The sequence below is a fragment of the Mycolicibacterium monacense genome (assembly GCF_010731575.1).
GTDB classification, from domain to species: domain Bacteria; phylum Actinomycetota; class Actinomycetes; order Mycobacteriales; family Mycobacteriaceae; genus Mycobacterium; species Mycobacterium monacense.
The window spans coordinates 4,916,624-5,832,136 of sequence record NZ_AP022617.1 but is presented as its reverse complement, the minus strand read 5'-3'; the positions used below and the strand labels follow the sequence as shown (position 1 = coordinate 5,832,136).

Genomic DNA, 915,513 nt, shown 5'->3' with positions numbered 1-915,513 from the left:
CGTCCCGGGCAGCAGGATCTCGTCGAGGCCCCACTCGTGGTTGACGGCCACCAGGCCGCCCTCGGTGACCACCGCCACCACGGGCACCGACGTCCCCGTCGTGCCGAGCAGGCGGCACAGGCCACGCGCGGCGGCCAGGTCGGTGCGGGCGTCGACGATCGCGACGTCGGCGGTGCCGGCCTCCAGCAGGGACGAGACCTCGGTCGGGGCGGCCCGCACGTTGTGCGCGAGCAGCGACAATGACGGCAGAACCGACTCGGGGTGCGGGTCGACGGTCAACAGCAGTAGATCCACAGGCCCTCCAGCAGTCCGGGGGCGTCGCCCGACGTCGATGTCTGCGGTGATCTCCCAGATTTGTGCCTGACACACGGCCGTTACCGACCGTTGGCTAAGTAACGATAGCGCGCCCACACCGAATCAGCCGCGCCAAGTCCGCTCACCGCAGTCGGGTAAGCCAGAATGTGGCGATGCGCAAGCTGCTGATCGGGCTCGTCGCGACGGTGACCGCGGTGGTCGTCGGCGCGGTCGGCGCCGACTTCGGCACCGCCATCTACGCCGAATACCGCTGGTCACGGACGTTGCGGGACGTCGCGAACCTGGATTCGGACCCGTGGGTGGGGATCATCGGTTTCCCGTTCGTCACCCAGGCGATGGATCACGAATTCGGCGAGATGGAAATTCGCGCCAGTGGCGTTGATCACCCCGTGGTGGGTAAGGCCTCACTCGAGGCGACCCTGCACGACGTCGACCTCTCCGAGACGTCGTGGCTGGTCCGCCCGGACGCGCCGATGGCCGTCGGCAAGGTGGAGAGCCGCATCATCATCAACTCCACACACGTCGGCCGCTTCATCGGCATCCCCGACCTGCTCGTCGAAGCGCCCACCGGGGAGACCAACGACGCGACGGGCGGCACCACCGAATCCGGGATCTCCAGCAACAAGGGTGTGGTGTTCACCGGCACCCCGGAGGCGGCCGGATTCGACGAGCGGGTGTCGGTGGCCGTCGACCTCTCGGTCAGTGGCCCCGACCAGACGACGCTGGTGATGACGGCCACCGACGTGCTGACCGGCGCAGGCACGGCCGAGCAGGCGGTGCCCGAGGACAAGACCGCCGCGGTGCTCGACGCGTTCAGTGCCAGCATGCCGGGCCAGAAACTTCCGTTCGCCATCGCTCCGACTGCGCAGGGTGCGCGCGGCTCGGATGTCATCATCGAAGGTATCGCCGACGACATGACCATCACGCTCGACGGGTTCAGGCAGTCATGAGCTCGTCGTGGATCGTCGTGATCGCGGTACTGATCGCGGTGTTCGGCGTCGCGTTCGTGGTGGGCCGGCTGGTCACGCTGCGGGCCGGCCTGATCAAGGCCGAAGCCGCCGCGGCGAACATCGACACCTCCGGGCTCGGGTTGTCCGACACGGGGCCCACCGTCCTGCACTTCAGCGCCGACTGGTGCGGACCCTGCGACGCCGTGCGCCGGGTGGTCGACCAGGTGTGCCGCGAGCTGCCCGAGGTCGCGCATGCGGAGATCGACATCGACGCGAATCCGGAAGCGGCCAGGCGGCTTTCGGTGCTGTCGCTGCCGACGACCATCATCTTCGACGCGCACGGCCGTCCCCGCTACCGCACGTCGGGCGTGCCGAAGGTCGCTGACCTGCGGTCGGTGCTGGAACCGCTGTTGGCCTGATCACCCTGTCATTGGGTAAGCTGGCCGCGTGTTCGCCCGCCTCGAGCTGATGCTCACCAAGCGCCGCGCAGTCGATCTGTGCCGCACCGCGGGTTGTTGCTGTTGTTGTTGTAGCTGAGCGTCGTCGCGCGGCCACGGTCGCGTTCGCTCGAGCTAGCGGCTCTGGCCTGTCCACAACCAGACATCCAACGCAACAGGAGTATGACCACATGTCCACGTCGACAGACACCGCGTCGGACCCCCGGGTCGACGTCCGCGGTCCCCGGTTCGCCGCCTGGGTGACCACCGGCGTGCTGGTCGCGACGCTGGTGCTCTCCGCGGTGAGTCCGCTCGCGGCGGCGGTCCTGCTCGGCGCGCAGACCGTCGTCTTCGCGATCGGCGCACGACGCGGTCCCCGCCGGCACCCCTACGGCATCGTGTTCGGGCGGGTGATCGCGCCCCGACTCGGGCCGGTCACCGACCGCGAACCGGCGGGCCCCTTGAAGTTCGCCCAGCTCGTCGGCTTCGTCTTCGCCGCCGTCGGCACCATCGGATTCGCCGCGGAATGGTCCGCGGTCGGTCTCATCGCCACCGCGTTCGCACTGTTCGCGGCGTTCCTCAACGCGGCCTTCGGCATCTGCCTGGGCTGCAAGCTCTACCCGCTCGCAGCCCGGCTCCGCCGGGTTCCCACCCCCGCATGACTTCGCAGTAAGCAACGAAAGGATCATCGATGGCTCGCTCCGACGTCCTGGTCACCACCGACTGGGCCGAGAGCAATCTCGACGCGCCGAACACCGTGTTCGTCGAGGTCGACGAGGACACCTCGGCGTACGACACCGGCCACATCCCCGGCGCCGTACGACTCGACTGGAAGACCGAACTGCAGGATCAGGTCAAGCGCGACTTCGTCGACCAGCAGCAGTTCTCGAAACTGCTGTCGGAGAAGGGCATCGCCAACGACGACACCGTGATCCTCTACGGCGGTAACAACAACTGGTTCGCCGCCTATGCCTACTGGTACTTCAAGCTCTACGGCCACGAGAACGTCAAGCTGCTCGACGGCGGTCGCAAGAAGTGGGAGCTCGACGGGCGTCCGCTGTCCAGCGAGCCGGCGAACCGACCCGCGACCAGCTACACCGCCAAGCAGCCCGACACCAGCATCCGGGCCTTCCGCGACGAGGTGATCGCCGCGATCGGGCAGAAGAACCTGGTCGACGTGCGCTCCCCCGACGAGTTCTCCGGCAAGATCCTCGCTCCCGCGCACCTGCCGCAGGAGCAGAGCCAGCGTGCCGGCCACATTCCCACCGCCATCAACGTGCCGTGGAGCAAGGCCGCCAACGAGGACGGCACCTTCAAGTCGGACGAGGATCTGACCAAGATCTACGCCGACGCCGGCCTGGACGGTGAGAAGGAAACCATCGCCTACTGCCGCATCGGTGAGCGCTCGTCGCACACCTGGTTCGTGCTGCAGGAACTGTTGGGACACAAGAACGTCAAGAACTACGACGGCAGTTGGACGGAATACGGCTCCCTTGTGGGGGCCCCGATCGAGTTGGGAAGTTAGATATATGTGCGCTCCTCCTAAGCAAGGCCTGACACTGCCCGCCAGCGTCGACCTGGAGAAGGAAACCGTCATCACCGGACGTGTGGTGGACGGCTCCGGCCAGGCCGTCGGGGGCGCGTTCGTGCGCCTGCTGGACGCCTCCGACGAATTCACCGCCGAGGTCGTCGCGTCGGCCACCGGTGACTTCCGGTTCTTCGCCGCGCCGGGCACCTGGACGCTGCGCGCGCTGTCGAAGGTCGGCAACGGCGACGCCACCGTCGCCCCGTCGGGCGCGGGTATCCACGAGGTCGACGTCAAGGTCGCCTGACGACGAAGGCGGCGAGGGACGAGCCGACGAAGAGTCTGGCATCCAGTCCCGCCTGACGGACTGCTTGTTCGCCGCGCCGGGGCGTTCTCGCCCCGGCGTGCGCGCTGACGGACTCGCATATTTCTGTGAATTCGCTGCAAATCGCACTGCGGTCAGTCACGATGTGGGCAGATCTTGTGCCGTCACAGGATTTCGACCCGTTGAACAGGACTGACCATGAACCTGACGCTCGTGTGCGCGGCCGCTTCCGCCATCGGCGCCGTGGCGCTGGCAACCGCACCCGTCGCCGCCGCCGGGCCCGAGGAGGACTTCCTCACCATCATTCGCGACGAGGGCATCGTGTGGGAGGCGGCGGACACCCCGGCCGTCATCGACACCGGCCACGCCGTGTGCTCCGATTGGAGCAACGGCGCCACGTTCGCCGATGAGGTCGCCGATCTGCTCAGCGTCACGGACTGGACCGACTACCAGGCCGGTGTGTTCATCGGGGCCGCGACCGGCGCGTTCTGCCCCCAGTTCGAGTACAAGATCGGCTGACCGGCCGGACGCGAACCGAGTTCCTCCGGCGGTTAGACTGGGCGCGTGGTCCTGTTCTACGAAATCCTGCTCGTGGTGTGCACCTTGGTGATCACGTGGTTCGCGCTGTACGCGCTGTACCGCCTCATCACCGATGAGTCGTGACCGCACCGCAAGAACCTGAAGACGCCGCCGGTTCCATCTTCTCGACCTCCGGCGACCGCGCGGTGGCGGACGCCGCCGAACGGGCCAAAGTCACTGCATCGCGCAACATCCCGGTCTTCGACGATCTCCCGCTGCCCGCGGACACCGCGAACCTGCGCAAAGGGGTCGATTTCAACGACGCACTGCTGGCGCTGCTGCCGCTGGTCGGTGTGTGGCGCGGTGAAGGTGAAGGCCGTGGGCCCCACGGCGACTACCGGTTCGGTCAGCAGATCGTCGTCTCGCACGACGGCGGCGACTACCTGAACTGGGAAGCCCGGTCCTGGCGGTTGACCGAGTCCGGCGAATACGACCGAGTGGGATTGCGGGAGACGGGGTTCTGGCGCTTCGTCAGCGATCCTGCCGACCCCTCGGAATCGCAGGCGATCGAACTGCTGCTCGCCCATTCGGCCGGCTACATCGAGTTGTTCTACGGCCATCCGCGCAACCAGTCGTCGTGGGAACTGGTCACCGATGCACTGGCCCGCAGCAAGTCGGGGATGTTGGTCGGCGGGGCGAAGCGGCTGTACGGAATCGTCGAAGGCGGCGATCTGGCCTACGTCGAGGAGCGGGTGGACGCCGACGGCGGACTGGTCCCTCACTTGTCGGCACGGTTGGCGAGGTACGTCGGATAGTGGGCTGGCGGAAGATCACGGCGGCTCTGGCTGCCGCGGGGCTGGTGGCGGCGTGCGCATCGCAGGAGTCGCCGTCCGAATCTGGTCCCCCGTCGTCGAGCCCGAGCGCGCACGGTTCGTACGCGGAATGCCTCAACGAACACGGCGTGCCCGCCGCGCCGGGTCCGAACACGGGCCCGCCCGCGGGTGTCGACCGTGCGGCGTGGGATCAGGCGTTGAAGTCCTGCGCCTCGCTGGCGCCGGGACCGGGCTGAGAAGCGCGGAACCGACCCCGGATATGGGCGACCCCCGAGCCGTTGGTTCCTGGTTGGACGGACCGAGGGGCTCGGGGGCCGGGTGACTGCGGGGAATTCGCCAGCGCACGACAGGTCGGTGCTCGACTTCCCCGGTGCTGCTAGCGGGCAGCCACCTCACATGTCCATAAGTCACTCAATTTGTCGGACCACCTCCTTCCCTGTGTACGAGCGACCGTACCCGCGCTCGCGGACACCGACAAGGGATTTTCGATTCGCCGTCAGCGATCGCTGACGATGGCCGCGTCGACCAGCGCAGACACCTCGGCCGCCAAGGGCGTCGGCCGCAGCGGCACCCCGTCCAGCGTGTGCACACGGGCCGCAAGGGTGATACTGGAGATCAGCCAGACACCTTGTGCCGCAACCAGATCCGCAGGGCGCAGCGCCCGGTAGTCGCAGTCGTAACCCTTGTTGCGCGCGACCTCGAACAACGCCTGCTGGGTGGTGCCCCGAAGGATCGGATACCACGGCGGGGGGGTGAGCAACCCCAACCCGCCGCCCTCCATCTCGGTGGCGATCACGACCGTCGACCGCGGCCCCTCGAGGATGTGGCCGTCGGAGCTGACGAAGATGACGTCGCCTGCGCCGTGCTTCTCGGCATGCCGCAGCGCCGCCATGTTCACCGCGTACGACAGTGTCTTGGCCCCCGCGAGCAACCACTGCAGCTCGGCGGCCTCGGTCGGCAGCCCACGCGCCAACGTCAACGCCGCCACCCCGTCCCGGCGGGCGGCCGCCACCCGCGTCGGCAGGGCGCCGATCGTGACGAATGCGGTTGGCGCTCCTCCGCTTTCGCGGCCACGGCTGTATACCAGGCGCAGCACCCCTTCGCCGCCACCGTCCGCCGTCCAGCGATGCACCGCGGCGGTGACCGCCGAACGCCACCGGGCCGGATCCGGGGCGGGCAACTCCATCAGCCGTGCCGAGTGGGTGAGCCTCCCGAGGTGCGCCTCCAGGAGGCAGGGACGACCGTCGCGGACCAGCAGTGTCTCGAAGATGCCGTCGCCACGGACGGCGGCCAGATCGTCGGCATGCAACAGGGGTGTCTGCGGGTCGTGAAAGGCACCGTCGAGGGTGACGACCACACCGGGTCCGCTCGCCATGGGCCATCAGCGTAGACCCGTAGAGTTGAGCCATGTCAGCAGTTCCCGTCCCCGAAGGACCGGACGTCGGGGCGGTGTGGCACTACGGCGACCCGCTCGGCGAACAGCGCGCCGCCGCCGACGGCGCCGTGGTCGTCGACCGCTCGCACCGCGCCACCCTCGCCCTGTCGGGCGCCGAACGCCGGTCCTGGCTGCACACGATCTCCAGCCAGCACATCAGTGACCAGCCCGACGGCACCGTCACGCAGAATCTGAGCCTCGACGGTCAGGGCCGCGTCGAGGACCACTGGTGGCAGACCGAACTCGACGGCGTCCTCTATCTCGACACCGAGCCCTGGCGCGGCGAACCGCTGCTGAACTACCTCCGCAGGATGGTGTTCTGGGCCGATGTGACGATCGAACCGGCCGACCTGGCGGTGCTGTCCCTATTGGGTCCCGCGCTGGCCGACACGCCGGTACTCGACGCGCTCGGGCTGGGTTCGCTACCGGCGGAATCGACCGCGGTGGCCCTGCCCGGCGGCGGGTTCATCCGGCGGCTGCCCGCCGACGGGCTCGAACTGGACCTCCTGGTCCCCCGTGCGCAGGTCGCCGACTGGCGCGACCGCCTCACCGCCGCGGGCGTCCGTCCGGCCGGTGTGTGGGCCTACGAGGCGCACCGGGTGGCGGCCCTGCAGCCCCGGCTGGGTGTCGACACCGACGAGCGCACGATCCCCCATGAGGTCGGCTGGATCGGCAGCGCCGTTCACCTCGACAAGGGCTGCTACCGCGGCCAAGAGACGGTCGCACGCGTCCACAACCTGGGAAAACCGCCCCGCATGCTGGTCCGGCTGCACCTCGACGGGACCACCGACCGGCCGTCGACGGGTGACCCGGTACTCGCCGGCGGCCGCACCGTCGGACGGGTGGGCACCGTCGTCGAGCACATCGACGACGGTCCGGTGGCGCTCGCCCTCGTCAAACGCGGCCTGCCCGCGGACACCCCGCTGACCACCGGCGGAGACGTCGAGGCGACCGCGATCATCGACGCCGATTCCCTGCCGGACAACGATCACGTGGGCGCCGGACGGCTCGCCGTCGAGCGGCTACGGGGCGGCGGTCGGTGAGCCTGGTCACCGCGGACGAGGGCATGCCAGCACATGACGAGCGGGCACGCTAAAGTGTTGGCAGGACAATAACGACATCGGAGAATCGGAGCCGCCAGTTCTCAGGGCCGCTCCGTTATTGCGCGAGGGGGTCCCCTATGGGCCGCGGCCGGGCGAAGGCGAAGCAGACGAAGGTTGCTCGTGACCTGAAGTACAGCTCGCCACAAACTGACTTCGAACGGCTACAGCGCGAGCTGGCCGGCGGGTCCGACGACTTGGACCCCAGCGACGGCGTAGCCGACGACCCGTGGGCGCCCGAGGACGACTGGCGCCGCTAGCCTCCACGCGTTTCAGAACCGCGGGTGCTGACCCACCAGCAGCGCTCGCGGCTCGTCCTTGCCGCCCTTCTTGACGGTCCCGAGCGTCCAGCAGTCGATGTGACGGGCGGTGAGGATGGCCAGCGCGCGGTCGGTGTCCTCCGGCGCGACGACGGCCACCATGCCGATGCCCATGTTGAAGGTCTTCTCCATCTCGGTGCGCTCGATGCGACCGCGCTGGGCGATCATCTGGAACACCGGCGCCGGCGTCCACGTGCCGCGGTCGAGTTCGGCCATCAGACCGTTGGGCACCACGCGTTCGAGGTTTCCTGCCAGCCCACCGCCGGTGACGTGGCAGAACGTGCGTACCTGGGTCTCGGCGGCCAGCGCGAGGCAGTCCTTGGCGTAGATGCGCGTGGGTTCGAGCAGTTCCTCGCCCAGGGTGCGGCCGAACTCCTCGACGTGGCCGGCCAGGTTCATCCGGTCGATCTCCAGCAGCACCTTGCGGGCCAGTGAGTAGCCGTTGGAGTGCAGGCCTGAGGACCCCATTGCGATGATCACGTCACCCGGGCGGACCCGGTCGGGGCCCAGCACGTCGTCGGCCTCGACGATGCCGATGCCGGTCGCCGAGATGTCGTAGTGGTCCGGGGCCATAAGCCCCGGATGTTCGGCGGTCTCCCCGCCGAGCAGCGCGCAGCCGGCGATCACGCAGCCCTCGGCGATCCCGGCGACCAGCTGGCTGACCCGCTCGGGAACCGTGCGCCCGACGGCGATGTAATCCTGCAGGAACAGCGGTTCGGCGCCGCAGACCACCAGGTCGTCGACCACCATCGCGACCAGGTCGAGCCCGACCGTGTCGTGCTTGTCCATCGCCTGTGCGACGGCGAGCTTGGTGCCCACGCCGTCCGTCGAGGACGCCAGCACCGGTTCGCGGTAGCCGCCCCGCAGGGCGAACAGGCCGGCGAACCCGCCGAGCCCTCCGCGCACCTCCGGGCGGGTGGCTTTCGCGGCCAGCGGTTTGAAGAGTTCGACTGCGCGGTCACCGGCCTCGATGTCTACACCGGCCGACGCATAGGAAATGCCGTGTTGTTCGGCGCGCTCGGTCATCGAGGGAAAGGCTACCGGTCGCGGCTTCGCGACGGTAAACGCCATCGGCGATCGCTGCCTGCGCGTTTCCCCGCAGCAGGGCGACCGGTGTGACACCGTTGGCGCCCATGAACCCACAGCGCGTTGCCCTGACGGCCGCGGCAATCACTTTCGCGGCATCGACAGCACTGGCGGCACCCGCGGCGGCGACCCCGCCTCGCGACACCCAGGGCACCATCCTGTGGGAGATGACCGACGCCGGGTCCGACTACATCTTCCGCGAGATCACCATCGCCCCGGGTGGCAGCACCGGCTGGCACTCCCATCCCGGCCAACTCCTCGCCACCGTCAAGGAGGGCGTGCTGCTGCACAATCGGGCGGACTGTTCGGTCGACGGCTTCTACGTCGCCGGTCAGGACATCAGTGAGAAGGGCGGGCCGGGGTACGTGCACATCGGCCGTAACGTCGGTCCGACACCGCTGGTCCTGCAGGTTCTCTACATCAACCCGGCCGGCGCCCCGCTCGCCGACGATGCACCCGACCCCGGCTGTGGGTTTGCCTGAGGCGTTTCGCGGTCATCCGTGCTGATACCGGCTCCGAATCACTGTGAGACGGCGACGGAACGGAGATTGGTGTGGTTGACAACATCCGCTGCTTGGTGACGGGCGCGACGGGTTACATCGGCGGTCGGCTGGTGCCCGCACTGCTCGACCGCGGCCTGCAGGTCCGCGCGATGGCACGCACCCCGGGCAAGCTGGACGACGCGCCGTGGCGTGCGCAGGTCGAGGTGGCGAAGGGCGATCTGATGGATCGCGAATCGTTGGCGGCGGCGTTCGAGGGCATGGATGTCGTCTACTACCTCGTGCACTCGATGGGCACGTCGAAGAACTTCGTCGCCGAGGAAGCCGAATCGGCACACAACGTGGTGGCCGCGGCCAAGCAGGCCGGGGTCCGCCGGGTGGTGTACCTGAGTGGTCTGCATCCCGAAGGGGTCGAGTTGTCGCGGCATCTGGCCTCCCGCACCGAGGTGGGCGAGATCCTCATCGACTCCGGTATCGAAACGATGGTGCTGCAGGCCGGGATCGTCGTCGGATCGGGGTCGGCGTCCTTCGAGATGATCCGCCACCTGACCGACCGACTGCCGATCATGACCGCACCGAAGTGGGTGCACAACAAGATCCAGCCGATCTCCATCGACGATGCCCTGTACTACCTGGTCGAGGCGGCCACCGCGGTGGTGCCGTCGTCGCGGACCTGGGACATCGGCGGTCCGGACGTCCTGGAGTACGGCGACGCGATGCAGGTCTACGCCGACCTCGCCGGGCTGCGTCCCCGCCGGTTCGTGGTGTTGCCGTGGCTGACGCCCACACTGGCCAGTCACTGGGTGGGTCTGGTCACGCCGATCTCATCGGGGCTGGCGCGGCCGCTGGTGGAGTCGCTGGAATGCGATGCCGTCACGCATGAGAACGACATCGACGCCGTAATTCCGCACCCGCCCGGCGGACTGACCGGTTACCGGGAGTCGGTCGCCGCGGCGCTTCGGGAGAACGGTACGGCCGCGACCGGCGGCAGGCGTCACCTGCTGCGGATCAATCCCGCGGTCGCTCAATAGGAGGCGTCAAGGCCTACACGACGCCGGAGGCGTCAGGGCCTACACGACGCCGGAGGCGTCAAGGCCTACGAAGCGCCGAGGCGTTGTCGTTGTCGACCTTCTCGAGCGGGATCCCGCTGCGGGCGGCCGTCGCGAGCATCTGCTCGATGACGTTCTTGCCCAGCGCGGACTCGCCCGGCAGCTCGATCGGGTAGTTGCCGTCGAAGCACGCCGAGCACAGCCGCGAGGCGGGCTGTTCGGTCGCCGCGATCATGCCCTGCTGTGAGATGTAGCCCAGGGTGTCCGCGCCGATGGCACGGCGGACGGCGTCGAGCATCTGGTCCTCGTCCTCGGCGCCGTTGGCGATCAGCTCGGCCGGGGTGGCGAAGTCGATGCCGTAGAAGCACGGCCATCGCACCGGCGGGGAGGCGATCCGGACGTGCACTTCGAGGGCCCCGGCCTCGCGCAGCATCCGGATCAGCGCGCGCTGGGTGTTGCCGCGCACGATCGAATCGTCGACCACGATCAACCGCTTACCGCGGATGACCTCTTTGAGCGGGTTGAGTTTGAGCCGGATGCCGAGCTGGCGGATGGTCTGCGACGGCTGGATGAACGTGCGGCCGACGTAGGCGTTCTTCATCAGGCCCTGGCCGTAGGGGATGCCGGAGCCCTGTGCGTAGCCCACGGCTGCGGGCGTGCCCGACTCGGGGACCCCGATCACCAGGTCGGCCTCGACGGGCATCTCGCTGGCGAGGCGGCGGCCGATGTCGACGCGGGTGGCGTGCACCGAGCGGCCGGCCAGCGTGCTGTCCGGCCGGGCCAGATAGACGTATTCGAAGACGCACGACTTCGGGGTGGGGTTGGCGAAGCGGGTGGAGCGCACGCCGTCGGCGTCGATGGCCAACAGTTCGCCCGGTTCGATGTCGCGGACGAACGACGCGCCGACGATGTCGAGGGCCGCGGTCTCCGACGCCACCACCCAGCCCCGGTCCAGCCGTCCCAGCGACAGCGGGCGCACACCATACGGGTCGCGGGCCGCGTAAAGGGTGTTCTCGTCCATGAAGGTCAGACAGAACGCGCCGCGCACGGTCGGCAGCAGTTCGAGGGCCGCCTGTTCGACGGTGGCGTCGGCGGCGCCGTGGGCCAGCAGCGCGCCGAGGATGTCCGAATCGGTGGTCGCCGCGCCGGGGGTGCGGCCGTTGATCAGGCCGGCGTCGCGGGCCCGGGCGGCGAGCTCGGTGGTGTTGACCAGGTTGCCGTTGTGGCCGACGGCCACGCCGGTGCCGGCCAGGGTGTTGCGGAAGACGGGCTGGGCGTTCTCCCAGGTGGTCGACCCGGTCGTCGAGTAGCGGCAGTGCCCGATGGCGACGTGTCCGTGCATGGCGGCCAGCGTCGGCTCGTCGAACACCTGGCTGACCAGGCCGAGATCCTTGAACACCAGCACTTGCGAGCCGTCGGCTACGGCGATCCCCGCCGCTTCCTGACCACGGTGCTGTAGCGCATAGAGGCCGTAGTAGGTGAGCTTGGCCACATCCTCACCCGGGGCCCAGACGCCGAAGACGCCGCATTCTTCACGGGGATCGTTCTCGGGCTCGATGTCGTCGTGGCCGCTCACGATATGGCTGCTCCCAAGGGGATGTGGGTGACGTAGTTGAGTCTACGGGCCGTATACCCGGTTATGGGAATCGGCGACGTGTCGTGAAACACCTATTTCGCCGTTACATTCCCGGAGTCACGACGGGTAGCCAATTGGCCAGTTCACCGGCACGGGACCCGGACAGGTGCAGCCCACCGCTCGCGGCCGCCTCGTCGAAGGACAACAGCCCGGTGGCGATCAGCAGCCACGTGCGCGGGTCGGTCTCCACCACGTTGGGCGGATTGCCCCGTGTGTGGGTGGGTCCCGCGATGCACTGCACGGCGACGAAGGGCGGCACCCGCACCTCCACACTGGCGCCGGGGGCGAGGGCCGCCACGGTGCGCGCGGTCAATCTGACCGCCTCGGCGATCTCCGTGCGTCCGGGGGGCGCGGCCGTGTCGTCGCGCAGCCAGTCCACGACGGCCGATACCGCCGCGCGGGTCTGCGCCGGATCGGCGGTGCGGCGGGCGGCCATACCTTAGTGTCGCAAAGTGGCCAGCCACCGCCGTCACCCGCCGTACCGGCTGGCCGGCGCGGTTGCGCTCGCGGTGTTCTGCGTTGTGGCGGCAACCATTTCGCTACAGTTCCGCGGCGCCTTCGCCGAGCGGGTGACACTCACCCTGTTGTCCCCCCGGGCCGGGCTGGTGGTGGACCCGGGAGCGAAGGTGACGTTCAACGGGGTGGAGATCGGACGGGTGACCGCGATCTCCGCCCGAGCCGACGAGACCGCACCGGCAGAGTTGGCCCTGTCGGTCGACCCGCGCCATCTGCACGTCATCCCGGCCAATGTGATCGCCGACATCAGGGCCAGCACAGTCTTCGGCAACAAGTACGTTGCGCTCCGGTCACCGGATCACCCTGCGCGCGAACCGATCTCACCGGACCTCCCGATCCGGTCGGTGGCGGTCACCACCGAGTTCAACACGTTGTTCGAGACGGTCGTGAGCCTGGCCGAGCGGGTGGACCCGGTCAAGCTCAACCAGACCCTCGCCGCCACCGCCGAGGCACTCACCGGGCTGGGTGCACGCTTCGGCGAATCGCTGGAACACGGAGCCGCGATCCTGGCGGACCTCAATCCGCGGATGGATCAGGTGCGCCACGACGTGGCGCGCACCGCCGATCTGGCAGGCATCTACGCCGACGCCTCCCCCGACCTGTGGTCGGCGCTGGACCACGCCGCGCTCACCGCGGCGACGGTGAACGCCCGTCGTTCCGACGTCGACGCCGCGCTGCTGGCGGCGGCCGGTTTCGAGGCGGGCGCCGACACGCTGCGGCGCGCCGGGCCGTACCTGGTGCGCGGTAGTGCCGACCTGCAGCCCACCACCGCACTGCTCGACGACTACCGGGGCATGATCTTCTGCACGATCCGCAACTACCACGACGTCGCACCGGAGATCCAGCGCACGCTCGGCGGAGACAACGGCTACGCGCTGCGCGCGGCGGGCACCGTGCTCGGCGCCGGCAATCCCTATGTGTATCCCGACAATCTGCCGCGAATCAACGCCCGCGGCGGACCCGGCGGCAGGCCGGGCTGCTGGCAGAAGGTCACCCGCGAGCTGTGGCCGCATCCGTATCTGGTGATGGACACCGGCTACAGCCTGGCCCCGTACAACCACGCCGAGTTCGGCCAACCGTTCGCGATGGACTACGTGTGGGGCCGCCAACTCGGCGAGCTCACCATCAATCCCTGACCGCCGAGCGCAGGGGCCGCTGGACGGCCAGCGCCGCGAGCGCACCGGCCTCGTTGACCGCCAGATGCGCCAGCATCGGCGCGACCAGACTGCCGGACCGCTCCGCGAGCCACGCGAACACCCAACCGGCGATCCCGGTGGTCACGACGGTGCCGACGACCGGCTCACCGGCGGCGCGCGCGTCGGCGATGTGCGAGAGCCCGAAGGCGACCGACTGCAGCAGCCGCCCCCGCGTCGGCCCGAACGCCGAGGCGCCGAGATATCCGAGTGCGCCCCGGTAGGCCAGCTCTTCGGCCCACACCGTGCCCAGCGGGATGCGCAGGATCAACCACCGTGTGGGCGCGGCAGGCAGATCCCGCGCCTTCATCGCCGAGCGGACACCGGGCACCGCGCTGGCCGCCGCGACGCCCGTGGTGACGACGGCCGCGGCCGTCGCACCGGCGCCCAGCCCACCGCGCAGCGCAGGAGGGCGCAGCCCGAGCGGCGCCCGGGTGGCTGCCGCCAACGACGCGCCGAACACCGCGTGCACGACCGCGGCCCATCGTTCGGGAAGGCGGGGACTCACCAGACCGCTGAGCGCGACCAGGGCGGTGGCGAGGGTGAGGGCCGCTACCTCGTTGCGCCGCATCAGTATTCGGGACCGCCCGACTCGCGCAGTGAGGCGCGGATGCGTTCGGTGTCCGCCGCCGTCCAGTCGGGCGGTGGCGCGACGGCCGCCCAGCCGTCGAGCACGGATTCGCCGTAGTTGTGACCGTGTCCGGCCGGCACACTGGACGCGTTGGTCATATCGGCACCCACCTGCCAGAACGTCACGATGGGGTACCAGCGCATCGATGAGGTGCGGTCCCTACCCGGCGGCTCGCGCAGCCAGTCCGGGCGGGCGGTGAGCAGATCCGGTGAGTACCAGACGATCGGGTCGGACGCGTGCTGCAGGAACAGCACCCGGGTGCCCTCCCACGGGGGCGCGGTGTCGCGGGCGATCTCGGCCGGATCGGTCGCCGGCGAGAACCGCACGGTACGGCCACCGTCGTAGCGTGGCTCGACCTCCGGGGTCCCGGGGTCGCGGCGGTCCGTGATCGCCTTCCACAGGGGGCTGGCGTTGGGCGGGCCGACCCACAGCACCGACGAGAACCCCATGTCGGCGATGTCGGGCAGCCAGGCGAACGCGGCCTGCCCGGCCATCGAGCCCAGACTCTCGCCGTAGAGCACGAGTTTCGGCCGCTGCTGCGCCGGCCGCTGTGACCACCGCTGCTGTACGGCGTCGATCAGCATGCGTCCCGACTCCATCGACCGCTGCTGATCGCCGAGGAACGAGATCCAGCTCGGCAGATACGAATACTGCATCGCCACCATGGCGGTGTCGCCGTTGTACATCAGCTCGATCGCGCGGGCGGCGACGGGGTTGACCCATCCGGTCCCCGTGGTGGGCACGATCACGAGCAGTTCACGGTCGAAGGCCCGGGTGCGCTCGAGTTCGCTGAGCAGCACGGCGATTCGCTGTTCGTCGGTGTCCGCGGTCTGCAGGCCGGCGTAGACGCGGATCGGCTCCTGCGCGGGCCTGCCGTTCACCCGCTCCAGTTCTCGTGCGTCCGGGCCGCTGCCGACGAAGTTGCGGCCCTGGTAGCCCAGGCTGTCCCAACTGGCGAACGATGCTGGGCTGCCGGATCTCTCGGGTTGGGTGGGCTGGCTGACGCCCTCGCGGGTGGTGAAGTTCTGCGGCTGGAAGACACGGCTGGCACCGGCCAGGAACCCCTGCAGCAGTACGCCGTTGATCAACGTGATGAGCAGCACCACGATGGCCGCGGTGCCGATCAGCAGCGCCATCTCGTCGCTCAGACGCCACCGGCGGATGAGCCAGCGGGCCAGCGTCTTGATGATGCCGAGCACCACCCGACTGACCGCGACACACACCCCGCCGGCAAGCGCCGCGACGACCAGCACTCGGAAGTAGCCGGACGTCTCCGGGCCCGGCATGCCCATCTCGGCCGAGACCTGCCGCTGCCAGGCCGCCGCCGGTACGAGCATCAGGACGCTGGCCGCGATCGCCAAACCGACGACCCCGGTCTTGACCGCGTACAGCGTCCGGCGCGACGGCAGCCACGCGCGTCTCCCGCCTATGACGAAGCGCACCAACATCTTCGAGATGAACACGCCGATGCCGTATCCGATGGCGGCGTTCGCCCCGCCGATCAGTCCCTGGAACAGCCAGTCGCGCGGCAGCAGCGAAGGGGTCAGGGACAGGCAGAAGAACAGGGCGCCGAAGGCGATGCCGGTGTAGTCGAGGCGGATGAGGCCCCACACCCGGATGAGCAAGGGGTGGCGCCGCGGGCGTTCGGGAGTGTCGGTGACGGTGTCACCGGAGATCTGATCGGTCTGTGCTCTCACCCGAACAGTCCGGGCAACACGCCCTCGGAGGTGGTCCGCAGTTCCGTCAGCGGCACCGTGAAGTGGCCCTGCACTTCGACCGCATCGCTGCCGGGATCGACCACGCCGATGCGGGTGATGGGCAGGCCGCGGGCTTCGCACATCGCGCGGAAGCGGCTCTCCTCGGTGCGGGGCACCGCGACGAGTACCCGGCCGGCCGATTCGCTGAAGAGGAACGTGAACGGACCTGTGCCGTTCTCGAAGTTCTCGGGAATGAGGACCCGGCAACCCGTTTCACCGGCCAGCGCGGCCTCCACGACGGCTTGGATCAGCCCGCCCTCACTGAGATCGTGTGCGGCGGAGATCAATCCGTCACGCGAGGCGGCCGTGAGCACATCGGCGAGCAGCTTCTCCCGTTCGAGGTCGACCTTGGGGGGCAACCCGCCGAGGTGACCGGCGGTGACCTGCGCCCAGATCGACCCGTCGAACTCGTCGCGGGTGTCGCCGAGCAGCATCAGCGTCTCGCCGGGTTCGGTGCCAAGACCGGTCGGGATACGCCGCTTGACGTCGTCGAGCACGCCCAGCACCCCCACGACCGGGGTGGGCAGGATCGCGGTCGACCCGGTCTGGTTGTAGAAGCTCACGTTGCCACCGGTGACCGGGATGCCAAGGGCCGCACAACCATCGGCCAAACCGCGCACCGCCTGGCTGAACTGCCACATGACACCCGGATCCTCAGGGGAGCCGAAGTTGAGGCAGTTCGTCACGGCGACCGGTGTGGCGCCGGTGACCGCGACGTTGCGGTAGGCCTCGGCGAGGGCCAGTTGCGCACCGGTGTAGGGATCGAGTGCGGTGTAGCGGCCGGAGGCGTCGGTCGAGACCGCGATGCCGCGGCCGGTGGCCTCGTCGATGCGCAGCACGCCGCCGTCGGCGTGTTCGGCCAGCACCGTGTTGCCGCGCACATAGCGGTCGTACTGTTCGGTGATGTACCCGCGGCTGCACAGGTGCGGGCTGCCGATCATGGCGAGCAGGGTGGCGCGCAGTTCGTCGCCGGTGGCGGGTCGCGGCAGATCGGCCGACGTGTCGGCGTTGAGCGCGTCCTGGGTGTCGGGGCGGGTGACCGGGCGCTGGTACACCGGACCCTCGTGGGCGACGGTGCGCGGCGGCACGTCGACGACGGTGTCGCCGTGCCAGGTGATCACCAGACGGTCCCCGTCGGTGACCTCGCCGATCACGGTGGCGAGCACCTCCCATTTGCGGCAGACCGCCAGGAAGGCCTCGACGTTGTCCGGTGTGACGACCGCGCACATGCGTTCCTGCGACTCGCTGGACAGGATCTCGGCGGGAGTCATGTTCGCCGCACGCAGCGGGACCTGATCGAGTTCCACACGCATCCCACCGTCCCCGGCTGACGCGAGTTCAGATGTGGCACAGGACAATCCGGCGCCGCCGAGGTCCTGGATGCCGACCACGAGGTCCGCGGCGTACAGCTCGAGGCAGCATTCGATGAGCACCTTCTCCATGAAGGGGTCCCCGACCTGCACCGAGGGGAGCTTCTTGCGGCCCGCCCCCGACTCGTCGCCGGAGAAGGTGTCCGAGGCCAGCACCGACACCCCGCCGATGCCGTCGAGCCCGGTGCGCGCACCGAACAGGATGATCTTGTTACCCGCACCCGAGGCGAATGCCAGGTGCAGGTCCTCCTTGCGCATCGCGCCGACGCAGAGGGCGTTGACCAGCGGGTTACCCGCGTAGGAGGGGTCGAAGACGGTCTCGCCGCCGATGTTGGGCAGGCCGAGCGAGTTCCCGTATCCACCGACCCCGCGCACCACGCCGTCGAGCACGCGCTTGGTGTCGGGGGCGTCGGCGGCGCCGAAGCGGAGCTGGTCCATCACGGCCACCGGGCGCGCGCCCATCGCCATGATGTCGCGGACGATGCCGCCGACGCCGGTGGCCGCGCCCTGGTACGGCTCGACGTAGGAGGGATGGTTGTGGGATTCGACCTTGAAGGTCACCGCCCAGCCGTCGCCGATGTCGACGACACCCGCGTTCTCGCCGATACCGGCGAGCATCGTCGAGCGCATCTTTTCGGTGGTGGTCTCGCCGAAGTACCGCAGGTGCACCTTCGAGGACTTGTACGAGCAGTGCTCGCTCCACATCACCGAGTACATCGCCAGTTCGGCGTCGGTGGGTCTGCGCCCGAGGATCTCGCGTATGCGCTGGTACTCGTCGTCCTTGAGGCCCAGTTCGCGGAACGGTTGAGGCTGGTCGGGGGTGGCTGCGGCACGCTCGACGGTGTCCAGCGTGGGGGCAAGCTCCTGCGTCACGCAGACAGTCTATTTCCCCGGGCCGCTGTGCTCCGCGTCGCGGGACGCCGGGTGGCGCGCGGCGTAGGCGTGAGCGGCGGCGGGGGCGGCCACACCGTGCAGGATGACGCTCCCCAGAACGCACAGGACGACGACCAGGCCCACGGTGTGTTCGTCGCCTCCGTCGAGCACGTTGAACGCGAGCAGGCCGAACACGATCGTCGTGGTGCCACGGGGCCCGAGCCCGCCGACCAGCAGGCGTTCGGGGAGGTCGAAGCGGGTTCCGAGCATCCCGATCAGCACCGGGACGATGCGGACCACGGTCAGCGCGAGCAGGCTGAACACCACCGCGCCGAGGGTGACGCCGACCTCGAAGATCGCCACGGCGGCCACCCCGAAGGCGAACCACATGCCGACGGTGAGCAGGAAGCCGACGTCGTCGACGAGTTCGAGGTCGCCGCGGAGGTCGTCGGAGTGCCGCAGGTATTTGAAGGCGATGCCGCAGACGAACGCCGAGACGAAGCCGTTGCCGTCGATGGCCAGGCTCAGGCCGAACGCCAGCAGCGGCGCGGCGACCAGGATCAGTCGGTTGGACTGATGAGTGGTCCAGCCCCGCTGTTGGGCGCCGTTGGCCGCGAGCGCGAGGAGGGTGCCGACGAGCAGGCCGACCAGGATGGCCTTGGCGGCCTGCGGCACCGCCGCCTCGAGCGCCTGCAGCGGAGTGTCGGCGCGGGTGTCCTGATCGGCGAGCACCAGGGCGAAGATGAAGAGCGGCGAGACGATGCCGTCGTTGTACCCGGCCTCGACGTTGAGCAGATCGCGCACCCGCTCGGGCACCCGCCGGTCACGCAGGATCGACGACACCGGCGCGAAGTCGATCGGCACGACGATGCAGGCGATCACGAGCAGGACCGCCCACGACGAGCCGGGCAGCAGCCACAGCCCGAAGATCAGGGCGGTGGCGACGCCCAGCGGCAGCGAAACGAACAGGATGCGCATCGCGGCCTTGGGTTCGTAGCCGAACAGGCCGCCGCGCACGTCGGTGGCATCGACGAAAAGCAGGATGGCCAGGATGATTTCGGCGACGTGTTCGGCGATCTCGGTGTTGAGGCCGTCCGCGACGCGGTCCGAGGTGGCGAGGCCGATCAGCACTCCGGCCAGGACGATCACCATGGGTGCGGTGACGCGCCAGCGCTCCATGCGGCGGGCCAGCACGCCCCACCCGGCCAGCACGGCGGACACCGCGATCAGCGACAGCAACACGACGGCGATCTTTCCAGGGCCGGTCCGGTTGTCGACCGGACACGCGCCAAGGCCCCCTGCCGGTCCGACTCTGTCCCCCCGAGTCGGTGGCAGGAGGCCTTGGGGTCTCGCGAGGCGGCTAGGCCGCCGGTTCCTTATCCGTTTCGGTGTCGTTGTCCGAAACCGTGGTACTCCTCGACGGCGGTGTGAGGGCCTTCTTGACGCCGTCCCGCAGATCGTCGGCGGCGTCGTTCAGGCGGTCACCCACCCGATCGATCGAACGCTCGATGGTCTTCGACAGCTGCCCACCCTTGATCTGTCCGCCGCCGGTGACCTTCTTGTCGCCCTTGGGAGTTGCGGATTCCTCGCCCTCCAGGACAGCCCCCGGGTCGACGTCCGCCTCTGCCGGAGGCAGGTCGGACTTCACCTCACCTGCGGGCTGACCCGGCTGCTCGGTTCCCGCGACCTTCAGCGTGGCTTCGATGTCCTCATCGTCCACGCCGCCCTTTGCCTGCTCCGACGTGATCGTCACGTCGGCCGGCGCGTTGGGCAGATCCTCGAGTGCGCCCAGCAGCGCCTCATTGATCCGTTCTGTGAGAGTCCAGAGGCTGTCACGGAACTCGGTCACGGTGTCGGCCGCATCCTCCGGCAGCGCATCGCGCAGCCCGTAGAGGGCCGGGTCGGCGATCCACAGCGGGGCGTCGACGGTGTTCTCGATGAGGTCCGCCAGCGCCTCGGGACCCCCCTCGGCGAGCGCTGCCAAGCGCGTCGGCCCCAGCACCGTCGCGGCCAGCAGTCGCAGCGCCGACGCGCTCAGACCCTCGGTCACGTCGAACGCTGAATCGACCGGGCCGCTGGGCGGGGTGTAATCCACCGGCGCCTCACGTTCGAAAGCGATGTTGAGCGTCCGTGCCAGCGTCTCGCCGAGCCGCGTCAGCGGATCGTCGGAGCCACCGACGGCCGGTGCCGCAGCCGCCGCCAGTGTGCTCGTCGAATTCAGCCCCGGCAGACCGAGATTGCCGCCGATGATGTCCGCCAGATCCGGGAACGCGGTCAGCAGCTCCGGCAGCTCCGCGGGACCGGTCGGCAGACCGAGCAGTCCGGCGATGATCGCCAGCGGATTCGGACCGGCGAGCGGGCCCTTCACGCCGGGGATTCCGGTGAAGAAGGCGTTCTGGACACCGGCGGCGAACGCGGTGGCGAGATCGCCCGGCACCTGACCCCAGTCGACGTTCTCGGGGAAGGTGAAGAAGGGGGCGTAATCACTGCCGAAGTCGCCGGTGAAGTCACGCGGATACGGATCGAGCGGGTTGCTCATGTCCTGGGTGACGTTCGTGTAGCCCAGGTTGACCAGGATCTTCAGCGCCGGCTCGACCGCGTCCGCGAACGGGTTGGTGAAGCCGAACGCTCCGCCGGTGAACAGGTTGGCGAAGTCGGTCGGATACCGGAACGGCTCCAGGAGCGGCAACGCGTCGGATTCGAGCGTGAGGAACGTGTTGAGAGCATCCTCAGTCAAGACGTTTGGGAGAAGTACCTGAGGCGGCAGCTCGGTCAAGATCGGCCCAAGGAGGAAGTTGAGTATCGCGCTTTCAGCCGTACCCAATACCGGCTCGGTGAGCTGGGGCAGGAAGCCGGCGAGGTCAGCACCTCGGAGGATGTACGTCGGGAACGCAAACGCCGCTGCGTTGTTCGCGAGCGTGAACGGGTTGGGCCACGCCGCAAAGTCGGAAAGCGGGTCGTACTCCACCGTCGCGTCGACCTTGATCGGCACCAGGATGGCGGAGCCATCGGTCTCGACGTCAACGTCCGGGGTGACAACACTGTTGAAGCCGAACAACCCGAGAATCGGGTCGAGCACCGGAGCGAAACGCGCGGCGATACCGCCATCGGCACGCCCCGGATTTCTGAGCAGGATGAGAGGCAGAACCGTGAGGCTCGGACCGGGCAAAGTGGACTCGCTGCCGCCCGGCTGGTTGGGCAGGTCGGCCACGACGTCTGGGTATGCCATCCCCGTCGCCAATGAACCCAGACCGAACGCGATCACAATCGGCAGGCGGACGTTGCCCAAGGGGATCGAGAGTGGCGGGCCGCCCGGGACGAAGATGTTGGGAATCGTGGCGACAATGCCGTAGGGCGTCTCGTTGATCTCGTTCGCGATCAAGGGCGGGTACGCCGGAACCCAGAAGGGATTCGCGCCGAGCAGCGCGAGAGCGCCGAACGGCGGTCCGGTGGTGATGATGTTGAGCCCCGCGCCCGTGATGGGCAAATCACCCAGCAGGCCTGGAATGAGGCCGCTCAGGTCGACGCCCAAGGCATCGAGAAGGAACCCGAGATTCGGCACGGCAGCCGGATCGAACTCACCCGCGCCGGGCAGCGCAAGGTTCAGGTCGAGGGCCTCGGTGCCTGGCACCTCCCCGATGCCTGGCAAGGCCAATGCGCCTGCCGAAGGGGCAGTGAGCCCCATGGTCATGGCAGCGGACGTCGCCGCCACACCGCCCATCAGCGCAGCCTTCTTGATGCGCCGCCGAACCCCTTTGTTCCGATGTTTCGCCACTACTGACTCCCCTTCAGCAACCAACCGTTGGTCTGTGACGAAGCTAACACGAACCTGAGAGAACCTGAAAAAAACCTGAGCTGCATCTGAGATTCAGTTGAACATGAAATCATCTCTGCAGGTAAACCACCGCCTCACCTGCGGATAGGCAGCTTGCATAACGGCATCGCCAGCATAATTTCGCTGATGGTGCGATCTTGATACCGACCCATTCCATGGGACAGCTCATGGCGCGAGGACCCCGGGTAACTGGCACTGGCCCCCCGCGGTTCGTGCTGCCCGCAGCAAGGCAGCAGTCAGCCACTTTTCTTGTCCGACGCCCTCCTAGGTCGCCCGCCATGGCCACCTACGCCAGCCGATCTTGAAATTGCCTCAGCCTGCGGATTCTGTTGCAGCTGAAACACTCACACGCTCGCCTGTCGTTGCTCGCCACCCGCATGAAACACGTCACCACTGTTATTCCGGAGATCGTCTGCGTCGCAGACGGGGAGCGTTGCTGACATCTGCGGCGCTGCGGGCCCGGCGATCATGCGGGAGACGGCTACCCATGCGGGGGTGGTTGCTGAAACCGCGCAGTCCGTCACCATGCAGTTGGGCGATGTTTGCTCACGGCGCGCGGTAATACGGAACACACAGTTGAATGTGCCTACTCAAGAATCTGAGCGGATTGCACCACCGCGGCGAACATATGCGTCGGCCACGGTAGGGTCATCTGACCGGGAGGTGGACATCTAGCAAATAAACGCGGGCGATTCACGCACTCCCGATGCAGAACGCGTTCCCGGCGGGATCCGTCAGCACGACCCAGCTGAACTCGTCCCCAAAACTGTGCCTGGCCGTCTCCGAGGCGCCGAGTCCGACGAGGCGCGACACCTCCGCGTCGACGTCGGCGGCGGTGAAGTCGACGTGCACGCGGTTCTTGCCCGGCGTCACGTCCGGCACCTTCTGGAAGCCCAGCCGCGGTCCGCCCTCACGGATGACCACCACGAACTCACCTGGCTCCAACGCCGTCACCTCGCCGCCGACCGCCTCCGCCCACCACTGGGCCAGCGCGTCGGGATCGGTGCAGTCGAACGTGATCATCTCCACGGTCATCGCCATGGAGCCGACGATAAATCAGGCCGGTGACAAGAACGCCTGCAGCGCCGCGGAGTACGCCGCGACATCATCGGCACCCATGACTTCGCGCGCGGAATGCATGGCCAACTGCGCGGCGCCGACGTCCACGGTGGGAATCCCGGTGCGCGCCGACGTCATCGGCCCGATCGTGGACCCGCACGGCAGGTCGGCCCGATGTTCGTAGCGTTGCATCGGCACCCCGGCCTGCGCACACGCCAGCGCGAACGTCGCAGCGGTGCGTCCGTCCGTGGCGTAACGCAGGTTCGGCTGCACCTTGAGCACCGGCCCGGCGTTCACCTCGATGAGGTGGCCGGGTTCGTGGCGCTCCGGGTAGTTGGGATGAGTCGCGTGCGCCATGTCGCCCGATGCCACCACCGAGCCGGACATCCGTCGCAGCAAATCCTCACGGTGTCCGCCGGCCGCCAGCGTGATTCTCTCCAAAACCGTTGGCAGCAGCTCTGATTGAGCCCCGTGATCGGACGTGGATCCGACCTCCTCGTGGTCGAAGAGCGCCAACACCGGCACCACATCGCGAGGCTGCGCCGCCAACAGCGCCTCCAGGCCCGCATAACACGTCGCCTGATTGTCCAGCCTTGGCGCACTGACCAGTTCGCGGTCCGCGCCGACCAACGTCGACGGCGCCAGATCATGGGTCATGAGATCCGCGGCGAGCACGGCATCCTCGGCGACCCCCGCCCGGTCAGCGATGTAGCCCAGGAACGAACGAGCCGAACCACCCACCCCCCACACCGCGTTCACGTGACGCTGCGGGTCGAGGCTGACGCCCTTGCGGTCTTCGGAGAGGTGGATCGCCAGCTGCGGCACCCGCAGAATCGGTTCGTCGATGCGGATCAGCCGGTGTTCGAGCGAGTCACCCGCCCGGATCGACAGTCTGCCGCTGATCCCGAGGTCCCGGTCCAGCCAGGAGTTCAGCCACGCACCGCCGTAGGGCTGCAAAGCCACGATGCGCCAACCGGATACGAACCGGTCCGGGTGTTGTTTGACGCGCAGGTTCGGGCTGTCCGTATGGCCGCCGACGATGCGGAACGGGGCATGGGGGTTCTCACCGGCCCGCCACGCCACCAGTGAGCCGGCCCGCACCGTGAAGTAGTCACCGGCCGCCGACGGCCACGCGTCGCCTTCGGCGAGTTCGGTGAAGCCGGCGTCGCGCAGTCGGTCCGCGACGGTGCCGCACACATGGAACGGGGACGGCGAGGCATCGATGAAGGCGCACAGGCTCTGGGGGCTGGCTGGCATCTCTTCATCTTGACGGTCGAACCGATCGAACGTGCGTCAGGGTCGATTCCCGCCCGACTCGGCGTTCAGTCGGCATCGTCGGCACGGGCCATCGCGCCTTCGAGCTCTTCGAGATCGATCTCATCGGCGATCATCGTCTTCGTCCCGTTGTAGACGTCGCGATCGATTTCGTCATCGGCGTTGGCGACCAGCATCGCGACGAAGGTGTCGCCGTTCACGTTGAGGAACGTGCGGAAGATGCCGGCGAACCAGTCGACGGCGATCAGCAACCCGACGGCCTCGAACGGCAGATCAAGTGACGTCGCGAGGAACATGGCGACAACCGGGAAGCCGCCCGGAACAGTGATCGTTCCCATGTTGAGCAGGATCGCGAGACCCATGCCGAACGCGATCTGACCGAAACTCAAGTCGACGCCGCCCGCCTGGGCGAGGAACAGGACGACGATCACGTAGTTGAGCACGGCTCCGTACGACCCCATCGTCAACCCGATCGACAGCGTGAAGTTCGCGATCTTCTGGCTGACCCCGAATTTTTCGACGGTGTTCTTCAGCACCGTCGGGAAGGTCACCGCCGAACTCGTCGTGGTGATCGCGATCGCGGTCTGCTCGGCGAGCTTGCCGGGCAGCTTCGCCGGGTTCAGCCGCGTGCGCAGGGTGACGACCACGACGAACAAGGCGAAGAGGATGAGCACGCCGAGCAGGGTCGCGCCCAGGTACTTCAGCGCCGACGTCACGACCGCGAAGCCGACGTCGCCGGCCAGCGCCGCCAGCAGACAGAACACGCCGATCGGCGCGATGTACATGACCAGCCGGATCATGGTGAGCACGACCTGCTGAATCTGATCGATGAGGGTGAGGACCCTGGTGTCGCCGGTCTTGTTGATCTGGGTGCGCAGGGCGAGTCCGAACAGCAGCGAGAACACGATGATCGGCACCATCGACGCGGTCGACATCGCGTCGAAGATGTTCGTCGAGACGAAGTTGAGTAGCGTCTCCTGCCAGCCCAGCGCCTCGTCGGCCGACCCCGCGAGCTCGGAGTCCAGTTCCCCGTCGAAGACCATGCCGGCGCCGGGCCGGATCAGTTCGCCGAGCAGCCAGGCCAGGACCGCTGCGACGGCGGAGAAACCGAGCATCCACTTGAACGTGCGCAGTGCGATCCGGCCTGTTCCTGCGCCGTTCATCGAGCCGGTCGCGACGATCACCGACGCCATCACCAGCGGCACGATCGACATCTGGATGAGTCGGATGAACATGTCCCCGATGAACTTCAGGTTCGCCGCCCACTCGCCGACGCTCAGCCCGAACGCCAGTCCCGCGATTGCGGCGATGCCGATCTGGACTGCGGGGTGGGCCAAGACCTTCATGCGTACCTCCGAACACCGCGGCGAAACGGGCCCGGCGTCGCGGTCCGTCGATTGCATTACCGCGCGGACACTATGACGAGGTGACTACCGGCAGGTGGCAAAGACGTTTCAGGCGCGTTTCAGAGCCGGAACGCACGCTTGGAGCGCCAATAGCGCAGCGGCGCAGCCTGATACGAGGTACTGGCGACCGAACCTAGACGGTCAGCACCGCGTCGAGCGCCGAGTAGAACAACCCCAGGCCGTCATCGGAGGGGCCGGTGAGCGCCTCGGTGGCGTGTTCGGGGTGCGGCATGAGGCCGACGACGCGCCCGTTCGCCGAGCTGATGCCGGCGATGTCGCGCATCGATCCGTTGAGGTTCTCGCGGTAGCGGAACACCACCCGGCCCTCGCCCTCGAGCTCGTCGAGGACTTTCTCGCTGGCGACGTAGCGGCCCTCCCCCGACTTCAGCGGGATGAGCAGATCGGCGCCGTTCTCGTAGCGGGTGGTCCATGCCGAGGTGTTGGAGGCGACCTGCAGCCAGGTGTCGCGGCAGATGAAGTGCAGACCGATGTTGCGGGTCAGCGCCCCGGGCAGCAGCCCGGCTTCGCACAGCACTTGAAAGCCGTTGCAGATGCCGAGCACCGGCATACCGCCCTCGGCGGCGCGCACGACCTCACCCATGACCGGTGCGAACTTCGCGATCGCCCCCGCACGCAAGTAGTCGCCGTAGGAGAACCCGCCGGGCACGATGACGGCGTCGACCTTCTTGAGGTCGGCGTCGGCGTGCCACAGGCTGACCGGCTCACCGCCGGCGAGGCGCACCGCGCGGGCCGCGTCGACGTCGTCGAGGGTTCCGGGGAAGGTGATCACTCCCACCCGGGCGCTCATGCGCCCTCTCTACTGACCGACCAGTCCTCGATGACGGTGTTCGCCAGCAGCGATTCGGCGATCTCGGCCACCGTCTCGTCCGTGACGTCGCCGTCGAACTCCAACTCGAATCGTTTGCCTTGACGGACATCTGAGACGCCCGTCACACCGAGACGACCCAGGGCGCCGACGATCGCCTGCCCCTGGGGGTCGAGGATCTCCGCCTTGGGCATCACGTGCACCACCACCTTCGCCACGCCGATGACTTTACCGGTACAGCGGCGCTGCGCCGGCTACCGGCATGAGCCGATGTAGGCGGTACACAGCGGCGCGCCCATCGCATCGAGCACGAAAGCGTCCGGCACCGGTCGCCAGAGCACCGACGGCTGGGCCGTGGACCACAGCGCCAGTTCGGTGACCGTGCTGTTGCGCGGCTCGGCGACCAGGTACTGATGCAGCACCGCGCGGTCGGGGGCGCTCACCACCGCGGCCAACCTCGTTGGCTCGAACGTGGTGATCGACGGGGACGCCGACGGGGCGGTGCGCTGGCATGCGCGCAGCGCGGCGACCGCGTCGTCGAACACCGCGGTCGCCAGTTGGCCGCCCTGCCACACGTCCCCGCGCCAGTGCATGACCTGCGCCTGCAGATGCCACTGCCCGTCCGGTGATGTGACCGACGCCCTCGCCGCAACCGCCCACGTGCACGGGTCGTCAATAGCCATCGGCGGGGTCGCGCACGTCTCCTCGAACCGGAACCGGGGCGTGACGGCGGTGACCGACAACGTCGACAGCTCCGGCCAGCGGTACACGTCGTACAGCGGTATCGAGGTCGGCGCGATCCACGCCGACCGGGGAATCCGGTCGCAGTTCGGCGGGCAGTCCATCGGGTTGGCCGTCGCCGCGGCCGGCGTCACGAACGCCCACCCGCAACTCGCCAGCACCGCCGCCACCAGCAACCGCATTCAAACCCCCACCACCGGCCCCCGCCTGAGCGCCACAATATAGCCATGCAATTGACCCATTTCGGCCATTCGTGCCTACTCGCGAGCTTTTCGGACGGTTCCGCGTCTGAGACAACGGTTTTGTTCGATCCAGGCACGTTCTCGCACGGATTCGAGGGCATCACCGGTCTGTCGGCGATCCTGATCACCCATCAGCATCCCGACCACGCCGACGTCAACCGCCTACCGGCGCTGCTCGACGCGAATCCGCAGGCCGCGCTGTACTGCGATCCGCAGACCGCACAACAACTCGGCGGCTCGTGGCGCGCGGTGCACGCGGGCGACGCGTTCACCGTCGGCCACCTGACCGTCCGCGGGGTAGGCGGCCACCACGCGATCATCCACCCCGAACTGCCCGAGATCGACAACATCTCGTATCTGATCGGCGACGGTGATCATCCGGCCCGGCTCATGCACCCCGGCGACGCGCTGTTCGAACCCGGTGAACCGGTCGACGTGCTGGCGGCGCCGGCGGCGGCGCCCTGGATGAAGATCTCCGAGGCCGTCGAGTACCTGAGGGCCGTCGCACCGGCCCACGCGGTGCCGATCCACCAGGGCATCATCGACCCGAGCGCCCGCGGGATCTTCTACGGGCGCTTGAGCGAGATGACCGACACCGACTTCCAGGTCCTCGACGAGGAGAGCAGCACCGAGTTCTAGACGGCGACGGTCTAGGCGGCATCGCTCAGCGCGGCACCGGGTCCCCACCGGTACACCTGGGGTGCGCACCGGTGCATCAACGCGAGGTCGATCGCATCCAGCACGGCTCGTCGCGGTCCGATCCGGCCGAGTTGCTTGGCCGAGACGTTGAGTCGGACCACGCCGGCGCGCCGGGCGGTGCGCTCGGCGGTGAGCACCACGGTGCGACACCACCACGGCTCGGTCAGAAATCCTGCGCCGACGCCCACCACGCGGGCCCGCATCGTCGTTCCGCGAACCAGGTCGGTCACGCCGCCGAGCCCGGCGAGCACTCGGAAACCGTTGCGCGGCAGTGCCATCACGGTTCCCTGCGACACCGTCCAGCCCGGCGCGGCGAAGAGCCGGGTGCGCAGCCCGAGGTGTTCGAGCACCCGGTCGGCGCCCATCAGTCGCAGGTTGGCCTCGTGTGCGGCAAGCGAGGCGAACTCGCTGCGCCGCTTCTTGGTGGCGGCCTCGTCGAATCCGTGCAGCACGATCGCGTCGCCGGATGCCCGCCGGTCGCGCAGCCATTCGACGGTCGGAGCGTCGCGGTCGAGACGGTAGCCGCCCTTGAGGCGCGGAGCCACCAGGAACGACGCCGGCACACCGCGGGCGTCGAGTTCGGCGCGGAACCCGGCGACGTCGGCGAGGGTGCGCGCGCTGACGTGGGAGATCGAGAGGATCAGTTGTCCAGCCACGCCTGCAGCATGACAACTCGAGGTGTCCCGACGGTTGCCGTCACGTCGACGGCAGCTGTCTATTTCGGGAGGACGGCCTCGATGGCGGAGATCACCTCGGGGGCGTCGGGTTCGGTGCGCGGCCGGAACCGGTTGACGACCTCACCGCCCGGCGCGAGCAGGAACTTCTCGAAGTTCCACTGCACGTCGCCCGCCTCACCGCCGGCGTCGGGCGTCTGCGTCAGCTCGGCGTAGAGCGGGTGGCGGTCGGCTCCGTTGACGTCGGTCTTGGCCAGCAGCGGGAAGGTCACGCCGTAGGTGGTCGAGCAGAACGTCTGGATTTCTTCGGCCGTCCCCGGTTCCTGCCCCATGAACTGGTTGCACGGCACGCCGATCACCGTCAGACCGCGGTCGCCGTAGTCCTGCGCCAGCTTCTCCAGCGCGCTGTACTGCGGGGTGAGCCCGCACTTCGACGCGACGTTGACCACGAGCACGGCGCCGTCGGCCAGCTCCCTCAGAGACGTCGAGGTGCCGTCGAGTGTGTTGAGCTCGATGTCGAGCAGGTACGACTCAGTCATGCCCGGACGCTACCGCACGCCGCTAACCGGCGAACAGCATCCGGGCGGCCCGCTCGATCTGGGCGAGCGGATCCCCCTCGGTGGCGATCAGATCGTTGAGCCACAACATGATGAAGCCGTGCACCAGCGACCAGGCCGCGAGCGCCGCGCCTTCGGGGTCCGATTGCGAGCGGGCGTCGGTCAGCGTCGCGACGCCCCGGTTGAGTTCCTGTCCCGCTGCGGCTTTCGCTTCGGCCAGTTCGGAATTGGTTTCGTCGATCAGCGACTTGTCGAACATCACCTCGTAGTGGCCCGGGTGGTCGAGCGCGAAGCGGACGTAGGCGCTCGCCGCGTTGAGGAAGTCCGGACGGGCATCGGCCAGCGCCTCGGCGAGCATCCGCCACCCCTGTGCGGCCAGAGCCGTGAACAGCCCGCGACGGTCGGTGAAGTGGTGTGCCGGCGCCGCGTGTGACACCCCGGCCGCGCGGGCGAGTTCGCGCAGCGAGATGCCGTCGGCACCGCGTTCGGCGACCAGTTCGGCGGCCTGCGCCAGGATCGCCGATTTCAGGTCGCCGTGGTGGTAGCTCGACTTGGCCACCCGACCATCCTATCCGCGGTCTTGACAGTGACTAGTTCGGGCTTCGGTTGTCGTAGGTCTCCGGGTCGGCGGTCGCGAGCACCCAGGCGTACTGGAACGCGGCTTCCTTCCACCGTTCGTAGCGTCCGCTGATCCCGCCGTGTCCGGCGCTCATCTCGGTCTTGAGCAGCACCGGGTTCCCGTCGGTCTTCGTGTGCCGAAGGGCGGCAATCCATTTCGCCGGTTCGACGTAGTACACCCGGGTGTCGTTGAGCGAGGTCATCGCCAGAATCGGCGGATAGTCCTTGGCGACGACGTTCTCGTACGGCGAGTAGGACTTCATGTAGTGGTAGACGTGCTCGTGCTCGAGCGGGTTGCCCCATTCGTCCCACTCGGTGACCGTCAGCGGCAGCGACGGGTCGAGGATCGTGGTCAACGGATCGACGAACGGCACCTGCGCCAGGAAGCCGGCGAACAGTTCGGGCGCCAGGTTGGCGACCGCACCGATCAACAACCCACCTGCGCTGCCGCCGAGCGCCACCAGGTTCTGCGGCCGCGTGGTGTCGGTGGCGATGAGATGCCTTGCCACCGCGATGAAGTCGGTGAAGGTGTTGCCCTTCTCCAGCATCTTGCCCTGTTCGTACCACGGCCGGCCGAGTTCCCCGCCGCCGCGGACGTGGGCGACGGCGAACACCATGCCGCGGTCCAGCAGGGAGAGCCGGGCGATCGAGAACCGTGGGTCCTCACACGACTCGTAGGCGCCGTAGCCGTAGAGCAGGGTCGGTGCCGGAAACTGAAGGCCGGCACGGTGGACGATCGAGATGGGCACCCGCGCGCCGTCCGGGGCGATCGCCCAGTCCCTGCGCTCGACGTAGTCCTCGGGCCGGTAGCCGCCGAGCACCGACTGCTCGCGCAGCAGCGTGCGCTCCCCTGTTGCGAGGTCGAGGTCGTAGATCCGCACCGGGGTGACGAAAGACGTTGCCGCGATGCGCATTTTCGGCGCGTCCCAGTTCGGGTTGCCGCCCAGCCCCGCCGAGGTCAGTTCGGTGTCGAAGGTGATGTCCTCGGCGCGACCGTATGATCCGTCGGCGCCCAGGGGCCACAGTTGGATCTTGGGCAGTGCCTCTTCGCGGTAACTCAGCACGAGGTGTTCGGCGAACGCGTCGACCGCGTCGAGTCGCACGTCCTCGCGGTGTTCGATGAGCGTGCGGGCCGCGCCCGGATCGGCCACCGGCGCGTCGACGAGTGCGAAGTTCTCCGCACCGTCGTTGTGCATGATGAGGAACCGGTCCTCCCCGCCGACCACCGCGTGTTCGACGGAGTACTCGACCCCGTCGCGGCGCGGCCACACCACGGCGAACTCCGCCTCCGGATCACTCGCGTCGGCGTAGCGCACCTCCGAGGTGACGGCGCTGCCCGCGGCGATGATCAGGTACTTGTCGCTGCGGGTGCGGCCGACGCCCAGCCAGTACCGTTCGTCGGGTTCGTGGTACACCCGTTCGGCCGGCAACCCCGCCCCCAACCGGTGGCGCCACACGGTGTCGGGCCGCCAGGCGTCGTCGACGGTGCTGTAGTAGATGGTGCGGTTGTCGGCGGCCCAGGTGGCGCCGGCACCGATCCCGACGATCGTGTCGTCGTACTGCTCGCCGGTGCGGAGGTCTTTGAACCGCAGTGTGTACCGCTCGTCGCCCACTGTGTCGACGGAGTAGGCCAGGACGTTGCCGTCGATGCTGACGGTGGCCGCCCCGAGCGCGAAGAACTCGTGGCCCTCGGCTTCGACGTTCTCGTCGAGCAGGACCTGTTCACCGTCGATGGTGGTGTTCTCGTCGAGCACCGGAGGTGTCCAGTCCTCGGGATCTGCGACAGGGCAACGGCAGTGGACGCCGTACTGCTTACCCTCGAAGCTGCGCCCGTAGTACCACCAGTTGCCGCGCCGGGTGGGCACCGAGAGGTCGGTCTCCTTGGTGCGGGCCTTGATCTCGTCGAAGATCTTCTGCCGCAACGGCGCGAGATGCGCGGTCTGCGCCTCGGTGTAGGCGTTCTCGGCCTCCAGGTGGGCAAGCACCTCGGGATCGGATTTGTCGCGCAGCCACTCGTAGGGGTCGATGAACACGTCGCCGTGGTGTTCGCGCCGCTGTTCAACCCGTTTGGCCTGCGGCGGCGGGACGGTCATGCGCTCGCGCCGATCCACTCGGCGAAGCTCAGACCCGAAATGCGTTCGTAGGCTTCGATGTAACGCGAACGGGTGGCGTCGACGATCTCGGCGGGAAGCGGCGGCGGGGGTTGATCGGCGGCGCGGTCCCAGCCGGACTCCGGGCCGGTGAGCCAGTTGCGGACGAACTGTTTGTCGTAGCTGGGTTGCACCTGCCCCTCGCGGTAGGCGTCCGCGTACCAGTACCGCGACGAGTCGGGGGTGAACACCTCGTCGGCGAGTACCAGTTCGCCCGACGGATCGACCCCGAACTCGAATTTGGTGTCGGCGATGATGATTCCCTTCGTCAGCGCGTGGTCGGCGCCCTGGGTGTAGATCTGCAGCGTGCGCTCACGCAGCTGGGCGGCGCGCTTCTCCCCGACCAGGTCGACGGTGGCGGCGAAGTCGATGTTCTCGTCGTGCAGACCGAGTTCGGCCTTGGACGCCGGCGTGTAGAGCGGTTCGGCGAACTTGCTCGCCTCGGTGAGCCCGGGCGGCAGCGTCAGTCCGCACAGCGTGCCGGTCTTGCGGTAGTCGATCAGCCCCGACCCGGTGAGGTAGCCGCGGGCCACACATTCGACGGGCAGCATCTCCAGTTGGCGCACCACGAGCGCGCGGCCGAGCACCTCCTCGGGGATGCGCGGGTCGTCGGGTGGGCCCGCGAGGTGGTTGGGGGCGTCGATGAGGTCGAAGAAGAACACGCTCATCGCGGTGAGGATGCGGCCCTTGTCCGGGATCTCCGAGGACAGGATGTGGTCGTACGCCGAGATGCGGTCGGTGGCGACGAACAGCAGGTGCTCGTCGTCGATGCGGTACAACTCGCGAACCTTGCCGCTGGCCAGATGGCGGTAGTCGGACAGAGCGGGGCGCATCGGGCCAGCCTATCGGGCAGCATCTACACACATGACTTCGCGGTTTGTGCCCTACGCCACCACCCCCGGCCGCCTGCTCGGCCAGCTGATCAGCGACATCGTCATCGCGGTGTGGGTGTTGATCTGGCTGTTCGTCGGAATGGCCGTGCACTCGGCGGTGGCGACCATCGCGCAGGTCGGCCGGCAGGTCGAGACCGGGGCGAACGGCATCGCTGACAACCTCGAGTCGGCGGGCGACCAGACCAAGGACGTACCGCTGCTCGGCAACGCCCTGCGCGGTCCGCTCAATGCGGCCGGCGAGGCCGCCCTCGACATCGCCAACGCCGGCCACAGCCTCGACACCACCGCCTCGTGGCTGGCGTGGGTGCTGGCGCTCGCGGTCGCGTCGCCGCCGATCCTGGCGGTCGCGATGCCGTGGGTGTTCCTGCGGGTGCGGTTCGTGCGGCGCAAGTGGACCGCCATCACGCTGGCCGCCACGCCGGCGGGTCAGCAGTTGCTCGCGCTGCGGGCGCTGGCCAACCGGCCGCTGGCCAAGCTGGTCAGCGTCGACGCCGACCCGGTCGGGGCATGGCGCAATCAGGACGTCGCCGCGATATCCGGGCTTGCGGCGCTGGAACTGCGATCGGCGGGGGTGGCACGGTTGCGTCGGTGACGGGGTCGCCTACGCGTTCGCCGTCGCTCCCGCAGCGCCTGCCGGGGATGCAGCGGCGGAAACACCAGGCTCAGCACCGCGGCGAGGGTGAAATAGCTGCGCACTATCCGGAATACGAGGTACTCGGGGAGGTAGAGGACCGCTCGGGGCTGACGCACGAGGCATACGCCGAGTGCCACCAGCAGCGGCAGCCCGAGGAACACCGCGAGGAGCCGCTCGGGGTGCAGACCGGGGAACGACTCGCGGAACAGTCCGAAGATCAGGAGGCCGAACAACAGCAGGGGCAGCATCATCGCTCGGCGCGCCGCGTTGGCGAGCTGGAACGGCAGCATCACCGCCCCGGCCATCGAACTCCGGCTCAGGATCGCGTGCCGGTTGTGGGCGGCGATGTGGTAGATGCTGCGAAACCAGCGGGTGCGTTGTTCGCGCAGATGCGCCCAGCTCTGCGGGGTCTCGCTGAAGTAGACCGCGGTGGGGTCGACCAGGCTCAGGTAGCCCTGACTGCTCATCCTCATGCAGATGTCGGTGTCCTCACCGTTCATGCCCTGCACGATGCCGCCGACCTCTTCGACGACGCGGCGCCGGTAGACCACGAACATGCCGGGCTCGCCGATGATCCCGTCGTAGCCCATCATCGCGACCTGGAAGAAGCCGTGTTTGACGAGCACCTCGACCAATCGCACCCGGTCGAAGAAGGTTCGGATACGTTCCGGCCGCGGCATCCCGCCGACGGCGGCGACCTTCGCATCGGTGAAATGACGCAGCGTGACGTCGAGGCAGTTCTCGCCGATCACGGTGTCGGCATCGATACGCACGACGAACTCCTCCCGGATCACCGACAGGCCGTAGTTGAGCGCCACCGCCTTCCCGGGGACCGCGCATTCGTGCACCTCCCCGGTGGAGTGTGCGCAGGCGGCGATGGCGGTCTGTGCGACGTCCGCGGTGTCGTCGGTGGAGGCATTGTCGATGACATAGATGTGGACCGTCTCGGCGTACCGGGCCGCGGCCCGGTCGACGGCCTCGATCGTGGCGGTGATGTCGTGGGCCTCGTTGTGCGCCGGGATGATCACCGCGAGGGGCGGCGCGAAACGTGCGCGGCGCGACCGGCGGATCATCACCAGCCCGATCCCCGCGGCGAGGATGCCGAACAGCTGCTGGACCAGGAAGATCCCCGGACCCACGCCACCCATCAGCGCCCACTCCCGCATCCAGGCCACCGGGACCGGCATGCGGTCCTCGATCCAGGCGGCTGCCACGAACGCCACCGCCAGCGGAACCGCCAGCCGCACCCAGGCATGCCAACGCATCCGCCCCGCCGGCCGCAGGCGCGCCGGCCTCGGCAGCCGGGCGTGCCGCATCACGGTGAACGGCAACAGCACCATTGCCGCCAGGCTTGACGCCAACTGCTGGCCGACGATCTGCGGATAGAAGAGTCCGACGTGGTAGCCGAGGTAAGCCGAGAAATCCACCACCGCGCAGACCAGGATCAGCACGCCGGTCAGCTCGAGGTGCACAGCCAACCGGCGCCAGAAGTTCGTGTCCAGCGACCACGCCACCGAGGTGACCATCACCAGCAGGAACGCTCGCACCGGTATCGCGGCCGCCTGCCCGTCGGCCGTGGCGAAGACCAGGTCGCGGGCGTGGTCTCCCCACGCCCTGGCCTGTACGGTTCCGAGCAGCAGCGTCAGACTGCTCAACGCGACAAAGATGAGCAGCGCACCGTTGACAGCGCTGGGCGGACGTTTGACCGCATACGCCGGCGGAGCGCTGTCGATCGAGCGATAGTGCCTGACAACAGCTTTGGGCTTCTGCGGTATCTGCGGCGGCGGTGCCGGTGGCGTCTGGGAGTCCCGGTGCTGCCGCGCTACCGGTTCGTTCACGGATCTCGCACCGGCAGAGGGCCGTCGAGGCGCCCGGCGTCATCGACCGCCACCCCGACACCGTCACCGGTCACCAGCCTGGCGGACTCGCGCCCGTAGCCGGGCAGCACGTCCGGGGGCCGGCCCACCGGTGTCACCACCACCCCCGGCGTCGGCCCGGCCGCCGCACGCTGCACCACGAGCCCGTCCCGGAAGGCCTGCAGATCGAACCCCGCGCCGACGAGCCGGCCGCCGACGACGCGCACCGGCACGTCCACGCCGGCGGGCGCATCGCCGAACAACAGGAACGGCCGCACTCCGGGTGCGCCGTCCCATACGAACGGCGCTCGATCACCCACGCCGGTGAACTCCGCCAATGTGGGCACCAGCGCGGCCAGAGAGACCTCCGGATCGTCCATACTGCCTGCGGGCAGGTGGATCTCGAAGCCGGGAGCCAAATCGGACGGGACCGCGGCCAGGCCCACCCCACGGCCGCCGAGCAGCAGCGTCGAGGTGGGCAGGAGTTGAGCCTGGTAGACCGTGGGCCGCACCGCACAGCCGCCGGTGACGCGCTCGCGCAGCACGGTCACGATCAACTCGTTGCGCAGCGCCTCGATCCCCTCGGGGATGCGTGCGGTCACGCTGTGGGCATCGAGGTCGGCGGGCAGCCGCACACTGTCGAGGAGTTGTCCGTTTAGCCGCACCTGGACCAGCCACGGAGCGTCGGCGGCCACGACGGGCACCTGCAAGTCCAACCGGACCTCGCTGGGCACGCGGCCGCCGGGCAGGTCTGCCGTCGAGTACCGGAGCCGCCAGTTGCGTGAGTCGGTGAGCTGCTGCGCGGAGGTGTCCAGCCCGAGCGCTGCGAGGGGGACGGCATCGCCGCCCACCGGCTCGCGCTCGTCCCGTCGCGGCTCGTTGGCCGCGGAGTCGGCCGTGGTGACGACGTCGGTGGTGAGAAGGCTGTCCAGCGCCTCGGCGGGCGGTCCGCCGGCCTCGGTGACCGCGAGCACCGACGTGTCGTCGAGGTAGCCGACCCGCACCGCGCCCGCCTGATCGTCGACGGGTGTCCAGCCGGCCTCCGCGAGCGACTCCGGCGGTCCGAGCAGGATTCGGGTTCCCTCGCCGGGATTCTCGGAGACGCCGTCGACGTAGCGCACCTGGCGACCGGTGTGCCTCAACGCGACACCGAGGTCTGCGGCGGTCTCGTACCACTCACGATCATTCCGCGTCGCGGAAAGCACCAGTGTCACAACGTGATCGAGACCACGGGCAACGTCCCGAACGGTCCGCAAGCGCTGGTCGAGGCGTCCACGGATCCGGGTGGCCTCGGGATCCAGCAGTACCAGGGCGCCGATTTCGTGGTCGGGATTGCACCATCGCTGGTCGAGGCTGCCGGTCAACCTGATCTGCACGGTGACGCTGCCGTCGTCGGTCACCGTGGCGGGCAGCGGGATATCGGCCGTGAGATCGTTGTCGCCGGATCGCAGTTCGGTGACGTAGACCGCTTCGCCGTCAACGAGCACCCGCAGGAATGTCACGCCCGACGTCGGCGCCTGCGTGCGCCCACCGAGCACCAACCGCGCGTCCTCGAGGCGCGAGTCGACGGGCACGGCGGTGGTGACGGTGGCCGACGTGGTGTTGTCGTCGCTGAGCCGAATGCCGTCGCGGTGGCCGAGGTCTGCCAGCGTTGTGGCGAAAAGCAGTCCTGGGGGTACGGATTCGCCGTTCTCACCGTCGAACCAGTCCGGGCGGGCCACCACGAACACCACCACCAGGACCACCGACAGCGCGAGGAACGCCAGCGCGCCGCGCGGCGCCCAGCGTCGCGCGCGCCGGCGGTGGTGAGGCGGTGGAGCGGTCGTCGCCACCGGATTGGTCGCCGGGAGGTGCGGCGTCTCCCCCGGCTCGGTCACCGGTCGACCTTCTCGGCTGCGCACCGGCGCTCGTCGTTCCAATAGGACACGCACGGGATCTTGCCGAGGTCACACCGATCGGCGTATGCCGCTGCGATCTCGAGAGATTCGGCCAGGAGCCCGGCCTCCAGCAGAATCGGGTCCAATCCCAGCTGTCGCAGATTGTCGGTGCACACGGCGAGCTCGTTCTCGTCGGCCTCGGCCCGGGGATTGGGCAGATAGGCGACCTGTGCACCGACGAGCCGCTCGAGAAGGTGCGCGAGGTCTCGCACCCGCAGTGTCTCGGCGACCTGGTTCATGATTCGCACCCGGGACCCCACCTGCGTTCCGGATTCCACGGCGTATCGCACGCAACGAACCGTGTCCTGGATGTTGATGAAGGCCCGGGTCTGTCCGCCGGTTCCGTGCACGGTCAACGGATAACCGATCGCGGCCTGCAAGAGGAACCGGTTGAGCACCGTACCGAAGTCACCGTCGTAGTCGAACCGGTTGATCAACCGCGGATCGCGACGAGTCTCCTCGGTCTGGGTGCCCCACGCGATGCCCTGGTGCAGATCGGTGATCCGCAACCGGTCGTTCTGTGCGTAGAACTGGAACAACAGTTGGTCCAGCGACTTGGTGAGGTGGTAGATGCTGCCGGGTTTGGTCGGATAGAGCGCCTCACGGGTCACGACGGCTCCGTGGCGGTCGGGGTAGCTGATCGTGAGGTAGCCCTCGGGGAGATTCACCGCCGAGGTCTCGTAGCCGTAGACGCCCATCGTCCCGAGGTGCACGAGATGGCAGTCGAGGCGGGACTCCACCAGTGCGGCCAGCACGTTGTGCGTCGCGTTCACATTGTTGGCGACGGTGTAGCGCTTGTGGGCGGCGTCCTTCATCGAATACGGCGCGGCACGTTGTTCGGCGAAATGGACGACGGCGTCGGGGCGCGCACTGCGCAGAAGGTCGAGCAGCTCGCCGTAATCCTCGGCGATGTCGAGGTTTACGGACTCGATCCGTCTGCCGGACACCTCACGCCAGCCGGTGAGCCGCTCAGCGAGCGAGGCGATCGGGGTCAGGGACTGCACCCCGAGTTCGGTGTCCATGCGCCGACGCACCTCGTTGTCGACGATGACGACCTCATGCCCGGACTCCGAGAGGTGCAGCGCGGTGGGCCAGCCGCAGAATCCGTCACCGCCCAGAACGAGAACGCGGATGGCCCCTCCCTACCACGCATTCGCAGTTGGGGGTCACCCTATCGTTTGCCACAGCGGCTGTCTTTGCGAACGAAATAATTCACGCGCGAGGGGTCACGCCTGCAGTCGGACCACCATGTGCCGGATCCCGGTGTGCCGATTGCTTCGTGCCCACTCGACCGGCTCGACCAGGCGCACCGACGCGAACCGCGCCAGCAGTTCCTCGAACAGCACCCGCAGTTCCAGCCGCGCCAGATTGGCACCCAGGCAGTAGTGCACACCCTGCCCGAAACCCAAGTGCGGATTGGGTTTACGCGCGACGTCGAAGACGTCGGCGTCGGCGAACACCGCGGCGTCCCGGTTCGCCGAACCCTCCCACACCAGAACCTTCTGACCAGCCGAGATGCGGTGACCACCGAGTTCGGTGTCGCGGGTGGCGGTGCGCCGCTTCGACGGTGACGGCGAGGTCCAGCGGACCATCTCCTCGATGGCGCCCGGCAGCGACGACGGGTCGGCCTGCAGCGCGTCAAAAGCGGCCGGGTTCTCGATCAGCGCCAGCAGGCCGCCGGCGATCGAATTGCGCGTGGTCTCCGCGCCGGCGCTGAACAGCAGGTAGAAGAACAGGTACAACTCGGCGTCGGACAGCCACGATTCGGCGGCCACCACCGACAACATGTCGTCGCCCGGTTCGGCGCGTTTGCGCGCCACCAGTTCCGAGCCGTAGGTGTACATGCGGGATCCGGCGTCCTCGACCGACAGCCGATCGATCGAGGCCTTGCGCGAACCGCGGAAGTCGAAACCCGGTTCGACGGCCTCGAACAACCAGTGCCGGTCGTCCTCGGGCACACCGAGCAGGATGCAGATCATCTGCATCGGAAGTTCGGCGGCCACCTGCGGCAGGAAGTCGAAGGCCTCGCCGTCGCCGACCTCGTCGAGCAGGATCCGGGCCCGCTGCCGCAGATCGTCCTCCACGCGCGCGATCATGCGCGGCGTCAGCCCCGAGTTCACCAGCCGGCGGATCTGCGCATGCCGCGGATCGTCCATCATGTTGAGCACCTGACCGGCGATCGGCAGATCCTGCAGCAGCGTGCCGCCGAACGGGCGTTCCCCGCCGGTCACCGACGAGTAGGTGTCCGGATCACGCAATACCGCAAGCGTTTCAGCGTAGGTCGCGACGGACCAGAAGCCCTCGCCGTCGGGCGTGTGCTCGGTGGGTTCGTGCCAGAACACCGGCGCGTCGCGGCGGTGGATCGCGAACAGGTCGTGAGGGAACCCGTTTGCGAAGTTGTCCAGATCGGTGAAGTCGATCTGCGACAACCTCACAGGATGGCGCCCGAGGTGTACTTGGCCGCCTCCGGATAGCGGCTGACCAACTCGTCGACCGCCTGGGCGACGCGGTCGACCTGATCGCCGGCGGCCCCGCTGAACGCCTGCTTGTCGGCCAGCGCATCCTCGAGCGCGACGCGGTCCAGCGGCAGCCGCGGGTCGGCAGCCAGCCGGTCCAGTAGGTCGGGCTCCTGCCCCTTCTCCCGCATGGCCAGCGCGACGGCCACCGCGTGCTCCTTGATGACCTCGTGCGCGGTCTCGCGGCCAACGCCGGCCCGCACCGCGGCGATGAGGATGCGGGTGGTGGCCAGAAACGGCAGGTAGCGGTCCAGTTCGCGCTGGATGACCGCCGGATAGGCGCCGAACTCGTCGAGCACGGTCAGGAACGTCTCGGTCTGCCCGTCGATCGCGAAGAACGCGTCGGGCAGCGCCACCCGGCGCACCACCGAGCAGAACACGTCGCCTTCGTTCCACTGCGCACCCGCCAGTTCGGCGGCCATCGAACCGTAGCCGCGCAGCACCACCTGCAGGCCGTTGACGCGTTCACAGGACCGGGTGTTCATCTTGTGCGGCATGGCCGACGATCCGACCTGGCCCGGTGCGAAGCCCTCGGTCACCAGCTCGTGGCCGGCCATCAGCCGGATGGTGTGCGCGAGCGAGGAGGGACCCGCGCCGAGTTGCACCAGCGCGGAGACGACGTCGTGGTCGAGGGAACGGGGGTACACCTGGCCGACGCTGGTGAAAACGTCTCGGAAGCCGAGGAATTCGGCGACCCGGCGCTCGAGGTCGGCCAGTTTCGCGGTGTCGCCGCCGAACAGGTCGAGCATGTCCTGGGCGGTGCCCATCGGGCCCTTGATACCGCGCAGCGGGTAACGCGCGATCAGTTCCTCGACCCGCTGCAGGGCGAGCAACGTCTCCTCGGCGGCGGAGGCGAACCGCTTGCCCAGTGTGGTGGCCTGTGCGGCGACGTTGTGGCTGCGGCCGGCCATCACGAGGTCGCGGTAGCTCACGGCCTTCTCGGCGAGCCGGGCCACCACGGCAACGCCGTGGGCGTGGACGAGTTCCAGGGAGCGGCGGATCTGTAGCTGTTCGACGTTCTCGGTGAGGTCGCGGCTGGTCATGCCCTTGTGCACGTGTTCGTGGCCGGCCAGCGCGTTGAACTCCTCGATGCGGGCCTTCACGTCGTGGCGGGTGACGCGTTCGCGCGCCGCGATGGACGCGAGGTCCACCTGGTCGAGGACGCGTTCGTAGTCGGCGACCACCCCGTCGGGAACGACCGTGTTGCCCATGCCGAGCTCTATCTGCGCACGCAGCACTGCCAGCCACAATCGGCGCTCGGCGACGATCTTGGCTTCCGGCGACCAGATCGCCACCATGTCCTCGCTGGCGTAGCGGTTGGCCAGCACGTTCGGGATCGTCACAGACACACAGCTTACGGCGCGGATCGGGCAGGCTGGGCAGGTGTACTTCGTCGGGATCGACCTCGCGTGGGGTGAGCGCAGCCCCACCGGCGTCGCCGTCGCCGATTCGGACGGCAGCCTGGTGCACCTCGCCGCCGCCACGACCGACGCCGACATCGTCGCGCAGCTCATGCCCTACACCGCCGAGCAGTGCCTGCTGGCGATCGACGCTCCCCTGGTTGTGACGAACCCGAGCGGGAACCGGCCGTGCGAGGCGGCGCTCAACCGGGATTTCCGCGCCTTCGAGGCGGGCTGTCACCCGTCGAACACCGGTCATCCGTGGTTCGCGTCGGGCAGCCGCGGCGCCCGACTGGCCGAGGCGCTGGGCGCTCCCGCCGTCGAGGTCTATCCGCACGCCGCGACCGTCGCACTTTTCGGACTGCCGAAGACCTTGAAGTACAAGCAGAAACCGGGGCGGGACGTCGCGCAGTTACGCGGTGAACTGCTTCGGCTGATCGGCCTGGTCGAAACGCTCATCCGCGCGGACCCCTCGCTGAACGTCGGGCAGCACGCCGGGTGGGTGGCCCTGCGGGACGCGGTCCGGACGGCGACCCGCAAGGCCGAACTGCGCCGGGCGGAGGACCCGGTCGACGCGGTCGTGTGTGCCTACGTCGCGCTGTTCGCCACCCGCAGGCCTGCCGACGTCACGAGCTACGGCGACGACGCCACCGGCCGGATCGTGACGCCCGCACTCCGTCGGGCCGCTACGCCAGGTGCGTGGGGTCGGTGATCTCGGTGTCGCGCACACCCAGGCGCCGGTTGATCAGCCTGTTGATGAAGAACAGCACGATCCCGATCGCGACGAGGATCAGCGCCACGTAGTACTGCTGGGCGGGGCGACCGGAGAACGGCAGCACCAGATACAACGACGCGATGAAGCCGACCACCGGCATCACCGTCGGCGTCTTGAAGTGCGCACCGCCGGCCTGCACGTCACGTCGCAGCCGCAGCACCGCGACGTTGACCACGGCGAACACTGCCAGCAGCAACAGCGACGTGGTGCCGCCGAGCACACTGATGGCGCTGCTGCTGGCGAACACACTGACGTAGAAGATCAGGCCGAACGCGATCAGCGTGGTGAACACGATCGCCACCCAGGGGGTCAGCCGCCGGGGGTGGACGGTGCCGAAAACCGGCGGCAGCACATGCTGCCGGGCCATTCCGTAGATCAGTCGACTGGCCATCAGCATGTTGATGAGTGCGGTGTTGGAGACCGCGAACATCGAGATGAACGGGAAAAGCGTGTCGATCGGCAGGTTCGGCGCCCCGGCCTTGACCACCTCGACCAGCGGGGTGTCGCTCTCCTCGAGCCGGCCGACGGGCACCAGGGCCACCGCGACGACGGCGACGAGCATGTAGACGATGCCGGCGATGGTGAGCCCGGACAGCAGCACCTTCGGGAAGGTCTTGACGGGATCCTTGGTCTCCTCGGCCATGTTGACCGAGTCCTCGAAGCCGACCATCGCGAAGAACGCCAACGACGTCGCGGCGGTGACGGCCATGAAAGCGTTCTTGTCGCCGGCGGTGTCGAAGGCGACGACGCGGGAGAAGTCGACGTCGCCGCCGCGGGTGAACGCCCACAGGCCCACGAAGAGCACCAGCATGAGGCCGGTCGCCTCGATGATGGTGAGGACCACGTTGAGTTTGATGCTCTCGCCCACGCCGCGGAAGTTCACGGCCGCCAGAAGCGCCATGAACCCCAGCGCGACGGCCGCCACACCGGCTGTGCCCCACTCCAGCCCGAACCCCTCGATGAGGTTGGCGCCGAAGAACCGTGACGCGGTCGAGGCCGACGTGATGCCCGAGCACATCACCACGAACGCCACCAGGAACGTGACGAACTGAAGCCCGAAAGCCTTGTGCGCGTAGAGCGCAGCCCCGGCCGCCTGCGGGTACTTGGTGACCAGCTCCAGATAGCTGAAGGCGGTGATGGTGGCGATGAGGAAGGCGACCAGGAACGGAAGCCACGCTGCACCACCGACTTCGGCGGCCACGTCACCGGTCAGCGCGTACACACCGGTGCCGAGGATGTCGCCGACGACGAACAGCAGCAACAGCCCGGGGCCCATCACCCGCCGTAGCTCGGGCTGCTCCCTGACCGTGTCTGGGTGGGTCATGCGCTCCTCCGTCACTGTTGCCAGGTCATCATCATCGGGCAGCGGCGACCTCGACGCAGCATCATTGCCGCAATCGTTGCCGGACCTGCGCTCAGCCCACCGGTGCGAGCACGTCGATGACGTCGATGAGCGTGGCCCGCGCGGTGGCGCGCGGACCGTCCCCGTCGCCGACCAGCGCAGCGACCACCGCACCGTCGACGGCGCAGACGAGGGCGGTGAGGAAGTCCGCGCGCACCGTCCGGCCGGAGCGTTCCATCACCGCGACCACCGCATCGGTGCGCTGCCGCAGGATGCGGCGCTGGGCGTCGCGCAGCGCCGGCTGGCGGGCACACGCGATGTAACGCTCGTAGCGGGAGATCAGCTCCTCGCCGCCGCGGGTGCCGGGCGCGTCGCCGAGCAGCAGATCCACCAACACGTCCGCGGTCGCTTCCGCGCCCCGGCGGCGCCGGGACAACGCCGCCACCCGCTGCTGCAGGCGCTCGGCCTCCCGGCTTCCCTCGTATTCGACCGCCTTGACGATGAGGTCGTCGAGCGACGAGAAGTAGTAGGTCGTCGACGCCAGCGGCAGGCCGGCCCGACGCGCCACCGCCCGGTGCCGGACGGCGTCGAATCCCCCTTCACACAGCAGATCAGCGGCCGCGCTGACCAGCGCGTACCGCCTGCGTTCCCCCTTGGGAGTGACTGCTGCTGTCACGATTAGCATGCTGCCAGCCACCCGGGTTGGGCATCGTCGTTTCGCGCAAACCCCAGGCTTTCTTCAGGCGGGCGGCCGGGGACCGCACGGGGGTGCTCCGGTGGCAGGATGGCCGCCATGTCCGCACACCTGAGCCGCCGCGCCGCCCTGCGCCTCGCCGCGGGTGCGGCCGCGGGCGCCGCAGGCGTCCACGCGCTGGGTGCCGCCGCACCGGCCGCATCGGTCCCGCCGGCAGCGGCGCCGACCTATCTCACGGGATCGTTCGTATCGGCCGCGCGCGGCGGTGTCCAGACGAACTGGGCCATCGCCCGGCCCCCCGGGCAGAGTGCGGCGCTGCACCCGGTGATCGCACTGCACGGCAAGGGCGCCGATGCGGCTCAGGTGATGGCCGGCGGAGTCGAGCAGGGTCTGGCGGAGGCCGCCGCCGCCGGGCTCCCGCCGTTCGCGGTGGTGGCCGTCGACGGCGGCGGAAGTTATTGGCACAGGCGCGCTTCCGGGGAGGACTCCGGGGCCATGGTGCTCGACGAGCTGATCCCCATGCTGGACACGATGGGTCTCGACACGTCGCGCGTCGGGTTCCTCGGCTGGTCGATGGGCGGCTACGGCGCCCTGCTGCTGGGTGCCCGCCTCGGTCCCGAGCGCACGGCGGCGATCTGCGCGGTCAGCCCGGCCCTGTGGACGTCGGCGGGGGCGAGCGCCCCCGGGGCGTTCGACGGCGCCGACGACTTTGCGGCCAACAGTGTGTGGGGCCGTCCCGAGTTGGCCGCCATCCCCATCCGGATCGACTGCGGCACTTCCGATCCGTTCTATTCGGCGACCGAGCAGTTCATTGCGCAGTTGCCGAATCCGCCGGCCGGCGGCTTCTCCCCCGGCGGGCACGACGGCGGGTTCTGGAGTTCGCAGCTGCCCGCGGAGATCACCTGGATGGCCCCGCTCGTCGCCGCCTAGAGGGTGATCTTGCCCTCGGCCGCGGCCAACCCGATGTCGCTGCGGAAGTGGCTGCCCGGCAACCGGATCGACGCCAGCGTCGAGTAGGCGGCCGTCCTCGCGGCGTCGAGGTCGGCGCCGGTACCCACCACCGACAGCACCCGGCCGCCGGACGACACGATGGCGCCGTCGTCGCGACGGGCGGTCCCGGCGTGCAGCACGCCCTCGGCGTCGGCGCCGGTGATCACGTCGCCGACGCGCGGCCGGCCGGGATAGTTCTCGGCGGCCACCACGACCGTCACCGCGGCACCGTCGCGCCATTGCAGTTCGGGGAACTCCGCGAGCCGCCCGGTCGCCGCGGCGTGCAGCAGCTGCCCGAGCGGCGAGTCGAGCAGTGCCAGCACCGATTGGGTCTCCGGGTCGCCGAACCGGCAGTTGAACTCGACGACGGCCGGTCCGCGTGAGGTGATCGCCAGGCCTGCGTACAGCAGGCCGGAGAACGAGCTGCCGCGTTGAACCAATTCGGCTGCAACGGGTTTGACGATGTCGTCGACGATGCTCGTGGTGATGTCGGCGGGCAGCCAGGGCAGGGGGGCGTAGGCGCCCATACCGCCGGTGTTGGGTCCGGTGTCACCGTCACCGACGCGTTTGAAGTCCTGCGCGGGCAGTAGCGGCACCACGGTCTCACCGTCGACGACGCAGAACAGCGACACCTCCGGACCGTCGAGGAACGACTCCAGCAGCACAGGGTGGCCGGAGTCGAGCAGACTTGCGGCGTGGGCGCGCGCCGCGTCGCGGTCGGCGGTCACCACCACACCCTTGCCCGCGGCAAGGCCGTCGTCCTTGACGACCCACGCGGCCTCTCCCGCGGGCGGACCGAACCGGCCGAGTGCGGCGTCGAGGTGCGCGGGGTTGTCGACGATCTCGCTGGCGGCGGTGCGGACGCCTGCGGCATTCATCACGTCCTTGGCGTACGCCTTGGAACCTTCGATGCGGGCGGCGCTCCGGCTCGGCCCGAAGCACGCGACCCCGGCGGCACGGACGGCGTCGGCGACGCCGAGCACCAGTGGCACCTCGGGTCCGATGACCACCAGGTCGGCGCTGATCCGGCGGGCGAGTTCGGCGACGGCCTCACCGGAGGTGATGTCGACGTCGTGCTGATCGGCGACAGCGGCCGTGCCCGGGTTGCCCGGGGCCACCGCCAGTGCCTCGACCTCGGGGTCGCGGCGCAACGCCAGCAGCAGGGCATGTTCACGGGCACCGGATCCGATTACCAGGACGCGCACATGTGCACCCTAAACCCCGCGCTGGGCATACAGACCACGGCGAAGTGTATGGTCGTGGGTGAGCGTGTTCAGCGTCACACTGAGAGGCGGCCGTCATGACGACCATGGAGAGCCGATGCCCGTTCGGCCCCGGTTTCGACTTCACCGACCCCGACGTCCTGGTGCAGGGCATCCCGGTCAACGAGTTCGCGCAGCTGCGCAAGACCGCACCGGTCTGGTGGAACGAACAGCAGGAGTCGATCTTCGACGACGGTGGCTACTGGGTCATCAGCCGTCACGAGGACATCAAATCGATCTCGCGCAACGGTGACCTGTGGTCGACCAACGCCAAGGGTGCGGTCATGCGTCTGCCCGAAGGTGTCACCGCCGAGCAGCTCGACCTCACCAAGGCGCTGCTGATCAACCACGACGCCCCGGAACACACCCGGCTCCGCAAGATCGTGTCCCGGCTGTTCACGCCGCGCTCGGTCGCCGCGCTGGAGGAGAAGCTGGCGATCTCCGCACGCCAGATCGTGGCCGCCGCACGGGAGAAGGGCAGCGGCGACTTCGTCACCGACATCGCGATGAGCCTGCCGCTGCAGGCGATCGCCGATCTGATCGGCGTCCCCGAAGCCGACCGGGAGAAGCTCTTCCACTGGACGAACTGCATCATGAACACCGACGACCCCGATTTCGACTCCGATCCGACGGTCGCGAACGCCGAACTCATGGGCTACGCCTACAACATGGCCGAGGAGCGCAGGCGGTGCCCGGCCGACGACATCGTCACCCGCCTCATCCAGGCCGATATCGACGGGGAATCCCTCGGTGACGTCGAGTTCGCGTTCTTCGTGATCCTGCTCGCGGTGGCCGGCAACGAGACCACCCGCAACGCGATGACCCACGGCATGAACGCGTTCTTCGAGCACCCCGACCAGTGGGAGCTGTTCGTCCGGGAACGCCCCGAGACCGCGGTCGACGAGATCGTGCGCTGGGCCACCCCGGTGCACTGCTTCCAGCGCACCGCGCTGGCCGACGTCGAACTCGGCGGGGTGACCATCCGCGAGGGACAGCGCGCGGGCCTGTTCTACAGCTCGGCGAATTACGACGAGGACGTCTTCGAGTCGCCCTTCGAATTCGACATCCTGCGCGATCCCAACCCGCATCTCGGGTTCGGCGGCAACGGTGCCCACTACTGCATCGGCGCCAACCTGGCCCGCATGGAGATCAAGCTGATCTTCAACGAGTTGGCCGACCAGATTCCGGACATCGCGAAACTGGGCGAACCGCAACGGCTGCGGTCCGGGTGGATCAACGGCGTCAAGGAGCTGCCGGTCAGCTACCGGGGCTGAGGCGGGTCCCAAGTAGCATCTGCGCATGCGCACCCACGGCTGGTCGGGTTCGGCGCCGGCCAGTGACGAGGAAGCCGTCGAACGGATTCTGGCCGCCGCCGGCCGGGCGATCGACGAACGCGGCGCCGACCTGAGCATCGCCGATGTGGCCCGCACCCTCGGCGTCACGCGCCAGACCGTCTACCGGTACTTCCCCAGCACCGAGGCGTTGCTCGTGGAGGCGGCGGTGCATGCCGCTGCCGGTTTCCTCGACAGGTTGGCCGAACACGTCCGGGGCATCACCGAACCCGCCGACGCGGTGACCGAGGCCATCGCCACCGCGTTGGAGTGGCTGCCCGAGGACAAGCACATCGGCCTGCTCGTCACGCCCGGCCGCGCCGATGTGCATTCGGAGTCGGTCACCTCCGATGTGGCGCTGCAGTTCGCCAAGGCGATGGTGCGGCGGTTCGACGTCGACTGGACCGGGCTCGGGTTCAGCGACGAGGATCTCGACGAGTTGGCCGAGTACCTGCTGCGCATCATCCAGTCGTTCGTCGTCGACCCCGGTCGCCCACCGCGCACGGGCGAGGCGCTGCGCGGGTTCCTGCGCCGCTGGGTGGGCGCCGCGGTCCGCCGCTGAGTCCCCTTTTCCGGGATCGGTGCTCAGACCACCGTCAGCGGCAACGACTTTCGGTCCTCGAACTCCCACGACGCCCCGCCGCTGAACTTGCACACCTCGACCTCGGGCAGTTCCTTGGCCGCGGTGTCGGTCTCGATGACGCGCACGGTCCAGTCACTCTCGGTGCCGGAGACCTCGGCGCGCAGGTGCGGGTCCACCGCTTGCACGATCGCCTGTAACGGCAGGTCGGCGGCCGGGGAGACCAGCGAGATCCAGGAGCCGTCCTCGTGCGCCGGTGACGAGCGGACGTGCAGGAACCCGGGGTCGACGTCGGCCCAGACGTAGGCCGCCGGGTTCAGCAGGGGATGCAGCTCGAGCACCCGCAACGCACCCTTGACATCCTTGGACAGGTTGAGCGCCTTGCGGATTCGCTCGGCCGCGACACCGGCGATGCCGATGAGCTGCTTGGTCCGGATCGTGCGCGCCAACGCCGGATCGTCCTTCGCGCGCGCCGCGACGGCCAGGTTGAACGACAGCACCAGCAGGTGCATCTGCAGACAGACTTCGTCGGCGATCCGGACCAGCGCGGAGTGCGAGAACGCCCCGAAGTCGACATCGGACAGCAGCGGGCCCGAGTAGTCGGACATGCCCTCGTCGTCCGGGTCGATCGGCTCGAGGTCGGTGTTGTAGGCGCGGCTCGCCGAGACGATGTCGAGTTGCGGAATGAAGTCGACCTCGGGATAGGACTCGTCGATGATGACCGTCCAGCGGCAGTGCGGATGCCGGTCGGCCGGTGTCCTGGGTGGACGGTGGATCGGACGCACCTGACACCGACGGTTGGTGGCCAGCGCGGTGGCGTCGAACGTCGGGTCCTCGATGTCGTGGCACATGCCACGGACGTAGTCCTCGCCCATCGGTTCGACGTCGAGCAGCGCACCGCAGTGGTCGAGGTGGAACTCGCCGTGCCAGCGGTCGTGGACGGTGTAACGGAAATCCATGAACTGCGGCGGGGCGCCGATGTCGAGTTGCAGACCCTTGAAGATCGTGATGACGTCGACGCCCTCGTACTTCAGCGCCTTCTGCATCCGTTTCGTGTAGAGCGGGCTGGCACCGGCCCACTCCTCGATCGCGATCTGCAGCATCTCCTCGCGGCCGAAATTCGAGATGCACCAGGCCATTCCGGACCGGTCGATGAGCTGGCCGATCAGCAGCAGCTCCGGCACCAGCGTGGCGAGTTCCTCGCGCGACAGTGCGGCGTACCTACTCATCATCGAGGCTGCTCCCCGAATGCATGTTGAGCGCGGCGTTGACGTTCGCCTTCTTGTCCTCGCCCGCCCCCTTGGCGGCGGCCTTCTTGCGTTGGCCCGCCACTTTGGTGACCACGCCGTCGAGCTTCGAGCCCAGCGGGAAGCCGAGGTAGTGGGTCAGGAAGATCGCCATCTCCTTGAGCTCCTCCTCGCTGAGCTCCCCGTTGGCCAGCGCGGCGTTGACCTGGATCTCGGCCAGGTCGGTGATTCCCAACGCGGTGACGCACGTCAAGGTCATCATGCGCTTCTCGCGCATCGACAGCCCCGGCCGACTCCAGATGGTCCCGAAGAGATGGTCGGCGGTCAGTGCGAAGTAGTCGCCGGGCATGTCCGGCATCTCCCAGCCGTAGACCTCGTTCATCTTCGCCAAACCCTTGCGGCGCAATTCGTCCATTCCGCTCACTCCTCCGTGCTGGATTCCACGTGCGGCACACCCAGGCCGGCCGCCAGATTCTGCAGCGCCACCTGCGCCAGCGGCAGGTCGACGTCGAGTTCCTCACCGAGCGTCAGCGCGAGCCCCAGATCCTTCTCCGCGAGGCCGCGGGTGTGCAGGAACATGTCGTAGAGGAAGTTGTCGTGGTCGAGTGGCCGCATGTTCTCGCGGACGATGATCGCGCCCGGGCCACCGGACTGCGCGTCGCTGTGGCGAACCACCCGGCCCAGCGCCTGCAGATCCAGGCCCGCCTTCTCCGCCAGGGTCATCGCCTCGCACGCCGCGGCGAAGCCGGTGAACGTCAACATGTTGCGCGCCAACTTCATCCGTGTCCCCGCGCCGGGCTCACCGGCATGGACCACAACGGACGCCCACTGTTTGAACGCCGGCTTGACGCGCTCGTAGACCGAGCGCTCGGCGCCGACCATGACGGCCAGCTCGCCCTTCTCGGCAGCGCCCGCCCCGCCGCTGACCGGGGCGTCGACGACGTGGATGTCCTGCGACCGCAACTCCTTGGCGAGTTCGACCGCGGTGTCGGGGCTGATCGTCGAGTGGATCGCGATGACGGTGCCGGGCTTGGCGCGCGGCACGAGCTCGGCGACCACGTGGCGTACCTGCTCGTCGTTGAGGACGGTGATGCTGATGATGTCGGCGTCGGCGACGTCGGCGACGTCGTCGGCCTGCGCGGCGCCGGCCTCGACCAACGGCGCCATGGCGTCGGGACGCACGTCGAACACGATGAGCCCGCCCGGCCAGCCGGTCAGCCGTTTGGCCATCGGCGCACCCATGTTGCCCAGGCCGATGTAGCCGTATTTCAGATCGCTCATGACCGAATGATCTGTCCGCCGTCGACGTTGAAGATCTGCCCGGTGATCCATTTCGCCTGATCCGACAACAGGAACAGGCACATCCCGACCAGATCCTCGGGTTGGCCCATCCGCGACAACGGGATGCCCTTGACGATGTCGGCGACCATCTCCTGCGGTGTGGTGGTCCGGTTGGCCTCGGTGTCGATGGGCCCCGGCGCGATCGCGTTGACCCGGATGTTCTGCCCACCCAGTTCGGTGGCCAGCTGCTGGGTCAGGCCGTTGATGCCGACCTTGGCCAGGCCGTAGAAATTCGAGTACAGCCACGCCGCGGTCGACGACTGGTTGACGATCGCCCCACCGCCGCGTTTGGCCATCTTGCGGTAGACCGCGCGCGTGCACACCAGTGCGCCGTCGAGGTTCACGCTCATGAACTTCTTGTAGTAGTCCCAGTCGACGGTGATCAAGAAGTCGAGCTTCATCCCGCCGAAGATCGCGGCGTTGTTGACCAGGTAGTCGATGCCGCCGAACTCCGAGAGCGTCTGCGCGGCCATCTCTTTGGCGGAGTCGGGATCGGAGACGTCGACGCGCACGGCCAGGGCATTGCCACCCTCGCCCTTGATGCCGTCGGCCACCTTCTGGGCGCCGTCGACGTTGATGTCGGCCACCACGACCGCGGCGCCCTCCCGGGCCAGCGCCTCGGCGTACGCCTGACCGATGCCGCCACCCGCCCCGGTGACGATCGCGACCTTGTCCTTGAACTCGTCGCCGTAGTTGACCATCAAAGCTCCTTAATTCGCTGCCGTCGCAATGAGTTTGATCTCGGTGTACTCCTCGAAGCCGGCGACGCCCATCTCGCGGCCGATCCCGGACTGCTTGTAGCCACCGAACGGTGCGTCCGCGGAGTACCAGATACCGCCGTTGACGTTGACGGTGCCGACCCGCATGCGCGCGGCGACCGCCTGAGCCCGGGCGTCGTCACCGCTGAACACCGTGCCGCTCAACCCGTAGGGCGAGTCGTTGGCGATGCGCACGGCGTCGTCGTCGCCGTCGTGGGCGATCACCGTCAGCACCGGGCCGAAGATCTCCTCCCGGGCCACGCGGGCGTTGTTGTCGAGGCCGGCGATCACCGTCGGCTCGATGAAGAAACCGGTGTCGCGGTCGGCGGGACGCCCACCGCCGCAAGCGAATCGGCCGCCCTCCTGCAGGGCGAGGTCGAGGTAGCCCTGGATCCGGTCGCGTTGACGCGCCGAGATCACCGGACCGCATACGGTGCGCTTGCTGGTCGGGTCACCCGGTTTGATCGACCCCATGGTGGCTGCCGCCGCCTCGACCGCGTCGTCGTATTTCGCCCGGGGCACCACCAGGCGGGTCGTGATCGCACAGCCCTGCCCGGCGTGCATCGCGGCGGTGAACGCCGCCATCGAGCAGGCACCGGCCAGATCGGCGTCGTCGAGCACCAGGAACGCCGATTTGCCGCCGAGTTCGAGGAACACCTTCTTGATGGTCGCGGCGGCGTCGGTCATCACGGCGCGTCCGGTCGCGGTCGACCCGGTGAACGACACCATGTCCACCCGCGGATCCTGCGACAGCAGCGCACCGACGGCGTGGTCACTCGAGGTGACGACGTTGATGACGCCCGGCGGGAAGTCGGTGTGCTCGGCGATGATCTCGCCGACGGCCGCCGCACACCACGGGGTGTCGGGTGCGGGTTTGAGGATCAGCGTGTTGCCCGCGGCGAGGGCCGGGCCGACCTTGGCGAGGTTGATCTGGTGCGGGAAGTTCCACGGGGTGATGGCGCCGACGACGCCGACGGCCTCGCGGGCCAGCGTGCGACGGGTGGGGATGCCCTGGGGGGTGGCGTGGCCGAGATCGGTACGCCATTCGTAGGTTTCGGCGGTGTCCGCGGCGAACGAGAGGTCGTCGATCGGTCCTTCGAGTTGCGCGCCGGAGGTCAGCATCCGGGGTGCGCCCACTTCGGCGACCGTGATGTCGCGCATCTCTTCCACGTGTTCGCGCAGCGCGTCCTTGAGCTGACGCAGGCAACGCACCCGCAGTTCGGTGTTGGTCGACCAGTCGGTGTCGTCGAACGCCGAGCGGGCCGCCGCGATGGCGCGGCCCATGTCGTCGCTGTCGGCGTCGGCCGCCACACCGAGCACTTCCTCGGTGGCCGGGTTCACGGTGGGGAACGTCCCCGCCGTGCCCGCGACCAGCTTGCCGTCGATCAGCAGTCGGCTCTCGCCGTTGGCCAGTATCGCCATCCGAACTCCCACTCCACTGCACTGGACAACTGTCCGGCTGTCTCCTTTCGAACCATAGACGCCGATCTACCGAGGTGGCAAGCATCCGAGGATCGAAATCCACGCTTGCCTACCGCCCGTACCGTCGGATAACTTGGACATGTGTCCAGCGATGCAGTGGCTGCGCTTCCGGAGAGGCCGCGCAACCGTCGGCAGGAGGAAACCTTCCGAAAGGTGCTGTCCGCCGGCGTCGAGATGCTGCGCGAATCGTCCTACGCCGACCTGACGGTCCGGGCCGTGGCGGCACGCGCCAGGGTCGCACCGGCCACCGCCTACACGTACTTCTCGTCGAAGAACCACCTGATCGCCGAGGTCTACCTCGACCTCATCCGCCAGGTGCCGTACTTCACCGACGTCAACGACAGCATGCCGACGCGGGTGGACAAGGCGCTGCGCAGCATGACGCTGATCCTCGCCGACGAACCCGAGGTCGCGGCCGCCTGCACCACGGCCCTGCTGAGCAACAGCGACGCCGCCGTCCGCACGGCGCGCGACCGCATCGGCGCCGAGATCCACAAGCGCATCACCTCGGCCATCGGGCCCGGTGCGGACCCCCGCAAGGTGTCGGCGCTGGAGATGACGTTCTTCGGCGCGCTGGTCAACGCGGGCAGCGGCGTCTTCACCTACCACGAGATCGCAGACCGGCTCACCTACGTCGTCGGCCTCGTCCTCGGAGAGGACCAGATGAACAAAAGCTCGGGAGACACGCAGTGACCCTGACCAGCGACGTCGTACTCGACCCGTACGACTACGACTTCCACGAAGACCCGTACCCGTACTACAAGCGGTTGCGCGACGAGGCTCCGCTCTACCGCAACGAGGAACTCGGCTTCTGGGCGCTGTCCCGCCACGCCGACGTGCTGCAGGGTTTCCGGAACAGCACAACGCTGTCGAACAAGTTCGGCGTCTCGCTCGATCCGGTGTCGCGGGGGCCGCACGCGTCGAAGACGATGTCGTTCCTCGCGATGGACGATCCGGCGCATCTGCGACTGCGCACGTTGGTCTCGAAGGGCTTCACCCCGCGCCGCATCCGTGAACTGGAGCCGCGGGTGACGGAGCTGACCCTCAAGCATCTCGACACGATGCTCGAGAGGGCCGGTGACGGAACCGTCGACTACGTCGCCGAATTCGCCGGCAAGCTGCCGATGGACGTGATCTCGGAGCTGATGGGCGTACCCGAGGCGGACCGGGACCGCATCCGTGCACTCGCCGACGGGGTGATGCACCGCGAGGACGGCGTCAACGACGTACCGGCCGAGGCGATCGAGGCGTCGCTCAACCTGATCGTCTACTACCAGGACATGGTCGCCGAGCGTCGCAAGAAACTCACCGACGATCTCACCTCGGCCCTGCTCGAAGCCGAGATCGACGGTGACCGCCTCACCGACGAAGAAGTGCTCGGCTTCATGTTCCTGATGGTGATCGCCGGCAACGAGACGACCACGAAACTGCTTGCCAACGCGGCGTTCTGGGGTCACAAGAACCCCGACCAGCTGACCCAGGTGTACGACGACATCGACCGGGTGCCGCTGTGGGTGGAGGAAACCCTGCGTTACGACACCTCGAGCCAGATCCTGGCCCGCACGGTCGTCGGCGATCTCACGCTCTACGACACCCCCATTCCCGACGGGGACGTGGTACTTCTGCTGCCCGGTTCGGCACATCGCGACGAGCGTGTGTTCGACGATCCCGACTCCTATGTGATCGGCCGTGACATCGGTTCGAAGCTCATGAGTTTCGGCAGCGGCGCGCACTTCTGCCTCGGCGCCCACCTGGCCCGCATGGAGGCCCGGGTGGCGCTCACCGAGCTGGTCAAACGAATCCGTGGATACGAGGTCGACGAGGCCAACGCCGTCCGCGTTCACTCGAGCAATGTCCGCGGGTTCGCCCATCTTCCGATCACCGTCCAGACCCGCTGAAGGACCGTCTGATGCCACGTTTCGAGCCCCTGCCCGACCGCCGACCAGCGCTGGTGGCCGGCGCCTCCTCCGGTATCGGCGCCGCGACGGCGATCGAGCTTGCCGCCCACGGTTTTCCGGTCGCCCTCGGAGCCCGCCGGGTGGAGAAGTGCCAGGAGATCGTCGACACCATCCGCGCCGAAGGGGGCGAGGCCATCGCGGTCCATCTCGATGTCACCGACCCCGATTCGGTGAAAGCGGCCGTCGAGCAGACCACCTCAGAGCTCGGCGACATCGAGGTGCTGGTCGCCGGGGCCGGCGACACGTACTTCGGGAAGCTGGCCGACATCAGCACCGAACAGTTCGAATCGCAGATACAGATCCACCTGATCGGCGCCAACCGGGTCGCCGGGGCCGTCCTGCCCGGCATGATCGAACGGCAACGCGGGGATTTGATCTTCGTCGGATCCGATGTGGCTCTGCGGCAGCGGCCGCACATGGGCGCCTACGGAGCTGCCAAGGCTGCGCTCGTCGCGATGGTCACCAATTACCAGATGGAACTCGAAGGAACCGGCGTACGCGCCTCGATCGTGCACCCCGGGCCGACGAAGACGTCGATGGGCTGGAGCCTGCCGGCCGAGCTGATCGGGCCGGCGCTCGAGGACTGGGCCAAATGGGGCCAGGCGCGCCACGACTACTTCCTGCGCGCCGCCGACCTGGCCCGGGCCATCACCTTCGTCGCCGAAACCCCCCGCGGCGGTTTCATCGCGAACATGGAGTTGCAGCCCGAAGCGCCGCTCGCGCACACCAAGGAACGTCAGCAACTGAAAGTCGACGAGGAAGCCCTCTCCGGGGCGAGCGAAGCGACGGGAGAATAGGAACCGCATGACCACCGCAGTTGTGCCCCGGGTCTCCGGCGGCGAAGAGGAACACGGCCACCTCGAGGAGTTCCGCACCGACCCGATCGGGTTGATGAAGCGGGTCCGCGACGAGTGCGGGGACGTCGGCTGGTTCCAGCTCGTCGACAAACACGTCATCCTGCTCTCCGGCGCCGAAGCCAACGAGTTCTTCTTCCGGTCCGCCGACGAGGATCTCGACCAGGCCGAGGCCTATCCGTTCATGACGCCGATCTTCGGCAAGGGTGTGGTGTTCGACGCCAGCCCGGAACGGCGTAAGGAGATGCTGCACAACTCCGCGTTGCGCGGCGAGCACATGAAGAGCCACGCCGCCACCATCGAGGGCGAAGTCAAGAAGATGATCGCCGGCTGGGGCGACGAGGGCGAGATCGAACTGCTCGACTTCTTCGCGGAGCTGACCATCTACACCTCGACCGCGTGTCTGATCGGGCTGAAGTTCCGCGAGCAGCTCGACCACCGCTTCGCCGAGTACTACCACGAACTCGAACGCGGCACCGACCCGCTGTGCTACGTCGACCCCTACCTGCCGATCGAGAGCTTCCAGCGCCGCGACGAGGCACGGGTGAAACTCGTTGCCCTGGTTCAGGAGATCATGAACCAGCGGGTGGCCGATCCGCCGAAGGACAAGGCCGACCGCGACATGCTCGACGTGCTGGTCTCGATCAAGGACGAGGAGGGCAACCCGCGATTCTCGGCCGACGAGGTCACCGGCATGTTCATCTCGTTGATGTTCGCCGGCCACCACACCAGTTCCGGGACGTCGTCGTGGACGCTGATCGAACTGATCCGCCACCCCGAGGTATACGCCGCGGTACAGCAGGAGCTCGACGAGCTGTACGCGGACGGTCAGGAGGTGAGTTTCCATGCACTGCGCCAGATCCCGCTGCTGGACAACGTCGTCAAGGAGACGTTGCGCCTACATCCGCCGCTGATCATCCTGATGCGGGTCGCGCAGGGCGAGTTCGAGGTCGCCGGATTCCCGATCCACAAGGGCGATTTCGTCGCCGCCTCCCCCGCCATCAGCAACCGGATCCCCGAGGACTTCCCGGACCCGGACGCGTTCAAGCCGGACCGCTACGACAAACCCGAGCAGGCCGACGTCGTCAACCGGTGGACGTGGATTCCGTTCGGGGCCGGCCGGCACCGGTGCGTCGGCGCGGCGTTCGCGACGATGCAGATCAAGGCGATCTTCTCGGTTCTGTTGCGCGAGTACGAATTCGAGATGGCCCAGCCGCCCGAGACCTACCGCAACGACCACTCGAAGATGGTGGTGCAGTTGGAGCGTCCGGCCAAGGTGCGCTACCGCAGGCGTGTGAAGGCCTGAAGCGATGGGCAGCTACCGCATAGAACTCGATGCCGACCTGTGCCAGGGTCACGCGATGTGTGAGCTCGAGGCGCCCGATGTGTTCTCGGTGCCCAAACGCGGCATCGTCGAGATCACCGATCCGGAACCACCCGACGACCTCCGCGAGGATGTCGAACGGGCCGTCGACATGTGCCCGACCCGGGCGCTTTCCATTGTGGAGAAATGAAAGGCGGAACGATGACTTCATCTTCCAAACGCGAAGAACTGGAGCAGTGGGTCGAGCGGTGGTTACAGGCCAACCGCGACGCCGAGAAGGCGGGTGACTGGAAGCCGCTGGCCGATTTCTACACCGATGACGCCACCTACGGCTGGAACATCGGCCCGAAGGAAGACGTCATGTGCATCGGCAAGGAGGAGATACGCGACGTCGCGCTCGGACTGGAGATGGAAGGCCTCGAGAACTGGGTCTACGAGTACCAGAAGGTGCTCATCGACGAGAAGCAGAACGAGATCGTCGGCTTCTGGAAGCAGATCGTGAACAAGTCCGACGGCACCCAGGACGAGATCTACGGCATCGGCGGCAGCTGGTTCCGGCTCGCCGCTGTTGGGGAGGATGAGTCGCTGTTGATCGAGTGGCAGCGCGACTTCTTCGACTTCGGCCACGTGGCGAAGGGGTACGCGAAGCTGATCGAGTCGGGCGATCTGACCCCCACGATGCAGAAGCGCATCGAACGGTCGCTGTCGGGTGAGAAGCTGCCCGGCTACTACCCGCTCGGAGAGGCACCCGCACCGATCTGGTGACCGCGGCGTCGGGTGTGTAGTTTGACACCCGTCGAGAAATCCGCTGAGACCCACGTCACTAGGCTGGTGGCCGAGACGTTCTCCGAAGGAAAGCAGGCAATATGAAGACCAAGGGCGCCCTCATCTGGGAGTTCAACCAACCGTGGTCGATCGAGGAGATCGAGATCGGTGACCCGGTCAAGGACGAAGTCAAGATCCGGATGGAAGCGTCGGGGATGTGCCACTCCGACCATCACCTGGTCACCGGCGGTATCCCGATGGCCGGCTTCCCGGTGCTCGGCGGGCACGAGGGTGCCGGCGTGGTCACCGAGGTCGGACCGGGCGTCGAGGACCTCGCTCCCGGCGACCACGTCGTGCTCTCGTTCATCCCGTCCTGCGGGCGCTGCCCGTCGTGTCAGGCCGGGCTGCGCAACCTGTGCGATCTGGGCGCCGGCCTGCTGGGCGGCACCGCGGTGTCCGACGGCACCCACCGCATCCATGCCAAGGGTCAGCCCGTCTTCCCGATGACCCTGCTGGGCACGTTCAGCCCGTACATGGTCGTGCACAAGAGCTCGGTCGTGAAGATCGACCCGTCGGTTCCGTTCGAGGTCGCCTGCCTGGTCGGCTGCGGCGTCACCACCGGTTACGGCTCGGCCGTGCGCGCCGGGGACATCCGGCCCGGGGACGACGTCGCGGTCGTCGGCGTCGGCGGTGTCGGCATGTCGGCGCTGCAGGGCGCGGTCAACGCCGGTGCGCGCAACATCTTCGTCATCGAGCCCGTGGAGTGGAAGCGTGACGCCGCGCTGAAGTTCGGCGGCACCCACGCCTACCCCGACCTGGAATCGGCGTTCGCCGGGATCGCCGAGGTCACCCAGGGACTGATGGCCAAGAAGGTCATCGTCACCGTCGGCGAACTGCACGGCAACGACGTCGACAACTACGTCAACCTCACGTCCAAGGGCGGCACCTGCGTGCTGACCGCCATCGGCAGCATGCTCGACACGCAGGTGACCCTGAACCTCGCGATGCTGACCCTGTTGCAGAAGAACCTGCAGGGCACCATCTTCGGCGGCGGCAACCCCCACTTCGACATCCCGCAGCTGCTGTCGATGTACAAGGCGGGCAAGCTCAACCTCGACGACATGATCACCCGGCAGTACAAGCTGGAGCAGATCAACGAGGGCTACTCGGACATGTTGGAGGGCAAGAACATCCGCGGCGTCATCCGCTACACCGACAACGACTGGTGAGCCAGTGACCCAGGAGACGGTCGAGCAGTCACCGGTGGTCGCGGCGTCACGCGCGTCGTGGCGCTGCGTCCAATCGGGTGACAAAGAGGGCTGGCTGGCCCTGATGGCCGACGACGTGGTCATCGAGGACCCGATCGGCGAGGCGGTCACGAATCCGGACGGCAACGGGGTGCGCGGCAAGGACGCCGTCGCGGCGTTCTACGACGCGAACATCGGGCCGAACACGCTCACAGTCACGTGCGAGGCGACGTTCCCGTCCAGCTCGCCGACCGAGATCGCCTACATCCTGGTGTTGCGCACCGAGTTCCCGAACGGCTTCGTCGCCACGGTCCGCGGTGTGTTCACCTACCGGGTCGACGCGGCCGGCCTGATCACGAATCTGCGCGGCTACTGGAACATGGAGTCGATGACGTTCGAAGAGGCCAAGGGCGATTAGCGAGTCACCACCGCTGGCCGGCCGCGGCGCAGTCGTCGTCGGCGGTTCTCGCGGTATCGGCCTCGCGGTGGCCGAACTGCTCTCGGCGCAAGGTGCCGGGGTGGTGGTCAGCGGACGCGATCCCGACGCGGTCGAACAAGCCGCACAACGTGTCTCGGGTGTCGGCTGCGCGGGTTCGCCGGCCGACCCCGAGATTGCCGACGCACTGATCGAACGGTGCGTGGGCGAGTTCGGGCGCATCGACATCCTGATCAACTGTGCGGGCACCCCCGAGCCGCCGGGGTCGTCGATCCTGAACGTGAGCTCAGCGCAGTTCCGCGAGCTGCTCGACGCACACCTGGGCACGGTGTTCGAGACGTGCCGAGCCGCGGCCCCGCGGATGGTCGCGCAGGGCGGCGGGGCGATCGTCAACACGAGTTCGTTTGCCTTCCTTGGCGATTACGGCGGCACCGGGTACCCGGCCGGCAAGGGCGCGGTCAACGGGCTGACGTCGGCGATCGCCGCGGAACTGAAGGAACATGGCGTGCGGGCGAACGTCGTGTGCCCGGGCGCCAAGACCCGGCTCTCGAGCGGCGACGAATACGAACAGCACGTCACGGAGTTGAATCGCCGCGGCCTACTCGACGACGTGAGCCTGCAAGGAGCCCTGGACGCCGCGCCGCCGGAATACGTGGCGCCGACATACGCCTACCTGGTCAGCGATCGCGCGCGCGGTGTGACCGGCCGGATCTTCATCGCCGCCGGCGGCTTCGTCGGCGAGTTCACCCGCCAGTCCCCCGGCTTCCTCGGCTACCGGGACCACCACGACTCGCCACCGTGGACCGTCGAGGAGTTGCACGAGCTCATCGGGGGCTGAGCCTCACCGAACGTGAAGCCACTGCGAAAAATCGGGCCGTTCATCGCACTCAGTGCACGTTCGACGGATGGAGCCCGGCCGAGCCTCACTATGCTCGGGGCCATGGCGACCGTCTTCACAAAGATCATCAACGGAGAACTCCCGGGCCGATTCGTCTACGAGGATGACGAGATCGTCGCGTTCCTCACCATCGCGCCGATGACGCAGGGCCACACGCTCGTCGTGCCGCGCGCGGAGATCGATCAGTGGCAGGACATCGAGCCCGCGGTGTTCGCCCGCGTCATGGAAGTGTCGCAGCTGATCGGCAAGGCGGTCGTCAAGGCGTTCGGCGCCGAACGCGCGGGCGTCATCATCGCAGGCCTCGAAGTCCCGCACCTACACGTGCACGTCTTCCCCGCCTACAACCTCACCGACTTCGGATTCGCCAACGTCGACAACGAGCCGTCGCCGGAATCGCTCGACGAGGCCCAGTCCAAGATCAAGGCCGCACTCGCCGAACTCGGTTAAGTATCAAGCCGTTTCGACGGGAACGTCGCTGAACCGCGGCAGCTGCACGGTGAACCGGCAACCCTGCCCCGGCGCCGTCGTCACGCGCACCGTCCCGCCGTGGGCCAGGACCAGCGAATCCACGATCGACAGCCCGAGTCCGGTCCCTCCGCTCTCGCGGGCCCGCGACGAGTCGGTGCGGTAGAAGCGCTCGAACACCCTGCGCGCGTCCTCTTCGGTCATACCCGGCCCCTCGTCACACACCTCCAGGACGGCGTTGGTCTCGTCGGTGCCCACCCGCACCGTGATGCCGGCGTGCTTCGGGGTGTGCTGAAGCGCATTGGCGACGAGATTGCCCAGCACCTGCCGCAGTCGCGCTTCGTCGCCGACCACCTCCGGTGTGCCGGGCCCATCGAGCACGTGCAGGGTGATCGTCCTCTCGGGTGCGATCGACTGCGCGTCATGGACGGCGTCGGTGGCCAGCGCCAGCAGGTCGACGCGGTGCCGCTCCAACGGCCGCTGCGCGTCGAGGCGGGCCAGCAACAGCAGGTCCTCGACGAGCAGGCCCATCCGGCGCGATTCGCTCTCGATGCGGTTCATCAGCATCTCGACGTCACGCGCGGCGCCCTGGCGGTACAGCTCGGCGAACCCGCGGATCGTCGTCAACGGGGTGCGCAACTCGTGGCTGGCATCGGTGATGAACCGGCGCATGCGCTCCTCCGAGGTGCGCGCGGCGTCCGCCGAGGACTCCGACGACGCCACCGCCCGCTGGATCTGCGCCAGCATTCCGTTGAGGGCCAACGACAGTCGGCCCACCTCCGTGCGCGGATCCCGCTGCGGCACCCGTCGGTCGAGCTGACCGGCCGCGATCGCCGCCGCGGTCTCCTCGACCTCGGTCAACGGGCGCAGGCTGCGTTGCACCACGGCATAACCCGCGACTCCGAGCACCAACAGCACGGCCGCACCGATACCGATCTGCGACCACACCAGCGCGCGAACCGTCGACTGCACTTCGGACAGGTCGATCGCCACCGTGGTGAGCGCCCCACTGGGGCCGCGGACGGTCATCGCGCGCCACTCGACGTCGGAGTGGTTCACCGACCGCACGGTGACGGGGACCGGTCCCACGTCGTTGGACGACGGCAACACCGGTTCGGCCTCGCGGTCGTTCACGGCCGTCCACATCCGCCCGTCGGGTCCGGTGCCGCGGACGTAGAAGTCCGACGGTGGGCGGGCCGGATTGGGACCCGCAAGTGGCGCCACCGGCAGCTGCCGGGGCGCCTGTGCCCAACTGCGCGAGGCGTCGAGCAGTGTCTGATCAACGCGGCTCTCCAGGCTGTGCCGCATGATCGACGTCACCGCGATGCCGGAGGCCAGCAGCCCGAACGCCACGAGCACCAGCGTCGCGGCCACCAGCCCCAGCCGCAGCGGCACACCTCCGCGCACTACCGCGGCTTTCGGCTCTTCGCGCAAGCGCTCATCGCGGCTCGCGCAGGACGTACCCCACACCCCGCAGCGTGTGCAGCAGCCGCCTCTCCCCCGTGTCGATCTTGCGACGTAGGTACGAGACATAGGACTCGACGACGTTGACGTCGCCCCCGAAGTCGTAGCGCCACACGTGGTCGAGGATCTTGGGCTTGGACAACACCGTGCCCGCGTTGATGATGAAGTACCGCAGCAGGGTGAACTCGGTGGGAGACAGCGACACCGGCTCGCCGGCCTTCCACACCTCGTGGGTGTCCTCGTCGAGTTCGATGTCGGCGAAGCTCAGCCGCGAGGTCTTCGGCTCCTCGGCGCCGCGGCCGGTGCGCCGCAGGATCACCCGCAGCCGGGCGACGACCTCCTCGAGGCTGAACGGTTTGGTGACGTAGTCGTCGCCGCCGAGCGTCAACCCCGCGATCTTGTCCTGCAGCGAATCGCGGGCTGTCAGGAACAACGCCGGGGCGTCGATACCGTCGGCCCGCAGACGGCGCAGCAGACCGAACCCGTCCATCCCGGGCATCATCACGTCGAGGATCACCGCGTCGGGCCGGACGTCGCGCGCCTTGTCGAGCGCGGAGGCACCGTCGGAAGCGGTGTGCACCTCGAATCCCTGGAACTTCAGACTGACCGACAACAGCTCGACGATGTTGGCCTCGTCGTCGACGACGAGGACCCGGGCCTCGGGGGTGGTTTCGGATAACGCAGCCATCGCCATGTACTTCAATGTCCGCTACCGGCCTTGGAGTAATGCTGCGGGTTGGCTGTGAGATCTCTGTGAGTCGACGCTTGCACTGTCCATACACTGGCGGCATGGACTTCGGCAAGAACCTGATGCAGCTCGCCACCGCGCCGGCGCGCATCGGGCTCGCCGCCGCCGAGACCAGTCTGGGCATCGCCACATCGGCGATCGGCGTGGCCAAGGCGACGCTCGGTGAGGGCGACCCGCGCGTCACCGGGAACCCGGGCGCTTTCGCCCAGATGCTGGGCATCAACGACGCCGTGGAACGGGCGAACCGCCTGGCCAGGCTCATGGACGAGGATCAGCCGCTCGGCCGCGCCCTGGCGCCGGACGGACCGGTGGACCGTCTCCTCAAGCCGGGCGGTGTCGTCGACCGGCTGACCGCGCCGGGCGGTGTGCTCGACCGGTTGACGCAGGACGACGGCGGGCTGATGCGTGCCATCGAACCGGGCGGGCTGGTCGATCAGTTGCTCGACGAAGACGGTCTGGTGGAGCGGCTGCTCGCCGAGGACGGCATCGCCGACCGGCTGCTCGCCGACGGCGGGTTGATCGACAAACTGACCGCGCGCAACGGTCCACTCGAACAGCTCGCCGACGTGGCCGACACGCTGAACCGGCTGACTCCCGGCCTCGAAGCGCTGGCCCCGACGGTCGAGGCCCTGCGCGAAGCGGTGATCGCGCTGAGTCAGGTGGTGAACCCGCTGAGCAACATCGCCGACCGGATCCCGCTGCCCGGTCGCAGGCTCGGCCGCCGAACACCGACCACGCCCACCACGGCGGTGCGGTCGCAACGGGTGATCGACGTCGAGGAGTGACCGGTCGCGACGAACGGCCCGGGGCGTCGTCCCGGCCGCCGGACGCCGACACGCTATCCCAGGTAGGAACCCCCTGAGCAACACCGCCGAACGCATCCGCTGCCCTCACCGCAGCTGACGCAGCGGTCCCGGACCGCGCGCGGTGGTCTCCGAACGGATCGTCGACGCGGAGCGTTAAGCTGTAGCGCGTTCCACGCCTCCTTAGCTCAGTGGTAGAGCAACATACTTGTAATATGTAGGTCATCGGTTCAATCCCGATAGGGGGCTCCACGCGCAGCCGACATGTCGGTGCCTGCCGGTAGCTTCCAATCATGCGATGCTGCCTCGGCTGCGGTGCAACGCTTTCCAAGCGCAGCCAGAAGATCTATTGCGGTAACGCCTGTCAGGCCGCGGCCCGACGAACGGCCAGTGCGAAGCTCTGGCTCGAATCCGGGCAAGCATGGGTCGATTCTCGACCAGATCATTACATCCGAGTGCACCTTGCCGCCGAACAATCCGGTTGCTGCGCAATCTGCGGCGGCTCCAGCACCTGGCATGGCCTGCCGCTGACGTTGATACTGGACCACATCGACGGCAACTCGACCAACAACCGCCGACAGAACCTGCGCCTGGTCTGCCCGAACTGCGATTCGCAGTTGCCCACCTACAAGAGCCGCAACCGCGGCAGCGGCCGCGCCTTCCGCCGGCAGCGCTATGCCGACGGCAAGTCCTATTAGCGGTCCTCCAGGTCTCCAGACGACTCGCACCCTGTCGGCAGACAGCGGGTCCGGCCGACCAGGAAACGGATCGAGCTGTCCTGGCCATGGCCGGCACCACCGTCGTCGACGACGTTATGCGTGATCACCAGTTCAATCCCGACAGAGGGCTCCATTCCTGGAGTTTGAGCTCCTCCAGCGGCTGGAGCCGATGACCAGGTCGCCGACCGGTTCATGGCCCACCGAGCCCCCGTCACCTCCCGGTGGGACTGACAACCAACAACGGCCTCCTCGGCACGAAACCCGACGGCAGGCCAATCGCCTTGACCGGCACCGCCGTATGGACCCTGGAAACGGAAAGCTACGACGACGCCGATTCAAACGCTCCACAATTTATGAACGCAAATACACAGAATCCCGCCACTGCGCCCGCGCCGCTGTTTTCGCCGACGAGATCGCGTTTCCGGTCCCATTCTTCAGGCAGCGCTTGTCAAACAATTGTCGATATCAAGTTCCCGGCCGGAATTCGAACGAACCGGCTCAGCGTCGACCACCGCGACCGCCGCCGCGTCCCCCACCGATTCCTGGGGGGCGAGGCCCCGGTCCGGGGGCGCCGATATTCGGTCGCCCTGGAGCCCCGATACCTGGTGGGCCAGGAACCGGAATATCCACATCGAGATCGACATCGACGACATCCGGGACGTAAACCGGCAACCACGGGTCGATGTAAAGGGCCGGGGGTGGCGGGAATTCGCATACAACCGTGGTGAAATTCCAGTACATGCCCGGTGGGCACGGTGGTGGCGGCGGCTGTGCGTGGCCGACAGCCGGTGAAGCGAGTTCGAGCAGCGGCAGGATCCCCAACACGACGGCCGAGACGGCGCTTCGTTGTAGCCAAGGCTTCATTGGACATCTTCTCTCAGTTGCCTCGTGGCGATCCTACGATTCGTGCGCTGTCCAAGGTGTCGACAAATGAAAACCTGCATTGAGAACTTGTGCGGCTTCGGCTGATCCTTCAACGGCGATTATGCCGCGCGGTTTGGTCTGTGGATTTATCGTAAGCCCTAATACGGTGCAGGAAGCTGTACCACATGAAGGAGAAGCAGCAATGATGTTGCCTTCACAACATTTTGGTCACCGAGCAGTTATTGGCGCAATCGGCGCCGGCGCAGTTGCTGGTGCAGTGTTTTTCGGAGGCGCAGCAGTTGCGAGTGCCCAGCCGCCGGTTCCACCCCCACCGAATTGCTCGCCCGCGGATTGGGCGGGCGTCAGGGCCGGCGTTGCCGCAGCGCTGTCCACCTACCTGTTCACACATCCGCCCGTCAACGAATTCTTCGCCACGCTCAAGGGTCAGTCCCGGGACCAAATGCGTCCGCAGGTGCAGGAGTACTTGGACGCCAACCCCCAGGTTCGAGCCGAACTCCAGGGCATCAAGCAACCGGCGGACGACTTCCTGAACCGCTGTAATCAGCAACCGAATCCGTCGGACACCCCACTGCCCTAGGGCGTCAACCGGCTCGTCACCGTTACCGCGACACAGATTCGCTCCGCGCGTTCCATGCGCTGTCAACGGCGGTCGCGGCCATCACGGCGTGGCGGATGGAGGAAGAACACGTGAATCTGGCGAGCTGGGTACTGGGTCTTTCGTTCATCCTCTTGACCATCGCGATCCACACCACTGCGGTGGTGCTGATGGCTTTCCGCTTGGAATCGAGGGCCCGCGCTCGCATTGACAACCATCGGCGGGATCCGCGTCGCGAGCTTCCCGCCGCGATCGGTCGAATCGGAGCGGTGGCTCTGATACTGACCGCCCTGCACGGGCTGGAGGGCGTGTTGTGGGCGTCGGCGTACACATGGCTCGGCGCGTTCGAGTCGTTCACGGACGCGTCCACGTTCTCTTTGGCCAGCATGACGACGTTCGACCTACCCGGGAATACGTTGCCGTCCCGATTCCATCTGTTCAGCGTGCTCGAAGCGGTGAACGGCGTACTGCTGTTCGGCATCAGCACGGCGTTCCTGTTCGCCGTGATGCAGGTCCATTGGCAGGTGCTCTTCCACCATCATGAACCGGCGAATCAGAATTGATGTGTTCCGCCTGTGCGTGTGCCGCACCCGAGCTCACCGGACGGGTTGATTTCACGCCGGTCTGGGTAACCTGCCGCTCGTGCTCAGCGGAGATTCAACGGTGGCCATCGACGATTGCCACGGATGCGGCTACCCACGGTTGGGGCCCGGTCTGTGCGCTCCCTGCGAGTCCTTCTCCGCCTTGCCGTTCATGCGTCTGGAGGACCGTTTCACCGGTTAGGAGCCGCGAGTACGCGCCCGCGCCCCCGCACCCGAGTCCGGCGCGATGACGCGGCCGGAGACCCCCACCATCCCGCCCGCGGAGGGGCCCGTGGTGACCACCGGACCCGAGGATCCCGCGCCCGGTATGGGTGACGACGAGGGCTGCGGTGACCAGCTGACGTTGGCGTCAGGGCTTTCCGGGGTATGCCAGGGCGATGACCGTCATCGGCTTCCACTGCTCACACGAGCAGATCGACCCCGCCCAACTCCTCAAGGACGTCCAGCACGCCGAGCAGGCCGGTTTCACCGCAGGCATGTCATCAGACCACTTCAGCCCGTGGAGCGAGCGGCAGGGCGAATCCGGCTTCGCCTGGGCCTTCCTCGGCGCCGCGCTGGCCACCACCGACCTGCCGTTCGGTGTCGTCAACGCGCCGGGTCAGCGCTACCACCCCGCGATCATCGCCCAGGCCATCGCCACGCTGGCGCAGATGTTCCCCGGCCGGTTCTGGGCGGCGCTGGGCTCGGGTGAGGCGTCCAACGAACGGATCACCGGTCAGGCGTGGCCCCGCAAGGAGGTGCGCGACGCACGGCTCGTCGAGTGTGTCGACGTCATCCGCCGTCTGCTGCGCGGTGAAGAGGTCAGCCACGAGGGTTTGGTGGAGGTCAACCGGGCCCGACTGTGGACGCTGCCCGAAGTCACCCCCGACCTGGTCGGCCCGGCCGTCACGCCGCAGACCGCGGCCCGCCACGCCGCCTGGGCGGACGGCCTCATCACGGTCAACCAACCACCGGAGAAGCTGCGCGCGGTCCTCGACGCGTACCGCCAAGCCGGTGGTCGCGGACCGGCGCGGCTCCAGATCCATCTGAGCTGGGCGGCCTCCGACGACGAGGCCATGGCGATCGCGCACGACCAGTGGCGCAACAACGTCTTCGACCCGCCGGTGTCGTGGGATATCGAGACCGTCGACGCGTTCGACGTGATCGGCAGCGCCGTCTCGACGGAGAAGGTCAGCGGTGCGGTACGTGTCTCGGCCGACCTCGGACGCCACGCCGAGTGGCTGGCCGAGTACGTCGAACAGGGTTGGGATGAGCTCTACCTGCACTTCGTCGGCCAGCAGCAGGCCGGCTTCATCGACGCCTTCGGTGAGCACGTCCTTCCACAGCTGTCACCGACCGCTCCCACGTCGAGCGCGGCGATCGCATGAGGAAGATCGAGACCGGCGACCTGTGGTGGAAGAACGCCGTCTTCTACTGCGCCGACATCGAGACGTTCTACGACTGGAACGGCGACGGCACCGGCGACATCCGGGGCATGACCGAGCGCATCGAGTACCTCTTCGACCTCGGGGTCACCTGCCTGTGGCTGATGCCGTTCTATCCGACCGCCCGCAAGGACGACGGCTACGACATCATCGACTTCTTCGGGGTCGATCAGCGCCTGGGCAACCTCGGTGACTTCGTCGAGCTGGTGCGAACCGCACGATCCAAGGGCATCCGGGTGATCGTCGACTTCGTCATGAACCACACCTCCGATGCCCACCCCTGGTTCAAATCCGCCCGGCGCAGCAAGGACGACCCGTACCGCGATTACTACGTGTGGAGTGAGACCGAGCCCAAGTCGAGTCCGGCCGACGTCGTCTTCCCCGACCAGGAGGACAGCATCTGGGAGCAGGAACCCAAAACCGGCGAGTGGTACCTGCATCACTTCTACAAGCACCAGCCCGACCTGAACATCGCCAATCCCAAAGTGCAGGAGGAGATTTCGCGCACACTCGGCTTCTGGTTGCAACTCGGCGTCTCGGGTTTCCGGGTCGACGCCGTCCCCTTCCTGTTCGCCCGCGACGGAGTGCCCGGCGACCCCGGCGTCTTCGATCCCTACGAATACCTCGGGGACGTCCGCAACTTCGTCAACCGGCGGGTTGGTGACGCGGTGCTGCTCGGCGAGGTGAACGTGCCCTACGACGATCAGAAGTCGTTCTTCGGGGGCCCCGACGGCGACGGACTCAACATGCAGTTCGACTTCATCGGCATGCAGAACATGTACCTCTCGCTGGCCCGGGGCGACGCCGGCCCGATCGCCGCGGCGCTGCGCGAACGCCCACCGCTCGACGAGACGAGCCAGTGGGCGAACTTCGTGCGCAACCACGACGAGCTCACGCTCGACAAACTGGGCGACGCGGAACGGCAGGAGATCTTCGACGCCTTCGGACCCGAGCCCGACATGCAGCTCTACGGCCGCGGGCTGCGCCGACGCCTGCCGGCGATGCTCGGCGGGGACGAACGGCGGATGCGCATGGTCTACTCGCTGGCGTTCTCGCTGCCCGGCACTCCGGTCCTCTACTACGGCGAGGAGATCGGGATGGCCGAGAACCTCGACATCCCAGGGCGGTTCGCCGTGCGGGTTCCGATGCAGTGGACCAGCGACGACAACGGCGGTTTCTCCAGGGCCGCCGCGCGCCGACTCCCCCGCCCGATCACCGACGGCCTGTACGGCCCCGACCGGGTGAACGTCGCCGACCAGCGCCACGACCACCAGTCGTTCTGGTGGTTCATCCGCGATCTCATCTACACCTATCGCCAGCAGCCGGAGATCGGCTGGTCGACGGCCGAGGTGCTCGACCAGCCCAACCCTGCGGTGCTCGCGCACTGCTGCCGGGAGAAGAGTGGGTGGACGATGGTGGGGCTGCACAATTTCGGCGCCGACCGGTGCATGGTGCCGATCCAGATCGAGGACGCCCCGGAGGGGTCGACGCTCGTCGACCTGCTGGACGGGCTGTCGGTGCACGAACTGGACGCGAAGGGACGGCTCGAGATCGGCCTGGACGGTTACGGTTACCGTTGGCTACGCCTGGTCCGGCCGGGCGACGACCCGATCATCTGACAGACCGAAGTGACCGTGTGGGAGTTCGTACTCGGCGTTGCCGTCGGCCTCGCGCTGACCTGGCTCGCGCTCGTCGTCGTGCTGCTCATCGCGCGGCCACGAGACGGAATGCTGCGCGAGGCGCTGCGCATCCTTCCGGATGTCCTGCGCCTCATCCGCAGGCTCGCCGCCGACAAGTCGCTGCCCGCCGGGGTGCGGGTGCGGCTGGCTCTGTTGCTGGCGTATCTGGCGATGCCCTTCGACGTGATCCCCGACTTCATCCCGGTGCTCGGCTACGCCGACGACGCGATCGTGGTGACGATCGTCCTGCGCGGCGTCGTCCGGCGCGCCGGCCGGGACGCGGTGCGCGCGCACTGGCCCGGCAGCGATGACGGCTTCGAGGCGCTGGCCCGCCTGACCGGTTGGAGCAGCGGCACCGCCGCATGACGCGGGGTTTTGCGTCAAATCCGCCCGCGAACGCTGCGCAACTGGCAACCTGTGCACGTGCTCAGCCTTCGGCATACCGATCTACGTGCGGAAATGCCACTCTCTCTTTCGGGCCGCTTCCTTACCAATGTACGATAACGACACTCTTGCCGCGCGCTGGTCGGTACCACTTACGCGCAGAAGCAATCCGACGGAATGGAGCGTTCACCGATGACCGACACCGTCGCCACCCGCTACTCGGGAACCCGGGTCGCGAGGGTCGAGGACAACCGCCTGCTGACCGGGCGCGGGACCTTCGTCGACGACATCCAGCGCCCCGGCATGCTGCACGCGTGCTTCGTCCGCAGCCCGTTCGCCCGGGCCAAGGTCAACGGGATCGATGCCTCCGCCGCGCTGGCGATGCCCGGCGTGTACGCGGTGTTCACCGCCGAGGACCTCAACGGCGACGCCGTCGAGTCGTGGCACGCCGTCGCCGGTAAGGACGTCCCCGACACCCCGCGCCCGCCGTTGGCCGAGGGCGAGGTGAAGTTCGTCGGCGATCCCGTCGCGCTCGTCGTGGCCGAATCCCGTTACCTGGCCGAGGACGCCGCCGACGCCGTCCAGGTCGACTACGAGCCCCTGCCCGCGGTGGCCGACTTCCGCACCGCGGTGAACGCCGAAACCGTCGTCCACGAGCAGTACCCCGACAACGTCGCGGGCGGGATGGGTGGCGCGCCTCCGGACGAGGAGACGTTCTCGTCGGCCCCATGCGTGGTGAGCGAGAACATCTACCAGCAAATGTACGTGCCCGTCCCGATCGAGACCCGGGGCATGGTCGTCGAATGGGAGCCCACCACAGGCGAATTGACGCTGTGGGCGTCCACGCAGACACCTCACGAGCTCCGCGCGTTCACCGCTCGGCTGCTCGGCATCCCCGCCCAGAAGGTCCGGGTCATCATGCGCGACACCGGCGGCGGGTTCGGGCAGAAGGTCGTGCCGATGCGCGAGGACATGGTCATCATGCTGGCCGCGCGCAAGGTCCCCGGTGCGCTGAAGTGGATCGAGGACCGGCGCGAGAACCTCATGTCGGCCGGCCAGTCCCGCCACGTCGACGGCACCGCCCGGATGGCGTTCGACGAGGACGGCACGATCCTCGCCGTCGACATCGACTTCAACCAGGACGTCGGCGCGTATCCCACCCCGTACCCGGTGCTCACCACCGCGGCGATCGGCATGTTCTTCCCCGGGCCGTACCGCGTCCCGAAGGCCAGCTTCAACTACAAGACGGTGTTCTCCAACACCGCCGGCCTGCACGCCTACCGCGGCCCGTGGCAGTACGAGACTCTGGCCCGAGAGATCATGTTCGACATCGCCGCCCGCAAGCTGGGCATCGATCCGGTCGAGTTGCGCCGCAAGAACATACTGCGCGGCGACGAGATGCCGTACTTCAACCCCAACGGCATGCCGTATGACCACGTCGCCCCCGCCGACACCTTCGAACAGGCCGTCAAGATCCTCGACCACGAGGGTTTCCGCAAGGAGCAGGCCGAGGCGCTCGCCCAGGGCCGCTACATCGGGCTCGGGTTCTCCGCGTACATCGAGCCGACCGGCGCCGCGACCGGCCATCTGGGCACCGAAGGCTGCACCATCCGGATGGAGCCGACCGGCAAGATCAACGTCTACGTCAACGGCGGGTCGACCGGCAACAGCCTGGAGACGACGGTCATTCAGCTCACCGCCGACGCGCTCGGCGCCGACATCGACGACGTCGCCACCATCCAGGGCGACACCGCGATCACCCCTTACGGGGCGGGCACGCAAGGCAGTAGGAGTGCCCCGATGACCGCGGGCGCGGTCAACGAGGCCGGCGGCATCCTGCGCGCACAACTGATCCGCATGGCCGCCCACCACCTGGGCGTGGAAGTCGACGACATCGAACTCGGCGGGTCGAAGGCCTACGTACGCGAAGACCCCACCAAGAGTGTGAGTTTCGCCGACATCGCCTACCGCGCGCACTACCAGCCCGAGCACCTGCCACCGGGCGGAACGGCGACGCTGGAGGCCACCGCGCGCTTCACCTCGATGGCGATGATCCACTGGGCCAACGCCACTCACGCCTGCACGTGTGAGGTCGACGTGGAGACCGGACAGGTGACGCTGACCCGTTACATCGTCAGCGAGGACGTCGGCCCGATGATCAACCCCAACGTGGTCGAGGGGCAGGTGGCCGGCGGCACGGTGCAGGGCATCGGCGGCGCGCTGCTGGAGAGCCTGGTCTACGACGCCGACGGCAACCCGCTGTCGTCGACGTTCGTCGACTATCTGCTGCCAACGGCGACCGAGGTGCCGCCGATCGAGTTCGGCCACGTCGAGATCCCCGGCCCGGGCGTCGGCGGCTACAAGGGCGCCGGCGAAGGTGGCGCGATCGGCTCGACACCCGCCGTGATCAACGCGATCAACGACGCGCTCGCCCCGCTGGGTGTGACCGTCACCCGGTTGCCCGCCACCCCCGCGACCATCGTCGAACTGCTCGAACAAGCGAACCGAGAGGACCACTAGCCGTGGAACTGAACAACGAATTCCGGGTCGCGGTGCCGGCCGCCAAGACCTGGGAGGTGCTCACCGACGTCGAGCGGGTGGCGCCGTGCCTGCCCGGTGCGACACTGCTGTCGGTCGACGGCGACGAGTTCACCGGCGCGGTCAAGGTCAAGGTCGGCCCGATCACGGTGTCCTACCAGGGTGTTGCCGCGTTCCAGGAGAAGGACGCCGCCGCCCAGCGCGTCGTGCTCAGGGCCTCCGGTAAGGAGACGCGCGGTAACGGCAACGCCGCCGCGGTCGTCACCGCACAGCTCAAGGACGAGGGCGATGCCACCCACGTGGTCATCAACACCGACCTCACCATCTCCGGTAAGGCCGCCCAGTTCGGCCGCGGTGTGCTCGCCGACGTCGCCAGCAACCTCATCGGTCAGTTCGCCAAGGCCCTCGAGGCCGACGTCCTCGGCGACGCCCCAAAGGCGACGACGGCGCCCACGACGGAGGCGGCGACCGCCGCCGCCCAACCCGCCGCGGGAGACTCGGTCGACCTGCTCAAGGTGGTGGCGGTGCCGCTGGCGAAACGCTTCGCCCCGGTGGTCGCCGGAGTGGCGGCGGGCGCCGCGGTGGGATTTCTGATCGGCCGCCGCCGCAGGCGCGCGCATCCGGCCGCGGTGTTGGCCGAGGATCTGCAGGCCGCGCTGGCCCGCCTGCTCGGCCCGTTGTCGCCGGCCGACCGGCTCCGGCCATGAAGGCCGCCCCGTTCGCCTACCACCGCCCGGATTCGGTGACCGAGGCGGTGCAGATGCTGTCCGAGTTCGGCGACGACGCGAAGATCCTCGCCGGCGGGCAGAGCCTGGTGCCGATGCTGGCCATGCGGCTGACGCACTTCGAGCACCTCATCGACATCTCCCGGATCGGCGAGTTGACGGGTATCGACCTCGTCGACGGTCAGATCGTGGTGCGCGCGGCGACGCCGCACGCGTTGGTCGGTTTGGACGACGAGGTCGCCGACTCGGTGCCGCTGCTGACGCTGGCCACCCCGCACATCGGGCACTTCCAGATCCGCACGCGCGGCACTCTCGGCGGGGCGATCGCGCACGCCGACCCCGCGGCCGAATACGCCGCCGTCGCACTGGCACTCGACGCTCAGATCGAGGCCGTGTCCAGCCGTGGCCGACGGGACATCGCCGCGGCCGACCTCTTCACCGGCCTGTGGGAGACGTCGCTCGCGGCCGACGAGATCCTCACCGCCGTGCGGTTCCCGGTGTGGAGCGGCCGGTGCGGCTTCGCCGTCGAGGAATTCGCCCGCAGGCACGGAGATTTCGCGATCGCCGGTGCGACGGTCGCGCTCGAACTCGACGGCGACGACCGGGTGACGCGCTGCGCCATCGGGCTACTGGGGCTGGGGTCGACCCCGCTGCGCGGTGTCGACGGTGAACAAGCCGTCGTCGGCACTCGGGTCTCAGACATCAGCACCGACGAGATCGGCAGGCTCACGCTGGCCGCTGTGACGGACGTGCCCGCCGACCTTCAAGGTTCGGCGAGCTATCGGCGCCGGGTCGGCGCCGCGATGGTCTCGCGTGCCCTGGCATCGGCGGTCGCCCAGGTGACTTCGGAGGAGATGATCCATGCATGAGTTGCCGGTCGAGTTGACGGTCAACGGCCGCAACCATCGCGGAGTGGTGGAGCCGCGTATCACGTTGGCCGACTTCCTGCGCGAGACATGCGGTCTCACCGGCACGCACCTAGGCTGCGAGCACGGGGCGTGCGGTGCGTGCACGGTGCTGCTCGACGGGCAGGCGGTCCGGTCCTGTCTGGTGTTCGCGGTGCAGGCCGACGGCCAGGAGGTCACCACCGTCGAAGGCATCGCCGGACCCGACGGTGAGCTCTCCCCCGTGCAGGCCGCGATGAAGGAATGCCACGGACTCCAATGCGGTTTCTGCACACCGGGCTTCGTCACCTCGATCACGGCGCTGCTGGCCGACAACCCGGATCCGAGCGACGAGGAGATCCGCGAAGGGTTGTCGGGCAACTTCTGCCGGTGCACGGGATACCAGGGCATCGTCAACGCCGTCCGCCTCGCCGCCGAGCGCACGCGCAACGGGCAGACCGTAAGCCCGTAGGCGAGGCGACCACGGCAGGTGTTTGCCGGTGCAGCGGCAATAATCCCGCGATCCCGGGCGTTGGCGCGAAGATGAGCAACATGCACATCGGTTTCATCGGTCTGGGCAACATGGGTTCGGCCATGGCGGCGAACCTGCTGGCGGCGGGCCACGACGTGACCGCCTACAACAGGTCACCGGATAAGGTCGACGCGCTGAGCGCCGAGGGCGCCCGCCCGGCCCGCACGGTGGCAGAGGCGTGCCAGGGAGACGTCGTTGTGACGATGCTCGCCAACGACGACGCCGTCGAGGCGGTCAGCTTCGGCGACGACGGCATCGTGGCGTCGCTACGCCCCGACGCGATTCACGTCTCGTCGTCGACGATCAGTCTGGCGCTGGCCGAACGGCTCACCGCCGCACACGCCGAGGGCGGCAGCCGTTTCGTCTCTGCGCCCGTGTTCGGCAGGCCCGAGGCGGCCGCGGCCGCCAAACTCTTCGTCGTGGCGGCCGGCGCACCCGATACGGTCGAAGCCCTGGCGCCCGTCTTCGAGGCGATCGGGCAGCGCACGTTCGTGGTCGGCACCGAACCGAAGGCCGCGAACCTGGTCAAGGTGTCGGGCAACTTCCTCATCGCCTCGGTCATCGAATCGCTCGGCGAGGCCATGGCCCTGGTCGCCAAGGGTGGCGTCGACGTCGACCAGTACCTCGACCTTTTGACGTCCACCCTGTTCGACGCGCCGGCCTACCGCACCTACGGCGGGTTGCTGGCGCGCCGCGAATTCGAACCCGCCGGATTCAGCGCGACGGGCGGACTCAAAGACGTCCGCCTGGCCCTGGAGGCCGGGGACGGGCTGCAGGTTCCGCTTCCGATCGCCAGCCTGCTGCGTGACCGGTTCCTCACCCTGCTCGCCACCGGCGGCGGCCATCTGGACTGGTCGGCCATCGGAGCGCTCAGCGCCTGGGAATCCGGAGGGCCTGGTCCGAACGCCTGAGCGCGCCCACAATGACCTGATGGGACCGTCGACCAGTTACCGACTGCTGCAGATCGCGCTCGCCGTCTTCGGCACCGTCGCGCTGCTGCTCTATCCGCTGGCCGTCGTGTGGCCGTCGGGGTGGGCCTGGCATCAGGGTGCGCCACACCAGTCGGACTACTTCATGATGATCGTCGGGCTGTACGCGACACTCGGGGTCTTCCTCTGGATCGCGGCGCGAAGGCCCGAAGCCCACCTCAGCCTGATCTGGTTCACCGTGTGCTCGAGTGTCGTGCACGCCGTGATCATGGCCGTGCAGTCGTTCGGCAGCGGTCACCACATGGGCCACCTGCTCGGCGACGTCCCCGCGCTGCTCCTGATGGCCGTCGTGCTGTCGGCGCTGGTGCAGGTCTCGGGCGTCGGGCAGCGCTCAGACCACCCCGCGTAGCCCGTCGGCGCCGAAGAGCGGTTCGAGCATGCCCGACATGTCCGGGCCGCGCCGGAGGTTGTGGCCGCCGTCGACGTTGATGATCTGCCCGGTGATCCAGGACGAGGCATCGCTGAGCAGGAACACCGACAGGTTCGCGATGTCGGTGACCTCCCCGAACCGCGGCAGCGGTGTGCACGCGCGGTAGTCCGCGGACACCTCAGGCGACTCCAGGATCGGCCCGACGAGGTCGGTCTGGATCAGACCGGGACGGATGCCGTTGACCCGCACCCAGGACGGGCCGAGTTCGTCGGCGGCCAGCTTCATGATGTGGTCGAGGGCGGCCTTGCTGGGCCCGTAGGCGCCGAACCAGCGGTGCACGTTGCTCGATGCGATCGACGAGATCCCGACGAACGATCCGCCTCCACCGCGAACCAGTTCTCGCGCAGCGTGTTTCAGTACGTACATCGTGCCGTTGACGTTGAGGTCCACCGTGCGCCGCCACGCATCGGAATCGATCTGGGTGATCGGGCCGATGGTCTCCGAACCACCCGCGCTGTGCACGACGCCGTGCAACCGGCCGCGCCATGCGGTGGCGGCCTCCACCAGCCGCGCCGCTTCGTCCTCGTTGGTGACGTCGGTGGGCTCGTAGCGCACCTGCCCCGCGCCGTCACCGGCCGCGGCGGACAGTTCGTCGGCGGCGGCGGCAAGTCGGTCGGCGTTGCGTCCGGCGAGCATCACGTCACCACCGGCGGCGACGATCGCGGCGGCGACGCCCTTGCCGATTCCACTGCCACCGCCGGTGACCAGATAGGTGCGATCCGCCAGTGAGAGCTGGGAAAGCAGCAAGGGAATCCTCCGGTAGGTAGGCCGTATAACTGAAACGCGTTCTAGTTATACGTCACGGCTCGTCGCGCCGGGCCAACTTCGGTGCGCCCAGCTCGCGCCAGTCCGGCACGTCCGGCGGCATGCCGACGGCCACGCGGTTCTCGTTGTGCGCCGCCCAGTGCGCATGCCCGAGCTCGTGGATGTGGAAGCCGTGCCGCAGTGCCTCGGTGAATCCCATCGCGTCGGCGGCGGCGTTGACCGAATCCTTGACCAGCAGTGCTGCCATCGTCGGCAGTGCGGCGATCCGGCGCGCGAATTCGACCGTCTTGTCCTCGAGTTCGGCGCGCGGGAAGATCTTCGACACCATACCCAGGCGATGCGCCTCGTCGGCGTCGATCGAATCACCGGTCAGCAGCAGCTCTTTGGCCTTGCGCGGACCGAACTCCCACGGGTGGGCGTAGTACTCGACACCCGGCATACCCAGCCGGACCGCCACCACGTCGCTGAACTTCGCGTCGTCGGAGGCGACGATGAGGTCGCACGCCCAGATCAGCATCAGCCCCGCCGAGATCGCATTTCCCTGCACCTGGGCGATCGTGATCTTGCGCAGATCGCGCCACCGCCGGGTGTTCTCGAAGAAGTAGTGCCACTCCTGCAGGTAGATCTTCTCCGCGATGGCGGGCCTGGTCGCACCGTTGATCCGGAACGTCGGATGCTGCGCGGGACCGGGGCCGCGTTCGGCGATGGCCTCCTCGGATCCGAGGTCGTGGCCGGCGGAGAAGTTCTTGCCGCGCGCGGCCAGGATCACCACCCGCACCTGATCGTCGGCCTCCGCGCGCCCGAACGCCTCGTCCAGCTGCACCAGCAGCGTCCGGGACTGGGCGTTCTGCGTATGCGGCCGGTTCAGCCAGATCCGCGCGATGCGCCCGTCGTCGAGGGTCTCGTAGGTCACCTGCTCGGCGTCTGCCACAGCAGCACCCTACGCGGGCGTGTCGCAGGCCCGCGCGCCGGTCGCCTAGAGTTGGAACATGCCTGCAAAGTCTGATCCAGCCGATATCGGCGACGTCGAGCCGCTGGCCGACAGCACCGCGCGCCAAGCCCGCAAAGTCGTCGCCGCGTACGCCGTCGACGCCGACGAATGTCGCGTCTTCTTGTCCATGCTCGGCATCGGACCGTCGAAGCTCGAGGCGTAGGTGGCTTCGGAGGGCGACCCAGGCGTCGGCTCCGGAGACTCCGACTTCGTCGTGGTGGCCAACCGGCTGCCGATCGACATGGAACGGCTGCCCGACGGCAGCACGTCCATCAAACGGAGTCCCGGCGGTCTGGTCACCGCGCTCGAACCGCTGCTGCGCAAACGCCGCGGCGCGTGGATCGGGTGGGCCGGCATCCCGGACAGCCCCGAGGACCCCATCGAAGAGGACGGTCTACAGCTCTACCCGGTCGCCCTGTCGGCCGATGACGTCGCCGACTACTACGAGGGTTTCTCCAACGCCACCCTCTGGCCGCTCTACCACGACCTGATCGTCAAACCGATCTACCACCGCAAGTGGTGGGACCGCTACGTCGAGGTCAACCGGCGGTTCGCCGAGGCGACCGCCCGCGCCGCCGCACAGGGGGCCACCGTCTGGGTCCAGGACTACCAACTGCAGTTGGTGCCGAAGATGCTGCGGATGTTGCGGCCCGACCTGACGATCGGTTTCTTCCTGCACATCCCGTTCCCGCCGGTCGAGCTGTTCATGCAGATGCCGTGGCGCACCGAGATCATCGAGGGTCTGCTCGGCGCGGACCTCGTCGGTTTCCACCTGCCCGGCGGTGCGCAGAACTTCCTGTACCTGTCCCGCAGGCTGACCGGCGCCAACACCTCGCGCGCCAGCGTGGGTGTGCGGTCGCGCTTCGGCGAGGTGCAGGTCGGGTTCCGCACGGTGAAGGTCGGTGCGTTCCCGATCTCGATCGACTCGGCCGAACTCGACAGCAAGGCGCGTAACCGCAGCGTGCGCCAGCGCGCCCGCGAGATCCGCAACGAACTGGGCAACCCGCGCAAGATCCTGCTCGGCGTGGACCGCCTCGACTACACCAAGGGCATCAACGTGCGCCTCGAGGCGTTCTCCGAACTGCTCGAGGACGGCCGCGTCGACAGGAACGACACCGTGCTCATCCAGTTGGCGACACCCAGCCGGGAACGCGTCGAGAGCTACATCGCCATGCGTGAGGACATCGAGCGCCAGGTCGGCCACATCAACGGTGAGTTCGGCGACGTCGGCCACCCGATCGTGCACTATCTGCACCGGCCGGTCCCCCGCGACGAGCTGATCGCGTTCTTCGTCGCCGCCGACGTCATGCTCGTCACCCCGCTGCGCGACGGGATGAACCTGGTCGCCAAGGAGTACGTGGCGTGCCGCAGCGACCTCGGCGGCGCGTTGGTGCTCAGCGAATTCACCGGCGCCGCGGCCGAACTCCGTCAGGCCTACCTGGCCAACCCGCACCACCTCGAAGGTGTCAAGGATGCCATCGAGGCGGCGCTGAATCAGGACCCGGAAGAGGGCCGCCGTCGGATGCGGGCGCTGCGCAGGCAGGTCCTCGCCCATGACGTCGACCGGTGGGCCAGGGCGTTCCTCGACGCGCTCGCCGATACTAAATCGGCGTGATGTAGTCGATCAGCCACCGGCCGTCGACCTTGGCGTAGTCGACGCGCAGCCGGCTGCCGTCGTAGATCGGCTTACCGTTCTTCTCGATGACGGTGCGGTTCAGGTACACCATCACCTGCGCCGAATCCCGTTGCGCGTCAAGCACACCGACGCCGACGACGTTGGCCTGGCTGACCACCTGACGTTCCCGCGCCTGCGGGATGATGTCCTTGGTGGCGCGGTCACGGAACTCCTGGCGGAACTCCGGTGCCAGCATGGCGTACGCCTCGGTCAGGCTGCGCTCGACGGTCTGGTAGTCGTAGCCGAAGACCTTCGGCATCTGCTCGGCCGCCAGCGGAGCCAGTTCGGCCGCGGCCTGCTGCGCACCGCGCGTCTCGACACGTTCCCAGAACAGCGAGCCGCCCACCGCGGCCAGCGCCACGAAGGCCACCGCGCACAGCACGCTCACCACACCCGCCAGCCGGGTCGACCACTTCCCCATCAGTTACCGCCGTCGGGGTACTTCAGGTCGTACCCGGTCATGTGGCCGTTGTCGTCCTCGTGGACGATCACCCGCAACCGGTACGGCTGCGACGGTTGGTTGTTGCCGTCGATGTCGGTGATCGTCACGCGCACCGCCACCAGCACCGAGGCGTTGTCGGCGATGTCGTCGAGTTTCTCCAGCGCGGCACCGTTGATGACGGCCTCGGAGCTGGCCTCGGTCTCACGGAACAGCGCCTTGAGGTTGTCGACGTTCTCGCCCTGGCTGAGCATGTCGCGCAGCGGACCGCTGGTGCCGTCGACGAACCGGTTCACGCTCTCGTCGATGGTGTCCTGGGTGTAGCTGAACATGTTGACCACGGTCTGCGCCGCGGTGTCGACGAACCGCTGCTGACGGGCCTGTGTCGCGTCGGCATCGCTTTGCTGCGCCGACCACACCCCGACCAGCGTGGTCACCGCGGCCAGCACGACCGCGAGCCCGCCCAGCGCCACCGCCGCGACCAGCCTGCGGTGCGGCTGACGGCGCGGTGGGGGCGCCGCCGGACGCGGGCTGCGCACCCGGATGGTCGCCGGTGCCTCGACCCGCAGGTCGGCGGCCACCGTCTCACTGACGGTGCCGTTCGCCGGGCCGGCCGCGCGGGACGCGCGCCGGCGCACCGGCTTCGTGGTCGAAGCCGATTGTTCAGTCATCACATCTGCCTTGGAGCCATCATCAGGTCTGCCCAGTTTTCCGCAGGCGCCAGTTTGTCAGCGCCCGGGGCGTACACGCCAATCCCGCCGGCGGGATCGGCGAACACGCCCGTCCTGGAGTCGTAGCTGGCCGTCATCGGACCACTGGCCAGCGGGGCCTCCGCGGGTAGCGGACCCGGCAGCGGACCCGGTCCCGGCGGCGGTTCCGGCGCAGGCACCGGCGGTGCATCGGCCGGTGGCGGCGGAGCCAGCGACGGTGGCGGTGGCGGTGGCGCCGGTGGTGGGCGGCCGTAGGGCGGGACGAGGTGATCCGGCGGCCCGTAGTACGGCAGCGGCACCGGAACACCCGGGTCACTCGGCGGCACCGGAAGCGGGAACGGCGCGTGCGGAGCCGGTCCCGGACCGGGCGCCACACCCGGCGGCAGCTGCACCGCCGGCGGCCCCGGATCGGGGTCCACCTGCGGGGGGATGAACGGGAACTTGTTCTGCGGCAGGATCATCCGCGGATCCTGGATCGGTTCACCGATGGGCACCGGCGGTCCGCGCCACGGATTGCTGCCGATCGGCACGAAACCCTTGGGATCGCGGCACAGGGCCACGGTGGGCGCACGCTTGCCCGGGAACTCCATGCACGGGTAGTTGCGGGCGCCGCGTACGACGGTCGGGTCGTTGTGCGGGGCCTTGCAATAAAGATCCCCCGGCAGGTCGCGCAGCGTCGTGTCGGCCGGCGTGCGGATCGCCGTCGGTGGCAGGAAGCCCACCGAGCAGGTGGGCGGATCGTTGAGGTGGATCTTGAAGTCCAGTTTGCCGCCCTCGTCCTGCGGCACACCGCCTGCGACGGTGTTCAGCGCGGCCAGCAGCGCCGGGAAGATCACCAGTGCCTGCTCGAGCGACTTGTTGTAGATGACGCCGATGCGGCCGAAGTTCGCGAGGTTGGCGGCCAGCACCGGGAAGGTCGGCCGGATGCCCTCGAACGTCGTGTTGGCCGCCCGGGTGGTGCCGGGCACCGTCTGCAGAGTCGTGCGCAGCTGCGAATCCGCGCCGGCCACGTTGCCGGTGACGTCGGCCAATCCGTCGGCCAGCGCGCGGATGTCTTCGCCGCTACGGATCTGCGCCTCGAGGAACGGACCCGCCTGGTCGATCAGCTGTGAGACCTCGTCGTAGTTCGCGTTGGCCTCGTCGACCAGCAACCGCGAAGACTGGATCAGCCGCGACAGCTCGGGACCGGAGCCGTTGAACGCCTTGAACGTCTCGCGCAGCACCTCCTGGATCCTGCTGTCGCCGATGCTGCTGACCAGCCGGTCGGCTTCCTCGAGGAGCCCGGAGATGTCCTGGCCGATCGCGGTGCGGTCCAGTCCGATGTTCGCCCCGTCGCGCAGCATCGATTGCGAAACCCGCTCCGGCGGTACCAGGTCGATGTACTGCTCACCGATCGCCGAGACGCTCTTGACCGTCGCGGTGACGTTCTCCGGCACCGGGGTGCCGCTGTTGAGCCGCATCGAGGCGACGACCCCGTCGTCGGCCAGCCCCACCTTCTCGACCCGGCCGACCGTCACGCCCCGGTAGGTGACGTTGGCGTTCTCGTAGAGGCCACCGCCGGCGGTGAACTTGGCGGTGACGTCGTAGGCCCCGATGCCGACCGCGGCAGGCAGGTGCAGATAGAACAGCGAGATCGCGCCGACGGTGAGGACCGTGACGACGGCGAAGATCGACAGTTGCAGTTTGGTCAGCCGGGTCAGCATCAGGGCGCCGCCTCGTGTTGGGTCGCCGTGCCGGGCGGGATCTTGAACGGATCCGCCGCCTGACCCGACAGGTTGGCCATCGCGCCGGTGAGGAAGTCCGGCGGATTGACGACCTCGCTGATCCGCTTCATGTTCGGGTCGAGTCCGAGTGAGGTGGTGAACACCGACTCCCCGATCCGGCGCAGCGTCAGGTCGAACGTGGTGAACACGTTCAGATAGTCGCCGCGCACCGCGTTACGCAGGTACTTGTAGTGGAACGGGAACGTCGGCAGGAACTCGAGGGACTTGATGAAGTCGTCGACGTTGTCGTTGAGCGACTTGATCACCGGGTAGAGGTCCTTGAAGTCCGCGGCGAAGTCGTCCTTGGTCTGCGACAGGATCCGGGATCCCACGATCGCGAAGCTGCGCAACGCGGCGAACGCGTCGACGATGTTGGCGCGGTTCTTGTTGAGCACGTCCAGCGCGGCCGGCAGTGTGTCGAGCGTGCGTCCGAGGCTGTCCCTGCTGCGGGCCAGGATTCCGGCGAAGCGGTTGAGTCCCTCGGCCGCGGCGATGATGTCGCCGGTCTGGCGGTCCAGCGACGTCGTCAGCTCGGCGAGGCGCGGGACCAGATCGGTGAAGCTGTCCTGGCGGCCCGCCACCGCGGCGTACGCCTCGTCGGTGATGTCCTGCAGCGCACCGAGATTGCCCTTGTTGACCACGACGCCGAGCGAGGACAGCACCTCTTCGGTGGTCGGGTAGCGGCCGGTCCGCTCGAGCGGGATCTGCGAGCCCTCCCTGAGCTTGCCGATCTCCGGTTCGTCCTGCGGCGGTGCCAGCTCGATGTGCTGGCTGCCCAGCAGCGAGGTCTGGGCCACCTTGGCGGTCGAGTTCTCGGGCAGGTTGACGTTGCCGTCGAGGGCCAATTCGACGGCCGCGTAGAACGTGCCGTCGGACCGCTGCACGGCGTTGATACCGGAGACGCTGCCCACCGTGACGTCGTCGATCATCACCGGCGAGTTCTGCGGCAGCGTCGACACATCGGGCAGCTCGACGCTGATCTTGTAGGACCCCGCGCCGTGACCCGCGGTGCCGGGCATGTTCAACGAGTTCAGGCCGCCGAACTGACACCCCGCCAACAGCAGGGCCCCGCTGCCCAGCGCGATCGACCGGTAACCGACACGAGAAACCTTGCCTCGCACGATCATCCAGCACCTCCCTCGGCCGGCAGCGGTCCCAACGGGACGCCGTTGAGGGAGTTACCCGGGGGTGGCGGTGGTGCCGCGGGAGCCGCCGGGGCAGCCGGTGCGGCGGGCGCCGCCGGGGCGGGCGGCAGGAACAGCGCGTTGAGATCCGCTTCGGCGGCCGCGGGGTCCGGCGGGGTGACGCCCGGCGCGTTCTGCCACTGCAGGTAGGGCACCGGCGTCCTTGCCTTGGCCTCGGTCTCCGGGGTGTCGTAGAGGATCTGACCCTTGTACGCGGTGATGCTGTTGATCGGATGGAACAGCAGCGGCGGGAAGTTCATCGCGATCCGCTTGAACACCGGACCCATGCGCTGACGGCAGATCTCGGCGCGCTTGTAGTTGTCCGGCGTCGCGCCCGCGTCGAAGGTGCCACCGCAGATGAACTGCACCGGGTTGGCGAAGTTCGGCAGTGTCAGCAGACCGCCGACGGTGCCCTGGGCCGGGTTGTAGATGTTGTAGAAGTTGGCCAGACCGTTGGGCGTCACGTGCAGAATCTGCTCGATGTCCTCGCTGTGGTCGGTGAGGATCTGGGTGAAGTCCGCCAACCGGCCGATCTGTCCGATCAGCGCATCGTTGCTCTCGTCGAGGAGGTCGCGGACGTCGACCAGCGCCTGGTTGAGCGTGCCCAGTGTGTTGTCGAGGTCGGCGGTGCTCTCGGCGAGGACCTGCGACACCGAGGCCACGTGGTTGGAGAACTGCACGATCTGCTCGTTGCTGTTCGACAGCGCGTTCACCAGCACCTGGAGGTTGCGCACGGTACCGAACAGGTCGGTGCGGGAATCGCCGAGACGGCCCGCGGTCTGGGACAGTTCGCGCAGCGCCTGCCGGAACGAGTCGCCGTTGCCGTCGAAGGTGTCGGCGGCCTGGTTGACGAACGCGCTCAGCGGGCCCTGCATCGAACCCTGCTGCGGGCCCAGTTGTGCGCTGAGCGCGGTCAGCTGTTCCTTGACCTCGTCCCACTCGACCGGAACCGCGGTGCGGTCCAGGCCGATGGCCGCGCCGTCCTGCATGACCGGACCGCCGGTGTAGGCCGGCGTGAGCTGGATGAACCGTGCGGCGACCAGGTTCGGTGCGATCATCAGCGCCTTGGCGTCGGCGGGCACCTGCACACCGTGGTCGAGCGTCATCGTCACCTTGACGTCTTCGGCCCGCGGGTCGATCGAGTCGATCTTGCCGACGGGGACGCCGACGATGCGCACCTCGTCACCCGGGTACAGGCCGACCGCCGAGGTGAAATAGGCGGTGATCTTGTTGCCGGTACGCGACGGCCACACCAGGTAGACGCCGACGGCCAGCGTCACCACGAGCAGGGCCGCCAGGCCCACCCGCATCCAACGGCCGCGCGACTTCACTGAATCCCCTCGGGTCATGGCGACTTCGGCCTGATGATCATGCGCTCCGAGATGTATCCGCGAAGCAGGTCCGACAGGCTGTCCGGCAGTTTGCCGGGCTGGAAGTAGGTGTCCAGCAGGACTTCGGCGATGGGGGCAGGCGGCAGGCCGTACAGGTTGATCTGGAAGCCGGGTCCCGAACCGACGACCTCGCCGAGCGCGGTCGCGTACGGCGGCAGTCTGCGCAGGGCCTCCCCGATGTGCTCGCGACGCTCGAGCAGGTTGTCCATCACCAGGTTGAGCTTCTCGAGCGCGGGCCGGAACTCGCGGCGGTTGTCGTTGACGAACCCCGACAGTTGTTCTGACACATCGTCGATCCCGGCGATCAGGTTGCTCAGCGCCTGGCGCCGCTCGTCGAGTGCGGCGAAGAGCAGGTTGCCGTCGGTGATCAGCTGGTTGACCTGACCGGCCCGCTGCGCCAGCGTGTCCGAGACCCGCTTGGCGTGGCCGAGCAACTGCTCGAGCGCCTCGTCGCGCTCGTTGATGCTGCGGGACAGATCGGTGATGCCGTCGAGCGCGCCGCGCAGCGCAGGGGTGGCTTCGCGCAGCGAGTCGGTCAGTGTGGCCAGCGCCTGCTCGAACCGCGGCTTGTCCAACTCGCCGACGTTCTGGCCGAGGTCCTGCAGCGCGGTGTTGAGCGTGTACGGGGTTGTGGTGCGCCCCAACGGGATCACCGTCGACGAGCCGGCGCCCTGCGGCGTGACCGACAGCGATTTCTCACCGAGCACGGTGTCGGTCTTGATCGCGACCATCGACTGGTCCCCGACCCGCACCTCGCGGTCGACGGTGAAATTCACCTTGGCCGCGTCGCCGGCAAGTTCCACGCCGTCGACCTTGCCGACCGTGATACCGGAGACGTTCACGTCGTTGCCGGGCGTGATCCCGCCGGCGTCGGTGAAGTACGCCTCGTACGACTTGCCCTGCGGGAAGAACGGCAGGCCGGTGTAGCCGAACGACACCAGCACCAGGCAGGTCACCAGGACGATGCCGAAGATTCCGGTGCGGAGCGGATTGGTGCTGTCGGGTCTAGCCATTTTCGGAGCACCTCCCCTTGGACGGATCCGGCGGGCCACCGACCGGGATCAGGATGTCGCTACCGGCGGGACCGTTGATCTTCAGCCGGGTCGAGCAATAGAAGATGTTGAAGAAGGACCCGTAGGCGCCGAGGGCGTTGAGCCGCAGGTAGTTCTCGGCGAGCGGTTCGATCACCTTGTTGACATCGGCCTTCCGGTTGTCGAGGGCCTGGGCCAGCGGCCGCGCGTTCTCGATGACACCCTGCAGGGGTCGCCGGGACACCTCCAGCATCTCGGTCAGATCGTTCTCCGCGGTGGCGAGCGGTTCGATGGCACCCGCGATCGGGTCCCGTCCCTGTGCGAGCCCGGTGATCAGCTGCTGCAGCCGGTCGACGCTCGCGTCGAACTGAGCACCCTTCTCGTCGACGGTGCCCAGCACGGTGTTGAGGTTCGTGATCACGTCTCCGATGAGCTGCTCGCGGGCGGCCAGGTTCTGGCTGAACGAGCCGGTGGTCGCCAACAGGTTCGACAGCGCACCGCCCTGTCCCTGCAGGAGTTCGATCACCGCGCTGCTGAGCTCGTTGACCTTCGCGCCGTCGAGACCCTTGAGCACCGGGCGCAGCCCGCCCAACAGCGCGTCGAGGTCGAGTGCCGGCTGGGTGTTCTGCTTGGGGATGGTCGACCCGGGCGGCAGCTTCCGCAGTTCGCCCGGCCCACTGGTGATCTCGAGATAACGGTCGCCGACCAGGTTCTCGTAGCGGACGACGGCCCTGGTCGAGGTGTAGAGCTGGTACTTGTCGCTGACGTCGAATGCGACGTCGACGGTGTTGTCCTCGTTGAGTTTGACGTCCTTCACCGTGCCGACCGGAACGCCGGCGATCCGCACGTCCTGTCCGGCCTTCAGCCGCGACGCCTCGGTGAAGTTGGCGTGATACGAGTTGCCCGAGGCGAACCGGAACTCGCCGAACACCACGACGAGCGCCGCCGCGACCAGCAGCATCACCACGGTGAAGATGCCGACGTTGAGCAGGTTTCCGTCGCGCTTCATCAGTACTCGTCCTTCTCCGCGAACGCGCCGTTGAACAGGAACTGCAGCGTCGAGGGAGCGTCGAACTGCAGCTCGGTGTTCGGCTGGTACGGCACATAGGCGTTGTCGGTGACCACGAACGGGGTGTGGTACCAGGAGCCGCCGTACTGCTTGTTGGGCACGTCCGGCAGGCCGCGGCAGTTGGGACCGCCGGAGGCGTTGACGATGGGCAGGCTCTCCGGGTACGTGTACGCCGGTGAGCCGGGGAGGAAGTTCGAGGACACGAACAGGCCCGGCCGGATACCGCCGATGATCGGGGCGAACCGCTCGACGGCGACGGCGGTGCCCTTGAGCACGCAGCCGATCACCGGGGAGTACTCACCGGCCACCTTCAACGGCGCCCGCAACCGCTGGATCGCCGCGATGTAGTTGTCGGCGGCCGGTTCCAGCGTGGCGGTGCCGTTGTTGGCCAGACCCGTGGCGGCCAGCAGTGTCGCATTGAGGTTGTCCTGCTGGTCGACGATCGTGTTGCTGATCGTCGGGGCGTTGTCGAGGATCCGCGCGATGTCCGGGCCGGCGTCGCCGTAGATGTTGGTCACCTCGGCGGCCCTGCGGAAGTCCTCCTGCAGTGTGGGCAGCTTCGGGTTCAGCCGCGCCACGTAGTAATTGAGGCCCTCGAGCAGGGCGCCCACATCGTCGCCGTTACCGCGTAAGCCCTCCCCCAGCGCGCTGATGGTGGCGTTGAGGTTGATCGGGTCGATCTTGCCGAGCACATCGGTCAGGGTCTGGAACAGCGTGTTGACCTCGAGTTGGACGTCGGAGGCCTGCACTTCGGCCCCGGGCCGCAACGACGTCTGCTGCGCCTTCTCCGGCGGGATGAACTCGACGGCCTTGGCGCCGAACACCGTCGTACCCGCGATGCGCACGGGGGCGTTGGCCGGGATGTACTTCATCTCGTCGCTGCGGATGGCCAGGGTCAGCTTCGCCTGGTCCCCGGCGTACTCGATCTCCTTGACCTTGCCGATCTGGATGCCGCGGTACTTGACCTTCGCATCGGTCTCCATGACCAGCCCGGCGCGCGGTGAGAAGACGGTGACGGTGTCGGTCGAGGTGAACGCCGCGGTGTACGACAGGTAGGTGAACACCGCGGCGGCGACGATGATCGACGCCATGATCGCGGCGGCGATGCGTACGTGACTGCGCTTTGCGTCGATATCTGGCATCGCCTACCCCGACAGGTTGAAGTTGCCGGAGGCGCCGTAGACGGCGAGCGAGATGAACAGGGTGATGGTGACGACCACGATCAGCGACGTCCGCACGGCCTGGCCGACGGCGATACCGACCCCGACCGGCCCGCCCGAGGCGTTGTAGCCGTAGTAGGTGTGCACGAGCATCACCGCGATCGACATGACGATGGCCTGCAGGAACGACCACAGCAGGTCACTGGGCACCAGGAACGTGTTGAAGTAGTGGTCGTAGAGGCCGGCGGACTGTCCGTTGATGAACACCGTCGTGAATCGTGCGGCGAAGAACGCGGCGAGCACGGACAGGGAGTACAGCGGGACGATCGCGATCAACCCGGCCATCAGACGCGTCGAGACCAGATACGACACCGAGTGCACGGCCATCGTCTCCACGGCGTCGATCTCCTCGGCGACGCGCATGGCGCCCAGTTGCGCGGTGGTGCCCGCGCCGATCGTGGCTGCCAGCGCGATCCCGGCGATGACCGGCGCGACGATGCGGACGTTGAGGAAGGCCGACAGGAATCCGGTCAGCGCCTCGATACCGATGTTGCCGAGCGACGAGTAGCCCTGAACGGCGATCACACCGCCGGAGGCCAACGTGAGGAACGCCGCGACACCGACCGTGCCGCCGATCATCACCAACGCGCCGGCGCCCATCGTCATCTCGGCGATGAGCCGGATGGTCTCCTTGCGGTACCGGGTCAGCGCGTTGGGGATGTAACGAATCGTCTCGCCGTAGAAGAGCGCCTGCTCACCCACGGTGTCCACCGCGCCGGGCACCCAGCGGAAGACGCGGCGCAGTCGAACTGTCGCGTCGAAACTCATGATGCCGTCTTATTCGCGTGAATGCCCATGGTTGCTACCGCACCAGGACCCGGACGCCGACAGCGGTCATGATCACGTTGATGACGAACAGGCAGATGAAGGCGTAGACCACGGTCTCGTTCACGGCGATGCCCACACCCTTGGGGCCGCCCTGGACGGTCAGTCCGCGGTAGCAGCCGACCAGCCCGGCGACCACGCCGAACAGCAGCGCCTTGATCTCGGCCAGCACCAACTCGCCCAACCCGGTGAGCACCGTCAGCCCGTTGATGAAGGCGCCCGGGTTCACGCCCTGCAGGAAGACCGAGAACACGTACCCGCCGGCCAGGCCGATCGCACACACCAATCCGTTGAGCAGCAGCGCGACGAACGTCGAGGCCAGCACGCGGGGCACCACGAGGCGCTGGATCGGGTCGATGCCCAGGACGCGCATCGCGTCGATCTCTTCGCGGATCGTGCGGGCGCCCAGGTCGGCGCAGATGGCGGTGGCACCCGCTCCGGCCACGACGAGCACCGTGACAACCGGACCGAGCTGGGTGATGGTGCCGAAGGCGGTGCCGGCGCCCGACAGATCGGCGGCACCGATCTCGCGCAGCAGGATGTTGAGCGTGAACGCCACCAGAACCGTGAAGGGGATGGCGACCAGCAGCGTCGGGATCAACGAGACCCGCGCGATCATCCACGTCTGGTCGAGGAACTCCCGGAACTGGAACGGCCTGCGGAACATCTTCACGAAAGTGTCGATGGACATATCGACGAATCCGCCCACCGCCCGGGCCGGTGCCGCGAGCTGTTCGATCAACCTCGGCTCCGTTCTCGGGGTGGGGTGCGGCGAACTCCGGTCGCGGCGAAGATCTGGTGAATTTTCGCCGGGACGGCCTTCCCACCCCTGGTTCGGACGTTGCGCTCAGTGAGCCGGATCATATTAACTAGAACACGTTCGCGGTGTCAAAGAACGACGAAATCCGTCGTCAGTGGGATATTTACGCAGGTCAAAGCAAGTGTGATCCAAGTCATTCTGTAACGTGTTCTATCTTGAATCCGGGCGTGACAACCAAGACTGTCAGTCTCGCGACTCCATCAGCGCAGTGGCCGAGAATCCACGTTCGGGGTCGCGATCAGCAAAGTACCCCCGCAACGTCTCAGTCAGGTCCCCGAGGTCCCACGCGTCGGATTCCGCCGCGAAGTGCGCCTCCGCGACGGGTGCCGCCACCAACGTCACCTTCGGGCCGTAGACGATGAACAGCTGCCCGTTGACCCCTTCCGACGCCGGAGAGGCCAGGAACCGCACCAAAGTCACCACGTGGTCGGTCGACAGCGGGTCGACCCCGCCGGTCGTGTCGGGCGCATCGCCGAACACACCCGCGGTCATCGCGGTCCTGGCCCGCGGCGCGATCGCATTGGCGCGGACCCCGAACCGGTCCAGCGCGCGGGCCGCCGACAGGGTCAACGCGGTGATGCCCGCCTTGGCCGCCCCGTAGTTGGGCTGGCCCACCGGACCCGAGAGGCCCGCCTCCGACGAGGTGTTGACGATGCGGCCGTACACCGTGCCGTCGCCGGCCTTCGCCTTCGCCCGCCAGTAGGTGGCGGCGTTGCGCGTCAGCAGGAAATGTCCACGCAGGTGGACCGCGATCACTGCGTCCCACTCCTCGTCGGACATGTTGAACAGGATGCGGTCGCGCGTGATGCCCGCGTTGTTGACGACGACGTTCAAACCGCCCAGCCCTTCGGCGGTCTCGACCAGTTCGTCGGCGGTCGAACGCTGGCTGATGTCACCGGCGACCGCGATCCCTTTGGAGCCGGCGGCGGCGATCTCGTCGAGGACGTCGGAGGCGTCCAGGGCGGCGGCCATGTCGTTGACGACCACGGTGGCGCCGGCGGCGGCCAGGCCGATCGCCTCGGCGCGCCCCAGCCCGGCGGCGGCGCCCGTCACGACGGCGACGCGGCCGGACAGATCGGTCAGGTCGGTGCTGGGAGTCGTCACTTTATGAATACCTCTAGTCTCTGCGGTTCAGGGCTGCGCGCGGGCACTCGGCGATCGCCTGCTCGGCCAGGTCCTCCATGCCGGCGGGCACCGGATCCTGCTTGACGACGGCGTAATCGTCGTCGTCCAGATCGAACAGGTCCGGGGCAATTCCCACGCAGACCGCATTGCCTTCACAGCGATCCCGGTCGACTTCCACTCGCATGACAACCTCCTCGCGACAGCTGTGCGGACCGTCCGCCCGAACTTCGGGGTCAGAATACGACCCGCCGGGGCGGCGTGTGCACAACACCGGTCTGGACCCCAAGACTAGAACGTGTTACAACCGGGTGGAGCGGGAGGCCCCCGGGGCACACCCAGAAGCGGCACAGTGAGGACGGCGCGATGCGGATCGGCTACACCCCCGAGCAGGAGGAGTTGCGCCGCGAACTGCGGTCGTACTTCACCAAACTCATGACGCCCGAGCGCGCCGAGGCCCTGGCGAGCAACGACGGTGAGATGGGCCGCGGCAACGTCTATCGCGAGACGGTCGCGCAGATGGGCAAGGACGGCTGGCTGACGCTGTCGTGGCCCAAGGAGTTCGGCGGCCAGGCGCGCCCGCCGATGGACGGCCTGATCTTCAACGACGAGGCCGCGATCGCGAACGTGCCGGTGCCGTTCCTGACGATCAACAGCGTCGCGCCGACGATCATGGCGTTCGGCACCGAGGACCAGAAGAAGTTCTTCCTGCCCAAGATCGCGTCGGGAGATCTGCACTTCTCGATCGGTTACTCCGAACCCGGTGCGGGCACCGACCTCGCGTCGCTGCGCACCACCGCGGTACGCGACGGTGACGACTACGTCATCAACGGCCAGAAGATGTGGACGTCGCTGATCGCCTACGCCGACTACGTCTGGTTGGCGGTGCGGACCAATCCCGAAGCCAAGAAGCACCGCGGCATCTCGATGCTGATCGTGCCGACCACCGCCGAGGGATTCTCCTGGACACCGGTGCACACGATGTCGGGTGTGGACACCAGCGCCACCTATTACCAGGACGTCCGGGTGCCGGTGTCGAATCTGGTCGGCGAGGAGAACGCGGGCTGGAAGCTGGTCACCAATCAGCTCAACCACGAGCGCGTCGCGCTGGTGTCCGCGCAGCCGATCTTCGTCGCGCTCGACGGGGTGCGGGAGTGGGCGCAGAACACCAAGGACGCCCACGGCCGACGGCTGATCGACTCCGAGTGGGTGCAGCTGAACCTGGCCCGCGTGCACGCCAAAGCCGAAGTCCTCAAACTGATCAACTGGGAGCTCGCCTCCACCGAGGCGGCGCCGTCGCCGGCCGACGCATCGGCGGCCAAGGTCTTCGGCACCGAGTTGGCCACCGAGGCCTACCGCCTGCTGATGGAGGTGCTGGGCACCGCGGCCACGTTGCGCCCCAACTCCCCCGGCGCGCTGCTGCGCGGCCGCGTCGAGCGGATGCACCGGTCGTGCCTGATCCTGACGTTCGGTGGCGGCACCAACGAGATCCAGCGCGACATCATCGGCATGGTCGCGCTCGGCCTGCCCCGGGTCAACCGGTAAGAGCGGAGATTTCACATGGACTTTTCAAGACCTGAAGCCGCAGCCGATCTCGGCGGCCTGGTGCGCACCATCACCGAATCGGTGTGCACCCCTGAGCATCAGCGTGACCTCGACGGTCTCGAGCAACGTTTCGACCGCGATCTGTGGCGCAAGCTGATCGACGCGGACGCGCTGTCCACAACGGCGCCGGAGGCGTTGGGCGGCGGCGGGTTCGGGGTTCTCGAGGAGGTGGCCGTGCTCATCGCGCTGGGCCGCCAGCTGTCCGCGGTGCCGTATCTGGAATCGGTGGTGCTCGCCGCCGGAGCGATAGCGGAATCCGGTTCGACTCGGCTACAACAGGATTGGGCGCGCCCGGCCATAGCGGGTGAGAAGGTTCTGACCATAGCGCTCGAGGGCGAGATGGGACAGGGTCCGGTGCAGGCTCAGCCCGACGGTTCCGGCTACCGACTCACGGGTTCGCGCACCCTGGTGCCCTTCGGCCCGATGGCCGATGCGTTCCTGGTTCCGGCTGAGACCGACGGTGGCGTGAAGGTCTTCCTGGTCGCCGCGGGCGACTCCGGCGTGACGGTGAGCGCACTGGACACCACCGGACACGGCAGCGTCGGCCACCTGGAACTCTCGGGGGTCGAGGTCGACGGTTCGCGCGTCGTCGGTGGCGCCGAGGCGTTGGCGTGGTTGACCCTGCGGCATGGTCTCGGCCGCGCGGCATTGCAGCTCGGGGTGCTGGAACGGGCGCTGGAACTGACCGCCACCTACGCCCGTGAACGTGAACAGTTCGAGCGGCCGATCGGCAGCTTCCAGGCGGTCTCGCAGCGGCTCGCCGACGGCTACATCGACATCAAGGGCCTGCGCCTGACCCTGACCCAGGCGGCGTGGCGCGTCTCGGAGGGGCTGCCCGCCGACATCGACGTGGCGAGTGCGGCGTTCTGGGCGGCCGAGGCCGGGCACCGCGTCGCGCACACCGCGGTACACGTGCACGGGGGCGTCGGCATCGACACCGACCACCCGATCCACCGGTACTTCCTGGCGGCCAAGCAAACCGAGTTCGCGGTCGGCGGCGCGACGGGACAGTTGCTTCGCATCGGCCGCGAACTGGCCGACACCCCGGTGTGACCGTGGGCGCTGCCCCCACCGTCTCGGATCTGTTGGCGCCGTTGGCCGACGTCGACGACCGCGGGATCCACGCCGACGGCGAGTTCGTCAGCTGGCGCGAGCACATCCGGTCCGCGGCGGCTGTCGCGGCGGCGCTGCGGGCTCGGTTGGATCCCGACCGGCCGCCGCACGTCGGCGTGCTGCTCGGCAACACCCCGTTCTTCTCCAGCGTGCTCGTCGCGGCCGCGCTGTCGGGTCTGGTCCCGGTTGGTTTGAACCCGACGCGACGCGGTGCGGCGTTGGCCAGTGACATCGCCCGCGCCGACTGTCAGGTGGTGCTCGCCGACGACGGCGGCGCCCAGGTGCCCGAGGGTGTCGAGTTCATCGACGTCGAATCGCCGCAATGGCGCAGCGAATTGGCCGCCCACGACGACGCCCCGGTGCGGTTCGGGAACCCGGATCCCGACGACCTGTTCATGTTGATCTTCACCTCCGGCACGAGCGGGGAACCGAAGGCCGTCCGGGTGACGAATGAGAAGGTGGCGTTCCCGGGGCGGATGCTCGCCGACCGGTTCGGGCTCGGCCCGTCGGATGTCTGCTACCTGTCGATGCCGCTGTTCCACTCGAACGCGGTGATGGCCGGATGGGCCGTCGGGGTTGCCGCCGGCGGTTCGCTCGCGCTGCGCCGCAAATTCTCGGCGTCCCAGTTCATTCCGGACGTCCGCCGGTATGGCGCGACGTACGCCAACTACGTCGGCAAGCCGCTGTCCTACATTCTCGCCACACCGCCGCGCCCCGACGATGCGGACAATCCGCTCAAGATCCTGTACGGCAACGAGGGTGCGCCGCGCGATCTGGACCGGTTCGCGCGCCGGTTCGGCGTCGTCGTCGTCGACGGCTTCGGCTCGACCGAGGGTGGGGTGGCGATCGCCCGGACGCCCGACACCCCCGAGGGGTCTCTCGGCCCGCTCACCGACGACGTGGCGATCGTCGACGTCGACACCGGTCAACGGTGCCCACCCGGCAGGGTCGGTGAGTTGGTGAACCCCAACGGACGGGGGCAGTTCCGCGGCTACTACAACGACGAAGCCGCCGAGGCCCAGCGGATGGCCGGCGGGATGTATCACAGCGGCGACCTGGCGTACTGCGACGAGAACGGGTTCATCTATTTCGCGGGCCGCCTCGGCGATTGGATGCGGGTCGACGGGGAGAACCTCGGTACTGCGCCGATCGAGCGGATACTGCTGCGGCACAACGACATCACCGAAGTGGCCGTCTTCCCGGTCCCCGACCCCGCGGTGGGTGACCGCGTGATGGCGGCAGTCGTGTTGGCGCCGGGCCGGGAATTCGACGTCGAGAAGTTCCAGGCGTTCCTCGCCGAGCAGTCGGATCTGGGGCCGAAGCAGTGGCCGTCGTACGTTCGCGTCAGTGCGGAGCTACCGCGCACCGAGACGTTCAAGGTGCTCAAACGGCATCTGTCGGCCGAGGGCACCGACTGCGCGGACCCGGTGTTCGAGATCCGGCGGTAGCGTGGCCGAACACGTCAGCCTTCGCGGATGCCGTCCAACCTCTTCGAGGCCTCTTCGAAGCCCGACACCAGTTCGGCGATGATGTCGGCGACCGGGCGGATCTCGTTCATCCGGCCGACGATCTGACCGACCGGCATCGACACCGTGTCCGGGTTGTCCGACTCGTTCATCCGCTGATGCGCCTCGCTGACGAGGATGTTCTGCAGCGGCATCGGCAGCGGTTCGGGAGCGTCGGGGGCGTCCCAGGCCTCGGTCCACTTCGTCTTCAGCAGCCGGGCCGGCTTACCGGTGTAGATCCGCCGGCGAACGGTGTCGCTGGAGGTGGCGCGCAGCATCGCCTCCTGGATGGTCGACACGCCGCTCGGTTTGCGGTGTCCGAGATCGTATTCCGCCGCCGTCAGGAACGCCGACCCCATCCACACCCCGGACGCGCCGAGCGCGAGCGCGGCCGCGACCTGACGCCCCGTTCCGATACCGCCGGCGGCGAGCACCGGCGCTCGACCGTCGAGTGCGTCGACGATCTCCGGCCACAGCACCATCGAACCGATCTCACCTGTGTGCCCACCGGCCTCATGGCCCTGGGCAACGACGATGTCGACGCCGTTGTCGACATGCCGCTGCGCATGTTTGGCGCTGCCCGCCAGTGCCGCGACCGGCACACCCGCCTCGTGCACCTGGTCGATGACGTCCTTCGGCGGCGAACCCAACGCGTTGGCGATCAACTTGATCGGATGCTTGAGGCCGACCTCCACATGCGACCTGGCCACCGAGTGCAGCCAGCCCAGCACACCTTCGTTGCGGGCCTCGTCCTCGGGCAGCGGCGGCACCCCGAGATCGGCGAGCGTCTTGTCGACGAACTCCCGATGCGTCTTCGGGATCAGCTTGTTGATGTCGACCGCGGTGCCCTCGGTCGGGATCTTCGCGGGCATCACGACGTCGACCCCGTAGGGCTTGCCGAGAGTGTTCTCGTCCATCCACTGAAGGACGTTCTCGAGGTCGTCGGAGTCGTTGAACCGCACACACCCGAGCACACCCATCCCGCCGGCGCGGGTGACGGCGGCCGCGACCTTCTCCGAGGGCGTGAAGACGAAGATCGGATACTCGATGCCGAAGCGGTCACACAGTTCGGTACGCATTGTCATTTCTCCCGTCGCTTCGCTCGCCCTGGCACTATTTCGCTCCAACGTGGTTGGCGTGGGTCTCGTCCGCGGGACGCGACTCGGTCTGTTCCTTGGCCCAGCGGTAGTCGGGTTTACCGGCCGGGGTGCGCTGGATCTCGTCGGCCCACCAGATCTTGCGGGGCACCTTGTATCCCGCGATCTCGTTGCGCACGAAGGCATCCAGCTCGCTCAGCGTCGGGGTGGCGCCCTCACGGCGGGCGATCACGGCGGCGACGCACTGGCCGAAGCGGTCGTCGGGGACGCCGACCACCAGCGCGTCGAACACGTCGGGGTGGCCCTTGAGCGCACCCTCGACCTCTTCGGGGTAGATCTTCTCGCCACCGCTGTTGATCGACTGGGATCCACGGCCGAGCATCGTCACGCTGCCATCCGCCTCGACGGTGGCGTAGTCACCCGGGATCGCGTACCGCACACCGTTGATGGTGCGGAAGGTCTCGGCTGTCTTCTTCTCGTCCTTGTAGTACCCGACGGGGATGTGACCGGATTTGGCGATCATCCCGCGCACACCGCTGCCGGGTTCGACGAAGTTGCCGTCGTCGTCGATCACCGCGACGTTCTTGTCGATCGTCACCCGAGGGCCGCCGGTGTGGGTCTGCCCCTTGGTGACGACACTCGATCCACCGAAACCGGTCTCCGACGAGCCGATCGAGTCGGTGATGATCCGGTTGGGCAGCAATTCGAGCAGCTGATCCTTCAGCGCGGGCGAGAACAACGCCGCGGTGCTGGCCAACAGGAACAGGTTCGACAGGTCGAACTCCTCGCCGCTCTCCTGGTGGGCGACGAGCGCGTCGAGCAACGGGCGGGCCATCGCGTCACCGGTGAAGAACAGCAGGTTCACCTTGTGCTCGGCACAGGTGCGCCACACCTCTTCCGGGTCGAACTCGGGCACCAGCACCACCGTCTGCCCGGCGAACAGCGCCATCCACGTCGCCGACTGCGTGGCGCCGTGGATCATCGGCGGAATCGGGTAGCGGATCATCGGGGCGTTCTCGGCTGCCTGCTTGGCCAGGCCGTACTCATCGGCGATCGGCTCGCCGGTGGCGAAGTCGGTGCCGCCGAACAACACCCGGTAGATGTCCTCGTGGCGCCACATCACGCCCTTCGGGAAGCCGGTGGTGCCGCCCGTGTACAGCAGGTAGATGTCGTCTTCGCTGCGTGGGCCGAAATCGCGTTCGGGCGAACCCTGTTCCAGCGCCGCGTAGAACTCGACACCGCCGTAGGAGGAGAAGTCCTCACTGCTGCCGTCCTCGACCACCAGCACCGTCTTCAGGCCCGGCATGTCGGGCAGGACGTTGGCGACGCGGGGGCTGTACTGACGCTCGTGGATCAGCGCCACCATGTCGGAGTTCTCGAACAGGTACCGCAACTCCCCCTCGACGTAGCGGAAGTTGACGTTGACCGCGATGGCGCCGGCCTTGACGATGCCGACCATCCCGATCACGATCTCGATGCGGTTGCGGCAGTACAGACCGACCTTGTCGTCCTTCTTCACGCCCCGGTCGATCAGGTAGTGCGCCAGGCGGTTGGCTCTCTCCTCGAGTTCGCCGTAGGTCAGCGTTTCGTCGCCGCTGATCAGGGCGACACGGTCTGGCACGGCGTCGATGGCGTGCTCGGCAAGATCGGCGATGTTCAGGGCCACGGACCCAAACTAGAACGTGTTACATTTCCTGACAAGTCTGTGGCATCGACGCTGGAAGGCGGACTGTCTGTGAGCGACGCGCAAGTCACCGAAAAGCAACCCGACGCACTCGTTGAGCAGCGCGGACACACGCTGGTCGTGACCTTGAACCGGCCGGAGTCGCGAAACGCGCTTTCGACCGAGATGCTCTCGATCATGGTCGACGCGTGGGACCGGGTCGACAACGATCCGGAGATCCGCTCGTGCATCCTCACCGGCGCCGGTGGCTACTTCTGTGCCGGGATGGACCTCAAGGCCGCGACGGCCAAACCGCCGGGCGACTCGTTCAAGGACGGCAGCTACGACCCGTCGCGCATCGACGGTCTGCTCAAGGGCCGCCGGCTGACCAAACCACTGATCGCCGCCGTCGAGGGTCCGGCGATCGCCGGCGGTACGGAGATCCTGCAGGGCACCGATATCCGGGTGGCCGGCGAGAGCGCGAAGTTCGGGATCTCCGAGGCCAAGTGGAGCCTGTACCCGATGGGTGGCTCGGCAGTGCGCCTGGTTCGCCAGATCCCGTACACGATCGCGTGCGACCTGCTGCTGACCGGACGGCACATCACCGCCGCCGAGGCCAAGGAGTACGGGCTGATCGGTTACGTCGTCCCCGACGGCACGGCGCTGGACAAGGCACTCGAGATCGCCGAGGTGATCAACAACAACGGCCCACTGGCCGTGCAGGCGATCCTGCGGTCCATCCGCGAGACGGAAGGCCTGCACGAGAACGAGGCGTTCAAGATCGACGCCAAGATCGGCATCGAGGTCTTCCTCTCCGAAGACGCCAAGGAGGGCCCGCGGGCGTTCAAGGAGAAGCGGGCGCCGAACTTCAAGATGAAGTAGGCCCTCGCGCCGAACGTGCGCTGAGTGCGAAAACCTGGGCATTTTCTCGCAGTGAGCGCACGTTCGATGCAGTGTCGGTGCCCGTCGGCACACTCCCCGCATGGGGGAACCATTCATCGGCAGTGAGGCGGTCACGTCGGGCGCCTTGACGCCTTATGCGCTGCGTAGCCGCTTCCGCGCCGTCCACCCGGACGTCTACGAGCCGACGCACGCCGAGATGACCGCGACCCAACGCGCGAAGGCCGCCTGGCTGTGGTCACGCCGCCAAGGTGTGGTCGCCGGTCAATCGGCGGCGGCCCTGCACGGCGCCAAGTGGGTCGACGCCTCGACGGCCGAGGTGTTGTGGTCCAACCGGCGACCACCACCCGGTGTGCGGACGTGGTCGGATCGCTTCGTCGACGACGAGGTCCAGATCCTGGGTGGCATCCGGGTGACGACGCCCGCCCGCACCGCACTCGACCTGGCGGCGCGGTATCCGCTCGACCGCGCCGTCGCGGCGATCGACGCACTCGCCCGCGCCACACATCTGAAGGTCGCCGACGTCACCCCACTGGCCGAGCGATACCCCGGCCGCCGCGGAATCCGCAACGCGCACAACGTTCTCACGCTCGTCGACCCGGGCGCCGAATCGCCCCGCGAGACGTGGCTGCGACTCCTGGTCATCCGCAACGGTTTCCCGCCGCCGACCACGCAGATTCCCGTGTATGACGGATACGGCGTCCTCGTCGCCGTGCTCGACATGGGATGGGAGGACATCAAGGTCGCCCTCGATTACGAAGGCGCTCACCATCGCGGCCCGGACCGATTCCACAAGGACATCCACCGGCATGACGACGTCACCGAACTCGGGTGGATCGACATCCGGGTCAGCTCACGGGACACCGAGGGTGGCATCGTCCGTCGGCTACAGGCCGCCTGGGCCCGCCGAACGTGAGCTCACTGCGAGAAATCCGCCGAGAAATCGCGGTGGGCGCACGTTCGGCGCCCGCTTTCACGGGAGGACGTCAGCGGTAGTAACCGCGGAATCCGTACGGCCACGGCGCAAACCACGTGTCGTAATACGGCCGCGGGACGAAGAACGCGTGCCCGGGGTGGTATCCGTATCCGCCCCGGTGTCCCGCGAATCCGGTATCGGTGGCGACGATGGGCGCAGCCGGGACGGTCGCCCCAGGTGGCACCGCCGCTTGCGCCACCCCGTTACCGAACCCGATCGTCGCGGCGAGCACTCCTGCGCACAGGGTTGCGCCACCGACCATCCGACGCATCTTCGAAATAGTCATCTTCAGCTCCTCTGATCGCTACAACAGGCGATACTCGAAGCTTCGGCTCGCACCATGTGGCGCTGGTGCGCAGCGGGTGGGAAGTTGCTGTCAGTCGAGCACGCGCCTGGTCGGCGTGAACACCACCGGCATCGACTCGGGGCCGCTGACGAAGTTGGCCGGCCGCAGCGGGACGGTGGCGTCGTCGGCCAGCCGCAGATCGGGCAGCCGGTCCAGCACCTTCGTCAGCATCAACCGCAGCTCCAGCCGGGCCAGCTGATTACCCAGGCAGAAGTGCGTGCCGAATCCGAACGCCAAGTGGCTGTTGGGATTCCGATCGATACGGAACGCATCAGGGTTGTCGAAAACAGATTCGTCGAAGTTCGCCGACTCGAACATCAGCATGATCTTCTCGCCCGATTTCAGCTCGGTGCCGTGTAATTCGGTGTCGGCGGTGAGCGTGCGGCACATGTTCTTCACCGGCGACGTCCACCGCAGCATTTCCTCGATCGCGCCGGGCAGCAGGTCCACATCCGCGACCAACTGCTCCCACTGATCGCGATGCCGCAGGATCTGCTCGGTGCCGCCGGACAGGGTGTGCCGCGTCGTCTCGTCCCCGCCGATCAGGATGAGCAGGGTCTCGAAGACGATCTCGTCGTCGGTCATCCGCGAACCCTCGACCTCCGCGTTGACCAGCACGGAGAACAGATCGTCGGTCGGCTCGGCGCGCCGCTTGGCGATCACGTCCATGGTGAACGCGGTGTAGGCGGCGAACGTGTCCATCAGCTTCTGGATCGCCGCCTCGTCGACATGCGAGCTCAACCCACTGACCAGATCGTCGGACCAGGTGAGCAGCATGTCGCGCTCTTGGGGCAGGACGCCGAGCATGTCGCCGATCACGGCCATCGGCAGCGGGGCGGCGATGTCGCGGACGAAGTCGGCCTCACCGCGTTCGCACACCGCATCGATCAGCGTGTCGCACAACCGCTCGATCGAGGGCACCTTGTCCATGACCCGCTTGCGGGTGAACCCGGAGTTGACGAGCTTGCGGCGCAACAGGTGTGCGGGGTCGTCCATGTCGATCATGTACGGCATCCCCGGCTGATCGGGCCGGATACCGCCGGTCGACGAGAACAGCTCCGGATTGCGCTCCGCGTCGAGGACGGCCTGATACGTCGTCGCCGCCGCCAGCCCGTTGCGGTCGCGGAACACCGGCTGGTTGGCCCGCATCCAGCGGTACGCCTCGCGTGCGGCCGGCCCGTCGGCGTAGAAGGTGCCGTCGGTCAGATCGACGTCGGGTTTGGTGCTGGGAAGGACCTGTGTCATCGAATCTCCTGTGCATCACCGAAGGTCATCTCGACATTGGCAGACGCCTGGCTCGCGAACGCCCGTTTCGGCAAACCGAGTGCGGCGAGTTCGCGCGCATACGGGTGGTCACCGAGGCGGAGGCGCGCGCCGCCCAACCGCACCGACATCCCGCTGTTGCGCATCTCCCAGGGGATCTCGCGCAGGACGCCGTCGGTGTGGCTGTAGGTCTTGAGCACCTGGGGACGCGCGGTGACCGCCGACGGGATCGGCACACCGCGGGCGAACTCGATGCCGGCGATGAACGTGCCGTTCTCGCTGACCTCGAAGTCGAAACGCGGGGTCTCGCGCACCGTGAAATCGGCCATGATCTTCGGGAAGCCCCAGATGCGACGGCCGGCCTCCAGGGTGAAGGACTGGTCGACGGGCAGGTGGTGGATGAACGCCGCGGCGGAGGCCAGCGCACCCGGACCCTTCGCGGTCGAACCCGGCGGGTTGACCATGACGGCCGTGCCGAATTCGTGGTACTTGCCCAGGTCACCGTCGACGTAGCGCACCAACATGAGCATGACGACCGCCCGCCCGGGCAGGTACTCGCACACCCGCAGGCCGGTGTAGTCGATCATCCGCTGGGCGGCCGGCGCCGCGACGGAGAACATCGCGACGTGGGTGTTGGCCTTGCGGATGCGCACCGGCATGGTGAGCACAGTGCCTGCGATCGTGTGTTGCGAGACCGTATCCGTCATCCGGTCAATCTAGAACGTGTTCTAGACAACTCGCAAGAAGTGTTCACCCGCCTCAGACGAGCGCGGCGAGTTCCCGGACCTGCTCGGCAGAGCGGGCGCTGACCACCATCATCGTCACCCCGGCGGCTTCCCAGAGCTTGATCTGCTCACGCACGTGGTCGACGTCGCCGACGATGGCGGCGTCGTCCACGAGTTCGTCCGGAATCACCTTGGCCGCCTCGTCTTTACGGTTGCTGCGGAACAGCTTCGTGACGTCGTCGACCACCTCCCCGTACCCCATCCGGCGGTACACGTCGGCGTGGAAGTTGGTGTCCTCGGCGCCCATCCCGCCCATGTACAGCGCGAGGAAGGGTTTCATCATCTCGAAGGTGGCTGGCCGGTCGTCGGTGATGACGACCTGTGCCGTCGCGCAGATCTCGAAGTCCTCGCGGCGGCGCCGGGCGCCGGGCCGGGCGAAGCCCTCGTCGAGCCACGAGTTGTACGTGTCGGCCATCCGCGGGGTGTAGAAGATCGGCAACCAGCCGTCGCAGATCTCGGCGGCCAGCGCGACGTTCTTCGGCCCTTCGGCCCCCAGCATGATCGGGATGTCGGACCGCAGCGGATGGGTGATCGGCTTGAGCGGTTTGCCCAGCCCGGTGGTCCCCTCGCCGGTCAGGGGCAGCGAATAGTGCGGGCCGTCGCTGGTCACCGGCGCCTCACGCGCCCAGACCTGGCGCAGGATGTTCACGTACTCACGCGTGCGAGCCAGTGGTTTCGGGAAGCGCTGGCCGTACCAGCCCTCCACCACCTGCGGCCCGGACACCCCGAGCCCAAGGATGTGGCGCCCACCGGACAGGTGGTCGAGCGTCAACGCCGCCATCGCGCACGCGGTGGGCGTACGCGCGGAGAGCTGGACGACCGACGTGCCGAGGCGCATCCGTTGCGTCGACGAACCCAGCCATGCCAGCGGGGTGTAGGCATCCGAACCCCACGCCTCCGCGGTGAAGACGGTGTCGAAACCCGCCTCTTCGGCGGCGGCGACGAGTTCGGCGTGATTGGTGGGCGGTTGCGCTCCCCAATAGCCAAGCTGGAGTCCGAGCTTCATTGCGTTGCCTTCCCTAGCCTGTCTAGCTGGTCCCTTGAAACCATAGTTAGAACCTGTTCTACTTTGAGCTGTGACCGCCAGCCAAAGCAGCCCGGCGCTGATCGAGACGCATGAACCGCCCCTCTCGGCGCCGCTGAAGTTGTCCTTCGACTACACCCGTTCGGTCGGGCCACTGCTCGGCCAGTTCTTCACCGCCCTGCGCGACAAGCGCATCGTCGGCGTGCGGGGCTCCGACGGACGTGTGCACGTGCCGCCGGCCGAATACGACCCGGTGACCTACGAACGGTTGACGGAGATCGTACCGGTGGCCGGTGTGGGCACCGTCGTCTCGTGGACGTGGCAGCCGGCCCCGCTCGAGGGTCAGCCGCTCGACCGGCCGTTCGCGTGGGCGCTGATCAAACTCGACGGCGCCGACACCCCGATGCTGCACGCGGTCGACGCCGGTGACGCCGATGCGATCAGTGCGGGCACGCGGGTGCATGCGCACTGGGTCGACGAACCGGTCGGGGCGATCACGGACATCGCGTTCTTCGCCCTCGGGGAGGACGCCGAACCGGAGGGCAAACCGTCCGACCCGCGCACGCGAGGAGCACAAACAGACAAGGACCCGGTGACGATGCTGGTGACACCCAGCAGCATCGAGATCCAGCACACCGCGTCGGCGCCGGAGAGCACGTTCCTGCGCGCCCTCGAGGAGGGCAAGCTCCTGGGCGCCCGCACCGGCAAGGACGGCAAGCTGTATTTCCCTCCGCGCGAGGCGGATCCGGCGACCGGCCGGCCCACCACCGAGTTCGTCGAACTGCCCGACCGGGGCACCGTCACGACGTTCGCGATCATCAACATCCCGTTCGCCGGCCAGCGCATCAAACCGCCCTACGTCGCGGCGTACGTGTTGCTCGACGGCGCCGACATCCCCTTCCTGCATCTGGTCACCGAGATCGAGGCCGATCAGGTGCGGATGGGCATGCGGGTCGAGGCGGTGTGGAAGCCCCGCGAGGAGTGGGGTCTGGGCATCGACAACATCAGCCATTTCCGGCCGACGGGTGAGCCCGACGCCGAATACGACACTTACAAGCATCACCTGTAGAGGGGCCAGCCATGACCGAGATTGCAGTGGTGGGCTTCGCACACGCACCGCACGTGCGCCGCACCTGGGGCACCACCAACGGCGTCGAGATGTTGATGCCGTGTTTCGCCGAACTTTACGAAGACCTCGGCATCACCAAGGCCGACATCGGCTTCTGGTGCTCCGGATCGTCGGATTACCTTGCCGGCCGAGCCTTCTCGTTCATCTCCGCGATCGACTCCATCGGCGCCGTCCCGCCGATCAACGAATCGCACGTCGAGATGGACGCCGCGTGGGCGCTGTACGAGGCCTACATCAAGATCCTCACCGGCGAGGTGGAGACGGCGCTGGTCTACGGCTTCGGCAAGTCCAGCGCCGGCACGCTGCGCCGGGTGCTGGCGCTGCAGACCGACCCGTACACCGTCGCGCCGCTGTGGCCGGATTCGGTGTCGATCGCCGGTCTGCAGGCGCGACTCGGCCTGGACGCCGGGAAGTGGACCGCCGAGCAGATGGCGCAGGTCGCGCTGGACTCGTTCGCGGTCAGCGAGCGCACGGACCGCGAGAAGCCGGCCAAGAGCATCGACGAACTCCTCGACCGCCCGTACTTCGCCGAGCCACTGCGCCGGCACGACATCGCCCCGATCACCGACGGTGCGTCGGCGATCGTGCTGGCCGCCGGTGACCGGGCCCGCGAACTCCGCGAAAACCCGGCCTGGATCACCGGTTTCGAGCACCGCATCGAAACACCGATCCTGGGGGCCCGCGACCTGACCACGTCACCGTCGACCGCCGCCTCCGCGCAGGCCGCCACCGGCGGGGACGCAGGGTCCATCGACGTCGCCGAGATCTACGCACCGTTCACCCATCAGCACCTCATCCTCAAAGAGGCCATCGGGCTGTCGGATTCGACGAAGATCAACCCGTCCGGCGGCACGCTGGCCGCCAATCCGATGTTCTCGGCCGGCCTGGAGCGGATCGGCTTCGCCGCCCGCCACATATTCGACGGCTCGGCGCAGCGGGTGCTCGCGCACGCCACCAGTGGCCCTGCGCTGCAACAGAACCTGGTCGCGGTCCTCGAGGGAAGGGACGGCAAGAACTGATGGCGAAGAACATGGCAGCGGTGCTGGGCACCGGGCAGACCAAGTACGTCGCCAAGCGCCAGGACGTGTCGATGAACGGCCTGGTGCGCGAGGCCATCGACCGCGCGCTCGCCGACGCCGGCGCCACGATGGACGACATCGACGCCGTGGTGGTGGGCAAGGCGCCGGACTTCTTCGAAGGCGTCATGATGCCCGAACTGTTCCTCGCCGACGCCGTCGGCGCCACCAACAAGCCGATGATCCGCGTGCACACCGCAGGATCGGTCGGCGGGTCCACCGCGGTGGTGGCCGCCAGCCTGGTGCAGTCCGGCAAGTACCGCCGCGTGCTGGCGATGGCGTGGGAGAAGCAGTCCGAATCGAACGCCATGTGGGCGTTGAGCATTCCGGTGCCGTTCACCAAGCCGGTCGGCGCCGGCGCCGGCGGCTACTTCGCACCGCACGTGCGGGCCTACATCCGCCGGTCGGGTGCGCCGACGCACATCGGGGCGATGGTGGCCGTCAAGGACCGGCTCAACGGTGCGAAGAACCCGCTGGCCCACCTGCATCAGCCCGACATCACGCTGGAGAAGGTGCTGTCCTCGCAGATGCTGTGGGACCCGATCCGTTTCGACGAGACCTGCCCGTCCTCCGACGGTGCCTGCGCGCTGGTGATCGGCGACGAGGAGGCCGCGGACAGCCGTGTCGCCGAGGGCCATCCGGTGGCGTGGATCCACGCCACCGCGCTGCGCACCGAACCGCTGGCCTATGCGGGCCGCGATCAGGTGAACCCGCAGGCCGGCCGCGACGCCGCCAAGGCGCTGTGGGCGGCGGCCGGGATCAACAGCCCGATCGACGAGATCGACGTGGCGGAGATCTACGTCCCCTTCTCCTGGTTCGAACCGATGTGGCTGGAGAACCTCGGGTTCGCCGCCGAGGGCGAGGGTTGGAAACTCACCGAGGCCGGTGAGACGGCGATCGGCGGGCGGCTGCCGGTCAACCCGTCCGGTGGTGTGCTCTCGTCGAACCCGATCGGCGCGTCGGGGATGATCCGCTTCGCCGAGGCCGCCATCCAGGTGATGGGCAAGGCCGGCGAACATCAGGTGGAGGGCGCCCGCAAAGCCCTCGGACATGCGTACGGCGGTGGCTCGCAGTACTACTCGATGTGGGTGGTGAGCTCCGACAAGCGGACGCAGCCGTGACCATGAAGTACACGGTCAGCATCGCGATGGGTCCCGTCGACGAGTTGACCGAGCTCGCGAGATGCGCCGAAGAGGTCGGGTTCGACGCTATCGCGCTGCCGGATTCGCTGTTCTACATGGAGAAGCAGGCGGCGGACTACCCCTACACCCCCGACGGGTCGCGGATGTGGAACGCCGACACGCCGTGGGTGGACCCCCTGATCGCGGCCGCGGCGATGGGTGCGGTGACCTCGACACTGCGGTTCTACACCAACGTGATGAAGCTCGGATCGCGCAATCCCCTGCTGCTGGCCCGGCAGGTCGGCTCGGTTGCGAACCTGACACACAACCGGTTCGGCTTCGGCGTCGGAATCGGTTGGGCGCCAGAGGAGTTCGAGTGGTGCGGGGTGCCGTTCGCGCGGCGCGGCAAGCGGGTCGACGAGATGATCGAGATCCTCAAGCTGGTGCTCGCCGGCGGTATGGTCGAGTTCCACGGCGAGTTCTTCGACTTCGACCGGTTGCAGATGAGCCCGGCGCCGTCCGAACCGGTTCCGTTCTACGTGGGCGGCCACACCGACGTTGCTCTCAAACGGGCGGCGCGGGTGGGTGACGGCTGGACCAGCGCGATGATGACCGGCGAACAACTCGGCGAGACGATCCGCAAGCTCAACGACCTACGTGCCGAATTCGGCCGCGAGGCTGAGCCATTCGAGTTCCAGGCGGTGTGCATCGACAAGTTCGGCGTCGACGGCCACCGCGAACTCGCCGAGGCGGGCGTCACCGACAACATCGTCATCCCATGGGTCTTTGACGGCTTGAGTTTCGACGCGCCGCTGGAGAAGAAGAAGGATTCGATGAAGCGGTTCGCCGACACCTACATCCACTCGGGGTGGCAGAAGTACTGACCGCGGCGGCGGCGTACGTTGGGGGTGAACAGCCACCCACCACCGGAGGCGAACTCACGTGTTCCCAGCCCACCGGCAGACGACAGTGAAGTCGGTGGCCGCCGCGGTGCTGCTGGCCGGCGCCGCCACCGTCGGCTGTGACACGCCCGAGGGAGAAGTCGCAGGCGATCCGGCGGTGCCGGCCGTCGAGCCGGTGCCGACCGTCACCACGACAAGCCCGGCCGCCGGCAATGACGCCGCCCATAGGGACTACAGCCAACTGTTGTTGCAGGCCAGCGACATCAGCGACGACGAGGACACCTTCACCGTCCGGTCGACGAGCGGCAGTCCCGGCGGACTCCCGGGGGCGAGCGCACTGTTCGTCAACGCCGAGGACACCCGGGCCATCTCCGACACCGTCGTGGTCTACCCCGACGCCGCCACCGCGACCGCGACGTTGCGCAACGCCCTGCCCGCGGTGGAGAAGACGGTGGTGGGCGGTACGCCCCGGCCCGCACCGGTGGGCACCGACGGCACCATCGTCGTCGGCATGTCCGCCGAAGGCCCGAAGGCCGCCACACTGCTGATCTACACCCACGGGCCCGCGCTGGTCCGGTTGCACTTCGAGAGCGCACCAGGCGACGCCACCACCGACGAATTCGTCTTCACCGTCGGCAAGATGCAGCTGATCGCGCTGCGCACCGGGCTCACAGACGAAGAGTGACCGTGCCCGATCACCGGGTCAGCCGGTCGACCGCGGCCGTGGCGAGTCCGAACACCGCGCGCTTACCGCGCCGGGTCGCGTCGCCGAACCTGCTGTGCCGGTGCGGTTCGAGCGCCACCTCGTCGCCGACGCCGACCACACCGCCGGAGTCGACCCAGCAGTAGCTGCCCAGGCACCGGTCCGCCTTTTCGGCGACCGCCCTGGTGATCCTGCGATCGACCTCCAGCCCGGGCTGGGCTCGGCTCGGAACCACACAGCGGATGGTCGGCATGGTCACCTCGAGCTTCACCCCACCGAGCGTCAGGTGTCCGCCCGTCCAGTGCGATTCCGGCAGACCGTCGTCCGGGTCGTCGGCGGCGATGAGCACATTGGGCCGGAAGCGACGGACGTCGACGTCGGCCTCGCCGATCGCCGCGCCGATGGTCGCCAGGCTGGCCGTGGTCATGACGTGCACCGGCGCCAGGTCGACGAACATCCCGGGCGGTGTCGAGTAGCGCGCGAGCAGCGTCAGGTCCGAGATCCGCATCATCGACAGATCGGGCAGCCTCTCCCCCTCGGCGATCCCGAAGTCCGAACGCATCGAGGCGATCGGTGAGTTGTCGGGATCCGTCAGGCCCAGGCGGTGCAGGCTGGTGTCGGACGCAGGCGGAAGCGCGGTCAGCCGCATCTCGCGGCCGGCCAGTTCGGACAGCTTGGCGTGCACGCCGGCGTCGTCGGAGCGCAGCACCGCGCCGTCGGGGAAGGTGATCTCGACCTCGGGCACCCGGCCCGGTCCGGCGTGGGGCGGAGGCGGCGCGCAGTAGCGGGCGGTCGCCTTCAGCAGCGCCGGTACCCGGCGGGCGGTCGCGGTGATGTCACGTTCGACGTCGCGCACCGCCCACAGACGGTCGCCGTGCACACCGCGCGGCCCGAACTCCGCCTGCTCGAGGGCCTCACCGCCGAGGGATTTGACCGGATAGCGCCACATCGCGACGACCTGACCGACTCGCATGCCGCAACGGTACGGCGGAGCGGCGGGGTCCGCCCCGGATATCTGTTCAGAACCCCCGATCACGGGGTATGCCCCAGGTCACGCGCCAATCATTGCGAGATCAGTGGACAAAACTGTAACGTGTTCTAGTTAGAGGCCTCGATATCGTGGCCGGGACTTTGGAGGCGCCCAGGTGAGTACCGACACCGCCCACAGCGGCATTCGCGAGATCGACACCGGAACCCTGCCCGACCGGTACGCCAGGGGCTGGCACTGCCTCGGCCCGGTCAACGACTACCTCGACGGCGAACCGCACTCCGTCGAGGCGTTCGGCACCAAACTCGTGGTGTTCGCCGATTCGAAGGGCGACGTCAAAATCCTCGACGGCTACTGCCGGCACATGGGCGGTGACCTGTCCCAGGGCACCATCAAGGGTGACGAGGTCGCCTGCCCCTTCCACGACTGGCGCTGGGGCGGCGACGGCAAGTGCAAGCTCGTGCCCTACGCCAAGCGGACGCCGCGGCTGGCCCGCACCCGCGCCTGGACCACCGACGTGCGCAGCGGTCTGCTGTTCGTCTGGCACGACCACGAGGGCAACCCGCCTCCCCCCGAGGTGCGCATCCCCGAGATCCCGGAGTTCGCCAGCGACGAGTGGACCGACTGGCGGTGGAACTCGATCCTGATCGAGGGCGCGAACTGCCGCGAGATCATCGACAACGTCACCGACATGGCGCACTTCTTCTACATCCACTTCGGGCTGCCCACGTACTTCAAGAACGTGTTCGAGGGCCACATCGCCAGCCAGTACCTGCACAATGTGGGCCGCCCCGACGTCAACGACATGGGCACCACCTACGGCGAAGCGCACCTCGACTCCGAGGCGTCGTATTTCGGGCCGTCGTTCATGATCAACTGGCTGCACAACAACTACGGCGGCTACAAGGCCGAGTCCATCCTGATCAACTGCCACTACCCGGTGACCCAGGATTCGTTCGTGCTGCAGTGGGGCGTCATCGTCGAGAAGCCCAAGGGCATGGACGAGAAGATGACCGACAAGCTGGCGCGGACGTTCACCGACGGCGTCAGCAAGGGCTTCCTGCAGGACGTCGAGATCTGGAAGCACAAGACGCGTATCGACAATCCGCTGCTGGTCGAAGAGGACGGCGCGGTCTACCAGCTGCGCCGCTGGTATCAGCAGTTCTACGTCGACGTCGCCGACGTGACCCCGGAGATGACGGACCGTTTCGAGATCGAGGTCGACACCACCGCGGCCAACGAGTACTGGAACACCGAGGTTCAGGAGAATCTCGCGCGCCGCGAGGGCGAGAAAGCCGAACAGCCGACCCCATGACCTCACCGGAGGAGCAGGACGCCGAAGTCGACCGGCTGGCCCGGTCGATGCTCCTGCTGCACGGCGGCCACGACGACGACGGTCACGACCACCCCGCACCGTCGACCGGAGGGCGCAAGAGCTGGTCGAAGGCGCCGAGCTTCGCCGACGACGAAGAGCGGGCGGCGGCAGTGCGCGAAGCCACCCGGCGGGACCGTGAGCGCTATCTGAACTCCGGTCTGGTGGCGGTGGACTGCCGGTTCTGTCACGTGTCGGTCAAGGTCAAGAAACTCGGACGCGGCCACACGTCGGTGCAGTGGAGTTCCGAGGCGTCCCAGCGCTGTGCATACTTCAGCGAGGTGCGGGAGGCCGGTGGGCAGCCCGCCCGGACGAAGGCCTGTCCGAGGTTGGCGGACAGCATCAAACACGCTGTCGCCGAAGGGTGTCTGGAGGAGAGCTCCACCGCACCCTCCCCCGGCGACGGTTAGTCCCGGGCAGGTGCGGCGGACGGCATCACGTGCGGTCGCCTGCCTGATACTCGTCGTATGCGGTGCGGCGTGCGGGTCGAATCCCACCGTGTTGGAGGACTCGTTCACCGGTCCGGACGGGTTGATCGCAGCGGAGAAACGTTCGGGTGACGGTGGTTTCGGCTGGGAGGTCACCAGCGGATCGCTGTTCCGCGACGACGGGCAGGGCTGGACCGGGATCCCCGACGACGGCGGCCACGAGGGCGACACGGGATCGGCGGTGTTCCGGATGGTCTCGCGGCGAGGTGATCTCACCGATGTGGACCTCTCGCTGATGCTCGAGGTGACACAGTTGGTCACCACCGGGCGGACACCCGCCCGCAGCTTCGACGGGGCCCACATCTTTGTGCGGTACCAGTCCGACCGGCAGCTCTATGCGGTCAGCGTGGACCGCCGCGACGCGACGGTGGTGATCAAGAAGAAGTGCGACGGCGGCGACTCCAACGGGGGCACCTACTTCGACCTCAGCGCCGTCGTGCCGGACACGCCGATACCGTTCGGCGTGTGGCAGCGTGTCTCCGTCGCGGTCCGCAACCGCCCGGACGGAACCGTGGCGATCTCCGCTGAGCGCGACGGGCACACCGTGACGGCGGTCGACAGCGGTACAGGCTGCCCGCCGCTGCATGCGGGCTCGGTCGGGATACGGGGCGACAACGCCGAGCTGCGCCTCGACGATCTGCGCGTCAGCTTCGGGTCGGAACCCCTACCCCCGCTTTGACATTCGGAACGTCCCGGCCCGGGGTGACCGAGAGGTCGGTGAAGACCGGCCACGGTGCGGCCTCCGTGGTCCGCGAACTGCTCAGCCCGATACCGCCGTACTCGGCGGGCCCACCGCCGGCCGGGACCGACATCCGGGCCGAGCCGTCCACGACCACGCCGATGGCCGTCGGCGACACCTCCATGGTGACGGTGTGCCGGTCACCGGGCGGCAACGGCAGGTCACGCAACACCTTCCACGCCGGACCGAGCCCGATCGACACCCGGGCGTACTCCGCGCTGACCTGGACCGACACCTCTTCGCCGGTGCCGACCCTGGCGATCAGCGCCCCGTTCTCCACACCACGTGCCGCCAACCCGCCCACAGTGACCGTCGCCGTGTACGACGCCCAGTCCGCCGTCGCCTCACGTCCGTACGCGGCACCCGACCACCGGCCCGGCCCGTCGAAGCGAACGTCCCTCCCCTCTATGCGCAATGGGGCCTTGGTGTCGTCGCTCAGCCGTGTCCACAGATCGGGGCGGCGTGACGGTGCAGCATGGCCCGGGGCGACAGGCGTTTTCGCGCGGACGCTCTCGAGCAACCCCTCGACGGTGGAGTCGACGGTCAGCTCGATGCGGCCCGTCATTCCCACCGCCGCGGCCCGGGCACCGGCGGGCAGTGGCTGCGGGGGTGCGTTGTTGAACGCGCCCGCGAAGATCTCCCGGACGACCGTCAGCGCGGTCGCGGCAGCCTGTGGGTCGCTCGAGGCGCGGTCTTCGTCGTATCCGTCGGAGAACGGGAAGGCGAACAGTGTCGGACGCGGCAGTCCGTGGTCGACGATGTCCTGTACCGACGCCAGCAGGTCGGTTCTGATCTTGCCTTCGAACTCGTCGAGCGTCTCTGACCGGTTCTTCTCGAAAAGCCAACGGCGGTGCGTCATCTCGGATGCCAGGGTGCCCGCGGCATCGATCGGCAGCCGGGCGTGCATCTTCCGGGTGTGCGACTGGAAGTCCCACCGGCCGGAGTCGGCCATCCGCTCGATCTCCTGCCACGACAGGTAATACGGCCGTTTCGCGCCGACATTGCCGGTGATGAGGAACGACACCGCGTGCATCCCGTGTCGCTCGAGGATCTTGTCCGCGTATGTCCACAGTCCGTGCGTGCCGTCGTCGAACGTGAGGAGCACCGACCGTTCCGGGACCTCGCCACCTGCCAGGTAGTCCACGTACTGATCGGACGTGATGGAGGTGTAGCCCGCGGCCCGCAGCGCGGTGAGCTGCGCATCGAACGCCTCCGGCGTGACGACGAGATGGTGTCGCGGATCCGCGGCGGGGTCGGGCTGGTCCTCCGTCGCCGTCATCGGCCGGATGTCGTGGTAGGCGAGGACGACCGGGGCCGCGCGGTCAGGCAGTTCGGATCGCAGGGTCTCTGCGAGCGCGTCCTGGTCGGCCGCGAGTGACGAAGCGGGCGTGTAGAACTGCTCGCTCACCTGCAGTCCGCGCACGTGCAGATACCACGCCAGCCCGAAGGGCGCCGCCAGCAGCGCCGCGGCGACGAGCGCGAACGCGGCGCGAACCGAAGCCCGCACGATCCGGGTCCGCCATGGGGTGCGGGGCGTCGACGTCGCGGTCACCAGAACATTCCATTCGTCAGGACGATCAAGAACACCAGCGCGCCGGCGGCGAGGAACACCAGGTCGACGAGCCGGATGCGCAGTCGGCGCAGTCTCATTGGGCACCTCGCGCCCATGTGCCCTTGCGGATGGTGGCCAGCGAATAGGGCAGCAACCAGGACAACAGCATCGAGCCGAGGACCGCCATCAACAGGCGGTAACGCCACAGCGGGTTGCCCGGGTTGGAGATCTTGAAGGCGAGCGCCCAGGCGAACCCTTTGGTCACCACCCCGCACAGGTAGAGCAGCGTGAGGAAATACAGTCCGTTGGCCGGCGCCCAGACCAGATGGCGCACGGCCATCAACGGCGCCACCGCCACGAACAGGACGTGACCGTAGAACAGGGCCGCCGCACCGAACCCGCGCCGCCACATGAACGACCCGGTGAAGCACAGGTTCCGGATGAAGCTCTTCTTCCACCGCACCTGCTGTTTGAGGAACGGCCGGAACCGGGCGGGCACCGTCGTCCACACGTGCGCGGAGCGCACATAGCCGACCAGCCAACGCCGTTCGGGATGGTCGTGATCGGCGACCAGCGGATCGTCCGCGTAGCGGCGCTTGAGCGCCTGCCCCTTCCACACCTGGCCGAGCACGTATCCGGTGAGTTGCCGGTCGGTGGCGAAGCGGAATTCGCGGCCGAGGAACGTGTCGTTGGCCCACGCCGGCAGGTAGTTGACGATCGCGTCGCGGCGGAACACGGCCAGTGGCCCCGAGACGCAGGTGACGTTGCCGAAGGTGGCCTCGGCGGCCTTGGCCACCCTGAACTGGCCGTCGTACCAGGTGTCCTGGGCGCGGGTCAGCACGGTGTCGGCGGCGTTGAGTGCGCGTGCGTGACCGCTGACCGCACCCAGCCGCGGATTCTCGACCAGTGCGCGCACGCAGCGCGACAGGGCGTCCGGTGCGAGCACGCAGTCGGAGTCGGTGAATGCCAGAACCTCACCGGAGGCGACGCGCACCCCGTCGGTGAGGGCGTGTTTCTTGCCCTGGTTGATCTCCTTGAAGATCACGGTCACATCGAGTTCGGCGGCCAACCGCCGGAGCACGTCGGGCGTCCCGTCGGTCGACGCGTCGTCGATGACGATCACTTCGAGGTCGGGGTACGCCGAACCGACCATGGTGCGGACGCACTCTTCGATACCGTCCACCTCGTCCCGGACCGCGACGAGCAGACTCACCCGCGGCAGGGGCGGCAGCGCGGGGAAGTCGCACCGGTCACGCGCACCGGCATCCGTCGAAGGGTGGACGCTGGGATCCTCGTAGCGCGCGAAGCCGAGATACATCATCGAGACGGTGGCGGTCAGGACGAGCATCCCGTATCCCAGCAGCAGCGCCCCGTGCGATAACAGCGGCGCCTGCACGGCGAGCAGCACGATCAGCGGCATCAGCCCGATCAGGACCAGCACCCTGCGCAGTCCGCGACGCACCTCCGCCGGTCTGGAGTCGAGCCATCCGGCGAATGCGAGGCTCCGGGGCTCCCGCACCGACGGTGGCGCCAAGGTGTCGACCGTGCTCAAAGCACCCTCCGCTGAGGCAGGTCGGGCAGGCCGTAGGCGGCGTCGAGCAGCAGGGGGACCGTGGACAACCAGGTGTGATCAGCCGCCGGGTGCAGCGTGTGCGCGATGACCAGATCCCAATCGCCCTGCGCCGGATCGGTTTCCCGCGCGAGGTGCCCGGACTCGGTCCACACGCTCTCCACCATCGCGTCGGTGAAGGCGACCTCGGCGCCGCGGCGGTGCAGTTCTTCGAGGATGTGCAGGGCGGGCGACTCGCGTACGTCGGCGACGGCCGGTTTGTATGCGACGCCGACGACGAGGATCCGCGACCCGGCCAGCGGCCGACCCTCCTCCGCGAGCAGTTCCTGCGCCCGGTTGACCACCGCCTGCGGACGCGAGGCGATGGATGCCATGGCGGCTTCGGTGACGGGTGACGGCAGCCTGGTGGCTTTCAGCTGCCACAGCAGGTAGTGCGGATCGCACGGGATGCAGTGTCCGCCGACGCCCGGGCCGGGGCGGAACGGCATGAAACCGTAGGGCTTGGTCGCCGCCGCGGAGATCACCTCCATGACGTCGACGCCGAAGTTCTTTGCGACGTCGGAGAACTCGTTGGCCAGCGCGATGTTCACGGCCCGAAAGGTGTTCTCGAGCAGCTTGGTCAGCTCGGCGGCCTCGGGGCTGGACACCTGGTGCACAGATGCGGCGGACCGGACGAGCGTCCGCGTCGCCTGGACGGCGCACGCATCGGTCACACCACCGACCACGCGCGGTGTCCGCTCGGGGACATGGGCCGGTGAGCCGGGGTCGATCCGCTCGGGGCTGAAGGCGACGAACACGTCACGGCCGGCGACCAGACCGCGCCGCGCAAGGGGCTCGACCAACAGTTCGCGGGTGCACCCCAAATAGGTGGTGGAGGTCAACACGATCGTCTGCCCGGGCCGAGCCGCATCGACGACGGTGGCGCATGCGGCGCGCAGCGCGGTCAGATCGGGGACCAGATGGGTGTCGACCGGCGTCGGCACACAGATCAGGACGGTGTCCACCGCCGCGAGTCCGGCGACCTCGGTGGTCAGCGTCAACAGGTCGGTGTCGAGTAGGCGGTTCAGGCTCATGAGGTCGCCGGCCAGGAGGTCGACCCGCTGGGCCTTGATCGCCGCGATCCGCGACTCGCTGATGTCGCAGCCGAGGACGGCGACACCGGATTCGGCGATCGCGAGCGCGGTGGGCAGTCCGACATAGCCGAGTCCGACGATGCCCACGCCGTGTAGTGGCTGCGCCACGTCACTGCGGAGATGGTCGCTGACAGTCGGTTCGCAGAACGTGGTCATGACGTCCCTTCGGGGAAGCGGTGGACGCGGGCGGCGAAATCGCCGGCCCGGCGATAGAGGAAGTCGGACCGTGCCATGTGCCCCCCTCCCCTGACCCTGCGACCCGACGTGAGCTGCAGGGGTGAGCACACGCTTTCCGATTTCCTGAAAACTTCGGTCGGCGGTGCGAAACGGGACGCTACCATCCGTCAATGGCGCAATCAAGCAATTCGCCAAGACTTCCTAATCGCTACTGACACCGACGTCAGCGATCACGGCCCACGGAAGCGTGCTCACCAGACAATAAGCACGCTTACCTGCGCTTATTCCGCTTCCTAGGCCTACTGGCGACGCAAGAACCGGTTGCAGTTGCGTACATCACACCCCCCTTGGTGCATATTCAGCAAATTCTTAGTACGTCGTAGTGGTAGTTCATGGACCGAAGGCCACTGGGCAAGGATCGTTGCCAGAGAGCCGCACGCAAACGACGGTTACGAGGTGTCCGATGCCGAAACGCCGAAAACCGCGCGACCCGGCGGGTCACGCGGTGATGGATCGGTCGGAGATGACCGCTCCGGCGAAAGCCGCCGTCAGCCGGCGGCGTGATTCGAGCGTCGGGTCACAGACCCGCGAAGCGCTCCTTGACCTGTTCGGCGGTCAAACCGTAATCGGCCAGCGAGTAGGTGTGTTTGGGTGCACGAGGGCCCCGCTGGCTTTCCTCGTGCGTCCTGGCCATGGCCTCCCGGGCCCCGTCGGTGAACTCGATGCCGAATGTCCGGTAGATGTCCTCGACGACGCTGATCGGATCCTTGATCAGCGCGAAGTAGTCCAGATCGTAGAACTGCGCCGGATCATGTTTGGCGCGTTCGGCATTGAACAGTTCGAGACCGCGCGACCACGTCTCCATCGAGTCGGCGCCGATGACATCGCCGACGAACGTGTTCGACCAGCCCTCGGTGGTGTGCTGGGCGAGTGAGCACATCGATGCCATGATCGTCTCGGCCGGCCGGTGGCATTGCACCACGAGCGCGTCCGGATACGTCGCGAACAGCGCGTCCAACGCGAACAGGTGGCTGGGATTCTTGAGCACCCAACGCTTTTCGCGATCGTTGAGCCCGATGAGCTGCAGATTGCGGCGGTGCCGCTGATACGGTTTGGTCCAGTCCTGACGCGCCAGCCACTGCGAGTATGTAGGCACGTGGGCCAGCGTCTCGTAGGACACCGAGTGCAGCGACTGCCGTAACAGCTGCCAGCACTCCTCCACCTCGTCGGCGGTCATGAAGTGCAGGCCCGTGTAGTCCGGGTTCTCCTCATGCGCCTTGGTGAACTGCGCGTCAAGTTGCCGGAAGACGGGGTTGTCCGACCATGTCTCGCGCGGTGGGCGGGGTTGTGGGAACTCGGCCAGCCACAACTCCAGGCCCTGGTGGCGCGGGTCCGCGGCGAGCAGCCGGTGCACGGCCGTCGTGCCGGTGCGCGGCAATCCGGTGACGAAGATCGGCCGTTCGATCGCGACGGCGGCGTGTTCGGGATACTGCTTGAACGCCGCCTCGGAGACCAGACGGGCAACGAGCGCGTTACGGACGAAGAAGCGCTGCATCTTGCTGCCGAACTCGGTCAGGTCGGCGTCACGCCGGTAGGACTCGAGCAGTACGTCGAGCGCCTCCCGGTAGTTGTCGTCATCGGAGCCGAAATCGTCCAAACCGCAGGCCTTCACGGCCGAGGCGTGCAGATCCTCGACGGTGCCCACGTCGGTACGTCCGCTCCGATTCATGCTCGACTCCCACTCGCTCCGGTCCTCGCTCGTCCCTCGCTGCGATCCTCACTCGCGCTCGTCTTCGGACTCATGCCTTGTACTCCCCGCAGTTGACATCCAGAGTCTGCCCGGTGATACCGCTGGACAGATCGCTGGCCATGAACAGGATCGCCGAGGCCACCTCGTCCTCGGTGGGCAACCGCTTGAGGTCGGACGCCGCCGCGGTCGCCTGGTAGATCTCCTCGACGGTCGTCCCGTACTTACCCGCCTGGTGATTGAAGTAACTCTTCAGGGTTTCACCCCAGATATATCCGGGGGCAACCGAATTCACTCGAATGCCTTGTTCACCGAGCTCGGTGGCCAGCGTCTGTGACATCGCCAGCAGCGCGGATTTGGCCATCTTGTAGGCGCCGTATTTGGCCTGGGAGTGCCGCACCACCATCGAGTTCACGTTGACGACGGACCCCTTGGCTTCGGCCAGCGCCGGGGTGAAGGCCTGGACCATGCGCAGGGCGCCGAACACGGTCAACTCGATGGCGTCGCGCATGTGCTCGAAGGTGGTGTTCGCGAACGGCTTCATCGACGGCACCCTGAAGGCGTTGTTGATCAACACGTCGACCCTGCCGTAGGCCTCGAGCGACTGGTCGACCAGGTTGGCCACCTGCGCCTCGTCGGTGATGTCCGTGCCCACCGACACCGCGCGTCGCCCCAGATCGGTGATCTGCTTGGCGACGTCCTCGAGGCGTTCGACCGTGCGCGCGGCGAGCACCAGGTCGGCACCCTCCTCCGCGCAGCGCCGGGCCAGTGTGGTGCCGAGCGCCGGGCCGACGCCGCTGACGACGACGACCTTGTCCTTCAGTAACCCGAGCGCCATCTCAACCCACCATTCTCTCGCCGATCTGTTTCTGGCGTAGCGCGATCCGTGCCCGCCAGTCTTCTCCTGAAATCTTGTTCGATGCGTAGTACGGCAGCGCCGCACTCACGTCGCCGATGTCCACCACCTCGACGGACGGCCCGTCGGCCGGGGTCAGTTCACGCGACACCCGCTGCCAGCGGAACTGGAGAAAACCCTTGCGGTGTCCGAGTGTTTCGCACCAGTTGGTCACGCCGGGATTCTGTTCGGAGACGACGATGCGGATCTTGCCGTCCGGATCGGCCTGCGCCTGAGTGCCGTTCAGCGACGTCTGGTGGTTGATGTAGTCCAGCGAGATGTACCACAGGCTGCCGAGCTGGAAGCCGAGGTAGGGCGCATCGGTGACCGGCAGCGTGATGATCAGCGCCTGGTCCTCGGCGAGGTCGAACTGCCCCGCCGACGAGTACTGCGTCGCGAGGCCGCCGGGGGTGAGCCGAGGCGCCACCATCGTGTTCGGTGGGCTGTCGTTGTAGAACCACTGCGGGAACTGCAGCCACGTCTTGACGCGCTGCACGAGTTGCTTGCCTGCCACGGCGTAACGCTTCTCGATGAGTTCGCGGGTCAGTGGCGGCGGCGCGGTGCCCGCGGTGTCGGTGCGGGCGATCGCGAACGTGCCGCGCTGAGCGGACCAATCGTTGTAGACCTCGCGAATGACCAACTGCGACGGCACTTCCGGGGTGAACCGCCATTCGAAAGAGCCGTCGGCGGCGATGTCGAGCCTGCGGTCGTCGAACGCCGTCGCACTGTCGGGCACCACCTCGTCGGTGTACTCGCCGCCGAGGAGTTGGAAGCTCACGTCGGTGGTGGTGCCCCGCCTGCCGGTCACCACGTAGTCGTACCCCGGCTGCACGCGGGTGCCGAAGTACAGGGTGTCGGGGTTGTCGAGGCCCATCTTCGTGAACGGGCCGGTGCCGCTGTGCAGGAACGGATGATCGCGGTCGTAGTCGAACGCCACGTGCGTGCACGCGGCGATACAGCCCGCGAGGTACTGCAGTCCCTCGAGCAGGTCGGCCCCGGAGTCGATGAACGGGGCGGCGGCGACGAGCTTCTCCGCTTCGGCGATGGCGTCGGCCAGGGGCTGCGTGTACACAGCCCGAAATTAGAACGTGTTCTATCCATAGTCAATATATCGACCGCAGCGTTACATATATGGACCGTCGAGGTACCGTGCTCCCCATGGCACCGACCAAGGCCGACCCGTCGCTTCCGGGACGTGCGTCGCCACCGACGGACCGGGTGGTGCGCATCCTCGACTTCCTCGCCGACCGCCCGCAGGAGCGCTTCGGCGTATCCGAGCTGGCACGCCGGGTGGGGCTGACGAAACCGACGTGCCTGGGCATCGTCACGGCCCTGAGCGAGGCGGGTTATCTCGTCCGTGATCCGGCCGACAAGACCTACCGGTTGGGACCGTCGCTGATCACCCTCGGGCACCGGGCCCAGGAGTCGATGCGGGTCAGCCCGGCCGCGCGCGAGCAACTGCGCCTGTTGTCGGCGCGGTTCGGTGCCACCGCTGCGCTCTCCGCAGTCGTCGACGACCGCATCACTCTGCTGGACCTGGTGGCACCCGCCGGGCTTCGGCCCGGTGTGGAGGTGGGTCAGAGCTACCCGTTCGCCCCTCCGGTGGGCCTGATGTTCGTGCTGTGGGATGAGGAGGCCGAACGTGACTGGCTGCGACGGCAGCCGACGATCCCGTTGCGCACCGACACCGACCGGCTCCGGCGTGTGGTCGCCGCCTGTCGTGCCGACGGATATCTGGTGGAGCGACAGACCGCGGGCGGACGGCGGCTGTACTCGTTGCTGGCCGGTATGCCGACCGAGTTGCCCGACGAGCTGCGCGCGCTACTGGGCGAGCTGGTCTCCGACATCGGTGAGCGGGTGTATCTGCGCGAGGAGAGCACCGGTCGCGGACGTCATGACGTCAGCGTGATCTCGGCCCCGGTGTACGACCATTACCGTCGGCAGGTGATGGTCGTCTCGATGCACATCGGGAAGCCGTTGACCGACAACGAGATCAGTGAACGGGCCCGCGCCGTGGTGGCGACCGCCGACGCGGTGACCGCCCAACTCGGCGGCGTGGTTCACCCGGCCGGGGTGTGACCCGCGTTCACCGCAGCAGACCCTTCACCAGCTTCCCGGTCGGTGTGCGTGGCAGTTCGTCGACGAATTCCACCGAGCGGGGCGCCTTGTAGTGCGCGATCCGCGACCGCGTGTAGTCGATGAGCTCGCGCGCCAGTTCGTCGCTGCCGCGAATACCTTCGACGAGTTGGATGACCGCCTTGACCTGTTCCCCCATCTCGGGATCGGGGACACCGATGACGGCCACGTCGTGCACGGCGGGGTGCATGGTCAGCGCATTCTCGGTTTCCTGCGGGTAGATGTTCACCCCGCCGGAGATGATCATGAACGACTTTCGGTCGGCCAGGTACAGATAGCCGTCCTCGTCGACCGAGCCGAGATCTCCGACCGTGGTCCAGAACGGATGTGCGGGATGCTGGGCCGCCGCCGTCTTCTCCGGGTCGTTGAGATACCGGAACGGCAGGTGGTCCCGCTCGAAGTAGACGGTGCCGATCCGTCCCGCCGGCAACTCGTTGCCCTCGTCGTCGCAGATGTGCAGATCGCCCAGCACGCTGCGACCGACCGATCCGGGATGGGCCAGCCAGTCCGGGCTGTCGATGAACGTCATCCCGTGCGCCTCGGTCGAACTGTAGTACTCGTAGACGATCGGGCCGAGCCAGTCGATCATCGCGTGTTTGACATCGACCGGGCACGGCGCGGCGGCATGGATGACCGCCCGCAGGCTCGACACGTCGTACCGGGTGCGGACGTCGGCGTCGAGTTTGAGTAACCGCACGAACATCGTCGGCACCATCTGGGTGACGGTGATCCGGTACCGCTCGACGTGCCCGAGTGTGGCCTGGGCATCGAATCGCTTGGCCAGCACCACGGTTCCGCCGAGTGCGTGCACCATCGAACACCACCGCAGCGGTGCGGCGTGATAGATCGGCGCGGACGAGTAGTAGATGTCGGACTCGCTGATGTCGTAGAACGCGCGGGCGATCGCGACGATCGGATCGCCCGGCGCGTCGACATCGCGGCCCGGTAGGTCGGGCTGGATACCCTTCGGGAATCCCGTGGTTCCCGACGAATACAGCATGACCGCCCCGCACGGTTGCTCGGTCAGCCGCGGACCCGCCCCGGCCAGCGCGGCCTCGAACGAGCCGAATCCATCGATCTCGCCGCCGAAGGACAGCCGCAGCGGCAGGTCCGCACCCACCTTGGCCGCCAACCCGTCCAGCGCTGCGGACGCGACGAGCACCCGCGCGCCCGAGTCACCGACGATGTAGTCGGCTTCGGGTGCAGTGAGGTGGTGGTTGATCGCGGTGATGTACAGCCCCGAGCGCAGCGCCGCCCACAACACCACCAGGGCTTCCGGGGAGTTGTCGGACAGCAGCGCCACGACGTCGCCGGTCCGCAGACCCGCGTCGTACAGCACCCGGGCCAGCGCCGCGGAATCGTCGTCGAGCTGCCGATAGCTCACCTGCTCACCGGTCTCGGCGACGATCACCGCGGGGCGGTCCGGCGCGATCTGGGCATGGGTACCCGGATACATGTTGTCCCTCAGTCGGATTCGGCTGCCGCCGCGGATACGACCACGGCGAAGGCACGTTTGCGACGGTCGTTGGTCAGGTCGATGTGGACGAACTTGGGCTCGGTGTACTCGTCGAGCGCGCCCGGGCCGAGTTCACGACCCAGGCCGCTCTGTTTGACCCCGCCGAACGGGTACATCGCGTTGACCATGTGCCAGTCGTTGACCCACACCGTTCCCGATTCCAACCGGCGGGCGATCCCCAGGGCGCGTCCGTTGTCGGCGCTCCACACCCCCGCCGACAGCCCGTACTCGCTGTCGTTGGCGATCGCGACCGCATCGTCGTCGTCGCGGAACGGGATGACCACCAGCACCGGGCCGAAGATCTCCTCGCGAGCGATCCGCATCTGGTTGGTGGCCCCGGTCAGGATGACCGGCGGCACCCAATGCCCCTCGGCCAGCGCGGGATCCGACGGGACGGTGCCCTGGAAGGCCATCCGGCAGCCCTCCTCCTGACCGAGCGCGATGTACTTCTCGACACGGGCCTTCTGCTTGGCCGACACCAGCGGTCCCAGATCGGTCGCCGGGCTCATCGGATCGCCCATCACCAGCGTCTCGGCCCGGGCCACCAACCGCCGCACGAACTCGTCGTGAACGGATTCGTGCACCAGCAGTCGCGTCCCGGATTCACAGGCCTGCCCGCTCATCATCAGGAAGGCGAACAGCGAACCGTCCACGGCAAGGTCGAGATCGGCGTCCTCGAGCACGATGTTGGCGCCCTTGCCGCCCAGTTCGAGGGTGACCTTCTTGACGTTGTCGGCCGCGGCCCGCATGACACCCTTGCCCACCTCGGTGGACCCGGTGAACGCGATCTTGCGGACGTCGGGGTGTTCGGCCAGCCGGGCGCCGGCCACCGGACCCGGCCCGGTCACCACGTTGAGCACCCCGGCGGGCAGCCCGACTTCGTCTGCGGCGCGGGCGAGTTCGAGCAGCGTCAGCGGGGTCTGGTCGTCGGGTTTGAGCACGACGGTGTTGCCCGCCGCCAGCGCCGGTCCCAGCTTCCAGACCGCCAGCAGCAGTGGGAAGTTCCACGGGATGATGCCCGCGCACACCCCGACCGGCTCCCGCAGGATCAGGCCGGAGGCCAGCGTCGGCGCCTCGATCAGCGGTCCGCTGGTCTGGAACGCGTAGCTGCGCGCAAGCGAGGCGAAATACCTCAGGTTCGCGATGGCGTAGCCGATCAGGAACGCGCCGGCACCGCGCACGGTCGCACCGTTCTCCCTGACCTGCAGCGCGGTCAGCTCGTCGGACCGGGCGGCGAGCTTGTCGGCGATGGCGTCGAGCAGATCGGCCCGCTGCTGCGGCGGCATCGATCGCCACACCCCAGCCTCGTGCGCGGCCCTGGCCGCCGCCACGGCGTCGTCGACGGCGGTCAGGTCACCGTAGGCCACCGTCGCGACCGGGGCGCCGGTTGCCGGGCTGCGCACCTCGATCGACTCCGCGGCGTCGCGCCACTCGCCGTCGACGTACATCCGGTAATGCGGAAGTCCGGTCATCATCAGAACCTGATCAGCCCGCGCAGATTGCGCCCGTCGTGCATGTCCTCGTACCCCTGGTTGATCTCGTCGAGGGTGTACTCGCGGGTGATCAGCTCGTCGAGCATGAGACGGCCGGACCCGTAGAGTTCGAGCATGCGCGGGATGTCCAGGCGCGGGTTGGACGACCCGAAAAGGCATCCCCTGACCTGCTTTTCGTACAGGGTCAGGTCGAACAGCGACATGTCGACGGTGGTGTCGGTCGGGTGCGGGATCGCCGTCATCACCACTCGGCCCCGCTTGCCGACCAGGCTCAGGCCCTGCGCCACGTAGGCGCCTTCGGCACTGTCGGTGGTGACGACGCAGACGTCGGCCATGGTGCCGCGGGTCAGGTCGGTGATCAGTGCCTGCGCCTCCTCGACGGTGGCCGCGGCGTGGGTGGCGCCGAACTCGAACGACCGCTCCCGCTTGTAGGCGACGGGATCGAGGGCGATGACGTAGCGCGCGCCGGCGAGCCTGGCGCCCTGCACCGCGTTGATACCGAGCCCGCCGACACCCATGACCACGACGGTGTCGCCGTCGCGGGCCTCACCGGTGCGCACGGCGGCACCGTAGCCGGTGGTGACCCCACACCCGACCAGTGCTGCCTTGTCCAGCGGAATGTCCTTGTCCACCTTGACCACCGAGGCGATCGGCACCACGGTGTACTCCGAGAAGGTGCCCAGCACACACATCTGGCCGACGTCCTGCCCGCCGCTGTGAAACCTGTAGGTGCCGTCGAGTTGCGGCCCGGCGACGATCGCGGCGCCGTACACGCACAGGTTGCTGCGCCCCCGCGCACATTCGGTGCAGCGGCCGCAGGCCGGGATGAAGCTCAGCACCACGTGGTCGCCGACCTCGACCTCGGTCACGCCGGGGCCGACCTCGGCGACCACTCCGGCGCCCTCGTGTCCGCCCACCACCGGCAGGTTCATCGGCATGTCCCCGGTGACCAGGTGGTCATCGGAGTGGCAGAGCCCGCTCGCGGTCAGCTTGACCAGGACCTCCTGCGCCTTGGGCGCGTCGAGGTCGAGTTCGGTAACCTCCCATTTCTGGTGCAGCCCCCACAGGACAGCGGCTTTCGTCTTCAAGATCGTGATTCCTCTCGGTCAGTGGGTCAGGGCCGTCAGCGGCGTTCGGGGGTCCAGGTGGCGGGCAGGCTGTTGATGCCGTTGATGAAGTTGGCGACCTGGAATTTCGGTTCGGGGGCGTGGATGTCCGGGATGCGGGTGTACACCTCGGTCAGCAGTGAGCGGAGCATGGTGCGGGCCAGCGCCGCGCCGAGACAGAAGTGCGGTCCCCCACCACCGAATGCCAGGTGTGGGTTGGGGTTTCGCTCGATGTCGAACGTGAAGGGATCGTCGAACACGTCTTCGTCGCGGTTGGCCGAGCTGTACCAGAGCACCACCTTGTCGCCGGCCTTGATCTCCGCACCCCGGACCGTGACGTCCTGGGTCGCGGTGCGTCGCATGTGGATCAGCGGGGAGGCCCAGCGCAGCGCCTCCTCGACCGCGGAGTCGACCCGACCCTCGACATCGGCGACCAGCAGGTCGCGTTGGTCGGGGAACTGGGAGAACGCGTAGATCGCCTGCGCCGAAGCATGTCTGGTGGTGTCGTTCGCGGCCACCGCCAGCAGGGTGAAGAAGGCCTTCAGTTCGTCGTCGGTCATCTTCACACCGTCGAACTCGGCCTGCACCATCCAGGACAGCAGGTCGTCGCCGGGGTTGGCGCGACGCTCGGGCAGCAGGGTGGTCACCGTCTCGTGCAGGTCCATCACCGCACCGGCGAACAGTTCGAGGGCGGTGCGGTCACCGCGGACGTCGGGATCGGTCCAGCCCAGAGTGCGCTGCGCGGCATCGATGGTCTTCTCGTGGATCTCGCCCGGCGGCAGGCCGAAGAAGGACCCGAAGATGCGGCCCGGCAGTTTCACCGACACCAGCTCGACGAAATCGCCCTCGCCCAGATGGGACATCTCGGAGATCAGATCGCGGGCGTGTTCCTGGACCCAGCCCTGCAGCCGGCGCATGTTGCGCGGTTTGAACGCATCGAGGGTGATACCGCGCAGCTGAGTGTGCCGGGGCGCGTCCATCGCGATGAACGACTGCGACATCATCAGGATCTCGTGGGGGAAGTCCTCCATCGTGATGCCCTGCGCCGAGGAGAAGATCTCGGGATGGCGGCTGGCGTAGCGGATGTCCTCGTGCTTGGTCAGCGACCAGAACCCCTTGAGGTTCTGTTCGGGTGGCAACAGGTCGGAGTCCGCAGGCCGGCTCCACGCGACGGGGTTCTCACGCCGTAACACCGCGAACGCGGCATCGCGTTCGACGGGCGGTTTGGCCCAGAACTCCCGTGCGCTCAGATCGATGTCACCGTGGGTGGTCTCGGGGAACACGGTCGTCATTGGCATGTCCTTTCAGGGCTCGTCCGCATCGTGTGGTGCACGTCACGCGGCGGATCAAGGCCCAGTGTTGGACACCACGACGCCCGACGGAGCCGCCGTGCGGGCCAATGGCGGCCCGTGCGGGCCACGTCCCCGGCCCCGGGGACCTCGGGCGCTCAGCCGACCGGAACAGTGAACGACGCCGTGAGGCCACCCTCGGCGCGGGCGGTGAAATGCAACGTGCCGCCGAGGGCGTCGATGATCTGCTGCACGATCCACAACCCCAGACCGGCGGTGCCGCGCCGATCCGACAGGCTGACGAACTTGCCGGTCAGCTCGCCCAGGGCCGCCTGGGGGACCCCCGGGCCACGGTCCGACACGCTGACCCGTAGTCGGTCGTCGAGGCGTTCGCATTCGACGTCGATGGGCCGGTCCCGGCCGTGGCGGGCCGCGTTCTCCAGCAGGTTGGTCAGGACACGGCGCAGGCCCTGCGCATCGATCGACACTGCCGAGACGTCACCGGTCGTCGACACCCGCAGCCGGGGCGGACCGAGATCCACCGCATGACCGGCCTCGCTGACCAGTTCCGCGACGTCGACGCGGCGCACCCGCCCGGAGGAGAAGGCGGGTTGGCGGCTGAGGTTGACGTCGGAGAGGGCGTCGAGCATGTCGGTGAGGTGCCGGGCATGCCGACCGGCGAGTCGAATCGCCGCATCCCGGTCGGCATCTGGCATCGGTGTGGTGTCGGTGAGTGCGCCGGCCAGGGCGTCCAGTGAGGCCACCGGGGTGCGGAATTCGTGCAGCAGCACCTGCAGTCCCTCCTGCTGCGCCTCGTAGGAACGGAGCAGGCGCGCGCGCAGGTCGCGTTCCTCCGCGGCCGCGGCGTGTTCGGCCTCGGCTTCCACCAGGGCGTCCACCCGTGATCGGTGCTCACGTTCGATCAAGACCGCCAGCCCACCGCTCAGCACGGCGATGAACACCATGTACAGCGCCCACCAGAGGCCCAGGGTCAGCGGTGCGAGTGCAGCGCCACCGGCGGTGACAAAGGACACCACCGCGAGGTATCCGAGACCCAGAAGGATTGCGAGTGAGAGACATTCGAGAAAGGTCAACCTGGCCGCGGACGCGATCACGACCAGTGCGAGGACGGCGACGACGGGACTGGAGGCACCTCCGGTGAGGGCGATCAGCGTCAACGTGAACGTCGCGTCCAGCGCGGCCACCAACCAGGCGAAGCGGGTGCGCCGCACCTCGTAGCGCGGATGGGCCATCAACACGGCCGCGTACACGAGTGCGGCCGCCAGCACGATCGTCAACACCACAGGATTGCGGCGCATCCAATCCGGACCGGTCGCGCTCAGCAGGACGACCGACAACACCACCGCGGCGCGGACGGCCACCACGACCCGCGCCAGACCGTAGGTGTCCCCGGCGGGCACCACCAGTGACCTCAGTCGACGCGAGCCGTTCACGGGGCCGACCCTAGACCCGCGCACTACGATCCAGCGGGTGACTCACAGGTCCGGACGAGAACCCCTCGTCGTCGTGATCATCGACGATCACGAATTGTTCGCCGAGGGTCTGGAACTGCTGCTGGCCCGCGACTGGTCCGAGCAGTTCGTGATCGGTGGCCGGACCACCTTCGTCGAAGAGGCCGCTGAACTGGCCATGTCGTGCGATGCCGACCTCGCGATCGTGGACCTGTCGATGCCGCCGCTGGGTGGGGTGGCGGCGATTCGGCACATCCGGGCGCGCCATCCCCGAACCCGCATCCTGGCGCTGTCGGGCACCGGCGACATGCAACTCGCCGAGGACGCGCTGCGCGCGGGCGCCGACGGGTTCCTGTCCAAGACGGTGCGGCCCGAGGCCCTGGTCGGGCCGTTGACGACGATCGCCGCCGGATTGCGGGTGGTGGACCCCGCTCTGCTGGATGCGCTGCTCTCGGGTACGCGCAAACCGTCGCCCGAGGTGTTGACGGCGCTGACCCCGGCAGACCTCAAACTGTGGGTGCTGGTCTCCACGGGGATGGAGACCGCCGACATCGCCACCCGGATGATGGTGTCCGACCGTACCGCCAAACGGATGGTGGCCTCGCTGTTGAACAAGCTGGGCGTCGGCAACCGGATCGCCGCCGCCGCGTTGGCGGGGCGGAGCGGGATCCTCGACGATCTCGCCGAGGGGTGAACGGCGGCGTCAGGGATCCACACGCAACGCCTGCGCAGGGCACATGGCGGCGGCACGGACGACGGCCCCGCGCTCGCTCTGGGGCGGATCGGGGTCGAGAACGACGACCTGATCCGACCCGTCGGGCAGGTCAAAGACGTCGGGTGCGGCCATCAGACACTGCCCGTGGCCCTCGCACAGGTCGTAGTCGACGGTGATGTGCATGGCTCCTCCTCGGTTCGGCCGGAACCCGAGTATGGGGCCGTCGCGGTCCGCCTCAGCGGGGCTGCGAGCGCCAACGATGGCCTGCGCGTGCCAATCTGTCCGCAGGCGCCCTGACCGGGCCTTTCTGGGCGGCCGGTTTTCCCGCGGCGCCTGACGGGTACCTTGATCACCGGTCAGGGGGGTCTTCAGACCGCACCGTCACTCCACGACGGGCGGGTGTGAACAGCAAGTCGACGCGCGCGGTCTCGTGCTGTGCCGTCGGCGGACAGGGAGTTCATCTTGAAGATCAAGACACTTGCGGCCACATCGGCCATGGCCGGTGCGCTGGGATTCGCGGCGATGGGTATCGGCAGCGGATTCGCGCACGCGGATCCCAAGCCCAATCCGCCGGTACCCGGACACGACGGATGGCGTCCGGGCGATCCGCCCGGACACAATCCGTTCGGGCCGCCCGGGCAGGTCAAGAAGGACCCGGCGGTCGGCTTCGTACCGAACCCGCTCTACGGCGTGCCGCCGGGGCACTGGGATGATCCGGCCTACTTCGGTATCCCGACGACGTGGCTGCCGCCGAACTACTGGGGTCCGCCACTGCGGGTCGTGTTCAACCCGAACTGGACCGCATGGGGCGTGTGGGTCAACGACGGTCTGTTCGTCCCGCTTCCGCGGTAACCGAATATCGGAAGGACAGCCGCCCCGCGTACTCGCGGGGCGGCTGTTCGCGGTTGACGATCAGCTGACGGCGGCCAGCGCGAACGGCAGCACCTCGGGGGCGCCGGCGGAACGGACCACCCGGGCCGCCATGGTGAGCGTCCACCCGGTGTCGGTGAGATCGTCGACGAGCAGCACCGGACCGTTCACGTCGAGATCCGGCGTCTCCCACGAATCCCTCAGCGCCGCAACGCGGTACGCGGAGTTCGCCGCCGTCACCGGCCGTCGGCCCGGCCGGTACTGCAGTGTGCCCAGGTCGATGAGCCTGCCGAGTTCGGCAAGCCGGCGGGCCAGCGACCGGATCAGGATCGGATGGGTTTCGGAGTCCATCGCCAGTACGGCGACGGGACGCTGCTGCCAGTTCCAGGCCGCCAGCACGTCGATCGCGGCGCGCACCACGTCTTCGGAGACCTCACCGTCGGGTTCGTCGAGCACCTTGCGTAGCCGGGCGCCCCAGCCCAGATCGGTCAGCCTGCCGATCACCCGGCCTGTCGCGGGGCCGTCGTGGATGCGCCCGCTCAGGTCGAGACCGAGCTTCGCCAACCCCGACGGCCACTGTTTGCGCGCGCTGAGCTCGACACCCGGGCGCATCAGCCGCTGCCGGGTGTCCTCGGCCGCGGTCGCGTCGACCTCCGCGGACAGCCGGTTGCCCGTGCAGTTGTCGCAGCGGCCGCACCGGTCACCTTCGCGCAGTTCGGGGTCGTCGAGTTGGCGGCGCAGGAACGCCATCCGGCATCCGTCGGTGCTCTGGTAGTCGAGCATCGCCTGCTGTTCGCGCCGGCGCGCCTCGTCGAGTTTGCGGTAGCGCGGTTCGTCGTAGCTCCACGGCGCACCGGTGCTGAGCCACCCGCCCTTGACCCGCCGCACGGCCCCGTCGACGTCGAGCACCTTGAGCACCATCTCCAGGCGGCTGCGGTTGAGGTCGACGAGCGGTTCGAGCGCCGGGGTGGACTGCGGCCGGTCCGTCTCGAGTGCATCGATCACGTTGCGCACCATGGCTTCCGACGGGAAGGCCACCGAGGCGAAATACCGCCAGACCTCCTGGTCCTCGCGACCGGGCAGCAGGACCACCTCGGCGCTCGACGTGGCACGCCCGGCGCGGCCCACCTGTTGGTAATAGGCGATCGGTGAGGACGGCGCACCGAGATGGACCACGAAGCCGAGATCCGGTTTGTCGAACCCCATCCCGAGCGCCGAGGTCGCGACCAACGCCTTGACCCGGTTGGCCAGCAGGTCGGCCTCGAGTTGTTCGCGCTCGGTCGGATCGGTGGAACCCGTGTAGGCGGCGACCGGGTGCCCGTGTTCGCGCAACAGCGCCGCGATGTCGTGGGCCTGGGCGACGGTGAGTGTGTAGACGATGCCCGAACCCGGCAGGTCGCCGAGGTGCGCGGCGATCCAGGCGGCCCGCTGCGCGGGGTTGCCCGCGTGGACCACCGACAGCCGCAGCGATTCGCGGTCGAGCCCGCCGCGCAGCACGAGGGTGTCGCGCCCGCCCACCCCGAGTTGGGTGGCCACGTCGTCGACCACCCGGTCGTTCGCGGTGGCCGTGGTGGCCAGCACCGGGATGTCCTGGCCCAACTCCGCGATCAGGGTGCGGATCCGGCGGTAGTCGGGGCGGAAGTCGTGACCCCAGTCGGACACACAGTGCGCTTCGTCCACCACCACCAGACCGGCGTCGGCCGCCAGTGCGGGCAGCACGTTGTCGCGGAAGTCCGGGTTGTTGAGCCGCTCGGGACTGACCAGCAGGACGTCGAGGTCACCGCCCTGCACCCGCGCGTGGATGTCCTCCCATTCGGCGACGTTGCCGGAGTTGATGGTGGCCGCCCGCACGCCGGCGCGCTCGGCGGCCGCGACCTGGTTGCGCATCAACGCCAACAGCGGGGAGACGATCACCGTGGGTCCGCGGCCGGCGGCGCGCAGCAGTTTGGCCGAGATGAAGTAGACGGCCGACTTCCCCCAGCCGGTGCGCTGCACCACGAGCGCCTGGCGGCGGTGCACCACCAGCGCCTCGATCGCGGTCCACTGATCGTCGCGCAGTGTGGCCTGCGGGCCGGCGAGTTGTTCGAGCAGCGCCTGGGCGTCGTCACGGGTCGGCATGTGCCCTATCGTGCCTGCCGGGTCCGACTACCGGATGACGAGCCAGATGGCGGCGAAGTGGCAGACCGCCGCGGCCACGGTGAACGCGTGGAAGAACTCGTGGTGGGCGAACGTGTTCGGCCACGGATTCGGCCAGCGGACGCCGTAGAAGATCGCACCGATGTTGTAGAGGACCGCACCGGCGACGAGCAGCGCGACGACGGTGAAACCGGCACCGATCAGCAGCGCCTCGGCGAACAGCAGCGCCACATAGCCGAGCATCAGATACAGGGGTACGCCCACCCAGCGCGGCGCGGACGGCCACAGCATCTTGAGGGCGACACCGGCAGCGGCCCCGGTCCACACGATCGTCAGCGCCTTCGCCCCGGTGTCGGGCGGCAGTGCGAGCACCGCGAACGGGGTGTAGGTCGCCGCGATGAACACGAAGATCACCGAGTGGTCGAGGCGCATCATCCACTTCTCGGCGGACGGTGACGTCCACCGCACGCGGTGGTACGCCGCGCTCACCCCGAACATGGCGACGATCGCCGCGACGTAGATCACCGCGGCCCACCCTGCTCGCGAGGATGCCGATCCGGTCCACGCCACCTCGACCAGCGCCGCACCCGCCACCACGGCGACGACCGCCGAGACGAGGTGGATCAACCCCCGCGCACGCGGTCGGACGACCAGTTCGTCGACTGGATCGGCCTGCAGGGCTTCGATCGCCTCCGGACCCGGCGGGCCGGTGATCACGGACTGGCCATTACACGCACTCGGTCGCTCAGGAGATCTCCGATATCGCGGGTGTTGCCGGACCGGGATCCGGCGTGCGGTCGCCCGGGGGGCGACGCGCTGCACAGCCTACAGTGGGGAAACCACGACACGGTGCAGCAGCGCGGCGGGTCAGTGCGCGGCCGTCGCCCCGCTGTCCTGTTCGCGTTTGATCTCCAGCGCGATGTCGATCAGCTGATCTTCCTGACCGCCGATCAGCTTGCGCTGGCCGGCGCGGTGCAGCAGCTGGTGCGCGGGCACGCCGTAGCGCTCGGACTGCCGGATGGCGTGTTTGAGGAAGCTCGAGTAGACACCCGAGTAGCCCATGATGAGCGCGTTGCGGTCCAGCAGGCATTCGGCGGGCATCGCCGGTGCGACGACTTCCTCGGCGGCGTCGGCGATGTCGAAGAAGTCGATGCCGGTCTTCACGCCGATCTTGTCGAAGACCCCGATGAGCGCCTCGACCGGCGCGTTACCCGCTCCGGCGCCGAACCGGCGGCACGACCCGTCGATCTGCTTGGCCCCGGCGCGCACCGCCTCGACCGAATTCGCCACGCCCAGACCGAGATTCTCGTGGCCATGAAATCCAACTTGAGCATCCGACCCTAATTCGGCGACGAGCGCGGCGACCCGGTCGCGCACCCCTTCGAGCACCAGCGCACCGGCGGAGTCGACGACGTAGACGCACTGACACCCCGCGTCGGCCATGATGCGGGCCTGTTGGGCGAGCTTCTCCGGCGGGATGGTGTGGCTCATCATCAAGAAGCCCACGGTCTCGAGCCCGAGCTCACGCGCCAGACCGAAGTGCTGGATCGACACGTCGGCCTCGGTGCAGTGGGTCGCGATGCGGCAGATCGAACCGCCGTTGTTCTGCGCCTCTTTGATGTCCTCCTTGGTGCCCACCCCGGGCAGCATGAGGAAGGCGATCTTGGCTTCCTTGGCGGTCTCGGCCGCGAGCTTGATCAGTTCCTGCTCAGGCGTTTTCGAGAACCCGTAGTTGAAGCTCGACCCGCCGAGCCCGTCGCCGTGGGTCACCTCGATGACCGGGACACCGGCGGTGTCGAGCGCGGCGACGATGGCGCCCACCTCGTCCTTGGTGAACTGGTGACGTTTGTGGTGCGAGCCGTCGCGCAGCGACGTGTCCGTCATCCGGACGTCCCAGATCGGGTTGAAGAAGATGTCTTTGGTGCTCATGCCTGCGCACCTCCTGCCAGAGAAAGGGATTCCTTTGCGATCTCCTCGCCCACCTTGGCCGCCGCGGCGGTCATGATGTCGAGGTTTCCCGCGTACGGCGGCAGGTAGTCGCCTGCGCCTTCCACCTCCACGAACGTGGTGACCACGGCCTGCCCGCCGGAGTTGATCGAGGGGTCGTCGAACTGCGGGTCGTTGAGCAGGCGATAGCCGGGTACGTAGGTCTGCACCTCGGCGACGACGTCGCGGATCGACTGGGCGATCGCATCCCGGTCGGCGTCCTCGGGGATGGCGCAGAAGATGGTGTCGCGCATGATCATCGGCGGATCGGCGGGGTTGAGGATGATGATCGCCTTCCCCCGCGCGGCACCGCCGATGGTCTGCACACCCTTACTGGTGGTCTTGGTGAACTCGTCGATGTTGGCGCGGGTACCCGGACCCGCCGAACTCGACGACACCGAGGCGACGATCTCGGCGTAGGGCACCGTGCCGCCCTGTTCGGTGACCGCGCGGGTGACCGCGTAGACGATGGGGATGGTGGCCTGCCCACCACAGGTGATCATGTTGACGTTCGGTGCGTCGAGGTGTTCGCGCAGGTTGGCCGGCGGGATCACCGCCGGACCCACCGCGGCCGGGGTGAGGTCGATGGCGCGGATACCCGCTTCCTCGTAGCGCGGTGCCGCCGCCCGGTGCACGTAGGCGCTGGTGGCCTCGAACACCAGATCCGGTTTGTCGTCCTGTGCGAGCAGCCAATCCACGCCCTCGTGCGAGGTCTCGAGGCCGAGTTTGCGTGCGCGCGCGAGCCCTTCGGACTCGGGATCGATTCCGATCATCCAACGCGGTTCGAGGTACTCCGAGCGCTGCAGCTTGTACAGCAGATCGGTGCTGATGTTGCCGGACCCGACGATCGCGACCTGAAGCTTCTCCGGCATATGACTCTCCCTGGTATCTGAAAAGCGCTCACTCGAAAGCGAGTTGTACTGAACCTAACCCGGCGAAGTCGGCGACGAAATGACTCCCGGGAGGTGCATCTATCGCACGCGTGCACGAGCCCGGCAACACGATGTCCCCGGCCTTGAGGCGGACGCCGAAACTCTCGACCTTGCGGGCCAGCCACGCCACCGCGGTGACCGGATTGCCCAGCACCGCATCGCTGCGGCCTTCGGCCACCGTCTCACCGTTGTTGGTGAGGACTGCCTCGATGGCTCTGATATCCACGTCCTTGGGCGACACCCGGGCTTCACCGAGCACCCATCCCGCCGACGACGCGTTGTCGGCGATGGTGTCGCAGAGTTTGATCTTCCAGTCGGTGATGCGGGTGTCGATCAACTCGATCGCGGGGGCGAACGCCGCGGTCGCGGCGAGGACGTCCTCCTCGGTGCAGCCCGCACCCGGCAGGTCGTCGGCCAGGATGAAGCCGACCTCGACCTCGACCCGGGGATAGAGGTAATTGGAGCTCTTGACCGGTTTGTCCTCGTAGACCTGCATATCGTCGAGCAGGTGGCCGTAGTCGGGTTCGTCGACGCCCATCATCTTCTGCATCGCCTCCGAGGAGAGGCCGACTTTGTGGCCGATCACCCGGGCGCCTTCGGCGACCTTCTGGCGGATGTTGATCAGCTGGATCTCGTAGGCGTCCACCACATCGATGTCGGGGTGACCGTCGGTCAGGGGTTTCATCGGCACCCGGCTGCGCTCGGCTTGGGCAAGGTCGGCGGCAAGCTGCTCACGTACCTCGGAACTGAGCATCTAGGTGAAGTCCCCTCGTTTCGTCGACCGGCGCAGTTGTGGGTCGGCCGGGCAATTCTATAACGTGTTCTACATGACCGGACAGGAGTACGACGTCATCGTGGTGGGCAGTGGTGCCGCCGGCATGGTCGCCGCCCTCACCGCAGCTCATCAGGGTCTCTCGACGATAGTCGTTGAGAAGGCTCCGCACTATGGGGGTTCCACTGCGCGGTCAGGTGGTGGCGTATGGATCCCGAACAACGAAGTCCTCAAGCGCGATGGGGTGAAGGACACGCCCGAGGCGGCGCGCCAGTACCTGCGCGCGATCATCGGCGACGTCGTCGAACCGGAACGCATCGACACCTACCTCCAACGCGGACCCGAGATGCTGACGTTCGTCCTCGAGCACTCACCCCTGAAGCTGTGCTGGGTGCCGGGCTACTCCGACTACTACCCGGAGACACCCGGCGGAAAGCCGACCGGGCGGTCGGTGGAGCCGAAGCCGTTCGACGCCAAGAAGCTCGGGGAGGATCTGCCCGGCCTGGAACCGCCGTACGGCAAGGTCCCGATGAACATGGTCGTCATGCAGCAGGACTATGTCCGGCTCAATCAACTCAAGCGCCACCCGCGTGGCGTACTGCGCAGCCTCAAGGTCGGCATCCGCGCGACATGGGCCAAGGCCACCGGCAAGAACCTGGTCGGGATGGGGCGCGCGTTGATCGCCCCGCTGCGGATCGCCTTGCGCGAGGCCGGGGTACCGGTGCTGCTCAACACCGCGCTGACCGACCTCTACGTCGAGGACGGGGTGGTCCGCGGGATCTACGTAGCGGATACGAACGCGCAGACAGGCACCGACAGCAGTGAGCCGCGGCTCATCCGCGCGCGCCGAGGGGTGATCCTGGGCTCCGGCGGTTTCGAGCACAACGAGCAGATGCGCGTGAAGTATCAGCGCGCCCCGATCACCACCGAGTGGACCGTCGGCGCCAAGGCCAACACCGGTGATGGCATCCTTGCCGCCGAAAAGCTGGGCGCCGCGCTGGAACTGATGGAGGACGCCTGGTGGGGCCCGACGGTGCCGTTGGTCGGCGCCCCGTGGTTCGCCCTGTCCGAGCGCAACTCCCCCGGCTCGATCATCGTCAACATGTCCGGTAAGCGGTTCATGAACGAGTCGATGCCGTATGTCGAGGCGTGCCACCACATGTACGGCGGCGAATACGGGCAGGGACCCGGCCCGGGCGAGAACATCCCGGCCTGGCTGATCTTCGACCAGCAGTACCGCGACCGCTACATCTTCGCCGGACTGCAACCGGGACAACGGATTCCGAGCAAGTGGCTGGAGTCGGGCGTGATCGTCAAGGCCGACACCCTGGCCGAGTTGGCCGAGAAGGCCGGGCTGCCCGCCGATGCGCTCGCCGCGACGGTCCAGCGGTTCAACGGATTCGCGCGGTCGGGCACCGACGAGGACTTCCACCGCGGTGAGAGCGCGTACGACCGCTACTACGGAGACCCGACGAACAAACCGAACCCCAACCTCGGCGAGATCAGCCACGGTCCGTTCTACGCGGCGAAGATGGTGCCCGGTGACCTGGGCACCAAGGGCGGGGTCCGCACCGATGTGCACGGTCGGGCGCTGCGCGACGACGGTTCGGTGATCGAGGGCCTGTACGCGGCCGGCAACGTCAGCTCACCGGTCATGGGCCACACGTATCCGGGCCCGGGCGGGACGATCGGCCCGGCCATGACGTTCGGGTATCTGGCGGCGCTGCACCTGGCTGGTAGAAGTTAGCCATGCCGATCAATCTGGACGAGGCGCTGGGCGCCGAGCTGCCACCCGCCGAATTCTCCTGGACGAGCAGTGATGTGCAGCTCTACCACCTGGGGCTGGGCGCGGGCGTCGACCCGATGGACAAGCGTGAGTTGCGGTACCTGGTGGACAACACCCCGCAGGTGCTGCCCACGTTCGGCAACGTGGCGCAGAGCTTCCACATGACCGAACCGCCGTCGGTGAAGTTCCCGGGGATCGACATCGAATTGTCCAAGGTGCTGCACGCAAGCGAGGCCGTGACCGTACCGGGGCCGATCCCGCCGTCGGGCACCGGCATCGCCGTCACCCGGTTCACCGACATCTGGGACAAGGGCAAGGCCGCGGTGATCTGGTCGGAGACCACGGTCACCGATCCGGACGGCACGCTGCTGTGGACGCAGAAGCGGTCCATCTTCGCCCGTGGCGAGGGCGGTTTCGGCGGTGAGCGTGGGCCGTCGACGTCGGTCGAGCCGCCGGAGCGGGCGCCCGACGCCGAGATCGACCTGCCGATCCTGCCGCAGCAGGCGCTGCTCTACCGGTTGTGCGGTGACCGCAATCCGCTGCACTCCGACCCTGATTTCGCTGCGGCGGCGGGGTTCCCGCGGCCGATCCTGCACGGCCTGTGCACCTACGGCATCGCGTGCAAGGCGATCGTGGACGAGTTCCTCGACGGTGACGTCTCGCGAGTGAGTTCGTACGGCGCGCGCTTCGCGGGTGTGGTGTTCCCCGGAGAGACGCTGCGGGCCAACGTGTGGAAAGACGGGGACACACTGATCGCGACCATCACCGCGCCCAGCCGCGACAATGCGGTGGCACTGTCCGGGGTGGAGCTGAAACCGGTCTAGCCGGCTGCAGCCGTTCGATACGGGCAGAGCAGGAGGCGTCGGCCATGCGTCCGGGACTGTCGATTGGAGAGTTCGCGACCGTGACGCGCCTGAGCGTGCGCACGCTTCGCCGCTACCACGAGGCCGGGCTCCTGGAGCCCGCCACGGTCGACCGCTTCACCGGCTACCGCTACTACACCTCCGAACAGATCCCCACCGCTCAGGTCATCCAGAAGCTGCGTCAACTCGACGTGCCCCTGGCCGAGGTCAAATCGATTCTGGCGAGCGGGGATCCAGAGCACCGGGCCGAGGTGATCGCCAGTCATCTGAAGCGCCTCGAGGCCGAGCTGGACCGGACCCGCGCCGCCGTCGTGTCGCTTCGCCGGTTGCTGAATCCCGACCCCGCGGACGTCGCCGTCGAACTGCGATCAATCCCCGCCCGCACCGTCGTCGCGGTAAGTGATTCTGTCGCCCTTGAAGATTCGCTTGACTGGTACGACGCCGCGATGGCGGAGCTGGACGAGGAGTTCCCACCGGTGGAGCGCACGGGTCCGCCCGGCGGGCACTACGCCAACGAACTGTTCACCCAGGGCGCCGGTGCGTTCACCGTCTTCCGTCCGGTCCGCGAGCCGCGTCCGTCGGGACGGATCAGGGTGCTCGACCTGCCGCCCGCCGACTTCGCCGTCGCCGTGCATCCCGGGCCGCACGACGACATCGACGTCACCTACGGCCGGCTCGGCGCCTGGGTGGTCGAGCACACCCTGGCCGTCGACGGCCCGATTCAGGAGATCTACCTGATGGGCCCGCGGGACAGCGACGACCCGCAGGAGTGGCGCACGGAGATTGGCTGGCCGGTGTTCCGGCTCGCCCCCGTCACCGAGGGGTGGCCGGGGTGAGCGAGGGACGCGGAGGTCGTCGGGGCGCCGAGCGTGCGCTGCTTGCGACTTCTCGGCCGAATCCTCGCAGTGATCGCACGTTCGACGGATGGCCTGATGTTCACCGGGCCGAGAAGTCGGCGCCGCGGGACAGCGCTTCATTGCGGCGGAGGTCGGTCAGCGTCTGTTCGAGCGCCGCGACGGCGACGTCGAACCCATCGCCGCCGAGGACGAGTCGGTGCGGCGGCGGATCCTGGGCCATGGCCGAGATCACCGCCCGCGCGCCCCGGTGGGGGTCCCCGGGCTGGGAACCGTTCTGGGCAACCATGGCCGCCCGGACCTCCTCCAGCATCGGGCGGTAGTCCTTGATCGCTTCCTCGACTGGTTCGTCGGCGAAACCGGCGTAGGCGCGGGTGCGGAACGCGCCGGGCTCCACCGCCAACACGCGGATCCCGAACGGAGAGACCTCCTCACGCAATACCTCGGTGAGCCCTTCGAGGGCGAATTTCGTTGCGCTGTAATAGCCGAACCCGGTGACACCGTGCAGACCCGCGACCGACGACACGTTGACGATCCAGCCGTCGCCCCGGGCGCGCATACCGGGTAGCACCGCGCGGATGACCGAGACCACCGAGAAGAAGTTCAGCTCGAACATCCCGCGAACGTCCCGATCGGCCATCCCCTCGACGGACCCGTACCACCCGCGTCCGGCGTTGTTGACCAAGACGTCGATGCCGCCGAAATCCTCGGCCGCTGCAACCGCCTCACGCACCTGTGCGGCATCGGTGACGTCCAACGGCACAACGAGCACGCGATCACCGTGGGTTCGTACCCACGTGTCCAACTCGGCGGGCCGCCGTGCGGTGAGCACCACGCGGTCGCCGGCCTCGAGCGCGGCCTCGGCGAAAGCCATGCCGAACCCACCCGGCGTCCCGCCGGTGATGAACCAGTTTCTCGTCATGCCTCAGGGCTCGATCACCAGACGGCTGATCAGTTCACCGTCGAGGGTGAACCGGTAGTGCAGGTCGGCGACTCCGCCGGGGAAGTCGCCCTCCAGGTGCTGCACCACATCGGCGTAGGCCGTCCCGACCGTGGAGGCGTGGTCGAATTCGGTGGTGTAGGTGTACTCGCTTCCGGCCTCGCTGAGCCAAACCGTGATCTCGTCCCGTCCGCGGTAGGTGCGGCCCTCGTCGGTCACCTCGGCCTCGGGGGTGAACGTCGCGACCGCGGAGTCCACGTCCCGAGCTTGTTGCGCGACAAGGTAAGTCCTGACGACGGCGGGAAGCCCGCCCCACGACGTCCGGATGCCCTCACTGCTTCTGTTCACTGTCATGGCCCCAGCGTGGACTCTCCCCCGGGGAGAGGGTCAAGGGGGAAGCAGTCGGCTACGGCATCCGGCGGGCGAAGTCTTGGATCTCGGCGCCCGTCGCCGGGTGACGGCCACGCTTACGGGCAATCCTCAGTTGTCAGGCGACCGTCGATCACTCGCGGCACATCGGGGTGATGCGATCAAACGTGACGCTATTCCGTGACGAGAGCAGGTGCTACTCAACGAGCACCGGGTGGACGTCCATCGCCCAATCGCTGTTCGCTCCAAGCCGGCTGAAACGCCTCGAAGCGTTTCCCGGCCATGACATCGGTGAGAATCCGCCCCTCGGCCCGCACCCAAGCTTCACCCATGCGGCGGTCCCACTCCGGCGGGTACGTTTCAAAGTTGCCGTCCCTGGGCGTGAACTCTCCGAAGAAGAGTTCGCGCTCACCGCGCAACATGTCTATGCGGACGAACGGCGCTGGGATCTCTCGGCTGATCTGCTCGACGAGAGCGACCTGGTCCGGTGTCACGCCCTCACCGTCGAACCGGTAGTCGTCCCACGTGACCCTGAGGGGTTGTCCGTCTCGCGACCAATAGCAGGCCTCGAGGTTGGGCTGACGACGAACCTCTAGTACGAAGAGCACCTCGCCGTAGAACGCATAGAACTTCAGGTCACGGGCTGGCCGCCGGGTAGCAGTGTCCTCGAGGACAAGCTCCTCGGCGATCCACGGCAGATTCGTCAGGGGTGCCCCTCGAGTGGAGCGAAGCGTCGCCGCATGCGCGACCATTTCGTCCCACGACCCGAGTGTGATCCCTTCCCGGACGGAGTAGATGTCATCCTCTGCGAAAACTAGGAAGACACCGCGACGGCCCGTGCTGTTCACCGGCTTCACGCAACAGGGGTAGGTGGGTCGCAAACGGTGGATAGGTCCGGGCTCGGTGGACAGCGGTCTGCGGACTTTCAGGCGGTCGATGAATCGGTAGCCAACGTCCTTCCGGTCGAGCAACCAGGTAGGCTGCGGAACCCCGAGCAATCGCGCTTCTGATTGCTGGATCATTCTGGCGGCGAATGAGAGTCCTGTGCGCGACGAGAGGCTGTTACGCTCGATGATCCACATCATGTAGTGGCTCAGATGCCGCGGGTCAGCGAGGCTGACGAGCTCGTCAAGCTCGGCGAGTCGATCGGCACCCCCCGTGCGGATTGACCGCGGCGTCAGCGACTTTCGCAGCAGGCTCTTCAGCCGAGCGTCATAGTCGGTGCGCATGCTGCGAATTTCCGAGATTTGCTCTGCAAGAGTAGGTTCCGCGGAACCCGTCACTTTCTGGGCACTCACGGGCACGGGCTTTTGGGTGCATGAGTGTTCTGCTGTGTCGATGCCGTATCTGCGTGCCAGGATCAGCGCGTGAAGCTGGTGCTGGGTGACGTCGATCCGTAGCGCTGGCTCACTCCTATGGTTTTGCACCGCCCCGTGGAACCGCTCCGGAGCTGCGCGCAGCGTTGCTGGAGCCAGCGGGTGTCCAAGCTGCCATGAGCACAGCTTGCGCAAGCCCTGATGGATAACACAGGCCAGTCGCCGCGCAGTGTCATCGTCGCCCGTGCGGCGGGCCCACTCCCACGCCGGCACAATGCCCTCGTAGGCGTACCCGGTATTTCGGGTACGCGTCAACGTGCGGTGAACATCGACCATCCACAGCGCTTGCTCGACCAGCCGCCGGCCCCACACCTCGGGCGCAAACCCAGCGTCCGCCAAGGCGAACCAGCTCATCGCACTCCACTGGAAGTACCCCTTGGTCAGAGCCGGATCAGGCTCCGCGGCCAGCGGCTTCGCGACGAACATGTCGTAATCCTCTTCCGCCCAGCCCAGCACCCTCGTCACACGATCGGGAACCCCGAGCTCAAGACCTGTACGCGCCAAGAGCAACAAAGCCTCCCCCGAGGAATACGGATCCGCCGAACCCGAGTGGACACCGGACTCCGGGTCGAACGCTCCGCGAAACCCCCCACCAGGCAAGCGCGCGTCCTCCACAAACGCACACAACGCACCGAGCGCCTCACGGGCCACCGTCGGATCCGCACTACCGGTCGGTCCGCTGAGACACTCGAGCAGCGCCAACCCGACCAAAGCCACCGATCCCAGTCGCCCCGACCGAGCTCCCCCCTGGCCTAGCCACTGCCGACCCTCACCGACCCTCGCCTCTGCAAGCCACCGAGCCAACGACCGGTCCAAAGCCGCCCGATACGCCAGATCACCAGTCTCCCGGTACAACAAAGCCATACCCCACGTCGCGCCCGCCTGGCATACAGCGCTGTCATCCGGCGACTCGGCACCGCTCACCCAATCAACCTCGTAGAGAAAATCACCCCCCGCACGCTGCGCCGCAAGCAAATAACGCCCACCCAACGCAATACCGGCATCAATATCACCCCGACCAAGACCCGAACCACACGACCCAACACCAACGCCACCAGAAGAAGCCGCGGTTTCACGCGATTGCATGAGCGCTTCGGGCTGCGAGAGGTCGTCGGAGTCGGGTTTTGCCATCCGGTCTCGTCCCCCGGGATGCCGACTGAGTCCGACCACAGACCCGTCGCCAGCGGGCGTCGCGCGGAGACTGCAAACTTCGATCTCTGACACGTCGGCTCGAGCGGGGCCGTGCATAGCCGCCGCAATCGCGAACTCGAGTGTGCGAAGCGGACCGGTGAGTGTGATCTCCACGTCTCCGCTGGGCAGGTTCGTTATAGCGTGCGCCAAGTCTTTCATCCTGGCCAGGCGCGCGACCCATTGCCGGAATCCGACCCTTTGAACCTTCCCCTTGGCCCGGAAGACGACGGTGGCCGAGTCGCTCTTGCTGATGCGCGGTAGATCGTTCGAGAACCCCTTCCCTGCGACGTGGAAGTCTCGCACAAAGCAGGTGAGAAGACGTTGACGTGCTCGTGGATCCGCCCGCGAATGCAACGCGGCCATCCACAAGTCGTTACCTTCGACGACGCAGGGTCCATCGTCGGTCATGCCGACGTCCCAACCGACGGTCGCTGGGGCGGTACTCATCATGCCGCCCAGTGCTTCGTGAGCGAATACGCAAGTATCAAAAGCCTCATCGAGGCGGGCAAGCGGCATGGCTTGCAGCGTCAGGCCGCTGACGGGATGCCGATCGAATAATCCCCCGTTCAGATCGGCGGCAGGCCCTATCAAGCGATGGGTATCGATGTCGATGCCGCAAAAGATTCCGCCGCTCGAAGCGTTATCGACAACAGAACGGCCGCTTCCCATACGGAGCGTTGCAGCAGCGATCTGCGCGGACCCTCCTCTCGAACGATAGGTCAGACAACGAATCGTGTTCAACGAACTGGGAGCGAACGCGGCGTAATCCTCGGATTGCTCGATGACGTCTTGGATGAGGAACCCGCCTCGCCGAAGAAGCTCAAGTAGCTGTGAAGCGTCCGTCGGGCACGAATCACCCTTGGCATCCGTGGTCAAACCGTCATGCAGCAGAAAGGCACCGTGACCGCCCTCGTTCTCATTTGGCTTGACGAACGAGCGGCCCGAGAGGAGTTTATTGACCAAAGCCTCCGACGAGATCCGCTCACCAACTGGGCTTATAGCGGCGTCTTTGACGACGATCCAGCGGATCGCTGGAGTACGAACGCCTATGCCGGACAGCATGCCTGAGAACAAGTATTTGTGCTCTGTGACGCGAAGACCCCATGAACTCGCGCCTCGGCTCAGATACCGATTGTAGTCTCGGAAGAACGTGAACACCGGAAACGGCTCGGCGCGGGCTGAGCGGAATGACGGAAACCAAGCGCGCGCCAAGTCTCGTGCCCGCTCTTCTAGTTCCACGGGATTTGCATCCCCATACAAGTCGGGCCTAGTCACAGCTCGGGTTCCAAGGTCGTTTCATGAGCGAATCGCTTGTGCGCAGTCTGATGCCCCGCGACATACGCCGTTTGGGTCTGGACCCGAGACCGGACGTTCTGCGTGTCATGGCGATTGGCGCGCCGACGGCCGGTAGGAGGACGCCTCCGTGTCGAAAACGGCCACGAGGTGGCTCGCGAGTAGCGGCAGCAGTTGTCTCCGTTCAGCGTCACGGAGGTGAACGAAGCCCCTGACCGCTCCCACGCACCGAGGACTTCCACAGTTACAGACGAATGGCTCGGCCAGAACGTACTCGGTGGTGTTGTAATTGAACGTTACCTCGTCGCCGACTTCGATGGCCGTCAGCGAGACGAGGTGCCGTCCTCGAACGACCGCGTTGGGCTCGCAGCTGTGGTTGGTGAAGCGCCAAGGATGATCCTCGATCATGGCTGCCGAACCGATCGATTCTGCTACGTCGATGTGGGACGTGGAGCTGATCTGTATCGAATACCGAGTACGCACCCTAGTTGTCACTCCAGATATCGACAGTAACCGCTCGCCCGGGGAAGCGGCCACCCTCGACACCAGTCGGAATTGCCCGTCGCTGTACAGAACCGCAACGCGACCGACCGCTGGCGAATTGCCGATCGTGGACCCCATCTGCCCCCCGCTACGTTAATGGCGACAAGTGCACTGGCTACGTCATCTAGCAAATGTACTCGCCGATAGAACGCTCCGTGTTGTATCTGGTTAATCGATCGGAGTTAATGTTCAGCAACGTCGGGGACAAGGGGGCCGACGCTGAAACAGGCTTCCAGAACGATCCACGTGGTCGATGAGCGGCAGGTCACCCCGAAGCTGGGATCGGTGGCTTCCGCTCTCAAACGTCTGCGAGGGAACTACCCATGGCATCGGCCGGCGGCAGTCACCACGGTCCGGATCGCGACGGACGCCTTCACCGTGTCATTCCCGCCGCGTCCTCCGCAACGTGTCGACATCGAAACCCATGTTCTGCGCGCAGTTTTCGGCGATGATCCTGGCGACGTTGACGGGCTCGCCGAAGACCGGGTAGAGATGCCCGGAGATGTTCGGGCGGGTATTTGCTTCCACGATGATGTAGTTGTCGGGCGTCGCTTCTGCCGTGTGATCTCTAGCGAGGATGTCCACACCAACGATGTCGAGGCCAGGCACGGCCGCGGCGACCTTCTCTGCGACCCGCTTCATACTTCTATGCGCATCGCTTGTGATATCGCGTGAGTTCGCACCTGTGGAGAGGCCACCCTTCCAATCAATGATCACGCAAGCACCGAGCGCTGGCACCGAATCGAGTGAGTATCCTTGCGAACGGATGATTGAATGTCGTTGTTCGTCAAGGCGAATCATCCCGCTGACCGCTCTCAAACTAGGATTGAGGCGCCGAGTTCTGTTCTCGTGTTCGATGAGCTGACGAACGGTGCTGCGCCCATCCCCGTACACCTTGGGGGGCAACCTGAGCAGCACCGCCACACAGGTGCCGCCGACGACCAGATATCTAGCCTCATCCCCGTCCGGAAAGAATTTTTCAACGAGGATCTCGTAGTCCGAGACCGTCGAGACGCCGGCCTCAGCGACGGCATCTGAAGCGGCAGACCATGCCGCCTCGAAGGATTCGGGCGTCACGTTGACGGACGCGCCCTGCCCCTTGTGGCCGGCCACTGGCTTGACGACTACGGGGCTGAGTTGTCTGACCTTTTCGAGGGCAGAGAGCTTCTCGTTTCTGGTGAACGCAAATCCCTCCGCGATGCTGAGTCCGGCTCGCTGGAACATGATCCGTGATAGTTCTTTGTCCTTGAGCACTTTCATTGCCATGAGGGAAGTGAAGCTCGAGTCACCCTCGTAGAAGAAGCACCGCTTGCTTCCCCGCGTCACCAGCAACATGTGGCCGATCACTTCGACCCCGAAACCGAGTGCCGTGAACTCGTCGGCCAGGCGCCCGTAGATCAGGCGTAGGCCAAAGCGAAGATGAGCGACAAGGGGAGAAGACGTAACCCCTGATTCCGAGTAGACATTTGGCTCGTCGTGCGCATCGAGCTTCCTCGCCACGACCGTTTCGTCCGTGGTGCATGAGTGTTCTGCTGTGTCGATGCCGTATCTGCGTGCCAGGATCAGCGCGTGAAGCTGGTGCTGGGTGACGTCGATCCGTAGCGCTGGCTCACTCCTATGGTTTTGCACCGCCCCGTGGAACCGCTCCGGAGCTGCGCGCAGCGTTGCTGGAGCCAGCGGGTGTCCAAGCTGCCATGAGCACAGCTTGCGCAAGCCCTGATGGATAACACAGGCCAGTCGCCGCGCAGTGTCATCGTCGCCCGTGCGGCGGGCCCACTCCACGCCGGCACAATGCCCTCGTAGGCGTACCCGGTATTTCGGGTACGCGTCAACGTGCGGTGAACATCGACCATCCACAGCGCTTGCTCGACCAGCCGCCGGCCCCACACCTCGGGCGCAAACCCAGCGTCCGCCAAGGCGAACCAGCTCATCGCACTCCACTGGAAGTACCCCTTGGTCAGAGCCGGATCAGGCTCCGCGGCCAGCGGCTTCGCGACGAACATGTCGTAATCCTCTTCCGCCCAGCCCAGCACCCTCGTCACACGATCGGGAACCCCGAGCTCAAGACCTGTACGCGCCAAGAGCAACAAAGCCTCCCCCGAGGAATACGGATCCGCCGAACCCGAGTGGACACCGGACTCTGGGTCGAACGCTCCGCGAAACCCCCCACCAGGCAAGCGCGCGTCCTCCACAAACGCACACAACGCACCGAGCGCCTCACGGGCCACCGTCGGATCCGCACTACCGGTCGGTCCGCTGAGACACTCGAGCAGCGCCAACCCGACCAAAGCCACCGATCCCAGTCGCCCCGACCGAGCTCCCCCCTGGCCTAGCCACTGCCGACCCTCACCGACCCTCGCCTCTGCAAGCCACCGAGCCAACGACCGGTCCAAAGCCGCCCGATACGCCAGATCACCAGTCTCCCGGTACAACAAAGCCATACCCCACGTCGCGCCCGCCTGGCGCACAGCGCTGTCATCCGGCGACTCGGCACCGCTCACCCAATCAACCTCGTAGAGAAAATCACCCCCCGCACGCTGCGCCGCAAGCAAATAACGCCCACCCAACGCAATACCGGCATCAATATCACCCCGACCAAGACCCGAACCACACGACCCAACACCAATGAATCGCCCTGGAAATGCTGGAGGCTCCTGACCTTGGAAACGAGGATGCAGGTATGTCGAAGGAACAGTCTGCTGGGAAGCCCACGACGCGTCGCTACAGCCCCGAGGAGAAGGCCGCGGCGGTGCGGATGGTTCGATCGTTGCGCACCGAGCTGGGCACCACCCAGGGCACGGTGGCGCGGGTGGCTAACCAGCTCGGTTACGGCGTGGAGTCGGTGCGCACTTGGGTGCGCCAGGCCGACATCGACGAAGGCGTGGCGCCTGGGGTGTCGACCGTAGAATCGGCGCGCCTTAAGGAGCTCGAGCAGGAGAACCGAGAACTGAAGCGTGCCAACGAGATACTGAAACGGGCAGCGAGTTTCTTCGGGGCGGAGCTCGACCGCCAACACAAGAAATAGTCGATTTCATCGACGGCAACCGTGAGGAGTTCGGGGTCGAGCCCATCTGCACCGTCCTGCGATCAGCAGGAGTGTCGATGGCTCCGAGCACCTACTACGCGGCGAAGTCCCGCGGTCTGTCGCGGCGGGCCCAGCGTGATGCCGTCCTGGGCCCGGCCCTGGTCGGGTTGTGGGAGGACAACTACTGCGTCTACGGGGCGCACAAGCTGTGGAGGGCAGCACAGCGGGCCGGCCACGATGTGGGCCGTGATCAGGTGGCCCGGCTGATGCGGGCCGCCGGCATCGAAGGGGTGCGCCGCGGCAAACGGGTCCGCACCACCAAGCCCGATCTTGGCACCGGGCGACATCCCGATCTGGTCAAGCGCAACTTCACCGCAGCTGCCCCCAATCAGCTCTGGGTTACCGACCTGACCTACGTCGCGACCTGGGCCGGTGTGGCCTACGTCTGCTTCATCGTCGACGTGTTCAGCCGGATGATCGTCGGCTGGCGAGTCGCGTCGAACATGCGGACCACGATGGTGCTCGATGCGATTGAGATGGCCCGCTGGTCACGCGGAAACACGTTGCCGGGCTTGAGATGTCACTCCGACGCGGGATCGCAGTTCACGTCTATCCGCTACGGTCAACGGTTGGCTGAGATCGGTGCGGTGCCCTCCATCGGGTCCATCGGTGACAGCTTCGATAACGCCCTCGCCGAGACGGTGAACGGCTATTACAAATCTGAGCTGATCTACGGCCCGGCCCGCACCGGTCCCTGGAAGACCGTCGACGATGTCGAACTGGCCACCCTGAGCTGGGTGCACTGGCACAACACAGCACGTCTGCACGGCTACCTCAACGACATACCGCCCACGGAATTCGAAGCCATCTTCTACGCTACGAAACGGACCGACCAACCCCTGGTCGAAATCCAATAGCCCGAGCCTCCATCAAATCCAGGGCGATTCACAACGCCACCAGAAGAAGCCCGATTGGGAGAACACGTTACGGCTGAGACCGACTCGCGCAGTTGGCCGTTCGATCCGAGCGAATCGGCGCCTGAAGTTGCTGCGACTCGATTGTGGGTTCTCTCCGCCATCTGGGACCTAACTCATACTCTATTGGCCATGTCGCCCTCGGCCCGATCGCGTCTAGCGCTAGCCCCGGGAACGACCGTCAGGACTCATCAGGAGTCTTCCACGCGGTTCTCGCTTGAGGGCGCGAATCGGCCTAGAAGCGTCAGCCATATTCTCTGTTGATCGATTAGCCGAGCTCAACTGCCTGAAAGCAATCAGTGTCCCTCCGACCAGGTACCTGAGTTCCACGGCTCTTGCATGCGGTGCGGCAGATCTGACCGAATTTCCACCCTTCGGGAGGAATTGTCAATACCTGTGGATCGGGGTGTTTCAGGCGACCTCCGTTTCGGTTGATTCGGCCGGCTCGGGCGGTGTGATGTCGGCGGGGCGTTCGAGTAGCTTGCCTTTGTGGAAGACGGCGCCGGCACGGACGAGGGCGACCAGGTGGGGTGCGTTGACTGCCCGCCACCGGGCTTGTGCGGCGTCGATAAGCTTGTAGGCCATGGCAATTCCGGCCGCGCGGGATCCCGGCCCCTTGGTGACCTTCGTCCGCAATCGCACGGTGGCGAAGGTTGATTCGATCGGATTCGTGGTGCGCAAGTGGATCCAGTGTTCGGCTGGGTATTTGTAGAACTCCAACAGCACGTCGGCGTCGTCGACGATCTTGGCGACCGCCTTGGGGTACTTGGCGCCGTAGTCGATCTCGAAGGCCTTGATCGCGACCTGCGCGTGGTCGAGGTCCTCGGCGTTGTAGATCTCCCGCATCGCCGCGACCGCACCGGGTTGCGCCGATTTGGGCAGGCAGGAAAGGACATTGGCCTGTTTGTGAAACCAGCAGCGCTGCTCGCGGGTAGCCGGGAACACCTCGCGCATCGCCTTCCAAAAGCCCAGTGCACCGTCACCGACGGCCAACACCGGGGCGATCATCCCGCGGCGGCGACACGACCGCAGCAGATCGGCCCACGACTCGGTCGATTCTCGATACCCGTCGGCCAGGGCGACGAGTTCCTTGCGGCCATCGGAGCGGACCCCGATCATCACCAACAGGCACAGCTTCTCCTGCTCGAGGCGGACCTTGAGGTGAATGCCGTCGACCCACAGGTAGACGAAGTCAGTGCCCGACAGATCCCGGGCCCCGAAGGCCTTGGCCTCCTCCTGCCACTGGCTGGTCAGCCGTGTGATCGTCGTCGCCGAGAGCCCGGCACTGGACCCGAGGAACTGCTCCAAGGCCGGCCCGAAGTCACTGGTCGACAGGCCGTGCAGGTACAGCAGCGGCAGCACCTCAGTCATCTGCGGGGACTTGCGCGCCCACGCCGGCAGGATCGCCGAGGAAAACCGCTGCCGCTCACCGGTATCGGCGTCGATACGCTTGTCGTTGACCCGCGGCGCGGTCACCGCCACCGCGCCCGCGGCGGTCAACACCTCACGCCCGGCGTGGGAGCCGTTGCGGACCACCAGCCGGCGACCGCTCTCATCGAGCTCACCGGCGTGGGCATCGATGTAGGCGGCCACCTCAGCCTTCAGCGCCGCGGCCAGCATCTGCCGGGCGCCGTCGCGCACGATCTCATCCAACAACGACCGACCACCGCCGTCATTGGCGTTGGCCTCATCGGTGTCGTGAACTACGGTGAGCATGGGCGTACCTTCCCAACCAGCGCGTCAACGCCGGTCTTGATCAGAGAACCTTGGACTTCAGATCATCCCCGGGAAGGTGCGCCCACTTTCATGCCGCCCCACCGAGGGTCATCCACAGGTTCTGATCATTGCTCCCCTTCGGCCGTCGGGCAGCCCAAGACGTCTTCGACTCAATAATTCACCCGCCTGTCCGCTTGGGACTGCGGACTACGATTGTTGCAGATGCCAATCCTGTAGGACCGCATGAAGCATGGCGACGTTGTACAGCCACTAGACGGGACCACCATGAGGCGCGTAGCGGGAAACGCGAAGTCGGCTGCCGAGGTGATTGTTAGGAGTTGCGTCAACCACCTCTTCTCATTGCTCGATGACAGCGGGAGGTTCGTGTACGCCCACAAGCACCTCGCACCGGATCAAACCGGCGAGGGTTACAATCTGCTGCGCCACTGCGGAACCGTTTGGTTCATGTGCAAGGCCATCCATACCCTCTCAATTGATCTATCCGGCCGCGAGAAGCGGGCATTAATGGCAGCGGTGCTGTATATCCGGGCTAGAACGAAAGCGCCGCCTTGGCACACAGGTCCCTCTCCCGCGCTGTGCGTTACGGCAAGAGACGCGGTCAAACTTGGCAATGTCGGGCTCGCCGCGCTGATGATCCGCGGGTACGCCCAGTTGGCTAGCGAAACCGATACTGCGTCGCTCGCTTCCCTGTACCCCGAAGGCTTCGACCTGCATTGCACTAGCCTGGAGAACTACATCATCTCGCAACTGAAAGAGGGAAGTTTCGTTCACAAGCGGGTCTTCTCAACCGGAGAGATCCGCCAGTTTGAGAGCGACTATTACACGGGGGAGGCATTATTCGCGTTGATGCAATCTTCGCGACATATACCGCGCGTCCGTGTAGCAATGGAACAGATGCTTCATGACGGATACGGTTTGGCGCAGCAGAGTCATTGGATGGCGTACGCCGCGTGCGCTTCCCTCAGAGTCGATTACTGCGATAGGGCGCTGACCACAACGTACGTTGGTCGCCTTATCGACCGCATCGCCTCGGACGAGAGCTACAGATACCGCCAGGAGTCGACGCCGATCGCGTGCCGAACCGAGGCCCTTGTAGAGATCCTCAGAACCTGCCGTCAGAATACCTACTTGAACCAGCGTCTACCGAAGGCGGCCATCGACAAAGCCGCGACAATCGCGGCCGAGAACTTGGCACTGCAATTGAAGTACTACGGTGACGGACAATTCAGGCGCGGTCGAGTATCGGATCAGGTGCGAATCGACTACATACAGCACAATGGAGCAGCCTTCTTGGGTTGGTGGCAGCTCTTGCACTGACGCAACTTCCCCGTGTGGGAGGACAATCAAAGTGTTCCACGCTCGCGCGGGCAACTCCATCCTTGACTAGCAACCGTGACGAAATCACCAGGCGAAACACCGCTGAGTCTCCGCAGCACGTATGCGCGGAGGCGACGCGGTGCCCACTGTTACGTGATCTCGAACTTGGGTCGACCTGACCGCCGGGAGCTTCTCCGCACTAAGACCTTGGGATCGATAGCTCGCTGACGGACAACAGCGAGGACCACATGTCGCCCATTCACTGGTCAACCAAACACACTGTGGCGTATTGATTTTCGGAGGCACCGGGCAAACCTGGGGAATACTGCCGGCATCAGCGCTCCTGCGCGCTGGCATCCCGGGCTTACAAGTTGCGAGCGTTCCTGTCAGCCCTCGCCTGTCGCCGTTTGATCACGCTCGGCCTCCTGCTGCTCACGCTGCTGCTCGGCCTCCTGCTGCTCACGCTGCTGCTCGGCCTCCTCCTGCTCACGCTGCTGCTCGGCCTCCTGCTGCGCAGCCTCCTGCTGCTCACGCTGCTCCTCTTGGAACTGCCGCTCCGCATCGGCGTTTTCTTCAATCTGCCCTTGAATTGCGAAGTCGTCGTCATCGTCATCATCGTCATCGTCATCGTCATCATCATCGTCATCATCATCGTCATCATCATCGTCATCATCATCGTCATCATCATCGTCATCGTCATCATTATTGTCATTATTATTGTATTATTGTTATTGTTATTGTTATTGTTATTGTTGTTATTGTTATTGTTATTATTGTTATTGTTATTGTTGTTGTTATTGTTATTATTATTATTGTTATTGTTATTATTGTTATTGTTATTGTTATCATTATTGTCATTATTATTGTCATCATTATTGTCATATTATTGTATCATTATTGTCATCATTATTGTCATTGTTATTGTTATTGTCGTCGTCATCGTCATCGTCGTCGTCATCGTCATCGTCATCGTCGTCATCGTCATCGTCATCGTCATCGTCATCGTCATCGTCACCATGGTGGCTCGCGAACAGCCGATGTATGAACTCGACGAAATCCCTTATGACGGAGTGGAAGTGATTGAAGACAGCATGGAAGAACCCATGCACAGAATGCTCCGACTCAGCGAAGTCCACACCAGCACGACTTCCCAGGTGGAACCCGCCCGACGACGGGGCGAGGCTCAGTCGAACCAGGGCGCCGCGCACTTCTGCGTCGTGCTGGCCACGCACCGACACGCCGTCGAGGCCACCGCCCCGGATATCGGTAGCCTCGCGCGGGCCACCATCGTGCGACTGCAGGAACCACAGGTATGACCATGGATCTTGCTGTGATGCAGGGCTGTTCGACTGAAAAGCCGGCGGCACAGCACTGCTCGCACGACCCGCGAGGACTACACCGCTGTCACTGTCACCGTTGGTGGCGGCGCGGGCGGTCTCGATGTCGGCGATCGGACCCACGACCCCAGCGGCGACGTAGAGCCCGCTCGCAGCCAAGGCGGCGGCAAGCCGCTTGTTGATGCCGTTGGTGTTGTCGTCCTGCTTCCGGTGCTTGCTCATCAGACCGGTCCCTCCCTGTGTGGTGCCACTGTCAGCTTCGGCTTGGCTGAGAGTTCGCTGTGCCGGTGCTGAACGACTGAACCGGATGCTATCGGTTTGCTGTCAGAGCAACAACGAAACATGTTTGTAAACCAAGCTAAGAGTTGTGCAGTCAATTACCTGCGCCTCGGCAACCCTTTCGCGGTCGGCACTTGAGTCAGTATCGCTCCTGCTCACGGCCGATGTGGCGGGCTACCACGCTCCAGATCGCACCGGTCGATCATGAAAATTCCTGCTCAACTCCGCATTTGTAGTCTCAACTAACACGCTGCGTCGATGGCTTCCACCCGCGCAAGCGGGCGCCGAGACCAGCATGCGGCCTCGTGTGCAAATATTGGCGCGCAGAGACTGCGCCTTATAGCAAGGATCGAGTCACCAAGCTTGCAGTTCGCCAGAATCGTCAGCCTTGGGAAATTTTGAGTACTCACGATGCCAGTCGCGGCCCGCAGGACGAGAACCTCGGGCGGTGCGTCGGCGCGTCGGACACCCGATGATCACGGCACGGGACGTCTGTCTCCGGCGCTACCTGTATCGCCGGGATTCGCGCCGAACAGCTACAGCATCCTGCGGGCGAGATCCTCGATCTCGGCGTCGGTGGCCGGCGCCTGCGGCGCTACGGGCGCCGGGCCGGTATGCGAATTCGTGCCATCCTCAGCACCTTCGGCGTGCAGAAGCGGCGTCCGCTGCTCGTCTTCACGCTTCTGCTCTTCGGTGGGTTCGGGTTCGCCCTCCCGGACCTGTGGCGCTTGCGCTGAGTGCGCGGGCGCAGCAGGTGCGGGCTGACCGGCTGCCGGCGCCGGTGCGCTGGAAGCGGTCTGCGCGCCACCGCCCTGCCCTCCGAACTGCTGGGCGGCCTGCATCGCCTGCTGCATCAGCGAACCGAACATTCCGCCGCCCTGGCCACCGCCTCCGGCCTGTCCCGCCGAACTCGCCGCCTGCCCGCCCATCTGTCCGAGTTGGCCCAGCATGCCGGTGATCTGGCCGACGGCCTGCCCGCCGGAATCGTCGGCGTTCTGGTAGGCCGACTGCGCACTGACCAGTTTCCCGGAGAACATGCCCTCTTTAGCCTGCAGCGCAGTCACATTCGCCATCAACGGAGCGGCCAACGTCGGCAGCACAGCCGAGATGGTCGCGCTCATCGCATCCTGGCCCGGCGGCACCATCGGCATCTCTGGCAGCTCCACCGTCGCCGCGTCCCATGAGATGCCCTCGGGTTTCTTCAGCGGGTCCATCAGCGGCCGGCTCCTCTCATGGATGTGTCACCACTCATCGTCGACGTCCTCATCGAGGTCGTACTCCAGCGGCTCCGGCGCGGCCAGCCCGGCCCTCGTGCCGCCACCGCCGCCCGAACCGCGGCCGCCCATCATGCCCATCGGCGCGCCCATACCACCCATACCGCCCATGGCCCCCGCGGCAACCGGCGCGACTCCCCCGACCGCCGCCGAACCGGCGACGACGGGCTCCGCGGGCGCGACGGAGACCGCGTTGGTGCCCACCAGACCCGCCATCAACGGGGTCTGCGCGGAGACCCCGCCTGAACCGGGCAACGACGCCGCCCGCATCATGCCGCCGCCCCCGCCTGCGCCCGACCCGCCGGCCAGCGGATGGTTGGAGAACGACGAGAACGGCAGGCCCGCCGCACCGAGGGAATCGGCCTTCCCGCCCTGACCGAACATCGACGTCAGTTGCTGCAGAGGTTGGGAGAGCTGCTGCAGCGGCTGCATCATCTGCTGCGGCACCTGGCTCACCATCTGGCCGATCTGCTGTGGCAGCTGGCCTGCCATCGACGCCATCTGCATCATCTGCTGCATGCCCTGCTGCGAGCCTTGGCCGCCGGCCTGGCCGGCTTCCTTCGCGGCGCCCTGGGCGGCCTGCTGACCGGGGACGGTCGGCGGGACACCGGGGGTGGGGATGCTGGGCGGCACGCCGAACGAGTTGGCCAGTTCGGTCGAGCTGGCCGTGACCTGCGCGATGTTCTGCGACAGCCCCATTTTGACGCGGGCCTGGACCAGCTGCTGGGTGTTGCTGAACGGCAGCGCCTGGATCGCCTCGCACTCGTGCTGCGTCTCCTGCGCCATCGTGTTCACCATCGTCTTGGTCCGGACGACGGCGACTTCCATCTCGCGCAGTTTGGCCGCGATTGCGGCGGCATGCGCGGCGTTCGCCTCGTGCCCGCCGATGATCGTGCTGGCCTCCCCGGCCGCGGCGACCGCGCCGCCGCCCTCCCAGGCGTCGGAGAGCTTCATCAACTGGCCCTGCTGCTGCGGTACGACGGAACCGCTGAGCTTCGCCGCGAGCGCCTCGTACGAGGCTGCGGCGGCGGCGAGGGTCTCCTCGTCGACGTTCGGCCACCCGGGCCCGGTCACGGTCTGTGAGCCGTACGGGCTGGTGTCCGGCATGATTCCCACGAGCACGGGCCCCCTGTATCCGCGGTCACGACTTCTTCGTCAGCAAACTTTACCGCGTAGCTGGCGGGAGTACCCGCGGGAATTCAGCCGAGGATCAGCCCCGAGGTGGGCACGCCGGTACCCGCGGTGACCAGGACGTGTTCGACCCCGTCGACCTGGTTCACCGACGTGCCGCGCAGTTGGCGCACCCCTTCGGCGATGCCGTTCATCCCGTGGATGTAGGCCTCACCGAGTTGGCCGCCGTGGGTGTTGATCGGCAGCTTGCCGCCGATTTCGATCGCACCGCCGGCGATGAAGTCCTTGGCCTCACCCTTACCGCAGAAGCCCAACTCCTCGAGTTGGATCAGCGTGTACGGGGTGAAGTGATCGTAGAGGACCGCCGTCTGGATGTCGGTGGGCGACAATCCGCTCTGCTCCCACAGTTGGCGCCCGACCAGACCCATCTCCGGCAGTCCGAGTTCCTCGCGGTAATACGAGTACATCGTGAACTGGTCGGCACCTGCGGCCTGGGCGGCTGCCTCGATGACCGCCGGGCGCTGTTTGAGATCCTTGGCGCGCTCCGGGGTGGTCACCACGATCGCGACGCCGCCGTCGGTCTCCTGACAGCAGTCCAGCAGCCGCAGCGGTTCTGCGATCCACCTCGAGTTCTGGTGATCCTCGATGGTGATGGGCTTTCCGTAGAAGTGCGCCTTCGGATTGTTCGCCGCGTGTCTGCGGTCGGCTACCGAGACCGCGCCGAAATCGGCGCTGGTGGCGCCGAATTCGTGCATGTACCGCCGCGCGATCATCGCCACCGACGCGGCCGGCGTGCTCAGGCCGTGCGGATAGGACCAGCTGTACTCCACACCGCGGGAGTCGGCGTTGACCGTCAGGCCGGTCATGACCTGACCGAAGCGGTGCTCCGAACGCTCGTTGAACGCCCGGTACGCCACCACGACCTCGGCCACCCCGGTCGCGATGGCCAGTGCCGCCTGCTGCACGGTGGCGGCCGCCGCCCCTCCGCCGTAACCGATCTGGCTGAAGAACTTCAACTCGCCGATGCCGGTCGAACGTGCGACGGCGGTCTCCAGGTTCGAGTCCATCGTGAAGGTCACCAGGCCGTCGACGTCCGACGGCGCGAGACCGGCGTCGTCGAGCGCATCGAGTACGGCCTCGGCCGCGAGGCGAAGCTCGCTGCGACCCGAGTTCTTGGAGAAGTCGGTCGCGCCGATACCCGCGATCGCGGCCTTTCCGGAGAGCATCAGTGGTCCCCCAAAACGAGTGTCGCCGTGGCGATGACGTGATTTCCGAGACTGTTGGCGCCCACCACCTTCACCGTGGTGACGCCGTCGTCGACGGCGGTGACCTCACCGGTGAACGTGATGGTGTCGTACGCGTACCACGGGACGCCCAGTCGAAGGCCGATCGACTTGATCCGCGCCGACGGTCCGGCCCAGTCGGTCAGGTAGCGCTGCACCAGACCGGTATCGGTGAGGATGTTGACGAAGATGTCCTTGGAGCCCTTGGCCTGCGCCTTGTCCCGGTCGTGGTGCACGTCCTGGTAGTCGCGAGTGGCGATCGCTGTCGACACGATGAACGTCGGGTCACCGTAGATCTGGAGTTCGGGCAGTTTGTGACCCACCTCGACGTGCGGAGCCGCCCCGGCGGCGACATCGGACCCAGGGGCGCTCACCGGGCCGGCTCCCACGCGTACAGCGTCCACGCCGGGCTGACGTCACTGTCGGGGAAATCGATATACGTTGCGCGCACAGGCATTCCGATCTGCACTTCGCTGGGGTCGACGCCCCGCAACTCGCCGAGCATCCGCACACCCTCGTCCAGTTCGACCAGCGCGATCACGAACGGGAGGCTGCGCCCAGGCACCTTCGGCGCGTGGTGCACGACGTAGCTGTAGACCGTGCCGGTCCCGGCGGCCACGACGTAGTCGACCGGGGCGTCCTTGTCGGCCCAGACCGCGGGCACGGGTGGATGCTGCAGCGTCCCGTCCGGGCGCGTCTGGATGCGCAACTCGTGGGCATTGACGCCGTCCCAGAAGAACTGGGTGTCCCTGGACGAGGCGGGCCGCATCAGCTTGTCCGGGTCCAGGTCCTCGGGCACGGCCGGTCGGTCGTCTGCCTTCGGCTTGAACTTCATGATGCGCCAGTTCATCTCGGCGACGGTTTCGCCGCCGTCGACGGTCCAGGTGATGAGCTGGTTGATGAAGTAGCCCTCGCCCAGTGCGGTCTGCTTGGGACCGACCACGTCGGTGATGTCGGCGTGGATGGTGATCTCTTCGCCGGGCTGCAGATACCGGTGGTAGGTCTGCTCACAGTTGGTCGCGACCACCCCGACGTAGCCGGCCTCGTCGAACAGGTTCATCATCTTCGACAGCGGGTCGTCGTCCGAGCGGCCCTGACCCAGGCCGCCCATCGTCCACACCTGGATCATCGCCGGCGGTGCGACGATGCCGGGGTGCCCGGCAGCCTTGGCGGCCTCGTCGTCGACATAGATCGGGTTCTTGTCGCCGATGGCGTCGACCCAGTGGTGGATCATCGGCTGGTTCACCGGATCCCGGCCGGCCCGCGGCTCGCTGCGGCCCTCCGCCTTGATCTTCTCGATGTCGGGCTGGAGATCCGCGCTCACCGCTGTCCCCTGCTCTTCGCGCAAGCGCTCATCGCGGCACCCTCGGCACCTTGAGACCCGACGCCGCGATCATCTCGCGCATGACCTCGTTGACCCCGCCTCCGAAGGTGATGACGAGGTTGCGTTTGGTCTGGCTGTCGAGCCAGCGCAGTAGTTCTGCGGTATCGGGTTCGGCCGGGTTGCCGTAGGCGCCGACGATCTCCTCGGCGAGCCGTCCGATCCGCTGAATGCGTTCTGTCGAAAACACTTTCGTGGCGGCGGCGTCGGCGACCGCGATGGTCTCCCCGGCCGCGGCGACCTGCCAGTTGAGCAGCTCGTTGATCCGCCAGACCGCGCGGATCTCCCCCAGGGCGCGCCGCACGTTGTCGTTCTCGAGCGGCGTCACCCCGTTGGACCCGGGCTTCGACGCCCACGCGTGCACGCGGTCGTAGATGCCGGCCACCTTGCCCGCCGGTCCGAGCATGACGCGCTCGTGGTTGAGCTGGGTGGTGATCAGCTTCCAGCCCGCGTTCTCCTCACCGACGAGCATGTCGGCGGGAACGTGGACGTCGTTGTAGTAGCTGGCGTTGGTGTGGTGGGCGCCGTCGGACAGGATGATCGGCGTCCAGGAGTAGCCGGGATCCTTGGTGTCGACGATCAGGATCGAAATGCCCTTGTGTTTCGCGGCTTCCGGGTCGGTGCGCGCCGCCAGCCAGATGTAGTCGGCGTCGTGGGCGCCGGTGGTCCACATCTTCTGCCCGTTCACGATGTACTCGTCACCGTGCCGCACCGCCGAGGTCCGCAGCGACGCCAGATCGGTGCCGGCCTCGGGTTCGGAGTAGCCGATCGCGAAGTGCACCTCACCGGCGAGGATCGCCGGCAGGAACTTCTTCTTCTGCGCTTCGGTGCCGTACACCTGCAGCGTCGGGCCGACGGTCTGCAACGTGACCGCGGGCAGCGGGACGTCCGCGCGGGCCGCCTCGTTGACGAAGATCGACTGCTCGACGGGGCCGAAACCCAAGCCGCCGAACTCCTTCGGCCAGCCGACGCCGAGCTTGCCGTCGGCGCCCATCCGCTTGATCACCGCGCGGTAGGCCTCGTTGTGCCGGTCGGTCTCCATGGCATCGCGCTCTTCGGGCGAAATGAGCGTCGAGAAGTACTCCCGCAGTTCGGCTTGCAGCCGCCGCTGCTCGGGCGTCAGATCGATGAACATCAAACTCCCACCAGGTCCAGACGATGCGACGGGCCGCCCAGTAACCGGGACAGGTCCTTGATCGTCGAGTAGTAGCGGTCCATCGGGTAGGTGATGTCCATACCCATACCGCCGTGCAGGTGATGGCAGGTCTGCATGACCGGCGGCGCCTGCGAGGTCAGCCAGTACCCGAGCACCTCGAGGTCGTCAGCGGCGTCAAGCCCTTCAGCTAGCCGCCAGACCACCGAATTCGCCGCGAGATCCAATGTGCGAGAAGCGATGTACACCTCGGCAAGCTGCGCGGCGACGGTCTGGAACGTCGACAGCGGACGTCCGAACTGATGCCGGTTGGCGACGTAGTCCGCGGTCAGCCGCAGCGCACCAGCCACCAGCCCGGCGGCGAACGCCCCGGTGGCGGCCAGCGCCAGCGCATTGACACGACGGACCGCCTCCAAACCGGACCCCAGCACATCGGCGTCGTCGACCGCGACGTCGGAGAACGTGACCGCAGCCTCGTCCCCGCCGTTGGAGGTCGGCGTCTCGGTGACCTGCACGCCGTCGGCGGACGCCGACACCACCACGACACCGTTGTCGGTGCTCACCAGGATGTATTCAGCCGCACCGGCATACGGAACTCCGACCTTGGTGCCGTTGAGGCGCCCGCCGGTCAGCGTGGTCGCCGGCCGATCAGGCAGCGCCACACCCGGCTCGTTGAGCGCGGCGGTCAGGATCGCGCCCTTGGCCACGCCTGCGAGGTAGCGGTCCTGCTGTTCGTCGGAAGCCAGATCGAGCAGCGGGACGAGCCCGAGTCCGACCGTGGCGAGCGCCGGGCTGATGGTGCCGCGCCTGCCGATCTCGGTCAGCGCGGTGGCGAGCTCGGCCAAGCCGACGCCGTCCCCGCCGAGGCGTTCCGGCACCCCGAGCGCGGTGACGCCGCCGGAAACCAGGGCGTCCCAAGAGTTGTCACGCTCGAGCACCGCCGTCACCACATCGGCGACAGCCTGCTGCCCCTCGTCTGGACTGAAATCCACCCGAATCCTCCTTGATCCCGGGAAATCCTACTGAGCGACGGGGCACTTCTGTTCGATTGCCGGCCCGCCGGCGCCGGTGTAGTCGACCTGCCAGTGCTTGATGCCGTTGAGCCACCCGGACTTCAGCCGTTCCGGCTGACCGATCGGCTTGAGGTCCGGCATTTTGTCGGCGATCGCATTGAAGATCAGGTTGATCGTCATCTTGGCCAGGTTGGCGCCGATGCAGTAGTGGGCGCCGGTGCCGCCGAACCCGACGTGCGGGTTGGGGTTACGCAGGATGTCGAACTGGTACGGGTTCTCGAAGACCTCTTCGTCGAAGTTCGCCGACCGGTAGGACATCACGACCCGCTGCCCCTTCTTGATCTGTACGCCACCGAGTTCGGTGTCTTCCAGCGCGGTGCGCTGGAAGGCCGATACCGGGGTGGCCCAGCGGACGATCTCGTCGGCGGCGGTCTCCGGCCGTTCCTTCTTGTAGAGCTCCCACTGATCGGGGTTCTGGGAGAACGCGATCATGCCGTGGGTGATCGAGTTGCGGGTGGTCTCGTTGCCGGCCACCGCGAGCATCACCACGAAGAAGCCGAACTCGTCGTCGGAGAGCTTCTCACCGTCGATGTCGGCTTCGATCAACTTGGTGACGATGTCCTCGGTCGGGTTCTTGGCCCGTTCCTCCGCCATCTTCATCGCGTAGGTGATCAGTTCGAACGACGACATCGCCGGGTCGACGTCGGCGTACTCCGGATCCTCACCGGCGGTCATCTCGTTGGACCACCGGAACAGTTTGTCCCGATCGTCCTGCGGCACACCGAGCAGTTCGGCGATGGCCTGCAGCGGCAGCTCGCACGAGACCTGTTCGACGAAGTCGCCGGCGCCTTCGGCGGCAGCGGTCTCGGCGATCTTCTGGGCGCGTGCCCGCAGTTCGTCCTCGAGGCGTCCGACGGCACGGGGGGTGAAACCGCGCGAAATGATCTTGCGCAGGCGGGTGTGCTGCGGTGCGTCCATGTTCAGCAGGACAGCCTTCTGCAGGTCGATCGCATCGCGGGTCATGTCCTGCGGCCACACCGGGATGGCGCCGTCGGGCGAGCTGCCGAAGACGTCGTTGCGCTTGGAGACGTCCTTGACGTCCGCGTGCTTGGTGACGAGCCAGTAGCCTTTGTCACCGAAGCCCCCGGTTCCGCCCGGCACATCCACCCAGTGGACGGGCTCGGATTTGCGCAACTCCGCGAGCTCGGCCACCGGCAGACGCTCGAGGTTGAGATTCGCGTCGAGGAAGTCGAAGTCAGGGGCTATGGGGCACGAGTTAGGGCCTGGCATAGGAAAGCACTCCTCAATTGGAACGTGTTCTAGTGTCAGTAAAACATGCCTCCACCGCAGATGAAAGGCACGGTGGCATCGCTGCTTGTCAGACGAATGAAACGTGTTCTAGCCTGACGCAATGGGCAACCCTGTCATCGTCGAAGCCACCCGCAGTCCGATCGGAAAGCGCAACGGATGGCTGTCCGGACTCCACGCGACCGAACTGTTGGGTGCGGTGCAGAAGGCTCTGGTCGAGAAAGCCGGGATCGATCCGGGCGACGTCGAGCAGCTCATCGGCGGCTGCGTCACCCAGTACGGCGAGCAGTCCAACAACATCACCCGCGTGAGCTGGCTGACCGCGGGGTTGCCCGAGCATGTCGGCGCCACCACGATCGACTGCCAGTGCGGGAGCGCCCAGCAGGCCAACCACCTGGTCGCCGGCCTGATCGCCACCGGCGCCATCGACATCGGTATCGCCTGCGGTATCGAGGCGATGAGCCGGGTCGGGCTCGGCGCGAACGCCGGACCCGACCGCTCGAAGATCCGCGCGGAGTCGTGGGACATCGACATGCCCAACCAGTTCGCGGCCGCCGAACGCATCGCCAAGCGCCGCGGTATCACGCGCGAGGACATCGACCGGCTCGGCTTCGCGTCGCAGGCCAAGGCCAAGCAGGCGTGGGCCGAGAACCGCTTCGACCGGGAGATCTCGCCGATCGTGGCCCCGGTGCTCGACGAGAACAAGCAGCCGACCTCCGAGCGCGCACCGGTGTCCAAGGACCAGGGTCTGCGCGACACCACCCTCGAGGGGCTGGCCCAACTGAAGCCGGTCATGGAAGGCGGAATCCACACCGCGGGCACCTCCTCGCAGATCTCCGACGGCGCCGCCGCGGTGCTGTGGATGGATGAGGACAAGGCGAAGGCGCTGGGATTGAAGCCGCGTGCCCGGATCGTGGCGCAGGCCAACGTCGGCGCGGAGACCTATTACCACCTCGACGGACCCGTCCAGTCGACCGCCAAGGTGCTCGAGAAGGCCGGGATGAAGCTCGGCGACATCGACTTGGTCGAGATCAACGAGGCGTTCGCGTCGGTGGTGTTGTCGTGGGCGCAGGTACACGACGCCGATATGGACAAGGTCAACGTCAACGGCGGCGCGATCGCCCTCGGACATCCGGTGGGCTCCACCGGTGCCCGGTTGATCACCACCGCGCTGCACGAACTCGAACGCACCGGTAAGGGCACCGCGCTGATCACGATGTGCGCGGGCGGGGCCCTGTCGACGGGCACCATCATCGAGCGGATCTGAAGCGCTAGGCAGGCACGATCGCAGGCCGGATCCTCGCCCGGATGTGGTGGATCAGACCATCGGACGCCGGGATCAGGAAGGTCTCGTCGACATGGGCGACCACGCGGCGACCGGCGGCCCTGGCCTTGGTGACGACGGTGAAGGTCGCATGCACCTCATCGCCGACGACGCGGAACGTCCGGTCGGTGGTGGCCGCGATGATCCGGTACTGCGGTCCACCGGTCAGGCTGCGGCGCAGGTGTTTTCCGGAGAACCCGGTCTTGAGCCCGACCTCGATCCGCACGCAGCCCGGCGCGAACGGCACCGCGTCCGCCCGGTGGGTGGCGAGTGCGTCGACGTACGCTTCGGCCGCGGCGATGCGGTCGCTGTCGGAAACAGTGTCCATCCATCGAGCATAGGAGACCCCATGCCGAAGTCACCGCCCACCAGACTGAACTCACCGGCCGCCGACTTCTTCATCAAGTGGATGTCGCGTGGAAACACGTTGGTGTACAAGCTCAGTGGCGGCCGCCTCGGCGGATCCTTCGGTAAGGCACCGGTCGCGCTGTTGACCACCATCGGCCGCAAGACCGGTGAACCGCGGGTCAGCCCGTTGATCTTTCTGCGCGACGGCGAGCGGGTCATCCTGGTCGCGTCCCGCGGCGGCAGCGACAAGCATCCGATGTGGTACCTCAACCTGCGGGCGAATCCCACAGTGCAGGTGCAGATCAGGGATGACGTGCTGACGTTGACCGCGCGGCTCGCCACCGAGGACGAGCACGCGCACTACTGGCCGAAACTGACCGCGATGTACCCGGACTTCGACAGCTACCGATCGTGGACCGACCGGGAGATCCCGATCGTCATCTGCGAACCGTAGTTCCTCAGGCGCCGTAGACCGGCACCGGCGGCCGCGCCTTTGCCAGCAGATCCGCGACGACGGGTCCGAGTTCGGCGGGGTCCCAACGGGCGCCCTTGTCGACCTGCGGCCCGTGGGCCCACCCCTCGGCCACGCGGATCTTGCCGCCTTCGACCTCGAACACCTGCCCGGTGATGTCGCGGGACTCGGTGCTACCCAGCCACACGACCAGCGGGGAGACGTTCTCCGGCGCCATGGCGTCGAAGTCGTTGCCCTGGGTGGACATCATCTCGGCGAACACCGTCTCGGTCATCCGGGTCCGCGCCGACGGCGCAATGGCGTTCACGGTGACGCCGTAGCGGCCCATCTCGGCGGCGGCCACCAGCGTCATGGCCGCGATACCCGCCTTGGCGGCGCTGTAGTTGGCCTGTCCGACGCTGCCCTGCAGGCCGGCACCGGAACTGGTGTTGACGATGCGGGCGTCCACGGTCTTCCCGGCCTTGGACTGTGCGCGCCAGTACGCCGCAGCGTGCTTCATGGTGGCGAAATGCCCCTTGAGGTGCACCGCGATGACCGCGTCGAACTCCTCTTCGCTGGTGTTGGCGAACATCCGGTCCCGCACGATGCCGGCGTTGTTGACCAGGACGTCGAGTCCGCCGAACGAGTCGACCGCCGTTTGGATCAGTCCCTCGGCCTGCGCCCAGTCCGCGACGTTGGCACCGCTGGTGACGGCTTCCCCACCGGCGGCGGTGATCTCGTCGACGACGCTCTGCGCGGCGCTGCCGCCGCCGGCCGGCGATCCGTCCAGGCCGACACCGATGTCGTTGACCACCACGCGCGCGCCTTCGGCGGCGAATGCCAGTGCGTGCGCACGGCCGATGCCGCCGCCCGCACCCGTCACGATGACCACGCGGCCGTCGAGCAGTCCCATATGTGTTGTCTCCTCTTACTTTTTGATGTCGGCGGTGGTGGTCGACAGGTAGTGCGGGGGTTCGCCACCACCGTGCACCTCGAGCGATGCGCCGCTGATGTAGGACGCCGCATCGGAGGCGAGAAACGCCGTCGCCCAGCCGATGTCGTCCGGTTTGGCCAGTCGACCCAACGGCACGTTGCGGGAGATCGCGGCGATCGAGTCGGCGTCACCGTAGAACAGTTCGGCCTGCTCGGTCTCGACCATCCCGACCACGACCGAGTTCACCCGGACCTTGGGCGCCCATTCGACGGCGAGCGTGGTGGTCATGTTCTCCACACCCGCCTTGGCCGCACCGTATGCGACGGTGCCCGGCGTCGGGCGTCTGGCACTGACGCTGGTGATGTTGACGATGGACCCACCCCGCTCCTGGGTCTGCATGACGGCGTTGGCGTGGGTGGAAACCGACAGGGCGCCAAGCAGGTTCAGCTCGACGATCTTCCTGCTGAACTTGGCCGACGCCTCGGCGGCGGGGACGTAGGGCGAACCGCCGGCGTTGTTGATCACCACGTCGAGGCGGCCGTGCGCGCCGACGATCGCGTCGATCAGCGACTTCACCGAGTCGTCGTCGCGGATGTCGCAGGGGTGGAATTCGTAGGGGCTGCCGTCGACCGGCCGACGCGCGCAGGTCACGACCGTGGCGCCCTGAGCTGCGAACACCGCACTGATACCGGCGCCGACACCGCGGACGCCGCCGGTCACCAACACCACTCGGCCGTCGAGTCCCAGTTTGATTCCAGCGGCGTCGCTCACTGTGCTAGCGTACCAAGCAAGTGCTTGCTTAGGTAGAGACCCCCAGGAGTTTGCATGCCGATCACCACAAAGACCGTGGAACCGGGCATCGTCTCGGTCACGGTCGACTACCCGCCCGTCAACGCGATCCCGTCGCGGGGCTGGTTCGAACTCGGCGACACGATCACCGCGGCGGGCCGGGACCGCAGCACCCACGTGGTGATCCTGCGCGCCGAGGGCCGCGGCTTCAACGCCGGTGTCGACATCAAGGAGATGCAGAACACCGAGGGCTTCACGGCGCTCATCGACGCCAATCGCGGTTGTTTCCACGCCTTCCGCGCGGTGTACGAATGCGAGGTTCCCGTCATCGCCGCGGTCAACGGCTTCTGCGTCGGTGGTGGCATCGGTCTGGTCGGCAACGCCGACGTGATCGTCGCCTCCGACGATGCGAAGTTCGGCCTGCCCGAGGTCGAGCGTGGCGCACTGGGTGCGGCCACCCACCTCTCGCGCCTGGTGCCGCAACACATGATGCGCCGCATGTTCTTCACCGCGGCGACCGTGAGCGCCGAGACCCTGCACCACTTCGGTTCGGTACACGAGGTGGTGCCGCGCGAGGACCTGGACGAGTCCGCGCTGCGGGTGGCCCGCGACATCGCGAGCAAGGACACCCGCGTGATCCGCGCCGCCAAGGAAGCCCTCAACTTCATCGACGTCCAGCCGGTCAACGCGAGATACCGCATGGAGCAGGGCTTCACATTCGAGCTGAACCTGGCGGGAGTGTCCGACGAGCACCGCGACGCCTTCGCCGGGACATCGAAGGGCGATACGAAATGACCGATAAGACAACGAGTCTCGACGAGGCCGTCGCCTCCGTCGAGAGCGGGATGACCATCGGCATCGGCGGTTGGGGCTCACGCCGCAAGCCGATGGCGCTCATCCGTGCGCTGCTGCGCACCGATGTCACCGATCTCACCGTCGTCACCTACGGCGGACCGGACCTCGGGCTGCTGTGCTCGGCGAACAAGGTCAAACGGGTCTACTACGGTTTCGTATCGCTGGATTCACCCCCGTTCTACGACCCCTGGTTCTCCAAGGCGCGCACCAGCGGATCGATCGAGGCGCGCGAGATGGACGAGGGCATGCTGCGGTGCGGTCTGCAGGCCGCCGCACAACGCCTGCCGTTCCTGCCGATCCGCGCCGGACTCGGCAGCGACGTCCGCAAGTTCTGGGGCGACGAGCTCAAGACCGTGCGCTCGCCCTATCCGACCGGTCAGGGCTACGAGGAACTGATCGCGATGCCCGCGCTCAACCTCGACGTGGCGCTGGTACACCTCAACGTCGGTGACGCCCAGGGCAACGCCGCCTACACCGGCATCGACCCCTACTTCGACGACCTGTTCCTGATGTCGGCGCAGAAGCGGCTGATGAGCGTCGAGAAGGTGGTGTCCACCGATGAGCTCGTCAAAGCCGTTCCGCCACAGGCGCTGCTGGTGAACCGGATGATGGTCGACTCCGTCGTCGAAGCCCCCAACGGAGCGCACTTCACCACCGCCGAACCGGACTACCGCCGCGACGAGAAGTTCCAGCGGCACTACGCCGAGGCCGCCGGGTCCGACGAGTCCTGGGCCGAGTTCGTCGGCACATACCTTTCGGGCAGCGAGGACGACTACCAGGCCGCGGTCCGGAAGTTCGCCGAAGAGCAGGGAGCCGCGAAATGACCGAGCCGACCCGCGCCGAGGTGTGCGCCGTCGCGTGTGCCGAGCTGTTCCGCGACGCCGGTGAGATCATGGTCAGCCCGATGGCGAACATGGTGTCGATCGGCGCCCGACTCGCACGCCTGACCTTCTCCCCCGACATCCTGCTGACCGACGGTGAGGCCCGCCTGCTGGCGGATACGCCCGCGCTCGGCGCGACGGGCGCCATCGAGGGCTGGATGCCGTTCGGTCGCGTCTTCGAGACGCTGACCTGGGGCCGGCGCCACGTCGTCATGGGCGCCAACCAGATCGACCGCTACGGCAACCAGAACCTGTCGGCCTTCGGCGCGATCCAGCATCCGAAGCGGCAGATGTTCGGTGTGCGCGGCGCACCGGGCAACACCATCAACCACGCCACCAGCTACTGGGTCGGCGGGCACAGCACGAGGGTCTTCGGCGAATCGGTCGACATCGTGTCCGGCGTGGGGTGGGACAAGGTGGACCCCGACAATCCGGCCTACCGGTTCCTCGACGTCTACCGAGTGGTGAGCAATCTGGGCGTCTTCGACTTCAACGGACCCGACCACCAGATGCGCGCGCTGTCACTGCATCCGGGCGTCGAGGCCGAACAGGTCGCCGAGAACACCTCCTTCGAGGTCCACGGCCTGGACACCGCCGAGGTGACCCGCCTGCCCTCCGACGAGGAGCTGCGCCTGATCCGTGAGGTGATCGATCCGAAGTCCCTGCGCGACAGGGAAATCCGATCGTGACCCGGCTGCGGACCCCGCTGACCGAACTGGTCGGCATCGAACACCCCGTGGTGCAGACCGGGATGGGCTGGGTGGCCGGGGCGCGTCTGGTGTCGGCGACGTCGAACGCCGGCGGGCTGGGCATCCTGGCCTCGGCGACCATGACGCTCGAGGAACTGCAGACGGCGGTGACCAAGGTCAAGGCCGCCACGGACAAACCGTTCGGCATCAACATCCGGGCCGACGCCGGTGATGCGAACGACCGCGTCGACCTGCTGATCCGCGAGGGCGTGAAGGTCGCGTCGTTCGCGCTGGCGCCGAAACCCGACCTGATCGCGAAGCTCAAGGAGGCGGGTGTCGTCGTCATCCCGTCGGTCGGGCTCGCCAAGCACGCCAAGAAGGTCGCCTCGTGGGGCGCCGACGCAGTCATCGTGCAGGGCGGTGAAGGCGGTGGCCACACCGGGCCGATCGCGACGACGCTGCTGCTGCCTTCGGTCCTCGACGCCGTCGCCGACACCGGCATGCCGGTGATCGCCGCGGGCGGCTTCTTCGACGGGCGCGGGCTCGCAGCGGCCCTGTCGTACGGTGCCGCCGGAGTCGCCATGGGTACCCGCTTCCTCCTGACGTCGGATTCGACGGTGCCCGACGCGGTCAAACAGCGTTATCTGCAGGCCGCTCTCGACGGCACGGTCGTCTCCACCCGCGTCGACGGGATGCCGCACCGCGTGTTGCGGACCGGACTGGTGGAGAAGCTCGAGAGCGGTTCACCGGTACGGGGTTTCGCCGCGGCGGTGGGCAACGCCCAGAAGTTCAAGAAGATGTCCGGGATGACGTGGCGGTCGATGGTCAAGGACGGCCTGGCAATGCGGCACGGCAAGGAACTCACCTGGGCGCAGGTCGTGATGGCGGCCAACACCCCCATGCTCCTCAAGGCCGGGTTGGTCGAGGGCAACACCGACGCCGGTGTGCTGGCGTCGGGTCAGGTCGCCGGGATTCTCGACGATCTGCCGTCGTGCGCTGAACTGGTGCCCTCGATCGTCGACGACGCCGTCAAGCACCTCAGGGCGGCCGCGGCGCTGATCGAGTGATCATCTATGAAGCAAATAGCTGAATTTGGTCAAAATGAAGCTATGATCTTCATATGGCGGAAGTTAAGCCTGAGCCTTCAATAACGGCCGCGGTGATCGGCGACGTCGTCGCCTCCCGAAGCGCCCCCGACCGGCGCGCACTCCACCGCGACCTCAGTGGTGCACTCCGTGATGCCGGGTTCGCGTTCACCGTCGGCGACGAGTTCCAGGGCACCCATCCCAGCGTCGGCGCCGCGATCGACGCCGCTCTGACCGTGCGCCTCGCCGTCGCACCGGACATCGACATCCGGTTCGGCATCGGCTGGGGACAGGTCACCGTCCTCGACACCGAGACCGGCATCCAGGACGGTCCGGGCTGGTGGGCGGCGCGCGAGGCGATCGAATGGACCGCATCGGCGCAGCGACAATCGGGCCTCGCGGCGGTACGCACGTCGTATCGCCGGGCCGCGGACGTCACCGGACCGAACGTGGACGCCGTCAACGCCGCCCTGCTGTGTCGGGACCACCTGCTTGGATCACTCGATGACCGATCACTGAGGATCCTGAAGGGCCTGTTGAGCAACCACACCAAGAAGGACATCGCCGCCGCCGAGCACGTCAGCGCCTCGGCGGTGTCCCAGCGCGCGGGCCGCGACGGGCTCGACCTGCTCGTGCTGACCTCGACCTACCTGCGCGGTGTCCGGTGAGCGCGCTGGCCGTCCTGCTGATCGCGATCGGCCTCGCCGACGTGTTCCGGCGGGTCACGCACCGCGAATGGCTGCCCGTCCTGATCGTCCCCGCCGCGGTCGTGGCGTGCGCGCTGCTGGCCGGCCTGTGGCACCGCGGCGACCTCCCGCTACTCGTGATCGCCGCGGCCGCAGGAATGGCGTGGGAGGTTCTCGGCGCCCGGGCGGAGCGCACCGGTCGACGGCAGTGGGCGCCGCTGATCGTGCTGGCCGCGGCCGCCGCGACGCTGGTCGTGCTGTCGGGATGGGCCTCGGAGGTCACCGGACTCGTGGGCCGGTGGTCGGAATGGACCCAGCTCCCCGCGGTCGGCGCGGTCAGCCCGGACCGGCTGCTGATGGTCGTGGCCGTCATCCTGCTGCAATTGGTCACGGGTAACCAGCTGGTGCGGCTGGTGCTGGCGTCGGTCGGCGCGGTCAAACCCGCAGGCCAACCGCAGGCGTCGGACCGGCTCAAGGGCGGCCGGCTGCTCGGGCCGATGGAGCGGCTGCTGATCCTCGGCCTCGGCCTGGCCGGGCAGTTGGCCGCCGCCACCGCCGTCGTCGCCGCCAAGAGCATCATCCGCTTCCCGGAGATCAACGCGCAGAAGGCCGCCGCGCAGATCAAGGAGGCGAATGGCAACGGTGACTTGAGGATCGGCATCGACGAAGTGACCGAATACTTCCTGGTGGGCAGTTTCGCCAGCTGGATCGTCGCGCTCGGCGGGTTGGCGCTCGCGCAATAACCGCATTCCCCCGTGATCTGCGCCGGTCCGTTCATACACTCCCGGCATGAAGACCAACGCGGCGATTCTGTGGGAGTACGGGGGCGACTGGACGGTCGAGGAGATCGATCTCGATCCGCCGGGCGACGGTGAGGTGCTGGTGTCCTGGGAGGCCACCGGACTGTGCCACTCCGACGAGCACATCCGCACCGGCGACCTCCCCGCCCCGCTGCCGCTGATCGGTGGCCACGAGGGTGCCGGCATCGTGCGCGAGGTCGGGCCCGGTGTCGTCGGGCTGGCCCCCGGCGATCATGTCGTCGCGTCGTTCCTGCCCGCGTGTGGCCGGTGCCGGTTCTGCTCGACCGGCCACCAGAATCTGTGCGATCTCGGCGCGATGATCATGGCAGGCACCCAACTCGACGGCACCTACCGCAGGCACGTCCGCGGGCAGGACGTCGGCGTGATGGCGCTGGTCGGCACGTTCTCGCAGTACGGCACCGTTCCCGAAGCGTCGATCGTCAAGATCGACGACGACCTGCCGTTGGCGCGGGCCTGTCTCCTCGGTTGCGGCGTCACCACCGGCTGGGGTTCGGCGGTCAACACCGCCGACGTGTCGCCCGGCGACACCGTCGTCATCATCGGCCTCGGCGGGATCGGCAGCGGTGCCGTCCAGGGTGCGCGGCTGGCCGGCGCCGAGAAGATCGTCGTCATCGAACCGGTGGAATCGAAACGGGAACTGGCCTTCCGGTTCGGCGCCACGCACTTCGTCACCACGATGGAGGAGGCCAACGCGCTGGTCGCCGACCTGACCCGCGGGGTGATGGCCGACTCGGCGATCCTGACCGTCGGCCTGCTGGAGGGCTCGATGCTCGAGGACGCCGCCAACATCATCCGCAAGGGCGGTGCCGTCGTGATGACGGCGCTGTCGACGATGGCCGACAACCAGCCGACCCTGGGCATGATGATGTTCACGCTGTTCCAGAAGCGACTGCTGGGCAGCCTCTACGGCGAGGCCAACCCCCGCGCCGACATCCCGCGGCTGCTGTCGCTGTACCGCGAGGGCAAGCTACTTCTCGACGAGACCGTCACCCACGAGTACAAACTCGCCGAGGTCAACGAGGGGTACGAGGACATGCGCGCGGGACGAAACATCCGCGGCGTGATCCTGCACGACCACTGAGTTTCCCCATGAGCAGACGCAAATGTCCCTAAAATAGCGGTGTTTCGGGTACTTTTGCGTCTGCTCGGCAGGGGTCTGTGCTCAGAGACGTTCGATGATCGTGACGTTGGCGGTGCCGCCGCCCTCGCACATCGTCTGCAGACCGTAGCGGCCACCCGTGCGCTCGAGTTCGTTGAGCATCGTGGCGAACAGCTTGGCGCCCGTCGCACCGAGCGGGTGCCCGAGCGCGATCGCCCCACCGTTCGGGTTCACCTTCTCCGGATCGGCCTTGAGCTCCTTGAGCCACGCGATCACCACCGGCGCGAACGCCTCGTTGATCTCCACCACGTCGATGTCGTCGATCGACAGCCCGGTCTTGTCCAGCGCGTAGCGGGTCGCGGGGATCGGGCCGGTCAGCATGAACACCGGATCGGCACCGCGGGCGCTGATGTGGTGGATGCGGGCGCGCGGCTTGAGGTTATGAGCCTTCACTGCGTCTTCGGAGGCCAGCAGCACCGCACTCGCACCGTCCGAGATCTGGCTGGCGACAGCGGCGGTAAGCCGGCCACCTTCGGACAGCGGCTTGAGCGAGGCCAGCTTCTCCAGCGTCGACTCCCGCGGACCCTCGTCGACCCCGAAGTCGCCCACCGGGATGATCTCGTTGTCGAAGTGGCCGCCACGGATGGCGGCGAACGCCCGCTGGTGGCTGGTGTAGGCGAACTGCTCCATCTCCTCGCGGGAGATGTCCCACTTCTCGGCGATCATCTCCGCGCCGCGGAACTGCGAGATCTCCTGGTCGCCGTAGCGGTGCCGCCAGTTCTCCGACTCACCGGTCGGCGAGGTGAAGCCGAACTCCTTGCCCACCACCATCGCCGACGCGATCGGGATCTGGCTCATGTTCTGCATACCGCCGGCCAGGATGATGTCGGCGGTGCCCGACATGATGGCCTGCGCGCCGAACGAGATGGCCTGCTGGCTGGACCCGCACTGGCGGTCGACGGTCACCCCCGGCACCTCTTCGGGGTAGCCGGCGGCGAGCCACGCGTTGCGGCCGATGTTGCCCGCCTGCCCACCCAGTGCGTCCACGCAACCGACGATCACGTCGTCCACGGCACCCGGGTCGACGTCGACGCGGTCGAAGATGCCGCGGAACGCGTGCACGCCCAGATCGATCGGGTGCACGTGGGCCAGCGAGCCGCCGCGCTTGCCGATGGGGGTCCGCACAGCGTCGATGACATACGCCGTCGAGGTTGGCACTGCCATGATGTCATTCTCCTTCGGATGCTGATGGTGAACGCTCTTCGCGCAAGCGCTCATCGCCGGCGGTGATTCCGCCGAGGACTATGGAAAGGTATTGGCGGCCAACCTCTTCGGCCGTGAGCGGGCCACCCGGTTGGTACCAGCGGACCGAGACCCAGGTGGTGTCCCGGATGAAGCGGTAGATCAGGTCGACGTCGATGTCCGGCCGGAAGTAGCCCTCCGCGATGCCCTGGTTGAGCACCTCGACCCACATCTTGCGCTGCTCCCGGTTGCGCTCCTCGACATACGAGAACCGCGGCTGCGACGAGAGCCGCTTGGCCTCGTCCTGGTAGATGACCACCTGCGCGTGTCGAGTCGCGATCGCCTCGAAGGACGCCATGAACAGCCCCTTGAGCCGTTCGAGCGGATTCGGTTCGGTGGCCACGATCTGGTGGTACCGCTCGAACAGCCAGTCCAGGAAGCCGCGCAACAGTTCGTCGATCATCTCCTCCTTGGAGGAGAAGTGGTGGTACAGGCTGCCCGACAGGATGCCCGCCGAGTCGGCGATGTCGCGCACCGTGGTGGCCCGCAGCCCGCGCTCGGCGAACATCGTCGCGGCGAGCTCGAGGAGCTCGTCGCGACGGGTCGGCGGCTGGCCGGCTGCGGAGGTGCTCACGGGTGCTGGCTCGAAACCGAGATGACCTCGCCGGTCAGGTAACTCGAGTAGTCGCTGGCGAGGAAGGCGATGGTGGCCGCCACCTCCCACGGTTCGGCCGCGCGGCCGAACGCCTCACCCTCGGCGAGCCGGTCGAGCAGATCCGACGAACTCGTCTTCTCCAGGAATTTGTGCCGGGCGATGCTGGGCGAGACGGCGTTGATGCGCACCCCGTACTCGACGGCCTCGATCGCACTGCACCGGGTGAGAGCCATGACGCCGGCCTTGGCCGCGGCGTAGTGCGACTGCGAATGCTGTGCGCGCCAACCCAGGACGCTGGCGTTGTTGACGATCACGCCGCCGTGCTCGGCGTCGCGGAAGTAGCGCAGCGCGGCGCGGGTGGCGCGCATGACGGAGGTGAGGGTGACGTTCATGACGCGGTCCCACTCGTCGTCGGTCATGTCGACCACCGGTGTCTGACCGCCGAGGCCGGCGTTGTTGACGAGAACGTCGAGCCGTCCGGCCTTTTCGACGGTGGAGGTGATGAGGGCGTCGACGGCTTCGGTGGACGTGACATCGCACACCACCGCGTCGACCTTCCCGAGCCCGAGTTCGGTGAGCTGGTCCCGGGTCTCGTTCAGGCGGCGCTCGTGGTAGTCGGAGATGACGACGTCGGCGCCTTCGAGTAGCGCACGCCGCGCCGTCGTCGACCCGATGCCGGTGCCGGCGGCGGCGGTCACGAGTACGACCTTGCCCGCCAGGAGACCGTGGCCATCGATCTCCTTCGGCGCGACGGAAAGATCGCTCATCCTTTTGACTCCCTCGGTAGGCCGAGCACGCGCTCGGCGATGATGTTGCGCTGCACCTCGTTCGAGCCGCCGTAGATGGTGTCGGCGCGCGAGAACAGGTACAGCCGCTGCCATTCGTCGAAGTCGCCGTCTTTCAGGGTCAGGCCCGCCATACCCTCGATGTCCATCGCGATCTCGCCGAGTTCGCGATGCCAGTTGGCCCACAACAGCTTCGAGATATTATCTTGCCCCGGCTGTTCGACGTCCATTGTCGCCAGCGCGTAGGACCGCATCGTGCGCAGGCCGACCCACGACCGGGTGAGCCGCTCGCGGATCAGCGGATCGTCGGCGGCACCGGTCCTCTTCGCGAGTTCCGCGATGCCGGACAGTTCGCGGGCGTACTCGATCTGCTGGCCGAGTGTGGACACACCGCGTTCGAAGGTGAGCGTGCCCATCGCGACGCGCCAGCCGTCGCCGGGCTCCCCCACGACGAGGGACGCGTCGGTGCGGGCATCGTCGAAGAACACCTCGTTGAACTCGGAGTCGCCGGTCAGCTGGATGATCGGCCGCACCTCGACACCGGGCTGGTCCAGCGGCACCAGCAGATAGGACAGCCCGGCGTGCCGCTTGGACCCCTTCTCGGTGCGGGCGACGACGAAGCACCACTGCGCCCAGTGCGCCAGCGACGTCCACACCTTCTGTCCATTGATGAGCCAGTGCTCGCCCTCCTCATCGAGCACCGCGGTGGTCGCGACGTTGGCGAGGTCACTGCCCGCCCCGGGCTCCGAATAGCCCTGGCACCACAGCTCGGTCACTTCGACGATCTTCGGCAGGAACCGCTGCTGCTGTTCGGGCGTGCCGTAGGCGATGAGCGTGGGGCCGAGCAGTTCCTCGCCGAAGTGGTTGACCTTCGCCGGGGCGTTGGCGATCGCGTACTCCTCGTAGAACGCGACGCGGTGCGCGACCGACAGACCGCGCCCGCCGTGCTCGACCGGCCACCCCAGACAGGTCAGACCGGCCGCGGCGAGATGACGGTTCCACGCCAGCCGCTCTTCGAACGCCTCGTGTTCACGGCCGGGTCCGCCCAGCCCCTTGAGCGCGGCGTATTCGCCGACCAGGTTGTCGGCGAGCCACTGCCGGACCTCGGCCCGGAACTCCTGGACCTCTATCACCCCTGTAGGCTAACCTACCAAGCACTTGCTTTGTTAGAGGGAGCATCGATGACGACCGCCCCGAGGACGATCCCTGCCGTTCTCGACCGGATTGCAGAGCAGTTCTCCGACCACGAGGCCGTGGTCACGGACGATCGCCGCCTGACCTACGCGCAGCTGCGTGACGAGGTGCGCCGGGCCGCCGCGGCGATGATCGACCTCGGCATCGCCGCGGGTGACCGCGTCGCGATCTGGTCACCGAACACCTGGCACTGGGTCGTCGCAGCCCTGGCCACGACCTACGCCGGCGGCGTCGTCGTCCCGCTCAACACCCGCTACACCGCAAGCGAGGCGAGCGACATCCTCGCCCGCACCGCCGCGCCCCTGTTGATCACGGCAGGGAAGTTCCTCGGCGCGGACCGGTCGGCCGACCTCGACCGCTCGGCGCTGCCGGCACTTCGTCACATCGTGCGAGTGCCGATCGAGACAGCCGACGGTACATGGGACGACTTCGTCTCGCGCGGAACGGATCTCGCTGCGGCCGACGCGCGGGCCGCGGCCGTCCGCCCCGACGACGTGGCCGACATCCTGTTCACCTCGGGGACCACGGGACGCAGCAAGGGTGTGCTGTGCGCGCACCGTCAGTCCCTGGACGCGCCCGCGGCGTGGGCGGAGTGCGGACAGCTCACCAGCTCCGACCGGTATCTGTGCATCAACCCGTTCTTCCACAACTTCGGATACAAGGCCGGGATTCTGACCTGCCTGCAGACCGGGGCCACGCTGATCCCGCAGCTGACGTTCGATCCCGAGAAGGCGATGGCCGCCGTCGCCGAACAGCGGATCACCGTGCTTCCCGGCCCCCCGACGATCTACCAGACCATCCTCGACCACCCGAAACGCGCCGAGTACGACCTGACGTCGCTGCGATTCGCGGTCACCGGCGCCGCCGTCGTCCCCGTCGTGCTGATCGAGCGGATGCAGTCCGAACTCGACATCGACATCGTGCTGACCGCCTACGGGCTGACCGAGGCGAGTGGCTTCGGCACGATGTGCCGGGCCGACGACGACGCGGTCACCGTCGCCACCACCTGCGGACGGCCGATCGCCGGCTTCGAACTGCGCATCGGCGATTCGGGCGAGGTGCTGCTGCGCGGGCCGAACGTGATGCTCGGCTATCTCGACGACCCGGAGGCCACCGCGGCCGCGATCGACCCCGACGGCTGGCTGCACACCGGCGACGTCGGCACCGTCGACGAACGCGGCAACCTGCGGATCACCGACCGGCTCAAGGACATGTACATCTGCGGCGGCTTCAACGTCTATCCCGCGGAGATCGAACAGGTCCTCGCCCGCCTCGACGGGGTCGCCGAATCGGCCGTGATCGGGGTGCCCGACGAGCGGCTCGGTGAGGTCGGCAAGGCCTTCGTCGTCGCCAAACCGGGTGCGAACCTCGACGAACAGGCCGTGATCGCCTACGCGCGTGACCATCTCGCGAATTTCAAGACGCCGCGGTCGGTGGAATTCCTCGACGTGCTGCCCCGCAACCCGGGCGGCAAGGTCGTCAAACCGCTCCTGAGGAAGAGAGCCTGAATGGACCTGACGTTCGACGACGCGACCGAGGACTTCCGCGCCGAGGTGCGCGAGTTCCTGGCCGCTCACCGCGACGACTTCCCGACGAAGTCCTACGACTGCGCCGAAGGGTTCGAGCAGCACCGGCGCTGGGACAAGGTGCTCTTCGACGCCGACCTGTCGGTGATCAGCTGGCCGGAGCGCTACGGCGGCCGCGATGCGACGCTGCTGCAGTGGATCGCATTCGAGGAGGAGTACTTCCGCGCCGGCGCCCCCGGACGCGCGAGCGCCAACGGGACCTCGATGCTGGCGCCGACACTGTTCGCCCACGGCACCGAGGAGCAGCTGGACCGGGTGCTGCCGAAGATGGCCAGCGGCGAGGAGATCTGGGCGCAGGCGTGGTCGGAGCCGGAGTCGGGTAGCGATCTGGCCTCACTGCGGTCGACGGCGACGCGGACGGACGGGGGCTGGCTGCTCAACGGGCAGAAGATCTGGAGCTCCCGGGCCGTGTTCGGCGACCGCGCGTTCGGACTGTTCCGCTCCGATCCGGAGGCGCAGCGGCACAAGGGTTTGACGTACGTCATGTTCGACCTGAAGGCCGAGGGGGTGACCGTCCGCCCGATCGCCCAGCTCGGCGGCGACACCGGGTTCGGCGAGATCTTCCTCGACGACGTGTTCGTTCCCGGCGCCGACGTCATCGGTGAGGTCAACGACGGCTGGCGTGCCGCGATGAGCACGTCGAGCAACGAGCGCGGTATGTCGCTGCGCAGCCCGGCGCGATTCCTCGCCCCCGCCGAACGGCTGGTGGCCGAATGGAAGAAGGACCGCGACCCGGCGTACGCCGAGCGGGTCGCCGATGCGTGGATCAAGGCGCAGGCCTACCGGCTGCACACCTTCGGGACCGTCACACGCGTTGCCGCGGGCGGTGAGCTCGGCGCGGAATCGTCGGTGACCAAGGTGTTCTGGTCCGATCTCGACGTCGCGCTGCACCAGACGGCGCTCGATCTCCGAGGCGCGGACGGTGAACTCGCCGACCTTCCCGCACGCGAGGAGGACCCATACAACTGGACCGACGGGCTGCTGTTCGCGCTCGGCGGGCCGATCTACGCCGGCACCAACGAGATTCAGCGCAACATCATCGCCGAGCGGTTGCTGGGTCTGCCCCGTGAGCCGAAAGGGCAAGCCAAGTGAACTTCGAACTCGACGATCAGCAGCGCGATTTCGCCGCGAGCATCGATGCCGCGCTGGGCGCCGCCGACGTCCCCGCCGCGGTCCGGGCGTGGTCCGAAGGTGACACCGCCCACGGCCGCAAGGTGTGGGCCACGCTCGCCGACCTCGGGGTGACCGCACTGATGGTCGCCGAGGAATACGACGGCATCGACGCCACGCCGGTCGACCTGGTGGTCGCCGCCGAACGGCTGGGCCGCTGGTGTGTTCCCGGTCCGGTGGTGGAATCCGTTGCGGTGGCCCCTGTTCTGTTGCGCGGTGACGAGCGCAGCGCGGCGCTGGCCGCAGGCGAACTGGTCGTCACCGTCGCACTGCCCCCGCACGTGCCGCGCGCACTCGATGCCGACAGTGCCGGACTGGTGCTGCTCGCACAGGACGGCTCGGTCAGCGAGGCCACCGCCGCCACGCAGCACGAGTCCGTGGACCCCGCGCGAAAGCTGTTCGAGGTCACCGCATCAGGTGCCGTGCGGGAGGCGGACGTGGACCGCGCGTTCGAGTTCGGTGTGCTCGCGACCGCGGCCCAACTCGTCGGCGCGGCGCAGGCCATGCTCGACCAGTCGGTGGACTACGCCAAACAGCGCCACCAGTTCGGCCGGGCGATCGGTTCGTACCAGGCGATCAAGCACAAACTGGCCGACGTGCACATCGCCGTCGAGCTGGCCCGGCCACTGGTGTACGGCGCCGCGTTGTCGCTCGGTGACGGCTCCCCCGACACCGCCCGCGATGTCAGCGCCGCGAAGGTGGCCGCATCCGACGCCGCGATGCTGGCGGCCCGATCGGCACTGCAGACGCACGGCGCGATCGGCTTCACCCACGAACACGACCTGTCCCTGTGGCTGCTGCGCGTGCAGGCCCTGCGCTCTGCGTGGGGATCCCCGACGTGGCACCGCACACGGGTTCTGGAGGCCTTCTGATGAGCGAAGAACGCGAACTGCTGCGGGAGACCGTCGCCGCCCTGGTGGACAAGCACGCATCGCCCGCGGCCGTGCGCGAGGCGATGACCTCCGAGCGCGGCTACGACGAGTCGCTGTGGACGCTGCTGTGCGAGCAGGTCGGAGCGGCCGCGTTGGTGGTACCCGAGGAGCTCGGCGGCGCCGGCGGCGAACTCGGGGACGCGGCAGTGGTGCTGGAGGAGCTGGGGCGCAACCTCGTCCCGACACCGTTGCTCGGCACGACGCTGGCCGAACTGGCGCTGCTGTCGTCCGACGAACCGGACGCCGATGCGCTCGCGGGGCTCGCCGCGGGCGAGCAGGTCGGTGCGGTCGTGTTCGACCCCGGGTACGTGGTGAACGGGGACATCGCCGACGTCGTGATCGGCGTCTCGGACGGGCAGCTCAGCCGCTGGACGTCGTTCGAGGCGCACCCCCTGGACGCGATGGATCTGACCCGCCGGCTCGCCCGGGTGGAGCCGGGCGACACGGTCGCGATCGGCGCCGATCCGGGGCTGGCGGACACCGCGGCGCTGCTGACGGCCGCCGAGCAGATCGGCGCGGCCACCCGGTGCCTGGAGCTGACCGTCGCGTACACCAAGGACCGGGTGCAGTTCGGCAGGCCGATCGGCAGCTTCCAGGCGCTCAAGCACCGCATGGCCGACCTGTACGTCAAGGTGCAGTCCGCCAAGGCCGTCGTCGACGAGGCGCTGGCCGAGCCCTCCCCGGTGTCAGCGGCACTCGCCCGGTTCTCGGCGAGCGAGGCGTTCACCGCGGTGGCGGCCGAGGCGGTGCAGATGCACGGCGGCATCGCGATCACCTGGGAAAGCGACATCCAGCTGTACTTCAAGCGGGCCCACGCCAGTGCCCAACTGCTCGGCCCGCCCCGCGAGCAGCTTCGCCGCCTCGAGACACAAGTGTTCTAGCCTCGATCTGATGAGCGGAGCCCACGCACAACGCACCGAGCCGCGGGACGTGGCCCTACGCGCCGGCATCCCGCCGTTCTACGTGATGGACGTCTGGCTGGCCGCCGCGGAACGGCAACGCACCCACGGCGACCTGGTCAACCTGTCGGCCGGCCAACCGAGCGCCGGCGCGCCGACGGCGGTGCGCGAGGCCGCCATCGCAGCGCTGCAGGAGAACCAACTGGGCTACACCGTCGCGCTCGGCATCCCGGAACTGCGCGAGGCGATCGCCGCACGGTACGCCGACCAGTTCGGCCTGACGGTCGGGCTCGACGACGTCGTGCTGACCACCGGGTCGTCGGGCGGATTCCTGCTCGCGTTCCTGGCGTGCTTCGACGTGGGTGACCGGGTGGCGATCGCCAGCCCCGGCTACCCCTGCTACCGCAACATCCTGACCGCGCTCGGGTGCGAGGTCGTCGAGATCCCCTGCGGTGCGGACACCCGTTTCCAACCCACCGCCGCGATGCTCGCCGAACTCGATCCGCCGGTGCAGGGCGTGATCGTGGCAAGCCCCGCCAACCCCACCGGCACGGTCATCGCGCCCGCTGAACTCGCCGCGATCGCCACCTGGTGTGAGGCGACCGGCACCCGGCTGATCAGCGACGAGGTCTACCACGGACTCGTCTACGACGGCGCCCCGCCGATCAGCTGCGCGTGGCAGACCTCGCGCAAAGCCGTGGTGGTCAACAGCTTTTCCAAGTACTACGCGATGACCGGGTGGCGGCTGGGCTGGCTGCTGGTGCCGCAGGAACTGCGCCGCGCCGTCGACCGGCTCACCGGCAACTTCACTATCTGCCCGCCCGCGCTGGCTCAGCACGCCGCGGTGGCCGCGTTCACCCCGGAGTCGACCGCGGAGGCCGACGGTCTGCTGGCCCACTACGCCGAGAACCGGCGGCTGTTGCTCGACGGGCTGCGCGCCATCGGCATCAGCCGGCTGGCGCCCGCCGACGGCGCGTTCTACGTCTACGCCGATGTCTCGCATCTGACCGACGCCTCGTTGTCGTTCTGCGCGAAGCTGCTGGCCGACACCGGAGTCGCGATCGCACCCGGTATCGACTTCGACACCGTGCACGGCAACTCGTTCGTCAGGCTGTCGTTCGCCGGGCCGACGGCCGACATCACCGAGGCGTTGAGCCGCATCGGGGGCTGGCTGCGCTGACTTGTCGGGTTGTCGGTGGGCGCCGCTACAGTCGGAGCCATGTTCGAAAGTGCGTTCGATGTCGACCCCGACGCGGGTGAGGCGGAGTTGCGCGCGCAGGTCGAACAGCTCGAGCGGTTGAAGTCGTCTGCGGCCGCGGCGCAGGCGCGGGCCACTGCGCTGTGGGCGGCCAAACGGCGCGCCACCGAAGCCGCCTCCGGTATGCCGAAGCGGAAACGAGGCCGAGGTCTGGCGACGGAAGTTGCGCTGGCACGGAAAGACGCCCCGGTGTGCGGTAACACCCATCTGGGGATGGCCCGGGCGCTGGTCCACGAGATGCCCCACACGCTCGCCGCGCTGGAGTGCGGCGCCCTGTCTGAGTGGCGGGCCACGTTGATCGTCAAGCAGTCGGCCTGTCTGTCGGTGGAGCACCGCCGCCACCTCGACGCCGAACTGTGTGCGGACGTCTCCAAACTCGACGGATGGGGCAACAGGCGGATCGAGGCCGAGGCCAAGAAGATCACCACGCGCCTCGATGCGGCCGCGGTCGTCGCTCGGTCGGCCAAGGCCGCCGGCGACCGCTGCGTGACGATCCGACCGGCGCCGGACACCATGGCGTACGTGACCGCGCTGCTACCCGTAGCGCAGGGAGTGGCGGTCTATGCCGCCTTGAAGCGCGAGGCGGACACCACCTTCGACGACCGCTCGCGCGGCCAGGTCATGGCCGACACGTTGGTCGAACGGGTGACCGGACGGCCGGCCGAGAAGCCGGTGCCGGTGTCGTTGAACCTGGCGCTGGCCGACACCACGCTGGTCGGTGACGACGACGAGCCGGGCTGGTGCGAGGGATACGGGCCGGTGCCAGCCGGCGTGGTGCGCGCACTGGTCGGTGACGCGGTCGCCGACGAAGCGGCCAAGGCGACGCTGCGCCGCCTGTACCGCCATCCCGCCAGTGGCCAGCTGGTGGCGATGGAGTCGAAGGCCCGCACGTTCCCGAAGGGGTTGGCGGCCTTCATCGACATCCGCGACCAGACGTGCCGAACGCCCTACTGCAACGCCCCGATCCGCCACCACGACCACGCCGAACCGCACCGGCAGGGCGGTCCGACGAGCGCGCGCAACGGGCTCGGTGAATGCGAAGGCTGCAACTACGCCAAGGAGACGCCGGGCTGGACCGTGACCACCAGCGACGACGGCGGGGAGCACCGCGCCGAGTTCCGAACCCCGACCGGCGCGACCTACCGGTCCACCGCACCACCGTTACCGGGTCCGCCGGTTTACGCGAGGAGCATCATCGAGGGCGGCCTCAGCATCGACATCGTCAGGTTCGCCGCTGCGTGACATACCAGTCCAGAAGGGCCGGATCGTCGACGGCGGTCGGTTCGACGACGCGCGCCGGATCGCCGCCCTGGAGCAGCTTCTTGATCGGCACCTCGAGTTTCTTACCGGTGCGGGTGTGCGGGATGCCGGGGGCCAGCATGATGTCGTCGGGCACATGGCGCGGTGACACCTCGGCGCGGATCGTCTGGCAGATCCGGTCTTTGAGGTCGTCGGTGAGTTCGGCGCCCTCGGTCAGCGTGACGAACAGCGGCATCCAGTAGCCGCCGTCGGGTTGCTCGGCCCCGATGACCAGCGCCTCGGCGACCTCGGGCATCCGCTCGACGGCCTGGTAGATGTCCGCACTCCCCATGCGGATGCCGTGCCGGTTGAGCGTCGAATCCGACCGGCCGTGCACGATGACGCTGCCGTGGTCGGTGATCGTGATCCAGTCGCCGTGCCGCCAGACGCCCGGGAACATCTCGAAATACGCGTCGCGGTAACGGCTTCCGTCGGGGTCGTTCCAGAACTTCACCGGCATCGACGGCAGCGGTTTGGTGACGACGAGTTCGCCGACCTCACCCTGGACCGGCTGACCGGATTCGTCCCAGGCCTCGACGGCGGCGCCGAGGTAGGGCGCCGAGAGCTCACCGGGCCAGACCGGAACGGTCCGCACACCGCCGATGAACGCCGACACCACGTCGGTGCCGCCGCTGATCGAGGCGACCTGCACGCCGACGTTGTCGCGCAGCCACAGTGCCGAGGCCGGGGGCAGCGACGAACCGGTGATCCCGACGGTGCGCAGCGCGGACAGATCGTGCTCCTCGCGCGGGACGGAACCCGCCTTGTCACAGGCCAGCACATAGCCGGGGCTGGTGCCCAGCACCGTCGCGCCCACCCGGGCCGCGATCTCCCACAGCGTGTCGGTCGCGGGGTAGGTCGGGCTGCCGTCGTAGCAGACGATGGTCGCGCCGACCAGCAGCCCTGCCACCTGAAAGTTCCACATCATCCAGCTCGGGCTGGTGAACCAGAAGAAGGTGTCGTCGGCGCCGATGTCGGATTGCAGCGCAGCGGCTTTGAGGTGTTCGACCACGACCCCGCCGTGGCCGTGCACGATGCCCTTCGGCAGGCCCGTCGTCCCGGACGAGTACAGCACCCACAGCGGGTGGTCGAAGTCCACGGGGACCGGTTGCAGCCGTCCGCCGTCGGCGGTGACCTCGGCCCAGTGCAGCCAGTCGGCGTCGGGCGCGCCCACCCCGATCCGCGGCACCAGCACCGCGGCCCGCACCGTCGGCAACCCGGCGCGCAACGCGGTGACGTCGGCGGTCTTGTCGTGTGTCTTCCCGCCGAAGCGGTACCCGTCTGCGGCGATCAGCACCACCGGTTCGAGTTGGCCGAGCCGGTCCAGCGCGGCCTTCGCGGTGTAGTCCTGTCCGCACGCGCTCCAGATCGCCCCGATGCTGGCGGTGGCGAGGAAGGCGATGACCGCCTCGGGCACATTGGGCAGATACCCCGCGACGCGGTCACCCGGCCCGACACCCAGCGACCGCAGTGTGCGCGCGAAACCGGCTGCCCGCGTGAGCATCTCATCCCACGAGATCTCGGTGACGTCACCACCCTCGGCGACGTAGAGGATGGCGGGCCGGTCGGTGCGGGCGTGCCGGACGACCTGGTCGGCGTAGTTGAGCTGTGTCCCCGGGAACCACCGCGCACCGGGCATCGCATCGTCGGCGAGCACTTCGGCGGGCGCAGTACCGAGGTCGAAGTACTCCCACAGCGCACCCCAGAACCCGGCGAGGTCCTCGACCGACCACCGCCACAGCGCGTGGTAGTCGGATACGTCGGCGCCGGTGCGCTGCTGGACGAAGCGGGCGAAGTCGGTGACGCGGGCGCCGGCGATGTCGTCCTCGGTCGGCGTCCACTGCGGTTCGCTCACCGGGCGCTCCATCCGCCGTCCATGGTGTAGGCCGCACCGGTCACCATGCCGGACTGCGGCGAGGCCAACCAGCCCACCAGCGATCCGACTTCGGACGGTTCGACGAGTCGCTTGATGGCGCTCTCCTTGAGCAGGATCTGGGTCACCACGTCATCTTCACCGATGCCGTGCACCTTGGCCTGATCGGCTATCTGTTTGGTGACCAGCGGGGTTCGGACGTAGCCGGGGTTGACGCAGTTACTGGTCACCTGATGCGGTCCGCCTTCCAGCGCGGTCACCTTCGACAGCCCCTCGAGCGCGTGCTTGGCGGTGACGTAGCCGACCTTGTACTCCGAGGCGCGCAACCCGTGCACCGACGAGATGTTGATGACCCGGCCGAATTTCTGCGCGTACATGTACGGCAGCGCCGCGCGGATGAGCAGGAACGGCGCCTCGACCATCAGCGTCATCAGCATCCGGAAGTTCTCCGGGGCGAAGTCGACGATCGGGTCGATGCGCTGCACACCGGCGTTGTTGACCAGGATGTCGGTGTCCAGTGCGAGACCTTCGAGCGCCGACACGTCGAGCAGGTCCACCACCCAGGCGCTGCCGCCGATCTCGTCGGCCAGTGCGGTAGCGGCCGTTTCGTCGCGGTCGGCGACGGTGACGGTGGCACCGCGGGCGGCGAGTTCGCGTGCACACGCCTCCCCGATCCCGCTGGCACCGCCTGTCACCAGCGCGGTGCGCCCGGCGAGATCCCTCATGCGCCGCTCCTGGCCGCCTCGCGGGCGAGGTCCTCGCGGTCGGCCCGGTCCACGTCGTGCAGGTCGATGCCCTTGGTCTCACGGGTGAAGAAGACCGCGACCAACGTGATCGCACACGCCACGGCCAGATAGATCGCGATCGGCACCGACGAGCCGTAGATGTCGAGCAGTTTCACCGCGATGAGCGGCGCCAGTGATCCGGCCACGATCGAGGTGACCTGATAGCCGAGGGAGACACCGGAATACCGCATCCGGGTCGGGAACATCTCCGCCATGATCGCCGGCTGCGGCGCGTACATCAGCGCGTGGATCATCAGGCCGATGCTGACCGCTGCCGTCACGACGACATAGCTGCCGCTGTTCATCATCGGGAACGCGAAGAAGCCCCACGTCGCGCCGAGGACCGCGCCCACCACGTACACCGGGCGGCGGCCGAACCGGTCCGACAGCCACCCCACGAGCGGCACCACCGCGAAGTGGATCAGGTGCGCCACCAGCAGGTACCAGAGGATGTCGCTGGTGTCGGCGCCGACCTGGACCTTCAGATACGTGATCGAGAAGGTGACCACGAGGTAGTACATGATGTTCTCGCCGAACCGCAGGCCCATCGCGGTGAAGACGCCGCGCGGGTAGCGCTTGAGCACCTCGACCACCCCATACGAAGTGGCCTTGGCCCGCTCCACCTCCTGCTGGGCGGCGACGAAGATCGGCGCGTCGGTGACCTTGGTGCGGATGTAGTAGCCGATCAGCACCACCACCGCGGACAGCCAGAACGCCACACGCCAGCCCCACGACAGGAACGACGTCTCGGGCAGCGTCGACGTCAGGACGAGCAGCACGATGGTGGCGAGCAGGTTGCCGACGGGCACACCGGCCTGCGGCCAGCTGGCCCAGAAGCCGCGTTCCCGGTTGGGGCTGTGTTCGGCGACCAGCAGGACCGCGCCGCCCCACTCTCCGCCGACGGCGAAGCCCTGGATGAAGCGCAACGCGACCAGCAGGGCCGGTGCCCAGTAGCCGATCTGGCCGTACGTCGGCAGGCAGCCCATCGCGAAGGTGGCGGCACCGACGAGCAGGAGGCTGAACTGGAGGAGCTTCTTACGGCCGTACTTGTCGCCGAAATGCCCGAAGACCACGCCTCCGAGCGGGCGGGCGACGAAGCCCACCGCGTACGTCGCGAACGCGAGGAAGATCGCGTTGAGCTCGCTGGTGGTCTCCGAGAAGAAGATCTTGTTGAACACCAGCGTGGCGGCGGTGCCGTAGAGGAAGAACTCGTACCACTCGACGACGGTGCCAGCCATCGAGGCCACGACCACGCGTTTGAGGCCGGTGGTGATCGCGTCCGGGGGGCTGGTGTCCGGTGGTGAGGGATTCTGCGTGCTCATCGAGGGCTCCGTTCATGACCGGGGGCATACAGACGGGTGGTGTGTGACTGCCCCCACATGGCTGTGAGTATTCATGCACGCCGGACCCGCCCGCAATGGCCAACCGCGCACCATCGATCTGCAAAACTGCAGACATGCCCATTTCATCTCCGCGTCGCCCCAGCGCGGACGATCTCCTCGTCCTGCTTGCGGTGGGCCGCACCGGCCGGTACACCACGGCCGCGGAGGAACTGGGCCTCAACCACACGACGATCTCGCGGCGCATCGCAGCCCTGGAACAGTCCATCGGCGGCCGGCTGGTGGCCCGGGTGGCCGGCGGCTGGGAGCTGACTGACCTCGGCCGTGAGGCGCTGGCCGCCGCCGAGGCCGTCGAGTCCGCGGTGCGGTCGCTGAGCGTCGACCCGGCCGGGCGCCGCGCACTCGAAGGCGTGGTGCGGATCTCGGCGACCGACGGGTTCAGTGCCTATATCGTGGCCCCGGCCGCAGCACTGGTGCAGCGCGACCATCCCGGCGTCGCGGTCGAGATCGTTGCCACGACCCGGCGGGCGTCACAGCAACGCTCGGGGCTCGACGTGGAAGTGGTGGTCGGTGAACCGCAGGTGCACCGAGCCGAGGCCATTCGCCTGGGTGACTACTGCCTCGGGCTGTACGGGTCGCGCGACTATCTGGCCGAACACGGGACGCCGAGCGACATCGATGACCTCGCCCGGTATCCGCTCGTCTACTTCATCGACTCGATGCTGCAGGTCGACGACCTCGACTCCGCGACGGGGTTCGCGCCGGCCATGCGGGAGTCGGTGACGTCGACGAACGTCTTCGTCCATGTGGAGGCCACCCGCGCGGCGGCCGGGTTGGGACTGCTGCCGTGCTTCATGGCGGACCGGCACGACGATCTGGTCCGCGTGCTGCCCAACGCGGTGTCGGTGCGGTTGACCTACTGGCTCGTGACCCGCGCCGAGACCCTGCGCCGACCGGAGGTCGACGCGGTGGTCGAGGCCATCCGGGCGCGGGTGCACGAACAGCGTGACGTGCTTCTCGGCGCGCCCTGATTCGCGTGGTCGCTGGTCGCCCGGCCGGACGGGGCGCCCGGACAGTTACTTCTTGAACGCATCCTTCACTTTTTCGCCCGCGTCCTTCAGGCTGGACTTCGACTGATCGGCCTTGCCCTCGTTGGCGGTGCTCTCGTCTCCGGTCGCCTTACCCAGCGTTTCCTTGGCCTTACCGCCGAGGTCCTCGAGCTTGTTGTTGGCTTTGTCCGTACCGCTCACTATGCGTACTCCTTAGGTTCGCAGTCGACCAGTCGGCCGCTGCACCGTCGGCATACCCCGCGCGTCGGGACGCTGAAACTACCGACCGCATGTCACTCGCTCCGCAGATGCGGGTCGAGCATGTCCCACCAGGCGCGCGACATCCGATCGAACTCACCCTCGCAGGAATCGGCGCGGTCCTCGGGCACCAGACCCTCGTCGACGATGAAGGCGTTACCCGCCGGATCGGCGCCGTAGATCCAGCACTGGAAGTTGTACATCCGGGCGAGGTCGTATTCGTGCACATCCCAGAACGGGAAATCCTGGGCCGCCCCGCCGTCCTGCTCACTGTTGGCCTCGAACATGCGCGCATAGGCGGCGGCGGCCCGCACGTCGGTGGGATCGATCGCCCCGGTGTCGTCGGGTTCCAGCAGCATCACCGCGGCCAGTTGGTCGGCGACGTCCTCCTCGCGCCCGGTGAACGGCAGGTCGTACAGGTCCAGGGTGGCGTGCCCGAGTTCGTGGTAGAACGTCGCGCGCTCCGCACCGATCGTCGCGGCGACGGGATCCGGGTCGCCGGCCTGCTCGAACGTCGTCAGGCTCAGGTCGGCGTCCTCGTAGCAGATCGTCACCGTCCGGTCGTCGGAACTCCAGAACGCGTTGGCCTCATCGCACTGGGCGCCGACGAGGCGGACGTCCTCGGGCAGGACGAACGAGTCGTTGACGTCGGCCGCCAGCGATTCGAGCAACCGGTTCTCGGTGAGGACCCTGCGGCCGTTGACGGCCTCCGGTGTGGCGGCGTCCTCGTAGACGACGGTCATCTCACCCGACGACTCCGCCGCGGGTGACGGCTCCACTTCGGCTGCGCCCTGGCGGTTTTCGGAGCACCCCGCGGCAAGCAGGAGTGCGCAGATCGCGGCTGACGACCGCATGACGGTGTTCGACACAACCGTCAACATGTCATGGACTACAGCCAGGTGTCCGGAGTTGTGGCCGTGAGGAACGCCTCGAGATCGTCGCGCCAGTGCGCCGGCGAGTTCTTGTCGGGTTCGATGCCGGTGTACTCGCCGCGGTAGAACAGCAGCGGCCGCGGCTTCTTCTTCGGTACCTCCGACAGCGAGTGCACGGCGCCGAACACCACCAGGTGGTCACCGCCGTCGTGCACCGAGTGCACCGTGCAGTCGATGTGTGCCAGGTTGCCGTCGATGATCGGCGAGCCCAGCTTCGACGGTGTCCAGTCGATGCCGGCGAACTTGTCCGGTTCGCGTGAGCCGAACCGCGCGGAGACGTCTTTCTGCTTCTCGTGCAACACGTTCACGCAGAACCGGCCGCTGGCCTCGATCGCCTTCCAGGACCGCGACACCTTGGTCGGGCAGAACAACACCAGTGGCGGTTCGAGAGACAGCGCGGCGAACGACTGACAGGCGAACCCGACCGGTGCGCCGTCGTGCATGGTCGTGATCACCGTGATGCCGGTGCAGAACTGGCCGAGCACGTTGCGGAACGTGCGCGGGTCGATGCTCGTCTCGGTCACGGTGCGTCCGCGGCCTACTTGAAGCCGACGCTGAAGTCGTGACCCCACAGGCTGACCGCGGTGCTCTCCCGGGCGATCCAGTTCTCGTCCTCGACTTCGAGCCCCTCGCAACCGAATTCGACGTCGAAACCGCCCGGCGTCTTCATGTAGAACGACAGCATCTTGTCGTTGACGTGACGGCCGAGCGTCGCCGACATCGGCACCTTGCGACGCAGCGCCCGGTCCAGGCACAGCCCGACGTCGTCGCTGTTCTCCACCTCGATCATCAGGTGGACGATACCGCTCGGGGTCTCCCCCGGCATGAACGCCAAGCTGTGGTGGCGAGGGTTGACCCCGAAGAACCTCAGCCATGCCGGTGCACCGTCGGCGGGTCGGCCGACGAGCTGGGGAGGCAGCCGCATCGAGTCGCGCAACTTGAAACCCAGGACGTCGCGGTAGAAGTGGGTGGATTCGGCGTCGTCGCGGGTGGTGAGCACGACGTGCCCGAGCCCCTGCTCCTCGGTGACGAACTTGTGCCCGTACGGGCTGACCACCCTGCGGTGTTCGAGCGCGACGCCGTGGAAGATCTCCAGTGTGTTGCCGGACGGATCGTCGAAGGTGATCATCCCGTCGACGCGGCGGTCGGCGAGTTCGGCGGCGGTGGCCTCCTTGTACGGGGTGCCCTCGACGTCGAGCCGGTTGCGGATCTCCTGCAGGCCTTCGGCGTTGGCGGTCTCCCACCCCGACTGCAGCAGCCGGTCGCGCTCACCCGGCACGATGACCAGGCGGGCGGGGAACTCGTCCATCCGCAGGTACAGGGCACCGTCCACGGTGCCCTTGCCCTCGACCATGCCGAGCACCTTGAGCCCGTACTCCCGCCATGCGGCGACGTCGGTGCTCTCGATCCGGAGATAGCCCAGCGACCGGATGCTCATCGTGTGCCTCCGAGGAAATCAATGGTGAGGTTGTTGAACTCGTCGAACTTCTCGAGCTGCGCCCAGTGTCCGCACTGGCCGAAGACGTGCAGTTGTACGCGGGGAATCTGCTTGAGCGCGACCAGCGCCCCGTCGAGCGGGTTCACCCGGTCCTCGCGACCCCAGATGAGCAGTACCCGCTGGCGCAGCTTGTACACCTCACGCCACATCATGCCGAGCTCGAAATCCGGTCCGGCGAAGGACTTACCCATCGCCCTGGTGGCGGCCAGCGACTCCGGCGTGCTGGCGATCCGGAACCGCTCCTCGACCAGTTCGGGGGTGATCAGGCTCTGGTCCCAGACCATGATGCGCAGGAACTTCTCGATGTTCTCGCGCGTCGGTTCGGCGGCGAAACGGCCGAGCAGCTTGACGCCCTCGGTGGGGTCCGGTGCGAACAGGTTGACACTCAACCCGCCCGGGCCCATCAGCACCAGCCGGCCCGCCCGGTCGGGATTGTCGAGTGCGAACCGCACCGCGGTTCCGCCGCCGAGTGAGTTGCCCACCAGCGCAGCACGTTCGATACCGAGGTGGTCGAAGAGGTTCAGCAGCGCGTTGGCGCTGTAGCGGTTGTACTGCTCGTGCTCGGTGTGCTTGTCGGAGAGGCCGTAACCCGGCTGGTCGACCGCAAGCACGTGGAAATGCCGCGCCAGCACCTCGATGTTCTTCGAGAAGTTCGACCAGCTCGAGGCGCCGGGGCCGCCACCGTGCAGCAGCACCACGGTCTCGGGGTGGCTGACGCCCGCCTCGTGGTAGTGCAGCCGCATGGCAGGACCCTTGCCGCTTACTTCCGCAAACCGCGAGGTGGACTCGAAGGTGATCTCGACCTGCGACTCGGTCTGTTTGATGTAGGACGTCATCTCGGAAGATCAGACCATCGTGTCCTGCGGCGGCAACCCGAACGCGTCGTTGCCGAAGATCAGGTAGGCCCGCTCGGGTTCGTTGGCGGCGTGGACGCGGCCGGCGTGTGCGTCGCGCCAGAACCGTTGCACGGGCTGGTCGATACCCAGCGCCGTGGCACCGGACGCCTCGAACAGCAGGTCGATGGAGGCGATGGCGCGGGCGGTGGCGCGCACCTGGTCGCGGCGGGCCCTGGCGCGCAGCTCGAACGGGATCTCCTTGCCGGCGGCCAGAAGTGCGTACTCCTCGCCGACGTTGCCGATCAGCTGGCGCCAACCGGCGTCGATGTCACTGGCGGCTTCGGCGATGCGGATCTTGGCGAACGGGTCGTCCTTGGACTTCTCGCCGGCGAACGCGGCGCGCACCCGCTTGCCCTGATGTTCGACGTGGGCTTCGTAGGCGCCGTAGGCCATACCCATGATCGGCGCGCTGATGGTCGTGGGATGCATTGTGCCCCAGGGCATCTTGTACACCGGGGCGGTGTTGTTCTCGAATCCGCCCGCGGTGCCGTCGTTCATCGCCTTGTAGGACAGGAAGCGGTGCCGCGGGACGAAGACATCCTCGACGACGACGGTGTTGCTGCCGGTGCCTTTGAGCCCGACCACATTCCACACGTCGTCGATGCGGTACTCGCTGCGCGGGATCAGGAAGCTGCCGAAGTCGACGGGCTTGCCGTCCTTGATCACCGGGCCGCCGAGGAACGCCCAGGTGGCGTGATCGCATCCGGAGGACCACTGCCAGGCGCCGCTGACCCGGTACCCGCCGTCGACCACGGTGCCCGCACCCATCGGCGCGTACGACGACGACACCCGCACCGACGGATCGTCGCCCCAGACCTCGTCCTGGGCCTTCTGGTCGAACAGCGCCAGGTGCCAGTTGTGCACGCCGATGATCGAGGCGACCCAACCGGTCGACCCGCACGCGCTGCCGAGGCGGCGCACCGCTTCGTAGAACAGCGACGGATCGCACTGCATACCGCCCCACTGCTGGGGTTGGAGCAGCTTGAAGAAGCCGATCTCGTCGAGATCCTTCACCGTCTCGTCGGGCAGGCGGCGCAGATCTTCGGCCTCCTGCGCACGCTGACGCAACGTGGGCAGGAGGTCGTCGATACCGCTGAGGACCGCCTGCGCGTCGCGCTGTTCAATGGACGTCACTGCCTGCCTCCAAGATGCGGGACTGAAACGGGGCTGTAGAAAGATTAGAACACGTTACGATTTGTGTCGAGCAGCGTGACGCTGCAGCGGCTGGACCTGCGAAGGTGCATTTTTGTAACCTGTTCTAGTTCTGCTACTCCGGACCGGACAGAAAGGTGCGCGTCGTGACGGACGAGCCACTCGGTAGCCACGTGCTGGAACTGGAGGTGGCCGACGTCGTCGAGGAGACCGCCGACGCACGCTCCCTGGTGTTCAAGGCGGGTGCCGACATCCCGGCCGAACGGCTGCGCTACTCCCCCGGCCAGTTCCTCACGCTGCGTGTGCCCAGCGACCGGACCGGATCCGTCGCGCGGTGCTACTCGCTGTGCAGTTCGCCGTTCACCGACGACCCGCTGACCGTGACGGTCAAGCGCACCGCCGACGGCTACGCCTCGAACTGGTTGTGCGACAACGCCCACCCCGGCATGAAGCTTCACGTGCTGGCCCCGTCGGGCACCTTCGTCCCGAAATCGCTCGACACCGACTTCCTGCTGATGGCCGCAGGCAGCGGCATCACCCCGATGCTCGCCATCCTGAAGTCGGCACTGGTCGAGGGCAGCGGGAAGGTGGTGCTGGTCTACGCCAACCGCGACGAATCCAACGTCATCTTCGCCGGCACGCTGCGGGAGCTGGGCCAGAAGTACTCCGACCGGCTCACCGTCGTGCACTGGCTGGAATCCGTGCAGGGTCTGCCCACCGCGACCGCGCTGGCCGGCCTGGCCGCCCCGTACACCGGTCACGACGCCTACATCTGCGGACCGGGTCCGTTCATGGCCGCCGCCGAGGAGGCGCTGACCAGCGCGGGCACCGCCGCCGACAAGATCCACATCGAGGTCTTCAAATCGCTGGAGTCCGATCCGTTCGCCGCGGTGGTCATCGAAGAGGACGACAGCGACGAGGGCCCGGCCACCGCTGTGGTGACCCTCGACGGCGAGACCCACGAGATCCGCTGGCCGCGCAACGCGAAGCTGCTCGACGTGCTGCTCGACAAGGGCCTCGACGCGCCGTTCTCCTGCCGCGAGGGCCATTGCGGCGCCTGCGCGGTGCTCAAGAAGAGCGGCGAGGTCGAGATGGAGGTCAACGACGTGCTCGAGCAGTCGGACCTCGACGAGGGCCTCATCCTGGGATGCCAGGCGATGCCTCGTTCGGATTCGGTCGAAGTCACTTACGACGAATAGCGAAGGGCTAACTTCAACACGATGAACCGGCTCGCAGCGGCAGGTGCGGCGGCACTGCTGACCGCACTGCTCACCCACCCCGCGACGGCGGCGGCCGCCGCCAATTCGGCGATGACCTCGATCGCCGTCGACCCGGCCACCAAGATCGAGATGCACGTCAACGCGAACTGCGTGGGCAACAGGTGCATGTTCGACACCACCGCGAATCTGATGACCCCCGGCGGGCCGACCGGCTTCCCCGGCGACGCCTGGTCACGACAGACGATCACGCTGCGCAGCAACGACCGCAACGTCTGGCAGGAAGCCGAGTACAGCGCCCCTGCCGGGACACCGCGAGAAGTCAAGGGCGCCAACCACAACAACGTGCTGTCCAAGATGTACAAGTCGTTGCGCGACGTCGAGATCTCGGTGAGCTCATTCGGCGGTGGGCCGATCGAGCGCTACCGCATCGACGGCGCCTCCATGCCGACCGAGTGGGCCACCGGCCAGCTCGCCACGCGGGCGGCGTTCATCGTGTGCAGTCACATCCAGGTGGTCTACGGCGGGGTGAACCTGACCACCCCGGACGCCTGCGCGCAGACCACCTTCGGCTGACCTACCGGGGCAGGCCCAGCAGACGCTCGCCGGCCAGGGTCAGCAGGATCTGCTCGGTGCCGCCAGCGATGGTCAGGCAACGCGTGTTCAGGAAGTCGTGCACCTGCTGGTTGACCACGGCGCCTGCCCCGTCGGACAGATCCATCCGGAACTCCGCCAGCCCCTGCCGGTACCGCACGCCGATCAGCTTGCGGGCGCTGGATTCCGCACCCGGGTCCTGCCCACCCACGGCCTTCTGCGCGATCCGCTGATCGAGCAACGAGCCCACCTGCGCGGTGAGGATCAGCCGGCCGAGCCGGTCCTGATCGGCCGCGTCGAGCCCATGTTCGGCCACGGTGCGCAGCAGCTCCTCCATCGGGTTGCCCAACGCGGTGCCGCCGGCCATCGCGATCCGCTCGTTGGCCAGCGTGGTGCGCGCCAACCGCCACCCGTCGTTGACCTTTCCGACGACCATCTCGTCGGGCACGAAGACGTCGTCGAAGAACACCTCGTTGAACAGTTCGTCGCCGGTGATCTCGCGCAGCGGGCGGATCACGATGCCCGGGCTCTTCATGTCGATGAGGAAGTACGTGATGCCCTTGTGTTTCGGGGCGTCCGGATCGGTGCGCGCCAGGCAGACTCCCCAGTGCGCCTTGTGCGCCGCCGACGTCCACACCTTCTGCCCGGTCAGCCGCCAACCGGAGCTCTTTGTGCCGCTCGCGGACACGCCTTCGGCCCGAACCGCTTTCGTGCGCAGTGCGGCCAGGTCCGAGCCGGCACCCGGTTCGCTGAACAGCTGGCACCAGGACAGCTCACCGCTCAGGGTGGCGGGGACGAACTGCTCGATCTGCTCGGGGCTGCCGTGTTCGAGGATCGTCGGCGCTGCCCACCAGCCGATCACGAGGTCGGGCCGCTGCACCTGCGCTTCGGCGAGCTCCTGATCGATCAGCAGCTGCTCGGCCGCCGACGCCGCCCGGCCGAACGGTTTCGGCCAGTGCGGCGCGAGCAGACCCGCCTCGGCGAGCGCGGGCTGACGCTGTTCGGCAGGCAGCTTCGCGATCTCGGCGACCGCGGCACGGATCTCGGGCCGCAGCCCCTCGACCGAGTCGAGGTCGATCCGCAACTCGCGACGCACCCCCTGCTGGGTCAGGTCCGCGATGCGGCGCAGCCACCGCGAGCGGCCACCGAGGGCCTGCGAAATCCCGTACGCCCGGCGCAGATACAGGTGTGCGTCGTGTTCCCAGGTGATCCCGATACCGCCCAGCACCTGAATGCAGTCCTTGGCGTTGGCCTCCGCCGCGTCGATCCCCGCGGCCGCGGCGACCGCGGCCGCAATGCTCAGCTGCCGCTCGTCGCCCTCGGTGACGGCGCGGGCGGCGTCCGCCGAGGCCACCGAGACCTGCTCGGCGCGCAGCAGCATCTCCGCGCACATGTGCTTGATCGCCTGGAAGCTGCCGATCGGCTTGCCGAACTGTTCGCGCACCTTGGCGTACTCGGTCGCGGTGACCAGTTGCCACCGGGCCAGACCGGCCGCCTCGGCGGCGAGCAGTGTCGCGGTGAGATCCGCCAGCCGCTCGGCGGTGACGTCGAGCGTGACGACGGCTGCGTTGTCGAGCACCACCCGGGCCAGCGGACGGGAGAAGTCCGTGGCGGTCAGCGGTTCGACCGTCACCCCGTCGGCGGTCGCGTCGACGAGGACGACCGCATCACCGGCCGGCAGCAGCAGCAGCCCGGTGGGGTCGGCGCCCAGCACGTGCGGCGCGACGCCGGAGGCCGTCCCGCCGTCGAGGGTCAGCTCCGCCGTCAGCGTGAGGCCGGCGGTGCGTTCCCCGGACGCCAGCGCCTCCAGCAGGTCGGCGTCGGCGACCACCAGCGTCGCCAGCGCCGTCGTCGCCACCGGTCCGGGCACCATGGCCGCGGCGGCCTCGTCGACCATCGCGCACAGGTCGGCGACCGTGCCGCCGGCGCCACCCTGATCCTCCGGGATCGCCACCCCGAAGATGCCGAGTTCCGCCAGGCCCGAATACGCCCGGCGCCAGGCGTCCGCATCGCCCTGCTCGACCTCGCGGGCGGCTTCGGACGCCCGCGACGCCGCGGCCCAATCGCGCACCATCTCCCGGGCAGCAAACTGCTCGTCGGTACCGGGGCCGGACCCCGACAGCACTGACTGGGTCATTTCCGGACTCCTAGCCTCGGGTGAGAAGGCCATACTCCTCACTAGAACGTGTTCTAATGGTGACAGTGTTCGACCGTCAAGTCGACCGGCATCGCAGCAGCCCACGTGGCCGACGCCACCAGGGCTGAGGCGAGAAAACGGAGCCCGGCATGCGTATCGTTTTGGGGGGATACGCACGATGAAGGAGCATCACACGGCATGTCGTCGCCAGCAAGCAGCTCGGGTTCTCGGCCACGCGAGGTGATGAACGTGGCGGTACTCGCGGAATCCGAACTCGGCTCCGAGGCGCAGCGGGAGCGGCGTAAGCGGATCCTCGACGCGACCCTCGCGATCGCGTCGAAGGGCGGTTACGAGGCGGTGCAGATGCGCGCGGTCGCTGAACGCGCGGACGTCGCCGTCGGCACCCTCTACCGGTACTTCCCGTCGAAGGTGCACCTGCTGGTGTCGGCGCTGGGCCGCGAGTTCGAGCGGATCGACGCCAAGACCGACCGTGCCGCGCTCGCCGGCGGTACGCCGTACCAGCGGCTGAACTTCATGGTCGGCAAGCTCAACCGGGCAATGCAGCGCAACCCGCTGCTGACCGAGGCCATGACGCGGGCGTTCGTGTTCGCCGACGCGTCCGCCGCCGGTGAGGTCGATCACGTCGGAAAGCTGATGGACTCGATGTTCGCGCGCGCGATGAGCGACGGTGAACCGACCGAGGACCAGTACCACATCGCCCGCGTCATCTCCGACGTCTGGCTGTCGAACCTGCTGGCGTGGCTGACCCGCCGCGCCTCGGCGACCGACGTGAGCAAACGGCTCGATTTGGCGGTGCGGCTGCTCATCGGCGACGGCGACCGCCCTAAGATCTGAACGCGTGGCCGACGGCGTACCGACAGATCTCCGCCAGGCGCTCGACGGCGCCGCACGACTTCCGCGTCTGCTGATCGCCTGTGACTACGACGGCACGCTGGCGCCGATCGTGTCCAACCCCGCCGACGCCCGTCCGCTGCCCGCGTCGGCGGCCGCGGTGGAGGAACTGGCTGCGCTGCCCGCCACCACGGTCGCGCTGATCTCCGGCCGCGCACTGGGCGTGCTCAAGGAACTCTCCGGGGTGTCCGGCCGTGTGCACCTCGTCGGCAGCCACGGAGCGGAGTTCGACACCGGGTTCCTGTCCCCCATCGATGAGCGAGCCGAAGCACTGCTGGTCGAGATCAAACAGACCCTCGACGAGATCGCCGCCGAATACGCCGGTGTGACAACCGAACTCAAACCCGCCAGTGTCGCGCTGCACGTGCGCAACGCCTCGACCGACGACGGTGAAGCGGCGATGCACCGCGCGAACGAGGCGGCCGCGCGGTGGGATGCGCAGGTCACCGACGGCAAGGCGGTCAAGGAGTTCGCCGTCATCCAGACCGACAAGGGACAGGCCGTCGACATCCTGCGCGATCAGCACGACGCCTCGGCGGTGCTGTTCCTCGGCGACGACGTCACCGACGAGAAGGCGTTCCGCCGGATGCGCGACGGCGACATCGGTGTGAAGGTCGGCCCCGGCGACACCGCGGCGGCGTACCGGGTCGACGAACCCCGCGACGTGGCCGAGGTGCTCGAGTACCTGCTGGCCGTGCGGCGTCGTGCTCACTCCTGACGAGCTGACCGCGCGGACCACGCGGGCCGTCGCGGCGGCGGCCTCCGCCGGACGCCACCTCGGTCTGCACGTCGACGAGCCGCGTGTGCTCTACGACGTCTTCTCCGTCATCGTGCACCTGGCGCCCGCGCCGGTGGCGGTGCGGGTTCCGACGGTGCTGCCGCCCTCGCTGCGAGCCCGCCCCGACCGGCAGACGGCTCAGCAGCAAGCCGAACTCGCGGTCGCGGGCTGGTTGGCCGACCGCGGCTTCCCGGTGGTGCCGCCCAGTCCCCTGGTGCCACGCGAACCCGTTGTCCGCGACGGTTTTTCGATGACCTTCTGGCAGTATCTGGACGCCGTCTCCGACGCCGAGCCGGACTGGCCGCAACGGTGCGCGTCGACGGCGCGGCTGCATGCCGCGCTGCGTGACTACCCCGGTGAGGGGCTGGGGTTCTGGACGCAGTTCGACACCTACATTCCCGCGGCCCTGGCCGAACTCGAACACCACCCGGACCTGCTCGCCAGAGCTGATCTGCATCGGGCACAACGGGATTGGGACCGAATCGCGCCGATACTGACGTCGCGCGCGGCGTTCGAGTCGGCGTTTCCCGGCGTCGACGTCCAGCCGATCCACGGCGACGCACCGTTTCACAACATGATCGTCACACCCACCGGCGAATACTGGTCGGACTTCGAGTCGGTGACGCTGGGCGCGGTGGAGTCGGACCTCGCGATGGTCGGACCCGAGGGCCGGGCCGCCTACGACGCGGCCGCCACCGAACTCGGTCTGCGCACACTCGACGACCGGGTGGTCGCGCTCACCGAGTCGGCGGGTCTGCTCGCCGCGGTGGCCTGCCTGGCGATGGCGCCGCAGTTGCCGATGCTCGTCGATGCGCTCGCCCCGACGGTCGACCTGTGGCGCGCCCGCAGCGGGTAGCGGTCAGGCGGGCGCACCGGCGGTGCGGCCGCGCACCATGCGGGTGTCGAGGATGTCGACGACGGGCAGACCGTTACGGGGTGGCTGGTGCAGCAGCCTTCCCGCGCGACGCCCCTTCTCCATACTCGGTTGGACGACCGTGGTCAGTCCGCGGCGCACCGCATCGGGGATGCCGTCGAACCCCGTGACCGTCATCTGTCCCGGGACGTAGATGCCGCGCGAGCGCAGATGGTCCATCGCCGACAGCGCGAGCACGTCGGCGGTGCACATCAGCGCCGTCAGCCGCGGGTTGGTGGCCAGCGCGACCTCGGCGGCCGCGCCGCCCGAAGTGGGCAGGTGCTCGTAGCTCTCGACGACCGTCACCGCGCGCTGATCGAGTCCGGCCGCGGCGATCGCGTCGAACACACCTCCGATGCGCTCACGCTGAACGTGGAAGTGCGGTGTCCGCAGCCGGTCCGGATGGGCGACGGCGGGGCGGGGATCGCCGTCGGGCCGGTCCAGGCCGAGCCGCATCGTGAGCAGTCCGATGTCGCGGTGGCCAAGGCCCAGAACGTATTCGGTCAACTCACGCATCGCCGCGCGGTCGTCGATACCCACGCGGGAGGTGCCGGGGACGTCTTTGGGTTGGTCGACCACCACCACCGGCAGGTGCCGCTGCTGCACGACCGGAAGGTACGGATCGTCGTCGCTCGCGGAGTAGATGACGAAACCGTCGACGCCGGCGGCCAGGACGGCGGCCGAACCGTCCGCCACGCTGCGGTTCGGCCCGATGGCGACCAGGAGCAGCCCCTGGCCGGCCTCCTCACACGATTCCGCAAGGCCCGCAACGAAATCCAGTGCGGCCGGATCGCTGAAGGAGTAGTTGAGCGGTTCGGTGATCATCAGCCCGACCGCACCGGCCCTGCGGGTGCGCAGCGATCTGGCCACCGGATCGGGGCCGGGGTAGCCGAGGCGTTTGGCGGCGCTGAAGATTCGCTCGCGCAGTTCGGCCGACAACTGGTCCGGCCGGTTGTACGCATTGGAGATCGTGGTGCGGCTGACCTTCAGTTCCGCGGCGAGCGAGGCCAGGGTCGCATGGCGCCGCGGCTCCGCACTCCTGGACATGCTCTGCCACGTTAGCCGATGCGGGCGCCGTCAGGTGACCAGCACGCGGTCGGCCGACGACCGCAGGCCGCGTTCGACCGCCCACACCACCGCCCACACCCCGCACGCGATGGTCACGATGATGAAACTGGGTGGGGCGTTGAACATCGCCGACAGCGCGAGGCCGAACCAGACCGCGACCAGGTTCACCGCCGTCGACAGCGCGATCGCCGCCGCGGGGCGCGCGGTCAGCATGATCGCCGCCGCGGCGGGCGTCACCACCAACGCGAACAGCAGCAGCGTCCCGACCGCCTGTACGGCCATCGTCACCGTGAGACCGAGCAGCACCATGAACACCACCGAAAGGCCGCGCACCGGTACGCCCTTGGCGTCGGCCACCTGGGCGTTGACCGAGGTGAACAGCAGCGGCCGGTAGATCACGCCGATACCCGCCGCCAACACGCCGAGCAGCACCGCGAACGACACGATCTGCTCGCCGGTGATCGCCAGCAGATTGCCGAACAACACGTTGGTCATCGTGCTCGAATTGCGTGTCGCCAGAGAGTTGAACAGCAATCCGAGCCCCGTCGCCATGGCCAGCACCGTCCCCGTCGCCACCTCACGGTCGGCCGCCCGCCGCCCCAGCGCGCCGATGACGAGTGCACCACCGATGCAGAACACCCCGAGTCCCAGTGCCACCGGGAGTCCGAGCAGGGCGGCGCCCGTCGCGCCGGGCAGACCGATGTGGGCGAGTGCGTGGGCGGCGAACGCGGTGTTGCGGACGACGACGAAGTATCCGATCAGCCCGGCGGCCAACGCCACGATGGTGCCGCCCACCAGTGCGTTGCGCATGAAGGCCGACGTCAGGATCTGCCACCAGTTGTCCTGGTAGGAGAGCGCCACAAGCGAGGTCGTCACCGCATCCTCCGCACGTAGAGATCGCCCTGCGGGGTGTGCACCACTTCAACAGCGGCGCCGTACAGGTGGGTGAGCAGTGTGTCGTCGACCACCCCGTCGAGGGTGTCGTAGTGCGGATGCCCGTCGAGCAGGTAGATCGCCCCGGTGAGGATGGGCAGCAGCGGATTCAGATCGTGCGCCACGACCAGCACGGTGACCCCGAACTGCTCGTTGACCGTCTTCACCAGCGCGACGAGTTCGTGCTGACTGCGCATGTCCAGTGCGGCCAGCGGTTCGTCGAGGATGAGCATCCTCGGGCGGCCGACCAGCGCTTCGGCGAGGGCGACACGCTGACGCTGGCCGCCGGACAGTTGGGACAGGCGCCGGTCCGCGATCGCCGTCGCGTCGACTGCGGCCAACGCCCTGTCGACGCGCTCACGGTCCTCGCGCGAGGCCCGGCCCAGACCCCACCGGTGTCCGTTGAGACCCAGCATGACCGCATCGCGGGCGCGGATCGCCTCACCGGCGTTCGAACCGTAGTTCTGTGGGACGTAACCGATCTGGCCGTTGAGCGCACCCGGTGGCCTGCCGAACACCTCGACCCGGCCGGTCGACGGCGGCAGCAGGCCCAGCACCACCTGCAGCAGGGTGGTCTTACCCGCGCCGTTGCTGCCGATGACCGCGACGACACCGCCCGCGGGAACGTCGAAGTCGGCCTGCGACCAGACCGTGTGACGCCCCCTGACCACGCTGACGTCGCGGAACGTCAGCGCCGGCTCAGCCGCCGACACCGAGCGCCTCGGCCAGCGCCGAGAGTTGGTCGACCTGCCAGGCCTGGAACGACGCGGCACCGGGCGGCACGGACTCCGTCACCTCGACGACGGGCACTCCCGCCTGTTCGGCGGCGGCCCGGATCTGTTGTGGGACAGACCCTTCGGTCTGCACGTTGTAGATGAGGACGTCGACGCCGCGGTCGCTCAGCAGGCGCAGGAACGCGTCCAGATCGGCCGGTGAGGGGTCGCTCTCGTTCGCGGCGGCGGCCTGGTAGCCGGGCGGGGTGCGGTTCGTCAGCCCGACGGCGGCGGCCATGTCGTCGAAGACGTTCTCGGTGGCGGCGTAGGTCTTGCCTGCGGCCGTGGCTTTGATGGATCCGATGACCTGATGGTAGGGCGCGAGCGCATCGCCGAACTCGGCCTGACGTTCGGTGAAGTAGTCCGCCGCATCGGGTGCGAGCCTGCCGAGCTCCGCGGTGACCGCATCGGCAACCGCCGTCACCGCGGCGGGGCTGTACCAGATGTGCGGGTTCGCAGCGTGCATGTCCGCGCCGACGTCGGCAGCCTCTGCGCTCACCTCGGCCGCATCGATCACCGGTGCGTCCGGTGCCGATCCCTCGGCGAGTTTGGAGGCCCACTCGTCGTAGTGGCCGCCGTTGACGACGATCAGTTGCGCACCCTCGAAGAGCGCCGCGTCCTTGGGTGCGGGTTCGAAGTCGTGCGGGTCGACCGACGAACTCGCGACCACGGTGGAGACCGTCGCGCACTGGCCGCCGAGCTGGGAGACGATGCCACCCCACTGGTCGACACTGACCACCACCGACACCGGCTCCGTCGGGCACTCACCGCCGGGTTGCTCGCTCGGCGCCGCCGAATCGCCGCCTCCCGAGCAGGCGGTCATCGCGAGGGGCACGGCGGCCGCCGCAAAACCGGTCGTCAACACACGTCGAAGTTTCAGTCGCACCCGTTAATGATAACGGTTTGCATTTCCAGGTGCGATCCGAGCCGGCTCAGTCGCCGGTCGCCACCGGCCGCGCCGGATCGGCACACCACTGCGACCAGGACCCCGGGAACAGCCGGGTCTGCACGCCCGCGGCGCGCAGCGCGGCGACCACGACCGCCGCCGTGACACCCGAGCCGCAATACACACCGGCGTCCCCGCGGGCCCGGTCGAGGACGCCGGCGAGGTCGGCGGCGGGCCGGAACGTGCCGGCGGCGGTCAACAGGGCCGTGCTGGGGACGTTCTCGGCGCCGGGGATGTGGCCGGCCACCGGATCGACCGGTTCCACCTCACCGCGGAACCGTTCGGGCGCCCTCGCGTCGAGCAGCACGCCGTCGAAGGTCGCCACCTCCCCGGCGGTCAGGGTCGGCAACGCGCCGCGGTAGAGATCGTCGTGGAGCACCGTCACATCGCCGGGCGACGCGGTGACCGCGCCGGCCTCCAGCGCTCCGCCCGCGGCGGTCCAGGCGGCCAGTCCGCCGTCGAGGATCCGGACGTCGGCGACACCGGCCGCGGTGAGCACCCACCACGCGCGCGCCGAACCCGCGCGGTTCCAGTCGTCGTAGACGACGGTGGGGACGCCGTCGCGCACACCCCACCTGCGGGCGGCGGCCTGCACCGCGGCGCCCGACGGAAGCGGATGGCGGCCGCGGCCGGTGACGGTGTGGTCGGAGAGTTCGTCTTCGAGGCTGACGTAGACCGCGCCCGGCAGGTGCCCGGCGGCGTAGTCGTCGCGCCCGTCGGGCTGCGCGAGCTGCCAACGGACGTCGAGGAGGGTGACCGGACGGCCCGCGGCGAGGAGCTCGGCCAACTCCCCCACGGTGATCAAGACGTCGGCGCGTGTCACGCCTCGATCGTCGCATCCCTACCCTGAGCGTTGTGACCGACCACGCGTTCACCGACGCCGAACGCCACGCCGTCTACCGCGCCATCACCGAACGCCGCGACATGCGGCGGTTCGTCCCCGGCGAGAAGGTGCCCGACGAGGTGCTCGCCCGGTTGCTGGCCGCTGCGCACGCCGCCCCGAGCGTCGGTCTGATGCAGCCGTGGCGGTTCATCCGCATCACCGACCCCGCCCTGCGGCGCGACATCCACGCCCTGGTCGACGAGGAACGGCATCACACCGCCGAGGCGCTCGGCCCACGCGGCGAGGAGTTCCTGGCACTCAAGGTCGAAGGCGTCCTCGACTGCGCCGAACTGCTCGTGGTCGCGTTGCGCGACGGCCGCGAACGTCACGTCTTCGGACGGCGCACACTGCCGCACATGGACCTCGCATCGGTGTCGTGCGCGATCCAGAACATGTGGCTGGCGGCGCGCGCCGAAGGGCTCGGCATGGGGTGGGTGTCGATCTTCGACCCGCGCCGCCTCGCCGGCCTGCTGGGCATGCCCGACGGCGCCGAACCCGTCGCGGTGCTCTGCCTGGGACCCGTACCGGACTTTCCCGACCGCCCCGTCCTCGAACTCGACCGGTGGGCGCTGGGCCGTCCACTGGCCGAGTTCGTCACCGAGAACCGTTGGGACTGAACGACGTCAGTGGTCGTGGCCGACGGCCCCACTGAGCTCGTTGGGCGCCTGTTCGAGCGTCGCCGACGCCGTGACGCTGCCGGCCTGAAGGTCGATCAGGTGAATCTGCCTGGTCGCCGGGTCGGTGACGTACACCGCATCCTCCCGCGCGAACACCGTCGGACGGGGCTGCTGCCAGTCGTCGGGTTCGGTCCACTGTTCGGCGACCCGGATGGCTTTGACCGGTTCGCCCGTCACCGGATCGAACACATGCAGCATCCCGTCGGTGCCGAGGATCAGCGCCTCGGCCTGCGGGCCGCGGGCCAGCGAGCGGAACGAATAGCTCACCGAGGGGGGCAGATTCACCAACCGCAGCTGATCGGTGGACGTGTCGATCAGCGCGAACTGTCCGGGCCGTTCCAACTCGGCATCCGGATCGACCTTCATGTCACCGAGCGCGACAGGTGAATCCGCGCGTCCCTTGACCGTGCCGATCCGGCCGTACGGGGTCGGACCCGCGATCTTCGTGAATGCGCCGTTCGCGTACTCCAGCGCGCCGTTCTCGCAGCCGAACACCACGGTCTCATCCGCCACGACCGCCTCACCGTGGATGCCGGGGCAGTCCGCGCTGCGCGCGATCTCACGCTCTCCGTCGAGCGCCACCGCACCGGTGCGGGTGTCCGAGTCCCCGATGCTGTGCACCAGGGTGCCGTCGGCGAGTAGCACGGCCACGCCGTGGTGTGGTCGTGGCGTCGCGGACTTCTCGACCGGTGGTAGTCCGTCGCCCAGTTCGTGCGGGTCGAACGCCGTGATCTCACCTGAGCCGTCGGCGAACAGCACCGTACGTTCGCCGTGGGACACAACGTGTCCCGGGTCAGCGGCGGCAAACGTCCCTTCGGTCAACTGCCCGCGGGCGGCGTCGAGGACGCGGAACCCATCGGCGGTCGTGACGAGGACGTGGGCGCCGTCGCCCGCCGGGTTCACGCGCAGGAATCCGTCGAGCGGAATGTCCTGTTCCACCTCGAGGGTGTCACCGTCGAGTACGTAGAGGCCGCCGTCGTAGGTGGCCACCAGCGGCTCGCCGATCGCCTGACCCTGCGTCTCCGGTGCGGGCGAACCGCCGTCCGAGCACCCCGCCAGTGCAGCGACGGTCGCCGTCGTCGCGCCGAGCCGGTACATCCACCGCGGATTTGTCATACTGCTTCCTCCGAACTTCTTCATGGCCGGCGTTCAGCTCAGGCCGTTGACGATGGCGTCGGCGTTGGCGCGCATCATGTCGAGGTACGTCGCGCCCGAAGTGCCGGGTGGACCGAGAGATTCGGTGTAGAGGGCCACGATCCGCACATGGACCCCGGCCTGTTCGGCCAGTACGTGTGCCAGCCGCTCGGGCTGCGACGAGTCGACGAAGACCGCAGGCACCCGGGCCGAACGGATCGCGCCGGCCAACGACTGGAGGTCAGACGGGCTGGGCGCGGCGAGCGTGGTGCCGCTCGGCACGATGGCGCCGATGACCTGGAAGCCGAACCGGTCGGCGAGGTAGCCCAGCACGTGGTGATTGGTGACCAGCTTCCTGCGGCCTTCGGTGATCGCGTTGAACTTCAGCGACATCGACCCGTCGAGCGCCCGCAGTTCGGCGCGGTAGCGTTCGGCGTTGCGCGCGACCACCGCCACGTCGACCCCGTCGACCGCCCGGCTGACGGCCTGCTCGATCACGTCGACGGCGGTGATCATCCGCTGCGGGTCCATCCAGAAGTGCGGATCCGGTGCGCCCGCGGTGTCGCCCTGTGCGTAGCGGATCGGATCGAGGTGGTCGCCGAGCGTCAACGTCGGCACACCGGCGTCGGCGGCGGTCTGCACGTGCCGGGCCACCCCCTCCTCGAGGCCCAGGCCGTTGGCGACGATGAGGCTCGCGGTCGACAGTGCGGCGGCCTCCTGCGCGGAGGGCGCGAACGAGTGCGGGTCAGCGTTCGGTCACCATCAGACCCGGTGACACCTGTGTGCGCAGTGTCCGGGCGATGCGCAGGCCGTCGGCGTAGTCGATCTCGTAGAGCTCGCGTTCGGCGGCGTTGTTGACGTACGCGCGGTCGGAGTCGATCTCGATGACCGGGGTCGGGCCGTGGGTGCTGACGTTGTCGAGTAACGGGATGCGCGCGGTCTCGGTGCCGGTCGCGACGTCGAGGGCGGCCAGCGTGCCGTCTCGGTGCAGTACGAGGACCGTGCCGTCGCCTGCGGTGTTGGTGGCCACCGCGTCGGGCGCCGGGATCAGCACCCACTTCTGCTGTCTGCTGTCGAGCACCCACACCTGCCCGGCGGCGATCCCGGCGAACACGTCGGCGCGATCGCGGTGGCTCATGGCGGCCGGCCGGGGCGTGGGCGCATCCGGTGGGAACGGGATGGCCGTCGCGGTCGGTGTCGCCCCACCGTCGGTCAGCCGCAGCGCTCCGCTCGCACAACCGAACACCGCCGCGCGCCTGGTGGCCATCGCCCATGTCGCCCCGGGGCATTCGGCGTCGACGTCGACGGGTGCGCCGTCGTCGGCGGCGCGCACCCGGCCGGCGCTGTCGACCGTGACGGCGCGGCCGCCGAGCGGGGCCGCCGCGGTGACGTCACCGTCGACCGTGACTGCCGCCGCGTCGATCGCCCCTTCGCCGAGGCGGTCCCGGTCGAGTACGTCGACGGCACCGCCGGTGGTCTCGATGGCCGCGGCCGAGTTGTTCGCACTCACCGAAGCCACCGCCCCGTCGAGGGTCCCGACGACCGCGGGATCGGTGGCGAAGTAGTGGTAGTGGTCGCCGTGGTCGAAGGTCCATGCACCGGCGTCCACGATCGTCGTGCGGTCGCCCGTCGCCAGATATGCGAAGCGGCCGTCACCGCCGACCGCTGCCACCGGCCCGAACTCGCCTATCGGCGTTTCGGTTTCGTCCACGGCGTCGTAGACCGCGGTGGCGCCCGACCCCGGATCGACGAGGACGAGCCGGGTGAGCGGCCCGTCGAGTTCGCGTGCGCCCTCGACGACGACCTCGTCGCCCGGGCCCTCGGCGGACGGCGCGGCCGGCGGAGCCGCACCGCCTGAGCACGCGGTGACCAGACACACCGAGGCGGCGACCGAACCCATCGACCGGACCGCCGGCTTCCACTTCGCGACGATCCGCCTGGCCACCGTCGACGCGAAGAACATCAGCACCGCGACACCGGCGATCGTCGCCCCTCCGGCCGTTCGGCATGCCAGGAGATCAGCAGGCCGACATACACGGCGAGCGAACCGAGCACGGCCGACACCGTCATCACCCGCGGAATGGACCGCACCCAGAGCAGGGCCGTGGCCGGCGGGGCGATGAGCAGGCCGAGCACCAGCAGCGTGCCGACGACGTGGAACGACGCGACCATCGCGATCGCCACCAGCACGGTCAGCGTCGGAACCGCGATGTCCGGGCGGAGGCCGAGCGTGGCGGCCTTTCGGGCATCGAACGTGACGGCGACGAACGCGCGGTGGCCGACCACCACCGCCGAGAGGGTGACGATCAGCGCGACGCCCAGCGTGACGAGGTCGGCGGTCTGGACGGCGAGCACGTCACCGAACAGGAACCCGGTGAGGTCGACGGCGAAACTCTGCGACCGCGAGACGATGACGACGCCGAGTGCGAGCATGCCGACCAGCAGGAGCCCGATGCTGGTGTCCGAGGAGAGCTTCGAGGAGCGTCCGATCGCGGCCACCCCGACCGCCATCGCCACCGCCGCGACGAATCCGCCGACGAGGACGTCGAACCCCAGCAGCGCCGAGAGCGCGACGCCCGGCAGCATGCCGTGCGTCATCGCGTCCCCGAGGAACACGTTGCCGCGCAACACGACCCAGCAACCGACGGGTGCGCACAGACAGGCGGCGACGACTCCGGCCGCCAAGGCCCGGACGACGACGTCGGCCTCGAACGGTTCGGTCAGCCAGGAGATCGTGCCGTAAAGTACTAGCAGTAATGAAAATCATTTTCAACAAATCGCTACCACCGACGAGTACCGACGCACCGATCGCGGTGAGCGGGGTCGACTTCGGTTACCCCGCCGCCGACGTCTTCCAGGGCCTGAACCTGTCCATCACGCGCGGCGCCCTGACCGCGGTCACCGGGTCGAACGGGTCGGGTAAGTCGACGCTGTTGGGGCTGCTCGCCGGCGTCCTGCGGCCGGCCGGCGGCGTTGTCGCCACGGGCACCGCGGATGTGGCGCTCGCCGTACAGCGCAGCCACCTCGTCGACTCCTTCCCCATCACTGCCGCGGAGGCGGTGATGATGGGCCGGTGGCGGCGCCTCGGCCTGCTACGGCGCCCGACGCGCGCCGATCACGCCGTGGTCGACCGATGGCTCGACGAGTTCGGCCTGACCGCGCTGCGGCACCGCAGCGTGGGTGAACTGTCGGGGGGACAACGCCAGCGCGTGCTGCTGGCCCAGGTGTTCGCCCAGCAGGCAACGCTGCTGCTGCTCGACGAGCCGACCACCGGATTGGACGCCACGACCGGCGCCCTCGTGATCGGCCACCTGCGCCGGTTGACCGCCGACGGGACGACAGTGGTCACCGCCACGCACGATCCCGAGGTCGTCCGCGCGGCCGATCACCGCATCGACCTCGGCCCACTAGGCTGACAGTCGTGTCCGCCTCGTCCGTCGACCTCAACGCCGACCTCGGCGAGGGATACGGGGTGTGGACGCTCGGCGACGACGACGCGATGCTGGACATCGTCACCTCGGCCAACGTGGCCTGCGGCTTCCACGCCGGCGACCCGGCGAGGCTGGTCCGCGTGTGCCGGGCGGCCGCCGCCCGCGGCGTGCGCATCGGCGCCCAGGTCAGCTACCGCGACCTCGAGGGCTTCGGCAGGCGTTTCATCGACGCGGCCGCCGAGGAGTTGGCCGCCGACGTGATGTACCAGATCGGGGCGCTCTCGGCGTTGGCGACCGCCGCGGGCACCACCGTCTCCTATGTCAAACCCCATGGCGCCCTGTACAACGCGATCGTCACCCACCGCGATCAGGCGCGCGCGGTCGCCACCGCAGTGCATGCGGTGGACCCCGGCCTGCTGGTGCTGGGGCTGCCGGGTTCGGCGTTCTTGGACGAGGCGCGCGAATTGGGGCTGCAGACGGTGACCGAGGCGTTCGCCGACCGGGCCTACCAACCCGACGGACAGCTCGTCTCGCGGCGTGAGCCGGGTGCGGTGATCCACGACCTCGACGAGGTCGCCGACCGCGTCATCTCGATGGTGACGGCCGGCCGCGTCACCGCGATCGACGGCTCGACGGTCGAGATTGCGGTGAAATCGATTTGCGTGCACGGGGATTCGCCTGGTGCGGTACACATCGCCGCGGCCGTGCGCGACCGGCTGACCGCCGAGGGCGTCACCCTCGCTCCGTTCAGCTGACGCCGGCCTGTCTGTTCGCGCCCCGCACGACACTGTCGAGCAGTCCCGGGATGGCGGCGTCCACCTCGTCGCGCCGCAGCCGCTGATGGATCAGACCGTCGATCACCAACCGCTCGGTCACTCCGGCCTCGCGCAGGATCCGGAAATGATGGGTGGCCGTCGACTTGTTGATGCCGTCGTAGAGCGCACCGCACTGCAGAGGCGCGCCCGCGTTGTGCAGCCGCCGGACGATCTCGAGGCGAACCGGATCCTGGAGTGCCGCCAACACCTGCTGAACCGACCCCACGGGAACGGCGGTCGTCATGCCTTCCGTCATGAGAGTGTCCTTCACCACGCAAGTTTGATGATCGTCGAACCGAGCGTACTCTCGATGAGGTTCGATGTCCGTCAAACTGCGAAGGTACGCGATGGTGGCGTTCGACCGTTCGACCGGCGACGATACTCAGCGCTGGGCCTACCCATTGCTGCTCGTCCTGAGCGGGGTCGCGCTCGGCGTCTCCGGCCTACCCGCGCCGCTCTACGGCATGTACGAGGCGAACTGGCATCTGTCCCCGCTGGCCACCACGATCATTTTCGCGGTGTACGCGATCGCCGCACTCGGCGCGGTGCTGGTGTCCGGCCGGATCTCCGACGTGGTCGGCCGCAAGCCGGTGCTGATCGCCGCCCTCGCGGCGCTGGTGATCGGACTCGGGGTGTTCCTCGTCGCCGACAACATGGCCCTGCTGCTGCTCGCACGGGCCATCCACGGCGCCGCCGTCGGCTCGATCGTCGTCGCCGGGGCCGCCGCACTGCTCGACCTGCGACCCCACCACGGGGTGCGCTCCGGGCAACTCAGCGGCGTGAGCTTCAACATCGGGATGACCGTCGCAATCCTCGGATCGGCGTTGCTGGCTCAGTACGCACCGCATCCGCTGCGCACGCCCTACGCCGTTGTCGCGGTGCTGTGCCTCATCGTCGGCGCCGGTCTCCTGGCACTGCGCGAACCACATATCGCACGCACGCGAGGCCGCATCCGCGTCGCAAAACCCGCGGTGCCACAGGAGATCAGAGGTGACTTCTGGTTCTCCGCGCTGGGCGCCATGGCGTCCTGGTCGGTGCTGGGCGTGTTGCTGTCGCTCTACCCGTCGCTGGCGGCGCGGCAGACGCATATCGACAACCTGGTCTTCGGCGGCGCGGTCGTCGGCACCACGGCGTTCGCCGCCGCGCTCGCCCAACTTGCATCAACGCGGGTGCCGGCCCGTCGCGCCGCGATCGTCGGCGACATCGGCATGGCGCTCTCACTGCTGCTCACGATCCCGGTGCTGCTGAGCCATCAGTGGCCGCTGGTGTTCGTGGCGGCAGCGCTGCTCGGTGCGACATTCGGGCTCGGGTTCGGCGGCTCGTTGCGCCACCTGTCCGACGTGGTCCCCGCCGGCAGGCGCGGTGAGACCATGTCGGCGTTCTACCTGGCGGCGTACACGGCGATGGCGGTCCCGACGCTGCTCGCCGGGTGGGCGGCGACCACCTGGGAACTCGTGGTGGTGTTCCCGTGGTTCGCCGTCGCGGTGGCCACTGCCTGCGTGGGTGCGGCCGTCGCGGGTATGCGTAGCGCCAGAGCCGCTGCCGCCGAAGCCTACTGACGCCGCCCGCCGATCTCCGTGACGTTGTACGCCGTCAGCGGATCACTCTTCTGACGCGCCGGTTCTTTCTGCGGCACAGACCGTTTCGGCGCCTTCTTCCTCGCCATCGGCTCACCAACTCGCTTTCCGCACACCGGGCAGCTCACCGCGGTGCGCCACCAGGCCTCGGCGGTGCTCGTTGCGGGCGATCTTCGCTTTGGTCGCCGTCAGCGTTCCTCCCGGAAGTCGACGTGGCGGCGCACCACCGGGTCGTACTTCTTGAGCATCAGACGGTCCGGGTCGTTGCGCCGGTTCTTACGGGTGACATACGTGTATCCCGTTCCCGCCGTCGACCTGAGCTTGACAATCGGACGGATCTCGTTGCGCGCCATCAGATTTTCCCACCCTGTCGGCGGATGCGCGCAAGGACGGCGTCGATGCCGTCGCGATCGATGACCTTGATGCCCTTGGCGCTGACCCGCAGCGTGACCCGACGGCCTTCGGACGGCACGTAATAGGTCTTGGTCTGGATGTTCGGACGCCATCGCCGTCGCGTCCGACGGTGTGAATGCGACACCCGATTTCCGAAACCGGGCGAGCGGCCGGTGACCTGGCAGTGCGCGGACAAGGCATATCTCCCTTATTGAAAACCATTTTCGACAATGCTCGATCGGGACTGTAACGTACGGGTCCAGTTATTGACAATCGTTCTCAACAAGGGGAGGCGCGATGCGTACTCCGGTGATCATCGTTGCCGGACAGGGCCAGTCGAACGCGGTGTGTGACGTCCTGATGATCGAACCGGGGACCGTGGTGGTCAGCCACCGCCTGGACGGGCACGTGGTGGTCCGCACCGTGGCCACCCACCGTCACCAGCGGGTGCTCGTCTCGGAGTGGCCGTTGGAGCTCCTGAAAGGCTGCGTGGGCTGCACCACCCGTGGCGATCTGCTTGTCTTGCTGCGGAATCTGCACCGCCGGGAGGACGTCACCCGCATCGTCGTGCAGCTCGCACCCTGGCTCGAACCGGAACCCGTCTGCTGGGCGATCGAGAACATCGCCGTCCACGTCGGACCCGGCTACATCGACGGTCCGGCGAGTCGTGACGTGGCGATCGATGCCGTGGTGACGACCGTGGACACTGCCGTGTGGCTGGCGCAGGCGCTGGGCGACGACGACCTCGACGACAACCGCACGGTCGCACAGGTGGTCGTGGGCCAGGCCGAGTTCGCCGACGTGCTGGTGCTCACCGAACCGGAACGCAGGACACTGGCCGTGCTGCGCCGGCTGACCCCGCGCGCGCGGATCACCGTCGGCACAGACCAGTTCGCCACCGCCGTGCGCAACCTCGAACCCGATGCGCGCCGCGGACGCGGCCACAGCCCGCACGATGCGCTGCTGGCCGGCGAACCGCCGCTGCGCGCCGACGGAGACGTGACCATCGTCGAGTTCAACGCGCGCCGACCGTTTCACCCGCAGCGGCTCCATCGGGCGATCGACGATCTGCTCGACGGCGTGGTGCGCATCCGCGGGCGGGCGTGGCTGGCCAGCCGGCCCGATGCGGTCGTGTGGATCGAATCGGCCGGTGGCGGTCTGCATGTCGGGCACGCCGGTGAATGGCTGGCGGCGATGAGCCCGAACCAACGGGCTTACGCCGCACCGGAGCGGGTCGCACTCGCCGCGCTGCACTGGGACGAGCGCTTCGGCGACCGTCACATCGCCCTGACCCTCTTGGCGTGCGGCGCCGACCCGCAGACCGTGACCGGCGCGCTGTCGGGCGCGCTGCTGACCGACGACGAGCTGACCCGGCCCGAGACGTGGACGGCGTACGAGGACCCGTTCGGCGACTGGCACGAAGACCCGTGCGACCAGGTCGACGAGTCGACGCCCGCGGCTTCGCAACGACACGAAGGAGAGTGACGATGAGACCAGCTCGCGCAACCATCAAGTGGGAGACTCCCGACGGCGTCCGCGTCTACCGCTGACCGTTGCGCCTAAAGTGGGCGCATGCGCCTGCGACCGGGACGTCCCGAGCTGCAGGATCACGTCCAGCGGTTCGACGTCCCTGCCGCAACCCCGGATTCCGCGCTCACGGTCACGTGGGCCGGCGTCACCACACTGCTCATCGACGACGGTTCGTCGGCGCTGATGACCGACGGCTTCTTCTCGCGCCCCAGCCTGGCCTCGGTCGGGCTGCGCCGTATCGCCCCGTCCGCGCCCCGGGTGGACGGCTGCCTGGCCCGGCTGCGCATCGGCCGGCTCGACGCCGTGCTGCCCGTGCACACCCACTTCGATCATGCACTCGACTCCGCCCTTGTCGCCGAGCGCACCGGCGCGGTGTTGATCGGCGGGGCGTCGGCCGCGCTGCTCGGCCGGGGCCACGGACTGCCCGAAAGTCGGATCAACACAGTCACTTCCGGGGCGACCATCACCGCCGGGGCCTACGATCTGACCCTCGTCGAATCCGGGCACTGCCCACCCGACCGCTTCCCCGGCGCCATCACAACGCCGGTGACACCGCCGGCCAGGGCGTCGGCCTACCGGTGCGGTGAGGCGTGGTCGGTGTTGCTCCGGCACCGGCCGACGGCGCACACCCTGCTGATCGTCGGCAGCGCCGGATTCGTCCCCGGAGCGCTGCACGGCACCCGCGCGGACGTCGTCTACCTCGGTGTCGGTCAGCTCGGCCGCCAACCGGAGGCCTACCTGCGCGACTACTGGGAGCAGACCGTGCGTGCGGTCGGCGCCCGCCGGGTGGTGCTGATCCACTGGGATGACTTCTTCCGGCCGCTGCACCGGCCGCTGCGCGCCCTGCCGTACGTGGCCGACGACCTCGACGCCACGATGCGGGTGCTGACCCGGCTGGCCGAGATCGACGGTGTGCCACTGCATCTGCCGCAGCTGTGGCAGCGCGCCGACCCGTGGGCCTGAGGGCTCAGCGCGGCCGCGGGTACGCCGGCGGCAGCGGCATGCCCAGGTCTGCCATGACCGTGCGCAGCCGCGTCGGATAGTCGGTGATGATCCCGTCCGCGCCGGCCGAGATCTGCGCGCGCATGGCGCCGGGATCGTTGATCGTCCACGGCACCACCCTCAGACCCCGCGCGTGGGCGCGGTCGGTGAAGGCGCGGTCGGCCACCAGCCGGAATCCCGGGTCCGACGGTGTCTGGCCGTACGGCACCGAGTAGCCCGGGGAGAGGATGGTCGCGCCGACCGAGACAGCGCCGTCGATCGGGTCACCCACCACGGCCGGGTCCACCCCTGCCAGCCAGGGCGAGCCCGGCACCCAGGTGGTGTCGTCCCACAGCGCCACCAGCGGCACCGACGGCGCCTGCTGCCGCACCAGCGGCAGGGTGCGCCAGTCGAAGCTCTGGATCTCGACGCGGTCGAGCATGCCGGCCCCCCGCACGGCGGCCAGGATGACGTCGACAAACTCCTGCGGGGTCGCGGACTGCTCCGGGTTGCCGGCTTCGACCTTCGTCTCGATGTTGAACCGGACGGTGTCGGCGCCGTACGCGTCGACGAGGTCGAAGACCTCCGGCAGCACCGCGAGCCTGTTCCCCGCCACCACCTCGGCGGCCGGATAGTCGGAGAGCCGCTTGCCGCAGTCGAGCGTGTGAATCTGGGCCAGAGTGAGGTCGTGCACCAGCTCGCCGACGTAGGGGTACTGCGGATCACTGGGGAAGGCCGGTCCGGTGTCGCTGCACTTCGTCGACTCGATGCGGGGATCGTGCCAGACCAGCGGCCGGCGGTCCGCGGTGATCACCACGTCGAGTTCGAGTGTGCTGACGCCGAGCTCGAGGGATTTGGTGAATGCGCGCAGCGATTCCTCGGTGGTTTCGCCGCGCCCACCCCGGTGCGACTGGAGGTCGAGATGGACCGGGTCGGCGGCGACGCTCGGCACGGTGTGCAAACACGCCAACACGGCGGTCAGCATGAGGAGAGACGCGGCTCGGCGCATGATGGTCGAGGTTAGCGAGCGAGGCAGGCGCCGACATGCGTATGCGGCACCGCGGATCGATTCGTCATCGAATGTTCGGCAGTCGGAAAGGACCTGCGGTTGCTTCTCGCGCTACTGCTGCTCGTCGTCGTGCTGGCGTTCGCCCTCGCGCGGCCCCGCGGGTGGCCCGAAGCGGTGGCCGCGGTGCCCGCCGCCGGCCTGCTCATCGCCACCGGGGCGCTGTCGGTCGACGAGGCGGTCGCCGAGATCACCCGGCTGGCGCCGGTCGTCGGCTTCCTCGCCGCGGTGTTGGTGCTGGCGCAACTCTGCGACGACGAGGGTCTGTTCCACGCGGCCGGGGTGCTCATGGCCCGCCGCGGTGCCGGCGATCCCCGGCGGCTGCTGACCGTCGTATTCGTCGTCGCCTCCGCCACCACCGCGATCCTGAGCCTGGACGCCACCGTGGTCCTGCTCACGCCGGTGGTGCTCGCGACCGCACGCACCCTGTCCATCCCCGCCGCGCCGCACGTCTATGCCACCGCCCACCTGGCCAACAGCGCCTCGCTGCTGCTGCCGGTGTCCAACCTGACCAACCTGCTCGCATTCACCGCCGCCGGCCTGTCGTTCACCCACTTCGCCGCGCTGATGACACTGCCGTGGCTGGCGGCGATCATCGGTGAATACATCCTGCTGCGAGCGCTTTTCCGGAACGATCTGGCAGCCGTCCCGGCGCCCGACACGACCGTGCCCGCCCCGGAACTGCCACTGTTCGTCCTCGTGGTCCTCGGACTCACGCTCGGCGGATTCGCGGTCACCTCGCTGCTGGGAATGTCGCCTGCCTGGGCGGCACTGGCCGGTGCGGTTGTCCTCGGCGTCCGCAGCCTCGCGCAGCGCCGCAGCACCCTCGCCGGAATCGTGCGGTCGGCTAACGTGCCGTTCCTGGCCTTCGTGCTGTGTCTGGGTGTGGTGGTCGAGGCGGTCATGGTGCACGGCCTCGACGACGCGATGCGAGAGGTGCTCCCGGCCGGTGACGGCCTGGTGGCGCTGTTGGGCATTGCGGCCGTTGCGGCGGTGCTGTCGAATATCGTCAACAACCTGCCTGCGGTGCTGTTGTTGCTGCCGTTGGTGGCCGGTGTCGGTCCCGCAGCGGTGCTGGCGGTGCTGATCGGGGTGAACGTCGGCCCGAACCTGACCTACGTCGGATCGTTGGCGAACCTGCTGTGGCGCAGCATTGTTCGTGGCGAGAACATCCCCGCCGGAGTGCTGCAGTTCAGCCGGGTGGGGTTGTGCACGGTGCCGCTCACACTGGTCGCATCGGTGTTCGGGCTGTGGGCCGGTCTTGCGCTGTTCACCTGATGATCCGCTGAGTTCACCCACTGGTCGGGCGCTGCGACGAGCGCACCGCGGCGATCCTGCGGACAATCGAACACTGTGGCGCCGTTCCGCAGATTCGTCGCGCTGGGCGATTCCTTCACCGAGGGCATCGGAGACCCACACCCGGTCAGCCCGAACGGAGTCCGCGGGTGGGCCGACCGCCTCGCCGCCCGCCTGGCGGCGGACGACGCCGACTTCCGGTACGCCAACCTCGCCGTACGCGGCCGCGTCATGGCCGACATCGTGACCGATCAGGTGCCGGCCGCCGCCCTGATGGAGCCCGATCTGGTCTCGATCTACGCGGGGATGAACGATCTGATGGCGCTGAGCCTCGACGTCGACGCGATGATGGAACGCTACGCCGACGGGCTGAAGTCGTTGCAGCAGACCGGCGCCGCCGTATTCGCCTTCACCGCGCCGGATCTCGGCGCCAAACCGTTGTTCGGCGGATTGCGCGGACGGGCCGCGATCTACAACGAGCTGCTGCGCGCCATCACCGACGACCTCGGGATCGGGCTGATCGACTTCTGGCGCTTCGACGAGTTCCGGGATTCGCGGCTGTGGGACCACGATCGCGTGCACCTCTCGACGCTGGGGCACGAGGTGATGGCGGCGCGCGTCTTCGACTCCCTGACGACGGAGAACGGGTGGGCTGCGCCGTCGTCGAGATTCGTCGCCACTCCCACGAGGCCCGCCACCGTGACGGAGAACCTGCGCTGGGCGGCCTCGTTCGCGGCCCCGTGGGCGGTCCGGCGACTGCGGCGCATCACGCCCGGAGCCGGTGTGGCACCGAAATCCACCGCGCTGACGAAAGTGATCTGACGCTTGCCGATCAGCTGCGGCGCTGGCGGGCGATCTCGGCGAGCACCACCCCGGCGGCCACCGAGGCGTTCAGCGATTCGGTCGGACCGGCCATCGGGATCGACACCACCGCATCGCAGTTTTCGCGGACCAGCCGCGACAACCCCTTGCCCTCCGAACCGACCACCACAACGACCGGGCCGGTGCCGTCGAGTTCGTCGAGCGTGGTGTCCCCGTCGGCGTCGAGGCCGACCACCTGCAGGCCCCCGTCGGCCCAACTCTTGAGCGTGCGGTTGAGGTTGGTGGCCCGGGCGACCGGAAGTCGTGCCGCCGCACCGGCACTCGTGCGCCAGGCGACCGCGGTCACCGACGCCGAGCGGCGCTGCGGGATCAGCACCCCGTGGCCGCCGAACGCCGCCACCGAGCGCACGATCGCGCCGAGGTTGCGCGGATCGGAGATGTTGTCCAGTGCGACCAGCAGCGCGGGAGCGCCGTCGGCCTTCGCCGTGGCGAGCAGATCGTCGGGGTGGGCGTAGTCGTAGGGCGGTACCTGCAAACCCAGTCCCTGATGCAGGGCGTTGTTGCTCATCCGGTCCAGATCCGAGCGCGGCACCTCGAGGATCGAGATCCCGCTGTCAGCGGCGATCTGGACGGCCTCGGTCACCCGCTCGTCGGCCTCGGTGCCCATCGCGACGTATAACGCGGTGGCCGGCACCTCGGCGCGCAGACACTCGACGACGGGGTTGCGGCCGAGCACCAATTCGGTCTCGTCGGTCTTGCGGGCCGGGCGCCGCTGCTGTTGCTTGGCCGCCTTCGCGGCGCGTTTGGCCGCCGGGTGGTTGGGCCGCTGATGGGCCGGCGGTGTGGCGCCGCGACCTTCGAGCCCGCGACGGCGCACGCCGCCCGAACCGACGGTCGGCCCCTTCTTGGTGCCTGCTTTGCGCACCGCGCCACGGCGTTTCGAGTTACCCGCCATCGTCAGACATCCTTGCTGTCGCCGTCGAGCAGCGACCATTGCGGACCGTCGGCGGTGTCGGTCACCTCGATGCCGGCTTCTTTGAGCCGGTCACGGATCTGATCGGCGGTCGCCCAGTCCTTGCGGTTCCGGGCCTCGGCGCGGCTGTCGAGCGCCCACCGGACCAGCACGTCGATCGCGGCCAGCGCCGCCGACGTCTCGTCGCGCGACTCCCACCGTTCGTCGAGCGGGTCGCACCCGAGGATGCCCATCATGGCGCGGATCGAGCGGGCCTGCGTCATCGCAGTCTCGTGGTCGCCGGAGTCCAACGCCCGGTTGCCCACGGCGCGCGCGGCGTGCACCTCGGCCAGCGCGATCGGCACCGACAGGTCGTCGTCGAGGGCGGCGGCGAACTTCGGCGTCCAGTCGCCGGGCACCACGGTGCCGACGCGGGTGCGGACGCGGTGCAGGAAGTCCTCGACACCCGCGTAGGCCTTGACCGCATCCTGCAGCGCCGTCTCGGAGAACTCCAGCATCGACCGGTAGTGCGCACTGCCCAGGTAGTACCGCAACTCGGCGGCCCGAACACGTTGCAGCACAGCGGGAATCGAGAGCACGTTGCCGAGCGACTTGCTCATCTTCTCGCCGCCCATGGTGACCCAGCCGTTGTGCAGCCAGAAGCGGGCGAACCCGTCACCCGCCGCCTCGGCCTGGGCGATCTCGTTCTCGTGGTGCGGGAACACCAGATCCATACCGCCGGCGTGGATGTCGAATTCGGCACCCAGGTACGCCTCGCACATGGCGACGCATTCGGTGTGCCAACCCGGCCGTCCCCGGCCCCACGGGGTGGGCCAGGACGGCTCCCCCGGTTTGGCGCCCTTCCAGAGCGTGAAGTCGCGCTGATCGCGTTTCCCGGTCGCGACGCCCTCGCCCTGGTGCACGTCGTCGATGCGATGTCCGGAGAGCTTGCCGTAGTCGGGCAGCGTGGCGACGTTGAAATACACGTCACCGTCGCCGGTGTAGGCGTGCCCGCGGTCGATCAGCCGCTCGATCAACTCGACCATCTGGGTGATGTGCCCGGTGGCGCGCGGTTCGGCCGAGGGCGGCAGGACACCGAGCGCGTCGTAGGCCGCGCTGAAAGCGCGTTCGTAGGTCGCCGCCCACTCCCACCACGGCCGACCCGCGTCGGCGGCCTTGTTGAGGATCTTGTCGTCGATGTCGGTGACGTTGCGGATGAACGCCACGTCGAGCCCCTTGGCGGTCAGCCAGCGGCGCAGCACGTCGAACGCCACCCCGCTGCGGACGTGGCCGATGTGCGGCAGCCCCTGAACGGTCGCCCCGCACAGGTAGATGGACACATGGCCGTCGCGCAGCGGCACGAAGTCACGCACGGCACCCGTCATGGTGTCGTAGAGGCGCAGACCCGTCGGCGACGTCGCCGGCCGGTCGGCATCAGCGCGATCGGTCACGACGTGCCAGCTTACCGGCCGATATGCCGTTATCCCTCATCGACCACGAGAGCGGTGGCGATCGCGGCCAGCCCCTCACCACGGCCGGTCAGCCCGAGCCCGTCGGTCGTCGTCGCCGAGACCGAGACCGGGGCGCCGATCAGTTCGGACAGCAACTCCTGGGCCTCGGCCCGCCGCGGGCCGATCTTCGGCCGGTTGCCGATCACCTGGACGGTCGCATTGCCGACGCGAAATCCCGCTTCCTGCAGCAGGCCCCGGACGTGGCGCAGCATGTCGGCGCCGCTGACGCCCTCCCATTCGGGCCGCCCGGTGCCGAAGACGCCACCGAGGTCGCCGAGTCCGGCCGCCGACAGCAGGGCGTCGCAGAGTGCGTGGGCGGCAACGTCACCGTCGGAATGTCCGGCGCACCCGTCGGCGCCGTCGAAATGCAGACCGAGCAGCCGGCAGGGCCGGCCCGGCTCGATCGGGTGCACGTCGGTGCCGAGACCGACACGCGGCAGGCTCACCGGGCGCCCGCCAGGATCGCCTCGGCCAGCACGAGGTCGAGTGGGGTGGTGATCTTGAAGGCCAGCGGATCGCCGTCGACGACCTGCACCTGCCCGCCGGCCTGTTCGACCATCGACGCGTCGTCGGTGAAACCGCCGTCGCCCGCCCGCGCATACGCGCGGCGCAGCACGTCGATGTGGAAACCCTGCGGGGTCTGGATCGCGCGCAGTCCGGCCCGCTCGGGTGTGCCGAGTACGGCGCCGTTGGCGTCGACGGCCTTGATCGTGTCGGCCACCGGGAGCCCGGGCACCACCGCGCTGTGCCCGGCTTCCAGCGCCCGCACGACACGGGCCACCAGCGATGGCGGCGTGAGTGCGCGCGCAGCGTCGTGAACGAGCACGTAGTCGGCATCGCCGACGGCGGCGAGCGCGAGGCTCACCGATTCGGTGCGGTCGGCGCCGCCCGCGACGATCAACGCCTCACCGCCGAAGACCAGCTTCGCTTCGTCGGTGCGGCTCGGTGGGACGGCGACCACGATGCTGTCGACGACACCGGAGTCCCGCAACCCGGCGATGGCGCGTTCGAGCATCGGCCGCCCGGCGAGATTCACGAACGCTTTGGGCGCGCCGGCCGCGAGCCGTTGACCGGAACCCGCGGCCGGAACAACGGCCACTGTGGTCATGTGTGCGTCAGGACGCGGCAGCCAACGCCTCGTCGAGGATGATCGTGGCCTTCTCGTCTTCGACGTTCTCGGCGAGCGCCAGCTCACCGACGAGGATCTGACGGGCCTTGGCCAGCATGCGCTTCTCGCCTGCGGACAGGCCGCGCTCCTGATCGCGACGCCACAGGTCGCGCACGACCTCGGCGACCTTGTTCACGTCGCCCGATGCCAGCTTCTCCAGATTCGCCTTGTACCGGCGTGACCAGTTCGTCGGCTCCTCGGTGTGCGGCGCGCGCAACACCTGGAAGACCTTGTCCAGACCCTCCTGGCCGACAACGTCGCGCACCCCGACATATTCGGCGTTGTCAGCGGGTACTCGAACAGTGAGATCGCCCTGGGCGACCTTGAGGACGAGATACTCCTTCTGCTCGCCCTTGATGGTTCGGGTTTCGATCGCTTCGATCAACGCAGCACCGTGGTGTGGATATACAACGGTGTCTCCGACCTTGAAAATCATCAGTTTCGAGCCCCTTTCACGTGTCCATGTTAACACGGGCCGCCGACACGTGCGGAACAACTGTGCAGGTCAGGGGCACAACGGATGAAGATCAGGGGTTGACAGGGTGTCGATTTCGTGCAACGGAGCAAAGATCGAGAACCCCGTTACCCTCGCGGATCGGACGCCGTTGTAGGTGGCGCGCAACACTGTTGGAGGGTGCGTGGGCGCGTGCCGTGCGGCCCACCGTCGCCACCACCGACCGTCACCTACTACTCTGCATAGTCGAACTGTGTACGACCGCTGGGCGACCCTCTGCAGGAGGCTTGAGTGAACCGCATCCATCCGCGCGCTTCTGCCGTCACCGCCGGGCTCGCCGCCTGCGGGCTGGCGTTCGCCCTCACCGCCTGCGGGTCCGGCCAGATCTCCCAGACCGCCACGCAGGCGCCCGCCGTCAACGGCGTCAACGCCGGTACCGGTGACGTCTCGCTGCGCAACGTCCACCTGCGCGCCCCGCAGACCTCGGATTACGTCCGTCCGGGCAGCGATGTCGAACTCCTCTTCGTGGCCACCAACGATTCGCCCGACCAGCCCGACAAGCTGGTGTCCATCCGCTCCGACATCGGATCGGTGCCGGTGCGCGGGAAGGCCGACATCGCGCCGGGTGGCGTGCTGGTCGCCGGCGAACCCGACGGTCAGACCGCCGCGTTGGAGAGCGTCGAGGCGGCCGAACCCCTGACCGTCGACGTGAAGCTGACCAAGCCGATCACCAACGGGCTGACCTACCCCTTCACGTTCACGTTCGAGCGCAGCGGTGAGGTCACCGTCCAGGTCCCGATCTCGGCGGGCGAGGCGCCGCGGCGTGACGACAGCGGCGGCGGCGGCTCCGAGCACTCCGGCGGACACTGACCCGTAGCGCGACACGGGCACGGCCCGAGTCGATCTGTCGGCCCCGACCGATACCGTCGTCCCGTGGCCAAGGCACGTTCTCAATACCGCTGTTCTGAGTGCCGGCACATCACCGCCAAATGGGTGGGCCGCTGCCCGGACTGCGGCACATGGGGAACGGTCGAGGAAGTCGCGGTCCTGGCCGCCGTGGCCGGCGCACCCGCCCGCCACGCGGTGGCGCCCGCCTCCCCCGCCGTCCCGATCAGCAGCATCGACCCGGGCCGTACCAGACACGACGAGACCGGGATCAGCGAACTCGACCGGGTCCTCGGCGGTGGGCTGGTACCCGGTTCGGTGACGCTGCTCGCCGGTGATCCGGGCGTCGGCAAGTCGACCCTGCTCCTCGAGGTCGCACACCGATGGGCCGTGTCGGGGCGGCGGGCGCTGTACCTGACCGGTGAGGAGTCGGCCGGCCAGGTGCGCCTGCGGGCCGAGCGCACCGGCTGTACCCATGACGAGCTGTATCTCGCCGCGGAATCCGATCTGCCCACCGCGCTGGGCCACATCGACGCCGTGCAGCCGAGCCTCGTGGTCGTCGACTCCGTGCAGACCATGTCCACCAGCGAGAACGACGGCGTCACCGGCGGCGTGACCCAGGTGCGGGCCGTCACCACCGCGCTCACGCAGTACGCCAAGGGGGCGGCGGGGCCGGGCGGCCCCGGTGGCATCGCCATGGTGCTGGTCGGGCACGTCACCAAGGACGGGGCGATCGCCGGGCCGCGTTCGCTGGAACATCTGGTCGACGTGGTGCTGCATTTCGAGGGTGACCGCAACTCGACGCTGCGGATGGTGCGCGGGGTCAAGAACCGGTTCGGCGCCGCCGACGAGGTCGGGTGTTTCCAGTTGCACGACAACGGCATCGAATGCGTGGCCGATCCGTCCGGGCTCTTCCGCGACCAGCGCGACACCCCGGTGGCCGGCACCGCGGTGACGGTGACCCTCGACGGTAAACGTCCACTCATCGGCGAGGTGCAGGCGCTGGTCGGGCCGCCCACCGGACCGCATCCCCGCCGCGCCGTCAGCGGGATCGACGCCGCCCGCGCCGCGATGATCGCCGCCGTCCTCGACAAACACGCCAGGCTGCAGGTGGGACCCTGCGACATCTACCTGTCGACCGTCGGCGGTATGCGGCTGACCGACCCGTCGTCGGATCTCGCGGTCGCGATCGCGATGGCCTCCGCGCGCAAGGAACGGGCGATGCCGGCGAACTCGGTGGTGATCGGTGAGCTCGGCCTCGCGGGTGATCTGCGGCGGGTGACGGGTATGGACCGCCGCCTCGCCGAGGCCGCCCGACTGGGGTTCACCACGGCCGTCGTACCGCCCGGCACGACGGGCGTACCGCCCGGCCTTCGAGTGCTGCCCGCCGAGAACATCTCGGCGGCGTTGCGGGTCCTGGACCGCATCGCAGACAATGGCGGCCGATGAGCGCTTGCGCGAAGAGCAGACAGCAGCGATGAGCGCTTGCGCGAAGAGCAGGAAACAGCGATGAGCGCTTGCGCGAAGAGCAGGCAGCAGCGATGAGCGCTTGCGCGAAGAGCAGACAGCAGCGCGCCCGGGAGGAATGATGGCCGTGAAGAACGCCAGGACGAGCAGTAACGTCGTCCAGCTGGCCCGTCCGACGCTGCGGGAGACGCTGGGCCGGCTGGCACCCGGGACACCCTTGCGCGACGGTCTGGAGCGCATCCTGCGTGGCCGCACCGGCGCTCTGATCGTGCTGGGTTACGACGACAGCGTCGAGACGATCTGCGACGGCGGTTTCGAACTCGACGTGCGCTACGCCCCGACCCGGTTACGCGAGCTGTCGAAGATGGACGGCGCCGTCGTGCTCTCCAGTGACGGCACGCGGATCCTGCGGGCCAACGTCCAGCTCGTGCCCGATCCCTCGATCCCGACCGACGAGTCCGGGACGCGTCACCGCTCCGCCGAACGCACCGCGATCCAGACCGGGTATCCGGTGATCTCCGTCAGCCACTCGATGAGCATCGTGACGGTGTACGTGGCCGGCGAGCGGCACGTGGTTCCCGACACCCCGACGATCCTGTCGCGCGCCAACCAGACCATCGCGACGCTCGAGCGCTACAAATCCCGCCTCGACGAGGTGAGCCGCCAGCTGTCGACCGCGGAGATCGAGGACTTCGTGACCCTGCGCGACGTGATGACCGTCGTGCAGCGGTTGGAGATGGTGCGGCGGATCAGCCTGGAGATCGACGCCGACGTGGTCGAACTCGGCACCGACGGCCGGCAGCTCAAACTGCAGCTCGAGGAGCTCGTGGGTGACAACGACACCGCCCGCGAGCTGATCGTGCGCGACTACCACGCCAACCCCGACCCGCCGACTCCCGCCCAGGTCAGCGCGACACTCGAGGAACTGGATTCGCTGTCGGACAACGAACTGCTCGACTTCACCACGCTGGCAAGGGTTTTCGGATATCCGTCCACCCTCGAGGCGCAGGACTCGGCGATGAGCTCCCGCGGTTACCGCGCGATGGCCGGCATCCCCCGTCTGCAGTTCGCCCACGTGGATCTGCTGGTGCGTTCGTTCGGCTCACTGCAGGGCCTACTGGCCGCCAGCGCCGACGATCTGCAGTCGGTGGAGGGCATCGGTTCGATGTGGGCACGCCACATCAGGGAGGGTCTGTCGCTGCTGGCCGAGTCGACGATCGCCGACCGGCTGGCCTGACCGACCTCAGCCCGCGCCTGCGGCGGGCGGCTGCGCACCCGGGGCGCCGGGCGCCGGCGCCTGACCCGGCGGCGTGGCCGGGGCCAGGATGAACGGCACCGGGGACGACCGGAGATTGCCCAGCTGGACGATCAGGTTGTAGGTGCCCGCGCCGATCGGCTGACGGGGCAGCGGGCACTGCGGTGCCGAACCCATTCCCGTCCAGGTGACCTCGGTGGTGACCTGTTCACCCGGGGCGAAGGTCTTGACCAGGGTCTCGTTCGAGGGGGCACAGTCGAGGTTGGACCACAGGCGGGTGTTGTCCAGTGAGTACACGTACGCCGCCAGCACCGCCGCGCCGACGTCGCGCTTGCAGGCGACCAGGCCGATGTTGGTGACGACCATCGTGAACTTCGGCTGATCGCCGACGACGTACTCGGGCTGGCTGGTGATGCCCTTGACGGCGAGCGTGGAATCCGGGCAGTCGTCGCCCTCCTGCAGCACCGGCGGCGGCGCGACGGCCGCGGTGGGCGTCGGCGTGGGCGGCGGCGCCTGCTGCGGCGGCGGCACGATCGGGGTCTTGACCTCGGGGTTCTCCCCCGGCAACGGCGTCGGCGGCGCCTCGGCGACGGACTGCTTGTCGGCGTTCTTCGTTTCCGCGCCGGAACCGCCCGACACCACCATCACGACCACTGCGGCGACGATCCCGATGACCACCACCGCGACGCCCAGCGCCAGCGCCCTGCGACGCCAGTAAATCTGCGTAGGCAGTGGGCCTTGCGGTTCCAGATCCAGCACACGACCACGGTAAAGCCCGGTCAGGCCCGATCGGCCGAGGTGCCTCGGCGTGTCGCGCTAGGCTTCGCCGATGTCACCCAGGTGAGCGCGCAACTGAGCCCGGCCGTCGGCCAGGTGGTAGGTGACACCGGCGATCGCGACCTTGCCCGCCTCGATGCGCGAGGCGATCGCACTGGACCGGTCGCGCAACTGCACCGCGGTCTCGTTGACGTGCCGCTCCTCGAACTCGTCGACCCGGCTCAACCCGTCCCGCCTGCCCAGCAGGATCGACGGCGTCACCCGCTCGACGATGTCGCGCACGTACCCGCCGGGCACCACACCCTCGTCGAGCGCCGCGAGCGTGGCCTTCACCGCACCGCAGCTGTCGTGCCCGAGCACCACGATCAGCGGCACCTCGAGCACCGTCACCGCGAACTCGATGGAGCCGAGCACCGCGGAGTCGATGACGTGGCCGGCGGTGCGCACCACGAACATGTCGCCGAGGCCCTGGTCGAAGATGATCTCGGCGGCCACCCGGCTGTCGCCGCAGCCGAACACCACCGTGGTGGGGCGCTGCCCCTCGGCGAGGCTGGCGCGGTAGTCGATGCTCTGGCTCGGATGCTCCGGCCGACCAGCGACGAAGCGCTCGTTACCCTCTTTGAGTGCCTTCCACGCGGTCACCGGGCTGGAGTTCGGCATGCCGCATATTGTGCCTGAGTGGTTGAGAGATGATCGATCCGGCCGACGTTCTGGCGTGGTACGACCGCGAGCAGCGGGATCTGCCATGGCGCAGACCCGGTGTGACGCCGTGGCAGATCCTGGTCAGCGAGTTCATGTTGCAGCAGACTCCGGTGGCCCGCGTCGAACCGATCTGGCTGAGCTGGATCGAGCGCTGGCCGACTCCGTCGGCGACCGCGGCGGCCGGCGTCGCCGACGTGTTGCGGGCGTGGGGCAAGCTCGGATACCCGCGCCGCGCGAAGCGTCTCCATGAGTGCGCGACGGTGATCGCGATCGAACACGGCGATGAGGTGCCCTCGGACGTCGAGGTGTTGCTGACGCTCCCGGGCATCGGCGCATACACCGCCAGAGCCGTGGCTTGCTTCGCCTACGGGCAGCGGGTCCCGGTGGTCGACACCAACGTGCGCCGGGTCATCGCCCGGGCGGTGCACGGCCGCGCCGACAGCCCGCCGAGCAGCCGCGACCTCGACGATGTCGCGACCCTGCTCCCGGAAGGCCCTGAGGCGCCACGGTTCTCGGTCGCGGTGATGGAACTGGGCGCGACGGTGTGCACCGCGCGCACTCCGCGCTGCGGCCTGTGCCCGCTGGGCACCTGCACCTGGCGTTCGCTCGGATATCCGGCCGCGTCCGCACCCGCACGCAAGGTGCAGCGCTACGCGGGCACCGACCGCCAGGTGAGGGGCCGGCTGCTCGATGTGCTGCGCGGCAGCAGCTCGCCGGTGTCGCGCGACCAACTCGACGTCGTGTGGTTGACCGACCCGGCACAGCGCGATCGTGCGCTGGATTCGCTGCTGATCGACGGGCTGGTCGAGCAGACCGCCGACGGCCGCTTCGCGCTCGCGGGAGAGGGTTCGTGAACGCAGTCGTACCAGCGTGGTCGCCCACCCGGGCGCACCTCTGCGGGATACCGTGAGCAGATGACCCGGACCCTCGATCAGGTCGTCACCGCGGCGGCCGCGGAGTTGATGGCGGCCACCGCCACCAACGTGGTCGAAAGCTGCACCCGGGTCCTCGCCGACGTCGTCGCCCACCTGGGGGTCGACTTCAGCTTCCTGCGGCACAACGACCACACCATCAAGGCCACCAAGCTGGTCGCCGAATGGCCGATCCGCGACCACATCCCGGACCCGGACCCGATCGGCACCATCTACTTCGCCGAGGCCGACCCCGTCTTCCGGCAGGCCGAGTACCTCAAGACACCGCTCATCGTGCGTCCCGAACCGGACAACGACGACTACCAGCGCCGGATCGAGGAGGGCCGAGGCGTGCCGTCGGTGTCGATGGCATGCGTGCCATTGCTCTCGGGTGAGATGACCTCTGGCATCCTCGGCTTCATCAAGATCGGTGACCGTGAGTGGACCACCGAGGAGCAGAACGCGCTGCAGGCGATCGCCACGCTGTTCGCCCAGCTGCAGGCCCGCATCGCCGCCGAGGAGCAGCTCCAGTACCTCGCCGAACACGACGATCTGTCCGGACTGCTGAACCGCCGGGCGCTGATGGCACACCTCGACCGAAGGCTCGCCGAGGGTCAGCCCGGTCCGGTGTCGGTGCTGTTCCTCGATCTCGACCGGCTCAAGACCGTCAACGACTATCTGGGCCACAGCGCCGGTGACCAGTTCATCAAGATGTTCGCCGAGCGGTTGCGGGCGGGCACCGAGAAGCCCGCCGTGATCGCCCGCGTCGGCGGTGACGAGTTCGTGGTGGTCCCCGATGAGCCGATGGACGTCGTGGCGGTCGAGAGTTTCGCCCGCCGGCTGCAGACGTGGTTGCAGCGGCGGGTCGTGATCGACGGCGAGATGCTTGCGCGCACAGTGAGCATCGGGGTCGCCGTCGGCACTCCCGGTGACGACACCACATCGGATCTGCTGCGCCGCGCCGACCAGGCGGCGCTGTCGGCGAAGAGCACCGGCGGCAGCAAGACGGCGGTGTTCACCACGGAGATGGCGTCCCAGCACGCCATCCGCAACGACATCGAACTGCACCTCGAGGGTGTCATCGACGAGGCGAGCAGCGCGCTCGTCCTGCACTACCTACCCGAGATCGACATGCGCACCGGGAAGGTGCTCGGCACCGAGGCACTGGTCCGCTGGCGGCATCCGACCCGGGGCCTGCTGCTGCCCGAGTCGTTCATCGGGGTGGCCGAATCCATCAACCTCGCAGGCAAACTCGGCCGACTGGTGATGCGCTCGGCATGCGCGGACTTCGCCCGCTGGAGGTCGCGCCGCACCGCAGGCGACGCCATCCTGCGCCTCAACGTCTCACCCGTGCAACTGGTTTCGGACGGTTTCGCGGCGACCGTCGCCGGCACCCTCGACGAGTTCGGGGTCGACGGTTCCGCGGTGTGCCTGGAGATCACCGAGAGCGTGGTGGTCCAGGACATCGAGGCCACCCGCCACACACTGGCCGCACTCAAAGAGGTCGGCGTGCGCATCGCGATCGACGACTTCGGTACCGGCTACAGCGTTCTCACGCACCTGAAGTCACTGCCCGTCGACACCGTCAAGATCGACCGCAGCTTCGTCCGTGACCTCGGCGCCAGCCCCGGCGACCTGGCGATCGTTCGGGCCATCCTGGCGTTGGCCGATGCGTTCGAACTCGAGGTGGTGGCCGAGGGGGTGGAGACCGTCGCGGCCGCCAAGACGCTGCTCGAACTGGGTTGCCCACGCGCGCAGGGGTTCATGCTGTCGCGTCCGGTCGACGCCGCGGCGATGGAGGCGTTGTTCCGTGAGGGGCGCATCGCCGTCGACGCGTGGCGTGACGACGCCGCAACCGTGAACGGGCGGCCGTAGCCCTAGGCGGTCCGCTCCGCCTGGGTGTCGTTGCAGCAGAACCGCCTGCGGTAGTCGGTGGGCGTCACGCCGATGATCCGCCGGAAGTGGTGGCGCAGCAGGGTGGCCGTACCGAAGCCGGACCGCTCGGCGATGCGGTCGATGTCGAGATCGCTCTCCTCCAGCATCCGACGCGCGTAGAGCACCCGCTGATCGGTCACCCACTGCATGGGCGTGGTGCCGGTCTCCTCGACGAAGCGACGGGCGAACGTGCGCGCCGACATGTTGGCCCGCCGGGCGAGCGTGCTGACGGTGTGCGGTTTGTCGAGATTGGCCACGATCCAATCCAGATGCGGGGCAAAGCGTTCCGAGCACCTGACCGGGATCGGCTGTTCGATGTACTGCCGCTGGCCGCCGTCGCGCTGCGGTGGTACGACCATCCGGCGGGCGATCCGGTTGGTGACCTCGCTGCCCAGTTCGCGCCGGACCAGGTGCAGACAGGCGTCGATACCGGCCGCGGTTCCCGCACTGGTGATCAGGTTGCCGTCGTCGACGAACAGCACGTTGCGGTCGACGCGCGCGGTCGGGTACATCCGCGCCAGCAGATCGGCGTACATCCAGTGCGTCGTACACGGCCGACCGTCGAGCAGGCCCGCGGCGCCGACGACGAACGCCCCGGAGCAGACCGTCAGGATGATCGACCCGCCCGCCGCCGCCTCGCGCAGCACTTCCAGCGCCTCGGGCGGATAGCCGTTCTTCCCGGAGGCTATCGCGGGCACCGCGACCAGGTCGGCACCGAGTAGATCGCCGTAGTCGTGCTGCGGGGTGAGGTGCGCGCCGATCGTCGTGCGCACGGGTTCACCGGCCACCGGTCCGCAGACCTTGAAGTCGAAGTTGGGGACGCCGTCGGCCGATCGGTCGATACCGAAGACCTCGCAGATGACGCCGAACTCGAAAACCGCTAGACCGTCGAGCACCAGTGTCGATACGCTTTTCAACGCCATGGCAGCATATTAGCGCAAGACGGCAGTGCTGCCACTGTTGGCGGTAAGTACCCCGTCGAAAGATATCTGCCATGAGTACAGCACTGATCTCCCTCGCCGTGTTGAGTCCGTTCGCCCTGACCGCCGTGCTGATCTGGACGGCGCGCCGGGCCGGGGTCCTGCGCTGGGATCTCGACCAGTTCCGCGTATGGGCGCCGATGGCAGGCCGATTCGACAGCCGCTACGACGAGGACCGGGATTCCTACCGCGTCCAGCACGACCTCGACGCGATCCGCACCCGCTTCGAGGAGCACCCGGTGTGGCCGACCTCAGGCGCGCTGGGCGAGCGTCGTTAAGAATGCCTCGACGGCGCCACGGAAGACCTCCGGTTGCTCGTCGTGGATGAGGTGACCGGCGTCGGGAACCCGCAGATACGTTGTCCGATAGCCGGTTTCGGCCATCCGGCGCATCTGGCCCGGCGGCGTGACGGAGTTGCCCGCCTCCAGCAGCAGCGCCGGGACCCGCACCTGCTGCCACTGCTGCCAGTAGTCCCGCTGCCCCCACTCGGCGGCGATGTCGATCCAGTGGCGCCGCCGCCCGTGCAGGCGCCACCCGGTCGCGGTCCGGTCGAACGCCTCGAGGAAGTAACGCCCGGCGATCGGACCGAATTCGGCGAACACCTGCTGTTCGGTCTCGAACTCGACGGGCAGCGCGTGCAGCCACGGTTCCCAGGGCCCGGTGGTGCGGCCGCGGAAGTCCGGCGCCATGTCCTCGACCACCACCGCGTTGACCAGGTCGGGCCGGGTCGCGGCCAGACACCACGCATGCAGACCGCCCATCGAATGCCCGATCAGCGTGACCGGCGACCCGAGGCGCGCGACCGCGTCACCGAGTTCGGCCACGAAGTGTTCGGTGCTGATCGGACGCGGATCCACCACGTCGCGGCCCCGGTGCCACGGCGCGTCGTAGGTGTAGACCGTGGCGAGACCCGTCAGCCACGGCAGCTGACGGCCCCACGTGCTGCCACGTCCCATCAGGCCGTGTACCAGCACCAGGGGTGCGCCGTCTCCGCCCCGGGGGGTCAACAGTGGGGAGTCCATGTGCTCATCTTGCCCAGCCAAAGCGGTAACCTGACCGCATGCCCAGCCAGAACCCTGTGGTGAAGATCAACGCAATCGAGGTCCCGCCGGACGCCGGCCCGGAACTGGAGAAGCGGTTCGCGCACCGCGCACACGCCGTGGACAACCAGCCCGGCTTCCTCGGTTTCCAGCTGCTGCGGCCCGTCAAGGGTGAGAACCGCTACTTCGTCGTCACGCAGTGGGAGACCGAAGAGGCCTTCCAGGCGTGGGCGACCGGCCCGGCGATCGAGGCGCACAAGGGTCAGGCCGCCAACCCGGTCGCGACCGGCGCCTCGCTGCTGGAGTTCGAGGTCGTGCTCGACGTTGCGGGGTCCGGCGACAAGGCCTGACGGGACGCGGACAGTGCGCCGGGTGGCCGGCCTGGTGACTGCTGCCGCGCTCGTCGTCTCCTCAGTGTCCGGATGCGGTCAGACGAACACCGCTCCGGCCGACGCCGCCTACGGCGCCCACATCGGTACCAGCACGCCACAGGGTCTGCGGGCCAAACAGACCATGGACATGGTCAATTCGGACTGGCCCATCGGCGACGTCAACGTGCGCACGATGGCCGTCGAGGACCAGGTCGACCACATCATCGACGCCATGGGCAATCTGTGGTGGGACCGCCCGATCACCGTCACCGGCGTGGACATCCGCGCGGGCACCGCCACGCTGCACGTCAAGACGCCGTACGGCGCCGAACAGGACATCGAGTTGCGCACCGACGACAACGGTCTGGTCGACCGGTTCGACGTATCGCTGCGCTCTCCGGTGATCGAGAAGTGGTCGGACATCGACGCTGTGCTGGCCGCCTCCGGTGCGCGGTACTCCTACCAGGTGTCGCGGGTCGCCGAGGGCGGCAAGTGTCAGCGGGTGGCGGGGACCAACACCGAGATGTCGCTGCCGCTGGCGTCGATCTTCAAGCTCTACGTGCTGCTCGCGGTGGCCGAGGCGGTCAAGGTCGGCAGCGTGGAGTGGGACGACGAGCTGACCATCACCGAGCGTGCGAAGGCCGTCGGCTCGGCCGGTCTGGAGGAGTTGCCGCCAGGGGCGACCGTATCGGTGCGCGCGGCGGCCCAGCAGATGATCTCCTCCAGCGACAACATGGCGACGGACCTGCTCATCGAGCGCCTCGGGCCTGGTGCGGTGGAGCGGGCGCTGGTGGCCGCCGGGCACCACGACCCGGCCAGCATGACGCCGTTCCCCACGATGCACGAGATGTTCTCGGTCGGCTGGGGTGAGCCGGATCTGCGCGAACAGTGGAAACAGGCCGACCATCGTGGCCGCGTGGCGCTGCTGAAACAGACCGACTCACGGCCGTACGAACCCGACCCGACCCGTACGCACACCCCGGCCTCCGACTACGGCGCCGAGTGGTACGGCAGCGCATCCGACATCTGCCGCGTCCACTCCGCCCTGCAGGCCGCGGCCGTCGGCGAGGCCGCACCGGTCAAGGACATCCTGTCGGCCATCCCCGGGGTCGAGTTGGACCGTGCCAAGTGGCCCTACATCGGCGCCAAGGGCGGCAACCTGCCCGGCGACCTGACGTTCAGCTGGTACGCCGTCGACCACACCGGCCAGCCGTGGGTGGTCAGCTTCCAGCTCAACTGGCCCCGCTACCGGAGCCGGACCGCGGCCAGCTGGCTGCTGTCGATCGTGCACCAGACGTTCGCGATGGTGCCCGTCGCCGATTAAGGCGACGACCGCAACGTCCACGCGTGCCCGCGGAAGTGCAGGACGGTACGGCTGACCGGCGCGACGTCGATGCGCCAGAACGATCGGGCCGGGGCGTCGAGCGCCACCAGGATCGCCGCACGCACCACTGCAGGATGGGTGACGGCGACGAACCGGCCGCGCCGGCCGGCCATCGAGTCCATCCAGCGGCGCACCCGCTCGATCACCTGGACGACGGTCTCCCCGCCGTGCGGCGCCTGGGCGGGTTCGGTGAGCCAGATCGCGAGCTCGGCGGGCTCCACACCGCCCAGCACATCACCACGCCACCGTCCGCAATCCAGATCGGCGAGCAGCGGATCGGCGACCGCGTGCAGACCGAGCAGTTCGGCGGTCTGCCTGGTCCGCTTCTCCGGCCCGCAGTACGCGGCGTCGGTGGGCCCCAACTCCACACACGCGTCGGCCTGACGGTGGCCCTGCGCGTTCAGCGGTTCGTCGGTGGGGAATCGTCCGGCCGACACGGCGTCGGTCATCGCATGCGACACCAGCGTCAGCCGGACGACCTCGCTCACGTCCGGAGGGCTTCGCGCCGGCCGTCGAGCAGCCGCGATGCCAGCGGGGCGAACACCAGCGCGATCGTCGCCCACATCACGACCTGCGTTCCCAGTGAGTACAGCCGGAAGTCGTAGAGGACGTCGGCCGGGAAACCCTCGTAGACGATCGCGCCGGAGTCATCGCGCAGCGGACCCGGGGTCTCGTCGATGGTCGGCAGGATGAGCATCAGCACCGCGCCGGCGACCACGTAGGCGCCCGCACCGGCCAGCGTCGCGTTCCAGGTGCCGAGCCGTTCCTGCAGTCGGCGTCCGAGGTACACGGCGCCGACGAGCAGCGCGGCCGACACGACGACCATCAGCAGATACAGCAGCGTCCGCTGCCGGAGGGTCTCGTCGAGGCTGAGTGCGGGCGGGCTGGCCGGGTACTTCAGGGACGGAACGACGTAGAGGCTCAGCAGCATGCCGCCGGCGACGTACAGCGACAGCAGCCGGGCCGAGACGTCGCCGACCCGCCCGTAGGCGACGGCGAACACGATCGCGAACAGCGCGCCCATCGCGACGCAGAACGCCAGCATGCCGAAGCCCAGGCCGACGTTCATCTGGATGGCGCGGGAGAATCCGCCCCCGTCCGCACCGTGACTGTGACCGTGGCCCGCGGCATGGTCCATGGCCTGCCGGGCCTCGCCGAGGCCGTCCTCGTAGCCGATGGCGAGGTCGATGGCCGGTTCGACGAAGATCCGCGCGAAGACGAATGCGACAACGGCTGCGAGGGCACCGGCCAGGAGGCCGCGCCCGATGATCTGCTTCTCCATGTTGATTTGTCTCTCCGATGCCGGTCGGTCAGTGGCAGGGGAAACCGAGGAGATGGCGTGCGTCGTGGATGAATTCGTGGATCGCCGTGTTGTCGGCGCCGAAGACCGACGTGGCCCCCTGATCGAAGCCGAGGAAGTAGAGCACCAGCAGCGCGAGGAACGCGGTGGCCGACAACCAGACCGCGGCGCGTGTGGCCGACAGGTCGATGGCCGGTACCCGGGTCTTGCGGGCTTGCTGAGACGTCATCAGGGGTCCTTTCCGGGATTCCGCGTCCCGAGTGGAGTGAAGCAGGCGTCGGGTCTGACTCTCACAGTGGCGCGACCGTTCTGGATTCTCACCAGATTCCTTCGCCTGCCGATTACATCGCACATCCTAAGCACTGCGCGCGGGAATCGCGCCGCGGCCCTCCGTCGACGCCGGGAAAGACGAGACGGGCGGCCACCGTGAGGTGACCGCCCGTCCTGCGACTCGTCGTTACTCGGCTGCGCTCGGCGCACCGGCGGCGCCGGCCTGCGCCAGATCCGGCTCGACCGGCTCGGACCGCTTCGGACCACCGCTGAAGGTGAACTTCGCGTCCTCGCCCGCTCCCTGGCCGTCCCAGTTCTCGACGTCCACGGTGATCAGCTGACCGGGTCCGATCTCCTCGAACAGGATCTTCTCCGACAGCTGGTCCTCGATCTCGCGCTGGATCGTGCGACGCAGCGGCCGCGCACCGAGCACGGGGTCGAACCCGCGCTTGGCCAGCAGTGACTTGGCCCGGTCGGTGAGCTCCATCGTCATGTCCTTGGCCCGCAGCTGATTGCCGACCCGGCCGATCATCAGGTCGACCATCTTGATGATCTCGTCCTGCGTCAGCTGGTGGAACACGATGATGTCGTCGATGCGGTTGAGGAACTCCGGGCGGAAGTGCTTCTTCAGCTCGTCGTTGACCTTCTGCTTCATCCGCTCGTAGTTGTTCTCGCCGCCGCCCTGGGTGAAGCCCAGCCCGACCGCCTTGCTGATGTCGGAGGTACCGAGGTTCGAGGTGAAGATCAGCACGGTGTTCTTGAAGTCGACCGTGCGGCCCTGACCGTCGGTGAGACGGCCGTCCTCGAGGACCTGCAGGAGGCTGTTGTAGATCTCCTGGTGGGCCTTCTCGATCTCGTCGAACAGCACGACCGAGAACGGCTTGCGCCGCACCTTCTCGGTGAGCTGGCCGCCCTCTTCGTAACCGACGTAGCCCGGAGGGGCACCGAACAGCCGCGACGCGGTGAAGCGGTCGTGGAACTCGCCCATGTCGATCTGGATGAGCGCATCGTCGTCGCCGAACAGGAAGTTCGCCAGCGCCTTCGAGAGCTCGGTCTTACCGACACCGGACGGGCCGGCGAAGATGAACGAACCCGACGGCCGCTTGGGGTCCTTCAGCCCGGCGCGGGTGCGGCGGATCGCCTTCGAGACCGCCTTGACGGCGTCCTCCTGGCCGATGATCCGCTTGTGCAGCTCATCCTCCATGCGCAGCAGCCGAGTCGTCTCCTCCTCGGTCAGCTTGAACACGGGGATGCCGGTCCAGTTGCCGAGCACCTCGGCGATCTGCTCGTCGTCGACCTCGGCCACGACGTCCAGATCACCCGAGCGCCACTGCTTCTCCCGCTCGGCACGCTGGGCGACGAGTTGCTTCTCCTTGTCGCGCAGGCTCGCGGCCTTCTCGAAGTCCTGCGCGTCGATCGCGGACTCCTTCTCCCGGCGGGCGTCGGCGATCTTCTCGTCGAACTCGCGCAGGTCCGGCGGAGCGGTCATCCGGCGGATCCGCATCCGGGCGCCGGCCTCGTCGATCAGGTCGATCGCCTTGTCCGGCAGGAACCGGTCGTTGATGTAGCGGTCGGCCAGCGTCGCGGCGGCCACCATCGCGCTGTCGGTGATCGAGACGCGGTGGTGCGCCTCGTACCGGTCGCGCAGACCCTTGAGGATCTCGATGGTGTGCTCGACGGTCGGCTCACCCACCTGCACCGGCTGGAAGCGGCGTTCCAGGGCGGCGTCCTTCTCGATGTACTTGCGGTACTCGTCGAGGGTGGTGGCGCCGATGGTCTGCAGCTCACCGCGGGCCAGCTTCGGCTTGAGGATGCTGGCGGCGTCGATCGCGCCCTCGGCGGCACCCGCGCCGACGAGCGTGTGCAGCTCGTCGATGAACAGGATGATGTCGCCGCGGGTGTTGATCTCCTTGAGCACCTTCTTCAGGCGCTCCTCGAAGTCACCGCGGTAGCGGCTGCCGGCGACCAGTGAGCCCAGGTCGAGGGTGTAGAGCTGCTTGTCCTTCAGCGTCTCGGGCACCTCGCCGTGGACGATCGCCTGCGCGAGGCCCTCGACGACGGCGGTCTTGCCGACGCCGGGCTCGCCGATCAGCACGGGGTTGTTCTTGGTGCGGCGGCTCAGCACCTGCATGACCCGCTCGATTTCCTTCTCGCGGCCGATGACGGGGTCGAGCTTGCCCTCCATCGCGGCGGCGGTCAGGTTGCGGCCGAACTGGTCGAGCACCAACGAGGTCGAGGGGTTGCCGGATTCGCCGCCGCGGCCGCCGGTGCCGGCCTCCGCGGACTCCTTGCCCTGGTAGCCGGACAGCAGCTGGATGACCTGCTGGCGCACGCGCGTCAGTTCGGCGCCGAGCTTCACGAGAACCTGAGCGGCGACGCCTTCGCCCTCACGGATCAACCCGAGCAGGATGTGCTCGGTGCCGATGTAGTTGTGGCCGAGCTGCAGCGCCTCGCGCAGGGACAGCTCGAGCACCTTCTTGGCGCGCGGGGTGAAGGGGATGTGACCGGACGGCGCCTGCTGGCCCTGGCCGATGATCTCCTCGACCTGGCTGCGCACGCCTTCCAGCGAGATGCCCAGCGACTCGAGAGACTTGGCCGCTACGCCCTCACCCTCGTGAATGAGTCCCAGCAGGATGTGCTCGGTGCCGATGTAGTTGTGGTTGAGCATCCGGGCTTCTTCTTGAGCCAGGACGACGACCCTGCGGGCACGGTCGGTAAAACGTTCGAACATCGGTGGTTACCTGCTCTCCATCGCATAGGTGGCGTACGCGGTCCGCACCACTTCACCGAACTGCGGTACACCTGCCGTCCACTCTATCGGGCGGCCGCAGCGAGCGCCGTGGTTGGCGGTCCGTACCGCCGTGCGCCGCGCTGCTGACCATGTCAACGCCGCAGTTCGACGATTCGTTTCCGCGGCCGGCCGGCGATCGGTTCGCCACCAGCGAAACCCGTCCACCTGGGAAGGAGACGCAAAACGGGCAACGCGCGAACGCGTTGCCCGTTCGTCGTACGGCGCTAGGTGGCGGCGTGGAACGCGTCGATGACGTCGGCGGGGATACGGCCCCTGGTCGAGACATTGTGGCCGTTGCGGCGGGCCCACTCGCGGATCGCGGCGCTCTGCTCGCGATCGATGGCGCCGCGGCCCCTGGTGGGTCCGGTGGCGCGGCCGCGACGACGACCGCCGACGCGACGTCCGGCCTCGACCCACTGTTTCAGGTCTTCGCGGAGTTTCTTGGCATTCTTGCTGGAGAGGTCGATCTCATAGCTGACTCCGTCGAGCCCGAATTCAACCGTTTCATCGGCGGTACCTTCACCGTCGAAATCATCGACCAACGTGACGGTGACTTTCTTCGCCATCAGTTCACACTGACCCTTCTACCTGCGCTTGGTGGATAGTTTTGGCTACCGGATTCTCGGCCTCCAATGTGCCATATAAACCTACACTATTCAACGACGCTCCTATCCCAGGAGTTCAGCCGCCGTGCCGCCGAACAATCGGGAAGAGAATTGTCTCTCTAATTGACAGTCCAGTCAGCGCCATCAGCAACCGGTCGATGCCCATTCCGGTACCGGTGGACGGCGGCATGCCGTACTCCAATGCCGCCAGGAAATCGTCGTCGAGAACCATTGCCTCGTCGTCACCGGCAGCGGCCGCTCGCGCCTGCTCCTCGAATCGCTCGCGCTGAATTATCGGATCGATGAGTTCGGAATAGCCGGTCGCCAACTCGAACTTGCGGACATAGAGATCCCACTTCTCGGTGACGCCGGGAACGCTGCGGTGCGACCGGGTGAGCGGGGTCGTCTCCACCGGGAAGTCCCGCACGAAGGTCGGCGCCCAGAGATCCTCGCCGACGGTGTGCTCCCACAGTTCCTCGATCAATTTCCCGTGGCCGTATCCGCGGTCACGGGGAATCTCCACACCGAGCCGGTCGGCGATCCGCCAGAGTTCGTCGGCGGGGGTCTGCGGGGTGATCTCCTCACCCAGCGCCGCGGACAGCGAGGGGTACATTTCCAACGACTCCCACTCACCGTCCAGGTCGTAGACAGTGCCATCGGCCAATGGCACTTGACGGGTGCCGATCGCCTCGTCGGCGACTTCCTGAATTAGTTCCCGCGTCACCACCGCGGAATCGTTGTAGTCGCCATACGCCTGATAAGTCTCCAGCATCGCGAATTCGGGAGAATGCGTGGAATCGATACCTTCGTTTCGGAAGTTGCGATTCAACTCGAAGACCTTCTCGAAACCACCGACCAGGGCACGCTTGAGGAACAACTCCGGCGCGATACGCAGGTATAGGTCCACATCGAGCGCATTGGAGTGGGTGACGAACGGCCGGGCCGCCGCACCGCCGGCCAGGGTCTGCAGCATCGGCGTCTCGAGTTCGAGGAAGCCGCGCCGCTCGAGCGCGTTGCGGAGCGCACGCACGACGGCCACGCGTTGACGTGCGATGGTGCGGGCCTCCGGACGCACGATGAGGTCGACGTAGCGCTGCCGCACCCGCGCCTCCTCGCTCATTTCCTTGTGCGCGACCGGAAGCGGCCGCAGCGCCTTGGAGATGATTTGCCAGGAATCGGCGAGCACAGAGAGCTCACCGCGACGGGAACTGATGACCTGGCCGTGGACGGACACGATGTCACCCAGGTCGACGTCGGCTTTCCAGCTGTCCAGCGATTCCTGCCCCACCTCGGCCAGGCTGATCATGGCCTGCAGCTGCGTACCGTCGCCCTCCTGCAGGGTCGCGAAACACAGCTTCCCCGAGTTGCGGGCGAATACGACGCGCCCGGCGACGCCGACGATCTCGCCGGTCTGCGAGTCGACCGGCAGGTCGGGGAAGGCGGCGCGAACTTCGGCGAGCGTGTGCGTGCGGTCCACGTCCACCGGGTAGGGGTCGCGACCCTCGGCCAGCAGACGTTCCCGCTTGGCCTGACGAATGCGGAACTGCTCGGGAATGTCAGGGTCGTTATCGGGCGCGTTGTTCTCGGGCGTGTTGTCGCCGCCGGTCGGTGTCACGGGGTGCCAGCTTAACGCTGCTCACGAGAACCCCCTGCACGCCGCGATCGCCTCCCGGTGTCCATCCGCCTTTAATGAACGAATGCGCAGCCCCATCGACCACGGCGCCGTCGCGGCGCTGGCCGACCAACCGCTCGACTGGCGGTACAAAGGGCTGCCGGCCGAATGGTGGGGTGCCACTCCCGCGCAGATCTGCGGGGACTCACCGGAGTTGTTCTCGGCCGGCGTCCTCGGCCCGGTGTGCGTGTTAAGGGCCTCCGCGCTGACACACAACCTGGTGACGATGGCGCGCTGGTGCCGCCGGCGCGGCGTGGAGTTGGCCCCGCACGCCAAGACCCACCTGGCCCCGCAACTGCTGGCCCGCCAATTGGACGCGGGCGCCGTCGCCGTCACCGCCGCGACCGTGAGCCAGGTCCGGATCCTGCGCGCGTTCGGCGTTCGTGACGTGCTGCTCGCCAACGAGGTCGTCGACCGCGCGGGGCTGGTGTGGCTGGCGCGCGAGATGGCGGCCGATCCGGAATTCCGGGTGGTCTGCTGGGTGGATTCGCTGCGCGGTGTCGAGCTCATGTCGGCGGCGTTGGCGGATGCGGTGCGCCCGCTCGACGTGTGCGTGGAAGTCGGGATGGCCGGCGGGCGCACCGGCTGCCGCACCACGGCGGAGGTGGATGCGGTGGCGCGGGCGGTCACGGCGTCGCCGCGGCTGCGCCTGGTCGGCGTCGCGGGGTACGAGGCGGCGTGCGGTCAGGACGTGAACGCGGAGGCGCTGGCCGTGGTGACCGGATACCTCACCGACGTGCGGGCCGCGGTCGAACGGTTGGCCACCGCGTTCGAGACGGACGACGTCCTGGTGACCGCAGGCGGCAGCACCTACTTCGACCTGGTCACGGACGTCTTGACCGGCGGCTGGCCGGCCGGGCTGACCGTGCGCACCGTGCTGCGCAGCGGCTGTTACCTCACCCACGACGACGGCCTCTACGCGCGGACCTCACCGCTACAGCGGGCCGGCGCGGGCGGTCTCACAGCGGCAATGAGCGTATGGGCACAGGTGATCTCGCGTCCGGAGGAGGAGTTGGCGCTGGTCGGGATGGGACGTCGCGACGTGTCGTTCGATCAAGGGCTGCCGGTGCCGAGACTCCTGCCCGGCAGCGAGGTCACCCGACTCAACGACCAGCACGCCTATCTGCGGCTCGGCGCACACGACACCGGTGTGCGAGTCGGCGACTGGCTGGAATTCGGTGTGTCGCATCCGTGTACGACGTTCGACAAATGGCCGATGATTCCGGTGCTGGACGACGGCAACCGGGTCGTCGACCTGATCCGGACGTACTTCTAGCGGCGGCCGCGCTGGCCGTCGCGGTTGCGTTCGAACACCAGGCGCAGCCCGTCGAGGGTGAGGTGGCGGTCGTAATGCGCGACCGTGTGCACGTCCGGAAGCACCAGCGGGGCCGTGTGGCCGGTGGCGACCACCGCGACGTCGGTGCCGGAGAACCCGGCGACGTCTTCGCGGATCCGGTTGACCAGACCGTCCACCAGGCCGGCGAAACCGAACAGAGCACCCGACTGCATGCACTCGACGGTGTTCTTCCCGATCACCGAACGTGGCCGGGTCAGTTCGACGCGGCGCAGCGCCGCCGAACGGGCCGCCGCCGCATCCGAGGACACCTGCACCCCGGGCGCGATCGCCCCGCCGAGGAACTCCCCCTTGGCCGAAACGACGTCGACGCAGATCGAGGAGCCGAAGTCGACCACGATGGCCGCGGTGCCGAACCGGTGATAGGCCGCCAGACAGTTGACGATCCGGTCCGCCCCGACCTCCTTGGGGTTGTCGACGAGCAGCGGGATGCCGGTGCGCACACCCGGTTCGATCATCACGTGCGGAACCGACGGCCAATACTGTTCGAGCATCAGGCGGACCTCGTGGAGCACCGACGGCACCGTCGACAGCCCGACCGCGCCGGTGAGACGCTCGGAGTCCTCACCGATCAGACCGTCGATGGTCAGCGCGAGCTCGTCGGCGGTCGCTTCGGATTCGGTCCGGATCCGCCACTGCTGCACGACTTTCGCGTGATCGCCGGATCCGGAGATCAGGCCGACGGTGGTGTGGGTGTTGCGGACGTCGATGGCGAGCAGCACTGCGCTACCTCGTCATCTCTCGGGTCGGCTCAACGCGGAGACATCAGGTCGACGGCGGTGTCCGGCACCATCGCCGGGTCGGCGCCGAGATGGACCTGCCGGTTGTCGGCGTCGACGAAGACCACCCGCGGCTGATATGCGCGCGCCTCGGCGTCTTCCATGGTGCCGTAGGCGATCAGGATGACCAGATCGCCGGGATGCACGAGATGTGCTGCGGCGCCGTTGATCCCGATCACCCCGCTGCCGCGGGCGCCGGTGATCGCGTAGGTCACCAGGCGGTTGCCGTTGTCGATGTCGACGATCGTGACCTGCTCACCCTCGATGAGGTCGGCGGCGTCCATCAGATCGGCGTCGATGGTGACCGAGCCGACGTAGTGCAGATCGGACTGCGTGACGGTGGCTCGGTGGATCTTCGACTTCAGCATCGTGCGAAGCATCAGTTCCTCCAGGGCAGTTGATGGTCGGGCGAACCGACCCGGGGGTGGCCGTCGATACCGTCCGATGCGCCGATGTCGACGGCGATGTTGTCGAGCAGCCTGGTCTGGCCGAGTCGCGCCGCCACCAGTAGGCGGGCCGCCCCCTCGTGCGGCACCGGACCCAGCATGGGGTCGCGGACCTGCAGGTAGTCGACCTCGATGGCGGGGACCTCGTCGAGAACGGCGCGTGCGGCGTCCAGCGTGGCGGCCGCACCGTTGGACGCGGCGTACATCCCGGCCAGCAGGGCGGCCGACAGCGCGCCGGCCTGTTCGCGTTCGACCTCGTCGAGGTAGCGGTTGCGCGACGACAGCGCGAGCCCGTCGGCCTCACGGACCGTCGGCACGCCGACGATCCGGGTGTCGATGTTGAGATCGGTGACCATCTGCCGGATCAGCACCAACTGCTGGTAGTCCTTCTCACCGAAGAACGCCCGGTCGGGCCGCACGATGTGCAGCAGCTTGCACACCACGGTGAGCACACCCGCGAAATGGCCTGGGCGCGAAGCACCTTCGAGATCATCACCGAGCGGACCGGGATGCACCGAGGTCCGCGTGCCGTAGGGGTACATATCGCCGACCGTGGGCGTGAACGCGATCTCGACACCTTCGGCACGCAGCGCGGCGAGGTCGTCGTCGAGTGTGCGTGGATACGCGTCGAGATCCTCCCCCGCACCGAACTGCAACGGGTTGACGAAGATCGACACGACGACAACGGCGCCCTGCACCCGTTTGGCGGCACGGATCAGCGTCAGATGGCCTTCGTGCAACGCGCCCATCGTCGGGACGAGCACGACACGCCTGCCGGTGGAGCGCAGCGCGCGCGTGACGTCGGTGACATCGCGCGGCGCGCGGTAGACGTTGAGTTCGCCTTTGGCGAATCGGGTTGGCCTGCGGGCGGTCATGACTGCGCCGCCAGGGCCGCGAAGACGTCCTCGGATGCGTGCGCCCGCTGGGCGGTACGCAGCGAGTTCGTCCGGTACGCCTCTGCCAGTTCGGGATTCACCTCGGCGAGCGCGCGCAGATGCGCACTGATCGCGGGCGCGTCACCGCGCGCAACCGGACCCGTCAGCGCGGCCTGGCCGCGCTGCAGCGCGTTCTCGAGCGACGCCCTGGCCAGCGGGGCGATCACCCGCTCCGCGATCCCACCCGGCGCATCCCCCACGAGTTCCTGACCCAACAGTTCCTGCCCCCACAACGCGGACCGCAGCGCCTCGACCGCGTCGAGGATCACGGTGGTGACGTGATTGCCGGCATGCGCCAGCGCCGCGTGGTACAGCGGGCGGGCGTCTTCCCGGACCCGGAACGGCTCGCCGCCGATCTCCAGCACCAGCGACTGCGCGATCGCGTATCCGACGTCGTCGGCGGCGGTGATGCCGAAGCACGCGTCGGACAGCCGGGCGATGTCCTCGTCGGCGCCGGTGAAGGTCATGGCCGGGTGGATGGCCAGGGGTATGCACCCGCGTTCGCTCAGCGGTGCGAGGATGCCGACCCCGTTGGCGCCGGAGGTGTGGGCGACGATGGCGCCCGGCCGGACCGTGCCGGTGGCCGCCAGACCGGAGACCACTGCGGAGAGTTCGGCGTCCGGGACGGCCAGCACCAACAGCTCCGCACGATCCGCGACGTCGTGGATCGGCATGACGGCGCTGTCGGGCAGTCGCCGCTGGGCTCGCCGGCGCGACGCCTGCGAGATGGCACCGCACGCGACCACGACGTGGCCGGCACGCTCGAGTGCGACGCCCAGCGCGGTGCCCACCCGACCGGCGGAGATGATGCCGACCGACAGCCGGGCCGGGCGGAGGTCGCCCGGCGGACCCCACGACGGTGCTGGGGGCTGCTCCATTGCAGACGACCTCGCAAGTCTCGAGTTCTCGTTACGTTCCGGTCCTACAGGTCGGGTACCGGACGGTCGCTAGCAGATTAGCTCACGGCTCGCGGCGCCGACGACCGCCGCCGGTGGGGTTGGCCTGCAGCCGCGCGAGCAGTTCGGCGACGGACTGCCCGCCGGTGTCCTCGAGGCTGCGGCGCCGACGGGCGTGGGCCTCCTCGGCGGTCTCCTGCGGCCCCTGGATGGGCGCGGGCGGCTCGTCCTCGTTGCCGTCACCCGGCGCGGAGTGCTTGCCGTGGCGCGGTTCGGGCGCAGGTCGGGGTTCCTGTGCGCGTCGTCGTCCGACGTACTCCGACGGCGGCTCCTCGGCCACCGGGGCCGTCCAGTGACTGCCCGGGGCGCCCGCGGGGATCCACTGCCCTTCGGCGGGCACCGGCTGCCAACCGCCGACCGGCTCGGGTTCGGGCTCGGGTGTCGGAGTGGGCCGATCCCATGAGGTCGGCGCCTCCGAAAGCCGGGAGATGCCCGGATCGGTGTCCAGGTCGGCGTCGGACTCGGGCTCCGAGAGCGGCTCCGGCTCGGTCTCGGTCTCGGGCTCGGGCTCTGGGGTTGGCTCGGGGGGCGGCTCGGGAGTCGGGGCGGCCCAGGCCGGTGCCTCGGCCACCGGGGGCGCCTCCTCGGCGCGGCGCCGCCGACGACGTGGCGGCTCCTCGGTGTGCGGTTCGGCTTCCGAGGGCCTGCGGTGCGCGCCACCGAATCCCGGCGGCGGCACGAGATCCGGTTCGGGCGGCTGCGGTTCGGCGGGCACGTCGATGATCGGGCTTTCCTCGGTGCGCGACTCGCTCTCGTCGACCTCGGCGTCGCGCAACATCTCGTCGAGCCTGCTGCTGCTCACCCGGCCGGTGGTCTCGTTGTCCGGTGCCCAGTCGCTGTAGGCGCGCACGGTGGTGCGGTCGTGTTCGAGCGCCGGCCGGTGGGCCAGGTCGGCGTCGAAGAGGATCTCCAGGTTGGTCCGCAGCGCTGCGAGCTCTGCGCGCAGCGCGGCCACCTCGTCGGCGGCCTGGGCCTGCAGTTCGTTCGCCAGCTCGCGGCGCAGCTGCGTCTCCACCGTCAACTCGTATTCGCGGCGCGCCGAGATCTCGCGGTCGAGTTGGAGGTCGTAGACGAGTTTGAGATCGCGCGCCTTGGCCTGGTCGTGATCGCTTTGCCGCCGATAGATGACCGAGACGAACGCCGCGGCCACCGCCGCCCACAACGCCAGGATGACAGCGAGTTTGAGCAATTCCACCCGGTTGGTGAACACCAGCGCAGAACTTGCCACGATCGCCAGGACCAGCAACACTGTCAGCAGCATCCAGCCCGGCCTGCGATTGCCGCGCCGAGCGCGCGGACCGCGGGGCAGGACAGTCATGGGCCGACTGTACCCGCCACAGGTCATCGAGCGTGTCGACCCGCGCGGCGATTCCACCACCCGCGTCGCGGAGGCGTTCAGTCCGACGACGGGTCGGGATCCTCGGGCGGTTCGGGCGGGGACTTGCAGCAATTCTGCAGCCACAGACCGGCGATCGTCAGCGCCAGTGCGCTGGCCGCCGCGATCACCACACCCGGGACGTCCTCACCGGCCGCCCGCAATGCGCCGCGCTGCGGCAGGACCTGCACCAGGACCCCCGCCCACCAGCCCAGGACCGGGGCGCCCACCCATGCCGACGCCTTCGCGATGACGACCGAGCGGGCCACCGCGAGCGGATGCAGCCGGCCGGGACCGTCGCCGATCTCGCCGTCGCGGATCTTGTTGCGCACGTTGACACCCCACGCCGCGATCGCGACGGCGACGCCGAGCAGCGAGAGTCCGGTCCACAGGCTGATCGGCGGGAAGTACCGCGGGTAGGCCAGCAGCGCGGCGAGATATCCGACGATGCCTGCGATGAGCACCGCGGCCGCCAGGTCGCGTTTCCGGGTGGGCCCCATCAGTCGGCCGCGATCTCCGTGCGCAGGGCCAGGTCGGTGCGCCGCACACCCGCGCGCTCGGCGGGGTCGAGTTCCTCCAGCCACAGCGAGACCGGCCGCGTCGTGTCCGCCACCGTCAGCGTCGCCTCCGGTTCGGCCGCCAGCCACGGCATCAGGACGAACGCCCGCAGATGTGCGTACGGATGCGGCAGCGTGAGCTCCGCAGTCGCGGAACGCACTTCGGTGTCCCCGTCGTGGCAGGTGACGATGTCGACGTCGAGGGTGCGGGGCCCCCACCGCTGTCCGCGGACCCGGTCGGCCTCCTGCTCCAACTGCTGACCGCGGCGCAGCCAGCCGTGGCAGTCGAGGTCGGGGTCGTCGGCGATCAGCACCGCGTTGAGGAAGGCGCCCTGTTCGACACCGCCCCACGCCGCGGTCTCGTACACCGGCGACACCGCGCGCACGGCCTCCCCGAGACCGTCGACGACGGACTGCAGGCGTGCCAGACGGTCACCCACATTCGACCCGATGGACAACACGACTTTTGTCATCGGTGCTCCTCGCGCGTCCTGCGCGCAACCACGGCGACGTCCGCGAAGGTCAGCGGGATCGGCGCCTCCGGTTTGTGCACGACCACCTCGACGGCCTCGATGCGTTGATCCTTCATCACATCGTCGGCGATCTCCGCCGCGACGGTCTCGATGAGATCGCGCGGCGGACCCGCCACGATGCCGGCCGCCCGCTGCGCCAGACCGCCGTAGTCCACGGTGTCCGCGAGGTCGTCGCTGGCCGCCGCAGGCGCCAAATCCAGCCACACGGTCAGGTCGATCACGAAGTCCTGCCCGTCGCGGCGCTCATGGTCGAAGACGCCGTGGTTGCCACGCACGGTCAGCCCGCGCAACTCGATCCGGTCGCTCACTCCCCACCTCGCTCCCACGCCCCCACCACTTTGATGGCATCCACCGAGGCGCGCACGTCGTGCACGCGCACACCCCACGCACCGTGCAGCGCGGCCAGCGCGGAGATCACCGCGGTGGCCGTCTCCCGGCCGTCGGGGGGACGCACCGCACCGTAGGCGTCGGCGAGCAGCGCACCGAGGAAACGTTTGCGTGACGCTCCCACCAGCACCGGGATCTCCGTCGCCACCAGCTCGGGCAGTGCGTGCAGCAGTGCCCAATTGTGTTGTCCGGTCTTGGCGAATCCGAGGCCCGGGTCGATGATCAGGTTCATCGGGTCCACGCCCGCGGCGACCGCGGCGTCCACACTGGCCAGCAGTTCCGTACGCACCTCGCCGACCACGTCGTCGTATACGGGCACCTGGTGCGGGCGTTCGGCGGCGACCGACCGCCAGTGCATGAGGATCCACGGCACCCGGGCGTCGGCGACCACCCGCGCCATGTCGGGGTCGGCCCTGCCGCCGGATACGTCGTTGACGATCGCGGCGCCGTGTTCCAGGGCGGCGCTCGCCACCCGGGCGCGCATCGTGTCGATGCTGACCGTGATGCCGGCCGCGGCGAGCGCCTCGACCACCGGGATGATGCGGGCCGCTTCGACCTCGGGATCGACCCGGGTGGCGCCGGGCCGGGTGGACTCACCACCGACGTCGATGATCGCCGCCCCCTCGGCCGCCAGCGCCATACCGTGTGCGACGGCGTGACCCGGGTCGAGGAACTGGCCCCCGTCGGAGAAGGAGTCGTCGGTGACGTTGACGACCCCCATCACCTGGACCGCGGTGGCGCTCACTTGCGCAAGATCAGATCCAGCGCCTCGGCCCGCGAAGCTTTGTCGGTCTTGAACTGACCGCGGACCGCGGAGGTGGTGGTGGTGGCGCCGGGTTTGCGGATCCCGCGCATGGCCATGCAGAGGTGCTCGGCTTCCATCACCACGATCACCCCGCGCGGGTCGAGTTTGCGCATCAGCGCGTCGGCGACCTGGGCGGTCAGCCGCTCCTGCACCTGCGGGCGCTTCGCGTACAGGTCGACCACCCGCGCGAGCTTCGACAACCCCGTCACCCGGCCGTCGACGCCCGGGATGTACCCCACGTGCGCCACCCCGTGGAACGCCACGAGGTGGTGTTCGCACGTGGAGTACATCGGGATGTCCTTGACCAGCACCATCTCGTCGTGCTGCTCGTCGAACGTCGTGTTGAGGACGTCGTCGGGATCGGTGTAGAGCCCCGCGAACATCTCCCGGTAGGCCCGCGCCACCCGGGCCGGGGTGTCCACCAGCCCGTGCCGGTCCGGATCCTCCCCGATCGCGATCAGCAGTTCACGCACCGCCGCCTCCGCACGCGGCTGGTCGAAATCGGCGATCTTGACCAAGGCCGAATCGTACGACCGCGTCATCGAGGCCTCCCTTGTGAAGTTGTCAGTGCTGCGCAGGCGGGTTCGGACGGTCACCGGGACGGTCGCCGTCGCGGCCCCGCTCCTGCTGCGGGTCGCGTGGCGGATTGGCACCCCCCTGCGGCCCGTGACCGGGCTGCGGGTAGTGCTGCTGGTACGGCGGGTAGGGCTGCTGCTGCCGCGGCGGCTCGCCCCAGCCCGGGTTCGGCGAGGGCGGCGGATACCAGTAGCCGCCCTGCTGGCCCGACGGCTGCTGCTGCGGCGGCCAGCCCGGCGCATGCCAGCCGGCGGGCGCACCGTAGTCGGGCTGCGTCGCACCGTTGGGCGCCCCGTTCGGGGAGCCGTTGGCACCGCTGGATCCGTTCGCGCCGTTGCTGCGGGCGGCGGCTTCCTCGGCGGCCTTGCTGGCCGCCGCGATCGCCGCCTTGAACGCGGGTTCGGGCTTGGGCTGCGGCCACTCCTCGCCGCGCTCGATCGCCAGTTCGCCCGGCGTCTTGATGGGCGGCTTGTCCGACGGCACGCGGCCACCGAAGTCGTCGAACATCGTCAGGCGCGGGCGCTTCTTGACGTCGCCGAAGATCGCCTCGAGTTCGACGCGGTGCAGGGTCTCCTTCTCTAGGAGCTCACCGGCGAGGGTGTCGAGGATGTCGCGGTACTCGGTGAGGATCTCCCACGCCTCGGTGTGAGCGGCCTCGATGAGCTTGCGCACCTCGTCGTCGATGATCTGCGCGACCTCGTGGCTGTAGTCCGACGAGGTGCCCATCGTGCGGCCGAGGAACGGGTCGCCGTGTTCGGTGCCGTACCGCACCGCCCCGAGCTTGCTGCTCATGCCGTACTCGGTGACCATCGCCCGCGCGATCTTGGTGGCCTGCTGGATGTCGGACACCGCGCCGGTGGTCGGTTCGCGGAACACGAGCTCCTCGGCGGCGCGGCCACCCATGGCGAACACCAGCCGGGAGATCATCTCCGAGCGGGTCATCAGACCCTTGTCGTCCTCGGGGACGGCGACCGCGTGGCCGCCGGTGCGGCCGCGGGCCAGGATCGTCACCTTGTAGATGGGCTCGATGTCGGGCATCGCCCAGGCGGCCAGCGTGTGGCCACCCTCGTGGTAGGCGGTGATCTTCTTCTCGTGCTCGCTGATGATGCGGCTCTTGCGGCGGGGTCCGCCGACCACCCGGTCGACGGCCTCCTCGAGCGCGAGACCCGTGATGACAGTGCCGTTCTCGCGGGCAGTGAGCAGCGCGGCCTCGTTGATGACGTTGGCCAGGTCGGCGCCGGACATGCCGACGGTGCGCTTGGCCAGCCCGTCGAGGTCGGCGTCACCGGCCATCGGCTTGCCCTGCGAGTGCACCTTGAGCACGGCGCGGCGGCCGGCGAGGTCGGGGCTGGTGACCGGGATCTGCCGGTCGAAGCGGCCCGGGCGCAGCAGCGCCGGGTCGAGGATGTCGGGCCGGTTGGTGGCCGCGATGAGGATGACGCCCTGGCGGTCGCCGAATCCGTCCATCTCGACGAGCAGCTGGTTCAGCGTCTGCTCGCGTTCGTCGTGGCCGCCGCCCATGCCGGCGCCGCGCTGGCGGCCGACCGCGTCGATCTCGTCGACGAAGATGATGGAGGGGCTGTTCTGCTTGGCCTGTTCGAACATGTCGCGCACTCGAGAGGCCCCGACGCCGACGAACATCTCGACGAAGTCCGAACCGGAGATCGTGAAGAACGGGACACCCGCTTCACCGGCGACCGCACGCGCGAGCAGCGTCTTACCGGTTCCGGGCGGACCGTAGAGCAACACGCCCTTGGGGATCTTCGCGCCCAGCGCCTGGTAGCGCGACGGGTTCTGCAGGAAGTCCTTGATCTCGTAGAGCTCTTCGACCGCCTCGTCCGCACCCGCGACGTCGGCGAAGGTGGTCTTGGGCATGTCCTTGGAGAGTTGCTTGGCCTTGGACTTGCCGAAGCCGAAGCCCATCCGGCCGCCGGTCTGCATGCGGGAGAAGAAGACGAACAGCGCGACCAGCAGCAGCAGCGGGAGCATGTAGATGAGGAGTGACCCCAGCACGCTGCCCTGGTTGACGACCGTGTTGATCTTGACGTTCTTGTCCTGCAGCGATTCGAACAGCGTGACCGCGTACCCGGTCGGGTACTTCGTGAGGATCTTGTCGCTGTCCTCGGTCTCGCCGTTGCCGCTCTTCAGTTCGAGCCGCAGCTGCTGTTCACGATCGTCGATCTGGGCGCTCTTGACGTTGTCGCTGTTGATCTGCGAGATCGCCACCGAGGTGTCGACGGGCTTGAATCCACGGGTGTCGTCACTGAAATAAAAGAACGACCAGCCCAGCAACAACACGACCGCGATCACGATCAGCGTGCGGATCACATTTTTCCGGTTCATCTTCTCCTAGGCCCGCGACGGTGCGCCGGGCCACGTCCTTCCGATACGTGCAGCTGGGATTAGTTCAGGCTACCGCTAGACCAACGTGCGGTTGTTCCCGACGTTGAGCGCCGTCCTCCCGTACCGCCTACCGGCGTGGCCGTCGTGCCCGGCGAACCGGCCGCCACAAAACTGGACACGGCCGTCTCCAAACGACTTCCGCAGCGGGGACCCGTGTGCTTGGGTGAGACCGTGATCACCCCGACCGAACGGTTAGTCGGCACCAACGGTGTACGCCTGCGCGTCGTGGAGGCCGGTGAGCGCGGAGCGCCCGTCGTCGTGCTCGCCCACGGCTTCCCGGAACTGGCCTACTCGTGGCGGCATCAGATCCCGGTGCTGGCCGAGGCCGGTTACCACGTCATCGCCCCGGATCAGCGCGGTTACGGCGAGTCCAGCCGACCCGAGGCCGTCACCGACTACGACATCGTCGCGCTGACCGGGGACCTCGCCGGTCTGCTCGACGACGTCGGCGCACAGCGCGCGGTGGTGGTCGGACACGACTGGGGCTCCCCGGTCGTCACCAACTTCGCGCTGCTGTACCCCGACCGGGTGGCGGGGATGGTCAACCTGAGCGTGCCGCCGGTTCCTCGTGCCTCGGACCCGCCGACGCAGATCTGGCGCAAGACCTTCGGCGACCACTTCTTCTACATCCTCTACTTCCAGGAGCCCGGGGTGGCCGACGCCGACCTCGGCCGCGACCCCCGGCAGTCCCTGCAGCGCATGCTGGCGCTCGAGGGCTTCAGCGCCCCGGCGCCCGACCTGGCCGACAATCCGCTGCCGCCGCTGCCGGAGTGGATGAGCCAGGAGGAGTTCGACCAGTACGCCGACGTGTTCACCCGCACCGGCTTCACCGGCGGGCTGAACTGGTACCGCAACTTCGACCGGAACTGGGAGCTGACCGCCACCACACCCGCCGCCACCATCACGGTTCCGACGCTGTTCATCGCCGGCAGCGCGGACCCGGTACTGAGCTTCACCCCACGCCACCGGGTGACCGACCTCGTCACCGGCGAGTACCGCGAGGTGCTGCTCGACGGTGCAGGCCACTGGCTCCAGCAGGAGCGGCCCGACGAGGTCAACGCGTTGTTGCTGGAGCATCTGGCCGGATTGGAGCTGACATGAGCCGCACACCGCTGAACTTCGGCGTCTTCATCACACCGTTCCACCCGGTGGGCCAATCCCCCACCGTCGCATTGGAATACGACCTCGAGCGGGTGGTGCGGCTGGACCGGCTCGGCTTCGACGAGGCGTGGTTCGGCGAACACCATTCGGGCGGTTACGAACTCATCGCCTGCCCGGAGGTCTTCATCGCCACGGCCGCCGAACGGACCAGACACATCCGCCTCGGCACCGGCGTGGTGTCGCTGCCCTACCACCATCCGCTCATGGTGGCCGACCGGTGGGTGCTGCTCGACCACCTCACCCGTGGCCGCGTCATGTTCGGCACCGGCCCGGGCGCGCTGCCGTCGGACGCCTACATGATGGGCATCGACCCGGTCGAGCAGCGCCGCATGATGCAGGAGTCGCTCGAGGCGATCCTCGCGCTGTTCCGCGCGGAACCCGAGGAACGCATCACCCGCGAGACCGACTGGTTCACCCTGCGCGACGCCCAACTTCACATCCGGCCCTACACGTGGCCGTACCCCGAGATCTCCACCGCCGCGATGATCTCCCCGTCCGGACCACGACTGGCCGGTGCACTCGGCACGTCGCTGCTGTCACTGTCGATGTCGGTGCCGGGTGGATTCGCGGCACTGGAGTCGACGTGGCAGATCGTCGTCGACCAGGCGGCGAAATCGGGCCGCCCCGAACCCGAACGGGACAACTGGCGGGTGCTGTCGATCATGCACCTGGCCGACACGCGAGAGCAGGCGATCGACGACTGCACGTACGGACTGGCCGATTTCGCCAACTACTTCGGTGCGGCCGGCTTCGTCCCACTGTCCAACAGCGTCGAGGGGGACCGCTCGCCGCGGGAGTTCGTGGCCGAGTACGCCGCACAGGGGAACTGCTGTATCGGCACGCCCGACGACGCCATCGCCTACATCGACGACCTGCTCGAGAAGTCCGGCGGGTTCGGGACACTGCTGTTGCTCGGCCACGACTGGGCGTCCCCGGAGGCCACCTACCACTCCTACGATCTGTTCGCGCGAAAGGTGATGCCGCACTTCAAGGGTCAGCTCACCGCCCCTCGCGCCTCGCACGACTGGGCCAAGGGTATGCGCGACCAGTTGCTCGGCCGGGCCGGCGACGCGATCGTCAAGGCGATCACCGAACACACTGACGAGTTGAAGACGGACCCGCGGTAGTGCGCGCGTCGGTGCTGCGCGGCGGCCGGATGGTGTTGCGTGACGATGTGCCCGAACCGGTACCCGGGCCGGGGCAGGTGCTGGTCGCGGTGAAGGCGTGCGGCATCTGCGGATCCGATCTGCACTTCGCCGCCCACGGCGACGACGCGCTGGCCGCGGGTGCGCAGATGGAGGGCATGCCCCAGCTGGGCGATACCGTCGACCTGTCCGCCGACGTGTTCATGGGCCACGAGATCGCCGCGGAGGTGCTCGAAGCCGGTCCGGAGACCGACGCTCCGCCACCGGGTACCGTCGTGACGTCGATCCCGGCGCTGATCTCGCAGACCGGTGTCGTTCCGATCGTGTACTCCAACAGCGTCATCGGCGGATACGCCGAACGCATGCTGCTGTCGGCGCCGCTGCTGCTGCCCGTGCCGAACGGGCTCGATCCCCGGCACGCCGCGCTGACCGAACCGATGGCGGTGGGCCTGCACGCGGTGAACAGGTCCGCGATCACCCCTGCCGAATCCGCGCTCGTGATCGGATGCGGGCCGATCGGCATGGCGATCATCGCCGCGCTGCGGTTGCGCGGCGTCGAACATGTTGTCGCAGCGGACTTCTCGCAGACCCGACGCCGGCTTGCGCAGACCATGGGCGCGCACGAGACCGTCGACCCGGCGCAGCGGTCCCCGTTCGAGGTCGCCGCGCCCGCGGTGGTGTTCGAGGCCGTCGGCGCCCCGGGCATCCTCAACGACGTCATGCGCCGCGCACCGGCCCACACCCGCGTGGTGGTGGCCGGGGTGTGCATGGAACCCGACACCGTGATGCCGTTCTACGGCGCCCCGAAGGAACTCAGCATCCAGTTCGTGTTCGCCTATGACGGGGGCGAGTTCGCGGAGACGTTGCGGGCCATCGCCGAAGGCGCGATCGACGTCGCACCGCTGATCACCGGGGAGGTCGGTCTCGACGGGGTGGGCGACGCCTTCGCCACGCTGTCGCGCCCCGACGAGCAATGCAAGATCTTGGTCACGCCCTGACGGTAGGGTGCCTGGCATGCCGATCTCTGCGCGCGCGAAGACCCGGTTGCTCACCTTCGTCGCGGCGGGTGTGACGGTGGCCGGGGTGGCCGGGTGTGACGCCACGTCCGGCCCGGCCGCGAGCGGGTCCGCCGAGACCCGGCAGGTCACCGTCGTGGGATCCGGTGAGGTGCAGGGCGCCCCGGACACGCTGACCGCGGGCGTCGCGATGGAGGCGATCGCCGCGGACGTGACGGGGGCGATGAACCAGTCCGGCGAACGCCAGCAGGCCGTGATCAACGCACTCGTCGACGCCGGCATCGCCCGCGAGGACATCAGCACCACCCAGGTCAGCCTGCAACCGCAGTTCGGCGCCGACGGGACCGACATCATCGGTTACCGCGCCAGCAACTCGATCGACGTCAAGATCCGCGACCTGAGCGCGGCGTCGCAGGCGCTGGCGCTGATCGTCAGCACCGGCGGCGACGCCACCCGGATCAACTCGGTCAACTATTCGATCGAAGACGATTCGCAGCTGATCCGCGACGCGCGGGCCCGCGCCTTCGAGGACGCCAAGAACCGCGCCGAGCAGTACGCCCAGCTGTCCGGTCTCGACCTCGGCGACGTGGTGTCCATCTCCGAGTCACCCGGTTCCACGCCCCCCACCCCGATGCCCCGTGGGGAGGCCGCCATGGCGGTGCCGCTGGAGCCGGGCCGGCAGACCGTCGGGTTCAGCGTGACCGTGATCTGGGAGCTCGCGTGAGCGGCTGATCGCCGATCAGTCGTGCGTGTAGACCTTCGGTTCCAGCGTGCCGATGTAGGGCAGGTCGCGGTAGCGCTCGGCGTAGTCCAGCCCGTAGCCGACGACGAACTCGTTGGGGATGTCGAAACCGACGTACTCGATGTCGACGTCGGCGCGCACGGCGTCGGGTTTGCGCAGCAGCGTGCACACCCGCAGCGACCGCGGCTGCCGGGTGGCCAGGTTGCGCAGCAGCCACGACAGCGTCAGACCCGAGTCGACGATGTCCTCGACGATCAGCACGTCGCGGTCGTTGATGTCGCGGTCGAGGTCTTTGAGGATGCGCACCACCCCCGACGACGACGTGGACGAGCCGTAGGAGCTGACGGCCATGAACTCGAGCTGGGTGGGCAGCGGGATCGAACGGGCCAGGTCGGTGACGAACATGACGGCGCCCTTGAGCACCGTGACCAGCAGCAGGTCCTGCCCGCTATCCCCGATCGCCGCGCGGTAGGTGTCCGCGATCTGGGCGGCCAATTCGGCCGTCCGGGATTGGATCTGTTCCTCCGACAGCAGCACCGACTTGATGTCGCCCTCGTACAGGTCGGGTGTATGCGCAGGCACGCCCACAGCGTGCCATGCCGTCGGGACCGGAACCAACGCGGCCGCTCTCACACCGGCTCGTGATGCAGGGTCAGCAGCCCGTCGCGGCGTCCCGCGATCAGCCGCTGACGCACCGACGCGGACGGGACCGCCACGCCGCCCTGCCCGTGCCAGGCGCTCACCAGGGCGTCGACCCGCTGGATCTGGGTGTCGGTCAGCCCGCGGGCGCCACCGGCGAGCAGCCAGCTGCGGATCACCCGCCGCCGGATGGCGGCGGGCAGCTCCGCCAGCCGTGCGGTGTCGAGTCCCGCTCCGGTGGTGACCTCGGCCAACGCCGCACCGGCCTGCGCGTCGAGGGTGTCGTTGTCGTCCTGCAGCGCGGCGGCGGTGCGCGCCAGCGCTGCGGCCACTCCCCCGGCGAGGACGTCTTCGAGCAGCGGCAGCACCTCGGTGCGCAGCCGGCTGCGGGTGTAGCGCGGATCGCTGTTGTGCGGATCCACCCACGGATGTAGCCCGAGTTCGGTGCATGCGGCGGCGGTCGCCGCGCGGCGCACCCCCAGCAGGGGGCGGTACCAGGGCGGATCGCACACCCGCATCCCGGCGATCGACCGCGGACCCGAGCCGCGCCCCAGCCCGAGCAGCACCGTCTCCGCCTGGTCGTCGAGGGTGTGGCCGAGCAGCACCGGAGCGCCTCCGTGGGCCGCGCGCAACGCGCCGTAGCGGGCCGTGCGGGCGGCGGCCTCGGGTCCGCCCGAGGTGCCGACGTCGACCCGCAGCACGTGCGCGTCGGGGCAGCCGAGACGCAGCGCTTCGGCACGGGCGGTCTCGGCGACGGCAGCCGAATCCGGTTGCAGCCCATGGTCGACGATCAGGGCGGTGGTGGGCAGGATGTCGGCGGCCACCGCGGTCAGCGCCAGCGAATCGGCTCCGCCGGACAGCGCCACACACCAGCGTTGCGTGCCGGCCAGGTGGCGGCGTGCGAACCGGGCCACCTCGGTGCGCAGCGCGGCTACAGCACGCGGTCGATCCATCGCTGCGGCTCGTCGACTTCTGTTGGCAGCGGCAGGGTTTCGGGTCCGGACCAGACGGTGTTGAACCGCTCCATCCCGACCTTGGCCACGACGTGGTCGACGAACGCCTTACCGCGGGTGTACTGGCTGATCTTGGCGTCGACGCCGAGCAGTGCGCGCAGGATGCGCTGCACGGGCGGCTGTTTGCGCTCGCGCCGCTGGTTGAAGCGGGCGCGGATGGTGGCCACCGACGGCACCACGGCGGGGCCCACCGCGTCCATCACGTGGTCGGCGTGCCCCTCGAGCAGGGTGCCCAGCACCAGCAGCTGGTCGAGTGCGCGCCGCTGCGGTTCGGCCTGCATCGCGCGCATCAGCCCCAGCACCCCGGTCGAGTGCGCGTCGGTGTGCGCGCGCCGGTTGCGCACATAGTCGGCCAGCCGCGCGGCCACCTCGGTGACGTCTTCGCCGGCGTCCTTGGTCAGCATCGCCAGCGCCGACGACATGTGGTCGGCCAGCCACGGGTTGGCGCGGAACTGGACGCGGTGGGTGACCTCGTGCAGGCACACCCACAGCCGGAAGTCGGTGGGCGACACCCGCAGCTGGCGTTCGACCGCGATCACGTTCGGCCACACCAGCAGCAGTTCACCGCTCGGACCATTTCCCGGGTCGCTTCGCTCCTGCCCTCCGGCGGTCGCGAACGGGTCGTACTGGCCGAGGATGCCCGACGACACGAATGCCAGCACCGCTCCGGTTTGCGCGCCGGTGACGCGGCCGGTCAGGAAATTGCTCGGCCGGTCGGTGCCACCGGTCATCGTCCGCATCGACTGTGCCGCGGCCTGGATCCACCCGGGGCGGTCGATGATGCGCGCCTCGGTGACGGCGTTGCCCTCGTTGAGCCCCGTGACCTCGCGTACGGGCAGCTCGGCCTCCCGCGACGCGGTGGCGAGCTGTTCGACGGCCTGGCGGCGGGTGTAGTCGGTGGCGGGCGGACCGGGCCGGACGAGCTTGGCGCCGACGGTGGCCGCGAAGCGCCAGTCCACGGTGCGTCCGACCGTGAGGTCGGCCGACGACGCGCTCATGAGCCGCACCCGCAGGCGCGCAGCGTGGCGGCCAGGGCGTCGAGGGCCGTGCGGCCGGTCGGGCCGGCGTTGTTCGACATCAGCGCGAACGTCAGCACGCGGCCGCGGGCGTCGGTGACGATGCCGGCCAGCGAGTTGGTTCCGGTCAGCGATCCGGTCTTGGCGCGCAGCCATCCGGCGGCCTCGCGCCCCGCGGCGGTGTCGAGGTAGCGGTTGGACAGCGTGCCGCTGCCCCCGGCGATCGGCAGCAGGTCCACCAGCGGGCGCAGTTCGGGATGGTCGTCGCCGGCGGCGGCGGTGATCACGTCATCGAGGGTGCGCGCGGTCAGCCGGTCGTCGACCGACAGGCCGCTGGAGTCGAACAACCGGGCGCCCGTGGTGTCGATGCCGGCCTTGCGCAACTGCGCGAGCACCGCCTTGGCGGCGTCGTCGAAGCTCTGCGGGCGGCCGAGCTGGGCGGCCACTTCCCGACCGATGGCCTCGGCCATCACGTTGTCGGAGAGGTTCATCATCACCCGCAGCCGTTCCATCAGCGGCGGTGACTGCACGGCCGCGATCTGCCTGCCGCCCCGGTACGGGCCGCGTAGCACCGTGACCGCGGCGGGGTCGATGCGCAGCGCGGTGGCCAGCGCGCGCCCGGCGTCGGCGGCCGGGGTGGGTGAGCGCCGCGACTCCTCGCTGACCGGTTGGGTGCGGCCGCCGTCGAGCATGACCGGCACCATCGGCGCGATGTCACCGCCGGGGATGTCCAGCGGGTCCCAGCCGAACGCCATCTCCGGACCGGTGTAGGCGCTGGTGTCCACGGCCACCGCGGTCGGTTCGATCCCGCTGCGCCGCACCTGATCGGCGAGTTCGCCGATGCGGGCGGCGTCCCGGTACCAGCTGTCGGTGCCGCGGGGCGCCGCGGACAGGGTCGGATCGCCACCGCCCTTGAGCACCACCAACCCTGGATCCCGCTTCTGGTCCCCGGCCACCACCGTGGTGGTCAGCCGGGCCTCGCGATCCAGCGTCAGCAGCGCCGCGGCGGCGGTGAGCACCTTGTTGGTCGAGGCGGGCTGCATCGGCACGTCGGCGTGCCGGTCCCACAGCGGGTCGCCGGTCATCGCGTCGGTGACCCGCCCGGCCAGCTCGCCGAGGTTCGGATCCGCCAGCGCGGGGGCGAGCGCGGCGGCCAGACCGGCGTCGGTCGGCATCGGCGCGGATTCGGTGACCGGCACGACGGCCGGGTTCGCGGTCGCGGGGGCGGGCAGGGGTTTGGCGGCCTGGGCATCGGAATTGCGGCCGGTGGTGAACACCGCGGCGACCGCGACGAGGACCGCGACCAGCACCAGCACGGCCAGCCCGACCAGCACGTGGGTCGATCGCCGCCACCGGGTGGGCCGCATAACACTCCTGCTGTCGAATGAGGTGACCGAACCACCCCGCCAACAGCAGCGTATCGCTCGTTTACTGTGGACCCGCGTCGTCGTCACCCGACGACCCCGGTGCGTACACAGACGAAGGAGCCGACTGCGGTGGAGTTCGAGGTCGTCATCGAGATCCCCAAGGGGTCACGCAACAAGTACGAGGTCGACCACGAGACCGGCCGGCTCAAACTGGACCGCTACCTCTACACGTCGATGGCCTACCCGACCGACTACGGCTTCATCGAGAACTCGCTCGGCGAGGACGGCGACCCCCTCGACGCGCTGGTACTGCTGCCCGAGTCGGTGTTCCCCGGCTGCATCGTCGACGCCCGTCCGGTGGCGATGTTCCAGATGACCGACGAGGCTGGCGGCGACGACAAGGTGCTCTGCGTACCGGCCGGCGACAAGCGCTGGGACCACATCCAGGACCTCGCCGACGTCCCCGAGCAGGTGCTCGAGGAGGTCAAGCACTTCTTCGTCCACTACAAGGACCTGGAGCCGAACAAGTACGTCAAGGCCGCCGACTGGACCGGCCGCGAGGCGGCCGAGGCCGAGGTGCAGCGGTCCTTCGAACGGTTCAAGGCCGAAGGCCACTAGCCCGGCCACCGAAATTATCGCGCCCGTAACACGGCGTAACGCGGTCGTGGCTTGACGCTCCGATCATGGGCCCATGCTGATGCACCAGGGCATTGGCCTCGCGGCCTACAACGACATGCCGATCCGCCGGGCCGTCCACGCGGTGTACGAATGCTGCTGCAGCGTGTCGCTGGCCGCCGATCTGGCCCGCGACCGGCCCTACGAGAACCACGACGCACTGTTCCGCAAGGCCGATGAGCTGCTCTTCGGCCTGTCCGAGGATTCCATCGACTCGATCCTGCAGGCCTACCCGGACGTCGGCCGCCGCGCCGGCAGCACGAAGTCGGCCGCCGAGCAGTGCGCGGTGTTCGACGAGCGGCCCGAGGTGATGGAGCAGCTGAGCGCGGCCTCCCGCCGCTATCGGGAGCACTTCGGCTTCGGCTTCGTCATGTACGTCAACGGGTACTGCGCACAGGATGTGCTGGCGGCCCTGACCGACCGCCTGCTCAACGACTACGAGACCGAGCGCAAGGTCGTGCGCAACGAACTCGCCAGGATCAACCGGATCCGGCTCGAACGGATGCTCGGCCCCGAAGGCGGCTACCACAACTGGTGAGTTCCTCGCCTACGCTGCGCGGGTGAGCACCGCGCATTCACATTTCCTGGCACTGCCCGATCTGGCCTCCCGCGCGGCCGGCGGCGCCGTCGTATGGGCCGACGACGAACTGTTCGCCGAGAAGGAGAACCTGATCATCCCGGCGGCCGCCGAACACCGGCCTGCGACGTTCGGCCACAAGGGGCAGGTGTACGACGGGTGGGAGACGCGCCGCAGCCGCGGCGCCGACCGGGAATCCTGCGATTCGGCGATCATCCGGCTCGGTGCACCCGGCGTCGTACGCGGCGTGGTCGTGGACACCGCGTGGTTCACCGGCAACTATCCGCCCGAGGTGTCGGTCGAGGCCGCCTACGTTCCCGGCCATCCGTCGATCGAGGAACTGCTCGGCCGGCACTGGACGACGATCGTCGAGCGCAGCCCGGTCGACGGCGACACCCGCAATCCGTTCGAGGTGGCCTCGGGGCGCCGCTGGTCGCACGTGAGGTTGTCGATGTATCCCGACGGCGGTGTGGCCCGGCTTCGTGTGCACGGTGAGGGCCTGCTCGACCCCCAGTTCGCCGAATTACCGCTCGACCTCGCCGCTTTGGAGAACGGTGGCCGAATCACGGGCTGCTCCAACATGTTCTACAGCTCGCCGAACAATCTGCTGCTGCCGGGCACGGCCCGCACCATGGGCGACGGTTGGGAGACCTCGCGGCGCCGCGACGCCGGAAACGACTGGGTGCAGGTGCGATTGGCGGCCAGGGGGGTGTTGAGCTTCGCCGAACTCGACACGTCGTATTTCATCGGCAACGCGCCCGGTTCCGCGCAGCTGAGGGGACGCGACGGTGACGGCGAATGGTTCGACCTGTTGGACGAGGTGGCGTTGCAGCCCGACACCCGGCACCGCTTCCTCATCGCGTCCGAGCGGCCGGTGACCGAAGCGCGCCTCGACGTGTTCCCCGACGGCGGGATGGCGCGGCTGCGCCTGTTCGGCCGGCTCACCGACGACGGCCTGCGCGCCGTCGCCGAGCGGTGGAGCCTCACCGGCTGACATGTTCTTCGTCGTCCTCGCCGCCATCCTCGCGCTCATCCACCTGTACCTGTGGAAGCGGCTGGTCAAAGACACCACCGGCCCGGGGCGCACCCGACGGATCCTCACCGCCGTCCTGCTCGGGCTACTGGCACTGCTGTTCGCGGCCCTGATCCTGCCCAGGGTGATCGGTGTGCGGGAGTCGAGGTGGTTCGCCTGGCCGGGCTACCTGTGGTTCGGCATGGCCGCCTACCTGCTGCTGACACTGCTGGTGCTGGAACCCGTCCGGCCGGCCGTCCGCGCCTGGCTCCGACGGCGGGACCGCACGCGCACCGAGGCCGTCGCGCCGCCCGCGGTCGACACGGCCGCACCGACCTCCGAGGTGAACCGGCGCCTGTTCCTGGCCCGCGCCGGGGCGGCGGCGGCCGGTGCGGCATCGATCGGTCTGGTCGGGTTCAGGGCGGCCACCGCGGTGGGACCGCCTCAGGTGCTCACCGTCCCGGTCCGGCTGCGCCGGCTCGACCCCGCGTTCACCGGATTCCGCATCGCGGTCGTCTCGGACATCCACCTGGGGCCGCTGGCCGGGCGCGCGCACACCGAACGCATCGTGCGGATGATCAACGAGGCCGAACCCGACCTGGTGGCGATCGTCGGCGACCTGGTCGACGGCACCGTCGCCGAACTCGGCGCGGCCGCCGAGCCGCTGCGCGACCTCAGCGCCCCGGACGGCACGTTCTTCGTGACGGGCAATCACGAGTATTTCGTCGAGGATCCGTTGTCGTGGCTGCGGGAGCTGGAACGCCTCGGCGTGCAACCGCTGCGCAACGAACACACCGCGATCCGGCGGGCGGGCGCGGCGTTCGACCTGGCCGGCGTCAACGACCTCGCGGGCGAAAACCATTCCGACGCACCGGACTTCGACCGTGCGCTGACCGGTGTCGACGCGACCCGGCCGACGATACTGCTGGCGCACCAGCCTGTGCTGGTGTCCGAGGCCGCATCGCGCGGGGTCGACCTGCAGCTGTCCGGCCACACCCACGGCGGCCAGATGTGGCCGTTCCACTACGCGGTCAGCGCCGTGCAACCGACGCTCGCCGGACTGTCGACCGTCGCGGACACCCAGCTGTACGTCACCCGGGGCGCGGGTTTCTGGGGTCCGCCGGTACGAATCGGCGCACCCCCGGACATCACCGTGGTGTCCCTGAGTCCGAACGCCTGAAGGCACGTCAGGAAGGTCGTTCGGCGGAGTGTCGTCAGTCTCTGGTGAGTTCCCCGTCGACCCGTCGCCACAGGCGCTCCGGGTTGCCGTCGGCCAGGGCCGTGGGCAGCAGCGCCGCCGGTGCGTTCTGATAGCAGACTTGGCGCAGAAACCGTTCGATCGCCCGGGATCCGACCGATGTGGTGCGCGAATCCGAGGTGGCCGGGAACGGCCCACCGTGCACCATCGCATGGGTCACCTCGACGCCGGTCGGCCAACCGTTGAACACGATCCGGCCCGCTTTCAGTTCGAGAATCGGCAGTAGGGCAGCGGCCTGGTCGTGGTCGGATTCGTCCGCGTGCAGGGTGGCCGTCAACTGTCCGTCGATGCCGGCGGCGACGGTCCTCAGCTCCTCGAAGTCGGCGCAGCGCACGATCAGGCTCGACGCTCCGAAGACCTCCGCCTGCAGCGTCGGCGACCCGAGCAGGCTGACCGCATCGGTGCTGAACAATGCGGCGCGGCAGGACACTGCGGCATCGCCGTCGGCCGAACCGCGGGCGATCAGCGTCGCCTGCCCGGTCAGCGCCTCGACCCCGGCGCGGTAGCTTTCTGCGATCCCCGGGGTCAGCATCGCCGTCGCGGCCGATCCGGCCACCGCCTCGCACGCGGCGTCGATGAAGGCGTCGAGCCCGGGTCCGTCCACCGCGACAATCAGACCAGGGTTGGTGCAGAACTGACCCGACCCCAGCGTGAGCGATTCGACGAACGCCCGCCCGAGGTCGGCCCCACGGACGAGCGCGCCGCCGAGCAGGAACACCGGGTTGACCGCGCTCATCTCCGCGTAGACGGGGATCGGTTCCCTCCGGCGCGCCGCGGCGTCGACGAGCGCCAGCCCACCGGCCCGTGAACCGGTGAACCCGACCGCCTTGACACGCGAATCGGTGACCAGGGTGATGGCGCCGTCCTGCGTGAGATTGAGCAGCGAGAAGGTGCCGGGCGGCAGCCCGGACGCGGCGACCGCGTCGGTGATCACCCGCCCGACCAATTCGGAGGTGCCCGGGTGCGCGTCGTGCGCCTTGACCACGACGGGGCACCCCGCCGCCAGCGCGGATGCCGTATCGCCGCCGGCGACCGAGAAGGCCAGCGGGAAGTTGCTCGCCCCGAAGACGGCGACCGGCCCCAGCGGTACGGCGCGCTGGCGGAGGTCCGGACGGGGCAGCGGGGTGCGATCGGGTTGGGCCGTGTCGATGCGCGCGCCGTTCCAGCTGCCCTCACGCAGCACGGCGGCGAAGAGCCGCAGCTGTCCGGCGGTGCGGCCGAGTTCACCCGTCAGCCGCGCTCGCGGGAGTCCCGATTCGGCGTGCGCGCGGGCGACGAGGTCGTCGGTGATCGCGACGAGACCGTCGGCGATCGCCTCGAGGAGTCGGGCCCGCGCTTCCGCGGGCGTGCTGCGGTACGGCCCGAACGCCGCGGCCGCGGCAGCGCACGCCGCGTCGACGTGTGAGGCGTCCCCGTAGCGGTATCCGGGTCCGAGTTCGATGCCCGCGGTGGGGTCGAAACCGTGGATCTCGGCCCCGACACCGCGCACTGCCGCACCGGCGATGAGCATCTGGCCGATCGGTTGAGTCTGGGACGCCGGAGTCATACGTGCACGCTAAGCCGCCGGTTCTGCGGCTGTCCAAGCTGCGCTACGACGCCCGCGGTTGACCCCGCAACGCCAGCCGGGCCAGCACATCGCGGCCCAGCGCCCACAGATCCTGCCGCGGCGCCGCGGCGAGCAGGGTCACGCCGTCGGCGACGTCGGCCGTCTCGATGTCGGCGATCAGGCCGGCGAGCCCATCGAGGGTGCCGGCATACCGCACGGTGCCGTCACCGTCGGCGTCCGGGCGGAAGGCCGTGCGCGCCGACCGGAAGTCGGCGCCCACAGCGACCGTCACATCGAGGATCACCGCGACGTCGTCCGCGCCGGCCCGGATCCGGGCGCGCGCCCGGCGGGCCTGCTGCAGATCGGGGGCGCTCACCCGCACCGCATCCCGGTCGCCGTCGGTCAACTCGTCCCACTCACCACGATCCGCCACGAATAGCCGCACGGACGCCACGGTAGGCCGCTGCCGGTGCGGTGGCGACGGTTGGGATCAGCGGGAGTCGAAGGACTTCTCGCCGTCGTCCTCGATCTTGTCCTCGGCCTTCGGGTCCACCTCGGTGATCTCGTCGGTGCTCTGGCGCCGCGTCTTCATCAGGCTCAGGACGGTCGTGATGACCAGGGTGACGACGATGACGGCCAGGCTGAGCAGCGTCGGGATCTCCGGCACCTTCACGTGCTCACCGCCGTTGATGAACGGCAACTCGTTCTCGTGCAGGGCGTGCAGGAACAGCTTCACGCCGATGAACAGCAGGATGAACGCCAGGCCCTGCGACAGGTACACCAGCCGTTTGAGCAGACCGCCGAGCAGGAAGAACAGCTGCCGCAGACCCATCAGCGCGAAGACGTTGGCGGTGAACACCAGATACGGCTCCTGCGTCAGACCGAAGATCGCCGGGATCGAGTCCAGCGCGAAGATCAGGTCGGTGGTGCCGAGCGCCACGATCACCAGGAACATCGGCGTCATCAGCCGCTTGCCGTCCTGTTTGATCCACAGCTTCAGACCGTCCCACTTGTCGGTGAGCGTCAGGTGGTTGCGGGCGAACTTGACCACGGCGTTGTCGCCGTCGTCCTCATGGTCGGTGTCCCTGGCGAGATTCCAGGCGGTGTACACCAGGAACAGCCCGAAAATGTAGAACACCCAGGAGAACTGGTTGATCGCCACCGCGCCGAGCGCGATGAAGATGCCGCGGAAGATCAGGGCCAGGATGATGCCGACCATCAGCGCTTCCTGCTGATACTTTCTCGGCACGTTGAAGCTGGCCATGATGATGATGAAGATGAACAGGTTGTCGACCGACAGGCTGTACTCGGTGAGCCAACCGGCGAAGAACTCCAGGCCGTAGTCGCCGCCGTGGAACACCCACACCCAGACCCCGAACGCGATGGCCAGCGATACGTAGACCGACAGCGCGATCGAGCATTCCTTCATCGACGGCTCGTGGGGACGCCGCGCGATGGCCACCACGTCGAACAGCAGCACCGCCACTGTGACCGCGATGGTGATGCCCCACTCCAGGGCGGAAACGTTCACTCGATATACCTCCGGTCGTCTAACACGCCGGAGGTCTCTTCCGCCGACGCCCGACGCGTCGGCCCGCAGCACCGGTCGTCCGATGACGGACGACGTAATGACGACACCGCGGCGAAGGAATACTCCCCTCCGGATGAGAATTGTGCCCGGCCGGTGCCGGCCGGGCCAATCGGGGTCCGTTGAAGCGAATTCTCGGTGGGTACCCGCCTTGATGCAATTGTCACCCCCCACCGCTCGCGCCGCGGGGTCCGTCCGGCGGGCTGCTTAGTAGTTTGAAGTGGTGACAGCAGCGGTTCCCGGCGCCGGCCTCCCCCACCAGTACCTCCAGTCCACGTTCGCCGCCGCGCCACGCACCCTCGTCGACATCCTCCACGAGACCGCCGCCCGCCATCCCGACGCTCCCGCCATCGACGACGGCACCGTCCAGCTGACCTACGCCGAGTTGATCGCCGACATCGAGGACAGCGTCGAGTGGCTGGCCGCCCGCGGAATCGGGCGGGGTGACCGCGTCGGCATCCGGATGCCGTCTGGCACCTACGCGCTGTACGTCGCGATCCTGTCCACCCTGGCCACCGGCGCCGCCTACGTCCCCGTCGACGCCGACGATCCCGACGAGCGCGCACAACTGGTGTTCACCGAGGCGAACGTGGTCGCCGTCATCACAGAGCGGGGCCTGGTCCGCGGGCCCGGATCGTCGCGCGGGTGGCGCGCGGTCGCGCCGCTCAGCCGCGACGACGCGTGGATCATCTTCACCTCCGGCTCCACCGGCGTCCCCAAGGGCGTGGCCGTCACCCACCGCAGCGCCGCCGCCTTCGTCGACGCCGAGGCCAAGATGTTCCTCACCGACAATCCGCTGGGCCCCGGTGACCGGGTGCTCGCCGGATTGTCGGTCGCGTTCGACGCCTCGTGTGAGGAGATGTGGCTGGCGTGGCGGCACGGCGCCTGCCTGGTGCCCGCACCGCGCTCGCTCGTGCGCAGCGGTATGGATCTGGGGCCGTGGCTGGTGTCCCGCGACATCACCGTCGTCTCGACGGTGCCGACGCTCGCGGCGCTGTGGCCTGCCGAGGCGCTCGAAGCGGTCCGGCTGCTGATCTTCGGCGGGGAGGCCTGCCCCCCGGATCTGGCCGAACGGCTCGCGGTCGAGGGACGGGAGGTCTGGAACACCTACGGTCCGACCGAGGCGACGGTGGTGGCGTGCGCAGCCCGGCTCGACGGCAGGTCGCCGGTGAGCATCGGCCTGCCACTGCCCGGCTGGGATCTGGCGGTCGTCGACAAGGACGGTGCGCCGGTGCCCTTCGGCGAGGTCGGCGAACTGGTGATCGGCGGGGTCGGGCTGGCCCGCTACCTCGACCCGGAGAAAGACGCCGAGAAGTACGCCCCGATGCCGACTCTCGGCTGGGACCGCGCGTACCGCAGCGGCGACCTGGTGCGGTTGGAGGCCGAGGGTCTCTACTTCATGGGACGGGCCGACGATCAGGTGAAGGTCGGCGGTCGGCGCATCGAACTCGGCGAGGTCGATGCGGCGCTGGTGCACCTGCCCGGGGTGAGCGGCGGCGCGGCCGCGGCGCGCCGCACCTCCAGCGGGACACCGCTGCTGGTGGGCTACGTGGCCAGCGCGGATCCGTCGTTCGACCTGGCCGCGGCCCGCGCCGCACTCGCCGAGGCGCTGCCCGCGGCACTGGTCCCGCGCCTGGTCCTGGTCGACGAACTGCCCACCCGCACGTCGGGGAAGGTCGACCGCGACGCGCTGCCCTGGCCGGTGGCCGGCGCCGAGGATGCGGCGCCCGCCATGAGCGGCACGATGGGCTGGCTGGCCGGACTGTGGCACGACGTGCTCGCCGCCCCGGTCGACGGCCCCGAGGCGGACTTCTTCGCCTGCGGCGGCGGCAGCCTGTCGGCGGCCCAGCTGGTGGTCGCGCTGCGGCAGCGCTACCCGATGGTGACCGTGGCCGACCTCTATGACCACCCGCGCCTGGGGTCGCTGGCCGGATACCTCGACGAACTCGACCCGCCGCCGCAGGTGGTGACCCGCGAGGTCGCACCGACACCGCGGCTCACGCAGGCCGCCCAGGTGGTGCTGACGCTGCCGCTGGCCACGCTGACCGCACTGCAGTGGGTCGTGTGGCTGGCGCTGCTGAACAACGTCGCCGCCGAATTCCCGTTGGTGTCGTGGGCGGTCCCGCCGAACTGGTGGGTGGTGCTGGCCGGTTTCGTGCTGTTCGTCTCGCCCGTGGGCCGGATGGGCATCGCGGTGCTGTTCGCGCGCATGCTGCTGGGCAACCTGCAACCGGGCACCTACCGTCGCGGCGGTGCCGTCCACCTGAGGGTGTGGCTGGCCGAACGACTCGCCGCGGCCAGCGGCGCCGAGAACCTCGCGGGTGCGCCGTGGATGGTCTACTACGCTCGCGCGCTTGGCAATTCGGTCGGCAAGGAAGTCGACCTGCATTCGGCGCCGCCGGTGACGGGCATGCTCAAGATCGGGCACCGCTCCTCGGTGGAGCCCGAAGTCGACCTGTCCGGGCACTGGATCGACGGCGACCAGTTCCACGTGGGGCACATCACCATCGGCAACGACGCCACCATCGGCGCGCGCAGCACCCTGCTGCCCGGTGCGGCGGTCGGCAAGAACGCCGACGTGGCCGCCGGGTCGGCCGTCACCGGCAAGGTCAAGAACGGCCAGTACTGGACGGGTTCACCGGCGGCGAAGTCCGGGAAGGCCCGCCACCCGTGGCCGGGTCACCGCCCGCCGCGCGCGCCGCTGTGGGTGGCCGTCTACGGGCTGACATCGATGCTGCTCGGCGGGCTGCCGCTGCTCGCGCTCGCGGCCGGACTGGCCGTGATCGGCTGGGGTGTGCGCGACACCGCGTCGGTGTCCGACGCGATCCTTCCGGCGCTGCTGTGGACGCCGGTCGCCACGGTCGTCGCGGTGCTCCTTTACGCGGCGTTGACAGTGGCGGGCGTGCGGCTGCTGTCGCTCGGACTGCGGGAGGGCTACCACCCGGTGCGCAGCCGGATCGGTTGGCAGGTGTGGGCCACCGAGCGGCTCCTCGACGCCGCCCGCAACTATCTGTTCCCGCTCTACGCCAGCCTGCTGACCCCGTGGTGGCTGCGCGTGCTGGGCGCGCAGGTGGGCAGCGGCACCGAGATCTCCACAGCGCTGTTCACGCCGAAGTTCACCGTCGTGGAGGACGGTGCGTTCCTCGCCGACGACACCATGGTCGCGTCCTACGAACTGGGCGGCGGCTGGATCCACGTCGCGAAGGCCACCGTCGGCAGGCGCGCCTTCCTCGGCAACTCGGGCATCACCCAGCCGGGCCGCAAGGTGCCCGACGACGGTCTGGTGGCGGTGCTGTCGGCGACACCGCGCAAGGCGAAGGCCGGATCCTCCTGGCTGGGCAGTCCGCCGGTCCGGTTGCGCCGCCGGCCCACCGCCGCCGACGCGCTGCGCACCTTCCACCCCACCCCCCGACTGAAGGCGATGCGCGGTGCGGTCGAGACGTGCCGGCTGATTCCGGTGATCGTCACGTTCGCGATCGGGGTCGGAGTGCTGCTGTCGTTGCAGGCGTTGGTGTTTCACCTGGGCTACCTGTGGGCCGCAGTCCTGGGCGGAGTGGTCCTGATGGTGGCCGGGGCGGTCGCCGGCGCCGTCGCCGTGCTGGCGAAGCGGGTGGTGATCGGACGGATCGAGGCCATCGAGCACCCGCTGTGGTCGTCGTTCGTATGGCGTAACGAGGTGTCCGACACGTTCGTCGAGACGGTGGCCGCGCCGTGGTTCGCCCGTGCCGCCAGTGGCACACCGGTGATGAACCTCTGGCTGCGCGGCCTCGGCGCGAAGATCGGCCGCGGCGTCTGGTGTGAGACCTACTGGCTGCCGGAGGCGGATCTGGTCACCCTCGGCGAGGGCGCCACCGTCAACCGCGGGTGCGTGGTGCAGACCCACCTGTTCCACGACCGCATCATGCGGATGGACACCGTCGTCCTCGAGGACGGGGCCACGCTGGGACCGCACTGCGTGGCGCTGCCCGCGGCCCGGGTGGGCGCGGGCGCGACGGTGGGACCGGGCTCGCTGGTCATGCGCGGCGACGAGGTCCCGGCCTCGACCCGCTGGCAGGGCAATCCGATCGCGCCGTGGAATCCGTTGCGCAAGAAGCGCGGCGAGGCGTCGGCGAAGAAGAAGAAAGCCGCCCGTGACCCCGAGGACTCGGCCGCGTGACGCGGTCGAAGAAGGGGAAGAACACCCCGGCCGTCATCGACCCCTACCTGCCCGAGACCGGCAACTTCGGGTACCGGGTGTCGCGGTACGAACTCGACCTGGAGTACAAGGTCGCGATCAACCGGTTGTCGGGTTCGGCGTCGATCACGGCCGTCACGCTGGCTGCGCTGCGCACCTTCACCCTGGATCTGGCCGACACCCTGCGGGTGACGAAGGTGGCGGTCAACGGCCGCCGACCCGCCCGGTTCTCCTGTGCGAACGACAAGCTGCGGGTCGAGTTGTCCTCGGCGTTGCCTGCCGGCGCGGCGCTGGTCGTGGAGGTCCGGTACGGCGGCACCCCCGAACCGATCGAAACCCTCTGGGGCGACGTCGGTTTCGAGGAGCTGACGAACGGGGCACTGGTCGCGGGACAGCCCAACGGCGCATCCTCGTGGTTCCCGTGCGACGACCACCCCAGCGCGAAGGCCAGCTACCGCATCCAGATCAGCACCGACAGCCCGTACCGCGCGATCGCCAACGGCGAGTTGGTGTCTCGCCGCGCCAGGGCGGGTCACACCGTGTGGACCTACGAGCAGGCCGAACCGACTTCGACGTACCTGATCACGTTGCAGATCGGCATGTACGACGTGCACAAGCTGGCGAAGTCGCCGGTGCCCATCCAGGCCGCCCTGCCGGCCCGGCTGCGCCGCAACTTCGACCACAGCTTCGGCCGCCAACCACAGATGATGAAACTGTTCGAGAAGCTGTTCGGACCGTACCCGCTGGCGAGCGGCTACACCGTGGTGGTGACCGACGACGCCCTCGAGATACCCCTTGAGGCACAAGGTATTTCGATCTTCGGCGCCAACCATTGCGACGGCACGCGCAGGGCCGAGCGGTTGATCGCACACGAGTTGGCCCACCAGTGGTTCGGCAACTCGGTCACCGTGCGCCGGTGGCGCGACATCTGGCTGCACGAGGGTTTCGCGTGTTACGCGGAGTGGTTGTGGTCGGAGAACTCCGGCGGCCGCAGCGCCGACGAATGGGCTCACCATTACCACGAACGGCTGACCGATCTGCCCCAGGACCTCCTGCTCGCCGACCCCGGTCCGAAGGACATGTTCGACGACCGGGTGTACAAACGCGGCGCGCTGACCCTGCATGTGCTGCGCACCCGCATCGGCGACGAGAAGTTCTTCGCCCTGCTGCGGGACTGGACGGCGCGACACCGTCACAGCACGGCGTTCACCGACGACTTCACCGGTCTGGCAGCCAATTACGCCGACGAGTCACTGCGCCCGCTGTGGGATGCCTGGCTCTACGCCGAGGATCTGCCGAAGCTGTGACCGACGCGGCGCCGTCGACCGGCCCGGTCACGCGGAGCAGCGTGGCGCGGGTCGGCATCGCGACGGCCGTGACCGCGCTGTGCGGCTACGCGGTGCTCTATTTGGCGGCCCGCGACCTGGAACCCGAGGGTTTTTCGGTGTTCGGGGTGTTCTGGGGGGCCTTCGGTCTGGCCAGCGGGGCGGCGTTCGGCCTGCTGCAGGAGGCGACGCGGGAGGTCCGCGACGCCCGGGTGGAGCACGCGGGCGACGGTCCGCACACCCACCCCGTGCGGATCGGCGCGGTGGTGGGCGTCGTCGCCGCCGTCCTCATCGTGGTGACGGCGCCGCTGTGGGCGGGCCGCGTGTTCGTCGAGGCGCGGTGGCTGTCGGTGCTGCTGCTCAGCGCCGGACTGGCCGGGTTCTGCGTGCACGCGACGCTGCTCGGCATGCTGGCCGGCGTCAACCGCTGGACGCAGTACGGGGCGCTCATGGTGACCGACGCGGTGATCCGTGTCCTGGTGGCCGTGGCGACGTTCGCCGTCGGCTGGGGTCTTGGCGGATTCCTGTGGGCCACCGTCGGCGGGGCGATCGCCTGGCTGCTCCTGCTCGTCTGTTCCCCCGCCACCCGGGCCGCCGCGCGCCTGCGCACGCCGGGCAGTACGACGACGTTCCTGCGCGGCGCCGCGCACTCGATCGCCGCCGCGGGAGCCAGCGCCGTCCTGGTGATGGGGTTCCCCGTCCTGCTCAAGGCGACGTCGGACGATCTCGGCGCCACCGGCGGGGTGGTGATCCTGGCCGTGACGCTGACCCGGGCGCCGCTGCTGGTGCCGTTGACGGCGATGCAGGGCAACCTGATCGCCCACTTCGTCGACCAGCGCAGCGCACGCCCGCGCGCCCTGGTGGCGCCGTCGGCGCTGGTGCTGGGACTCGGCACGCTCGGCGTGATTGCCGCGGGACTGCTCGGGCCGTGGCTGCTGCGCGCCGGGTTCGGCGAGCAGTACCAGGCCGACGGCGCGCTGCTGGCGTGGTTGACGACGGCGGCGGTGGCGATCGCGCTGCTGACTTTGACCGGCGCGGCGACCGTCGCCGCCGCCATGCACCGCACGTACGCGCTCGGGTGGGTGAGCGCCACGGTGGCGGCGGTGCTGTTGCTGCTGCTGCCGCTGGACCTGGAGACCAGGACCGTGGTTGCGTTGCTGTGCGGTCCGCTGGTCGGGATCGCCGTGCACCTCGCCGGACTTGCGGGCGCACCGGACCGCACGCATATCCTGCGTTCTCGACGAAGGAGGGCTCCATGACCTGGCTCGTGACCGGCGGCGCCGGCTACATCGGCTCGCACGTCGTCCGGGCGTTGACCGAGGCCGACCTGCCGGTCGTCGTGATCGACGACCTGTCCACCGGGCTCGAGCAGTTCGTACCCGAGTCCGTGCCGTTCGTCCGCGGCACCCTGCTCGACGGCGCCCTCGTCGAACAGGCGCTGCGCGAACACGAGGTCACCGGCGTCATCCACATCGCCGGGTTCAAGTACGCCGGGGTGTCGGTCCAGCGGCCCCTGCACACCTATGAGCAGAACGTGTCGGCGATGGTGACGCTGCTGCAGGCGATGGAGACCGTCGGCGTCGACAAGATCGTGTTCTCCTCCAGCGCAGCCACATTCGGCACCCCGGATGTCGATCAGGTGGACGAGTCCACGCCGACCGCCCCGGAATCGCCCTACGGCGAGACCAAGCTGATCGGCGAGTGGCTGCTGCGCGACGTGGGCCGTGCGTCGGGTCTGCGCCACACCAGCCTGCGGTACTTCAACGTCGTCGGCTCCGGTTCGACCGCGCTGTTCGACACCAGCCCGCACAACCTGTTCCCGCTGGTGTTCGACATGCTCTACCGCGGCGACACACCCCGCATCAACGGCGACGACTACCCCACCCCGGACGGAACCTGCGTGCGCGACTACGTCGACGTCGGCGACGTCGCGCTGGCGCACGTCGCCGCGGCTCGTCGGCTCACCCGAGGCGAACCGGTGGAACCGGTGTACAACCTCGGCAGCGGGGCGGGCACCTCGGTGCGCGAGATCATGACCGCCATCCGCACGGTCACCGGCGTCGACTTCGAGCCGCAGATCATGCCGCGGCGGCCGGGAGACCCGGCGCGGATCGTGGCCAACGGCGACCTCGCCGCACGGGACCTGGACTGGAAGATGCGCCACTCGCTGGAGGACATGGTGGCCTCGGCGTGGGCGGCGCGCCAGGCGGCCGGTGCCGCCTATCCGGGAGCGGGACAGTCCTGAACCGTGTTGCCCGCGCCGCCGTCGGCCTGATCGCGGTGCACCTGGTCGTCCGGGCGGTGCTGGCGTTCGGCGGCTACTTCTACTGGGACGACCTGATCCTGATCGGCCGGGCCGGCACCCAGGGGCTGTTGTCGCCGTCGTTCCTGTTCGACGATCACGACGGGCACGTGATGCCGGCGGCGTTCCTGCTGTCCGGGGCGATCACCCGGGTCGCGCCGTGGTCGTGGGTGCTGCCGGCGCTGAGCCTGGTGGTCCTGCAGCTCCTGGCGTCGCTGGCGCTGCTGCGGACACTGCACGTCATCCTGGGATGGCGTCCGGTTCTGTTGCTGCCGTTGACGTTCGCGTTGTTCACACCGCTGGCGGTGCCCGGATTCGCCTGGTGGGCGGCGGCGCTGAACTCGCTGCCGATGCTGGCGGCGTTGGCGTGGGTGTGTGCGGACGCGATTCTGCTGGTGCGCACGGGGCGCCGGCGCTACGCGGTGACGGCTTTGGCCGTGTACGTCGGCGGGCTGTTGTTCTTCGAGAAGGCGGCGGTGATCCCGTTCGTCGCGTTCGCGGTGGCCGCGCTCCTGGCGCATGTCACCGGGGACCGTGGCGCGGTGGTGTCGGTGTGGCGGCGCGGGATTCGGCTCTGGGTGCCGGCGCTGGCCGTGACGGCCGCCTGGGTCGGGGTGTATCTGCTGGTCGTCGACCAGAAGCGGTGGAGCTTCGATCTGGCGATGACGTGGGATCTGCTGGCGCGGTCCATCACCCACGCGATCGTGCCGGGTCTGGTCGGCGGACCGTGGGATTGGCAGCGGTGGGCGCCGGCGTCGCCGTGGGCGACGCCACCGGCGACGGTCATGGTGCTGGGGTGGGCGGCGTGGGCGGTCGTCGTCGCGGTGTCGTTCGCCCGCAAGCAGCGGATCGGACCGGTGTGGGCGGTGGCGGTCGGGTACGCGGTGGCCTGCCAGGTGCCGATCTACCTGATGCGGTCGTCGCGGTTCACCGCACTCGAGTTGGCGCAGACGCTGCGGTACCTGCCGGATCTGGTGGTGGTGCTGGCGCTGCTGATGGCGGTCGGGTTCTGCGCACCGAACCGGGCGGGCGCGCGGCGGCTGGACGCGTCGCGGCGCAGAACCGCGGTGGTGGTCGCTTTGGTGGGCGCGTTCGTGGTGAGCAGCCTGTATTCGACGGTGACGTTCCACCGGATCTGGCGGGACAGCCCGGTGCCGGCGTACGTGGCCAATGCCCGGGCGGGGCTGGCCGGGGTCGACGAGCCGATGCTCGACCAGGAGGTCGACCCGCTCATCCTGCAGCGGGTGGCGGCGCCGGAGAACCTGGCGAGCCACATGTTCGCGTTGTTCGACGATCGACCGGAGTTCGCGCCGAGTACGACACAGCTGCGGATGCTGGACCCGTCGGGCCAGGTGGTCGACGCGTTGGTGACGTGGGTGCGGGCCATCCGGCCGGGGCCGGAGCCCAACTGCGGGTATCTGGTGCAGCCGGATTTCCCGGTGCGGATGCCGCTGGACGGGCCGCTGCTGCCCGCGGACTGGACGGCCGAGATCAACTACCTGGCGAACAGCGACGGGTCGTTGATGATGGCGTTGTCGGAGGGTCCGGAGGTGAAGGTTCCGGTGCGGCCGGGGCTGAATCGGGTGTTCGTGCGGTTGCCGGGCGCCGGTGACGCAATCAATGTCAGCGCGAGCACCGCGGCGCTGTCGGTGTGCATATCGCCCGGTCCGGTCGGATTTGTGGCGCCGAGGTAGTCCGGGGTACGGGATACTGGGCAAATGACGTTGCGGCGGGGCGGGGTGGGATGCCGGTGAGCGCCCTCGACGGTTTCTACACGACCTGGGACAACGCGCGGCAAACGTTCGGCCAGGGCACACCGCAGCCGGGCGCCGACTTCGACAAGAGCCCGCAGCTGACCGACCTCGGGTCCGGGGTGACGGCGGCGGCGCCGGGTTCGAAGTGGTCGGGGGCCGCGGCGACGAACTACGACAAGGCCAACACCGACCATCAGACCGTGTTCACGCGGTTGGCGGAGTTGGACCGCAGGATCGCCCAACAGGTCGACCAGTCGGCGCAGGTGGTGGCGACCGGCAGGCGGAACCTCGATCAGGTGCGGCAGTGGGTCACCGACGCCGCCAACAGCGTGCCGCCCGGCAAGCAGCGCGACATGTTCCTCATGCAGATCGCCAACCGTGGGCTCGGGCAGCTTTCCGAGGTCGTGCAGAAGACGAACGCCGAGTCGAACACGGTCGCGCAGAACCTCGCGAAGCTCGGGCCGGAGTTCGACGCGATCAGAAACGAACAGAAGTTCGGCAGCGGCGAGAAGGACGAGAAGAAGGACGACGCCGAGGCGCTGGGCGTCAAGGAGGACGAGAAGAAGGACGAGGGCGACACGGACGAGGGCACCAAGGACGGCGAGGCGCTCGCGGAACAGGCGAACCTTCCACCTGCACAACGCGACCCCGCGGTCCTTGATCGTGTCGCAGCCAATCTCCCCCCGACCTCGCTGACGGACGAACAGAAGACCGCACTCGCGGAGGGCCGGGAAGTCGACACCATCCCGAAGGAGACCCAGGACTACTACCGCGACTTCTATCGGGCCGCGGGCAAGGACGGATTGCTCACCCTGGACCGCCACCTTGAATCCGAGGAAGCGGCCGGCGACACCGACGCTGGAGCACAGCGCGACCGACTCGCCAACGGGCTCACGGTCGCGAGCAACGAGAACATCGTCGAGCGCGACCCGGACGGTTCGATCGCCTCCCGTGGCGGCTACGACCAGTTGCCACCCGACCTGCGCGAGATGCTCGAGGTGCGCCGCGGGGATCCGACGTATCCCGGATGGGAGACATTGGGGCCGACCGAGGCCAAGAACCAGCACGTCGCCGACGTCGTTCAGTTCAGCGAATTGATGGGCGAGGCCAATCCGGGGTTTCAGCCCGGATCGAGGCTCGGTACCGAGATGTACATGAAGTCAGCGGATATGGTCGAGTACTCGGTGGGCGGCTACGGGATGACCGATACGCCACCGGAAGCCTATGAGCGGGCGGCGAACACGTTGTCAGAAGTTGCCGGACGCAACAACGACGCCTCGGCGCAGATCTTCACCGGGCAGGGCGACGACCTGCCGGACGGTTACAACCGCGACGAGACGGTCCGGACCCTCATGGGGCATGACTGGTCGCAGAGCGGCGGCGAGGGCAACGGGGCGGCGACTCTTCTCGACTGGATGACCGAGGATTCGCAGCGTCCGATCGGCGACCCACTCGGCGACCGAGCTCGGTTGGCAATGACCGAGATTCCGGACCTGCTGGCCCCGAGCGACACCGATCCGGTGTACCAGACCATGCGCGATTCGTTCGCCCGCAACGACGCCATCTCCACGGAGATGAGCCAGCTTCTCGCGAAGAACACCGACTCCCTGTCGGCTCCGGGCAGTCAGCAGGGCTTCGCAGAAACCAAGCTCGACTCACTCGGCAATCCCATCTTCGCTGCCGCAGACGGCAACCGGCTGCTCGAACTGGGTAGTTACTCTGAGGACGGCCGGGTAACCCTTGCGAACGCGGCCGAGAGAGATCGCATCGACGAACTCGAGGCAGCGTTGCGCGGCCACCCGGGCAACTTGAGCGACCACCTTGCCAACAGTGCCGCAGGCGCGCTCTCCGGCCGTATCGACGACGCGATGTTCGGGGCGGTCGATCACAAGAACGACGTCGTGAAAACCGATGTCGACGCCAACGATGCGGTGTACCGAGCGAAGCTTCTCGGGGCCGAACTCGCCGGGGTAGCCACCGACCAGATCTCCGGCAAGATTCCGCACGCCGGCATCGCACTAGATGTCACCGGCGCCGATCCCGGTCAAGCGGTCGAAGACGCGATCAAGGAGTGGATCGACAAACCGGAATACCAAGAGATAAAGGTCCCTGAGGCGGCCAACTTGGAAGCCGCGTCCACCCGGCAAGCGCAGCAAGCGGTGGTCGAGGCGGCGTTCAGAGCCGGACAACTGCCCCCTAGCTTGAGTCCCGACGGGCAACCGGTTGACGTGGCGAGTCTGGCCGTTGGGACTCCCCAGTGGAATGAGTTGCAGGAGTACATGATCGGTCGCGGTTTGACTCAGTACGTCATGGATTACGGGCAGAGCTACTCGATTGTCGTCGAATAGGATTCAGCATGACCGAGCGCACGATCTTGACTCGAGTAGCGGTTCTCATCTCAGCCGGCCTGCTGACGCTGCCCATGGGAGCTTGCCAGACAGGCAACGGCGGATCGACCGAAACGTCCACGTCGACACCGCCTCCATTTCCCTACCCGCCGTTTGAGATTCGGACCGACGTGGCTGTGCCGCTCGAGCCCCCCCTCGACGACGCTGCCAGATTCGCCCTCCAGATGTCAGTCGATGAGCGGCTGAGCAACGATCCCGACGAGGAAGCGCTCTACCAGAGATACCGCAGCAGAATCGCATCGCAGGCAGATGGACCGCGGATTCGAATCCCGGACACTTACGCCGGGCAGACAGGCGCGGCATTGCACCGCGCGGTGGCGGCTCGGGTACTGCCTGGCGAAGATGTCGAGGTCTCGATCTGTCTCTATGACACTCCAGGTCTCTACGCCATGAAGGAAGACGGCACCCTCGTCAAGCCGACCCCTGTCGAAGAGTCACTGTGGCGTCCGCGAGTGAAGTGGACCGCACAGCCGGCGGCCGACGGCTCGACACCATCAGGACCGCGCTGGCTGCTCATGGATTCCGGCGTTCTCACCGATCTGACTCCCGACCAGGTCGCCGCGGTGTGCGATCCCTTCAAGCCCGAGCCCTTCGTTCAGGAGCCGCCCCGGCCGACTTCCGCGGCTCCGAAATAGCCGTGTCACCCTGTAGCCCATGACTGACACGCGCGAACAGGGTCTCCAGGTCCTCCGTGAACTCCTCGGCGGCCAAATCCCCGAGGGCACCGACTTCACCGAGGACGGCCGCTTCGGCGCCGAGCTCATCGAGATCGGTGTCGACAGCATCTTCGGCCGCCTCTGGACGCGAGAGGGTCTCAGCCGCCGCGACCGCAGCCTCGTCACCATGGGCATCCTCATCGCCCTGCGCGCCACCGACGAGTTCAAGGCCCACGTGAAGATCGGCCTCAACAACGGCCTCACCGAAGACGAGATCGCCGAGGTCATCTATCACGCCAGCGGCTACGCCGGGTTCCCCAACGCCAACTCGGCATTGACCGCGGCCCGCGAGGTGTTGGAAGGGGCTTGAGCACTGACTGCACGGTTGTCGTACGCAAACACCGAGTAGGCGCGTCAACAACCGTGCGCTCGGCGTAAAAAGAGAGCCGCCTAGGAGAATCGAACTCCTGACCTATTCATTACGAGTGAATCGCTCTACCGACTGAGCTAAGGCGGCGTGCCGGCCGACGAGCGCTTGCGAGGAGCAAGCTCCCGAGACCGGGCGGCACGAGTCTACGGCAGCGCCCACCGGTCGCCAAAAACGCCCGCAGTCAGTCCCGCAACGCCTGTCCGACGGTGGCCACCATCGCATCGACCGCGAACTTCGGCTTGACGTTGACCGCCAGCGCCTCGCGGCACTCCAGCACCGCCTCGATGCAGCGCAGCAGCTTCTCCGGGGGCGCATGCGCCGCCAGCGCGGCGACCTTCTCCGCCATGTCCGGATGGTTGGCCTGCACATGCCCCGCCCCCGATGACACCAGCAGCGCATCCCGGAAGTAGGTGGCCAGATCGATCAGCGCCCGGTCGAGCGCATCGCGCGACGCACGCGTCTGGCGCGACTTCTGCCGCTTCTCCAGATCCCTGATCGCCCCGGTCGCGCCGCGCATGGTGCCCGCGGTGCCCTTCCCGGTACCGCCAGCTCCCAGTGCCGTGCGGAGTTCCTCGGCCTCGGTCTCGTTGCGGTCCACGGTCAACGCCTTGGCCTCGGCCTCCGCCGAGGCCACCAACTCCTCGGCCGCGGCGTAGGCCCGCGACGGGGTGGCCGCGTCGCGCGCCAGACTCAGCGCCCGCTTGCGCCGGTCACGCGCCTGCTCGTCGACCACCAGCCGGCGCGCCCGGCCGACGTGCCCGCCGCTCACCGACGCCGCCCAGCGGGCCTCCTCCTCCGACATGCCGTCACCCTCGATGAGCACCTGGGTGATCGCATCCACCGACGGCGTCACCAGCGCGACGTGCCGACAGCGCGACCGCAGCGTGATCGCGATGTCCTCAGGGTCCACCGACGGCGCACACAACAGGAACACCGTCGACGGCGGCGGCTCCTCGACCACCTTCAGCAGCGCGTTCGCCGCACCCTCGGTGAGTCGGTCGGCGTCCTCGACGACCACGATCTGCCACCGGCCGGTCCCCGGCCGCCGCGAGGCGATCTGCACGATGGAACGCATCTCGTCGACACCGATCGACAGCCCCTCGGGGATGATCCGGCGAACATCGGCATGCGTACCGGCCATCGTCGTGGTGCACGCCCGGCAATCCCCACAGCCGGGGACCCCCTCGGAGGTGCACTGCAGCGCTGCGGCGAAACACAGCGCCGCGATCGACCTCCCGGACCCGGGCGGACCCGTGATCAGCCACGCATGTGTCATGGTCCCCGTCGCCGAGGCACTGTGAGCGGCATCACCACGGGCCGCCTGTGCGGCACCCACCAACTCCGCCTCAACAGCGTGTTGACCCACCAAACGGGAAAAAACTCCGGCCATCACCGCCAACAGTAGTGGTCAGACCGACACAACTGGCTGACAGCGGCGCTCAAGGTCACCTTCGCCCGATACGGTAAACGGGTGGCTTCGGAGGCGATACCGATCGGGCGAATCAGCGCATTCGTCCGGTGGGTCGCGCGCACGCCGTGGCCGGTCTTCACGCTGGGCATGTTGCAGGCCGACATCATCGGCGCATTGTTCGTCCTCGGCTTCCTGCGGTTCGGCCTGCCGCCCGAGGACCGCGTCCAACTCCAGGACCTGCCCGCGTTCAACCTCGCGATCTTCCTGGGCTACCTGTTCGTCTCGTTCACCGTCGGCGCGTATCTGAGCCTGCGGCTGCTCATCCCCGTCATCCGGTGGCAGCGGCGGGACACGCTGCTGGCGGACGGTGACACCAGCACCACCGACCTGGCCCGGGCGCGTGCCCTGCGCATGCCCTTCTATCGGACCGTCATCAGCGTCGCGAACTGGTGCCTGGGCTCGATCGTGTTCATCGTCGCGAGTTGGCCGGTGGCCAGTAAGTCCGCGCCGGTCGTCGCCGTCGCCACCGCGCTGGGCGCGACGGCCACCGCGATCATCGGCTACCTGCAGTCCGAGCGGGTGCTGCGCCCGGTCGCCGTGGCCGCCCTGCGCGGCGGCGTCCCGGAGAATTTCCGCGCCCCCGGCGTCGTTCTGCGCCAGGTTCTCACCTGGGTGTTGTCCACGGGTGTGCCGGTGCTGGCCATCGTGCTCGCGCTGGTGGCCAGCCAGTTCGACATCCTCGAGGCGCCCGCGGACCGGCTCACCATGCCGATTCTGCTGCTGGCCATCGCCGCACTGGTGATCGGGCTGGCCGGCACCGTCCTGGTGGCCATGTCGATCGCCGATCCGCTGCGCCAGTTGCGCTGGGCGCTCGGTGAGGTGCAGCGCGGCAACTACAACGCCCACATGCAGATCTACGACGCCAGCGAGCTGGGCCTGCTGCAGGCCGGATTCAACGACATGGTCCGCGACCTGTCCGAACGGCAGCGGTTGCGCGACCTGTTCGGCCGTTACGTCGGCGAGGACGTCGCGCGCCGGGCACTGGAACGCGGCACCGAACTCGGCGGCCAGGAGCGCGACGTGGCCGTCCTGTTCGTCGATCTGGTCGGTTCCACTCAGCTCGCCTCGACGATCCCGGCGGCCGACGTGGTCAACCTGCTCAACGACTTCTTCCGGGTGGTCGTCGACACCGTCAACCGCCACGGCGGGTTCGTCAACAAATTCCAGGGCGACGCGGCACTGGCCATCTTCGGCGCGCCGATCGAGCATCCGGACGCGTGCGGTGCGGCGTTGGCGGCCTCTCGTGAACTGCACGACGAGCTCATCAAGGTCCTCGGCCAGACCGAATTCGGCATCGGGGTGTCGGCGGGGCGCGCGATCGCCGGCCACATCGGCGCCCAGGCCCGTTTCGAGTACACCGTGATCGGCGACCCGGTCAACGAGGCCGCGCGGCTGACCGAACTCGCCAAACTCGAACCCGGCCACGTCCTGGCGTCGGCGATCGCGGTGAGCGGCGCGCTCGACGCCGAGGCGCTGTGCTGGGACGTCGGTGAGACCGTCGAACTGCGCGGCCGCATCGCGCCGACCCAGTTGGCCCGCCCGGTGAACCTGATGTCGCCGCGCGAGATCAGCGATCTGTCGCGCTGAGAACTACGCCTTCTTGGCGGACGCCTTCTTGGCCGCGGTCTTCTTGGCCGCGGTCTTCTTCGCCGGCGCCTTCTTGGCCGCGGCCTTCTTCTTGACCGGTCCGCGGGCCCGCCGGTCGGCGAGCAGTTCCGAGGCGCGCGCATCGGTGATCGACATGACGTCGTCGCCCTTGCGCAGGCTGGCGTTGGTCTCACCGTCGGTGACGTACGGCCCGAAGCGGCCGTCCTTGATCACCATCGGCTTCTCCGAGACGGGGTCGACGCCCAGTTCGCGCAGCGGCGGCGTCGCCGCGCCCTGCCGGCCGCGGCGCTTCGGCTCGGCGTAGATCTTCAACGCCTCGTCGAGGGTGATGGTGAACATCTGCTCCTCGGTGGCGAGCGACCGAGAGTCGGTGCCGCGCTTGAGGTATGGCCCGTACCGGCCGTTCTGCGCGGTGATCTCCTCACCGGTGTTGGGATCGACTCCCACCACCCGCGGCAGCGACAGCAGTTTGAGTGCGTCGTCGAGCGTGACGGTCTCGAGGTCCATGGTGCGCAGCAGCGAACCGGTCCGCGGTTTGGGACCGGTCGGCTTCTTGCCCTTCTTCGCAGGCGCACCGTCTTCCGGCTCCTCCGGAGGCGCCGGCAGCACCTCGGTCACATACGGCCCGTAGCGGCCGTCCTTGGCGACGATCTCGTGTCCGGTCTCCGGGTCGACACCCAGCGTGCGGCCCTCTTGCGGTGTGGAGAACAGCTTTTCGGCCAGCTCGAGGGTCAACTCGTCCGGCGTCAGCTCGTCCTTGAGGTTGGCGCGCTGGGGTTTGAGCTCACCCGGGTTCTCCTCGTCGGCGACCATCCGCTCCAGGTAGGGGCCGTTCTTGCCCACCCGCACGTAGATGGGACGTCCCTCTGCATCGTCGAAGAGCTTGATGGAGTTGACTTCTCGCGCGTCGATTTCCTCGAGGTTGACGCCGACCAGCTTCTTCAGCCCACCCGCGCGCGCGATCGAATCGCCGACGCCGTGCTCACCGCCGAAGTAGAAGTTCTTGAGCCAGTTGGTCCTTCGCTCGGTGCCGGAGGCGATCTCGTCGAGTTCGTCCTCCATCGCGGCGGTGAACCCGTAGTCCACCAGACGGCCGAAATGCTGTTCCAGCAACCCGATCACGGCGAACGCCACCCACGACGGGACCAGCGCGCTGCCCTTCTTGTGGACGTAGCCGCGGTCCTGGATGGTCTTGATGATCGACGAGTAGGTCGACGGCCGGCCGATGCCGAGATCCTCGAGGGCCTTGATGAGCGACGCCTCGGTGTAGCGGGCGGGCGGGCTGGTCTGGTGCCCGGCGGGGGTGAGCTCCTTGGCGTCGACGCGCTGCCCCTGGGTCAGGTTCGGCAGGCGGCTCTCGGCGTCGTCGGACTCGCCGCCGGCGAGTTCGTCGATGCTCTCCACGTAGGCCTTGAGGAAGCCGGCGAAGGTGATGGTGCGCCCGCTGGCGGAGAACACCACCGACTGACCGTCCCGCGAGTCCCCGGCGATGCGCAGCGACAGCGTGGTGCCGCGCGCATCGGCCATCTGCGAGGCGACGGTGCGCTGCCAGATCAGCTCGTAGAGCCGGAACTCGTCGGTGTCGAGTTGCGCGTGCAGCTGCCCAGGGGTCTGGAACACATCCCCCGCGGGGCGGATCGCCTCGTGGGCCTCCTGCGCGTTCTTCACCTTGCGGGTGTACTGGCGCGCCGTCGGGTGCACATACTCCTCGCCGTAGAGCTGGCGGGCCTGGTTGCGCGCGGCGTCAATGGCCGACTGCGACAGCGTGGTCGAGTCGGTACGCATGTAGGTGATGTAGCCGTTCTCGTACAGGCGCTGGGCGATGCTCATCGTGCGCTCCGACGAGAACCGCAGCTTGCGGCCGGCCTCCTGCTGCAGCGTCGAGGTCATGAACGGTGCGTAGGGCCTGCGCGTGTAGGGCTTCTGCTCGACGGAGGACACCGACAGCTGCGCAGCCTGCAGACCCGCCGCCAACGCCCCGGCGGCGGCCTCGTCGAGAACCAGCACCTCGTCGGGTTTGCGCACCTGACCGAGCGAGTCGAAATCGCGGCCGGTGGCCACGCGGCGTCCGTCGACGCTGTTGAGTTTCGCCGTGAACGTCGGCGGGGTGGCCTGCGGATCGGAGACGCTGGCGTCCAGTTCGGCGCTCACATCCCAGTAGCCGGCGGTGCGGAACGCCATGCGCTCACGTTCGCGCTGCACGATGATCCGGGTCGCCACCGACTGCACGCGTCCGGCCGACAGCTTCGGCGCCACCTTCTTCCACAGCACCGGGCTGACCTCGTAGCCGTAGAGGCGGTCGAGGATGCGGCGGGTCTCCTGCGCGTCGACCAGGTCGTTGTCCAGGTCGCGGGGGTCTTCGGCGGCCGCACGGATCGCGGGCTCGGTGATCTCGTGGAACACCATCCGCTTGACCGGGATGCGCGGTTTGAGCGTTTCGAGCAGGTGCCACGCGATGGCCTCGCCCTCGCGGTCGCCGTCCGTCGCCAGATAGAGCTCGTCGACGTTCTTGAGCTTGTCCTTCAGATCCGCGACGGTGCTCTTCTTGTCCGGGCTGATGATGTAGAGCGGTTCGAAGTCGTGTTCGACGTCGACGCCGAGGCGGGCCCACGGCTCCGACTTGTACTTCGCGGGCACGTCAGCGGCGGCCCGGGGCAGGTCGCGGATGTGTCCACGCGACGATTCGACGATGTAATTCGAGCCCAGGTAACCGGCGATTTTGCGCGCCTTCGTCGGCGACTCGACAATGACGAGTCGCCGCACGCTGCCGTTCGCTCTTCGCGCCGGCGGCTCACCGCCGCCGTTTCCGCCTCTTGGGCTACCGTCAGCCAACTGGATCCTGCTCCAATTCTTCATTCGCCATCCGGCACCGGATGCTTGTCGGCGCCTGTCAGCACCTGACAATTTCGCACCCTACGCTGACCGACGCAAACTGACCCCTTCGTCACCGGTCACGGAGTGCTGGGCCAATGGGACAACGCCGCGACGTCTTGCGGGGGTTCCCCCACCGTCTCTACCAGGCGTGTCAGCCGTCGTCGACCACTGATCCGCAACGCCGGACGGGAACCTCTGGTGCCGATCAGGGTCGGGGCGATTCCGATGCGCATCATCGCCGACGCCAGCGGCGAGTGGGTGTCCGGGGCGTGCGGATCCAACCCGAGCAGGTAGCCGTTGGGTTCCCTGGTGCCTGACGCCAACGTCCACGCCCGCAATTCGCGGGGCCCGGGCAGCCACTGCGGGGGCACCGTCTTGACCGCGCCACGGGTCCATTCAGCGGCGATCGCGACGAGCCGCGGCTCCACGGCCGTGCGCACCAGCGGGGTGTTCTCGTCGGTGCGTGAGATCTCCGCACCCAGACCCGCGTCGGTGATCATCTCGGCGAGCGCCTCCGCGCGCCACAGGTCCTCCACGACGACCGACAGCCGCGCACCCTGCTCACGGCCGCTGCCGACCAGCACCACCTGACCGGGCGCAGCGAGCAACCCGGTGAGGTCGGCGACCGCGGGTGGTACCGCCTCCGCCGAGAAGAAGGACAGCTGGCTCACGAAACGACAGTAAGCCAGCGGAGCGCCCGTCGTGGAGTGCCCCGCGGCAGGCGCGACCGCCGGTACCGAGAACGAAAACACCCCCGCGGGTCCGTTTGCGCGGATCTGCGGGGGTGTTTCTTCAGGCTCGCTGTACTAGATGGTGCGCACACCCGTAGCTTGCGGCCCCTTGGGGCTCTGGCCGACCTCGAACTCGACCTTCTGGTTCTCCTCCAGGGTGCGGAAGCCGCTGCCCTGAATCTCCGTGTAGTGGACAAACACGTCTGCGGAGCCGTCCTCGGGGGCGATGAAACCGAACCCCTTCTCCGCGTTGAACCACTTCACAGTTCCCTGTGGCATTTCCTGTTGTTTCCTTTTCTTCTTCTCCGGGTGCGGTCCACCGTTTCGGTACACCGGGCCCGTTCCGACCGCCATCCTTCGTGGAGTCGTCGGAACTCGACCCGACCTACAACCCTCGCAGGAACCGCGATCGCAACGTCGATCCTGCGAGTGCGAGTACACGAACACAGAAGCTGCGACCGCGCTAAGTCAACCACGTTCGGGGCTGGTGCGACAGTCTCAGCGCCGTTCCTTGGGGAACAATTCACCTGTGCACCGACACCGACGGCGCGGCGCACCGTTACGGGCATGTTTCGGAAGGGCGGGCAGTGTCAGATTTCGGCCGGGAGCTGCTGTCTTGTGCGGTGGCGGGGGTGGTGGCCGACGAGCATCCGCTGCGTCACGTCGCCGACCTCCCGCCGCGGCCGGGGCAACCGGAATCGTGGCCGCAGTGGGCCCACCCAGATGTGGTGCGGGCGTTCGTTGATCGGGGCGTGCGCACGCCGTGGTCGCATCAACGCGCGGCGGCCGACCTCGCCCACGACGGCAGGCACGTGGTGCTGTCCACCGGGACGGCGTCGGGTAAGTCACTGGCCTACCAACTGCCGATCCTGTCGGCGATGGCGTCCGAGCCCCGTACGCGCGCACTGTATCTGTCCCCGACGAAGGCGTTGGGCCACGATCAGCTGCGTACCGCCCAGGCCCTCACCGACGCCGTCCCCGCCCTGCACGACGTGGCGCCGTCGTCGTACGACGGTGACAGCCCCGTCGACGTCCGACGGTTCGCCAGGGAGCGGTCACGCTGGATCTTCTCCAACCCGGACATGATCCACCTGTCGCTGCTGCGCAACCACGCCCGCTGGGCGGTGTTCCTGCGTCACCTCAAGTTCATCGTGGTCGACGAATGCCACTACTACCGAGGCATATTCGGCTCCAACGTGGCGCTGGTGCTGCGCCGGCTGCTGCGGCTGTGCGCCCGCTACTCCGCCGATCCGGGCGGCCCCACGGTCGTCTTCGCCAGCGCGACCACCGTCGCACCCTCCGCCACCGCCGCCGAGCTGATCGGCCAGACGGTCACCGAGGTCACCGAGGACGGCTCCCCGCAGGGCGCGCGCACGGTGGCTTTGTGGGAGCCGGCGCTGCTCACCGATCTGGTCGGCGAGAACGACGCTCCGGTACGACGATCCGCGGGTGCGGAGGCCGCGCGGGTGATGGCCGATCTGATCGCCGAGGGGGCGAGGACGCTGACGTTCGTCCGGTCCCGCCACGGGGCCGAACTCACTGCGCTCGGTGCGCGGGCCCGCCTCGAGGAGGTCGCCCCTGAACTGGTCGAGCAGGTGGCGTCCTACCGCGCGGGGTACCTCGCCGAGGACCGCCGGGAACTCGAACGCGCCCTCGCCGACGGGCGGCTTCGGGGTCTGGCCACCACCAACGCACTGGAACTCGGCGTCGACATCGCGGGACTGGATGCGGTGGTGCTGGCCGGTTTCCCGGGTACGGTCACGTCGTTCTGGCAGCAGGCGGGGCGTTCGGGCCGGCGCGGCCAGGGGGCGCTGATCGTGCTCGTCGCCCGCGACGACCCCCTCGACACCTATCTCGTGCACCATCCGGAGGCCCTGCTGGACCGGCCGATCGAGCGCGTGGTGATCGATCCGGCGAACCCGTATGTGCTTGCGCCGCAATTGCTGTGCGCGGCCACCGAGTTGCCGCTCACCCATTCCGAGGTGCGGATGTGGGACGCCGAGACGGTCGCGGAGTCACTCGTCGACGACGGTCTGTTGCGCCGCCGGGCGCACGGGTACTTCCCCGTACCCGGCCTCGATCCCCATCCCGCCGTGGACATCCGCGGCTCCACCGGCGGGCAGATCGCGATCCTCGAGGCCGACACCGGTCGCATGCTCGGCAGCGCGAACGCCGGCCAGGCGGCGGCATCGGTCCACCCGGGCGCGGTGTACCTGCACCAGGGGGAGAGCTACGTCGTGGACTCGCTGTCCTTCGAGGACGGCGTGGCGTTCGTTCACGCCGAAGACCCCGGCTACACCACCTTCGCCAGGGAGGTCACCGATATCGCGGTGACCGGCGCCGGGGAGCGGGAGTCCTACGGCGCGGTGACCGTCGGCCTGGTCCCGGTGTCGGTGTCCAACACCGTGGTCGGCTATCTGCGCCGCCGGCTCGACGGCGAGGTCATCGACTTCGTCGAACTCGACATGCCCACCCGGACACTGGACACCATGGCCGCGATGTGCACGATCACCCCGGAGGCGTTGCTGGACAACGGGATCGACCCGTTGCGGTTTCCCGGTTCGCTGCACGCCGCCGAGCACGCGGCGATCGGACTGCTGCCCCTGGTGGCCAGTTGCGACCGCGGCGACATCGGCGGGGTGTCGACCGCGGTGGGCCCGGAGGACGGCCTGCCGACGATCTTCGTCTACGACGGCTATCCGGGCGGGGCGGGGTTCGCGGCCCGCGGATACGGTCAGATCCGCACCTGGTGGAAGGCCACCGCCGACGCCATCGAGGCGTGCGAGTGCCCGGGCGGTTGCCCGTCCTGTGTGCAGTCACCCAAATGCGGGAACGGCAACGATCCCCTCGACAAGGTGGGCGCGGTGCGGGTGCTGCGTCTGGTGCTGCAGGCGCTGGACGATCGTCGCCGTTGACAGCGTTGACAGGAGGAACCGACCGACCCCTCGACGGTCGACTCCTCGTACGCAATCCGTTTTGCCGCCCGGAACCGGGCGTGGAAGCAAAATACCTTGTTATGGCAGAGACCGCCACCAAATGCGAACGGTCCTCCGGGCCGTCGCACGCTGATCGCAGCGGATGCGCGACGGATCCGGTGGCGGGGGCGCGCGACGTAAAATCGCGGACATGAGCCACGACTGGCTGCTGGTGGAGACACTGGGGAGTGAGCCCGTCGTCGTCGCACAGGGCCGGCGCGCCGAGAAGATGGTTCCGATCAGCGCCTTCCTGCGGCGCAATCCCCATCTGATGGCCGTGCAGACCGCCATCGCCGAGACCGTCCGAGCCGGTCAGGGGCTGTCGAGCATCACGCCGAAGAACGACCGCGTGATCCGCACCGAGGTGGTGCAGATGTCCGACGGACGCATCCACGGGGTGCACGTCTGGATCGGCCCACCGAATCTGGAACCACCCGAACGTCCGCTACCCGGTCCGCTGAAGTGGGATCTGACGACCGGTATCGCGACGGCCACCACGCAGTCGCTGGCCAACAGCGGTCGCGACCCGGACGCCGAGGACACCCACGGCCGGGCGTTGGCCGAGGATCTGCCGATGCGCGACCTCAATCCGAGCGAGACCAAGGTGCTGTCGATGGCGGTCCGGCCCGAACCCGGCCAGACCTTCTGCAGCACCTGGGACGTCACCGACCATCAGGGCGCGCCGATCGCGGTCGGCTTCAGCGCGCGCGCCCTGCTCGAGGCGCAGGACAACGGTGCGGAGAGGTTGGTGTGCCGGGCGATGAACTGGCGCGCGGAGCGCGAGGGTCCCGAGCATCCGCCACCCGACCACCTGGCCCAGCGGATACTCGACGGGTTGTCTCAGACGGGTCTGCACCGGGCGCTGGTCGATCTGGACAACTGGAAGCTGCTCAAGTGGCTCGATCCGCCGGCACCGTTCTACGACTGGCGCGCCAACGAGGTGCACCCAGACGACGATGCGCATCTGGCGCGGATGATCACCGAACTCGCCGACCAGGCCACCACCGCGGTGATGCGGTTGCGGACCGCCGACGGCGACTGGGCGCCGGTGCACGTGACGATCAATCGCATCGAACTCGAACCGGAGACGTTCGCCGGCCTGGCCTCGGTGCGGCTGCCCACCGACGAGGAGTTGCGCGAGGCGCGGTTGGCGCCGACCACCGCACCGCCCGGGTCACCGGAGTAGCACCGGTCCCCCACGCGCGGCCGCGTGCGCGGGCCCGAATCTCCAGGTACCCGACCCCACCCGGGCTTCGACGTGGACCACCACCTCCAGACCGTCGGCGGCGCAGTCGGTCACCGTCGTGTCCATCGCCCGGGCGACGAGAGCCGCCTGCGCACAGGCTGATCGGGCTCCCGAGGCGATCCGTGCGGCGGCGGCCAGCGCGGCGAGATCCGCGGCGGCCTGCGCCCGGTGACGCGCGGCCACCGCCGAGCCCACCTGTGTCAGACCACCCGTGACGGCGATCAGCACCGCCACGGCGGCGACCGCGGTGAGGCTCGCCGCGCCGCGGTCATCGGACGCCGGGTTCGGCCACGGCCACCGCCTGCGCGGAGATGTTGACACCGAACAGGATCGGAGGCCTGCTGCTGACGCGGGCATAGACCAGGTCACCGTCCCACCGCAGGTCCACCGCCGCCCCCTTCGGGGCGATCCTGCCGGCCACCTCGGTCGCCGACCGGTCGTCACCGCGCGCCGCCAGGCGTGCCGCCTCACGCGCGGCGTCGACGCACCGCACCTGCGCCCCGACGGCCGACAGGCCGGCGACACACACGCCGAGCACCACCACCACCGCCGCGATCGCGAACGCCGCCTCGACCGTGGCGCCACCGAGATCATCAGTCAGACATTGGTGTTGAGCGCGCGGCTGATGATGTTGGTCAGTGCGCTCATGATCGAGTCGCCGGTGACCACCGTGTAGAGGATGGCGCCGAACGCCGCCGCGGCTACGGTTCCGATGGCGTACTCGACGGTGGACATGCCGGCGTCGTCGACCGCCAGCACGGTCAACCGCGCCTGCAACTCCTCGAGTGTCGCCTTGAGTGACATCGTGCCCTCCCTTGTTCCCGTCCGCGGGCCGTCCGCGGATCCCGGTCATCACCACAACCCCGACTGCAGGACGTCCCCGGCCAGGCCGACCACCACGGGCACGATGCCCAGGCACAGGAAGGCCGGCAGGTAACACACTCCGAGCGGCGCGGCGATCAGGACACCTGCCCGCTCTGCGGTGGCCCGCGCCGCATCGGCTGCGTCGCTTCGCGATTCGGCCGCCAGGTCGGCGACGCCCTGCGCGAGCGCCGTACCGGACTCCGCGGACCGCCGGGCCAGTCGCATCAGGGCGCGGGCATGGTCGTCGAGCGGGGTCCCGGGGTCCGACCAGGCGGTCGCCGCGTCCGCGCCGAGCGCCAGCATGTCGGCGGCCCTCGCGAGGATTGCGGCCAGGCCGGTCGGTGCTGAGGCCGCCGCCGCGGACGCGGCCGACGACACCGCCATTCCCGAGGTCAGGCAGGCCGTCAGCACGTCGAAGGTCGACGCCGCTGCGAGTGGGTCCGCTCCGCCCCGCTCGGTTGGCCGGGCGGTCCGCCGCCCGGCCGTGCGCAACCGGCCCATCCGCACACCGCCGTCGCGGCCGGTCAGCAGCAGCGCCAGGGCCAGCAGGGCCGCCGCCGCGCTCACGTCGTCACACCCGCGGTGATGCGGTCCGACCACAGCAGGCCGGCGCAGGACAGCGTCACACCGATCAGCAGCAGCCAGCCGCCTGCCCCGCCGCCCAGCAGGAGGCGCCCCGGGTCGGCCCCGATCATCTGACCGAGGCCGATGCCGAGGACGGGCAGCCCCGCCAGCACCGCGGCGGTCGCCCGCGCCCCGGCCATCCCGGCGCTCACCCGCGACGAAAAGCGTTGTCGTTCGGCGATGTCGCGCTGCGCGGTCTGCATCAGCGCGGCGATGGACAGGCCGTGGGTCTGGGCCAGCTGCCAGCACACCGCGATGCGGTCCCACTGCGAGGCGAGCGAAGACTTCCTCGCGGTGTCGTGCAGACCCGCCGCGACATCGGCGCCGAGCCGGGCGCGCGCCGCGACGGCCCGCAGGGAATCCGCCACCTGCCCGTCGATCTCGCCGGCGGCGGTTTCGAACGCGGCCACCGGGTGTGCGCCCACGCGGAGTTCGCCCACCAGGACCTCGAGCGCAGACTGCAACGACTCCGACTCGCGGTTACGCCGTATCCTTCTGCGCCGGTTGCGGATCCGTACTGCCGCGGTGGCGCCGGCCACCGCCGCGGCCATTACCACGCCGACGGATGTCACCGACCACAGCACGATCGCCGACAGGGCGGCCGGCACGGTCAGCGCGTGGACCAGTCCGCGGCGCGCCGGCCGCGGCGCAGGGGGGTGCAAGCGCCGACTCACGTCGACGGGGTTGAGCAGCAGCGCCAACGCGAGCGCGACGGCGGCGACGCTCATCGCGCCCTCCTCGACGACACCAGGCGGCGCAAATCCGCGGCACCGGCGTCGAACCCACGATCGATCTGCCACGCCGGAACCACGCGCACGCGTCCGTCGTCGTGCGGTTGCAGCAGCGCGATCTGCGTGAGCCGGCGCGCGCCGGTGCGGTCGCGCGCCACGTGCAGGAGCACCTGCACCGCGGCGGTCAACTGGCTGTGCAACGCCGCTCGGCTGAGCCCGCCGACCGCGCCGAGGGCCTCCATCCGTGCAGGCACCTCGGCGGGGCTGTTGGCGTGTACGGTCCCCGCACCGCCGTCGTGGCCGGTGTTGAGCGCGGCGAGCAGGTCGACGACCTCCGCGCCGCGGACCTCCCCGACGACGATCCGGTCGGGCCGCATCCGCAGCGCCTGCCGTACGAGATCGCGCACGGTCACCTCGCCGACTCCCTCGACGTTCGCGCCGCGGGCGACCAGTTTCACCACATGGGGATGCTGCGGCGCCAGTTCGGCGGCGTCCTCGACGCAGACGATCCGTTCTTGGCCGGCGACCGCGCCGAGCGCGGCGGCGAGCAGCGTCGTCTTCCCCGCTCCGGTTCCGCCGCTGACCAGGAACGCCAGCCGGGCGTCGATCACGTCGCGCAGCAGCGCCGACGCCTCGTCGGCGATCGTGCCCGCGGCGACCAGCGCGGCCAGATCCTGTGTGGCCGGACGCAACACCCGAAGGGACAGACACGTGCCCGCAGCCGCGACCGGTGGGAGCACGGCGTGCAGGCGCACGGTGAACCCGCCCGCGCCGAGCCCGTGCAGTTGACCGTCGACCCACGGCTGGGCCTCGTCCAGGCGACGCCCCGCGGCCAGCGCCAGCCGCTGCGCGAGCCGGCGCACAGCACCTTCGTCGGCGAACCGGACCGTGGTGCGGCGCAGGCCCTTTCCGTCGTCGATCCACACCGCGTCGGGCGCGGTGACCAGCACGTCGGTGGTGCCGTCGGCGCACAGCAGCGGTTCGAGCGGACCCGCACCGGTCAGTTCGGTCTGCAGCGCCCGCAGATTGGTCAGCACCTCGGTGTCACCGAGGACGCCACCCGACTCCGCCCGGATGGCGGCCGCGACGACCGCCGGGTGCAGCGGGGACGACTCGGCGGCGAGCCGCTCCCGCACCCGATCGATCAGCGATGAGGTCACGCCACCGCCTCCGCGGGATGACGCTGCAGCACTTCCAGCACGCGGCGCGCCGCGGCCGCCAGCGGTGCGCGCCGGGCGACCCGCAGACCACCGCGTTCGAGCGCCTCGGCCACCCCGGGCTGCGGTCGCATCGCCGCCAGCAGTGGCAGTCCGACCGAAGCCGCGACCTCGGCCGCGCGCAAACCGCCCGGCGCGGGCCCGCGAACCACCAGGCCGACGTTGGGGTTGATCGCCGACAGCCACGGCACCATCGCGCCGGCCGCCGCGCATGCCCGGACCTCGGCGGTGACGACCATGATCACCAAATCGGCGGCGTCGAGCGCGTTCTCGGCCGCGGCGGTCGAGCGGCGCGGCACGTCGCAGACCACCGTCGTGCCGCCGCGGCTGCCTGCCTCCACCACCGCGGCCAGCGCCGTCGGGTCGATCTCGCCTCCGCCGCGTCCGTTCGCCAGCAGTGTGACGCCGCCGCGCCGAGGCAGCGCGTCGCGCAGCGCCGGATACCCGACCCGGCCGGCCCGCAGCGCCAGATCCGGCCAACGCAGTCCGGCCGTGGTCTCGACCCCGAGCAGCAGGTCCAGCCCACCACTCCAGGGATCCACGTCGACGAGCAGCGCATCGGTGACCGACAGGGCGAGCGCCGCGGCGAGCACCGAGGCCCCTGCCCCGCCCCGACCTGCCACGACGGCGGCGACAGGGCCTCGTCGGACGTCGTCGCGCACCGATTCGGCGGCGTCGGCGAGCAGGACGACCAGGTCGCTCTCCTGCTCCGGCAGCGCCATCACCCGCTGCGCGCCCACGGCGATCGCGGCGTGCCATTGCTCCTCGCCGAGCGGTGCCCGCCCGACGAGGACGACGCGGTCACGTCTGGGCAGTGCCTGCGCGGCGCACCGGCGGGCCGCCTGGTCGTCGAGGAGGATGGCCGCCGCGGCGGTCCACGCCTTGCGGCTCGACGGTTCGGCGGCGTGGACGACGACGACCGCGGCCGCCGCCGCGACGCGGTCGACGTCGTCGCGCAGGGTCGGACCGCTCAGCAGAGCGAGTACGCCTGGGGTGGTCATGGGACAACTGTGCCGCGCGGACCGGCGACTCAGCGCCCGCCGAGGCCCGTTCCGTTACCACTTGTGGACAAACCAGCAACTGTGGACAACCGGACGGCCGCACTCCGTGTGTCGGTTCGGCAACGTTTCGGCATCAGCCGCGTTATCCGGATTGCGAATGCAACACCCCGAAAAAGGGACGACCCCCGCCAGGGGGGGGAGGAGGCGGAGGTCGTCGTGTATCAGCCCCGGGGGGTCGGGCTGATGCACACCCGGCATAACCCGGGTAACGCCCACTATACACACGGTACGGCCACGGAATGCAAGTCCCGCATGCCTGAGAAATTGCTGATTCGTTTGAATATTGCGCATTCGGACACGTGTCTTGATCTGCCAATTTGTACACCCGGCACCCCGGATGTCACGACGTTCGTGTTTATGCTGGCCAGGTGAGCGCATCTGAGCAGGACGCCGCGTCGCCCAGCGAGCAGCCAGCGGCATCGCCGGCCGATCACCCCGTGCGCACGGCTGCGTTTTTCGATCTTGACAAGACGGTCATTGCGAAGTCGAGCACGTTGGCTTTCAGCAAACCTTTCTTCGATCAGGGCCTCCTGAATCGGCGAGCCGTGCTCAAGTCCACCTACGCACAGTTCTTCTTCCTGATGTCGGGCGCCGACCACGACCAGATGGACCGCATGCGGTCCTACGTGACCAACATGTGCACCGGGTGGGATGTCGAGCAGATCAAGTCCATCGTCAACGAGACGCTGCACGACATCGTCGACCCCCTGGTCTTCGCCGAGGCGGCCGACCTGATCGCCGACCACAAACTCTGCGGCCGCGACGTGGTGGTCGTGTCCGCATCCGGCGAGGAGATCGTCGCGCCGATCGCCCGCGGACTGGGCGCCACCCACGCGATGGCGACCCGGATGGTCGTCGAGGACGGGCGCTACACCGGGGAGATCGCCTTCTACTGCTACGGCGAGGGCAAGGTCGAAGCCATCCGCGCGCTCGCCGCGCGGGAGGGATACGCACTCGAGCACTGTTACGCGTACTCCGATTCGATCACCGATCTGCCGATGCTCGAGGCGGTGGGCCATCCGACCGTGGTCAACCCCGACCGCGCGCTGCGCAAGGAAGCCACCGCCCGCGGCTGGCCGGTGTTGACCTTCACCAGGCCGGTGTCGCTGCGCGACCGCATTCCCGCCCCGTCGGGCGCCGCCGTCGCCACCACCGCGGCGGTCGGGATGAGCGCGCTCGCCGCCGGCGCGCTGACATATTCCCTGCTCCGCCGCTTCGCACTCTGACGGGTTGCTGAGCGGTGCGCCGTAACGATCGGGATTCGGGCCCGCGTTGGCCTTGATGTGACGGGCATCACGGAGTACAAAGGAAGCACGGAAGCCTGGTGAGGCCAAGATGTCACCGGAAGAGAAGGCGACACCTCCCGAATCAGGCAACCCAGCACGGAACCCTGGCACCCACGCGGAGCACATGCCGCGGAATAGGCAAAAGTGTTGCGGGCCTGCGTAATTGCGAAGAGCGGACGATCACGACGACTCTTTGGGTGGAGTAGTCCGTCGAAGCGCATCGCACTGACGCCGAGGCCAACCCACGCAACCCCCACAGCACGCTTGGTAACCGGGGTCCGTGCTAGCGGGCGGCGAGCCGAACTCGGATCGGATCGTCGCCCGCTTCGCGTTGCTGGAAGCGATCAGTTCGCGGATGTCGAGGCGATCTGCAGGGCCTCGCGGGCCCCCTCGTGCAGCGCCCGGCAACTCAGCAGCAACCACGCCGTGAGACCGTCTGCTGTCCCGGACGCGAAGCCGCGGGCGGCGGCCTGATAGTCCCCGGACTGGCGCATCCAGTACACCTCCGGAACGCCGAGGCCGTGCGGGTCCAGCCCGCTGGTGATCGTCACCAACCGCGACACCCCCCTGGCCACCACACCGTCGGCCGTCCCGAACGGCGCCAGCGTCAGCAGTTCGCCGTGCGCGATGGCGGCGAGGACCGGGGCCGGTGCCCGCGAGCCGCCGGTGAGGATCTCGACCAGCAGTTCCAGCCGCTTGCCGACGCCGGCGTCCGCACGGGGCCGACCGAGGTGTTCGTCGTCGGTGAGGTCGGCGGCCGCCAACGAATGCAGCCGGGCGAGCGCCTGCAGCGGAGCGCGCTGCCACACGTCGACCAGCGCGGTCGCACCACCCTCGAGGGCCTGCGACACCCGCAACGCACCGGCCAGGACGGGATCGGCTTCACCGGTGTCCGCCAGTTGCAGGGATCCGCCGTCGAGCACCGACGACGCCCGCGCCGCCCGCAAAGCCGCCTCGGCGGCCGTGGCGGGCCAGCCGCGCAGGTTGGTCTTGTGCCGATGTGCCCGCCCCAGTGCGTTGCGGGCCTCCTCACTGGCCTCGGCCACTCCGGGCAGCTCGACGAGGGGGGCCAGCGGATCGGTCATGGCAGCCCACGGTAGTCGACCGCTGGGCCTCGGATTCCCGACGCTCGCCGCATGACATCGGCCGTCTACAGGCGGCGATGTGATGTCTCGGTGTGCAGTTCACGTCGGGTGACTACGCTCACACCCATGTCCGACGTGCACACCGAAGTCCCGTCCAGCTACCCGCCGCCCGCCGAATTCGCCGAGCAGGCGAACGCCAAAGCGGAGATGTATCGAGAAGCCGAGGAGGACCGGCTCGCCTTCTGGGCCAAACAGGCCGAGCGATTGTCGTGGGACACCCCGTTCACCGAGGTGCTGGACTGGTCGGACGCCCCGTTCGCGAAGTGGTTCGTCGGCGGCAAGATCAACGTGGCCTACAACTGCGTCGACCGCCACGTCGAGGCCGGCAACGGTGACCGCGTGGCGATCCACTGGGAGGGCGAACCGGTCGGCGACTCCCGCTCACTGACCTACGCCGAACTCAAAGACGAAGTGTGCAGGGCGGCCAACGCGCTGACCGACCTCGGTCTGACCGCCGGCGACCGGGCCGCGATCTACATGCCGATGGTGCCCGAGGCGATCGTGGCGATGCTGGCGTGTGCGCGCCTCGGCGTCCTGCACTCGGTGGTGTTCGCCGGGTTCTCGGCGTCGGCGCTCAAGGCCCGCATCGAGGACGCCGAAGCCAAACTCGTCATCACCACCGACGGGCAGTACCGCCGCGGTAAGGCCGCCTCGTTGAAGGACGCGGTCGACGAGGCCGTCGACGGTCAACCCTCGATCGAGCACGTTCTGGTGGTGCGCCGCACCGGGATCGACGTCAAGTGGACCGACGGACGCGACCTGTGGTGGCACGAGACGGTCGACGGTGCGTCCACCGAGCACACCCCCGAGGCCTTCGACTCCGAGCATCCGCTGTTCCTGCTCTACACCTCGGGCACGACGGGGAAGCCCAAGGGAATCGTGCACACGACCGGCGGCTACCTCGTGCAGTCGTCGTACACCCACCACAACGTGTTCGACGTCAAACCCGACACCGACGTGTACTGGTGCACCGCGGACATCGGCTGGGTCACCGGCCACACCTACATCACCTACGGCCCGCTGTCGAACGGCGTCACCCAGGTGGTTTACGAGGGCACCCCGACCTCACCGAGCGAGCACCGTCATTTCGAGGTCATCGAGAAGTACGGCGTCACCATCTACTACACCGCGCCGACGCTGGTCCGCACGTTCATGAAACTCGGCCGCGCGGTCCCCGACGCCCACGATCTGTCGAGTCTGCGGCTACTCGGTTCGGTCGGTGAGCCGATCAACCCCGAGGCGTGGCGTTGGTACCGGAATGTGTTCGGCGACAACAATATCCCGGTCGTCGACACGTGGTGGCAGACCGAGACCGGCGCGATCATGATCTCGCCGCTGCCGGGTGTCACGGCCGCGAAACCCGGTTCGGCGATGACCCCGTTGCCGGGCATCTCGGCCAAGATCGTCGACGACGACGGTAACCAACTCCCGCCCGGCAGCGACCACGGTGAGCAGGCCAACGGGTACCTGGTGCTCGACCAGCCCTGGCCGGCGATGCTGCGCGGCATCTGGGGCGATCCGCAGCGCTTCAAGGAGACCTACTGGTCCCGATTCGCCGAGCAGGGTTGGTACTTCGCCGGTGACGGCGCGCGTTACGACGCCGACGGCAACATCTGGGTGCTGGGCCGCATCGACGATGTGATGAACATATCCGGGCACCGGATCTCCACCGCGGAGGTGGAGTCGGCGCTCGTGGGTCACGCGCACGTCGCCGAGGCCGCCGTCGTGGGCGCCACCGACGACCACACCGGTCAGGCGATCTGCGCGTTCGTCATCCTCGAGTCCTCCGCGGCCGACAAACCACACGAGCACATGGTCGAGGAGTTGCGCGCCGAAGTGGCCAAGGAGATCTCCCCGATCGCCCGCCCGCGCGAGATCCACGTGGTGCCCGAGCTCCCCAAGACCCGCAGCGGCAAGATCATGCGACGACTGCTGCGCGACGTCGCCGAAGGCCGCGAACTCGGCGACACCTCGACGCTCGTCGACCCCGGCGTGTTCGAGGCGATCCGCGCCAGCAAGGCCGAGGTTTAGGCCGGGTTCAGGCCACGGCGCCGACCGGGACGAAACCCGAGCCCGGCCGGCCCTTGGCGACGATGTCGGCCAGTTGGGTGTTGAACGACATCGTGACGGCCGGGGTGTGCAGCGGGATGTACTTCACCACGCACGTCGGCAGACCCTCGGTGTAGGCGCCGTGGATCATGCCGACGAGGCGGTTGTCGACCGTGACCGGCGCACCGGAGTCGCCGGGCTGCCCGCACACCTGGTTGACGATCGTGCCGGGGTCCTCACCCGGACCCCACGTCACACCGCACGAGTAGCCGGTGGTGCGGCCCAGTTTGCAGGCGACCTGGCCGAACGCGGGGTCGGGTCCGAGGCCGTTGATCTGGAAGCCGTTGACATTGTTGGTCGGCGCGACCTTCTGCGGATCGAACTGGATCACCGCGTAGTCGAGCGCCTCGTTGCCCGCGACCATGGTCCCGAGGATGCCCGCGTCCGGCGCCCCCTCGGCCGACACCGTCGCCCCGGGCCCACCGCAGTGGGCGGAGGTGAAACCGATCAGGTTGCCGCGGTTGTCGTTGCCGATGGTGGTCAGCGTGCAGAAGGACTCACCGTTGACGACGATGCCCGAGCCGCCACCGAGGACGACGGGTCCGGCGGCGCCTGCGGTGGGAGCGGCGCCGAGCATCTGGGCGAAGCAGACGGCCGCCCCCGCGACGATCAGCGCCAGTCGGCGGTGTCCGGTACGCAATGTGTCTCCCCCATCGATGTGCCCGACCCGCTTCATGATCAATTCAGTCTATCGTCGGTCGGAATCGTTTAGCCGATCCCCACATGGCAACATGAAGCGCGACTGACATCACAGCGGGAGGACTTGTCCGTGAGCCGAGGCGATCGCAAGAACGGCGTGCCCACCACCGTCACATCGATACCGCTGGTGGACCCCCATGCGCCCAAGCCCGATCCCTCGATCGGCGATCTGGTCAAAGACGCCACCTCACAGGTGTCGACGCTCGTGCGCGCCGAGGTCGAACTGGCCAAGGCCGAGATCACCCGGGACGTCAAGAAGGGTCTGACCGGGAGCATCTTCTTCATCGCCGCACTGGTCGTGTTGTTCTACTCGACGTTCTTCTTCTTCTTCTTCGCCGCCGAACTGCTCGACACCTGGTTGTGGCGGTGGGCGTCCTTCCTGATCGTCTTCGGCGTCATGGTCCTGGTGACCGCGCTGCTGGCGCTGCTCGGTTATCTGAAGGTGCGCCGTATCCGGGGCCCGCAGAAGACGATCGAGTCGGTGAAGGAGACGCGTGAAGCGCTGACCCCGGGCCATGACAAGGCGCCGAAGGCGGTCGCGATCACAGACGGCCAGAAGACCGGCGACCCATCCGGTTGGTAATGCCCCCGCCTGACCCGTCGGTCGTCCGGATCGACGGTCCCTGGCGCCATCTCGAGGTCCACGCCAACGGTATCCGCTTCCACGTCGTCGAGGCGGAAACCCCGGATGCGGCCACCGTTCCGGTGACCGAGCGGCCCCTGGTGATCCTGCTGCACGGATTCGCCTCGTTCTGGTGGTCGTGGCGTCATCAGCTCAGGGGGCTCAGCGGTGCCCGTGTCGTGGCGGTCGACCTCCGCGGATACGGCGGCAGCGACAAACCACCCCGCGGCTACGACGGCTGGACGCTGGCCGGTGACACGGCGGGTCTGGTGCGCGCCCTGGGCCACCAGACCGCGACGCTGGTCGGTCACGCCGACGGTGGGCTGGTGTGCTGGGCGACATCGGTGCTGCACCCCCGCGTGGTCCGCGCGATCGCCGTGGTCAGTTCACCGCATCCCGCGGCACTGCGGACATCGGCGACGAGGCGGCGCGATCAGGGTCGGGCGCTGCTGCCGTCGCTGCTGCGGTATCAGACGCCGATGTGGCCGGAACGGGCGCTCACCCGCCACGACGGCGCGGCGGTCGAGAATCTCGTGCGCGCCCGCTCCGGCGTCAATTGGCAAGCGACGGAGGATTTCTCGGAGACGATCGGACACCTGCGCAAGGCGATCCAGATTCCGTCGGCCGCGCACTCCGCGCTGGAGTACCAACGCTGGGCGGTGCGCAGCCAGCTGCGCGGCGAGGGTCGTCGCTTCATGCGTTTGATGAAGCGGCCACTGGTGATCCCGATGCTGCACCTGCGTGGCGACTCCGATCCGTACGTCCTCGCCGACCCGGTGTACCGCACCCAGCATTTCACGCCGCACGGAAGTTACGTATCGCTCAGCGACGCAGGCCATTACGGTCACGAGGAAGCCCCCGAGGAGGCCAACGAGCACCTCGGCCGATTCCTCGGCCACGTGTACGGCGGCTAGATCAGCTCACGCAGACGCCGGTGGGCACCCGTGCGGTGTTACCCACCCTGGCCAGCTGAGCCCCCACCTCGTCGGAGGTCAGCACGAACCCGGTGTCGGCGTCGTCGACCGCGGCGCCGAACACCACACCCAGCACCTTGCCGCCGCGGTTTATCATCGGACCACCCGAATTGCCCTGACGCACAGTCCCTCTGATGGTGTAGACCTCGCGGGTCACCGTGGTCTTGCGATAGATGTCGGGCCCGTTGAGCTCGATGGTCTCGCGGATCCGCGCCGGGGTGGCGGTGAAGTCGCCGCCGCCCGGATAGCCCATCACGATGGCGTCGGTCCCCGGGGGCGCCAACTCGTCGACGAACGGCAGCGGCGCCGCGGGCAGGTCCGGGACGTCGAGGATCGAGATGTCGGCGTTCGGGTCGTAGGACACCACGAAAGCGTCGTAGGTCTGACCGTCGACCTCCACGGTGACGCTCTCCGACCCGGCGACGACGTGGGCATTGGACATCACCCGGTTCGGCGACACCACGAAACCGGTGCCCTCGAGCACCTTCTGGCAGCCGGGTGCGACACCGCGGATCTTCACCACGCTGCCACGTGTCGCGCCGACCACGGCATCGGTGGCCAGCGCCGCGTCCGGGGCGTCGACCGTCGCGATCGGGGTGCGTCCGAACGGTTCGAGGACTTCGGGTAGGCCCGAGGTGTCGAGCAGACCGGAGAGCCGTGTGGGCACCGACTTCAGCCACGGCGGTGCGACGTCGTCCACCTCGGCCAGCACCCGTGAGCCCTTGACGGCCGCGGCCAGGCTCGGCTGGTCCGAGGACGTCAGCGGGGTCGCCAGCAGCCAGGACGCGAGCAGCACCGCCCCGATCTGCAGGCCCACCCCGATCACGGAGTCGAACAGGCGCAGCGTGCGGTTGCGGATCGCACCGCGCACGGCCCGGCCCAGGACCACGCCGGCGATCTCGCCGATCACCACCAGCGCGAGGATCAGGAACAGCGCCGCGAACAGTTTGGTGCGGGGACCGCTGATGTGGGTGACCACGTGCGGGGCGAGCAGCACGCCGGCGACCGCGCCGAGCACCACGCCGATGAACGACATGAGGGACCCCAACGCGCCCGAGCGCCAGCCCGAGACGGCGGCGACGAAGGCAACGGCGAGGACGAGGAAGTCGAGCCACTGAGACGGTGTCATTGTTGGGACTCACCGTAACGGTCGTCGTCCCCGACGAGCGCCATTGCCTCGTCGAGTTCCCGAACGTCGTCGGTGTTCCAGGGCACGGCCCACCCGGCGACGTCGAGGATCGCGGAGATGACCTGACCGGTGAAACCCCACACCAGCATCTCGTTGAGCAGGAATGCGGGGCCGGCCCACCTGCGCGAATTGGCCTCGCGGTAGACCATCAACCGGTTCTCCGGGTTGACGAAGGCGCGCACGGGCACCCGCGCCACGATCGCGGTCTCGGATTCGTCGACGACGGCCACCGGGCCCGGGTCGGGCGAATAGGCCAGTACGGGCACGACGTGGAAACCCGACGGCGGGATGAACATCCGCTGCAGCGTCGCCAGCGGTTGCAGGCGACTGGTGTCGAGGCCGGTCTCCTCGGTGGCCTCGCGCAGCGCGGTGTGCACGGGACCCTCGTCGTCGGGGTCCGTCGCGCCGCCGGGGAAGGCCGCCTGACCGGCGTGGTGGCGCAGGGTCGACGCCCGCACCGTCACGAGCAGGTCGGCATCGTGGGGTAGCCCCTCGCCGGCTTTCTCCGGACCGGAGAACAGCACCAACACCGCGGCGTCACGTTTCGCCCGGGTGACCGTCGCAGTGGCGTTCGCCGCGGTGATCGCGGCCAGCACGTCCGGCGGCACCCGGCGGCGGTAGGCGCGGGGCACGCTGTCGGTGTTGTGGACCAGCGGTTTGAGCCAGGCGGGCGCGGCGTCGGGAATCAAGCGGTGCCCGTCGCGCGTCGCGCTCACCCCGACTCTCCCATCGTCTGGTCCACCGCTTCCTCGATCTCGTCGGCGGTGGCGAAGGACCGCGGCACAATTCCGGCCACGCTACCGTCCGCACGCAGCACAACCGTCGCAGGCATCACGTTGGGCGCCTTGACCGCCGCGGCGATCAGACGGCGTCCGTCCTGCAGTGTCGGCAGCCGAACCCCCAGCTCGGCCAGCCGCAGCAGGCCCGCTGTCTCGTTCTCGTCCTGGTGGACGGTCACCACCGTCACCGCGTCGCCGACCCGGCGCTGATACTCGGCCATGGCGGGCAGTTCGTCCGCGCACGGACCACACCAGTAGGCCCACAGGTTGAGCACCACGGTGCGGCCCGCCAGCGACCGCGCGACGTCGACCATCTGCCCGTCGCCGGCGCACTCCAGGGTGATACCGCGCAGCGACTCCGGCCCGGCACCGACGCCCGGCGGTGGACACGGCGGCAGATCCGCCTCGGCGCGGGGGCCGGCCAGCGCCTCGGGAGTGTCCGCGTCGCGGTGGTCGCGGGCGGGTGCCGGCCCGTCGCGGCGGGTGGGCGCCGGATCCTCGGCGAGCTGCATCGACAGCGCCACCACCAGCGCGAGCACCACGGCCAGCACGGCGACGGTCCAGCGGGTCGAGGTGCTCATGGTGGGAGAAGGGTCGGGCTACAGGCCCGCGAGGGCGAGTAGGTGCTCGGTCTCCGGACCCTTGACCAGCGCCGCGGCGGCTTCGCGGTCGGTCGGGCCGATGCCGAACGACGGGCAGTCCTTGGCCAGTACGCACACCCCGCAGGCCGGCTTGCGGGCGTGGCAGACGCGGCGGCCGTGAAAGATCACGCGATGACTCAGCAGGGTCCATTCGCTGCGCTCGATCAGTTTGCCGATCGCATGCTCGACCTTCACCGGATCCTCTTCGGCGGTCCACCGCCACCGGCGCACCAACCGGCCGAAGTGGGTGTCCACGGTGATTCCCGGGACGTCGAAGGCGTTGCCGAGGATGACGTTGGCCGTTTTGCGGCCCACCCCCGGCAGCGTCACCAGGTCGTCGATGTCGGCGGGCACCTGACCGTCGAAGCGTTCGACGAGTTCCTGGCCGAGCCGGATCAGCGAATTGGCCTTGTTCCGGTAGAAACCGGTGGGCCGGATCAGCTCCTCGAGTTCGGTGCGGTCGGCCTGGGCATAGTCGAGTGCGGTGCGGTACTTCTTGAACAGCGCGGGGGTGGTCAGGTTGACCCGCTTGTCGGTGCTCTGGGCGGACAGGATCGTGGCCACCGCGAGTTCGAGCGGATCGGTGAAGTCGAGCTCGCAGTACACGTGTGGAAACGCTTGGGCCAGAGCACGATTCATCCGTCGCGCGCGCCGCACCAGGCCCAGCTGCGTCTCGTTGTCCCACTTCTTGGCGGCAGCACGCCGCGCCGGCTTCGGGTCGGCCGTACCTGCGGTCACGGCAACCAGACTAGGCGAGAGCCCTGACGGCGACCGTGATCAAGGTGCTCGATACCGGTGGCGATTCGTGATCACGCTGAGACCTTGGCCCGGTTTACTTCTGCGTTGTGTCCTGGTTGTTCGTGGGTTTCATCCCCTGGTTGCTCATGGTGGCGACCTTCGGACTCGAACGCCTGGAATCCGGTCTCGCCCGCAACACCGTGTCGGCGTCGGACGTCGACGACTTCCTCCTGCGGGCGGAGGCCGAGCGCGAGCACCGTCAGCAGACCCGTCTGGAACCGGTCGAGACGCTTCCGACCCGGACGACGGGAGCGGAGGTTCCGGCGCGGGTGTACATCCCGCACCGGCCGAATCCGCAGTTTCAGCCGACCCGCCATGCCAATCGTGTGTAGCGTTGGCACGTTGCGAAACGGAATACCTCTACACTGGGCACGCTAACCAGTAGAGGTCGGCTTCGTATGTCATCCAACCCAACAGCTTAAGAGGGGCAACGTGGACGAGATCCTGGCCAGGGCCGGAATCTTCCAGGGAGTCGAACCCAGCGCCGTTTCCGCGCTCACCAAGCAATTGCAGCCCGTGGACTTCCCGCGCGGGCACACCGTGTTCGCCGAGGGCGAGCCCGGTGACCGGCTCTACATCATCATCAACGGCAAGGTGAAGATCGGCCGTCGCTCCCCCGACGGCCGCGAGAACCTCCTGACGATCATGGGCCCGAGCGACATGTTCGGTGAGCTCTCGATCTTCGACCCCGGACCGCGCACGTCGAGCGCCACCACGATCACCGAGGTGCGCGCCGTGTCGATGGACCGCGAGGCGCTGCGTGCGTGGATCGCCGACCGCCCCGAGATCGCCGAGCAGCTGCTGCGTGTTCTGGCCCGCCGGCTGCGTCGCACCAACAACAACCTCGCCGACCTGATCTTCACCGACGTGCCCGGCCGCGTGGCCAAGCAGCTGCTCCAGCTCGCGCAGCGGTTCGGCACCCAGGAGGGCGGTGCGCTGCGCGTCACCCACGACCTGACGCAGGAGGAGATCGCCCAGCTCGTCGGCGCCTCCCGCGAGACCGTGAACAAGGCGCTCGCCGACTTCGCCCACCGCGGCTGGATCCGCCTCGAGGGCAAGAGCGTGCTGATCAGCGACTCCGAACGGCTGGCCCGCCGCGCTCGCTAGTCCCGGTGATTTCGGCGTGGCCGGTCGCGCCTGACGCGACTGAACACGCCGAAATCACGTGCGCAGGTAGTCCAGCTGGGCTTCGACCGACTTCTCCGCGGCGTCCCACAGCTTCTCGTCGACATCGGTGTAGACGTGTTCGACGACCTGGCGCGCCGTCGCGTCGTCACCGAGTTCACGCAACGCCGCCCGCACCTGGTCGAGCCGCTCCTCACGGTGGGTGAGATACATGGCCGTGACGGCCTCGAGGTCGGGCAGGTCGGGGCCGTGCCCGGGCAGCACCGTCCGCCGGCCCAGGCCCTGCAGCCGGTGTAGGGATTCGAGGTAGTCGCGCAGGCTGCCGTCCTCGGTGTCGATGACGGTGGTGCCGCGCCCGAGCACGGTGTCGGCGGTCAGCACCGCGTCGTCGAGGACGAACGACAGCGAGTCGGCGGTGTGGCCGGGCGTGGCCATCACGGTGATGCGCAGCCCCGCCGCGTCGATGACCTCACCGTCGGTGAGCGGACCTCCGAGACCGCGCAGGAATCCGCTGCCGACCGACCGGACGACCGCACCCGTACGGTCGACGATCTTGTCGATCCCGCCGGTGTGGTCCTCGTGTTTGTGGCTGATCAGCACCAGCGCGATCCGGCCGAGTTCGGCGACCTTCGCGATGTGTTCGTCGTCGTCGGGCCCGGGGTCGACGATCACCAGTTCGTCACTGCCCGGTGCGCGCAGCACCCAGGTGTTCGTGCCGTCGAGCGTCATCAGCCCCGGGTTGTTGCACAACAGCACCGAGGCGGTCTCGGTCACCGGGCGCAGTAGCCCGTATGCCGGATGCTCGGGTGCGCTCACCGCCCTAACCGACCTCGACGACGATCTCGACCTCGACCGGGGCGTTGCGCGGCAACTCCGACACCCCGACCGCGGATCGGGCGTGCGCGCCGGCGTCGCCGAACACCTCGCCGAACAACTCCGATGCGCCGTTGACGACACCGGGTTGACCGCCGAAGCCGGGCGCCGAGGCGACGAACCCGACCACCTTGACCACCCGGGTGACCGCGTCGATGCCGACGAGCGCGTCGACCGCGGCGAGTGCGTTGAGGCCGCACAGCCGCGCGAGATCCTTGGCGTCGTCCGGGTCGACGTCGGCGCCGACCTTGCCGGTGCGGGTCAGTTCACCGGAGACGATCGGCAGCTGCCCGGCGGTGTAGACCAGGTTCCCGGTTCGCACGGCCGGCACGTAGGCCGCGAGCGGCGCCACGACCTCCGGAAGCTCGATGCCCAGCTCCGCCAGGCGCTCGGACCATGATCTTCCCCCGTCGCTGCGCTCGCCCCAGGTGCTCACTTGGGCCGCTTCAGATAGGCGACGTGCTGCTCACCGGTCGGACCGGGCAGCACCGCGACCAGCTCCCAGCCGTCGGCGCCCCACTGATCGAGGATCTGTTTGGTGGCGTGCGTCAGCAACGGCACGGTCGCGTATTCCCACTGCGTCGGTTGGCTCATGGCGCTGAGCTTATCGGGCGGCGGTGGACCCACAGCTAGCATGCAGAGGTGGCAACAACTACCAACGGCGGTAGAGCCGTCGGCTGGCCGTCACGGCTGACCAAGGTGAAACTGCACTTCGTCACCGGCAAGGGCGGTACCGGCAAGTCGACGATCGCCGCGGCGCTCGCCCTGGCACTCGCCGCGGGCGGCCGCAAGGTGTTGCTCGTCGAGGTCGAGGGCCGTCAGGGCATCGCTCAGCTCTTCGACGTGCCGCCGCTGCCCTACAAAGAGGTCAAGATCGCGACCGCGGACGGTGGCGGGCAGGTCAACGCGCTGGCCATCGACACCGAAGCGGCGTTCCTCGAATACCTCGACATGTTCTACAACCTCGGCCTGGCCGGGCGGGCGATGCGCCGGATCGGCGCGGTCGAGTTCGCCACCACGATCGCGCCGGGTCTGCGTGACGTGCTGCTCACCGGCAAGATCCGCGAGATCGTCACCCGCGCGGAGAAGGGCAAGCAGCCGGTGTACGACGCGGTGGTCGTGGACTCCCCGCCCACCGGCCGGATCGCGCGGTTCCTGGACGTCACCAAGGCGGTGTCGGATCTCGCCAAGGGTGGACCGGTGCACTCGCAGGCCGAGAGCGTGGTGAAGGTGCTGCACTCCGACATCACCGCCATCCACCTCGTCACCCTGCTCGAGGCGCTGCCCATGCAGGAGACGCTGGAGGCCATCGACGAGCTCAAGGAGATCGGGCTGCCGATCGGCAGCGTCATCGTCAACCGCAACATACCGGCCTACCTGTCGCCCGACGATCTGGCCAAGGCCGCCGAGGGCGACGTCGACGGCGACGCCATCCGCGCCGATCTCGCGTCTGTGGGAATCGAGTTGTCCGACAACGATTTCGCCGGTCTGCTGACCGAGACGATCCAGCACGCCACCCGCATCAAGGCGCGTTCGGAGACCGCCGAGGAACTCACCCGCATCGAGATGCCACGGCTCGAACTGCCCGCCCTGCCCGAAGGTGTCGACCTCGGCAGCCTTTATGAACTCGCTGAAGTGCTTGCCCACCAAGGAGTCCGATGAGCGCTTGCGCGAAGAGGAGACAAGCCCGATGAGTACGACACCGCCCGCCCTCGACATGGCCGCGATCCTCACCGACACCTCCAACCGGGTGGTGGTCTGCTGCGGCGCCGGCGGCGTCGGCAAGACCACCACCGCTGCGGCGATGGCGTTGCGGGCCGCCGAGTACGGCCGCACCGTGGTGGTGCTGACCATCGACCCGGCCAAGCGGCTCGCGCAGGCGCTCGGCATCAAGGATCTGGGGAACACCCCGCAGCGTGTGCCGTTGGCGCCCGAGGTGACCGGTGAACTGCACGCGATGATGCTCGACATGCGTCGCACGTTCGACGAGATGGTGATCCAGTACTCGGGTCCCGACCGGGCGGACGCGATCCTGGACAACCAGTTCTACCAAACGGTGGCGACGTCGCTGGCCGGCACGCAGGAGTACATGGCGATGGAGAAGCTGGGACAGCTTCTCGCGCAGGACAAGTGGGATCTGATCGTGGTGGACACTCCACCGTCGCGCAACGCCCTGGACTTTCTCGACGCCCCCAAACGCCTCGGCAGTTTCATGGACAGCCGGTTGTGGCGCATGCTCCTGGCCCCCGGCCGGGGTATCGGGAAACTGGTCACCGGCGCGGTCGGACTGGCCATGAAGGCCATGTCCACCATTCTCGGGTCTCAAATGCTCTCGGACGCAGCAGGTTTCGTTCAGTCACTGGACGCGACGTTCGGCGGCTTCCGCGAGAAGGCCGACCGGACCTACGATCTGCTCAAACGACGCGGGACCCAGTTCGTGGTGGTGTCGGCGGCCGAACCCGATGCGTTGCGGGAGGCCTCGTTCTTCGTCGACCGGCTGTCCTCGGAGCGGATGCCGCTGGCGGGGCTGATCCTCAACCGCACGCATCCGACGCTGTGCTCACTGCACGCGGAGAAGGCCAGCGAGGTGGCCGACGCGCTGGCGGAGAAGGATCCTGAGTCGTTGACGGTGGCGGCACTGCGAATTCACGCGGACCGCACGCAGACCGCCAAGCGCGAGGTGCGGCTGCTGTCGCGATTCACCGGCGCCAACCCGCATGTCGCGATCGTCGGTGTTCCTTCGCTGCCGTTCGACGTCTCAGACCTCGACGCGCTGCGGGCGATCGCCGATCAGATCACCGGGACGGCCAGCGCCGCCTGAGGCGGCATTCGGGAGAAGTAGAGTCAGACCGCGCTGCGGTGCTTGCGCTGTGCGGAGAAGAACTCGGCCCAGGAAACGACCTCGGGATGCTGCTTGAGCAACGCCCGACGCTGACGTTCGGTCATACCACCCCACACGCCGAACTCGACGCGGTTGTCGAGGGCGTCCGCACCGCATTCGAGGATGACCGGGCAGTGACGACAGATCACCGCGGCCTTGCGCTGCGCGGCGCCGCGGACGAAGAGCTCGTCCGGGTCGGCCTGCCGGCAGCGGGCCTGGGAAACCCAGGCGATCCGCGCTTCGGCCTCAGCACCTTGTACGGGAGGCGAGGAGGGGACGGTTGTCGTGGTCTTGCGCACCGCGGGCCGAATACTAGACACCAGCGATCCCTTCGTTCCAGCCGTCGCACCCGACGGTGATCCTCCGGAGTAGAACGCTGATGCGATCTACGCCACACTGCGCCAGTTAGTGTGTCCTGGATCGCACTGTGTGTCCAAGCTAGGTGGTCAGGGCACATTTACGCAACAGTTTCCAGCCGACTTTTTTGGGACGGCCGTGCCGTCTGATCAACTTCTTAGATATTGAAGAATCCCGGCGCGGCGCACGGGTGACCGCAAAGCCCCGCAATCCAGCTGCTGCGGCGATGCCGCTGGGCGTCGTCGTTACTCTGTACACATGCCGGAGCGTCCGCCAACAGCCGTCACGGTCGTCAAGCTCGCCTGGTGCTGCTTGCTGGCCAGCGTGCTGGCCGCCGCACTCATGTTCCCCGTGGTCGGCGGCATCGGTCTGATGTCCAACCGCGCATCCGACGTCGTCGCCAACGGTTCGGCCGCTCTCGTCGAGGGTGAGATCCCGCAGGTGTCGACGATGGTCGACGCCAAGGGCAACACGATCGCGTGGCTGTACTCCCAGCGACGTTTCGAGGTGCCCAGCGAGCAGATCGCCAACACGATGAAGTTGGCGATCGTGTCCATCGAGGACAAGCGGTTCGCCGAACACAACGGCGTGGACTGGCAGGGCACGCTCACCGGGTTGGCCGGCTACCTGCGCGGTGACACCGACACCCGCGGCGGGTCGACGCTGGAGCAGCAGTACGTCAAGAACTATCAGTTGCTGGTGGTGGCGCAGACCGACTCGGAGAAGCGCGCGGCGATCGAGACCACCCCGGCCCGCAAGCTGCGTGAGATCCGGATGGCGCTAACGCTGGACAAGACGTTCACCAAACCCGAGATCCTGACCCGTTACCTCAACCTGGTGTCGTTCGGTAACGGCGCGTTCGGCATCCAGGACGCCGCGCAGACGTACTTCGGCGTCAACGCCTCGGAACTGAACTGGCAGCAGTCCGCGTTGCTGGCCGGGCTGGTGCAGTCGACGAGCACGCTGAACCCCTACACGAACCCCGATGGTGCGCTGGCGCGCCGCAACCTGGTCCTCGACACGATGATCGAGAACCTGCCGAACGAGGCGGAGGCACTGCGCGCGGCCAAGAACGAGCCGCTCGGCGTGCTCCCGGTCCCCAATGAGTTGCCGCGGGGTTGCATCGCCGCCGGTGACCGGGCCTTCTTCTGCGACTACGCGCTGGAGTACCTGGCCCGCGCCGGCATCAGCAAGGAACAGGTCGCCAAGGGCGGCTACCTGATCAAGACGACGCTGGATCCCGATGTCCAGGGCCCGGTGAAGTCCGCGGTCGACAATTTCGCCGATCCGACGACGCCGGGCGTCGCGAGCGTGATGAGCGTGATCCGGCCCGGTAAGGAATCCCATCCGGTGCTGGCGATGGCGTCGAACCGCACCTACGGCCTGAACCTCGACGCCTACGAGACCATGCAGCCGCAGCCGTTCACGCTTGCGGGCAACGGCGCCGGGTCGGTGTTCAAGATCTTCACCACCGCGGCCGCCATGGAGATGGGCATGGGGATCAACACCCAGCTGCAGGTGCCGGGGTCGTTCCAGGCCAAGGGGCTGGGCAGCAGCGACCGCCCGGGCTGCCCGGCGGCGACCTGGTGTGTGAGCAACGCCGGCGGCTACCGCGGGTCGATGAACGTCACCGATGCGCTGGCCACCTCCCCGAACACCGCGTTCGCGAAGCTCATCTCACAGGTGGGTGTGCCGCGCGCCGTGGACATGTCCGTTCGGCTGGGCCTGCGCTCCTACGCGCTGCCTGGCACCGCCCGCGACTACGACCCGGAGAGCAACGAGAGCCTGGCCGACTTCGTCAAACGGCAGAACATCGGCTCGTTCACGCTCGGCCCGATCGAGGTCAACGGGCTCGAACTGTCGAACGTCGCGGCGACGCTGGCCTCCGGTGGCGTCTGGTGCCCGCCGAACCCGATCGCCCAGGTCCTCGACCGCAAGGGCGAAGAGGTGTCGGTGACCACCGAGACGTGCGAACAGGCGGTCCCGGAGGGGTTGGCGAACACGCTGGCCAACGCGCTGAGCAAGGACGACACCGGCGCGGGCACCGCCGCCGGGGCGGCCGGTTCGGTCGGCTGGGATCTGCCGATGTCCGGTAAGACCGGGACGACGGAGTCCAACCGGTCCTCGGCGTTCCTCGGCTTCACCAACCAGTTGGCCGCCGCGAACTACATCTACGACGATTCGCCCACGCCGGGTGAGCTGTGCTCGTTCCCGCTGCGCCAGTGCGGTTCGGGCAACCTGTTCGGCGGTAACGAACCGGCACGCACCTGGTTCACGGCGATGAAACCGATCGCCACCAACTTCGGTCCGGTGGCGCTGCCGCCGACCGATCCGCGCTACGTCGACGGCGGCCCCGGTTCGCAGGTGCCGAGTGTGTCGGGCCTGACCGTGGACGCGGCCCGCCAGCGCATCAAGGACGCCGGGTTCCAGGTGGCCGACGGGACCAGCTCGGTGAACAGCAGTTCGCGGGCCGGCACGGTCGTCGGCACCAACCCGAGCGGACAGACCATTCCGGGATCGATCGTCACGATCCAGGTCAGCAACGGCATCGCCCCCGCGCCGCCGCCCCCGACGTACAGCGTGCCGAACATCCCCGGCCTGCCTGGAGGACCGCCGCCGCCGATCGGGCAGACGGTCGTCGAGATCCCCGGTCTACCGCCGATCACCGTGCCGGTGCTCGGACCTCCGCCGCCACCGCCGCCACCGTGATCGGGTGGGAGGCGGTGGGCGCGGCCATCTGGCAGTAGGCTGCTGCCATGGCTGCTGCTTCGCCACGACCGTCCGCTTCGGCGGTCAAGCTCCTGAAGAACACCGCTGCGGTGACCGCCGGCTCCCTGGCCGCGGGAATCGGGTACGCGTCGCTCATCGAGCGCAACGCGTTCACGCTGCGTGAGGTGACGATGCCGGTGCTCACGCCCGGGTCGACCCCGCTGCGCGTGCTGCACCTCAGCGATCTCCACATGCGGCCCAGCCAGCGACGTAAGCAGGCCTGGCTGCGGGACCTGGCACGTCTGGAACCCGATCTCGTGGTGAACACCGGCGACAACCTGGCGCATCCCCGGGCGGTACCCGCCGTCGTGCAGGCGCTCTCGGAGCTGCTGTCGGTGCCCGGCGTGTTCGTCTTCGGCAGTAACGACTACTTCGCGCCGCGGTTGAAGAACCCGCTGAACTACGTCACCAACCCCGGCCACCGCGTGCACGGGCACCCGCTGCCGTGGCAGGACCTGCGCGCGGCGTTCACCGAGCGTGGCTGGCTGGACATGACCCACACGCGCCGCGAACTCGACGTCGCGGGGCTGCGCATCGCGCTGGCCGGTGTCGACGATCCGCACCTCAAGCGCGACCGCTACGACGCGATCGCCGGGGCGGCCACCCCGACGGCCAACCTGTCGCTGGGTCTCACCCACTCACCGGAACCGCGGGTGCTCGACCGGTTCGCCGCCGACGGCTATCAGTTGGTGATGGCGGGCCACACCCACGGCGGACAGTTGTGCCTGCCGTTCTACGGCGCCCTCGTGACCAACTGCGAGCTCGACCGGTCGCGCGCCAAGGGCGCGTCGCGGTGGGGTGCCGATATGGCCCTGCACGTGTCGGCCGGCATCGGCACGTCGCCGTTCGCGCCGGTGCGGTTCTGCTGCCGCCCGGAGGCCACACTGCTGACGCTGGTCGCCGCGCCGACCGGCGGCCGGGACGCCGACGTGCAGGCTGGACAGTCGCCGTCGACCGTCTCGGCACGGTGACGGGGCGGTGACGGGGCGGTCCTCGATCGCCACTCACAGTCAGCCCCGCGCGTGGGTCGACAACGCCGTGCGCCTGATCGAGGCCGATGCCCGGCGCAGCGCCGACACCCACCTGCTGCGCTATCCGCTGCCGTCCGCCTGGGGTGAGGACTGCGATGTCGCGCTGTACCTCAAGGACGAGTCGACCCACATCACCGGCAGCCTCAAGCACCGGTTGGCGCGCTCGCTGTTCCTCTACGGGTTGTGCAACGGGTGGATCTGCGAGGGCACGACGGTCATCGAGGCCTCCAGCGGGTCGACCGCGGTGTCCGAGGCGTATTTCGCGGCGCTGCTCGGGCTGCCGTTCATCGCGGTGATGACGTCGTCGACCAGCGCCAGCAAGGTCGCGCTGATCGAATCACAGGGTGGCCGTTGCCATTTCGTCGATGAATCATCGCAGGTGTACGCCGAGGCCGAACGCCTGGCCCAGGAGACCGGCGGGCACTATCTCGATCAGTTCACCAACGCCGAACGGGCCACCGACTGGCGCGGCAACAACAACATCGCCGAATCGATCTATCACCAGATGGCCGCCGAGCAGCATCCGATCCCGGAGTGGATCGTCGTGGGTGCGGGCACCGGCGGGACGAGCGCGACCATCGGCCGCTACATCCGCTACCGGCGATACGCCACCAGACTGTGCGTGGTCGATCCGGAGAACTCGGCGTTCTTCCCCGCCTACGCCCAGCAGGATCCGACCATCGTCACCGGCGCGTCGTCGCGGATCGAGGGGATCGGCCGTCCGCGGGTGGAACCGTCGTTTCTGCCCGAGGTGGTGGACCGCATGGTCGCCGTCCTCGACGGGGCATCGGTGGCGGCCGCCCGGCATGCGAGCCGGGTGCTGGGCCGGCGGGTCGGCCCGTCGACCGGAACGAATCTGTGGGGTGCCTTCGGGCTGCTCGCGGAGATGAAGGCGCAGGGACGGAGCGGATCGGTGGTGACGTTGATCGCCGACAGCGGCGACCGCTACGCCGACACCTACTTCTGCGACGAGTGGCTGAGCAGCCAGGGCATCGATCCGTCCGAATCGGCCGATGTGCTCGCCGACTTCGAGCGGTCCGGCGTCTGGCGCTGATCATCGAGGCCGCCGGAGAGCGGCCCGTCGGCGGTCAGGAAGAGCCAGATCGCCGCCAGAGCGAAGAACCCCAGGTAGATGGAAGCTCCCAACCCGGTCATGTCTGCCTCGATTCACCAGTTGTGCGGCGCTCTGCCGTCATTCTGACCAACGCCACCGACAACCCCCGGCATTCCGCGCCGCCGGGAACTCGTGTCGCGATCCTGCCGCGGGAGCCGTTTGGCTTTCCGAGGCACCGGTGCGATACCCTTTCAACGCTTCACGCGGGGTGTGGCGCAGCTTGGTAGCGCGCTTCGTTCGGGACGAAGAGGTCGTGGGTTCGAATCCCGCCACCCCGACTCGCGTGATCGCAGGTAGAAGGCCCTGACTGGTTCTCCAGTTCGGGGCCTTCTTTCGTTCCAGTCCGCAGTTGGTCCGCAGCAGCTTTCAGGGACTTGGTTCGCGCATCGTCCAAAGCCGCGGAAACCATCTCCAGATCGTCCGGGAACAGGTCGGCGTAAGTGTCCAGGGTCAGCACCGCCGAGGCGTGCCCCAGCATGGTCTGCACGGCTTTGACATTGGCGCCGGCACTGATGGCCAGGGATGCGGCGGTGTGACGGAGATCGTGCGGAGTTACGACTGGGAAGGTCGCATCCTTCTCGAGGAGCCGCTTGACCGCTTTGTTGAAGACTCGGCGGCGCCAGTTCGACACTCTCAGAACTCCGCCTTCGGGCGCGGCGAAGATGAGGTCATCGGGCTTCTTCCCAATCATCAGGACGGCCAGTTCGTCAGCAAGAAACGCGGGGAAAGGCACCATCCGCTGCTCGTAGGACTTGGGTGACGACCACTCCAGTTGCCCTTCGACCTCCGTCACGGATTCCCGCACGTGGACGCGACGTCGAAGCATCTTCGCGTCACCGACGCGCAGCGCCGCCATTTCTCCCCAGCGCAGACCGGTGTAGGCCAAGAAGCGCACGACCGTCGCATCCGTCCCGACTTCAACAGCGAGCTGCTCCACCTGGCGGTGCGTCAGGTAGCCGCGTGGTCGCCGCTTGCGGCGGGGAAGCTTGATCCCCGTGCACGGATTGCGCGCGATCCGTCGGTCCTCGACTGCCATCTCCAGAATCTGACGCAAGATGCCGACGGCATTCTCAACTGTGGCGGCACCAGCACCCGAGGACGTCATTGACTGGACCCAGGCACGCACGTCCGTCGTCTGCACGTCGGCGACAGCCACCGCAGACCAACGAGGCTCGACGTACACCGGCCAGGTGTACCTCCGAGTCGACGCGGTGGTCTTCTTGAGGTGGCTCTGCGTTCCGACCCATTTCGCATACAGTTCGCCGACGCTCACACGGCCCGCCTTCGGAGCGACGTAGGCGCCGGTCACCTGCATGGCAGTGATCTCATCGAGCCAGGCTTGGGCATCCACTTTGCGATCGAAGGACCTGGTGTTTTCTTGCCCCTGGTCGTCGACGTAGCGGGCCAGCCAACGACGCCCCGTGTTGGCCCGCGCCGTTGGGCTGCCATCTGCCCGCCGCCAACGATCTTCGACACCAGCGCGACGATTACGTCTCTGCATAGTCCCCTCCTCCGTAACAGCGAGTGTGCCATTGAGAACCGACAACTACTGAAAAGAAACGAATTTCACCAATTTCCGATCGAAGTTGCCCATGGTGGTGGACTCATCAAGTCGTGGAGTGTCACTGTTGGTTCGATTGAACCGACCGCAATTCAGGAGGAATGTGATGGAACTGCTTGGAGCTAAACAGGTATCGGAGCTGATCGGCGTTCCGGTCGGCACGCTGCGCTACTGGCGGCACTCCAATATCGGGCCGGCGAGCTTTACGCTGGGACGCAGGGTCGTATATCGGCGGGACGAAGTTCTGCGCTGGATCTCGCAGCGGGAGAGTGCAACCCGCCGCGGCGGCGGCGACGCCGCATGACGTCCACCCACGAAAAAGACCTCGGGGACTAGCCGAGGTCTTTCGTTCGAACCACCCGATTACTCAGCACGGAGATTCCACATGAGGATAGCGCGGTATGCCCGTACACAACAGCACCATGGGCAGGAAAACCCATGAGCGGCAGAGGTGAATCAGACAAGAAGTCAGTAGCGGCACGCTTAGTCGACATGGCCCGGGAACGCTACCTTCTCGGCGTGTCCGAGGATGGCGAGCCATTTGGCGCCGAACGCAATCGACCGCACCTCGCGATGCTCCTGCGTGGCGGCCGCGCTGGCCTACGGGCCGATCTCGCGGCACGCTACTTCACCGAAACCGGCGCGGTCGCCGGCGGCCAAGCACTTACCGACGCCACGCTGATCTTGGAAGGCCTGGCAGCCACGCAGGCACCTGAGAAGTTGTACCTACGCGTCGCCGACCACAACGGAACGAGCTACATCGACACCGGAGATCCAGACGGCCATGTGATCAAAATCCGCGATGGAAGGTGGTCGATAGCTTCCGCTGCGCCGGTGAGGTTTCTCCGCAACAAGAAGCTGACGGGGGCGATGACGGCACCGCACTCAGACGGGGACGTGACGAGGCTTTGGGAGTTCGTCAATGTCGCCGTTGAGGATCGCCCGGTTCTTCTCGCATTTCTGGTAGCTGCTTTGGTTCAGTGCGACGTTCCGCATCCGGTACTGGCCCTCTTCGCCGAGCAAGGTAGCGCGAAAACCACAACGACGCGGAACCTGGTCGAACTCATCGACCCCTCACCCGCCCCGTTTCGCCAAGCGCCACGCGACGCGGATTCGTGGGCGACTGCCGCGTCTGGATCGTGGGTTGTTGCTCTGGACAACTTATCGGGCATCCCGCCGTGGCTGTCGGACTCGTTATGTCGCGCTGCGACAGGCGACGCCACGGTGAAACGGTCTCTATATACAGATGCCGATCTCGCGGTGATCAAGTTCCGCCGATGCGTGATCATAAACGGAATCGACGTTGGTGCGATCAGACCTGATCTGGCAGAGCGACTAGCGATTGTGGAGCTGCGACGCATCGATCGCAGCATGCGACAGTCAGAGGCCGAGATGCGACAGCGGTGGGAAGCCGCTCTACCAGGTATCTTCGGCGGACTACTCAATTTGGCTGCCACCGTTCACTATCTGTTGGAGACCATCTCAGTTGAAGACCCGCCCAGGATGGCGGACTTTTGTCGCACGCTGGCGGCTGTGGACGAGATCTTGTCGACTGATGGCGTACGACGCTACACGTCGCGCGCCAATCATTTGTCAGCGGACAGCTTGTCATCTGACCCGTTCATGGAACAGCTTCGCTCGCGCACTCGAGAACCTCTCGTTGGTCAATCCGGCGGCGATTTGCTGACGCTACTCACGCCGGTCGACGACAACTGGCGACGGCCAAGGGATTGGCCGAAGAACGGTCGCGACGTTTCAGGGTTACTGCGGAGGCATGCCCCGGCGCTTCGCACCCTCGGATGGGTGGTCGAAGACGATGGTGCACGCAACCACAGGAACGTTCTGCAGTGGACCATCTATCCGCCGTACAAAGATCTTGTGGCTCATCGAACCTCGCAATCCTCGCGTGCCGCGCTGACGCAGATCGGCGGAAATGCGAATGCCACCGGCAATTTCCAGAAAGCGCCGGAAGCCGGCACTACAGCAGGCGATGGTGTCACGGCGGAAGCGTCGTGACCTACGGCGCTCACAGGGGGTCAGGTGCCAAGATGCTTCGTCGCGTCCCGCCTCATCTGATCTGACAATGCTTCGACACCGGCGGAGAGCCGACGCGTGGCAGCTCGCCGAGATCGGTCGGTTGGGTCCTGAGCTTCGTCCTGAATCGGCAGCAGGAGAGCGATCGCATGACCGTCAGCCGCGCGGATCTCGAATGGTTCTCCTCTCTCAACGCTCGACAGCACCTCGTCGAAGTCGCGCAGGAGATCAGGCACCGCAATGATCTTCATCATCTTGCTCCAAGACTTCGAGGTCATATCCGGTTCAGTCGCGAAAGGGCTGCTGGGCGATTACCAGCTTGTCGTGTTTGGGATTCGGCCTTCAGCCACGCACATTCTGACACCATGCGCGATATCCGATGTGGCAGTCCAGCACTGCGAGGCCCGACGGACTGCCCGCAAGTTGCATTCGCGCGGGTGCCCCGTAGCTGCCGGTGAGTCGGTCAAGGCATGACAGGGCACCAAACTTTCTGGGCTGCTCTGCAATCCGCGACTGAGTTCGGATCTACCACCTCGATGTCACGAAGCACGGATTTACAATCCTCCACTGAGCACCCGAAGTCGGTCAGTGCTTTCATCCAACTCACCAGAACTGCCGTCGAACGGGATCTATCCTCGGATGATCCGGTTGCCCACGCACGACCGAACGTGGCCGCCACGCTGTCACGAAACGCTCTGTACACCAACCAATATGCTTTGTCGAACTCTGATCGAGAGAACCAACTGTATGCAACCAGCTGCGGTACACCGAATTCGCGCTCGATGATGCTTGGATTCGCAAGGCGAAGGGCAACGCTCCACTGTTCGCGAGCGGTAACTATGTGGCCGTGCGGCGAAGTGGGCTGAAGCAGCAGCACGTATCGGCCACCTTCCGAGTAGTCGGCCCATCGCCGATTTGGGCCACACGAAGGTAACGATGGAGCTGAGGGCGAATACAGGGTCGTGCGATCCCAGGTCGATGACGGAGACTGTAGCGAAGCGTTTGCACAGATGATCTTTAGCTTCGAGCTGATCCGCTCCAGCCTGTTCGCGTAGTTAATCAATGGATAGCTGACCGGCAAGTGTCGCCTGCCAGGGTGATGGGACCTCTGGTTTGCCATGAGCATGGGACCGGGTTGTTCCGGTTTCAGGCCGTGCGTTGATAGTGGCCGAAGGGGTGGTTGCCGGTCAATCCGACGAAGTCGGAGGGGCCGGCTTTCGTGTCCCTGGTTTCTGGCGTTGCCGGTAGGACTCGCCTTCGACGACGAGTTCGTAGGCTGCTGATTGCAGTCGGTCCATCGCCGATTGGGCCAGCAGCGGGTCGGCCATCATGGTCAGGATCTCGGGTGGTTCGCGGTTGCTCGTGATGACGGTCGAGGCGGCGCGGTGGCGTTCGACGATGATCTCGTAGAAGTCGGTGGTCTCGGTGGCCTCCAGGCGGTGCAGCGCCAGGTCGTCGATGATCAGTAGGTCGACGCGGTGCAGTTTGCGCATCTCGTCTTCGTAGCTGCCATCCAGTCGTGCCCCGCGTAGGCGTTTGAACAGTTTGTCGGCCCGTTCGGTGTGCACGCTGTGATGTTTGCGTACCGCGATGTGACCTAAAGCGTTGGCCAGGAACGTCTTTCCCACTCCGACCGGTCCCATGACGAGCACGTTGTAGGCATCGGCGAGAAACCGCAGTGAGGTCAGCTCGGCCCACAACTGTTGATCGAACGCCACCGCAGCGGAGTCGTCCCAGGCCTGCAGCTGCATCGCCGGGTCCAGGTGGGCGGCCTTGGCGCGACGGGCCGCGGATTCGCGGTCACGACGGGTGACCTCGTCGGCGAACAACAACTCCAGGAAGTCGTGATGGGGTAGGCGGTTGGTGCGGGCCAACGCCAGCCGTTCGGGCAGCGTGTCGAGCAACTGCCCGAGCTTGAGGCGACGCATCAGGGCTTTGAGGTCAGCGGAGACCTCGATGGGCTTGACCGCCGGTGCGGCATCGGGACGGGCGGGGCTCATGAGGGTCTCCGCACCGCGAAATCCGCGCCGTCACGGACGAACCGCGACGCCTGCGCCGGTGGTGTGGGCATCAGTGGCAGTTGTTCACCGCCGCCGCGGGCCAGGATCCGCTCGATGAGCCCGACGTCGATGACCTCGGCGTCCAGGGCCCGGCGGCACGCGTCATCCACGGCGTCGGCGCCGTGACGGCGGACCAGCCCCAGCAGCCGGTAGACCTGACGCATCTTGGTCCACGGCAGCGGATGCTCCAACACAGCGGCGGCGTAGACACCCACATGGGTGCCGTGCGCGGCAGCCTTGCGCTGCAGGGCATTGAGATCCCGCATGGCATAGACCGACACCTCCGAGGGAAGGTCGGCCGGATCAGTGTACCGGCGGCCCGGGGCCATCACCGGATGCACCTTGATCAGCTCACCACGCCAGTACAGCTTGACCGAGTGCGCATCAGCGCGGGCCTCGATGCGCTTGCCGACCAGCTCCCCGGGCACGCTGTAAAGGGCCTTGGCCACCTGCACGTGGCGGTCGGGAGCCACCTTCGGGTGCGTCCAGACTGGAACGTCGAACACCGTCTCAGGCACGGGCCCCAGTGCGGGCAGCTCGTCGACGGCGAACACCTCTGCGGGGCGCAGGCGCGTGGTGCCATGGATGCGCATCCCCGCGGTATCGCGGCACCACTGTTCGGCGCGGTTGCGGCAGTCAGTGAGATCCCGGAATGCTTCTCCGGCATAGAAATTCGACCGCACGTAGGACACCATGCGTTCCACCCGCGGCTTATCGCGCGGGCTGCGGACCCGCGCCGGGTCGACGGCGAACCCACGCGACTGCGCATACTCACGGAAGGCATCGTTAAGCCGGGGCTCGGTCGCATGCGCGGTGGTGACGATGGCTTTCATGTTGTCCGGGATCAGCACCGCGAACACCCCACCGAAGAACACCCACGCCGCTTCGAACCCAGCGATCACATCACCCAGGGTCTGGCGGTAGGTGGGCCAGACGAACATGTGCCGCGAATACACCGCGGTAAAGATCAACCCCTGCACGACTCGGCGCCGACCGTCGGCGGCCTCGGTGAGCATCCCGAGGCGCCCAAAGTCGACCTGCACCTCCGCACCCGGTTCGCAATCGGCCACCGGCACCGTGGCTTGACGCCGCCCGAAATCCAACTCGGTTGTGGCGTAACGGTTCAGCGTCCGATACGACACCACCACACCGCGGCGCCCCAACAGGGTGTGGATCTTGGTCAGCGTCAACCCGTCTTTGAGCCAGGCCTTAATCTGCTCATGCTCTGCAGCGATCGTCTCCCACGCCAAGCTCTTGCCGGCCGGCCGGTGCGGACGCACCCCGGCAATCACCGCGCCGATCAACTCATCAGTGAGCTGATCCGGCCCGCCGTCACGGTCCAGCCCGCTGGCACGGGCTCGGTCGACGTAGCGTCGCACCGTTTTGCGGTCGGTGCCCGAGAGCCGGGCCACCTCCCGCAACCCCAACCCCTGCAGCCACAGCCGCAGCATTTCCACGATCTCGATCACCGATACCTCCCGGTAGCTCATCAGGCCAATACAGCGGCCCAACAACCGGAAGAACCCACGCCACGCCGAGGTGGTCCCATCAATGGCAAACCAGACAGCCAGGTGGTCCCATCAATGGCAAACAGGTGGTCCCATGCTCATGGCAAAACCAGCTCTGAAGTGGTCCCATTCACCTGGCAGCCGACAGGCAAGGAGTCGTTTCCCCACAAATCATCCCCAGTCCGAACGTGAAACTCGCGGGCCCATGCAGACGCCTGATCGACGACGTTCACCAGATGCGCATGCAGCCGCTCCAGCTCGGCCCGCCAAGCTTCACCATCTACACCATGAGAAACGGAATCCATTCTCCGAAATCACGCTCCTGCGGCGTCGAAAAGATCAGTGATCCAACCGGTTCCGCGACCGTCAAGGTAAGCATGTGCTGCGGCGTAGATCATGTCTTCCATCGGCAGATCCGCCGGCACTGCCCCGCTGTTGCCGTCAGCAATCCACCCCAGGACCACCTCAAGCGCCCGGCAAATGAGCCATTGCGCCCGGTACTCTGTGCAGGCGCTCTCAGTGGGTTCGTCGTCCCAACCCGGCTGCACCATTCCAATGCTGAACCATTGCTGCTGAACCGCTTCGGCAAACTGGGCACGGTCCGCGGCATCTATCCTGCCGTCAGCCGCCACCGGCCATACCGAATCGAAGTTCGACGGAATCCGAGGGGCATCAGCGGTGACGATCGCGAGGCGCGCGTCGGAAACGATCGCTTCGGTGATCAGTCTGGCTGCCCGATGGGTGAGCCCTCTAGCACGAAGTTGGGCTACACGCTCGAAAAGTTCGGGGAACTCTCGCTCCAGTCGGTGCGGAGCATCCTCGTCAGAGATGGCGGCCAGCTTTTCGATCGAGGCGGGCATGGACATGCCGGAGCAGGTGGCCCATTCAGTGCCCCAGCGCTGCGCGGCAGTCATCAGCGCCGCTACCTCCGACCAGGTGGTCGCTGCAGCGGCCAAGCGCCAGCCAGCCGGCTCCGCGGCCTTGAGTTCCGCGTAGGCCGCCAGCGTTGCTGCCGGATCGAGATTCCCGGTCCACCGGCTACGAAAGCCCTCACCAATAGCTTGGTCGGACCAAAGCATCCGCACGCCTCGACGGATCTCGACCCCCGCTGGTACGTAGCCTGCACCGTGGTGGGTCAGCGCAACAATAAGCCGATCCCCGGTTGCTGAATACATCAAGCCAACCGCCCAGAGCGCGAAAGAACGACAAGTCTCGGTGGCGTACAGCAGTTCCCATGCCAACCGCTTGACCATTTGTAGATCGCTCGACTCGTTGCGCTGCCGTTCCAAGTCGCGGGCTGCGGCGGCCGCTACCCGCGACGGCAGCGTCGCGGCCGGAGTTGTCAGTGCTGCTGCTGCGATGGATGCGGTGGCAGGGGTCATTGACGCATGAGCACCGCCAACCGACGGACCAGCACCCGTCGCCGGCGCAATGGCGGCCGAAGCCGACGGCGGCGGACCCAGCGGGCCTGGGGGCAGCAAGGACGCTGCAACCGGGGAATGGGGACCACCGCTAGACACGGCCTGCGGCCCAGCAATAGACACTGGTACCGCACCCGTGGTCGCCGCAATAGGCGGCTGCGATGTACCACTCGGCGATGGCGCCTGCATTGCCGCCGACGCAGCGGCTGGGAAAGGAGCAGGGGTTGTTGTCTGGGTGCCGGCCACCGAGGACAGCGGCGCCGGAGCACTCGCGTGCATGACCCCCTGCAGCGCGACGGCAGATGGCGACGATGCGGACGCTGATGGTCGTACGGAGCCTGCGTGCGACATTCCTCCAGCGCCCGATCCCGATAACGACGATGCCGAACCGCCGAGCGCGGCCATCGAGCCTGCGGATGACCATGGTCCTGTACCGGTGAGGCAGGCCCCACTGCTTCCGATATCTGCCACAGCGGCGCCGTACGCGGGACCGGTGCCCTGCGCCGAGAGTTGCGATGACACCGAGGAAGAACCAGGGGTAGGCCCGGTGCTGACTCTCGGCGCATTGTTGCCAGACGACAGGTTGGCATCAGGCGGGTCTGGCGCCGAATGACGAGTCTGCGTACCGCCGGTCTCTACTACTGCGTCGGGCGGACGCTCGGGCGATTCGTCGGATCGCTTATCGGTCGACCGATCGTCATCGCCAGCACCGACCGGATCGCCACTCGGCGGCCCCTCCGGCAATGGCGCAAATCTCTGCCCGAATTGCACGGTAAGAGCGCGAATCTCATCGGCCGCACCGACAGCGGTCGCTCGTGTCCGCGCAGCAGCACCGGTGATGATGCCGATCGCGATGGGACTTCTGCTCGGCACATGGACAAGTTGCTGATGTGCCTCAGCATCGATCGTGTCGATCATCAGCTCAGCACTCATCTGGATCGCGGCAACACTCTGCATCAGATCAGCCGCGGCACCGTCCGCCTCAGCCTTGTCGTCGGCCCGGACTTGAATACGTCTGTAGGCAGCGTGCATTGCTTCGAAACCACTTGACTGCGCCACACCGGCAGCCTGCAATCCGTGCAAGGCGACCCGGTGAGCATCTACTGCGGCCGCGGTCGCAGTCGCCAGATGACGTTGAGCCGCAGCCCTGCCTTCAGATTCTTCGCGCGTGGTCGGCCATACGTCAGGCGCCACGATAAAGCGTGAATAGGTGCGAGCAGGTAGCGAAGCGGCCATCAGCCGGCTCCCGCTGCTTCGCAGACAGTTTCAGCGGCCTGGAGTGCACTCGAATACCGATCGATCATGTCGTTCGAAATCGAAGCGGGTTCGCGCCGCAAGTCAGCATCGACGACAGCGACAATCGACTGCCGAACGTCAACGAGCGCATCAATTATCTCTCGTGGTACCTCTGGACCCAGCCGAGTTTCCAGATAGTTCAACTCTGCACCCACCGCGCTGAAGTAATAGCCCTGTACACCGAGGCTTTGCGATGACTCCCAGTCATTGGCCCGGTCGACTCGATCGATAAACGCGCCACGCGCAATCCCAACACCGCTCTTGAAATTCCCGAGGCCGGCACACGCCTCAAGTGCTGCACCCTGCTTCTCCGCTGACTCAACAACAGACGTAGCTGAGGTCGCCGGCGTCGGCGAGTGTTCAGCCTGCCCACGCATGGAGGTAGTGAGACTGACGGCGAGCGACACGATTGCAGCGGCAGCGCCAACAACCGCGAACGGAAATGCCGCCCTGCTCACAAATCACTCCACCACGGCGCGAAGTTGTGCGGCGTTGGATTTATCAATGACGACAAGGGAATTAACCGCTGCGGCCGCTGTGGCGCTCAATGCTTCAACCCGCAGGAGCAGCCCCGCCGCATGACCCCGCTGGGCAGCGACAGAAGTGAAGTCTGCGAGGCCAGCTGCGGCGTCGATGATGGACAGCCTGCCTGTGGCGACCGGACCGGCAGGTTCGACAACCGAGGCGTCTGCACCCGCCACGCCAGCGGCTGCGATTTCACCCCAGGCGGTGGCCGGCTGCAGATCGAGACGTTCCATGGGGCATAACGTACCGCTTTCCAATAACATTTCGCCACAGCTGAGCACATATCCGTACGCGACATATTTGCAGTTCATAGCGCTGATCTGCAGCTTTGAGCAAACAATACATTGGTCGCGGCGTCATGTCCGGAATGCTTGTTTCCGGCCGCGCTCTTCTAGATGTGCGGATCCAGTCACGACGGAATCGATGCCGCCTTTTCGCGTCGGGCTCCTCGTGGGCGGCCACTATGAATCGAATGCACGCGGACACCGAGTGCGTGCCACCTGACGGACAGCAAAAGTCAGGGCACATTAATTTCGATTCGGATAGACCGCTCTGGCGAGTTCGCGAGCGACCTCGAAGGTGCTGCGGTCCAATTCTTTACGCCGCGCCCGTTCAGCGACACTCGACAACAAGATCTTCATGGCGTCGGCGTTGTGGAGAGCCAGTTCGACCGCTTCGCAGACGGAACGAATCTCCGAAGCAGTGGCGCCATCGTGCTGTGTCCGCAGTTCACTGCCGCCAGCAGCACGAGGAACCTCGACGACGCGAATAGGTTCTCCATGGCGCTGGGCGGCTGTGCGTGCTGCTGAGGCGTCTCTGCGGCACGTGTCAGAGCAATAACGGCGCGGACGCCCCCTCCGAGACGTGACTTCAGGATCCAGCATGACGGCATCGCAACGGACGCACCGAGTTGGATCGAACGTCGAGTCGCTATCTGCTCCCATCGACCGATGATCAACATCAACTGCGCTGTGGCTTCGCAATGTTGCGCCGTTCGCGCCCAGGCCGCCGGCATTACGGGACTTGGTTACACGCTGCGCACCGCCGTCACCGGCACGCGCTCTGCGGAGCACATTCTGAAGGTCGCGAGCACCGACTTCAGCGAGATCGGCGATCGATGCAATAGTTTGACCGCGGTCCCTCATCCGCCCGATAACGGTTTGCAGGTTGACGAAGTGGCTCATGCGCTTGCATGCCGCATCCCTGCGGACGTTCTCAGTCACTTGATCGAGTCGCACACTCTCCCAAGCATCAACGGCTCCCACTCGCTGCAGCAGCACACGAATCGAGGCGGCATCGTCTACGTTTGCGCGTGCATCGCTTGCGCGCTTCTCGTTCGCCCTGCGCTGCGCTTCTCGCGCACGCTGGCGCGCCCGCAACTTGTCGCTTCCGCTCATGGACGCAAACGTAGAACAGGCCGCGAGTTATCGTCCACCACCGCAGCCACATTCGCGCGTATCGCGGATGCCTTTCTCGATATCCAGCTTCACGAACGCCGCAACGCCGTGTAGACCCTCAGAGTCACCATCAGCAACGAGCCGTTGGACTCTCAGTCGTCGACGCTTGGCGCGCCTTCTCTGCGGCCGGTGTAGTTGTCGCGCGCCGCGTGCCTTTCTGCGTCGGCGACGTCAGCGTTGAACGTGGCGGCGAAATCGGCGTACTTGGCATCAAGCAGATGCTCGTCAGGCGCCGCGGGGTGCACGGCGACCGGTCGGGACTCGTTGGATGGACGTGACGCCATGTCTCCAACGATAGGCAGCCGCTGCTCCGCCAACGAACGGGGTGCGCCAAGTTGATGGGGCATCGGGCCCACAGAGCACCCCGCAGGCCTCTTCGCGATTGCGAAACTGTTCTCGCGCAGTCCCCAGTAAGCGTCACAAATCCTGGCATCTCTTTAGCCCGACGGCTGCTTTCCCCGCCTGACTCCGATAGCTACTCCTCCTGCCATCCGCACCGCGACCTTCGGCCGCCCCCGGTCCGAACTCGCTGTTCAAAGGCACGACCCACACACCTCTTGCATTCTGGGCGGTGATCCGCTGATTTTCGACGGACGAAATTCGTTCTCCGGCGCACGCGGCCGAGGTGGCCGGCGTGAATGCATGTACCGCTCGAACCCGCTGTAGCTAGACGCCGTGGTTCGGCACCGAGATTCGCACACCGTGGCCCACTATGGGCATCGAGAGTCGTCGGGCAGTCGGAATCCCTCTGCGGGCACGTCAATGGCGCAACCTGCCACACGAAGTCGGCGCACCGGCGCTGGTGAACCCGGCGCCCTATTTCTCGGTCAAGACGGCTTGCGGCGGGGACGTCCCGGGCTGTCTACGGGCGGATCCTCCGCCGATATGGTTGACGTCCCGGCAACTATTCAGGGATCAAACCGTTCCGTTGTCGAACGTACTTCTTGCCTGCGATCGGAGTTGGGTTAAACAGCTCCGCCGTGTGCATTCAGGGTCGCTGCGGTTGCCGACAGAGCCGCCCCGTGCCGGTATCAGGTGACTATCTGTCTAGACGGACGGCGCGCCCCGTCCGACCGCCGCGTGCTCCTGGGCTTCACCCGGTCGCCGCCGTCTTCCACGATTTTGCGGTGGGCGGCGAGGAAATCGTCGACGATGTTCGCGCAGTCCTTGTGGGTTACGGTGCGAATCCCGGTCATGCGTGCGAAGGCCAGCGGGCCGACGAGTTGGCACAGCGCCAATTCAAGGTCGAAGTCGTCGAGTTCGGCTCGAGCTTTATCGCCGTTGAGTAGCGCGTCGAACGGTTGTCGGTACTGGTCGACGACTCGGGCCCGCAGAGCCCCGGATGCGTGGCGATCGTCGGTCTCGTCTTTGGCGCCGGTCGGCCCGAGTGAGAGCCATGCCAGGGTGGTGACGTGCAGCGGGGCGTCGTTGAACAGGGCGGCTTGGCGGCTGAGCAGCTCAATCAGTTGATCACGCAGGGAACCGCTGGTGGGTGCCGGTGTGGTCACCTGCGGCAGTAGCCGCTCGAACGTGGCGGCAAGCAGATGCGACGAGCTCTGAAAATGCCGATAGAGGGTGGTGCGGGCAACCTTGGATGCTTTGGTGACGGCATCGATGGTGACGGCCTCGACGCCTCCGGTGCTCAGAAGTGTTGCGGCAGCGTCCAATAACCGGTTGCGTGACCGTATCCGCCGCGGGTCGATGTCGTCGTCATCGTGCAGGGATGGCTGACTGCTGTCGCTCACGGGGTCACCTCGGCGGTCGATTTCAGGCGATGTCGCGCACGACAGTCTAGCAGTTGTGGTACCAAGAGTATCGCAGCGAAACTAGATGTACCGGGAGTGTCCTCGTGCCAGAAACTGCAGTACCGTCCGAACGGCTACCTTCGCACACCCCGACGTGCATGGGGTGCGGCCCGGCCAACCCGCACGGCCTGCATTTGGAGGTCCACCGCAGTGCGGATTCGGTGTATGCCGATGTTACGTTCGACGAGCGTCACATTGGAGCCCCAGGCTTGGCGCATGGTGGGGCGGTGGCCGCCGCCTGCGATGACGTGCTGGGCTTCACGTTGTGGATCGCCGGTACGCCGGCGGTGACGCGCACGCTGACGGTGGAGTATTTGCAGCCAGTGCCGTTGCACCAGCCCCACCGGATCACCGCGCACATCAGCGCCCGTGAGGGGCGGGCGCTGCATATTGCGGCGACCGGGACCTGTGAGGGGGTCACCCGGTTCACTGCGAGCGCAGTGTTCGTTGTGGTCGACACCGCGCATTTCGCCGCTCACGGCGACGTCAGCGGTTTCGGTGAGATCTTCGAGCAGCTCTCGCGCCGCAGCGGCGTCAACGGCCAAACGCCATGAGTGTCGCCAGCACTCGCGTGAGCAGCAATCCCGCACAGAATCAGGGCAGTTCAGCTGCCGACCAGGTCCACGCAGCTGAGGTGCCGCGTTCGCGTGCCTCAGCGCGTCGCCGCGAAGCGATCATGGATGCCGCGCTGGCTGTTGCTGCCACGGGCGGTTACGACGCGGTCCACATGCGGACAGTCGCCGAGCGAGTCGGTATCGCCGTGGGCACTCTATACCGCTATTACCCCGCCAAAACCCACCTGCTGGTGGCAGCGCTGACCCGAGAATTTCAGCGCCTCGACGTCTCCGGCGACTGGTCAAGCGGTGCCGGCACACCGCAACAGCGATTGGATCGACTGACCGCCCACCTACACGACCGGTGGCAGCGCGACCCGCTGCTGACCGACGCCATGACCCGGGCCTTCGCCGTTGCCGACACCCGCGCCGCTGCGGAGCTCGACCGCGCCGCCGCAACGATCGAAATCCTGCTGGCCCGCACCCTCGGAGGTGGCGAGCCGACACCGGCAGATCTGTGTGTCGCCGGCGTTATCTCCGACATCTGGCTGGCCAACCTCGTTGCCTTCATCAGTGGGCGCGTGTCGGCAGCCGATACCCGCGACCGTATCGACCGGGCCACCCGCAGAGTCATCGACAGGGCGGCCCCGAGCACAACCGCACCGTAACGCTACTTCTGGTATCGCAGCGATACCTGTCGTACTCTTCAGGTACGGCTCAACGATGCGTCGAAGGAGAAGGCCATGTACACCCAATGGATTGAAGACTGTGTCGTGCAACGTGTCTCTGTGCGCGACGGCTTGGTGTTGGACCTTGACGACTACAACGAGGTCGTGATCTCGCGCCCCTTGCTGCTCACCCTGCCTGCGGCCGGCCGCTTTCCCACCGAGGCGGTACTCATCAACCCCTTGCGGATCTCGGTGCATGAGCGCCCGCTGCTCAATCTGGCCGGCGCTGTGTGCACCCAGGCCTGGTCTGGTGACGACGGAGGTCTGCATCTGGCCTTCTCCCGTGGGCACCGCATCGACGTCGATCCCGACGAGCAGGTCACCGCATGGGAGCTGTACGGAAAGCGACATGGATACATGGCTTGCCTACCTCAGGGGCGAGTCCGTGTGGTCCGGCACGACATCCCCGACGACGACGACGCCAACATCGTGAACCGACGATAGGCCCGCTCCAGCTGGCGCCGACCAACTGCGAACCACTTCGCTACATGCTGTAGCGTAGCGATACTGATAGTATCGTCGACCAGGGGAGGTTCGGTGACCGACCGCACGACAGGCTCCTCGACAGCACCTGCCGCCCCAACTCGCCGGCGTGACAGCCCTTCCGCCGATCCCCCACACAGCCGCGAGTACAGCGCCCGGCTGGCGGCGCTGGGCCGATTCACAGTGCGGCACAAAGCACTAACCATCGGGGTGTGGATCGGCGCCGCCATCATCCTGGCGCTGCTGTTCCCCCAGTTGGAGACGGTGGTTCGGCAGCAGTCGGTGGATCTGATACCGCGCGACGCCCCGTCCCTGCAGACGGTGGAGCGGATGAGCACGGCCTTCGGCGAGCAAGGGTCGAAAACCGTGCTGATTGTGGCCATGGAAGATCCTGCCGGGCTGACCCCTGCGGCCCAGCAGCGCTACGACCGCCTTCTGGAGCGGCTGCGCGCCGACAGTGAGCACGTGTTGCTCGTGCAGGATCTGCTGGCCGATCCGGTCACGAAAACCCAAGCCGTCAGCGCCGACGGCAAATCGTGGTATCTGCCGGTCGGAGTGACCGGCACGCTGGGTGACCCCACGGCCGCCGAGTCAGTCAAGGCGGTGCGTGACATCACCGCCGAGGTGTTCAGCGACTCCACCACCACCGCGCACGTCACCGGACCGCCGGCGACGTTCAGTGACATGATCGCCTCCGCCGAGCACGATCTGCTGTTGATCTCGATCGCCACCGCCGGCATGATCGCCCTGATCCTGCTGATCGTCTACCGGTCGGTGTTCACCGCACTACTGCCGCTGCTGGTCATCGGACTGAGCCTGGCCGTCGGGCGCGGCGTACTGTCCGCGCTCGGCGAGATGGGTATGCCGGTGTCCCAATTCACCGTCGCGTTCATGACCGCGATCCTGCTCGGCGCCGGCACCGACTACACCGTGTTCCTGATCAGCCGCTACCACGAGCAGCGCCGCGCACAGGTGCCGGCGGATCAGGCCATCATCCACGCCACCGCCAGCATCGGCCGCGTAATCCTGGCCTCAGCAGCCACTGTCGCACTCGCCTTCCTGGCGATGGTGTTCGCCCGCTTGAGTGTGTTCGCCGCCCTGGGCCCGGCGTGCGCCATCGCAGTTCTCTTCGGTTTCCTGGCCACAGTCACCCTGCTGCCACCAGTGCTGGCGCTGGCAGCTAAACGTGGCATCGGTGAACCCAAATCCGATCGCACCCGTCGCTACTGGAACAGTGTCGCCGTGGCGGTGGTGCGCCGCCCGGTGCCGCTGCTGATCGTCAGCCTCGTCACCCTGCTCGCACTGTCCGCGGTAGCCGTGACCATCAAAATCAGCTACGACGACCGCAAAGGCCAACCTGCCACCACCGCCAGCAACCAGGGCTATCAGCTGCTGGACCGCCACTTCCGAAAAGACGTCGTCATCACCGAATTCCTCGTCGTCGAGAGCCCCACCGACATGCGCACCGGCAAGGGACTGGCCGACCTCGACGAAATGGCGTCCCGCGTCTCCCAGGTTCCCGGTGTCACCAAAGTCTCGGGTGTCACCCGCCCCACCGGGGAACGCCTCGATCAAGCGCAACTGGCCTGGCAAAACGGTCAAATTGGAGACAAGATGGCCGGCGCAGTCGCCGACGGCAACGCCCGCCGAGACGACCTCACGAAACTCACCGACGGCGCCGATCAACTCGCCGGCGGACTGGCCCAACTCGACACCACCGTGCGCACCGCCCTAGCCCCCCTGGCGGGAATCCTCACTCAAGCCCAATCCGCTGGCACTCAGGTCAACCAGTTCCGACCACTGCTGCAACAACTGTCAGCGACCGCCCCTGCGGTCGATCAGGCCATCCAATCCGGCCCAGGACTACGCCCCCTGGCCGACCAGGCACAACACGCGATCACCACTTTGGAGCCGCTCGTGGGTGCCCTCAACACCTCGCCGTGGTGTGCCACCACACCCCAATGCGCCCAGATCCGCGACCAAGTACAGATCCTGATCACACTGCGCAACAGCGGATTCTTCAACCAGATCGCCGACCTCGGCGACCGCTATGACCCCGCCAGCAATGCCACCGTCGCCGGAACACTCACCAACGTCCAGAACGCCGTCACCTCGCTCGACAAGGCCTTCGGGGCCCTCGGAAACCCCGCTGACCTGGCTGGCAACCTGCGCCGCCTACAAGACGGGATCGGCCAACTCGCCTCCGGCGCCCAAGCGTTGGCCACCGGTGTGCGCACCCTGGCCGACAGCAACATCGACATGCTCTCCGGGATGAGCCAGATCGCCACCCAGCTACAAAACTCCGCACGCGCGGCCCAGGACTCCGACTCATCAAGCGGTTTCTACCTGCCCGCCAACGCCTTCGAGAACCGCCAATTCACCGACGTCGCCAAGCAATTCCTCTCACCCGACGGCAAAACAGCACGGTTCATGATCGAAACCAGCCACGACCCCTACAGCGTCGAAGCCATGGACCTCGCCAACCGCATCACCAACACCGCCAACACCGCACGGCCCAACACCTCGCTTTCTGACGCCACCGTCTCTGTCGCCGGCTTCCCAGCCGTCAATTCCGACATCCAACGGCTCCTGTGGGCAGACTTCGCCCAACTGGCCCTCGCCACCACCGTCATTGTCGGCATCATCCTGGTGCTGCTGCTGCGCGCACTACTGGCACCGATCTATCTTCTCGGCACCGTCCTGCTCAACTACCTCGCCTCGATCGGATTCGGCGTCCTGGTATTCCAATGGATCTTTGGGCAGGAAATCGCCTGGCCCGTACCACTGTTGGCATTCATTATCCTCGTCGCCGTCGGAGCCGACTACAACATGCTGCTCGTCTCCCGACTACGCGAAGAATCCGGAAGCAACATCCGCGTCGGCGTGCTGCGCACCGTCGCCAACACCGGCGCCGTCATCACCTCCGCCGGCCTCATCTTCGCCGTCAGCATGTTCGGCCTCATGGTTGGCTCGGTGGCCATCATGATCCAAGCCGGCCTCATCATCGGATTCGGACTACTGCTCGACACCTTCCTCGTACGCACCCTCACCGTGCCCGCCATCGCCACACTCCTACGCGAAGCCAGCTGGTGGCCCACCAAACCAAACACCAGCACAACCTGAACACCGCTTCGCGCCGTCGCCCATACGCGGGAAGTCAACAGGCATACGAATCAAAAAGGTGGCGACCGGCTGCCAACCAAACCCGTCAGCGTGGAATTCGCCCCGCCCGAATATGACCCCTACGCCAGTACAGCAGGCCGCTTATCGACGGACGATATTGCGTCCACACCCAATCGGGCACTGCGCAAGACACTGTTCTGCGAGGATTGCGAGGGCAATCAGCGGCATCGGTCCTTGCATTTAGAAGGTGCTCGTGGCCGGCGTCGTTGTAAGGGCGGTGCCGCGGAGTTCGTTATCGCAAGGGTCGCCCGCAGACATGAGCGGTGCAGCGATGCGATGGGTGGCGTCTGAGTCCTGGAAATTCGGGATTGACGGAAATGTTGACGAAACCGTCCGCCAGCAGCTGCTGTTTAACCGATACGCGGCGATGACCGCACAGCCGGGCGACTGAGTCCGAGTCGGACACCGAGGTTGACCACTGATACATCGGCACCTGGAAACTTGGCTCTGTTCACAGACGCAGATATCCACTGCCGAGGCAGCGTCGCTCCGGCGACAGCGATGTCAGTGCGGAGCTGTCGGCCATCAGTGAGACGATCACGATTGCGCCAGACATGCGCCAGGGTTTGGACCCCGCGGCGATACCCCGCCGGAGGCTGAACTCCGCCTATAGGCTTAGGCGCTCGACTGAGGTAGGGGGACACCATGGCACTGACCACCTCGCTGGCGGGTCGAGTCCGGAACACAAGCCTGCCCAAGAGTCACGCCCTGCTACCGCTCCTTGAGGCGATAGTGAACAGCATCCAGTCGATCGACGCACGGCCCAAAGACCCAAACCGTCCAGGGCGGGTCGACGTGAAGGTGCACCGCGACGCCCAGGCGGAGTTTGACTTCGGCGCCGCGGGTCCCGGTCGTGCTCCCATGAAGCCGATCGTCGGATTCACCGTGAAGGACGACGGCGTGGGATTCACGTCGGCGAACCTCTCCTCGTTCGAGACCCTGGACAGCGACTATAAGTCAGACCTCGGCTGCCGTGGCGTGGGACGGCTCCTCTGGCTCAAAGCATTCGACAGGGTATCGGTGCGCAGCACGTACGAGGACGAAACCGGCACACTCCGGGGTCGCCAGTTCAGGTTCTCGATCGACCGCGAGGTTGAGGACGACGGCGATACGGACGGGTTCACACAGCCCGGAGCTGAAGTGCACCTCGATGGGTTCAAGAAGACGTTTCAGCAGTACGCGCCGAAGGGTGTCGATGCCATTGCGCGTGAGGTGCTCGAACACTGCATCTGGTACTTCCTCCGGCCCGGAGGCGCGCCCGTGGTGGTGGTCGCGGACGACGACGAGGCGGTGTCCCTGGCCGACCTGATGGACGAGTTCGTGGACTCAAAGATGTCGTCGTCAACAATCGAGGTCGAGGGGCAACGGTTCGACATGCTGAACCTGCGCCTCAAGCCTTCCGCGCGCACCTCCGTCCCTCGCCTCCACTGGTGCGCGGCGAGCCGTGTCGTCATCGAAGAGAACTTGAACGGGAAGGTCCCAGGGCTTCATGGCAGGCTCAAGGACGGGGAGTCCGGTGAGTTCGTCTACGCGTGTTACCTGACGTCGGGCTACCTCGACGAACGCGTTCGGTCCGACCGGACGGCGTTCGATATCGCCGACCGTATTGAGGGCGACCAGCTCGGCGACGACCTCGCGCTGGACGACATCCGGGCTGCCGTGCTCCAGGAAATCGGGAACATGCTGAAGGAGCCGCTTGATTCAGCCCGCACACAAGGCAAGCAGCGGGTCCACGACTTCGTGAGCACACGCGCCCCGCGGTACCGGCCGGTGCTGGCCAGGATCGAGGAGCGCGGCATTACGGTCGACCCCTCGGTGAAGGATCAGGACCTCGAGCTCCAGCTCCATGGGCATCTACAGAAGATCGAGGCGGAAGCGTTCGTGCAGGGCCAGCAGATCTCCGCAGAGGCCGATTCCGAGCCGGCGGAGGATTACGCGGAACGTCTTGCTGCGTACCTCAGCACCGTCAGCGAGATCAATCAATCTGACCTGGCCGCATACGTGTCACGCCGCCGGACGGTACTGGATCTACTCGCGCGTCTGATCCGGGCGGACACGGACGGGAAATACAGCCGCGAAGACGCAATCCATTCACTGATCATCCCGATGCGAACGGAGTCCAACGACATCGCCACCGACGCGTCCAACCTGTGGATCATCGACGAGCGACTTGCCTTCCACGACTACCTCGCCTCTGATAAGACGCTCAAGAGCATGCCGATCACTGGGGACGAGTCCACCAAAGAGCCCGACATCCTCGCGACGCGGCTCGTCGACTCACCTGTACTCGCAGCTGAAGGAGAGAGACTGCCCCTGCCGTCGATCGTTGTGGTCGAGATCAAGCGCCCCATGCGCAAGGACGCCACCGAGGACAAGAACCCGATACAGCAGTGCCTCGACTACGTGAAGAGGGTTCGCGCCGGTGGTGTACTAACGGCGACCGGGAGGCCGATCCCGCCGACTCAGGACCCGCCGGCGTTCTGCTACATCGTCGCGGACCTGACGGACAAGATGATCGAGCGGTGCGAGGTCTCCAACCTGCGGCCGACCCATGACGGCCTCGGATACTTCGGCTTCAACGACAACGCCAAGGCCTACATCGAAGTCATGAGCTTCGACGGGCTGGTCAATGCGGCGACCGAGCGGAACCGCGCCTTCTTCGACAAGCTGGGCCTACCCTCGAGTTGACGACCCTGTAGCCCACGGTCGGGCGGCACCAGCTCTCACAGGCCATCTCCAACGATCCGTCAAACAGACGGATTCGGATGCGTCGTCGGACTCCAAGGACGGCGACACACCATCGCGTCGGTTAACTGGCCGCCGCGAACTTCTCTTGGCGGGCGTTCAGTTGGCGTCGAGTGCGGCATGGGCGCGTTGAAAAGACGGCTCGGGGGATTAGGTGGGCACTCACGCGAACTCGATCGAACCGCAACTAAACATCACCGCGGCATCGAAATCATTGATCCGGCCAATCATTGCTCGGGGTACCGGGACGCGAGCTCCTCAGCCCACTTCCAGGCGTAGCTCTTGTTCTTGCGGAAGCGAACCTTGTTGGCTACCTTTGGTATCCGCGAGATCAACTCCGAGGCTTCAAGATCCCTGATCGGGTCTTGAATGCTGCTCAGATACTCAAATCCCAGTTCGTCAGCGAGCTCGGAGAGGGCGAATTCTTTCCCGCCGCGGGCAATTCCCACCATCACCGACAGACGATGGGCCTGGCCGAACAACACGCGCGACAACTGCCGCAATTCGTTGCTTTCAGCCAGTGACACGGTTAGATCGTAACTGCAGCAATAACTACGCGTGACGCGTAACGCGTAGTAACTTTGAGCGCATGGACCAGCCGCTTCTGACCCCGAATGCGGTCGTACTGGTTGCGGTCGACGCCCTGCGGCGACACGCCGAACAGGTCGGCGCTGAATTACGCCGAGATTCATGGATTCGTCAAGCACTCATCGAGGAAGTGCTGCAGGCGCTTCCCTCCGGCCTTGCTCAACGGGCGTTACGCCGGTTAAAGCCTGACAGTCGCGGGGTAACCGAATCAGCCGCCGATGCCGTCTTCGACGACTTGACGCTGAACGGCTGGCTCGTCCCGAGAGGCGTGAGCCCTCAAGCAACGTGGGAAATCGACAGGAGCCGGCGGGATGAAATCGATGGATTGTCGGCGGCGCTCACCGAGTCAGAGCGGCGAGCAGTGGAGCGAGCAGCTCAGCGGACGATGGCCCTATCTGTCGCCTGGTCGAACAAGCTACGGGCACGGGATGAATCAAGAGCTTCGACATCGAGGTCGGCCAAGCCATAGCGGCGCCATCCATTGCCGCTGTTGATCTGCGTCGATAGACGGAATCCGCCCTTGCGTCGCTGAACGGCCTCAACGCGGACGCGGCGGCCGCGGTGGTGGCGGAACGGCGCTTCCCATCGAAGCGTGTCGGTCTCCGCCCAGTCGATGACACGGGCTCTAGACAGGGCATTGTCCATCTCGCTTGCAGTCTGAAAGCGTTGGCCGGGAACAGAATGCAAGGACTTGTTCAGGATTCGACGCAGTGATCGCGATGCCCAGATGGGGTGGCTACGCTCGGCCATCGACAGCGGAGAGACGCCTCGCAGCAGACGACGCACGACGTCAGACTTAGGGTACGCGTCATAGTCGAATCCGCCTTTGAGCAGCTCGAGCAGCACGAGCCCCATCGGATACAAGTCGCTTGCCCGGGTAAGAATGCCTGTTCCGACCAGTTCGGGCGGGCTGTACAGGGTGGGGATGTCCAGTGCCGGGGTGCGCCCGTCCTCGCCGATGCGGCCTGCGCAACCCAAGTCTCCTACCCTGGCGAGGAATTCGTCCTCGGTCAACAGGATGTTGGGGCTCTTTATGTCGCGGTGCAGGATGCCATGCACCTCGTGGAGGTGTCCCAACCCGCGCAATGCGGCTTGCACGATGCGTACTGTTTCCGTAGGGCCGAATCGCTCGCCGCGGATGAACGCGTCGGTCAGGCTGCCCCGTTTGTAGTACGGGGTGACGATCTCGATCACCCGCATCGGTTGCGGAAAGCCGTCTACAACCGGCGCAGCGAGGATCGGCACCACGTGGTCGTGCCGAATCTGTCGCAGGATTGCTGGCTCCGGCAGCACGTCATCGAGATTTGAGAGGTCGACCCGCTTTCCGACCTGCTCGCACTGCAGATTCTCATCCCACCAGACGCGCACCGGGTTGGAGCCTTCGGGCAGCGTCTGCAGGCACTCGAAGGCCAAACGGAGTGGACGGGAACGCTCGAGGCTCGGGATGTTGGGTTCACTCGGCATCTGAGCAGGCGCCGTCACGTCGTGCCTCCGACCAATGTGTAGGCAGCGGCATACGCCTCAGCCAATCCTGTCGTCCAGAACCTCGGCCGTTGGTCGAAGCCCAGCACGGCGAAGTTGAATGTGCCGAGCGACTTCGGTGGGCAACTGACCGCCGTTCCAATCGTCTCCGTGGTCAGGGTTTCATAGCCGACATTCAGCTCAGCGGCCGCGAACATGACCGCGCAGATCGCTGTTACCCGGGCGTAGACCTGGTTGTACTGCAGATTCCTGAACGCGCGCGTATGGACGAGCCCCACCGCATCTACCCGTGCGGCCTGGAGTTCCTGTTCCACCCGCTTGGCGAGGTCGCGGAGACTCTGCGCTTCGGGCAAGTCTGCAGGCGTCAGCTTAGGAGTCGTAACGGGCACTGGCGTCGCCGGTCCTTCATCGGAGCGTTCCACGACGGCCAGCAGCAGCGTCCCTGCCTCGACGTTGAACCCCGCAGCCCGCACAGATCTATTGTCCATGCCGTCAACCGCTCCGTGGTGCCGACTGGCTAACGAAATGCCACCGTGTTCTGGTCACCGCTCGAGCGAGTAGATGCTGACACGCCACCCCGGCGGGCGCGATCATTCATCGGAAATTTTGATCACTGTCGCGGTAGACGCGACCGCCCTTACTACTAGGAGTCCGGCTTGAGCGGATTGCTTCGACGTGTACGTACGTCTCGCACGTGACGTGCACCTCACACTGCGGGCTCAGAGGATGAAGTGGGACTGCTTGTCCGACTTCTCCTGATCACCAAAGCGTCGGCCATTGTCGATCAACTCCATTCGCTGTGGTCCGCAGTCAGTCCGCAGTTGATTCGCATGCCGTCCGTGACACCCAACCCAACCAACACCGCTGACCTGCAGTTCCTCACGCTGCCCAACGACGTCAACTCAATCAAACTCGCTGGTGTCGTGGTTCGGGACGAAGAGGTCGTGGGTTCGAATCCCGCCACCCCGACTCGTGTGATTCGCAGAGGCCCTGATTCGGTTCGCCGATCAGGGCCTCGCTCATGTCGTGAGCGTGCGCAGCGTGATCGGCAGGTCGTCGGCCGGTGTCGGCCCGGTGCCCCACGTCAACGGGATCCGGTAGCCGTCGGCGACGCTCCACTCGAAGCGCCGAAGCATCTGGTGCATGGTGGTCTTGACCGTCATGTCGGCGAACTGCTGGCCGATGCACTTGTGCGCCCCGCCGCCGAACGGGGCGAACGCGTAGCGGCTCACCGCGGCGCGGGCCCCCGGTTGGTCGATGAAGCGGGCGGGGTCGAACGTGTCAGGGTCGGGCCACCAGTCGGCGAGCCGCATCGACGCGTGGACGTTGATGGCCACCTGGGTCTTGGCGGGGACGAAGTGTCCGAGGATGTCGGTGTCGCGCGTGGTCTGACGGAACAGGGTGCCCGCCGGCGCGTACATCCGGAGGATCTCCTTGAACGCGGCGTCGAGCAGGGGGTAGGCGTCCAGGTCGCCGACGGTGGGCGCGTCATTGGGCCTGCCGACCGCTTCATCGCGAAGTGTCTTCTGCCACTTCCGTTTTCGGCCCAGCTCGTAGACGAGCATGGACAGCGCGATCGCGGTGGTGTCGTGCGCAGCCATCAGCAGGAAGATCATGTGGTTGACGATGTCGGCAGGGGTGAACCGGGCGCCGTCGTCGTCCTCGCTGCGGCACAGCATCGAGAACAGGTCGGCGCCGTCGCCCCGCTGTCGGTCGGCGATCTGATCGCCGAAGTAGCGTTCGAGCCTTTTCCTCGCGCGCAGGCCCCTGGCCCAGACTCCCCCGGGCACGTCCGCCCGCAGCAGCGCCTGCCCGCCGCGCACGGTGTCGTGGAAATCCGCCGACAGCTGGTCGGATTCGGGCCCGAGGTGAGTGCCGACGAACACCTCGGCGGCCTGTTCGAGCAGCAGGTGCTTGATGGACGGATAGAAGGGAAAGGCGTCGGAGGCCGGCCAGCCGCCGAGCGTCCGGTCGATGCCCGGTCGCATCAGTTCGAGATAGCCGTCCAGCGCGGTGCGGGCGAACGCCTGCTGCATGATCCGGCGGTGGTCGCGATGCTCCTCGAAGTCCAGCAGCATGATCCCGCGGTGGAAGAACGGCCCGATGACCGGCGCCCAGCCGCGCGTGCTGGAGAAGACCTTGTCGCGGTTGATCCAAGCGGTCTCCAACGCATCGGGACCCATCAGCGCGACCACACGGAACCCGACCCCGCCCGCCCATGAGACCGGTCCGTACATGTCGTAGCGGCGACGCGCGAAGTCCAGCGGTTCGGCGAGGGCGCTGAGCGTGTGGCCGAGGAACGGGAAACCGTAATTGCCCATGACCGGTTTGAGGTTCGATCCCGGCGGCGGTGTGGCCAGGGGCTCCTCCCGACTCGGGAAGCGCGAGGTGAGGGCCGCGCCGGCGACCTGGAGACGGTGGGTGTTCGCCGGTGAAGTGAGCTGCGCGGTCAGTGCCGTCATCGGCCCGATCCCCTCCTCGGGTGTATCTGGTACCGAACCGTGCCAGAATCATGGGGTGGTGTCAACGGCCGAACGCGACGATTCAGCGGGGCCGCGGCGCGCCTACGGCGGGCAGTCCGCGGACGTGCGCCGTCGGCAGCGCAGAGCCCGCCTGCTCGACGCCGCGATGGATGCGATGGCCCGCAACGAATGGCGCACTGCGACGGTCGGCAAGGTGTGCGCCGCCGCGGGGCTCAACAAGCGGTACTTCTACGAGAGTTTCGCGGATCTCGACGCGCTGGCCGCCGCCGTCGTCGACGACGTCGCCGAAAGTGTCCGCACCGCAACGGTTCACGCCGCGGACTCCGTGACGCAGGATTCGGTGGACGCGCTGGCGTTCGCCGCCGTCGCCGCTGCGGTGCACGCACTGGTCGACGACCCTCGCCGCGCCCGGATCCTGCTGGGCGGTGTGTCCGCCTCGCCGGAACTGCACGCCCACCGGGCGGCGGTGATGCGCCGCCTGACCAAGGTGATGATCGACAACGGACGCAGCGTGCACGGCGTGGAACTGGAAGCCGATCCGCTGGCCAGGGTCGCTCCGGCGTTCATCGTCGGCGGTACCGCCGACGCCGTCCTGGCCTTCGTCGACGGTCGCGTCCGCCTATCGCTCGACGAGTTCGTCACACAGCTCGCCACGCTGTGGCTGATCACCGGGAACGGTGCGGCGCAGATCGCTCGTGCACGCACCCCTCCCCCCTGACAGCGCTCCCAACCAGTTGGTCGATAGTCTGGCTATGATGACCGCCCTCCGAGACACCCCCTGGCCGCACGACGCGAGCTGGATCGCGCGGCTGCTGGAATTCGACCGCGACGGCGACACGTTCCTCGCACCGCAGGTGACGAGCGGTCCGGCGCATCGACTGTTCGGCGGTCTGATCGCGGCGCAGGCGTTGGGCGCGGCGGGAGCGACGGTCGATCCCGACAAGCGGGCGCAGTCGCTGCACGCCTACTTCGTGCGCGGCGGCAAATACGGGATCGACGTCGAACTCGAGGTGGAGCGCACCCGCGACGGACGTTCGTTCGACACGCGCCGCGTCACCGCGATCCAGGAGGGTAAGGCCATCCTCGAGATGATCGCGTCATTCCACCGCCCGGAGGACAGTGCCGACTGGCATCCGGCGCGACCGCCGGCCCTCGCGTTCGAGGACGCGGTGCCGAAGGCCCCGGACCTGGAGGCGGTGGACCGCCTGGAGGTCCGCTGCCACCCGGACGATCTGTCGCCGTTCGCGATCCCGCCGTTCTGGATCCGCAGCCGCGACGTCATCGAGGACGATCCGCTGATCCGTGCGTGCATGCTGACCTACATGTCCGACCTCGGGCCGGTGCCCGCCGCCCGGCCGGCCGGCGCCCCCGACGAGCCGGGCGCCGGGATGGCGGCCTCGCTGGATCACTCGGTGTGGTTCCACCGGCCGTTCGACCCGCACCGCTGGCACCGGTACGAGGTGACCGGCGTGAACAACAGCGACGCCCGCGGCCTGGCGGTCGGTTCGCTGTACGACGACGCCGGCGCGCTGATCGCCAGCACCACGCAGGAAGCGCTCTGGCGGTTCTGACCGACCGATTCGCCCGGCGCGGGGCGATTGGACAGACCAAGTAGCGGGTAGTTCACCGGGCGTGACATCCGCGCCGATCATGGTTGAACCGACGTTGCCCGACGCCCGTGGCCCGCTTTCGCTGGCCGTGGTGAACACGCTCGCCGAGCGAGCCCCCCGCAACCACCTGTCCCGCATCGAGGCCTCACTCGCCGACTCCGACCCCTACGGGCTCGACCTGCAGTTGGCGCTCTACGTGTGCTACGAACTGCACTACCGCGGCTTCGCCGGCGTGGACCCGCACTGGGAGTGGAACGCCGGGCTGCTGCACCTGCGGGGGCAGATGGAACAGGTGTTCCTCGCCGCGGTGCGCCGCGACGTCGGGGAGATCGACCCCGACCGGACCGCCGCGGATGAGATGACCGCCCTGGCCGTCGAACCGGTCGACGGGCACCCGGACGCCAGCGGCCCGTCGTACTACCTGCGCGACAAGGGCACCTGGGAGCAGATGCGGGAGTACTTCGTACACCGCTCGCTCTACCACCTCAAGGAGGGTGATCCGCACGCCTTCGCGATCCCGCGGTTGACCGGTCAGGCCAAGGCCTCGTTCGTCGCAGTCGAATTCGACGAGTTCGGTGGCGGCCGCGGACCGCAGTTGCATCAGCAGCTGTTCGCCGACCTCCTGGCCGCCGCCGACCTGGATGCGAGCTACCTCGGATACATCAACGAGGTACCCGCCGAGGCGCTGGCAGCGGTCAACCTGATGTCGATGTTCGGTCTGCACCGCGCGCTGCGCGGAGCCGCCGTCGGCCATTTCGCCTCCACCGAGATCACCTCCTCACCCGGATCGCGCCGGCTGGTCGAGGCGCTGGAGCGGATGGGCGCACCGCAGACCTGTGCGGCGTTCTACCGCGAGCACGTCGAAGCCGATGCGGTCCACGAGCAGGTGGTGCGCACCGATGTGGTGGGCGATCTCGTCGCCCGCGAACCGCACCTGGACGCCGACGTGGTGTTCGGCATCCGGGCGCACGCACTGGTGGAGAACCGCCTGGCCGACCACCTGATGGCGTGCTGGACCGCGGGCGAGACGTCGCTACGCCGACCGCTGTCCTGAGGACTCAGCCGCGTCGGCGTCGCCACGGCGGCGCCGACGATGGCTGGTATCGCACAACGGGTAGGTCTTGCTGCGTTTGCACGCGCAGATCGCGACCATGAACCGGTCGGATTCCACGACGCTGCCGTCGGGCATCTCGATGCGGACGGGGCCCTCGACCATGATGGGCCCGCCCTGCACCACCCGCACGGTGCGCGGTTCGGTCACGGTTTGTCCGCTCGGATGACCAACAGCTCTTCCTCGCGCCGGCCCGGATCCAGGCGCCCGGTCTCCTCGAGCCAGTCGGCCCGCGCGTTGAGCACGGGGCCGAACGGGATCCATTGCCAGGCAATGACTTCGGCGTCCAGTCCGGCGCTCGACAGGGCTGCCAGGGTGCGGCGCGGATCGGCGAACTCGGACTGTACGAGCAGCAGGCTGCCACCGGGGGCGAGCAGATCGGGCACCGCCTCGCACAGCGGGTCGAGGATCATGCGCCCGTCGTAGCCGGCATCCCACGCGCGGGCCGGGCCGACGCTCGACGGCACCGGCTCCCGGTCGGCTTCGGGGGCGTGCGGGACGTACGGCGGGTTGCACGTCACCAGGTCGAACGGGTCGAATTCCACTGCCCGCGCCCAAGATCCGAGGTGGACGTCCACATCGACCCCGGCTCCGAGCGCATTGCCGCGTGCGCATCGCACAGCGCGCGGGCAGATGTCGAAGGCGGTGACCGACGAGGCACCCTGCAGGGCGGCGTTGACCGCCACCACTCCACTGCCCGTGCACAGGTCGACGGCACGGCGACCGACGGCGAGACCGGTCTTCTCCATGATGTCGATCAGCAGTTGCGAATCTTCCTGCGGGGCGTACACGCCGTCCGCGGCGACCACGGTGTCGCGCTCGTCGGTGTATGCAGTCGTCACATCGGCCTCTCGACGTCAAGGGGTCATTAGCTGCGGTGATTAATGCCCTGTATCGCGGTTGTTAAACCAGCACACCCCGTTTGCGCTCGTGTTAGGGCGGGCACCCGATCAGGCGTGAATGTCTCAGATCTCCTCGCGCTTCCGGTCGAGGTCGGCGCCGCGGTGCGCCGGCGCAGGCTGTTCCATCCCGCCGGGGTGCTCGCCCGCGGCCGCATCGAGCGTGTCGCCCCGCCCGGTCAGGGCCTGCCCATCGAAACGGGAGACGTGATCGGCCGGGTGTCCAAGGCTGTCGGTCTGCCGGGTTCGGTCCCGGATATCGCCGGGCTGGCCTGGCGGATGACGAAGGACTCACGTCCCTGGGACATCCTGCTGGCGACCACCGCGATCAACCGGTTCATGTTGCTGCCCACCACGTCCTGGGACAACACCACCTACTCCAGCCTGATGCCGCTGCGGTACGAAGGCGGCGTGTGGTGGGTCCGGGCGCATCTGACCACGAAACTCGACGGTCCCGGTCTGTCGCTCGACACCGTCACCGATCAGCTGGCGCGCGGCGATCTCGACTTCAGCGTCGATCAAGCCGCGGGCACAGGCGAATTCGGTCCGCTGGCCCGGTTGACCCTGTCCGAGGTCATTCCGCCCGACAAGGACCTGTCGTTCGACCCGACCCTCAACACCGCACCCGGGGTGTCGCTGGCGCCCGGCTGGCTGACCGACTTCCGGCGCGCCGCCTACCGCCGCAGCCGCGAAGGCCGCGACGCGCAGTGACGGTTACTCGGGTGACTCCTCGGTGTCGTCCGACGTGGTGACCTCCGAGGCCACCTCGCGCGAGGCCATCCCGCCCTCACCGCCCTGATCGGTCGGGCCGGGGCGGCCGCCCTTGGGTTCGGCGGCGTGTTCCTCGTCGTAGATGCCTTCTCCACGGGGCACGGTCGCCCTCCTCTCGTCACGGCCGGACTACCCGTCCGGCCCCGGACTCAACCCGATCTCGCCCACAGCTGACGCGTCACCCCGCCGCGGCGCGCAGCTTCTCCAGGAGCGGGCCGGCCGCCTCGTCCAGGAACCGGTCCTGACCCTCGTCGCCCACCTGGACCAGCGCGATGTCGGTGAACCCGGCCTTCCAGTACTCGCTGACCGCCTCGACGATCGCGTCGAGGTCGGGTCCGCACGGGATCGATCCGGCGGTGTCCTCCGGACGCACGAACTGCGTCGCGCCGGCAAACCCCGCCGTGGTGGGCAGGTCCGCGTTGACGGCCCACCCGCCGGCGAACCATCGGAACTGCTCGTGGGCCCGCGCGACCGCCGCCTCCCGGTCGGGGTCCCAGCAGATCGGGATCTGGCCGATCACCCGCACGTGGCCGGGCAGACCGGTCGCCCGCCGCGCGTCGTGCCACGCGTGGACGAGGTCCTTGTTCGGCTCGACGGCGATGAGATGGTCGGCGAGCTGGGCGAAGGCTTCGACCGAACGGTCACCGGAGACCGCCGCGGCGATGTCCACCGGCGTCTCGGGCAGATCCCACAGCCGCGCGGAGTCGATCTCGAAGTACTCACCGCGCCAGTCGACGACCTCACCGGTGAACAGTTCGCGGATGATCTGGATGGCTTCGCGCAGCATGTCCTGGCGACGGGCGACCGTCGGCCACCCCTTGCCGACTACGTGTTCGTTGAGGTTCTCGCCGGTGCCGAGGCCGAGGGTGAAGCGACCGTCGGCGAGGATCTGCAGTGTCGCGGCCTGCTGCGCGACGATCGCGGGGTGGTAGCGCATGGTCGGGCAGGTCACGTAGGTGAACAGTTCGACGCGTTCGGTGACGTGCGCGACGGCGCCCAGGGTGGTCCAGGCGCTGGGCGCGTGGCCCTGCGCCGCGAGCCACGGTGAGTAGTGGTCGCTGGACACCTCGAAGTCGAATCCGACGTTCTCCGCGGCGGCGGCGTAGCGGACGAGATCCTTGGGTCCGCTCTGCTCGGTCATCAGCGTGTATCCGAAGCGCGTCAGCGTCATGGCGTCCGGGTAACCCGTGGCGTACCGACGCAAACGACGGCCCCGGAATACGGTGAGCGGGCGCGCTTTACACGCAACTACAGGCGTGCCTTGACTGCGGCGGACAGCCGCGAGCCGTCGGCCTTACCAGCGGCGATCGCCGAGGCGGCCTTCATCACCTGGCCCATCTGCTTCATCGTCGGGCGCTCACCGAGTTGTTCGGCGACCTGAGCCATCGCGGTGTCGACGACGTCGGCCAGTTCGGCTTCCGTCAGCGGTGTGGGCAGATACTCCTCGATGACACGGGCTTCGGCGTGTTCGTTGGCGGCGAGCTCACCGCGTCCGTTCTGGGTGTAGACCTCGGCCGCCTCACCGCGCTTGCGTGATTCCCGCGCGAGCACCTTGACCACATCGTCGTCGGTCAGTTCGCGGGCCTCCTTACCGGAGACCTCCTCGGTCTGGATCGCCGCCAGCAGCATCCGCAGCGTGGCCGTGCGGAGTTTGTCCTGTGACTTCATCGCGGTGGTCAGGTCTGCGCGCAGCCGAGCTTTGAGTTCCGCCATGTCATCGAAACTACGCCGGTGCCGTCTTCCGCTCGGCCCGTCGCGCGCAAACACGGGGGCCACGTTGTCAATTGGCTTGGTGATCGACAGGATGGTTCCCATGAGCAACGACGCCGGTGGGCCCGGCCGGGGCTATCCGCCCCCCGGGTATCAACAGGGGTACCCCCCACCGGGTTACCAACAGGGCTACCCTCCACCGGGTTACCAACAGGGCTATCCGCCGCCCGGTTACCAACACGGCTATCCCCCACCGGGTTACCAACACGGCTATCCACCGCCCGGATATCCGCCGCAGCAGGGTTACGCGCCGCCGGGCGTGATCAAACCCGGTGTCATCCCGTTGCGCCCGCTCGGGTTGTCCGACATCTTCAACGGGGCGGTCAACTACATCCGGCGTAATCCGAAGGCCACCCTCGGCCTGACCGCCATCGTGGTCGTCGCCGCCCAGCTCATCTCGCTCGTGCTGCAGATCCTGGGCCCGCTGATCGCCACCGGCGACCTCGACCCCACCCTGAGCGGGGAGGCCGGCGCCGGCGACGTCGCCGTACTGTCCGGATCCTCACTGGCCGGCTCCATCACCACCGCGCTGGCCTCGGTGGTGCTCAGCGGGATGCTCACCGTCATCGTGGGCCGCGCGGTGTTCGGCGCCGACATCACCATCGGGGAGGCGTGGCAGCGGGTGAAGGGCAGGCTGCTCGCACTGCTCGGCTTCACCGCCCTCGAGGCCGTGGCCGTCCTGCTGCTGATCGTGGTCGTCGTGGTGGCGATCATCGCGGCCGAGGCGATCGGCGGCGGTGTCGCCGCCTTCCTCGTCGGCGCACCGCTGGTCATCGCCGCGTTCCTGCTGATCGTCTACGTCGCCACCTCGCTGGTGTTCACCCCCGCACTGATCGTCCTGGAACGCCTCGGCATCGTCGAAGCGGCGGGGCGCTCGTTCACGCTGGTGAAGAGGGACTTCTGGCGAGTCCTCGGCATCTGGATCCTGGCCGCGCTCGCCGCGGCCGTGATCGCGGGCGCCGTCGGGGTCCCGTTCAGCCTCGGTGGACAACTCTTGGCCGGGTCCGGCTCCGACGGCGGGGTGCTGGTGGGTCTCATCCTCATCGCGGTCGGCGCGGCGATCGGACAGATCCTCACCGCCCCGTTCAGCGCGGGAGTCATCGTCCTGCTCTACACCGACCGCAGGATCCGGGCGGAGGCCTTCGACCTGGTGCTGCACACCGGTGCGGCGGCCGGCCCCGGCGTCCCCGCCGACTCGACCGACCATCTGTGGCTGACCCGCCGCCCGTGACGTGCCGACCGTAGACATCGATCGGGACGCCGCGCACGAGGCCGCCCAGAAAGAACTCGACAAGCCGATCTACCCGCGGGCGTCGCTGACCGACCGGCTGTCCGAACTGCTCGAGGACCTGATCCACCGCATCGCGCAGGGCGGGGCCGGGGTGCCGGGCGGCTGGCTGACGATCAGCGTGCTGGTCCTGCTGATCCTCGTCGCGGTGGTGGTCGCCGTGCGCATCGCACGCCGGGCGATGCGCACCGACCGGGGCGAGCCCTCGCTCTACGGCGGCCACGAACTGAGCGCCGCCGAACACCGCACGACCGCCGAACAGTATGCGGCGTCGGGACAGTGGGCGCTGGCCATCCGGCATCGGTTGAGGGCGATCGCCCGGCAACTCGAGGAATCCGGCGTGCTCACACCGGTTCCCGGCCGCACGGCCACCGAGCTGGCGAACGACGCCGGCCTGGCGTTGCCAGCGTTGTCAGACGAATTACGCGACGCCGCAACGGCGTTCAACGACGTCACCTACGGTGACCGGCCCGGCACCGAAGCCGCATACCGCTCGGTGGCCGTCCTCGACGACCACATCCGCGCGGCCGGACCCACGCCCGGCCACGCCTCGGGGGTGCCGCGCGCGGCAACCGGTTGGGCGGAGGTGCGATGACGCCCTCTGCCACGGCGGTCGGCCCGACCGTCACGCAACGGTGGCGCACGGGACGTTGGGTGGTGCTCGCGCTCCTCGTCATCATCGCGGTGGCCACGGTGGGCACCCTGCTGACCGCATCGCGGCCCGGCGCCCCGATGGACCCGCAGTCGACCTCCCCCGACGGGGTCCGCGCGCTGGTCACCCTGCTGCGTGACCGCGGCGTCGAGGTGGTGGAGGCCGACAGCGTCGCCGACGTCGAAGGGGCGGCCCGCGGATCACAACCGGGGGACACGCTGATCGTGTTCGCGGAGACATTCCGGCTCACCGACGACGAGCAGTTGCGGCGTCTGGCCGACCTGCCCGCCGATCGGCTGCTGCTCGAACCCGTGTCCCGGGTGCGTGAGGCGCTCGCACCGCAGTTGCGCTCGGACGGCGTGAGTTCGTTCGCCCCCCAGCCGGATTGCGATCTGCGCGAGGCGAACCGGGCCGGCGACGCCCAACTCGGGCTGGCCCCGAGTTACCGGGCGGCGGAGCCGGGCCTGGCGTTGACCCGGTGCTACGACGGTGCGCTCGTCCGTTACACCGAGGCGGGCCGCACGAACACCGTCGTGGGGACCTCCGGCTTCATGACCAACGCCGGACTGCTCAAACAGGGCAACGCGGCGCTCGCGATGAACCTGGCAGGCAGTGCACCGCGCGTCATCTGGTTCGTCCCGCAGGAACGGGAGGGTGCCGGCGGTACCGCAAGCCTCTCCGACCTCATCCCCGACCAGGTCGGCTGGATCGTCCTGCAACTGTCGCTGGCGGTGGCCCTCCTCGCGATCTGGCAGGGCAGACGGCTGGGACCGCTTGTCGCCGAACAGCTTCCGGTCGTGATCCGGGCGTCGGAGACCGTCGAGGGCCGCGGCAGGCTGTACCGGTCCCGGCGCGCCCGCGACCGCGCCGCCGACGCGCTGCGCACCGCCACCCGCACCCGTCTGCTGCCCCGGCTCGGCCTGCCCGCCAACGCGCAACCACCGGCGGTCGTCCAGGCCGTCGCCCAGCGGACCGGCGCCGATCCCCAGGGTGTCGCCCACGCGCTGTACGGCCCCGCCCCCACCACCGACGCCGATCTGGTCACCATCGCCCATCAACTCGACGACATCGAAAGGCAGGTCACCCACTCGTGACACAGCCATCAGCGCAGACCACCCAAACAGGCAGCGCGACAGCCGATTCGGCACGCCAGGCGCTGCTGGCCCTGCGGCAGGAGATCGGCAAGGCCGTCGTCGGGCAGGACGCCGTGGTCAGCGGACTGGTCATCGCGTTGCTGTGCCGCGGTCACGTACTGCTCGAAGGCGTTCCGGGTGTGGCGAAGACGCTGCTCGTCCGCACGCTGGCCGCGACCCTGCAGCTGGAGTTCAAGCGTGTGCAGTTCACCCCGGACCTGATGCCGGGTGACGTGACGGGGTCACTGGTGTACGACGCGCGGACCGCGGAATTCGAGTTCCGCGCGGGACCGGTGTTCACCAATCTGCTGCTGGCCGACGAGATCAACCGCACTCCCCCGAAGACCCAGGCCGCGCTCCTCGAGGCGATGGAGGAGCGGCAGGTCAGCGTCGAGGGTGAAGCGCGACCGCTGCCCGACCCGTTCATCGTGGCCGCCACCCAGAACCCGATCGAATACGAGGGCACCTACCAGCTGCCCGAGGCCCAGTTGGACCGCTTCCTGCTCAAACTCACTGTGCCGCTGCCGCCGCGGGATCAGGAGATCGCGATCCTCGACCGCCACGCCCGCGGGTTCGATCCGCGCGATCTGTCGGCGGTGCGCGCGGTCGCGGGTCCCGCCGACCTGGCCGCCGGCCGGGCGGCAGTGCGTGAGGTGCTGGTGGCCGACGAGGTGCTCGGCTACATCGTCGACATCGCGGGCGCCACCCGGCAGTCCCCGTCGCTGCAGTTGGGTGTCTCCCCGCGCGGCGCCACCGCCCTGCTGGCCACGGCCCGGTCGTGGGCGTGGCTGTCGGGGCGCAACTACGTCACCCCCGACGATGTCAAGGCGATGGCCCGGCCCACGCTGCGCCACCGCATCGCGCTGCGCCCGGAAGCCGAACTCGAAGGCGCCAGCCCCGACGCCGTACTCGACGGCATCCTCACGGCCGTCCCGGTCCCGCGCTAGTGGTCCTCACCGGACGTGCGGCGCTGATCGCACTGCTGTGCGTGCTCCCGATCGCCGTGGCGCCCGCCCCGGGAGTGGCGTTCGTGGCGCTGTTCGGGGCGCTCGTCCTCGCGATCGTGGCGGACATCGCGCTCGCCGCGAGTCCCCGCCGGTTGCAGGTGACCCGCTCCGGGGACACCGCGGCCCGGCTCGGCCAGTCCGTCGATTCGGTGCTCGATGTGCACAACCCGGTCCGACGCCGGATCCGCGGCTCACTGCGCGACGCCTGGCCGCCGAGCGCGCACGGTGCGCCGCGCACGCACGAGCTCGATGTTCCTGCGGGACAACGGGTGACGCTGCGCACCTCGCTGCGCCCGACCCGCCGTGGTGACCTGCGGTCCGCGCTCGTCACGGCCCGCTCGATCGGTCCGCTCGGCCTGGCCGGCAGGCAGGCGTCCCACCGGGTGTCGGGTCAGATCCGGGTGCTGCCACCGTTCCTGTCGCGCAAGCACTTACCGTCACGGTTGGCGCGGTTGCGGGAACTCGACGGCTCGACACCCGCGCTGATCCGCGGCCAGGGCACCGAATTCGACTCGCTGCGCGAGTACGTCGTCGGCGACGACGTCCGCTCGATCGACTGGCGGGCGACGGCCCGGCGGGCCGACGTCGTCGTTCGCACGTGGCGGCCGGAACGCGATCAGCGCATCGTCATCGTCCTGGACACCGGCCGCACGTCGGCCGGGCGCGTCGGGGTCGACCCGACGGCAGCCCGATCGCCGGCTCCGCCGGCGGCCCAACACCCGGGCGGCTGGCCGCGCCTGGACTGGTCCATGGACGCCGCGCTGCTGCTGGCGGCGCTCGCCGCGCGCGCCGGCGACCACGTCGACTTCCTCGCCCACGACCGGGTCACCCGCGCCGGGGTGTTCAACGCCTCGCGCAGCGAGCTACTCGCCCAGTTGGTGTCGGCGATGGCGCCGCTGCAGCCCGCGCTGGTCGAATCCGACCCCGCCGCGATGGCATCGGCGATCCAGCGCCGCGTGCGCCGTCGCGCGCTGGTGGTGCTGCTCACCGACCTCAACGCCTCGGCGCTCGAAGAAGGCCTGATAACGGTGCTGCCGCGACTCGCCGCCCGCCACCACGTGCTGATCGCGGCGGTCACCGACCCCCGCGTTGACCTGCTCGCCGCGGGCCGCGACGACGCCGCCGCCGTGTACGACGCGGCCGCCGCGGAACGGTCGCGCAATGACCGCAACCGCATCGCGGGCACGCTGCGCCAGGCGGGTGTGGACGTGGTGGACGCGCCACCCGAGGAACTCGCACCGGCACTCGCCGACCGCTACCTGCACATGAAGGCCACCGGCCGCCTCTGATCAGCCGGTGGGCACCACGTCGGGCGCGTCTTCGAGGTCCCCCGATTCGCCCGCCCGGACGGCCTTGCGGCCGAAGTGCACGACATAGGCCAGGAACGCGACCTCGGCCGCGACCCCGATCCCGATCCGCGCGAACGTGGGCAGCGGCGACGGGGTCACCAGCGCCTCGATCAACCCGGACAGCAGCAGCACCACCACCAGCCCGGCGGCGACGGCCACCACGGCCCGGCCCTGTTCGGCGAGCACCTGACCGCGCGGCCGGTGACCGGGGGCGATGACCATCCAGCCCAACCTCATCCCGGCGGCGGCCGCGAGGAACACGGCGGTCAGTTCGAGCAGCCCGTGCGGCGTCAGCAGGCCCAGGAAGATGTCGCCCTTGCCCGCGTCGAACATCAACCCGCCGGTCAGGCCGAGGTTGGCTGCGTTCTGAAACAGGATGTACGGAATCGGCAGCCCGAGCAGGATCGCGAAACCGATGCACTGCGCAGCCACCCACGCGTTGTTGACCCACACCCGCAGCGCGAACGAACCCGCGGGGTTCTCGCTGTAGTACGAGGCGAAGTCGTTGTTGACCAGCTGATCGATGTCGCTTGGGGTGCCGACCGCCGACTGCACCTCGGGGCTGCCCGCGACCCAGAAACCGATCAGCGCGGCGACGAGGAAGAACGCGGCGGCCGAGCCGAGCCACCACCGCCAGGAGCGGTACGCGACGACCGGGAACGACACGGTCCAGAAGCGCAGGAACTCCCGCCACAGTGGGGCGTGCGCACCGGTCACCGCCGCGCGGGCCCGCGCCACCAGCCCGGACAACCGGCCGACCAGAACCGAATCCGTGGACGCCGAGCGCACCATCGACAGGTGCGTCGACACCCGCTGGTACAGGTCCACCAGCTCGTCGACCTCGGCACCGGTCAGCCGGCGGCGCCGCTTGACGAGCTCGTCGAGCCGGTCCCAGGTGGGACGGTGGGCCAGCACGAACGCGTCGACATCCACACCGGCCACCCTAGTAGCGTTGCCGTATGGTCTCGCAGCCCGAACCGGTGGTGACCGGTGACGCGGTGGTGCTCGACGTACAGATCGCCCAGCTGCCGATCCGGGCGCTGTCGGCGATGGTCGACATCCTCGTCATCTTCGTCGGGTACACGCTGGGCCTGGTGCTGTGGGCGCTCACCCTCAGCGATTTCGACACCGCGCTGTCGGCGGCGGTCCTGATCATCTTCACCGTGCTCACGCTGGTGGGCTATCCGCTGGTGTTCGAGACCGCGACCCGTGGCCGGACGCTGGGCAAGATGGCGCTCGGGTTGCGCGTGGTGTCCGACGACGGTGGTCCGGAACGGTTCCGGCAGGCCCTGTTCCGCGCGCTGGCCGGGTTCATCGAACTGTGGATGCTCGCCGGCGGGCCCGCCGCGGTGTGCAGCCTGCTCTCGCCCAAGGGCAAGCGGATCGGCGACATCTTCGCCGGAACCGTCGTGATCAGCGAGCGCGCACCGCGGATGAGCCCACCGCCGGTGATGCCGCCCGCGCTGGCGTGGTGGGCAGGCACGCTCGAACTGTCCGGCCTCAACGGGGAACAGGCCGAGCGGGCCCGCCAATTCCTTTCGCGGGCACACCAACTGGAGCCCCGGCTGCGCGACGAGATGGCCTACCGCATCGCCGGCGAAGTCGTCTCACGGATCTCGCCGCCGCCGCCGCCCGGTACTCCACCGCAGTACGTGCTGGCCGCTGTGCTGGCCGAACGGCACCGGCGCGCGCTGGCGCGTCTGGTGCCCACACCCCCGGCGTACCCGGGTCTCACTCCGCCGCGCTGACCGTTCCGTGCGCGCCGGTGTTGGCCTGCCACAGTGCGCCGACATACTCGGCGCGTTCGCGAGCCGTCTCGTCCACACCGAACGGCACGGCGAGCTTCCCGCGCACCTGATGCAGTGCGTGAAAGTTCTTCCTGGCCAGCCAGTCGGACAGACCGGTAAGCAGGACGCCGGCGTATTCGGGCCCGTGCCGCAACAGCGCCGAGGCCGTCTGCACCACATCGGCGCCCGCCAGCAGATACTTGGCGACGTCGCCGGCGTCCTCGACACCGGTCGTCGCGGCCAGTGAGGCATCGACCCTGCCCCGCAGCAGCGCGATCCACGTCCGGGGAAGCCGCGCCTCCGCGGGAACCGACAGCGTCACCTCGGAGGTCACACTGATGGTCTCGCTGTCGATGTCGGGTTGCAGGAACCGGTTGAACAGCACCAACCCGTCCGCACCGGCCTGGTCGAGCCGCAGCGCCATCTCCGCGGTCGCGCTGAAGAAGGGGCTGAGCTTGACGGCCACCGGCAGGTCCACCGTGTCCTTGACCGCGGCGAGGATGTCGAGGTGGCGTTGTTCGACCTCCCGGCCGCTGATGTGGGAGTCGCCGGGCAACTGGTAGATGTTGAGCTCGATCGCCGCGGCCCCGGCGTCCTCCATCGCCCGGGCGTGGCGGACCCAGCCGCCGGGGGTCGAGCCGTTGAGGCTGCCGATGACCGGGACGTCGACCTCCGCTGCCGCGCGTTCCAGCAGCCGCAGGTGACGCCGGGCACCGTCCCCCTCGCCGACCGTCGACGGGAAATACGTCACGGACTCCGCGTGGGTTTCGTTGGCGAAGGTCGCCATCCGCGCGTTGTCGGCGGCTTCGCGGCGCAGTTGTTCCTCGAACAGCGAATAGAGCACCACCGCACCGACTCCCGCGTCGGCGAGCTGTTTGACGCCGTCGAGTGTCCGGCTCAGCGGTGACGCCGCGGCCAGAAGCGGGTTGCGCAGTTCGAGCCCGAGGTAGCGGGTGGACAGGTCCATCAGTCACCACCCTTTCGCGCGTCGGACGGGAACTCGTGCGGGCTCGCGGCCGCCATCTGCTCGTAGGTGTCCCACCGCCGCGCCACCGACTGCTGGGCCAGCCCGAGCAGCCGCTCGGCCTCGTCGGGGTCGGCGTTGGCCAATGACTGGAACCGCAGCTCCCGGTATCGGTAGTCGCCCAATGGGATTCGTGGACGGTGGGAGTCGAGCAGGAACGGCGCCCGGCCGGCGGCCCGCAGCAGCGGGTCGTAGCGCATCAGCGGCCAGTGGCCGCTGTTGACCGCGCGGTACTGCTGGTCGAGTCCGTGCCGAAGGTCGAATCCGTGCGCGATGCAGTGGCTGTAGGCGATCACGATCGACGGGCCGTCGTAGGCCTCGGCCTCCCGGAACGCCTGCAGCGTCTGCTGCGGGTCGGCCCCCATCGCGACCCGGGCGACGTAGACGCTGCCGTAGGCGATGGCCTGCAATGCGATGTCCTTGCGCGGCATGGTCTTCCCGGTGGCGGCGAACTTCGCGACCGCGCCGAGCGGGGTCGACTTCGACATCTGGCCACCGGTGTTGGAGTAGACCTCGGTGTCGAGCACCAGCACGTTGACATTGCGCCCGGTGGCCAGCACGTGGTCGAGTCCGCCGGCGCCGATGTCGTAGGCCCATCCGTCACCGCCCACGATCCAGACGCTGCGCCGGACCAGATGATCCAGCACGCTGCGCAGTTCGTCGGCGCGCGCGGGTTCGAGCCGGTCCAGGCGGGTGTGCAGCTCGGCGACCCGTCGGCGCTGCGCGTGCAGTTCGGACTCACGGAACTGCGGCGCGGTGAGGATGTCCTCGACCAGATCCGCGCCGAGCACCTCGCGCGACTCGCCCAACAGCCGCCGGGCCTGCCGGGTGTGGGTGTCGGCGGCCAACCGGAACCCGAGACCGAACTCCGCGTTGTCCTCGAACAGCGAGTTCGACCACGCCGGCCCGCGACCGTCGCCGTCGGTGGTCCACGGTGTGGTGGGCAGGTTGCCGCCGTAGATCGACGAGCAGCCGGTGGCGTTGGCGATCATCAGCCGGTCGCCGAACAGCTGCGACAGCAGCTTGAGGTACGGGGTCTCCCCGCATCCCGCACAGGCCCCGGGGAATTCGAACAGCGGCTCGAGGAACTGTGCGCCGCGCACCGTGCCGAAGTCGACCCGGGCACGGTCGGCGGCCGGCAGGGCCTCGAAGAAGGCCACGTTCTCCCGTTGCTCGGCGACCAGGGGTTCGCGGGGACCGAGGTTGATCGCCTTGGTGAGCGGGATGCCGGGCGCCACGGCGGGACAGGCCTCCACGCACAGCCCGCAGCCCGTGCAGTCCTCGACGTAGACCTGGAGCGTGTAACGGCTCTCCGGTAGCCCCACGGCGTTCAAAGGCGCCGACGCGAAGGCGTCGGGCGCGCCGTCGAGCCGGTCCGCGTCGTAGAGCTTGGTGCGGATCACGCTGTGCGGGCACACGAAAGCACAGTTGCCGCACTGGATGCAGGTGTCGGGATCCCAGACCGCGACGAGGTCGGAGATGTTGCGCTTCTCGTAGGCCGCGGTGCCACTGGGGTAGGTCCCGTCGGCAGGCAGCGCGCTGACCGGCAGCGCATCCCCGCGCCCCGCGATCATCTCGGCGGTCACGGTGCGCACGAACTCCGGAGCGTCGGCGGGCACTATCGGCGCCGGCTCGTGACCCGAGGGGGCCCGGTCGGCAATCGGCACCCGGTGCAGGTCGTCGACGGCGCGGTCCACCGCCGCGACCTCGCGCGCCACCACGTCGGCGCCCTGGCCGGCGTAGGTCTTGGTCACCGCCTCCTTGATCCTGGCGATGGCCTGATCTCCCGGCAGCACACCGGAGATCGCGAAGAAGCAGGTCTGCAGCACGACGTTGATCCGCCCGGGCAGGCCGACCTCGCGCGCAACCCGGCCGGCGTCGACGACGTACAGCGCGATGTCCTTGTCGAGGATCTGCTGCTGCACCGCGCGAGGCAACCGGTCCCACACCGCGTCGGGTCCGTGGCGGGTGTTGAGCAGCAGTGCCGCTCCGTGCGCGGCGCGGCCGAGCACGTCGGCGGTCTCCAGGAATCGCCAGTGGTGGCAGCCGATGAAACCGGCACGGGTGACGAGGTACGGCGCGCGGATCGGATGAGGTCCGAACCTGAGATGCGAAACAGTCTGCGATCCCGACTTTTTCGAGTCGTACACGAAGTAGCCCTGCGCGTGCACCCCCGGATCGGAGCCGAGGATCTTGATGGTGTTCTTGTTCGCCCCGACCGTGCCGTCGGATCCGACGCCGAAGAACACCGCCCGCACCGTGTCCGGGGATTCGATGTTGAATGCGGGGTCGTAGCCGATGCTGGTGTGCGAGACGTCGTCGTCTATACCCACCGTGAAGTGGGTCCGCGGCCGCTGCCGGGCGAGTTCGTCGAAGACGCCGACGACCATCGCCGGGGTGAACTCTTTGGAGGACAACCCGTATCGGCCACCGCACACCCGCGGCATCGTGCGCCGAACTCCATCGGCGTGGGCCTCGGCGAGCGCGGCGAGGACGTCGAGATACAGCGGCTCCCCGGCCGAGCCGGGCTCCTTGGTGCGGTCCAGCACCCCCACGGTGCGGACGGTTTCGGGCAGCGCCGGCACCAGCGCCTCGACCGGGAACGGCCGGTACATCCGCAGCTGCAGGACCCCGACCCGCTCACCGCGCGCGGTGAGCACCTCGGCGGTCTCGGCCGCGGTCTGCGCGCCCGAACCCATCAGGACCAGCACCCGCTCGGCCTCGGGATGGCCGGTGTAGTCCGCGATCCGCAGCGGGCGTCCGGTGCGCCCACCGAGTTCGGCCATCAGGTCTGCCACCACCGCGGGCACGCGGGCGTAGAACGGGTTGACCGTCTCACGGGCCTGGAAGTAGATGTCCGGATTCTGCGCCGTGCCGCGGATGACCGGGTGCTCCGGGGAGAGCCCGCGCCGCCGGTGCTCGCGGATCAGCCCCTCCGGGACCAGCGCCCGCAGGTCGTCGTCGTCGAGCAGTTCGACGGTGTTCAGTTCGTGCGAGGTGCGGAACCCGTCGAAGAAGTGCAGGACCGGCACCCGGGTGCGCAGCGTCACCGCCTGGGCGATGAGCGCGAGGTCGTGGGCCTCCTGCACCGAGCCGGCGGCCAGCATCGCAAAACCCGTCTGGCGCACCGCCATCACGTCGGAGTGGTCACCGAAGATCGACAGCCCCTGCGCGGCGAGCGACCTGGCGGCGACGTGGATGACCGCCGACGTCAGCTCGCCGGCGATCTTGTACATGTTCGGGATCATCAGCAGCAGGCCCTGGGAGGACGTGAACGTCGTCGCCAACGCACCGCCCTGCAGCGCACCGTGCAGCGCGCCCGCGGCTCCGCCTTCGCTCTGCATCTCCACCACCGTCGGGACGGTGCCCCACACGTTCGGGCGCCGGTGTCCCGACCATTCGTCGGCCAGCTCGGCCATCGGGGACGACGGGGTGATCGGGTAGATGCAGCAGACCTCGTTGAGGCGGTAGGCGACCGAGGCCACCGCCTCGTTGCCGTCCACGGTGGTCCGGGTCATCATGACTTTCTGTTGTTCGCGCAAGCGGCTCATCAAGTCTCCGGGAGCATCTCGATGGCATGCACCGGACACTGCTCGAAGCAGGCGCCACAGCCGGTGCAGCGGTCGTAGACGAATTCGTACCCGTGGTGGCCCTCGGCGACCTTGATGATCGCATCCTCCGGGCAGGCGCCGTAACAGCCGTCGCATTCGAAGCAGTTACCGCACGAGAGGCAGCGGGCGGCCTCGTATACCGCGGCCGGCTCGGTCAGGCCGCCGACCACCTCGTCGAATCCGGCGACACTGCGCTCGGCGTCGAGGTGGGGCTGCGGGCGCTGCGGGGCGTCGCCGAAGTACCACAGGTGCAGGTCGTCGAAGGCGACCGGCGGGTGTCTGGGCGCCCGCTCGCCGGAAAGGCCGGCCAGCCAGGCGTCGATGTGGCGGGCTGCCCGCTTGCCGTGCCCGACCCCGACGGTCACGGTGCGTTCGCCGGGCACCATGTCCCCGCCGGCGAACACCCCGGGGCACCCGGTCATCAGCGTCGGCGACACCTGCACGGTGCCGTCGTCGTCGAACCGCACGCCCGGCAGGGTGCGCATGAACTCCGACTCGGTCTTCTGCCCGAGCGCCATGATCACGGTGTCGGCCGCCAGCTTCTCGAACCGTCCGGTCGGCCGGGGCTGCCCGTGTTCGTCGAGGTCCATCACCTCGACCTGCAGGTCGGGGCGATCGAACGCGGTGATGGTGCGCAGCCAGTTGATGCGCACGCCTTCGCGTTCGGCCTCCTCGGTCTCCTCGGCGTGCGCGCTCATCTGCTCGCGGGTACGGCGGTAGATGATGACGGAGTCCTCGGCCCCCAGCCTGCGGGCCACCCGGGCGACGTCCATCGCGGTGTCGCCGCCCCCGTACACGGCCACATGGCGCCCGAGCTCCGGGGGCTGCCCGGCGGCCACACTGCGCAGGAACGTCACCGCATCCAGCAGCGCACCCGCGTCGCGGCCGGGGATGTCGACGCGTTTGGCCAGATGGGCGCCCACTGCGACGAAGACCGCGTCGAAATCGCCGCTGTCGCGTTCGGCGGCCAGGTCCTCGACGTGGTGGCCGCAGGTGAGCCGCACCCCCAGCGCCGCGATCCGGTCCACCTCCGCATCGACCACCTCGCGCGGGAGCCGGTAGCTGGGGATGCCGTAGCGCATCATGCCGCCGGGCTCCGGACCGGCGTCGCGGATCTCGACGTCGTGACCGCGCAGCGCCAGGTGATAGGCCGCCGACAACCCGCTCGGGCCGGCACCGACGACCAGCACCCGCTTACCGCTGCGGGCGGCCGGGGGCGCGAACTCCCACCGGTTCTGCGTCGCGAGGTCGCCGAGGAACCGCTCCACCGCGTGGATCGCCACCGGACTGTCCAATTGGCCTCGGTTACAGTGCGTTTCGCACGGGTGGTAGCACACCCGCCCGTGGATGGCGGCGAACGGATTGTCCGCCACCAGCCGGCGCCACGCCTGTTCGTGACGCCCGGCGCGGACGTGACCCAGCCACGCCTGGATGTTCTCGCCTGCGGGGCAGGCGTCGTTGCACGGCGGGAGCAGATCGACGTAGACCGGGTAGCGCAGGCGTACCGGGCCCGCCCGCGGCGTGCCGTGCGCCAGGTCGGGTAACCGGGTCAGGTCCGAGGCAGCGCCGGGCACGTCCCCGTCCGTGTCCGAGTCGCCACTGCGCTCGACGCCCATTTGTTCAGCGTAGGGACCGCGACGGCGCCAGGGGGCCGGTTGACGATAGTCGCCGCGCGAAGACGACTACCCAGCGATCCAGTTGCCGTGGAAACCGTACGGAACCCGTTGCGGCAGTTGCACCCTGGCCACCGGCGGGCCGCCGAAATCGGCGGCGTCGAGGATCACCAGATCGCTGCCGTCGCGCTGCGGGTCGTAGACGTACGCCATATACCACCCGTTCTGTTCGTCGGCGGGTCCCGAGGTGGCCGGCACGAACACCGCCTCGCCGGGTCCGACCGGCGCGTCGGCGGTCCCGAAGGCGTGTTCGACCGCCGTGCCGCTCGTCAGGTCGTAGCGCACCAACCGCTGATCGCCCACCGACACCGCGTACCGGGCAGGCAGACCCGCCAACCGGTCGTCGATGCGGGGGAACTCCACGGCCCGGTCGTCGAGCTGGCGTTCGCGCACCGTGCCCGTCGCCAGGTCGAGGGTCCAGCTCCACAGCACTCCCTCGGCCTCGAATCCGCCTGTGCCGCGCCACAGTTCGGGGTAGCGCACGGCCTGGAGCACCAGCGTGTTCCCGTCCTCGTAGGCGTTGGCGACGTGGAAGACGTAGCACGGGTCGATGTCGAACCAGCGCACCTCGCCGAAGGGGTCGTCGCGGCGCAGTACGCCGAGGCGGGCGCCGTAGTCGTCGTCCCAGCGGTAGGGCATGTCACCCTTGCCCTCGAGCGCGATGCCCATGTCGAAGACGATCGGCAGGTCCATGAAGACCACGTGCCCACTGGTCATCGCGAAGTCGTGCATCATCGTCAACGCCTTGACGTCCAGCGGCCGGTTGACGGTCAGTTCGCCATCGGCGTCGGCCCGGTGATAGGTCACGTAGGGCTCGAAGAGGTTGCCGTAGCCGAAGAAGTGCAATTCCCCGGTGGTCGGACAGATCTTCGGGTGCGCCGTCATCGAGTCGACCAGCTTGCCCCCGAAGTCGTAGGCGCCCACGGTCTGCAGGTCGTTGGTGATCTCGTAGGGCAGCGACGATTCGACGAGCGCCAGGGTCTTGCCTGCGTGGTTGACGACGTGGGTGTTGGCGACGCTGGAGTGCAGGTTGCGGCTGCCGTCGGAGTTGTAGACCGGGAAGTGCTGCTCGAAGCTCTCCGTGCGCACCCACCGGTTGCGGTACCAGGCGGCGCGGCCGTTCTCGATGCGCACGCCGTGGATCATCCCGTCGCCGGTGAACCAGTGCGCGGACGGCTGCCGCGGGTTCGGACCGTTGCGCAGGTACCACCCCTGCAGATCGGCCGGGATCTGTCCCTCGACGGGCAGGTCGAAGGCGGTGAGTTCGTCGGCGACGGGCGCGTAGTTGCCCTTGTGGAAGAACTCGTCTCCCGACGGCAGGTTGTCGGCGCTGACGGCGTCGCGCGCGTGGTCGGTCTCGGTCATGCGGACTCCTCGGGCTGGAGGGAAAAGTCTGCCACCACCCTGACAGTCCAAGAGTGACATGTCAATAGTGGAATGTCTGGAACGTCGGCGCACGCAGGCCCCGCGTAGCAGGATGTCGCCATGCCCGGTCGTCGTCACTCCGCTCTGTTGACGAGACTGTCCGCCAACCGATCGCCGGATTCGCGGCGTGCCGTGGTCGACGAGTTGCGGCGCGTGATCCTCGAGGGCGGGGCCCCACCGGGGTCTCCCATCCCGGTCAACGACGTCGCCGAGGTGCTCGGCGTCAGTGCCATCCCGGTGCGGGAAAGCCTCAAGACGCTCGTCGCCGAGGGTCTCGTCGCCCACCAGCCCAACGTCGGCTACAGCGTCGCGCTCCTGACGACCACCGAACTCGCCGAAATGTACATCGTCCGCGAGACGCTCGAGTCGGCGGCACTCGCCGCGGCGGTCGCCCATGCGTCGGAGGCCGAGCGCACCGCGGTGGCGGCGGCGCACCGCCTGCTGGAGCGGGCGGTGCGCGAAGACGACCGGCACTCCTACCACCGCCAGAGTCGGCACTTTCACATCGGCATGGCGAGGCCCTCCGGGATGCTGCGTCTGGTGCACATGCTCGAATCCGCCTGGAACATCACCGAACCCGTGCAGTTGATGGTTCACGTGCAACCGTCGGACCGGGCGGCGCTGCACACCGACCACGGCCTCATGCTCGAGGCCTTCCTCGACCGCGACGTCGATGCGCTGCTCGCCACGAGCCGGGATCACCACCGGCGGCTCAACACCGTGGTGGCGACACTCCCGCCGGACAGCGGCCTGGTGACGCGGGGCTGACCGCACGCCAACGAGTCGGCCGTGTTGCCGAACGCGCTCAAATATATTTGCGGCGCAACGACGGTGAAACACACCGCAGCTACGTTCCGTTCATCGCCACGCCGATGGACAGGAACCGCATCATGACAGACACCCGTGACCTCCCGCCGAGCGCCGTGGTCGGCGCGGGCGACATCGTCGAAGCCGCAGGGCATCCCGTCGGCAGCGGGGTGATCAAGGACAGCTACGACCCGCGGCTGACCAACGAGGACCTCGCACCGCTGGGCAAGCAGACGTGGTCGTCGTACAACATCTTCGCGTTCTGGATGTCGGACGTGCACAGCGTCGGCGGATATGTCACCGCGGGCAGCCTGTTCGCCCTGGGCCTGGCGAGCTGGCAGGTGCTGATCGCCCTGCTCGTCGGCATCGTGATCGTCAACGTGCTGTGCAACCTGGTCGCCAAGCCCAGCCAGCAGGCCGGTGTGCCGTACCCCGTCGTATGCCGCAGTTCCTTCGGTGTCCTCGGCGCGAACATCCCGGCCATCATCCGCGGCCTGATAGCGGTGGCCTGGTACGGCATCCAGACCTACCTGGCGTCGGCGGCGCTCGACGTCGTGCTGCTCAAACTGTTCCCCGGCCTGGCGCCCTACGCCGACGCCGACCAGTACGGCTTCACCGGCCTGTCCCTGCTGGGCTGGTGCAGCTTCATGCTGCTGTGGGTGCTGCAGGCGTGCGTGTTCTGGCGCGGTATGGAGTCGATCCGCAAGTTCATCGACTTCTGCGGTCCCGCGGTGTACGTGGTGATGTTCATTCTCTGCGGCTACCTGCTGTGGAAATCGGGCTGGCACGTCAGTCTGTCGCTGGGCGGCGAGAAGCAGGGCAACACGCTGGTGGTCATGCTCGGCGCGATCGCGCTCGTCGTGTCGTACTTCTCCGGGCCGATGCTGAACTTCGGCGACTTCGCCCGCTACGGCAAGAGCTTCGAGGCGGTCAAGAAGGGCAACTTCCTCGGCCTGCCGATCAACTTCCTGATGTTCTCGATCCTGGTCGTCGTGACCGCCGCGGCCACGGTGCCGGTGTTCGGCGAGCTCCTCACCGACCCGGTCGAGACCGTCGCCCGCATCGACAGCGTCACCGCGATCGTCCTCGGAGCGCTGACGTTCTCGATCGCCACGATCGGCATCAACATCGTGGCCAACTTCATCAGCCCCGCCTTCGACTTCTCCAACGTCAGCCCGCAGCGGATCAGCTGGCGCATGGGCGGCATGATCGCCGCGGTCGGGTCGGTGCTGCTCACGCCGTGGAACCTCTACAGCAACCCCGAGGTCATCCACTACACGCTGGAGACCCTCGGCGCGTTCATCGGCCCGCTGTTCGGTGTGCTGATCGCCGACTTCTACCTGGTGCGCAAGCAGAAGATCGTGGTCGACGATCTGTTCACGATGTCGGAGACCGCCAACTACTGGTACCGGAAGGGCTACAACCCCGCCGCGGTGACCGCCACCCTCGTCGGCGCCGTCCTGGCCATGGCACCGGTACTGCTCGGCGGCGTCGTGTTCGGCATGGCCGGCGCCGCGCAGTACAGCTGGTTCATCGGCTGCGGTGTGGCGTTCGCCCTCTACTACGTGCTGGCCACCCGCGGCCCGTGGCGGATGACCGCGCTGCGTGTCGCCGAGGGCGCGACGCTGGTCTCGAACTAGGCGACACCCTGCGGCCCGACATTCCACATCTGGAATGTCGGGCCGTACGCTTTCGTGGTGAGCCTCCGATTCGCCGCCCTCGGCCTCCTCGCCCAGCATCCCGGCAGCGGGTACGACCTCCTCAAACGCTTCGAGAAGTCGATGGCCAACGTCTGGCCGGCCACCCAGAGCCAGCTCTACAGCGAACTCAACCGGCTGGCCGACTCGGGCCTCATCGAGGTCACCGCCGTCGGCCCGCGCGGCCGCAAGGAGTACCGGGTGACGAGCGCGGGCCGCGCCGAACTCAGGCGGTGGATCACCGACTCCAGCGACGATCCGCCGCTGCGCCGGCCCGATCTGCTCAGGGTGTTCCTGCTCGGTGAACTCCCCCCGGCCGCCGCCCGCAGGTACGCCGCCGCATTCGCCGAACACGCCCGGTCCGAACTCGACCGCCTCGAGACGCTGCGCGATTCGCTGCGCTGGGACGACGACGACGCCGCGTTCTACGGGCGCGCAGCGCTGGAGTACGGGCTCCGGCTCGCCGCCATGGAGGCCGAGTGGGCGGCCGGGCTGACCGCGGCCATCGATGCGCGGTGACACTGACCGTTGCATCACGATAGTTTCCGATATATCGTCAACGTATCGGAAGCGCATGTGGTGCTTCCCAGACGTTGAAGGACTTTCCTCATGAGCAACCCATTCACCCCACCAGGCCCCTTCGGTTTCGGTCCCGTCCACCACTTGCGCGAGCACAGCGCCTCCGGACCGGGCTTCGGTCCCGGTTTCGGCCGTGGCCCCGGTCGCGGTCCCGGTTTCGAGTTCGGGTTCGACCCGCGGGGCGGTTTCGGCTTCGGACCGGGCCCGCGCGGTCGGCGCGGCGGTGGCCGCGGACGCGGACGGCGCGGCGACGTGCGCGCCGCGATCCTCACACTGCTGGGCGAACGGCCGATGCACGGCTACGAGATGATCCAGGAGATCGCCGAACGCAGCGACGGCCTGTGGAAGCCGAGCCCCGGCTCGGTGTATCCGACGCTGCAACTCCTCGTCGACGAAGGGCTGATCGTCGGCACCGAATCCGAGGGCAGCAAGAAGCTGTTCGAGCTGACCGACGACGGCCGGGCGGCCGCCGCCAAGATCGAGACCCCACCGTGGGAGCAGATCACCGACGACGCCGGCCCCGGTCACGCCGACCTGCGCAGCGCCGTCGGACAGCTGATGGGCGCCGTCGCACAGTCGTCCTACGCCGCGAGCGAGGAGCAGCAGGCCCGCATCCTCGAGATCGTCAACAACGCGCGCCGGGAGATCTACGGCGTCCTCGGCGAGGAATAGCGGGGATTTGGGCGTGGTTGGTTGCGCTGAGCGCGACCCACCACGCCGAAATCACGATAGGTAGGACATGCAGACCTTCTCCCTCGGATCCCACTCGGTCGGCCGCGTCGGCTTCGGCGCGATGCAGCTGCCCGGCCCCGGTGTCTTCGGCCCGCCCCGCGATCACGACCAGGCGATCGCGGTCCTGCGGCGGGCCATCGACCTCGGGATCGACCACATCGACACCGCGCAGATCTACGGGCCGAACGTCGCAAACGAACTGATCCGCGAGGCGCTGCATCCCTATCCGGCCGGCCTCGCGCTGGTGTCCAAGGTCGGCGGCACACGCGGCGACAACGGCGAATGGCTGCCCGCACAGGATCCCGACGACCTCAGGCGGCAGATCGAGGAGAACCTCGTCACCCTCGGAACGGATCGGCTGGCCGCGGTCAACCTGCGCCTGTTCGCCCGCGACGGCGGCGACGTTCCGGCCCGCATCGAGGACCGCGATCTGTTCGGCCGTCAGCTCGACGCGATGATCAAGGCCCGCGACGAGGGGCTCATCGACGGCATCGGACTGTCCCACGTCTCGGTCGAACATCTGCGGTATGCGTTGGAGCGCACCGAGATCGTCTGCGTGCAGAACGCCTTCAACCTCGTCGACCGCAGCGCGCAACCCCTGCTCGATGCGAGCACCGAGCACGGCATCGCGTTCGTGCCGTTCTTCCCCCTCGGCTCCGCGTTCACCGCCGACAACCCCATCCTGGGCAACCCCGTCATCACCAGGGCCGCAACGGAACTCGGGCACACGCCCGCGCAGATCGCGCTGGCCTGGACGCTGACGGTGGCGCCGAATGTGCTGTTGATCCCGGGCACCTCGTCGGTGGCTCACCTCGGGGAGAACACCGCCGTCCGTGACATCGAACTCCCCGCCGAGGTCGTCGAGCAGTTGAACGCCGTCGCTTAGCCGCTCACTCGACGTCGACCCAGTCCAGGGTGCGCTGTACGGCCTTCTGCCAGCCGGCGTACCCCTCGGCGCGCTGATCGTCGCTCCACTGCGGAGTCCAGCGCTTGTCCTCCTGCCAGTTGCGCCGCAGATCGTCGGCGCCGTCCCAGAACCCGACCGCCAACCCGGCCGCGTAACCTGCACCGAGAGCGGTGGTTTCGGCCACCACCGGCCGGACCACGTCGACGCCGAGCACATCGGCCTGGATCTGCATGCACAGATCGTTGACGGTGATGCCGCCGTCGACCTTGAGCACCTCGAGATGCACACCTGAGTCGGCCTCCATCGCGTCGACGACATCGCGGCTCTGGTAGCAGATCGCCTCCAGCGTCGCCCGCGCGACGTGGGCGTTGGTGTTGAACCGGGACAGGCCGACGATGGCGCCGCGGGCATCCGAGCGCCAGTACGGTGCGAACAGCCCGGAGAACGCCGGCACGAAGTACACCCCGCCGTTGTCCTCGACCTGACGCGCCAGCGACTCGCTCTGCGAGGCACCGCTGATGATGCCGAGCTGATCGCGCAGCCATTGCACGGCCGACCCCGTCACCGCGATCGAACCCTCAAGGGCGTAAACGGGTTTCGCGTCACCGAACTGGTAGCAGACCGTGGTGAGCAGACCGTTCTCGGAGCGGACGATCTTCTCGCCGGTGTTGAGCAGCAGGAAATTGCCTGTGCCGTAGGTGTTCTTGGCCTCGCCCGCCGACAGGCACACCTGCCCGACCATCGCGGCCTGCTGGTCACCGAGGATGCCGGCGATCGGCACCTCACCGCCGAGCGGTCCGTCCTCCCGGGTGACACCGTGGCAGTCCGGGCACGACGACGGTTTGATCTCGGGCATCATCTGGCGCGGAATCCCGAAGAACGACAACAGTTCATCGTCCCAGTCCAGCGTCTCCAGATCCATCAGCATGGTGCGGCTGGCGTTGGTCACGTCGGTGACGTGCACGCCGCCGCGCGGTCCGCCGGTCAGGTTCCACACCACCCAGCTGTCGGCGGTGCCGAAGATCGCGTCACCCTTGTCGGCGGCCTCGCGCACACCGTCGACGTTGTCGAGGATCCACTGCACCTTGCCCGCGGAGAAGTACGTCGCCGGCGGCAACCCGGCCTTGCGGCGGATCACGTCTCCGCGCCCGTCCCGGTCGAGCGCCGTGGCGATGCGGTCGGTGCGGGTGTCCTGCCACACGATCGCGTTGTAGTACGGCCGCCCGGTGCGACGGTTCCACACCAGCGCCGTCTCCCGCTGGTTGGTGATACCGAGCGCGCACAGGTCCCCGGCCGAGAGGTCGGTGCGGTTGAGCGCCGACATGAGGACCGATGCGGTGCGCTCCCAGATCTCCACCGGGTTGTGTTCGACCCAGCCGGCCCTGGGCAGGATCTGCTCGTGTTCGAGCTGGTGCCGGCCGACCTCGGCGCCGTCGTGGTCGAAGATCATGCACCGGGTACTGGTGGTCCCCTGATCGATGGCGGCGACGAACTCGGCCAATGCGCTCTCCCTCATGACGGCGGCTCCCGTCGTCCATCATGGTCTACATGGGAACGAAGATCGCCGACATCGACCGGATGCCCCGCGGCGGTCCCCGCGCCTCGTGTCTGGACCGCCTCCTCGAGACGAACCGCAGCGAGTACCTCGACCGCGACGACATCGATGATCGCGTCAAACGCAGCGTCGTACGGGCGCTGGACCGGACCGGTGAGCTGTTCGGCACCCACAGCAGGTACGCCGAGATCGCGCTCGCCGAGATCGCCGACGTCCCCGACCCGAAGATCCTCGAACTCGGCGCCGGCCACGGTGGCCTCTCGCGCCGGCTGCTCGAAGCGCACCCGACCGCGGAGGTCACGGTCACCGACCTCGACGAGGCATCGGTGGCCAAGATCGCCGCGAGCGACCTCGGGAGCCATCCGCGGGCGCGGGTGCAGGTCATGGACGCCACCGCCATCGACGCCCCCGACCGCGCGTACGCGCTCGCGGTGTTCGTGCTGTCGTTCCACCATCTGCCGCCGGCACTGGCGGCCAGGGCGATCGCCGAGGGGACCCGGGTGGCCGACAAGCTGCTGATCGTCGACCTGCCGCGCCCGCCCGCCCCGCTGCACGTGGTGCGGTTGCTGGCGATGCTGCCGCTCGCGCCGCTCGTCCCGTTCGCGCACGACGGGGTGATCAGTTCCCTGCGCTGCTACAGCCCCGCGGCGCTGCGTGCGCTGGCCGCCCACGCCGGCCCCGAGATCGAGGTCGAGTTGCGGGGCGGGATGTTCAGCGACCAGGTGCTCGTCGCGAGCAGGCCCCGCCACTAAGAATCACGACGCGCACAACTGTGGTGCGATCGCGCCGGTTCGGGGCTAATGGGCCAACGTGACCATCGCCGACCCGCCGATCGCCCCGGGACCCGACGCAACCGACGACCGCCGGGTGCGCACCGCGCTGCTGTCCAGCCTGGTCGGCACGACGATCGAGTGGTACGACTTCTTCCTCTACGCCACCGCCGCCAGCCTGGTGTTCAACCAGGCGTTCTTCCCCGACCAGAGCTCTTTCGTCGGCACCATGCTGTCGTTCGCGACATTCGCCGTCGGGTTCGTCGTGCGGCCGATCGGCGGATTCGTGTTCGGGCACATCGGTGACCGCATCGGCCGCAAACGCACGCTGGCGCTGACGATGTTCCTGATGGGCGGTGCCACCGCGCTGATGGGCGTCCTGCCGACGGCAGCGCAGATCGGCGTGCTGGCACCGATCCTGCTGTTGCTGCTGCGCATCGCGCAGGGGTTCGCGCTGGGCGGCGAATGGGCCGGGGCGGTGCTGCTGGCGGTCGAGCACAGTTCGGCGAAGCGCCGCGGCTTCTCGGGCAGCGTCCCGCAGATCGGGCTGGCCCTCGGGCTGGCGCTGGGCACCGGGGTGTTCGCGCTGCTGCAGGTCGTGCTGCCCGACGACGCGTTCCTGTCCTACGGCTGGCGAATCGCGTTCCTGGTCAGCGTGGTGCTGGTGATCTTCGGTGTGGTGGTGCGCCTCAAGGCGGAGGAGACGCCGGCGTTCGAGAAGGTCCGCGACGACGATCAGCGGTCGGCCGTGCCGGTCAAGGAGATCTTCCGGCCGCCGGTGCTCAAGTCGACGGTGCTGGGCATGCTGTCCCGCTGGGGCGAGGGCGCCGCGTTCAACACCTGGGGTGTCTTCGCGATCTCGTACGCGACGGCGACGCTGCACTTCGAGAAGGTGCCGGTGCTGATCGTGGTGACCGCGTCGGCGTTGCTGATGGCCGTGTTGCTGCCGGTCTCGGGTCTGCTCGTCGACCGGTTCGGCGCCAAACGCGTCTACGGCACCGGCATCGCCGCCTACGCGGTCGCGGTGTTCCCGGTGTTCGCGCTCTTCAACACCGGCAGCATGGTCACCTACACCGTCGGGATGGTGGTGGTGTTCGGGGTCATCCACGCCTGGTTCTACGGCGCCCAGGGCACGCTGTACGCGTCGCTGTTCCCGACCAGGATCCGGTACACCGGCCTGTCGACGGTCTATCAGCTCTCCGGGGTGTACTCGTCGGGTCTGACGCCGCTGATCCTCACCGCGTTGATCGCCGCCGCGGGCAACACGCCGTGGTTGGCGTGCGGCTACCTGGTCGTGACCGCGGTGATCAGTGTCGTCGCCACGGCGTTGCTGCGGCCGCGGGCACTGGCCGAACTCTAAAGGCGTGCGGGCGCCGAACGAGCGAATACCTGCGCGGGCGTCACTAGCATCGGCTGAGTGGGCGAAGAAGTGAAGCGGACCGACTTCAGCCATGCGCAGCGCCGCGAGTACCGCCGCAAGGTGCAGCTGTGCCTCGACGTGTTCGAAACGATGCTGGCGCAGTCGAGCTTCGAATTCGAGCGTCCGCTGACCGGTATGGAGATCGAGTGCAACCTCGTCGACGCCGACTATCAGCCGGCGATGACCAACTCCGAGGTGCTCGCATCGATCGCCGATCCGGCCTATCAGACCGAACTGGGCGCCTACAACATCGAATTCAACGTGCCGCCGCGGCCGCTGCCCGGCCGGGCCGCACTCGAGTTGGAGGCCGAGGTGCGGGCCAGCCTCAATGCGGCCGAGGGTAAGGCCGACTCCGACGGCGCCCACATCGTGATGATCGGCATCCTGCCGACGCTGATGCCCGAACATCTGGCGAGCAACTGGATGAGCGCGTCGACGCGCTATCAGGCGCTCAACGACTCGATCTTCACCGCGCGCGGCGAGGACATCTCCATCGACATCGCCGGGCCCGAACGGCTGAGCCTGCAGGCGGCGTCCATCGCCCCGGAGTCGGCGTGCACGAGCATGCAGCTGCACCTGCAGGTCTCCCCCGCCGAGTTCGCCCGCAACTGGAACGCCGCCCAGGTCATCGCGGGCCCACAACTGGCGCTGGGCGCCAACTCGCCGTACTTCTTCGGCCACCAGCTGTGGGCCGAGACGCGCATCGAACTGTTCACCCAGGCCACCGACACCCGGCCCGACGAGTTGAAGGCCCAGGGGGTCCGGCCGCGGGTGTGGTTCGGCGAACGCTGGATCACCTCGATCTTCGACCTGTTCGAGGAGAACGTCCGGTACTTCCCGTCGCTGCTGCCCGAGGTCTCCGACGAGGATCCGGTCGCCGAACTGGCCGCCGGGCGCACCCCGAGACTCTCGGAGCTGCGGCTGCACAACGGCACCATCTACCGGTGGAACCGCCCGGTGTACGACGTGGTCAACGGCAAACCGCATCTGCGGGTCGAGAACCGCGTGCTGCCCGCCGGTCCGACGGTCATCGACATGCTCGCCAACTCCGCGTTCTACTACGGCGTGCTGCGCACGATGTCCGAGGAGGACCGTCCGCTGTGGACCAAACTGAGCTTCGCCACGGCCGAGCACAACTTCCGCGACGCCGCGCAGAACGGTATGGACGCGCGGCTGTACTGGCCTGGACTCGGTGAGGTGACACCGGACGAACTGGTACTGCGGCAGCTACTTCCGATGGCCGACGAGGGACTGCGCCGATGGGGGGTGGCCGCGGAGGTGCGCGACCGCTACCTCGGGGTGATCGAGGGCCGGGCCAAGACCGGTCGCAACGGTGCTGCCTGGCAGGTCACGACGGTACGTGCGCTGCAGGAGCAGGGCCTGGCCCGGCCGGCCGCGCTGGCCGAGATGCTGCGGTTGTACTGCCAACGCATGCACAGCAACGAACCCGTTCACTCCTGGGACGGTCCCGCGTAGGGTCGGATCATGACGTCTGACGTGATGAATTGGGACGACGCATACCGCAGCGCGGGGAGCTTCGAAGGTCCGCCGCCGTGGAACATCGGCGAACCCCAGCCGGAACTCGCCGCACTGCACCGGGAGGGCAGGTTCCGCAGCCCGGTGCTCGACGCGGGATGCGGGCACGCCGAACTGTCACTCGCGCTCGCCGCCGACGGCTACACGGTGGTGGGGATGGACATCAGCCCCACCGCGATCGCCGCGGCCGACCGGGCCGCACAGGAACGGAGCCTGGCCACAGCCAGTTTCGTCCAGGTCGACATCACCTCGTTCACCGGCTACGACGGCAGGTTCAACACCGTCGTCGACAGCACGCTGTTCCACTCGCTACCCGTCGAAGGCCGCGACGGCTACCTGTCCTCGGTGCACCGCGCGGCGGCGCCCGGTGCGCAGCTGTTCATCCTCGTCTTCGCCAAGGGCGCGTTCCCGCCGGACCTGGAGGTCAAGCCGCACGAGGTCGACGAGGACGAACTGCGCGCGGCGGTGTCACGGTACTGGGAGATCGACGACGTCCGCCCGGCGTTCATCCACGCGAACGCGTTGGCGATGCCGGACCTGCCCGCCGAGCTGCCCCATGGGCCGGACGAGAAGAACCGGGTGAAGTTCCCGGCGTTCCTGTTGACCGCGCACAAGCCCGAACACGACTCATAGGCGCGCCGCCTCGGCCAGTGCCGCCGCCGCCTGGCCGAGTTCGTCGGCGGTGACGTCGACGTGCGGTGAGAGCCGAAGCACCGGCACCGTCAGCTCGCGCGGCGCCCGCCGCGCATCGCATGCGGTGGTGACGATGCGCCGTTCGGCGATCAGCCACGCCCGCACCCGGTGCGGATCGGCGCCGTCGGTCGGTTCCAGCGTCGTGATCGCCGTCGGCTCGTCGACCGGTTCGACCACCCGCCACCCGGGCACATCGGCCATCGCCGCGCGGGTCAGCCGGCCGACCTCGGCGAGACGTGTCCGCACCTGCTGCACCCCGGCCGCCAGATGCTCGCCGATGGCGACCGAGAAGCCCACCCGCGCAGCAGCATTGGACTCGCCGTGCTCGAGTTGCTGCAGCACGGTCAGTGGCGCTGCGGGTTCCGACGGCGGAAAGCCCGGCCGCAGTCTCTCGGCGAACTCGGGCCGGACGGCCAGCACCCCGACGCCGCGGGGCCCGGCCAGCCACTTCCGCGACGACGCGTAGATCGCATCGGGTGCGACCGCGCAGTCGAGGTGGCCGAGGGCCTGGGCGGCGTCCACCACGAGGGGCAGGCCGAGGTCCCGGCACACCTCGGCGAACGGGCCCAGCGGCTGGGCGAGGCCGCGATGGCTGCCCAGCGGCGTCAGGTGCACCAGGGCGGGCCGGTCGCGCGCCAATTCCTCGGCTGCGGCGTCGACATGCAACCGACCGGTCGTGTCGACAGGCAGCGGTGAAACCTGAAATCCGTTGGCCGCCATGATCGCGAGGTTGGGCCCGTACTCACCGACCAGACACGCCACCGAACGGTCACCGTCCCAGCTGCGCAGCAACAGGTCCAGCGCGTGGTTGGACCCGGTGGTGAAGACGACGTCGGTGGCCGCCAACCCGGTCAGCGCCGCGACGGCGGCGCGGCCCGCGTCGAGCACGGGTGTGGCCGCCTCGACCGCGACGTAACCGCCCACCTCGGCTTCGTGACGGGCGTGTTGTGCGGCGGCGTCGATGGCCGCGAAACCCTGCCGCGAGCACGCCCCGCTGTCGAGGTGGATCCCGGCCGGTTTCGGGCGCGCCGCGCGCCAGCGTTCGGCCAGCGTCCCGGTCATTTGACCGCCAGCGACAGCCCGAAATCGCCCGCCGGATCAGTCCAGAAGTGGGTGCGGCGCAGGCCCGCGGCGGCGAGTTCGGCGGCGACGTCGTCGGGCGCGAACTTGCACGACACCTCGGTCAGCATCTCCTCACCGCCGGCGAACTCCACGGACAGGTCGAGCGCCCCGACGCGTACCTGCTGCGGATCCGTTGCGCGCAACCACATCTCGATGCGCTGCTCGCCGGCGTTCCAGCGGGCGACGTGCGCGAACGCCCCGATGTCGAAGTCGGCGTCGAGTTCGCGGTTGACCACGGCGAGCACGTTGCGGTTGAACCGGGCCGTCACGCCCTGGCTGTCGTCGTAGGCGGAGACCAGCCGGTCGGTGTCCTTGATCAGGTCGGTGCCCAGCAGCAGCGCATCCCCGGGCGCCATGGTGTCGGCGAGGGCGGCGAGGAACGACGCGCGGGGGGCGGCGGTGAGGTTGCCGATCGTCGACCCGAGAAAGGCGATCACCCGCCGACCGCCCTGGGGGATCTTGCCGAGGTGTTCCTCGAAATCGCCGCACACGGCCTCGATCTCGAGACCGGCGTACTCCTCCGCCAACGCCGCGCCGGCATTCTGCAGCACGCTCGCGTCGACGTCGAACGGGACGAACCGGCGCAGCGTTCCGTGCTCGCGCAGTGCCGAGAGCAGCATCCGGGTCTTCTCCGACGTTCCGCTGCCCAGTTCGACCAGGGTGTCCGCGCCGGTGACCGCCGCGATCTCCCCGGAGCGGTCACGCAGGATCGCCGCCTCGGCGCGCGTCGGATAGTACTCGGGTAACCGGGTGATCTGGTCGAACAGGTCGCTGCCCACCGAATCGTAGAACCACTTGGGCGGCAACGTCTTCGGGTTCGCGGTGAGCCCGTCGCGCACGTCGCGCCGCAGCGCCTGCGCCGCGGCGTCGTCCGCCAGGTAGGTGGCGAGGGTGAACGTCATGCCGGTCCTCTCAGCGCGCTCAGCTGTACCGAGGAGCCGTCCGTGCGGACCAGGTGGCGGTCCGGGATCTCCTCCCAGCGCGGGTCGTCGTCGTAGGGTTCGCTGGCCAACGCCACGCCGTCGTCGGTGCGCAGCACCGACAGGGTGTCCCCCCAGGTGGTGGCGACCATCTGAGATCCGTTGGCGGCCAGGATGTTCAGCCGTGCGCCGGGGTCGCGGGCTCCCACCTCGGTGACGGTGTCGCCGAGCCGGTCCATGCCCCGGTCGAAGATCAGCGCGGCGAGCAGCGCACTGTCGACGGTCGATTCGGCGTGCGCGGACAGCGGCAGCACCGCCCGGTCGACGAGCCCGTTGTGCGATAGCAGCCACGACCCGTCGGTGAACGGCGCCGAGGCGGTCGGCTCGATCGGCATGCCGATACTGGCCGACCGGACCGCCCCGACCACGCACGCGCTGCGCAGGGCGGGGGCGACCGACGCGAACGACGCGTCCCCCCACAGCGGGGCGGCGCTGCGCCACCGGCAGGGGCCCGCATCGTCGGGAAGGTCGGATGAGAAGAACCCGACCCCCCACCCGTCGGCGTTCATCAGCCCGTGCTTCTGGCGGCGCGGCGCGTAGGACTGCACCAGCAGGCCGTAGGGCGGGTCGAGGATGAGCGCGCTGACCGAGCGCGGCGCCCCCAACCAGCCGAGGTGGCGGCACATCAGGCCACACCCACCTGCTCGTCGGACCACGCCAACCGGACCCCGGAGAAGATCTGCCGCCGGATCGGATGGTCCCAGTTGCGGAAACTGGGCCGCAGGATCTCCGGCGCGACCGCCCACGACCCGCCGCGCAGCACGCGGTAGTCACCGGATCCGGTGCCGTCGAAGAACGGCTGCGAGTACCGGTCGTAGATCATCGGGGTGAAACCGGGCCAGGGACGCAGCGTGGAGGTGGTCCACTCCCACACGTCTCCGAGCATCTGTTCGGCGCCGTACGCCGACGCCCCGGCCGGGTACGCGCCGACGGGTGCGGGCCGCAACGCGTCTCCGCCCAGGTTGGCCAGGTGCGCGGTCGGCGCCGACGATCCCCACGGGTAGCGGCGACGTTGCCCGGCAGCGGGATCCCACGCGCAGGCCTTCTCCCATTCGATCTCGGTGGGCAGACGCGCCCCGGCCCAGCGGGCGTATGCCTCGGCCTCGAAGAACGTGACGTGCTGGACGGGTTCGTCGGCGGGGATCTGCTCGACGTGGCCGAACCGCGTGCGGGTGCCGTCACCGTTCCAGAACTGCGGAGCGGTCAGCCCGGCTTCCTGGCGGTGCGCCCAGCCGGCTGCGGACCACCACTGCCGCTGCGAGTAGCCACCGTCGTCGACGAACTGCTGCCATTCGCCGTTGGTGACGGGCACCCGCCCGATCCGGAAACCGGGGACGTCGACGATGTGCGCGGGGCGCTCGTTGTCGAGCGAATGCGGTTCGGTGACGGCGTCGACGCCCAGCACGAACGGTCCACCCGGCACCGAGACCGCGGTCCCCGCGACGCCGGACCGACCGGCGGGAAGCGCTGCGCCGGCCTCGAGCAGCGGCGCCCCGGTCCGCAGGTTCAGCGCCTGGAGCATGGTCTCGTCGTGCTGGTTCTCATGGCTGATCACCAACGCGAAGCGGAAGGCGTTCTCGGCGTCGTCGTCGGGTAGGGCGTCGAGGCTGTCGAGGACCTTGTCGCGCACGGTCCGGCAGTACGCGCGGGCGTCGGTCGGGGGCAGAAGGGGCAGGTTCACCCGGGTGGCGCGTGAGTTGACGAAGGCGTCGTAGAGACGTTCGACGCCCGGGGCGAGCATTCCGGGCCGGTCGGCGTTGCCATCGCGCAGCAGCCAGAATTCCTCCTGCTGTCCGATGTGCGCGAGGTCCCAGACCAGCGGGCTCATCAGCGGGTCGTACTGCCGCCGCAACTCCATGTCGTCGAAGTCGACCAGCCGGAGCGTGCGGTCGCGTGCTCTGCCCAGTTCGTCGGCCAGGGTGTCACGTGCAGTCAAGACTCACCTTTCGCGAGTTGGCGTACGGCTGGTCCGATCCCGTAGGCGACCGCGCGGTCGGCGAAGTCGTCGGCCGGTGATCTGCCTTCTTCGACCGAACGCACCAACTGCTGCATCGATTCCATCACGGCTGCGGGTGCCCGCTCGGCGGCGGTCTCGACGCAGCGCAGCGCCGCGGCGTGCAGTCGGCGGTCGCCGAGCCCGATACGCGCGGCCCGGTCCCAGGCCGTGGCCACCGACTCGGTGGCCTCCGCGGCGATGTCGGCGGCCGCCGGATCGTCGAGCAGGGTGGTCAGCGTGAAGGCGACGGCCGGCCACAGGGCGTCGGAAACCGCGTCCAGATAACGGATTTCGAGCCAGCGGCGCGGGCGCACCGGCGGGAAGAGGGTGGTCAGGTGGTATTCGAGGTCCGACCGTGTCGGACGCCGGCCGCCGAGGAGGGTCTGTCCGTCGGCCCACTCGGCGAACGGCACCCAGTCCGTGACCGGCACCGGCTCGGGATTGTGCACCAGCATCACCGGGGCGCGCAGCGCGTAGCGGGCCCAGTCGCTGGCCGGGTCGTCCCCGCTGGCGCCGAGCACCGGCCCGCAGCGGGCTTCGTCGAGCTCACCCCAGACCCACTGCCTGCTGCTCTGCCACCCCGAGAACCGGCCGGCGAGCAGCGGGGAGTTGGCCGTGGCGGCGATCATCGTCGGGCCGAGCGCATGTGCCAGCCGGACCCGGTCGGCCCAGCCGCGCCGGGGTCCGGCGTCGAGGTTGAGCTGGATCGACGCGGTCGAGGTCATCATGAACGCACCCGCCGCGCCGGTACCGCTCGCGGTGAAGAAGGCCTCCATCGCGGAGTACCGGCCGCCGGGGTTGACGCGGCGCGGCCGGCGCAGCGGGTCGGCGCCCACGAGCACCAGCCCGAGCCCGCGCTGCGCGAAGGCCGTGCGCAGCACGGCCCGGTCGGAGGTCATCGCGGCGATCGCGGCCACCGATCCGTCCGCGGGCGGGCCGGACAGTTCCACCGCGCCACCGGGTTCGACGGTGATCCTGCTGCCCCCGGGCAGTGCCCCGACACCGGCGATCGCATCCGTCACCTCACCCCAGTCGGGGCGACGGCGTGGGTCCGCCAGATCGAACGAATGCGCCTCGACCTCGAGGCCGACCTGGCCGACCGGCCCGTCGTGCAGACAGTGTTCGGTGATGTGTTCGGCGGCGTCGGCCGCCGAGGCGAATTCGTCGGGTGCCGTATCGCACCCCGGGTCGTAGGTCGTCGGAACGGTCATCTGAACCCATCCCTCCCCGGGTCCGGACGCTGGGACTGGACCGCTGGTTGGCAGCCGCGGGATCGGCCGATCACCGCTACCGTCCTCATTGTCCAGAGCGGACCGACAAGTGCACCCTATTTATGCGTGACAGCTTGGTGACATGCGCGTGCCGGCAATGCCGCCGGTCATTGCCCCAGCGTGTTCTGCATGGCGCCGGCCAGCACGTTGACCGCCGGGCCGCCGTTGCCGGATTGGCACACCTTCGCCTGCAGCAGGACGTTCTCGCGCTTGCGGGTGGTGGTGAAGCAGCGCCGGTCGGTGCCCGCTTCCTGTTTGACCCAGTCGGCGTCCGCGACGCCGGCGGGACCGCCGGTGAACGTCCACACCTGGGTGGTGAAGTTGTCGAGGTGCATCGCGGTGGTCTGACCCGCGCAGCCCGCGGTGCGGTCGACGACGCGGCGGTAGGCACGCTCGGCGGCGTCGGTCGTGGCGTACACGCCGATCGCCTGTTTGACCAGGTGGGTGGCGTCAGTGGGAGATTCCTGCGCGACGGCGCCGTTGAACGAGGCCAGGTCGGGATCGTTGTAGACCTCGGGGAGCCCGATGTCGGCCCAGTTGTTGCAGACCGGGTTGTCGACGTAGAACGCCTGCACCGGGTTGGTGAAGAACGATTCCCACCGCAGGGTGGCGCCGACGATGTTGCCCACCGAACCCTTGCCGAGCACGGCGTAGTTGACCACGCCCGGATCCGAGGGGCGGGCCTGTGCGAGCGGCGCCGCGGCCAGTACGAGACCGGCCGCGGCGACGCCCACCAGAAGCCGCATGGGCACTAGACCTTCGCCGACAGCTTCACGTCGATGTTGCCGCGGGTGGCCTTGGAGTACGGGCAGAACGCGTGCGCCTTCGCCATGAGGTCATCGGCGACGGACTGCTCGAGCCCGGGCAGGTAGCCGATCAGGTGCGCGGTGATGCCGAAGCCACCCTCGGAGTCCGGGCCGAAGCCGACCTGGGCGGTGATCGCCGACGCCTCGTCGATCTCGACGTCGTTGTTCTTGGCCTGCAGGCGCAGCGCACCCAGGAAGCACGCGGCGTAGCCGGCCGAGAAGAGCAGCTCGGGGTTCACACCCTCACCGCTGCCACCCAACTCCTTGGGCGGGCGGGTGTCGAAGTCGATCTTGTCGTCGCTGGATTTCACGTGGCCGTTGCGGCCGCCGCCGCTGGCCGTCGACTCTGCGGTGTACTTCACTTCGATGCTCATGGTCAACGATCATGCCAGCCCGGTCACAGACGGCAAGACGCCCCGGCCGCCGGCGGCTCCGCGCGACAATCCGCGCATGTGCCCCAGAAGACGACTTCGGCCTCGTCGACGGTGAAACCGTCCTCGAGGGGGGCGTGGCCGAGGCACGGTGCCGCCCCGACGATGCAGTCGACATCCGCCACCCGGCCGCAGCGGCGGCACACCAGGTGGTGGTGGTTGTCGCCGATGCGTGTCTCGTAGCGCGCCGACGAACCCGCCGGCTCGATGCGCCGAACCAGGCCGGCGGAGACGCAGGCCCGCAGGACGTCGTAGATCGCCTGGGTGGAGACCTTCCCGAGCGCCTCGCGCACCTGTTTCGCGACGTCGTCGGCCGTCGAGTGCGGCGCCTGTTCGAGGGCGGACAGGACGGCGAGCCGGGGCGCGGTGACACGGAGACCCGAGGCCCGCAGCCGGGCCTCGGGGGTCGTCTCACGCGCCGGGGTCACTCCATCGAGTGTCCGCCGTATCTGGAGTGGGTCAAGATTAGCTGGGCATGAGCCTCGTCACGGACGTGCGGGAGCCGTGGTCGCGGGGCTTCCCGGCTGGGTCTGCTGCGGGGTTTGCATACCGGGCTGACCTGGCCCGAACGGCATGCCGGGCCGTTCGAACTGGCCGCGCGGACCCATCGGGGACATCCCGGGAGGCCCGTCGCGGTGGAACATCATCTGGCCGTGACCGGCACCCCCACCCCGCTGAAATCCATCGCCGGAGTTCTTGCCCAGCACGAACCCGGAGAAGAAGACGACGGCGACGATGAACACGACGCCCGCCACGATGCCGACCCAGGCGGCGATGGTGGTCACGCGGCCGGGCCGGCGGCGCTCCTCGGTGGGCGCGGCCGGGTAGGCCGGGGGCGGTGTGTCGGTGAAGACGGGTTCGGTCTTGGGGTCGGCGGGCGACGCTGGGGTCGAAGGTGTTTCGGTCATGCGCCCGATCATGCGAGTGCCGCTTCTGTGCGGGTCCTGTATGGGCTATGAATCCGCTGTGAAGGTGTGGCGGCCGCCGTCAGCGAGGCGGCCAGGGCACCGGTTGTCCCGGTTTGAACGGGTTGACCGCGAACTGGATCACCCGGTACGGCGCATTGTCACCGAGTGGAGTGGTGTTCCACTGACTGACGAACACCCGCACCTCGTCGAGTGTCGAGCCCGGCGAGATGTAACCGCCGTACGGCTGGGCCAACCGGTTGACCTCCGGTGGCGGCAGAAACTCCGCCTGATCCGGCCAGTCTTCCGCGACCACCACCGTCGTCACGGGCGCATCACCCAGACCGATCGGGTTGTCGGCCACCCGGATCTCCATGTTCCCGGTGCTGGCATTGAAGTACGAGAGCACCGTCTTGCCGTCGATCTGCCGCACGCTCATCTCACCGACGCGGTCGGCCCACAGCGGCGTCGGCTCGTGGCCCCAACCCCGTTCGACCGACCAGCCCTGCCATTCATCGCGGTCCGTGAACACCTGCGGCGCAACGCGGTACAGCACCACCGGTCCGCTGCGGTCGAAGTTGTCGGCCACGATGTAGACCCACCCGCTCGGCGAATCCACCGTCGGAATCGGATCGTAGTAACCGCTGATCTGCGACTGTCGCCCCTCGGCATGTCCGGCGTCGCGCTCCGAACCGGGCACCGTGCGCCAACCACCCTCCCCCGCTTCGGCTTTCACCAACCGTGAGCTCTGCGGCCGCAGATCGCGGGTGGTCGTGACCAGCATGTAGTTCTCGCGGTTGATCTGCACCACACCGGCAGGCAGTTGCGACGATCCCGCCGGCGTCGGATCGGCCAGCAACGGGGCGTCCACCCCGGTGACCCGGTCGTAGCGCACCCCCGCGGGGTCGAGGATCGAGTCGGTCTCGACGTGCAGGGCGACCGGCGAATACCAGCCACCGAAGCCGACCCCCTGCCCGGCGAAGCTGTCACCGCAGACCTGCAGGATCCCGCTCGGGAACTCCATGAACTCACAGAGATCGGTCGCGCCGATCCCGTAATCACGGGTGGGCGTTCCGGTTCCGGCGGTCGGGCCGAGCCGCACCACCTGCCCCGGCGCCAACGGCGGCAGCACGGGACCGGGCACCGGTGTCGGTGGTTGAGCCTGCGCCGCGGGTACACACAACGCGGCAGCCAGCACCGCGACGGCGATCACGCGGCCCCGGTACACCAGTCGGTCAGAGCTGGGCGGCCAGCAACTCGGCGATCTGAATGGTGTTCAGCGCCGCGCCTTTTCGCAGGTTGTCGCCGGAGATGAACAGCGCAAGCCCGCGCCCCTCCGGCGCGCCTGGATCCTGGCGGATGCGGCCAACCAGCGATTCGTCGGTCCCCGCGGCGGCCAGCGGCGTCGGCACGTCGACCAGCTTGACCCCCGGCGCAGCCGCCAACAGTTCCTTCGCGCGATCGACCGAAAGCGGTTGGGCGAATTCGGCATTGATGGACAGCGAATGGCCCGTGTAGACCGGCACCCGAACGCACGTCCCGCTCACCAGCAACTCCGGGATGCCGAGGATCTTGCGGCTCTCGTTGCGCAGCTTCTGGTCCTCGTCGGTCTCCCCCGAACCGTCGTCGACCAGCGATCCGGCCAGCGGCACCACGTTGAACGCGATCGGCGCGACGTATTTGTTCGGCGCCGGGAAGTCGACGGCGCCGCCGTCGTGCACCAGGTCACGGCTGCCCGAGACGACGGCGCTGGCCTGACCGAACAGTTCCTCGACGCCGGCCAGACCGCTGCCCGAGACGGCCTGATACGTCGACGCGATCATGCGCACCAGACCGGCCTCGTCGTGCAGCGGCTTGAGCACCGGCATCGCGGCCATCGTCGTGCAGTTCGGATTGGCGATGATGCCTTTCGGGCGAGTACCGGCATCGCGCTCGAAGTTCACCTCGCTGACCACCAGCGGTACGTCGGGGTCCTTACGCCAGGCCGACGAGTTGTCGACCACGACGGCGCCGGCGGCGGCGAACCGTGGCGCCTGCACCCGCGACATGGTCGCGCCCGCCGAGAACAGCGCGATGTCCAGACCCGACGGGTCGGCGGTCGCGGCGTCCTCGACCTCGATCTCCTGACCGCGGAACGGCAGCTTCCGACCCTGCGAGCGGGCCGAGGCGAAGAACCTGACGCTGGTGGCCGGGAAGTCGCGCTCCTCGAGCAGGGTGCGCATGACCTGGCCGACCTGGCCGGTCGCGCCGACCACTCCGATGTTGACCATCCGGAATTACCGTCCCGTCCCTGCGTACACCACGGCCTCTTCGTCGCCGCCGAGGCCGAACGCCTCGTGCAACGCGGCGACCGCCTTGTCCAATTCCGTGTCCTTGACCAGCACGGAGATCCGGATCTCCGATGTCGAGATCAGGTCGATGTTCACCCCGACCTCCGCGAGCGCCTCGCAGAACGTCGCGGTGACGCCCGGATGGCTGCGCATCCCGGCGCCGATCAACGACACCTTGCCGATGTGGTCGTCGTAGAGCACGCGGGTGAACCCGATCTCGTCCTGCAGCGAGGTCAGCTTCTCCACCGCACCGGGGGCGTTGTCCCGCGCACACGTGAACGTGATGTCGGTCTTCCCGTCCTCGATCTTGCTGATGTTCTGCAGCACCATGTCGATGTTCACGTCGGCGTCGGCGACCGCGCGGAACACCTTGGCGGCGTAACCGGGGACGTCGGGCAGGCCCACGACGGTGACCTTGGACTCACTGCGGTCGTGAGCAACTCCGGTCAGGATGGCGTCTTCCATGGCGATGTCCTCGATCGATCCTTTGACGATGGTGCCGGGTTTGTCCGAGTACGACGAGCGCACGTGGATGGGCAGGTCATAGCGGCGGGCGTACTCCACACAGCGCAGCATGAGCACCTTGGCGCCGCACGCCGCCATCTCGAGCATCTCCTCGAAACTGACGGTGTCGAGTTTGCGCGCGTTGGGCACGATGCGCGGGTCGGCGGTGTAGACGCCGTCGACGTCGGTGTAGATCTCACAGACGTCGGCGTTGAGCGCCGCCGCCACGGCGACCGCGGTGGTGTCCGACCCGCCGCGGCCGAGCGTGGTGACGTCCTTGGTGTCCTGACTCACACCCTGGAATCCGGCGACGAGCACGATCTGGCCCTCGTCGAGCGCCGACCGCAGCCGGGTCGGGGTGACGTCGATGATCTTGGCGTTGCCGTGGGTGCCGGTGGTGACGACGCCCGCCTGCGAGCCGGTGAACGAGCGGGCCTGGGCGCCGAGGGACTCGATGGCCATCGCCACCAGGGCGTTGGAGATGCGCTCACCGGCGGTGAGCAGCATGTCGAGTTCACGCGCCGGCGGGGCCGGGCACACCTGCTTGGCCAGGTCGAGCAGGTCGTCGGTGGTGTCACCCATCGCCGAGACGACGACGACCACGTCGTTGCCCGCCTTCTTGGTCTCGACGATGCGTTCGGCGACGCGGCGGATACGCTCGGCGTCCGACACCGAGGACCCACCGTATTTCTGGACGACGAGCGCCACTGAACTAGCCTTTCGCGCGGGAAAAAGTCCCACCAAGGATAAGGGCTGCGCGCACCTGCTTTTTCCCTCCGCCGTCCGGGGGCGACGCACGCCACACCGGTAGCGTCGACGCGTGGCCAACCCACCGTCCGACCGCGCCGCGCAGACCCAGGTGCCCATCCACCCCGACCTCGCCGCCCGCTGGAGCCCCCGCGCCTTCGACCCGGCCGCCGAACTCACCGACGAGCAGCTGATCGCACTGTTGGAGGCCGCGCGCTGGGCGGCCTCGTGGGGCGGTCGGCAACCGGTGCGGTTCGTCGTCGGACGCCGCGGCGATCCGACCTTCGAGGCGTTGGGCGCGGTCCTGCGCCGCGGCAACAGCTACGCGAAGGCGGCCAGCGCGCTGATCCTGGTGTGCGCCGACGAGGGGGACGACGAGCGCACCGCCCGCTACGCCGTACTGGATGCGGGTGCCGCGATCGCCAACCTCAGCGTCGAGGCGGTGTCGCGGTCACTGATCACCCATCCGATGGCCGGCTTCGACGTCGACGCGGCGCGGGCGGCGTTCGGCGTACCCGACGGTGTGCGTCCGCTGGCCGTCGTCGCGGTCGGGCGGCTGGGTGACTACGCGCACGCCGACGAGGCGATCGTCGAACGCGACTCCCGGCCGCGTGAGCGGTTACCCCTCGTGGACGTCGCATTCGCCGGCGCGTGGGGCCGTCCGTCGCTCTGAACACAATTAACGCCGTTGCAACACAAACCAACCTGTCTCTGTAACAGAAACATCGGTTACTGCCAGTGATCGGCCTGCCGTGGGCCGCTTACCGCAGAAAAGGTTTCACATGGATACAGGAACCACAGCCTTCATGCTGTGTTGCATCATCGGCCTCACGCTGATGATCCCCGGTCTCGCCCTGTTCTACGGCGGCATGGTCTCCGTGAAGAGCTCGACCAACATGATGATGATGACCTTCGGGGCCGTCGCAGCCGTCGGGCTGCTGTGGGTCCTGTTCGGCTTCTCCATGGTGTTCGGCACCTCGTACGGAGGGTTCGTCGGCAGCTTCACCGAGTTCGCCGGCATGACGGACCTGCTGGAGCCGATGACCACCGTCGACGGTCTGCCGATCAGCCTCTTCGCCGTCTTCCAGGCGCTGTTCGCCGCGATCACCGTCGCGCTGATCTCCGGTGCCGTCGCCGACCGGATGAAGTTCGGCGCCTGGATGGGCTTCGCCACGCTGTGGGCGGTGCTCGTGTACTTCCCCGTCGCACACTGGGTCTTCGCATTCGACGGCGTCGTGACCGAGAACTCGGTCGGCGGCTGGATCGCCAACACCCTGGGCGCCGTCGACTTCGCCGGTGGCACCGCGGTGCACATCAACGCCGGTGCCGCCGCGCTGGCCGTGGCGATCGTGCTCGGCAAATCCGCGATGTTCGGCCAGCTGCGCAAACCGCACAACGTGCCGCTGACGCTGCTGGGCGCCGGACTGCTGTGGGCCGGCTGGTATGCGTTCAACGGCGGTTCCGCACTGGCCGCGGGCAATTCGGCCGCCATCGTCATGGTCACAACGTTCGTCGCCACCTGCGCGGCGGTGCTGGCCTGGCTGGCCGTGGAGAAGATCAAGGACGGCCACGTCACCGGCGTCGGCGCGGCCTCGGGCGCCATCACCGGCCTGGTCGCGATCACCCCCGCCTGCGGTGCGGTCACCCCGATCGGCGCGATCTTCGTCGGCGGTATCGCCGGCGCGGTGTGCGTGTACGCGGTCGGCCTCAAAACCCGCTTCGGCTATGACGATTCACTCGACGTGGTCGGTGTTCACCTCGTCGGCGGCGTGATCGGCACCCTGCTGATCGGCTTCTTCGCCAGCGAGGGGATGCCGAACGGCGTCAACGGGCTGTTCTACGGCGGCGGAATCGACCAGCTGTGGAAGCAGGCTGTCGCGGCCGGTGCGGTGATGCTCTACTCGTTCGTGGTGGCCTACGTCATCGCGTTCGCGCTGAAGAAGACCGTCGGCATCCGCGTCTCCCCCGACGAGGAGGAGCAGGGCATCGACGCGAAGTTCCACCGCGAGTCCTCGTACGACTGGCAACCCGCCTAGTCACCACCCGCGGCCGGCACGGGGCTGCCCAAGCCTCGTGTCGGCCGCATTCGCATATCCATCGAGTTTCCCCTCGTGATACATTGATTCATCACAAGAGACAGAGGTTCTGCCATGTCCACCGATCTCGCCGCCCTCGCCGAGAAGACCGGCACCAAGTTCATCCTCGCGCTGTTCGTCGATCTGCGCGGAAAGCCCTGCGCCAAGCTCGTTCCCGTCGAAGCGGTCGAACAGCTCGCCACCGAGGGCGTCGGCTTCGCCGGATACGCGGTCGGGGCCATGGGTCAGGAACCCAAAGACCCTGACCTGATGGCGATTCCGGACGCCGCGTCGTTCACCCCGATCCCGTTCGTCAAGGACGGCCTGGCGATCGTGCACTGCGATCCGCATGTCGAGGGCAAGCCGTGGCCATACGCGCCGCGCATCATCCTCAGGAGCCTCATTCAGCAGGCCGCCGACGCCGGCTTCGAACCCTGGGTCGGCGCGGAGGTCGAGTACTTCCTGCTCACCCGCAACGCCGACGGCAGCCTCGCCACGGCCGACGCCGCCGACACCGCCGCCCAGCCGTGTTACGACGCGCGCGGGGTGACCCGCATGTACGACCACCTCACCACGATCTCCTCGGCGATGAACCAGCTCGGCTGGGCCAACTACGCCAACGACCACGAGGACGGCAACGGCCAGTTCGAGCAGAATTTCCAGTTCGCCGATGCGTTGACCACCGCCGACCGCGTGATCACGCTGCGCTACCTGCTGTCGATGATCGCCGCCGAGCGCGGGATGGTGGCCACGTTCATGCCGAAACCGTTCGGGGACCGGACCGGCAGCGGCCTGCACCTGCACCTGTCGCTGACCAGCGGCGGCACCCCGGTCTTCCCCTGCGAATCCGACGAACGGGGCCTGGGCCTGTCGGACACCGCGTACTCCTTCATCGGGGGCATCCTCGACCACGCCTGTGCGCTGCAGTCGGTGATCGCACCGACGGTCAACTCCTACAAGCGAACCGGGGCCGTCAGTACCGCCTCCGGTGCGTCCTGGGCGCCGCGCAGCGCCACCTTCGGCGGCAACGACCGCACCCACTACATCCGCGTACCCGACGCCCAGCGCATCGAACTGCGCGGCGGTGACGGCTCGGCCAATCCGTACCTCGCGGTCGCGGCGGCGCTCGGCGCCGGACTGGACGGGATCAAGCGGTCGGCCGATCCGGGCGCGGTCGGCGCGGTGGCGGAGACCCGGTCGACGCTGCCGCCCACCCTGCTGCACGCGGTCGAGGAACTCGAGGCCGATCCCGTCGTCTCCGGTGTCCTCGACGCCGCCGGTGACGGCGTCGCACGCTATTTCGCCGGCCTCAAGCGGCACGAATTCTTCGACTACCACGGCACGGTCAGCCCGTGGGAGGTCGAGCAGTACCTGACGGCGTTCTGAAGTCCTGACAACGAAAGAGAGCGACACATGTGTGGGATCGTCGGGTTGCACCTGCGCAACCCCGAACTCCAACCGCGGCTGGGCGAACTGCTCACCGGAATGCTGTGCGAAATGTCCGACCGCGGAAGCGATTCGGCGGGTGTCGCGGTCTACGGAGATCCGACGTGGACGCCGCCCGGGCACAGCTGCGTGTCACTGCTGGAGATCGGGGCGTCACCAGAATCGGTGACCGACGCGGTGGGTTCGGCGCTGGGCGTGCCGGTGTCGGTGACGGTGCTCGATGCCACCTATCTGGTGACCGCACAGGCCGAGTCCGATGCGCTGCTCGCCGCGGCGCGTGCGACGTTCCCCGATGCGTTGGTCGCCGGTTTCGGTGAGGACCTGGCGGTGCTCAAGGGCGTCGGGGACCCGTACACGCTGACCGAGGCGTGGGGCCTGTCGACGGCGCAGGGCTGGCAGGGCGTCGGGCACACCCGGATGGCCACCGAATCCGCGGTCACCCCGTCGGGGGCGCATCCGTATGCCGTCGGGTCCGACCAGTGCCTTGTTCACAACGGATCGTTCGCCAACCATGCGACCATCCGACGCGAATTGCGCGCCGCCGGTGTGCAATTCGACAGCGAGAACGACACCGAGGTGGGGGCGCGCTTCGTCGCAAACGAACTGGCCGCCGGTCGCGACGTCGGAACCGCACTCAAGGAACTGTGCGCCACCTTCGACGGCTTCTACACACTGCTGGTGTCCAACCGCGACTCGTTCGCGGTCGTGCGCGACGCGATCGCCTGCAAACCCGCCGTTATCGCCGAAACCTCCGATTGGGTCGCGATGGCCAGTGAATACCGTGCGCTGTCCGGACTGCCCGGCGTCGAGAACGCCGCGATCTGGGAGCCCGAGCCCGAGGTGGTGTACGCATGGCAGCGCTGAGCTTCTCCTCGCGCGAGCGCTCGTCGGCGCTGGCCTTCGACCTCCGCACCACCCCCCTGCGCGACGTCAACGCCGCGCTGCACGCTGGTGACCTTGCCGGGGACTTCGTCATCGAACATCCCGATGGCGCGCACAACGTCGCGGTGGGGCTCAACGCCCCCGTACGCGTCACGGTCGAGGGCCACGTCGGGTACTACGCGGCGGGGATGAACCAGCAGGCCGAGGTCGTCATCGACGGCAACGCCGGCACGGGTGTCGCCGAGAACATGATGAGCGGCACCGTGTGGGTGAAGGGCAACGCGTCGCAGTCGGCGGGCGCCACCGGCCACGGTGGGCTGCTGGTCATCGAGGGCAATGCCGCTGCGCGGTGCGGCATCTCGATGAAGGGCATCGACATCGTCGTCGGCGGCGACATCGGCCACATGAGCGCGTTCATGGCGCAGGCCGGCCGGCTCGTCGTCCGTGGCGACGCGGGTGAGGCACTGGGCGACTCGATCTACGAGGCACGGCTCTACGTCCGCGGATCCGTTGCCTCCCTGGGCGCGGACTGCGTCGCCAAGGAGATGCGCGAGGAACACCACGAGGAGCTCGGCCGGCTGCTCAAGGCCGCGGGTTTCGAGGACGACGACACCGCCGCCTACACCCGGTACGGCTCGGCCCGCGAGCTCTACCACTTCCACGTCGACAACACAGGGAGTTACTGATGAGCACCTGGGCACTGCGCGAATCGGCGACCTTCGACCGCGACACCATCGCAGGCATCCAGCGCGCCGCCGACACCGGCATCTACGACATCCGCGGCTGGGGTGCCAAGCGGGCGCTGCCCCACTTCGACGATCTGCTCTTCCTCGGGGCCTCGATGTCGCGCTACCCCCTGGAGGGCTATCGCGAGCGGTGCGCCACCGACGTGGTGCTGGGTGGCCGACACGCCAAATACCCCTTGCACCTGGATATCCCGGTCACCATCGCCGGTATGTCGTTCGGCGCACTGTCCGGACAGGCCAAGGAGGCGCTGGGCCGCGGCGCCAGCGAGGTCGGCACCTCCACCACCACCGGTGACGGGGGCATGACGCCCGAGGAACGTGGGCAGAGCAAACACCTGGTGTACCAGTACCTGCCGTCGCGCTACGGCATGAACCCCGACGACCTGCGCAAGGCCGACGCGATCGAGGTGGTGCTCGGCCAGGGCGCCAAACCCGGCGGTGGCGGAATGCTGTTGGGCCAGAAGATCTCCGAGCGTGTCGCATCGATGCGGACGCTGCCGGAAGGCATCGACCAACGGTCGGCGTGCCGGCACCCGGACTGGACGGGACCCGACGACCTCACCATCAAGATCAACGAGTTGAGGGAGATCACCGACTGGGAGAAGCCGATCTACGTCAAGGTCGGCGCCACCCGCACCTACTACGACGTCAAGCTCGCGGTGCACGCCGGCGCCGACGTGGTGGTCGTCGACGGGATGCAGGGCGGCACCGCCGCCACGCAGGAGGTGTTCATCGAACACGTCGGCGTCCCGACGCTGGCGGCGATCCCGCAGGCGGTGCAGGCGCTGCAGGAACTCGGTGTGCACCGGAAGGCCGGGGCGCGGGGGCACCTCCCGCGCGAAGCGCAGGGGGACGGAGCGACGGGAGATGGGTCAGTCCAGCTCATCGTCTCCGGCGGCATCCGCACCGGGGCCGACGTGGCCAAGGCGCTCGCACTGGGCGCCGATGCGGTCGCTATCGGCACGGCGGCCCTGATCGCGCTCGGCGACAACCATCCGAGGTATGCCGCCGAATACGAGAAGATCGGCAGCGCCGCAGGGTTTTACGACGATTTCCAGGACGGCCGCGATCCTGCCGGCATCACCACCCAGGACCCGGAGCTGGCCGCCCGGCTCGACCCTGTCGAGGCCGGCCGGCGGCTCGCGAACTATCTGCGGGTGCTGACCATGGAGGCCCAGACCATCGCCCGGGCCTGCGGTAAGGCCCACGTCTGCCATCTCGAACCCGAGGATCTGGTGGCCGTCAGCATCGAAGCCGCGGCCATGGCCCGCGTTCCGCTGGCCGGCACCGACTGGATTCCCGGCCGATGATCGAAACAGCTGACGTCGTCATCGTCGGCGGCGGTCTGGAGGGCGCCGCCGCCGCGTGGGCGTTGGCCGAGCGCGGGATCACGAATGTGGTTGTGGTCGAACGGAATACCGTCGGGTCCGGGATGACGGGTAAATCGAGCGGTATCGTGCGCTGCCACTACGGGGTCAGCTCGCTGGCCGCCATGGCCAACGCCGGACTCGAGGTGTTCGAGAACCCGCAGAAGTACCTGGGCGAGCAGGCCGACGACATCGGATTCCGCCAGACCGGATACGTCGTCGGGGTCGGCGAGCCGAACGTCGGCGCGATGCGCAAGAGCCTCGCGGCGCAGCGCGCGGTCGGTGTGCAGACCGAGGAGATCGACGCCGCAGAGGTCGCCGAGATGTGGCCGTTCGCCGACCTAGAACCGTTCGCGGCGTTCGGCTGGGAGCCCCGCGGCGGATACGGCGATGCCTATCGGACCGCCCAGGCGTTCGCGGCGGCCGCCCGGTCCGCGGGTGTGCGCGTGCGGCAGAGCACCGCGGTGCAGAACCTGACGACCGTCGGCGACCGCGTCACCGGCGTGAAGCTGGCCGACGGCGGCGAGATCTCCGCCGAGACCGTCGTCGTCGCCACCGGAGCCTGGACCCGGCCATTCCTCGCCCAGCACGGGATCGACGTGCCGATCCGCGTGGTGCGCGAACAGATCGTGCTCATCGACCCCGGTGTGGAACTCGGTCCGGTGCCGGTGTTCTCCGATCTGGTGTCGCTGCAGTACATCCGCCCCGAACCCGACGGCACAGTGCTGTTCGGCAACAGCGACCTGGCCGACAACGAGGAGACGGACCCGGACGACTACCTCAACCGCGCCACCGACGACTTCGTCGACATCACCGTCGACAAGGTCGGCACCCGGTTCCCCGGTTTCCCCGACGCCTCGATCACCAGCAGCTACGCCGGCTGTTACGACGTCACACCCGATTGGAACCCGGTGATCTCCCGCACCGAACTCGACGGTCTCGTCGTCGCGGCGGGGTTCAGCGGCCACGGCTTCAAGATCGCTCCCGCGGTCGGCCGGTTGGTGGCGGACATCGTCGTCGACGGGCGCAGCGGCGACCCGCGGATCCCGGAGACCGATTTCCGGCTGTCCCGCTTCGCCGAGGGCGACCTGCTCCGCACGCCCTACCCGTACGTCGGTGCCGGCGAGATGCGCTAGACAGGGTGCCGTGAGCCCATCCGAGGATTCTGCGCCGCTGCTGCGCAACAAGTCGGGCACCGCGCGCGAGCGTGACCCGCAGGAACCGGTCGACGACACCGAGTTCGAGGCGGCGATCGGGCGCAACGTGCGCCAACTGCGGCAGCAGCACGGACTCACCGTCGCGGAGATGGCCGAGCGCGTCGGCATCTCCAAGGCCATGATGAGCAAGATCGAGAACGCGCAGACCTCCTGCAGCCTGTCCACGCTGGCGCTGCTGGCCAAGGGGTTCGACGTACCGGTCACCACACTGTTCCGCGGTGCGGACGTCGAGCGCCCCGCCGCGTTCGTCAAGGCGGGTACCGGCGCGCGGATCGTGCGCAACGGCACCAAGGAGGGCCACGACTACCAGTTGCTGGGCTCGCTGCGCGGTGAGCACAAGCGGCTGGAATGCCTCGAGGTCACGCTGTCGGAGAAGAGCCGGACCTACCCGCTGTTCCAGCATCCCGGCACCGAGTTCATCTACATGCTCGAGGGCGTCATGGACTACAGCCACAGCCGCTCGGTGTACCGGCTGCACCCCGGCGATTCGCTGCAGATCGACGGGGAGGGTGCGCACGGCCCCGTCGACCTGGTCGAACTGCCGATCCGGTTCCTGTCGGTGATCGCGTTCCCGGACTCCGCCGTCTAGCGCCGCATTTGGGTCGCGGTGCTGCGGCGCGCTACAGTGAGCTCACCATGTTTGTGCAGCGGGCGCTCCTTCTCGGCCGCCGCGGCGGGGTCTGACCAGACCGGCTTCCCGTCGCGGGTGTTCGCGATGCGCCGGTCGAGTCCCTCGTCAAACTCCCGGAGCAATCGATCATGAACACCCCTGAATCAACAGACGCCTTCTCGTCCGTCCGCGCCATCACCACCCCGTCCGGCCCGCCGCATCCCGGCCAGCCGGCCTGGAACACCCAACGCGCCTCCGCCATGCCGGTCAGCCGGTACCGCAGCTTCGCCGAGGAAGTGGAACCGGTCACGCTGCCGGACCGCACCTGGCCCGACAAGGTCGTCGACACCGCGCCGATGTGGTGCGCGGTCGACCTGCGCGACGGCAACCAGGCGCTGATCGACCCGATGAGCCCCGCGCGCAAACGCCGCATGTTCGACCTGCTGGTGCGCATGGGCTACAAGGAGATCGAGGTCGGCTTCCCGTCGGCCAGCCAGACCGATTTCGACTTCGTCCGCGAGATCATCGAACAGGGCGCGATCCCCGACGACGTCACCATCCAGGTGCTGACGCAGTGCCGGCCCGAACTGATCACCCGCACCTTCGAGGCCTGCAAGGGCGCACCGCGGGCGATCGTGCACTTCTACAACTCGACGTCGATCCTGCAGCGCCGCGTCGTGTTCCGCGCCGACCGCGAGGCCGTCAAGCAGATCGCCGTCGACGGCGCCCGGATGTGCGTCGAAGAGGCCGCCAAGCACCCCGACACGCTGTGGCGGTTCGAGTACTCCCCCGAGTCCTACACCGGCACCGAACTGGAATACGCCGTCGACGTCTGCAACGCGGTCGCCGACATCGTGAAGCCCACCCCCGAGGTGCCGCTGATCGTCAACCTGCCCGCCACCGTCGAGATGGCGACGCCCAACGTCTACGCCGACTCGATCGAGTGGATGAACCGGCACCTGAGCCCGCGCGACAGCATCATCCTGAGCCTGCACCCGCACAACGACCGCGGAACCGCTGTCGCCGCAGCGGAATTGGGCTACCAGGCCGGTGCCGACCGCATCGAGGGCTGCCTGTTCGGCAACGGTGAGCGCACCGGCAACGTATGCCTGGTGACGCTGGGCCTGAACCTGTTCAGCCGGGGCGTCGACCCGCAGATCGACTTCTCCAACATCGACGAGATCCGCCGCACCGTCGAGTACTGCAACCAGCTGCCGGTCCACGAGCGTCACCCCTACGGCGGCGACCTGGTGTACACCGCGTTCTCCGGCAGCCATCAGGACGCGATCAACAAGGGTCTGGACGCGATGAAGGTCGCCGCGGACGAAGCGGACTCCGACGTCGACGACATCCTGTGGCAGGTGCCGTATCTGCCGATCGATCCGAAGGACGTCGGCCGCACCTACGAAGCCGTCATCCGGGTGAACTCCCAGTCCGGCAAGGGCGGCGTCGCCTACATCATGAAGGCCGACCACGGACTGGTGCTGCCGCGCCGCCTGCAGATCGAGTTCAGCCAGGCCATCCAGAAGATCACCGACGGTGAGGGCGGCGAGGTGTCGCCCAAGGAGATGTGGGACGTCTTCGCCGAGGAGTACCTGTCGCCGGTCCGGCCGCTGGAGCGGATGCGCCAGAAGGTCGACGCCGCGGAGGTCGACGGCGGCACCGACACGATCACCGCCGTGGTGAAGGTGGACGGTGTCGAACGCGAGATCGTCGGCGCGGGCAACGGGCCGTTGGCCGCGTTCTGCGACGCCCTGGGCGCGATCGGATTCGACATCAGCGTCCTGGACTACTCCGAGCATGCACTGTCCGCCGGTGAGGAGGCGCAGGCCGCGGCCTACGTCGAGGCCTCCGTCGGCGGTAAGACGGTATGGGGTGTGGGCATCGCGACCTCGATCACGACGGCCTCGCTGCGCGCGGTGGTGTCGGCGGTGAACCGCGCCGCACGCAGCTGACCGTGAGAGGCTGCCCAGGTGACTGTCGTCGTCGTGGGGAATCCGAAACCTAAGTCGCGCACGCGGGCCGCCGCCGAACTGGTCGCCGAGAGGCTGACCGGCTCACCCGCCGAGCACGTGATCGATGTCGTCGATCTCGGCGCCGGGCTACTCGGGTGGGGCGACCCGAAGGTGGCCGAGGCCAAGGACATCGTGAAGTCCGCGGACAGCCTCGTCGTCGCCTCGCCGACGTTCAAGGCCACCTACACCGGGCTGCTCAAGCTGTTCCTCGACCAGTTCGGCCAGGGTGAACTCGGTCAGGTCCCGACGTTCCCGCTCATGCTGGGCGGCTCACTGGCCCATGCGCTGGCACCGGAGTTGACCCTGCGTCCGGTTCTGGTGGAGATCGGCGCGAGCTGTCCGGCACCGAGCCTGTACCTGCTCGACTCCGAGTACGAGACCTCACCCGAACTCGACAGGTGGCTCGAGGTGGCGCGCCGGTTCGTGCCTTCCTAGAACAGCGCGAACTGATCGCCGACCGTGGTGGCGTCGAAGAACTCCTCGATACCGGTGCCCCCGACGACGTGGTCGAGGGCCCGCAGGAAGTCGGCGTCCGAGAGCACCGGGACGCCGAGCTCCTGAGCCTGGTAGCCCTTGCCCTGTTCGACATCGGGCTGGTTGCAGATGACCAGTGAGGTCTCCGTGTCCACCGCGTCGGTGTAGGCCAGCCCGGCGGTGAGCAACCGCTCGATCAGCTCTTCGTAAGTGCGCGTGACCTCCGCGGCGACCGCGACGCGCATACCTTTCACCAGCGGGCGGCCCGCGATGTAGCGGCCGGGATTCAGGTACGCGCAGGGCAGCCGCGCGGCCACCATCCTCAACGGGTGCAGGTCGTCGTGGGTGACCCGGCCGTTGGGCCACCGCCGCCGGCTCACCGAACGCGTCGGCAGCCAGGCCCTGCGCTCGCGGGCGCGCGCCAGCGTCGGTTTGAGGATCTGCGCGAGGACCTGAGCGTCGTCGAGCGCATCGTGCGGTTTGAGTTGCGGCACACCCCAGTGCGCCGCGAGGGTCTCCAACCGCAGGTTCTCCGTCCCCAGGTCGAGGCGGCGGGCGAGTTCGACGGTGCACATCACCGAGTCGATCGGCAGTTCCGCGCCGACGAGTTCGGCCTCGGCGGTCAGGAACGAGTAGTCGAATCCGACGTTGTGCGCGACGAGCGTACGACCGCGCAGAAGTTCGGCGAGGTCTGCGACGACGTCACCGAAGCGGGGCGCACCCTCGAGCATCTCGGCGGTCAGCCCGTGCACATGCGTGGGCCCCGGGTCGACACCCGGATTCAGCAGGGTGGCCAGGCTCTGTTCGACGTTGCCGTCGTCACCCACCGCGAGTGCGGCCAGGCTGACGATGCGCGCCTGCCCGGGCCGGAAACCCGACGTCTCGACATCGACGACGGCCCAGCCTGTACCGGTGTCGACCGCCGGTCTTCCCCAACCGTGGCTCACCATCTCAGCGTGGCATGCCCCTCCGACAATCTCGGATCGCAGCGGTGCGTGTCGGACCCCTAAACTGCCGGGGATGGTCACCCCTCGAGGACGCGCCGCCCTGACGGCCGGAGCCGCCGCCCGGTGGGCGTCGCGTGTCACCGGCCGCGGTGCGGGCGCGATGATCGGCGGCCTGGTCGCGATGACGTTGGACCGGTCGATCCTCGCGCAGCTCGGTAAGGGCAGGCGCACGGTCGTCATCACCGGCACAAACGGCAAGTCCACCACCACGCGGATGACCGCGGCGGCGCTGGGCACCCTCGGCGCGGTGGCCACCAACGCCGAGGGCGCCAACATGGACGCCGGCCTGGTCGCCGCCCTCGCCGCCGACCGCGACGCGACGCTGGCGGCGCTCGAGGTCGACGAGATGCACGTGCCGCACGTGTCCGACGCCGTCGACCCGTCCGTCGTCGTGCTGCTCAACCTGTCGCGCGACCAGCTCGACCGCGTCGGTGAGATCAACCACATCGAGCGCACCCTGCGCGCCGGTCTGGCCCGGCATCCGAAGGCGGTCGTGGTGGCCAACTGCGACGACGTGCTGATGACGTCGGCGGCCTACGACCACCCCTCGGTGGTGTGGGTGGCCGCGGGCGGCAGTTGGGCCAACGACTCGGTGAGCTGTCCCCGCTCCGGCGAGGTCATCGTCCGCGACGGCGCCGACTGGTACTCGACCGGCATCGATTTCAAGCGGCCGACGCCGCAGTGGTGGTACGACGACACCCACCTGCACGGACCGGACGGGCTGTCGCTGCCGATGACCCTCGCCCTGCCCGGTGCGGTCAACCGCGGCAACGCCGCACAGGCCGTCGCGGCCGCGGTGACCCTCGGCGCGGATCCCAAGGCCGCCGTCGAGGCGGTGTCCGGGGTCGACGAGGTGGCCGGCCGGTACCGCACCGTGCGCCTCGGCGACCACACCGCGCGGGTGCTGCTGGCCAAGAACCCCGCCGGCTGGCAGGAGGCGCTGTCGATGGTCGACAAACACGGCGCCGGGGTGGTGATCGCGGTCAACGGACAGGTTCCCGACGGGGAGGATCTATCGTGGCTGTGGGACGTCCGGTTCGAGCATTTCGAGCAGGTCCGGGTCGTGGCCGCCGGTGAACGCGGCACCGACCTCGCAGTGCGGCTCGGCTACGCGGGCGTCGAGCACACGCTGGTGCACGACACCCTCGCCGCGATCAAGTCCTGTCCGCCCGGTCACGTCGAGGTGATCGCGAACTACACGGCGTTCCTGCAACTCAACCGGCGGTTACCCCATGCCTGAATCGACCGTGCGGATCGGGCTGGTGCTGCCCGACGTGATGGGCACCTACGGCGACGGCGGCAACTCGGTGGTGTTGCGGCAGCGGTTGCGGTTGCGCGGTATCGACGCCGAGGTCGTCGAGATCACGCTCGCGGACCCGGTGCCCGCCGAACTCGACCTCTACACCCTCGGCGGTGCCGAGGACTACGCGCAGCGGCTGGCGACCAAACACCTGCAGCGCTATCCGGGTCTGCAGCAGGCCGCCTCGCGCGGGGCCCCGGTGCTGGCCATCTGCGCGGCCATCCAGGTGCTCGGCCACTGGTATGAGACGTCCTCGGGGGAACGCGTCGACGGCGTCGGGATGCTCGATGTCACGACCTCACCGCAGCCGGTCCGCACGATCGGTGAAGTGGTGTCCCAGCCGCTGGTCGCCGGCCTGTCCGAGAAATTGACCGGCTTCGAAAACCACAGGGGCGGAACTGTTCTGGGCCCGGAGGCCGCTCCGCTGGCCCGGGTCGAGAAGGGTGCGGGCAACCGGGACGGGGACGGGTTCGACGGAGCGGTACAGGGCAGCGTCGTCGCGACGTACCTGCACGGCCCGTGCCTGGCCCGCAATCCGGAGTTGGCCGATCATCTGCTCAGCAAGGTCGTCGGCGACCTGCCGCCACTGGACCTCGACGAGGTGGCGCAGCTGCGGCGCGAACGCCTGGCGGCCCCGCGCCGCGCCTAGGCCATCGCGCGGCGGCCGGCCAGCGCGCGGCCCAGCGTGAGCTCGTCGGCGAATTCGAGATCGCCGCCCATCGGCAGCCCCGAGGCGATCCGCGTGACGGTCAACCCGGGGATGTCGCGCAGCATCCGCACCAGATACGTGGCCGTCGCCTCCCCCTCGGTGTTCGGGTCGGTGGCGATGATGACCTCGGCCACGTCGACGCCGTCGACCCGCTCGCCGATCCGGTTCAACAGCTCGCGGATGCGCAGTTGATCCGGCCCCACCCCACTCAACGGGTCGAGGGCCCCGCCCAGCACGTGGTAGCGGCCGCGGAACTCACGCGTGCGCTCGACGGCCTGCACATCCTTGGGTTCCTCGACCACGCACACCAGCGACGCGTCGCGGCGCGGATCGGAGCAGATGCGGCAGCGGTCGGCGTCGGAGACGTTGCCGCACACCTCGCAGAACTTCACGCCGTCGCGGATCCGGTTGAGCACCGCCGTCAACCGGTCGATGTCGGGCGGCTCGACGCTCAACAGGTGAAAAGCGATGCGCTGAGCGCTCTTCGGGCCGATCCCCGGCAGCTTGCCGAGTTCGTCGATCAGATCCTGGACGGGCCCCTCGAACAAGTCAGAGGCCCGGGATCCCCAGGCCGCCCATACCGCCCGCGAGCGGCCCGAGCCGGTCGTGGGCCAGGATGGTGACCTGCTTGGCGGCGTCGGCGATCGCACCGACGACGAGGTCCTGCAGCGTCTCGACGTCGTCGGGGTCGACGACCTTGGGGTCGATGGCCACCGACGTGACCTCACCGCTGCCCTTCATCGTGACCTGCACCAGACCGCCGCCGGCCTGACCGTGCACCTCGGAATTGGCCAGGGACTCCTGCGCCTCCATGAGTTGCTGCTGCATCTGCTGGGCCTGCGCGAGCAGTGCCGACATATCGGGCTGGCCACCGGGTTGCATGCCTGGTCCCCTTGCGTGTTGATGTCGCGTTGGTCTCGACTTGGTTTCTCTCGCCCGTATCCGGCGCTTCGGGCTTTAAGCCTAGTCGGCACGCGGGCTACGGTGGCGCCCGTGCCTGCCAGCCTGCGTGTCGGAGCCGCGATCGCCACCAGCCTGCTCGTCGCCGCCTCCACATTTGCCACGACGACGTTCGCCGCTCCCGCATCCGCCGCGCCCGCGAACATCGCCGGGAAGATCGTGTTCCTCGACCCCGGCCACAACGGCGCCAACGACGCCTCGATCAGCAGGCAGGTGCCCACCGGCCGCGGCGGCACGAAGGACTGTCAGGCCAGCGGCACGTCGACCGAGGACGGCTATCCGGAGCACACGTTCGCCTGGGACACCACGCTGCGCATCCGCCAGGCGCTGACCGCGCTCGGCGTGCGCACCGCGATGTCGCGGGGCAACGACAACGCGCTCGGCCCGTGCGTCGACGAGCGCGCCGCCCTGGCCAACTCCGTGCGGCCCAACGCGATCGTGTCCGTCCACGCCGACGGCGGTCCGCCGACCGGACGCGGCTTCCACGTGCTGTATTCGTCGCCCCCGCTCAACGAGGCGCAGGCCGGGCCGGCCGTACAGTTCGCGCAGGTCATGCGCGATCAGCTGTCCGGATCCGGATTCGTCCCGTCGACCTACATCGGTTCGGGTGGCCTGAACCCGCGCAGCGACATCGCCGGGCTCAACCTCGCGCAGTACCCGTCGATCCTGGTGGAGCTGGGCAATATGAAGAACCCGGCCGATTCGGCGGTGATGAAGACCGCCGAGGGCAGACAGCGCTACGCCGACGCGGTCGTCCGCGGTATCGCCGCGTTCCTGGCGCTGTCCTGAACGGCGGGTCAGGCGCCCTTCTCGACCTCACGCTTGAGGTTCTCGAGGACCTGCGCCTGGATCTTCTTCAGTCCCAGCGGCGCGAAGGTCTTCTCGAAGAAGCCCTTGACGCCGCCGGCGCCGGTCCACGACGTCTTGACCGTCACCGAGGAGCCCGGCCCCGCCGGAGCGACGGTGTAGTTGGTGACCAGCGTGGAGTTGGCGTCCTTCTCGATCACGGTGTGGCCGGCCACGTCGACGGTGGCCTTGACGTCCCGGACGCGCGATTTGGTGGCCTGCAGCTTCCAGGTGGCGACGGTCCCCGCACCCTGCCCGCCCTCGATCACCCGGTAGTCGCGGTAGTGCTCGGAGAGGATCTTGGGCCGGACGGTCTGGTAGTCGGCGACAGCGGCCAGGACTGCCGCCGGTTCGGCGTTGATCATGACGGTGCTCGACGCGCTGACCTGTCCCATGATGTGACACTCCTTCGTGGCGGTGCGGTCGCATCGGCTGCGGCCGCGGACTAGCGTATATCCGTGTCTGTTGCCCCAACCGACGCACGGGCTGCTCACGCCGAAGGCGTGGAGCGGCTACTCGCCAGCTACCGGGCGATTCCGCAGACGGCCGCAGTGCGCCTCGCCAAACCAACCTCCAACCTGTTCCGTGCCCGCGCCAAGAGCACCGTCAAGGGTCTCGACGTGTCCGGACTGACCGGCGTGATCGCCGTCGACCCCGATGCGCGTACCGCCGACGTCGCGGGCATGTGCACCTACGAGACCCTCGTCGCGGCGACGCTGCCGTACGGTCTGGCGCCGCTGGTGGTACCGCAGCTCAAGACCATCACCCTCGGCGGTGCGGTGACGGGGCTCGGTATCGAGTCCACGTCGTTCCGCAACGGCCTGCCGCACGAGTCGGTGCTGGAGATGGACATCCTGACCGGTTCCGGGGAGGTCCTCACCGCGAGCCGCGACCGCCATCCCGACCTCTTTCACGCCTTCCCGAACTCCTACGGCACGCTCGGGTACTCGGTGCGGTTGAAAATCGAACTCGAACCGGTCAAACCGTTCGTCGCACTGCGGCATCTGCGTTTCCACTCGCTGACCGAGTTGGTCGATGCGATGGACCGCATCGTGGAGACCGGCGGTCTCGACGGCGAACCCGTCGACTACCTCGATGGCGTGGTGTTCAGCGCGGAGGAGAGCTACCTGTGCGTCGGGGTGCGGACCGCGACGCCCGGTCCGGTCAGCGACTACACCGGCCGGCAGATCTACTACCGCTCGATCCAGCACTCCGCCGGTGAGAAGCACGACCGGTTGACCATCCACGACTACCTGTGGCGCTGGGACACCGACTGGTTCTGGTGCTCACGGGCATTCGGCGCGCAGAACCCGAAGATCCGGCGGTTCTGGCCGCACCGCTACCGCCGCAGCAGCTTCTACTGGAAGCTGATCGGCTACGACCAGCGGTTCGACATCGCCGATCGGATCGAGATCCGCAACGGCCGTCCGCCCCGGGAGCGGGTCGTCCAGGACGTCGAGGTGCCGATCTGCCGCACCGCCGAATTCCTGGCATGGTTCCTGGAGAACGTGCCGATCGAACCGATCTGGTTGTGCCCGTTGCGGTTACGGGACGAGAGCAGCTGGCCGCTGTACCCGATCCGCCCGAGCCACACGTACGTCAACGTGGGCTTCTGGTCGTCGGTGCCGGTCGGCCCCGACGAGGGTTTCACCAACCGGCTCATCGAACGCAAGGTCAGCGAACTCGACGGGCACAAATCGCTGTATTCAGATGCGTACTACCCCCGGGAGGAGTTCGACGAACTCTACGGCGGCGAGACATACAAGACGGTCAAGAAGGCATACGACCCTGATTCACGTCTGCTCAATCTGTATGCCAAGGCGGTGCAGAGACGATGAGTGATGGCGCGAGCATTGTGGAGGCAGCTATGACGAAACGCGTACCGGACCAGAAGCTGACGCTGGCGGAGATCCTCGAGCTCTTCGTCGCGGGTCAGGAACCGTTGAAGTTCAGTGCGTACGACGGCAGTACGGCGGGGCCGGCGGACGCCGAGCTCGGCCTGCACCTCAAGACGCCGCGCGGCACCACGTATCTGGCCACCGCGCCGGGTGATCTGGGCCTGGCTCGCGCGTACGTCTCCGGCGACCTGGAGCTCACGGGCGTCCATCCTGGGGATCCGTACGAGTTGCTGCGCGCGCTGACCGAGAAGATGAACTTCAAGTTGCCGCCGGCGAAGGTGCTGCGCAACGTCGTGCGCTCCATCGGTTTGGAGCATTTCAAGCCGATCGCCCCGCCGCCGCAGGAGGCGCTGCCGCGGTGGCGCCGGATCGCCGAGGGGTTGCGGCACAGCAAGGCTCGTGACGCCGAGGTGATCCACCACCACTACGACGTGTCGAACACGTTCTACGAGTGGGTGCTCGGACCGTCGATGACCTACACGTGCGCGTGCTATCCGCAGCCGGACGCGACGCTGGAGGAGGCGCAGGAGAACAAGTACCGGTTGGTGTTCGAGAAGCTGCGCCTGCAGCCCGGTGCCCGCCTGCTCGACCTCGGGTGCGGCTGGGGTGGCATGGTGCGGTACGCGGCCCGACACGGGGTGAAGACCGTCGGCGTCACACTGTCGAAGGAACAGGCGCTGTGGGGTCAGAAGGCGATCGCCGACGAGGGGCTGACCGAGCTCGCGGAGATCCGGCACAGCGACTACCGCGACGTGCGCGAGATCGGGTTCGACGCGGTGTCGTCGATCGGGCTGACCGAGCACATCGGTGTGCACAACTATCCGTCGTATTTCCGGTTCCTGCAGTCGAAGTTGCGCAACGGCGGGCTGCTCCTCAACCACTGCATCACCCGGCCGGACAACCATTCCGCGCCGACCGCCGGTGGCTTCATCGACCGTTACGTGTTCCCCGACGGGGAGCTCACCGGCTCGGGCCGCATCATCACCGAGGCGCAGAACGTCGGCCTCGAGGTGGTGCACGAGGAGAATCTGCGCCACCACTATGCGATGACGCTGCGCGACTGGTGCCGCAACCTCGTCGAGCACTGGGACGAGGCGGTCGCCGAGGTGGGGCTGGGCACCGCGAAGGTGTGGGGTCTCTACATGGCGGGGTCACGGCTCGGCTTCGAGACGAACATCGTTCAGCTGCACCAGGTTCTGGCGGTCAAGCTGGACGAGCGCGGCAATGACGGCGGGCTGCCGCTGCGGCCGTGGTGGTCGGCGTAGCTGCTCGCTAGCTCCCGTCGATCCGGCGAGCGCCGAGTTCGTTCTGCAGTAGTTCGAGCGCGGCTTCCTCGGGGTCACGACGGGGCCCTGCCTCCTCGCGCACCGCTTCGGCCAGCATGCTCTCCTCGTCGTCCTCCGGGGGCGGCGGATCGGCGACGGGGGCGGGACGTGCCGGCTCGGCGACCACAGCCGGCGCGGGACCACCGCCCGCCTCGCATCGGATCTTCCAGTCCACACCGAGCGCATCCTTGAGCGCTTCGCGGATCACGTCGGAGTTCCGTTGCTCGACAAGCCGTTTCGCCAGCGGTGCCGATTCGTGGCTCAACACCAGTGTGTCACCCTCGACCGTGCGGACGATCGCACCGGCCAGCATCACATCGATCGTGCGGCTGCGCTGCCGGACCTTCTCCCGCACCGTCGTCCACATGCTGCGCACCGCAGCCGCATTGGGCGCACCGGCGGCCGGCGGCGGTGCCGCCGCGGGCGCTTCGACCACCGGTTCGGCGGGTGGGCGCCCCGGGGGCGGAGAGGGCGGCGGCGCAGGCGCAGGCGGTGGCGCCACGGGTGGCGCGGGCGGTTCCGGACGGATCTCAACGGGAGCAGGGGCCGGGGCCGGCGCATCGGCCACCTGACTCCTGCGGGTGAACGTCTTCGCCGGTTCGACGGGGCGAGCGGCCGCGGGCATGTCGGACGCGGGTATCGACATCTCGAGGCGGGTCTCGATGCGCTCGACGCGTTGCAGCAGAGCCGATTCCGTGTCGCTGGCCGACGGCAGCAACAGCCGGGCGCACACCACCTCGAGCAGCAGTCGCGGTGCGGTGGCCCCGCGCATCTCCCCCAGCCCGGCGTGGACGACCTCGGCATAGCGGGTCAGTGTCGCGGACCCCAGCCGGGCGGCCTGATCCCGCATCCGCTCCAGCACGTCACCGGGCGCGTCGACCACACCGCGCGCGGCGGCGTCCGGCACCGCCTGCAGCACGATCAGATCGCGGAACCTCTCGAGCAGGTCGACCGCGAACCGTCGCGGATCGTGTCCGGCGTCGATCACCGATTCGACCGCGCCGAACAGCGCGGCGGCATCCCCGGCGGCCAGCGCGTCGACCGCATCGTCGATCAGCGCGACGTCGGTGGCCCCCAGCAGCGCCAGTGCGCGGCCGTACTCCACCCGGTTGCCCGCCGCGCCGGCCAGCAGCTGGTCGAGCACCGACAACGTGTCGCGGGGCGAACCGCCGCCGGCGCGGATCACCAGCGGGTACACCGCGTCGTCGACGCTGACGCCCTCGTCGGCGCAGATCCGTTCCAGCAGCGTGCGCATCGTCTTGGGCGCCAACAGCCGGAACGGGTAGTGGTGGGTGCGCGACCGGATCGTCGGCAGCACCTTCTCCGGTTCGGTGGTGGCGAACACGAAGATCAGATGCTCCGGCGGCTCCTCGACGATCTTGAGCAGCGCGTTGAAGCCCGCGGTGGTGACCATGTGGGCTTCGTCGACGATGAAGATGCGATAGCGCGACTGCGCGGGCGCGTAGAACGCCCGGTCCCGCAGTTCACGAGTGTCGTCGACACCGCCGTGGCTCGCCGCGTCGAGTTCGGTGACGTCCATGTTGCCCGGGCCGTTGGGAGCCAGCGCCACACACGAGTCGCACGTTCCACAGGGCGTCGGGGTCGGCCCCTGCTCGCAGTTGAGCGAGCGGGCCAGGATGCGTGCCGACGACGTCTTCCCACAGCCACGTGGGCCGGAGAACAAATATGCGTGGTTGATGCGGCCCGCCGACAGCGCGGTCGACAGCGGCTCGGTGACATGCTCCTGCCCGACCACCTCCGCGAAGGTCGCCGGTCGGTACTTGCGGTAGAGCGCCACGGTCAGCAGGCTACCGACGGACTACGACGGATGGTCAACCGAGCAGTGACTCGGTGGCGGCCAGCAGCGCACACGTCGCCAGACCGTCGATGGCCGACCGCAGGTCGTCCTCTGAGGGGAACGACGGGGCGATCCGGATGTTCTTGTCCTCGGGGTCTTTTCGGTACGGGAAGGCGGAACCGGCCTCGGTCACCGCGATACCCGCGTCTTTGGCCAGCGCAACCGTGCGCCTGGCGGTGCCCGGCCACACGTCGAGGCTGACGAAGTACCCGCCCTTGGGATCGGTCCACGAGGCTATCTTCGACTCGCCCAGCCGGTCCTCGAGGACCTGACCGACGAGCGCGAACTTCGGCGCCAGCAGTTCCCGGTGGCGCTGCATGTGCAGCCGCACACCGTCGGCGTCCCCGAAGAACTTCAGGTGCCGCAACTGGTTGACCTTGTCCGGGCCGATCGACTTCTTGCCCGCGTGCTGCAGGTACCACGCGATGTTGCCCAGCGAGCCGCCCAGGAAGCTGACGCCGGCCCCGGCGAAGGTGATCTTGCTGGTCGAGGCGAACACCAGCGGCCGGTTCTGGTTACCCGCCGCGGCGGCCAGGCCCAGGACGTCGATCTGCCGCATGAAGTCGGGTGTCAGAGTGTGGACGGCGTAGGCGTTGTCCCAGAACAACCGGAAATCCGTTGCCACCGTGCGCATCTGGACCAGCCGGCGGACGACCTCCCAGGAGTAGGTGACACCGGTGGGGTTGCCGAACACCGGGACGCACCACATGCCCTTGATGGCCGGGTCGGCGGCGACGAGTTCCTCGATGAGGTCGACGTCGGGGCCGTCTTCGAGCATCGGCACGGGGATCATCTCGATACCGAGGTTCTCGGTGAGCGCGAAGTGCCGGTCATAGCCAGGCGCCGGGCACAGGAATTTGACGACCGGCTCGGCGATCCACGGCCGCGGTGAGTCGACACCGCCGTGCAGCAGCGAGAACACCACGGTGTCGTGCATCAGCTCAAGGCTGGCGTTGTTTCCCGCGATGAGGTTCGGCACGGGGATGCCGAGCAGCTCGCCGAAGATCGCGCGCAGTTCGGGCAGACCGTGCAGCCCGCCGTAGTTGCGGACGTCGGTGCCGTCGCTGTCGCGGTAGGCGTCGCGGCCCGGGAGTTCGAGCAGGGCGTTCGACAGGTCGAGCTGGGCGGGCGAGGGCTTACCGCGGGTCAGGTCCAGGCGCAGACCCTTGCCCTGCAGTTCGGCGTAATTGCGCTGTTGCCGCTCGTGCTCGGCGGTCAGGTCGTCGCGGCTGAGGGAGTGGAACGACACCGCGAGCCTTTCACCAGGACGTACCGGACCGTGAAATACAGGGGACCCCGCGCACCCGCCAGAGCCCGTTGACCCTTGCTGCCTTCCGGCCCTGGGGGAGTTCACAGGATGGACGCCGCGCGGGGTCCGACCTGAGTGTAATACCCGCGTCGGGCGCATCCTCGACGGGCGCACTCGGCTCGTCGGCTACCATTGCCCGCGGAGGATTCGCCTAGTGGCCTATGGCGCTCGCCTGGAACGCGGGTTGGGTTAACAGCCCTCGCGGGTTCAAATCCCGCATCCTCCGCACTCGGTCCGGGGTGCGATCAGCGATCTGAGGTCCTGATCGCACCGCCGGCCCACCAATCTCGAGGAGGAGTATGCGGCGCTCGGTCGCGGTCATTTGGCACGCATCGTTCTCCGTCATCGCTGCTGTCCTCTATTTCTTCTTCGTCCTGCCGCGCTGGTTCGAGCTCATGGGCTCGACGTCGCCCACACTGGGCACGGTGCTGCGGATCGTCACCGCGGCGCTGATCGGGCTGGCCGCGCTGCCGGTGGTGTTCACGCTGCTGCGCACCCGCCGCCCCGAATTCGGCACCCCGCAGTTGGCGTTGCGGCTGCGTACGGTGTCGATCGCGCTGCACGTACTGGCCGGTGTGCTGATCCTGGGCGCCGCGATCAGCGAGATCTGGCTGGACCTCGACTCCGCAGGTCCGTGGCTGTTCGGCATCTACGGCGCGGCCGCGGCGATCGCACTGCTCGGCATCTTCGCGTTCTATCTGGCGTTCGTCGCCGAGCTGCCGCCCCCGCCGCCGAAACCGCTCAAGCCGAAGGCCCAGACCCGTCGCGGCCGCCGCAAGGCGCAGGAGGCGGCCCCTGAAGACACCGCGGACTCTGAAGACACCGAAGAAACCACCGAGGAAGCCGAGCGCTCGGAATCGGATGACCCCGACACCGAGTCCGTCGACACCGAGTCGGGCGACACGGATGCGGCTGACGAGACGGAAGAGACCGGAGCGGCTGACGAGGAACCTGTTGCCTCGAGTGGCGGGTTGCGCAACCGGCGTCCGTCCGGCAAGGGTGATTCTTCGCGCCGACGCCGCCGTCTACGCGGCGGAATCGCCGTCGAAGACTGAGGTCAGCGCCCTTTCGTCGACACCACGCGGTCTGATCGCGAACAATGTGAGCAGAACCCGAGTTACAAAACCTCGTCGAAGGGCAATTCATGGGCATGCTCCGTACTCGTTGGCTGTCCGTGCTCTCGGTCGTGTTGGCCGCGCTACTCGCACTGGTCGGCCCGTTCTCCCCGGCCACCTCGAGCGCCGCACCCGCTGATCCGATCGCGGCGGCGGCCACCGTCGAGCCCGCCGTGGCGCGCATCGACACCGAGATCGACTACCAGAGCGCGATCGGTACCGGCACCGGCATCGTGCTCGACCCCGGCGGTCAGGTGCTCACGAACTTCCACGTCGTCCAGGGCGCCGACCGGGTCAACGTCGCCGTCGCGGGCCGGTCGTATCCGGCCGAACTCGTCGGCTACGACCGTGGCCGCGACATCGCGGTGATCCAGTTGCTCGGGGCGGGCGGTCTGCCGGTGGCCCCGATCGGCGACTCCGCGGCGCTGGCGGCGGGTGAGCCCGTCGTCGCCCTCGGCAACGCGCAGGGCTCCGCTGCCCCGCTGACCCGGGAGGTCGGCAGCGTCACCGCCTTCGGGCGGACGGTCCAGGCCGAAGACTCGCTGACCGGCAGCTCCGACGAACTGACCGGGTTGATCGAGTTCGCCGCACCCGTGCGGGCCGGCGATTCGGGTGGACCGGTCGTCAACAGCGCGGGCCAGGTCGTCGGCATCACCACCGCGGCCTCGGTGAACTACCGGATGGGCCCCGGGGGTAAGGGCTTCGCGATCCCGATCAACGAGGCGGTCGGCGTCGCGAACCAGATCCGGTCGCGGATTCCGTCGGACACCGTCCACATCGGCCCGCCCGCGCTGCTCGGCGTCGGCGTGCGGACCGCACCGAGCGACGTGCCCGGGGTCCTCATCCAGGAGGTGCTGCGCGGCGGACCCGCCGAAGCGGCCGGTTTGATGGACCGCGACGTGCTGATCGCGATCAACGGCAACCGCCTCACCTCGGCCACCCAGCTGACCTACACGCTGGACCGGTTCTACCCCGGCGACGTCGTGGACGTCACGTGGATCGACGGCTTCGGCCAGGAGCGCACCGCGAAGGCGACGCTGGCACCCGGCCCCTAGGGTCGACCGCCGCGCAGCAGTTGTTCCAGCCCGGCGATCGCCAGGTCGAGTTCGAACTCGAACTGCCCCTCGTCCGGTCGGGGCGCGCTGTCGAGCACCAGACGCAGCGCGGGATAGTCGGCCTCCTGGGTGCGTTCGAGCGCGGCCCGGGTCTCGGCCTGATGAACGTCCCGCATCGAGGTGCTCATGGCGTTCTGCGCGGCTGACTGCGCGATGTTCGCCACCGCGGTGACGCCGCGCCGCGCGTCGTCGACGCCGAATCCCGCGGCGAGCAGGGCGGCCAGCACACGCTCCGCGAGCGCGAGGACCTCCACCGCACCCACCCCGCGGAACGGCGTGTGGTCGGCGGCCGAACTGATCTGCGCGCCGACCTGGACGATGCCGTCGCGGTAGGCGTGGGCGTAGGCGCGCAGGACCACGCGCCAGTCGCCGTCGTCGGGCAGGTGCACCCGCTTGAGTTCGGCTTCGAACCGGTCGACCACGACGAGCGTGAGCAGGCCCTGTCGGTTGCCGACGTAGTAGTGCAGGGCCTTGCGGCTGACGCCGAGTTCGTCGGCGACGGCCTGCATGGTGAGTTCGGGGCCGCGGGCCCGCCGCGCGGCGGCGACGATCTGCTCGCGGCTGATCCGGGCGGGTCTGCCCCGGGCGCGACGCTCGTCTCCCACGGGCTCACCCTACGCAGCCGCACGGGAATTTTCGCCGATCGGGAAAAAATCTGCGCGCCTCGCCCTAACCTGAGCGAGTGCCAAACACTCCCTATCGGGTCGTCCAGTGGACGACCGGCAATGTCGGTAAGAGTTCCGTGGCGGCGATCACCACGAATCCGAATCTCGAACTGGTCGGCTGCTACGCCTGGTCGGCCGACAAGGCGGGTCGCGACGTCGGCGAACTGGCGGGCATCGAACCCCTCGGGATCACCGCCACCAACGACGTCGAGGCGCTGCTCGCCCTGAAACCCGATGTCGTGGTGTACAACCCGATGTGGATCGACGTCGACGAACTGGTGCGCATCCTCGAAGCCGGGGTGAACGTGGTGGCGAGCGCGTCGTTCATCACCGGCCACAATCTGGGCGACGGGCGCGCCCGGCTGGTCGAGGCGTGCGAGCGCGGGGGTGCGACGCTGTTCGGATCCGGGGTCAGCCCGGGCTTCGCCGAACTGCTCGCGATCGTGGCCGCGACGGCGTGCGACCGCGTCGACAAGATCACCATCGCCGAATCCGCCGACACCACGCTCTACGACTCCCCCGACACCGAGCGGCCCGTCGGCTTCGGCACCGCGATCGACGACCCGAACCTGGAGCCGATGGCCGCCACGGGCACCGCCGTCTTCGCCGAAGCTGTGCAGCTGGTGGCCGACTCACTCGGTGTCGAACTCGACGAGATCAAGTGCGTGTCCGACTACGCCCAGACCACAGAGGATCTCGCAATGGCGTCGTGGACGATACCCGCCGGCCATGTGGCGGGCGTGTACGCCAGTTGGCAGGGAATCCTCGGCGGCAAGACCATCATCGACATCAACGTGCGGTGGAAGAAGGGCACGACGCTGGAGCCGGACTGGCAGCTCGACGGGGACGGCTGGAAGATCACCATCGACGGGCGGCCGACGGTCAACATGTCGGTGGGTTTCCTGCCGCCGCAGGACATGATCGAGAACGCCAAGACGCTCGAGGACTTCTTCGTCCTCGGCCACATCATGACGGCGATGCCACCGATCCACGCCATCCCGGCGGTGGTGGCCGCCCAACCGGGGATCGCCACCTACACCGATCTGCCGCTGCCGCAGGCTCGTGGCGTGGTGCCGACCTAGCGGCGGTTGCCGTCCTCGTCCCAGTGCTCCGCGACCTTCTTACTCGGCTGCACGCGCGGCGGCTCGCCGGGCATTTTCGGATAGTTCGGCGGATAGGGCAGGTCGCCGAGGCCCCGCTCCTCGTCGGCCTCGACCATCTTCAGCAGCGTGTCGATCGACTGCGCCTTCTTGTCGATGTCCGCCCACGGGTCCGGTCGGCCGGCGACGAAGTCCGGCACGGTGGCGATCGTGTAGTCGTCGGGTTCGGCGACGCGTAATTCCTCCCACGTCAACGGTGTCGACACCGTGGCGATCGGGGTTTTGCGCGCCGAGTACGCCGACGCGAAGGTGCGGTCGCGCGCGTTCTGGTTGTAGTCGATGAACAGCCGCCGGCCCCGCTCTTCCTTCCACCACGATGTGGTCACCGCATTGGGGGCGCGTCGCTCGACCTCCCGCGCCAGCGCGATGCCGGCACGTCGCACGGCAATGAAATCCCAGTCGGTCGCGATGCGCAGGAACACGTGGACGCCACGGCCGCCCGAGGTCTTGGGGTAACCGACCAGGCCGAGTTCGTCGAGCAGGGGTTTGAGGACGTCGACCGCAACGCTGCGGGCCTCGGCGAATCCGGTGCCCGGCTGCGGGTCGAGATCGATCCGCAGCTCGTCGGGATGCTCGGTGTCCGGGCAGCGGACCTGCCAGGGGTGCAACGTGACGGTTCCCATCTGAGCGGCCCAGGCGATCGCCGACGGGTGGGTGATCTTCAGGGCGTCGGCGGTGCGGCCGGACGGGAAGGTCACCGTGCACGTCTCGAGGTAGTCGGGGCGCTTCTGCGGCACCCGCTTCTGGTAGATCTCCTCGCCCTCGATGCCGTCGGGGAACCGCTGCAGATGCACGGGGCGGTCCCGCAGCAGCGCCACCATCCGGTCCGCCACGGCCAGGTAGTAGTCGACGAGCTTGCCCTTGGTGCCGTCTTTGCCGAGCTTCGGGAAGTACGGTTTGTCCGGGTTGGTCAGCCGGACCTTGACTCCGTCGACATCGATTTCCGTTGCCGCACTAGCCATCCTGGGTCTCCAACACGTCGAAGAGGTCGTAGGTCAGCGGAACTTCCAGTTGGTCGAACGTGCAACTGGCCGGATCGCGGTCCGGCCGCCATCGCCGGAACTTGACCGCATGTCGGAATCTCCGCCCCTGCACCGAGTTTCCCTCCATCTGGTCATAGGCCACCTCCGCGACCCGCTCCGGCCGGATCGGTATCCAGCGCTTGTCCGCCGCGGAGTTCCAACGGCTCGGATCGCCCTCCCGCACCTCGTCCCCCTCACGCAGCGGTTCGAGTTCGGCGAGCAGCTTGAGCCGGTCCTTGGCAGTGAAAGACGCTGCCCCGCCGACCATCTGGAGGTCGCCCTCGTCGGTGTACAGTCCGAGCAGCAGCGAGCCGATCCCCTCCCCGCTCTTGTGGATCCGGTAGCCGATGGCCACGCAGTCGGCGTCGCGGGCGTGTTTGACCTTGACCATCTCCCGCTTACCCGGCAGGTACGAGCCGTCGAGGCGTTTGGCGATCACACCGTCGAGACCGGCACCCTCGAACTCCTCGAGCCACTGCGCACCGAGCCCGGGGTCCTCCGTGGTCCGCGTGACATGACACCACTGCTTGTGCGAGACAGCCTCGATGAGCGCCTGACGCCGGGCGCGGAACGGCTCCTTCATCAGCGAGGTGTCACCGCTGGCGAGTGCGTCGAAACCGATGAAATGCGCGGGGGTCTCCTCGGAGAGCTTGCGCACGCGCGATTCGGCGGGATGGATGCGCTGGCTCAGCGACTCCCAGTCCAGCCGGGTGCGACCGCCGATCTCACGGGGGACGACGATCTCGCCGTCGAGCACACAGCGCGGGGCCAGTTCGTCGCGCACGAAGTCGAGCACCTCGGGGAAGTACCGCGCCAGGTCCTTGCCGCTCCTGGACATCAGCACGACGTCGTCACCGTCGCGGAACACCAGTGCGCGGAAGCCGTCCCATTTCGGTTCGTAGGACCAGACGCCGGATTCGGTCGGCACCTTCGCCTGGGCTTTGGCGAGCATCGGCTCCAGCGGCGGCATGACGGGTAGGTCCATGGTGTCCATACTCACGTAGACCCGTGTATCGCGACAATGTCATCGGAGTTCTGTCAGAACGGTGGCGGGTCGTCGCCGTAGTCGGGGTGCGGCGCGGGTGGCGGTGGGTCCGCGTTGGCTGCGTGGTCGGCCATCGCTCGTGCGGCGGCGTTGTGTTCGCGTTCGGCTTTGACGCGGGCGGCGTTGTCGGCGGCGCGGGTGCGTCGTCGCTTGGGCATCTTCGCGGTGCGCCCGGGGTCCGGGGGCGGTTGGGCCAGCGGCGGTAACTCGGCGGTGGTGGTGTCCCATTCGGGGAAGAACAGCCGGCTGCCCGGCACCGTGGTGTGGCGCTTGCCGGTCGGCGTTGTCCAGGTCACCGTGCCGTCAGGATGCTGTTCGTCATGCCAGCCGTCCCAGAACGTTTTTCCCAGGTGGTGGGTGCGGCATTTGCAGTTCAGGTTCGACGCGTGGGTGGGTCCGTACGGCCACGGCACGACATGGTCGATATCGCAGCGCTCGGCGGGCACGTCGCAGCCGGGGAAGCGGCAGAACAGGTCGCGGGCGCGCACGAACGCGGCCAGCTTGGCCGAGGGCCGGTAGTGCGGTTCGGGATCCGGGCCGGGCAGCCACAACGGTTTGATCGCCGCTCCACCGCGGATCGCCTCGGCCAACGCCACGATCGGCAGGAGCTTCACCCCGGGCAGCAACGCCACCCCCGAATCCTGCGGGCACGGGACGGGTTCGGGCTCGTCCTTCGCGGCGTGGTGTTCGTCCTCGGCGGCGATCAGCTTCTGGGCCGCCTCGACCGCGGCCGGATCGGCGATCACCGAGATCACCACATTCGACTTCTCCGGCGCTGCTGCCGCGCATGCCGGTGATCCGCAGCGGCACGGTAGATGGTCGTGGCCCTGGACGATGGCGCCCACCGCACACGAGCGCCGCTCACCCACGCTGCGCGGATCGTTGTCGCAGATCCCTTTGAGCAACGCGGTGATCCGCGCCGACAACGCCGCGGCGTCACAGCCCAGCAGCTGACCCCAGACCAACACCAACTCGTCGGGATCATCACCGGATCCGATATGGAAGTCGCGGGTCTTGATGGTCTCTTTGGCACGGATCACCGCATCCCGGTCATACCGGTGGATCACCGCATCGAGGGCCCGGGTCAACCGCGCCTCCGACAACGGCCCCCACCGCAACGCCGCCTCAGCCAGCGCCGCATCCACCAGCGCCAGCACCTGCTCGTCGTCGACCAGGCGGGTGCGCCAGCTGATCTCGGAGATCAACCGGGCACTCAACCGCCCCTGCAGGTACAGCGCCGCGACCTTGGGCAACCGGTCACGCAGCGCGACCGCGATCCGCATCTGCCCCGACGCCCGCTTGTGGCCGATGTTCAACACCGCCCCGACCTCGGAGGCGGCCGCAGCCCACGAGTCATACACCCACCCGTCGCACTCCTCGTCACAGGTCACCGTCAGATGCACCAGTTCCGCGATCGCGGCCAACTTCCGCGCCCCGGCCTGCGCCTCCTCACGCGCGGACTGCTCGATCGCAGCAAGAAGCGCGGACTCCTCCAGCCCCGCGAACACTTGATCGAACATACATTCGATTATTCCTGTCGCCACCGACGCTCCGCCAGCCGCGAAATCCGGCCTGTGGATGAATTCCGGATTGGGGATAACCCCTCGGCCCGCGCGAATCGAACCGCCGCGGAGTATTTCGTCGACGCCGATCCCACCAACGGTCCTTGGGAAATGATTGGTGACAAGATACGACCATGGCGACCTCGTCGCGGCGCGTCGGCGCTGAAACGTCCAAGACCCGGGACACCCTCCTCGACTGTGTCGAGACGATGATGCTCGAAGAGGGCTACGCGAGCGTCACCTATCGGGCGTTGGCCGCGAAGGCCGGTGTGACGCCGAGCTTGGTGCAGTACTACTTCCCCACCCTCGACGACGTGTTCATCGCCGCGATCCGGCGGTATTCGGAACGCAACCTGGCGTATCTGAACAAGGTCATGGAGAAGCGTGCCGACGATCCGCTGCGCGCCCTGTGGGAGTACAGCTGGGATGAGGCCACCGGAACGCTGATGACGGAATTCATGGCGTTGGGCAACCACCGCAAGTCGATTCGCACCGAGATCGCAGCAGTGACCGAGAGCGTGCGCAGGCTTCAGCTGGACGCCCTCGTCGCGAAGTTCGGTGAGGACGCCCGGCCATGGGGTGATCTGTCCCTGCCGGCCCTGCAACTGTTGATCTCCAGCCTGCCGAAATTCCTCAACCTGGAGAAGGGCGTCGGGGTCGAGACCGCGCATGCCGAGCTGACCGAGGCATTCGAGCGCTACCTGGATTCGATCGAACCCGCCCCCAAGCGGAAACCGGCCACCCGCAAGAGGTCTCGCTGACCCACCCGCCGCAGAACATGCCGCGGTACCCGTGGGCCGGATGGCGGGGAGAAATGTCGCCCGTCACGCCGCCGAACAGCTTCTGCCGCAACGTTCCTGGTTGATACTCGAACTCCTCATTGCTCTCCGGCATCAGGATGTTCATCACCTGGACACCGTCAGGTTGAATCCCTCGACGCGGTAGCGATCGCGCTTGTGTTGATGTCGTGGACTTTCGATGGATCGGTGTCGCCGGGTCGTCGGCGATGGCGTCGACGTCCCAGGAGCATCTTCCCCCTGTTGGTGATGGGCTTCATGCGCCTGCCCATTTGTACGATCGTATGGCACCGCCCACCCCGCGAGGCCGTTTCACTGCCCGGCAAAGAGCCGATGCTATACAGTTGTACAACACCTCGTATCGCCGTCCAGGAAGGGCACCATGACCGGCTCCGACGAACTCGAACAGTTGCGCAAGCGCGTGCAGTACCTCGAGGACCGCACCGCGATCCTCGACTGCGTGATGAACCAGGCACGCGGGCATGACCGTCACGATGCCGAGCTGATGGGCAGCGTGTACTTCGAGGACGGGGTCGACGAACACGGCCCGACCGTGAAATTCGGCCCCGAGTACGGCGAATGGGCCAACGAAGCCCACACCGCGGTGTTCGAGGACCACCTGCACAACATCACCACACACACGTGCGAGATCGATGGCGACGAGGCACACGCCGAGAGCTACGTGATGGGCGCGATGCGGGTCAAGGGCGGCAAAATCGTCTCGTTGATGGGCGGCCGCTACCTCGACCGTCTGGAACGCCGCGATGGCGTCTGGAAGATCGCGCTACGCCGCTGCACCATCGAGTGGATGATCAGTGGCGACTCGTCCATCCTGGGCAAGGGCGCGGTCAAGGGATTCATCAAGGGAAAGTGGGACAAGACCGACGCCTCCTACATCCGTCCGCTGAAGCTCGACAGCGAGCCCGTCGAACGGTGGTGAGCGAGTGAAACTCTCGGGACGCGTCGCGCTGGTGACCGGCGGTGCGTCCGGTATCGGCCGCGCGACCGCCGGTCGACTCGCGGCCGAGGGCATGCGGGTGTGCGTGCTCGATATCGACGGGCCGGCGACGGAGGCGGTGGCCGAGTCGATCGGTGGGATCGGATTACGTTGTGACGTCACTGATCCAGAGCAGGTCGACTCGGCGTTCGATACCTGCGTCGCGGAGTTGGGTGGCGTGGACGTGGCGTTCCTGAACGCGGGCATCACCATCGACTGGTCGGGGGACATCGGCGCCCTCGACCTGGCTCAGTACCGGAAGTCCGTCGGCGTCAACGTCGACGGTGTGGTGTTCGGGGTGCGGGCGGCGGTGCGGACCATGCGGACACTCGACCCCGGCGTCGACCGCGCAATTCTGGCGACCGCGTCTCTGGCAGGGTTGATGCCCTGGCATCCCGACCCGGTCTACTCGCTGGGCAAGCACGGCGTGGTCGGGTTCATGCGCTCGATCGCCCCGAACCTCGCCGCCGAAGGCATTGCAGTGCACACCATCTGCCCGGGTATCACCGAGACCGGGGTGCTCGGCGATCGGCGGTCGCTGGTGGAACGCATCGGCGTGCCTGTGATGGAGCCGGAGATGATCGCCGACGCGGTGCTGCTGGCACTCGGCGCCCCGATGTCCGCGGCCGGGACGTGCTGGGTGGCTCAGCACGGAAAGCCGGCCTGGCCGATGGCATTCGCGCCGGTGGACAGTCCCGACAGCCGGCTCAACGTGCCGGTGAGGGCCCGCTGACCCTCAGGTGGGCGCGAGCGGCGAGGTCGTCGTCGTCGACCAACACCAGCATCTCCTGACCGGGCACGCAGAACATCGTGACCAGGAAGCGGCTCCGCGCGTCGCTGCGGTTGTTGGCGTCGGAGTAATGGATGACATGCCGGTCCACTCGGATGACCCGCGGCGGGGCGCACGGACTGCACGACCGTGAGGGCAGTCTGCCATTCGTCGTCGTAGTTCGCGGTCATCTCAAGCCGCCTGAGAGGACCCAGATGCGAAACGACCGCGTGCACAGGAACTGTCCGCCAGCAGGCGGCGCAACTGAACACGCGCCCGCGATACCCGCGACATCACCGTCCCGATCGGGATGCCCATCAGTGCAGCGGTTTCGGCGTAGGTGTAGCCCTCGACGTCGGCGTAGTACAGCACGGTCCGGAAGCCCTCGGAGAGCTGACCCAACGCCTCGCGTACCTCATCGTCGGGAAGCGAATCGATCACCTCGGATTCGGCGGACCGCAGCCCGGTCGACAGGTGCACACCAAAGTCCGCCATCTCGTCGGACAGCACCTCCGCGGGGCGGCGCTCCTTCCACCGGTAGGCGCTTACCCACTGGTTGTACTGGATCCGGAAGAGCCACGCCTGAAGGTTGGTGCCCGGCTGGAAGTTGTGGAATCCGGTGTAGGCGCGGACCAGGGTTTCCTGAAGCAGGTCTTCGGCGTCGGCGTCGTTGTGGGTCAGGCGGCGCGCGCCGCGGAGCAGCACATCGACCAGGGGCCAGACATCGGCGGCGAAGCGGGCTTTCAGATCGGCGGTGCAGTCGATGTCCTCGGACTCGATGACCTTCATGGGAGTACCTCCGGTTGATTTCTGCGAGCCCGATCGGGCTGTGAGATCAACACTGGCGCCCCCGAGCCCCCAGAGGACCCTTGGTCATCCGTGGTCAATGGTCCGTAGTGACCCCCTGGTGAGACCACGCAACGGTGCGCAGTTGCCTGCGCGAGGTGATCCCCATCTTCACGAAGACCTTGCGCAGATGCCATTCGACGGTGTGCACGCTGATGAACAGCTGGGCACCGATCTCCTGATTGGTCAGCCCGTCGGCCGCGAGCCGCGCGATCTGCGCCTCCTGCGCGGTCAGTTCGTCGCCCGAGGTCAACCGCTGTTTGCGAACCTTCTCACCGACGGCGATGAGCTCCTTGCGTGCCCGCTCGGCGTAGGCCTGTGCGCCCATCCGGACGAACAGCTCATGGGCCTCGTTGAGCTGACGGCGGGCATCACCGCGCCGGTTCATCCGCCTGAGCCACTCGCCGTAGCCGAGGTGCGTGCGGGCCCGGTGTACGGCCACGCGAGACCGACCCAGGTGGTCGAGCGCTTCGGTGAACAACCGGTCGGCCTCGTCGTTGTCGGCCAACATGGCCTGCGCACTGGCCAACGCACCGAGCCCCCACGGGGTGCCGCTGGCGCCGGCGCGCTCTTCGATGAGGCTGACCGCTCGCCGTGCGGCATCGGTTTCGCCGAGGTGTGCGGCGGCCTCCACCAGTTCGTGCAGGCACCAGCTGTAGAAACCCCGATCCTCGAATTCACAGGCCCGGCGGGCAGCGGTGAACGCCTCCTCGTAGCGGCCGAGCCCGTTGTACAACACCGCGGTCGCATACCCGGTCAGCCCGATCGCACGGCCCTCACCGCGCGCTGCGCCGTCAGCGGCGGCCGCATCGATCTGCCGCATGGCCTCCGCCGGCTCGCCCCGCCACGCGGCGACCAAGAGGGAGTGATACCGGACGGGCCCGTTGTGCGTCGTCGCCGCCGTGATGGAGTTCGCCTCGGCGATCAACGTCGCTGCCGTGTTGAACTCGCCGAACAGCACGTGGACGCCGGCCCGGTACACCAGCGCCTGCGGGAGGCCGGCCAAGGCGCCGACTTCACGTGCCTGTCCGGCGACGGCGGCAGACAGTGCGTCGACGAGGTCTTCATCCCACAGTTCGTGGGCGGCCGCTTCCTGCAGGATCGGAAAGGCCGGCACCAGCCACCGCAGCAGTTGGCCGGGGTCGTCGGACGCCAACGCGCGCATCGTGTCCAGCGCGCCGCGCAGGTACTCGCCGCCGCGGATCCCCCCGATGATCCAATCGGTGATCCCCCGGAAGAACAGGTCCACGGCCCGCGGCAGCTCCGAGATCCGCACTGTCGCCGATCGCGCCGCTTCGGCGGTATGGAGGAGAGCGCCCGGCTGGGCGAGACGGCCGGCATACATCAACGCGGCGAAAGCCTCGAGATAGCTTTCGCGGGAGGCGAAGTCATCGAGGCCCTCGAACTGTTTCGCCGCATCCAGTAACGCCGGCGCGGTGTCCCCGACGGCCGGGGCACCACTCTCCCCCACCCGGCTGCGCACGAACGCCATCTGGGCACGCAGACGCGCGGCGCGGGCACGTTGGAGTGCTGACAGCGGAGCCGTTTCGGCGATGGTCAACAGTTCGTACGCCTTCGCCGTCGCCGCGGAGTCCCTTTTCGCCTGTGCGGCGGCCAGAGCTCGGTTGCCGCGGAGCTCGGGATCGGCGGTGAGCACGGCGGCCCGCTCCATGAACGCGGCTGCTGCTGCGATGCCGCCCCTACTCTGGGCCCGGCTCGCCGAGGCCTCGAGTTCGGCGGCGACCGCGTCGTCGGTGCCCGCCACCGCGTTGGCGGCGTGCCAGGCCCGGCGGTCGGGGTCGGATTCGGCGTCGGTGGCCGCGGCCAGTGCCGCGTGGACCGCGCGGCGGTCGGCGAGGTCGGCGGCGCGGTAGGCCGCCGCGCGCATCAACGGGTGGTGAAAGCGCATACGGGGGCCGAATTCGATGACGCCCGCGCTCTCGGCCGGCGCCAACGCGTCCACGGCGATGCCCAGCATGGCGGCGGCACGGAGGAACAGCGACGAGTCGCCGACCGGTTCGGCGGCCGCGAGCAACAGCAGCAGGCGGGTCCGGTCCGGCAGCACCTGGATGCGCTGGACGAAGCTCTCCTCGATCCGGGTCCGCGATGTCATCGCACCCACAGTCCAGAAGCCACCGGCCAGTTCGGCCGAGGAGTAGCTGCGCGGCACTTCGAGCAATGCCAGTGGGTTGCCACGAGTTTCGGCCACCACCCGGTCCCTCACACTGGGATCGATGCCGCCGATCATTGCGCGTTCCAACAATTCCCGCGCATCGGCGTCGGAGAGCCCACGAACGGGCAACTCGGGCAGTCCCGTCAGTGCATCCGCACCCTCGTTACGCGCCGCGAACACCAGCGCCACCGGTTCTGCCATCAACCGGCGGGCTACGAACCCCAGAGTCTGCACGGACACCTGATCCAGCCACTGCGCGTCGTCGACGACGCACAACAGGGGTTGCTCGTGCACGGCGGCGGCGACCAGGCTCAGCACCGCCAACCCGACGAGAAAGCGCTCCGGAGGTGGGCCGACACCGCGCCCGAACGCGACGGTGAGCGCATCGCGCTGCGGGGGCGGCAGGTCGTCGAGGTAATCCATCAGGGGCCCGCACAACTGGTGCAGACCGGCATAGGCCAGTTCCATATCGGATTCGACGCCCGCCACGTGCACACAGCGCCAACCCGGCGCCTCGTCGAGCAGGTAGCCGAGCAGGGCGGTCTTACCGGCACCCGGCTCACCGCGCAGCACCAGCACCTGCGACCGGCCCGTCCGCACCGCCGCGATCACCCGCCGCAGTGCGGCGGTCTCGACGGCGCGGCCGTACAGCAGTCGTCCCCGCTCTTGGCTCGCCATATGACACCACACCGTCCACCGATCAGAGTGGATGGTAACGATTGGACGAGTCAGGGGTCTAGCTGTCGGCGATGAACGTGACCGTCTCAGACAACGGTGCGCGGCCCGTGCGGGCATATCCGACCGAGCGATCCTCGAATCCGATAGACATCCCGCAGAACAGGATCAACCCCTCGTCCGGTTCGACGATCTCGGCGACGGTGTGGCGGGTGGTCGACCACGCCATCTGCGGGCAGCTGTGCAGCCCTTCTGCACGCAGGAGCAACATGACCGTCTGCAAATACATCCCGAGGTCGGCCCATTGCGGCAGTCCCAGCCCGCGGTCGATGTAGCAGAACAGGGCAGCAGGTGCGCCGAAGCAGTCCCAGTTGCCGATGGCGGCTCGACGGCGCGCCTCCCAATCTTCGCGGACGACACCGAGGGCGCCGTAACGTTGTTCGGCGAAGTCGTGGCGACGGTCGCGGTAGGGCGATTCCAGTGCGGCAGGGTACATCTCGAACTCACGGTCATCCCACGGGACGCCGGCAGAGACCCGGTCGACAGCGTGTTTCTTGAGCCGCGCCAACGGTTCTCCGGTCAGTACATAGATGCGCCACGGCTGCAGGTTGGACCCCGATGGCGACCAGGACGCAGCGGCGAGGACCCTTTCCAGGGTCTCTCTGGGCACCGGCTCGTCGGTGAATCCACGCACTGCCCGCCGGCTCGTCACCGCTTCGTAGACGTCCATATCCGTCCGGTCAACTCCTGGCCGCTGCGGCCAGGATCCAGTCCTCGAAGTGGATGTCGAACAGCGTTGCCCCGTCGCCGGGTACCAGTGTGTGCTCGTCGATGGCGACACCCCAGTAGCGGGCGTGGGGGTCGGTTGCCACCTCACGGCCGTCACCGCGTGCGGTCAGCGCGGTTCGGATCAGGTCCGGGAGACGGAACCTGTGCGGTCCACCGACTTCGGTGATCCCGTTGACCGGTGCGTTCACCGCTGCGATGACGACGGCTTCGGCGACGTTCGCGGAGGCCATCGGCTGGATCGGTGCGTCCGGCAGCCGCACGACACCGTCCACGGTCGCGGAATCGGCGATGGTGGTGAGGAATTCGAAGAACTGGGTGGCGCGCACGATCGTGTACGGGACCGGTCCGCCGGCGATCAGTTTCTCCTGCGCCAGTTTCGCCTTGAAGTAGCCACTCTCGCGGGCCAACAACTCCGTGCCCACCACCGACAACGCGACGTGGTGCGCCACGCCGGCCTCTGCTTCGGCGGTCAGCAGATTGGTGGTCGCCACGTTGAAGAACTCCTGGGCGGCCGCCTCTTCGAATGACGGAGAGTTGGTCACGTCCACGACCACCCGCGCGCCCGCCAGCACGTCGGCCAACCCCTCGCCCGTGAAGGCGTTGACACCGGTCGACGGTGCGGCGGCGACCGCGTCATGACCGTGTTCGATGAGCCCTTGGACGACCTTTGATCCGATTCGCCCAGTCCCGCCGATGACGACGATCCTCATGTTCATCCTTCCCTCGTGTGCGTCGAGGCGGCCTGTTCACTGCCTCCGAGCGCCAGAACCCGCGACCGGACGCCGATTCATCCCGTGGCGGTCGTCACTGTCGGATGACCCCGTGTGCCCCTGCCGGTTCCGGCAGTCAGACCACACGAAAGGACTGTCATGGAACTGCACACCTACCGGGCGCTCGTCACCGGCGGCACCGCGGGCATCGGCTTGGCCTGCGCCCACCTTCTGGCCGGCGCCGGCGCCGAGGTGATCGTCACCGGCCGTGACCCGGAACGCGGCGGGACCGCTGCCGCCTCCCACGAACGGATCCGCTTCATCCGAACCGATATGGCCGATCTCGCAGGCGTCGAATCCCTTGTGCGGCAGGCTGGTGACATCGACGTGCTGGTCAACAACGCGGCGAGTTTCCCAGGTGCGGCGACCGTCGATCAGGACGCCGCGGCGTTCGCGCGCACCTTCGACATCAATGTGCGCGGGTCGTATTTCCTGACCGCCGGACTGGTACCGGGAATGGTCGCCCGCAAACGCGGAAGCATCGTCAACATCACCTCGATGCTGGCAGCCAAAGGCGTGCCCGCGGCGTCGGTGTACAGCGCTTCGAAAGCGGCGCTGGAGTCCTTGACCCGCACCTGGGCCGCCGAGTTCGGCAGCCACGGCGTCCGCGTCAACGCCGTCGCCCCGGGCCCGACGAGAACCGAAGGCGTCGCGGCCGAGTGGGGCGAGACCAACGAAGAACTCGGTCGCGCGCTGCCGTTGGGGCGCGTCGCCGAACCGGAGGAGATCGCACAGGCCGTGCTGTTCCTGGCCTCGCCGCGCTCGAGTTTCGTCACGGGAGCCGTCCTGCGCGTCGACGGCGGCGGCGCCGCGATCTGATCACGCATGGATGAGTCGCTGCGGCGCACGGTGTTCTGGGTGACGACACACGATCCACGGACGTTGAAGGAGAAGGACATGAGCGTGCTTCGTGACGAGTTGGTTCCGTCGCGCTACGCGGTGCAGATCGGCGACATCGAGGTGCTGGTGATCAGCGACGGGGTGCTCCCCATCACGGCCTCGACGCTTGCCACCAACGTGGACTCGGCCGACCTGACCGGCTGGCTGGACGACATGTTCCTCCCGCCCGACGTCCTCGACTGGCCGCTGAACGTCGTCGTGGTCCGCAGCGGTGACCGGACCATTCTCGTCGATGCAGGCCTGGGCGTGGAGTTCCCCGACTTCCCGCGGGCCGGCCAGACCGCGACCCGACTGGAGGCCGCGGGCATCGACCTGGAATCCGTGACCGACGTGGTGCTCACCCATCTGCACATGGATCACGTCGGCGGGCTGCTCACCGAGGGTCTCCAGGCTCGACTTCGTCCGGATCTGCGCGTCCATCTGGCGGCCCGCGAGGCGGAGTTCTGGACGGCGCCCGACTTCTCCCGTACCTGTATGCCGCAGCCGGTGCCCGGCGTCCTCCGGTCTGTCGCCGCCCGCTTCCTCGACGAGTATCACGGCAGGCTGCGGACGTTCGAGACCGAATACGAGGTTGCGCCGGGAGTGCTCGTCACGCGTACCGGTGGCCACACTCCGGGGCACAGCGTGGTGCGACTCGCCTCGCGCGGCGAGGGCTTGACCTTCGCCGGCGATGCCGTGTTCGCGCCGGGATTCGACAACCCGCAGTGGCACAACGGTTTCGAGCATGACCCCGAGGAGGCGGCCCGCGTCCGGATCCGGCTCCTGCGCGAGCTGGCAGCCACCGGCGAGTCACTGGTGGCCACGCACCTGCCGTTCCCGTCCGTGTGCCGGGTGGCGACCGCCGGTGACGTGTTCCGCTGTGTGCCCGCCGTCTGGGACTACTGACCCACAAGTGCGGGCATCGAGTCCCAGCCCCGCACCGTCGACGTGGGGGCGCGAACCGCGTTCTCCTCGTCGATCGTCCAGTCCGGCCAGCGTCTCAGGATCTCCTCGAGCGCGACGCGGCCCTCGATGCGGGCCAGGGACGCCCCGAGGCAGAAGTGGGCGCCACGGCCGAACGTCAGGTGGTTCGGGTTGCGGCGGATGTCGAACACGTCGGGATCGTCGAATCTGCGCTCGTCTCGGTTCGCCGCGCCGGCCATCAGCAGCAGCGCACTGCCGGCGGGCACGGTCTCGCCCTGGTACTCCACGTCTTTGGCCACATACCGGGCGATGTGGTGGACGGGCGGTTCGAGTCGCAGCACTTCTTCGACGGCCCCCGGGATCAGGGACGGATCCGCCGCGAGCTCGCGGCGCTGGTCGGGGTGGTCGGCCAACACCTTGCCGAGCCAGCCGAACAGGCGCCCCACTGTCTCGGTCCCGGCATTGGCGATGACGCCGAGGAACACCAGCAACTCCTCCTCGCGCAACTTCCGCCGCTGCCCATCGATATCTTCGAACTCGACATTGAGCAGTTCGGTGACGAGGTCGTCGGACGGATTGTCCTTGCGCCATTCGACGTAGTCCCGAAACATGTTGCCGTTGAAGTAGTTGTCCTTCTTCACCGGCAACGGCTCACCCGGCTTGTTGCGCAGCCGCGCGCCGGCGACCTTGCGGACGCTGCGCTGCAGCGAGTCCGGCATCCCGACGAGCATGCCGATCACCCGCATCGGCATCTCCGACCCCAGGTCGAGGGTGAAGTCGAAGCGGTCACCGCCCGTGAGCGGATCCAGACAGGCCGCGCAGAACGTCCTGATCTGCTCCTCGATCGCCTTCATCTTCCGAGGGGTGAAGGCGCGTGCGACGAGCAACCGGTGCACGGTGTGCAGCGGTGGGTCCTCGTTGATGAACACCCCGTCCGGCATCACGGGTTCGGCCTTGACGACCTCCAGGATGTCGCCCTTGGCCGAACTCAGGTTCTCGACGTCCCGCAGCGCGGATTCGACGTCGGCGAAGCGACTCAGCCCCCAGAAGTCGAGCTTCTCGTTGTAGTACAGCGGAGCCTCGTCGCGCAGCCGCCGGTAGACCGGATACGGATCCAGATCGATCTCGACGTGGTAGGGGTCGTAATACAACTCACTCACCTGTACGATCGTACAGCACACGAGCCACCGACAGGGAGAATCGATGGACATCGGATTCGTCAGCCTCAACACCCCGCATGATCTGGCGCCCGGTGTGCTGGCGAAAGAGTTGGAGCAGCGGGGCTTCGAATCCCTCTGGCTCGGTGAGCATCCCCAGATACCGGTATCGGCTGCGGGCGCCATGCCGGCGGCACTGCTGCACTCACAGCAGCGGATGTGGGACCCGCTGCTGTCGCTGCTGGTTGCTGCCCAGGCGACCAGCACACTGCGTCTGGGAACCGCCGTCGCGCTCCCCCTGGAACACGAACTATTCACGTTTGCAAAGCAAGTCGCGACACTGGACCGATTCAGCGGCGGCCGGGTGCTGTTGGGGGTCGGGGTCGGGGTGCGCGCCGAGCTCGCGATGACGAACTCGATCGCGTGGGCGGACCGGTACCGCGCGCTGTCGGACATGGTCGCCGCGCTGAGGGTGCTGTGGACCGAGGACGAGGCGTGCCATCACGGCGAGTTCTACGACTTCGACCCGGTGTGGAGCCATCCCAAGCCGCAGCAGCAGCCCGGTCCGCCGCTGCTGGCCGCGGCCACCGGGCCGAAGGCGATCGGCGAGTGCCTGTCATGGGCGGACGGGTGGCTGCCCGGCGATGCCGCCTACCGGGATCTCTCTGCGGCGGTGCACGATTTCCGCGTCCGGGCCGAGGATGCCGGCCGGGATCCGGCCACACTGGATCTGACGGTCATGGCGTGGGGCGACCCGTCGGCGAACCGCCTCGCCCGTTACCGCGACCTGGGGTTCACCCGGGTGGTCGTGGGTGGCGGCCGACGCGACGGCGACGACCCCTCGACGACATTGCCGTTCCTCGACCGATATGCGGCGTTGGTCAGCGAGCTTCGGTGACCGGCACCGGACGGACGCGTTCGTTGACCAGTTCGAGGAGTTGACCGTCGGGATCGCGGACCATACAGGCGAATCCGCCGCCCGGGTCGGCGACCACCGCTCCCCCGGCGGCCGTCACCGCGTCACAGGCCGCGGCGAGATCCGCAACCGCGATGGACAGATGCGTCAAACCGGCTCCGACCATTCCGCGTTCGGGTTCCTCCGGCGCCGGGTGGCCCGAGAAGGTCAGCAATTGCAGCACGACACCGCCGTTGCGCAGATACACCGCCTCGAATCCGATGGGCGGCGCCAGTCCGAGCAGGCCCTGCGCCATCTGGTCGGGGACCGTCAGGCGCTTCACCTCGGTGAAGCCGAGTGCCGTGTAGAACTTCGTGGCCATCTCGAGATCGCGTACCCGCAGGCCCACATGGCTGATGTCCACGCTCACACCCCCGCCGGGCCCGGGCCGCCGTGCATGTAGAGCGTCTGCCCGGAGCAGTAACTCGAGGCGTCGGAGGCGAAGAACAGCACGCCGTAGCCGATCTCGTCGGCCTCGGCGATGCGACCCGATCCGTTGGTCTGGCCGATCATGTCGATGTCGAAACCCTGACGCTTCGCATCGGCCTCCAGTCCGGGGGTGCGGATGGCGCCACAGGCGATGCAGTTGACCCGCACGCCCTTCCTGGTCCACGCGGCCGCCATGGACCCGGTCAGGTTGTTGAGCCCCGCCTTGGCCGCGGCGTACACCGGCGCCTGCGGCATGGCCAACAGGCTGGCGCCCGAGGAGATGTTGACGATCGCACCCTTGCCCTGGGCGATCATGGGTTTGGCCGCCGCACGCGAGAGATACCAGGCGCTGGACAGGTTCAGCTCCAGCACCTCATGCCATTCCTCATCGGTCCACTTCATCAGCGACTTCGTCTCACCGCCGCCGGCGTTGTTCAGCAGCACGTCCAACCGGCCGAACTCACCGAGCGCCGCGTCGACCAGAGCCTGGCACTGATCGGCCTTCGTCACGTCCGTGGGTACCGCGATGGCGCGGCGACCGAGGGCTTCTACGTCGGCGGCCGTGGCCTTCAGCGGCTCCTCCCGCCGTCCGGCCAGCACGACATCGGCACCGCGCTCGGCCAGCACCAGCGCCGATGCCCGTCCGATACCGGTGCCGCCGCCGGTGATGACCGCGACCCGTCCCTCCATCGAAAACCTGTCGCTCACAGCGTCACTCCCGTCTCCGCACTATTGTGTGCAGTACGACTGTACAGCATCGTGATGCTCGACAACCCGGCTTGCGTCGAGTACACCAATGGACATGCCGAATCCGAGCAACGACGTCTGGGAAGTGCTGTCCACCGCGCGCTCCATCCGCCGCTTCACCGACGATCCGGTCGCCGACGACGTGCTCGAACGCTGCCTCGAGGCGGCCACGTGGGCACCGAACGGTGCGAATGCGCAGCTCTGGCGCTTCGTCGTCCTCGACGCGCCCGACCAGCGGGCCGCGGTCGCCAAGGCGGCCCAGATCGCTCTGCAGACAATCGAATCGGTGTACGGCATGACCAGGCCGGCCGACGACGACCACAGCCGGGCGGCACGAAACAACCGGGCCACCTACGAACTCCACGACCGTGCCGGTCAGCACACGTCGGTGTTGTTCACCGCCTTCAAGAACGAGTTCGCGTCCGAGTACCTGCAGGCCGGGTCGATCTATCCGGCCATGGAGAACTTCTATCTCGCCGCCCGCGCCCAGGGACTGGGCGCGTGCTTCACCAGTTGGGCGTCTTATGCCGGCGAACAGGTACTCCGCGATGCCATCGGTATCCCGGACGAGTGGTTCCTGGCCGGACATCTCGTCGTCGGCTGGCCGCGCGGGAGCCACGGACCGGTGCGCCGGCGGCCCCTGTCCGACGTGGTGTTCCGGAACACCTGGGATCCCGACCGGGCCGACATCACCTACGGACGCGGCGCGCGGCCCCGCGGCAAGAGCTAACCGGCGCGCGCCACCTCGCTGAGCAGTCCACGGGTGCGGTTCAGCGACGCCGACAGCTGCGCCCGATCGGCGCCCACGGCGACCGGCTGCGCCCACACGTCCGTCGCGCCGGCGTCGATCAGCTCCGCCAGTTGACGCGCGACCGCGCCCTCGTCACCGACGATGCCGACGTCGGCGGCGCGCTCACCGCCACCGGCGCGGATGATGTTCTGATAGTTGGTCATTCGTTCGTACGACGAGGCGGTCGCGCTGATCGCGACTCTGGCCTCGTCCGCGTCGTCGTGTACGGCCACGGGAAGGCCGGCCACGATGCGCGGAGCCGGCTTGCCCCGCGCAATCGCGGCCTCGCGGAGAAGTGGCGCGATCCGGCCGGCGATCGCCGACGCCGAGGCCATCCAGAGCACCACTCCGTCGGCGAATTCCGCTGCGATACGCAGCATCCGGGGTGAGAGCGCCGACAGCAGCACCGGCACCCGGTGGTCGAGCGCGGCCATCCTGCCCGCGCTGTGGGTACTCCAGTCCGTGCCGTCGAAATCGACCTCGGCGCCGGAAAGCAGCGCGGTGACGATCTGCAGATATTCGCGGGTGTTACGGACCGGATGGTCATAGGACAGTCCGAGCACATCACGCACGATCGGCTCGTGCGACGGGCCGAGCCCCAGCGTCAGCCCGGGCCGCCCCATCGCGTTGGCGGCCGCTGCGACGCGGTTCGCCTGCAGCAGTGGATGACACGGGTAGGTCTGCAGCACGGCGGTGCCCAGCTCGATCGCCGATGTGGCCCGGCCGGCGATCGCCATCGCGACCAGCGGATCGCCGCCGACGGCACTGGCGTACCACAGCGACGAGAACCCGTCGGCCTCTGCCCGCTGGGCGTGCGCGACGATCTTGTCGACCGACGAGCCGCCTCCGGTCAGCCCGATGCGCATCGGCTCATCGCATCACGTGGGCCTGTTGCTGGTTCGGTTGCACCCCGAAAAGCTCGCGGTACGAGGGGGGTTGACGGTCGCCCTCGTCCTTGATCCCGTATTTCACCGCCAGTTCCGCCCCGATCAGGGTCTGGCCGCTGACCGCCATGACGTCGGGGTCCTGCGACAACGCCCAGATGACGTGACCGGTGAGCTCCGGTGTCTCGGCAGAGTCGAGGATGTGGCCGAACTTCTCCTGATTGCTCGCGATGATGCCGCGGACGCGGTCGGTGAGCAGTGAGCCCATCCAGATCGACACCGCGGCGATGTCGACGTCCCGGAAGTCGTGGGCCATGTCGGCAGCCATCTTGTCGACGCCCGCTTTGGGCACCCCGTAGGCGGGGCCGAACGCATAGTGGACCGCACCGGACGACGACGTGAACACGACCAGGCCGCTGCGATGCGGCACCATCAGCGGTGCGGCGTAGACCGTGGCGACGTAGCTGCTGCGCAGACCCACGTCCAACGTGTCGATGACGTTGACGGGCTCCTCCCAGAATTTGGTGCGGGCCATCATCTCGTCGCGAATGATCGCGGCATTGTTGACCAGGATGTCGATGCGGCCCTGCTCGCGGGCCACCCGGTCGAAGAACGCCGCGACCTGTTCGTCGTCGCGGTGGTCGACCCGCACCGCGATGCCCTTCCCGCCCGCTGCGGTGACGCGTTCGGCGGTGTCGTCGATCGTGCCGGGCAGTGTGGACTCGGCACCCTCGACGGTTCGTCCCGTGACGTACACCGTGGCGCCGTGGCTGCCGAGCGCGTGCGCTATTCCCGCGCCGGCGCCGCGACTGCCCCCGGTCACCACGGCCACCGGCCGGTCACCGGTCATTCCGATTCCTCGATTCGCGCAGCACCCTTGAGTTCGGTGATCGGGCGGGCCAGGCCCTGCTCGTCGCAGATGCGCTGCAGCCTGGCCAACGTCTCTGCCACGCCGGGACCCTTCGGCTCGCGCGGGGTGAAGGTGGCGTGCAGGTGGCGCATCCCCTGGATCACGCCGATGCTGTCGTAGTGCACTGTGCCGTGGGGATCGCACCGGTAGTCGGGCATGCGATCGAGCACCGCGGTGACCATGGACTTGAACACCGTACGCGCGACGTTCGATCCGATGCAGCGATGCACCCCGAGGCCGAAACTGAAGTGCCGGTTGCCTTTCCGGTCGAGAACGATCCGGTCAGGCTCGGTGAACACGGCCGGGTCCCGGTTGGCCATCGCCCAGGACAGCCACAGCCGCTGTCCCTCCCGCAGCTCGGCATCACCCAGGGCCATGTCCTCGGCGATGGTGCGGCCATCACCCGGCGCGGGAGTGAAGTAGCGCAGGAACTCCTCGGTGGCCGGGTTCAGGAGGGTATCGCGCTCCCGGCTCAGTCGGGTTCGTTCGTCGGGATGTTCGGACAGCCATTCCAGCGCATGCGCGGTCAGTGCTGTCGTCGTGTCGAAGCCGCCGCCGATCAGCAGGTTGAGCATCCCGATGAGCTCGATGTCGGGTGGCGGTTCGCCGTCGATGCGTATCGTGGCCAGCGCGTCGATGATGCCCGGGCGGGGGTTCGCGCGGATCTCCATGAGGTTCGCGAACAGATCCACGCCCATGGCCATGAAGAGCTCGCGCACCCGTTCGGCATCCGGCGAATCAGGCGGTGTGTAGACCGAGGCGTGCGCCGGTTCGTTGTAGATCGACCACTTCTCCAGCGACACACCGAGCATCGCCAGGGTCAGCACCGCGGGCACGACGTTGGCCAGGTCGTCGACGAAGTCGATTCGGCCGGACTCGATGTGGTCGTCGAGGCACGCGCGCACGAGCTCGTCGACGAACGGTTCCCAGCGCTTGACGGCGGCCGGAGACAGGTACGGATTCAGGACCGTTCGGTAGTGGCGGTGCTCCGGATCGTCCATCTCGAGCATGCCGCCCCGGAAGTTCTCCGCCTCGATCATGGTCGGGATCGAGATGCCTTTGTATCCGCGGCGTTCGTGGTGCACGTCGTGATCGTTGGACACGTGGGGGCAGCGCGCCAGCTCGAACACCTCCGCGCTGCCCGCCGCGACCCAGTGCCCGTCGTAGGTGTCGGTCCACGCCAGCGGGCACTTCCGGTGCATCTCGTGGGTGATGTCGAGAAACCGCTCGCGGTAGTCCTGGCTGTGCCGGTCGAAGTGGTAGCTCACCGCCTGGTCGGGTCGGGTACTCACATCACTGCCCCTCCGTTGACGCCGATGACCTGACCGGTGACGTAGCCGGCGGCCTCCGAACACAGGAACGAACACACTGCGGCCACGTCCTCGGGGGCGCCCACCCGGCCCGCCGGGATCGCCTGCGTCAGGTATTCGGCGGGCGGGAGTTTGCCTTCGGCCTGCTGTCGGCGAAGCATCGGGGTCTCGATCGCGAACGGGGGGACGGAGTTCGCGGTGACTCCGTGGCGGGCGTAGTCGCGGGCCACCGTCTTGGTCAGTGCGATGACGCCGCCCTTGGTGGCCGAATAGTGTCCCTGTCGCGGCGCGCCCTGTTGACCCGCGGCCGACGAAATCGTCACGACCCGACCCCATTTCGCCGCGACCATGTCGCCGAGCGCGGACCGGATACTCAGGAACGTGCCGGTGAGGTTCACCGCGAGGTAGCGGTTCCATTCGTCGAGGGTGATCTTGTCGAAGCGGGTGAAGCCGCCGATCGCTGCGCTGGTCACGAGAATCCCGACCGGGCCGAATTCGGCTCGTACCGCGGCGAATGCCGACTCGACCGACGGTTCCTCGGAGACGTCGGCCTGCACGGCCATCGCGTGCGCCCCGCGTTCGCGCAACCCGGCGGCGAGTTTCTCGGCCGCACCGAGGTCGACGTCCAGGACGGCGACCCGATGGCCGTCAGCGGCCAGCCCGGCGCAGATCGCCTCGCCCAGGCCCGACGCGCCGCCGGTCACCACCGCTACTCGACTCACCACTACTCCTCGCCACCGCTATACAAATGTATAGCACACACGGCCGGTTCAGCACCCGTGCAGGATGAAATCCGCTGCCCGCCAGGCCATTGCCATGATCGGGCCGTTGAGGTTGCCGGCCACGATCGTCGGCATCACCGAACAGTCGACGACGCGCAGTCCGTCCACTCCCCTGAGCCGGAGCTGATGGTCGACCACGTCGTGGTCGCTGGGCCCCATCGCGCAGGTCCCGACGGCGTGGTAGCCGCAGTAACCCCCGTCGAGCGCGGCGTCGACGAGTTGGTCATCGCTCTGCACCCCCGGACCAGGATAGGTCTCGTGGCTGATGCGGCCGGCGATCGGTGACTGCTCGAAGATCGCACGCATCCTGCGGAGTAGACCGGCCGTCGTCTCGCGGTCGTAGTCGGTGCCCAGATAGTTGGGGTTGATCCTCAGCGCCGCGGCGGGATCGGCCGAGGTGATCTCGATATACCCCTCGGACGTCGGCCGCAACACCATGCCGAGGCAGGACACGCCCGGCTCGCGCTGGATGGAGACGGGTTCGCCGACGTTGTAGGGCGGCAACGTGTACGGGCCCATCATCACCTGCCCGTCGGGGCGTTCTTCGTCGGGCCGCGTTTTCACGAAGCCGACGACGTCGAACGACGGCGCGGCGAGTGGCCCCTTGCGTGTGGCGAGGTATTTCATCCCGGTGAGCGCCTGCCCCATACTCGTTGCGAGGTACCTGTTGTAACCGAGATCCTCGTTGAGCCCGTAACGCAGAGTCGCGCAACGGTGTTCACGCAGTCCACGACCGACGTTGTCGCGTTCCAGGCGGACCTCCACCCCGGCGGCCGAGAGCACCTCGCGTGGCCCGATACCGGAGAGCTGGAGCAGCTTCGGCGAGTTGAGGCTGCCCATCGACACGATCACCTCGCGGGTGGCGCGGAGCCGTTCGACACCGCTGGGCGTCGTGACCTCGACCCCGGCCGCGCGCCCGCCCTCGATGATCACCCGGTGGACGAGCGCGCCGGTGCGCACGGTCAGGTTTGGGCGCCGCATTGCGGGCTTGAGGAACGCAGTCGCGGCGCTGACGCGGCGCCCCTTGCGGATCGTCGAGGTCGCGTATCCGATGCGTTCGGCGTCGGATTCGTTGATGTCCTCGACGCGGGACATCCCGATCCGGGTCGCGGCGTCGATCATCTCCTCGCACAGCGGGTCGGGGTCGCGGGGGACGGAGATGTTCAGCGGGCCGCCGGTCCCGCGCGTCGCGGACGGACCGAACTCGTTGTTCTCGAATCCCTTGAAGATGGGCAGGATCTCATCCCAGCCCCACCCCTTGTTGCCCAACCGCTCCAGCCCGTCGTAGTCGGCGCGGTTGCCGCGGTTGTAGAGCAGTCCGTTGATCGAACTCGACCCGCCGAGCGCCTTCCCGCGCATCCACTGCTCGACGTGCTGATCGGGTCCGAACGGCGTGGTCTCGTAGTGCCACATGTGCTTTTCGCTCTCGAAGAGCTTTCCCGAACCCTTGGGGATGTGGAACCACAGATTGCGATCGCCGCCGCCTGCCTCGAGCAGCAGCACGTTGAGTCTCGGATCCTCCGACAGCCGATTGGCCAGGACGCAACCGGCCGATCCGGCTCCGGTGATGATGTAGTCGTAGCTGGCCATGGGTCGCCTCTCGTCGCGCTGTACGGCCGTATAGTACGTGTCTCGGCGACAATAGCTGGGTGCAACTTCCCGTTTCACCCCCGATTGCGCCGATGCTGTCGAAGGCGGTCACGGACATCCCGCTCGGCGCGTCCTACGAACCCAAGTGGGACGGGTTCCGGTCGATCGTGTTCCGCGATGGCGACGAGGTGGAACTCGGCAGCCGCAACGAGCGGCCGATGACCCGGTACTTCCCCGAACTCGTCGAGGCGGCCCGCGCGGAGCTTCCGGCGCGGTGTGTGATCGACGGCGAGATCGTCATCGCCACCGCCGACGGACTGGACTTCGAGGCGCTGCAGTTGCGGTTGCATCCGGCGGCGTCGCGGGTGCGGATGCTGGCCGAGAAGACGCCGGCGTCGTTCATCGCGTTCGACCTGCTTGCGCTGGGCGACACCGACTATACGTCGCGGCCGTTCGTCGAACGGCGGGCCGAACTTGAACGCGTGCTCACCGGCGGCCACACATTCCACGTCACGCCGGCCACCGTCGACGTCGACACGGCACGGCGCTGGTTCCACGAATTCGAGGGCGCCGGCCTCGACGGGGTGATCGCCAAACCGCTCGACGGACCGTATCTGCCGGACAAGCGGGTGATGTTCAAGGTCAAACACCAGCGCACGGCCGACTGCGTGGTCGCCGGGTACCGGCTGCACAAATCGGGCGACGACGCCATCGGGTCGCTGCTGCTCGGTCTGTACACCGACGACGGCGAGCTGGCGTCGGTGGGCGTGATCGGGGCGTTTCCGATGGCGCGGCGGCGGGCCCTGTTCGCCGAGCTGCAGCCGCTGGTGGCCACCTTCGACGAGCATCCGTGGAACTGGGCCGCCCACGCCGATCCCGACGTGGTGCGCCGCTACGGGGGCGGGTCGCGCTGGAACGCGGGCAAGGATCTGTCGTTCGTGCCGTTGCGGCCCGAACGGGTGGTCGAGGTGCGGTACGACCACATGGAGGGGCGGCGATTCCGCCACACCGCCCAGTTCAACCGCTGGCGTCCCGACCGCGACCCGCGCTCGTGCACCTACGCGCAACTCGAGCAGCCGGTCACCTTCCGCCTCGGCGACATCGTGCCGGGGCTCGGCTGAGTCAGACGGAGACGGCCTGCTTGGCCGCCTGTTTGGCCGCGCGGTTCTCGGCCATCTTGGCTTCGCGTTCGAGGCGGCGCTGTTTGGCGGTCTCGAATTTCTCGCACGTCTCCTCGAGCTCCTCGACCAGCACCCCGAGGTCGTCGCGCATGCGGGCGGCCTCACCGGTGAAGTCCTCACGCTCGAAGATGCGCCACTTCTTGAGCACCGGCATCACCACGTCGTCGAGGTGGATCCGCGGGTCGTAGACACCGCCGACGGCGATCACGACGGCCTTCCGCCGGAAGTCGGGCAGGTGTAGCCGGGCATCTTGAAGTTGCGCAACACGTGGTGCAGCGAGTGCATGGCCTGGTCGGGCGCGATGTCGAAGCCGGCCTCGGACACGTCGCGGTAGAAGATCATGTGCAGGTTCTCGTCGGCGGAGATCCGCTGCAGCAGCTGATCGGCGATCGGGTCGTTACACGCCTTGCCGGTGTTGCGGTGCGAGACGCGGGTCGCGAGTTCCTGGAACGACACGTAGATGACCGAGTCGAACAGGCTCCTCGCGAACAGCGCCTCTTCGCCCTGCCCGTTCTGCCCGGGCGAGAACCCGCGGGTCATCTGCTCGACACGCAGTTCCTCGAGCTCCACCGGGTCGACCGCGCGGGTGACGGTGAGGTAGTCGCGCAGCGCGATGCCGTGCCGGTTCTCCTCGGCCGTCCAGCGGTTGACCCACTGACCCCACGCCCCGTCGAGGCTGAAGTTCATCGCGATCTCGCGGTGATACGACGGCAGGTTGTCCTCGGTGAGCAGGTTCTGCACCATCGCGGTCCTGGCCACCTCGGACAGCTGCGACTGTTCGGGCTCCCAGTCCTGGCCACCGAGGGCGTAGTAGTTCTTGCCGTCCGACCACGGGATGAAGTCGTGCGGGTTCCAGTCCTTGCGCATGCGCAGATGCCGGTTGAGATTGGCCTCCACGAGCGGTTCGAGCTCGGTCAGCAGTTGAACTTGGGTCAGGTCTTTCGCCACGGCGTCCCCCAGATGTATGTGTCCACGGCGGTCACACGTAAGCGTACGGGGTGGGACCGCCAGAATCCGAACCGACGCGCTCAGGCGGCTAGATTGCGGTCGTGACCCGCTCCCCCGCGGGCCGGTTCGCGCCGAGCCCGTCGGCCGATCTGCACATCGGCAACCTGCGCACCGCCGTGCTCGCCTGGCTCTTCGCCCGGTCGACCGGTCGGCGGTTCCTCATGCGCGTCGAGGACCTCGACTACCGCACCGATTCCGACATCGCCGCCCGCCAACTCGTCGACCTGGCCGCACTGGGCCTGACCTGGGACGGACCGGCCGAATACCAGTCCGCGCACCGCGACCGCTACGACGGCGTCATCGACGGTCTGGTCGACGCCGGCATGGTGTACGAATGCTATTGCAGCAGAAAGGACATCGCGCAGGCGCCGCGTGCGCCGCACGCACCGCAGGGGGCCTACCCCGGCATCTGCCGCGATCTCACCGACGCCGAACGCGACGCGCGCCGCCGTGAGACGGGCCGTCCGCCCGCACTGCGGTTGCGCACCGACGTGATCACCTACACCGTCACCGACCTGCTGCACGGCGCCCACACCGGCATCGTCGACGACTTCGTGGTCCGCCGCGGGGACGGTGTGCCCGCCTACAACCTGGCCGTGGTGGTCGACGATGCGGCTGCGGGTGTCGACCAGGTGGTTCGCGGCGACGACCTGCTGTCGTCGTCGCCGCGGCAGGCGTATCTGGCGCGGCTGCTCGGGTATCCAGAGCCGACGTATGCCCACGTGCCGCTGGTGCTCAACACCGACGGCGCCCGGCTGGCCAAACGCGACGGTGCCGTGACCCTCGCCGAGATCGGGGCGCACACGGCGCTGCGCCGGATCGCCGATTCGCTGGGCTTCGCCGGGGCCGACGTCGACGCGATGCTGGCGGAGTTCGACCCGGCCCGGCTGCCGCGGCACCCGTGGATATACGTGCCGGACTGATCGGAACCCTTCTGTGGCGGCGGCGGGCTTGTTAGCGTCCGCCGGTGAGGTTTCTTCGGGCGCTCCTGCTGCTGCTCGCCGTCCTGACCGTGGCGTCCTGCGCATCGGCGGATGACGGCAGCGACGAGCCGATCAAGTCGGCGGGCGTGCTGCGGGTCGGCACCGAGGGGGTGTACGCCCCGTTCAGCTATCACGACGCCTCCGGTCAACTGGTCGGCTACGACGTCGACGTGGCGCGCGCGGTGGCCGACAAGATCGGAGTGCGCGCCGAGTTCGTGGAGACGCCGTGGGACGCGATGTTCGCCGCCCTGGAGGCGGGCCGGTTCGACGTGGTCGCCAACGAGGTGACCATCAACGCCGAGCGGCGGGCGAAATACGACCTGTCACAACCGTATTCGGTGGGCGAGGGAGTGATCGTCACCCGCGCCGACGACGATTCGATCACCACGCTCGACGATCTCGCGGGCAAGGTCGCCGCCGAGAACGCGACCAGCAACTGGTCGGAGGTCGCGCGTGAGGCCGGGGCGCGGGTGGAGGCCGTGGAGGGTTTCACCCAGGCCATCACGCTGCTCAATCAGGGCCGGGTCGACGTCGTCGTCAACGACAGCATCGCGGTGTACGCCTACCTCGCCGAAACGGGCGACACCTCGGTGAAGATCGCGGGCACGGTCGGTGAGAAGAGCGAACAGGGCTTCGCCGCCCGCAAGGACAGCGGCCTGCTGCCCGAACTCAACCGGGCACTCGACGAACTGCGCGCCGACGGCACGCTTGCCGAGATCTCCCAGCGGTACCTCAAGGCCAACGCCTCAGGTGCGCCGGAGTCCGATCAAGCGGACACCGCGGGCGCTCCCCGTTCCACGTGGCAGCTGATCCTCGACAACCTGTGGCCGCTCGCGCGGGCGGCGCTGACGATGACGATCCCGCTGACAGTCATCAGCTTCGCTATCGGTCTGGTGATCGCGCTCGGGGTCGCGCTGGCCCGGTTGTCGCCGAATGTGGTGCTGACCAACGTCGCCCGCTTCTATATCTCGATCATCCGCGGCACCCCACTGCTCGTGCAGTTGTTCATCGTGTTCTTCGCGCTGCCGGAGTTCGGGATCCGGATCGACCCGTTCCCGGCGGCGGTGATCGCGTTCTCGCTCAACGTCGGCGGGTACGCCGCCGAGATCATCCGCTCGGCGATCCTGTCCATCCCGAAGGGTCAGTGGGAGGCCGCCGAGACGATCGGCATGAACTACCCGACGTCGCTGCGCCGCATCGTGCTGCCGCAGGCCGCCCGGGTGGCCGTACCGCCGCTGTCGAACACGCTGATCTCCCTGGTCAAGGACACCTCACTGGCGTCGACCATCCTGGTGACCGAACTGCTGCGGCAGGCGCAGATCGTCGCGGCCCCGACGTTCGAGTTCTTCGCGCTGTACGGCACCGCCGCGGTGTACTACTGGGTGATCTGCCTGGTGTTGTCGTTCGGTCAGGGCCGCATCGAGCGCCGGCTGGAAAGGTACGTGGCGAGATGACCGAGGATCGGGTGGTCGCCGAGGGTTTGCACAAGGCCTTCGGCGACAACGAAGTGCTCAAAGGGGTGTCGTTCCGGGTGCCGGCAGGGTCGGTGACCACGATCATCGGTCCGTCGGGGTCCGGGAAGACGACGCTGCTGCGCGCACTCAACGCCCTCGACGTGCCCGACGCCGGAACCGTGTGCATCGGCGGGGAGAACGGAGTCAGCATCGACTTCGCCAAACCGGTGTCCAAGGACGAGTTGCGCCGCTACCGGATGCAGAGCGGGTTCGTCTTCCAGTCCCACAACCTGTTCCCGCACAAGACGGTCCTGCAGAACGTCACCGAGGGTCCGATCGTCGTGCAGAAGCGGCCCAGGGAGGAGGCCGAGGCGGCGGCCGTCGAACTGCTCACTCAGGTGGGGCTGGCGGAGAAACGCGACCAGTACCCCTACCAACTCTCGGGCGGTCAGCAGCAGCGGGTCGGGATCGCCCGCGCGCTGGCGTTGCGGCCCGAGGTCGTGCTGTTCGACGAGCCGACCTCCGCACTCGATCCCGAACTGGTCGGTGAGGTGCTCTCGGTCATCAAGGATCTGGCGGTGGAGGGGTGGACGCTGGTCGTGGTCACCCACGAGATCCAGTTCGCGCGGCAGGTGTCGAATCAGGTGCTGTTCACCGACCGTGGCGTCATCCTCGAGCAGGGGCCGCCCGAGGCGGTGATCGGCGATCCGAAGGAGGAGCGGACGCGGCAGTTCCTCGACCGGATCCTCAACCCGCTGTGATCTCGGCCCGTTCGGCCCACCACAGCAGCGACCGCAGATAGGACACCACGGTCTCGTCGGGGCAGCCCGCCGGATCCTCGAGGTGCAGCAGTGCCAGTTCCTCGATGGCGGCCAACAGGATTCGCTGCGTCGGGCCGTCCGGGTCGACGGCCGTGCCCAGCGCACGGGACATGTGCCGGGCCGCGACCCCCCTTGCGTAGGCCCGTCCCAGTTCGATGCGCGCACGCACCTGCGGTGGGGCGCCGTCCGGTGGGCGCAGGAAGATCCGCCAACTCACCGGCGCCGCTTGAAGATACGCCAGAATTCCGCGGCCCAACCGGTCCGCGTCGGGTTCGGCCCGTTCCCAGTCGACACTGCGCAGACCCGCGAAGGCGATCGCCGATTCGCGGTCGAGCAGGGCCGTCATCACCCCGGCCAGATCGGTGAACTGCTGATAGACGACGGTGCGGGTGACGCCTGCGGTGTGGGCGATCCGGTCGATGGACAGCGCGGTGAATCCGTCCGCGGCGACGATGTCGCGGGCGATGTCGAGGAGTTGCGCGCGCCGGTCGGCACCCGACATCCGGCGGCGGGGCGTGTGCGTCACGGATGCTGGGCGAGCAGCAGCCGCACCGCCGTGGCGGCGCTCTCGACGGCGCTCTCCATCGTGGCCGACCAGTTGGTCGCGGTCCAGTCACCGGCGAGGACCAGTGACGGCACCGAGGTCCGCTGCGGCGGCCGCAGCGCATCGGTGCCGACCACCTGGGAGAAGGTGGCCTTCGGCATCCGGACCACCTGCGCCTGAAGGACATTGGCGTGCCGGGCGGCCGGGTAGTAACGCCTCAGCAGGGCCATCTGCTCGGCGACGATCTCGTCGCTGGTCTTCGTGATCTGTTCGTAGGCGCCGCTGGTGGTCAGGCAGTACAGCCACGCGCGGTCGGTGCGGCGGCCGTGCATGATCTGCCGGTCGAAGACCTCGTCGATGACGCCGGTGCCGCCGATCAACCCCTCGAACGCCGTCTCGGTGCCCAGCGGCCGGTCCAGGTAGAGGTTGGTGCTGACGATCGGGGTGTGGCCGAGTTTGTCTGCGGCGGCGTAGATCTCGGCGTGTTCGGGCAGATCGTCGAGCAGACCCTCGATGTTCGAGTTCGGCACGGCGCAGACCACCGCGTCGGCGGGGATGTGCGTGCCGTCGGCGAGCGACACCCCGGTGACGACGCCGCCGTCGATGTGGATGCGGCGCGCCACGGCGCGGTACCGCACGTCGACACCGTGTTCCTCGAACACCTTGACCGCACCGGAGATGTAGAGCGTGTCGAGATCGACCGTCGGATAACCGATCGTCACCGGGATGCGGTGTCGCAGACCGAGCCTGATGCCGGTCGCCATCACGTTGGCGAAGACCTTCGCCGATTCCTTCGACACCGGTTCCGCGGCGATGCCCAGGGCGAGCCAGTCCCACAACGCTTCTCGTGCCGGGGCGGGCATACCGACCCGCTCGAACCACTGCTCGGTGGTCAGGTCCGCCAGGTCGGCTGGCTGGCGCAGCGCCTGCCAGCCCAGTCTGAGCGTGGCGCGTGCGGCCCGGAGCCGGTCACCGACACCGGCGTCGGGGTGCACACCGAACAGGGTGCGCAGCGCACCGAGTCCCGTGGTCTGCATCGTCGTCTTGCGGCCGTCGGGCCAGCGCAGCGTGGAGACCTTGGGGAAGGCGAGGTGTTCGCGGGTGCCGACGCTGTCGAGGTAGCGGTACAGGTGGTGGTAGCCGCTGGCGATCACGTGCTGGCCGTTGTCGGGCACGTCGTCGACCTGGTCGGCCCGCATGGCGTGGGTGCGGCCGCCGAGCCTGCCACGCCGCTCGAGCAGGACGACGTCGCGGCCGGCCTCGGCCAGCCAGACGGCCGACGCGAGGCCCGCCAGCCCCCCGCCGATGACGACGAAGCGACGTGTGTCTGTGCTCATCCCGACCTCCGCGGAGTCAACTTACGAGTTGTAAGTTAGCCCATCCGCGGCTACGGCGTCAGCTCCTTGACCCCCCACGGTGAGCCGTAGGCGGTCAGCAGTTCCAGGAACGGCACCGCGTCGAACGCCTCCGGTCCGAGCACACCGGCCCCGCTCCAGGTGCCGTTGGCCAGGAGTTCCAGTGCCACAACGGGATTGATGGCGGTCTGCCAGACGACGCACTGGTGGCCGTATTCGGCCATCGACCACTCGTTGTCCACCACGTGATACAGGTACGTCGACCGCGGGTTGCCGTCCCTGCCGGTTCCCGTGACCCAGAGCCCGGCGCAGGTCTTGCCGCGCATGTTGGGGCCGAGCGTGGCCGGGTTGGGCAGACACGCGGCCACCACGTCGCGCGGGGACACCTCGACCGGGCCCTTGCCGCTGCCGACGGTCACCGTGTCGGTGCGGTCCAGCCCCAGCTTGTGCAGCGTCTTGAGCACGTCGATGAACTCCGCGCCCAGACCGTATTTGAACGTCGCGCGTCTGCATTTGACCCAACGCGGCATCAGCAGCACCTCTTCGTGCTCGACGTTGACGCATTCGACCGGACCGATGCCGTCCGGGAAGTCGAAGACCTCCGGTTCGCTGAACGGTTCGGTGACGAACCAGCCGCGGCCGTCCTCCCAGATCACCGGAGGGTTCAGGCATTCCTCGATGGTCGTCCAGATCGAGAACGACGGCGCGAAGTCGTAACCGTCGACCGTGAGGTTCGACCCGTCGCGGGTGCCGAGTTCGTCGATGTCGGAGAACAGGTGATCGGCGGCGTAGCGGGCGAACACGTCCGACAGCCCGGGCTCCACGCCGATGCCCACCAGGGCCAGGCGACCGGCCGCGGACCAGTCGGCCTCGGCGGCGAACTGCTCGTCGCCGAGTTTCACCCCGGTCAACTCGTAGGGCTGTTCCGGGTGGCGTCGCGACAGGCTCATCGCCATGTCGAGGTAGTCCGCTCCCCCGGCCAGCGCACCGTTGAAGATCGGCATGACGAACCGCGGGTCGACGGCGTTCATGACGTGGGTGATCGCGTGTTCGCGCACCAGCGCCGCGACCGCATCGGCCGACGTGGCATCCACCCGTGCCGCGACGAACCGCGCGTCGCCCACCGCCTCGGCGGCCCGGCGGGCCCTGGCCTCGTCGTAGTCGCAGACGACGATCTGCTCGAAGAATTCACGGCGCGCGGCGATCGCGCAGAACGCCGAACCGACACCGCCGGCACCCACCAACAGGATTCGCATGACCGGCACCCTAATACGGATTCCGGGGCCATGCCCGGCTTCGACAACGGTTTCCACACCAAAGGTGCTAAATGGCGACGGAAAGCGTTCCCAAACCGCGCAGCGTGAGGTTCGGCTTGTAGACCGGTTCGGCCGCCAACCGGGCGTCGGGGAACCGGGCGGTCACCGCCGACAGGGCGACGGCGGCCTCCAACCGGGCCAGCGGCGCCCCGAGGCAGAAGTGCGGCCCCTTGCCGAACCCGAGGTGCCGGAGGTTGGAACGGTCCGGGTCGAACGTGTCGGCCCGGTCGAAGGCGTCCGGATCGCGGTGCGCGGCGGCCAGCAGAAGCAGCATGCTGTCGCCCTTGGGCACCGTGACCCCGTTGACCGTCATGTCCTCGGCGGCGATGCGGCCGACCAGCTGGACCGGCGGGTCGAAACGCAGCGTCTCCTCCGCGACCGCGGACGCCCGCTGCGGCTCCGCCGCCAGCGCATCCCATGCCGCGGGGTGTCGCAGCATCGCCAGTATCGCGTTGGCGATCAGGTTGACCGTCGTCTCGTGTCCGGCCACCAGCAGCAGGTTGCAGGTGGCGACGATCTCGTCCTCGGTGAGCTGGTCACCGGCCTCCTCGGCGGCGATCAGTCCGGAGATCAGGTCGTCGCGCGGTTCGACGCGGCGCTTGGCGATCAGCTCGCGCAGGTAACCCCGCAGCCACAGCCCCGCCTCCAGCCGGTCCTCGGCCCCCTGCGCGGCCTGACCGGTGACGGTGACGAACGGGTCCAGCGACTGGGCGAGCAACGCCGACGCGCGGCTGAACTGGGGTTCGTCTTCCAGCGGCACCCCGAGCAGACGGCAGATCACCGCCACCGGCAGCGGATAGGCCAGATCGGCGATGACGTCGAACTCGCCCCTGGCCGCCACCGCATCCAGCAGCGAGTCGACCAGCGACACGATCTCGGGTTCGAGCGCCTTGACCACCCTGGGCACGAACGCCGAGCTGACCAGCCGGCGCAACCGGGTGTGGTCCGGCGGATCGAGGAACAGGAACCCGGGGGTCCCGAACGGGCGCGCGACGGCGCCGGCGGCGATCTCCCGTTGCGCGACCGTCGACTTCAGCCGGTCGCTGGCCGATGCGGGGTGCCGCAGCACCTCGTCGCAGTCGGCGAAGGCGGAGAACACCACCAGGTTGGCTTCGGGCGACGCCAACGGTCCGGCCGCCCGGAAGTCCGCGTACAGCGGGTAGGGGTCGGCCCGGTTGGCCGGGTCGAGCAGCCGGCCAAGCAGCGCCCGGGGGTCCGCGGTCGCGGTCATCCACTCATTGTCCACGCGCGGCGTAGTACCGCCCGAGCACGTGCTCGCGGAGTTCGTCGAAGTTGCCCGCGACGATCGAGGCCCGGATCTGGTCGACGAGGCGGACGACGAAGCGTTCGTTGTGGATCGTGCACAGCGTCGAGGCCAGCATCTCCTTGGCCTTGAACAGGTGGTGGATGTACCCGCGGGTGTAGTGAGCGCAGGTGTAGCAGTCGCATTCGGCGTCGATCGGCGTGAAGTCGCGGCGGTAGCGCGAACCGGTGATGTTGTACCGCCCGGTCGCCGAGTACACAGCGGCGTTGCGGGCGACCCGTGACGGCGACACACAGTCGAAGGTGTCGGCGCCGGCCTCGACCGCGGCGAACAGGTCGTCGAGTTCGCTGATCCCCAGCAGGTGGCGCGGTTTGTCGTCGGGCAGTTCGCTGGTGACCCAGCCGACGATGGTGGCGAGGTTCTGCTTCTCCAGCGCGCCGCCGATGCCGTATCCGTCGAAACCCCGGCCGTCCTCGTCGAGGATCTCGGTCAGCTCGCGGGCGGCCTGCCGCCGGAGGTCTTCGTACTGCGCGCCCTGGACCACACCGAACAGCGCCTGCGGCGGCTTCTCGTGGTTCTCCAGCGACAGCTTGCGGTGCTCGGCCAGACAGCGCTCCGCCCAGCGGTGGGTGCGGCGGACCGAATCCTCCTGGTAGCCGCGCGTGTTGACCAGGGTCGTCAACTCGTCGAAGGCGAAGATGATGTCGGCGCCCAGTTGGTGCTGGATGCCGATCGACACCTCCGGGGTGAATCTGTGGGTGGTGCCGTTGAGGTGCGACCGGAAGGTGACGCCGTCGTCGTCGACCACGGCCAGGCGTTCCTTGCCCTTGGCGATGACGTCGTCGGCCTGCACTCTGTTGGCGTCCATCGCCAGCACCTTGCGGAACCCGGCACCCAGCGACAGGACCTGGAACCCGCCGCTGTCGGTGAACGTGGGGCCGGGCCAGTTCATGAAGGCGCCGAGCCCGCCCGCGGCAGCGACCACGTCCGGGCCGGGTTGCAGATAGAGGTGGTAGGCGTTGGCGAGTACCGCCTGGGCGCCGAGCTCGCGCATGGTCTCCGGTAGCACCGCCTTGACGGTGGCCTGGGTGCCGACGGCGATGAACGCGGGGGTGCGGATCTCCCCGTGCGGGGTGCGGATCACCCCGGCCCGGCCGCGTCGCCCGGGCAGCTCGGCCTCGACGGTGAAGAACTGCTGATCCACGTCACGTATTCAACAGGACCGCCTGCGGCAGAACTCGACGACCGCCCGGGCGAGGTCCTCGCCCGCGTCCTCCTGCAGGAAGTGTCCCGCTTCGCGGATCGTCGGGTGGTCGATGCCCGCGGCGCCGCGCATCTCGCGGGCGAAGATCGGCGCCATCGCGCCGGTGATCGGATCGCTGTCGCTGAACGCGACGAGCATCGGGGTGTCGCTGGCGGACAGCGCCGCCCACGCCGCGCGGTTCGCCGCCGACGCCGGGTCCTCGGGCGTGGTGGGCACAAGCAGCGGCATCGCGCGGGGGCCTGCGCAGTAGGAGTCGTCGGGGAACGGGGCGTCGTAGGCGGCGCGCACCTCGTCGGACATCGGATGAGCACATCCGGCCTGAACCCATCGCCCCACGTCGAGATCGTCCACAGTCTGGATCGCGTTGCGGAATTGCCACCAGATGTCGGGCATCGGGAAATCCCCGGTCGGCAGCCCGGTATTCGCGACGACGATGCGGGCGAACCGGTCGGGGTGTTCGGCGGCCAACCGCAGCCCGATCAGCCCACCCCAGTCCTGCCCCACCAGCGTCACCCCGCGCAGGTCGAGCACATCGAACGCGAGCGTGCGCATCCACTCGACGTGGCGGGCGTAGGTGTGGTCCTCGACGCGCGTGGGCTTGTCGGAACGGCCGAACCCGACGAGGTCGGGGCAGACGACGCGGAACCCCGCGCCCGCCAGGATCGGGATCATCTTGCGGTACAGGAACGACCACGACGGCTCGCCGTGCAGCATCAACACCGGTTCGCCGTCGTCAGGCCCATCCTGCACCCAGGCCACCCGCAGCCGGCCACCGTCACCGTCGTCGATGTCGGAATAGCCTGGCGTATAAGGGAAGTCGGGCAGAGCCAGAAACCGTTCGTCCGGGGTGCGCAGCGTCTGCATGACCGCGAACTTACTCGCGTCGGCAAGCGGATTTTCCCAATTATCATGATCGGCGGAGGCCCGCACACCGATACTGCTCGGGACGGCCCCGCCATTGACGACGGGGCCGCGTAGACCGAAGGAGATCGATTGTGAAACGTGGGTTCCTGGTGAGCGTGGGCGGCGCGGCGATCGCGATCGCAGGCCTGGCGGGCTGTTCCTCGGACAGCGGTTCCTCCGAGTCGACCACATCGGCGGAGTCGAGCGACACCGCCACGGCGAGCGCATCGGCCGAGGCCACCTCGGCTCCCGGCGCCGCAAAGGTCGTGATCGACGGTCAGGACCAGAACATCCAGGGCACCGTCGCCTGCACCTCCATGGGCGGCAACCTCAACATCGCCATCGGTCAGGCCACCACCGGGATCGGCGCGGTGGTGACCGAGGCCGATCCGCCGACCGTGCAGTCGGTCGGACTCGGCAACGTCAACGGCGTGACCCTCGGCTTCCAGCAGGGCACCGGGCAGGGCAACGCCGAGGTGGAGAAGGACGACAAGACCTACAACATCAAGGGCAATGCGACCGGCGTCGACATGGCCAACCCGCTGCAGCCGGTGACCAAACCGTTCGAGATCGAGGTCACCTGCCCGTAGTACTTGCGTATGCACAGAGACGGCGGCGGGCCGACGGTCCGCCGCCGTCTTTTGTTTGCTGTGCGGTAGCCTTCGAGTCCGGCGCTCTTCGCCCACGCTCCCAGAAAGCACGACCTTGGCCAAACATCGCAAGGCGCGGCGCACAGCTGCCGCCCCCGCCTTCTTCGCCGGCGCCACCGCCGCGATCTCCACCGCGCTCGCCCTGGGCCACGCCACCAACGCGACCGCCGCCACGATTCCCACCGCTGACACGGTGATCGGTGTCGGCGGCTGGCGGAACCCGACGAGCGACCGGATCCCGAACAAGTTCGAGGGCGAGTTGGTACAGCCCGGGGAGACGTTCGTCGGGGTCCAGTACCCGGCGGAACTGCCCGTGGACCCCAGCGTGGCCGCCGGTCAGAAACCGTTGGGCGACGCGGTCGACGCCGCCTCCGGTTCCGTGCTGATCGTCGGCTACTCAGAGGGTTCGCTGGTCGCCGAGCGGTACAAGCGCGGACTCGTCGCGTCCGGTGCGCCGAACACCGATGACGTCGCGTTCATGTTCATCGCCGCCCCGTTCGTCCCCAACGGCGGCGTCTACTCCCGATTCCCCGGTCTGCGGCTCCCCGGCTTCACGAGCACCGGTGCCGCGGCGCCGTCACCTTACGACGAGACGTTCGTGACGCTCGAGTACGACCTGATCGGCGACTTCCCGGCGTATGCGAACCCGCTGTCACTCGCCAACGCCCTCGCGGGTCTGGTCTACGTGCACGGCGACCAGGGCCCCGACAACGTCGACCTGGAGACCGCCCCGAAGGCGGTGAAGGTGGTCACCAGCGAGGCGGGCGGCACCGACACCTACATCCTGGTCCGTGCCGAACATCTGCCGCTGCTGCAGCCGATCCGCGATCTGGCGGCCGCCACCGGCACCACCGTGGTGGTCGAACCGTTCGTCGGCGCCGTCGAACCGACGCTGCGCCTGCTCGTCGACATGGGCTACACCGACCGCGACTACCAGAACGCGGACAAGCCGACGCGGTTCTCGCTGATCACCCCGCCCGATCGGATCATCGAGACCGCCGCGGCCATGAAGAAGGTCGCGCCGAAGGCCGTTGCGCCCGACGAGAAGCCGGCCGAGCAGTCCGAACCCGAGCCGCAGAAGGCCGACGAACCCGAGAGCAAGCCTTCGGTGAAGCGGAACACGTTGCTGCGCAATGTCTTCGGCGGACCCAAGGGCAAGCACCGGGCCGACACCACACCGGCAGCCGAACCGGAGCCGTCACGCCAGGACTCCGCGACGAACGACCCCGCCGACAACGGCACCACCGGTACCGACAGCGACACCAGCACCGACGAGAAGGACCAGCCCGCCGCCTGAGGCGTCCTCACGCGGGCGAGGTCGACCCCACCCGGTCCTCGGCGTAGAGGTGCACCAGACCGGAGGCCACCGCGAACCGCGGACCGTGCACCCCGTCGATGTCGGCCCGGCCCACCACGACCCGCGCCGGCCGTAACGACTCGCCCACCGTCCGCAGCAGTTCGTCGTCGAGCGCACCGCCACCGGCCAGCACCAGCGCGCTCGGCGGTTCGTCGAACGTCGCCAGGCACCGCGCGATGTTCGCCGCGACCGTCTCCTGTTTGATCGCCAGCCGCAGGCTGCGCCACTCCTCGGCCGCCAACCGGTGCGAGAACGGCACCAGCCCGGCACTGCCGCGGGTGCACAACCGGCCGATCGCGTCGGCGGACGCCGGGCTGTCGAGGAACACCCGGCGGCCGTCCTCCTCGTGGGCGACATGCGGACCCTCCACCCGCAGCGCCGGTGTCCGTTTGACCCGCTCGGCCAGGGCGCGCGGAATCCCGAGCACCCGGGAGACCGCGGTGGTGATCGTCTCGCCGGCGCCGGCAGCGGTGACCGTGCGGCCCTGCCCGATCAGATCGACTGTGCCGCCGCCGATATCGCACACCACCGACCCCGGCGGCAGCCCCGGTGTGGTCTGCGCACCGCGCGCGGCCGCCGCGGGTTCGCCGGCCACGGTCCGCGCGGGGCGGCCGGTGAGCCCGGAAAGCGTTGCGGCGGCGTCGGTGACGGGCTCAGCGGCCAACAGGGCGACGACGGTGCCGCGGGCGTCGGCCACGCCGCGCCGCAACCACGCACCGTTGTCGATCGACGCCAGGTCGGTGAAGAACGCATCGTCGACCGCGATGCCGTTCTCCGCGGCGGGCAACGCGCTCAGCCGGACCTCGACCGCGCAACCCGGCGGCTCCAGCCGCAGAACAGTGTGCGCCGCGGCGGGCGCATACCGGACGATCTCACCGCCGATACGGCAGTCGACGTAGTCGTCGTCCACCGCGGGCGGATCCGGTGGTTCGGTGCGCGCGGTGACGGCGATCGCCGGGGCGTCGGCCAACTCGCGGGTGAACTCGGCGACGTCGAGCAGCCGGTCGTGGCCGAGTTGCAGCGCCGCCGACAGGGCGATCGGATCGGCCAGCGCCCGGTACGCCCGACCCTCGGCGACCACCTCGACCGCCACGAGCGCGCCCCGGCGCAGACCGTCGAGCTCGACCTCGTCGACCACGGGGACGTCGATGGGGATGCGGTTGCGGATGAGCACCGCATCGTCCTGGGCGACGAGCACGCCTGCGATCTTCCAGCCGGACGCCACCCCGTCGCCGATCGCCTGCGCGGCAACCTCGAAATCGGTTGCTGCCGAGACGGATACGATCACCGGGCCGGGATGCACCGGACCGGACAGGTCGGCCAGCGGCACATGCGTGCCGACACCGTGGCCGGCCCCCGCGGGCGTGCTGGCATCGGGTCGGCGCAGGCTGCGCACCGGCGCACGCGGGGACACCGCCGGGGCCAGCGGGGCGGTCGCGGTGTCCACCGGGCGGATCGTCGCGAGCACCACCTCGTCGACGCGCACCCGGGCCTCGACCTCGAGGCGGTTCAGCAGCGCCGCGGCGCCTTCGAGCGACTCGGTCGACCCCTTGCGCCCCCGGGTGGGGGCCTGCCCGTGCGTCAACGGCTCGACCACACCGTCGGCGGCGACGCGGGCGAGCACGATCTCGGTGGTGTGGTTGCCGACATCGCACCCGGCCACGACGACCGAATCCCGGCTCACCGCAACAGACCTCGTCTCGCGTAGACCTCGGCGGCCTGGCGGACGAGTTCGGCGCACCGCGATGCCCCGCCGGTCTCCAGCGACACCCGCAACTCCTCCAGTTCGGCGGCCGTCGACCGGTGCGGACGCAGCGCCTCGTAGAGTTTCATCACCGCCTCGTCGTCGATGACGGCCAATTCCGCTGCGCGCAGGAAGTTCTCGGCCAGTTGCGGATTGCCGTCCTGCTCGGCGACGACCGCCTGGTAGGCCAGCGTGGCCGGGTCCATCCGCAGATCCGACAGCGTCAGCTTGCCGTCGACGGCGGCCGCCACCGTGAATTTCTCGGTCATACTCGTTTGGCCTCCACGGTGATCGGTGCCTGCCCCGGTTCGCAGGCCTGGCGTTCCAGCGCCACCAACGCCACGGCTCGGGCGTGGTAGCGGGCGGAGATGGATTCGTCGGTACCGCCGGCCAGGATCGGCAGTGGCGCCATCCCCTTGGCGTGCCGGGCGGCGTTGCGGCCCAGCTCGCGGTACATCTTCGCGGTGAGCAGCGGGGCCACGCTGAACAGTTCGAGGTTCGCCAGCGGCGCCAGGTCGCGCCGGTGGATGAGTGCGGTTCCCTTGCCCTGCAACCCGATTCCGATACCGGATCCGGACAGCCGGGCGGCGGTCAACCCGATCAGCCCCACGTCGATGGTCGACCGGACCCGGACCAGGCGCGGCACACACCCCTCCTCCTCGAGACCGGCGGAGAGCTGGCGCAACACCTCACCGACCGTCAGACCGCACAGTGTCAGCCACACCGACCGTCCCAGCGCCGGGGAGAGGCCGATGCACACCTCGCGCGGATCGCTGCCCTGACGGGCCGGTTCGACGTCGGAGAACACGACGTGGCCCCGGTGTTCGGCCTGGTCGGCGGTGAGTTCGGCCGACGTGCGGGCCTGCCGGATACCGTCGATCTCGGCACGGCGTTTCTCGGTCGGCGTGTAGCCGCTGCCGGGTCCGGCGTAGTCGTTCGGATCGGTGATCTTCGACAGCACCTGGAACTGGTCGTCGAAGATCGCCGAGGTCTGCAACTGGTCACCGCGCAGGCGTTCGCGGGTCAACCGCATGATCGCCTCGGCCTCCGGTGCATACCCGGTGCGGTGCAGCGCCGCGACGACGTCGAACACGGTGAGCTGCCTGGCCTCGATCGCGGTGGCCGCCTCCGCGACGGCCTTCGGATCCCCGGCGGGTAGATCGCGGGAGTCGTTGGCCACCACCACGGCGTCGATGCGGGTGTCGTCGAAGTCGGCGAGGCCCAGATCGCGGTACACGGCCTGCACCGCCGTCGCCGCCCGCCTCCGCACCCGCGCAAGATGCTCGCGTGACACGGTGCGCAGTCCACCGTCGGCACCCCAGTCCCGCTGCAGCACCAAAAAGTCGTCCATATCGTCGGCGTTGAAGTTCGACAGCGCAAAAGCGTTGTCGTACCGCGGAATCGATCCGAAGCCGGAGAAGATGAAGTCCGCGCCGGCCAGCAGCACCGGCAGCGTGTGCGCGCTGCGGCGGATATCGGATTCGGAGATCAGGTTGTCGTTGCCCGCACACGATTCCAGATCGCGCATCATCACCATCAGGTTCTCGGCGAGCAGTTCTTTCATGCCCTCGGGCACCGACGCCACCACGCCGACCCCGTCGATGCCGCCGTTCTGCACACCCTGCGAGCCCAGCGCCCGCGCCAGCGACACACACCGCGATTCGAGGTAGAGGATCGAGCACTTCTCGGCGGCACCCATCAGCACCTCGGCGCCGCCGCCGCTGGTGACCCGCATCTTGAGCCCGCGCGAGGCGTACGCGGCGGTGAGGATCGCCTTGGAGAACGGAGTGTCGTCACCGTCGACGAAGACCTGTTCGGTGCCGTAGATCGAGATCGTCTCGGCGTAGCTGGTCAGGCCCCGCAGCCCGAGCCGCAGTTCCATCGCCTCCTCGATCGAGCACTGCGCCATGGCGCCCGGGACGCCGACCTGGCTGCCGATCAGCAGTGCGATCGCATTCGACGGCGCGTCGCCGAACACCGGCACCGTCGTCTCGACCTCGCGGAAGCCGTAGGCCACCGCACTGGCCGCGTCGGCCGCGATCAGCAGCGGATCGTCGAGCTGGTTGGTGACGTGGGCCTGGTTGCTCGGGGTGCGCCTGGCCCGCATCTTGTGCATCGCCATCTGCATCTCGACCGGCGTCATCACCGCCATGACCCGGGCCAGCTTGGCCGGCGTGGTGCCGCCGATCAGACGCACCACCTCCGCGCGCGGCACGTTGACGTCGACCGCCATCCGGGCCAGCACCGCATCGTCGAGCGCCATCGCCTCCTCGGCGACCGTGAGGTCGATGCCGTAGCGGGCGATGAACTCGTCGATCACGTCGAAGTCGGCGGCCGGCCTGCCGTCGAGTTCGACGACCCGTCCGTCGCGCACGACCAGCGACGGCTGCGGGTCGTGCGGGCTGTGCATCGCGACCAGACCCAGCGCGGGGTCGGTGACACTGAATCCGTCGAGGTTGACCGGTTTGGCATCGAGGATTCGCATCCGACCCTGGTCGAGGTCGTCGTGTTCCGTCACGGCGACGATCCTGCCGCCTCGGAACCCGACACGCGAAACGATTACCGGTCGGCGTTTCTGGCCCTTTTCGGACACTGCCACGATGGGGTCGTGAAACGACTCGTTCTCGCACTCGTCGGCGCACTCGTTCTCACGCTGACGGCCTGTTCGTCGCCGAGCCCGGCCGACCCCTTCCGGGCCTTCGCCGAGGCCCTCGGCCGCCGGGATGCGAAGGCGGCCGCACAGCAGACCGACGACCCGGGCGCCGCCGAACCGGTCATCGCGGCCATGTTCGACGGGATGGGCGCCGACGCCGGTGTGCGCGTCGAGACGGCGCCGGTCGACGGTGCGGACACCGATCAGACGCTGGCCTACCGGTGGACCCTGGCTCCCGGTCGCGAATTCGGGTACGAGGCGACGGGCACCGCCGAGCAGAGCGGCGACGCCTGGCGGTTGGGGTGGTCACCGGCGCTGCTGCACCCGGACCTGAAACCCGGGATGAAGTTCCAGTACAGCGAGGACAGCGAGCTGCAGACACCGGTGCTCGACCGCACCGGCCAACCGTTGATGACGTGGCAGACCGTCGCTCTGGTCAACCTGGACCGCGCCCACCGGGAGTCGGCGGCCGCGCTCGCCGCACTGCTGGCCCCGATCGAGCCGACCATCACACCCGAATCCATCCAGGCGCAGTTCGACACCGGCGACGACCAGGTGGTCACCGTGATCCGGTTGCGCGAGGCCGACTTCACGCCGATCGCCGACCAGCTGCGCGCCGTGCCCGGCGTCGCGGTCGCCGAACAGGGCGACCTGCTGACCGCCGACCGGGCGCTGTCCTCACCGGCGATGGCCGAGCTGCCGAAGGTCTGGCACGACCGCATCACCCGGACCGCCGGCTGGTCGGTGTATCTGGTCGACGGCGACGGGGCGGCCGCACAACGGCTGACCGCCACCCCGCCCGCACCGACCGACCCCGTCCGCACCTCACTGGACCTGCGGCTGCAGCTGCTGGCCCAGTCCGCCGTCGCCGCCGAGCCGCGGCCCACGATGCTCGTCGCAATCTCGCCATCGGACGGTGGCATCCTCGCGGCCGCGCAGAACGAGGCGGCCGACGCGCAGGGCGCCATCGCGTTCAACGGGCTCTACCCGCCCGGGTCGACGTTCAAGACGATCACCACCGCCGCGGCGCTGGAGGCGGGGCTGGCGACTCCCCAGACGCCGGTGGCCTGTCCGGGACGGCTGACGATCGAGAACCGCACGATCCCCAACGACGACGAATTCGACCTCGGGACCGTGCCGCTGACCACCGCGTTCGCCCGGTCCTGCAACACCTCGATGGCAGCGCTGGCCGACCGGTTACCCGCCGATGCGCTGTCCACCACGGCGCGCGCGTTCGGGATCGGCGTCGACTACGTGATCCCGGGTCTGACCACCGTGACCGGCCGGGTGCCCGCGGCCGACACCGCGGCCCAGCGCGTGGAGAACGGCATCGGCCAGGGCACGGTCACGGTCAGCCCGTTCGGGCTCGCGGTCGCCGAGGCCAGCCTCGCGCACGGCTCGACGATCACCCCCGCGCTCGTCCTCGGCGAGAAGACCACCGCCGACACCCCGCCCGAAACGCTGCCTCCCGGTGTCGTCGAAGAACTCCGGACGATGATGCGCGCGACGGTCACCGAGGGCACCGCCGCCGAATTGGCCGACATCGCCGACCTGGGCGGCAAGACCGGAACGGCCGAGTTCGGCGACAATACCCACTCCCACGGATGGTTCGCCGGGATCGCCGGCGACATCGCGTTCGCGACGCTGGTGGTCGGCGGCGATTCGTCGGCGCCGGCGATCACGGTCTCGGGCAACTTCCTGCGGCCGGCGGGGTGAATCGGGCAAGCTGAGTTCATGAAACTGGTGGCTGTTCTGGCACTGGCCGGCGGTGTTCTCGCCGCGCCGCTCGTCACCGCCTCGCCGGCCGCGGCGGTCCCCTGCAACAGCGCGGACTGCGTGCAGTACGTCGACCGCAACATCAATCCGAGCGAGTCGTGTGTCTCCGGTGGCAGCCGCTACCTGTTCGGGCTCGACGCGTCGGGCAACACCTACCTGTGCAACGCGCAGCGGGCCTGGGTGCCGCAACCGCCGTTGGTGGGGGTGCGCACTCAGGGCGCACCGTGCGACGGGAGCACCGGTGTCGCGCAGTCGCCGGACGGGTTGCCGCTGGGATGCCAGCGCGGCGGCTGGCTGCCCGACTTCACCGCCTTCTACTACTGAGCCAGGCCGCCCGGGTCGTCGGGGACGTCGACCGCGTGCTGGTTGAGCGCATCGATCGGCACCACGTCGAGGGTGCGTTCGTGGGTGGCGGCGAGCACCACCGGCGCGCCGCACCCGTCCCGGTGCGCGCGGAGCCAGTTGGTGGCCGTGACGCACCACCGGTCGCCCGGATTCAGGCCGGGGAACCGGTATTCGGGCCGCGGCGTCGACAGGTCGTTGCCGATCGAGCGCTGATGCTCGAGGAACTCGGCGGTGACGACGGCGCAGATGGTGTGCGCGCCGAGGTCTTCCGGGCCCGTCGAACAGCAGCCGTCGCGGTAGAAGCCGGTCATCGGATCGGTACCGCATTCCTGCAGCGGGCCGCCGAGCACATTGCGGTCAGACACCCGGTCAGTATCGCGCTTCGCCGCCGATAATCGGGGCTCAGCGGGCTTGGGCGAGGACCGGCTTCTGGGCTTCGAACACCTGGAGGTTGGGGATGCGTTGCGGCCGCACACCGCCGGTGTTGGCCTGGCTGACGGTGATCGTCCCGCCGCTGCAGGTGACCGTCTTCCCGTCGACCACGACGGACTGGCCGTCGTCGATCGGGATGTCGTACCCGTCCTTGTCGGTGTAGTGGCATCCGGTGTTGCCGGTGGTGTTGCCCGGCGGGAGGGCCGCAGCGGTGGCCGGGGCCAGGGCGAAGACGGCGAAGGCGCCGAGGAGTGCGGCCGCGTAGTTGACGCCGGACAGTTTGCTGGAGGTGGACTTGAACATTTGGGATTCCTCTCGTGGGGCGGTAGAGGAAATACTGCCGTGCAGGCAGTGGCTCCGTAATCGCCCACAAGCCAGAGTCACCAGGCGGGAGGGAAGGGTTTACTGTCCGTCGGGTAAGTACGCACCCGGGTCACGAGCCGCCCAATTGCTCCAGAGCGACGCGCAACGAGGTGCTGGGGATCTTCACCATCCCGCCATAGGGCTGATCCATCTCGAGCATCATGAAGATCGGGCCGGCCAGGGCGAGCGCGGCAACCAGCAACGCCGCCACCACGCTGGCATTGCGTGGTGCGAAGAGACCGAAACTGGCGAAGATGACCGCCAGCCAGGCCACCACGACCATGAAGAAGGCCCACGGGAATCGACTGCCGATCTGTTCGATCGTCGTCCATCGCGATTCCGCGATCGTATTGGTCATCTGCAATGCATTGTCGCGGAGCCACCGCTGTTGTTCGGTCTGCGGCGACAGGGCGAACAGATCCCGCTGAACCAGGTTGATACCGGCCCCGCTGCTGAGCGCCGTGAGGGAAACCGGTCCACCTTCCTCCGGCCATATTTGACCAATTCTCTCCGCAAGTAATTGTTTGAGCAGGGCCCGGGTCTTGGCGGTTTCCGGACCATATTCGGCCATGGTCCGATCGAGCATGATGAATTGCACACCCGCGCTGCGTAATTCGCTTTCCTTCTCGGCGAGCGAGCTGATGGAGGAGCCGGTGAGCAGGCCCAGCACGACCGCTGACAGCGTCGCGAGCATGGCCATGATGGTCCTGATCGCATCGCGCGATTCGGCGCCCACATGCTGATTGGGAAGGATTTTTCCGAGGAACAATCCGAGCAGTGCGCCGCCGAATATAATTGCGAAGACAACGACGCCGATCAGAATGTCTTTCATCTGCATCTCCGACTGGCCGGCGCCGTCACCACTGAAATGAACAATGCTCTCAGTGCGGTCGAATGATACCGCCGTCAATCGGCTTTTATCGGCGTTGCCGGTGTCCCGGTCGAAATAAAGAGAACCGCCCTTACCTGCGTGGACAGGGGGGCGGTTCTGGCGGTGGCGGAGGGATTTGAACCCTCGGACGGGGGTTACCCGTCACACGCTTTCGAGGCGTGCTCCTTAGGCCGCTCGGACACGCCACCGTGTGGCAGCTTACCGAACCGGCCCCGCAGCCCATAATCGCGCCGGCGGCCGATCAGCGCTGCCGGGCGAAGAACGCCTCCAACGGTTTCGCGCACTCGTCGGCCAGTACACCGCCACGCACGCCGGGGCGGTGGTTGAGCCTGCGGTCGCGTACGACATCCCACAGCGAGCCGACCGCGCCCGTCTTGGGTTCCCACGCCCCGAACACCACCCGGGCCACCCGCGCCAGCACCAGCGCACCGGCGCACATCGTGCACGGTTCGACGGTCACCGCGAGCGTCGTCCCCTCCAGGCGCCACCCGTCGCCGAGGACCGCCGCGGCCGCCCGCAGCGCCAGCACCTCCGCGTGCGCCGTCGGATCCCCCAGTGCTTCACGCGCATTCGCCGCGCGGGCCAACTCGGTGCCGTCGGGGCCGAACACCACCGCGCCGATCGGCACGTCCCTCGGACCGGCGAGCGCCGCGGCGTCGAGCGCGGCGCGGATCAGGGATTCGTCGGATGTCACCGATTGAGTTTGTCGAGGACCGCGGACAGTTCGTCGGCGAAGCCCATCTCACGGGCGATGCGGCCGAGTTGCTCGTCGGCGTACAGATCGGTCTCGTCGAGGATGACGCTGAGGACCGCCTCGGGCAGCCCCATGTCGGAGAGCAGACCGAGGTCGCCCTCCTCGAACGGGTCGACGTCGTCGAGGTCGTCGGGTTCGATGTCGGCGTCGAGCTGTTCGAGCACCTCGGCGGCGATGTCGTAGTCCAGTGCCGCGGTGGCGTCCGACAGCAGCAACCGGGTGCCCGAAGGGGCCGGCCGGACGATCACGAAGAACTCGTCGTCGATGTCGAGCAGCCCGAACACCGCTCCGGCACTGCGGATCTCACACAGTTCCTTCTCGGCGACCGTGAGGCTGTTGAGCGAGGCCCGCCGCATGGGCGCGCAGCGCCACTTGCCGTCCTCGCGGACGACGGCCACCCCGAACCCGTCGGGTGTGCCCTGCGCCGGCGCACTCTGTGCTCCCATGTCGCGTTACGGTAGTCGCCCACCAGCGCTTTTGACCAGGCATGGCCTCCGGCCCCGGTGCCGTGTGCCAACCTGGAACGGTGACGAAACCACCCGTGTGCGTTTTGGGCCTGGGCCTCATCGGCGGCTCGGTGATGCGCGCCGCCGCGGCCGCCGGGCGCGAGGTGTTCGGGTACAACCGGTCGGTCGAGGGCGTCCAGGGTGCGCGCTTCGACGGTTTCGACGCCAGCGAGCACCTCGACGAGGTGCTCGGCCGCGCCGCCGAGACCTCGGCGCTGGTCGTGCTGGCCGTGCCGGTGCCCGCCCTCGGACTCATGCTGGGCCACATCCGCGACGCGGCGCCGCAATGTCCGCTCACCGATGTGACGAGCGTCAAAGGCGCTGTGCTGGAACATGTTCGTTCATTCGGCCTACAGGAGCGCTTCGTCGGCGGACACCCGATGGCGGGCACCGCGCACTCGGGCTGGGCGGCCGGCGACGCGGCGCTGTTCGTCGGTGCGCCGTGGGTGATCAGCGTCGACGACCACGTCGACCCCGACGTGTGGGCACACGTGATGACGCTCGCGCTGGACTGCCACGCGGTGGTGGTGCCGGCCCGCTCCGACGAACACGACGCCGCCGCGGCCGGCATCTCGCACCTGCCGCACCTGCTCGCCGAGGCGCTGGCCGTCACCGCGGGTGAGGTGCCGCTGGCGTTCGCGCTGGCGGCCGGATCGTTCCGGGACGGCACCCGGGTGGCCGGGACGGCGCCCGATCTGGTGCGGGCGATGTGCGAGGCGAACTCGTCACAACTCGTCCCGGCGCTGGACCGCAGCATCGAGCTGCTCACCGCCGCGCGGGAGGCGCTGGCGCGACATGGTTCGGTGGCCGACCTGGTCGAATCGGGCCACGCCGCCCGCATGCGCTACGACAGCTTCAGCCGCCCCGAGATCATCACCACCGTGATCGGCGAGGAGAACTGGCGCGACGAACTGGCCGCCGCCGGCCGGGCCGGCGGGGTGATCAGATCCGCGCTGCCAACCCGGGATAGTCGACGATGAACCCGTCGGCATCGACGGTGATCGTGGTGTCGGCGACCGGTGACTGCACCTTGATGCCGTCGGAGTCCGGGCCGCCGCTGTAGCTGATCGACGCCTGTTCGACCGAGAACTCGGGCAACCGCACGTACACCACCGGGACCGTGATCGATTCGCTGTGCTCGTGCAGGCCGGCGCGGCGGATCGGCAGCGTGTTGAAGAACGGGCTGAGCACCACGTCGACATCCAGGGCGCCGTCGAATGCGGCACGTTTCATCTGGTTCTGCTGATCGCGGACCAACCACATGTTCTCTTCGTCCCGGGCGAACGACACCTGGCGCTCCCGCTCGGCCAGCGTGACCGTCATCGCCAGCCGCTTGGTCGCCCCGTGCTCGTCGGTCACCAGGTCGTAGGAGGCGGAGAACGCGGGGTGCGCATCGCAGGCGGCAGCGACGATCCGGCCGTAGGCCTTGATGCGCTTACCCGACAACTGCACCCGGACGGATTCCATCCGGGCGACGTCGTGCGCCCGCCACGTCAGGACCGCGGGCCAGGTGTTCTTCGGGTCAGAGCGGTCGGCTTCACTCACCCTTCTACCGTAGGCGACGCGCTCGCCGGTTCGTAGCCCGCTACCGAAGTCGACCGCGATCCGCCGCGACTTCGTGACTCCAGCGCCACCTCGTCGCCCAGCAGCGGCTGCGGCATCCGGGCCGCGCGGCGCCACCGCCCGGTGCCCGGCACCGACAGCCACACCGCGAACGCGAGCAACCCGTCGAGGATGAGCGCCAGCGCCGTCACCATCAGCGCGCCCACGAGCGCCAGATAGAACTCCCGGACCTTGATGCCGTCGATGAGGTAGCGGCCCAACCCGCCGAGGCTCGCGTAGGCGGCGACCGTCGCGGTGGCCACGATCTGCAGGGTCGCCGTGCGCAGCCCACCGAGAATCAGGGGCAGCGCGATCGGCACCTCCACCCGCAGCAGCACCCGGCGCTCGGTCATCCCCATCGACCGCGCCGCGTCGACCACCGCCGGGTCGACGTTGGCGATCCCGGAGTAGGTCCCCGCCAGCAGCGGCGGGATGCCGAGCAACATCAGCGCGACGGTCGGGCCGACCAGGCCCAGCCCCCACAGCAGTACGCCGAGCAGCAGCACCCCGAGGGTGGGCAGCGCGCGCAATGCGTTGACCCCCGTCACGACCAGGAACGTGCCCTTCCCGGTGTGGCCGATGATCATTCCCAGCGGGACGGCGATCAGCGCGGAGAACACGACCGCGATCACGGTGTACTCGAGGTGTTCGACGATGCGCGCGCCCAGCCCTGCCGGGCCGGCCCAGTTGGCGGCGGTGAAGATGAACGACAGCGCCTCGGACAGGAAGTTCACGCGGCCGCCCCCGCCTTCTGCCGGGCCGGGCGGGTGGCCCTGGCCCAGGGGGTCAGGGCTTTGCCGATCAGCATGATCAGGGTGTCGATCACCACCGCCAGCACGAAGATCGCGATGATGCCCGCCACGATCTGATCGCTCTTGTTGGCCTGATAGCCCTCGGTGAACCAGGTGCCGAGCCCGCCGACCCCGATGACCGAGCCGACCGACACCATCGAGATGTTGGTGACCGCGACGACGCGCAGGCTGGCGATGAGTACCGGAACGGCAAGCGGGAGTTCGATTTTCAGCATCCGGGTGAGCGGTTTGTAGCCGACGGCGGTGGCCGCGTCGAGCACTGCGGGCGAGACCGCGTCCAGCGCCTCCGGTACGGCACGCACCAGCAGGGCGACGGTGTAGAGCGTCAGCGCCACGATCACGTTGGCCTCGTCGAGGATGCGCGTCGGGATGATCAGCGGCAGCACCACGAACAGCGCGAGCGACGGGATCGTGAAGATGATGCTGGCGGTGATGGTGGTCAACCGTCGCAGCGCGGTGGTGCGCTGCACCAGCGCCCCGAGCGGCACCGCGATCAGCAGCCCGAGCACGATCGGGATCAGCGACAGCCGCAGGTGGATCACCGTGAGCGCCCACAGGTCGTCGAGGTGGGTCAGCAGGTACCGCACCGGTCTCAGGCCTCCTGCCGCTGCCGGTCGAGCGCGGCGAGCACGTCGTCGGCGCGCACCCCGCCGATCACCTGACCGTGCTCGTCGACGGCGACGCCGAGACCCGACGGCGAGGACAGCGCCGCGTCGAGGGCCAGCCGCAGCGTGCCGTCCGGCCGGAACAGCGAACCGCCCGCGATCGTGCTGTCGTAGAGCGAACTCCCGTTGCGGTGCAGCGCGACACCGTCGGCGTTGATCCACGCGTAGGGCGTTCCGTCGGGCCGGGTCACCAGCACCCAGTCCCCCGGCGCCAGTTGCAGCGCGTCGATCTCGGATTCGCGCACATGACGGAGGTCGTGCAGCGGAAGGCCTGCGGTGCCGGTGGCCGGGTAGAACTGCAGGCCGCGGTAACCGCGGTCGGCCCCGACGAAACCGGCCACCGCATCGTCGGCCGGGTTGGACAACAGCCGCGCAGGCGCGTCGTACTGCAGCAGCACCCCGCCGCGGCCGAACACCGCGACCTTGTCGCCGAGTTTGATCGCCTCGTCGATGTCGTGGGTGACGAACACGATCGTCTTGCGCAGTTCGTTCTGCAGCCGCACGATCTCGGTCTGCAGTTCCTCGCGGACCACCGGATCGACGGCGCTGAACGGTTCGTCCATCAACAGGATCGGCGGATCGGCGGCCAGCGCACGGGCCACCCCGACGCGCTGTTGCTGACCACCGGACAACTGCGCGGGGTAGCGGTCGCCCAGCTTCGGGTCGAGGCCGACGCGTTCCATCACCGCCAGTGCCGCCTTGCGGGCGCTGCGGCGGGATTCGCCGCGCAACACCGGCACGGTCGCGACGTTGTCGACCACCCGCAGGTGCGGCATCAGCCCGGCGCTCTGGATGACGTAGCCGATACCCAGCCGGAGCTTGACGGCGTCGACCTTGGTGACGTCGTTCCCGTCGACGGTCAGCGTGCCCGAGGTGGGTTCGATCATCCGGTTGATCATCCGCATCGACGTGGTCTTACCGCAGCCGGAGGGACCGACGAACACCGTCAGCGTGCCCTCGGGCACCTCGAGACTGAGATCGTCGACGGCCACGGTGCCGTCCGGGTAGCGCTTGGTGATGTGCTCGAAGGTGATCATCGCGCCCTACTTCGTCAGGGGTTTGTCGAACCCGTTGTCGGCCACCCACTTCTGCGCGGCCTCGTCGGGATCGACGCCGCGGTTGCCTTCGACTGCGGCGTTCAGTTCGATGAGGCCCTCGGTCGTCAGTTTCGCGCTGACCGCGTCGAGCACCGATTTGAGCTCGTCGGACTTCTTCTGCGAGGCGACCAGCGGCACGACGTTGGCCGCGAGGAAGTTGTTCTTCGGATCCTCCAGCACCACCAGGTTGTTCTGCTCGATGGCCGGTGAGGTGCTGAAGATGTTCGCCGCGGTGACCGTTCCGTCGGTCAGTGCACGGACCGTCGCGGGCCCGCCGCCGTCGCTGATCGCCACGAAGTTCGACGGTGCGATGTCCAGACCGTACTTCTCCTTGAGCCCCGGCAGGCCCTCGGTGCGGTTGAGGAACTCCGACGGCCCGCCGAACTTCACCTCCGGTGAGTGGGCCGCCAGATCGCCGATCGTCTTGAGATTCCACCGCTGCGCCGTCTCGGCCGACACCGCGACGGTGTCCTTGTCCTCGGCCGGTGAGGGATACAGGATCGACAGGTCACCGGGCAGCGCCCGCAGCAGACCGAGGATCACCGCGTCCGGGGTCGTCACGTCGGTCTCTTCGTCGAAGTACTGCAACAGGTTCCCGGTGTATTCGGGGATCAGATCGATCGAGTGGTCCTGTACGGCAGGGATGTACGTCTCGCGGCTGCCGATGCCGAACTGCCTGCTGATGTCGAAACCGTTGGCCTCCAACGCCTGAGCGTAGATCTCGGCGATGATCTTGGACTCGGTGAAGTCGGCCGACCCGACGGTGACCGTCTTGAGGTCGCCCGAGATCTCACCGCCGCCGAGCGGGTTCGAACTGCCGCACGCGGTCAGTGCCAACGTCACAGAGACCAGCAGGGCCGCCCATCGGGTGCGTCTGCGCGTGCTCGCCATTCGGAAGTCCTCTCGGCAGGTGGGCTCGTGCGGGTGGCTCCTGCGGACACTAGCGGGATGCGCGCGGACGCGCCGTCCTTTCCCTCACCGCGAGCCCGGCCGCGACTTGGGCAAATGGTTTCGTAAACAGCCGCAGCGGGCAATGATGAGCTATGACCACCGATCCGTACGGGCCGTCAGCGGGACGCGAGCCGGAACCGTACGACCAGCCGAACCCCGGCCCGCCGGTCCCGGGTGACTACGAAGTCGCCGACCGCCAACCGCCGGATCTGAAGAAGGTGCACTTCACCCGGGCGGCGGCGGTGTGGACGTCGGTGATCGTCGGGTTGCTCATCCTCATCGTGCTGCTGATCTTCATCGCCCAGAACACCGAGTCCGCCGCGATGGCGTTCCTGGGCTGGCGCTGGAATCTGCCACTGGGCGTGGCGATCCTGCTCGCCGCGGTGTGCGGCGGCCTGATCGCGTCGCTGGCCGGTGCGGCGCGGCTGTTCCAGCTGCGGCGCGCGGCGAAGAAGAACTACAAAGCCGCCATGCGGTAGCTAGTCGAGCGCTTCCAGCCCCGCCGCGATGAGCGGGGCGACCGCCTCACCCACGTTGTCCTCGGTGCCGCCCATCCGGGCGCGGAACGCGATGCCCGCGGCGATGATCGCCAGCTTGAAGTACGCCAGCCCCATGTAGAAGTCCCAGTGCGCGAGCTCCTGGCCGGACACCGTCGCATAGCGCTGGGCCATCTCGTCACCGGTCGGCAGCAGCTCCGAGGTCCACGCCGCGTCGCTGTGCACGTAGTTGAACATCGGGTTGCGGTAGACGCACATCAGTGCCGCATCGCTGAGCGGATCGCCGAGCGTGGACATCTCCCAGTCCAGCACCGCCCGCACCTTGGTGGCGTCCGTCGCGTCGAGAATCGTGTTGTCGATGCGGTAGTCGCCGTGCACGATCGACGCGCGGCTCTCGGCGGGCACCCGCTCCCCCAGCGCGGTGTGCAGCCGGTGGACGTCGGCATCGCGCGGATCGTCCTCGAGGCGTACGTGACCCCACTGCGATCCCCACCGCTTGACCTGACGTTCGAGGTAGCCGTTGGGTTTGCCGAAATCCGCCAGCCCCACCGCGGCCGGATCCACCGCGTGCAGTTCGGCCAGCACCCGGATCAACTCGTCGACACACCTGTCGAGGGTCGCCTTGTCGCCGAGCGCCTCGAGTTCGTCGGCGCGGCGGATGACCCGGCCCTCGACGTGTTCGACCATCTGGAACGGTGCGCCCAGCACGGAGTCGTCGTTGCGCATCGTGACCGCGCGGGCCACCGGGACGGGGGTGTCGGCGAGCGCCGCGACCACCCGGTACTCGCGGGCCATATCGTGCGCCGACGGGGTCAGGCCGTGCAGCGGCGGACGGCGCAGCACCCACTTCGACGCGTCGTCGAACACCAGGAACGTCAGGTTGGAGCGGCCGCCCGCGATCAGTTCGGCCCGCAGCTCACCGGTGCGGGCGATGCCCTCGCCCCGCAGATGGCGATCGAGTGCGTCGAGGTCGAGTCCGTCGAGGGTGGAAGACGTCATGGCGAAATGTCTACCACCGGCCCGATGGGCGGCTCGCGCGAGCGCTCACCACCGAAGATTCCGCGGCAGCAGATCCCATACGTGCTCGGTCCCGTTGACCGACGCCACCGCGAGCTGATTGGCCCGCGACGACCACAGCAACCGGGTCACCGACGCGTAGTCGACGTTGAAGGACAGCAGCCGCTCGGTGCGCAGCACCCGGTGCAGCAGCGCGTTGATCACCCCGCCGTGGCTGAACACCGCGACGGTGTCCTCGCGCTCGGCGCTGGCCACGAGGTCGTCGACGGCGGCGAAGATCCTCGCCATGAACGCGTCCTCGTCGACGCCGCTGGGCAGCCGGCCGCTCATCAGGCGTTCGAGCTCCTGCGGGTTCTCCTTCGCGATCTGCTCGATCGGGATGTAGTGCGGCAGGTCGCGGTCGTATTCGGCGAGGCGCTCGTCGACCTCGACCGTGAGCCCGAGGGTTTCGGCGACGGGCTGCGCGGTCTGCACGGCGCGACGCTGCGGACTGCTCACCAGCCGCGCGATCGGGAACCTGGTCAGCGCGTCGGGCAGTCGTTTGGCCTGTTCGATGCCGTCTTCGGACAGGTCGGGGTCGGAGCCCTGCCCGGGTTCACTGCGCAAGGGCAGCGCATGTCGGATGAGAAGCAGTTGCACCGTGCCACCATATTGGCCCATGGGATACGCCGACGAAATGTTCGACCTGACCGACCGGGTGGTGCTGGTCACCGGCGGTAGCCGGGGGCTGGGCCGCGAGATCGCCTTCGGAGCCGCGCGCTGCGGGGCCGATGTGGTGATCGCCAGCCGGTCGCTCGAGACGTGCGAGGCGACCGCCGCCGAGATCGCCGAGGCGACGGGCCGGACCGCCATGCCCTACGAGGTCCACGTGGGACGGTGGGATCAGCTCGACGGTCTGGTTTCCGCGGTGTACGAGCGGTTCGGCAAGCTCGACGTGCTGGTCAACAACGCCGGTATGTCACCGCTGTACGAGTCGCTGACGTCGGTGACCGAGAAGCTGTTCGACGCGGTGTTCAACCTGAACGTCAAGGGACCGTTCCGGTTGGCGGCGCTGATCGGTGAGCGGATGGTGGCCGACGGCGGCGGGACGATCGTCAACGTCAGCTCCAGCGGATCGATCCGGCCCGATCCGCACATGCTGCCCTACGCCGCCGCCAAGGCCGGCCTCAACGCCATGACCGAGGGGCTGGCGCAGGCCTACGGCCCGACGGTGCGCGTCAACACGCTGATGGCCGGGCCGTTCCTCACCGATGTCAGCAAGGCGTGGGACTTCTCCGGTACCGAGAATCCGTTCGGTCACATGGCGCTGAAGCGGGCCGGGGATCCGGCCGAGATCGTCGGCGCCGCACTGTTTCTCATGTCGAATGCGTCGAGCTTCACCACCGGCGCCATCCTGCGCGCCGACGGCGGCATCCCCTGACGCCGTCCGCGACGGGTCGCCGAGGCTACGGCATGACGATGTCGAAAGCGGGGTCCGGGCGGTCGAGCACCCCCACGATGTTCGCCAGCGCCGCCTCGTCACCGGTGATCTCGACGCCCGGCGACGTGGTGTCGCCCGCGGCGTAGGCCAGCAACCGCACCTTGTTCGCCAGCCGGATCGTGGCCTGCACACTCGACTCGTCGGCAGAGACCTTGCGGTGCACCAGGACTCCGTTGCGCAGCGTCAGCCGGTAGTTGTCGCCGGTGTCGAGGAACGTCACGTCCACCGCCACGTCGAGATCCCAGGCGCGGGGGCCGTTGATGCTGATGGCGAGGCTGTCGAACATCTGCGCCGGAGTCAGTTCGCTCAGCAGGGTCGGTGACGTGGACTGGACCGCGGTGCCGAAGTTGCCGTCGCGCAGTTCGGCGGCCCCGGACAGGAAGAAGTTGCGCCACACCCCGTTCTCCGCGCCGTAGGCCAGCTGCTCGAGAGTGTCGGCGTAGAGTTGCCGGGCCTCGGTGTGATTCTGGTCGGCGAACACGGCGTGATCGAGCAGCGTTGCCGCCCAGCGGAAGTCACCCTCGTCGCAGGCTTTCCTGGCCAGCTCGACCACCCGGTCGACGCCGCCGAGGGCCTCGGCATACCGGGTGGCCAGCGCCTCCGGCGGGTGCGCCCACAGTCGGCCGGGGTTGCCGTCGAACCAGCCCATGTAGCGCTGGTAGACCGCCTTGACGTTGTGGCTGACCGAACCGTAGTAGCCGTGGGTGTGCCAGGCCCGCTCCAGCGCGGGTGGCATCTGGAACTGCTCGGCGATCTCGATGCCGGTGTGCCCCTGGTTGAGCATGCGCAGCGTCTGGTCGTGCAGGTAGGCGTACATATCGCGTTGCAGCGACAGGTATTCGGTGATGCGGTCGCGGCCCCAGGTCGGCCAGTGATGGGAGGCGAACACGACGTCGGCCTTGTCGGCGAAGGTGTCGATCGCCTCGGTGAGGTAGCCCGACCACGCGTGCGGATCGCGTACCAGGGCCCCGCGCAGCGTGAGCAGGTTGTGCAGGTTGTGCGTCGCGTTCTCGGCCATGCACAGCGCGCGGTAGCGCGGGAAGTAGAAGTGCATCTCGGCAGGCGCCTCGGTCCCCGGCGCCATCTGGAACTCGATCTCGACACCGTCGATCGTGTGCGCCTCGCCCGTCTCGCGGATGTCGAGCGTGGGCACGACCAAGGCGACCTCACCCGTCGAAGTCTGTTGCCCCAAGCCACATCCCACCTGGCCCCGCGGTCCGCGCGCCAACAGCGTCCCGTACATGTACGTGGCCCGGCGGGCCATTGCGGTGCCGGCATAGACGTTCTCCTGCACCGCGTGTTCGACGAAACCCTCCGGCGCCAGCACGGCCACCTTGCCGGCATCGACGTCGGCCTGGGAGGTTACGCCGAGCACGCCGCCGAAGTGGTCGACGTGACTGTGGGTGTAGATGACAGCGGTCACCGCACGGTCGCCGCGGTGCTGGCGGTAGAGCGCCAACGCCGCGGCCGCGGTCTCGGTCGAGATCAGCGGGTCGATGACGATGACGCCGGTGTCCCCCTCGACGAATGTGATGTTCGACAGGTCGAGGCCGCGGACCTGGTAGATGCCCTCGACCACTTCGTACAGCCCCTGTTTGGCGGCGAGTTGGGACTGCCGCCACAGGCTGGGGTGCACCGACGCCGGCGCCTCCCCGTCGAGGAACGCGTAGACGTCGTTGTCCCACACCACCCGCCCGTCGGCCGCGGCGACCACGCACGGCTCGAGCGCGGCGATGAACCCGCGGTCGGCGTCGACGAAATCCGCTCTGTCGGTGAACGGCAGGGTGCTCAGGTGATGCCGGTGGGCCGCTTGGATGGCGTCACTCGGTGGCTTCGAGTCCATGTCGACGACCCTGCCACCGTGACCGGCGATGTGCGAGGGAACGGCGCACTGTTCACGAACTCATCGTCTGTCCGATGCGGCTGATCTCGTCGGCGCCGTAACCGGCCGCCACCGCGGTGTCGACGTACCCGCGGAAGGCCTCCAGCGCACCGGCGTCCACACCCGCCGCCCGCGACGCCGCGATGAGGTGGCGCACCGACGCGGCGACCGAGGCGACCTGCGCGCGGCTGTCGTCGTGCCGGTCCGCGTCGATCCGCTCGAGCAGTTCGTCGACGATCGGGGGCAGGATGCCGACGATGCCCTGCGCGTGCGGCAGCAGTTCCATCGGCGAGATCCCATTGGCCCGAGCGACGTTCACGGCGTGCAGCACACCGCTGACCGACGTCCAGAACAGGTCGAGCAGTGCCATGTCGAATGCGGCGGCCCGACCCGGGTCGTCGCCGAGCCACGTCGTGGTGGCCAGCACGTCGAACACCTCGCGATGGGTGTCGTAGAGATCGCGCGGTCCCGAGAACAGGATGCTGGCGTGTGCGCTGCCGATGGTGTCGGTCGGCGTCATGATCGCCCCGTCGAGATAGCGGCCGCCGAGCTTTTCGACCAGCATGGCGGTGTCGCGCGCGGTGTCGGGAGTGTCCGAGGCCAGGCCGACGATGACCCGGCCTGCGACCGCATGGCCGGCGGCGGTCACCACATCGTCGAGCACGGCCTGATCGACGACGTTGACCAACGTGACGTCCGCGGCGGCGATGGCGTCGGCGGGACTGTCGGCCCACCGCGCCCCGCGGGCGCGGACGCCGTCGGCCCTGGCGGCGGTGCGGTTCCACACGGTCGTGCGGCACCCGGCATCGAGCAGGGCATTCGTCAACGCCTGCCCCATCGGCCCCTGGCCGAGGACCGAGATCATGCCGCCCCCAACGGGTTCCGGATGCTCTCGATGACGCGGGCGAACCCTTCCGCGCCGTGACCGGTGTCGATCTGCCTGCGGATGAGCCGCTGCACCGTGTCGACCACCTCGGTGCTGATTCCGGCCGCGCCGCTCGCCTCGACGATTTCGCTGATGTCGGAGAACTCGAGACTCTGCTGCCCCGGCCTCGTGTAGTCGCCGCCGTCGATGAACTCGGCGTACTCGGCGAGTGCCGGCAGAAGGGCCTGCAACCACGCGGTGGCCCGGCCCGCGAATTCGGTGGCCGACGTGCCGGCGGTGGCGACCATCGCGGCGCCGTGGAAGAACCCGGCGAACATGACGTACATCGCCGACAGGAGCGCGAGGTCGTGCAGGGATGCCAGTCCCGGGTCGTCACCGAAGTACTCGGCCGCACCCCACGTTTCCAGAAGCTCACCGCAACCGTCGAAGACGGCGCGTGAACCGCTGTAGTACACCGAAGACCCGGGCGTGCCGATCATCGACGGCACGGCCATGATCCCCCCGTCGAGGTAGTCCGCGCCGCGGTCGGCCGACCAGTCGGCCAGTTCGCGGGCCGCGTCGGGGGTGGTGGTGGTGACGTTGACGAGGCGACGGCCCGCCAGTCGGTCCGCGACCGGGTCGAGCACCCGGCGCACCGATTCGTGGTCGAACAGGCAGACGACGACGATCTCGGCGGATTCGACTGCCTCGGCGACGGATCCGGCCACACTCACACCCGCCGACCTCAGGGCCGTCGCCCGGTGCGGCGTGCGGTTCCAGGCGATCACCCGATGGCCGGCGCCCGCCGCGGCGCGGGTGAGCGCCGACCCCATCTCGCCGGTTCCCAGAAAACTCGCGGTTGTCATGTCCTCATCGTCGGGTCGACGCGGAGATCTCGACAAGTACCCACTTCAAAGTGCCATACTCACCAAGCGGTAAGTAATGGCGCTGAACAGGAGCTCTGATGAGTCAACTCGGTGAGTACACCTGCGGTCTCGACGCCGCGATGGCGGTGGTCGACGGGAAGTGGAAACCCTTGATCCTCTGGGAGCTGCAGGACGGCCCCAAGCGGTTCAACGCGCTGCACCGCAGCCTGGCCGGCGTCTCGCAGAAGATGCTCACCCAGCACCTCAAAGAACTGCAGCGCCACGGCGTGGTGCACCGCGAGAGCTACCACGAGGTGCCGCCGCGGGTGGAGTACTCGATGACGCCGGTGGGCCGGGAACTGTTGGACGCGCTCGCACCGCTGGGCGATTGGGCCACCAGGCACATCGATCTGATCTGCGCGGCGAAGACCGGCTGAGCTACTCCGGTGCCTTCTCGCGCCACTCCCGTTCGAACGGAAGCCGCCATGCATTCGGGGCGATCAGCTGGTGGATGGCGTTGGGCCCCCAGGTCCCGGGTTGGTACACCTTCACCGGCGGCGGGTCCTCGAGCAGCGGGGTCGATCGGTCCCACAGCGACTCGATACCCGCGGCCGTCGTGAACAGCGTGTGGTCACCGCGCATCGCGTCGAGGATCAGGCGTTCGTAGGCCTCGAGCACATCGCCGACGCGTCCGGTCTCCTGAGTGGAGAACTGCATGGACAGCTTGTCCAGCTTCATGCCCGGCCCCGGCCGCTTGCCGTAGAACGACAGCGACACCTTGGAGTTGTCGGCCAGGTCGAACGTGAGGTGGTCCGGACCCTGCGACCCGACACCCGAACCGGCCGGGAACATCGAGCGCGGCGCCTCTCTGAACGCGATCGAGATGATCCGCTGCCCCTCGGCCATCTTCTTGCCGGTGCGCAGATAGATCGGCACACCGGCCCAGCGCCAGTTGTCGATGCCGACCTGCAGCGCGATGAACGTCTCGGTCTCCGAATCCGGTGCGACCCCGTCCTCGCGCCGGTACCCGACGTACTGCCCGCGGATCACCTTGGCCGGGTCGACCGGCAGCATCGACCGGAAGACCTTGTTCTTCTCCTCGCTGATCGCCCTGGGCTCCAGCGCGGTCGGCGGCTCCATCACGACGAAGGCCATCACCTGGAACAGGTGGGTCACCACCATGTCCTTGTAGGCCCCGGTGCTCTCGTAGAAGTCGGCCCGCTCGTCGAGGCCGAGTTTCTCCGGGATGTCGATCTGGATGTGGTCGATGAAGTTGCGGTTCCAGATCGGTTCGAACAGGCCGTTGGCGAACCGGAACGCCAGGATGTTCTGCGCCGCCTCCTTGCCGAGGAAGTGGTCGATGCGGAAGATCTGCGATTCGTCGAAGGTGTCGTGGACGAAGGCGTTGAGTTCGCAGGCGCTGGCCAGGTCGGTGCCGAACGGTTTCTCCATCACCACCCGCGAGCGGTCGACGAGGCCGGACTCCTTGAGCATGGTGATGACGGCCTTGGCCGCCTTGGGCGGGACCGACAGATAGTGCAACCGTCGCGTGTCCGGCCCCAGTTCGGCCTCGGCCGCCTTCACCGCGTCCGCGAGGGCTTCGGGTCCCGCGCTCTGCGGCACGTAGGAGATGCGGCAGGCGAAGCCCTCCCACTCCTCGTCGCTGAGTTCGTGGCTGCCGAACGCGTCGACGGCCTCGCGCGCCAGCGCCCGGAACTCGTCGCCGCTGAGGTCCTCCAGTGACGTGCCGACCACCCGGATCTTGGGCGCCAACGCGGACTGGACCAGGTAGGCCATCCCGGGCAGGAGTTTGCGTTTCGCCAGATCGCCGGTCGCCCCGAACAACACGATGACGTGGGGATCGAGTTTTTCCTCCTCGATCCGGTGCGGATGCGAACCGGGTGCGGGGTAGGCGATGGACTGCGGGGTCTCGGGGGCCACCCTGGCGATGATGTCACCATGATCACCGGCGCGCAGTGGCTTGTCAGCAGTGCCGGTCGGCCAGCCAGCGTTCCGCCCGCCGCCGCGACGCGCGTGACAACCACGCATCCTGGATCAACTCGGTGAGTTCCTCGACGCCGATCTGTCCGATGTCCTTGCCGCGCAACAGAACCGACAGGTGACCGTCGAACCGGTCGGTGGTGAAGAACGGCGAGTGCGGATCCTGGATCAGTGCCAGCTTGTCCGCCTCGGTTTCCACCCAGATCATGATCACGTCCGGGTAGCGCTCACCGGTCACCGGGTCCGCGGCGTCCGGCTGCGGGGTCCGGAAGAACACGAACGACTTACCGCCGACCTGATAGATCGCGTTGCCCTTCGGACCCTCGATGCGTTTGGTGTGCGGCATCGCGGCCGCGATCTCGTGGACGTCGGCGACTCGGGCGGGACGGTCAGCCACGCCGGTCCACGCTCGTGGGCACGAGGTTGTGCAGCACGACGTCACCCAACGCCCCGTCGGCGACCGTCGTCGTCATGTACGTGCAGTGCGGCTGTCGACGGCGGTCGGTGGGCGACCCAGGGTTGAGTAGTCGCAGACCCGTCGCCGCCGTCGTATCCCACGGGATGTGGCTGTGCCCGAACACCAGCACGTCGGTGTCCGGATAGAGCTTGGCCATCCGGGCGTCGCGCGCACCCGAGGCGCCGGTCTCGTGCACCACGGTGAACCGCACACCGTCGAGGGTGACGTCCGCACGTTCGGGCAGCCGGCGACGCAACTCGTCGCCGTCGTTGTTGCCCCAGCACGCCACCAACCGCGTCGCGCGCTCCTCGAGGGCGTCCAACAGACCCGGTTCGACCCAGTCACCGGCGTGGATCACCACATCGGCGCGCGCCACCTCGTCCCAGACGGCCGCGGGCAGGTCACGGGCACGCTTCGGCACATGGGTGTCGGAGATGAGCAGCAGTCGCATCCGTCACGCCTGCAGCAACTCGGCCATCTTGGGGATCACGGTCTGCAGCGCCTTGAACGGGCGCAGCATCACCTTGAAGGACGTGATCTCGTCGGCATCGTTCCACTCGATCATGTCGATGCCGTTGACGTGGATGCCGTCGATCTCGGCGACGAACTCCAGCACCGCCGAACGGTCGGCGTACCAGTGGTTGACGTAGCCGAACCCGTTCCCGCCGAACACCTTCGCCGCGGCGTTCAGATATGCGGCGGTCTTCTCCCGCCCCTCCTGCGGCGTGAAGACCGCCGGCGAGTAGAACACCGCGTCCGGCGCGAGCAGGGGCGTCACGTCGCCGTGATCGCCGTCGATGAGGTCGAGCCAGCGCTGGATCACCGCGGGTGTCGTCATACCGTGCGAGATTACGCGGAGTTTGACCGGCCGACGGCAGGGTAATCCCGGCTCTCGTCGGGACAATACGTCGCACAGGAGTTCCCCCATGAGAGTTCGTCAGTTCGGTCGCGTCCTCGGCGCGGTGGCGGTGACCACCTGGGCCGCATTGGTGGGCGTGGCCACCCCTTCCGCATCGGCTCAGGCATGCCCGGACGTGGAGATCGTCTTCGCCCGCGGCACCGGCGAGGCGGTCGGTGTCGGCGGCGTCGGACAGGCGTTCGTCGATGCCGTCCGCGCGCAGGCCGCGCCCAGGACCGTGAGCGTGTACGCGGTCAACTACGCGGCATCCAGCAACTTCGACGCCCGTGACGAGCTGGCCAGGACCGTCGTGGAAGGGATTCGCGACGCCGGCAACCGCGTCCAGACCATCGCCACGACCTGCCCGGACACCCGCATCGTGCTGGGCGGATTCTCCCAGGGCGCGGTCGTCGCCGGATTCGTGACGTCGTCGACGGTCCCCGACGCGGTGCCCGCTTCGTATCGCAACGCCGTCCCACAGCCGCTCGCGGCGGAGGTCGCCGAGCACGTCGCGGCGGTCACCCTGTTCGGGCTGCCGTCACCGCAGTGGCTCGGCACGTACGGCAGCCCGCCGGTCGTCATCGGCCCGCTCTACGCGCCGAAGACGCTTCAGCTGTGCGCGGAAGGCGACACGATCTGCGACGGCACGCCGGGTGGGGGCCCGAGCATCGCGCACGCGCTGTACGGGATCAACGGGATGACCCAGCAGGGCGCGACGTACGCGGTGGACCGGCTGTAAGGATCCGGAAGGGGCGCTATCGACCCGGCGCATCGGTGTGACTGGCCGGCGCGGCGCTGTTGGACGGCTGCGTCGGCCCGACAGGCGTGCGGGCCACGATCACCGGCACTTCAGCCGCGTGTACCACCGTCGAGCTGACTGATCCGAGCAACATTCCGGCGAATCCGCCGCGGCCGTGGCTTCCCACGACGATGAGCTGTGCCGTATCGGAGTGATTGACCATCCAGCGGCCGGCATCCTGGTCGATCAAGGTGGGCTTCACCTGGACATCGGGGTAATCCTCCTGCCAACCCGCCAGGCGTTCGCTCAGTATCTCCGCGCCCTTCTGCTGGTCCATCGCCCCGTCGAGGTCGGCGGCCGACATCGAGTGGTCCGCCCAGGCGTGCACCGCGATCAGCGGCGCACCCCGCAGCGATGCCTCCTCGAACGCCATAGCGGTGGCCGACTCCGACGCCGGTGAGCCGTCGATGCCGAGCAGGATCGGTGCGTGCGCATCCAATGCGGGGCGCTCCTTGTGGATCACCGCGACCGGGCAATGCGCGTGGCGGACCAGTCCGCTGCTGACGGAACCCAGCGTCAGTCGGTCCCACGCGCCCATACCGCGGCAGCCGACCACCACAAGCCGCATCTCCTCGGAGGCCTCGATGAGGCCGCCCAGCGGATGAGCGAACATGAACGCGATTTCCACCCTGACTGGCCTGGATTCGCCGAGCATGTCGTCGACGATCCGACACGCGTCGGCGAGCACCTGGTCGATTTCGCTGTGCTGCGACTGCCGCGAATTCAGGATTTTTTCATTGTCGTAGGTGACGAGGAGCGGCATGTGCCGCTGCGCTACCGCCATCACCGTGAGCTCTTCCTGACGCATCACGGCCTCGCGCACCGCCCACCGCACCGCGACGTCGGAGAACGCCGAGCCATCCACACCGACCAAGATTCCGGATTTGTCAGGGCTCGCTGACATCGACACCTCCGAGGTGTGCGCGTAGGTGCCCCCGCTCGCGAACGGTCGTCGCCCCGGGATCCGGCACCTCTCGCGCAACCATAGGGGGATCACCCCCGGCTGGCGGACCTTTGTGGCAACTCAATGTCCGGCATCGGTGTGCGCGCGGTTGGCCCCGTTGGTCATCGGCGCATGAGTGACGTTGCGCTGCAATGGACGCCAGAACCGGACGCCAGAATCAATTCCGTTGAGTGCGCCCGAAGGGATTCGAACCCCTAACCTTCTGATCCGTAGTCAGATGCTCTATCCGTTGAGCTACGGGCGCCTGCATGTTCAGTTGTGTCGTGGCTGACGAGTCAGCCGCGGCGGAGGCGAGAGGATTTGAACCTCCGGTCCCCTGTAAGGGGGACAACTCATTAGCAGTGAGTCCCATTCGGCCGCTCTGGCACGCCTCCTGACGTTACCGCCGGTCGCACAGCCTACACATCGGTCGGCCGCGGAAGCAAAGCGGTCGATCCACCGCCCTATGCTGGTCAGGTGACCGCCCGCCTCCGCCCCGAATTGGCCGACATCCCGGCCTACACACCGGGTAAGACGGTTCCGGGAGCCATCAAGATCGCCAGCAACGAGACCGTGCACGGCCCGCTGCCGAGTGTGCGTGCCGCGATCGAGAAGGCAACCGACCAGCTCAACCGCTATCCCGACAACGGCTACCTCGAGCTACGCGAGCACCTGGCCAGCCACCTCGACAAGAACCTCGGGGCCGGCGCCTTCACCCCCGAGCAGATCGCCGTCGGCTGCGGTTCGGTGAGCCTGTGCCAGCAGCTGATCCAGATCACCTCATCGGTCGGCGACGAGGTGATCTTCGCCTGGCGCAGCTTCGAGATCTACCCGCTGCAGGTGCGCACCGCCGGGGCCACGCCGGTGCAGGTGCCGCTGCGTGACCACACCCACGACCTCGATGCGATGCTGGCCGCGATCACCGACCGCACCCGGCTGATCTTCGTCTGCAACCCGAACAACCCGACCAGCACGGTCGTCGACCCGGCGGCGCTCAAACGGTTCGTCGAGGCCGTCCCGCCGCACATCCTCGTCGTCATCGACGAGGCCTACGTCGAGTACATCCGCGGCGATCAGGTGCCCGACAGTTTCGGGTTGGTCCGCGCCCATCCGAATGTCGTGGTGCTGCGGACGTTTTCGAAGGCCTACGGGCTGGCCGGGCTGCGCATCGGATACGCCGTCGCCGACGCCGACATCGTCACCGCGCTCGGGAAGGTCTACGTCCCGTTCTCGGCGACCAGCATCTCGCAGGCCGCCGCGATCGCCTCGATCGACGCCGCCGATGAACTGCTCGCCCGCACCGACCAGGTGGTCGCTGAGCGCGACCGCGTGACCGCGGCGCTGCGCGAAGCCGGGTTCACCCTGCCCCCGTCGCAGTCGAACTTCGTGTGGCTGCCGTTGGCCGAGCGCACCCTCGACTTCGTCCGTCGCGCCGCCGAGAACCGCCTGGTGGTCCGCCCGTACGGCGAGGACGGTGTGCGTGTCACGATCGCCGCACCCCACGAGAACGACGCCTTCCTCGAATTCGCCCGCAACTGGATCGGACAGCCATGACCTCGACGCGCACGGCCCGCGAGACCTTCGACGAACTCACCTCGCGCACCGACACCATCGGCGACGCCGAACTCGACCGGTTCTGGGCCACCCTCGAACCCGTCGACATCGACTTCATGATCGGCGAGTGGAAGGGCGGCGAATTCCACACCGGTCACAAGGCCAACGGATTCATGGAGCGCCTCAACTGGTTCGGCAAGACGTTCCACTCGGCCACCGACGCCAAACCGCTGGTGTGCCTGGACGCCGACGGCAACAAGTTCTCCAACACCGAGGCGATGAAGGGTGAGGCCAGCCTCTGGATGGAGCAGTTCCGCGGCGAAGTGACCGCGTCGATGGTCTACGACGGCGCACCGGTGCACGACCACTTCAAGAAGGTCGACGACAACGCGGTGATGGGAATCATGAACGGCAAGGGCGCCCTTGACTTCAGTTCTGGGGCCGGCCGTCACCTGTACTTCTACCTCGAGCGGGTCTAGACCTCGGCGCGACGCCCGGTGAACGCCAGCAGTCGCTGCAGCGGCGGCGCGTCGTCGGGCACCTCGACCGGATCGTCGAAACCCGCCCGCGCCCGGCCCTGCGGCGTCACGATCTTCTCCGCCATGGCGAGCACGTAATCGCTCAGCGAATCGGGCGCAGGCACGGTGTGTCCGATCGCGGTCGCGTAATCCCAAGCGTGCACCAGGAATTCGAGCGACAGGATGCCGACCAGGACGGTGGCCGGCATCGTGGTGCCGCCGACGTCGACCGCACCGTCTATACCGCGGCGGTGCCACGCGTCGAGCGCGGGCCGGGCAGCCAGGATCACCTGACGTTCCACCGAGTCCGACGGATCGCGCTCGGGCATCTCCGCGCCGGCCGCGCCACCGAGGATCGTGATAGACCGCACCAGGTGCTCGGTCAGTCCCGCGACGTCGAACTCACTGCACGGCGTCTGCTTACCCAGATCGTCCTCGGCGATCGAGCGCACCACCTGGTGCAGCACACCGAGACTGAGTTCGGCACTGCGCAGTTCGTCGGTCGGCGGTGAATCCGGGCCCTGGGGCAGGTCACTACGCATGGCGTTCACGTTACGTGGCCGGTGACCTATCGTGGCCCAGATGGGCACCCACGCGAGGACTCTGACGGTTGCGGCACTGCTGTGCGCGGGGTTGCTCACGGGCTGCACGCAGACGGTGACCGGAACCGTCGCGCAGACCACCGAACCCGGGCCGCCGATCCCGGACGCCACGAGCATCACCTGCAAGGAGTACAGCGGCCTCGAGGAGGACGCCCAGCTCGCCATCGTCGGCGAGCTGATGAAGGAGACCAGCGGCCGCGCCGGCAACCAGCGCACCGTCGTCGCCAAGACCCTGGCCGACGCGATCTGCGAGGTGCTGCCCTCGGCCAAGCTCAGCGACATCCTGATCGGGCGCTAGCCTCGAACACCATGGGCGATACATACGAGTCGGTGACCATCGAGACCGACGGCCACGTCGCACAGGTGACGTTGATCGGCCCCGGTAAGGGCAACGCGATGGGACCGGCGTTCTGGGCCGAACTGCCCGACGTGTTCACCTCGCTCGACGCCGACCCCGATGTGCGCGCCATCGTGCTCACCGGATCGGGCCGCAACTTCAGCTACGGCCTCGACCTGGCGGCCATGGGCGGCACGCTGCCCGGCCTCGACGCCGGCGCCCGATCACGGGCCGATTTCCACAAGACGCTGCAGAAGATGCAGGGGGCGATCAGCGCCGTCGCCGATTGCCGCACCCCCACGGTCGCCTCGGTACACGGATGGTGCATCGGCGGCGGCGTCGACCTGATCAGCGCGGTGGACATCCGCTACGCCAGCGCCGACGCCAAATTCTCGGTGCGTGAGGTCAAGCTCGCGATCGTCGCCGACGTCGGCTCGCTGGCCCGGCTGCCGCTGATCCTGACCGACGGCCATCTCCGCGAACTCGCCCTGACCGGCAAGGACATCGACGCCGCGCGTGCCGAGAAGATCGGTCTGGTCAACGACGTGTACGACGATCCGGAGGCCTCGCTGGCGGCCGCGCACGCCACCGCCAAGGAGATCGCGGCGAACCCGCCGCTGACCGTGCACGGCGTCAAGGACGTGCTCGATCAGCAGCGCATCGCCAGGGTGTCGGAGAGCCTGCGCTATGTGGCGGCGTGGAACTCGGCGTTCCTGCCGTCCAAGGACCTCGGCGAAGCCGTGACCGCGATGTTCCAGAAGCGGCCACCGAACTTCACCGGCGAATAGCTTTCGAGAGCGGTGGCGGAGGGATTTGAACCCCCGGACGGTGTTAGCCGTCTCTCGCTTTCAAGGCGAGTGCATTAGGCCGCTCTGCCACGCCACCGCGCAACAGCGTAGTGGGTGCTACACGCGGCCGAGCCTGGCGGGCGCCGAGCCCGCGCGCATCGCGGCGCTCACCCGGCGGCAGTTCTCCCCCATCGCCGCGATCTGGGGCCGGGACAGCCGGCCGAGGAAGTGGTTACGCACACCCTCGGAGTAGGTGACCATCGCCTCGCGGACCTGGCTGCGGCCCTCGTCGGTGATCGACGCCAGCACGCCACGACCGTCGTCCGGGCTGGCGCCCCGCCGCACCAGACCCTGCATCTCCAGCCGGCGGATCTGCCGCGTCACCCGGCTGGGCAGCGACATCAGCTTCTCCGCCAGATCCCCCATGCGGGCGGACCCGGTCGGTGACTTGTCCAGCATGTCGAGCAGGCGGACGTCGTTGAGCGTCAGGTGATGCTGTTCGACCAGCGTCTTGTTCAGAGTCGCGTAGAGCCTCAGCGCGGCGTCCAGAAAATTTTGCCAGGACCGCTGCTCCGCGATGTCGAGGCCCGGCATGTCGCTCGCCGTACGCCCCCCAATCATCCCCTCCATCCGCTCATGGTAGAGCACGAAGCCGTCCCCGGGAAGCGAACTGAACCCAGGAGTAGGGTTTTGTTGATGCAAGCGATCGTCGCGGAGTCCCCGGCAAAGCTGATCTGGACGGAAGTACCTGAACGCCCACTTCAATCGGGTGATGTGCGAATCGATGTGGTTGCCGCAGGAATCAACCGGGCCGACCTGTTACAGGCCGCAGGCAAGTATCCGCCGCCGAAGGGCGCCAGCGACATCATGGGCCTCGAGGTATCGGGCGTCATCAGCGACGTCGCCGACGACGTCTCCGGGTGGGCCGTGGGGCAACCGGTCTGCGCTTTGCTGGCAGGCGGCGGGTACGCAGAAAACGTCACCGTCCCGGCCGGCCAGGTCATGCCCGTCCCCGAGTCGGTGGACCTCGCCCATGCGGCCGCGCTACCGGAAGTGGCGTGCACGGTCTGGTCCAACGTCGTGATGACCGCCGCCCTGGCCGCCGGCGAGGTGCTGCTGATCCACGGCGGCGCCAGCGGGATCGGGACCCACGCCATCCAGGTGGCCAACGCGCTCGGCTGCCGGGTCGCCGTCACCGCGGGTTCGGCCAACAAGCTCGACCTGTGCCGGGAACTGGGCGCCGAGGTGGCGATCAACTATCGCGACGAGGATTTCGTCGAGCGGTTGCGCGCCGAGACCGACGGCGCGGGCGCCGACGTGATCCTCGACATCATGGGAGCGGCCTACCTCGACCGCAACGTCGACGCCCTGGCCACCGGCGGGCGGCTCGCCATCATCGGGATGCAGGGTGGCGTCAAGGCCGAACTCAACATCGGCAAGCTGCTCGCCAAACGCGCGAGTGTCACGGCGACCGCGTTGCGGTCGCGCCCCGTCAGCGGACCGGGCAGTAAGAGCGACATCGTCGCCGAGGTGGTGGCCAACGTCTGGCCGATGGTCGCCGACGGCCGGGTGCGCCCGATCATCGGCGCGGAATTCCCGGTACAGGAGGCGCAGGCCGCGCAGGAGATGCTCGACTCCGGTGAGGTGTCGGGCAAGGTGCTGCTGCGGGTACGCGACTGAGTCAGCCCAGCGACGCCAGTGCGCGCACCAGCTGGTCGACCTCGGCGGTGGTGGTGTAGTGCGCAAGCCCGATCGTCACGGCTCCGCCGATGTCGTCGACGCCGATGACGTCGAGGACCCGGGAGTTCGCGTTCGCGATGGCCAGCACACCGTTGTCGGCGAGCCGCTGCACCACCTTCTCGGCCGGGACGTCGCGGACCGCGAAACTCAGCGTCGGGATGCGAACCTCGGGCTGACCGATCACCATCACCAGCGGTAGCGAGCGCAGCGACATCAACAGGTAGTCGAAGAGCCTGCTCATGTACGAGGTGGCGGACTGCATCGACAGCGACAGCCGCTCGCGCCGGGTGCCGGTGGCGTTCTCGTCGAGACCCGCCAGATACTCGATGCTGGCCACCACCCCGGCGAGCATGCCGAACTGGTGCACCCCGACCTCCAGGCGGGCCGGCCCGGTCGCATACGGATCCAGCGACACCGAACCGAACTGTTCGATGGTCGACGGATCGCGGAAGACCAGCGCGCCGATCGGCGGACCGCCCCATGCCACCGCGTTGAGCGCCACGACGTCCGCGTCGATCTCCTCGAGGTCGATCAGCCGGTACGGGGCCGCCGCGGAGTGGTCGACGACGACCAGACCGCCCACCTCGTGTACGAGTTTGGTCACCGCCCGCAGATCGGTGACCGTGCCGATGGTCGAGGACGCCGATGTGATCGCCACCAGGCGGGTCGGGCCGGTGATCAACCCCTCCCACTGCCAGGCGGGCAGTTCACCGGTTTCGATGTCGACCTCGGCCCACTTGATCTTGGCGCCGTACCGGTTGGCCGCACGCAGCCACGGCGCGATGTTCGCCTCGTCGTCCAGTCGGGTGACGACCACCTCGTAGCCCAGACCCACCCGCGACGACGCGGCATCGGCCAGCGAGGCCAGCAGCAGCGCGCGGTCGGCGCCGAGCACCACACCGCGGGGATCGCCGTTCACCAGGTCGGCGACCGCCTGGCGGGCCGCGTGCAGCACCGCGGCGCTGCGCCGCGCCGACGGATGCGGGCCCACGGTGGTCGACATCGACCCCCGGAACGCGGTGGAGACCGTCGTGGCCACCGCGTCGGGCAGCAGCATCCCGTGCTGGGCGTCGAAGTGCACCCAACCGTCGCCCAATGAGGGGTGCAATCCACGCACCCGGGCGACGTCGTATGCCATTCCAGCCACCTTAGAGCGTTCGTGAATTCCACAAACCGACACGATTTTCCGTCGGCGTCCGACCGTGCGCGCGCCCGTCGCCGCACCGGATCGGGACACCTGCCGAGCCATACTAGTCCAGGACCCTTTTCGTGCCGAGTGCTAATCCCCCGTCGTTGCTGAGCCCTGCGCCGCACCCGGCCGGGTCTCCGTCCCGCCGTCGCACCATCCGACCTTGCGTGGGCGAACGTGTCAGCGACCGACATTTCACAGCTTCTGCGCGCTGTTTGCCGAGAGCGTCACCTGCCGTCGCGCGGCGTGAGCGAACCGAGCTGCACGGCGGTCTGCTGTTCGCCTACCGCGGCATCGGCAACTCGTGCGGACGGTGGCGTGCGGGTTCGCCGCCGCGGACGGACTAGTGTCACACCGGTAGAACAGCCTTAAGAGGGAATGCGACTCAGATGACGCTGAACAACGACGACGACAACATCGAGATCATCGGCGGTGACGCACACGCTGACGACCCCGCAGATGGCGGTGACGGCAAGTCGCTGACCGACCTGGTCGAACAGCCGGCCAAGGTGATGCGGATCGGCACCATGATCAAGCAGCTGCTCGAGGAGGTGCGGGCCGCTCCCCTCGACGACGCCAGCCGCAACCGGCTGCGCGAGATCCACCACACGAGCATCCAGGAACTCGAAGAGGGCCTGGCGCCGGAGTTGCGCGAAGAACTCGAACGCCTGACGTTGCCCTTCACCGAGGACAGCGTCCCGTCCGACGCCGAGTTGCGCATCGCCCAGGCACAGCTGGTCGGGTGGCTCGAGGGGCTCTTCCACGGAATCCAGACCGCGCTGTTCGCCCAGCAGATGGCTGCCAGGGCACAGCTCGAACAGATGCGGCAGGGTGCGTTGCCCCCCGGCATCGCGGTGCAGGGCCAGCGCGGCGGACCCGCGCACCCCGGCACCGGTCAGTACCTGTAGGGCAGCGGTGGCGGTTCCTCGTATCGAGACCCGTGACGCATGGGTCGAGTTCCCGATCTTCGATGCCAAGACCCGGTCGCTGAAGAAGGCGTTCCTCGGAAAGGCCGGCGGGGCCATCGGGCGCAACGACTCGAACGTCGTCGTCATCGAAGCCCTCCGCGACATCACCATGTCGCTGGAACTCGGGGACCGGGTCGGTCTGGTCGGCCACAACGGCGCAGGTAAATCGACACTGCTGCGGTTGCTGTCGGGCATCTACGAGCCGACCCGGGGGTCTGCCACCGTGACGGGCCGGGTGGCGCCGGTGTTCGACCTCGGCGTCGGGATGGATCCGGAGATCTCCGGCTACGAGAACATCATCATCCGCGGACTGTTCCTCGGTCAGACGCGTAAGCAGATGCTGGCCAAGGTCGACGAGATCGCGGAGTTCACCGAACTCGGTGACTACCTGTCGATGCCGCTGCGCACGTACTCCACAGGTATGCGGGTGCGGTTGGCGATGGGTGTGGTCACCAGCATCGACCCGGAGATCCTGCTGCTCGACGAGGGTATCGGGGCGGTGGACGCCGACTTCCTCAAGAAGGCGCAGTCGCGACTGCAGAGCCTGGTCGAACGGTCCGGGATCCTGGTGTTCGCCAGCCACTCCAACGAATTCCTCGCCCGGTTGTGCAAGACCGCGATGTGGATCGACCACGGCACCGTCAAGATGACCGGCGGTATCGAGGACGTCGTGCGGGCCTACGAGGGTGAGGACGCCGCGCGGCATGTGCGAGAAGTGCTCGACGAACACCGCGGGGACTGGTCTTCCACCGACGAGCGCTCGCGCGAGGAGAATTCAGCCACCGACGAGCCTTCCCGATGACAGACAGGATCTACGTCGTCGTCGTGACCCACCGGCGTCCGGAGTCGCTGGCGCAATCGCTCGACGCGCTGTGCGCGCAGACGCGCCGGCCGGACGGGCTCATCGTGGTGGACAACGATTCCGAATCCCGCGTCCGGGAACTGGTTGCCTCCCAACCCATTCCGTCGACCTACCTGGGATCGCGCCGGAATCTCGGGGGCGCAGGAGGTTTCGCGCTCGGCATGCTGCACGCGCTCGCCGAGGGGGCGGACTGGGTGTGGCTGGCCGACGACGACGGACGGCCGCTGGATCCCTCGGTGCTCGGCGTGCTGCTGGACTGTGCGACCCGGTACGGGCTGGCGGAGGTGTCGCCGATGGTGTGCAACATCGACGACCCGGAGCGTCTGGCGTTCCCGCTGCGCCGCGGCCTGGTCTGGCGGCGACGTGTCTCAGAGCTCGGCGAGGGGGAACTGCTGCGCGGTTACGCCTCGCTGTTCAACGGTGCGCTGTTCCGTGCCTCGACGATCGAGGCGGTCGGGGTGCCGGATCTGCGGTTGTTCGTCCGCGGCGACGAGGTGGAATTGCACCGCCGACTGGTGCGGTCCGGTCTGCCGTTCGCGACCTGCCTGCGCGCCACCTACCTCCATCCCTGCGGCACCGACGAATTCAAGCCGATCCTCGGTGGACGCATGCACACCCAGTACCCCGACGACGCGACCAAACGCTTCTTCACCTACCGCAACCGCGGATACCTGTTGTCCCAGCCGGGACTTCGCAAACTGCTCCCGCAGGAGTGGGTGCGGTTCGGCTGGTACTTCCTGGTGTCCCGGCGCGACCCCGCCGGGCTGCGCGAGTGGATCCGGTTACGCCGTCTTGGTCGTGAGGAGAGGTTCGGGAGGCCGGGCACATGAGTTTCGATGAGGCGTCCGCGCAGTCGAAGACGATGGCGCGCGCGTGGCGTGACCTCCGTGAGGGTTTCGGCAAACGCGAGCTGTGGCTGCACCTCGGGTGGCAGGACATCAAACAGCGCTACCGCCGGTCGGTGCTCGGCCCGTTCTGGATCACCATCGCCACCGGCGCCACCGCGGTCGCGATGGGGTTGTTGTATTCGAAGCTGTTCAAACTCGAGCTGTCCGAACACCTTCCGTACGTGACCATGGGCTTGATCGTCTGGAACCTCATCAACGCGTCGATCCTCGAGGGCGCCGAGGTGTTCATCGCCAACGAAGGCCTGATCAAACAGCTGCCGACGCCGCTGTCGGTGCACGTCTACCGGCTGGTGTGGCGGCAGATGATCCTGTTCGCGCACAACATCATAATCTTCGTCGTCATCGCGATCATCTATCCGAAACCGTGGCACTGGACCGATCTCGCCGTGTTCCCGGCGCTGGCGCTGATCATGCTCAACTGCGTGTGGGTTTCGCTGTGCTTCGGGATCCTGGCGACCCGGTACCGGGACATCGGACCGCTGCTGAACAGCATCGTGCAGCTGCTGTTCTTCATGACGCCGATCATCTGGAACGAGGCCACGCTGCAGGCTCAGGGCGCCGGGCAGTGGGCCAAGATCGTCGAGCTCAACCCGCTGCTGCACTACCTCGACATCGTGCGGGCGCCCCTGCTGGGCGCCGACCAGGAGGTGCGGCACTGGATCGTGGTGCTCGTGCTGACGGTGATCGGGTGGACATTCGCGGCATTCGCGATGAAGCAGTACCGGGCGCGGGTGCCGTACTGGGTCTGATCGACCGGCGGTCGAGAGTGTGCGGGTTCGCCAGTGGGTGGTACCCGCGCTACGAACGCTCCCGGCATGTGCGCGAACTGCGTGCTATCGCAATATTTGAAAGGTTTAGCGGACTCGTCCGGAAAGCCGAGCGCGAATGTTACCGCGATGACCTGGGTAAATACTCGATTGGCCCGCGGCCTCAACTTCGCTGAATATTTGCAAACAGTATTAAACCGCTGAATGGTTCAAGCATCTTTCCTTCCACTCAGGATCTTTTCAGTTACGTTCTCAAGCACATTATTTACGTAGCCGTAAGGAGACCGTGATGGAACTGAGACTTCGTCCGTATGCGACTGCCGGGGTCGCCCTGGTGGGTGCCAGCGCCATCGCGATGGCCCCGTTGGCGCCGCCGCTGCCGGATGTCAAGATCGCCAGCCCGTCGGTCAATCTCTCCGCCGACATCGATCCCTTCACCCCGTGGGTGAACGTCTTCGAGAACGCCGAGACGAATATCGCGGACCTCATCGACGACTGGGCCGAAGCTCCGTTCCCCGTTCTGCAGCAGGTCATCGTCAACCAGCTCGGCTACTTCAGTGAGCTCCCCGACTTCGAGTTGATCGCCGGACAGGTGCTCCACAACCTTGAGGCTGCTGTCGCCGTCCTGTACGAGCAGGATCTGAGCACGCTCGGCCCGGGCTTCGTCAACGGCATCCCGAATCCGGCGATTAAGCAACTCGTGTTTGGCCTTCTTCCCACTTTCGCGCCGGCGCTAGCCGACCTTCAACCGCTGCTCGACTTCTCCACCAGTCCGCTGAGCGGCGTGCTGTTCGGCCTGGTCGGTCCTGTGATCGGCCCGGTCCTGGCGCTGGCCAGCAGCATCGAGGCGATTGTCGGCAACCTCACCAGCGAGGAACCGGATGTCGGAGCGGCATTCAATACGCTGATCAACATCCCCGCCGCGATGGCCGATGCGTTCCTCAACGGTGGCCAGGTCCTCAACCTGACCCCGTTGGTCTCGGCGTTGGACTTGGATTTGCCGGAAGGCACCGAGATCGGGATCGCCTTCGGCGGCCTTCTCAGCCCCGGCGGTTCGATCTTCAACGCTCTCGACATCGAACTGGACTTTGCGCTTGCGCCCCCGCCCGTTCCGCCCTTCCACATCTCCATTCCCGGTCAGGGACCCGGCGCCATCGGTTCGCTCATCAACCTGTCCCAGGCCATCGCGAGGGCCCTCGGGTGGGACGGCACGGGCAACCCGCTTCATGAAGAAGAGGACACCCCGCCGCCCGCGCCGGAAGCCCGTCTGGTGGGTGACACGTCCATCGTCAATGCCTCGACCACGGCAATCACCGTTCCCGAGACGACGGACGTCGACGCCGGGAAGACCGGCGACGTGACACCGTCGACCGACGGCGCGGCCGCCGTCGATACGACCGTCGGCAGCGGAGCGCCCACCGAAGTCGAGCAGGTGAAGGTCGAAGACAACCTGCCCGCCGTTCTCGACGAGGAGACCGACACCACCCCCGAGAAGCCCGCGACGAAGCGCGTCAACCCCGGCGCCAAGATCGCAGGCGCCCTCAAGTCGGCCGGTGACCAGCTGAACTCGGCGGTCAACGACCTCGGCAAGAAGCTCACGAAGCGTCCGTCGAAGAAGGCTCCCGCCGCCGACAACGAGAAGGCATCGGCGCCGGAGAAGGACACCTCGACTGACAAGGCTCCGGCAGCGAGCGAATAACCCTCCACCCACGCGATCGGTCCCTGCCATCCGGCAGGGACCGATTGCTGTGTGGGCTCCGGCACTTCCGGCGACGGTTCGGCGTTATGCGGATATGAGCATCCCGCCGTACCAACCGCCGACCTCCGCTTCCGCACCCGGGCCGGGTAACACCCTGGTCTGCCCGAAATGCAAGGGCGTCATGCGGACGTACGAGCGCAACGGAATTCACCTCGAGCAGTGCGACACCTGCCGCGGCATCTTCCTCGACCTCGGCGAACTCGAGGCGCTCACCGAGATGGAGAACCGGTTCGTGCAGGCTGCCCCGCCACCGCCGCCGCCACCGGCGAGCTACGGCGCCGGCTATGGATCGGGTTACGGTTACGGCCCGGGCTGGGGCCACCGCGGCAACAAGCACTACCGCAAACAGGGCTTCGGGCGGCTGTTCTTCTCCAGCTAGACCATCCGCTCGCAGGCGGCGGCCAGCAGTTCGTCGTCGGGGTGGTGCGCTGCGGCGGCGACCACCGCAGCCCGGGCGAACGGGTCGAGCACCGGCCACGGATCGTCCGGTGCATCGACCAGCGCCGCGCCGCCGCCGTGCCGGTATGCGCCGACGAACGCCGCCCAGTCACCGTCGGGGACGTGTCCGGCCGCCCAGAAGCCGGCCGGCCGAGCCAGATCCCACGCCGGGTCACCCACCCCGAGGTCGTCGACGTCCATGAGCACCCACGGCAGACCGGGCGCCCGCCTGCCGAGTTGACCGAGGTGGAAGTCGCCGTGGACGTATGTACGGGGCCGGTCCGGCGATCCGGCCCGCCACACCGCGGGCGGGAGTCCCGTGAGCGCCGTGCGGACCGGTTCGGCGACCTCGGCGGTCCGGTGGCGCTCGACCACCCGCCGCAACCGGGCCGGCCACCCGTGCGGCAGCCGGGCCGTGACCGGCTGGGCGTGCAATCGCGCGAGCAGCGCGCCGGCCTCCGCCCACGGCAGCTGATCTGGTTGCGGGGCAACGGTTTCCACACGTGGCCACCGGCTCTGCCAGCGGTGGCCGACCTGGCCGGGGACCACCGTCAGCGGCGCGAGCAGGATGCCCCGCAACTCCTGGGCAACCCCCAATCGGATGCGCAACGCCCGCGGATCGGTTCCGGGCCGGTGCAGTTTGGCGACGACGTCACCGTCGAACGTGATCTCCGCACCGGACCCGGTCTGCACACCTGTGACCGTAGGCGTCTCAACGACGCGGGAACGGCTGCGGCGCGGCGAGGTTGATCCGATTCCAGGCGTTGATCGTCACCGTCATCGCGATCACCTGGGCGAGCTCGCGGTCGGTGAACACCTCGGCGGCACGCCGGTACACCTCGTCGCCGACGGCCCCGCGCCCGGCGACCTCGGTGATGGCCTCGGCGAGCGCCAGCGCGGCGCGTTCACGTTCGGTGAAGAGATCGCCGGCCTCCTCCCACGCCGCCACCAGCGCGAGCCGCTGTTCGGTCTCGCCGGCCTTGCGGGCATCGCGGGTGTGCATGTCGAGGCAGAAGGCGCAGCGGTTGATCTGCGACGCCCGGATCTTGATCAGTTCGCCGATGACGGGGTCCACGTCCTTGATGGACGCCTCCGAGAGCGTCATCATCGCGCTGTAGAGCTCCGGTGCGGCCTTGAACATCTTGATGCGGTCGGTGGTTCCGGCTTCCAGTGTCTGTGTCATATCTCGAACGCTAGCCTCGAAACGCCCACGTAGATGGTTCAATTCAGGGGTGACTTCGTGGGCCAATCCGGGTACGCGCGACCTGCACCTCGACCTGCACGAGGTGATCCGTCCCGGCGCCCGCGGAGTGCGCGAACTGCTGGTCAACGCGCTGCGCGAGGCCGTGCGCTCGGGGCGGCTCGCGGCGGGCACCATGCTGCCGCCGTCGCGCACACTCGCGGCCGACCTCGGCATCGCCCGCAACACGGTCGCCGAGTCGTACGCCGAACTCGTCGCCGAGGGCTGGCTCGCGTCACGGCAGGGCGCGGGCACCTGGGTGGTCAGCTCCCAGGCGAGCCACCAGATCGCCCGGCCCCGGCGAGTGCGCACGACGGCGCGACACAACCTGATGCCCGGCTCCCCCGACGTGTCGGAGTTCCCTCGCAGCGCCTGGCTCGCCTCCGCCCGCCGCGCGCTGACCAACGCCCCCAGCGAGGCGTTCTGGATGGGCGATCCGCGCGGCCGACCGGAGCTTCGCGAGGCACTCGCCGACTACCTCGCACGGGTGCGCGGCGTCCGCACCTCACCGGAGACGATCGTGATCTGCGCCGGGGTCCGGCACGCGGTGGAGCTGCTCACCCGGGTCCTCGGGGCGCAGCGCCCGATCGCCGTCGAGGCCTACGGCCTGTTCATCTTCCGTGACGCGATCGGCGCGCTCGGGGGGTCGACGGTGCCAATCGGCCTCGACGGCCACGGTGCGGTGATCGGCGACCTCGACGGACATGACGTGCCCGCGGTCCTCCTCACACCGGCCCACCACAATCCGCACGGTATGCCGCTGCACCCCACCCGCCGCACCGCCGCGGTGGAGTGGGCCCAGCGTCGCGGCGCCTATGTCCTCGAGGACGACTACGACGGCGAGTTTCGCTACGACCGTCAACCCGTCGGCGCGATGCAGAGCCTGGACCCCGAACGGGTGGTGTACCTGGGCTCGGCCAGCAAGAGCCTCGCCCCCGCGTTGCGGCTGGGATGGATGGCGCTGCCCGACGCGCTCGTCGAACCCGTCCTGGCCGCCGCGGGTGGCACCCAGTTCTTCGTCGACGCACTCGCCCAACTGACCATGGCCGACTTCATCACCGCCGGCCACTACGACCGCCACATCCGCCGGATGCGGATGCGCTACCGGCGGCGGCGGGACCGGCTCGTCGACGCGCTCGCCCCGTTCGACGTCGAAACCCGCGGTCTGGCAGCGGGACTCAACGCGCTGCTGACGCTGCCCGACGGCGCCGAACGCGAGGTGCTGCAGCGGGCGGGCAATGCGGGGATCGCGCTGGTGGGCCTGTCCGCGATGCGACATCCGGCGGCCGGACCGGACGTCGCGGACCCCGACGGTGTGATCGTCGGCTTCGGCGCACCGGCCGATCACGCCTTCGCCGCGGCGGTCGAAGCGCTGTGCGACGTCCTGGAGGCCACGCTGCGCTGAGCGCACATGAGCATAAGCTTCCGGGGTGGCCGAGCCCCCCATGTCGCCCCAACTGTCGTTGACCACGCAGATCTGGCGGTTCCTGCTCACCGGCGGCTTCGCCGCGATCGTGGACTTCGGCCTCTACGTACTGCTGCTCGAAGCGGGTCTGCACGTCAACGTCGCCAAGACGATCAGCTTCATCGCCGGCACCACGACGGCCTACCTGATCAACCGGCGCTGGACCTTCCAGGCCCCGCCCAGCCGGGCCCGGTTCCTCGCGGTGTGCGCGCTCTACGCGACCACCTACGCCGCGCAGGTGGGCATCAACTACATCCTCTACACGGCGTGGGACGACAAGTCCTGGCGCGTGCCGGTGGCCTTCGTCATCGCGCAGGGCACCGCGACGGTGATCAACTTCGTCGTCCAGCGCGCGGTGATCTTCCGGTGGGCAGGAGCGCAGCGACTCGGGGATGAATAGGAGGCTCCGGTAGGGGCGGTACCCTCGTCACGATGTTGCAGACCACGACCCGGCGGCTCACCGGATGGGCCCGCACCGCGCCATCCGTGGCCGAGGTGCTGTCGACGCCCGACCCCGAGGAGATCGCCAAGGCGGTCGCGCGGGTTGCCGACGATCCGCAGCGCGGCGTCATCGCCCGCGGACTGGGCCGCTCCTACGGTGACAACGCGCAGAACGGCGGCGGCCTGGTCGTCGACATGACCGCGCTCAACCGCATCCACACCATCAACACCGACACCGCGCTCGTCGACGTCGACGCCGGGGTGAACCTCGACCAGCTGATGCGCGCGGCGCTACCGCTCGGCCTGTGGGTCCCGGTGCTGCCCGGCACCCGTCAGGTCACCGTCGGTGGCGCGATCGCCTGCGACATCCACGGCAAGAACCACCACAGCGCGGGCAGCTTCGGCAACCACGTCCGCTCGATGGAGCTGCTCACCGCCGACGGCACCGTGCGCACCCTCAAACCCCGCGGCAAGGACGCCGACCTGTTCTGGGCCACCGTCGGCGGCAACGGGCTGACCGGCATCATCCTGCGCGCCACCATCGCGATGACGCCGACGGAGACCGCGTACTTCATCGCCGACGGTGACGTCACCGCCGACCTGGACGAGACCATCGCGATCCACAGCGACGGCAGCGAGGCGAACTACACCTACTCCAGCGCGTGGTTCGACGCGATCAGCCCGCCGCCCAAACTCGGCCGTGCCGCCATCTCCCGCGGATCGCTGGCCACCCTCGACCAGCTACCCAAGAAGCTGCGCCGCAATCCGCTGAAATTCGATGCGCCGCAACTGCTCACCTTCCCCGACGTGTTCCCCAACGGGTTGGCCAACAAGTGGACGTTCGGCCCGATCGGCGAACTGTGGTACCGCAAATCGGGTACCTACCGAGGCAAGATCCAGAACCTGACGCAGTTCTATCACCCGCTCGACATGTTCGGTGAGTGGAACCGCGCCTACGGCAGCAACGGATTCCTGCAGTACCAGTTCGTGGTGCCCACCGAGGCGGTCGACGAGTTCAAGGCGATCCTCGTCGACATCCAGCGTTCCGGGCACTACTCGTTCCTCAACGTGTTCAAACTGTTCGGCCCGGGAAACAAAGCGCCGCTGAGCTTTCCGATCCCAGGATGGAACGTCTGCGTCGACTTCCCGATCAAACCGGGGTTGGGCGAGTTCGTCAGCGGACTCGACCACCGGGTGCTGCAGTTCGGCGGCCGGCTCTACACCGCCAAGGACTCCCGCACCACCGCCGAAACCTTCCACGCCATGTACCCGCGCATCGACGAGTGGATCGCCGTGCGCCGCCGGGTCGATCCCGACGGGGTGTTCGCCTCCGACATGGCCCGACGTTTGGAGCTGCTCTAAATGGTGCTTGACGCCGTGGGTAACCCCCAGACCATCCTGTTGCTCGGCGGGACCTCCGAGATCGGGTTGGCGATCTGCGAGCGCTACCTGCGCGACGCGCCGGCCCGCATCGTGCTCGCCGCGCTGCCCGATGATCCGGGCCGCGACGCTGCCGTCGCCCAGATGCGCCGTGCGGGAGCGAAATCCGTCGAGGTGATCGACTTCGACGCGGTCGACACCGCCAGCCACCCGGACGTGATCGACAAGGCGTCGGCGGGCGGATCCCGCGACATCGACGTGGCGATCGTCGCGTTCGGATTGCTCGGCGACGCCGAGGAACTGTGGCAGAACCAGCGCAAGGCCGTGCAGATCGCCGAGATCAACTACACCGCGGCCGTTTCCGTCGGTGTGCTGCTCGGCGAGCAGATGCGCGCACAGGGTTTCGGCCAGATCATCGCGATGAGCTCGGCGGCCGGTGAGCGGGTGCGGCGGTCGAACTTCGTCTACGGCTCCACCAAGGCCGGGCTCGACGGGTTCTACCTCGGCCTCGGAGAAGCGCTGCGCGAGTACGGGGTTCACGTCCTGGTCATCAGGCCCGGCCAGGTGCGCACCCGGATGAGCGCCCACGTCAAGGAAGCGCCGCTGACCGTCGACAAGGAGTACGTCGCCGAACTGGCGGTCACCGCGTCGGCCAAGGGCAAGGACCTGGTCTGGGCGCCGGGCGCCTTCCGCTACGTGATGATGGTGCTGCGCCACATCCCGCGGCCCATCTTCCGCAAGCTGCCCATCTAACCCGGTGGGCACCAACTCGCTGGCCGCCCCGATCGGGATTGCGGGCCGGATGGTGGTGGCGGCGATGATCGCCGCTGCCGTCGCGGTCGTCTCGCTCGCGGCGATCGCGCGGGTCGAGTGGCCGGCGTACAACTCGTCGAACCAACTGCACGCCCTGACCACCGTCGGCCAGTTCGGCTGCCTGGCAGGTCTGTTCGCGGCGGGCTGGATCCACCGGCGCGGCAGACGGCTGCTCGCGCACGCGGCGTCGATGGTGTTCCTGGCCGCGTTCGCGGTCGTCACGCTCGCGATGCCGCTGGGTGCGACCAGGCTCTACCTGTTCGGCATCTCGGTGGACCAGCAGTTCCGCACCGAGTACCTGACCCGCTTCGCCGACACCGCCGCGCTGCACGATATGACCTACTACGGGCTGCCGCCGTTCTACCCGCCCGGGTGGTTCTGGCTCGGCGGGCGTCTCGCCGCGCTGACCGGCACCCCGGCGTGGGAGATGTTCAAACCGTGGTCGATCATCTCGATCGCCGTGGCCGTCGTGCTCGCATTCGTGTTGTGGGCGGCGATGATCCGGTTCTCCTACGCGCTGATCGTCACCACCGCCACCACCGCGGTGATGCTGGCCTACTCACCGGCCGAACCGTACGCCGCGATCATCGCGGTGCTGCTGCCTCCGGTGTTCGTGCTGGCGTGGTCCGGGCTGCGGGCCGAGGGCCGGGGGTGGGGCGCGATCGTCGGGGTCGGGCTGTTCCTCGGTGTGGCCGCGCTGTTCTACACGCTGCTGTTGGCCTATGCGGCGTTCACGCTGGTGATCATGGCGGTCGTGGCCGCCGTCGCCCACCGGAGCGCCGGACCGCTGCTGCGCCTGCTCGTCATCGCCGTGATCTCCGGTGCGATCGCGCTGATCGGGTGGGCGCCGTACCTGCTGGCCGCGCTGCGCGGCACCCCGGCCGACACCGGCACCGCCCAGCACTACCTGCCCGCCGACGGCGCGCAACTGTCCTTCCCGATGCTGAGCTTCACGCTGCTCGGCGCGCTCTGCCTGGTCGGAACGGTCTGGTTGGTGGTGCGGGCCCGCAACTCCACCCGAGCGGGCGCCCTGGCCGTCGCGGTGCTCGCGGTCTACGCGTGGTCGCTGCTGTCGATGCTGACCACGCTGGCGGGCACCACGCTGCTGTCGTTCCGGCTGCAGCCGACGCTGGTGGTGCTGCTGTCGGCCGCCGGCGTGTTCGGGTTCGTCGAGGCGGCGCGCGGGCTGGCCGACAGCTTCTCCAGCCGGCGCCTGCTGGTGGCCGCCGGTGCGATCGGCGCGATCGGCGCGCTGACCTTCAGCCAGGACATCCCCGACGTGCTACGGCCCGACATCGCCGTCGCCTACACCGATACCGACGGCTACGGCCAGCGCGCCGACCGCAGGCCGCCCGGCGCCGAACGCTATTACCGCGAGGTGGACGCGGCGATCCTCGAGGCCACCGGCCGGCCCCGCAACGAGACGATCGTGCTGACCGCCGACTACAGCTTCCTGTCCTACTACCCCTACTACGGGTTCCAGGGCCTGACATCGCACTACGCCAACCCGCTGGCGCAGTTCGACCAGCGCGCCAAGGCGATCGAGAGCTGGCAGACCCTCGGCGACGCCGACCGGTTCGTCGCGGCGCTCGACGAGCTGCCGTGGGACCCGCCGACGGTGTTCCTGATGCGCCGCGGCAGCGAGGACTCCTACACCCTGCGCCTGGCCTCCGACGTCTACCCCAACCACCCCAACGTGCGGCGCTATCAGGTCAAGCTCGACGCCGCCCTGTTCGACGACCCGCGCTTCGAGGTTTCCGAGATCGGTCCGTTCGTGCTGGCGATCAGACAACCGGTCGATGGCTGACGCCCAGCGCAGGCCGTTAACATCTACGCCCGTGAACTCTGGGGTTGCGGTCGGGAGCAACCACCGGACGGCGCGCCTCATCGCCATCGTCGCGGGATTGCTCGGCGCGGCGATGGCGCTGGCTACGCCGCTGCTACCGGTGAAGCAGACGACGGCCGAGCTGAACTGGCCGCAGGACGGCGTGCTGCGCAGCGTGGACGCGCCGCTGATCGGTTACGTCGCCACCGATCTGACCATCACGGTTCCGTGCCAGGCCGCCGCCGGGCTCGCGGGCCCGGCCAACACCGGCCGCACCGTGCTGCTGTCCACCGTCCCCAAGCAGGCGCCCAAGGCCGTCGACCGGGGTCTGCTGATCGAGCGGGTGAACAACGACCTGCTCGTCATCGTGCGCAATACGCCGGTCGTCTCCGCGCCGCTGGCCGAGGTGCTCAGCCCGCAGTGTGAGCGGCTGGTGTTCACCGCCCGCGCCGACAAGGTCACCGGCGAGTTCGTCGGACTCACCGAGGGTCCCGACGACGTCGACCCCGGTGAGGAGCCCGGCGGTCCCCTGCGCGGTGAACGCGGCGGTTACGACTTCCGGCCGCAGATCGTGGGCGTCTTCACCGACCTGTCCGGACCCGCACCGCCCGGCCTGCAGTTCTCGGCGACCGTCGACTCCCGCTACAGCAGCACCCCCACCCTGCTCAAACTGCTGGTGATGTTCGCCGGCGTCGCGCTGACCGTCATCGCGCTCGGAGCGCTGCACGTCCTCGACACCGACGACGGGATGCGTCACCGCCGGTTCCTGCCGTCGCGCTGGTGGTCGATGACGCCGCTGGACGGTGTGGTCACCGCCGTGCTCGTGTGGTGGCACTTCGTCGGCGCCAACACCGCCGACGACGGCTACATCCTCACCATGGCCCGTGTCTCCGAACGGGCCGGCTACATGGCCAACTACTACCGCTGGTTCGGCACCCCCGAGGCCCCGTTCGGCTGGTACTACGACCTGCTCGCCCTTTGGTCGCAGGTCAGCACGGCCAGCGTGTGGATGCGGCTGCCGACGCTGCTGATGGCGCTGGCGTGCTGGTGGGTGATCAGCCGTGAGGTGATCCCGCGCCTCGGCCATGCGGTCAAGGCCAACCGGGCCGCGGCCTGGACTGCGGCCGGTATGTTCCTGGCGTTCTGGCTGCCGCTGAACAACGGTCTGCGGCCCGAGCCGATCATCGCGCTGGGCATCCTGCTGACCTGGTGTTCGGTGGAGCGCGGCGTGGCGACCAGCCGCCTACTGCCGGTCGCGATCGCCGTCATCATCGGCGCGCTCACGCTCTTCTCGGGCCCGACCGGCATCGCCGCCGTCGGCGCCCTGCTGGTGGCCGTCGGACCGCTGAAGACGATCGTGGCTCGGCATGTCGCCCGCTTCGGCTACCTGGCGCTGCTGGCGCCGATCCTGGCCGCGGGCACCGTCACCGCGATCCTCATCTTCCGCGATCAGACCCTGGTCGGCGAACTGCAGGCCAGCAGCTTCAAGAGCGCCGTCGGGCCGAGCCTGAGCTGGTTCGACGAGCACATCCGCTACTCGCGGCTGTTCACCACCAGCCCCGACGGGTCGGTGGCGCGCCGGTTCGCGGTGCTGACGCTGCTGCTCGCGCTGGCGGTGTCGGTGGCGATGACGCTGCGCAAGGGCCGCATCCCCGGTACCGCGGCGGGGCCGAGCCGCCGGATCGTCGGCATCACGATCATCTCGTTCCTGGCGATGATGTTCACCCCCACCAAGTGGACCCACCACTTCGGCGTGTTCGCCGGCCTCGCCGGATCGCTGGGCGCGCTGGCCGCCGTCGCCGTCGCGGCGGTCGCGATGCGCTCACGACGCAACCGGACCATGTTCGCGGCCACCGTGCTGTTCGTCGCCGCGCTGTCGTTCGCGACCGTCAACGGGTGGTGGTACGTCTCGAACTTCGGCGTGCCGTGGTCGAACGCGTTCCCGGAGTACAAGTTCGGCTTCACCACGATCCTGCTCGGATTCTCGGTGCTCGCCCTGCTGGCGGCGGCGTGGTTCCACTTCTCGGGCCGCGACACCTCCCCCGACGACGACGGCCGCTGGCGGTGGCGCCGGATCGTGCAGTCGCCGTTGGCGATCGCCGCGTGGCTGGTCGTGATGTTCGAGGTGGTGTCGCTGACGCTGGCGATGGTCACCCAGTACCCGGGCTGGACCGTCGGCCGGTCCAACCTCGAGGCGCTGACCGGTAAGACGTGCGGACTGGCCAACGACGTGATGGTCGAACAGAATCCCAACCAGGGGTTGCTGACCCCCATCCGGGTCCCCGTCGGCGCCGCGCTGGGCGCCGGGTCGGCCCAGGGTTTCAGCCCCAACGGCATCCCGTCGGACATCTCCGCCGACGCGGTGATGGACCAGACGCAGGCCACCAACTTCGCCGACACCGACGGCGACTCCGAGACCGGCGGCGAAGCGGGCACCGAGGGCGGCACGACCGCCCGGGCTGGCATCAACGGTTCCCGCGCCCGGCTGCCGTTCAACCTCGACCCGGCCCGGACCCCGGTGCTGGGCAGCTGGCGCAGCGGCACCCAGGCACCGGCCAACCTGCGCTCGGCGTGGTACCGGCTCCCCCCTCGGGAGGACGCCGGACCGCTGCTCGTGGTGTCCGCGGCGGGCCGCTTCGATCCCGGCGACGTGGTCGTCCAGTGGGCCACCGACGAGGGCGGCGCCGACCCGGAAGCGGGTGGCAGCGTCGGGTTCGCCGACGTCGGGGCGTCCCCGGCGTGGCGCAACCTGCGGGTGCCGCTGGCGGCGATCCCCGACGACGCCACCCGCATCCGGCTCGTTGCCGTCGACGACGACCTGAGCCCGGACCACTGGATCGCGCTGACCCCGCCCCGCATCGCGGAGCTGCGCTCGCTGCAGGACGTGGTGGGCTCAGAGGACCCGGTGCTGCTCGACTGGCTGGTCGGGTTGGCGTTCCCCTGCCAACGCCCGTTCGACCACCGCAACGGCGTGATCGAGGTGCCCAAGTGGCGGATCATGCCGGACCGGTTCGGCGCCGAGGCCAACTCGCCGGTGATGGACTACCTCGGCGGCGGCCCGCTCGGCATCACCGAACTGCTGCTGCGCCCGACGACGCTGTCGACGTACCTGCAGGACGACTGGTCCCGTGACTGGGGTGCGCTACAGCAGCTCACGCCCTTCTACCGGGACGCCGTACCGGCACGTCTGGATCTCGGTTCCACAACGCGTAGCGGCCTGTGGAGCCCGGCGCCGCTGCGCCACTAGGTCCGTCGCCTACCATCGACGCTCGTGCCCGCCCACCGTTTCGTCCGCCTGATCGCCGTCATCGCGGGTCTGGCGGGCGTGGTGCTGTGCGCGTTGTCTCCGCTGCTGCCGGTCAGGCAGACCACCGCGACGATCCTGTGGCCGCAGGCACCCGCCGAGGACGGCTTCGTCGGTGACCTGACCGCCCCGCTGGTCTCCGGAGCCCCGCTGGCGCTCGACGTGACGATCCCGTGCCGGGCGATCGCCACCATGCCCGCCGACGGCGGCCTGGTGTTCTCCACGATCCCGCCCGGCGGCATCGCCGCGGGCCGCAACGGGTTGTTCGTCCGCGCCAACGCCGACGACGTGGTCGTCGCCTTCCGCGACACCGTCGCCGCGGTCGCCCCGCGCCCGGCGATCGCCGCCGGAGCCTGCAGTGAACTGCGGGTCTGGGCCAACGTCGGCTCGGTGGGCGCCGACTTCGTCGGCATCCCCGGGGCCGCGGGCACGCTGTCGCTCGACAAGCGGCCGCAGGTGGCGGGGATCTTCACCGAACTCGAGGTGGCCCCGCAGCCCGGAGCCGCCCCGGCGGCGACATCGGAACCCCGCCTGACCGCCCGCATCGACGTCGACACCCGGTTCATCACCAGCCCCACACTGCTCAAGCTGGCGGTGATGACGCTGGGTGTGTTGTGTGTGATCGCCTCGATCATCGCGCTGGCCGTCCTCGACCGCCGGGCCGGCCGGGGTGTGCCCGGGGCGTGGCGACGGCGGCGGCGGGTCGGCCTGTCGACGTGGCTGGCCGACATCGGGGTGGTCGGCGCGCTGCTGGTGTGGCATGTGGTCGGGGCTCAGTCGTCCGACGACGGCTACAACCTGACGATCGCCCGGGTCTCCGACGAAGCCGGCTACACCGCCAACTACTTCCGCTACTTCGGCGCCACGGAGGCGCCGTTCGACTGGTACCAGAGCGTGCTCGCGCACCTCGCGTCGATCAGCACGGCCGGTGTGTGGATGCGCATCCCCGCGACGGCCGCGGCGATCGCGACATGGCTGATCATCAGCCGCTGCGTGCTCCCCCGCCTGGGCAGGCGACTGGCCGCCAACCGGGTCGCGGTGTGGACCACCGCCGCGGTGTTCCTCGCGGCATGGCTGCCGTTCAACAACGGCCTTCGGCCCGAACCGCTCATCGCGTTCGCGGTGATCGCGGTGTGGATGCTCGTGGAGAACACGATCGGCACCCGGCGGCTGTGGCCCGCGGCGGTGGCCGTCGTGATCGCGATGTTCTCGGTGACCCTGGCGCCACAGGGGCTGATCGCCCTCGCGCCGCTGCTGGTGGGTGCGCGGGGCATCGCGCGCATCGTCTCGGCCCGCCGCGCGGTCGACGGGGTCGCGGTCGCCGTGGCGCCGCTCGCCGCCGCGGCATCGCTGCTGTTCGTCATCGTCTTCCGCGACCAGACGCTGGCCACCGTCGCCGAATCGGTGCGCATCAAGTACGTCGTCGGCCCGACGCTGCCGTGGTACCAGGAGTTCCTGCGGTATTACTTCCTGACCGTCGAGGAGAGCGTCGACGGCTCGCTGACCCGCCGCTTCTCCGTGCTGATCCTGCTGCTGTGCCTGTTCGGGCTGATCGTGCTGCTGCTGCGCCGCGGCCGGTTGCCCGGCACCTTCGGCGGTCCGGTGTGGCGGCTGGCCGGGACGACGGCGATCGGGCTGCTGCTGCTCACGCTCACGCCGACGAAGTGGGCGGTGCAGTTCGGTGCGTTCGCCGGTCTCGCGGGTGCGCTCGGCGGGGTCACCGCGTTCGCGTTCGCCCGGGTCGGCGTCAACAGCCGACGGAACCTGGCGCTGTACGTCACCGCGCTGCTGTTCGTGCTGGCGTGGGCGACCTCCGGGATCAACGGCTGGTTCTACGTCGCGAACTACGGGGTGCCCTGGTTCGACAAGCAACCGGTCATCGTCGGCTACCCGGTCACCACGATCTTCCTGGTCCTCGCGATCGCCGGCGGCATCCTCGCCGGCTGGCTGCACTTCCGCATCGACTACGCCGGGCACACCGAGGTCGCCGACACCGGACGCAACCGGGCGCTGGCATCGACCCCGCTGCTCGTGGTGGCCACCATCATGGTGGTGCTCGAGTTGGGGTCGATGGTCAAGGCCACCGTCGGGCGCTACCCCGTCTACACCATCGGCTCGGCCAACGCGGCGGCCCTGCGGTCCGGGCTGTCCGACTCCAGCTGCGCGATGGCCGACCATGTTCTCGTCGAGGCCGATACGAATGCCGGGATGCTGCAACCGGTTCCGGGTCAGCGCTTCGGCGAGTACGGGCCGCTCGGCGGTGAGGACCCCGTCGGGTTCACCCCCAACGGCGTCAGCGACACCCTCGAACCGGCCGAACCCGTGGCGGCCAACCCCGGCACCGTGAACTCCGACGGACCGGTCGACAAACCGAACATCGGCGTCGGCTATGCGGCGGGCACCGGCGGCGGCTACGGCCCCGAGGGCGTCAACGGTTCGCGGGTGTTCCTGCCGTTCGGGCTGGATCCGGACCGCACCCCGGTGATGGGCAGCTACAACGAGCCCGGCTCGGACCAGGCAGGAGTGGCCGCCGAGGCGACGTCGGCGTGGTACCAGCTGCCGCCACGGACCCCGGACCGGCCGCTCGTGACCGTCGCCGCCGCGGGTGCGATCTGGTACTACGAGGAGGACGGCTCGTTCAACTACGGGCAGTCGCTCAAACTGCAGTGGGGTGTGCACCGGCCGGACGGGTCCTACCAGGCGCTCGGCGAGGTCCAGCCGATCGACATCGTCCAGCAGAAGGCGTGGCGCAACCTGCGCTTCCCGCTGGCCTGGGCGCCGCCGGAGGCCAACGTGGCCCGCATCGTCGCCGACGATCCGAACCTGTCGGAAGATCAGTGGTTCGGGTTCACCCCGCCACGGGTTCCGGTGCTGCAGACCGCCAGTGAGTTCCTCGGTTCGCAGACGCCGGTGCTGATGGACATCGCGACCGCGGCGAACTTCCCGTGCCAGCGGCCGTTCGCCGAACACCTCGGGGTGGCCGAACTGCCGGAGTACCGGATCCTGCCGAACTTCAAGCAGGTGGTGACGTCGTCGAATCAGTGGCAGTCCGCCGAGGACGGCGGGCCGTTCCTGTTCATCCAGGCGCTGCTGCGGACGGCGACGATCCCGACCTACCTGAGCGACGACTGGTACCGGGACTGGGGTTCGATCGAACGCTTCATCCGGGTCGTGCCGCGCGATGAGGCGCCCAACGCCGTCATCGAGGAAGGGTCGAAGCGAGTGTTCGGGTGGAACCGCGGCGGACCGATCAGGGCACTGCCGTGAGGGCGGGCCGGGATGTTCGGATCACGCGCTGGGTCGCCACGATCGCCGGCCTGCTCGGCTTCGTGATGGCGGTGGCGACCCCGCTGTTGCCGGTCGTCCAGACCACCGCCACATTGAACTGGCCCCAGCAGGGACAGTTCGCCAACGTGACCGCACCGCTGATCTCCCAGGCGCCGGTCAGCCTGACCGCGACGGTGCCGTGCGAGGTGGTGCGCACCATGCCCCGCGACGGCGGGCTGTTGTTCGGCACCGCACCGGCCGAGGGCCGTGACGCGGCGCTGAACGCGATGCTGGTCAACGTCACCCGCACCCGCGTCGACGTCATCGTGCGCAACGTGGTGGTCGCCAGCGTGAACCGCGACCGGGTCGCCGGCCCCGGATGTGAGCGCATCGAGATCACGTCGAACGAGGACGGCACGTTCGCCGAGTTCGTCGGGCTCACTCAGGTTTCCGGCGAGAACGCCGGTCAACCGCAGCGCACCGGTTACTCCGATCCGAACCTGCGGCCGGCGATCGTCGGCGTGTTCACCGACCTCACCGGACCGGCGCCACCGGGGATGTCGTTGTCGGCGACGATCGACACCCGCTTCACCACGCAGCCCACGGCGCTGAAACTGACCGCGATCCTGCTGGCGATCATCTCGACCGTCGTCGCGCTGCTGGCGTTGTGGCGGCTGGATCGCCTCGACGGGCGGCGGATGCACCGCCTGATCCCGACGCGCTGGCGCAACGTGACGGCCGTCGACGGCGTCGTGCTCGGCGGTTTCGCGATCTGGTACGTGCTCGGCGCGAACTCATCCGACGACGGATACATCCTGCAGATGGCGCGGGTCGCCGACCACGCCGGCTACATGTCGAACTACTTCCGCTGGTTCGGCAGCCCCGAGGATCCGTTCGGCTGGTACTACAACCTGCTGGCGCTGATGACCCACGTCAGCACCTCCAGCATCTGGATGCGGCTCCCCGACCTGATCTGCGCCGTCGTGTGCTGGCTGCTGCTCTCTCGTGAGGTGCTGCCCCGCCTCGGTCCCGCGGTGATCGCCAGCCGCCCGGCGCTGTGGGCCGCCGGGTTCGTCCTGCTGGGTGCGTGGATGCCGTTCAACAACGGGCTGCGGCCCGAAGGCCAGATCGCCACGGGCGCGCTGATCACCTACGTGCTGATCGAACGCGCCGTCACCTCCGGCCGGCTCACACCCGCCGCGCTGGCCATCACCACCGCCGCGTTCACGCTGGGCATCCAGCCGACCGGGCTGATCGCCGTCGCCGCGTTGGTGGCCGGTGGCCGCCCGATCCTGCGAATCCTGATGCGGCGCAGGCGCTCCGTCGGCACGTGGCCGTTGCTCGCACCCCTGCTCGCCGCGGGCACCGTGGTGCTGGCGGTGGTGTTCGCCGACCAGACGTTGTCAACGGTGTTGGAGGCCACCAGGATCCGCACCGCGATCGGCCCCAGCCAGGAGTGGTACACCGAGAACCTGCGCTACTACTACCTGATCCTGCCGACCGTCGACGGCGCGATCGCCCGCCGCGTGGCGTTCCTGTTCACCGCGCTGTCCCTGTTCGCGTCGCTGTTCATCATGTTGCGGCGCAAGCGGATCCCCGGGGTTGCGCGCGGACCCGCCTGGCGGCTGATGGGCATCATCTTCGCCACGATCTTCTTCCTGATGTTTACCCCCACCAAGTGGATCCACCACTTCGGCCTGTTCGCCGCCGTGGGTGCGGCGGTGGCGGCGCTCGCGACGGTGCTGGTGTCGCCGGTCGTCTTGCGTTCGGCACGTAACCGGATGGCGTTCCTGGCGGCGCTGCTGTTCGTGCTGGCGCTGTGCTTCGCATCCACCAACGGGTGGTGGTACGTCTCGAACTTCGGGGTGCCTTTCAACACCTCGGTTCCCCAGCTGGGCGGGGTGACGGTCAGCGCGGTGTTCTTCGCGCTCTTCGCGATCGCCGCGGCGTGGGCGTTCTGGCTGCACCTGACCCCGCGGCCCGAATCGCGGATCGTCGACAGGCTCACCGCCGCACCGATTCCGGTCGCCGCCGGCTTCATGGTGGTGTTCATGGTGGCGTCGATGACCGTCGGCGTGGTGCGCCAGTACCCGACCTACTCCAACGGATGGGCCAACGTCCGGGCGTTCGCCGGCGGCTGCGGCCTGGCCGACGACGTGCTCGTCGAACCCGATTCGAACGCCGGGTTCCTGCGTGCGCTGCCCGGCGGCCCCGGTCAACCCTCTTGGGGCCGGCTGGGCCCGCTCGGCGGCACGGATCCGCGCGGCTTCTCCCCCAACGGCGTTCCCGACCGGATCATCGCCGAGGCGATCCGGTTGAACAATCCGCAGCCCGGCACGGACTACGACTGGAATCAGCCCGAACAGCTGTCCCGGCCCGGGGTGAACGGCTCCACGGTGCCGCTGCCCTACGGCCTCGACCCGGCACGGGTCCCGGTCGCCGGCACGTATTCGACCGGCGTGCAACAGGAAAGCCGGTTGACGTCCGCGTGGTACGAACTTCCCGCGCCCGACGACGCCCACCCGCTGGTGGTGATCACCGCGGCGGGCACGATCTCCGGACTCAGCGTCGCAGAGGGATTCACCTCCGGGCAGACCGTCGCGCTGGAATACGCGCGCCCCGGACCCGACGGCGCACCGGTCCCGGCCGGACGCGTCGACCCCTACGACATCGGTCCGACGCCGTCGTGGCGCAACCTGCGGTATCCGCGCGACCAGATCCCCACCGATGCGGTGGCGGTCCGGGTGGTCGCCGAGGACCTCAACCTCGGTCAGGGCGACTGGATCGCGGTGACGCCGCCGCGGGTTCCGGAGGTCCGGTCGGTCCAGGAGTACGTCGGCTCCGAGCAACCCGTGCTGATGGACTGGGCCGTCGGGCTGGCGTTCCCGTGCCAGCAGCCGATGCTGCACGCCAACGGGGTGACCGAGGTACCCAAATTCAGGATCTCACCGGACTATTACGCGAAGCTGCAGAGCACCGACACGTGGCAGGACGGCCTCAACGGCGGCCTGCTCGGGATCACCGACCTGCTGCTGCGGGCGTCGGTGATGTCGACGTACCTGTCGCAGGACTGGGGTCAGGACTGGGGTTCGCTGCGCCGCTTCGACACCGTCGTCGACGCCGAACCGGCGCAGATCGAACTGGGCACCGCGACGCACAGCGGGTTGTGGAAGCCGGGCGAGATCCGCATCCAGCCGTAATCGGTCGACGGATCACGAATCCGTCGCGTGTCGGACCCTCCTGCCATGATGGTGTCATGCCTTCGAGCGCACCGGCTTTCGTTCCCAGCGCGCCTCGCGCTGGGCGGCTTGAGGCGTGCTTCGAGGAACTCGCGGAGCTGACGGGCCAGCGCAACGCCATCGACGGGCGCATCGTGGAGATCGTGGCCGAGATCGACGGTGACCAACTGTGGGGCGCCACCGGCGCCCGCTCCGTCACGGCGTTGGTGGCGTGGAAAACCGGTGTGTCCCCGGCGAACGCGAAAACCATCGCCACCATCGCCCACCGGCTCACCGAGTTCCCCCGCTGCACCCAAGCCCTCCGCGAGGGCCGACTGTCACTGGATCAAGTCGGCGCCATCGCCGAACGGGCCACCACCGGATCCGATGACCACTACGCCGAACTGGCCACCCACGCCTCAGTCAGCCAACTCCGCACCGCCATCAAACCCCCACCCCCACCCCCACCCCAACCCCAAGGCCAACCCGAACCCGACGCTGTCAGCGATGCCGACGTCGAACCGAAACCCCTCCCCGATCCGGCGGACCTACAGCCCTCGATCACCACAACCTCCGACGAGCAGTACACCTACTGGCACATCAAGGTGCCCCACGTCGACGCGGCGAAAGTCGACGCCGCCCTGCACTCCCGCCTCGACGGGCTCATCACCCAGTGGAAACGCGACCACGGCGACACCGATGACACCTCAGGTCCCGGCCGGCCACCGATGCCCCGGCTGGCTGACGCGTTCATGGACCTCATCGACACCGCCTGGGACGCCGAGGCCGCCCGCCGCCCGCACGCAGACCGCACCACCGTGGTGATGCACCTCGACATCAACGACCGCATCGCCGCCCTCCACCTGGGCCCATTGCTGTCGGATGCCGATCGGCGCTACCTGGGCTGCGACGCCACCTGCGAAGTGTGGTTCGAACGCGACGGCCAACTCATCGGCGCCGGACGCACCACGAGGCTGATCAACCGCCGCCTACGGCGCGCCCTGGAGTACCGCGACCGCACCTGCGTGGTCCCCGGCTGCGCAGCCACCCGCGGACTGCACGCGCATCACATCCAGCACTGGGAAGACGGCGGACCCACCGACCTCGACAACCTCGTGCTGGTCTGCCCCTACCACCACCGCCTGCACCACCGCGGCATCATCACCATCACCGGACCCGCATCAAAGCTCACCGTCACCGACGCCACCGGCCGAAGGCTGGAGTCGGGATCCCTGGCCCGCCCACCCAACCAACCCCCACCCCAGGTGCCGCCCTACCGGGGACCTTCCGGGGAGCGCGCCGACTGGTGGTGGTACACACCATTCCAGCCCCCACCGCCCACCACCAACTGAGCGCGCAGTTGTTGGGCCACAAGGCTGTTCGTCGCGGGTCAGCTGTTCTCGGCGTTATGGCGGTTGATCGCGGCGTCGCAGTCGGCCTGTGACTGGTTCGTCTGCTCCATGCAGACCCGCACGTTGGCCTCGTCGGGGTTGGTCCCGGCGGGCACCGACGGGCTGTCGAACTCGCCCTGGTATTTCGACCAGATCGTCTCGTTGGTATCGGTCAGCTTGGCGCAGAAGGCCGGAGCGCCCGTAGTGGTCACCCCGGCCGCACCCATCGTCGCGCAGTCCGCGCCCACGACGACGACCGGCAGCGCGGGCGCCGCGTTCGTCGTGGTGCCGTCGCGCTTGACGAACCAGAACACCCCGGCGGCCGCCAAAACCGCCACCGTCACCGCCGCCGCCGCGATCGGCAATGCCCGCGGCCACCGGCGGGGAGCGACCGGCTTGGCGTGCCGAGGCAGGGCCGCCGCCTTCGACGAGACCGTCTCCATCGCGGCGTCGTCGCTGCCGATGCGGTGTTCGAGTGCGCGCGCGAAATCGACACACCGTTCGAACCGTTTGTCCGGCGACTTCGCCAGCGCGCGGCCGAAGACCGGCCCGAGACCGGACAGTTCCGGGCGCACGTCCCCGATCACGGGCGGATCCGAGGTGAGGTGGGCGCTGATCACGACGGCGGGGTTGGTGTGCGTGAACGGCGGTGTGCCGGTGAGCAACTGGTAGGCGGTCGCGGCGAGGGCGTACTGGTCGGCGCGGCCGTCGATGTGGTCCCCGCGCAACTGCTCGGGGGCGGCGTAGGCGACGGTGCCCACCGTCATGTTCGTTCCGGTCAGCCCGCTGGCGTCACCGGCCTGACGGGCGATACCGAAGTCGGCCAGCATTGCCCGCTCGTCGGGCGAGCCCGGATTGGCGATCAGGATGTTCGCGGGTTTCACGTCGCGGTGGTAGAGACCTCGCTCGTGGGCGTGGTCGAGCGCGGAGGCGACCGCGGTGATGATGCGGACCACCACGTCGGGCGGCATCCCGTTCGGATAGCGCTCGGCGAGCAACCGGGCCGCGTCGGTGCCCTGGACGAAGTCCATCGATATCCACAGCAGGCCGTCGAAGTCGCCGCGGTCGTGCACGGACACGATGTGCGGATGCCATAGGGTGGCCGCGATATCGGCCTCACGCTGGAACCGCTGGCGGTACTCGTCGTCGGCGGACACCGCGGCGGTGAGCACCTTGAGCGCGTCCTGGCGCGGCAACCGTGGATGCTGGGCCAGGTACACCTCGCCCATACCGCCGTGTCCGAGGGACCGCATGATCGTGTACCCGGCGATCACCTCACCTTCGGCAAGCGGCATGGGCGAATACTATGCGTCCTCACGTTTGCGGGTCGGAGTGCGGGGTCATCGCTGCGCGGCCAGGTGGGCCTTTGCTTCGTCGTAGCCCTTGGCTTGCGGCGTCTCCGCAGCTCTTCGCTACGGGGCGCGACAGACGGTGGCGGTCTGCGGGCTGATGATCACGCTCGCGGGCCGCGACTGGCTGTAGTACCGCATCCGCCGGCCCCACAGCCCCATGTGCCGCACCTCCTCCGCGGCGAAGCGCGGGTTCGCGTAGTAGCGGCCGAACGTACGTGCCAGCACCTGCGGATCGGGCATGCCGAGCCGGGCGCGGGCGGTTCCGCGGACCAGCGTCCGCCGCGCGTCCTCGCCGCGTTCACCACCGAACAGCGCGGCCACCTCCGGCCGGGCCGTGACGTTGCGGACGGTCCACGACGACGCCGACGTCGCGGCGTGGAGGCACCCGTCGTACACGACGAACCACAGCGGAACCGCGAACGCCATCCCCTTCGCCGAGCGGGTGGCGAGGATTGTGACGTGGGCGTCCTCGAGCGCCGGGCTGATCGCCGGGGCGGGCAACTCGGTCAACGGGCGGGCGGGCGCCGCGGAACGCCGCTGCGGCGATTGTGCGTCCGGGTCGTCACGCAGCGCGCCGTAATCCCACGCGACGGTCCGGCGGGGCGTCACCCGGTAGGTGTCGTGACCGGCGGCCGACGCCACACCCCGCACGGTCAGCGAGCGCAGCCGGAACCACTGCGGGCCGTCATCGGAGACGACGACGACGTCGCGGCCGGTCAGATCCGGGGTGCCCGGCGGAACCGAGACGATGCGCGGCGCCGCGGCGGGGTCAGTGCCCTCGAGTGCGGTTCGCACCGGCACCAGCACGACGTGGTCGTCGACGACGGCGGCCAGGGCGGTGCGCGGCGGGGCCGACGCCAGGTCGGCCACCGCGCTCGGCGCCACGTCGCGGGTGATCACATTCGGGAAGGTCAGATCGGGATCAGGCCGTGCTTGCGCTGGACTCGCTGAATCTGCTTGTCCCGCAACAGGCGCATCGCGCTGCGCAGCTTGAGCCGGGTCTCGTGCGGTTCGATGACCGCGTCGACGTAGCCCCGCTCGGCCGCCACGTACGGCGTCGCCATATCGCGGTTGTAGCCCTCGATGAACTGCCGGCGGATCTCCTGCACCTCGGGTGCGTTCGGGTCCGGGAACCGTTTGACGATGAGCTGCGCGGCACCCTCGGCGCCGATCACCGCGATGCGCGCCGTCGGCCACAGGAAGTTGAAGTCGGACGTCAGCTGCTTGGAGCCCATCACCGCGTACGCGCCGCCGTAGGACTTGCGCACCGTGATCGTCACCTTCGGCACGTCGGCCTCGACGACCGAGTACAGGAACCGGCCGCCGCGCTTGATGATGCCGTTCTTCTCCTGCTCGACACCCGGCAGGAAGCCGGGGGTGTCGACGACGAAAACCAGCGGGACGTTGAACGAGTCGCAGAACCGCACGAACCGCGCCGCCTTGTCGGAGGCCTCGTTGTCGATCGCCCCGGACATGTGCATCGGCTGGTTGGCGATCACCCCGACCGGACGGCCGTCGACCCGCGCGTACCCGGTGATGATCGCCTGCCCGGCCTGCCCCGCCACCTCGAGGAAGTCACCGTCATCGAAGATCCGCAGCAGGATCTCGTGCATGTCGTAGGCGGTGTTGTCGCTGTCGGGAACGATCGAGTCCAGTTCCAGGTCGTGCGGGGTGACCTCCGGCTCCAGGCCGGGGTTGACGATCGGCGGGTCGTCGAAGGTGTTCGACGGCAGGAAGCCCAGGTAATCGCGGACGTACTGGAACGCGTCCTTCTCGGTGTCGACGACCGTGTGAATGTTGCCGTACTTGGCCTGGGCGTCGGCGCCGCCGAGTTCGTCGAGGGTGACGTCCTCACCGGTGACGTCCTTGATCACGTCGGGGCCGGTGACGAACATGTAGCCCTGATCGCGCACCGCGAGGATGAGGTCGGTCTGGATCGGCGAGTAGACCGCACCACCCGCGCACTTGCCGAGGATGATCGAGATCTGCGGGACCAGACCGGACAGCAGTTCGTGGCGGCGGCCGAGTTCGGCGTACCAGGCCAGCGACGTCGCCAGGTCCTGGATGCGGGCCCCGCCCGAGTCGTTGATGCCGATGATCGGGCAGCCGACCATGGCCACCCACTCCATCAGCCGGGACACCTTGCGGCCGAACATCTCCCCGACCGAACCGCCGAACACCGTCTGGTCGTGGCTGAACACGCCGACCGGCCGACCGTCGATGGTGCCGTGGCCGGTCACCACACCGTCGCCGAAGAGCGCGTTCGGGTCGCCCGGCGTGCGCGCCAGGGCGCCGATCTCGAGGAAGCTGCCCGGATCGAGCAGCGCGTGGATCCGCGCCCGCGGGCTCGGGATGCCCTTGGCGTCACGCTTGGCGGCGGCCTTCTCACCGCCGGGTTCCTTGGCGAGCTCCAGCTTCTCGCGGAGCTCGGCGAGCTGTTGTGCGGTGGTCCGTCCGGTCAACTTGCTCTACTTTCCCTGGGCCTCGATACGGTTGATCGCCTCGCTCATGTGGGCACCCACCTTCGCGATGTACGGCTCGTCGATCGCCTGGATGTGCTCACCGCCGATCGGGATCACTTCCAGCTCCGAAACATACTCACCCCAGCCGCCGTCGGGTTGGCGGGTGGCGTATCGCGGTTCGAAGTAGATCGCGTCGTCGTGGTAGCGGTCGGCCATGTAGAGGGTGACGTGACCGTCGTACGGCTTGATCTCCGCGGTGTCGATCATCCGGTTGTCCAGATACGACGTGCGCTGGTGCTCGATGATGCCGCCGGGGATCTGCACGCCGCTGGCCGCGACGGCCTCCATGACGAACCTCACCTGACCCTCGTCGTCGAGGTTCTCCAGCTCCTCGTACGGGATCTCCGGGATCTGCACGTTGAAGGTGCGCTCGGCGAACCGGGCGTAGCGCTCCCAGCGGGCGCGGGTCTCCTCCTTGGTCTGCGGGACCTCCTCACCGGCGCGCACCGCGTCGATGAGGCCGACGAACCGCACGTCCGCACCGGCCTGCTTGAGCCCGATGGCGCACGCATAGGCCAGCACCCCGCCCAGCGACCAGCCCGCCAGGATGAACGGCACGCCGGACCTGCCCTCGGTCCACCCGTTCATCTCGAGCAGTTTCGGCACGTACTCCGCGGCCCGCTCCTCCACGGAGCCCTCGACCCGCTCGATGCCGTAGATCGGGGTGTCCGGCGGCAGCCGCTTCATCAGCGGTTCGTACACCACCGTCGACCCGCCGGCCGGATGGAACACGAACACAGGGATCCGGTCGCTCCCTTCCTGCGGCGCACGCAGGACGCGGACGAACCCGTCGACCTTGCCCGCCTCGAGGTGTTCGCGCACCGTGGTGGCCAGATCCTCGATGGTGGTGGCGGCCTTCACGTCGTCGGCGGTGATGGTGCCTTCGGCTCGTTCGGTCAACCGTTCGGCCATCTTCGCCGCCGTGGCGTCGTCGACCTTCGGCAGCTCGTTGAAGATGCCGCCCGGCGATTTGCCGGTGACGATCGCCCAGGTGGCGAACGTGACGCGTTCGGCGGCGTCACGCGGTGGGACGTCGGCGCCCAGCGCCTCGGTGACGGCCTCCTGGGTCAGCACCTGCGCGGCCGCCTTGGCGGCGGACGACTTCGCGGTGGTGTCCGGTCCGGCCGGGTTGGTCGGCGGCGGCGGGATGTTCGGTCCCGACGGATCGGTCGGCGGGGCCGGGATCGCCGAATCTTGTTGGGTGCTCGGTTCGGCCTGCGGATCCGGCGCCGGCGTGGTCACCGTCGTCAGGTTCGCCCCGGACATCACCGCAGCTTGCTCTGAGGCAGCTTCGCCCAGCGGGTGTCCCGCCGCGGCCAGCTTCTCCTCGAGCTCGGCGACCGTCGACGCCCCGCCCATCAGCTCGGCCTGTTCGGCGGCGATCTCCTCGGCGGTCTTACCCTTCTGCGATTCGGCCAGCTGGTCGACCTCGTCGCGATGCTCGATCGCGTAGGTGATGAGCTGTTCGACGGCATAGAGGTTGGCGTCGCGCACCGCGGTCAGCTGGATCGGCGGCAGGTCGAAGTCGTACTCGACACGGTTCTTGATCCGCACCGCCATCAGGGAATCCAGGCCGAGCTCGATGAGCGGCACCTCCCACGGCAGATCCTCGGGCTCGTAACCCATGGCGCCGCCGACGATCGTGCCGAGCCGGTCGTGGATGGTCTCACCGGAGTCCGGCGACCACTTGCCCAGTCCCGCACCGAGGTTCGCGCCCTGGGTGAGGTTGTCGGACAGGATCGCCGCGTCGCCGCCCTCGGGTTCGGCCGCTGGAGTCAGCGAATCGGCTTGCGGAGCAACGGTCCCCGTGGCGACCGCAGCGGGCAGGGCAACGGCCTGACCACCGCGGGTGACGATCGCGTCGTAGACCAGAGCGAAGGAAGATTCGCCTCCGTTGTCCATGCGGGCGTGCACCTGCACCGACGCCCCACCGGGGTGGCGGGTCAGCGTGGTCACCAGGCGGGCGCCGTCACCTGGCACCGCCCGCTGCTCCGCCGCCGTCACGGCCGCCTCCGGGAACACCTGCGAGGCAGCGGATTTCACCAGCGCCGCCAGGGCCTGGGCGTCCACGGCACCGCGCGGCGAGTACTCCCACACGTGCCTGCCGTCCGGGGTGGCGACGTGGCTACCCGGCATGACACCGGCGTTGTCCCCGCTGAAGCGCACGTCGAGCCAGTGCGGCTTGCGCCGGAACCGGGTCGGCGGGATGTTCGCGTAGTCCAGCGCACCGGCCAGCCCGCGCGAACGCCGCGGGAACAGGGTGCGCATGTCGAGGTCGTGGCCGTGGACGAACAACTGGGCCATGGCCGCGGTCATCGAGTCGACCTCGTCCTGCTTGCGGGCCAGCGTCGCGATGAGCTGCCCGTCATGCAGACCCGCCGACATCGTGGTCAGCCCGACCTGCATGAGCGCCACCGGGTTCGGGGCGAGCTCGAGGAAGGTGGTGTGGCCGTTGTCGACCGCGTTGCGGATGCCGTGGGTGAAGTAGACGCTGTGGCGCAGCCCCTTCTTCCAGTAGTCCACGTCGTGGATCGGCTCGCTGCCCGCCCGCAGGAACTTGCCCTCGTGCACCGTCGAGTAGTAGCCGATCTGCAACGGGTGCGGGGTGATTCCGACCAGTTCGGCGGCCAGCTCACCGAGCAGCGGATCCATCTGCGAGGTGTGGCTGGCGCCCTTGGTCTGGAACTTGCGGGCGAACTTGCCCTCCTGCTCGGCCCTGGCGATGATCGCGTCCACCTGCTCGGGCGGGCCGCCGATCACGGTCTGGGTCGGGGCGGCGTACACGCACACCTCGAGGTCGGGATAGTCGGAGAACACCGTCTTGATCTCGTCGGCGGAGTACTCCACCAGCGCCATCAAGCGGATGTACTCGCCGAACAGCATTGCCTCGCCCTCACCCATGAGGTGGCTGCGCGAACAGATGGCGCGGGTGGCGTCCTCGAGCGACAGGCCGCCCGAGAAGTAGGCCGCGGCGGCCTCACCGAGCGACTGGCCGATGACCGCACCCGGCTTGGCGCCGTGATGCTTGAGCAGTTCGCCCAGCGCCACCTGGATCGCGAAGATGACCAGCTGCACCTTCTCGATCGGCAGCTCGGTGGTCTCGTCGGTGTAGTCGACGGCATCGTCGAGGATGAGCTCGAGGATCGAGTGCCCCCGCTCGTCCTGCACGTGGGAGTCGACCTTGTTGATCCAGTCGGCGAACACCTCGTTGCGCAGGTAGAGGCTCTTACCCATCTTGCGGTGCTGGGCGCCGAAACCGGCGAGCACCCAGACCGGCCCGTTCGTCACGGGACCGTCGGCGCTGTAGACGTTCGGGCTCTGCTTGCCCTCGGCCAGCGCGCGCAGACCCTTGATCGCCTCGTCGTGATCGCGGGCCATCACGACCGCGCGGGAGCGGCCGTGGTTGCGGCGCGACAGCGCGCGGCCGATCGACTCCAGCGACGACGCCCGGCCCTCTTCACTGTCCATCCAGTCGGCCAGCTCGGCGGCCGCGGACTTCTTGCGTGAGGTTAGGAACGCCGAAACCGCCAGCGGCACAAGCGGAACGGGCTGTTCGGCCGCTTCGAGCTCTTCGCGCGCGACCTCGAGCAGACGCTTGGCCTCGTCGGTCAGTCCGGGCAGCTCGTAGTCGTCCTCGACCGCTGCGGCGGGCCGGTCGAGACCGTCCCCGTTGTCCAAGTCATCCTCATCGACGAACTCGCCGTACTCGTCCATCCGCACCCCGCCCACGTACACGGCGGGCTGGTTCGGCTCGGCGGTCACCTCGACCACCTGCTCGGGTTCGGGCTCGACCAGGTCGCTGGGCAGCACCTCGCGCAGCACCATGTGCGCGTTGGCGCCGCCGAAGCCGAAGCCGGAGACGCCGGCGATGGCGTGCCCGCTGTAGCGCGGCCAGTCACTGACCGTGTCGTTGACCTTCAACCGCACGGCATCGAAGTCGATGTAGGGGTTCGGGCCGGTGTAGTTGATCGACGGGGGCAGCTTGTCGTTGCGCAGCGACAGCGCCACCTTCGCCAGGCTGGCCGCGCCTGCTGCCGACTCCAGGTGTCCCACATTGGATTTCACCGCACCCAGCAGGGCGGGCTGGTCGGCCGGCCGACTGCGTCCGATCACCCGGCCGAGCGCGTCGGCCTCGATCGGGTCGCCGAGGATGGTGCCGGTGCCGTGCGCCTCGATGTAGTCGACGTCGCGCGGGTTGATGCCGGCGTCCTTGTAGGCCTTGCGCAGCACCTCGGCCTGCGCGTCCGGGTTGGGCGCCAGCAGACCGTTGGACCGGCCGTCGTGGTTGACCGCGCTGCCCGCGATCACGGCGTAGATCTCGTCACCGTCGCGCCGCGCATCGGAGAGGCGTTTGAGCACCAGCATGCCTGCGCCCTCGGAGCGGGCGTAGCCGTTGGCGTCCTGCGAGAACGACTTGATCCGGCCGTCGGGTGCGAGCACACCGCCGACCTCGTCGAACCCGATGGTCACCAGCGGGGTGATCAGCGCGTTGACGCCGCCGACCACCGCGACGTCGGCCTCGCCTGCGCGCAGCGCGGCCACCCCCTGGTGGGCGGCGACCAGCGAACTCGAACATGCGGTGTCGATCGCCATCGACGGGCCGCGGAAGTCGTAGAAGTACGACACCCGGTTGGCGATGATCGAACTGGTGGTGCCGGTGATCGCGTACGGGTGCGCGACGCCCGGATCGGCCACGGACATGAAGCTGTAGTCGTTGTTCGACGCGCCGATGTACACGCCGACCCGCTCACCGCGCAGGCTCGACGCCGGGATGCGGGCGTGTTCGAGCGCCTCCCACGTCAGCTCGAGCGCCATCCGCTGCTGCGGATCGATGTTGTCGGCCTCCATCTTCGACAGCGCGAAGAATTCGGCGTCGAAACCCTTGATGTCCGACAGGTAGCCGCCGCGGGTGGCCGCCTTGGCGACCCGCTCGGCGATCCGCGGCTCACCGAGGAACTCCTCCCACCGGCCCTCGGGCAGATCGGTGATCGCATCGCGACCCTCGAGCAGCGCCTCCCACATCTCGTCGGGGGTGTTCATATCGCCCGGGAAGCGGGTGGCGAGACCCACGATCGCGATGTCGTCGACATCGCGCTCACGGCTCCAGTCGGTACCGTCGTCGTCGTGCTCGACCTCGGGCTCACCCTCGATGATCACCGTCGCCAACGACTCGATGGTCGGATGGCGGAACGCCACGGTCGCCGTCAGCGTGACACCGGTGAGGTCCTCGATGTCGCTGGCCATCGCGACCGCGTCGCGCGAGGACAGGCCGAGTTCCACCATCGCGGTCTGCTCGTCGATGTTGTCGGCGTTCTGGCCGGTCGCGTTGGCGATCCAGTTGCGCAGCCATTCGCGCATCTCGGCGACGGTCATGTCGACCTGCGCGGGACGCAGCGGGCCACCCTCGCCCTGGGCGACGATCGGCTGATTCTCAGCGGAGGGCGAATTGTTCGGTGTTTCAGACATGTTCATCTCTTTCGCCGCCCGCGGCGGTGTATGTGTGAGGGGGCGTCAGTCCGTCTCGTCAGTCCGTCTCGTCGGGGAAGGCGTTGGCGACCTTCCCGCTGCGGAGGCTTCCGTCGAGGTAGGCCGAGCGGCACGCCCGGCGGCCGATCTTGCCGCTCGACGTACGCGGGATCGCTCCGGCCGGGGTCAGCAGCACGTCGCGCACCGTGACGCCGTGGCGCACGGCGATCGCGGCGCGGATGTCGTCGGCGATCGGGCCCATGTCGAGCTTGTGGGCACCGGGCGCCCGCTCACCGACGATGACGAGCTGTTCGGAGGTGTCGGAGGGGTCGCGCTTGAGACCGGCGTGCGCGTTGTCGAAGACCTCGTCGGGAAGCTGGTTGGCCGGCACCGAGAACGCCGCGACGAATCCCGTGCGCAGCGCCTTGGTGGCCTCCTGCGCCGAGTACTCGAGATCCTGCGGATAGTGGTTGCGGCCGTCGATGATCACCAGGTCCTTGACGCGGCCGGTGATGTAGAGGTCGCCGTCGTGGAAGGCCCCGAGGTCACCGGTGCGCACCCACATCGCGTCGTCGGGCGCGCCTTCGGCGTGGCTCGGGTTCGTCCGCGACTTGAGGATGTTGCGGAATGTCGCCTGGGTCTCCTCTTCCTTGCCCCAGTAGCCGGTGCCCATGTTCTGCCCGGAGATCCAGATCTCGCCGATCTGGCCGTCGGGCAGTTCGGTGGCGGTGTCGTGGTCGACGATGACCGCCCATTCCGCGACGCCGACCTTGCCCGCCGACGCCTGCGCGACGGCCTTCGGCGAATCCGGCGGCACCTCGACGAAGCGGTGGCTGTTCAGTTCGTCGCGGTCGACGGTGACGATCTTCGGCGATTCGTTGACCGGGGTCGTCGACACGAACAGCGTGGCCTCGGCCAGCCCGTAGGACGGTTTGATGGCCTGCGGTTTGAACCCGAACGGCCCGAACGCCTCGTTGAAGTTGCGGACCGTCGCCGCCGAGATCGGTTCACTGCCGTTGAGGAGCGCCTTGACGTTGGACAGGTCCAGCGCCGGTTCGCCCTCGCGGGGCACTCCGCGGGCGGCGGCGTGGTCGAACGCGAAGTTCGGCGCGACGGAGATGACGCCGCCTGTCTCGCCCTCCTTGCGGGCCATCTCGCGGATCCAGCGGCCGGGGCGGCGGACGAACGCGGCGGGCGTCATGAACGAGATGTAGTGCCCGATCATCGGCGAGATCATGATCGTGATCAGACCCATGTCGTGGAAGAACGGCAGCCAGGACACACCCCGGTCGCCTTCCTCACCCTCGAGCGCCTCGATCACCTGCACCACGTTGGTGGCCAGGTTCAGGTGGGTGATCTGCACACCGGTCGGGATACGCGTGGAACCGGAGGTGTACTGCAGGTAGGCGATGGTCTCCTGGTGGACGTCGACGGGCTCCCAGGTCTGACCGACCTCGTTGGGGACCGCGTCGACGGCGATGACGCGGGGACGCTGGTTGGCCGGCCGGGTGCGGAAGAACTTGCGCACACCCTCGGCGGCCTCGGTGGTGGTCAGGATCGCCGACGGTGTGCAGTCGTCGAGGACGGCGTGCAGGCGTCCGACGTGGCCGGGCTCGTTCGGGTCGAACAGCGGCACGGCGATGCGGCCGGAGTACAGCGTGCCGAAGAATGCGACGAGGTAGTCGAGGTTCTGCGGGCACAGGATCGCGACGCGGTCGCCGGGCTGGGTCACCTGCTGCAGGCGGGCGCCGACGGCGCGGTTGCGGGCGCCGAAGTCGGCCCAGGTGAGGTCGCGCTCGACCCCGTCGCGTTCGGTGGAGAAGTCGATGAAGCGGTACGCCAGTTTGTCGCCACGCACCTTCGCCCATCGCTCGACGTGACGCACCAGGTTCCCGTTGTCGGGGAACTTGATGAGGCCGTCCTTGATGAACGGGTTGTGGAACGGCATTTCACACTCTCCTGTCAAACCGCGGCTTTCTGCACGGCTTTCTCACGGGCGCTGCAGTCTCTCGGCGGACGGCGCGGACCCGAACCTCAAAATGTTACTCGCGCTGCGGGCGGGTGCCGGCGTCGACGCACCCGCGTCAGCGATCGCTCAGCCTTAGTTATCTCTTAATATCAAGCATGTTAAGGGCCGTACTGGCACTCGCCAAATCAACTTCGGTCACGTGTCAACCATGTTTTGGTTGCGGCGCGCTCTCGATGAGGTTCCGCGCCCAGTTCAGCGTCCATCCCGTCGCCGGCTGACCGTCGACCTGCCAAAACTGCGGGGTGGCGTACATCGCATGGACGGGCTGTCCGGCACCGCCGGCCAGGGTCTCCAGCGTGCGCGGCAGGTTCACGATGGAGAACGCCGATTCGGGGGCGGCGCAGATCAGATCCCCCGGTGCGCAGATCTCGAAAGTGCGGTCGTTGAGCTGCCCGAAACCGCCGGGGCGCGGACCCGTCATGCTCAGCCCAAGGGCGCTCAGCGTCGGCACCTCCTGCAGCGTGATCTCGGCACCCACCCCGGGCGGGGTCGGTCCGACCGTCTGGCCCACCCCGCTCTCACGGCGGCCGTCGGCGATCGCGGTCACCCCGAGCACCAGATCCTGGTCGATCGGTCCGCGGCCGTTGCCGACGTCGCTGGCGATGTCGCCGGCGATCACCGCCCCCTGTGAGAACCCGACGATGACGTAGCTGGTCAACGGGCAGCGGTTGTTCATGTCGACGAGCGCCTTCACCGCGGCCTGGGTGCCCTCGGCGCGGCTGTCGTTGTACGACATCTGCCTGTCGGCGGAGAACGGATTGTGGAACTGCGCGGTGTAGGGAACCGTGTAGATCTCCAGGCGGTCGTTGCCGAATTCGGCGCGCAGCGGGTTCGTCACGTTGAGCAGCAACGCGATCGGGAACTGGGTCGGGTTGAACGGGTCCATCTGCGGCGAGGACTCCCACGTCCCCGGGATGGCCAGCAACTGCACGTCCGGGCAGCTGGCGTCCTGGAACTCCGGGCGAGGCTTACCGGTCGACGGCACACTCGTCGGCGGCACCGCGGTGGGGGGCAGCGCCGTGTCCGGGGTGTCGGGTTTGCGCATCACCACCACGATGATGGCGACGACCAACACCACCACCAGGGCCATCGCCCCGGCGGCGGCCAGGGCGAGGATGCGGTGGCGTTTGCGTCGACTGGTTTTCGGCATGGGGTAATCGGCTCCTCGCGTACGCGGGTCTGCGCTAGCAGAGTCGTTCGGTTGCGATGCGAATGTAGTCGGCCGTCGTGGAGTCGACCTCTCGCACCGAGGTTCGCATGGAACTGGGCCGCGTCGCGCGCACGTCGCTGCGCACGAGCGGCAGGATGAACTCCCACACTCCCTGGTCGCTCTGCTTGGCCGCACGCGCCTGACAGACCGCGGAGCCGATCGACAGGGCGCGCAGATCGGTCGTCGCCCGCACCCCGGCGGCCTTCAGGGCATCGAGGTAGCCCCGCTGCTGGCCGGTCACGGTCACCGCCCCCGGCTGACCGGCGCCGTCGGGCGGGGTCGGCAGATCCGACCCGCGATCGGCGGACTGGTCCGGTAGCGCCGCGGGCGGCGGTTGCGCGGTGGAGGTGACGTCGCGGTTGAGCACGCTGTCGGTCAGCGTGCACGCGGCGACCAGGACGACTGCGGACAGCACGAACAGCGTGGGGAGGATCCGCCGTCGGGTGTGCTGCACGATTCCACGGTACCGGCTGCCCGGGGCGGTCCCCGGTGAGCCGACCGCCCGCCGATCAGCGGATCGCGGCCACCAGGTCACCCGACATGGCTCCCAGTTGCGGCGCCCAGCTGCCCCAGCCGTGCTCACCGCCGGACGGGAAGTCGAAGTGCCCGTTGCTGCCGCCGACGGCGCGATAGTGCTGGTAGAACACGCGGTTACTGCCCTGCGCCTGATCGCAGTAGCCGATCATCGCGGCCGGGTCGGCGCACGTCAGCGTGGTCGGGCTGTACACCCACAGCCGGGTGTTGTTGTTCGCCAGCAGCTGGATGTGGACGTCGGGGTCGTGCCACTTCCAGCGGCCCAGCTGTGGCAGTCCCCACATGTTGCGGGTGTCGACGCCGCCGTACTGGGCCAGGCCGGCGGTGATGGCGCCGTTGAGCGTGGTGGCCGAGGGCGTCATGAACCCCGACATCGAGCCGGCGTAGCGGAAGCGGTCGGGATGGAAGGCGGCCATCGTCATCGCCCCGGTACCGCCCTGCGCGGCGCCGACGATGCCGTGCCCGCCGGGGGCCAGCCCCTTGTTGGCGGCCAGCCAGTCGGGCAGCTCGGTGGCCAGGAACGTCTCCCACTGCCTGCTGCCGTCCTGCTCCCAGTTGGTGTAGAGGCTCCACGCGCCACCTGCGGGGGCGGCGACCGAGATGCCCTTACCGGCGAGCGTGTTCATCGCGTTGCCCGCGGTCACCCAGTTGCTGACGTCGGGAGCGGCGTTGAAGGCGTCGAGCAGGAACACCGCGTGCGGTCCGCCGCCCTGGAAGGCGACCGGGATGGCGCGGCCCATGGCGGCCGACGGCACCATCAGGTACTCGACGGCGTCGGCCCCCGCTCTGGTCCCGGACGCGGTCTCCGTGGCGGTCCACAGACCTGCGGCCAGCACCACGGCCGCAACCACTCGCAACAACCCACGCATCATCACCGCACACCTCACGTCTGTCGACCGTTTGATCACCCGATCCCCGCGCAGGTAGTGAATCACACCACCGTCGCGGGCCGGGTCGAAAAGCCCCCGCAGACGGCGACGGCGGCGACCCCGAGGGGATCGCCGCCGCCGACCGTCAGTCAGTGCGCGAGTGTCAGCCCGCCGGTGCCGGCGCGGGGCTCGGCTGCGGGACCGCACCCAGCACGCGCTGGATGTCCGGCTTCATCTGCTGGAGCTGCTGACCCCAGTAGCCCCAGCTGTGGGTACCGGACTGCGGGAAGTTGAACACACCGTTGCGACCACCGGCGGCCAGGTACTGCTCCTGGAACGTCTCGTTGGTGCGCAGCGTGAAGCTCTCGAGGAACTTCGCGTTGAAGTTGTCGCCCTCCGCCTGGCCGGTGCCGCTGATGTCGGCCGGCTTGCCGTTACCGCAGAACACCCACACGCGGGTGCCGTTGGCGACCAGCTTGTCGATGTTGACCATCGGGTCGTTGCGCTTCCACGCCGGATCGCTCGACGGGCCCCACATGTCCTCGGACTTGTAGCCACCGGCGTCACCCATGGACAGCCCGACCAGCATCGGCCACCAGCCCTCGGAGAGGTTCAGGAAGCCCGACAGCGACGCCGCGTACTGGAACTGCTGCGGGTAGTAGATCGCCAGCGTCATCGCCGCGGAACCGGCCATCGACAGGCCGACGGCGGCGTTGCGGTTCGGGTTCACACCCTTGTTGGACGCCAGGTAGGCGGGCAGTTCCTGGGTCAGGAACGTCTCCCACTTGTAGGTGGAGCAACCGGCCTTGCCGCAGGCCGGCTTGTACCAGTCGCTGTAGAAGCTGGACTGGCCGCCGACCGGCATGATCACCGACAGGCCCGAATCGAGGTACCACTCGAACGCGGCGGTGTTGATGTCCCAACCGCTGAAGTCTTCCTGCGCACGCAGGCCGTCGAGCAGGTAGACACCCGGGGAGTTGGCGCCGCCACTCTGGAACTGGACCTTGATGTCGCGGCCCATGCCCGCAGACGGAACCATGAGGTACTCGACCGGCAGGCCGGGGCGCGAGAACGCGCCTGCAGTCGCCGAGCCCCCGGTGGCACCGACCAGGCCCGGCACCACGGCGGTTGCCGTGACGACGGCCATGGCGCCCATCGTGAGCCGGCGCGGCATGGCTTTCACCGCGTCGCGCATCTTCCCAACGAAACTCATACTGCTATTTCCCATCTGTCGTAAGCCGCAACCGGTCCGGGCACTCCAGACCAGCCGCGTTGCCCGTGTAGTCAACCACACGATCGTGTGATCGTTCTCTCCAGCGTGTTTCGCCACGACCGCCGCTGCATCGTTGAAAACGGCGTCCGAGTCGGGTGGTGTGAGGTGCGTTCGCGCACCTCAGAGCCCCGGGACGCGGGTGCGTTCCGAGGGGGAATCCAGGGGTGGCGAAGTGGCCACCGGGGGGTGCGTGGAATTGATCACCCGAGGGCCTGCGGGCCGCGATCACCCCGGCGGACACGCGCTGATGCGCGGCCGGGTCGACACGCGACGTGCTACGCATCTGCGGTCCTTCGATCGGGTTCGGCGCCGTTGCCGGCACTGTCGTCAGGGCAGCGTTCAACCGGTGTTCGGGACACCTGAACGGGATATCGCTTCGACCTGCCCCCGGCGTTACCCAAACAGACCGGATCTGCGACCCACAAATCGACGGCCGCCGCCACGGGGTGGTCACGGTCCGGCCGCCGGCATCCCGGTGTAGGGCGGTTCGTGGGGTTCGGGGATCGCCATACCGCACCGGATGAGCTCGTAACGCGGCACCCGATCGATCCGGTACTGGGTGAACTCGTAGGCGTGCACCACGTTGGACAGGAACCGGCGGGGGGTCAGCGGAGCGCGGATCGAGTTCAGCACCGACTCGGTGGCCGGACACTTCAGCGCCACCTCCGCCTGCGCCACCCAGTCCCGGTCGATGTACACCGGCAGATAGGGCGGGATCTTGAGGAAGGGCCCCTCGGCGATCGCCCAGTCCGGGAAGAGGTTCTTGTCGTGGCCGATGCGCCCGTCCTCGAGGCGTTCGGTGTGCGCGGCCAGCGGGTTGGCCAGTCCGATCTGGTCGATGACCCGCACGTCGAGGCCGACGTTCATCCCGAGCATGCCCAGGTTGGTGAAGAACACGGTGTGCGGACCGTTGTAGTCGTCGGGGGCGTCGGGCAGCGGCGGGAGCGCGGGCACCACGTCCCACATGTCGTAGTTGCCCGCGGGCAGCAGCAGGGCTCCGTCGGGCGTGTTCTCCAGCGCGGTCAGCACCGCCCGCATCCGCGGGTAGTCCAGGTAGTCGGCTGCGGTCATCGGGTGGGCGTGCCCGGTCGCCTGCGCGTAGAAGCGGCGCTCGTCGACGATGCCGGTGTCGGTGACCCGGGTGGCGTCCGGACCCATCCCGGGCGAATTGGCCGCCCACAGTGACCAACCCGCGATCGCGAGCCACAGCACGCTCGTGGCCCCGGCCAGCAGATACCCCGTCTCCCGGCTGAACCGGCTGCCGTCGGGCAGGACGACCGGGATCACCGAGACCGGCAGCAGCAGGCAGAACAACGGGGTGAGCAGCACCCGTCCGTGCATGAAGTCGCCGCCCTGGCGGATCCAGTAGATCCCCTGCAGCAGGCCGCTGCACACGATGAACAGCACCACCGCCGGCGGGCTCTGCACCATCCGGGCCAACCGGCCGTAGCCGCGCGGCGGCTGGTGCCGGATCCACCACGGCCGGCTGCGGGTGCTCACCAGCACGACGCCGGTCAGGATCAGCAGGACCGCGGGCACCCACAGCAGGTACGGCTCGGCGAAGTTGGTGAGGTAGGTGAATCCCTGGGGCCACTTGGCGCCGGTGGCGTCCTTGGCCACCGCGGTGCCGGGCACGACCAGGGCGTAGTAGCCCATCCGGAAGATCTGGTACGCCACCGGCAGAAGCCCGCCGGCGACGACGATCAGCAGCCGGCGCCGCCAGGAGCGGGCGGCCACCAGCATCATCAGCAGCGCTCCGACGCCGATCAGCGCGAGTTCCGGGCGCACCAGCACGCTCAGCCCGGCGAGGAAGGCCAGTGCGGCGGTGAACGGCCGGCTGACCGCGTCGCGGCCCGGCCCGGACGGGCTGCGCAAGCCCTGCGACCAGCACACCAGCATCCACCACAGCAGCCCGAGGTAGGCGAGAACCAGCCCGTTCTCCAACCCGGAGGTGGCGAAGTCGCGCGCCGGGGGCACCGCGATGTAGACGAGCACCCCGGCGGGCAGCAGCAGCGCGCGACGGCCCTGCAGGCTGGGCGCGTAGAGCCGGGCGGTGCCGAGCATCGCCATCACCACCCCGGCCACGCTGAGCACGAACGCGAACACGAACGCGATGTACTCGAGTTGTACGGAGCCGCCGACCCACGCGCCTGCGGTGATCAGGTAGGTCCACAGCGTCGAGGTGTTGGCCTCGACGCGTTCGCCGGCATTGAACACCGGCCCGTTGCCTGCCAGCAGGTTGCGCACCGTGCGCAGCACGATCAGACCGTCGTCGGCGATCCAGCGGCGCTCCCAGGCGCCCCAGGAGAACAGCACCGCCACCACCGCGACACTCACCCACAGGCTGACCCGGACAGTGACGTCGAACGGGAACGCCGGGCCGCGAACCAGCCGGCGCGCCACAACCGACCCGGTGGCCCGCCGCACCGTGCCCGACTGGTGCGGCGGCCTCACCGTGTCAGCCGAAGATGACTGCCGCACCGACAGTCCCGATCCACGCCACCGCGAGGAACTGCAGCACCCGGTCGCGCAGCGCGATCTCCTCGGGCTCACCGGCCATACCGCCGTCGACGTCGACGGCGTAGCGCAGGATCGCGATGGTGAACGGGATCATCGAGACGACGAACCACGAGGTGCCGCCCTGGTCGTCGCGGCCGAACGCCCACAGGCCGTAGCAGAGCACCACCGCCGTCGCCGACATCGTCCACACGAACCGCAGGTACGTGGTGGTGTAGCGCTCGAGCGATTTGCGGATCTTGGCGCCGGTCCGCTCGGCCAACTGCAGTTCGGCGTACCGCTTACCGGCCGCCATGAACAGCGATCCGAACGCCATGACGAGCAGGAACCACTGCGACAGCGGGACGTCGGCGGCCACGCCACCCGCGATGGCGCGGATCAGGAATCCGGACGAGACGATGCAGATATCAAGCACCGCTTGGTGTTTCAGGCCGAAGCAGTAGGCCAGCTGGATCGCGATGTAGATCGCCATCACCAGCGCGAGGTTCGGGGTGAGCAGCCACGAGATGATCAGCGAGGCCGCGCCCAGCACGATCGCGAGGCCGTACGCCAGCCGCTCGGACACCACACCGGCCGCGATGGGCCGGAACCGTTTGGTGGGGTGGGCCCGGTCGGCCTCGACGTCGCGGGCGTCGTTGACCAGGTAGACCGTCGAGGCGGCCAGACAGAACGCGACGAACGCCACCGACACCTTGATCAGCACGGTGCGGTAGTCGTAGGTGAACCGGTCGTCGCCGAGCGCCACGAGCGGCGCGGCGAGCACCAGGAGGTTCTTCACCCACTGCCGCGGCCGGATCGCCTTGATGATCCCCGCGGGCAGACTGCGCGGCGGACCGGTGACCGGCGCCGCTTCCTCACTCATCCCGATACCCATGACGCCCAGAACCCATCTCGATCCGCTCCATTGCGCTGCGTTCACCTCTGCCGGCCATCAGTGTCATCCCCGGGCGCCGGTCCGCTCGGCCACCCGCGCGCTGACCTCGGCGACCACCGCACCCACCGCGACACCGGTCATCACGTCACTGGGATAGTGCACGCCGAGCACCAGTCGCGACAACGCCATCGGCGGCACCAGCACCGCCGGCAGCGGCAACCCGGTCACCCGGCCGAGCAGCACCGCGGCCGCGGTGGTCGAGGTGGCGTGTGCGGACGGGAAACTCAGCCGGCTGGGCGTGCCGACGTTGACCGCGATCGCCGGGTGATGCGGTCGTTCCCGACGCACCACGCGTTTGATCAGCACCGCGGCCGCGTGTGCGGCGAATGCGCCGGCACCGGCGACGAGCCAGTCGCGACGGCGTTCGGGCTGCAGCACCGCGCCCAGCCCGGCCACGGCCAGCCAGCCGGCGCTGTGCTCACCGAAGTGGGACAGCGCCCTGGCCCCGGGGAGCACGCCGGGGCGGCCGGCGAGGGCCGCCTGCACCGCCACCAACGCAGCGTCCTCGCCGCGCGGTTCGTCAGCCATCGCTCATCGCACTTCTTGCGGGGGAAGCAGCACCGTCTCCCACTTCTGCTTGCTGGCCAGCACCGGCAGCGCCTCGCGGTAGACGCGCCGCATGTGGTCGAACCGCCGAGCCAGCCGGCGCTGCCTGCGCACCGACTGACCGAGCAGGGCGATCATCTTCGCGCGGTCCCGCTTGCGGTAGACCACACCGCGGCCGTCGGCGGTGGTCACCGTGACACCGTCGTACTTGGACAGCAGGAACCATCGCGAGTTCTGCGTCGGCACGTTGAGCTGTGGGCGTTCGTGGTGCTGCGGATCGGGCTTCTTGATGTTGTGCACGATGCCGCGCATCAGGTGGTAGGCGATCACCGGTTTGGCCACCGGCGGGTCGATCTTCTGCAGCTTCTCCGACGGCGGCGGCAGCTCACTCGCCGCGGGCATCACCACGGCGTCCGGATACTGCTTGCGGATGCGGTGCACCTCGGGCAGCGCGCTCTCGAGGATCGAGAAGATGTGTTCCGGGCCGGCGAGGAAGTCGTCCATCGCCTTGTTCTGGATCTCGACGGTCGAGTACTCAAGGCAGGCAAGGTGTTTCAGCGTGGCCTTGAAGTGGCTGCGGACCAGCCCGCCGATGTCGCCGTCCCAGTGCAGCGCCGCCACCACCAGCCGGTTGCGGAGGTGGAAGTACGCCTGCCAGTCGATCGCGTCGTCCTTGTCGCTCCACGCCATGTGCCAGATCGCGGTACCGGGCATGGTCGCGGTCGGGTAGCCCTGTTCGGCGGCGCGCAGCCCGTATTCGGCGTCGTCCCATTTGATGAACAGCGGCAGCGGTTGGCCCAGTTCCTCGGCGACCTGCCGCGGGATCATGCACATCCACCAGCCGTTGTAGTCGACGTCGATACGCCGGTGCAGCAGCTGGCTGCGTTCGTTGTTGGCGTGCAGCGGGTACTTCGCGAAGTCGTGGTCGTATTCGGTGTAGGGCGCCGACGTCCACATGAAGTTGTCCCGGTCGACGACCTCACCCATGATGTGCAGGTGTGACGGCTCCTGCAGGTTGAGCATCTGCCCGCCGACCAGCATCGGCGACTTGGCGAAGCGGTTCAACGCCAGCGCCCGCAGGACCGAATCCGGTTCGACGCGGATGTCGTCGTCCATGAACAGGATCTGTTCGCAGTCGGTGTTCTTCAGCGCCTCGTACATCACCCGGCTGTAACCGCCGGACCCGCCGAGGTTGGGCTGGTCGTGAATGGACAGCCGGTTGCCCAGCGGCGCGGTGGCCTCGGCGAACTCGGGGTGGTCGCGCACCTTGCGGTTCCCCTGGTCCGGCACGATGACCGCGCTGATCACCTCGTCGACCAACGGATCCGAGGTGAGCGCCCGCAGCGAGTTCACGCAGTCGTCGGGGCGGTTGAAGGTCGGGATGCCGACCGCGATGTTGGCCACGCCCGGCGCGGGCACCGGTGCGTACCAGCCGGCGCTGTGCAGGGTGACGGCACTGTCGGTGGTGATGTCGAACCAGATCCAGCCGCCGTCCTCGAACGGCTGCAGGCCGATCTCCACCTCGACGACGGTGGGCCGGTCGGCCTCGCTCGCGAACGCCTTGCCCTCCACGAAGATCCGGGCGCCGGTGGCCTTGGTGCGGTAGAGGTCCACCCGGCCGCTGCCGGTCAACTCGACCCGCAGCACCACCGACGTCAGCGTCGACCAGCGCCGCCAGTAGCTCGCCGGGAACGCGTTGAAGTACGTGGCGAACGACACCTCGGACTCGGCACCGATTTCGAGGGTGGTGCGGGTGCGGGCGTGGGCGCGCCTGGCGTTGGTCTCGGATTCCTCTATATAGAGCTTGCGGACGTCGAGGGGTTCGCCGGGCCGCGGCAGGATCACACGCGCGAGCAGGCTCACTGCGCGTGAATCACCGGCGGCCGGCGCACCGGTCGGGATCTCACTCATGGGTTGGTGCTCTCGCTCTGGGTCAGGGCGGCGCCGTCGCGCAGGTGTGGCGCCAGGGTGTTGTCGTACATGTTGAGCGCGCTGGCGATGGCCATGTGCATGTCGAGGTACTGGTAGGTGCCCAGTCGCCCGCCGAACAGGACCTTGGCCGACGCCGTCTCGGCCTTGGCCTTGGCCCGGTAGGCGGCCAGCAGCGCGCGGTCGGATTCGGTGTTGATCGGATAGTAGGGCTCGTCGTCCTCGTCGGCGAACCGGGAGAACTCGCGCATGATCACGGTCTTGTCCGTGGGGTAGGCCCGCTCCGGGTGGAAGTGCCGGAACTCGTGGATACGCGTGTAGGGCACGTCGGCGTCGTTGTAGTTCATGACGGGGGTGCCCTGGAAATCCCCGGTCTCGAGCACCTCGAGTTCGAAGTCGAGGGTGCGCCAGCCCAGCCGGCCCTCGTCGTAGTCGAAGTAACGGTCCACCGGGCCGGTGTAGACCACCGGAGCGTCGGGGTTGGCGGCCCGGAGTTCGTCGCGGACGTCGAACCAGTCGGTGTCCAGCCGGACCTCGATCCGATCGTCGGCGGCCATGTTCTCCAGCCACTTCGTGTAGCCCTCGACGGGTAGACCCTCGTAGGTGTCGTTGAAGTAGCGGTTGTCGAAGGTGTAGCGGACCGGCAGGCGGTTGATGGTGGAGGCCGGCAGTTCCTTGGGGTCGGTCTGCCACTGCTTGGCGGTGTAGTGCTTGACGAACGCCTCGTAGAGCGGGCGGCCGATCAGCGAGATCGCCTTCTCCTCGAGGTTCTGGGCGTCCTCGGTGTCGATCTCGGCGGCCTGTTCGGCGATCAGCGCGCGCGCCTCGTCGGGGGTGAAGTAGCGCCCGAAGAACTGGCTGACCAGGCCCAGCCCCATCGGGAACTGGTAGGCCTGCCCGTTGTGCAGGGCGAACACCCGGTGCTGGTAGCCGGTGAACTCGGTGAACTGACGCACGTAGTCCCACACCCGCTGATTGGAGGTGTGGAACAGGTGCGCACCGTAACGGTGCACCTCGATGCCGGTCTGTGGTTCCGGTTCGGAGTAGGCGTTACCCCCGAGGTGTGGCCGTCGCTCGAGGACGAGGACCCGTTTGTCCAACTGGGTCGCCACACGCTCGGCGATCGTCAGACCGAAGAAGCCTGAGCCGACGACGAAAAGATCGTACTGGGAGCGCATCGGCAGCCAGGGTATCCGACCGCGGCCACTCTTCCCGACATGCTGCCTCGCCGGGCGGCGTAACGGGCCCGCGAGTCCAGGTCGCAATTAGCTCACGATTCAGTATCGCCACTCTAGTCACACCAGTCACGCCAGTAGCATCGGTTTGGTCGGAGCGTGGGCTCGAGAGAGGGAGTTCGGCGCCGTCGACACCGATTGGCCCTACGACCAATAACCACATGTAGTCCATGTATTGAGGAGACTTCCGTGCCGAACCGACGTCGCAGCAAGGCCTCGACAGCCATGAGCGCGTTCGCCGCCCTGGCCGTCGCAAGTCCAGTCGCAGCCGTTGCCGTGACCCAACTCTCGGGGTCCTCCGATGCGCCTCAGCACCGTGAGTTCGTCCAGGCCGCCATGGTCACCGACCTGCCCGGCGAGTTGATGTCCGCGCTGTCCCAGGGACTGTCGTCGTTCGGGATCAACCTGCCGCCGATGCCGACCGGCATGTTGAACGGCACGCCGTCAGCCCCGACCACGCTGACCACACCGGGTCTGGGCGCCACCGGGCTGACCTCGCCGGGGCTCACCACGCCGGGTCTGACCAGCCCCGGACTCACCGCACCCGGTCTGACGACGCCCGGTCTCACCACACCCGGCCTGACCACGCCCGGTCTGACCACGCCCGGCCTGACCACGCCGAGCGCCAGCGTGCCGCCGCTCACCGCGTCCGCACCGGGTCTCGGTGACGCCGGCCTGACCAACCCGGCGCTGACCAACCCGGCGCTGACCAGCCCCACCGGGGACCTGCCGGGGCTGACCGCTCCCGGGCTGAGCACGCCGGGCCTCACCACGCCGACCACCGGTCTCGACCCGGCGCTCACCCCGATCTCCACCGGCGCCCTGCCGGTGCCGGGCGAGGTGCCGATCTCGGCGCCGCTGGCCACGGATCCGGCGCTGGGCACCTACCCGATCCTCGGCGATCCGCTGATGGCGTCCGTACCGACGGCTCCGGCTAGCACCGGGCTGCTGGGCGATCTGTCCAGCGCGGCCAACCAGCTCGGCGCCGGCCAGGCCATCGACCTGCTCAAAGGGGTCGTGGTGCCCGCGATCACCGGGGCGATCAAGTCGGCCGCCCCGCCGGCCGGTGCGCCGCTCCCGCCGCCGCCGCCCGCCGCCCCGGGTATGTAGAAGTCCTGCATCGAAACGGCACCGCAGAAGCCAGAGCGGCTCTGCGGTGCCGTTGCGATTTATTTTGGTTGCCGTTTTCGGCCGTGTCGAAACATGAGTAACAACTGACACATACGTAACATCAGTCCGTGCTGTCCCGCCGACCTGCGCCGTCGCTCTTCTTCACCGCGATCGCGGCGACGCTCGTGCTCCTCCCGTGGGCGGTCAACGGTCTGCCCGGTGACGACGACGAGTCCGCCGCCGCCGGCGCCCCGACCTTGACCGAACAGCCCCTTGCGGGGCTCGGCGGCGGGGAGACCATCCGGGAGATCCACCAGGACACGCCCTTCTCCATGGTCGCGCTGACCGCCGAGGACCTGACCGGGACGTCCGCGCGGGTGCGCGCCAAGAAGGACGACGGCTCATGGGGGCCGTGGTACGAGGCCGAACCGCTCGAGGGCGTCGGCGAGGAGACCGCCGCACGGCGCGGCACCGACCCGGTGTTCGTCGGGCGCACCACCACCGTCCAGATCGCCGTGACCAGACCGGCCGACGCACCCCCGAGCGCCCCCGCCCCCGCCGAACACCGGGGGCCCGACCTCGGATACCTGCCCGCCACCGTCGAGCAGCCGTTCGCCCAGAACATCAACGCGGTGCTGATCAGTCCGCCGCAGGCGCCGGGAGACACGCTGCCGCTGCCCAACGCCGTGATGGCCCCCGGCGTGCCGCCGCGCATCATCACCCGCGGACAGTGGGGCGCCGACGAATCGATGCGGTGCGGAGGCCCGCGCTACGACGCCGCCGTCCGCGCCGGCGTCGTGCACCACACCGCGGGCAGCAACGACTACGCGCCCGAGGATTCGGCCGGAATGGTCCGCTCGATCTACGAGTACCACACCCGCACGCTGGGCTGGTGCGACCTCGGCTACAACGCCCTGGTCGACAAGTTCGGCCAGGTCTTCGAAGGCCGCGCGGGCGGGATGGACCGCCCGGTCGAGGCCTCCCACACCGGCGGGTTCAACACCGACACCTGGGGTGTCGCGATGATGGGCAACTTCGAGGTGGTCCCCCCGACCCCCATCCAGCTGCGCACCACCGGCCGGCTCCTGGGCTGGCGACTGGGCCTCGACCGCGTCAATCCGATGGGCACCACGGTGCTCACCAGCGCGGGCGGCTCGTTCACCCACTTTCCGGCCGGCGCGACGCCGACGCTGCCGAGCATCTTCACCCACCGCGACGTCGGCAACACCGAATGCCCCGGCAACGCCGCGTACGCCGCGATGGGCGAACTGCGGGCCATCGCCGCCCGGTTCAACGCACCGCCCGGGCCGGAAGACCTCGCCGAAAGCCTGCGTGGCGGAGCGATTTTCGACCGCTGGGCCAAGATGGGCGGGATGGCCAGCGCGCTCGGCGCCCCCACCTCCCCGGAGGCCGCTGGTGAGGGGACGGCCCGGTACGTGCGGTTCCAGCGCGGCGCGATGTACTGGTCACCGGAAAGCGGCGCGGCACCGGTGATGGGCGCGATCTACGACGCGTGGGGGTCCCTCGGCTTCGAACGCGGCGCCCTCGGACTGCCCACCAGCGGTGAGATCCACGAACCGCTGTGGATCAAACAGAACTTCCAGCACGGCACGCTGAACTTCGACCGGGAGAAGGCCACCGTCACCCGCGTGATCGACGGTGTGCCGTTGGAGCTGCCGCCCGCGTCGTCGCACACCCCGCCGGTCCAGCTGGAGCGCTTCACCGCCCCGATCAACCCCTGACGGGTCGCTACATCCACCAGCGTTCGAGGACGCGGGCGACCCCGTCGTCGGTGTTGCGGGAGGTGACCTCGTCTGCGGCCGACACCGCCTCCGGGTGCGCGTTGCCCATCGCCACACCGTGACCGGCCCAGCGCAGCATCGGCACGTCGTTGGGCATGTCGCCGAACGTCACCACGTCGCCGGCGACCAACCCGAGCGGACCCGCGAGCTCGCGGATACCGCTGGCCTTGCTGATGCCCGACGGCATGACCTCGATCAGCCCGTTGTTCGTCGAATAGGTGATGTCTCCCTCGACGGTGATGTGCTTGGCGAGTTCGGCGGCCATCTCGGCACTGCTCGCCCCCGACTTGCGGATGAGCAGCTTGACCGCGGGGGCGCTGAGCAGATCGTCGAGCGAGACCTCGGTGTTGTCCGGGTTCAGCCAGGCGTGTTCGTAGCCGGGTGAGCTGACGAACTGCGGGGTCGCCGCGTCGTGGGCGGAGCGGCCGACCCGCTCGACGGCCAGACCGGAACCCGGAAGGACCCGGGCGGCGATATCGGCCAGTTCGGCCAGCGCGTCGATGGACAGGGTGCGCGCGGACACGATGCGGTCGGCGGCCGGGTCGTAGATCACCGCGCCGTTGGCGCACACCGCCATCGGCGCCAGGCCGAGCCCGTCGACCACCGGCGCCACCCAGCGGGGTGGGCGTCCCGTCGCGAGCACGAAGTGCACGCCTGCGTCGACGGCGGCGTGGACGGCCGCGCGGGTGCGCGGCGAGACCTTCTCGTCGTCGTCGAGCAGCGTGCCGTCCACATCGGTGGCGATCATCGCGGGCAGTGTCATGTTTCGGCTGTCATCTCATCGTCTTCCTTCCGCCCGCTTCCGGGCGCGTTCCGCCAACTCGACCTCTTCGAGACGTCTGGCTTCCTCGAGCGTCGGCGCGCCGCCTCCCAGCCTGCGCGGCACCCAGTACTGGCCGGCCGGCGCGGGGTAGTCCGCCTGCGCCCGCTCCAGCAGCGCGTTCATCGATGCGCGCAGTGTGGTGCTCAGTTCGGACACCGGCCCGGCCGGGGGGATCGGCTCCCCCACCACCACGGTGACCGGGATCCGGTTGCGGCCCAGCGCGCGGGGGTGGTCCTTGGTCCACAGGCGGTGCGCACCCCAGACGATCAGCGGCAGGATCGGCACGTCGGCCTCGATCGCCATGCGTCCCGCACCGGTCTTGAACTCCTTGAGTTCGAAGCTGCGGCTGATCGTCGCCTCGGGATACACGCCGACCAGTTCTCCGGCGCGCAGCGCCTGGACCGCGACGGCGTAGGCCCCCGCACCCGCACGCCGGTCGACGGGGATGGTGCCGGTGTGCCTGATCAGGTAGCCGACGATCTTGACCTGCTCCATCTCCGCTTTGATCATGAACCGCATGCGCCGCCTGCGGCGTTTGGCCGCGAGCGCCGCGGGCAGGAAGTCGATGTAGCCGGTGTGGTTGATGGCCACGACGGCCCCGCCGCGAGCGGGGATGTTGTCGAGTCCGTGATAGGTGATCCGTGTCCCGGTGACCCTGGTCGCCGCCTCCGCGGCGATCTCCAGCGTGCGAAAGACGGGCTCCACAGGCGCTACTCCGGCGCCCCGCCGGGCCCGGACCGCTCGGCGCGGCGGGCCGCCTTCTCCGCCGCTTCCTCCATGTCCATCCGGTTGGCCTCGGCCAGCGTCGGGGCGCCGCCACCGAGCCGGTGCGGCACCCAGAACTCGCCCTGCGGGTGCGGGCCGTACTCGTCCTGCACGCGTTCGAGCAGATGCTGCATCCGGTGGTGCAGCAGCGCCGACAACTCCGGTGCGGGCAGCGTGGGCTCGATCGGTTCGCCGACGGCGATGGAGATCGGCACCTTCGGGCGGGCCAGCTTCTTGGGGTGTCCCTTGGTCCAGATCCGCTGCGCACCCCACACGATGTGCGGAACGATCGGCACCTGGGCGGCGATCGCCATGCGCGCCGCGCCGGACTTGAACTCCTTGATCTCGAAGCTGCGGCTGATCGTCGCCTCGGGATACACGCCGACCAGCTCACCGGCGCGCAGCGCCTGGACCGCATGCTCGAACGAGGCGGCGCCGCTCTCGCGGTCCACCTCGATGTGGCGCAGGCTGCGCATGATCGGTCCGGTGATCCTGTGGTCGAACACTTCCTTCTTCGCCATGAACCGGACCTTGCGGCCCAGACCCTGCCGGTAGGCCGGCAAACCGGCGAAGGTGAAGTCGAAATAGCTGGTGTGGTTGATCGCGATCACCGCGCCGCCGGTCTTCGGCAGGTTCTCGACGCCGGTGACGGTGAACTTCAGCCCCTGCATGCGCCACGTCAGCCGCGCGAGCTGGATGACTGTTCCGTATACCGGTTCCACAGGGCCAGCGTAGTGCGCCACACCACCGCGGCGTGGTGAGCGGTACACCACCCGACGCGGCAGGCGGTCCGCACCGGCCGCGCCCCTTAGACTGAGGCGACGACGTCATGCGCGCGAAACCGCGTGCAGGAAGGAAAATGTGCAGGTCACCAGCGTCGGACACGCCGGCTTCCGGATCGACACCAAGGCGGGCAGCATCCTGTGCGACCCGTGGGTCAACCCGGCCTACTTCGCCTCGTGGGTCCCGTTCCCCGACAACACCGGACTCGACTGGGACGCGCTCGGCGACGTCGACTACCTCTACGTCTCCCATCTGCACAAGGACCACTTCGACCCGAAGAACCTGCGCGACCACGTCAACAAGGACGCGGTCGTGCTGCTGCCCGACTACCCGGTGCCGGATCTGCGCCGCGAACTCGAGACACTGGGTTTCCACCGGTTCTTCGAGACGACCAATTCGGTCAAACACCGCGTCAGCGGCCCCAAGGGCGACCTCGACGTGATGATCATCGCGCTGCGGGCACCGGCCGACGGGCCGATCGGGGACTCCGGTCTGGTGGTCGACGACGGTGACACCGTCGCGTTCAACATGAACGATGCGCGGCCCGTCGATCTGGATGTGCTGGCCGCCGACTTCGGCCGCGTCGACGTGCACATGCTGCAGTTCTCGGGCGCGATCTGGTACCCGATGGTCTACGACATGCCCGCCCGCGCGAAGGAGGCGTTCGGCACCCAGAAGCGGCAGCGCCAGATGGACCGGTGCCGCCAGTACATCGCGCAGGTCGGGGCCACCTGGGTGATCCCGTCGGCCGGCCCGCCGTGCTTCCTGGACCCCGAACTGCGCCACCTCAACGACGACCACGGCGACCCGTCGAACATCTTCCCCGACCAGATGGTGTTCCTCGACCAGATGCGCAGGCACGGCCACGACGGCGGCCTGCTGATGATCCCGGGGTCAACCGCGGAATTCACCGGCTCCGTACTCGATTCGCTGACCCACCCGCTGCCCGACGACGAGGTGGAGGCGATCTTCACCACCGGCAAGGCGGACTACCTCGAGGCCTTCGCCCAGCGGATGGCGCCGGTCCTGGCGGCCGAGAAGGCGACGTGGGCGCCGGCCCACGGCGACCCGCTGCTCGAACCCCTGCGGGCGAAGTTCGAACCGATCATGGTGCAGAGCGACCAGATCTGCGACGGCATCGGCTACCCCGTCGAGCTGCGCCTGGGCGCCGAGACGGTGGTACTGGATTTCCCGAAACGTGTTGTGCGCGAACCTATTCCGGACGAGAAGTTTCGCTACGGATTCGAGATCGCCCCCGAGTTGGTGCGCACCGTGCTCCGCGACGGAGAACCGGACTGGGTGAACACCATCTTCCTGTCCACCCGTTTCCGCGCCTGGCGGGTCGGCGGTTACAACGAGTACCTGTACACGTTCTTCAAATGCCTCACCGACGAACGTGTGGCGTACGCCGACGGGTGGTTCGCCGAGGCGCACGACGATTCTGCGTCGATCACGATGGGCGGGTACGAGTTCCAGCGACGCTGCCCGCACCTCAAGGCCGATCTGTCGAAGTTCGGTGTGGTCGAGGGCAACACCTTGACCTGCAACCTGCACGGCTGGCAATGGAATCTGGAGAACGGACGATGCCTGACGACCAAGGGTCACGAACTTCGGACCGGACCGCTGTGAGCGCACCGCGGCAGTACTACGACGACGGCCAGATCCAGCTCGACAAGCAGGCGATCACGCTGCGGCGCTACCACTTTCCGTCGGGCACCTCGAAAGTGATCCCGCTGCAGCAGGTCCGCGGTTACACCGCCGAGCCGCTGGGGTCGTTCGTGCACCGCTTCCGCATGTGGGGCAGTTCGGATCTGCGGCGGTGGTTGCCGCTGGACATGCGCCGGCCGTTCAAGTCGACGCTGGTCACGCTCGACGTTCCCGGCAACCGGTGGCGTCCGGCGTTCACCCCGGCCGACCCCGAACGGTTCACCGCGATGCTCGACGAACTGCTCGACCGCTGACGCCGCGGACTCAGCGCGTGACGACGGTCTGCCGCAGTTCGGAGAACTCGTCGGATTCGGTGTCGTAGACCCGGACGACGGCCTCGTCGCCGGGCTGCAGGAAGGTCGACTCGCCCAGTTCGGTGTAGCGCGTGGCGCCGATCCCGATCAGCACGTGTTCGGGGTGGCCCGCGGCGGCCATCAGTGCCCCCACGTCCTCCAACGGGGTGTCGGCGGAACCCTTCTGGTTCGCCAGCCGTTCGACCACCCAGTCCAGCAGCACCTCGCCGTAGTAGGAGTAGCCGAGCAGCGGGCTGTCCACGCCGTAGGCGTGTTCGTGGCCGTCGCGGTCCCGCAGGAAGCACACCAGCCGCAGCGTGGCGGTGGGGCCGTCCGGGGTGAGGTCGCCGATGTCGAAGAACTGCGGCGCAACCCCTTTCGACGATGCGCCCCAGTTCTTCTTGTCGCTGATCTTGGCGGCACCGGGCCGGCGGATCGAGCAGTCGTTGAACGCGCCGAGCGCGAACGGGTCGAGTCGCACGACGGTGTCGCCGTACCACACCACCCGGCACGCCAGCCCCACCTCGGGTTCGATCTGCAGATTGAGCGGCTCGGCACTGTCGGGCAGCACGATGCGGTCGTGCGAGAGCGGGAACTCGCCCAGCTGTCCGTCGACGCCTGGCGCGTACCACGGGAAGATGCCCTTGGGCGCTGGATCGCCCGCATCCGTTCCGACCTCGACGTTGACGAAATCGGCGGCCTCACCGGCCTGTTCGAGGTGTCCGGCGAAATTGCCCGCCACCCCGAACCCGAACCACGAGCGCAGCTCGTCGAGTCGCATATCCATCACGGTTCGAGCACCTCCGTCCCGACGAACGGCACCAGGGCCGCGGGTACCCGCACGCTGCCGTCGGGCTGCTGGTGGTTCTCCAGGATCGCGACGAGCCAGCGGGTGGTGGCCAGCGTCCCGTTCAGGGTGGCGGCGATCTGCGGTTTGCCGTTCTCGTCGCGGTAGCGGGTCGACAGCCGCCTGGCCTGGAACGTCGTGCAGTTCGAGGTGGAGGTCAGCTCGCGGTAGGTCTGCTGTGTCGGCACCCACGCCTCACAGTCGTACTTGCGGGCGGCCGACGATCCGAGATCCCCTGCGGCCACGTCGATCACGCGGTACGGCACCTCGATGAGGGCGAGCATCTCGCGCTGCCAGCCGAGCAGACGATCATGTTCGGCGGCAGCATCTTCGGGTTTGCAGTAGATGAAGCCCTCGACCTTGTCGAACTGGTGCACGCGGATGATGCCGCGGGTGTCCTTGCCGTAACTGCCTGCCTCCCGGCGGAAGCACGACGACCACCCGGCGTAGCGGCGCGGGCCCGCGGACAGGTCGATGATCTCGTCGGCGTGGTAGCCGGCCAGCGGGACCTCCGAGGTGCCGACCAGGTACATGTCGTCGGATTCCAGCCGGTACACCTCGTCGGCGTGCGCCCCGAGGAACCCGGTGCCCGCCATCACCTCCGGGCGCACCAGCACCGGCGGGATGACGAGGGTGAACCCGTTGTCGGTGGCCAAGCGCACCGCCAGTTGCATGAGGCCCAGTTGCAGCAGCGCGCCGCGTCCGGTGAGGAAGTAGAACCGCGATCCGGCCACCTTCGCGCCGCGCTCCATGTCGATCAGCCCGAGCGCTTCGCCGAGTTCGAGGTGGTCCTTCGGGTCGTCGATTGCCCGCGGCTCACCGACGACGTCGAGCACGGCGAAGCAGTCCTCGCCGCCCGCGGGCACCCCCTCGATGACCACGTTCGAGATCGCCATGTGCGCGGCGGTGAACGTGCGGTCGGCGTCGGCCTGCGCGGCTTCGGCGGCCTTGACCTGTTCGGCGAGTTCCTTGGCCCGGGTGAGCAGCGCGGGCCGTTCCTCCGGCGAGGCCTTGCCGACCTTCTTGCTGGCCGCCTTCTGTTCGGCGCGCAGGTTGTCGGCGGCCGACACCGCGGCGCGCCGGGCCGCGTCGGCGTCGAGCAGGGCGTCGACGAGTGCGGGATCCTCCCCGCGCGATCGTTGTGAGGCGCGTACGGCGTCGGGGTTCTCGCGCAGGAATTTGAGGTCGATCACGGCCGCAACCCTACTTTTGCCCGGGGGCTCCGAACATCTCGAGGTCGCCGAGCGGGGTCGGGTGGCACAACCGCGTAACTTTACATCCGCATCACTTGTCACAGCACCTGACACGCCTGTCACAATGGAGCGGATGTTGGAGGCACCAGAACGCGACCGCCCCGCGGGCGACGCACGCGACAAGGCGCCGTGGTGGCACAGCCTGCAGGCCACGCCGACCCGGCGCGCGCTGCTGCTGACCGCGCTCGGCGGGCTGCTCATCGCCGGTTTCGTCACCGCCCTGCCGCGCAGCGAGGGGACCAACGGCCCCGGCCTGAGCGCGAGCGCGATCACGCTCGGCCCCCGCGGCAACGACACGTTCAACCACGCCAAGGCCGGGGACTGCCTGAACTGGCCCGAACGCAACCCCGACGGGGCGCAGATCGTCGACTGCAAGGACGAGCACCGCTTCGAGGTCGCCGAATCGGTCGACATGCGCACCTTCCCCGGCAGCGAGTACGGCCCCGACGCCGAACCCCCGTCCCCGGCGCGCATCCAGCAGATCAGCCAGGAGCAGTGCCAGGCCGCGGTGCGCCGGTACCTCGGCCCGCGATTCGATCCGAACAGCCGCTTCACCATCAGCATGATGTGGTCCGGTGACAAGGCGTGGCGCCAGGCCGGCGAGCGCCGGATGCTGTGCGGCCTGCAGCTGCCGGGTCCGAACAACCAGCAGCTGGCGTTCACGGGCAAGGTCGCCGAGATCGACCAGTCGAAGGTGTGGCCCGCGGGCACCTGCCTCGGGATCGACCCGGCCACCAACCAACCCACCGACATCCCGGTCGACTGCGCGGCCCCGCACGCCATGGAGGTCACCGGCGCGGTCAACCTCAAGGAGAAGTTCCCGGGCGCACTACCGCCGGAACCCGAGCAGGACACGTTCATCAAGGATGCGTGCACGCGGATGACCGATGCCTACCTGGCGCCGATCAAGCTCCGCAACACGACCCTGACCCTGATCTACAGCACGATCTCGCTGCCGAGCTGGGCCGCGGGCAGCCACCAGGTGTCGTGCAGTATCGGCGCGACGCTCGGCAACGGCGGCTGGTCGACGCTGCTCAACAGCGCGAAGGGTCCGCTGCAGATCAACGGGCAGCCGCCGGTGCCGCCGCCGGACATCCCCGAGGAACGGCTGAATTTGCCGCCGATCCCGATGCCCGACGATGTGGACTCGTCGTCACAGCAGAGCGAGCCGGACTACAGCCAGACCGAGCAGACGCAGCAGACCCAGACCGAGCAGACCCAGCACGGTCCGCAACCGGCGGCCGCACCCCCCAGCGAGGCACCGGCCCCGCCGCCCGGCGACGGCAACACCTTCCTCAACGGCCCGCCGCCCCCGCCGGGCGCACCCGCGCCACCGCCGCCGGCCCCGGAGGCCGCGCCGCCACCACCCCCCGCGCCGGCGCTGCCACCGCCACCACCGCCGGCTCCGGCCCCGCCGGTCGAACCGGTTCCCCCGCCGCCGCCTCCGCCGCCGGGACCGTAACCGCGTGGCCGTACGCATGAGCGCGCAAAGGTTCGACGAACTGGTCTCCGATGCGCTCGACCTCATCCCGCCCAAGTTGGCCGCCGCGATCGACAACGTCGTGGTGCTCGTCGAGGACCGCCATCCCGAGGAGCCCCAACTGCTCGGGCTCTACGAGGGCATCGCACTGACCGAACGCGACACCACCTACGCCGGCGCGCTGCCCGACACGATCACGATCTACCGTGCCGCGCTGCTCGACATCTGCGACAGCGACGAGGACGTGGTCGAGGAGGTGGCGATCACCGTGATCCATGAGATCGCGCACCATTTCGGGATCGACGACGACCGGTTGCACGAACTCGGCTGGGCGTGAGCGCGGCACTCACCATCCGTCGGCGGGCAGTGCTATGAACGAGGTCATGAGCATCCAGTGCCGGGAGTGTCGGTCCGGGCTGGACCACTGCCACGGCACCGTCATCCACCACGTCCGCTACCGGAGCGAATGCACCGAGGACGACTGCACCACCCCCGAGGTGGTCCACACGTTCAGCGTCGACTGCGAGGCGGTGGGCTGCCAGTGTGGCCAGTCGGCCGCGCAGGCCGTGATCTGACGGAATTTCCCCGTCAGCCCATCGGATCGACCGACTCCAGCGCATCGCGCACCGGATCGGCATCGGGTTCGGGGTAGAACGGCGGCGTCCGGCTGCCCCACTGCACGCAGCTCCAGCGCCCGTCGGTGACGGGCCTGAGCACCACCGACTCGGTGTTGGCCAGGTGGTTGTCGAGGGCGAAACTGCCGTCGACACCGGCCAGCACGGCCGACACCAGCCGGATCGCGGCGCCGTGGCTGACCACCACGATGTCGTCGTGCCAGGTGTCGACGTCGAGGTAACGCATCCGCAGCTGCGTCAGCACCGGCACGTAACGGTCGAGCACCTCGTCGCCGGTCTCCCCGCCGGGCATCGGCACGCGGAGGTCGCCGCGCTGCCACCGTTCGTAGATCGACTCGAACTCGGTGATGGCCTCGTCGTCGGAGCGGTTCTCCAGCTCACCGACCTGCACCTCGTGCAGACCGTCGAATTCGAGCGGGTCGAGCGTCGCGGCCGCGGCGATCTCGGCGGCGGTCTGGGCCGCGCGGCGCGCCAGCGAGTGCGCGAGCAGCCCCGGCGGCCGCACCAGCCCGCGCGCGAATGTGCGGGCCTGTTCGCGACCGAGGTCGGTCAGCGCCTCGCCGGGCGGGCGGGTGTCGAGCCGCCGTTCGACGTTGGCGTGCGACTGCCCGTGCCGCACGAGTACCAGCCTGCCGCTCACCTGCCGCCCTCCGGTGGTGTCGGCAGTCCTTCACGGAGTCGTGTCAGCCAGCGAGTCGCCTCGTCACTGCTCGGCGGCGGCGCGCCGGCGGCCGTCCCAGTCGGCCAGGAACCCAGATATCGCACATCTTCACAACGACGGTGGAGCGCTTTGAGTGCCTCGGCGACGGCGTCGTCTTCGAGATGACCGACACAGTCGAGGAAGAACACGTAGGTGCCGAGTTCGGTGCGGGTGGGCCGGGACTCGATGCGGGTGAGGTCGATGTCGCGGATCGACAGTTCGGTCATCGCCGCCACCAGCGCACCGGGGGTGTTCGGCAGGCGCAGGGCGACCGAGGTGCGGTCGGCGCCGGTGCGGGCCGGTGGCGGGGCGGGCCGCCCCACGAGGACGAACCGGGTGCGGGCGTTCGGTTCGTCGACGACGCCCGCGGCCAGGCTGCGCAGCCCGTAGCGTTCGGCGGCCAGTGCCGTGCTGATTCCGGCGTCGGCGCGACCGCCTGCCACGTCGGCCGCCGCGGCGGCGTTGGAGTGCGAGGGCACGAGTTGCGCGGCCGGTAGGTGTTCGGCCAGCCAGCGCCGCACCTGCGCGGCGGCCACCGGGAACGCGGCGACGGTTGCGACGTCACCGTCGTGATCGGGGCGCACCACGATGCTGAACGACACGGCGAGGGTGAGTTCGGCGAAGATCTGCAGCGGCGCTCCGACCGCGAGGCTGTCGAGTGTGGGCAACACCGAGCCCTCGATGGAGTTCTCGATGGGGACGCAGGCGTAGTCGGCCGCGCCGGATCGCACCGCCTCGAGCCCGGCGGGTGTGCTGTCGGTCGGCACGGGGGTCACCGCGGTGTCGTCGGCATCCCCGCCCGGCACCATCGCGCCGGAGATCATCTGCAGCAACGCCGATTCGGTGAACGTCCCCTGGGGGCCGAGATAGGCGATGCGCGGCACGTGCCAACACTATCCGCTGCCCGGGATTCGCCGCGGCAAAGTCTTGCGCGCCTCCCGGCTCCGTAGTTAAGTAAGGCTTACCTCACCAACCGGAAGGCAGCGCGATGGCCAAGACTCCTCCGACGACCGCACGGACGACCGTCCCGACCGGCCCCTCCACGGCCGAACGAATCCGCAGCGCATGCGCCCGAGGCGGCGGTGCGATGCTCGCCGCGGAAGGCGTCGACCCGGTCAGCACCCCGGTCCACCACCTCCTCGACGATGGATCCTTCGCGATCACCGTCCCCGTGGAGGTCCCACTCTCGACGATGGTCGCCTCCGCAGGCACCTCGGGCGTGCAGGCGGTGCTCGAGATGACCGACCACGCCCCGCTTCCGCTGCGGGAACCGGTGCGGTCGCTGGTCTGGATCGGTGGACGCGTCCAGGCCGTCCCGAGCGCCGACGTGTCCGCGCTGCTCGACCTGATCGCCAGCGCCGACCCCAACCCAGCTCTGCTGCAGGTCAATTCGGGCGACCACTCGCGCTATGCGTTGATGCGTCTGGAGATCGAGTCGGTGGTGGTCGCCGACTCGACCGGCGCCGAGTCCGTCGGCCTCGGCGCGCTGCTGGCGGCCCGTCCCGACCCCTTCTGCGCGATGGAGTCCTGCTGGCTGCAGCACATGGAGTCGGCACACCGGGACGTCGTCGACCGCCTGGCGAGCCGGCTGCCCGCCGCCATGCGCCGCGGCCGGGTGCGTCCGCTCGGCCTGGACCGCTACGGCGTCCAATTGCGCGTCGAGGACCCCGACGGCGACCACGACGTGCGCCTGCCGTTCCCCAAACCCGTCGACGACGTGACCGGTCTGAGCCAGGCCATCCGGGTGCTCATGGGATGCCCGTTCCTCAACGGCCTGCAGGCCCGCCGCCTCGAGCGCCCCGGCGGCTAGCGTATGGGCGGTGAGCCGGCCGTCCGACGAGTTGCCCGACCTGCTGGACCACGGACAACGCCGTGCGATCCGCATCGAGATCGCCATCGTCCTGGCCGTCACGTTCGGCCTCAGCGCGTACACCGCGCTGCTGCGCCTCCTCGAGGCCGTCCTGCTCGGCCTGTCCGGTCAGGTGGTGGCGCTCAACCCGCGTCGGTCCACCTACGACCTGCTCGACCTCGGGCTGAACCTCGCCGGCGTCTTTCAGCTCCTGGCCTGGGGCGCGCTCGGCGTCTACCTGTTGTGGCGCAGCGGATTCCGCCTGCCCGAGATCGGCCTGGCCCGTCCACGGATGCGCCCCGACCTGCTCGGCGGGCTCGGGCTGGCCGCGCTCATCGGACTGCCCGGGCTGGCCTTCTACCAGCTGGCCCGGGTCCTGGGGATCAACGCCTCGGTCGAACCCGCCGAGCTCTACGACACCTGGTGGCGCATCCCGGTGCTGCTGGCCATGTCGTTCGCCAACGGCTGGGCCGAGGAGATCATCGTCGTCGGGTTCCTTCTGACCCGGCTGCGTCAGCTGCGCGTCAACCCGGTCGTCGCGATCGTCGCGGCCAGCCTGCTGCGCGGGGCGTACCACCTGTACCAGGGCTTCGGCGCGGGCCTCGGCAACGCGGCCATGGGGCTGGTGTTCGGTTACTACTGGCACCGCACCGGACGGCTGTGGCCGCTGATCATCGCGCACACCCTGATCGACGCGGTGGCGTTCGTCGGATACGCACTGTTGGCCGGCCACCTCGGCTGGCTTCAGTGATCCGGCGGGTCGGGCACGTACATTTTTCGCTGTGAACCCCAATCGGCCCGTGGGCGGCGGGCCCGACCCGAGACGGCCGAACCCGCCGCGTGAGCCGTCGCAGGTGATCCGCCGCGATCCCGGTCACCGTCCGCCGCCGGCGTGGCCGCCGAACCCCCCGAGCCCGCCGCCTCGGGTTCCGCCCCCGCGGGTTCCGCCGCCGGCCTGGGAACAGCGCCTCCCTCCCCCGCCGCCGCAGGCCCGTCGTCAACCGCCGCCGGGGCCGTCGGCGCCACCCCGAAGGTCAGCACCGCCACCACCACCGCCGCGGCCGCCCACCCGCTCGCCGGTCCGGCCCCCCGGTCCGCCCGCCGCCGCCCGGCCCCGCCGGAAACGCCACTGGGGCCGAATCATCATGGCCGTCCTGCTCGTCATGGTGGTGTCGCTGGTCGGCCTGACCGTGTGGGTCGACACATCACTGCAGCGCATCCCCGCCCTGGCCGCCTACCCCGACCGGCCGGCCGCCGGTCGCGGCACCACCTGGCTGCTGGTCGGCTCCGACAGCCGCGCCGGCCTCGACGCCGAACAGCAGGCCCAACTGGCCACCGGCGGTGACGTCGGCAACGGGCGCACCGACACGATCATGCTGGTCCACCTTCCGGGCCTGACCTCGAGCGCACCCGCGACCATGGTGTCGATCCCGCGCGACTCCTATGTGCCGATCCCCGGGTACGGCGAGGACAAGATCAACGCCGCATTCGCGCTGGGCGGCGCGCCGCTGCTCGCCCAGACCGTCGAGCAGGCCACCGGTATGCGCCTCGACCACTACGCCGAGGTCGGATTCGACGGATTCGCCTCGGTCGTCGACGCCGTCGGCGGCGTGACGATGTGCCCGGCGGAGCCCATCAACGATCCGTTGGCCGGGATCGATCTGCCCGCCGGATGTCAGGAACTCGACGGGCGCAATGCGCTCGGCTTCGTGCGCACCCGCGCCACCCCGCGCGCCGATCTGGACCGGATGACCCACCAGCGGGAGTTCATGTCCGCGCTGCTGCACCGCGCGGCCAGCCCGGCGGTCCTGCTCAACCCGCTGCGCTGGTATCCGATGGCGAGCGCGGCCGGCGGCGCGCTGACCGTCGACACCGGTGCGCACGTATGGGATCTCGCCCGGCTCGGCTGGGCGCTGCGCGGTGATCTGACCACCACGACGGTGCCCATCGGGGAGTTCACCAACGGCGGCGCCGGCGCCGTCGTGGTCTGGGACAGCGAGGCCGCCGGACGCCTCTTCGACGCGCTGTCAACCGACACGCCGATCCCCGCCGACGTGCTCGACACCACACCGGGCGGCTGAGGGCCGCCTGTCCTCAGCAAATGCGCCCGAAACTGTTGCCACCGTCACACATCGACAGCTCGCCGTTAGGAAACCCTTCCCTCAGTAAGGTCCTCCTTCACTGACAATGCCCTCTGACCTGCTATATTGTGGCGGCCATGACGACATTCGGCGCACTCGACACCAAGTTCCACGGACTCCTCCAGGAGCAGATCCGCAGCGAGTTCACCGCCGCTCAGCAATACATCGCGATCGCGGTGTACTTCGACGGCGCCGATCTGCCGCAGCTCGCGAAGCACTTCTACGGTCAGTCCGTCGAAGAGCGCAACCACGCGATGATGCTCGTGCAGTACCTGATCGACCGCGACGTCGAGATCGAGATCCCCGGCGTCGACGAGGTGTGCAACCGCTTCGACTCCCCGCGCGACGCGCTCGCCCTGGCACTGGATCTGGAGCGCACCGTCACCGAACAGATCACCCGGCTGGCCAGCGTGGCCCGCGAGGAGGGCGACTACCTCGGCGAGCAGTTCATGCAGTGGTTCCTCAAGGAGCAGGTCGAGGAGGTCGCGCAGATGACGACGCTGGTCCGTATCGCCGAGCGGGCGGGCGCCAACCTCTTCCACCTCGAGGATTTCGTCGCCCGCGACCTGTCGGGCGCGGGCGCCGATGCGGCGGCCCCGCGGGCGGCGGGCGGCGCTCTCTAACGATCGGTGCCGGCGGCGCCGGTCAACCCGTTCTGCAGCCAGTCCTTGGTGCGGCGCGGGTGGTTCGTCGCCACCCACGCCACGCCGAGGTCGCGGCAGTAGCGCACGTCCTCGTAGTGGTCGACGGTCCAGCAGTACATCGCCCTGCCCTGCGCGGCGGCCCGGTCGACGAGTTCGGGGTGTTCGCGCAGCGTCATGATCGACGGCCCCACCGCGGTCGCGCCCACGGTGGTGGCGGCGCCGCCCCCGAGATACCGCGACGTGTCACCGAGCAGCACGGTCGGGAGCATCGGGGCGGCGCGTCGGATCCGCCACACCGCGGCCGCCGAGAACGACATCACGACCGCGCGCGAGAGGTCGGCCGACGCCGGTGCCGCGATACCGAACCGGTGCAGCAGCGCCAGCACCTTGCTCTCCACGAGCGCCCCGTAACGGACCGGATGCTTGGTCTCGATGAACAGCTTCACCGGCCGGTGCCAGTCCAGTACCAGCTCGACCAGCCGCTCGAGCGTCAGCAGGTCGGTCGTGTCGGGGCCCGCATCCGGTCGCGAACTGGCGTGCCACGACCCGAAGTCCAGCTCGCGCAGCTCCGCCAGCGTCATCTCGCTGACCACGCCGGTGCCGGACGAGGTGCGGTCCACGCGCCGGTCGTGCACGCACACCAGATGGCCGTCGCGGGTCAGCCTGACATCGCACTCGACCCCGTCGGCACCCTCCTTGAGGGCCAGCTCGTAGGCCGCCAGCGTGTGTTCGGGGCGATCGGCCGAGGCCCCGCGGTGCGCGACGACGAACGGATGACCGCCGAGCGCGCCGTCATCCGGGTTCATGACCCTATGCTGCCGGGTTCTGCCCGCTGGACTCAACCGGACGGGCCGATTGGCCCTCGGGGTGCTGCGCGTCCTGAGCGTCGTCGGGCACCATCACCCACCGGTGGACCGGTCGGGACACCGGCGCCTGTTCGAATCCGGACACCACCCGGTACGCGACCAGCAGGGTGGCCAACGCGGTCAGGTAGGCGATCGTCGTGATCATGGTGTTGTCGGCGATGCCCTGGGGGTCGGTGGTGAAGCTGGTGGCGATCGAGGACACCGAGACGACGGTGCTGAGCACCCACAGGATCCACCACACGATGATCGGCTTGCGCAGCGTCGACGTCCGGCTCTCCACCCCGGCCAGTTCCAGGACGTACACCGGTGCGAAGAACAGGTTCACGAACGGCACCAGGCAGCCCAGCCGCAGGCGCAGCGCGTCGCGCGGATCGGACTGCCCGCGGTAGGCGTAGGCCGCGCCGCGGCGCGCGATCAGCCAGTTCGTCAGCAGCACGATGCTGCCGACCACCAGGAACGCCGCCGCGACACTCAACGCGACGGCCAGCCAGGTGGCGGCGCCCGCCACGATCGGGTTGAGCAGCACGGTGCGGTTGATCAGCAGCAGCAGGTAGCGCAGCGCGTGCACCGCGGCCGCGGCGCCGAGCACCCCCATGGTGATGAGCAGGGTCGTACGCACCGCCGAGGTCGACGGGCCGGTCCGGGTCTCGGCCGCGGACGGGTCGACGGTGTCGAAGTGCTCGACGAGGCCCCACCGGGGGATGGTCGGGTAGCGCGGGGTCGGGCCGAGCGGCCGGCGGCGCGCGCGGGGCGGGGGCGGGGCACCCGGTCGGACCGCGATCCAGCGGTAGCCGGCGGGCAGCCGCGGCGGGGCGCCGGCGGCGCCGGGCCGGACCTGGCGGGCGCTCCACTCGGCACCCGGGGTGGGCACCGCGGCCGGCGCCATCAACGCGCCCTGGCACCGCGGACACACGTGCCGCTCGCGGTCACGCACGTTCCACCGCGTTCCGCAGCGGGAACACACCTGGATCATCCGACCAGCCTAGCGGCGCTGATCACGCGTTCCCTGCGCCACCGCCGTCGGTGACGATCGGCCGGCCGGCGGCGGACCAGGCGAGGATGCCGCCGCTGACGTTGACGGCCCGGTACCCGTTGCGGACCAGGTACTGAGCGACCCGCTGCGACCGGCCGCCGGCGTGGCACATCACGTAGACGGTGGCTTCCGGATCGACCTCGGCGAGGCGCGACGGCACGTCCCCCATCGGGATGTGCAGCGCGCCGACGGCGTGTCCCTGCTGCCATTCGTCGTCTTCGCGCACGTCGAGCAGCAACGCCGACCCGTCGAACGCGGTGGGGAGCTCGGCCACCTCGGCCTGTGTCACCTCGACGTCATCCATGCGCCCCATGCTGTCACGCCGCCGTCCACGTGGCGTACCCCTCCGAGGACAGCAATCGTGAATCTATCCACAGTTTCCACAGGTTCATCCACAGGCGCTATCCGCATCCGATCGGATAAGCGCTCGTCGAACTGTGCGCTTGCTGAATGAAACTGTGGATAAACCGGGAGTACGCGCAAAGGTCACATGCCGGTAACGAAACCGCCGAGCGAAATGCTTAGCGGCACTAATCCAGGTCCCGGGCCGGACCCCCTGGCACGGAAGATCGAGTGTGCCAGCGGATCGCGCGAGCGCCCGTGCGACACGCCGGGGTGGTCCAGGATTGGGTCCGGTGGCTGACGCGCCGGGTGGCGGCGCGCGAGTTGACCGCACGACGATCCGAACCCCGGATCCGGAACCGGCACCGGCGGGCCGATCCGGCCCCTGACGTCGGAGGACGGCCGTTCACCACCGTCGGCGCCGACCCGATTTCCTCCTCGGTGGCCTAGCGGTTATGATCGGCGTCACACGGTTGTATGTGATTGATCTCACTGGGGGTTTATATTGTTCGTGCAGGTCAGGGGCCTCTGATGTCGTCTCATCCAATGGGAGGCAGTTCGGCCGTGCCGCCGTCGGAGTGGCATACATCGGCCAGCGTGTACACCCGCAGCCAATTGATGGCCTGTCTGCGCGCCGGCGTCATCGCCCTCGTCTTGCTCGCCATCCTCGCCCTGATCGTTCTGTTCTGACGTCTCGGCGTCGGGTATTGGTGTAGGTGGACGCGCATCCTTGCGGTGCGCGCTGCTATGGAGCAAGGTTGACATCGATGTCGAGGATGTCGAGCTCCATCAATCACTGCTGAGGAAGGAACCTTGTGGCTGAATACACCTTGCCCGATCTTGATTACGATTACGGCGCCCTCGAACCGCACATCTCGGGGCAGATCAACGAGCTTCACCACAGCAAACACCATGCGACGTATGTGAAGGGCGCCAACGACGCGCTGTCCAAGCTGGCCGAGGCGCGGGAGTCCGGAGACCACTCCGCGATCTTCCTCAACGAGAAGAACCTCGCCTTCCATCTGGGTGGACACGTCAACCACACGATCTGGTGGAAGAACCTCTCCCCCAACGGTGGCGACAAGCCGACCGGTGAGCTGGCCGCCGCGCTCGACGACGCGTTCGGTTCGTTCGACAATTTCCGCGCCCAGTTCACCGCCGCCGCCAACGGCCTGCAGGGCTCCGGGTGGGCGGTTCTCGGATACGACACGCTGGGCCAGCGGCTGCTGACCTTCCAACTGTTCGACCAGCAGGCCAACGTGCCGCTGGGCATCATCCCGCTGCTGCAGGTCGACATGTGGGAGCACGCCTACTACCTGCAGTACAAGAACGTGAAGGCCGACTACGTGAAGGCGTTCTGGAACGTCGTCAACTGGGAGGACGTGCAGAACCGGTTCGCCAAGGCGACGAGTTCGGCCAGCGGCATCATCGTCGGCTGACACCGGTCTTTCGCCAGGCTCGGATGAGGGGCGCCGCGCGATTTCGCGCGGCGCCCCGCTTTCGTCCCCGGGGGTTCACCACCCGTTAGCACTCGTGTCGTCTTGTGTGCCAGCACGCCACTGCAGCATCCTGTTTCACACGGCCCACAGGCGTGTCGGTCCACGAACACCGATGTCTCGGAGGCGATATGGAGACAGGGTCCGGTCGGGCGATCGAAGTCGCCCCATTCCATTCCGGCGGTTCACTCAAGGGCTTCGTCGTCTCGGGGCGCTGGCCCGACTCCACCAAGGAGTGGGCGCAGCTGCTGACCGTCGCCGTCCGCGTCGCATCGTTACCCGGATTACTCTCCACCACAACGATTTTCGGTGTGCGCGAGGAGCTGCCCGACGAACCGGAACCGGGCACCGTCGGGCTGGTGCTCGCCGAGGGCACCGTCGTCGGGGACGCCGCAGTGCCGCCCGGCTACTTCGCCGAGCGCCAGCCGCCCGCCCTGCTGATGCTGCATCCGCCGTCTGAGACCACCCCGTCGCTGCCGGAGTGCAACGGCGCCGCATCGGGTTGTGTCCTGTTGCCGGGCCTACCCCATCTCGGCCTCGAGCACCGGGCCGCCTGGGTGGAGGCGGAATCCGACGGCACCGTCACGTCGATGGTCAGCCGAGTGGGCGTCGACCCCATCAGCCATCCCGACACCGCGGTGCTGGCCATGCTGCTCGCCGCGTAGCGGGCCCCGGAACCCGGCGAACACTACTTTCCGAACCGGAGAATACGGCTGTCCGAAAACGGCTGTGGCGCTGGCGCACCGGAGAACACGCCGCTATGGTCGAAGAAGTCAGCGAAGGGGAGTAGCCCCTAATCGTCGTGTCGACATACTGGCCTTCGGGCCCGGCCGGCGAACCGCACCCTCGGTGGGCGAGACCTTCGACTCAGACGCCGTCGCGTACTCGCGTACGCCTCGGCGACGTGTCGAAAGGTGTGCTCGATGCTCGGTGCCGTCCTGGTCAGCCTCGCAGTGGTCTTCGTCGCCGAACTCGGTGACAAATCCCAGATCATCACCATGACCTATGCGCTGCGGCACCGCTGGTGGGTGGTGCTGTCCGGCGTCGGTATCGCCGCCGTGCTCGTCCACGGGCTGTCGGTGGCGATCGGCCACTTCCTCGGGCTCACGCTGCCCGAGAAGCCCATCGCGTTCGCCGCGGCCATCGCCTTCCTGCTGTTCGCCGCGTGGACCTGGCGCGAGGGTCGCAACGCCGGCGGCGACGACGACGTCCGGGTGGCCGAACCACGGTTCGTCGTGCCCGCCATCGTGTCGTCCTTCGTCCTCGCCGAACTCGGCGACAAGACCATGCTCGCGACGGTGGCGCTGGCCAGCGACCGTGACCCCATCGGTGTCTGGATCGGCGCGACGGTGGGCATGGTGCTCGCCGACGGGGTTGCCATCGTCGTCGGGGCAATCTTGCACAAACGCCTACCCGAGGGCTTTCTCCACGCGATGGCCAGCGTGCTGTTCCTGCTGTTCGGCCTCTGGATGCTGTTCGACGCCGCGCTCGGGTGGCGGGTCGTGGCGCTGGCCGCGACCGGTGGGGTCTCGGCCGTCGTACTGCTGATCGCCGTCGTGCGGACGGTACGCGCCAGGCGGCTGCGGGCCGCGTCGGCGACGCCGCACGAATCGACGTCCGAGACCGTCTAGCTGCGACTGGCTATCTGCGACGGGCGGCGGATCGCCGCCCGTCCGTCGGTTCTGCGGGCCGCCCGCCCGCCCTGTCCCGGTCGGTGCACCTCGGCAGACGTGCGATTTCGACGCGAGAGCGGCCCGGATCTGCCCGCGGTTGACAACAACGATTGCTGGGAGCCACCTGAGAGGGGGTCCAGCACAGCGTATGCTACGGAACCGTTATTATTTGCTTCCGGTCATGGTTCTCCGAGGCCTGATTTCGGCGAACCTGCTGATCCAAGCGGTTTCATCAACCAGGTGAGCGAGCCGACACGAACAATAGGGCGGTTTGCACTTGGATGAGGGCATAAGTCTCGCTACGATGGTCAGCAAATACGCCGCCCCTTTCGCCCGCTCGTCACATGTGGAGGTCAATACGATGAGCAAGACGTTCGCCGCCCGGCTGAACCGACTATTCGACACGGTTTATCCGCCAGGCCGGGGACCGCACACGTCGGCCGAGGTCATCGGTGCGCTCAAGGCGGAGGGCATCACGATGTCGGCGCCCTACCTGTCACAGCTGCGTTCGGGCAATCGCACCAACCCCTCGCAGGCCACCATGGCGGCGTTGGCCAACTTCTTCCGGATCAAGCCGGCCTACTTCACCGACGACGAGTACTACGAGAAGCTCGACAAGGAACTGACGTGGCTGGCCAACATGCGTGACGAAGGCGTCCGCCGGATCGCCGCGCGGACGGTCGGGTTGTCACCCGAGGCGCAGCAGGACATCGTCGCCAAGGTCGATGAACTGCGCCGTAAGGAAAATCTCGACGACTGAGCTCCCACTGCGGCGGCGGGCGGCGAAGCGACCGGTGTTTGCCTCAGCGTGCTGTGCCCGCGTTTTCGCGGTCCAGTGCCCGGTACTGCCGGGCGATGGCGAGTATCCACTCCCGGTCCGAGTACGACTCCGGTTGACGCAGCCACTCGAATCCGGGGAATCGCCGCCGGCCGGAATCCGCTGAGCCCTCACGGCTCGCGTGGATCCACTCCGCGATCGCCCGCGCCTGTTCGGCGGGTGTCACGCCCGGCGCGGGGAGTCCGTCGTCACGCGCCTCCTGCTCGCCCTGATCACCGGGGGTGCGCCGCGCGTCCACGGGCATGCGGGCGCTCGTCGCCTCGAGGAACAGCGCGTCGGAGATCAGCGACATCCGTTCGGCGACGCGGAAGACCAGCGGGCCGTGCGGTCGGACTCCGATGCCGACATCGGGGTGGCGGCGGCCGAGTTCGATCAGCAGCGGATCGATGATCCGCAATTCGCGGCGAGCACCGAACCAGTCCTCGACACTCGGCAGCAGCGCCCCTACGGCCACCGTGACCATGGCGCAGCCGAGCAGGGTGGCACCGGCGCCCACGCCGATCGAGTCGACGACGCCGAACAGGCGGAGCAGAAACAGCGCGGCCACCACCAGGATCAGCGCGATGCCCACGGTGAACACGAACAGGGCCCGGCCCCGGCGGCTGCGGCTCGAGTGGCGCAATCCCGACCACATGACCAGCGACATCGCCAGCAGCACGTAGATCAACGGCAGCAGCCACGAGATGTCAGCGGAGGTACCGCTCGCACCGAGGGTGCGGCGCAGGTACTCCTGGGGCGCCATCTCCGGTTGCTTACCGCCGGCGAAGAACAACACCAGGCTGAGCGCCGCGACGATCCCCGCGAGCACGTACTGCGCGACCGCGATGCCGCGTGTCGCCGACGGGGTGCGCGCGGAGGCGACGGTCGTGATCATCACGCAACTGCCCGCCGCGCACATGATCAGCGCCACCTGACTCAGGGCCACCGCGATGTTCGGCCACTTGAGCACCGTGTCGACCAGCAGGGTCAGTGGCTGCCAGTTCAGCGCCGCCACCGCCGCGAGGTTTCCGAGCGCCAAGATCATGGCGGTGCTCACGAGGGACTGCTTGTTGACCAGGGCCCACCCGATCCGCAGCCCGGTCGCCAAGCCGAGCAGTCCGGCGATACCCCAGACGATCAACCAAACGCCTCTCCGAGGCGGATCTGCACGATCGACGAGCGGTCGCAGGGCAGCCGGCCGAGCCGGTAGATCAGCAGGGCCGCGAAATCCTCTGCATCCTGTTCGGCGTCCTCCCCGCTGGGTCCCATGCAGCCGGTCCGCTGGTTGAGCATGTAGCCGATCAGCTCGGAGCTCGCGACCTCGGTGCTCTGCCGGGCGGCCTGGACGACCCCGATGCCCTCGTGCCCGAGCACCAGGTGTCCGAGTTCGTGGGCCAGGGTGCGATCCCAGGCCGGCAACCCCTGTTGGATCAGGAACTCGTCGTGGTCCGCGTACTGACGCCACTGACCGCACACCCCGGGCGGCAGTTCGGCGGTCTTGATGTCGATCGGCCGCCCACGTTCGGCGCTGACCGCCTGCACCAGACGGGGCAACGAGACCTCACCGCGTCGCGGTGCCAGATCGAGCACAGCGCTGACGGCGCGTGTGACCGTGCGACTCGTCGGCATGTCTCCCCTCCCCGACGGCTAGTTCATGAACCGCGCGATGCTCTCGGTGCGCAGTGCCAGTCCGGCCCTGGCCTGGCGGTATCCCACGAGACCGCCGAGTCCGGTGAGCATGAGGATGCCCGCGGCGCCCGGTACGGCGACGGCGGCGACCTGCATGACACCGGCGGTGCGCAGGTATTCGCCGTATCCGGCGCGGAAGCTCGCGGGCACCGCGGCGGGGTCGCCGCTTCGGACGGGCACCTCGGGCTGGCGGACCGACGGCTGCTGCGGGGGTGCGACGCGCGCGGGGGCTTCCGGTGCGGGTCCCCGGGGTGCGGCCGCAGCGCCACCGCCCGAACCACCGCCGCCACCCGCGGCGCCCGCTCCCAGCACCGACGGCAGCCCGACGGGCGGGACGACGAGAACCGGGACGGCGATCGGCGCCATCGGCACGACCACCGGCAGACCCGGTGCCGCGTCGATCACGCTCGGTGCGATCGGTCCCGGCTCGTCGAGCTTGGGCGGCATCCCTTCGGGCCCGTCGTGGTCGCTGCCGGTGTCACCGGGTGCGGGAACGACCGTCGAGGTCGTCGTCGGTGTCGAAGTCGTCGTCGGTGTCGAGGTCGTCGTCGGTGGTGAGGTCGTGGGGGACGAAGTCGTCGAGGCGGTGGTCTCCGTCGACGGGGTGGTCTGCGTCGGTGTGCTCGTCTCCGTCGACTTGGTCGGCGGGGTCGTGCGCTCCGGGATCGAGCTGCCCGACTGCCCGGTACCCGGCGTCCCGGACTGCTCCTCCTCCGGATTCGACTGGCTCGCAGCCGGTTTCGTGCGCTCGGGGTCGTCCGGTAGCCGATCGACATCGCCGGGTGAATCGGCGGCGGTCCCCGCGCCGACGGGAGCGGCGCCGCCATCGTCGGGCTCGGCGAGCGCCATCGCCCCGCCCACGCCCGCGAGGGACATGCCGGCCGCCACCACGGCGGCCGACGCGGCGACGCGTACCCGCGATCCCACCTGGTCACCGCCCCTCAAACCGGTCAGCCCGGAGTTCTCAAACCGTTGCGACGATTCTCGCACAATAGTGGCCGCGCATTTGCTAGTGAGTTGAATCAGCCCACCGTGACAGGGCGCGGGCGTCGCCGGGACCCGCCCGACCGCTAGGGTTGGACTGCACCGCACCGGCCACGCGCAGCGGCTGGGGAACAGAGGACCGGAGGGCAGCGGGGAATGGGTTTGTTCAAGCGACGCAAAAGCCGCGCTACCCGCCGAGCCGAGGCCCGCGCGATCAAGGCCAAGGCGAAGCTGGAGGCCAGGCTCTCGGCGAAGAACGAGGCCCGTCGGTACAAGTCCCAGCAGAAGGCCGAGACGCGGGCGCTCAAGTCCCAGCTGCGCGCACAGCGGGAAAGCGACCGTGCCGCCCTCAAGGTTGCTGAGATGCAACTCAAGGCCGCCCAGGAGGGCAAGTTCTTCTCCCCCGGCCGGATCCGCCGCACGCTGACCGTGGCCCGGCTCCTCGCCCCGATCGCGGTGCCGCTGGTGTACCGCGCGTCGGTGGCCGCCCGCGGTTACGCCGACGAGCGCCGCGCCCAGCGGCTCGGCGTACCGCTGAGCCAGCTGGGCCAGTTCTCCGGGCACGGCGCCCAGTTGTCCGCGCGAATCGCCGGTGCCGAGCAGTCGGTGCGGCTGGTCGGACAGAGGAAGCCGAAGGATGCGGAGACCAAGCAGTTCGTCGCCGCGATCACCGAGCGCCTCGGCGAGCTGTCCGCGGCCGTCGCGGCCGCCGAGAAGATGCCGACCGCGCGCCGGCGGACCGCTCACGCCGCGATCGCCGAACAACTCGACGGGATCGACGCCGACCTGATGGCCCGTCTCGGCGTGGCCTGATCCGCGAGGGACCTGTCGCATGCAGACACTTGTGCGCCGGTTGGCCGTCGCCGTCACGGCGGTCCTGCTCGTCGCGCTCCCGCTGATGGGCGCCGGGGTGGCCTCCGCCCACGCGGCCGTCATCGCCACCGATCCGGCCGACGGAACCACCTTGACCGAGTCACCGCCCCGGGTGAGCGCGACGTTCAACGAGGCCATGCAACCGGCCTTCGCCGCGATGACCGTCGTCGGCCCGGACGGAAACCTGTGGTCGACGGGCGGACCAGAGGTTCAGGACACGGTGGTGTCGGTGGACCTGCGCCCGCTGGGCCCGTCGGGCACCTACACCGTCAACTACCGCGCGACGTCCGCCGACGGCCACGTCGTCACGGGTTCCTGGGCGTTCGAGCTCACCGTCAGCGGCACCGGCACACCGGGTCCGTCGGCCGCGGCGCCCGTACCCCCCACCGCGCCGGCCGACGATCCGCCGGTGTGGCCCTTCATCGTGGGGGCCTGCGTCGCCGTGGGGGCGGCCGCGTTGTGGGCGGCGCGACGCCGTACGTGACGTCGTCGCACCTGCGTGCGGCGGTCGGCGGTATCGGTGTCGTCGCCGCGACGTCGGTGGCGGCGTGGGCGCTGGGCCGCCCCGACAACGCGTTGAGCCTCACCGCCGTCCGAGCGGCGGCGGACTGCGCCGCCGCCGTGACGCTCGGTCTCGCCGTCGTGCCCCTGCTCGACACCGGCCGGCACCGCGACGAACTGTCCCGGGCGGCGGCCGCGCCGTTGGCGGTGAGCGCGGCCGTGTGGCTGCTCACCGAACTCGTGCGGTTGGTCGTGGTCAGCGCTCAGACCGCGGCGCTGCCGGTCGGCACCGTCGGGGTGCAGACCTACGTGGAGTTCGTCACCCACACCGCGGCCGGACGGGCCGGCGCGGTCAGCGCGGTCGCCGCCGCGGCCGTGTGTGCGGTGGCGGTGTCGGCGCCACGCTCGGGTTCGGTGTCACTCGCGACCACGGGTATCGCCGCGGCGGGACTGGCGGCGCGCACGCTGGCCGGGCACCTCACCGTGAGCCCGCTGGGTGGGGTCGCGGTCGCGGTGCACGCGGTGGCGGCCGGCCTGTGGTGCGGTGCGCTGGTGGGGCTGCTGGTGACGGTGGCCCACCGCGGGCAGTGGGCGCGGGTGCTGCCGCGGTTCTCCGCCCTGGCGCTCGGCTGTGTCGGTGTGCTGGTGCTGGCCGGTGTCGGCGGTGCGCTCGCGGTCGTCGGCGCCCCGGCGGACCTCGTCGCCACCGGCTACGGCAGGATCCTGACGGCTAAGTTGCTGGTGACGGCAGCGCTGACGGCGTTGGCGTGGCGCAACCGGAGCCGCTGGCTGCCGGCGGCGCGGACCCACCGGGCCAGCGCCGGTCTGTCGCGGACGAGGTCGCTGCTGGAACTGGGCGGTATGACGGTCGCGTTGACCTTGGCGGCCGCGCTGGCCGTCACCGGATGACCCGCCGCGCGCGCCTGGCATGATGGACCCACTGTCGCCGAACCCGAAAACCGCGAAGGAGCAGCGTCGATGGCAGACCGCCCTGATGGGTCCGACGAGCAGTCCGACACCCCCGCCGAACCGACACCGCCGTCGGCCGCGACACCGCCTCCGGTGAAGAAGACACCCGCCAAGAAGGCCCCGGCGAAGAAGGCTCCGGCCAAGAAGGCCGCCGCGAAGAAGGCGCCCGCCAAGGCCGTCAAGAAGGCACCCGCCAAGAAGAACACCGCGCCGCCGAAGAAGCAGCCGCCGCCCTCCCCTGCGGACCTCGTCACCGCCGACGGTGACGTGACCGCCGCCGCCGAAGAGGCCGCGGCACAGGCGAAGGCCGCGGTCGCGACGGCCAGCAATCCGGTGGCCGGTCCTTCGCCCGTCCCCGTGGACGGCCCCGATCAGTCCCGGCTGCCGCTGGCCGCCGCGGTGGCAACCGCCGTTCTCGTCCTGCTCGCCGTGCTCGTCGCCCGCCGCCGCTGATTTTCCCTTGACCCTGACGCCACGTCAGGGTGCAAGGTGGCGTACATGCAAGCCAGCACGGTCGGTACGGTCGCCGCGCTCACCGGTGTCTCGGTGCGCACGCTGCATCACTACGACCACATCGGTCTGGTGGTGCCCAGCGTCCGCACCGCGGCCGGGTACCGCGGGTACACCGACGCCGATGTCGAACGACTGCACCTCGTGCTGGTGTTCCGGTCGGTGGGCCTGCCACTCGAGGAGATCCGCACGCTGCTCGACGATCCGCAGGTCGACGTCGTCGCCCGGCTCGAACGTCAGCTCGAGCTGTTGCACGAACGCGCCGACCGCATCCGGCACACCATCAAGGCAGTGGAGGAATTGATGAACGCGCACCGCGACGGAATCCAGCTCACCGCCCAGGAGCAGGTCGAGATCTTCGGCAGTGTCGTGCACACCGAGGACCACGCCGCCGAGGCGCAACAGCGCTGGGGTGACACCGAGGCCTGGCGCCAGTCCCGGCAGCGCACGGCCCGGATGAGCAAGCGGGACTGGATCGAGGTCCGCGACGAAGGCGAGGCGCTGCTGGCCGACCTCGTGGCGGCGAAACGCGACGGGATCGCGCCGGGCAGCCCGGAGGCCGATCGACTCGCCGCGCGGCACCGCGCCTCGATCGAGCGGTTCTACGACTGCGACGACGCGATGCAGCTGTGCCTGGTGCAGATGTACCTCGCCGACGAACGCTTCACCCGCCACTACGACGACCGCGAGCCGGGGCTGGCCCGGTATCTGCACGATGTGGTCGTCGCTAGCATCGAGCGGTGACCATCGAACCGCGCGCCACCGCCGACCTCGTCGACGACATCGGACCCGACGTCCGCAGTTGTGATCTGCAGCTTCGCCAATTCGGCGGGCGACCGGAATTCGCCGGGCGGGTCACCACGGTGCGGTGCTTCCAGGACAACGCGCTGCTCAAATCGGTGCTGTCGGAACCCGGCGACGGCGGCGTGCTGGTGATCGACGGCGACGGTTCGTTGCACACCGCGCTGGTCGGCGATGTGATCGCCGCGCTGGGCCGCGACAACGGGTGGAGCGGGCTGATCATCAACGGCGCCGTCCGGGACGCCTTGACGCTGCGTACCCTCGACATCGGGATCAAGGCCTTGGGCACCAACCCGCGCAAGAGTACGAAAACCGGTGCGGGCGAACGGGATGTCCCCGTCGAGTTCGGCGGCGTGACGTTCACGCCGGGCGACGTCGCCTACAGCGACGACGACGGAATCGTCATCGTCACGCCGTAGCTTCTGCCCGCCCACTGTGCAGTCGAGCGGATCAGACCGTGACCGGCGCCTGGTGCTTGCTGAAGGCGAGCGTGTCGTCGTCGATCTTGCCGTTGCGGATGACCCGCAGATCGATCAGGTAGTTCTGCTTCAACCGCCACGGTGCCTTACCGCCGGACTTGGGCAGCCTGTCGAGGGCGCGCTTGATGTAACCCGACGTCAGGTCGACGAACGGCAGGCGCTCGACATCATCGCCCGGATCGCGCGGTTCGACGGTGTCGTAACCCTTCTCGTCCATGTAGGAAAGCAGCCTGCTGACGTACTCCGAGGTGAGGTCGGCCTTGAGCGTCCACGAGGCGTTGGTGTAGCCGAACGTGAACGCCATGTTCGGGATGCCGGAGAGCATCATGCCCTTGTAGGCCACCGTATCGGCGAGGTCGAGCGGTTCGCCGTTGCGCAGCACGTCGGCGCCGCCGAAGAACTGCACGTTCAAACCCGTTGCGGTGATGATGATGTCGGCCTTCAGCTGCTCCCCCGACTTCAGCAGGATGCCGTCGGCGGTGAACCGTTCGATCGCATCGGTGACGACGTCGGCCTTACCCTTGCGGATCGCCTTGAAGATGTCGCCGTTGGGGGCCAGGCACACCCGCTGATCCCACGGACGGTAGCTGGGGCTGAAGTGCCGGTCGTAGTCGTAGCCCTCCGGCAGCCGGCGTTCGGCCATCTTGCGCAACGCTTTTCGGAACATCGTCGGGAAGATGCGGGCCATCTGGTACTGGCTCATGGCCTGCAGGATGGCCTTCCACCGCACGGCCGTGTACGCGGGCTTCTCCGGGAGCAGCCGGTAGGCGCGCGCGGCGAAGGAGTCCTTGTCGGGCAGCGTGCCGATGTAGGTGGGCGTGCGCTGCAGCATCGTGACGTGGCCGGCGCCGGTGTCGATCAGCGCGGGGATCAGTGTGATCGCGGTGGCCCCGCTGCCGATGACGACGATGTTCTTGCCTTGGTAGTCAAGGTCTTCCGGCCAGTGCTGCGGGTGCACGATCGTGCCCGCGAAGTCGTCGGCGCCGGGGAACTCGGGCGAATAGCCCTTGTCGTAGTTGTAGTAGCCGCTGCACGCCCACAGGAACCCGGCGTTGAGCGCGGTGCGCTCGCCGTCGCGCTCGATGGTCAGCTCCCAGTGGTTGTCCGCGTCCGACCAGTTCGCGGCGACGACCTTGTGGCCGTACCGGATGTGCTTGTCGATGCCGCTCTCGGTGGCCGCCTCGTTGAGGTAGTTCCAGATCGACGCGCCGTCGGCGATGCTCTGGTCGGTCGCCCACGGCTTGAAGTGGAAGCCGAGCGTGTACATATCCGAGTCCGACCGGATGCCCGGGTATTTGAACAGATCCCAGGTGCCGCCGAGCTTGTCGCGCCGTTCCAGGATCGCGTAGCTCTTGTCGGGGTTCTGGCCCTGCAGATGCCATGCGGCGCTGATGCCGGAGATCCCGGCTCCGATGATCACTACGTCGACAAATTCGGTCATGGTGTCAAGCTATCAACACCTCGTCGACATCGTCAACAGTGTGTTGAGAATTTCGACGGCGTGTAAAGTATCCGGCGTGACCACCGCCAGCCAGGCCCGCGCCTCTCGTGGCCGCCGGTCGGCCCGCCCGTCGGGCGACGACCGTGAACAGGCCATCCTGGCGACCGCCGAACAACTCCTCGAGGCCCGCCCGTTCGCCGAGATCTCCGTCGACGACCTGGCCAAGGGCGCGGGCATCTCCCGCCCCACCTTCTACTTCTACTTCGGCTCCAAGGAAGCGGTGCTGCTGACGCTGTGGGAGCGGGTCATCCGGGAGGCCGATGCGGCACTCGAGAACGCGGCCTCCAACGCGACGTCGGAGGACGTGTGGCGGCCGGGCATCAAGGTGTTCTTCGATACGTTCGGCGCCCACCGGGGCGTCACCGTCGCGGCATCCGGATCCGACAACGCCGAGGTCCGCGACGTCTTCGCGAAGTTCATGCAGAAGTGGATCGATTTCACCGCGGCGACCATCGAGGCCGAACGCCGGCGCGGCGCGGCCCCGCAGACGCTGCCCGCCCGCGACATCGCCACCGCGCTCAACCTGATGAACGAGCGCACCCTGCTCGCGGCGTTCGCCGCCGAGACACCCGGCATCCCGCCCGACCGGGTCCTCGACTCGCTCGTCCACGTGTGGACGTGTGCGGTGTACGGGGAATGCCGCTGACACGTCGGACCCTCATGCGAACATATGTTCGTGTCGGCTCCGGCTCGTGGTCATGCGCAGGCCAGCATCCTGCACGCTGACCTCGACTCCTTCTACGCCTCGGTCGAGCAGCGCGACGATCCCGCACTGCGCGGCCGGCCCGTCATCGTCGGCGGCGGGGTGGTGCTCGCGGCCAGCTACGAGGCCAAGGCCTACGGCGTCCGCACCGCGATGGGCGGCCACCAGGCGCGGCGGCTGTGCCCGCAGGCGGTCGTCGTCCCGCCGCGCATGGCCGCCTACTCCCAGGCCAGCGCCGACGTGTTCGAGGTCTTCCGCGACACCACCCCGCTCGTCGAACCTCTCTCGGTGGACGAGGCGTTCCTCGACGTCTCCGGCCTCGGCCGGGTCTCGGGCACACCGGTGGCGATCGGCGCGCGCCTGCGGGCCAGGGTGCGCGAGGAGGTCGGGCTGCCGATCACCGTCGGGATCGCGCGGACGAAGTTCCTCGCCAAGGTCGCCAGCCAGGAGGGCAAACCGGACGGGCTGCTGCTGGTCCCGCCGGACCGCGAGCTGGCCTTCCTGCATCCGCTGCCGGTGCGGCGGCTCTGGGGGGTCGGCGAGAAGACCGCCGCGAAGCTGCGCGCGCACGGCATCGAAACCGTCGCCGACGTCGCCGAACTCGGCGAGTCGACGCTGAGCGCGATGGTCGGTGGCGCGATGGGCCGTCAGCTCTACGCGCTGTCGCACAACATCGATCGGCGCCGGGTGGTCACCGGCGTCCGGCGCCGCTCGGTTGGGGCGCAGCGGGCGCTGGGCCGCCGCGGCAACGCCATGACGGCCGCCGAGGTGGACGCCGTGGTGGTCAACCTGATCGACCGCATCACCCGCCGGATGCGCAACGCCGGTCGCACCGGCCGCACGGTCGTGCTGCGGTTGCGCTTCGACGACTTCAGCCGCGTCACCCGCTCACACACCATGCCGCGCGCGACGGCGTCGACTGACGCCGTGCTGGCCGCCGCACGCGATCTGGTCGCGGCGGCGGCCCCGGTGATCGCCGAGCGCGGGCTCACGCTGATCGGTTTCGCGGTGTCCAACATCGACTGCGACGGCGCCCAGCAGCTCGAGTTGCCCTTCGGGCAGGCGCCCGATGCGGGCGCGCTCGACGCCGCGGTCGACGAGGTGCGCACCCGCTACGGCAACGCCGCCGTCACCCGCGGGGTGCTGCTCGGGCGCGATCCCGGATTGGAGATGCCGATGCTGCCGGACTGACCGTCAGGCGGGGACGACGCGGCCCCACACCCGGTGTTCGCCGAGGCTCTCGAGCAGCGCCGACGTCAGGCCCGCGGGGTCCGACGCGCTGAGCACGCCTTCGGAATCGGTGTTGACGCCGGACGAGGCGAGCAGATCCGTCCCCTGCGGGAGCACGCCGAGCGCCTTGAAGTGCCGGAACGCTTCGTCGACGAGGATCTTCGCCTGCACGGTGGCGGGCGAGCCGGCGAGGACGAGGCCGTCGAACTCGATCGAACGCGCGGTCGCATACGTGCGTGAGATCGGGATGCTGCCACCCTCGTGGTCGAGGGTCCCGCCGTGCGCGGCGATCACCAGGGGCACCAGCTTCGCCGCCCCCAGCGCTTCGACCACCGCCGCCACGACGCCGTTGTCGGAGTCCGGTCCGGTGAGGATGCCGATGTTGCGGCCCTCCACCGGCCAGGTCTTGCCCACCTGCGACACCGCCGGGCTGAGCACCGCCGGCTCGGCCGGGGTGACCGTGGGCGCGGGCGGTTCGAGACCCAGACCTGCGGCCACCGTCGCGCACAGTTCGGCGTCGATGTTGGCCAGGACGGCGAGCTGGCGTTCCTTGATCGTCTGCTCGTAGCACTTGCCCAGCTCGAAGGTGTACGCCTCGGCGACATGGGTCTGCTCGACCGGGCTCAGGCTCCGGTAGAACATCGCCGCCTGCGAGAAGTGGTCGTCGTAGGACGCCGGTGCGGCGCGGACCTTCGTCGACTCGGCGACCACGGCGGGCGCCTCGATGAACGCACCGGTGTCCACGCCCGCGAGGAACGGGCATCCGCCGTCGAGCGAGTTCGGCCGGTACGGCGCGGCACCCGGGTGCACGCCGTGCTGGTGGAACCCGTCGCGCAACATGTCGTTGACGGGCGCGTGCGGACGGTTGATCGGGATCTGACCGAAGTTCGGTCCGCCCAGCCGGGTCAACTGGGTGTCGAGGTACGAGAACAACCGCGCCTGCAGCAGCGGATCGTCGGTGACGTCGATACCGGGCACCAGATGGCCCGGGTGGAAGGCCACCTGTTCGGTCTCGGCGAAGAAGTTGGTGGGGTTGCGGTTGAGCTGCATGGTGCCGATCACCTGCACCGGGGCGAGTTCCTCGGGCACGATCTTCGTCGGGTCGAGCAGATCGATGCCCTCGAACATCTGGTCCGGGTTGTCGGGCATCACCTGTACACCGAGATCCCACTCGGGGTAGGCGCCCTTTTCGATCGCATCCGCCAGATCGCGGCGGTGCAGGTCGGGGTCCATCCCGGCAGCGATCTGCGCCTCTTCCCAGACCAGTGAGTGCACGCCCAGTCGCGGCTTCCAGTGGAACTTGACCAGTGACGTCGACCCGTCCGGTCCGGTGAGCCGGAAGGTGTGGACGCCGAAGCCCTCCATCATCCGGAAGGACCGCGGGATGCCGCGGTCGGACATGTTCCACATGGTGTGCGCTTGGGCTTCGGTGTGCAGGGACACGAAGTCCCAGAAGGTGTCGTGCGCGCTCTGGGCCTGCGGGATCTCCCGGTCCGGGTGCGGTTTGGCAGCGTGCACGACGTCGGGGAACTTGATGCCGTCCTGGATGAAGAACACCGGGATGTTGTTGCCGACGAGGTCGAACGTGCCCTCGTCGGTGTAGAACTTGGTGGCGAATCCGCGGGTGTCACGGACCGTGTCGGCCGATCCGCGCGACCCGAGCACAGTGGAGAAGCGGACGAACACATCGGTTTCGGCGCCGGACCTCAAAAAGCCCGCCTTGCAAATCTTCTCGGCCGCGCCGTTACCGCGGAACACGCCGTGTGCCGCCGCCCCGCGGGCGTGCACCGCACGCTCCGGGATGCGCTCGTGATCGAAATGCATGATCTTCTCGCGCAGGTGGTGGTCCTGCAGCAGGGTCGGGCCGCGTTCGCCCGCCTTCAGTGAGTGGTCGGTGTCGTGGAGTCGCGCGCCCTGTGCGGTGGTGAGGTACTCGCCCTGCTGTCCGCGCGCGGTCTGCCCACCGCCGACGGAAAGGCCGGTGGCCGTGCGGAGATCGGGTCCGCCCTGATCCGGTTTGGGGGGCAGCGGTTCCCGCGGGGCGGTCGGCTCCTCGAAGGTCGGCTTCTCCGGTCCGGGCGCGCCGGGGATGTAGCTCGGGCTGTGCTGCTGCAGCCGCTCGGCGGCCTCTACGACCTTGTCCTTGGCATCTTTGACGACGCTCTTGATGGTCTCTTTGGCTCCGCGATCTTGCGCCATGGGGTCCCCTTCGTTTCAGCTCGGTCGCTGAGCGGGGCGCGCCGAAACGGCCCCTGCTCACGCGTCCCCCCGCCTTTCCCTGCCGCAGGGGTGGCTAAACGCGGCGGACCGCCATGTGGGATTTCAGGAGGAGGTCCACGCCAGCAGATCGTCGGCGGGCCAGGTGTTGACGATCCGCTCGGCGGGCACGCCGGCGTCGAGCGCCCGTTGTGCGCCGTAGCCGAGGAAGTCCAGCTGACCCGGCGCGTGCGAATCGGTGTCGATCGAGAACACGCAACCGATGTCGAGCGCGAGCTTCAACAGCCGGGTGGGGGGATCCCGCCGTTCGGGGCGGGAGTTGATCTCGACGGCGGTGCCGTTGTCGCGGCACGCGGTGAACACCTTCTCGGCGTCGAATTTCGATTCAGGCCGGATTCCGCGGTTTCCGGTGACCAACCGCCCGGTGCAGTGGCCGAGCACGTCGGTGTGCGGATTGGCGACGGCCTTGAGCATGCGGCGTGTCATCGCCGGGGCGTCCATCGCCAGTTTCGAGTGCACGCTGGCCACCACGACGTCGAGGCGCTCGAGCAGTTCCTCCTCCTGGTCGAGGGAGCCGTCCTCGAGGATGTCGACTTCGATGCCGGTCAGAATGCGAAGGGGTGCAACGCTTTCCCGGAGTTCGTCGATGACGTCGAGCTGTTTGCGCAGCCGGTCCGGGGACAGCCCGTTGGCGATGGTCAACCGCGGTGAGTGGTCGGTCAACACGCAGTACTCGTGCCCGAGGTCGCGGGCGGCGAGCATCATCTCCTCGATCGGCGCCGACCCGTCCGACCAGTTGGAGTGCACGTGCAGATCGCCCTTGAGTGCCGCGCGGATCTCACCGCCGCCGAGATCGACTGCGTTCTCCCGCAATTCGATGAGCACGTCGGGTTCGCGGCCGGCCCACGCCTGCGCGATCACCTTCGCCGTCTTGGGCCCGATTCCGGGCAGCGACTGCCACGAATCGGCGGCGCCGTGGCGGTCACGTTCGGCTTCGGTGAGCCGCTCCACGACGTCGGCGGCGTTGCGGTAGGCCATCACCCGTCGAGAGTCCTCGCGGGCGCGGTCCTTGTAGTACGCGATCTGGCGCAGCGCGGTCACGGGGTCCATGTCCCCAGTGTGCCCTCAGTGCGGACTCCACTCCGGGTCGCGGCCGCTGAGCCCGGCGATGCGGTCGATCGCCGGCGCGTCGTCGGGCACCGGCACGGCCGGGCCGAACATTCCCTCGGTGCCCGCGGTGTCGAACTGGCTCAGATGCTGCAGGCACGCGTGGGCGGTGGCGGCGTCGCAGTCATAGTTCTGACCGGTGGCCACGGCGACGTCCCAGCCGTGGATGACGACCTCGGCCAACGCGACCGAACCCGCGACCTCTCCGGGCAGGTCGATCCCGCCGGCGCGCGTCATACCCGTCCACGCCGCCGGGTCCCGCCAGGACTCGGCGAGTTCGGCCAGAAACCGCGGATATTCCGTCCGCCATCCCGGTGACAGCGGTGTATCCGGTTCCGGCGGGGTGTCAGTCAACGGGCCGAACTCCTTGTCCGCTGCCGCGCGGAAAGCCTGCGCCAACCCGCCGATGTGGGCCACCAGCGCCCGCAGTGGCATCTCGCTGCACGGCGTCGGCGCGTCCAGCGCGTCGTCGGTCACCGCGGCCAGCACTGCCGCCGTCCGCCTGCATGCCTCGCTCAAATCCTCCATGGCGGTACTGACCACCGGTCGCCTCCGATTTCATCGCGCCGCTCCCAGGAAGACGGACTACCGTGGGTCGACGTGCGATTCGCCTTCAAGACCTCACCGCAGAACACCACCTGGGCCGAGATGCTGCCGATCTGGCAGGCCGCCGACGACATCGACGTCTACGAGTCGGGCTGGACGTTCGACCACTTCTATCCGATCTTCTCCGACTCGACCGGCCCCTGTCTCGAGGGCTGGATCACGCTGACCGCGTTGGCGCAGGCCACCAAGCGGTTGCGCGTCGGGGTGCCCGTCACCGGCATCCACTACCGCCACCCGGCGGTCCTGGCCAACATGGCCTCCGCCCTCGACATCGTCAGCAACGGCCGGCTCGAACTCGGTATCGGCGCCGGCTGGAACGAGGAGGAGTCGGGTGCCTACGGCATCGAACTCGGCTCGATCAAGGAGCGGTTCGACCGCTTCGAGGAGGCGTGTGAGGTGTTGACCGGCCTGCTCTCCCAGGAGACGACGAGCTTCGACGGGAAGTACTACCAGCTCAAGGACGCGCGCAACGAGCCGAAGGGTCCCCAGCAGCCGCACCCGCCGATCTGCATCGGCGGCAGCGGCGAAAAGCGGACGCTGCGCATCACCGCCCGTTGGGCGCAGCACTGGAACTACGTCGGTGGCCCGCCCGAGGAGTTCGCCCGCAAGCGGGACGTGTTGGCCTCGCACTGCGCGGACATCGGTCGCGATCCGAAGGAGATCATGTTCTCGGCGCACGTCCGTCTCGGCGCGGACCGGGACTACGCGAAGGTGGTCGACGAGGCGGCCGCACTCGGCGCCGAGGGTCTCGACCTGGCGATCATCTATCTGCCGTCGCCGTACGACACGGCGGTGCTGGAACCGCTCGCCGAGGCGATCAGGGACTCCGGGCTGACGGTCACGAAAGCATAACGATCAAGCAAAATGCAGGGGCGGCCCGCGCCGACCACCTGTCCAGCGGTCCGCCGCTTAGCTAGACGCCGTAGCGCACCAGTTCGGCGGCGGTGATGAGCCGTTCGTGCTTGGCGGGGAACTCACGGCTCTTGACGGGGTGACGGAACAATGACCAGGCGATTCGACCCACCCGTGACCGGGAAATCGGGTTGATGTACACGGCGATTACTCCTGCAATAACTCAATTGCTGATCGTGGGCCACGATATCGCAAAACCCACATCAAGTCATTAGAGTTCGACCTCGCGGCAAACGCCATGAGGCGCGCCGAAGAGGTTGCGGCGAGTTTCTGGTGTGACGGGTGTGGTTCTTGTGGTCTGTAGCGCTGCGGTCGAGCGCCGACTGTGCGACGCCATACGCGACACGCCGGGGTGGCCGTATGAGACCGCACAATCGCTACGGGCGGGCCCGATCTACCGCTGCGGAACCGCCGTCGGCCTGATCGGAGCCGGCAGCGCGCTCTTACCCATCAGGTACCGGTCGACACCCGCGGCGGCCGCCCGCCCCTCGGCGATCGCCCACACGATGAGCGACTGTCCGCGGCCCATGTCGCCGGCCACGAACACGCCGGGCACCGAGGTCGCGAAGTCGTCGTCGCGGGCGACGTTGCCGCGGTCGGTCAGCTCAACCTTGAGGTCGGTCAGCAGGCCGTCTTTCTCCGGCCCGACAAAGCCCATGGCGAGCAGCACCAGATCGGCCTCCAGCTCGAAATCCGAACCCTCGATCTTCTCGAACTTGCCGGCCTTCATCTCGACCTCGTGCACCTTGAGCGACCTGACGTGGCCGTTCTCGTCGCCGCAGAACTCCTCGGTGTTGACCGAGAAGACCCGCTCACCGCCCTCTTCGTGCGCCGAGGAGACCCGGAACATCAACGGATAGGTCGGCCACGGGGTGCTGTCCGCCCGCGTCTCCGGCGGCCGCGGCATGATCTCGAACTGGTGGACGCTCGCCGCACCCTGCCGGTGGGAGGTGCCTAGGCAGTCCGCGCCGGTGTCGCCGCCACCGATGATGACGACCTTCTTGCCCTTCGCGGTGATCGGCGGCTCGCCGTCCTCGCCGGTCACTTCATTCTTCAAATCCCCCGCTGCAAACCGGTTGGCCCACGGCAGGAACTCCATCGCCTGGTGGATGCCGTCGAGTTCGCGGCCGGGGATCGGCAGATCACGCCATGCGGTCGCACCGCCGGCGAGCACCACCGCGTCGAACTCCGAGCGCAGCTGCGCGACGCTGATGTCGACGCCGACGTTGACGCCGGTGCGGAACTGGGTGCCTTCGGCCTCCATCTGTTCCAGCCGGCGGTCGATGTGGCGCTTCTCCATCTTGAACTCGGGGATGCCGTAGCGCAGCAGGCCGCCGATCCGGTCGGCGCGCTCGAACACGGTCACCGTGTGACCGGCGCGGGTGAGCTGCTGGGCGGCGGCCAGCCCGGCCGGGCCGGAGCCGACGACGGCGACCTTCTTACCGGTCAACCGGTCCGGCGGGAGCGGGACGACCCAGCCCTCGTCGAAGGCGTTGTCGATGATCTCGACCTCGACCTGCTTGATGGTGACCGCGTCCTGGTTGATGCCGAGCACGCACGAGGCCTCACACGGCGCCGGGCACAGCCGCCCGGTGAACTCCGGGAAGTTGTTGGTCGCGTGCAGCCGCTCGATCGCATCGCGCCACCGGTCCTTGAAGACCAGGTCGTTCCACTCGGGAATCAGGTTCCCCAGCGGACACCCGTTGTGGCAGAACGGGATCCCGCAATCCATGCAGCGGGCCGCCTGGGTCTGCAGCGTCTCGTGGGAGAAGTCCTCGTAGACCTCTTTCCAGTCGCGCAGGCGCAGCGGCACCGGCCGGCGCGGCGGGAGCTCGCGATGGGTGTACTTCATAAAACCGCGCGGATCAGCCACTTGCGGCCGCCATGATCGCCTCGTTCTTGTCGGCGCCGGTGCGTTCCGCCTCGGCGATTGCGGCCAGCACGCGCTTGAAATCGCGCGGCATGACCTTGACGAAATGCTTCAACTCTTCTTCCCAGTTGTTCAGGATGCGTTGTCCCACAGCCGAATCAGTGGCGTCGACGTGGGCCTGCAGCATGCCGTGCAGCCACGAGACGTTCTCGTCGTCGAGAGTGTCGAGCTCCACCATCTCGGCGTTGAGGTTGTCCGGGAGTTCACCCGCGGGGTCGTAGACGAACGCCATCCCGCCGGACATCCCGGCCGCGAAGTTGCGGCCGGTCGGGCCGAGGATGACGACCTTGCCGCCGGTCATGTACTCGCAACCGTGGTCGCCCACACCCTCGACGACGGCGACGGCCCCGGAGTTGCGGACCGCGAAGCGCTCCCCGACCTGGCCGCGCAGGAACATCTCACCGCTGGTCGCCCCGAACAGGATGACGTTGCCTGCGATGATGTTGTCCTCGGCCACGTAGTCGGCCGGGGCGTTCTCCGCCGGACGGACCACCACCCGGCCACCCGAGAGACCCTTGCCCACATAGTCGTTCGCATCGCCGTAGACCCGCAGCGTGATGCCCTGGGGGACGAAGGCGCCGAAGCTGTTGCCCGCCGAACCGTCGAACGTGATGTCGATCGTGCCGTCCGGGAGCCCCTGGCCGCCGTACGCCTTGGTCACCTCGTGGCCGAGCATGGTGCCGACCGTGCGGTTGACGTTGGCGATGGTGGTCGAGAACTTGACCGGCGTGCCGGAATCCAGTGCCTCGCGGCACATCACGATCAGCTGCTGGTCGAGCGCCTTGTCCAGCCCGTGGTCCTGACGCGAACTGCAGTACAGGTCCTGGTTCATGAACGCCGACTCGGGCTCGTGCAGCACCGGCGACAGGTCGAGCTTGTGGGCCTTCCAGTGCTCGGCCGCCTCGGTGGTGTCGAGCACGCCGACCTGGCCGACCATCTCGTTGACGGTGCGGAAACCCAACTGCGCCATGGTCTCGCGCACTTCCTCGGCGATGAACATGAAGAAGTTCTCGACGAACTCGGGCTTACCGTTGAACCGCTCGCGCAGCACCGGGTTCTGGGTGGCCACGCCGACGGGGCAGGTGTCGAGGTGGCAGACCCGCATCATGATGCAACCCGAGACCACCAGCGGTGCGGTCGCGAAACCGAACTCCTCGGCGCCGAGCAGCGCGGCGATCACCACGTCGCGGCCGGTCTTGAGCTGACCGTCGACCTGCACCACGATGCGGTCGCGAAGACCGTTGAGCAGCAACGTCTGCTGCGTCTCCGCCAGGCCCAGCTCCCACGGCGCGCCGGCATGCTTCATCGACGTCAGCGGCGTCGCGCCGGTGCCGCCGTCGTGGCCGGAGATCAGCACCACGTCGGCGTGGGCCTTGGAGACACCCGCCGCGACCGTCCCGACGCCGTTCTCGCTGACCAGCTTCACGTGCACGCGGGCCTGCGGGTTGGCGTTCTTGAGGTCGTGGATAAGCTGCGCGAGATCCTCGATCGAGTAGATGTCGTGGTGCGGCGGCGGCGAGATCAGCCCGACACCCGGGGTGGAGTGCCGCACCTCGGCGACCCACGGGTACACCTTGTGACCCGGAAGCTGCCCGCCCTCACCGGGTTTCGCACCCTGGGCCATCTTGATCTGGATGTCGGTGCAGTTGCTCAGGTAGTGGCTGGTGACCCCGAAACGGCCCGACGCGACCTGCTTGATCGCGCTGCGCCGCCAATCGCCGTTGTCGTCGCGGTCGAAGCGGGTGACAGCCTCGCCGCCCTCGCCCGAGTTGGACCGGCCGCCGAGGCGGTTCATCGCGATTGCGAGCGTCTCGTGCGCCTCGGCCGAGATCGAGCCGTAGCTCATCGCGCCGGTGGAGAAGCGTTTGACGATCTCGCTGGCGGGTTCCACCTCGTCGATCGGAATCGGTTGACGGACACCGTCTTTGAACTTCAGCAGGCCGCGCAGCGAGGCCATCCGCTCGGACTGGTCGTCGACGAGCTGGGTGTACTCCTTGAACACCGAGTACTGGCCGGTCCGGGTGGAGTGCTGCAGCTTGAACACCGTGTCCGGGTTGAAGAGGTGGTACTCCCCTTCCCGCCGCCACTGGTATTCGCCGCCGACCTCGAGTTCGCGGTGTGCCCGCTCGTCGGGCCGGTCGAGGTAGGCCAGCGCATGACGGGCGGCGACCTCGGCGGCGATGTCGTCGAGATCGATACCGCCGACCGGGCAGTTCAACCCGGTGAAGTACTCGTCGAGCACCGTCTGGTCGATGCCGATGGCCTGGAACAGCTGCGCGCCGGTGTAGGAGGCCAGCGTCGAGATGCCCATCTTGGACATCACCTTCAGCACACCCTTGCCGGCGGCCTTGACGTAGTTGGCCTTGGCCTGGTCGCTGGAGATCCCGGTGATGACCCCTCGGTCGACCATGTCCTCGATCGACTCGAACGCCATGTAGGGGTTGATGGCCGCGGCGCCGAAGCCGCACAGGGCGGCCATGTGGTGCACCTCGCGGGCGTCGCCGGCCTCGACGACGAGCCCGACCTGGGTGCGGGTGCGCTCCCGGACCAGATGGTGGTGCACCGCCGAGACGCTCAGCAGCGACGGGATCGGCGCCATCTGCTCGTCGGATTCGCGGTCGGAGAGCACGATGATGCGCGCGCCGTCGCGGATGGCGGCCGAGACCTTGGCGCGGACGTTGTTCAGCGCCTCCTTCAGCCCCTGACCGCCCCGGTTGACCGGGTACAGGCAGCGGATCACCGCCGCGCGCATCCCGTGCTTGTGGCCGCGGATCTCGTGGTCGGGGTCGACGCAGATCAGCTTCGACAGTTCGGCGTTGCGCAGGATCGGCTGCGGCAGCACGATCTGACGGCACGATTCGGCGGTCGGGTTGAGCAGATCGCCCTCCGGGCCGATGACGCCCTGCAGGCTGGTCACCACCTCTTCGCGGATGGCGTCCAGCGGCGGGTTGGTCACCTGCGCGAACAACTGCTGGAAGTAGTCGAACAGCATGCGCGGCCGCTGCGAGAGCACGGCGACGGGCGTATCGGTGCCCATCGACCCGATCGGTTCGGCGCCGGTGCGCGCCATCGGGGCGACGAGCAGGTTGAGCTCTTCGTAGGTGTAGCCGAACGCCTGCTGGCGCAGCACCACCCGGTGGTGCGGCATCCGCACGTAGTCACCCGGCGGCAGCTCCTCGAGCTGGAAAAGGCCGGCCTCGAGCCATTCGCCGTACGGGTGTTCGGCGGCGAGTTCGGCCTTGATCTCCTCGTCGGAGACGATGCGGCCCTGCGCGGTGTCGACGAGGAACATGCGGCCGGGCTGCAGGCGCATCTTCTGCACGACGGTCGACGGGTCGAGGTCGAGAACCCCGGCCTCCGATGCCATGACGACCAGGCCGTCCTCGGTGGCCCAGATCCGCGACGGGCGCAGACCGTTGCGGTCGAGCACGGCGCCGATCACGGTGCCGTCGGTGAAGCACACCGCCGCCGGGCCGTCCCACGGTTCCATGAGCGAGGCGTGGTAGCGGTAGAAGTCCCGTCGGGCCGGGTCCATCGACTCGTGGCGTTCCCACGCCTCGGGGATCATCATCAGCACCGCGTGCGGCAGGCTGCGGCCCCCGAGGTGCAGCAGTTCGAGCACCTCGTCGAAGCGCGCGGTGTCCGATGCGCCCGGCGTGCAGACGGGAACGATCTTGTCGAGGTCGGCCTGGGTGCCGAAGACGTCGGTGCGGATCAGCGCCTCGCGCGCCCGCATCCAGTTCTCGTTACCGGTGACGGTGTTGATCTCACCGTTGTGGGCGACGCGGCGGAACGGATGCGCCAGCGGCCACGACGGGAAGGTGTTGGTGGAGAAGCGGGAGTGCACGATGCCCAGCGCGCTGGTCAGCCGCTCGTCCTGCAGGTCGAGATAGAACGCCCGCAGCTGCGGGGTGGTCAGCATGCCCTTGTAGACGAATGTCTGACCGCTCAGGCTCGGGAAGTACACCGTCTCCCGGCCCGGACCGTCCTGACCAGGACCTTTGGTGCCCAGCTCGTGCTCGGCGCGCTTGCGCACGACGTAGGCCCGGCGCTCCAGGTCCATGCCGCGGACGCGAGGAGCAGAGGGATCTCCCGACGCGCCGGCCATGAAGACCTGCCGGAACGTGGGCATCGCGTCGCGGGCCAGGGCGCCCAGCGAGGAGTCGTCGGTCGGCACGTCGCGCCAGCCGAGCACCGTCAGCCCCTCGGCCTCGGCGATCTTCTGGACCTGCTCGCAGGCCGTCGCGGCGTCTTTGGACGACTGCGGCAGGAATGCGATGCCGGTGGCGTAGCTGCCCGGTTCGGGCAGGTCGAAGTCCACCACGGCCCGGAAGAACTCGTCGGGGACCTGCAGCAGGATGCCCGCACCGTCGCCGGTGTTCGGTTCCGCGCCCTGGGCACCGCGGTGCTCCAGGTTGAGCAGGGCTGTGATGGCCTTATCGACGATGTCGCGGCTGCGGCGCCCGTGCATATCGGCCACCATCGCCACGCCACACGAGTCGTGCTCGTACGCGGGGTTGTACAGCCCGCTGGGCACTGGTCCCACTGGATCCCACCTGACCCTTACTCTCGAACCTTCGGCGAAGCTTCAGTTGGCTGCCGTCTGCGACGGCGTGAGCCGACGGGGCGGAGGCGGTCCTCTGTGCAGCACTGAACAGCGGCCTTTTTCCCACTCGCCACAAGTGAAGAAAACGATAAGTCAAACACCGGCTGACATGCCAACTTAGTCGGACCTAACTATACTCGCCCGCCACGTTGCCGAGGTCTGCGTGCGCCGATCGGCAGTCGCGCGAAAACACCTGCGCTACAGGCAGATTCACCGGACCCCCGTGGGCCCGCGCCCGAACCGGCATCCGGCCGAGAGATTGCTACCACATTCCAGCAGTTTGCTGTAGGTGAATTTCGAGGCCATTTTGCTGGTGTTGTTGACTGTGTGACGTTTGCAGAAAGCCTAGTCAGATTCTTAGACAACGCTGACCTACGCCTGAGCGGACGTCGTGACGCGCACATGAAGCCGCCGAATGGCCGATTGCCGAGTCCCACAGCAAATCTCGGCCACCACGCTGGCGCTCCGCCGGCGTCGCGGTGCGGTCCCGGCGAACACCGCAGTCTGCGCCGGTACCCCCAAGGGGTACCTGGCCCGCGCCGCCGTCCCGCATGCTGAGCGCGATGTCACACCCGCTCAACACCCCGATCGGCCGGTTCGGCATCGAGACGTTCGAGGGCACCGGCGACCACAGCATCGCCCGGGTGCCCACCCGCGGTCTGCTGAACCCACTCACCGGCCTGCCCACCGCGGCCCCGCTGGCGATGCTGCTCGACCACGTCGGCGGCCTGGCCAACCACCTGCGACGCGGCGAGGACGAATGGACCGTGTCGACCGAACTGTCACTGGAACTGTCCCGGAGACCGCCGACCTGATCACGGCCGACGACGCGGGCGTGGTGGGGCGGGCGTGGCCGGTCGGCGAGAAGGGCCCCACCGCGATGGCCCTGTGCGAGTTCAGCCACCGCGACGTCGTGATCGGCACCGGCAGCGTGCGCTCCTTCTACATCACCGGCGCCCAGTTCACCGATTTCCCGGAACACGCCGAGCACCACACCCGCAAGGTCGGCCTGGCCGCGATGATGGCCGTGGAAGCGGACGGTCCGGCCTCGCTCAGGCAGCACGCTGACCCCGTCATCAACAACATGCTCGGCATCGTCCACGGCGGGGTGGCCGCCACCGGCCTCGAACTCGTGGCGTCCGCCGCACTCAACGCGGGCCGCGCCGACACTCCCCTGCGCACCGGGTCCCTGCGCGTGAACTTCCTGCGGAGGCTGGTCGCGGGTGGCGAATGTCGTTACAGCGCAACGTCATTGCGTGTCGGGCGGTCCACCGGCGTGGCTGACGCACAGGCCGTCGGGGCCGACGGGCAGCTGGCGCTGACGGCGCGCTTCACCGGGTACCGCTGAGCGGGGCACGCCCTCCCGGGACATTGCGGTCCGACCACGATTCGGCCGCACCACCCACATACCGCAGTGATCCGTGTCACGCTCGACCCAGCGCGAAAGGAGCGGGACATGCGAGAGCCGACCATGATGCATCGGGTGGCCGCCGAGTTCATCGGAACGTTCTGGCTCGTCTTCGGCGGCTGCGGCAGCGCGGTATTCGCCGCCAAGTACACCTCGGCCGACGGCTACGCGTTCGGCATCGGGTTCCTCGGCGTCTCGCTCGCCTTCGGTCTCACGGTGCTCACCGGCGTGTACGCGTTCGGGACGATCTCCGGCGGGCACTTCAACCCTGCGGTCACGCTGGGCGCGGCACTGGCCCGGCGGGTCGAATGGCGTGTGCTGCCGGCCTACTGGCTCACCCAGGTGATCGCCGGCGTGGCGGCCGGACTCGTCATCTACGTCATCGCCAAGGGGCGTGAGGGGTGGACCGCCACCGGGAACATGGCCGCCAACGGATACGCCAACCACTCGCCGGCGGGCTATTCGCTGCTGGCCGTCGTCATCGCCGAGGTCCTGCTGACGGGCATCTTCCTCCTGGTGATCCTCGGCGCCACCGACACCCGCGCCCCGAAGGGGTTCGCCGGGCTGGCCATCGGGCTGACCCTGACGCTGATCCACCTGATCTCGATCCCGATCTCGAACACCTCGGTGAACCCCGCCCGCTCCACCGGCGTGGCGTTCTTCAACGGCAACGAGGCGCCCGCGCAGCTGTGGGTGTTCTGGATCGCCCCCCTTCTCGGCGCCGCCATCGCCGGCGCGGCCTACCCGTACCTGTTCGGGCGGCACGAGGAACTGGCCGATCGGCCGGTGCGCGACGAAACGCTGGACGCCCAGGTGCGCGCCGAGGACGTCGCGGACGCGCGCGTCGAACGCGGTCCCGACCCAGAGGTCCGGTAGCCGGCCCGGCCCCACCGGACCCGGGTGGGTGGCCGTGACAAGCAGAATTAGGCAAGCTAACATCCTCGCCATGAAGAGAGCGATCCTGGCGGTTGCCGTCGCTGGCATGGCGCTCGCCACGCCGGCGGTCGCGCACGCCGATCCCGACACCGATTTCTCGAACTCGCTGCAGACCATCGGCATCTACGGGCAGAAGGATTACAACGCCTGGATCGCCAAGATCGCCTGTGAGCGGATCGATCGCGGTGTCGACCGCGACGCGTTCGCGTCGGCGACATTCGTCGGCAGGCAGTTGCCGAAGGGCAGCACCACCGAACAGGCGTGGAAGTTCATCGGTCTGGCCTACCCCACCTACTGCCCGGCCCATCAGGCGCTGCTCTATCAGGCCGCGGAGAAGCCCGCGTGAGCGCCCGTACGCGTCCGACCGAACACCGAGGGAGTGCCATGACCGGCCGTCTGAAAGTCTTGTGGACGGGTGCGATCAGCGCCGCCATGGCGATGGGCGTGCTGGCGGCTCCGGCGGTCGCCTCGGCCGACGCCACCGACGACTATCCGATCCCGAACCGGATCATGCGGACCACCTGCACCGTCGAGCAGTACATGGCCGCGGCGCGCGACACCTCGCCCGTCTACTACGAGCGGTACATGATCGACTACAACAACCGGCCGGTGGACATCCAGAACATGGCCCGCGACCGGATCTACTGGTTCTTCTCGCTGGACTACACCGCCCGCAGGCAGTACTCCGAGAACACCGCCACCAACGTCTACTACGAACAGGTCGCCACCCGGTGGGGCAACTGGGCGAAGCTGTTCTTCAACAACAAGGGCGTCGTCGCACACGCCACCGATGTCTGCATGACCTACCCACCGGCGGATCCCTCGGTGTGGCACTGGGGACACAACGCACGATGAAATCGATCGTCACTGCCGTCGCGGTCGCGGCCGCACTCAGCGCAGGTGCTCTCGGCCTCGGCACTGCCACCTCGATCGCGCAGCCCCCACCTCCCCCGCCGCCCGCACCCGCTCTCGGGGAGCCGGTCCCGGCGTGGGCGCCGCGCAAGCCGGCCGAGAACTGGGCCGGGCAGCCGGTCGTGTGGACGTCGGCCTGGGGTGGCCGCTGGGGTGTGTGGATCAACGGCGGTTTCATCGCGCTGTCGAAGAACCCCGTCACCAACGGCGGCTGAAGTCGGATACGAAGAAGGCCCGCGTCCGAGGACGCGGGCCTTCTTCGTCGTGTGCGGGAAGCTAGCTCTTGGCCGCCTTGGCCGCACCCTTCTCGGTGGACTTGCCGCCGTGCTTGAGGTCGCCGCCCGCGTTCTCCAGGTGGGCCCGCACGAACCACTGGAACTTCTCCAGTTCCGCGGCGTGGCCGATCAACATGTCGTTGGTGACCGGGTCGGGTTCCTCGGTCTCCTCGATGTTCTTGCGGGTGTCCTCGATGATGCCGTCGTAGACCAGGTCCAGTGCGGCCAGGTGCGCCTGGACGGTGTCACGCTCCAACGAGTAGTCGTCCCATGTGCGGTCGCTGATGATCGCCCCGGGGGTGCCCTTCGGGGAGCCGCCCAGGGTGGCGATGCGCTCGGCCACCTCGTCGGCGTAGCCGCGCACCAACTCGACCTGCGGATCGATCATCTCGTGCACACCGATGAAGTTCGGGCCGACCACATTCCAGTGGACGTGCTTGAGCGTCAGGTGCAGATCGTTGTACCGGCTGAGTTGCTTCTGCAGCAGCTCCGCGACCTGTGCGCCCTCTTTGTCGGTCATGCCGGGAACGGTGTACGCCATGGAACATCTCCTTCTTGCGCGCTTGATCAAGTCTTCGAACCTCCGTCTACCCCTCACCCTCTCGGCGTAATCAGAGCCCCGATGCACGTCACAGTTCGGCAAGCTTCGGGATCGCGAGGCGGGCGCCGAAGCGCGGGTTGCGGGCCAGTCCGCTGGCCAGCAGCAGGCGCACCGCGCGGTGGCGGTGCGGGCGCATCGGTTCGAGCAGTTCGACCATCGCGGGGTCGTCGATCGGGTGGCCGAGCAGGCTCCACCCGACCGTCTTCGCGAGGTGGTAGTCACCGACCGAGAGCGCGTCTGGGTCACCCCACGCCCGTTGCGCGGTCTCTGCGGCGGTCCACTCCCCGACCCCCGGCAGCGACATCATCGCCGCGCGCGCCTGCTCGGCCGGCCGGGCGGACAGTCGCTCGAGCGACTCGGCCCGCTGTGCGCACAGCACCACCGTGCGCGCCCGGCGCGGATCGACGTTGGCGCGGTGGAACTCCCACGACGGGACGTGCCGCCAGACCTGCGCGCTGGGCGGCACCCGCATGTGCGCCGGGGCGGGCCCGGGCGCCGGCGTGCCGTACTCGGTGACCAGCAGCCGCCAGGCGCGGAACGCGTCCATGCCGGCGACCCGCTGTTCGAGCACCGCGGGGATCAGCGCCTCGAGCACCCGGCCGGTGCGCCCCAACCTCAGGTGAGGCACCCGCCGGTGCGCCAGGGCGATCGTCGGCTCCTGCGGGGCGAAGCCCGCGTCGTCGTCGTCGGCGCCGAGCAGTGCGGGCGCGTGGTCGAGGAATTCGGTCGCGCCGGGACCCCAGGCGTCGACGTCGACCGTGTTCGCCGACGCCCGGGTGATGCGGGCGGTCACCGGGCCGCTCGGCGGCAGGCTGGTGCGCCAGATCGTCCCGTCGGGGGCGAGGTGGAAACAGGGGTCGCCGCGACCCCGCCGCAGCGGCGAGAGGGTGAGCGCCGGACTGACCGGACCGCTGAACCCCACGCTGCGACGAAGGCCCTGGTCAGCCCGCACGGCGGCCTCCCGACGGATAAGCGAAGTGATGACGCAATCGTGACATCGGATCCCGATTGGTTTCCACGATCACGGGTACGGACAACTAGAACCCTAGTTTGGTGATCACAGCAGGGTGACGGCGGAAGGTTTCGGGTGAGCGGTGTCGACGATCGGCTGCTCGCCGCAGCTTTGCGGCCAGCCCCAGCCCGGCTCACGGCCGACTCCTTCGACACCTGGCGCAGGGATGTGCGCCGCGCGGCGATCGATGCGGTGACCGAGTTCGTCACCGACCGGTGCGCCGACGACCTGCGGCTCACCGGTGTCGACGTCACCCTCGACGTGCTCTCCGACTTCGTCGGCGACGGTAAGTGCCTGCGTTCGACGTTCGCCTACCTCGGCTGGCTGGCCGGTGCCGCCCCCGACGACGCCGCCCTGCGCGCCGCGGCGAGTTTCGACCTGCTGCACGTGTTCGCGCTGCTGCAGGACGACGTGATGGACGATTCACCGCTGCGCCGGGGCCGTCCGGCGGCGCATGTGCGCTTCGCGCAGTGGCACCGGGACAACGGACTCAACGGATCCGCGGAGCGGTTCGGCGCCTCGGCGGCGGTGCTGCTCGGCGACCTCTGCCTGGTGTGGGCGGGGCAGATGATGCGCGAGAGCGGTCTGGGTGACCGCGCACTGGCCCGGGCGTGGCCCCGGTACGACGCGATGCGCACGGAATTGGCGGTGGGCCAGTTCGCCGATCTGGTCAATGACGCGGGCGGACGGCCGACACTGGAGGACGTGCTCGACGTCGCACGCCGCAAATCCGGGAACTACACGGTGCGCCGCCCCCTGGAGATCGGCGGTGCACTGGCCGGCTGCCCCGAGGCGACGCTGGGGTTGCTCGGCCGCTACGGCGCGGCCGTCGGTGAGGCGTTCCAGCTGCGCGACGACCTCCTCGGCATCTTCGGTGCCCCGACGGTGACCGGTAAACCCGCAGGCGGCGACCTGTCCGAACACAAGGCCACCAGCGTGGTGGTCGCGGCGCACCGGCTGGCCGAACCGTCGGTGCGCAACCAACTCACCGAGTTGATGTCGCGACGCGACCTCGACGCCGGTGACATCACCCGCTGGCAGCACCTCATCGCCGCGACCGGTGCCGTGCAGTGGATCGAGCAGCTGATCGACCGGCGGCTCTCGCACGCGCTGGAGCGCATCCACACCAGCCCACTCGACGACACCGTCAGAACCGCACTGGTCAACATGGCCGCCGTATGCACTCGGCGGGCAGCGTGACCGGGAAACAGTCAGGAGAATCGAACTGATGCGCACCGTCGGGGGGCGAACAGACCGCGTGGTGGTCGTCGGCGCCGGATTGTCCGGCCTGTCGGCCGCACTACAGCTGGCCGGGCGCGGCCGCACCGTCACGGTGCTCGAACGCGAGACGTTCCCGGGCGGCCGGATGGGCCGGCTCGACATCGACGGGTACCGGCTCGATACCGGGCCGACCGTGTTGACGATGCCCGACATCATCGAGGACGCCTTCGCCGCCGTGGGCGATTCGATGAACGGGCGCCTCGAACTCGACCGCGTCGACCCGGCCTACCACGCGTCGTTCGCCGACGGCAGCGGTCTGTACGTGCACACCGACGCCACTGCGATGGCCTCCGAGATCGAACGCTTCGCCGGCTCCGACGCCGCGGACGGCTATCTGCGGCTGCGCACCTGGCTGACCCGGCTGTACCAGGCCGAGTTCAACGGTTTCATCGCCTCCAACTTCGATTCACCGCTGTCCCTGGTGACACCCCAGCTGGCCCGGCTGGCCGCGATGGGCGGTTTCCGGCGGTGGGATCGCGTGGTGCGCAACTACATTGCCGACGAACGGCTGCGCCGCATCTTCACCTTCCAGGCGCTCTACGCCGGCGTGCCACCACACAAGGCGCTGGCCGCCTACGCGGTGATCGCCTACATGGACACCGTGGCGGGGGTCTACTTCCCCCGCGGCGGCATGCGCGCCGTACCGGATGCGATGGCGGCCGCCGCCTCCGACGCCGGAGTCGAATTCCGTTACGGTTCAGCGGTTTCCGTGCTCGAACGCAGCGCCGACGGCCGGGTGACGGCGGTGCGCACAGACGCGGGTGACCGCATCCCCACCGACGCCGTCGTCCTCACCACGGAGTTGCCGACCACTTATCGCCTGCTCGGCCGCACACCGCGGCGCCTGTTGCCGCTGCGGCCTGCGCCGTCGGCGGTGGTGGCACATGTCGGGTGCGCCAAGGTGGATCCCAGCGGGGATGTCATGGCGCACCACAACATCCTGTTCGGCGGCGCCTGGGAGCAGACGTTCCGCGACATCATCGACGAGGGACGGGTGATGAGCGATCCGTCGCTGCTGGTCACCCGGCCCACCGCCGGCGACCCGAGCCTCGCACCACCGGGTCGCGATCTGCTCTACGTGCTGGCGCCCGCACCGAACAAGGCCGTGGGACACGTCGACTGGTCTCAGACGAGCGACGCCTACGTGGAGGGGATGCTGGCCACGGTGCGCCGGCGGATGCCCGCGGTCGGCGACGACCTCGAACTGCTGCACGTCGTGGACCCCGACGGGTGGGCCCGCCAGGACATGGCGGCGGGCACCCCGTTCGCGTTGGCGCACACCTTCGGCCAGACCGGCCCGTTCCGGCCCGCGAACACGATTCGCGGCGCCGAGAACGTCGTGCTGGCCGGATCGTCCACGGTCCCCGGCGTCGGGGTGCCGACCGCGTTGCTGTCCGGCCGGTTGGCCGCAGATCGAATCACCGGGACCGTCACCCCGTCCACCCCCACGGCGGCCCCGACCAGAACGAGGAGCGGGCTGTCATGATCGGATCCGAACTCGACGCCGCCGGGGTACGCGACCCCGCGCTGCGCAACGCCTACCGCTGCTGCCGGGTGCTCAACGCCGAACACGGCCGGACGTTCTACCTGGCGACCCGGCTGCTGGCGCCCGAGCAGCGGCCCGCGGTGCACGCCCTGTACGGGTTCGCCCGCCGCGCCGATGACATCCTCGACGATCTGGACTCCGCGGCCACCACCGCCGAACGTGCCGACCGCCTGCACCGGCTGGCCACCCAGCTGTTCGACGGTCTCGTGCAGGGCAACGCCACCGGCGGCGATCCGGCGCTGGCCGCGGTGGTGCACACCGCCCGCCGCTACGGGATCCCGTGGGAGTTGTTCGACGACTTCCTGGCGTCGATGCGGATGGACCTCACCGTGACCGACTATCCGGACCGGGCGTCGATCGACCGCTACATGTACGGCTCCGCGGAGGTCATCGGGCTGCAGCTGCTGCCGGTCCTGGGCACGGTCGTCCCGCGCGAGGAGGCCGCTCCGTACGCGGCGGCCCTCGGTAAAGCCTTCCAGCTGACCAACTTCCTGCGCGACGTCGACGAGGACCTCGACCGGGGGCGGGTGTACCTGCCCGCCGACGAACTAGCCGCGCACGGCGTCGACCGCGATCTGCTGATGTGGTGTCACACCACCAAGCGCACCGACACCCGGGTCCGCAATGCGCTGGCCGAACAGCACGCGGTGACCCGGCGCGTGTACGACTACGCCCGGCACGGCGTCGATCTGCTGCATCCGCGCTCGCGGGCCTGTGTCGGCGCCGCGGCCGTGCTCTATTCGGAGATACTGGACCGCATCGAGGCCATCGATTTCGACATCTTCAACCAGCGCGCCACCGTGGGGAACGGACGCCGGCTCCAGGTGGCGGGTGCCGGGCTGCTGCGGGCCTGGCGCGCCCGCATCGCCCACCCCGCGAAGGTCTGAGGCATGGATCGTTTCCACTACCTGCTGGTCCTGGGCGCCTGTCTGCTGGTCACCCTGCCGCTGGAGGTCTTCGGCGCCGGGGTGTACCGCCAGGCCAGGCGGGCCGCTGCGGCGATCCTGCCGATCGCCGCGGTGTTCGTCGTGTGGGATCTGATCGCGATCTTCGCCGACGTCTGGGGCTACAACCCGCGGTTCGTCACCGGCATCGGGTTCCCGGGCGTGCCGATCGAGGAACTGCTGTTCTTCATCGTGATCCCGCTCTGCGGGCTGTTCACCTACAACGCGGTCGACACCATCCTCACCTACCTCAAACGCCGGCTGCGCGCGCGATCGGCGCAGTCCTCATGATCGGTCTCGGCTACACCCTGCCCGCGATCGTGGCGGTGGTCGTGGTGGTGGCCTGGGAGGTTCTGTGGTTGCGCACCGGCCTGTTCCGGCGGCCCGCGTACTGGATCTCGATGGTCATCGTGGTGGGCTTCCAGATCCCGGTCGACGGATGGCTGACGAAGCTCAGCGACCCCATCGTCATCTACAACGAGGAGCACACCAGTGGCATCCGGTTCCCCTGGGACATCCCGGTCGAGGACTTCCTGTTCGGTTTCGCGTTGGTGACCGGGGTGCTGCTGCTCTGGGAGCGTCAGCGGACCAGGGGCGTCAAGGTCGGCGAGCGGGTGCACGATGAGTGACGCGCTGCCCCACGCCCAGGTGCCCGCCGCGTTCGACGTCGGCGCGGCCGCCTACGACAAGCTCGTCGGCGCCAATCCCGGTTACCACGACCATCTCCGGCTGTCCGCGCAGCGGATGGGCCTGCCCGACGGCGGACGCGGTATGCGCCTGCTCGACGCGGGCTGCGGCACCGGCGCATCGACCGCCGCGCTGCTCGCCGCCGCCCCGCACGCCGAGATCGTCGCCGTCGACGCCTCGGCCGGTATGCTCGCCGAGGCGCGGTCGAAGGCGTGGCCCGACTCGGTGCGCTTCGTCCACAGCCGCATCGAGGACATCGCCGACGCCGACGTGACCGGACCGTTCGACGGGATCTTCGCCGCCTATCTGCTGCGCAACCTCGCCGACCCGGACACCCAACTGCGGACGTTCCGCGACATGCTCAACCCCGGCGCACCGCTGACCGTGCACGAATACTCGGTGCGCGACTCCGCCGTGGCGACCGCGGTGTGGAATGCGGTGTGCTGGGCGATCATCATCCCGGCCGGTCGCCTGCGCACCGGCGACGCATCGCTGTACACGTATCTGCGGCGCAGCGTCCTCGACTTCGACGGGGCGTCGGCCTTCCTGGACAGGTTGCAGCGCAACGGATTCACCGACGTCCACAGTGAGACCATGCCCGGTTGGCAGCGCAACGTCGTGCACACGTTCACCGGGAGGGCCACCCGGCGATGAGCGCTTGCGCGAAGAGCAGAGGTGCCCGATGAAGGACCCCCGACGCGTCGTCCATCCGGCGTTCCCGGGACGACCCGACGCCACCTCGCTGACCACCCGCCCACGCGCGGTCGTGGTCGGCGGCGGTATCGCCGGGCTGACCGCCGCCACCGGACTGGCCGAACGTGGCGTCGAGGTGGACGTCGTCGAGCGTGAGCCGTACCTGGGCGGCCGGGTCGGCGGCTGGGCCGACGAGGTGGACGGGGTCGGTGCGGCGGCGATGAACCGCGGCTTCCACGCGTTCTTCCGCCAGTACTACAACCTGCGCGACCTGCTGCGCCGCGTCGACCCTCAGCTGTCGATGCTGATCCCCGTCGAGGACTATCCGCTGATCGACGGTCAGGGCCGCCGCGACACGTTCCGCGGACTACCGCAGACCCCGCCGTTCAACGCCGTGGCGTTCGCGTTGCGCAGCCCCACATTCCGGCTGCGGGATCTGGCCCGGCTCAACGCCAGGGCGGCCGCACCGCTGGCGACGGTGTCGGTGCCCGACATCTACGACCGGCTCGACCACGTCGACGCCGATCAGTTCCTGCGCGACATCAACTTCCCCGAGGCCGCCCGGCATCTGGCGTTCGAGGTGTTCTCCCGCAGCTTCTTCGCCCAGCCGCCGGATCTGTCGGCGGCGGAACTGGCCACGATGTTCCACATCTACTTCCTCGGCTCCAGCGAGGGGCTGGTGTTCGACGTCGCGAACGACAACTTCGACGTTGCGCTGTGGAATCCGCTGCGTCGCTACCTCGAGGGCCGCGGTGTCCGCTTCCACACCGGTGTGTCGGCGACCGCGGTAGAGCCCGGTTTCACCGTGCACTGCGACTCCGGACAGGCGTTGTCCGCCGACGGGGTGGTGCTGGCCACCGATGTCACCGGTCTGCGCGGAATCGTCGCCGGCTCAGCCGAACTGGGCGACGACGCGTGGCGGGCGGCGGTCGACGGGCTGGGCACCGCACCGCCGTTCCTGGTGCACCGCATCTGGCTGGACCGTCCGGTGGCGCCCGATCGGCCGGCGTTCTTGGGCACCGGGGGGCTGACGCCGCTGGACAATGTCAGTGTGCTCGAACGCTACGAACGTCAGGCCGCCGACTGGGCCCGGCGCACCAACGGGTCGGTCGTCGAACTGCACTCGTATGCGGTGACCGACACCTCCGAGGAACTGCCGCGGCAACTGCTGGCCCGGATGCACGCGATCTTCCCCGAGACGGCGCAGGCCAACATCGTCGGGGAACGGCTGTTGTTGCGCGGCGACTGCCCGCGGTTCGCGCCCGGCGACTTCGCCGTCCGGCCCACGGTGGGCACCCCGGTCGACGGTCTGGCGTTGGCCGGCGACGGCATCCGCATCGACCTTCCGGTGGCGTTGATGGAGCGTGCCGCCACGACGGGCTGGGCGGCCGCCAACCGCCTGCTCGCGCACTTCGGTGTCGCGGGCCACGCCGTCACGACCGTGCCGACCACCGGCCGGTCCGCGACGCTCAGACGACTCGCCGAGCGACGGAGGCAACTGCAGTCATGAGCGCGTTCGCCGACATCAAGGCCAAGTGGGCGAAATCGTCACCGTTCCAGGTGCTTCCGCATATCGACTGGGCGGAGCAGAAACCCACCTACCAGGATGCGCAGCCGGCACTGATCAACGATGCGCTCGCCCGCGCGAAGTCCCGTCCGAGCGGCAACTGGTTCCCGTTCGCGGCCAGCGACACCATCCGGCACAAACCGGTGGGCGCCTCGGTGGGCGGCGTCGAACTCGTCGCGTGGCGGGGCGCCGGCGGCGAACTGCGTGTCGGCCCCGCGAGCTGTCCGCATCTCGGGGCGGACCTGTCCACCGGCACCGTCGACTGCGGCACGCTGATCTGCCCCTGGCACGGCCTGCGGCTGTCCGGGGAGCGCCGCGAATTCGGGTGGAAACCGTTGCCCGCCTTCGACGACGGGGTACTGGCCTGGGTCCGTCTCGACCGGGTCGGCGGCGAGCAGCCGACGGACCGCCCGATCATCCCGGTGCGCCCGGCGGAACCCACGCTGCACGCGGTGACCAGCCTGGTCGGTGTCTGCGAACCCGACGATGTGATCGCCAACCGGCTCGACCCGTGGCACGGCGCCTGGTTCCACCCGTACTCGTTCACCCGCCTCGAGGTGCTCAGCGCCCCGACGGCCGGTGAGGTGCCCGAAGCGGAAGACCGGTTCCTCGTGGCGGTCACGTTCCGCATCGGCCGCCTGGGCGTGCCGGTGGTCGCCGAGTTCATCGCGCCCGGACCGCGCACGATCGTCATGCGGATCATCGACGGTGAGGGCGCGGGCAGCGTCGTGGAAACCCACGCGACACCCGTCGGTCCGGGTCCGGACGGGCGTCCGCGCACCGCGGTGATCGAAGCCGTTGTCGCACACTCGGATCGGCGCCGGTTCGGCTACGGGAAGAAGGTCGCGCCGTTGATCACGCCGTTCATGCGGCATGCGGCGACGAAGCTGTGGCGCGACGACCTCGCGTATGCGGAGCGCCGTTACGCAGTGCGCTCACAGCTCAACCGACGGTGAGACCCGCCGCGGTGCGGATGCGCCCGAAGGCGCGAACCATCGCATCGGTCGCCTCGTGGGTGTCCGCGAGCGTCTCGCCGTCGCTGAGCACCGAGAAGCTCAGTTGGTCGACGTAGCTCCACACCGTGACGTTCATCGCGCTGCCCGCGGCCAGGGGCCCCACCGAGTAGATCTCGCTGACCACCGCCCCGGCGATGCGGCCCCACTGCCGCGGTCCGGGGACGTTCGAGACGATCACGTTGAACAGCTGATTGGGCGCCCGGCGCCTGGAGGTCCATCCGAAGACGGTGCGCAGGACCGTCGGCGGTACGTACTCCAGCGACCGCCCGACCGTGGCGGGACCGAGCAGATCGTGGTTCTCCTTGGCGATCCCGGCGGCGAGGCTGGTCAGCCGCACCTGCTCCAGGGGGTCGTCGACGTGCACCGGCAAGGACACCAGCATGGTGCTCAACGCGTTGCCGGTGATGCGGTCCCGCGAGATGTCGGTGGCGGCAGGCACCGAGGCGATGATCGGTTCGTCGGCGTGGCCGTCGTAGGCCAGCAGCAGTTCGCGCAGCCCACCCGCGGCGGTGGCCAGGACCAGATCGTTGATCGTGACGCCGAGGCGCCTGCTCGTCTCCTTGGCCTCGGCCAGCGACAGGGTGGCGCCGGCAAAGCTGCGCGCCGGTGACAACCTGTGGTTCAAAAACGTTGGCGGCGGGTGGAATTGGTGGGCCAGGTCGGGGTTGTCCCGGCGCTGCCGTGACCGGCGCCGCAGCCGGTGGATCCCCAGGGCGCCGTCCTTGAGGACGTCGGGCAGCTCGGTCAGCTTGCGCGCATGGTCGCGGGCCGCATCGCGGATCAGCTCCACCGCCGACGGCTCGCCGCGCGTGTCACCCGCCACGGGCCCGCTGTCGGGAACGAGGTCGGGCCATTCCATGGCCCGAGCCATCAGGTTCGCCGAGGCCACCCCGTCGGCGAGCGCGTGATGGACCTTCCCGATCACCGCAACCCGGTTGTTCGCAAGGCCCTCGGCGTAGTAGAGCTCCCACAGCGGACGGCTGCGATCCAGTGCGGTGCCTGCGATCTCGCCGATGAGCGCGTCGAGCTCCCGCCGTCCACCGGGAGCGGACACCCGAACCTGCCGCACGTGGTAGCCGAGGTCGACGTCGGCGTTCTCCCGCCACATCGGGCGGTGCAGATGCAACGGGACGTCAACCAGTTCGTAGCGCAGCGGCTCCAGCAGATGCATGCGGCCGCGCAGCGTCTCGCAGAACGCCTCGAAGCTCGGTTCGCCCTCGAACGCCGAGGTGTCGACGACGGCGACCTTCAGGGTGTGCTGGTGCACGTTGGGCGTTTCGCTGTTCAGCAGCAGGACATCCCAGCCGCTGAGCTGCTTCACGATGCGACGTCGGTGAGCACGCGTTCGTGTACCGAACCGATCGCCTCGCTCAGCGCGGGCACGAATTTCGCGGCCTGCAACGTGCAGCTGGCGTGGCCGGCGTCGACCGGCACCGCGTGGGCGCCGGGTATCCGCTCGGCCAGCCAGCGCTGGCGCCCCGTCCCGAACGCGCGGTCGCGCAGCGTGATCACCACCGACGTGGGCACGTCGATCTCCGGAACCCACGGCCGCGAGTCGAACCGGGTGATCTCGGCGAGGGCGCGGGTGATCGCGCCGGGACTGGTGGTGCGGAACTGGTCGAGCAGCCACTGCGGCACACCGAATGCCCCGTCGGCCACCGAGGAGACCGGGGTGAGCGACGGCCCCCGCAGCGGCGGGCTGAACGCGTCGATGAACGCGGCGAAGATCCCGGTGGCCAGCCGCTCGTAGCTCGCGCGCGAGACGGCCGCCGCCCCGGCGCACAACACCAACCCGTCGACGCGCTCACGGTGGCGCCGCCAGACCAACTGGGCCACCAGCGAGCCCATCGAGTAGCCGACCGGTACGAACGTGCGGATACCGAGTGCGTCGGCCACCGCGGCGACGTCGTCGGCGCAGTCTTCGAGGAGGAACCGCGGCGCACTGATGCCGTGCCCGTGACAACGCTGGTCGAACACCACCACCCGGCCGAACTGCCTGACCGCCTCCAGGGCCGGATACCAGGTCATCAACCCGGTACAGGCCACCGAGTGCAGCAGCATGTACGTGGGCCCGTGCTGCGGCCCGGAGTCGATGACATAGGTGCTGCCCCGCCCCGGCAGTTCGACGGTCCGCCCGGGCGGGATGTCGCCGACAGCGGCCAGCGCGGGGATTCCGGGAAGTCTCGGCATGGTCAGCCCCCATCGGCGCCGATGGTCGTCGTGCCCGCCATTACAGCACGGCGATCAAGACCAATCCGGGTTTTAGGGGTGCGCGTTCCGCCGGTTTCTCAGCCGACGGTGACGTCGGCCTTGTCCGGATAGAACGCGACGTGGCCGGCGATCGCGCCGACCGCCGGATACGGCTGCCCGTAGGTCCAGATCACGTCCTCGACGGTCTCCCCCGCCGCGTTCACGTGGTAGTAGGCGGCGTCACCCTTGTACGGGCAGTAGGAGGTGGTGTCGCTGCAGACCAACGCCGAATCGTTGACGTCACGCAACGGGATATACTGCACCGCAGGGTAATCCGCCTCCTGCAGGGTGAGCGCCTGGTCGGTCTCGGCGATCACTTCGCCGTTCACCGTCACCGTGACGTGGCGGCCGGTCGGTGACACCGTGATGGGGTGCGCCGCGGTGGGTTCGAGCACTGGGCGTCCGGACATGACGGACCTCCTGACGTTGAGTCGCTTCCACCATCCCAACAATGCGCCCGCCGCCGTTCTTCCGTCACTAGACTTCTCGAAACACTACGATCGATCGTCATGACGAACCCCGCCGCCGCCTCGGCGAAGGCCACGGTCGACATCGACGCCGACCCGGCCACGGTGTACCGCCTCATCACCGATCTTCGCACCCTCGCCGAACTCGCCGAGGAGACTTCGGCGATGGAGTGGAAGAAGGGTGACGACGCCAGGCCGGGCGCGGTGTTCGTCGGCCGCAACCGCAACGGTTCGCGGTCGTGGAGCACCACCTGCACCGTCACCGACGCCACGCCGGGGCAGGTGTTCGCGTTCGACGTGCGCAGCACCGTCATCCCGGTGGCCCACTGGCGCTACGAGATCAGCCCGACCGCGTCGGGGTGCCGGGTCACCGAGAGCACCTGGGACCGGCGGCCGGGGTGGTTCCGGAAGCCGGCCGGCTGGGCGACCGGTGTCAGCGACCGGGACACCGCCAATGCCGAGAACATCGCCGCGACGCTGCGCCGGCTCAAGGCCCGCGCCGAGGCCTAGGGACGGCCGGTGATCAGGTCGGCGACCCGGGCGATCGGAGACGTGGTGGCCCGGCCGCGGGCCTCGTGCCGGTCGGCCAGCCGGTAGGCGAGGTAGAGGCCCCGGACGCCGAGCCAGCGCAGCGGTTCGGGTTCCCAACCGCGCGAGTGGTGCCCGACCCAGGGCAGTTCGGTCAGCGTGGTCGACCTGCCGACTACGAGGTCGGCCAGTGTGCGGCCGGCCAGGTTGGTCGCCGTGACCCCGTGTCCGACGTAGCCGCCGGCCCAGCCCAGCCCGCTGGCCCGGTCGAGGGTGACGGTGGACTCCCAGTCGCGTGGCACCGCGAGGACACCGCACCAGCCGTGGGCGATCGGCACATCGCGGATCTGCGGCAGCAGCGAGTGCAGCACGGCGGTGAGCCGGGTGATCGTCCGGGGCGGCACCCGACCGTCGTCGTCGATCCGCGACGCGTACCGGTACGGCACGCTGCGCCCGCCGATCGCGATGCGGTTGTCGACGGTGCGCTGGGCGTAGAAGAACCCGTGTGCGGTGTCGCCGACGGTCTCGCAGCCGTCCCACCCGATCGCGGCCCACCGCTCGTCGGGGATCGGTGCGGTGGCGATCATCGAGCTGTTCATCGGCAGCCACCGGCGGCGCAGACCGGGCAGCGTCGGGGTGAATCCCTCGGTGGCGCGCAGCACGATCGGGGCGCGCACGGTGCCGTGGGGCGTGACGGCGCGGCCCCGGCCGATCGCGGTCACCGGGGACTGTTCGTAGATCGGCACACCGAGGCGTTCGACGGCATCGGCCAGCCCGCGGGCCAGGTGGGCGGGTTGGATGCGTGCGCAGTGCGGGGTGTGGTACGCCGACACCACACCGTCGAATCGGATACGTTCGGCCGCTTCGCCCTTCGTTAACGGCGCGATGCCGTCGACCCCCCACCGCCGGTCCTCGTGGAGTTCGTCGGCCAGCCGGTTCGCCTGCGCGGCGTTGCGGGCGATCTCCATGGTTCCGCCCTTGACGATGCCGGCGTCGATCCCCTCTGCCGCGGCGACGGCTGCGACCTCGTCGACGGTCTCGTTGAGAGCGCGCTGCCACGCGACGACAGGCTCACGTCCGTACCGCTCGGCCATGGCGTTGCGGTTGCCGGGCACCAGGCCCGACAGCCAACCGCCGTTGCGGCCGGACGCCCCGAACCCGGCGAACCGGGCTTCGAGGATCGCGATGCGCAGTGACGGGTCGGCGCGCTTGAGGTAGTAGGCGGTCCACAGGCCGGTGTAGCCCGCTCCGACGATGCAGATGTCGGCGTCGCGATCGCCGGGAAGCGGCGCCCGATAGGCGGGCTGTTCGTCGAACCAGTGGGACACCTGACCGTTGACCGTGAGCACCGGACGATTCTGGCACCTGGCCCGTCACGCGCGTTGACTCTGCGTCCAGGGCGGGGTCCACTCGACCGTCCGGACCCTCGGCGCAGAGTCAACGCACCAGGATGTGGGTGTCAGCGGACGCTGACGTAGACCACGCGGTCGTCGTTGTCGTAGCGCACCGACACGATGCTCGACTCTTCCAGCGGCTTGACCATGCCCTGGTGGTTCACCTCCACCGAGTACCCGCGATCGTCGAGCGACGCGATGGTGTCGGCGGCGTTACCGGGGCCGGCGGGAGCGGCCTGCGCGGCGGGAGCGGCCAGACCGAAGAACGCGGCGGCCAGTCCGCTGGCGGCGATGGTGGCGAATCCGAGCTTGTTCATGTCCGTACCTCTTCGTTTCCGTTCGGTCGGGAGGGCTTCCTGGCCGGTCTGATGGTTCAAACCAGCAGGTCAGGGCGGTGATTCCGGTTGGCAGTGATTGACCGGCAGGTGGCAGAATCTATCGGTTGTCACGGCTGCTGCCACCGCGAGCAGTGATGTCAGACCCCCGGCGCATGCTGGCCACAACGACGAAGAAAGGTGCGGCCATGTGCTGGCATTGCGACCATCCGGAAGCCACCCGCAGCGACTACCTCGACGTGGTCCGCGGCCTGATCCTGAAGAACGGATGGGCCGTCCAGTACGTCGAAAGCGAACGCACACCGTTCGCGTACACCATCGGTCTGCACGAATGCGGGCTGCCGGAACTCCTCATCACGGCCGTCGACAAGAGACGCACCCTCCTCGTGCTCAACACCGTGGCGAATTACTGCATCAAGCACGACGGCCCGGTCTCGGCGGGCGATGTGATGTCGCTGCCCGACCAACAGCTCGAGTTCGTCGAGGTGTCCCAGCCTGATGCGCACATGGGAATGGCGATCGGCATCTACGGGCGGGACGTGCGCGCACTGCAGCTCGTCTGGGCCGACGAGCAGAACCGGTGGCCCTGGTCCGCGGAGTTCAACCCCGGCGGCGTGCGTCAGCCGGTGCTGGGCGAGCGGGTGACCCGGTGCCCGCATTGACTCGACGACGACCGGCGTCAGAACGCGTAGCGGTGGAACTGCGCCATCGTGCGCAGCCCCGGTACCCGGTTCATGACGGCCGCCATCACGCGGTAGCCGACCGTCAGTTCGGAGAACGCCTCGGATTCGAAGACTGGTACCCACGCCAGCAGCCGTGTCCCGGGCACCGCGTCGAGGATGTCGGAGGGACCGTCGATGGCCCAGTGCAGCCTCGCCCCCGACCGCCGAACCGGCGTGTTGGTCCACTGCAGGCTGATGCCCGGCCGGTTGAACGAGTCGAATTGCAGTTCGCCGGAGGGGAATCGGCCGACGAGGCGGCGTAGCAGCGCCACGCCGTCGGCTTCGTCGAGGTACATCGTCAGGCCCTCGGCGACGATCAGGGTCGCGCGGTCCGACGGCACCGACGTCAGCCACTCGGGGTCCGTGACCGAGGCCGCCACCACGTGACAGTGCTCGCGCCGCGGATAGAACTGCTCGCGCAGCGCCGCCACGTCGGGATAGTCGACGTCGAACCATTCGACACCGGGCCCAGGGTCGAGGCGGAAATACCGGCTGTCCAGACCGCATCCGAGGTGCACCACCACAGCATCCGGGTGCACCGCGAGGAACTGCTTCGTCCAGGTGTCGAAGTGCTTGGCGCGCAACGTCACTGACGGAGCGTTCTGCGGTTTGATTCCGGTCCGCGACCAGTCGTAATCGATGCGCGCGACGATGTCCCTGGCAAAGCGGTCGTGGAGTATCGAGCGCGGTGCATCGGCGTCGAGCGCCTTGGCGTACAGCGTCGCGAGCATCGTCTCGGGAGCGCCGTGGAGGTCGACGCGGGTCACGGCACGAGCCACCTCGGAGCGGGCATCGGAACCTCCCTACGCCTGGGTCTTGCTCTCCCGCTTGACATTACGCAGGTTCACCCAGAATCGCGCGGCTTCACGGATCGACTCCTCGACCGGCCCCGGTTGCCAGCCCAGTTCGCGCACGGCCTTGCTGTGGTCGAGTTCGGCTTCGGCCCGCATCAGCCGCAGCGATTCCAGCGACAACCGCTCGTCGGTGCCCCGCAACCGCGACTTGACGCTGCCCAGCGTCGCGAGCGCGTACGACACCGGCAGCGGGATCGACTTCGCCGGCGGCGCCACCCCCGCGGCCTCCGCGGCGATGCGTGCGACCTCGGCGTTGCTGATCATCTTCTCCGAGATCAGGTACCGCTCACCGACCCGGCCCTTGTCGGCGGCCAGGATGAGTGCGCGTGCCGCGTCGTCGATCCCGACCGCTTCGAGTTCGATACCGCTCATCACGAACGGCAGCTTGCCGAAGGCGGCGCCGGCGATGATCGCGCCGTGCGGGGTGCGCCCCCAGTCACCGCTGCCGTAGGTCGTCGACACACACATCGCGACCGCGGGCAGACCGCGGTCCCGGGCGTAGCGCAGCACCAACTCCTCGCCCTCGATTCGTGACCGGACGTACGGGGTCACCCGGCGGACATCGGCGACGTCGTCCTCGGTGGACCGTCGCCCGCGGCGGCGTCCGACGGTGACGTAGCTGCTGGTGAACACGAATCGGCGCAGCGGCATGTCCCGGGCCACGTCCAGCACGTTGCGGGTGCCGTCGACGTTGGTGCGGAACAGCGGGGCGGGGTCGCGTAGCCACCCGCGGGCGTCGACCACGCAGTAGTACACGTCGTCGCACCCGGTCATCGCCTCGCGCAGGGTGGCGTCGTCCCAGATGTCGCCGACGAAGCGGGTGACGTCCAGGTCGTCGATGCCTACCGTCTTCGCGTTCGGGCGCACCATCGCCCGGACCTCGTGGCCACCGTCGACCAGCCGGCGGGTGACGTGCGAGCCGAGGAACCCGTTGGCGCCGATGACCAGTGCGGTGCTCATCGACCGCCCCCGGCGTCATTGCTCCTCGCGTGCGCGCCGTACTTCTCCATCCACTCCGCTGCCTCATCGGTCAGCGTGCCCAGTTCGGCGGCCTTGCGGCACCACTTCATCGTGGCCTTGACGAACCGCAGCGGGTTGTAGACGTCCTCCTGCCGGGACCACTGACCATCACCGGCGTAGGTGACGATCGAGATGTTGGTGGCGCTGATGATCGTGCCGTCGCCGGGGTCGCGCATCGGGTTGTCGAGTTCGCAGATGATCCGCCCGGACTCCTCGTCGGCGACCGACCACAGCGACGGGAATGCGGTCATGTAGCTGCCGGGGAAGCTGGTCATGGTCTTCCAGATCCACGTCCGGACCTCTTCGCGTCCGCGCATGGTCCCCGCGGCGTGTTCGATGTAGAGCACGTCGGGGGTGTACTGCTCGACCCATGGGTCCCAGTCCCGGGTCTGCGCCGCGTGGGCGACCGTCTCCTCGAACGTCGCGAACGCGGCGGTCAACTCCGCGCGCGTGAACCTGGCAGGGGCCGTGTTCGTCACCTGTAGAACTGAAACACGTTCTAGCCACCTTTGTCGAGGGTGAACACGCGGCGAGCTGGGATGATCGCGGCCCGGCCTACGGTTGTAGAGGGTGCACACGAGGAGGTCATGTGGCACGGGCTTACAACAGGAATCCTGCCGCGGTGGACGCGCTGTCCCCCGAGCAGTACCACGTCACGCAGGAGGGCGGCACCGAGCGGCCGTTCACCGGTGAGTACTGGGACAACCACGAGCCGGGTATCTACGTCGACGTCGTCTCGGGCGAACCGCTGTTCGCCTCGGTCGACAAATTCGAGAGCGGCAGTGGCTGGCCGAGCTTCACCCGGCCGATCGACGCCGGGAACATCAAAGAGAAAAAGGACTTCAGCCATCTGATGATCCGCACCGAGGTGCGCTCGGCGCACGGCGACAGCCACCTCGGCCACGTCTTCACCGACGGACCCCGCGCGGAAGGCGGGCTGCGGTACTGCATCAACTCCGCGGCGCTGCGGTTCATCCACCTCGACGACCTCGAGGCGCAAGGATATGGCGAATACAGGACGTTGTTCACCAAGGAGGACGCACAGTCATGAGTGACCACAAGAAGGCCATCCTGGCGGGCGGCTGCTTCTGGGGTATGCAGGATCTGATCCGCAAGCAACCGGGTGTGGTGTCGACCCGCGTCGGCTACACCGGCGGGCAGAACGACCACCCCACCTACCGGAATCACCCGGGCCACGCCGAGTCGATCGAGATCACCTACGACCCGGCGCAGACCGACTACCGGGCGCTGCTCGAGTTCTTCTTCCAGATCCACGATCCGACGACGAAGAACCGTCAGGGCAACGACGTCGGCACCAGCTACCGGTCGGCCATCTTCTACGTCGACGACGACCAGAAGCGCGTCGCGCTCGACACCATCGCCGACGTGGATGCGTCCGGGCTGTGGCCGGGCAAGGTGGTCACCGAGGTGACCCCGGCCGGCGAGTTCTGGGAGGCCGAGCCCGAACACCAGGACTACCTCGAGCGGATGCCGTGGGGGTACACCTGCCACTTCCCGCGGCCGGACTGGAAGCTGCCGAAGCGGGCTGACGCGAAAGCCTGATCAGGCCAGCGGCTGGGGCCGGCGGCGCAGGGTGACCTGCCCGCCGGCCTTCGGCGTATAGGCGACCCCGCGGGAGTGCACCTTCTCCCCCGGCGCGGTGGTGGGTTCGATCACGAAGTGCCGCAACACCGTTCGCAGCACGATGTCCATCTCGACGTTCGCGAACACCGCCCCGATGCAGCGACGGGTGCCGCCACCGAAGGGGACGTGGACCAGCGGCGACGGGCGCGACCCGACGAACCGCTCGGGTGAGAACCGCTCCGGATCGACGTAATCCTCGGCCTGTTCGTGGATCTCGGCCAGCGCCACGACGATCGAGTAGCCGCGCGGGATCACCCATTCGCCGAGCTCGAACGTCGGGGCGTAGACGTGGCGGCCGGCGAAGTCGATGACGGTGCGGTTGCGCTGCACCTCGTAGATCGTCGCCTGCCGGTATTCGTTGTCGTCGGTGGCGGCCTCGGCGACCAGTTTCGCGAGCACCTCGGGGTGCCTGCTGATCCGTTCGAAGGCCCAGCCCAGGGTCGACGCCGTGGTCTCGTGACCGGCGGCGAGCAGGGTGAGCAGTTCGTCGGCGATCTCGCTGCGCGACATCTCCGTACCGTCCTCGTAGGTGCTGCGCAGCAGCAGGGCCAGCACGTCGTCGCGTTCACCGAACCGCGGGTCGGCGCGCACCTCTTCGATCAGCCGGTCGATCACCTCGTCGTAGCGTCGGCGGTAGTCGGCGAGTCGCCCCCAGGGGGTCCAGCGTCCGAACGTCGTTGGCGGACTGGGGATCACGGCAAGGCGTGAACCCAGCGTGACCCACGGGGGAATGATGCGGCGCAGTTCGTCGAGCTTCTCGCCGTCGGCGCCGAACACCGCCCGCAGGATCACGTTGAGCGTGATGCGCATCATCGGCTCGAGCGTCTCGAAGGGCCGGCCTTCGGGCCAGTTCGCGGATTCGCGCAGCGTCTCCTCTTCGAAGAGCTTCTCGTAGTTCTTGACGCTCTTCCCGTGCAGCGGCGGGGTCAGCAGCCGCCGTCGCCGCTTGTGTTCGGCACCGTCGAGGGCGAACACCGAACCGGGCCCCAGGATGCGGCTGAGGTTGGGCTGGATGTTGCCGACCTCATCGGTGGGCGCCATGAACAGTTGCTTGGCCAACTGCGGGTCGGCGACCATCACCGTCCGTCCGAACATCGGGATGTGGATGCGGAACACCGGCCCGTGCCGTCGCGCCATCCACGACACCAGTTGTCTGCGGGCGAACGCGTAGGCGATCCCCTGCAGCGGCATCGGAGCGCGCAGGGCGGGCGGCAGGTTCACCGCGCGGGGGTTCGGCGTGGGGACTTCGGCAACGGTTGCTTCGCTCATGGCACTCCAGCCGGTTCGTGGTACTGCGATGTACCGGAATCTTGTGAGGTACGGTACCGGTTGGTACCACCCGATGCAAGGGTGTTCGGGAGGTGACATGAGTGTCGTCGTGCAGGACGACGTCTACCGCGGCAGGCTGCTCGACGGCCTGGCGGCGTCGATCGCCGAACGCGGGTACCGCGACACCACCGTCGCCGACATCGTCCGGCACGCACACACGTCCAAGCGCACCTTCTACGGCCGGTTCGAGACGAAGGAAGAGTGCTTCATCGAACTGCTGCGCGCCAACAACGATGCGCTGATCGCGCGCGTCAACGCGGCCGTGGATCCGGACGCCGACTGGGACGAGCAGATCCGTCAGGCGGTCGGCGCGTACGTCGATCACATCGCTGCGCGGCCCGCGATCACGCTGAGCTGGATCCGGGAACTGCCCGCACTCGGCGCCCGGGCGACGCCGATGCATCGGTGGGCGATCGACCGGCTCACCGACATGCTGATCGGCCTCACCGGCAGTGCCGGATTCCGCCGCGCCGGCAAGGCGCCGTTGAGCCGTCCGGTGGCCGTGGTGCTCCTCGGTGGTCTGCGGGAACTGACCGCGCTGTTCTTCGAGGACGGCCGCGACGTGCGGGGGATCCTCGAGCCGGCGGTGACGGCGTCGACCGCGCTGCTCGGCGGCTAACTCAGCAGCAGGCGGGCCGAGCGCTCCAGCCGCTGCGTCATGTCGTCGTAGGACGAGTAGCCCATCCCCGCCCACACCAGCGCACCGACATAGAGCAGTTCGAGCGCCTCGATCACGTCGAAGTCGACCGGCGGACCCAGCGCGTCCACCAACCGGTCGCGCACGTCTCGTCCGATGCGCTGCCGCAGCACCTCGACGTCGGGGTCCTTACCGAGCAGCGCGTTGGTGACGGCGCCGGCGAACTCCGGTTCGTCGGCGACCAGCAGCGCGATGTCACGCAACACCTCGACGACGCGGGCGGCGGGGTCGTCGGACACGTGCGCGGCCGGGGGCGCCGCCGACAATCGACGCCAGAACACCTCCGCGACGAGATGTTCCTTCGACGAGAAATACGTGTAGGCGGTGGCCGCCCCGACACCGGCTTCGGCGGCGACGCGCCGCACTGTCAGACCGGAGAAGCCGTCACGGTTGAGGATGTCGACCGCAGCGCGCCCCAGCCGGTCGACGGTGTCGGCTTGTTTCGCGGTCAGACGGCGCCGAGTCGACTCCAGAGTCGGATCGGACACATGTCCGGACGCTACTACAACGCCCCAGGACCAGCAACGGCTAGGTTGGGTAGCCATGAGCGTCACCGACACCGATCTCCCGCCGCGCGCAGCGCGCCTCTTCGCACTCGCAGACAAGGCCGTGGGCTTCATGCCCGCCGACGAGGGCCGCACCCTCTACGACACCGCGGTGCGCTACCTCGGTGACGGTATCGGAGTCGAAATCGGTACGTACTGTGGCAAGTCCACGCTGATGCTCGGCGCGGCGGCCCAGGAGACCGGTGGTGTGGTGTACACGGTCGACCACCATCACGGCTCCGAGGAACACCAACCCGGCTGGGAGTACCACGACACCACCATGGTGGACCCGGTGACGGGTCGGTTCGACACCCTGCCGACCATGCGGCACACCCTTGACGCGGCCGACCTCGACGACCATGTCGTCGCGGTGGTCGGACGTTCACCGGTGGTGGCGCGCGGATGGCGAACCCCGTTGCGGCTCCTGTTCATCGACGGCGGGCACACCGAGGAGGCGGCCCAGCGTGACTTCGACGGCTGGGCCAGGTGGGTCGAACCGGGCGGTGCGCTGATCATCCACGACGTCTTCCCGAATCCCGACGAGGGCGGACAGGCGCCGTTCCACATCTACCAGCGGGCACTGGCCACCGGCGCGTTCCGCGAGGTGGCGGCGACCGGATCGATGCGGGTGCTGGAACGCACATCCGGCGAAGCCGGGGAGTCGGCCTAGCTCACACACACTCACCCAGGCTGTCCGCCGACTCGGCAACCGCCCCTGCCGCCGCACGATTTATTGCGAAGTTTATTTCGTGTGTTACTATTCACGTATGTCACAACCGGTACTGGGAAACGGCAGCATGGTGTGTGCGGTGGATGTCATGAGCCGCCCGGTGGTGTCGGTGCAATCCTCGACTCCACTGCGGGAAACCGGTTCACTTCTCGCCGATTACGGCTACGCCGGCATACCCGTGGTCGATGAGGATGGCGTCCTGCTGGGCATGGTCACCTCCGGAGACGCGCTGCGTGCAGATCCTGCTCGGCATCACACCGCGGGCGCGGTGATGACAACGCCGGCCGTGGCTGTCGACGCCTCCGCCGATCTCGACGAGGTCGGACGGCTGCTCCTGCAACGCGGTATTCGCAGTGTCCCGGTGGTGGACGACGAGTGTCGGGTTCTCGGTGTCGTGAGCCGGGGTGACCTGTTGCGGCTCAGCGCGACCAGCGACGACGCCATCGCCGTGGGAGTGCAGAAACTGCTCGACGACTACACCGGAAAGCGGCGGTGGATCGCCCAGGTGCGCGAAGGCGACGTCACCGTCGCCGGCCCGTTCGACGACGACTCGGAACGCCGGATCGCTCTCGCACTGGCCCGCATGGTTCCGGGCGCGCGCGAGGTGCGCATCGGCGCGCCGCCGTCAGCCCACTGACGACATCCAGCGTCCTCGCGCCGCACGGAATCCATTGGCAGTGAACGTGATCAGATGACGGGAGCAGTATCGATGACGGATCCGGTGATCGTTCCACTGTGGGGCTGGGTCGCGTTGACAGCAGCCATTGCCGTCATGTTGGCAGTGGATCTGTTCCTGCACCGCGACAACCACGTGATCGGGTTCCGGGAAGCCGCCGTCTGGTCCGCCATCTGGATCGCGGCCGGCCTCGGCTTCGGGGCGATCGTCTGGTGGGCATACGGCGGTGACGTCGCAGGCACCTACTATGCCGGCTACCTCATCGAGAAGGCGCTGTCGGTCGACAACGTCTTCGTGTTCGCCCTGATCTTCACCTACTTCGCCGTTCCGGACGAGTACCAGCACAAAGTCCTGTTCTACGGCGTCATCGGTGCTCTGCTCTTCCGTCTGGTGTTCATCTTCGTCGGCGCCGAATTGCTGGCGGCGTTCTTCTGGACGGCCTACCTGTTCGGCGCCTTCCTCATCTACACCGCCTACAAGATGGCCTTCCAACACGACAAGGACCTGGAGCCCGACAAGAACCTGATGGTGCGTCTGGTCCGCCGCCTGGTCCCGATCGACACTCGATACCACGGGGACCGGCTGTTCACCCGCGTCGACGGCAAACGCGTCGCGACCCTGCTGTTCGTCGTGCTCATCGCGGTGGAGGCGACCGACCTCATCTTCGCGATCGACTCGGTCGCCGCGGTCCTGGCGATCACGACCAGCACCTTCATCGTGTGGACGGCCAATGCGTTCGCCGTGTTGGGGTTGCGCAGCCTGTACTTCTGCCTGTCCGGCCTGCTGCGACGCTTCACCCACCTGCATTACGGATTGGCGATCCTGCTGGCGTTCGCCGGCGTGAAACTCATCCTCTCGGAGACACCCGTCGGCAAGCTGCCCATCCCGTTGACGCTGTCGGTCATCGTCGTGACCTTGACCGCCTCCGTCGTGTGGAGCCTGGTCGCCACCCGCGCGAGTGACGCGCCACGGCAGTCCCCGTCACCGAAGCCCAATACGTGAATCGGACAGCTAGGATGGCCCCGCAATGGTTGCCACCAAGAAGATCTCGAAGCCGACGGAACGACCGCGGGCGAGGACCCGGTCCGCTCCGGCGGAAAGTGGCGGCGACGGCCAGCCCCGTGGGTGGACGTTCCTGACCAACCACACCCATGTTCTGCTGTGCCTGGCGCAGAGCGGATCACTGACCGCCCGCGAGTTGAGCTTGCGGATCGGCATCACGGAACGTTCGGTGCAAGCCATCCTGGCCGACCTGGTGGCAGACGGCTACCTCACCAAATCGAAGGTCGGGCGGCGTAACAGCTACACCATCAATCCGAAGGGGCGCCTTCGCCATCCCCTGGAATCCGCGCACACCGTGGGCGAATTGATCGCCGCACTGTCCTGACGCCGAACGCCCGGCTAGCGGTCGCTGACTGCGCAGGCGCAGTCGAATTCGTCCTCGAGGCCGCGCGGCAGATCCGCGCCGCGGAAGATCCCGCTGCCCGGCGTGGTGCCCGTCAGGGCGTCCGCGGCCAGGATGACCGCGGCACCGGTCCACGTGGTGCGCTCCTCGGGCCAACGCTTCCCATCGGCGAAAACCAGTCCGGTCCAATAGGATCCGTCACCCTCACGCAGATGGTGCATGGCGGCGAACTGCTGGTGTGCACGCGCCGAATCGCCGATCGCGTCGAGCGCCATCACCAACTCGCAGGTCTCCGCGCCGGTGACCCAGGGGCGGTCGTCCACGCAACGGATGCCCAGACCCGGGACCACGAAGTCGTCCCAGCGTTCGTGGATGCGGTCGTGGGCGGCCGCACCCCGCAGCGCACCGCACAGCACCGGGTAGTACCACTCCATCGCGTGCCGGTCCTTCGGCACGAACGATCCGGGATGCGCGACGATCGCGTGCCCCAGCCGCCCGACGGCCACCTCCCACTCGGGCTGCGGCTCACCGATGTAGTCCGCGAGCGCGAGCGCGCACCGGATGCTGTGGTGGATGCTGGCACACCCGGTCAGCAGCGCCTCCGGAATCGGACCGTCTTCGCTTTGCGCCCAAGAGATCTCGCCGTTGGGCCGTTGCAGGCCCAGCACGAAGTCGATCGCCTTGGCGACCACCGGCCACATCGTCTCCGCGAAGGAGCGGTCCCGGGTGATCAGGAGGTGGTGCCAGACACCGGCGGCGATGTAGGCGCAGAAGTTGCTGTCGCTGTTGGCGTCCTCGATCACGCCGTTGCGGAACTGGATCGGCCAGGACCCGTCGGGACGCTGGGTGATCCGGCACCACTCGTAGGCCGCCCGCGCCGGTTCGAGCAGACCGGCGACGGTCAGCGCCATCGCCGACTCGACGTGGTCCCACGGGTCGGTGTGCCCACCGGTGAACCACGGAATCGCGCCCGAGGACTCCTGTTCGGCGGCAATCGATTCAGCCGTCTGCCGGCACTGGTCCGGCGTGAAGACGCCGGGTATCCCGGGCAGGTCAGCGGCCGGCATCGGCAACCGCGGCTTTCTCGAAATAGAGCGCGACGCTCTTGCCGATCAACGGGTCGAGCAGCTTCTCACCACGACGGGTCAGCCAGGGCGCCGAGATCATGTCCCACACCAGCAGCTTGTGGTACGCCGCGACGGCGGGGTGATCGTTGCTCGACGTTCCCACAGCGCATTTGAGCCACCAGAACGGTGAGTGCAGGGCGTGGGCGTGGTGGCTGTGGCTGAACCTCAACCCGTGCGCGAGCACCTTGTCACGCAGTTCGTCGGCCTTGTAGATGCGGACGTGGCCGCCCTCGTTGGCGTGGTACTCGTCGGACAGCAGCCAGCAGATCCGTTCCGGCAGCCAACGGGGCACGGTGATCGCGAGCTTGCCGCCGGGTTTGAGCACCCGCACCAGCTCCGCGATGGCCTCCGTGTCCTGCGGTACGTGTTCGAGGATCTCCGAGGCGATCACGCAGTCGAAGGTGCCGTCGGCGTAGGGCAGGTCGAGCGCATCACCCTTGACCACTTCGGCTTTCGCCGACGGCGGCACCTCACCCTGGGCCTTCATCGCCTGCAGGATCTCGTCGACGTCGTTGAGGTCCTGCGCGTTCTGGTCGAAGCCGACGACGTCGGCACCACGCCGGTACGCCTCGAAGGTGTGCCGGCCCGCGCCGCAGCCGACGTCGATCACCTTGGAGCCCGGCCCGATTCCCAGCCGGTCGAAGTCGACGGTCAGCATGTCGCCATCGCCCGCTCGTAGACCGAGACGGTCTGCGCGGCAACCGATTCCCAGCTGAACACCTCGAGCGCACGGCGTCGGCCCGCGGCCCCGAGCCGCTGCCGCTGCGCCGGCGAGTCGAGCAGTTCGCCGAGCGCCCGGGTGAGCTCGTCGACGTCACCGGGCCGCACCAGGCGGGCACACTCGCCGTCGGCGCCCACCACCTCCGGCAGCGCGCCGGCCCGGCTGGCCACGATGGGCGTACCGCTGGCCATCGCCTCCACCGCGGGCAGCGAGAACCCTTCGTAGAGCGACGGGATGCAGGCGACCTCGGCGGATGCCAGCAACGCGGCGAGCTCCTCGTCGGACAGCCCGCTGGAGCTGTGCACGATGTCGGAGATGCCGAGCTCGGCGATCAGCTTCTCGGTCGGCCCGTTGGGTTCGAGCTTGGAGACCAACTGGACGTCGAGGTTGCGTTCGACCCGCAGCCGGGCGACGGCGTGCAACAGGTGGCTTATGCCCTTGAGCGGCACGTCCGCGCTGGCGATCGCGATGATGCGGCCGCTCACCCGGTTCTCGACGGGCCGGAACAACGCGGTGTCCACCCCGAGCGGTACGACGTGCAACTGTTCGGGAGAGACGCCGAAGTCATCGGCGATGTCGGTGGCCGACGACGACGAGACGGTGAGCAGTTCCGGGATCTGGCGGGCGACCTGCTTCTGCATCTCGGCGAAGCCGTACCAGCGGCGCACCAGCGGCTTACGCCACCAGCGGGCGGCCGCCACGTCGAGCACCTTGTCGCGGGTGATCGGGTGGTGGACGGTGGCCACCACGGGCAGCCCGGTCGCGGCGATCTTCAGCAGACCGGTGCCGAGGCTCTGGTTGTCGTGGACGACGTCGAAGTCACCCCGCCGTCCGGCCAGGATCCGCGCCACCCGCATGGTGAAGGTCTTGGGTTCGGGGAACCCGGCGGTCCACGTGGTCAGCAGCTCCTGCAGGTCGATCCGGTCGCGGATCTCGCTGGGCCGCGGCACCCGGAACGGATCGGGCTCGCGGTAGAGGTCGAGGCTGGGCACCTTGGTCAGGCGCACCCGCGGATCGAGTCCCTCGGGGTACGGCTGACCGGAGAACACCTCGACGTCGTGACCGAGTTCGACGAGCCCCCGGCTGAGATGACGGACGTACACACCCTGGCCGCCGCAGTGCGTCTTGCTGCGGTACGACAGTAACGCGATACGCATACTCAGATGAATCCGAGACCGACGGGCCGGGCCGCGCTGAACTGGTCGAATCGTGTCACGCAGAGACTCCGAACCTTCTGGACATGTGTCCAGACTATAGTTTGACGTGCTAGGGGACGCAACGCGTCCGCATGTGCCTGACTATCACAGCGGGGCGGTCCTGTCTTCTCCGGCGGACTCACCCGCGTCCCGGGGCGGCGGGAAACCGCCGGTCGCGACCGGCCCCCACCGCGTCGGCACCAGGCGGATCAGACACTTGCCCTGGTCGACCATCGCCTGCCGGTACTCCGACCAGTCCGGGTGCTCACCGGCGATGGCCCGGTAGTACTCGACCAGCGCGTTGACGGCCTCGGGCAGGTCGACCACCTCCGCGTCCCCGTCGACCTGGACGTACGGCCCGTTGAAGTCGTCGGAGAGCACGGTCACGCTGGCCCGGCCGGCCCGCCGGATGTTCGCCGACTTCGCGCGCTGCGGATAGCTGGCGATCACGATGCGGCCTTCGCCGTCCACCCCACCGGTCACCGGCGAACTCTGCAGCGATCCGTCGGCGCGATGGGTGATGAGCACCATCTTGTGCCGCGGCCGCACGAACTCGAGCAGCTCGTCGCGTCCGACACTGTCCGCGGTCGCGTATCTCGGAGACATGGGGCCACAGTAGTTGTCACACACCGGCGCTAGCGTGTCGAACATGAGTTCGACACGAGATCAGATCATGGATGCGATGGACGCCGTGGAGGCGCTGTCCGCCCGGCTCGCCACCCTGCCGGTTACCGGGATGAGCCGCGCCGAGGCACAGGCGGCGCTGATGCGGCTGGGCCGGCTGCGCGAACAGCTTCAGGAGGTGGAGCGTCGACTGACCGGACGGCTCGTCGCCTCGGGCAGTCCGTCGCAGTTCGGCGCCCGGACGTGGGCCGACGTGCTGGCCCAGCGCCTGCGCATCTCCCCCGGCGAGGCGCAACGCCGCATCGCCGAGGCGGTCAGCGAGGGTCCGTCCGCCGCTTGAGCACCCACGCGGGCACCCAGTGGGTGACCGATTTCCGCCGCGCGCCGTAGGCGATGTCATAGGTGACCAGGCCCCACCAGTAGCCCTGTTCGCACATCCCCCAGCACGTCAGGCGGCCCTCGACGACGGCGTGCATCTGCAGCCCGGCCGGGTTGTAGCCGCCGTGCCGGTGCGGTTCGCGCGGGAAAAGCACCGCGAGGTCGACGAGCACCGCGACCGGAGGGTCCACCCGCCGGAACGCGGGCGGTACGGGCTGCCCGTTGTAGCCGATCGCCTGCAAATCGCCCACGGTTCGATCATACGTTCGATACCTGGCGGGGGCACCCCGTCGTCGAGCGCCGACCGCCCGGATCACGAACTGTCCACAGAACGAAGCTGCGTTATCCGGTTGAACCACAAGATGCTGCCAACCGTCAATCAATTACAGCCACCGGAATTAAAAGGTTGACCAGCGGGTTTACACGTTCAGATCGGTACGGAGAACCTCCGGAACGGTCGAAAAAAGAAGGTACGAACCGCGACGAATCCACACCGGGGCCACGGCTCGCACACACCAGAGGGACAGAAAGAAGCACGGACATGAACAAGCTCGGATTCGCCACCATCATCGCCGGCGGACTGGCCACCGCCTTCCTCGGACTGGCCACCCCCGCCCAGGCCGCCCCGGCCGGACCGGGCAACGCCCAGAACACCATCGAGAAGCTCGACGACCGCGGCTACGCGGTACGGGTCAACCATCAGGGCATGGTCAAGCCGCTCGATGAGTCCAGCATCGTCTCGATCCGGTACGACAACGACGACCGCGTCGTCTACGTCACCGTCCGCTGATATCCGCACCACCGACGAGGGGCACCCACCCGGGTGCCCCTCGTTTGCGTTCGCGTCGCGATCGGGTGGTTTCACGCGGCCTGCCACGGGCTATCCGACCGCTCGATGACCTTCGACCTCACGCCCACCAAGGCGCAGCACGATCTCGCTCGGCGCACGCACGAGTTCGCCGAGCAGTGCATCCGTCCGGTGGCCCTCGAGTACGACCAGCGCCAGGAGTTCCCCTGGCCGGTCCTCGAGGAGGCGGCCCAGCGCGGGTTCTACAGCCCGCTGTTCTACCGCGACCTGATCGGCGACCCGACCGGGCTCTCGCTGCCGATGTTCATGGAGGAGCTGTTCTGGGGTTGCGCGGGAATCGGATTGGCCATCGTCATGCCCGCGCTCGCCCTGTCGGCGATCGGCCAGGCCGCCTCGCCCGAACAGATGCTGCAGTGGGCACCCGAATGCTTCGGCACCCCGGGCGACCTCAAACTCGCCGCTCTGGCGATCTCCGAACCCGAGGGCGGCAGCGACGTGCGCAACCTGCGCACCACCGCCCGCCGGGACGGTGACGACTGGATCATCGACGGCCACAAGATGTGGATCGGCAACGGCGGCATCGCCAACGTCCACGTCGTCAACGCCGTCGTCGACCAGGAACTGGGACACCGCGGCCAGGCGCTGTTCATCGTCCCCGGTGGCACGCCTGGCCTGGAACTGGTCCGCAAGCTCGACAAGATGGGCTGCCGTGCCTCGCACACCGCGGAACTGAAGTTCGACGGCGTCCGCATCCCCGGCGACCACCTGCTCGGCGGCGAAGAGAAACTCGAACACAAACTCGCCAAGGCCCGCGAAGCCGTCGAGGGCGCCCGGAAGTCGGGGTCGGCCGCGCTGGGCACCTTCGAGCAGACCCGCCCCATGGTCGCCGCGCAGGCGCTCGGGATCGCCCGCGCCGCACTGGAATACATGACCGAGTACGCCAACCGGCGGGAGGCGTTCGGCGCCCCGATCATCGACAACCAGGGCATCTCGTTCCCCCTCGCGGATCTGGCCACCCAGATCGACGCCGCCCGTCTGCTCACGTGGCGCGCCTCGTGGATGGCGGCCACCGGTGTGCCCTTCGAGCGCGGCGAGGGGTCGATGTCGAAACTGGCGGCCAGCGAGGTCGCGGTGAAGGCGACCGAACGGGCCATCCAGACCATGGGCGGATGGGGCTACATCACCGACCATCCGGTCGAGAAGTGGTACCGCGACGCCAAGCTCTACACGATCTTCGAGGGCACCAGCGAGATCCAGCGCATGGTGATCTCGCGGGCCCTCGGCGCCGCCGACGGCGCCCCACCACTGCATGTCGACCTGGAACCGACCGGCGGCCCGCTCAACCGTTACTTCGGCCGCGGCACTGTCCTGCGGGGCCGCGCGGCCGACCGAGCGCTGTCCGCCAAGGACCGGGTACCGGAATCCGTCATGCGGTTGGCGATGAAAGTGCTTCAGCCACCGCGTAAGTGACCGGGGAGGCCGGATGGCCCAACAGATGAGCGGCATCGTGCACGCCGCATTCGACACCCTGCGCTACGAGCCGACGGCCAAGCGGATCCGCGTGACGCTCGCCGGGGAACCGGTCGCCGAGACCGACCGGGCCCGGCTGGTGTGGGAGCCGCGCCGGATAGTGCCGACCTACGCCGTACCGCTCGACGCGCTGATCGCCCATCTGGTTCCGGCCGGCGGCGAGTCAGGCGCCGAGGAGGCCACCCGGAGCACGCTCGACCCGACCGTGCCGTTCACCAACCACACCTGCGAGGGCACCGAGTACGACGTGGTCGCCGGGGAGGAGACCGGTGGGGCCGCCGCGTTCCGCCCGGACGACGCCGACCTCGCCGACTACGTGGTGCTCGACTTCGCGGCGTTCCACTGGCACGAGGAATCCGAACCGCTGGTCAGCCACCCCCGCGACCCGTTCCACCGCATCGACGTGCTCCGCAGCACACGCCGCGTGCGCGTCGAGTACGAGGGCCGGCTGCTGGCGGAGTCGTCGCGACCGCTGCTGCTGTTCGAGACGAACCTGCCGATGCGCTGCTACCTACCTCCCGGCGACGTCACCGAGTTGGCGCCGAGCAACACCGTGTCCTACTGCGCCTACAAGGGTCGCGCCGCGTACTACTCCCTGGCCGACGGACCCCGCGACATCGCGTGGACCTACCGGGATCCGCTGCACGACGGGGAGCCGGTGCGCGACCACATCTGCTTCTTCGACGAACGCGTCGACGTCATCGTCGACGGCGTCAGGGCCGAGCGGCCGATGACCCAGTGGAGTGAACCCGGCGTTTGACCCGCCACAGAGCGGGCACGCTGACTCGGACACCGAGTTGGAGGAGGACGCATGCGCGCAGTGACCTGGCAGGGCCGACGGAAGGTCTCGGTCGACAACGTGCCGGACCCGATCATCAAGGAGCCGACGGACGCCGTCATCCGGGTCACCAGCACCAACATCTGCGGTTCCGACCTGCACCTCTACGAAACGCTCAGCGCGTTCATGAGTCCCGGCGACATCATCGGCCACGAGGCCATGGGTGTGGTCGAAGAGGTGGGCACCCAGACCGGTGACCTGAAGGTCGGCGACCGCGTGGTGATCCCGTTCAACATCTCGTGTGGAACGTGCTGGATGTGCGACCACGGTCTGCAGAGCCAGTGCGAGACCACCCAGAACCGGGACCAGGGCACGGGTGCGGCCCTGTTCGGTTTCTCGAAGCTCTACGGCGAGGTGGCCGGCGGACAGGCCGAGTACCTGCGCGTGCCGCAGGCGCAGTACACCCACATCAAGATCCCCGAGGACGGGCCCGACGAGCGCTTCGTCTACCTGTCCGACGTGTTGCCCACCGCCTGGCAGGGCGTCGAGTACGCCAACGTGCCCGACGGCGGCACGCTGGTCGTCGTGGGGCTCGGACCGATCGGCTCGATGGCGTGCCGGATCGCCGCGCACCGCAACAACTGCCGGGTGATCGGCATCGACCTCGTCGAGGAGCGCCTCGACCGGGCCCGCCCGTACTGCGCCGAGGTGATCGACCTGCGCACGCAGGACGCCGACGCGGTGGTCGCCGAACTGACGCAGGGACGCGGCGCCGACTCCGTCATCGACGCGGTGGGAATGGAGGCGCACGGATCCCCCGTCGCCGAAGCCGCCCAGACCGCCAGTGGCTTCCTGCCCTCGAGCATCGGCCGGGTCGTCATGAAGCATGCGGGTGTGGACCGGCTCGCCGCGCTGAACTCCGCGATCGCGCTCGTGCGCCGCGGCGGAACGGTATCGCTGTCGGGTGTGTACGGCGGCGCCGCCGATCCGATCAACATGATGACGCTGTTCGACAAGCAGGTGACGCTGCGGATGGGCCAGGCCAACGTCAAGCGTTGGGTGCCCGACATCCTGCCGCTGCTGACCGCCGACGATCCGCTGGGCGTCGAGAACTTCGCCACCCACCGGCTGCCGCTCGCCGAGGCGCCGGGCGCGTACGAGACCTTCCAGAAGAAGCAGGACGGGATGGTCAAGGTGGTGCTCACCCCGTAGCGGCGACGCGGGTGATCAAGCGGGGGTGATTGGCGGACCGCACTGTGGGGTACCTCACCCGCGTGGTTCAGACGTGTCGCAGGGCGGAGCCCGGGATCGGAAAAAATACCCGGTACCCCTGGTTTCACTTTGGCGATTCTGGCAATATTACCGGGCAGTAAGTTCCGTCCGTCCAAACCCGGGAGATGACAGTGGAGTTCTTCAGCGAGGTTTCCGGCGTATCGGTCCTGGCGCAGGGTGAAGAGGGTGGCGGCACCGCCATCCACGAGGTCATCGGCCTGTCCGTCGCGGCGGTCATCGTCACGGCGGTGCTGCTGTACATCGGCTACCTGCACCGCAACCACAAGATCAGCTGGCTCACGTCGCTGGCCGACTGGTCGGGACGCCGGTTCAAGCGTCCGCCATGGGTGGCGTTGCCGGTCGCGATGTTCACCGCCTCGATCATCTGTGCGCTGTTCGGCTTCATCTGGGACGTCAGCCTGCACATCGGAAACGGCCGCGACGACGGTGCGCTGGCGAACCCCGCGCACTACTTCATCCTCATCGGCCTCTTCGGCATCTTCGTCGCGGGCTGCACCGCGGTCGTGCTGCCGTTCGACCGTCCCGGACCGGCCGCGGTGCGGATCACCGACCATTGGCATGCGCCGGTCGGTGGGCTCGTGATGGCCGGATGCGGCCTCTACGCGCTGATGGGCTTCCCGCTCGACGACGTCTGGCACCGCATCTTCGGACAGGACGTGACCCTGTGGGGGCCGACGCACCTGATGATGATCGGCGGCGCCGGCTTCTCCACCCTGGCGGCGGCCTACCTCGAGTACGAGGGCAAGCGGGCGGTCGGCCCGGACGCCCCGCGCGACGGTCTCGGCCTCAAGTTCGTCCTCTACCTCGCCTTCGCGGGTGTGCTGATCGGCGCCTCGGTGTACCAGATCGAGTTCGACTTCGGTGTGCCGCAGTTCCGGCAGGTCTTCCAGCCGATGCTGATCGCCGCCGCGGCGGCCCTGGCCCTCGTGATGGCCCGCATCTTCCTCGGGCGGGGCGCCGCGCTCATCGCCGCGTTGATCGCGATCGGCCTGCGCGGCATCGTGGCGTTCCTCGTCGCCCCGGTGCTCGACGCACCGGTCAACTGGTTCCCTCTCTACCTCGGTGCCGCGGTCGTCGTCGAACTCGTGGCGTTGACCCCGCTGCTCAAACGGCCGATCGTGTTCGGCCTGGTGTCCGGGCTCGGCATCGCCACCGTCGGACTGTGGCTGGAGTCGCTGTGGATCAACGCGGTGTATCCGTTGACGTGGCCGACGAGCATCTGGCTCGAGGCGCTCGCGATGTCGGTGCCGGTCGCGATGCTGGTCGGCGCCTGCGGCGCGATGGCCGGCATGGTGATCACCGGACAGCGTCTGCCGAAGCGGGCGGTCGGTGTCGGCCTCGTCGCGCTGACCGTGGTGGCGATCGGCGGCGCCGCCGCGAACGGTCTGCAGTACAAGGTGCCCGAGAACGCCGCCGCTGCCGTCACGCTGACCGAGGCCCCCGCCGTCAACGGCGCGCGTTACGTGACCGCCGATGTCCGCTTCAACCCGCCGGACGTGATCGGCGAAGACCCGAACTGGGTGGCGGTGCTCGGCTGGCAGGGCGGCCTGGAGAACCAGCGCGGCCAGTTCGTCGACAACCTCGAGAAGGTCGGTTCCGGCCACTACGTCTCGACTCAACCGCTGCCGGTCTCCGGGACGTGGAAGACGCTGCTGCGCGTGCACGACGGCAAGACGCTGGCCGCCGTGCCGATCTACCTCGCGGGCGACCCGGGGATCGGCGCGGAGGAAGTCCCGGCCGATCCGCAGTTCACCCGGCCGTTCGTCTCCGAGGTCACCATCCTGCAGCGCGAGCGCAGCCCGGACATCCCGCAGTCGCTGTGGCTGATCGGCTGCCTGGTGGTGCTGGTCTGCACGTTGGCGATGGTCGCAGGCATCACCTGGGGCGGCGGGCGCATCAACAACAGTGAGCCCAGCGGAAGCGAAGCCGAACTGCAACCGTCGGCGCAGGCATGACGGTGGCGGCACCGGACGTCACGGATATGTCGGACGTGTTGTACCTGGCCGACCATCCGATCTGGATCGCGGTGCCGGCGTTCGCGCCGGCGATCGTGGTCGCCGGCGTCGTCGTCTACATCGCCGCGAAGAACCGCCGCAAGGACGGCGGTCCCGACCCAGAAGGGAATCCGTGACACGCACCGCACGACGCTCCGGTTCAGCACTCATCGTGACCGCGGCGGCGTTGCTCGTCGCTGCCTGCGGCGGCTCGCCGGACAGTGAGGAGGCCTCGGGCCCGGGTCCGTCCGCCTCGACGATCAGCCCATCGGAGATGACCGATCAGCAGCGGCCGACCGACCGGCTGACCATCGACATCAGCATCGAGGGCGGCAACGTCACCCCGACCAACGCGCGACTGCAGGGCAAGGTCGGCGAGCCGATCGTGCTGCGGGTCAACAGTGACGCCGCCGACGAACTGCACGTGCACTCGGTGCCGGAACACACCTTCCGCGTCGAACCCAAGGCCGGCCAGATGTTCCAGTTCACCGTCGACGTGCCCGGCAACGTCGAGATCGAACTGCACGACCTCAACCGCGTGATCGCCGGCGTGCAAGTGCAGTGACCCCCGCGGCGCACGTGACGGTCCTGGCGCACGGACTCGGCGGCTCCACCGATCTGCCGATCCCCTACACCTACGCACTGCTCGGCGCCGCCTGGGCGCTCACCGCGACGTTCGCCGTGGTCGCGCTCGCCTGGCGCAAACCTCGGTTCGACGAGACGCGGCCGGGCCGCGCGCTGCCGCAGTGGGTCACCTCCGTCGTCGACGCGTCGGTGACGCGCTGGGTGATCGCCCTGGCGGCGCTGGCGTTCACGCTGTGGGTGGCGCTGGCCGCGTTCTTCGGCCCGCAGAACGCCGAGAACCCGCTACCCGGCGTGTTCTACGTGCTCATCTGGGTCGGCCTGGTCGCACTGTCATGGGCGATCGGACCGGTTTGGCGGGTGCTCTCCCCGGTGCGTGCCCTCTTCCGGGTACTGCAGTTGCACCGGCGCGAGAACCGGCCGCCCTACCCGGTGCGGCTCGGGTACTGGCCCGCGGCGTTCGGGCTGTTCGCGTTCGTGTGGCTGGAACTGGCCAGCCCCGACCCGGGCTCGGTCACCGCCATCCGCACCTGGTTGCTCGTCTATGTCGGCGTGACGTTCGCGGGCGCCCTGTGGTTCGGCGAGCGGTGGTGCGCGCGGGCCGACCCGTTCGAGGTGTACAGCGTGGTCGCCTCGCGGCTGTCGCTGTTCCGGCGGCAGCGCGACACCGGGCGGATCGCGATCGGCAACCCGTTCGACCACCTGCCGACGCTGCCGGTGCGGCCGGGCACCGTCGCGGTGCTGGCGGTGTTGCTCGGGTCCACCGCCTTCGACAGTTTCTCGGCGATGCCGGTGTGGCGCGACTTCGTCGATTCGACCGCGGGCGGCGCATGGACGGCGACGCTGCTCAAGACCGCGGGGCTCGCGGTGTTCGCGCTGGTCGTGGCGGGCACGTTCAGCGCCGCCGCGATGGCGACCGCGGGTGTCGACCGGCAGCGACGGCGCGAACTGCCCGGACTGATGGCCCACTCGCTGATCCCGATCGTCATCGGCTACGTGTTCGCCCACTACCTGACCTACCTCGTCGAACGCGGTCAGCAGACCGTCATCCTGCTGGCCGATCCGCTGCAGCGTGGCTGGAATCCGTTCGGTCTGGCCGACGCCGAGGTCGGTTACCTGCTGTCGATGCACCCGTCGGTGCTCGCGACGCTGAAGGTCGCGTTCGTGGTCGCCGGGCACATGGCCGGCGTGGTCGCCGCGCACGACCGGGCGCTCAAACTGCTCCCGTCGGCGCACCAGATCACCGGCCAACTCGGCATGATGCTGGTGATGGTCGGCTACACGTTCACCGGTTTGTATCTGTTATTCGGTGGCTGAGGTCACACCGCCGGGTTAGTGTGGCAGGGTGCCCCCCGAAGAAACACTGGAGCGGGCACTCGCCGGTGGGTCGCCCCAAAATGTCGGATGGTTCCGCTATCACTTCGCGGACGGCCGCTGGGAGTGGTCCGACCAGGTGCACCTCATGCACGGGTACCAGCCAGGAACCGTCACTCCCACCACCGAACTGGTGCTCGCCCACAAACACCCCGACGACTACGTCTCGGTGGCGGCGACGCTCGACGACATCCGGCGCACCCGCCGCACCTTCAGCACGCGCCACCGGATCATCGACACCCAGAAGCGCATCCACGACGTCGTCGTGATCGCCGACCGGATGTTCGACGACACCGGGGACATCGTCGGCACCCAGGGCTTCTACGTCGACGTCACCCCCAGCCGCCTCGACGCGTCCACCCGCGAGATGGCGGCCGCCACCGCGGCGGCGATGGTCGAGCACCGGGCGTCGATCGAACGCGCCAAGGGGATGCTCATGCTGGTCTACCGCGTCGACGCGGTGGCGGCCTTCGAACTGCTCAAATGGCGGGCCGCCGAGGCTGGCGTGAAGCTGCGCACCTTCGCCGAACGGTTGCTCGCCGACTTCACCGCCCTGTACTACGAGGACACGCTGCCGCCGCGCTCGGTCTTCGACCACCTGCTGCTCACGGTCCACCATCGGGTCCGCGCGGCAGGTGTGTGACGCGCCGCGCGGCGCTACCGTGACGTCATGCGCGCGCTCATCGTCGTCGACGTCCAGAACGACTTCTGCGAAGGCGGCTCGCTGGCCGTGACCGGCGGGGCCGCCGTCGCCCGGCGGATCAGCGACCTCCTCGCGGACGGCACCGCTCGCTACGACCACATCGTGGCGACCAAGGACTTCCACATCGACCCGGGCGAGCACTTCTCCGATACGCCCGACTATCGGGTGTCGTGGCCCCGTCACTGTGTCGTCGGCACCGACGGCGCGGAGTTCCACCCCGACCTGGATCCGTCCCCGGTCGAGGCGGTGTTCACCAAGGGTGAGTACTCGGCGGCCTACAGCGGCTTCGAGGGCAGCGACGCGTCGGGCACGCCGCTGGGTGACTGGCTGCGCGAGCGCGGCGTCGACGAGGTCGACGTGGTCGGGATCGCCACCGACTACTGCGTCCGGGCCACCGCGGCGGATGCGGCGGCGGCCGGTTTCACCACCCGGGTGCTGCTCGACCTCACCGCGGGTGTCGCCCAGGACTCGACCGCCGACGCGGTCCGAGCGCTGCGCGACGCCGGCGTCGCCGTCGTCTGAGGCGGCCCGGCGGTGTGACCGGGCACGCCGTTGAGAAACGGTGAAGTGGGTATATCTCCGTGACGCCGCTACGGGCGCCGGCCGTGCTGCCCGCACCCCGGTCCGCCCGTATCGTCGCCCTCGTCCGTACCCCGAAGCTCAGGAGCGTGCACTTTGGCCGCAGCCCCCAGACCGAACGTCACCCCCGAAGTATGGCCCGGTAAGGCATACCCCCTCGGAGCGACGTATGACGGCTTTGGCACCAATTTCGCGTTGTTCAGCGAGGCCGCCGAGCGTGTGGAGCTGTGCCTGTTCGACGCCGACGGCGAGCAGACGGCGTGTGTCACCCTGCCCGAGGTCGACGGCTTCGTCTGGCACGGGTTCATCCCGAACATCGAGCCGGGTCAGCGCTACGGCTACCGCGTGCACGGCCCGTACGATCCGCCCAACGGTCAGCGGTGCAATCCGAACAAGCTGCTGCTCGACCCGTACGCCAAAGCCATCGACGGCACCTTCGACTGGGGCCAGCCGCTGTTCAGCTACAACTTCGGCGATCCGGACAGCCGCAACGACGACGACTCGGCGGATTGCATGCCGAAGTCGGTGGTGATCAACCCGTACTTCGACTGGGGAACCGACCGCCCGCCGAACCATGAGTACGCCGACACCGTGATCTACGAGGCCCACGTCAAGGGTCTGACGCAGACCCACCCCGACATCCCCGAGCAGATCCGCGGCACCTACTCGGCGGTGGCCCACCCGGTGATCATCGACCACCTCAAGTCGCTCGGTGTCAACGCGATCGAGCTGATGCCGGTGCACCACTTCGCCAACGACTCGACGCTGCTCGACAAGGGACTGTCCAACTACTGGGGCTACAACACCATCGGGTTCCTCGCCCCCGATCCCAAGTACAGCTCGAGCCTCACCCCCGGTGGCCAGGTGCAGGAGTTCAAGGCGATGGTGCGCACCCTGCACGAGGCGGGGATCGAGGTCATCCTCGACGTGGTCTACAACCACACCGCCGAGGGCAACCACATGGGGCCGACGCTGTCCTTCCGCGGCATCGACAACGCCGCCTACTACCGGCTGGTCGACGACGACAAGCGCTACTACATGGACTACACCGGCACCGGCAACAGCCTCAACGCCGGCCACCCGCACGCCCTGCAGCTCATCATGGACTCGCTGCGGTACTGGGTGACCGAGATGCACGTCGACGGTTTCCGGTTCGATCTGGCCTCGACGCTGGCCCGCGAGTTCTACGACGTCGACCGGCTGGCGACGTTCTTCGAACTCGTGCAGCAGGATCCGACCGTCAGCCAGGTCAAGCTGATCGCTGAACCGTGGGACGTCGGCCCGGGCGGGTACCAGGTCGGCAACTTCCCGCCGCAGTGGACGGAGTGGAACGGCAAGTACCGCGACACCGTGCGCGACTACTGGCGCGGCGAATCGGCGACGCTGGACGAATTCGCCTCGAGGCTGACCGGGTCGTCGGACCTCTACGAGCACACCTCGCGCAGGCCCGTCGCGTCGATCAACTTCGTCATCGCCCACGACGGCTTCACGCTGCGGGACCTGGTGTCCTACAACGAGAAACACAACGAGGACAACGGCGAGGACAACAACGACGGGGAGAGCCACAACCGGTCGTGGAACTGCGGTGTGGAAGGCCCGACGGACGATCCTCAGGTCAACGCGCTACGCAGCCGTCAGCAGCGCAACTTCCTCACCACCCTGTTGCTGAGCCAGGGCGTGCCGATGATCGCGCACGGCGACGAGCTCGGGCGCACGCAGCACGGCAACAACAACGTCTACTGCCAGGACAACGAACTGTCCTGGATCGACTGGTCGACCGTCGACACCGAGTTGATGGCGTTCACCCAGAAGGTCTCGGAACTGCGCGCCGCACACCCGGTGTTCCGTCGGCGCCGGTTCTTCTCCGGCCGTCCGGTCCGCCAGCGCGGTGCGCCCGGCCTCCCCGACATCGCCTGGTTCGCCCCCGACGGCTCGGAGATGACCGACGAGGACTGGGACAGCGGCTTCGCCAAGTCGATCGCGGTCTACCTCAACGGCCAGGGCATCCCCGATCTGGACGTCCGCGGTCAGCGCGTCACCGACGACTCGTTCCTGCTGTGCTTCAACGCCCACCACGAGCCGCTCGAATTCGCCATGCCCGCAGCGGAATTCGCCCGGGCCTGGCTCCCGGTGATCAACACCGCAGACGACGATGACGCCCGCGAGTCGGTGACTGCGGGCGCCAAGATCGAGGTCGCCGAACGGTCGGTGCTGGTGCTGCAGGCCGTCAACGAGCCCTGAAGGGGGTCACTCGACGACCGTGCTCATTCAACGACGGTGAAGAACGAGTCACCGTCCTCTGGGGTGCCGCTGACCTGACCGGCATCCGTGCCGTGATGGTCCGCTTCGAGGTTGTCGATCCGGTCTTCTGGCATGGGCTCGACCTCACCCGCCGGCGCGGAGTCGTCGGCGGGTGCGGCCCCGGCCGTGTCGTCGGGCACCTCGGCGGCGAGCTTTTCGTCGAGCGACTCCCCGCCGCCCACCTCGCCGCGCGGCAACTGATCGGACCGGTTCGCCTCGCTCCAGTCCTCGGGCGGGTCGACGACGTTGTCGCCGTCGTCGTTGCGGATGTCGTCGGAGTCGAGTGCCTCCATCGGGCTCAGGGTGTCGCCGGGGCCTTCGGTGTCGTTGGCGGACTCGAAGTCGATGTTGTCGCTCATGACGGGGCGGTTGCCCCACGGCCATGGGCACTAAACCTGATGCGACGGCCGCGACACCCGGCCGCACCCGCCGGACCAGCACAAACCGCCGTATGCTCCCGGTCATGGCGACCGCGCGGGACCGCCCGACCTCGCTGGACGACTGGATCGACGCCGGGTTCGCGCTACTCGCCGAGGGCGGGACCAACGCGCTGCGCATCGGCAGGCTCTGCGACCGGTTGCACGTCACCAAGGGCAGCTTCTACTGGCATTTCAGCGACATCCAGGCCTACCGCGCGGCACTGGTCGAGGCCTGGGGCGATGTCCGCGACCGGGAGCGCCGCCGATTCGCCACGATGCAGGATGTGCCGCCACGCCAGCGGATGCGGGTGATGATGGAGGCCCTCGTCAACCCGTCGCACTGGGCGGTCGAACGCGTGATGCGGACGTGGGCGATCGCCGACGACGAGGTGGCCGACAAGGTCCGCCAGAGTGACCGCCGGGTGCTGGCCGCGCTGCAGCAGGCGTTCCTCGACGAGGGATTTCCCGACGACGAGGCGGCGCTGCGCTCGACGATCATGTTCTCCGCCGGAGTCGGCCTGTTGCACGCCGCCGACCCCGGTCAGACCGCGCCGCCGGAGGTGCGCGAGCACTTCCTGGCGTTCATGCTCCGCCGCTGACATCCCCCTTTCTACTGACCGGTAGCCGACCCGACCAACCGGTGAGTTAGTGTGAATTCAGGCCCTCAGTCACCGATCAGGGAGTCACACATGCAGCTGGCGCTGACCGAAGAGGAAGCCGCCTTCCGCGACGAGCTTCGTACCTTCTACCGCACCGAGATCCCCGCCGAGATCCGCGAGCGGTCCCGGCGAGGCGGCGAGGTCTCCAAGGACGACATCGTCACCACGCACAAGATCCTCAACGACCACGGACTCGCCGTGCCGAACTGGCCGGTCGAGTGGGGCGGCAAGGACTGGACGCCGGTCCAACACCAGATCTGGCTCGACGAGATGCAGCTGGCCTGTGTCCCGGAACCGCTGACCTTCAACTCCAAGATGATCGGCCCGGTGATCGCCGAGTTCGGGTCCCAGGAGATGAAGGAACGGTTCCTGCCGCCGACCGCGGCGCTCGACATCTGGTGGTGCCAGGGCTTCTCGGAACCGGAGGCCGGTTCGGACCTGGCCTCGCTGCGCACCACCGCGGTCCGCGACGGCGACACCTACATCGTCAACGGTCAGAAGACGTGGACCACGCTCGGCCAGCACGCCGACTGGATCTTCAACCTCGTCCGCACCGACCCGCAGGCGCCCAAGCGTCAGGCCGGGATCTCGATGCTGCTCATGGACATGAACACCCCCGGGATCACGCTGCGCCCGATCAAGCTCATCGACGGCAGCTTCGAGGTCAACGAGGTCTTCTTCGAGGACGTCCGGGTGCCCGCCGATCAGCTGGTCGGTGAGGAGAACAAGGGCTGGAGCTACGCCAAGTTCCTGCTCGGCAACGAGCGCACCGGCATCACCCAGGTGGGCCGCACCAAGGTGAAGCTCGCCGAGGCCAAGGCCCGCGCGAAGGAATCCGGCCTGATCGACGATCCGCTGTTCGCCGCCCGGCTCGCCGAGGCGGAGAACGACGTCATCGCCCTCGAGCTCACCCAGATGCGGGTGGCGTCCGGTTCTGCCGACGGACAGCCCAACCCCGCCTCGTCGGTGCTCAAACTCCGCGGCAGCCAGCTGCAGCAGCTCGCCACCGAACTGCTCGTCGAGGTGGCCGGACCCGACGCCCTGCCGTTCGGGGCGGGCGCCGACCTGGCGTCGCCCGAGTGGGCGCAGCGCAGCGCGCCGACGTACCTCAACTACCGCAAGACGTCGATCTACGGCGGCAGCAACGAGGTCCAGCGCACCATCATCGCGTCGACCATTCTCGGATTGTGAGGTAGTCATGGATTTCGACTTCACCGACGAGCAGGAACTGCTCCGCGACACCAGCCGCGAGGTGCTCTCCCGCACCTATGACATCGAGACCCGGCTCAAGGTCGTCGACTCCGAGCTCGGCTGGAGCCGCGAGGTGTGGAATCAGCTGGCCGAGATCGGCATCCTGGGCCTCGGTTTCGAGGAGGACGCCGGCGGACAGCTCGAGATCATGGTGGTGGCCACCGAGATCGGTCGACGGCTGGCGCCCGAGCCGGTGCTTTCCGCCGCGCTCGGCCCCGGCGCCCTGATCGCCGAGGTCGGCAGCGACGAGCAGAAGCAGGTGCTCGACGAGGTGGCCGCCGGACAGCGTCTGCTCGCGTTCGCCCACACCGAACCCGGTATGCGCGGTGCCGGTGCGAAGCTCTCGACAACCGCTGCCCAGCAAGGGGATTCGTGGACGCTCACCGGCCGCAAGAACCCGGTGATCGCCGGTGACAGCGCCGACACGCTGATCGTCAGCGCCGCACTGCCCGACGGCGGCGCGGGTCTGTTCCTGGCGGACGCCGCTGCGGTGTCGCGCAAGCCCTACCGCACCTTCGACGGTCACCGCGGTGCCGAGATCGACCTCGACGGGGTGGCCGCCACACCGCTGGGCGCCGGCGGGGACGCCGGCGAAGCCATCTCGCGCGCGGTGGTCCGCCTGCAGTCGGCGCTGTGCGCCGAGGCGCTCGGCGCGATGGAGGAGGCGCTGCGGCTGACCACCGATTACCTCAAGAACCGCAAGCAGTTCGGGGTCACGCTGAGCAAGTTCCAGACGCTGACGCAGCGCGCGGCGGACATGTACGTGTCACTGGAGCTGGCCCGCAGCATGACCTTCTACGCGGCGATGTCGATCGCCGACGGCAACTTCGACCCGGCGATCGCCGCACGCGCCAAGCTGCAGATCGGCCGCTCCGGCCGGCACATCGCCCAGGAGGCCATCCAGCTGCACGGCGGTATCGGCGTCACCGCGGAGTATCCGGTCGGCCACTACGCCGCGCGGCTCACCGCGATCGAGAACACGCTGGGGTCGGCGCAGGATCAGCTGCACGTGCTGATGGGCGGGCTGGGCGACTACGAGGTCGTCACCGTCTAGTCACACGCCGAGGATCCGCAGGATCGACTTCATCGGGATCGGCAGCCAGCTCGGCCGGTACCGCGCCTCGTAGCCGACCTCGTAGACCGCCTTGTCGAGTTCGTAGGCGGCCAGTAGTTCGGCATGGTCACGCGGATCGGTGCCCGACGCGGCGGCGTACCCGTCGCAGAACGAGCTGACGTTGCGGTTCACCCACTCCCGGGCCCGGGCGGCGAGCTGTTTGTCGTGCTGGGCGTCGCCGCCGCGTTCGATGAGCCGCTGGTAGGCCGCGTATTCGTAGGACCGCAGCATGCCCGCGACGTCGCGCATCGGGGAGTCGGGTCGGCGGCGCTCGTCGAGCGGTTGGCCCGGTTCGCCCTCGAAGTCGATCAACAGCCAGCCCTCTGTGGTGCGCAGCACCTGCCCGAGGTGCAGGTCGCCGTGCACCCGGTGGACGGTGATCTCCTGGTCGGCGAGTTTGCGGTAGCGCTCCTCGATCGACTGGGCGTGCGGCTGCAGTTCGGGTACCGCATCGGCCACCGACTGCAGCCGCTCCAGCACGGTGTCGAGCGGGAACGGCACCTGCGAGGTGCCGAGTTCGGCGGCGAGCGTCGAGTGCACCGACGCGACCGCCTCGCCGAGCCGGTGCGACTCCCCGGCGAAATCGCCGCCCACCTCGTCGGCGTACAGGTCGCCCTCGGCGAACAGGTCGCGGGTGCTGGTGAGTGCCATATCCCAGCCCTCCGCGGAGTTCGCGGCGAATTCGGTGACCATGCCCAGCGCGTAGGGCTCCCGGTCGAGCGTCGTCTCGAACGACCCGAGCAGCCGAGCGACGTGCGGGTTGCCGGCGCGGGCGAGGACCCGGTTCAGCTCGATGTCGGGATTGATACCGGGGGTGATGCGCCGGAACACCTTGAGGATCGCGTCCTGGTCGAAGATGACGCTGGTGTTGCTCTGCTCGGCGCTCGACACCCGCGGCGCGGCCTGCAGCGGCAGCGTCACCTCCGGTTCCTTCGCGAATCGGATGTCGCCGACCTGCGCCGAGGAGTCGATCAGCGTCATCAGGAAATGGGCCGCCGCGGGATCGTAGAGCGCGTCGTAGCCGGTGCGTTCGCCGTGTTCGGTGTCGCTGCCGATCCGCGCGACCGCGCTGTACTCGTCGATCGGGGCCGCATCCCAGCGCACCAGGATCTGGTAATGCTCCGGCCTGCCTTCGGCGTAGTTCACCGTGAGCAGCACCAGGTCGAGGTCGTCACGCAGGGTTACCACCACATCCGCTGTGGCGGAGGAGAATTCACGACTGCGTCCGCCGTACCACCGCTGCTGCGGTAGCCAGTCGTCGAAGGGGAGGTTCATGGCTGCACTCCTTCGGGTTCGGGGTCGGGGGCGCGTAGCTGGAACCAGTAGAACCCGTGGCCGGGCAGGGTCAGCAAGTAGGGCAGCGCCCCGATACTCGGGAAGTCGACGTAGCCGGTCATCTCGACCGGCGTGAAACCGTTCCACTGCTGCAGATTCAGTTCGATGGGCTGCGGGAAGCGGGACAGGTTGTTGACGCAGAGCACCGTGTCGGTGGCGGTCTCACGCACGAACGCCAGCACCGACGGGTTCGACCCGCCGAGTTCGCGGAACATGCCGATCGCGAACGCGTCGTGGCGTCTGCGCACCCCGAGCATGGTCTTCGTCCAGTTCAGCAGCGAATTCGAACTGTCCCGCTGCGCTTCGACATTCACCGCTTGGTAACCGTAGATGGCGTCCTGGTTGGGCGGCAGGTACAGGCGGCCGGGCGTGGCCTTCGAGAAGCCCGCGTTGCGGTCCGGCGTCCACTGCATCGGGGTGCGGACACCGTCGCGGTCACCGAGCCAGATGATGTCGCCCATGCCGATCTCGTCGCCGTAATACAGCACCGGTGACCCGGGGAGTGAGAGAAGCAGCGCGGTGAACAATTCGATCTGATTGCGGTCGTTCTCCAGTAGTGGTGCCAGACGCCGCCGGATGCCGACATTCGCTTTCATCCGTGGGTCTTTGGCGTATTCGGAGTACATGTAGTCACGTTCTTCGTCGGTGACCATCTCGAGGGTCAACTCGTCGTGGTTGCGCAGGAAGATCCCCCACTGCGCCATATCCGGGATCTCCGGTGTCTGCGCGAGGATCTCGGAGATCGGGAACCGCGACTCGCGCCGGACGGCCATGAAAATCCTTGGCATCAGCGGGAAATGGAACGCCATATGGCACTCGTCGCCGCCGGTGTCCGGGTCACCGAAGTACGCGACCACGTCGGCCGGCCACTGGTTGGCCTCGGCCAGCAGCACCCGGCCCGGATATTCGTCGTCGATCACCTTGCGGCAGTGCCGCAGGAACGCATGGGTCTCCGGCAGGTTCTCGCAGTTGGTGCCCTCGCGTTCGAACAGGTACGGCACGGCGTCGAGCCGGAACCCGTCGATGCCGAGGTCGAGCCAGAAGCGCAGCACGTCGAGCATCGCCTCCTGCACGGCCGGGTTGTCGTAGTTCAGATCCGGCTGGTGGGAGAAGAAGCGGTGCCAATAGAACTGCCGCCGCACCGGGTCGAAGGTCCAGTTGGACTCCTCGGTGTCGACGAAGATGATCCGCGCGTCGGCGTACCTGTCGCTGGTGTCGCTCCAGACGTAGAAGTCGCCGTAGGGTCCGTCCGGGTCGCGGCGCGACTCCTGGAACCACGGGTGGGAGTCCGAGGTGTGGTTCATCACCAGGTCGGTGATGACCCGGATGCCGCGGCGGTGGGCGGCGTCGAGCAGCGTGACGAAGTCCTCGACGGTGCCGAATTCGGGCAGCACCTTGTAGAAGTCGCGGATGTCGTATCCACCGTCGCGCAGCGGTGAATCGTAGAACGGCGGCAGCCACAGACAGTCGACGCCGAGCCACTGCAGGTAGTCCAGGCGTTCGGTCAGCCCGCGCAGGTCACCGGAACCGTCGGCGTCCGAATCGTGGAACGCACGCACGAGCACCTCGTAGAACACGGCCCGCTTGAACCACGTCCGGTCCTCGGGGACCATCCGCGCGTGGCCGAAGTCCCCTGCGGTCGGATGTTCGACCACCCCGTCCTCGATGTGGCTGCCCTCGGCCGGATCGTGATCGGGGTGGGCGGGTGAGCCGCTGCTGTGGTCCATCGGTCTTCAGTCCTACCCATCGTGGGGATACCTGAATCGTGGCCCAGTGCGGGCCGCCGCGCGACCGCAGCGCAGCGGTATGGTGCCGAAGTGGCCAACCGTGATCACGGCGACCCCGGCGACGCGCCGTCGGTGCCCCCGCCGCTTAGTCCCGCCGTGGAGGCTGTGCGACCGTCGGCCGCCGAGGAGGCCCGCACCATCGCGGCCTCGACCAACACCGCCACGCTGGCCACGCTGACCGCCGACGGGGATCCGTGGGCGTCGTTCGTCACCTACGGTCTGCTCCACGGCGCCCCGGTGCTGTGCGTGTCGAACCTCGCCGAACACGGCCGCAATCTGGCCGCTGATCCGCGGGCGAGCCTCGCGATCGTCGCGCCGGCGTCGGAATCCGATCCGCTCGCCAGCGGCCGCGTGACGCTGGCCGGGGTGGTCGAGCGCCCCGCCGGTGAGGAGGCCGGCGCGGCGCGCGATGCCCACCTGGCCGCGGTGTCGGCGGCGAAGTACTACATCGACTACAGGGATTTCACCGTGTGGGTGCTACGGGTGCGCCGGGTCCGGTGGGTCGGCGGTTACGGCCGGATGGATTCGTGCAGCGGTGCGGACTACGCAGCCGCCGAACCCGATCCGGTCGCCCCGCACGCCTCCGGTGCGGTGGCGCATCTCAACGCCGACCACGCCGAATCGCTGCTGGCGATGGCGCGGGTGCTCGGCGGCTATCCCGACGCCACCACCGCGATGTGCACCGGGGCGGATCGCTACGGCCTGGACCTCCGGCTCGAGACCGAACGCGGGATCGCCTACACCCGGGTGGGGTATGCCGCGCCGCTGAATTCGCCCGCCGAACTGCGGTCTGCCGCCGTGGAGTTGACGCGGCGGGCCCGTCAGGGCTGACGGGGCGTCTAATACGATCTGCGGTATGTCTGCGCAGAGCGACCGTCCGGAATCCTGGCAAGCGGCGTTCGAGTTGATCCGCACGCGCGGATACGAACACCGTGAGGAGCCGTTCCGCCTCGCCAGCGGACAACTCAGCCACGACTACATCGACGGGAAGTACGCCGTCGACAACGGTGAGCGGCTGACGATCGTGAGCCGCGCCGTCGCGGATCTCGCCGCACGCACCGGCATCGAGTTCGACGCCGTCGGCGGTCTGACGATGGGCGCCGACCCGCTCGCCCACGGCGTCGCGATGGTCACCGGTGCGGCCTGGTTCTCGGTGCGCAAGGAGCAGAAGCAGCGCGGCCGCGAACAGTGGATCGAGGGCACGCGTATCGAGCCCGGGATGCGGGTGCTGCTCGTCGACGACGTGATCAGCACCGGTGGGTCGACGGCGCTGGCGTTCGACCGAGTGGTCGCGGCCGGCGCGGTGGTGACCGGGGTGATCCCGATGGTCGACCGCGGTGACGTCGCGGCGACGCTGTTCGCCGAACGGGGCGTGCCGTTCGCCGCGCTGGTGACCTACCGCGATCTGGGAATCGAACCGATCAAAGCGGTCTGACTGCCGTTGACTCTGCGTCCAGGGTCTCGCCCACTCGAGCTTTCGCGCCCTCAGCGCAAAGTCAACGCGATACGACGAGCACCGCGGTGGGTTCGACGCCCACGGTGACGGCGTCGCCGCTGGTGAATTTCGTCGCCTGCGAGCTGGGCAACTGCGCGGACAGCACGGTGCCGTCGGACAGGGTGCAGTACACCCGTGAGATCGACCCGAGGAACGCCACCGATGTGACCGTCGCGTTCGGGGCGCCGCCGGTGGTGACGGTGACCGATTCGGGCCGCACCAGCGCCACCCCGTCGCCGCCGGTGGCGGATCCGTCGAGCACGGGCACCTCGGTGCCGAGCAGCCGCGCGCTGCCCGCGCTCACCGTGGCCGGCACCTCGTTGTTGAGCCCGACGAACTGCGCGACGAACGGCGTCGCGGGGTGCGCGTACAGCTCGGCGGGGGCGGCGAGCTGTTCGAGGCGGCCCTGGTTCATCACGCCGACCCGGTCGGCGACCGCCAGCGCCTCCTCCTGGTCGTGGGTGACGAACAGCGTCGTGGTCCCCACTTCGAGCTGGACACGCCGGATCTCGTCGCGCAACTGTGCGCGGACCTTCGCGTCCAGCGCGGAGAGCGGTTCGTCGAGCAGCAGGACGCGCGGCTGGACGGCCAGGGCGCGCGCCAGCGCCACCCGCTGCTGCTGACCGCCGGACAGTTCGTTGGCGTACTTGTGCTTGTGCGCCGACAGACCGACCAGGTCGAGCATGTCGGCGGCGCGAGACAGCCGGTCCGCCTTGGCTTTTCCGCGCATCTTGAGGCCGAACGCGACGTTGTCGAGCACGGTCAGGTGCGGGAAGAGGCTGTAGGCCTGGAACACCATGCCCATATCGCGTTTGTTGGCGGGCACGCGGCTGACGTCGCGACCGTCGACCGACACCGAACCCGACGTGGCCTCGTCGAGGCCGGCGAGGATGCGCAGCGCGGTGGTCTTCCCGCACCCGGAGGGGCCGAGCAGTGCGACGAGTTCGCCGGGCTGCATGTGCAGGGTCAGCCCGTCGAGCGCATGAACCGTTCCGTAGACCCGGGTCAGGTCGTTGAGTTCGACGGCGACTCCGGCGGTCATGCGGCTCCTAGCGTGGCGGGGCGACGGCGGCCGCGGGTGACGAGCGAAAGCACCAGCAGCAGACCGAATCCGAACAGCAGCACGGCCAGCGACGCCGCGACCGAGGTCGGTCCGTCGGTCTTGCCGAGTGCGACGATCTGCACCTGCAGCGTCTGGAAACCGCTCAGCGACGCGATGGTGTACTCACCGAGGACGACGGCGATCGAGATGAACGCCGCCGACAGGATGCCCGACCAGATGTTGGGCACCACCACCCGCAGGATCGTCGCGGTCCACCCGGCGCCCAGCGAACGGGCCGCCTCCGAGAGCGTCTGCAGGTCGATGGCGGACAGCGCCGCGTCGATCGAGCGGTAGGCGAACGGCAGCACCAGCACGACGTAGACGAATGTCAGTGTGAGAGCGGATTCCCCGAGGAAGTACGTCACCCACAGGTAGACGTTCTTCAACCCGACGACGATCACCAGTGCCGGGATGGTCAGCGGCAGCAGGCACAGGAATTCGACGGGCCGCCGCGCCCACGGCGCCCGCAGCCGCACCCAGATCATCGTCGGTACCAGCACGGCGAGCATCGCGATCACCGTGAACACCGCGAGCAGCAGGGAGATGATGATGGCCTGGTACAGCGCCCGGTCGGCGACGAGGTTCTGCCACGCCTGCAGGGTGCGGCCGCCGTTGATCAGGTCGCGGGTCGAGAAATCGGCCATCGCGTAGAGCGGGAACAGGAAGAACAGCGCGAAAACCAGCCACAGGACTACGCGCACAACCTTTTTCACTGGAGCCACCTCGCGGTGCGGCGCACCAGCGCGTTGTAGGCGACCATCACCAAGGCCACCACGACGATCATCTCCAGCGCGAGCGCGTAGGCGAAGCCGGACTGGCCGAGCACCACCTCACTGGTCAGCGCGGAGCGGATCAGCAGCGGCACGATCGGGCTGCCCTGGCTGACCAGCGCCGCGGCCGTCGCGTATGCGGCGAAGGCGTTGGCGAACAACAGCAGAAGCGATCCGAGGAACGCCGGCGTCAGCAGCGGGAAGCCGACCTCGCGCCAGTACTGCCAGGTCGAGGCGCCCAGGTTGACCGCCGCCTCCCGCCACTGTTCGCGCAGTCCCTCCAGCGCGGGGACGAACACGATGACCATCAGCGGTATCTGGAAGTAGGTGTACACCAGGATGAGCCCGGACAGGCTGTAGAGCCAGCCCGATCCGGCGAGGTTCCAGCCCAGTGCCTGCTGGATCCACAGCGTCAGCACCCCGTTGAGGCCGACGGTCGCCAGGAACGCGAATGCCAGTGCGACACCCCCGAATTGGGCGAGGACGCTGCACAGCGCGAGCACCGCGCGGCGCACCATCGACTCCGGCGGGCTGCTCACTATCAGCCAGGACAACAGCGCGCCGAGGACCGCTCCGATCAGCGCGGTGCTGCCGGAGAGCAGCACGCTCTTCCACAACGCCGACAGCGCGGTCGCGGAGAACAACGCCTCGATGCGGTCCAGGGAGAAGGCGCCGTCGGCGACGAAGGCGTTCACCACCACCGTCACCGTCGGGATCAGCAGGAAGATCGTCAGGACGGCGAAGAACGGCAGCAGCGGCACCCCGTCGCGCAGCCGTCGGCCCAGGGTGCTCACGGTGCCCGTCAGCCGATCGCGCTGGCCCAGTTGCCGGCCAGGTAATCGGTGGCCTTCTTGTTCTGCTCCACCGAGACGATGACGGGCTCACCGCTCACCGGCGGCAGGGCATCCCACGCCGCCTTGTCGATCGTGCCGGCCTGCTGCATCGGTTCGGCCCGTACGGGGCGTGCCCCGCCGCCGAGGTAGAGGTTCTGCCCCTCGTCGCTGTAGAGGAACTCCTGCCACAGGCGCGCGGCGGCCGGATGCGGGGCGTCCTTGTTGATGGCCTGGTAGTAGTAGCCGGCGACGGCCTGCCCGGGCGGCACGACCACCTTCCAGCTCGGCAGCTTCTTGGTCTCCGCGGCGTTGAGGTAGTCCCAGTCGATGACGACCGGGGTCTGACCGGATTCGATGGTGGCCGGGGTCGGGTCGACGGGCAGGAAGTTGCCGGCGTCCTTGAGCTTGCGGAAGAACTCGACGCCCGGGGCGATGTCGTCGGCGGAACCGCCCTGGCTCAGCGCCACCATCATCACGCCGGAGAAGGCGGCGCCGGCCTGCGTCGGGTCGCCGTTGAGCGCGACCTTGCCGCGGTACTCGGGCTTGAGCAGATCGTCGACGTTGGCGATCGGCGGCACCTTGGCGGAGTCGTAGCCGATGGACATGTAGCCGCCGTAGTCGTTGACCCAGGTGCCGTCGGGATCCTTGAACTCGGCCGGAATGTCGTCGAACGTCTCGACCTGGTACGGCGCGAACATGCCGGTGTTGGCCAGCGCCACGGACTGGCCGAGGTCGAACACGTCGGGCGCGGTGGACTTACCGCGCTGCTGGTTGGCGGCGTTGATCTCGTCCTGGCTGGCGGCGTCCGGCTGCGCGGAGTTCACCTTGATGCCGTACTTCTTCGAGAACGTGTCGATGATCGTGCCGTAGTTGGCCCAGTCCGGGGGCAGCGCGATGACGTTGAGTTCGCCTTCGGCCTTGGCCGCCTCGACCAGCTTGTCCATGCCGCCGAAGTCGGCCGCCGAGGTGGCCTCGCCGACCTGGACGCCGGAATCGGTCTCGCCGCCGCCCGACTCCTTCTCCGGCGGGGCGCAGGCCACCAGACCGGAGAGCAGAAGCGCGGATGTGCAGGCTGCCAGCAGCCGTGAAGTGGTCATTGCCGAACCTTCCGATGGTCAGGAAGCGCCGCGGTGACACGGTGGTTACCGCCCCCGGTCACCGCGGTGAACGAATCCGAACGGGGCGTGAGAACCCTACCGTGACCAGGCGGGTAACGCGCCGGCGTTGATCAAGATCAGGATGACGATGCCCGTGCCCGCGCATTTGTGCTGGTCGCGGGGATAGCATCGGAGCGTGGCCGAACGCGAAGCCCCGGGGGACTTCGACTACCGCTGGGATGAACCGCCCCATGTCGGCGGCGCGCGCGCCGAACATGGCCCCGCGGCCGAACCGGATTACGACGATGTCTACCAGCCGACCGTCGCGGAGTACGCCGCCGCACCGGACGACACCGCACCGGACTACACCGAACCGGACTACACCGAACCGGAGTACACGGAACCGGAATTCAGCGAACCCGAGTACACCGCACCGCTGCCCGACGACCGTTTCGACGCGTTCAACGCCAACACGTGGACGTTCCGCCCACCGCCCCCGCCGTGGTACCGGACGCGGCAGGCGGTGACGGCGCTCATGATCGTCGCGCTGGCCGCGATCGCGCTCGTGGTGTCCGCGGTGCTGCTGATCCTCGGTGGCCTCGGCGGCGCGGACAGCGACGAGGAGTCGACGGTCGCGCCCACGCCGTCGTCGACGGTGGCGCCGTCGCCGTCGCCATCACGCACGAGCGAACCTCCGCCACCGCCACCGCCGCCTCCTCCCCCGCCACCACCACCGCCGCCGTCGGCGGAGGCCCCGGTCAACACCGGACCGACGTGGCGGCCGACGCAGCGGCCGAGCCAGACGAAGAAGCCCGAGATCGGGGTGACCAAGAACCCCGCCATCCGGAAACCGAACAATCCGCGCGAGCCTGATTGACCCACACGCCGGACAATCCGCCAATAGGGTGGCGGTATGGCCGAATTCGACGCGGTCGAGATGTTCGCCGCGGCCCCCGCGGCGACGCTGGCGACGGTCAACCCCGACGGTGCGCCGCATCTCGTGCCGGTGGTGTTCGCCGTGCACCGCGAGACGGTGTACACGGCGGTGGACGCCAAGCGGAAGTCGACCCAGCGGTTGCGTCGGCTGGCCAACATCGAAGCCGATCCGCGGGTTTGCCTGATCGTCGACCACTACTCCGACGACTGGGGTCAGCTGTGGTGGGTGCGGGCCGACGGGGTGGCCGCCGTGCACCACAGCGGCGACGAGATGGCGGCCGGGTACGCCATGCTGCGGCAGAAGTACCCGCAGTACGAACGTCTCGCCCTCGACGGACCGGTCGTCACCGTCGAGGTGCGGCGCTGGTCATCGTGGCAGGCCTGAGCACCCCCTTCAGAAGGGTGGATGAAAGCGACTGGCCCACGGCCACTTCACGGAATGTCAGCCGCCTGCGCCCGTGATGTGATCGAGCACTGTCTTGATGCTTTCGGTGGGAGAGAAATCGACGTACTCGCAATCCGTGATCGCCTCGGGCGCGTGCCCCGCGGCCCAGTAGAACGCGTCCCCGGCGGTATAGACATGCTGTCCTTCCCGGGCGTGCATACGCAGTTGACCGCTGAGCATGTAACCCCAATGAGGGCACTGACAGAGATCGTCGTCGAGTCCCACCAGGGCCGGCCGCAGATCGGTTCCCGCGCCGTGATGGAGTGCTCCCCTGACGTCTTCCCTTGTTGCGGCCGCGCACGCCATTGAGTTCATATGCCGTTGGGCAATTGGTTGTCCCGCCAAGATGTCGCGAACGAATGGTGGCGTCGAAATTCTGAAGAACACTGTGCAGAGCGGGAGATGGTTAGAGTTTCTTGAGCTCACGGACGATCTTGTTGAACGGCTTTACCGACATCAGCCCCTTGCGCAGGTTGCGCTGCAGGAAGCTCACGTTAACCAACACCATGTAGCGGACGCAATCACGCCACTGCGCGGCTTGCTGAATGACCTCGTCGGAGGTTCCGTTCAGCAGAAACTCCCGTGTCACCCCCGGCGGAATCACAGCCACGTGCGACAAGGCCGTTTGTTCGTCCATGTCGTGCGGGAGCAGATCCTGAGCACCAGAGAAGCCCGCGCCCATTGGGTGCCGCCCACCGTGGCGGGTGAAAACGTCATCAGAAGCATTGAGCCCGAACGCGCGGAGTAATTCGGAATCAAGCGCCTCGTCCACGTCGTCCCGGGTGCTCCCCGTGACTACAAACATCTGCACCGCTGGGAGAATGGCCATCGGATCGCGACCGACGTCGGAAGCGGCTGACCGGACGCTGTCAAGCCGTTGTGCGTACTCCGTGGGCAGGTGAGCGAAACTTGGAAAATATGCATCTGCGTATCGCCCGGCGGCGCGCAGCATCCGCGGTCCGTGGGCGGCGATCCAGATTTCGGGCCACTTCCCGCGATACGGCGGCAAATCGAATATCGCTTTCCGTAGCGGAAAGAAGGGAGAGTCGCGGTTGACGAGCTCGCCGCCCGAATCCCATAGCGCGCGAATGGTGGCCATCGCCTCCTCAAAACGCGCGACCGGTTTGGACCAGTCAACACCGTAGGGCTCGTTACCTTCACGTTCGCCGGGGCCAATGCCAAGGATCGCCCTTCCGCGAGTGAGCAAGTGAAGAGTGGCGGCCGCCTGTGCGGTGACCGCGGGGTTGCGCCGACCGCTATCCGTCACCGCCACGCCAAGCCGCAGGCGACCGGCCCGGTTGCGGGCAGCGATGTGCCCGAGCATGGTCCATGGTTCCATTACGGCGTCGACCCGTGGTATCAGCTTGGTTGCGCCACAATACTTCTGCTTCCACAACGAACGCGGGAACAGTTGGTTGAGGTGGTCGGGGACCCAGAACGAGTCGACACGGTTGGCGACCGCCCCGAGGTAGTTGGCTCGGGTCATCGTCTCTGCTGCAGGGCGAGCCGCAGGTATCCCGTCCCCCACGCCCACACGAAAACCTGTCATGGCCTGCCCTTCCCCGCAGAAGCGTCAGAGCTTCAGTGTCTCGCAAACCAACCGGGCGGAGCAGCGTATTGGACAGTCGAATCGCTGAAAGGACCGCTGATAGCGCACCGACTCCGCCGACTCCCAGGTGTGACGCACCAGCAACTACGCCACGGCCGCCAGCCGGTCGCCACCAACTAGGCTTCGAACGACCGTGCGGATCGACCGAGATGGTCTGAAACGCGGACCCAACACAAACAGCCGCCCTGCTCGAAAGCCGGACGGCTGTTGTTGTGGCAGGCGCGACCTACCAGTGATTGACCTTGCCGGGGTTGATCTTGTGTCCCCAGACATCCCAGTGCCCGGGCGGCCCGAATCCGGCCTGGTTCAGGTGTCCGGGCGGCGGGAGGCAACCCGGTCCCGGAGTGTTCGGAACCCACCAACAGTGCGGATCCGCCTGCGCTGCACCGGCACCCAGTCCGATGGCCGCAAAGCCCAGTGCACCCGTCATCGTGGCCGTCGCTGCGATCTTCTTCAAATTCATGCCTGGCCCCCTTGTATCGCCGTTCACATTCCACGCCGTGCCGCACCATGCTCGCAGCCGGGCGGCTCGGGCCCCCGTCTCATCGTGGGTTCCCTACCGGCTCGGCCACGAAACACGGTTAGTGTCGTACCCACCGCCTCGGCAGACTCGGAGTCCTCATGGTCACCATCCACGTGGAGCGAACCATCGGCGCACCCCCGGAGCGGGTGTTCTCCTGGCTGGCGGACCCGGCCAGCCTCACCGCCGCCCCCCTTGTCTTGAGGGCGGCCTGGACCAGGGAATCCCCCGGTCCGGGCGTCGGCGCACTGCGGCAAGTGATCGCCGCCGGCATGTGGTTTCGAGAGGAGATCACCGCCTACGACCCACCACACAGCTACTCCTACCGGATCGTTCGGTCCGTCCCGGCGTTCGATCACGAAGGCGGCACCATCACGTTCACCCCGTCGGGCGACGGCACGCACGTCAGCTGGACCAGCACGTACTCCCATCCCGCCTACGGCGGCGGTAAGGCGATGGAGGCGCTCTCGGCCCGTCTGCTCCCCTGGAACTTCAAGGCGATACTCGCCCGCTGCGCCCGCGTTCTGGAGAGTTAGCGGTCTTATCGGCGGTCGGCCGCCGCCTCGAACAACCACGAGATCACCAGCGCGCCAGGGTCGACCGCGCCGCGCGCCGCATCGCCGACATAGCTTGCGCGCCCCTTGCGAGCGATCTGGTCACGCGTCGACTCCGCACCCTCGGCCGCCGCCCGCGCCGCCTCGGCGAGCGAAACACCTTGCTGTAGCGCCTCATTCGCCGGGTGCAGCGCATCCACCACGGTGTGGTCGCCCACCTCGGCGCCGCCGAGATCGACCACCGACTCCAGCCCGTCCCGGGTGCCCGCCGCCAACGCCTCACCGAATTCGTCGGTGTCGGAGAACGCCTTCGACAGCTCGCGGAACAGCGTGCCGAACACCGCACCAGACGTACCGCCGGACCGCACGAAGAAGCTGCGCGCGATGGCGTCGAGGACCTCGGCGTCGGAACCCCGCAGCGGTAGGTCGAAACCGCCGAGCGCCGCCGACATGTTGACGCCGAAGTCGCCGTCACCGACCTGCCGGTCGAGGGCGGTCAGCTCGTCGACGGCGCCCTGCACCCGCTCGACGAAGACTGACAGCCAAGCACATTCGGGTCCCGAATCGACGGCGTTGTCCGGTTCGGCGACCGTGGCATCGGTCAGCTCGCCCGGCTCCGAGGCGGCGAGTCGCGGCCATGCCGGCGCATCGGTCGGCGCATCCCACAACCGGACCATCTCGTCATCGACCGGGGCCACCGTCACCGACGCCCCGCGCATGTCGAGTGCGGTCACCATCGTGCCCACCAGGCTGCGGACCACCCGCACATCCGCGGCCCGCAATTGTTCGAGCACATGGCCGAACACCAGATTCAGTTCCAGCGGATGGGTGCTGCCGAGACCGTTGACCACCACGATCACCTGCTCGCCCGCCGGCGCTTCGAGGGAGCCGAGGATCCGCTCCAGCAGCATCCGCACGATCTCCGCCGCGGGACGCCATTGCGTTCGCTCCGTACCGGATTCGCCGTGGATGCCGATGCCGAGCTCCATCTCGTCCGGCCCGAGGTCGAACGACGGCTGATCCGATCCGGGCACCGTGCACGGGTCCAGCGCCACCGACATGCTGCGCGCGCGGTCCGCGACGCGCCGGCCGAGCGCGGTGACTTCGGCGAGGGTCGCACCCGCCTCGGCGGCGGCACAGCACACCTTCTCGACGATGATCGTCGCGCCGGTGCCGCGGCGCCCGGGTCCGCCGTCCTCGGAGTGGGACGCCACGTCGTCGGCCACCACCACCACGTCGGTTTCGATTCCCTCGTCCTGCACGATGTCTCGCGCGATGCGGAAGTTCATCACGTCGCCGGTGTAGTTCTTCACGATGTGCAGCACACCGGCACCGGAGTCGACGTGGCGCGTCGCGCCGGCGATCTGCAGCGCGTTCGGCGAGGTGAACACCGGACCCGGACACACCGCGTCGAGCAACCCGGTCCCGATCAGCCCGGAGTGCATCGGCTCGTGACCCGACCCGCCACCCGAGATCACCGCCACCCGTCCCGACGGCGTCGGCGTCCGGCGCGCGAGGAAGCCGGGGTCACGGTGCCAGACCACCTCCGGGTTGGCCGCGACGAAGCCGCGTAGCGCGCCGGGCAGGAAGGAGTCGGCCGAGTCGAGGAAGTACCGCTGCATGAACCCGACTGTAGGTGGACCGCGACGACCTATGGTGAGGGCGATGAGCGATGCGCCCCGCAGACGCCCCCGGCAGTCCCGGTCCCGCGAGACCGTGGACGTCGTGCTGGAGGCCGCCGCGCAGATGTTCGCCCGCGAAGGCCTGAAGACCACCACCAACCGGATCGCCGGGCGGGCCGGAGTGTCGATCGGCTCTGTCTACCAGTACTTCCCGAACAAACAGGCGCTGTTGTACGCCCTGGCCGAACGTCATGTCCGCCAGGCCCGTGAGCATCTGGGTGAGGTGTTCGCAGAACTGCGCGCGCGGCAACTGCCGTTCGACGAGACGATGCGTGTCATCCTCGACGAGGTGGTGGCCCTGCACCGCGACCGTCCCGGTCTGCATCGTCTGATGCACCGCCTGGCACCGCGCCACCCGGCCGAGCTGGCGTCCGTGCAGGACTTCGAGGACCGCATCATCGACGAGGTCGCCTACCACCTGCGCCGCTGCGGCCGCGGCGGCGACGATCCGGTGGCCACCGCGCAGATGCTGGTCCACACCGTCGACGCCCATCTGCACCGGGTGATGACGCGCCGCACGCCCGACTCGGCTCAGTTGGTGGCGCTCGTGGACCGGTTGCTCGCGGACTGAGCCACGTCGTCGCAGACCTCGCGCAGCGCCGCCGCGAGCTGGCCGATCCCGGGTTCCTCCACCGGGTAGTGACCGCAGTTGGCCAGCATCACCACCCGTGTCGGTACCCGAAGGCGCTCAAGGAAACTCAGGCTCAGCGCCGGTGGTGTCCACGTGTCGGCGGCCGGGTGCACCAGCGTGACGGGCGCCGCGTCGAACCGCTCGGGCCGGGTATGGACGAACCTCAGCCAACTGATCAGAAAGCCCAGCGGCACCGAGACGCCACCCCCGCGCGGGTCGCGGGCGCACAGCCGCGCCAGCCCGCGGTCACCGCTCATCGCGGCCATGTTCACGACGAGGCGCAGCGGCACGCGGATGCGCCCCACCACCGGGTCCAGCGCGCGCAGCACCGCGGGCCCGACGGCCCCGACCAGGGGTACCCGGGCGGCGGCCCGACGTGCCGCGGGGTCGGCCGGATCGAGCAGACACGTCGCGACCACATGGGCGACCTCACCGGTGCGGGCGGCCACCTCGTAGCCGAGCAGCCCACCCATACTCGCGCCGAACACGATCAGCGGCCGCGGGTCGCGGCGGCGTTCGGCTCGCACCAGATCGCACAGCAGGTCCACCCAGTCGGCGTACCGCACGTCGCGCGGGTGCGGTTCGACGGTGCGGCCGTAGAGCGGCAGGTCGGGCACGAACACGTCGACGCCCTGGCGGGCCGCCATCGCGGCCAGGGGCCACAGCGCACCGGCGTGCCCGCCCCCGCCGTGCAGCACCAGCATCCGGACGGGACTCTCCGGGCGGACCGCACGGGCGATGTGCACGCGGCGGCCGCGCCAGGTCCACCAGGTCGACTCCGGTTCGATCGGCGCCCGCCACCGGGCGGGCAGGTATGCCGCGTATTCGTCGTGGTTCATACGTCCAGCTTGAAACCCGCTGCGATACGGCACAACTCGCGTTCTCCGCGGTAATCCGGACGATTGCAGAGCCGCTGACCTGCGCCGGTGCGACGGCCTGTCGGACCCGCGCCACGGTTGCTCATGTTTCACCCACCCCTTGTGTTGCAGGTCACATCGGAGCAGGGTGGAGACGCGGGCCGGACGCAGGAGGGAAGTCATGGCCGACAGGACTACGCCGCAGACGGTGCCGACCGCGGACGCACCCGACGCCATCCGCAACATCGCGCTGGTCGGACCGTCGGGCGGCGGGAAGACCACCCTGGTCGAATCTCTGCTGGTCGCCGCGGGTGTCCTCACGCGGGCCGGCGCGGTCACGGAGGGCACGACGGTCTGCGACAGCGACGAGGTCGAGGTGTCCCAGCAGCGTTCGGTCGGCCTGGCGCTCGCGCCGTTGCTGCACGACGGCGTGAAGATCAACCTCATCGACACCCCGGGATATGCGGACTTCGTCGGGGAACTGCGGGCCGGCCTGCGTGCCGCCGACTGCGCGCTGTTCGTGATCGCCGCCAACGAGGGTGTCGACGAACCGACGAAACTGCTGTGGCAGGAGTGCGATGCGGTGTCCATGCCGCGCGCGGTCGCGATCACCAAACTCGACCACGCCCGGGCCGACTACACCGGTGCGCTGGCCGCGGCGCGGACGGCGTTCGGCGACAAGGTCGTTCCGCTGTACTTCCTGGCCGATGCCGGCGTGATCGGTCTGCTGACCGGCAGGCACTACGAGTACCGCGACGGCGTCCGCACCGTTCACGACCCCGGCGCGCCGCACCTCGACGAGTACACCGAACTGCGCGGCTCCCTGATCGAGGGGATCATCGAGGAGTCCGAGGACGAATCCCTGATGGAGCGCTACCTCGGCGGCGAGGACATCGACCAGGCCCTGTTGATCGCCGATCTGGAGAAGGCGGTGGCCCGCGGATCGTTCTTCCCGGTGATCCCGGTCTGCAGCAGCAGCGGGGTGGGCACGATGGAACTGCTCGAGGTGGCCACCCGCGGTTTCCCCTCTCCGAAGGAACATCCGCTTCCCGAGGTGTTCACCCCACAGGGCGCTCCCCGGCCGAACCCCGGGTGCGATCCGGCGGGCCCACTGTTGGCCGAGGTGGTCAAGACGACATCGGACCCCTACGTCGGCAGAGTGAGCCTCACCCGGGTGTTCTCGGGGACGATCAGGCCCGACATGACCGTGCACGTGTCGGGCCATTTCTCGTCGTTCTTCGGTGCCGCAGCGGATTCGGCGACCGGATCCGGCCACCCCGACCATGACGAGGACGAGCGCATCGGCACCCTGTCCTTCCCGCTGGGCCGACAGCAGCGGCCGGCCCCGTCGGTGGTGGCCGGCGACATCTGCGCGATCGGCAGGCTGACCCGCGCCGAGACCGGGGACACGTTGTCCGGCAAGGACGATCCGCTGGTGCTCAAACCGTGGACGATGCCCGAACCGCTGCTCCCGATCGCCGTGCAGCCCCGCGCGAAGACCGATGAGGACAAGCTGTCGGTCGGGTTGACACGCCTGGCCGCCGAAGATCCGACCCTGCGCATCGAACAGAATCCGCAGACACACCAGATCGTGCTGTGGTGCATGGGTGAGGCGCACGCCGCCGTCGTCCTCGACGCGCTGTCGCGGCGCTACGGCGTGACCGTCGACGTCATCGAACTGCGCATCCCGCTGCGTGAGACGTTCGGCGGCAGCGCCAAAGGCCACGGCAGGCACGTGAAACAGTCCGGCGGACACGGGCAGTACGCGGTGTGCGACATCGAGGTCGAACCCCTGCCCGAAGGCGCCGGGTTCGAGTTCGTCGACAAGGTCGTCGGCGGGGCCGTTCCCCGGCAGTTCATCCCGAGCGTCGAGAAGGGTGTGCGCGCGCAGATGGACAAGGGTGTCGGGCCCGGTTATCCGGTGGTCGACATCCGGGTGACGCTGGTCGACGGTAAGGCGCACAGCGTGGATTCGTCGGACTATGCGTTCCAGATGGCCGGTGCGCTCGCACTGCGCGAGGCTGCCGCGGCGACCACCGTGAACCTGCTCGAACCCGTGGACGCGGTGACCATCACGGTGCCCGACGATCTGGTGGGCACGGTGATGGGTGACCTGTCCGGCCGCCGCGGCCGGGTACTGGGCACCGAACAGGCCGGTGCGGACCGGACGGTGGTGCGCGCCGAGGTCCCCCAGGTCGAGCTGACCCGGTACGCGGTGGATCTGCGCTCACTGGCCCACGGCGCCGGCGTGTTCCACCGGTCCTTCGCCCGCTACGAGCCGATGCCGGAGAACGCGGCCGCCAAGGTGCGCGCGGCGAGCTGACGGTCAGTCCGCCTCGTAGAACTCCGGCCGGCCCGCCCATGGTTCGGGCTCCACACCGAAGGTGTTGAGCGCCGTGGCCATCACCCCGTAGCCGCCGGCGGTGAAGATGAGATCCATGCGGGCCCGCTCGTCGAGCCGGTCGCCGAGCGCCTCCCACGTCGGCGCACTGATCTGCGAACCGTGGTGCAGCTCGTCGACGGCGGTGAGCACCAACCGGTCGAACGCATCGGCGGGGGCCCCGGTGCGGGCGGCTTCCACGTCGGCGTCCGTCAGCCCGGCGGCCCTGCCGATCGCGCTGTGGTGCACCCACTGGTAGGCGCAGCCGTGGTGGTGGGCGACGCGCAGGATCACCAGCTCACGCAGCCGCGCCGGCAGCGTCGACTGCTCGGTCAGGTAGGTGCTGAACGGCAGGAACCGCGCCGTGAGATCCGGGTGCCGCGCCAGCGTCGCCAACGCGTTCCCCACCGATGCGGGATCGCGGCGTTCCGGCGGCGCCACACTCTCGAGGGCCGCGCGGGTACGGTCGTCCCATTCCTCTTCGGGCAGCGGCGTCAACTTCACGGGTTCAGGTCCTTTCCAGGGCTGCCGTATCTCACGGGGTCAGAGCATGCAGCATTACACGACATACTCGCCACTTTGCTGGCAAGGTGATCTGCGCCGCAGCCGACGTCTCCCGACTTGCGCCACAGCGCGCCAGTTGGAATAGTTAGATGACTTTGACTGTTGGCCGGCGAACACGGTCGGGGAAGGTGGTTCACGGTGGCAGGGTCGGGGGCTGCGTCGGGTTCGGCGTGGCAACGCCGGGTGACGCGGTGGCGGTTCGACCCGCCGCTGAAGACGGCCTTCCTGGTCACCGTGCTGGTGGTCGTCCTGATCCTGACGCTGGTGTGGATGCAGTTCCGCGGTGCGTTCACCCCTGAGGTGAAGCTGCGGATGATCGCCGAGCGGTCCGGCCTCTCGATGGATCCGGGCGCCAAGGTCACCTTCAACGGGGTTCAGATCGGTCAGGTGGACACCGTCGAGGAGATCGACGACGACGGTAGGCCCGCCGCCGAACTCGCCCTCGCCCTACGCCCCGAGTACGTCGACCTCATCCCCGCCAACGCGGAGGTCGCGATCCGGGCCACCACGGTGTTCGGCAACAAGTACATATCCTTCTCGTCGCCGGAGAACCCGGTCCCCCAGCGCATCTCGAGCAGTGATGTGATCCGCGTCGACTCGGTGTCAACGGAGTTCAACACCCTGTTCGAGACCATCGTGTCGGTGGCCGAGCAGGTCGATCCGATCAAGCTGAACCAGACGTTGACCGCGACGGCCGAGGCCCTCGACGGTCTCGGTGACCGCTTCGGGCAGTCCCTCATCGACGGCAACACGATCCTGGCCGACCTCAACCCGCAGATGCCGCAGATCCGGCGGGACACTCAACTGCTCGCCGATCTCGCCGACGTCTACGGCGACGCCGCCCCCGACCTGTTCGACGGTCTCGACAACGCCGTGACCACCGCCCGCACCCTCAACGAACAGCGCGCCAACCTCGACCAGGCTCTGATGTCGGCGGTCGGGTTCGGCAACACCGGCGGCGACGTGCTCGAACGCGGCGGACCCTATTTCGTGCGCGGCACCAACGACCTCATCCCGGTGTCCGAGACCCTCGACCGCAACAGCCCGTCGCTGTTCTGCATGATCCGCAACTGGCATGACGCCGAACCGGCCTTCACCGAGTTCAACGGAGGCAACGGCTACTCGGTGAACCTGCACAACACCGTGCAGGGCGCATCGAACCCGTGGGTGTACCCGGACAACCTGCCGCGGGTCAACGCCAAGGGTGGGCCGGAGGGCCGTCCCGGCTGCTGGCAGAAGGTCACCCGTGATCTGTGGCCGGCGCCGTATCTGGTCCTCGACACCGGCGCGTCCCTGGCCCCCTACAACCACCTCGAGCTCGGCCAGCCGCTGGCCATCGAGTACGTGTGGGGCCGCCAGATCGGCGAGAACACCATCAACCCGTAACGGGTCACCCCACCCGTTCGGCCAGTTCGGCTTCCAGCTTCTCCTCGTAGGCCCCCTCGTCGCGGCCGAGCGCGACCGTCGCGGCGATCATGGCCGCTGCGGCGGCGGCCAGCGCGATCGGTTCCAGTCCGCTGATCTGCATGTGCTCGTTGAGGACGATGGCGCCCAGGACGACGGCGATCACGGGTTCGAGCACCAGCATCGTCGGCACCGACGTCTGCAGCGACCCGGCGTGGAACGCCGACTGCTGCAGCAGCGTCGCCCCGACGCCGAGCAGTACGAGCAGGTACAGGGCGGGGGTGGTCAACGCGGTGCGCACGTGGCCCTCGGTGATCATGTGCATGACGATCTTGGTCAGCACCGCGACCAATCCGAACAACACCCCGACCGCCGCCGCGAGCATCACCGCCCGCCGCCAGTTGGTGGCGCGGATCGCGATCAGCACGCAGGCCAGCACGACGCCCAGGCAGACCGCGACCACGATCACCGTCAGCGCGACCGGGATGTCGTAGTCACCGGCGCTGGACTTGGCCAACGCGACGAACACGGTCAGCGCGGCTGTCAGCAACAGCGCCCACAGCCACTCCCCCCGGGTCACGCGACGACCGGCGAGGCGTGCGCTCAACGGCAGGGCGAACAGCAGTGCGGAGACCAGCACCGGCTGCACCAGGAGCAGAGACCCGTATCCGAGGGCGAGTGCCTGAAAGACGAATCCGGCGACCGCGGCGCCGGTGCCCGCCCACCACACCGGCCGACGCAGCAGCGTCATCAGCATGACCGTGCTGACGCCCTTCTCGGGCGGCACGTCCATGGTGGCGCGCTGACGGACGACGATGCCGATCGCCATGAAGATCGCCGCAAGCAAGGCGAAGAACACCGCGAACCCATGGCCGACCAAGCCGGACACCCCTTTGCACACCGGACCGATGCTGACGACAGACAGCACCCACCACCGTAGAGGGAGTGCGCAAGTTCGGCGTTATCGGCGGGTCACCGCCCCGGCGCTAGCTGGCCTCGCGGCTGGACTGCGGTGTGGCGGGTTCCGAAGAGGACGGTGCGATCTTGTCGTTGACCGACGCGACCACGGTGTCCACCCGGTTGACCGCCTTGTCGCACATCCCGCGGACCCGTTCGCCGGCCGTGTCGACGTCGTCGGCCGCGCTCAGCAGGTAGGCGCGCACGGTGACCCGCAAGTGTTCGCCGAAGGACCGGACCCGGCGGCGCAGGCGGTCGTCGACCTCGAGAGTGACGTACGGCATCAGTCGGTATCTCATGTGCCTGCTCCCCATCGTCAGCGCTTGCCCAACACTAACGACGGAGTCGCCCGGCGGGAAGTTGAGCTGTGCCGCAGATCACTGCGACAGTGACGGGCGTCACACCGTCGGCGGTGTGCCGTTCCAATCGATCAGCGTCCACCCGGCGGTCGGGCTGCCGGTGACGACGACCCGGCCGGTGTTGGGCAGCGGGTGCTCGCGGAGCAGTTCGGGGTGGGAGTTGTCGACGTTCATGGTCACCCAGAGCATGATCGCGGCGCCGTGGGAGTAGGCGACGGCGTTGACGTCCCCGCTGTCGTAGATCTGTTGGACGGACGCGTCGAAGCGGGCGTCGAACTCGTTTCCGTCGATCGAACCGGGGATGCGGGCGGCGCGGTCGCCGCTCAGCCACTGCGCCGGCGCGTCGAAGTAGTCGGCCGCCGACGCCTCGGGCCTGCCTTCGAACTGCCCGGCCTCGACTTCCCGCAGGCCGGGGAGCACGACCACGGGTTCGGCGAGCGCGGCGGCCATCGGCGCGGCGGTCTGCTGTGTGCGCACCATCGTCGAGGCGTAGACCCCGTCGTAGTCGTTGCCCGCCAGTGCGGCGGCGCTCTCGGCGGCCTGGGTGCGGCCCAGTTCGGTGATCGACGGTCCCGGTGTCGAGGTGTCGATCAACCCCGAGGCGTTGCCCTCGGACTGGGCGTGGCGCACGAACGTCAACGTGATCTCGGCCGGACCACCCGCGGCGGCGGGTGGCGCGGCGATGACCGCGGCGGCGAGCAGTGATGCGGCCAGCAGCCGCCGAATGCCTGTCACCGCGTCATCGTCGCAGACCCGCCGGTCAGGCCGGGACGGACTGCTCGGACCGCTCGGCCTCGAGGTTGCGGTTGAGCTTGTCACCCTCGATGTCGAGGTCGGGCAGCACCCGCGCCAACCGCTTCGGCAGCCACCAGGCCCGGTCGCCGAGCATGGACATCACCGCGGGCACCACGGTCATCCGCACCACGAACGCGTCGATGAGCACACCGAACGCGAGCGCGAAGCCCATCTGCTTGATCATCGGGTCGGCGTTGAACACGAAGCCCGCGAACACCGCCATCATGATCAGCGCCGCGGCGACGACAACGCGGCTGGCCTGGGTGAAACCGTGCGCCACCGCCGCGTCGCCGCGGTGGCCGTGCACATGGGCCTCCTTCATCGAGGAGACCAGGAAAACCTCGTAGTCCATGGCCAGGCCGTAGAGCACGCCGATCACCATGATCGGCAGCATCGACAGGATCGGCCCGGTCGCCGACAGCCCGATCAGCTGCTGGAACCAGCCCCACTGGAACAGTGCGGTGGTGGCGCCGAATGTCGCCAGCACGGTGAGCAGGAAGCCGGCGGTCGCCTTGAGCGGAACCGCGATCGACCGGAACACCACCATTAGCACCAGGATCGACAGCCCCATCACGATGCCGACGTAGACCGGGATGGCCTTGCCGAGCCGGTCGGACATGTCGATGCCCATGGCGGTGATGCCGGTGACGCCGAGTTTCACCTCGCGCAACTCGGCCAGCGGGCCGGACTGGGCGCGGATGTCGCGTACGAGTTGGGCGGTCGCCTCCTCGGTCGGTCCGTTCTCCGGCACGACCGAGAACACGGCGGTGTCGGAGGCGTCGTTGACGCCGCCGAACGTCACGTCGGCCACACCCGGGACGCGGCGCAGGTCGCTGTAGGTGGCCGCGATGTCCGCAGGGGTCAGCTGTCCGGCGGTCGTGGGTTCGGCGACGACGACCAGCGGGCCGTTGTAGCCGTCGCCGTAGTGCTCGGCGATCACGTCGTAGCTCTCCCGCTGCGGGGTGCCCTCGTTGTAGCTGCCGCCGTCGGGCATCCCGAGCGTCATCGACAGCGCGGGCAGCGCGATCACGCCGGTGACCGCCAGGCCGGCCAGCGCGGCGGGCACCCGGTTGCGCAGGATGGCGCCCACCCATGCCGAGGCGAAGCGGTGGTTGCTCTCCTCGGTGCTCACGCTGTGCCGCCCCTTCGGCGAGGCGATGCGCTCACCCACCAGGCCGAGCAGCGCGGGGAGCAGGGTGATGGCGGCGACGACCGCGACGACGACGGTGGCCGCGGCCGCGAGCGCCATCGGGGTGAGCAGCGAGATGCCCACGACCGTCAGGGCGACGAGGGCGATCACGACGGTCATGCCGGCGAAGACGACCGCGCTGCCCGCCGTGCCGATCGCGCGGGCGGCGGCGTCGGCGGCGCTCAGACCGCGGTCGAGGATCAGCCGCCGCTGCCGGTTGACGATGAACATCGCGTAGTCGATACCGACCGCCAGGCCGAGCATCAACGCGAGCACCGCCGTCATCGACTGCATGTCGAACAGGTGCGAGAACAGGAACGTGCCTCCGACGCCCACGGCGACCGAGATCAGCGCGGTGACCAGCGGCAGGCCCGCCGCGATGAGCGACCCCAGCGTCACGATCAGCACGACCGCCGCGACCATCAGGCCGATGACCTCGCCCGCGCCGACCATCTCGGGCATCTGCGCCATGCTCGCCGACGGCAGCACCTCGATGCCGCGGTCGCCGACCGCTTCACGGGCCGCGTCGATGGTGTTCTCGACGGCGCCGGTGGGCAGTTCGGCGGTCTGCTTGTCGAACTGGAACTGGTAGAGCGCGGCGGCGCCGTCGGCGGAGACCGTCACGCCGGGCACCGGCTGGCCGTCGATGGTCAGCGGCCGCGGGGCCTCCGGCGACGCGGGGGCGTTCACCTGGGCGCGGGTCACGGCCGCGGCGGCGGACAGCGTCGGGCTGGCGGGGCCCTTCGCCATTTCCGCGGCCGCGATTTCCCGCGGATCGAGGACATGGTCGGTGCGCGAGACGGCGTCGACCGCCGCCAGCACGGCGTCGAGGTTGGCGCCCTCGTCGATGCGCTGCCCCTGTGGAGCGGCGAACGCGATGCTGCCCTGCCCGCCGGAGGACTGCGGCATCCGCTCGGCCAGCTGGTCGATGACCTCCTGGGCCGGGGTGCCGTTGATCCGCATCTCGTTCGAGATCTTCGGCGGGTTGACGGTGAGGACGCCCGCCACCACGGCGATCAGCACGATCCAGCCGGCGATGACGTGCCAGGGCCGGTGGAACGCGAACCGGCCGATGCGATGCAGAAATGTCGCCATGAAACTGAGAGTAGGCTCGCAGTACGCGAGTCGGCTATCACTTGTAGTGAACGACACCCCAGCCCAAAGAGCATGATGCGCGCCACTTTTCGGAATATCCCCGCAAACTGACGTTTGACGCTCGCCGATCGAGGTTAATCGGTCAGGCCTCGTCGCGCAGTTGCTGTTTCGCCGCCTTGACCACCTCACCGGCTTCGCGGCTGGCGCGCTTGGCGTCCTCATAGGCGGCGTCGGCCTCGGCGAGTGCGTGCTCGGCTTTGGCCAGGCGCTCCTTCGCATCCTCGACCCGCAACCGGGCGGTGGCCAGGTCGCTCTGCCGGTCCGCCATCGTGTCGTCGGCCCCGGCCTTCGCATGTTCGGCCGCCGCCAGCACGGCCTTGGCCTTGTCGCGTCTGCGCCTGCGCTCCTGCTCGCCGCTGTCCGCCGCGGGCTTCTCCGGTTTCCTGTCGGGTTTCTTCTGCTCGGTCTTCTTCGGGGTGGCCTTCTTCGTTGGTTCGGCGAACACCATCTCGGCATCGCCGAAACCCGACCAGTGCTCGGCCTTGGCGAGACGGCCGAGCCGGGACCTGACGCCCGGGTCGGCGATCGCCGCGTGCAGGGTGTCGGTGACGTCGTCACGCAGCGCGGCCGACGGGGCGCCGACGCCGGACACCTCGAGGGCGGCCCTGGTCAGCTGTTCGATCAACTTGCGCTGCCGTGCCGACAGTTCGCGGATGCGTTCGCCGTCCATGGCGGTGTGCGCGCCGCGCAGTTCCTCGCCGAGTTCAGCCAGCCGGTCGACGACCTCGGCGTCGTGGTGGACCAGCCGGTTGACCACCGCCGCTGACACCGTCGGCTTGCGCGCCGCGCCGATCCGTTTGGCCTCCGCCGCGTCGCCGCGTTTCTTGGCCTCGGCGGCCAGCCGGGTGCGCAACGCGGTGAACTCCTCGGGCGCCACCGCGTACAGCTGGTCCAGCGGGTCGTCGGCCATACCGCCCATGATGGCGTGGATGTGCCGTCAGGCGGCGCAGATGTAGTCGGCGATCAGCAACACCGGCCACAGCAGTGTCGTCTGTCCGAACGCCGCGAGGTCGGCTCCGGCCGGGACGCGTGTCGTCAGCTGAGCTTCGAAGAACTGCACGTACTCGGGGTGCAGGAAGGTGAACCCGACGCCGATGACCAGGTAGGGCACGGCCAGCCACATCGCCGTTTCGATCAGGTCGGCGATGCTGACCTCGGCGAACAGGAGGCGGCGCAGCGCGGCGAGCACGGCGTCACACCAGACGACGGTGCCGGCGCACCCGACGGCGGACGTCCGCGAGCAGCAGATGGCTGCCGCCCTGGCGCACGAAGGGCGGCAGGAAACGGTTGACGAAGGCCACGAACAGGAAGAGCCGTTCGAACCACCGCTGTTCCCGCGCACTCCAGGTGACCCCGAGCGCCTCCCGGAAGATCGGGGCGAGGAACCCGACGGTCAGGAACTGCAGCAGATGCCGCGAGGACCAGCGCAGCGGCGCCGGGATCATCCGCAGATCGATCAGATCGGTCAGGTAGGCGCGGACGGTGTCGTCCATCGACACCCGTCCGCACGCGCCGATCCAGTAGCTGTCGAACTCCGCGCGGGTGGGCGGCCACTGGTCCTCGGTGACCTGCAGTGTGGTGCCGAGCGGCCAGGCCGACCGGTAGAACTGCTCGGCCTGTGCGGCGGTCATCTCGCCGCGCAGCATCTGATAGGCGTCCTCGAGCCCGACGAACAGGCAGGCCGCCACCCACATCTGCTGGTCACGGTCGAAGGCGTTGTAGCGCACCGGGCTGGCGTCGGTGGACTTCACGTGGCGATGGGCGCCGTCGACGGCCGCGCGGTAGGCGGCGCGGTCGGCGTCGTTGCCGAACAGCGCGACGGCGAGGTAGGAGAACGTGGTCCTGGCCCGCTTCCACGGATGCTTGAGCAGGTTGCCCGAATCCACCTTGCTCTCCACCACGCCGTAGCCGACCTCCGGCCAGGACAGCTGCATGATCACGTTGGCGGCGCCCGCGGCGAACGACCAGAAGTCCATCGCCTCGGTCGCGGTCACCTCGTCGTCCGACCACCGTGCGGTGCGGCGGTCGACGGTGATGCGGGTGTCGGCCAGCGTCAGCGTCCGCCCGGCGGCGGAGACCCGTCCGCTCTGCTGCGGCAGTGCCATGGGTGCGAGCATTCCATATGAGCGGGGGTGGGGTGTGCGATCGGCGATGAACATCGGTGGGGTGCGGGCCGTGCAAATGGGATCGATAGCGCCTCCGGGGTTCCGAATGATCGTTAACATCTGACGTGAGCGGGAGGGTCATCGCATGGAGACGAAGCTTCGCCGGTTCCTCAGTTACAAGCTGACCATCGCCGAGCTGATCGGGATCGGTCTGCTCCTGGGGACGCCGTACCTGATCATCGGCGTCATCTGGTCGAGTACGCACACCGACCACCTCAGCGATATGCACGGGGTCGACCTGGCGATCTCGTTCCTCGGGTCGATCGCCTCGTGGCCGGTGCTGTTGTTCAGCGACGTGTGTATGACCTGACTCGCGTTTGGCCGACCGCGCACCCGGGGTACGCCCGCCGCATGAGCAACGTGTTCGCCGACGAGTCGATCGACGTAGTCGCCCCGGGCGACATCATCGCGGTGGATCGCGGGTCCGGGCCGCAGCCGTACAAGGTCGTCCACAAGAACGACGGGGACGATTCCTACCTGGTCACGTTGGAAGGCGACGACGGCGAGACCTTCGAGCAGGAGTTCGCCGCGGGGACCAAGGTGACCCGGTCACTGGAGTCCAAGTGGGAGTCCGAGCAGAGCCCCACCCCGAACACCTGACGCCTCAGCGCACGCCGAACATCGCGAAGATCTCCTCCGTCCGCCACCAGATCAGCACCACGAACAACAGCAGCACCGCGGCGGTCACGCCACCCTGCACGAGGTTGCGGCGGCCGGCGGGCGCGTAGGCGTACACGCCGGCGATCGCCGCACCGGTGACCAACCCGCCCACGTGGCCCTGCCAGCTGATGCCCTGACCGCTGATCAGCGGGTACACGAACGTGAACACCAGGTTGAGGATGATGATCGCCGCGATTCCGCGGATGTCCAGGTTCAGTTTGCGGGCCACCACGAACATCGCCCCGAACAGGCCGAACACCGCGCCGGACGCGCCCGCGGTCGCGGCGTTGATCGGTGAGAGCAGGTAGACCAGCACGGACCCGCCCAGCGCGCTGAGCGCATAGAGCGCCCCGAAGCGCAGCCGGCCCAGCCACATCTCCAGCGGCGGCCCGACGACGTAGAGCGCCCACATGTTGAACAACAGGTGCATCGCCCCGTAGTGCAGGAACGCGGACGTGGCCAGGCGGTACCACTCACCGTCGGCGACGCCGGGCGTCCAGAGCACGAATTCGCGCTCCAACTGCCCTGACGTCGTCTGCATCAGGAACACCAGCACGTTGACCGCGATGAGGGCGTAGGTCACGACCGGTTTGGAGTCCGACAGCCGACCGCCGAACGGGGCGCGGGCCTGCGGCGCGGACCGCGCCGCCTCGCCGACGCAGTCGGGGCACTGGTGCCCGACGGCGGCCGACCGCATGCACTCCGGACAGATGAACCGTCCGCAGCGGGTGCACTGCACGTAGGTCTGGCGGTCGGGGTGCCGGTAGCAGGTCGGCGCCTGGGCGGGTGACTGCGGGTACTGGGGATAGCTCATTGCGCGGTCTCCGCTCCGTCGAGGGTGCCGAACAGTTCGACCCAGTTGCCGTCGGGGTCGGCGACGAACATCCACCCCATGCCGGGCACGGGGGCGAATTCGGTGACCGGTTCGACCACCTCGTACTCGGATGCCTCGAACGCGGCGGCGATGGCCCGCAGGTTCTTCACGCCGACGGTGAAGTACCGGAGGCCGGCCTGCGCGCGGCCGCCGCCGGGTGCGACGGGCTGGTCCGGCGGCGGTGAGTAAGTGACGAGTTTGAGCACGCCGCCGCCGAGGGTGTAGCGCCGCTGTGACCCGCCGGGGAACTCGACCACACCCTGGGGTTGCAGTTCGAGGAAGCCTTCGTAGAAGGCCACCATCGCGTCGAGGTTCGTGGTCACCAGACCCACCTCGATGCCGGGGGTCAACAGGTCGAGCTTCACGGCCACCTCGTCTCTTGTGAGTACTGGCGACCATCATGCCAACGGCGGCGTGCGGGGCGGCGGCGTGCGCCGCGCCCCGGTCGCCTCGAACGCGCACGCCCACCGCAGCAGCGCGGTGTCGCTGTAGGCCCGGCCGGCGAAAGTGAGACCGACCGGCATGCCGGTGTCGGCCATCGTGCCCATCGGCACCGTCACGGTCGGGATCCCGAGATGGCGCGGTACGAGGTTGCCGTTGGACACCCACACCCCGTTGCGCCAGCCGAGGTCGGCCGATTCGGCGTCGACGTCCATGTCGGCGGGTCCGACGTCGGCGGCGGCCGGGAAGATCACCGCGTCCAACCCCAACTCGTCCATCCACTCTTCGAGGTCGGCCCGCCGGGTCTCCTCCAGTCCGCGCACACCGCCGGCGAGCCCGGGGATGTCGAGCATCGATCCGATCGGGTTGTCGCGCACCCACTGCGGGTAGGCGGCGATGTCCGCCTCGAACCAAGGGTCGAAGCCGTCGTAGCGGTCGGGCAACGCACCCTCGGGGTGCGGGAAGATCTGCGCACCGTCGACGTCACGCAACGTGGGCAGGGCGGGATCGCCGTTGGCGGTGAGGAATTCGTCCCACGCCCACGCCGAGAGGTCGAGCAGTTCGCGGCGCAGGTACTCCGGGCTGACGAGACCGCGGGTGAAGATCGTCGGGGCGCCGGGCCGGTCCCCCTCGTAGTTGCTGACCACGGGGAAGTCGACGTCGACCACGGACGCGCCGGCCGCCTCGAGGTCGCGGCGCGCGCCGTCGAACAGCGCCAGCACCGACGGCCGGGTGTCGATGCGACGACCCGTCGGGCCGCCGATGCCGGGCGACTCCGCGGTCCCCGCGTCGGGGTCGGCGTTGATGTACATCCGCGGCACCCCGAACCGTCTGCCCGCCAACACCTTCGGACCCGCAGCCAGGGCCGGGTAGGACCGCGGCCGGACGTCGGCGACCTCGGGCACCGGCACCCACGGCTGGGTCCGCCAGAAATCACCGCGGGTGTCGGGATCGTCGGCGACGATGACGTCGAGGATCTCGAGCAGGTCGGCCATGGTCCGGGTGTGCGGTACGACGACGTCCATCGTCGGGACCAGCGGCCAGTTGCCCCGCACCGAGATCACCCCGCGCGACGGGGTGTAGGCGCACAGCGCGTTGTTCGACGCCGGTGACCGTCCCGAGGACCAGGTCTCCTCGGCGAGCCCGAAAGCGCACAGCGACGCCGCCGTCGCGGTGCCAGAACCGTTCGACGAGCCGGAGCCGAAGGCCGCGGTCAGATACGCGGCGCTGTACGGGCTTTCGGCCCGACCGTACAGTCCGCGCTGCATACCGCCGTTGGCCATCGGCGGCATGTTGGTCAGGCCGATGAGCACCGCCCCGGCGGCGCGCAACCGCTCGATCGCGAACGCATCACGCTGGGCCACCAGATCCGCGAACGCGGGACTGCCTGCGGCCGCGGTCAATCCGCGGGCGAGGTAGCTGTCCTTGGCGGTGTACGGGATCCCGTCGAGCGGTCCGAGCGTCCGGCCGCGGGCGCGGCGGGCGTCCGATTCAGCGGCCGCGGCGTGCGCACCGGGGTCGAGGACGACGATCGAGTTCAACCGGATGCCGCTGTGGTCGTAGGCGGCGATGCGCGCCAGATACGCCTCGAGCAGGCCGACCGCCGTCACCTTCCCGGCGTCGAGCGCGGACCGCAGATCGGCGATGGACGCCTCGACCACATCGCCGCTCTTCATGAGGGCCGGCCGACGGTGGCGGTGCGCCGGAATTCGCTCGGGTTGACACCGCGGATCCGTTTGAACGCCGCGCTGAACCCGAACGGGTCGGAGTACCCGACCCGTTCGGCGATCTGCGCGATGGTGGCCGACTCGTCGACCAGGAGGTCGGCCGCCACGGTCATGCGCCAACGGGTCAGGTAGGTCAGCGGCGGTTCGCCCAGCAGATCGTTGAATCTCTTGGCCAGCGTCGAACGCGAAACTCCGATGCGGCGCCCCAGCGAAGCGACGGTCCACGGCTCCGCCGGATCGGTGTGCATCAACCGCAGTGCATCACCGACGACCGGATCCCGCTGCGCGGCCCACCACGGCGGCGGTTCGCCGTTCGGGCGGTCGAACCACTCGCGCAGCGTGCACACCAGCATCCAGTCCAGCAGTCGGTCCAACACGATCTGCTGCCCGGGGATGTCGAGGGCGACCTCCGCGGCGAGGTGGTCGAGCACCGCGTCGCCGGTGCCGCCGGCCTCCACCCGCAGCGCGACCGGCAACGCCTCCAGCAGGCGGTTGTTGATCTCGCCGTGCATCGGATACGCACCGACGATCAGCGTGGTCGTGCCGAATCCCTTGTCGCCGTTGTCGTTCCACCCGAGTCGGTGTCGGGTGCCGCCGAGTTCGGGGGTTGCGCAGAACTGCCCGCACGCGATCGGCTCGGCGCCGGTGTCGAGTTCGTCGACGAAGGTGAACGTCGACGGTCCCCGCACGACCACCGTCTCGTAGGCGCGAAGCGGTTGCGGGGCAGCGTCGGAGGGCACGATCCAGCCGCCGCTTCCCAAGACCGTGCACAAGGTCAGCGGCGCGCCGTCGACGAAGTGCAGCGCCCAGGGCGGCGACAGCGTGGAACTGCCGAACAGCGAACCGTGGGCGCGTACCCCGCGGAACAGGTCAGCGAACACATCCACTGAAACGAGGTTAGACGATCAGACAGGAAATCCAGCCTTTCGCCCATGGAACTGTCCGGGAAGTCGGCGTTGAATCGAGGTCATGAGTGACGACACGCTTCTCGACGGGGATCTCGACTTCCTTCGGCGCCCCCTGCTCGGGTTCCTGTCCATGGCCGCCGGACCGACTCCGCCGCAGCCGCGTCCCGTGTGGTTCGAGACCACCACCGACCGCACGATCCAATTGTTCACCGACCCCGACAGCGTGAAGGTCCGCCAATTGCGCCGCGACCCTCGGGCCTCGCTGGTGGTCGCCGCACCGGCGGACGAGCGTGAGCGGTGGGTGTCGGTTGCCGGACGCGTCACGATCGAACCCGACGGCGCCCGCGATCTGGCCGCCCGCCTCGCCGCTCGCTACTGGGACCTCGATGATCCGGTGCGCAAGCGGGACCTCGCCGGGATCCTCGACGGGCACTGGGTCCGATTCGTCATCCACCCGGAGACGGTGCGCCGCTACGCCATGTGATCGGCGTTCTCGAACTCCATGATCAGCCGGGTCAGCCGCAGCGCGGCCAACTTCCATCCGTCGGCACCGCGCACCCACCGCTCGTGATAGTGCCCGTACCCGGTGAGCGCGGGCCCGTTCTCCCACATCACCCGGTCCTGCATCGCCCAGATGACGCGGGCCTCGTCCCCGTCGACCTCGATCAGCGGGGTGTGCACCTGGTGTGCCGATCGCGCATTGGTCAGCGACGACCGGATCATGTCGACCGCGGCATCGCGGCCGTGCACCACCGGCACCCCGGTGCCCTCGCTGACGTCGAGTTCGATGTCCTCGGCCATCAGATCGGCGAACCCGGCCCAGTCGCGGGTGTCGAGGGTGTAGCAGTATCGGGCCTTGGTCTGGGTGAGTTCGAAGAAGGCGTCGGTCATCGCAGGACGATCCGTAATCTCTCCCAGCCCCGCACCGTGGAGGTCGGCGCGAGTTGTGCTGTGTCGTAGTCGATGTCCCATTCCGGGAAACGGTTCAGCATCTCGTCGAGCGCGACGCGACCCTCCAGGCGGGCGAGGTTGGCGCCCAGGCAGTAGTGCAGACCCTTGCCGAACGTGAGGTGGCTGATGTTGTCGCGGTGGATGTCGTAGGCGTCCGGGTCGGGGTAGCGGCGGGGGTCGCGGTTGGCCGCCCCGAACAGCAGGAGCATCGCGCTGCCCGCGGGCACCGTCGTGCCGTACGCCTCGAAATCCCTTGCCGTCCAGCGCGCGACGTGTGGTCCGGTCGGCTCGTACCGCAGCGTCTCGTCGACCACCCGGTTGAGCAGTGACCGGTCCTCGTAGACCTCGCGGCGCTGATCGGGGTGTTCGGCGAGCACCTTGGCCAGCCACCCGATCAGTCGTCCGGTCGTCTCGTTACCCGCGCCGGCGACCACCTGCGTGTAATGGAGCACTTCCCTGCGGGTCAGCTTGCGGGTGACCCCGTCGGAGTCGGTGAACTCGACGTTGAGCAGCGCGGTCATCAGATCGTCGGAGGGGTTCTTCGACCGCCACTCGACGTAGTCGGCGTAGATCCGGCCGTCGGCGATCCGGTCGGGGTCGGCCACCTTCATCGGTGCGCCGGGTTTGGTGCGCAGATTCGCGTCGTTGGCGTCGCGCACCGAAACCTGTTCGGACTCCGGGATTCCCAGCAACATGCCGATCACCCGCATCGGCATCATCGAGGCGAGTTCGGCGATGACGTCGAAACCGTCCGAGCCGACGTGCGGGTCGAGGCAGCCGATGCAGTACCGGCGGATCTGGTCCTCGATGGCAGCCATCCGCCGCGGGGTGAACACCCGCGACATCAACCCGCGCAGCATCGTGTGCACGGGCGGATCCTCGAACATCATCACGCCCTTGGGCATGTCGTATTCGGACTGGACGAGTTCGAGGATGTCGCTGCGGCTGTTGGAGAACGTCTGCCAGTCCAGCAGCGCCTTCTCGACGTCGGCGTGGCGGGACAGCGCCCAGAAGTCGTAGCGCTCGTTGTAGTAGAGCGGGGCCTGCTCGCGCAGCCGCGCGTAGGTGGGGTAGGGATCGGTGACGATGTCGGTGTCGTAGGGGTCGTAGTACACCTGCGCCTCGACCAGACCCGCCACCGCATCCTCGCTTCGCATTCGGCCGCGTCGGTGTTGAGCGACTGCCCAACACATGGAGAAATGTCTAGCAGCCCCCGCGACAGCGGGTCAAGGGTGGCGAGGCGCCGCTCAGGCGGGCTCCGCCTCCTGCGGGTCGGCGGTGGTGTCGGCCCGCGGGATGACGCCCTCGGGGTCGCACAACGCCAACAGGCGCGACACCGCGGGCCCGGGGATCACCGTCCAGGTGACGTCATGCCGGACGAACTCCGCGTTGAGGGCGTGCAGAGCGGCGATCCCGTCGACCGCCAGAAACCCGAGCGAGCGCAGGTCGACCTCGACCGCGTAGCGCCCGGGGTGCCGGAAGTCGATGGCCTCGCACACCGCCACCGCGAAGTCCTTGGCGTTGGCGGCGTCCACCTCACCGCGCACCGCCACACAGATTCGCTTGTGTGGTGGGCGGCCCCACGACCGGGTGGACAGGGCCAGCCGGTCGGAGTGGGTGGCGTGGACATGCGGACGGGAGTGGCCGTGCAGCGGGGTGATGGTCACGCTGGCGCTCCGGAGGGCGATGGACGCGGCCGGAGCCGCCCGACACAGGCCCCCTTACCCGTGCAAAGAGTGACTCAAACCCTCTGGGTCTGGGCGGCCGCCTCGGCCTGCACCGGAGCGCGGCGCTGGCAGCGGTCGAAGTACAGGTGCACCTGGGTGCCCTGCGGCGTCTTGTCGATGTCGACCCGGTCGGACAGCGCCCGCATCAGCGGGATGCCGCGTCCGCGGGAGCGCTTCTGGTTGGACGTGTCACTCCTGCGCCACTGACCGCGGTCGGCGACGGTGATGGCCAACGTGCCGGTGTCGGCCGCGTAGGAGGTCTGCAGGGTGATGTTGTCACCCATCTCACGATCGGGGTAGGCGAACTCCGCGGCGTTCGACAGTGCTTCGTTGACGACCAGCACTATGTCGCTCGAGCGGACGTCGTCCAGCTCGAACTCCTCGGCGAGCCAGCGCGTGAACTCTTCCCGCAGGCGGGCGACGGCGTGCGCGTCGGCCGCGCCCATGCGAAGGAAACGCAGGTCGGCCCCGTCTGGCTGGAGACTCGAAGAACTCATAGTGCGTACTGGCTACCCGATTCGTGCGATTGTCATTCAGCAAATGTGTTCAGCGCCGCATCCAGCGTCGAGAACAGCTCGATGAAGTCGGTCAGTCCGGTGATCTTCAACGGTCGGCTGGTGCCCGGTCCCTCGGCCACCACCGCGAACCGGGCACCGGGGGTGAGCTCCTCATGGGTGGTGACCAGCACCTGCATCCCGGCCGAGGACAGGAACTCCGCATCGCTCAGATCGACGATCAGGCCGGTCGGCCTCTTCTCGCGGGCCGCGCGGATCGCGATCTCCAGGTGTGGTGCGGTCAACATGTCGACGGCACCGGTGGCGCGGATCACGGCGACGCGCCCGTGCCACTGTTCGACACCGAAGTTCTGACCGTCCAACTCACACCCTCAATGATTCTTCGTACCCGCCCCGGGGGGCCACGGGCCACAACTGTCGAGGCTGCAGTCTCAACCCGGTTTGTCGTCGACGTCGGAGCACGACGGCAACCAGGCTAACCCACGTCCACCCGCGGCGATCACCGAGCGCAGTGGCACTACGGTGAACATCACCGCTATCGGACGGGGAAGTCTGGAGACCATGCCCAGGGAAACCGCGACGACCGTCCCGGATGAACCCGCCGCTCGCAGCCGGGCGCAGCTCACCGAGGACGTCGAGATCGGCCTGGCCGGGACCCTCAACCTGCGCCGGACCGGTCTGCGGCTACTCACCATGCTGCGGCCCGAACTCGCCGACTGGACGGCGCTCGTCCTGCCCGACAACCGCACCGGCGGGGTGACCTTCTTCGGCGGTGACCAGGTCGGCTTCACCGACCTCGTGCCCCGCCGGCCGGAGGCCTACCCGCTACTGGAGCGGACGCTGCGCACCGGACAACCACACCGCGTCCGGCTCGAGTCGGCCGACGCGGACCCCGGTGCCCTGGCGGGCATCGTGCACCATCCGCGCCTGTGCGACGAGGTGGCCTCCCGCTCCCCCGCCGACGTCCTGGCGCTCGGCCTGACCGCCCGGGGCGCAACGCTGGGCGTGCTGCTGCTCGCGCGCGTCGGCGACCGGAGCTGGGGCGGTGATGCCGACAATGACGACGTGGTGTTCGCGCGGCGTCTCGCGGCGCGGGCGGCGGTGGCTCTCGATTCGGCCAGGCTCTACGAAGAGCGCGGCCGGATCGCCGCCGCGCTGCAACGGGGTCTGCGGCCCCCGGTGCTGCCGGAGGTCGAGGGCGTGCGGGTGGCCGCCCGCTACCGTCCGACGGCCGAGCACCTCGAGATCGGGGGCGACTTCTACGACGTCCACGGCGCGGCCGGCGATTGGCTGTTCGCCCTCGGCGACGTCTGCGGTAAGGGTGTGGAGGCGGCCGCGCTGACCGGCCGCACCCGGCAGAGCATCCGGACCGCCGCGCACTTCGACCGGCGTCCGGAGGTGGTGCTCGAAGCGCTCAACTCCGTCCTGCACGAGGCGGAGTCCGGTCAGTTCGTCACCGTGGTGTGCGCCCGGGTGCGGCCGCAGCCGGACGGCCACGCCGACGTCGACCTCGCCGTCGCCGGCCATCCCGCCCCGATCGTGTTGCGGGCCGACGGCCGGGTGGAACAGCTCGAGGTGTTCGGCACCGCCGCCGGGGTGCGCGCCCAGACGCGTTACCGCCCCGCCTCCGTGCGACTCGACCGCGGCGACACCATGCTGATGTACACCGACGGGGTCGACGAGGCACGCGGCGATGCCGGCTTCTACGGCGTGGACCGGTTGACGGCGTTCCTGCCGGCCTACGCCGGTGCCGCACCCGACGTGGTGTGCGAGGCGGTGGAACAGGACGTACTCGAATTCCTCGACGGTCAGCCCCACGACGACATCGCGCTGTTGGCGGTGACGTGCGGGATCTAGAACAGGTGCTGGCCCGATACGAGGCCACGCTCGTCGCCGACGACGCGACGTCCGCCCGCGCGCTGGTCGAGGAACTGCTGGCCGACGGGATCGATCCGGTGACCGTGCTGACCGATGTGGTGGCCCGCACCCAACGTGAGGTCGGTACCCGCTGGCAACGCGGTGAGTGGACCGTCGCCCAGGAGCACGCCGCGACGGCGATCTCGGTCGCGGCGACCAAGGCGGTGTCCCGGCACGTGCGGCGCACACCGGTCACAAGGGGACGGATCCTGGTGGCGTGTTCGGAACGGGAGTGGCATGCCCTCCCGGCGATGATCATCGACTGCGCACTGCGTGCGGACGGCTGGGACAGCACCCTGCTCGGTGCGGCCACCTCCCCGATGCGGCTCAACCAGCACCTGCAGGATCTCGGCCCGGAGGCGGTGGCGGTGAGTTGTTCGGTGCTCGGCGCGTTGCCGACCACCCGGCGGTTCATCGAGGCGAGCACCGCGGCCGGGGTGCCGATCGTGGTGGGCGGTCCCGCGTTCGGCGCCGACGACGTGCGGGCCCGCGCCCTCGGTGCGACGGCATGGGCGCCTTCGGCCCAAGCGGCGGTACTCGCGGTGAACGGTCTGCCCGCGGTCGTACCGCCCGCTCCCCCGCTGCCCGCCGGGCCCGCCGGCGAGCAGGCACTGCTCGAGGTCGACCACCGGATGCTGGTGGACACACTGCGGGTGCGGTGGTCGGTCAGCGCCGCAGCGGGGCCGCCGGAGGCGGCCTCCCCGGGTGATCTCACCGACGTCGCCAACGACGTCCTGCACCAGGTCCTGCACGCGGTCGCCGCGACCCTGCTGACCGGGGACCCTCGGCCGGTGTCCGAATCAGCTTGGTGGATCGCCGATCTCATGCGCACCCGCGGTATCGATGTCGCCACCGTGTACGAACTCGGTGACGTCCTGACCGAGTCGCTGTCGGACTATCCGCTGGCGCGCGGGCTGATCGACCGCCACTTCACCGCCGGAATCGACTGGACCTAGACCGAGGCCGTGGCCGGAGGCCCGGGTGATCAACTCGCGGAATCGCGCAGGATCTGTCGCAGCCGGTCGAGCGGATCCGCCCCGCGCGGGTTCAGTTGCCGCGGAGCGTCGGGTTCGGGTTCGCCGTCGGCGCCGATGGACGGCGCCGCAGGCGGGGGTGGTGGCGGCGGAGGGGGTGGCGGCGGCGGTGGCGGGGCGACCGGTGGTGCACCCCGCAACCCGTCGATCTTTGCCTGCAGCCGTGCGGCGGCGTCGGCGCGCACGGCGCGGCGTTGTTCGTCGGGGTCGGTGTTGCCTGCGAAACAGTCGGCCGGCGCCTGCGTGACGATGTCCAGCGCCTGGGTGTAGAGGTCGCGCGCGTCGGCGTTGCGGCCGATGAAGGCGGCGTCGTCACCGCGGCGCTCGCGGACCAGTTCCACATTCACCCGCACGGGGCAGGAGTCGGCGGCGGGGGTGCCCGCCAGCGCCTCGGTGAACAGTGCGTCGGCGTCGTCGAGCCGACGCTCGAGCACCGCCTGCGTGCCCTCCACGAACGGCGCCTTGGCCGGTTCGATCACGTTGACGACGCCGAGGATCGCCGCGTCGGTGGCCAGCGCTTCGGCGTCGCGAGCGGCGTAGTCGCGTACGGCGGCGTTGCCCGCGAACACCACCGACAGCAGTTTGACCGCGACCAGGATGACCGCAAGCGTCAACGGCGCGCTCCAGAGCAGCAGCCGACGCCGCGTCCGCAGCCTGGCCGGCACCGGGCCTGTCCGCCGGCGCATCACGACAGCACATCCCGTCGGGCCACCCGGCTCTGCCGCAGTTCCCGCACACTGAGCCAGATCTCGCCGAGCAGCAGGCCCGCGGCCAACAGGCAGAGCAGCCAGTACAGTTCGGTTCGCGCCGCGGCGGGGACGGGTTCGGTCGCCTCGGTCGCGTCCGGGCGCGTCTCGAGCGGCGGGAGATCACCGCCGGCTCGCCGGTCGAGGTAGGGCACCCCGAGGTCGTCGGCGATGCGACGCAGTGTGGCGTCGTCGATGGCGCCGTCGGCGGCGTGGCCCAGCACCGCTCCCCCGCTGATCGAATCGGCCGGAAGGTCGATGCCGCCCTGGGCGGTGGACGCGCCGGGGGCGCCCGCACCGGCGTACACCACGAGGTTCTGCGATCCGGGGTACTGCTGGGTGGCCTGAATCAGCTGATACCGCAGGATGTTTCCGGGTGCGGCCGCATCGGAACGGGTCGGGTCGCCGGGCGGCAGGGCGGTTAGCCCGTCCACCTCGGGCTGCAGGCTCCACACATCCTGCGAGAGAGGCCACATGAGCGTGGGTCCGGGCGCGAAAGTGATCACCGCGAAGCGGGCCTCGGGATACCGGTCGAGCAGCGCGTCGATATCCGACCGCGCGTCGACGGTCCGGTCGAGTACGACGAACACGTTGGTGTCGGCGCCGCTGCCGCGCTCGCCGGCATCGTCACCGCTCGCCGTGAGGGCCGGCCGGGTGGTGGCCAGGAGCAGGAGGGTGACCGCGAGAGTCATTGCCGCCCAACGCGCCAGCGCGCTCCTGCGGTGCGCGCCGGTTGCGGCGAGGGCCTGGCGCAACGTCACCAGGCGGGCGCCGACGAGCGCGACCGCCACGACGGCGAAGATCGCGAACGGGATGATCGGTTCGAAGGTCATCGGCGCAGCACCACCAGCGTCACGCTCAGCATCGCGGTCACCACGAGCACCACGGCCAGCACCGCCACCGGCGCGTCCTGGGTCTGCCCGGTCACCCGGGTGCCGTCGTCGAGTACCAACGGGGCGGGGCGGCCGTCGATCTGATCGAGGCTCTCGGTGACGGCGGATTCCGTTGTCGCGACCGTGTATTGCCCGTCGGTGCGCTCGGTCAGTGCCCGCAGCGCCGTATCCTCACCCGAGGTGATCACGTTGATCTGCGCGCCCGCGGCGTCGGCCAGATCGGCGACTCGTTGCGCGTCGAACAGCGCGGGCCGCTGCTCGTCGGCGGCCCGCAAAGTGGGCGGGCCGAGGTAGATCACCGACCGGCGGTGCGAGGTCTTCTGTTCGAAATCGGGAAAACCGCTGAGGCACAACGCGAGGACATCGTCGACGCTCGACGCGTAGTCGGTGTAGGTGACCGGTGCCGCGAATTGGTCGATCACGGCGCGATCCGGGTCCGCGAGGTCCGTGAACCGTCCGGCCGCGTACTGGTAGTCACGCGTGAGGGGGACGACACGGGTGTTCCGCGACGTCAGCCCGATGCGCTCGTTCTCGAAGGCGCCTGCCTGCCGGGCGAAGTGGCGCAGCAGCGCTCCGGTGGTCGGCTCGGTGACCGGGTTCGCGACGCACAACATCACGTCCTCGGGATGCGCGCGGGCGAAGGTGTCGTCAGCGCCGGTCGGCCGGGCCGCGGCCACGGCGGCCGCTCCGAAGAGCACCACCAGCAGCACCAGCGTGGCGATCGTGGACACCGACCTCAACCGTGCGGCGCGGGCGTACTCCGGAAGCCGGACCAACCGGGCGATGTTGGCCATCGGTCGCAGGCGGCGCCGGTCCGGCGACAGCGGGAGCAGCACCGCCAGCGCGAAACACACCAGCAGGCCGAGCAGTCCGATCACCGCGATCGGCCACCACCTCAGGTCCATGTGCGCACCAGTTCCTGTGCGCGGGCGCCGAGTTGCCCGACGTCGGCGTGGGACTCGTCGGTGAACCGCGCCTCGCCCAGATCGGCGAGCACCGGCGCGGCCGCGCCCACGCTGCTGTCTGCGAGGGTGTCGATCTGCATGTACTGCGCGCGTACGCCGGTGGCCTGATGCAGGAAGCTGCGCAGGGTACGGCTGATGGCGGCGCAGGCCTCGGGTGCACTCATCCGGCCCGCCTCGTGGGCGGTGGTGATCTCGGCGATCCGGCCGGCGTACCGGCGCCGCAGCAGCCGGGCGTGCAGCGGGCCGACGACGGGGCGCCCCCGCAGTCGATCGGACGGCAGCGTGGCGACGAAAACGACCGCATACCAGGCGATCACGAGGAGCACCAGGAGGATCGCCGCCCACAACCACCACGGCGAGTACGGGGTCGGGCCGAGCACATGCCGCAGCAACTCATCCGGCACGGGCGAGCACCTCGTTGAGCGCGACGAGTTCGCGGCGGATGTCCCCGCTGCCGGACAGGGTCGCGTAGGGGATGGCGTGCCGGGTGAGCAGGGCGTCGAGCCGTCGTCGGCGGGCCTTTTCGGCGCGCCGGTACGCCGCGACGACGCGTCTGCCGAGCGTGGCGCCGTTGAGGACGACCTTGCCGGTCGAGACGTCGTATCCGTCGGCGTCTTCGGGTCCGCCGAGTGGCGACAGATCGGACGTCATCAGCCACATGATGTCGTGGCGTGCGGACAACCGGCTCAGGATCTCGTCGAGGCGCGCGGTGGTGTCCGGTTCGTCGGAGACCACGACGACGAGCCGGCTGTGACCGTAATGGGTTGCCACGTAGTCGAGTTGGCATGCGATGTCGCTCGGTCCCGGGTCGGCGAGGCTGTGTTGGTACCAGCGGTGCAGCAGGCTTTCGACGTGGTTCTCACCGCGGCGGGCGGGCAGGTTGGCCGAGCCCCTGGCATCGCCGAGCACCATCCCCACCTCGTCGAGGCGGTTGAGGCTGATCAGGCCGATGGCCCCCATCGCGTGGGCGGCGACGTCGCGTTTGCACTCACCGCTGGGCGCCAGCGCGGACATGTTGCGGCCGGCGTCGGCGACCAGCAGGATCTTGTGGTGTTTCTCGGAGACGAACCGCTTGATCAGCACGCTGCCCGAGCGCGCCGAGGCCTTCCAGTCGATGTCGCGTACGTCGTCGCCGGGCACGTAGGGGCGTAGATCGTCGAATTCCAGGCTGCGCGTGTGCAACAGCGCATACCGTCCGCCGTCGAGCAGTCCCCGGGTGTCCTTGCCGAAGTGCGCCCGCGCCCGGTTGAGGTGCTTGCCCACGGGTTAGGGCACCCGCACGGCCTGCAGCACGGCGTCGACGACGCGGTCCGCGGTGACGTCGGCGTTGGCCGCCTCGAATCCGAGGATCAACCGGTGACGTAGGACTCGGTGGGTCACCGCGGCGACGTCCTCCGGCAGCACATGTCCGCGCCCCGCCAGCACGGCCCGTGCGCGGGCGGTCTGACAGAGCGCAATGGTGGCGCGCGGACTGGCCCCGTAGGAGACGAACCGCGCGATCTGCTTCGGCAGGTACTGGTCGGGTTGGCGCGTCACCTCGACGAGGCGACTCGAGTACTGCACGAGTACCGGGTCCATGTGGACGCCGCGCACCACGTGCTGGGCGCGCCGCACGTCGTCCAGACCGACGACCGGCGAGCTGTGGTGTTCGGCGTCGTAGACACCCGCGTCGATGCGGGCCATCACCTCGACCTCTTCGTCGACGGTCGGGTACTCCAGCAGATCCTTGATCATGAACCGGTCGGTCTGGGCCTCCGAGAGCGGATACGTGCCCTCCTGGTCGACGGGGTTCTGGGTGGCGACGACGAGGAACGGTTCGGGCAGCGGATAGACCTGACCGGCGATGGTCGTCTGCCGTTCCTCCATCGCCTCGAGCATCGCGCTCTGGGTCTTGGCGCTCGAGCGGTTGATCTCGTCGAGCAGCACGATGTTGGCGTGCACCGGCCCCAGCTGGGTGACGAACCGGTTGGTGGTCGAATCGTAGATCTGGGTGCCGATGATGTCGCTGGGCAACAGGTCGGGTGTGCACTGGATGCGCTGGAACGCGCCGTCGATGGCGGAGGCGATGACGCGCGCCGCGGTGGTCTTGGCCAGGCCGGGCACGCTCTCGATGAGGACGTGTCCGCCGGTCAGCAGGCCGATCAGCAGGGATTCCCTGAGGTTGCGCTGACCGACGACCTTGGCGCCGAAAGCCTCGCCGACCGCGCGCACGATGCGCTGCGTTTCGGCCAGAGATTGCTGATCGGGTCGGATTCGTGCGGCAGTCATATCCGGCGTGGATTACCCCGAGCGCACATTCTCACACCTGTGCGCCGCGGCGGTGGCTACGCCGAAGGCGAACACCCGCGATGAATCCGGGCGGATCTCACACCGTCGGAGCGATGACGACGGTTTCGCTGCGCCGCTCGATCGGCGACCTCACCTTCGACCACGTTCTCGTCCCGCCGGACGGCCCGTCCGACGGGACGGTCTCTGCGCCAACCATATTGGTGTTCCTCGGCATGGAGGGCCGCAGCGATGCGCAGATCGCGATCGCCGTCCATCACGGTTGGGATGATCCGCCGGCACCGCCCGAGGACGTCGTGGCCGAGCGGGCGTGGCGCGCGCTGGGCGCCTTCCTGAGCGAGACGTTCCGGACTAGAACGCGGTCCCCTCGCAGACCAGGTCGCGGGGCATCGACAGCTCGCTGGGCAACTGCACCGGGAACCCGGGCACCGTCGGCAAGGTGATCGAGGGCGGGGCGGCCGCTGCGGGTGCTGAAGGTGCCGGCGGTGCGGTGAGGGCGGAGGCCGCCGCGCTCACCACTTCGGCGGCGTCGACCGGCGGCACCACCGGCGCCGACGCGTGCTCGACGGTCTCGGCCACGGGCGGCGGTGGCGCGGCTTCCTCGGGCGGCGGTGGCGCGGCTTCCACGGGTGGCGGCGGCAGGGGCGCTTCTACGGCGGGTGGCGGTGGCGCTTCCACGGGCGGTGGCGGCGGCGGCGGCGCTTCCACGGGCGGTGGCGGCGGAGGCGGCGCTTCTACGGGCGGCGGCGGCACCGGTTCTGCCTGCTGAACCACTGGCGCGGCTTCCACCGGTGGCGGCGCAACGGGTGCGGCGACCGGAGGCGGAAGCGGTGCGGCCGCTGGGACCGGGGCCGGGGCTGAGGCCGGGACCGCGGGCACCGGCGGGAGCGGGGGCACGGCCACCGGTGGTGCGGCCGCCAACGGGACCGCCGGTGCGGCGGGTACCGGGGCCGGAGCGCCTGCGGATTCGACGACGACGGCCGCCGGCGCGTCCACGACGGGCGCGACCGCCGCCTCGGCCGCGGGAGCCGCCATCGGCGCCGCCATCTCCGCGACCGGCGCGGCCTCGACCACGCTTTCGGCCGGTGGTGCGGCCTGCTCGGCGAGAGCCGTCGCCGCGGTCGCGAACGACTCCTCGAAGTCCGGCGGCGACGCCGCGAACTGCTGCACCATCTCCAGACACGGCACCCCCGGACTGGGCTGAGCCATCGCCGGTGGGGCGACCACATGGCCGGCCGATATCAGGCCGACAACGGCCAGCGCTCTCGTGGCAAAGCGATTCGCGTTCCGCGACAAGGGATCCCCGACCTCTGTGTTCCGATCTTGAAGAAGAACCTAGTCACCGCGGGTATTTTCGGAAATGCAGATTCCGTGCGGTTACCGAACCGATGCGAACGAGTGCCCCGCCGGTGACCGAACAGTCGCCGTTCATCTCGGTGTGGCGAACCGCCCGGCGATCCCGTCGATCAGCCGATCGCAGACCGCGTACATCTCCACCAGTGCCTGCTCGGCATCCTCGGCCCGGGAGATGTAGAGGGCGGCCTCGTCGAGTGCGCCCAGCACCATGTGTGCCGTCGGCCGCACCGGTTGCTCAGGGATGGCGCCGTCGGCGATGGCCTGCGCCAGCATGGCCTCGATCACCCCGAGGCCGTAGTGGGCACCGATCTCACGCCACCGCTCCCATCCGAGCACTGCCGGAGCATTGACCAGCGCGATGCGATGGATGTCAGGGGACGCGCACCTCTCGAGAAAGAGCCTGGCACCCGCCCGCATCGCCGCCAGGTGGTCAGACGCCTCGCCTGCTTCGATGGCGCCGGCGATCTCCGCCACCAGTTCCTGCTCCACCTCTTCGTAGACCGCCTCGAACAACGCGGATTTGTCGGCGAATTGGTGATAGAGCGCGCCACGGGTCACGCCCGCCGCTTCGACGATCGCCTGCGTGGACACGTCGGTGAACGGCTGCTGCGCGAACAGCCGCCGGCCGGCCGCGACGAGCCGGGACCTGGTCTCCGCGGTGCGCTGCGCCTGCGTCCGCCGAACTGGCTTGGCCGCAGCAGACGCGTCGTTGACTTTCATACAGTCTGCACGTAACTTTCATACTAGGTGTTTGTAAGTTCCAGATCGAAGGGTAGCCGACATGCCCACTCTCACGTTGCCGACCGCAACCATCAACTACCGCGTCGCCGGTCCGGAGAACTCGCAGTTCCCGCCGGTGGTGTTCGTCCACGGTGCGCTCGTCGACCACCGGCTGTGGGATCCCGTGGCAGATATTCTGTCGGCCAAAGGTTTTCGCTGCGTGCTACCCGACTGGCCGTTGGGGTCGCACCGCATCCCGGTCGACTCCGAACTGTCGCCGACAAGTGTGGCCGCAATGGTCCATGACCTCCTCACGACGCTCGGGCTGGATGACGTCACGCTGGTCGGCAACGACACCGGCGGCGCAATCTGCCAATTGGTGGTCGACGCATACCCGGACCTGATCGGCCGCCTGGTCCTCACGAATTGCGATGCCTTCGACAAGTTCCCACCCTTCCCGTTCAACGTGGTCTTCGCGATGTTGCGCGGCCAGGTGTCGATCAAGGTGCTGACCGAGCTGATGCGGGTCCGCGTGTTGCGCCAGTCGCCTCTCGGGTTCGGGTTGCTGAGCCGGCCGCATCCCGAGCTCACCGCGTCGTGGCTGGAGCCCTGCAGGACGGACGCCGGTGTGCGCGCGAATCTGGCGACGCTGCTGAGGCACATCGCCGCAACGGATCTCACCGTCGTCGCGGACCGGCTACCGCAATTCACCAAGCCGGTGCGGCTGGTGTGGGGTATGCGGGACCGCTGCTTCACTCCGGCGCTGGGCCGTCGGCTGACAGGTCAGTTCCCCGACGCGACGATGGTCGAGGTGCCGGACGCGAGCACGTTCGTCGCCCTGGACGCGCCGCACGCGGTCGCCGATGCGGTGGAAGCGCTGTCACGGAGTGCGACCGGCGCTCAGTAGCGGCCGCAACCGCATACCCGGTCTACCGAGTGGCGTCACGCGAACCCCCGTCAACTGGGAGCGCGATATCATTTGCGCGTGCAAGGGCAGCATCGATGGTGACTCCGCGCAGTCGCCGCTCGGACGCGTTCGCCAACGTCCACCGCATCGTCGCCGCCGCCCGCGAGGTGTTCGGCCGTGACGGCGTCAACGCGACGCTGAGCCAGGTGGCCGAAGCCGCCGGCGTCGCCAACGCCACGCTCTACCGTCACTTCCCGAACCGTCGCGCCCTGGCCGCCGCCGTCTACGAGGACATCGTCGTCACCGACATCAAACCGGCGATCCTCGCACTGGGCCGCGATGCCCCACGCGCAGCGTTCATCGACGCCCTCGCCCACCTCGAGGACGTCATGTTCCGCCAGCGTCCGCTGCTGACCTCGATCGGTGACCTCGCCGACCTCACCGCACAGTTGTTCACGCGCGACCGCGAGCAGTTCGACGACATGATCATGCAAGCGCAGGCGACGGGTGCGCTGCGGCCCGACCTCACCGCCGACGACGTGGCGACGTTCGTGGCGATGGTGACCACCGCGTCGGTCGCGATGAACCAGCCACGGCCGGTGCGGCGCCGCTACCTCAGCCTGATGTTCGATGCGCTCAATCCCGCTGCGGCCGAGCCACTTACGACACCCGACCACCGCTGAACCGGTCGCGCAACCGGCGCAGTGTCGCCTCGATGCCCGTCGCGTTGCGCTTGGCGAATCCGGTCCGCTCGTAGTAGCCGATCCGGTCCTTGAGCACACCTGTGTCGCGGAAGTCGAAGGTCTCCGTCACCCGCGTCCGCGTCGGCGAGATCTCCTCGAACTCGAACCGCCAGTGGTGGCCGAACGGATGCCGCCATTCGACCAGCCGATCCGGGTTCAGGGCGGTGACGGTGCTGGTGATCCGGTACGGCACCCCGAACATCCGCATCTTCGTCGAGAACCGGGCACCCGCAACCAGATTCGCGGGCGCATCGATGTTGGCGCCCACGGTGCCGGATCCGTCGAACTCGTGGTGGCGCCGCGGATCGGCGACCACCGCGAACACCTCCGCCACCGGCGCGTCGACCTCGACGGACCGACTGACCTGACCCGGTCCGTTGTCTACCATCGAAACCGTCATGACACCGCCCTCTCGCCCAGCAGTTCGAGGCTGTTCTCCCACAGCCGTTCGGCCATTCCCGCGTCGTCGGCGAGCTTGTTCGCCTTGGCCACCTTGTGCTTGTGGTAGTACTCCCCGGAGCGCCAGTCCACGCCAGGGGTCGCCGAGGCCAGCCACACCAGTTCGTCGCTGCCCTGTTCGGTCCCGATCAGCGCGAGGTGCCGAAGCGGGCTGCGGTAGATCACCCCGAACATCGGATTGTCCACCTCGGCACTGAAATTCGACGCCACCGGCCCGGGATGGAAAGCGGCCGTGGAGATCCCGGCACCGTGGTAGCGGCGGTGCAGTTCCTTGGTGAACAGGATGTTGGCCAGCTTCGACGAGCTGTAGGCGACCGATCCGCTCTGCTTCTGTACCGCGTCGAGGTCGTCGAAGCCGGTACGGACGAACTTGTTGGCCATGCTCGAGGTGTTGAGCACCGACGCACGGCACTGCACGAGCCGGTCGAGCAGCAGCGTGGTCAGCAGCACCGGTGCGAGATGGTTGACCTGGAAGGTCTTCTCGAAACCGTCGACGGTGGTCTCTCGGGTGTTCATCATCCCGCCGGCATTGTTGGCCAGCACGTCAATCCGCGGGTACGCGTCGAGCAGCCGTTGCGCGAGGTCGCGCACCTGCGCGAGATCGGAAAGTCGGCGACGAACGAATCCGCCTCCAGCGCGTCGGCCACGGCCGCGGTCTTCTGCGGCGAGCGCCCGACCACCACGACGTTCTCGCCGCTGCGGCTCAGCCGCTTGGCCGCGGCGGCACCCACACCGTCGCTGGCACCGGTGATGACGATCGTTCTTCCGGCCACAGGCCCGCCCCTCTCGTCGACTCCACGAGGGTAACCCGCACCGGTAATCCCCTCCGGCGCACCGTGTCGGCGCTACGGTCATCGCATGGCCATGAAACGTGTTCTGTGCTTCGGGGACTCGCTGACCTGGGGGTGGGTCCCGGTCGAGGACGGGGTGCCCACCGAACGCTATCCGCGCGACGTGCGGTGGACCGGCGTCCTCGCCGACGAACTGGGCGCCGACTACACCGTCATCGAAGAAGGGCTCAGCGCACGCACCACCTCAGCCGACGACCCCAGCGATCCGCGACTGAACGGTGCGGCCTACCTACCGGCCTGTCTGGCCAGCCACCTGCCACTGGACCTCGTCGTGATCATGCTCGGCACCAACGACACCAAGGCGTACTTCCACCGCGAACCGCTGGACATCGCCATGGGGATGGGGATCCTGGTCACCCAGGTCCTCACCGCCGCGGGCGGCGTCGGCACCGTGTATCCGGCACCCCGGACCCTGGTCGTCGCCCCGCCGCCGCTGGCGCAGATCCCCCACCCGTGGTTCGACCTGATCTTCGCGGGCGGGCACGAGAAGACCGCCGCACTGTCGAGCGCCTATTCGGCGCTGGCCTCGCACATGAAGGTCGACTTCTTCGATGCCGGCTCGGTCATCAGCACCGACGGGGTCGACGGCATCCACTTCACCGAGCAGAACAACCGGGACCTCGGCGCGGCGCTGGCCGCGCAGGTGCGCACGCTACTTTCGTAGCGCGCGCACCTGTCCGTCAGACGCTCGTGGGTTCGGGTGCCTTCGGCGGAAGCCCGGGCCCTGGTGAAGGCCACGGCGACGGCACCGGCTGGTTGCGCACCCGCTGCGGCCACCAGAACCACTTGCCCAGCAACGCCGCGATCGACGGCGTCATGAAGGCGCGGATGACCAGGGTGTCGAACAGCAGGCCCAGGCCGATCGTCGTACCCACCTGGGCGATCACCGTCAGCTCACTGACCGCCATCGAGATCATCGTGAACGCGAACACCAGACCGGCCGCGGTCACCACCGAGCCGCTGCCGCCCATGGCCCGGATGATGCCGGTGCGCAGACCCGCACCGATCTCCTCCTTGAGCCGGGAGACCAGGAGCAGGTTGTAGTCCGCGCCGACCGCCAACAGGATGATGACCGACATCGCCATCACCATCCAGTGCAGTTCGATCCCGATGATGTGCTGCCAGATCAGTACGGACAGGCCGAACGAGGCGCCCAGCGACAACACCACCGTGCCGACGATCACCGCGGACGCCACCACGCTGCGGGTGATGAGCAGCATGATGATGAAGATCAGTGCGAGCGAGGCGATTGCGGCGATCAACAGGTCGTAGGTGTTGCCGTCGTTCATGTCCTTGAACATCGCGGCGCTACCGCCGAGGTAGATCGTCGACCCTTCCAGCGGGGTGCCCTTGACGGCCTCCTTGGCGGCGGTCTCGATCTTGTCGATCTTGGCGATGCCCTCGGGGGTCAGCGGGTCACCGTCATGGCTGATGATGAACCGCACGGACTTGCCGTCGGGTGAGATGAACTGCTCCATACCGCGTTTGAAGTCGGCGTTGTCGAACACCTCGGGCGGCAGGTAGAACGAGTCGTCGTTCATCGATGCGTCGAAGGCCTCGCCCATGACGGTCGTATCGCCCTGCATCGCGGTCGCCTGATCCTGCATTCCCTTCTGGGTGGAATACATGTTCAGCATCATGACCTTCATGGTCTTCATGGTCTCGATCATCTTCGGCATCAGCGCAACCATCTGCGGCATCAGCGTGTCGAGGCGTTCCATGTCCGGGATGATCGCCTTGATGTCGTCGGTCATCACGTTGATGCCGTCGAGGGTGTCGAACACCGACCGGATCGCGAAGCAGACCGGGATGTTGTAGCAGTGCGGTTCCCAGTAGAAGTAATTGCGGATCGGCCGGAAGAAGTCGTCGAAATTGGCGATGTGGTCGCGCAATTCCTCGACGTCGACGGTCATGTCCTTCATCTTGGCGACCATGCTGTGGGTGACGTCGGCCATCTGCACGGTGATGCCCTGCATCGTCTCCATGTTGTCGATGGTCGTCTGCATGTCCTCGGCCTGTTTGAGCATCTGCGCCGTCAGGCCCTCGTTGTACTTCTCGGTCAGCTTCTGCTGGGTGCCCTGCATACCGATCATGAACGGGATCGACGTATTCGAGATGGGCTTACCGTCGGGCCGGGTGATGGACTGCACCCGCGAGATGCCCTCGACCCCGAAGATCGCCTTCGAGATCTTGTTGATGACCAGGAAGTCCGCGGAGTTCCGCAGATCGTGGTCGGTCTCGATCATCAGCAGTTCCGGGTTCAGCCGGGCGTTGGAGAAGTGCCGGTCCGCTGCCGCGTAGCCCTCGTTGGCCGGCAGATCCGCGGGAAGGTAGTTGCGGTCGTTGTAGTTCGTGCGGTAGCCGGGCAGCGTCAGCAGACCGATCAGCGAGAGCGCGATAGTGGCGATCAGGATCGGTCCGGGCCAGCGCACGGTCGCCGCACCGACCTTGCGCCACCCGCGGACGCGCATCGCCCGCTTGGGCTCGAGCAGGCCGAACTTGCTGGCGACGGTGATCATCGCCGCACCCAGGGTCAGCGAGGTGAGGACGACGACGACCATGCCGATCGCCAGCGGAACACCGAGAGTCTGGAAGTACGGCAGCCGGGTGAAGCTGAGGCAGAACGTGGCACCGGCGATGGTCAGACCGGAACCGACCACGACGTGCGCGGTTCCGTGGAACATCGTGTAGAACGCGGTCTCTTTGTCCTCTCCGAGACCTCGGGCTTCCTGATATCGGCCGATCAGGAAGATCGCGTAGTCGGTGGCCGCCGCGATGGCCAGCGTGACCAGCAGGTTGGTGGCGAAGGTCGAGAGCCCGATGATCTCGTGGTAGCCGAGGAACGACACCACACCGCGCGCGGCCGCCAGTGACAGCACCACGGTGACGAGCATCAGCAGCACGGTCACGATCGAGCGGTAGACGAGCAGCAGCATCACGATGATCACCGTGAAGGTGACCATCTCGATCAACCGCATACTCCGGTCGCCGGCGATGTGCTGATCGGCGGCCAGGGCGGCCGGACCGGTCACGAAGGCCTTGACGCCCGGCGGCGGTTCGAGGCTTCCGACGATGTGCTGTACGGCTTCCACCGACTCGTTGGCCAGCGCCTCACCCTGGTTACCGGCGAGCTTCACCTGAACATAGGCGGCCTTGCCGTCGTTGCTCTGCGAGCCCGATGCGGTCATCGGGTCGCTCCAGAAGTCCTGCACCGACTGGACGTGCTTGGGGTCGGCTTCGAGCTTGTCGATCATGTCGTCGTAGAACGCGTGCGCGGCGTCCCCGAGCGGCTCCTCGCCCTCCAGCACGATCATCACGTTGCTGTCGGAGTCGCCCTCTTCGAAGACCTCGCCGACGCGTTGCATCGAGATCATCGCCGGCGCGTCGTTGGGGCTCATCGACACCGCGCGCATCTGCCCGACCTCTTCGAGCTGCGGGACGATGACGTTGAGGACCGCGACGATGGCGATCCAGACGAGGATGATCGGCACGGCGAGCGCGCGGATGGTCCGTGGGATGAATCCCCGGTGCGGGGGCTTCTGCGGCGGGAAGGCGTCGGTGCGCGCGTCGGTCGTGGGCGCGCTCATGCGGACTTCACGAAGCAGTAGGTCAGGGCGTTCACGCCGGTGGCGGTCCTCTCGTCTTTCACTTCGTCATCGACGATGATTCGGCAGGTGATCGAATCGCCGTCGCCCTGGGCGAAGATGTTGGGGGCGGCGGACGCCTCCGTTGTCTCGAGGGTGATCTCCCAGGGAAGTGCTGTGTTGTCCAGGCGTTGCGGTTTGGAGTCGAGGTCGAGGTAGTTGATGTTGGCGTAGCTTCCGCTACCGGTGATCTCGTAGCGGACGACCTTCGGGTCGAACGGCTCCGGGTCATCGGCGAAGACCCTTGGCGTGACGGTGATGCCGTCGGCACCGAAGAAGCCCCGGATGCGGTGCACGGTGAACCCCGCGATCAGCACCACAACGACGACAACAATGGGTATCCACGCCTTCTTGGCGACACTCAACATTTATCTATTTCCCCGACAGTCGCTGGCTCGTCGTCACAATCAACCGGCCATACGGAACACGGTCGCGCCACCCGGTGTGGCGGTATCCTCTCGCAGAGGAGCGGCGGGTGCGATACCGCGACCCGTACCGGCCGTCCACGCCGATGCGTCGGATACCGCATCACTGCAGCTCATCGCCACTGTGGGCACGCCGGCTCCTCCTTGATTCCGCTAAAAACTTAGCCAGTATAAACAGGAACCTTAGTGTATTTAAATGCCTGTCGCAGCCGCCTCTCAGCACCGGAGACTGCGATCACGCACACCCGCTCGGTGTGATCGGCGTCACATAGCTGGGCAACGCTTAGCTCAGCTAGCGGTACGATCCCGGGCATGAAGGCAATCAGGCTCGCCGCGGCGGCCGCCGTCTCGGTCACCCTGACCGTGCCGTTGGCTGCCGCTGCCCACGCCGACCCCGAGCCGTCACCGCCGCCTGCGCCCCCGGCGCCCGCGTCGACCATCGACAAGGACGGCACCTACAAGGTGGGCGTCGACATCCTGCCGGGCACCTACAACGCCGGGGCGTCCGGCGACGGTATGACGTGCTACTGGAAGCGGGTCGGCGCCGACGGCAAGCTGCTCGACAATGCGCTGACCAAGAAGGCGGCGTCGGTGCGGATCGAAGCGACCGATGCCAGCTTCACGACCAACGACTGCCAGACGTGGCAGCTGGCCGCGTGCGGCACCGCATGCCCGCCGCCGCCACCGCCGCCGGGCCCGCTCGAGATGCTGGGTCAGTTGGGCGGCATGCTCGGCCGCGCCAAGGGCCCGATGCCCTGACGCCTCAGGCGGCGAGCATGAACGACAGGAAGAACCCGCCCGCCGTCGCGAACGCGTTGAGGGGCCGGCCGTGCTCGAACGCCTCCGGCATCAGGGTGTCGGCCAGTGAGGCGAGCACAGCGCCGCCGGCGAAGGCCAGCGCCAGGGCGAGGACCTCCTCGCTGAGCGCGCCTGCCGTCGCCCGGCCGAGCACCACGGCCACGGCCAGCAGGGCCGCACACGCCAGCCAGGTGAGAACGACTGTGCGCCCGGACATTCCGGAGTTGCGCATGGCGACGGCGCCGACGAGCGACTCCGGTAGGTTCGAGAAGAAGATCGCCGCCAGCAGGGACAGCGACGCACCACCCACCAGAGAGACGCCGAGCGCCAGGTTCTCGGGGACCCCGTCCAGCGTGACGGCTGCGAGCAGTGCGAGACCGACCCCGCGGCGAGCGCCCGAGGCCGCGACCTCGCGCGCGTCAGGCCCCGCCCGCCCGCTGACGTAACGGTCCAGGAGGGTGTCGGCGGTGACGAAAGCTGCTGCGCCGGCGAGCAATCCGAGCCCGGCGTGCCAGCCGCCTGCCATCGCGAACGCCTCTTCGAACAATTCGAAGGTCAGTGCCGAGATGAGCGCGCCGCTGGCGAACGCGAGCAGGACACCGGTGACCCGTTTCGGCGGACTCCACCGCACTCCGGCCAGGGCGCCGAAGACCAGCGCGCTCGATGCCGCTACGCCGAAGTACGCGGCGGTCAACACGGCGGCCGTGCGACTAGGTGGTGGCCGGCACGACCTGTGCGGGGGCGATGTCCTGGCGCTGCCGCTCGCGGGCCTGGGCGCTGAAGCACAAGATGCTGGCCGCGAAGCTCAGTACGGCGATCACCCCGGCGGTCGCCGCGACCGCCAGATCCGACATCCCCACGCTGGCAAGGCATACCGCGAGCGCGATGACCGCGGTGAAGTTCAGGAACAGCGCGGTGGTGGCGATTGCCTCGGTGGTCGCGTCGGCGGGGGCTGGCACACGCTCGGCCATCGGGATCTCCTCTTCGTACTGCGTTCGAGCTGCAGGTGTTGGGGTCTTTGTTACCCGCGGGGCAACAACTCAAACGGCCCGCCGTCGCGACACTCGGTCGCGGCGACGGGCCGTCGAGGGACCTGCCTGGATCAGCCGGCCATGAACTGGTCGTAGGCCGAGGCGAGCTGCGGCGACAGGACGGTGACGTTGCACTGACGCTGCGTATCGCCGATCGGGGCCAGGATGCCGCGCAGTTCGTAGTACTCCTGCGGGTTGGCGGTGAAGTAGCCGCGGATGTCGGCCTCCGCCTGCGGGCGGGGCTGGCTCATGGCGGCGGTCACCACCTGGTTGGCGCCCGGGTGCTCGGCCAGGTACTGGCGCGCCGAGCCGGTCACGGTGCTGACGGTGTTCGCGACGCCGCTGGCAGAACAGTCGACCGCGGCCGAGGCCGTCGGCGCGGCGATCGTTGCTGCAGCCACTCCGCCGAACACGCAACCGGCGAATACACCGGCGATCCCCCGGCGAGCAGCATTACCACTGAATTTCATGATCACTTCCTCTTGGAATCTCTGAATACGGTGCGCTGTCGACAGCGCTTTCCCCGCCCCAAAGCGAAAGTACCCGAACACATAACGGGCGACTCTTGCAGAATTCGGCGCTCCGGACATCGACACTGCGCGTTACATCATCGGGCTGTGATTTGTCCCTCATTACCGCGCTTATGCTGCAGGTTCTATCCAGAAAACGCTGCGCTCTCTCAAAGTTTGCGGCACTCTCTTAATTGATCGTGATTTGCAGAGATATCGAATTGTTATATGACGACGGATGGCCGACCAAGATCAGTAGATGACCTACGTCACATCGGGCCGCAGAAGGGTTACTCGTTTCCCCGAACGGCAACCCAACCTGTGGTGCACCCGAGCGCCGACAACGATTAAGTCAACGCGAAATGGGAGCGAAACACGTGACGAAGACAGATACCACCAAGTTGCTCGCGCAACTACGCGCGATCCTCGACCTGACCAACACCGAGATCCAGGTCGCAGAGACCCGGGTCGCGCAGGCCCGTACCGAAGCGGTCCGCCGGGAGTTGGAGCAGAACGCCGCGAACGGCCGTGAGCGCGCCGAGGCGATCGAGGGCGCAATCCGCGACCTCGGTGGCTACCCCGATGTGATCGGCCCGTTCCTGGGTCGTGCGGCGGCGGCCGTGAAGGCGCTGACCGAGCAGGCGGAGCCGTTCGACGAGGCGCTGCTGGGTGACCTCGCGCTCGAGGACCAACTCCTCGACCGGTCGCGCTACCTCAAGGCGCTGGCCGTGGCCACCAAGGAGCAGGATGTGCAGGCCCTGGCCGACCGCCTGATCACCGCGCACTCCGCGACGGTCGACTGGCTGACCACTGTGCTGGCCGAGGACGCCCTCGGTGGACCGGCCGCACTGCGCCGTACCCCGCTTCAGGCGGCGGCCGGCGTCGCGGTCAGGACGGTGAACCTGCCGCTGACCTGGACCACCCGGGGCGTCGACCGCACGGTCGAGGCGCTGCGCAACACCGGACCGGCGTTCAACGAACTGGTCAACCGCGGTACCCGCGTCGGCGAGGTCGCCGGCAAGGCGCTCGGCGCTTCGCGAGATGCGGCACTGGCCGCCGCCGAGAAGGTCACCCGTGACGAAGGCGCCGGCAAGGCCGCCGACGCCCTGCACTCGGTCCGCGACGGTGCCGGTGTGCTCGACCCGTCGGAGCTGCCGATCAACGGTTACGACGAGCTGACCGTCACCGAGGCTGTCGCCGAGGTGAAGGACCTCACCGATCCGTCCGACATCCGGACGATCATCGCGTGGGAGGAAGCGCACAAGAACCGCTCGCGCGTCGTGTCCGCCGCTCAGACGCGGCTGGCCGCCATCGCGCAGGAGGTCGTCGGCATCAGCTGACCGACCCGATGACAATCGAAACCCCGCAGCTCCGGCTGCGGGGTTTCGTCGTGTCTGCAGGCGTCCCGGCCCTCAGACCGCGGTGCCCTCGCGTTTCGTGGCGATCCGCGCCAGGCCGTAAAGGACCGCGCCCACCGCCAGCATGATCGCGGCGAACGCCCACACCTTGGCGGTCTGCTGGGTCATCAGCAGCACACAAGACGCCACGCCGAGCACCGGTACCGCGGTCCACACGCGGAAGTGGTCGTGTCCGACATGATCGCGGCGCAGCACCAGCACGGCCACGTTGGTCGAGATGAACACGAACAACAGCAACAGCACCACGGTCTCGGCCAGCGTCGACAATTCACCGACCAGGGTCAGGCACATGGCCACCACGGTGGTCGCGACGATCGCCACCCACGGGGTCCGGCGCTGGGGCAGCACCCGGCTCAGCACCGAGGGAAGAAGCCCGTGTTCGGCCATTCCGTAGGTCAGCCGGCTCGACATGATCATCGTCAACAGCGCGCCGTTGGCCACCGCGACCAGCGCGATGGCGCTGAATAACCAGTCCGGCACGCCGACACCGGCCGCCGAGACCACGTCGAGCAACGGGCCCGACGATTCGGAGAGCTGGTCGGCGGGCAGTGCGACGGCGCTGGCGACACCGACCAGCGCATAGACCACACCCGCTGTGATCAGGGCGCCGAACAGCGCGGTCGGATACACCTTGCTCGGATTCCGGATCTCCTCGGCGACATTGGCCGACGTCTCGAACCCGACGAACGAGTAGTAGGCCACGATCGCTCCGGCCAGGATCGCCAGCGCCGGCGTGGCGCCGTCCGGGAACTCGACGACCCGTCCCACCTCACCACGTCCGCCGCCGACCATCATCGCCACGGCGACGATCACGATCAGCAGACCGCTCAACTCGATGACGGTCATCACCACGTTGCTCTTGACCGATTCGTTGATGCCGCGCGCGTTCAGGGCCGCCACGAGCCCGAGGAACACCATCGCGGCGGGGATCGCCGGTACGTCGATGAACGTCGACAGGTAGTCCCCCGCGAAGGCCAGCGCCAGCCCGGCGGCGCTGGTGACGCCGGCGGCCAGCATGCTGAAGCCGACGAGGAACGACACCACCGGCCGTTTGAACGCCCGCTCGGCGAAGACGGCGGCACCGCCGGCCTTCGGATACTTGGTGACCAGTTCGGCATACGAGCCCGCCGTGAGCAGCGCCAGCAGCAACGCAACCAGCAGCGGCGCCCACAGCACGCCGCCGACGTCCTGCGCCAGCACCCCCATCAGCGCGTAGATGCCCGCGCCGAGCACGTCACCGAGGATGAACAGGAACAGCAACGGCCCGGTGATCTTGCGTTTGAGCTTGCCGCCGGTCGCCGGCTCGTCCTGCACCTGTTCAGTCGCTTCCGATGACGTTTCGGGAGACATCCGTACCTCCGGCAAATGCACCGGAAGCGGGTCTTCCGGCGACAGTGCGATACCAGGTACCCAGCTCCGCGCTCGCGCAAGCCTGGTCAGCCCAGCTCAGCGCCGTCAGTAGTCGACCCGGAATCCGCCGATCAGTCGCAGGAGGTTGCCGTCCGGGTCGGTGAGCGTCGACAACCGAACGCCCTTGGCCGCGTCGACGATCGGTTCCGCCTCGATACCCCGTGCGCCGACCTCGGCCAGGTGACCCTCGAGATCGTCGACCGCGAAGTTGAGCAGCCCCGTGCCCGCCCGGTCAGCGTCACTGAAAACCTGGACCCAGCCTCCGGGCCGGACCTGCCACTCGAGCAGGGTGGGCATCGGGTTGTTGTCTGCTGGGCGGCCGAACAGCGCCGAGTACCAGCGATGGCTCCTGTCGACGTCGGACACCGGCACGACCGCCAGAAGATGGTCGATGGCCATGACGTTCTCCTTCCTCGTCGTGTGGTTTCACTGATGACGACTCCCTGACAATCCGCAACTCATCGCGTGTCCGGGTTTCACCGGTGGCCTACCCTTGCCCGGTGACCAGCACCGAGCAACAGGAGGGCCGCATCAGGGTGCCGGCCGACCTCGATGCGGTCACCACGATCGGGGACGAGGACCACGCCGGCGTGGACACCGCGGCCGTCGAACGCGTCTGGCAGGCGGCGCGGCACTGGTACTCCGCCGGGATGCACCCCGCGATCCAGGTGTGCGTTCGCCGCCACGGGCGCGTCGTCCTCAACCGGGCCATCGGACACGGGTGGGGCAACGGACCCGACGACCCCGACGACGCGGAGAAGATCCCGGTCACCCCGGATACCCCGTTCTGCGTGTACAGCGCCGCCAAGGCGATCACCACGACCGTCGTGCACATGCTGGCCGAGCGCGGGTACTTCTCACTCGACGATCGGGTCTGCGAATACCTGCCCAACTACACCAGCCACGGCAAGGACCGCACCACGATCCGCCACGTCATGACCCACAGCGCGGGCGTCCCCTTCCCCACCGGACAGCGGCCCAACCTCAAGCGCATGAACGACAGTGAGTACGCCCGCGAGATGCTCGGCGACCTGCGGCCGCTGTACCGCCCGGGGCTGGTGCACATTTACCACGCCCTGACCTGGGGTCCGCTGGTGCGCGAGATCGTCTCGGCGGCGACCGGCCGCGGTATCCGCGAGATCCTGGCCGAGGAGATCCTCGAACCACTGGGCTTCCGCTGGACCAACTTCGGGGTCGCCGAATCCGATGTCCCCCTCGTGGCGCCCAGCCACGCCACCGGCAGACCGCTGCCCCCACCCATCGCCGCGGCGTTCCGCACGGCCGTCGGCGGCACCCTGCACCAGATCATCCCGTTCACCAACACACCGCTGTTCCTCACCGGGGTGGTGCCGTCGTCGAGCACGGTGTCGACCGCACAGGAGCTGTCGCGGTTCGCCGAACTGTTGCGCCGCGGTGGTGAACTCGACGGTGTCCGGGTTCTGGCCCCCGAGACGCTGTACCAGGCCACCCGTGAGTGCCGGCGACTGCGGCCGGACCTGGCCACCGGTCTGATGCCGCTGCGCTGGGGAACCGGATACATGCTGGGCTCCAAGCGGTTCGGACCGTTCGGCCGGAACGCCCCCGCGGCGTTCGGCCACACCGGTCTGGTCGACATCGCGGTCTGGGCCGACCCCGCCCGCGGCCTGGCGGTGGGTGTGGTCAGCAGCGGCAAACCCGGCAGGCACCGCGAGGCCAACCGGTATCCGGCCCTGCTCGACCGCATCAACGCCGAAATGGCCCCGATGTCGAATGGGATAATCGGCTGATGCCCCGTACTGCTGGGAGACGACGCTTCGAGGACGGCGAATCCGACGGGCAGTTGAAGCACATCGGCAGCTTCAGGTTCTACTTCGTCGGGCAGCGCTGGGAGTGGTCCGACGAGGTGGCCCGGATGCACGGCTACGAGCCCGGCGCCGTGACCCCGACCACCGAGTTGCTGCTGTCCCACAAGCATCCCGACGACCGCAGGTTGGTCCAGGACCTCCTCGACCACACGCTGCACACCGGTGAGTCGTTCTCCAGCAGGCACCGGTTCCTCGACACCAGCGGCCGGGAGCACGACGTGCTGGTGGTGGCCGACCGGATGTTCGACGACGACGGCTCCGTCATCGGCTCGACCGGTTACTACGTCGACCTCACCGCCAGCCTCGACGAGGCGCGCCAGGAGGTGCTCGACGAGCAACTGCCGGGTCTGTTCGAATCCCGGGCGGTCATCGAACAGGCCAAGGGCGCGTTGATGGTGATCTACCGGATCAGCGCTGACCAGGCGTTCCGGGTTCTGCAGTGGCGCTCCCAGGAGACCAACACGAAGCTGCGCTCATTGGCGGCGCAGCTGATCGCCGAGATCGGTGAACTCCCCCCGGCGCCGTCGTCCACCCAGGGCCAGTTCGACCACCTGCTGCTGACAGTTCACGAACGCGTCACCACTGAATGATGCGCTGAACGGATGTCCGCATTCGGGGTCTCCGCGTAAAATCTCTGGTGCCGACCGGCGTTCCCGGTCGGCATCATCCGTCGGCGCCGTTGGCCGCGGCACGAAGACGACAGACAGGTAGCGAGGCGGGCTGACACGGATGCAACCGTTGGAGGTCGAGCACGACGTGCGGGGAAACGCGGTCGTGGTCAGGGTGAAAGGCGACGTCGACTCGCTGTCGGTCGACGCGTTGAACAGCCATCTGGCGAAGGCCCGCGGTAACGCGGTGTGCCATCCGAGTCGACTGGTCGTCATCGATCTCTCCGAGGTCACCTACTTCGGCAGCGCCGCGCTCAACGCCGTGTTGTCCTGTCACGAGGAGGGTGCCGCCGAAGGCACCTCGGTCGCGATCGTCGCCGATCAGCCGTACGTCATGCAGCCGATCCAGATCACCGGACTGCACCGCGTGCTCGAGACGCATCCGACGATCGAGCAGGCGCTCCAGCGCGACGGTCAGTCACCCGACGGTGAAGGGCGCACGCCGCGGTAGATCCCGCGCCGGACGATCCACGGTTGCAGCACCCGCTCGACCGACCATGCCGGGAACCGGAACACCGTCCCGTTGGGGGCGAACACCTCGAGACCGTCCGGTTGGTTGCCGAGCACCGAACCCCACCGGCGGGCGGGCGCGCGGTAGTCGCGCAGCGGTCGCTCCGCGAAGTCCGCACGCAGGTTGTGTGCCAACAGTTTGTCGGCGCGGTTGCGGGCGCTGCTGCGCAGCGGGTCGGTGGCGGCCACATCACCGATCGCGTAGACCCGTTGCACGCCAGGAACTTTCAACTGTGCGGTGACGCGGACGAAGCCGTCGCCGTCGAGCACCTCGGCGGGCAGCCAGTCGGTGTTGGGCCGGACCCGCCCGATGGCCCACAGCACCGCATCCGCCGTCGAGGCGGGCTGTCCCGTGCTCCACTCCACCGGCGCGTCGGTGATGCGGTCGCACGCGAACCCGTCCGGGACGACGGCGCGGTGACCGGGGCGCAGCGCCACGCCGAGTCCGTCGAGCCGCCGTGCGATCCGGGCCCAGACCCGCGTGTGGTGCTGCGGCAACGGGCGGTCACCCGGAAAGCACAGTTCGACGCGGGTGCCGGGCCAGGTGAGCGCCAGGTTGGCGGCGCTGCTCACCGCCGCGGCACCCCCACCCACGACCAGCACCGAACGGGCGGCCGCCAGCCGCTCGTGGTCGGCGCGCAGTTGGGCGGCGACCTCGTCGCTCGACCGGTAACCGGGCCGGCGCCAGAAACCGTTGGTGACGCCGGTGGCGATCACCAGCGCGTCGAAATCCTCGGCGAGCTCGCCGCCGGTCACGCGCTGCCCGAACAGTTTTCGGCCCGCCAGGTCGACACGGGAAAGCGTCGCGTGTTCGGTGCGGACCCGGTCCAGGGCGCGGAACCGGTCGAACGGGATCCAGTAGTCGCGCGCCCAGTCGTCGGGGCGGGCCAGCCGGACGCCGAGCTCCTGTCCACTGACCAGACCCGGTCTCGCCGAGACGCCGACCACGTCGAAGTGTCCGGCCAACCTGATCGCGGTGAGCAGCCCGCTGTCCCCGAGGCCGGCGACGACGACGCGCGGGCGGCTCACACCCGCGCCTTGCGAGGCGGTCGGGGCACGAATCGCGACACCCGGTCGACCACGTCCTGGTAGCCGGGACGCCGCGCCAGACTGCGCGTCTCCATCATCGGGATGCTCGCGCCGAGGAACATCGCGAGCATCGCCAGCGCACCCGCGAACAGCCACCAGGCGTCGGCGGGTGACGCCGCCACCCCGAACAGCGCGAGCGCGACCCAGAATCCGCACTCGCCGAAGTAGTTCGGATGCCGCGACCACGCCCACAGCCCGCGGTCCATCACCTCGCCCGGGCGGCGGTCTGCGACGAAGCGGTGCATCTGGACGTCGGCGACCAGCTCCAGCGTCACCGCGGCGACGGCGATCACGAATGCGACTGCGGTGAGCCACATCCAGCCCTCCCCCGGGGTCGTGACCGCGATGTAGACCGGCACCATCCCGAGGAACACCTGCAGGGTGGGGATCAGGTGGATCGCGACGAGGTCGACGACGAACTCCCACCGCCCGGCCCGTTCCCGGAACATCGGGTATCGCCAATCCTCGTGGTGCAGACCGGGAAACGCGTACAGCCAGTTGCCGGTCAGCCGCACCGCCCAGTACCCGACCGCCACCGCGACGAGTGCGACGCGCACGGTGTCGGCGTCCGGGGTCTGGGTCCACCAGTACGCCAACAGCAGCGGCGGGACGACACTCCAATAGGCGTCGTAGAAGCTGGAATTGCGGTAGGCGCGGCTGAACGCGAACACCACCAGGGTGGCCAGCACGTCGGCGATCAGGGTGTCGAGCCACAACCGTCCGGTGCCGGGACCCCAGACCAGCCAGGCCGCCGCCACCGCCAGCGCGACGAGGTAGGCGATCGCGACGATCGCCAGCGACGCGGCCTTGCTCCGATGTTCGGTCAAAGGCGGACGCCTCCAGGGTGAGTGACGTGGGCCACAGAGGACCGAACTGTAACACGTTCCAGTTCCACCGCCAGCGCGTCTTCCGCCCTGCTCGTCACCCACGAGCATCCTTTGCTTATGGTGGCTGAGATGAGCACCGCCGCTGATATCGATCGGGTCACCGAACTCGCCAACCGCGTCGTGGCCGAACACGATCCCAAGACCGTGCCGATCCCCGAGTACCTCGGCGCCTGTTACGACGCCGGCCTCGCGTGGGTGCACTTCCCGGAGGGGCTCGGCGGGCTGGGGGTGTCGCGTGGCCTGCAGGCGGTCGCCGACGGCATCCTGCAGGGCGCCGGCGGACCGGTGCCTCTGGGGCTCAACCCGATGGGTTACGGCATGGCGGCGCCGACCATCCGCGAGCACGCCCAGAACGACGACATCAAACGGGCCTGGTTGCGGCCGCTGGCGACCACCGAACACATCTGGTGCCAGTTGTTCTCCGAACCCGGCGCCGGCTCCGATCTGGCCGGGCTGGCCACCTCGGCGGTGCCCGACGGTGACGACTGGGTGATCAACGGCCAGAAGGTGTGGACCAGCCTCGCGCACCGCGCCCGGTGGGGTCTGCTGCTGGCCCGGACGAACCCCGATGTGCCCAAGCACAAGGGTCTGACGTACTTCGTCATCGACATGCACGCACCGGGTGTCGAGACCCGGCCGCTGCGGCAGATGACCGGCCACGCCGAGTTCAACGAGGTCTACTTCAGCGACGCCCGCATCCCCGACGCGCACCGGCTCGGCGGCGTCGGTGACGGTTGGCGGGTCGCGATGACGACCCTGATGAACGAGCGCAGCGCGCTGGGCGCCAGCGGCAGCCGCCGCGGTGCGGGCACGATCGCCGACGCCGTCGCGCTCTGGGCGTCGCGCCCCGAGCGCCGCACACCGATGATGCGCGACCGGTTGTCCGAACTGTGGTTGCGCGCCGAGGCGCAACGGCTGACCTCCGAGCGGTCCCGAGCCTCGGCGACCGTCGGCGGCCCGGGTCCGGAGGGATCGATCGGCAAGCTGGTCGGCGCCGAACTCAATCAGCGGATCTACCAGTGGTGCATGGACTTTCTCGGCCCGGAGGGCACGCTGTACCACAGCTACGCCATGGACAGCGGGGACAAGAGCGACTGGCGCGGCCCGATTCAGCAGCGTTTCCTGCGCAGCCGCGCCAACACCATCGAGGGCGGCACCTCGGACGTCATGCGGAACATCCTGGGCGAGCGGGTGCTCGGCCTGCCGGGTGATCTGCGTGCCGATGCGGGGATGCCGTGGAAGGAGGTGCCGCGTGGCTGAGGCCTTCGTGTTCACCGAGGAGCAGCGGCAGTTGCGGGATGCGGTGCGGGGCTTCTGCTCCGACCACTTCGACGAGCAGACCGTGCGCCGGATCATGGAGTCCGATCCGGCGTTCGACTCCGCACTGTGGGCGCGGCTCGGGTCGGAACTCGGCGTGCTCGGTCTGTCGGTGTCCGAAGCCGACGGCGGCGCCGGTGGCGACCTCGTCGACCAGGCGGTCGCGGTCGAGGAGTTCGGCGCGTCGCTGGTGTGCGGACCGCTGTTCGGGACGGTCTACCTCGCGATACCCGCCCTGGTCGCCGCCTCGGCCGGGCCGGCGCGCGACCGCCTGCTCGCCGACCTCGTCGAGGGCACCCGCACCGCGGCGTTCGCCGTCGCTGACCGCGCCGGCGCCTTCGTCCCCGATGCGGTCGGCGTGACGGTCGAGGGTGACGCGCTGACGGGCACGCTCGCGCAGGTCGTCGACGGCGCCGTCGCCGACGTGCTGCTCGTCGCCGCGAAGGGGTCCGACGGGGTGGGCCTCTACGCGGTCGACACGGGCGCCGAGGGTGTGGAACGCACCCCGTTGGTCACGCTCGACCTCACCCGCACCCAGGCGTCCTTCACGTTGTCGGGCGCGCCCGCCACGCTGATCGCCGGACCGGATGAGGCGGCCAGGGTCATCCAGCACGCACTGCACGTGGGTTCGGCGCTGCTGGCCGTCGAACAGGTCGGCGCCGCGCAGCACCTGCTCGACATCGCAGTCGAGTACGCGAAGTCGCGGCTGCAGTTCGGGCGTCCGATCGGATCGTTCCAGGCGGTCAAACACCGGCTGGCCGACATGCTGGTCGACGCCGAACACGCACGCTCGACGGCCTATCACGCGGTGTGGGCGCTGACCGACGGGTCCGACGACGCCGCGCTGGCGACGGCGATCGCCCAGGCCGTGTGCTCGGCCGCGCTCAGCCGGATCGCCGCGGACACCATCCAGGTGCTCGGCGGTATCGGGTTCACGTGGGAGCACCAGGCGCACCTGTACTTCAAGCGGGCGACCACTGACGCGACGTTGCTCGGCACCGCCGAGGAGCACCGCGCCCGCGTCGCCGACCTGGTACTCGACACCGCGACACCCGAACGCCTCCCGCGGGTGGCGGCCGGAATCCCCGGCTGAGTCGACGCCCGGCACGGGTGCCGGGGAATCGCTATGCTGGCGCCTTTCCCCTTGAGGACGGGAGGCGCCATGTCGACTGGGAGCGGACACATCCGGTTGACGTCGCACAGCGGTGCGGTGGGCACCCCGACGATCCACTGGGGTGCGTCCGCCGCCGCCGAGCGCGGGCCGGTGATCGGGACGACCGCCAACCGCTCGCACCGCAACGTCATCGGCACCCACAGCGGGTCCTACAGCGTCTACCGGGCACTGGCCGTCGCCGCGGGTGCGCTCAAACGGGAGCACCGCGCCGACCTCACCGACACCTCGCCGACCGACACCATCGGCCCATACCCGCAGTGGGGTGAACCGGCCACGATCGTCAGCATGGACCCGTGGGGCGCCAGTGTGGCCGACGTGTTCACCGCCGAACTCGCTGCGGGCCTCGACATCCGGCCGACCATCGCGATCACCAAGGCGCATGTGATCCTGCCCGAGATCACCGACGCGATCGCCAAGGGCCGCCTGGTCCCCGACGGGCGCGTCCTGCTCGCCAGCGGCGCCGCGCTGGTCACCAAGGCCGCCGTCGAACCCGTCTGGTGGCTGCCCGGGGTGGCGCAGCGGTTCGGGTGCAGCGAGACCGATCTGCGCCGGGTGCTGTTCGAGGAGACCGGCGGCATGTACCCGGAACTCGTCACCCGCTCCGACCTCGAGGTGTTCCTCCCGCCGATCGGCGGGCAGACCATCTACATCTTCGGCAGCGCAACCGATCTCGCCGATCCTTCGGTCGAGTTGACCGCCCGCGTCCACGACGAGTGCAACGGCTCGGACGTCTTCGGGTCCGACATCTGTACGTGCCGGCCGTATCTCACGCATGCGATCGAGGAGTGCATCCGCGGCGCCCAGAACGGTGGCGTCGGCCTGGTCGCCTACTCCCGCAAGGAGGGCCGCGCGCTGGGTGAGGTCACCAAGTTCCTGGTGTACAACGCCCGCAAGCGTCAGGTCGGCGGCGACACCGCCGATCAGTACTTCGCGCGCACCGAGTGTGTGGCCGGCGTCCAGGACATGCGCTTCCAGGAACTGATGCCCGACGTGCTGCACTGGTTCGGTATCCGCAAGATCCACCGCCTGGTGTCGATGAGCAACATGAAGTACGACGCGATCACCGGGTCGGGAATCGAAGTGGGAGAAAGGGTCAACATCCCCGAGGAACTCATCCCTCCGGATGCGCGGGTGGAGATCGACGCCAAGATGGCGGCCGGTTACTTCACTCCGGGCCCGGTGCCCGACGCCGAGGAACTCAAGCAGGTCAAGGGTCGCGGGTTGTCGCAGTGAGTTCGGATACGCCGGAGGGTGCGGCGGCCGCGCTGCGCACCACCGACGCCGTCCGGGACCGCGCCGGCCGACTGCTGCGGCGGGCCAGGGCGGGTGAGTCGGCATGGTTCACCGTTCGCGACGACGCCCTCGACTCCGCGGCGGACGTCGTCGCCGAGGTCACGCGCTCGCGGTATCCGGACCTCGCCATCCCGTTCCACAGTCGCTGGCGGCATTTCGAAGCCGGCGACGTGAACCGGGCGGCCGGGCTCGAGGGGAACCCCCGGGCGATGATCGATCTCGCGGTGGTCAGCGTGCTGCTCGACGCCGGCGCGGGGCCGGGCTGGAGCTTCGAGGAAAAGGCTACGGGGCAACGGTTTTCGCGTTCGGAGGGGTTGGCCGTCGCCAGCTGGCACGCGTTCGCCGGCGGGTTGTTCTCGTCGGACCCGGGCGACCCCATGCGCGTGGACGCCGACGGGCTGCGGGCGTTGACCGCCGATCGGCTTGGTGCGGCGTTTCAGGTGTGCGCGGACAATCCGCTCGTCGGACTCGACGGCCGGGTGGAACTGCTGCACCGCCTCGGTGACGCGTTGACCGCAGAGGCGTTCGGCGGCCGGCCGGGCGGGCTGTTCGACACCCTCACCGCGCGCGCCCGGACGGTGCATGCCCACGACATCCTCACGGTGTTGCTCACCGAACTGTCGTCGATCTGGTTGAGCGGCAATGACATCGGTGACCAACCGCTGGGCGACTGCTGGCGCCATGCTGCGGTCGGCGGTGAGGGACTCACCCGGGGCTGGGTGCCGTTCCACAAGCTCTCCCAGTGGTTGACCTATTCGCTGCTCGAACCGTTCACCCGGGCGGGTGTGCCGGTGGAGGGAGTCGACACGCTCACCGGGTTACCCGAGTACCGCAACGGCGGGCTCCTGCTCGACGCCGGAGTGCTGGCACTGCGGGCACCTGAATACGCCGAGCGCACCTGGGAAGTCGGCGACGAGCTGGTGGTCGAGTGGCGCGCACTCACCGTCGCACTGCTCGACGAACTCGCCCCGCGGGTGTCCGCGCGGCTCGGTGTCGACATGCCGCTGGCGTGCGCGCTGGAGGGTGGGACCTGGGCGGCCGGACGCCTTCTGGCGCAACAACTCCGCGGCGGGTTGCCGCCGTTGACCATCGACAGCGACGGCACCGTCTTCTGAAGGAGAGCGCATGAGCGAAGTCCACCTGGTCGACCACCCGCTGGTGGCGCACAAGCTGACCTTGTTGCGCCGCAAGGATGCCTCCACACACAGCTTCCGCCAGCTGCTGCACGAGATCTCCGCGCTGATGGCCTACGAGGTGCTGCGTGACATCCCGACCCAGGATTTCGAGGTGGAGACACCGCTGGAGACGACGGTCGGTCAGGTCATCGACGGTAAGAAGCTGGTGTTCGTGTCGATTCTGCGGGCGGGCACGGGCATCCTCGACGGCATGCTGGCCGTGGTGCCCGGGGCGCGGGTCGGGCACATCGGGCTGTATCGCGATCCCAAGACGCTCGTCGCCGTCGAGTACTACTTCAAGATGCCGGCGGACCTGGAGGAGCGCGACGTCGTCGTGGTCGACCCGATGCTCGCCACCGGCCACTCGGCGGTGGCGGCGGTGGACCGGATCAAGGAGTGCGGGCCGAAGTCGATCAAGTTCGTCTGCCTGTTGACGTGTCCCGAGGGCATCGCCGCGATGCAGGAGGCTCATCCCGACGTCCCCATCTACACCGCGGCCGTCGACCGTCAGCTCGACGAGCACGGCTACATCGTGCCGGGGCTCGGCGATGCGGGTGACCGGATCTTCGGCACCAAGTAGCGCCGTCCCGGCTCCCCAGAAGGGGTGTCGTCGCGGATGCTGTGCTCGTTTTCGACACCACGGTCGTGGTTCCGGTGGCCGGACCCGCCGTCAACGACCCTGGTGTCGAATCTGCGCACAAGGCGGCGATTGTTTGATCACCCCGCCTCCCGGGAATCGGTCGGGGCAATGACACACGAATGGGAATGCGTCGTCGTCGGTGGTGGCGCGGCGGGATTGAGCGCCACCCTGGTCCTGGGACGGGCGCGCCGACGCACCCTGCTCGTCGACGCGGGTGAACAGAGCAACAGGGTCTCCACCGGCATCGGCGGGTTGCTCGGCTACGACCAGCGGCCGCCGGCGGAGCTGTACGAAACGGGCCGGCGCGAGCTCGAGGCGTATCCGACGGTCGAGTACCGGGTGGGCACCGTGGTGCACGGCGCCGCGCAGGACGACGGCTTCGTGCTCTCCCTCGACGACGGTGACCGGGTCACCACCCGGCGGGTGCTGCTGGCCACCGGCATGGAGTACTGCCCGCCGGAGCTTCCGGGTCTGGAACCGCTGTGGGGTAAGTCGGTGTTCCAGTGCCCGTTCTGCCACGGCTGGGAGATGCGCGACAAGCGGATCGCCTCATTGGCCGCGGGTGAGGAGGCCGTGCACTCGGCGCTGATGCTGCGCGGGTGGAGCGACGACGTGGTGCTGCTCACCGACGGCCATCCGCAACTCGACGGCAAGGACATCGACCAGTTGAAGGCCGCAGGCATCATCGTCGACGACCGCCGGATCGCCGAATTGATCGGCACCGACGGACAGCTGACCGCGATCGCGTTCAACGACGGAAGCCGGTTGGAACGCGACGGTCTGCTCGTCGAGGCCCCGCTGCGGCAGCGTTCGAAACTCGCCGAGCAACTGGGCGCCACCTGCACGCCGGGTCCGCTGGCTCAGGACACCATCGGCATCGACGCGCTGCACCGCACGTCGGCGCACACGGTGTTCGCCGCCGGTGACGTGTGCACCGAACACCCGTACGTGGCCGGGTCGATCGCAGGGGGTGCGCAGGCGGCGATGATCGTCGCGCAGAGCCTGCTGGCCGAGCAGTTCGGGATGCCGTACCCGCCGGAGTGACCATTGACAGGTGTCTCGGGGCATTGTTTTGGTGAGCAGGTGACCGCACCGAAACCGCTTTCGATCGAGAACTTCTCGCACATATGTGTCGGCGTTTCAGACATGGAGTCATCCCTGGCGTTCTACACCGGTGTGCTCGGCATGGACATCGTCTTCGATGTCGAACTGGCCGGTGCGGGACTGGAGGAGGTGACAGGTACCGCGGGCGCCGCCGGGCGCATGGTCGGCGGCCTCATCGGTGCCAGCATGGTCGAACTCCTGGCGCTCGGTGACGTACCGGCCGTCGTGGAAGGCCCCCATCTCGGATACACCAATATGTCCTTCCGGGTAGGCGATCTCGACGCTGCGCATGAAGCGCTGGGCCGGCACGCCGGGGTGCGGTTCACCCCGCCCACCGACATCGGTGGCGTGCGAATGCTGTTCGTCCACGATCCCGACGGCACCCCGATCGAACTGATCGAACTGCCCGGCGGGCTGACCAGCACCGTGCAGATGTGGCGCGACGCCTAGCGGTGTTGCGCACGTTCGGATCATTCCAGTCGGGTCTGCAGAACGCGCGTGAGGAAGTCGACGACGCGAGCCACGAGCCGAGGATCTGGCCGATGCGGGGTGCCGAGCCGACTATGCCGTGATCGCGTCGATCGCCCGGTAGATCCGCTGCTCGCTGACCGGCCGCGGCGTGCCGAGCTGCTGGGCCCACAGGCTGACCCGCAGCTCTTCGATCATCCGGCCGATGTCGCGGACGTCCTCGGCGGCGGCCCGGCTCGGCGAAAGTGCCTGCCGCAGTTCGTCGTACGCCTCCTGCACGGCGCGCACCCGCTCCATGCGCTCGCCGTCGGCCCCGACTGCGTGCGGTAACCGTTCCAGCCGGCGGCCGATCGCGGTGAGGTAGCGGGTCAGGTTGGCCAGGTGCGCCGCACCCGTAGCACAGACGAAACCCTTCGGCAGCAGGGCGGCCAGCTGACCGCGAATGTCGGCGATCGCCTCGGCCTGCGTCGCCGGCGGGTTCGCCGGGAGCGCCACCTGCGCCTGCTGCGCGGCGGTCAGCACCTTCTCCACCCGGCCCACGATGTCCAGCGTCGTCGGCACCAGCGCGGCCGCCACCCGCTGCCGCAGCACATCGAAATCCCCACGCGTCCAGACGGGTTCACGGACCAGTGCATCCACCGCCGCGTCCGCGCAGTCCTCGATCAGCGCGGCCAGTGACCCGTCGGGATTGGCGCCGAGCACCAGGCGCTGCCGCATGTCCAGCGCCCGTTCCACGTTCTTGACCGGCGACGGCGCCGACAACCGCAGCAGCCGCCGGATCCCCGGACCCATCGCCGCACGCTGCTCGGCCGGCGTCGCGAACACCCGCACGTCCACCGCAGAACCCGCGTCGACGAACGCCGGATACCCGCGGACCCGGTGGCCGCCACTGGTGTTCTCGACGGTGCGTGGCAGTTCGTCGAGATCCTCTGGCCACGAACGCAACCCGCTTCGTTCCAGCCCGTCGGCGACCGCACGGGCGACCGCGTCGCGCACCGGTGCGGCCAACTGCTCCTGCAGGGTGTCGAGATCCTTTCCGCGCGCCACCTCGGCGCCGTCCTTCTCCACGGCGAACGTCACCCGCAGATGAGCCGGGATCTTCTCGAGGTCGAACGCCTCGATCGGCACCAGCACCCCGCTGCGCCGCCGCAACTCGCGTTGCAGCGATTCGAGCAGCGGTTCCTCGCCGGGCTTCATCGTCTCGAGCACCGACCGCGCGGTGTCGGGTGCGGGGACGAAGTTGCGCCGCAGGTCCTTCGGCAGCGAGCGGATCAGGGCGGTGACCAGTTCCTCACGCAGAGCCGGGACGTGCCAGGCGAATTCGTCCCCGCCGAGGCGGGCCAGCACCTCCACCGGCACGTGCACGGTGATGCCGTCATCGGCTGCACCCGGTTCGAAGCGGTAGCTCAGTGGCAGGGTCAGGTCACCGGCGCGCCATTCGTCGGGCAGTTCGTCGACGCCGTCCTGCCGCAGCAGATCGTCGCGCGTCATCGTCAACAGATCGGGGGTCCGGTGCCGCTGTTTGCGCCACCACGCGTCGAAATGCCGTGCTGATACCACGGTTTCGGGAATGCGGGCGTTGTAGAACGCGAACACCTCTTCGTCGCCGACCAGGAGGTCACGCCGACGGGCCCGCTCCTCGACCTCTTCGAGTTCCTCACGCAGCCGGGCGTTGTCGCGGAAGAAGTGGTGTTTGGTTCGCCAGTCGCCCTCGACCAGCGCGTGGCGGATGAACAGTTCGCGCGCCAGTTCGGGGTCGATCTGGGAGTAGTTCACGCGACGGCGCGCCACCAGCGGCAGGCCGTAGAGGGTGACACGTTCGAACCCCATCACCGCACCGCGGTCGGCCTCCCAGTGCGGCTCACTGTGGGTGCGCTGCACCAGATCACCGGCGATGCGCTCTACGGTGTCGGGGTCGATGCTGGCGCCGACCCGGCCGAACAACCGGCTGGTCTCCACCAGGTCGGCGACGACGATCCACCGCGGCGGGCGTTTGGTCAGCACCGACCCGGGCGCCAGCACGAAGCGGGAGTTGCGGGCGCCCTGGTACTGCGCTGGATTCGCTCCTCGCGTGCGCGCCTGGCCGTCCCCCTCCCGCAACCCGACGTGCGACAGCAACCCGGACAGCAACGCGGCGTGCACACTGGCCGGCGAGGCGGGTTCGTCGGACTCCCGGATGCCGAGGTCGCGGGCGATGCTGCGCAACTGGCCGGTCAGGTCCTGCCACTCGCGGATGCGGAGGTAATGCAGGAACTCCTCGCGGCACATCCGGCGGAACGAACTGCCCGAGCGTTCTTTGCGCTGTTCGCCCAGATAGCGCCAGAGGTTGAGATACGTGATGAAGTCGGAGTGCTCGTCGGCGAAGCGGGAGTGTTTCTGGCGGGCCGCGTCCTCGCGGTCGGCGGGCCGTTCGCGCGGATCCGGGATCGACAACGCCGCGGCCAGCACCAACACTTCGCGGACGCAGCCCTCGGTGTCGGACTGCAGGATCATCCGCCCGATCCGCGGGTCGAGCGGAAGACGCGCGAGTCGCCGCCCGATGTCGGTGAGCTCCCCCTCGCGATCGAACGCCCCGAGTTCCTGCAGCAGGGTCACCCCGTCGCGGATGCTGCGTTTCTCCGGCGGATCCAGGAAGGAGAACTCCTCGACGTCCCCGAGGCCGAGCGCGGCCATCTGCAGGATCACCGCGGCGAGGTTGGTCCGCAGGATCTCCGGATCGGTGTATCGCGGCCGGCTCTCGAAGTCCTCTTCGGAGTACAACCGGATGCAGATACCGGGTGCGGTGCGACCGGACCGGCCGGCCCGCTGGGCGGCCGACGCCTGCGAGATCGGCTCGATCGGCAGCCGCTGCACCTTCGTCCGCCGGCTGTAGCGGGAGATGCGCGCGGTGCCGGGGTCGACGACATAGCGGATGCCCGGCACGGTCAACGACGTCTCGGCGACGTTGGTCGACAACACGACCCGCCGCCCGGTGTGCGGTGCGAAGACCTTCTGCTGTTCGGCGGTGGGCAGGCGCGCGTACAGCGGCAGCACCTCGGTGTTGCGGAGTTCACCGCGAAGCACCTCGGCGGTGTCACGGATCTCGCGCTCACCGGACAGGAACACCAGCACGTCGCCGGGCGGTTCGGCCTCGAGTTCGCGCACGGCGTCGACGATCGCGTCGGTCGGGTCGCGCATCTCGGATGAGCCGCTTGCGCGAAGACCAGCATCCGGGGTCCGGACCACCTCGTGGTCCGGATCGTCGGGGTCGTCGCCATCGGCGTCGACGACGGGCACCTCCAGCGGGCGGTACCGGATCTCCACCGGATACGTGCGGCCCGACACCTCGACGATCGGCGCGTGGCCGAAATGCTCAGCGAACCGCTCGGGCTCGATGGTCGCCGACGTGACGATCACCTTCAGGTCGGGTCGGCGCGGCAGCAGTTCGCGCAGGTAGCCGAGCAGGAAGTCGATGTTGAGGCTGCGCTCGTGGGCCTCGTCGAGGATGAGGGTGTCGTAGCGCAGCAGCTTGCGGTCGCGCTGGATCTCGGCGAGCAGGATGCCGTCGGTCATCAGCTTGACCAGCGTGCGGTCGGAGGCCTGGTCGGTGAAGCGGACGGTGTAGCCGACAGCGTCGCCGAGCGGGGTGTCGAGTTCGTCGGCGATGCGCTGGGCGACGGTGCGCGCGGCGAGGCGCCGCGGCTGGGTGTGGCCGATGGTGCCGCGGATACCCCGGCCGAGTTCGAGGCAGATCTTCGGCAGCTGCGTGGTCTTGCCGGAACCGGTCTCGCCCGCGACGACGACCACCTGGTTCCCGGCGATGGCCCTGGCGATCTCGTCACGCCGGTCGCTGACCGGGAGATCGGGATAGCTGATCGTCGGCACCGCCGCCAACCGGGTGGCGATGAGCTCTTCGGCGGCGGAGATCTGCTCGGCGAGCTGCGCGAGCTTGTCGGGTGTGGCGTTGCGCAGCCGCCTTCCGAGGCGGGCGGCGTCGCGGTAGGTCAGGCCGTCCAGACGCTTGCGCAGATCACGCACGGACGGTTCGGACACTCGCGCCAGGATACCGTCGCTGATCAGTCGTTCACTCTGCGCTCACGGCGTCGCCCACTCGAACGTCTGCGCCGTGGACGCAGCGTCAACGCCCCACGTCAGACCGCGGTGGGCGACCAGTACTCCAGCATCTCGGCGAACGTCTCGAACGCGGGCGTCGACACCCCGTAGGTCGCCTCGAGGTGAATGCTCAGCGGGAACCCGAGCTCACCCACCCCGTCGATCACCCGCTTGTACAGATCGAGCAGCATGCGCCGCTTGTCGGCCGGCTCACTGGCGGCCAACGACTTCACGAACTCCTGCTCAGCGGCGACCGCGGCGTTACCCGGATCCTGGATCAGCCAGTTGATGAGCCCGACGCGGCTCTCCACCTTCGGCACGAAACCGAACGACAGCAGGATCTCCGGCCGGAACTCGTTGTTCGCCGCGAACTCCGTCAGGAACCCGACGATCGCGTCGGAGTACAGCAGCTGGGTCATCCCGTACGTCGCACCCTGCTTGCACTTGAACGTGAAGCGGCCCTGCTCACCGTCGCGGGTGGGGATGAGGATCGCGCCCCGGTTGTCGACCAGACCTTCGTAGATCGACAGCGCATCGGTGGGGGCGACGCCGCTGCCCTCGCCGTCGTTCATCGTGCGCGGGACACCGACGAATGCGATGCCGTCGAACCCCGCGGTGCTCAGCTCGGTGAGCCGCTGCCGCAGCGCGGGTTCGTCGAGGAACGCCGTCACCTGGGTGCACAGTCCGCGGACACCGGGCAGCTCCGGTTTGATGATCTGCCAGAAGTCCAGGACGTCCATCTTGGGCTTCATCTCGATGGGACGACCGCTGTCCTCCTCGATCATCCCCGGGATCATGACGTGCCCGATCCGGCCCTCGATACCGGCCTCGGCCGAGCAGCGCAGCACCTTGTGGGCGTCTTCGAGCGCATGTTCACGACCACGGTCGACGTTGGGCGGCACGAGTTCGAGCGCGACGGTGTTCAGGGGCAACGGTTGCTCCTTTGACTGCATGACTGGGAGGCGGCGGGTCGGCCGCGCTTCCCCCCGGAAAGCGCCACGATACCGCTGCAGCCTGTTTTCAGCCTGGTCGGCCTACCCTCGAAGCAGGCGAGGAGGCTCCGATGGCCGGTCGAATGCGATGGCTGCGCGGACTGCTTCTCGTCGCCCTGCTGACTTTCGCCGTATCAGCCGCACACACGCTCGGAGACGACGTCCGCCGGGTCACCGTGGCCTACGAGGTGACCGGAGTGGCGGGTCACGTCGAGATCCGCTTCGAGGAGGCCGACGGCGCGCTGTCCACCGCAGCGCCGGTCACCCTCCCCTGGCGGCGCCAATTCACTGTCACCGCCGACAGCCGGTTCCTGTCGCTGAGCGCAGGGCGCACCGATTCGTCACCCGGCGACGTGACCTGCCGCATCACGGCCGACGGGGCACTGATCGCGCTCGACGGCCTCAGCGGCGGATACACGCAGTGCACCGGCATGCTCACCCGTTGATCAACCGCCGCACCGACGGCGGCACCGGCTGTACCGAGTCCGACACCGGCTCCCCATAACCCGACCGCACCGGCACCACCCCGGTCCAGGCCGCGCCGGGCGACGCCGGCCCGGTCCGTGCCTTGGCCACCCACGACCCGTCGACGATCGGCACCTCGAGCAACAGTGTCGCCGCGATCTCCTTCGCCGAATGCGGCGGGCACTCGGCCGCCCGGCCCGGGATCAGCGCCTCGGTGAACCGGTCGAGCAGCGCCGGCGCCTCCGCGTCGGGAACGACCCGGCACACCCCACGAACCACCGCGGACCGGTAGTTCGCCGAATGGTCGAACTGGCGCTCGGCGATCACGAGCCCGTCGAGCAGGAAGGCGCTGACGCACACCTTCGCCCCCTCGGCGATGTGTCGGAGCGCCCCCGCCCCCGTCGACCCGTGCAGCAGCAGCCGGTCCCCGTCGCGGGCCACGAGCATGGGCACCGCCCACGGCTCGTCGCCGAGCACCGTCGACAGGGTCGCCACGGCGGCGGTGTCGAACACCTCGTACAGCAGCTCGAGATCGCTGGCGCGTTCGGGTTTACGCGTCAGTCGGCTCAGCGGTGATCTCGGCGATGATGTGGTCACAGCCGACATTCATCCAGGCCGACGCACCGGCGGCAACCGATATCTTGAGTTCATGGACGCTGACGTCATCGTGGTGGGCGCGGGTCTCGCCGGCCTGGTCGCCACCCACGAGCTGACCCGCCGCGGTAAGCGCGTCGCGCTCGTCGACCAGGAGAACGCCGCCAACCTCGGCGGGCAGGCGTACTGGTCGTTCGGCGGCCTCTTCCTGGTGGACAGCCCCGAGCAGCGCCGCATGCGCATCAAGGACTCCTTCGAACTGGCGTGGAGCGACTGGCAGGGCAGCGCCGCATTCGACCGCCTCGACGACGAGGACGTGTGGGCTGCCAAGTGGGCGCGCGCCTATGTCGAGTGGGCGGCCGGCGAGAAGCGCGACTACCTCACCGGCCACGGCATCTCGTTCCTGCCGACCGTCGGCTGGGCCGAGCGCGGCGACCTCACCGCCACCGGACACGGCAACTCGGTGCCTCGCTTCCACGTCGCCTGGGGTACCGGCACGGGTGTCGTCGGCCCGTTCGCCGATTCGGCGCTGACCGCCGCGCAGCGCGGGCTGGTGCGGTTCCACCACCGCCACCGGGTCGACGAGTTGGTCTACACCGACGGCGCGGTCACCGGGGTGCGCGGGACGGTCCTGGCCCCCGACAACGCGAAGCGCGGGGCGCCGTCCAACCGTGACACCGTCGGTGATTTCGAACTCTCCGCACAGGCCGTCGTCGTGACGACCGGCGGCATCGGCGCCAACCACGAGATCGTGCGCCGGTTCTGGCCCGAGCGCATGGGCACCGCGCCGAAGTCGATGATCACCGGGGTGCCCGCCCACGTCGACGGCCGGATGCTCGACATCGCCGCGGATTCCGGTGTGCGCCTTGTCAACCGGGACCGGATGTGGCACTACACCGAGGGCATCGTCGACTGGGACCCGATCTGGCCGAACCACGCCATCCGGATCCTGCCCGGGCCATCGTCGATGTGGTTCGACGCGCTGGGCCGCCGCCTGCCTGCGCCGTACCTACCCGGCTACGACACCCTCGGCACACTGCGCTACCTGCGCACCACCCCCGGCATCGCCGAGCACGACCACTCCTGGTTCATCCTCACCCAGCGGATCATCGAGAAGGAGTTCGCGCTGTCGGGCTCGGAGCAGAACCCGGACATCACCGCCAAGGACCGCCGTGGATTCCTCAAGGAGCGGTTGTTCAGCAAGGGTGCACCCGGCCCGGTCGAGGCGTTCAAGCGCAACGGCGTGGATTTCGTCGTCGCCGACGATCTCGAGGAACTCGTCCGGAAGATGAACGCCCTCACCGACGAACCGCTACTCGACGCGACGGTGATCCGCCGCCAGATCGAGGCCCGGGATCTGCAGGTGCGCAACCCGTTCAGCAAGGACGCGCAGATCCAGGGCATCCACAATTCGCGCCGAGCCCTGGCCGACCGGATCGGCCGCACCACGGCACCGCACCGCATCCTCGACCCGGCGGCGGGACCGCTGATCGGGATCAAGCTACACATCCTGACGCGAAAGACGTTGGGCGGCATCCAGACCGATCTCGCCTCGCGGGCCATCGGGCTGGACGGAGCGCCGATCGAGGGACTGTACGCGGCTGGGGAGGTCGCGGGTTTCGGCGGTGGCGGCGTGCACGGTTACAACGCACTCGAAGGCACGTTCCTCGGCGGCTGCATCTTCTCCGGCCGCGCCGCCGGCCGCGCCCTGGCCGACCGGGTCTGACTACCCGGCGGCGAACCCGGCGACCTCCGCGGCCAGCGGACCGGCCTGCAGTCGAAACGACTGCAGCGGCCCGATGATCGGTTCCTCGTAGCCGGCGAACCACAACCCGGGCGCGGCCGGGGGCAGGCCGTTGACCAGCGGCGCCCCGTCCTCGTCGAGCACATCGAGATGCCCGACGAGCGGTTCGAGTCCGTGCCGGTACCCGGTCGCGCCGATGACGACATCCGGGCGGATGGTCCGACCGTCGGCGAGCACCACGGAATCACCCTCGAACGATTCGACCGCGGCGACCACCTCGATCCGGCCCGCCTTGATCTGGGGGACGAGTTCGTCGCCGAGCGTCGGGATGCTGCCGTCGTCGAGCAACGCGCGGTAGATGCCGCGGCGCGGCGCCGGCAGACCGGCGGAGGTGAGGTCACCGAACCAGAGCCGGCTCGCCAGCGCGGCGGCGTGGTCGATCACGGGTACCGGCAGCCGGCTGAACGCGGCACTGAAGGCGTCGACCGGGATCCCGGCGGCCGACCTCGGCATCAGGTGGGGCGGTTCCCGGACCGCAAGCCGCACCCGGCCGGCCACCTCGTCGCTGAGCTGCAGTGCGATGTCGGTGGCGGAGTTACCCGAGCCGACCACCAGAACGTCGCGGCCGGCGAACGGCCACGGATTGCGATAGTCCGCCGAGTGCAGCAGGTCGCCGGTGTAACCCTCCATCCCGGGCCACGCCGGCAGCGCCGGGGTGTGATAGTTCCCGGTCGCGATCACGACCGCGTCCGCGGTGTACGTGTCACCGTCGGTGGTGATCAGCCATCGGTCCCCGTCGCGGTCGATGCGGGTGACGGTGACGCCGAGAGACAGTGGAATCCGTTGTCGCCGTACGTAACTGTCGAAGTAGTCGACCATGTCGTCACGTTTGGGCCAACGGCCGTACCGGCGCGGAATCGGCTGGCCGGGCAGGTGCGACCAGTATCCGCAGGTGTTGAGCCGGAATCCTTCGTAGCGGTCGCGCCAGGTGGACGCGGGTGCCGTGGCGCGGTCGAGGACCAGCGGTTCGATCCTCTGTTCGTGCAGGAGTTGGCGGGCGATCGCCAGCCCGCACGGACCCGCGCCCACGACGACGACGCGCTGATGGCGCTGCTGAGGGGGTGACATCCCGGTCAGTGTTCCCACCGAGCGGTTCGCCCAAGCCGGTTTCCGGTGTGATGCGCCGGGTAGTTCTGTGGTCTACCCCGAACCCTCGAGGAGGATTTGATGAGCTCACCGGAACCGACGCCAGACGACGCCCAGCTGGGGGGAACCCCCGAAGGGCAGGTGCCGAGCGCCAGTCCCGGGTATTCGACCCCTCCGCCGGAAGGCATCCGCGACGCGGAGGATCAGGGCGACGCGGCTGAATAGGCGCGCGTCACCGCTCGTCCGGTGTCCGTGTGCGGACTGCTCGGCTCCGTAGTCTGGATGAGGTGAGTGCCTCACCTGTGACGAACCTCAGCCTGGACGGCCGCTTCGCGCGGGAACTGCCGGAGATGGCGGTCCGCTGGAAGGCCGAGGAGGCGCCCGATCCCCGGCTGCTCGTGCTCAACGACGAGTTGGCGTCGGGTCTCGGGTTGGACGCCGACTGGCTGCGCTCCCCCGACGGGGTACGGCTGCTGGTCGGCAACTCGGTTCCCGACGGCGCCACCCCGGTCGCCCAGGCCTATGCGGGCCATCAGTTCGGTGGGTTCGCGCCGCGGCTGGGCGACGGCCGGGCGCTTCTGCTCGGTGAGCTCGTCGACGGTGACGGCCGGATGCGCGATGTGCATCTCAAGGGGTCCGGGCACACCCCGTTCGCCCGCGCCGGCGACGGGTTGGCCGCGGTCGGCCCGATGCTGCGCGAATACCTGGTCAGCGAGGCCATGCATGCCCTCGGCATCCCGACCACCCGGTCGCTGGCCGTGGTGGCGACCGGACGGCCGGTGCGGCGTGAGAGCGTGCTCGACGGCGCGGTGCTGACCCGGGTGGCGAGCAGTCATCTGCGCGTCGGAAGCTTCCAGTACGCCGCGGTGACCGGGGACACCGATCTGGTGCGCCGACTCGCCGAACACGCCATCGCCCGCCATCACCCCGAGGTTGCGGGGGCGGCCGACCCGTATCTGGGTTTGTTCGAGGCGGTCTGTTCGGCCCAGGCGCAGTTGATCGCCCGCTGGATGCTCGTGGGGTTCGTGCACGGCGTGATGAACACCGACAACATGACGATCTCGGGCGAGACCATCGACTACGGGCCGTGCGCGTTCATGGACGTCTACGACCCCGAGACGGTGTTCAGCTCGATCGACTCGTGGGGCCGCTACGCATACGGCAACCAGCCCTCGATCGCGGCGTGGAACCTGGCACGCTTCGCCGAGACGCTGCTGCCCCTGTTCGACGACGACATCGACCGGGCGATCACGTTGGCGCAGAACGCGCTCGGCGCTTTCGGCCGACACTACGAAGGCGCACTCACAGCCGGTATGCAGGCCAAACTCGGCCTGACCGGAGTGGACGGGCCCGCTGTCGCCCCGCTGCTCGACGAGCTACTGAAACTGTTGCAGGACAACCACATCGACTTCACGTCGTTCTTCCGCGCGCTCGGCCTCGCCGCCCGGGGCGACAACGAACCCGTGCGGGGGTTGTTCGTCGACCTCGCCGGTTTCGACGCGTGGCTCGACAGTTGGCGCGCGCTGGGCCCCGACGGTGCCGCGATGGACCGGGTGAACCCGGTCTACATCCCGCGCAACCACCTCGTCGAGGAGGCGCTGACCGCGGCCGCCGCGGGCGATATGGAACCGTTCGAGACCCTGCTCGACGCGGTGACCGGGCCGTTCGACGAACGGCCCGGTCTCCAGCGTTATGCGGAACCGGCTCCCGAGGCCTTCGGCAGGTACCGCACCTTCTGCGGGACCTGAGGCCTAGGGCGTGGTGGCGCAGCCGACGCCCGGGATGCACCCGGTGGCGCCGCCCGGACCGGCGGTGCCCGAAGGTCCGCCCGGGATCGCCCCCGTCGCGCCCTGAGGTCCGGCCGCGCCGCCCGGACCACCCGGGATCGCACCCGCGGCACCCTGCGGACCGGCCACACCACCCGGACCACCCGGGATCGCACCCGCGGCACCCTGCGGACCGGCCACACCACCCGGACCACCCGGGATCGCACCGGCGACGCCGGGCGGCGGGGGTACGTAGACACCGGGCGCCGGTGGCGGCGGTGGTGGTACGGCACCGCAGCCGGTGCCGTACGGGTCGACACAGCCGGGTGGGCCGCCGGCGGTGTAGGTGATGGTGGAGCCGCCCGACGGGGCAGCGACGACGAAGAGCGCCGGCGCGGCGGCGATGGCGAGTGCGGAGGCACCGGCGGCGAGAACCGGCGTGATCTTTCTGTTATGTGTCACCATGTCGCGGGCTTTACCACTGTGACGCAGGTCTCAAACGTGCCGTTGCGAAATCAAACCACTCAGTAGTGGTAGGTGTCCGACGGCGCAGGCATGTGCACGGGTTCGTCCTCGAATTCGGTGGCCACGATGCCGTAGGCGCGGGCCAGGTCGAGGATCTTGTTCGCCCGTGCGATGCGTGGCAGGTCGGACCCGTTGCGGATCTCCCCGCCGTCACGCTCGAACTCCGCGAAGAACTCGTTCGCCCAGGCGATCTCATCGTGTGACGGTGAGAGCCCCTCGTTGACCACCGAGCACTGTTCGGGGCTCAGGCAGATCTTGCCGGTCATCCCGAACTCCACCGACACCGCGGTCGCCTCGATGAGCCGCAGCGCGCTCGAACCGATCGTCGGCCCGTCGATCGCGCTGGGGAGGTGGGCGGCCTTGGCCGCGATGGTGAACCGCGACCTGGCGTAGGCCAGCGTGGCCGGGTTGTCGCCGAAGCCGGTGTCGCGGCGGAAGTCGCCGATGCCGAAGGCCAGCCGGAAGGTGCCCTTCGCCGCGGCGATCTCGGTGATGCGCTCCAGACCGCGGGCGGTCTCCACGAGCGCGACGATCGGCACGCCGGGCAGACGTTTGGCGGTTTCGCTCACATGGTCGACGGATTCGGCCATCGCGAGCATCACCCCGCCGACGGAGGTGCCCGCCAGCGCGGCGAGGTCGTCGGCCCACCACGGTGTGCCGAAGCCGTTGATCCGGACCCAGTCGGAGTTACCCGCCCCCAGCCAGCGCACCACGTTGTCGCGGGCGAGCACCTTGTCCTTGGGCGCCACGGCGTCCTCGATGTCGAGTACGACGATGTCGGCGCGGGAGCGCACCGCGGCCTCGAACCGGTCCCCGTGCGCACCGTTGACCAGCAGCCAGCTGCGCGCGAGCACCGGATCGATGCGCGATCCGACCTCACCGGGATCGTGCGAGCCGGAGTCGTGGGAGTGGAAGGGGACCTCGTCATACACGCCCTCAATGGTCGCCCAGCGGCTCCGGGCGCGGCACAGCAGGGGCGCGAAGTCCGGTCAGCCGGTGACCGACATCGGGGCCCCGGGTGGCGGGGGCGGGGGCGGCGGCACGGGCAGGCACAGCCCGGTGTTGGTGTCGAGCGCGCGGCCCGGCAGGCAGAACGGCGCGCACCCGTTGGTGACGCCCGTTTCGCCGGGCAGGCAGGCCGAGCTGACGGCGGGTGAGACGAGGGTGGTGACGGCCACCGGCATCGCGGTGAACGCGGCCACCGACAGCGCCGCGACGAGGAGCCGTCGCATCGGATGCGTCATATGTCGACTGTAGGCGCGGCCCGGCTCGGCCCGGACCGATTCATCCCAGACGGCGGTCAGACGGTGTCCGGCAGGTGTGCCGCGGTGGCGAGTTCGGCGTACTGGCGCATCAACCGAAGGGCCGTCTCCCGGCTCATCAGCGGGTCGCGGGCGACGATGCGGTAGCCGAGGTAGTCCTCCATCGCCATCAACGTCATCGCGATGTCGTGGGCCGGCGAGCCGAGTCGGAACACCCCGTCGCGCTCACCGTCGGCGAGGATCCGCGCGTACAGGCCGACCTGACGGTGGTAGATCTCCTGGACGTCGCGGCGCTGGTCGAGTTCGAATCCGGCAGCCAACACCGCCCGCCAGATGGACCGCCATTCGGCGTCCTCGGGACCGGTCGGCAGGCCGGCGGCGATGGTCCTGGCCAACTGCTCCCCCGCGTCGGCGGTCTTTTCGACGACGGCGAGCCGGTCGTCGTAGAAGCGGGTGTCGGACCGCAGCGCCAGTTCGGACAGCAGCTGGTCCATCTCCTTGAAGTAGTACCGCACCGCGTTGGCGGTCAGTCCGAGTTCGGCGGCCACGTCCGCGATCCGCAAGGTCGCGAGGTCGTGGCGTTCGATCAGAGCGATCGCGGCGTCGAGGATCTCCTCACGCCGTTCCGCCTGCCTGTTGGGCCGTGGCACCTTGTCGGGACCCCTTCCGTCACCGCCGATTGTCGCCGAATCAGTCTTCCCCTTGCGCATCCGCCGCCCCGGCCTCATTATTTTCCGAACAGGAAAAGAACTCCACCCCGACTTCCGGAGGCGTCATGCGCACGCGCGACCTCGGCGTCGTGATCGGTGAACACCCCACCGGTCCGCACAACGCCATCACCGACGTCCCCGGCGTGCGGGTCGGGCACACGACGCTGCACCAGGCCGGCCCGCCCGCGGTCAACACCGGCGTGACCGTCGTCGTGCCCCACGACGACATCTGGACCGAACCGGTCTTCGCCGGTGCGCACCGACTCAACGGCAGCGGTGAGATGACCGGCCTGGAGTGGGTCCGCGAATCGGGTGAGCTGACCTCGGCGGTCGGCCTGACCAACACCCACAGCGTCGGGGTGGTGCGCGATGCGCTGGTCGACACCCAGGTCTCCGCCCGCGGCGAGGGTCTCTACTGGTCGCTGCCCGTGGTGGGCGAGACCTACGACGGTGTGCTCAACGACATCAACGGCCACCACGTGCGGGCCGAACACGTTCACGCCGCGCTGACCGGGGCGAACCACGGCCCGGTCGCCGAGGGCAACGTCGGCGGCGGCACGGGCATGATCTGCCACGGCTTCAAGGGCGGGATCGGCACCTCGTCGCGCGTCGCCGACACGGCCGCGGGCCGCTACACCGTCGGTGTGCTGGTCCAGGCCAATCACGGCCGCCGCGAACGGTTCCGCGTCAACGGCGTCCCGGTCGGCGAGATCATCGGCCCCGACGCCGTGCCGCTGCCGGATATGCCGGTCGCGTACGAACCCGGCTCGGGTTCGATCATCGTGATCGTCGCGACCGACGCACCGCTGCTGCCCCACCAGTGCACCCGGCTCGCGCAGCGGTCCGCGCTGGCGGTGAGCAGGATCGGCGGCAGCGGCGAACAGTACAGCGGCGACCTGATGCTCGCCTTTTCGACCGGCAACCGCGGCATCCCGCCGTACTCATGGGACGAGGACACCGGCACCGACCGCCCCGAGATCGCCGTCCGGATGGTCGCGCCGCAGCTGATGACGCTGCTGTTCGACCTCACCATCGAGGCCACCGAAGAGGCGATCGTCAACGCGGTCGTCGCGGCCACCACCGTCACCGGGCGCGACGGACGCACCGCGCACGCCCTCGACCACAACCTGTTCCGCCAGGCGCTGCGCCACACCCGGGAGGCCCGATGAGCACCGACGTCACACCCACCGCCGGGAAGCAACGGCTCGAGGGCCGCCTCGGACCCGTCGCGGTGGTGTTCATGGTGGTCGCGGCCGCGGCACCGCTGACCGTGATCGGCGGCAACATGCCTCTGGCGATCGGCCTGGGCAACGGTGCGGGTGCACCGGTCGGATTCGTCATCGCCGCCCTGGTCCTGCTGGTGTTCAGCGTCGGGTTCGTGACGATGACGCCGTTCGTCCCGGAGGCGGGCGCGTTCTTCTCCTACGTCACCCTCGGTCTCGGCCGACGGCCCGGCACCGGCATCGCCGCGGTCGCGCTGATCGCCTACACCGCGATCCAGGTGGGCATCTACGGCTACATCGGGTGGGCGATCGGCGACACCGTCCGGTTCTACGGCGGCCCGGAGGTCCCGTGGCCGGTGTACGCGTTCGGCACGCTGGCGATCGTCGCGCTGCTCGGTTACCGCCACATCGACCTGAGCGCGAAGGTGCTCGGTGTCGCGCTGGCGCTGGAGATCGGCATCGTGGTGGTGCTCGATCTGGTGATCGTCGCCGACCCCGGCCCCGCCGGTCTGACGCTGACCTCGTTCGCGCCCCAGACGTTCACCCAGGGCGCGGTGGGCATCGCCGTCCTGTTCGCGCTGACCGGGTTCATCGGGTTCGAGGCCACCGCGGTGTTCCGCGACGAGGCCCGCGATCCCGAGCGGACCATTCCGCGGGCGACGTACGCCGCGGTCCTCATCATCGGCGGGTTCTATGCGCTGACCTGCTGGGCGTTCGTGGTGGCGATCGGACCCGACCAGGTCACCGAGGTGGCGCAGCGCACACTCGACGGTGAGGGCAACATGCTGCTCGACACCACCGACGGCAAACTCGGCCGCATCGGCCGCGACATCGTCAACGTGCTGCTCCTGACGAGCCTGTTCGCCTGCGTGCTGTCCTTCCACAACGTGATCGCCCGCTACCAGTTCGCGCTCGCCGGCAAGGGTCTGCTGCCCCGCCGCCTGGCCGGTGTGCACGACCGGCACCGGTCACCGGCGTTCTCGTCGATCGTGCAGACGATCACCGCCGCGGTGATCGTCGGTGTGCTCGCCGTACTGGGCGTCGACCCGCTCGTCGGCGTCTTCGGCTCCATGGCCGGCGTCGCCACCGTCGGGATGGTCCTGTTGATGCTCACCACGTCGGTGGCCGTGCTGGTCTACTTCGCCCGCCATCGCGAACATGCCGGCGGCCGGCTCTGGCAGACCCGCATCGCACCGGCCCTGGCCTGTGCCGGGCTGGTGGCCAGCATGTGGTTGGTGCTGAGCAATTTCACCCTGGTGACCGGCGGCAGCGTGACGCTGAGCGCGGTGCTCGCCGCGATACCGTTCGCCGGTCTGCTGCTCGGCGCCCTGGTGCCGCGGCGCGGCTGATTCAGCGGGGTTCCGGGCGTGCGCACCCGCGCCACACCATCTCCAGCAGATCGGTGAGCGCGGTCTCGTCGAGGGGCGGCATACCGAACATCAGGCGGTAGTAAGCCGGGGAGAACAGCGCGTCGACGGTGACGTCGACGTCGAGGTCACCGCGCAGTTCGCCGGTGGCGATGCCGTCGAGCAGTACGGCGGTGACCGCGGAGCGCCGCGGCAGCAGCCACTGGTCGAGCAGCGCGGTGGCGACCTCGCCGTTCGTCCCCGCAGCCGCGATGACGCGCCGGAACAGCGGGCCGGTCGTGGCGTCGGCCAGGATGGCGTTCAGCGCGCGCACCTGATGGTCGAGCGCACCCCGGGTGCCACTGCCGGTCGGCGGGACGATGGAGCCCTGCATCGACGCCAGCAGCCCCTCGAGCACGATCGCCGCCGCCGACGGCCACCACTTGTAGATCGTGGTGCGGCTCACCGCCGCGCGTTTGGCGATCGCGTCGATGCTGACCGCTCCGGTACCGCCGGCGAGCGCGAGATCCGTGGCGGCCCGCAACACCGCCGCGCGCAGTTCGGCATTGCGCGGCCGCCCGCGACGCGGTGGCTCCGTGGCGGCGATTGCCAGCCCCGGCGCAACGCGTGTACCGTCATTTGTGGACACTCTGTCCACTATATTCTCAGTATTCTCAGCTTTCAAAATCGATTGGGGCTTCGGCAGATATCCATGCGCAGCAGGTTCACCAAATCGTCGGTCTTCGCGAACACGTCGGCTTTCGTCGGAACGACCATCGGCGCGGCGGTGCTCGCCATCGGACTCAGCGGTTGCACCCCCACCGATTCGTCCCCGGCACCGTCGGCGCCGGGACTGCCCACCTCCTCCTCCAGCGAGTCGAGCGCGCCGACCTCGGCGCCGAAGGAGAACAGCTCGGCCGTCGTCGACTACTCCCGCCTGCTCATCGAGCCGACCGACATCAACAGCGCCTACGACACCTTCGTCACCCGCTCGACCGTGCCCAACCGGCGCGGCGGAAAGGGGATCTCGGCGTTGTTCGTCAACCAGGACGACACCCGGGCCATCGGTGTGACGATCTCGATCCTGCCGGACGAGGCCGCAGCGAAGGCCGCGCTCGACGCGAGCCTGACCGCCATCGGCGCCACCGTCACGGGCGGACCACCGGCGCCGTCGCCGGTCGGCACCGACGGCACCGTCATCGTCGGGACCTCGCCCGACGGCGCCAAGGACGTCACCGCGCTGCTCTTCACCAAGGGACCCGCGGTCGCGCGGCTGGAATTCCAGAGCGCACCCGGTGACCCCACTCCGCCCGACGTCGTCACCGACATCGGGATCAAGCAGGCCATCGCCCTACGGGTCGGTCTGCCCAGCGTCACCGGCTGACCCGGATTACTCCCGGTGCACAACGGGCTCACGCCGCGGGTAGGTCCGCTGTGTTTGCCCACCCTGAGCATCCACGGGTACGAGGTGATCTCTGGGACCGCCATTCCGGCGGTGGCCGGAGTACTCACCGAGTTCTTCCTGCACCCGGCGGCATAGTGGTCCAACACCCCGCGTGACAACGGGATTTGCAGGGCCGTGGACAATCGGAGTGTGACGTCGCGCATGGACTCGGTGCGGCGGTGGTGGATGTTGCCCGATCACTTCGACTGGGTGACCGGCTATCTGCGCAGCCGCGGGATGATGGTTGCTGCACGCACCATCCTGTCCGTGATGGTCGGTTCGCTCGCCCTGGTCCCGATCCTGTTGGTGTTCAGCAATTTCGGGCCGAAGTCGACGATCGGTGTGGTGGTGTCGTGGCTCGCGGGCATCGGCGGGTGGGCGACCATGCTCCCCTACGTCCAGCGCTGGCCGACCCGCGTGCAGTCATTGGTGGTGTCGTACATCGCGACCGCCTGCGTCGCCGCGATCTGCCTGGTCCAGTCCGATCCGACGATCGCCTTGGTGGGCTGCTTCGGCTTCGTGACGCCGGCGGCCTACGTCGCATTCCTGCACACCTCCCGCTACACCGCCTACGTCTTCGCGGCGGCGGTGGCGGTGGGCGCGATCGCCGCGACCCGGTTGGCGTCGAGCGGCCAACTGGTCGGCGCGCTCGCGCTGCTCTGGTTCGTCATCGTGCTCAACGCGGTCATCCCGTTCGGCGTCCAGACGATCGTGCACGCGCTCGGTGTGGACGTGGTGCGCTCGGAATGGGACCCGCTGACGGGTCTGCTGACCCGGCGGGCGTTCTACCAACGGCTGTCCACCCTGGTCGCCGGTGACCAGCCGGCCGACCGCAACCTGCTGGTCGCCGTGATCGACCTCGACAGGTTCAAGAACCTCAACGACACCCAGGGCCACGCCGCCGGTGACCGGGCGCTGATCGCGGTGGGGCGGGCGCTGTCGCGCAGTTCCGACGACGACGCGCTGGTGGGCCGCACCGGCGGTGAGGAGTTCGTCGTCGCCACGGTGTCGGCCTCCGCCAACCCGACCCAGCCGGCGATGCGGTTGCTGTCCGCCATCGAGAAGGCGGCGCCGCTGACGGCCAGCGTCGGGACCGCGAGCGTGCCGCTGATGCGACTCCGTGTCACGGGCTGGCGGGCGGGCATCGACGAGGCGATCACCGCCGCCGACGCGGCGATGTACGACGCGAAACGCGCAGGCGGCAACCAGGTCCGGCACCGGGAGCTGCCGATGACGGCGGACGACGACCCGTCCTGACCCGGCCGCTCAGAGCCCGGGCTGGTCCTCGATGATCCCGAGCCAGATCTGCGCCGCGTCGATGGCCACCTTCTCCGAGATGAATGCGTGCTGGGTGCCGGTGTAGATGTCCCGGAACGCCCGCTCGAGGCGGCTGCCCTCGCGGATCGCGTCGGTGCCCGCCACCAGGTGCGCCCACTCGGCGCACGCCCTCGCGGTGTCGGTGGCGTAGACGGCGGCCACCCGCATGTCGGCGCGTAACGCGGGGGTGAGGTCGGCGCCTGCGGCGACCGCGGATTCGGCGGTGGTGAACGCGTCGAGCACCAGGAGCCGGGCGGCGCGCCACGCCGCGGTGTGGTGGGCCAGCCCCTTCTGGAAGGTGGGGCGGCTCGCCAGCGAGGCCATATCGCTCATCCGGAACTTCGTCGCGGCGAGGTCGGACACGTCGTCGAGCATGCTCTTGGCGACCCCGAGCGCCCAGGCGGCGTGCCCGGCGGCGGTGACGGGCATCAGACCCATCCGGGCGGCCGGTGAGTCGCCGCGCAGCGGCCTACGGGCGAACAGCGGGAACGTGCGCTCCGCGGGGACGAACACGTCGTCGACGCGGTAGTCGTACGACCCGGTGCCCTTCAGCCCCTGGACGTGCCAGCCGTCGGTGAAGGTCACCTCGTCGCGGGGCAGCACCGCCACCTGCATATCGGGGACGCCGTCGCCGGCCCAGCGGATCTCACCGGCGTCCATCGGCAGGAAACCCGCTGCAACGTACTGGGAATGGCCGGTGCCCGATCCGAAGCTCCACGACCCGCTCAGCCGGTAGCCGCCGGAGACGGCCGCGCCCTGGCCATTCGGGAAGAACTGGCCGCCCATCGTGACGCGGTGGTCGTGTGCGGTGAAGACCTCGGCGAAGCCCTCGTCGGGCAGGTAGCAGGCCGCGGCGAACGACGACGGGAAGTTCGCGATTCCGATCCAGCCGAACGACCCGTCCTGCCAGGCCATTTCGATCCACGTCTCGATCATCTCGGTGAAGGACGGCTCCGCACCCCCCGCCGGGATCGGGTTGAACGCCGACATCAGCCCGCTCGCCCACATCTCGTCGACGATGTGCGGCGACAGCGTGCGCAACCGTTCACTGTCGTCCGCGCGGGAGCGCACGAGGTCCCGCATGTCACGTGCCAGCCCGACGACCGCGCCGTGTCGTGTCTTCATCGCGGACGACCGTAACGGTTTGCCTCGGCCGCCGACGGGTATTTCAAGATCCCGTCACCTTACGGAAGGGAGCAGGCGATGAGCACTCCGATGCCTCGGCCGTGGCTGCTGCGCGCGGTGTCTGCGGTGTTGCCGCGCCGGGCGCCCAAGAAGTCGGTGTGGGTGCCCGCCGCGCCGTCCTACCTGAGTCATCAGCTCAGAATCCGCTGACGGTGATCGACGATGCGGTGCGGTTGGCCGGTCGGACCGCGATCCGGTTGGCCCGCGGGATCCCCGTGGTCGGCAACCGGTTCGGCGCACCCCCGCATCTGGACCTGGACGGCCGGGTCGTGTTCGTCACCGGCGCGGCACGCGGGCTCGGCGCGCAGATCGCCCGCCAGGCGCACGCGCGCGGCGCTCAGGTGGTGCTCGTCGGGCGCACCCTGAAACCGCTGGAGGATCTCGCCGCCGAACTCGGCGACGGGGCGGCCGCCTTCGAGGCCGACGTCACCGACGCCCCGGCTTTGCGACGCGCCGCCGAGGGTGCGGTCGCCGCGTTCGGCGGGATCGACGTCGTGTTGGCCAACGCCGGGATCGCGCCGCCGTCGGAGACGGTCGCCACCATCGACCCGGACGAGTTCGAGCACACCGTCGAGGTCGACCTGCTCGGCCAGTGGCGCACCGTACGCGCGACGCTGCCCGCCGTGATCGCGGCCCGCGGACACATCGCGTTCGTCGGCTCGATCTACGCATTCTTCAACGGTGTGCTCGCCGCCCCCTACGCGGTCAGTAAGGCCGGGGTGGAACAGCTTTCGCGTGCCCTGCGGGTGGAGCTGGCGCAGCACGGTGTCACCGCGGGCATCGCCTACCTCGGTTTCATCGACACCGATCTGACCAGCGATGCCTTCGCCGACGAACACGCCGCCGCGATCCGTTCGGCGGCGCCCGGTTTCATCACCCGGCCGATGAGTGCCGAATCGGCCGCCGCCGCCGTGCTCTCGGGTGTCGAACGCCGTGCCGCGCAGGTCACCGCACCCGCGTGGGTGGGTCCGGTGCTGGCGGCGCGCAGCCTCACCACCGCCGTGATGGACGACGTCCTGATGCACAACCCGCGAGTCAGCGATGCGGTACTCAGCGCCGAAGACGATGTGGCGCAGAGAGATTCATAACCGTTCAGTCGGGCCGTACCGTGCTCACGCAGAACGGGTGGCCGACCGGGTCGAGCAACACCCGCCACGCCTTGGCCGCGGGCTGAAACTCGGCCTCCGTCGCGCCGAGAGCCACAGCGGCGGCCACCGCCGCGTCCAGATCGTCGACGGCGACGTCGAAGTGCATCTGTTGACGTTGTGGACCGTCCGGCCAGTTCGGCGCCACGAAGGTGTCGGCACGCATCAACGTCACCATCGGACCCGCGCCGGACAGGGCGACGACACCTCGGTCGTGGGTGGCGAAGACCTCTTCGAGGCCGAGCAGTCCGCGGTAGAACGGTACGAGCCGGTCGGGGTCGGGACAGTCGATGGAGATGGACGCCAGGGTGCCGACGGGTCCTTCGGGGGAAGTCATGTCACCGAGCCTAGAACCGCCTCAGCGCACGACGAGTGTGTGTTCGCCGCGCGGCACGAGTTCACCGATGACGGGTGCGCCGGGAATCTCGCCCGCAATCAGCAGACCGCCGCTGGTCTGGGCGTCGGCCATCAGCAGCGCCTCGTCCGCCCCGACCGCCGACAGGTCGGCGTGCGGGGCCACCCACTCGAGGTTGCGCCGCGTGCCGCCGCTGACGTGACCCGCCGCGAGCGCCTCGCGCGCCCCGGCGATGTAGGGCACCGCCGCCGCGTCGACGACCGCGGTGACGCCGCTGGCCCTCGCGAGTTTGTAGAGATGCCCGAGCAGTCCGAATCCCGTGACGTCGGTGGCACATTCGGCACCGGCTTCGAGCGCCGCCACCGCCGCCTGCGCGTTGAGCGTGGTCATCACCGCGATCGCCTCCTCGGACCGCTCACCGGTGGCCTTGTGCCTGGTGTTGAGCACGCCGATCCCCAGCGGCTTCGTCAGCGACAGCGGCGTGCCGGGCTTACCGGCGTCGTTGCGCAGCAACCGGTTCGGATCCGCGATGCCCGTCACCGCCAGCCCGTACTTCGGTTCCGGGTCGTCGACGCTGTGCCCGCCGGCCAGGTGACAGCCCGCGGCGTTGCAGACGTCGAGCCCGCCGCGCAGCGTCTCGGCCGCGAGTTCGAACGGCAGCACGTCACGCGGCCAGCCCAGCAGGTTGACCGCCACCACCGGGCGTCCACCCATCGCGTACACGTCCGACAGCGCGTTGGTCGCCGCGATGCGGCCCCAGTCGTACGGATCGTCGACGACCGGGGTGAAGAAGTCGGTCGTGGCGATCAACGCGGTGTCGCCGGAGATCCGGACGGCCGCGGCGTCGTCGCCGTCGTCGAGGCCCACCAACAACTCCCCGAACGGACTGTCCGGCTGCGCGGCCGACAACCCGCGGACCACCTCCTCCAGCTCGCCCGGCGGGATCTTGCACGCGCATCCGCCGCCGTGGGCGTACTGGGTGAGTCGGTAGGTCACGGACGTCATGTCCACCATGGTGCCTGCCATGATGGGGCCATGGCCCAGGGAGGCGTATCCGGTCTGGTGACCGGCGCGATCTTCAAAATCGTCGAACGGCAGGATCTGTCGTTGGCGGGTTCGATTCCCGTCCGCCTCCGCCATCGTTCTTGTGATTTCGGCGTGCTGGGTCGCGCAGGGCGCGACCGCGCACGCCGAAATCACGTGGGTGGGCGATGACCGACCCGCGCCGGCGCGTGCCCCGCACCGATGCCCTGCTCGCCGACCCCCGGCTGGCCGAGGCCGCGCGGGTACTGGGCCGCACGCTGGTGAAAACGGTGATCGCCGACGCGCAGCAGCGCGCCCGCGCCGGTGACATCACGCCCGAACACGTCGCCGACCACGCGGTCGCCGCGCTGCCGTCGGCGGCGGCGAGCCTGCGGCCGGTGATCAACGCGACCGGTGTGGTCGTCCACACCAACCTCGGCCGCGCACCGCTGTCCCGGGCGGCCGTCGACGCGGTGGTGACGGCCGGCGGCGCGACCGACGTCGAATTCGACCTCGCCACCGGCCTGCGCGCCCGCCGGGGCCGCGGGGCGTTGGCCGCACTGGCTCGGGCGGTGCCCACCGCCGGTGGTGTACACGTGGTCAACAACAATGCCGCCGCGCTGCTGCTGGCCGCGATGACGCTGGCGAGTGGGCGTGAAATCGTCATCAGCCGAGGCGAACTCATCGAGATCGGCGACGGCTTCCGCATCCCCGAACTCCTCGAATCGACCGGCGCGCGCATCCGCGAGGTCGGCACCACCAACCGCACGCACCTGCGCGACTACGCCGACGCCATCGGCCCGGACACCGGGTTCGTACTCAAGGTGCACCCGTCGAACTACCACGTCACCGGCTTCACCAAGGCCGTGAGCATCACCGAGTTGGCCCGGCTCGACGCGCCGTTGGTCGTCGACATCGGCTCGGGGCTGCTGACCCCGCACCCGGTCCTGCCCGACGAACCGGATGCCACGACGGCGCTGCGCGCCGGCGCCGACCTCGTCACCGCCAGCGGGGACAAACTGCTCGGCGGCCCGCAGGCGGGGCTGCTGTTCGGCACCGCGGACCTGATCGAACGGCTCCGCAGGCATCCCGCCGCCCGCGCCCTGCGGGTCGACAAGCTCACCCTCGCCGCGCTCGAGGCGACGCTGGTGGGCCCGCCGACACCGGTCGAACGCGCGTTGACCGCCGACCTCGCCGATCTGCGGGAGCGCGCGCAGCGCCTGGCCACGCAGCTTCCGGACGCGCAGGCCGTCGACTGTGTCGCGGCGGTCGGCGGCGGCGGCGCCCCCGAGGTCACCCTGCCCAGCGCAGGCGTCAGCCTGCCCGAATCGTTCGCCGCGGCGCTGCGCGCGGGAACACCACCGGTGGTGGGCCGCGTCGAATCCGGCCGCTGCGTCCTCGACCTGCGCACGGTCGATCCGGAGGAGGATGCGCGGCTGCTCGAGGCCATCAGCAGATGTACGTAGTCGCCACCGCCGGACACGTCGACCACGGCAAGTCGACGCTGGTGCAGCGGCTCACCGGGATGTGGCCCGACCGGCTCGCCGAGGAGCAGCGCCGCGGCCTGACGATCGACCTCGGATTCGCCTGGGCCGACATCGGCGGACGCGAGATGGCGTTCGTCGACGTACCGGGACATGAGCGGTTCGTCGCGAACATGCTTGCGGGTGTGGGCCCGGTGCCGGCGGTGATGTTCGTCGTCGCCGCGACCGAGGGGTGGATGCCGCAGTCCGAGGAGCATCTGGCCGCCCTCGATGCGCTCGGTGTGCGACACGCGCTGCTGGTCGTCACGAAGGCCGATCTCACCGACCCCGCGCCGGCCGTCGAACAGGCGCTGCACGCCTTCGCCGACACCGGCCTGGCCGCGCCGCCGGTCGCCGTCAGCACGGATCTGGATCACGTCCGCGCCGAGCTGGTGGACCTCGTCGACCGGTTGCCCGCACCGGACGCCGGCGCCGACGTCCGGCTCTGGGTCGACCGCTCCTTCTCGGTGCGCGGTGCGGGCACCGTCGTCACCGGCACGCTCACCGCGGGAACCCTCGGGGTGGGTGACGAACTCGACCACGCCGGACGCCGCGTCACCGTGCGCGGACTGCAGTCGCTGGGGCAGCAGCGCAGCGCCGTCGGCCCGGTGGCGCGCGTGGCGGTGAACCTGCGCGGAGTCGACCGGCGCGAGATCGGCCGCGGCGACGCACTGCGCACCGCTGGGGCATGGCTGGACACCGACGAGGTGGACGTCGCGCTGCGCGCCGCCGACGGTGTGCACCGCCAACTCGTGTTGCACATCGGATCGGCCGCGGTGCCGGTGCATGTCCGCCCCCTTGGCGCCGCCGCCCGCCTGCGGTTGTCACATCCGCTGCCGCTGCGGGTCGGGGACGTCGGGTTGTTGCGCGACCCGGGACAGCACCGCATCGCCGCCGGGGTCGAGGTGCTCGACGTGCGGCCACCGCCGCTGCGGCGCCGGGGCGCGGCACGCGAGCGCGCCGCGGAGCTGGCCGAGGGACGGATACGTCCACCGGTGTGCGCCCGCGCATCGGATCTGCGTGCGATGGGGTTACCGCAGACTGGCCGGCGCATCGGCGCATGGGTGGTCGACGAGACGTGGTGGGCACAGCGGCGCGAGCAGGCGGTGGCCGCCGTGCGGCGGTGGTCGGCCGACCATGACGTGGCCGCCGGGATGCCGCTGGAGACGCTGCGCCGGGAAACCGGTCTGCCCGCAGCCGAACTCGTCACCCCGCTGTTGGCGGGCACCACCCTCGAGGTGTCGGACGGCCGGGTTCGCCGGCCCGGGATGACGCTGCCGACCAGGATCGACGAGGCGGTCCGCGCGGTCGAGAAGTCCTTGGCCGACGACCCGTTCCGCGCACCGGACGCGGACACCCTCGGGCAGTTGGGGCTCGGCACACCGGAACTGGCCGCGGCGGTGCGGTCCGGGCGGCTGACCCGGATCGCCGAGGGAGTCGTCCTCGGTGCCGACGCACTCGAGCGCGCCGCGGAGATCCTCACCGCGCTCCCCCAGCCGTTCACCGTCGCCGAGGCCAAACGCGCACTGGGCACCACCCGCCGCGTCGCGGTGCCACTGCTCGAGCAACTCGACGCGCAGCGGATCACCCGCCGCGACGCCGACGGCACCCGCACTGTCGCGAAACGCTGACGACGTCATACCTAGCGCTGCTAGGGTAGAGGCGCTATGCATATCGACAAGGACCTCGTGGCGGCCACCGCGACCCCACTCGTCCTCGGCATCCTCGCCGAAGGCGAGTCCTACGGGTACGCGATCATCAAGCGCGTCCACGACCTGTCGGGTGGTCGCATGCAGTGGACCGACGGGATGCTGTATCCGTTGCTGCACCGGCTCGAACGGCTCGGCTACGTATCGGCGTCGTGGGGTGTCTCCGACACCGGACGTCGCCGCAAGCACTACGCGATCACCGATGCCGGTCGAGAGATGTTGGCGCAGCGCCAGACTCAGTGGACGGTTGTCGTCGACGCGTTGAACCAGGTGTGGCGCGACGCCAGGCCGCCGCTCGCCGAGGGGTGGTCGTGATGGACGCCGACACCGCACTGGAATCGCAGATCGCCCAGTGGCGCGGTTACGTCGAACGCCACCAGACCATCTCGGCTGCCGACGCCGACGAGATGGAAGACCATCTGCGCAGCCAGATCTCGGACCTCACCGCGGCGGGGCTGATGGGCGACGAGGCATTCCTCGTCGCAGTCAAGCGCATGGGCAACATGAACGGCATCTCCCGGGAGTTCGCACACGAACACTCCGACCGGCTGTGGAAGCAACTCGTGCTGATGCCCGCCGCGCCCGACGCCCGTGCCGGTGGCCCGACGCGCGAGCTGTGGATGGTCCTCGCACTCGCGGTCGGTGCCGCCGTCGCGGTCAAGGTCGGCTCGGCACTGATGGGCGAGCAAGCGTTCGCGCGCAATGCCGCGTTGTTCGTGCTGCCGTTCCTCACGGCGTACTTCGCCTGGAAGCGCCAGATGTCGCCGCGCGCGGCCGCGGCGCTGTCGGTGCCGTTCGTGGTGGCGGCGGCCGCGTTGAACGGCTATCCGTTCCGCCCGGAGGGCGCGACGGAGGTGATCGCGGCGATCCACACCCCGATCGTGTTGTGGTTCGTCGTCGGCCTGGCCTATGCCGGAGGGCGGTGGCGATCCGACCGCCGCCGGATGGATTTCATCCGGTTCACCGGTGAATGGATCGTCTATCTCGCCCTGTTGGGGATCGGCGGCGGTGTCCTCGTCGGCCTGACCGTCGGCGCGTTCGACGCGCTCGGCATGGACGTCGAGTGGGTGATCGAAAGCTGGGTGCTGCCCTTCGGTGTGGCGGGCGCCGTGGTCGTCTCGGCGTGGTTGGTGGAGGCGAAGCAGAACGTGGTGGAGAACATCGCGCCCGTGCTCACCCGGGTGTTCACCCCGCTGACCATCCTGATGCTGCTGGTGCTGCTCGTGGCCTTCGCGGCGGCCGGCACAGTGGTGGGCGTCGACCGGAACCTGCTCATCCTGATGGACCTCATCCTGGTGCTGGTCCTCGGACTGGTGCTGTATGCGATCTCCGCGCGTGATCCGCAGGCCCCGGCCGACCTGTTCGACCGCCTGCAACTCGTCCTCGTGCTCAGCGCCCTGGCGGTCGATCTGCTCATGCTGGTCGCCATGCTCACCCGGATCGCCGAGTTCGGCGTCACGCCGAACAAGGTGACCGCACTCGGGCTCAACCTCGTCCTCCTGGTGAACCTGACGTGGTCGGCCCGCCTGCTCGCCGGATTCCTCCGCGGCCGCGTACCGTTCAGCGCCGCAGAACGCTGGCAGACCCGTTACCTTCCCGTCTTCGGCCTGTGGGCGGCGGTGGCTCTCGTCGTGATTCCGCCGGCCTTCGACTTCGTGTAGAAGTGGTTTGATCGCAGGTGCGCCGGGTATCGCCAGCCCACTCGAGGAGGACGGTGTGGACTTCAGGAAGCGGATCGAGTCGTGGCCGGTGTACCGGCAGCTCACCGGCGACGACGCATTGGGCCGAGGTAAGGCCGCCCAGTCGAAGCGCTCCCTGACCCTGACGCCCCGCACCGCCGACGCCGACCACGTCGCCCACTCCGTGTGCCCGTTCTGCGCGGTCGGCTGCGCGCAGAAGGTGTACGTCAAGGACGAGAAGGTCGTCCAGATCGAGGGCAATCCGGACAGCCCGATATCCCGGGGCCGCCTGTGCCCCAAGGGTTCTGCGAGCAAGCAACTGGTCACCGGTCCGCAACGGCTGACCAAGGTGCGCTACCGGCCGCCGTACGCCACCGAATGGCAGGACCTCGACCTCGACACGGCGATGGACATGGTCGCCGACCGCCTGCTCGACGCGCGCGAGAAGGGCTGGCAGCAGTTCGACGCCGACCGCAACACCCTGCGCCGCACCATGGGGATCGCCAGCCTGGGCGGTGCGACGCTCGACAACGAAGAGAACTACCTGATCAAGAAGCTCTTCACCGCCCTGGGTGCGTTACAGATCGAGAACCAGGCGCGTATTTGACACAGCGCCACGGTTCCCGGTCTGGGGGCCTCCTTCGGTCGCGGCGGGGCGACGGACTACCAGCAGGACCTCGTCAACTCGGACTTCATCGTCATCATGGGGTCCAACATGGCCGAGGCACATCCGGTCGGATTCCAGTGGGTGGTCGAGGCGAAGGCGCGCGGCACCGACGTGGTGCACATCGACCCGCGGTTCACCCGCACCAGCGCACTGGCCGACCGGTACGTATCGCTGCGCGCCGGTAGCGATATCGCCCTCCTCGGCGGGGTGATCAACTACATCCTGAGCAACGAGCTGGACTTCCGGGAGTACGTGACCGCGTACACCAACGCATCGTTCATCGTCGACGAACGGTTCAGCGACGCCGAGGATCTCGACGGTCTGTTCTCCGGCTACGACGACGCGACCGCCTCCTACGATCCGTCGACGTGGCAGTACCAGACCACCGATCCCGAGGAGGGCGGCGCCGAGGCCAAGGAGCAGAGCTCGGGCGACCGCTCCGGGTCCGGCGGTCCGCCGGTCGAGGGCGGTGCGGGTGACATCCCCAGGGACCCGACGCTGCAGGACCCGCGCTGCGTCTACCAGATCCTCAAACGGCACTACGCCCGCTACACCCCGGAGATGGTCGAGCGGGTGTGCGGGGTGCCCGCCGAACAGTTCCTCGAGGTGGCCCGCAAGTGGGCCGAGAACTCCGGGCGGGAGCGGACCGCCGCATTGGTCTACAGCGTCGGGTGGACCCAGCACACGATGGGCGCGCAGTTCATCCGCGCCGGCGCGATCATCCAGCTGCTGCTCGGCAACATCGGCCGCCCCGGCGGCGGGGTGTTCGCACTGCGCGGCCACGCCAGCATCCAGGGCTCGACCGACGTGCCGACGCTGTTCAACCTGCTGCCCGGCTACCTGGCGATGCCCCACGCGGGCCAGGAGACGCTGGCCGACTACCTCGACGACATCAAGAGCCGCAACCAGAAGGGCTTCTGGTTCAACGCCGATGCGTACATGGTGTCGCTGCTCAAGGAGTACTGGGGCGAGCACGCACGGGCGGACAACGACTTCTGCTTCGACTACCTGCCGCGCATCAGCGGCGACCACGGCACCTACCGCACGGTGATGGACATGGTCGACGGGAAGGTGTTCGGTTACTTCCTGCTCGGCCAGAACCCGGCGGTCGGGTCGGCGCACGGCCGTCTGCAGCGCCTGGGCATGGCCAACCTGGACTGGTTGGTGGTCCGCGACCTCGTCGAGATCGAGAGCGCCACCTTCTGGAAGTCGGGCCCCGAGGTCGAGACGGGTGAGATCACCCCGCAGACGTGCCGGACGGAGGTGTTCCTCTTCCCGGCCGCCTCGCATGTGGAGAAGGCGGGCACGTTCACGCAGACGCAACGGATGCTGCAGTGGCGGGAGAAGGCCGTCGAGCCGCCGGGCGACGCCCGCTCGGAACTGTGGTTCTTCTACCACCTGGGCCGCATCCTGCGGGAGAAGCTGGCCGGCTCCACCGACGAGCGTAACCGTCCGCTGCTCGAATTGTCCTGGGACTACGTGATGGACGGCGACGAACCGTCGGGTGAGGACGTACTGCGGCGGATCAGCGGTGTCGACCTCACGACCGGCCGCGCGGTGGACGACTACATGTCGCTCAGGGCCGACGGCACCACCATGTCCGGCTGCTGGATCTACAGCGGCGTGTACGCCGACGAGGTCAACCAGGCGGCGCGCCGCAAACCGCACGACCAGCAGGGGCCCTACGAGAACGAGTGGGGCTGGACGTGGCCGATGAACCGCCGCGTCCTGTACAACCGGGCCTCGGCGGATCCGCAGGGCCGGCCGTGGAGTGAGCGCAAGAAGCTGGTGTGGTGGGACACCGAGAAACAGGAGTGGACGGGGTACGACGTCCCCGACTTCGAGAAGCACAAGCCGCCGGACTACCGGCCCGCCCCGGGTGCGGTGGGCGTCGAGGCGCTGCACGGGGACGACCCGTTCATCATGCAGGCCGACGGTAAGGCATGGCTGTTCGCGCCGAACGGTCTCGCGGACGGTCCGCTACCCACACACTACGAACCGCACGAATCGCCGGTGCGCAACCCGCTGTACGCGCAGCAGGGCAATCCGGCTCGCAAAGTGTATGGACGAGCGGACAATCCGTCGAACCCGTCGCCGCCGGAACTGCACGGTGAGGTGTTCCCGTACGTGTTCACCGCCGCGCGGCTGACCGAACACCACACCGCGGGCGGGATGAGCCGGCAGCTGCCCTATCTGGCCGAGCTGCAGCCCGGGCTGTTCGTGGAGGTCTCCCCGCAGCTGGCGGCCGAACGCGGGCTGACCCACATGGAATGGGCGCACGTGATCACCAGCCGGGCGGCGGTGGACGCCCGGGTGTTCGTCACCGACCGGATGCGGCCGCTGCGGATCGACGACCATGTGGTGCACCAGATCTGGATGCCCTACCACTGGGGTAACGCCGGGCTGATCGACGGTGACGTGGTCAACGACCTGCTCGGCGTGGTCGCCGACCCGAACGTGTTCATCCAGGAGAGCAAGGTCGCGACGTGTGACATCCAGCCGGGCAGGCGCCCCCGCGGACCGGCGCTGCTCGAGTACATCGCGATGTACCGCGATCGGGCCCGCATCACCGTCGACACCGGGACCGACCTCGACACGACGAAACGGTCGACCGAACACACCGAGGAAACGTGATGCGCGAGAACAGCTTCTACGGTCCGCTCGAGGATCCGGCCGGTGACGCGGGATATTCGGAGCACCCGCAGCGGGTCGGGTTCTTCACCGACACCTCGGTGTGCATCGGCTGCAAAGCCTGCGAGGTCGCGTGCAAAGAGTGGAACGAGGTGCCCGTCTCAGGGGAAGGGGACGGGTTCAACCTGCTGGGCATGTCGTTCGACAACACCGGTGAACTGGGTGCGAACTCATGGCGGCACGTGGCGTTCATCGAACAGCCGGTCCCCCAACGCGAAACGGTCGATCTCGGCATGCCCGACATCGGCGGTGCGGGCATCGACATGGTGGGCGAGCGGCCCGACTTCCGGTGGCTGATGTCCTCCGACGTCTGCAAGCACTGCACGCACGCGGGCTGCCTCGACGTGTGCCCGACCGGCGCGCTGTTCCGCACCGAGTTCTCGACCGTCGTTGTGCAGCAGGACATCTGCAATGGCTGCGGGTACTGCGTCTCGGGCTGCCCGTACGGGGTGATCGAACGGCGCGAGGGCGACGGTCGGGCGTGGAAGTGCACGCTGTGCTACGACCGGCTGCACGACGGACTCGAACCCGCGTGCGCCAAGGCCTGCCCGACCGATTCGATCCAGTTCGGCCCGCTCGACGAACTGCGGGAACGCGCGGCGCTGCGGGTCGAGCAGCTGCACGAGCGCGGGGTGAGCGAGGCCCGGCTGTACGGCCATGACCCGAACGACGGGGTGGGCGGTGACGGCGCCTTCTTCCTGCTGCTCGACGAACCGGAAGTGTATGGGCTGCCGCCGGATCCGGTGGTCCCCACCCGTGACGCCGCCGCGATGTGGCGGTATGCGGGGATGGCGGCGTCGGCCCTGGTCGGTATCGCGGTCTCGGCCTTCACGAGGCGCTCATGAAGGAGCGCCTGGCCGTACCGAAGGCCGAGTTCCGCTCCTATTACGGTCGGCAGATCCTCAAGACGCCGGTCTGGAACTGGATGATCGCCGCCTATCTGTTCTCCGGCGGACTGTCGGCCGGCTCGGCGATGCTGGGCGCCGGCGCCGATCTGACGGGTAGGCCCGGGCTGCGGAAGGTCTCCCGGATCGGCTCGCTGGTCAGTCTCGTGGCGAGCATGTACTTCCTGATCGGCGACCTCGGCCGGCCCGAACGGTTCCACCACATGCTGCGGGTGGCGAAACCGAGTTCGCCGATGAGCATGGGCACGTGGATCCTGGGCGCGTACGGCCCCGGCGCCGGGGTGGCCGCGGTGGCCGAGGTGGCCGAGTTGATGCCCGCGCGGCTGCGGCGGACGCGGCTGGGGCGGTTGCTCGGATGGGCGGCGCGGCCCGCCGGTCTGGAGGCGGCGGTCGTGGCGCCCGGCGTCGCGTCGTACACCGCGGTCCTGTTGTCGCACTCCGCCGTTCCGGCCTGGAACGAGGCCCACCCGTACCTGCCGTTCGTGTTCACCGGTTCGGCGGCGGCCAGCGGCGGCGGGCTGGGCATGCTGCTGGCGCCGCTCGACGAATCGGGCCCGGCCCGCCGGATGGCGGTCGCGGGTGCGGCACTCGAGGTGGCGGCATCGCGGACGATGGAGCGCCGGCTCGGCGTCGTCGGCGAGGCCTACACCACCGGTAGGGCGCACCGCCTGCGGCAGTGGTCGGAGGTGCTCACCCTCGGCGGCGTGGCCGGCGCGGTGATCGGCCGGAACCGGGCCGTGCTGGCCGTCTCGGGGGCGGCGCTGCTCGCCGGGAGCGCGCTGCAGCGCTTCGGGGTGTTCGAGGCCGGTGTGGAGTCGACGAGAGACCCGAAATACGTCGTGGTGCCGCAACGGGAGCGGCTCGCCGCCGGTGAGCCTGCGCGCGCCCGCTGATCACAGGTGCGTGGCCGCGAACCCCGCCCCCTGATTGACCATGCCGTTCACCGGATACGACGCGTGCGCGGTGGTGCTGCCACCCGGTCCGCAGACCGGATCGCCCGCCGCGCACAGTTCGATGGTCCTGGCCGCGTACAGCGGCCCGGTCACCACCGGTGGCATCGCGTACTTCTGCAGGAACGGTCCCGACGGTTTGCCGAGCAGCACCACCGCGGCGACGTTGTCGGCGACGTCCGGGGCCAGCGCCGGCGGCATCGGGGCGGGCGTGGCCCCCTGGGGCACCGCGTCGCCGGTCACCAATCCGGACACCATCGCGCCCTGGGAGAACCCGCCGAGCACCAACCGGGTGTTGGGGCAGATCACCGACATCACCTGCACCCGATTCGTCGCATCCCGGATGCCGTCGACGACGGTCCTGGGAAAGTCCGGGCTGGTGAACGCCCCGCTGGCCGGATAGTTGACGGCGTACACCCCGAGCGTCCGCCATCCGAGCTGTGAGCGCAGCGAGTCGACGAAGGCCTGCCCGGTCCCGCCGACCCCCGGCGGTTCGGCGGTGCCCCGCGCGAAGATCACCTCGACGTCCGGGCACGGCTGCGCCGATGCCACCGGGGCCGGCCCGCCGGCCACAACGGCCCACGTCAGGGCCATCCCCGCCCCGGTCACCCCAAGAATCCTGCGCACCGCGTTCCGCGTTGCGACGACGTTCATCCCACCCCCACAGTCGCGTCATCCCCCGACCCGGAGACCGATGCTAATACCGGTGTCGACGGTCGCGCTTAGACTTCGCGACGGCGGAAAGGAGGCCAGGTGTCGGCAATCCCGGTCATCGCGTTGACCGGCTATCTGGGTGCCGGCAAGACCAGCCTGCTCAACCATGTGTTGCGGGCACCCGATGCCCGGGTGGGCGTGGTGATCAACGACTTCGGTGAACTCAACGTCGACGCCGCGCTGGTGACCGGTCAGGTGGACGAACCGGCCTCGATCGCCGGCGGCTGCATCTGCTGCCTACCGGACGAAGGCGGACTCGACGCCGCGCTGGAGAAACTGGCCGACCCGAAGCTGGGGCTGGACGCGATCATCGTCGAGGCGAGCGGTCTGGCCGACCCTGTCGCGGTCTCGCGGATCATCCGCTTCAGCGGCGTGGACCGGGTACGCCCCGGCGGGGTGGTCGACGTCATCGACGCCGCCATGCACTTCGACACCGTCGACCGCGGCGGCGCACCGCCCGCCCGCTACGCCGCGGCGTCGCTGGTGGTGGTCAACAAACTCGACCAGATCCCCGACGACGACCGTGCCGCCGCCCTCGAGCGCATCGAATCCCGGGTCCGGGAACGGCATCCGGAGGCGCACATCGTCGGCGCCGTCGGCGGCCGGGTCGACCCGGCTCTGCTCTACGACGTCGCCGACACCGAACTCGCCACCGGGCAGCTGTCCTTCCGCGAACTGCTGATCGCCGACGACACCCACCATCACGTGCACGCGGTGTCGGTGACGGCGACCAGCGAGGGGTGCGTCGATCCCGGCGCGCTGTTCGACCTGCTCGAGGATCCGCCCGCGGGGGTGTACCGGCTCAAGGGCACGGTCGCCGTCCGCTATCGGGACCGGGCCCGCCGCTACGTCGTCAACGTCGTCGGGCCGTCGGTCCACGTCGCGGCCGGGACGCCGGGCTCGGCGAACGTCCTGGTGGCGATCGGCACCGGATTCGACGTCGACGCGGTCCGTGCGCGCGTCGAGGCGGCGTTGCGTCGGTGCGACAAGCCGGTGCCGACGGCGGGGCTGCGCCGCCTGCAGCGGTACCGGCGGCTCAGCGCCTAGGTTCCGCGGTGGCCGGCCTCGGCGGGCAGAGGCGGGGGAAGCGGCGTGGTCGGTGTGGGTGTGGCGGGCGCGGGACCGGGCCCCGGGGAGGCCGGCGCGGTCGCGGCGGCCGGGCCGTGGAATTCGACCATTGTCTCCTCGCGGACGACGTCGTCGCCGATGGAGATCGTCAGGGCCTCCGACGTCACGGTGTAGGTAGCCACGTTGTTCGAGGCGACGTACTCACCGTCGCCCGTCGCCGTGGCGGCGGTGATCAACTTGGCGCCGTCACGCACCCGCACCCCGCGGTACTGGTACTTCCCGTCGGGCGACTTGCACACCGCGATGCGTGAGCTCTCGGTTCTGCCGTAGGCCACCGCGGTGCTGGGCGATGCGCAGCGCGCGGTGGAGTCGATGAACCCCTGCGCGTCGGAAGTGGGGGCGGCCGCAGCCGGATGCGCGCCGAAACTCAGCAGCGCCGTACCGGCCGCCGCGGCGACGGACCAACGGACCAGAGAGCGGGGTGTGGGCCGGAGAATGGACATCGCCCTCCACTCGACCACGCCGGGCCGGCGGAGGCGAGCGCCGACACCGAGCCACAACCGATTCGTTAGGTCTCCGAGACCGTCAGCGCCCGGTTGGCAGCGCGGATCGACAGGTAGATCACCGTGGTCGTCACCACGAACACCTGCCAGCCCATCGCGATCCGCGCGACCGCCAGCAACGCCTCCCGGTCGCTGTCGTAGAGGTGGTACTGCACGAGGAAGCGCGTCCAGGACACCGCGGCCATCATCAGTGTGGCGCCGTCGAAGATGCGCCGCACCCGACGCACCCGTCGCCATGAACCGTCCCGGCCGGTGAACCAGGCCCACACCACGCCGACCGCGGGCCGCCGGATCACCACCGACAGCGTGAACACCACCGCCAGGCCGAGGTACATCCAGATGCCGGGCAGGTAGAAATCCTTGCTCCTGCCGGTGATCCACGCGACGGCCGCGCACAGCCCCACCGCGGCGAAGCCGAGGACCGCGGGCCGGGTGGACTCCCCGCGCGCCAGCTGCCACACCAGGACGACGGCGGCCGCGGTGAGCGCCGCGACGATCGCCGGTACCAGCCCGAAGAGCGCCGACGTCGGGGCGAAGGCGGCGACCGGCAACGCGGTGGAGACCAGTCCCCGGATTCCGCCGGCGCGGGCGAGCAGGTTCTGCAGCGGGGGTGCCGATTCCGACATGCCGGGCCGGCTGGACATGGCCCCGAGGGTACTGCGTTGCGCAGCCCTGCGGCAGGATTGCTCCGGTGACCTCCCGGCGGCGCCACATCGCGCGGCTGGCCGTCTTCGCCGCGCTGGTGTTCGGCCTGTTCTATCTGGTGGCGGTGGAGCGGGTGATCGAGGTGGACGCGGTCCGCGACGCGGTCGCCGCGACCGGGCCCGTCGCCCCGCTCACCTACGTCGTGGTGTCGGCGACACTCGGTGCGCTGTTCGTACCCGGTCCGCTGCTGGCGGGCGGCAGCGGTCTGCTGTTCGGTCCGGTGCTCGGCACGTTCGTGACGCTGGGCGCGACGGTCGGCACGGCGGTCGTTGCCAGCCTCGTGGGGCGGCGGGCCGGACGGGACAGCGCCCGCGCGCTGCTGGGACCCGAGCGGGCGGAGCTACTCGACACGCAGATCGAACGGCGCGGCCTGTGGGCGGTGGTGGGACAGCGGTTCATCCCCGGCATCTCGGACGCGCTGGCCTCGTATGCGTTCGGCGCGTTCGGGGTTCCGCTGTGGCAGATGGCGGTCGGGGCGTTCATCGGTTCGGTGCCGCGGGCGTTCGTCTACACGGCATTGGGTGCGTCGATCGGCGACCTGTCGTCGCCGCTGGCCTACACGGCGATCGGCATCTGGGTGGTGACCGCGGTGGTGGGCGCCTTCGCCGCGCACCGCGGTTACCGGAGCTGGCGCAGGCGCCGGCCGTAGAGTCGCTGAGGTGAGCGCCGGGGAGAGCCGCGCCGGGGTGGCCCTGACCAATCTCGACCAACCGCTGAGCCCGGATGCCGGGGCGACCAAACGCGACCTCGTCGACTACCTCGATGCGGTGGCCGACCGGATCGTGCCCGGCCTGGCCGGGCGTCCCCTCACGGTCCTGCGGGTGCTGCGCGGGCAGGCGCCGTTCATGCAGAAGAACGCGCCGAAGTACACCCCGGAGTGGGTGAAGACCGTCGCGATCTGGGCGGAGAGCTCACACCGGGAGGTGCGGTATCCGCTGTGCGACGACCGCCGCACCCTGCTGTGGCTGGCGAATCAGCGTGCGGTCGAGTACCACCCGACGCTCGGTCTGGCCGAGAACATCTACCGGCCCACCCACCTGGTGCTCGATCTGGATCCGCCGACGGAGACCGATTTCGCGGCGGTCGTCGACGTCGCGCAGTTGGTCCGGCAGGCGCTCGCCGACAGCGGACTCGCGGGTGCGGTCAAGACGAGCGGGGCCAAGGGTCTGCACGTCTTCGTACCGGTCGACGACAGCGCACCGGTCGAGGACGTCGCCGCCGCGACGCGGGCGCTGGCGGCGCGTGCGGAAGCCCTCGACCCGTCGATCGCCACCACGGCGTTCATCGTCGAGGACCGCCACAGCAAGGTCTTCGTCGATTCGACGCGGGCCGGCGGTGCCACCGTCGCGGCGGCCTACAGCCCGCGGTTGCGGCCGGGCACTCCGGTGTCGTTTCCCCTCGACTGGTCGGAGCTGTCCGCGGTCACGCCGGGGGACTTCACCGTGCACACCGCCGTCGAAGCGCTCGACGGCCGCGATCCGTGGGCCGAGTCGATGCCTGCCCCGCAGCGGTTGCCCGACGAGCTCATCGAACACGGCCGCACCATCCCCGTCGCCCGGGTGGCCGCGATGCACGAAGGCAAGCGCCGCGCCAAGGCCCGCCGCACCGGCGGTGCGTGACCACCGCCGCTTCAGGCACGCGAAAGTGCCATTCGACAACCAATTACTGCCACTGGAATTAAACGGCTGACCTGCGGGTTCAGTAGATCAGACCACAAAGAATTCCAGAGGGACAGAAAGAAGAACGAAGATGAACAAGCTCGGATTCGCCACCATCATCGCCGGCGGACTGGCCACCGGTTTCCTCGCACTGGCCACCCCCGCCCAGGCCGCCCCGGCCGGACCGGGCAACGCCCAGAACACCATCGAGAAGCTCGACGACCGCGGCTACGCCGTCCGGGTCAACCACCAGGGCATGGTCAAGCCGCTCGACCAGTCGAGCATCGTCTCGGTGCGCTACGACAACGACGACCGCGTCGTCTACGTCACCGTCCGCTGATATCCGCACCACCGACGAGGGGCACCCGAAACGGGTGCCCCTCGTTCGTGTTTCGACCTGCCGGTGGTTCACAACCCCAGATCGCTGAGCCCGGGGTGATCCTGCGGCCGTGGGCCGCTGCGGTCCCATCCGAACAGGCGATCGGCCTCGCCGATCGGGACGTCGTTGATGCTGGCGTGCCGCGTCTTCATCAACCCGTCGGAGGTGAACTCCCAGTTCTCGTTGCCGTAGGCACGGAACCACCGCCCCGCGTCGTCGTGGAACTCATAGGCGAACCGCACGGCGATACGGTCGTCGCCGAAGGCCCAGAGTTCCTTGATGAGCCGGTATTCCAGTTCCCTGGCCCACTTGTCGGTGAGGAACTCGACGATCTCCTCGCGACCACGCAGGAAGGTGGAACGGTTGCGCCAGCGGCTGTCCGTTGTGTAACCCAGCGCCACCCGCGCGGGGTCGCGGGTGTTCCAGAGGTCTTCGCCGGCACGCACTTTGGCGATCGCGGTGTCACGCGTGAACGGCGGCGTCAACGGCTCAGGCATTGTCGGCGGCGACCCGGGCGCGTTCCCGCATCGAGGCGACAACTCCGCCGTCGTTGAGGATGTCGGTGCCGGTGAGGTAGCCGGCCCGGTCACCGGCGCAGAAGGCCAGCAGTTCGGCCATCTCCTCCGGTTTGCCCCATCGCGGCACCGCGGCGTCGGCGACCATCGCCCCGGCGCCGGCCTGTTCCTCCAACCGGCCCATCTCGGTGTCGATCGAACCCGGTGACACCGAGACGATGCGCAGCCCGCGGGCGTTGAACCGCTCGGCCTGCGCGCTGCTGTACCACTTGACGAAGTTCTTGCTCAGCGCGTAGGCGTAACCGGACTGCGCCTCCTCGGGGACCACTGCGCAGGCCGCCAGCATGTCGGCCATGAACGCGTCCTGGTCGTCGAGGGCGCGGGGGAACTGTCCGGTCGGGACGATCTCCTCGGGCAGCAGGTGTGCCGCCATCGAGGCCAGGTTGACGATCGCTGCGCCTTCGCCTGCCCTGCTGGAGAAGACCTCGTTGACGTTGACCGTGCCGATCGCATTGGTGCGCATGACGTATTCCGCGTCGCCCATGCTGGGGCTGACCCCGGCGGTGTGGATGACCGAGACGATCGGCCCCAGGCTCGCCGCGGTGTCGAACAACGCCTCGACGGCATCGCGCTCGGTCACATCGCAGTGGACCGCCGTGGGCGTGATCCCGAGGTCGTGCAGCGTCGCGACGGCGGCGTCGAGGCGCTCCTTGCGGACGTCGCAGAGCACCACCGTATGGTCGCCGCCGACGATCCGCGCCGTCGCCAGACCCATCCCGCCCGCACCACCTGTGATCACCGAGACTCGACTCATACCTGAACCGTATACACATCCCGCTGTCGGTACGTTGGGTCCGGTGGACCAAGCAGACCGTGACAAAGCAGACAGTGACAAGACAAGCGCCGGAATGCTGAGCGGTGTCTCGGAGACCGCGCTCCTGACGCTGAACGGCCGGGCGCACCAGGCGCGACACCCGAAGGCCATCATCGACGACCCGATGGCGATCCGCCTCGTCGACTCCATCGATTTCGACTTCGACAAGTTCGGCCGCAAGGGCCAGGAGATGGCGTTGCGCTCGCTGGCCTTCGACCGGGCGGCGATCCGGCACCTCGACGCGCATCCGTCCGCGACGGTGGTGGCGTTGGCCGAGGGTCTGCAGACCAGCTTCTGGCGGCTCACCAGCGCACGGCCGGACCTCGACTTCAGTTGGCTGACAGTCGATTTCGAACCGATCATCGCACTGCGCGAACGGTTGCTGCCGCACTCCGACCGGATCAGCACTCTCGCGCAGTCGGCGCTGGACTTCTCATGGATGGACCACGTCGACACCAGCAACGGTGTGTTCATCACCGCCGAGGGCCTGCTGATGTACCTGCAGCCCCACGAGTCGATGCGCCTGATCACCGAGTGCGCCAGGCGGTTTCCTGGTGGACAGATGATCTTCGACCTGCCGCCGGTGCTGGTGAAGAAGCTGGCGCCCAACGGGATGCGGGCCTCCCGCCGGTACCGAGTCCCACCGATGCCGTTCAGCCTGACGCCGAATCAGCTGGCCGATCTCGCGATCACCGTCCCCGGTGTCCGTGCGGTGCACGACCTTCCGATGCCGCGGGGCCGCGGCCTGCTGTTCGAGAAGCTGTACCCGGCGTTCTGGGAGTTCAAGCCGACCAAGCAGATGCGCGGCGCCTACACGTTGCTCGAGTTCGGGTAGGTCATCCCGTCACCGCCTCGGTGAGCAACGAGGCGATGCGGTGGTGGATGGCATCGGTGTCGTCCTCGACGGCGACGGTGGACAGGAACAGCGCCGCACCGGCCGCCATCACCAGGACGGCGCGGGCGTCACGTTCCTCGCCGGCGCCCGAGCCGAACAGTTCGACCGCGGGGCCGCTGAACTCGGCCCACAGCCGTCGCCGCATGGCCTCGTTCTCGGCCATCGCGAGCAGCAGGCCGGGCACCGCCGCCCGGACCTCGGGGCGGGCGAAGAGCTGCCGGCTCCCCCGCACCACCCAGTCGATCCAGCCGCGCCGATCGGTGCCGGCGAACGGCGCCAGATCCGGGCGGTCGCCGAGGATGGCGTGGAACACCAGTTCGGATTTGGACGGCCACCGGCGGTTGATACTCGATCGGCTCACCCCCGACCGCACCGCGATCTGGCGCATGCTCAGGTCGTCCCAGCCGCTTTCGACCAGCAGGTCCCGGGTGACCGCGAGGACCCGCTCGTCGATCGAGCGGTCCCGGGGCCGGCCCTGCGATTTTCCGTCCGCCACGCCGCAATTGAACCGCGAGGTCCGTGCGGGCGGGTGTTCATGCTGGTGGCAGCCGAGCGGACCACCGCATTAGGCTGAGCGCGTCGCTCGGCGTGGGGAGCATGTGTGGTCACTTTGGACCGGCTCGTCAATGTGCTCGGCGGTTACGGCGTCCAGTTCCGGGCGGGTTCGGCGCCGCGCTCGACCGAGTTGCGCACCGTGGTGATCCACGAGGATCGCCACGTCGTCGGCGACGTCCTGCTGGCGGTCGGAGCCGATTCGGTGGCCACCGCACTCGAATGGGCGCGCGCCGCACGGGCGGCGGTGGTGCTGGTCCGCGGCGACGACGTCGGTGTGGACGCGGCAGCGGCCGGCGGGCCCGCGGTTCTCACGGTCGATCCCGACGTGTCCTGGAGTGAGTTGGCCGCGCTGGTGTTCGGCCTGGTGCTCGAGGGGCGCGAGACGGAGTCCGGGCGCGGCCCGACCGATCTGTTCGCGCTGGCCGACAGCCTGGCCGACGCGATCGGCGGTGCGGTCACCATCGAGGACCGGCACTGGCGGGTGCTGGCCTACTCGCGGATGCAGCAACACGCCGATGACGCGCGCGTCGCGACCATCCTCGGTAGGCAGGCCCCCGACAGACTGCGGGCGCTGTTCACCGAACGCGGCGTAGCCCGGCACCTCGCCAACTCGGATGAACCGATGTTCGTGGCCCCCGCACCCGCCGACGGGCTCGCCGGCCGGATGGTGATCGCGGCCCGCGCCGGTCGCGAACTGCTCGGCTCGGTGTGGGTGGCCTGCGCGGAGGAGTTGCGCGGTGACCAGCTGCGCGCGTTGGCCGACGGCGCCCGCATGGTCGCACTGCACCTGTTGCGGTCGCGGGCCAGCGCCGACCTCGAGCGCCAGGTGGAATCCGATCTGGTGATCGGTCTGCTGGAGGGCACCGTCGACGCCCCGACGGTGGTGAGCAAGCTGGCGTTGCCGCCTGCGGGACTGCGGGTCATCGCGCTGCGCGCCCGCCTCGGCGAGGAACGCCACGCGGCGCTGCTGTTGGCCTTCGAACGCGCGACCACGGGTTTCGGGTGGTCGCGGCCCGGCCGCTCCACGCTGTCGGCCACCACCGTCTACACCGTGTTGCCCAGCGAACCGGCGGAGACCGCGCGCCGCTGGGTGGACAGCCTGCGGGCCGCACTGCCGGAACGGGCCGCCATCCTCGCCGGAATCAGCAGTACGGCAACGGTTTTGGAACTGCCGACGGCTCGTGACGAGGCCGACGAGTGCCTGGCGCTGCACGAACTGCAGGGCGGCGTCGGCGAGGCGCCCGCCTACGACGAGTCCTGGGACGACATCGTGCTGCGGCGGCTGCGGATCGCCGCGCGCGTCGGCCGCACCCCGCAACGCGGACCGGTGGCCGACCTGCGGCGCCACGACGAGCATCACGGGACCCGCTACGTGGACACGCTGCGCGCCTGGCTGGCCGCGCAGGGAGATCTGCACGAGGCGGCCGAGCGCCTGGGCGTGCACGAGAACACCGTGCGCTACCGGCTGCGCAAGATGGCCGAGGTCACCGACCTCGACCTGACCGACGCGCGCAAGCGGCTGGCCATGACGGTCGAACTCGCCGCTACAGACGACGACGGTTTCACGTTGTCGGAGGCCGACAAAATCTCGTGACCGTGTTGTCCCGAGCGGGCAACCGCCGGACGCCGAACACCGCCATCATCGGTGGGGACAGGAGTCCAGTGGAGGTGGCGTGATGTTCGGCGGTGACGGAGTCGACGGCGGACCCCGATCGGTGATCGTGGTGGGCGCCGGCATCGTCGGCCTGTCCACCGCCTGGTTCCTGCAGGAGCGCGGCGTCGAGGTGACGGTGGTCGACCGCGGCGGGGTGGCCGCGGGCGCGTCCTGGGGTAACGCCGGCTGGGTGTCTCCGGCGCTGACGATTCCCCTCAACCAGCCGTCGGTGCTGGGCTACGGGCTGCGGTCGCTGGCGAACCCGGCCGCACCGCTGCACGTCCCCGCCCGCGCCGACATCAGGCTGTGGTCGTTCCTCACCCGGTTCGCGGCCAACTGCCGACGCTCGTCGTGGGACCGCGCGGTCGCCGCCAACCTGCCGTTCAACGCCGAATGCCTCGAAGCGTTCGACGTGCTGACCGGCAACGGGGTCGACGTACCGACCACCGACTGTCCGATCACCGCGGTGTTCACCTCCGAACGGCAGGCCGCGCACCTGCTCGACGAACTGCGCGCCTTGCAGCAGGCGGGTCAGGACGTGTCCTACCGCCGCCTCACCCTCGATGAGCTCGAGGATCAGGTGCCACTGGCGTCGCGGGCGGTGACGGTCGGCGTCAGCGTCGAGGATCAGCGGTTCGTCGATCCGGGGCGGTTCACCCACGCGCTGGCCCGGGCGGTCGTGGCGCGCGGGGCGACGATCAGCGAGGTCGACGTCGTCGACCTGCTGCCCCACCGGCGAGGGGTCCGGGTCTACCCCCGGACCGGCGCACCGCTGACCGCCGACGCCGCGGTGATCGCCACCGGCGCCTGGATCTCTGCGCTCGCCGACCGGTGGGTCCGCACACCGGTGCGCGCCGGGCGCGGCTACTCGTTCACCGTGCCCGTCGACCGTCCGGTGCCGGGTCCGATCTATCTGCCCGAGGTGCGGGTGGCGTGCACGCCCTACCGGGGGGCGCTGCGCGTCGCGGGCACCATGGAATTCCGCGGCCCGGACGAACCGGCGATCCCGGCCCGCGTCGAGGCGATCGTCGGTTCGACCGCACCGCTGTTCGACGGTGTGCGCTGGGGTGAGCGCACCGACGAGTGGGTGGGTCCTCGGCCCGTCACCCCCGACGGCCGGCCGCTGATCGGAAACGTCGACCGCAATGTGTACGTCGCGGGCGGCCACGGGATGTGGGGGCTGGCGCACGGCCCCGTCACCGGCCGCCTGCTGGCCGAGCAGATCACCACCGGTAAGCAACCCGAGGCGCTGCGGGCCGTCGACCCGCTGCGCTGACCACAGACCGGCATCGAGTCGTCAGGGGCGGCGCATCGGCCCGCCCCTGACGACGATTCCCGCTTTCTCGAGGAGGACCCATGACGACAGCACAGCGTGTCTGGATGACCCCGGTCGCCTACCGGCGCCTACAGGACGAACTGACCGAACTCCGGACCCTGATCGCCAACGAAGCGCCCGACGACGGCCAGGAGAACACCGTCGCGGTGCAGCGTGCCCGTCAGACCCGCATCCAGCAGATCCACGACCTGCTGCTCAACGCCGTGGTCGGCGAGGATCCGCCCGACGACGGTGTCGCCGAACCCGGCATGGTGCTGACGGTGCGATTCGACCAGACCGGCGACGAGGAGACGTTCCTGCTCGGCGTCCGCGGAGCGGAGTACGGCGACCTCGAGGTGTACTCGGTGAGCTCCCCGCTCGGTGAGGCACTGATCGGCGCCCGGCCCGGTGATCGGCGCACCTATGAGGTGCCCAGCGGGGCGTCCGTCCCGGTCACGCTGCTCAAGGCGGTGCCGTTCGGGATGCACCACCCGCGCGGCTGACACCGTCATCGCACGGAAAGCCACGGAAAGGCACGGCACGGAAATCGGGCGCGTCCCGGGGCCAAGATTGCCGAAGTGCCGTATCCGCGCGGTACCGTCATTGCGGGTTGACCTGACAGCCCGAGGACGCGTCACGGTGGCGAGACGATCTCCCCGCCGCACGAGCGGAAGTGCTCCGACGTCGCCCCGCGGAATTCAGCGCCCGTCGCAACCGTCGGTTGCGTCACGCATCCCGATTCGACATCCACTGCTCGGCGTCCTGCGAAGCCCGGTCCGAATCCCGCGCGATGCATGCGCCCAGCTCGATACCTCGTGCGTCGGGGCCTAAGGAGTGCGGTGAGCACTTTTACCGAGACCATGTACAGCAATGCCGGCTCGAGCACCAAAGGGATGGTCACCGGAGAACCGGGCGACCCCGTCCGCCACACCTGGCTCGAGGTCCACGAGCGTGCCTTGAGAATCGCCGGCGGGCTCGCCGCGGCAGGGGTCGGGCACGGCGACGCGATCGCGGTGCTGGCCGGGGCGCCCGTCGAGATCGCGCCGACAGCCCAGGGCATCTGGATGCGCGGTGCGAGCCTGACCATGCTGCACCAGCCGACCCCGCGCACCGATCTGCAGCGCTGGGCCGACGAGACCACCGCGGTCATCGACATGATCGACGCGAAGGCCGTGATCGTGTCCGAGCCGTTCATGCCCGCGGCTCCGCTGCTGTCCGGGCTCGGGATGCTGGTGCTTACGGTGGCCGATCTCCTCGCCCACGAACCGGGAGAGATGGTCCCGACCGGTGACGACGACATCGCCCTCATGCAGTTGACGTCCGGGTCCACGGGTTCACCGAAGGCCGTGCAGATATCGCACGCCAACGTGGTGGCCAACGCCGAGGCGATGATCGTCGGCTGCGAGTTCGACATCGAGACCGACGTGATCGTGAGTTGGCTGCCGTGCTTCCACGACATGGGCATGACGGGCTACCTCACCGTGCCCATGTATTTCGGCGCGGAACTGGTCAAGGTCACGCCGATGGACTTCCTGCACGACACGCTGCTGTGGGCCAAGCTCATCCACAAATACCGCGGCACCATGACCGCGGCGCCCAACTTCGCCTACACCCTGTTCGCCAAGCGGCTGCGCCGGCTCGCCACCCCCGGCGAGTTCGACCTGTCGTCGCTGCGGTGGGCGCTGTCGGGCGCCGAGCAGGTCGACCCGCTCGACGTCGAGGATCTCTGCGAAGCCGGTGCGCCGTTCGGGTTGAAACCGGAGGCGATCATCCCGGCGTACGGCATGGCCGAGACGACGGTCGCGGTGTCGTTCTCCGAATGCGGCCGCGGGATGGTCGTCGACGAGGTGGACGCCGACCTGCTGTCCGTGCTCCACCGCGCCGTGCCTGCGAACAAGGGCCACACCCGGCGGCTCGTATCGCTGGGCCGGCCGCTGCCGGGGCTCGAGGTGCGGGTGCTCGACGAGGACGGTGCGGTCCTGCCCGCCCGCGGGGTGGGGGTGATCGAGGTGCGGGGCCGGCCGGTGAGCCGCGGCTACACCACGACCGCCGGCTTCGTCCCGGCGCAGGACGAGTTGGGTTGGTACGACACCGGTGACCTCGGATACCTCACCGAGGCAGGCGAGGTGGTGGTGTGCGGCCGGCTCAAGGACGTGATCATCATGGCCGGCCGCAACATCTATCCGACGGACATCGAGCGGGCCGCGGCCCGCGTCGACGGTGTGCGGCCGGGTTGCGCGGTGGCCATCCGCCTCGACGGAGGCCACCCGCGCGAGACATTCGCCGTGGCGGTGGAGAGCAAGCACTTCGAGGATGTCAAGCAGGTCCGGCGCATCCAGCGTCAGGTGGCCCACGAGGTGGTGGCGGAGGTCGACGTGCGGCCCCGCAACGTGGTGGTGCTCGAGCCCGGCATGATCCCGAAGACACCGTCGGGCAAGCTGCGCCGGGCCCACGCCCTGTCGCTGATCGACTAATTCCTTCTCACCCACTGCGGGTACTTTCGGTCTGTCACCGATCGGCGGCACCGTCGAGGCGGGAGGGGTGGCCGATGGCCGATTACGACGCCCAGGCGGGGCGAGAGCCCAGGGCCGGCGCAGGGCCGTCGCAGCGACAGCGCGAATCCGATGAGATCGATTACCACGAAGGTCTGCGCGGTGTGGCAGGCATCGTCGCCGGCGCAGGCAGTGTGACCGAACTGCTTAACAAGGTCGCCCAATTCGCGGTGCGGGCCATTCCCGGGGTCGAGGGTGCCGGGGTGGCGCTGATCGACCGCGAGGGGCTACCGAGCATCCAGACTTGGTCGGCGACAGCACCATTCGTGAACGAGATCGACCTCGTGCAGTACCGGGATCTGCACGAGGGACCGTGTCTGACGTGTATGCATTCCCTGCGGCCGACGATAAGCGGTTCGCTGGGCAGCGATCAACGGTGGCCGCACTTCGGCGGCCGGGTGGCGAGGATGGGCGTGCACTCGGCCCTGTCGGTCCCGCTCATCGTCGACGACCGCACGCTCGGCGCGATCAACGCCTACGCCGCCCACCGCGACGCCTTCGGGGAGCACGCCGTGCAACTCGCATGCGAATTCGCCGGTCCCGCCGCGGTGGCGGTCTACCACGCGCGACTGCTGGCCGACGCCCACGAGAGCACTGACCGGTTACAGCGGGCACTCGCCAGCCGCGCGGTCATCGACCAGGCGATCGGGATCATCCGCAGCCGGTCGGGAGTCAGCGGTGAGGAGGCGTTCGCCCGGCTCACCAGGATCAGTCAGTCCGAGAACGTCAAACTGCACATCGTGGCCGAACGCCTGGTGGAAGAGGCGGTCCGGCGCGCCCAGGCGCGGCGGCAGTGATCTCAGCGCTCGACCATCTCGGTCAGCGCCGCGATCATCACCGGACGCACCAGGCGGTCACCCATCAATGCGCGGGCGACATCGGTGAGGTGTTCACCCCGGCTCCGGGCATAGGTGCGCAGGAGCGTGAAGGCTTCTTCGACCGGAACGTCGAAGATCTCGCGTAGGAACCCCTTGGCCTGTTCGACGACGATCCGGCTGGTCAGCGCGGAGCGCAGCTGGGGCAGGACCGTCGCGGGCGTCGGCGGGTGCTCCTGCAGGATCGCCACGCAGGCGACATGCGCCAGGGTCTGGCTGACCAGGAGGTCGGCCTCGTTCAACGCGCCGGGGCGGCTGCCGAACAGGCCGAGGGCGCCCAGCACGATGCCCGCCGCGCGCATCGGGACGGCGTGCACCGAGGCGAAGCCCGCCTCGCGCGCGGCGGGGACGAACCGCGGCCATCGCTGCCCGGCCCCCGTGAGATCGGCGACCGACACCGGCAGACCGGTGCGATAGCAGTCCACGCACGGACCCTCGTCGGACTGCAGCTGGAACAGTTCCAGCGCCTCCGCCTGGTCGGTGGTGGCGGCCAGCAGTCGCAGCCGATCCATCGGGTCGACGAGCAGGAATCCGGCGGCGGCCACATCGAGCAGATCGGCACAGCGTTCGGTGAGTTCGGTCAGCAGGTCGACGACGTCGAAGTCGTCGAGCAGGCTGTCGACGAGCGTCACGACGGCGTCGAGTACGCGGGTCTCGCGGGACGGATCGGTCATGGTGTCCCCTCCCAGTCAGTCGGCCTCGAGCCGCAGGCGGCGTTCGAGGATGTCGCGGGCCACGTCCGAAGCGCTTCGGCCCGTTGAGTAGGCGTGCGCCCGCAGCCGCAACAACGCCTCGGGCGGGTCGACGCCGAGCTGGGCGACGAGCATGCCGGTCGCCTGGCTGACCTCGGTGCGGCTCAGGGCGTTGAGCTCGGCCCACGCGTCGGATCCGGGCTCGTCGACCGCGGCGCGCAGGTCGGTGTCCAGTAGGTCGAGCAGAGGAATTCCGGCGAGCTCGGCGGCGGCGATCGCGCCTGCGAGCTGTCCGGCCCGCAAGCCACCTGGTTCGGTGCGGAAGAGGTCGAGGGCACCCACGTACTCGCCGGCGATCAGCACCGGCATCGCGAAGACACCCCGGATGCGCATGTCGAGCATCGCCGGTCCGTACACCGGCCAACGCGTCTCGTCGGGGTCGGCGAGGTCGACCACGAACACCGGGGCGCGGTGCGTGACGGTGTCCAGGCATGGGCCCTCACCGAGGGTGAACTGCAGTTCGTCGCAGCTGCGCGCCAGTGTCCCGCTCGCACCCAGCGTTCCGGTGTTGGCACCGTCGAACACCAGAGAGATCGCTGCGGCGTCGATGCCGAGCAGCATCACGCAGGCCTCGCACAACCGGTCAGCCGCATCGGTGCCGTACTGGCCGTCGATGGCGGCGGAGAACTGCTCGTGAATCGCCACTACATGCCGAACGGTGGTCGGTCGGCCGGCGTCCGACGGCTGATGGCTCTCATCTCTGCAGCCTATCCCCGTTGGACAGGGATGTACGCACCTCGGCGAACCCGGCGTTCACGGCCTGCGCGGACCGCGTTGACAGTGCTCCGCGTCAGGCGTGTACTGGAGTTCCACCGTTCGAAATTCGAGGCGTCCCAATGTCTGTCAGCAAATTGTTCGCCGGCGCCATACTTCGCGCCACCGTCCCGGGTGCGGTGACCCCGTGAGCCCCCGTAGGTCAATCGCCCGTCTCCTCGCGGCCACCGAACGGGCGGCCAGTAGGGCCGCCGACGGCCGGTGGGCGGTCGCGCGGCTTCGGCGGGACAGGGAGTTCACCGACCGCAGCCGCGACAACCGGTTGGCGCATCAGCGCCGCGTCGACAAGTGAGGCGGGGCGGCGCTCAGCCGCTCTGCCCGGCCAACTCCAGATCGCGCAGCGGTTCGTCCTCGTGTGCCCGGATCTCGACCGCCAGCAGCGTGCCGCATCCCGCGCACGCATACGCGTCGGCGCGCAGACCCGGATGCAACCGGACCTTCGGTCCCAGATCGTGTTCGCTCAACCGGGAATGCGCCGCGTAGTCCTTCCAGTTCTCGTCGGCAGGGGCGATCACGTTCCCGCAGTCGCACGCGTACACCGCCGACACACCGTCGTGCGTCAGCACGAGACGGTCACCGATCCGGCGCGCGTCACCGACCATGTCGAGCTGCCGCGCACCGAACACCCTGTGCGGGGCCCACAGTCGACGACGGGCGCGTTCCCGGTTCCGGCGCGCGGTGGTCTCCTCACGGTCCACCGCCCCTGCCGTCAGGACCACGCCGTAGAGCCGCGACGCGCTCTCGGTGGAGATCCGGCCGGCCGTGACGTCTGCCAGCACCTCGTCCGGGTCGGCGTCGAGCGGGTCACCCCAGCCGCCCCCGCCGTGGAAGCTCCAGTCGACGACATCGCCTGCTGCAAGGTGGATCTCCCCGGGAGAACCGGTGTAGACCACGGGCTCACCCCCGCGCACGATCGTCACCTGATGCGTCGATCCCGGTAGCCCGCCGTGAAGGCCGAGCGAGTTGGGCATCGACATGCTGTGGCCCGCCATCACCCCGTGCAGCGCATCGGTGTCGTGCAGTACGAACGACGAACTCACCGACACACCGCCGTGATGGCGGCCCGCTCCCCCACCGTCGGTGTTGGCCGACCGGTTCAGGTACAGCAGCGGGAAGACGGCCTCCTCGCCCTCGACGTTGTTGAACTGTCCGGTGAGGATCTCGTTGGGTCCGCGGTAGTCGACTCCGTTGCGGTTGACGTTGGCACCGGCGCCCCCGGCCAGCACCTCGGTCATCGCGCCGCCGTACGGTTCGCCGTACTGGTTGCGGCCGGCGATGTGGAAGACCATCAGCCCGCCCGTGGTGACTGCCCTTGCCTCACCACGTAATTCGTCGTGCGCGCTGACCAGTGTCGACAACGCGCTGCCCGCCGTGCTCTGCACGATCGTGGTGGCGCCCGTGGTCGAGGCACCGCACGGCGCCGGGTGCCTGGCGTTGACGATGGTCCCCTCGGGTGCGGTCACCTCGATGGCCCGCATGACGCCGCTGTTCCACGGGATGTCGTGGGCCAGCACCGGCAGGATCGCCGAGAACACGCCGCCGCGCAGACCGGACATCGTGCAGTTGAAGAACCCCGGGAGCTGTTCGGCGGTGCGGCCGTAGTCGAACACCAGCCGGTCGCCGTCCTTGCGGAGCTCCACCTCGACCCGCGCGAGCGTGGACTTGTGCCCGTCGTGGTCGAAATACGTACGCGCCCGGGTGGTTCCGTCCGGGACAGCGAGCAACCGCTCGCGCACCTGGGCTTCGGAGCGGTCGAGCATCGTCGTCATCACCGTGGTGACGACGTCGGCGCCGTAGCGGTCGACTAGGCGCAGCATGCCCTGTCGCGCATGGTTGTTCGCGGCGATCATCGCCTTGAGGTCGAGCCCGAGGTTGGCGGGCAGCCGGGATGCCGCGAGGATCAGGTTCCACACGTCGTGGCGGGTCCGGCCACCGGAGATGATCTTCGTGGGCGGCAGGATCAGGCCCTCCTGATACACCTCCCGCGCGGCCGGCGACCAACTCGACGGGGTCATCCCGCCGATGTCGAGCACATGCGCACACGTCCCGACCCATCCGATCCGGACACCTTCGTGGAACACCGGCTCGATCATGGTGACGTCCGGCATGTGCAACGCGCCCTTGTAGGGGTCGTTGGTGATGAAGACGTCTCCTTCCTCGATGCCGACGGTGTCGGTGCAGTCGGCGATGATGTGGTTCACCACCGTCTCCATCGAACCGGAGTGAAAGAGGTTGTGCGGTCCCATCGCAACGACCTCACCGCCGGCCAGGTAGACGCCGGTGTTGCAGTCGTTGGCCTCGGTCACCAGCGGTGAGCCGGAGACGTTCTTGAGCACCGCCGACTGCTGGGCGACGATGGCGGTGAGGCGGTTGCGGACCACCTCGTAGGTGATGACATCCACGTCGACGGGAGTGTCGGTGAGAGTGTTCACGCTCAGGAATCCTTCTGGCTGGTGTGGATGACGGTGTTCTCCACTTCGTCGATGACGGCGGTCTGGCCGGGTCCGACGAAGATGGTCGTGCCCGGGTGTTCGATGACGGCCGGCCCCTGCACCCGGTCGCCCGAGCGCAGTTCGGTGCCGCGGGCGACGTCGGCGAGCGTCGTCCCGTGCTCGGGACCGAGGTACACCTGCCGTGATGACGGGGTGCCGGCGCTCTGCCCGGCCGCGCTCACGACGTGGGTGACGCGGGGCTTGTCGAGCTCACCCTTGGCCTGTACGCGCAGGGAGACGATCTCGACGCCGGCGCCGAGGAACAGCGCCTCGCGGCCGTAGAGCTCGACGAACTGCGTCCGGAACGCGTCCATCATCCGCACGATCGCGCCGGTGTCGAGATTTCCGGGCTCCACGGGCACGCTCAATCCCTTGCTCTGCATCCGGAACCTCACGTCGGCGAAGCGCTGCACGACGATGCGCTCGGTGACCGCGCCGCTGCCGAGGAGCTCCTTGGTGACCTCGGCCTCGAGATCCTCGAAGTGGCGGGTCAGCCGTTCAGGATCGAAGGCGTCCTTGGCGCCGTCCCAGGTGGCCGAGTGCATCGGGTCGGAGATCTCGGCGGAGACGTGCAGATCGCTCATCGCCGCGCCGAATGCCGAATGCACGGTGGCGGTGGCGGGCACCAGGATCGACTGCGCGCCGAGCTCGGCACCGAACTGATGGCAGTGCGCACCGCCCGCACCGCCATAGGCGAAGACGACGAAATCGCGCGGATCGTGGCCCTGGCCGACGGTCAGTGTGTCGAGCAGGTCGGCCATCCGGTGGTCGGCGATGGCCTTGATGCCGTAGGCGGCCTCCTGCACGGACAGTCCGAGCGGTTTGGCGATCCTGTCGTGCATCGCGCGTTCGGCACCTTCCTTGTCGAGCCCCATGGACCCGCCGAGGAAGTAGGTGGGATCGATGATGCCGAGCACCACGTCGGCGTCGGTGACCGTCGGCTCGGTGCCGCCGCGCCGATAGCAGACCGGTCCGGGTACCGAGCCGGCGCTGGTGGGTCCGACGACCAGGCGGCCGTTCACCACGCGGGCGATCGAACCGCCGCCCGCACCGATCGCGGTGACCTTCACGGCGGGTTTGAGTACCTGGTAGCCGTTGACCTGCTGCTGCGGCGAGATGACGGGTTCGTAGTCGGTGATCATCCCGACGTCGAACGAGGTGCCGCCCATGTCGGTGGTGAGCACATTCGGCGTGCCGATCCGGCGAGCGAGCTGCGCGCTGGCGAGGACACCGCCGGCCGGGCCGGAGGTGAGGATGGAAACCGCTGTGTCCCCGGCCCGTTCGGGTGTGATGACGCCGCCGCCCGAGTCCAGGATGCGCAGCGAACCCTTCAGTCCGCGGTCGCGCAGGGATCCGTTCAGCTTGGTCATGTAACCCTGCACGGCGGGGCCGAGGTAGGCGTTGAGCGCGGTGGTGGCGGTGCGCTCGTACTCCCCGAGGACGGGGGCCAGTTCGCTGGAGATCGTCAGGTAGATCTGGGGTGCCATCTCGCGGATGATCGCGGCGACCCGCTGTTCGTGGCTGGGCTCGCGGAACGACCACAGCAGGCAGACGGCGATCGCCTGTACGCCCGCGTCGATCAGTGCCTGCACCTCGGTGCGGACCTCGTCCTCGTCGAGCGCGACGATGACCGCACCCTTGTAGTCGATGCGCTCGGTGACCTCGCGGATCAGCGGGCGCGGCACCACGGGTTCGACCTGGGTGCGCTGCGAGTCGTGGCGGATCTCGTGCAGTTCGCGGCCGGCCCAGTGGCCCGTCGCCCGCTGCATCAGGATGGCGTCGCGGAAGCCGCGGGTGGTGATGATGCCGGTCTTGACGCCCTTGCGCTCGATGAGCGCGTTCGTGGCGACCGTGGTGCCGAGGCCGAAGTAGTCGACCTGGCGCAGGATCGAACCGGCCGGCAGGTCGAGTTCCTTCTCGGCCAGGGCCAGCGCATTGTTCACACCCTCGGACGGGTCGTGCAGGGTGGTCGGCGTCTTGAGCAGACGCGCCGTACCGGAGTCGTCGAGAAGGACTGCGTCGGTGAACGTTCCGCCGATGTCGATGCCTACGAAATACGCCATGGAATGTCCTCTTTCGCCCGTGATCACGGACCTGGGATGGAGACGTGCCGATGGGGATGCAGAGCACGCGCGTTCACTTCACTATACAGCGTGTCTAGTGACTTTACGGTGTGTAGATTTCGGTGGGCTTCCTCACACAACGGCCACCTGAACGCTGGGTAGTCTGGGCCGGTGGCGACGCTTCGCGAGGCCCAGAAACAGCGCACGCGGGGACTGCTGCTCGAATGCGGGCTGGAGTCGTTCGCGTCGAAGGGGTACCAGGCCACCACGATCGACGACATCGCCGCGGCAGCGGGGACCACCCGCGCGACCTTCTATCTGCACTTCTCGTCCAAGGCGCAGCTCATGCGTCAGTTGATCGACGACGTCGACGCGATCCTCACCGCGGCCGACGACCCGCCGCTGACGGAGGTCGTCGCGTCGGGCAGCCGAGATCTGCTGCGCGAGTGGTTGAGTCGCAAGTTCGACCAGTGGCCGGCGATCCGGCCGTACATGCTGGTCGTCCACGACGCGGAGTTCAGCGAGCCCGAAGTGGCTGCGGTACTGGACAAATGGTTCGACGGCACGGTCGAGGCCATGCGGGCCGGCCTGGATGCGGCGGGCCGGTTCGACGCCGAATCCCGCCGCCCCCGATGCCTGCTGGCGTTCGGACAGTTCGAATTCGTGTCGCGCCAGTGGTTCCGGCGCGGCTGGCAGGTGGAGCGGGAGGTCCTGCTCGAGACGCTCACCGACTCGTGGTGCCACCTGTTGACACAGTGACCGGCGCGTCGCCGGCGGCGTCGTCCTCATCCCCGAACGGCACATGCCCGCGGGTCAGCACGAACATCGACAGGGCCGCCAGCGTCGCGGCGCCGAACATCACCAGACCCATCGGCACCGCGCTGGACTGACCCGCCAACCCGACCAGCGGCGGGGTGACCGCACCCATGCCGTACTGGAGGAAACCCAGAACGGCCGATCCGGTTCCCGCCGCGCGCGGTACCTCGCCGAGGGCCAGCGCGGTGGCGTTGGCGTAGACGAATCCGATACTGCCCATGAAGCACGCCATCAAAGCGATGGTGGCCCAACCGATCACGTGGCCGGCGGTGACGTTGAGCAACATCAGTGTCGCGACCACCAGCAGTGCCGTGACGCCGCCCATCAGCACCCGGCGCGGCGCGACGGTCCGCACCAGGCGCGCGGAGATCAGGCTGCCCGCGCCGACGGCGAGCGCACACGATCCGAACGTCACCGAGTACGCCGCGGGTGAGAACCCCAGAATGTTCTGGACGACGAACGGCGACGCCGCGATGTAGCCGAACATCGCGGCTGCGGCAAACGCCATCACCAGCGTGTGGCCCAGGTAGTGGCGGTTCCCCAGCACCGTCCGGGCACTGACCCCCAACGCCTTGAGACCGCCCGGCCGCCGATGCTCTTCGGACAGGGATTCGCGCACGGTCAGCACGACGCCCAGCAGGGTCGCCAGGTTCAGTACCGCCAGCGCGAGGAAGACGGCGCGCCAGCCGAATCCGGTGACGATGACGCCGCCGAGGATCGGGGCGGTGATCGGCGCGAGAACGCCGATGAGCATCATCACCGCGAACAGCCGCGCGGCGCGAGAGCCGCGGGAGCGGTCGGCGATCACGGCCCGGGAGATCACCACACCCGCCGCACCGCAGAACCCCTGCGCGAACCGCAGGCCGATCAGCAGCGCAATCGACGGGGCCACTGCGCACGCCACGCTGACCGCGACGCAGGCCACGGTGCCGATGATGAGAGGCCGCCGCCGGCCGTAACGGTCGGACAGCGTTCCGATGATCAGCTGACCGACCGCCAACCCGATCAAGAACGTCGTGAGCGAGAGCTGGATCGTCGACGGCGACACCCCGAATTCGGACGCCATCTCGGGAAACGCCGACAGGTACATGTCGATCGAGAACGGCGTCACCGCGTTGAGCAGCGCCAGAACCGCGATCAGCACGGCCGACGGCGGCGAGGCGACCGCCGCGATCTTCTGGGACATCGAATTCCTTCCAGCGCACACGGCAGATTGACCGGGCACTTGCTTATGAAAGCATACATATTTCAAAATATGTGTGTCACAATATCTATATGCCGGTTGTGACCGAACCCACTGACCAGTACCGCGACCTGGCGCTCGTGCTGCACGATCTGTCCTGGCGGCTCGCCCGCTTCGGGCCGGCCCAGGTCGGCCTCGAACCGCTGCCCGCGTCCGAACTCGCGGTGCTGCGGGCGGTGATGGAGGCACCGGGGCGCAGCGTGTCCGAGGTCGCCGCGGTCACCAACATGCAGTCGAGCAATGTCAGCACAGCGGTTCGCTCGCTGATGGAACGCGGACTGCTCGACAAACACGCCGACCCCCGCGACCGCCGGGTGTCGTTACTGGAACCGACGGCCCGCGCGCTCACCGAGCGAGAGGCCATCGAGAACGCCATCGCGCGGTCGGTGTCCACGGCGCTGACGGCGCTACCGGGTGCCGATGTCGAGGCCCTCGTCGCCGCGGTGCCCGCGATCCGCGCGTTGACCACCCACGTGGCGGCGGCGCTGACCGGGCGCGCCGATCTGGCCCAGCGGGGCGCGTGAGCGTCAGGCGAACGACGCGATGATGGCGTCGGTCGGCGAGCGCCAGGTGAGGCCGAAGTCGGCCAGGGTGGCCGAATCGTCGGTCGGGGTGGCCGCGGTGAGGAGCAGCGCCGCCTCGTAGGAGAGCCCGTCACCGAGCGGCACGATGCCGGCGAGGGTGTCGCCGATCCGGCTCATCCCGCGAAAGACCGCCTGACTCACCGGGATTCGGCGGAACCGTCGCCCGGATCCACGCTTAAGGGCGTCGATCATTTCATCGAAGGTGATCAGTTCGCCGCCGCAGACGTAGCGTCTGGGCCCGCGGCCCGGTTTCATCGCCGCCGCGTGCACGGCGGCGACGTCACGCACGTCGATCATCTGCATCCCGCCGCGCAACCTGGGTGCGACACCGAACCGCACGATCGGCGCCCACCCCCGTTCGGTGACGCCGGGCGCCGTGTGGAACGCCGGACCGACCACGCTCGACGGATACGTCACGACGACGGGTGCGCCCTCGGCCTGGAGTCGCCGCGCGACCCGGTCGGCGTACCCCTTGGTCTTCGCATACGCGCTGCGCCCGTTCGCCGGCGGTGTGTCCGGGCCGATGATCCCGTCGGGCGGCGGGAACAGCGAGCTGTAACTGCTCACCGATATGACGGGGTCGAAGCCCGCGCGGACCGCCTGGGTGAGCAGCGCCTCCGTCGCGTACGCGTTGACCTCCCACATCAGCGCCGCACGCCGGTTGTCGGTGCCCACCACACCCGCACCGTGCAGCACCGCATCGCACCCGTCGAGCAGACGGTCGATCGTCATGGCGTCACGAATGTCACCGGAGAACACGTCGACATCCCCGAGTTCGGCGAGGTGCTCGAGCACCGGTGCGCCCTCGGCGTCCGGTCCGACCAGCAGCCGCACCCGGTGGCCGTCGGCCAGCAGCGCACGTACGCAGTGGGCACCCACGTATCCGGTTCCGCCGGTGACGCCAATGAGCATGGAGCCTCCTCGTCCGTGCGATATCGCGCCGTTACGGTACCAGTGGCACCGTTATGGACCGGTCACCCGGGGTCGCGCGTGGACGCCGTCAAGATGGCCAAAAGTTCGGCCAACTCGGTGCGCTGCGAAGGACTGAGGGCGCCGAAGGTCCGCTTCATCGCGGCGCGCCGGGGCTGCACCGCCGCGTCGATGACCGCCGAACCGCGGTCGGTGAGCGATACCAGCACCGCCCGGCGGTCCGCGGGATCCGGTGCCCGTCGCACGAGACCGTCGCGTTCGAGTGCGTCCACCGCCTCGGTGACGCTGCGCGTGGTGATGTCTAGCTTGCGGGCCAGGACACTGACCCGGGTCGCCCCGTTGCGCTGCAGGATCGACAGCAACTTGCCCCGGGCCAGGGTGAATCCCTGCTCGCGCAGTGTGGCGTTGGCGTGCGCACGCAGGGCCTTCGCCGCGGCGAAGAAGTCGTCGGACAACTCGGCGGGTGTCGGAACCCCGGATCGTTCTGCGCGCTCGGCCACACCCCTTTATAGCGGAGTACCACACTATGAGGTACCGTCATATTACTGTGGTACCACATTAGGTGGTACCACTATCTTCTGAGGAATCCGCCCATGCATCTGCGCCGCGTCAACCACGTCGTCCTGTCCGTATCCGATCTGGACCGCTCACTCACCTTCTACCGAGACCTCCTCGGCCTGCTGCCGGTCGCCGAACTGCCGGGGTCCGAGCACTGGCCCGCCATGGTGTTCCTGCGCTCACCGGCGCCGAGTTCCAACCACCACGATCTGGCCCTCATCGCGAACGCGGAGGCGCCCGCCCCGACGTCCGCGCCGAGACCCGCCGGAATGTTCCACGTCGCCCTCGAGGTCGGCACACTCGACGAACTCGCCGCGGTCCAGCAGACGCTGGACAGTGCCGGCGTCCTGCGCGGTGCGGTCGACCAGGGCATGCACCTGTCGGTGTACACCGCCGACCCCGACGGTATCGAGGTCGAGATCATCTGGCGCGCACCGGATGACGCCTGGTCCTATGACGACGCCCTGACCCGCCGGCCCCTCGATGTCGCGTCCGCGCGCGAACGCTGGGGTGGCCACCTGGCCACCGGGTCGGCAGCGGGCGCCCCGGCCTGAGCGAAGATCCCCGAACACCGTTTCGCGCGGCCCGTCATCGGCAACACTGGCAGGGCAGCGTGCCGGTACTCGACACAGTTGCGGCGACAGAAAGGGAACACCATGGCGCTCGACGACGACGACATCACCACCACCCCCGGCGGAGGAGAGGGAACCGCCGACGGCGGATCCAACCCCGAGGGCCACGACGGCGGGGCCGACGGCACCGCTGACGCGGGCGAGGGAACCGCCGACGGCGGTTCGAACCCCGAAGGCCACGACGGCGGAGCCGACGGCACCGCCTGACCGACCGACATGCTGAGCCGCTGCATCGCCACCGACCCGCACACGTTCGCCACCGAATACTGGGGTCGCCGACCGCTGCTCAGCCGTTCCGGTGCGCTGCCCCGCGATTTCGCCGACCTGCTCTCGCCCGGGATGGTCGACGAGTTGATCGCCGAACGCGGGGTACGCGCACCGTTCATCCGGCTCGCCAAAGAGGGTGACGTCCTCGCCAAGGACTGCTATCTCGGGCCCGCCGGCTTCGGCGCCGAGATGCCCGACCAGGTGGACTCCGCCAAGGTGCTCACCCAGTTTTCCGCCGGCGCCACCATCGTCATGCAGGGTCTACACCGGCTCTGGCCCCCGGTCATCGACCTCGTCCGCCACCTGGTCGACGACCTCGGCCATCCGGTGCAGGCCAACGCCTACATCACGCCCCCTAGCAACCGGGGCTTCGACCCGCACTACGACGTCCATGACGTCTTCGTGCTGCAGACGGCCGGCGAGAAGCGCTGGGTCGTCCACGAACCCGTCCATCCGCACCCGCTGCCGTCGCAACCGTGGACGCAGCACCGTGACGCTATCGCCGAACGCGCCGCCGGTGAACCGGTCATCGACACCGTGCTCGCCCCCGGCGACGCGCTGTATCTGCCGCGCGGGTGGGTGCATTCGGCGCACGCCCTGGACACGACGTCGATCCACCTGACCATCGGCGTCTCTGCGGTGACGGGTGTCGACGTGGCCCGCGCCGTCGTCGACGCGCTGGCGGACAGCGCCGCGTTCCGGGCGCCCCTGCCCATGGGCGGCGATCCCGCCGACCGGGATGAGATCATCGCGGCGGTGACCAAGGTGATGGCACAGATGGTCGAGACCATGCGCGACGATGCGACCGCGCTCAGCGGTGCGGCCGCCGACCGGTTGACCCGCACGCACGCCTCCCGGACGCGTCCGGTCGCCGTCCGCCCGCTGGCCACGCTCGACGCGGCCGCACACGCCGACACCACGACGGTGCAGTGGCGTCACGGACTCGTCGCGACGGCCGACACCGCCGGTGACCGGATCGAGCTGCGGTTGACCGACCGGGTCCTCTCCTTCCCCGCCTCGTGTGCGCCGGCGGTGCTTGCGCTGCAACGCGGTCTGGCCGCCGATGCGGGCAGCCTGCCCGGACTCGACCGGGCCGACGGCACCGTGCTCATTCGCAGACTGCTGCGCGAGGCGGTCGTGACGCCGGTGCCGGCCACCGCATGACGCTACGGAAGCGCGCACCGTGCAGTGACCAGTCGCTGCTGCGCGGCGACCCGATGTACGGCACCGCGTCGGCGGGGTCCTCGTGGGTGCTGCTCGAATTGCCCGGGGGCTGGGGACCTTCGGCGTTCCTGCAGTCGCCGGCGGTGATCGATCCCGAACTCGGCCGGGCGATCGTGCGTCGCGTCGAGGGCGCCAAGATGCGCATCGCGGCCATCCGCCGCCACGGACGACGGACCGACACTCCGAGGTGGCGGTGGTTCATCGCCCGGGCGGTCGTCGGCGGCGAAGCGCTGTACGCCGGCGAGGTCGACAACCCACGCGACTACCTCGACCTCGCCCTGGACGGATCCGACGGCACCCTGTCGACCGATCCGGTCGTGGCTGTGTGCGCACACGGACGACACGACCAGTGCTGTGCGGTGCGCGGACGCGGCGCGATCGCGGCGATCGCCGACGCGTATCCCGAGATGGCCTGGGAGTGTTCACATCTGGGTGGTGACCGCTTCGCGGCGACGATGCTCATCCTGCCCGAAGGGCTGTGCTACGGACGGGTCGACTCGACCGATGCGGCCGAACTCGTCCGCCTCTATCTCGACGGGCGGTTGGACAACCGGTATCTGCGGGGCCGCACCTCGCTGCCGCACGCGGTGCAGGCCGCGCAGTACTTCGCCCGCGAGAAGTACGGCGACGACCGCATCGCGGGCCTGCCGACGCTGTCCGCCGAGCACACCGACCACCGCCACCGGGTGGTGCTGGGTGGTGAGTCCGGCCCGGTCGAGGTGACCGTCGAGGAGGGATGGTCGGAGCCGCTGCTGTCGCAGTGTCATGCGAAAGTGCCCGGCCGCGTGAAGATCTTCAGCCTCGTGTCGATCACCCCGGCCTGAGCGCGGCCAGTTCGGGCGGTTCGCCGCCGAGAAGCGCGATCAACCTCGACAGGAGAGCGTCGAGACGGACGCCGACCTCGGCGATCCGGGGGTCACCGAAGCTGGCGAACTGCAGGCTGGGCTGGTCGACGGCCAGCCGGGTGCGTCCGGCCGGGTCCTCGTAAATGAGTGTGCGCAGCGGCGCGTACACCATCACCGACGGATCATGGCGGAACATCGTCTCGGCGATGGTGTGGTTGCCCATCAGGTACTGGGTGGCCTTCCATCGTGACGGCGACCCCGCGACGACCGAGGTCACGTCGCCGCGGTAGTACCGCATGAACCCGTTGGGCGCCTGGACTTCCACCGCGGCCAGAACGGCGGCCCACGAGCCGGCGCTGGAGCACGCCTCGAGGTCGTGCGGGTGTTCTCGGCGCCCCATTGCCCGCTTCGGGCGGTCAATGTCGCATCCTGGGTCATGGTCACTCCCCGGCTTTCGCCGCGACAAGGGTGTGGACGCCGATGGGCTCGAACGCTTCCCGGTTGGCGACGAGGTACTCACGCAGGCTGACGGGTTCGCGCCCGATCAGATCCCGCAGCGTCGCCGGGTCGGCGGGAATCGCGGCGCCACTGCGGGATATCGCCGCACCGACCGCGGAGATGTGCTGCGCCATCGCGGGATTCACCACGCCGTCGGCGTCGTTGTCCGCCAGTTCGAGCAGTTCGTCGCGCCACGCGGCCTCGCAGACCGGGGTGAACCCGACCGGCGTACCGAGAACCTCGGAGAGCAGCGCGGCGATGTCCGCATGGGTGAACTGCTCCGAACCCCGCGGATAGGTCACCGGCCCGTCGAAGCGCTGCGGGTGCAGGAGTGCCGCCACACTCAGGTCGGCGGCGTCGCGGCCGCTGATCCAGCCGATCACGCTCGCGCCGAAGGAGTTGCGGAACACCGCATCCTTCCTGATCGACGGCGCGTGCAGCACCAGCAGGTTCTCGTGGAACAGTGCGGCGACGCGGAGGATGAGCAGGTCGAGACCGGCCCACTCCATCACCTGCTCGGCCAACCACTGCCCCTTGCCGAGGTCACTGGGGTGGTTCGGATTCGCCGGTACCATCGACATCACGACCGTGCGCGGGTTACGTCCCACCTCGCGCACGGCGGACGCGTAATTGGCCGCCGCGGGTACGACGCTGTCGGCGATCGGGTAGGTGAAGTACGCCAGGTCGACGTCCGCGAGGGCGGCGACCAGGCTGCCGCGGTCCTGGAGGTCTCCGCGGACGATCTCGGCACCCAGGTCGGCGAGGCGGTCGGTGCGCTCCCCGAACGTGCGCGCCAGCACGCGCACCGCCCGACCCTCCTCACGCAGTCGGGTCACCAGGTGCTCGCCGGTGTTGCCGTGTCGGCCGGTGGCTCCGATGACCAGTATCGGATTGGTCGGGGTCATTGGTATCTCCTCGATGTGGTTGAGCCACTGCCGTGTCCAGGGCCGGTGATCCTGAACGTACCGCCAGACCGCATCAAAGTAAACCGATCGGTGTGCTTTAGCTTTGCGGCCAATATCGCATCAACACAGGAGAACAGCCACCGAGCCAGACGTAACAGCGGTCCCTGAAGCGTCTTTTCGGCTGCCAGAAATGGTGCAATAAGCGCGTTCTTGACGCTCAAGTAAACCGAACGGTATGCTCCCGCCCGTGACGACAGCGCCAGCGGGTCGCCGCGGGCGCGGTGCGCGCGAGCGCATCATCCGCGCCGCATCGGCCCTGTTCTACCGCCGTGGCATCCATGCCACCGGTGTCGACCTGCTGACGCAGGAGGCTCAGGTCTCCAAACGCACGTTCTACCAACATTTCCCGAGCAAGGTCGAGCTGGTCGAGACGTACCTGCGGGAGATCGCCGAGAACGGTGGCTCACCGGCCGAGCGGCGGCTGGACCTGCCCGGTCTCGGGCCGCGCGAGCGCCTTCTCGCGATCTTCGACGCGTCGGCGGTCAAGCGGTTCCGCGGCTGCCCCTTCCACAATGCGGCCGTGGAATCCGCCGGAGCGCTCGAGGGCGTCGACGAGATCGTGCGCGAACACAAGCGGTGGTTCGCCGATCGGTTGGCTCAGGTGTCCACCGAGGCGGGCGCCCGCGACCCGTACCTGCTGGGCGAACAGCTGCTGGTGCTGTTCGAGGGCGCCACGGCGCTGTCCACGTCGATGGGTGACACGGCCCCGATGGTGCATGCCCGCTCGGCGGCGGCGCAGTTGATCGACGACGCCTGTCGCGTCTGACCTCAGCGGGCGGCCGGCTCGGGGACGCGCCAGGCACTGCCCTGTTCACGGTCGAGCGCGGTGATGCCCTTGTTCTTCAGCCCGAAGACGTAGACCGACAGGCTGACCCCGATCACCACCGTCACGTAGACGATGAACCAGCCGATGTGATCGCTCGACTTGGCTCCCTGATACAGCAGTGGCGCCGTGCCGCCGAACGCCGAATTCGCCAGCGCGTAACCCAATCCGACACCGAGAGCGCGGACGTCCGCGGGGAACAACTCCGCCTTCACGATGGCGTTGACCGAGGTGTAGCCCGTCAGGATGATGTAGCCGACCGCGGTCAGCGCGAACGCCGTCAACGGCGACGTGGTCTGTGGCAGGTACGTCAGCAACACGTAGGTGTAGAGGATGCCGCCGACGGCGAAGGAGATCAGCAGTGGCTTTCGTCCGACCTTGTCGCTGAGCAGCCCGCCCAGTGGTTGCAGCAGCATCAGGAAGATCAGGCCCAGCAGGTTGATCCACGTCCCGGTCAGCGCCCGGTCGGATCCGAAGGTGGACTTCACGATCGCCGGTGCGTTGATCGTGTACGTGTAGAAGGCCACGGTGCCGCCCGCGGTGATGAGGAAGCACAGCAGCAGCGCCCGCCAGTGCGTGGTGAACAGTGCCTTCACCGAACCGGCCTCACGGTCCTTGCCTTCGCGGATCGCCTCCAGGTGTAAGTCGCTGAGCGATTCGTCCATCGAGCGGCGCATCCACAGCACCACCAACGCCGCGATACCGCCAATGAAGAACCCGATCCGCCATCCCCACGCGGTCACCGCCTCGACGTCGAGGACGCTGAGCGCGATCAGCAGCGTGAACTGCGCCAGCACGTGCCCACCGACGAGGGTGACGTACTGGAACGACGACAGGAATCCGCGCCTGCGCGGGGTGGCGGCTTCGGACATATACGTCGCCGACGTGCCGTACTCACCGCCGGTGGCGAACCCCTGCAGCAGCCGGGCCGCGATGAGGATCACCGCCGCCCAGTACCCGATCACCTCCCGCGTGGGCATCACCGCGACCACGAAAGAGCACGACGACATCACGGTGATGCTCACCATCAGCGCCGCCTTGCGCCCGCGGCGATCGGCGAAGCGGCCGAAGAACCACGAACCCACCGGCCGCATCACGAACGTCACCGCGAAGATGGCGTAGATGTACAACGTGGAGTTCTCGTCGTCCTGGTCGAAGAACTGCGCCTCGAAGTACGTCGCGAACACGGTGTAGACGTAGACGTCGTACCACTCGACCAGGTTTCCCGCCGACCCCCTGATCGTGTTGAGGACGGCGCGCCTGGTGCTGGTCGGCGCGCGGGTCGGACCGGTCGAACTGGAAAGCGTCTCCCCATCGCTCATTCGGGGACGATAACGCGGGAGTGCGACGCGGCAAAGCGCATCCCCGATTCCGACAAACGAACTGCGGTCGAGCGAACTTTGATCAAGAATGTTTGCTGACGCGTCGGCCGCCGGGTCTCACAGCGTCGCCGCACCGCCATCCGCGCCACAGGGGGAAGACCCATGAGTACGGCAGCCGACCGCGCAGCACAGTTGAACCTCGTCGCACGACTCAAGTCGGCGTATCCGGAACTGCCGGACGCGCCGACACCCGATCTGCTCGACCACGGCCGCATCACGGCCTACCTGAAACCGGTGCACGACGTCGGCGGCGAACCCGACGCACCGATGAAGTACGAGAACAAGCAGTACGAACAGTGGGAGGAAGCCACCTACGTCATCTGCGAAGTCCTCGCCTGGCGCGGCATCTGGCTCTCCGAGGAGCGGCGCCGGATCGGCAACGTCGACGTCGGCCGGGCGCAGTATCTCGGGCTGCCCTACTACGGTCGCTGGCTGCTCGCGGTCGCACGGGTCCTCGTCGAGAAACACCACATCGGGCTGACCGAGCTGACCGAGCGCATGGCCGAGGTCAAGGCGCGTTACGCCGACGGGCTCGACGGCGGCAAACCCGAGGCGCAACCGAAGTTCGAGGGTGACGGTTCGCAGGTCAAGCGCAACGAACACCACCGCCACGCGGTCGGCAAGGGCGATCCGCAGGTGTACGCCGGGCTGGCCGGTCAACCGAAGTTCGCCGTTGGCGACGCGGTTCGCGTCCGGGAGCTGCCCGTGCTGTTCTACACCCGCACCCCCGAGTACACCCGCGGTGCGACCGGCGTGATCGCGAAGGTGGCCTACGAGAGCCCGGCGGCGGAGGACGAGACCTGGGATCGCCCCGACGCGACACCCGAGTGGTTCTACGTCGTCCGGTTCAACCAGTCCGAGCTCTGGCACGGCTACACCGGCACGGCCACCGACACCCTGCAGACCGAACTGCCCGAACGCTGGCTCGAAGCGGCGAGCTGAACACCGGAGGACACCACCGTGACCCACGACCACGACCACGACCACGACCGGACCGTCAAACCGATGGTCGACGAGATCACCGACTTCGAGGTCCTCGAAATCGCGTTGCGCGAATTGTGCATCGAGAAGGGCATCTTCACCGCCGAGGAGCACCGCCACTTCACCGAGTTCGCCGAGCAGATCGGACCCACCCCCGCCGCGCGTCTGGTGGCGCGGGCATGGCTCGACCCCGACTTCAAGGACCTCGCACTGCGCGAACCGATGACCGCGAGCAAGGAGGTCGGCGTCGACTGGATGGAGCCGACCGGGTTCGGCACGCCCAGTGACTTCACCGCCTTCGAAATCCTCGCCGACACACCGGGTCTGCACCACGTGATCGTCTGCGCCCTGTGCTCCTGCTACCCCCGGCCCATCCTCGGCAACTCACCGGAGTGGTACCGCACGCCCAACTACCGTCGGCGCCTGGTCCGCTGGCCGCGTCAGGTGCTCGCCGAATTCGGGCTCTACCTGCCCGACGACGTCGAGGTCCGGGTGCAGGACTCCAACCAGAAACACCGCTTCATGGTGATGCCGATGCGACCAGAGGGCACCGACGGCTGGACCGAAGACCAACTGGCCGAGATCGTCACGCGTGACTGCCTCATCGGGGTCGCGCTTCCGAAACCGGGTGTCACCACCAACGTCATCGTCGACACCCGGCCGGCCGTCCACCCGATCACCGACTGAGCGCATGACTGCCCCCGAACCGATCGAGACCCTCGCCCGCATCGTCGAACGCGGTCAGGTGTGGCCGCGGATGGCCGCCAAATACGGCGTCGAGAACCCGGTGCCGCCATGGAAGACCAGCCTCGACGGCCTCTGCGACGCACTCGACCACGGCGCCTGCCGCGACACGAACGTCCCCACCTTCAAGGAACGCCGCGATGAGGAGGACTCCCTGTCGGCGACCGTCTACGCCGACCTGCCCTATCCCGAGAACCAGTTGGTGTCACTGGCCCACTCGCTGCTCGCCCGGGGCGTCATCGACGAGGCCGAACTGCGGCAGCGGCTGAGCAGCATCCGCGCGCGGCTCGAAGCCTGACGCCGCAGACACCGAGCCGTGATCCGGTTCGTCCATCTGCTGACGCTGCTGGGCGTCGTCGCCGTGCCGGCGGCCGGGTGGTTCGCCGCCCAGTGGTCCGGCGGCACCACACTCGCGGTCTACTGGGTGGAGAACGTCGCGGTATGTGCGTTCATCGCGCTCCGAATCCTCGTCCACCAGAAGCGGAGTCCCCGGCGCGGGCACTTCCGCTACGAGGCGCCGAACACGGACCGCCGCGCGGCGCGCAGTTCGTTCCTCACCGGCTTCGCCGTCACCGGGTTCGCATTCTGCGCGGCGCACGGCGTGTTCCTCGGCGTCATCCTGTTCCTGCTCGACCGCAACGGTGAGAGCGGCTTCGCCGCGATCGACTGGCGCAGCGTGGCCTACGGCTGCCTGGGAGTCGTCGTCCTGCTCGCCGTCGACTTCGTCGTGGACCTGCCCGGGCTGCACCGGATGCCGTTTCGTCATCTCGAGCGGACCGCCGACCAGGGCGTCGGACGCGTCCTGGTCGTCCACCTGACGCTGATCTTCGGCATGGTCGGGGTGGCTCTCACCGGGGCGCCCTCGGCGTTCTTCGGCGTCTTCGTCTTCCTCAAGACGATGTTCGCGATCAGTACGGCGCTCCCCCAGTGGGAGCCCGAGGTGGCGCCGCGCTGGTTCAGCCGCCTGATGAACCGCGTCCCCAACGTGCACCCGGGGCAGACCTTCGAGCAGTTCTGGGCCGACGACCGCGCCGCCGAACGCGCGCGGCGGGAGAAGAACGAGCAGCCGTGGACCGCCGCACGCCGCCGCGGGTGACACCCCGCGAAGCCGTTCAGGCAGGCTGGACCACTGTGCCGGTAACCCACCCCACCGCCCGATGACCACCCCGCTGCTCGATGATCCGAGCGATCTGTCCACCCTGCGCGCGAAGGGTGAGGATCCCGACGAGCTGTTCGCCTCCTTCGCCGCGTGGGCCGAGGCGGGCGGCACCGCGCTGTATCCGGCGCAGGAGGAGGCGCTGATCGAACTGGTCAGCGGCGCGAACGTCATCCTCGCGACGCCGACGGGGTCCGGGAAGTCGCTGGTCGCGACGGGCGCGCAGTACGCGGCACTGGCCGGCAACCTGCGCAGCTACTACACCGCGCCGATCAAGGCGTTGGTCAGCGAGAAGTTCTTCGCGCTGTGCGGGGTCTTCGGGGCGGAGAACGTCGGCATGCTCACCGGTGACGCGGCGGTCAACGCGGCGGCGCCGATCATCGCCTGCACCGCGGAGGTGCTCGCCAACATCGCGCTGCGCGAGGGGGCCGACGCTGACATCGGGTTGGTCGTGATGGACGAGTTCCACTTCTACGGCGACCCGGACCGCGGCTGGGCCTGGCAGGTGCCGCTGCTGGAGTTGCCGCACGCCCAGTTCCTGCTGATGTCGGCCACGCTCGGCGACGTCACCTTCCTGCGCGAGGATCTCACCCGGCGCACCGGCAGACCGACCGCGCTGGTCGCCCACGCCGAACGTCCGGTCCCGCTGTTCTACTCGTACGCGACCACCCCGATGCACGAGACCATCGGCGACCTCCTCGAGACCAGACAGGCGCCGATCTACGTCGTCCACTTCACCCAGGCCTCGGCGCTGGAACGGGCCCAGGCGTTGATGAGCATCAACGTGTGCACCAAGGCGGAGAAGGCCGCGATCGCCGACCTGATCGGGGCGTTCCGGTTCTCGACGGCCTTCGGCAGCACGTTGTCGCGGCTGGTGCGCCACGGGATCGGTGTGCACCACGCCGGGATGCTGCCCAAATACCGGCGCCTGGTCGAACAGCTCGCCCAGGCCGGTCTGCTGAAGGTCATCTGCGGCACCGACACCCTCGGTGTCGGCATCAACGTGCCCATCCGCACCGTGGTCTTCTCGGCGCTGTCGAAATACGACGGCACCCGCACCCGGCTGCTCAACGCCCGTGAGTTCCACCAGATCGCCGGCCGCGCCGGGCGGGCGGGCTACGACACCGCCGGCACCGTCGTCGTCCAGGCACCCGATCACGAGGTCGAGAACCTCAAACAGTTCGCGAAGGTCGCCGACGATCCGAAGAAACGCCGGAAGTTGGTGCGCCGCAAGGTGCCCGAGGGCATGGTGCCGTGGAGCGAGTCGACCATGACCCGGCTGGTGGAGGCGGTTCCGGAGCCGTTGCACAGCAACATGCGGGTGTCGACGGCGATGATTCTCGATGTCGTTGCGCGGGCGAGCGAAGCGACGGGGGAAGGATCCAGGACCGGGGACCCGTTCGTCGCGATGCGCCGGCTGCTCACCGACAACCACGAACCCCGCAAACGTCAGCTGCAGCTCATCCGCGAGGCGGTGGGGATCGCCCGCTCGTTGCTGCAGGCCGGGATCATCGAACGCGTCGACACACCCGACGGCCGGCGCTACCGGTTGACCGTCGACCTGCCCCGCGACTTCGCGCTCAACCAGCCGCTGTCGACGTTCGCGCTGGCCGCAATCGAAGTGCTCGACGCATCGGCGGAAACCTATGCCCTGGACGTCGTCTCGGTGATCGAGGCGACGCTGGAAGATCCGCGCCAGATCCTGGCCGCCCAGCTGAAGAAGGCCAGGGGCGAGGCCGTCGCCGCGATGAAGGCCGAGGGCATCGAATACGACGAGCGGATCGAACTGCTCGACGACGTCACCTATCCCAAACCGCTCGAAGAACTGCTCGAGCACACCTTCGAGGTGTATCTGCAGACCAATCCGTGGGCCGCGGACGGGCGGCTGTCGCCGAAGTCCGTGGTGCGCGAGATGTGGGAGCGCGCATTCACCTTCCGCGAGTACGTGAGTGTCTACGGGCTCACCCGTTCCGAGGGTGCCGTACTGCGCTACCTGTCCGACGCGTACAAGGCGCTGCGCTCCGGGGTGCCCGCGGCCGCGCGCACCGACGAGGTCACCGATATCGTCGAGTGGCTCGGTGAGCTTGTGCGGCAGGTCGATTCGAGCCTGCTCGACGAGTGGGAGCAGCTGACCAGCCCCGACCGGCCGCTGGACGCCCCGGTGGCGGTACCGGCGCGACCGCGCCCGCTCACCGGCAACGAGCGGGCGTTCACCGCGATGGTGCGCAACGCGCTGTTCCGCCGGGTGGAGCTGTTCGCCCGGCGCCGCTGGGCCGAACTCGGCGAGTTGGACGCCGCGTCCGGTTGGACGGCGCAGGACTGGGCGCAGGTCGGTGACGAGTACTTCGCCGAACACGACGACGTGGGCACCGGCGCCGACGCGCGCGGACCGGCGCTGCTGATCTTCGACCGCGAGCCCGGGGTGTGGCGGGTGCGCCAGATCCTCGACGATCCCGCCGGTGACCACGACTGGGGTTTCGACGTCGAGGTGGACCTGGAGGCCTCCGACGAGGAGGGGACGGCGGTCGTGCGCCTCGTCGACGCGGGCCACCTTGACTGACCGATCCCCGTCGCCCATGGTCGCCGAGACTGCGGTGAGATCACGGAATCGGCGAAACATGTGATCTGACAGCAGTTTCGGCGCAAGGAATGGCTACTTCCAGGCGAAGACGGGCTGCTCGAGGTCGTCGACGCGATCGGGGCGGCCTTCGAGCGCGAGCCAACGAAGCTGCAGCAGGACCGCTCCGGTCGGGGCGTGGATAAGATCGTTGCCCAGCGGTATCTGCACCACCGGGCGGGGGCTTTCGGGGATCGTGACGAAGCGCGGCGAATCGTCGCGCTGCAGTTGGTGCAGGCCCACCCGGTAGGCCGCCACCACCTCGTCGGGGGCGGGCCGCAGATCGAGCCGGCCACCGCCCCAGACCACCACGGGCGTGATGACGTAGCCGGAGCGGGTCGGATAGTCGTCGAGCAGGCCGAGCACCGACGTATCCGGCAGCGCCACACCGACTTCCTCGTCCAACTCGCGCAGCGCCGCCTCGACCGGCGTTTCCCCGGGGTCCAGCCGGCCGCCGGGCAGCGCCCACTGCGCCGCGTGGGACGACAACCGGGATGCCCTGCGGCACAGCAGGAACGCCGCGCCGCCCGAGACGTCGACCATCCGGCCGTCGAGGCCCGCATCGGGCATCGGCCGGCCCGCGATCCAGTCGTCGACGGGCGCCGGGTCCACCCGGTCCTCACCGAGCTCGGAGTCCACCAGCACCACCGCCACCGCGGCGTGCCGCTTGGTCGGGTCCGTCACGGCTCGGCGGTCGTGGCCCGCCAGGTGCGCCCGGATGCGCTCGCGCAGCGCCTCGTCGTAGGTGATCGTCACCAACCCACCGTACGAGGTCAGCGCCGCACCAGTTCCTCGCGGATGACGTCGACGAAGCGGTCGACGTCGGCGGCGGTGGTGTCCCATGCGGTCATCCAGCGCACCTCCCCGCGGGTGCGGTCCCAGTCGTAGAAGCGCACCCGTTCGCGGATGCGGTCGACCGCCCCGACAGGCAGCGTCGCGAAGACCGCGTTGGCCGCCGTGTCCTGGGTGAACGCCAGCCCGGGAAGCGTTCCGTCGGCGATACCCGCCTCGAGTGCGCTGCGCAGCCGCGCGGCCATGGCGTTCGCGTGTGCGGCACTGCGCACGCCGAGGTCGTCGTCGAACAGCGTCAGCAGCTGTGCCGAGGCGAAGCGCATCTTGCTCGACAGCTGCATGGTCAACTTGCGCAGATAGCTCAGCCCGGTGGCCCGGTCCGGGTCGAGGACTACGACGGCCTCCACACCGAGCAGCCCGTTCTTGGTCCCGCCGAGGCTGACCACGTCCACGCCCGCGTCGGTGGTGAAGTCCCCGAACGGCACACCGAGTGCGGCCGCGGCGTTCCACAACCGGGCGCCGTCCATGTGGACGGCCATCCCGCGGCTGTGCGCGAGGTCGGCGAGCGCCCGCACCTCGGCCGGGCTGTAGAGCGTGCCCAGTTCGGTGGTCTGCGTGACGCTCACCGCGAGCGGCTGGGCACGGTGCTCGTTGCCCCACCCCCACGCCTCGCGTTCGATCAGCTCGCCGGTCAGCTTGCCGTCCGGTGCGGCGACGGTGAGCAGTTTGAGGCCGGTCATCCGTTCGGGGGCGCCGGCTTCGTCGGTGTGGATGTGCGCGGTGGACGCCGCGATGACGGCACCCCAGCGCGGCAGCACGCTGGTCAGGGAGACGACGTTGGCGCCGGTGCCGTTGAACACCGGGAAAACCTCGGCCCGGTCCCCGAAGTGCTCGCGGACGACGTGCCGCAGCCGCGCGGTGTACCGGTCCTCCCCGTAGGCCGGCTGGTGGCCACCGTTCGCCGCCGCCAGCGCGGCGAGCACCTCCGGATGCACCCCGGCGTAGTTGTCGCTGGCGAAACCGCGCCAGTCGGGGTCGTGGAGCGTGGAGAGCGTCACCGGGCAATCCTTCCACCGCCGTTGACATGCAAGTGGCTACTTGCCTATGGTGGCCGGTGTGGGTGACGTCTTCAAGGCCCTGGCCGATCCCACGCGCCGGACCATCCTCGACGAGTTGGCCGACCGCAACGGGCAGACGCTGTTCGAGATCTGCGCACGCCTGACCACCAAGCACGGGCTCGGCTCGTCGCGGCAGGCGATCTCCCAGCATCTGGACGTCCTCGAGGATGCGGGCCTGGTGCAGACCAGGCGCGAGGGCCGGTACAAGTTCCACTACCTCGACACCACACCGCTCGAGCCGATCGTCGAACGGTGGCTCGACAAGACCCGCAGGGACAAGGAGGAATCACCATGAAGATCCACCTGACAAGCGTGCTCGTCGACGATCAGGACAAGGCGCTGCGCTTCTACACCGACATTCTCGGGTTCACCCCGAAACACGACATCCCGATGGGCCCGGCCCGGTGGCTCACCGTGGTGTCCCCGGAGAATCCCGACGGCACCGAACTCGTCCTCGAACCCGACGGCCATCCCGCCGTCAAACCGTTCAAGGAGGCGCTGGTCGCCGACGGCATCCCGTTCACGTCATTCGCCGTGGAAGACGTCCAGGCGGAGTTCGAGCGGCTGACCTCGCTGGGGGTCCGGTTCACCCAGGAACCCGTCGACATGGGGCCGGTGACCACCGCCGTACTCGACGACACCTGCGGGAACCTGATCCAGATCGCTCAACAGAAGTAGCGCCGGACGCGGCCCCCATTCTATCGGCGGGGTGGGGGCTTGCGGCAAGGCCGGGGTCGTCCCCCACAATGGCTGGCTTCGGCCGGAAGGAAGTGGTGAGGCGGTCATGCCGGGGTACGAGGACGAACTGCGCTCCGAACGCAGCTATGTGTCGGGGCTCTACACCCGGCTCGACGGGGAACGCGCGCGGGCCAAGGAGAAGTACGCCGCGGCGCTGCGCGGGGACGGCGCGCTCGTCGAACGCGACGCCGAGGTGAGAGCCCTGGCCAAGGAGATGCAGCGGCTCGACGTGGCCGACGACGGCCTGTGTTTCGGCCGGCTGGACGCCGACTCCGGTGAGCGTCTCTACATCGGCCGGATCGGGATCTTCGACCGCGACAACGACTTCGAACCGCTGCTCCTCGACTGGCGGGCGCCGCTGTCTCGCGCTTTCTACGTCGCCACCGCCGCGCACCCCGAGGGGATGCAGCGGCGCCGCCAGTTCCGCACCCGCGGGCGGCAGATCCTCGACTTCACCGACGAGGTCTTCGGCAAGCCTCGCGGCGACGAACGCGGCGGCGATTCGGCGCTGCTCGCCGCGGTGAACGCGCCTCGCGGTGAGGGTATGCGCGACATCGTCGCGACGATCCAGGCCGAGCAGGATGCGATCATCCGGCTCGACCACCCGGGGGTGCTGGTGATCGAGGGCGGGCCGGGGACCGGTAAGACCGTGGTGGCACTGCACCGGGTCGCCTATCTGCTGTACACGCAGCGCGCCCGCATCGAACGTCACGGCGTGCTGGTGATCGGTCCGAATCCGGCGTTCCTCGACCACATCAGCCGTGTGCTGCCGTCGCTGGGTGAGACCAACGTCGTGCTGATGACGACCGGCGATCTGGTGCCGGGCATTTCGGCCACCGCCGAGGACGACGCCGCCGACGTGAAGGGTTCGCTGACGATGCTCGACGTGCTGGCGGCGGCGGTCGCTGACCGGCAACGGGTGCCCGAACAGCCCCTGGTCATCGAGCTGCCGGACGTCACCGTGCAGATCGACCCCGACACCGCCCAGTGGGCGATCGAAGAGGCTCGCGGCAGCGGACTGCCACACAACCACGCGCGCAAGGTCTTTCGCGAGACGGTCGGATGGGTGCTGACCGAACGCGCGGTGTCCCGAATCGGTCGGGGCTGGTTGTCGCGCGCGGACAAGGGGGCTTGGGAGGAGCTGCGCGCCGATGTCCTCGAAGACCTCGCCGACAGCGAGCAGTACCTCGCGGCGCTCGACGAGTTGTGGCCGGTGCTCACCCCGCAGACCCTGCTGGCCGATCTGTACGAGTCCCGGGAACGTTTGCGTGCAGCGGGCGCCGACGAAAGGCTGTGGCGCTCCGACGGTGCCGCGTGGACGGTGTCGGACGTGCCGTTGCTCGACGAACTCGTCGACCTGCTGGGCCGCGACATGGCGGCCGACATCGCCGCCGCGAAGGAACGCGAGGCCGAGACCGATTACGCCGAGGGCGTCCTCGAATCGATGGTCGCCCACGAGGATCTGATGGACGACGAAGACCTGCTGCTCGCGACCGACCTGTTGCACGGCGAGGAGCTGGCCGAACGCTTCACCGAACGCGACAACCGCGAGCTGGCCGAACGCGCTGCCGCGGATCGTGATTGGACCTATCGGCACGTCGTGGTCGACGAGGCACAGGAACTGTCGGCGATGGACTGGCGGGTGCTGATGCGGCGCTGCCCGAGCAAATCGTTCACGGTCGTGGGCGATCTCGCGCAGCGCCGCTCGGCCGCAGGCGCCCGGTCCTGGGGGGCGATGCTCGACACGTACGTACCCGGCCGCTGGGTCTACCGCCCCCTGTCGGTCAACTACCGCACCCCCGCGGAGATCATGGCGGTCGCGGCCGCGGTACTCGCCGAGTTCGCACCCGACGTCACACCGCCCGAGTCGGTGCGGTCGACGGGGGTGCAGCCGTGGCGCCGACAGGTGACTCCGGACGAATTGCCCTCGGCGATCGGCGAATTCGTGGACGACGAATCCGGACGCGAGGGCACCAGTGTCGCGATCGGTCCACCGGATGTGCCGGGGACGGTGGCGCCGAGCGAGGTCAAGGGTCTGGAGTTCGACGCCGTCCTCGTGGTCGAGCCGGAGCGGATCTTCGACGGTCCCCGGGGCGCGGCCGAACTCTACGTCGCCCTCACCCGCGCCACCCAGCGCCTCGGCATCGCGCACTGCGGGCCCCTTCCGCCTGCGCTGGCGGCACTGGTCGATATCCCTGTCGATCGGGAAGCCGCGCGTTAGGGTCGATCGATGCGCATCGTCCGCCGATCCGTCACGGCCCTCGTCCTGACCGCCGGCTCACTCGGCGCGGCGATCCCGGCCACGGCCCAGCCCGCGACGCCGACCATCACGCAGATACCCGAACGTGCCCAGCCGGACGGCTTCACGTCGTTCGTCGCCACCCCGGGAATCGTCGACCCGCGGCCGCACGCCATCGAATCGTGGGGGCGGCTGCCCGACGACCGCCAGATCTCGGTGCGCTTCACCGCGGGCACGCCCGAGTGCTACGGCGTGCACGCCGAGGTGCAGGAGACCGCCGACATCGTCGCGGTGAAGCTGCGGTCGGGTGTGCTGCCGGAGGCCGTCAATCGGGCGTGCATCGCGATCGGGGTCTTCGCGAGTCTTCCGGTCGCGCTTCAGTCGCCGGTCGGAAACCGGGCGGTCGTCAGCATCACCTGACCAGACGAGCTCACCCCACCGCCGACGCGGACGGTTCGGCGGACCCGCCCCGGGTCTTCTCGGCGGTCATCAGCCGGATGATCTCCTCGCAGTCGGCCTTCGACGGCATCCCCATATCCGGTGTGTAGCCGTAGACCTCGTGCAACGGGACGGATGCGGCGCGTCCGTCGAGGATGTCCACCGAATCGGTGCCGATCAGGCCGGGGTGGTGGACACCGCAGGCCTCGGCCACCTTGACCAGGTCGCGGCGCAGGGTCTTGATGTAGTTCGCCACCCGCTCGGCCTTGACGTCCGGCACCAGCCCGCGGGCCAACCACGCGTTCTGGGTCGCGACGCCGGTGGGACACGTGTCGGTATGGCACTTCAGGGCCTGGATGCAGCCGATCGCGAGCATCGCCTCCCGCGCGACGTTGACCATGTCGCAGCCGAGGGCGAACGCGACGACCGCGTTGTCGGGCAGGCCGAGCTTCCCGCCGCCGATGAAGGTGACCTGCTCGTGCAGGTTCCGCTCGGCGAAGACCCGGTAGACCCGGGCGAAGCCGAGTTGGAACGGTAGCGACACCGAATCGGTGAAGATCAACGGCGCCGCGCCGGTTCCGCCCTCGCCGCCGTCGACCGACACGAAGTCCACCCCCCGGTCGGTGTCCCGCATGAGGTCGGTGAGTTGCTCCCAGAACTCGAGGTCGCCGACGGCCGATTTGATGCCGACCGGCAGGCCGGTCTCGGCGGCGAGCAACTCCACCCAGTCGAGCAGGCTGTCGGTGTCGGAGAACTCCGCGTGCCGAGACGGGCTCACACAGTCGCGGCCCTGCGGGATACCGCGGGCCGCGGCGATCTCCGCGGACACCTTGGGGGCGGGCAGCAACCCGCCGAGGCTCGGTTTGGCGCCCTGACTGAGTTTGATCTCCAGCGCGCGGACCGGAGCTCCGGCCACCACCTCCTTGAGCTTCTCGAGGTTGAACCGGCCCTGGTCGTCGCGGCAGCCGAAGTAGGCGGTCCCGATCTGGAAGATCAGCTCCCCACCGCACCGGTGGAAGCGTGAGATCCCACCCTCGCCGGTGTTGTGCAGACAGTCGGCCATGGCGGCGCCCCGGTTCAACGCCTCCACCGCGTTGCCGGACAACGACCCGAAGCTCATCGCCGAGATGTTGACGACCGACGCCGGCCGGAAGGCCCCTGGACGGTCGCGCGCGGCGCCCATCACCTTCGCGCACGGCAGGTCCACCTCCTGACCGGCCCTCGGCGCCGACGCGGGCCCGTTGCGTCCGAAGGTGCGGTGTTTGATCACCGGGTAGCCGCTGGTGTGCTCGACGTCGTTGTCGGTGCCGAACCCGAAGTAGTTGTTCTCCTTCTTCGCCGATGCGTACACCCAGCGCCGCTGGTCGCGGGTGAACGGGCGCTCCTCGTCGTTGGCCGCGACGATGTACTGGCGCAACTCCGGGCCGACGGCCTCCAGGAGATACCGCGCGTGCCCGACGACCGGGTAGTTGCGGAGGAGGGCGTGTCTGCGTTGGAAGAGGTCTCGCAGGCCGACAGCTGCCACCGTCGAGGCGACCGCGGTGGCGAGACCACGAACGGCCCGGCTCATGGCGTCAGTGTTTCCGGGTGACCGCCGCCCGAAACGCCGAACCTCAGGTGGGTCCGACGCGGCCCGTCAACCACCGGATGGTCCGGACCTCGCTGTCCCGGTACGGCTGCCCGTCGGGGCGCAGGAGTTCGTGGAACCACACCGACGGGGGCGAGGTGTACGGCTTGTCCCAGGAGTCCCACGGCAGATGGGTCTGGGTCTTGCCCATCACCAGCCCCCAGTTGTAGGCGCCCACATTGCGTCGTTTGGCCAGCGGCAGGATCCCCTCGACGGTGTTGCCGAATTCGCGGGCCAGGTACTCGGTGCACACGATGGGCCGCCCGAGCGGGCGCAGTTCGGTGATCCGCGCGTCGAATTCGTCCGCATCCCCGTAGTTGTGGAACGTGATCACATCGGAGTTGTCCAACTGGATGCGGCAGATCGTGCTGCGGCGCGCGGGGTCGCCCCACTCCCCGTCCCACACCGCGCTGGTCAGCGGCTGGACGGGGTCCACCTCACGGGCCCACCCGAACACCTGAGGGAGCAGTTCGGCCACCCGCTCGATCTTGTCCTTGCGTTCGACCTGCCGGTACTGGTTGGCGGGGTTGTCGGGTTCGTTCCACAGATCCCAACCGAGGACGCGTTCGTCGTCGCGGAACTGGGTCAGAACCCCGGTGACGTAGTCGCGCAGCACGCGCCGATAGCGCGGGTCACCGAGGTACTGGGCGCCCGGGCTCTGCACCCAGCCGGAGTTGTGCACACCGGGGCGCGGCGGGCGCTGACGGCCGAGTCTGGGCAACGGGTCCCAGCACGAGTCGAACAGGACGAACAGCGGGCGGATGTCGTGCCGCGCGGCGATGGCGACGAACTGCGCGAGACGGCGCTGGAAGCCGTTACGGTCCTGCGCCCACAGCTGGTCGTGCAGGAAGACCCGCACGGTGTTGAGCCCGATCCGGCGCGCCAGCATCAGCTCGGTGTCGATGCGCCGCCGGTCGAACGTCGCGGCCTGGAACATCTCCAACTGGTTGACGGCGTTCGAGGTGATGAAGTTCGCGCCCACCAGCCAGCCCTGCTGCTGATACCAGGCGTGGGCGCGCGCGGCCGACCACCGGCGCGACGCCGCGGATGCGCGGGGCAACGCCGACGCCGCGGCCGACGCCGTGAGCAGCGCGGGCAGTTTGAGCGCGGCGCGTCGGGCGAACGGGCGACGCGGGTTCGCTTCGGGCACGTCGGGTGTGCTCGTCAATGTGCGGTCTCCGGCTTCGACTTCGGTTTCGGTGTCACACGCGGCCCCCGACACCGCGGCGTGCCTCAGACAAGGCCACGGGGCGTCGCCAGTGTGCGAGCGACGCCCCGTCCCCTCTGTCGTACCCGTGCGGTGCGAGCGCTACAACGCGCCGGGCGCGGCCACCTCCGGTCACCCCGGTAAACCCCATGGCGACAGCCGATTCCGCGGGGAATGTGTTTCCCGTCACGGCCGCGCGGCCGTACCGGGAAATCCTGACGTTCACAAGTACCGCGGACACGCCTCCCTGTACCGTGAGCAAACACGCGCCGGGGCGTGTACACGGGGGAGCCGTCGATGCAATGGGTGGGTAGATGGTGGCGACAGCCCGACCATTTCGATTGGCTCAGCGGTTATCTGCAGACCCGCGGAATGGCCACCGCGATGCGCCGGGGGCTGGCGCTGGTCGCCGCATCCTTGGCGTTGGTGCCGGTCAACGCGCTGTGGGGGCCTGCCTCCATCGACGACCGGTTGGCGGTGAGTCTCGCCCTGGTGGCTTCGCTGGCGGGGCTGAGCCTGGCCGTGCTGTGGCTCAAGCGCTGGCCCACCAGAACGGAGTCGGTGCTGTTCGCCGCAATCGGCAGCGCAACCATCGCCGGCGGCTGCCTCTGGCAGGCGGAGCCCCTGATCGGCCTGACGTTCTGCACCGCGCTCGCGGTGTCCGGCGGGTACATCGCGTTCTTCCACACGGCCAGGTACATGCTGATGAACTTCGTGCTGGCGGTGGGGGTGGGCGCCTGGCAGGCGATCCGGGTGGCCGCCGAGGGTGAACCCGTGCTGGCGCTCACCGGTTACTTCCTGGTGCTCGAACTGAACATCGGTGTGCCGTTCGCCATCCAGGTCGTGGTGCGCTCGCTCGGTACCGACCTGCTGCAATCCGACCGCGATCCGCTCACCGGACTCCTCAACCGGCGGGCGTTCACCCACGCCGTGGTCGGACGGCTGGTGGCTCGCGCCGACCGGGCCCACCTGGCGGTGGCGTTGATCGACCTCGACCGGTTCAAGGCGATCAACGATCGGCACGGCCACGCCAGCGGGGACGCCGCCCTGGTCGACGTCGCCGGGGCGTTGACGGCCGCGGTCACCGAGACCGCGCTGGTGTGCCGTATGGGTGGCGAGGAGTTCCTGATCGCCGACATCGTGGCGTCGGCCGCGCCGACGGAATGGGCCCAGGGGCTGTGCGCGGCGGTGACGTCGACACCGTTCCGGCTCACGGCCAGCGTCGGCATCGCCACGGTCGCGCTGCGCGACGTCAAACCGGAGCAGGCCGACGAGACGTTCCGCCGATTGGTCACCGAGGCCGACGCCGCCATGTACGCCGCCAAGCGGCGCGGCGGCAACCAGATCCAGCACGCCGGGGACGCCCGAACCCCTAGGTGAGATTCGCCGCCCATCGCAGACCCTCGGCCGAGTACGTCGCGATCCAGTCGGCGACCGACCGCGGGTCGTACCGGGCGATGAAGGCTTCCTCCTGGGCGGCCCAGCGGTCCCAGTGCGGCTCGTAGGTGTCGCCGTCTCGCGTCAGCGCGCGGCGCTTCCGGTCGGCCTCGCCGGCCTCGACCCAGATGCCCAGATCGGCGAGTGCGCGGTTCGCCGCGGTCAGCGCCCCGACCCCTTCGACGATCAGCCGTTGGCCGGGGTCGACGGTGTGCCACCCCGCGGGCGTCCCGCGCGCCCAGTCCCACCCGCGCCAGCGGCCGGGCCGGCCGTCAGCGCGCGGTTCCAACAGCGACTCCCGCAGGTGGTCGACCGCCCACGCCAGCCCGTCCCAGCCCGCGTAGACGTCGTCGAGCGCGACGACCACGCTGGACTCCCAGCTGCGGGTGAGCGCCGCGGCCAGCGTCGACTTCCCGGATCCCGACCGTCCGTCGATCAGGACGGTGCGCGCGTCACCGTCGCAGAGTCGGCGTGCGAGGTCAGCGACTTCCAATGAAGTTCCAGTGGCCGGTGGCGACGGATACGGCGATCGAGGCGGCCGCGATGCCGAACCCGGCCAGCACCAGGGCGGCCTCGCCGGCGCCGAACCGCGACGGGCGCGCCCAGGTCCGCGTCGGGTACGCCCCGAATCCGCGCGCCTCCATCGCGGTGGCGAGCATCGAACCGCGGCGGATGGCGAAGACCAGCAGCGCGAAGGACTGTCCGGCCGCGCGGCGGACGCGGTTGCGGTCGGCGACCCCGCGGGCACGGCGCGCATAGCCGAGGTAGCGCCAGTCCTGGCGGAGCAGGCCGACCGTGCGGAGACCGGCCAGCGCGCCGAGGACGAACCGGGCCGGCAGCCGCAACACCTGTCCGAGGCCGTCGGCGAGTTCGGTCGGGTCGGTGTCGATGAACAGGACCACGGACGGCAACGCGATCGCGAGCACCCGCACGAACGTGGCCACCGCGAGGGTGATCGACCCGTCACTGACCGTGATCATCAGGAACTGCCAGTGCACGGTGCCGCTGCGCTCACCGTAGAGCAGGATCGTGATCCCGGTGAGTCCGGCGGCCAGCACCAGCAGCGCACCGCGGATCAGCACCGCGCGCAACGGGATTCGCAGCGCGAGTATCAGCAGCAGTTCGAGCGTGAGCGCCGTCAGGGCCGACACCCAGTCGACGCTGGCCACCAGTCCGAAGGCGATCACGAAGGCGGCCGCCAGTTTCGCCACGGGGTTGATCGCGGTGTGCGCGGGCGCGGCGTCGACGCTGGTCATCGCACGCGCCCCGTGACCGTCGGGGTACCGATGTCGATCCGGCGGTCGCCGAGCACCGCCGCGAAGTCGAGGTCATGGGTGACCGCCACCACCGCGGTGCCGTCGTCGGCGATCTCGGCGAGCAGCCGGACCAGTTCCTCCCAGGTGTTGCGGTCCTGGCCGAAGGTCGGCTCGTCGAGGACGACCAACGCCGGGCGGGTGGCCAGCACCGTCGCCACCGACAACCGGCGCTGTTCCCCACCGGACAGCGTGTAGGGGTTCGCGTCGGCGAGGTCGGTGAGGTGCAGCCGTTCCAGCAGCGCATCGCACTGCCGGGCGACCGCGGCGGCGTCAGAGCCGAGCGCGCGGGGGCCGAGCGCCAGCTCGTCGCGTACAGCGCCGGTGAGGAACTGGTGCTCCGGGTTCTGGAACACACTGCCGATCCGGGTGAGCAGTTCCCGCGATCGCCACCGGATGGGTTCGCGGCGGTCGGCGGTCGGCGCGAACCCGTCGCGCGCCTCGACGCGGCCGGCGCGGGGTGGGAGCAGCCCACCCAGGGTCAGCGCCAGGGCGGTCTTCCCCACTCCGTTCGGACCGGTGACGACACTGATTGCCGCCCTGGGGATTTCGAAGGTCAACTCATCGGTTCGCGGGCCGCCTCGGTACCCGACCGACAGCTCGACGGCGTCGGCCAGCGGTTCACCCGGTACACCGCCGCGTTCGACGGCGGGCAGGTCTGCGCCGGGCACCCACACACCCGCCCGAGCCAGGTGCGCGCTCTGCCGCAGCACCGTCTCGGCCGGTGGTCCGTCGGCCACCACCTCGCCCCGGGTTCCGAGGACGACGACCCGGTCGACCACCGGAAGCCACACCGCCGTGCGGTGTTCGACGACGATCAGCGTTGCGCCGGTGCGTTCGGCCACCGCCGCGACCGCGTCGCGCACCTCGACGACACCGGCCGGATCGAGGTTGGCGGTCGGCTCGTCCAACAGGATCAGGCCGGGATCCATGGCGAGCACGCCGGCCAGCGCCAGCCGCTGCTGTTGACCACCGGAGAGCCGCGAGGTGTCATGGCGCAGCAGCAGATTCAGCCCGAGAGCGGCCAGCGCCCGGCGGGCCCGCGGCCAGATCACCTCGGGTGCGACGTTGAGGTTCTCCATCCCGAACGCGACGTCGTCGCCGACCCGGGACAGGATGACCTGCGAGTCGGGGTTCTGCAGGACCATCCCGATGCGGCCGCGTCGCTGCGCGGGCGCCACCCCGTCGACGAGCAGACGACCGGCTTCGTCACCGTCCTCGCTGCCGCCGAGCACACCCGCCAGCCCCTGCAACAGCGTCGACTTGCCCGAACCACTCGCACCGAGCAGCAGCACCCGTTCGCCCGGTTCGACGGTGAGGTCGAGGTCGCGTACGGCCCACGACGAGCGGCCGGCGTGCCGCCAGTGCCAACTCTGGGCGGCGACCGCGACACCGCCGGTGGTCATCGCCGGACGTCGCTCGGCGACCCTGTCCGGCCCGACGGGAAACGGGACAGCGCACCGGTTTTCGCCAGCCCCCGGACGACGTACCAGGACAATGCGCCGGCGACGACCGCCCCCGAGACGACCCCGGAGACGACGTAGATGGCCGCGAAGGCGGAGGTCGAACCCGGATACAGGAGCAGAAGTTCGTTGATCGCCATGGCCAGTCCGGCAGCGGCCCCGGCCAGCACCGCGACGGGCAGGTTCCACGCCCGGTACAGGAAGCAGGCGAACACGATCTCGGCGGCCAGCCCCTGAACGAGGCCGAATTCCAGGGTCATGACGCCCCACTGGTTGCCGACCAGGGCGGACACCGTCGCGGCCACGAGTTCGCCGTAGACCGCGGCGCCCGGTTTCCGGATCACCATCGCGGTGAGCACCCCGGCGAACAGCCAGCCACCGCCCAGCAGCGCCTGCAGCCCCGGCGCCAGCGCGCTCAGGGGCGCGCCGATCGGGTTGGACGCGATGTTCCACATGACGAACACCAGGCCCGCCGCGACGGCGAGCACGCTGGCCACCACGATGTCGACGACGCGCCATCGGTATGTCCGCGCCGTCTTGACGGGAGGTTCAGGAAAGGGTCGGGACACGTCGGTCATCAGTTCACTCCCTACGCCGGCATTACCCGGTCAGGTTCATACGGTCGACGGCCCCAGCCGTCCTCTCAGCGCACTCGGTGTGCACTCCCGCGTGGGTTATCGGTTCCAAGGTAGCGCAGCCACCCACACATGTCGCCATCGGAAACCCGAAGGTGTCGGAAGTCGTGATTTACACGCCACGGCCCGGCGCGGAAGCTGGCAGCGACGACAGGGAAGGCGGTTCGCCCATGACGATCGACGTCGCCGAACGGGAAGCGCTGCAGGAGGCGGTCCGGGATCTGCTGCGCAGCCGGTGCACCGAGCAGGATGTCCGGCAGGTGCTGACCGGTGACGACGGGTTCGACCGCGACCTGTGGCGCCGGCTGGCCGAACAGGGTGTCACCGGCATCGTGATCGGCAGCGAGTACGGCGGCGTGGGTCTGGGCGCGGTCGAGCTCGAGGCGGTGGCCGAGGAAACCGGGGCCGCGCTGCTCCCGTCGCCGTTCATCTCCAGCGCGGTGCTCACCGCCGCCCTGATCCAGGCCGCCGGCTCCGAGGACGACAAGCAGCGGCTGCTGCCCGGCCTGGCCGACGGCACCGCGATCGGGACGGTCGCGGTCACCGGGCGGGCCGGCACCTGGACCGCCGAGGGCGTCGATGTGCGCGCGGGTACCGACGGCACGTTGACCGGGAGCGCGCACTACGTGACCGACGGGCAGGTGGCCGACGTCCTGCTGGTGGTGGCCAACGGCACCGACGGTGCGGGCGTCTACGAGGTCGACCCCGGCGCTTCCGGTTTCGAGCGCGTCGCGGCGACGGTCTTCGACCCGTCGGTGCGGCTGTCGACGTTCACCTTCACCGGCACCCCGGCGCGACGACTCGGCGCGGCCGGATGGGATGCCGTCCAGCAGGCGCTGGACCTGGCGACGATCGCACTGGCCGGCGAACAGTGCGGTGGGACCCGCCGCATCTTCGAGATCACCGTCGAGTACCTCAAGACCCGCATCCAGTTCGGCCGTCCGATCGGCAGTTTCCAGGCGCTCAAGCACATGGCCGCCGATCTGCTGCTCAAGGTCGAATCCTCGACATCGGCCGCGCAGAACGCCGCGGCCCAGCGGGACACCGACCCGGACACCGCCGGCGGCGCGATCGCCCTGGCCGGCTTCGCCTGTGCGGAGGCCTACCGCGACACCGCCGCGGCGGCCATCCAGATGCACGGCGGTATCGGCTTCACCTGGGAGCATCCGGCGCATCTGTACCTCCGCCGGGCCCGCACCGGGCTGCAGTTGTTCGGCGGCCCACGCCTGCATCGCGAGCGTTACCTCCAGTCGAAAGGCGCCTGACCCATGACCGAGACGACTCCGAGCGCCGACGAGCTGCGCGCCGAGGTGCGTGCCTGGCTCGAGCAGAACTGGAAGGGCCTGCCGAAGTCGACCGATCCGTGGGTCGCCTCCCCGGAGCGGGTCGCCTGGCTGGAGAAGGTGCTCGACGCCGGTTACGCGGTGCCGACCTATCCGACCGAGTGGTTCGGCCGCGAGTACCCGAACCATCTGGCGTCCGCGATCGAGAAGGAGTTCAAGGCGGTCCGGGCCCCCGGCGCGCGCAGGGACAAGTACAGCATCCCGGCGAACACCGTGCTGAAGTTCGGCAGCGACACCCTCAAACGAGAGTTGTTGCGCGACTTCCTCACCGAGCGTGCCAGCACCTGCCTGCTCTACAGCGAACCCGGTGCCGGCTCGGACCTCGCCGGGGTGCACGCCACCGCGGTGCGCGACGGTGACCAGTGGGTGGTCAACGGCCAGAAGGTGTGGACCTCGGGGGCGGCGACGGCCGACTACGGGCTGCTGCTCGCCCGCACCGACTGGGATGTGCCGAAGCACAAGGGTCTGAGCTTCTTCATTCTGCCGATGAAACAACCCGGCATCGAGGTCAGGCCGCTGGTGCAGATCACCGGCGAATCCCACTTCAACGAGGTGTTCATCAGCGATGCCAAGGTGGGCGACGACTTCCTCGTCGGCGGTACCGGCAACGGCTGGCGGGTGCTGCAGACCGCGCTGGCCTACGAACGGTCCATCATGGGCGACAGCGGCCGCGGCTCGCGCAACAGTTCGCGCGCCGACAGCCTCGTCGAACTCGCCCGCGAACACGGCCGCCTCGACGACCCGGTCATCCGCGATTCGCTGGCCACGGTGCTCGCATTGCGAGAACTGAACCGGCTCAACAACGCTCGCGCGAAGGCGTCGACGTCGATCGGCACGTCGAGCTCGATCATGTCGCTGGGCAAGCTGGCCATGTCGGACATCCTGCACACCGAGGCGCGGGTGAAGACCGACATCATCGGGGCCGAGGCGCTGCTGGCCGGACCGGACCACCCGGAGGCCGACGACATCAACTTCCTGACGCTCAACGCCTACTTCACCTCCATCGGCGGCGGCACGGATCAGATCCAGCGCAACATCATCGGCGAGCGGGTCCTCGGGCTGCCCAAGGAACCCGAAGTCGACCGCGACATCGCGTTCCGCGACGCGCGCCGGAACTGATCGATGAGCGACGCGTACGACCCGCCGCTGGCGGGCATCCGGATCCTCGACCTGTCGGCGGGTCCGATGACCGCGATCGGGCGTCTGCTGGCCGATCTCGGCGCCCACGTGACCGCGGTCGGGTTGGCCGGCGTGACCGCCCACGCCCCGGTCGGCCCGGTGTCCCTGGCGACGGCGATCAACCGGCGGGGTGTGGCGGCTGTCGACATCGACACCTCCACCCCGGCGGGACGGCAGCAGTGGACCGATCTGCTCGGCGCCGCCGACGTCCTGATCGAGGACACCCGGCCCGGTTCGTCGGCCGAACGCCTGCTCGCGGTCCACGAGCTCCGCACCGCCCACCCCGGGCTGATCGTGTTGTCGCTCAGCGACTTCGGACGCGACTCCGACTTCAGCACGTGGCAGGCCACCACGCCGGTGCTGCACGCCCTCACGAGCGAGCTGTCCCGGTCGGGCATCCCGGGGCGGGCGCCGCTGGTGCCGCCGGGTGAGCAGTTGCCCTACCACGTCGCGGCGGCGCAGGCCGGTGTCGCAGTGCTCGCCGTGCTGCTCGACCGCCTCCGTACCGGGATCGGCGACCGCATCGACTTCGCGATCCTCGAGGGTGCGATGCAGGCGCTCGACCCGCCGTTCGGGACCATGGGCACCGCGTCGGCGGGGGTGCCGACGGCTCAGCAGCAACGCAATTGGGACGCCGAGCGGCTGCGCTATCCGATCGTCCCCTGCCAGGACGGTTACATCCGCATCTGCCTGCTGGCGAAACGGCAGTGGCACGGCATGTTCGAGTGGATGGGCCGGCCGGAGGAGTTCGCCGATCCGAAGTTCGAGGGACTGCTGGACCGGCTGACCTCGATCCCGCTCTGGGCGGCCATCGAGGCCTTCTGCGCCGACAAGACGCGCAACGAGTTGGAACATGAGGGGCAACGGCACGGCGTGCCGACCGCCGCGGTGCTCAGCCTGACCGAGGCGTTGGCCACCGAACAGGTCGTCGCCCGCGGGTTCTTCGGTGACACCGAACTCGCCCCCGGGCTCGTCGCCCCCGTCCCCCGCGGCGTCGTCGAGATCGACGGGTGCCGCGCAAGCGCCGGCACCGCCCCCGACCCCGGTGCGCCCACCCTGCAGGGTGCGCCGGTCCTCGAGCAGCGCCCGAGAACCGACCAGGGTCTTCCGCTGGAAGGTCTGCGCGTACTCGACCTCGGCGTGATCGTCGTCGGCGCCGACACCGGGCGACTGTTCGGCGATCTCGGCGCCGACGTCATCAAGATCGAGAACGCGGCGTTCCCCGACGGGATGCGCCCGGGCCGCAGGCCCATGAACGCGAGCTTCGCCGGCGGACACCGGAACAAGCGGGCGATCGGCATCGACCTGCGCTCCGCCGAGGGCCGCGAACTGGCGCACCGACTGGTGCGTGAGGCCGACGTCGTGCTGACCAACTTCAAACCGGGGGTCGCGGCCGCCCTGGCGATGGACTACGACACGCTGAAGTCGGTGAACCCCGGCATCGTCGTGGTGGACAGTTCGGCGTTCGGCCCGACCGGCCCGTGGGCGCAGCGGCTCGGCTACGGCCCGCTGGTCCGCGCCGCAGCCGGCTTCACCAAGCAGTGGGTCTACCCGTCGGATCCGGACGAGTTCTGCGACACCGTGACCGTCTATCCCGACCACGTATCGGCCCGCATCGGCGTGCTGGCCGCGCTCAGCCTGCTGTTGCGCCGCGAACGCACCGGCCTCGGCGGGTCGGCCAGCATCGCGCAGTCCGAGGTCATGCTCAGTCACCTCGCCGCCGAGATCGCCGGCGAGGCGCTGATCCGCGCCGGACACCAACGCTCCGACGCGCAGGACCACGACGCCCCGTGGGGGCTGTTCCGCGCCGACGGCGACGACGCGTGGGTGGCGGTCACCGTCCGCGACGACGCCGACTGGCAGGCGCTGTGCCGGGTGCTCGGCCGCCAGGACCTGGCCGGCGATCCGCAGCTGGGCGACCGGACCGGGCGGGACCGCAACCGCACGCGCATCGACGAGGCCGTGACCGACTGGACGGTCCGCCACTCCCCCGGCCACGCCATGGATCTGCTGCAGGCGGCCGGTGTGCCCGCGGGCGCCGTCATGCACGCCGCCGAGCTGCCCGGCTGGGAGTTCTACGCGCAGCGCCGCGCCTTCCGCGAGGAGCTGCATCCCCACGGCCGGGAACCGTACGTGCTGGAGAACGCCCAACTGCACTCCGAGCGGATCGCGGACCCGCCGCTGGGGCAGGCGCCGCTGCTCGGTGAGCACACCGTCGAGATCGCCACCACGCTGCTCGGACTGGACGAGGCGGCCGTGGCGGATCTCGTCGAGCGCGGCGTGCTGCAGACGCATCGGCTCTGAGGTCGGCGGGTCCGCGGGACGGCTGCCGCGGGTCCGTACGATTCAGACAAACCGATCGTCGGACGAGGTGTCTTGGAACTCGACTTCACGCGACTGAAGTACTTCGTCGCTGTCGCCGACGAACTCCACTTCAAACGCGCGGCCGACCGGCTCCGGATCACCCCGCCACCGCTGAGCAAGCAGATCAAACTGCTCGAACGCGAGCTCGGCGGCCCGTTGTTCGAGCGCAACTACCACGAGGTCCGGCTGACCCCGCTGGGCGAGCAGCTGGTCGGCCCGGCCCGCGACATCCTGCGGCGGGTCGACGAGTTCAAGGCGACGGCGGCCCAGGCGGTGCAGGGTGCGGCGGCGCTGCGGATCGGGGCGACCGCGTATGCGCCCTCCGATCTGCTCGCCCAGGTGGAGGCGGCCGCGGCGGACCTGCCCAATCCGTCGGTGTTCAGTGTCCCCGGGTCGGCCGCCGAGGTGATCGCCAAACTCGTGTCCGGGCATCTCGAGATCGGCGTCATCCACCTGCCCGCGAAGGACAACCGTCTCGCGCACCGGGTCATCGCCGCCTACCCGGGCGCGATCGCGGTCCGCTTCGACGATCCGCTGGCCGCCTTCGACACGGTGACGGTCGAGCAGTTGCGGGACCGAGAGGTGGTGATCGACTTCGCGCGGCCGAACCCCGTGGTGTTGGCCGCGCTGACCCGGCAACTCAGCGCGCGCGGTGTGCACCGGATCGTGCGCACCACCAATCAGCGGGGCGGCGAACTCGAGATGGCGGCCCAGGTGTCGCACCGGCATCTGGTGGCGATCCTCACCTACGTCCCCGCCTCGGCGATCGGCCGGATCTTCTCCCCACCGGAATTCAGACTGATCCCGATCGACGAGAGCACATGGCCGCCGGCCGAGATCGCGCTGGCGTGGTCGCGTGACCGCGCTCGAGCCATGCCGGAGATCGAGCAGGTGGTGGAGCGGTTGGCGGATGCGGTGGAACGGGCGCGGTCGCACTAGGGCTATACGCTCGCGAGTTCTACACCACGGTCGTCGCCTGTGCGGTCCCACGACCCTGGTGTAGAAGTCGGCGCAAGACCGGTTGTGCCAGTCGGCTGCTCAGTCGAGGCCGCGGGCGGCGAGCGCGTCGGCGAATCCGTCGGCGGTGCGCAGCGCGGCGACCACCACCGGGGCGACGACGATGCGCGGCGAGAACCGCAGACCCCGAGCGCGGCGCGCCTCTTCCACCTGGCGCACGGTCTCGACCATCAGCGGGATCGCCCGGATCGTGAGCGCCAGACCGAGCGCGACCTGCTCGACCGGGAATCCGACCCTGCCCAGCGGACGCATCGCCCGGGTCATCGCGGCCAGCATGTCGGTGGTGCGGGTGCTCGTGGTGACCGCCGCGGCCAGCGCCACGGACAGCGCCAGGATCCCGCAGACCACCAGGGCGCGCTGCCAGTCGGTGAACAGCAGCTGGAACGCGAAGATGACCGCGACCACCCACAGCACCGGACGAAGCTGCGTCACAACGATTCTCGGGCCCATCCGCGCGGATGCCAGGACGGCCAGCACCCCGAGCGCCGCCACGCCCAGGTGCGCGGGCGTGTCGACGACGACCGACATCAGCGCGATCAGCGCGCCGAGGCCGACCAGTTTGACGCCGGCGGGCAGCCGGTGCAGCAGCGACTTCCCCGGCCGGTAGACGCCCAGTACCGTCACGACATCAACCGCCGGTAGGCCGACAGCGCGACCGCCGGCACGTCGTCGGCCACCACCTCACCCTCGTCGAGGACGATCACGCGGTCGAAGTCGTCGACGACGGTGAGGTCGTGGGTCACGACGATCAGCTGGGTGTCCAGGGTGGCGAACGCGCCGCGCAACATCGCGGTGTTGCGCAGGTCGAGCAGCGTCGTCGGTTCGTCGGCCACCACGATGTCGGGCTCGGTGACCAGTACCGCCGCCAGCGCCAGCAGTTGCTTCTGACCGCCGGAAAGCAGGTGGGCGGGGTGGTCCGCATGTCCGGCGAGCCCGAACCGGTCGAGCACCCGCCGGGTGCGGGCCGCGCGTTCGCCGCGGCTCAGCCCGTGCCGCGACAGCGACAGCTCGATGTCCTCGGCGACGGTCGGCATGAGGATCTGGCGGTCGGGGTCGGTGAAGACGAAGCCGACCCGGCGCCGGACCTTGCGGGTCGCCCGCCGGGTGTCGAGGCCGTGCACCCGCACCGCGCCCCGATCCGGGAGTAGCAGGCCGTTGATCATCCGCGCCAGCGTCGACTTGCCGCTGCCGTTCGCCCCGACGACGCCGATCCGGCGTTCGGACAAGGTGAGCGAGACGTCGCGCAGTACGGGGCGGTCACCGTACGCGTGGGTGACCCCGTCGAACACGATGCCGTCGACCTCGATGCCCTCACCCATCGGAGGTGCGGCGCCGTCTCCACGGGGTGATCAGGCCGGGTCGGGCGCGGTGCACCTGCGCCGCGACGAAGGCCGTCACCACCGCCTTGGCGACGTCGCCGGGCACGTAGATTCCGTTCGTGGACAACGCCGCCCACCACGACAGATCGGTGCGGATCATCAGGCCGACGGTGCCGAACGCGTAGATCACCGCCATCCCGCCGACGACGTTGATCGCGATGCCCCACGAGATCCGGTACCTCGGCATCATCATCGCGGTCAGCGCGCCGATGACCACCGCGGCAGGCAGCCACCCGACGAAGAACCCGGCGGTCGGGGACGACAGCGACACCAGCCCGGTGCGGGCGCCGGCCAGGATGGGGAGTCCGGCGATGGCCAGGATCGCGAACAGCGCGACGGCCAGCGCCCCCTTGCGCGGGCCGAGGATCGACCCGGCGAGCATCACCCCGAGGGTCTGCACGGTGATCGGCACCCCGCTGGGCCCGACGGTGATCGTGCCCGGCAGTCCGAGGGCGGCGATCAGCGCCGCGAACACCGCGGCCTGGGTGAGGTCACCCGCGGTCACGGCCCGGCGCCGTGGCGCGTCCACCTTCCCGTCCATGCGGGAGATTATGGCCGTGCCTCAGCGCGGCACGTCAGGCGGTGTGATGCTGCGCGGCGCGAGCCCCAGCGCACGGACGTGTTCGGCGATCGTCCCCAGGTTGGTGGTCCACACGTCGTCGTGGTCGAGGACGTAGCGCATCAGGTCGTCGAGTTCGGCCGCGCGCGACGTCCGGCCGGTCAGGAACGGGTGGTTGGTCAGCACCCAGCAGCCGCCGGCCCGGCGCAGTCCGTCGAACTCCAGCTGCCACAGTTCCCGCGCCTTGCGGGGGCTCTCGATCAGACCGCTGCCCGAGATGTCGGGCAGGAAGCAGTACTGCTCCCAGTCGTCGAGCGCCCACTGGATCGGAATCTCCACCAGCGGATCGTGCCCGGCCACCGCCAGCTCGTACGGATGGTCGGCGTCCATCAGGCTCGAGTCGTAGAGGAACCCGCGTTCGGCGAGCAGCGCGGGCGTGCGCCACGACAGGTCCCACATCGGCGCGCGGTAGCCGACGGGCCGCACCCCGGCGACGTCGGCGAGCGCCGCGAGCCCGCGGTCGATGACGTCGATCTCCTCCTCGAGGGTCAGCGCGGTGGGCTGTTCGTGCAGGTATCCGTGGTGGGCGATCTCGTGTCCGGCGGCCACGATGCTGCGGATCGCCTCCGGGTAGCGGTCGGCGGTGTGACCCGGCACGAAGAACGTGGAGGCGATCTGATGACGCTCCAGCAGGTCGAGGATGCGCGGGACCCCGACCAGCGGGCCGTAGGCCTGATGGCTCATCACGCTCATCCGCGCGCCGACGGCCTCCAAATTTCCGGCGGGCCCCCACAGCAAGGCCGATTCGGCGTCCACGTCGAACGTGAACGCGGCCGCCGCGGATTTGCCGTCGGGCCAGCGCAATTCGCTCATCGGTCGGCCATCAGCGTGATCAGCTCGTAGGCGAGGTTGGCCCCGGCGACGGCGGTGACCTCGGCCTGGTCGTAGGCCGGCGCCACCTCCACGATGTCGGCGGCGACGATGTTGCACCCGCGCATGGCCCGCAGCACCGCGACCAGTTCCCGGCTGGTCATGCCGCCGATCTCCGGGGTTCCCGTGCCCGGGGCGAACGCCGGGTCCAGCACGTCGATGTCGATGGACACGTAGACCGGATGGTCGCCGACCCGGTCGAGGACCCGTTCGATCACGCCGTCGACGCCGATGCGGTCGATGTCGCGGCAGTGCACCACGGTGAATCCGAGTTCGGCGTCCTCGAGCAGGTCGGCGCGGTCGTAGAGCGAACCGCGGATGCCGACGTGCGCGGAGCGATCCTTCACCAACAGCCCCTGTTCGGACGCCCGGCGGAACGGGGTGCCGTGGGTACAGGGGGCGCCGAAGTAGGTGTCCCAGGTGTCGAGGTGGGCGTCGAAGTGCACCAGCGCCACCGGACCGTGCACCTCGTTGACGGCCTGCAGGGCCGGCAGCGCGATGGTGTGGTCCCCGCCCAGCAACACGACACGCTGTTCGGGGCGGGTGAGAAGCCCGAGCACCCCGGCGCGGATCTCGTCGACGGCGGTGGCGATGTCGAACGGGTTGGCCGCGATATCGCCCGCGTCGACGACCTGCGCCGCGGCGAACGGCGACACGTCGAGCGCGGGGTGGTACGGCTTGAGCAGCCGGGACGCCTGCCGGATCGCGGACGGGCCGAATCGAGCACCGGGCCGGTAGGTCACACCGCTGTCGAAGGGCACGCCGACGACGGCGATGTCGTAGTCGCCGACCTCGTGGCGCTGCGGTAACCGCGCGAACGTGGCGATTCCGGCGTACCGCGGTACCGCCTGTGCGTCGACCTGACCCAGCACCCCCGTCTCCGACTGCACGTACTGCACGTGTCCTCCCTCTGTTGTCATGCCCTCCCCCTCGTCGAGCCGCCGTTGCAGGAGATCACCTGTCCGACAACCGCGTCCATGGTGAAATCGGAGAGCAGCTCGACCGCTGCCGACACCTCGCCGGGTGATCCGATGCGACCCAACGGGATCTCCGCCGCATATCGCCGATGAATGGTCGCGAGGTCCACCCCGGCGGCGTCGGCGTCGACCTGCAACTGCGGGGTGTCGGTCACCCCCGGTGCGACGGCGTTGACGATGATGTGCTCCGGGGCCAGTTCGCGGCCCAACGTCTTGACCAACGAGATCAGCCCGGATTTCGCGGCGCAGTACGCGGTGGCGTCCGGCCAGCCCGTCAGCCCCCATTCGCTGGAGATCACGACGATGCGCCCCGCGCCTGCGGCGCGCATGTGCGGCAACACCGCCTGCACGAGGAAGAACGTGCCACCGAGGTTGGTGTCCACCACCTTCCACCAGTCGGCGTCGTCGTGTTCGAGCAGCGGCGCCATGGTCATGTAGGCGTGGTTGGCGACGAGGACGTCGAGGCCTCCGGTCTGCTCCACGACCGCGGCCGCGAGGCGCACGCATTCATCCGGGTCGGACACGTCGCCGGGCAGACTGAGGCCGCCAAGCTCCTGCGCCAGTGTGGTCAGCGCAGCGCCGTCACGAATGTCGTTGAGTGCCACGGTGGCTCCCGCGGCTGCGAGGCGGCGGGCGTGCGCGGCGCCCATCCCCTGGGCCGCCCCGGTGACCAGCGCGACACGTCCGGTCAGATCGGTGGTCATATGACGGCTCCGGCGTTGACGTTGACCACGTCACCGACGCTGAACGTCGCGTCGCAGACCAGGTATTCGACGCAGCGGGCGACCTCTTGCGGTGTGGTGAGCCGCCGCAGCGGCAGTGAAGCCAGATATTGCGGTGTCCGGCAGGGATTGTCGGCGGCGAGCAACGGGGTGTCGGTAGGTCCGGGCGCCACCGCGTTGACCCGTACACCGCGGGCGGCCACCTCGGCGGCCAGGCTGCGAACCAGGCCGATGACCGCACCCTTGGCCGCGGCGTAGTGCGCGTCGCCGTCGCCTCCTCCGACCGCCAGCTCGCTGGTGATCGCCACCAGGGTGCCGCGGGTCTCCAGCAGGTCGGGCAGGCAGGAGCGTGCGACGTTGACCAACCCGCCGAGGTGCACGCGCAGCATCGTGCGCCACGCCTCGGGGGAGATGTCGGCGACCGGGACCATCTCGTAATGACCGGCGGAGTTCACCACCACGCTGACCGGACCGAGCCGCTCGCGCAGCTGTGCCACCGCGGCGTCGACCGCACGCCCATCTGAAATGTCCACAACGACAGCATGTTCGACGTTGGGTGCGGGGTTACGGTCCAGGCAGCCGACGGTGTAACCGCGCTTCGCCAGTGCGTCGACCACCGCGGCGCCGATACCACTGGCACCGCCGGTGACCAGGGCGACGGCATCACTCATGGGTGTCGGCGAGTTCGTCGCGAACCTCTGCGTCGTCGATGACCTCGCTGGCGAGGATGCGGGAGCGGACGCCGGCCAGCAGCAGCGCGCCGAGCACGCCCAGCACGGCCACGCCGATCCACACCGACCAGTCGAGGTAGCGCTGTTCGAAAGCCACACGCGGCCACGCGATGTTGAGGAACTGCAGCGCCGCCCACACCACCGCGATCAGCGCGATCGGGAGCGTCGCGCGGCCCAGCGAGAAGGCGCCCGGTGTCCACGCGCGACGCAGCATCACCACGAGGAAACCCACCAGCGGGAACAGGAACGCCAGGTAGAAACCGCCCGCCGTGAAGTTCACCATGAGCGAGTAGACGTCACCGGCGACGATGCTGAGCAGGAACAGGGCCGCGCCGACCACCGTGGTGACGAGGATCGCCACCACCGGGATGCGCGCCTTACCCCGCAGCCGGACCAGCACCCCCGCCGCCGGCAGGGCGCCGTCGCGGGCGTAGGCCCAGATGACCCGCGAGGCCGAGGTCTGCAGCGCGAGGAAGCTGGCGAGGAAGCCGATGACGAACAGCACCTCGACCGGTTTGGCGACGCCCGCACCCAGCGCGGTGGTCAGGGTGTCGTACACCGGGTCGGCCACGGTGCCGTCGGCCACCGCACCGAGATCCGGGATCGCCAGGATGATCGCGAGGCTGGAGTAGGCCACCACGATCGCGATGAACGCCAGCGAGAACAGCACCGCCTTGGGGAGGTCCCGGCGCGGCTCGTGGACCTCTTCGGCGATGGACCCCGCGCTCTCGAACCCGACGAACGACCACCCGATGAACGCCACCGCCAGCATGAAGGGCCCGGTCAGATAGGCCAGTGTGCCGGTGTCGGCGCCGCCGCCCTCGAACAGCACCGACAGTGAGTTCTCCCGGTGGAACAGCAGCAGCCAGGTGCCGAGCACCACCGACCCGATCACCTCGGCGATGATGCTGCCGATCATGAAGATCTTCAGCGCGCCCCGCCCGACCAGGTTCACCGCGGTGCCCGCCAGCAGGATCACCAGCGCGATCAGCGCGAGCGTTCCTCCCGAGGGCTCCTCCAGCCCGATGATGTTGGCGATGAAGCCCGCCGCGCCCAGGGCGACGGTGGCCATCGCGATGACCAGCGTCCACATGTAGACCCAGCCGGCGAACCACCCGTAGGTGGTGCCGAGGAGCCGGCGTGACCACTGGTAGATCGACCCCTCCAGCGGCCACCGCGACACCAGCGTCGCGAACACCAGCGCGACGAGGAACTGGCCGGCGAACACCAGCAGGAAGCCCCACCAGAAACTCGGACCCGCTGCAGAGAGCGCCAGACCGAAGATGCCGTAGAGGGCGACGATCGGGGAGATGAAGGCGAACGCGAAGGCGAACGCCGACCACAGCGAGAACTCGCGACGCAGCTGTTGGGGCTGCTCGGCGATCGAGGACGACATGTGCTGACTATCACCCCAGGTCAGTGCGGACGCCAGACAAGGCGGCGAATTCGCAGCGATCGCACCGGGTGAGGGCGTGGCATTGGACGATCGCACAATGCCGAGGCCGGATGATGTGACATCGGCGTTACGCTTGTCCAATGACAGCCCGGCCTGTCGATACGGGAGCCCCGACCTTGCGCGCGCTGGTCGACGCATCGCGCCTCGGACTCGCGGTCCCCGACGGCGCGCCCCAGGACCTCGACCGGCCCATCAGCTGGGCGCACATCACCGAGATGCGCGATCCGTCGCGGTACCTGCGCGGCGGCGAGTTGGTGTGCACGGTCGGCTTGAGCCTGCAGACCCCGCAGGACTGCCGGACGTTCGCCGACGCGTTGGCCGCGGCAGCAGTGGCCGGCGTGTGTTTCGGCGTCGGCGACGGTCACGACGAGGTGCCTGTCGCGCTGCTGGATCAGTGCCGGCGCCACGGGCTGCCGGTGTTGATCGCCTCGCCGAGTGTGCCGTTCAGCATGGTCAGCCGCTTCGTCGCCGAGTACGAGATGGGCGCCGAGATCGCCGTCGCACGGGCGACCTACGCGCTCGTGCCCGAGCTGCTCTCGGCGTTGCGGCGGCACGCGTCGGCCGATGAGCTCCTCGACACCGCAGGCCAGATCCTGGGGTGCCGCTTCCTGCTCGACCCCGACGGCGGGCCGCCGAGTTGGATCGGTGGCGGCACCCCGCCGGAGCCGGCGCTGCTCGACCTGATCGCCCGGTTCGTGCGGGCGACCCAGGGGGAACGAGACGTCGAGGCCGCGCTCGCGCGCGAACGCGTCGGACAGCTGCTCTCCCTCGTCGAGCGGCGGATGCTCCTGCCCGATGCGCTTGGGCAGCTGCTGGACTGGCCGGGGCTGACAGCGGGTCAACTCACGTGTTCGGCGTGGCCGGCCGGCGCCGGAGCGCTGCTGTCGATCGCCTTCCCCGACGCGTTGGTCGGTGACGCGCCGGATCTGTGCCTCATGGTGATGACGCATCCGCTCGACCTGACCGACGATCTGTCGCTGCCCTCGGGCCACTCGGCGCTGGTGCCCCTGACGGAGATCGGTTCGGCGATCGGTCAGGCGCGGAGTGCGCTGGAGCTGGCTCAGCGCAGTGGCCGCCGCGTCGGACCGGACCAGTTGAGCACACTCGACAGCCTGCTCGAACAGCTCCCGCCGGCGCAGCTGGCGCCCTTCCGCCAGCAGCTCATCGAGCCGCTCGCGGAGATGGACCGGCGGCGGGGGACGCAGCACGTGCGCACACTGCGGGCATTCCTCGCCGCCAACGGTTCACTCAGCGACACCGCCCGCGACCTCTACCTCCACACCAACACGGTGCGCCACCGGTTGGCCCGGATCGTCGAGCTGACCGGCCGGGACCCGTTGAACCACAATGACCAGGCGGCGTTCTCGATCGGTCTGCACGCGGCCGATCGGGAATCGACCCGGTGAAGCAGGCTCATCGCCCGCCGGGGTGCGCCCGCTCCCAGGCGGCGATCGCCTCGTCCCACTCGCTTCCGTCGAGCGCCGTCAGCGACGCCGGAAAAAGGCCGTCCTCTTCTTTCGCGATGTGTCCGTACAGGTCGAAGACGGCCTTGCGGATCAGCTCCTGGTCGCCAGGGTCCGACACATCGACGGTGTCGAGGAACTCCTCGAGTTCGCGGTGTTCACGCACCAGTGGGGTGATGTGCTCGGCGAACAACTCGTCTCTGGCCATCACGGTGAACAGTCCGTCTTCTTCGCCCCGCCAGTGAGATCGCAACTCGTCGGCCATGGCCGCCAACAGCTCGCGGGCCCGATCGCACTCACCGCGGTCGAGCGCACGCACCGCGGAGCCACCGATGTTCACCACCCGTTCGTGTTCTGCGATGTAGTCACGCAGCAGTGGTATGTCGCGGCATCCGCAGTACTGGCACATACCGAACCTCCTGTCGGACGCTGGCGACGCAACAACTGCCGCTGTCGCGCAACTTCTTTCATCGCAGGCCACATCCTGCTGCAATGCTACGTCCCGATCAGGACGTTCCCTAGTATTTACAAGTGCGATTTGTGTAAACTCGGCACATGACGTACGTGATCGGCAAAGCGTGTGTGGATGTCATGGACCGGTCCTGCGTGGAGGAGTGCCCCGTGGACTGCATCTACGAGGGTGGCAGGTCCCTGTACATCCACCCGGACGAGTGCGTGGACTGCGGCGCCTGTGAACCCGTCTGTCCGGTGGAGGCCATCTACTACGAAGACGACCTGCCTGCCGATCAGCGGGAGCATCTGGCCGACAACGCCGCCTTTTTCTTCGACACGCTCGCCGGCCGCGACGAACCGCTGGGATCACCGGGCGGTGCGGCCAAGGTGGGCCCCGTCCAAGCCGACGCCCCGCTCGTGGTCGGGCTGCCCCGGCAGGAGCAATCGTGAGCACCCGGCGTCAGGACGTCCTGGCGGTGCTGCGCGAGGCGGGGACTGCGCTGAGCATCGCGCAGATCGCCGGTGAGTTGGCCGTCCACCCCAATACCGCGCGATTCCATCTGGAGGCACTGGCCGGCACCGGACAGGTGGAAGCCGTAGAGGCCGATCGCGCGAAACCGGGACGCCCCCCGTTGATGTTTCGGGCGGTGGCGGGCATGGACCCGGCCGGGCCGCGCGACTACCGCACGCTGGCGGGCATTCTCGCCGACGCACTCGCCCGACAACCCAACGCGGCGCGTCGAGCCGTCACCGCGGGCCGCAGCTGGGGTGAGCACACCGCCGAACCCACGCGCACGCGGAGCCGCCGACAGGCCGTCGACCGCCTCACGGACCTGCTCGCCGGACTGGGCTTCGCACCCGAGGCGCGCCCCACGGCAGGAGGAATCGGCGAGATCGGTTTGCGCAACTGTCCGTTCCTGGATCTGGCCGACACCCGCCGCGACGTGGTGTGCCCGGTGCATCTCGGGCTCATGCAAGGAGCTCTCAGCCGGTGGAAGGCCCCGATCACCGTGGAGGCACTGATCCCGTTCGCCGAGCCGGACCTGTGCGTCGCGCACCTGGCACCGGCGGGGCGGACCTCATGAGCACCGACCACGCGATCGCCGCCCCGGTCCTTACGTCGCCGGCGTTCGACCCACCACGCCGCGACCTGACCACGCGTGCGGATGTCGAGTCGCTACTGCGTCGCTTCTACAGCGAGGCGTTCGAGGACGAACTCCTCGCCCTGCCGTTCGCTGAACTCTCGTCGCACGGCCTGGAAGAACACTTGCCGGTCATGTGTGATTTCTGGGAGACGGTGTTGTTCCGGGCGGGCCGCTATCGGCGCAACGCGCTGCACGTGCACAGGCGCATCCACTACCAGACACCGCTGGATGCAACGCATTTCGTGCGCTGGTTGTCGCTGTGGAGCTCCACGATCGACGACATGTACCGAGGCCCCGTCGCCGAACACGCCAAGATCCAAGCCACGCGGATCGCGACCGCCATGCACCGTCGCCTCACCGGCGCCCACGGCGGCACGACGATCGTGGGCGCCAATCCGGTGAAGGAGAACTCATGCGTGTCGTAGTGGACTCTGACCGCTGTGAAGGCAATGCACTGTGCGTGAGGATCGCACCGGCGGTCTTCCAACTCGACGACGACGAATACGCCACTGTCGTCGCCGACCCCGTACCGGTCGAGGAGGAGGCGCGCGTCGCGCAGGCAATCGCCGACTGTCCGCGGGCAGCGCTGTCGCGCGAGGACTAGCCTCCGGGGGCGCCGGGACGCGGGAAGCCTCCCCGCGCATCGGCCGTGGGACCTACGGTCATGGGGTGAACTTCGAGGAATACCGAACACACGACGCGGTCGGGCTGGCCAAGTTGGTCGCCGACAAGCAGGTGACCGCGGCCGAGCTGCTGGACCTGGCGAAGCAGCGGGCGGCCGCGGTGAATCCACGGATCAACGCGATCGTGCGCGACGTCCCCGGCTCGCCGTCACCCGACTCCGGTGGCCCGTTCGCCGGTGTGCCGTTCCTCATCAAGGACCTCGCGCAGGACTACGCGGGGCTGCCCACCTCGGCGGGGTCCCGCGCGCTGATGTCGACACCGGTCGCCGAACACGCGACCGTCGTGCAGCGGTGGCTCGAAGCCGGTCTGGCGATCTTCGGCAAGACCAACACCCCGGAGTTCGGGGCCAAGGGCATCACCGAGCCCGACGCCTGGGGTCCGGCGCGCAACCCGTGGGATCTGTCGCGGACGCCGGGCGGATCCTCGGGTGGTTCGGCCGCCGCGGTCGCCGCCGGAATCGTGCCGTGCGCCGGCGCCAACGACGGTGGCGGCTCGATCCGCATCCCCGCCGCCTGCTGTGGGCTGGTCGGGCTCAAACCGGGTCGGGGGCTGACACCGTCGGGCCCGGCGGTCGGTGAGTCCATGCACGGAGCGGCCGTACAGGGTGTCGTATCCCGGACGGTGCGGGACACGGCCGCGATGCTCGATGTCCTCAAGGGTGGCGAGGCCTGCGGTCCGTATGTGCCCGCCGTACCGACCGACTCGTTCATGTCGTGTGTGGGACAGGAGCCGGGAACTCTGCGCATCGGTGTGCGGGTCCCGTCGGCGATCAACCCGACACCGCACCCGGAGGCGCGGGCCGCCGTCGAGAGGACCGTCCAGGCGTTGACCGACCTTGGCCACCACGTCGAGGAGTTGCCCGTCGCACCGTTCGACGACGCCGCACTCGCCCGCGACTTCCTGCTGACATGGTTCGTCTACACCGCGTGGGAACTCGATGACGCCAAACGTGTTTCGGGCGCCGGCGACGACGCGTTCGAGCGGGACACGCTCATCCTGGCGGCGATCGGCCGGGCGACGAGCAGTGTGGACTACATCGATGCCGTTCAGCGCCGCCACGAGCACACGCGCCGGCTGACCACCTTCTTCGAGTCCTACGACCTGCTGTTGACGCCGACGCTGGCGACCCCACCGCCACGGATCGGTGAGTTCGACCTGCCTGCCGCCCTGCAGCGCGCGTCCGACGTACTGATCAAGACGCGCACGGCGCGGTTACTGCGGCACACGAACATCGTCGACGACATGGTGGACAAGAACCTATCCTGGGTGCCCTACACCCAGCTCGCGAATCTGACTGGGCGACCGGCGATCTCGCTGCCGTTGCACTGGACGGCGGACGGTCTGCCGCTGGGGGTGCAGTTCGTCGCGCCGCTCGCGGGTGAGGCGCTGCTGATCCGCTTGGCCGCCCAACTCGAGCAGGCGCTGCCCTGGGCGGATCGCGTCGCACCGGTCTAGATGTCACCCGCGAGGCGCTGACGGAGGGCGGCCGCGCGGACCGTGAGATGGTTCCGCTCGGCGAGGTTCTGCGCCTGATTCGCGGCCTGCACGTAAAGCTCTGCGGCCGTGTCGATTTCACCCGCCCGCTCGTGGAGGTGGGCGGCCGATGCGGTGTACCGCGGCAGTGACGGGTCGAGTTCGGCGAGCGCCGCGAGTCCCGCCCGCGGCCCGTCCGCCTCTCCGACGGCGACCGCCCGGTTGAGCCGGACGACGGGGCTGTCGGTGAGCCGGACCAGCTCGTCGTACCACTCGACGATCTGCACCCAGTCGGTCTCTTCGACGGTTCGGGCGTCGGCGTGCAGGGCCGCGATCGCGGCCTGGGCCTGGTACTCGCCGAGCCGGTCGCGGGCCAGGGCGGCCTGCAGGATCGTCACGCCCTCTGCGATCAGGTCACGTCGCCACCGGCTGCGGTCCTGGTCGGCCAACGGCACCAGGCTGCCGTCGGCGCGGATCCGCGCGGGCCGGCGCGCGTGGTGGAGCAGGAAGAGCGCGAGCAGTCCGGCGACCTCCGGATCGTCGGTCATGCGCGCGAGCTGGCGGGCCAACCGGATCGCCTCCCCGGCGAGGTCGACGTCGCCGCTGTAGCCCTCGTTGAAGATCAGGTACAGCACCCGGCACACCGTGCGCAGGTCGCCGGGGCTGTCCAGCCGGACACCGCTCACGGTTCGCTTGGCGCGGCTGATCCGCTGCGCCATCGTCGCTTCGGGCACCAGGTAGGCCTGCGCGATCTGCCGGGTGGTCAGGCCGCCGACGGCCCGCAGCGTCAGAGCCACTGCCGAAGCCGGAGTGAGACTGGGATGGGCGCACAGGAAACAGAGCTGCAGCGTGTCGTCGGCCGATTCGGTCGGGCCCGGCGGCGGCTCGTCGGACACCCGTTCCTCCCGCCGGCGACGCGCAGTGTCCGACCGGGAGAGATCGAGGAACCGGCGCCACGCCGTCGTGATCAGCCAGCCCTTCGGCTCGTCGGGCGGATGCTCCGGCCAGGTCTCGACGGCTCGGATCAACGCCTCCTGCACCGCGTCCTCGGCGGTCGCGAAGTCCGCCCCGCGGTGGACGAGGGCGGCCAGCACGCCGGGAATCAGGTCGCGCAACCGCGCCGCGTCCAGCGGGTCGGCGGCCACTATTCCGTGACGGTGGTCGGAGCGCCCATGAACGGCCGAACCTCGAGCCATTCGTGGATCGGCTCGCCGCCCGCGCCCGGCGCCGCGGACAACTCTGCGGCCAGTTCGAGAGCGCGGGCGTACGAATCGACGTCGACGATCATGAAACCCGCGATGAGATCCTTGGTCTCGGCGAACGGTCCGTCGGTCACCGGCGGTCTACCCTCGCCGTCGTAGCGCACCCAGGCACCGTCTGCCGCCAACGCCTGGCTGTCGACGAATTCGCCGCTGGCCCTCAGCCGGTCGGCGAAATCCTCCATGTATTTCAGGTGCGCCTCGATCTCCGCGGGCGTCCACCGGTCCATCGGAACGTCGTTCACCGCGGCCGGCGCGCCCCGGTAGTGCTTGAGGAACAGGTACTTGGCCATGGGTTTCTCCCTCCAGTTGGCGACCCTAGTTGGGTCGTTCAGTCCTGGGACGGAGTCGTCACGACATTCTCGACATCGTCGCCCCGTCGACGCGTGGGGTTACCGCGGGGCGCGACCGGGTAGAAGGTCCACCATGACATCTTCGAATGAGAATGTAACGCCGGCGGCGAACTCCAAGGAGGAGGAAGTGCTGACCCCGGCCACACCGGGCGCCGAGGCGCTGCCACTCCCCGAGGGTGAGGTCGACAAACCCTCCGAGGGGTGACGCTCGCGCGGCGCATGTGACCCACGACGCGGAATCACCGCCACCGTCCCCGCGTTGCACGCCTTTGTGGCTATCGACGACCTTTTTCAACCGCTGACCGTCCGCTCGTTGACCGTGCCCAACCGGTTCGCGATGGCGCCGATGACCCGGCAGGCGTCGCCGGACGGTGTCCCGGGTCCCGACGTGGCGGAGTACTACCGTCGCCGCGCCGCCGGCGGGGTGGGGCTGATCATCACCGAAGGGGTCCGGCTGCCCGACCCGGCTGCGGGTTACCCCTCGTCCATTCCGACGATCGCCGGCGACGATGTCCTCGACGGCTGGTCGCGTGTCGTCCGCGCCGTGCACGCCGCGGGCGGAACGATCGCCGCGCAGTTGTGGCACCAGGGCGCCGAGCGCAGTGACGCCGACGGTGTCGCCCCGGTCAGCCCGTCGGGCGTCGACGGGCTCGGCAGGCCGAAGGGCCGGGCGCTCGCGACCCACGAACTCGACGACATCGCCGCGCTGTTCGCGCAGAGTGCCCGCACCGCACGCGAGGTCGGCTTCGACGCCGTCGAACTCCACGGCGCCCACGGCTATCTTCTCGACGAATTCTTCTGGGAGCGTACGAATTCCCGCGCCGACGGATATGGCGGCGACCTCGCCGCGCGCACCCGGTTCCCCGCCGAGGTGGTGGCCGCGGTGCGCGCCGCCGTCGGACCGGACTATCCGATCATCTTCCGCTTCTCGCAGTGGAAGGGCCTGGACTACACCGCGTCCATCGCCGACGACCCCACGCAGCTGCAGGAACTGCTCGCTCCCCTGATCGAGGCGGGGGTCGACGTCCTCCACCCCTCCACGCGCAGGCATTACGTGCCCGCCTTCCCCGATCACGGCGAGCTCAGTCTCGCGGGTTGGACCAAGAAGGTGACCGGGCTACCGGTGATCGCCGTGGGCTCCGTCGGGCTCGAGACCCAGTTCCGCAGCGAGAAGCAGGGGCAGGTGATCCAGCCCGCGCCCGTCGAGCGTCTGGTCGAGCAGTTCGAGGCCGGCGAATTCGACATCGTGGCGATCGGACGCGCGCTGCTGGCCGACCCGGCGTGGGTGAACCGGCTGCGTGACGGTGAACTCGGCGGATTCGCCGGCTACGATCCCGCGGCCGCGCTCGCCACGCTCGCCTGATCGGCCCGGGCCACCGCGACTTCGGGCTACGGTGACCGTATGTCGCCCGCCTACCGCGTCGACGACCTCCCGGTCACCGACACCGACGTCCTGATCGTCGGTGCCGGACCGACCGGTCTGATGGCCGCACTGGCGCTCCACCGCCGCGGCGTACCCGCAGTGCTGGTCGATCGCAAGGCCGGTCCGACCCGGGAATCCCGGGCGCTGGCGGTGCAGGCCCGCACGATGGAGGTCTACGACCAGCTCGGGCTGGCCGACACGGTGCTGGCGAATTCCAACTCCGCGTTGCGGATTCAGGTCGGCGGATCGTCCCGCGGGATCGGTCCGAACCTGGCGAAGCTGCAGGACGGTCACACCCGCTTTCCTGGCGTCCATATCTTCGAGCAGAGCCGCAACGAGGACATGCTCGCCGGCGCGCTCACCGCGGGCGGCGGCGATATCCGCTGGCGGCACCGGCTGGTCGATCTGCAGGACAGGACCGCGGCACCCGACGGGCGGGTGGAGGCACTGCTCGAAGGACCGGACGGCACCCTCCTGCGGGTGCGGGCCCGGTGGTGCATCGGTGCCGACGGTGCCGCCTCGGCGGTCCGGCGCGCATTGAACCTGCCCTTCGAGGGCCGCACCGACGAGGCGACGTTCTGGGTCGCCGACGTCCGTGCCGTCCGCGGTGTACCCGACGACGCCGTCAACATCCGACCGGGTAAGCGGACGTTCGCGGCGGTGTTCCCGCTGGGGCCCGGTGGCCACGTCAGGCTGCTGGGTCTGGCCGCCAAGGACACCATCACGCAGGACGAGGCGCTCGCCACCGTGGCTGCCGAGTTCGGGCTGACACACGGTCCGGTGGAATGGTTTTCGACCTATCGCGTGCATCACCGCGTGTCGGCGAGGTTTCGCGTGGGGTCGATCTTCCTGGCCGGGGACGCCGCACATGTGCACTCCCCCGTCGGCGGTCAGGGTATGAACACCGGCCTGCAGGATGCGCACAACCTGGCGATGCTGCTGGCCGATGTGGCGCAGAACCGCGTGGACGGACGGGCACTCGACCGCTACGAACGGGAACGGCGCCCGGTCGCGCTGACCCTGGTCAACGTCACCGATCGTGCCTTCACCGTCATCGGCCGCCGCGGATCGTCGGCCGGGCTGGTCCGGGCGACCATCGGCGCCTTGGCATTCGGGGTCTTCCCTCTGGTCACCCGGACATCACTGGGCACCCGCCTCGGCGGCTACATCGGTCAATACCGCATCCGCTACCGCTACACAGCGAATCAGACGGAGCGGGAACGTGATCCGGCGGTGGGGCTGCGGCTACCTCCGGTCGCGGACAATCAGCGCGCCCTCGACACGATGACATGGCAGTTGCACGCCTACGGTGCCGGCACGATCGTCCGCCCCGACGTACCGGAGTGGATCGACGGCCCGCGGGAGTTCGGTGCCGATCCGCGCGGCCGGTTGCGGTCCGACCGCCTCTACCTCGTCCGGCCCGATCAGTTCGTGGCCGCGTCGATCCCGCTGCGGGACAACGTCGTCGACGAGGCGCACCTGCGCGCGGCGCTGGCGACCCACCAGATTCTGCACGCCGGACCCTAGGCGATCTCGTCGTCTATCACGCCGATGCCGGCTCGGAGGATGCCGAGAAACTGGCGCTTCTGGGGTCAGCGACCGGCGCGGGTCACCACAGCACCGCGATCGCCGCCGCGGCGAACGTCAGCACGCCGACCGCGACGAACAACGGCCGCGGCACCGGGGCGTTGCGTTTGCGCTGACGCGCGTTGCTCACGCCGAGGACTCCGCCCAGCACGATCAGGATGGCGAGCTTCACCCCGATCTTCGGATAGTTGAGCACCACGTCGGCGGGCCACGGTGCGGCGAGCGCGAGGCCCGTCACCAGCGACACCAGCACGCCGTAGTCCATCAGCCTGGTGGTGCGGAAACGGCGGGCGACCGCCTCGGCGACCCAGGCGCCGAAAGTGACGGCGAAACCGACGATGTGGAAGAGCACGACCGCGTCACGCAAGAGCTGCATGCCCGCAATTTACCTCTGGGCAGGGAGGTCACCGCTTCAAGGGGGCCGCTACAGCTCGACGACCCGGCCGTTGTCGACCCGCCACGTGCGGTCCAGCCGGACGTTCTGCAACATGCGGCGGTCGTGTGTGACGAGCAGCAGTGCGCCGTCGTAGGTTTCGAGGGCCTGTTCGAGCTGCTCGATGGCCGGCAGGTCCAGATGGTTCGTCGGCTCGTCGAGGACCAGCACGTTGGTGCCGCGCGCCTGCAGCAGTGCCAGCCCCGCCCGGGTGCGCTCCCCCGGCGACAGGTCGTCGACCGGGCGTTCCACATGGTCGGCCCGCAACCCGAACTTGGCCAACAACGTGCGCGCGTCGGCGGTCGACCAGGTCGGCACCTTCTCCTCGAAGCGGTCGATGAGTCGCGCCGGGCCGGTGAAATCGGCTCGGGCCTGGTCGATCTCGCCGACCGCGACGTTGGCGCCCAGGCTCGCGCGTCCCTCATCGGGCGTGCGGTGTCCCAACAGCAACCGCAGCAGCGTCGACTTGCCCGCGCCGTTGGGGCCGGTGATGCCGATCCGCTCGCCGGCGTCGACCTGCAGCGAGACGGGACCCAGGACGTGATCACCCTGCCGCACAACGGCATTGTCGAGAGAGGCGACGACCGAACTCGACCGCGGGGCCGCGCCGATGGTGAACTGCAGTGTCCACTCCTTGCGGGGTTCGGCGACCTCCTCGAGGCGGGCGATCCGGCTCTCCATCTGGCGCACCTTCTGCGCCTGCTTCTCGCTGGACTCGGTGGCCGCACGCCGACGGAGCTTGTCGTTGTCGGGCGCCTTGCGGATCGCGTTGCGCACGCCCTGGCTCGACCATTCGCGTTGTACGCGGGCGCGCGCCACCAGATCGGCTTTCTTCTCGGCGAACTCCTCGTACTGTTCGCGCCGGTGCCTGCGGCCGATCTCACGCTCTTCCAGATAGCTCTCGTAACCGCCGCCGAACACGGTCGTGGTGTTCTGGGCCAGGTCCAGCTCGAGGACGTGAGTGACACTGCGAGAGAGGAACTCACGATCGTGACTGACCACCACCACGCCGCCCCGCAGATCACGGACGAACTGCTCCAACCGCGCGAGGCCGTCGAGGTCGAGGTCGTTGGTCGGCTCGTCGAGGAGGACCACGTCGAACCGTGAGACGAGGAGGGCGGCCAGCCCGACCCGCGCCGCCTGTCCACCCGACAGGGCGGTCATCGGCGTCGAGTGCGGCCGCACGGCGTCGGTGTCGAGACCCAGGTCGGCCAGCACCGCCGGCAGTCGTTCATCGAGGTCGGCTGCGCCGGTGGCCAACCAGTGATCCAGCGCCGCCGAGTAGGCGGCGGTCGGGTCCGGGATCGACGCCGACTCGGGCTCGGCCAGGGCGGCGGCGGCCGCCTCCATCGCCTGTGTCGCCGCGGTGCATCCCGCACGGCGCGCGATGTAGGCGGCGACGGTCTCACCGGGCACGCGTTCGTGCTCCTGCGGCAGCCACCCGACGAACGCATCCGCAGGCGCGAGGCTGACGATCCCGTCGAGCGGTTCGAGATCTCCCGCCAGGATGCGGAGCAGCGTGCTCTTGCCTGCCCCGTTGGCGCCGAGCACTCCGACCACATCGCCGGGCGCCACTGTCAGATCCAGTCCCTCGAAGAGGGTGCGGTGGGCGAATCCGCCGGCCACGTTCTTCGCGACAAGCGTTGCGGTCATGCGTCCATGGTCGCATCACCGCGATCGGGCATCCTGTTACTGGAGTGGCTTCTGAGGTAAATGGGTACAGGGCGGACGTCCGTTCAGTGAAGTTCAGGAGAGGCCGTGCCGGTCGACAGGGTGACCCGACGCAGGTACTCGGCGGTGGCTGCGGCCACGTCGACGGCTCTTGCCGCCCTCGCGACGGGCGCAGCGCCGACCGCGTCGGCCGCTCCGCGCTGTCCGGACATCGAGGTGATCTTCGCTCGCGGCACCGACGAACCGCCCGGCATCGGTGTGGTCGGCACGGCCCTGGTCGACGCGCTGCGCCCGATGGTCAAAGGGAAGACCGTCGGCACCTACGCCGTGAAGTACCCGGCGTCGTGGGATTTTTCGCAAGTCGGCCTGGGCGCCACCGACGCGAGCCTGCGTGTCCAGTCGACCGCGGCGAAATGTTGCGGCACCGAGATCGTGCTCGGCGGTTACTCGCAGGGGGCCGCGGTCATGGACATCGTCACGACGTCCCCGATCGCCGGGCTCGGGTTCGCCGCACCCATGCCGGCCGCCGTCGTTCCTCGCATCGCGGCCGTCACCGTCTTCGGCAATCCGTCAGCCCGGGTCGGCCAGCCGTTGACCCGCCTGAGCCCGGTGTTCGGGTCCCGTACCGCGGACCTGTGCAACACCAACGATCCGATCTGCTCGTTGGGGCGGGACTTCGACGCGCACGTGCGCTACCCGCAGTCCGGTCTGGTGAAGCTGGCCGCCCAATGGGTGACCGCTCAGGTGCGGACGCGGGCTGCGCGTGCGCCCGTCAGCGGGTAATCCCTACCAGCCTGCGGTGCGGGCCAGATCGATGGCGTACTGAGCGACGAACGTGCCCGCGCTGGGCGCCCCGCCGCCGCACGATCCGTCGGACTCACCGGGACGCTTGACCCACAGGAAGGCGTCGACCTGCGGGTGGCCGGTGGCCGTCGTGGGCGGGGTGCCCAACGCGCGGCCGGGAGGGTTGCACCACGAATCGCTGTCGACCGGTCCGACGCCGTTGCGGGAGGTGTCGATCACGAAGTGCGATCCGTTCGTCATCCCCGAGACGGCCTGGCCGTAGCCGATCGACTCCTCGGTGGTGAAGAAGTTGGCGGTGTTGAGGCTGAAGCCGCGCGCCTTGGCGACGCCGACCTGGTTCAGCCGGCCGGCCATCACATCGGCGGCCACCCAGCGCGGATGACCGGCGTCCACGTACACCGCGGTGGCCGGGTTGCGGGTCAGGGTGTCGACGGCGTAGCCGATCAGCTCGAGGCGTTCCTGCTGCTGACCCGGTGACAGGCAGTCGATCATGGCCAGCGCGTCGGGTTCGAGGACGACCGCCGCCGGGCCCCCTCCGATGGCTCCGGCCACGCCGTCGATCCACGCTCGATACGCCCCGGCCGAGCCGAATCCGCCCGCGGCGAAGCTCCCGCAGTCACGGTTGGGGATGCCGTACAGCGCCAGGATCGGCGTGGTGCCCGCGGCCTGTGCATCGGCGATGTACTTCGAGTCGACCGACGGGGTGGAGAGGTGATCCATCCAGTACGCCGTCGGGGTGTTGGCGACCGAAGCCAGCAACGGGTCCGAGTTGCCCTGCACCGCCCGCATGGCCTTGGACGCCGGATTGACATAGAAGGGCCTGCCGACCAGCGGGTTCGCATCGCTGACCAGACGCACCGCCGGAGCGGGGTCGACGTTCACGGGTTCGGCGACGGCGGCCGTACCCGCGACGGCCGCGACCGTCAGGAACGGCGCGACCCACCGCGCGACTGCACCAACAGCTGAGGACATCACCCAAGGGAACCTAGTGTCGCTCCTCACCGGCTGCACATCAGGGGTCGGCGGTTGACGCGTGGACCACGATGGGACGTGTGAGCGACGTCGAGGTCATCACCAGCCGCGCCGTGCCCCTCGGCGGGCCGCGGGCGATGACGGTGCGCCGCACCCTGCCCCAACGGGCCCGCTCCCTGATCGGTGCGTGGTGCTTCGTCGACCATTACGGACCCGACGACGTGGGCCACACCGGTGGGATGGACGTGCCGCCGCATCCGCACACCGGCCTGCAGACCGTCAGCTGGCTGTTCGACGGCGAGATCGAGCACCGGGACAGCAGCGGCGTGCGGGCGCTGGTCCGGCCCGGCGAGCTCAACCTGATGACCGCCGGATCCGGTGTGGCCCACTCCGAGGTGTCCACAGCGGCGACCGCCACGCTGCACGGTGTGCAACTGTGGGTGGCGCTGCCCGAACACGCCCGCCACCTCCCGCGGCGGTTCGACCACGCGGTCCCCGCAGCGGTCCGCATCGACGGCGCAACGGTCCGGGTGCTGCTCGGCACGCTCGCCGGTCACAGCTCCCCCGTCACCGCCCACTCCCCTCTCGTCGGCGCCGAGGTGGTCCTCGACCCGCACGCCGAACTGACCGTCGACGTCGCACCGGACTTCGAGCACGGCGTGCTCGTCGACATCGGCCCGGTCGTGCTCGACGGCACGCACCTGTCCCGCGCCGTCCTGGGGTACGTGGCGCCCGGGGCCGACCGCCTGACATTGGCCAATCCCGGGGACCGTCCCGCGCGGGTGATGCTGCTCGGCGGCACACCGTTTCCCGAGCCGGTGCTCATGTGGTGGAACTTCGTCGGGCGCAGCCACGAGGAGATCGCCGCCTTCCGGGACGAGTGGGAGGCGGAGTCCGAACGGTTCGGCCGCGTCGAGGGCTATCGCGGCCTCGTGCCACGCCTTCCTGCGCCGCCGATGCCCACGGTGCGCCTCAAGCCGCGGCTCTCCCCGCCGGCCGGCGGCGATCCCAGCGCCTGGGGATAGCGGGAACAATCCACACCCGGCGCACGCTTGTACGGCCCATGGAACTCGACAAGCAGATCGCGCTGGTGACCGGCGGGACATCGGGAATCGGCCTGGCCTCGGCGCGGCTGCTGGCCGCCGAGGGTGCCGAGGTCGTCGTCTCCGGACGCGACGCCGAGCGTGGGGCACAGGCCGTGGCCGAGATCGGCGGCGCGGTGAGGTTCGTGCAGGCCGATATGAGCGACCCTCAGTCGGTGAAGGACCTGGCCGAACAGGCCGGAGACGTCGACATCCTGGTCAACAACGCGGGGGTGTTTCCCGCCGCGCCGACGCTGGACCAGGATCTCGCATCCTTCGAGACCATGTTCGACACGAACGTGCGCGGCGCCTACTTCCTGGTGGCCGAGGTCGCCAGGGGCATGGTCGCGCGCGGGCGGGGCGCGATCGTCAACATCACCTCCCCGGCGGGCGACAAGGGCTTTCCCGGCACGTCGGCCTACGGCGCCACGAAGGCCGCGCTGGCCTCGCTGACCCGTACCTGGGCCGCGGAGTTCGGCGCCAACGGCGTTCGCGTCAACAGTGTCTCGCCGGGTCCGACGCGCACACCGGGGACCGCCGACATGGGCGACTTCATCGACGACGTCGCCGGGGCACTGCCGCTGGGCCGCACCGCGCGCCCCGAGGAGGTCGCTCAGGCGGTGCTGTTCCTGACGTCGCCGCGGTCGAGTTTCGTGACGGGGTCGACGCTGTACGTCGACGGCGGCGGCTCGGCGGTGTGACGCGCCGCCGGTAGGGTGGCGATGCGATGACGAATACCGATGTGACCGGCAAGGTTTCCGCGCTCCGCCGCTACCCGGTGAAGTCGATGCTCGGCGAGCAGTGCGACGCGCTCAGCCTCGGTCCGCTCGGCGTGGCCGGCGACCGGAGGTACGCGTACATCGACGAGGAGACCGGGCGGGTCGCCACGGCCAAGAACCCCCGGCTCTGGCGCCGCCTGCTGCAGTGCTCGTCGGCAACGGGGGCCGACGGTGTCGTGGTGACGTTGCCCGACGGGCGCACCGTACCCGTGGCGGAGTCCGATGGGCCGGTGTCCGAATTGGTCGGCCGCACCGTCCATCTCGCCGACGAGCGTTCGGCGGGGGCGGTCGTCGAGCGATCCGATCCGATCGACGTGTTGACCCACGGCCTCGATGCCGACATCGAGGCGGCGCTGCTCGAGATCGCCCAGGGCACCCCCGGTGGGGCGTTCGTCGACTATTCGCCCGTGCACCTGGTCACCACCGCGACCCTGGACGCGGTGGGACTGGAGCGGGCCGAGGCGGTGCGTTACCGCCCGAACATCGTGATCGAGACGCCCGCCGGATGTCCGCCCTTCATCGAGAACGACTGGGTCGACGCGACGATCCGGATCGGCGCTGTGGAGTTGCGCGGCACGATGCCCACCCCGCGCTGCTCCGTGCCGACGTTGGAACACGGCGCGTTGGCGCGGTCACCGCAGTCGGTTCGGTACCCGCTCGAGCACAACCGGGTCGAGGCAGGCGATTTCGGCGTCCTGCCCTGCGCGGGGCTCTACGCCGATGTCGTCACCATCGGCACCGTCAGCGAAGGCGACGCGGTGCGGATCGGCTGACCCGGGCGGTCAACCGACGAACTCGCGCAGAGCCCGGGCCATCGCCTCCGGTTGGTCCTCGGGAATGAGCGTCCAGGAGTCGTCGACGATCACCTTCCGGGCGTCGGGGAACAGTTCGACCAGGCGGTCGGCGTGCGCCGGCGGCATCATGCGGTCCTCACGCGCCCAGACGACCAGCACCGGGCGATCGAATGTGCCGAGTTTGCCGGACAATTCGAGTAACCGGCGGCGCGGCGGCGCGCCGGTGGCGAACCGGACCAGATCACGCCGGATCGCGGCGTTCTCGACGGCGGGGCGGAACCACTCGTCGAACAACGCGTCGGGCAGCCCCGACTTCGCCAGCCCGCCGTAGGCCTGCCGACTGTGACGGAAGAAGCGCGTCCCGAGCATCCTGCTCAGGACCCAGCCGCCGCCCGGTAGCCGGCAGAGCAGGGCAGCCGGCCGGGCCGGCTTGGGCGGGAAGTTGTCGAAGGCCTCGCAGGATACGAGCACGAGCCGCCCGATGCGCTTGTCACGGCCCTCGGTGATCACGAATTGCCCGCCGCCCCAGTCATTCAGGACGAGTGTGACGTCGTCGACGTCCAGCGCGTCGAGGAAGTCGGCGACGATGTTGGCCATTCCCATCTGGGTGAGATCCGCGCCGTCGTTCATCGGCACCGTATGCGCACCCATCGGGAGAGTCGGTGTGATGCACCGGTAACCGGGCAGCAGCGGGATGACCTTGCGCCACTGCCGCCCGTCCATGAGCAGACCGTGACCGAATACCAGGACCGGTCCGTCGCCGCCGGTGTCGTCGTAGGCGATGGGTCCCGAGGGCAGATCCACGGAAAGCATGCCGTTCGCCTCCTAGATAGATCGTTCTACTTACCCGGACGATATGCTGTCGGAGCACGATGCGCAAGAAGGAGACGTCATGGCAGATCCGTCCACCCGCAGCCGGATCCTCGATGCGACGGCGGAGCTGTATCGCCGGCAGGGCATGCCCGCCACCGGCCTCAAACAGATCTCGGCCGCGGCGCAGGCGCCGTTCGGTTCGATCTACCACCACTTCCCCGGTGGCAAAGAGGCGATCAGCGTGGAAGTCATTCGCCGCGAAGGCATCCGATACGCCACGTTCGTCGGCGCGCAGTTGGCGCAGATCGACCCGCTCGACGGAATCCCCGAGTTGTTCGAGAAGGCCGGTAGGGATCTGGAGGCGCAGGACTACAGCGAAGCCTGTTCGATCGAGACGATCGCGCTGGAGGTGGCCAGCACCAACGAGCGGCTCCGGGTGGAGGCGGCGGAGGTGTTCCAGAGCTGGCTCGGCGGCCTCGCGGCGTGGTTCGGGCAACTCGACCTCACCGAGGCGGAGTGCCGCCGGTTGGCGATGATCACCCTGACGGCCCTCGAAGGCGCCTTCGTCCTGTGCCGCACCCTGCGCTCGGTCGAACCCATTGTCTGCGCGGGGCACGGGGTCCGGGCCGCCGTGCACGCGGCGGTTCGAAAGCCTGTCTAACGGGCATGTACCTCGTACCGTCCCCCGCGGAGAACCCGAGAAGAGGAGCACCCTGATGGCCGGTCGGACCGCCGAGTCGACATCGGCGTCGACACTGTTGTTGCCGGTGGCGGTCAGCCTGGCGACGGCAGCCACACTGTTGGTCAACTACCTCGCCAACGGGTTGCCGATCAACGGCCAGACCACCGGCGAGGTCACCCGCCGCTTCGAGGTGTACTTCGTGCCCGCGGGTTACGTGTTCTCGATCTGGAGCGTCATCTACCTCGGCCTGATCGCCTACAGCGTCTACCTGAGCCTCAGCCTGGCCCGAAGGCGGTCGGACAGCGGCGCGGCGCGGGCGATCGCACCCTGGTACCTGCTGACCGCCGCGGCCAACTGTTCATGGCTGTTCGCCTGGCACCACAACCGTTTTCCGCTGAGCATGCTGCTGATGCTGGTGCTGCTGGGCGCCCTGATCGTCATCTACCGCCTACAGGCCGCCCGCCCACCGGTTTCGACGGTGGAGCGGTGGACGGTGCACATCCCGTTCCGGGTGTATCTCGGCTGGATCTCGGTGGCCACGATCGCCAACGCCACCATCACGCTCGACGACGCGGGCTGGTCCGGCTTCGGCCTGTCCGAGCCCACCTGGGGCGTGATCATGGTGCTGGTCGCGGCCGCGCTCGGACTGACGATGACGTTCCTGCACCGCGACATCGCCTACGCGCTGGTGCTCGTCTGGGCGCTGATCGGCATCGCGGTGCGCCTGCACGAGACCACCGCGATCCTGGTCGTGGCGTTGGCCGGTGCGGCGGCGCTGGCCCTGAGCGTGCTCGTCATCGCCCTGCGCGACCGAACCGATCAGCGCCGAAACCTCGCCAGTTCGGCGCCGAGCTCGTCGAACAAGGCCTGATCGAGGCCGAAGGCGATCCGGCTCACCTCGGGACGTTCGCCTTCAACCACGCCAGCGCCTCGGTGCTCAACCGGGCCAGTTCGGCCGCCTCGTCCGGGTCGAGGGCGGATGCGCAGAGCTCGGCCATCCGCCGGTTGGTCGCCTGCTCGATCTCGGCGTAGCGGTCCTTCTTGTCGGCACCGTCGGCGAACGGTTCGGGCCAACCGAACATCGCGGCGTACTGCGGCCCCTTGTTGAGCATGTGCGCCTCGATCGGCGTGATGCCCGAGAGGGACAGCGCATTGAAGTGCAGCCCGGCGCGCAACTCGCGCAGCACGAACATGACCTGCAGCGCGCGGGCGGGTGCGTCGGCGGCCAACGGCATCGCACGCCACCCGGCGAACAACGGCAGCGCCGTCGTGGGGGTCGCAGCGATCAGCTTCTCGCCGAGCGCCGCGAGCCGCTCAAGACCCTCGGCCCCGGACAGATACTTCCGCCCGAACTCCGCCGTCTGCTCCCAATACACCTCTGCCGCACCGGCGGCGCCCCGCACGGCGATCCCCTCGTCCCACATCGCCGACAACCCGGTCGGTTCGAACACGGCGAACACCGCGCTGACGGTGGCGCCGGTGGCATCACCCAGGACGCCGCCACGACCGGCGACATAACCGGCCAGCGGGTTCTGGTACCCCGCGGCGACGCTCCCGCCGTAGGTCTGCGGGTGCAGCATGAACACCGCGACCGCCTGCTCTATGGCCGCTCCCGCGGTCGCGGCGGGATCGCGCACATCGTCTTCGCTCATATGGGACTTCTCCTCGAGTCGGGCTTCGCACCGCCGCGCGGTGGACATCCACCGCGAAGGGTAGCCGCCGCCGTCATCGATTCTCGGCCGTGATCGCCCTCGCTGTGGATAGTGTCCGAAGCGATCCCGGCCCGAAGGAGACGACATGTTCGACCTCAAGATCGTCGGAGGAACCGTGGTCGACGGCACCGGCGCCGACCGGTTCCGCGCCGACGTGGGCGTCAAGGACGGAAAGATCGTCGAGGTGCGCCGGGTGCCGCCGGGAGGCGACGGTCTGGCGGGCGATGCCGCGGTGACGCTCGACGCCACCGAACGGATCGTCGCGCCGGGCTTCGTGGACATCCATACCCACTATGACGGTCAGGTCAGCTGGGACAGTCTGTTGGAACCGTCCAGTTGCCACGGCGTGACCACGGTGGTCACCGGCAACTGCGGGGTGGGGTTCGCGCCGGTCCGGCCGGGCAGCGAGGAATGGCTGATCAAACTGATGGAGGGTGTCGAGGACATCCCGGGATCCGCGCTGACCGAGGGCATCTCGTGGGGTTGGGAGAGCTATCCCGAGTATCTGGACGTGATCGGGTCGCGGCACTTCGCGGTCGACGTCGGCAGTCAGATCGCGCACGGTTCGGTGCGCGCCTACGCGATGGGCGAGCGCGGCGCCCGCAACGAGCCGGCCACACCCGAGGACATCGCGGCGATGGCCCACCTCGTGCGCGAGTCGATCGAGGCCGGCGCGCTGGGGTTCTCCACCTCCCGGACCATCGCCCACCGGGCCATGGACGGGGAACCCGTGCCCGGCACCTTCGCCGCCGAGGACGAACTGTTCGGTCTCGGCCGCGCCATGGCGGCCGGCGGCCGCGCGGTGTTCGAACTCGCTCCGCAGGGTGCCGCGGGCGAGGACATCGTCGCGCCGAAGCGAGAACTGGAGTGGATGCGACGCCTCGGCGCCGAGATCGAACGCCCGTTGTCGTTCGCGTTGATCCAGGTCGACGCCGACCCGAACCTGTGGCGCGAACAGCTCGAGATCTCGGCCGACGCCCACGCCGACGGCGCGATGCTCTACCCGCAGATCGCCGCCCGGCCATTCGGCATGCTGCTCGGCTTCCCCGGCCATCACGCCTTCACCCACCGTCCGACCTACCGCGCGCTCAAGTCGGAACTGCCGCGTGAGGAGTTGGCAGAACGGCTCGCCGACCCGGCGGTGAAGGCGGCGATCCTCGGCGAATCCGATCTGCCGGTGGACACCACCAGACAGTTCGACGGCATGTTCGCCCTGGTTCAGCATTCACTGCATCGCATCTACGCACTCGGTGACCCGCCCGACTACGAACCGACGCCGGACAGGACCGTCGCGTCGATCGCCGCGGACCGCGGCGAGGACCCGTTGGCGACGCTGTACGACCTCATGCTCGAAGACGGTGCGGGCTCGATGCTGATGTTGCCGTTCTTCAACTACGCCGACGGCAACCACGACGCGATCCACGAGATGCTCACCCACCCCGCGGGTGTGTTGGGTCTGTCCGACGGCGGGGCGCACTGCAACCTGATCTGCGACGCCTCCTATCCCACCTATCTGGTCACCCACTGGGCCCGCGACCGCCACCGCGGTCGCAAATTGAGCCTCGAGTACGTCTTGCGTAAGCAATGCCGGGATACGGCAACACTTTTCGGGCTCACCGACCGCGGCACCATCGAGGTCGGCAAAAGGGCCGACCTCAACGTGATCGATTTCGACGCGCTGACCCTGCACCCGGCCCGGATGGCCTATGACCTTCCCGCGGGCGGGAATCGGCTGGTGCAGGGGGCCAGCGGTTATGACGCGACGGTCGTCAACGGCACCGTCACCCGCCGCTTCGGCCGCGACACGGGTGCGCGGCCCGGCCGGTTGGTGCGCGGCGCCCGCTGACCGCACGTCGGCTACGCCTGTGCGGTCGCCTTCCGTGCCGCGATTCGCGCGCGGACCTCGGCCATGTCGAGCGCCTTAACCCGGGTGATCAGGTCCTCGAGCGCCGCCGGCGGCAGCGCCCCGGCCTGCCGGTAGACGAGCACGCCGTCCCGGAAGGCCATCACGGTCGGGATCGAACTGATCTCCAGCGTGGCCGCCAGATCACGTTCGGCCTGCGTGTCGACCTTGGCGTGTACGACGTCCGGGTGCGTCTGCGAGGAGCGCTCGAACACCGGGGCGAACGCGCGGCACGGGCCGCACCAGGACGCCCAGAAGTCGACGAGCACAATCGGATTGCCGGTGACCGTTGCTTCGAAGTTGTCGTAGGTCAGGGTTTTGGTGGACATGTCACGCCAGTCCTTTCAGCATCAGATTCCAGTACATGAACGGCAGCCCGTACTTCTTGAGGTACCAGTAGCCGCGGTGCGGTTTGGTGGGGTCGAGCAGCGGGAACGACGGCGTGAGGTTCAGGTCGTAGTCGAACTCCGCCAACAGCATCGCGTGCGAGGACGTGACGATCGGGCACGATCCGTAGCCGTTGTAGGAGGCGTTCAGCGGTCGGCCCGTGAGGAACGACTCGATGTTCTCGACCACCACCGGGGCCTGTTTGCGGATCGCGGCCCCGGTCTTGGAGTTCGGGGACGATCCGGCATCGCCGAGACTGAACACGTTGGGATAGCGCACGTGTTGCATGGTGTGCTTGTCGATCTCGACGTAGCCGGCCGCGTCACCGGTCGACAGCGGGCTGGACTTGATCCAGTCCGGGGCCGACTGGCGCGGTACGGCGTGGAGCACGTCGTAGGGCAGCACCGTGTCGGACCCGCCGTCGGCGGTGTGCGTGATACCCACCTTGTGCGCCGCGGCGTCGACGGAGGTGATCTCGGCACCGGTGTGCACGGTGATGCCGTAGTCCGCGGCGATGACGTCGAGGTTGTCGGCGATCGCCGGGATGCCGAACAGTCGCGGTGTCGGCACCACCAGATGCACGTCGATATCGGAGAGCACGCCCTGCCTGCGCCAGTAGTCGCTGGCCAGGTACGCGATCTTCTGCGGCGCCCCGGCGCACTTGATCGGACCCGACGGCATCCCGAAAACCGCGGTGCCCGAACGGAGGTCGCGGATGAACTCCCAGGTGCGGGGTGCGAGGTCGAACCGGTAGTTCGACGAGACCCCGTCCTTACCGAGTGCGTCCTGCAGACCCTCGGTGCGGTTCCAGTCCAGCTGGATGCCGGGGCTGACCACGAGTACGTCGTACTCGTAGTCCGCCCCGTCGACACACGTGACCCTGTTGTTGTCCGGGTCGACCGTGGCCGCCGCGTTCCTGATCCACGTCGCACCCTTGGGCATCACCGAGGCCTCGGGCCGTGCGGTCGTCGACGCCTTCGCCTGCCCGCCGCCGACGAGCGTCCACAGCGGTTGGTAGTAGTGCGTGTCGGACGGTTCGATGACGGCGACGTCGGAGTGGCCCTTGCGCAGCAGGCGGGCGGCGACCGAGATGCCGGCCGTACCTCCGCCGATGATGACGATCCGATGCTTGTCGGTGGTCATGATCTTCCCTCCGCTCAGGCGTTCTGACGAGCTTCGTCCCAGGCGTTGAAACCGCCCAGGATGTCGCTGACATCGCCGAAACCGTTCTGCCGCAACAGGCTCGCGGCCACCGAGGAGCGGTAACCGCCGGCGCAGTACACGACGGTCGGCTTGGCCGGATCCAGTTCGCCCAGCCGGGCCGGCAGCTGACCCACCGGGATGGTGAGCGCGTTCGGGATGGTCCCGGCGGCGACCTCACCCGGGTTGCGCACGTCGACGACCTGCAGGTCGGCCAGCTCGGCAGCGCGTTGGTCGAAGGCCTTGGCCGTCAACCGGGACGCCATCTGGACGTCGTCCTGGTGGTTGAACATGACCTCGAAGGGCCGGTCCACGTACCCGATCACGCGGTCGAAACCGATTCGGGCGAGCCGGTTCTTGCCTTCCAGCTCCTGGCCCGGCTCGGTGAACAGCACGATGTCGACATCCGAGGGCAGCACCGAGCCGGCGAACTCCGCGTACCGGCCTGCCAGCCCGATGTTCACGGCGCCGCGCAGGTGACCCAGCGCGAACTCCTCGGGGCCCCGCCCGTCGACCAGGATCGCACCCGCCTTCATCGCGTCGCGCACCTGCTCATAGGTCATCGCCGGCGGCATCTTGGTCTCGTCCAGCAACTCCCGCTCCTTGCGGTTGAGGATCGCGTCGTAGACGAAGTAGCTCGGCGCGGGCGGCTGCCCTTCGGTGACCAGGTCCATGAAGGTGGCCTTGTCCGGTGCGCGCAGCGCGTAGTTGGTCTCCTTCTGATCGCCCATCGTCGACCACAGGTCGGTGGACAGGTTCTTGCCACAGGCCGAACCCGCGCCGTGGGCCGGGTACACCCGGGTGGCGTCGGGCAGCGTCATCAGCTTGTTGTGCAGCGAGTCGTACAGCTTCTCGGCCAGTTCCTCACGGGTGAACCCGATCGAGGCCAGCAGGTCGGGCCGGCCGACGTCGCCGATGAACAGCGCATCGCCGGTCAGCACGCCGTAGGGCACCTCGTCGTCGGCGTGCTCGTAGACCACGATGCTCATCGATTCGGGCGTGTGGCCGGGGGTGTGCCGGAACTCCAGCGTCACGTCACCCAGCGAGTAGCGCTCGCCGTCGGCCACGCCCGTCGACTCGAACTCGGTCTCGGCGACCGAGGAGTACACGATCTTCGCGCCGGTGGCCTTCGCCAGCTCCAGGTGGCCGGAAAGGAAGTCGGCGTGGAAGTGGGTCTCGATGACCAACTCGATGGTGTAGCCGGACTCCTTGGCATCCGCCAGGTACTCGGAGACATCGCGCTGCGGGTCGACGACGACTGCGCGGCCGGTTGTCTCGTCGGCGATCAGGTACGACGCGTGGGACAGGCAGTCCAGGTAGTACTGGGTGAATTTCATGGTGACGTCCTTTCGTTCGGTGCGTGGGGGTGCGGCGTTCTGCTCATCAGCCTGCCTATACCCCTATGGGTATGTCAAGTACCCTAGGGGGTATGAAAATTCCCACTTGCTGTTACCCCCGGGGGTATGTGTAACATGAGCCTCAGCATACCCCCCGCGGTATCGGTATCTCCGGGCCGCTCCGATGAAAGGACTTTTCGAATGACCGCACCCGTCACGATCGACTCGCACGACCTCAGTCAGATGCTCGGTTCGGCGACGCCACCCCGGGTCATCGATGTGCGCACCCCCGGCGAGTTCGAGACCGCACACATCGCCGGCGCCTACAACGTGCCGTTGGACCTGCTGCGCGAACACCGCGACGAGATCATCGAACATCTCGATGAGGACGTCGTCCTGGTCTGCCGGTCCGGTCAGCGCGCCACCCAGGCCGAGGAGACGCTGCGCCAGGCCGGACTCACCAACGTGCACATCCTCGACGGCGGCATCACCGCCTGGGAGGCAAAGGGTTTCGCGGTCAACCGCGGCGCCCAGCGCTGGGACCTCGAGCGCCAGGTCCGCCTGGTCGCGGGCTCGATCGTGCTGACCAGCATCCTGGGCAGCATCGCCGCGCCGAAACTCAAGTGGGTCGCCGGGGCCATCGGCGGCGGGCTGACCTTCGCCGCGGTGTCCAACACCTGCGCGATGGGCATGATGCTGTCCAAGCTGCCCTACAACCGTGGCGCCTCCTGCGACGCCCAGAGCATCGTGGCCCAGCTGGTGGATTCCGCGCCCGCGAAGAAGTCGGTGAGTCGATCATGATCGGGCTCACCATCGGACTGGCCGTCTTCGTCGGCATCGCACTGGGACTGCTCGGCGGCGGAGGTTCCATCCTGACCGTCCCGCTGTTGGCCTACGTGGCCGGAATGGACGCCAAACAGGCCATCGCCACCTCGCTGCTGGTCGTCGGCGTCACCAGTGCCATCGGCGCGATCTCGCACGCCCGGGCCGGCCGGGTGCAGTGGCGGACCGGTCTGATCTTCGGCGCTGCGGGTATGGCCGGCGCCTACGGGGGTGGGTTGCTGGCCCGCTTCATCCCGGGCACCGTGCTGCTCATCGGCTTCGCCGTGATGATGGTCGCCACCGCCGTGGCCATGCTGCGGGGCCGCAAGAACGTCGAGACGGCCGGGGGCGCCCACCGGCTACCCGTCCCGAAGATCATCGCCGAGGGCCTGGTCGTCGGCCTGGTCACCGGCCTGGTCGGCGCCGGTGGCGGATTCCTCGTGGTGCCCGCCCTCGCGCTGCTCGGCGGATTGCCGATGCCGATCGCGGTGGGCACGTCGCTGATCGTGATCGCGATGAAGTCGTTCGCCGGTCTGGGCGGATACCTGTCCAGTGTTCAGATCGACTGGTCGGTGGCGCTGGCGGTGACCGGCGCTGCGGTGGTGGGCGCACTCGTCGGGGCGCGGTTGACCGCGATGGTGAACCCCGATTCGCTGCGGAAGGCGTTCGGCTGGTTCGTGCTTGCCATGTCGTCGGTCATCCTCGGGCAGGAGATCCACCTGGGTGTCGGGATCGCCGGGGCCACGCTCACGGCCATCGCCGCGACGATGTCGGTGGCTTGTACCCGGTACGCCCACTGTCCGTTGCGCCGTCTCTCCGGCGTCTCGGCTTCCGGCGGGGCCGCCGCATGACCGCCGGAGGGAATACCCCGGCGGGTACCATCGCTGCACAGTTGGTCGAAAGGAGGTGCGCCATGGTCGGTGACGAGGACGCGATCGCCGCGGTGCTCAACAGGCTGCGCAGGGCGCAGGGTCAGCTCACCGGGGTGATCTCGATGATCGAGCAGGGCCGCGACTGCAAGGACGTCGTCACGCAGCTGGCTGCGGTCTCGCGGGCGTTGGACAAGGCTGGATTCAAGATCGTGGCCACCGGAATGCGCGAGTGCATGACCGGAGAGGCCGCCGACGGAAAAGAGCCGATGTCCGAAACCGAGTTGGAGAAGCTGTTCCTGGCCCTGGCCTGATCCGTCGGTCAGATCGAGAAGAGCAGCAGCACCACGACCACGGCCGTCGCGAAGCCGACGGTGGCTCCGCCGATCACCAGCACCTCCGCTCCCGGGGCGGAGGTGACCACCCGGCCCGCGATCACCGGGCTGTTCCGGATCTGACGCGTCCGCCGGTACCCGAGCGCGAGCACCAGCAGCGCGAGCAGGGCCGCGGTGATCGCCAACAGCATCCGCGCCGGCCCCAGGGGTCCGTGGTTGCGCAGCAGCACCAGCGCACCGCCCACGAGGAAGCCGAACGAGCTTCTCTCCCAGGACAACAGGGTGCGCTCGGCGGGCAGACCGGGTTTGGTGGGTGCGCGGCGCGGCATCTCACGGCCCGGTCGGAGGCCAGATGACCAGCACCACGAGAACCACCATGGTGATCAGGAAGATGGTCCCGCCGAGCAGCACCGGAACGCGGGTGGCCGGTAGGTCCTCGTCCCGGCGCATCGCGGCCTGCACGCGTTGCCAGCGCCGCACGGCCAACGCCGCCAGCACCCCACCCCCGGCGGTCAGCGCCACACTGAGGCCGTGCCGCACACCGGGTATCCCGAAAGACGGCACGAACTGCACCACCGCGATGCCACCGGCGATCAACGCCAGCGACGTCCGGATCCACGCCAGAAACGTCCGCTCGTTGGCCAGCGTGAAGCGGTAGTCCGGTTCCTGCTCACCGGCGCTCACCGGATCGAATCCCTCGGAGCACACATCGTTGCTCAGCGTACGTCGCACCGTCGGCGACGGATGACGGCCGAATATCGGTCGGGTTGAGATGTGATGTCACCCCGGGGGAAAACGGGCCGTGGCTGTCACCATCGAACGGATGTCACCCAGAGCAGCGACGAAGACGGACAGCAAGCTGGCGGCTCGACTTGCGGCGCTCGCCTCGCTGGGCGCTGCCGTCATCCACTTCGCCGTCGTACCCACCCACTGGCAGGAGTGGCCGGCGGCGGGGGTGTTCTTCGTCTCGATCGCCGTCTTCCAACTGATCTGGGCGTTCGCCGCACTGGGCCGGGCCACCACCGAAGTGCTCGTCGCCGGGGTTCTGCTCAATGTCGGAGCGGTCGCACTGTGGTTGGTGTCGAGAACCGCGGGAGCGCCGTTCGGCCCGCACGCCGGAATGCCCGAACGGGTGCAGGCCGCGGACCTCTGTGCGCTGCTGCTCCAGATCTATGTCGTGATGGGAGCCGGCTGGGTGCTCTACCGGGGCCACTTCGGTCAGCAGATCCCCGCGCTCGCGAACGCGCTGATCCTGCTCGGCGCCGTGGGCGTCGTCACGCTGGCGTCCACCGTGGGTGTGGCCTCGGGTCTTCGGCACGGTCACCACACGCCGGCAGGCGCGGAGGTCCCCCATCCGAGCGCGGAACACGCCGAGGCCCACAGCCATCACCGACCCGAGCCGCCGGCCGCTCCCCCGTCGGATACCGCACCGCTCGGGACCATCCCCCAGGCGCCGGCACCCGTCGACACGCCGCCGGCCCACGACGAGCACGGGGAACACGCCCACTAGCCGACTGCGGGTCTACCGGTCGAGAATTGCGCGGGTACTGGCCTCCGGTCTCAGGTCGATCCGGCGCAGCAGTTGTGCGTTGAGCGCCACGACCACCGTCGACAGCGACATCAGGATCGCCCCGACCGACATCGGCAGGACGAAACCGATCGGCGCCAGAACCCCGGCGGCCAGCGGCACGGCGATGAGGTTGTATCCCGCACCCCACCAGAGGTTCTGCTTCATCTTGCGATAGCTCGCCCGGGACAGCTCGATCACCGAGAGGACCGAACGAGGATCCGAGCTCGCCAGGATGACACCGGCCGACGCGATCGCGACGTCGGTGCCGGCGCCGATCGCGATCCCGACGTCGGCCTGTGCGAGCGCGGGGGCGTCATTGACCCCGTCGCCCACCATGGCGACCTTCCTGCCCTCGCGCTGCAGCCCGGATACCTTGGCGGCCTTGTCCTCCGGACGCACGCCTGCGAACACCCGGTCGATGCCGAGCTCATCGCCGACGGCATGGGCGACGGCTTCCGCGTCACCGGTGATCATGACCACCTCGATGCCCAGCTTGTGCAGCGCCTCGACGGCTTCGCGGGATTCGTGGCGCACCTCGTCGGCCAGGCGGAGGCCGCCGACCACGTCGCCGTCGCGGACGACGTGCAGGATGATCGCGCCCTCCTCCCGCCACGCCGCCGCGGTCCCGACTTCCTCTGCGCCGACCTCCTCGAGCAGGCGGGGACCCCCGATCCGGATCTCCCGTCCGTCGACGGTCGCGGTCACCCCGACAGCCGGAGCGGAGGAGAACCCGGTGGCGCGTGGCACGGTGAGGCCACGCTCCTCGGCGGCGCGCACGATCGCCCGCGCCAGGGGGTGCTCGCTGTCGCTCTCCGCCGCGGCCGCCAGCGCCAACACACCGTCGGCGCCGAGAGTGCCGACCGGTTCGATCGCAACGAGCGTCGGTTCGCCCTTGGTCAGGGTGCCGGTCTTGTCGAACAGCACGGCGTTGACGGTGCGCATACTCTCCAGCGACAGCCGGTCCTTGACCAGCACGCCGCCTCGGGCGGCCCGTTCGGTGGCGATGGACACGACCAGCGGGATCGCCAGACCCAGCGCATGTGGGCATGCGATGACCAGCACGGTGATCGCTCGCACGACCGACGCGTCGGGGCTGCCGGCCATCGTCCACACCACCGCCGTGACCGCCGCGGTGGCCAAGGCGAACCAGAACAGCCAGCCGGCCGCCCGGTCGGCGAGGCGCTGTGCTCGCGACGACGAGTTCTGCGCCTCGGTCACCAGACGCTGGATCCCGGCCAGGGTGGTGTCGTCGCCCGTGGCGGTGATCTCGACCCGCAGTCCGGAGTCGGTGGCTACGGTGCCGGCCGTAACGGCGTCGCCGACACCGCGGGCGATCGGTCTGGACTCTCCGGTCACCATTGACTCGTCCATGTCCGCGCGGCCGTCGACGATCCGGCCGTCCGCCGGGACGCTGCCACCCGGCCGTACGACCACCACGTCACCGACGCGCAGATCCGCCGGGGGCACGATGACGGTGCGGTCACCGTCGATCTTCTCGGCTTCGTCGGGGAGCAGCGCCGCAAGCGAATCCAATGCGGAGGTCGTCTGGGCCAGTGACCGCATCTCGACCCAGTGACCGAGCAGCATGATGACGATGAGCAACGCCAGCTCCCACCAGAACTCCAGTTCGTGGTGGAGCAGCCCGAGGGTGGCGCCCCAGGACGCGACGAACGCGACGGTGATGGCCAGGCCGATCAGCAACATCATTCCCGGTTTGCGAGAACGGATTTCGCTCCTCGCGCCGGTCAGGAAGGGCCGCCCGCCGACGGCGTACATCACCGTACCGAGGAGGGGTGCGATCCACCGGGCGCCCGGGAAGTCGGGGAGCCGATAGCCGATCAGCATCGCGAACATGGTCGAGAACGCGACGACGGGTATTGCGATGACCAGGTTGACCCAGAACAACCGCCGAAACTGCGCGACGTGATCACCGCCATGGCCGTCATGGCCGTGGGTGTCATGGCTGTGGGTGTCAGAGCCGGCGTGGTCGACCGGGCGGACACCCGCTGCCACAGGAGCGTCGCGATGACGGTGGGGGTCGGTCACGCTGTTCCTCGGGGCCGCGCTCTCGGTGATGACCCCGCCGAGTATGCGCGCCTGGCCGACCGGCGCCGGACCAGTCGGCGGTTTCTATACCGAATCTTCACAGGACCACCAGGCCCGCTCCACGTCACGCGGGAAGGCTTGGCCCGGTACCGAACGTCCGACGGTCGAAAGGGAAGCGTTGTGCACAGCAACAAGGTTCTGGTAGCAGGAGCCGCGGTGGCGCTGGTGACGGCGATCGCATCGTGTGGCAACTCCGGAAACGACGAGGCGGCGTCACCCGCGCCCGCACCCGTTCAGACGTCGAGCGCGGCTCCCGCGGCATCGCACAACCAGACCGACATGATGTTCTCGCGCCACATGATCCCGCACCACCAGCAGGCGATCGAGATGAGCGACATGGTCGCGGCCAAGGAGGGCATCGACTCGCGGGTCATCGACATGGCCAGGCAGATCAAGGCCGCGCAGGACCCGGAGATCAAGCAGATGCAGGGCTGGCTCGACCAGTGGGGCATGCCGGGGCCGAACGCTCCGGGCGGGGACATGGGACCACACCACGGTGGTACGTCGAGCGGTCCGATGATGCCCGGTATGGGCGGCATGCCCGGTATGGGCGGGATGGCCGGTATGGACGGGATGATGTCGCCGGCCGATATGGACGCACTCCGCAACGCCCAGGGCGTCGACGCGAGCCGGTTGTTCCTGACCCAGATGATCCGGCATCACGAGGGTGCGATCACCATGGCGCAGAACGAGATCGACAACGGCCAGTTCCCAGACACCGTCGCGTTGGCCAAGTCGATCGTGACCAGTCAAAAGAAGGAGATCGACACCATGAAGCAGATTCTGGACTCGCTGTAGCCCTCTGCCGGTGAGGCCAGATGAAACTCCGAACGGAAGCGCTGCTGTCCGCCCTACTGCTGGCAGTGGCGCTTGCGGGCTGCGCCGGCGGTGACCCCGAGACCGCCGGCCAGTCACCGCCGCGCCCGACTCCGCCCCCGCGGTCGGCCGGAGTGACCGGATCGTTGTGGGTTGCCGATGAGGGCGGGAACAGCCTGACGGTGCTCGATACGACCGCCGATTCCGTGGCGACCACCCTGACCGGCATTCAGGCGCCGCACAACGTCCAGGTCGGTCGGGACGCCGCCGTGGTCTACGCGACCAGCGCCGGGACCGACACGGTCGTGGCCATCGACGCCGATACCTACACCGTCGCCGCGACCGCCGAGACCGGCTCCCATCCGGCGCATGTGATCGAGGCGCCCAACGGCAAGGTCTATGTGGCCGACTCCGAAGCCGGCACCGTGTCGGTGTTCCAGGGTCAGGACCTGCGGTCGCTGGGCCGCATCGAGGTGGGCGGGATGCCGCACGGGCTACGCGCGGCACCCGACGGTTCGGTGATCGTCGTCGCCAATCACATGACCGGCGCACTGGATGTGATCGACGCCCGGACCGACCAGAAGACGTTCTCGGTGCCGGTCGGTGAGGGACCCGCCCAGGTTGCGGTCAGCGCGGACGGGCGGCACGCCTACACCGGGGTCACAGATCCGGCGTCGGTGGTCAAAGTCGACCTCGACAGCCGAACGGTGGTCGGCAGGGTCGCGGTGTCTGCGGCACCGGTGCAGGTGTACCTCAGCCCCGACGACGCGATGGTGGTATCCGCCGACCAGGGCAGCCCGGACGCCCCCGGGCATGCCGCCTCGCTGATCGACACCCGCACGATGTCGGTGCGCGCCACCGTCGAGACCGGGGCAGGCCCGCACGGGGTGGTGATCGATTCCAGCGGTCGCCGCGCGTGGGTGACCAACAGTTACGACGACAGCGTGTCGGTCATCGATCTGGCCGGCGAGAGGGTGTCCACGACGATCCCGGTGGGTAAGGGGCCCAACGGCATCAGCTACTCGCCTCGCCCGCCCGCGGCCGGTGCATCCGACATTGCCCTGAATCTCACCGCACCAGCACACGGGTGACCTCTAGATCGCCACTTCCGCAGGCAGGTCGATGTCGGCGACGGCCAGGTTCTCCTCGAGATGGGCGACCGACGACGTACCGGGGATCAGCAGCACATTCGGGGCCACGTTCAGCGTCCACGCCAGGGCGACCTGTGCCGGAGTCCGGCCCAGCTGCTCCGCGACGCGTTTGATGGTCGGGTTACCGAGGACGGGGTTGTCCGCGACGAACCCCGAACCCAGCGGGAAGAACGGCACGAACGCGATGTTCCGTTCGACGCACAGGTCAAGTACCGGCTGGGAGGTGCGGTCGGCGAGGTTGAACGCGTTCTGCACGCAGGCGATCTCGGTGCGTTCGAGCGCGATCTCCAGATGCTCGCGGGAGATGCTGCTCAGCCCGATCCCGACGATCAGACCTTCGTCGCGCGCGGCGATCATCGCGTCGAGTTGCCGTTCGAACAGGTTTCGGTCGACCTGGGCGGGACCGCCGATGTCATCACCGAACACCCGCAGGTTCACCGCGGCGAGCCGGTCCACCCCGAGGGTGCGCAGGTTCGCCTCGATGTCGCGGCGCAGATCGTCGGGCTCCTGGGCGGGTAGCCAGTTGGCCTGGTCGTCGCGTCTGCCGCCGACCTTGCTGACCAGGGCCAGGCTTTCGGGGTACGGGTGCAGCGCCTCCCGGATGAGTTCGTTGGCGACGTTCGGACCGTAGAACTGCGCGGTGTCGATGTGATCGACACCGAGTTCGACGGCGCGCCGCAGCACGGCGATGGCCTGATCGTGGTCGCGTGGCGGCCCGAACACTCCGGGTCCGGGCAGTTGCATGGCGCCGAATCCGACTCGCCGGACGGTGTACGGACCGAGGGGGAACGTCGTGGACATCAGGGCATCGGCCTTTCCTTAGGTATCTAACTATCTGTCATCAAACTATACGAGGGCTGATATTCTGGTCAACCGTTCTGAGGAGTTCTCTGGTGGATGACCAGCAGGTCGCGGCGCAACTCGCCGATGCGTTCGGCCGCGCCGCCAAATCGGTTGTCCGCGCCTTCGACGAGCGGCTCGGCGACCATGGCGTCTCGACACCCCGTTCCAAACTCCTCGCCGAGATCGAGCGTCTGCAGCCGGTCCGGTCCGCGGATGCGGCGCGCGCGGTGGGCATCACCCAGGCGACCGCCTCCACGCTCGTCGATGCCCTTGTGCGCGAGGGGCTGGTGGTCCGTGCGCCCGATGAGAACGACCGTCGCGCAGTGCGTTTGACGACGACGGCGGAGGGCCGCGAACAAGCGCGGGCCTGGCGCGAGCTGTACACCGAGGCCGCGCACGAGATGTTCGCCGGATTCAGCGACGACGAGAAGAAGTTGCTCACCGAACTGCTGAACAAGCTCGGCGACGCCCTGGCATGACGCGCCGGTTAATGTGCTGGGGTCGCCGTCCGCGACGTGCCGATAGAAGAGTTGAGTGAATTTCATGACCGCAGCACCAGAAGCGTCGCCGCTCGAAGCCCGGGTCGGCCACTACTACCAGATGGATGACACCTATCTGGTCGGCCGCGAGAAGGTCCGCGAATACGCCCGTGCCGTGCAGGACTATCACCCGGCGCACTGGGACGTCGCCGCCGCCGCCGACCTGGGATATTCGGGTCTGGTGGCGCCACTGACGTTCACGTCGGCCCCGGGCATGTCCTGCAACCGCCGCATGTTCGAGCAGATCGTCGTCGGCTACGACACCTACCTGCAGACCGAGGAGGTCTTCGAGCAGCACCGCCCGATCGTGGCCGGGGACGAACTCCGGGTCGACGTCGAGTTGACGTCGGTGCGCAGGATCGCCGGCCGGGACATGATCACGGTCACCAACACCTTCACCGACACGGCCGGCGAACGGGTGCACACCCTGCACACCACGGTGGTCGGCGTCACCGCCGAGGACCTCAATCCCGAGGTGAAGACGGCCGTGCAGAACGCGATGATGCACGACGTGGACTTCTCCGGCGTCGGCAGCCTCGACGGCCACTACGAGAAGACCGTCCGTCCGGAGGGCGACGTGCGCATCGCCGACGGCGGCCTGACACGCACACCCGGGACGCCGTCCTTCGACGACGTGAAGGTCGGCGACGAGTTGCCGGTGCGCCACACCCGGCTGTCCCGCGGTGACCTCGTCAACTATGCCGGCGTGGCCGGTGACGCCAACCCGATCCACTGGGACGAGGACATCGCCAAACTGGCCGGACTGCCCGACGTGATCGCCCACGGCATGCTCACCATGGGTCTGGGCGCCGGATTCGCCTCCGCATGGACGGGTGACCCCGGTGCGGTCACCCGCTACGCGGTGCGGCTGTCCGCGCCCGCGATCGTGCCGGCCAAGGAGGGCGCCGACATCGAGTTCAGCGGGCGCATCAAATCGCTGGACCCGGCGACGCGCTCCGGCGTCATCGTGGTCGCGGCGAAGTCGCAGGGCAAGAAGATCTTCGGCCTGGCGACGATGAACGTCCGCTTCCGCTGAACACCGTCGACGCGCTCCGGCCCGTCGCCCTGTGGGCGGCGGACTGTGCGGCGCGTGCGCTTCCCCTCTACGAGGCGGCGGCGCCGGGCGATCACCGGCCGCGCGAGGCCGTCGACGCCGCGAGGAGTTTCGGTCACGGCGCACGACGCGACCAGCGGATGCGAACCCTGGCCTTCGGCGCGCTGGCAGCAGCCCGCGAGACCGACGACCGCTCTGCGGCGTCCGCGGCCCGCGCCGCACAGATGGCGGTGGCGGTGGCTTATACGCACCTCGATCTGAACGGTGTCGCCGCGGCCAGACAGACCAAGCACCTGCTGGCGCCCGCGGTCCATGCCGCACAAGCGCGGGAGTTCAGCACCAGCGAGCCGGACGCGGCAGATACCGAATTGATCTGGGCTGCAGAGCATTCGAATGCCGACGTCCGGCGTGCCGTACGGGCGATGCCCGTACCGGATACCGGGCGCAGCCGACTGGGACAGCTCTATCGGACGCTGGACGCCGCGCTGCGGCGCCGGTCAGGTCGCCGCGTGTCCGTCGACACGCTCGGCGCCTGGGTCATCAAGTGCAACCCGGCCAGAACCGCGATCGAACCCATGGTCGCCGCCGGTGAGACCAAGCCGCACTGGTGCGTCGCCGACAACTACCGGTCACGCCTCATCGCGCCCGGCCAGCGGGTCCTCTTCTGGGTTTCGGCGCACCCCCTGCGGGGCTTCTGGGGCGCCGGCCGGATCACCGGCGAACTGCTGGTCGACGACGGCACACTGCAGGTGCCGGTACACATCCCGCTGTTCGCCGAACCGGTGACGGCGGCCGGGGTGTCGTCGGTCCCGCAGCTGCGCTCGCTGGAGGTGTTGCGCTCACCCCAGCAGTCCAACCCGTCGTGGGTGAGCGTGGCGGAACTGGCGCTCATCGAGCCGATGCTGCCGCTCCGGTGGTGAGCTTCTGGATCACGCGGATCTCGTCCTCGTCGTAGGGCCGGCCATCCGGGTGCAGGAGATCGCTGAACCAGGGATCGGGAGGCTCGGTGTAGGGCTTCTTCCACGAATCCCACGGCAGGTACGTCTGCGTCCGCCCAGCGACGAAACCCCAGTTGTAGGCACCGACGTTGCGCCGCTTGGCAACCGGGAGGATTCCCTCCACCGTGCTGCCCATCCCCCGCGCCAGATACTCGGTGCACAGGATCGGACGTCCCAGCGGGGCGAGTTCGTCGATACGGGCCTCGAACTCGTCCGGATCGCCGTAGCTGTGGAATGTGATGACGTCCGAATGCTCGAGTTGCAGACCGCAGATCGTGCTGCGGCTACCCGGATCCCGCCAGTGTCCCTGCCAGACACCGCTGGTCACCGGCTGTACCGGATTCATGGCGCGGGTCCACTGGAAGACGTGCGGGAGGAACGCGGCGACCAGTTCCTGTTTGTCCTCGCGTTCCACCTTGCGGTAGTCGCGCGCCGGGTTGTCCGGCTCGTTCCACACGTCCCAGCCGAGTACGCGAGGATCGTTGCGGAACAGGCCGACCACGCCGGTGACGTAGCTCTGCAGGACGCGGGTGTAGCCCGGATCCTGCAGCCGGGCGGCACCCGGACTCTGCACCCAGCCGGAGTTGTGCACTCCGGCGATCGGCGCCCGCTGACGGCCCGGCTTCGGCATCGGATCCCAACAGGAGTCGAACAGGACGAAGAGCGGTTTGATCTGATGGCGCGCCGCGATGCCGACGAACTGCGTAAGCCGCTGACTGAAGCCGGCCCGGTCGGTGGCCCACAACAGATCGTGCAGGAACACCCGGACCGTGTTGAACCCGACCTGCTGCGCCAGCCGGAGTTCGGCGTCGATGCGACGGGGGTCGTAGGTGCCCGCCTGGAACATCTCGATCTGGTTCGCGGCGGTCGAGGTGACGTAGTTGGCGCCGACCAACCAGCCCTGCGCCGCGTACCAAGCGTTGGCGCGGTCAGCCGACCATCGACTCGCCTCGGCGGCGGCCCGAGGTAGTTCGGCCAGTGCCGCGGCGGCTGCCAGATACAGCGGGAGCTTGAGGGCCGTTCGCCGGTGCACCTCGTGACCATAGTGTGCGCGGCCGAACCGTCGGCGCGCATGTTTCATCCCGCAACACAACAGGTTTTGAATCGTTATCCGCGGGCCGGCGCGGTCAGGGCTCCCGCGAGTCCTCGACGACGGCGGATGCCGCCTCGTCGATGATCGCGCGCATCGCGTCCTCGGCCATCTTCGCCTCACCCATCCGGATCGCCCGCGCAACCTCGTCATGCAGGGCGATCGCCGCCAGGTTCGGCTTGGCGGGCATCATCCCGTGCTGGGTGCGGCCGGTGAGCACCTCCGCGACGACGCCGGTCAACGCCCGGAACATCTCGTTTCCACTGGCTTCCAGCAGCGTCTGATGAAACAGCTTGTCCGCCACGAGGTACGCGTCGAGGTCCCCCGCCCGACCGTGTACCACCATGTCGGACACGGCGGAGGCCATGATCCGGCACTGATGCGGGGTGGCCCGTCGCGCGGCCAGCGCCGCCGCGGCCGGCTCGAAGCCCAATCGCAGTTCCGAGAGCGACACCAACAGGGCGGTCCGGTCGCCGACGTCCAGCCGCCAGCGGATCAGCACCGGGTCGAAGGCGTTCCACTTCTCCGCGGGCCGCACCGTGATCCCGACCCGGCGCCGCGATTCGACCATGCCCATCGATTCCAGTACCCGGATTGCCTCTCGGGCGACACTGCGGGACACGCCGTGCTCAGCGCTCACGCCTTCCAGCGTGAGGACGGCGCCGGGCGGGTACCGACCGGACACGATCGCGGTCCCCAATGCAGTCACCAGACTGCCGTGAAGAGCGCCTGCATTCGGCCGATCGAGCATCGATAAATCATGTCAGAGACGCGGTGCAGACGGTAGCGATAGCCAGTTTCGGCGCGACCCTTGCAATAGTATGACCTTTGATGCAAGCTATGTGATGTCGCACACACGGAGCAGGTGGAGGGTATGGCAGCACCGATCGTCGTCATGGGGGTCTCGGGGTCAGGAAAATCGACGGTGGGTGCCGCACTGGCACAACGGCTGCGGGTTCCTTTCGCCGACGCCGACGACTTCCATCCGCCGGAGAACATCGCCAAGATGACGGCCGGCCACCCGCTAGACGACGACGACCGGCTTCCCTGGCTGGAGTCGATCGGAGGGTGGTTGGCGGCGCACCACGACGGCGGAGTGATGAGTTGCTCCGCCCTGAAACGCAAGTATCGAGACCAGCTGCGGCGGCATTGCGCCGACGTCGAGTTCCTCCACCTGGCGGGTTCAGTCGAGACCATCGGCAGACGACAGGCCAGCCGGCCGGGACATTTCATGCCGGCGACGCTGCTGGCCTCCCAGTTCGAGACGCTGGAACCCCTCGAACCCGACGAGAACGGCGTCGCGCTCGACATCGACCAGAGCATCGATTCGATCATCGAAAGTTACGTCAACACAACGCATTCGCATGGAGCCGAGAAGGAGGACCGATGATTCGGGGCACTGACATCACGACGGTCGGGGGGTCTCGTGGAGGCCATTGATCCCGCATACGGGACCGCCACGCTCCTGCTCATCGCCGCGGGCGCCGTCGCGGTCCTGCTGTTCCTGATCATCAAGGTGAAGCTCCACGCGTTCGTGGCGCTCGTACTGGTGAGCCTGCTGACGGCGCTGGCCGCCGGCATCCCCGTCGCCGATGTCCCGAGCGCGTTGGCGTTCGGCTTCTCGAACACCCTCGGCTCGGTGGCGCTGCTCGTCGGGTTCGGCGTCATGATCGGCCGGCTCCTCGAAATCACCGGCGGTGCACAGGTTCTCGCCGACACCCTGATCGGCCGGTTCGGCGAGAAGCGGGCACCGTTCGCACTCGGTGTGGCCGCGCTGCTGTTCGGTTTCCCGATCTTCTTCGACGCCGGTCTGGTCGTCTTCCTGCCGATCATCATGACTGTCGCCCGGCGCTTCGGCGGCTCGCTGCTGCTGTACGCGTTCCCGGCCGCCGGCGCCTTCGCGGCCATGCACGCGTTGGTTCCCCCGCATCCCGGCCCGGTCGCGGCCGCCGAACTACTCGGCGCCAACATCGGTCTCACCCTGATCATCGGGGTTCCGGTCGCGGTCGCGTCGTGGTACGTCGGTGCGTTCCTGGTATCCCAGTTCATCGGGCGGCGAGTGCACGTCGACATTCCCACCTCGTTGTTCGGTGAGATCAACGGGGGCCGCGACGCCGACGAATCCGCCCCATCCGCGGGCGGCGCCGTCGGCACGGCCCGTACCGCCACCCGGACACCACCCGCGTTCATGACGGTGCTCGGTGTGTTGCTGCTGCCGTTCGTGTTGATCTCGTTCAACACCGTGCTCGACACCCTGATGACGGCCGGTGTGATCGAGGAGGGCGCCACCTGGGCCGAGTATCTCAAGCTGCTCGGAACCACCTCGATCGCGCTGTTGATCACGGTGATCGTGGCGACCCTGGCACTGGGGTTGCGGGGCAGGTCGATGGCCGATGTGAGCAACATCCTCGACAACGCGCTCGGCCCCATCTGCGCGATCATCCTCATCACCGGTGCCGGCGGGATGTTCGGTGGCGTGCTGCGGCTCAGCGGTATCGGCGATGCGCTGAGCAGCTCACTGTCGAATCTCGGTATCTCGCTGATCCTTCAGGCGTTCCTCATCTCCACGCTGCTTCGGGTCGCCCAGGGTTCGGCCACCGTCGCGCTGACGACCACCGCCGGACTCCTGAGCGCGGCGGTCGCCACGGCAGATCTGAGCAATGTCCAGCTCACGGCGTTGGTGATGGCCATCGCGGCGGGTGCGACAGTGCTCTCACACGTCAACGACTCCGGGTTCTGGTTGGTCAGTCGATTCTTCGGGATGGACGTGAAGACGACGCTCAAGACGTGGACGGTCATGGAGACGACGCTCGGGCTCAGCGCCTTCGTGCTCAGCCTCGGGTTGTGGGCCGTCGCGTGAGATGGTGGCGCTGATCGACAGCGTCCGGCGCGAACTGGCCGCCGCAGCGGATCCGGACCGTGCACCGGCGATGCAGGCGTACATGAAGTCGCAGATGCCCTACTACGGCATCCGACTACCCGACGTCCGCCGACTGTGTGGCCCGGTCTTCGACGCGCATCCCCTCGGCTCGGAGACATCGTTCGAGGACGCCGTCGAGCGCATGTTCGTCGAGGCGACGCACCGCGAGGAGCGTTACGCGGCAATCCAACTCGCGCGCCACCGGCGTTACCGGCCCTTCCAGACCCCGGACCGGATCCCGCTGTACCGGCGGCTGATCATCGCCGGAGACTGGTGGGACACCGTGGACGAGATCGCCGGCAATCTGATCGGCCCCATCCTGGTGTCGCATCCGGCCGAGGTGCGGCCGATCGTGCTCGGATGGGCGACCGACCACAACCTGTGGCTGCGCCGGACGGCGATCATCTCTCAACTGAGCGCGAAGGAGCGAACCGACCTCGAGCTGCTGACCTGCGCCATCGACGCGAACGCCGGCGACACCGAGTTCTTCATCCGCAAGGCCATCGGCTGGGCGCTGCGCCAGTACGCCCGCACCGACCCGACGTGGGTCCTGCGGTTCGTCGCTGCGCGGGAGGACCGGCTCAGCGGGCTCTCCAAACGGGAGGCGCGCAAGCACCTGCTACCTGCCGCGGAGTAATGCGCCGCCTGCCGTGGTTGCACCGCATGGACCACCTCAACCGATGGGAGACAGGCATGGCACGCGCCGCGCAGTTCGCCGAGTACGGCGACCCCGACGTCCTGAAACTGGTCGACGCACCGCCCCCGACGCCCGGGCCGGGGCAGGTACGCATCTCGGTGCGAGCCGCCGGCGTCAACCCCATCGACTGGAAGATCGTCGCGGGTTTCATGCGAGAGCAGATCCCCCTGCAGCTGCCCGCCGGAACGGGGTCGGACGTTGCCGGGGTCGTCGACGAAATCGGCTCTGGCGTAACGGAATGGACTATCGGAGACGAGGTGCTGGGTGTCTCGGCGACACCGTCGTTCGCCGAGTACGCCGTGGCCGGCGCGGGTGACCTCGTCCGCAAACCCGACGGTATGAGCTGGGAGGTGGCCGGTTCTCTTGCAGGTGCGGGCGGCACCGCCTACACCGTGCTGCAGAAACTCGGGGTGCGAGCCGGTGACACGCTGCTCGTCCACGCGGCGGCGGGTGGTGTCGGGACGTTCGCCGTCCAACTCGCCACAGCCCGGGGCGCCCGCGTCGTCGGCACGGCGAGCGAACGCAACCACGAGTACCTGCGGTCGATCGGTGCGACACCGGTCGACTACGGCGACGGGCTGATCGACCGGGTGCGCGCGGCCGCCCCGCAGGGAGTCGACGCCGTACTCGACGCCTCCGGTCGCGGCGAGATACCGATGTCGATCGAGCTCACCGGAGACCCCGCCCGTGTCCTCTCACTGGTGGCGTTCGACGCCGCCGATACGGGCATCCAACTGCATGTCGGCGGTGCGGGAAGCGTTCTCGGAGAGGCCCTTCGCGAACTCGTCACGCTCATCGACCGGGGCCGCCTCACCGTCGCCGTCAGCCGCACCTATCCGCTCGAGGAGGTCGTCGCCGCCCTGGACGAGAGTCGCGCGGGGCATCTCAACGGGAAGATCGTCATCGTGCCGTGAGCGTCGGAGCCCACGGTGCGCTCCGCTACGTGTGCTCGCGCAGGTCGGCGACCTGGTATGCGTTGTCCGCGTAGCGCGCCCGGATCACCTTCTTGTCGTACTTACCGACGCTGGTGCGTGGGATTTCGTCGACGAAGGTCCAGCGCTCGGGAAGCCACCACCGGACAACCTTGTCGGCCAGGAAGTTCCGCAGTTCGTCAGCGTCCACCTGGGCACCCTCCTGGACGACGACCGCCGCCAATGGCCGCTCCTGCCAACGCTCGTCGGGCACCCCGACCACGGCGGCTTCTCGCACCGCCGGATGCGCGATGAGGTGGTTCTCCAACTCCACCGACGAGATCCACTCACCGCCGGACTTGATGACGTCCTTGGCGCGGTCGGTCAGGGTGATGTAACCCTGCGGATCGATACGGCCCACGTCGCCGGTGCGCAGCCAACCCGACTGGAACTTCGAGTCGTCGGTGTTGCGGTAATAGGACCCGGTGATCCAGGGCCCGCGGACCTCGAGTTCACCGACTGACTCACCGTCGTTGGGCAGCACCGCACCGTCGTCGTCGACGATGCGGGCCTCCACACCGCAGAGCGGACGGCCCTGGGTGCTGCGGATCTGCCAGTGCTTCTCCGCGGGGGTGTCCGGCGGCGGCCACGCGATCGTCGCAACCGGGGACGTCTCCGTCATCCCCCACAACTGCCGGATCTGCACGCCGAACTTCTCCTCGAACGCCTTCATCAGCGACACCGGCACCGCCGACCCGCCGCAGCCGACGAGCCGCAGCGAGGAGATGTCGTGGCCGGGGTTCTGGTCGAGGTGGTGCATGACGTCGTTCCAGATTGTGGGTACCGCACCGGCGACAGTCGGCCGCTGCGTCTCGATCAGGTCGACGAGGGACGTGGCGTCCATGAAGCGGTCGGGAAGCACCAGGTCAGCTCCGGCCATCAGGGCGGCGTAGGGCAGACCCCAGGCATTGGCGTGGAACATCGGCACGATCGGCAGCGCCTTGTCGGAGAAGCTCATCCCGAGTCCGTTGCCCCCGCAGACCGCCATCGAGTGCAGGTAGCTCGACCGGTGCCCGTATACGACGCCCTTCGGGTGGCCGGTGGTTCCGCTGGTGTAACACATTGCGGCAGCGGAGTTCTCGTCGATGTCGGGCCAGTCGTACTCGTCGGATTCGGCGGCGGTCACCTCGTGGTAGCGCACCACTCGTTTGCCCGACTCCTCGAACGGCGCCAGGTCACCCTCACCGACGGCGATCACCGTGTGCACGGTCTCCAGCGAGCGCAGCACCGGAGCAAGCACCGGCGCCAGCGACAGATCGGCAATCAGCACGCGGTCCTCGGCCTCGTAGGCGACGAACTCGATCTGCTCCGGGAACAGCCGGATGTTCAGCGTGTGCAGCACCGCGCCCATCGAGGGCACCGCGACGTAGGCCTCCAGATGCTCCTGGTTGTTCCACATGAACGTCCCGACGCGGTCGTCACCCTCGATCCCGAGCCGGCGCAGCGCATGGGCCAGTCGGGCCGCCTGCTGTCCGACCTCACGGTAGGTGGCGTGCCGGTAACCACCGTTTCCCGTCGCGGTCGTCACCGTTCGGTCGCCGTGGACTGTGGCGGCGTACCGCAGAATCGCGGCGACTGTCAGCGGGACGTCCTGCATGGTGCTGTACATCGCTGTACCGCCTTCGCCGTTGAGGTCAGTTGGGCGCGATGCTAGCGCGTCCGCACACAGGTTCCGGACGGTTCGGCGATGGGGATTTACGGTTCGGTGGCTTGATTCGGCTCGGTCGCCACCTCGAGCGGCGCGTGCTCGACGACCTCGTCGGTGCCGGGCCGATCGTCATACCGGGACATGTACTCGTCGATGTCGCGGGTGATCTCCGGGCCGGGCACACCCCACCCCTGCTGGTAGCCGTAGACCTCGGCGAGTGTCCGGTGTCCGCGATCGCCGTCGAGGATCTCGATGTCGGCGGGCCCCACCATCGCCGGGTGGCGAACCCCGGCCGCCTCGGAGACCTTCAGCAGATCACGGCGCAACGTCAGAACGTAGTTGGCCAGTCGATGGGCCTTCTGTTCTGGATCCAGGCCACGCGCCAGCCACGGGTTCTGCGTCGCGACACCGGTCGGGCAGTGGTCGGTGTGGCACTTCTGCGCCTGAATGCAGCCGATGGCGAGCATCGCCTCGCGAGCCACGTTGAGGAGGTCGACCCCCATTGCGAACGCCACCATCGCATTGCCGGGCAGACCGAGCTTTCCGGACCCGATCCAGGTGACGCGGTCGTGCAGACCCGCGCGCGCGAAGAGACCGTAGACCTCGGCGAAGCCGAGCCGGAACGGGAACGACACGTGGTCGGCGAACACCAGCGGTGCCGCACCGGTGCCGCCTTCGCCGCCGTCGATCGCGATGAAGTCGACGCCCCGTTGGCCGTCGGCCATCTGGTCGGCCAACTCGTGCCAGAACTGCAAACCCCCTACCGCCGATTTGATTCCGACGGGCAGGCCGGTGGTCTCGGCGATCCGCTCGACGACGTCGAGCATCTCGTCGACGTTGCGGAATGCGGTGTGCCGAGAGGGACTCGCGACGTCCTTCCCCTCCTGGACGCCGCGGATGCGGGCGATCTCCGCGTTGACCTTGGCGCCCGGCAGGTGCCCGCCCAGACCGGGCTTCGCCCCCTGGCTCAGTTTGATCTCGATCGCGCGCACCGGGCCGGACCCGACGACATCCACCAGACGGTCGAGATCGAACCTGCCGTGCTCGTCGCGACAACCGAAATAGCCGGTGCCGATCTGGAACACGAGGTCCCCACCCTGGCGGTGATGATCCGACAGACCACCCTCACCGGTGTTGTGCCAGAAACCGGCGATCTTGGCCGCCTTGTTGATCGCCTCGATCGCCTGCGGACTGAGCGACCCGAACGACATCGCCGACACGTTGACCACCGATGCCGGACGGAAGGCGTGCCGGCGGCCGCGCGGGCCACCCAGCACCTTGGCGCCCGGCAGGTCGATGTCCCGGCCGTGTATCGGTGAGGCGGGCACGACGTCGGAGAAGGTGGCCTGTTTGATGATCGGATAGGCGGCGTTCTCGGTGTCGTTGTCGGTGCCGAACGCGAAGTAGTTGTTCTCCTTCTTGGCCGACGTGTACACCCAGCGCCGCTGGTCGCGGCTGAAGGGCCGCTCGGCGTCGTTGCTGGTGATGATGTACTGGCGCAATTCCGGCCCGATCGACTCCAACAGGTACCGGAACCGGGCGAGGACCGGGAAATTGCGCCGTAACGCATGCTCTTTCTGGATCAGATCCTGTAGGGCGACGCCGGCCAGTGTTGCCGCCGGAGCCAGCACGGCAAGCGTCCGCTTCTTCATACGGATCACCCTGCCAGATTCCGGCTCGGCACAGCCGATCTAGACCGTGATCACCATTTCGGCTTCCGGATGCGAATTGAGCGTGAAGACCACCGTGCCGCGCCCCGTCTCGAAGGTGGTGTTCGCGTAGCCGATGAACCCGTAATGCCCGTCGATCGTCGACACCGCGGTGATGTCGCCGCTTCCCGAGGCGCCGGTGTCGAGATTCGCCCACGCGGCGGTCACGGTGAGCGCGCAGGAACCGTCGTAGACGCCGGCGTCGTAGTGGATCGCGATGCGGACACCGTCCTCCACCCGATCGTCGACCTGCACCGGGGTCAGCTGAGCCTCGGCGCTGACGCTGCCGGCGCACGACGGGGACGCCACCACCGGGACGGCGCCGAGCTGCGCGTAGGTCTCGGCGTGTGCCGGCGACACCGACAGCCAGGGCGCCATCAGCCCCACGGCGAGGGCGCCGGCAAGACGGAACAGAGCCATGCCCCTGTCATCGGCGGACGGCAGCGCCGCGTTAGCGGATGGTCGCCGGGTGTCAGGGCCGGAACAGGATCCCGTCGTCCGACGCGGCCTTCATCAGCTGCGGGATCGTCAGGTCCCCGTAGCCGGTGTGGACCGGTCCGCGGGCGGTGCCGAGCCACAGCACGATGCCGGGATCGGGGGTGACGTCCAGGTGATAGGCCTGCACACCGGGCAGGTGGTACTGGAAGAAGTTCATGAGGTAGTCGACGAGGAACACGGCACTGCCGATCGGGCTGGTACCCCACAGCTGGGATGCGTTGTACAGCGGCGTCATGGCGGTGGGATCGCCGATCATGATGATCGGGCCATAGTGCGGTTTGGCGCCGCCGCCCGGGACGTACGGCGGCATGAACGGTTGCAGCCCGGGCAGATCCGTCGACATGTACGGCGCCGAGCTCCCGTAGGTACCGATGTTGACGAACATCGAGTCGGCACCGTTGCCCGGAACGACGGTGTTGATGCCGGGGGCCTCGAAGCCGACGCCGGCAAGGCCGGTCTGCTGCGCGACGTACTGCGCCTCCCAGCCGCCGAGCGAATGACCCGTGACGAAGATGTCCTCGTCGCTGTAACCCTGCAGGGCGGCCTCGGCACGAACCTGCTCGGCGAAATCGAGGGCATCGTGGAACGCCAACGGCGTTGTGCCCGTGAACACCACCTGCAGGTCGGCCAGCACCTGAGCGATCGTGATGAGCGGGTTGAACAGCAGATGCGACCCGCCCGTCGTGCCCTGATAAGCGATGATCACCTGCCCCTCCGGGGTGACCCAGGCCTTACCCACCATGCCCGAGAAGACGTTGGTGGAAGACATCTGGAATCCGTCGACGGTGAGCGGCACCAGGCCACCGGGCGTCGACCCGAGCACGTATCCGGCCGCGGATGCGTTGAGGAACTGCGCGACAGTCGGAGTCGGCCTCGTCGTATCGCCGGTGTAGGTCATGGTGGGGACCACCGGTTGCGGGGCCGGGGTCTGCCAGAGTCCCAGATGTCGCTCCAGTTCGCGGAACGCGCCGAAGATCGCATCGTTGATCGGCGCGAACGTGATCGGACTGACGGGCACGTTCGCCGACGTGGTGAAGCCGAATACCTGCAACACCGCGTTGACCACCCGGCCGGGCACTTCGAGCAGTTCGGCGATCGGCGACAGCGGCTGCGGCGGGGCCGGGGCCGGGGTCGTGTCGACGGTGGGACTGACGACGGCGGCCGGCGCGGGCGCTGTGGTGTCCATCCGTGTGGACGCGGGGGTCAGAGCGTCGAGAGCGAGCACCTTCGCCGCCGGGGTGAGCGTCGCGACAGCGGCGGTGTGTACTTCTTCGGCAGCGCGCGCCTTCGCCGGGTTCGCCTCGACTTCGGCGTGCGGCGGTTCCTGTTTCGGTGGATCGCTCTCCCGTGTGCTCGAATTCGTCTCCTCGACAACCGGTTGCGTGGTGACCGGTTCGTCGACGGCGGTGTCGGTGGGCTCGGCCGGGACCGGCTCCGGCGGGTCAGCGGGTTCCGCGGGCGGCTCTGGTGTGGTTGTGGGCTCGTCGACGTCGGGGTCCGTGATCTCGGCATCGAGATCCGGCTCCTCGAGTTTCGACTCGTCCTTCGTGTCCGCGTCCGCGGCCGAGTCCTGCGCCTGAGGGTCGACCTTGGTGGTCGCGTCGCTGGGCTTCGGGTCGGTGTCGGCCGTGCTCGATGTCGTGTCGGAGGCCGGGGTGTCGGCCCACGCCGTCCCCTGCGCGGGTGCGCACGCCACCCACGCGCCGACTGCGATCGCCGCGAGGCCGTAGCGCAACAGCCTGCCGTCCTGGCGGCCTCTCATCTGCTTGACCTGCTCCACTGCAGCCCGCTCCCCCTGGCGCCACGGCGGCGCCTCGGTGACAACGTACATTGTCATGTGGGGCCGGTCTCGGGATTCGCCGGCACCGACCCTGAAGCGCGGGTGTTTGCGGCCGACTCGCACGTCTGCGCCGGTTGATTACGCTGGAGGGAAGCGGCGGGCTCAGCGTTGACCCGCTCCCCTGGTTCAGACTGTGTTGGAGGGGTTCATGGGTCGGCGGCGGCTGCCGAAAAGGGCGATGGCGAGTATCGCGCTCGCTTGCGTGGCGCTGCTCGTGAACGGGTGTGAGGCACGGGTCTCGGGTATGCCGCCGGCGGATGTGAACACGCCGCAGGCAACGGTCACCGCTCCGCAGGCCCCGCGTCCGGTGCTGCCCGAAGCCCCACCCGCCCAGCCGACGGCAGAATTCGACGGGCTCGACGCCCGCGTCCGTCAAGCGACCGCGAACGCGGCCGAGTCCGGTGCCGACATCAACACCGTCGTGTTGGACCGCACCACCGGCCAGATCGTGTCAGACGGAGCCGACGACTCTTTCCCGATCGCATCGGTGGTGAAGCTGTTCATCGCCGACGACCTGTTGCTGCAGGAGTCCCAGGGTGAGACGAAACTGTCCGCTGCCGACCGCAAGTCACTCGACATCATGCTGCGCTCCTCCGATGACAGTGCGGCGCAGATGTTCTGGGACCGCGGCGGTCAGAACGCCATCATCGCGCGCGTGGTGGCGCGGTACGGGTTGACGGGTACCACGGCGCCCTACAACGCACATTGGGATGTCACGCAGAGCACCGCGGGCGATCTCGTCCGCTACTACCGCATGCTTCTGGACGGCACCGGGGGGCTCCCCTCCGAACAGGCCGACGTGATCATCGGCAATCTCGCGCAGTCCACCCCGACGGGAACCGACGGATACCCGCAGCGGTTCGGCATCCCCGAGGGCCTCTATGCGGAGCCGGTCGCGGTGAAGCAGGGCTGGTTCTGCTGCTGGAACGGCGCCAATCAACTGCACGTGTCGACCGGCGTCATCGGGCCCGACCGCCGCTACGTGATGGCGATCAGCTCGCTCGACCCCGACGACGACGCGTCCGCCCGCGAGACCATGACCCAGGCCGTCAAGACGATGTTCCCGGGCGGCAGGATCTGACGGCACCGATACCCGTGTCGTCACCCCAAAGCCCGGGTCGCCGCGCTCAATTCGCGCAGCGTCCGGTCGGCGAGTTCGGAGAGTGCGTCCCGATTGGCCGGCTGTTTCACGGCGCCCTCTCCCGCAGCGCCCGCAGCACGTCCTGAGCCGACTCCCGTTCTTTCGGGGGTCACGCCGTCCGCGGAGGTTCAGCCGAACAGCGGCAACGCCCGCTTGCGGGCCAGCGCGTCCATTCCGCGCTGGATGCTGTCCTGAACCTCCCGGTATTTCTGCTCGACGTAGTCGTCGTCCTCGGCGCGGTCCGGATCGTGATCGATCGACACGGCGGGCATCAGCCGGGTGCGGATCTTGGCGGGCAACGGCAGCTGCGGTAGCGCCGCGGGCGCGATACCCCACGGCAACGACACCGCGAGCGGAAAAACCTTGAGCCGCAACATCTTGTCCAACCGCAGCGCGCGCGACAGCCGGTCACCGCGGATCAGCACCGGCATCGCGTCGGCCCCACCGACCGTCGCGATCGGAACGATTGGCACTCCCGCCCTGATCGCCATGCGGACGAAGCCCGCGCGGCCTGCCAGATTCGCGACGTCACGCTCGACCCACGGCCGCAGCGAATCCACCTCACCGCCCGGCCAGACCGCCACGTCGCGGCCTTCCGCCAGCGCCGTGGCCATCGAGTCGGGCGCGGCGGGTAGTACTCCCATCGCCCGGAAGTACCGGCCGATCAGCGGGATCGCCATCAGCGCATCGTGAGCGGTGCCGTGCAGCGGGCGCTCCTGGCCGAACCGGCGCCACCACTGCACCCCGACCGTCCAGGCGTCCCAGACGAACGGGGCGCCCGAGTGAATGCCGACGAGCAGCACCGGCGGGTCGGGCAGGTTCTCCCAGCCGTCGAACTCCATCCGGAACCAGTGGTCCACCAGAAAGTTCCACAGGTACTTCTGGCGCTGCATCGTCGCCTCGTCCTGCCCGCTCAAGTCCCACCGGCCGGCCCGCTCGTTGAGCCAACCGTTGATGCCACCGTCGTGTGCGCTGCGCCGCTCGGACATCTTTCGGCGGGCTTCGTCTGCGTGCTGTCGGGACTGCTCGCGGACGGCGGTGGGACGGGGGTCGGTGTCGGCCATTCCGGTCGGGTACCCGCACTGTGGGGGGCGTCACACGCGACGGGACCTGTGAAGCAGCTGTGGAGGTGGACCGGTGGCCTCGCGGAGCTAGCCGGCGACGGGTGCCGGCACCGCGAGCAAGGCGATGGCCTGTTCGGCGGCCAACTTGACCGTCGTCGCGGACGCCCCACCCTTGCGCAGTGCCTCCATCCCGCGCAGCACGACCAGTAGCAGGCTGGCCATCGCTTTGGCGTCGGTGTCGGCCGGGACGTCGCCGTCGGTTTGGGCCGCGACGATGGTGGCCGTCAGTTCCCGCAGCCACCCGTCCAACGTGCGTTTGACCAGCTTGGCCACCGCCGGGTCGGTGGCGGACAGTTCCGCCGCACTCTTGGCCAGCAGGCAGCCGCGGCGATCGGTGTCGGAAGCCACGCCCGCGGCGGTGCCCCGCACGTGGCCGACCAGACGGTCGTAGGCCGACAAGTCCGGGTTGCGGAGTTCGGCGCGGATGCCGTCGAGGGCTTCGGTGCAGTACAACTCCAGACTGCGCAGGAACATGCTGTGCTTGTCGCCGAACGCCTTGTAGAAACTGCCGCGACCCAATCCGGTGGCGGCACTCAGGTCGTCGATGCTCGTCGCGGCGTATCCCTGATCCCAGAACAGATCCCGACTGGCCTCGACGACCTCCGCTTCATCGAATTTACGGGGACGTGCCATACCCGCATGATACTCATTGACGACACTTCGGTACATAACTTGCCCGGACCCGGTTGCGGCGGCTCTAGTTGTGTACTAGACAGTACATAACAGCTCGGTGGCGTGGCCGCCGGTGATCGTCAAACCCCGAAGGAGATGCCTCATGAGTACCCCGATCGTCGCTCCAGAAGTACCCACCGCACCCATCCTGGACCTCGCCGGCAAGACCGCCGTCATCACCGGCGGCAGCAAGGGCATCGGCGCGGCCACCGTGGCCCGGTTCGTCAAAGGGGGAGCTCGCGTCGTCACCTCCGGTCGCGCACAACCGGAGTCACTGCCCTCGGGGGTGGAGTACGTGGTTGCCGACGTGAGCACTGTCGACGGTGTCGACCAATTGGCTCGACGTGCCCGGGATGTCCTCGGCGACATCGACATCATCGTCAACAACGCCGGAGCGTCGACACCGCATCTCGGCGGCGTCCTCGACATCGACGACGCCGAGTGGGTCAAAGATCTCCACATCAACTTCCTGGCCGCCGTCCGGCTCAATGCCGCACTGCTACCCGCGCTGTACGCCCGCGGCAAGGGCTCGATCATCAATGTGTCTTCGGCCGCGACGCTGAGTCCGTCGTCGACGATGCTGCACTACGCCAGCGCCAAAGCGGCCCTGGCCACGTACACCACAGGCCTTGCCGCCGAAGCCGGGCCGCGCGGAGTGCGGGTCAACACCATCACCCCCGGAAACGTCGCCTCACCGGGTGCGGATGCCATTCGACGAGCGCTCACCGAGGCCGGGGACGTCGACAGCCCAGCGGCCGGTGGCATGCCGATCCCGCTCGGCCGGAAGGGCGAAGCGTCCGACATCGCCGAGGCCATCGCATTTCTCGCCTCCGACCGGGCGGCGTGGATCACCGCGAGCGACCTCCTCGTCGATGGCGGCCAGATGCAGACCAGATAGCCGTTGACTCTGCCCTTGGGTCAGGGTCGACGCTGGTCGCATGACGAACCCACACGCGACCACCTCGGCCTGGCGTGGCATGGTGCCGGTGGAAGACACCGCCCTGGCCGCGACCGACAGCGGCGGGACTGGTGTCCCCCTGGTCTACCTGAACGGTTCCTACGGCAGCCAGCGACACTGGCGGCGCGTCATCGACGAGCTGGGACCGGGATGGCGGCACATCACCTACGACGAACGCGCGCGCGGCAAGTCGACGAGATCAGCGGACTACTCCTTCGAGGCCACCGTCCGGGATCTCGACGCCGTCCTGCGAGCCAGAAAAGTGGACGAGCCGATCCTGGTGGGCTGGTCCTACGGCGCGTTGATCGCGGTGCAGTGGGCCGCGCGACACCCGAGCCGCGTCGCCGGCGTGGTCGGCGTCGACGGCCCCTACCCGGATGGCTGGACCGATGAGGCCGACCATGAATACATCAGGCGGTCCTTCCGTAGGTATCGGTGGGTGTTGCCGATGGCGCGCCTCATCGGCAACGCCGCGAGGATGAGTGCGGACCAGCATGCCGAGATCAACATCGAGGCGCACAAGATCCACGCCGCGCTCGAACCGATCCTGGAAAGCGTGACCGTCCCGGTCCGGTACGTCGTCGCCTCCGGCGAGTACCTCGGAAGCAAAGACAACGCACAGGAGCGCATGCGCACTACCCTGAGACCGGTGCTCGCCCGCAACCCGAACCTCGCTGTCAGCGCGAAGGTCGACAGCAACCACGGCACGATCGTGCGCAAGGATTTCCGCGCCATCGCCCGGGCGGTACGCGAAGTCGCCGCCTTCGGCCGCCAAAGTCGTTGACCGCCAACACTGCTGGCGTCACCATCGGCCGAGCAGCGGCCTTCGCCGGCGTCACGATCAAGACGGTCCGCCACTACCACCGGATCGGCCTGCTCGACGAACCGCCCCGTGACGGTGCCGGATATCGCCGCTACGGGTCGTCCGACCTGCTGCGGCTGATCCAGGTCCGGACGCTGGCCCAGGCCGGCGTACCGCTCTCCGACATCGGCGCATTGCTCACCGCCGATCCAGAGCAGTTCGCCGGCCACCTGGCCGCAGTCAAACGACAGCTGACCGAGCGGGTCGATGAGCTGATCGCGCGCCGCGACCTGCTCGACAGGCTGACCAGCGACGATCTGACCCTGTTGCCCGACCAGACATGCGCACTGTTGGACCGGACCATCGTCTTGGGCTTCACCCCCGACGCGGTGGCGCTCTTCCGCGAGAGCCTGGTGCTGGTCAGGGCACTGGTCCCCGACGGCTTCTCCGAATACCTCACCGAGGCTGAAAACGCCCTCACTGACCCCCAATTCGTCGACCTGGTGAAGCAGTTCTGGTCCGCCAAGGACCTGGATCCAGATGACCCCCGCATCGAGGAACTCGCAACCGCCATGGCCGCCCGCTTCCTCGCCAACCCCGCGTTGCTCGCCGTGTCGAATGGCCTTCAGGCCCGAACGGACGTCACCCGGTACGGCCTGCTCAACCACCACGGCGAAGACGAGGCGCCGGCCCTGGCGCGGTTGACCACCCTGGTCGAGGCGAAACTGCGCTCCGCGGGTATCGACATCCCGCACCAATAATCGCCGGCCGCCCTGGATGTGCCGAGGGGGCGGATTTCGCTCCGATTCTGCAGCGGTGCTCCCACGAAGATGTCGGTGCCGGCGTCTACGATGCCTGCGGCACGCCTGACGGCATCGATGAAAAGGATCAGCAGTTGAGTTACACCGCCGCCGACATCACCGAACTCGATGATGTCCAGCACACACGCCTGCGGCCGGCGGTGAACCTGGGACTCGACGTGCTCAACACCGCGCTGCGTGAGCTGATCGACAACGCCATCGAGGAAGTCGCGGATCCCAGCCACGGCGGCTCGGCGGTGACGATCACCCTGCACGACGACGGTTCGGTCGGCGTCGCCGACGACGGCCGCGGTCTGCCCGTCGACTCCGACCCGGTGAACGGGAAGAACGGGATCGTCAAGACGCTGGGCACCGCACGGGCCGGCGGGAAGTTCTCCGCCCATACCGATGCCGCCAGCACCGGGGCCGGTTTGAACGGAATCGGCGCCGCCGCAGCGGTGTTCATCTCCGCGCGCACCGACGTCACCGTGCGCCGGGCCGGCAAGACCTACCTGCAGAGCTTCGGCCGCGGCTACCCCGGCGTGTTCGAGGGCAAAGACTTCGACCCGGACGCCCCGTTCACCCGCGCCGACACGCAGAAGCTGCGGGGCACCGGCAACCGCAAGCCCGACGTGCACGGCACCACGGTCCGCATCCTGTTCGACCCCGCCGTCGTGCCGGATTCCCAGATCGACATCGGCGAGGTGCTGCTGCGCGCGCACGCCGCGGCCCGGATGTCACCCGGCGTGCACCTGAGCGTCATCGACGAAGGCTGGCCCGGCGACGAGGTTGCGCCGGCGTTGCTCGAACCGTTCACCGGCCCGTGGGGCACGGACACGCTGCTGGATCTGATGTGCACCGCGGCCGGTACACCCGCGCCCGGCGTGCGCGCGGTCGTGGAGGGCCGCGGCGAATACACCACCGGTCGCGGCCCCACCCCGTTCCGCTGGTCGCTGACCGCCGGCCCGGCCGAACCGGCGACGGTGGCCGCGTTCTGCAACACCGTGCGCACCCCCGGCGGCGGTTCCCATCTGACCGCCGCGATGAAAGGGCTGTCCGAAGCGCTGGCCGATCGCGCGTCCCGGATGCGGGACCTGGGCCTCGCCAAAGGCGAAGAGGGGCCGGAGGCACAGGATTTCGCCGCGGTCACCGCTCTCGCCGTGGACACCCGCGCACCCGATGTCGCCTGGGACTCCCAGGCGAAGACCGCGGTGTCGTCGCGGTCGCTGAACGTGGCGATGGCCCCCGACGTGGCACGCAGCGTCACCATCTGGGCGGCCAACCCCGCCAACGGCGACGCGGTTTCGTTGTGGACCAAGCTGGCGCTGGAGTCCGCCAGGGCGCGCCGCAGCGCGGAAGGCGCGAAGGCACGCTCGCGCGCCGCCTCGAAAGCCAAGGGTCTCGGGACGAACCTGTCGCTGCCGCCCAAACTGCTGCCCAGCCGGGAGACCGGACGCGGATCGGGTGCCGAACTGTTCCTGTGTGAGGGCGATTCGGCGCTCGGTACCATCAAGGCGGCGCGTGACGCCACCTTCCAGGCGGCTTTCCCGCTGAAAGGCAAGCCGCCCAACGTCTACGGCTTCGCGCTGAACAAGGCGCGGGCCAAGGACGAGTTCGATTCGATCGAACGCATCCTCGGCTGCGGCGTGCGGGACAACTGTGATCCCGAACTGTGCCGGTACGACCGGATCCTGTTCGCCTCCGACGCCGACCCCGACGGCGGCAACATCAACTCCAGCCTGATCTCGATGTTCCTCGACTTCTACCGTCCGCTGGTCGAAGCGGGGATGGTGTACGTGACGCTGCCGCCGCTGTTCGTCGTCAAGGACGGCACGCAGCGGATCTACTGCCAGGACGAGTCCGAGCGCGACGCCGCCGTGGCCAAGATGAAAGCCACCTCGAAGCGCAAGGTCGAGGTGCAGCGCAACAAGGGCCTCGGCGAGATGGACGCCGACGACTTCTGGAACACCGTGCTGGATCCGCAGCGGCGCACCGTCATTCGCGTGCACCCCGATGACAGTGAGAACAAGTTGCACCACACTCTGTTCGGCGGGCCGCCAGAGGGCAGGCGCACGTGGATGGCCGATGTGGCCTCCCGTGTCGACACCACTGCGCTCGACCTGAGCTAGGAGACACACTGTGACCGCGATCATCGAGCAGAACCCCGACCTGGTCCTCGACCAGAGCGCCGACGACTACTGGAACCACTACCAGCTGACCTTCGCGCTCTACAGCGTCAGCGACCGCGCCATCCCGTCGGCGTTCGACGGGCTCAAGCCGGGTCAGCGCCGTCTGCTCTACCAGATGCACGACTCGAAACTGCTGCCCGGCAACAAACCGCAGAAGTCCTCGAAGGTCTGCTCGGCCGTCACCGGCAACCTGCACCCGCACGGCGGCGCATCGATGTACGGCGCGGCGGCGCTGATGGCCGCCGACTTCCAGCGCGTGAAGGTCATCGACGGACAGGGCGCCTTCCCGCGCATCCAGGGCGACATCCCGGCCGCCGACCGCTACACCGAGATGCGGCTGTCCGCCCCCGGCGCCGCGCTGACCGCCGAACTCGACAGCCACGCGGTGCCCATGGTGGCGACCTTCGACGGCGAGTGGACCGAGCCCACCGTCCTGCCGGCGCAGTGGCCGGTGCTGCTGTGCAACGGTGCGGTGGGGATCGCCGAAGGGTGGGCCACCAAGGTCCCGGCCCACAATCCGCGCGAGGTCATGGCCGCCTGCCGCGCACTGCTGAAGACCCCGAACATGACCGACGACCGCCTGGTCAAGCTCATACCCGGCCCGGACTGGGGCTGCGGCGCGACGGTGGTCGGCGAAACCGGCCTGCGTGAGTACATCACCACCGGCCGGGGTCAGTTCACGGTGCGCGGCACCGTGACCGTCGACGGGAAGAACTGCGTCATCACCGAACTGCCGCCAGGTGTCGCGAGCAACACTGTGCAGGAACGGATCCGGGCCCTGGTGGAGTCCGGCGAGATGTCCGGCGTCGCCGACATGTCGGATCTGACCGACCGCCGCAACGGGCTGCGGATCGTCGTCACCGCCAAGCGCGGCCACAACGCCGAGCAGATCCGCGAGCAGCTGCTGGCGCTGACGCCGCTGGAGTCGACGTTCGCCGCGAGCCTCGTCGCCCTCGACGAGAACCGGGTGCCGCGCTGGTGGTCGGTCCGTGAGCTGATCGCCGCGTTCCTGTCCCTGCGCGACAAGGTGGTGCTGCACCGCAGCGAGTACCGGTTGGAGAAGGTCACCGCGCGGCGCCATCTGGTGGCCGGCCTGATGCTGATCCACCTGGACATCGACGCCGCAGTGGCGGTCATCCGTGGCTCCGACACCGTCGACGAGGCCCGCCAGGGCCTGCAGGACCGGTTCGCCATCGACGCCGTCCAGGCCGACTACGTGCTGGCGTTGCAGCTGCGCCGCCTGACCAAGCTCGACGTCATCGAACTGCAGGCCGAGGCCGAGAGGCTGGACGCCGAATTCGCCGAACTCACTGAACTGGTGTCGAATCCGGATGCCCGCCGGGTGGTGATCGACAAGGAGTTGGTGGAGACCGCGAAGCTGTTCAAGGGCCCCGAGTTCGACCGCCGCACCGTGCTGGACTTCGAGGCCACCCCGATCACCACCGGCGCCGCCGACGACGGACCCCGTGAACGTAAGGTCAACGCGTCCTGGCGACTCGACGACCGTGGTGTGTTCTCCGACAGCCACGGCGATTTGCTCACCTCGGGTCTGGGCTGGGCGGTGTGGACCGACGGACGGGTGAAGTTCACCACCGGAGCCGGCCTGCCCTACAAGATCCGCGACATCCCGGTGGCCCCGGACATCACCGGGTTGCTGCGCTCGGGCGTGCTGCCCGACGGGGCCCATCTGGCACTGGTGACCCGGCGCGGCAAGATCCTGCGCATCGACCCGGCTGCGGTGAATCCGCAGGGCGCGGCGGGCAATGGGGTGGCCGGGGTGAAGCTCGCGGCCGGTGACCCCATGGACACGGTGATCGCCGCACTGCCACTGACCTGCGGCAACGACGAGGCCATCCTGTCGATATCCGAAAAGGGTTGGAAGGTCACCGAAGTGCCGGACATCCCGGTCAAGGGCCGCGGCGGCGCCGGGGTCGGGTTCCACCCGTTCGTCGGCGGGGAGGATGCGCTGCTGTCGGCGTCGGTGTCGCCGACCGGGTTCATGCGCGGCAAGAAGAAGGTGCGGGCCGAGAACCGCGCCAAGGCGTCCGTCAAGGGTTCCGGTGACGGGGTGACGCCGGCCGAGTAGCCGGCTCGCGGACCGCGGCCGAGACGTCGACGCCCGGCGACGTCGGGCTTCAATGTCGGTTCATGCGGCTGGATTTCAGCGATACCGCGGACCCTCACGGGCGCCAGACGATCCGACGCTCCGAAATCTCGTTTTAACGTACGCGCCACAGATGAGAAATGACCCGTTCCTATGGTTTCGATAACTGATCGAAACTAGGAATGAGGGGTCGACGATGGCGCGCGATGCAGCTGAGGTCGAGGTCATGGCCAAGCAGCTCAAGGAAGACGGGGTTCGGTTCAGCATCGCTGCCTACACCGATCTGCACGGCAACATCAAAGGAAAGATGGTGCCGATCGATCACTTCGTGCAGATGGCCGGAGGCTCGGAACTGTTCACCGGGGCGGCGTTGGACGGCCTGCCGCAGGACGTCAGCGACGAGGAACTCTCCGCGCATCCCGACCTGGACCGGGGGTTCGTCCTGCCCTGGCGTAAGGACATCGCCCTGTTCCTCTCCGATCTCTACGTCGGAGGCGAGCCGTTCGAGGCATCGACGCGAAACATCCTGGGCCGGCAGATGAAAGCGGCCGAGGAGTTGGGATATGTGTTCAACCTGGGCGTCGAGACCGAGTTCTTCGTCCTCGAGGACGGGCCCGTAGGCCCGAGCGCGCTGAGCGAGCGCGACACGCTGGAGAAGCCCTGCTACGCGGTTCCCATGCTGCTGGACAACTTCGGTTGGCTGCAGGAGCTCGTCGACTACATGAACGAACTCGGTTGGGATGTCTACTCATTCGACCACGAGGATGCGCAGGGCCAGTTCGAGATCGACTTCGCCTACGCCGACGGACTGTCGATGGCAGACCGCGTCTCGTTCTTCCGCTTGATGGCCAACGAGGTCGCGCGCAGACACGGAGCGTACGTCTCCTTCATGCCGAAACCGTTCGCCGACCGCACAGGCTCCGGTGCGCACTTCAACATGTCACTGGCGGGGCTCGACGACGGGCACAACGTCTTCGAGTCCGCCGACGACCCACGGGCGGCGGGGCTGAGCGACATCGGCTACCACTTCGCGGCAGGCATCGTCCGGCACGCCGCGGCGATCTGTGCGGTCATCGCGCCGACGGTCAACAGCTACAAACGGCTGGTGCGCCAGGGCAGCATGTCGGGTTCGACGTGGGCACCGATCTTCGCCAGCTGCGGCAACAACAACCGCACGAACATGCTGCGCATCCCGCTCGGCGGCGGCCGTGTGGAGTGTCGCGCCGTCGATTCGGCGGCCAACCCCCATCTTGCGGCGGCACTGCTGCTGGCCGCCGGCCTGGAAGGGGTGCGCGAGCAGCTCGAACTGGAGCACTTCCACACCGACAACCTGTACGAGGTCGACGCCGGCGAGTACGAGAAGCGTGGGCTCTCGCTGCTGCCACGCACTCTCGAGGAGGCGGTGGACGCGTTCGAGGCCGACCCGTTCACCAAGCAGGTGTGCGGGGAGAAGCTGTGGCAGTCGTTCATCGACTACAAGCGCAGCGAGTGGACGTCCTATGCCACCGCCGTGACCGATTGGGAGCGCGACCGCTACCTCAAGTTCTTCTGAGCTGCGCAACCAGACGGACGCCAGATCGATGACCATGGATGCCGCTCGCGGCGAACGGAAAGAGCTTCGCGTACCGACGTTTTCGCTGGAGTCGGGTGCAGTGCTGGATGATGCCCGGATCTCCTACCGGACTCACGGGGCGCTGTCGGCCGACGGTGACAACGCCGTGCTGCTCTTCACCTACTACACCGGCGACGACCTCAGTTACCAACCGTGGATAGGACCGGGACGCCCGCTCGATCCGAGCGAGCACTTCGTCATCATCGTCAATCATTTCGGTGGCGGAGTCTCGTCGTCTCCGTCGACGTCGGCCGCGGGCTTTCCCGACGTCGCCGTGGGTGACAGCGTGCGTGCAGCCAAACTCGTCCTCGACGACCTGGGCGTGCAGCGGCTGCGCATGGTCGCCGGGTGGTCATTGGGCGGCATGCAGTCGTTGGAGTTCGCCTCCCGGTACCCCGAGTGCGCCGCCACGGTGTTCGCGCTGTGTTCGGCGGCGCGATGTTCGCCGGTCAACCAGGTGTTCCTCGACTCGGTCGGTGCCGCGCTCACCACCGGCGGCCGGACCGTCGACGCCGACGACCCCTCCGCGCCGGAGCGGCTGGACGTCTTCGGCCGGGTCTACGCGGGGTGGGCGTACTGCGAACGGTTCTTCGCCGAGGAGGTGTACCGCGAATTCGGTTACGCCGGCCCTGCCGACGTGGTCGAGGCGTGGGGACGGGATCACCGGAGCATGCACGCAGGCGATCTGATGGCCTCGCTGCGGATGTGGCGCACGGCCGACGACGGGGGCAGCCTCGACGCCCTGGGCAGGCGGCTCGGCCGCATCCGGGCTCGGGTGATCCTCATGCCCGCGGTGACCGACACGTACTTCACCGTCACCGAGAACCACCTCGAGGCCGGCTGGCTCGTCGACGGCGAAGTCCGTCCGCTGGCCTCGCCGCTGGGGCACATCGCAGGACGGCCGGGGATCCGCGCCGACGAACAGTCCGTGGTCGACGCCTGCCTGCGTGAGCTCGTGCAACCACGTGCCGCCGCAGCGCATTTGACATCAATCAAGTAGAGATCCGAGAGCAGGAGAAATAGACGCGTGTCACTCAACGTCGTAGTCGCAGGTCTACCCAAGGCAGTACAGAACGCCGAGGACCCCGACGAGGGGATCTGGCTGACTCCCGAGCAGAAGGACCGGATCACCGCAGTCGCCGATGACGTTTGGCTCGAACACATCCCGGTCTCGGAGCTCAACGCCGGCAAGGCGCCACAACGGCCGCCGCACGCGATCATGGTCGAGACCAGCGGCTCCAAGAAGGAGATCGAGATCGAGCAGGGCATCCTGAAGATGCCCGGCCTGCAACAGCTGTTCAACCCGGATCTCAAACTGCTGCAGTCGATGAGCGCAGGGGCCGAGCACCTCGTCAACATCATGCCCGAGGGTGTGGTGCTGGCGAACGCATCCGGTGTGGCGGCCAACGCCATCGCCGAGACCGTGATCGCCGGCATCCTGGCACAGGCGAAGATGCTGCGGGAACGCTGGAGCAACCAGGCCGCGCGGGAGTGGAAGGAACTTCCCGCGCGTGAACTGGCGGGCACCACCATGACCGTGCTCGGAACCGGCAACATCGGGGCCAGGACGGCGACGATCGCCGGCGTGCTGGGTATCCGGACGATCGGCGTCAACCGGCGCGGCAACGCAGTCGAGGGATTCGACGAGACGGTCCCCACCGCACAGCTGCACGACGTGCTCGCCGAATCGGACTACCTGGTGATCGCGGCGCCGCTGACGCCGGCCACCCGCGGACTGATCGACGCGAAAGCGTTGGCGGCGTTGAAGCCCGGCGGGTGGGTGGCCAACGTCGCTCGCGGTGCCATCCATGACGCCGACGCGCTCACCGATGCGCTCGAACGGGGGCATCTGTCCGGGGCGCTCATCGACTGCCACGTCACCGAGCCGCTGCCGGCCGACGACCCGCTGTGGAAAGCGCCGGGAGCCATGGTCTTCCCACACGATTCGCACGCATCTCAGCTGCTCGGCGACCGCCAGGTGGACGTGTTCGTCGACAACCTGCAACGGCTCGTCGCCGGGCGCGAATTCCGCAACGTCGTCGACCTGTCGCTGGGCTACTGAGGAGGACTGCTCATGAACGTCGGATTCATCGGCCTCGGTGTGATGGGCAAGCCCATGGCCGGCCATCTCGTCGACGCCGGCCACCACGTCGTGGTCTTCAACCGCTCCCGCGCCAAGGTCGACGAACTGGAGGCGCGGGGCGCCGTCGGCGCCACGAGCCCGGCGCATGTCGGGGAGAAGGCAGATGTCGTCATCACCATGCTCCCCGACTCTCCGGAGGTCGAGGAAGTGCTGTTCGGGCCCGCCGGGGTGACCACCACGCTGCGGCCGGGATCGCTGGTGATCGACTGCAGCACAATCTCTCCGGACGCCGCCGTCGCGATCGGCGCACGGTTGGCCGAGAAGGACATCGCGTTCGTGGACGCACCGGTCAGCGGCGGGGAGGCCGGGGCCATCGCCGGCGCACTCGCGGTCATGATGGGCGGCGACGAGGACGCGGTGCGGCGGGCCGCCACGGTGCTCGACGCGGTGGCCGCGACGTCGGTCCACGTCGGTCCCGTCGGCGCCGGGCAGCTGGTGAAGGCCGCCAACCAGATGCTCGTGGCCGGCAATATCGCCCTGGTCGGTGAGGCGGTGACGCTGCTGCAGCGCACCGGGGTCGACGTCGATGCGGCGCTGGCAGTTCTGGGCGGCGGCCTGGCGGCCAGCAAGGTGCTCGAGGCCAAGGCGCCGAAGATGCTGGCCCGCGATTTCGCGCCGGGCTTCCGGATCGACCTGCACTACAAGGATCTCAAGATCGCGCTGGCCGCCGCGGAGCAGGCCCGGATCGCGGTACCGCTGACCGGCATCATCACCCAACTCGTCCAGGCGCTGCGGTCCGCCGGGGACGGCGGGCTGGACCACAGCGCCCTCATCAAGGCGCTCGAACGACTGAGCGGGGCAGACGCCAGTGGAAACCGGAAGGAAGTGGAGTCGTGCCAACAGCATTGATCTGCGGCGGTGGAGTCGCGGGACTGTCGTCCGCCCTGCACCTGAAGCAGCAGGGCTGGAAGGTCCAGATCTTCGAAAGTGATTCGGAGTTGCGGACGGCCGGTGTCGGGCTCAACATCTGGCCCAACGGCGTGCGCGTCCTCGACGGGCTCGGACTGGGTGCGCAGTTCCGGTCGTTCGCCGCCGCGATGGACCGATGGTGGGCGCTCGACAGCGACGGTGAGCTCACCTCGGATATCGACGTCAGCCACTGGAACGAGCTCCTGGGTGCGCCGGTGACCGGGGCCCGCCGACGTCGGCTCAACGCCATGCTCGCCGACGCGCTCGACCCCGCGGAGATCCAGTTCAACACCACCGCAGTGGGTTACACGCAGACCGACGACACGGTGACGGTCCACTTCGAGGACGGCCGCAGCGCCACGGGCGATGTACTCCTCGGCGCGGACGGTATCGGGTCGCGAATCCGCAACGCGATGTTCGGCGCGCCCCCGGCGTTCACCGACGAGGCGATCGTCCGCTGGCGCGGGGTGTTCGAGACCGCACAGGCCGGTGTCCCGGCACGGGTGCAGGCCGACGTGTACGGCGCCCGTGGCCACTTCGGGTGGATCCCGATCGACGCCACGCACGCCTACTGGTACGGCTCGGTCGGCGGGCTCTCGACCTTCGACGAGTTCCGCGCGGTCTACGACACGTGGACCAACACCCCTGTCCCCCAGATCATCGCGAGCAGTGAACCGGAATCGATCATCGGCCGCGAGATCGGCCACTACCGTGAGCACCTCCCGCGGTGGGTGGACGGCCGGGTGGCACTGATCGGCGATGCGGCGCACCCGATGTACCCCGGGATGGCCCAGGGGGCCAATCAGGCGCTGATCGACGGGCAGACACTGACGCACCACCTCACCGTGCACGGCGACGTGCCCACGGCGTTGCAGATGTTCGAGCGGGAACGCATTCCGGTGGCGAACAAGATGGTCGACTATTCGAGGCTGCACTTCGACTACGAGCGGACCCGTAAGGAGTACCGGTCCGGCCAGGGCAACCTGCAGATCAACCGGTACCTGGAGTTCGAGTCATGACCGCCGTCACCGCGCTGTCACTCCCCCGGCCCCGCCGGCTGCCGTCCGTCGCGCTCGACACGCACCTGTGGACTGCCGCGTTCGTGGTGGGCTTGATCGTCCTGCAGGAGGTCCTCACCCGCACCGACATCCTGCCGGCCGGCTACTTCCCGCCCGCGACTCAGATCGCGGCGGCCTTCGTCGGGGAACTCGGCGGCCCGGCGCTGGGACCGGCGTTGTGGAGCACGGCGAGCACCTGGCTGCTCGCCCTGTGCATCGCGGTGGTCCTGGGCACCGTGGCCGGAATAGGGTTGGGCCTGCTCGTCCCGCTCGAGGCGCTGCTTCGCCCGGTGATCGAGTTCCTGCGCCCGGTGCCGTCGGTCGCGCTGATCCCGCTGGTGGTGCTCACCATCGGCACCGGCTCCCAAAGCGCCTTGTTCCTGGCGGTTTTCGCGGCCTTCTGGCAGGTTCTGGTACCGGCGATCGCCGGAGTGCGGGCGGCTCATCCGGTCGCGCTGGAGACGGCCCGCTCGTACCACCTCACGGTGTGGCAGCGGATCCGCTGGATCCAGCTACCCAGCATGCTGCCGTACCTGGCCACGGCCATCCGGTTGGCGACCTCGACGACGCTCATCCTCGTGGTGACCGCCGAGATCATCATCCAGATGCCGGGCATCGGCTACGAGATCACGATGTCGCGATCTGCGGGTGATCCGGCACGCATGTACGCCTACATCGCGGTCAGCGGTCTGGCCGGGATCGTGCTCAACGCGCTGATGCGCCGGCTGGAGAACAGGGTGCTCTCGGCGCAGGGACTCGGGGAGAGCCGATGAGTACCTTCATGGTGGCGGCGTCCACCGGTCGCGGCCGCATCGCACTCGGCGTCCTGGGGGCGGTCGGCGCCCTGACGGCCTGGTTCCTGGTCTCCGCCAACAGCGGCAACGCCTACTTCCCGCCTCTCTCGGCGGTGCTCGAGCAGGCGGCGGAGTACTGGTCGACCCCGGAGGGGCTGGCCAACATCCGTGCCAGTCTGACAACACTGAGCGCGGGCCTGGCGATCGCGGTAGTCGTCGGTGTCGCAGCGGGATTGGTGATCGGGCAACTTCCGATCGTCGAAAAGACGGTGTCGCCGACGCTGGAGTTCGCCCGAGCGATCCCCAGCACCGCGCTCATCCCCTTTGCGATGATGCTGTTCGGCGTGAGCCCCGAGATGAAGATCTTCCTCATCGCGCTGGGCTGTGTGTGGCCGGTTCTGCTCAGTACCGCCGACGGCGCGCGCCGGCTCGACTCGACGATGATCGCCTCGGTACGCGCGTTCAACATCACCGGCCTGCAGCGTCAGTGGTACGTGGTCCTGCCGGCCGTGCTACCCCGGGTCCTCGTCGGCGTGCGGATCGCGATCCCGCTCAGCCTCATCCTGATGGTGACGAGCGAGATGGTCGGCGCACGAACGGGATTGGGATTCGTCATCACCCAGGCACAAGCGACGTTCCAGCTGTTGACGATGTGGTCGGGGATCCTGGTGCTGGGAATCCTCGGATTCCTCATGACGTTCCTCTACGCCCTGGCCGAACGCCGACTGTTGCGGTGGTGCGACCCGCGGCGTTCCGACACGCGCTGAACGCGCCGTGTTCCACCGAATCGGTTCCGTTCCCGGACAATGTGAAAGGCAGTGATCGATGCTCGTCGTGTCAAGCCTCGAGAAGACCTACCCCGTCAAAGGCGGCGGTTTCACCGCGGTCGCCGGCATGTCATTCAGTGTGGCCGAGGGGGAGTTGTTCAGCATCGTCGGCCCGTCGGGGGCGGGTAAGACGACGCTGTTGCGGTGTGTCGCCGGACTGGACCAGCCGACGAGCGGGTCTGTGACGTTCAACGGGCAACGCGTCGACGGTCCCCCGGCCAACTTCGCGGTGGTGTTCCAGGACTACGCGCGCTCGTTGTTCCCGTGGATCACGGTGGCGAAGAACGTCGAGCTGCCGCTGATGAAGAAGGGGCTCGACGCTGCCGAGCGCCGGGCCCGGGTCGCACAGGCACTCGACGAGGTCGGGCTGGCCGATGCCGCGCACAAGAAGCCGTTCCAGCTCTCCGGCGGTATGCAGCAGCGGGTCGCGATCGCCCGGGCCATCGCCTACCGCCCGGCGGTCCTGATCATGGATGAGCCCTTCGCATCGGTCGACGCACAGACCCGCGCCGATCTCGAGGACCTGCTGCTACGGGTGCGCGAAGAGACCGGCACCACAATCCTTTTCGTCACCCACGACGTCGACGAGTCGGTGTACCTCAGCAACCGGGTGGCGATCGTGACCCGCTCCCCCAGCTGTGTTGCCGAGATCGTCGACATCGATCTGCCGGATCGTCGCGACCAGATCGAGACCAAATCCCTCCCCGAGTTCGCGCATCTGCGCGCCCATGTGTTCAGCCGTATCCGCGAGATGGTCCGCAACGACGCGGCTCTCGCTTCCATCTGACAACTGATCGATCGGAGAACATCTGTGTTCAGACACTTTTCACGCCTCGCGAGATGGGGGGCGGTCGCCTCGGCCGCCGCGGTCGTCCTGACTGCATGCGGAAGCGGTGGTGGCACCGAGCCCGCGAAGACCGACGGCGGACTCGACAAGGTCAACGTGGGGACGATCCCGGCGATCCTCAGCGCCCCGCTGTTCGTCGGCATCGAGGAGGGGATCTTCGAGAAGCACGGCCTCGAGGTGCAGGTCAACTTCGCCGACGGCGGTGCGGCCGTCATCCCGTCCGTGCTCAGCGGGGAGAACCAGTTCGGCTACTCGAACACCGTGAGCCAGCTCGCGGCGATCGATCAGGGCCTGCCGTTGCGGCTGGTCCAGCCGGCGTGGGCGCCGTGCTGTCAGCCCGACCAGGACGACCACGGCGTACTCGTCCTGCCGGACAGCGGGATCAACGAACCGAAGGATCTGGAAGGCGCGAACATCGCGGTCAACACGTTGCAGAACATCGGCGAGGTCCACATCCGTCGCGCGATGGACAATCTGGGCGTCAACCACGAGAGCCTGACGTGGACGCAGCTGCCGTTCTCGGACATGGGTGAGGCGCTGGAGCGCGGTGACGTCGACGCGATCTGGGTGTCGGAGCCGCACCGTACGCCGGGCCTGAACAAGGGGTGGAAGCAGATCATCGCCCCCGGGGTCCAGTCGTTCCCCGATCAGATCGGTGGGTACTACTCGACGTCGCAGCAGTTCGCCGAGTCGAACCCGGAGGTCGTCAGGAAGTTCCGCGAGGCGATGACCGAGGTGAACGGATTCGCCCAGGACAACCCGGATCGAGTGGGTGAGGTCGCTGTCGCGGAGATGGGCATCGACGCGGCGATCATCGACCAGGTGAACTTCCCGAAGTTCCCGACCGAGGATGACGGTCAGGCGCTGCGCAACTACGGAGCGGCCGTCGTCGAGTACGGCATCATCGACAAGGAGCCCGAAGATTACGATGCCCTGTTCGCTGCCACGGACTGAGCATGTCGTGACGGTCCACCGGCCCCAGCGGCCGGTGGACCGGCGACCTAGCATGGCGCCATGACTAGAGCGCCGTCGCAAGGGGGCCGCCCGCGCCGCAGTGGCATCGTCGCCGAGGATCCGCGCGGAGACATTCTCAAGGCCGCCGCAGAGTTGTTCGCGGCGAACGGATTCGGATCCACCCGCATGGAGGCGATCGCGCAGCGGGCAGGGCTGGGACAGTCGTCGCTCTACTACTGGTTCCGGTCCAAAGACGCGATCCTGCGAGGCATCATGAACCAGAACCGGGTGTCGCTGGAGGCAGCGCGGGCCTTGACCGACCGCGATGAATCAGCGGCGGTGCGGCTCTACATCGTGCTGTACCAGGATGTGGTCCAGATGTGCACTGCACCGCTGAACTTCTACGACCTGGAAGAGGCGGCGAAGAAGCAGCCGGACGTCTTCAGCGACTTCCAGGGTGACTACGAAGAGTTGGCGGTGCGACTCCGCACCATCATCGAATCAGGGGTCAGATCGGGCGAGTTCATCGACGTCTCTCCCGAGGAGTTCGCGCGCACGGCGCTGTGCCTGAACGAGGGAAGCCAGTACCGCTACCACGCGACCGGTCAGAGCCGCGAGGACCTGCACCTGTTCGCCGACGCCGCAGCGAGAACGTCGCTGCGGGCGGTGATGGCCGACGTCGACCAGTTGGCCGGTGTGCAGGAAGCCGCCCGCGACGGAATCGCCGGGTTCAGCAGTAGCCCGTAGACAGCCACCAACCCCTTCCAACCACACCCACCGAACCAGACGGCGCCGCCCTCGGGCCGAATCAGACACGAACTGACACCGACGTCAGCGTTACACGGTTCACGTCAGTCACTTTGGTAACTTCGCGCAGTGCAGGTATCCCGGCGTGACGCACTGCGCTATGCCACCGCGGTGTCGGCATTGGCCGGCCTCGGTGCGGTATCAGCGGGTAGGTACGCGCCTGCCGCCGCGGCCGCCGCCCCCACGCTGATCGACTACGCCATGCGCCAGATTCCGGCACAGGACATCCGGGCCGCCGGCCACGCCGGAGTGATCAACTACGTCTCGACCTCACGGCCCGGCTCGTCATTCGGCGCCAAGCCGATCACGCTGCCCTACGCCCGCTCGTTGGCCGCGGCCGGTTTGGCGATCGTCAGCAACTACCAGTACGGCAAGCCGGGCGGGACAGCGCCGTCGGACTTCACCCGCGGGTACGCCGGCGGCGTCGCCGACGCTCGCACCGGCTGGCAGCTGCATTCCGCCGCAGGTGGCGGCCAGAGCGCACCGATCTTCTTCAGCGTCGACGACGACGTCGACCGCGAGGCGTGGAACACCTTGGTCCTGCCGTGGTTTCGCGGTATCAACTCGGTGGTCGGTGTGCAGCGCACGGGGATCTACGCCGGCATCAGGGCCTGCCAGTGGGCTGTCGCCGACGGTGTCATCGGCAGATCACGCTCACCCGGCAAGGTGTGGGCCTGGCAGACCCGGTCCTGGTCCAACGGTCAGATCTACCCCGGCGCAGTGCTGTACCAACGCATCATCGACACCGCCTCCAATCCGGGACCGGTGGTCGGTGGCATCCGCGTCGACGTCAACGACGTGCTGGCCCAGGATTGCGGCCAGTGGAATCTCCACCCGTGACCGAGCGGTCAGCGGCGCGGCGTCGTGGTGATGTGCACGTGGTCGTAGTGGCCGTAACCGGACGCCTGCGGGCCGGCCGGCGTGTAGTAGGTGCCACGCCAGATCACGTCCTGTAACCCGAGCCGGGCCGCGTTGGCCATCGCGAACGCGAGGATCTCGTCGCCGAGCGCGATGCCCTCGGGGCTCTCGGGGTTCGGAATCATGATGTCGATCGCCAGGCCGCTGGGATGCCACGGCTTCGAGTCCGGCCGAACCCCGTCGATGTCGGCGATCTGGGGGAACCGTGCGCTGACGGCGCGGGCAGCCAGGACGGTGTTGGGCTGTAATCCGGCCTCGGACGCAACGCCCATGGGCAACGCCTCCGGGATGTCGAAGCCGCCGGCCGCCGGGGACGGACCGTTCGCACCGGGAAGTGGGGCCGGCATCGCGACGATCGCCGGGTCCTGCGGAGCGGGTGCACTCGGTGGAGGTGCGTTGTCGACGATCGCCTGCTGTTGCGGAGTCAATGCCGCGTACTGCGCCTCCGCGGCGGCGATCTTCCGCATCAGTTCACTCCACTTGGCCTGCAGGTCCGCGCGCACCTTGGCGGCCTGCTCGGCGGCGGCGCGGGCGTCTGCGGCCGATTTTTCCGAGGCCTGGGCGGCGGCGGCCGCGCGCTCACGCGTCGCTCGGTACGCCTTCATCTGATCGGCCGTCGTGGCGGCTACGACCTGTTGCACCGACAGCTTGTCGATCAGCTGTTGCGGCGAGGCCGCGGTCAACGCCGCCGCCATCTGACCGTCTTGGCCACCCATGTAGGTCATCGCGGCGATCCGGTCGACGGCCGCCTGATAAGGCGCAAGCTCGGCGTTCGCGCCCGCAAGGGCGTCGGCGTCGGCGCGGTGGCGCTCTTCGGCGGCGGTCTGGGCGGCCCGTCGGGCGTCGGCTTCGCGCTGGGCGGCCGTGACGGCCTCGCGGGTCTGCACCGCCTCACTGGACAACTCGTTGAGCCTGGCCAGGGCGTCAGCCGCCGGGTCCGCCTTCACAATCCCCGTCGACAGGGCCAACACCAGGACGACGACCGAACCGCACACAGTTCGCCGAAGTGTATGGCGCACCCCGGTCATACGTATTGCCACGATCCTTCGTTGGTCCGGCTTTACAAGACCCGGCAAGGTTACGAACTGGCCTCGACAATGTCCACCCGGCCGCCGCATCGAATGAGGTGGCGAACCCGGTGGCGTCAGGAGCCGCTAGCCGGTGAAACCCTCGCCCTTCGCCGAGCGGTCGTGATGGGTGTAGGTCAGCGGGATCTGCCGTCCACGGGCGATCTTGTTCAGCATGGCGATCCGTGCGCGCGCAGCCGCCCCGGTCTTCTTCTTGCGCTCCCGGATGGGATTGGAGAACGGCAGCCGGTCGGTGACCATCGCGATTCCGACGTTGAGCCGGGTGATGTTCTCGAAGATCCGCACCCGGCGCTCGAAGTCGTAGCCCAGCGGCTCGAAGAGCGTCCCGGCGACCATCGCCTCGATCTGCCGATATCCGAACACGACTCCGGCGGGGGCCAGTGCAATGGTCGCCGTGATCTGGTTGGCGTAGCGGGCCACCAACTTCTTGACCCAGTCCGGCTGCGTCTCGGTCAGGGTTTCGATGTGGGCGGGACCGGCGATGGCGTCGACGAGTTCGGCGCGCCACGGGGACGGGTTGCCGCCCCTGGCCAGCACGTAGTTCAGCGATTTGATGAGTTCCAGACCGTCGGGAGAGTGGAGGCGCTCGGGCGCACCCCACAACCGTCCGGAGTACGAGGAGTATACGGCGAGATCGTCGAGTTGCTGCCGGGTCAGCTTGCGCCCGAACGCGTGGTCGACGAGTCGGCCGAGCAGCATTCCGCTGCCGAACCCGAGCAGTGATGTCACGGGAATCGGCTCACCGAACTTGAGGTAGACCGCGTCACCCCACTTGCGTCGTAACCCCCGGCTGACGATCGCGTGCATCAACCGCACCCGCACCACGTCCTGGAAGGCTTCCGAGTGCCGGTCGAAGATGTCGGGCAGGGTGAACTGCGCGAACACCCGTGCCGTCTCGATGAAGCGGCGCGGGCCGTCGTCGGCGAACCGGCCGGTGGCTCCGGTGGCCGCGGAGATGTCGCCGGTCATCGCGGTCTCGTAGAACGCCCATCCCTGGATGATCGTGGTGGCGGCTTTGGTACTCGCCATCGCCAGCATCCGGCCTCGTTCGGCGGCGACGAGATCAAACCGGTCGCCCAGGGTGTCGAGGTGCTCGAAGAGTTCGACGAACTCCTGCGGCGGATCGTCGAGTGTGTCGATGCCCTGGGTCAGCGCCTGCTCGAACAGTGCCCGGCCCTGCTCGAAGCCGAGGCGCTCGAATGCGTCGACCACACCGATCATGTGCTCGTCGGCCTGCCAGAAGTAGTCGTCGCGCAGGCGGGTGATGGTGTTGGGTTCGACCTCTTTGTCGACGTCGATCCACTCACCGAACATGTACTCCCGCATGTGCCGCCACTGGTCGGCGAAGTGGTCGCGACCCGGTGGGATGGGCCGCAGTGGCCGATCGGGATGGTCCCGACGATTAAAGTCGACGTCTCCGACCAGGATCTCCGGGCGCTCGCCGGTCACAGTCATCGAAGTCCTATCCGCAGGACTACAGGGCACTGATTAAGACGTTAGCCCACGGTCGGATTCCGCGCAGGTCACCATCGGCTCCGTCCGGGTCAGCCCGCGAGGAAGGCGTCGATCTGGTTGATCGCCTGCGTCGAGCCCTCCTCGACGCCCATCTCGAGCACCTTCTGCAGACCTTCGGCCGACGCGTAGCGGCTGACATAGGTGGCTATGGTTCTGCCGTCGCCGGCAGGCTCGAAGGTGTACACACTGTGCGCGACCGGCATATCGCTCGCCGGTTTGAGATCGTCGTCGGCGAATCCGTCCTCGAAGCTGAAACTGCGTGGCTCGTCGACGGCGATGACCTTCCAGTAGCCGGGATATTTGTCGCCGTCGGGTCCCGTCATGAAGTACGTGACGATGCCGCCCGGGGTGAGCGAATGATCGACCACGGTTGCCGGGTAATCGGGTGGACCCCAGATCTTCTCGAGCTGTCGCGGGTCGGCGTAGATCTGCCAGACCCGCTCGACGGGCGCCGCGAACTCCGCGGTGATCGTCAGGGTGAGGTCGTCGATGTTCGTGTTGAATTCGGTGACAGGCATGGTCATTCCTTACTGAGTAGGTCATCGATGCGAGCGATGCGGCCGCGCCAGACGTCCTCGAGCTCGGTGAGCATCGAAGCGACGGATCGCACCGCCTCCACATCGCCACTCGCCAGCTGCTGTCGCCCCTGGCGACGCTTGGAGATCAGGCCTGCTTTCTCCAGCACGGCGACGTGCTTCTGCACCGCGGCGAAGCTCATCTCGTACTTCGCCGCGAGCGCCGAGACCGAGTGCTCCCCGGCCAGTACCCGACGAAGGATGTCTCGTCGGGTCCGGTCGGCCAGGGCATGGAAGAACGCGTCCGCTCTGTCCTCGTCCCGATCGGTCACCGCCCTAATGTACAACCAATCAGTTGTAGGTTGTCAACCCTGTGTCAGCGTCGCGGGTTCGAGAGCGGTCTGCACGTGTCCGGCGAATGTGGACCACGCCGACCAGACCCATCCGTGTCGTTGCCTGAAGCAGACAGCCGCGTCAACGGCCCGGCCCCGTCGAGCTGGTGGGCGGCGTCGACCTCGAGCTGTCGAGTCCGGGAAGCTGTGCCGCCACATCTGGATACAGCTGACTGAGAATCGGCGCGAAGAGTGCATTTTGCGGCGAGTCGCCCCGCGGGGTGAGGTACACCGTCGTCAGGATGACCACCGTGGTGCCGACCTTCGGGTCGTGTGCGGCCAGTCCGGAGAAGCCGACGATGTTCCCGGGATGGCCGTACATCGGCCCTGCGCCCTCCAATCCGAATCCGTAGGTTCCGAATCCGAGCTTGGACGCGCCGCCCGGGTCGGACAGGTCCGTTGGCTTCATGTTCACCAGCCGCCACTGCCGAGTCGCGTCGTCGAGCAGCGGTCCGGCCACCATCGCCTCGATGAAGTCGGCGACGTCCTCTGCCCGAGAGATGACACCACCGGCCGTCCATGCCCACGATGGATTGTCATTCGTGTGATCGGCGGGCTGGAGATCTCCGGCCAGTGCCGCCTCGAGCTGAGCCTGGGGCAGTGGTCCGTCAGACGCCTCATTGGGCCCCCACATGTATCCGCGGGGATGCGGATCGGGCAGCGCAGCATCGGCGGCGGCCGGCAACATCGTGTTGCGCAGACCGAGCGGATCGAAGATCCGGGCCTTCAGCGCAGCCGCCGCCGTCGTGCCCGTGACCTTCTCTATGACCAAGCCGAGCAGCACGTAGTTGGTGTTGCTGTACTCGTACTGGCGGCCCGGTGGGAAGTTCTGCGGGTGGGCGAACGCGATTCCGAGGAGCTGTTGCGGGGTCCAGACCGTGTCGGGCTGCTTCTCCAGTGTGGCGGCGAACCCGGGGTCATCGGCGTAGCTGTACAACCCGCTGCGCATCTCTGCCAGCTGCTGGATGGTGATGCTGTCTCCGTCGGGGACCCCAGGTATGTAGCGCGATATCGGATCGGTGATCGCCAGCTCGCCCTCTTGTTGCAATTGCAGAATGACGGTGGCCGTCATCGACTTGGAAATGCTCGCTATGCGGACGTGGTCGTGGAGCGAGGGCGGCGCGTCGCTTCCGATACCGGCCACACCGAATGTCGCGCTCCAATCACCCTTGTCGGGGCTGCGGATCAACACGATCGCACCAGGGATCCCGTTTTCTTTCAGAATGGGTGGGATCTGCTCGTTGAGGGCTGCCGCGTAGACCGGCATCGGCGGTATCGCACCGGCGCCGGGTGGTCGCGGGGGTTTGGCGCAAGCCGCCAAAACGGCCCCCGCGCCGACAGCACCGGTAAGCAACAGCAAAGATCGGCGTCCGATCGTCGCATCCCTCAGGGGGCCGATACCCGGTCCCAAATCATGCTGGGCCATTGGGCCCCCTTGTCTTCTGCGGGGCTCGCCGTGTTGCGGAGCTGCTCGCCGAATCCTTGGTTTCAATCGGGACACTGCGCTCTACCGGGGCTATTTCAATAACGCCGGCCTGCAATGCCTCGGGCCATCAGACGTATTGGCGTCTGCATGGCTTCGATCCTGGTGGGTCTTGAAACTCTACAGCGCTACGCTGCCGAACTGATGCGCGCTCACATCACCGCACAGGCCGTCGACCCGTTGGCCGCCACCATTGACGCCCCGACACACGCCTGCGCGCCGCCCTGGCCGGAGCGATACTGATGGGCATCGCCAACCAGCGCTACATCCTCGGGCTCGTCACGCCGTTGATACGAACGCACCTCGACCCAGATCACGCGGAAGGACGACGACCATGAGCTTCACCGACGAGGAATTGGCGTACATGGCTTCTCAACCGTTGGCGCGCATCGCGACCGTGGACGACGAGGGGCAACCCGACGTCGTTCCGGTGGGGTTCGAATTCGACGGGACCTACATCAACATCGGCGGGTTCCGGCCGGCGAACACCCGTCGACACCACAACGTCGCAGCCGGGCACCACAAGGTGGCACTGGTGATCGACGACCTGGCGTCGACCGACCCGTGGTCACCGCGGTACCTGCGGGTGTACGGCACCGCTGAGGTCGTCGGCGGCCCTAACCCATACCTTCGGGTCCGGCCGACCGTGTCCTGGAGTTGGAACCTCAGCGGTGAGCCGTTGAATCACCACAAGATGGTTCCCCCGAAAAAGACTGTGCACTAAGCGTTTTACCCCCAAGCACCGAAGGGAGAAGAAACGTGAGTACACCGTCCGAGGAGATGTTCGAATCGGTCTACCGTGGCGACGCCCCCGAGTTCGAAGGAGTACGCCCGCCGTGGAGCATCGGTCCGGCTAGCGGATGACCGATTGCGGCGGGCGTGCGGCTGCCTGGTCGTAGAGGTGCCCGGCTTCGCCCATCGCCGCTTTGACGGTGTTGTAGTAGCCGGTTCCGACCCCGCGCCGGTGCTTGAGGAGTTGCGGGTTCTGCGCCAGCGTGGCGGCCTGCACGGTGTCGTCGGTGATGCCGTACTTCTTGAACGCCTCGGTGTACCGGACGATGAAGCGAGCGATCGCCTTGTTGGGGTCTTGGCGTTCGGCGACGGTGCCGAAGGTGGCCTTCTCCTGGAACAGGCCGAGGACCTCATCGGCCGCGGTCGCCGGGGCGCCGTAGGGCTGCGCACCGCCGGACACTGCCGGGCGGAAGCCGGATTCGATCTTCGCGGTGGCGATGATGGTCTTGATCTGCTCTTCGGCCAGCCCGACGGCCCGGCCCTGGCTCACGATGGCGTTGACGATGTCCTGGGGGCTGGAGTCTGCGGTCACCACCACCGGCTTGGGGGCCGGGGCGGCCGCGAGCACCGGCTCGGGTGTTGCGGGGGCGGCCGCGGCGACGGGATTGGCCGCAACGACTACCCCCGACTGCGCAACTGGAGCGGCCGTCAGCGGATGGTCCGGCGAAACGACAAGTGCAGAGCCCCCGAGGCCGGCGGTGAGTACAGCCGTGGCGATGAGCGTCTTTACTTGTTTCTGATCGGAGAACTTCGTCACTCGGGCGTGCTTCGGCATGGTTCTTTCTTCTGTGAAGGTTTCAGCTCCCCCCGGACAGGGCTCCCCTCCCCGCCAACTCGCCTCTCGGGCGTTGAGAAACGGCGTTGGACTCTGATTCGTAGGCAGCGGCTATTGCCGACACGGCCAGATGTGTGCCGGCAACGAACGATTGCTACGCACAGAACAGCCAAGGCGACGCGCACGGACGCGGCGCCGATAGATCACCCAGAACGACTACTGCCACTACTTGGCGGACGTGGCCTACATTGCGCTGTTCTCGGGTCACTGCCCTGTCAGAGTTAGGCGCAGACTTTAGTGGAATCCCCGCGATTCTCACAAAACACCACGTAGAAGCCCGATTGAATATGCGCATTGTGCCGCCGGAGGCCCCTTCCGGCGACGACAGGCGAAAGCCGATCCCGGGTCGGCTTGATGTGGCGACCCCCTTGCTCTGCCCTCCCCCGACACTGGGAACGCGGTGAGGGCGTGATGTAGTCGAACCCGCCGGACCAGTGTGTCAGAACACATTTCGCGCCCAGGGTGCCACAAGTAACAATTCAGCGACGCCTTCGGAATAGGTCCCCGTCGGGTTTCCGCCGCTCGAGGTGACCAGGCCCTTGTGGCACGGCCAAGCGATTGGTTTTACGCCGACCACCTAAGGCGCCATTTCCATTCGGCCGCACCGATGGCAGCGCTTCGTTGTGAACCTGCCGCACTCTTGTTCAATGATGTTCTGCCCGTGCGGAATTCGTGGATAAAGACGACTACGGCGCTGCCGGTGAAGGTTCCAGCGCGTTAACGTCAGTGCGCCAAAGAGTTTGACGCGTCCGGTCCTCCGCATCCTTTGACCACCTGATGACAGCCCTTCGCGACGTCCTCTGCATCCGCATCGGAGTCTGAGGCAGCGAATTTGTCGGTGGTCGAATGTATGTTCGAGGTATGTCAGGGCACGACCTCCAGGCCGCGGTGACCGCGCTGCGTGCGGCCTTCGACGAGGTGGCCTCCTGTGATGTCGCCTTGTTGGACCGCGCCGAACTCGTTGCGGCGCTGGATGAACTCGAGATCCTGGGATGCCGGCTGCCCACGATGAGCCACCGCTTGCTGGCCCGTCTGCGCTCCGAGGCGACACCGCAGCAGATGGGCGCCAAATCGTGGAGAGAGGTGCTGACGGTCCGCTGGCGGATCTCGGGCAGTGAGGCCAACCGACGACTCACCGAGGCCGGTCTGCTGGCGCCGCGCCAGGCATTGACCGGTCCTTCGCTGCCGCCGGTGTTACCCGCAACGGCGGCAGCACAGGCGCACGGGTTGATCAACAGCGAACACGTCGAGGTCATCCGCAGAGCGGTCGACAAGTTGCCGGGGTTCGTCGACACCGTCACGCGGGAGCAGTTTGAGGTCACCCTGGTGCGCACCGCGGTCGGTGTCGGCCCCAAGGAACTCAAGGACGCAGCCGACCTCACGTTGTTCCTGCTCGATCAGGACGGTCCCGAGCCCGATGACACCGAACGGGCCCGCAAGCGTGGCGTGTCGCGATCGAAACAACGCCCCGACGGGATGGTCGACCTGTCCGGGCACCTGACGCCGGAAGCGTGGGCGGTGTGGGAGGTGATCTTCGCGAAGTACGCGGCGCCGGGCATGTGCAATCCCGACGATCCCGAACCCTGCACCTCGGGGACCCCGTCGCAGGAGCAGATCGACAACGACCACCGCACCCTGGCCCAGCGCCAACACGATGCGATGGTCGCGATCGGGCGCATCGCCTTGATGAGCGGCGAACTCGGCCAACTGAATGGACTGCCGGTCTCGATCATCATCCGCACCACGCTGGAGGATCTGGAGTCCCGCGCCGGGGTCGGCACCACCGGTGGCGGCACCGTCGTGCCGATCGCCGATGTGATCCGGATGGCCGGCCACGCCAACCACTACCTGGCGGTGTTCGACGGAGCTACCGGATCTGCTCTTGATCTGTTCCGCGCCAAGCGGACTGCCTCGGCTGCGCAACGCATCATGCTGATCGCGCGAGATGGCGGATGCACCAAACCGTGCTGCACTGTCGGCGCCTACGGCTGCCAGGTGCATCATGTGGATGCCGACTGGTCAGACGGCGGCAACACCAACGTCGATGAACTCGGGCTCGCGTGCGGGGCCGACAACCGCAGCGTCGACAAAGACGGCGGCTGGTCCACCCGCATGAACGACCACTGCGACGTCGAATGGATCCCGCCGCCACGGCTGGACACCGGCCAAGCCCGCCTCAACCACTACCACCGACCCGAACGCCTTCTCCGGCCACCCGACGACCCGAGCGTTCCCGGCGATCCCGTTGTATGGGCGGAGCCGGCTGACGCCAACGACATCAGCGACGCCGAGCCGGCTGACGAATGCGACGAGACTGTCCCCGCCGAGCCGGACTCGCCGACGCGGTCCGCCGACAGCGCCGGTGAACCCGGCGGCCCCGCACCTCCGGAAGGTCGGGCGGCATGACCGTCGCAAATAGTCGACACCGCACCCGCACCGGATTAGTTCGCGTCGGCGTGAGGTCCCCCGCTGCGCTGCCGTTGATCTACGTGCAGGTGCGGAGCCACGGCTGCCCACTCATTCTTCGGTCACGTTGGTCCGCGCGTCGCTAATGCGCCCGGCTATGCGGTTGTTGGCCGTCGTCTGATAGGCGGTTGGCCGCGGATGGCTGAGCGGCGTCGTTGATTGTCGGCGCCGGTCGAGTATCTCCCACGTGCACATGACAGCTGCTGGGCTCGTGTTGCAGATCGGTGAGAAGCTCTGACGCTCGCCCGCCCAGCCCACGCTCCGTGCGGTCAACGTCGCCGCCGGCCTACGGCAACCGCGCTGGACCACTGATGCAGGACTCGATGAAACTCGTGCGTCACGGACGTTTCCGGTTCGAAGTCCATTGGAAGTCAGCCGTTCAAATTTTGAAGTACGGCGTGAGACCCTACAACCGTCGTCGTGCTCTGGTGCCCCTACGCGTGGGCCATGTTCGCGAACCGCGACAGATGCAGTTGGTGCGCAACGGTGATCGTCTTCGTCGGACCGTTACGGTGCTTGGCCACAATGAGATCGGCCTCGCCACCGCGCGGGTCGTCACGTTCGAAGGCATCGGGGCGGTGCAGCAGGATCACCATGTCGGCGTCCTGCTCGATGGCACCCGACTCACGCAGATCCGACAGCATCGGCTTCTTGTCAGTTCGCTGCTCGGGTCCACGGTTCAGCTGGCTCATCGCGATCACCGGCACCTCGAGTTCCTTGGCCAGCAGCTTCATGTTTCGCGAGAATTCCGACACTTCCTGCTGGCGTGACTCCACCTTCTTGCCCGACGTCATCAGCTGCAGGTAGTCGATGACGATCAGGCGCAGCCCGGCCTTCTGGTGCAGCCGTCGCGCCTTGGCCCGGATCTCCATCATCGTCAGGTTCGGCGAGTCGTCAATGTAGAGCGGAGCCTCGCTGATCTCACTCATGCGCCGCGCCAACCGCGTCCAGTCGTCGTCACTCATCCGGCCCGAACGCATATCGGCCAGCTTGATTTTCGCCTCCGCGGACAGCAGGCGCATGACGATCTCGGACTTGCTCATCTCCAGAGAGAAGATCACGCTCGGCAGTTGATGCTTGATCGAGCACGACCGCATGAAATCTAAACCCAGGGTGCTTTTCCCCATACCCGGCCGCGCCGCGATCACGACCATCTGCCCCGAGTGCAGACCGTTCGTCAGCTCGTCGAGTTCGGTGAAACCGGTCGGCACACCGCGGGCGATCCCGCCCTGCGAGGCGATGGCGTCGATCTCGTCCATCGTGGGCTGCAGCAGGCTCTCCAGCACCGCGAAGTCCTCCGACGAGCGCCGGTCCACCACGTCGTAGACCTCGGCCTGCGCCCGGTCGACCACATCGGCGACATCCGCCCCGTCGGCGCCCGCATAGCCGTACTGCACCACGCGGGTGCCCGCCTCGACCAACCGCCGCAGCAGCGCCTTCTCGGCCACGATGCCCGCGTAGAACCCGGCGTTGGCCGCGGTCGGCACGGTCGAGATCAAGGTGTGCAGATACGGCGCCCCGCCGATCCGCCGCAGCAGCCCGCGCCGGTCCAACTCGGCGGCCACGGTCACCGCGTCCGCGGGCTCACCGCGGCCGTACAGGTCGAGGACCGCGTCGTAGACGTTCTGGTGCGCCGGCCGGTAGAAGTCACCGGGACGCAGCCGCTCGAGCACGTCGGCGATGGCGTCCTTGCTCAACAGCATGCCGCCGAGGACGGCCTGTTCGGCAGCCGCATCGTGCGGAGGCTGGCGGCCGAAATCCTCGCTGGGCGGCGGAGCGTCCATGTCTGGATGACCACGGTCGTCCACGACAGCCACAAGACCCCCTCAATCTGTCGAACGTCAGTTCGTTGTCCGCTGGTTGTGACTGTAGGAAGGCCCACCGACAACTCCGCGCGACGGCCAACGTTAGACGTTGCTGGCGCGGCCGGGAACCGGCCCTGTGGACAACCCTGTGGAGCGCCTGTGCATAAATCAGGACAGGTGTGTTGAGGCGTTGGGGAAAACCTGGGGATAACTGTTCGTTATGTGGACATCCCCGCAGATAAGCGCACTACAAAACTGGTAGTTCTTTGTGGATAGAAACTCTCACGGCGTGTCGTGTCGGGTTGACGACTCGGGCGTGTTGAGTAGCGCCGAATGGCCCACCAGGTTAACAGCAGATAACGTTCGCTAGGCAAAGATCACCCGGCATAGTTCGCCAGGAGACACAGCAACGCCCGGGTGAGAACCAAGATCAGTTCTCACCCGGGCGTATTGACGCTGGCGTCAGCTTTCGGCGACGACGTTCAGCGACACCGAGGCTTCGACCCCCGGGTGAAGCCGAACCGAAACCGAGTGCGTGCCGAGGCTCTTGATGTGCGCCTTCGGCAGAGCGACGGTCCGCTTGTCGAGGTTCGGGCCGCCGGCCTTCTTGATCGCGGCAACCACATCGGTGGCCGTGACCGAGCCGAACAGCTTGCCCGTATCGGCCGAGGCGTTCACCGCGAGCTCGACGGTGTCGAGCGCCTCGAGCGCGGTCTTGATCTCGTTCGCGTGCTCCAGACCCTTGACGGTCTTCAACTCGCGGGCACGACGGATGTCGTCGGCCTGGCGCTGGGCGCCACGGCTGGCGACGATCGCCAGCCCGCGCGGCAGCAGGTAGTTGCGGCCGTAGCCGTCCTTGACTTCCACGGTGTCACCGGGCTCACCCAGGTGATCCACCTCGGCGGTAAGAATCAGTTTCATCTCGTTGATCTTTCGTTTCCGGTGATGGACTACCGCGTGGACGAACCGAACGGCAGCAGCGCCACCTCACGGGCGTTCTTCACCGCAACCGCGATGTCGCGCTGGTGCTGCACGCAGTTACCCGTCACCCGGCGGGCGCGGATCTTGCCGCGCTCGCTGATGTAGGTGCGCAGCAGTGCGGTGTCCTTGTAATCGATGTCCTGCCCCTTCTTGGAGCAGAACACGCACTTGCGGGTCTTGACCGGCTTTTCCGGTGCCGGCCGCCGCTTGTTGGACTTGGCCATAATCGCTATCTCTTTCTCAGTATTGCTGTGGAGTGCTTCTCAGAAGCCACTCAGAAGGGGGGCTCGTCGTCGGCGCCGCTGAAGGAACCCGACGCCGGGGCGCTGCCCCACGGGTCCTCGGCCGCAGCCGCCTGTCCGCCACCGCCGCCGGCGCGCGATCCGCCACCGCCGCCACCGCCGAAGCCGCCGCCACCGCCGCCACCGCGGCTGGCCTTGTTGACCTTGGCCGTGGCATACCGCAGCGACGGGCCGATCTCGTCGACCTCGACCTCCATGACGGTGCGCTTCTCACCCTCGCGGGTTTCGAAGGACCGCTGCTTGAGCCGGCCGGTCACGATGACCCGGGATCCCCGGGTCAGGCTTTCGGCGACGTTCTCGGCGGCCTCGCGCCAGATGTTGCAGCGCAAGAACAGCGCTTCGCCGTCCTTCCACTCCCCGCTCTGGCGGTCATAGATCCGCGGAGTCGACGCCACGGTGAAGTTGGCGACAGCCGCACCGGACGGCGTGAACCGCAATTCCGGATCGGCGGTCAGGTTTCCGACGACGGTGATGGTGGTGTCACCAGCCACTGGGTCCTCCTGAAATGGACGGCATATTGGGCGCGAGCCTACGCAAGGCGCATGACACCCGGAGCCGTTCGGTGATCAGTGCTTGTCGGTCCGCATGACCTTGGTGCGCAGCACCGACTCGTTCAGGCTGAGCTGACGGTCGAGCTCGGTCACCGTGGCCGGGGCGGCCTTGACGTCGATCACCGCGTAGATGCCCTCGGCATGCTTGGCGATCTCGTAGGCGAGCCGGCGACGGCCCCAGATGTCGACCTTGTCGACACTGCCGCCGTCCTTGCGGATCACGTTCAGGAACGTCTCCAGCGAGGGAGCCACGGTGCGCTCGTCAAGTGTGGGGTCGAGAATGACCATGATTTCGTATGGACGCATTAGAACCTCATCACCTCCTATGGTCGTAGTGCGGCCACGGCGGATTCCGTGGCAGGAGGGTCGCCTGCGTCGGCAACCTGCCCAGGCTACAGGAGACGGGTCTGAGCTGCGAAATCCGTCGGCTCCTCGTCGGGAGCCGGTGGCGGTGCGTCGACGCGGACCCGCTGTCCCGTCGGGCGCAACCAGTCGGGCAGCCAGCGCGGCGGATCGTCGGGGGCCCGGTCGAAGACCCCGCCCGCCGGGTCGTCGACCCGGCCGCCGTACCGGACCAGGTCGAGTTCCGGCCGGTAGATCTGCCGGATCACCAACGCGCACAACGTGATCACCGCGATGTCACGCAGCAGCACCGTCGCGGTGAACCACTGTTCGGGCAGGCCCCGGTTGGCTTCGCCGTAGAGATAGAGCATCCGGGGCACCCAGACCAGCGCGTCGATCGTCATCCACGCCAACAGGATCCGCCGGTGCGGCAGCGCGAGCACCGCCAGCGGCACCAGCCACAGCGAGAACTGCGGACTCCACACCTTGTTCGTCAACAGGAACGCCGCCACCACCAGGAACGCCAGTTGCGCCAGGCGCGGCCGCTGCCGGGCGGTCAGCGCGATGACCCCGATGGCGATACAGCACGAGGCGAACAACACCGCGGTCACGGCGTTCAGGACGGTCGGTGGCTGCCAGAAACCAAGGCCGGTGTCGAACCCGCCCCATCCGGTGAACGACTTCACCACGTTGTAGAGCGAATCCATGTCGTCACCGCGACGGGTGTTGAGCCGGAAGAACTCCGACCATCCGCGTGGGAACAGCACCATGATCGGCAGGTTGACCAGCAGCCACGTGGCGAACGCCGTGGCCGCCGTCTTCGCGACCTCACGCCACCGCCCGGTCCGCACCGCCAGCAGCGCCAGGGGCACCAACAGCAGCAGGGGATACAGCTTCGCCGCCACCCCGAGGCCGATCAGCGCACCGGCCAGCACCGGTCTTCGCCGCGCCCAGGCGAGCATCGCGCCGACCGCGAAAGCCGTTGCCAGCGCGTCGAAATTGGTGAAGATCTGGAAGATCACCAGCGGTGACGCGGCGACCAGGGCCGCATCCCACACGCGACGGCCGGCTAGCATCGCCGTCGCCCACACCGTCGCCAACCACGCCAACGCCAGCCCGAACGCGGCGATGTTGAAGAACATCACCACCTCGGCGACCACCGGGATCGACGCCGCGCGCGTGACCGCCGAGTACGTCTTGGCCAGCGCCATCGACACGTACTGGTACAGCCCGGTCAGCACCGGATACTCCATGTACCGCACCGCGACCTGACCGTCGTAGGTCATGCGGGGCTCACCGCTGCCGTCGGTCTCGATCCAGCTCGACTTGTACGGGAACTTGCCCTGGTTCAACAGTTCCGCGGTGTAGAGCGGCACGGTGTCGGAGTAGCAGAGCTGGTAGTACGCGCGGTTGTTGTCCCAGTTGGCCACGCGTTGGTCGGCCGATCCGCCGCCCGTGGTCTGCAGGCAGGCGGCCTTCGTCGAATAGCCCAGTGCCAGGAACACCACGGCGATGATCAGCATCACCCGCAGCGGCGTCATCAGACGCTGACGGCCGATGAGGGCGTGCCGGCCCACCGGGCCGCCGATCGTCTCCGACAGCGCGGCGCCGATCCGGTCGGTGCGGCTGGGCAGGTCGCGGTCCTCCGCGCTGCGCAGATCCTGCGCAAGCGGCGACGGCGACACCCACCGGGACTCCGGCTCCGCCGGCTCCTCGGGCGCCGTCACGGAGGCGGCGGCGGACCGGGCGGTACGGGCACGCCCGGGGCGACCGGCTGCGGCGGCAAGGGCACACCGGGGGCGGGCGCGGGCGCGGGCACCGGTTGACCGACGGGCGGGGGCGGTCCCACCGGAACGGTCGTCGGCGGTCCGAATGGGATCGTGATGCCCGGCGCCACCTCAAGGGTCGGCTGAATGACCGTCTCCGACGGTGTCGGCACCAGCGTGGAGGTCTGCGTCGGCCGCGGCGGCGGCGCCTGCGGCACACCCGCGTATCCGCCGATCTCCTCCGGCTTGGGGAAGGACTCGTTGTCGGTGTCCTCGAGCGCCCCGTCCATCGTGGCCTTCCAGATGTCCGACGGCAGGCCCGACCCGTACACCGGGGAGCCCCACTGGTTCTCGAGCGGTTTGGTGCCGTCGACGGTGCCGACCCACACCGCGGTCGACAGCGACGGGGTGAACCCGACCATCCACGCGTCGCGGTTGGCGTCGGTGTCGCCGAGCTGGTTGGTGCCGGTCTTGGCCGCCGAAGGCCGCCCGCCCGCCAGCGCGTGACCGTTCGAGTACGCGGCGATCGGCTGCATCGCGGAGGTGGCGTTGTCGGCGACGGCCTTGTCGATGCGCTGCTCGCCGCTGTTGTCCTCCTGCGAGGCGTCGAACAAGACGTCACCCTGCGAGTTGACGACCTTCTGGACGAAGTGCGGTTTGTGGTAGACGCCCGAGGCGGCCAACGTCGCGTACGCCGAGGCCATGTCGATCACCCGGGACTGGTACTGGCCGAGCACGACCCCGTTGTTGGGTGGTCCGCCCTGCCCGTCCTCGCTGAGGGTGTGCTCGACACCGGGGAAGCTCTCGGCGATGCCGGCGCGGTGGGCGGCGTCGGCCACGTCCTGCGGGCCGTTGTTCAGCTCGAGCATCAGGCGGTAGTAGCTCGTGTTCAGCGACCGCTTCAGCGCCTCGGCGATGTTGCAGGTGCCGCAGCTGTTGCCCTCGACGTTCGTGATCTTGATGCCGTCGACCTCGAGCGGTGAGCTGTCGACCTGATACCCCAGGCCGATGCCCTGCTGCAGCGCGGCCACCAGGGCGAACACCTTGAACGACGAACCGGTCGGCAGGCCGGCCTGGGCGAAGTCGAAACCGTTGGCGTCCGAACCGCCGTAGTAGGCCTTGACCCCGCCGTTCTTCGGATCGATCGACACCACCGCGGTGCGCATGTCGGGATCCTGACCGTCCATGTACTCCGCGACGGCCTCCTCGGCCGCCCGCTGCGCCTTCGGGTCGATCGTCGTGGTGATCTGCAGACCCTCGGTGTTGAGCTGCTGTTCGCTGATGTTGAACAGCTCGAGCAGTTCGCGCTGGACCTGACGTTCGATGAGGCCGTTGGGGCCCGTCGTCTGATTCTGGGTCTGCGCGACGTCGGGCGGGACAGTCGGGGGGAAGACCTGTGCGGCGCGGTCGGCCTCCGAGAGCGCCCCGATCTCGACCATCCCGTCGAGCACCCAGTTCCACCGGTCCGCGGCACCCTCGGGGTCCACGGCCGGGTCGAGTGCGGACGGACGCTGGATCAGCGCCGCCAGGAGCGCGCCCTCGGCGACGTTGAGTTCCTCGACCGGCTTGTTGAAGTACGCCCGCGACGCCGCGGCCACCCCGTAGGCGCCGCGACCGAAGTAGATGATGTTCAGGTACGACTGCAGTACCTGGTCTTTGGACCACTCACCGGACATCTTCGTCGAGATGACCAGCTCCTTGGCCTTACGCGTGATGCCGCCCAGGCCGCCGCGTTCGGAACCGACGAGCGCGTTCTTCACGTACTGCTGGGTGATCGTCGACCCACCCTGGATGTCGCCGCCGAACAGGTTGTTCTTGAACGCGCGGGCGAAGCCGGTGAACGAGAAGCCCGGATTGGAGTAGAAGTCACGGTCCTCGGCGGCCATCACCGCGTCGCGCACGTGCACCGGGATCTGGTCGATGTTCACGTCGACGCGGTTGCCCTCGGGCGGAACGATTTTCGCGATCTCGCTGCCGTCGCTGGCCAGGATCGTCGACACCTGGTTGGTCCGGATGTCGCCCGGGTTCGGGACGTCGACGATCATGTACGCCATACCGAAGGTGACCAGCGGCAGCACGATCAGCACCACGGCCGCGGCGATCAGCCCTCGCCGGACCCACCGCCAGTTGACGCGCTCACGCCAATGCGGATGCCCGCCGGGCGGCGGGCCGGACGGCCCGTCACCGCCGCCACCCGGGCCGCGCGGCGGGGGCGGTTTCTGCGGAGGGGTGCCCTCGAGAGCGGCCTTGACCACGTCGATCGGATCCCGCAGATGGGGCGGCGGTTCGTGACGGACCTGCGGCAGGATCGCGGTGCGGTTGTCGTCGGGCGCCCGCGGTGGCCGGTTCCGGGGAGCCGGTTCGGGGGGTCGTTGCATGCGACCCTGCACCGGGCCCTGGGCGGGACGTGGCGGACGGCCCCGGTCGGCATGCCGAGGTCCACGGTCTTGATTCGGAGGCGGCGCACCGACACCGTCAGCCGAGTGTCCCTTGCGGACATCGTCGACCGACCGTTCGTGGCGCCCTTCGCTATTCACTCGCCGTACGCGCGCTCTTACGCGCCGGCCGGGTTCCGCGCGGGGCCTTGGGCGGCCGCACCGCGCCGAGCACATACGACTTCACCAGATGATTCCATTCGCAGGTTCGGCATACCTCCACCACATGTACGGAGAACTCGTCGAACTTGGTGGCCAGCAGGACCAGCTCCTCGGCGGTACGCGCCGACCCCGACACCGGGCCGAGGTGGTCCCCGAACACCCACGAGACCAACGTCAACTGCTCTTTACGGCAAATCGGGCACATCACCGAGCTGGGCTTGCCATGGAACTTCGCGGCGCGCAGCAGATAGGGGTTGGCGTCACAGACCTCCGAGACGCCGGTGCGCCCCGAGTAGACCTCGGCCAGCAGGGACCGGCGCCGCAGCGCGTAGTCCACCACCTGTCTCTGCAATCGCACGCAGACCAGAGTACGTCGGCACCGGAGACGCCGAACGGCAGACGCCGCAACGCCACCCCGGATTCGTCGTCTGGTCTGCGGTTCTGCCCGCCGAACTCTTACGATCTCGGCGTGGCAGTGAGCAGCTCAGGGCGGCCGACGGCCGGGACCCGGGCCAAAGACAGCGACCGCAACGACATCTGCAAGGTGCTCGACACCGCACTCGGCGAGGGTCAGCTGTCGATGACCGAACACGGGGAGCGGGTCAAGGCCGCGACGCACGCCGCCACGCTGGGTGAACTGCAGGCGCTGGTGTCGGACCTGCAGACCGGCAACGCGCCGGTGCAACTGCCCGACCTGAGCAGGCCGAGGCGGCCACGGCTCCCGCTGAAGGCCGGCTGGGGGGTGAAGGCCGCGATGGCCGTGGTGCTGGTGGTGCTCGGCATGTGCATCGGCTGGGGGCTCTACGGCAACACCAGTTCGCCACTGGACTTTCAGAGCGATCCGGGCGCCAAATCCGACGGCATCGGACCCGTCGTGCTCACTCCGCCGCGACAGTTGCAGTCCCTCAACGGGCTCAACGGGTTGTTCGAGCAGATGCGGAAGCGGTTCGGCAGCACGATGGGTTACGAACTCGACATCCGCGCCGACACCGCGTCGCTGGACCGGCCGGACCCCTCCGACAACCGGCGTAAACAGAACTACGACTACCGCGGCGGGTGGGGTGATCCGTGGGGGTCGCCCAGCACGCTGGACTCCGATGACCGCCTCGTCGACCTGGCGGAGTTCGACTTCGAGAAGACCCTCGGCGTGCTGCGGGGGGCGCCCGACACCCTCGGCATGAACCGTGCCGACGTCACCGACACGTGGCTGCGGGTCGGGCCCTCCGCCGACCCCGCGACCCCCGACCTCCTCACCCTCGAGATCATCGCCAACAGCGATTTCGGCACCGGCCGGATCGAGCTGTTCCCGGACGGCACCACCAAGGCGATCTGGCCCCCGAGCAGCTGAGCAGCCGGCCCAGGTGACCGGAAAGCGAACAAAAGGCAACGCCCGATGTAGCGCCGTATATATCGGCGCGATACTATTCAACGACGTGTCGATGCGTCGTAGCGACGGGGCAGACTGTGAGGGGGTGGTTCCGGGTGCTGGAACTCGCCATTCTCGGTCTGCTGCTCGAATCGCCGATGCACGGCTATGAACTGCGTAAACGGCTGACCGGCCTGCTGGGCGCCTTCCGTGCGTTCTCGTACGGTTCGCTGTATCCGGCGCTGCGCCGCATGCAGGTCGACGGGCTGATCGTCGAGGACGCCGCACCGGCGGGCACGGTGACGCGTCGCCGGGCCCGGCGGGTGTACCAGCTCACCGACGCCGGCAAGCAGCGCTTCGCCGAACTCGTGGCGGACACCGGCCCGCAGAACTACTCCGACGACGGATTCGGTGTGCATCTCGCCTTCTTCAACCGCACCCCGGCGGAAGCCAGGATGCGGATCCTGGAGGGTCGCCGCCGTCAGGTGGAGGAACGTCGCGAAGGTCTGCGTGAAGCAGTGGCGCGGGCCAGCAGCTCATTCGATCGATACACCCGGCAGCTGCACCAGCTGGGGTTGGAGTCCAGCGAGCGCGAAGTGAAGTGGCTCAACGAACTCATCGCGGCGGAACGTCTCGGGCAGGGAAGTCCGGACAACACGTGAACACCGCCTTGAACCGGGGCGACCACAGACAGCACCACCGAATTTCAGTAGGAGAGGGAGAGAACGGCCATGACTGAGCACGCAGGAGACATCCGGGTTGCCATTGTCGGCGTTGGAAACTGCGCGTCCTCGCTAGTGCAGGGCGTGCAGTACTACAAGGACGCAGACGAGAATGCGACCGTGCCAGGTCTGATGCACGTTCGCTTCGGGCCCTACCACGTGCGTGACGTGAAGTTCGTCGCCGCCTTCGACGTCGACGCCAAGAAGGTCGGCTTCGACCTGTCCGAGGCGATCTTCGCGTCGGAGAACAACACCATCAAGATCGCCGACGTGCCGCCGACCGACGTCGTCGTGCAGCGCGGCCCGACCCTCGACGGCATCGGCAAGTACTACGCCGACACCATCGAGGTGTCCGACGCCGAGGCCGTCGACGTGGTCAAGGCACTCAAGGACGCCAAGGTCGACGTGCTGGTGTCCTACCTCCCGGTGGGTTCCGAAGAGGCCGACAAGTTCTACGCCCAGTGCTGCATCGACGCCGGCGTGGCGTTCGTCAACGCGCTCCCGGTGTTCATCGCGTCCGATCCCGTGTGGGCCAAGAAGTTCGAAGACGCCGGCGTCCCGATCGTCGGTGACGACATCAAGAGCCAGGTCGGCGCGACCATCACCCACCGCGTGATGGCCAAGCTGTTCGAGGACCGCGGCGTGCAGCTCGACCGCACGATGCAGCTCAACGTCGGCGGCAACATGGACTTCCTCAACATGCTCGAGCGCGAGCGCCTGGAGTCCAAGAAGATCTCCAAGACCCAGGCCGTCACCAGCAACCTGCAGCGCGAGTTCAAGACCAAGGACGTGCACATCGGCCCGTCCGACCACGTCGGCTGGCTCGACGACCGCAAGTGGGCCTACGTCCGCCTCGAGGGCCGCGCCTTCGGCGACGTGCCGCTGAACCTGGAGTACAAGCTCGAGGTGTGGGATTCGCCGAACTCGGCCGGCGTCATCATCGACGCCGTGCGCGCGGCGAAGATCGCCAAGGACCGCGGCGTCGGTGGCCCCGTCGTCGCCGCCTCGGCGTACCTGATGAAGAGCCCGCCGCAGCAGCTGCCCGACGACGTCGCGCGCACGCAGCTGGAAACCTTCATCGAAGGCTAGTCATACCGCCGAGACTGCGGTGAGATCGCGATTCCCGAGCAACGGGCGATCTCACCGCAGTTTCGTCGTATAAAGGGCGAGTGGTCACCGATGCCGAACTGCTCGAGCTCGACGAATTCGCCCTACTGCCCGAGAACGCCGAGCAGATCGGCGTCTCCGAGATCCCGCCGGCGGCGCGCATCGACGCCGGCCCGATCAGCGCGATCAGGTGGGGCGACGACGAGCCCCGGGTGGTGTTCCTGCACGGCGGCGGACAGAACGCGCACACCTGGGACACCGTCGTCCTCGGCCTCGGGGTGCCCGCGCTGGCGATCGACCTGCCCGGGCACGGCCGCTCGGCCTGGCGCGAGGACGGCGACTACGGACCGAAGCTCAACGCCGAGACGCTGCGGCCCGTGCTGCGCGAGTGGGCGCCGAATCCGCGGCTGGTCGTCGGGATGTCGCTGGGCGGTTTGACCGCGCTCCGCATCGCGGCCACCGAACCGGCGCTGGTCCCCGAACTCGTCCTCGTCGACGTCACACCGTCGGCCCCCGAACGCCATGAGCAGATGACCAAGGCGCAATTGGGTGCGGTGGCGCTCGTACAGGGCGACCGCACATTCCCGTCGTTCGAGGCGATGCTCGACGTGACCGTCGCCGCCTCCCCGCACCGGGACCGGAACTCGTTGCGCCGCGGCGTCTTCCACAACAGCAAGCGACTCGACGACGGCACCTGGACGTGGCGCTACGACTCGTTCCGCAAGGGCGACGGCTTCGAGGGGCTGTGGGACGACGTGCCTGCGATCACCATGCCCACCACGCTCGTGCGCGGTGCGAAGTCGTTCTTCGTCAACGACGAGGATGCCGACGCATTCGCCAAGGGAGCGCCGGGCTTTCAGCGCACCCACGTGGTCGCCGACTCCGGGCACTCCGTGCAGGGCGATCAACCGAAGGCGCTCGTCGAGATCCTGCGCGATGTGCTCACCCGTCAGAGCTGAGTGACCGGCGCGCTCGCGCGGTATCCGAGGTCCCGCAGGATCCCGATCTCCATCGGGCTGAGGATGCGGACGCGTGGCCCGATGGGCGCCTGCGCGTTCATCACCTTGACATTCACACCCGTGAACGTGGCGTCGTCCACGTGGCTCATCGAACTGCCCGGCCGCCAGGGATTCGGGGTGAACAGCGGAACCAGACCGCCGTACGCCGCAACGGCGTTGGCCCCACCGAAGTACATCCCGCCGTTCTGACCGGTCAGATACGGATCGAATTCTGCATCCCACCCGTAGTCGGAGTCGATCGGTCGGCTGCCGTCGGCGGTCACGACGAACTGGTCGAAGACCATCCAGGTGCGCTCGACGTTCTCGCCCGGCCGTTCGATGAAGGACATGAAGCCGAACGAATGCAGGATCTCGTGAATCGCCACCGGAGTGAAGGCGTACTCGTCACTGGCCACCGTGTCACCGAGCCCCCACTTGTGACCGAAGTTGTAGGCGATCTGACCATCGGACGCCTCGCCGTTGGCGTCGACCCCTGAGATGATCTTGTTCTGCACCACGGTTCTCCAGTAGCCCGGCTCCTGGCTGAGGGGATCGCTCCACGCCCACGCGAGGGTTCTCGAGGTGGCGTCGTTCTCACCCAGGATGTCGTACGTGAGGGTCACCGCCCGCGTGACCGTGAAGTACTCCACCAGCCGGTCGGCGACATCGTTCAAAGCCGCGCGCCGTTCGGGCGTCCAGTGCTCGGACCCGTCCCGGTAGGCGAACGTGAACCTGATGGCCCGCTGGTTGACCAGGTTGTCGGCGCTGGTGCCGATCGGGCGGAACGGGTCGAGCAGGTTGACGTGGGGCCCGACGTCGACGGCCACCACGCGGAAGGTGTCGACACCGTCGAAACCCGCGCCGGGCGTATAGGTGTAGGTGCCGTCGGCATTCACCTTCACCGAACCCGTTTTCGGCCCGCGGGTGACGATGTAGATCAGCCGGTCACCGTCGGGATCGACGGCGCCGACCGTCCCGACCACCGGGCCGTCGAGCTTGCCGCTGATCTGGATCGGCGCGACGTCGGGCGCCTGGTTGAGGAACGTGCGGCGGGTCGCCCAGAGCGCGCCCTCGAGGTGGTACTTGGCCTGGTTTTCGACCGGCAGGGAGTTGATCCAGCCCTGGGAGTCTCTCGTCCAGGTCGAGATGGCCCGTCCGGTGACGTCGCTCCAACTGCCCGACGGGGCCTTGGGCTCGAGAGCGGTCACCCGCGCCTGTGGCTGCGAAACCGTCTCCGCGGCAACGTCTTCGGTGGTGCCGCGTGCGGCGCGCTTGTCGTCGTCGTCGGCCGCTGATTCTTCGTCGTCTTCGTCGTCTTGGTCGAGGGTGTCCTCGTCAGGGTCTTCGTCTTCGAGGTCTTCGGGGGCGTCTTCGTCCTCGTCTTCCGCGTCTTCCGCGTCCTCAGCGTCTTCCTCGTCGGCGTCTTCGGCGTCTTCTTCGTCGGCGTCCTCGGTGTCCTGGTCGTCGGTGTCGTCGGACTGATCCGTGGACGTCGACCGGGCGTCGTCGCCGGACGAGGGCGCGTTCGACGACGTCGTGGTCTCCCCCGCGGTGTCCGCGGCGGCCGTACCGACCTGCGGACCCAGCAGCGAGAAGCCGAGCAACCCCGCGCCCACACCGGCCGACGCCGCTCCCACCTGGAGCCAACGCCGCACCGCAAAGCCCTGCGCACGACGTGCGCCCCGACGAACCGCCATATTTTGACCCCTCCGTTATTTATTTGCCGGGAACCTATACCCTGGGAAAGCGGCGCCGCAGCAAATCCGTTGAAATCGCAACGGTGTGTCGCGGCCCGCCACCGGCTGTTCACCTGTTGATCGCCTGTTGCACGTCCGGTTGCCGTAGGTTTCCGCCCGATCGGCCGCTCAGCCCGCGGTCGTGCGGACGGAAGGACCCTGCCTGCCATGGCGCTAGTGCCGTTGAATCTCTTTGTGTCGCATGACGGTAAGTCCAAGCGGCAGCACATCACCTGCCGTTACAAGTGCGGTGACGCATGCTGGAAACCGGTTCCGAACACCAGCGACAACGAGTACTTCGGCGATGTCGTCAAGGCGGTGACGCGCCGGTCGATGCTGCAGGTCACCGGGGTGACCGTGCTCGCCGTCGGCGCCGGATCGTTGCTGGCCGCGTGCGGCGGCGGCGAGCAACCCGCCGCCACCACCCCGACGTCCGACGCACCGGCGGAGTCCCCGGCGGGCATGAAGTTCACCTCGGTCGCCCCCAACAGCGAGGACACGGTCGTCGTTCCCGAGGGCTACGAGCAGGCGGTCGTGATCAGCTGGGGCGACCCGATCCTGCCCGGCGCGCCGAAATTCGACGTCGCCAGGCAGACCGGCGCCGCACAGCGCGGGCAGTTCGGGTTCAACAACGACTTCGCCGGGCTGCTGCCGATCGAGGGTCAGCGCAACCGGTTCCTGCTGGTCACCAATTTCGAGTACGTGGACCCGGTGTTCATGTTCCCCGGCTACAACCCCGACGCCCCGACCCGTGAGCACTTCGACGTCGAGATCGCGGCGGTCGGCATGGGTGTCGTCGAGGTGGAGCGCACGCCGCAGGGGTTGAAGCCGGTGATCGGCCGCTACAACCGCCGCATCACCGCCGACACCCCGATGACGCTGACGGGTCCGGCCGCGGGCACCGACTTCGTCAAGACCGCCGCGGATCCGGACGGCCGGACGGTCGCAGGGACGTTCGCCAACTGCGCCGGCGGCGTCACCCCGTGGGGCACCGTGCTCTCGGGCGAGGAGAACTTCCAGGATTACTTCGGCGCCGCCGAGGGCGCGCCTGCCCCGAACCCGGTGGACGCCGACCGGCTCGACCGCTACGGGATCTCGCCGGAACCGACCGCCCTGCTGTGGGAGACGTTCGACCCTCGCTTCGACCTGACGAAGACACCCAACGAGCCGAACCGGTTCGGCTACGTCGTCGAACTCAATCCGTGGGATCCCAACTCGAAGCCGGTCAAACACTCCGCGATGGGCCGGCTCAAGCACGAGGGCGCCAACATCTACGTCACCGACGACGGCACCGTGGTCGCCTACACCGGTGACGACGAGCGCTTCGACTACATGTACAAGTTCGTCTCCAGCAAGAAGATGCAGCCGGGTGCCGGGGCGAGCGAAGCGACAGGAGATGCATATGAACCGGCCGCGATGGCGCACAACATGACCATCCTCGACGAGGGCACCCTCTACGTCGCGAAGCTGACCAGCGACATCCCGGCCGACGAGATCGACGGATCGGGCAAGCTGCCGTCGATGGGCTCCTTCCGCGGCAGCGGCACCTGGATCCCGCTGCTGCGGTCGGGCCCCGGTGGACAGGCCGAATCGCTGGTCGAGGGGATCTCCGCTCAGGAGGCCGCGGTGTTCACCCGGATGGCCGCCGACAAGGCCGGTGCGACCAAAATGGACCGGCCCGAGGACTTCGAGGCCAACCCCAAGACCGGCAAGGTCTACGTCGCGCTGACCAACAACGACGAACGCGGCGCATCCGGTGAGGCCCCTGTCGACGCGGCCAATCCCCGCAACGACAACAAGAGCGGGCAGGTCCTCGAGATCACCGACAACCACACCGGTACCGATTTCACCTGGGAACTTCTGCTGGTGTGCGGCGATCCGGCGGCGGCCGACACCTACTTCGCCGGCTTCGACAAGACCAAGGTCAGCCCGATCTCCTGCCCGGACAACCTCGCGTTCGACAACCACGGGAACCTGTGGATCTCCACCGACGGCAACGCGCTCGACTCCAATGACGGCCTGTTCGCCGTGGCGCTGGAAGGCCCGAACCGCGGCGAGACCAAGCAATTCCTCACCGTGCCGCTGGGTGCGGAGACCTGTGGGCCGATCGTGCTCGACGATCTGGTGATGGTCGCCGTCCAGCATCCCGGCGAGCACGACGACAACAGCATCGACAACCCGCTCTCACGGTGGCCCGAAGGCGGGAACGGGACCGCGCGGCCGTCGATGGTCGCGGTGTGGCGAAACGGCGGGCAGATCGGCGTATAGCGCCGGGCGCCGCTAGCATCGCCGGGTGACGTCGCCGGCGCTGACCACCGTGGATCTCGCCCACGAGGGCAACGAGGCCTCCGACCTCGTCCACGTCGACAACGAGGCTCTGCTCGAAGCGCACGGGTGGGATCTCGGATTCTGGACCGTGCTCGACGAAGGTCCGGTCGAGGACTGCGTGGCGGTGCTCGGCCACGCCCGCGGCGCGGCGCCCGACCGCGGATGGGAGATCCACCGGCTGCCTGTCGACGCGGGCGACGAGAAGGGACGCACCGAAGACGCCGAGGCCGTGGCGCGCCACGACGGGTGGGTGTACGTGGTGGGATCGCACTACGGATCCAAGGCTGGGCCCCTGCAGGCCAAGCGCGCCTTCCTCGCCCGCTTCGACGAACAATCGATCGACCGCACCGTACCGGAGTCTGAACTCCCGATCATCGTCCGCCGCAACAAGTTCCACCTGCACCGGCTGATAAACGACGCGCTCGACGCCTCCCATGTAGTCGCGATCACCCCGGGTGACACCGTGCGCACCCGGTTCATTGCCCGCACGATCGAACGCGGAACCCAGCGCAGCAAGTCGTGGGTAGATCGGCTGACCGAGCGCGACGTGCCGATCAACATCGAGGGTGCTGCCTTCCGGCCGAACGGGAATCTTCTGCTGGCGCTGCGCTTCCCGACGACCGCGGCGGGCGAGCCGATCCTCGTCGAGCTGTCCGGCGTGCCGGCCCTGTTCGACGGCGAGGTCTCGTCACCGACGGCCGTACGGGTGTGGGAGTTGGCCGGTGTGTCCCCACCCGACGCGCTCGTCGGATTTCGTGCCCTGTCGCGGTCGGGCGACGACGTCTACGACGCGATCCTCGGCTCGATCGACGCGACCGACAAGGGTTCGGTCCTGCTGGACGATCATCCCGAGGGCGCGGTCGCGCACTGCTCACACTGGCGCTTCACCCTGACCGCCGATGAACCCGCCGACGGTGCCGTCCGAGCGGAGTTGGTCCACGACTTCCGCGACCTGCGCAACGTGGAGGGCCTGTCCGTCGAATCCGGGCAGACCTTCTACGTCACCGACGAGGACCATCGCATTCAGCTGCGCTTCGGCTGAGCGTCCTGGGGCGACCCGGCACCCGAGAGTTACCGTGGCGCTATGACCCCTGCCACACATCCCGTACGCATCGGCGTCCAACTGCAGCCCCAGCACTCACCGGAGTACCGCCACATCCGCGACGCGGTGCGCCGCTGCGAGGACATCGGTGTCGACGTCGCATTCAACTGGGACCACTTCTTCCCGCTGTACGGCGACCCGGACGGCGCCCACTACGAATGCTGGACGATGCTGGCCGCGTGGGCCGAGCAGACCTCACGCATCGAGATCGGCGCGCTGGTGACCTGCAACTCGTACCGCAACCCGGAACTGCTGGCCGACATGGCCCGCACGGTGGACCACATCAGCGACGGGCGGCTGATCCTCGGTATCGGCTCGGGCTGGAAGCAGAAGGACTACGACGAGTACGGCTACGAATTCGGTACGGCGGGAAGCCGACTCGACGATCTGGCGCGGGCGCTGCCGCGGATCAAGTCGCGGCTGGCGAAGCTCAATCCCGCACCGACGCGCGAGATCCCGATCCTGATCGGCGGTCAGGGTGAGCGCAAGACGTTGCGCCTGGTCGCCGAGTACGCCGACATCTGGCACGGCTTCACCGACCGCACCACCTATCCCGGCAAGGCCGAGGTCCTCGACCGGCACTGTGCCGACGTCGGCCGGGACCCGTCGGCCGTCGAACGCTCCTCCGGGGTGCCCGAGAGCGGGAAGGACGCGATGCTCGCCGAAGCCGACGCACTCGTCGAACTGGGTGTCACCCTGCTGACCGTCGGCGTCAACGGCCCCGACTACGACCTGACGGCCGCCGAAACGCTGTGCCGCTGGCGGGACAGCCGGTAGCGGCGCACTCCCCCGGCCGGATGCCCAAACGCTACGGAGTCAAGGAGAAGGACCAGGTCGTCGCGTACGTCGTCGACCTGGTTCTGACCGGCCGGTTGCGCGGCGGGCACCGCATCGACCGCAACGCGATCGCCGAGGCGCTCGGGGTGAGCCGGGTGCCGGTCCAGGAGGCGATGGTCCAGCTCGAACACGACGGCATCGTGTCGACGCGGTATCACCGGGGTGCGTTCGTCGAACGCTTCGACGCGGCGGCGCTGCACGAACACCACGAGCTGTACGGCGTGCTCACCGGCATCGCCTCCGCGAGGGCGGCCACCGACCCGAACCCGGAACTGCTCGGCGAACTCGACGACACGCTGCAGCACATGCGAAAAGGCAAGGATCGCAGGTTGTTCCACGAAGGTTGCCAACGGTTCCGCGACATCGTCGACGACGCGTACGCCGGCCCGCGGCTGCACGCGGCGATCCGCGCGTCGCAGTGTTTCGCGGCGTCGGACTTCTGGGTGTCCTATCCGCGGGTGCGGGCGGAATTGCTGCCGACCTACCAGCAGGAGGCGACGGCCATCGCCGCGCGGGACGCCGCCGGCGCACGCACCGCCTGCCTCGAGCGGTCCGACCTCATGGCCACGATCATGGTCGCCGAGCTGACCCGCCGCGGCGTGCTGGCGGGCGACGGTGGTTAGGTTCAAACCCATGAACGTCGGACGGATCGCCGCACTGATCACGACGATGCTGATGGTGGCGACGCTGTGTTGCGCCGCGCCGGCCGGCGCGCAGGTCGACCAGTGCGCCCCGCCTGGCGTGGAAAGCGCCAGCGCGCTGCCCACCAACCTCGCTGCCGCCGCACAGGGTCCGGAAGCCGACCGTTACACCACGGCGAACGTGCGCCCTCTCGACAGCATCGACGTCGACGCGCTGGGGCTCGGCACCCCCGGTGTGCTGACCGTCGGGACGCTGTCGGACGCGCCGCCGAGCATCTGCATAGACTCCTCCGGTCAGTTCACCGGGTTCGACAACGAACTGCTGCGTGCGATCGCCGAGAAGCTGGGCCTGCGAGTCAATTTCGTCGGCACCGAATTCTCCGGGCTGCTCGCCCAGACCGCGGCCCGGCGGTTCGACGTCGGGTCGTCGTCGATCACCACCACCGACGCGCGCCGGCGCACCGTCGGCTTCACCAACGGCTACGACTTCGGGTACTTCTCGCTGGTCGTGCCCAGCGGATCCCCGATCGACGGGTTCGGCAAGCTGGGCCCGGGGCAGCGCATCGGCGTCGTGCAGGGCACCGTGCAGGAGGCCTACGTCGTCGACACACTGCGCCTGCAGCCGGTGATCTTCCCCGACTACAACACCGTCTACGCCAGCCTCAAGACCGGGCAGATCGATGCGTGGGTGGCCCCGTCGGCGCAGGCCGAGGGCACCGTGCAGGCGGGCGATCCGGCGCAGATCATCGAGAACACGTTCAGCCTGGACAACTTCATCGCCTACGCCGTCGCCAAGGAGAACCAGCCGCTGATCGACGCGCTGAACTCCGGACTCGACGCGGTGATCGCCGACGGCACCTGGGCCCGGCTGTACTCCGACTGGGTGCCGCGCGCCCTGCCGCCGGGGTGGAAACCCGGTTCGAAGGCGGCGCCCGCACCGGAGCTGCCCGACTTCCAGGCCATCGCCGCGCAACAACAGGAGTCCGACGCCGGCCCGGCCGCACCGAAATCGACGCTGCGCCAACTGTCCGACTCGTTCCTCAACTGGGACCTCTACCGACAGGCCGTTCCGGACCTGCTCAAGACCGGCCTGCCGAACACGTTGATCCTCACCGTCAGCGCCGCGGTCATCGGCCTGGTCCTGGGGATGGCGCTCGCGGTCGCCGGGATCTCCCGGTCCCGGCTGCTGCGGTGGCCGGCGCGGGTCTACACCGACATCTTCCGCGGCCTGCCCGAGGTGGTGATCATCCTGCTCATCGGGCTCGGCGTCGGACCGATCGTCGGCGGGCTGACCGGTAACAACCCGTTCCCGCTCGGCATCGCCGCACTCGGGTTGATGGCCGCGGCCTACATCGGCGAGATCTTCCGGTCCGGCATCCAGAGCGTGGAGTCCGGACAGCTCGAAGCCTCCCGCGCGCTGGGCTTCAGCTACTCGTCGTCGATGCGGCTGGTGGTGATCCCGCAGGGGGTGCGCCGCGTGCTGCCCGCGCTGATGAACCAGTTCATCTCGCTGCTCAAGGCGTCGTCACTGGTGTACTTCCTCGGACTGGTCGCCGACCAGCGCGAGCTGTTCCAGGTCGGCCGCGACCTCAACGCCCAGACCGGAAGCCTCTCACCTCTTGTCGCCGCGGGCCTGTTCTATCTTCTGCTGACCATCCCGCTGACCCATCTGGTGAACTACGTCGACGCCCGGTTGCGCCGCGGCCGCCGGCCCACCGAAGAGGATCCGCCCACCCTGCAACCGGCGGCGACCCAGGAGATGATCTGATGGCCGACACATCCGTCGATCCGGTCTCCCTGAGCGCCAACGACATCCACGTTGCGTTCGGGCCCAACAAGGTGCTGCGCGGCGTCGACATCGACGTGCCGGCCGGAACCACCGCGGCGGTCATCGGACCGTCGGGCTCGGGGAAGTCGACCCTGCTGCGGACGCTGAACCGGCTCTACGAACCCGACCGCGGCGACATCCTGCTCGACGGGCGCTCGGTGCTCAAGGACAACCCCGACGAGCTGCGGCAGCGGATCGGCATGGTGTTCCAGCAGTTCAACCTCTTCCCCCACCGCAGCGTGCTCGACAACGTGACGCTGGCCCCGCGCAAGCTCAAACGGCTGCCCGCCGATCAGGCCCGCGAACTCGGCCTGGCCCAACTCGACCGCGTCGGACTGCGCCAGAAGGCCGAGGTCCGGCCCGGCACGCTGTCCGGCGGTCAGCAGCAGCGGGTCGCGATCGCCCGCGCCCTCGCGATGTCACCGCAGATCATGTTCTTCGACGAGGCCACCTCGGCGCTGGACCCCGAACTGGTCAAGGGCATCCTCGCGCTGATGGCCGAGCTCGCCGCGGACGGGATGACCATGGTGGTGGTCACCCACGAGATGGGCTTCGCCCGGTCGACCGCGGACTCGGTGGTGTTCATGGATCAGGGCCAGGTCGTCGAGGCCGGACCGCCGCAACAGATCTTCGATGCGGCCCAGACCGACCGGCTCCAGAGGTTCCTGTCGCAGGTGTTGTGAATTTAACGGCCAAAGCCAAAACGGCAGGCCCCGACACGTTAGACTGGCGAACTATGGTCGAGACACAGACGCAGGTCACCGAGCTCGCAGGTGAGCTCCAGCGTGTGTTGTCGAAGGTGTTCTCCGTCCTGCGCCGAGGCGACGTCAACCGGGGTGCCGAGGGCGGCGACCTCACCCTGGCCCAGCTGTCGATCCTGCTGACGCTGCTGGACTGCGGCCCGATCCGGATGACCGAGCTGGCCGCGCACGAACGCGTCCGCACCCCCACCACCACCGTGGCGATCCGCCGGCTCGAGAAGCTCGGCCTGGTCAAACGTTCCCGTGACCCCTCGGACCTGCGGGCGGTGCTCGTCGAGGTCACCCCCGAGGGTCTGGTGCAGCACCGCGAGGCGCTGGCCACCCGCCGCGCACACCTGGCCACGCTTTTGTCGAAGCTCAGCGACGAGGAACTCGACACGCTGGCCAAGGCGTTGGCACCTCTGGAACGCCTCGCCGAACAGCACCAGGACTAGGCGCTAGCCCAGCCAGTCCAGTACCGCCGCGGCGGTCCACGACTGCTGCATGCTGCCCAGCGGTTCGCCGGTGAACGGTTCGTAGTACTCGGCGAAGGTGCCGTCGCTGGCCTGGCGAAGCCCCTCGTGCCGTAGCACCCTGGCCCGTTCGGCCCACCCGCGCCGGGCGAAGCACCAGGCGAACAGCCACGTCATCACCGGCCAGACCGGGCCGCGCCAGTACTCCCGCGGCCGGAAGTCGCGTGACACCGGCGACGTCGAGGGGATGCACGCGTATCTGAGGTCGGGATGCCCGCAGAACCGTGGCCCCTCCAGCAGGCGCAGCAGCGCCCGCTCCCGGTGGTGCGGCAGGCCGCCGCACAACAGCGGGGCGAACTGCGCGACGGTCTCGGTGGCCACCCACTTCTCCGTGCGGACGTCGAAATCCCTTGCCGCGCCGGTGCGTTGGTCGGTGGTCTCGATGACGCCGGCGCGGAACCGCTCGGCCCACGCGTACAGGTCACGCACGTCGGCGTTGGGGCGTTTGTAGTCCTCCCCGATCTCGGCGAGCACCTGACAGGCCACCGAGAAGATCGCCGAGACGAACACGTCCTCGACGGCGAAACTCATCACCTTCGGCAGCAGATGATCGTCGTAGCGGGCGGATTTCATCTCCTCGAGCAACCACAGGTAGCGGTCGTACTCGTGATCGGACGGCCGCTGGGTGGCGTCGGTGTTGATCTTGTTGTCCTCGCGCTGATATTCCGGCACCGCACCCGGAATCACGTTGGCGTAGGCGGCATCCCACCGCGGGGAGTTGTCCATGCCGGACTCCCACCCGTGATAGAGCGTGATGCGGCCGCGGCCGTTCTGGTCGCGGCATTCGGCCAGCCAGCGGTGCCAGCGCACCAGATCCCCCCAGCGCCGGTCGAGGAAGGCCTCGGCCACCTGGCGGGTCGACCGGCCCCTGGTGCGGGCGTGGTCGAGGATGCGCTGTACGGCGATCGCGTGCACGGGCGGCTGGGTGATCCCGGAGGTGTGGCGGGTGCGCGGGGAGTCGGCCGCCAGGGCGGACGTCGCCCAGCGGGCGGGGCCCGGGAAGTATCCGTCGACCCCGTTGGCGAACACGATGTGCGGGATCATCCCGTTGCGCCACTGTGCGGAGAGCAACGTGTCGAGTTCGACGACCGCACGCTCGACGCTCAACGGCGCCAGCCCGATCGCCACGAACGCGGCATCCCAGCTCCACATGTGCGGGTACAGCAGGGGCGCCGCGGTGGTCATCGCGCCCAGGTCGTTACCGCGCAGGAGGTACGCGGCGCGGGCCGCGAGTTGCGTGGGCGCGAAGCTGGGGTCGTGTGGCATCAGTCCAATCATGCGACGGCAATGCGTTTCGCGCAGGTCGGTAGGGTTGGCGACATGCCGACCGCGATGATCACAGGCGCCAGCCGCGGCCTCGGGGCGGCCATCGCCACCGCGCTGGCGCCCACCCACACGTTGTTCCTCGCCGGCCGGCCGTCCGCGCAACTCGACGAGGTCGCGCAGCGCCTCGGCGCCACCACCTGGGAGATCGACTTCGACGACGTCGACACGATCCCGGCCGCCGTCGAGCCGATCGTCGAACTCGACGTGCTGATCCACAATGCCGGTGTCGCCTATCCGGCGCGCGTCGCCGAATCCACCGTCGACGAGTGGCGGGCCACGATGAACGTCAACGTGATCGGCGCCGTCGCGCTCACGCTGGCGTTGTTGCCTGCGCTGCGGGCGGCCCCGGACGGGCAGGTGGTGTTCATCAACTCGGGGTCGGGGATCAACGCCTCCCCCGGCCTGGCGTCGTATTCGGCGAGCAAGTTCGCGCTGCGCGCGTTCGCCGACTCACTGCGCAACGACGAGGCCGGTCTGCGGGTCACCTCCGTGCATCCGGGCCGGATCGCGACGGAGATGCAGCAGGACCTTCGGGCCTACGAGGGGCGGGACTACAACCCGGCCGACTTCCTCAGCGCGGAGACCGTCGCCAAGGTGACGGCCGACGCGGTCAACGCTCCCGCCGATGCGCACATCCACGAGGTGATCGTCCGCCCCCGATAGTTGCGATTTCGGCGTGCTGGGTCGCGCTGAGCGCGACTGCTCACGCCGAAATCGCGGTGCGCAGGACCGCGATCACCCGATCGGGATACTCGGTGAGGTCCAGCCAGGTGAACCTGAGCACCTGCCAGCCCAGCAGCGTGATGGCGTTCTGCCGGACGCGGTCCTTCTGGAAGTCTTCGGAGTCGCTGTGAAACGCCAACCCGTCGATCTCGACAGCCACCTTGGCGGCGAGGAACGCCACGTCGACGACGTAGCCGCCGACGGGATGGTTCGTCCGCCATCCGGTGATGCCGGCCTGGTCGAGGAGCCGGACGAAAAGCCGTTCCGCCTCGGAGTGCGCACCGGTGTCGGCGGCCTGCAACAAGATTCGCGCTGCCGGTGAGCCGTAACGGCCCTTGTTGCGCAGATGTGCGAGCCAGAGTTCGCGCAGTTCGATGTCGTTCTGCAGCGCCCGGTCGACGATCTTGGCGCCGCCGCGGATTCGAACCGCGGCTTCGATGGCCGTCAGTGGAGCTGCCGTCACGCGCAGACCGCGGCTCACTGCGACGTCGTCGCCGGCGAGATCGCGTCGTCGCACCCGTGAACCGGGAGGCACACGCCCGTTGCTGTTGCGAGGCACCGTGACATCGACGATCTCCGGACAGAACCGTGAGAAGCCGTGCCACCAGGCGGCCGTCAGCGCGCTACCCACGGCGTCACGCCCATAGCTCCAGACGAGTGCCCGCACCCGGGCGGCGTCGGTGAACGGACGATCGTCGACGAAGTACACGCCACGCCAACACCGACGCCACTCGCCCGAACGAACCTTCCGGTCGACGGCGTGCTTGTCGAATCCGGCCCGCCGGGCCTGGTCGAGGTTTACGACACCGTCGTGTCTACGAAGGTAATCCGCGAGCACATGTCAAAGGACGGCGCCGGCGGCCGCACGGTTCCCGCCGAGGTGATTTCGGCGTGCGCGGTCGCGCCCAGCGCGACCCAGCACGCCGAAATCGCTACACGACGAGGTTGACCAGGCGGCCCGGGACGACGATCACCTTCTTCGGCGTCGCCCCGTTGAGGAACGCCTGCACCTTCTCGTCGGCCAGCGCCGCCGCCTCGAGCGTGTCCTTGCCGGCATCGGCGTCGACTGTGATCCGGCTGCGCACCTTCCCGTTGACCTGCACCGGGTACTCGACGGTGTCGGTCACCAGATACTGCGGGTCGGCCACCGGGAACGGACCGTGCGCCAGCGACGTGTCGTGCCCCAGCCGCCGCCACAGTTCCTCGGCCAGATGCGGCGCCAGCGGCGCGACCATCAACACCAGCGGTTCGATGGCCGCCCGAGCCGTCACCCCCTCCTTCGTCAGGTGGTTGGTGTACTCGATCAGCTTGGCCGCCGCGGTGTTGTTGCGAAGCGCCGCATAGTCTTCCGACACCCCCGCGACGGTGCGGTGCAGCGCGCGCAGGGTGTCGGTGTCGAGCGCCTCGTGATTGGCCACCCGCACCGCACCGCTCTGCTCGTCGACCACCAGTCGCCACACCCGCTGCAGGAACCGGTGCGCGCCGACGACGTCCTTGGTGGCCCACGGCCGCGACGCCTCGAGCGGACCCATCGACATCTCGTAGACCCGCAGCGTGTCGGCGCCGTAGTTGTCGCAGATCTCGTCCGGCGACACCGAGTTCTTCAGGCTCTTACCGATCTTGCCGAACTCCTGGAAGACCTCCGCACCTTCGAACCAGAACTTCCCGTCCCGCTCGACGACCTCGGCGGCCGGCACGTACGACCCCCGCGAATCGGTGTAGGCGAACGCCTGGATGTAGCCCTGGTTGACCAGGCGCCGGTAGGGCTCCCGCGAGCTGACGTGGCCCAGGTCGTAGAGCACCTTGTGCCAGAACCGCGAGTACAGCAGGTGCAGCACGGCGTGCTCGACACCGCCGACGTAGAGGTCCACGCCGCCGGGGTCGTCGGGGCCGTGCTCGGCCGGCCGGGGCCCCATCCAGTAGGCCTCGTTCTCCTTGGCGCACAACGCTTCTTTGTTCAGCGGATCGGTGTAGCGCAGCTCGTACCAGGAGCTGCCCGCCCACTGCGGCATCACGTTGGTGTCGCGGGTGTAGGTCTGCAGACCGTCACCGAGATCGAGTTCGACGTGCACCCAATCAGTCGCCTTGTTCAACGGCGGATTCGGTTCGCTGTCCGCGTCGTCCGGGTCGAACAGCACCGGCGAGTAGTCCGGGACGTCCGGAAGCTCCACCGGCAGTGCGGACTCCGGCAGCGGATGCGGACGACCGTCGCTGTCGTAGACGATCGGGAACGGCTCACCCCAGTACCGCTGGCGCGCGAAAAGCCAGTCGCGCAGCTTGTATTCGACGCGCGCCCGGCCGCGGCCGTCGGCGACCAGCCGATCGGTGATCGCCGCCTTCGCCGCCGCCACGTCCAGCCCGTCGAGGTAATCGGAGTTCACCAGCAGGCCGTCACCGGCGTAGGCCGCCTCGCTGATGTCTCCGCCGGAGATCACCTCGACGACCGGCAGCCCGAACTCGTGCGCGAACTCCCAGTCCCGCTGGTCGTGGCCGGGCACCGCCATGATCGCGCCGGTTCCGTAGCCGATCAGCACGTAGTCGGCGATGAAGATCGGAACCTGTTGTCCGTTGGCGGGATTCGTGGCGTACGCGCCCAGGAACGCGCCGGTCTTGGTCTTGTTCTCCTGGCGCTCCAGGTCGCTCTTCGCGGCGATCGACGCGCGGTAGGCGGCGACCGCCTCGCGCGGGGTCGTCGCACCGAACGTCCACCGGCCGTCCACATCGTCGGGCCACTGCTCGGCCGCCAACTGCTCGACGAGCGGATGTTCGGGCGCCAGCACCAGATACGTCGCGCCGAAAAGGGTGTCGGGACGGGTGGTGAACACCTCGATGTCGCCGGCGTCCGTGCCGAACTGCACGCTGGCGCCGGTCGAGCGGCCGATCCAGTTGCGCTGCATCGTCTTGACCTTGTCCGGCCAGTCCAGCACCTCGAGGTCTTCGAGCAGGCGGTCGGAGTAGGCGGTGATGCGCATCATCCACTGCCGCAGGCGTTTCCGGAACACCGGGAAGTTGCCGCGGTCGCTGCGGCCGTCGGCGGTGACCTCCTCGTTGGCCAGCACGGTGCCCAGCCCGGGGCACCAGTTGACCATCGAGTCGGCGCGGTAGACCAGCCGATAGGAGTCGACCACGTCGGCGCGCTCGCCGGCGCTCAGCTCCGACCACGGCCTACCGTCGTCGAGGGTGCGGACCCCGGACTCGAACTCGCCGATCAGCTCGGCGATCGGTCGCGCCCTGTTCGCGTCACGGTCGAACCAGGCGTTGTAGATCTGCAGGAAGATCCACTGCGTCCAGGTGTAGAAGTCGACGTCGGTGGTGGAGAAGCTGCGTCGCGTGTCGTGGCCGAGCCCCAGCCGGCCCAGCTGGCGGCGGAAGTTGACGATGTTGGCCTCGGTACGGGTCCGCGGATGGGTGCCGGTCTGCACCGCGTACTGCTCGGCGGGCAGACCGAACGCGTCGAACCCCAACGCGTGCAACACGTTGCGCCCCGTCATCCGGTAGTAGCGCGCGTACACGTCGGTGGCGATGTAGCCCAGCGGATGTCCGACGTGCAGACCCTCCCCCGACGGGTACGGGAACATGTCCTGGACGAACATCTTGTCGGCGGGCACCGTGCCGTCCGGCGGGGCCAGCTCACCGACCGGATTGGGCACGTTGAAGGTGCCCTCGACCGCCCACGTCTGCTGCCACGCGCCCTCGATCTGCCCGGCGAGCTCAGCGGTGTAGCGGTGCTGCGGGGTGTCGGCATCAGCGGCCCGGTCGGGCTGGGCGGTCGGGGTTTCGGTCACCTCACCAGGGTATAAGGAGCGTTTCGGCCGAGTTCGGGCCCGTCCGTCGGCCCTCGAGGACACGGCTCGATATCGGTTGCGTTGCGGCGAAGTCAGGGCTTGATCCCAGCTCGGTTCCAGCCCTGGTTACCCCCCGTGCGGCGTGGATACAGTCGGCGCCTGACCTCAGGGCGTGACGAGCCCAACCACCACGGGAGAAGGACTGTCGATGATCGAGAAAGCCCGTCACTGGCGGGTTCTGGCAGGAGGTGTGGCTGCGGGCGTGGCCGGACTGGTCGGCTTCGCCGGAGCGACCGCCACGGCAGAACCCGTCTTCCCTCAACCCCCGGTACCCGGCCCCGTCGCGGTGTCCGTCGCCCCCGCCGCGGCACCGGCAGCGGTGCCGGAGTCGGCGACGACCCGGGGGATCCCGGGTGCCGTGATCAGCCCCAGCGCGGGCACGGCGCCCGCTGCGGTCGCACCACCGGCCCCGACCATCCTGCCCGCCTCCTCGGGCACGATCGCCGAGTTCTTCAAGGCCAAGAACGTCGCCATGCAGCCGCAGGTGGCCCGCGACTTCAACGCGCTCAACATCACATTGCCGATGCCGCGTGGCTGGGCCTACATCCCCGACCCCAACGTCCCCGAGGCGTTCGCCGTGATCGCCGACCGCGTCGGCGGTGACGGGCTGTACTCGTCGAACGCACAGCTCAAGGTGTACAAGCTGATCGGCGACTTCAACCCCGACGAGGCCATCAGCCACGGGTTCATCGACAGCCAGGCGCTGCCGGCGTGGCGGTCCACCGACGCGTCGCTGGCGCCCTACAACGGGATGCCGTCCTCGCTCATCGAGGGCACCTACCGCGAGAACTCGATGACGCTGAACACCTCACGCAGGCACGTCATCGCATCCTCCGGGCCGGACCGCTACCTGGTGTCGCTGGCGGTGACGACCACCGTCGACCAGGCCGTCCCGGCCGCGGACGCCACCGATGCGATCGTCACCGGGTTCAAGGTGACCTCACCCACCGCGCAGCCCGCCGTCGCCCCGCCACCACCGGCCCCGGCGGCACCGCTGGCACCCGGGCTGGCTCCGCTGCCCCAGCCCCTCGGGCAGCCCTGATACGCCGTCCCCCGGGCGAAGCCTGGCGCCCGGGGGGCGACCCCGAACCCCGCCTCGTATTCTTGTGACCCATGGTCTTCGTTGCGGTGCTGTGCCTGTGTGCCGCCGTCGCGGTCGCCGGCCTCGGGCTGTGGCTGCTGACGCGGCCGCGTTCGGCCGATCCCCGTCAGCAGATTCTGCGGGCGGTGGCGCCGACCCAGCTCGCGGCCTCGGTGATGCTGGCGGCCGGTGGCGTGGTGGCGCTGGCGGCCCCGCCCGAGACCGGTGTGCTCGCGGTGATCGCGTGCGGAGTCGGGGCGGTCGCGACGGTCGCGGCGGGCTGCTGGCAGAGCGCGAAGGTGGTCGCCCGCACCGAGGCTGCCCAAGCGGCGGCGGGTGCCGACGCCGACTGCGCGGGCTCGTGCGCCAGCTGCGTGCTGTCCTGCCGCTGAACTAGTTGCGGCTGACGTCGATCGGATGGGTCGCCAACAGCGACAACGGTAGCGGCTGACGACGCAGCACCCGCGCCCACAGATCCACCCGCGGCTCGATGAGCACGTCGGAAGGCAACGCCGACAACACGATCCAGTCGTCGCGCTCGATCTCACCCTCGAGCTGGCCGATGGTCCAGCCGGAGTAGCCGGCGAAGATCCGCACGCCCTCGAGCGCCGGGGCCAGCGGTTCGGGGTCCGCGTCGAGATCGACCATCACCATGCGTCCCTGCACGTGCCGCAACCCCGGCACACCGGCGGCCTCCACACCCGCCCGCAGGGTGGCCAGGCACAGCGCGGCATCGCGCTTCACCGGCCCGCCGATGAACATCGTCTTGGGTTTGGCGGCCAGCTTCGCCCACTGCGGCAGCACGTTGTAGACCGCCGTCTCGCTCGGCCGGTTCAGCACCACCCCGAGGGTTCCGCCGTCGTTGTGTTCGACGATGTAGATGACGCTGCGCCGGAAGGTCGGCTCCAGCAGATCGGTGTTGGCGAGCAACAGCGTCCCCGCGCGCACCCGCTGTGCCGCGGGAGCGATGAAGTCCTCCGGATCCTCTGACTGCGCCACGTTCACCATCATGTCACCGGCGCGCTGCCGATGTGGCGGACAAGCCGCGCCCGCAGCGACATTTGTACTGTGGATGCGGTGCCGCGCACCTCGGCGCCGCCGGCGCCATTTCACATGTGTCGCGCGGTGAGAACAGGACGTGATCTCTCGTGGTTGACGCTCGCGCGCCGAAAGCCGTGTGGCAGTCGGCGCGCGGGCTTCCAGAGTTCTGGCGGCTGCTCGAACTGCGCGCGGTCAGCCAGTTCGGTGAGGGTCTGTTCCAGGCCGGGCTGGCCGGGGCGATCCTGTTCAACCCGGACCGCGCCGCCACGCCGTGGGCGATCGCCGGATCGTTCGCGGTGCTGTTCCTGCCGTACTCGCTGCTGGGTCCGTTCGCCGGCGCGCTGCTCGACCGGTGGGATCGCCGGCTCGTCCTGATCGGCGCGAATTCGGCGCGGCTCGTACTGGTGCTCGGGGTGGCCGCACTGCTCGCCGGGCGGGTCGGCGATCTGCCGATCCTGTTGGGCGCGTTGGTCGTCAACGGGTTCACCCGCTTCGTGTCCTCGGGTCTGTCGGCGGCGCTGCCGCATGTCGTGCCGCGCGAGCAGGTGGTCGCGATGAACTCCGTGGCGGCGGCCACCGGTGCGGTGGCCGCGTTCCTCGGTGCGAACTTCATGCTGTTGCCGCGCTGGGCCTTCGGGGCCGACGACGCCGGCGCCTCGGCGATCATCCTCATCGCCGCGCTGCCCGTGGCGCTGGCGCTGCTGTTGTCGATCCGGTTCGCCGCACATGTGCTCGGCCCGGACGACAGCGCGCGGGCCGTCCACGGGTCCGTCGCGTACGCGGTCGCGACGGGGTGGCTGCACGGTGCGCGGACCGTGCTGTCGGTGCGGGCGGTCGCGGCCACACTGTCCGGCCTCGGCGCGCACCGCGTGGTGTTCGGGGTCAACACGCTGCTGGTGCTGGTGATGGTGCGCCACAGCGACACCGCGGCCGTCGCCGGGCTCGGCACCACGGTGCTCTTCGTCGCCGCCACCGGCGCCGGCTCGTTCCTCGCGACGGTCGCCACGCCGTCGCTGATCACCCGCTGGGGCCGCTACCGCACCGCCAACGGCGCGCTCGTCGCGGCGACCGTCATCCAGCTCGCGGCGATCGGTCTCCAGCTGCCCGTGATGGTGATCTGCGGATCACTGCTCGGCGCCGCCGGGCAGATCGTCAAACTCTGCGCCGACAACGCGATGCAGCTGGACGTCGACGACGCGCTGCGCGGTCACGTCTTCACCGTGCAGGACTCGCTGTTCTGGATGGCGTTCATCGGCGCCATCGCGGCGGCGGCGGTGGTCATCCCGGCCGACGGCCGCGCCCCGGGTTTGGCGGCCGCCGGTGTCGGCGTGTACCTCGTCGGGTTGGCGCTGCACGCCGTGTTGGGGCGGCCGTCGCACGCGCGCAATTAGTCTGCACATCATGGCCGCCGCAGACTCCGTCGTCGCCGACCTGCGCGCCGAGAGCGACGAACTCGACGCGCTGATCGCCGACCTCCCGGCCGCGATGTGGTCGACACCGACCCCGGCGCCCGGGTGGACCATCGCCCATCAGATCGCCCACCTGTTGTGGACCGACCGCGTCGCGCTGCTGTCGGTGACCGACGAGGCCGGGTTCAACGTCGTCCTCGGTGACGCCGCGAAGGATCCCGGCGGCTTCGTCGACCGCGCCGCCGAGGACCTGGCGGCCACGCCGCCTGCGGAACTGCTGGCCGACTGGCGGACCACCCGGGGCCTGTTGCACGACGCCCTGCTGACCGTCGCCGACGGACGCAAACTGCCGTGGTTCGGCCCGCCGATGAGCGCGGCGTCGATGGCGACCGCGCGGTTGATGGAGACGTGGGCACACGGACTCGACGTCGCCGACGCGCTCGGCGTGCGGCGGACCCCGACCACCCGGCTGCGCTCGATCGCGCACATCGGGGTGCGCACCCGAGACTTCGCGTTCGCCGTCCACGGACTGCCCGCCCCGGCCGAGACGTTTCACGTGGAACTGACCGCACCCGACGGATCCCCGTGGACGTGGGGACCGGCGGACGCCGCGCAGCGGGTCACCGGATCGGCCGAGCACTTCTGTTTCCTGGTCACCCAGCGGCGACCCCGGACCGAGTTGGACGTGACCGCGGTGGGACCCGACGCCGAGCAGTGGTTGTCCATCGCGCAGGCGTTCGCCGGCCCGCCGGGGCCGGGGCGCGGCTGAGGCTAGTTCCCCTTGCCGTTGCCCTTGCCGTTGCCGTTGCCCTTGCCGTTGCCGTTGCCGTTGCCCTTCGGCTTCTTGTTCTCGACGACCGGAGCCTGAGGCTGTTCGACGACCGGCGCGACCGACGACGGCGGCGGGGGCGGGGTCGTCGACGGCGGCGGGGGCGGCAGGGTGGTGCTGGTGCTCACCGGTTCCTGAGCGGGCGCCGACGAGAACGGGTCCATCGCCAGCGCGACGGCGGCGATGGCGAAGGCCGCCAGCACCGCGCCGGCGCCTGCCAGCGCGCGGGTGCGCCGCGGCCGGCCCCGGGGCACCGGACCGGCCGACGTCGGCGGCAGCGGAGCGGCGAGCACCCGTGTCGCAGGACGCGGTGGCGGGGAGACCGGCGCCGTACCGTCGAACAGCGCGTGCTGGTCACCGGCCAGCGCGGCGCGCATCTGGGTCGCGCTGCCGAACCGCTGCGGCGGATCAGGGGTCATCGCCCGCTCGATCACCCCGGCGAGGATCGGGTCGACGTCGGTGCGGAACGCGGTCACCGGGGGTGGTGGGTCGTCCATGATCGCGCGCGCCACCGCCGCGGGGTTGTCCTGCGGGAACGCACGTCTACCCAACAGCGCCTCATGCGCCATCACCCCGACGGCGTAGAGATCGTCGGCGACCGAGGCCGGTGCCCCACTGACCCGCTCGGGGCTCATGTAGGCCAGCGTCCCGATGATCTGACCGGTCATGGTGTAGGCGGCGCCGCCGGTCTTGGCGATCCCGAAGTCGGCGACCTTGAGGGTGTTCGCATCGGCCGAGAGCAGGATGTTCCCCGGTTTGATGTCGCGATGCAGCACACCCGCCGCGTGGGCGACCTCGAGGGCGGCGAGCACCTCGCCGAGCATCGAGCGCACCTGGGCCGGTGACATCGGTCCCGCGGCGATGACGTCGCCGAGGGTGCGGCCCGGCAGCCGCTCCATGACGATGAACGGCGTGCCGTCGTCCTCGCCGTAGTCGTGGACCGCGACGATGTTCGGGTGGGTGAGGGCGGCCGCCGAACGGGCTTCGGCCTCGAAGCGGCTGCGGACGTCCGGTTGGGCCCGCATCGCCGGATGCAGCAGTTTGATCGCGACCGCACGATCGAGGCGGGTATCCCATCCGTCGCGGACCTCTGCCATTCCACCGAGGCCGAGCACCTCGCGGAGTTCGTAGCGGCCGGCGAGCAATTCGGGGCCGGTCATAGCCAAGCGGTAGCCCGGTTGACCCCTGCGTAAACCGGATGCAGGTCGGCGCTACATTCCGGTCGCCGCATCGGCGCGGCCGTCGCCGTCGCCGTCGGACAGCCGGACGTCCCAGCGCCCGTCACCGTCGGTGTCCACGTGTGCGGTGTCGCCGCTGAACACCCGGTCGGCCAGGCCGTTGCCGTCGCTGTCGACGAGCCGGTCGTCGACCTGCCCGTCGGCGTCGAGATCGACCATCGGACCGCCGGTGTGCTCGACGCCGTCGAGACCGAACCAGCGCACCTGCCCGGTCCGGTCGACGCTGAGCATCCAGGTGCCGGTGCCGTCGTCGCTGACGTAGGCCTCGGCGACATCGTCGTCGTCGAGGTCGCGTGCGCCGACCTCCGCCAGCCCGTCACCGTCGCGGTCGGCCAGCGCGTCGTCGACCCGGCCGTCCCCGTCGAGATCCAGCGCGACCGCGTCGAACACCCCGTCGCCGTCGGTGTCGGCATCCGGTTCCGCGGTCCACATCGTCGCCGATCCGTCGGCGTCACCCAGGCAGTACTCCACACCGGTTCAGACGTCCCGACGGGGTTCGGCGTTCCACCACTTCAGCAGTTCGTCGACCGCCTCGTCGTGGGAGAGCGGACCGCGTTCGAGCCGCAACTCCTTCAGATGGCGCCACGCCTCCCCCACCTGCGGGCCGGCCGGGATGTCGAGGAGCCGCATGATCTCGTTGCCGTCGAGGTCGGGCCGCACCCGCTGCAGATCCTCCTTCGCGGCCAACTCGGCGATGCGGCGCTCGAGGTCGTCGTAGTTGGCCTGCAGCCGGGCGGCGCGGCGCTTGTTACGGGTCGTGCAGTCGGCGCGGACGAGCTTGTGCAGCCGGTCCAGCAGCGGACCGGCGTCGGTGACGTAGCGGCGCACCGCCGAATCGGTCCACTTGCCTGGCCCCTTCGCATCGCCGTATCCGTGGAAGCGCAGGTGCAGGAACACCAGCTGCGACACGTCGTCGACCATCTGCTTGGAGTACTTGAGCGCCCGCATCCGCTTGCGGGCCATCTTCGCGCCCACGACCTCGTGGTGGTGGAAGCTCACCCCGCCGTCGGGTTCGTGGCGCCGCGTCGCCGGCTTCCCGATGTCGTGCAGCAGCGCCGCCCAGCGCAACACCAGATCGGGACCGTCCTCGAGATCGATGGCCTGACGCAACACCGTCAGCGAATGCCAGTAGACGTCCTTGTGCTGATGGTGTTCGTCGATGGCCAGCCGCATCCCGCCGACCTCGGGCAGCACCACGTCGCCGAGCCCGGTCTGCACCATCAGGTCGATACCCGTCACCGGATCGGCGCCGAGCAGCAGCTTGTCCAGCTCCGCGGCGACGCGCTCGACGGTGATGCGGGCCAGCTGCGGCGCCATCTCCGTCATCGCGGTCCGCACGCGCGGTGCGACGCCGAACCCGAGCTGTGAGGCGAAGCGCGCGGCGCGCAACATCCGCAGCGGATCGTCGCCGAACGACACCTCGGGCGCCGACGGGGTGTCGAGCACCTTCGCCCGCAGTGCGGCCAAACCGCCCAGCGGGTCGTGGAATTCGCCCGGACCGGCGGCGGTGATCGCCACCGCCATGGCGTTGACCGTGAAGTCGCGGCGCACCAGATCGTCTTCGAGCCGGTCGCCGTACCGGACCGCGGGATTGCGCGACACCTGGTCGTAGCTGTCGGCGCGGAAGGTCGTGATCTCCATGCGGTGGCCGGCCTTGCCGACCCCGACGGTGCCGAATTCGATGCCGGTATCCCACAGCGCGTCGGCCCATGGCCTCAGGAACGCCTGCATCTGCTCCGGGCGCGCGTCGGTGGTGAAGTCGAGGTCGGTGCCCAGCCTGCCGAGCAGCGCATCGCGCACACTGCCACCGACCAGATACAAGGTGTGACCGGCTTCAGCGAACACCGCGCCGATATCGCGCAGAACCTCGCCGTCACGATTGAGCGCCACCGCGGCACGGGCCAGCAGCGCGGTGTCGTCTTCGGCGTCGTCTGGGTCGTGCGGCACGTTCGTTGAGCCTAGAGGGTAACGGTCCGGCAGCGACCGGCGAGTGTGGCCGGAGCGAAACTGGGTGGCAGCTACTATCGCTTGGGTGTCGGAAGGCGAACAGCCCAAACCACGACGCCGCCGCGGGCGACGTCGCGGCCGACGCGCGGCCGGACCCCCGCAGGCGGCGACCGACCGATCCACCGCCTCCGCCGAGCCCGCCAACGGCTCCGGCCCCACGGATACCCCCGGGACCGGTACCCCCGAAACAGGGGCCAAACCCACCGATCAGGCCCGCAAGGCCCGGCCCCGCCGCCCCCAGGAGCGGCTGCGCACCGTGCACGAGACCTCGGCGGGCGGTCTGGTCATCGACGGTATCGACGGACCGAAGGACAGTCAGGTGGCGGCTTTGATCGGCCGCATCGACCGCCGCGGCCGGATGCTGTGGTCACTGCCCAAGGGGCACATCGAGATGGGTGAGACGGCCGAGCAGACCGCGATCCGCGAGGTCGCCGAGGAGACCGGCATCCGCGGTGACGTGCTCGCCGCGCTGGGCAGCATCGACTACTGGTTCGTCACCGAGGGGCGCCGCGTCCACAAGACCGTGCACCATTACCTGATGCGATTCCTCGGCGGTGAACTGTCCGACGAGGACGTCGAGGTGACCGAGGTGGCCTGGGTGCCGCTCGAGGAACTGCCCAGCCGGCTGGCCTACGCCGACGAACGCCGACTGGCCGAGGTCGCCCACGAACTCATCGACAAACTGCACGCCGACGGTCCGGCGGCGCTCCCGCCGCTGCCGCGCTCGGCGCCGCGGCGACGCCCGCAGACCCATTCGCACACCCGCAACCGTCGTCGTGACGAGTCCAGCCAAACCCCTCCCGGCCGGCGGACGAACGGATGCGGACAAGGGCAGTGAGGACCGTGGCGGCGCCACGCATGACGACGGCGGTGCCGCGTCTGCTGGCCGCACTGGTCCTGTTGCTGCTGACCGCCATCTCGACCGTCCTTCCGCATGCCGCCGCCGGGGAGCCCGGCGCCGCCGCGTTCCTGCAGTTGCGCATCGACCGCGTGACCCCAGACGTCGTCACCACGGCCAGCGATCCGGTGGTCACGGTGTCCGGGGTGGTGCGCAATGTCGGGGACCGCACGGTCCGCGATGTGGTGCTGCGTCTCGAACACGCGCCGGCGGTCGACTCGTCGTCGGGGCTGCGCACCAACCTGACCGGCAACCTGGATCAGTTCGAGCCGGTCGCCGACTTCGTCACCGTCGCCCCCGAACTCGATCGCGGTAAAGAGGTGCCGTTCACCTTCGCCTATCCGATTCGCGCCGCGGACGGGCCGTCGCTGCGCATCGAGTCGCCCGGCGTGTATCCGCTGATGGTCAACGTCAACGGCACACCGGACTACGGGGCGCCGGCCCGGCTCGACGACGCGCGTTTCCTGCTGCCGGTGCTGGGCGTGCCGTCCGAACCCGGCGCCGAGTCGGCCGCCGAGACACTGACCTCCGTCGTACCTCCCGACACGTCGAAACCCGTGCGGCTGACCATGTTCTGGCCCCTTGCCGACAAACCCCGGCTGGCCGCGGGCATCCCGGGCGGCACGACACCGGTGCGGTTGATCGACGACGACCTCGCGGCGTCGCTGGCGCCCGGCGGCCGGCTGGAGACGCTGCTGGCCGCGGTGGACTTCGCCACCGGCCCGACCGTGGACCAGGGCGGTGAGCTCGGCCGAGCACTGTGCCTGGCGGTCGACCCGGACCTGCTGGTGACGGTCAACGCGATGACGGCCGGATACGCCGTGAACGACGGACCCGACGCCGGGCCGACCACGCCGACCCGCCCCGGCACCGGACAGGAAGCGGCCGTCGGCTGGCTCAACCGGCTCAAGGTGCTCGCCCGACGGATGTGCGTGACGGCCACGCCGTACGCCCAGGCGGATCTCGACGCGCTGCAGCGGGTGGGCGATCCGCGCCTCGGCGCGATCGCCACCACCGGCGCCGCCGACATCGTCGACCAGATCCTCGGCGTCCCCTCGACCCGCGGTGTCACGCTGGTCGGCGACGGTCCGCTCACCGGGGCGGCGGCGCAGCTGCTGTCCACGCAGGGGCGGACGGTGGCGGTCACCGCGGCCACCCTCACGGCCCGCGACGACGCGACCGGCCTCGGCTCGACCGCCGACCTGGCCCCCGTGCGGTACTCCCCCAACCTCGTCGCGATGCCGTTCGACCCGACGATCGGTGCGGCACTCGCCGGGGCCGGCGCCGAACCCGCGGCACCGACCTACCTCGACCCGTCGCTGGACGTCCCGCTGCGGCACGACTCGGCGGTGGCCCGGCGCCAGAACGCGATCGGCTCCCTGTTGTGGCGCGGTCTGCAACCCGACACCGGCCCGCGTACCCAGATCGTGGTGCCGCCACTGGTGTGGAGCCCGCGGCCCGACGACGCCCAGGCCGTCCTGACCTCGATGGGCACGGCGATCAGGGCCGGCCTCGCCCTCCCCCGGCCGCTGCGTGAGGTGATCGCCGAGGGCGATGCCGTACCACCGCAGCCCGATGCCGGGTGGCCGGCCGACGACATCGGCAACCCGCGCGGCCGCATCGACGACGCGGTGACGTCCGGGATCGCCGCCACGAACGGACGGCTCTCGGGCCTGACCGCGGCCCTCGGCGTCGACGAACGCACCGGGCTGACCGGGATCGGGTACACCGCGCCGCTGCGTGAGGACATGCTGCGCGCGCTGAGCCAGTCGGTGCCGCCGCCCGCCCGCGACGGACTGGCCCGGCAGCGCCTCGCGGTGGTCACCGACACCGTCGGCGACATGTTCGGCGCGGTGCGGATCATGAACCCCGGTGGCGCGTACACCCTGGCCACCGAGCGCAGCCCGCTGCCGCTGGCGCTGCGCAACGATCTCCCGGTGCCGATCCGGGTGCGGCTGGCCGTCAACGCACCCCCGGGGATGACGGTCGACGACCTGGGCGAGATCAGCCTGCCGCCCGGATATCTGCCGCTGCGGGTTCCGATCGAGGTGCACTTCACCCAGCGGGTCGCCGTCGACGTGGCGCTGCGCACCGCCGAGGGGTTGCCGCTCGGTGAACCGGTGCGGCTGTCGGTGCACTCCAACGCGTACGGCAAAGTGCTGTTCATCATCACGATGAGCGCCGGCGCGGTGCTGGTGCTGCTGGCCGGCCGCCGGCTGTGGCACCGCTTCCGCGGCCAACCCGACCCGGCCGACCTCGACCGGCCGAAACGCGCGGTGGCCGACCGGACCCACGAGGCGCATGCGCCTACCGACCCGCTCGACACCGCCCTCCGGTACGCCCCCGGCGACCAACCCGTCGGCGACCAGAAATGAGCACCACCGGGTGGGAACCGGGTCCCCCGCCGAACCGGCCGCCCGATCCCCCGCCGCAACCGTTCCCACCGCCGCGCCGCATCCCGCCCCCACCCGGTGCCGCACGCCCGGGCCCTGGCCGACGCCCACCGCCCGCCCCACCGCGGCAGCGCGTCCCGCGTGGTCCGGCCCCCCGCCGCCGGGCCGGCCGGCCGGAACTGTCCGACGCGGCCGTCGTCTCACGTTCGTGGGGTATGGCGGTCGCGACGTTGGTCAGCCGCATCACCGGATTCCTGCGGATCGTGCTGCTCGCCGCCATCCTCGGTGCCGCGCTGTCGAGTTCGTTCACGGTGGCCAACCAGCTGCCGAACCTGGTCGCGGCGCTGGTGCTCGAGGCCACCTTCACCGCGATCTTCGTGCCGGTCCTGGCCCGCGCCGAACGCGACGACCCCGACGGCGGGACCGCCTTCGTGCGCCGCCTGGTCACCCTGGCGACCACACTGCTGCTGGCGGCCACGGTGCTCTCGGTCGCGGGCGCACCCCTGCTCGTGCGGTTGATGCTCGGCGACGACCCGCAGGTCAACAATCCGCTGACGACGGCGTTCGCCTACCTGCTGCTGCCGCAGGTGCTGTTCTACGGGTTGTCCTCGGTGTTCATGGCAATCCTCAACACCCGCAACGTCTTCGGGCCGCCGGCGTGGGCGCCGGTGGTCAACAACGTGGTCGCCATCGCCACCCTGGTGCTGTATCTGATCGTGCCGGGCGAACTCTCGGTCGACCCCGTCGAGATGGGCAACGCCAAACTGCTGGTGCTGGGCATCGGCACGACACTCGGCGTCTTCGCCCAGACCGCGGTCCTGCTCGTCGCGATCCGTCGCGAACGGATCAGCCTGCGCCCGCTGTGGGGGATCGACGACCGCCTCAAGAAGTTCGGCACGATGGCCGCGGCGATGGTGCTCTACGTGCTCATCAGCCAGATCGGGCTGATCGTCACGAACCAGATCGCCAGCGCCTCGGCGGCGTCCGGACCGGCGATCTACAACTACACCTGGCTGGTGCTGATGCTGCCGTTCGGGATGATCGGCGTCACGGTGCTCACCGTCGTGATGCCCCGGCTGTCCCGTAACGCCGCCGCCGACGACATCCCCGCCGTGCTGGGCGACCTGTCGCTGGCCACCCGGCTCACCATGGTCACGCTGATCCCGATCGTCGCGGTCATGACCGTGGGCGGCCCGGCGATCGGCACCGCGCTGTTCGCCTACGGCAACTTCGGTGAGACCGACGCCGGCTACCTGGGCATGGCCATCACGCTGTCGGCGTTCACGCTGATCCCCTACGCGCTCGTGCTCCTGCAATTGCGGGTCTTCTACGCGCGTGAGCAGCCGTGGACGCCGATCATCGTGATCATCGTCGTGACCACCGTCAAGGTGATCGCCTCGCTCGCCGCACCGGCGATGACCGACGATCCGGAGCTGGTGGCCGGATACCTCGGCCTGGCGAATGGTCTCGGCTTCCTCGCGGGTGCGGTGGTCGGCCATTTCCTGCTGAAATCCAGCCTGCGCCCCCCGGGCGGCCGGATGTTCGACGTGCAGGTGATCCGCACGATCCTGGTCACCATCGCCGCCTCCCTGCTGGCCGGCCTGCTCGCCCACGTCGCCGATCAGCTGCTCGGCCTGGAGTCGCTGACGGCCGATGCCGACGGTGTGGGATCGCTGGTGCGGCTTGCGGTGCTGGGTCTGATCATGGTGCCGGTGATCGCGGGGGTGCTGCTCGCGGCGCGGGTGCCCGAAGCCGACGCCGCCGTCGCGTTCGTCCGCAGGCGGCTCGGCAGGTCCGCGCCGGCACCCGCCGCGTCAATATCTCGACCCGACCAACCGCGGCCCGCCGGTGCCTTCCCGTACTCTGACGGCAGGAGTGCGCGTCCGGTGCGGCGGAGTCGGGGCCCCGCGACCGGCCGGTACGACCCTCCGGTTCGGGGAACTCCGGTGCATGGCGCCGGGGCAGAAAGGTGGAGAGGACCAGCGGTGAGCGACGACTCCGCGGGTGATTCCGCAGCGGCGCCCGACAGCGCGTCGACCACCAGAATCTCGCGGCCCGCCGCGGACGATTTCCAGCCCGACGTCCCCGAAACCCCCTCCGCACCCGCCGACCGGTCGGCCACCGCGGAGATGCCCACGTCCGGCCGTCCGCCCGCGGACTACGGCGGCGATCCCACCCGGGAATCGCTGCCCTTCGACGCGCCGCGCGAACCGGCCATCGAGGCAGCCACCTCCGACGAGGACGTCCACCTCATCCCCGGCGCGACGATCAGCGGCGGCCGCTACCGCCTGCTGGTGTTCCACGGCGGACCCCCCAACCTGCAGTTCTGGCAGGCTCTCGACACCGCGCTCGACCGTCAGGTCGCGTTGACCTTCGTCGACCCGGACGCCACTCTGCCGGACGAGCGGGTGCAGGACATCCTGGCGCGCACACTCAAGCTCAGCCGCCTCGACATGCCGGGGGTGGCCCGCGTCCTCGACGTCGCCAACACCGGATCCGGTGGGCTGATCGTCTCGGAGTGGATCCGCGGCGGGTCGCTGGCCGAGGTCGCCGAGACCGCACCCTCACCGATCGGCGGCGCCCGCGCGATCCAGTCGCTCGCCGCGGCCGCCGAGGCCGCGCACCGCGCCGGGGTGGCGTTGTCGATCGACCATCCCAGCCGCGTCCGGGTCAGCATCGAGGGCGACGTCGCCCTGGCGTTCCCGGCCACCATGCCCGACGCCACGCCGGAGGACGACATCCGCGGTATCGGCGCCGCGCTGTACGCATTGCTGGTCAACCGCTGGCCGCTGCCCGAGACCGGGGTGCCCAGCGGACTCGCCCCCGCCGACCGCGACCCGGCGGGCGACCCGCTCGAACCGCGGGCGGTGGACCGGGAGATCCCGTTCCAGATCTCGGCGGCGGCTGCGCACGCCGTACAACCCGACGGCGGCATCCGCAGCGCACCGACGCTGCTGAACCTCCTGCAGCAGGCCACCGCCGTGGCCGACCGCACCGACCTGATCTCACCGGTCGACCGGCCCGACGGCGGCACCCCGTCGCGCTTCCGCGGCGAACCCGACGACGACCCGGAGGCGCAGGCCCGCCGCAAGCGCGGGTTGATGGTCGGCCTCACGGTCGGCGGCGTGATCGTCGTCGTCGCGCTCATCGTGCTGGCGACCGTGCTGAGCCGCATCTTCGGTGACGTCGGCGGCGGGTTCGACGGCGACGAACTCGGCCTCAACGCCCCGACCACCTCCGAAGAGGCCGAGGGCGGGTCGACGGCGCCGGGCAACGTGGTGCGTCCGGTGCGGGCGACGGTGTTCTCCCCCGCCGGCGGCGCCGACTCCCCGGATCAGGCCGGCAACGCCATCGACGGGAACTCGACGACGGTGTGGCCCACCGACATCTACTCCGATCCGAACCCGTTCCCGAACTTCAAGAACGGCGTGGGGCTGATGCTCGAGCTGCCGCAGCCCACCACGATCAGTTCGGTGGACGTCAACGTCTCCTCGACCGGCACCTCGGTGCAGATCCGGTCGGCGCAGTCGGCCGAACCGTCGTCGCTCGAGAGCACCACCGAGATGACCCCGTCGACGCCGTTGAGCACCGGCAACAACACCATCGAGGTCAGCGACGCCTCCCCCACCTCGTTCGTGCTGGTGTGGATCGACAAACTCGGCACCGTCAACGGTGAGAGCCGCACCGACATCTCCGAGATCACGCTCAAGGGCACCTCGTAGGCGGTTATCCACAGGCTCGGTGAGCCGCGACCTCTGTCGACGAGCCGTCGGCGAACTACGTGCGCGAGAGCACCCCCGGACCCGCTTAGGGTTCGGCTGTGGTGAGCTTCGACGCCGTCGGCCGGTCCGACGCCCAGCTGCTGGCCGATCATGTCGCGGGTGACCGCTACGCGTTCGCGGAGTTGTTCGTCCGCCACCAGCGCCAGCTCGAGCGGCTCGCGCGGATCACCAGCAGCAACCGCGAGGACGCCGCCGACGCGCTGCAGGAGGCGATGCTCTCGGCGCACCGCAAGGCCGCGAGCTTCCGCTTCGACTCCGCGGTGAGCAGCTGGCTGTACCGCATCGTCGTCAACGCGTGCCTGGACCGGCTGCGCACCAACCGCACACACGCCACCAGCACGCTCGTCGACGACGTCGGATCGGCCGGCGACCCGACGGCCAGGGTGGACACCGCGATCGTCATCGAACGGGCCCTGCTGCGGTTGCCGGTCGAACAACGCGCCGCGGTCGTCGCCGTCGACATGCAGGGGTACTCGGTCGCCGAAACCGCCCGGATGCTGGGCGTCGCGGAAGGCACGGTCAAGAGTCGGTGCAGCCGGGGCCGGGCGAAACTGGCCGAGACATTGCGCGGTCTCGACGAGACGGAGACGGCATCGCCGCCGCCCGCCGGCCGCGGCTGCCACCCGGTGCCGCGGTCGGCCCGTAGCCGCCGCCGTCCCACTATCGAGCGCGCCGTGCGTCACGCGGGTGGCGGGACACCGGTCGACCGGCCGTAGCGTGACCCTCCAGGCAGTCGGGAACACCCGGACCTAGGCTGGTGTTGTACCCGTGCCGGTGCGAAACGGCAGAAAGGCTCACATGACCAGCTCATCGACGGTTCACGATGTGATCATCATCGGCTCCGGCCCGGCCGGATACACGGCCGCCGTGTACGCCGCGCGCGCACAGCTCAAGCCGCTCGTATTCGAGGGCAGCCAGTTCGGCGGCGCGCTCATGACCACGACCGAGGTGGAGAACTACCCCGGCTTCCGCAACGGCATCACCGGACCCGAACTGATGGACGAGATGCGCGAGCAGGCGCTGCGCTTCGGCGCCGACCTGCGGATGGAGGACGTCGACGAGGTCTCCCTCGACGGCCCCGTCAAGACGGTCACCGTGGGCGACGAGACCCATCGGGCCCGGGCGGTCATCCTCGCGATGGGTGCCGCCGCACGCCACCTCGGCGTCCCCGGCGAGGACGCGCTGCTCGGCATGGGCGTGAGCACCTGCGCGACCTGCGACGGCTTCTTCTTCCGCGATCAGGACATCGCGGTCATCGGCGGCGGCGACTCGGCGATGGAGGAGGCGACGTTCCTCACCCGCTTCGCGCGCAGCGTGACGGTGATCCACCGCCGCGAGGAGTTCCGCGCCTCGCGCATCATGCTCGACCGCGCCCGCGCCAACGAGAAGATCACGTTCATGACCAACACCGCGGTCACCGAGATCGAGGGCGATCCCAAGGTGACCGGAATCCGCTTGCGCGACACCGTGACCGGTGAGGAGTCGAAGCTCGCGGTGACCGGTGTGTTCGTCGCGATCGGGCACGTGCCGCGCTCGGACATCGTGCGTGGTCAGGTCGACGTCGACGAGGACGGCTACGTCCTGGTCGAGGGTCGCACCACCAACACCTCCGTCGAAGGTGTCTTCGCCGCAGGCGATCTCGTGGACCGCACCTACCGGCAGGCGATCACCGCCGCGGGCAGCGGTTGTTCGGCCGCCATCGACGCCGAGCGCTGGCTGGCCGAAATCGGCGTCGCACCAAGCGATCAAGAGATCTCGGCCCCGATCTGAGACATCTGACACACCCCTATCCCGAGGAGCACACATGGCCGACAGCGCCACCGTCACCGTCACCGACGACTCGTTCTCCGAGGACGTGCTGACCAGCAGCACGCCCGTCCTGGTCGACTTCTGGGCCACCTGGTGCGGGCCGTGCAAGATGGTCGCCCCGGTCCTCGAGGAGATCGCCAGCGAGAAGGCCGGCGCGCTGACCGTCGCCAAACTCGACGTCGACGCGAATCCGACCACCGCACGCGACTTCCAGGTCGTCTCGATCCCGACGATGATCCTGTTCAAGGACGGTGAACCGGTCAAGCGGATCGTCGGTGCGAAGGGCAAAGCCGCACTGCTGCGGGAACTCACCGACCTGCTCTGACGGATCACGGCCTGATTCCGGTTCGCCTGGCGTTTTCCGGATTGACCGGAACTTCTGAGACAATGCCTTTCGGGCCTGTCGTGCATATGTCGATGCCGCAGGGGTACTGACAGCCATAACGAGGGCCTGCCGAAGGGGCGAGTATGTCGAGTCTGCGTCACGGTGATCGCGGAGCCGCGGTCACCGAGATCCGCGCAGCGCTCTCCGCTCTGGGCCTGCTGGACAGCCCCGACGACGACCTCACCACCGGAAGACATGTCGTCGCAGACCTGTTCGACGACCATCTCGACCAGGCGGTCCGCGCCTTCCAGCAGCACCGCGGGCTCCTGGTCGACGGCATCGTCGGTGAGGCCACGTACCGGGCGCTGAAAGAGGCGTCCTACCGCCTCGGCGCACGTACGTTGATGCATCAGTTCGGCGCCCCGATGTACGGCGACGATGTCGCGACACTGCAGGCGCGCCTGCAGGATCTCGGGTTCTACACCGGTCTGGTCGACGGGCACTTCGGGCTGCAGACCCATCACGGGCTCACCTCCTACCAACGCGAGTACGGGCTCTATCCCGACGGCATCTGCGGTCCGGAGACCCTGCGCTCGCTGTACTTCCTCGGGTCACGCGTGACCGGCGGTTCGCCGCACGCGATCCGGGAGGAGGAGCTCGTCCGCCGCTCCGGTCCGCGACTGTCGGGCAAGCGGGTCATCATCGATCCGGGCCGCGGCGGCAGCGACCACGGCCTCATCATGAACGGGCCCCAGGGTCCGATCAGCGAAGCAGACATCCTGTGGGACTTGGCAAGTCGCCTCGAGGGCCGGATGACCGCGATCGGGATGGACACGTTCCTGTCCCGCCCGGCCAACCGCAGCCCCTCCGACGCCGAACGCGCCGCGACTGCCAACACCGTCGGCGCGGACCTGATGATCAGCCTGCGCTGCGCCGCACAGCCCACCCCGGCCGCGAACGGCGTCGCGTCGTTCCACTTCGGCAACTCACACGGGTCGGTCTCCACCATCGGACGCAATCTCGCCGACTTCATCCAGCGAGAGGTCGTCGCCCGCACCGGATTACGGGACTGCCGCACCCACGGCCGGACCTGGGATCTGCTGCGTCTGACCCGGATGCCCACGGTGCAGGTCGATGTCGGCTACATCACCAACCCCCGTGACCGGGAGCTGTTGGTGTCCAACCACAATCGGGACGCGATCGCCGAAGGTATCCTCGCCGCGGTCAAGCGGCTCTATCTGCTCGGTAAGAACGACCGCCCCACAGGGACATTCACCTTCGCCGAACTGCTGGCGCACGAACTGTCCGTCGAACAGGCCGGCCGGCTCAGCTCGAACTGACCGGTTCGGTCGCTAACAGCGGCCGCTGCCCGCCCCGACGGGCTGCTGCAGTTGGGCCGACTCCAGAAGCCGCTCCAGCGCCGCTTCGACATCGGCCTTCCATCCAAGGCCCTGCTCGAGTTCCAGACGCAGCCGGGGGAAGTACCGGTGCGGCGAGACGACGGTGAAGCCCACCTGTTCCAGGAAGTCCGCGTCCAGCATGCACTGATGCACCGAACAGTCGCCGAGCGCCTCGACCACCGGGGTGAGCTCATCGGGGACCAGTCGCGGGTCGATGAGTTCGGCGGCCGCCTCGGTACGGCCGAACGCCTCGAGGGCGCGGACACCGCGGCGCACCAGATCTCCGACGACGGAGGTCAGCAGCGTGTGGGGCAGTCCGGTGGTGTCATCGCCCTGCTCCACCCCCACCGTCGTCAGAAGCACCGCGTCCGCGCTGACCGGTCCGGTCGGAAACAGCCGTGCGCGGGGAACCGCCCGCGGCGGTGCGTAGAACGCGTACCCCACACACGGTTCCTCCGCCGACGGATCGGTCGCGGCGGCCTCGTCGCTCATCGCCTCCGGACAGCGCACGGCGACCTGGCCGCATGACCCCCACTCGAGCATGACCATCGACAGCCAGGCTTCCTTCTCGAACTCCGGGTCGGACAGATGGTCCTCGCGTCCCAGCGTCGAAGGGTCGACCTCCCAGAAGACACAGCGCCGCGCATGCTTGGGAAGCTGCTCGAAAGCTTCCAAACGCAAGGGCGTGATACGTGTCGGCACTAGGCTCCCCGGTTCTCGTGCGCCGCGGACGCTGCGGACGGCCGCGGTTCGGGCTCCAGGATAGGCAGCGCGGTGGCGCCAGGTGAAAAGTGTTGCCGGGCAGATGATCTGCGCTCAGCCGGGGTGAGCGATCGGTCCGTCGAAGGTCGTGGTGTCACAGTGACGTAATGCCCCCGTGTCCTTGGTCAGGGCTTCGTCGAGTTCATCAACTCGACAATTCGTTGAAGATCGTCGACCGAGCCGAATTCGACGACGATCTTGCCTTTGCGTTTGCCTAGGCTCACCGTGACCCGGGTGTCGAACGCCGTCGACAGCTGTTCGGCGACATCCTGCAGGCCGGGCATCTGGATCGGCTTGCGCCGCGGCGCCGGCGGGGCGGCCGGACCGCTGTGATTCGCCAGCGTGACCGCCTCCTCGGTCGCGCGCACCGACAGCCCTTCGGCGACGATGCGGGCGGCGAGCTCCTCCTGGCGTTCGGGTCCGCCCTCGAGGGCGAGCAGCGCGCGGGCGTGCCCGGCGGAGAGCACCCCGGCGGCGACGCGACGCTGGACCGCGATCGGCAGGCGCAGCAGTCGGATCATGTTCGTGATCACCGGCCGCGAGCGACCGATCCGCGCGGCCAGTTCGTCGTGGGTGACGCCGAACTCGTCGAGCAGCTGCTGATAGGCGGCCGCCTCCTCGAGCGGGTTGAGCTGAACCCGGTGGATGTTCTCCAGCAGGGCGTCGCGCAGCATGCTGTCGTCGGCGGTCTCGCGCACGATCGCCGGGATGGTCGCGAGTCCGGCCTCCTGTGCGGCACGCCACCTCCGCTCCCCCATGACGAGTTGGTAGCGCGGACCGGCGTCACCTGGTTCGAGCGCGCGGACTACGATCGGCTGCATGAGTCCGAACTCGCGAATCGAGTGCACGAGTTCGGCGAGCGCCTCGCCGTCGAAGACCTGCCGGGGCTGACGCGGGTTCGGCTCGATCGCCGACGGATCGATCTCCCGGTAGACGGCGCCGAGTTCCGGGGCGGGCGGTGCCGCCACCGGACCGCCACCGATGACCACATCGGCCGCGGCGTTACCCATCCGCGGTCCACCCAGCGCGGCTTGGCTGCCGTCCTCGGTCGGTCCGGTCGGGATGAGCGAGGCCAGGCCGCGGCCGAGGCCGCTGCGCTTACGAGTGGGCTGCGTCATGTCCTTCTCTCCTTCGCGCACAGACGGTCATCGTGAGGCGCCGTCATGGGGGGCACCCCGCTCCGCCAACTCACGGCTGGCGTCGAGGTAGCTCATCGCACCCCGGGATCCGGGGTCGTAGTCGAGGATCGTCATGCCGTAGCCCGGCGCCTCCGACACCTTCACACTGCGCGGGATGACGGTGCGCAGGACCTTGTCGCCGAAGTGCGCGCGCACATCCTGGGCCACCTGATCGGCCAATCGCGTCCGACCGTCGTACATCGTGAGGATGACGGTGGAGACGGTCAGTTCCGGGTTCAGGTGTGACTTCACCATCTCGATGTTGCGGAGCAACTGGCCGACGCCTTCGAGGGCGTAGTACTCGCACTGGATCGGGATCAGCACCTCCGGTGCAGCCACCAAGGCATTGATGGTGAGGAGTCCCAGCGACGGTGGGCAGTCGATGAAGACGTAGTCGAAGTCGTACTGCTTCAGCTCGGCCAGGGCGGTCCGCAGCCGGCCCTCCCGGGCGACCATGCTGACGAGTTCGATCTCCGCGCCCGCGAGGTCGATGGTCGCCGGCACGCAGTACAACCGCTCGCTGTGCGGGCTTCGCTGGAGCGCCTCCTGGACCGGGATGTCCCCGATCAACACCTCGTACGAGGATGCGGTGCCTGGCCGGTGCTCGATCCCGAGCGCCGTACTCGCATTGCCCTGCGGATCGAGGTCGATGACCAGAACCTTCAACCCCTGCAGCGCGAGTGCGGCGGCGATGTTGACGGCGGTCGTCGTCTTCCCCACCCCGCCCTTCTGATTGGCGATGGTGAACACCCGCTGGCGTGCGGGGCGCGGCAGTCCGCCGCGGGACGCCGAGTGCAGCAGCCGCACCGCCCGCTCCGCCTCGGCTCCGATCGGGGTGTCGATCACGGCATCGTTCTGCCAGTCCTGCCCGGCCACGGCCGGCGCATCCTTCGGCGACACCGGCCATGTTTCACGTGAAACACGTGCAGCGCCCCGCGCTCCCCGCGACCCCTCGGGACCCTCAGCCATGCTCATCTCCTGCTCGATCGCCCCGGCCGCCCGCGGCCGTTCGACGGCGTCGCGCGCCGCGCCTCGACCACGGTGGCGGGCGGGTTCAAATAGTCCGCGCCACACCTCAATACCCTGACATCGACCGCGCCGGCCCGCGCCAGCACACGCCGGTTCTCCTCGATCTCCGCCTCGGCGCGGGCGCCCTTCAGCGCCAACATCCGACCGCTCTCGCGAAGAATCCCCATGCTCCAGGTCGCGAGTTTGTCGAGCGAGCCGACCGCGCGCGATGTCACGACGTCCATCTCCCCCACCTCACGACGCACCGCCGGATCCTCCGCTCGACCCCGAACGACGATCACTGCGACGCCGAGCGCGTCGACCACCTCGGTGAGGAACTCGCACCGTCGCTGCATCGGTTCGATCAGCGTCACGTGGACGTCGGGCCGCGCCAGCGCCAACGGTATCCCGGGCAGCCCGGCACCGCTCCCGATGTCGGCGATCCGGTCCCCCGACTCCACCAACTCGCCGAGCGCAGCACTGTTGAGGATGTGCCGATCCCAGATCCGGTCCGTCTCGCGTGGGCCGATCAGCCCACGCTCGACGCCGGCGGTGGCGAGGAACTCGGCGTAGCGCTGCGCCAGCGGGAGCCGGTCACCGAAGACCGCCTCGGCGGTGGGCGGTGGCGCGACGTGTTTCACGTGAAACATCCCCTGCCTATCGGCGGACCGGGTGCGGTGAACTACATGGATGTAACTCGGTCAGTCGGCGAGCACGACCACGCGGCGCGACGGCTCGACGCCCTCACTCTCGCTGTGCACACCGGCGACCGCCGCGACGGCGTCGTGCACGATCTTGCGTTCGAACGGCGTCATCGGGGCGAGCTCTTCGCGCTCACCGGTTTCGAGGACGCGGCGCGCGACCTTGTCCCCCAGCGCGGCCAGCTCGTCGCGACGGCGCCGGCGCCAGCGGGCGATGTCGAGCATGAGCCGGCTACGCTCGCCGGTCTTCTGGTGGACCGCCAAGCGCGTCAGCTCCTGCAGCGCGTCGAGCACCTCACCCTTGCGGCCCACCAACTTGTTCAGGTCGGTCCCGCCGTCGATGCTCACGACCGCCCGGTCGCCCTCGACATCCAGATCGATGTCACCGTCGAAGTCCAACAGGTCGAGCAACTCCTCCAGGTAGTCGCCGGCGATCTCGCCTTCGGCCACCAACCGGTCCTCGAGGTCGTCCTCCGGGGCCGTGATCTCCTCGGCGTCCCGCGTCTCGACGTCCTCGGTCCGCTCGGTCGTATCAGCGTCGGTCATGTCTGCCTCTCCCTCTTCCGCCAGTCCCCGACTGGTCAACGCTTGCGTTTCTTGGGCCGGGCTCCCGGCTTGGGCGTTCGGCTCACGGCCTGTCCGCCACTCGGTTTGGCCGCCCCGTTCCCGCTCGCCTTCGCCGCGGGCCCACCGGCCGCCTCGTCGGTTCCGGCGGCATCGGTCACCGAACCGTCGACCGCTTCCGCGCCGGCGTCGGCACCCTCCTGAGCCTTACGGGTGCGCTTGGGCTTGGCGCCGGGCGCCGGGGCGTTCGCGGCGCGGCGCTCCAACGCCTCGACCTTCTTGGCCTCTTCTTCCTTCTCGATCTTGCCGAACACGTAGTGCTGCTGACCGTAGGTCCAGATGTTGTTGGCGAGCCAGTACATGATCACCGCGAGCGGCAGGAACGGACCGCCGACCACCACACCGAGCGGGAACACGTACAGCGCAAGCTTGTTCATCAACGCGGTCTGCGGGTTTGCAGCCGCTTCCGGCGTCTGGCGGGCCACCGAGGCTCGGCTGTTGAAGTGCGTCGCGATACCCGCCAGCAGCATGATCGGGACCCCGACGACCACCACCGCGACGCGGTTGAATTCGGTGAACGCCTCCAGGCCGTGCTGCTGGATCATCGTCGCGCCCAGCGGCGCCCCGAACAGGTTGGCGTCGAGGAAGTGGCCCACGTCGGTCGCGCTGAACAGATAGTTCGGGAGGCTGCGGTTCTCCTCCACCGACAGACCCAGCCGGCCGATGCCGGTCTGGGTCCGGTTGAAGGACATCAGCACGTGGTAAAGACCCAGGAACACCGGGATCTGGGCCAGCATCGGCAGGCATCCGAGGATCGGGTTGAACCCGTGTTCCTTCTGCAGCTTCTGCATCTCCAGCGCCATCCGCTGGCGGTCCTTGCCGTACTTCTTCTGCAGCGCCTTGATCTGGGGCTGCAGTTCCTGCATCTGCCGCGTGGTGCGGATCTGCCGGACGAACGGCTTGTAGAGGATCGCGCGCAGCGTGAACACCAGGAACATCACCGACAGCGCCCAGGCGAAGAAGTTGTCCGGGCCGAGGAGGAAGGCGAACGCCTTGTACCAGACCCACATGATCGCCGACACCGGGTAATAGATGATGTCGAGGCTGAACCAGTTAAACACGCGACTTGCTCCTGACGGGGTCGGCGGTGAAGTCTGCACCGCTTCGGTCTTCGGGCGGCGCGCTCGCCGCGTCCGGCCGTTCGGGGATCGGGTCCCATCCTCCCCGATGCCACGGGCCGCACTTCGCCAGCCGCACGAGCGACAGCCATCCGCCGCGCACCAGTCCGTACTCGGTGAGCGCGTCCACGGCGTACTGGCTACAGGTCGGGGTGAACCGGCACGACGGGTAACGAAGCGGAGAGATCATGTGGCGGTAGAGCTGGATGACGTAGATGACGGCCTTCGCGGCCGAGATGCTCACCCGTCGTGGTGCATTCACGCCGACGCCTCGACGCGCGGCCGGGCTCGGCGCAGCGCCGCGGACAGTTCCTGGTGGAGTCGGGCCGACGTCGCCGACGCGGCACCCGGCAGCGCACGGATCACCAGCCGGTGACCGGGTTGCAGTTCGTCGAGCATCGGATGGACACTGTGCCGCAGTCGACGGGAGACCCGGTGGCGTACGACGGCGTTACCGACCGATTTGGCCACCACCAACCCGACACGTGGACCGCTCGGATCGTCGAGGACGTTCGCCATGTGCAGCACGAGATCGGGTTGCGCCGAGCGCACCCCTTTACTGACTGTGGTACTGAACTCCGTCGACCGGGTCATCCGGTACCGAGCCGGAAGCACCGCGTGAGATCCTGCGTCGACTCACGCAGTCAGGGAACGGCGGCCCTTACGACGACGGCCCGTCACGATCGCCCGGCCGGCACGGGTACGCATCCGCAGCCGGAACCCGTGCACCCGCGCGCGACGGCGGTTGTTGGGCTGGAATGTCCGCTTGCCCTTGGCCACGGCAATCTCTCCTTGTTACGTGTGGCGTCCGCATTCCATCCGCCTGTCACAGCGGGTGGACGCGGTCGCCGTTGTTAAGCTTCGTGCGTCTTGCGTGCTTGCCGGCGCGGTCTCCGTCTTTCGGATCGCAGCCGTATCGCCACGTGCGGGCGACTGTTCGAGGGTACTGACGAGATTTCCCCGGGTCAAACCTCGCCGATCAGGCGCCCGATCGTTGACATTCGTCACATTCTTCACCGCTGTCCGCCGGACAGAAAGATGAAGTGCCCCAATGTTGTCGAACGGTTGGCACTACGAGAGAAAACTGTTAGCTTCTGGCAATGCCGTTTCGCACCTGAGGCGGCCGCCGACAACGAAATGAGGACGATCCACCGGCCGCGAGCCCACAGCCGCACCGTCCGCTGTGCCGAGCCCCGTCCCGGGACCGTCCCAACCGGTAGACAACAGAACGACGACGACTGTCTTACTCCACAGGTTGTGGATAACTTTGTGGACAGTTCTGTCTTCGTTCGATCTGGTCGTCTCTGGACAGACCGCAAGGGGGTAGCAGTCGTTGACAGCCGACCCCGACCCACCTTTTGTCGCGGTCTGGAACACCGTCGTCGCCGAACTCAACGGTGACCCGGCCGCCACGGGACCGCGCAACGGTGACGGTGCGCTGCCGACCCTGACCCCGCAGCAACGAGCCTGGCTGAAACTGGTCAAGCCGCTCGTGATCACCGAGGGTTTCGCCCTGCTGTCGGTTCCGACACCGTTCGTCCAGAACGAGATCGAACGTCACCTCCGCGAACCGATCATCACCGCCTTGAGCCGCCACCTCGGTCAACGGGTGGAACTCGGTGTGCGGATCGCCACCCCCTCCCCCGAGGACGACGACCCGCCGCCGTCCCCGGTGATCGCCGACATCGACGAGGTCGACGAGGACACCGAAGCCCGGGTCAGCGCCGAAGAGACCTGGCCGCGCTACTTCAGCCGCCCGCCCGAGACCCCGGCCGCCGAAGATCCGAACGCCGTCAGCCTCAACCGGCGCTACACGTTCGACACGTTCGTCATCGGCGCCTCCAATCGGTTCGCCCACGCGGCGACGCTGGCCATCGCCGAGGCGCCGGCCCGGGCGTACAACCCGTTGTTCATCTGGGGTGAGTCCGGTCTGGGCAAGACCCATCTGCTGCATGCGGCCGGTAACTATGCCCAACGCCTCTTCCCCGGTATGCGCGTGAAGTACGTCTCCACCGAGGAATTCACCAACGACTTCATCAACTCGCTGCGCGACGACCGCAAGGCGTCGTTCAAGCGCAGTTACCGCGACATCGACGTGCTGCTGGTCGACGACATCCAGTTCATCGAGGGCAAGGAAGGTATCCAGGAAGAGTTCTTCCACACCTTCAACACGCTGCACAACGCGAACAAGCAGATCGTCATCTCCTCCGACCGGCCGCCCAAACAGCTGGCGACACTGGAGGATCGGCTGCGGACGCGGTTCGAATGGGGGCTGATCACCGATGTGCAGCCGCCCGAACTCGAGACCCGAATCGCGATTCTGCGCAAGAAGGCCCAGATGGACCGGCTCGACGTTCCCGACGACGTCCTCGAGCTCATCGCCAGCAGCATCGAGCGCAACATCCGCGAGCTCGAAGGGGCGCTGATCCGGGTCACCGCGTTCGCCTCGCTCAACAAGACCCCGATCGACAAGTCGCTCGCCGAGATCGTGCTGCGGGATCTCATCTCCGACGCCAGCACCATGCAGATCTCGACCGCGGCGATCATGGCCGCCACCGCCGAGTACTTCGAGACCACGATCGAAGAGCTCCGCGGCCCGGGTAAGACCAGGGCGCTGGCGCAGTCCCGCCAGATCGCGATGTACCTGTGCCGCGAGCTCACCGACTTGTCGCTGCCGAAGATCGGGCAGGCGTTCGGCCGCGACCACACGACCGTGATGTACGCGGAGAAGAAGATCCGCGGCGAGATGGCCGAACGCCGCGAGGTGTTCGATCACGTCAAGGAACTCACCACGCGGATCCGCCAGCGCGCCAAGCGCTGAACGTCGTCCCTTTTTTTCCCGATTTCAGGCCGCCGGGGTCCATCCGGCGGCCTTCTGTCACGTGTCGAAAGCCCGCGGATCCAAAAAACTTGGGCACCCGCTGTCACATCTGTCACTCACCGACCCTGTGGACAATCTGGGGACAACCTGGTGACCGAACCCTGGAGCAAGCCGCTCTTGTTACACAACGTCGCCGTCGTGCACAGCCGGCGCGTACCGCCCGCCGGTCCGTCCACAGCCGCCGCACATGCCGACACGCCTGTCAGGCTGGGCCGAACGGCGTTCATCCCCAATCTCCACAGGCCCTAATACTGTTGCTTGTATATCTCTCTAGTTCTCTTCTAAGAACAAAGGCTTTGGGGACACACCCACTCACCGCACCCGACGTCGTCGAGGTGCGCCCGATGTCAGCCCGATCGATTAGCTTTCAAGTTCGACTGGAAAGCTCTACGGTGGTTCATCGACAGCCGTTACGGTCGTCGAGACGCATCAGGGCGACGCGTTCCGAGACGCCGGTGAAACCGCTGGTAGAGCTCATTGTGGTGTTATTGCGAAGGGACGCTATGGACGTGGTGCCGACGACGGCGGGTCACACCGACCTGAAGTTCCGCCTGGTGCGAGAGGACTTCGCCGACGCAGTGGCCTGGGTGGCCCGCAATCTGCCGACCCGTCCGACCGTCCCCGTGCTGGCCGGCGTGCTGCTCACCGGCGACGACGACGGGCTGACGATCTCCGGATTCGACTACGAGGTTTCGGCCGAGGTGCGTGTCGCGGCCGAAATCGCTTCTCCGGGAAGCGTTCTGGTGTCGGGACGGCTGTTGTCCGATATCACCAAGGCGCTGCCCGCCAAACCCGTCGACGTCAGCGTCGAGGGCACCCGCGTCTCGCTGACCTGCGGGAGCGCCCGCTTCTCGCTGCCGACCATGGCCGTCGAGGACTACCCCGCGCTGCCGACGCTGCCCGACGAGACCGGGGTGATCGGCGCCGACCTGTTCGCCGAAGCCATCGGCCAGGTCGCGGTGGCCGCCGGCCGCGACGACACGCTGCCGATGCTCACCGGCATCCGCGTTGAGATCACCGGTGAGAGTGTGGTTTTGGCGGCAACCGACCGGTTCCGCCTGGCGGTGCGCGAGTTGACCTGGTCGACGAGCTCGCCCGACGTCGAGGCCGCGGTGCTGGTACCGGCCAAGACCCTCGCCGAGGCGGCCAAGGCCGGCACCGACGGGACCGATGTGCACCTGGCGCTGGGCGCCGGATCCGCGGTCGGCAAAGAGGGCCTGCTGGGGATTCGCAGCGAGGGCAAGCGCAGCACCACCCGCCTGCTCGACGCGGAATTCCCGAAGTTCCGCCAACTGCTGCCCAGTGAGCACACCGCGGTCGCGACGATCGGCGTCGCCGAACTCACCGAGGCGATCAAGCGTGTCGCGCTGGTGGCCGACCGCGGCGCCCAGGTGCGGATGGAATTCGCCGACGACGTGTTGCGGTTGTCCGCCGGCGCCGACGACGTCGGCCGCGCCGAGGAGGACCTGGCCGTCGCGTTCTCCGGTGAGCCGCTCACCATCGCCTTCAACCCGACGTATCTCACCGACGGCCTCGGCTCGCTGCATTCCGAGCGGGTGACGTTCGGCTTCACGACGCCCAGCCGGCCCGCGGTCCTCCGCCCGGCGGGCGACGAGGACACCGGCGGTGGCGCCGGCCCGTTCCCGGCCCTGCAGACCGATTACGTTTACCTGTTGATGCCGGTACGGCTTCCCGGCTGACCGGACCGACGCAACCAAGAGGGGCGGACATGCAACTGGGTCTGGTGGGGCTCGGCAAGATGGGCTTCAACATGCGGGAACGCCTTCGCGAAGGCGGACACGAAGTCGTCGGCTTCGATCCCCGGCCCGAGGTGACCGACGTCCCGTCGCTCGCCGCGCTGGCCGACGCGCTGGCCGCGCCCAGGGTGGTGTGGGTGATGGTGCCGTCCGGTCCGGTCACGCACGACACGATCGTGTCGCTCGCCGAGGTGCTGGGTGAGGGCGACCTGGTGATCGACGGCGGCAACTCCCGCTTCACCGAGGACGCTCCGCACGCAGAGCTGTTGAAAGCCAAGGGAATCGGCTTCATCGACGCGGGCGTGTCCGGCGGTGTCTGGGGGCTGGCGGAGGGGTATGGCCTGATGGTCGGCGGCGACGACGCCGACATCGAACGGGTCATGCCGATCTTCGACACCCTGCGCCCCCCGGGTGACCGGGCGGACGGATTCGTCCACGCGGGACCCGTCGGTGCGGGTCATTTCGCCAAGATGGTGCACAACGGTGTCGAGTACGCGTTGATGACCGCCTACGGCGAGGGTTATGAGTTGTTGGCCGCCGAGGAGTTGATCCGCGATCCGCAGGCGGTGTACCAGGCCTGGACGAACGGCACGGTGGTCCGGTCATGGCTGCAGCAGCTGCTCGCCAAGGCCCTCCGGGAGGATCCCGGCCTGGCCGAGATCTCCGGCTACACCGAGGATTCCGGCGAAGGCC

895 protein-coding genes, 9 tRNA genes, 1 other RNA gene, 4 pseudogenes, 2 riboswitches and 1 other annotated feature (2 of these 912 only partly in view) are annotated in these 915,513 nt (G+C 68.6%); of the genes and pseudogenes, 439 read left to right on the top strand and 470 right to left on the bottom strand.

The window, feature by feature from the left end; translation table 11 throughout:
* A protein-coding gene (locus G6N49_RS28025) for a winged helix-turn-helix transcriptional regulator (protein WP_011561902.1) crosses the window boundary here: on the bottom strand, positions 1-294 show its 5' portion. 480 nt of this gene lie to the left of the window's left edge; 294 of the gene's 774 nt are visible here — the first part of the coding sequence; it begins with the start codon at positions 292-294; its stop codon lies off the left edge, out of view.
* A 173-nt stretch (positions 295-467) separates the two neighbouring features.
* Between G6N49_RS28025 and lmeA the strand changes: the two genes are divergently transcribed.
* From lmeA to G6N49_RS27985, 9 genes are all read left to right on the top strand, one after another.
* Complete coding sequence (lmeA, locus tag G6N49_RS28020; RefSeq protein ID WP_064871893.1) at positions 468-1,265, top strand: mannan chain length control protein LmeA; 798 nt, start codon at positions 468-470, stop codon at positions 1,263-1,265.
* Entirely contained in the window at positions 1,262-1,684 is a 423-nt protein-coding gene (locus G6N49_RS28015) for a thioredoxin family protein (RefSeq protein ID WP_011561904.1), read from the top strand. The genes lmeA and G6N49_RS28015 overlap by 4 nt, the downstream gene beginning before the upstream one ends.
* 28 nt (positions 1,685-1,712) lie before the next feature.
* Positions 1,713-1,802 carry an Ms5788A family Cys-rich leader peptide gene (locus G6N49_RS29900; protein WP_353612150.1) on the top strand — a complete coding sequence of 30 codons (90 nt, stop codon included), beginning with the start codon at positions 1,713-1,715 and terminating at the stop codon, positions 1,800-1,802.
* A 91-nt stretch (positions 1,803-1,893) separates the two neighbouring features.
* The gene (locus G6N49_RS28010; RefSeq protein WP_011561905.1) at positions 1,894-2,364 is read left to right on the top strand and encodes a DUF4395 domain-containing protein; all 471 of its coding nucleotides are present in this window, start codon (positions 1,894-1,896) and stop codon (positions 2,362-2,364) included.
* A 29-nt stretch (positions 2,365-2,393) separates the two neighbouring features.
* Positions 2,394-3,227, top strand: coding sequence for a sulfurtransferase (locus G6N49_RS28005; protein WP_011561906.1), 834 nt, complete (start codon positions 2,394-2,396; stop codon positions 3,225-3,227).
* Between the two features lie 4 nt (positions 3,228-3,231).
* Positions 3,232-3,534 carry a DUF1416 domain-containing protein gene (locus G6N49_RS28000; RefSeq protein ID WP_011561907.1) on the top strand — a complete coding sequence of 101 codons (303 nt, stop codon included), beginning with the start codon at positions 3,232-3,234 and terminating at the stop codon, positions 3,532-3,534.
* Positions 3,535-3,750: 216 nt separating this feature from the next.
* Complete coding sequence (locus G6N49_RS27995) at positions 3,751-4,071, top strand: DUF732 domain-containing protein (RefSeq protein WP_011561908.1); 321 nt, start codon at positions 3,751-3,753, stop codon at positions 4,069-4,071.
* Between the two features lie 140 nt (positions 4,072-4,211).
* A complete protein-coding gene (locus G6N49_RS27990) occupies positions 4,212-4,886 on the top strand; it encodes a heme-binding beta-barrel domain-containing protein (RefSeq protein ID WP_011561910.1) in 675 nt (224 codons plus the stop codon).
* The gene (locus G6N49_RS27985; RefSeq protein WP_083044848.1) at positions 4,886-5,140 is read left to right on the top strand and encodes a hypothetical protein; all 255 of its coding nucleotides are present in this window, start codon (positions 4,886-4,888) and stop codon (positions 5,138-5,140) included. The genes G6N49_RS27990 and G6N49_RS27985 overlap by 1 nt, the downstream gene beginning before the upstream one ends.
* Before the next feature lie 260 nt (positions 5,141-5,400).
* Here G6N49_RS27985 and G6N49_RS27980 read toward each other — a convergent pair whose 3' ends face one another.
* Positions 5,401-6,279, bottom strand: a complete 879-nt coding sequence (locus tag G6N49_RS27980) for an aminodeoxychorismate lyase (RefSeq protein ID WP_011857054.1) — start codon at positions 6,277-6,279, stop codon at positions 5,401-5,403.
* Between the two features lie 32 nt (positions 6,280-6,311).
* Between G6N49_RS27980 and ygfZ the strand changes: the two genes are divergently transcribed.
* Together ygfZ and G6N49_RS27970 are read left to right on the top strand one after the other, a co-directional pair.
* Positions 6,312-7,382: a CAF17-like 4Fe-4S cluster assembly/insertion protein YgfZ gene (gene ygfZ, locus G6N49_RS27975; RefSeq protein WP_011857055.1), complete on the top strand. Its 1,071-nt coding sequence runs from the start codon at positions 6,312-6,314 to the stop codon at positions 7,380-7,382.
* A gap of 137 nt (positions 7,383-7,519) precedes the next feature.
* Positions 7,520-7,699 carry a DUF3073 domain-containing protein gene (locus G6N49_RS27970; RefSeq protein ID WP_011561914.1) on the top strand — a complete coding sequence of 60 codons (180 nt, stop codon included), beginning with the start codon at positions 7,520-7,522 and terminating at the stop codon, positions 7,697-7,699.
* A 12-nt stretch (positions 7,700-7,711) separates the two neighbouring features.
* Here G6N49_RS27970 and purM read toward each other — a convergent pair whose 3' ends face one another.
* A complete protein-coding gene (gene purM / locus G6N49_RS27965) occupies positions 7,712-8,785 on the bottom strand; it encodes a phosphoribosylformylglycinamidine cyclo-ligase (protein WP_011561915.1) in 1,074 nt (357 codons plus the stop codon).
* 107 nt (positions 8,786-8,892) lie between these two features.
* Here purM and G6N49_RS27960 point away from each other — a divergent pair, with 107 nt between their 5' ends.
* Positions 8,893-9,327, top strand: coding sequence for a cupin domain-containing protein (locus tag G6N49_RS27960; protein ID WP_011768374.1), 435 nt, complete (start codon positions 8,893-8,895; stop codon positions 9,325-9,327).
* A gap of 71 nt (positions 9,328-9,398) precedes the next feature.
* Positions 9,399-10,376 carry an NAD(P)H-binding protein gene (locus G6N49_RS27955; protein ID WP_011857056.1) on the top strand — a complete coding sequence of 326 codons (978 nt, stop codon included), beginning with the start codon at positions 9,399-9,401 and terminating at the stop codon, positions 10,374-10,376.
* A gap of 58 nt (positions 10,377-10,434) precedes the next feature.
* On the opposite strand, the gene purF is transcribed toward G6N49_RS27955, so the two are convergent.
* Positions 10,435-11,970 carry an amidophosphoribosyltransferase gene (gene purF / locus G6N49_RS27950; protein WP_011561918.1) on the bottom strand — a complete coding sequence of 512 codons (1,536 nt, stop codon included), beginning with the start codon at positions 11,968-11,970 and terminating at the stop codon, positions 10,435-10,437.
* A gap of 103 nt (positions 11,971-12,073) precedes the next feature.
* Positions 12,074-12,466 carry a sterol carrier family protein gene (locus tag G6N49_RS27945; RefSeq protein WP_011561919.1) on the bottom strand — a complete coding sequence of 131 codons (393 nt, stop codon included), beginning with the start codon at positions 12,464-12,466 and terminating at the stop codon, positions 12,074-12,076.
* A 16-nt stretch (positions 12,467-12,482) separates the two neighbouring features.
* Here G6N49_RS27945 and G6N49_RS27940 point away from each other — a divergent pair, with 16 nt between their 5' ends.
* The gene (locus tag G6N49_RS27940) at positions 12,483-13,682 is read left to right on the top strand and encodes an MCE family protein (RefSeq protein WP_011561920.1); all 1,200 of its coding nucleotides are present in this window, start codon (positions 12,483-12,485) and stop codon (positions 13,680-13,682) included.
* On the opposite strand, the gene G6N49_RS27935 is transcribed toward G6N49_RS27940, so the two are convergent.
* The 11 genes from G6N49_RS27935 to G6N49_RS27885 form a co-directional block, all read right to left on the bottom strand.
* Positions 13,672-14,310 carry an Rv0804 family intramembrane glutamic endopeptidase gene (locus tag G6N49_RS27935; RefSeq protein ID WP_011561921.1) on the bottom strand — a complete coding sequence of 213 codons (639 nt, stop codon included), beginning with the start codon at positions 14,308-14,310 and terminating at the stop codon, positions 13,672-13,674. The genes G6N49_RS27940 and G6N49_RS27935 overlap by 11 nt on opposite strands.
* Positions 14,310-16,067 carry an alpha/beta hydrolase gene (locus G6N49_RS27930; protein WP_011561922.1) on the bottom strand — a complete coding sequence of 586 codons (1,758 nt, stop codon included), beginning with the start codon at positions 16,065-16,067 and terminating at the stop codon, positions 14,310-14,312. Before G6N49_RS27930 ends, G6N49_RS27935 begins: the two co-directional genes overlap by 1 nt.
* On the bottom strand, positions 16,064-18,370 hold the full coding sequence (purL, locus tag G6N49_RS27925) for a phosphoribosylformylglycinamidine synthase subunit PurL (RefSeq protein ID WP_064871905.1): 2,307 nt from the start codon (positions 18,368-18,370) through the stop codon (positions 16,064-16,066). Before purL ends, G6N49_RS27930 begins: the two co-directional genes overlap by 4 nt.
* A 9-nt stretch (positions 18,371-18,379) precedes the next feature.
* Positions 18,380-19,612 (bottom strand): cation:proton antiporter domain-containing protein, encoded by a 1,233-nt coding sequence (locus tag G6N49_RS27920; protein WP_011561924.1) that lies wholly within the window; start codon positions 19,610-19,612, stop codon positions 18,380-18,382.
* Positions 19,613-19,730: 118 nt separating this feature from the next.
* Complete coding sequence (locus tag G6N49_RS27915; RefSeq protein WP_011561925.1) at positions 19,731-22,145, bottom strand: alpha/beta hydrolase family protein; 2,415 nt, start codon at positions 22,143-22,145, stop codon at positions 19,731-19,733.
* A gap of 753 nt (positions 22,146-22,898) precedes the next feature.
* The gene (locus G6N49_RS27910) at positions 22,899-23,246 is read right to left on the bottom strand and encodes a VOC family protein (RefSeq protein WP_011561926.1); all 348 of its coding nucleotides are present in this window, start codon (positions 23,244-23,246) and stop codon (positions 22,899-22,901) included.
* A 15-nt stretch (positions 23,247-23,261) separates the two neighbouring features.
* A complete protein-coding gene (locus G6N49_RS27905; protein ID WP_011561927.1) occupies positions 23,262-24,521 on the bottom strand; it encodes a M18 family aminopeptidase in 1,260 nt (419 codons plus the stop codon).
* 65 nt (positions 24,522-24,586) lie between these two features.
* The gene (locus G6N49_RS27900) at positions 24,587-25,885 is read right to left on the bottom strand and encodes a dicarboxylate/amino acid:cation symporter (protein ID WP_011561928.1); all 1,299 of its coding nucleotides are present in this window, start codon (positions 25,883-25,885) and stop codon (positions 24,587-24,589) included.
* A gap of 193 nt (positions 25,886-26,078) precedes the next feature.
* Entirely contained in the window at positions 26,079-26,753 is a 675-nt protein-coding gene (purQ, locus tag G6N49_RS27895) for a phosphoribosylformylglycinamidine synthase subunit PurQ (protein ID WP_011561929.1), read from the bottom strand.
* Positions 26,750-26,989: a phosphoribosylformylglycinamidine synthase subunit PurS gene (gene purS / locus G6N49_RS27890; protein ID WP_011561930.1), complete on the bottom strand. Its 240-nt coding sequence runs from the start codon at positions 26,987-26,989 to the stop codon at positions 26,750-26,752. The genes purQ and purS overlap by 4 nt, the downstream gene beginning before the upstream one ends.
* A 36-nt stretch (positions 26,990-27,025) precedes the next feature.
* A complete protein-coding gene (locus tag G6N49_RS27885) occupies positions 27,026-27,694 on the bottom strand; it encodes an ATPase (protein WP_083044849.1) in 669 nt (222 codons plus the stop codon).
* Between the two features lie 45 nt (positions 27,695-27,739).
* Between G6N49_RS27885 and G6N49_RS27880 the strand changes: the two genes are divergently transcribed.
* Positions 27,740-28,393, top strand: coding sequence for an MBL fold metallo-hydrolase (locus G6N49_RS27880; RefSeq protein WP_083044850.1), 654 nt, complete (start codon positions 27,740-27,742; stop codon positions 28,391-28,393).
* An 11-nt stretch (positions 28,394-28,404) separates the two neighbouring features.
* On the opposite strand, the gene G6N49_RS27875 is transcribed toward G6N49_RS27880, so the two are convergent.
* From G6N49_RS27875 to G6N49_RS27855, 5 genes are read right to left on the bottom strand one after another with little or no spacing between them, the layout of a single operon-like run.
* Positions 28,405-29,109 (bottom strand): DUF2334 domain-containing protein, encoded by a 705-nt coding sequence (locus G6N49_RS27875; protein WP_083044851.1) that lies wholly within the window; start codon positions 29,107-29,109, stop codon positions 28,405-28,407.
* A gap of 59 nt (positions 29,110-29,168) precedes the next feature.
* The gene (locus tag G6N49_RS27870; RefSeq protein ID WP_011561934.1) at positions 29,169-29,666 is read right to left on the bottom strand and encodes a glutathione peroxidase; all 498 of its coding nucleotides are present in this window, start codon (positions 29,664-29,666) and stop codon (positions 29,169-29,171) included.
* A 22-nt stretch (positions 29,667-29,688) separates the two neighbouring features.
* Positions 29,689-30,243, bottom strand: coding sequence for a TetR/AcrR family transcriptional regulator (locus tag G6N49_RS27865; RefSeq protein WP_011857063.1), 555 nt, complete (start codon positions 30,241-30,243; stop codon positions 29,689-29,691).
* 31 nt (positions 30,244-30,274) lie between these two features.
* Positions 30,275-32,395, bottom strand: a complete 2,121-nt coding sequence (locus G6N49_RS27860; protein WP_083044864.1) for a S9 family peptidase — start codon at positions 32,393-32,395, stop codon at positions 30,275-30,277.
* Positions 32,392-33,285, bottom strand: a complete 894-nt coding sequence (locus G6N49_RS27855) for a phosphoribosylaminoimidazolesuccinocarboxamide synthase (protein ID WP_011561937.1) — start codon at positions 33,283-33,285, stop codon at positions 32,392-32,394. Before G6N49_RS27855 ends, G6N49_RS27860 begins: the two co-directional genes overlap by 4 nt.
* A 31-nt stretch (positions 33,286-33,316) precedes the next feature.
* On the opposite strand from G6N49_RS27855, the gene G6N49_RS27850 reads away from it, so the two are divergent.
* A complete protein-coding gene (locus G6N49_RS27850) occupies positions 33,317-33,937 on the top strand; it encodes a hypothetical protein (RefSeq protein ID WP_011561938.1) in 621 nt (206 codons plus the stop codon).
* Here G6N49_RS27850 and G6N49_RS27845 read toward each other — a convergent pair.
* The 5 genes from G6N49_RS27845 to purB all read right to left on the bottom strand — a co-directional run bounded on the left by G6N49_RS27845 (position 33,862) and on the right by purB (position 41,631).
* Entirely contained in the window at positions 33,862-35,817 is a 1,956-nt protein-coding gene (locus G6N49_RS27845) for a glycosyltransferase family 2 protein (protein WP_083044852.1), read from the bottom strand. The two genes, G6N49_RS27850 and G6N49_RS27845, sit on opposite strands and share 76 nt — an antisense overlap.
* The gene (locus G6N49_RS27840; RefSeq protein WP_083044853.1) at positions 35,814-37,712 is read right to left on the bottom strand and encodes a serine/threonine-protein kinase; all 1,899 of its coding nucleotides are present in this window, start codon (positions 37,710-37,712) and stop codon (positions 35,814-35,816) included. The genes G6N49_RS27845 and G6N49_RS27840 overlap by 4 nt, the downstream gene beginning before the upstream one ends.
* Entirely contained in the window at positions 37,709-38,905 is a 1,197-nt protein-coding gene (locus G6N49_RS27835; protein ID WP_083044854.1) for an NAD-dependent epimerase/dehydratase family protein, read from the bottom strand. The genes G6N49_RS27840 and G6N49_RS27835 overlap by 4 nt, the downstream gene beginning before the upstream one ends.
* 93 nt (positions 38,906-38,998) lie before the next feature.
* Complete coding sequence (locus G6N49_RS27830) at positions 38,999-40,207, bottom strand: cytochrome P450 (protein WP_011561942.1); 1,209 nt, start codon at positions 40,205-40,207, stop codon at positions 38,999-39,001.
* Positions 40,204-41,631, bottom strand: coding sequence for an adenylosuccinate lyase (gene purB, locus G6N49_RS27825; protein ID WP_011768377.1), 1,428 nt, complete (start codon positions 41,629-41,631; stop codon positions 40,204-40,206). The genes G6N49_RS27830 and purB overlap by 4 nt, the downstream gene beginning before the upstream one ends.
* A 40-nt stretch (positions 41,632-41,671) precedes the next feature.
* Here purB and G6N49_RS27820 point away from each other — a divergent pair, with 40 nt between their 5' ends.
* Complete coding sequence (locus tag G6N49_RS27820; RefSeq protein WP_011561944.1) at positions 41,672-42,400, top strand: DUF429 domain-containing protein; 729 nt, start codon at positions 41,672-41,674, stop codon at positions 42,398-42,400.
* Here G6N49_RS27820 and G6N49_RS27815 read toward each other — a convergent pair.
* Together G6N49_RS27815 and G6N49_RS27810 are read right to left on the bottom strand one after the other, a co-directional pair.
* Entirely contained in the window at positions 42,375-43,787 is a 1,413-nt protein-coding gene (locus tag G6N49_RS27815) for an APC family permease (protein ID WP_011561945.1), read from the bottom strand. The genes G6N49_RS27820 and G6N49_RS27815 overlap by 26 nt on opposite strands.
* A 91-nt stretch (positions 43,788-43,878) precedes the next feature.
* Positions 43,879-44,490 (bottom strand): TetR/AcrR family transcriptional regulator, encoded by a 612-nt coding sequence (locus tag G6N49_RS27810; RefSeq protein WP_011561946.1) that lies wholly within the window; start codon positions 44,488-44,490, stop codon positions 43,879-43,881.
* A 99-nt stretch (positions 44,491-44,589) separates the two neighbouring features.
* Between G6N49_RS27810 and G6N49_RS27805 the strand changes: the two genes are divergently transcribed.
* Positions 44,590-45,429 (top strand): alpha/beta hydrolase, encoded by an 840-nt coding sequence (locus G6N49_RS27805; RefSeq protein ID WP_011561947.1) that lies wholly within the window; start codon positions 44,590-44,592, stop codon positions 45,427-45,429.
* Here the strand turns inward: G6N49_RS27805 and purD are convergent.
* Positions 45,426-46,694: a phosphoribosylamine--glycine ligase gene (gene purD, locus G6N49_RS27800; protein ID WP_083044855.1), complete on the bottom strand. Its 1,269-nt coding sequence runs from the start codon at positions 46,692-46,694 to the stop codon at positions 45,426-45,428. The two genes, G6N49_RS27805 and purD, sit on opposite strands and share 4 nt — an antisense overlap.
* Before the next feature lie 95 nt (positions 46,695-46,789).
* Here purD and G6N49_RS27795 point away from each other — a divergent pair, with 95 nt between their 5' ends.
* Positions 46,790-48,025, top strand: coding sequence for a cytochrome P450 (locus tag G6N49_RS27795; protein WP_083044856.1), 1,236 nt, complete (start codon positions 46,790-46,792; stop codon positions 48,023-48,025).
* 25 nt (positions 48,026-48,050) lie between these two features.
* Entirely contained in the window at positions 48,051-48,644 is a 594-nt protein-coding gene (locus tag G6N49_RS27790) for a TetR/AcrR family transcriptional regulator (RefSeq protein ID WP_083044857.1), read from the top strand.
* 23 nt (positions 48,645-48,667) lie between these two features.
* On the opposite strand, the gene G6N49_RS27785 is transcribed toward G6N49_RS27790, so the two are convergent.
* Genes G6N49_RS27785 through G6N49_RS27765 form a run of 5 tightly spaced genes read right to left on the bottom strand, consistent with a single transcriptional unit; the run spans position 48,668 to position 53,430 of the window.
* Positions 48,668-49,894 (bottom strand): hypothetical protein, encoded by a 1,227-nt coding sequence (locus G6N49_RS27785; RefSeq protein ID WP_011857078.1) that lies wholly within the window; start codon positions 49,892-49,894, stop codon positions 48,668-48,670.
* Positions 49,884-50,324 carry a carboxymuconolactone decarboxylase family protein gene (locus tag G6N49_RS27780; protein WP_011561952.1) on the bottom strand — a complete coding sequence of 147 codons (441 nt, stop codon included), beginning with the start codon at positions 50,322-50,324 and terminating at the stop codon, positions 49,884-49,886. The genes G6N49_RS27785 and G6N49_RS27780 overlap by 11 nt, the downstream gene beginning before the upstream one ends.
* Before the next feature lie 5 nt (positions 50,325-50,329).
* The gene (locus G6N49_RS27775) at positions 50,330-51,190 is read right to left on the bottom strand and encodes an NAD(P)-dependent oxidoreductase (RefSeq protein WP_083044858.1); all 861 of its coding nucleotides are present in this window, start codon (positions 51,188-51,190) and stop codon (positions 50,330-50,332) included.
* The gene (locus tag G6N49_RS27770) at positions 51,187-51,951 is read right to left on the bottom strand and encodes an SDR family oxidoreductase (protein ID WP_083044859.1); all 765 of its coding nucleotides are present in this window, start codon (positions 51,949-51,951) and stop codon (positions 51,187-51,189) included. The genes G6N49_RS27775 and G6N49_RS27770 overlap by 4 nt, the downstream gene beginning before the upstream one ends.
* A 9-nt stretch (positions 51,952-51,960) precedes the next feature.
* Positions 51,961-53,430, bottom strand: a complete 1,470-nt coding sequence (locus G6N49_RS27765) for an aldehyde dehydrogenase (RefSeq protein WP_083044860.1) — start codon at positions 53,428-53,430, stop codon at positions 51,961-51,963.
* Between the two features lie 141 nt (positions 53,431-53,571).
* Here G6N49_RS27765 and G6N49_RS27760 point away from each other — a divergent pair, with 141 nt between their 5' ends.
* From G6N49_RS27760 to G6N49_RS27715, 10 genes are all read left to right on the top strand, one after another.
* Positions 53,572-54,183, top strand: coding sequence for a TetR family transcriptional regulator (locus G6N49_RS27760; protein WP_011561956.1), 612 nt, complete (start codon positions 53,572-53,574; stop codon positions 54,181-54,183).
* Complete coding sequence (locus G6N49_RS27755) at positions 54,180-55,388, top strand: cytochrome P450 (protein ID WP_011561957.1); 1,209 nt, start codon at positions 54,180-54,182, stop codon at positions 55,386-55,388. Before G6N49_RS27760 ends, G6N49_RS27755 begins: the two co-directional genes overlap by 4 nt.
* Positions 55,389-55,399: 11 nt before the next feature.
* Positions 55,400-56,245: an SDR family oxidoreductase gene (locus G6N49_RS27750; RefSeq protein WP_064871934.1), complete on the top strand. Its 846-nt coding sequence runs from the start codon at positions 55,400-55,402 to the stop codon at positions 56,243-56,245.
* A 7-nt stretch (positions 56,246-56,252) separates the two neighbouring features.
* Positions 56,253-57,608: a lanosterol 14-alpha demethylase gene (locus tag G6N49_RS27745; RefSeq protein ID WP_011857083.1), complete on the top strand. Its 1,356-nt coding sequence runs from the start codon at positions 56,253-56,255 to the stop codon at positions 57,606-57,608.
* Positions 57,609-57,612: 4 nt separating this feature from the next.
* Positions 57,613-57,816 carry a ferredoxin gene (locus G6N49_RS27740; RefSeq protein ID WP_011561960.1) on the top strand — a complete coding sequence of 68 codons (204 nt, stop codon included), beginning with the start codon at positions 57,613-57,615 and terminating at the stop codon, positions 57,814-57,816.
* 11 nt (positions 57,817-57,827) lie between these two features.
* Complete coding sequence (locus G6N49_RS27735) at positions 57,828-58,391, top strand: nuclear transport factor 2-like protein (protein ID WP_179967807.1); 564 nt, start codon at positions 57,828-57,830, stop codon at positions 58,389-58,391.
* Positions 58,392-58,492: 101 nt separating this feature from the next.
* Positions 58,493-59,620 carry an NDMA-dependent alcohol dehydrogenase gene (locus G6N49_RS27730; protein ID WP_011561962.1) on the top strand — a complete coding sequence of 376 codons (1,128 nt, stop codon included), beginning with the start codon at positions 58,493-58,495 and terminating at the stop codon, positions 59,618-59,620.
* Between the two features lie 4 nt (positions 59,621-59,624).
* Positions 59,625-60,056 (top strand): nuclear transport factor 2 family protein, encoded by a 432-nt coding sequence (locus G6N49_RS27725; RefSeq protein WP_011857084.1) that lies wholly within the window; start codon positions 59,625-59,627, stop codon positions 60,054-60,056.
* A gap of 67 nt (positions 60,057-60,123) precedes the next feature.
* Positions 60,124-60,912 carry an SDR family NAD(P)-dependent oxidoreductase gene (locus tag G6N49_RS27720; RefSeq protein WP_049771852.1) on the top strand — a complete coding sequence of 263 codons (789 nt, stop codon included), beginning with the start codon at positions 60,124-60,126 and terminating at the stop codon, positions 60,910-60,912.
* Positions 60,913-61,014: 102 nt separating this feature from the next.
* Positions 61,015-61,419, top strand: coding sequence for an HIT family protein (locus G6N49_RS27715; protein ID WP_041925399.1), 405 nt, complete (start codon positions 61,015-61,017; stop codon positions 61,417-61,419).
* 3 nt (positions 61,420-61,422) lie between these two features.
* Here G6N49_RS27715 and G6N49_RS27710 read toward each other — a convergent pair whose 3' ends face one another.
* Both G6N49_RS27710 and G6N49_RS27705 read right to left on the bottom strand, forming a co-directional pair.
* Positions 61,423-62,844 carry a sensor histidine kinase gene (locus tag G6N49_RS27710; protein WP_011857087.1) on the bottom strand — a complete coding sequence of 474 codons (1,422 nt, stop codon included), beginning with the start codon at positions 62,842-62,844 and terminating at the stop codon, positions 61,423-61,425.
* A 31-nt stretch (positions 62,845-62,875) separates the two neighbouring features.
* Positions 62,876-63,595: a response regulator transcription factor gene (locus tag G6N49_RS27705; protein ID WP_011561967.1), complete on the bottom strand. Its 720-nt coding sequence runs from the start codon at positions 63,593-63,595 to the stop codon at positions 62,876-62,878.
* A gap of 95 nt (positions 63,596-63,690) precedes the next feature.
* Between G6N49_RS27705 and G6N49_RS27700 the strand changes: the two genes are divergently transcribed.
* The 14 genes from G6N49_RS27700 to G6N49_RS27625 all read left to right on the top strand — a co-directional run bounded on the left by G6N49_RS27700 (position 63,691) and on the right by G6N49_RS27625 (position 76,757).
* On the top strand, positions 63,691-64,434 hold the full coding sequence (locus tag G6N49_RS27700; RefSeq protein WP_041309877.1) for an MlaD family protein: 744 nt from the start codon (positions 63,691-63,693) through the stop codon (positions 64,432-64,434).
* 195 nt (positions 64,435-64,629) lie between these two features.
* Positions 64,630-64,704 (top strand) — tRNA-Thr (locus G6N49_RS27695).
* Positions 64,705-64,745: 41 nt separating this feature from the next.
* Positions 64,746-65,150, top strand: a complete 405-nt coding sequence (locus G6N49_RS27690; protein ID WP_011561969.1) for an HNH endonuclease — start codon at positions 64,746-64,748, stop codon at positions 65,148-65,150.
* 1,087 nt (positions 65,151-66,237) lie between these two features.
* Positions 66,238-66,633 carry a heme-binding protein gene (locus G6N49_RS27675; RefSeq protein WP_011561972.1) on the top strand — a complete coding sequence of 132 codons (396 nt, stop codon included), beginning with the start codon at positions 66,238-66,240 and terminating at the stop codon, positions 66,631-66,633.
* 95 nt (positions 66,634-66,728) lie between these two features.
* The gene (locus G6N49_RS27670; RefSeq protein WP_221222925.1) at positions 66,729-67,214 is read left to right on the top strand and encodes a hypothetical protein; all 486 of its coding nucleotides are present in this window, start codon (positions 66,729-66,731) and stop codon (positions 67,212-67,214) included.
* Between the two features lie 416 nt (positions 67,215-67,630).
* The gene (locus G6N49_RS27665; protein WP_011561974.1) at positions 67,631-68,620 is read left to right on the top strand and encodes a TIGR03885 family FMN-dependent LLM class oxidoreductase; all 990 of its coding nucleotides are present in this window, start codon (positions 67,631-67,633) and stop codon (positions 68,618-68,620) included.
* A complete protein-coding gene (locus tag G6N49_RS27660; RefSeq protein ID WP_011857091.1) occupies positions 68,617-70,296 on the top strand; it encodes an alpha-amylase family protein in 1,680 nt (559 codons plus the stop codon). Before G6N49_RS27665 ends, G6N49_RS27660 begins: the two co-directional genes overlap by 4 nt.
* 9 nt (positions 70,297-70,305) lie before the next feature.
* Positions 70,306-70,722: a YkvA family protein gene (locus tag G6N49_RS27655; protein ID WP_011561976.1), complete on the top strand. Its 417-nt coding sequence runs from the start codon at positions 70,306-70,308 to the stop codon at positions 70,720-70,722.
* 210 nt (positions 70,723-70,932) lie between these two features.
* Positions 70,933-73,260: a xanthine dehydrogenase family protein molybdopterin-binding subunit gene (locus G6N49_RS27650; RefSeq protein WP_011561977.1), complete on the top strand. Its 2,328-nt coding sequence runs from the start codon at positions 70,933-70,935 to the stop codon at positions 73,258-73,260.
* A gap of 2 nt (positions 73,261-73,262) precedes the next feature.
* A complete protein-coding gene (locus G6N49_RS27645; RefSeq protein ID WP_011561978.1) occupies positions 73,263-73,985 on the top strand; it encodes an SRPBCC family protein in 723 nt (240 codons plus the stop codon).
* Entirely contained in the window at positions 73,982-74,872 is an 891-nt protein-coding gene (locus G6N49_RS27640) for an FAD binding domain-containing protein (protein WP_011561979.1), read from the top strand. The genes G6N49_RS27645 and G6N49_RS27640 overlap by 4 nt, the downstream gene beginning before the upstream one ends.
* Positions 74,865-75,359 carry a (2Fe-2S)-binding protein gene (locus G6N49_RS27635; protein WP_011561980.1) on the top strand — a complete coding sequence of 165 codons (495 nt, stop codon included), beginning with the start codon at positions 74,865-74,867 and terminating at the stop codon, positions 75,357-75,359. Before G6N49_RS27640 ends, G6N49_RS27635 begins: the two co-directional genes overlap by 8 nt.
* Positions 75,360-75,430: 71 nt before the next feature.
* Positions 75,431-76,330 (top strand): NAD(P)-dependent oxidoreductase, encoded by a 900-nt coding sequence (locus G6N49_RS27630; protein WP_011561981.1) that lies wholly within the window; start codon positions 75,431-75,433, stop codon positions 76,328-76,330.
* A gap of 19 nt (positions 76,331-76,349) precedes the next feature.
* Positions 76,350-76,757 carry a DUF6632 domain-containing protein gene (locus tag G6N49_RS27625; RefSeq protein WP_011561982.1) on the top strand — a complete coding sequence of 136 codons (408 nt, stop codon included), beginning with the start codon at positions 76,350-76,352 and terminating at the stop codon, positions 76,755-76,757.
* On the opposite strand, the gene G6N49_RS27620 is transcribed toward G6N49_RS27625, so the two are convergent.
* Together G6N49_RS27620 and G6N49_RS27615 are read right to left on the bottom strand one after the other, a co-directional pair.
* Positions 76,740-77,585, bottom strand: coding sequence for an SDR family oxidoreductase (locus G6N49_RS27620; RefSeq protein ID WP_011561983.1), 846 nt, complete (start codon positions 77,583-77,585; stop codon positions 76,740-76,742). The two genes, G6N49_RS27625 and G6N49_RS27620, sit on opposite strands and share 18 nt — an antisense overlap.
* 52 nt (positions 77,586-77,637) lie before the next feature.
* Positions 77,638-78,534, bottom strand: coding sequence for an enoyl-CoA hydratase (locus G6N49_RS27615; RefSeq protein ID WP_011561984.1), 897 nt, complete (start codon positions 78,532-78,534; stop codon positions 77,638-77,640).
* 58 nt (positions 78,535-78,592) lie between these two features.
* Between G6N49_RS27615 and G6N49_RS29250 the strand changes: the two genes are divergently transcribed.
* Positions 78,593-78,757, top strand: a complete 165-nt coding sequence (locus tag G6N49_RS29250) for a hypothetical protein (protein ID WP_011561985.1) — start codon at positions 78,593-78,595, stop codon at positions 78,755-78,757.
* Complete coding sequence (locus G6N49_RS27610; RefSeq protein ID WP_083044862.1) at positions 78,758-80,209, top strand: alpha,alpha-trehalose-phosphate synthase (UDP-forming); 1,452 nt, start codon at positions 78,758-78,760, stop codon at positions 80,207-80,209. It abuts the gene before it with no gap.
* On the opposite strand, the gene G6N49_RS27605 is transcribed toward G6N49_RS27610, so the two are convergent.
* The 12 genes from G6N49_RS27605 to G6N49_RS27550 all read right to left on the bottom strand — a co-directional run bounded on the left by G6N49_RS27605 (position 80,196) and on the right by G6N49_RS27550 (position 92,030).
* Positions 80,196-80,690 carry an Rv1363c family protein gene (locus G6N49_RS27605; protein WP_011857097.1) on the bottom strand — a complete coding sequence of 165 codons (495 nt, stop codon included), beginning with the start codon at positions 80,688-80,690 and terminating at the stop codon, positions 80,196-80,198. The genes G6N49_RS27610 and G6N49_RS27605 overlap by 14 nt on opposite strands.
* Positions 80,690-81,379: an Rv1363c family protein gene (locus G6N49_RS27600; protein WP_011857098.1), complete on the bottom strand. Its 690-nt coding sequence runs from the start codon at positions 81,377-81,379 to the stop codon at positions 80,690-80,692. The genes G6N49_RS27605 and G6N49_RS27600 overlap by 1 nt, the downstream gene beginning before the upstream one ends.
* On the bottom strand, positions 81,379-83,121 hold the full coding sequence (locus tag G6N49_RS27595) for an MCE family protein (protein WP_011857099.1): 1,743 nt from the start codon (positions 83,119-83,121) through the stop codon (positions 81,379-81,381). Before G6N49_RS27595 ends, G6N49_RS27600 begins: the two co-directional genes overlap by 1 nt.
* Complete coding sequence (locus G6N49_RS27590; protein ID WP_083044863.1) at positions 83,121-84,308, bottom strand: MCE family protein; 1,188 nt, start codon at positions 84,306-84,308, stop codon at positions 83,121-83,123. Before G6N49_RS27590 ends, G6N49_RS27595 begins: the two co-directional genes overlap by 1 nt.
* On the bottom strand, positions 84,305-85,714 hold the full coding sequence (locus G6N49_RS27585; protein ID WP_041925168.1) for an MCE family protein: 1,410 nt from the start codon (positions 85,712-85,714) through the stop codon (positions 84,305-84,307). The genes G6N49_RS27590 and G6N49_RS27585 overlap by 4 nt, the downstream gene beginning before the upstream one ends.
* Entirely contained in the window at positions 85,711-86,769 is a 1,059-nt protein-coding gene (locus G6N49_RS27580; RefSeq protein WP_011857102.1) for an MCE family protein, read from the bottom strand. Before G6N49_RS27580 ends, G6N49_RS27585 begins: the two co-directional genes overlap by 4 nt.
* Positions 86,762-87,796 (bottom strand): MCE family protein, encoded by a 1,035-nt coding sequence (locus G6N49_RS27575; RefSeq protein ID WP_011857103.1) that lies wholly within the window; start codon positions 87,794-87,796, stop codon positions 86,762-86,764. The genes G6N49_RS27580 and G6N49_RS27575 overlap by 8 nt, the downstream gene beginning before the upstream one ends.
* Complete coding sequence (locus G6N49_RS27570; RefSeq protein ID WP_011857104.1) at positions 87,796-88,998, bottom strand: MCE family protein; 1,203 nt, start codon at positions 88,996-88,998, stop codon at positions 87,796-87,798. The genes G6N49_RS27575 and G6N49_RS27570 overlap by 1 nt, the downstream gene beginning before the upstream one ends.
* A gap of 3 nt (positions 88,999-89,001) precedes the next feature.
* Entirely contained in the window at positions 89,002-89,844 is an 843-nt protein-coding gene (locus G6N49_RS27565; RefSeq protein WP_011857105.1) for an MlaE family ABC transporter permease, read from the bottom strand.
* Positions 89,845-89,878: 34 nt separating this feature from the next.
* Positions 89,879-90,643 carry an MlaE family ABC transporter permease gene (locus G6N49_RS27560; protein ID WP_011857106.1) on the bottom strand — a complete coding sequence of 255 codons (765 nt, stop codon included), beginning with the start codon at positions 90,641-90,643 and terminating at the stop codon, positions 89,879-89,881.
* A gap of 261 nt (positions 90,644-90,904) precedes the next feature.
* Positions 90,905-91,825 carry a 3-oxoacyl-ACP reductase gene (locus G6N49_RS27555; RefSeq protein WP_011857107.1) on the bottom strand — a complete coding sequence of 307 codons (921 nt, stop codon included), beginning with the start codon at positions 91,823-91,825 and terminating at the stop codon, positions 90,905-90,907.
* Between the two features lie 13 nt (positions 91,826-91,838).
* A complete protein-coding gene (locus G6N49_RS27550; protein WP_011857108.1) occupies positions 91,839-92,030 on the bottom strand; it encodes a ferredoxin in 192 nt (63 codons plus the stop codon).
* Between the two features lie 179 nt (positions 92,031-92,209).
* Between G6N49_RS27550 and G6N49_RS27545 the strand changes: the two genes are divergently transcribed.
* The 3 genes from G6N49_RS27545 to fadD17 are packed head-to-tail and all read left to right on the top strand — an operon-like array spanning position 92,210 to position 96,009.
* Positions 92,210-93,388, top strand: a complete 1,179-nt coding sequence (locus G6N49_RS27545) for an acyl-CoA dehydrogenase (protein WP_011857109.1) — start codon at positions 92,210-92,212, stop codon at positions 93,386-93,388.
* 15 nt (positions 93,389-93,403) lie between these two features.
* Positions 93,404-94,501 carry an acyl-CoA dehydrogenase family protein gene (locus G6N49_RS27540; protein ID WP_011857110.1) on the top strand — a complete coding sequence of 366 codons (1,098 nt, stop codon included), beginning with the start codon at positions 93,404-93,406 and terminating at the stop codon, positions 94,499-94,501.
* A gap of 2 nt (positions 94,502-94,503) precedes the next feature.
* Positions 94,504-96,009 carry a long-chain-fatty-acid--CoA ligase FadD17 gene (gene fadD17 / locus G6N49_RS27535; RefSeq protein WP_011857111.1) on the top strand — a complete coding sequence of 502 codons (1,506 nt, stop codon included), beginning with the start codon at positions 94,504-94,506 and terminating at the stop codon, positions 96,007-96,009.
* Positions 96,010-96,023: 14 nt separating this feature from the next.
* On the opposite strand, the gene G6N49_RS27530 is transcribed toward fadD17, so the two are convergent.
* Positions 96,024-97,145: an NAD(P)H-dependent flavin oxidoreductase gene (locus G6N49_RS27530; protein ID WP_011857112.1), complete on the bottom strand. Its 1,122-nt coding sequence runs from the start codon at positions 97,143-97,145 to the stop codon at positions 96,024-96,026.
* Positions 97,146-97,179: 34 nt separating this feature from the next.
* The gene (locus G6N49_RS27525; protein WP_011857113.1) at positions 97,180-98,829 is read right to left on the bottom strand and encodes a medium/long-chain-fatty-acid--CoA/3-oxocholest-4-en-26-oate--CoA ligase; all 1,650 of its coding nucleotides are present in this window, start codon (positions 98,827-98,829) and stop codon (positions 97,180-97,182) included.
* 69 nt (positions 98,830-98,898) lie between these two features.
* Here G6N49_RS27525 and G6N49_RS27520 point away from each other — a divergent pair, with 69 nt between their 5' ends.
* On the top strand, positions 98,899-99,708 hold the full coding sequence (locus G6N49_RS27520) for a crotonase/enoyl-CoA hydratase family protein (protein WP_011857114.1): 810 nt from the start codon (positions 98,899-98,901) through the stop codon (positions 99,706-99,708).
* A 100-nt stretch (positions 99,709-99,808) separates the two neighbouring features.
* The gene (locus G6N49_RS27515) at positions 99,809-100,642 is read left to right on the top strand and encodes a type IV toxin-antitoxin system AbiEi family antitoxin (RefSeq protein ID WP_011857115.1); all 834 of its coding nucleotides are present in this window, start codon (positions 99,809-99,811) and stop codon (positions 100,640-100,642) included.
* A 70-nt stretch (positions 100,643-100,712) separates the two neighbouring features.
* On the opposite strand, the gene G6N49_RS27510 is transcribed toward G6N49_RS27515, so the two are convergent.
* From G6N49_RS27510 to G6N49_RS27495, 4 genes are all read right to left on the bottom strand, one after another.
* Positions 100,713-100,988, bottom strand: a complete 276-nt coding sequence (locus G6N49_RS27510) for a hypothetical protein (RefSeq protein ID WP_011562007.1) — start codon at positions 100,986-100,988, stop codon at positions 100,713-100,715.
* 90 nt (positions 100,989-101,078) lie between these two features.
* Entirely contained in the window at positions 101,079-102,293 is a 1,215-nt protein-coding gene (locus tag G6N49_RS27505) for a cytochrome P450 (RefSeq protein WP_011857116.1), read from the bottom strand.
* Positions 102,290-103,018 (bottom strand): acetoacetate decarboxylase family protein, encoded by a 729-nt coding sequence (locus G6N49_RS27500; RefSeq protein WP_011857117.1) that lies wholly within the window; start codon positions 103,016-103,018, stop codon positions 102,290-102,292. The genes G6N49_RS27505 and G6N49_RS27500 overlap by 4 nt, the downstream gene beginning before the upstream one ends.
* Before the next feature lie 52 nt (positions 103,019-103,070).
* Positions 103,071-104,102 (bottom strand): LLM class F420-dependent oxidoreductase, encoded by a 1,032-nt coding sequence (locus G6N49_RS27495; RefSeq protein ID WP_011857118.1) that lies wholly within the window; start codon positions 104,100-104,102, stop codon positions 103,071-103,073.
* Positions 104,103-104,172: 70 nt separating this feature from the next.
* Here G6N49_RS27495 and G6N49_RS27490 point away from each other — a divergent pair, with 70 nt between their 5' ends.
* The 5 genes from G6N49_RS27490 to G6N49_RS27470 are packed head-to-tail and all read left to right on the top strand — an operon-like array spanning position 104,173 to position 109,033.
* A complete protein-coding gene (locus G6N49_RS27490; RefSeq protein WP_011857119.1) occupies positions 104,173-105,189 on the top strand; it encodes a Zn-ribbon domain-containing OB-fold protein in 1,017 nt (338 codons plus the stop codon).
* An 11-nt stretch (positions 105,190-105,200) separates the two neighbouring features.
* Positions 105,201-106,268 carry a thiolase family protein gene (locus G6N49_RS27485; RefSeq protein WP_011562012.1) on the top strand — a complete coding sequence of 356 codons (1,068 nt, stop codon included), beginning with the start codon at positions 105,201-105,203 and terminating at the stop codon, positions 106,266-106,268.
* Complete coding sequence (locus G6N49_RS27480) at positions 106,268-107,446, top strand: thiolase family protein (RefSeq protein WP_011562013.1); 1,179 nt, start codon at positions 106,268-106,270, stop codon at positions 107,444-107,446. Before G6N49_RS27485 ends, G6N49_RS27480 begins: the two co-directional genes overlap by 1 nt.
* A gap of 2 nt (positions 107,447-107,448) precedes the next feature.
* Positions 107,449-108,330, top strand: coding sequence for a TIGR03619 family F420-dependent LLM class oxidoreductase (locus G6N49_RS27475; protein ID WP_011857120.1), 882 nt, complete (start codon positions 107,449-107,451; stop codon positions 108,328-108,330).
* Between the two features lie 58 nt (positions 108,331-108,388).
* A complete protein-coding gene (locus tag G6N49_RS27470) occupies positions 108,389-109,033 on the top strand; it encodes a hypothetical protein (RefSeq protein ID WP_011562015.1) in 645 nt (214 codons plus the stop codon).
* Between the two features lie 10 nt (positions 109,034-109,043).
* Here G6N49_RS27470 and G6N49_RS27465 read toward each other — a convergent pair whose 3' ends face one another.
* Positions 109,044-110,024 carry an MOSC domain-containing protein gene (locus G6N49_RS27465; RefSeq protein WP_225892138.1) on the bottom strand — a complete coding sequence of 327 codons (981 nt, stop codon included), beginning with the start codon at positions 110,022-110,024 and terminating at the stop codon, positions 109,044-109,046.
* 172 nt (positions 110,025-110,196) lie between these two features.
* Between G6N49_RS27465 and G6N49_RS27460 the strand changes: the two genes are divergently transcribed.
* From G6N49_RS27460 to G6N49_RS27450, 3 genes are all read left to right on the top strand, one after another.
* Entirely contained in the window at positions 110,197-111,354 is a 1,158-nt protein-coding gene (locus G6N49_RS27460; protein ID WP_011562017.1) for a 3-ketosteroid-9-alpha-monooxygenase, oxygenase component, read from the top strand.
* On the top strand, positions 111,351-111,821 hold the full coding sequence (locus G6N49_RS27455; protein WP_011857122.1) for a hypothetical protein: 471 nt from the start codon (positions 111,351-111,353) through the stop codon (positions 111,819-111,821). Before G6N49_RS27460 ends, G6N49_RS27455 begins: the two co-directional genes overlap by 4 nt.
* A gap of 88 nt (positions 111,822-111,909) precedes the next feature.
* Complete coding sequence (locus tag G6N49_RS27450; RefSeq protein ID WP_235679588.1) at positions 111,910-112,578, top strand: hypothetical protein; 669 nt, start codon at positions 111,910-111,912, stop codon at positions 112,576-112,578.
* Here G6N49_RS27450 and G6N49_RS27445 read toward each other — a convergent pair.
* The 6 genes from G6N49_RS27445 to G6N49_RS27420 all read right to left on the bottom strand — a co-directional run bounded on the left by G6N49_RS27445 (position 112,544) and on the right by G6N49_RS27420 (position 120,784).
* A complete protein-coding gene (locus tag G6N49_RS27445) occupies positions 112,544-114,190 on the bottom strand; it encodes a polysaccharide deacetylase family protein (RefSeq protein WP_011857124.1) in 1,647 nt (548 codons plus the stop codon). The two genes, G6N49_RS27450 and G6N49_RS27445, sit on opposite strands and share 35 nt — an antisense overlap.
* Before the next feature lie 94 nt (positions 114,191-114,284).
* Entirely contained in the window at positions 114,285-115,742 is a 1,458-nt protein-coding gene (locus G6N49_RS27440) for a glycosyltransferase family 2 protein (protein WP_011857125.1), read from the bottom strand.
* Positions 115,739-117,049: a nucleotide sugar dehydrogenase gene (locus G6N49_RS27435; protein ID WP_011857126.1), complete on the bottom strand. Its 1,311-nt coding sequence runs from the start codon at positions 117,047-117,049 to the stop codon at positions 115,739-115,741. The genes G6N49_RS27440 and G6N49_RS27435 overlap by 4 nt, the downstream gene beginning before the upstream one ends.
* A 598-nt stretch (positions 117,050-117,647) precedes the next feature.
* A complete protein-coding gene (locus tag G6N49_RS27430) occupies positions 117,648-118,799 on the bottom strand; it encodes a sulfotransferase family protein (protein WP_011857127.1) in 1,152 nt (383 codons plus the stop codon).
* Between the two features lie 70 nt (positions 118,800-118,869).
* Positions 118,870-119,655 (bottom strand): SDR family oxidoreductase, encoded by a 786-nt coding sequence (locus tag G6N49_RS27425; RefSeq protein ID WP_011562023.1) that lies wholly within the window; start codon positions 119,653-119,655, stop codon positions 118,870-118,872.
* Between the two features lies 1 nt (position 119,656).
* On the bottom strand, positions 119,657-120,784 hold the full coding sequence (locus tag G6N49_RS27420) for a hypothetical protein (RefSeq protein ID WP_011857128.1): 1,128 nt from the start codon (positions 120,782-120,784) through the stop codon (positions 119,657-119,659).
* An 86-nt stretch (positions 120,785-120,870) separates the two neighbouring features.
* Here G6N49_RS27420 and G6N49_RS27415 point away from each other — a divergent pair, with 86 nt between their 5' ends.
* Positions 120,871-121,791, top strand: a complete 921-nt coding sequence (locus G6N49_RS27415) for an IclR family transcriptional regulator (protein WP_011857129.1) — start codon at positions 120,871-120,873, stop codon at positions 121,789-121,791.
* Between the two features lie 7 nt (positions 121,792-121,798).
* On the opposite strand, the gene G6N49_RS27410 is transcribed toward G6N49_RS27415, so the two are convergent.
* The 5 genes from G6N49_RS27410 to G6N49_RS27390 form a co-directional block, all read right to left on the bottom strand.
* Complete coding sequence (locus G6N49_RS27410; protein WP_011857130.1) at positions 121,799-123,304, bottom strand: AMP-binding protein; 1,506 nt, start codon at positions 123,302-123,304, stop codon at positions 121,799-121,801.
* A gap of 8 nt (positions 123,305-123,312) precedes the next feature.
* Complete coding sequence (locus G6N49_RS27405; RefSeq protein ID WP_011857131.1) at positions 123,313-124,836, bottom strand: aldehyde dehydrogenase family protein; 1,524 nt, start codon at positions 124,834-124,836, stop codon at positions 123,313-123,315.
* A 2-nt stretch (positions 124,837-124,838) separates the two neighbouring features.
* Positions 124,839-125,945, bottom strand: a complete 1,107-nt coding sequence (locus tag G6N49_RS27400) for an NDMA-dependent alcohol dehydrogenase (protein WP_011857132.1) — start codon at positions 125,943-125,945, stop codon at positions 124,839-124,841.
* A 35-nt stretch (positions 125,946-125,980) separates the two neighbouring features.
* Positions 125,981-127,255 carry a cytochrome P450 gene (locus G6N49_RS27395; RefSeq protein WP_011562029.1) on the bottom strand — a complete coding sequence of 425 codons (1,275 nt, stop codon included), beginning with the start codon at positions 127,253-127,255 and terminating at the stop codon, positions 125,981-125,983.
* Positions 127,256-127,410: 155 nt separating this feature from the next.
* Positions 127,411-128,706, bottom strand: coding sequence for a sensor histidine kinase (locus G6N49_RS27390; RefSeq protein WP_011857133.1), 1,296 nt, complete (start codon positions 128,704-128,706; stop codon positions 127,411-127,413).
* Positions 128,707-128,779: 73 nt separating this feature from the next.
* Between G6N49_RS27390 and G6N49_RS27385 the strand changes: the two genes are divergently transcribed.
* The gene (locus G6N49_RS27385) at positions 128,780-129,418 is read left to right on the top strand and encodes a response regulator (RefSeq protein WP_011857134.1); all 639 of its coding nucleotides are present in this window, start codon (positions 128,780-128,782) and stop codon (positions 129,416-129,418) included.
* Positions 129,419-129,427: 9 nt separating this feature from the next.
* Here the strand turns inward: G6N49_RS27385 and G6N49_RS27380 are convergent, their stop codons facing one another.
* Positions 129,428-129,622, bottom strand: coding sequence for a ferredoxin (locus tag G6N49_RS27380; RefSeq protein ID WP_011562032.1), 195 nt, complete (start codon positions 129,620-129,622; stop codon positions 129,428-129,430).
* Between the two features lie 279 nt (positions 129,623-129,901).
* On the opposite strand from G6N49_RS27380, the gene G6N49_RS27375 reads away from it, so the two are divergent.
* Positions 129,902-130,291 (top strand): hypothetical protein, encoded by a 390-nt coding sequence (locus G6N49_RS27375; RefSeq protein ID WP_011857135.1) that lies wholly within the window; start codon positions 129,902-129,904, stop codon positions 130,289-130,291.
* A gap of 60 nt (positions 130,292-130,351) precedes the next feature.
* On the opposite strand, the gene G6N49_RS27370 is transcribed toward G6N49_RS27375, so the two are convergent.
* From G6N49_RS27370 to G6N49_RS27350, 5 genes are all read right to left on the bottom strand, one after another.
* Positions 130,352-132,427 (bottom strand): RecQ family ATP-dependent DNA helicase, encoded by a 2,076-nt coding sequence (locus G6N49_RS27370; RefSeq protein ID WP_011857136.1) that lies wholly within the window; start codon positions 132,425-132,427, stop codon positions 130,352-130,354.
* 27 nt (positions 132,428-132,454) lie between these two features.
* Complete coding sequence (gene trhA, locus G6N49_RS27365) at positions 132,455-133,162, bottom strand: PAQR family membrane homeostasis protein TrhA (protein ID WP_407665051.1); 708 nt, start codon at positions 133,160-133,162, stop codon at positions 132,455-132,457.
* 150 nt (positions 133,163-133,312) lie between these two features.
* A complete protein-coding gene (dmpG, locus tag G6N49_RS27360) occupies positions 133,313-134,374 on the bottom strand; it encodes a 4-hydroxy-2-oxovalerate aldolase (RefSeq protein WP_011857138.1) in 1,062 nt (353 codons plus the stop codon).
* The gene (locus tag G6N49_RS27355; RefSeq protein WP_011857139.1) at positions 134,371-135,303 is read right to left on the bottom strand and encodes an acetaldehyde dehydrogenase (acetylating); all 933 of its coding nucleotides are present in this window, start codon (positions 135,301-135,303) and stop codon (positions 134,371-134,373) included. The genes dmpG and G6N49_RS27355 overlap by 4 nt, the downstream gene beginning before the upstream one ends.
* 28 nt (positions 135,304-135,331) lie before the next feature.
* The gene (locus tag G6N49_RS27350; protein ID WP_011857140.1) at positions 135,332-136,117 is read right to left on the bottom strand and encodes a 2-keto-4-pentenoate hydratase; all 786 of its coding nucleotides are present in this window, start codon (positions 136,115-136,117) and stop codon (positions 135,332-135,334) included.
* 73 nt (positions 136,118-136,190) lie between these two features.
* On the opposite strand from G6N49_RS27350, the gene kstD reads away from it, so the two are divergent.
* The 3 genes from kstD to G6N49_RS27335 all read left to right on the top strand — a co-directional run bounded on the left by kstD (position 136,191) and on the right by G6N49_RS27335 (position 139,620).
* Positions 136,191-137,882, top strand: a complete 1,692-nt coding sequence (gene kstD, locus G6N49_RS27345; RefSeq protein ID WP_011857141.1) for a 3-oxosteroid 1-dehydrogenase — start codon at positions 136,191-136,193, stop codon at positions 137,880-137,882.
* A 2-nt stretch (positions 137,883-137,884) separates the two neighbouring features.
* Positions 137,885-138,745: an enoyl-CoA hydratase ChsH3 gene (locus G6N49_RS27340; protein WP_011562040.1), complete on the top strand. Its 861-nt coding sequence runs from the start codon at positions 137,885-137,887 to the stop codon at positions 138,743-138,745.
* Positions 138,746-138,825: 80 nt separating this feature from the next.
* Entirely contained in the window at positions 138,826-139,620 is a 795-nt protein-coding gene (locus tag G6N49_RS27335) for a MerR family transcriptional regulator (protein ID WP_235679586.1), read from the top strand.
* Positions 139,621-139,720: 100 nt separating this feature from the next.
* Here the strand turns inward: G6N49_RS27335 and G6N49_RS27330 are convergent, their stop codons facing one another.
* From G6N49_RS27330 to G6N49_RS27305, 6 genes are all read right to left on the bottom strand, one after another.
* On the bottom strand, positions 139,721-140,560 hold the full coding sequence (locus G6N49_RS27330; protein WP_011857143.1) for an oxidoreductase: 840 nt from the start codon (positions 140,558-140,560) through the stop codon (positions 139,721-139,723).
* 3 nt (positions 140,561-140,563) lie between these two features.
* Positions 140,564-140,932 carry a nuclear transport factor 2-like protein gene (locus G6N49_RS27325; protein ID WP_041925169.1) on the bottom strand — a complete coding sequence of 123 codons (369 nt, stop codon included), beginning with the start codon at positions 140,930-140,932 and terminating at the stop codon, positions 140,564-140,566.
* Between the two features lie 215 nt (positions 140,933-141,147).
* Positions 141,148-144,753: an ATP-grasp fold amidoligase family protein gene (locus tag G6N49_RS27320; RefSeq protein WP_133056641.1), complete on the bottom strand. Its 3,606-nt coding sequence runs from the start codon at positions 144,751-144,753 to the stop codon at positions 141,148-141,150.
* 141 nt (positions 144,754-144,894) lie between these two features.
* Positions 144,895-145,428 (bottom strand): SET domain-containing protein-lysine N-methyltransferase, encoded by a 534-nt coding sequence (locus G6N49_RS29895; RefSeq protein ID WP_011857146.1) that lies wholly within the window; start codon positions 145,426-145,428, stop codon positions 144,895-144,897.
* Between the two features lie 303 nt (positions 145,429-145,731).
* Positions 145,732-146,850 (bottom strand): ATP-binding protein, encoded by a 1,119-nt coding sequence (locus G6N49_RS27310; RefSeq protein WP_163647439.1) that lies wholly within the window; start codon positions 146,848-146,850, stop codon positions 145,732-145,734.
* 62 nt (positions 146,851-146,912) lie between these two features.
* Positions 146,913-147,392, bottom strand: a complete 480-nt coding sequence (locus tag G6N49_RS27305; protein WP_163647438.1) for a hypothetical protein — start codon at positions 147,390-147,392, stop codon at positions 146,913-146,915.
* Positions 147,393-148,030: 638 nt separating this feature from the next.
* Here G6N49_RS27305 and G6N49_RS27300 point away from each other — a divergent pair.
* Positions 148,031-149,292 (top strand): IS3 family transposase gene (locus G6N49_RS27300; RefSeq protein WP_110807644.1). Its coding sequence is split into 2 segments (ribosomal slippage): positions 148,031-148,334 and positions 148,334-149,292, totalling 1,263 coding nucleotides; the frame shifts between segments, so codons are not numbered across the junction.
* Positions 148,330-148,461, top strand: a sequence feature (AL1L pseudoknot). It overlaps the preceding gene by 132 nt.
* Before the next feature lie 468 nt (positions 149,293-149,760).
* On the opposite strand, the gene G6N49_RS27295 is transcribed toward G6N49_RS27300, so the two are convergent.
* The gene (locus tag G6N49_RS27295) at positions 149,761-151,065 is read right to left on the bottom strand and encodes an IS256 family transposase (RefSeq protein WP_006242318.1); all 1,305 of its coding nucleotides are present in this window, start codon (positions 151,063-151,065) and stop codon (positions 149,761-149,763) included.
* Positions 151,066-151,449: 384 nt separating this feature from the next.
* Between G6N49_RS27295 and G6N49_RS27290 the strand changes: the two genes are divergently transcribed.
* The gene (locus tag G6N49_RS27290; protein WP_235679585.1) at positions 151,450-152,403 is read left to right on the top strand and encodes a hypothetical protein; all 954 of its coding nucleotides are present in this window, start codon (positions 151,450-151,452) and stop codon (positions 152,401-152,403) included.
* Positions 152,404-152,810: 407 nt separating this feature from the next.
* On the top strand, positions 152,811-153,719 hold the full coding sequence (locus G6N49_RS29335) for a hypothetical protein (protein WP_220099716.1): 909 nt from the start codon (positions 152,811-152,813) through the stop codon (positions 153,717-153,719).
* An 836-nt stretch (positions 153,720-154,555) separates the two neighbouring features.
* Here the strand turns inward: G6N49_RS29335 and G6N49_RS27280 are convergent.
* From G6N49_RS27280 to G6N49_RS27245, 8 genes are all read right to left on the bottom strand, one after another.
* Positions 154,556-155,233, bottom strand: a complete 678-nt coding sequence (locus G6N49_RS27280; RefSeq protein ID WP_011857150.1) for a hypothetical protein — start codon at positions 155,231-155,233, stop codon at positions 154,556-154,558.
* A gap of 27 nt (positions 155,234-155,260) precedes the next feature.
* Positions 155,261-156,409: a hypothetical protein gene (locus tag G6N49_RS27275; RefSeq protein WP_011857151.1), complete on the bottom strand. Its 1,149-nt coding sequence runs from the start codon at positions 156,407-156,409 to the stop codon at positions 155,261-155,263.
* An 83-nt stretch (positions 156,410-156,492) separates the two neighbouring features.
* Positions 156,493-157,650: a 17-hydroxy-3-oxo-4-pregnene-20-carboxyl-CoA lyase gene (locus G6N49_RS27270; protein ID WP_011857152.1), complete on the bottom strand. Its 1,158-nt coding sequence runs from the start codon at positions 157,648-157,650 to the stop codon at positions 156,493-156,495.
* Positions 157,650-158,081, bottom strand: a complete 432-nt coding sequence (locus G6N49_RS27265) for a MaoC family dehydratase (RefSeq protein ID WP_011857153.1) — start codon at positions 158,079-158,081, stop codon at positions 157,650-157,652. Before G6N49_RS27265 ends, G6N49_RS27270 begins: the two co-directional genes overlap by 1 nt.
* Positions 158,078-159,031, bottom strand: coding sequence for a bifunctional MaoC family dehydratase N-terminal/OB-fold nucleic acid binding domain-containing protein (locus G6N49_RS27260; protein WP_011857154.1), 954 nt, complete (start codon positions 159,029-159,031; stop codon positions 158,078-158,080). Before G6N49_RS27260 ends, G6N49_RS27265 begins: the two co-directional genes overlap by 4 nt.
* Before the next feature lie 28 nt (positions 159,032-159,059).
* Positions 159,060-160,223, bottom strand: coding sequence for an acyl-CoA dehydrogenase FadE29 (gene fadE29 / locus G6N49_RS27255; protein ID WP_011857155.1), 1,164 nt, complete (start codon positions 160,221-160,223; stop codon positions 159,060-159,062).
* Positions 160,223-161,233, bottom strand: a complete 1,011-nt coding sequence (locus G6N49_RS27250; RefSeq protein ID WP_011857156.1) for an acyl-CoA dehydrogenase family protein — start codon at positions 161,231-161,233, stop codon at positions 160,223-160,225. The genes fadE29 and G6N49_RS27250 overlap by 1 nt, the downstream gene beginning before the upstream one ends.
* A 27-nt stretch (positions 161,234-161,260) precedes the next feature.
* The gene (locus G6N49_RS27245) at positions 161,261-162,544 is read right to left on the bottom strand and encodes a cytochrome P450 (protein WP_011857157.1); all 1,284 of its coding nucleotides are present in this window, start codon (positions 162,542-162,544) and stop codon (positions 161,261-161,263) included.
* 121 nt (positions 162,545-162,665) lie between these two features.
* Here G6N49_RS27245 and G6N49_RS27240 point away from each other — a divergent pair, with 121 nt between their 5' ends.
* A complete protein-coding gene (locus tag G6N49_RS27240) occupies positions 162,666-163,829 on the top strand; it encodes a steroid 3-ketoacyl-CoA thiolase (protein WP_011857158.1) in 1,164 nt (387 codons plus the stop codon).
* A gap of 4 nt (positions 163,830-163,833) precedes the next feature.
* On the opposite strand, the gene G6N49_RS27235 is transcribed toward G6N49_RS27240, so the two are convergent.
* Positions 163,834-164,214, bottom strand: coding sequence for a DUF8021 domain-containing protein (locus G6N49_RS27235; protein WP_011857159.1), 381 nt, complete (start codon positions 164,212-164,214; stop codon positions 163,834-163,836).
* A gap of 21 nt (positions 164,215-164,235) precedes the next feature.
* Between G6N49_RS27235 and G6N49_RS27230 the strand changes: the two genes are divergently transcribed.
* The gene (locus G6N49_RS27230) at positions 164,236-164,688 is read left to right on the top strand and encodes a nitroreductase family deazaflavin-dependent oxidoreductase (protein WP_011857160.1); all 453 of its coding nucleotides are present in this window, start codon (positions 164,236-164,238) and stop codon (positions 164,686-164,688) included.
* Positions 164,689-164,692: 4 nt separating this feature from the next.
* Here the strand turns inward: G6N49_RS27230 and G6N49_RS27225 are convergent, their stop codons facing one another.
* Positions 164,693-165,598 (bottom strand): SDR family oxidoreductase, encoded by a 906-nt coding sequence (locus tag G6N49_RS27225; RefSeq protein ID WP_011562058.1) that lies wholly within the window; start codon positions 165,596-165,598, stop codon positions 164,693-164,695.
* Between the two features lie 15 nt (positions 165,599-165,613).
* Entirely contained in the window at positions 165,614-166,390 is a 777-nt protein-coding gene (locus tag G6N49_RS27220) for an SDR family oxidoreductase (protein WP_041925172.1), read from the bottom strand.
* A gap of 54 nt (positions 166,391-166,444) precedes the next feature.
* Between G6N49_RS27220 and echA20 the strand changes: the two genes are divergently transcribed.
* From echA20 to G6N49_RS27185, 7 genes are read left to right on the top strand one after another with little or no spacing between them, the layout of a single operon-like run.
* A complete protein-coding gene (gene echA20 / locus G6N49_RS27215) occupies positions 166,445-167,203 on the top strand; it encodes a (7aS)-7a-methyl-1,5-dioxo-2,3,5,6,7,7a-hexahydro-1H-indene-carboxyl-CoA hydrolase (RefSeq protein WP_011857162.1) in 759 nt (252 codons plus the stop codon).
* Entirely contained in the window at positions 167,200-168,087 is an 888-nt protein-coding gene (gene ipdA, locus G6N49_RS27210) for a cholesterol ring-cleaving hydrolase subunit IpdA (protein WP_011857163.1), read from the top strand. Before echA20 ends, ipdA begins: the two co-directional genes overlap by 4 nt.
* Positions 168,084-168,833, top strand: a complete 750-nt coding sequence (gene ipdB / locus G6N49_RS27205; protein WP_011562062.1) for a cholesterol ring-cleaving hydrolase subunit IpdB — start codon at positions 168,084-168,086, stop codon at positions 168,831-168,833. Before ipdA ends, ipdB begins: the two co-directional genes overlap by 4 nt.
* Positions 168,830-169,900: a (3aS,4S,5R,7aS)-5-hydroxy-7a-methyl-1-oxo-octahydro-1H-indene-4-carboxyl-CoA dehydrogenase gene (ipdC, locus tag G6N49_RS27200; protein ID WP_011562063.1), complete on the top strand. Its 1,071-nt coding sequence runs from the start codon at positions 168,830-168,832 to the stop codon at positions 169,898-169,900. Before ipdB ends, ipdC begins: the two co-directional genes overlap by 4 nt.
* A gap of 53 nt (positions 169,901-169,953) precedes the next feature.
* A complete protein-coding gene (locus tag G6N49_RS27195; RefSeq protein ID WP_011857164.1) occupies positions 169,954-170,586 on the top strand; it encodes a SatD family protein in 633 nt (210 codons plus the stop codon).
* On the top strand, positions 170,583-171,347 hold the full coding sequence (locus G6N49_RS27190) for a hypothetical protein (protein WP_011857165.1): 765 nt from the start codon (positions 170,583-170,585) through the stop codon (positions 171,345-171,347). The genes G6N49_RS27195 and G6N49_RS27190 overlap by 4 nt, the downstream gene beginning before the upstream one ends.
* A 46-nt stretch (positions 171,348-171,393) precedes the next feature.
* Positions 171,394-172,506 (top strand): NDMA-dependent alcohol dehydrogenase, encoded by a 1,113-nt coding sequence (locus G6N49_RS27185; RefSeq protein ID WP_011562066.1) that lies wholly within the window; start codon positions 171,394-171,396, stop codon positions 172,504-172,506.
* Between the two features lie 81 nt (positions 172,507-172,587).
* Here G6N49_RS27185 and fadA6 read toward each other — a convergent pair whose 3' ends face one another.
* Genes fadA6 through ipdE1 form a run of 4 tightly spaced genes read right to left on the bottom strand, consistent with a single transcriptional unit; the run spans position 172,588 to position 176,339 of the window.
* Entirely contained in the window at positions 172,588-173,748 is a 1,161-nt protein-coding gene (fadA6, locus tag G6N49_RS27180; protein WP_011562067.1) for a steroid 3-ketoacyl-CoA thiolase FadA6, read from the bottom strand.
* Between the two features lie 4 nt (positions 173,749-173,752).
* Positions 173,753-174,400 (bottom strand): TetR family transcriptional regulator KstR2, encoded by a 648-nt coding sequence (kstR2, locus tag G6N49_RS27175; protein ID WP_011857166.1) that lies wholly within the window; start codon positions 174,398-174,400, stop codon positions 173,753-173,755.
* Entirely contained in the window at positions 174,397-175,188 is a 792-nt protein-coding gene (gene ipdF, locus G6N49_RS27170) for a (5R,7aS)-5-hydroxy-7a-methyl-1-oxo-2,3,5,6,7,7a-hexahydro-1H-indene-carboxyl-CoA reductase (RefSeq protein ID WP_011562069.1), read from the bottom strand. Before ipdF ends, kstR2 begins: the two co-directional genes overlap by 4 nt.
* Positions 175,185-176,339, bottom strand: a complete 1,155-nt coding sequence (gene ipdE1, locus G6N49_RS27165) for an acyl-CoA dehydrogenase IpdE1 (protein ID WP_011562070.1) — start codon at positions 176,337-176,339, stop codon at positions 175,185-175,187. The genes ipdF and ipdE1 overlap by 4 nt, the downstream gene beginning before the upstream one ends.
* A gap of 48 nt (positions 176,340-176,387) precedes the next feature.
* On the opposite strand from ipdE1, the gene fadD3 reads away from it, so the two are divergent.
* The 6 genes from fadD3 to G6N49_RS27135 are packed head-to-tail and all read left to right on the top strand — an operon-like array spanning position 176,388 to position 183,487.
* Positions 176,388-177,908, top strand: a complete 1,521-nt coding sequence (gene fadD3, locus G6N49_RS27160) for a 3-((3aS,4S,7aS)-7a-methyl-1,5-dioxo-octahydro-1H-inden-4-yl)propanoate--CoA ligase FadD3 (RefSeq protein WP_011562071.1) — start codon at positions 176,388-176,390, stop codon at positions 177,906-177,908.
* Complete coding sequence (locus tag G6N49_RS27155; protein WP_011857167.1) at positions 177,909-179,078, top strand: acyl-CoA dehydrogenase family protein; 1,170 nt, start codon at positions 177,909-177,911, stop codon at positions 179,076-179,078. It abuts the gene before it with no gap.
* A complete protein-coding gene (locus tag G6N49_RS27150) occupies positions 179,075-180,028 on the top strand; it encodes an acyl-CoA dehydrogenase family protein (protein ID WP_011857168.1) in 954 nt (317 codons plus the stop codon). The genes G6N49_RS27155 and G6N49_RS27150 overlap by 4 nt, the downstream gene beginning before the upstream one ends.
* On the top strand, positions 180,028-180,969 hold the full coding sequence (gene ipdE2, locus G6N49_RS27145) for an acyl-CoA dehydrogenase IpdE2 (RefSeq protein ID WP_011562074.1): 942 nt from the start codon (positions 180,028-180,030) through the stop codon (positions 180,967-180,969). Before G6N49_RS27150 ends, ipdE2 begins: the two co-directional genes overlap by 1 nt.
* 10 nt (positions 180,970-180,979) lie before the next feature.
* Entirely contained in the window at positions 180,980-182,167 is a 1,188-nt protein-coding gene (locus tag G6N49_RS27140; RefSeq protein WP_011562075.1) for a pyridoxal phosphate-dependent aminotransferase, read from the top strand.
* Between the two features lie 39 nt (positions 182,168-182,206).
* Positions 182,207-183,487 carry a 13E12 repeat family protein gene (locus G6N49_RS27135; protein WP_041925173.1) on the top strand — a complete coding sequence of 427 codons (1,281 nt, stop codon included), beginning with the start codon at positions 182,207-182,209 and terminating at the stop codon, positions 183,485-183,487.
* Here G6N49_RS27135 and G6N49_RS27130 read toward each other — a convergent pair.
* Genes G6N49_RS27130 through G6N49_RS27120 form a run of 3 tightly spaced genes read right to left on the bottom strand, consistent with a single transcriptional unit; the run spans position 183,468 to position 187,524 of the window.
* A complete protein-coding gene (locus G6N49_RS27130; protein WP_011857170.1) occupies positions 183,468-185,399 on the bottom strand; it encodes an acetoacetate--CoA ligase in 1,932 nt (643 codons plus the stop codon). The two genes, G6N49_RS27135 and G6N49_RS27130, sit on opposite strands and share 20 nt — an antisense overlap.
* A complete protein-coding gene (locus G6N49_RS27125; protein ID WP_011562078.1) occupies positions 185,396-186,142 on the bottom strand; it encodes an SDR family oxidoreductase in 747 nt (248 codons plus the stop codon). Before G6N49_RS27125 ends, G6N49_RS27130 begins: the two co-directional genes overlap by 4 nt.
* Complete coding sequence (locus tag G6N49_RS27120) at positions 186,139-187,524, bottom strand: MFS transporter (protein WP_011562079.1); 1,386 nt, start codon at positions 187,522-187,524, stop codon at positions 186,139-186,141. The genes G6N49_RS27125 and G6N49_RS27120 overlap by 4 nt, the downstream gene beginning before the upstream one ends.
* Before the next feature lie 95 nt (positions 187,525-187,619).
* Between G6N49_RS27120 and G6N49_RS27115 the strand changes: the two genes are divergently transcribed.
* Entirely contained in the window at positions 187,620-188,573 is a 954-nt protein-coding gene (locus G6N49_RS27115) for a LysR family transcriptional regulator (protein ID WP_011857171.1), read from the top strand.
* A 45-nt stretch (positions 188,574-188,618) separates the two neighbouring features.
* Here the strand turns inward: G6N49_RS27115 and G6N49_RS27110 are convergent, their stop codons facing one another.
* The 6 genes from G6N49_RS27110 to hsaA form a co-directional block, all read right to left on the bottom strand.
* Positions 188,619-188,792, bottom strand: a complete 174-nt coding sequence (locus G6N49_RS27110) for a CsbD family protein (RefSeq protein ID WP_011562081.1) — start codon at positions 188,790-188,792, stop codon at positions 188,619-188,621.
* Between the two features lie 92 nt (positions 188,793-188,884).
* On the bottom strand, positions 188,885-189,730 hold the full coding sequence (locus G6N49_RS27105; protein WP_235679584.1) for a DUF4344 domain-containing metallopeptidase: 846 nt from the start codon (positions 189,728-189,730) through the stop codon (positions 188,885-188,887).
* An 8-nt stretch (positions 189,731-189,738) separates the two neighbouring features.
* Entirely contained in the window at positions 189,739-190,305 is a 567-nt protein-coding gene (gene hsaB / locus G6N49_RS27100) for a 3-hydroxy-9,10-secoandrosta-1,3,5(10)-triene-9,17-dione monooxygenase reductase subunit (protein ID WP_011768383.1), read from the bottom strand.
* 14 nt (positions 190,306-190,319) lie between these two features.
* On the bottom strand, positions 190,320-191,219 hold the full coding sequence (hsaC, locus tag G6N49_RS27095; protein WP_011857172.1) for an iron-dependent extradiol dioxygenase HsaC: 900 nt from the start codon (positions 191,217-191,219) through the stop codon (positions 190,320-190,322).
* On the bottom strand, positions 191,216-192,115 hold the full coding sequence (gene hsaD, locus G6N49_RS27090; RefSeq protein WP_011562085.1) for a 4,5:9,10-diseco-3-hydroxy-5,9,17-trioxoandrosta-1(10),2-diene-4-oate hydrolase: 900 nt from the start codon (positions 192,113-192,115) through the stop codon (positions 191,216-191,218). The genes hsaC and hsaD overlap by 4 nt, the downstream gene beginning before the upstream one ends.
* A gap of 9 nt (positions 192,116-192,124) precedes the next feature.
* A complete protein-coding gene (gene hsaA / locus G6N49_RS27085) occupies positions 192,125-193,309 on the bottom strand; it encodes a 3-hydroxy-9,10-secoandrosta-1,3,5(10)-triene-9,17-dione monooxygenase oxygenase subunit (RefSeq protein ID WP_011562086.1) in 1,185 nt (394 codons plus the stop codon).
* A 164-nt stretch (positions 193,310-193,473) separates the two neighbouring features.
* Between hsaA and G6N49_RS27080 the strand changes: the two genes are divergently transcribed.
* On the top strand, positions 193,474-194,526 hold the full coding sequence (locus G6N49_RS27080; RefSeq protein ID WP_011857173.1) for a ferredoxin--NADP reductase: 1,053 nt from the start codon (positions 193,474-193,476) through the stop codon (positions 194,524-194,526).
* A 21-nt stretch (positions 194,527-194,547) separates the two neighbouring features.
* On the top strand, positions 194,548-195,120 hold the full coding sequence (locus G6N49_RS27075) for a hypothetical protein (RefSeq protein WP_011857174.1): 573 nt from the start codon (positions 194,548-194,550) through the stop codon (positions 195,118-195,120).
* Position 195,121: 1 nt separating this feature from the next.
* Here the strand turns inward: G6N49_RS27075 and G6N49_RS27070 are convergent, their stop codons facing one another.
* Complete coding sequence (locus G6N49_RS27070; protein ID WP_011857175.1) at positions 195,122-197,275, bottom strand: acyl-CoA dehydrogenase family protein; 2,154 nt, start codon at positions 197,273-197,275, stop codon at positions 195,122-195,124.
* Positions 197,276-197,473: 198 nt separating this feature from the next.
* On the opposite strand from G6N49_RS27070, the gene kstR reads away from it, so the two are divergent.
* Genes kstR through G6N49_RS27055 form a run of 3 tightly spaced genes read left to right on the top strand, consistent with a single transcriptional unit; the run spans position 197,474 to position 199,821 of the window.
* A complete protein-coding gene (kstR, locus tag G6N49_RS27065; protein WP_011562090.1) occupies positions 197,474-198,130 on the top strand; it encodes a cholesterol catabolism transcriptional regulator KstR in 657 nt (218 codons plus the stop codon).
* 4 nt (positions 198,131-198,134) lie between these two features.
* Positions 198,135-198,905: a trehalose-phosphatase gene (gene otsB, locus G6N49_RS27060; protein WP_011857176.1), complete on the top strand. Its 771-nt coding sequence runs from the start codon at positions 198,135-198,137 to the stop codon at positions 198,903-198,905.
* Complete coding sequence (locus tag G6N49_RS27055; protein WP_011857177.1) at positions 198,892-199,821, top strand: phosphotransferase; 930 nt, start codon at positions 198,892-198,894, stop codon at positions 199,819-199,821. Before otsB ends, G6N49_RS27055 begins: the two co-directional genes overlap by 14 nt.
* 3 nt (positions 199,822-199,824) lie before the next feature.
* Here G6N49_RS27055 and G6N49_RS27050 read toward each other — a convergent pair whose 3' ends face one another.
* From G6N49_RS27050 to G6N49_RS27030, 5 genes are all read right to left on the bottom strand, one after another.
* Complete coding sequence (locus tag G6N49_RS27050) at positions 199,825-200,925, bottom strand: Rv3575c family transcriptional regulator (protein WP_011857178.1); 1,101 nt, start codon at positions 200,923-200,925, stop codon at positions 199,825-199,827.
* Between the two features lie 30 nt (positions 200,926-200,955).
* Positions 200,956-201,822: a metal ABC transporter permease gene (locus G6N49_RS27045; RefSeq protein WP_011857179.1), complete on the bottom strand. Its 867-nt coding sequence runs from the start codon at positions 201,820-201,822 to the stop codon at positions 200,956-200,958.
* The gene (locus G6N49_RS27040) at positions 201,819-202,592 is read right to left on the bottom strand and encodes a metal ABC transporter ATP-binding protein (protein WP_011857180.1); all 774 of its coding nucleotides are present in this window, start codon (positions 202,590-202,592) and stop codon (positions 201,819-201,821) included. Before G6N49_RS27040 ends, G6N49_RS27045 begins: the two co-directional genes overlap by 4 nt.
* Positions 202,579-203,475, bottom strand: coding sequence for a metal ABC transporter solute-binding protein, Zn/Mn family (locus G6N49_RS27035; protein WP_011857181.1), 897 nt, complete (start codon positions 203,473-203,475; stop codon positions 202,579-202,581). The genes G6N49_RS27040 and G6N49_RS27035 overlap by 14 nt, the downstream gene beginning before the upstream one ends.
* Before the next feature lie 109 nt (positions 203,476-203,584).
* Positions 203,585-204,421 carry a sulfurtransferase gene (locus G6N49_RS27030; RefSeq protein WP_041925174.1) on the bottom strand — a complete coding sequence of 279 codons (837 nt, stop codon included), beginning with the start codon at positions 204,419-204,421 and terminating at the stop codon, positions 203,585-203,587.
* 32 nt (positions 204,422-204,453) lie between these two features.
* On the opposite strand from G6N49_RS27030, the gene bluB reads away from it, so the two are divergent.
* On the top strand, positions 204,454-205,098 hold the full coding sequence (gene bluB / locus G6N49_RS27025; RefSeq protein WP_011768385.1) for a 5,6-dimethylbenzimidazole synthase: 645 nt from the start codon (positions 204,454-204,456) through the stop codon (positions 205,096-205,098).
* A gap of 6 nt (positions 205,099-205,104) precedes the next feature.
* Here the strand turns inward: bluB and aztD are convergent, their stop codons facing one another.
* Genes aztD through aztB form a run of 4 tightly spaced genes read right to left on the bottom strand, consistent with a single transcriptional unit; the run spans position 205,105 to position 208,977 of the window.
* Positions 205,105-206,274: a zinc metallochaperone AztD gene (gene aztD / locus G6N49_RS27020; protein ID WP_011562099.1), complete on the bottom strand. Its 1,170-nt coding sequence runs from the start codon at positions 206,272-206,274 to the stop codon at positions 205,105-205,107.
* 33 nt (positions 206,275-206,307) lie between these two features.
* A complete protein-coding gene (locus G6N49_RS27015; RefSeq protein ID WP_225891891.1) occupies positions 206,308-206,997 on the bottom strand; it encodes a metal ABC transporter substrate-binding protein in 690 nt (229 codons plus the stop codon).
* A 40-nt stretch (positions 206,998-207,037) separates the two neighbouring features.
* Positions 207,038-208,261, bottom strand: coding sequence for a YncE family protein (locus G6N49_RS29645; protein ID WP_011857185.1), 1,224 nt, complete (start codon positions 208,259-208,261; stop codon positions 207,038-207,040).
* Positions 208,255-208,977 carry a zinc ABC transporter permease AztB gene (aztB, locus tag G6N49_RS29640; RefSeq protein ID WP_011857186.1) on the bottom strand — a complete coding sequence of 241 codons (723 nt, stop codon included), beginning with the start codon at positions 208,975-208,977 and terminating at the stop codon, positions 208,255-208,257. The genes G6N49_RS29645 and aztB overlap by 7 nt, the downstream gene beginning before the upstream one ends.
* 71 nt (positions 208,978-209,048) lie before the next feature.
* On the opposite strand from aztB, the gene aztA reads away from it, so the two are divergent.
* A complete protein-coding gene (gene aztA, locus G6N49_RS27000; RefSeq protein ID WP_011562103.1) occupies positions 209,049-209,708 on the top strand; it encodes a zinc ABC transporter ATP-binding protein AztA in 660 nt (219 codons plus the stop codon).
* Positions 209,709-209,713: 5 nt separating this feature from the next.
* The gene (locus tag G6N49_RS26995) at positions 209,714-210,478 is read left to right on the top strand and encodes a LamB/YcsF family protein (protein ID WP_011562104.1); all 765 of its coding nucleotides are present in this window, start codon (positions 209,714-209,716) and stop codon (positions 210,476-210,478) included.
* Here the strand turns inward: G6N49_RS26995 and G6N49_RS26990 are convergent.
* The gene (locus G6N49_RS26990; protein WP_011562105.1) at positions 210,471-210,794 is read right to left on the bottom strand and encodes an ArsR/SmtB family transcription factor; all 324 of its coding nucleotides are present in this window, start codon (positions 210,792-210,794) and stop codon (positions 210,471-210,473) included. The genes G6N49_RS26995 and G6N49_RS26990 overlap by 8 nt on opposite strands.
* A gap of 91 nt (positions 210,795-210,885) precedes the next feature.
* Here G6N49_RS26990 and G6N49_RS26985 point away from each other — a divergent pair, with 91 nt between their 5' ends.
* Positions 210,886-212,097 carry an MFS transporter gene (locus G6N49_RS26985; protein ID WP_011562106.1) on the top strand — a complete coding sequence of 404 codons (1,212 nt, stop codon included), beginning with the start codon at positions 210,886-210,888 and terminating at the stop codon, positions 212,095-212,097.
* A gap of 206 nt (positions 212,098-212,303) precedes the next feature.
* Here G6N49_RS26985 and rpmG read toward each other — a convergent pair whose 3' ends face one another.
* A complete protein-coding gene (gene rpmG / locus G6N49_RS26980) occupies positions 212,304-212,468 on the bottom strand; it encodes a 50S ribosomal protein L33 (RefSeq protein ID WP_011857187.1) in 165 nt (54 codons plus the stop codon).
* Complete coding sequence (gene rpmB, locus G6N49_RS26975) at positions 212,468-212,704, bottom strand: 50S ribosomal protein L28 (RefSeq protein ID WP_011562108.1); 237 nt, start codon at positions 212,702-212,704, stop codon at positions 212,468-212,470. Before rpmB ends, rpmG begins: the two co-directional genes overlap by 1 nt.
* Positions 212,705-212,805: 101 nt before the next feature.
* Between rpmB and mrf the strand changes: the two genes are divergently transcribed.
* Together mrf and G6N49_RS26965 are read left to right on the top strand one after the other, a co-directional pair.
* Complete coding sequence (gene mrf, locus G6N49_RS26970) at positions 212,806-213,993, top strand: ribosome hibernation factor-recruiting GTPase MRF (protein ID WP_011857188.1); 1,188 nt, start codon at positions 212,806-212,808, stop codon at positions 213,991-213,993.
* A gap of 87 nt (positions 213,994-214,080) precedes the next feature.
* Positions 214,081-215,001 carry an MBL fold metallo-hydrolase gene (locus tag G6N49_RS26965; protein WP_011857189.1) on the top strand — a complete coding sequence of 307 codons (921 nt, stop codon included), beginning with the start codon at positions 214,081-214,083 and terminating at the stop codon, positions 214,999-215,001.
* A 4-nt stretch (positions 215,002-215,005) separates the two neighbouring features.
* Here the strand turns inward: G6N49_RS26965 and G6N49_RS26960 are convergent, their stop codons facing one another.
* Positions 215,006-216,028 (bottom strand): glycerophosphodiester phosphodiesterase family protein, encoded by a 1,023-nt coding sequence (locus G6N49_RS26960; protein ID WP_011857190.1) that lies wholly within the window; start codon positions 216,026-216,028, stop codon positions 215,006-215,008.
* Between the two features lie 99 nt (positions 216,029-216,127).
* Here G6N49_RS26960 and G6N49_RS26955 point away from each other — a divergent pair, with 99 nt between their 5' ends.
* Together G6N49_RS26955 and G6N49_RS26950 are read left to right on the top strand one after the other, a co-directional pair.
* A complete protein-coding gene (locus G6N49_RS26955) occupies positions 216,128-217,363 on the top strand; it encodes an SLC13 family permease (RefSeq protein ID WP_011857191.1) in 1,236 nt (411 codons plus the stop codon).
* A 75-nt stretch (positions 217,364-217,438) separates the two neighbouring features.
* Positions 217,439-218,203, top strand: coding sequence for an SGNH/GDSL hydrolase family protein (locus tag G6N49_RS26950; protein WP_011857192.1), 765 nt, complete (start codon positions 217,439-217,441; stop codon positions 218,201-218,203).
* Positions 218,204-218,213: 10 nt separating this feature from the next.
* On the opposite strand, the gene rlmB is transcribed toward G6N49_RS26950, so the two are convergent.
* Genes rlmB through carD form a run of 5 tightly spaced genes read right to left on the bottom strand, consistent with a single transcriptional unit; the run spans position 218,214 to position 222,270 of the window.
* Positions 218,214-219,158 (bottom strand): 23S rRNA (guanosine(2251)-2'-O)-methyltransferase RlmB, encoded by a 945-nt coding sequence (gene rlmB, locus G6N49_RS26945; RefSeq protein WP_011857193.1) that lies wholly within the window; start codon positions 219,156-219,158, stop codon positions 218,214-218,216.
* Positions 219,159-219,160: 2 nt separating this feature from the next.
* Positions 219,161-220,606 carry a cysteine--tRNA ligase gene (gene cysS, locus G6N49_RS26940; protein WP_011857194.1) on the bottom strand — a complete coding sequence of 482 codons (1,446 nt, stop codon included), beginning with the start codon at positions 220,604-220,606 and terminating at the stop codon, positions 219,161-219,163.
* 29 nt (positions 220,607-220,635) lie between these two features.
* Positions 220,636-221,112 carry a 2-C-methyl-D-erythritol 2,4-cyclodiphosphate synthase gene (ispF, locus tag G6N49_RS26935; RefSeq protein ID WP_011857195.1) on the bottom strand — a complete coding sequence of 159 codons (477 nt, stop codon included), beginning with the start codon at positions 221,110-221,112 and terminating at the stop codon, positions 220,636-220,638.
* A complete protein-coding gene (gene ispD / locus G6N49_RS26930; protein WP_011857196.1) occupies positions 221,109-221,774 on the bottom strand; it encodes a 2-C-methyl-D-erythritol 4-phosphate cytidylyltransferase in 666 nt (221 codons plus the stop codon). The genes ispF and ispD overlap by 4 nt, the downstream gene beginning before the upstream one ends.
* A 7-nt stretch (positions 221,775-221,781) precedes the next feature.
* Positions 221,782-222,270 (bottom strand): RNA polymerase-binding transcription factor CarD, encoded by a 489-nt coding sequence (carD, locus tag G6N49_RS26925; protein ID WP_011562117.1) that lies wholly within the window; start codon positions 222,268-222,270, stop codon positions 221,782-221,784.
* A gap of 309 nt (positions 222,271-222,579) precedes the next feature.
* Between carD and G6N49_RS26920 the strand changes: the two genes are divergently transcribed.
* The 3 genes from G6N49_RS26920 (at position 222,580) to disA (ending at position 225,877) form a co-directional block, all read left to right on the top strand.
* On the top strand, positions 222,580-223,158 hold the full coding sequence (locus G6N49_RS26920) for a copper chaperone PCu(A)C domain-containing protein (protein WP_011857197.1): 579 nt from the start codon (positions 222,580-222,582) through the stop codon (positions 223,156-223,158).
* A 63-nt stretch (positions 223,159-223,221) separates the two neighbouring features.
* Positions 223,222-224,622: a DNA repair protein RadA gene (radA, locus tag G6N49_RS26915; protein WP_011857198.1), complete on the top strand. Its 1,401-nt coding sequence runs from the start codon at positions 223,222-223,224 to the stop codon at positions 224,620-224,622.
* Positions 224,623-224,761: 139 nt separating this feature from the next.
* Positions 224,762-225,877, top strand: a complete 1,116-nt coding sequence (gene disA / locus G6N49_RS26910) for a DNA integrity scanning diadenylate cyclase DisA (protein WP_011562120.1) — start codon at positions 224,762-224,764, stop codon at positions 225,875-225,877.
* A gap of 6 nt (positions 225,878-225,883) precedes the next feature.
* Here disA and G6N49_RS26905 read toward each other — a convergent pair whose 3' ends face one another.
* Together G6N49_RS26905 and G6N49_RS26900 are read right to left on the bottom strand one after the other, a co-directional pair.
* On the bottom strand, positions 225,884-226,654 hold the full coding sequence (locus G6N49_RS26905; protein WP_011857199.1) for a hypothetical protein: 771 nt from the start codon (positions 226,652-226,654) through the stop codon (positions 225,884-225,886).
* 57 nt (positions 226,655-226,711) lie between these two features.
* The gene (locus tag G6N49_RS26900; RefSeq protein ID WP_011768389.1) at positions 226,712-227,332 is read right to left on the bottom strand and encodes a carbonic anhydrase; all 621 of its coding nucleotides are present in this window, start codon (positions 227,330-227,332) and stop codon (positions 226,712-226,714) included.
* A gap of 29 nt (positions 227,333-227,361) precedes the next feature.
* On the opposite strand from G6N49_RS26900, the gene G6N49_RS26895 reads away from it, so the two are divergent.
* Together G6N49_RS26895 and G6N49_RS26890 are read left to right on the top strand one after the other, a co-directional pair.
* On the top strand, positions 227,362-228,228 hold the full coding sequence (locus tag G6N49_RS26895; protein WP_011562123.1) for an iron-sulfur binding domain-containing protein: 867 nt from the start codon (positions 227,362-227,364) through the stop codon (positions 228,226-228,228).
* Between the two features lie 60 nt (positions 228,229-228,288).
* Entirely contained in the window at positions 228,289-230,160 is a 1,872-nt protein-coding gene (locus G6N49_RS26890; protein WP_011857200.1) for a putative bifunctional diguanylate cyclase/phosphodiesterase, read from the top strand.
* Between the two features lie 2 nt (positions 230,161-230,162).
* Here G6N49_RS26890 and G6N49_RS26885 read toward each other — a convergent pair whose 3' ends face one another.
* Positions 230,163-231,143: a GlxA family transcriptional regulator gene (locus G6N49_RS26885; protein ID WP_011857201.1), complete on the bottom strand. Its 981-nt coding sequence runs from the start codon at positions 231,141-231,143 to the stop codon at positions 230,163-230,165.
* Positions 231,144-231,214: 71 nt separating this feature from the next.
* Here G6N49_RS26885 and G6N49_RS26880 point away from each other — a divergent pair, with 71 nt between their 5' ends.
* A complete protein-coding gene (locus G6N49_RS26880) occupies positions 231,215-231,478 on the top strand; it encodes a hypothetical protein (RefSeq protein ID WP_011562126.1) in 264 nt (87 codons plus the stop codon).
* Here G6N49_RS26880 and G6N49_RS26875 read toward each other — a convergent pair.
* Positions 231,452-232,222 carry an alpha/beta fold hydrolase gene (locus tag G6N49_RS26875; RefSeq protein ID WP_041925175.1) on the bottom strand — a complete coding sequence of 257 codons (771 nt, stop codon included), beginning with the start codon at positions 232,220-232,222 and terminating at the stop codon, positions 231,452-231,454. The genes G6N49_RS26880 and G6N49_RS26875 overlap by 27 nt on opposite strands.
* 38 nt (positions 232,223-232,260) lie before the next feature.
* Here G6N49_RS26875 and mhuD point away from each other — a divergent pair, with 38 nt between their 5' ends.
* The gene (gene mhuD, locus G6N49_RS26870) at positions 232,261-232,590 is read left to right on the top strand and encodes a mycobilin-forming heme oxygenase MhuD (protein WP_011562128.1); all 330 of its coding nucleotides are present in this window, start codon (positions 232,261-232,263) and stop codon (positions 232,588-232,590) included.
* A gap of 13 nt (positions 232,591-232,603) precedes the next feature.
* On the top strand, positions 232,604-233,935 hold the full coding sequence (locus G6N49_RS26865; RefSeq protein WP_011857203.1) for a serine hydrolase: 1,332 nt from the start codon (positions 232,604-232,606) through the stop codon (positions 233,933-233,935).
* Here the strand turns inward: G6N49_RS26865 and G6N49_RS26860 are convergent.
* The 6 genes from G6N49_RS26860 to lysS all read right to left on the bottom strand — a co-directional run bounded on the left by G6N49_RS26860 (position 233,932) and on the right by lysS (position 240,576).
* Entirely contained in the window at positions 233,932-234,483 is a 552-nt protein-coding gene (locus G6N49_RS26860) for a histidine phosphatase family protein (RefSeq protein ID WP_011857204.1), read from the bottom strand. The genes G6N49_RS26865 and G6N49_RS26860 overlap by 4 nt on opposite strands.
* Positions 234,480-235,277 carry a CbtA family protein gene (locus tag G6N49_RS26855; protein WP_011857205.1) on the bottom strand — a complete coding sequence of 266 codons (798 nt, stop codon included), beginning with the start codon at positions 235,275-235,277 and terminating at the stop codon, positions 234,480-234,482. Before G6N49_RS26855 ends, G6N49_RS26860 begins: the two co-directional genes overlap by 4 nt.
* 28 nt (positions 235,278-235,305) lie before the next feature.
* Positions 235,306-235,524 carry a CbtB domain-containing protein gene (locus G6N49_RS26850; RefSeq protein ID WP_011857206.1) on the bottom strand — a complete coding sequence of 73 codons (219 nt, stop codon included), beginning with the start codon at positions 235,522-235,524 and terminating at the stop codon, positions 235,306-235,308.
* A riboswitch (cobalamin riboswitch) is annotated at positions 235,499-235,624 on the bottom strand. Its footprint overlaps the gene before it by 26 nt.
* 128 nt (positions 235,625-235,752) lie before the next feature.
* Positions 235,753-238,296 carry an ATP-dependent protease ATP-binding subunit ClpC gene (gene clpC1, locus G6N49_RS26845; protein ID WP_011857207.1) on the bottom strand — a complete coding sequence of 848 codons (2,544 nt, stop codon included), beginning with the start codon at positions 238,294-238,296 and terminating at the stop codon, positions 235,753-235,755.
* A gap of 284 nt (positions 238,297-238,580) precedes the next feature.
* The gene (lsr2, locus tag G6N49_RS26840) at positions 238,581-238,922 is read right to left on the bottom strand and encodes a histone-like nucleoid-structuring protein Lsr2 (RefSeq protein WP_011562134.1); all 342 of its coding nucleotides are present in this window, start codon (positions 238,920-238,922) and stop codon (positions 238,581-238,583) included.
* A 115-nt stretch (positions 238,923-239,037) separates the two neighbouring features.
* Positions 239,038-240,576, bottom strand: a complete 1,539-nt coding sequence (gene lysS, locus G6N49_RS26835; RefSeq protein ID WP_011857208.1) for a lysine--tRNA ligase — start codon at positions 240,574-240,576, stop codon at positions 239,038-239,040.
* Between the two features lie 82 nt (positions 240,577-240,658).
* Between lysS and G6N49_RS26830 the strand changes: the two genes are divergently transcribed.
* A complete protein-coding gene (locus G6N49_RS26830) occupies positions 240,659-241,909 on the top strand; it encodes an alanine racemase (protein ID WP_011857209.1) in 1,251 nt (416 codons plus the stop codon).
* Here G6N49_RS26830 and G6N49_RS26825 read toward each other — a convergent pair.
* From G6N49_RS26825 to ftsH, 11 genes are all read right to left on the bottom strand, one after another.
* Positions 241,906-242,709 carry a type III pantothenate kinase gene (locus tag G6N49_RS26825; RefSeq protein ID WP_011562137.1) on the bottom strand — a complete coding sequence of 268 codons (804 nt, stop codon included), beginning with the start codon at positions 242,707-242,709 and terminating at the stop codon, positions 241,906-241,908. The genes G6N49_RS26830 and G6N49_RS26825 overlap by 4 nt on opposite strands.
* Before the next feature lie 29 nt (positions 242,710-242,738).
* Positions 242,739-243,146, bottom strand: a complete 408-nt coding sequence (panD, locus tag G6N49_RS26820) for an aspartate 1-decarboxylase (protein ID WP_011562138.1) — start codon at positions 243,144-243,146, stop codon at positions 242,739-242,741.
* Positions 243,146-244,087: a pantoate--beta-alanine ligase gene (gene panC, locus G6N49_RS26815; RefSeq protein WP_011857210.1), complete on the bottom strand. Its 942-nt coding sequence runs from the start codon at positions 244,085-244,087 to the stop codon at positions 243,146-243,148. Before panC ends, panD begins: the two co-directional genes overlap by 1 nt.
* On the bottom strand, positions 244,084-245,025 hold the full coding sequence (locus G6N49_RS26810) for a Rossmann-like and DUF2520 domain-containing protein (RefSeq protein ID WP_011857211.1): 942 nt from the start codon (positions 245,023-245,025) through the stop codon (positions 244,084-244,086). The genes panC and G6N49_RS26810 overlap by 4 nt, the downstream gene beginning before the upstream one ends.
* An 82-nt stretch (positions 245,026-245,107) precedes the next feature.
* Positions 245,108-246,421, bottom strand: coding sequence for a DUF6779 domain-containing protein (locus tag G6N49_RS26805; RefSeq protein ID WP_179967805.1), 1,314 nt, complete (start codon positions 246,419-246,421; stop codon positions 245,108-245,110).
* Between the two features lie 77 nt (positions 246,422-246,498).
* Positions 246,499-246,978, bottom strand: a complete 480-nt coding sequence (locus tag G6N49_RS26800) for a DUF3180 domain-containing protein (protein WP_011857213.1) — start codon at positions 246,976-246,978, stop codon at positions 246,499-246,501.
* On the bottom strand, positions 246,978-247,508 hold the full coding sequence (folK, locus tag G6N49_RS26795; protein WP_011857214.1) for a 2-amino-4-hydroxy-6-hydroxymethyldihydropteridine diphosphokinase: 531 nt from the start codon (positions 247,506-247,508) through the stop codon (positions 246,978-246,980). The genes G6N49_RS26800 and folK overlap by 1 nt, the downstream gene beginning before the upstream one ends.
* Positions 247,505-247,876 (bottom strand): dihydroneopterin aldolase, encoded by a 372-nt coding sequence (folB, locus tag G6N49_RS26790; RefSeq protein ID WP_011857215.1) that lies wholly within the window; start codon positions 247,874-247,876, stop codon positions 247,505-247,507. Before folB ends, folK begins: the two co-directional genes overlap by 4 nt.
* Positions 247,873-248,700 carry a dihydropteroate synthase gene (gene folP / locus G6N49_RS26785; RefSeq protein ID WP_011857216.1) on the bottom strand — a complete coding sequence of 276 codons (828 nt, stop codon included), beginning with the start codon at positions 248,698-248,700 and terminating at the stop codon, positions 247,873-247,875. Before folP ends, folB begins: the two co-directional genes overlap by 4 nt.
* Positions 248,697-249,302, bottom strand: a complete 606-nt coding sequence (gene folE / locus G6N49_RS26780) for a GTP cyclohydrolase I FolE (protein ID WP_011857217.1) — start codon at positions 249,300-249,302, stop codon at positions 248,697-248,699. Before folE ends, folP begins: the two co-directional genes overlap by 4 nt.
* A gap of 22 nt (positions 249,303-249,324) precedes the next feature.
* The gene (gene ftsH, locus G6N49_RS26775; protein ID WP_011857218.1) at positions 249,325-251,679 is read right to left on the bottom strand and encodes an ATP-dependent zinc metalloprotease FtsH; all 2,355 of its coding nucleotides are present in this window, start codon (positions 251,677-251,679) and stop codon (positions 249,325-249,327) included.
* A gap of 231 nt (positions 251,680-251,910) precedes the next feature.
* Between ftsH and G6N49_RS26770 the strand changes: the two genes are divergently transcribed.
* From G6N49_RS26770 to G6N49_RS26755, 4 genes are read left to right on the top strand one after another with little or no spacing between them, the layout of a single operon-like run.
* Positions 251,911-252,840, top strand: coding sequence for an alpha/beta fold hydrolase (locus G6N49_RS26770; RefSeq protein ID WP_179967804.1), 930 nt, complete (start codon positions 251,911-251,913; stop codon positions 252,838-252,840).
* Complete coding sequence (locus G6N49_RS26765; RefSeq protein ID WP_011857220.1) at positions 252,837-254,027, top strand: LLM class flavin-dependent oxidoreductase; 1,191 nt, start codon at positions 252,837-252,839, stop codon at positions 254,025-254,027. The genes G6N49_RS26770 and G6N49_RS26765 overlap by 4 nt, the downstream gene beginning before the upstream one ends.
* Positions 254,027-255,043: a zinc-binding dehydrogenase gene (locus G6N49_RS26760; protein ID WP_011857221.1), complete on the top strand. Its 1,017-nt coding sequence runs from the start codon at positions 254,027-254,029 to the stop codon at positions 255,041-255,043. Before G6N49_RS26765 ends, G6N49_RS26760 begins: the two co-directional genes overlap by 1 nt.
* A gap of 16 nt (positions 255,044-255,059) precedes the next feature.
* A complete protein-coding gene (locus tag G6N49_RS26755) occupies positions 255,060-255,785 on the top strand; it encodes an SIMPL domain-containing protein (RefSeq protein ID WP_011562151.1) in 726 nt (241 codons plus the stop codon).
* Positions 255,786-255,800: 15 nt separating this feature from the next.
* Here the strand turns inward: G6N49_RS26755 and hpt are convergent, their stop codons facing one another.
* From hpt to dacB, 4 genes are read right to left on the bottom strand one after another with little or no spacing between them, the layout of a single operon-like run.
* Positions 255,801-256,436 carry a hypoxanthine phosphoribosyltransferase gene (hpt, locus tag G6N49_RS26750; RefSeq protein WP_011562152.1) on the bottom strand — a complete coding sequence of 212 codons (636 nt, stop codon included), beginning with the start codon at positions 256,434-256,436 and terminating at the stop codon, positions 255,801-255,803.
* The gene (tilS, locus tag G6N49_RS26745; protein WP_011857222.1) at positions 256,433-257,395 is read right to left on the bottom strand and encodes a tRNA lysidine(34) synthetase TilS; all 963 of its coding nucleotides are present in this window, start codon (positions 257,393-257,395) and stop codon (positions 256,433-256,435) included. The genes hpt and tilS overlap by 4 nt, the downstream gene beginning before the upstream one ends.
* Positions 257,374-258,453 carry an Rv3626c family coenzyme F420 biosynthesis-associated protein gene (locus G6N49_RS26740; protein ID WP_011857223.1) on the bottom strand — a complete coding sequence of 360 codons (1,080 nt, stop codon included), beginning with the start codon at positions 258,451-258,453 and terminating at the stop codon, positions 257,374-257,376. The genes tilS and G6N49_RS26740 overlap by 22 nt, the downstream gene beginning before the upstream one ends.
* Positions 258,450-259,838 carry a D-alanyl-D-alanine carboxypeptidase/D-alanyl-D-alanine endopeptidase gene (dacB, locus tag G6N49_RS26735; RefSeq protein WP_011857224.1) on the bottom strand — a complete coding sequence of 463 codons (1,389 nt, stop codon included), beginning with the start codon at positions 259,836-259,838 and terminating at the stop codon, positions 258,450-258,452. The genes G6N49_RS26740 and dacB overlap by 4 nt, the downstream gene beginning before the upstream one ends.
* A gap of 129 nt (positions 259,839-259,967) precedes the next feature.
* Here dacB and G6N49_RS26730 point away from each other — a divergent pair, with 129 nt between their 5' ends.
* The 4 genes from G6N49_RS26730 (at position 259,968) to G6N49_RS26715 (ending at position 263,282) form a co-directional block, all read left to right on the top strand.
* Complete coding sequence (locus G6N49_RS26730) at positions 259,968-260,456, top strand: inorganic diphosphatase (RefSeq protein WP_011857225.1); 489 nt, start codon at positions 259,968-259,970, stop codon at positions 260,454-260,456.
* A gap of 73 nt (positions 260,457-260,529) precedes the next feature.
* Positions 260,530-261,051 (top strand): 2-oxo-4-hydroxy-4-carboxy-5-ureidoimidazoline decarboxylase, encoded by a 522-nt coding sequence (locus G6N49_RS26725; protein ID WP_011857226.1) that lies wholly within the window; start codon positions 260,530-260,532, stop codon positions 261,049-261,051.
* Between the two features lie 22 nt (positions 261,052-261,073).
* Positions 261,074-262,084 (top strand): allantoicase, encoded by a 1,011-nt coding sequence (gene alc / locus G6N49_RS26720; RefSeq protein ID WP_011857227.1) that lies wholly within the window; start codon positions 261,074-261,076, stop codon positions 262,082-262,084.
* A gap of 1 nt (position 262,085) precedes the next feature.
* Positions 262,086-263,282, top strand: a complete 1,197-nt coding sequence (locus tag G6N49_RS26715; RefSeq protein WP_011857228.1) for a metallophosphoesterase — start codon at positions 262,086-262,088, stop codon at positions 263,280-263,282.
* A 34-nt stretch (positions 263,283-263,316) separates the two neighbouring features.
* On the opposite strand, the gene G6N49_RS26710 is transcribed toward G6N49_RS26715, so the two are convergent.
* Genes G6N49_RS26710 through G6N49_RS26700 form a run of 3 tightly spaced genes read right to left on the bottom strand, consistent with a single transcriptional unit; the run spans position 263,317 to position 266,437 of the window.
* Positions 263,317-264,906 (bottom strand): aldehyde dehydrogenase (NADP(+)), encoded by a 1,590-nt coding sequence (locus G6N49_RS26710; protein WP_083044865.1) that lies wholly within the window; start codon positions 264,904-264,906, stop codon positions 263,317-263,319.
* 43 nt (positions 264,907-264,949) lie between these two features.
* Complete coding sequence (locus G6N49_RS26705) at positions 264,950-265,360, bottom strand: hypothetical protein (RefSeq protein WP_083044866.1); 411 nt, start codon at positions 265,358-265,360, stop codon at positions 264,950-264,952.
* 36 nt (positions 265,361-265,396) lie between these two features.
* Positions 265,397-266,437, bottom strand: coding sequence for a TerC family protein (locus tag G6N49_RS26700; protein WP_064872396.1), 1,041 nt, complete (start codon positions 266,435-266,437; stop codon positions 265,397-265,399).
* 277 nt (positions 266,438-266,714) lie between these two features.
* Here G6N49_RS26700 and G6N49_RS26695 point away from each other — a divergent pair, with 277 nt between their 5' ends.
* Genes G6N49_RS26695 through G6N49_RS26660 form a run of 8 tightly spaced genes read left to right on the top strand, consistent with a single transcriptional unit; the run spans position 266,715 to position 279,483 of the window.
* Entirely contained in the window at positions 266,715-270,650 is a 3,936-nt protein-coding gene (locus G6N49_RS26695; protein WP_083044867.1) for a Pls/PosA family non-ribosomal peptide synthetase, read from the top strand.
* Positions 270,647-271,975 (top strand): M1 family metallopeptidase, encoded by a 1,329-nt coding sequence (locus tag G6N49_RS26690; protein WP_011857232.1) that lies wholly within the window; start codon positions 270,647-270,649, stop codon positions 271,973-271,975. The genes G6N49_RS26695 and G6N49_RS26690 overlap by 4 nt, the downstream gene beginning before the upstream one ends.
* Positions 271,972-273,252 (top strand): polysaccharide biosynthesis protein, encoded by a 1,281-nt coding sequence (locus G6N49_RS26685; RefSeq protein WP_064876356.1) that lies wholly within the window; start codon positions 271,972-271,974, stop codon positions 273,250-273,252. Before G6N49_RS26690 ends, G6N49_RS26685 begins: the two co-directional genes overlap by 4 nt.
* A complete protein-coding gene (gene galE, locus G6N49_RS26680; protein WP_064876357.1) occupies positions 273,249-274,238 on the top strand; it encodes a UDP-glucose 4-epimerase GalE in 990 nt (329 codons plus the stop codon). The genes G6N49_RS26685 and galE overlap by 4 nt, the downstream gene beginning before the upstream one ends.
* Positions 274,235-275,989, top strand: coding sequence for a hypothetical protein (locus G6N49_RS26675; RefSeq protein ID WP_110807656.1), 1,755 nt, complete (start codon positions 274,235-274,237; stop codon positions 275,987-275,989). Before galE ends, G6N49_RS26675 begins: the two co-directional genes overlap by 4 nt.
* A 50-nt stretch (positions 275,990-276,039) precedes the next feature.
* Entirely contained in the window at positions 276,040-278,397 is a 2,358-nt protein-coding gene (locus G6N49_RS26670; protein ID WP_064917350.1) for a TPR repeat domain-containing protein, read from the top strand.
* An 8-nt stretch (positions 278,398-278,405) separates the two neighbouring features.
* Positions 278,406-279,092 carry a hypothetical protein gene (locus G6N49_RS26665; protein ID WP_064917349.1) on the top strand — a complete coding sequence of 229 codons (687 nt, stop codon included), beginning with the start codon at positions 278,406-278,408 and terminating at the stop codon, positions 279,090-279,092.
* Positions 279,093-279,111: 19 nt separating this feature from the next.
* Positions 279,112-279,483 (top strand): carboxymuconolactone decarboxylase family protein, encoded by a 372-nt coding sequence (locus G6N49_RS26660; RefSeq protein ID WP_011857238.1) that lies wholly within the window; start codon positions 279,112-279,114, stop codon positions 279,481-279,483.
* 74 nt (positions 279,484-279,557) lie between these two features.
* On the opposite strand, the gene G6N49_RS26655 is transcribed toward G6N49_RS26660, so the two are convergent.
* Positions 279,558-279,630, bottom strand: a tRNA-Thr gene (locus tag G6N49_RS26655).
* Between the two features lie 94 nt (positions 279,631-279,724).
* Positions 279,725-280,933, bottom strand: coding sequence for a DNA polymerase III subunit delta' (locus G6N49_RS26650; RefSeq protein WP_083044868.1), 1,209 nt, complete (start codon positions 280,931-280,933; stop codon positions 279,725-279,727).
* Between the two features lie 81 nt (positions 280,934-281,014).
* On the opposite strand from G6N49_RS26650, the gene G6N49_RS26645 reads away from it, so the two are divergent.
* Complete coding sequence (locus G6N49_RS26645) at positions 281,015-282,601, top strand: adenylate/guanylate cyclase domain-containing protein (protein ID WP_064917347.1); 1,587 nt, start codon at positions 281,015-281,017, stop codon at positions 282,599-282,601.
* Between the two features lie 3 nt (positions 282,602-282,604).
* Here the strand turns inward: G6N49_RS26645 and topA are convergent, their stop codons facing one another.
* The 3 genes from topA to G6N49_RS26630 form a co-directional block, all read right to left on the bottom strand.
* A complete protein-coding gene (gene topA, locus G6N49_RS26640; RefSeq protein ID WP_011562173.1) occupies positions 282,605-285,478 on the bottom strand; it encodes a type I DNA topoisomerase in 2,874 nt (957 codons plus the stop codon).
* 95 nt (positions 285,479-285,573) lie between these two features.
* Positions 285,574-286,167, bottom strand: a complete 594-nt coding sequence (locus G6N49_RS26635; RefSeq protein WP_041309903.1) for a hypothetical protein — start codon at positions 286,165-286,167, stop codon at positions 285,574-285,576.
* A gap of 135 nt (positions 286,168-286,302) precedes the next feature.
* A complete protein-coding gene (locus tag G6N49_RS26630) occupies positions 286,303-286,506 on the bottom strand; it encodes a cold-shock protein (protein ID WP_011562175.1) in 204 nt (67 codons plus the stop codon).
* Positions 286,507-286,814: 308 nt separating this feature from the next.
* Here G6N49_RS26630 and G6N49_RS26625 point away from each other — a divergent pair, with 308 nt between their 5' ends.
* Both G6N49_RS26625 and G6N49_RS26620 read left to right on the top strand, forming a co-directional pair.
* Positions 286,815-289,142 carry a DNA 3'-5' helicase SftH gene (locus G6N49_RS26625; RefSeq protein ID WP_083044869.1) on the top strand — a complete coding sequence of 776 codons (2,328 nt, stop codon included), beginning with the start codon at positions 286,815-286,817 and terminating at the stop codon, positions 289,140-289,142.
* Between the two features lie 211 nt (positions 289,143-289,353).
* The gene (locus tag G6N49_RS26620) at positions 289,354-290,388 is read left to right on the top strand and encodes a PAS domain-containing protein (RefSeq protein WP_179967803.1); all 1,035 of its coding nucleotides are present in this window, start codon (positions 289,354-289,356) and stop codon (positions 290,386-290,388) included.
* On the opposite strand, the gene G6N49_RS26615 is transcribed toward G6N49_RS26620, so the two are convergent.
* From G6N49_RS26615 to ssd, 7 genes are read right to left on the bottom strand one after another with little or no spacing between them, the layout of a single operon-like run.
* Positions 290,377-290,769, bottom strand: a complete 393-nt coding sequence (locus G6N49_RS26615) for an Rv3654c family TadE-like protein (protein WP_234789294.1) — start codon at positions 290,767-290,769, stop codon at positions 290,377-290,379. The genes G6N49_RS26620 and G6N49_RS26615 overlap by 12 nt on opposite strands.
* On the bottom strand, positions 290,717-290,986 hold the full coding sequence (locus G6N49_RS26610) for a TadE family type IV pilus minor pilin (protein WP_322790276.1): 270 nt from the start codon (positions 290,984-290,986) through the stop codon (positions 290,717-290,719). Before G6N49_RS26610 ends, G6N49_RS26615 begins: the two co-directional genes overlap by 53 nt.
* Positions 290,987-291,045: 59 nt before the next feature.
* Positions 291,046-291,252 carry a DUF4244 domain-containing protein gene (locus tag G6N49_RS26605; RefSeq protein ID WP_011857244.1) on the bottom strand — a complete coding sequence of 69 codons (207 nt, stop codon included), beginning with the start codon at positions 291,250-291,252 and terminating at the stop codon, positions 291,046-291,048.
* A 48-nt stretch (positions 291,253-291,300) separates the two neighbouring features.
* Positions 291,301-291,879: a type II secretion system F family protein gene (locus G6N49_RS26600; protein ID WP_011857245.1), complete on the bottom strand. Its 579-nt coding sequence runs from the start codon at positions 291,877-291,879 to the stop codon at positions 291,301-291,303.
* Positions 291,876-292,664, bottom strand: coding sequence for a type II secretion system F family protein (locus G6N49_RS26595; RefSeq protein ID WP_064917344.1), 789 nt, complete (start codon positions 292,662-292,664; stop codon positions 291,876-291,878). Before G6N49_RS26595 ends, G6N49_RS26600 begins: the two co-directional genes overlap by 4 nt.
* Complete coding sequence (locus G6N49_RS26590; protein WP_083044871.1) at positions 292,661-293,827, bottom strand: TadA family conjugal transfer-associated ATPase; 1,167 nt, start codon at positions 293,825-293,827, stop codon at positions 292,661-292,663. The genes G6N49_RS26595 and G6N49_RS26590 overlap by 4 nt, the downstream gene beginning before the upstream one ends.
* Positions 293,824-294,885 carry a septum site-determining protein Ssd gene (ssd, locus tag G6N49_RS26585; RefSeq protein ID WP_083044872.1) on the bottom strand — a complete coding sequence of 354 codons (1,062 nt, stop codon included), beginning with the start codon at positions 294,883-294,885 and terminating at the stop codon, positions 293,824-293,826. The genes G6N49_RS26590 and ssd overlap by 4 nt, the downstream gene beginning before the upstream one ends.
* Positions 294,886-295,313: 428 nt before the next feature.
* Between ssd and G6N49_RS26580 the strand changes: the two genes are divergently transcribed.
* Positions 295,314-296,171, top strand: a complete 858-nt coding sequence (locus tag G6N49_RS26580) for an HAD-IB family hydrolase (protein ID WP_011857249.1) — start codon at positions 295,314-295,316, stop codon at positions 296,169-296,171.
* A 404-nt stretch (positions 296,172-296,575) separates the two neighbouring features.
* Here G6N49_RS26580 and G6N49_RS26575 read toward each other — a convergent pair whose 3' ends face one another.
* The gene (locus G6N49_RS26575; RefSeq protein ID WP_011857250.1) at positions 296,576-297,316 is read right to left on the bottom strand and encodes a Fic family protein; all 741 of its coding nucleotides are present in this window, start codon (positions 297,314-297,316) and stop codon (positions 296,576-296,578) included.
* A gap of 126 nt (positions 297,317-297,442) precedes the next feature.
* Here G6N49_RS26575 and acs point away from each other — a divergent pair, with 126 nt between their 5' ends.
* Positions 297,443-299,407, top strand: a complete 1,965-nt coding sequence (acs, locus tag G6N49_RS26570) for an acetate--CoA ligase (RefSeq protein ID WP_083044873.1) — start codon at positions 297,443-297,445, stop codon at positions 299,405-299,407.
* Between the two features lie 7 nt (positions 299,408-299,414).
* Here the strand turns inward: acs and G6N49_RS26565 are convergent, their stop codons facing one another.
* Complete coding sequence (locus tag G6N49_RS26565) at positions 299,415-300,125, bottom strand: S1 family peptidase (protein ID WP_011857252.1); 711 nt, start codon at positions 300,123-300,125, stop codon at positions 299,415-299,417.
* Between the two features lie 129 nt (positions 300,126-300,254).
* On the opposite strand from G6N49_RS26565, the gene G6N49_RS26560 reads away from it, so the two are divergent.
* Positions 300,255-300,767: a phage holin family protein gene (locus G6N49_RS26560; RefSeq protein ID WP_011857253.1), complete on the top strand. Its 513-nt coding sequence runs from the start codon at positions 300,255-300,257 to the stop codon at positions 300,765-300,767.
* Positions 300,767-301,720: an alpha/beta fold hydrolase gene (locus tag G6N49_RS26555; protein WP_083044874.1), complete on the top strand. Its 954-nt coding sequence runs from the start codon at positions 300,767-300,769 to the stop codon at positions 301,718-301,720. Before G6N49_RS26560 ends, G6N49_RS26555 begins: the two co-directional genes overlap by 1 nt.
* A gap of 1 nt (position 301,721) precedes the next feature.
* On the opposite strand, the gene marP is transcribed toward G6N49_RS26555, so the two are convergent.
* From marP to nth, 4 genes are read right to left on the bottom strand one after another with little or no spacing between them, the layout of a single operon-like run.
* Positions 301,722-302,909: an acid resistance serine protease MarP gene (marP, locus tag G6N49_RS26550; protein ID WP_064875761.1), complete on the bottom strand. Its 1,188-nt coding sequence runs from the start codon at positions 302,907-302,909 to the stop codon at positions 301,722-301,724.
* Positions 302,906-303,685 carry an NUDIX hydrolase gene (locus G6N49_RS26545; protein WP_011857256.1) on the bottom strand — a complete coding sequence of 260 codons (780 nt, stop codon included), beginning with the start codon at positions 303,683-303,685 and terminating at the stop codon, positions 302,906-302,908. Before G6N49_RS26545 ends, marP begins: the two co-directional genes overlap by 4 nt.
* Positions 303,682-304,329 carry a TlpA family protein disulfide reductase gene (locus tag G6N49_RS26540; RefSeq protein ID WP_011562192.1) on the bottom strand — a complete coding sequence of 216 codons (648 nt, stop codon included), beginning with the start codon at positions 304,327-304,329 and terminating at the stop codon, positions 303,682-303,684. Before G6N49_RS26540 ends, G6N49_RS26545 begins: the two co-directional genes overlap by 4 nt.
* Before the next feature lie 18 nt (positions 304,330-304,347).
* Positions 304,348-305,127, bottom strand: a complete 780-nt coding sequence (gene nth, locus G6N49_RS26535; RefSeq protein WP_011857257.1) for an endonuclease III — start codon at positions 305,125-305,127, stop codon at positions 304,348-304,350.
* A 107-nt stretch (positions 305,128-305,234) separates the two neighbouring features.
* On the opposite strand from nth, the gene G6N49_RS26530 reads away from it, so the two are divergent.
* Both G6N49_RS26530 and crp read left to right on the top strand, forming a co-directional pair.
* On the top strand, positions 305,235-305,519 hold the full coding sequence (locus G6N49_RS26530; protein ID WP_011562194.1) for a hypothetical protein: 285 nt from the start codon (positions 305,235-305,237) through the stop codon (positions 305,517-305,519).
* Positions 305,520-305,619: 100 nt separating this feature from the next.
* Positions 305,620-306,294 (top strand): cAMP-activated global transcriptional regulator CRP, encoded by a 675-nt coding sequence (gene crp, locus G6N49_RS26525; RefSeq protein ID WP_011562195.1) that lies wholly within the window; start codon positions 305,620-305,622, stop codon positions 306,292-306,294.
* Between the two features lie 54 nt (positions 306,295-306,348).
* On the opposite strand, the gene G6N49_RS26520 is transcribed toward crp, so the two are convergent.
* The 3 genes from G6N49_RS26520 to G6N49_RS26510 are packed head-to-tail and all read right to left on the bottom strand — an operon-like array spanning position 306,349 to position 307,779.
* Positions 306,349-307,128 carry an MBL fold metallo-hydrolase gene (locus G6N49_RS26520; RefSeq protein ID WP_011857258.1) on the bottom strand — a complete coding sequence of 260 codons (780 nt, stop codon included), beginning with the start codon at positions 307,126-307,128 and terminating at the stop codon, positions 306,349-306,351.
* 4 nt (positions 307,129-307,132) lie between these two features.
* A complete protein-coding gene (locus G6N49_RS26515) occupies positions 307,133-307,621 on the bottom strand; it encodes a RidA family protein (protein ID WP_011562197.1) in 489 nt (162 codons plus the stop codon).
* Entirely contained in the window at positions 307,618-307,779 is a 162-nt protein-coding gene (locus G6N49_RS26510; RefSeq protein ID WP_085975433.1) for a Sp36 family protein, read from the bottom strand. Before G6N49_RS26510 ends, G6N49_RS26515 begins: the two co-directional genes overlap by 4 nt.
* Before the next feature lie 48 nt (positions 307,780-307,827).
* On the opposite strand from G6N49_RS26510, the gene G6N49_RS26505 reads away from it, so the two are divergent.
* On the top strand, positions 307,828-308,847 hold the full coding sequence (locus tag G6N49_RS26505; RefSeq protein ID WP_011857259.1) for an ATPase BagA: 1,020 nt from the start codon (positions 307,828-307,830) through the stop codon (positions 308,845-308,847).
* 28 nt (positions 308,848-308,875) lie between these two features.
* A complete protein-coding gene (locus tag G6N49_RS26500) occupies positions 308,876-310,006 on the top strand; it encodes an ATPase BagB (RefSeq protein ID WP_011857260.1) in 1,131 nt (376 codons plus the stop codon).
* A 23-nt stretch (positions 310,007-310,029) separates the two neighbouring features.
* Here the strand turns inward: G6N49_RS26500 and G6N49_RS26495 are convergent, their stop codons facing one another.
* Positions 310,030-310,386, bottom strand: coding sequence for a WhiB family transcriptional regulator (locus tag G6N49_RS26495; protein WP_011857261.1), 357 nt, complete (start codon positions 310,384-310,386; stop codon positions 310,030-310,032).
* Between the two features lie 295 nt (positions 310,387-310,681).
* Here G6N49_RS26495 and ponA2 point away from each other — a divergent pair, with 295 nt between their 5' ends.
* The 4 genes from ponA2 (at position 310,682) to G6N49_RS26470 (ending at position 315,615) form a co-directional block, all read left to right on the top strand.
* Complete coding sequence (gene ponA2, locus G6N49_RS26490) at positions 310,682-313,132, top strand: transglycosylase/D,D-transpeptidase PonA2 (RefSeq protein ID WP_011857262.1); 2,451 nt, start codon at positions 310,682-310,684, stop codon at positions 313,130-313,132.
* A 47-nt stretch (positions 313,133-313,179) separates the two neighbouring features.
* Entirely contained in the window at positions 313,180-314,163 is a 984-nt protein-coding gene (locus G6N49_RS26485; protein WP_011857263.1) for a metallophosphoesterase, read from the top strand.
* 7 nt (positions 314,164-314,170) lie between these two features.
* Positions 314,171-315,277 carry an L-cysteine desulfhydrase Cds1 gene (gene cds1 / locus G6N49_RS26480; RefSeq protein ID WP_011857264.1) on the top strand — a complete coding sequence of 369 codons (1,107 nt, stop codon included), beginning with the start codon at positions 314,171-314,173 and terminating at the stop codon, positions 315,275-315,277.
* Between the two features lie 264 nt (positions 315,278-315,541).
* Positions 315,542-315,615: transfer RNA gene (locus G6N49_RS26470), tRNA-Pro, on the top strand.
* 209 nt (positions 315,616-315,824) lie between these two features.
* Here G6N49_RS26470 and G6N49_RS29635 read toward each other — a convergent pair.
* Positions 315,825-316,232, bottom strand: a pseudogene (locus G6N49_RS29635) (tyrosine-type recombinase/integrase); the annotation flags it as partial.
* Between G6N49_RS29635 and G6N49_RS29630 the strand changes: the two are divergent.
* From G6N49_RS29630 to G6N49_RS26455, 3 genes are all read left to right on the top strand, one after another.
* Complete coding sequence (locus G6N49_RS29630) at positions 316,143-316,445, top strand: hypothetical protein (protein WP_225503728.1); 303 nt, start codon at positions 316,143-316,145, stop codon at positions 316,443-316,445. The pseudogene G6N49_RS29635 and the gene G6N49_RS29630 sit on opposite strands and share 90 nt — an antisense overlap.
* A 559-nt stretch (positions 316,446-317,004) precedes the next feature.
* Positions 317,005-317,202, top strand: a complete 198-nt coding sequence (locus G6N49_RS26460) for a helix-turn-helix transcriptional regulator (RefSeq protein WP_011562206.1) — start codon at positions 317,005-317,007, stop codon at positions 317,200-317,202.
* Between the two features lie 188 nt (positions 317,203-317,390).
* Positions 317,391-318,914, top strand: a complete 1,524-nt coding sequence (locus G6N49_RS26455; protein ID WP_225503729.1) for an AICE element replication initiation protein — start codon at positions 317,391-317,393, stop codon at positions 318,912-318,914.
* Positions 318,915-318,934: 20 nt separating this feature from the next.
* Here G6N49_RS26455 and G6N49_RS26450 read toward each other — a convergent pair whose 3' ends face one another.
* The 4 genes from G6N49_RS26450 to G6N49_RS29625 all read right to left on the bottom strand — a co-directional run bounded on the left by G6N49_RS26450 (position 318,935) and on the right by G6N49_RS29625 (position 323,882).
* On the bottom strand, positions 318,935-319,183 hold the full coding sequence (locus G6N49_RS26450; RefSeq protein WP_131810944.1) for a hypothetical protein: 249 nt from the start codon (positions 319,181-319,183) through the stop codon (positions 318,935-318,937).
* 936 nt (positions 319,184-320,119) lie between these two features.
* The gene (locus G6N49_RS26440) at positions 320,120-320,932 is read right to left on the bottom strand and encodes an ATP-binding protein (protein ID WP_083044876.1); all 813 of its coding nucleotides are present in this window, start codon (positions 320,930-320,932) and stop codon (positions 320,120-320,122) included.
* Positions 320,929-322,482, bottom strand: coding sequence for an IS21 family transposase (istA, locus tag G6N49_RS26435; RefSeq protein ID WP_083044877.1), 1,554 nt, complete (start codon positions 322,480-322,482; stop codon positions 320,929-320,931). The genes G6N49_RS26440 and istA overlap by 4 nt, the downstream gene beginning before the upstream one ends.
* A 332-nt stretch (positions 322,483-322,814) precedes the next feature.
* Complete coding sequence (locus tag G6N49_RS29625; RefSeq protein WP_225503730.1) at positions 322,815-323,882, bottom strand: EspK C-terminal domain-containing protein; 1,068 nt, start codon at positions 323,880-323,882, stop codon at positions 322,815-322,817.
* Positions 323,883-324,530: 648 nt separating this feature from the next.
* Here G6N49_RS29625 and G6N49_RS29620 point away from each other — a divergent pair.
* Positions 324,531-324,971, top strand: a complete 441-nt coding sequence (locus G6N49_RS29620) for a hypothetical protein (protein ID WP_225891813.1) — start codon at positions 324,531-324,533, stop codon at positions 324,969-324,971.
* Between the two features lie 185 nt (positions 324,972-325,156).
* Here the strand turns inward: G6N49_RS29620 and G6N49_RS26425 are convergent, their stop codons facing one another.
* Entirely contained in the window at positions 325,157-325,675 is a 519-nt protein-coding gene (locus tag G6N49_RS26425) for a hypothetical protein (protein ID WP_234786935.1), read from the bottom strand.
* Positions 325,676-325,678: 3 nt separating this feature from the next.
* On the bottom strand, positions 325,679-325,975 hold the full coding sequence (locus tag G6N49_RS26420) for a hypothetical protein (protein WP_011562211.1): 297 nt from the start codon (positions 325,973-325,975) through the stop codon (positions 325,679-325,681).
* Between the two features lie 717 nt (positions 325,976-326,692).
* On the opposite strand from G6N49_RS26420, the gene G6N49_RS29305 reads away from it, so the two are divergent.
* Entirely contained in the window at positions 326,693-327,253 is a 561-nt protein-coding gene (locus G6N49_RS29305; RefSeq protein ID WP_041309918.1) for a hypothetical protein, read from the top strand.
* Between the two features lie 38 nt (positions 327,254-327,291).
* On the opposite strand, the gene G6N49_RS26410 is transcribed toward G6N49_RS29305, so the two are convergent.
* Positions 327,292-327,483, bottom strand: coding sequence for a hypothetical protein (locus tag G6N49_RS26410; RefSeq protein ID WP_225503733.1), 192 nt, complete (start codon positions 327,481-327,483; stop codon positions 327,292-327,294).
* 747 nt (positions 327,484-328,230) lie between these two features.
* Complete coding sequence (locus G6N49_RS26405) at positions 328,231-328,944, bottom strand: TetR/AcrR family transcriptional regulator (RefSeq protein ID WP_011562214.1); 714 nt, start codon at positions 328,942-328,944, stop codon at positions 328,231-328,233.
* Positions 328,945-329,102: 158 nt separating this feature from the next.
* Here G6N49_RS26405 and G6N49_RS26400 point away from each other — a divergent pair, with 158 nt between their 5' ends.
* The 5 genes from G6N49_RS26400 (at position 329,103) to G6N49_RS26380 (ending at position 336,640) form a co-directional block, all read left to right on the top strand.
* A complete protein-coding gene (locus G6N49_RS26400) occupies positions 329,103-329,558 on the top strand; it encodes a PaaI family thioesterase (protein ID WP_221221718.1) in 456 nt (151 codons plus the stop codon).
* Positions 329,555-330,226 (top strand): TetR/AcrR family transcriptional regulator, encoded by a 672-nt coding sequence (locus G6N49_RS26395; protein WP_011562216.1) that lies wholly within the window; start codon positions 329,555-329,557, stop codon positions 330,224-330,226. The genes G6N49_RS26400 and G6N49_RS26395 overlap by 4 nt, the downstream gene beginning before the upstream one ends.
* Before the next feature lie 75 nt (positions 330,227-330,301).
* Positions 330,302-330,730 carry a DUF6188 family protein gene (locus G6N49_RS26390; protein ID WP_011562217.1) on the top strand — a complete coding sequence of 143 codons (429 nt, stop codon included), beginning with the start codon at positions 330,302-330,304 and terminating at the stop codon, positions 330,728-330,730.
* Between the two features lie 93 nt (positions 330,731-330,823).
* Positions 330,824-333,892 (top strand): MMPL/RND family transporter, encoded by a 3,069-nt coding sequence (locus G6N49_RS26385; RefSeq protein ID WP_011562218.1) that lies wholly within the window; start codon positions 330,824-330,826, stop codon positions 333,890-333,892.
* Positions 333,893-334,597: 705 nt separating this feature from the next.
* Positions 334,598-336,640 (top strand): ATP-binding protein, encoded by a 2,043-nt coding sequence (locus G6N49_RS26380; protein ID WP_011562219.1) that lies wholly within the window; start codon positions 334,598-334,600, stop codon positions 336,638-336,640.
* A 284-nt stretch (positions 336,641-336,924) separates the two neighbouring features.
* Here G6N49_RS26380 and G6N49_RS26375 read toward each other — a convergent pair whose 3' ends face one another.
* The 4 genes from G6N49_RS26375 to G6N49_RS26360 form a co-directional block, all read right to left on the bottom strand.
* Positions 336,925-337,224 (bottom strand): hypothetical protein, encoded by a 300-nt coding sequence (locus tag G6N49_RS26375; RefSeq protein WP_011768395.1) that lies wholly within the window; start codon positions 337,222-337,224, stop codon positions 336,925-336,927.
* 436 nt (positions 337,225-337,660) lie between these two features.
* Entirely contained in the window at positions 337,661-338,767 is a 1,107-nt protein-coding gene (locus G6N49_RS26370) for a protein kinase domain-containing protein (RefSeq protein WP_011562221.1), read from the bottom strand.
* Positions 338,764-339,255: a hypothetical protein gene (locus G6N49_RS26365; RefSeq protein WP_011562222.1), complete on the bottom strand. Its 492-nt coding sequence runs from the start codon at positions 339,253-339,255 to the stop codon at positions 338,764-338,766. Before G6N49_RS26365 ends, G6N49_RS26370 begins: the two co-directional genes overlap by 4 nt.
* 531 nt (positions 339,256-339,786) lie before the next feature.
* Complete coding sequence (locus G6N49_RS26360; RefSeq protein WP_163647437.1) at positions 339,787-341,229, bottom strand: cytochrome P450; 1,443 nt, start codon at positions 341,227-341,229, stop codon at positions 339,787-339,789.
* A gap of 58 nt (positions 341,230-341,287) precedes the next feature.
* On the opposite strand from G6N49_RS26360, the gene G6N49_RS29300 reads away from it, so the two are divergent.
* From G6N49_RS29300 to G6N49_RS26340, 3 genes are all read left to right on the top strand, one after another.
* Entirely contained in the window at positions 341,288-341,968 is a 681-nt protein-coding gene (locus G6N49_RS29300) for a TetR family transcriptional regulator (protein ID WP_011857266.1), read from the top strand.
* A 34-nt stretch (positions 341,969-342,002) separates the two neighbouring features.
* A complete protein-coding gene (locus G6N49_RS26345) occupies positions 342,003-342,821 on the top strand; it encodes an acyl-CoA thioesterase (protein ID WP_064876158.1) in 819 nt (272 codons plus the stop codon).
* Between the two features lie 79 nt (positions 342,822-342,900).
* Positions 342,901-343,914 carry an iron-containing redox enzyme family protein gene (locus G6N49_RS26340; RefSeq protein WP_221221717.1) on the top strand — a complete coding sequence of 338 codons (1,014 nt, stop codon included), beginning with the start codon at positions 342,901-342,903 and terminating at the stop codon, positions 343,912-343,914.
* Here G6N49_RS26340 and G6N49_RS26335 read toward each other — a convergent pair.
* Both G6N49_RS26335 and G6N49_RS26330 read right to left on the bottom strand, forming a co-directional pair.
* Positions 343,894-344,121, bottom strand: coding sequence for a CDGSH iron-sulfur domain-containing protein (locus tag G6N49_RS26335; protein WP_011857269.1), 228 nt, complete (start codon positions 344,119-344,121; stop codon positions 343,894-343,896). The genes G6N49_RS26340 and G6N49_RS26335 overlap by 21 nt on opposite strands.
* Positions 344,118-344,813, bottom strand: a complete 696-nt coding sequence (locus G6N49_RS26330) for a HemK2/MTQ2 family protein methyltransferase (protein WP_011857270.1) — start codon at positions 344,811-344,813, stop codon at positions 344,118-344,120. The genes G6N49_RS26335 and G6N49_RS26330 overlap by 4 nt, the downstream gene beginning before the upstream one ends.
* 42 nt (positions 344,814-344,855) lie before the next feature.
* On the opposite strand from G6N49_RS26330, the gene G6N49_RS26325 reads away from it, so the two are divergent.
* Entirely contained in the window at positions 344,856-345,581 is a 726-nt protein-coding gene (locus G6N49_RS26325; RefSeq protein ID WP_011857271.1) for a hypothetical protein, read from the top strand.
* Positions 345,582-345,584: 3 nt separating this feature from the next.
* Here G6N49_RS26325 and G6N49_RS29245 read toward each other — a convergent pair whose 3' ends face one another.
* The 3 genes from G6N49_RS29245 to G6N49_RS26315 all read right to left on the bottom strand — a co-directional run bounded on the left by G6N49_RS29245 (position 345,585) and on the right by G6N49_RS26315 (position 347,354).
* Complete coding sequence (locus G6N49_RS29245; protein WP_011562230.1) at positions 345,585-345,743, bottom strand: hypothetical protein; 159 nt, start codon at positions 345,741-345,743, stop codon at positions 345,585-345,587.
* A 76-nt stretch (positions 345,744-345,819) separates the two neighbouring features.
* Positions 345,820-346,806, bottom strand: a complete 987-nt coding sequence (locus tag G6N49_RS26320) for an LLM class F420-dependent oxidoreductase (protein WP_064876184.1) — start codon at positions 346,804-346,806, stop codon at positions 345,820-345,822.
* 83 nt (positions 346,807-346,889) lie between these two features.
* Positions 346,890-347,354 (bottom strand): GatB/YqeY domain-containing protein, encoded by a 465-nt coding sequence (locus G6N49_RS26315; RefSeq protein WP_011562232.1) that lies wholly within the window; start codon positions 347,352-347,354, stop codon positions 346,890-346,892.
* Positions 347,355-347,445: 91 nt separating this feature from the next.
* Here G6N49_RS26315 and G6N49_RS26310 point away from each other — a divergent pair, with 91 nt between their 5' ends.
* Genes G6N49_RS26310 through G6N49_RS26290 form a run of 5 tightly spaced genes read left to right on the top strand, consistent with a single transcriptional unit; the run spans position 347,446 to position 352,780 of the window.
* Positions 347,446-348,642, top strand: coding sequence for a DUF7847 domain-containing protein (locus G6N49_RS26310; protein WP_011857273.1), 1,197 nt, complete (start codon positions 347,446-347,448; stop codon positions 348,640-348,642).
* Between the two features lies 1 nt (position 348,643).
* Entirely contained in the window at positions 348,644-349,294 is a 651-nt protein-coding gene (locus G6N49_RS26305; RefSeq protein ID WP_011562234.1) for a DUF4129 domain-containing protein, read from the top strand.
* Positions 349,291-350,445 (top strand): DUF4350 domain-containing protein, encoded by a 1,155-nt coding sequence (locus G6N49_RS26300; protein ID WP_179967802.1) that lies wholly within the window; start codon positions 349,291-349,293, stop codon positions 350,443-350,445. The genes G6N49_RS26305 and G6N49_RS26300 overlap by 4 nt, the downstream gene beginning before the upstream one ends.
* Positions 350,442-351,431, top strand: a complete 990-nt coding sequence (locus G6N49_RS26295; RefSeq protein WP_011562236.1) for an AAA family ATPase — start codon at positions 350,442-350,444, stop codon at positions 351,429-351,431. The genes G6N49_RS26300 and G6N49_RS26295 overlap by 4 nt, the downstream gene beginning before the upstream one ends.
* On the top strand, positions 351,431-352,780 hold the full coding sequence (locus G6N49_RS26290; RefSeq protein WP_011562237.1) for a DUF58 domain-containing protein: 1,350 nt from the start codon (positions 351,431-351,433) through the stop codon (positions 352,778-352,780). The genes G6N49_RS26295 and G6N49_RS26290 overlap by 1 nt, the downstream gene beginning before the upstream one ends.
* On the opposite strand, the gene G6N49_RS26285 is transcribed toward G6N49_RS26290, so the two are convergent.
* Positions 352,781-353,773, bottom strand: coding sequence for a stage II sporulation protein M (locus G6N49_RS26285; RefSeq protein WP_011562238.1), 993 nt, complete (start codon positions 353,771-353,773; stop codon positions 352,781-352,783).
* Positions 353,774-353,799: 26 nt separating this feature from the next.
* Here G6N49_RS26285 and G6N49_RS26280 point away from each other — a divergent pair, with 26 nt between their 5' ends.
* Entirely contained in the window at positions 353,800-354,588 is a 789-nt protein-coding gene (locus G6N49_RS26280; protein ID WP_011562239.1) for an RDD family protein, read from the top strand.
* Here G6N49_RS26280 and G6N49_RS26275 read toward each other — a convergent pair.
* The 4 genes from G6N49_RS26275 to G6N49_RS26260 form a co-directional block, all read right to left on the bottom strand.
* Positions 354,572-355,594 (bottom strand): dihydroorotate dehydrogenase-like protein, encoded by a 1,023-nt coding sequence (locus tag G6N49_RS26275; protein WP_064876164.1) that lies wholly within the window; start codon positions 355,592-355,594, stop codon positions 354,572-354,574. The genes G6N49_RS26280 and G6N49_RS26275 overlap by 17 nt on opposite strands.
* Entirely contained in the window at positions 355,594-359,169 is a 3,576-nt protein-coding gene (nifJ, locus tag G6N49_RS26270) for a pyruvate:ferredoxin (flavodoxin) oxidoreductase (RefSeq protein ID WP_083045316.1), read from the bottom strand. Before nifJ ends, G6N49_RS26275 begins: the two co-directional genes overlap by 1 nt.
* A gap of 32 nt (positions 359,170-359,201) precedes the next feature.
* Positions 359,202-360,878 carry an NAD(P)-binding protein gene (locus G6N49_RS26265; protein ID WP_011857277.1) on the bottom strand — a complete coding sequence of 559 codons (1,677 nt, stop codon included), beginning with the start codon at positions 360,876-360,878 and terminating at the stop codon, positions 359,202-359,204.
* A gap of 66 nt (positions 360,879-360,944) precedes the next feature.
* Complete coding sequence (locus G6N49_RS26260) at positions 360,945-362,300, bottom strand: carotenoid oxygenase family protein (protein WP_064917337.1); 1,356 nt, start codon at positions 362,298-362,300, stop codon at positions 360,945-360,947.
* A 120-nt stretch (positions 362,301-362,420) separates the two neighbouring features.
* Between G6N49_RS26260 and G6N49_RS26255 the strand changes: the two genes are divergently transcribed.
* From G6N49_RS26255 to G6N49_RS26235, 5 genes are all read left to right on the top strand, one after another.
* Positions 362,421-363,128, top strand: coding sequence for a GntR family transcriptional regulator (locus G6N49_RS26255; protein WP_083045305.1), 708 nt, complete (start codon positions 362,421-362,423; stop codon positions 363,126-363,128).
* 122 nt (positions 363,129-363,250) lie between these two features.
* Complete coding sequence (locus G6N49_RS26250) at positions 363,251-364,807, top strand: NCS1 family nucleobase:cation symporter-1 (RefSeq protein WP_041925410.1); 1,557 nt, start codon at positions 363,251-363,253, stop codon at positions 364,805-364,807.
* 54 nt (positions 364,808-364,861) lie between these two features.
* Positions 364,862-365,383, top strand: coding sequence for a PadR family transcriptional regulator (locus G6N49_RS26245; RefSeq protein ID WP_011857280.1), 522 nt, complete (start codon positions 364,862-364,864; stop codon positions 365,381-365,383).
* A 90-nt stretch (positions 365,384-365,473) separates the two neighbouring features.
* Positions 365,474-366,115, top strand: coding sequence for a PadR family transcriptional regulator (locus tag G6N49_RS26240; protein WP_083045306.1), 642 nt, complete (start codon positions 365,474-365,476; stop codon positions 366,113-366,115).
* A gap of 67 nt (positions 366,116-366,182) precedes the next feature.
* Positions 366,183-367,061: an oxidoreductase gene (locus G6N49_RS26235; RefSeq protein WP_064917335.1), complete on the top strand. Its 879-nt coding sequence runs from the start codon at positions 366,183-366,185 to the stop codon at positions 367,059-367,061.
* A 4-nt stretch (positions 367,062-367,065) separates the two neighbouring features.
* Here G6N49_RS26235 and glpK read toward each other — a convergent pair whose 3' ends face one another.
* Positions 367,066-368,583: a glycerol kinase GlpK gene (gene glpK / locus G6N49_RS26230; RefSeq protein WP_041309928.1), complete on the bottom strand. Its 1,518-nt coding sequence runs from the start codon at positions 368,581-368,583 to the stop codon at positions 367,066-367,068.
* Between the two features lie 38 nt (positions 368,584-368,621).
* On the opposite strand from glpK, the gene G6N49_RS26225 reads away from it, so the two are divergent.
* From G6N49_RS26225 to G6N49_RS26210, 4 genes are read left to right on the top strand one after another with little or no spacing between them, the layout of a single operon-like run.
* Positions 368,622-369,389: a class I SAM-dependent methyltransferase gene (locus G6N49_RS26225; protein ID WP_011562250.1), complete on the top strand. Its 768-nt coding sequence runs from the start codon at positions 368,622-368,624 to the stop codon at positions 369,387-369,389.
* A 58-nt stretch (positions 369,390-369,447) separates the two neighbouring features.
* Complete coding sequence (locus G6N49_RS26220; RefSeq protein ID WP_011562251.1) at positions 369,448-370,767, top strand: MFS transporter; 1,320 nt, start codon at positions 369,448-369,450, stop codon at positions 370,765-370,767.
* A gap of 57 nt (positions 370,768-370,824) precedes the next feature.
* On the top strand, positions 370,825-372,303 hold the full coding sequence (locus G6N49_RS26215; RefSeq protein ID WP_011562252.1) for a glutamate-cysteine ligase family protein: 1,479 nt from the start codon (positions 370,825-370,827) through the stop codon (positions 372,301-372,303).
* A 9-nt stretch (positions 372,304-372,312) separates the two neighbouring features.
* On the top strand, positions 372,313-372,996 hold the full coding sequence (locus G6N49_RS26210) for a class I SAM-dependent methyltransferase (RefSeq protein ID WP_011562253.1): 684 nt from the start codon (positions 372,313-372,315) through the stop codon (positions 372,994-372,996).
* Here the strand turns inward: G6N49_RS26210 and egtE are convergent.
* The 12 genes from egtE to G6N49_RS26150 all read right to left on the bottom strand — a co-directional run bounded on the left by egtE (position 372,991) and on the right by G6N49_RS26150 (position 384,109).
* Positions 372,991-374,118, bottom strand: coding sequence for an ergothioneine biosynthesis PLP-dependent enzyme EgtE (gene egtE, locus G6N49_RS26205; protein ID WP_083045307.1), 1,128 nt, complete (start codon positions 374,116-374,118; stop codon positions 372,991-372,993). The two genes, G6N49_RS26210 and egtE, sit on opposite strands and share 6 nt — an antisense overlap.
* Positions 374,115-375,080 (bottom strand): L-histidine N(alpha)-methyltransferase, encoded by a 966-nt coding sequence (egtD, locus tag G6N49_RS26200; RefSeq protein WP_011562255.1) that lies wholly within the window; start codon positions 375,078-375,080, stop codon positions 374,115-374,117. The genes egtE and egtD overlap by 4 nt, the downstream gene beginning before the upstream one ends.
* The gene (egtC, locus tag G6N49_RS26195) at positions 375,077-375,784 is read right to left on the bottom strand and encodes an ergothioneine biosynthesis protein EgtC (RefSeq protein WP_064917334.1); all 708 of its coding nucleotides are present in this window, start codon (positions 375,782-375,784) and stop codon (positions 375,077-375,079) included. The genes egtD and egtC overlap by 4 nt, the downstream gene beginning before the upstream one ends.
* Positions 375,784-377,094: an ergothioneine biosynthesis protein EgtB gene (gene egtB, locus G6N49_RS26190; protein ID WP_011562257.1), complete on the bottom strand. Its 1,311-nt coding sequence runs from the start codon at positions 377,092-377,094 to the stop codon at positions 375,784-375,786. Before egtB ends, egtC begins: the two co-directional genes overlap by 1 nt.
* Positions 377,091-378,365: an ergothioneine biosynthesis glutamate--cysteine ligase EgtA gene (gene egtA / locus G6N49_RS26185; RefSeq protein WP_011562258.1), complete on the bottom strand. Its 1,275-nt coding sequence runs from the start codon at positions 378,363-378,365 to the stop codon at positions 377,091-377,093. The genes egtB and egtA overlap by 4 nt, the downstream gene beginning before the upstream one ends.
* A 167-nt stretch (positions 378,366-378,532) precedes the next feature.
* Positions 378,533-379,171: a sensor domain-containing protein gene (locus tag G6N49_RS26180; RefSeq protein WP_011562259.1), complete on the bottom strand. Its 639-nt coding sequence runs from the start codon at positions 379,169-379,171 to the stop codon at positions 378,533-378,535.
* Positions 379,172-379,176: 5 nt separating this feature from the next.
* A complete protein-coding gene (locus tag G6N49_RS26175; RefSeq protein ID WP_011562260.1) occupies positions 379,177-379,605 on the bottom strand; it encodes an organic hydroperoxide resistance protein in 429 nt (142 codons plus the stop codon).
* Positions 379,606-379,628: 23 nt separating this feature from the next.
* Positions 379,629-380,090: a Fur family transcriptional regulator gene (locus G6N49_RS26170; RefSeq protein WP_064917333.1), complete on the bottom strand. Its 462-nt coding sequence runs from the start codon at positions 380,088-380,090 to the stop codon at positions 379,629-379,631.
* 57 nt (positions 380,091-380,147) lie between these two features.
* A complete protein-coding gene (locus G6N49_RS26165) occupies positions 380,148-380,582 on the bottom strand; it encodes a hypothetical protein (protein WP_011857286.1) in 435 nt (144 codons plus the stop codon).
* Between the two features lie 67 nt (positions 380,583-380,649).
* Positions 380,650-381,780, bottom strand: a complete 1,131-nt coding sequence (locus tag G6N49_RS26160) for a DUF4185 domain-containing protein (RefSeq protein WP_083045317.1) — start codon at positions 381,778-381,780, stop codon at positions 380,650-380,652.
* Between the two features lie 22 nt (positions 381,781-381,802).
* Positions 381,803-382,837: an aspartate-semialdehyde dehydrogenase gene (locus tag G6N49_RS26155; RefSeq protein WP_083045308.1), complete on the bottom strand. Its 1,035-nt coding sequence runs from the start codon at positions 382,835-382,837 to the stop codon at positions 381,803-381,805.
* Between the two features lie 6 nt (positions 382,838-382,843).
* Positions 382,844-384,109 (bottom strand): aspartate kinase, encoded by a 1,266-nt coding sequence (locus tag G6N49_RS26150; protein ID WP_011562265.1) that lies wholly within the window; start codon positions 384,107-384,109, stop codon positions 382,844-382,846.
* 112 nt (positions 384,110-384,221) lie between these two features.
* Between G6N49_RS26150 and G6N49_RS26145 the strand changes: the two genes are divergently transcribed.
* The 10 genes from G6N49_RS26145 (at position 384,222) to G6N49_RS26100 (ending at position 394,941) form a co-directional block, all read left to right on the top strand.
* Entirely contained in the window at positions 384,222-384,821 is a 600-nt protein-coding gene (locus tag G6N49_RS26145) for a nitroreductase family protein (RefSeq protein ID WP_083045309.1), read from the top strand.
* Positions 384,822-384,930: 109 nt separating this feature from the next.
* Complete coding sequence (locus G6N49_RS26140) at positions 384,931-386,184, top strand: ammonium transporter (protein ID WP_011857289.1); 1,254 nt, start codon at positions 384,931-384,933, stop codon at positions 386,182-386,184.
* Between the two features lie 114 nt (positions 386,185-386,298).
* Positions 386,299-387,609, top strand: coding sequence for a type III glutamate--ammonia ligase (glnT, locus tag G6N49_RS26135; protein ID WP_011562268.1), 1,311 nt, complete (start codon positions 386,299-386,301; stop codon positions 387,607-387,609).
* A gap of 27 nt (positions 387,610-387,636) precedes the next feature.
* Complete coding sequence (locus G6N49_RS26130; protein ID WP_011857290.1) at positions 387,637-388,533, top strand: class II glutamine amidotransferase domain-containing protein; 897 nt, start codon at positions 387,637-387,639, stop codon at positions 388,531-388,533.
* On the top strand, positions 388,521-389,237 hold the full coding sequence (locus G6N49_RS26125) for a protein glxC (protein ID WP_011562270.1): 717 nt from the start codon (positions 388,521-388,523) through the stop codon (positions 389,235-389,237). Before G6N49_RS26130 ends, G6N49_RS26125 begins: the two co-directional genes overlap by 13 nt.
* Positions 389,237-390,607 (top strand): FMN-binding glutamate synthase family protein, encoded by a 1,371-nt coding sequence (locus tag G6N49_RS26120; protein ID WP_083045310.1) that lies wholly within the window; start codon positions 389,237-389,239, stop codon positions 390,605-390,607. The genes G6N49_RS26125 and G6N49_RS26120 overlap by 1 nt, the downstream gene beginning before the upstream one ends.
* The gene (locus tag G6N49_RS26115) at positions 390,604-391,800 is read left to right on the top strand and encodes an NAD(P)/FAD-dependent oxidoreductase (protein ID WP_011562272.1); all 1,197 of its coding nucleotides are present in this window, start codon (positions 390,604-390,606) and stop codon (positions 391,798-391,800) included. Before G6N49_RS26120 ends, G6N49_RS26115 begins: the two co-directional genes overlap by 4 nt.
* Before the next feature lie 10 nt (positions 391,801-391,810).
* Positions 391,811-392,470, top strand: coding sequence for a type II toxin-antitoxin system RelB family anti-toxin (locus tag G6N49_RS26110; RefSeq protein ID WP_011562273.1), 660 nt, complete (start codon positions 391,811-391,813; stop codon positions 392,468-392,470).
* Between the two features lie 170 nt (positions 392,471-392,640).
* Entirely contained in the window at positions 392,641-394,446 is a 1,806-nt protein-coding gene (gene leuA, locus G6N49_RS26105; RefSeq protein ID WP_011562274.1) for a 2-isopropylmalate synthase, read from the top strand.
* Between the two features lie 18 nt (positions 394,447-394,464).
* Positions 394,465-394,941, top strand: coding sequence for an NADPH-dependent FMN reductase (locus tag G6N49_RS26100; protein WP_110807724.1), 477 nt, complete (start codon positions 394,465-394,467; stop codon positions 394,939-394,941).
* Here the strand turns inward: G6N49_RS26100 and G6N49_RS26095 are convergent.
* Complete coding sequence (locus tag G6N49_RS26095; protein ID WP_011562276.1) at positions 394,938-395,930, bottom strand: DEDDh family exonuclease; 993 nt, start codon at positions 395,928-395,930, stop codon at positions 394,938-394,940. The two genes, G6N49_RS26100 and G6N49_RS26095, sit on opposite strands and share 4 nt — an antisense overlap.
* A gap of 70 nt (positions 395,931-396,000) precedes the next feature.
* Here G6N49_RS26095 and G6N49_RS26090 point away from each other — a divergent pair, with 70 nt between their 5' ends.
* Entirely contained in the window at positions 396,001-397,227 is a 1,227-nt protein-coding gene (locus G6N49_RS26090; RefSeq protein ID WP_083045311.1) for a Mur ligase family protein, read from the top strand.
* Positions 397,220-397,936 (top strand): type 1 glutamine amidotransferase, encoded by a 717-nt coding sequence (locus G6N49_RS26085; protein ID WP_083045312.1) that lies wholly within the window; start codon positions 397,220-397,222, stop codon positions 397,934-397,936. The genes G6N49_RS26090 and G6N49_RS26085 overlap by 8 nt, the downstream gene beginning before the upstream one ends.
* Here the strand turns inward: G6N49_RS26085 and recR are convergent.
* Together recR and G6N49_RS26075 are read right to left on the bottom strand one after the other, a co-directional pair.
* On the bottom strand, positions 397,933-398,544 hold the full coding sequence (recR, locus tag G6N49_RS26080) for a recombination mediator RecR (RefSeq protein ID WP_011562279.1): 612 nt from the start codon (positions 398,542-398,544) through the stop codon (positions 397,933-397,935). The genes G6N49_RS26085 and recR overlap by 4 nt on opposite strands.
* 1 nt (position 398,545) lies before the next feature.
* A complete protein-coding gene (locus tag G6N49_RS26075) occupies positions 398,546-398,878 on the bottom strand; it encodes a YbaB/EbfC family nucleoid-associated protein (RefSeq protein ID WP_011562280.1) in 333 nt (110 codons plus the stop codon).
* A gap of 111 nt (positions 398,879-398,989) precedes the next feature.
* Between G6N49_RS26075 and G6N49_RS26070 the strand changes: the two genes are divergently transcribed.
* Positions 398,990-399,745, top strand: a complete 756-nt coding sequence (locus tag G6N49_RS26070; RefSeq protein WP_011562281.1) for an Rv3717 family N-acetylmuramoyl-L-alanine amidase — start codon at positions 398,990-398,992, stop codon at positions 399,743-399,745.
* A gap of 8 nt (positions 399,746-399,753) precedes the next feature.
* On the opposite strand, the gene G6N49_RS26065 is transcribed toward G6N49_RS26070, so the two are convergent.
* Complete coding sequence (locus G6N49_RS26065; RefSeq protein ID WP_011562282.1) at positions 399,754-400,197, bottom strand: SRPBCC family protein; 444 nt, start codon at positions 400,195-400,197, stop codon at positions 399,754-399,756.
* Between the two features lie 63 nt (positions 400,198-400,260).
* Here G6N49_RS26065 and G6N49_RS26060 point away from each other — a divergent pair, with 63 nt between their 5' ends.
* Complete coding sequence (locus G6N49_RS26060; protein WP_083045313.1) at positions 400,261-401,640, top strand: FAD-binding oxidoreductase; 1,380 nt, start codon at positions 400,261-400,263, stop codon at positions 401,638-401,640.
* 29 nt (positions 401,641-401,669) lie between these two features.
* Complete coding sequence (locus G6N49_RS26055; protein ID WP_011562284.1) at positions 401,670-402,965, top strand: class I SAM-dependent methyltransferase; 1,296 nt, start codon at positions 401,670-401,672, stop codon at positions 402,963-402,965.
* Between the two features lie 7 nt (positions 402,966-402,972).
* On the opposite strand, the gene G6N49_RS26050 is transcribed toward G6N49_RS26055, so the two are convergent.
* From G6N49_RS26050 to ffs, 3 genes are all read right to left on the bottom strand, one after another.
* Positions 402,973-404,823: a DNA polymerase III subunits gamma/tau gene (locus G6N49_RS26050; protein WP_083045314.1), complete on the bottom strand. Its 1,851-nt coding sequence runs from the start codon at positions 404,821-404,823 to the stop codon at positions 402,973-402,975.
* A 34-nt stretch (positions 404,824-404,857) separates the two neighbouring features.
* On the bottom strand, positions 404,858-406,132 hold the full coding sequence (locus G6N49_RS26045; protein WP_083045315.1) for an aspartate aminotransferase type Ic: 1,275 nt from the start codon (positions 406,130-406,132) through the stop codon (positions 404,858-404,860).
* 36 nt (positions 406,133-406,168) lie between these two features.
* Positions 406,169-406,263: signal recognition particle sRNA small type (gene ffs / locus G6N49_RS26040), an RNA gene on the bottom strand.
* A gap of 69 nt (positions 406,264-406,332) precedes the next feature.
* Between ffs and G6N49_RS26035 the strand changes: the two genes are divergently transcribed.
* The 3 genes from G6N49_RS26035 to G6N49_RS26025 all read left to right on the top strand — a co-directional run bounded on the left by G6N49_RS26035 (position 406,333) and on the right by G6N49_RS26025 (position 408,362).
* Positions 406,333-406,418 (top strand) — tRNA-Ser (locus G6N49_RS26035).
* 73 nt (positions 406,419-406,491) lie between these two features.
* On the top strand, positions 406,492-407,247 hold the full coding sequence (locus G6N49_RS26030; RefSeq protein ID WP_064875129.1) for a lipid uptake coordinator LucA: 756 nt from the start codon (positions 406,492-406,494) through the stop codon (positions 407,245-407,247).
* Positions 407,248-407,336: 89 nt separating this feature from the next.
* Positions 407,337-408,362, top strand: a complete 1,026-nt coding sequence (locus G6N49_RS26025) for a S1C family serine protease (protein WP_011562288.1) — start codon at positions 407,337-407,339, stop codon at positions 408,360-408,362.
* Here the strand turns inward: G6N49_RS26025 and G6N49_RS26020 are convergent.
* Positions 408,359-409,027, bottom strand: a complete 669-nt coding sequence (locus tag G6N49_RS26020; protein WP_064917329.1) for a TetR/AcrR family transcriptional regulator — start codon at positions 409,025-409,027, stop codon at positions 408,359-408,361. The genes G6N49_RS26025 and G6N49_RS26020 overlap by 4 nt on opposite strands.
* 77 nt (positions 409,028-409,104) lie before the next feature.
* On the opposite strand from G6N49_RS26020, the gene G6N49_RS26015 reads away from it, so the two are divergent.
* Positions 409,105-410,169 (top strand): NAD(P)H-dependent amine dehydrogenase family protein, encoded by a 1,065-nt coding sequence (locus G6N49_RS26015; protein ID WP_064917328.1) that lies wholly within the window; start codon positions 409,105-409,107, stop codon positions 410,167-410,169.
* Here G6N49_RS26015 and ligD read toward each other — a convergent pair.
* From ligD to G6N49_RS26000, 3 genes are read right to left on the bottom strand one after another with little or no spacing between them, the layout of a single operon-like run.
* The gene (gene ligD / locus G6N49_RS26010) at positions 410,166-411,209 is read right to left on the bottom strand and encodes a non-homologous end-joining DNA ligase (protein WP_011562291.1); all 1,044 of its coding nucleotides are present in this window, start codon (positions 411,207-411,209) and stop codon (positions 410,166-410,168) included. The genes G6N49_RS26015 and ligD overlap by 4 nt on opposite strands.
* Positions 411,202-412,263, bottom strand: coding sequence for an ATP-dependent DNA ligase (locus G6N49_RS26005; RefSeq protein WP_011562292.1), 1,062 nt, complete (start codon positions 412,261-412,263; stop codon positions 411,202-411,204). Before G6N49_RS26005 ends, ligD begins: the two co-directional genes overlap by 8 nt.
* Positions 412,264-412,307: 44 nt before the next feature.
* Complete coding sequence (locus tag G6N49_RS26000; RefSeq protein ID WP_163647436.1) at positions 412,308-413,834, bottom strand: HNH endonuclease signature motif containing protein; 1,527 nt, start codon at positions 413,832-413,834, stop codon at positions 412,308-412,310.
* A 176-nt stretch (positions 413,835-414,010) separates the two neighbouring features.
* Here G6N49_RS26000 and G6N49_RS25995 point away from each other — a divergent pair, with 176 nt between their 5' ends.
* The 3 genes from G6N49_RS25995 (at position 414,011) to G6N49_RS25985 (ending at position 416,403) form a co-directional block, all read left to right on the top strand.
* Complete coding sequence (locus G6N49_RS25995) at positions 414,011-414,637, top strand: TetR/AcrR family transcriptional regulator (RefSeq protein WP_011562294.1); 627 nt, start codon at positions 414,011-414,013, stop codon at positions 414,635-414,637.
* Between the two features lie 418 nt (positions 414,638-415,055).
* Positions 415,056-415,613 carry a nuclear transport factor 2 family protein gene (locus G6N49_RS25990; protein ID WP_083045251.1) on the top strand — a complete coding sequence of 186 codons (558 nt, stop codon included), beginning with the start codon at positions 415,056-415,058 and terminating at the stop codon, positions 415,611-415,613.
* Between the two features lie 4 nt (positions 415,614-415,617).
* On the top strand, positions 415,618-416,403 hold the full coding sequence (locus G6N49_RS25985) for an SDR family oxidoreductase (RefSeq protein WP_011562296.1): 786 nt from the start codon (positions 415,618-415,620) through the stop codon (positions 416,401-416,403).
* Here G6N49_RS25985 and G6N49_RS29240 read toward each other — a convergent pair.
* From G6N49_RS29240 to G6N49_RS25965, 5 genes are all read right to left on the bottom strand, one after another.
* Entirely contained in the window at positions 416,378-416,551 is a 174-nt protein-coding gene (locus tag G6N49_RS29240; RefSeq protein ID WP_011857320.1) for a cupin domain-containing protein, read from the bottom strand. The two genes, G6N49_RS25985 and G6N49_RS29240, sit on opposite strands and share 26 nt — an antisense overlap.
* A gap of 80 nt (positions 416,552-416,631) precedes the next feature.
* The gene (locus G6N49_RS25980; protein WP_083045250.1) at positions 416,632-417,228 is read right to left on the bottom strand and encodes a sigma-70 family RNA polymerase sigma factor; all 597 of its coding nucleotides are present in this window, start codon (positions 417,226-417,228) and stop codon (positions 416,632-416,634) included.
* Positions 417,229-417,322: 94 nt separating this feature from the next.
* Positions 417,323-420,136 carry a helix-turn-helix transcriptional regulator gene (locus tag G6N49_RS25975; protein ID WP_083045249.1) on the bottom strand — a complete coding sequence of 938 codons (2,814 nt, stop codon included), beginning with the start codon at positions 420,134-420,136 and terminating at the stop codon, positions 417,323-417,325.
* A 58-nt stretch (positions 420,137-420,194) separates the two neighbouring features.
* Complete coding sequence (locus G6N49_RS25970) at positions 420,195-420,863, bottom strand: nitroreductase (protein ID WP_011562300.1); 669 nt, start codon at positions 420,861-420,863, stop codon at positions 420,195-420,197.
* Positions 420,864-420,873: 10 nt separating this feature from the next.
* On the bottom strand, positions 420,874-421,632 hold the full coding sequence (locus G6N49_RS25965) for an SDR family oxidoreductase (RefSeq protein ID WP_041925413.1): 759 nt from the start codon (positions 421,630-421,632) through the stop codon (positions 420,874-420,876).
* Between the two features lie 159 nt (positions 421,633-421,791).
* Here G6N49_RS25965 and G6N49_RS25960 point away from each other — a divergent pair, with 159 nt between their 5' ends.
* Complete coding sequence (locus tag G6N49_RS25960; RefSeq protein WP_064872991.1) at positions 421,792-422,511, top strand: SDR family NAD(P)-dependent oxidoreductase; 720 nt, start codon at positions 421,792-421,794, stop codon at positions 422,509-422,511.
* A 78-nt stretch (positions 422,512-422,589) separates the two neighbouring features.
* Entirely contained in the window at positions 422,590-423,477 is an 888-nt protein-coding gene (locus G6N49_RS25955) for an MBL fold metallo-hydrolase (RefSeq protein ID WP_179967801.1), read from the top strand.
* Here G6N49_RS25955 and G6N49_RS25950 read toward each other — a convergent pair.
* The gene (locus tag G6N49_RS25950) at positions 423,471-424,655 is read right to left on the bottom strand and encodes a cytochrome P450 (protein WP_083045255.1); all 1,185 of its coding nucleotides are present in this window, start codon (positions 424,653-424,655) and stop codon (positions 423,471-423,473) included. The genes G6N49_RS25955 and G6N49_RS25950 overlap by 7 nt on opposite strands.
* Positions 424,656-424,698: 43 nt before the next feature.
* Here G6N49_RS25950 and G6N49_RS25945 point away from each other — a divergent pair, with 43 nt between their 5' ends.
* On the top strand, positions 424,699-425,550 hold the full coding sequence (locus G6N49_RS25945; protein WP_011768400.1) for a TIGR03619 family F420-dependent LLM class oxidoreductase: 852 nt from the start codon (positions 424,699-424,701) through the stop codon (positions 425,548-425,550).
* On the opposite strand, the gene G6N49_RS25940 is transcribed toward G6N49_RS25945, so the two are convergent.
* Together G6N49_RS25940 and G6N49_RS25935 are read right to left on the bottom strand one after the other, a co-directional pair.
* Entirely contained in the window at positions 425,534-425,971 is a 438-nt protein-coding gene (locus G6N49_RS25940; RefSeq protein ID WP_011562306.1) for a VOC family protein, read from the bottom strand. The genes G6N49_RS25945 and G6N49_RS25940 overlap by 17 nt on opposite strands.
* Positions 425,972-425,973: 2 nt before the next feature.
* Positions 425,974-426,744: an SDR family NAD(P)-dependent oxidoreductase gene (locus G6N49_RS25935; protein ID WP_011562307.1), complete on the bottom strand. Its 771-nt coding sequence runs from the start codon at positions 426,742-426,744 to the stop codon at positions 425,974-425,976.
* A gap of 88 nt (positions 426,745-426,832) precedes the next feature.
* On the opposite strand from G6N49_RS25935, the gene G6N49_RS25930 reads away from it, so the two are divergent.
* Positions 426,833-427,513: a nitroreductase family protein gene (locus tag G6N49_RS25930; RefSeq protein ID WP_011857331.1), complete on the top strand. Its 681-nt coding sequence runs from the start codon at positions 426,833-426,835 to the stop codon at positions 427,511-427,513.
* Here G6N49_RS25930 and G6N49_RS25925 read toward each other — a convergent pair.
* The 5 genes from G6N49_RS25925 to G6N49_RS25905 are packed head-to-tail and all read right to left on the bottom strand — an operon-like array spanning position 427,510 to position 433,049.
* Positions 427,510-428,439, bottom strand: a complete 930-nt coding sequence (locus G6N49_RS25925; RefSeq protein ID WP_083045248.1) for a TIGR03564 family F420-dependent LLM class oxidoreductase — start codon at positions 428,437-428,439, stop codon at positions 427,510-427,512. The genes G6N49_RS25930 and G6N49_RS25925 overlap by 4 nt on opposite strands.
* A gap of 4 nt (positions 428,440-428,443) precedes the next feature.
* Positions 428,444-429,307 carry an SDR family NAD(P)-dependent oxidoreductase gene (locus G6N49_RS25920; protein WP_011562310.1) on the bottom strand — a complete coding sequence of 288 codons (864 nt, stop codon included), beginning with the start codon at positions 429,305-429,307 and terminating at the stop codon, positions 428,444-428,446.
* Positions 429,304-430,659 carry a cytochrome P450 gene (locus tag G6N49_RS25915; RefSeq protein WP_011562311.1) on the bottom strand — a complete coding sequence of 452 codons (1,356 nt, stop codon included), beginning with the start codon at positions 430,657-430,659 and terminating at the stop codon, positions 429,304-429,306. The genes G6N49_RS25920 and G6N49_RS25915 overlap by 4 nt, the downstream gene beginning before the upstream one ends.
* Positions 430,656-431,399 carry an SDR family NAD(P)-dependent oxidoreductase gene (locus G6N49_RS25910; RefSeq protein ID WP_011562312.1) on the bottom strand — a complete coding sequence of 248 codons (744 nt, stop codon included), beginning with the start codon at positions 431,397-431,399 and terminating at the stop codon, positions 430,656-430,658. Before G6N49_RS25910 ends, G6N49_RS25915 begins: the two co-directional genes overlap by 4 nt.
* Before the next feature lie 48 nt (positions 431,400-431,447).
* Complete coding sequence (locus G6N49_RS25905) at positions 431,448-433,049, bottom strand: GMC family oxidoreductase (protein ID WP_011562313.1); 1,602 nt, start codon at positions 433,047-433,049, stop codon at positions 431,448-431,450.
* A gap of 59 nt (positions 433,050-433,108) precedes the next feature.
* On the opposite strand from G6N49_RS25905, the gene G6N49_RS25900 reads away from it, so the two are divergent.
* A complete protein-coding gene (locus G6N49_RS25900; RefSeq protein ID WP_011562314.1) occupies positions 433,109-434,170 on the top strand; it encodes an ATP-dependent DNA ligase in 1,062 nt (353 codons plus the stop codon).
* Between the two features lies 1 nt (position 434,171).
* Here the strand turns inward: G6N49_RS25900 and G6N49_RS25895 are convergent.
* Positions 434,172-435,127, bottom strand: a pseudogene (locus G6N49_RS25895) (acyl-ACP desaturase).
* Positions 435,128-435,279: 152 nt separating this feature from the next.
* Here G6N49_RS25895 and gluQRS point away from each other — a divergent pair.
* The 3 genes from gluQRS to G6N49_RS25880 are packed head-to-tail and all read left to right on the top strand — an operon-like array spanning position 435,280 to position 438,436.
* Positions 435,280-436,161, top strand: a complete 882-nt coding sequence (gluQRS, locus tag G6N49_RS25890) for a tRNA glutamyl-Q(34) synthetase GluQRS (RefSeq protein ID WP_011562316.1) — start codon at positions 435,280-435,282, stop codon at positions 436,159-436,161.
* Positions 436,162-436,205: 44 nt separating this feature from the next.
* Entirely contained in the window at positions 436,206-437,675 is a 1,470-nt protein-coding gene (locus G6N49_RS25885) for an ABC transporter permease subunit (protein WP_011562317.1), read from the top strand.
* On the top strand, positions 437,672-438,436 hold the full coding sequence (locus G6N49_RS25880; RefSeq protein ID WP_011857340.1) for an amino acid ABC transporter ATP-binding protein: 765 nt from the start codon (positions 437,672-437,674) through the stop codon (positions 438,434-438,436). The genes G6N49_RS25885 and G6N49_RS25880 overlap by 4 nt, the downstream gene beginning before the upstream one ends.
* Here G6N49_RS25880 and G6N49_RS25875 read toward each other — a convergent pair.
* The 6 genes from G6N49_RS25875 to G6N49_RS25850 form a co-directional block, all read right to left on the bottom strand.
* Entirely contained in the window at positions 438,423-439,022 is a 600-nt protein-coding gene (locus G6N49_RS25875) for a TetR/AcrR family transcriptional regulator (RefSeq protein WP_011562319.1), read from the bottom strand. The two genes, G6N49_RS25880 and G6N49_RS25875, sit on opposite strands and share 14 nt — an antisense overlap.
* Positions 439,019-440,377: a hydroxysqualene dehydroxylase HpnE gene (hpnE, locus tag G6N49_RS25870; RefSeq protein ID WP_011562320.1), complete on the bottom strand. Its 1,359-nt coding sequence runs from the start codon at positions 440,375-440,377 to the stop codon at positions 439,019-439,021. Before hpnE ends, G6N49_RS25875 begins: the two co-directional genes overlap by 4 nt.
* Before the next feature lie 50 nt (positions 440,378-440,427).
* Positions 440,428-441,651, bottom strand: a complete 1,224-nt coding sequence (locus G6N49_RS25865; RefSeq protein ID WP_083045254.1) for a saccharopine dehydrogenase family protein — start codon at positions 441,649-441,651, stop codon at positions 440,428-440,430.
* 67 nt (positions 441,652-441,718) lie between these two features.
* Positions 441,719-442,942, bottom strand: coding sequence for a cytochrome P450 (locus G6N49_RS25860; RefSeq protein WP_083045253.1), 1,224 nt, complete (start codon positions 442,940-442,942; stop codon positions 441,719-441,721).
* A gap of 4 nt (positions 442,943-442,946) precedes the next feature.
* Positions 442,947-444,179 (bottom strand): tRNA guanosine(34) transglycosylase Tgt, encoded by a 1,233-nt coding sequence (tgt, locus tag G6N49_RS25855; RefSeq protein ID WP_083045247.1) that lies wholly within the window; start codon positions 444,177-444,179, stop codon positions 442,947-442,949.
* Between the two features lie 9 nt (positions 444,180-444,188).
* A complete protein-coding gene (locus G6N49_RS25850; RefSeq protein ID WP_064916127.1) occupies positions 444,189-445,103 on the bottom strand; it encodes a haloalkane dehalogenase in 915 nt (304 codons plus the stop codon).
* Between the two features lie 131 nt (positions 445,104-445,234).
* On the opposite strand from G6N49_RS25850, the gene G6N49_RS25845 reads away from it, so the two are divergent.
* Together G6N49_RS25845 and G6N49_RS25840 are read left to right on the top strand one after the other, a co-directional pair.
* Positions 445,235-445,732, top strand: coding sequence for a lipoprotein LpqH (locus G6N49_RS25845; RefSeq protein WP_165760729.1), 498 nt, complete (start codon positions 445,235-445,237; stop codon positions 445,730-445,732).
* A gap of 115 nt (positions 445,733-445,847) precedes the next feature.
* Complete coding sequence (locus G6N49_RS25840) at positions 445,848-447,089, top strand: PE-PPE domain-containing protein (RefSeq protein ID WP_011768401.1); 1,242 nt, start codon at positions 445,848-445,850, stop codon at positions 447,087-447,089.
* Between the two features lie 7 nt (positions 447,090-447,096).
* On the opposite strand, the gene G6N49_RS25835 is transcribed toward G6N49_RS25840, so the two are convergent.
* Genes G6N49_RS25835 through G6N49_RS25825 form a run of 3 tightly spaced genes read right to left on the bottom strand, consistent with a single transcriptional unit; the run spans position 447,097 to position 451,378 of the window.
* Positions 447,097-448,833 carry a diol dehydratase reactivase ATPase-like domain-containing protein gene (locus G6N49_RS25835; protein ID WP_011857344.1) on the bottom strand — a complete coding sequence of 579 codons (1,737 nt, stop codon included), beginning with the start codon at positions 448,831-448,833 and terminating at the stop codon, positions 447,097-447,099.
* Positions 448,830-449,162, bottom strand: a complete 333-nt coding sequence (locus G6N49_RS25830) for a diol dehydratase small subunit (RefSeq protein ID WP_011857345.1) — start codon at positions 449,160-449,162, stop codon at positions 448,830-448,832. Before G6N49_RS25830 ends, G6N49_RS25835 begins: the two co-directional genes overlap by 4 nt.
* Complete coding sequence (locus tag G6N49_RS25825; RefSeq protein ID WP_011857346.1) at positions 449,159-451,378, bottom strand: propanediol/glycerol family dehydratase large subunit; 2,220 nt, start codon at positions 451,376-451,378, stop codon at positions 449,159-449,161. Before G6N49_RS25825 ends, G6N49_RS25830 begins: the two co-directional genes overlap by 4 nt.
* Before the next feature lie 123 nt (positions 451,379-451,501).
* Here G6N49_RS25825 and G6N49_RS25820 point away from each other — a divergent pair, with 123 nt between their 5' ends.
* On the top strand, positions 451,502-453,262 hold the full coding sequence (locus tag G6N49_RS25820) for a penicillin-binding transpeptidase domain-containing protein (protein ID WP_011562330.1): 1,761 nt from the start codon (positions 451,502-451,504) through the stop codon (positions 453,260-453,262).
* 18 nt (positions 453,263-453,280) lie between these two features.
* Positions 453,281-453,646: a hypothetical protein gene (locus G6N49_RS25815; protein ID WP_011562331.1), complete on the top strand. Its 366-nt coding sequence runs from the start codon at positions 453,281-453,283 to the stop codon at positions 453,644-453,646.
* On the opposite strand, the gene G6N49_RS25810 is transcribed toward G6N49_RS25815, so the two are convergent.
* The 6 genes from G6N49_RS25810 to G6N49_RS25785 all read right to left on the bottom strand — a co-directional run bounded on the left by G6N49_RS25810 (position 453,640) and on the right by G6N49_RS25785 (position 456,554).
* Positions 453,640-454,032, bottom strand: a complete 393-nt coding sequence (locus tag G6N49_RS25810) for a DUF2237 family protein (RefSeq protein WP_011562332.1) — start codon at positions 454,030-454,032, stop codon at positions 453,640-453,642. The genes G6N49_RS25815 and G6N49_RS25810 overlap by 7 nt on opposite strands.
* Positions 454,033-454,069: 37 nt before the next feature.
* The gene (locus G6N49_RS25805; protein WP_011562333.1) at positions 454,070-454,402 is read right to left on the bottom strand and encodes a hypothetical protein; all 333 of its coding nucleotides are present in this window, start codon (positions 454,400-454,402) and stop codon (positions 454,070-454,072) included.
* 130 nt (positions 454,403-454,532) lie between these two features.
* Positions 454,533-455,294, bottom strand: coding sequence for a bestrophin-like domain (locus G6N49_RS25800; protein WP_011562334.1), 762 nt, complete (start codon positions 455,292-455,294; stop codon positions 454,533-454,535).
* A 157-nt stretch (positions 455,295-455,451) separates the two neighbouring features.
* Positions 455,452-455,542, bottom strand: a tRNA-Ser gene (locus G6N49_RS25795).
* Positions 455,543-455,595: 53 nt separating this feature from the next.
* On the bottom strand, positions 455,596-456,048 hold the full coding sequence (locus tag G6N49_RS25790; protein ID WP_011562335.1) for a nucleoside deaminase: 453 nt from the start codon (positions 456,046-456,048) through the stop codon (positions 455,596-455,598).
* Positions 456,045-456,554: a tRNA adenosine deaminase-associated protein gene (locus tag G6N49_RS25785; RefSeq protein ID WP_011562336.1), complete on the bottom strand. Its 510-nt coding sequence runs from the start codon at positions 456,552-456,554 to the stop codon at positions 456,045-456,047. Before G6N49_RS25785 ends, G6N49_RS25790 begins: the two co-directional genes overlap by 4 nt.
* Before the next feature lie 95 nt (positions 456,555-456,649).
* On the opposite strand from G6N49_RS25785, the gene G6N49_RS25780 reads away from it, so the two are divergent.
* Positions 456,650-457,594: a prephenate dehydrogenase gene (locus G6N49_RS25780; RefSeq protein WP_011562337.1), complete on the top strand. Its 945-nt coding sequence runs from the start codon at positions 456,650-456,652 to the stop codon at positions 457,592-457,594.
* Here the strand turns inward: G6N49_RS25780 and G6N49_RS25775 are convergent.
* From G6N49_RS25775 to G6N49_RS25755, 5 genes are read right to left on the bottom strand one after another with little or no spacing between them, the layout of a single operon-like run.
* Positions 457,557-458,159, bottom strand: coding sequence for a putative glycolipid-binding domain-containing protein (locus tag G6N49_RS25775; protein WP_011562338.1), 603 nt, complete (start codon positions 458,157-458,159; stop codon positions 457,557-457,559). The genes G6N49_RS25780 and G6N49_RS25775 overlap by 38 nt on opposite strands.
* Positions 458,156-458,950: an ABC transporter permease gene (locus G6N49_RS25770; protein ID WP_011562339.1), complete on the bottom strand. Its 795-nt coding sequence runs from the start codon at positions 458,948-458,950 to the stop codon at positions 458,156-458,158. The genes G6N49_RS25775 and G6N49_RS25770 overlap by 4 nt, the downstream gene beginning before the upstream one ends.
* A complete protein-coding gene (locus G6N49_RS25765) occupies positions 458,947-459,615 on the bottom strand; it encodes an ABC transporter permease (RefSeq protein WP_011562340.1) in 669 nt (222 codons plus the stop codon). The genes G6N49_RS25770 and G6N49_RS25765 overlap by 4 nt, the downstream gene beginning before the upstream one ends.
* A gap of 5 nt (positions 459,616-459,620) precedes the next feature.
* Complete coding sequence (locus tag G6N49_RS25760; protein WP_011562341.1) at positions 459,621-460,730, bottom strand: ABC transporter ATP-binding protein; 1,110 nt, start codon at positions 460,728-460,730, stop codon at positions 459,621-459,623.
* Between the two features lie 6 nt (positions 460,731-460,736).
* Positions 460,737-461,681 (bottom strand): ABC transporter substrate-binding protein, encoded by a 945-nt coding sequence (locus tag G6N49_RS25755; protein WP_011562342.1) that lies wholly within the window; start codon positions 461,679-461,681, stop codon positions 460,737-460,739.
* 152 nt (positions 461,682-461,833) lie between these two features.
* On the opposite strand from G6N49_RS25755, the gene G6N49_RS25750 reads away from it, so the two are divergent.
* Entirely contained in the window at positions 461,834-462,220 is a 387-nt protein-coding gene (locus tag G6N49_RS25750; protein ID WP_011562343.1) for a LapA family protein, read from the top strand.
* Here the strand turns inward: G6N49_RS25750 and G6N49_RS25745 are convergent, their stop codons facing one another.
* Both G6N49_RS25745 and G6N49_RS25740 read right to left on the bottom strand, forming a co-directional pair.
* Positions 462,221-463,237 carry a phosphotransferase family protein gene (locus tag G6N49_RS25745; protein WP_011562344.1) on the bottom strand — a complete coding sequence of 339 codons (1,017 nt, stop codon included), beginning with the start codon at positions 463,235-463,237 and terminating at the stop codon, positions 462,221-462,223. It lies immediately after the preceding gene.
* Between the two features lie 45 nt (positions 463,238-463,282).
* Positions 463,283-463,894 carry a histidine phosphatase family protein gene (locus G6N49_RS25740; protein ID WP_011562345.1) on the bottom strand — a complete coding sequence of 204 codons (612 nt, stop codon included), beginning with the start codon at positions 463,892-463,894 and terminating at the stop codon, positions 463,283-463,285.
* A gap of 19 nt (positions 463,895-463,913) precedes the next feature.
* On the opposite strand from G6N49_RS25740, the gene G6N49_RS25735 reads away from it, so the two are divergent.
* Complete coding sequence (locus G6N49_RS25735; RefSeq protein ID WP_041309937.1) at positions 463,914-464,675, top strand: SDR family NAD(P)-dependent oxidoreductase; 762 nt, start codon at positions 463,914-463,916, stop codon at positions 464,673-464,675.
* A gap of 25 nt (positions 464,676-464,700) precedes the next feature.
* Here G6N49_RS25735 and G6N49_RS25730 read toward each other — a convergent pair whose 3' ends face one another.
* The 3 genes from G6N49_RS25730 to G6N49_RS25720 are packed head-to-tail and all read right to left on the bottom strand — an operon-like array spanning position 464,701 to position 468,348.
* The gene (locus G6N49_RS25730) at positions 464,701-466,578 is read right to left on the bottom strand and encodes an alkyl/aryl-sulfatase (RefSeq protein WP_083045246.1); all 1,878 of its coding nucleotides are present in this window, start codon (positions 466,576-466,578) and stop codon (positions 464,701-464,703) included.
* A gap of 52 nt (positions 466,579-466,630) precedes the next feature.
* A complete protein-coding gene (locus G6N49_RS25725; protein WP_064873583.1) occupies positions 466,631-467,482 on the bottom strand; it encodes an NAD(P)-dependent oxidoreductase in 852 nt (283 codons plus the stop codon).
* Complete coding sequence (locus tag G6N49_RS25720; protein WP_083045245.1) at positions 467,479-468,348, bottom strand: NAD(P)-dependent oxidoreductase; 870 nt, start codon at positions 468,346-468,348, stop codon at positions 467,479-467,481. Before G6N49_RS25720 ends, G6N49_RS25725 begins: the two co-directional genes overlap by 4 nt.
* A 98-nt stretch (positions 468,349-468,446) precedes the next feature.
* On the opposite strand from G6N49_RS25720, the gene G6N49_RS25715 reads away from it, so the two are divergent.
* Positions 468,447-468,785 (top strand): winged helix-turn-helix transcriptional regulator, encoded by a 339-nt coding sequence (locus tag G6N49_RS25715; protein ID WP_011562350.1) that lies wholly within the window; start codon positions 468,447-468,449, stop codon positions 468,783-468,785.
* 1 nt (position 468,786) lies between these two features.
* Here the strand turns inward: G6N49_RS25715 and zwf are convergent, their stop codons facing one another.
* The 4 genes from zwf to G6N49_RS25695 are packed head-to-tail and all read right to left on the bottom strand — an operon-like array spanning position 468,787 to position 471,644.
* On the bottom strand, positions 468,787-470,289 hold the full coding sequence (gene zwf, locus G6N49_RS25710; RefSeq protein WP_083045244.1) for a glucose-6-phosphate dehydrogenase: 1,503 nt from the start codon (positions 470,287-470,289) through the stop codon (positions 468,787-468,789).
* A 43-nt stretch (positions 470,290-470,332) separates the two neighbouring features.
* Entirely contained in the window at positions 470,333-470,746 is a 414-nt protein-coding gene (locus G6N49_RS25705; protein ID WP_083045243.1) for an MmcQ/YjbR family DNA-binding protein, read from the bottom strand.
* The gene (locus G6N49_RS25700) at positions 470,739-471,257 is read right to left on the bottom strand and encodes a metallophosphoesterase family protein (protein ID WP_083045242.1); all 519 of its coding nucleotides are present in this window, start codon (positions 471,255-471,257) and stop codon (positions 470,739-470,741) included. The genes G6N49_RS25705 and G6N49_RS25700 overlap by 8 nt, the downstream gene beginning before the upstream one ends.
* Before the next feature lie 3 nt (positions 471,258-471,260).
* Positions 471,261-471,644, bottom strand: a complete 384-nt coding sequence (locus G6N49_RS25695; protein WP_011768403.1) for a nuclear transport factor 2-like protein — start codon at positions 471,642-471,644, stop codon at positions 471,261-471,263.
* 88 nt (positions 471,645-471,732) lie between these two features.
* Between G6N49_RS25695 and G6N49_RS25690 the strand changes: the two genes are divergently transcribed.
* Positions 471,733-472,443, top strand: coding sequence for a cutinase family protein (locus G6N49_RS25690; protein WP_083045241.1), 711 nt, complete (start codon positions 471,733-471,735; stop codon positions 472,441-472,443).
* Positions 472,444-472,459: 16 nt separating this feature from the next.
* On the opposite strand, the gene G6N49_RS25685 is transcribed toward G6N49_RS25690, so the two are convergent.
* From G6N49_RS25685 to G6N49_RS25675, 3 genes are all read right to left on the bottom strand, one after another.
* Positions 472,460-473,407, bottom strand: a complete 948-nt coding sequence (locus G6N49_RS25685) for a universal stress protein (protein WP_179967800.1) — start codon at positions 473,405-473,407, stop codon at positions 472,460-472,462.
* Positions 473,408-473,638: 231 nt separating this feature from the next.
* A tRNA-Arg gene (locus G6N49_RS25680) sits at positions 473,639-473,711 on the bottom strand.
* Positions 473,712-473,752: 41 nt separating this feature from the next.
* Positions 473,753-473,841, bottom strand: a tRNA-Ser gene (locus tag G6N49_RS25675).
* A gap of 82 nt (positions 473,842-473,923) precedes the next feature.
* Here G6N49_RS25675 and hisC point away from each other — a divergent pair.
* A complete protein-coding gene (gene hisC, locus G6N49_RS25670; protein WP_011562357.1) occupies positions 473,924-475,000 on the top strand; it encodes a histidinol-phosphate transaminase in 1,077 nt (358 codons plus the stop codon).
* Positions 474,997-475,479, top strand: coding sequence for a DUF4334 domain-containing protein (locus G6N49_RS25665; protein WP_011562358.1), 483 nt, complete (start codon positions 474,997-474,999; stop codon positions 475,477-475,479). Before hisC ends, G6N49_RS25665 begins: the two co-directional genes overlap by 4 nt.
* Here the strand turns inward: G6N49_RS25665 and G6N49_RS25660 are convergent.
* The gene (locus G6N49_RS25660) at positions 475,476-476,060 is read right to left on the bottom strand and encodes a TIGR03086 family metal-binding protein (RefSeq protein WP_011562359.1); all 585 of its coding nucleotides are present in this window, start codon (positions 476,058-476,060) and stop codon (positions 475,476-475,478) included. The genes G6N49_RS25665 and G6N49_RS25660 overlap by 4 nt on opposite strands.
* A 40-nt stretch (positions 476,061-476,100) precedes the next feature.
* Between G6N49_RS25660 and G6N49_RS25655 the strand changes: the two genes are divergently transcribed.
* Together G6N49_RS25655 and G6N49_RS25650 are read left to right on the top strand one after the other, a co-directional pair.
* Positions 476,101-476,418, top strand: coding sequence for a hypothetical protein (locus G6N49_RS25655; RefSeq protein WP_011857362.1), 318 nt, complete (start codon positions 476,101-476,103; stop codon positions 476,416-476,418).
* Between the two features lie 11 nt (positions 476,419-476,429).
* Entirely contained in the window at positions 476,430-477,245 is an 816-nt protein-coding gene (locus G6N49_RS25650; RefSeq protein WP_011562361.1) for a crotonase/enoyl-CoA hydratase family protein, read from the top strand.
* Positions 477,246-477,255: 10 nt separating this feature from the next.
* Here G6N49_RS25650 and G6N49_RS25645 read toward each other — a convergent pair.
* Together G6N49_RS25645 and G6N49_RS25640 are read right to left on the bottom strand one after the other, a co-directional pair.
* Positions 477,256-477,342: transfer RNA gene (locus G6N49_RS25645), tRNA-Ser, on the bottom strand.
* Positions 477,343-477,362: 20 nt separating this feature from the next.
* Positions 477,363-477,875 carry a MarR family winged helix-turn-helix transcriptional regulator gene (locus tag G6N49_RS25640; protein WP_041310345.1) on the bottom strand — a complete coding sequence of 171 codons (513 nt, stop codon included), beginning with the start codon at positions 477,873-477,875 and terminating at the stop codon, positions 477,363-477,365.
* Positions 477,876-477,941: 66 nt separating this feature from the next.
* Between G6N49_RS25640 and G6N49_RS25635 the strand changes: the two genes are divergently transcribed.
* Entirely contained in the window at positions 477,942-478,925 is a 984-nt protein-coding gene (locus G6N49_RS25635; RefSeq protein WP_011562363.1) for an NAD(P)H-quinone oxidoreductase, read from the top strand.
* 1 nt (position 478,926) lies between these two features.
* Here the strand turns inward: G6N49_RS25635 and G6N49_RS25630 are convergent, their stop codons facing one another.
* Positions 478,927-480,123 carry a cysteine desulfurase-like protein gene (locus G6N49_RS25630; protein ID WP_011562364.1) on the bottom strand — a complete coding sequence of 399 codons (1,197 nt, stop codon included), beginning with the start codon at positions 480,121-480,123 and terminating at the stop codon, positions 478,927-478,929.
* 440 nt (positions 480,124-480,563) lie between these two features.
* Between G6N49_RS25630 and G6N49_RS25625 the strand changes: the two genes are divergently transcribed.
* The 6 genes from G6N49_RS25625 (at position 480,564) to G6N49_RS25600 (ending at position 485,817) form a co-directional block, all read left to right on the top strand.
* On the top strand, positions 480,564-481,082 hold the full coding sequence (locus G6N49_RS25625; protein ID WP_011562365.1) for a bacterial proteasome activator family protein: 519 nt from the start codon (positions 480,564-480,566) through the stop codon (positions 481,080-481,082).
* On the top strand, positions 481,006-481,944 hold the full coding sequence (gene wzt, locus G6N49_RS25620; protein WP_456320115.1) for a galactan export ABC transporter ATP-binding subunit Wzt/RfbE: 939 nt from the start codon (positions 481,006-481,008) through the stop codon (positions 481,942-481,944). The genes G6N49_RS25625 and wzt overlap by 77 nt, the downstream gene beginning before the upstream one ends.
* A complete protein-coding gene (gene glfT1 / locus G6N49_RS25615; RefSeq protein ID WP_083045240.1) occupies positions 481,941-482,834 on the top strand; it encodes a galactofuranosyltransferase GlfT1 in 894 nt (297 codons plus the stop codon). The genes wzt and glfT1 overlap by 4 nt, the downstream gene beginning before the upstream one ends.
* Positions 482,831-483,661: a galactan export ABC transporter permease subunit Wzm/RfbD gene (gene wzm / locus G6N49_RS25610; protein ID WP_011562368.1), complete on the top strand. Its 831-nt coding sequence runs from the start codon at positions 482,831-482,833 to the stop codon at positions 483,659-483,661. Before glfT1 ends, wzm begins: the two co-directional genes overlap by 4 nt.
* Positions 483,662-483,968: 307 nt before the next feature.
* Complete coding sequence (gjpA, locus tag G6N49_RS25605) at positions 483,969-485,378, top strand: outer membrane porin GjpA (protein WP_011857364.1); 1,410 nt, start codon at positions 483,969-483,971, stop codon at positions 485,376-485,378.
* Between the two features lie 94 nt (positions 485,379-485,472).
* Complete coding sequence (locus G6N49_RS25600; protein WP_011857365.1) at positions 485,473-485,817, top strand: TFIIB-type zinc ribbon-containing protein; 345 nt, start codon at positions 485,473-485,475, stop codon at positions 485,815-485,817.
* On the opposite strand, the gene G6N49_RS25595 is transcribed toward G6N49_RS25600, so the two are convergent.
* Both G6N49_RS25595 and G6N49_RS25590 read right to left on the bottom strand, forming a co-directional pair.
* Entirely contained in the window at positions 485,814-486,569 is a 756-nt protein-coding gene (locus tag G6N49_RS25595) for a phosphotransferase family protein (RefSeq protein ID WP_011562371.1), read from the bottom strand. The genes G6N49_RS25600 and G6N49_RS25595 overlap by 4 nt on opposite strands.
* A gap of 19 nt (positions 486,570-486,588) precedes the next feature.
* Positions 486,589-487,059: a carboxymuconolactone decarboxylase family protein gene (locus G6N49_RS25590; RefSeq protein ID WP_011562372.1), complete on the bottom strand. Its 471-nt coding sequence runs from the start codon at positions 487,057-487,059 to the stop codon at positions 486,589-486,591.
* A gap of 49 nt (positions 487,060-487,108) precedes the next feature.
* Between G6N49_RS25590 and pdxR the strand changes: the two genes are divergently transcribed.
* The 9 genes from pdxR to G6N49_RS25545 are packed head-to-tail and all read left to right on the top strand — an operon-like array spanning position 487,109 to position 504,181.
* A complete protein-coding gene (pdxR, locus tag G6N49_RS25585; protein WP_041925179.1) occupies positions 487,109-488,521 on the top strand; it encodes a MocR-like pyridoxine biosynthesis transcription factor PdxR in 1,413 nt (470 codons plus the stop codon).
* 40 nt (positions 488,522-488,561) lie between these two features.
* Entirely contained in the window at positions 488,562-488,981 is a 420-nt protein-coding gene (locus G6N49_RS25580; protein WP_011562374.1) for a GtrA family protein, read from the top strand.
* Between the two features lie 32 nt (positions 488,982-489,013).
* Positions 489,014-490,384: a decaprenylphosphoryl-beta-D-ribose oxidase gene (locus G6N49_RS25575; protein ID WP_011562375.1), complete on the top strand. Its 1,371-nt coding sequence runs from the start codon at positions 489,014-489,016 to the stop codon at positions 490,382-490,384.
* A complete protein-coding gene (locus G6N49_RS25570) occupies positions 490,385-491,155 on the top strand; it encodes a decaprenylphospho-beta-D-erythro-pentofuranosid-2-ulose 2-reductase (RefSeq protein WP_011562376.1) in 771 nt (256 codons plus the stop codon).
* A gap of 49 nt (positions 491,156-491,204) precedes the next feature.
* On the top strand, positions 491,205-493,022 hold the full coding sequence (locus tag G6N49_RS25565; protein WP_011857367.1) for a galactan 5-O-arabinofuranosyltransferase: 1,818 nt from the start codon (positions 491,205-491,207) through the stop codon (positions 493,020-493,022).
* Positions 493,015-496,287: an arabinosyltransferase domain-containing protein gene (locus tag G6N49_RS25560; RefSeq protein WP_011857368.1), complete on the top strand. Its 3,273-nt coding sequence runs from the start codon at positions 493,015-493,017 to the stop codon at positions 496,285-496,287. The genes G6N49_RS25565 and G6N49_RS25560 overlap by 8 nt, the downstream gene beginning before the upstream one ends.
* A gap of 24 nt (positions 496,288-496,311) precedes the next feature.
* On the top strand, positions 496,312-499,611 hold the full coding sequence (locus tag G6N49_RS25555) for an arabinosyltransferase domain-containing protein (RefSeq protein WP_011857369.1): 3,300 nt from the start codon (positions 496,312-496,314) through the stop codon (positions 499,609-499,611).
* Positions 499,608-502,811, top strand: a complete 3,204-nt coding sequence (locus tag G6N49_RS25550; protein WP_011857370.1) for an arabinosyltransferase domain-containing protein — start codon at positions 499,608-499,610, stop codon at positions 502,809-502,811. The genes G6N49_RS25555 and G6N49_RS25550 overlap by 4 nt, the downstream gene beginning before the upstream one ends.
* 56 nt (positions 502,812-502,867) lie before the next feature.
* A complete protein-coding gene (locus tag G6N49_RS25545) occupies positions 502,868-504,181 on the top strand; it encodes an HNH endonuclease signature motif containing protein (RefSeq protein WP_011857371.1) in 1,314 nt (437 codons plus the stop codon).
* A 38-nt stretch (positions 504,182-504,219) separates the two neighbouring features.
* On the opposite strand, the gene G6N49_RS25540 is transcribed toward G6N49_RS25545, so the two are convergent.
* The 14 genes from G6N49_RS25540 to glf all read right to left on the bottom strand — a co-directional run bounded on the left by G6N49_RS25540 (position 504,220) and on the right by glf (position 526,579).
* Positions 504,220-505,515 carry a serine/threonine-protein kinase gene (locus G6N49_RS25540; RefSeq protein WP_011857372.1) on the bottom strand — a complete coding sequence of 432 codons (1,296 nt, stop codon included), beginning with the start codon at positions 505,513-505,515 and terminating at the stop codon, positions 504,220-504,222.
* A 117-nt stretch (positions 505,516-505,632) separates the two neighbouring features.
* The gene (locus tag G6N49_RS25535) at positions 505,633-506,472 is read right to left on the bottom strand and encodes a pyridoxamine 5'-phosphate oxidase family protein (RefSeq protein ID WP_011857373.1); all 840 of its coding nucleotides are present in this window, start codon (positions 506,470-506,472) and stop codon (positions 505,633-505,635) included.
* A gap of 11 nt (positions 506,473-506,483) precedes the next feature.
* Positions 506,484-508,034: an acyl-CoA carboxylase subunit beta gene (locus G6N49_RS25530; protein ID WP_011562384.1), complete on the bottom strand. Its 1,551-nt coding sequence runs from the start codon at positions 508,032-508,034 to the stop codon at positions 506,484-506,486.
* 6 nt (positions 508,035-508,040) lie between these two features.
* On the bottom strand, positions 508,041-513,566 hold the full coding sequence (gene pks13 / locus G6N49_RS25525; protein ID WP_011857374.1) for a polyketide synthase Pks13: 5,526 nt from the start codon (positions 513,564-513,566) through the stop codon (positions 508,041-508,043).
* 52 nt (positions 513,567-513,618) lie between these two features.
* Positions 513,619-515,508 carry a long-chain-fatty-acid--AMP ligase FadD32 gene (fadD32, locus tag G6N49_RS25520; RefSeq protein WP_083045539.1) on the bottom strand — a complete coding sequence of 630 codons (1,890 nt, stop codon included), beginning with the start codon at positions 515,506-515,508 and terminating at the stop codon, positions 513,619-513,621.
* A gap of 223 nt (positions 515,509-515,731) precedes the next feature.
* Positions 515,732-516,739 carry a carboxylesterase Culp6 gene (gene culp6, locus G6N49_RS25515; RefSeq protein WP_083045540.1) on the bottom strand — a complete coding sequence of 336 codons (1,008 nt, stop codon included), beginning with the start codon at positions 516,737-516,739 and terminating at the stop codon, positions 515,732-515,734.
* Between the two features lie 34 nt (positions 516,740-516,773).
* Positions 516,774-517,253 (bottom strand): DUF732 domain-containing protein, encoded by a 480-nt coding sequence (locus G6N49_RS25510; protein ID WP_406540062.1) that lies wholly within the window; start codon positions 517,251-517,253, stop codon positions 516,774-516,776.
* 55 nt (positions 517,254-517,308) lie between these two features.
* Entirely contained in the window at positions 517,309-518,205 is an 897-nt protein-coding gene (locus G6N49_RS25505; protein ID WP_011562389.1) for an alpha/beta hydrolase-fold protein, read from the bottom strand.
* Between the two features lie 160 nt (positions 518,206-518,365).
* Positions 518,366-519,415 carry an esterase family protein gene (locus G6N49_RS25500; RefSeq protein WP_011562390.1) on the bottom strand — a complete coding sequence of 350 codons (1,050 nt, stop codon included), beginning with the start codon at positions 519,413-519,415 and terminating at the stop codon, positions 518,366-518,368.
* Positions 519,416-519,925: 510 nt separating this feature from the next.
* On the bottom strand, positions 519,926-521,956 hold the full coding sequence (zomB, locus tag G6N49_RS25495) for a terminal beta-(1->2)-arabinofuranosyltransferase (RefSeq protein WP_011857379.1): 2,031 nt from the start codon (positions 521,954-521,956) through the stop codon (positions 519,926-519,928).
* Positions 521,934-522,854, bottom strand: coding sequence for a decaprenyl-phosphate phosphoribosyltransferase (locus G6N49_RS25490; protein WP_041310352.1), 921 nt, complete (start codon positions 522,852-522,854; stop codon positions 521,934-521,936). Before G6N49_RS25490 ends, zomB begins: the two co-directional genes overlap by 23 nt.
* 75 nt (positions 522,855-522,929) lie before the next feature.
* Positions 522,930-523,454 (bottom strand): phosphatase PAP2 family protein, encoded by a 525-nt coding sequence (locus G6N49_RS25485; protein ID WP_011562393.1) that lies wholly within the window; start codon positions 523,452-523,454, stop codon positions 522,930-522,932.
* Between the two features lie 3 nt (positions 523,455-523,457).
* Positions 523,458-525,383, bottom strand: a complete 1,926-nt coding sequence (locus G6N49_RS25480) for a glycosyltransferase (RefSeq protein WP_011857380.1) — start codon at positions 525,381-525,383, stop codon at positions 523,458-523,460.
* A complete protein-coding gene (gene glf, locus G6N49_RS25475) occupies positions 525,380-526,579 on the bottom strand; it encodes a UDP-galactopyranose mutase (RefSeq protein WP_011768405.1) in 1,200 nt (399 codons plus the stop codon). The genes G6N49_RS25480 and glf overlap by 4 nt, the downstream gene beginning before the upstream one ends.
* A 246-nt stretch (positions 526,580-526,825) precedes the next feature.
* Here glf and G6N49_RS25470 point away from each other — a divergent pair, with 246 nt between their 5' ends.
* Entirely contained in the window at positions 526,826-527,746 is a 921-nt protein-coding gene (locus tag G6N49_RS25470) for a hypothetical protein (protein ID WP_011562396.1), read from the top strand.
* Positions 527,747-527,874: 128 nt separating this feature from the next.
* Positions 527,875-529,488, top strand: a complete 1,614-nt coding sequence (locus G6N49_RS25465; protein ID WP_011562397.1) for an N-acetylmuramoyl-L-alanine amidase — start codon at positions 527,875-527,877, stop codon at positions 529,486-529,488.
* A 7-nt stretch (positions 529,489-529,495) separates the two neighbouring features.
* Here the strand turns inward: G6N49_RS25465 and G6N49_RS25460 are convergent, their stop codons facing one another.
* From G6N49_RS25460 to G6N49_RS25450, 3 genes are read right to left on the bottom strand one after another with little or no spacing between them, the layout of a single operon-like run.
* Positions 529,496-530,311 (bottom strand): Cof-type HAD-IIB family hydrolase, encoded by an 816-nt coding sequence (locus G6N49_RS25460; protein WP_011857381.1) that lies wholly within the window; start codon positions 530,309-530,311, stop codon positions 529,496-529,498.
* A 15-nt stretch (positions 530,312-530,326) separates the two neighbouring features.
* Positions 530,327-531,076 carry a lysophospholipid acyltransferase family protein gene (locus tag G6N49_RS25455; protein ID WP_011562399.1) on the bottom strand — a complete coding sequence of 250 codons (750 nt, stop codon included), beginning with the start codon at positions 531,074-531,076 and terminating at the stop codon, positions 530,327-530,329.
* 5 nt (positions 531,077-531,081) lie between these two features.
* Entirely contained in the window at positions 531,082-531,858 is a 777-nt protein-coding gene (locus tag G6N49_RS25450) for a lysophospholipid acyltransferase family protein (protein WP_041309943.1), read from the bottom strand.
* A gap of 139 nt (positions 531,859-531,997) precedes the next feature.
* On the opposite strand from G6N49_RS25450, the gene G6N49_RS25445 reads away from it, so the two are divergent.
* Positions 531,998-533,548: an MBL fold metallo-hydrolase gene (locus G6N49_RS25445; protein ID WP_011857382.1), complete on the top strand. Its 1,551-nt coding sequence runs from the start codon at positions 531,998-532,000 to the stop codon at positions 533,546-533,548.
* On the top strand, positions 533,545-533,880 hold the full coding sequence (locus G6N49_RS25440) for a hypothetical protein (protein ID WP_011857383.1): 336 nt from the start codon (positions 533,545-533,547) through the stop codon (positions 533,878-533,880). Before G6N49_RS25445 ends, G6N49_RS25440 begins: the two co-directional genes overlap by 4 nt.
* Before the next feature lie 10 nt (positions 533,881-533,890).
* Here the strand turns inward: G6N49_RS25440 and G6N49_RS25435 are convergent, their stop codons facing one another.
* Both G6N49_RS25435 and serS read right to left on the bottom strand, forming a co-directional pair.
* Positions 533,891-534,706 carry a DUF5718 family protein gene (locus tag G6N49_RS25435; protein ID WP_011857384.1) on the bottom strand — a complete coding sequence of 272 codons (816 nt, stop codon included), beginning with the start codon at positions 534,704-534,706 and terminating at the stop codon, positions 533,891-533,893.
* Positions 534,706-535,959, bottom strand: a complete 1,254-nt coding sequence (serS, locus tag G6N49_RS25430; protein WP_011857385.1) for a serine--tRNA ligase — start codon at positions 535,957-535,959, stop codon at positions 534,706-534,708. Before serS ends, G6N49_RS25435 begins: the two co-directional genes overlap by 1 nt.
* 124 nt (positions 535,960-536,083) lie before the next feature.
* On the opposite strand from serS, the gene G6N49_RS25425 reads away from it, so the two are divergent.
* From G6N49_RS25425 to G6N49_RS25415, 3 genes are read left to right on the top strand one after another with little or no spacing between them, the layout of a single operon-like run.
* Positions 536,084-537,481 (top strand): septum formation family protein, encoded by a 1,398-nt coding sequence (locus G6N49_RS25425; protein ID WP_041925181.1) that lies wholly within the window; start codon positions 536,084-536,086, stop codon positions 537,479-537,481.
* A gap of 4 nt (positions 537,482-537,485) precedes the next feature.
* Positions 537,486-537,836: a metallopeptidase family protein gene (locus G6N49_RS25420; protein ID WP_011857387.1), complete on the top strand. Its 351-nt coding sequence runs from the start codon at positions 537,486-537,488 to the stop codon at positions 537,834-537,836.
* Positions 537,837-537,882: 46 nt separating this feature from the next.
* The gene (locus G6N49_RS25415) at positions 537,883-538,074 is read left to right on the top strand and encodes a hypothetical protein (protein WP_179967796.1); all 192 of its coding nucleotides are present in this window, start codon (positions 537,883-537,885) and stop codon (positions 538,072-538,074) included.
* A gap of 13 nt (positions 538,075-538,087) precedes the next feature.
* Here G6N49_RS25415 and G6N49_RS25410 read toward each other — a convergent pair whose 3' ends face one another.
* On the bottom strand, positions 538,088-538,774 hold the full coding sequence (locus tag G6N49_RS25410) for a histidine phosphatase family protein (RefSeq protein WP_011562408.1): 687 nt from the start codon (positions 538,772-538,774) through the stop codon (positions 538,088-538,090).
* A complete protein-coding gene (gene pheA / locus G6N49_RS25405) occupies positions 538,771-539,718 on the bottom strand; it encodes a prephenate dehydratase (RefSeq protein ID WP_064915832.1) in 948 nt (315 codons plus the stop codon). Before pheA ends, G6N49_RS25410 begins: the two co-directional genes overlap by 4 nt.
* A 104-nt stretch (positions 539,719-539,822) precedes the next feature.
* On the opposite strand from pheA, the gene G6N49_RS25400 reads away from it, so the two are divergent.
* The 4 genes from G6N49_RS25400 to G6N49_RS25380 all read left to right on the top strand — a co-directional run bounded on the left by G6N49_RS25400 (position 539,823) and on the right by G6N49_RS25380 (position 543,447).
* Positions 539,823-540,644, top strand: a complete 822-nt coding sequence (locus G6N49_RS25400) for a DUF2470 domain-containing protein (RefSeq protein WP_011857389.1) — start codon at positions 539,823-539,825, stop codon at positions 540,642-540,644.
* Between the two features lie 10 nt (positions 540,645-540,654).
* Positions 540,655-541,434: a CPBP family intramembrane glutamic endopeptidase gene (locus G6N49_RS25395; protein ID WP_064874448.1), complete on the top strand. Its 780-nt coding sequence runs from the start codon at positions 540,655-540,657 to the stop codon at positions 541,432-541,434.
* A 31-nt stretch (positions 541,435-541,465) separates the two neighbouring features.
* On the top strand, positions 541,466-542,764 hold the full coding sequence (locus G6N49_RS25385; protein WP_407665050.1) for an LCP family protein: 1,299 nt from the start codon (positions 541,466-541,468) through the stop codon (positions 542,762-542,764).
* Positions 542,765-542,901: 137 nt separating this feature from the next.
* Complete coding sequence (locus G6N49_RS25380) at positions 542,902-543,447, top strand: ferritin (protein WP_011857392.1); 546 nt, start codon at positions 542,902-542,904, stop codon at positions 543,445-543,447.
* On the opposite strand, the gene G6N49_RS25375 is transcribed toward G6N49_RS25380, so the two are convergent.
* The 3 genes from G6N49_RS25375 to G6N49_RS25365 are packed head-to-tail and all read right to left on the bottom strand — an operon-like array spanning position 543,444 to position 545,680.
* On the bottom strand, positions 543,444-544,274 hold the full coding sequence (locus G6N49_RS25375; protein ID WP_011857393.1) for a glycerophosphodiester phosphodiesterase: 831 nt from the start codon (positions 544,272-544,274) through the stop codon (positions 543,444-543,446). The genes G6N49_RS25380 and G6N49_RS25375 overlap by 4 nt on opposite strands.
* 4 nt (positions 544,275-544,278) lie before the next feature.
* A complete protein-coding gene (locus tag G6N49_RS25370) occupies positions 544,279-545,307 on the bottom strand; it encodes a DUF4328 domain-containing protein (RefSeq protein WP_011857394.1) in 1,029 nt (342 codons plus the stop codon).
* Between the two features lie 22 nt (positions 545,308-545,329).
* The gene (locus tag G6N49_RS25365) at positions 545,330-545,680 is read right to left on the bottom strand and encodes a rhodanese-like domain-containing protein (protein ID WP_011857395.1); all 351 of its coding nucleotides are present in this window, start codon (positions 545,678-545,680) and stop codon (positions 545,330-545,332) included.
* 575 nt (positions 545,681-546,255) lie between these two features.
* On the opposite strand from G6N49_RS25365, the gene G6N49_RS25355 reads away from it, so the two are divergent.
* The 5 genes from G6N49_RS25355 (at position 546,256) to G6N49_RS25335 (ending at position 549,638) form a co-directional block, all read left to right on the top strand.
* Positions 546,256-546,399: a hypothetical protein gene (locus tag G6N49_RS25355; RefSeq protein ID WP_163647380.1), complete on the top strand. Its 144-nt coding sequence runs from the start codon at positions 546,256-546,258 to the stop codon at positions 546,397-546,399.
* Positions 546,400-546,524: 125 nt separating this feature from the next.
* Complete coding sequence (locus tag G6N49_RS25350; protein ID WP_011562419.1) at positions 546,525-547,148, top strand: superoxide dismutase; 624 nt, start codon at positions 546,525-546,527, stop codon at positions 547,146-547,148.
* 188 nt (positions 547,149-547,336) lie between these two features.
* Positions 547,337-547,870: a hypothetical protein gene (locus tag G6N49_RS25345; protein WP_011857396.1), complete on the top strand. Its 534-nt coding sequence runs from the start codon at positions 547,337-547,339 to the stop codon at positions 547,868-547,870.
* Between the two features lie 258 nt (positions 547,871-548,128).
* A complete protein-coding gene (locus tag G6N49_RS25340) occupies positions 548,129-548,836 on the top strand; it encodes a TMEM165/GDT1 family protein (protein WP_011857397.1) in 708 nt (235 codons plus the stop codon).
* 403 nt (positions 548,837-549,239) lie between these two features.
* Positions 549,240-549,638: a helix-turn-helix domain-containing protein gene (locus tag G6N49_RS25335; RefSeq protein ID WP_011562422.1), complete on the top strand. Its 399-nt coding sequence runs from the start codon at positions 549,240-549,242 to the stop codon at positions 549,636-549,638.
* A 43-nt stretch (positions 549,639-549,681) separates the two neighbouring features.
* On the opposite strand, the gene G6N49_RS25330 is transcribed toward G6N49_RS25335, so the two are convergent.
* From G6N49_RS25330 to G6N49_RS25320, 3 genes are read right to left on the bottom strand one after another with little or no spacing between them, the layout of a single operon-like run.
* A complete protein-coding gene (locus G6N49_RS25330) occupies positions 549,682-550,836 on the bottom strand; it encodes a hypothetical protein (protein ID WP_064917048.1) in 1,155 nt (384 codons plus the stop codon).
* Positions 550,833-551,324 (bottom strand): ImmA/IrrE family metallo-endopeptidase, encoded by a 492-nt coding sequence (locus G6N49_RS25325; RefSeq protein ID WP_011857399.1) that lies wholly within the window; start codon positions 551,322-551,324, stop codon positions 550,833-550,835. Before G6N49_RS25325 ends, G6N49_RS25330 begins: the two co-directional genes overlap by 4 nt.
* 18 nt (positions 551,325-551,342) lie before the next feature.
* On the bottom strand, positions 551,343-552,311 hold the full coding sequence (locus G6N49_RS25320; RefSeq protein ID WP_064917047.1) for a hypothetical protein: 969 nt from the start codon (positions 552,309-552,311) through the stop codon (positions 551,343-551,345).
* A 213-nt stretch (positions 552,312-552,524) separates the two neighbouring features.
* On the opposite strand from G6N49_RS25320, the gene G6N49_RS25315 reads away from it, so the two are divergent.
* The 6 genes from G6N49_RS25315 to rraA all read left to right on the top strand — a co-directional run bounded on the left by G6N49_RS25315 (position 552,525) and on the right by rraA (position 556,441).
* A complete protein-coding gene (locus G6N49_RS25315; RefSeq protein ID WP_064917046.1) occupies positions 552,525-553,181 on the top strand; it encodes a DUF6474 family protein in 657 nt (218 codons plus the stop codon).
* A 19-nt stretch (positions 553,182-553,200) separates the two neighbouring features.
* Complete coding sequence (locus G6N49_RS25310) at positions 553,201-553,725, top strand: copper resistance CopC family protein (RefSeq protein ID WP_064917045.1); 525 nt, start codon at positions 553,201-553,203, stop codon at positions 553,723-553,725.
* Complete coding sequence (locus tag G6N49_RS25305) at positions 553,722-554,651, top strand: CopD family protein (RefSeq protein ID WP_064917050.1); 930 nt, start codon at positions 553,722-553,724, stop codon at positions 554,649-554,651. Before G6N49_RS25310 ends, G6N49_RS25305 begins: the two co-directional genes overlap by 4 nt.
* A 69-nt stretch (positions 554,652-554,720) precedes the next feature.
* Entirely contained in the window at positions 554,721-555,164 is a 444-nt protein-coding gene (locus tag G6N49_RS25300) for a hypothetical protein (protein WP_064874457.1), read from the top strand.
* Positions 555,165-555,209: 45 nt separating this feature from the next.
* Entirely contained in the window at positions 555,210-555,965 is a 756-nt protein-coding gene (locus tag G6N49_RS25295; RefSeq protein ID WP_064874480.1) for a MerR family transcriptional regulator, read from the top strand.
* The gene (rraA, locus tag G6N49_RS25290) at positions 555,962-556,441 is read left to right on the top strand and encodes a ribonuclease E activity regulator RraA (RefSeq protein ID WP_064917044.1); all 480 of its coding nucleotides are present in this window, start codon (positions 555,962-555,964) and stop codon (positions 556,439-556,441) included. The genes G6N49_RS25295 and rraA overlap by 4 nt, the downstream gene beginning before the upstream one ends.
* 31 nt (positions 556,442-556,472) lie before the next feature.
* On the opposite strand, the gene G6N49_RS25285 is transcribed toward rraA, so the two are convergent.
* Entirely contained in the window at positions 556,473-557,942 is a 1,470-nt protein-coding gene (locus tag G6N49_RS25285; protein ID WP_011857407.1) for a flavin-containing monooxygenase, read from the bottom strand.
* 76 nt (positions 557,943-558,018) lie between these two features.
* Between G6N49_RS25285 and G6N49_RS25280 the strand changes: the two genes are divergently transcribed.
* Together G6N49_RS25280 and dinB are read left to right on the top strand one after the other, a co-directional pair.
* A complete protein-coding gene (locus G6N49_RS25280) occupies positions 558,019-558,648 on the top strand; it encodes a TetR/AcrR family transcriptional regulator (protein WP_064874464.1) in 630 nt (209 codons plus the stop codon).
* Between the two features lie 24 nt (positions 558,649-558,672).
* Entirely contained in the window at positions 558,673-559,896 is a 1,224-nt protein-coding gene (dinB, locus tag G6N49_RS25275; RefSeq protein ID WP_064917042.1) for a DNA polymerase IV, read from the top strand.
* 3 nt (positions 559,897-559,899) lie between these two features.
* Here the strand turns inward: dinB and G6N49_RS25270 are convergent, their stop codons facing one another.
* From G6N49_RS25270 to G6N49_RS25260, 3 genes are all read right to left on the bottom strand, one after another.
* Positions 559,900-562,134: a catalase gene (locus G6N49_RS25270; protein ID WP_011857410.1), complete on the bottom strand. Its 2,235-nt coding sequence runs from the start codon at positions 562,132-562,134 to the stop codon at positions 559,900-559,902.
* Positions 562,135-562,257: 123 nt separating this feature from the next.
* Entirely contained in the window at positions 562,258-563,262 is a 1,005-nt protein-coding gene (locus G6N49_RS25265) for a PHP domain-containing protein (protein ID WP_011857411.1), read from the bottom strand.
* 15 nt (positions 563,263-563,277) lie between these two features.
* Positions 563,278-563,847, bottom strand: coding sequence for a TIGR03086 family metal-binding protein (locus G6N49_RS25260; RefSeq protein ID WP_041925183.1), 570 nt, complete (start codon positions 563,845-563,847; stop codon positions 563,278-563,280).
* A gap of 72 nt (positions 563,848-563,919) precedes the next feature.
* Here G6N49_RS25260 and G6N49_RS25255 point away from each other — a divergent pair, with 72 nt between their 5' ends.
* Positions 563,920-564,777 (top strand): LLM class F420-dependent oxidoreductase, encoded by an 858-nt coding sequence (locus G6N49_RS25255; RefSeq protein WP_083045263.1) that lies wholly within the window; start codon positions 563,920-563,922, stop codon positions 564,775-564,777.
* A 61-nt stretch (positions 564,778-564,838) separates the two neighbouring features.
* Here G6N49_RS25255 and G6N49_RS29235 read toward each other — a convergent pair whose 3' ends face one another.
* The 3 genes from G6N49_RS29235 to gltB form a co-directional block, all read right to left on the bottom strand.
* Positions 564,839-564,979 carry a hypothetical protein gene (locus G6N49_RS29235; RefSeq protein ID WP_011562439.1) on the bottom strand — a complete coding sequence of 47 codons (141 nt, stop codon included), beginning with the start codon at positions 564,977-564,979 and terminating at the stop codon, positions 564,839-564,841.
* 252 nt (positions 564,980-565,231) lie between these two features.
* The gene (locus G6N49_RS25250; protein ID WP_011857414.1) at positions 565,232-566,710 is read right to left on the bottom strand and encodes a glutamate synthase subunit beta; all 1,479 of its coding nucleotides are present in this window, start codon (positions 566,708-566,710) and stop codon (positions 565,232-565,234) included.
* Positions 566,703-571,313: a glutamate synthase large subunit gene (gltB, locus tag G6N49_RS25245; protein ID WP_083045262.1), complete on the bottom strand. Its 4,611-nt coding sequence runs from the start codon at positions 571,311-571,313 to the stop codon at positions 566,703-566,705. The genes G6N49_RS25250 and gltB overlap by 8 nt, the downstream gene beginning before the upstream one ends.
* Positions 571,314-571,924: 611 nt before the next feature.
* Between gltB and G6N49_RS25240 the strand changes: the two are divergent.
* From G6N49_RS25240 to G6N49_RS25220, 5 genes and pseudogenes are all read left to right on the top strand, one after another.
* Positions 571,925-572,721, top strand: a pseudogene (locus tag G6N49_RS25240) (PaaI family thioesterase).
* A 108-nt stretch (positions 572,722-572,829) separates the two neighbouring features.
* Positions 572,830-573,657: an aquaporin Z gene (aqpZ, locus tag G6N49_RS25235; RefSeq protein ID WP_011857417.1), complete on the top strand. Its 828-nt coding sequence runs from the start codon at positions 572,830-572,832 to the stop codon at positions 573,655-573,657.
* A gap of 70 nt (positions 573,658-573,727) precedes the next feature.
* Positions 573,728-574,063 carry a DUF732 domain-containing protein gene (locus G6N49_RS25230; protein WP_041309948.1) on the top strand — a complete coding sequence of 112 codons (336 nt, stop codon included), beginning with the start codon at positions 573,728-573,730 and terminating at the stop codon, positions 574,061-574,063.
* A 38-nt stretch (positions 574,064-574,101) separates the two neighbouring features.
* On the top strand, positions 574,102-574,572 hold the full coding sequence (locus G6N49_RS25225; RefSeq protein WP_011857418.1) for a DUF5078 domain-containing protein: 471 nt from the start codon (positions 574,102-574,104) through the stop codon (positions 574,570-574,572).
* Entirely contained in the window at positions 574,569-574,844 is a 276-nt protein-coding gene (locus tag G6N49_RS25220) for a hypothetical protein (protein WP_011857419.1), read from the top strand. Before G6N49_RS25225 ends, G6N49_RS25220 begins: the two co-directional genes overlap by 4 nt.
* Before the next feature lie 61 nt (positions 574,845-574,905).
* On the opposite strand, the gene dps is transcribed toward G6N49_RS25220, so the two are convergent.
* Both dps and G6N49_RS25210 read right to left on the bottom strand, forming a co-directional pair.
* A complete protein-coding gene (dps, locus tag G6N49_RS25215) occupies positions 574,906-575,445 on the bottom strand; it encodes a DNA starvation/stationary phase protection protein Dps (protein WP_011562447.1) in 540 nt (179 codons plus the stop codon).
* An 88-nt stretch (positions 575,446-575,533) separates the two neighbouring features.
* Complete coding sequence (locus G6N49_RS25210) at positions 575,534-576,457, bottom strand: DNA-3-methyladenine glycosylase family protein (protein WP_011857420.1); 924 nt, start codon at positions 576,455-576,457, stop codon at positions 575,534-575,536.
* 135 nt (positions 576,458-576,592) lie between these two features.
* Here G6N49_RS25210 and G6N49_RS25205 point away from each other — a divergent pair, with 135 nt between their 5' ends.
* From G6N49_RS25205 to G6N49_RS25170, 8 genes are read left to right on the top strand one after another with little or no spacing between them, the layout of a single operon-like run.
* The gene (locus tag G6N49_RS25205) at positions 576,593-577,717 is read left to right on the top strand and encodes a polyprenyl synthetase family protein (RefSeq protein WP_011857421.1); all 1,125 of its coding nucleotides are present in this window, start codon (positions 576,593-576,595) and stop codon (positions 577,715-577,717) included.
* A 28-nt stretch (positions 577,718-577,745) separates the two neighbouring features.
* On the top strand, positions 577,746-579,284 hold the full coding sequence (crtI, locus tag G6N49_RS25200; RefSeq protein ID WP_064916186.1) for a phytoene desaturase family protein: 1,539 nt from the start codon (positions 577,746-577,748) through the stop codon (positions 579,282-579,284).
* Positions 579,281-580,231, top strand: coding sequence for a phytoene/squalene synthase family protein (locus tag G6N49_RS25195; RefSeq protein ID WP_011857423.1), 951 nt, complete (start codon positions 579,281-579,283; stop codon positions 580,229-580,231). The genes crtI and G6N49_RS25195 overlap by 4 nt, the downstream gene beginning before the upstream one ends.
* Positions 580,232-580,234: 3 nt before the next feature.
* Complete coding sequence (locus G6N49_RS25190; protein ID WP_011562452.1) at positions 580,235-580,579, top strand: lycopene cyclase domain-containing protein; 345 nt, start codon at positions 580,235-580,237, stop codon at positions 580,577-580,579.
* Positions 580,576-580,917, top strand: a complete 342-nt coding sequence (locus G6N49_RS25185) for a lycopene cyclase domain-containing protein (RefSeq protein ID WP_011562453.1) — start codon at positions 580,576-580,578, stop codon at positions 580,915-580,917. The genes G6N49_RS25190 and G6N49_RS25185 overlap by 4 nt, the downstream gene beginning before the upstream one ends.
* Positions 580,910-581,629, top strand: coding sequence for a class I SAM-dependent methyltransferase (locus G6N49_RS25180; RefSeq protein WP_083045261.1), 720 nt, complete (start codon positions 580,910-580,912; stop codon positions 581,627-581,629). The genes G6N49_RS25185 and G6N49_RS25180 overlap by 8 nt, the downstream gene beginning before the upstream one ends.
* Positions 581,630-581,657: 28 nt before the next feature.
* Positions 581,658-583,178: an FAD-dependent oxidoreductase gene (locus tag G6N49_RS25175; RefSeq protein ID WP_064873441.1), complete on the top strand. Its 1,521-nt coding sequence runs from the start codon at positions 581,658-581,660 to the stop codon at positions 583,176-583,178.
* The gene (locus G6N49_RS25170) at positions 583,175-584,191 is read left to right on the top strand and encodes a Rieske (2Fe-2S) protein (RefSeq protein ID WP_064873443.1); all 1,017 of its coding nucleotides are present in this window, start codon (positions 583,175-583,177) and stop codon (positions 584,189-584,191) included. The genes G6N49_RS25175 and G6N49_RS25170 overlap by 4 nt, the downstream gene beginning before the upstream one ends.
* On the opposite strand, the gene G6N49_RS25165 is transcribed toward G6N49_RS25170, so the two are convergent.
* From G6N49_RS25165 to G6N49_RS25155, 3 genes are all read right to left on the bottom strand, one after another.
* Positions 584,178-585,572 (bottom strand): WS/DGAT/MGAT family O-acyltransferase, encoded by a 1,395-nt coding sequence (locus tag G6N49_RS25165; RefSeq protein WP_064873445.1) that lies wholly within the window; start codon positions 585,570-585,572, stop codon positions 584,178-584,180. The two genes, G6N49_RS25170 and G6N49_RS25165, sit on opposite strands and share 14 nt — an antisense overlap.
* Positions 585,569-586,441, bottom strand: coding sequence for an alpha/beta fold hydrolase (locus tag G6N49_RS25160; RefSeq protein WP_064873447.1), 873 nt, complete (start codon positions 586,439-586,441; stop codon positions 585,569-585,571). The genes G6N49_RS25165 and G6N49_RS25160 overlap by 4 nt, the downstream gene beginning before the upstream one ends.
* Before the next feature lie 98 nt (positions 586,442-586,539).
* Complete coding sequence (locus tag G6N49_RS25155; protein WP_083045260.1) at positions 586,540-586,911, bottom strand: DUF427 domain-containing protein; 372 nt, start codon at positions 586,909-586,911, stop codon at positions 586,540-586,542.
* 99 nt (positions 586,912-587,010) lie between these two features.
* Here G6N49_RS25155 and G6N49_RS25150 point away from each other — a divergent pair, with 99 nt between their 5' ends.
* Entirely contained in the window at positions 587,011-587,478 is a 468-nt protein-coding gene (locus G6N49_RS25150; protein ID WP_064916184.1) for an SRPBCC family protein, read from the top strand.
* On the opposite strand, the gene G6N49_RS25145 is transcribed toward G6N49_RS25150, so the two are convergent.
* The gene (locus tag G6N49_RS25145) at positions 587,475-588,845 is read right to left on the bottom strand and encodes an NAD(P)/FAD-dependent oxidoreductase (RefSeq protein ID WP_064916183.1); all 1,371 of its coding nucleotides are present in this window, start codon (positions 588,843-588,845) and stop codon (positions 587,475-587,477) included. The genes G6N49_RS25150 and G6N49_RS25145 overlap by 4 nt on opposite strands.
* 110 nt (positions 588,846-588,955) lie before the next feature.
* A complete protein-coding gene (locus tag G6N49_RS25140) occupies positions 588,956-589,207 on the bottom strand; it encodes a hypothetical protein (RefSeq protein WP_011857431.1) in 252 nt (83 codons plus the stop codon).
* Between the two features lie 206 nt (positions 589,208-589,413).
* Here G6N49_RS25140 and G6N49_RS25135 point away from each other — a divergent pair, with 206 nt between their 5' ends.
* Positions 589,414-589,887, top strand: a complete 474-nt coding sequence (locus G6N49_RS25135; protein WP_179967795.1) for a DUF4262 domain-containing protein — start codon at positions 589,414-589,416, stop codon at positions 589,885-589,887.
* 17 nt (positions 589,888-589,904) lie between these two features.
* On the opposite strand, the gene G6N49_RS25130 is transcribed toward G6N49_RS25135, so the two are convergent.
* From G6N49_RS25130 to G6N49_RS25120, 3 genes are read right to left on the bottom strand one after another with little or no spacing between them, the layout of a single operon-like run.
* Positions 589,905-590,714, bottom strand: a complete 810-nt coding sequence (locus G6N49_RS25130; RefSeq protein ID WP_064916181.1) for a class I SAM-dependent methyltransferase — start codon at positions 590,712-590,714, stop codon at positions 589,905-589,907.
* A 36-nt stretch (positions 590,715-590,750) separates the two neighbouring features.
* On the bottom strand, positions 590,751-591,761 hold the full coding sequence (locus tag G6N49_RS25125) for an NAD-dependent epimerase/dehydratase family protein (RefSeq protein ID WP_064916180.1): 1,011 nt from the start codon (positions 591,759-591,761) through the stop codon (positions 590,751-590,753).
* Positions 591,758-592,300, bottom strand: coding sequence for a nuclear transport factor 2 family protein (locus tag G6N49_RS25120; RefSeq protein WP_064916179.1), 543 nt, complete (start codon positions 592,298-592,300; stop codon positions 591,758-591,760). The genes G6N49_RS25125 and G6N49_RS25120 overlap by 4 nt, the downstream gene beginning before the upstream one ends.
* A 110-nt stretch (positions 592,301-592,410) precedes the next feature.
* On the opposite strand from G6N49_RS25120, the gene msrB reads away from it, so the two are divergent.
* Positions 592,411-592,872: a peptide-methionine (R)-S-oxide reductase MsrB gene (gene msrB / locus G6N49_RS25115; protein WP_064873458.1), complete on the top strand. Its 462-nt coding sequence runs from the start codon at positions 592,411-592,413 to the stop codon at positions 592,870-592,872.
* A complete protein-coding gene (gene msrA, locus G6N49_RS25110; protein ID WP_011857437.1) occupies positions 592,869-593,384 on the top strand; it encodes a peptide-methionine (S)-S-oxide reductase MsrA in 516 nt (171 codons plus the stop codon). The genes msrB and msrA overlap by 4 nt, the downstream gene beginning before the upstream one ends.
* On the opposite strand, the gene G6N49_RS25105 is transcribed toward msrA, so the two are convergent.
* Positions 593,385-594,734, bottom strand: a complete 1,350-nt coding sequence (locus G6N49_RS25105; protein ID WP_064873460.1) for a cytochrome P450 — start codon at positions 594,732-594,734, stop codon at positions 593,385-593,387.
* A 97-nt stretch (positions 594,735-594,831) separates the two neighbouring features.
* Between G6N49_RS25105 and G6N49_RS25100 the strand changes: the two genes are divergently transcribed.
* On the top strand, positions 594,832-595,413 hold the full coding sequence (locus tag G6N49_RS25100) for a TetR/AcrR family transcriptional regulator (RefSeq protein WP_011768409.1): 582 nt from the start codon (positions 594,832-594,834) through the stop codon (positions 595,411-595,413).
* Here G6N49_RS25100 and G6N49_RS25095 read toward each other — a convergent pair.
* Positions 595,410-595,979, bottom strand: coding sequence for a TetR/AcrR family transcriptional regulator (locus tag G6N49_RS25095; protein WP_011562470.1), 570 nt, complete (start codon positions 595,977-595,979; stop codon positions 595,410-595,412). The two genes, G6N49_RS25100 and G6N49_RS25095, sit on opposite strands and share 4 nt — an antisense overlap.
* A gap of 55 nt (positions 595,980-596,034) precedes the next feature.
* Between G6N49_RS25095 and G6N49_RS25090 the strand changes: the two genes are divergently transcribed.
* From G6N49_RS25090 to G6N49_RS25075, 4 genes are all read left to right on the top strand, one after another.
* Positions 596,035-596,706: a class I SAM-dependent methyltransferase gene (locus tag G6N49_RS25090; RefSeq protein WP_011562471.1), complete on the top strand. Its 672-nt coding sequence runs from the start codon at positions 596,035-596,037 to the stop codon at positions 596,704-596,706.
* Between the two features lie 127 nt (positions 596,707-596,833).
* Positions 596,834-597,403, top strand: a complete 570-nt coding sequence (locus G6N49_RS25085) for a CBS domain-containing protein (RefSeq protein ID WP_011562472.1) — start codon at positions 596,834-596,836, stop codon at positions 597,401-597,403.
* Positions 597,404-597,457: 54 nt separating this feature from the next.
* A complete protein-coding gene (locus tag G6N49_RS25080) occupies positions 597,458-598,444 on the top strand; it encodes a TerC family protein (RefSeq protein WP_234786847.1) in 987 nt (328 codons plus the stop codon).
* 25 nt (positions 598,445-598,469) lie between these two features.
* Positions 598,470-598,829 (top strand): helix-turn-helix transcriptional regulator, encoded by a 360-nt coding sequence (locus G6N49_RS25075; RefSeq protein ID WP_011562474.1) that lies wholly within the window; start codon positions 598,470-598,472, stop codon positions 598,827-598,829.
* 14 nt (positions 598,830-598,843) lie between these two features.
* Here G6N49_RS25075 and G6N49_RS25070 read toward each other — a convergent pair whose 3' ends face one another.
* From G6N49_RS25070 to G6N49_RS25055, 4 genes are all read right to left on the bottom strand, one after another.
* The gene (locus tag G6N49_RS25070) at positions 598,844-599,914 is read right to left on the bottom strand and encodes an MMP endo-(1,4)-3-O-methyl-alpha-D-mannosidase (RefSeq protein ID WP_083045259.1); all 1,071 of its coding nucleotides are present in this window, start codon (positions 599,912-599,914) and stop codon (positions 598,844-598,846) included.
* Entirely contained in the window at positions 599,901-600,632 is a 732-nt protein-coding gene (locus tag G6N49_RS25065; RefSeq protein WP_083045258.1) for a class I SAM-dependent methyltransferase, read from the bottom strand. Before G6N49_RS25065 ends, G6N49_RS25070 begins: the two co-directional genes overlap by 14 nt.
* Positions 600,626-601,852 carry an MMP alpha-(1->4)-mannosyltransferase gene (locus G6N49_RS25060; RefSeq protein WP_011562477.1) on the bottom strand — a complete coding sequence of 409 codons (1,227 nt, stop codon included), beginning with the start codon at positions 601,850-601,852 and terminating at the stop codon, positions 600,626-600,628. Before G6N49_RS25060 ends, G6N49_RS25065 begins: the two co-directional genes overlap by 7 nt.
* A 144-nt stretch (positions 601,853-601,996) precedes the next feature.
* Positions 601,997-602,497: a PPOX class F420-dependent oxidoreductase gene (locus G6N49_RS25055; protein ID WP_011857441.1), complete on the bottom strand. Its 501-nt coding sequence runs from the start codon at positions 602,495-602,497 to the stop codon at positions 601,997-601,999.
* 43 nt (positions 602,498-602,540) lie between these two features.
* Here G6N49_RS25055 and G6N49_RS25050 point away from each other — a divergent pair, with 43 nt between their 5' ends.
* Positions 602,541-602,855 (top strand): DUF222 domain-containing protein, encoded by a 315-nt coding sequence (locus G6N49_RS25050; protein WP_011768410.1) that lies wholly within the window; start codon positions 602,541-602,543, stop codon positions 602,853-602,855.
* Here the strand turns inward: G6N49_RS25050 and G6N49_RS25045 are convergent.
* Positions 602,830-603,144: a hypothetical protein gene (locus tag G6N49_RS25045; protein ID WP_041309951.1), complete on the bottom strand. Its 315-nt coding sequence runs from the start codon at positions 603,142-603,144 to the stop codon at positions 602,830-602,832. The two genes, G6N49_RS25050 and G6N49_RS25045, sit on opposite strands and share 26 nt — an antisense overlap.
* A 290-nt stretch (positions 603,145-603,434) precedes the next feature.
* On the opposite strand from G6N49_RS25045, the gene G6N49_RS25040 reads away from it, so the two are divergent.
* The 11 genes from G6N49_RS25040 (at position 603,435) to glgX (ending at position 614,775) form a co-directional block, all read left to right on the top strand.
* Positions 603,435-603,683, top strand: coding sequence for a hypothetical protein (locus G6N49_RS25040; RefSeq protein WP_011562481.1), 249 nt, complete (start codon positions 603,435-603,437; stop codon positions 603,681-603,683).
* A gap of 105 nt (positions 603,684-603,788) precedes the next feature.
* Positions 603,789-605,171 carry an acyl-CoA dehydrogenase family protein gene (locus tag G6N49_RS25035; RefSeq protein WP_041309954.1) on the top strand — a complete coding sequence of 461 codons (1,383 nt, stop codon included), beginning with the start codon at positions 603,789-603,791 and terminating at the stop codon, positions 605,169-605,171.
* Between the two features lie 13 nt (positions 605,172-605,184).
* Entirely contained in the window at positions 605,185-605,991 is an 807-nt protein-coding gene (locus tag G6N49_RS25030; protein WP_011857442.1) for a DUF427 domain-containing protein, read from the top strand.
* A 51-nt stretch (positions 605,992-606,042) separates the two neighbouring features.
* The gene (locus tag G6N49_RS25025; protein WP_011562484.1) at positions 606,043-607,221 is read left to right on the top strand and encodes a zinc-dependent alcohol dehydrogenase; all 1,179 of its coding nucleotides are present in this window, start codon (positions 606,043-606,045) and stop codon (positions 607,219-607,221) included.
* A gap of 185 nt (positions 607,222-607,406) precedes the next feature.
* Positions 607,407-609,257 (top strand): hypothetical protein, encoded by a 1,851-nt coding sequence (locus G6N49_RS25020; protein ID WP_179967794.1) that lies wholly within the window; start codon positions 607,407-607,409, stop codon positions 609,255-609,257.
* Positions 609,254-609,433, top strand: coding sequence for a hypothetical protein (locus G6N49_RS25015; RefSeq protein ID WP_011768411.1), 180 nt, complete (start codon positions 609,254-609,256; stop codon positions 609,431-609,433). The genes G6N49_RS25020 and G6N49_RS25015 overlap by 4 nt, the downstream gene beginning before the upstream one ends.
* Entirely contained in the window at positions 609,430-609,861 is a 432-nt protein-coding gene (locus G6N49_RS25010; protein WP_011562486.1) for a hypothetical protein, read from the top strand. Before G6N49_RS25015 ends, G6N49_RS25010 begins: the two co-directional genes overlap by 4 nt.
* A complete protein-coding gene (locus G6N49_RS25005; protein ID WP_011562487.1) occupies positions 609,858-611,195 on the top strand; it encodes a hypothetical protein in 1,338 nt (445 codons plus the stop codon). The genes G6N49_RS25010 and G6N49_RS25005 overlap by 4 nt, the downstream gene beginning before the upstream one ends.
* A gap of 28 nt (positions 611,196-611,223) precedes the next feature.
* Positions 611,224-611,895 carry an ANTAR domain-containing protein gene (locus tag G6N49_RS25000; RefSeq protein ID WP_011562488.1) on the top strand — a complete coding sequence of 224 codons (672 nt, stop codon included), beginning with the start codon at positions 611,224-611,226 and terminating at the stop codon, positions 611,893-611,895.
* Between the two features lie 27 nt (positions 611,896-611,922).
* Positions 611,923-612,477, top strand: a complete 555-nt coding sequence (gene pncA, locus G6N49_RS24995) for a pyrazinamidase PncA (RefSeq protein WP_011857444.1) — start codon at positions 611,923-611,925, stop codon at positions 612,475-612,477.
* 153 nt (positions 612,478-612,630) lie between these two features.
* Positions 612,631-614,775, top strand: a complete 2,145-nt coding sequence (glgX, locus tag G6N49_RS24990; protein WP_011857445.1) for a glycogen debranching protein GlgX — start codon at positions 612,631-612,633, stop codon at positions 614,773-614,775.
* Between the two features lie 23 nt (positions 614,776-614,798).
* On the opposite strand, the gene G6N49_RS24985 is transcribed toward glgX, so the two are convergent.
* A complete protein-coding gene (locus G6N49_RS24985) occupies positions 614,799-615,194 on the bottom strand; it encodes a hypothetical protein (RefSeq protein WP_011562491.1) in 396 nt (131 codons plus the stop codon).
* Between the two features lie 23 nt (positions 615,195-615,217).
* Here G6N49_RS24985 and G6N49_RS24980 point away from each other — a divergent pair, with 23 nt between their 5' ends.
* The 3 genes from G6N49_RS24980 to G6N49_RS24970 all read left to right on the top strand — a co-directional run bounded on the left by G6N49_RS24980 (position 615,218) and on the right by G6N49_RS24970 (position 618,218).
* Positions 615,218-615,853 carry a TetR/AcrR family transcriptional regulator gene (locus tag G6N49_RS24980; protein ID WP_011857446.1) on the top strand — a complete coding sequence of 212 codons (636 nt, stop codon included), beginning with the start codon at positions 615,218-615,220 and terminating at the stop codon, positions 615,851-615,853.
* Positions 615,854-615,943: 90 nt separating this feature from the next.
* Positions 615,944-617,104 carry an acyl-CoA dehydrogenase family protein gene (locus G6N49_RS24975; protein ID WP_041309957.1) on the top strand — a complete coding sequence of 387 codons (1,161 nt, stop codon included), beginning with the start codon at positions 615,944-615,946 and terminating at the stop codon, positions 617,102-617,104.
* Between the two features lie 7 nt (positions 617,105-617,111).
* Positions 617,112-618,218, top strand: a complete 1,107-nt coding sequence (locus G6N49_RS24970; RefSeq protein WP_011562494.1) for an acyl-CoA dehydrogenase family protein — start codon at positions 617,112-617,114, stop codon at positions 618,216-618,218.
* On the opposite strand, the gene G6N49_RS24965 is transcribed toward G6N49_RS24970, so the two are convergent.
* Both G6N49_RS24965 and treS read right to left on the bottom strand, forming a co-directional pair.
* Positions 618,219-619,553 (bottom strand): maltokinase N-terminal cap-like domain-containing protein, encoded by a 1,335-nt coding sequence (locus tag G6N49_RS24965; RefSeq protein ID WP_011857447.1) that lies wholly within the window; start codon positions 619,551-619,553, stop codon positions 618,219-618,221.
* Positions 619,550-621,340 (bottom strand): maltose alpha-D-glucosyltransferase, encoded by a 1,791-nt coding sequence (gene treS / locus G6N49_RS24960; RefSeq protein WP_011857448.1) that lies wholly within the window; start codon positions 621,338-621,340, stop codon positions 619,550-619,552. Before treS ends, G6N49_RS24965 begins: the two co-directional genes overlap by 4 nt.
* 90 nt (positions 621,341-621,430) lie before the next feature.
* Here treS and G6N49_RS24955 point away from each other — a divergent pair, with 90 nt between their 5' ends.
* On the top strand, positions 621,431-622,231 hold the full coding sequence (locus G6N49_RS24955) for a HugZ family pyridoxamine 5'-phosphate oxidase (RefSeq protein ID WP_011857449.1): 801 nt from the start codon (positions 621,431-621,433) through the stop codon (positions 622,229-622,231).
* A gap of 25 nt (positions 622,232-622,256) precedes the next feature.
* On the top strand, positions 622,257-622,835 hold the full coding sequence (locus tag G6N49_RS24950) for an orotate phosphoribosyltransferase (protein ID WP_011562498.1): 579 nt from the start codon (positions 622,257-622,259) through the stop codon (positions 622,833-622,835).
* A gap of 61 nt (positions 622,836-622,896) precedes the next feature.
* On the opposite strand, the gene G6N49_RS24945 is transcribed toward G6N49_RS24950, so the two are convergent.
* Genes G6N49_RS24945 through G6N49_RS24930 form a run of 4 tightly spaced genes read right to left on the bottom strand, consistent with a single transcriptional unit; the run spans position 622,897 to position 626,697 of the window.
* On the bottom strand, positions 622,897-623,937 hold the full coding sequence (locus G6N49_RS24945) for an ABC transporter ATP-binding protein (RefSeq protein WP_011562499.1): 1,041 nt from the start codon (positions 623,935-623,937) through the stop codon (positions 622,897-622,899).
* Positions 623,934-624,710, bottom strand: coding sequence for an ABC transporter permease (locus tag G6N49_RS24940; protein WP_011857450.1), 777 nt, complete (start codon positions 624,708-624,710; stop codon positions 623,934-623,936). The genes G6N49_RS24945 and G6N49_RS24940 overlap by 4 nt, the downstream gene beginning before the upstream one ends.
* On the bottom strand, positions 624,707-625,561 hold the full coding sequence (locus G6N49_RS24935) for an ABC transporter permease (protein WP_011857451.1): 855 nt from the start codon (positions 625,559-625,561) through the stop codon (positions 624,707-624,709). The genes G6N49_RS24940 and G6N49_RS24935 overlap by 4 nt, the downstream gene beginning before the upstream one ends.
* Before the next feature lie 8 nt (positions 625,562-625,569).
* Positions 625,570-626,697, bottom strand: coding sequence for an ABC transporter substrate-binding protein (locus G6N49_RS24930; protein WP_011857452.1), 1,128 nt, complete (start codon positions 626,695-626,697; stop codon positions 625,570-625,572).
* Between the two features lie 196 nt (positions 626,698-626,893).
* Here G6N49_RS24930 and G6N49_RS24925 point away from each other — a divergent pair, with 196 nt between their 5' ends.
* Both G6N49_RS24925 and G6N49_RS24920 read left to right on the top strand, forming a co-directional pair.
* Positions 626,894-627,574, top strand: coding sequence for a hypothetical protein (locus G6N49_RS24925; protein WP_011857453.1), 681 nt, complete (start codon positions 626,894-626,896; stop codon positions 627,572-627,574).
* A 36-nt stretch (positions 627,575-627,610) separates the two neighbouring features.
* Positions 627,611-628,018 (top strand): TIGR03668 family PPOX class F420-dependent oxidoreductase, encoded by a 408-nt coding sequence (locus G6N49_RS24920; RefSeq protein ID WP_011562504.1) that lies wholly within the window; start codon positions 627,611-627,613, stop codon positions 628,016-628,018.
* Between the two features lie 57 nt (positions 628,019-628,075).
* On the opposite strand, the gene G6N49_RS24915 is transcribed toward G6N49_RS24920, so the two are convergent.
* The 3 genes from G6N49_RS24915 to G6N49_RS24905 all read right to left on the bottom strand — a co-directional run bounded on the left by G6N49_RS24915 (position 628,076) and on the right by G6N49_RS24905 (position 630,150).
* A complete protein-coding gene (locus G6N49_RS24915) occupies positions 628,076-628,303 on the bottom strand; it encodes a cupin domain-containing protein (protein WP_225891810.1) in 228 nt (75 codons plus the stop codon).
* Between the two features lie 181 nt (positions 628,304-628,484).
* The gene (locus tag G6N49_RS24910) at positions 628,485-629,627 is read right to left on the bottom strand and encodes an LLM class flavin-dependent oxidoreductase (protein WP_011857455.1); all 1,143 of its coding nucleotides are present in this window, start codon (positions 629,625-629,627) and stop codon (positions 628,485-628,487) included.
* A gap of 286 nt (positions 629,628-629,913) precedes the next feature.
* Positions 629,914-630,150 carry a hypothetical protein gene (locus tag G6N49_RS24905; protein WP_225891808.1) on the bottom strand — a complete coding sequence of 79 codons (237 nt, stop codon included), beginning with the start codon at positions 630,148-630,150 and terminating at the stop codon, positions 629,914-629,916.
* 158 nt (positions 630,151-630,308) lie between these two features.
* Here G6N49_RS24905 and G6N49_RS24900 point away from each other — a divergent pair, with 158 nt between their 5' ends.
* Positions 630,309-630,743, top strand: coding sequence for an SRPBCC family protein (locus G6N49_RS24900; RefSeq protein WP_011562507.1), 435 nt, complete (start codon positions 630,309-630,311; stop codon positions 630,741-630,743).
* Between the two features lie 5 nt (positions 630,744-630,748).
* On the opposite strand, the gene G6N49_RS24895 is transcribed toward G6N49_RS24900, so the two are convergent.
* Entirely contained in the window at positions 630,749-632,383 is a 1,635-nt protein-coding gene (locus tag G6N49_RS24895) for a dihydroxyacetone kinase family protein (protein ID WP_011857456.1), read from the bottom strand.
* A 43-nt stretch (positions 632,384-632,426) separates the two neighbouring features.
* Between G6N49_RS24895 and G6N49_RS24890 the strand changes: the two genes are divergently transcribed.
* Complete coding sequence (locus G6N49_RS24890) at positions 632,427-633,014, top strand: TetR/AcrR family transcriptional regulator (protein WP_011768412.1); 588 nt, start codon at positions 632,427-632,429, stop codon at positions 633,012-633,014.
* On the opposite strand, the gene G6N49_RS24885 is transcribed toward G6N49_RS24890, so the two are convergent.
* Positions 632,975-633,913, bottom strand: a complete 939-nt coding sequence (locus tag G6N49_RS24885) for an alpha/beta hydrolase (protein WP_011562510.1) — start codon at positions 633,911-633,913, stop codon at positions 632,975-632,977. The two genes, G6N49_RS24890 and G6N49_RS24885, sit on opposite strands and share 40 nt — an antisense overlap.
* A 199-nt stretch (positions 633,914-634,112) precedes the next feature.
* Between G6N49_RS24885 and G6N49_RS24880 the strand changes: the two genes are divergently transcribed.
* Complete coding sequence (locus G6N49_RS24880; protein ID WP_011562511.1) at positions 634,113-636,254, top strand: elongation factor G-like protein EF-G2; 2,142 nt, start codon at positions 634,113-634,115, stop codon at positions 636,252-636,254.
* A 3-nt stretch (positions 636,255-636,257) separates the two neighbouring features.
* On the opposite strand, the gene G6N49_RS24875 is transcribed toward G6N49_RS24880, so the two are convergent.
* The gene (locus tag G6N49_RS24875) at positions 636,258-636,815 is read right to left on the bottom strand and encodes a carboxymuconolactone decarboxylase family protein (RefSeq protein WP_011562512.1); all 558 of its coding nucleotides are present in this window, start codon (positions 636,813-636,815) and stop codon (positions 636,258-636,260) included.
* 243 nt (positions 636,816-637,058) lie between these two features.
* Between G6N49_RS24875 and G6N49_RS24870 the strand changes: the two genes are divergently transcribed.
* Entirely contained in the window at positions 637,059-638,261 is a 1,203-nt protein-coding gene (locus G6N49_RS24870) for an MCE family protein (protein WP_041925186.1), read from the top strand.
* 4 nt (positions 638,262-638,265) lie between these two features.
* Here G6N49_RS24870 and G6N49_RS24865 read toward each other — a convergent pair whose 3' ends face one another.
* From G6N49_RS24865 to G6N49_RS24835, 7 genes are all read right to left on the bottom strand, one after another.
* Positions 638,266-639,159 (bottom strand): DMT family transporter, encoded by an 894-nt coding sequence (locus G6N49_RS24865; protein ID WP_041310357.1) that lies wholly within the window; start codon positions 639,157-639,159, stop codon positions 638,266-638,268.
* A gap of 106 nt (positions 639,160-639,265) precedes the next feature.
* Positions 639,266-639,535 carry a hypothetical protein gene (locus tag G6N49_RS24860; RefSeq protein ID WP_011562515.1) on the bottom strand — a complete coding sequence of 90 codons (270 nt, stop codon included), beginning with the start codon at positions 639,533-639,535 and terminating at the stop codon, positions 639,266-639,268.
* Between the two features lie 99 nt (positions 639,536-639,634).
* Positions 639,635-640,330 (bottom strand): histidine phosphatase family protein, encoded by a 696-nt coding sequence (locus G6N49_RS24855; RefSeq protein ID WP_011857458.1) that lies wholly within the window; start codon positions 640,328-640,330, stop codon positions 639,635-639,637.
* Positions 640,331-640,355: 25 nt separating this feature from the next.
* Complete coding sequence (locus G6N49_RS24850; RefSeq protein ID WP_011857459.1) at positions 640,356-642,674, bottom strand: MMPL family transporter; 2,319 nt, start codon at positions 642,672-642,674, stop codon at positions 640,356-640,358.
* A gap of 142 nt (positions 642,675-642,816) precedes the next feature.
* Complete coding sequence (locus tag G6N49_RS24845; RefSeq protein WP_011857460.1) at positions 642,817-643,653, bottom strand: hypothetical protein; 837 nt, start codon at positions 643,651-643,653, stop codon at positions 642,817-642,819.
* 18 nt (positions 643,654-643,671) lie between these two features.
* Entirely contained in the window at positions 643,672-643,923 is a 252-nt protein-coding gene (locus G6N49_RS24840; protein WP_011562519.1) for a hypothetical protein, read from the bottom strand.
* A 4-nt stretch (positions 643,924-643,927) separates the two neighbouring features.
* Positions 643,928-644,959, bottom strand: a complete 1,032-nt coding sequence (locus G6N49_RS24835; RefSeq protein ID WP_011768414.1) for an oxygenase MpaB family protein — start codon at positions 644,957-644,959, stop codon at positions 643,928-643,930.
* Between the two features lie 25 nt (positions 644,960-644,984).
* On the opposite strand from G6N49_RS24835, the gene G6N49_RS24830 reads away from it, so the two are divergent.
* Both G6N49_RS24830 and G6N49_RS24825 read left to right on the top strand, forming a co-directional pair.
* Positions 644,985-645,209: a hypothetical protein gene (locus G6N49_RS24830; RefSeq protein ID WP_011562521.1), complete on the top strand. Its 225-nt coding sequence runs from the start codon at positions 644,985-644,987 to the stop codon at positions 645,207-645,209.
* A 41-nt stretch (positions 645,210-645,250) separates the two neighbouring features.
* Positions 645,251-645,499: a hypothetical protein gene (locus tag G6N49_RS24825; protein WP_041925187.1), complete on the top strand. Its 249-nt coding sequence runs from the start codon at positions 645,251-645,253 to the stop codon at positions 645,497-645,499.
* A 4-nt stretch (positions 645,500-645,503) separates the two neighbouring features.
* On the opposite strand, the gene G6N49_RS24820 is transcribed toward G6N49_RS24825, so the two are convergent.
* Genes G6N49_RS24820 through G6N49_RS24805 form a run of 4 tightly spaced genes read right to left on the bottom strand, consistent with a single transcriptional unit; the run spans position 645,504 to position 649,488 of the window.
* The gene (locus tag G6N49_RS24820) at positions 645,504-646,373 is read right to left on the bottom strand and encodes a rhomboid family intramembrane serine protease (RefSeq protein WP_011857463.1); all 870 of its coding nucleotides are present in this window, start codon (positions 646,371-646,373) and stop codon (positions 645,504-645,506) included.
* On the bottom strand, positions 646,370-646,804 hold the full coding sequence (locus G6N49_RS24815) for a VOC family protein (RefSeq protein WP_011857464.1): 435 nt from the start codon (positions 646,802-646,804) through the stop codon (positions 646,370-646,372). The genes G6N49_RS24820 and G6N49_RS24815 overlap by 4 nt, the downstream gene beginning before the upstream one ends.
* Before the next feature lie 27 nt (positions 646,805-646,831).
* Positions 646,832-648,550, bottom strand: coding sequence for an amidase (locus G6N49_RS24810; protein WP_011857465.1), 1,719 nt, complete (start codon positions 648,548-648,550; stop codon positions 646,832-646,834).
* On the bottom strand, positions 648,547-649,488 hold the full coding sequence (locus tag G6N49_RS24805) for an AraC family transcriptional regulator (protein ID WP_011562526.1): 942 nt from the start codon (positions 649,486-649,488) through the stop codon (positions 648,547-648,549). Before G6N49_RS24805 ends, G6N49_RS24810 begins: the two co-directional genes overlap by 4 nt.
* 82 nt (positions 649,489-649,570) lie before the next feature.
* On the opposite strand from G6N49_RS24805, the gene G6N49_RS24800 reads away from it, so the two are divergent.
* Positions 649,571-649,993 carry a pyridoxamine 5'-phosphate oxidase family protein gene (locus G6N49_RS24800; protein ID WP_011857466.1) on the top strand — a complete coding sequence of 141 codons (423 nt, stop codon included), beginning with the start codon at positions 649,571-649,573 and terminating at the stop codon, positions 649,991-649,993.
* On the opposite strand, the gene G6N49_RS24795 is transcribed toward G6N49_RS24800, so the two are convergent.
* From G6N49_RS24795 to G6N49_RS24775, 5 genes are all read right to left on the bottom strand, one after another.
* On the bottom strand, positions 649,981-650,400 hold the full coding sequence (locus tag G6N49_RS24795; protein ID WP_011562528.1) for a nuclear transport factor 2 family protein: 420 nt from the start codon (positions 650,398-650,400) through the stop codon (positions 649,981-649,983). The genes G6N49_RS24800 and G6N49_RS24795 overlap by 13 nt on opposite strands.
* A complete protein-coding gene (locus G6N49_RS24790) occupies positions 650,397-651,617 on the bottom strand; it encodes a cytochrome P450 (RefSeq protein ID WP_011768415.1) in 1,221 nt (406 codons plus the stop codon). Before G6N49_RS24790 ends, G6N49_RS24795 begins: the two co-directional genes overlap by 4 nt.
* A gap of 90 nt (positions 651,618-651,707) precedes the next feature.
* Positions 651,708-652,127 carry an STAS domain-containing protein gene (locus G6N49_RS24785; RefSeq protein WP_011857467.1) on the bottom strand — a complete coding sequence of 140 codons (420 nt, stop codon included), beginning with the start codon at positions 652,125-652,127 and terminating at the stop codon, positions 651,708-651,710.
* Between the two features lie 74 nt (positions 652,128-652,201).
* Positions 652,202-652,684 (bottom strand): ATP-binding protein, encoded by a 483-nt coding sequence (locus G6N49_RS24780; RefSeq protein ID WP_011857468.1) that lies wholly within the window; start codon positions 652,682-652,684, stop codon positions 652,202-652,204.
* 32 nt (positions 652,685-652,716) lie between these two features.
* On the bottom strand, positions 652,717-653,064 hold the full coding sequence (locus G6N49_RS24775; protein WP_011562532.1) for an STAS domain-containing protein: 348 nt from the start codon (positions 653,062-653,064) through the stop codon (positions 652,717-652,719).
* Positions 653,065-653,263: 199 nt separating this feature from the next.
* On the opposite strand from G6N49_RS24775, the gene G6N49_RS24770 reads away from it, so the two are divergent.
* Both G6N49_RS24770 and G6N49_RS24765 read left to right on the top strand, forming a co-directional pair.
* Entirely contained in the window at positions 653,264-654,559 is a 1,296-nt protein-coding gene (locus G6N49_RS24770) for a PP2C family protein-serine/threonine phosphatase (RefSeq protein ID WP_011857469.1), read from the top strand.
* A complete protein-coding gene (locus G6N49_RS24765; protein ID WP_235679580.1) occupies positions 654,547-655,575 on the top strand; it encodes a cobalamin B12-binding domain-containing protein in 1,029 nt (342 codons plus the stop codon). The genes G6N49_RS24770 and G6N49_RS24765 overlap by 13 nt, the downstream gene beginning before the upstream one ends.
* Before the next feature lie 29 nt (positions 655,576-655,604).
* On the opposite strand, the gene G6N49_RS24760 is transcribed toward G6N49_RS24765, so the two are convergent.
* From G6N49_RS24760 to G6N49_RS24720, 8 genes are all read right to left on the bottom strand, one after another.
* The gene (locus tag G6N49_RS24760; RefSeq protein ID WP_011857470.1) at positions 655,605-656,339 is read right to left on the bottom strand and encodes a hypothetical protein; all 735 of its coding nucleotides are present in this window, start codon (positions 656,337-656,339) and stop codon (positions 655,605-655,607) included.
* Positions 656,339-657,232 (bottom strand): hypothetical protein, encoded by an 894-nt coding sequence (locus tag G6N49_RS24755; protein ID WP_011562536.1) that lies wholly within the window; start codon positions 657,230-657,232, stop codon positions 656,339-656,341. The genes G6N49_RS24760 and G6N49_RS24755 overlap by 1 nt, the downstream gene beginning before the upstream one ends.
* On the bottom strand, positions 657,229-658,197 hold the full coding sequence (locus G6N49_RS24750) for a hypothetical protein (RefSeq protein ID WP_011857471.1): 969 nt from the start codon (positions 658,195-658,197) through the stop codon (positions 657,229-657,231). Before G6N49_RS24750 ends, G6N49_RS24755 begins: the two co-directional genes overlap by 4 nt.
* Positions 658,188-658,661, bottom strand: a complete 474-nt coding sequence (locus G6N49_RS24745) for a hypothetical protein (RefSeq protein WP_011562538.1) — start codon at positions 658,659-658,661, stop codon at positions 658,188-658,190. Before G6N49_RS24745 ends, G6N49_RS24750 begins: the two co-directional genes overlap by 10 nt.
* A complete protein-coding gene (locus tag G6N49_RS24740; RefSeq protein WP_011562539.1) occupies positions 658,651-659,520 on the bottom strand; it encodes a DUF58 domain-containing protein in 870 nt (289 codons plus the stop codon). Before G6N49_RS24740 ends, G6N49_RS24745 begins: the two co-directional genes overlap by 11 nt.
* A gap of 3 nt (positions 659,521-659,523) precedes the next feature.
* Positions 659,524-660,525 (bottom strand): AAA family ATPase, encoded by a 1,002-nt coding sequence (locus G6N49_RS24735; protein ID WP_011562540.1) that lies wholly within the window; start codon positions 660,523-660,525, stop codon positions 659,524-659,526.
* Between the two features lie 369 nt (positions 660,526-660,894).
* Positions 660,895-661,752 (bottom strand): hypothetical protein, encoded by an 858-nt coding sequence (locus G6N49_RS24725; RefSeq protein WP_235679579.1) that lies wholly within the window; start codon positions 661,750-661,752, stop codon positions 660,895-660,897.
* Positions 661,753-661,971: 219 nt separating this feature from the next.
* Positions 661,972-662,619, bottom strand: a complete 648-nt coding sequence (locus G6N49_RS24720) for a TetR/AcrR family transcriptional regulator (RefSeq protein ID WP_011562543.1) — start codon at positions 662,617-662,619, stop codon at positions 661,972-661,974.
* 61 nt (positions 662,620-662,680) lie between these two features.
* Between G6N49_RS24720 and G6N49_RS24715 the strand changes: the two genes are divergently transcribed.
* A complete protein-coding gene (locus G6N49_RS24715) occupies positions 662,681-663,526 on the top strand; it encodes an alpha/beta fold hydrolase (protein ID WP_011562544.1) in 846 nt (281 codons plus the stop codon).
* 95 nt (positions 663,527-663,621) lie between these two features.
* Complete coding sequence (locus G6N49_RS24710) at positions 663,622-664,209, top strand: TetR/AcrR family transcriptional regulator (protein ID WP_011562545.1); 588 nt, start codon at positions 663,622-663,624, stop codon at positions 664,207-664,209.
* Here the strand turns inward: G6N49_RS24710 and G6N49_RS24705 are convergent.
* Together G6N49_RS24705 and G6N49_RS24700 are read right to left on the bottom strand one after the other, a co-directional pair.
* The gene (locus G6N49_RS24705) at positions 664,187-664,669 is read right to left on the bottom strand and encodes an SRPBCC family protein (RefSeq protein WP_011562546.1); all 483 of its coding nucleotides are present in this window, start codon (positions 664,667-664,669) and stop codon (positions 664,187-664,189) included. The genes G6N49_RS24710 and G6N49_RS24705 overlap by 23 nt on opposite strands.
* Positions 664,666-665,501 (bottom strand): annotated as a pseudogene (locus G6N49_RS24700) (SDR family NAD(P)-dependent oxidoreductase). The gene G6N49_RS24705 and the pseudogene G6N49_RS24700 overlap by 4 nt, the downstream one beginning before the upstream one ends.
* A gap of 85 nt (positions 665,502-665,586) precedes the next feature.
* Between G6N49_RS24700 and G6N49_RS24695 the strand changes: the two are divergent.
* Positions 665,587-666,243 (top strand): SGNH/GDSL hydrolase family protein, encoded by a 657-nt coding sequence (locus G6N49_RS24695; protein WP_011857475.1) that lies wholly within the window; start codon positions 665,587-665,589, stop codon positions 666,241-666,243.
* Between the two features lie 16 nt (positions 666,244-666,259).
* Here G6N49_RS24695 and G6N49_RS24690 read toward each other — a convergent pair whose 3' ends face one another.
* Positions 666,260-669,166, bottom strand: coding sequence for an MMPL/RND family transporter (locus G6N49_RS24690; RefSeq protein ID WP_011562549.1), 2,907 nt, complete (start codon positions 669,164-669,166; stop codon positions 666,260-666,262).
* The gene (locus G6N49_RS24685) at positions 669,163-669,591 is read right to left on the bottom strand and encodes an MmpS family transport accessory protein (RefSeq protein ID WP_011562550.1); all 429 of its coding nucleotides are present in this window, start codon (positions 669,589-669,591) and stop codon (positions 669,163-669,165) included. The genes G6N49_RS24690 and G6N49_RS24685 overlap by 4 nt, the downstream gene beginning before the upstream one ends.
* Before the next feature lie 369 nt (positions 669,592-669,960).
* On the opposite strand from G6N49_RS24685, the gene G6N49_RS24680 reads away from it, so the two are divergent.
* Entirely contained in the window at positions 669,961-670,407 is a 447-nt protein-coding gene (locus G6N49_RS24680) for an Rv1352/Rv1906c domain-containing protein (protein WP_011857476.1), read from the top strand.
* 4 nt (positions 670,408-670,411) lie between these two features.
* Here G6N49_RS24680 and G6N49_RS24675 read toward each other — a convergent pair whose 3' ends face one another.
* The 3 genes from G6N49_RS24675 to G6N49_RS24665 all read right to left on the bottom strand — a co-directional run bounded on the left by G6N49_RS24675 (position 670,412) and on the right by G6N49_RS24665 (position 671,947).
* Entirely contained in the window at positions 670,412-671,143 is a 732-nt protein-coding gene (locus tag G6N49_RS24675; protein ID WP_011857477.1) for a ZIP family metal transporter, read from the bottom strand.
* Positions 671,144-671,156: 13 nt separating this feature from the next.
* On the bottom strand, positions 671,157-671,417 hold the full coding sequence (locus tag G6N49_RS24670; protein ID WP_011562553.1) for a hypothetical protein: 261 nt from the start codon (positions 671,415-671,417) through the stop codon (positions 671,157-671,159).
* Positions 671,418-671,548: 131 nt separating this feature from the next.
* On the bottom strand, positions 671,549-671,947 hold the full coding sequence (locus G6N49_RS24665) for a heme-binding protein (protein ID WP_011562554.1): 399 nt from the start codon (positions 671,945-671,947) through the stop codon (positions 671,549-671,551).
* Positions 671,948-672,363: 416 nt separating this feature from the next.
* Between G6N49_RS24665 and G6N49_RS24660 the strand changes: the two genes are divergently transcribed.
* Entirely contained in the window at positions 672,364-673,326 is a 963-nt protein-coding gene (locus G6N49_RS24660; protein WP_011562555.1) for a hypothetical protein, read from the top strand.
* Positions 673,327-673,398: 72 nt separating this feature from the next.
* Here the strand turns inward: G6N49_RS24660 and G6N49_RS24655 are convergent, their stop codons facing one another.
* On the bottom strand, positions 673,399-674,754 hold the full coding sequence (locus G6N49_RS24655) for an APC family permease (protein WP_082967781.1): 1,356 nt from the start codon (positions 674,752-674,754) through the stop codon (positions 673,399-673,401).
* A gap of 105 nt (positions 674,755-674,859) precedes the next feature.
* A complete protein-coding gene (locus tag G6N49_RS24650) occupies positions 674,860-675,213 on the bottom strand; it encodes a VOC family protein (RefSeq protein ID WP_011562557.1) in 354 nt (117 codons plus the stop codon).
* Between the two features lie 101 nt (positions 675,214-675,314).
* On the opposite strand from G6N49_RS24650, the gene lipE reads away from it, so the two are divergent.
* From lipE to G6N49_RS24635, 3 genes are all read left to right on the top strand, one after another.
* Positions 675,315-676,580: a lipase LipE gene (gene lipE / locus G6N49_RS24645; RefSeq protein WP_179967793.1), complete on the top strand. Its 1,266-nt coding sequence runs from the start codon at positions 675,315-675,317 to the stop codon at positions 676,578-676,580.
* Positions 676,580-677,248: a PAS and ANTAR domain-containing protein gene (locus G6N49_RS24640; RefSeq protein ID WP_011562559.1), complete on the top strand. Its 669-nt coding sequence runs from the start codon at positions 676,580-676,582 to the stop codon at positions 677,246-677,248. Before lipE ends, G6N49_RS24640 begins: the two co-directional genes overlap by 1 nt.
* 139 nt (positions 677,249-677,387) lie before the next feature.
* Complete coding sequence (locus G6N49_RS24635; protein WP_064916017.1) at positions 677,388-677,777, top strand: STAS domain-containing protein; 390 nt, start codon at positions 677,388-677,390, stop codon at positions 677,775-677,777.
* Here the strand turns inward: G6N49_RS24635 and G6N49_RS24630 are convergent.
* Both G6N49_RS24630 and G6N49_RS24625 read right to left on the bottom strand, forming a co-directional pair.
* Complete coding sequence (locus tag G6N49_RS24630) at positions 677,741-678,865, bottom strand: FAD-dependent oxidoreductase (protein WP_083045489.1); 1,125 nt, start codon at positions 678,863-678,865, stop codon at positions 677,741-677,743. The genes G6N49_RS24635 and G6N49_RS24630 overlap by 37 nt on opposite strands.
* Positions 678,862-679,752, bottom strand: coding sequence for a DUF1295 domain-containing protein (locus G6N49_RS24625; RefSeq protein ID WP_179967792.1), 891 nt, complete (start codon positions 679,750-679,752; stop codon positions 678,862-678,864). The genes G6N49_RS24630 and G6N49_RS24625 overlap by 4 nt, the downstream gene beginning before the upstream one ends.
* A 129-nt stretch (positions 679,753-679,881) precedes the next feature.
* Here G6N49_RS24625 and G6N49_RS24620 point away from each other — a divergent pair, with 129 nt between their 5' ends.
* The 7 genes from G6N49_RS24620 to G6N49_RS24590 all read left to right on the top strand — a co-directional run bounded on the left by G6N49_RS24620 (position 679,882) and on the right by G6N49_RS24590 (position 686,965).
* Positions 679,882-681,072 (top strand): acyl-CoA dehydrogenase family protein, encoded by a 1,191-nt coding sequence (locus G6N49_RS24620; RefSeq protein ID WP_064916037.1) that lies wholly within the window; start codon positions 679,882-679,884, stop codon positions 681,070-681,072.
* Positions 681,065-682,222, top strand: a complete 1,158-nt coding sequence (locus G6N49_RS24615; protein WP_064916019.1) for an acyl-CoA dehydrogenase family protein — start codon at positions 681,065-681,067, stop codon at positions 682,220-682,222. The genes G6N49_RS24620 and G6N49_RS24615 overlap by 8 nt, the downstream gene beginning before the upstream one ends.
* 33 nt (positions 682,223-682,255) lie before the next feature.
* Positions 682,256-683,536 carry a GTP cyclohydrolase II gene (locus G6N49_RS24610; protein WP_064916020.1) on the top strand — a complete coding sequence of 427 codons (1,281 nt, stop codon included), beginning with the start codon at positions 682,256-682,258 and terminating at the stop codon, positions 683,534-683,536.
* Positions 683,533-684,711: a URC4/urg3 family protein gene (locus G6N49_RS24605; RefSeq protein ID WP_064916021.1), complete on the top strand. Its 1,179-nt coding sequence runs from the start codon at positions 683,533-683,535 to the stop codon at positions 684,709-684,711. The genes G6N49_RS24610 and G6N49_RS24605 overlap by 4 nt, the downstream gene beginning before the upstream one ends.
* A gap of 10 nt (positions 684,712-684,721) precedes the next feature.
* Complete coding sequence (gene upp, locus G6N49_RS24600; protein ID WP_064916022.1) at positions 684,722-685,351, top strand: uracil phosphoribosyltransferase; 630 nt, start codon at positions 684,722-684,724, stop codon at positions 685,349-685,351.
* A gap of 168 nt (positions 685,352-685,519) precedes the next feature.
* Positions 685,520-686,455: an NAD(P)/FAD-dependent oxidoreductase gene (locus G6N49_RS24595; RefSeq protein ID WP_064916023.1), complete on the top strand. Its 936-nt coding sequence runs from the start codon at positions 685,520-685,522 to the stop codon at positions 686,453-686,455.
* 3 nt (positions 686,456-686,458) lie between these two features.
* On the top strand, positions 686,459-686,965 hold the full coding sequence (locus G6N49_RS24590; RefSeq protein ID WP_064916024.1) for a VOC family protein: 507 nt from the start codon (positions 686,459-686,461) through the stop codon (positions 686,963-686,965).
* Positions 686,966-687,076: 111 nt separating this feature from the next.
* On the opposite strand, the gene hrpA is transcribed toward G6N49_RS24590, so the two are convergent.
* On the bottom strand, positions 687,077-691,015 hold the full coding sequence (hrpA, locus tag G6N49_RS24585; RefSeq protein ID WP_064916025.1) for an ATP-dependent RNA helicase HrpA: 3,939 nt from the start codon (positions 691,013-691,015) through the stop codon (positions 687,077-687,079).
* Positions 691,016-691,113: 98 nt separating this feature from the next.
* A complete protein-coding gene (locus G6N49_RS24580) occupies positions 691,114-692,007 on the bottom strand; it encodes a mycobacterial-type methylenetetrahydrofolate reductase (protein ID WP_011562570.1) in 894 nt (297 codons plus the stop codon).
* Between the two features lie 131 nt (positions 692,008-692,138).
* Between G6N49_RS24580 and G6N49_RS24575 the strand changes: the two genes are divergently transcribed.
* On the top strand, positions 692,139-692,513 hold the full coding sequence (locus G6N49_RS24575) for an MmpS family transport accessory protein (RefSeq protein ID WP_011562571.1): 375 nt from the start codon (positions 692,139-692,141) through the stop codon (positions 692,511-692,513).
* Here G6N49_RS24575 and G6N49_RS24570 read toward each other — a convergent pair.
* The gene (locus tag G6N49_RS24570; protein WP_064916026.1) at positions 692,503-693,138 is read right to left on the bottom strand and encodes a pyridoxamine 5'-phosphate oxidase family protein; all 636 of its coding nucleotides are present in this window, start codon (positions 693,136-693,138) and stop codon (positions 692,503-692,505) included. The genes G6N49_RS24575 and G6N49_RS24570 overlap by 11 nt on opposite strands.
* 43 nt (positions 693,139-693,181) lie before the next feature.
* Between G6N49_RS24570 and G6N49_RS24565 the strand changes: the two genes are divergently transcribed.
* The gene (locus tag G6N49_RS24565; RefSeq protein WP_064875661.1) at positions 693,182-694,852 is read left to right on the top strand and encodes an FAD-binding dehydrogenase; all 1,671 of its coding nucleotides are present in this window, start codon (positions 693,182-693,184) and stop codon (positions 694,850-694,852) included.
* Here the strand turns inward: G6N49_RS24565 and G6N49_RS24560 are convergent, their stop codons facing one another.
* Positions 694,853-695,998: a flavin-containing monooxygenase gene (locus tag G6N49_RS24560; RefSeq protein ID WP_064875659.1), complete on the bottom strand. Its 1,146-nt coding sequence runs from the start codon at positions 695,996-695,998 to the stop codon at positions 694,853-694,855.
* Between the two features lie 99 nt (positions 695,999-696,097).
* On the opposite strand from G6N49_RS24560, the gene G6N49_RS24555 reads away from it, so the two are divergent.
* Entirely contained in the window at positions 696,098-696,241 is a 144-nt protein-coding gene (locus G6N49_RS24555) for a hypothetical protein (RefSeq protein ID WP_163647434.1), read from the top strand.
* A gap of 77 nt (positions 696,242-696,318) precedes the next feature.
* Positions 696,319-697,764: a protein adenylyltransferase SelO gene (locus tag G6N49_RS24550; RefSeq protein ID WP_064875657.1), complete on the top strand. Its 1,446-nt coding sequence runs from the start codon at positions 696,319-696,321 to the stop codon at positions 697,762-697,764.
* Between the two features lie 3 nt (positions 697,765-697,767).
* Here the strand turns inward: G6N49_RS24550 and G6N49_RS24545 are convergent, their stop codons facing one another.
* The 4 genes from G6N49_RS24545 to G6N49_RS24530 are packed head-to-tail and all read right to left on the bottom strand — an operon-like array spanning position 697,768 to position 700,297.
* A complete protein-coding gene (locus G6N49_RS24545) occupies positions 697,768-698,247 on the bottom strand; it encodes a hypothetical protein (RefSeq protein WP_083045490.1) in 480 nt (159 codons plus the stop codon).
* Positions 698,248-698,306: 59 nt separating this feature from the next.
* Positions 698,307-699,239: an HpcH/HpaI aldolase/citrate lyase family protein gene (locus tag G6N49_RS24540; protein ID WP_011562577.1), complete on the bottom strand. Its 933-nt coding sequence runs from the start codon at positions 699,237-699,239 to the stop codon at positions 698,307-698,309.
* A gap of 57 nt (positions 699,240-699,296) precedes the next feature.
* On the bottom strand, positions 699,297-699,551 hold the full coding sequence (locus G6N49_RS24535; protein ID WP_011562578.1) for a hypothetical protein: 255 nt from the start codon (positions 699,549-699,551) through the stop codon (positions 699,297-699,299).
* Between the two features lie 56 nt (positions 699,552-699,607).
* A complete protein-coding gene (locus tag G6N49_RS24530; RefSeq protein ID WP_064875653.1) occupies positions 699,608-700,297 on the bottom strand; it encodes a TetR/AcrR family transcriptional regulator in 690 nt (229 codons plus the stop codon).
* A gap of 47 nt (positions 700,298-700,344) precedes the next feature.
* On the opposite strand from G6N49_RS24530, the gene G6N49_RS24525 reads away from it, so the two are divergent.
* Positions 700,345-701,448: a DmpA family aminopeptidase gene (locus tag G6N49_RS24525; RefSeq protein ID WP_064875651.1), complete on the top strand. Its 1,104-nt coding sequence runs from the start codon at positions 700,345-700,347 to the stop codon at positions 701,446-701,448.
* Positions 701,445-702,851: an APC family permease gene (locus tag G6N49_RS24520; RefSeq protein ID WP_064875649.1), complete on the top strand. Its 1,407-nt coding sequence runs from the start codon at positions 701,445-701,447 to the stop codon at positions 702,849-702,851. Before G6N49_RS24525 ends, G6N49_RS24520 begins: the two co-directional genes overlap by 4 nt.
* A gap of 1 nt (position 702,852) precedes the next feature.
* Here G6N49_RS24520 and G6N49_RS24515 read toward each other — a convergent pair whose 3' ends face one another.
* Entirely contained in the window at positions 702,853-703,506 is a 654-nt protein-coding gene (locus G6N49_RS24515; protein ID WP_064875647.1) for a TetR/AcrR family transcriptional regulator, read from the bottom strand.
* Positions 703,507-703,635: 129 nt separating this feature from the next.
* Between G6N49_RS24515 and G6N49_RS24510 the strand changes: the two genes are divergently transcribed.
* Together G6N49_RS24510 and G6N49_RS24505 are read left to right on the top strand one after the other, a co-directional pair.
* The gene (locus tag G6N49_RS24510; RefSeq protein ID WP_011562581.1) at positions 703,636-704,232 is read left to right on the top strand and encodes a hypothetical protein; all 597 of its coding nucleotides are present in this window, start codon (positions 703,636-703,638) and stop codon (positions 704,230-704,232) included.
* 210 nt (positions 704,233-704,442) lie between these two features.
* Positions 704,443-705,549 carry a GGDEF domain-containing protein gene (locus G6N49_RS24505; protein WP_271035499.1) on the top strand — a complete coding sequence of 369 codons (1,107 nt, stop codon included), beginning with the start codon at positions 704,443-704,445 and terminating at the stop codon, positions 705,547-705,549.
* 9 nt (positions 705,550-705,558) lie between these two features.
* On the opposite strand, the gene G6N49_RS24500 is transcribed toward G6N49_RS24505, so the two are convergent.
* Positions 705,559-706,734 carry an acyl-CoA dehydrogenase family protein gene (locus G6N49_RS24500; RefSeq protein WP_011562584.1) on the bottom strand — a complete coding sequence of 392 codons (1,176 nt, stop codon included), beginning with the start codon at positions 706,732-706,734 and terminating at the stop codon, positions 705,559-705,561.
* A 78-nt stretch (positions 706,735-706,812) separates the two neighbouring features.
* Here G6N49_RS24500 and G6N49_RS29735 point away from each other — a divergent pair, with 78 nt between their 5' ends.
* On the top strand, positions 706,813-706,944 hold the full coding sequence (locus G6N49_RS29735) for a hypothetical protein (RefSeq protein ID WP_268793773.1): 132 nt from the start codon (positions 706,813-706,815) through the stop codon (positions 706,942-706,944).
* Between the two features lie 2 nt (positions 706,945-706,946).
* On the top strand, positions 706,947-707,882 hold the full coding sequence (locus G6N49_RS24495; RefSeq protein WP_235679578.1) for an SDR family oxidoreductase: 936 nt from the start codon (positions 706,947-706,949) through the stop codon (positions 707,880-707,882).
* Between the two features lie 4 nt (positions 707,883-707,886).
* On the opposite strand, the gene G6N49_RS24490 is transcribed toward G6N49_RS24495, so the two are convergent.
* Together G6N49_RS24490 and selD are read right to left on the bottom strand one after the other, a co-directional pair.
* Positions 707,887-708,276 (bottom strand): VOC family protein, encoded by a 390-nt coding sequence (locus G6N49_RS24490; RefSeq protein WP_011562586.1) that lies wholly within the window; start codon positions 708,274-708,276, stop codon positions 707,887-707,889.
* A gap of 21 nt (positions 708,277-708,297) precedes the next feature.
* The gene (selD, locus tag G6N49_RS24485; RefSeq protein ID WP_011562587.1) at positions 708,298-709,299 is read right to left on the bottom strand and encodes a selenide, water dikinase SelD; all 1,002 of its coding nucleotides are present in this window, start codon (positions 709,297-709,299) and stop codon (positions 708,298-708,300) included.
* A gap of 39 nt (positions 709,300-709,338) precedes the next feature.
* On the opposite strand from selD, the gene G6N49_RS24480 reads away from it, so the two are divergent.
* The 8 genes from G6N49_RS24480 to nrfD all read left to right on the top strand — a co-directional run bounded on the left by G6N49_RS24480 (position 709,339) and on the right by nrfD (position 719,384).
* Positions 709,339-709,433: transfer RNA gene (locus G6N49_RS24480), tRNA-Sec, on the top strand.
* Positions 709,434-709,505: 72 nt separating this feature from the next.
* The gene (gene selA / locus G6N49_RS24475) at positions 709,506-710,783 is read left to right on the top strand and encodes an L-seryl-tRNA(Sec) selenium transferase (RefSeq protein WP_011562588.1); all 1,278 of its coding nucleotides are present in this window, start codon (positions 709,506-709,508) and stop codon (positions 710,781-710,783) included.
* The gene (locus G6N49_RS24470) at positions 710,774-712,471 is read left to right on the top strand and encodes a selenocysteine-specific translation elongation factor (RefSeq protein WP_011562589.1); all 1,698 of its coding nucleotides are present in this window, start codon (positions 710,774-710,776) and stop codon (positions 712,469-712,471) included. Before selA ends, G6N49_RS24470 begins: the two co-directional genes overlap by 10 nt.
* A 36-nt stretch (positions 712,472-712,507) precedes the next feature.
* Complete coding sequence (locus tag G6N49_RS24465; RefSeq protein WP_011562590.1) at positions 712,508-712,864, top strand: PadR family transcriptional regulator; 357 nt, start codon at positions 712,508-712,510, stop codon at positions 712,862-712,864.
* Positions 712,864-714,210, top strand: coding sequence for a permease prefix domain 1-containing protein (locus tag G6N49_RS24460; RefSeq protein ID WP_011562591.1), 1,347 nt, complete (start codon positions 712,864-712,866; stop codon positions 714,208-714,210). Before G6N49_RS24465 ends, G6N49_RS24460 begins: the two co-directional genes overlap by 1 nt.
* Positions 714,211-714,265: 55 nt before the next feature.
* Complete coding sequence (gene fdh, locus G6N49_RS24450; protein ID WP_110807671.1) at positions 714,266-717,529, top strand: formate dehydrogenase; 3,264 nt, start codon at positions 714,266-714,268, stop codon at positions 717,527-717,529.
* Positions 717,529-718,431: a 4Fe-4S dicluster domain-containing protein gene (locus G6N49_RS24445; RefSeq protein ID WP_011562594.1), complete on the top strand. Its 903-nt coding sequence runs from the start codon at positions 717,529-717,531 to the stop codon at positions 718,429-718,431. Before fdh ends, G6N49_RS24445 begins: the two co-directional genes overlap by 1 nt.
* Positions 718,428-719,384 carry an NrfD/PsrC family molybdoenzyme membrane anchor subunit gene (gene nrfD, locus G6N49_RS24440; RefSeq protein WP_083044959.1) on the top strand — a complete coding sequence of 319 codons (957 nt, stop codon included), beginning with the start codon at positions 718,428-718,430 and terminating at the stop codon, positions 719,382-719,384. Before G6N49_RS24445 ends, nrfD begins: the two co-directional genes overlap by 4 nt.
* Here the strand turns inward: nrfD and G6N49_RS24435 are convergent, their stop codons facing one another.
* Positions 719,385-720,095 (bottom strand): cutinase family protein, encoded by a 711-nt coding sequence (locus tag G6N49_RS24435; RefSeq protein ID WP_083044958.1) that lies wholly within the window; start codon positions 720,093-720,095, stop codon positions 719,385-719,387.
* Between the two features lie 99 nt (positions 720,096-720,194).
* Between G6N49_RS24435 and G6N49_RS24430 the strand changes: the two genes are divergently transcribed.
* Positions 720,195-721,202, top strand: a complete 1,008-nt coding sequence (locus G6N49_RS24430; RefSeq protein ID WP_011857503.1) for a CobW family GTP-binding protein — start codon at positions 720,195-720,197, stop codon at positions 721,200-721,202.
* Here the strand turns inward: G6N49_RS24430 and G6N49_RS24425 are convergent.
* Entirely contained in the window at positions 721,199-721,783 is a 585-nt protein-coding gene (locus tag G6N49_RS24425; protein WP_011857504.1) for a hypothetical protein, read from the bottom strand. The two genes, G6N49_RS24430 and G6N49_RS24425, sit on opposite strands and share 4 nt — an antisense overlap.
* 8 nt (positions 721,784-721,791) lie before the next feature.
* Positions 721,792-722,412, bottom strand: coding sequence for a DUF3159 domain-containing protein (locus tag G6N49_RS24420; RefSeq protein WP_083044957.1), 621 nt, complete (start codon positions 722,410-722,412; stop codon positions 721,792-721,794).
* Between the two features lie 65 nt (positions 722,413-722,477).
* Between G6N49_RS24420 and G6N49_RS24415 the strand changes: the two genes are divergently transcribed.
* The 3 genes from G6N49_RS24415 to G6N49_RS24405 all read left to right on the top strand — a co-directional run bounded on the left by G6N49_RS24415 (position 722,478) and on the right by G6N49_RS24405 (position 724,489).
* The gene (locus G6N49_RS24415) at positions 722,478-723,140 is read left to right on the top strand and encodes a TVP38/TMEM64 family protein (protein WP_011562600.1); all 663 of its coding nucleotides are present in this window, start codon (positions 722,478-722,480) and stop codon (positions 723,138-723,140) included.
* A gap of 10 nt (positions 723,141-723,150) precedes the next feature.
* Positions 723,151-724,110: a DNA polymerase domain-containing protein gene (locus G6N49_RS24410; protein ID WP_011857505.1), complete on the top strand. Its 960-nt coding sequence runs from the start codon at positions 723,151-723,153 to the stop codon at positions 724,108-724,110.
* A 130-nt stretch (positions 724,111-724,240) separates the two neighbouring features.
* Entirely contained in the window at positions 724,241-724,489 is a 249-nt protein-coding gene (locus G6N49_RS24405) for a hypothetical protein (RefSeq protein ID WP_011562602.1), read from the top strand.
* A gap of 68 nt (positions 724,490-724,557) precedes the next feature.
* On the opposite strand, the gene G6N49_RS24400 is transcribed toward G6N49_RS24405, so the two are convergent.
* Together G6N49_RS24400 and G6N49_RS24395 are read right to left on the bottom strand one after the other, a co-directional pair.
* Complete coding sequence (locus G6N49_RS24400) at positions 724,558-725,025, bottom strand: nuclear transport factor 2 family protein (RefSeq protein ID WP_011857506.1); 468 nt, start codon at positions 725,023-725,025, stop codon at positions 724,558-724,560.
* Entirely contained in the window at positions 725,018-725,857 is an 840-nt protein-coding gene (locus tag G6N49_RS24395) for an SDR family oxidoreductase (RefSeq protein WP_011857507.1), read from the bottom strand. The genes G6N49_RS24400 and G6N49_RS24395 overlap by 8 nt, the downstream gene beginning before the upstream one ends.
* 94 nt (positions 725,858-725,951) lie before the next feature.
* Between G6N49_RS24395 and G6N49_RS24390 the strand changes: the two genes are divergently transcribed.
* Positions 725,952-726,752, top strand: coding sequence for a class I SAM-dependent methyltransferase (locus G6N49_RS24390; RefSeq protein ID WP_011857508.1), 801 nt, complete (start codon positions 725,952-725,954; stop codon positions 726,750-726,752).
* A 1-nt stretch (position 726,753) separates the two neighbouring features.
* Here the strand turns inward: G6N49_RS24390 and G6N49_RS24385 are convergent, their stop codons facing one another.
* Positions 726,754-727,308 carry a TetR/AcrR family transcriptional regulator gene (locus G6N49_RS24385; RefSeq protein ID WP_011857509.1) on the bottom strand — a complete coding sequence of 185 codons (555 nt, stop codon included), beginning with the start codon at positions 727,306-727,308 and terminating at the stop codon, positions 726,754-726,756.
* A gap of 105 nt (positions 727,309-727,413) precedes the next feature.
* Here G6N49_RS24385 and G6N49_RS24380 point away from each other — a divergent pair, with 105 nt between their 5' ends.
* The 5 genes from G6N49_RS24380 (at position 727,414) to G6N49_RS24360 (ending at position 733,685) form a co-directional block, all read left to right on the top strand.
* Positions 727,414-728,961, top strand: a complete 1,548-nt coding sequence (locus tag G6N49_RS24380) for a PucR family transcriptional regulator (protein WP_011857510.1) — start codon at positions 727,414-727,416, stop codon at positions 728,959-728,961.
* An 82-nt stretch (positions 728,962-729,043) separates the two neighbouring features.
* Entirely contained in the window at positions 729,044-730,297 is a 1,254-nt protein-coding gene (locus G6N49_RS24375) for an NAD(P)/FAD-dependent oxidoreductase (RefSeq protein ID WP_011857511.1), read from the top strand.
* 80 nt (positions 730,298-730,377) lie between these two features.
* Entirely contained in the window at positions 730,378-730,839 is a 462-nt protein-coding gene (locus tag G6N49_RS24370; protein WP_011562609.1) for a GreA/GreB family elongation factor, read from the top strand.
* 336 nt (positions 730,840-731,175) lie between these two features.
* Positions 731,176-732,810, top strand: coding sequence for a fatty acyl-AMP ligase (locus G6N49_RS24365; RefSeq protein WP_011857512.1), 1,635 nt, complete (start codon positions 731,176-731,178; stop codon positions 732,808-732,810).
* Positions 732,811-732,884: 74 nt separating this feature from the next.
* Complete coding sequence (locus G6N49_RS24360; protein ID WP_011857513.1) at positions 732,885-733,685, top strand: GAF and ANTAR domain-containing protein; 801 nt, start codon at positions 732,885-732,887, stop codon at positions 733,683-733,685.
* Between the two features lie 2 nt (positions 733,686-733,687).
* Here G6N49_RS24360 and G6N49_RS24355 read toward each other — a convergent pair whose 3' ends face one another.
* Both G6N49_RS24355 and G6N49_RS24350 read right to left on the bottom strand, forming a co-directional pair.
* Positions 733,688-734,437: a GAF and ANTAR domain-containing protein gene (locus G6N49_RS24355; RefSeq protein ID WP_011562612.1), complete on the bottom strand. Its 750-nt coding sequence runs from the start codon at positions 734,435-734,437 to the stop codon at positions 733,688-733,690.
* Positions 734,438-734,452: 15 nt separating this feature from the next.
* Positions 734,453-735,160: a GAF and ANTAR domain-containing protein gene (locus G6N49_RS24350; protein WP_011857515.1), complete on the bottom strand. Its 708-nt coding sequence runs from the start codon at positions 735,158-735,160 to the stop codon at positions 734,453-734,455.
* Between the two features lie 256 nt (positions 735,161-735,416).
* Here G6N49_RS24350 and G6N49_RS24345 point away from each other — a divergent pair, with 256 nt between their 5' ends.
* The gene (locus tag G6N49_RS24345; protein WP_163647433.1) at positions 735,417-735,581 is read left to right on the top strand and encodes a hypothetical protein; all 165 of its coding nucleotides are present in this window, start codon (positions 735,417-735,419) and stop codon (positions 735,579-735,581) included.
* A gap of 13 nt (positions 735,582-735,594) precedes the next feature.
* Here G6N49_RS24345 and G6N49_RS24340 read toward each other — a convergent pair whose 3' ends face one another.
* Both G6N49_RS24340 and G6N49_RS24335 read right to left on the bottom strand, forming a co-directional pair.
* Positions 735,595-737,721, bottom strand: coding sequence for a hydantoinase B/oxoprolinase family protein (locus G6N49_RS24340; RefSeq protein WP_011857516.1), 2,127 nt, complete (start codon positions 737,719-737,721; stop codon positions 735,595-735,597).
* Between the two features lie 2 nt (positions 737,722-737,723).
* Entirely contained in the window at positions 737,724-739,844 is a 2,121-nt protein-coding gene (locus tag G6N49_RS24335) for a hydantoinase/oxoprolinase family protein (protein WP_011857517.1), read from the bottom strand.
* A 171-nt stretch (positions 739,845-740,015) separates the two neighbouring features.
* Between G6N49_RS24335 and G6N49_RS24330 the strand changes: the two genes are divergently transcribed.
* Positions 740,016-740,603 carry a TetR/AcrR family transcriptional regulator gene (locus tag G6N49_RS24330; RefSeq protein ID WP_011562616.1) on the top strand — a complete coding sequence of 196 codons (588 nt, stop codon included), beginning with the start codon at positions 740,016-740,018 and terminating at the stop codon, positions 740,601-740,603.
* On the opposite strand, the gene G6N49_RS24325 is transcribed toward G6N49_RS24330, so the two are convergent.
* Positions 740,569-741,846: a multidrug effflux MFS transporter gene (locus tag G6N49_RS24325; RefSeq protein ID WP_011857518.1), complete on the bottom strand. Its 1,278-nt coding sequence runs from the start codon at positions 741,844-741,846 to the stop codon at positions 740,569-740,571. The two genes, G6N49_RS24330 and G6N49_RS24325, sit on opposite strands and share 35 nt — an antisense overlap.
* Before the next feature lie 89 nt (positions 741,847-741,935).
* Here G6N49_RS24325 and G6N49_RS24320 point away from each other — a divergent pair, with 89 nt between their 5' ends.
* Entirely contained in the window at positions 741,936-742,427 is a 492-nt protein-coding gene (locus tag G6N49_RS24320) for a MarR family winged helix-turn-helix transcriptional regulator (RefSeq protein ID WP_011562618.1), read from the top strand.
* 3 nt (positions 742,428-742,430) lie between these two features.
* Here the strand turns inward: G6N49_RS24320 and G6N49_RS24315 are convergent, their stop codons facing one another.
* Together G6N49_RS24315 and G6N49_RS24310 are read right to left on the bottom strand one after the other, a co-directional pair.
* Positions 742,431-743,399, bottom strand: a complete 969-nt coding sequence (locus G6N49_RS24315) for an NAD-dependent epimerase/dehydratase family protein (RefSeq protein ID WP_011857519.1) — start codon at positions 743,397-743,399, stop codon at positions 742,431-742,433.
* A 62-nt stretch (positions 743,400-743,461) separates the two neighbouring features.
* A complete protein-coding gene (locus G6N49_RS24310) occupies positions 743,462-743,917 on the bottom strand; it encodes a MarR family winged helix-turn-helix transcriptional regulator (protein WP_011562620.1) in 456 nt (151 codons plus the stop codon).
* 93 nt (positions 743,918-744,010) lie between these two features.
* Here G6N49_RS24310 and G6N49_RS24305 point away from each other — a divergent pair, with 93 nt between their 5' ends.
* From G6N49_RS24305 to G6N49_RS24290, 4 genes are all read left to right on the top strand, one after another.
* Positions 744,011-744,529: a VOC family protein gene (locus G6N49_RS24305; protein ID WP_011562621.1), complete on the top strand. Its 519-nt coding sequence runs from the start codon at positions 744,011-744,013 to the stop codon at positions 744,527-744,529.
* Positions 744,530-744,631: 102 nt separating this feature from the next.
* On the top strand, positions 744,632-744,814 hold the full coding sequence (locus G6N49_RS24300) for a hypothetical protein (RefSeq protein WP_011768421.1): 183 nt from the start codon (positions 744,632-744,634) through the stop codon (positions 744,812-744,814).
* Between the two features lie 9 nt (positions 744,815-744,823).
* On the top strand, positions 744,824-746,038 hold the full coding sequence (locus tag G6N49_RS24295; protein WP_011857520.1) for a cupin domain-containing protein: 1,215 nt from the start codon (positions 744,824-744,826) through the stop codon (positions 746,036-746,038).
* Positions 746,035-746,922, top strand: a complete 888-nt coding sequence (locus tag G6N49_RS24290; RefSeq protein WP_011857521.1) for a ferredoxin family protein — start codon at positions 746,035-746,037, stop codon at positions 746,920-746,922. The genes G6N49_RS24295 and G6N49_RS24290 overlap by 4 nt, the downstream gene beginning before the upstream one ends.
* Here G6N49_RS24290 and G6N49_RS24285 read toward each other — a convergent pair.
* Positions 746,909-747,343 carry a DUF302 domain-containing protein gene (locus tag G6N49_RS24285; protein WP_011857522.1) on the bottom strand — a complete coding sequence of 145 codons (435 nt, stop codon included), beginning with the start codon at positions 747,341-747,343 and terminating at the stop codon, positions 746,909-746,911. The genes G6N49_RS24290 and G6N49_RS24285 overlap by 14 nt on opposite strands.
* Before the next feature lie 40 nt (positions 747,344-747,383).
* On the bottom strand, positions 747,384-748,346 hold the full coding sequence (locus G6N49_RS24275; RefSeq protein ID WP_011857523.1) for an NmrA family NAD(P)-binding protein: 963 nt from the start codon (positions 748,344-748,346) through the stop codon (positions 747,384-747,386).
* 235 nt (positions 748,347-748,581) lie between these two features.
* Here G6N49_RS24275 and G6N49_RS24270 point away from each other — a divergent pair, with 235 nt between their 5' ends.
* Positions 748,582-749,172: a TetR/AcrR family transcriptional regulator gene (locus G6N49_RS24270; protein ID WP_011857524.1), complete on the top strand. Its 591-nt coding sequence runs from the start codon at positions 748,582-748,584 to the stop codon at positions 749,170-749,172.
* Positions 749,173-749,174: 2 nt separating this feature from the next.
* On the opposite strand, the gene G6N49_RS24265 is transcribed toward G6N49_RS24270, so the two are convergent.
* Positions 749,175-750,551, bottom strand: coding sequence for an MFS transporter (locus tag G6N49_RS24265; RefSeq protein WP_011857525.1), 1,377 nt, complete (start codon positions 750,549-750,551; stop codon positions 749,175-749,177).
* 162 nt (positions 750,552-750,713) lie between these two features.
* On the opposite strand from G6N49_RS24265, the gene G6N49_RS24260 reads away from it, so the two are divergent.
* The 5 genes from G6N49_RS24260 to G6N49_RS24240 all read left to right on the top strand — a co-directional run bounded on the left by G6N49_RS24260 (position 750,714) and on the right by G6N49_RS24240 (position 756,052).
* Positions 750,714-751,553 carry a nitrile hydratase subunit beta gene (locus G6N49_RS24260; RefSeq protein WP_011562629.1) on the top strand — a complete coding sequence of 280 codons (840 nt, stop codon included), beginning with the start codon at positions 750,714-750,716 and terminating at the stop codon, positions 751,551-751,553.
* A gap of 63 nt (positions 751,554-751,616) precedes the next feature.
* Positions 751,617-752,279 (top strand): thiocyanate hydrolase subunit gamma, encoded by a 663-nt coding sequence (scnC, locus tag G6N49_RS24255; RefSeq protein WP_011768422.1) that lies wholly within the window; start codon positions 751,617-751,619, stop codon positions 752,277-752,279.
* Between the two features lie 4 nt (positions 752,280-752,283).
* Positions 752,284-752,634, top strand: coding sequence for a hypothetical protein (locus tag G6N49_RS24250; RefSeq protein ID WP_011562631.1), 351 nt, complete (start codon positions 752,284-752,286; stop codon positions 752,632-752,634).
* An 18-nt stretch (positions 752,635-752,652) separates the two neighbouring features.
* Positions 752,653-753,432, top strand: coding sequence for a DUF6498-containing protein (locus G6N49_RS24245; RefSeq protein WP_011857526.1), 780 nt, complete (start codon positions 752,653-752,655; stop codon positions 753,430-753,432).
* A gap of 61 nt (positions 753,433-753,493) precedes the next feature.
* A complete protein-coding gene (locus G6N49_RS24240; protein ID WP_011857527.1) occupies positions 753,494-756,052 on the top strand; it encodes a DEAD/DEAH box helicase in 2,559 nt (852 codons plus the stop codon).
* A 93-nt stretch (positions 756,053-756,145) separates the two neighbouring features.
* Here G6N49_RS24240 and G6N49_RS24235 read toward each other — a convergent pair whose 3' ends face one another.
* On the bottom strand, positions 756,146-756,865 hold the full coding sequence (locus G6N49_RS24235; RefSeq protein ID WP_011768423.1) for an NUDIX hydrolase: 720 nt from the start codon (positions 756,863-756,865) through the stop codon (positions 756,146-756,148).
* 17 nt (positions 756,866-756,882) lie between these two features.
* Positions 756,883-757,959, bottom strand: a complete 1,077-nt coding sequence (locus G6N49_RS24230) for a threonine aldolase family protein (protein ID WP_011857528.1) — start codon at positions 757,957-757,959, stop codon at positions 756,883-756,885.
* 46 nt (positions 757,960-758,005) lie between these two features.
* Here G6N49_RS24230 and G6N49_RS24225 point away from each other — a divergent pair, with 46 nt between their 5' ends.
* From G6N49_RS24225 to G6N49_RS24210, 4 genes are all read left to right on the top strand, one after another.
* Positions 758,006-758,314 (top strand): ArsR/SmtB family transcription factor, encoded by a 309-nt coding sequence (locus G6N49_RS24225; protein WP_011857529.1) that lies wholly within the window; start codon positions 758,006-758,008, stop codon positions 758,312-758,314.
* A complete protein-coding gene (locus G6N49_RS24220) occupies positions 758,311-758,697 on the top strand; it encodes a VOC family protein (RefSeq protein ID WP_011857530.1) in 387 nt (128 codons plus the stop codon). The genes G6N49_RS24225 and G6N49_RS24220 overlap by 4 nt, the downstream gene beginning before the upstream one ends.
* 106 nt (positions 758,698-758,803) lie before the next feature.
* The gene (helR, locus tag G6N49_RS24215; protein WP_011857531.1) at positions 758,804-760,978 is read left to right on the top strand and encodes an RNA polymerase recycling motor ATPase HelR; all 2,175 of its coding nucleotides are present in this window, start codon (positions 758,804-758,806) and stop codon (positions 760,976-760,978) included.
* Between the two features lie 9 nt (positions 760,979-760,987).
* Positions 760,988-761,416 carry a hypothetical protein gene (locus tag G6N49_RS24210; protein WP_011562639.1) on the top strand — a complete coding sequence of 143 codons (429 nt, stop codon included), beginning with the start codon at positions 760,988-760,990 and terminating at the stop codon, positions 761,414-761,416.
* A gap of 10 nt (positions 761,417-761,426) precedes the next feature.
* Here G6N49_RS24210 and G6N49_RS24205 read toward each other — a convergent pair whose 3' ends face one another.
* Together G6N49_RS24205 and G6N49_RS24200 are read right to left on the bottom strand one after the other, a co-directional pair.
* Positions 761,427-763,004: an FMN-binding glutamate synthase family protein gene (locus G6N49_RS24205; protein ID WP_011562640.1), complete on the bottom strand. Its 1,578-nt coding sequence runs from the start codon at positions 763,002-763,004 to the stop codon at positions 761,427-761,429.
* Positions 763,005-763,047: 43 nt separating this feature from the next.
* Positions 763,048-764,229, bottom strand: coding sequence for a glycoside hydrolase 5 family protein (locus tag G6N49_RS24200; protein ID WP_049771635.1), 1,182 nt, complete (start codon positions 764,227-764,229; stop codon positions 763,048-763,050).
* A gap of 336 nt (positions 764,230-764,565) precedes the next feature.
* Between G6N49_RS24200 and G6N49_RS24195 the strand changes: the two genes are divergently transcribed.
* Positions 764,566-765,648 (top strand): GGDEF domain-containing protein, encoded by a 1,083-nt coding sequence (locus G6N49_RS24195; protein ID WP_011857532.1) that lies wholly within the window; start codon positions 764,566-764,568, stop codon positions 765,646-765,648.
* On the opposite strand, the gene G6N49_RS24190 is transcribed toward G6N49_RS24195, so the two are convergent.
* The 4 genes from G6N49_RS24190 to G6N49_RS24175 all read right to left on the bottom strand — a co-directional run bounded on the left by G6N49_RS24190 (position 765,641) and on the right by G6N49_RS24175 (position 769,059).
* Positions 765,641-766,198, bottom strand: a complete 558-nt coding sequence (locus G6N49_RS24190) for a nucleoside/nucleotide kinase family protein (RefSeq protein WP_011857533.1) — start codon at positions 766,196-766,198, stop codon at positions 765,641-765,643. The two genes, G6N49_RS24195 and G6N49_RS24190, sit on opposite strands and share 8 nt — an antisense overlap.
* The gene (locus tag G6N49_RS24185; protein ID WP_011857534.1) at positions 766,185-766,961 is read right to left on the bottom strand and encodes an energy-coupling factor transporter transmembrane component T family protein; all 777 of its coding nucleotides are present in this window, start codon (positions 766,959-766,961) and stop codon (positions 766,185-766,187) included. The genes G6N49_RS24190 and G6N49_RS24185 overlap by 14 nt, the downstream gene beginning before the upstream one ends.
* Positions 766,958-768,424 carry an ABC transporter ATP-binding protein gene (locus G6N49_RS24180; protein WP_011857535.1) on the bottom strand — a complete coding sequence of 489 codons (1,467 nt, stop codon included), beginning with the start codon at positions 768,422-768,424 and terminating at the stop codon, positions 766,958-766,960. Before G6N49_RS24180 ends, G6N49_RS24185 begins: the two co-directional genes overlap by 4 nt.
* Positions 768,421-769,059: an ECF transporter S component gene (locus G6N49_RS24175; protein WP_011562646.1), complete on the bottom strand. Its 639-nt coding sequence runs from the start codon at positions 769,057-769,059 to the stop codon at positions 768,421-768,423. The genes G6N49_RS24180 and G6N49_RS24175 overlap by 4 nt, the downstream gene beginning before the upstream one ends.
* Positions 769,051-769,160: riboswitch (TPP riboswitch) on the bottom strand. (Overlaps the previous gene by 9 nt.)
* A gap of 126 nt (positions 769,161-769,286) precedes the next feature.
* On the opposite strand from G6N49_RS24175, the gene G6N49_RS24170 reads away from it, so the two are divergent.
* The 4 genes from G6N49_RS24170 (at position 769,287) to G6N49_RS24155 (ending at position 774,941) form a co-directional block, all read left to right on the top strand.
* Positions 769,287-770,381, top strand: a complete 1,095-nt coding sequence (locus G6N49_RS24170; protein ID WP_179967791.1) for an acyl-CoA dehydrogenase family protein — start codon at positions 769,287-769,289, stop codon at positions 770,379-770,381.
* Positions 770,382-770,384: 3 nt separating this feature from the next.
* Positions 770,385-771,578, top strand: a complete 1,194-nt coding sequence (locus tag G6N49_RS24165; RefSeq protein WP_011857537.1) for an acyl-CoA dehydrogenase family protein — start codon at positions 770,385-770,387, stop codon at positions 771,576-771,578.
* 3 nt (positions 771,579-771,581) lie between these two features.
* The gene (locus tag G6N49_RS24160; protein WP_011857538.1) at positions 771,582-773,942 is read left to right on the top strand and encodes a CaiB/BaiF CoA-transferase family protein; all 2,361 of its coding nucleotides are present in this window, start codon (positions 771,582-771,584) and stop codon (positions 773,940-773,942) included.
* Positions 773,943-774,014: 72 nt separating this feature from the next.
* Positions 774,015-774,941, top strand: coding sequence for a LysR family transcriptional regulator (locus G6N49_RS24155; protein WP_011857539.1), 927 nt, complete (start codon positions 774,015-774,017; stop codon positions 774,939-774,941).
* A gap of 99 nt (positions 774,942-775,040) precedes the next feature.
* On the opposite strand, the gene G6N49_RS24150 is transcribed toward G6N49_RS24155, so the two are convergent.
* Genes G6N49_RS24150 through G6N49_RS24115 form a run of 8 tightly spaced genes read right to left on the bottom strand, consistent with a single transcriptional unit; the run spans position 775,041 to position 781,713 of the window.
* A complete protein-coding gene (locus G6N49_RS24150) occupies positions 775,041-775,643 on the bottom strand; it encodes an energy-coupling factor transporter transmembrane component T family protein (RefSeq protein WP_011562651.1) in 603 nt (200 codons plus the stop codon).
* Complete coding sequence (locus G6N49_RS24145; protein ID WP_011857540.1) at positions 775,640-776,338, bottom strand: energy-coupling factor ABC transporter ATP-binding protein; 699 nt, start codon at positions 776,336-776,338, stop codon at positions 775,640-775,642. Before G6N49_RS24145 ends, G6N49_RS24150 begins: the two co-directional genes overlap by 4 nt.
* Entirely contained in the window at positions 776,331-776,939 is a 609-nt protein-coding gene (locus G6N49_RS24140) for a biotin transporter BioY (RefSeq protein ID WP_011562653.1), read from the bottom strand. The genes G6N49_RS24145 and G6N49_RS24140 overlap by 8 nt, the downstream gene beginning before the upstream one ends.
* 21 nt (positions 776,940-776,960) lie before the next feature.
* Positions 776,961-777,830, bottom strand: a complete 870-nt coding sequence (locus tag G6N49_RS24135; protein ID WP_011562654.1) for a polysaccharide deacetylase family protein — start codon at positions 777,828-777,830, stop codon at positions 776,961-776,963.
* Positions 777,827-778,807, bottom strand: a complete 981-nt coding sequence (gene speB / locus G6N49_RS24130) for an agmatinase (RefSeq protein ID WP_011562655.1) — start codon at positions 778,805-778,807, stop codon at positions 777,827-777,829. The genes G6N49_RS24135 and speB overlap by 4 nt, the downstream gene beginning before the upstream one ends.
* Positions 778,804-779,568 carry an SDR family NAD(P)-dependent oxidoreductase gene (locus G6N49_RS24125; protein WP_011857541.1) on the bottom strand — a complete coding sequence of 255 codons (765 nt, stop codon included), beginning with the start codon at positions 779,566-779,568 and terminating at the stop codon, positions 778,804-778,806. Before G6N49_RS24125 ends, speB begins: the two co-directional genes overlap by 4 nt.
* The gene (locus tag G6N49_RS24120; RefSeq protein ID WP_011857542.1) at positions 779,565-780,257 is read right to left on the bottom strand and encodes an SDR family NAD(P)-dependent oxidoreductase; all 693 of its coding nucleotides are present in this window, start codon (positions 780,255-780,257) and stop codon (positions 779,565-779,567) included. Before G6N49_RS24120 ends, G6N49_RS24125 begins: the two co-directional genes overlap by 4 nt.
* On the bottom strand, positions 780,250-781,713 hold the full coding sequence (locus G6N49_RS24115; protein ID WP_011857543.1) for an APC family permease: 1,464 nt from the start codon (positions 781,711-781,713) through the stop codon (positions 780,250-780,252). The genes G6N49_RS24120 and G6N49_RS24115 overlap by 8 nt, the downstream gene beginning before the upstream one ends.
* A 140-nt stretch (positions 781,714-781,853) precedes the next feature.
* On the opposite strand from G6N49_RS24115, the gene G6N49_RS24110 reads away from it, so the two are divergent.
* Complete coding sequence (locus G6N49_RS24110) at positions 781,854-783,179, top strand: PucR family transcriptional regulator (protein ID WP_179967790.1); 1,326 nt, start codon at positions 781,854-781,856, stop codon at positions 783,177-783,179.
* 7 nt (positions 783,180-783,186) lie between these two features.
* On the opposite strand, the gene G6N49_RS24105 is transcribed toward G6N49_RS24110, so the two are convergent.
* Positions 783,187-783,645 (bottom strand): hemerythrin domain-containing protein, encoded by a 459-nt coding sequence (locus G6N49_RS24105; protein WP_011562660.1) that lies wholly within the window; start codon positions 783,643-783,645, stop codon positions 783,187-783,189.
* A 146-nt stretch (positions 783,646-783,791) separates the two neighbouring features.
* Between G6N49_RS24105 and fdxA the strand changes: the two genes are divergently transcribed.
* The 5 genes from fdxA to G6N49_RS24080 all read left to right on the top strand — a co-directional run bounded on the left by fdxA (position 783,792) and on the right by G6N49_RS24080 (position 786,973).
* The gene (gene fdxA, locus G6N49_RS24100) at positions 783,792-784,139 is read left to right on the top strand and encodes a ferredoxin (protein WP_011562661.1); all 348 of its coding nucleotides are present in this window, start codon (positions 783,792-783,794) and stop codon (positions 784,137-784,139) included.
* The gene (locus G6N49_RS24095; RefSeq protein WP_011562662.1) at positions 784,136-784,774 is read left to right on the top strand and encodes a helix-turn-helix transcriptional regulator; all 639 of its coding nucleotides are present in this window, start codon (positions 784,136-784,138) and stop codon (positions 784,772-784,774) included. The genes fdxA and G6N49_RS24095 overlap by 4 nt, the downstream gene beginning before the upstream one ends.
* The gene (locus G6N49_RS24090) at positions 784,771-785,259 is read left to right on the top strand and encodes a group III truncated hemoglobin (RefSeq protein WP_011857544.1); all 489 of its coding nucleotides are present in this window, start codon (positions 784,771-784,773) and stop codon (positions 785,257-785,259) included. Before G6N49_RS24095 ends, G6N49_RS24090 begins: the two co-directional genes overlap by 4 nt.
* A complete protein-coding gene (locus G6N49_RS24085) occupies positions 785,247-785,438 on the top strand; it encodes a ferredoxin (protein ID WP_011768425.1) in 192 nt (63 codons plus the stop codon). Before G6N49_RS24090 ends, G6N49_RS24085 begins: the two co-directional genes overlap by 13 nt.
* A 65-nt stretch (positions 785,439-785,503) precedes the next feature.
* On the top strand, positions 785,504-786,973 hold the full coding sequence (locus G6N49_RS24080; RefSeq protein ID WP_011857545.1) for an amidase: 1,470 nt from the start codon (positions 785,504-785,506) through the stop codon (positions 786,971-786,973).
* On the opposite strand, the gene G6N49_RS24075 is transcribed toward G6N49_RS24080, so the two are convergent.
* Positions 786,970-788,136 carry an RNA polymerase sigma factor gene (locus G6N49_RS24075; protein WP_011857546.1) on the bottom strand — a complete coding sequence of 389 codons (1,167 nt, stop codon included), beginning with the start codon at positions 788,134-788,136 and terminating at the stop codon, positions 786,970-786,972. The two genes, G6N49_RS24080 and G6N49_RS24075, sit on opposite strands and share 4 nt — an antisense overlap.
* The gene (locus G6N49_RS24070; RefSeq protein ID WP_011857547.1) at positions 788,136-788,543 is read right to left on the bottom strand and encodes a YciI family protein; all 408 of its coding nucleotides are present in this window, start codon (positions 788,541-788,543) and stop codon (positions 788,136-788,138) included. Before G6N49_RS24070 ends, G6N49_RS24075 begins: the two co-directional genes overlap by 1 nt.
* Before the next feature lie 133 nt (positions 788,544-788,676).
* Between G6N49_RS24070 and G6N49_RS29730 the strand changes: the two genes are divergently transcribed.
* The 3 genes from G6N49_RS29730 (at position 788,677) to G6N49_RS24060 (ending at position 791,553) form a co-directional block, all read left to right on the top strand.
* Entirely contained in the window at positions 788,677-788,808 is a 132-nt protein-coding gene (locus tag G6N49_RS29730) for a hypothetical protein (protein ID WP_268949404.1), read from the top strand.
* 66 nt (positions 788,809-788,874) lie between these two features.
* Positions 788,875-789,966 carry an NADH:flavin oxidoreductase gene (locus tag G6N49_RS24065; RefSeq protein ID WP_011857548.1) on the top strand — a complete coding sequence of 364 codons (1,092 nt, stop codon included), beginning with the start codon at positions 788,875-788,877 and terminating at the stop codon, positions 789,964-789,966.
* 39 nt (positions 789,967-790,005) lie between these two features.
* Complete coding sequence (locus G6N49_RS24060; protein WP_011562669.1) at positions 790,006-791,553, top strand: FAD-dependent monooxygenase; 1,548 nt, start codon at positions 790,006-790,008, stop codon at positions 791,551-791,553.
* A gap of 82 nt (positions 791,554-791,635) precedes the next feature.
* Here the strand turns inward: G6N49_RS24060 and G6N49_RS24055 are convergent, their stop codons facing one another.
* Positions 791,636-791,989, bottom strand: coding sequence for a hypothetical protein (locus G6N49_RS24055; RefSeq protein ID WP_011562670.1), 354 nt, complete (start codon positions 791,987-791,989; stop codon positions 791,636-791,638).
* Positions 791,990-792,037: 48 nt separating this feature from the next.
* Complete coding sequence (locus tag G6N49_RS24050) at positions 792,038-793,699, bottom strand: ABC-F family ATP-binding cassette domain-containing protein (protein ID WP_083044956.1); 1,662 nt, start codon at positions 793,697-793,699, stop codon at positions 792,038-792,040.
* 105 nt (positions 793,700-793,804) lie between these two features.
* On the opposite strand from G6N49_RS24050, the gene G6N49_RS24045 reads away from it, so the two are divergent.
* Positions 793,805-794,500, top strand: coding sequence for a cutinase family protein (locus G6N49_RS24045; RefSeq protein ID WP_083044955.1), 696 nt, complete (start codon positions 793,805-793,807; stop codon positions 794,498-794,500).
* 3 nt (positions 794,501-794,503) lie between these two features.
* Here G6N49_RS24045 and G6N49_RS24040 read toward each other — a convergent pair whose 3' ends face one another.
* Complete coding sequence (locus G6N49_RS24040; RefSeq protein ID WP_011562673.1) at positions 794,504-795,493, bottom strand: glycoside hydrolase family 6 protein; 990 nt, start codon at positions 795,491-795,493, stop codon at positions 794,504-794,506.
* A 71-nt stretch (positions 795,494-795,564) separates the two neighbouring features.
* On the opposite strand from G6N49_RS24040, the gene G6N49_RS24035 reads away from it, so the two are divergent.
* Genes G6N49_RS24035 through G6N49_RS24025 form a run of 3 tightly spaced genes read left to right on the top strand, consistent with a single transcriptional unit; the run spans position 795,565 to position 798,127 of the window.
* Positions 795,565-796,518, top strand: coding sequence for a pirin family protein (locus G6N49_RS24035; protein ID WP_083044954.1), 954 nt, complete (start codon positions 795,565-795,567; stop codon positions 796,516-796,518).
* Between the two features lie 38 nt (positions 796,519-796,556).
* Positions 796,557-797,276, top strand: a complete 720-nt coding sequence (locus G6N49_RS24030; protein WP_011857550.1) for an SDR family NAD(P)-dependent oxidoreductase — start codon at positions 796,557-796,559, stop codon at positions 797,274-797,276.
* A 26-nt stretch (positions 797,277-797,302) separates the two neighbouring features.
* The gene (locus G6N49_RS24025; RefSeq protein WP_083044953.1) at positions 797,303-798,127 is read left to right on the top strand and encodes an MOSC domain-containing protein; all 825 of its coding nucleotides are present in this window, start codon (positions 797,303-797,305) and stop codon (positions 798,125-798,127) included.
* Positions 798,128-798,136: 9 nt separating this feature from the next.
* On the opposite strand, the gene G6N49_RS24020 is transcribed toward G6N49_RS24025, so the two are convergent.
* Complete coding sequence (locus tag G6N49_RS24020; RefSeq protein ID WP_083044952.1) at positions 798,137-798,961, bottom strand: alpha/beta fold hydrolase; 825 nt, start codon at positions 798,959-798,961, stop codon at positions 798,137-798,139.
* A gap of 79 nt (positions 798,962-799,040) precedes the next feature.
* Here G6N49_RS24020 and G6N49_RS24015 point away from each other — a divergent pair, with 79 nt between their 5' ends.
* On the top strand, positions 799,041-799,622 hold the full coding sequence (locus G6N49_RS24015; protein WP_011857553.1) for a TetR/AcrR family transcriptional regulator: 582 nt from the start codon (positions 799,041-799,043) through the stop codon (positions 799,620-799,622).
* Positions 799,623-799,677: 55 nt separating this feature from the next.
* Positions 799,678-800,514 carry a TspO-related membrane protein gene (locus G6N49_RS24010; protein ID WP_064875361.1) on the top strand — a complete coding sequence of 279 codons (837 nt, stop codon included), beginning with the start codon at positions 799,678-799,680 and terminating at the stop codon, positions 800,512-800,514.
* Between the two features lie 22 nt (positions 800,515-800,536).
* Here the strand turns inward: G6N49_RS24010 and G6N49_RS24005 are convergent, their stop codons facing one another.
* Complete coding sequence (locus tag G6N49_RS24005) at positions 800,537-801,295, bottom strand: SCO6745 family protein (RefSeq protein WP_085975517.1); 759 nt, start codon at positions 801,293-801,295, stop codon at positions 800,537-800,539.
* 145 nt (positions 801,296-801,440) lie between these two features.
* Between G6N49_RS24005 and G6N49_RS24000 the strand changes: the two genes are divergently transcribed.
* Positions 801,441-803,201 carry an N-acyl-D-amino-acid deacylase family protein gene (locus G6N49_RS24000; RefSeq protein ID WP_083044951.1) on the top strand — a complete coding sequence of 587 codons (1,761 nt, stop codon included), beginning with the start codon at positions 801,441-801,443 and terminating at the stop codon, positions 803,199-803,201.
* A gap of 11 nt (positions 803,202-803,212) precedes the next feature.
* Here the strand turns inward: G6N49_RS24000 and trxA (G6N49_RS23995) are convergent, their stop codons facing one another.
* From trxA (G6N49_RS23995) to G6N49_RS23985, 3 genes are read right to left on the bottom strand one after another with little or no spacing between them, the layout of a single operon-like run.
* Positions 803,213-803,587, bottom strand: coding sequence for a thioredoxin (gene trxA / locus G6N49_RS23995; RefSeq protein ID WP_011857556.1), 375 nt, complete (start codon positions 803,585-803,587; stop codon positions 803,213-803,215).
* 1 nt (position 803,588) lies between these two features.
* A complete protein-coding gene (locus G6N49_RS23990) occupies positions 803,589-804,788 on the bottom strand; it encodes an NAD(P)/FAD-dependent oxidoreductase (RefSeq protein WP_011562683.1) in 1,200 nt (399 codons plus the stop codon).
* A gap of 14 nt (positions 804,789-804,802) precedes the next feature.
* On the bottom strand, positions 804,803-806,182 hold the full coding sequence (locus G6N49_RS23985; RefSeq protein WP_011562684.1) for an MBL fold metallo-hydrolase: 1,380 nt from the start codon (positions 806,180-806,182) through the stop codon (positions 804,803-804,805).
* Between the two features lie 201 nt (positions 806,183-806,383).
* Here G6N49_RS23985 and G6N49_RS23980 point away from each other — a divergent pair, with 201 nt between their 5' ends.
* The 3 genes from G6N49_RS23980 to G6N49_RS23970 all read left to right on the top strand — a co-directional run bounded on the left by G6N49_RS23980 (position 806,384) and on the right by G6N49_RS23970 (position 808,187).
* The gene (locus G6N49_RS23980; protein WP_110807669.1) at positions 806,384-806,983 is read left to right on the top strand and encodes a rhodanese-like domain-containing protein; all 600 of its coding nucleotides are present in this window, start codon (positions 806,384-806,386) and stop codon (positions 806,981-806,983) included.
* Complete coding sequence (locus tag G6N49_RS23975; RefSeq protein WP_064875369.1) at positions 806,980-807,855, top strand: sulfite exporter TauE/SafE family protein; 876 nt, start codon at positions 806,980-806,982, stop codon at positions 807,853-807,855. Before G6N49_RS23980 ends, G6N49_RS23975 begins: the two co-directional genes overlap by 4 nt.
* Before the next feature lie 62 nt (positions 807,856-807,917).
* Complete coding sequence (locus tag G6N49_RS23970; protein ID WP_064875371.1) at positions 807,918-808,187, top strand: metal-sensitive transcriptional regulator; 270 nt, start codon at positions 807,918-807,920, stop codon at positions 808,185-808,187.
* Between the two features lie 8 nt (positions 808,188-808,195).
* On the opposite strand, the gene G6N49_RS23965 is transcribed toward G6N49_RS23970, so the two are convergent.
* Entirely contained in the window at positions 808,196-808,537 is a 342-nt protein-coding gene (locus G6N49_RS23965; protein WP_064875373.1) for a DUF202 domain-containing protein, read from the bottom strand.
* 1 nt (position 808,538) lies between these two features.
* Positions 808,539-808,892: a YidH family protein gene (locus G6N49_RS23960; RefSeq protein ID WP_011562689.1), complete on the bottom strand. Its 354-nt coding sequence runs from the start codon at positions 808,890-808,892 to the stop codon at positions 808,539-808,541.
* Positions 808,893-809,031: 139 nt separating this feature from the next.
* Here G6N49_RS23960 and G6N49_RS23955 point away from each other — a divergent pair, with 139 nt between their 5' ends.
* Positions 809,032-809,718, top strand: coding sequence for a hypothetical protein (locus G6N49_RS23955; RefSeq protein WP_179967789.1), 687 nt, complete (start codon positions 809,032-809,034; stop codon positions 809,716-809,718).
* 12 nt (positions 809,719-809,730) lie between these two features.
* Here G6N49_RS23955 and G6N49_RS23950 read toward each other — a convergent pair whose 3' ends face one another.
* Entirely contained in the window at positions 809,731-811,824 is a 2,094-nt protein-coding gene (locus G6N49_RS23950) for a heavy metal translocating P-type ATPase (RefSeq protein WP_083044950.1), read from the bottom strand.
* Positions 811,825-812,004: 180 nt separating this feature from the next.
* Between G6N49_RS23950 and G6N49_RS23945 the strand changes: the two genes are divergently transcribed.
* Positions 812,005-812,682, top strand: a complete 678-nt coding sequence (locus tag G6N49_RS23945) for a DUF305 domain-containing protein (protein ID WP_011562692.1) — start codon at positions 812,005-812,007, stop codon at positions 812,680-812,682.
* Between the two features lie 20 nt (positions 812,683-812,702).
* Entirely contained in the window at positions 812,703-813,791 is a 1,089-nt protein-coding gene (locus tag G6N49_RS23940; protein WP_011857563.1) for a YVTN family beta-propeller repeat protein, read from the top strand.
* A 3-nt stretch (positions 813,792-813,794) separates the two neighbouring features.
* Here the strand turns inward: G6N49_RS23940 and G6N49_RS23935 are convergent, their stop codons facing one another.
* Positions 813,795-814,652, bottom strand: coding sequence for an oxidoreductase (locus tag G6N49_RS23935; RefSeq protein ID WP_011562694.1), 858 nt, complete (start codon positions 814,650-814,652; stop codon positions 813,795-813,797).
* A 92-nt stretch (positions 814,653-814,744) separates the two neighbouring features.
* On the opposite strand from G6N49_RS23935, the gene G6N49_RS23930 reads away from it, so the two are divergent.
* The 3 genes from G6N49_RS23930 (at position 814,745) to G6N49_RS23920 (ending at position 817,207) form a co-directional block, all read left to right on the top strand.
* Positions 814,745-815,173, top strand: a complete 429-nt coding sequence (locus G6N49_RS23930; RefSeq protein WP_011562695.1) for a MarR family winged helix-turn-helix transcriptional regulator — start codon at positions 814,745-814,747, stop codon at positions 815,171-815,173.
* Between the two features lie 64 nt (positions 815,174-815,237).
* On the top strand, positions 815,238-816,269 hold the full coding sequence (locus G6N49_RS23925; RefSeq protein ID WP_011562696.1) for a fused (3R)-hydroxyacyl-ACP dehydratase subunits HadA/HadB: 1,032 nt from the start codon (positions 815,238-815,240) through the stop codon (positions 816,267-816,269).
* Complete coding sequence (locus tag G6N49_RS23920; RefSeq protein ID WP_327180282.1) at positions 816,167-817,207, top strand: putative immunity protein; 1,041 nt, start codon at positions 816,167-816,169, stop codon at positions 817,205-817,207. The genes G6N49_RS23925 and G6N49_RS23920 overlap by 103 nt, the downstream gene beginning before the upstream one ends.
* Here G6N49_RS23920 and G6N49_RS23915 read toward each other — a convergent pair.
* Both G6N49_RS23915 and G6N49_RS23910 read right to left on the bottom strand, forming a co-directional pair.
* The gene (locus tag G6N49_RS23915) at positions 817,176-818,318 is read right to left on the bottom strand and encodes a glycoside hydrolase 5 family protein (protein ID WP_041310370.1); all 1,143 of its coding nucleotides are present in this window, start codon (positions 818,316-818,318) and stop codon (positions 817,176-817,178) included. The two genes, G6N49_RS23920 and G6N49_RS23915, sit on opposite strands and share 32 nt — an antisense overlap.
* A gap of 94 nt (positions 818,319-818,412) precedes the next feature.
* Positions 818,413-819,126: a FadR/GntR family transcriptional regulator gene (locus tag G6N49_RS23910; protein ID WP_011562699.1), complete on the bottom strand. Its 714-nt coding sequence runs from the start codon at positions 819,124-819,126 to the stop codon at positions 818,413-818,415.
* Positions 819,127-819,249: 123 nt separating this feature from the next.
* On the opposite strand from G6N49_RS23910, the gene G6N49_RS23905 reads away from it, so the two are divergent.
* The 4 genes from G6N49_RS23905 to G6N49_RS23890 are packed head-to-tail and all read left to right on the top strand — an operon-like array spanning position 819,250 to position 822,906.
* The gene (locus tag G6N49_RS23905) at positions 819,250-819,765 is read left to right on the top strand and encodes a gluconokinase (RefSeq protein ID WP_083044962.1); all 516 of its coding nucleotides are present in this window, start codon (positions 819,250-819,252) and stop codon (positions 819,763-819,765) included.
* Between the two features lie 36 nt (positions 819,766-819,801).
* A complete protein-coding gene (locus G6N49_RS23900; RefSeq protein WP_011562701.1) occupies positions 819,802-821,235 on the top strand; it encodes a GntP family permease in 1,434 nt (477 codons plus the stop codon).
* A 1-nt stretch (position 821,236) separates the two neighbouring features.
* On the top strand, positions 821,237-821,932 hold the full coding sequence (locus G6N49_RS23895; RefSeq protein WP_011562702.1) for a DNA alkylation repair protein: 696 nt from the start codon (positions 821,237-821,239) through the stop codon (positions 821,930-821,932).
* 56 nt (positions 821,933-821,988) lie between these two features.
* Positions 821,989-822,906: an NADP-dependent oxidoreductase gene (locus tag G6N49_RS23890; RefSeq protein WP_170314013.1), complete on the top strand. Its 918-nt coding sequence runs from the start codon at positions 821,989-821,991 to the stop codon at positions 822,904-822,906.
* 25 nt (positions 822,907-822,931) lie between these two features.
* On the opposite strand, the gene G6N49_RS23885 is transcribed toward G6N49_RS23890, so the two are convergent.
* The 4 genes from G6N49_RS23885 to G6N49_RS23870 form a co-directional block, all read right to left on the bottom strand.
* A complete protein-coding gene (locus G6N49_RS23885) occupies positions 822,932-824,572 on the bottom strand; it encodes a fatty acid--CoA ligase (protein ID WP_011857569.1) in 1,641 nt (546 codons plus the stop codon).
* An 86-nt stretch (positions 824,573-824,658) separates the two neighbouring features.
* On the bottom strand, positions 824,659-826,263 hold the full coding sequence (locus G6N49_RS23880; RefSeq protein WP_011857570.1) for an FMN-binding glutamate synthase family protein: 1,605 nt from the start codon (positions 826,261-826,263) through the stop codon (positions 824,659-824,661).
* 39 nt (positions 826,264-826,302) lie between these two features.
* Positions 826,303-826,740, bottom strand: a complete 438-nt coding sequence (locus G6N49_RS23875) for a hypothetical protein (RefSeq protein ID WP_011857571.1) — start codon at positions 826,738-826,740, stop codon at positions 826,303-826,305.
* A 52-nt stretch (positions 826,741-826,792) separates the two neighbouring features.
* Complete coding sequence (locus G6N49_RS23870) at positions 826,793-828,655, bottom strand: hypothetical protein (protein WP_011857572.1); 1,863 nt, start codon at positions 828,653-828,655, stop codon at positions 826,793-826,795.
* 151 nt (positions 828,656-828,806) lie between these two features.
* On the opposite strand from G6N49_RS23870, the gene G6N49_RS23865 reads away from it, so the two are divergent.
* The gene (locus G6N49_RS23865; RefSeq protein WP_011857573.1) at positions 828,807-829,739 is read left to right on the top strand and encodes an LppW family protein; all 933 of its coding nucleotides are present in this window, start codon (positions 828,807-828,809) and stop codon (positions 829,737-829,739) included.
* A 188-nt stretch (positions 829,740-829,927) separates the two neighbouring features.
* Here the strand turns inward: G6N49_RS23865 and G6N49_RS23860 are convergent, their stop codons facing one another.
* Positions 829,928-830,863: a lysophospholipid acyltransferase family protein gene (locus tag G6N49_RS23860; protein ID WP_011857574.1), complete on the bottom strand. Its 936-nt coding sequence runs from the start codon at positions 830,861-830,863 to the stop codon at positions 829,928-829,930.
* Positions 830,864-830,950: 87 nt separating this feature from the next.
* Positions 830,951-831,556 (bottom strand): TetR/AcrR family transcriptional regulator, encoded by a 606-nt coding sequence (locus G6N49_RS23855; RefSeq protein WP_456320112.1) that lies wholly within the window; start codon positions 831,554-831,556, stop codon positions 830,951-830,953.
* A gap of 142 nt (positions 831,557-831,698) precedes the next feature.
* Between G6N49_RS23855 and G6N49_RS23850 the strand changes: the two genes are divergently transcribed.
* The 16 genes from G6N49_RS23850 to G6N49_RS23775 all read left to right on the top strand — a co-directional run bounded on the left by G6N49_RS23850 (position 831,699) and on the right by G6N49_RS23775 (position 849,239).
* Complete coding sequence (locus G6N49_RS23850; RefSeq protein WP_011857576.1) at positions 831,699-832,493, top strand: SDR family oxidoreductase; 795 nt, start codon at positions 831,699-831,701, stop codon at positions 832,491-832,493.
* 40 nt (positions 832,494-832,533) lie between these two features.
* Positions 832,534-833,337 carry an alpha/beta fold hydrolase gene (locus G6N49_RS23845; RefSeq protein WP_011857577.1) on the top strand — a complete coding sequence of 268 codons (804 nt, stop codon included), beginning with the start codon at positions 832,534-832,536 and terminating at the stop codon, positions 833,335-833,337.
* The gene (locus G6N49_RS23840; protein ID WP_011857578.1) at positions 833,334-834,116 is read left to right on the top strand and encodes a MerR family transcriptional regulator; all 783 of its coding nucleotides are present in this window, start codon (positions 833,334-833,336) and stop codon (positions 834,114-834,116) included. The genes G6N49_RS23845 and G6N49_RS23840 overlap by 4 nt, the downstream gene beginning before the upstream one ends.
* 134 nt (positions 834,117-834,250) lie before the next feature.
* Entirely contained in the window at positions 834,251-836,284 is a 2,034-nt protein-coding gene (locus tag G6N49_RS23835; RefSeq protein ID WP_011857579.1) for a toprim domain-containing protein, read from the top strand.
* Between the two features lie 10 nt (positions 836,285-836,294).
* Positions 836,295-838,430, top strand: coding sequence for a DNA gyrase subunit A (locus G6N49_RS23830; protein ID WP_011857580.1), 2,136 nt, complete (start codon positions 836,295-836,297; stop codon positions 838,428-838,430).
* Positions 838,431-838,644: 214 nt separating this feature from the next.
* Entirely contained in the window at positions 838,645-840,000 is a 1,356-nt protein-coding gene (gene glnT / locus G6N49_RS23825; RefSeq protein ID WP_011857581.1) for a type III glutamate--ammonia ligase, read from the top strand.
* Positions 840,001-840,100: 100 nt separating this feature from the next.
* On the top strand, positions 840,101-841,060 hold the full coding sequence (locus G6N49_RS23820; RefSeq protein WP_235679577.1) for an alpha/beta fold hydrolase: 960 nt from the start codon (positions 840,101-840,103) through the stop codon (positions 841,058-841,060).
* A 27-nt stretch (positions 841,061-841,087) separates the two neighbouring features.
* On the top strand, positions 841,088-842,122 hold the full coding sequence (locus G6N49_RS23815) for a D-2-hydroxyacid dehydrogenase (RefSeq protein ID WP_011857583.1): 1,035 nt from the start codon (positions 841,088-841,090) through the stop codon (positions 842,120-842,122).
* A gap of 12 nt (positions 842,123-842,134) precedes the next feature.
* Positions 842,135-843,052, top strand: a complete 918-nt coding sequence (locus G6N49_RS23810; RefSeq protein ID WP_011857584.1) for an NAD(P)-dependent oxidoreductase — start codon at positions 842,135-842,137, stop codon at positions 843,050-843,052.
* Positions 843,037-844,131, top strand: a complete 1,095-nt coding sequence (locus tag G6N49_RS23805; protein ID WP_011857585.1) for an FAD-dependent oxidoreductase — start codon at positions 843,037-843,039, stop codon at positions 844,129-844,131. Before G6N49_RS23810 ends, G6N49_RS23805 begins: the two co-directional genes overlap by 16 nt.
* Positions 844,128-844,943: an ABC transporter permease gene (locus tag G6N49_RS23800; RefSeq protein WP_011562721.1), complete on the top strand. Its 816-nt coding sequence runs from the start codon at positions 844,128-844,130 to the stop codon at positions 844,941-844,943. The genes G6N49_RS23805 and G6N49_RS23800 overlap by 4 nt, the downstream gene beginning before the upstream one ends.
* Entirely contained in the window at positions 844,940-845,731 is a 792-nt protein-coding gene (locus G6N49_RS23795) for an ABC transporter permease (RefSeq protein WP_011562722.1), read from the top strand. The genes G6N49_RS23800 and G6N49_RS23795 overlap by 4 nt, the downstream gene beginning before the upstream one ends.
* A 58-nt stretch (positions 845,732-845,789) precedes the next feature.
* Positions 845,790-846,578, top strand: coding sequence for an ABC transporter ATP-binding protein (locus G6N49_RS23790; RefSeq protein ID WP_083044948.1), 789 nt, complete (start codon positions 845,790-845,792; stop codon positions 846,576-846,578).
* 24 nt (positions 846,579-846,602) lie between these two features.
* Positions 846,603-847,592 carry an ABC transporter substrate-binding protein gene (locus G6N49_RS23785; RefSeq protein WP_083044947.1) on the top strand — a complete coding sequence of 330 codons (990 nt, stop codon included), beginning with the start codon at positions 846,603-846,605 and terminating at the stop codon, positions 847,590-847,592.
* A gap of 60 nt (positions 847,593-847,652) precedes the next feature.
* A complete protein-coding gene (locus tag G6N49_RS23780; RefSeq protein ID WP_011562725.1) occupies positions 847,653-848,339 on the top strand; it encodes a TetR/AcrR family transcriptional regulator in 687 nt (228 codons plus the stop codon).
* Positions 848,340-848,468: 129 nt separating this feature from the next.
* Positions 848,469-849,239, top strand: a complete 771-nt coding sequence (locus G6N49_RS23775) for a DUF1906 domain-containing protein (RefSeq protein ID WP_083044946.1) — start codon at positions 848,469-848,471, stop codon at positions 849,237-849,239.
* 8 nt (positions 849,240-849,247) lie between these two features.
* Here the strand turns inward: G6N49_RS23775 and G6N49_RS23770 are convergent, their stop codons facing one another.
* From G6N49_RS23770 to G6N49_RS23750, 5 genes are all read right to left on the bottom strand, one after another.
* Positions 849,248-850,345 carry a coiled-coil domain-containing protein gene (locus tag G6N49_RS23770; RefSeq protein WP_011857588.1) on the bottom strand — a complete coding sequence of 366 codons (1,098 nt, stop codon included), beginning with the start codon at positions 850,343-850,345 and terminating at the stop codon, positions 849,248-849,250.
* 126 nt (positions 850,346-850,471) lie between these two features.
* Positions 850,472-851,860 carry an oxygenase MpaB family protein gene (locus G6N49_RS23765; RefSeq protein ID WP_011857589.1) on the bottom strand — a complete coding sequence of 463 codons (1,389 nt, stop codon included), beginning with the start codon at positions 851,858-851,860 and terminating at the stop codon, positions 850,472-850,474.
* An 89-nt stretch (positions 851,861-851,949) separates the two neighbouring features.
* Entirely contained in the window at positions 851,950-852,438 is a 489-nt protein-coding gene (locus G6N49_RS23760; RefSeq protein ID WP_011562729.1) for an SRPBCC family protein, read from the bottom strand.
* A 2-nt stretch (positions 852,439-852,440) separates the two neighbouring features.
* Positions 852,441-852,767 carry an ArsR/SmtB family transcription factor gene (locus tag G6N49_RS23755; protein ID WP_064875866.1) on the bottom strand — a complete coding sequence of 109 codons (327 nt, stop codon included), beginning with the start codon at positions 852,765-852,767 and terminating at the stop codon, positions 852,441-852,443.
* A 142-nt stretch (positions 852,768-852,909) separates the two neighbouring features.
* Positions 852,910-854,094 (bottom strand): serine hydrolase domain-containing protein, encoded by a 1,185-nt coding sequence (locus G6N49_RS23750; protein ID WP_235679576.1) that lies wholly within the window; start codon positions 854,092-854,094, stop codon positions 852,910-852,912.
* 550 nt (positions 854,095-854,644) lie between these two features.
* Here G6N49_RS23750 and G6N49_RS23745 point away from each other — a divergent pair.
* Positions 854,645-855,034 carry a PPOX class F420-dependent oxidoreductase gene (locus G6N49_RS23745; RefSeq protein ID WP_011857592.1) on the top strand — a complete coding sequence of 130 codons (390 nt, stop codon included), beginning with the start codon at positions 854,645-854,647 and terminating at the stop codon, positions 855,032-855,034.
* A 129-nt stretch (positions 855,035-855,163) separates the two neighbouring features.
* On the opposite strand, the gene G6N49_RS23735 is transcribed toward G6N49_RS23745, so the two are convergent.
* Positions 855,164-855,877 (bottom strand): hypothetical protein, encoded by a 714-nt coding sequence (locus tag G6N49_RS23735; protein ID WP_011857593.1) that lies wholly within the window; start codon positions 855,875-855,877, stop codon positions 855,164-855,166.
* 906 nt (positions 855,878-856,783) lie between these two features.
* Here G6N49_RS23735 and G6N49_RS23730 point away from each other — a divergent pair.
* Positions 856,784-858,343: an HNH endonuclease signature motif containing protein gene (locus G6N49_RS23730; protein ID WP_011857594.1), complete on the top strand. Its 1,560-nt coding sequence runs from the start codon at positions 856,784-856,786 to the stop codon at positions 858,341-858,343.
* 494 nt (positions 858,344-858,837) lie between these two features.
* Here G6N49_RS23730 and dnaB read toward each other — a convergent pair whose 3' ends face one another.
* The 8 genes from dnaB to G6N49_RS23690 all read right to left on the bottom strand — a co-directional run bounded on the left by dnaB (position 858,838) and on the right by G6N49_RS23690 (position 867,105).
* Positions 858,838-860,220 (bottom strand): replicative DNA helicase, encoded by a 1,383-nt coding sequence (gene dnaB, locus G6N49_RS23725; protein WP_011857595.1) that lies wholly within the window; start codon positions 860,218-860,220, stop codon positions 858,838-858,840.
* Between the two features lie 450 nt (positions 860,221-860,670).
* Positions 860,671-861,129: a 50S ribosomal protein L9 gene (rplI, locus tag G6N49_RS23720; protein WP_011562737.1), complete on the bottom strand. Its 459-nt coding sequence runs from the start codon at positions 861,127-861,129 to the stop codon at positions 860,671-860,673.
* Between the two features lie 29 nt (positions 861,130-861,158).
* Positions 861,159-861,413 (bottom strand): 30S ribosomal protein S18, encoded by a 255-nt coding sequence (rpsR, locus tag G6N49_RS23715; RefSeq protein WP_011562738.1) that lies wholly within the window; start codon positions 861,411-861,413, stop codon positions 861,159-861,161.
* A 50-nt stretch (positions 861,414-861,463) separates the two neighbouring features.
* Positions 861,464-861,982, bottom strand: a complete 519-nt coding sequence (locus G6N49_RS23710; protein ID WP_011562739.1) for a single-stranded DNA-binding protein — start codon at positions 861,980-861,982, stop codon at positions 861,464-861,466.
* Positions 861,983-862,057: 75 nt separating this feature from the next.
* Complete coding sequence (gene rpsF, locus G6N49_RS23705) at positions 862,058-862,348, bottom strand: 30S ribosomal protein S6 (protein ID WP_011562740.1); 291 nt, start codon at positions 862,346-862,348, stop codon at positions 862,058-862,060.
* An 86-nt stretch (positions 862,349-862,434) separates the two neighbouring features.
* Complete coding sequence (locus G6N49_RS23700) at positions 862,435-864,069, bottom strand: glycosyltransferase family 87 protein (RefSeq protein WP_011562741.1); 1,635 nt, start codon at positions 864,067-864,069, stop codon at positions 862,435-862,437.
* Positions 864,070-864,107: 38 nt separating this feature from the next.
* Positions 864,108-866,528 carry a transglycosylase domain-containing protein gene (locus tag G6N49_RS23695; protein ID WP_011562742.1) on the bottom strand — a complete coding sequence of 807 codons (2,421 nt, stop codon included), beginning with the start codon at positions 866,526-866,528 and terminating at the stop codon, positions 864,108-864,110.
* Positions 866,529-866,679: 151 nt separating this feature from the next.
* A complete protein-coding gene (locus G6N49_RS23690) occupies positions 866,680-867,105 on the bottom strand; it encodes a DUF5318 domain-containing protein (RefSeq protein ID WP_011562743.1) in 426 nt (141 codons plus the stop codon).
* A 111-nt stretch (positions 867,106-867,216) separates the two neighbouring features.
* Here G6N49_RS23690 and G6N49_RS23685 point away from each other — a divergent pair, with 111 nt between their 5' ends.
* The 4 genes from G6N49_RS23685 (at position 867,217) to G6N49_RS23670 (ending at position 870,901) form a co-directional block, all read left to right on the top strand.
* Positions 867,217-868,095: a DUF1707 SHOCT-like domain-containing protein gene (locus G6N49_RS23685; protein WP_011857596.1), complete on the top strand. Its 879-nt coding sequence runs from the start codon at positions 867,217-867,219 to the stop codon at positions 868,093-868,095.
* Between the two features lie 134 nt (positions 868,096-868,229).
* Complete coding sequence (locus G6N49_RS23680; RefSeq protein ID WP_011562745.1) at positions 868,230-868,775, top strand: PadR family transcriptional regulator; 546 nt, start codon at positions 868,230-868,232, stop codon at positions 868,773-868,775.
* Positions 868,776-868,844: 69 nt separating this feature from the next.
* Positions 868,845-869,924, top strand: coding sequence for an inositol-3-phosphate synthase (locus G6N49_RS23675; RefSeq protein WP_011562746.1), 1,080 nt, complete (start codon positions 868,845-868,847; stop codon positions 869,922-869,924).
* An 80-nt stretch (positions 869,925-870,004) separates the two neighbouring features.
* A complete protein-coding gene (locus tag G6N49_RS23670) occupies positions 870,005-870,901 on the top strand; it encodes an Rv0045c family esterase (RefSeq protein WP_011857597.1) in 897 nt (298 codons plus the stop codon).
* Here G6N49_RS23670 and G6N49_RS23665 read toward each other — a convergent pair.
* Positions 870,892-872,595: an Ig-like domain-containing protein gene (locus G6N49_RS23665; RefSeq protein ID WP_235679575.1), complete on the bottom strand. Its 1,704-nt coding sequence runs from the start codon at positions 872,593-872,595 to the stop codon at positions 870,892-870,894. The two genes, G6N49_RS23670 and G6N49_RS23665, sit on opposite strands and share 10 nt — an antisense overlap.
* Before the next feature lie 249 nt (positions 872,596-872,844).
* Between G6N49_RS23665 and G6N49_RS23660 the strand changes: the two genes are divergently transcribed.
* The 7 genes from G6N49_RS23660 to G6N49_RS23630 are packed head-to-tail and all read left to right on the top strand — an operon-like array spanning position 872,845 to position 880,607.
* Complete coding sequence (locus G6N49_RS23660) at positions 872,845-874,944, top strand: PhoX family protein (protein ID WP_011857599.1); 2,100 nt, start codon at positions 872,845-872,847, stop codon at positions 874,942-874,944.
* Positions 874,945-874,969: 25 nt separating this feature from the next.
* Entirely contained in the window at positions 874,970-876,046 is a 1,077-nt protein-coding gene (locus G6N49_RS23655; protein ID WP_011857600.1) for a hypothetical protein, read from the top strand.
* A gap of 42 nt (positions 876,047-876,088) precedes the next feature.
* Positions 876,089-876,883 (top strand): LLM class F420-dependent oxidoreductase, encoded by a 795-nt coding sequence (locus G6N49_RS23650; protein ID WP_011562751.1) that lies wholly within the window; start codon positions 876,089-876,091, stop codon positions 876,881-876,883.
* A 20-nt stretch (positions 876,884-876,903) separates the two neighbouring features.
* Positions 876,904-877,566: a GntR family transcriptional regulator gene (locus tag G6N49_RS23645; protein ID WP_011857601.1), complete on the top strand. Its 663-nt coding sequence runs from the start codon at positions 876,904-876,906 to the stop codon at positions 877,564-877,566.
* Positions 877,567-877,576: 10 nt separating this feature from the next.
* On the top strand, positions 877,577-879,352 hold the full coding sequence (locus tag G6N49_RS23640; RefSeq protein ID WP_011562753.1) for an ABC transporter substrate-binding protein/permease: 1,776 nt from the start codon (positions 877,577-877,579) through the stop codon (positions 879,350-879,352).
* On the top strand, positions 879,352-880,095 hold the full coding sequence (locus tag G6N49_RS23635) for an amino acid ABC transporter ATP-binding protein (RefSeq protein WP_011857602.1): 744 nt from the start codon (positions 879,352-879,354) through the stop codon (positions 880,093-880,095). The genes G6N49_RS23640 and G6N49_RS23635 overlap by 1 nt, the downstream gene beginning before the upstream one ends.
* Before the next feature lie 53 nt (positions 880,096-880,148).
* Positions 880,149-880,607: a MarR family winged helix-turn-helix transcriptional regulator gene (locus G6N49_RS23630; protein WP_011562755.1), complete on the top strand. Its 459-nt coding sequence runs from the start codon at positions 880,149-880,151 to the stop codon at positions 880,605-880,607.
* A 3-nt stretch (positions 880,608-880,610) separates the two neighbouring features.
* Here G6N49_RS23630 and ggh read toward each other — a convergent pair whose 3' ends face one another.
* Positions 880,611-881,951, bottom strand: coding sequence for a glucosylglycerate hydrolase (gene ggh / locus G6N49_RS23625; protein WP_011768431.1), 1,341 nt, complete (start codon positions 881,949-881,951; stop codon positions 880,611-880,613).
* Between the two features lie 54 nt (positions 881,952-882,005).
* Between ggh and G6N49_RS23620 the strand changes: the two genes are divergently transcribed.
* Entirely contained in the window at positions 882,006-882,674 is a 669-nt protein-coding gene (locus tag G6N49_RS23620; RefSeq protein ID WP_011562757.1) for an SDR family oxidoreductase, read from the top strand.
* 40 nt (positions 882,675-882,714) lie between these two features.
* Here G6N49_RS23620 and G6N49_RS23615 read toward each other — a convergent pair whose 3' ends face one another.
* Both G6N49_RS23615 and leuS read right to left on the bottom strand, forming a co-directional pair.
* On the bottom strand, positions 882,715-883,572 hold the full coding sequence (locus G6N49_RS23615) for a DUF559 domain-containing protein (protein ID WP_083045542.1): 858 nt from the start codon (positions 883,570-883,572) through the stop codon (positions 882,715-882,717).
* A 94-nt stretch (positions 883,573-883,666) separates the two neighbouring features.
* Positions 883,667-886,519 (bottom strand): leucine--tRNA ligase, encoded by a 2,853-nt coding sequence (gene leuS, locus G6N49_RS23610; RefSeq protein WP_085976276.1) that lies wholly within the window; start codon positions 886,517-886,519, stop codon positions 883,667-883,669.
* 208 nt (positions 886,520-886,727) lie between these two features.
* Here leuS and G6N49_RS23605 point away from each other — a divergent pair, with 208 nt between their 5' ends.
* Both G6N49_RS23605 and G6N49_RS23600 read left to right on the top strand, forming a co-directional pair.
* Positions 886,728-887,621 carry an LpqN/LpqT family lipoprotein gene (locus tag G6N49_RS23605; RefSeq protein WP_011562760.1) on the top strand — a complete coding sequence of 298 codons (894 nt, stop codon included), beginning with the start codon at positions 886,728-886,730 and terminating at the stop codon, positions 887,619-887,621.
* 71 nt (positions 887,622-887,692) lie between these two features.
* Positions 887,693-888,052 carry a hypothetical protein gene (locus tag G6N49_RS23600; protein ID WP_011562761.1) on the top strand — a complete coding sequence of 120 codons (360 nt, stop codon included), beginning with the start codon at positions 887,693-887,695 and terminating at the stop codon, positions 888,050-888,052.
* 1 nt (position 888,053) lies between these two features.
* Here G6N49_RS23600 and G6N49_RS23595 read toward each other — a convergent pair whose 3' ends face one another.
* Positions 888,054-888,668 (bottom strand): YqgE/AlgH family protein, encoded by a 615-nt coding sequence (locus G6N49_RS23595; RefSeq protein ID WP_011562762.1) that lies wholly within the window; start codon positions 888,666-888,668, stop codon positions 888,054-888,056.
* A 140-nt stretch (positions 888,669-888,808) separates the two neighbouring features.
* On the opposite strand from G6N49_RS23595, the gene G6N49_RS23590 reads away from it, so the two are divergent.
* Positions 888,809-890,092, top strand: a complete 1,284-nt coding sequence (locus G6N49_RS23590; protein ID WP_011562763.1) for an MFS transporter — start codon at positions 888,809-888,811, stop codon at positions 890,090-890,092.
* Between the two features lie 10 nt (positions 890,093-890,102).
* Positions 890,103-890,879, top strand: coding sequence for a TIGR03084 family metal-binding protein (locus G6N49_RS23585; protein WP_011562764.1), 777 nt, complete (start codon positions 890,103-890,105; stop codon positions 890,877-890,879).
* A gap of 2 nt (positions 890,880-890,881) precedes the next feature.
* Here G6N49_RS23585 and G6N49_RS23580 read toward each other — a convergent pair whose 3' ends face one another.
* The 3 genes from G6N49_RS23580 to G6N49_RS23570 are packed head-to-tail and all read right to left on the bottom strand — an operon-like array spanning position 890,882 to position 894,124.
* On the bottom strand, positions 890,882-892,099 hold the full coding sequence (locus tag G6N49_RS23580) for a serine/threonine-protein kinase (protein WP_011857605.1): 1,218 nt from the start codon (positions 892,097-892,099) through the stop codon (positions 890,882-890,884).
* Between the two features lie 51 nt (positions 892,100-892,150).
* Entirely contained in the window at positions 892,151-892,648 is a 498-nt protein-coding gene (locus G6N49_RS23575; RefSeq protein WP_011562766.1) for a hypothetical protein, read from the bottom strand.
* 6 nt (positions 892,649-892,654) lie between these two features.
* Positions 892,655-894,124 (bottom strand): CCA tRNA nucleotidyltransferase, encoded by a 1,470-nt coding sequence (locus tag G6N49_RS23570; RefSeq protein ID WP_011857606.1) that lies wholly within the window; start codon positions 894,122-894,124, stop codon positions 892,655-892,657.
* Positions 894,125-894,209: 85 nt separating this feature from the next.
* Between G6N49_RS23570 and G6N49_RS23565 the strand changes: the two genes are divergently transcribed.
* From G6N49_RS23565 to G6N49_RS23535, 7 genes are all read left to right on the top strand, one after another.
* On the top strand, positions 894,210-895,022 hold the full coding sequence (locus G6N49_RS23565; RefSeq protein WP_011857607.1) for an NUDIX hydrolase: 813 nt from the start codon (positions 894,210-894,212) through the stop codon (positions 895,020-895,022).
* Positions 895,004-897,457, top strand: coding sequence for a DUF6049 family protein (locus tag G6N49_RS23560; RefSeq protein ID WP_407665049.1), 2,454 nt, complete (start codon positions 895,004-895,006; stop codon positions 897,455-897,457). Before G6N49_RS23565 ends, G6N49_RS23560 begins: the two co-directional genes overlap by 19 nt.
* Positions 897,454-901,197, top strand: a complete 3,744-nt coding sequence (murJ, locus tag G6N49_RS23555; RefSeq protein ID WP_235679573.1) for a murein biosynthesis integral membrane protein MurJ — start codon at positions 897,454-897,456, stop codon at positions 901,195-901,197. The genes G6N49_RS23560 and murJ overlap by 4 nt, the downstream gene beginning before the upstream one ends.
* Before the next feature lie 98 nt (positions 901,198-901,295).
* On the top strand, positions 901,296-901,973 hold the full coding sequence (gene sigM / locus G6N49_RS23550; protein ID WP_011857610.1) for an RNA polymerase sigma factor SigM: 678 nt from the start codon (positions 901,296-901,298) through the stop codon (positions 901,971-901,973).
* Between the two features lie 82 nt (positions 901,974-902,055).
* Positions 902,056-903,027, top strand: coding sequence for a thioredoxin-disulfide reductase (gene trxB, locus G6N49_RS23545; protein WP_041309992.1), 972 nt, complete (start codon positions 902,056-902,058; stop codon positions 903,025-903,027).
* Positions 903,028-903,061: 34 nt separating this feature from the next.
* Positions 903,062-903,391 (top strand): thioredoxin, encoded by a 330-nt coding sequence (gene trxA / locus G6N49_RS23540; protein ID WP_011562773.1) that lies wholly within the window; start codon positions 903,062-903,064, stop codon positions 903,389-903,391.
* Positions 903,392-903,534: 143 nt separating this feature from the next.
* Positions 903,535-904,731: an N-acetylmuramoyl-L-alanine amidase gene (locus G6N49_RS23535; RefSeq protein ID WP_011562774.1), complete on the top strand. Its 1,197-nt coding sequence runs from the start codon at positions 903,535-903,537 to the stop codon at positions 904,729-904,731.
* A 12-nt stretch (positions 904,732-904,743) separates the two neighbouring features.
* Here the strand turns inward: G6N49_RS23535 and G6N49_RS23530 are convergent, their stop codons facing one another.
* The 9 genes from G6N49_RS23530 to rpmH form a co-directional block, all read right to left on the bottom strand.
* Positions 904,744-905,493: a hypothetical protein gene (locus tag G6N49_RS23530; RefSeq protein ID WP_011562775.1), complete on the bottom strand. Its 750-nt coding sequence runs from the start codon at positions 905,491-905,493 to the stop codon at positions 904,744-904,746.
* A 185-nt stretch (positions 905,494-905,678) separates the two neighbouring features.
* On the bottom strand, positions 905,679-906,671 hold the full coding sequence (locus tag G6N49_RS23525) for a ParB/RepB/Spo0J family partition protein (protein ID WP_011562776.1): 993 nt from the start codon (positions 906,669-906,671) through the stop codon (positions 905,679-905,681).
* Between the two features lie 27 nt (positions 906,672-906,698).
* A complete protein-coding gene (locus tag G6N49_RS23520; protein WP_011857611.1) occupies positions 906,699-907,700 on the bottom strand; it encodes a ParA family protein in 1,002 nt (333 codons plus the stop codon).
* 2 nt (positions 907,701-907,702) lie between these two features.
* The gene (gene rsmG / locus G6N49_RS23515; protein WP_083045516.1) at positions 907,703-908,380 is read right to left on the bottom strand and encodes a 16S rRNA (guanine(527)-N(7))-methyltransferase RsmG; all 678 of its coding nucleotides are present in this window, start codon (positions 908,378-908,380) and stop codon (positions 907,703-907,705) included.
* A gap of 60 nt (positions 908,381-908,440) precedes the next feature.
* Entirely contained in the window at positions 908,441-908,986 is a 546-nt protein-coding gene (locus G6N49_RS23510) for a Jag family protein (RefSeq protein ID WP_011562779.1), read from the bottom strand.
* Between the two features lie 35 nt (positions 908,987-909,021).
* A complete protein-coding gene (gene yidC / locus G6N49_RS23505; RefSeq protein WP_011857613.1) occupies positions 909,022-910,125 on the bottom strand; it encodes a membrane protein insertase YidC in 1,104 nt (367 codons plus the stop codon).
* On the bottom strand, positions 910,118-910,372 hold the full coding sequence (gene yidD, locus G6N49_RS23500; protein ID WP_221221912.1) for a membrane protein insertion efficiency factor YidD: 255 nt from the start codon (positions 910,370-910,372) through the stop codon (positions 910,118-910,120). The genes yidC and yidD overlap by 8 nt, the downstream gene beginning before the upstream one ends.
* Before the next feature lie 68 nt (positions 910,373-910,440).
* Complete coding sequence (gene rnpA / locus G6N49_RS23495; protein ID WP_011562782.1) at positions 910,441-910,797, bottom strand: ribonuclease P protein component; 357 nt, start codon at positions 910,795-910,797, stop codon at positions 910,441-910,443.
* A gap of 21 nt (positions 910,798-910,818) precedes the next feature.
* A complete protein-coding gene (gene rpmH / locus G6N49_RS23490; RefSeq protein WP_005142265.1) occupies positions 910,819-910,962 on the bottom strand; it encodes a 50S ribosomal protein L34 in 144 nt (47 codons plus the stop codon).
* Positions 910,963-911,515: 553 nt separating this feature from the next.
* Here rpmH and dnaA point away from each other — a divergent pair.
* The 3 genes from dnaA to gnd all read left to right on the top strand — a co-directional run.
* Entirely contained in the window at positions 911,516-913,003 is a 1,488-nt protein-coding gene (dnaA, locus tag G6N49_RS23485; RefSeq protein ID WP_011557429.1) for a chromosomal replication initiator protein DnaA, read from the top strand.
* Between the two features lie 569 nt (positions 913,004-913,572).
* The gene (dnaN, locus tag G6N49_RS23480; protein ID WP_179967788.1) at positions 913,573-914,763 is read left to right on the top strand and encodes a DNA polymerase III subunit beta; all 1,191 of its coding nucleotides are present in this window, start codon (positions 913,573-913,575) and stop codon (positions 914,761-914,763) included.
* Positions 914,764-914,792: 29 nt separating this feature from the next.
* Positions 914,793-915,513: the 5' portion of a phosphogluconate dehydrogenase (NAD(+)-dependent, decarboxylating) gene (gnd, locus tag G6N49_RS23475; protein WP_011854140.1), read on the top strand. 173 nt of this gene lie beyond the right edge of the window; only the first 721 of its 894 coding nucleotides appear in the window; it begins with the start codon at positions 914,793-914,795; its stop codon lies beyond the right edge, outside the window.

Bases quoted from the DNA above. Each gene is read 5' to 3' on its own strand.
- lmeA (WP_064871893.1), top strand. From the start codon at position 468: ATGCGCAAGCTGCTGATCGGGCTCGTCGCGACGGTGACCGCGGTGGTC.
- G6N49_RS28015 (WP_011561904.1), top strand. From the start codon at position 1,262: ATGAGCTCGTCGTGGATCGTCGTGATCGCGGTACTGATCGCGGTGTTC.
- G6N49_RS28010 (WP_011561905.1), top strand. From the start codon at position 1,894: ATGTCCACGTCGACAGACACCGCGTCGGACCCCCGGGTCGACGTCCGC.
- G6N49_RS28005 (WP_011561906.1), top strand. From the start codon at position 2,394: ATGGCTCGCTCCGACGTCCTGGTCACCACCGACTGGGCCGAGAGCAAT.
- G6N49_RS28000 (WP_011561907.1), top strand. From the start codon at position 3,232: ATGTGCGCTCCTCCTAAGCAAGGCCTGACACTGCCCGCCAGCGTCGAC.
- G6N49_RS27995 (WP_011561908.1), top strand. From the start codon at position 3,751: ATGAACCTGACGCTCGTGTGCGCGGCCGCTTCCGCCATCGGCGCCGTG.
- G6N49_RS27980 (WP_011857054.1), bottom strand. From the start codon at position 6,279: ATGGCGAGCGGACCCGGTGTGGTCGTCACCCTCGACGGTGCCTTTCAC.
- ygfZ (WP_011857055.1), top strand. From the start codon at position 6,312: ATGTCAGCAGTTCCCGTCCCCGAAGGACCGGACGTCGGGGCGGTGTGG.
- G6N49_RS27970 (WP_011561914.1), top strand. From the start codon at position 7,520: ATGGGCCGCGGCCGGGCGAAGGCGAAGCAGACGAAGGTTGCTCGTGAC.
- purM (WP_011561915.1), bottom strand. From the start codon at position 8,785: ATGACCGAGCGCGCCGAACAACACGGCATTTCCTATGCGTCGGCCGGT.
- G6N49_RS27960 (WP_011768374.1), top strand. From the start codon at position 8,893: ATGAACCCACAGCGCGTTGCCCTGACGGCCGCGGCAATCACTTTCGCG.
- G6N49_RS27945 (WP_011561919.1), bottom strand. From the start codon at position 12,466: ATGGCCGCCCGCCGCACCGCCGATCCGGCGCAGACCCGCGCGGCGGTA.
- G6N49_RS27935 (WP_011561921.1), bottom strand. From the start codon at position 14,310: ATGCGGCGCAACGAGGTAGCGGCCCTCACCCTCGCCACCGCCCTGGTC.
- G6N49_RS27910 (WP_011561926.1), bottom strand. From the start codon at position 23,246: ATGGCGATGACCGTGGAGATGATCACGTTCGACTGCACCGATCCCGAC.
- G6N49_RS27905 (WP_011561927.1), bottom strand. From the start codon at position 24,521: ATGCCAGCCAGCCCCCAGAGCCTGTGCGCCTTCATCGATGCCTCGCCG.
- G6N49_RS27900 (WP_011561928.1), bottom strand. From the start codon at position 25,885: ATGAAGGTCTTGGCCCACCCCGCAGTCCAGATCGGCATCGCCGCAATC.
- purQ (WP_011561929.1), bottom strand. From the start codon at position 26,753: ATGAGCGCCCGGGTGGGAGTGATCACCTTCCCCGGAACCCTCGACGAC.
- G6N49_RS27885 (WP_083044849.1), bottom strand. From the start codon at position 27,694: ATGCGGTTGCTGGTGGCGGCGGTGCTGGCGAGTTGCGGGTGGGCGTTC.
- G6N49_RS27880 (WP_083044850.1), top strand. From the start codon at position 27,740: ATGCAATTGACCCATTTCGGCCATTCGTGCCTACTCGCGAGCTTTTCG.
- G6N49_RS27870 (WP_011561934.1), bottom strand. From the start codon at position 29,666: ATGACTGAGTCGTACCTGCTCGACATCGAGCTCAACACACTCGACGGC.
- G6N49_RS27860 (WP_083044864.1), bottom strand. From the start codon at position 32,395: ATGACCGTCCCGCCGCCGCAGGCCAAACGGGTTGAACAGCGGCGCGAA.
- G6N49_RS27855 (WP_011561937.1), bottom strand. From the start codon at position 33,285: ATGCGCCCCGCTCTGTCCGACTACCGCCATCTGGCCAGCGGCAAGGTT.
- G6N49_RS27850 (WP_011561938.1), top strand. From the start codon at position 33,317: ATGACTTCGCGGTTTGTGCCCTACGCCACCACCCCCGGCCGCCTGCTC.
- G6N49_RS27815 (WP_011561945.1), bottom strand. From the start codon at position 43,787: ATGACCCACCCAGACACGGTCAGGGAGCAGCCCGAGCTACGGCGGGTG.
- G6N49_RS27810 (WP_011561946.1), bottom strand. From the start codon at position 44,490: ATGCTAATCGTGACAGCAGCAGTCACTCCCAAGGGGGAACGCAGGCGG.
- G6N49_RS27805 (WP_011561947.1), top strand. From the start codon at position 44,590: ATGGCCGCCATGTCCGCACACCTGAGCCGCCGCGCCGCCCTGCGCCTC.
- G6N49_RS27795 (WP_083044856.1), top strand. From the start codon at position 46,790: ATGACGACCATGGAGAGCCGATGCCCGTTCGGCCCCGGTTTCGACTTC.
- G6N49_RS27790 (WP_083044857.1), top strand. From the start codon at position 48,051: ATGCGCACCCACGGCTGGTCGGGTTCGGCGCCGGCCAGTGACGAGGAA.
- G6N49_RS27785 (WP_011857078.1), bottom strand. From the start codon at position 49,894: ATGATGAGTAGGTACGCCGCACTGTCGCGCGAGGAACTCGCCACGCTG.
- G6N49_RS27780 (WP_011561952.1), bottom strand. From the start codon at position 50,324: ATGGACGAATTGCGCCGCAAGGGTTTGGCGAAGATGAACGAGGTCTAC.
- G6N49_RS27775 (WP_083044858.1), bottom strand. From the start codon at position 51,190: ATGAGCGATCTGAAATACGGCTACATCGGCCTGGGCAACATGGGTGCG.
- G6N49_RS27770 (WP_083044859.1), bottom strand. From the start codon at position 51,951: ATGGTCAACTACGGCGACGAGTTCAAGGACAAGGTCGCGATCGTCACC.
- G6N49_RS27765 (WP_083044860.1), bottom strand. From the start codon at position 53,430: ATGGCGATACTGGCCAACGGCGAGAGCCGACTGCTGATCGACGGCAAG.
- G6N49_RS27750 (WP_064871934.1), top strand. From the start codon at position 55,400: ATGCCACGTTTCGAGCCCCTGCCCGACCGCCGACCAGCGCTGGTGGCC.
- G6N49_RS27745 (WP_011857083.1), top strand. From the start codon at position 56,253: ATGACCACCGCAGTTGTGCCCCGGGTCTCCGGCGGCGAAGAGGAACAC.
- G6N49_RS27740 (WP_011561960.1), top strand. From the start codon at position 57,613: ATGGGCAGCTACCGCATAGAACTCGATGCCGACCTGTGCCAGGGTCAC.
- G6N49_RS27735 (WP_179967807.1), top strand. From the start codon at position 57,828: ATGACTTCATCTTCCAAACGCGAAGAACTGGAGCAGTGGGTCGAGCGG.
- G6N49_RS27730 (WP_011561962.1), top strand. From the start codon at position 58,493: ATGAAGACCAAGGGCGCCCTCATCTGGGAGTTCAACCAACCGTGGTCG.
- G6N49_RS27715 (WP_041925399.1), top strand. From the start codon at position 61,015: ATGGCGACCGTCTTCACAAAGATCATCAACGGAGAACTCCCGGGCCGA.
- G6N49_RS27705 (WP_011561967.1), bottom strand. From the start codon at position 63,595: ATGGCGATGGCTGCGTTATCCGAAACCACCCCCGAGGCCCGGGTCCTC.
- G6N49_RS27700 (WP_041309877.1), top strand. From the start codon at position 63,691: ATGGACTTCGGCAAGAACCTGATGCAGCTCGCCACCGCGCCGGCGCGC.
- G6N49_RS27690 (WP_011561969.1), top strand. From the start codon at position 64,746: ATGCGATGCTGCCTCGGCTGCGGTGCAACGCTTTCCAAGCGCAGCCAG.
- G6N49_RS27675 (WP_011561972.1), top strand. From the start codon at position 66,238: ATGATGTTGCCTTCACAACATTTTGGTCACCGAGCAGTTATTGGCGCA.
- G6N49_RS27670 (WP_221222925.1), top strand. From the start codon at position 66,729: ATGGAGGAAGAACACGTGAATCTGGCGAGCTGGGTACTGGGTCTTTCG.
- G6N49_RS27665 (WP_011561974.1), top strand. From the start codon at position 67,631: ATGACCGTCATCGGCTTCCACTGCTCACACGAGCAGATCGACCCCGCC.
- G6N49_RS27660 (WP_011857091.1), top strand. From the start codon at position 68,617: ATGAGGAAGATCGAGACCGGCGACCTGTGGTGGAAGAACGCCGTCTTC.
- G6N49_RS27650 (WP_011561977.1), top strand. From the start codon at position 70,933: ATGACCGACACCGTCGCCACCCGCTACTCGGGAACCCGGGTCGCGAGG.
- G6N49_RS27640 (WP_011561979.1), top strand. From the start codon at position 73,982: ATGAAGGCCGCCCCGTTCGCCTACCACCGCCCGGATTCGGTGACCGAG.
- G6N49_RS27635 (WP_011561980.1), top strand. From the start codon at position 74,865: ATGCATGAGTTGCCGGTCGAGTTGACGGTCAACGGCCGCAACCATCGC.
- G6N49_RS27630 (WP_011561981.1), top strand. From the start codon at position 75,431: ATGAGCAACATGCACATCGGTTTCATCGGTCTGGGCAACATGGGTTCG.
- G6N49_RS27625 (WP_011561982.1), top strand. From the start codon at position 76,350: ATGGGACCGTCGACCAGTTACCGACTGCTGCAGATCGCGCTCGCCGTC.
- G6N49_RS29250 (WP_011561985.1), top strand. From the start codon at position 78,593: ATGCCTGCAAAGTCTGATCCAGCCGATATCGGCGACGTCGAGCCGCTG.
- G6N49_RS27605 (WP_011857097.1), bottom strand. From the start codon at position 80,690: ATGGGGAAGTGGTCGACCCGGCTGGCGGGTGTGGTGAGCGTGCTGTGC.
- G6N49_RS27600 (WP_011857098.1), bottom strand. From the start codon at position 81,379: ATGACTGAACAATCGGCTTCGACCACGAAGCCGGTGCGCCGGCGCGCG.
- G6N49_RS27595 (WP_011857099.1), bottom strand. From the start codon at position 83,121: ATGCTGACCCGGCTGACCAAACTGCAACTGTCGATCTTCGCCGTCGTC.
- G6N49_RS27590 (WP_083044863.1), bottom strand. From the start codon at position 84,308: ATGATCGTGCGAGGCAAGGTTTCTCGTGTCGGTTACCGGTCGATCGCG.
- G6N49_RS27585 (WP_041925168.1), bottom strand. From the start codon at position 85,714: ATGACCCGAGGGGATTCAGTGAAGTCGCGCGGCCGTTGGATGCGGGTG.
- G6N49_RS27580 (WP_011857102.1), bottom strand. From the start codon at position 86,769: ATGGCTAGACCCGACAGCACCAATCCGCTCCGCACCGGAATCTTCGGC.
- G6N49_RS27575 (WP_011857103.1), bottom strand. From the start codon at position 87,796: ATGAAGCGCGACGGAAACCTGCTCAACGTCGGCATCTTCACCGTGGTG.
- G6N49_RS27570 (WP_011857104.1), bottom strand. From the start codon at position 88,998: ATGCCAGATATCGACGCAAAGCGCAGTCACGTACGCATCGCCGCCGCG.
- G6N49_RS27565 (WP_011857105.1), bottom strand. From the start codon at position 89,844: ATGAGTTTCGACGCGACAGTTCGACTGCGCCGCGTCTTCCGCTGGGTG.
- G6N49_RS27550 (WP_011857108.1), bottom strand. From the start codon at position 92,030: ATGCGAGTGGAAGTCGACCGGGATCGCTGTGAAGGCAATGCGGTCTGC.
- G6N49_RS27545 (WP_011857109.1), top strand. From the start codon at position 92,210: ATGCGGATCGGCTACACCCCCGAGCAGGAGGAGTTGCGCCGCGAACTG.
- G6N49_RS27540 (WP_011857110.1), top strand. From the start codon at position 93,404: ATGGACTTTTCAAGACCTGAAGCCGCAGCCGATCTCGGCGGCCTGGTG.
- G6N49_RS27530 (WP_011857112.1), bottom strand. From the start codon at position 97,145: ATGCGTACCGAACTGTGTGACCGCTTCGGCATCGAGTATCCGATCTTC.
- G6N49_RS27515 (WP_011857115.1), top strand. From the start codon at position 99,809: ATGGGGGAACCATTCATCGGCAGTGAGGCGGTCACGTCGGGCGCCTTG.
- G6N49_RS27510 (WP_011562007.1), bottom strand. From the start codon at position 100,988: ATGACTATTTCGAAGATGCGTCGGATGGTCGGTGGCGCAACCCTGTGC.
- G6N49_RS27505 (WP_011857116.1), bottom strand. From the start codon at position 102,293: ATGACACAGGTCCTTCCCAGCACCAAACCCGACGTCGATCTGACCGAC.
- G6N49_RS27500 (WP_011857117.1), bottom strand. From the start codon at position 103,018: ATGACGGATACGGTCTCGCAACACACGATCGCAGGCACTGTGCTCACC.
- G6N49_RS27495 (WP_011857118.1), bottom strand. From the start codon at position 104,102: ATGAAGCTCGGACTCCAGCTTGGCTATTGGGGAGCGCAACCGCCCACC.
- G6N49_RS27485 (WP_011562012.1), top strand. From the start codon at position 105,201: ATGACCGAGATTGCAGTGGTGGGCTTCGCACACGCACCGCACGTGCGC.
- G6N49_RS27480 (WP_011562013.1), top strand. From the start codon at position 106,268: ATGGCGAAGAACATGGCAGCGGTGCTGGGCACCGGGCAGACCAAGTAC.
- G6N49_RS27475 (WP_011857120.1), top strand. From the start codon at position 107,449: ATGAAGTACACGGTCAGCATCGCGATGGGTCCCGTCGACGAGTTGACC.
- G6N49_RS27465 (WP_225892138.1), bottom strand. From the start codon at position 110,024: ATGCGAGTCGGTCAGGTCGTCGCGATGTGGCGCTATCCGGTCAAATCC.
- G6N49_RS27455 (WP_011857122.1), top strand. From the start codon at position 111,351: ATGACCTCACCGGAGGAGCAGGACGCCGAAGTCGACCGGCTGGCCCGG.
- G6N49_RS27435 (WP_011857126.1), bottom strand. From the start codon at position 117,049: ATGACCACGTTCTGCGAACCGACTGTCAGCGACCATCTCCGCAGTGAC.
- G6N49_RS27430 (WP_011857127.1), bottom strand. From the start codon at position 118,799: ATGAATCGGAGCGGACGTACCGACGTGGGCACCGTCGAGGATCTGCAC.
- G6N49_RS27425 (WP_011562023.1), bottom strand. From the start codon at position 119,655: ATGGCGCTCGGGTTACTGAAGGACAAGGTCGTCGTCGTCAGCGGCGTC.
- G6N49_RS27415 (WP_011857129.1), top strand. From the start codon at position 120,871: ATGGCACCGACCAAGGCCGACCCGTCGCTTCCGGGACGTGCGTCGCCA.
- G6N49_RS27410 (WP_011857130.1), bottom strand. From the start codon at position 123,304: ATGTATCCGGGTACCCATGCCCAGATCGCGCCGGACCGCCCCGCGGTG.
- G6N49_RS27405 (WP_011857131.1), bottom strand. From the start codon at position 124,836: ATGACCGGACTTCCGCATTACCGGATGTACGTCGACGGCGAGTGGCGC.
- G6N49_RS27395 (WP_011562029.1), bottom strand. From the start codon at position 127,255: ATGACGACCGTGTTCCCCGAGACCACCCACGGTGACATCGATCTGAGC.
- G6N49_RS27380 (WP_011562032.1), bottom strand. From the start codon at position 129,622: ATGCACATCACCGTCGACTACGACCTGTGCGAGGGCCACGGGCAGTGT.
- G6N49_RS27370 (WP_011857136.1), bottom strand. From the start codon at position 132,427: ATGCCGACCCGTGACGACGCCCAGGCGCTGCTCGAACAACTCGCCGGC.
- dmpG (WP_011857138.1), bottom strand. From the start codon at position 134,374: ATGAGCACCAAAGACATCTTCTTCAACCCGATCTGGGACGTCCGGATG.
- G6N49_RS27355 (WP_011857139.1), bottom strand. From the start codon at position 135,303: ATGCCGGAGAAGCTTCAGGTCGCGATCGTCGGGTCCGGCAACATCAGC.
- G6N49_RS27350 (WP_011857140.1), bottom strand. From the start codon at position 136,117: ATGCTCAGTTCCGAGGTACGTGAGCAGCTTGCCGCCGACCTTGCCCAA.
- kstD (WP_011857141.1), top strand. From the start codon at position 136,191: ATGACCGGACAGGAGTACGACGTCATCGTGGTGGGCAGTGGTGCCGCC.
- G6N49_RS27340 (WP_011562040.1), top strand. From the start codon at position 137,885: ATGCCGATCAATCTGGACGAGGCGCTGGGCGCCGAGCTGCCACCCGCC.
- G6N49_RS27330 (WP_011857143.1), bottom strand. From the start codon at position 140,560: ATGACGAGAAACTGGTTCATCACCGGCGGGACGCCGGGTGGGTTCGGC.
- G6N49_RS27325 (WP_041925169.1), bottom strand. From the start codon at position 140,932: ATGACAGTGAACAGAAGCAGTGAGGGCATCCGGACGTCGTGGGGCGGG.
- G6N49_RS29895 (WP_011857146.1), bottom strand. From the start codon at position 145,428: ATGGGGTCCACGATCGGCAATTCGCCAGCGGTCGGTCGCGTTGCGGTT.
- G6N49_RS27295 (WP_006242318.1), bottom strand. From the start codon at position 151,065: ATGCTCACCGTAGTTCACGACACCGATGAGGCCAACGCCAATGACGGC.
- G6N49_RS27280 (WP_011857150.1), bottom strand. From the start codon at position 155,233: ATGGACCCGCTGAAGAAACCCGAGGGCATCTCATGGGACGCGGCGACG.
- G6N49_RS27270 (WP_011857152.1), bottom strand. From the start codon at position 157,650: ATGCTCTCCGGAAAGGCCGCGATCGCGGGTATCGGCGCGACCGACTTC.
- fadE29 (WP_011857155.1), bottom strand. From the start codon at position 160,223: ATGTTCATCGATCTGACGCCCGAGCAGCGGCGGCTGCAAGCCGAACTG.
- G6N49_RS27245 (WP_011857157.1), bottom strand. From the start codon at position 162,544: ATGCCAGGCCCTAACTCGTGCCCCATAGCCCCTGACTTCGACTTCCTC.
- G6N49_RS27240 (WP_011857158.1), top strand. From the start codon at position 162,666: ATGGGCAACCCTGTCATCGTCGAAGCCACCCGCAGTCCGATCGGAAAG.
- G6N49_RS27235 (WP_011857159.1), bottom strand. From the start codon at position 164,214: ATGGACACTGTTTCCGACAGCGACCGCATCGCCGCGGCCGAAGCGTAC.
- G6N49_RS27230 (WP_011857160.1), top strand. From the start codon at position 164,236: ATGCCGAAGTCACCGCCCACCAGACTGAACTCACCGGCCGCCGACTTC.
- G6N49_RS27225 (WP_011562058.1), bottom strand. From the start codon at position 165,598: ATGGGACTGCTCGACGGCCGCGTGGTCATCGTGACGGGTGCGGGCGGC.
- echA20 (WP_011857162.1), top strand. From the start codon at position 166,445: ATGCCGATCACCACAAAGACCGTGGAACCGGGCATCGTCTCGGTCACG.
- ipdA (WP_011857163.1), top strand. From the start codon at position 167,200: ATGACCGATAAGACAACGAGTCTCGACGAGGCCGTCGCCTCCGTCGAG.
- ipdB (WP_011562062.1), top strand. From the start codon at position 168,084: ATGACCGAGCCGACCCGCGCCGAGGTGTGCGCCGTCGCGTGTGCCGAG.
- G6N49_RS27195 (WP_011857164.1), top strand. From the start codon at position 169,954: ATGGCGGAAGTTAAGCCTGAGCCTTCAATAACGGCCGCGGTGATCGGC.
- G6N49_RS27185 (WP_011562066.1), top strand. From the start codon at position 171,394: ATGAAGACCAACGCGGCGATTCTGTGGGAGTACGGGGGCGACTGGACG.
- fadA6 (WP_011562067.1), bottom strand. From the start codon at position 173,748: ATGGCAGTGCCAACCTCGACGGCGTATGTCATCGACGCTGTGCGGACC.
- ipdF (WP_011562069.1), bottom strand. From the start codon at position 175,188: ATGAGCGATCTTTCCGTCGCGCCGAAGGAGATCGATGGCCACGGTCTC.
- fadD3 (WP_011562071.1), top strand. From the start codon at position 176,388: ATGACGACCGCCCCGAGGACGATCCCTGCCGTTCTCGACCGGATTGCA.
- G6N49_RS27155 (WP_011857167.1), top strand. From the start codon at position 177,909: ATGGACCTGACGTTCGACGACGCGACCGAGGACTTCCGCGCCGAGGTG.
- ipdE2 (WP_011562074.1), top strand. From the start codon at position 180,028: ATGAGCGAAGAACGCGAACTGCTGCGGGAGACCGTCGCCGCCCTGGTG.
- G6N49_RS27140 (WP_011562075.1), top strand. From the start codon at position 180,980: ATGAGCGGAGCCCACGCACAACGCACCGAGCCGCGGGACGTGGCCCTA.
- G6N49_RS27135 (WP_041925173.1), top strand. From the start codon at position 182,207: ATGTTCGAAAGTGCGTTCGATGTCGACCCCGACGCGGGTGAGGCGGAG.
- G6N49_RS27125 (WP_011562078.1), bottom strand. From the start codon at position 186,142: ATGAGGGATCTCGCCGGGCGCACCGCGCTGGTGACAGGCGGTGCCAGC.
- G6N49_RS27120 (WP_011562079.1), bottom strand. From the start codon at position 187,524: ATGAGCACGCAGAATCCCTCACCACCGGACACCAGCCCCCCGGACGCG.
- G6N49_RS27115 (WP_011857171.1), top strand. From the start codon at position 187,620: ATGGCCAACCGCGCACCATCGATCTGCAAAACTGCAGACATGCCCATT.
- G6N49_RS27105 (WP_235679584.1), bottom strand. From the start codon at position 189,730: ATGTTGACGGTTGTGTCGAACACCGTCATGCGGTCGTCAGCCGCGATC.
- hsaC (WP_011857172.1), bottom strand. From the start codon at position 191,219: ATGAGCATCCGGTCGCTGGGCTATCTCCGGATCGAGAGCACCGACGTC.
- hsaD (WP_011562085.1), bottom strand. From the start codon at position 192,115: ATGACGTCCTACATCAAACAGACCGAGTCGCAGGTCGAGATCACCTTC.
- G6N49_RS27075 (WP_011857174.1), top strand. From the start codon at position 194,548: ATGAACCGGCTCGCAGCGGCAGGTGCGGCGGCACTGCTGACCGCACTG.
- G6N49_RS27070 (WP_011857175.1), bottom strand. From the start codon at position 197,275: ATGACCCAGTCAGTGCTGTCGGGGTCCGGCCCCGGTACCGACGAGCAG.
- kstR (WP_011562090.1), top strand. From the start codon at position 197,474: ATGTCGTCGCCAGCAAGCAGCTCGGGTTCTCGGCCACGCGAGGTGATG.
- G6N49_RS27050 (WP_011857178.1), bottom strand. From the start codon at position 200,925: ATGTCCAGGAGTGCGGAGCCGCGGCGCCATGCGACCCTGGCCTCGCTC.
- G6N49_RS27035 (WP_011857181.1), bottom strand. From the start codon at position 203,475: ATGACCGCCTGCTCGGGAGGCGGCGATTCGGCGGCGCCGAGCGAGCAA.
- aztD (WP_011562099.1), bottom strand. From the start codon at position 206,274: ATGACAAATCCGCGGTGGATGTACCGGCTCGGCGCGACGACGGCGACC.
- aztA (WP_011562103.1), top strand. From the start codon at position 209,049: ATGAAAATCATTTTCAACAAATCGCTACCACCGACGAGTACCGACGCA.
- G6N49_RS26990 (WP_011562105.1), bottom strand. From the start codon at position 210,794: ATGACGGAAGGCATGACGACCGCCGTTCCCGTGGGGTCGGTTCAGCAG.
- G6N49_RS26985 (WP_011562106.1), top strand. From the start codon at position 210,886: ATGGTGGCGTTCGACCGTTCGACCGGCGACGATACTCAGCGCTGGGCC.
- rpmG (WP_011857187.1), bottom strand. From the start codon at position 212,468: ATGGCGCGCAACGAGATCCGTCCGATTGTCAAGCTCAGGTCGACGGCG.
- mrf (WP_011857188.1), top strand. From the start codon at position 212,806: ATGCGTACTCCGGTGATCATCGTTGCCGGACAGGGCCAGTCGAACGCG.
- G6N49_RS26965 (WP_011857189.1), top strand. From the start codon at position 214,081: ATGCGCCTGCGACCGGGACGTCCCGAGCTGCAGGATCACGTCCAGCGG.
- G6N49_RS26960 (WP_011857190.1), bottom strand. From the start codon at position 216,028: ATGCGCCGAGCCGCGTCTCTCCTCATGCTGACCGCCGTGTTGGCGTGT.
- rlmB (WP_011857193.1), bottom strand. From the start codon at position 219,158: ATGGCGGGTAACTCGAAACGCCGTGGCGCGGTGCGCAAAGCAGGCACC.
- ispD (WP_011857196.1), bottom strand. From the start codon at position 221,774: ATGACCACAGTGGCCGTTGTTCCGGCCGCGGGTTCCGGTCAACGGCTC.
- carD (WP_011562117.1), bottom strand. From the start codon at position 222,270: ATGATTTTCAAGGTCGGAGACACCGTTGTATATCCACACCACGGTGCT.
- disA (WP_011562120.1), top strand. From the start codon at position 224,762: ATGGCCGTGAAGAACGCCAGGACGAGCAGTAACGTCGTCCAGCTGGCC.
- G6N49_RS26900 (WP_011768389.1), bottom strand. From the start codon at position 227,332: ATGCCGAACTCCAGCCCGGTGACCGCGTGGAAGGCACTCAAAGAGGGT.
- G6N49_RS26895 (WP_011562123.1), top strand. From the start codon at position 227,362: ATGATCGATCCGGCCGACGTTCTGGCGTGGTACGACCGCGAGCAGCGG.
- G6N49_RS26890 (WP_011857200.1), top strand. From the start codon at position 228,289: ATGACCCGGACCCTCGATCAGGTCGTCACCGCGGCGGCCGCGGAGTTG.
- G6N49_RS26885 (WP_011857201.1), bottom strand. From the start codon at position 231,143: ATGGCGTTGAAAAGCGTATCGACACTGGTGCTCGACGGTCTAGCGGTT.
- G6N49_RS26880 (WP_011562126.1), top strand. From the start codon at position 231,215: ATGAGTACAGCACTGATCTCCCTCGCCGTGTTGAGTCCGTTCGCCCTG.
- G6N49_RS26875 (WP_041925175.1), bottom strand. From the start codon at position 232,222: ATGGACTCCCCACTGTTGACCCCCCGGGGCGGAGACGGCGCACCCCTG.
- mhuD (WP_011562128.1), top strand. From the start codon at position 232,261: ATGCCCAGCCAGAACCCTGTGGTGAAGATCAACGCAATCGAGGTCCCG.
- G6N49_RS26855 (WP_011857205.1), bottom strand. From the start codon at position 235,277: ATGGAGAAGCAGATCATCGGGCGCGGCCTCCTGGCCGGTGCCCTCGCA.
- G6N49_RS26850 (WP_011857206.1), bottom strand. From the start codon at position 235,524: ATGACGTCTCAGCAAGCCCGCAAGACCCGGGTACCGGCCATCGACCTG.
- clpC1 (WP_011857207.1), bottom strand. From the start codon at position 238,296: ATGTTCGAACGTTTTACCGACCGTGCCCGCAGGGTCGTCGTCCTGGCT.
- lsr2 (WP_011562134.1), bottom strand. From the start codon at position 238,922: ATGGCGAAGAAAGTCACCGTCACGTTGGTCGATGATTTCGACGGTGAA.
- G6N49_RS26830 (WP_011857209.1), top strand. From the start codon at position 240,659: ATGCGCAGCCCCATCGACCACGGCGCCGTCGCGGCGCTGGCCGACCAA.
- panD (WP_011562138.1), bottom strand. From the start codon at position 243,146: ATGCTTCGCACGATGCTGAAGTCGAAGATCCACCGAGCCACCGTCACG.
- panC (WP_011857210.1), bottom strand. From the start codon at position 244,087: ATGACCGCCCGCAGGCCAACCCGATTCGCCAAAGGCGAACTCAACGTC.
- G6N49_RS26810 (WP_011857211.1), bottom strand. From the start codon at position 245,025: ATGGAGCAGCCCCCAGCACCGTCGTGGGGTCCGCCGGGCGACCTCCGC.
- G6N49_RS26805 (WP_179967805.1), bottom strand. From the start codon at position 246,421: ATGACTGTCCTGCCCCGCGGTCCGCGCGCTCGGCGCGGCAATCGCAGG.
- G6N49_RS26800 (WP_011857213.1), bottom strand. From the start codon at position 246,978: ATGGGGCCCACCCGGAAACGCGACCTGGCGGCCGCGGTGCTCATCGCA.
- folK (WP_011857214.1), bottom strand. From the start codon at position 247,508: ATGACAAAAGTCGTGTTGTCCATCGGGTCGAATGTGGGTGACCGTCTG.
- folE (WP_011857217.1), bottom strand. From the start codon at position 249,302: ATGACGCGGTCGTACGATTCGGCCTTGGTCAAGATCGCCGATTTCGAC.
- ftsH (WP_011857218.1), bottom strand. From the start codon at position 251,679: ATGAACCGGAAAAATGTGATCCGCACGCTGATCGTGATCGCGGTCGTG.
- G6N49_RS26765 (WP_011857220.1), top strand. From the start codon at position 252,837: ATGAGCCGCACACCGCTGAACTTCGGCGTCTTCATCACACCGTTCCAC.
- G6N49_RS26755 (WP_011562151.1), top strand. From the start codon at position 255,060: ATGCCGATCTCTGCGCGCGCGAAGACCCGGTTGCTCACCTTCGTCGCG.
- tilS (WP_011857222.1), bottom strand. From the start codon at position 257,395: ATGGATCGACCGCGTGCTGTAGCCGCGCTGCGCACCGAGGTGGCCCGG.
- G6N49_RS26740 (WP_011857223.1), bottom strand. From the start codon at position 258,453: ATGAGCGCGTCGTCGGCCGACCTCACGGTCGGACGCACCGTGGACTGG.
- dacB (WP_011857224.1), bottom strand. From the start codon at position 259,838: ATGCGGCCCACCCGGTGGCGGCGATCGACCCACGTGCTGGTCGGGCTG.
- G6N49_RS26725 (WP_011857226.1), top strand. From the start codon at position 260,530: ATGCTGATGCACCAGGGCATTGGCCTCGCGGCCTACAACGACATGCCG.
- G6N49_RS26715 (WP_011857228.1), top strand. From the start codon at position 262,086: ATGTTCTTCGTCGTCCTCGCCGCCATCCTCGCGCTCATCCACCTGTAC.
- G6N49_RS26710 (WP_083044865.1), bottom strand. From the start codon at position 264,906: ATGACTCCGGCGTCCCAGACTCAACCGATCGGCCAGATGCTCATCGCC.
- galE (WP_064876357.1), top strand. From the start codon at position 273,249: ATGACCTGGCTCGTGACCGGCGGCGCCGGCTACATCGGCTCGCACGTC.
- G6N49_RS26670 (WP_064917350.1), top strand. From the start codon at position 276,040: ATGCCGGTGAGCGCCCTCGACGGTTTCTACACGACCTGGGACAACGCG.
- G6N49_RS26665 (WP_064917349.1), top strand. From the start codon at position 278,406: ATGACCGAGCGCACGATCTTGACTCGAGTAGCGGTTCTCATCTCAGCC.
- G6N49_RS26660 (WP_011857238.1), top strand. From the start codon at position 279,112: ATGACTGACACGCGCGAACAGGGTCTCCAGGTCCTCCGTGAACTCCTC.
- G6N49_RS26650 (WP_083044868.1), bottom strand. From the start codon at position 280,933: ATGGCCGGAGTTTTTTCCCGTTTGGTGGGTCAACACGCTGTTGAGGCG.
- topA (WP_011562173.1), bottom strand. From the start codon at position 285,478: ATGAAGAATTGGAGCAGGATCCAGTTGGCTGACGGTAGCCCAAGAGGC.
- G6N49_RS26630 (WP_011562175.1), bottom strand. From the start codon at position 286,506: ATGCCACAGGGAACTGTGAAGTGGTTCAACGCGGAGAAGGGGTTCGGT.
- G6N49_RS26620 (WP_179967803.1), top strand. From the start codon at position 289,354: ATGAGCCACGACTGGCTGCTGGTGGAGACACTGGGGAGTGAGCCCGTC.
- G6N49_RS26605 (WP_011857244.1), bottom strand. From the start codon at position 291,252: ATGTCACTCAAGGCGACACTCGAGGAGTTGCAGGCGCGGTTGACCGTG.
- G6N49_RS26595 (WP_064917344.1), bottom strand. From the start codon at position 292,664: ATGAGCGTCGCCGCCGTCGCGCTCGCGTTGGCGCTGCTGCTCAACCCC.
- ssd (WP_083044872.1), bottom strand. From the start codon at position 294,885: ATGACCACCCCAGGCGTACTCGCTCTGCTGAGCGGTCCGACCCTGCGC.
- G6N49_RS26575 (WP_011857250.1), bottom strand. From the start codon at position 297,316: ATGACCGATCCGCTGGCCCCCCTCGTCGAGCTGCCCGGAGTGGCCGAG.
- acs (WP_083044873.1), top strand. From the start codon at position 297,443: ATGTCCGACGTGCACACCGAAGTCCCGTCCAGCTACCCGCCGCCCGCC.
- G6N49_RS26555 (WP_083044874.1), top strand. From the start codon at position 300,767: ATGCCCCCGCCTGACCCGTCGGTCGTCCGGATCGACGGTCCCTGGCGC.
- marP (WP_064875761.1), bottom strand. From the start codon at position 302,909: ATGACACCGTCTCAGTGGCTCGACTTCCTCGTCCTCGCCGTTGCCTTC.
- G6N49_RS26540 (WP_011562192.1), bottom strand. From the start codon at position 304,329: ATGAGCACCTCGACCCGCTGGACCGTCGCCGTGCTGGCCGTGGTGCTC.
- G6N49_RS26510 (WP_085975433.1), bottom strand. From the start codon at position 307,779: ATGAGCCAACCGACGCAGTGGGAATACGCGACCGTGCCGTTGCTGACG.
- G6N49_RS26500 (WP_011857260.1), top strand. From the start codon at position 308,876: ATGAGTACGACACCGCCCGCCCTCGACATGGCCGCGATCCTCACCGAC.
- ponA2 (WP_011857262.1), top strand. From the start codon at position 310,682: ATGCCGGAGCGTCCGCCAACAGCCGTCACGGTCGTCAAGCTCGCCTGG.
- G6N49_RS26485 (WP_011857263.1), top strand. From the start codon at position 313,180: ATGGCTGCTGCTTCGCCACGACCGTCCGCTTCGGCGGTCAAGCTCCTG.
- G6N49_RS26460 (WP_011562206.1), top strand. From the start codon at position 317,005: ATGGAACTGCTTGGAGCTAAACAGGTATCGGAGCTGATCGGCGTTCCG.
- G6N49_RS26455 (WP_225503729.1), top strand. From the start codon at position 317,391: ATGGCCCGGGAACGCTACCTTCTCGGCGTGTCCGAGGATGGCGAGCCA.
- G6N49_RS26450 (WP_131810944.1), bottom strand. From the start codon at position 319,183: ATGAAGATCATTGCGGTGCCTGATCTCCTGCGCGACTTCGACGAGGTG.
- G6N49_RS26440 (WP_083044876.1), bottom strand. From the start codon at position 320,932: ATGAGCCCCGCCCGTCCCGATGCCGCACCGGCGGTCAAGCCCATCGAG.
- istA (WP_083044877.1), bottom strand. From the start codon at position 322,482: ATGAGCTACCGGGAGGTATCGGTGATCGAGATCGTGGAAATGCTGCGG.
- G6N49_RS29625 (WP_225503730.1), bottom strand. From the start codon at position 323,882: ATGACCCCTGCCACCGCATCCATCGCAGCAGCAGCACTGACAACTCCG.
- G6N49_RS29620 (WP_225891813.1), top strand. From the start codon at position 324,531: ATGACGAGTCTGCGTACCGCCGGTCTCTACTACTGCGTCGGGCGGACG.
- G6N49_RS26420 (WP_011562211.1), bottom strand. From the start codon at position 325,975: ATGGAACGTCTCGATCTGCAGCCGGCCACCGCCTGGGGTGAAATCGCA.
- G6N49_RS29305 (WP_041309918.1), top strand. From the start codon at position 326,693: ATGATCAACATCAACTGCGCTGTGGCTTCGCAATGTTGCGCCGTTCGC.
- G6N49_RS26410 (WP_225503733.1), bottom strand. From the start codon at position 327,483: ATGGCGTCACGTCCATCCAACGAGTCCCGACCGGTCGCCGTGCACCCC.
- G6N49_RS26400 (WP_221221718.1), top strand. From the start codon at position 329,103: ATGGGGTGCGGCCCGGCCAACCCGCACGGCCTGCATTTGGAGGTCCAC.
- G6N49_RS26395 (WP_011562216.1), top strand. From the start codon at position 329,555: ATGAGTGTCGCCAGCACTCGCGTGAGCAGCAATCCCGCACAGAATCAG.
- G6N49_RS26390 (WP_011562217.1), top strand. From the start codon at position 330,302: ATGTACACCCAATGGATTGAAGACTGTGTCGTGCAACGTGTCTCTGTG.
- G6N49_RS26380 (WP_011562219.1), top strand. From the start codon at position 334,598: ATGGCACTGACCACCTCGCTGGCGGGTCGAGTCCGGAACACAAGCCTG.
- G6N49_RS26365 (WP_011562222.1), bottom strand. From the start codon at position 339,255: ATGGACAATAGATCTGTGCGGGCTGCGGGGTTCAACGTCGAGGCAGGG.
- G6N49_RS26360 (WP_163647437.1), bottom strand. From the start codon at position 341,229: ATGACGGCACTGACCGCGCAGCTCACTTCACCGGCGAACACCCACCGT.
- G6N49_RS26345 (WP_064876158.1), top strand. From the start codon at position 342,003: ATGATGACCGCCCTCCGAGACACCCCCTGGCCGCACGACGCGAGCTGG.
- G6N49_RS26340 (WP_221221717.1), top strand. From the start codon at position 342,901: ATGGTTGAACCGACGTTGCCCGACGCCCGTGGCCCGCTTTCGCTGGCC.
- G6N49_RS26325 (WP_011857271.1), top strand. From the start codon at position 344,856: ATGCCCTGTATCGCGGTTGTTAAACCAGCACACCCCGTTTGCGCTCGT.
- G6N49_RS26315 (WP_011562232.1), bottom strand. From the start codon at position 347,354: ATGGCGGAACTCAAAGCTCGGCTGCGCGCAGACCTGACCACCGCGATG.
- G6N49_RS26310 (WP_011857273.1), top strand. From the start codon at position 347,446: ATGGTTCCCATGAGCAACGACGCCGGTGGGCCCGGCCGGGGCTATCCG.
- G6N49_RS26300 (WP_179967802.1), top strand. From the start codon at position 349,291: ATGACGCCCTCTGCCACGGCGGTCGGCCCGACCGTCACGCAACGGTGG.
- G6N49_RS26280 (WP_011562239.1), top strand. From the start codon at position 353,800: ATGGTCTCGCAGCCCGAACCGGTGGTGACCGGTGACGCGGTGGTGCTC.
- G6N49_RS26275 (WP_064876164.1), bottom strand. From the start codon at position 355,594: ATGGACCTGTCCACCCGCTACCTCGGGCTCGAACTGCGCAACCCGCTT.
- nifJ (WP_083045316.1), bottom strand. From the start codon at position 359,169: ATGACCCGGACCACCGTGGACGGCAACGAGGCGGTGGCCTCGGTCGCC.
- G6N49_RS26265 (WP_011857277.1), bottom strand. From the start codon at position 360,878: ATGGGCGTCGAGCGCAGTGGCGACTCGGACACGGACGGGGACGTGCCC.
- G6N49_RS26260 (WP_064917337.1), bottom strand. From the start codon at position 362,300: ATGACCGAGACCGACCACGCGCGCGACGCCGTCAGCGCCGACAACCTG.
- G6N49_RS26255 (WP_083045305.1), top strand. From the start codon at position 362,421: ATGCCCGGTCGTCGTCACTCCGCTCTGTTGACGAGACTGTCCGCCAAC.
- G6N49_RS26250 (WP_041925410.1), top strand. From the start codon at position 363,251: ATGACAGACACCCGTGACCTCCCGCCGAGCGCCGTGGTCGGCGCGGGC.
- G6N49_RS26240 (WP_083045306.1), top strand. From the start codon at position 365,474: ATGAGCAACCCATTCACCCCACCAGGCCCCTTCGGTTTCGGTCCCGTC.
- G6N49_RS26235 (WP_064917335.1), top strand. From the start codon at position 366,183: ATGCAGACCTTCTCCCTCGGATCCCACTCGGTCGGCCGCGTCGGCTTC.
- G6N49_RS26225 (WP_011562250.1), top strand. From the start codon at position 368,622: ATGGTCTACATGGGAACGAAGATCGCCGACATCGACCGGATGCCCCGC.
- G6N49_RS26210 (WP_011562253.1), top strand. From the start codon at position 372,313: ATGACGTCTGACGTGATGAATTGGGACGACGCATACCGCAGCGCGGGG.
- egtE (WP_083045307.1), bottom strand. From the start codon at position 374,118: ATGACCGGGACGCTGGCCGAACGCTGGCGCGCGGCGCGCCCGAAACCG.
- egtD (WP_011562255.1), bottom strand. From the start codon at position 375,080: ATGACGTTCACCCTCGCCACCTACCTGGCGGACGACGCCGCGGCGCAG.
- egtC (WP_064917334.1), bottom strand. From the start codon at position 375,784: ATGTGCCGCCACCTCGGCTGGTTGGGGGCGCCGCGCTCGGTCAGCGCG.
- egtA (WP_011562258.1), bottom strand. From the start codon at position 378,365: ATGACCGTTCCGACGACCTACGACCCGGGGTGCGATACGGCACCCGAC.
- G6N49_RS26180 (WP_011562259.1), bottom strand. From the start codon at position 379,171: ATGCGGCTTCTGGTGGGCGTCGCCGCGGCCGGTCTCGTACTGGCCGCG.
- G6N49_RS26175 (WP_011562260.1), bottom strand. From the start codon at position 379,605: ATGAGCATCGAAGTGAAGTACACCGCAGAGTCGACGGCCAGCGGCGGC.
- G6N49_RS26165 (WP_011857286.1), bottom strand. From the start codon at position 380,582: ATGATCGGGCGCATGACCGAAACACCTTCGACCCCAGCGTCGCCCGCC.
- G6N49_RS26155 (WP_083045308.1), bottom strand. From the start codon at position 382,837: ATGGTCAACATCGGAGTGGTCGGCGCGACCGGCCAGGTCGGCCAGGTC.
- G6N49_RS26140 (WP_011857289.1), top strand. From the start codon at position 384,931: ATGGATACAGGAACCACAGCCTTCATGCTGTGTTGCATCATCGGCCTC.
- glnT (WP_011562268.1), top strand. From the start codon at position 386,299: ATGTCCACCGATCTCGCCGCCCTCGCCGAGAAGACCGGCACCAAGTTC.
- G6N49_RS26130 (WP_011857290.1), top strand. From the start codon at position 387,637: ATGTGTGGGATCGTCGGGTTGCACCTGCGCAACCCCGAACTCCAACCG.
- G6N49_RS26125 (WP_011562270.1), top strand. From the start codon at position 388,521: ATGGCAGCGCTGAGCTTCTCCTCGCGCGAGCGCTCGTCGGCGCTGGCC.
- G6N49_RS26120 (WP_083045310.1), top strand. From the start codon at position 389,237: ATGAGCACCTGGGCACTGCGCGAATCGGCGACCTTCGACCGCGACACC.
- G6N49_RS26115 (WP_011562272.1), top strand. From the start codon at position 390,604: ATGATCGAAACAGCTGACGTCGTCATCGTCGGCGGCGGTCTGGAGGGC.
- leuA (WP_011562274.1), top strand. From the start codon at position 392,641: ATGAACACCCCTGAATCAACAGACGCCTTCTCGTCCGTCCGCGCCATC.
- G6N49_RS26095 (WP_011562276.1), bottom strand. From the start codon at position 395,930: ATGGTGAGCCACGGTTGGGGAAGACCGGCGGTCGACACCGGTACAGGC.
- G6N49_RS26090 (WP_083045311.1), top strand. From the start codon at position 396,001: ATGGTCACCCCTCGAGGACGCGCCGCCCTGACGGCCGGAGCCGCCGCC.
- G6N49_RS26085 (WP_083045312.1), top strand. From the start codon at position 397,220: ATGCCTGAATCGACCGTGCGGATCGGGCTGGTGCTGCCCGACGTGATG.
- G6N49_RS26075 (WP_011562280.1), bottom strand. From the start codon at position 398,878: ATGCAACCCGGTGGCCAGCCCGATATGTCGGCACTGCTCGCGCAGGCC.
- G6N49_RS26065 (WP_011562282.1), bottom strand. From the start codon at position 400,197: ATGGGACAGGTCAGCGCGTCGAGCACCGTCATGATCAACGCCGAACCG.
- G6N49_RS26055 (WP_011562284.1), top strand. From the start codon at position 401,670: ATGACGAAACGCGTACCGGACCAGAAGCTGACGCTGGCGGAGATCCTC.
- G6N49_RS26030 (WP_064875129.1), top strand. From the start codon at position 406,492: ATGCGGCGCTCGGTCGCGGTCATTTGGCACGCATCGTTCTCCGTCATC.
- G6N49_RS26025 (WP_011562288.1), top strand. From the start codon at position 407,337: ATGGGCATGCTCCGTACTCGTTGGCTGTCCGTGCTCTCGGTCGTGTTG.
- ligD (WP_011562291.1), bottom strand. From the start codon at position 411,209: ATGGCTAGTGCGGCAACGGAAATCGATGTCGACGGAGTCAAGGTCCGG.
- G6N49_RS26005 (WP_011562292.1), bottom strand. From the start codon at position 412,263: ATGGACACCATGGACCTACCCGTCATGCCGCCGCTGGAGCCGATGCTC.
- G6N49_RS26000 (WP_163647436.1), bottom strand. From the start codon at position 413,834: ATGTTCGATCAAGTGTTCGCGGGGCTGGAGGAGTCCGCGCTTCTTGCT.
- G6N49_RS25995 (WP_011562294.1), top strand. From the start codon at position 414,011: ATGGCGACCTCGTCGCGGCGCGTCGGCGCTGAAACGTCCAAGACCCGG.
- G6N49_RS25990 (WP_083045251.1), top strand. From the start codon at position 415,056: ATGACCGGCTCCGACGAACTCGAACAGTTGCGCAAGCGCGTGCAGTAC.
- G6N49_RS25980 (WP_083045250.1), bottom strand. From the start codon at position 417,228: ATGAAGGTCATCGAGTCCGAGGACATCGACTGCACCGCCGATCTGAAA.
- G6N49_RS25975 (WP_083045249.1), bottom strand. From the start codon at position 420,136: ATGGCGAGCCAAGAGCGGGGACGACTGCTGTACGGCCGCGCCGTCGAG.
- G6N49_RS25970 (WP_011562300.1), bottom strand. From the start codon at position 420,863: ATGGACGTCTACGAAGCGGTGACGAGCCGGCGGGCAGTGCGTGGATTC.
- G6N49_RS25965 (WP_041925413.1), bottom strand. From the start codon at position 421,632: ATGAGGATCGTCGTCATCGGCGGGACTGGGCGAATCGGATCAAAGGTC.
- G6N49_RS25960 (WP_064872991.1), top strand. From the start codon at position 421,792: ATGGAACTGCACACCTACCGGGCGCTCGTCACCGGCGGCACCGCGGGC.
- G6N49_RS25955 (WP_179967801.1), top strand. From the start codon at position 422,590: ATGAGCGTGCTTCGTGACGAGTTGGTTCCGTCGCGCTACGCGGTGCAG.
- G6N49_RS25945 (WP_011768400.1), top strand. From the start codon at position 424,699: ATGGACATCGGATTCGTCAGCCTCAACACCCCGCATGATCTGGCGCCC.
- G6N49_RS25930 (WP_011857331.1), top strand. From the start codon at position 426,833: ATGGACATGCCGAATCCGAGCAACGACGTCTGGGAAGTGCTGTCCACC.
- G6N49_RS25925 (WP_083045248.1), bottom strand. From the start codon at position 428,439: ATGCGCATCGGGCTGACCGGAGGCGGCTCGTCGGTCGACAAGATCGTC.
- G6N49_RS25920 (WP_011562310.1), bottom strand. From the start codon at position 429,307: ATGACCGGTGACCGGCCGGTGGCCGTGGTGACCGGGGGCAGTCGCGGC.
- G6N49_RS25905 (WP_011562313.1), bottom strand. From the start codon at position 433,049: ATGGCCAGCTACGACTACATCATCACCGGAGCCGGATCGGCCGGTTGC.
- G6N49_RS25880 (WP_011857340.1), top strand. From the start codon at position 437,672: ATGACCGAGGATCGGGTGGTCGCCGAGGGTTTGCACAAGGCCTTCGGC.
- hpnE (WP_011562320.1), bottom strand. From the start codon at position 440,377: ATGAGCACAGACACACGTCGCTTCGTCGTCATCGGCGGGGGGCTGGCG.
- G6N49_RS25865 (WP_083045254.1), bottom strand. From the start codon at position 441,651: ATGCGAATCCTGTTGGTGGGTGCCGGCGGTGTCGGTTCGGCGTTCTGC.
- G6N49_RS25860 (WP_083045253.1), bottom strand. From the start codon at position 442,942: ATGACCGCGACCGCGGACCCCCGGGCGCTGCTTGGCCGGCTGCTCGAC.
- G6N49_RS25850 (WP_064916127.1), bottom strand. From the start codon at position 445,103: ATGCAGACGCTGCGCACCCCGGACGAACGGTTTCTGGCTCTGCCCGAC.
- G6N49_RS25830 (WP_011857345.1), bottom strand. From the start codon at position 449,162: ATGACCGAGAAATTCACGGTGGCGGCCGCCGTCGACGGCAAGCTGACG.
- G6N49_RS25825 (WP_011857346.1), bottom strand. From the start codon at position 451,378: ATGCGAATCCTCGATGCCAAACCGGTCAACCTCGACGGATTCAGTGTC.
- G6N49_RS25815 (WP_011562331.1), top strand. From the start codon at position 453,281: ATGAAACTGGTGGCTGTTCTGGCACTGGCCGGCGGTGTTCTCGCCGCG.
- G6N49_RS25805 (WP_011562333.1), bottom strand. From the start codon at position 454,402: ATGTTCAAGTCCACCTCCAGCAAACTGTCCGGCGTCAACTACGCGGCC.
- G6N49_RS25800 (WP_011562334.1), bottom strand. From the start codon at position 455,294: ATGAAAGACATTCTGATCGGCGTCGTTGTCTTCGCAATTATATTCGGC.
- G6N49_RS25785 (WP_011562336.1), bottom strand. From the start codon at position 456,554: ATGGGAGCACAGAGTGCGCCGGCGCAGGGCACACCCGACGGGTTCGGG.
- G6N49_RS25760 (WP_011562341.1), bottom strand. From the start codon at position 460,730: ATGATCACCTTCGAGCACATCACCAAGCGCTACCCGGACGGCACCGTG.
- G6N49_RS25755 (WP_011562342.1), bottom strand. From the start codon at position 461,681: ATGGCGAGCACGCGCAGACGCACCCGATGGGCGGCCCTGCTGGTCTCT.
- G6N49_RS25750 (WP_011562343.1), top strand. From the start codon at position 461,834: ATGACCACCGATCCGTACGGGCCGTCAGCGGGACGCGAGCCGGAACCG.
- G6N49_RS25745 (WP_011562344.1), bottom strand. From the start codon at position 463,237: ATGACGTCTTCCACCCTCGACGGACTCGACCTCGACGCACTCGATCGC.
- G6N49_RS25735 (WP_041309937.1), top strand. From the start codon at position 463,914: ATGGGATACGCCGACGAAATGTTCGACCTGACCGACCGGGTGGTGCTG.
- G6N49_RS25730 (WP_083045246.1), bottom strand. From the start codon at position 466,578: ATGGACTCGAAGCCACCGAGTGACGCCATCCAAGCGGCCCACCGGCAT.
- G6N49_RS25725 (WP_064873583.1), bottom strand. From the start codon at position 467,482: ATGATCTCGGTCCTCGGCCAGGGGCCGATGGGGCAGGCGTTGACGAAT.
- G6N49_RS25720 (WP_083045245.1), bottom strand. From the start codon at position 468,348: ATGACAACCGCGAGTTTTCTGGGAACCGGCGAGATGGGGTCGGCGCTC.
- G6N49_RS25715 (WP_011562350.1), top strand. From the start codon at position 468,447: ATGAGTCAACTCGGTGAGTACACCTGCGGTCTCGACGCCGCGATGGCG.
- G6N49_RS25700 (WP_083045242.1), bottom strand. From the start codon at position 471,257: ATGCGACTGCTGCTCATCTCCGACACCCATGTGCCGAAGCGTGCCCGT.
- G6N49_RS25695 (WP_011768403.1), bottom strand. From the start codon at position 471,644: ATGACGACACCCGCGGTGATCCAGCGCTGGCTCGACCTCATCGACGGC.
- G6N49_RS25690 (WP_083045241.1), top strand. From the start codon at position 471,733: ATGAGAGTTCGTCAGTTCGGTCGCGTCCTCGGCGCGGTGGCGGTGACC.
- G6N49_RS25685 (WP_179967800.1), bottom strand. From the start codon at position 473,407: ATGTCAGCGAGCCCTGACAAATCCGGAATCTTGGTCGGTGTGGATGGC.
- G6N49_RS25665 (WP_011562358.1), top strand. From the start codon at position 474,997: ATGACCTCGACGCGCACGGCCCGCGAGACCTTCGACGAACTCACCTCG.
- G6N49_RS25660 (WP_011562359.1), bottom strand. From the start codon at position 476,060: ATGCGTAGTGACCTGCCCCAGGGCCCGGATTCACCGCCGACCGACGAA.
- G6N49_RS25655 (WP_011857362.1), top strand. From the start codon at position 476,101: ATGGGCACCCACGCGAGGACTCTGACGGTTGCGGCACTGCTGTGCGCG.
- G6N49_RS25650 (WP_011562361.1), top strand. From the start codon at position 476,430: ATGGGCGATACATACGAGTCGGTGACCATCGAGACCGACGGCCACGTC.
- G6N49_RS25640 (WP_041310345.1), bottom strand. From the start codon at position 477,875: ATGGAGGGGATGATTGGGGGGCGTACGGCGAGCGACATGCCGGGCCTC.
- G6N49_RS25635 (WP_011562363.1), top strand. From the start codon at position 477,942: ATGCAAGCGATCGTCGCGGAGTCCCCGGCAAAGCTGATCTGGACGGAA.
- G6N49_RS25630 (WP_011562364.1), bottom strand. From the start codon at position 480,123: ATGGCATACGACGTCGCCCGGGTGCGTGGATTGCACCCCTCATTGGGC.
- G6N49_RS25625 (WP_011562365.1), top strand. From the start codon at position 480,564: ATGACGCTGAACAACGACGACGACAACATCGAGATCATCGGCGGTGAC.
- glfT1 (WP_083045240.1), top strand. From the start codon at position 481,941: ATGACAGACAGGATCTACGTCGTCGTCGTGACCCACCGGCGTCCGGAG.
- wzm (WP_011562368.1), top strand. From the start codon at position 482,831: ATGAGTTTCGATGAGGCGTCCGCGCAGTCGAAGACGATGGCGCGCGCG.
- gjpA (WP_011857364.1), top strand. From the start codon at position 483,969: ATGGAACTGAGACTTCGTCCGTATGCGACTGCCGGGGTCGCCCTGGTG.
- G6N49_RS25600 (WP_011857365.1), top strand. From the start codon at position 485,473: ATGAGCATCCCGCCGTACCAACCGCCGACCTCCGCTTCCGCACCCGGG.
- G6N49_RS25590 (WP_011562372.1), bottom strand. From the start codon at position 487,059: ATGACACAGACACTGGAAGCCGGAACCACCGACCGCATCAAGATGTTC.
- G6N49_RS25580 (WP_011562374.1), top strand. From the start codon at position 488,562: ATGTCGCCCCAACTGTCGTTGACCACGCAGATCTGGCGGTTCCTGCTC.
- G6N49_RS25575 (WP_011562375.1), top strand. From the start codon at position 489,014: ATGTTGCAGACCACGACCCGGCGGCTCACCGGATGGGCCCGCACCGCG.
- G6N49_RS25570 (WP_011562376.1), top strand. From the start codon at position 490,385: ATGGTGCTTGACGCCGTGGGTAACCCCCAGACCATCCTGTTGCTCGGC.
- G6N49_RS25565 (WP_011857367.1), top strand. From the start codon at position 491,205: ATGGTGGTGGCGGCGATGATCGCCGCTGCCGTCGCGGTCGTCTCGCTC.
- G6N49_RS25560 (WP_011857368.1), top strand. From the start codon at position 493,015: ATGGCTGACGCCCAGCGCAGGCCGTTAACATCTACGCCCGTGAACTCT.
- G6N49_RS25545 (WP_011857371.1), top strand. From the start codon at position 502,868: ATGCCTTCGAGCGCACCGGCTTTCGTTCCCAGCGCGCCTCGCGCTGGG.
- G6N49_RS25540 (WP_011857372.1), bottom strand. From the start codon at position 505,515: ATGCCGCTTGCCGAAGGTGAGGTGATCGCCGGGTACACGATCATGCGG.
- pks13 (WP_011857374.1), bottom strand. From the start codon at position 513,566: ATGAACATGTCTGAAACACCGAACAATTCGCCCTCCGCTGAGAATCAG.
- fadD32 (WP_083045539.1), bottom strand. From the start codon at position 515,508: ATGCCGTTCCACAACCCGTTCATCAAGGACGGCCTCATCAAGTTCCCC.
- culp6 (WP_083045540.1), bottom strand. From the start codon at position 516,739: ATGCCGAAAACCAGTCGACGCAAACGCCACCGCATCCTCGCCCTGGCC.
- G6N49_RS25505 (WP_011562389.1), bottom strand. From the start codon at position 518,205: ATGATGCGTGGGTTGTTGCGAGTGGTTGCGGCCGTGGTGCTGGCCGCA.
- G6N49_RS25500 (WP_011562390.1), bottom strand. From the start codon at position 519,415: ATGAGTTTCGTTGGGAAGATGCGCGACGCGGTGAAAGCCATGCCGCGC.
- G6N49_RS25490 (WP_041310352.1), bottom strand. From the start codon at position 522,854: ATGAGTGAGGAAGCGGCGCCGGTCACCGGTCCGCCGCGCAGTCTGCCC.
- G6N49_RS25485 (WP_011562393.1), bottom strand. From the start codon at position 523,454: ATGGCTGACGAACCGCGCGGCGAGGACGCTGCGTTGGTGGCGGTGCAG.
- G6N49_RS25480 (WP_011857380.1), bottom strand. From the start codon at position 525,383: ATGAGTGAGATCCCGACCGGTGCGCCGGCCGCCGGTGATTCACGCGCA.
- glf (WP_011768405.1), bottom strand. From the start codon at position 526,579: ATGCGCTCCCAGTACGATCTTTTCGTCGTCGGCTCAGGCTTCTTCGGT.
- G6N49_RS25460 (WP_011857381.1), bottom strand. From the start codon at position 530,311: ATGACACTGCCCGCGATGATCGCCACCGATGTGGACGGCACGCTGCTC.
- G6N49_RS25435 (WP_011857384.1), bottom strand. From the start codon at position 534,706: ATGGATATGCGACTCGACGAGCTGCGCTCGTGGTTCGGGTTCGGGGTG.
- G6N49_RS25425 (WP_041925181.1), top strand. From the start codon at position 536,084: ATGGAGCGGATGTTGGAGGCACCAGAACGCGACCGCCCCGCGGGCGAC.
- G6N49_RS25415 (WP_179967796.1), top strand. From the start codon at position 537,883: ATGAGCATCCAGTGCCGGGAGTGTCGGTCCGGGCTGGACCACTGCCAC.
- G6N49_RS25400 (WP_011857389.1), top strand. From the start codon at position 539,823: ATGGCCAAGACTCCTCCGACGACCGCACGGACGACCGTCCCGACCGGC.
- G6N49_RS25380 (WP_011857392.1), top strand. From the start codon at position 542,902: ATGACGACATTCGGCGCACTCGACACCAAGTTCCACGGACTCCTCCAG.
- G6N49_RS25375 (WP_011857393.1), bottom strand. From the start codon at position 544,274: ATGAACCCGGATGACGGCGCGCTCGGCGGTCATCCGTTCGTCGTCGCG.
- G6N49_RS25370 (WP_011857394.1), bottom strand. From the start codon at position 545,307: ATGATCCAGGTGTGTTCCCGCTGCGGAACGCGGTGGAACGTGCGTGAC.
- G6N49_RS25365 (WP_011857395.1), bottom strand. From the start codon at position 545,680: ATGGGGCGCATGGATGACGTCGAGGTGACACAGGCCGAGGTGGCCGAG.
- G6N49_RS25355 (WP_163647380.1), top strand. From the start codon at position 546,256: ATGGGAGGCAGTTCGGCCGTGCCGCCGTCGGAGTGGCATACATCGGCC.
- G6N49_RS25345 (WP_011857396.1), top strand. From the start codon at position 547,337: ATGGAGACAGGGTCCGGTCGGGCGATCGAAGTCGCCCCATTCCATTCC.
- G6N49_RS25340 (WP_011857397.1), top strand. From the start codon at position 548,129: ATGCTCGGTGCCGTCCTGGTCAGCCTCGCAGTGGTCTTCGTCGCCGAA.
- G6N49_RS25335 (WP_011562422.1), top strand. From the start codon at position 549,240: ATGAGCAAGACGTTCGCCGCCCGGCTGAACCGACTATTCGACACGGTT.
- G6N49_RS25325 (WP_011857399.1), bottom strand. From the start codon at position 551,324: ATGCCGACGAGTCGCACGGTCACACGCGCCGTCAGCGCTGTGCTCGAT.
- G6N49_RS25315 (WP_064917046.1), top strand. From the start codon at position 552,525: ATGGGTTTGTTCAAGCGACGCAAAAGCCGCGCTACCCGCCGAGCCGAG.
- G6N49_RS25310 (WP_064917045.1), top strand. From the start codon at position 553,201: ATGCAGACACTTGTGCGCCGGTTGGCCGTCGCCGTCACGGCGGTCCTG.
- G6N49_RS25300 (WP_064874457.1), top strand. From the start codon at position 554,721: ATGGCAGACCGCCCTGATGGGTCCGACGAGCAGTCCGACACCCCCGCC.
- G6N49_RS25295 (WP_064874480.1), top strand. From the start codon at position 555,210: ATGCAAGCCAGCACGGTCGGTACGGTCGCCGCGCTCACCGGTGTCTCG.
- G6N49_RS25285 (WP_011857407.1), bottom strand. From the start codon at position 557,942: ATGACCGAATTTGTCGACGTAGTGATCATCGGAGCCGGGATCTCCGGC.
- dinB (WP_064917042.1), top strand. From the start codon at position 558,673: ATGTTCGTGTCGGCTCCGGCTCGTGGTCATGCGCAGGCCAGCATCCTG.
- G6N49_RS25270 (WP_011857410.1), bottom strand. From the start codon at position 562,134: ATGGCGCAAGATCGCGGAGCCAAAGAGACCATCAAGAGCGTCGTCAAA.
- G6N49_RS25265 (WP_011857411.1), bottom strand. From the start codon at position 563,262: ATGGACCCCGTGACCGCGCTGCGCCAGATCGCGTACTACAAGGACCGC.
- G6N49_RS25260 (WP_041925183.1), bottom strand. From the start codon at position 563,847: ATGGAGGATTTGAGCGAGGCATGCAGGCGGACGGCGGCAGTGCTGGCC.
- aqpZ (WP_011857417.1), top strand. From the start codon at position 572,830: ATGCGAGAGCCGACCATGATGCATCGGGTGGCCGCCGAGTTCATCGGA.
- G6N49_RS25230 (WP_041309948.1), top strand. From the start codon at position 573,728: ATGAAGAGAGCGATCCTGGCGGTTGCCGTCGCTGGCATGGCGCTCGCC.
- G6N49_RS25225 (WP_011857418.1), top strand. From the start codon at position 574,102: ATGACCGGCCGTCTGAAAGTCTTGTGGACGGGTGCGATCAGCGCCGCC.
- G6N49_RS25220 (WP_011857419.1), top strand. From the start codon at position 574,569: ATGAAATCGATCGTCACTGCCGTCGCGGTCGCGGCCGCACTCAGCGCA.
- dps (WP_011562447.1), bottom strand. From the start codon at position 575,445: ATGGCGTACACCGTTCCCGGCATGACCGACAAAGAGGGCGCACAGGTC.
- crtI (WP_064916186.1), top strand. From the start codon at position 577,746: ATGCGCACCGTCGGGGGGCGAACAGACCGCGTGGTGGTCGTCGGCGCC.
- G6N49_RS25195 (WP_011857423.1), top strand. From the start codon at position 579,281: ATGATCGGATCCGAACTCGACGCCGCCGGGGTACGCGACCCCGCGCTG.
- G6N49_RS25190 (WP_011562452.1), top strand. From the start codon at position 580,235: ATGGATCGTTTCCACTACCTGCTGGTCCTGGGCGCCTGTCTGCTGGTC.
- G6N49_RS25185 (WP_011562453.1), top strand. From the start codon at position 580,576: ATGATCGGTCTCGGCTACACCCTGCCCGCGATCGTGGCGGTGGTCGTG.
- G6N49_RS25180 (WP_083045261.1), top strand. From the start codon at position 580,910: ATGAGTGACGCGCTGCCCCACGCCCAGGTGCCCGCCGCGTTCGACGTC.
- G6N49_RS25175 (WP_064873441.1), top strand. From the start codon at position 581,658: ATGAAGGACCCCCGACGCGTCGTCCATCCGGCGTTCCCGGGACGACCC.
- G6N49_RS25170 (WP_064873443.1), top strand. From the start codon at position 583,175: ATGAGCGCGTTCGCCGACATCAAGGCCAAGTGGGCGAAATCGTCACCG.
- G6N49_RS25160 (WP_064873447.1), bottom strand. From the start codon at position 586,441: ATGCCGAGACTTCCCGGAATCCCCGCGCTGGCCGCTGTCGGCGACATC.
- G6N49_RS25155 (WP_083045260.1), bottom strand. From the start codon at position 586,911: ATGTCCGGACGCCCAGTGCTCGAACCCACCGCGGCGCACCCCATCACG.
- G6N49_RS25150 (WP_064916184.1), top strand. From the start codon at position 587,011: ATGACGAACCCCGCCGCCGCCTCGGCGAAGGCCACGGTCGACATCGAC.
- G6N49_RS25140 (WP_011857431.1), bottom strand. From the start codon at position 589,207: ATGAACAAGCTCGGATTCGCCACCATCGCCGCCAGCGGACTGGCCGCC.
- G6N49_RS25135 (WP_179967795.1), top strand. From the start codon at position 589,414: ATGTGCTGGCATTGCGACCATCCGGAAGCCACCCGCAGCGACTACCTC.
- G6N49_RS25125 (WP_064916180.1), bottom strand. From the start codon at position 591,761: ATGAGCACCGCACTGGTCATCGGCGCCAACGGGTTCCTCGGCTCGCAC.
- msrA (WP_011857437.1), top strand. From the start codon at position 592,869: ATGAGTGACCACAAGAAGGCCATCCTGGCGGGCGGCTGCTTCTGGGGT.
- G6N49_RS25105 (WP_064873460.1), bottom strand. From the start codon at position 594,734: ATGAGCGAAGCAACCGTTGCCGAAGTCCCCACGCCGAACCCCCGCGCG.
- G6N49_RS25100 (WP_011768409.1), top strand. From the start codon at position 594,832: ATGAGTGTCGTCGTGCAGGACGACGTCTACCGCGGCAGGCTGCTCGAC.
- G6N49_RS25090 (WP_011562471.1), top strand. From the start codon at position 596,035: ATGAGCGTCACCGACACCGATCTCCCGCCGCGCGCAGCGCGCCTCTTC.
- G6N49_RS25085 (WP_011562472.1), top strand. From the start codon at position 596,834: ATGGTGTGTGCGGTGGATGTCATGAGCCGCCCGGTGGTGTCGGTGCAA.
- G6N49_RS25080 (WP_234786847.1), top strand. From the start codon at position 597,458: ATGACGGGAGCAGTATCGATGACGGATCCGGTGATCGTTCCACTGTGG.
- G6N49_RS25075 (WP_011562474.1), top strand. From the start codon at position 598,470: ATGGTTGCCACCAAGAAGATCTCGAAGCCGACGGAACGACCGCGGGCG.
- G6N49_RS25070 (WP_083045259.1), bottom strand. From the start codon at position 599,914: ATGCCGGCCGCTGACCTGCCCGGGATACCCGGCGTCTTCACGCCGGAC.
- G6N49_RS25065 (WP_083045258.1), bottom strand. From the start codon at position 600,632: ATGCTGACCGTCGACTTCGACCGGCTGGGAATCGGGCCGGGCTCCAAG.
- G6N49_RS25060 (WP_011562477.1), bottom strand. From the start codon at position 601,852: ATGCGTATCGCGTTACTGTCGTACCGCAGCAAGACGCACTGCGGCGGC.
- G6N49_RS25055 (WP_011857441.1), bottom strand. From the start codon at position 602,497: ATGTCTCCGAGATACGCGACCGCGGACAGTGTCGGACGCGACGAGCTG.
- G6N49_RS25050 (WP_011768410.1), top strand. From the start codon at position 602,541: ATGAGTTCGACACGAGATCAGATCATGGATGCGATGGACGCCGTGGAG.
- G6N49_RS25040 (WP_011562481.1), top strand. From the start codon at position 603,435: ATGAACAAGCTCGGATTCGCCACCATCATCGCCGGCGGACTGGCCACC.
- G6N49_RS25035 (WP_041309954.1), top strand. From the start codon at position 603,789: ATGACCTTCGACCTCACGCCCACCAAGGCGCAGCACGATCTCGCTCGG.
- G6N49_RS25030 (WP_011857442.1), top strand. From the start codon at position 605,185: ATGGCCCAACAGATGAGCGGCATCGTGCACGCCGCATTCGACACCCTG.
- G6N49_RS25025 (WP_011562484.1), top strand. From the start codon at position 606,043: ATGCGCGCAGTGACCTGGCAGGGCCGACGGAAGGTCTCGGTCGACAAC.
- G6N49_RS25020 (WP_179967794.1), top strand. From the start codon at position 607,407: ATGACAGTGGAGTTCTTCAGCGAGGTTTCCGGCGTATCGGTCCTGGCG.
- G6N49_RS25015 (WP_011768411.1), top strand. From the start codon at position 609,254: ATGACGGTGGCGGCACCGGACGTCACGGATATGTCGGACGTGTTGTAC.
- pncA (WP_011857444.1), top strand. From the start codon at position 611,923: ATGCGCGCGCTCATCGTCGTCGACGTCCAGAACGACTTCTGCGAAGGC.
- G6N49_RS24985 (WP_011562491.1), bottom strand. From the start codon at position 615,194: ATGAGCGACAACATCGACTTCGAGTCCGCCAACGACACCGAAGGCCCC.
- G6N49_RS24980 (WP_011857446.1), top strand. From the start codon at position 615,218: ATGGGCACTAAACCTGATGCGACGGCCGCGACACCCGGCCGCACCCGC.
- G6N49_RS24975 (WP_041309957.1), top strand. From the start codon at position 615,944: ATGCAGCTGGCGCTGACCGAAGAGGAAGCCGCCTTCCGCGACGAGCTT.
- G6N49_RS24970 (WP_011562494.1), top strand. From the start codon at position 617,112: ATGGATTTCGACTTCACCGACGAGCAGGAACTGCTCCGCGACACCAGC.
- G6N49_RS24965 (WP_011857447.1), bottom strand. From the start codon at position 619,553: ATGAACCTCCCCTTCGACGACTGGCTACCGCAGCAGCGGTGGTACGGC.
- treS (WP_011857448.1), bottom strand. From the start codon at position 621,340: ATGGACCACAGCAGCGGCTCACCCGCCCACCCCGATCACGATCCGGCC.
- G6N49_RS24950 (WP_011562498.1), top strand. From the start codon at position 622,257: ATGTCTGCGCAGAGCGACCGTCCGGAATCCTGGCAAGCGGCGTTCGAG.
- G6N49_RS24945 (WP_011562499.1), bottom strand. From the start codon at position 623,937: ATGACCGCCGGAGTCGCCGTCGAACTCAACGACCTGACCCGGGTCTAC.
- G6N49_RS24930 (WP_011857452.1), bottom strand. From the start codon at position 626,697: ATGACCACTTCACGGCTGCTGGCAGCCTGCACATCCGCGCTTCTGCTC.
- G6N49_RS24920 (WP_011562504.1), top strand. From the start codon at position 627,611: ATGGCCGAATTCGACGCGGTCGAGATGTTCGCCGCGGCCCCCGCGGCG.
- G6N49_RS24910 (WP_011857455.1), bottom strand. From the start codon at position 629,627: ATGACAGGTTTTCGTGTGGGCGTGGGGGACGGGATACCTGCGGCTCGC.
- G6N49_RS24905 (WP_225891808.1), bottom strand. From the start codon at position 630,150: ATGAATTTGAAGAAGATCGCAGCGACGGCCACGATGACGGGTGCACTG.
- G6N49_RS24900 (WP_011562507.1), top strand. From the start codon at position 630,309: ATGGTCACCATCCACGTGGAGCGAACCATCGGCGCACCCCCGGAGCGG.
- G6N49_RS24895 (WP_011857456.1), bottom strand. From the start codon at position 632,383: ATGCAGCGGTACTTCCTCGACTCGGCCGACTCCTTCCTGCCCGGCGCG.
- G6N49_RS24890 (WP_011768412.1), top strand. From the start codon at position 632,427: ATGAGCGATGCGCCCCGCAGACGCCCCCGGCAGTCCCGGTCCCGCGAG.
- G6N49_RS24885 (WP_011562510.1), bottom strand. From the start codon at position 633,913: ATGAACCACGACGAATACGCGGCATACCTGCCCGCCCGGTGGCGGGCG.
- G6N49_RS24880 (WP_011562511.1), top strand. From the start codon at position 634,113: ATGGCCGACAGGACTACGCCGCAGACGGTGCCGACCGCGGACGCACCC.
- G6N49_RS24860 (WP_011562515.1), bottom strand. From the start codon at position 639,535: ATGAGATACCGACTGATGCCGTACGTCACTCTCGAGGTCGACGACCGC.
- G6N49_RS24850 (WP_011857459.1), bottom strand. From the start codon at position 642,674: ATGGCGACATTTCTGCATCGCATCGGCCGGTTCGCGTTCCACCGGCCC.
- G6N49_RS24845 (WP_011857460.1), bottom strand. From the start codon at position 643,653: ATGGGCGGTATGGCCGACGACCCGCTGGACCAGCTGTACGCGGTGGCG.
- G6N49_RS24835 (WP_011768414.1), bottom strand. From the start codon at position 644,959: ATGTTAACGATCATTCGGAACCCCGGAGGCGCTATCGATCCCATTTGC.
- G6N49_RS24830 (WP_011562521.1), top strand. From the start codon at position 644,985: ATGGAGACGAAGCTTCGCCGGTTCCTCAGTTACAAGCTGACCATCGCC.
- G6N49_RS24825 (WP_041925187.1), top strand. From the start codon at position 645,251: ATGAGCAACGTGTTCGCCGACGAGTCGATCGACGTAGTCGCCCCGGGC.
- G6N49_RS24820 (WP_011857463.1), bottom strand. From the start codon at position 646,373: ATGAGCTATCCCCAGTACCCGCAGTCACCCGCCCAGGCGCCGACCTGC.
- G6N49_RS24810 (WP_011857465.1), bottom strand. From the start codon at position 648,550: ATGAAGAGCGGCGATGTGGTCGAGGCGTCCATCGCCGATCTGCGGTCC.
- G6N49_RS24800 (WP_011857466.1), top strand. From the start codon at position 649,571: ATGAGTGACGACACGCTTCTCGACGGGGATCTCGACTTCCTTCGGCGC.
- G6N49_RS24795 (WP_011562528.1), bottom strand. From the start codon at position 650,400: ATGACCGACGCCTTCTTCGAACTCACCCAGACCAAGGCCCGATACTGC.
- G6N49_RS24790 (WP_011768415.1), bottom strand. From the start codon at position 651,617: ATGCGAAGCGAGGATGCGGTGGCGGGTCTGGTCGAGGCGCAGGTGTAC.
- G6N49_RS24780 (WP_011857468.1), bottom strand. From the start codon at position 652,684: ATGAGTTCTTCGAGTCTCCAGCCAGACGGGGCCGACCTGCGTTTCCTT.
- G6N49_RS24770 (WP_011857469.1), top strand. From the start codon at position 653,264: ATGCCCAGGGAAACCGCGACGACCGTCCCGGATGAACCCGCCGCTCGC.
- G6N49_RS24760 (WP_011857470.1), bottom strand. From the start codon at position 656,339: ATGCGCCGGCGGACAGGCCCGGTGCCGGCCAGGCTGCGGACGCGGCGT.
- G6N49_RS24755 (WP_011562536.1), bottom strand. From the start codon at position 657,232: ATGACCTTCGAACCGATCATCCCGTTCGCGATCTTCGCCGTCGTGGCG.
- G6N49_RS24750 (WP_011857471.1), bottom strand. From the start codon at position 658,197: ATGGACCTGAGGTGGTGGCCGATCGCGGTGATCGGACTGCTCGGCCTG.
- G6N49_RS24735 (WP_011562540.1), bottom strand. From the start codon at position 660,525: ATGACTGCCGCACGAATCCGACCCGATCAGCAATCTCTGGCCGAAACG.
- G6N49_RS24725 (WP_235679579.1), bottom strand. From the start codon at position 661,752: ATGGCTCAGCCCAGTCCGGGGGTGCCGTGTCTGGAGATGGTGCAGCAG.
- G6N49_RS24720 (WP_011562543.1), bottom strand. From the start codon at position 662,619: ATGAAAGTCAACGACGCGTCTGCTGCGGCCAAGCCAGTTCGGCGGACG.
- G6N49_RS24715 (WP_011562544.1), top strand. From the start codon at position 662,681: ATGCCCACTCTCACGTTGCCGACCGCAACCATCAACTACCGCGTCGCC.
- G6N49_RS24710 (WP_011562545.1), top strand. From the start codon at position 663,622: ATGGTGACTCCGCGCAGTCGCCGCTCGGACGCGTTCGCCAACGTCCAC.
- G6N49_RS24705 (WP_011562546.1), bottom strand. From the start codon at position 664,669: ATGACGGTTTCGATGGTAGACAACGGACCGGGTCAGGTCAGTCGGTCC.
- G6N49_RS24695 (WP_011857475.1), top strand. From the start codon at position 665,587: ATGGCCATGAAACGTGTTCTGTGCTTCGGGGACTCGCTGACCTGGGGG.
- G6N49_RS24690 (WP_011562549.1), bottom strand. From the start codon at position 669,166: ATGAGCGCGCCCACGACCGACGCGCGCACCGACGCCTTCCCGCCGCAG.
- G6N49_RS24685 (WP_011562550.1), bottom strand. From the start codon at position 669,591: ATGTTGAGTGTCGCCAAGAAGGCGTGGATACCCATTGTTGTCGTCGTT.
- G6N49_RS24680 (WP_011857476.1), top strand. From the start codon at position 669,961: ATGAAGGCAATCAGGCTCGCCGCGGCGGCCGCCGTCTCGGTCACCCTG.
- G6N49_RS24670 (WP_011562553.1), bottom strand. From the start codon at position 671,417: ATGGCCGAGCGTGTGCCAGCCCCCGCCGACGCGACCACCGAGGCAATC.
- G6N49_RS24665 (WP_011562554.1), bottom strand. From the start codon at position 671,947: ATGAAATTCAGTGGTAATGCTGCTCGCCGGGGGATCGCCGGTGTATTC.
- G6N49_RS24655 (WP_082967781.1), bottom strand. From the start codon at position 674,754: ATGTCTCCCGAAACGTCATCGGAAGCGACTGAACAGGTGCAGGACGAG.
- G6N49_RS24650 (WP_011562557.1), bottom strand. From the start codon at position 675,213: ATGGCCATCGACCATCTTCTGGCGGTCGTGCCGGTGTCCGACGTCGAC.
- G6N49_RS24640 (WP_011562559.1), top strand. From the start codon at position 676,580: ATGCCCCGTACTGCTGGGAGACGACGCTTCGAGGACGGCGAATCCGAC.
- G6N49_RS24635 (WP_064916017.1), top strand. From the start codon at position 677,388: ATGCAACCGTTGGAGGTCGAGCACGACGTGCGGGGAAACGCGGTCGTG.
- G6N49_RS24620 (WP_064916037.1), top strand. From the start codon at position 679,882: ATGAGCACCGCCGCTGATATCGATCGGGTCACCGAACTCGCCAACCGC.
- G6N49_RS24610 (WP_064916020.1), top strand. From the start codon at position 682,256: ATGCTGGCGCCTTTCCCCTTGAGGACGGGAGGCGCCATGTCGACTGGG.
- upp (WP_064916022.1), top strand. From the start codon at position 684,722: ATGAGCGAAGTCCACCTGGTCGACCACCCGCTGGTGGCGCACAAGCTG.
- G6N49_RS24595 (WP_064916023.1), top strand. From the start codon at position 685,520: ATGACACACGAATGGGAATGCGTCGTCGTCGGTGGTGGCGCGGCGGGA.
- G6N49_RS24575 (WP_011562571.1), top strand. From the start codon at position 692,139: ATGGCCGGTCGAATGCGATGGCTGCGCGGACTGCTTCTCGTCGCCCTG.
- G6N49_RS24570 (WP_064916026.1), bottom strand. From the start codon at position 693,138: ATGTCGGCTGTGACCACATCATCGCCGAGATCACCGCTGAGCCGACTG.
- G6N49_RS24565 (WP_064875661.1), top strand. From the start codon at position 693,182: ATGGACGCTGACGTCATCGTGGTGGGCGCGGGTCTCGCCGGCCTGGTC.
- G6N49_RS24560 (WP_064875659.1), bottom strand. From the start codon at position 695,998: ATGTCACCCCCTCAGCAGCGCCATCAGCGCGTCGTCGTCGTGGGCGCG.
- G6N49_RS24555 (WP_163647434.1), top strand. From the start codon at position 696,098: ATGAGCTCACCGGAACCGACGCCAGACGACGCCCAGCTGGGGGGAACC.
- G6N49_RS24545 (WP_083045490.1), bottom strand. From the start codon at position 698,247: ATGGTGACACATAACAGAAAGATCACGCCGGTTCTCGCCGCCGGTGCC.
- G6N49_RS24535 (WP_011562578.1), bottom strand. From the start codon at position 699,551: ATGACGCATCCGATGCGACGGCTCCTCGTCGCGGCGCTGTCGGTGGCC.
- G6N49_RS24530 (WP_064875653.1), bottom strand. From the start codon at position 700,297: ATGAGGCCGGGGCGGCGGATGCGCAAGGGGAAGACTGATTCGGCGACA.
- G6N49_RS24525 (WP_064875651.1), top strand. From the start codon at position 700,345: ATGCGCACGCGCGACCTCGGCGTCGTGATCGGTGAACACCCCACCGGT.
- G6N49_RS24520 (WP_064875649.1), top strand. From the start codon at position 701,445: ATGAGCACCGACGTCACACCCACCGCCGGGAAGCAACGGCTCGAGGGC.
- G6N49_RS24500 (WP_011562584.1), bottom strand. From the start codon at position 706,734: ATGAAGACACGACACGGCGCGGTCGTCGGGCTGGCACGTGACATGCGG.
- G6N49_RS29735 (WP_268793773.1), top strand. From the start codon at position 706,813: ATGAGCACTCCGATGCCTCGGCCGTGGCTGCTGCGCGCGGTGTCTGCG.
- G6N49_RS24490 (WP_011562586.1), bottom strand. From the start codon at position 708,276: ATGACTTCCCCCGAAGGACCCGTCGGCACCCTGGCGTCCATCTCCATC.
- selD (WP_011562587.1), bottom strand. From the start codon at position 709,299: ATGACGTCCGTGACCTACCGACTCACCCAGTACGCCCACGGCGGCGGA.
- selA (WP_011562588.1), top strand. From the start codon at position 709,506: ATGACCGACCCGCGCCGGCGCGTGCCCCGCACCGATGCCCTGCTCGCC.
- G6N49_RS24470 (WP_011562589.1), top strand. From the start codon at position 710,774: ATGTACGTAGTCGCCACCGCCGGACACGTCGACCACGGCAAGTCGACG.
- G6N49_RS24465 (WP_011562590.1), top strand. From the start codon at position 712,508: ATGCATATCGACAAGGACCTCGTGGCGGCCACCGCGACCCCACTCGTC.
- G6N49_RS24460 (WP_011562591.1), top strand. From the start codon at position 712,864: ATGGACGCCGACACCGCACTGGAATCGCAGATCGCCCAGTGGCGCGGT.
- G6N49_RS24445 (WP_011562594.1), top strand. From the start codon at position 717,529: ATGCGCGAGAACAGCTTCTACGGTCCGCTCGAGGATCCGGCCGGTGAC.
- nrfD (WP_083044959.1), top strand. From the start codon at position 718,428: ATGAAGGAGCGCCTGGCCGTACCGAAGGCCGAGTTCCGCTCCTATTAC.
- G6N49_RS24435 (WP_083044958.1), bottom strand. From the start codon at position 720,095: ATGAACGTCGTCGCAACGCGGAACGCGGTGCGCAGGATTCTTGGGGTG.
- G6N49_RS24420 (WP_083044957.1), bottom strand. From the start codon at position 722,412: ATGTCGGAATCGGCACCCCCGCTGCAGAACCTGCTCGCCCGCGCCGGC.
- G6N49_RS24405 (WP_011562602.1), top strand. From the start codon at position 724,241: ATGAACAAGCTCGGATTCGCCACCATCATCGCCGGCGGACTGGCCACC.
- G6N49_RS24400 (WP_011857506.1), bottom strand. From the start codon at position 725,025: ATGCCTGAGCCGTTGACGCCGCCGTTCACGCGTGACACCGCGATCGCC.
- G6N49_RS24395 (WP_011857507.1), bottom strand. From the start codon at position 725,857: ATGAGTCGAGTCTCGGTGATCACAGGTGGTGCGGGCGGGATGGGTCTG.
- G6N49_RS24390 (WP_011857508.1), top strand. From the start codon at position 725,952: ATGCTGAGCGGTGTCTCGGAGACCGCGCTCCTGACGCTGAACGGCCGG.
- G6N49_RS24375 (WP_011857511.1), top strand. From the start codon at position 729,044: ATGTTCGGCGGTGACGGAGTCGACGGCGGACCCCGATCGGTGATCGTG.
- G6N49_RS24370 (WP_011562609.1), top strand. From the start codon at position 730,378: ATGACGACAGCACAGCGTGTCTGGATGACCCCGGTCGCCTACCGGCGC.
- G6N49_RS24360 (WP_011857513.1), top strand. From the start codon at position 732,885: ATGGCCGATTACGACGCCCAGGCGGGGCGAGAGCCCAGGGCCGGCGCA.
- G6N49_RS24355 (WP_011562612.1), bottom strand. From the start codon at position 734,437: ATGACCGATCCGTCCCGCGAGACCCGCGTACTCGACGCCGTCGTGACG.
- G6N49_RS24335 (WP_011857517.1), bottom strand. From the start codon at position 739,844: ATGGCGTATTTCGTAGGCATCGACATCGGCGGAACGTTCACCGACGCA.
- G6N49_RS24325 (WP_011857518.1), bottom strand. From the start codon at position 741,846: ATGTCCCAGAAGATCGCGGCGGTCGCCTCGCCGCCGTCGGCCGTGCTG.
- G6N49_RS24320 (WP_011562618.1), top strand. From the start codon at position 741,936: ATGCCGGTTGTGACCGAACCCACTGACCAGTACCGCGACCTGGCGCTC.
- G6N49_RS24315 (WP_011857519.1), bottom strand. From the start codon at position 743,399: ATGCTCATTGGCGTCACCGGCGGAACCGGATACGTGGGTGCCCACTGC.
- G6N49_RS24305 (WP_011562621.1), top strand. From the start codon at position 744,011: ATGCATCTGCGCCGCGTCAACCACGTCGTCCTGTCCGTATCCGATCTG.
- G6N49_RS24300 (WP_011768421.1), top strand. From the start codon at position 744,632: ATGGCGCTCGACGACGACGACATCACCACCACCCCCGGCGGAGGAGAG.
- G6N49_RS24295 (WP_011857520.1), top strand. From the start codon at position 744,824: ATGCTGAGCCGCTGCATCGCCACCGACCCGCACACGTTCGCCACCGAA.
- G6N49_RS24290 (WP_011857521.1), top strand. From the start codon at position 746,035: ATGACGCTACGGAAGCGCGCACCGTGCAGTGACCAGTCGCTGCTGCGC.
- G6N49_RS24285 (WP_011857522.1), bottom strand. From the start codon at position 747,343: ATGGGGCGCCGAGAACACCCGCACGACCTCGAGGCGTGCTCCAGCGCC.
- G6N49_RS24275 (WP_011857523.1), bottom strand. From the start codon at position 748,346: ATGACCCCGACCAATCCGATACTGGTCATCGGAGCCACCGGCCGACAC.
- G6N49_RS24270 (WP_011857524.1), top strand. From the start codon at position 748,582: ATGCTCCCGCCCGTGACGACAGCGCCAGCGGGTCGCCGCGGGCGCGGT.
- G6N49_RS24265 (WP_011857525.1), bottom strand. From the start codon at position 750,551: ATGAGCGATGGGGAGACGCTTTCCAGTTCGACCGGTCCGACCCGCGCG.
- G6N49_RS24260 (WP_011562629.1), top strand. From the start codon at position 750,714: ATGAGTACGGCAGCCGACCGCGCAGCACAGTTGAACCTCGTCGCACGA.
- scnC (WP_011768422.1), top strand. From the start codon at position 751,617: ATGGTCGACGAGATCACCGACTTCGAGGTCCTCGAAATCGCGTTGCGC.
- G6N49_RS24250 (WP_011562631.1), top strand. From the start codon at position 752,284: ATGACTGCCCCCGAACCGATCGAGACCCTCGCCCGCATCGTCGAACGC.
- G6N49_RS24240 (WP_011857527.1), top strand. From the start codon at position 753,494: ATGACCACCCCGCTGCTCGATGATCCGAGCGATCTGTCCACCCTGCGC.
- G6N49_RS24225 (WP_011857529.1), top strand. From the start codon at position 758,006: ATGGTGGCCGGTGTGGGTGACGTCTTCAAGGCCCTGGCCGATCCCACG.
- G6N49_RS24220 (WP_011857530.1), top strand. From the start codon at position 758,311: ATGAAGATCCACCTGACAAGCGTGCTCGTCGACGATCAGGACAAGGCG.
- helR (WP_011857531.1), top strand. From the start codon at position 758,804: ATGCCGGGGTACGAGGACGAACTGCGCTCCGAACGCAGCTATGTGTCG.
- G6N49_RS24210 (WP_011562639.1), top strand. From the start codon at position 760,988: ATGCGCATCGTCCGCCGATCCGTCACGGCCCTCGTCCTGACCGCCGGC.
- G6N49_RS24205 (WP_011562640.1), bottom strand. From the start codon at position 763,004: ATGAGCCGGGCCGTTCGTGGTCTCGCCACCGCGGTCGCCTCGACGGTG.
- G6N49_RS24195 (WP_011857532.1), top strand. From the start codon at position 764,566: ATGCAATGGGTGGGTAGATGGTGGCGACAGCCCGACCATTTCGATTGG.
- G6N49_RS24185 (WP_011857534.1), bottom strand. From the start codon at position 766,961: ATGACCAGCGTCGACGCCGCGCCCGCGCACACCGCGATCAACCCCGTG.
- G6N49_RS24180 (WP_011857535.1), bottom strand. From the start codon at position 768,424: ATGACCACCGGCGGTGTCGCGGTCGCCGCCCAGAGTTGGCACTGGCGG.
- G6N49_RS24175 (WP_011562646.1), bottom strand. From the start codon at position 769,059: ATGACCGACGTGTCCCGACCCTTTCCTGAACCTCCCGTCAAGACGGCG.
- G6N49_RS24170 (WP_179967791.1), top strand. From the start codon at position 769,287: ATGACGATCGACGTCGCCGAACGGGAAGCGCTGCAGGAGGCGGTCCGG.
- G6N49_RS24165 (WP_011857537.1), top strand. From the start codon at position 770,385: ATGACCGAGACGACTCCGAGCGCCGACGAGCTGCGCGCCGAGGTGCGT.
- G6N49_RS24160 (WP_011857538.1), top strand. From the start codon at position 771,582: ATGAGCGACGCGTACGACCCGCCGCTGGCGGGCATCCGGATCCTCGAC.
- G6N49_RS24145 (WP_011857540.1), bottom strand. From the start codon at position 776,338: ATGGGTGAGGGCATCGAGGTCGACGGCATCGTGTTCGACGGGGTCACC.
- G6N49_RS24140 (WP_011562653.1), bottom strand. From the start codon at position 776,939: ATGGACGGGAAGGTGGACGCGCCACGGCGCCGGGCCGTGACCGCGGGT.
- G6N49_RS24135 (WP_011562654.1), bottom strand. From the start codon at position 777,830: ATGAGCGAATTGCGCTGGCCCGACGGCAAATCCGCGGCGGCCGCGTTC.
- speB (WP_011562655.1), bottom strand. From the start codon at position 778,807: ATGACAACAGAGGGAGGACACGTGCAGTACGTGCAGTCGGAGACGGGG.
- G6N49_RS24125 (WP_011857541.1), bottom strand. From the start codon at position 779,568: ATGACCACCGATCTGACCGGACGTGTCGCGCTGGTCACCGGGGCGGCC.
- G6N49_RS24120 (WP_011857542.1), bottom strand. From the start codon at position 780,257: ATGAGTGATGCCGTCGCCCTGGTCACCGGCGGTGCCAGTGGTATCGGC.
- G6N49_RS24115 (WP_011857543.1), bottom strand. From the start codon at position 781,713: ATGTCGTCCTCGATCGCCGAGCAGCCCCAACAGCTGCGTCGCGAGTTC.
- G6N49_RS24110 (WP_179967790.1), top strand. From the start codon at position 781,854: ATGACAGCCCGGCCTGTCGATACGGGAGCCCCGACCTTGCGCGCGCTG.
- G6N49_RS24105 (WP_011562660.1), bottom strand. From the start codon at position 783,645: ATGTGCCAGTACTGCGGATGCCGCGACATACCACTGCTGCGTGACTAC.
- fdxA (WP_011562661.1), top strand. From the start codon at position 783,792: ATGACGTACGTGATCGGCAAAGCGTGTGTGGATGTCATGGACCGGTCC.
- G6N49_RS24090 (WP_011857544.1), top strand. From the start codon at position 784,771: ATGAGCACCGACCACGCGATCGCCGCCCCGGTCCTTACGTCGCCGGCG.
- G6N49_RS24085 (WP_011768425.1), top strand. From the start codon at position 785,247: ATGCGTGTCGTAGTGGACTCTGACCGCTGTGAAGGCAATGCACTGTGC.
- G6N49_RS24070 (WP_011857547.1), bottom strand. From the start codon at position 788,543: ATGGCCAAGTACCTGTTCCTCAAGCACTACCGGGGCGCGCCGGCCGCG.
- G6N49_RS29730 (WP_268949404.1), top strand. From the start codon at position 788,677: ATGACATCTTCGAATGAGAATGTAACGCCGGCGGCGAACTCCAAGGAG.
- G6N49_RS24060 (WP_011562669.1), top strand. From the start codon at position 790,006: ATGTCGCCCGCCTACCGCGTCGACGACCTCCCGGTCACCGACACCGAC.
- G6N49_RS24055 (WP_011562670.1), bottom strand. From the start codon at position 791,989: ATGCAGCTCTTGCGTGACGCGGTCGTGCTCTTCCACATCGTCGGTTTC.
- G6N49_RS24050 (WP_083044956.1), bottom strand. From the start codon at position 793,699: ATGACCGCAACGCTTGTCGCGAAGAACGTGGCCGGCGGATTCGCCCAC.
- G6N49_RS24040 (WP_011562673.1), bottom strand. From the start codon at position 795,493: ATGTCCTCAGCTGTTGGTGCAGTCGCGCGGTGGGTCGCGCCGTTCCTG.
- G6N49_RS24035 (WP_083044954.1), top strand. From the start codon at position 795,565: ATGGGACGTGTGAGCGACGTCGAGGTCATCACCAGCCGCGCCGTGCCC.
- G6N49_RS24030 (WP_011857550.1), top strand. From the start codon at position 796,557: ATGGAACTCGACAAGCAGATCGCGCTGGTGACCGGCGGGACATCGGGA.
- G6N49_RS24025 (WP_083044953.1), top strand. From the start codon at position 797,303: ATGACGAATACCGATGTGACCGGCAAGGTTTCCGCGCTCCGCCGCTAC.
- G6N49_RS24020 (WP_083044952.1), bottom strand. From the start codon at position 798,961: ATGCTTTCCGTGGATCTGCCCTCGGGACCCATCGCCTACGACGACACC.
- G6N49_RS24015 (WP_011857553.1), top strand. From the start codon at position 799,041: ATGGCAGATCCGTCCACCCGCAGCCGGATCCTCGATGCGACGGCGGAG.
- G6N49_RS24010 (WP_064875361.1), top strand. From the start codon at position 799,678: ATGGCCGGTCGGACCGCCGAGTCGACATCGGCGTCGACACTGTTGTTG.
- G6N49_RS24005 (WP_085975517.1), bottom strand. From the start codon at position 801,295: ATGAGCGAAGACGATGTGCGCGATCCCGCCGCGACCGCGGGAGCGGCC.
- G6N49_RS24000 (WP_083044951.1), top strand. From the start codon at position 801,441: ATGTTCGACCTCAAGATCGTCGGAGGAACCGTGGTCGACGGCACCGGC.
- trxA (WP_011857556.1), bottom strand. From the start codon at position 803,587: ATGTCCACCAAAACCCTGACCTACGACAACTTCGAAGCAACGGTCACC.
- G6N49_RS23990 (WP_011562683.1), bottom strand. From the start codon at position 804,788: ATGACCACCGACAAGCATCGGATCGTCATCATCGGCGGAGGTACGGCC.
- G6N49_RS23985 (WP_011562684.1), bottom strand. From the start codon at position 806,182: ATGAAATTCACCCAGTACTACCTGGACTGCCTGTCCCACGCGTCGTAC.
- G6N49_RS23980 (WP_110807669.1), top strand. From the start codon at position 806,384: ATGACCGCACCCGTCACGATCGACTCGCACGACCTCAGTCAGATGCTC.
- G6N49_RS23975 (WP_064875369.1), top strand. From the start codon at position 806,980: ATGATCGGGCTCACCATCGGACTGGCCGTCTTCGTCGGCATCGCACTG.
- G6N49_RS23970 (WP_064875371.1), top strand. From the start codon at position 807,918: ATGGTCGGTGACGAGGACGCGATCGCCGCGGTGCTCAACAGGCTGCGC.
- G6N49_RS23965 (WP_064875373.1), bottom strand. From the start codon at position 808,537: ATGCCGCGCCGCGCACCCACCAAACCCGGTCTGCCCGCCGAGCGCACC.
- G6N49_RS23955 (WP_179967789.1), top strand. From the start codon at position 809,032: ATGTCACCCAGAGCAGCGACGAAGACGGACAGCAAGCTGGCGGCTCGA.
- G6N49_RS23940 (WP_011857563.1), top strand. From the start codon at position 812,703: ATGAAACTCCGAACGGAAGCGCTGCTGTCCGCCCTACTGCTGGCAGTG.
- G6N49_RS23935 (WP_011562694.1), bottom strand. From the start codon at position 814,652: ATGTCCACGACGTTCCCCCTCGGTCCGTACACCGTCCGGCGAGTCGGA.
- G6N49_RS23925 (WP_011562696.1), top strand. From the start codon at position 815,238: ATGACCGCAGCACCAGAAGCGTCGCCGCTCGAAGCCCGGGTCGGCCAC.
- G6N49_RS23910 (WP_011562699.1), bottom strand. From the start codon at position 819,126: ATGCTCGATCGGCCGAATGCAGGCGCTCTTCACGGCAGTCTGGTGACT.
- G6N49_RS23905 (WP_083044962.1), top strand. From the start codon at position 819,250: ATGGCAGCACCGATCGTCGTCATGGGGGTCTCGGGGTCAGGAAAATCG.
- G6N49_RS23895 (WP_011562702.1), top strand. From the start codon at position 821,237: ATGGTGGCGCTGATCGACAGCGTCCGGCGCGAACTGGCCGCCGCAGCG.
- G6N49_RS23890 (WP_170314013.1), top strand. From the start codon at position 821,989: ATGGCACGCGCCGCGCAGTTCGCCGAGTACGGCGACCCCGACGTCCTG.
- G6N49_RS23885 (WP_011857569.1), bottom strand. From the start codon at position 824,572: ATGTACAGCACCATGCAGGACGTCCCGCTGACAGTCGCCGCGATTCTG.
- G6N49_RS23880 (WP_011857570.1), bottom strand. From the start codon at position 826,263: ATGAAGAAGCGGACGCTTGCCGTGCTGGCTCCGGCGGCAACACTGGCC.
- G6N49_RS23875 (WP_011857571.1), bottom strand. From the start codon at position 826,740: ATGGCTCTGTTCCGTCTTGCCGGCGCCCTCGCCGTGGGGCTGATGGCG.
- G6N49_RS23870 (WP_011857572.1), bottom strand. From the start codon at position 828,655: ATGACAATGTACGTTGTCACCGAGGCGCCGCCGTGGCGCCAGGGGGAG.
- G6N49_RS23865 (WP_011857573.1), top strand. From the start codon at position 828,807: ATGGGTCGGCGGCGGCTGCCGAAAAGGGCGATGGCGAGTATCGCGCTC.
- G6N49_RS23860 (WP_011857574.1), bottom strand. From the start codon at position 830,863: ATGGCCGACACCGACCCCCGTCCCACCGCCGTCCGCGAGCAGTCCCGA.
- G6N49_RS23855 (WP_456320112.1), bottom strand. From the start codon at position 831,556: ATGGCACGTCCCCGTAAATTCGATGAAGCGGAGGTCGTCGAGGCCAGT.
- G6N49_RS23850 (WP_011857576.1), top strand. From the start codon at position 831,699: ATGAGTACCCCGATCGTCGCTCCAGAAGTACCCACCGCACCCATCCTG.
- G6N49_RS23845 (WP_011857577.1), top strand. From the start codon at position 832,534: ATGACGAACCCACACGCGACCACCTCGGCCTGGCGTGGCATGGTGCCG.
- glnT (WP_011857581.1), top strand. From the start codon at position 838,645: ATGGCGCGCGATGCAGCTGAGGTCGAGGTCATGGCCAAGCAGCTCAAG.
- G6N49_RS23810 (WP_011857584.1), top strand. From the start codon at position 842,135: ATGAACGTCGGATTCATCGGCCTCGGTGTGATGGGCAAGCCCATGGCC.
- G6N49_RS23800 (WP_011562721.1), top strand. From the start codon at position 844,128: ATGACCGCCGTCACCGCGCTGTCACTCCCCCGGCCCCGCCGGCTGCCG.
- G6N49_RS23795 (WP_011562722.1), top strand. From the start codon at position 844,940: ATGAGTACCTTCATGGTGGCGGCGTCCACCGGTCGCGGCCGCATCGCA.
- G6N49_RS23790 (WP_083044948.1), top strand. From the start codon at position 845,790: ATGCTCGTCGTGTCAAGCCTCGAGAAGACCTACCCCGTCAAAGGCGGC.
- G6N49_RS23780 (WP_011562725.1), top strand. From the start codon at position 847,653: ATGACTAGAGCGCCGTCGCAAGGGGGCCGCCCGCGCCGCAGTGGCATC.
- G6N49_RS23770 (WP_011857588.1), bottom strand. From the start codon at position 850,345: ATGACCGGGGTGCGCCATACACTTCGGCGAACTGTGTGCGGTTCGGTC.
- G6N49_RS23765 (WP_011857589.1), bottom strand. From the start codon at position 851,860: ATGACTGTGACCGGCGAGCGCCCGGAGATCCTGGTCGGAGACGTCGAC.
- G6N49_RS23760 (WP_011562729.1), bottom strand. From the start codon at position 852,438: ATGCCTGTCACCGAATTCAACACGAACATCGACGACCTCACCCTGACG.
- G6N49_RS23750 (WP_235679576.1), bottom strand. From the start codon at position 854,094: ATGCCGGTCTACGCGGCAGCCCTCAACGAGCAGATCCCACCCATTCTG.
- G6N49_RS23745 (WP_011857592.1), top strand. From the start codon at position 854,645: ATGAGCTTCACCGACGAGGAATTGGCGTACATGGCTTCTCAACCGTTG.
- G6N49_RS23735 (WP_011857593.1), bottom strand. From the start codon at position 855,877: ATGCCGAAGCACGCCCGAGTGACGAAGTTCTCCGATCAGAAACAAGTA.
- G6N49_RS23730 (WP_011857594.1), top strand. From the start codon at position 856,784: ATGTATGTTCGAGGTATGTCAGGGCACGACCTCCAGGCCGCGGTGACC.
- rplI (WP_011562737.1), bottom strand. From the start codon at position 861,129: ATGAAACTGATTCTTACCGCCGAGGTGGATCACCTGGGTGAGCCCGGT.
- rpsR (WP_011562738.1), bottom strand. From the start codon at position 861,413: ATGGCCAAGTCCAACAAGCGGCGGCCGGCACCGGAAAAGCCGGTCAAG.
- rpsF (WP_011562740.1), bottom strand. From the start codon at position 862,348: ATGCGTCCATACGAAATCATGGTCATTCTCGACCCCACACTTGACGAG.
- G6N49_RS23695 (WP_011562742.1), bottom strand. From the start codon at position 866,528: ATGCAACGACCCCCCGAACCGGCTCCCCGGAACCGGCCACCGCGGGCG.
- G6N49_RS23675 (WP_011562746.1), top strand. From the start codon at position 868,845: ATGACTGAGCACGCAGGAGACATCCGGGTTGCCATTGTCGGCGTTGGA.
- G6N49_RS23660 (WP_011857599.1), top strand. From the start codon at position 872,845: ATGGCGCTAGTGCCGTTGAATCTCTTTGTGTCGCATGACGGTAAGTCC.
- G6N49_RS23650 (WP_011562751.1), top strand. From the start codon at position 876,089: ATGACCCCTGCCACACATCCCGTACGCATCGGCGTCCAACTGCAGCCC.
- G6N49_RS23645 (WP_011857601.1), top strand. From the start codon at position 876,904: ATGCCCAAACGCTACGGAGTCAAGGAGAAGGACCAGGTCGTCGCGTAC.
- G6N49_RS23640 (WP_011562753.1), top strand. From the start codon at position 877,577: ATGAACGTCGGACGGATCGCCGCACTGATCACGACGATGCTGATGGTG.
- G6N49_RS23635 (WP_011857602.1), top strand. From the start codon at position 879,352: ATGGCCGACACATCCGTCGATCCGGTCTCCCTGAGCGCCAACGACATC.
- G6N49_RS23630 (WP_011562755.1), top strand. From the start codon at position 880,149: ATGGTCGAGACACAGACGCAGGTCACCGAGCTCGCAGGTGAGCTCCAG.
- ggh (WP_011768431.1), bottom strand. From the start codon at position 881,951: ATGCCACACGACCCCAGCTTCGCGCCCACGCAACTCGCGGCCCGCGCC.
- G6N49_RS23620 (WP_011562757.1), top strand. From the start codon at position 882,006: ATGCCGACCGCGATGATCACAGGCGCCAGCCGCGGCCTCGGGGCGGCC.
- G6N49_RS23605 (WP_011562760.1), top strand. From the start codon at position 886,728: ATGATCGAGAAAGCCCGTCACTGGCGGGTTCTGGCAGGAGGTGTGGCT.
- G6N49_RS23600 (WP_011562761.1), top strand. From the start codon at position 887,693: ATGGTCTTCGTTGCGGTGCTGTGCCTGTGTGCCGCCGTCGCGGTCGCC.
- G6N49_RS23595 (WP_011562762.1), bottom strand. From the start codon at position 888,668: ATGGTGAACGTGGCGCAGTCAGAGGATCCGGAGGACTTCATCGCTCCC.
- G6N49_RS23585 (WP_011562764.1), top strand. From the start codon at position 890,103: ATGGCCGCCGCAGACTCCGTCGTCGCCGACCTGCGCGCCGAGAGCGAC.
- G6N49_RS23580 (WP_011857605.1), bottom strand. From the start codon at position 892,099: ATGACCGGCCCCGAATTGCTCGCCGGCCGCTACGAACTCCGCGAGGTG.
- G6N49_RS23560 (WP_407665049.1), top strand. From the start codon at position 895,004: ATGCGGACAAGGGCAGTGAGGACCGTGGCGGCGCCACGCATGACGACG.
- murJ (WP_235679573.1), top strand. From the start codon at position 897,454: ATGAGCACCACCGGGTGGGAACCGGGTCCCCCGCCGAACCGGCCGCCC.
- trxB (WP_041309992.1), top strand. From the start codon at position 902,056: ATGACCAGCTCATCGACGGTTCACGATGTGATCATCATCGGCTCCGGC.
- trxA (WP_011562773.1), top strand. From the start codon at position 903,062: ATGGCCGACAGCGCCACCGTCACCGTCACCGACGACTCGTTCTCCGAG.
- G6N49_RS23535 (WP_011562774.1), top strand. From the start codon at position 903,535: ATGTCGAGTCTGCGTCACGGTGATCGCGGAGCCGCGGTCACCGAGATC.
- G6N49_RS23525 (WP_011562776.1), bottom strand. From the start codon at position 906,671: ATGACGCAGCCCACTCGTAAGCGCAGCGGCCTCGGCCGCGGCCTGGCC.
- G6N49_RS23520 (WP_011857611.1), bottom strand. From the start codon at position 907,700: ATGGCTGAGGGTCCCGAGGGGTCGCGGGGAGCGCGGGGCGCTGCACGT.
- G6N49_RS23510 (WP_011562779.1), bottom strand. From the start codon at position 908,986: ATGACCGACGCTGATACGACCGAGCGGACCGAGGACGTCGAGACGCGG.
- yidD (WP_221221912.1), bottom strand. From the start codon at position 910,372: ATGATCTCTCCGCTTCGTTACCCGTCGTGCCGGTTCACCCCGACCTGT.